An 867,494-nucleotide genomic window follows, 5' to 3' on the forward strand; every position below is an offset into this window, starting at 1 on the left:
TCGTCGGTGAAGTCGCGCACGGTCTGGCCCGAGGCGAGGCGGAACAGCCCCTCCTTCGGCTGGCTGACGCGCGCTTCGGCCGAGACGCGGACCTGGCCGACGACGGCGCCGAGCGCATTGGCGACGTCGGTGTCGTCCGGCACGACGCAGCCATTGCCGACCAGCCGCGGCAGGCCGGCATAGTGCAGCGGCGCCGAGGCGCCAAGGCCGATGACAGGCCGGTCGAGCGCGACGCTGAGGCGGGCAATGCCGGGATGGGCATCGACGGCGCGCTGCACCAGCGCATGCGCGACCGCGGCGGCGCCATCCAGCCCGTCCTCGGTGAAGGCGGTTTCGAGGATGTACTCGGCCGACCAGCGCGTCAGCGTCACCAGCACGCGCTCGGCGAGCGCTTCCGGCGTCGCGGCGATGGGCTGGCCGCGGCCGTCGCGCCTGCGGGCAAACAGCTCGGCGCCAAGGCGGGCGGTGTCGGCATGCCAATTGGCCTGCTTGCCGAGCACATGGGCGGCATCCGACGGCGTGAAGCCGGCAATATGCACCAGGCCGCGCGCCACCAGCCGGTTGAGCGTGGCGTTCTGGGCGTTCGAGGTGAGCAGCCTGTCGAGGGCGAGCGGCGTCGCGCCGATCGCCTCGTAGAGTTTTGCCTCCGGCGCCGTCAGGCCGGCGGCGAGTCTGTCGGGCACGCCGGTGCGCACGGCGAAGCGGCCATCCATGCGGCCGGGGTTCGGCGCGCGCAGTTGCCGCTCCAGCTCCGATGTCACGGCCTCGCCATGCGCCATGCCGGCCAGCGCCAGCGGCACCAGGCGGCGGGGGCCGAGCAGGATCTTCGGGTTGAGCGCGCCGTCCTCGAGCGCCACTTCGGAATCGCCGCCGAGGCCGAAGGTGCGCATCGCCACCGCCTCGACCATGGTGCGGAAGCCGCCGACGGTCGCGCCTTCCGGATCGAGCCGCGGACGGCCGCTGTCCAGCACGGCGACGTCGGTGGTGGTGCCACCGATATCCGAGACCACGGCGTCGTCGAGGCCGGTCATGTGGCGGGCGCCGACAAGGCTGGCGGCCGGGCCGGACAGGATGGTCTCGATCGGCCGCTGACGGGCAAAGGCGGCCGATACCAGCGCGCCGTCGCCGCGCACCACCATCAAAGGTGCTGCAATGCCGCGTGCTTCCAAAAACCCTTCGGTCGCTGCCACCAGCCGGTCGATCATCGAGATCAGCCTGGCGTTGAGCAGCGTGGTCAGCGCCCGGCGCGGGCCGCCGAGCTTGGCCGACAATTCGTGGCTGGCGGTGACCGGCAGGCCGGTGATGTCGCGAATGAGGTTCCGGGCGGCGAGCTCATGCGCCGGGTTGCGGGTGGCAAAATAGGCGCAGACGGCAAAGCCCGACACCGAGCCGCCGAGTTCCGGCAACGCCGCCTCGAGGCCGGAGAGATCGAGTTTGGCCGCGTTGCCGTGCACGTCATGGCCGCCGGGGCAGAACACCACCGGGTCGGTGCCTAAAGCCGTCTTCAACCCGTCGCGGGCAAGGTCGGCCTCGGAAAAGCCGATCATGATCAGCGCCACGCGCCCGCCCTGGCCCTCGACCAGCGCGTTGGTGGCCAATGTCGTCGACATCGACACCAGCTTGATCGCGGCTGGGTCGGTGCCGGATTTTTCAAGCACGGCGTCGACCGCGCCGGAAATGCCGACGGCGAGATCATGGCGCGTCGTCAGCGCCTTGGCCTTGGCCAGCACCTTGCCTTTCGGGCCACCTTCCTCCGCCCACAGCACGGCGTCGGTGTAGGTGCCGCCGGTGTCGATGCCGAGGAAGAGCGGGGCTGGCTTGGCGGTCATGGAAAGGTCCAGGCAGGTTTTCTCGCCCCGCCCTTAGCTGATACGGGCTGAAGGATAAAGGCGGGAGGGATGGGCCAGGGGTGGAGAGCTTGATCTCCCCCCTCGTGGGGGAGATGGCCGGCAGGCCAGAGGGGGGCGCTGTCCCGCCAGCCTACCGCAACTACAGCCCCTCCCAACGGTTCACTCAAGAGGCTCCGCGAGCCCAGCCGCAATCACAATATGCTGGCAGACATTGTCGATGTCGCGAATGATGTCGTCGTTCCAAAAGCGCAGAACGGTCCAGCCGTCCTGTTCCAGACGCGCTGTCCTTGCCTTATCGCTGATGACAGCATCGGGTTCCGTATGCTGGGAGCCGTCGACCTCGACGACGATACTTTTCTCCGAGCAAGCGAAGTCGACAATGTAGCCGGCGATCGGAAACTGCCGCCGAAAGCCAAGCCCCATCAACCGGTGCGCGCGAAGTTCGTTCCAGAGCTTCAATTCGGCTGATGTCATGACCTTGCGCATCGATCTGGCATTTGCGCGATGTTTTGGAGGCAATGGCGTATGGGGCATTGTCTATGCTCGTTGGCTATTGAGGTTGGTGCTCTACGGCGCCCCCCTCTGTCCTGCCGGACATCTCCCCCACGAGGGGGGAGATTGGCTACTCGCCTACCCCACAAATCCCACCCGCTTATGCGAATTGTCGCAGAACGGCTTGTTGGCCGAATGGCCGCAGCGGCAGAGGAAGGTGCGCGTGGTGCGGTCGATGGTGTGGCCGGTGCCGGTGACGATCTCGGCATTGCCTTCGAGCTTGAGCGAGCCGTTGACGGTCGGCGTTATCTTCAGCGGCCCGTCGCGGGCTTCCAGCGCCGGCGCGTCCTTCAGCGGCGGCTCGCCGGTGGCGGTGAAACCGGCCTTGATGTGGCTGTTGTCGCAGAACGGCTTATTCTGCGACAGACCGCAGCGGCAGAGCGTGGCACGATAGAAGGTTTCGTCGCCGAGCACGATCTCGGCATGCACCGCCAGCGGGCCGTTTTCGCGCACACGTACCGTGTTGACCACCGGCGGCTTTTCCTGCGGCCCGCCATCCTTGCGGTGATAGGTGATGGCGCCCGACGGGCAGTTCTCCGCCAGCGCCACCACCTTCTCGACGCTGGCCGCCTCGGGGTGGATCCACTCGCCCTTGGCGTTGGGCACGAAGACATGCGGGTTGCCCAGCACGCAGTTGCGCGAATGGATGCAGCGCTTGCCGGAAAAGGAGACGTCGATCTTCTCGCCTTCGACCGTGCCTGCCATGGGTGGGGTCTCCTGTGGTTGGAGACAGGCTAGGGCCGGGGTGCGACGGGCGTCAAGCTGCAAGCTCCCCCTTCCCCCCTTGTGGGGGAAGGGGGATCGGCGCGCAGCGCCGAGACGGATGAGGGGTGCTGGAAGAAACGCAGCGTCGAAAATTGAAGGATTTTAAGCGCTTAGCGTCCAGCGCCGCGATCCTTCCAGCACCCCTCATCCGACCTCGCTTCGCGAGGCCACCTTCTCCCACAAGGGGAGAAGGAAGGGCGCCGCCTACTCCACCAGATCGATTTCCTCGGTCTGGCCGCCGCTGCAGGTGTAGCAGCAGTCCTCGCATTTTTCCTTGTTGCCGGGGCCGACGCCCCAATAGGTCTCCTCGTCGCCGTCGACCCAGGCGCCGTAGCAGATCGATTCGCCCTCGTTGCAGGAGATCGGCAGTTCCTTGGTCTCGCCGTCGTCGAGGTAAAAATCCTTGCCATTGCCCGGCCAGACATAGTCGCGGTCCTGACTGTAGAGCTCGAGCCGCATGGCGTTGGGATGGCTGTTCTTGATCTCGAAGGTGACATCGCCGGCATGCGCCGCGGGCGCGGCCAGCGAGGCGATGAAGAAGGCCGCGGCGATGCGGCGGGCGGTGAAGAAAGTCATGCTGGTCCCCCGAAAGAATCGGCCCCCACGGCCGACAGGTCGAACATCGCATGCGAGGCTGGAGCGAGGAAGGATTGATTGGCGTGTTGTCCCCGCGACGTTGGCGATTGGCGAAGGCCGAGATGACAGCCAATCTCCCCCCTTGTGGGGGAGATGTCCGGCAGGACAGAGGGGGGCGCGAAGGAACGCCAGCATCTCGCTTAAGTCGCTCGGAATCCGCAAAGCAGGTGATCGCATCGACTGACTGAAATGCCGGCGGGACAGCGCCCCCCTCTGGCCTGCCGGCCATCTCCCCACAAGGGGGGAGATCGGCAGCTTCGGCGCCGCCCTACTCCGCCAGGTCGATCGTCTCGGTGGAGTGCTCCACGCAGATGAAGCAGCAATTGTCGCAAGGCTGGTCGTTGTCCGGGCCGACGCCGGCGGTGACGCTGTCGTCGCCATTGACCCAGGCGCCCCAGCAGATGTTCTCGCCCGGATTGCACGAGATCGGCACCGATTTGCGCGCGCCCGGGCGGATGAGGAAGACCTTGTCGTCGCCCGGCCAGACCGTCTCGCGGTCGCGGCTGAACAGTTCCACCGCGACGCCTTGCGATCGCTGGTTCTTGACGAAGACCGACATCTCGGCGGCCTGGGCGGGACCGGCGAGGAGAAGGGCGGCGAGGGCGAGGCGAATCATGGCGGTGGGTTCCCGGAGGTGGGGAAGTAGAGCATGGGCGCCGGAGCGGCGCGACCTCCCCTTCTCCCCTTGAGGGCAGGACAATCGTGTATGGCGCTCCCCCTCTCCGTCTCGGCTTCGCCGAGCCACCTCTCCCCCACTTTGTGGGGGCGAGGAACCCAAGCTTTTCAAGGCCGCGACCTCGGCGCTTGGCTTTCCTCGCCCCCGTGAAACGGGGGAGAGGTGGCCGCGTAGCGGCCGGAGAGGGGGCTGGCGCCACCATAGGCGACTGCCCTGCCGCAAGGGCGGAGATTGCGGAGCCTACCTGTCGACCACAACATGCGGCGCCAATCGCTCGATCTCGGCGATGATCTCCTGGCCGCTCATGTCGAGCGAGTTGATCTCCATGTGCACGGTATTCCCGCCGAAGGGCAGGATCTGGTTCAGCGCGTTGGCCGGCGCGCGTCTGATCTGGTCGGGCGGTTCCTCGTTGAGTTCGAAACTGACCATTCCCGAGCCCTTGCCGAGGGAAGAGAGGCGCACGCTTTGCACCCTGCTCCAGGGCACCAGCGCATCGCCGAGGCGAGCATCGCGGAAGCCGCGCTGATCGAGGGTGACCTTGACCGATGTATCGAAGGCGCCGCGCACGAAGAAGCCGCCGAGCCCGAGGAAGCCTAGCGCAAGCAGCGCCACCAAAAACACCCGCCCGCCATCGGCGCCGTTGACCAGCCCCTTCAGCATGTAGAAGCCGAAGATCGCCGCCATGAGGAACGATCCGGCGGCGGAACTGGACCTGTTGCTGGCACTGTTGCGGAGTTCTACGGGCGCGGACATGGGGCCTCCGAGGTGGGAGTGTAGAGCATCGGCGGGCGGAGCGGGAGCGGTTCTCCCCTTCTCCCCCTGTGGGAGAAGGTGGATCGGCGCGTAGCGCCGAGACGGATGAGGGGTGCTCCATCTTGGCGACAACGCTTCGTTCACAAAGGGCGGCTAGCGACACGATCTCCAGCGCCTCATTTCTTCCAACACCCCTCATCCGTCGCCTTCGGCGACACCTTCTCCCACAGGGGGAGAAGGGGGAGCCTACCTGTTCACCACCACATGCGGCGCGAACTTCCTGATCGCGTCGATCATGTCCTGGCCTGGTACGTCGAGCGAGGAGACCTCCATGTGCACGATGGTCTTGCCGAAGGGCAGGATCAGGTTCACCACATTGGCGGGCGCGTATTTGATGGCGTCGGGCGGCTCCTCGGTGAGCTCGAAATTGAGCATGGCCGAGCCCTTGCCGGAGGTGAGGCGCACGCTCCTCACCTTCGTCCACGGCACCAGCACGTCGCCGGCGCGAGCATCGCGGAAACCTCGGCTGTCCAGGACAACCTTGACCGAAGTGTCGAAGGCGCCGCGCGCGAGGAAGAAGCCGAGCGCCAGGCAGCCCGCCGCCAGCAGCGCGATGACCAGAACATGCCCGCCATCGGTGCCCGACGCGATGCCCTGCAGCGCGCCGAAGGCGAAGATCGCGCCGATCAGCAACGGCCCGAGCGCCGGGAAGATTTTTCCGGTGGCGCTGTTGTGGAGTTCGAGCGGCGCGGCCATCTTTTCGCGCTCATCGGGATGATTTCAAAAGCGTCCAGATCCAGCCGATGAAGGTCAGGACCAGGAACGGATAGCCGGCGGCGGGCAAGGGCGAGGAGGTCGGCAGCAGCGGCGCGCCCCAGAGGATCATGAAGGCCGAGACGGTGAACAGCAAAGCGGCGACGAGCCCGGTGAGCCGCATCCAGAGCGCGAAGGTGCTTGGCGCGCTGACCATGACGAGGCCCGCCGCCCAGAGCGCAATGCCGCCGGCATAGGACGGCACGCTGGCCTGCAGCCCAGCCGCATTGCCGGCCAGAAGCAGGCTCTCGCCGGCGAGGAAGGTGAGGAAGCCGGCAGCGACGAGGTCATTGCCGAGCCGCTGGTATTTCATCGTCAGCAGCGCCGCCGCCACGACGACGGCCACGCCGTCGATGGTCCACAGCGTTTCGCGCAGCGCATCGCTCGCCACGAAAGTGCCCGCCATCCCCAAGGCGCCGCCGATGGCGAGGCCGATTGCGGCGACGGTGTCCAGAGTGGAGCGCATGTGATGTCTCCCCAAGCCGCCTAAGGATACTGCAGGGCAGGGGGTTCTGAAAGGGTGGATGACCGGCGCCGGGACCCAGCGGCGCTGTCGCGGAGTTCGACGAGGATTCGGGAAGTTTCCGACTACTCGGCGGCAAGGGACGGCGGCGAGGCGATCGCATCCCCGTCATCCACATATGTGACACACAAGATGTTGGGGTCACAAAAGCTACGCAAACGAATCCTTGACGGCGCAAAACGAGTCGCCTTTTATAGGCCATGCGCCCCTGCTGAGCGCGCGACCGAAGAGTTTCGAGGCCGGTCTTTTTTCCCGGATTTTGTGCGTTTTCCCACATTTCTGCCTTGTTCACGAGGCCGGCGGAAACGTTGGGTTCGTTGGGGCCTGGGTGGCGAAAAGGGAGAGTTGTCGGACTGGGAAAAATACTCTGTTAACACTATAAGTAGTGTTTGCTGCCATCTCGAATTTGCGGTTAATGTGGCGGCACAAAAACGAATCACCCCGCCTTTTGGGCGGGGTGATATGACCGGGAGGCAGAATGGTTATGCGGCTCCCCTGCAAGGTTGCATAAGTCGGTTCGATTCCGACCCCGGTCTCACTGCACTCTGGACGGCCCATTGGGCCGTCCTTTTCTTTATTAGCGCCAAAGTTCCTGCAAAGCGAATCTCTTGTCGCAAGAGTCGCATAACACGATTCGACGCGCAACAATTTTAATGCAATTATAAACGTATTAAATTGCTAATGTGTCTTAAGCGTTATGTCTGAAAAACGGGGTCGAAAACGGAATGAGGCGGACACCGCTGCGTTTCGTGTTTCCGTACCAAAGAAGCTTCACGACTACCTACAACTCCTGGCACGCAATTCGTTCATTGGCGCTAACGTCGGTGAAGTCGCTGCATACATGATAACGCAGCAATCGCTTTTGATGATGCGGGAGAAGTTTCATGAACTCGATGTTCCTACGGATGGAAGCGCCCCCCATCCGTAGCCATGGAGAGACCGTGCGCGAGGATCGATAGCAGCCTCCAGCACCCATCCCACCGCGCAATTCGTGCGCCGAGATGACGGAAACCCGCTGCCCTCTGGCAACTGCACTGCTTTCGAAGACGACTATGAGCCGGGTAGATGCGTCCGGCCGGAGGCCGGACCGCTTAGTCCCCCATCTTCAGCGCCTGGATAAACGCCTCCTGGGGAATATCCACCTTGCCGAACTGACGCATCCGCTTCTTGCCCTCTTTCTGCTTGTCGAGCAGCTTGCGCTTGCGCGAGACGTCGCCGCCGTAGCATTTGGCGGTGACGTCCTTGCGCAGGGCCGAGACGGTCTCGCGGGCGATGATGCGGCCGCCGATGGCGGCCTGGATCGGGATCTTGAACAGATGCTGCGGGATCAGCTCCTTCAGCTTCTCGCACATCTGCCTTCCGCGCTTTTCCGCCGCCGTGCGGTGCACCAGCATGGAGAGCGCGTCGACCGGCTCGTCATTGACCAGGATCGACATCTTGACCAGGTCGCCCTCGCGATAGTCGGTCAGGTGATAGTCGAAGGAGGCGTAGCCCTTGGAGATCGACTTCAGCCGATCGTAGAAATCGAAGACGACTTCGTTGAGCGGCAAATCGTAGGTCAGCATGGCGCGTTTTCCTACGTAAGAAAGATCAGATTGGATGCCGCGCCTGTCCTGGCAGAGTTTCAGGATGCCGCCGAGATAGTCGTCGGGCGTCAAAATGGTGGCGCGGATCCACGGCTCCTCGATCGAGGCGATCTTGACCACGTCGGGCATGTCGGCCGGGTTGTGCAACTCCTTCACCGTGCCGTCGTTGAGGTTCATGCGGTAGACGACGGAAGGTGCTGTGGCGATGAGGTCGAGGTTGAACTCGCGCTCCAGCCGCTCCTGGATGATCTCCAGGTGCAGCAGGCCGAGGAAGCCGCAGCGGAAGCCGAAGCCGAGTGCTGCCGACGTCTCCATTTCATAGGAGAAGGAGGCGTCGTTGAGGCGCAGCTTGCCGACGGCGGCGCGCAGATCCTCGAAATCGGCGGCGTCTACCGGGAACAGGCCGCAGAACACCACCGGCTGCGCCGGCTTGAAGCCGGGGAGCGCCTTTGCCGTCGGGCGGCGGTCCTCGGTGATGGTATCGCCGACGCGGGTGTCGGCCACTTCCTTGATCGAGCCGGTGAAGAAGCCGAACTCGCCGGGGCCGAGCTCGTCGACATTGATGCGGGCGGGCGTGAAGACGCCGGTGCGCTCGACCAGGTATTTGGCGCCGGTGCCCATCATGCGGATGGTCTGGCCCTTCTTCAGCACGCCGTCGATGACGCGCACCAGAACGATGACGCCGAGATAGGCGTCGTACCAGCTGTCGACCAGCATCGCCTTCAGCGGCGCCGAGACGTCGCCCTCGCGCGGCGGCGGCAACTGGTGGACGATGGCTTCGAGCACATCCGGAATGCCGAGGCCGGTCTTGGCCGAGATCAGCACGGCGTTGGAGGCGTCGATGCCGATCACCTCCTCGACCTGCTCGCGGATGCGCTCGGGCTCGGCCGCCGGCAGGTCGACCTTGTTCAGCACCACGACGATCTCGTGGTTGTTGTCGATGGCCTGGTAGACATTGGCCAGCGTCTGCGCCTCGACGCCCTGGGAAGCGTCGACCACCAGCAGCGAGCCCTCGCAGGCGGCGAGCGAACGCGACACTTCGTAGGCGAAGTCGACATGGCCGGGCGTGTCGATGAGGTTGAGGATGTAGTCCTCGCCATTGTCGGCGCGGTATTTCAGCCGCACCGTCTGCGCCTTGATGGTGATGCCGCGCTCGCGCTCGATGTCCATCGAGTCCAGCACCTGCTCTTTCATGTCGCGCAGCTCCAGCCCGCCGGTGGACTGGATCAGCCGGTCGGCAAGCGTGGATTTGCCATGGTCGATATGGGCGACGATGGAGAAATTGCGGATGTGGTCGAGAGGCGTCGTCATGCGGCGCGCTTTAGCAGGGGCAGGGGTGAGGGGCAAGCTCAGCTCTTCTCCTTCTCCCCCTGTGGGAGAAGGTGTCGCCGAAGGCGACGGATGAGGGGTGCTCCAGAAAACACCAACCTCTCACTCCGCTGGAACACCCCTCATCCGTCTCGGCGCTGCGCGCCGATCCACCTTCTCCCACAAGGGGCCTGTTGCGTAGTTATCGGGGAGAGGCTTGCGGAGCGATTTCGCCGTTGGCTTTCGCTTTGCTTCTGGGATTGGGCTTCTGGTTGGGGGTTTAAGGGTGGTGGTCCGGCCCTTTGGCCGGTCGCTAGGCGCACCTATCCCGTGATGGCGGCCCATCGGCGCATGTTGAAGGCGATCGCTGCCATCGTCACCTGACCAGCAGCCTTGGCCAGTCCGACATAACGGATCGTGGTCAGCCTCATGCGGTTTTTGAGCGTGGCGAAGGTGGTCTCCACCGCCGCTCGCCGTCTGGCGATCAGACGATTGTAATGCTTGAGCCGCGCCGGCAGCGCATGATGCTTGTTGGGGCGGCGCGCAATGCGCACCTTCTTGCCCTCAGCCTTGAGCCGGGCACGGCGGGCATGGGTGTCATAGGCGGCATCCGCCCACACCGTCTTCTCGTCGCCGCAGATCAAGCGATCGGCCGGCACTGTGTCGTTGACGTTGGCCGGTGTAGTGATCACCGTGCGGATCAGGCCCGATCCCTCATCCACCCCGACATGAGCCTTGTAGCCGAAGGTGAGGCCGCCCTTGCCCTTGCGTGCGGTTATGCGAGCGTCTGCGTCCTTCGACACCCGCTCCGGCGTCGGCGGCGCCGAGACGGCATCGATCAGCGTGGCATCCAGCATCGTGCCACGCTTCAGGATCACACCGGCTTTCTCCAGCTGTCGGTCCAGTTCGCCAAACAGCTTCTCCATCAACCCTTCGCCGACAAGCAGATTGCGAAAGCGTGACAGCACCGTGTGATCGGGGATGCTCTCCTCAAGACCAAGCCCGACAAAGCGGCGGAACGACAACCGGTCGCCCAGCGCTTCCTCCAGTTCGCGATCCGACAGCCCATAGAGCGATTGCAGCAGCAGCGCCTTGAACAGCACCAGCGGCGGCCAGGCCGCGCGTCCCGGCCCGCCATCGCGCAGCGCGACAAGCAGCTTCTCGAAGCGGTACCACTTCACCAGACCAGACAGCCGATCGAGTGGCGAAGAGCCACCTGGAAGCTTGCTGCCAAGAAACGCCTCCGCCAAGCTCAACTGACCTGTCTGCTTCACCGCCATTGCGACTCTCCACGGCTTCCGCCCTCAGAGAATCACAACCAGCCAATTACGCAACAGGCCCACAAGGGGAGAAGGGGAGGCTCACAACCTGCCCTGCGCCTAAATAAGCCGCGCCTTAAGTATTAATCCACCAGTTTGGGGCATGATCCGCCGCTGCCTGGGCAGGCAAGGTTTTGGGGGACCTCGACAATGTTCGGATACGCAAGAGATTTCGTGCACTCGCGGCGCGGCTCGATGATGCCGGTGTTCGTCATCATCCTGACGCCGCTGCTGCTCGCCGTCGGCTTTTCGGTCGACTACACATCGGCGGTCGAGACGAAGAGTAACATGCAGAACGCGCTCGACGCGGCGATCCTGTCGATCACCACGCTGCCGACCACGACCAAGCTGGCCGACCGCGAGATTTCGCTGCAGCAGGCCTTCGCCGCCAATGGCGGGCAAGGCACCGCCAAGCTCGACAGCTTTGTCGTGGCCGCCGACGGCACCGCCACCGCCACGGCCTCGGCGCACTACCCGATGCCGACCAATTTCATGCAGATCGCCAGGATCGAGACGGTCCAGGTCGGCGTTGACGCGGCGGTGCGCAAGCGGCCGACGCTGGTGCAGACCACGTTCAGGGTCACGAAAGTGTCCGGCTACTGGAACAAGACGATGACGCTCTACGGCACCAAGTTCGGCGACAAGGTGGCCAAGCCGCTGATGACGATCACCTATGCCTACAACAATTTCGGCGACCCCAAGGGCTACGGCACCTCGATCGTCAGCACGATCAACGGCAGCACCACGACCAAGGTGCAGCAGCAGGTCTGCACGACCGCCACGGTGAAGAACTTCAACAGCCTGCCCAGCGGCGCGATCACGCAGACCAGCGGCAGCAAGAAGTATGTGACGATTTGCGCCGATACTTTCTATCCCAGCAACGGCGCCGGCGCGGTGATCGACGTCAGCCAGATGGACAACCTCTATCTGCAGATGGACGTGCCCTCGGGCAGCCCGAAGGTGCTGAAGTCCAACGATCCGACCACCTCGAACCGGCTCTATATCGGCACCAGCACCACCACCATGCCCGAAGTCGCGACCGGCCAGACGGTCGACATCTTCACCGCCGTGCCCTGCGGCCAGACCGGCTACCAGGCCTGGGAGGACGGCGGCAACCCGGTGCCGGCCGACGTCAGCAACGCCGACTTCTTCTACACCGTCCAGGGCAAGTGCGACTTCAACCAGCGGCCGTCCAACACGGTGCTGACGCAGTAGGGGGTGCTGCGCACTCCCCTTCTCCCCTTGTGGGAGAAGGTGGATCGGCGCGCAGCGCCGAGACGGATGAGGGGTGTTCCAGCGGAGTGAGACGTCGGCGTTCCCTGGAGCACCCCTCATCCGTCGCCTGCGGCGACACCTTCTCCCACAAGGGGAGAAGGAAGGACGCTCGCAGTCACAAACCGGTGAAGCCTGTAACGAAGCGCTCCGTGGCGGCGAAGTGGGGATGTAGCCCACCGCAACGGAGACTTTCTTCATGACCGGACCCAAGACATCGCTGGGCAGAGCGCTGCTCGCCGCCGCGGCGCTTGCCGCCATGCCGGCTGGCGCCTCCGCGCAGCCGCTGACGGTGGTCGAGCTGTTCACCAGCCAGGGCTGCTCGTCCTGCCCGCCGGCCAACGCCAACCTGATCAAGGTCAAGGACCAACCCGGCGTGCTGGCGCTGTCGTTTAACGTCACCTACTGGGACTATCTCGGCTGGAAGGACATTTTCGGCCGCGAGGAATTCACGCAGCGCCAGGTCAACTATGAGCCGTCGCTCGGCCGCTCCGGCCCGTTCACGCCGCAGGTGGTGGTGAATGGCGCGGCCGACGCGGTCGGCGCCCGGCCGGGCGAGATCGAGCAGCTGATCGCAGGCAGCGGCCAGACGCAAGGCCCTTCGCTGTCGCTCGACGGCGGCCGGATCAGCGTCGGCGCCGGCACGGCGCCGACGGGCGGCGCCGACATCTGGCTGGTGCGCTACCGGCAGGGCGTCGTCGACGTGCCTGTGGCGCGCGGCGAAAACAGCGGCCGCACGCTGCCGCACGCCAATGTCGTGCACGCGCTGCAAAAACTCGGCCGCTGGAACGGCGCGGCGACGACGCTGCCGCTGCCGGCCGATGGCGACGGCTTGAGCACCGCGGTGCTGCTGCAGTCGCCCGGCGGCGGGCCGATCCTCGCCGCGGCCACCAACTGATCATCCAGATTGCGCAACGCCGCATGAGCGGCGCCGCACCCACCGGCCGCATTTGGCGCGCCACCCAAACAGGAGACTTGCATGACCCGTTCCTCCCGCCTGACGGCACTCGCCCTGGCCTTCTCGGCCACGCTTCTTGCCGGCGGCATGGCGCGCGCCGAAGATGCGATGAAGCCGGCCAATGCCATGGCGACCGACGCCATGAAGCCGGCGACGGATGCGATGAAGCCCGCGACCGATGCCATGAAGCCGGCCGGCGCGATGGCCACGGATGCGATGAGCACGCAGGCGATGAAGCCGGCCGATGCGATGAAGCCGGCGACGGACGCCATGAAACCTGCGGATGCGATGGCGGCCGATCCGATGAAGCCCGTCGACCCGATGGCCTCGACCGACGCCATGAAACCGGCGGATGCGATGGCGCCGGCGCAGTGAAACAATCGCAAAGGGCGCTCCCCCTGTGGGGGAGCGCCGTCGCGAACAAGAGCCGCCCCACGGCAAATTGAGAACCCCCTGGTGGCTTCGGTCGTATATATTGGAACAACAATAAGGAGACCCGACATGACCGCAATTCGACAGCAGGGGCGATCGTCGACCTTCGCCAAGGGCGCGCTTGCCGCGCTGATCCTGACAGTCGCTGCCGCTGCCTTCTGGCAGACGCCGGCCGTCTCGGCCGAGGACGCGGTGGTGATCCCGCCGCCGGCTTTGGACGAGAAGGCAGCGAGCGGCAGCGAGACGGCCGTCTTCGCCGGCGGCTGCTTCTGGGGCGTGCAGGGCGTGTTCCAGCACGTCAAGGGCGTGACCAAAGCCGTTTCCGGCTATACCGGCGGCAGCGCCGAAAACGCCGTCTACGAAACTGTCGGCACCGGGCGCACCGGGCACGCGGAATCGGTCGAGATCACCTACGATCCGTCACAGGTGACCTATGGCCAGCTGCTGCAGGTCTATTTCTCGGTCGCGCACAATCCGACGCAGCTCAACTACCAGGGACCGGACCACGGCACGCAGTACCGCTCGACGATCTTCGCCGAGAACGACCAACAGAAGCAGATCGCCGAGAGCTACATCGCCCAGCTCGACAAGGCCAAGGTGTTTTCCGCGCCGATCGTCACCACGCTGGAGACCGGCAAGACCTTCTATCCGGCCGAGGACTACCACCAGGATTTCCTGACCCTGAACCCGACCTATCCCTACATCGTCTACAACGACCTGCCGAAGGTGGCGAATTTGAAGACGCTGTTCCCCAAGCTCTACAGCGAAACGCCGGTGCTGGTGCTGGCGAGCAGCAAGAGCTGAGGGGGTGGATCGGGCAGTAGCCCATTTTGCAGCATGGTGCCTTGGAGGTTAGCCGAGACGTTCCTCCGTTCGGGGAAGCGCGAAGGCAACATCTCCTGCGCCTCAATCGTACGTCAAATCCGTCGCCTTCCCGCCGAACACCCGGTAGGCATAAAACGAATAGAAGATGATGATCGGCAGCACGACGACGACGCCGACCAGGATCACCACGAGGCTTTCCGGCGCAGACGCCGCCTGCCAGATGGTCAACTTGTCGGGCACGACGAAGGGGTAGAACGACCAGGCGAGGCCGGCGAAGCCGAGCGCGAAGATGGCGGCCAAGGTCAGGAAGGGCGTCAGCGCGTGGCGGTCGTCCGGTTTCGGCAGATGGAAGGTCTGCCGCCACAGCCAGACGAACAGCAGCGCCGACAGGATCGGCAGCGGCGACAGATAGAGGATCTCCGGAAAGAGGAACCATTTGTCGAAGATGCGTGGGCTGGCGAAGGGCGTGGCCAGCGACACCGCGACCATGCCGAGCGCCGCCAGCACCAGCGCGGTACGCAGCCAGCGCACCGCCTTCCTCTGCAATTCGCCCTCGGTCTTGTAGATCAGCCAGGCGGCGCCCATCGCCGCGTAGGCGGCCGACAGGCAGAGCGCGACCAGCGCGCCGAAGGCGATGCCGCCGAGGCCGACATCGAGGCCGAGCACATAGACGCCGAGCATATAGCCCTGCGCCAGCGAGGCGACGGCCGAGCCGAGGAAGAAGATGCGGTTCCAGCGATGCTTGCTGCCGGCCGGCACCTTGGCGCGGAAATCGAAGGCGACGCCGCGCAGGATCAAGCCGACCAAAAGCACGAAGACCGGGATGTAGAGCGCGCTGAGGATCGTGCCGTGCGCCAGCGGGAAGGCGACCAGCAGCAGGCCGACGGCCAGCACCAGCCAGGTCTCGTTGGCGTCCCAGAACGGGCCGATGGCCGCGATCATCGTGTCCTGCTCGTGGTCGTCGGCGGCGGCGAACAGGATGCCGATGCCGAGGTCGAAGCCGTCGAGGATGACGTAGATCAGGATGGCGAGGCCCATCAGGCCGGCGAAGATGAGGGGGAGCGCGGTTGGCCAGTCGTAGCTCATGTCACTCTCCTGCAGCCGGCTGCGACATGGCCGCGTTCATGACGCCCGGCAGCGGCGAGGCGTCGCCATCCTTGGCCGCCTTCAGCGCCAGGTGCACCAGCACGCCGAGATAGGCGATCAGCAAAAGCACATAGAGGATGAGATAGATGGCAAGCGTCAGCGCGACATGGCTGCCGGCGACCGGGCCGACGGCATCGGCGGTCTTCAGGACGCCGGTGACCAGCCAGGGCTGGCGGCCGATCTCGGTGGTGTACCAGCCGGCCAATGTCGCCACCCAGCCGGAGATGGTCATCGGCACCATGATGAGCGCCAGCGGCTTCGGCAGGCTGTGGCGGCGCTTGAGGAAGAAGGCAGCCGACCAGGAGACGATCAGCATCAGGATGCCGGTGCCGACCATGATGCGGAAACCCCAGAACACCGGGAAGACCGGCGGGTGGTTGCCGGGATAGTCGTTGAGGCCGGGCACGACGCCGCTGGTGCTGTGCCTGAGCACAACGCTGGCGCCGTCGGGGATGGCGATCTCGAACCTGTTTTCCTTCGCCGCCTCGTCGGGCAGCGCGAACAGCACCAGCGGCACGTTGGGGCCGGTGTTCCAGTTGGCCTCCATGGCGGCGATCTTCTGCGGCTGGTGCTCCAACGTGTTCAGCCCATGCTGGTCGCCGGCGAAGATCTGGATCGGGATCAGGATGGCGGCGGTGAAGACGCCGGTGCGCAGCGCCTTCCACATCGATTCCGAACGGTCGCCGCTGAGGTAGCGCAGCGCCGACAGGCCGGCGATGAGGAAGGAGACCGTCAAGCCCGAGGCGAGCAGCATGTGGACGAGGCGGTAGGGCATCGACGGATTGAAGACGATCGCCCACCAGTCGACGGCATGCGCCTTGCCGTCGCGCATCTCGAAGCCGGCCGGCGTCTGCATCCAGGAATTGAGCGCGATGATCCAGAAGGCCGAGACGGTGGTGCCGCCAGCGACCAGCACGGTAGCCAGAGTGTGGATGCGGTTGGAGACGCGGCGGAAGCCGAACAGCATGATGCCGAGGAAGGCGGCCTCGAGAAAGAAGGCGGTGAGGATCTCATAGGCGAGCAGCGGGCCGGCGATGTTGCCGACGGTTTCCATGTAGCCCGGCCAGTTGGTGCCGAACTGGAAGCTCATGGTGACGCCCGACACCACGCCCATGGCGAAGGACAGAGCGAACACCTTCACCCAGGTGAAATAGGCGCGCATCCAGGCGGAATCGCCGGTCCTGTTGTAGCGCAGCTTGAAGAACAGCAGCACCCAGCCAAGTGCAATGGTGATCGCCGGAAACAGGATATGGAACGAGATGTTCGCGCCGAACTGGATGCGCGACAGGATGAGCGGGTCCATGGCGGGCTCCGGCTGCTGTTTCTTCCTGGAGAATAGGACGCGGACGCGGTCCGGTCAAAGCGGCGCGGCGTCACGCGGGGCGCGTTGTCGCAGCAGTTCGTGCGAAAGCGTCAGGGGAATGATTGTCCAGAAATGTCAGGAGCGGCATTGACTTCCGGCCGCGCGCACCGACATTCAGCGCAATAAAATCCTCCCGCCCCTTTCAAGCAGCCGTTTTCAGACCATGCCGTCCATCATTTCCATCTCCGGCGTGACCAAGACCTACGCCACCGGTTTCAAGGCCTTGAAGGAGATCAACCTCGACATCGAGCGCGGCGAGATCTTCGCGCTGCTCGGACCGAACGGCGCCGGCAAGACGACGCTGATCTCGATCGTCTGCGGCATCGTCAACCGCTCGTCGGGCACGGTCACGGTCGACGGCCACGACATCAGCAAGAATTATCGCGCCGCGCGCAGCCTGATCGGGCTGGTGCCGCAGGAGCTGACCATCGACGCCTTCGAGACCGTCTGGGCGACGGTCAACTACAGCCGCGGCCTGTTCGGCAAGCCGACCAACCATGCCTTCGTCGAGAAGGTGCTGCGCGACCTCTCACTGTGGGAGAAGAAGGACGCCAAGGCGATCACGCTTTCGGGCGGCATGAAGCGCCGGCTGATGATCGCCAAGGCGCTGTCGCACGAGCCGCGCGTGCTGTTCCTCGACGAGCCGACGGCCGGCGTCGACGTCGAACTGCGCCAGGACATGTGGGCGATGGTGCGCCGGCTGCGCGAGGACGGCGTGACCATCATCCTCACCACCCACTATATCGAGGAAGCCGAGGCGATGGCCGACCGCGTCGGCGTCATCAACCGCGGCGAGATCGTCCTGGTCGACGACAAGGCCGAGCTGATGCGCAAGCTCGGCCGCAAGCGGTTGACGCTGGAGCTGCGCAGTCCGCTTGCCGCCGTTCCCGAGGCCATCTCGCGTTACGCGCTGGAGCTGTCGCCCGATGGCGGGCGATTGACCTACACCTATGACAACCAGAGCGACCGGCCGGGCGTCGCCTCGCTGATCCGCGACCTCGAGGCGGCCGGCATCCAGTTCCGCGACATCGAGACGGAGAACAGCTCGCTGGAGGAGATCTTCGTCAGTCTGTTGAGGCAAGAGCCATGAATTTTCGCGCGGTATGGGCGATCTACCGAATGGAGATGGCGCGCGCGCTGCGCACCGTGCTGCAGAGCATCATCTCGCCGGTGCTGTCGACCTCGCTCTACTTCGTCGTCTTCGGCTCGGCGATCGGCTCGCGCATCACCGAGATCGACGGCATCAGCTACGGCGCCTTCATCGTGCCGGGGCTGATCATGCTGTCGCTTTTGACGCAGTCGATCTCCAACGCCTCCTTCGCCATCTATTTCCCGAAATTCGTCGGCTCGATCTACGAGCTGCTGTCGGCGCCGGTCTCCTATCTGGAGATCGTGCTGGCCTATGTCGGGGGTGCGGCGACCAAGTCGATCATCCTCGGCCTGATCATCCTCGCCACCGCCTCGCTGTTCGTGCCGCTGCACATCGAACACCCGTTCTGGATGATCGCCTTCCTGGTGCTGACGGCGGTGACGTTCAGCCTGTTCGGCTTCATCATCGGCATCTGGGCGAAGAGCTTCGAGCAGCTGCAGCTGGTGCCGCTGTTGATCATCACGCCGCTGACCTTCCTCGGCGGCAGCTTCTATTCGATCAACATGCTGCCCGGCATCTGGCGCACGGTGACGCTGTTCAATCCGGTCGTCTACCTGATCAGCGGGTTCCGCTGGAGCTTTTACGGCAAGTCGGATGTCTCGGTCGGCATCAGCCTCGGCATGACGGTCGTGTTCCTGGCTATCTGCATCGCGATCGTCGCCTGGATTTTCCGCACCGGGTATCGGTTGAGGAACTGACGAGCAACGTCACCTTTTTCGCGCGTCAGGTCCGCTGAGATTCAGGTCAGGCCGAGCCGAAAATGGTGGTCTCCGAGAACCGGAGCGGAGCGTACTGAGGTACGTGAGCACCGGAAGCGCAGGAGACCGCCATTTGCAGGCCGGCATCACCTGAATATCGACGGACCTAGATCGCCTTCACCAGCCGCAGCAGGCCAAGCATCTCGACAAAAGTCCCCTTGCGGAACGCGACATAGGTCGGCTGTTCCTGGCCGTGGAAACGGCGCTTGAACGCCGCCTGGCCCTGCAGGTTGAACTTCGAACGATTGATCCAGGCGGACGCGTAGGCGCGCTGGAATGTGCCGCGCCAGAAGCTCGATTCGGCGAAGCCGCTGGCTTCGATGTCGACCAGCGGCGACAGGCCCAGCGTGACGACGGAAATGCCTTCCTCGCGAAAACGGTCGACGGCGAATTTGGTCAGGCCGATCTCGGCGTGAGGCGTGGCGTCGATATGCTTGCGCTTGAAGGCGGTCGTGTAGCCGATAACCTTGCCGTCGCTGAACAGCGGATCGAAATCGAGCAGGGCGACCAGCTCGCCATCCGGCCCACGCAGCACGAAACGGCGCATGTCGGCGCCGAGATGATCGGCGAAGGGCCGGTTGAGGAAGCCCATCTCCCAGCGCTTGACGATGCGCTCGCCGCGCCAGTTCTCGGACAGCCTGGCGATCTCGTCGAGGAAGATGTTGCGCCTGTCCTCCTCGAAGGAATAGCCCTTCTTCGACAGCCAGCGCTCCGAATAGCGCACCGTCTCGTTGCGCTTGCCGGAGAAGTCATGCGCGGGCAGGACGAGCCTTGTGTCGATACCCAGGCGGTTGACCTGGTAGCCGAGCCCGGCCAGCACCCGCGCGGTTTCGGCGCCGATCTGCACGAACCAGGGACCGCCGGCGGCTTCGACGAAGCGCTTGATGTAGCCGGGGCGGTCAGACGGATGCACCACCGGATCGCCCAGCGCGAAATGGTGCTTCATCTTGGTACCGAAGGCGATGTAGCCGTCGCCGTCGCTGAAATAGGACAGTTTCTGCTGCACGGCGGTGGAGTAGGCGAGCGAGAAGTCGCCATGCCGGCGCACCAGCGCCAGGCGCTCGAGATGCGTCAGCTCGCGCCGCGGGACCTTGGGTGCTGCGTCTTCGAGAAACCTGTCAATGTAGATGCGCAAGGAGGGCATGAGGTTCCGCGTGCCGATAGATGGAGACCCGTCGACGCACAGGGCCCGAATCAGTCGCCTTGGTGCGGCCATTGATACCGCGCAGGCGCCATATAGGATGCAATCGGCGCCGACAGAAGGGCAAATCTCGGCCAAATGGTGGCAGGCGAACAGCGCGCCATGCGCCCTCATCGGCCAGATCGGCCTGCACCTTGTGGTGGCAGGCTTGGCGGTGGTTCAGCGTGCCGGATAGGGGCACGCGACTGTTGTCGCCGACCTCAGGCCGACTTTGAATCGAGGCGTCGGAAGCCGACGGCTTCCATCAGCATGTCCTCTTCGACCATGCCGGCATTGTGCAGGGCAAGCAGGGTCAGGGCTATTTCCCGCGCTTTGGCGGAATCGGGATGCGCTTGGCGCCGCTGGCAGGCCTCGTCAAAGACGCGCTGCAGCCTGGCGATGTCGGCAGGCTTGAGCAGGCCACGGTCATAAACAGACTTTGGCATGGCGGGTCTCCTGACAAGGACCTAGGGCGCCACGCATAAATTGCCAATCTTTCCCGAAGCTTGACTGTCCCTGACATGAAAAGGAGGGATCTCGGCCTGCCGAAATCCCTCCCATGCTCGCGCAGCCTCTACGGACTGGCAGTGCCTCAGACCGCGATTTTGCCGCCGCCCTGTTTGGTGATGGCGACCACCGACGGCCTGACCGGCATGTCGGGCTTGAAGTCGGGCCAGCGGGTCGACAGGTCCTCATAGTAGGAGGGACGGCCGAAAGCTTCCCAATCCTCGCCGCCGTCGCCCGGATGCTGGACGGCGACGAAGGCGGTTTGGTCGTCCGGCGCGAACAGCGGGCCGCACATCTCGGCGCCGATCGGCACGCGGAAGAACAGCTTCGAGGTCGCCCGCGCGGCGCCCTCGGTGTCGACCGCCCACAGGCCGTCGGTGCGGCCGGTGGCCTTCGGGCCCTGGCCGTCGGTGGCGACCCACAGGCGGCCCGCCGAATCGACGGCGCAATTGTCCGGCATGCCGAACCAGCCATTGGCGGTGGTCGCGGTCGAGAAGGTGGCGCCGACGTCGGCCACCGACGGGTCGCCGCATTTCAGCATCACTTCCCACTTGCCCTTGGTGGCGGCAAAGTCGCCGCCATCCTCCGATATCTCGATGATATGGCCGAAGGCGTTCGCCGCGCGCGGATTGGCGGCGTCGACCTGCTCTGCCTTGCGCTTGGAATTGTTGGTCAGCATGACATAGACCTTGCCGTTGGCGCCGTTGGGCTGGATGTCCTCGGGACGATCCATCTTGGTGGCGCCGAGCAGGTCGGCGGCGCGGCGCGTCTCGATCAGCACGTCGGCCTGGCTGGCAAAGCCGTTCTCCGCCGTCAGCGGGCCCTGGCCAAAGGCGATCGGCATCCATTCGACCGAACCATCCTCGGCGAATTTGGCGACGTGCAGCGTGCCGTCGTCGAGCAGGTCCTTGTTGGCCGCGCGGTCGTCGGGGTTGAACTTGCCCGTGGTGACGAATTTGTAGGCATAGTCGAAGCGCTCGTCGTCGCCGAGGTAGAAGACGACGCGGCCGTCCTTGGCGACGATCGATTCAGCACCCTCATGCTTGAAGCGACCCATGGCGGTGCGCTTGCGCGGCACCGAATTCGGATCATTGACGTCGACCTCGACGACCCAGCCGAAGCGGTTCGGCTCGTTCGGCTCCTTGGCAAGGTCGAAGCGGTCGTAATGCGAGCCCCACTCATAGGCGCCTTCCGGAATGCCGAGGCGCTTGTAATTGGCGGCTTCCTTATGGCCTTCCGGCAGCTCGCCGGTGAAATAGCCGTGGATGTTCTCCTCGGCCATCACATAGGTGCCCCATGGGGTGACGCCGCCGGCGCAATTGTTGAAGGTGCCGATGACCTTGGTGCCGGAGGGATCGGCATTGGTCTTGACGCGATCATGGCCGGCGACCGGGCCGGCGAGCTGCATCTCGGTGTTGGAAGTGATGCGGCGGTTGAGCTTGCCATCGCGCACCACCTGCCACTTGCCGCCGTCCTTGCGGATCTCGACGATTGTGCCGCCATGCGCCGCCATCTCGATATCGACCTGCTCCTTGCTGAGCGGTGCCACCTCGGCCGCCTTCTTGCCGTCCTTGTCGACGATCTTGACGATGCCGGGGAACATCAGATGCGGGTTGGTGTATTCGTGGTTGACGACCAAGAGGCCGTGCTCGGCCGAGCCGTCGATCGCGATATAGCCGACATAGTCGTTGTTGTAGCCGAACTGTTTCGCCTGGGCCTCGGCCGACTGTTTCACCGGGTCGAATTCCGGTGAGTCGGCAAACAGCGGGTCTCCCCAGCGCAACAGCACGTCGGCGTCGTAACCCGGCGCGACATGGTGCTTGTCGTCGATGCCGGCCTCGAGCTCGTCGAACTTGAAAGCAGAAGCCTCGGCGGCGCGGGCATCGTCGGCGGCGACGAGCGCCAGCGGGCTGACGGTGGCGGCGATGGCCGAAACGGCCAGCGAACCCTTCAGGAACCCACGGCGCGAGAAGCGCGCGGCAATGATCTCACCCATGGTGCGGTTGTCGGTGGGATTGACGGCCGGGCCGTCATTCTCCTCGAGCAGGCTGGTGCGGAAACCGGTGTCAGCGGAGCGGGGATCGGTCATGAGCTTTCCTCTGGCTTCTTGGCTGGAGCATGTGACCTGTCGACCCGTAAAGCCGCTTGATCACATTTTCGTGACACGGGATGCGATTTCGGCGAATTATTTGCCGGCTCATGAGCTGCCCTGCCGATCCTGCCGTCATGCGCCAGCGGCAACCATGGTTGCTTGGGACATATTTTGCGACATCCGGCTTCGGTCCTGTCTGAGCGGGACGCCGGTCGGACGCGCTCTGCTTGACGGCCTCGCGCGCTTCGGAAACAAGGACTGCGGCGCATGACGATGGCGGCAACAGGAGAAATGGACCGTGAGTTTCTGGGGACTGGTGCAGCTTGGCGTTTCGACCGTGATCTTCCTGCTCGCGGCGACCGCGGCCAAGCAATGGGGGCTGGCGCCGAGCCTCGGCAAGATCGTGCTGACGCTGGCGCTCTATTCGATCGGCAATCTGATCATGCTGAGGCTGATCCGCGAATTCGGCATGTCGGTGTCGTTCAGCCTTTCGGCGGTGATTCAATTGGTATCAGTGAACGTCGTGGCGCTCGCCTTCTTCGGCGAGAGGGTCAATGCGCTGCAGGCAACCGGGATCGTGCTGGCGATCGCCGCCGTGGCGCTGATCACGCTCGGGCCTTATATGCAGCGGCTTTAGTCGGACCCCCAAGCTGATGAAGTCCTTCGCAACCGCCCTGCTCAACAAGATCGAGTTCCCCGTACTATTGGCCGGACTGGTGATCGCCGGCGGTCTGTGGGGCTTGGAGGAGCTGATGGAGGTGGCGCGCGCGACCACGCCGCATGCTTTCGACACGGAGATCATGCTCGCCTTCCGCCAGGCGGGGCAACCCGACGTCCCGATCGGCCCGGCCTGGCTGGAAGGGGCGGTGCGCGACATCACCAGCCTTGGCAGCACCAGCGTTCTGGTGCTGCTGACGACAGCGGTCATCATCTACCTGCTGCTGATCCGCCGGCCGACGACCGCGCTGCTGATGTTCGTCGCCGTGGCGGGCGGGCAAGTGCTGTCGAGCCTGCTCAAGTTTGAAGTCGACCGGCCACGACCGGATCTTGTTTCGCACCTCGTCAACGAGACCTCGCTGTCCTTTCCGAGTGGCCACGCCATGCTATCGGCGGTGACGTACCTCACCCTGGGCAGCATGGCGGCCCGCTTCCTGCCGGGACGCACGACGAAGACCTTTGTGCTCGGCCTTGCCATTCTGACGACACTGCTGGTCGGCGCCAGCCGCGTCTATCTCGGCGTCCACTGGCCGTCCGACGTGCTTGCCGGCTGGTGTGCCGGCTTCGCCTGGGCCATGCTGTGCTGGCTGGTGGCGCGCTTCCTGCAGCGGCGCCATGCGGTGGCGGACAGTGAGTGATCCATGTTTCATCCATGCTAAATGATGCTTGAAACATCATGATCCTTATATTATCCATTGATACTGCAGACTCAGACAAGGGTTCTGGCCGATGATCACCGCCCAGCAGATGCGCGCCGCGAGGGCGCTGGCCGGCATCGATCAGAAGACGTTGGCCGAGCGCGCCGGGGTTTCGCTTCCGACCATCCAGCGCATGGAGGCGAGCGACGGCGTCGTCAGGGGCGTGGTCGACACGCTGATGAAGGTCATCCAGGCGCTCGACGAGGCCGGGGTGGAATTGATCGGCGATAACCAGGCCAGCGAGCGCGGCGGCCGGGGCGTGCGCCTCAAGCCGGTCGCGCCGTCCAATCCGAAAGCTGAGCCGGCATAAGTCGCGACGGCGACCGCCGACAATCCTGCCGACGATCCCACCGCCGCAGTCTTTGTTATGCATGTCGTTGCCAAGACCGCTTCGCGCTATTGGGCGACATGCATAGGCGCGGAAGGCAGTCCATGGACCAGGTCCGGCGGGCAATCCATCAGCAGGCGCGGCCGACATTCGCCGAATTGTTCACCCCCAAGCTGGTGACAGTGCTGCGCGAGGGCTATACGGCAGCGCATTTCAAGGCCGACGTCATTGCCGGGCTGACGGTTGCCATCGTGGCGCTGCCGCTGTCGATGGCGATCGCGATCGCCTCCGGCGTCTCGCCCGAGCGCGGCCTCTACACCTCGATCGTCGGCGGCTTCATCATCTCGGCGCTCGGCGGCAGCCGCTTCCAGATCGGCGGCCCGGCCGGCGCCTTCATCGTGCTGGTGGCGGCGACGGTGGCGCGCGTCGGCGTCGACGGGCTGCTGCTGGCGACGATGATGGCCGGCGTCTTCCTGCTCGCCATCGGCTATCTGAGACTTGGCACCTATATCAAGTTCATCCCCTATCCGGTGACCGTCGGCTTCACCGCCGGCATCGCCGTCATCATCTTTTCCGGCCAGATCGTCGAGCTGTTCGGGCTGAAGCTCGCCGGCAAGGAGCCGGGACCGCTGGTGCCGAAGCTGATGGCGCTCAGCGAAGCGGCCGGCACGATCAATCCGGCCGCGACCTTCGTGGCGGTGCTGACCATCGCAACCATTGTCCTGCTCAAGCGCTGGCGGCCGAAATGGCCGGCAATGCTGATCGCCATCGGGCTGGCCTCGCTGGTCGTGGCGCTGTTTGCGCTGCCGGCCGAGACGATCGGCACCCGCTTTGGCGGCATCCCGCGCAGCCTGCAAATGCCTTCCATGCCGCAGATCAGCCTCGACAGGATGATTACCGTGCTGCCGGATGCCATTGCCTTTGCCCTGCTCGGCGCGATCGAATCGCTGCTGTCGGCCGTAGTCGCCGACGGCATGACTGGCCGGCGGCATCGTTCCAACTGTGAACTGGTGGCGCAAGGCTTCGCCAACATCGCCTCGGCCCTGTTCGGCGGCATCTGTGCCACCGGTACCATCGCCCGCACGGCGACCAATGTGCGAGCCGGCGCGCATGGGCCCGTCGCGGGCATGATCCACTCCGCCATCCTGCTGGCACTCATGCTGGTAGCCGCGCCTTTGGCCAGCTACATCCCGCTGGCTGCCCTTGCCGGCGTGCTGGCGGTGGTGTGCTGGAACATGTTCGAAAAGCAGGCCTTCGCCACGCTGCTGCGCACGTCGCGCGGCGATGCCCTGGTGCTGATGGCGACCTTCCTGCTCGTCATCTTCCGCGACTTGACCGAAGGCATCGTTGTCGGCTTCGTGCTGGGGTCGATCCTGTTCATCGACCGCATGGCCAAGTCGATCGCCGTCGAGGCCGACCAATCGCTGGTGCAGGAGGACGTCGCCGACCAGCCGAGCAGCTACGATTCCAGCGAGGCGACCGACACCGACACCGTCGTCTACCGCATCTCGGGCGCCTTCTTCTTCGGCGCCGCCTCGACGGTCGGCGCCGTGCTCGATCGCATCGCCGACCAGCGGAAGAATTTCATCCTCGACTGCTCGGCGGTGCCGTTCTTCGATTCCACCGCCGCCAACGTCATCGAGGGCGCGGCGCACAAGGCCAAGCGCGCCGGCGTGCGCTTCATCATCGCGGGTGCCGCGCCGCAGACGCGGCGCATGCTGATCAACCACGGCGTCAAGCGGCCGCTGGTCACCTATGCCGCCTCGATCAAGGACGCGCAGGCGCAGCTGAGGGGAAAACTGGAGACACAGTAGCAACCACGATCTGCCAGGGCGAAATGCGCCGTCAAACAGCCGCCTCGATCGGCTCGGCAAGCTTCGGGTTGGCGCGCGCCGCGATGAGACAGCCGGCGACGATGAGACAGGCCCCAGTCAGCGTCGTCCATGCCACGTCCTCGCCGAAGAAGAACCAGCCAAGCGCGATCGCCCAGATGAAGGCCGAGTATTCGGTCGGGATCAGATATTGCGCTTCGGCGCGGGCGTAGGACCAGCTCATCAGGAATTGACCGGCAAGCGACAGCATCGTCACCCCGACCAGGGGAAGCCAGAGATTGCCCGGCAGCGCAACGGCGAGCCACGGCGCGGCGAGACCAAGGATGATCGCGACGCAAAGGTTCTGGAACAGCATGATCTCGACTGGCTTGGCGACCAGCGCCTGTCGCCGGGCGAGGATCAGATTGTAGCCGTAGAACACTGTCGATATGAGCACCGCTGCCGTGCCAAGCAGGGCATCCTGCGAATAGTCTGCCTGGCCGAACTGGCCGGCCAGTATGATCGCGACGCCCGTAATGCCGGCCACCGATGCCCAGATTGCCTGCCACCGGATTCGCTCGCCCAGCAACAGCGCCGCGAGGAAGAGAGCGAACAGGGGCGCGACGAAGCTGAGCCCGATCGCCTCCGCGAGCGGCAGCCTGGCGAGACCCCAAAAGAAGCAAATGAGAACGATGCCGACAACCGCGGCGCGCAGCGCATGCAGCCTCAGCACCGTGACGGTCGGTGTTGAGCGCGACCCCGCCGACCAGCCAGCGCCCGCGACTACGGTCGCGACCAGGCTGCGCCACAGCACCGTATTGTAGACGCCTACGGCGATGACCAGCGTCTTCATCGCCGCATCCATCGCGGACAGCAGGAAGATCGCCAGCGCGCATATGAGCACCGGGATCATCGGGGAAACGGCGCCGGTCAGGCTGGGTGTCTTCACGGCTTCGCTCATTGCCGCCGGTTATCTCAGAGCGCACGACAGGGCCAGATGGCAGCCCCGTCGAGATGGAGGTCCAAGCCCGATTGGAGTCGTTGCCGCCGCGACGGCGCGGCCCCAACAGCAAGGCCGAAAAGCTGCTTGTCACCGCAAGTGGCGAAGCTTCGTGGACCGGCGCCAACGCACCGGTCCCGGCTCTCAGTCGAGCGTCAGCGCGGCGATCTCGCCCTCGTTCATCAGCGGCACGTAGATGGTCGACTTGCCGTCGGTGCCGATGTCGGCACTGCCCGGCTTGAAGGTGGCGACCACCTCCGGCTTGCCGCCGTCCTTGTAGCGGTAGAGCGTGCCGGTCATGTAGGCGGTGGCGTAGATGCTGTCGCCTACGGCGATGACGCCGTCGAGGTCGGCGAACTTTTCCGCGCCGGGCAATTGCGAAACCGTCTTGGTGGCGAGATCGACCGCAAGCAGGCCGCCGGGCTCGGCGGTGCTGAAGTCGGGCTTGATGCCCTTGCCCCAGGACGCGACGATCAGCCTGCCGCCGTCGGCGAAGACGCCGTTTGGCGAGGCAAGCAGCGCGTCCTTGACGAACAGCTCGGGTGTGTCGCCATCGATGCGGTAGATGCTGTCGGCCAGCATGTCGCTGACGTAGACCTTGCCCGCGCTGTCGGCCGTCATGTCGTTGAGGAAGACGGCATTCGGCACGTCGATGCTCGAGATCAGCTTGCCGCTGGCGAGATCGACGACGCGGACCCTGGTGATGTCGGCGACATAGAGCCTGCCGCCCGAGATCGCCATGCCCTTGGGCGCATCCATGCCGTCGGTCCAGTGCCGCGTGACGACCTTGCCGTCCAGCGACAGCACCGACAGATAGCCATTGCCGTCGGCCTCGCCCGGATTGCCGACGATGTTGGAGACGATAATGCGCTTGTTGGCGGCGTCGAGCAGCGCCGATTCCGGTTGCTCGAAGCCGGAGGCGCGCCAGATTTCGCCGGCCTCAGCGGCTGGCGCCTCGGCGATGCCGATAATGGCGAGGATGGTTGAAGCGATGAGGGTCTTCATGGCTGGTCTCCTGTGATGACGGCGGAGAGCTAGGTTTTTCGATACTTTTCCGGAAGGCCTCTTACAGCTAGTATCGAGCTTCGATACGAAATCGCGCGTACGAGGTGCATTCCATGAATGGTCCGATCTTCGAGGCACTGAAACGGACGCTGAAGGCGAAGGGCCTGACCTATCGCATGCTGGCCGAGCGCATGGGCGTTTCCGAGCCGACGGTGAAGCGCATCTTCCATGAGAAGAACTGCAAGCTCGACCGCCTGGTCGAGATCTGCGCCGCCGCCGGGGTCGAGCTGGAGAACGTGCTCGGCTCGATGAGCAGGGGGCCAGGGCCCGCCAACCACGTGGCGCCGGAGATCGAGCAGAGACTGGCAGCGCGGCCGGCGCTGCTGTTCATCTTCATCATGCTGTCGGAGAGGTTCACGACGGAGGGCATCATGCGCTCTCAGGGGCTGAGCGAAGCCTCGATGTTCCTCTATTTGCGCGACCTCGAGGCGCTCGGCCTAGTCGAGATCGGGCGCGGGCTTTCGACGCGGCTGCTGGTCGAGACGCCGATCCAGTGGAATTTCGACGGGCCGCTGAAGCCGCTGTTCGAGACGACCAACAAGAATTTCATCGGCTGGGCGATCGGCCACATGGAACAGGCCGCGACCTTCATCAGCTTTTCCAGGCGGATGCGGCCGGAAACGGCGGAGATGCTGCGACGCGAGGCCGACGAGCTCGCCGAACGCGCCCGGCTGCTTGCCCATCACGACCAGCACACGACGCCGGAGGACCAACTCACCGGCTACAAATGGACATTTGCCTTCGGCGCGACGCCATTTCCCGCGATCATGCCGATCGGGCCGCACCCGCGCGATGCGGGGGCGCGCACCGAGGCTGCGAAGCGGCCGCTGCCGGCGTAGCGGTTGAAAATCCAGCGCTTGGCACCCGCAGTCCGGACACCCCGGGGGAGAGTATTGATGTCGTGGAAACTCGATGAAACCGTGCAAACATCCGCGGGCACAGTGGCAGCGGGTCGACTGGGTAACGGGCCTGCACTCGTGCTGGCCCACGGCTGGCCGTGGTCTTCGTTCTCATGGCATCGGATTATTCCGAAGCTTGCAAGGCGGTATCGTGTGCATTGGTACGATATGCCCGGATACGGGCGATCCGACAAAGCCCCGGAGCAGCGCACGTCGCTCGATGTGCAAGGTCAGGTATTCGCCGAGATACTCGCGCATTGGGAACTCGAGCAGCCTATGGTCGTTGCCCATGATTTCGGTGGAGCGACGACGCTACGGGCGCATTTGCTGCATGGCTGCGACTTCGAGCGGTATGTTCTGATGAATGTCGTCGCGATGCGCCCTTGGGGATCGGAGTTCTTCATGTCGGGCGCCATGTGGATGCCTTCCTGGGCCTGCCACCGCATATCCACAGAGCGGTCGTAGAGGCCTACATCAAGGGAGCCATCGTGAACGACATCGATTTCGGAGATTTCGAGATGCTTGTCGAGCCGTGGCTTTCCGAGGACGGGCGCGCAAGCTTCTATCGCCAATTCGCGCAAGCCGACGAAAGATATACCGCCGAAGTCGAACCGATGTTCGGGGACATACGCTGTCCGGTAAAGATAATCTGGGGCGAGGACGACCCATGGATTCCGCTGGCGCGAGGCAAGGCGCTTCATGCGCTGATCCCGCAGGCGTCGTTCGAAACGCTGCCTGGCGTCGGCCACCTGCCTCAGCTTGAAGCTCCGGATCTGATGCTGAGGCGGCTGAGCGCATTTCTGGGAGGAGATTGATGATATCTCAGCGCGACGCCAGTCGACCTCGTGGCGCTCGGGCGCGGCCTCGGCAAGAGTGCTGGTCGAGATGCCGATCCAGTGGGAGTTCGAGGGGCCGCTGAGGCCGCGTCTCGAGATAACCAATAAGAACTCATTGGCTGGGCGATCGGTCATCTGGACAGGCCAGCGACGCGATGCAGACCGCGCAGCCGGTGTTTCAAAAATGAAGCCACATTCATGATAGGATTCGCGGATTGATTTGCCAGACTCCGGGTTTTGCCCAACGCGCGACCCGTCCCCGCGAAATCGAAGTGATCCCATGTCGAGCGCACCAACACTTGAACTTCGCCGCTTTTCGCGCCTGAAAAATTTGCGGGCGCGCGCAGAACGCCAGGGTGCTGCATTGCAGTTCTGGGCGCGTACGGCATCGCTCGCTGCGATCTCCTGCTTCTTTTCACTGATCAGCCGTTGGGATGCCTCGCTGCTCTTCGTGCTGGCGGGCCTGGCGCTGTTCCAGATCGTCGGCCTGATCCAGTTTCGCTTTGCGCGCCGTCGCACGGCTCCATGGTGGATCGGTTACCTCGTCGGTACGCTGGACATCGTTCTGTTGACCGTTCTGCTGATAACGCCCAACCCGTTTGCCCAGGAGGTCGCGCCGGCCGCGATGCAACTGCGCGAGGGCAGCTTCAAATTCCTGCTGATTTCGTATGCCTTGGCGCGCTGACCCTTTCGACACGATTGGCACTCTATCTCGGCGCGCTCGCTGCCTTGACGTGGGCGACCGGCGTGGGATGGGTGATTTTTCATCCGGGAACCGTCATTCCGGCGACGAACCTCTATTCGCTACCGGTGACAGAGCGACTGAACCTTTATCTTAACCCCAATTTCGTCGACACATTCGCGCAGGCGACCAACGTGTTGGTCGTGCTGATTATCGGCGCGATCATGGCCCTGATCGTCTCTCGTTCCCGACATCTGTCGGAAGAATATGTCAAGGCAGAGCGCGCCCGCGCCAATCTCGCCCGGCATTTTTCGCCCAATGTCGTCGACCAGCTCGCCACCGATGACGAGCCCTTCGGCCCGGTCCGCCGGCAGGACATCGCGGTGCTGTTCGCCGACATTGTCGGCTTCACACATTATTCCGAGGATCACCCGGCCGAAGCAGTGTTCGAACTTCTGCGCCAGTTCCACCGTCGCATGGAACAGGTCGTTTTCGACCACAATGGCACCGTCGACAACTATATCGGCGATTGCATCATGGCGACATTCGGGGTTCCGCAAGCCAGCCATGACGACGCGACTCGGGCCATCCGGTGCGCTGAAGCGATGGTCGCCGCTCTAGAAACCTGGAATGTGCAGCGGGTTTCCAGGGGATACCCGTCGCTGGACGTTCGGATCGGTGCACAATATGGCGCAGTCGTCATCGGTGCGGTCGGCAGCGAGCGCAATCTGTCCTTCGCGGTGGTGGGCGACACCGTCAACGTCGCCAGCCGTTTGCAGTCGCTGTGCCGTGAGCTTCAGGCGAACATTTGCTTTGGGTCACGACTGATTGAGGCCGCGCAGGCGGAATCGCCCACGACACAGTTGAATGCACGCGATCATGGACCGGTCAGCATCCGCGGCCGGGACGAACCTGTCCATGTCTGGGTCGAACGCAGAGCCGAAAACCCAGGCGCTATTGCGGTTTCGGCGTGATGTAGGCCGCCATGTGAAACGCCTGCGCCACGGCCGGATAGGGGCATGTCCTGGCCAAGCCTGAAAGCCGTCACGTGTCTGAGGCGATTGCGCCAGCCGTCGCGGCTGCGGCGTCTGTGCTTGCCTTGTCGTCCCAGGTCACCGCCCGGTAGTCGAAGCCGTATTCCAGCGTCGGCTTGACGATGCGGAAGAAGGGCGACAGGTCGAAATCGCGCGGCGTGTAGAGCGAGTGGTGGCGGATGTGCAGGATCTCCCGACGCATGTAGCTCGACTGCGCCGATGCGCGGCCGGGGGCGCGGGTGATTTCGGGCAGGATCGGATAGCGGATCTGGCCATAGGCCTCGGCGATCAGCGTCGAGCAGATGGCGCGTGTCGGATCGCCGGACCCGAAGGCCAGCATGCGGCGGCGCCAGCGCACCGGCACCGGCGGCGTTGGAAAGAAGAAGCGCAGCATGTCGAAGATGTTCTTGAGGTCGTATCTCAGGCCGAGCTTGCTGATCATGAAGGCAACCACATGATCGCGGTCTTCGGGCGTCAGTCCGCTCGCCCGGCAGATGCGGGTGTTGTAGCTGCGATAGCGCGACAGCGGCACGGCGACACAGCCTTCGCCGAGCGTGACCTCGATCAGGCGCGGCCGCTCCGAGCCGTCCTCCGGCGTCGGCAAGGCATCGCCAACATAGAAGGCGGCATGCGACCAGGTCGACTGGGTCAGGTATTTGATGACCGCCGAGATCTTCTGGTTGCCCTCGATGAGCAGGATGTCGCCCGGTTCCAGCGCGCGGCGCAGCGTGTCGGCGTCGGACGGCGTGTAGGGCTCGTAGCCCGAGGATTCATCCTGCAGCCTGCCGGCAAGCCAGCGGCCAAGGCGGTCGAGAAGCGTTTCGGCCGGCGCGGTCATGGTAAAGCGTGATTAGCATGGGCTGGCGGGGGGACGCCAGCCGCGCCCGTCAGCCGGCGGCCAGATCTTCCTGGGCACCGGCAAGGTCGTCGCGCGCCTTGCGGGCGAGCTTCCTGGTCGACCGCTTGGGGCTGTCGCCGAACAGTTCGGCGGCCTCGGCGAGGCATGACTTCCGCAGGCTCTTTTCCGAACGCTTCAAGAGCTTGGCGAGCAGCTTTGTGTCCTCTGGCGGCCCGAGTGGTTCGCCGTTGGCATCGAGCAACGCACGCATGACGAAAACATCGTGGAGTTCGCCCAGCCGTTCGCCGAGCGAATCGACCGCCTTGCGGCGGGCCTTGATCGGCGTCGGCCACAGCCGGCCGAGCAGCGACAGGTGCATGCTGTGGGTCTTGGCGGCCTTGCGCAGGTCGTGGAAATCGTTGGCCGCGCCGCGCGAGCCCGCCTTGTCCAGCGCTTTGCGTGCCCGTCGCAAGGTGACGCGGGCGCCCTCGGCGAGAATGTCGGCCGCCTGCTCGGGCTGGTCGGGCAGGGAGAGCCTGTCGATATGGCCGAGGCCTTCCCGGCAAGCGGCAGCCGCAGCACTGATCGCGGCATCGAGGCCGGCGCCGGCATGCATTTCATGCTGGCGCATCACCAGCCGGTCGCGGACGGCATCAAGGCCGCCGCCGGCGCTCTGCTCCGGGAAGCTTGCCGCCAGGCGGTCGATGGTCTCGATCAGCGCGGTCGCCTCACGGGGACCGGCAAGCAGCGCCGACACCTGTTTGTAACATTCATTTTCTGTCGCGCAGAATGTTTCGTCACCGGTACGGACCAGGCGCAGCAGGGCGCGCACGCTCTTCAGTCGCTTGCGGCATTTGTGCAGCCCCTGCTCGGGCTTCTCGCGCGCCATCTCGAGATGGGCGAGCGCCTTGCCGACTTCGTCGGCCAGGATGCGCCTGACCTCGCCGGTCAGCGGCAGGCGCGGATCGATGCGAAAACTCATGCGGCGATCTCCGGAATCCCCCCAAGGGCGAGCGACGCGTTGTAGAATCTCGACTCGCCGGTGATTTCACGGCCGAGCCAATCAGGCAGCATTTCGTCCGGCACGTCTTCCGGCGTCTCGAGCTCGGCAACCACCAGCCCCGTCAGCAGTCCGCCGAAGACATCGACTTCGTAGAGATAGCCGCTATGCCTAACATGGTGGCGTGTCTTCTCGATGACACGTCCGATGGCGAAGGCCTGCATCTCCTGCGCTTCCGCAAGCGGGATTGGATACTCGAACTCGTCGCGCTCGCGCGCCTTGCTGCCGAACTTCAGCGTCAGCTGGGCCGAAACGCCGTCGCTGATGCGCACGCGAACCGTGCGGCCGGGCGCCGCGGCAAGGTAGAATTGCCGGATGCGGATATCCGCCTCGACCAGGTCGCGCCAGGCGGCGCTGGAGACCAGGAATTTGCGTTCGACTTCCTTGCCCATGGCCGCGCACTAAAGCGTGCGCGAAGGGACATGGCAAGCCGAAGCTGAGGCCGAAGCTGAGATTCAAATTGACTTTAATCAATCGATTGATTAAATGAGTGGTATGAGCAAGAAAACGAACGTCAAACCTTCCCTTCGCGAAGCCTCTCCCGCCGAGCAAACGCGCGCCGCGCTTGTGCATGCGGCGCTGAAGCTGTTCGGCCGGCAAGGCTTCGACGGCACCTCGACGCGGGAGATCGCGGCGGAGGCCAAGGCCAATATCGGCTCCATCGCCTATCATTTCGGCGGCAAGGAAGGGTTGCGCGCCGCCGCCGCCGACTACATCGTCGACACCATCCAGACGATCGCCGGACAAGCACTTGGAAGCCAGGCCATCGGCGCGGCACCGGCGGGCGCGGAGGCGGCACGGGCGCAGCTCTTCGCGGCGCTGGAGCGGATGGTGGCCTTCATCGTTGCAAGCCCGCAGGCCGGAGAGATCGTACAATTCGTACTTCGAGAGCTTTCCCACCCGACCGCCGCGCTCGACCGTATCTATGCCGGTGTGTTCGAGCCGACGCATCGCAGGCTGTGCATGATCTGGGAGCAGGCGACGGGCGAACCGGCCGAAAGCGAGCGCACCCGGCTCACCGTGTTCACGCTGATCGGCCAGGTGATCTATTTCCGCATCGGCCGCGAGGCTGTGATGCGCCGGATGGGCTGGCGCGAGATCGGCGAGGCCGAGGCGGCCAAGGTGGTGGCGATCGTCTCGGACAATCTCAGCGCAATTCTCGCCGCGAGAGATATGGCCGCCGGCACCAAGGCCGCCCGCAAGGAGGGCAAATCATGAGCTTTCTCTGTTCGCTGCCGCTTGCCGCCCAGCTGTTTGGCGCCTGCGCGCCGGCGGCACCGCTGGCCGTCGGCTATGTCGAGGGCGACTATGTGCTGCTGGCGCCGATCGAGGTGGCGCAGGTGGAGACGGTTGCGGTCAGGCGCGGCGACCGCGTTGCGCCGGGCGCGACGGTGGTGACGCTGGAGAGCGCCGACGCCAAGATCGCCGTCGCGCAGGCCGAGGCGGCACTTGCGCAGGCGCAGGCGCAGCTTGCCGACCTGCAAGTGGGCAAGCGCCCCGAAGAGATCGCCGTGCTCAAGGCGCAAGTCGACATGGCCAGGGCGCAAGCCGCCGACGCCAAGCGCCGGTATGACCGGGCCAGCGACCTCTACAAGCGCGGCACCGGCACGCAGGCCGACTACGACACGGCGTCGGCCGCGCTGGAGACCGCCAACGCGCAGGTCGGCCAGGCCGAGGCCAACCTCGCCGTCGGCGGACTGCCGGCGCGGCCGGAGACGATCAAGGCCGCCGACAACCAGGTCCAGCAGGCGCAATCGGCGCTGGAACAGGCTCAGTGGCGGCTGTCCAAGCGCGTGCTGACGGCGCCCTCGCCCGGCCGCGTCAACGACGTGATCCGCAATGCGGGCGACACCGCCGGCCCGACCGCGCCGGTCGTCTCGATGCTGCCGGACGGCGCCGTGAAGCTCAGCGTTTATGTGCCGGAAAGCGCCTTCTCCTCGGTCAAGGTCGGCGCACTGCTCAACGTCCATTGCGACGGCTGCGGGCCCAATCTGAAGGCGCGCATCAGCTACGTATCGCCGGATCCGGAATTCACGCCGCCGGTGATCTATTCGCTCGAGAACCGGCAGAAGCTGGTGTTTCTGGTCGAGGCGCGGCCGGAGGGCGATGCCAGCTCGCTGCAGCCCGGGCAGATCGTCGACGTCGACCTTGCGGATGTTGGAAAATGAACGTCATCGACGTCCACGGTCTGGTCAAGCGCTTCGGCAACAAGACCGTCGTCGACCATGTGACGATGACGGTGGCCGAGGGTGAGATCGTCGGCTTCCTCGGGCCTAACGGCTCGGGCAAGACGACGACGATCCGTATCATGTGCGGCCTGCTCACGCCTGACGAGGGCGAAGGCACGGTGCTCGGCTTCGACATCCGTACCGACAGTCTCAGGATCAAGCGCGAAGTCGGCTACATGACGCAGAAATTCTCGTTCTACGAGGACCTGACGATCGGCGAGAACCTCGAATTCGTAGCGCGACTTTATAAGCTAAGACCGGTCGAGGAGCATGTGGCGCGGACGCTGGAGGAGCTTGGCCTGACGACGCGGCGCAACCAGCTCGCCGGCACGCTGTCGGGCGGCTGGAAGCAACGGCTGGCGCTGGCCGCCTGCATCATGCACAAGCCGAAGCTGCTGCTGCTCGACGAGCCGACGGCGGGCGTCGACCCCAAGGCAAGGCGCGAATTCTGGGACGAGATCCACCGGCTGGCGAGCGGCGGCCTGACCGTGCTGGTCTCCACCCATTACATGGACGAGGCCGAGCGCTGCCACCGCATCAGCTACATCTCCTACGGCAAGATGCTGGCCACCGGCACGGTGGACGAGGTGGTGAAGAATGCCGGGCTCACCACCTTTGTCGTGCAGGGGCCGCGCCTCGACCAGGTCGCGGAGGCGCTGCAGGGACGCCCGGGCGTCGACCAGGTGGCGCCGTTCGGCGCGACGCTGCATGTGGTGGGTTCCGACAAGGCGGTGCTTGAGGCGGCGCTCGCCGATGTCGAGAAGGAGCACAAGGGCGTGACCGTGATGCCGGGCGAGACCAGCCTCGAGGACGTCTTCATCCAGTTCATGTCCGGCTCGAAGGACAATATGGCATGAACGCGGTCTTCTCCTTCGCCAGGCTCGGCGCGCTGCTGATCAAGGAGTTCATCCAGATGCGGCGCGACCGCATCACCTTCGCCATGATGCTGGGCGTGCCGCTGATGCAGCTGGTGCTGTTCGGCTATGCCATCAACAACGACCCGAAGAGCCTGCCGGCCGCCCTCGTGGCCACGAGCAGCGATCCCTACACGCGCGCCATGGTTTCGGCGCTGCAGACCACCGGCTACTACCGCTTCGACCATGTCGCGCAAAGTGCCGCGGAGGCCGAATTCCTGATGTCGCGCGGCGACGTCGCCTTCGTCGTCACCATCCCCGCCGACTTCGCCCGTCGGGTCGAGCGTGGCGACAATCCGCAGATCCTGATCGAGGCCGACGCCACCGACCCGGCGGTGGCCAGCGGCGCCATCTCGACGCTGGGCACGGTGGCCAACCAGGCACTGCTTCGGGCGCGCGGCATGCAGGAGGCGGCCGCGGAAACGGCCAAGGGCCAGCTCGAAGTGGTGGTGCACCGCCGCTACAATCCGGAAGGCATCTCGCAATACAACATCGTGCCCGGCCTGCTCGGCGTCATCCTGCAGATGACGATGGTGATGATGACCTCGATCGCGCTGACGCGCGAGACCGAGCGCGGCACGATGGAAAACCTGCTCGCCATGCCCTCCAGCCCGCTGGAGATCATGATGGGCAAGGTGCTGCCCTATCTGGTGGTCGGCGCCGTGCAGGTGGTGGTGGTGCTGGCGGCGGCGAAGCTCTTGTTCACCATCCCCTTCACCGGGTCGATCTCGCTGCTGTTGAGCGCGGTGCTGATCTTCGTGCTGGCGCTGGTGCTGCTCGGCTACACGATCTCGACGATCGCCCGCACGCAGATGCAGGCGCTGCAGCTCACTTTCTTCTTCTTCCTGCCCTCGATCATGCTGTCGGGCTTCATGTTCCCCTATCGCGGCATGCCAGGCTGGGCGCAGCTGTTCGGCGAGATCCTGCCGCTGACGCATTTCCTGCGCATCATCCGCGCGGTGATGCTGAAGGGCGCCGAGCTGCCGGCGGTGGCGACCGAGATCGGCTGGCTGGTGCTGTTCGTGGCGCTGTTCGCCGGCGTCGCGCTGGTGCGCTTCAGGCGGACGCTGGACTAGAGCAATTCCAGGAAAGTGTGTAACGGTTTTCCGTCCGGAATTGCGTAGAAACAAAGATTTAGAGCGTCCGGCAAGCATGGGCTGCGGATGCTTGTCGGAGCTGTTCCGGGCACTCGAATGCGATAGAGTGGTGGTCTCATCAGGCGGACTGGTCCCATGCGGGTCGTCGATACGGCAGAGGTCATCTTTCTCGTCGACAATACGACGGACAGCCTTTCTTCGAACCCTGGCTTCGTCGAAACCGAGTTCGCCCGCCTTCGCCGTCGCGGAATGCCATGGCTGTCCGGGAAATGCCTGTGCTGCGCCGCGCATGGGCTTTCCTGCCTGATCACCGCCCGCACCGCGGCCGCCAGCCGCACGCTCCTGTTCGACACCGGGCCCGAGGAGTGGGTGTTCGAGCGCAACGCGGTCAGGCTCGGCGTCGATCTCGGTGAGGTCGACGCGGTGATGCTGTCGCACGGTCACTGGGATCATGCCGGTGCGATGCCGCGCGCCCTGCAGATGATCGCCATGGGCAATGGCGGGCAGCCCGTCCCGACCTACATGCATCCCGATATGTTCGCCTTGCGGGCGACCAAATCCGGCGATGGGCAATTTCGGCCGATGGAACTTGTGCCGAGCGTGGAGGTCCTGTCCGGAAGCGGCGCCGACGTCATCGTTACCCGCGACGAGCAACTGCTTTTTGACGAGACGTTTTCCATCAGCGGTGAAATCCCTCGTGTGACCCGGTTCGAGCGCGGCTTCCCCGGCCAGTATCGCCAGACCACAGCAGGCAGTTGGGAGCTGGACGAAGTCATGCCGGACGAGCGTTTCGTGGCGATCAACGTGGCCGGCAAGGGGCAAGTCGTCTTCACCGCCTGCTCACACGCCGGCCTGATCAACGTTCTGACGCACGCCCGGGCACGGTTTCCGGATATCCCGCTCTACGGCGTTTTTGGCGGCTTCCACCTATCTGGAATCACCGAGTCGATCATCCCGGAGACGGTCGAAGCACTGGCCGAGTTTGACCTACAACTGATATCGCCCGGGCATTGCACGGGTTGGCGCGCGGTGAGCGCACTTGCGGCTGCCTATGGCGAGAGGGTCGTGCCATCAGTGGTCGGCAAAACGTTCGTACTTTGACGCCCTTGGACCGAGCTGGCAGCCCAACGCCTCGGGACCCGCCGCTACCTCACGCCGCCGCCAGGATTTCCGCATAGGTGCCGAAATCGACATTGCCGCCGGAGAGCACGACGGCGACGCATTTGCCGGCGAGATCGATCTCGCCCGACCCAAGTGCCGCGAGCGCAACGCAGCCGCCGGGCTCGACCACCAGCTTGAGAAACGCCATGGCGTCGCGCATCGCCTGGGCGGTCGCCTTGTCGGACACGGCGACGGCGCCGGCGAGGTTTTTGCGGTTGATCTCGAAGGTGATGACGCCGGGCTCGGCGGTGAGGATGGCGTCGCAGATCGAGTTGTGGCCGGGCTCGTTGGCGACCCTTTCGCCCTTGGCCAGCGAGCGGCGGGTGTCGTCGAAATATTCCGGCTCTGCCGCCCACACGGCGGTGTCCGGCGAGGCATCCTTGACGGCAACGGAAATGCCGCTCGACAGTCCGCCACCGCCGCAGGGGATGACGACCGCGTCGAGATGCAGGCCGAGAGCCTTGGCCTGGGTCATCAACTCGAGGCCGATCGTGCCCTGGCCGGCGATGATGGCCGGATCGTCGAAGGGCGGCACCAGCGCCATGCCCTTTTCCAGCCAGGGACGGACCACCGTCATGCGGTCATCGCGAAAGCGGTCGAACGGAACCACCTCGGCGCCCATCTTGCGGACGTTGCCGATCTTCATCGCCGGCGCGTCGGCCGGCATGGCGATGACCGCCTTGACGCCGAACATCGCGGCGGAAGCGGCGACGCCCTGCGCATGATTGCCCGAGGAGAAGGCAACGACGCCACGGCCGCGCTCCTCCTCGCTCAGCGACGACAGCTTGTTGTAGGCGCCGCGGAACTTGAACGAGCCGGTGCGCTGCAGCGTCTCCGGCTTGAACAGGATGCGGCCGCCATAGCGCTTGTTCAGCTCCGGCGATTCGATCAGCGGCGTCTCGACGATGAGGCCGGAGAGGCGCGCGGCGGCGCGGCGGATATCGGCGATGCCGGGAGGGACGGTCATGGGCGTGGCCTTGCGGAAAATGACCGCCCATGGTGCACGGAAATTGTCCCGGCGCGCCAACGAAAAAATGTGATGGTTACAAGGTTGGTGATGATGGCGCCGGCAGCCGTCACCTTCGTCATTCTAGGGCGGAGCAAGGAGCGAAGCGACGCGCGCAGGCCCTAGAATCCATGCCGTGATGTCCGTGACGTGCAAAAGCAGGTCAGAATTGGGCAGCATTTACAGCGGATTGAGACGCTTGTTCTGGGCCGCTGCGTCCTTTGATCGAGGTCACGGCATGGATCCTCGGGTCAAGCCCGAGGATGACGAAGCGAAGGAAAGCACCTCACCCCAACAACGTCCTTTGCCTTTTGCTGCCGCCGAGCTTGCGCCAGGCGTTGAAGCGGTGAGTGGCGGCGGCGAACGAGATCTTCATCTGCTGGGCGACCGAATAGCGCGACTTGCCGTCGTCGAACATGCGGTAGCAGCACTCGACGCCCTCTTCGGTCAGCTTGCCGTCCGGAGCCTTGTTGTGCGGATTGGCGGGATCGAATTTCTCGACCTGCTGGTCGACCAGGCCTTTCAGGCGCTGCAGGTCGGCCTCGATGCTGGCGATGAGATCGAGGACGGGCTTCGGGTCAAAGGCGTGTGCATGCTCTTTTGTCGGCATCCGGGAATTCCTTTCTCTTGGCCTAGGCTTGGCCATATAGGTGAACGTTTACCGATAATGAAGTCCTTGCAGGCAAATCCCGGATCAACAAATTTTGTATCCGCAGGCGATGCGCGATTGACCGGCCGCGGGTCAAACCATAGTTTAGAACAATTCTAATCTAGGGTGATTTCCTCATGCTTTCGCGTGTTTTCGGCTTCGGCCGCCGTTCCTTCGATTCGCTCAGCGAGCAGGAGATCCTGGCGCTGGCCATATCGTCGGAGGAAGATGACGGGCGCATCTACCGCGCCTATGCCGACGGACTGGCGCAAGACTTCCCGCAATCGGCCAAGGTGTTCGAGGCGATGGCGGAGGAAGAGGACGGCCACCGCGATTCGCTGATCGAGCTCTATCGCAAGCGTTTCGGCGAGCGCATTCCGCTGATCCGGCGCGAGCATGTCAGGGGCTATTACGAGCGCAAGCCCGACTGGCTGGTCAGGCCGCTCGGCGTCGAGGCCGTGCGCCGGCAGGCCGAAGCGATGGAGCAGCAGGCCTATCGCTTCTATGTCGAGGCCGCCAAGCGCACAACCGATGCCTCAACCCGCAAACTGCTCGACGAGCTGGCCGTGGCCGAGCAGGGCCACGAGAGCTCGGCGCACGAACTGGAGCAGAAACATGTTCCGGGCGAGGTCAAGGCCGAGGAGGCGACGGCCGAGCAACGCCAGTTCATCCTCACCTATGTGCAGCCGGGACTGGCCGGGCTGATGGACGGTTCGGTGTCGACGCTGGCGCCGATCTTCGCCGCGGCCTTCGCCACGCACGACACGTTCCAGACCTTCCTGGTCGGGCTGGCCGCTTCGATCGGCGCCGGCATCTCGATGGGCTTCACCGAAGTCGCTTCCGACGACGGCAAGCTGTCGGGCCGCGGCTCGCCGCTGAAACGCGGACTGACCGTCGGCATCATGACGACGCTCGGCGGTCTCGGCCATGCGCTGCCTTATCTCATCCCGTTCTTCTGGACGGCAACGGCGGTCGCCGCCGTGGTGGTGTTCTTCGAATTGTGGGCGATCGCCTTCGTGCAGAACCGCTACATGCAGACACCGTTCTGGCGCGCCGCCTTCCAGGTCGTGCTGGGCGGGGCGCTGGTGTTCGCGGCCGGCGTGCTGATCGGGAATGCGTAGCGCGACTCCCCTTCTCCCCTTGTGGAGAAGGTGGATCGGCGCGCAGCGCCGAGACGGATGAGGGGTGTTCGAGCGGAGTGAGGCGTTGGCGTTCCCTGGAACACCCCTCATCCGTCGCCTTCGGCGACACCTTCTCCCACAGGGGGAGAAGGGGGAGCTTTATCCATTCACCGCCCTGCTGTCCTCAGGCGCCTCGGCCCTTTCGGTGAGGCCGTAGTCGCGCACGACGTGGGCGATGCGCAGACGATAGCCGGCAAAGATGCCGCCGCGGCCGGCCTGCTGCGCCTGCCGGTGCTCCTCGGTGTTGCGCCAGGCCTTCACCGCCTCCTCGTCGCGCCAGAAGGACAGCGACAGGATGCGGTCCGGATCGGCGAGGCTCTGAAACCGCTCGATCGAGATGAAGCCGTCGATGCCGTCGAGCAGCGGCCGGAGCTGCGCCGCGATGCCGAGATAGGCGTCGCGTTTTCCCTCGGCCGGCTGGACCTCGAAGATGACGGCGATCATGCCTCTATCCCTTCCTTGACAATGACGTCGGTCCGAAACATCTGCCGCGGCCCATGCGGACCCGACACCTGCTTCAGGAAGATGCGGTCCTCCTTGAGGATGAATCTTTCGCGACGCGCGAACTCGTAATTTGCCTTGCCGGCCGGGTCGGCGGCAAGCCGGGCGCGGTAGGCTTCGTAGGCCGCGAGGTTCTCGATGTTGTAGGCGGCATAGGCCGTGGTGGCCGAACCCTCATGCGGCGCGAAATAGCCGATCAGGTCGGCGCCGCAGCGCGGGATGGCCTGGCCCCAGGCGCGGGCATACTGCTCGAACGCCGCCTTGCCGAACGGGTCGATCTCGTAGCGGATGAAGCAGGTGATGGTCATGGTCGTCTCCTCGTCGGCTCAGGTTTGCGGCGGCGACAGTTCGAGCGCGGTCGAAACATCGCTTCCGTCTGCGTGCTAGTCAGCTTCATGTCAGGAGTGGGCGCTTGCATCGTCGTCCGCTCCTTGAGCTGAACCGAGAATAGTGCATTCTTGGCCAGAATGCTTCGATGGAGATGAAACTATGCGTGAAGGACCGGACATTGCCCGCATCGCCAGCCTGGTCGGCGATCCGGCCCGCGCCAGCATGCTCACCGCGCTGATGGGCGGCACGGCATTGACCGCATCGGAGCTGGCGCTGGAGGCCGGCGTGTCGCTGCCCACCGCCTCCTCGCATCTGTCGAAGCTTATGGAGGGTGGATTGCTGACGCTGGCCAGCCAGGGCCGGCACCGCTACTACGGGCTTGCCGGGTCGCAAGTGGCCGGCATGATCGAGGCGATCATCGGCGTCGCGGAAGCGGTCGGGCCAAAGCGGGTGCGGCCGGGCCCGCGCGACGCGGCGATGCGGGTGGCGCGGGTCTGCTACGACCATCTCGCCGGCGAGCAGGCGGTGGCGATGCTCGACCGCCTCGTCGACAGGAAGGTGCTGCTGCGCGAGGACAACGAGATCCGCTTGGCGCCGTCAGGCGCCGCGCATTTTTCGGCGCTCGGCATCGATGTCGCGGCCAAGGCGCGAAGGCCTGTCTGCCGCGCCTGTCTCGACTGGAGCGTCAGACGCTCGCACCTCGCCGGCACGCTGGGCGCCGCCATCCTCGACAAGATCATCGCCGAGAAATGGGCCCGGCGCGAAAAGGACAGCCGCGCCGTGGTGTTTTCGCCACCGGGCAGGCAGGCGTTCGAGAAGGTGTTTCTCGCCTGATGCGCCTTCCCTGATCAGCCGCGTTTCAACGGCTTGCCGAGCTTGAAGAAATCCTTCCACGGATCGGCCTTCTTCAATTGCTCGAGCGTCGTTTCATCGCCGAGCGGAAAGGCATTCGGCGCCAGACCCTTCTCGAGCTCGGACCAGGTCACCGGCATCGACACCGTGGCGCCCTTCTTGGCGCGCGAGGAATAGGGCGCGACCGTCGTCGAGCCGCGGCCGTTGCGCAGATAGTCGACGAATGTCTTTCCGGTGCGCGCCTTCTTCGACAGCGTCGCCGTGTAGAGGTCGGGCGCGGCCTGCTCCAGCGCGCGGGCGAAATCATGGGCGAAGTCCTTGACCTCGTCCCAGTCGGCCGACGGCTTTAGCGGCACCAGCACATGATAGCCCTTGCCGCCGGAGGTCTTGACCAAATTGGGCAACGACAGCTCGTCCAGCTGCTTGTGGATGTCGAGCGCCGCCTCGCGCACCGCCCTGACGTCGACGCCTTCGTCGGGATCGAGGTCGAAGATGATCTGGTCGGGCTTCTCCAGCGCGTCGACGGTCGAGCCCCAGATATGGACTTCGACCACGCCGTACTGGACCAGCGCGGCAAGCCCGTCGAAATCCTTGATGAACAGGATCTCCTCGCCATCCGCCGGATCCTTCATTCTCGCGATCTTGTCGCTCATGCCGGGCGAGGCGTGCTTCTGGAAGAAACGCGGGCCACCGATGCCGTCCGGCGCCCGCACCAGGCTGAGCGGCCGGTTGACCACGAACGGCTCCATGCGCGGCCAGATCAGCGCATAGTGATCAAGCAGATCCTGCTTGGAGAGCTTTTCGTCGGGCCACAGCAACTTGTCGGGATGGGATAGTTTCACCGACGTCTGTGCCGCTCCAGTCGAGGCGGCCTTTGGCGCCGACTTGCCGCCGCTCGCATCGCTTTGGCCCTTGCCGGTGGCTCGCTTCGGTTTTTCCTGCACGACTTCCTCCGCCGGCTTGTCCTCGCGCAGCCCCTGGAACGAGGCGTGGCGTACTATACGGTCCGCGGTCCAGCTGCGAAACTCCACTTCGCCGACAAGTTGAGGCTTGACCCAGACCAGGCCCTTGCCCTTGGGCACAGCGGCGGAAAAGGGCGAGGTTTCCGCCTTCAGCCCGTCCAGCCGCTTCTTGAGATCCGTCGCCACCTTGCCGGAAAAACCGGTTCCGACGCGGCCGGCATAGTGCAGCTTGCCGCGCTCGTGATAGCCGACCAGCAGTGAACGCAGGCCGCGGCCGGTCTTGTCGGACGGCAGATAGCCGCCGATGACGAATTCCTGGCGCAGCGTGCATTTCGATTTCACCCAGGTGAGGCCGCGGCCGCTGCGGTAGGGCGCGTCGGCGCGTTTTGAAACCACGCCTTCCAGGCCCATGCGGCAGACATGCTGCAGCATGATCTTGCCGGGCTGGTGGAAATGATCGCTGAAGCGCAGCGCCGAATCTTCCGGCTGGCCGCCGAGCAGTTCAGCCAGCGCCTGCTTGCGCTCGACCAGCGGCTCGCCGCGCAGGTCTTTGCCGTCGAGGCGCATCAGGTCGAAGACATAGTAGACGAAGCGATCGGCGCGGCGGGCCGAAAGATCGGCCTGCAGCAAGGCGAAGGACGACACGCCGCTATCGGCCAGCACGATGATCTCGCCATCGATGATGGCATCCCGGCACTTCAGTCCGGCAAGCGCGGCGGTGACGGGACCGTCGAATTTCCCGGTCCAGTCGAGGCCGGCGCGGGTGAGCAATCTAACTTCGCTGCCGGCGATCTGCGCCTGCATGCGGTAGCCATCGAATTTTACTTCATGCAGCCAATCGTCGCCGGACGGCGCATCCTTCTCCAGCGTGGCGAGCTGCGGCTCGATGAAGTCCAGGCGTTTTGCAGGCGCCGTCTTTGTCTTGTTGGTGGCCGGCTTGTTGGAGTGCCAGACTTTTGGGTTCGCGCCCCTGGCCGTCTTGCCCTCGCCGACCTCCTCGATGGTCAGGCCGGACTTCACCGATTTGGGCTCTTGCTTGAGAATGTCCTCGCCGGGCCGGGCGGCGGCATCGTCGGCCTTGATCAGCAGCCAGTTGTCGCGCTTTTCCCCCGGGCGTGGCTTCAGCCGCACCAGATGCCAGCTTCCATGCAATTTGTGCCCGTCGAGTTCGAAGCCGATATGGCCCTTCTTCATCGCCTTGGCGGGATCCCCCTCGGGCTTCCAGGTGCCCTCGTCCCAGACGATGACCGTGCCACCGCCATACTCGCCCTCGGGGATAGTGCCCTCGAAGGGCGCGTAGTCGATCGGGTGATCCTCGACGTGCACCGCCAGCCGCTTCTCATGCGGATCGAGGCTCGGGCCGCGCGTTACCGCCCAGCTCCACAGCACGCCGTCATGCTCGAGGCGAAGGTCGTAGTGCAGCCTGGTCGCGGCATGCTTGTGGATGACGAAGATGCCGCCAGCCTCGCCTTTCCTGGCAGGCGCGACCTTGCCGGCCGGCTCGGCGGTTTTGCGGAAGTCACGCTTGGCTTGGTATTGTTCGAGACCGGGCATGAAGCGGTGCCTATGCCGATTTTCGCCTGGGGGTGGAGGCTTTGGCTTTGCTCCGCGCCGCCGTCGTTTTCGACGAGGTCTTCCTGGCTTTGCCAGCGCCTTCCGCGTTCAGGCTCTTCTTCAGCGCATCGAAGAGATTGACGACATTGGAGGGTTTCGGCGGCGCCTTGGCCTTCGGCGCCTTCCTGCCAGCCTTCCTGGCGCGAATCAGTTCGAGCAGCGCGTCCTCATAGCGGTCGTCGAATTTCGACGGATCGAATTTTGCTCCCTTCCTGTCGATGATGTGCTCGGCGAGGTCGATCATCTCGTCGTCGGTCTTGATCGGCTTGATGTCGCCAAAGACACTGTCGGGCTGGCGCACCGTGTTGTCGTAGCGCAGCGTGGTCAACACCATGCCCCTGCCGAGCGGCTCGATCACCACCGGGCGCTCCCGTTGGTAGAGCACGATGCGGGCGAGCCCGGCCATCTTCTTCGCCACCATGGCGTCGCGGATGACGGCGAAGGCCTCCTCCGACACCTTGTCGGCCGGCGAGACATAGTAGGGCGTGTCGAGATAGATCTGCTGGATCGAGGCTTTATCGACGAAGCCATCGAGGTTCATCGTGTGCGAGGACTCGATCTGGACGGCCTCGATCTCGTCCTCCTCGATATGGATGTATTCGCCGTCCTCGACCTCATAGCCCTTGATCTCGTCGCCTTCCTCCAGCGGCTTGCCGGTTTCGGCATCGACATAGATGCGCTTCACGGTGTTGCCGGTCTTGCGGTTGAGGATGCGGAAGGAGACCTTTTCGGCGTGGGTGACGACGTTGGTCAGCTCGATGGCGCAAGTGACCAGCGACAGCTTGAGGTAGCCCTTCCAGGCCGGGCGCGGCGCCATGACGAACTCCCTGACTAGGACGGTTCAACCGAGAACGGGCAGAAGCCGCTCCGGTTCCGGGCTTGGGAGGCAACCCGCTTCCAGACGAGTTTCCCGGCCGCGCACGGAAATTTCGCGGGGGCGCCCGCGTTTGAAACAGAACCGCGCCCAAGCGACATTCAGGCGAAACATATGTGATGCAAAAGTCACATTGGGCGAAATGCCGACAAATGGCTCCGAAAGACCCCGAATCAGCCGCAATCCGGCCACGAACCAGGGCATTTCGGACCAGAAATTAACATCACGTTCACCGACTATTCACGCCTCGACGCTATGATGCCCGCAATTCGGACGGGACATCCGAAATCGGGACAGGGACAGGGAAAATGAAGTTCTGGAGCCACATCGCCGGCTACGCCGCCGCCATCCGCGAGTTCGTCGCGCCGACCTACCGGCCGGAGCGCTATTACATGCGCGGCCCGGGCCCGGCCTGCGCCCGCCGCGGCAACTCGCTCGGTATCAGCGCGCATTGATCATGACCCTCGAAAGCCGTCATGACAGCCGGATCTGCAAACCGGCCGATAACCATCGCGCCACCACCTATCGCGCCGAGCGTCCCGCGCTGGCCGACCGGCGGTGTGCGGCAACACGGCGGCTTTGACGCCGCCGCCGGCTGGCTTAGTGTCTGAAGACACCAGCTGCCGGGGCCGCCATGACCGACCTGCCCGAACAGAAGCCTGCTCCTCTCCAGCCGCAAGTCCATGATCCATCCCGGCCGTTGATCGTTTTCGACGGCGTCTGCGTGTTCTGCTCGGGCTTCGTGCGAACGGTGGTCCGGCTCGACCGCGAGAAGCGCTTCCGTTTCGCCACGGCGCAGTCGCCGCTGGGCGAGGCGCTGTTCCGCAAGCACGGGCTGCGGACCGACAGCTACGACACCAGCCTGACCCTGGTCGACAATGAGGCCTTCACCCAACTGGACGGCTTCATCGCGGTGATGGCCGAGCTTGGCTGGCCATGGCGGGCGGCGAAGGCCCTGCTCGTTCTGCCGCGGCCGCTGCGCGACTGGATCTACGACCGCGTCGCCAAAAATCGCTATGCCCTGTTCGGCAGGAAGGACAGCTGCGAGATCCCGTCGGCTGAATTGCGGGAGCGGCTGATCGGCTAGGACATGATCCCGGGGCGAGGCCGGGGCGGGCGGGCATAGGGGGTGTGCGGATGAAGCTTCTCATCGTCGGCGGCTACGGCACATTCGGCGGCCGCATCGTGGAGCTTCTGGACGGTGAGCCGCGCCTGACGCTGATCGTCGCCGGGCGTTCGCTTGCCAGGGCGGAAACCTATTGCAACAGCCGCGTTGGCGCGAGCGCGCGACTGATCCCGGCAATGTTCGACCGCGACGGCGATCTTGCCGCGCAGCTTGGCGCGCTCATGCCTAATATCGTGGTCGACGCCAGTGGCCCGTTCCAGGCGTACGGTGCGGGACGCTACCGCCTGGTCGAGGCCTGCATTGCGGCGCGCATGAACTATCTCGACCTCGCCGACGGTTCCGACTTCGTCGCCGGCGTTTCGGCGTTCGACGCCACCGCGAAACGGCAGGGGCTTTTCGTGCTGTCGGGCGTATCCAGCTTCCCGGTGCTGACGGCCGCGGTGGTGCGGCGCCTGTCGATAGGCCTTGCGCACGTCGACAGCATCCGCGGCGGCATCGCGCCGTCGCCCTTTGCCGGGGTCGGCGAGAACGTCATCCGCGCCATTGCCAGCTATGCCGGCCAGCCGGTGCAGCTGGTGCGGGACGGCAGCCTGCAGCAGGGCCGACCCCTGACCGAGCAGATGCGCTGCACGATCGCCCCGCCCGGCCGGCTGCCGCTGCGCAACACCCTGTTTTCGCTGGTCGACGTGCCGGACCTGCGCGCCCTGGCAGCACTGTGGCCGGAGGCGAGAACAATCTGGATGGGGGCGGGACCGGTGCCGGAGGCGCTGCACCGCGCGCTGATCGGCCTTGCCTGGCTGGTGCGCATCGGCCTGGTCCGCTCGCTGTCGCCGCTGGCGCCGCTCATGCACTGGGCAACCAACCGGCTGAGCTGGGGCGAGCACCGCGGCGGCATGTTCGTGGCGGTCGAAGGGGTTGACCCGACCGGCAGGCCGGCCAAGCACTCCTGGCACCTGCTCGCGGAAGGCGATGACGGGCCGCTGATCCCGTCGATGGCGGTCGAGGCGCTGGTCCGCAAGGCGCTCGACGGCCAGGCGCCGTCGCCTGGGGCGCGGGCGGCGGTGCGCGACCTCGAGCTCGCAGACTATGAGGCGCTGTTTGCGACGAAGACGATCCACACCGGTTTCAGGGACGATACCGACGACGACCAGCCGCTCTATCCGGCCCTGCTCGGCGATGCCTGGCCCGCGCTGCCTGCTGAAATCCAGACCATGCACGACCGCACCATGGCGGCAGACGGACGCGCCAGCGTCGAGCGGGGTGGCGGCATGCTTAGCCGGCTTGCCGCGCGGCTGGTCGGCTTCCCCGGCGCCGCTGCCGATGTCCCGGTCAAGGTGCGTTTCGACACCGATGGCAAGGGCGAAACCTGGACGCGGACCTTCGGCGCGCACAGTTTTTCGAGCCGGCAGCTTGCAGGGCGCGGACGCTCGGAGCGGTTGCTTGTCGAACGCTTCGGGCCGCTGGCTTTTGCCATGGCGCTTGTCGCCGGGGAGGGCCGGCTGACGCTGGTGCTGCGCCGCTGGAGCCTGCTTGGCCTTCCGCTGCCGATGTGGCTCTGCCCGCGCTCGACCTCCTATGAAACGGTGGAAGACGGCCGATTCCGCTTCCATGTCGAGATCTCGCACCCGCTCACCGGGCTGATCGTGCGTTACCGTGGCTGGCTGGAGCCGGCCGCCCAGCGCCGCAGCGATGTCCCGTCGCCCGCCGTCCTGTCCGGCTGATCCTGTCCAGCGGTCTTGCGCAAGGCGCCGTGGCGGACGAAAGATTTTTTCGCAGCACCTGTCGAAATCCGTCCGGTCCACGCGACATTGATCAGGCCGGCGACGACGCGGCCTTCGAAAAACGGGAGAAGACCATGCGATACATGCTTTTGATCTACGCGAACGAAGCCGCGATGGCGACCGCGCCGAGCGACAAGACCTACGAGATCAGCGCCGCCTACGGCGCCTATACCGAGGCATTGAAGAAATCCGGCGCGTGGCTCGCCGGCGACCGGCTGCGGCCGACCCAGTCGGCCACCGCGGTGCGGACGGCCGACGGCAAGACCAATGTGCTCGACGGTCCCTACGCCGACACCAAGGAGCAGCTCGCCGGTTTCTACATGATCGAGGCCGCGGACGCCGACGCGGCAATCGCTTGGGCGGCGCGCTGTCCGGGCGCCAGTGCCGGCACGATCGAGGTGCGGCCGATCTGGGAAATGAGCGACTACCCCTCCGGGAACTAACCCGTGATGCACAATCGCCCGGAAATCGCTCGGGCGGCGGCGGAAGCGGCCGCCCGGCAGAGCTACGGCAAGCTGGTCGCCTTTCTTGCGGCGCGCACGCGCGATGTCGCCGGCGCCGAGGACGCGCTTGCGGATGCTTTCGCGGCCGCGCTGGAGCGCTGGCCGCAGACCGGCGTGCCCGAAAAGCCGGAGGCCTGGCTGCTTGCGGTGGCGCGCCGGCGGGGCGTCGACGCGATCCGGCGGCGACAGACAAGCGAGGCGGCACGCGATCATCTCAAGCTGATCGCCGAGGAGGTGGAGGCCCGCATGACCGACGAAGAGCTACCGGACGAGCGGCTGAGGCTGATGTTCGCCTGCGCGCATCCGGCCATCGAGGCCAGCGTGCGGGCGCCGCTGATCCTGCAGACCGTCCTCGGCTTCGACGCGGCGGCCATCGCTTCGGCCTTCCTGGTCTCGCCGGCAACGATGGGCCAGCGCCTGGTGCGCGCCAAGACCCGCATCCGCGAGATCGGCATCCCGTTCCGCGTGCCGGAGCGGGCCGAGCTCGGCGAGCGGCTGGACGCGGTGCTGGAGGCGATCTACGCCGCCTTCGCCGAGGGCTGGACCGATCCGGCCGGCACCGAGACGCGGCGCCGCAACCTCGCCACCGAGGGCATCTGGCTCGGCCGGCTGGTGGCTTCGCTGATGCCGGAGGAACCGGAGGCGGTGGGGCTTTTGGCGCTGATGCTGTTTGCCGAGGCGCGGCGGGCGGCGCGGCGCAGCCCGGAAGGGGACTTCGTGCCGCTTGCCGAGCAGGACACCGCGCTCTGGGACGACACGCTGATCGACGAGGCGGAAACCCTGCTCGAGGGTGCCGCCGCCGCCAGGGGATTGATCGGCCGCTACCAGCTGGAGGCGGCCGTGCAATCCGCCCACACGGCGCGGCGCCGAGGCGGCCGCACCGACTGGGTGGCGATCCGCCAGCTTTACGACGCGCTGCTGGCCGTCGCCGGCTCGCCGGTGGTGGCGATCAACCGCGCCGTGGCGATCGCCGAGGACGAGGGTGCCGCGGCGGGACTGGCGGCGCTCTACGTGCTGGGCGAAGACAAGCGGCTGGATGACTATCAGCCCTACTGGGCTGCCCGCGCGGGCCTGTTGGCCAGGCTCGGCAACACCAGCCACGCTGTCGAGGCCTATGATCGAGCGATTGGCCTCGAGCGAGACCCGGCCGTGCGCCGTTTCCTGCAGGAAAAGCGAGCAAACCTCACCCGGAACTGAGTTCAGTTTTCCGGCCACATCTCGTGCGATGCATTGAGTTTCCGCATCAGCGCATCGTCGCGCAGCTTGCCCCACAGGCGCTCAACATTCGGCCAGGCCGTGCGAGCCCGTTCGACGTCGGGATGCCAGGCTACCAGCATGACTAGATAGATGTCGGCGATTGAGAGCGTGTCGCCGACCAGCCAATCCCGTCCGGCAAGGGCCTTGTCGAGTACGGTAAAGCCGCGATCCATCTCCGTGATTGCCGCCTCTTTTACGGCCTTCACGCCTTCCGCGTCGGCAGTGTAGCGACGAGCATAAAAGAAGCGCAGCACCGCCGGGTAGAGGACCGACGACATGAAGGCCATCCAGCGCAGGAAGTCGGCGCGCGCGGCCGAGCCCGCCGCCGGCGCCAGCCCGGCCTCCGGATGGCGCTCGGCCAGCAGGATGCAGATCGCCGCCGATTCGGTCATCGATTGGCCGTCCGGCAAGGTCAGGACCGGCACCTGGTTCAACGGGCTGATGTCGAGAAAGGCCTGGTCGGGCGGGTCCTTCTTCGGCACGTCGATCTGGTCGAATGGCGCGCCGGTCAATGCCAGCGCCGCCTCGACGACGAAGCCGCCGCTGCCGGGGCGCGTGTAAAGTCTGTACATGAATCTCTCCCAACCACCCCCAGGGGGCCGGGCAGATTTGCACCGGAAGCCGCGCGGCGCTCAAGCGGCGCGCGGACGCCACAGGGGTTTTTTCAGCGGTCCAGCGTGCCGCGAGGCTTCGTCGAGGCTGCTTACGCCCCCAGCCCGTCGAAAAGGATGGTCGACAGATAGCGCTCGGCGAAGGACGGGATGACGACGACCAGCGTCTTGCCCCTGTTCTCCGGCCGCGAGCCGACGACGATCGCCGCCTGGAGTGCTGCGCCCGACGAGATGCCGACCGGCACGCCTTCGAGACGAGCGACGAGACGCGCATTGGCGACCGAATCCTCATTGGAGACCCTGACGATCTCGTCATAGATCGAGGTGTCGAGGATTTTCGGCGCGAAGCCGGCGCCGATGCCCTGGATCTTGTGCGGGCCGGGCTGGCCGCCGGACAGCACCGGCGAGGCTTCCGGCTCGACGGCCACGACATGGACCGAGGGCTTGCGCTTCTTCAGCACCTGGCCGACGCCGGTGATGGTGCCGCCGGTGCCGATGCCGGCGACGAAGATGTCGACCTCGCCCTGGGTGTCGTTCCAGATCTCCTCGGCCGTGGTGCGGCGGTGGATCTCCGGATTGGCCGGGTTCTCGAACTGCTGCGGGATGATGGCGTCTGGCAAGGTGGCGGCGAGTTCGTCGGCCTTGGCAATGGCGCCCTTCATGCCCTTGGGACCTTCGGTCAGCACCAGCTCGGCGCCGAGCAGCGCCAGCATCTTGCGCCGCTCGACCGACATGGTCTCCGGCATGGTCAGGATCAGCTTGTAGCCCTTGGCGGCGGCGGCGAAGGCAAGCGCGATGCCGGTGTTGCCGGAGGTCGGCTCGATCAGCGTGGTCCTGCCGGGGGCGATGCGGCCCGAGGCTTCCAGCGCCTCGATCATGGCGACGCCGATACGGTCCTTGACCGAAGCGATCGGGTTGAAGAATTCGAGCTTGGCCAGGAGGTTGGCGACGACGCCCTTCTCCTTGGCGAACTTGTCGAGCCGCACCAGGGGCGTGTCGCCGATCGTCTCGGTGATCGAATTGAAGACGCGGCCGCGGCCGGGCACGCGCGCGGAGGTGACGGGCTTGTTCATTGTTTCGCTCCCAGATCAGGCAATTGCATTCAGCGACAGAATAGGGCTTTCAAACGCGCAAGATAGGCTGCCGGCCGAAAATATCCGAGTGGGGCGCGTGCTGAAAACGCTCCCGCCCTGGAAAAGCATTTTCCGGATCGGCCCGTTTCCGGAATGGATTGGCGGAAACGTCGACGCGATGAGATGCGCGCTCTACTGGCGGGCGGCGATCGCCGCCGCCGCACCCGCCATGAAGCCCGCGGCGGTGCGGTTCAGCGCCTTGAGCGCCCGCGGCGACTTCAGGAACCAGCGCGCCTTGGCCGCCAGCGCCAGATAGGGCACCAGCACCACCAGCAGCACAATGACGGTGAGCGCGACGAGGATGCTGTAGTCGGCCAGCGTGATCGTCTTCAGGTCGACGATGGTCGGCGTGATGGCAAGGTAGAAGATCATCGTCTTCGGATTGCCGAGCGTGACGGTCAGGCCGGCCAGGAAGGATGCGAACAACCCGCCCTTGCCCTTCCTCGCCTCGACTGTCTCCGGCGTGATGCCGCTGGTCCAGAAGCGCCAGCCGAGGAAAGCGAGGTAGGCGACGCCCGCCCATTTGATCGCCAGGAAGACCATGCCGAAGGTCTGCGCGACGAAGGCAAGGCCGAGCACCACGGCGGTGAGATAGGTGAGGTCGCCGAGGATCAGGCCGAACGACATGGCCAGCGACGAGCGGAAGCCGGAACCGAGCGCCCGCGCCACAAGCGCGGTGACGCCAGGGCCCGGAATGGCGGCGGCGATGCCGAGGGCGGCGCTGTAGGCGATGAATCCGGTGAGGGTCATGGGCTGGTCCTGGCGCGGGCGGCGCGGAAAGCGGCCCTTTTGCCACAAAACAAGGGCCTGGAGAATTCCCTCGCGGCGGGATTCGGTTGCACCAGGAGCGGCGATCTCAGGACCGGCCGTCGCCATAGGTGACGCGCCAGATGGTGCCGTTGCCGTCCTCGGTGAGGATCAGCGCGCCATCCTTCGCGACAGTGACGCCGACCGGCCGGCCCCAGACATCGTCGTCGGAGATGACGAAGCCGGTGGCGAAATCCTCATACTCGCCGGTCGGCTTGCCATCCTCGAATTTCAGCCGCACCACCTTGTAGCCGGTGCGCACGCCGCGGTTCCACGAGCCGTGCAGGGCGACGAAGGCATCGCCCCGATATTCGGCCGGGAAGCTCTTTCCCTCATAGAAGGCGATGTTGAGCGGCGCCGAATGCGCCTGCATCAGCACGTCGGGAACGGTGACCTTGCCGGCGAGATCCGGGCGCGCGCCCGCGTGGCGCGGGTCCTCGTTGGCGCCGATGTAATACCAGGGCCAGCCATAGAAGGCGCCGTCCTTGACGGTGGTGGCATATTCGAAGGGAACGTTGTCGCCGAGCCCGTCGCGCTCGTTGACGACGCACCAGAGCCCGCCCGTCTGCGGCTGCACGGTCATGCCGGAGCAGTTGCGCAGGCCGGTGGCGAAGCTGCGTCGGTTCCTGCCGTCGGGATCGAAGGCCAGCACGTCGGCGCGGCCTTCCTCAGAGCCCCAAATGGCGCCAAGCGGCGCCGACGTCGCCCATCGCTCGAGCCCGCCCTCCGGCTCGGCGCCGACGTCCTCGGCGATATTCGAACCGGAGCCGACGGACAGATAGAGCGTCTTGCCATCCGGGGAAAAAGCTATGTCGCGCGTCCAGTGATGGCTGGAGGGGATGTCCTGGACGATGGTTTCCAGCTTGCCCTGCGCCTTCAGGTCGCCGTCGCGATAGGCGAAGCGCATGACGCTGTTGCTATTGGCGACATAGACCCATTGCGGCCTGTCGCCCGGCGGGTAGAAGGCGATGCCATAGGGCCGGGTCAGCCCTTCGGCGAAAATGGCTTGCTCCGCCGGCTTCGCGCCGCCCTCGGCGAGGCGATAGACCCGGATCTGGTTGGCCTTGCTGTCGGCGACGAACAGGTCGCCATTGGGTGCCGCGCGCACGACCCGCGGATTGTCGATACCGGAGGCGACAAGCTCGATGGAGAAGCCGGGCGGCACGAGCGGCTTGACCCCTTCCGGGCGATCGGCGATGCCGGCGCCGTTCGATGACGAGCGGGTCAGGTAAGGCGCCGGCAGGTCCTGCGGCTTGATCAGGCGGCGAACGCCCGGACGGTCGGCTTTCCAGTCGCCGAAGGCCCTCTTGCCGGTCAACACCGGCTGGTCCGCCTGTTGCGCCAGCGCTGTGGTGGCGACCAGCACGGCAGCTCCCGCAAGACAGGCAAACCGGATCATACCGTCCTCCAGGGTTGGTCTCGCCACGGACCGGCCAAGGGCAGGGCAAACAACGGCAAGATCCGACAGGCGTTCCGCAGGGAAGCTCGCCACACGTGAATTTGAGGCCGGTTTCCTGGGTGCTCAGCTGCCTTCGGCGTAGAAATCATCGTCGAGGCGCTTTTCCAGCGCGACTAGGTCGGCGGGCAGCGGCAGGCCCATGGCGCGCAATTCCTGCAGCTTCTCGCGCAGCTGCTCCTGTATCTCGTGCTGGTCCTCGGGCTGATTGACCATTTCCTCGAGCAACATGCTGATCTGGGCCTTCAGCGATTCCAGCGCCATTCTTTTTCTCCTCGTCAGCCTGTGTCTTCCAGGGTGTGTCGAGATTCAGGTCAGGCCGCGCCGAGCACGGTGCCTCAACTGAATATCAATGCACCTTACCGCAGCATGCGCGAAATAAGCTGCGCCGTATAGTCGACCATCGGCACGATGCGGGCATAGTTCAGCCGCGTCGGACCGATGACGCCGAGCGCGCCGACGACGCGGGCGTCCTTGTCGCGATAGGGCGCCACCACCAGCGACGAGCCGGACAGCGAAAACAGCTTGTTCTCCGAGCCGATGAAGATGCGCACGCCCGGACCTTCCTCGGCGAGGTCGAGAAGTTGCAGCAGCCCGTCCTGCGTCTCCAGATCCTCGAACAGATGGCGCAGCAATTCGATGTCGGCCTGGGCGGTGACGTTTTCCAAGAGGTTGGCGCGGCCGCGCACGATGAGGCGCGCCGGCAGGCCGCTTTCGGCGCCCGCCCAGACCGCCAAGCCCTTCTCGACCAGGTCCTGCGACAGCGTGTCGAGGGCGGCCCTGGTCTCGTCCTTGATGCGGGCGATCTCGACGCGCGCCTCGGCCAGCGTACGGCCGCGGATGTGGGCGTTGAGGAAGTTGGACGCCTCGTGCAGCTGCGAGACGGTGGTGCCGGCCGGCAGGTCGACGACGCGGTTCTCGACATCGCCGTTCTGCGACACCAACACGGCCAACGCCTTGGTCGGCTCGAGCTGGATGAATTCGATGTGCTTCAGCGCTACCTCGTTCTTGGCGGCAAGCACCAGGCCAGCCCCGCGCGACATGCCCGACAGCATCTGGCTGGCCTCGGTCAGCATATGCTCCAGCGTGGCGCCGGAGCCGGAAGCGCGCACCTGCGCCTCGATGATGCGCCGCTCCTCGTCGGAGAGGTCGCCAAGCTCCATGAAGGCGTCGACGAAGAAGCGCAGGCCGGTCTGCGTCGGCAAACGGCCGGCCGAGATGTGCGGGGCATAGATCAGGCCGAGATGCTCGAGATCGCTCATCACATTGCGGATGGTGGCCGGCGACAACGAGGAGGGCAGGATGCGCGACAGGCTGCGCGAGCCGACCGGCTCGCCGTCCCTGAGATAGGATTCGACGATGCGCCGGAAGATGTCGCGCGATCGCATATCGAGCGACTGGAGCACGGGCGACTGCGATGCCGGATCGACTGCCTTGGTCATTCGAGCCAAAAACCTCCTGCTCAAATATAGACTTAGGCCGTGCCCGCGCAACCCGGTCCATTTTCCTTTGCGCCATGGGCCGCATGCGTCTACAAGCCGCCGACGAATCCTTGAAAACCAAAAGAAAGAAGAAAGAGGCCTCGATGCGCCCCTCCAAACGCCAAGCCGACGAAATGCGCGCCATCTCCTTCGAGCGCGGCGTCTCCAAGCACGCCGAAGGCTCGTGCCTGGTGAAGTTCGGCGACACGCATGTCCTGTGCACGGCAAGCCTCGAGGAAAAGGTGCCGGCCTGGATGCGCAATTCCGGCAAGGGCTGGGTGACGGCCGAATACGGCATGCTGCCGCGCTCGACCGGCGAGCGTATGCGCCGCGAGGCTTCCACCGGCAAGCAGGGCGGCCGCACGCTGGAGATCCAGCGGCTGATCGGCCGCTCGCTCCGCGCCGTGGTCGACCTGCAGGCGCTGGGCGAACAGCAGATCACCGTCGACTGCGACGTGATCCAGGCCGATGGCGGCACCCGCACCGCCTCGATCACCGGCGGCTGGGTGGCACTCTATGACTGCCTGCGCTGGATGGAGGCGCGGCAGATGGCCAGCGTCGCCAAGGTGCTGAAAGACCATGTCGCGGCGATCTCCTGCGGCATCCATGACGGCCAGCCGGTCATCGACCTCGACTATCTCGAGGATTCCTCGGCCGGCACCGACGCCAATTTCGTCATGACCGGCAAGGGCGGCATCGTCGAGATCCAGGGCACGGCGGAAGGCGAACCGTTTTCCGAGGAGCAGTTCGCTGCGCTGATGAACCTCGCCAAGAAAGGCATTTCGCGCCTGGTCAGCCTGCAGCAGATGGCGGTGGCTTAGGCTCTTGTCATGACGCCTTCCGCCATCCTTGAATCGGCTCTCTACGTCACCGATCTGGCTGCGGCGGAAGCCTTTTACGCCGACGTGCTCGGGCTCGATCTGATCGGCAGGGTCGAAGGCCGCCACGTCTTCTTCCGCTGCGGAACTGGCGTGCTGCTGCTGTTCAACGCCGAGGCGACCAAAATCCCGCCGGCGCCCGACGCCAGGCTGAAAGTGCCCCCGCATGGCACGGTCGGCCAGGGCCATCTCTGCTTCGCCGCGAGCGCCGACGAGATCGCTGGCTGGCGCAAGCATCTCGCGGCGAGGAACATCGCCATCGAAAGCGACTTCCAATGGCCGCAAGGCGGGCGCTCGATCTATTTTCGCGACCCTTCGGGCAATTCAATCGAATTCGCCGAGCCAGGGATCTGGGGCCTCTGATGCATCAGCTCAACGGACACAAAATCGTCGTCGCCAGCCACAATGAAGGCAAGCTGCGCGAGTTCGCCGACCTGATGGCGCCGTTCGGCTTCGAGGCCAAATCGGCGAAGGAATATGGCCTGCCGGAGCCGGACGAGACCGGCACCACCTTCGAGGAGAACGCCTACATCAAGGCATACGCTGCGGCCAAGGCCACCGGCCTGCCGGCGCTGTCCGATGATTCCGGGCTCTGCGTCGACGCGCTCGACGGCGCGCCCGGCGTCTACACCGCCAACTGGGCCGAGACGCCGGACGGCAGCCGGGATTTCGGCATGGCCATGCAGCGCACCGAAGTGGCGCTGCAGGAAGTCGGCGCGGCCGAGCCCGCGCAGCGCACGGGCCGCTTTGTCGCCGTCATCTGCCTGGCCTTTCCCGATGGCGAGGCCGAGTATTATCGCGGCGAAGCCGAGGGAACGCTGGTCTGGCCGCCGCGCGGCGCGCTCGGCTTCGGCTACGACCCGGTGTTCCTGCCCAACGGTTTCGACAAGACCTTCGGCGAGATGAGCGCCGAGCAAAAGCACGGCTGGAGGCCCGGTCAGCCGACGGCGCTGTCGCACCGCGCCCGCGCCTTCCAGAAATTCGCCAAAGCGCGGCTGGGGTCGGCCTGAGATGCTGCTCGACCGCAGTCCCGGCTTCGGCGTGTACGTCCACTGGCCGTTCTGCGCGGCCAAGTGCCCCTATTGCGACTTCAACAGCCATGTCCGCCACCAGCCGGTCGACCAGGAACGCTTTGCGCGCGCCTTCGAGGCGGAACTGGCAACGATGCGCGCCCGCACCGGGCCGCGCGAGGTGACGAGCATCTTCCTCGGCGGCGGCACACCATCGCTGATGAAGCCGGAGACTGTGGCGACGGTGCTGGATGCCGTGGCGAAGAACTGGACGGTGCCAGCCGGCATCGAAGTGACGCTGGAGGCGAACCCGTCCTCGGTCGAGGCCGAGCGCTTCCGCGGCTATCGCGCCGCGGGCGTCAACCGCGTGTCGCTCGGCGTGCAGGCGTTGAACGACAAGGATCTGCGCTTCCTCGGCCGGCTGCACAATGTCGAGGAGGCGCTGCATGCGATCGGGCTCGCGCGGGAGATATTTCCCCGCCTCTCTTTCGACCTGATCTATGCCCGGCCGGGCCAGACGCCGGAGGCGTGGCAGGCGGAGTTGGAGCAGGCGATCGGCCATGCCGCCGACCATTTGTCGCTCTACCAGCTGACCATCGAGGAAGGCACGCCGTTCCATGCGCTGCACGCGGCGCGGAAATTCATCATTCCGGACAATGACCAGGCCGCCGACCTCTACGCGCTGACGCAGGAAGTGACCGCGGCGCATGGGCTGCCGGCCTACGAGATCTCCAACCATGCCAGGCCGGGCGCCGAAAGCCGGCACAATCTGACCTACTGGCGCTACGGCGAATATGTCGGCGTCGGCCCCGGCGCGCATGGTCGCTTCGTCGAGAACGGCCGCCGCACGGTCACCATCGCCGAGCGAATGCCGGAAACCTGGGCCAACCTGGTCGAGGCCAAGGGCCATGGCGTCACCGGCGGCGAGATTTTGACGCGTTCCGAGGAAGCCGATGAGTTCCTGCTGATGGGGCTGAGGCTGGCCGAAGGCATCGACCTGTCGCGCTACGAGGCGTTTTCCGGACGCGGGCTCTCCAGTGCCAGACTGTCGGTGCTGCAGGAGGAAGGGCTGGTGGCGCCGGTCGGCAATTCCCGGCTGCGCGCCACGACGGCCGGCATGATCGTGCTTGATGCCGTGGTGGCAGACCTGGCGCGGTAACCCCCTTGAAGAACGTCCTCTTCGTCTGCAGCCAGAACCGCTTGCGCAGCCCGACCGCGGAGCAGGTGTTTTCCAGGCGCAGGGATATCGAAGTGGCTTCGGCCGGCACCAATCATGACGCCGACAACCCGCTGACGCATGAGCTGGTCGCCTGGGCCGACATCATCTTCGTCATGGAAAAGGCGCATCGCGCCAAGCTGCAGAAGAAATTCAAGGTGAGCTTGAAGAAGGCGCGGGTAATCTGCCTCGACATTCCCGACGACTACGAATTCATGGACCCGGAGCTGGTGCGACTGCTGGAGGCGCGGGTCCAGAGATACCTGGGCTAACCAACCCGCCGGGTGCGCAACACCCACGCGGTCGTCATCCTCGGCTGGCGCCGATCGATAAACTAGGCGTCGTGCTTGTGGCGGTGTTTGGCGCGGTCTTTCTCGGCGAGTGCCTCTCCGGAGCGAACTGGCTTGGCGTTGTCCTTATCGCGGCGGGGGCGGTGCTGGTCGCCTATCGGGGCTAGCGGCACGCCTTCGCGGGCGGTTTTGGTTTCGAGGCGGGAAATGAAGATATCGAAGCGATTGGGCATCGTCCGGTCAGTGCTCCGTCGTGCTATCGGTTTCGGCCTTGAGTCTGGTCTTCGGCCGGCGGCGCAAACGCCGCTTCCTGGCTTCGGTTTTACCGGCGGCGTCATCGGCGCTGGCCGGCAGGCTCTTGTCCCTTCGCATGGCGAAACGCTTGCGGCCCGCATAGTAGGGCTCGAAAACGTCCTGAATCTTCAGGCTGTCCATCCTGTGCTCCCCGAGACTCACTGATCAACGAGACTCACGGATAAATTCGCCGGTGACGGTTTCGTTCCGCACTGTGGCAAAGGCATGGCGGCCACATTACTTCGTCGTCACGTTTTGCAACCGGGCGTGCGCCGTGCCAAACAGGGCCAAATGCAAAGGCCAGAGGGCACCGGTGACCGGCGACAAACGCAGCTATGTGATCGGGCAGATCGAGATACCGGCGCGGCCGCTCCCGCCGGCGCTCTATCTGGTGGCGACGCCGATCGGCAACCTCGCCGACATCACGCTGCGCGCGCTGGAGACGCTGGCCGCAGCCGACATCGTCGCCTGCGAGGACACGCGCGTCTCGCGCGTGCTGCTCGAGCGCTACGGCATCCGCCGCCGCACCACCGCCTATCACGAGCACAATGCCGGCGAGGCCGGACCGAAGCTGATCGCGGCGCTTGAAGCCGGGCAGAGCGTGGCGCTGATCTCGGACGCCGGCACGCCGCTGATATCGGATCCCGGCTACCGGCTGGTCGGCGAGGCGCTCGACCGTGCGATCCGCGTCGTGCCCATTCCCGGCCCTTCGGCGGCGCTGGCGGCGCTGACCGCTTCCGGCCTGCCTTCCGATGCCTTCCTGTTCGCCGGGTTCCTGCCGGTGAAGACCGGCCAGCGGCTGACCAAGCTGGAGACATTCAAGGCGGTGCCGGCGACGCTGATCTTCTTCGAATCGCCGCGACGGCTGGCCGAGACGCTTGCCGCCATGGTCGAGGCGCTGGGCGGCGAGCGCAACGCCGCCATCGGGAGGGAACTGACCAAGACCTTCGAGGAGACGCGGACCGGCACGCTGCAAGCGCTTGCCGATCACTACGCGGCGGCGGACACGCCAAAGGGCGAGATCGTCATCTGCGTCGGTCCCGCCGAAGCCAAGGCCGACGAGCCTGCGGACATCGACCGGCTGCTGCTGTCGCTCGCCGCCGAAATGCCGGCCTCGAAGGCGGCGGCGGAAGCAGCGAAGATGACCGGCGGCCAGAAGCAGGCGCTCTACCGGCGGCTGCTCGAACTCAGGGACAGACCATGATCCCGAAAAGTGGAAACCGGTTTTCGGAAAAGATCATGGTCAAACAAAGAGAGGATAGCGGTGGCTGAGCGCCCGGCCGCCAGCCGCCAGAAGGCCTATCGGCGCGGCCATCGCGGCGAATGGCTGGCGGCGCTGGCGCTGATGCTGAAGGGTTACCGGATCCTGGCGCGCCGTCACCGCACCAGGCTTGGCGAGATCGACCTCATCGCGCGGCGCGGCAACCTGGTGCTGTTCGTCGAGGTCAAGGCGCGGCGCACGCTGATGGAAGCGATGGAAGCGATCGCCCACAGTTCGGAGCGCCGCATCGAGGGCGCCGCCGACCTATGGCTGTCCCGCCAGCCCGACTATGGAAAACTGTCAGTGCGTTTCGACATGGTGGCGGTGCTGCCATGGCGCTGGCCGGTGCATGTCGAGAACGCGTTTTATGGGCGGAATTGAAGGGGCTTCATCCCCAGATCATCAACGCAATCAACCCGACGCCGCCGACCACCAGCCGCCACCAGCCGAACAGCGAGTAGCCGTTGCGCGACACGTAATCGAGCAGGAAGCGGACGACGAACAGCGCGGTGACGAAGGCGGCAACGAAGCCGATGGCAATGATCGGCAGGTCGGCCGAGGTCAGCACGTTGCGGTTCTTGAACAGGTCGAAGGCGAAGGCGCCGACCATGGTCGGAATGGCCAGGAAGAAGGAGAATTCCGCCGCCGCGCGCTTGTCGACACCCAAAAGCAGCGCACCGACGATGGTCGAGCCGGAGCGCGAGGTGCCAGGGATGAGCGACAGGCACTGGAACAGGCCGATCTGCAGATAGAGCCTCGTCGGGAAGCGTTCGACGTCGCGATAGACGGGCTTCAAATTCATGCGGTCGACCAGGAGCAGGACCACGCCGCCGATGATCAGCATGATGCAGATCAGCCGCGGCGATTCGAACAGGATCGTCTTGATGAAGTCATGCGCCAAGGCGCCGATAATGGCCGCCGGCAGGAAGGCGATGAGGATGCCGATGACGAAATGCCGCGTCAGCCGGTCATAGGGCAGTTCGATGAGCATCTGCCACAGGCGTTTGAAATAGACGCTGAGGATGGCGAGGATGGCGCCGAGCTGAATCAGGATCTCGAAGGCCTTGCCGGTCGAATGGAAGCCGAGGAAATGGCCGGCGAGCAGGATATGGCCGGTCGATGATACCGGAATGAACTCGGTCAGGCCCTCCAGCAGGCCGAGCAGCAACGCTTCGACGATGGTCTGGCTATCCATGGCAACCTCGGGATTGGGACTCAAAGAAGGGCTTGCTTGTCATGGCGCGGAAGTCCCCCTATAGGTCGCAGCACCCTGACGGTCCGCTTTGCGGGCGGCCAAGACTTACCGGCGCCGCCGGCGATTCGCCAGTGCGCCTTATTATCGCGGGACCATGCTGACGCTCTTCCACCACCCGATGTTCGCCTCTTGCCGGTTCGTTCGCCTCGCCTTCGGCGAATATGGCGAGGAGCTGGCGCTGATCGAGGAAAAGCCGTGGACGCGGCGCAAGGAGTTCCTGGCGCTGAACCCGGCCGGCACGCTGCCGATCCTGCTCGCCGAAGGCGACGTGCCGATCGTCGGCGCCATGGTGATCGCCGAATATCTCGACGAAACGCGCGGCGTGCTCAAGCGCGACAAGCGGCTGTTTGCCGAGGACCCGATGGAGCGCGCCGAAATCCGCCGGCTGACCGACTGGTACCTGAACAAGGCCGAAAGCGAGGTGACCCGCCATCTGGTGCGCGAACGGGTGCTGAAGCCGATAATGCCGGAGACGGCGGGCGGCGGCTCGCCCGATTCGGGCGCGATCCGCGCCGCGCGCGCCAACATCCGCCAGCACATGAAATACACCAACTGGCTGGCTGGCACCCGCCATTGGCTGGCCGGCAGCAGGGTGACCTATGCCGACCTCGCGGCGGCGGCAACACTTTCGGTGCTCGACTATCTCGGCGAGATCGATTGGCGCGAGCACAGCGCGGCGCGCGAATGGTATACAAGGGTGAAGTCACGACCCTCGTTCCGGCCGCTGCTGTCCGACCGGGTGCGCGGCCTGTCGCCGGTGTCGCATTATGCGGACCTCGATTTCTAAGACCGAAACCCTGCGCGCGCTGATCGAGCGCGAGGCGAGGCGCGCCGGTTTCGATGCCGTCGCCGTCACCAGGCCGGACGCCATTCCGCTGGCGCCGGCGAGGCTCGCCGAATTCGTCGCCGACGGTTTTCATGGCTCGATGGGCTGGATCGCCGAGACGATCGAGCGCCGCGCCGAACCGTCCGCGCTCTGGCCGGACGTGCGCTCGATCATCGTGCTCGCGATGAATTACGGCCCGGACCACGATCCGCGCGCGCTGCAGGCCAGACGCGACCGCGGCGCGATCTCGGTCTATGCGCAAAACCGCGACTATCACGAGATTATGAAGGGCAGGCTGAAGGAGATCGCCGGCAAGATCGTCGCGCGCGCGGGCGGCGACGTCAAAGTCTTCGTCGACACGGCGCCGGTGATGGAAAAGCCGCTCGCCGAAGCCGCCGGCCTCGGCTGGCAGGGCAAGCACACCAATCTGGTCAGCCGCGCGCATGGCTCATGGCTGTTCCTCGGCACCATCTTTACCACGGCGGAGCTCGAGCCCGACACGGCGGAAGAGGACCATTGCGGTTCCTGCCGCGCCTGCCTCGACGCCTGCCCGACCGATGCCTTCCCGGCACCCTACCGGCTCGATGCGCGACGCTGCATCTCCTACCTCACCATAGAGAACAAGGGGCCGATCCCCAGCGAGTTCCGCGACAAGATCGGCAACCGAATCTATGGCTGCGACGATTGTCTCGCCGCCTGTCCGTGGAACAAGTTCGCCCGCGCCGCCTCGGAGGCGAAGCTAGCCGCGCGCGACGATCTGCGCGAGCCGCCGCTGGCCGAGCTGCTCGCCCTCGACGACGCGGCCTTCCGCAGCTTCTTCTCCGGTTCGCCGATCAAGCGCATCGGGCGCGACCGTTTCATCCGCAACGTGCTGATCGCCGCCGGCAATTCGGACGATGCGTCGCTCGTCCGGGCCGTGCACGGGCTGCTCGGTGATGCCTCGCCGCTGGTGCGGGGCGCCGCTGTCTGGGCGCTGTCCAGGCTCGTACCCGATGCCGAGTTCGCCAGACGCGCCGCCATCGCCTTGGCAACGGAAGATGACGCGACGGTGCGCGACGAATGGCTGTCCGCCCTGCCAACCGAGGTCCATGCATGAGCGAAAAACGGTTCTTCGTCTTCGGCGCCGGCTACTCCGGCAAGGCCTTCGCCCGCGCCAACCGGGACGCCGCGACCATCTTTGGCACGACGCGCTCGCCTGAGAAATTCACGGCGCTCAGCCAGGCCGGCATCGCGCCGCTGCGCTTCGACGGCGCGATGACGCCAGAAATGGGCGACGCCTTGAAGGCGACCACCCACCTCATCGTCTCGGTGGCGCCGGAAGAGGCCGGCGACCTGGTGCTCGGTGCCGCGGGCGAGGCGATCGCCGCGATGCCGGCACTGGAATGGATCGGCTACCTCTCGACCGTCGGCGTCTATGGCGACCATGGCGGCGGCTGGGTGGACGAGAGGGCCGAATGCCGGCCAGTGTCGAAGCGCTCGGTGATGCGGGTGACGGCTGAACGGGACTGGCTAACGCTCGGCCGGGAAATCGGCAGGCCGGTGGCGGTGTTGCGCCTGTCGGGCATCTACGGTCCCGGCCGCAACGCGCTGGTCAACCTGGCCGACGGCACCGCTAGACGGCTGGTCAAGCCCGGCCAGGTTTTCAACCGCATCCATTGCGACGACATCGCCGGCGCGCTCTGGCATCTGGCCGGGAAAAATCTCGGCGGCATCCTCAACGTCACCGACGACGAGCCAGCGCCGCCGCAGGATGTCGTCGCCTATGCCGCGGGGCTGATGGGCGTCGAGCCGCCGCCCGAAATTGCCTTCGAGACCGCAGAGCTTTCGCCCATGGCGCGCTCCTTCTATGGCGAGAACAAGCGCGTTTCCAACGCCGCGATCAAGGCGGCCGGCTACGGCTTTGCCTATCCCGACTACCGCTCCGCGCTCGAGCGGATGTGGGCGGACGGCAGCTGGCGCGAGGGCGAGCCGCGCAGCCCGATGAAGCGTTCCTGATTAAAGCGGGACGCCGGGCGTGATATGATTCGCGCCATCGCCGCTCTCGAGGCTCGGGCGGCGCGACTAGGAGAGGGATGCGGCTTGATGATGACCTCGATGCGATCATTTTCCGTCCGAAGGCCGTTCCTGACGGCGGCGCTGGCGATCGTCGGGCTGGCCGGGCTGGCGGCGGCCGCGCTGACGGCCGAGCCGCGGGCAAAGGACCTGTTCGGCGCCAAGAAGCTGCCGGCGGTGGCGGCGGCGCAATCCTTCGGCTTCTACTCCAAGGGCTGCTTCGCCGGCGGCGTCGCCATTCCGATGGACGGATCGACCTGGGAAGTGATGCGCCCCTCGCGCAACCGCCGCTGGGGCCACCCGGCGATGATCGCGCTGATCGAGAAGCTGGCGCGCGACGCGCATGCCGACGGCTGGCCGGGCCTGCTGATCGGCGACATCTCGCAGCCGCGCGGCGGGCCGATGATGACCGGCCATGCCTCGCACCAGATCGGGCTCGATGCCGACATCTGGCTGACGCCGATGCCCAGTCGGCCGCTGTCGATGGCGCAGCGAGAATCGATGAGCGCCACCTTGATGGTCGACGAGAAGACCCATCTGGTGAAGGACGCACTGTGGACACCGGCGCACACTAGGCTGCTGAAGCGGGCCGCCAGCTATCCGGAGGTCGAGCGCATCCTGGTCAATCCAGGGATCAAGAAGAAGCTGTGCGATACGGTGAAGGGCGACCGTGACTGGCTGCGCAAGATCCGGCCGTTCTGGGGCCATGACTACCATTTCCACATGCGCATCGGCTGCCAGCCGGGCTCGTCCGGCTGCAAGGCGCAGGAAGCGACGCCGGCCGATGACGGCTGCGGCAAGCCGCTGGCCTGGTGGTTCACCGAGGAGCCGTGGCGCCCCAACAAGAACCCCGACGCGCCGAAGGCGCGCGACATCATGACGATGGCGAACCTGCCGAAGGAGTGCCGGGCGGTGCTCGACGCGCCAAATCCGCCTTCGGCGGAAGCCGTCACCTATCATGGCGACGGCTTGCCGATCGCTGCCGCCGAGCCGCCGGCGGAAGTGCCGGCGCCCGCAGCCACAGTGCCAGTCGGCGCCACGGCGCTGCCTGCCTCGGCGAGCGCCTTCGCGCCGACGCCGGAGATCGGCATTCCGCTACCGCGGCCACGGCCCGGCAACTGACGCCGAGACGGCTTTCTCTTTGCGAGGCCATGCGCTACACGCATCCCGCTCTATCTCTGTCTTAGCGGCATTGTGCGACGCCAGGTGATTCCACTTGGCTGCAAAATGCTCTAGTCAGACAAATGAGGGGCTGCCGGAACGGGGACGAACAGAGCATGGCAGGTGAAGACGAGACAGCGCTGCGGTTTCCGGTCCTGATCGGCGACATTGGCGGCACCAATGCGCGCTTCTCGATCGTGCTGGACGCCAATTCGGAGCCGACCGAGCCGCAGATCGTCCAGACGGCCAATTTCAACACCATCGACGAGGCGATCCAGGCGGCGGTGCTCGACCGCTCCTCGGTGCGGCCGAATTCGGCCGTGCTGGCGGTGGCCGGTCCGGTCGACGGCGACGAGATCCCGCTCACCAATTGCCCCTGGGTGGTCAAGCCCCGGCAGATGTTCTCCAATCTCGGCCTCACCGACATCGTCGTGCTCAACGACTTCGAGGCGCAGGCGCTGGCCGTCGTCGCGCTCGGCGAGGAGCATATGGAAAAGATCGGCGGTGGCACGCCGGAGCCCAATGCCAGCCGCGTCGTGCTCGGCCCCGGCACCGGGCTCGGCGTCGCCGGGCTGATCCATGCGCTCAATCACTGGATACCGGTGCCGGGCGAAGGTGGGCACATGGATATCGGCCCGCGCTCGCCGCGCGATTTCCAGGTCTTTCCGCATATAGAGCGGCTCGAGGGCCGCGTTTCCGGCGAGCAGATCCTGTGCGGGCGCGGCCTGGTCAATGTCTACCGCGCGGTGGCCAAGGCCGACGGCAAGCCGGCGCCCTTCAGCGCGCCGGCCGAGATCACCGCCGCGGCGTTGGCGAACGCCGACCCGGTGGCGGAGGAAGCGCTGTCGTTGTTCGTCACCTGCCTCGGCCGCACCGCCGGCGACCTCGCGCTGGTGTTCATGAGCCGCGGCGGCGTCTTCCTCACCGGCGGCATCGCGCAAAAAATCGTGCCGGCGCTCAAAGCCGGCAATTTCCGCTCGGCCTTCGAGGACAAGGCGCCGCACAGCGCGCTGATGCGCTCGATGCCGGTCTATGTCATCACCCACCCGCTGGCGGCGCTTCTCGGCCTCGCCGCCTATGCCAAAAACCCGTCGCTGTTCGGCGTCCGGACCGCAGGGCGGCGCTGGCGGGTCTAGGCTTTTTGAGCTTTCACAGCCGCTGCAGAAGGTTCTGATCCGAGCCGCGACGAAGTTTCGCCATAGGCAAGCCGTAGCCGGGGCGCTAAGAGGGGTGCCGAATTGCGGCCCTGCCGCAAGGCCAAACCGAAAATCACGGAACAAACCCCGATTTGAACCAGCCGCTTCAACATAAAGCGAAGGCCCTGCAAGGCGAAACCTGGGCGATCCTGCGCCGCATCGTCGCTGAAAACGGTCGCGACCATCGCTGGTCCTATGCAGTTGTCATCGTCTGCTCGCTGCTGGTTTCGGGTACGACCGCCTTCTCGGCCTGGGTCATGGCGCCGATGGTCAACCAGATCTTCTACGAGCGGCGCGGCGATATGATCTTTTGGATATGCGCCGGCTTCATGGGCGCCTTCATGCTGCGCGGCTTCGCTGGCTATGGCCAGGCAGTGGCGTTGGCCCAAATCGGCAACAATCTGGTGGCGCGCTACCAGAAGCGCATCTTCGATCATCTGATGAAGCTTGGCGTCGGCTTCTTCAACGATACACGTTCGGGCCGATTGGCGGCGCAGGTCAACGAGAATATCGGCGGCATTCGCGACCTGTTGTCGTTGACACTGATATCGATCACCCGCGATGCGGTAACGCTGGTCGGTCTTGTCGGCCTGATGATCTACCAGGATCCGGTGTTGTCGATCAGTTCGCTGCTGATTGGACCGCCGCTGATCTGGGCCGTCGTCTACATCACCCGTCGCGTGCGGCAGATCAACCGGGAATCCGTGCTGATCAATTCCCGGCTGACCGGGGCCATCCAGGAAGCCACGCAAGGCATCGCCATCGTCAAGGCCTTCACCCTGGAGGACGAGCTGGCGCGACGCATCGACAGCATGGCCGACACGGCCGAGCAGCGGGGTAACAAGATCGCCCGCGTGTCGGAACGATTGTCGCCGATTTCGGACATGCTGGCCGGTCTCGCCGTCACCGCCGTCATTGCTTATTCCGGTTATCGGGCGCTGGTGCTCGGGCAACCGCCGGGCGCGGTTTTTTCGTTCATCACCGCACTGATCCTGGCCTATGACCCGGCGCGGCGGCTGGCGCGCATGCAGGTCAACATGGAGCGCGCCCTGGTCAACGCGCGCATGATCTACGAATTGCTCGACCTCGAGCCGCAGCAGGGCGACGCCCCCGGCGCGGTCGAGGCGAGGATCGCCAGCGGCGAGGTGCGCTTCGACAATGTCTCGTTCAGCTACGCCGCCGACGCGCCGGTGCTCAGGGATCTGAGCTTCACCGCCGCAGCCGGCAAGGTGACCGCGATCGTCGGTGCCTCCGGCGCCGGCAAGTCGACGCTGGTGGCGCTGCTGCAGCGCTTCTACGATGTGGACCAAGGCAGCATCGAGGTCGACGGCCAGGACATTTCCAAGGTGACCAAGCAGTCGTTGCGCCAATCGATCGCCTATGTCTCGCAGGCGCCCTATCTGTTCGAGGGCACGATCCGCGACAACATCCGCTACGGCCGGCTCTCGGCCACGGACGCCGAGATCGAATGGGCTGCAAGCCAGGCCGCCGCCGACGAGTTTATCCGCCAGCAGCCGCAAGGCTACGACACGCCGGTCGGCGAGGGCGGCTCGACGCTGTCGGGCGGCCAGCGCCAGCGCGTCTCGATCGCCCGCGCCATCGTGCGGCAGGCGCCGATCCTGCTGCTCGACGAGGCGACGTCGGCGCTCGACAATGAGGCCGAAGCGCGCGTCCAGGAAGCGCTGACCCATGTCATGGAAGGACGCACGACGATCGTCATCGCGCACCGGCTGTCGACGGTGGTCAACGCCGACCACATCATCGTACTCGAGGAAGGCCGGCTGGTCGAGGAAGGCACGCATGCCTCGCTGATGGCCGACCCGCACAGCGTCTATGCCCGCTTCCACCGGGTGCAGGGCAAGAAGGGGCTGGGGCTTGTCGATGACGCCAAGCCCATCCAAACTCCGGTCCAGCGCAGCCGCGCGAAAAAGGCAGTGGGGAGGCAGGCATGAGCGAAACCGGCGATATGGGCCTTGTGGTGGTGGGTGCTGCCGGCCGCATGGGCCAGACGCTGATTCGCGCCATTCACACGATGCCTGGCGCGCGCGTCGCCGGCGCCGTCGAGCGGCCGGGCTCGCCCTATCTCGGCAAGGATGCCGGCGAGCTTGCCGGCATCGGCATCATCAACGTGCCGATATCAGACGACCCGCTGCCGGCCTTCGCCAAGGCCGATGGCGTGCTCGACTTCACCGCGCCCGCCGCGACCGTCGAATTCGCCGGCTATGCGGCGCAGGCGCGCATTGTTCATGTCATCGGCACCACCGGCTGCTCGGCGGACGACAATGCAGCGATCGCGGCGGCGGCGCGGCATGCCACGATCGTCAAATCGGGCAACATGAGCCTCGGCGTCAACCTGCTGGCGGTGCTGGTGGAACAGGCGGCGCGCGCGCTCGACGCCGACGATTTCGACATCGAGATCCTGGAAATGCACCACCGCCACAAGGTCGACGCGCCGTCGGGAACGGCGCTTCTGCTCGGCGAGGCAGCGGCAACGGGCCGCGACATCCCGCTTGCCGGCAACGATGTCCGCGTTCGCGATGGCCATACAGGGGTGCGCAAGCCAGGCACGATCGGCTTCGCCACGCTGCGCGGCGGCTCCGTCGTCGGCGACCACAGCGTCATCCTGGCCGGCACCGGCGAACGCATCACGCTTTCCCACCATGCCGAGGACCGGGCGATCTTCGCGCGCGGCGCTGTAAAAGCGGCGCTTTGGGCCCGTGCGAGGAAGCCAGGTCTCTACTCAATGCGGGACGTGCTCGGCCTGAGCTGAGGCGGCCTCTCCAAATATTTTGTCCTTACGCAATTCCGGACGGAAAACCGCTGCCCACTTTTCCTGGAATTGCTCAAACTCGAAGGAGCAGACATGTCGAGAACCCTCGTGCTCGTGCGCCACGGCCAGAGCGAATGGAACCTGAAGAACCTGTTCACCGGCTGGCGCGACGTAGATCTGACCGAGCAGGGCCATGCCGAGGCCAAGGCCGCCGGCCAGAAGCTGAAGGCGCGCGGGCTGAAATTCGACATCGCCTTCACCTCGGCGCTGATCCGGGCGCAGAAGACCTGCCAGCACATTCTCGACGCGGTCGGCCAGAGCGATCTCAAGACCATCCGCGACCAGGCGCTGAACGAGCGCGATTACGGCGACCTCTCCGGCCTCAACAAGGACGACGCGCGCAAGAAATGGGGCGAGGAGCAGGTGCATATCTGGCGCCGCTCCTACGACGTGTCGCCGCCCGGCGGCGAAAGCCTGAAGGACACCGGCGCGCGCGTCTGGCCCTATTACCTGCACGATCTGCAGCCGCATGTGCTGCGCGGCGAAACGGTACTGGTGGCGGCGCACGGCAATTCGCTGCGGGCGCTGATCATGGCGCTGGACGGCAAGTCGGGCGAGGAGATCGTCAAGCTCGAGCTCGGCACCGGCGTGCCGGTGATCTACACGCTCAACGCCGATTCGACCGTGGCGTCGAAGGAAGTGCTGGAAGGCTGATCGTCATTTGGTCCCCGCCGACCGGCCAATGAGGTCCGGCGGGGGCTCTCGCACAAGCTGTAAGCCGGCAAGCGTAGACGCGGTCCTTCGGTTCGGGTCATGCTCTCGAAAAAAGCGCGTTGACACACATCGCTTGCCCGCTTACATGAGCCCGCACCAGCCCAGATGGCGGAATTGGTAGACGCGCACGGTTCAGGTCCGTGTTCCGCAAGGAGTGGAGGTTCGAGTCCTCTTCTGGGCACCAAATTCCCGTTTCGGACCGTCTGACGCGGTTCAGAGACATAAGAAAAAAGCCCGGTTCGTCCGGGCTTTTTTCTTGGGCTGATATTTGCCTTGCACGATCCGACGGCCGGATCAGAGCCATAGCCGGCGGTCCTACACCTCGCCAAAGTGAGAACTGAACCAGTCCAGCACCAGCTGCGGGTTCTTGCCGAAGTAATTGTATCCTTCGAAGCGCTGGTCAGTCCCTTCGATCCAGAACAGTTTCTTGTCCTGAGAGGAAATGGTTTCGTAGATTTCCTGCACGTTGGAGGGTTTGGTCAGGAAGTCGTTGCGAACCTGGGCCACGAGTGTCGGAACGGTCACCGCCCTGGCATATTCCATCGGCCAGACGTCAGCGAGGTGGAAGCCAGTCCGCTTGTGAAAGGCCGTGTCGAACCGCTCCAACCCATTTGCGATCTTCTGGTTCTCCACCGCTGTCTGGACAAACACGCTCGGCGACACCGGCTGCAAGGCGATCATCGCCTTGATGTGCTTGAATTCCTCGGGGTGCTTTTTCATGCCCACGATCGTGGCATTGGCTCCCAGGCAACGGCTGTACAGGGCCGTCTTCATGTCCCTGGTATCGGGCCGTGACTTCGCGTAACGCAGCGAGCCGATGACGTCCCGATATTCCAGCACGCCGTGGCCATTTACGCCGCTACTGCCCATGCCGCTGCGGCCATGGTTGCGCATGTCGTAGGTGATGATGTTGTAGCCGGCATCGTGCAGGAGCTTGTATTCCGGCAGGAAGTTCACCTCGAAGCCGCCAAAGTTGGTCCAGGGCTCCAAATGCCCCGGATAACCGTAGCGGTTGCAGGGCATGGGGTGATTGAAGATGAGCAACCTGTCCGAAGCGGCGGGAATGAACCAGCCTTCGATCGTCACCCCGTCCATCGCCGGGAAGAAAATCTCTTCATAGTCCATGCCATATTCATGCGGCCACCGCAGAATGGGCGTGCGGGTCGAATGGGCCATCAGATCGGCCATGCCGTTTATGAAGTCTTCGGAATTTGCATCGGTCATGATTGCACCATTTGTCGTTTGGTTGTCGGCAGCCTGCACAGCTGCAGAGGTCGCGGCGATGATGGGGAGAGTGGCGAGTGCGGCGCCGGCTTTCAAAACTTGACGCCGGCTGCTCGATGGGGCGTCGTCCTGAACGGCAATGTCACGTTGGGTGCCCATGTCAGGCTCCTTGGTTCTTGAGAAGGGATGTGTCGGCTACATATGAGGAGCAGGGCGTGCTCGCGGCCGCGCCCGCTTCCCGCACCGGTTACTGCTTCGGAGGAACAAAGCCTTCGGTGATGACGACCGAGCCTTCGGTCGATGCAACGCGGAACTTCCTGGCAGCGGTGTATTCCGGCGAGTTGTAGAAGCGCTGCGCAGCCGCCACGCTCGGGAATTCGGCGATGGCCATGACCTTTTTCGGCTCGCCTTCCACAGCGGTGGCGTTGAGGTTGAAGACGATGATCTTGCCGCCGAATTTCGGAGCCAGCGGACCTGCCTCCTCCATGTACTTGTTGTAGCCGGCCTGATCCTTGATCGTGTAGTTCGCGATCATGTAGCCGTGCGGCTGCGTGTCCTGCGCGTGGCCGGTTGCGGCAAGGGCGATGGTGACGGCGGCGGCCGCCGCCGCGCCGATAACGAGCTTCTTCATTGTATGAGTTCCTTTGATTTCGAGTTGGGATGATCAGAACGAGCCGTCAGTCGATCGGGACAGGTCCTCGTAGGCGCTGAGCTCTTCCAGGCGTGCTTCGAGGACGGGCTTGAATGCCGCCAGGGCGTCGCTGCCGGCCAGGAACTGCCTCGGCGGATTCTCCATCGCGGCGAGCTTCACAAAGACGTCGCCGAGCCTGGCCGGATCACCCTGCTGCTTGCCGTCATAGCCCGACCACATGTCTTCGGGGCTGCCTTCGGCGGCGTAGTCCTCGATAGCGCTGGCGCCATACTTGGCGTTCTGCGCATCGAGGAGGTCAGTCCGGAAGAAGCCCGGTTCCACCACCACGACCCTGATGCCGAACTGTTCGACCTCCTCGGCCACCGAAATCGAAAGGCCTTCGACGGCGAACTTGGCGGCGCTGTAGGCCCCGCAATGCTTGAAGCCCATTATTCCGGCCAGCGAACTGATGTTGATGATCCGGCCCGACCGCTGCTTGCGCATGACCGGGAGGACGGCACGCTTGACGTGGATCACGCCGTAGAGATTGGTCGAGATCAGCCCCTCGATCTGCGCGGTGCTCAGCTCCTCGAAATTGCCGAGCAGGCTGTAGCCGGCGTTGTTGACCAGAACGTCGATGCGGCCGAAGGTTTTGATCGTCTCGTCGACCGCCGCCTTCGCCTGGGCCTCATTGGCGACGTCCAGTCGAACCAAGGCAAGCCTATCGCCTGCGATATCGCTCAGGGCGCTGCGGACCTTGTCGAGATTGCGGCCTGTCGCGATCACCCGATCGCCTGCCCTCAAGGCCGCCCTGGCAGTGGCGGCGCCGATGCCGCTACCGGCACCCGTAATGAACCAGACCTTGCTCATGTCCAACTCCTGTTTTCGATGAACAGTGAGGTAGACCTTCTCGCTCTATCTGATTAGCCGGTATAATCTGCATGTAGTTAGAAGGCGCATTTATGAATGCGCCTCCTCGGTTGCCATCAGCCTTTGTAGCGGAGCGCTTCGAGCAGGAGGGCGAAGGCCGGCGTGTGCTGTCGCCGGCTTGGATAATAAAGATGATAGCCAGGGAATGGCGGGCACCAATCTTCCAGCACGCGGATCAGACGTCCGTCGGCAACGTGCGGAGCAACCTGACTTTCGAAGGTGTAAACCAGCCCCAGTCCACCAAGCGCGGCGTTTACCAGCATCTCGTTGTCGTTGATGACGATCGGTCCGCTGACCCGGACGTCAAGCTCGACGCCGTCTCGCTCGAACTCCCACGCATAGAGCCCGCCTCCGGTACTTTGTCGGTAACTTATGCATTTGTGGTTGCTCAAATCGCGCGGTGTTTGCGGGACCGCCCTGTCGGCGAAGTAGGATGGCGAGCCGACCACGGCCATACGGATATCAGGGCTCACCCGAACCGCCACCATGTCCTTCTCGACTTGCTCGCCGACGCGGATGCCGGCGTCGAACCGGCCGGCGACGATGTCGGTCAGGCCTTCATCGACATTGATCTCGACAACGATGTCCGGATAGTCCGGCAGGAGCTTTGTCAGGACAGGCCAGAGCACAGTTCTTGCGGCATGGCGGAAGGTCGTGATTCGGACAGTGCCCGCGGGCTTGTCGTGAAGCGCGGTGAGCGCGGCCAGCTCACTGTCGATATGATCGAATGCCGGACGCAGGCTGTGCAGCAGCCTTTCTCCCGCGTCGGTCAGCGACAGGCTGCGCGTCGTTCGTGAGATCAATCTTATCTTGAGCCGTTCCTCGAGCATGCGGACCGCGTAGCTGAGCGCCGACTGGGAGAGGCCGAGCTTCGCGGCCGCCCGTGTAAAGCTGCCCTCTTCGGCAACCGCGATGAACACGGCCAGCTCGCTGAAGTCGCCTTTTCTCATCTATCAACCTCAATTCTAAATCTGCGCGGATTATAGAGGGTCTTCAGCATGATCGCCTCGGCTATTTTCCAACCCCAGTTGCACAGAGGCGAGGCGCGCAACACCACCGTCACCCAACCTCCCCATCCGGCCAGTCCCCCAACAAACCCCTTCAAACTCGTCGACCGGGGCGCTACGGTCGCGCCATGGCCCCGTCCGTTAGCCCGATCATCGTCGCCCGCCGTGACCAGATGTTTCCCATCCTGGCCGAGGCTGACATCGAGCGCATGCGGCGGTTCGGCGAGGCCAGCTTCTATGCCGCCGGCGAACAGATCGTCACGGCCGGCGACGTGTCGCCCGGCCTGATCGTCATCCTGTCCGGCAAGGTCGACATCACGCAGGCCGGCGGGCTCAGCCCGCGCGAGGCGATTATATCCTACGGCCCGGGCAACTTCATCGGCGAGCTGGCGCAGCTTTCGAGCCGCCCGTCGCTGATCAATGCGGCGGCGGCCGAGCCGGTCGAGGCCTTCGTCATCCCCTCGCAACGGCTGCGCGACCTGATGGTGCAGGAGGCAAATCTCGGCGAGCGGATCATGCGCGCGCTGATCCTGCGCCGTGTCGGCCTGCTGGAGAGCGGCATCAGCGGGCCGATCATCATCGGCCCGCCCGGCAATGGCGATGTGCTTCGGCTGCAGGGCTTTCTCACCCGCAGCGGCCTGCCGCACCGGGCGCTCGATTCCGACACCGACCCTTGCGCCAAGACGCTGATCGAGCGTTTTCACGTCGACCCGCATCATTTGCCGATCGTGCTTTGTCCGAACGGCAAGCTGCTGCACAATCCGGGCGAGAACGAGCTCGCCCGCTGCGTCGGCCTGCTGCGGCCGGTCGATGCCGGAAAGATCTACGACGTGGCGATCGTCGGCGCCGGACCGGCGGGACTGGCCGCCGCCGTCTATGCGGCCTCCGAAGGGCTGTCGACGATCGTGCTCGACTGCCGCGCCTTTGGCGGGCAGGCTGGCGCCTCCGCGCGCATCGAGAACTATCTCGGTTTCCCGACCGGCATCACCGGCATGGCGCTGATGGCGCGCGCCTACAACCAGGCGCAGAAATTCGGTGTCGAGATGGTCATCCCCGACGAGGCCAAGCTGCTCAGCGCCGCCGATGACGGTGCCCGCTACAGGCTCGATGTCGGCGACGGCGAGACGGTGCGCACGCGCACGGTGGTGATCGCGAGCGGCGCGCGCTACCGCCGCCTCGACATCGCCAATCTGGCGCAGTTCGAGGGCACGTCCGTGCATTATTGGGCGTCGCCGATCGAGGCCCGGCTTTGCCGGGATCAGGAGGTGGCGCTGGTCGGCGCCGGCAATTCGGCTGGCCAGGCGGCGGTCTTCCTGGCCAGCCAGGTGCGTAAGGTGACGCTGCTGGCGCGCCGGGGCAGTCTCAACGAGACCATGTCGCGCTATCTGGTCGAGCGCATCGAGGCGCAGCCGAACATCGAGGTGCTGACCGGGACCGAGATCGCGGCGCTGGAAGGCCACGAGGGCAACCTTGAGCAAGTGCGCTGGCGCAACCGCGCGACCGGCGCGGAGACCACGCGGCCGATCCGCCATCTCTTCCTGTTCATCGGCGCCGACCCGAATACGGACTGGCTGGCGAAATGCAACGTGGCGCTGGACGCCAAGGGTTTTGTCCGGACCGGAGCGGAGGTGGCACAGGGACATGGCCAGATGGAAACGAGCCGCAGCGGCGTGTTTGCCATCGGCGACGTTCGCTGCGGCTCGATCAAGCGCGTCGCGGCAGCCGTCGGCGAAGGCGCCCAGGTGGTGGCGGCGCTGCATGCCTATCTTGCGCGAGACAGCGGCAACGGCGCTGAAAGCAACTCCAGGAAAACCGGGTAGCGGTTAGGCTCGGCGCCTTCGCCGTAGCCTTCCGTCCGGAATTGCGCACGAACAAATAGCCCGAACCAGCCAGGAGACCGCGATGGATGAATGCAGGCATACGAGCGACATCAAGGACGTGACGCCGAGCGCGCTCGGCTGCGAGGAGTGCCTGAAGAGCGGATCCTGGTGGGTGCATCTCAGGCTCTGCCGCACCTGCGGCCATGTCGGCTGCTGCGACGACTCGCCCAACCGCCACGCCACCAAGCATTTCCATGCCACCAGCCATCCGGTCATCGAGGGCTACGATCCGCCGGAAGGCTGGGCCTGGTGCTATGTCGACGAGGTGTTCATCGACCTCGGCGAGCGCACGACACCGCAGAACGGCCCGATCCCAAAGTTTGTTTGAGGCTGAACCGCAGGCAGGCCGCCGAGCGGCCTACTTCACCGAACTGGTGACGGTGCGGTCGATGGCGTCGGGAACGGATTTGCGCTCGTTGCCGGCGAGTGCCGCGATGATCAGCAGGCTGGCGACGACCGGAACAAACAGCAAGGCGACGCGCGCCTGGACATAAAAGATCGCGCGCCATTCGCTGCGCTTTTCGGGGCTGTCGCTCATCGTGCTCTCTCTGTCCTGCCTCCCGAGGCGGACATAGAAGCGAACCGTTAAGCAACCCCTTCCGATTCGGTTAACGCGCGGATTTCAATCTGCCCGCAAGGCTGGGGATCAGCTCGCAGGCAAGGCAAACAGCCTGCCGCCGGCCGGCACGACATCGTCGATGCCGGCGAGCCGCAGGCAGTGCCAAGCCATGGCGTGGTTCGAGGAAGTGACGGGAATGCCGATGCGCTGCTCCAGTACGGCCACCGCTTCGGCGACGCGCAGGCTGGTGCAGGAGATGAAGATCGCGTCCACGCCCGGCACGGCGGCCATGCGCTCGGCGGCCGCCTCGATCGAGGCCAGCGAGATGCGGGCGGCTTCGCGGTCGTCGCGGCGGTCGAAGGTGGCGACGGCTGCGATGTCGAGGCCGCGGCCGGTGAAATAGGCGACCAGGCCGCGGTTGATCTCGGGCGCGTAGGGCGTCAGCAGGCCGATGCCCCTGGCGCCGAGCGCCTTGAAAGCGGCGAGCGCGCCGGTGACCGGGGTGGTGCAGGCGACACCCGGCCGCGCCTTGTGGATCTCGGCGAACACCGCCTCCTCGCCGAGCGTCATCGTCGCCGAGGTGCAGCCGAAGCCGACGACGTCGAGCGGGATGCTGGGCAGGATCAGGTCGACCGTCGGCGCGATGCGCGGGCCGATGGCGCGCAGCGTTTCCGGCGTGATGTCGTTGTCGTTGAAGAGGCGGGCCTCGTAGAAGGCGACGCCAGGAATGCGCACCAGCGCGCGGAACTCGTGCTCCAGCGTCTGGTCGGTGGCGAGGATCGCAAGCCCGATCGCCGCGCGCGAGGCGAGGCCGCCGTCGATCTCCGAGGGCAGCACGCCGAGATCGACCGGCCCCGAGACGGGGAGACTGGAGGCAAGGTTGGCGGACATGGCGTTCCCTTTCTTGTCCGGGCGGGGACCGGCCCCGCTTTCGGGATCATGCTCTCAGTTCAGCAGTCCATCCATCGAAATGGCCGGCTTGCGGCCGGCGATGAGGTCGGCGGTGATGCGGGCTGAACCGTGCGACATGGTCCAGCCGATATGGCCGTGCCCGGTGTTGAGGTAGAGGTTGCGCAGGCGCCGCTGGCCGAACTCGGGCAGGTTGTTCGGCGTCATCGGCCGCAAGCCCGCCCACATCTCGGCGCGGTCGTAGTCGGCGCCCTCGGGATAGAGCTCCTCGGTCACGCCCTTCATGAAGGCGAAATCGGCCGGTTTGTGGCTGGTGTCGTAGCCGGCGAACTCCGCCGTGGCGGTGACCCGCAGGCGGTCGCCGAAGCGAGAGATGGCGACCACATTGTGCTCGTCGACCGAAGCGATGGTCGGCGGCGCCGGCCGATTGCCGACGGGGATGGTCAGCGAATAGCCCTTGATCGGATAGATCGGCAGGCTGATGCCGATCGTTTTTGCCAGCAGCGGGCTGTAGGAGCCGAGCGCCAGCACATAGGCATCGCCCTTGAAGGCGCCCCTGTCGGTCATCACCTGCGCGACGCCATCGCCCGACGTCTCGATGCCGGTGATGGTGGTGCCGGTGTGGATTTCGCCGCCGCGCTCGACGATTTTCGCCACCAGCGCCCGCGTGAACTTCGCCGGGTCGCCGGTCTCGTCGGTCGGGCAGTAGATGCCGCCGGCGATTTTTTCCTTCGCCGAGGCCAGCGACGGATCGAGCGCGACGACACCGTCGCGATCCAGAACCCTGATCTCCTGCCCGTCGGATTCCAGCAGCTTCATGTGCTCGACGCCCTTGTCGAGCGCCTGCTGGCTGCGATGGAAATAGAGGATGCCGCGGTCGTTGCGGTCGTAGTCGATCGCCTCGTCGGCGATGACCTGGTGCAGGACGGATTGCGAATAGGCGGCGAGCCGATGCTTGAGCAGCGTGTTGCGCCTGGCCTTCTCGGCCGTGCACTCCAGGAGGAATAGCCACGACCAGCTGTAGAGCCTCGGGTCGGCTGACATCCTGAAGCGCAGCGCCTGGTCCTTCAGCACCAGCGATTTCAACAGGATCATGGGCGCCCTGGGCGACGACCAGACGAAGGAATGGCCGGGCGCGATCATGCCGGCATTGCCCCAGCTGGTCTCGGCGGCGACCTGGGCCCGGCGCTCGATGAGCGCCACCTCATGGCCGTCCTTCTGCAGCTGGTAGGCGGTGGTGACGCCAACCACGCCGCCACCCAGCACGATCACGCGCATGACGCCTCCGGAGATCGCGAGTCAGCTTACTTTAGAGTGTGAATCTCGGCCTGCAATGGCACACATACCGAGATGTCGGCGGAACAGCGCCCTCTCGTGGGCAGGACGATCGCAAATGGCGCTTCGTCATTCTAGGGCGGAGCAAGGAGCGAAGCGACGCGCGCAGACCCTAGGGCGTGGACTCAACGTGTCGCAGCCATATTCGGAGCGATGCGAGATTGAGGATGGCCAGGTAGTTGCGTGCGAGCTTGTCAAAGCGGGTTGCGGCCCGGCGGAATTGCTTGAGCCTGCAGAAGAAGCGTTCGATGCGGTTGCGCTCCCGGTAGAGCTCTGGCGGAACCACACGTTTATTCTTGACGTGACGGCGGGTTGGAATGTTGGCCGAGCCACCGGTTCTGGCAATGAGAGCAACCAACGGCCAGCTGTCGTAGCCTTTGTCAGCGACAAGCGCCTTTGCCGGCGGCAACCCTTCAATCAGCTGCGGGGCGATGGTCTTATCGGATGCCTTGCCCTCGGTGATAAGCAAACGGATGGGCAGACCATCCTGATCGACAAGGGCATGAACCTTGGTGCTTAGTCCGCCATGAGAACGGCCAATGGCGTTATCCGGACCCCCTTTTTACCGCCCGCGGCATGCTGGTGAGCGCGGATTATCGAACTGTCGATTAAGTGCAAAGACTGTGGTGACTTAGCCGCCAGGGCTTCAAACATCGCCAACCAGACACCTCTCTTGGCCCAGCGGTTGAAGCGATTGTAGACCGTGGTGTAGGGGCCATACCGTTCGGGCAGATCGCGCCAAGGCGATCCGGTCCTCAAAACGTAAAATATGCCATTTACCACCCGCCGATCATCGACCCGCTTCTTGCCCAAACCGTGCGGCGGCAGAAGCGGCTCCACGATTTGCCATTCCGTCTCGCTTAGATCGTAGCGTGCCATCATCGCCTCCAAATCAAGGCGTTGAATCACTGCTTCAAACGTCGTGCAAGGGTTGAGTACGCGCTCTAGAATCCATGCCGTGACCTTGGCCAAGAACGCAACGGTCCAGAATAGCCGCCGATGACTGCGCCAGCTAAGATCGCCAGATGACCGGCTACGTCTACATGGCCGCAAGCCAGAAAGGCGGCACAATCTATATCGGTGTCACCAATGACCTTGCTCGTCGGATGCCCGAGCACAAGACCGGCCAAGGCTCCAGCTTCACCAGCCGTTATGGTGTGCAGCGTCTGGTCTGGTACGAGGAATACTTCGACATCACCGATGCTATCCAGCGTGAGACATCACTGAAGCGCTGGCCACGCCGATGGAAGGTCGAGCTGATCGAGAAGACCAATCCGGAATGGTTCGAGCTATTTCGCGGAATTGGCTAGTGAACGTTCTGCACCGCTGCGATGCTCGTGCGTCGCGGCATGGATTCTAGGATCTGCGCGCGTCGCTTCGCTCCTTGCTCCGCCCTAGAATGACGAATGATACGCCCACATGATTGAGGGGAGCGCGAAGGATCACGACGATTGCGCCCAAGACCCTCACCCCTTCAACGCCTGCTCCAGATCCGCTATCAGATCGTCGCCGTCCTCGATGCCGGCTGACAAACGCACCAGCGAATCGGAGATGCCGATGGCGCCGCGCTTTTCCGCCGGAATCGAGCCGTGCGTCATCAGCGCCGGATGCTCGATCAGGCTTTCGACGCCGCCGAGGCTTTCGGCGAGCGTGAACAGCTGCGTGCGTTCGAGGAAGCGCTTTGTACCGGCAAGGTCACGGTCGAGATCGACCGAGATCATGCCGCCGAAGGCGTGCATCTGGCGTTTCGCGATCTCGTGCTGCGGGTGGCTGGCGAGGCCGGGATAGATGACGCGGCGGACATCCTTCCGCGCCTCCAGCCATTGCGCGATCTTCAGGCCGTTGGCGGAGTGGCGCTCCATCCTCAGCGCCAGGGTCTTGATGCCGCGCAGCGCCAAAAAGCTGTCGAAGGGGCCGGAGATGGCGCCGATGGCGTTCTGCAGGAATTTCAGCCGGTCGGCGAGGTCCTTGTCGTCGCCGACGACCGCGACGCCGCCGACCATGTCGGAATGGCCGTTCAGATATTTGGTCGTCGAATGGACGACGATGTCGATGCCGAGCTCCAGCGGCCGCTGGATGTAGGGGCTGCAGAAGGTGTTGTCGGCAACGCTGAGCAGGCCCTTGCGCTTCGCCAATGCGGCGACCGCTTCGAGGTCGACGATGCGCAGCAGCGGGTTGGTCGGCGTCTCGACCCAGAGCAGTTTTGTCTCCGGGCGGATCGCGGCTTCGACGGCGGCAAGGTCGGTGAAGTCGGCGAAGCTGACCTGCAATCCGGCCGAGCGCTTGCGCACCCGCTCCAGCAAGCGAAAAGTGCCGCCATAGATGTCGTCGGTGGCGACGATGTGGTCGCCGGCATCGAGCAGTTCCAGAACGGTCGAGATCGAAGCCAGGCCGGACGCGAAGGCGAAGGCTTTCGTGCCGCTTTCGAGATCGGCCACCGCGCGTTCGAAGGCGAAGCGCGTCGGGTTCTGGCTGCGGGCGTATTCGAACCCTTTGTGCACGCCGGGCGACTGTTGGCCATAGGTGGAGGTGGCGTAGATCGGCACCATCACCGCGCCCGTGGTCGGGTCGTGGCTCTGGCCGCCATGGATGGTGCGGGTCGAAAAGGCCAGGCGGTTCTTGCCCGTTGCATTGCTGGTCATCTTGCGCGGCGCCTCAGATGGTTGATCAGGTCGATGCGGGTTATCAGGCCGATGAACTCGTCGCCATCGAAGACGATGGCGACCTCGTTGCGGTCGAACACCGGCAGCAGCGCATCGAGCGTCTGGCTGGCCTGCAGCGTGTGCAGGTTGGAGGTCATGGCGGTGCGCACCGGGCCATTGAAGCGGTCCCAGCGGCCGTCATAGGGGCCGTCGACCTTGGCCAGGATGTCGCCCTCGTCGACGATGCCGACGAGCTTGCCATTGTCGAGCACCGGCAGTTGCGAGACGTCCGAGCGGCGCATGCGGCCATAGGCGTTGAGCAGGCTTTCGTCCGGGCCGACCCAGACGGTGTCGCCGGTGCGGTGCGAGCGCATGACGAGGTCGCGCAAATCGCCATGCTGCTCCTGCTCGGCCAGGCCCTGCTCGGCCAGCCAGAAATCGTCGAAGACTTTCGACAGGTATTTGTTGCCGCTGTCGCAGACGAAGGTGACGACGCGCTTCGGCACCGTCTGCTCGCGGCAATAGCGCAGTGCTGCCGACAAAAGCGTGCCGGAGGACGAACCGGCGAGGATGCCCTCGCGGGACAAAAGATCGCGCACCGCCAGCATGCTCTGCTTGTCGGGGATGGAGTAGGCCTTCCTGACCAGCGACAGGTCGGCATTGGGCGGCACAAAATCCTCGCCTATGCCTTCGACGGTCCAGCTGCCGGCCTCTTCCATCTTGCCGGTCTTGATCAGCGGCGCCAGCACCGAGCCGACCGGGTCGGCCAGCACCATCTCGGTCTTCGGCGAATGTTTCGCGAAATAACGGCCAAGCCCGGTCAGCGTGCCGCCGGAGCCCACGCCGACCACCGCCGCGTCGACATCGCCGTCGAGCTGGGCGAGGATTTCCGGGCCGGTCGTGGTCTCGTGCGCCAGCGGGTTGGCCGGATTGGCGAACTGGTTGGCGTAGAAGGCGCCAGGCGTTTCGGCGGCGATCTTCTCGGCCATGTCCTGGTAATATTCGGGATGGCCCTTGCCGACATCGGAGCGGGTCATGCGCACCTCGGCGCCGAGCGCGCGCAGATGCTGGATTTTTTCGCGCGACATCTTGTCGGGGACGACGAGGATGATGCGATAGCCCTTGGGGATGCCGACCTGGGCAAGACCGAGGCCGGTATTGCCCGCGGTCGCCTCGACGATGGTGCCGCCGGGGCGCAGCTTGCCCTGCCTTTCGGCGGCGGCGATCATCGACAGCGCGATACGGTCCTTGATCGAGCCGCCGGGGTTCTGGCTTTCGAGCTTGATGAACAGCCGGCACTTGCCGGTGTCGAATTTGGTCAGCTCGACGATAGGCGTCTGGCCGATCAGGTCGAGCACCGAGGCATAGGGCGGGCGCAGGCGGGAGAGGGTGCTCTCCGGCGGGGCACTGCCGGGTGCGGCTTTCCTGTGCTCGCTCATGTCAGGCGCTCCATGGGTGAAAACCTAGCGTCTTTTCCAGCCGATCGCAGTCGGAAAGAAGATAGATCGTGCCAATCGGAGGACCAGACGGGGAATGGAATTCCAGACCCTGCCGTCGTCATCCTCAGGCTTGACCCGAGGATCCATGCCGTGCCCGAGGCCGGGGAATGCAGCGTTCCAGTACCATCACCGTCCGACCGGCCAAAGTCTTTCTGCACCGCTGCGGCGTTCGCAGGTCACGGCATGGATCCTAGAGCGCGTACTCAACCCTTGCACGACGTTTGAAGCAGTGATTCAACGCCTTGATTTGGAGGCGATGATGGCACGCTACGATCTAAGCGAGACGGAATGGCAAATCGTGGAGCCGCTTCTGCCGCCGCACGGTTTGGGCAAGAAGCGGGTCGATGATCGGCGGGTGGTAAATGGCATATTTTACGTTTTGAGGACCGGATCGCCTTGGCGCGATCTGCCCGAACGGTATGGCCCCTACACCACGGTCTACAATCGCTTCAACCGCTGGGCCAAGAGAGGTGTCTGGTTGGCGATGTTTGAAGCCCTGGCGGCTAAGTCACCACAGTCTTTGCACTTAATCGACAGTTCGATAATCCGCGCTCACCAGCATGCCGCGGGCGGTAAAAAGGGGGTCCGGATAACGCCATTGGCCGTTCTCATGGCGGACTAAGCACCAAGGTTCATGCCCTTGTCGATCAGGATGGTCTGCCCATCCGTTTGCTTATCACCGAGGGCAAGGCATCCGATAAGACCATCGCCCCGCAGCTGATTGAAGGGTTGCCGCCGGCAAAGGCGCTTGTCGCTGACAAAGGCTACGACAGCTGGCCGTTAGTTGCTCTCATTGCCAGAACCGGTGGCTCGGCCAACATTCCAACCCGCCGTCACGTCAAGAATAAACGTGTGGTTCCGCCAGAGCTCTACCGGGAGCGCAACCGCATCGAACGCTTCTTCTGCAGGCTCAAGCAATTCCGCCGGGCCGCAACCCGCTTTGACAAGCTCGCACGCAACTACCTGGCCATCCTCAATCTCGCATCGCTCCGAATATGGCTGCGACACGTTGAGTCCACGCCCTAGGGTCTGCGCTGCGTCGCTTCGCTCCTGCTTTGCCCTAGGATGACGAAGGGAGGGGCCCAAAAGCCCTGCCTACCCCAGCAACAGCTTGCTCAACCTCGCACACTGGACGCGGATATCGGGGATGGCGTCGATCTCGAAGAAGGTGCCGCGCGTCAGCGGGCCGACGGCGAGGATCTTGGCCGAGACGGTGCCGTCGCCGGCGATGATCTCGCAATTGGCTGACACGTCGAGGCCGAGGCGCAGCGGATCGGGCCGCGCCAGCCCACGGTCGACCAGCGAGCGGACAACGCTGTTCGAGGTGGTCGAGATGTCCCTGGCGATACCAGTGCAGTCGTAGATGCGGGCGACCTCCAGCGTCTCGAGCGCCTGGGTGTGGCGGGACTGGATCTCCACCGAAAATGAGTCGCCCGCCTCGATGCCGACGACACGGCCGGCGACAGGGCGGATGCGGCCGGACTGCACCGCCTCGGTGACGCGGGCATGGACCTCCGGCGCCAGGCGATGCCGGTGGATGTCCCACCAGGCCTTGGTGTGCTCGACGAAGCGGCGCTTGGCCGAGGACGGCCAGTTCTGCCAGATCTTCTGGTTGAAGGGCCGCAGACCGTCGACGACGTCGCGCCAGTCGATGCCGGCCTTCTGATTCTCGCGGATCAGGTCGCGGAACCAGCCAACGAAATAGGAAAGCTGGGTGCCGAGCGGAATGTCGGCGACGTCGAGCTTGATCGGATTGCCCTTGCGATGCGGCGAAGGCAGGAGGCCGCGCCGGGACACGGCGACGATTTCGCCGCGATGGCCGCGCTGCTCCAGCGACAGGAAGGCGTCGACCATGCTCAAGCCCGTGCCCAGCACCAGCACCCGGTCGTCCGGGTCGATCGCGGTGTCGGCCTCCGTACCCATGCGGATCGCATGGCCCTGGCCGGCGCCCGGCCGCTCGTCATGGCCGGTGGCGAGCACGGCAAGATGAGCGACCACGCTGGTGCCGTTGGCTAAAGCCACCTCGACCCCGGACGCGGTCGGCGAGATCGACAGGCTTTCTTCGCGGATCAGGCGCAGCCGGCCGGTCTCGCGTTCGCGGGCCTCGAGCTCGTCCAGCAATTCCTTGAGATAGCGGGCATAGAGGCTGCGCGGCGCGTAAAACGGCCCCTGGTCCGGACTGGCGAGACCGCGCTGCAGCAGCCAGCGCGCGAAATCGCCGGGGTCGTCGGCATAGGCGCTCATGCCGGAGGCGTTGACATTCAGCACATGGGCGGAAAGCAGCGTCGAATAGGCCATGCCCTGTCCGAAATGCGGGCGCTTCTCGATCAGCGTGACGCGCAGGTCGGGATTGGCCGATTTGAGCAGGTGCGCGGCAAGCACGACGCCGCTGGCGCCGCCGCCGACAATGATGATCGAGTTGACGCGCGCGCTGCTCATGCGCGCACCTGCCTGTGCGGCGGCCGGCTCAGGCCTTGATCTTGAGCTCGAGCGAAAGGTCGTCGTCGCCAGCGATGTCGCGCATCTCGGCGAGGCTGCGCTGATCGAGCACCTCGGCGATCGCCTGCCGGACCTCCAGCATCAGATGACGGACTTGGCATGTCGCCTCGTTGCAGTCTTCACAGCGCTGATATTGGGTGCGGCTGGCGCAAGGAATGGGGGCAAGCGGCCCGTCGAGCACGCGCACGACATGGCCGACCTTGATCTCGTCGGCCGGCCGCGCCAGGCGGTAGCCGCCCTCCTTGCCCTTGCGGCTCTGGACGAAGCCGGCATTGCGCAGTTCGCCGAGAATGGCGTCGAGGAATTTCTTCGGGATGTTGTTGGCGGCGGCGACATCGCCGACGAAGGCAAGCTGCCCGGCCGGCAATTGCGCCAGATGGACCAGCGCCTTGAGGCCGTACTTGCCTTTTTTCGTAAGCATGGACCGAACGATTCTCTGTCATGCGATGGCCGGCGGCCATCGACCATCGAGCGCCGGGCACGCATTTCGACGGCGTCCGGGCATCCATGACACATAAATTCTAGTGACATGATATACAAGCCAGAGCTGTTGATATTGCTTCGTTTTCAGGCGACTGCGGCGATTTCACACCGCATCGCCGGGATGTCCGCGAGGTGGATGGCCACGCCACGAGCGATTGGCTGAGCATGATAGGTCGGATCGCTCATCGTTCTCAACTCCCTAATGTCGATAAGGATACTGTACTTATCGAGCAAGAGAGGGAACGCGGTTCCAATTCAGGCGCCATTTGAGGCATGGATTTGCGGGATTGTGGCATCACGAGGAATTCCGGTTCGCATCGCTGCCTCTGATCGCAATAGCGGCCTTCGTTGCCGGCGCCGGAGAACGGCGCGAACGCTTATCACTTCGTCATTCCAGGGCGAAGGCAGGAGCGAAGCGACGTCGCGGAGACCCTGGAATCCATGCCGTGACTTCCGCCGACGAATGCATTGGCGCAGAATGAAGGCCATCGCTTCCCAAAAGAGGGTTCTGCACCGTAGGCTACGCTCTGATGTCACGGCATGGATCCCAGGGTCTGCGCTCCGCTTCGCGTCGCTCCGCCCAGGGATGACGAAGCTCGGAGGCTTCGGCCAATCGCGGACCGTCCCGCTCCTGCAACCAGCCACCGACGCTTGGCCAATCCCAACCACCTTTCCGTTCCCTCCGCCCATCGCCAGCAGCTTTTTTCCGCTCACCCCGCTTCGGTTGAAAGAATTTAACTCCACAAACCCGATAGAATTAGCTGACTATGAAAAGGCAATCCTGTTTCTCGCCTTTTATGGAGCCTTTCATGTCAACCATTTCACGACGCATTGTCCTGCTGTCGTCGGCCGCACTCGCCGGCGCTGCCTTCCTCGGTCCGGCGCAGGCCGACGACCTCAAGATCACTATCGGCTACCAGACGGTGGTCGAACCCTCGAAAGTGGCGCAGGCCGACGGCACCTATGAGAAGGCGACCAAGGCCGCGATCGACTGGCGGAAATTCGATTCCGGCGCCGACGTGATCGCCGCCGTCGCTTCCGGCTCGGTCGATATCGGCTATGTCGGGTCGAGCCCGCTGGCGGCCGCCGCCAGCCGCGAGCTGCCGATCCAGACCATCTTCATCGTCGGCCTGATCGGCGAATCGGAAGCGCTGGTCGCCCGCAACGGCGCCGGCATCGAGAAGGTCGCCGACCTCGCTGGCAAGAAGGTGGCGGTGCCGTTCGTCTCGACCACGCATTACAGCCTGCTTGCGGCGCTGAAGCACGAAAACGTCGATCCGAAGTCGGTCGAGATTCTCAACCTCAGACCGCCGGAAATCGCCGCCGCCTTCGCACGCGGCGACATCGACGCGGCCTATGTCTGGGATCCGGCGCTCGGCCAGATCAAGACGACCGGCAAGGTGGTGCTCGATTCCTCGCAGGTCGCCGCCTGGGGCGCGCCGACCTTCGACGCCTGGATCGTGCGCACCGACTTCGCCGACAAGCATCCGGAGGCGGTGCGCGACTTCGTCAAGGTGACGGGCGACGCCTATGCCAAGTTCCTGGCCAAGCCCGACGCGTGGTCGGTGTCGTCGCCCGAGGCCGCCAAGATCGCCAAGCTCACCGGCGCCAAGGTGGAGGAGGTGCCGCAACTGCTCAAGGGCTACGTCTTCCCGACGCTCGAGGAGCAGGCTTCCGACAAGTTCCTCGGCGGCGGCACCGTCAAGGCGATCGAGGCGGCGTCGGCCTTCCTCAAGGAGCAGGGCAAGATCGACGCCGTGCTGCCCGACTACTCGAAATATGTGTCGTCGAAATATGTCAGCGAGGCGCTGGCCTCGAACTGAGGCATGGGCCTGGAACTGGCCTCCGGTTCCGGACGTGCACTATCCCAAACGCGCGTCCTCTTCCCTGACGCCGCGCGCTGCCTGCCCCGAGACCGTCGACGAGGATCGGTTCCGGGGCAGGCGGAACTTTTGCTCTCAACCTCCGGAGCAGCCGATGTCGCATCTCGTGCTCGACAAGGTCTCGGTCCACTATGACGGCCAGGCCGCACCCGCCATCGAGCGTGTCTCGCTCGACATGGCCAAGGGCGATTTCGTCGTGTTGGTCGGCCGCTCCGGCTGCGGCAAGACCTCGCTGCTCAATGTCGCCGCCGGCCTGGTCGAACCGGCGCGCGGCGCGGCCTCGATCGGCGGCAGGCCAATCACCGCGCCCGGACCGGACCGCGCCGTCGTGTTCCAGAACGACGCGCTGTTTCCCTGGCTGACGGCGCGGGAAAATGTGGCCTTCGCGCTTCGGCTGCGTGGCGTTCATCCTCAGGAACGGGCACGGCGCGCCGACGCGCTGCTGAAACTGGTCAAGCTCGACAATGCCGGCGACAAGCACATCTGGGAACTGTCCGGCGGCATGCGCCAGCGCATAGGCCTGGCCCGGGCGCTGGCCGCCGAACCGGAATTCCTGCTGCTCGACGAGCCGCTCGGCGCGCTCGACGCGCTGACGCGCGAGCGCATACAGACGACGCTGCTCGATCTCTGGGCGGCAGCCCAGGTCGGCGTGCTGATGGTCACGCATGGCATCGAGGAAGCGCTGGTGCTCGCCACCCGCATCGTCGTGCTGGCGCCTGGACCAGGGCGTGTCGTGCGCACATTCGAGACCGGATTCAGCCGGCGCTACGCCGCCGGCGAACCCATCCGCAGCATCAAGGCCGATTCGGCTTTTGCCGCGGCCCGCGCAGACCTGACCGACGCGATCGTCGAGGGAGAGGCAGCGTGAGCGTGACCTCCTACACCGAGCGGCCGACATCCAAGGCGGACGAGACCGACGCGCTCTCCGTGCCGTGGTCACCGTCGCGACCGAAGCGGCGCGGGGTCTCGGCGCGCGCGGTCAGCGCGGTGACGATATTGGCGGTGCTGGCGGCGTGGACGCTGGCGGCCCGGCTGCAGCTTGTGTCGCCGGTCTTCCTCCCTTCGCCGGCAGCCGTGTGGGCCAAGTTCGTCTCGGTCGCCCGCGACGGCTTCGTCGACGCGACGCTGGTCCAGCACATTGCCGCCAGCCTCGGCCGCGTGTTCGCCGCACTGGTCGCGGCGCTGCTGGTCGGCGTTCCGGTCGGCCTTGCCATCGGCATCAGCACCATCGGGCGCGGCATCTTCGATCCGCTGCTCGAGTTTCTGCGGCCAATCCCGCCGCTCGCCTATTTGCCGCTGGTCGTCATCTGGTTCGGCATCGGCGAGCCGTCGAAGATCCTGGTGATCACGATTGCCATGCTGGCGCCGGTGGCGCTGTCGACGGCGTCCGGCGTGCGCGGCGTCTCGCAGGAGCGCATCAACGCGGCGCGCTCGCTCGGCGCCACGCGCACGCAGCTTGTCCGCCACGTTATCCTGCCCAGCGCGCTGCCCTCCATCCTCACCGGCCTGCGCATCGCGCTCGGCGCCGGCTGGTCGACGCTGGTCGCCGCCGAGCTGGTAGCGGCGACGCGCGGGCTCGGCTTCATGATCCAGTCGGCGGCCCAGTTCCTCGTCACCGACGTCGTCGTGATGGGCATACTGGTGATCGCGGCCATCGCCTTCGTGCTGGAATTCATCATCCGCCGGATCGAGCGCGTGCTCGTTCCCTGGGCGGGACGGGAGTGACCAACCGGAAAAGCAGGAGAGAATGATGATGACCCATTCCACCGCCGTGCTGTTCGCCCATGTTGGCAACTGGCTGCTGGCCTGGAACAGGCAGGGCCGGCCGCTCGAGGACCAGCCCAAATCGCCGGTCCCGGTCCGGCTGGACACCGACCGCGACCGGCTGCCACCGCGTGACGAGAGTTTTTATTGGGCGTGGCAATACTGGTCGCAGTGAAGGGGTTGGGTTAGCCACGAAAACCGGAATCCGGCAGAAAACAATTCCACGCTTTCTAGGCAACTTGCAAAATCGTTCCTCTACTAAATTTATAGACTTACCTAGCCTGATCTCATCTTCCGGCACGCAGCGATGGAGTGGGATCATGTTCAACCTGACAAGACGCGTTTTCGGCCTCGGCCTGCTGGCGGCGACCGTCGCCCTCGGCACTACCTCCTTCGGCGCCGCCGCCGAGGACCTCAAGCAGTTCAACATCGGCTACCAGAAGACCGGCCTGCCGGTCATCGCCAGGCAGCAGCAGTTCATCGAGAAGGTGCTTGCCGACAAGGGCGTGACGGTCAAATGGGTCGAGTTCACCGCCGGCCCGCCGCTGGTGGAAGCGCTCAACGTCGGCGCCATCGATGTCGGCTGGACCGGCGACGCGCCGCCGATCTTCGGTCAGTCGGCCGGCGCCAACATCGTCTACGCCGCCGCGCTGCCGTCCAACGGCCAGGGCGAGGCGATCTTCGTCAAGCCGGCCTCGCCGATCCAGTCGCTCGCCGACCTCAAGGGTAAGCGCATCGGCGTCGGCAAGGGCACCAGCGCGCACAATCTTGTCGTAGCTGCGCTCGAGAAGGCCGGCATCCCCTTCGACCAGATCACGCCCGTCTATCTCAGCCCCGCCGACGCGGCGGCCGCCTTCGCCAGCGACCAGATCGACGCCTGGGCGGTGTGGGATCCGTTCTTCGCCATCGCCGAGACGCGCTACCAGCCGCGCGTGCTTGTCCGCTCCAGCGACGTGCTCAAGGTCAACACCTATTTCCTCGCCAACAAGGATTTCGCCAAGGCGCATCCGGACTTCGTCTCGACGACGATCGCAGCCCTCGGCGAGGCGGCGAAATGGGCCGACCAGAACCGCGACAAGGTGGCCGCGGCGCTGCATGAGGTGACCGGCGTGCCGCTCGACGCGCAGACGATCGCCGCCAACCGCATCAAGTTCGGCATCTACCCGATCACCGACGAGATCGTCGCCGGCCAGCAGGCGACCGCCGACCGCTTCTTCAAGCTCGGCCTGATCCCGAAGGCGGTCAGGGTCTCGGACGCCGTATGGACCGCCCCCGGTAACTGATCTTTTTTCGCCAGCGGCGCCGGGCAGCACTGTCCGGCGCCGCCTCCGCTTGGACCTCATCCCCGATGGAAGCCATGACAACCAACGCCGCGCCGCTCGATTTCTTCTGGTTCATCCCGACGCATGGCGACGGCTCCTACCTCGGCTCGGAGAAGCAGCAGCGGCCGCCGGAGTTCGGCTACTTCAAGGAGATCGCGCAGGCCGTCGACCGGCTTGGCTTTCCGGGCGTGCTGCTGCCGACCGGCCAGAACTGTGAGGATTCCTGGATCACCGCCACCGGCCTGGCGACGCTGACCGAGAAGCTGAAATTCCTGGTGGCGCTCAGGCCCGGCGTGACGCTGCCGACCTTCGCCGCGCGCCAGACCGCGGCGCTCGACCGGCTGAGCAATGGCCGCCTGCTGCTCAATGTCGTGGTCGGCGGCAATCCGACCGAGCTTGCCGGCGACGGCGTGTTCCTGCCGCATGACGAGCGCTATGCGCAGGCGCGCGAATTCCTCACCATCTGGCGCGGCCTGGTGTCCGGCGAGCGGGTGAATTTCGACGGCAAGCATTACCGCGTCGAGAACGGCCGGCTCGACCTTCTGCCGCTGCAGGAACGGCCGCCGCTCTATTTCGGCGGCTCTTCCGATGCCGGACAGGAGCTCGCCGCCGATCTGGTCGACATGTACCTGACCTGGGGCGAGCCGCCGGCGCAGGTCGCCGAGAAGATCGCCTCGGCGCGCGACAAGGCCGCAGCGCGCGGCCGCAAGCTGCGCTTCGGCATCAGGCTGCATTTCATCGTCCGCGAGACCGAGGCGGAGGCCTGGAGCGCCGCCGAACGCCTGATCAGCCATGTCACCGACGCGCAGATCGAGAACGCGCAGGCGCGCTTCCTCAAGGAAATGGATTCGGTCGGGCAGCGGCGCATGGCGGAACTGCATGGCGGCCGCCGCGACAGGCTGGTCGTCTCGCCCAACCTGTGGGCCGGCGTCGGCCTGGTGCGCGGCGGCGCGGGCACGGCGCTGGTCGGCACGCCGGACCAGATCGTCGAGCGCATCCGCGAATACCAGGCGATCGGCATCGACACCATCATCGGCTCCGGCTACCCGCATCTGGAGGAAGCCTACCGCGTCGCCGAACTCTTGTTCCCGCGCCTCGGACTCGGCACAAAGCGGCTCAACGCCCACCGAGACATTGCCAACGAATTCTCGGTCGGCTTCCACGGCGCCAACCGCCTGCAGGCCTCGTCATGAGCCTCGCCGCGCGCCTCACCGCGCCTCTCGGCAGGAACGGCATTGGCTGGCTGCTGCCAGCAGCGATCATCGCCGGCTGGGAGATCGCCAGCCGCGCCGGCCTCATGCCGGCCAACGTACTGCCGGCGCCGAGCGCGGTGGCGGAAGCCTTCTGGCGGCTGACGCTCTCCGGCGAACTGATCCGCAACATCGGCGTCTCCACGGCGCGCGCGCTGTCCGGCTTTGCCATTGGCGGCTCGATCGGCTTCGCGCTGGGGCTGGCCAACGGGCTGTCGCGGCTCAGCCGCGGCCTGACCGACACGACGCTGCAGATGATCCGCAACATCCCGCATCTGGCGCTGATCCCACTGGTTATCCTCTGGTTCGGCATCGACGAGGAGGCCAAACTCTTCCTGGTGGCGCTCGGCGTGTTCTTCCCGATCTACGTCAACACGCTGCTCGGCATCCAGGGCGTCGACCCGCATCTGGTCGAGATGGGCCGGGTCTACGGCATGGACCGGCGCGCGCTGTTCGGGCGTGTGATCCTGCCCGGCGCGCTGCCTTCGATCTTCGTCGGCCTGCGCTATGCGCTGGGCATCATGTGGCTGACGCTGATCGTGGCCGAGACGATCTCGGCCAGCTCCGGCCTCGGCTACATGGCCATGCAGGCGCGCGAGTTCCTGCTGATCGACGTGGTCGTGCTGTCGATCCTGATCTACGCGCTGCTCGGCAAGCTCGCCGACAGCCTCGCCCGCCTGCTCGAGCGGCTGTCGCTCGGCTGGCACCCCGCGTTCCAGAACGGATGAGCTTTCGATGCCTGCCGCCAGCCTGACCGCCGTCCGCGCCTTCGTCGCCACGCCAACGCCGGCGCGCCCGACGAGATCCGTCGAGGGACGGCGGGCCTTCGCCTTCAAGGGCGCGGGGAAACGCTTCGGCGACAAGCTGGTGCTCGACGGCATCGACCTCGACGTCCCGGCCGGGCAGTTCCTCGCCGTCATCGGCAAGAGCGGCTGCGGCAAGAGCACGCTGCTTCGGCTGCTCGCCGGGCTCGATCGGCCGACGGCGGGCTCGCTGACGCTGGGCGCCGAGGAGGAAGGCCGCACGCGCTTCATGTTCCAGGAGCCGCGGCTGTTGCCCTGGGCCAGCGTGGCGAAGAATGTCGAGGTCGGGCTGACCGGCCTCGCCGCCGGCAGGGAAGCGCGGCAGCGCGCGCTGGCCCTGCTCGGCAAGGTCGGTCTCGCCGACCGCGCCGACGAATGGCCCTCGGTGCTGTCCGGCGGCCAGAAGCAGCGCGTGGCGCTCGCCCGCGCGCTGGTCGGCCAGCCGCGCATCCTGGCGCTGGACGAGCCGCTCGGCGCGCTCGACGCATTGACCCGCATCGAAATGCAGCAGCTTCTGGAACGCATCTGGCTCGATCAGAAATTCACCGCCGTGCTGGTGACGCATGACGTCGCCGAGGCCGTCGCGCTGGCCGACCGGGTGGTGGTGATCGGCGAAGGACGGATCGCGCTCGACCTCGATGTGCCGGTGGCGCGGCCGCGCCGGCGCGGCTCGGTCGAGCTCGCGAGCATCGAGGGGCGGATCCTCGATCACCTCTTCGCTTAGGCTATGTCGGCATCCATGTGATGCCGGCGGTCAGATGCGGGAGCGGCTCGCCCAACCGAGTCCGAGCAGCCCCACCAGCATCGTCAGTATTCCGATATAGAGCCAATGCGTCTGGCCGGTCATGAAGCTCCCCCGGACAAGACCGAGACCCTGAAGGGACCAGAGCAGGCCGATCGCAAAGACAATCAGCGCCAGAACAAACCGCATCAGTCGCATCGGTGGAATTCCCTTCCCAAGTCGATCGTCAACTCAGTCACGGCGGCAATGAAAGAGCAGAAGGAAGCGATCCAATCGCACCCGTCTGTACTTGCGTATTGATGCCCGATCTAGCCTGACAAGACCAGAAGACTGGTGCGAATGACCATCGAAAATACGCCGCCCGGGCGGCAAGACTCATGACAAACTGTTTCCCGGCGACTCCAAACGTGTGCCATTGCCATGGAACCGCCAGATGACGGCCGCATTTCCTGCCTTAATTCATTCTTAACGGCTGGGGTCTGTCCAAACGGAGCCATTCCCCAAAGATGATGAAGACAAAACAGACCGCGCTTGTCGCGGTAACGGTAGCGGCTGGCCTGATGGTCGGCGCCTCCGCCTCGTCCGCCGCCGCGCAATGCGGCCGCGCCTCCTGGTACGCGCTGCACTCCCGCACCGCTTCCGGGGAGCGTATGAACCCGTCGGCGCTGACCGCCGCGCACCGCACCTTGCCCTTCGGCACCAAGCTCAAGGTCACCAACAAGAACAACGGCCGCAGTGTCGTCGTGCGCATCAACGACCGCGGCCCGTTCATCAAGGGGCGCGTGCTCGATCTCTCCAAGGGCGCAGCCAGCCAGCTCGGATTCATCGGCTCGGGCCACACCGCCGTGTGCATGGCGCGCGTGTGATATGTCTGACATGTCCGGCAAGGGGGCCGGACATATTTCCTACACACTTCGGCAACGCACAGTGAGCCGGCTCGGCCGTTCAAGGCGGATTTCCAACGCTTTAGACGAAAGAAGCATTGATCACTCGACATGACGTATTGCATCGCAACAATATCTTGTTAACCTCGCCGCGAGACATTCAAGGCTCGGCGCTGCTCGTCGTTCTTTGGTGGCAGGCAGCAGCGGGGTCTTCTCGATGTACTACCAGCTCTACGAAATGAACCACGCTGCGCTGCAGCCCGCCCGCGTCTATGCCGACGCGGTGCGGATGTTCTACACCAACCCGCTCAACCCGATCTCGCACACGCCCTGGGGCCGCTCGGTCGCGGCGACCGCCGAACTGTTCGAGCGCACGACGCGCCGCTACGGCAAGCCGCAATTCGGCCTGACCAAGACCACGGTCGACTGGAAGACCGTCGACGTCAGCGAAAAGACCGTGTGGTCGAAGCCTTTCTGCAACCTGATCCGTTTCGAGCGGGCCGTTCCCGCCGGGCGCAAGCCCGATCCGAAGCTTCTGATCGTGGCGCCGATGTCGGGCCACTACGCGACGCTGCTGCGCGGCACGGTGGAGGCGATGCTGCCCTATGCCGACGTGCACATCACCGACTGGGTCGATGCGCGTATGGTGCCGGTCGCCGAGGGCAGCTTCGATCTCGACGACTATATCGACTACATCATCGAGATGTTCCACGCGCTCGGGCCCGACACCCATGTGATGGCGGTGTGCCAGCCTTCGGTGCCGGTGCTGGCGGCGGTGGCGCTGATGGAAAGGAGGGGCGACCCCTTCGTGCCCTCGACCATGACGCTGATGGGCGGGCCGATTGACACGAGGCGCAACCCGACGGCGGTGAATTTGCTTGCCGAGCAGAAGGGCATCGGCTGGTTCCGCGACAACGTCATCATGCAGGCGCCGTGGCCGGTGCCCGGCTTCGGCCGCGAGGTCTACCCCGGCTTCCTGCAGCTTTCGGGCTTCATGAGCATGAATCTCGACCGCCACATCATCGCCCACAAGGACTTCTTCATGCACCTTGTGAAGCATGATGGCGACAACGCCGAGAAGCACCGCGATTTCTACGACGAATATCTGGCGGTGATGGACCTGACGGCGGAATTCTACCTGCAGACGGTCGACACTGTGTTCGTGCGCCATGCCTTGCCCAAGGGCGAGATGATGCATCGCGGCGATCCGGTCGACACCTCGGCGATCCGCAACGTCGCACTGTTCACGGTCGAGGGCGAGAACGACGACATTTCCGGCCTCGGCCAGACCCAGGCCGCGCACGATCTGTGCGTCAACATCCCGGCCGACCGGCAGGCCCACTACATGCAGCCGGCGGTCGGCCACTACGGCGTCTTCAACGGCTCGCGCTTCCGCTCTGAGATCGTGCCGCGCATCGTCGATTTCATCACCAGCTACGGCCGCCAGACCCGCGTCGCGGCGAAGCCGAGGCTGGTGCGCTCGGCCAAGGGCTGAGCGAGGCGGAAGATCGGGGCGCCGTCACGGCAGCCTTCGGCGCGTCCCGGTCGTCCTGTTGCACAAGTGCCGCTGTCAGGATCGCGGAAGTAACCATGCCGCCAATCAGGTCAGACTCATAATTGACACGGACTGTAAATCGCCCTTAACGTTTCGTTAACAACAAGGGCGAACGGGGACAATGATTTCCTCACCGATGGCACGGACGCTGCGCTTGTGTGCGGTCGCAGGGCTGGCGATTTCGGGATTGTGGGCGGCGCCCGCATCCGCCGCGGGAGCGATGGTCACCGGCGGCCTGACCTCGCAGCCGATCGGACATTACGATTTCTGCAAGGCAAATCCCGGCGAATGCTCGATCCGCCCGGCCAATCTGGCGCCGGCCAAGATGACGGATGCCTTCCTGCGCAAGCTCGCCAGCGTCACCGCCAGGGTCAACGCCGCCGTCAAGCCGATGAGCGATTTCGACATCTACGGCAAGGATGAGGTCTGGGCCTATCCCGACAACGGCGTCGGCGACTGCGAGGACTATGTGCTGGAAAAGCGGCGCCAGCTCTACCGCATGGGCGTATCGCTCGCCGACCTGCTGATCACCGTTGTGCGCAAACCCGATGGCGAAGGCCATGCGGTGCTGACTGTGCGCACCGACGAGGGCGACTATGTGCTCGACAATCTGAACGACAAGGTCAAGGCCTGGGACGAGACCGGCTACCGCTTCCTCAAGCGGCAGGCGATCGACAACACCGGGCGCTGGGTGTCGATCCGCGGCGGCCAGCAGGTGCTGGTCGGAGCCGTGCAGTAGTTTCAGCTGTGATTCATTTCGATTTGCGCCGTTGACGCGGGCGTCCCGCCGCGCGGTCTGATTTCTCCAACCAGGTCGTCCGATGCTGCCCTCAAGGGCGGCATTGCATTGGATGAGATTTCGGCGGGCAGCGCAGTGCACCGCCTTCCCAACAATTTCTTTGCGGTCTCCGTGAACCAAACCGTCTCTGCCGGCGACACACAGCCGCGTACAGAAACCAACCCTGGAGACTTCAAATGACTGCTTTTCTGCGAAATGCCCTGCTCGCCGCCGTCGCGGTGTCGTCCATGGCCGGATCCGCCCTGGCGGACCAGACCGTCAGTTGCAGCCAGACGTCGACCAACGACGTGTGGGCCGGCCGCTGTTGCGCTACCGGCGACTCGAGCTGCCTCGGCGGTGGACACGAGCATGGCGATCACGGCGGTCGCGGCGGCCACACCGGCGCAAAGTGATCTGGCGACATGCCCGCTGGCTACCCGCCAGCGGGCATGCTTGCGGTGAAACGAATGCCGGCGCCCGAGAAACAGCTATCCGCCCGGAATCGCGTCAAAACAACGAGATGGCGTGAGATCAGGCCCGCCGCCCCAGCGCCGCGCGGACCGACGTCGTGATCCGGCGAAGCTCGGCCTCATCCAGCTTCTCGATGTTTTCAGCCAGGAGATTGGCGAGTTCGGTGGCGGCGGGCGTCAGGCCCGACGTGTCGATCCGCACCCGCGGATGCGAGGCCTCGGCGAGGCGCGCCAATTCCTCGGCATCGTCCCAGATGACGTTGAAATAGCCGATGATCTTCTGGATCAGCGTCCAGGTCGGCGCGCCGCGGCGGCCGTGCTCCAGCGCCGACAGATAGGCGGCGCTGACGCCGATCGCCTCGGCCATCGCCTTCTGGCTGAGGCCGCGCTCGGCGCGCAGCGCGCGCAGCTTTTCGCCGAACGGGGTCATGGGGTAAATCTCATGCGCGCGTCCGCCGCAGCCGGACATAGAGTGCGCCGGAGCCGCCATGGTTGCGCGCGGCGTGGTCGTGGCTGGAGACCAGCGGCCGGAAGGCCGGCGTCGAAAGCCAGGCCGGCACGGCGCGCCGCAAGACGCCGTCGCCGCCCGAAGACGAGCCCTTGCCGGTGATGATCAGCACGTAGCGGATGCCGCCGGCGTGCGCGCGGTGCAGGAACGAAAACAACAGCGAATAGGCCTCGTCCTGGGTCATGCCGTGCAGGTCGACGCGGCCCTCGATCGGCAGGCGGCCCTTCGCAAGCTTGTTCAGCGTCTGGTCGTCCAATGCGTGCGAGACGTGCTGCGTCTTCGGCTTGGCGGCCGCGGCCGGACTGGCAGCGGCGGGAGCCGGCGGCGGCACCGGCTTGGCCTCGACCACCATGTCGGGCATGTCGACGGCCTTGCCCTTCAGCGGTTTCGCGGTGCGCGCCACCAGGTTCCACAGGATGCGGTCGTCCTCGCTCAGCCGGTCGATGCGGCGGGTCATGGCAACGCCCCCGAAACGAGTTGGCGCGGGATCAGCGCATAGAAATCGGCGGCGTTGCGGACGACGCCGGCGATCTCGCCAGCGGCGTCGCCGCTGCCCGCAAAGAGATCGCCCCGCGCCGGACCGGTGATGGCCGAGCCGGTGTCCTGCGCGATCATCAGGCGGCGGAACGGGCCGTCGCCGAAAGCGGCGAGCGTCGGCGCGTCGATGTAGAAGGGCGTGCCGAATGTGTGCAGCAGCCGGTCGACGGCGAGCGAGCGGCCGGGCGTCAATGGCACCTTGGCGGCGGCGATCGGGCCAAGCCCGGCATCGTCGACCGGCGCTTCGCGGAAGAAGATATAGGAGCGGTTCTGCCAGAGGATCTCGTCGACGCGGTCCGGGTGCGCCTTGAACCAGGCGCGGATCGACTGCATCGTCACCTTCGCCAGCGGTATTTCGCCGATCTCGCTCAAGATCTTGCCGGGCCCTGTGAAGCGCTGGCCGGACTTGGCGGCATAGGTGACGCGGCAAAGCCGGCCATCGGTCAGCTTCAGCCGCGCCGCGCCCTGGACATGGATGAAGAAGGCGTCGACCTTGTCGGCGAGCCAGGCGATCTCCAGCCCCTGGCCATCAAGCGCGCCGCGCTCGATGGCGGCGCGGTCGAAATACTCGGCCAATCCATCCGACGCCTGCCGGGCAAAAGCGAGATAGGGATCCATGCCGGACGGCCGGCTGGCGTCGTCGACGTCGACCAGATCGGCCGGGCGGGAGAGCAGCGGCACCGTGAAGCGGTCCGTCCGCACCGGCGAGGCCTCGGCCTCGGGCTCATAGAAGCCGGTGACGAGACCGGCGCCGCCGGTTTCCGCAGCGACATGGGCGGGAACGAAATGCCGTTCGAAGAAGGATCGCGCCTCGGACCGATTCGGCGCCGGAACGGCACGCGCCTCGCGATAGGCCTCGGCGAACGCGTCGAAGCCAACGCCGAGCGAGCCGGTGCGATAGGGTTTGGTCAGGACATGGAAGGCCGAGCGGCGGAACGCGGCATAGGCGACACAGTGGTCGTCCTCATCCCAGCCGGGCAGTTCGCCAAAGGTTTTTTCGCTGAAAAGGGAAGAGAGCGACACCGCCGCCGCCCGGGCTCAATCTTCTTCTTCGGTGGCGACGAGCTTCCAGTTCGGATCGCGCGAGCGCGTGTCGCGGGCAAAGGTCCAGACGTCCTTGACCTCGGCGACGGTTTCGGGGTCGCCGTCGATGACGGCGCCGGCCTTGTCGCGGGTCGCCGAAATCAGCTCGCTGACGATGCGCAGCGTGATGTGCGCCTCGCCGCCCTTCATCTCGGCCGCGACAATGTCGGCCTTGTCGATGCCGACGAAAGAGGACTGGATCTTCTCCGACTTCGCCTCGCGCTCGCCGATCGCGGCGACGAAACCGTCAAAGACCTCGCGCGACAGCAGGTTCTTCAGCGTCTTACGGTCGCCGTCGGCGTAGGCCATGACGATCATCTCGTAGGCCATCTTGGCGCCGTCGACAAAACCCTTCGGCTCGAAGGCCGGATCGGCGTCCTTGATCGTCCTCAGGCCCTTGTTGAGATCGGTGTCGGGCTTGGCGAAGGCATCGATGTCGGCATAGGCGTCGACGGCCGGTTCCCCCGGCGCCCGCTTGCGCGGCAGCGAAACGACATTCTCCGATTTCTGGGCTGCCTCCTGCTCGCGCGTGCGGCTCGCCGCATAGGGGTCAAAGGGCGGGCGCTCGCTGCCCGTGCGACGGCCCAGCACGTTGCGCAGCTGGAAAAAGATCACAACCGCCGCAATCAGAAAGAAAATCGTGCCGAAGTCGAAGAAACCCATATCGTCCGCCAATTCGATCCCTGTCCTGGCCGGACCGCCAGCCAGAGAGCGGGCCGTGGTCGCATAGCGTTCAACATCCAAAGCATATAGAACGCTAGGCGCAATCATTCAAATCAAAGGCAGGCATACCTATCTAACGGTTCCAGTACCAGCGGCGATTGCACGCTGGGCGGGAAAACACGGAAACGATCGGCCAAGACTTGCGTATTTCACTGCTTCCTTTGTTCCTTCTGGCGCTGCCGCTGCTGGAAATCGCCGGTTTCGTCGTTGTCGGCCGCCAGGTCGGCGCGCTGGCGACAGTCGGGCTTGTGCTGGCCTCGAGCATTGCCGGCAGCCTGCTTTTGCGACACCAGGGCTTCGGCGTGATGACGCGGGTGCGGGCCGAGATGGATGCTGGGCGCGACCCGAGCAGCCAGCTGGCGCATGGCGCCATGATCGTGCTGGCGGCGATCCTTCTGATCATTCCCGGCTTCATCACCGACATCCTCGCCATCCTGCTGCTCCTGCCGCCGGTGCGCGAGCTCGCCTGGCGGATGCTGAAGAGCCGCATCGTGCTGGCCACCAGCTTCAGCGGCGGGTTCCAGGCGCGGTCGCGCGGCAAGACCATCGATCTCGACGACAGCGACTATTCGCGCGCCGACGACTACAAGCGCGGTCCAGATCACAATTCGCCCTGGCGGCGTCTCAAGGACGACTAGAGCGGATTCCTGTCGGATAAGCGTGGGACACTTTTCGGACTCCGTCTTGGCTCACAGTGTGATCCCGCGCCGAGGCGGCAAACCTTGTCTTGTCATGCCGACCATGGTAGCGAACGCCCGATTTCAATCCGGTCAGCAAGGCTGCCCAGGCAAAAGGACAAAGGCTCATGGCCAGCAACGACGACGCGCCGACCGGCGCCGCAAACGGCAACAGCAACGCGCAGCCGACGCTCAACGTGCTCGCCCAGTATGTGAAGGACCTGTCGTTCGAGAGCCCCGGCGCGCCGAATTCGCTGCGCGGCCGCGACAAGGCCCCCGGCATCGCCATCAACGTCAATGTCAACGCCAATCCGCTCTCGGACAAGCAGTTCGACGTCAACCTGACGCTGAACGCCAAGGCTTCCTTCGACCAGGAAGTGCTGTTCAACGTCGAGCTGGTCTATGGCGGCGTCTTCGCCATCAGCGGCTTCCCGCAGGAGCACATGCTGCCGATCCTGTTCATCGAATGCCCGCGGCTTCTGTTCCCCTTCGCCCGCCAGATCATCGCCGAGGCAACCCGCAACGGCGGCTTCCCGCCGCTGATGCTCGACCCGATCGATTTTGCGCAGATGTTCCAGCAGAAGCTGGCCGAGGACCAGGCGGCGTCCAAGGTCAAGGTGAGCTGAGGCGGTTAGCTTCGTGGCTTTTGAAGAACCCGGCCTTTGTGCCGGGTTTTTTGTTTAGAACGTCGGAGATTCGCGACGACATCCGTTCCGTCGTCATCCTAGGGCGGAGCAAGGAGCGAAGCGACGCGGCGCAGACCCTGGGATCCATGCCGTTTCATCAAAGCGTTGCAGCGTTCCAGAATTCTGCACCGTTGCATCCACGGCAAAGGTCACGGCATGGATCCTCGGGTCAAGCCCGAGGATGACGAAGTGACAGGCGCATCTGCAAATCGCTCAGGGTGGAGCAAGGAGTGGGCGTTCAGCCCGCAGCAGCCACTTTCAGCCACAGCGCCTTTTCGCCGAGCGTGCCCACCAGGCCGGCATGCGCCGCGCGCTCGGCCTCGGTCAGGCGCGGCGGCAGGGCGATCGGCCGCGCGCCGATGGAGATGTCGATATCGGCCACCTCGCCGGCGCCGTTGACCTGCGCCGCCACCGCATCGAGGATCAGCGCCGCCTGCTTGCCGCCGATCAGCTCGATATAGACCTCGGCCAGCAATTCGGAGTCGAGCAGCGCGCCGTGCTTGGTGCGGTGGGTGTTGTCGATGCCGTAGCGGCGGCAGAGCGCGTCCAGCGAATTCGGGCCCATCGGATGCTTGCGGCGCGCCAGCGCCAGCGTGTCGACGACGCGACCAACATCGATGGCGGGATGACCCAGCCGGCCGAATTCGAGATTGAGGAAGCCGATGTCGAAATTGGCGTTGTGGGCGATCAGCTTGGCGCCGTCGGTAAAGGCCAGCCATTCCTCGGCGATTTCCGAAAAGATCGGCTTGCCGACCAGGTCGGCGGCGCTGATACCGTGCACGGCCTGCGCCTCGGCGTGGACCGCGCGCCCCTGCGGGTTGATGAATTTGTGGAAGGTGCGGCCGGTCGGGAAGCGGTTGACCAGCTCGACGCCGCCGAGCTCGATGATGCGGTCTTCGCGCATGTCGAGGCCGGTGGTTTCCGTATCGAAGATGATCTCGCGCATCGAATCAGTCCGCTCTAAGCGAGCAGAATCATCGACCGGAACAAAATGGCAATGGGCAATGCTGACAGGGGGGCGTCAGGAGCCAGCCTGGCCGGACTTATCCCCGGAGAGTTCGGCGATGATGGCGCCGACCGCGGCGCGCGCGGCGTCAAAGCCCTGGCCGGTGTCGACGATGAAATCGGCCTGGCGGCGTTTCTCGGCATCGGGAACCTGCTTGGCGAGGATCGCGGCCAGCTTTTCCTCGTTCATGCCGGGGCGCGCCAGCACGCGCGCGCGCTGGACTTCGGCCGGGGCGGTGACGACAACGACCTTGTCGACGCGGTCGCGGCCGCCGGTCTCGAACAGCAGGGGAATGTCGAGCACAGCGATCGGCGTGCCGGCGGCGCGCTGCCTGGCAAGGAATGCGTCGGCGTCGGCGCGGACCAGCGGGTGGACGATCGCTTCCAGCTGCTTCAAGGCCGCGGCGTCGCCGAGCACGCGCGCGCCGAGCTTGGCGCGATCCACCACGCCTGAACTGGCAGTGCCGGGAAAAGTCGCCTCGACAAGGGGGGCCGCCTTGCCGGCATAGAGGCGGTGCACGGTCTCGTCGGAATCATGCACCGGCACGCCGGCGTCGGCGAACATCTTCGCCGTCGTCGATTTGCCCATGCCGATCGATCCGGTGAGGCCGAGCACGATCATACCGCTACGCCTCCTCAATGGGCTTCGATATCGGCAACGATTATCCGCCTGAGCTCGGCGGTGACCTCGGGCCGCTTGCCGAACCAGCGTTCGAAGCCGGGCACCGCCTGGTGCAGCAGCATGCCGAGCCCGTCGACCGCCCACAGGCCGCGCGCCCTGGCGGCGGCGAGCAGCGGTGTTTCCAGCGGGACGTAGACGATGTCGGTGACGATGGCATGGGCAGGCAAAGCGGCCGGATCGGCGGACAGGCCTTCATTGCCATGCATGCCGAGTGCCGTGGTGTTGACGAGCAGGCCGGCATCGGCGAGCAGCTCGCCGGTGGCATCCGCGCCATGCGCGGAGACGCCGGCGCCAAAGCGGCGACTGAGTTCCTCGGCCCGCGCCAGCGTGCGGTTGACGATACGGATGTCGCTGACGCCGCGCTCTTTCAGCGCGTGGATGACCGCGCGCGACGCACCACCGGCGCCAAGCACCACGGCGGGGCCATTCGAAGCCCAGCCCGGCGCGTAATCGTCGAGATTGGCGGCGAAGCCGTGGGCATCGGTGTTGCCGCCCCACAATTTGTCGTCCTCGAACCAGAGCGTGTTGACGGCGCCGATCGCTTCGGCCGCCTCGTCGCGGCGCTCGACCAGAGCGAAGGCAGCCTCCTTGTGCGGGATGGTGACATTGCCGCCCTGGAAGCCATTGTCCCAAAGCCCTTTCAAGAAGGCGGCGAAATCGGCCGGCGCGACATCGATCGCCTGGTAGGTCCCGTCGATGCCGTATTTGGCCAGCCAGTGGCCATGGATTTTCGGCGAGCGCGAATGCGCGATCGGGTGGCCGGTGACGAAGGCCTTCTTCTCAGCCATCGATCGCTCCCAGCGCGCGCAGCTCTTTCAGCACCGGCAACAGCGGCAGGCCGACGATGGTGAAATAATCGCCTTCGATCTTTTCGAACAGCTGGATGCCTTCGCCCTCGATCTGATAGGCGCCGACGCTCGCCAGCGCCTTGGCGCCGACGCGCGCCAGATGCCGGCCGATGAAGGTGGGATCGAGCTTGCGCATGGTGAGGCTGGCGACGCCGACATGCCGCCACAGCACCTCGCCGTCGCGGGCAAGCACGGCGGCGCTGTTGAGCTGGTGGGTCTTGCCCGACAGCGCCAGAAGATGGCGGCGCGCGCCTTCCATGTCGGCCGGCTTGTGAAAGACCTCGTCGCCGAGCGACAGCGTCTGGTCGCAGCCGAGCACCAGCGCGCCCGGCCTGCGTTCGCTGACCTCGGTGGCCTTGGCCTCGGCAAGCACCAGCGCAACATCCTCCGGCGACACGCCGCTATCCTTGAGCGGCGCCTCGAGCGCGCGCTCGTCGACATCGGCCGGGACGGCTTCGATCTCGATGCCGGCATTGACGAGCATCGCCTTGCGGAATGGGCTGCCCGAAGCGAGGATGATTTTCTCGGTCATGATCTTTTCGCGCGGTAGCGTCCCGATTATCGGGGCATTGGGTTATCTGTTCTTCCCGCGCAGGGCAACGATCGCCGCCGCCGTTTCCTCGATCGAGCGGCGGCTGACGTCGATCATCGGCCAGCCGTGCCTTGTACAGATCTGGCGGGCGTAGGCGAGCTCCTCGTTGATCGCGGCGCGGTCGACATAGTCGGAGGGCACATAGGTGCTGGTGTTGCCGAGGATGCGGTTCTGGCGCACATGCGAGATGCGCTCGGCGGTGGCGATCAGGCCGACGATCAGCGGCGTCTTGGCGTTGACCAGGCTTTCCGGCACCGGCACGCCGAGCACGATCGGGATGTTGGCGGTCTTGATGCCGCGGTTGGCGAGATAGATGCTGGTCGGCGTCTTCGACGTGCGCGAGATGCCGATCAGCACGATGTCGGCGTCGTCCATATTGGCAGGCAGTTGCCCGTCATCATGCTCCATGGTGAAGTTCAACGCGTCGATGCGGCGGAAATATTCGGCGTCGAGCACGTGCTGGGCGCCGACGCGGCGACCGGCCGGCGTGCCGAGATAGGACTGGAAGACGGCGAGCACCGGCTCCAGCACGGAGACGCAAGGCAGGCCCATCGTCGCGCAGCGCTCATCGATGCCGCGCGCCAGCTTCTGGTCGACGACGGTGTAGAGGATGATGCCCGGTTCCTCCTCGATGTCCTCGAACACCTTGGCCACCTGCTTTTCGGTGCGGATGAGCGGATAGATGTGCTCGATGGCGCGCGCATCCTTGTATTGCGCTGAGGCGGCGCGGCCTGCTGCCAGCAGCGTCTCGCCGGTGGCATCCGAAATCAGGTGCAGGTGAAAGAAGCTTTGGGGTTTGTTCACAGGGGTCATTCCAGGCTGTGGGCGGCTGTGGATAAGGCGGGCTGGAAAACCAGGGCCGGCCGCAGCGACTGTATCAGAAGGCTGGTTGTCCACAATTCACCCTGCTGTCAGCTTCATCCGAGGGCTGGGGACAAAAATGGGGACGGTCTTTCTTGCCTTGATATCGTCCACAGGGCGAATGGCTTCGCGTAGGGTAGCAAGCCGCTGACTTCGCAACCGAATTTTGATCTGTCCCCAGAACTGTCCCTATCGTCCGGAGAAGCGCGCGACAATATGCTGACTGGCCTTTTCGAGCGCTTGGCGGGACAGGTCGCAACCACCACAACCAACAGACTCTTAGAATCAGAAGATTCTTTAAAAATAAGATATTTGATTAAAGGGAAGTCTGGAGAGGCAAGCGCCGAATGGCTGAGAAGCAGATCATGCTGGACGTCCTGAAGGGCAATACGGTCTCACCGCCGCCCATCTGGATGATGCGTCAGGCCGGCCGCTACCTGCCGGAGTATCGCGAGACCCGGAAGCGCGCCGGTTCCTTCCTCGATCTTTGCTACGACCCGGACCTTGCCGTGGAAGTGACGCTGCAGCCGATCGAGCGCTTCGGCTTCGATGCCTCGATCCTGTTCTCCGACATTCTTGTCGTGCCCAACGCGCTCGGTCGCGACGTCCGCTTCGAGGAGGGTAGAGGGCCGATGCTGACGCCGATCTCGGCTTCGGAGATTTGGGCTCTGGAAGGCAAAACGTTTCACGTGAATCTCGAACCGGTCTACGAGACGGTTCGCCGGCTGCGTGCCAAACTGCCGGACCAGACGACGCTGATCGGCTTCTGCGGCGCGCCGTGGACGGTGGCGACCTATATGATCGCCGGCCAGGGCACGCCGGACCAGGCGCCGGCTCGGCTTTTCGCCTATCGCGAGCCGGAGGCCTTTGCCCGGCTGCTGAAAGTGCTTGCCGACCATTCGGCCGCCTATCTCATCCGCCAGATCGAGGCCGGCGCCGACGTGGTGCAGATTTTCGACTCATGGTCGGGCGTGCTCGACGATTCGTCCTTCCAGGCTTTCTGCGTCGAGCCCGTCGCCGACATTGTCAGGCAGGTGAAGGCGGTGCATCCGGATGTGCCGGTCATCGGTTTCCCGAAAGGGGCAGGCGAGCGCTATCGCGACTACCGCGCGAAGACCGGGGTGACCGGGCTTGGCCTCGACTGGACCGTACCGCTCTCCATGGCGAAGGAGCTGCAGCGTGGCGGCGCCGTGCAGGGCAATCTCGATCCGCTCAGGCTGGTAGCCGGCGGCAAGGCGCTGGCCGAGGGCGTGGATGCCATCCTGAGGACGCTGGGCGGCGGGCCGCTGATCTTCAACCTTGGGCATGGCATCACGCCGGAGACGCCGATTGCGCATGTCGAGGCGATGGTGAAGCAGGTGCGGAGCGCGACACGCTGATGGCTGAGATGGAGAACACCAACAGCACCGGCCAGGCAATGAAGCGCATGGTGGTCGGCATCGCCGCTTTGGGCGTGCTGACCGCGCTGCTCTTTTTCGTGGCGCCGGACGGTTTCTACCTCTGGGCCAAGGCCATCCATGTCATCGCCGTCATCTCCTGGATGGCCGGCATGCTCTATCTGCCGCGGCTCTTCGTCTATCACGCCGATGCCGAGAAGGGGTCGGCGCAGTCGGAGACCTTCAAGGTGATGGAGCGCCGGCTGCTCAGGGCCATCATCAATCCGGCGATGACCGCGACCTGGGTCTTCGGCCTCTGGCTGGCGTGGAAGGGATTCGGTTTCCATGGCGGCTGGCTGCACGCCAAGATCGGCGCGGTGTTCCTGCTTTCGGCGTTGCATGGCTATCTCGCCGGCGCGGTGCGCAAATTCGCCGAGGACCGCAACGAAAAGCCGGCGCGCCACTGGCGGATCGTCAACGAGATCCCCACATTGCTGATGATCGTCATCGTCATCTTGGTCATCGTGAAGCCGTTCTGAGGCTTCCCACGACGGCGCAAAAGGCGGCTTGCTCTTTCAGACGACCGACGATAAAAGACGGGTCTTCCTTCCCGTCATGCGCCGCCCCATTTTTTCGCTTTCGGCCGCGCCCGGCATTTGTCGCATCCAGCCGATTTTTCTCCCCAAAGCCTACCCAGAGTCCATCTAATGCAAGAAATGAAACTCACCGAGTTCAAGAACAAGAAGCCGCCAGAGCTGATCGCTTATGCCGAATCGCTCGAGGTGGAGAACGCCAGCGTGATGCGCAAGCAGGAGCTGATGTTCGCGATCCTGAAGAAACTGGCCGCCCAGGACATCGAGATCATCGGCGACGGCGTGGTCGAGGTGCTGCAGGACGGTTTCGGCTTCCTGCGCTCGGCCAATGCAAACTACCTGCCAGGCCCGGACGACATCTATATTTCGCCGTCGCAGATCCGGCGCTTTTCGCTGAAGACCGGCGATACGGTCGAAGGACCGATCCGCAGTCCGAAGGAGGGCGAGCGCTATTTCGCGCTGCTCAAGGTCAACACGATCAATTTCGATGATCCGGAGAAGATCCGGCATAAGATCCACTTCGACAATTTGACGCCGCTCTATCCGACCAAGAGGCTGAAGATGGAGGTCGACAATCCGACTTCCAAGGACATCTCGCCGCGCGTCATCGACCTGGTGGCGCCGATCGGCAAGGGGCAGCGCGCGCTGATCAACGCGCAGCCGCGTACCGGCAAGACGGTTCTCATGCAGAACATCGCCCATTCGATCACCGCCAACCATCCGGAATGCTATCTGATCGTGCTGCTGATCGACGAGCGGCCGGAAGAAGTGACCGACATGCAGCGCTCGGTGAAGGGCGAAGTGATCTCCTCGACCTTCGACGAGCCGGCCGCCCGCCACGTGCAGGTCGCCGAAATGGTCATCGAGAAAGCGAAGCGACTGGTCGAGCACGGCCGCGACGTGGTGATCCTGCTTGATTCGATCACCCGCCTCGGCCGCGCCTACAACACCGTGGTGCCGTCATCCGGCAAGGTGCTGACCGGCGGTGTCGACGCCAACGCGCTGCAGCGCCCGAAGCGCTTCTTCGGTGCCGCCCGCAACATCGAGGAAGGCGGCTCGCTGACCATCATCGCCACTGCGCTGATCGATACCGGCAGCCGCATGGACGAAGTCATCTTCGAAGAGTTCAAGGGCACCGGCAACTGCGAAATCCAGCTCGACCGCAAGGTGGCCGACAAGCGCATCTATCCGGCCATGGACATCCTCAAGTCCGGTACCCGCAAGGAAGACCTGCTGGTGCCGCGCGCGGATCTGCAGAAGATCTTCGTGCTGCGCCGCATCCTGGCGCCGATGGGAACGACCGACGCGATCGAGTTCCTCATCGACAAGCTGAAGCAGACCAAGACCAACGCTGACTTCTTCGATTCGATGAATACGTGATTGGACAAGGCGGGGGAGCACCCCTCGCCTTCGTCTAATTTCGTCGCAACAGCCGCTCCAGTTCTTCCGGATCGGTCACCACCGGCAAGCAGACCTGCCCCGTGCAGAGCCAGGCGCCGGGCTTGTCGGTCGGCGGCAGGATCCCGCCCGGCAATGCCGGTCGATTCGCTTCCGTACCAACCTCAACGACAATGTCGACGCGGCGCGGGTCGGGATTCCGATTCGCAACCGGAACGAGGCTTGGACTCGCTGGATTGTCGATCATCACCAGCTTCAGCGGCTCGAGCGCCAGGGCGCAGGCATTGACGATGCCGGCCTGGCCATAGGCCTGTTGCGCGGCGCGGCCCATGGCGTGCTCCGCGGTCGTCCAGGCCTTTTGCTCGAGGTCGAGATTGCCGGAGACCGATGCCAGCCGGACCAAGGCCTCGATGACCTGGGCGGTGGCGGACGGGATCGCCTCATCGACATCGCCACGGATGCGGATCGGAACGTCGGCGCTGTCGGACGCGGTCAGGTAGTAGCCGGTGCCGTCCTTGTCGCGATGCCAACGGTCGAGCTGACCGGCGAACTGTCTGGCTCGTTCGATGTAGCTCGGTTCGCCGGTCGCCTCGAACAGGGCGATCGCGGCATTGGTCATGGCGGCGTAGTCGCTCGACAGCGCCGGGAACAATTTCCGGTCGCCGAGCATGGAATGCGGCAGGCGGCCGTCATGGCTCGCCTCGACGATGTGGGCGAAAGCCTGCGCGGCCGCCTCGATCCAGTCGGGCCGCTGCAAGGCACGGCCGGCTTCGGCAAGGGCCGTGATCATCAGGCCGTTCCAGTCGGTCAGCGCCTTGCCGTCGCGGCCGGGCCTGACGCGCTGTTCCCTGGCGGCCAGAAGCCTTTCCTTCAACGGGGCGAGCAAAGCACGCTCGACAATGCCTCGGCTTTGCTGGCCGACCGTTTGACAGATGATCGGCTTGCCCTCCCAGCCATGCGGGGCCGCGAGCTGGAAGTATTTGAAAAACATGCGTGAATCGTCACCGAGTGCCGTTTCGACGTCTTCCCGGCTCCAAGTGTAGAAGAGCCCCTCCTCGCCGTCGCTGTCGGCGTCGAGGCTGGCAGCGAAAGCGCCGCCTTCGGTGCGCATCTCGCGCAGCAGCCAGGTCACCGTGTCTTCGATTCGTATCCGGAACAAATCATTGCCGGTCGCCGCATGGGCCCAGTTGCACAGGCGAACGAGCTGGGCGTTGTCGTAGAGCATCTTCTCGAAATGCGGCACCAGCCATTCGGCATCGGTCGAATAGCGGCTCAATCCACCGCCGACGTGATCATAGATGCCGCCGGCCAGCATTGTCTCCAGGCTGAGCAGGACAGCGTCGCGATGCGAGGCACCCCCGTCGCGCAGCCACGACAGCCAGAGCGTCTGCATGAACGGCGCGTTGGGGAATTTCGGCGCGCCCCGCAGCCCGCCGAGATCGCGATCGATCATGCCGTCGATGCGGCCGGCAAGATCGCTGAGCGTGTCGCGGTCGAGCACGGCCTTGCCGTGGGCGCCGGCCAGTCGCGCCTCGACATGGCTGGTCAGGCCGTCGGCGCTCTGGCCGAGGCTCTCCTGCTTCTCCCGCCAGGCCTTGTCGACGGCTTCCATCACCTGGATGAAGCCCGGGCGACCGTAGCGCGCCTCGCGCGGAAAATAGGTGCCGCCCCAGAACGGTTTGCCTTCCGGGGTGAGGAACATGGTCAGCGGCCAACCGCCCTGCTCGCCCATCGCATGCAGCGCCGCCATATAGATCTGGTCGATGTCCGGCCGCTCCTCGCGATCGACCTTGATATTGACGAACAGCCGGTTCATGACGGCGGCAACGGCGTCGTTCTCGAAGCTTTCATGCGCCATGACATGGCACCAGTGGCAGGCGGCGTAGCCGATCGACAGCAGGATCGGGCGTCCGAGTTCCTTGGCTTCGGCGAGCGCCGCGGGCGACCAGCCCCGCCAATGCACCGGATTGTCACTGTGCTGCTGGAGGTAGGGGCTGGCTTCTTCGGCCAGCAGGTTTTGCGCGGGCAAGATCACGACGGCAAGCTCGGTTAACGAAGTTGCGCGGGAAGCTAGGGCGGTTCGGTAGAGCGGGCAAATGATTTCGGGCGATTCCATCGTAGCACTGTCCAGCGGGCGTCTGCCGGCCGGCATTGCCGTCATCCGTATCTCTGGTCCGAAGACTCGATTCGTAGTCGAAACGATTGCCGGATCCGCTGTTAAGGAGCGTCGTGCGGCCTATCGCAAGCTGACGGCCGCTGATGGATCGGTGATCGACCGCGGTTTGGTTCTGTTCTTGCCGGGACCCGGCAGTTTTACGGGCGAGGACATTGCCGAGTTCCAGGTTCATGGCGGCCGCGCCGTGGCGGCCAAGATGCTGGAGACGATCGCCGGCTTCGACGGCGTAAGACTTGCCGAACCCGGCGAGTTCACGCGCCGCGCCTTTCTCAACGGCAGGCTCGACCTGGTCGAAACCGAGGCGCTGGCCGATCTTGTCAACGCCGAGACCGAGGCGCAGCGGCGCTTTGCGGTGCGCAATGCCGAGGGAGCGCAAAGCCAGCTCTACGCCGGCTGGCGCCGGCGGCTGATCCATGCGCGGGCGATGATCGAGGCCGAGATCGACTTTGCCGATGAGGAAGACGTGCCCGGCTCCGTTTCGGAGACGGTTTGGTCGGATGTGCGGGCGATGATCGGCGAAATCGATCGCCATATCGATGGCTTCCGGTCGGCCGAGATCATCCGCGACGGGTTCGAGGTGGTTATCCTCGGCGCACCAAATGCTGGAAAGTCCAGCCTGTTCAACGCCCTCGCCCGGCGCGAGGCGGCGATCGTTACCGACGAGCCCGGGACGACGCGCGACTTGCTCGAAGTGGTTCTGGATCTCGACGGCATGCGGGTCCGGATCGTTGACACCGCCGGTCTGCGTGAGGCGGCGGGCAAGGTGGAAGCGATCGGCATCGAAAGGGCACGGACGAAGGCGGGTGGCGCCGACCTCCTGCTTCTGCTCGAAGATATGGCGGTGCCCGTCGATGCCGGCGCGGTGCCGTCCGATGCGCCATTGCTGAGGATCGGCACGAAGGCGGACCTGGTCGGAGACGGGCAGTTGGCTGCTCGCTCGGCGGTCTATGACGCGGTGATCTCGACCAGGGATGGCACCGGGCTGGCAGAATTGCTGGCCGAGATCGGCAACCGCGCGGCCGCGGCTGTCGGCGACATTGGCGATGTCCTGCCGTCGCGGCTGCGCCATGTCGAATTGCTCAGGGAGACGGAGGGCTTCCTGGCGGCGGCGCTGTCGGACCAGGGACAGGAACTGCGGGCTGAGGAGCTTCGTCTGGCTGCGGGTCGGCTCGGGCGAATCACCGGGGCGGTCGACGTGGAGGACCTGCTCGACGTCATCTTCTCGCAATTCTGCATCGGTAAATGACTCACGTGAAACATTGCCGGGCATCGTTCGATGTGGGTGACTCACGTGAAACACCGGGGCCGGACGCCGACAGGATTGTTTCACGTGAAACGACTCCGCCCTTACGTTCTTGACAGCGGTGCCGCGCAGGGACATGTCTCCGGCAACTTCAGGCTTTGGAATCGAAAAAATGAACGATCACTATGATGTGGTTGTGGTGGGCGGTGGCCATGCCGGCTGCGAGGCGGCAAGCGCTGCCGCGCGCGCCGGGGCCAAGACGGCGCTGGTGACACTGCGCTTCGACACGATCGGCGTCATGTCCTGCAATCCTGCGATCGGAGGTCTTGGCAAGGGACATCTGGTGCGCGAGATCGACGCGATGGACGGGCTGATGGGTCGCATCGCCGATGCGGCTGGCATCCAGTTCCGTTTGCTCAACCGCCGCAAGGGTCCGGCCGTGCGCGGTCCGCGCACGCAGGCCGACCGCAAGCTCTATCGGCTGGCCATGCAGGCCGCGATCCGTGAACAGGCCGATCTCGATGTGGTCGAGGGCGAGGTCCTGGATTTTGAGATCAATGACGGCCGTGTCTCGGCTGTGCTCCTCGCGGGCGATCGCAAGTTGGCCTGCGGCGCCGTGGTGCTGACCACCGGCACCTTCCTGCGCGGGTTGATCCATATCGGCGAAAGGAAGATCGTCGCCGGCCGCATGAACGAGCAGGCCAGCCTCGGCCTGTCGGCGACGATGAGCCGTGCTGGATTTGCGCTGGGTCGGCTCAAGACCGGCACGCCACCGCGGCTCGATGGCCGCACCATTGACTGGGCCTCGCTGGAAAGCCAAGCGGCGGATGAAGATCCAGTGCCGTTCTCGCTCATGACCGATGCCATCCAGAACCCGCAGATTCATTGCGGCATCACGCGCACGACGCCGGCGACGCATGAGCTGATCCGCGCCAATCTCGGCCGCTCGGCGATGTATTCCGGCTCGATTGAGGGCGTTGGACCGCGCTATTGCCCCTCCATCGAAGACAAGATCGTCAAATTCGGCGATCGTGAAGGCCATCAGATCTTTCTCGAGCCGGAAGGGCTCGACGACGACACCGTCTACCCGAACGGCATCTCGACTTCGCTGCCGGAAGACGTGCAACTCGACATCTTGAAGACGATCCCCGGCCTGGAACGGGCGACCATGCTGCAGCCGGGCTATGCCATCGAATACGATCACGTCGATCCGCGCGAATTGCTGCCTACGCTGGAGACGAAGCGGGTCGGCGGCCTGTTCCTCGCCGGGCAGATCAACGGCACGACCGGCTATGAAGAGGCCGGCGCGCAAGGTTTGCTTGCCGGGCTCAACGCCGCGCGCAAGGCAGCCGCGAGCGAGCAGATCGTGCTCAGCCGCACCGAAGCCTATATCGGCGTCATGGTTGACGACCTAACCAGCCGCGGCATTGCCGAGCCCTATCGCATGTTTACCTCGCGGGCCGAGTTCCGGCTTTCGCTGCGGGCCGACAATGCCGACGAGCGGCTGACGCCGATGGCGGACCGGCTAGGAATCGCTTCACCGGGGCGGATGCGGCGCTTCAACGACATGAACGAGGAGCTTGCAAAGGCGAGGGAGCTGACATCGAGCGTTCTCTTCACGCCTAACGAAGCGGCACGCCACGGGCTGGAGATCAACAGGGACGGCGTGCGCCGCTCCGCCTATGAACTGCTCGCCTATCCCGGTGTCGATCTGGCCTGGCTGGCCCGCATCGAGCCGCGCTTCGCGGCGATCGATGGCAAAACCGCCGAGCGTCTCGAAACGGAGGCGAAATATTCGGTCTATCTGGATCGCCAGCAAGCCGACGTGGCGCAGATCAGGCATGAGGAAGGCCGGCTGATCCCAGAGTCGCTTGATTTCGCCGATGTGCCCGGCCTGTCCAATGAGTTGAAGCAGAAGATGAAGACGCGGCAGCCGCGCTCCATCGCCGATGCGCAGCGCATGGAAGGGATGACGCCGGCGGCACTCGCAATCATCGTCGCGCATGTCCGCAACGCCGAGGCCGCCGCGCAGAGGCATGTCGCGTGAGCGCTGCCTCATGGGAGAGCCTGCAAGAAGCGGCAGGCCCGGTTTCACGTGAAACATTCGAACGCCTGGTAGCGTTCGAACAGGTCTTCTTGAAATGGAACCGCAGCATCAATCTTGCCGCGCCGTCGACGCTGGACGATGCCTGGCGCCGGCACATTCTGGACAGCGCCCAGCTCGCCCGAATCGAGCCCACGGCCAGGCGCTGGGTCGACCTCGGCTCGGGCGGCGGCTTTCCCGGCCTGGTGCTTGGTTTCCTGCTTGCCGAGCGCACGGGCGCCTCGATCGACCTGGTCGAAAGCAACCGCAAGAAGGCTTCGTTCCTGCAAGCCGTCATCGGCCAGTTCGGCCTGCCGGCGCGTGTGGTCGCGCGGCGCATCGACGACAGCTATCCGCTTGTTTTGGAACCGGAAATCGTAACCGCGCGGGCGCTTGCGGCGCTGCCGGCGCTGCTCGATCTGGCGGCGCCCTGGCTGACCAACGGGGCGCGCGCGCTCTTCCATAAAGGCCGGGATTACCGCGCCGAAGTGGAAGAAAGCACTCACCGCTGGGCCTTCGATCTGGTAGAACATCCAAGCATGACCGACCCCCACGGCGTCATCCTGGAAATAACCGATCTGCGACCGGCGAAACCGTAATGAATCACTGGCATCGACCCATGAAAACTGGACCGCGTATCATCACCGTCGCCAACCAGAAGGGCGGCGTCGGCAAGACGACGACGGCGATCAATCTGGCGACAGCGCTGGCCGCCATCGGCGAACAGGTGCTGATCGTCGACCTCGACCCGCAAGGCAATGCCAGCACCGGCCTTGGCATCGACCGCAAGGATCGCACCGTGTCGTCGTACGACGTGCTGACCGGCGAGTTGGAGCTGGAAGCGGCCGCCGTGCCGACGGCGGTGCCCGGCCTGTCCATCGTGCCGTCGACGCTCGACCTGCTCGGTATCGAGATGGAGATCGCCTCGGCGCCGGACCGGGTGCTCCGGTTGCGCAATGCGCTGCGCGCGGCGAGCGAACGTGCCGCGCCGTTCGGCTATGTGCTGATCGACTGCCCGCCATCGCTCAACCTTTTGACGTTGAATTCCATGGCGGCAGCCGATTCCGTTCTTGTGCCGCTGCAGTGCGAGTTCTTCGCGCTGGAAGGTCTCAGCCAATTGCTCGAGACGGTCGAGCAGGTGCGGCGCTCGATCAATCCGGATCTCACCATCCAGGGCATCGTGCTCACCATGTTCGACGGCCGCAACAACCTCGCCAACCAGGTGGTGCAGGACGTGCGGGCGCATATGGGTGACAAGGTCTACGAGACGATCATCCCGCGCAATGTCCGCGTTTCCGAAGCGCCGTCCTACGGCAAGCCGGCGATCCTCTACGACCTCAAATGCTCGGGCAGCCAGGCCTATCTGCAGCTCGCTTCCGAAGTGATCCGCCGCGAGCGCAAATTGCGCGCCGCTTGATGCCGCTCCCCTTTTGACGCCGATTCGATACCGAAACGATCTGGACAGATTATGAGTGAAGACCTTTCAAGAAAGAGACTTGGCCGTGGCCTTGCGGCGCTGATCGGCGAGATCGACCGTCCGGCAGTCCCGGAAAAGCAGAGCATGGCGGCCGACGGCAAGGTGCCGATCGAATTCGTCAGCCCCAATCCGAAGAACCCGCGCCGGCATTTCGGCGAAGCCGAGCTCACCGATCTGGCGCAGTCGATCCGCGAGCACGGCGTGGTGCAGCCGGTGGTGGCGCGGCCTTCGCCGACGCAGCCCGGCCGCTACGAGATCATCGCTGGTGAGCGGCGCTGGCGGGCGGCGCAGCGCGCCGGCCTGACCGAGCTGCCGATCATCGTGCGCGAGGTCAACGACCGCACGGCGCTGGAGCTGGCGATCATCGAGAACGTCCAGCGCGCCGACCTCAACCCGGTCGAGGAGGCGCAGGGCTATCAGCAATTGATCGACGAGCACGGCTATACCCAGGCCGATCTCGGCCAGGTGATCGGCAAGAGCCGCAGCCATGTCGCCAACACGCTGCGACTCCTGAAGCTGCCCAACGTCATCCACGACATGCTGGTCGACGGCGCGCTGTCGGCGGGGCATGCCCGCACGCTGGTGACGGCCGAGGATCCGGCCGGGCTGGCCAAGCGCATCGTCGAGGAAGGGCTTTCGGTGCGTCAGGCCGAAGCGCTGGCGCAGATGCCGGCAGGTCCGACGCCGGCCAAGGCAAAGAAGGCCGAGCCGGCTGAGAAGGACCCCGATACGCTGGCGCTGGAGAAGCTGCTCACCGATACGATCGGCATGATCGTCTCGATCGAGCACAAGGAGCGCGGCGGTACAATTCGCGTCAACTACCGGACGCTGGACCAGCTCGACGAGCTCTGCCGGCGGCTGAAAGACGAGCGGTAGGTCGTTGAGGCGGCAGGCTATTTAGCCGGCAAATAAACTTCAGGCTTAGGAACAAGCGAGCCTGATATATTGGTGATAGACTGTACAAAGGCCGGCGGCTCCGCCGGCCTTTTTCGTTGGCGGCGGCGATTGGCTATAGCGACAGACCAGACGGTTGCGAAGGAATTGGCAGTCATAGCCGTCTATGCCGCGACGCCAAGGCATAGCAACAGTTCGGAATTCTTTTCTGCCGCACTTTCTGGCAGTCGTCACGGCATGGCAACTGTGTTCATGCGAAGGCCGTTTTGTCTCGAATGATGGCATTGAGAGTGACTAGGAGCTTCCTTGCGACAGCGACGATGGCAAGTTTCTTCGATCCGGAGCGCGCGGCGAGCGCAGTGTAGAAAGTTCTGAAGCGATCGTTGGCGCGGATGGCGCCCAGCGCCGCCATGTAGAGGGCGCGGCGCACGCGCGGGCGGCCACCGCTGATCTTGCTCTTGCGCTTGGCCTTGCCGCTCTCGTTGTCGAGCGGGGCAAGGCCTGCAAGTGCCGCGATCGACTTGGGCGAGCGCCGGCCGAGCTCGGGCATGTGGGCCAGCAGCGAAAGCGCGGTGATGGTGGAGACGCCTGGTACAGAGACCATCAGCGTGTAGTCGAGAGCGGTGTCCTCGGCTTCGCGAATGGCTTTGGCAATCCGGCTTTCGAGTGCATCGATGCGTGTGTCGAAGTCGGCGATCAGACTTTCAGTCTCGGTTATGACGTCCTCATCGAAGGCCTCGCTGAGATATCTCTTCAACCTTGCCCGGATCTCAACAAGATGGTCGCGGTGGCGGGCAAGCGACTGAAGGCGTTCGCCTTTCTCGCAAGGTGCCGCCTCGGCCGCAGGCTGGTAGCGACGACCGTAGCTGCTCAGCATCCGGGCATCGAGACGATCGGTCTTGGCGCGCTGGGTCGCCGACTTCGCGTAGTGGTGGGTGTGCGCCGGATTGTGCCGCGAGAACGCAATGCCGGCCTTGCCCAGCGCATGGCGCAGCAGCCGGTCATGGACCCCGGTCGCCTCCATGACAACGAAGTCACGACCAGCGCAAAGGCCTGCCACATAGGCTTCTATCGCTTCAGCCTGGTTGGCGATCCGCTGGTAGCGGCCGCTTGCCTCATCAAAGAAGTCGAGCCTCGCTTTGGAGATGTCGCAGCCGACATAGTTCTGCACTATCATGGCCATGCCTCTTCCTGTGGTGCGGGGTCTGCTGAAGACAGCCCCGTGCAACTGTTCAGGTTGATGGTTCATTGGTGGGAAGGGACCGAGCCATGCCGCGGCCTGTCCTCGAAGGGACGACCAGGATCCTCTCGGCCTCCTTCCCACTTCAACCATAGCACTGAGCAAACACACAGGATCCTCGGGTCAAGCCCGAGGATGACGACGCTTTTGACGGACAGGCGCCCCACCTATGGTCTACCGACAATCCCCCTCTGCGAGCCGAGAAGGGGGAGATCGATCAATCGCAGCCGCGCAGCTTGCCGGCGCCTCGGACAGATCGGTCTTTGCGGGACTGTGGCACCTCGGCCCCGACGGGTTCCGCGTCGGAGCCCTCGGCTTGACAGTACAGGCTAACGGCGTACCCTCTTTTAGGTACAACTAAAATTATGCCCTAGCGTGCCGGTCAGTCGCGGTGAGGGCTATCTGCCGTTCCTGCAAGATTCGTGAATGGCACCGCCTCGCCTTACCGATATGCCGATGCGCCTGATTTGGGAGGTGTAAATGGCAGTCAGTTGGCAGTTGTCCGGTAGTTACTTCGAAAATTGCAGCTGCGATGTCGTGTGTCCTTGCCTGCTGTCCACCAACGCGCAGCTGACTTCGAAGCCGACGAGAGGCGTTTGCGACGTCGGTTTGGTCTTCCATATCGACAAGGGCACCTACGGCGACGTTCGCTTGGATGGGCTCAGTGTCGCATTGGTTGCGCACACACCGGGTCCGATGGCGGAAGGCAACTGGACGGCTGCCGCCTATATCGACGAACGGGCCGATGACAGCCAAACAGAGGCGCTGGGCGCGATCTTCACCGGCGCCGCCGGCGGCCCCATGGCGGTGTTGGCACCCATGATCGGCACGAACCTCGGCGCCAAGAAGGTGCCGATAAACTACCGGATAGACGGCAAGAAGCGGTCGGCGGAGATTGCGGGCGTCATGCAGATGGCGGTCGAGCCGCTGCCGACAATGCGCGAGGATGGTGAGATGTGGGCAGCCACCGGCCATCCCGTCAACCCCGACTGGCTCGGCATGGCGATGGGGGTCGAAGGCAGCACATTCAGCGACCATGGCATGAGCTGGGATAATTCCCGCCGAAACGGGCACTACGCTCCGATCAATTGGTCCGGCCAGCATTAGCCCTTGCCCCGCACAGTCGGAACGGGCTCGCCGATGATGCTGACGCTGCAGCGAAACATTATTCTCGTGCTGCTGATCGCGGCCGCCGCGGCGGCGTGGACCCTGCTTGTCTGGCAGCGGATGGGCATGGACGCGGGCATGCCGATGGACATGTACTCGCCCACCATGGGCATGAGGGCGTCGCTGTTTCTTGCCGTCTGGATGATCATGATGGTCGCCATGATGTTTCCGACGGCCGCGCCCATGATCCTGATGTTTCACCAGGTCCAGAGCGGCAAACGGGGCCGCGGCGAGACCTTTATCTCGACCTGGGCGTTCGTGGCCGGGTACATGCTGGTTTGGGCCGTGATGGGCGTTCTCGCCTTTGCCGGCGCGGCGGGGGCGGAGACGCTTGCCGGGCATGTGGGATTGTCCACGGCGACGGCGGCGCGCATCGGCGGTGCGCTGCTGATGTTTGCGGGCGCTTACCAACTCTCGCCACTGAAGGATTTGTGCCTGGCCAAATGCCGCACGCCGATCGGTTTCATCCTGACCTCATGGCGCGATGGTCAATGGGGCGCGGTCCGGATGGGCCTGCAGCATGGACTTCTTTGCCTGGGCTGCTGCTGGCTTTTGTTTCTCGCCCTTTTTCCGCTCGGGATCATGAACGTCGCCGCAATGGCTGTGGTCACCCTCCTGATCTTTGTTGAAAAGACCCTTCCGGCCGGAGAGCGGATAGCAAAGGTGTCGGGGGTCCCCTTGCTGCTTTACGGCGCGGTGGTGCTGGTCTTTCCGCAGGCGCTGCCGACCTTTCAGGCGCCGAACGGAATGATCATGAATTGAACCCATGGAAGGCAGCTAGCGCTGCCCAAGCCTTGCGCTCTCCACCACGATGCCAAGCAGGGCCTGGCGCGCCAACGCTTCGGACAGGTCCGGCCTCCGGCGGGTCTGCAGCACGGCGGTCTGCAATCGGTTCAGCGCCCGGCCGAGCGCCTCGACGTTCCAGCGCTCCAGCGCCTTCTCCACCAGCTTGCGCCGCGAGAAGAAGACCGGCGGGCGTGCCGCCGCGACGACCGAGGCTGCGTTGCGGCCGCCGCTCTCCATCTGGCCGCGCATCGCCTGGATCGCCTGCAATTGGCGCATCGCCGAGGACAGCACCAGGAACGGATGCCCGCCCGACTGGCAGTGGCGGGTGAACGCGATGTCGAAGTCGGCAATCTTGCCATCGAGCAGCGCGTCGACGGCATCGTCGAAGGAGGCGCCGGAAACATCGCCCGACGTTGCCCTGACATCGTCGAGGCCGATCTCCTTGAGGCCGTGCGCGTAGAGCACCAGCTTCTCGATCTCGCCGCGCGAGGCCAGCCGGTCGCCGCCGAGATTGCGGCGTAGCGCCTGGCGCGCCTCCAGCGTCATCGACATGCCGGCCTTGCGCAATTCGTCGTCGATGACGGTATCGATGTCCCTCGCCTCGTCCGCATAACAGGGCAGGGCAATGGCGTTGCCGGCGGCCTCGACAATGGCGCGCAGGCCGGTGCCCTTCTTCAGGTCGCCGGCCTCGATGAGGATGATCGCGTCCCGCGCGGGCTCCGTTGTCAGCGCCTTGACGTCTTCGGCCAGCGCCTTCTGCCCGCTGGCATTGCGCACCCAGAGCAGCCGCCGATCGGAAAACATCGGCACGGTGCGTGCCTCGTCGAGCAGGCGGCCTTCGTCGCGGTCCACCTCCGAGCTATCCAACCGGACCACCGAGAACGGATCGTCGAGCGGCAGGCCGGTCTTGCCGGCAAAGGCCTTGGCGCGCTCGGCGACCAGCCCGCGATCGGGACCGTAGAGCAGGACGATCGAAATGCGCGGATCAGGCTTCGCGAGCCACGAATCGACCTCGTATCCTTTCTTCTGTGCCATGCGGGGTGGTTAGCATGGGGCGGGGACGGAGTGAACGGATAAGCGGCCCGTGCCTGATTCCCCGGGAGCATTTGTCCCGCCAACGTGTCAGCACTTGGCTCCGTGGTCCGACCGACGCGTCGTCATCCTCGGGCTTGACCCGAGGATCCATGCCGTGACCACCGCCGTGGAATGCAACCGATCAGATTCTGCACCGTCGCGACGCCTAACCGTAATGGCATGGATTCTAGGGTCTGCGCGCGTCGCTCCGCTCCTTGCTCCGCCCTAGAATGACGACGGAAGGGTGACGTTCTTTGCGCTAGCTTTTGGCGAAAGCCGAGACGGAGAGGAGAGCGCCATCCGCATGTTCGCCCGAAACCGGACGAAGCGTCGATTGCGAGCTGTTGCGCCCAAAGTGCTACTGCCATTCGCCAAGTTGCGCGGCGGGCGAAAAGATCGACAAGAAATTTCGCCGCCATATCTGCATCTTGTCGCCAACGCGCCGCATCGGCCTTGATGGACCGAGAAACCCGGGGGACGGCCCGTCATCTGGCCGATGAATTGGCGGCGCGGATGTGCAAGTATCGCACCGGCAACATTGGAGGACGAAGGTCATGGCCGATGCTGGAATGTTGCGGTTCCACGTTCCCGAGCCGGAGGTGCGGCCGGGCGGGACGCCCGATTTCTCCAATGTGACCATCCCCAAGGCCGGATCGGCGCCGCGGCCGGAGATCGATGTCGATCCGCGCACCATCCGCGACATGGCGTTCTCGATTATCCGCGTGCTCAATCGCGACGGCGAGGCGGTCGGGCCGTGGGCCGGGCTGCTTTCCGACCAGGAATTGCTCGAAGGCCTGCGCCATATGATGACGCTGCGCACCTTCGACCAGCGCATGCAGATGGCGCAGCGGCAAGGCAAGACCTCGTTCTACATGCAGCATCTCGGCGAGGAAGCGGTAAGCTGCGCCTTCCGCAAGGCGCTGGCCAAGGGCGATATGAACTTCCCGACCTATCGGCAGGCCGGCCTGCTCATCGCCGACGGCTATCCGATGGTCACGATGATGAACCAGATCTATTCCAACGAGGCCGATCCGCTGAAGGGCCGGCAATTGCCGATCATGTACTCGTCGAAGGAGCACGGCTTCTTCTCGATCTCCGGCAATTTGGCGACGCAGTATATCCAGGCCGTGGGCTGGGCGATGGCCTCGGCGATCTCCAACGATTCGCGCATCGCCGCCGCCTGGATCGGCGACGGCTCGACGGCGGAGTCCGATTTTCATGCAGCCCTTGTGTTCGCCTCGACCTACAAGGCGCCGGTGGTGCTCAATGTTGTCAACAACCAGTGGGCGATCTCGACCTTCCAGGGCATTGCGCGCGGCGGCTCCGGCACTTTCGCGGCGCGCGGCCTCGGCTTCGGTATCCCCTCGCTGCGTGTCGACGGCAACGACTATCTCGCCGTCCACGCGGTGGCGAAGTGGGCGATCGAGCGGGCGCGCCGCAATCTCGGGCCGACGCTGGTCGAATATGTCACCTACCGCGTCGGCGCCCATTCGAGCTCGGACGATCCGTCCGCTTATCGGCCAAAGACCGAATCCGACGCCTGGCCGCTCGGCGATCCGATCGTGCGGCTGAAGAACCACCTCATCCAGCGCGGCTCATGGTCGGACGAACGCCATGCCCAGGCCGAAGCCGAAATCCTCGAGACGGTGATCGCGGCGCAGAAGGAGGCCGAGAGCCACGGCACGCTGCATGCCGGCGGCAAGCCCTCGACGCGCGACATGTTCGAGGGCGTCTATGCCGAGATGCCACCGCATCTCAGGCGCCAGCGCCAGCAGGCGGGGGTCTGACCATGCCAAGACGGACGATGATCGAGGCGATCCGCGACGCCATGGACGTGTCGATGGGGCGCGACGAACGCGTCGTCGTGTTCGGCGAGGATGTCGGCTTCTTCGGCGGCGTCTTCCGCTGCACGCAAGGCCTGCAGGCCAAATACGGCAAGAGCCGCTGCTTCGATGCGCCGATCAGCGAGGCCGGCATCGTCGGCGCAGCGATCGGCATGGCCGCCTATGGGCTGAAGCCCTGCGTCGAGGTGCAGTTCGCCGACTATGTCTATCCGGCCTATGACCAGATCGTCTCGGAAGCGGCGCGGCTGCGCTATCGCTCGAACGGCGATTTCACCTGTCCGATCGTGGTCCGCATGCCGACCGGCGGCGGCATTTTCGGCGGCCAGACGCACAGCCAGAGCCCGGAAGCGCTGTTCACCCACGTCTCCGGCCTGAAAGTGGTCGTGCCGTCCAATCCGGCCGACGCCAAGGGCCTGCTGATCGCGGCGATCGAGGATCCGGACCCGGTGATCTTCCTCGAGCCGAAGCGGCTCTACAACGGTCCGTTCGACGGCCATCACGACCGCCCAGTGACGCCCTGGTCGAAGCATGATCTGGGCGAGGTCGCCGACGGCCACTACACGATCCCGCTCGGCAAGGCGGCGATCCGCAGGCAGGGCTCGGCGGTCACCGTGCTCGCCTATGGCACGATGGTCTATGTCGCCGAGGCGGCGGCCGCGGAAACCGGCATCGATGCCGAGATCATCGATCTGAGGACGCTGCTGCCGCTCGATCTCGACACAATCGTCGCTTCGGTGACGAAGACCGGGCGCTGCGTGGTGGTGCACGAAGCGACGCTGACATCCGGCTTCGGCGCCGAGCTCTCGGCGCTGGTGCAGGAGCACTGCTTCTATCACCTGGAAGCGCCGGTGGCGCGGGTCGCCGGCTGGGACACGCCCTATCCGCATGCGCAGGAGTGGGACTATTTCCCCGGGCCCGCCCGTGTCGGACGCGCGCTCGTCGAAACACTCGAAGCTTGAAGAGGGGAGGCTGACCATGGGCGAGCACGTCATCAAGCTGCCGGATGTCGGTGAAGGCGTCGCCGAGGCCGAACTGGTCGAATGGCATGTGAAGGTCGGCGACCTCGTGCGCGAGGACATGGTGCTGGCCGCGGTGATGACCGACAAGGCGACCGTCGAGATTCCCTCGCCGGTCGACGGCGAGATCCTGTGGCTGGGCGCCGAGATCGGCGACACGGTGGCGATCGGCTCGCCGATCGTGCGGCTGAAGGTTGCCGGCGAAGGCAATGTGAAGCCGCAGAGCGGCCCGGCGGAAGAGGGCATCAAGGCCGAGCCTCCGACTAAGCTCGCAACGCCGAAGCCCGAGACCGCGCCGGCGAGTCCGAAAGTGGCGCCCAAGGCGAGCGAAGCAAAAGCGAAGCCGGCGTCGTCTCCGGTGAATGGCGCGGCGCGGGCTTTCGTCTCCGGCGCGCCGCGCCCGGAAGGCGAAAAGCCCCTGGCCTCGCCCGCCGTCCGGCTGCGCGCCAAGGAAGCGGGCATTGATCTGCGGCAGGTCGCGGGCTCCGGCCCGGCCGGCCGCATCAGCCATGAGGACATCAAGGCTTTCCTGGCGCGCGGACCGCAGGTCGCGAAAGTGTCCGGTCTTGCCCGCAAGGACAATGTCGAGGACATCAAGGTCATCGGGCTCAGGCGCAAGATCGCCGAGAAGATGGCGCTCGCCAAATCGCGCATCCCGCACATCACCTATGTCGAGGAGATCGATGTCACCGCGCTGGAGGAGCTGCGCGCGACGCTGAACAAAGAGAAACGGCAAGACCGGCCGAAGCTGACGCTGCTGCCGTTCCTGATGCGGGCGATGGTCAAGGCGATCGCCGACCAGCCTGGCATCAATGCGATCTTCGACGATGAGGCCGGGATCATCCACCAGCATGGCGGCGTCCACATCGGCATCGCCGCGCAGACGCCATCCGGGCTGGTGGTGCCGGTGGTCAAGCATGCCGAGGCGCGCGACCTGTGGGAATGCGGCGCCGAGGTCAACAGGCTGGCCGAGGCGGCGAAGTCGGGCACGGCGACACGCGACGAGCTGTCCGGCTCGACCATCACCATCACCTCGCTCGGCGCCATGGGCGGCGTGGCGACGACGCCGGTGATCAACTATCCGGAAGTGGCGATCGTCGGCGTCAACAAGATGATGGTGAGGCCGGTGTGGGACGGCACCCAGTTCATCCCGCGCAAGATGATGAACCTGTCGTCCAGCTTCGACCATCGCGTCATCGACGGCTGGGATGCCGCGGTCTTCGTGCAGCGGATCAAGACGCTGCTGGAGACGCCGGCGCTGATTTTCGTGGATTGATGCGATGGGGTCGATCTCGAGGCGCGAAAACGATCGCCGCAAGATGCCGGCGTCGGTATGTGGGCTCCCCCTTCTCCCCTTGTGGGAGAAGGTGTCGCCGAAGGCGACGGATGAGGGGTGCTCCAGGGAACGCCAGCGTCTCACTCCGCTGGAACACCCCTCATCCGTCTCGGCGCTATCGCGCCGATCCACCTTCTCCCACAAGGGGAGAAGGAAAAGGCGCGCCTTCGCCTCCGCCGAAAGGAAGCAGTCGACATGAAAGAGATCTCCTGCAAGCTGCTCGTTATCGGCGCCGGGCCCGGCGGCTATGTCTGCGCGATCCGCGCCGGCCAGCTTGGCGTCGACACGGTGATCGTCGAGGCCGGCAAGCCGGGCGGCACCTGCCTCAATGTCGGCTGCATTCCGTCCAAGGCGCTGATCCATGCGGCGGAGGAATTCGAGAAGGTGGCGCATATGGCCGGCGGCAAGAGCCCGCTCGGCATTGCGGTCGCGGCACCGACGCTCGATCTGGCGCGCACGGTGACCTGGAAGGACGGAATCGTTAGTCGGCTGAACAGTGGCGTCGCCGGATTGCTGAAGAAGGCCAGGGTCAAGACCGTGCAGGGCTGGGCGACGTTCCGAGACGGCAAGACCGTCGACGTTGAGACCGAGACCGGGACGCAGGTGATCCGCGCCGAGACGGTGGTGATCGCGACCGGCTCGGCGCCGGTTGAACTGCCCTTCCTGCGGTTCGGCGGCCCGGTGATCTCGTCCACCGAGGCGCTGGCGCTCGGCGACGTGCCGAAGAAGTTCGCGGTCGTCGGTGGCGGCTATATCGGGCTGGAGCTCGGCATGGCCTTCGCGAAAATGGGCGCCAAGGTTACAGTCGTTGAGGCGCTGCCGCGTGTGCTGGCGCAATACGATGCCGAGCTGACCCGGCCGGTGGTGAAGCGGCTCGGCGAGCTCGGCGTCGAGGTGATGACGGGCGCCAAGGCCAGGGGGCTGTCGACCAAAGGCGATGCGCTGCTGGTCGAGACATCGGACGGCAAGAGTGCCAAGGTCGCCGCCGACAGGATCCTGGTCACCGTCGGCCGCAAGCCGATGACCGAGGGCTGGGGGCTTGAGCAGATCGACCTCGACATGGCGGGAAAATTCATCCGCATCGACGAGCAGTGCCGCACCTCGATGCGTGGCATCTTCGCCATTGGCGACGTCACCGGCGAGCCGATGTTGGCGCATCGGGCGATGGCGCAGGGCGAGATGGTGGCCGAGATCGTCGCCGGCCACAAAAGAAGCTGGGACAAGCGCGCAATTCCCGCCATCTGCTTCACCGATCCGGAGCTTGTCACAGCCGGTCTGTCACCGGACGAGGCGAAGGGTCTCGCCGGCGAGATCAAGATCGGGTTGTTCCCGTTCGCCGCCAACGGCCGCGCCATGACCAAGCAAGGCGAGGATGGCTTCGTTCGGGTTGTGGCTCGCGCCGACAATCATCTGGTGCTGGGCATCCAGGCGGTCGGGCAGGGCGTGTCGGAACTGTCGGCCGCGTTCGGCCTGGCGCTGGAAATGGGGGCGCGGCTGGAGGATATCGCCGGCACCATCCACGCCCATCCGACGCAGGGCGAAGGTTTCCAGGAAGCGGCGCTCAAGGCGCTGGGGCACGCGCTGCATATTTAGAGCACCCTGCCCCTTGTGGGACGCAAGGGGAGAGGAACAGTGCGAACCACCAGGCTCCTCCTTTCCACTCCCTCCGGAGGGGGAGAGGTGGCGCTGCGAAGCAGCGACGGAGTGGGGGAAGCCGGTCCTCAAATGCGGCGGCGCTGACAACTCTCTGGGCCTCAATCAAGGCGAGATATCGCCCGGCTTGAATAGCAACGCCGGCGCAGGTCGACCCCCACTCCGTCGAGCTTCGCTCGACACCTCTCCCCCGATCGACGGGGGAGAGGAGAGGCGCGAACCTATTCCGGCCGGCTCCCATCCTTCTCCCACAAGGGGGAAGGATGAGGGTACAGCTCAACCCGCCAGCCGGCTTTCCATCTCGTGCTGCGCGTAGGCGCGGCCGAAGCGGTTGGCGAGGAAGGTGTCGAGCGCGATGTCCTCCTGCCTGACAAAGCCCCTGGCCGGCCGGCTGCCGTCGGCCAGCATGTCGAGCACGGCGCAGATGCCGGAGGCGGTGGTGATCTGGATGGCGCTGCGCACCAAAGTGCCGACACGCTTCGAATAGATCTTGTTGGCGTAGGTTTCCTGCAGCAGGCGGCCGTTCTTGCGGCCAGAGACGGTGACGAAGACGATGACCACGTCCTGCAGCGTCGCCGGCAGGGCGCTCTCGAAAATGTCCTTCAGCACATCGCGGCGGTGGCGCAGGCCGAGATCGTTGAGCAGCGCCTTCATGATCGCGGCGTGGCCGGGATAGCGAATGGTGCGGTAGTTAAGCGTGCGCACCTTGCCTTTCAGTGTCTCGGCCAAAGTGCCCAGCCCGCCCGAGGTGTTGAAGGCCTCGTAGGTGACGCCGTCGAGCGAGAACTCCTCGCGCTCCTCCAGCGGCGGCACCTCGATCAGTTCGCCCTCGACGATCGCCTCGCAGGGCTCGCAATATTCGTTGATGACGCCGTCGGTGCTCCAGGTCAGGTTGTAGTTCAGCGCGTTGGACGGGTACTGCGGCAGCGCGCCGACGCGCATGCGCACGCTTTCCAGCGTGTCGAAACGGCTGGCGAGGTCGTTGGCGACGATCGAGATGAAGCCCGGCGCCAGCCCGCATTGCGGGATGAAAGCGCTCCTGGCGTCCCGCGCCAGCTCCTTGACCCGGCGGGTGCTGACGACATCCTCGGTGAGGTCGAGATAGTGCACGCCGGTGGCGGCGGCCGCCTCGGCGATGCGCGTGGTGAGATGGAAGGGGGCGGCGCTCAGCACGGAGAACTTGCCGGCGAGTGCGGCTTCAAGCACGCCCGGCGCGGCGATGTCGAGCTCCATGGTCTCGACGCCGGCGGGGAGTTCAGCCGCGGCAAGCTGCGCCGCAGCGCGGTCGACGAGGGTAACGTGATAGTCGCCCGTGGATGCGAGCATCTCGGCGATGGTCGAGCCGATCTTGCCGGCGCCGACGACAACAATGTTCTTCATGATCAATACCCCTGCCAATTCGAGTTGCGCAATTCCGGACGGCCTCTTCACACTTTTCCTGGAATTGCTCGAGTGTTGATGGGAATCATCGCAGCTTGCCTGTCGAAAGGAAGCGTGGAATTGTACGAAACGAAACCGTCTTCTGAACGATACGCCGAAAGGTTTCGTCGAAATGATCAGTGACGCCGAACAAGCCCTGCTTTCGCTGCTGCGCGCCAACGCGCGCGCCTCGACCGCCGAGCTCGCGAGGCAACTTGGCGTGTCGCGCACCACGGTGCAGAGCCGGATCGAGCGACTGGAACAGCGCGGCATCATTGCCGGCTATGGCGTGAGGCTGTCGCCGGACTATGAGCAGGGGCTGGTGAGGGCGCATGTGCTGCTCACCGTCACGCCGAAGCTCGCCGACAAGGTGGTGCGCGCCTTACAGGCGCTGCCGCCGGTCAGGACGCTGCATTCGGTGAGCGGCAATTTCGACATGATCGTCATCGTCGACGCGCCGTCGATCCGCGATCTCGACACGCTGCTCGACCAGATCGGGGCGATGGAGGGGGTCGAGCGAACGTCGTCGTCGATTATCTTGTCGACACGGATCGATCGGTGAAGCTGCCGATCTCCCCCCTTGCGGGGGAGATGGCCGGCAGGCCGGAGGGGGGTGTGAAGGAATGCTACCCTTGGCTTTTTTCGTACACCGCCGCAGCTTGTGGTTAGTCAGGAGAGGTCGGCGGGCCAGCCCCCCCTCTGCCTTGCCAGGCATCTCCCCCGCAAGGGGGGAGATCGGACGTCGCGTCGGCTTTCGCCAATCGCCGGAGTCGCGTTCTGAGCGAACCAGTTACACCTAAGCCCGCCGCCGCTCCGGCCCATTGTCCAGCCAGGCGACATCCTCCGCCGTCAGCGCGATACCCAGCGCCTTGAGGCTGTCCTCCAGCTCGTCCAGCGTGCGTGGGCCGATCAGCGGGACCGACGGGAAGGGCTGCGCCAGCACATAGGCGAGCGCGACATGGATCGGGCTTTTGCCAAGACGGTTGGCGAGCTCGATGGCGCGGTCGCGGCGGCCGAAATTCTTTTCGGAATACCAGACCCGCACCAATTCCTCGTTGTCGGTCCGGTCGCGGCCGGCGCGATCGGTGAAGAAGCCGCGGCCCTGGCTCGACCAGGCGAAATTCGGCATCTGCCTCGCCGTCAGCCAGGCCTTCCAGTCGTCGGTGGACGAGGTGACGCAGCCGGCCCAGATCGGTTCCAGCATCTCGGCCAGCGAGAAGTTGTTGGAAAGCGCGCCGGGCTTCTGCTTGCCGGTGCGCTCGGCATAGGCGATCGCCTCGTCCATGCGCTCCATGGTCCAGTTCGAGCCGCCGAACGGGCCGCGGATGCGGCCGGCCTTGACCTCTGCGTCCATGGCGTCGACGAACTCGCCGACCGGCACGTCCGGATTGTCGCGGTGCATGAAGTAGATGTCGACATGGTCGGTCTGCAGCCGGTCGAGCGACTGGGCGAGCTGCTTGCCGATCACGTCGGGATAGCAGAGCGGCGAATGCGCCCCCTTGCCGATCACCACCGACTGCTCGCGCACGCCGCGGTTCCTCAGCCATTGCCCAAGCAGGGTCTCGGTATAGCCGGCGCCGTAGATATAGCCGGTGTCGAACAGATTGCCGCCGGCCTCGAAGAAGGCGTCGAGCAGGATCGAGCCCGAAGAGAAAGTCCGGAAATCCTCGAAGCCGAGCGCCAGTACGGACACCGGCTTCGGCAGGCCGGGGATGGCGCGCTTGCCGATGGCCCTGCCGTCTGTGCGCAGCGGCCGGCCGGCGATGGTGTTGAGGCGCTTAGCCGGCTTCTCGATCTCGTATTCGAGCCCGACCGCGGTGCGCCATCTGTCGAGAACGCGCAGCGTGCCGAGGCTGTCGGCCCAGGACATGCCCGGCCAGGCGAATTCCGGGCGGCCGGCGAGGATCGCCTCGCCGGCGCCGTCGACCTCGAAGGAATAGACGTGGCGCGTCTCGTTGACGCTGATGGTCTCGCGTGCGCCGCCGGACCGGATCAGGTCGATCCGGCCCGGCCCGACGTCGCGGTTGCCACCGGCGAACCAGAAGTCCGGCACCTCGATGTGACCCTTGGTGCCGAAAATGCGCAGCACATTGTCCTGGTTGAGCGAAATGCTGCAGGAGAGCTCGGCGACGATGCCGCCGGCAAAATGCAGCAGCGCCGAGGCCCACTCGTCGACGCCGGACTGGCCGAGGTGGGCGGCGCCCACCACCTTGTCGGGCTCGGCGAAGGGTAGCCCAGTCGCCGCGCCGGCGATCAGCCGCGCCATCGACACCGGATAGCCGCCGACATCGAGGATGCCGCCACCGGCGAGATCGTTGGCATAGAGCCGGTGCTCGGGCATGAAGCCCGGCATGGCGAAGCCGAAGCTCGACTTGATCATGCGGACGTCGCCGATGACGCCCGATTTGATCAATTCCACCAGCTTCAGCGTCTGCGGGTGCAGGCGGTACATGAAGGCTTCGCCGAGGAAGGTGCCGGCCTTGCGCGCGGCATGGATCATCGCGTCGGCCTCGAAGGCGGTCAGCGCCAGCGGCTTTTCGCACAGCGCGTGCTTGCCGGCCTCCGCCGCCCTGATCGCCCATTCGGCATGGCCGGGATGCGGGATCGAAATATAGACGGCGTCGACGCCATCGTCGGCGAGCAGCGCCTCATAGCCGTCGAGGATGCGCGCGCCGGGGAAGGTCTCGGCGAGGCCCGCCTTGCCGGGGTTGCGGGCGCCGAGCGCCACCACTTCGCCGGTGCGCGACTGCGCCACGCCGCCGGCAAAGGATTTGGCGATGCTGCCGGGCCCGAGAATGCCCCAGCGGATCTTTTTCGGTGTGGATGTCATATGAAATCTCCATGGATCGCCGCCACGCCTGGCATGCCGGCTAGAAAAGCTGGGCTGCTTTGTTCGAGCATGATCTTTTCCGAAAACCGGTTCCCACTTTTTGCGTTCGCTGACCTTCGGTTCGGGATCATGCCCCTAGCGAATCCGCGCACCCGTGGTGTCGAACAGGAGCGACTTGCCGGCCTTGATCGACACCGTCAGATGGTCGCCGCTCGCCCGCTGCCTGGATGCCTCGCGCTCGATGATCAGTTCCTCGTCCCCGGCATCGGCGTAGACATAGCTCACCGATCCGAGATGCTCGGCGACGTCGGCCTTGACGGCGATGTCGCAATCGCCCTGCCCGGCGTCGAAGAACTGCTCTGGCCTGACGCCGAGCACGACCTCGGCGCCGACAGCGGGCGGCGTGGTCTGCAGCGGCTTGCTCAGCCGCGCGCCGGCATGGTTGACGAGCTCGATCGTTGCCGCGCCATTCCCGACCGCGACCACCTTCGCCGGCAAAAAATTCATCTTCGGCGAGCCGATGAAGCCGGCGACGAAGCGGTTGGCGGGATCGTCATAAAGGTCGAGCGGCGCGCCGATCTGCTCGACCTTGCCGGCCTTGAGCACGACGATCCGGTCGGCCAGCGTCATCGCCTCGGTCTGGTCGTGCGTCACATAGATCATCGTGACGCCGAGCTCCTTGTGCAGCCTGGAGATTTCAACCCGCATCTGCACACGCAGTTCGGCGTCGAGATTGGACAGCGGCTCGTCGAACAGGAAAACCTGCGGCTCGCGCACGATGGCGCGGCCGATGGCGACGCGCTGGCGCTGGCCGCCGGAGAGTTGCTTCGGCCGCCGCTGCATCAGCTCGTCGATGCAGAGGATCTCGGCGGCGCGCTTCACCCGCCGCTCGGTGTCGGCCTTGGGGTTGCCGTTCATCCGCAGCCCGAAGCTCAGATTCTGCTCGACCGTCATGTGCGGATAGAGCGCGTAGGACTGGAAGACCATGGCGATGCCGCGCTCGGCCGCCTCGACGTCGTTCATCACCTTGCCGCCGATGGCGATCTCGCCGCCGCTGATGTCCTCCAGCCCGGCGATCATCCGCAGCAGCGTGGACTTGCCGCAGCCCGACGGGCCGACGAAGACGACGAATTCGCCATCGGCGATATCGATGTTGGCGCCATGGACGACTTCGAAGCCGCCGAAGCGCTTGACGACATTGTTGAGCGTGACCGCGGCCATCCCGTTCCCTACCTTACTTGACCGCGCCGGCGGCGATGCCGGCGATGAAATGACGCTGCAGGAGCACGAAGACGACGAGCATCGGAACGGTCAGCATGACAGCGCCGGCCATGATGCCGCCCCACGACACTTTGGTCAGGCCGATCAGCGTGCCGAGCGCCACCGGCGCGGTCATCGAACCGGGCTGGCTGTTGATCAGCAGCGGCCAGAGATAATTGTTCCACGAGGCGAGGAAGAGGATGATGGCGAGCGCCGCCAGCATCGGCCGTGCCAAGGGCAGGGCGACGAACAGGAAGATGCGCCATTCCTTGACGCCCTCGACCCGGGCGGCGTCGAACAGATCGGCCGGCATCATCGAGAAGGCCTGCCGCATGAAGAGCACGCCGAGCGAATTGAACAGCGGCGGCACGATCAGCGCGATCCAGGTGTTGGCGAGCTGGAAGTCGCGCGCGACCATGATGAATTGCGGGATCAGCACCACCGAATAGGGCAGCGTGATGGTGCCGAGGATGATCGCCACCACCCCGCCCTTGCCGACAAACTGGTAGCGCGCCAGCGCCCAGCCGGCCATCGAGGTGAGCAGCACCGACAGGAAGGTGTAGGTCACCGCCACCGAGACGGAGATGCCGATGGCGCCGACGAAATTGGTGTCGCGCTGCAGATTGTTGACGTTTTCGATGAAATTGTCGTGCGGCAGAAGTTCGATGCCGGGGCTGAAGATGCCGTTGTCGGGCATGGTCGAGAACACCACCATCATCCACAGCGGAAACAGCCAGATCACCGCCAGCGGCGTCAGGAAGAGATGCAGCGCTATGGCGCGGCCGAGCCGGCTTTGCGAACGCGAGGTCATTTCGGGTCCCTCGTCAGCCAGAGCTGCACCAGCGTGATGGCGATGGCGAGGCCCGCCATGGTGTAGGCGACGGCCGAGGCGTAGCCGAAATTGAGCGAACGGAAGCCCTGGCGGTAGAGCAGCAGGCCGAGCGTCTCGGTGCCGCCGCCCGGGCCGCCGCGCTCGGTGATCAGGAACGGCTCGGTGAACAGCTGCATGGTGCCGATGATCGACAGCACGGCGCAAAAGACGATGATCGGCTTCAACAGCGGCAGGGTGATGTAGAAGAACTGCTTGACCTTGCTGACGCGGTCGAGGGTCGCCGCCTCATAGACATCGTCGGGGATCGACTGCAGGCCGGCGAGCAGGATGATGGCGTTGTAGCCGGCCCAGCGCCAGGTCACCGCGATCATGATCAGCGCCATTGCCGGGGTGACGTTGGAGAACCAGTCGACGCTGGGCAGGCCGACGCTGTTCAAGAGCTTGTTGATGATGCCGAAGTTGAGGTTGAACATCAGCCGGAACACCGCCGAATAGGCGACTTCGCCGACCACCACCGGGGCGAAGAAGGCAAAGCGGTAGAGGCCGCGCGCCTTGAGCAGCGGCGAGTTCAACAGCACCGCCATGACGATCGCCAGCGAGATCATCACCGGCACCTGGATGACCAGGATGAGCAGCGTGTTCTTGAGCGCGTTGTAGAAGGCGGGGTCGCCGATCAGCCGGCCCCAGTTGAAGGTCGGCGCAAAGCGCCACGGCACGGTGCGCGTCGCCTGGAAGGAGATCAGGAACGAACTGATGATCGGCCAGACCCAGAAGATGGAAAAGATCAGCAGATAGGGCGTGAGGAAACGGTAGGCCGTGGCGTTCTGATGGCGCATCGTTTCCTCCTTCTTTCCCCAGAGTTTCTTGTTCTTATAGAGCTCGCCGCAGCGGCGGTCAGGCAGCCCTGATCAGCAGGCAATGCTCGGGACTGTCCTGACCCGAGACGATACCCCGGGCGGTCGCGCCGCCCGGGGTAGAGCGTTCTCGACTATGACTTGACCGGCAGGCCTGTCGCCGCGGCGATCTGGTTGGCGGCATCGTCGAGCGCCGCCTTGGCGTCCGGATAGCCGCCGGCCAGGTATTTGGTCTGCACGGCGCGCATGATGATCTCGGCGTCGCTCTGGAACTGCGTGCCGCGGCTCGGCACGACCTTGGGCAGCGTGGCGAGAATGTCCTTCCACACCGCCTGGCCGCCCCAATAGGGCAACCCTTGCGCGACGTAGGGGTCGTCGAGCGCCGAGATCAGCGACGGAACCAGGCCGAAATCCTTCAGCATGGTGATCTGGCCCTCATTGGTCTCCAGGGTGTATTTCAAATAGGCGTAGGCCGCCTCCTTGTTCTTGCTGGCCGCGGTGATGGCGAGCGAGGAGCCGCCGAGATTGGCGGCGCGCGGGCCGTCGGCGGTCAGGCTCGGCATCGGATAGACGCCCCATTTGCCGTTCTCGCCGGCCGATTCGGTGCGGATGGTGCCTTCATACCAGCCGCCATAGACCTGGGTTGCGACCGCGCCGGCGGTGTTGTTGGTGATCTTGGTGCCCCAGTCGGCCGAGGCCATGATGCCGGCGTCCTTCATCTCCTTGATCTTGGTCAGCGTATCGACGCATTTCGGCTGGTTGACCGTGATCGTCTGGCCGTCCTCGGCGAAATAGCCGCAACCCTGCTCGTTGGAGATCATGCGGAAGAATTCGGTGTCGCCGTTGAAATCGGCGTTGGTCATGGTGACGCCGGGATTGGCGGCCTGGATCTTCTTGCCCGCGGCGATGAAATCGTCCCAGGTCTTGATCGAGGCGGGATCGACACCGGCCTTCTCGTAGAAGTCGCGGCGGTAGAAGGCGGCGACCGGGCCGGAATCCCACGGCATGGCATAGGCCTTGTCGCCGACCTCGAGCTCGGTGCGCTTGAAATCGGGGAATTTCTTCTGGTCCTCGGCGGTGTAGCCCAAGGTATGCAGGTCGACGAAGCAGTCGGGGAACTGGCTCCAGTAGTTCTCGGCCTCGCCATTCTCGATCGAGACGATGTCAGGCAGGCCGACGCCGCCGGCGGCGCAGCCGGCGATCGACTTGTCATAGGTCGGCTGGTTGCCGAGATCCTCGACGGTCACCTTGATGTCGGGGTATTTCTTGTTGAAGCCGGCGACGGTGGCCTTCAGCGACGAAGCCGCGATGTTCCAGCTCCAGATCGTGATTTCGCCGGATTGCGCGAGGGCCGGGCCGGAGCCCAAGGCAAGCGCGAGCGCGGCGCAGGTCAGTGTGGTGCGCATTGAACTCCTCCCATTTCATTTGCTCTCTAACTGTGAGCGTGCCTAAATTAGGCGAGGCGGAAGGCTTGTCCCCGACAAAGGGAAAAGAAAATTGGCGGAAAGTAAGATGCCGGAAAGGCCGTTCTACCAGCCTGGCGCCAGCAGCGTGGAAGGCATGCCGCTGATGCTGCAGATGTTCCACACACAGCCGCTGGTTATGCTCAAACCGCATTGGCACGCCCAGGTGGAGGTGAATTTCATCGTCCGCGGCAGCGTGCATTATTTGATGAACGACCACGAGATCTCGCTCTCCGCCGGTGAGATGTGCCTGTTCTGGGGCGGCCTGCCGCACCAGATGGACGATCTTTCCGACGATGCCGTTTATGCCGGGGCGCATCTGCCGCTGGTGCATTTCTTCCGGCTGCATCTGCCTACCGATGTCCGGCACCGGCTGATGACGGGCGCGACTTTGGTGACGTCGGCCACCGACCAGGCCGACAACCACAATTTCGAGCGCTGGAACAGCTATGCCCGCTCGGGCGACGCGGCCAAGGCCGAGCATGCGGTGAACGAGCTGCTGCTTCGGCTGGAGCGGGTGCGGTTCGAACCCTACCGGCTTGTTTCGGGGGCTAGCGCCGGTCAGGCGGCGGGCAGCCCCTTCGACCAGCAGTCCTCGCGCAATGTCGGGCGCATGTGCGACTTCATCGCCGAGAATTTCCTCTATGAGATCGACTGCGTCGACATTGCGGCGGTCGTCGACATCCACCCGAAATACGCCATGAGCATCTTCAAGAAATCGACCGGCATGACGCTCAACGAGTATGTCAACCTGTTGCGGCTGAGCTACGCGCAGGCGCTGCTGATGCACGAGGACGCCAATGTGCTGCGCGTCGCCATGGATTCGGGCTTCGGTTCGCTCAGCGCCTTCAACAAGTCGTTCCGCAAGCTCGCCGGCATGTCGCCTTCCGATTTCCGCCGGGCCGGCGTCAGATAAAAGACGTCCGCTTCAAGCGGGCTTCATCGCCGGGAAACCGACAACCACGCCGAGACCCGGCTTTCGGTCCTCCAGCACGATCGTCGCTCCATGCAGGTCGGCGATGGCCCGCACCAGGCTCAGGCCGAGGCCGCTGCCGGGCGTGGTGCGGCTCGAGTCCAGCCGGTAGAGGCGCTGGAACACTTTTTCGCGTTCCTCGGCCGGGATGCCGGGACCGTTGTCGGCGATCTGCGCAAGGATGCGATCGTCCTGCCTCGCCACCGACAGTTCGATCGCCGTGCCCCTGGGGCAGTGCCGCAGGGCGTTTTCCACCAGATTGGCGAACATCTGCATCAGCAGGTCGCGATCGCCATGGACCGTGCTTGCCGTGCCGGGCGGGACTTTCGCCGACAGCGACTTGCCGTCGTCCTCGGCGACATCGGCATAGATCTCGGCCAGGGTCTCGATGACGCTGCCGACGTCCAGGTCGACGAAGCGCGCCTTGCGGGCGCCCGCCTCGATCTGGGCGATGCGCAGCAGCGCGTCGAAGGTCTCGTTGATCTTCAGGCTCTCGGCGCGTGCCTCGGCGAGATCGCCGGAAACCTCCTGGCCTGACGTCGTCCTGTCGGCGGCGGCCTCCAAGATCATCTGCAGGCGGTTGAGCGGCGTCTTCAGGTCGTGGGCAATGTTGGCGCTGACCTCCCGCATGCCGGCGACCAATGCCGACAGGCGGTCGAGGGCAGCGTTGACCTGGGCGGAAACGGCATCGATGTCGTCGCCATTGCCGATCAGGGGAATGCGGGCGTCGAGCCGGCCGTGCGAGACGTCGACCATGGTGCTGGCGATGCCGTCGAGGCGGCGCTGGACGCGCGAGGCAAGCACGGCGCCGCCGGCAACCGCGAGTCCGGTGATGATGAGCGTCGCCCAGCCGAAGCTCATCAGCACGATCTCTTCCAGCTCCTGGGTCGCGGAAAGGCTGAAGGCGACGCTCAGGTTGTTCGCTCCAACCTCTCCCGAGTAGGCGCGGTACATGGTGTCGGGGGGCACGCCCGGCAATCTCGCGGCAAACATCGAAAAGCCATCCGGAAGATCCGACGCGGTGAAGTTGCCCGCCAGATGTGTGCCGTCGGGGCCGGTCAGCGAAAACAGCTGCTCCTTGTCGGCGCTGAGCTGGGCATGGTCGTTGACCGTGGCGACGAGGTCTTCCTGATCGTTTTCCGCATAGGTCACCGCCACGACCGAATAGGTTTCCTCGATGGATTCATCGAGACGCCTTGCGAGGTCGGCGCTCATCAGCTGGTAGACGATTGCGCCGGACAGGATGAAGGCCAGCACGAACAGGAAGGCGAAGGTCAGCGCCAGCCGGAACGGGGTGCTGCGCAGCAGGCTGGGCGGCGCCGTGCTCATGCTCTTTGTTCCGGCGCAATTGCGGACGCAAAGCCGTTCCACATTTTTCCTGGAATGGCTCTAAAGCGGCACATGCAGGCTGTAGCCGGTGTTGCGCACCGTATGAATGAGCGGGACATCGAACGGCTTGTCGACCTTGGTGCGCAGCCGGCTGATATGGGTCTCGACGACGCTGGTCTTGGGATCGAAATGGAAATCCCAGACGCGCTCCAGAAGCATGGTGCGGGTGATGACGCGGCCCTCGCCGCGCATCAGCACTTCGAGCAGGCTGAATTCGCGCGGCTGCAGGTCGATCGTCTGTCCCTGCCTGGTCACGCGCCGCTGGATCAGGTCCATCTCGAGGTCGGCGACGCGCAAGCTTGTCTTCTGCTCCTGTGCCGCCGGCCTGCGGCCGAGCGCGTTGATGCGGGCGAGCAGCTCGGAAAAGGCGAACGGTTTCACCAGATAGTCGTCGCCGCCAGCCTCGAGCCCTTCCACCCGGTCGTCGACGCCGCCGATCGAGGTCAGGAAGATGGCCGGCGTGCGCACGCCGGCGGCGCGCACCGCCTTGATCATCGACAGCCCATCGAGGCCCGGGATCATGCGGTCGGCGACGATCACGTCATAGCCGTTGCGGGTCGCGGCAAAGAGGCCGTCGTGACCATTGCGCAAGAGATCGCAGACATGTCCGGCCTCGGTCAGCCCCCTGACGACATAGTCGGCGGTCCTCGGATCGTCCTCAACCAGCAGAAGTCGCATCGTTCCGCGCTTTTCCAATCTGTCGCGCCGGCATGCTAGCCCTGCCTGCGGCTTTTTCTTGGCCGTATCTCTTGGCCTGACGCAATTGCCGACGCAAAACGCTACACGATTTTCCTGGAATGCTTCAGTCGGCGTCGAGCAGGATGTTTTCGGCCTCATCGACGGTCTGTTTCAATGTCATGTAGAGAACCAGCGCGATTATGCAGCCGAGGAAGATAACGCTGGTGACCGTGGTGCCGAAGCCCATGCCGCCATACTCGACCGGCTGGGCAAGCAGGTCGCCGAAGGACGCGCCGAGCGGTCGGGTCAGGATATAGGCGAGCCAGAAGGCAAGGATGGCGTCGAGGCCGAAGGCGTAGTAGCCGACGGCGATGAGCACAATGACGCCGCCGAAGATGAGACCGGTGGTGAGATAGCCCAGGTCGAAAGTCTCGGCCATCAGATCGCCGGCGGCCGTGCCCAGCGAGAAGGTGAACAGGATCGCAAGCCAGTAGAAGATCTCGCGCCGGGTGGTGAAGATGGTGTGGATCGACAGGGTCCTTTCGCTCGCGTACCAGGCCAGGAAAGTCAAAGCGAGCACGATGGTGAAGCAAAATGTCGTCGTCTCCAGCCCTACGCCGAAATTGTCGACGAGATTGTCCGTAACGAGGGTGCCGACGACGCTGATCAGCACGACCGCCAGCCAGTAAGCCCAGGGCACGTAACGCTTCTGCGCGAATTGCAGGGCGAGGGCGACGATAAGGACGCCGGTCATGATGAGCGAAGTGAAGGTGAGACCAAGGCCGAGATTAACGGCCAGATAGTCGGCAGCCGTCTCGCCCATGGTTACCGCCAAGACCTTGATCATCCAGAAATCGACGGTGACGTCCGGAACCCGGTTGACCGGGGGCGCGGCGAATTCGTTGGCCGGTGACGGCATGGTTGGCTCCCTTGCGTGCGCGCATCACTTGCCCAGGATCTTCATCGCCTGGGCGAAGAAGTCGTCGGCGCGCTTGTCGTCGTCGGCATTGCAGCGCTCGATGCCTTTGGTCTCCAGTTCGGAAACCTTGTTCTTGTCGGCGTCGCTGAGCTTTGCCGTCGCTTCAGCGGAGCGCAGATCCTTGAGCGCGGTCTCGCAAGGGGTCGGCGCGGCCGATGCGGTCGAAAGCGGGTGGGCGACGGCAATCGCGGCAAGCGAAAAGGCGACAACAAATTTGGTCATGGATTTCGGGTCCTGATCTGAGCCGATCTTCGGCAGCGTCTGAAAAGATCCGCCTCAAATCCCGTGCGGCGGCAGTCACGAGGTTAGGCGCGCCAATTCACCTCAGCCTGTCCGCGGCCTTACAAATTCGTAAGAATGACCTGAAAATATCGCCGGGACCTCGCCATCGGGCGGGAGAAAGGCTAGTTGAACGGCACGTTTCCTATCGCGATGGCCGCTGGAGCAGCGAAAACAGAATGGCTTACGCTTCCCTGAAGTCGGCGCCGAAGGCGTTCGACCAGCACAAGCGCCTGATCGTCGTGCAGGTCGCCGCCGTGGTTGCCATCGGCCTGCTCCTGTTCTCAAAGCCGTTTCTCAGCGAGAGCTCGGGCGCGCACGAATCGCTGGAGCTTGCGGGCTTCATCCTAGTGCTCGGCTGCGTCCTCGGCCGTCTGTGGAGCATCCTCTATGTCGGCGGCAGGAAGAACGACGAGCTGATCGTCTCAGGTCCGTTCTCGATGATGCAGAACCCGCTCTATTTCTTCTCGACGGTCGGTGCGGTCGGCATCGGATTGATGTTCGGGTCGGTGCTGGCGGCCGTGATCCTTGGCCTGGCGAGCTTCCTCGTCTTCCGCTTCACAGCGCGCAAGGAGGCCGAGTTCCTGTTTGGCAAGTTCGGCGCGGCCTATGCGGCCTATGCCGAGCGGACGCCCCGGTTCTGGCCGAACCCGATGCTTTATCGAGACCAGGACCAGTGGCTGTTCTCCACGAGTGCGCTGAAGAGCACCTTCCGCGACGGGCTCTATTTCCTGGCGCTGTTCCCGCTGATCGAAACGGTCGAGTATTTGCGGATGAGCGGCGTCCTGCCCACCCTGTTCACCGTCTACTGATCATCGCCGCTTGCCGCGCGCCGCGCGGCGGGTGCTTTCCAGAAGGATCGCCAGGCAGCCGGCCAGGAGCAGGAAGCCGCCGATGAGCGGCGGCAGCCCGAGCAGTTTCACCGCGGCGGCGATCAGAGCGATCAGGATCAGCGCCAGCAGGGCCAGGCTGCCATCGTCGACGAACATGCCGAAGAGCTCCTTCAGCACCAGACGGACGATGTTCATCGCGCGGTCTCTCCCGCTGGCGCGGATCTGCGCAGCCAGCCGACCATGGCAAAGGAGGCAAGCGCAACGATGGCGAAGATGGCAAGCAGGGCGAAATCCTCGCCCGGCCACGCGGCGCCAAGGCCCTCGCCGGTCCAAAAGACGCCAAAGCTGGTCAGCATCAGCCCGACGATGAATTTGAGCGCGTTTTCCGGCACGCGCGCTAGTGGCCGGTGCACGGCGAGACCGATCAGCATCACCAGGATGAAGGCCGCCAGCGCGCCAAGGCTGGCGAAAAGCGTCTGGCCGTGCGCCGCGCCGACGGCAATGACGATGAACACCACCTCGACACCCTCAAGCAGCACCGCCTTGAAGGCCGCGAGCCCGGCCAGATAGTCGGCCCGGCGGTCGCTGGCCTGCTGTTGCAAGGCGGCGGTCTCCTTCGAAAAGGCCAGCTCTTCGTCGCGCAGCGCTATGATGCCGGCGCCGCGCAGGATCGCCTTGCGCAGCCAGCGCATGCCGAACAGGACCAGAAGCACGCCGACCACAAACTGCAGGACGGTGATGGGGACGAGCGCGAGCAGCGGGCCGAAGGCGACCACCAGCGCAGCCAGCACGGCCAGCGCGAGTGCCGCACCGGTCAGCGCCGGCCGCCAGCTCCGTGTCACGCCGACAGCCAGCACGATGGTGAAGGCCTCGACCACCTCGACGAAGGAAGCGAGGAAGGAGGCGGTGACGGTCGAAAGGATGGGTGTCAGATCATGCATCGGAATCGGCGGCTTGACGGCTGTCCGTCCATAGACGCGCCATGATGTTGGCGTCCAGTCGCTACAGGGTCGACTTGCCACAATGTGATGATCCGAGGCCGGGTCATTGACCTTCGCGCGGATATTGACACTTGGCAGACCGGCACACTAACCTGCGGCGTAATCGGTTACGTAACCGATTACGAACTCAATCAGTGGAGGAAAGCATGAGCAAGATTTCGAACACGCGCGGCCTCGATCTAGGCCGGTTCTCGCGCCGTCAGTTCCTCAAGACCAGCGCATTGGCTGCCGGCGCCCTGGCGCTGCCGCTCGGACCGGCCTTCGCCGCCGACAAGCCGAAGGTCGGCCTGGTCATGAAGTCGCTCGCCAACGAGTTCTTCAAGCAGATGCAGGCCGGCGCCGAGGACTACGCTGCCAAGAACAAGGACAAGTTCGATTTCGCCGCCGTCGGCATGAAGGACGAGCGCGACTTTGCCGCGCAGGTCGACGCCATCGAGAACTTCATCACCCAGAACTTCAACGTCATCGTCGTCGCTCCGGCCGATTCGAAGGCCATGGTGACGCCGATCGCCAAGGCCCTGAAGGCCGGCATCAAGGTCATCAACATCGACGTTGCGCTGGATACGGAAGCCAAGAAGAAGGCCGGCATCGACCTCGCCTTCTTCGGTCCCGACAACCGCGCCGGCGCCAAGCTCGCCGGCGATGCGCTTGGCAAGGCGCTGGGCAAAGGCGGCAAGGTGGTCATCCTCGAGGGCAATCCGGAGGCCGACAACGCCAAGGAGCGCAAGCTCGGCTTCGACGATGCGGTGAAGGAGCACGGCCTCGACCTGCTCGACTCCAAGACGGCGCATTGGGAGACCGAAGAAGCCAACACGCTGATGACCAACTTCATGACCCAGCATCCCGACATCCAGGGCGTGATGGCGGCCAACGACTCGATGGCGCTCGGCGTCGTCAAGGCGATCGACGCGGCCGGCAAGTCCGGCCAGATCAAGGTGGTCGGCTTCGACAACATCCCGGCGGTCGGGCCGCTGCTGAAGGAAGGCAAGATGCTCGCCACCGTCGAGCAGTATGGCGCGCAGATGGCGGCCCTCGGCATCGACTACGGCCTGCGCGAGCTCGCCGGCGAGAAGTTCACCGGCTGGGTCAAGACCGACATCAAGCTGATCACCGCCTGATGCATGCGCAACGGCGCCGGCATTTCAAATGCTGGCGCCGTCGCTCCGCCCCGCACGCCTCGTCATCGCCGCCCGGCAATTCCGGCGGCGATGACCGCGCGCTCTTGCCGGCTTTTGCGGTAGAAGAGCGCAACAGGATCATGCCGCATGGACGACATCATTCTTTCCCTTGAAGGGGTCGGGAAGATTTTCCCCGGCGCTGTCGCGCTGAGCGATGTGTCGCTGTCGATCGCGCGTGGCGAAACCCACATCATCCTGGGCGAGAACGGCGCCGGCAAGTCGACGCTGATCAAGCTTCTGGCCGGCATCTACCGGCCGGACAGCGGCGCGATCACCTTCAATGGCGCGGCCTACCAGCCGAAGACGCCGCATGATGCGCAGCAGAGCGGCATCCGCATCGTGCATCAGGAGCTCAACCTGCTGCCCTATCTCAGCATCGCCGAGAATCTGATGCTGGAAAGCCTGCCGCGCCGCCGCTTCGGCATCGTCGACGGCAAGGCGCTCAACCGGCGCGCCCTGGCCCTGCTCAAGGAGGTCGGGCTCGACATCGATCCAAGGACGCGCGTCGAGGCGCTTGGCGTCGCGCAGATGCAGCTGGTCGAGATTGCCAAGGCGCTGAGCTACGACAGCAAGCTTCTCGTCCTCGACGAGCCGACGGCGACGCTGACGCCGCCGGAAATCGAGCGCCTGTTCGCCATCATCAAGCGGCTGAAGACCAGGGGCGTCACCATCATCTACATCTCGCACCGCCTGCACGAGGTGTTCGAGATCGGCGACCGGGTGACGGTGCTGCGCAACGGCAGGCTGGTCGCGACCCGCGATCTGCACGGCCTCAGCGTGCCCGATCTGGTGCGCATGATGATCGGCCGCGACATCGCCGACGAATACAGCTTCGATGCCTCGATCGTGCCGGGCAAGGTCGCGCTCAGCGTCACCAATCTGAAGCGCGACGCCACGACGCCGGCCATCTCCTTCGATGTGCGGCATGGCGAGATCCTGGGCGTCGCCGGCCTGGTCGGCAGCGGCCGGACGGAAGCCATGCGGGCCCTGTTCGGCGCCGACGCCAAGCTTGACGGCGTCGTCGAGATCGACGGCAGGCCGGTGGCGATCGCATCACCCAGGGACGCGGTGCGGCATGGCTTGAGCCTGCTTACCGAGGACCGCAAGGGGCAAGGCCTGCTGCTCGACCTGCCGGTTGACAAGAACATCACCATCACCGATCTCGGCAAGGTTTCGCACCATGGGCTGGTCAACCGCAGGGCCGAGGCCGCGGCGGCCACCGACCTGGTCGGCCAACTGCGCGTCAAGGCAAGCTCGATCGAGCAGGCGGTGCGCAACCTTTCGGGCGGCAACCAGCAGAAGGTGGTGCTGGCCAAATGGCTGTTCCGCGGCACCTCGACGCTGATCCTCGACGAGCCGACGCGCGGCGTCGACATCGGCGCGCGGCGCGAAATCTACCAGCTCTTGTGGATGCTGGCGGCGGCGCAGAAAGGCATCATCATGGTGTCGTCCGACCTGCCCGAGCTGATGGGCATGTGCCACCGCATCATCGTCTTTTCCAAGGACAAGATCGTCGGTGAGGTGCCGCGCGCCGAATTCGACCAGGAGCGCATCCTGTCGCTCGCCTATCAGGAGTATGTGAGACCATGAGCGAGACGTCCGAAGCTGTCGTGTCGGCGCCTGTTCCCCCCGGCAGGGCGAAATTCCTGCGCTTCCTGATCCGCGACGCCGGCGTGCTGCTGGCGCTGGTGCTGATCACGATCTTCTTCTCCGTCAGCGCGCCCTATTTCGCCACCTCGGGCAACGCGCTGAAGATCTTCGTGCAGATCGCCATCAACACGGTTCTGGCCGCGGGCATGACCTTCGTCATCCTCACCGGCGGCATCGACCTTTCCGTCGGCTCGGTGCTGGCGCTCTGCACGGTGGTCGGCGCCACCATCATGATCGACGAGAGCCTGTCGCCGGCGGTGGCGATCACGCTGGCGCTCATCGCCTGCATGGCGACGGGCGCTGCCTGCGGCTTCCTCAACGGCTGGATTTCGACGCGCTGGAAGATCCCGTCCTTCATCGTCACGCTAGGCATGCTCAACATGGCCGCGGGCGCCGCCCGCGTGGTCAGCGACAATTCGACCATCACCGGCCTGCCGCAAAGCTTCGTCGATTTCGGCAATCTGATCATCGGCGGCTTCCTGCCCTCGATCTTCCTTGTCGCGGTGCTGGTGATCGCGGTCGGCTGGTTCGTGCTGCGCTTCACCGTCTTCGGCCGCATGATCTTCGCCGTCGGCACCAATGACGAGGCGGTGCGGCTCTCCGGCCACAATCCGGATTTCTACAAGGTCGCGGCCTTCACCATCAGCGGGCTGACCGCCGGCATCGCGGCGATGGTCTATCTGTTGCGCCTCAACATCGGCAGTCCGATCGCCGGCGTCGGCTACGAGCTCAATGCGATTGCCGCCGTCATCATCGGCGGCACCAGCCTCAGCGGCGGCAAGGGCTCGATCGTCGGCACGCTGGTCGGGGCCTGCATTCTGCAGGTTCTGAGCACCGGTTTGCAGCTGCTCGGCGTCGGTGACAATTTCAAGCCGATCGTGATTGGGCTTGTCATTGTGCTCGCCGTCATCCTAGACGCATATCGGGAGAGGCTGTTGCGCAAGATCCGTTAGAGCAATTCCAGGAAAAGTGCGTAGCGGTTTTCCGTCCGGAATTGCCTGGGAAAATGTGGGAGCGCTGGGACCAGGGGCCATGACAACGATTGCCGATGTCGCGCGCTATGCGGGAGTGTCCGTCGCAACGGTCTCGCATGTGATGAACCGCACGCGCCATGTCGAGCCGGAGACGGCCGAGCGCGTGCGCGCGGCGATCGCGGCGCTGCGCTACAGCCCGAACTCGCTGGCGCGAAGCCTCAGGCGCGGCGAGACCAAGACCATCGGCCTGCTTCTGCCGGACAATTCCAACCCGTTCTTCGCCAGCGTGGCGCGCCAGATCGAGGATGCCGGGTTCGTCGCCGGCTACACGGTGATCCTGTGCAACTCCGACGGCAGCGCCGAAAAGGAAGAGCGCTATCTTTCGGTGCTGATGGCCAAGCAGATCGACGGGCTGATCTTTGCCGGCTCGTCCGACCATGCGCGGGTGTTCTCGCAGCTGTCCGCCGCAGTGCCGGCGGTGCTGCTCGACCGCGAGATCCATTCCGTCAATGTCGACACCGTGCTGGTCGACCACGATCACGGCGGCTATCTCGCCGGCCGGCACCTGGTCGGGCTCGGGCACAAGCGGATCGGCGTCATCGGCGGCCCGCGCGATTCGAGCTCCAGTCCTGCCCGCCTGCGCGGCTTTGTGCGGGCGCTGGGGGAAGCGTGCGTCGAACTGCCCGCGGATGCGGTGGTCGATTCCGACTATCATTTTTCCGGAGGCCGCCTGGCGATGGAGCGGCTGCTGGCGCAGGCACCCGACATCACGGCGGTGTTCGCCTGCAACGACCTGATGGCCATGGGCGCCATCACCGCGCTGCGCTCGCGCGGATTGCGCGTTCCCGACGACATATCGATGATCGGCTTCGACGATATCCCCTACGCCGTCACCACCTGGCCGCCGCTGACGACGATCGCGCAGCCGGTGGAGAAGATCGGCACGCGGGCGGTGAGCCTGCTTTTGGAGCGCGTCGCCGAGCCGGCCGCGCACTCGCGCCGGGAAGTGCTGATGCCTGTCCTCATCGAGAGGGAAAGCTGCGCGCCGTTGCGCGGGTAGGTGTTGGCGACATCAAGGAGGTCGCTGCCCTTCATCTCCTGCCGGCACCTCTCCCGAATATGGCAGCGCCAGCCCCCTCTCCGTCCGCTACGCGGCCACCTCTCCCCCATTTCATGGGGGCGAGGAACCGCTAACCGCTGCCGTCGCGGCATTGAAAAGCTTGGGTTCCTCGCCCCCACAAGGTGGGGGAGAGGTGGCTCGGCGAAGCCGAGACGGAGAGGGGGAGCGCCCTATGCGACTAAAGCAGCCGTCGGCGACAGGCCTCAAGCCGCCGGCTGCATGGCTGCCCTCAGCAGCATGCCGAACAGGTCGCGCGGCTCGTCGGGATCGGCGAGCAGGTCGAGCTCCTCATAGAGGCCGGTGGCCTGAAGCTGGTCGCGGACGTAGCGCAGCGCGGAAAAATCCTCAGTGGCGAAGCCGACCGAATCGAACAGCGTGATCTGCTCCGGAGCCTTGCGCCCTTGCGCGTTGCCGGTCATCACCTGCCACAGCTCGGTCACCGGATGGTCGGCGTCGAGCTGCTGGATCTCGCCCTCGATGCGCGTCTGCGGCGGGAACTCGACGAAAATGTCGGAACGCAGCAGGATGTCGCGATGCAGCTCGGTCTTGCCGGGGCAGTCGCCGCCGACGGCGTTGATGTGGACGCCGGAGCCGACCATGTTGTCGGTGAGGATGGTGGCGTACTGCTTGTCGGCCGTCACCGTGGTGATGATGTCGACGCCTTCCACCGCGTCCTGCCCCGTCGAACAGATGGTGATGTCAAAACCCTTGCCGGCGAGGTTGCGGGCGCATTTTTCGGAGGCCGAGCGGTCGATGTCGTAGAGCCGCAGCCGGTCGATGCCGAGCAGCGCCTTGAAGGCGATGGCCTGGAATTCGGACTGGGCGCCGTTGCCGATGATGGCCATGGCTTGGCTGCCCTTGGGCGCCAGGTACTTGGCCGCGACGGCGGAGGTGGCGGCGGTGCGCAGCGCCGTCAGGATGGTCATCTCGGTCAACAGCATCGGATAGCCGGAGCCGACATCGGCGAGCACGCCGAAGGCGGTGACCGTCTGGCGGCCCTCGCGCATGTTCTTCGGATGGCCGTTGACGTATTTGAAGCCGTACATCTTGCCGTCGCTGGTCGGCATCAGCTCGATGACGCCGTCATGGCTGTGCGAGGCGATGCGCGGAGTCTTGTCGAACAGCTCCCAGCGGCGGAAATCCTCCTCGATATAGGCGGCGAGCTCGGTGAGGAAGCGCTCGACGCCGATGGTGAGCACCAGCTTCATCATGCGGTCGACGCTGACGAAGGGGACGATGGCAAGGCGGGACGGCTGGGTCATGGTCAGATGCTTCCGGAATGGCTGCGGGTCGGGCGGTCCATGATGCGGCGGCCCATCAGGCTGGCGGTGAGGTCGACCATCAAAGTGGCGGTGCGGCCGCGCTCGTCGAGGAACGGGTTGAGTTCGACAAGGTCGAGGCTGGAAACCAGGCCGCTGTCGGACAGCATCTCCATCACCAGATGCGCCTCGCGGAAGGTGGCGCCGCCGGGCACGGTGGTGCCGACGGCCGGCGCGATCGACGGGTCGAGGAAGTCGACGTCCAGGCTGACATGCAGCAGGCCGTTGTCCTCCTCGACGCGGGCCAGGAAGGCGCGCAGCAGCGGCGCGATGCCATGCTCGTCCACGGCGCGCATGTCGTGCACGGTGACGCCGGCTTCGTTCAGCGCGCGACGCTCGGCCGGGTCGACGCTGCGCAGGCCGATGGTGCAGATGCGGGCTGGGTCGACGGCCGTGGGCAGGTCGGGGAAATAGCCCTTGAAGCCCGCCTGCCCGCTGGCATAGGCGAGCGGCACGCCGTGCAGATTGCCGCTGGTGGTGGTGTCGAGCGTGTGGAAATCCGGATGCGCGTCGAGCCAGAGCACGAACAGCGGCCGGCCGAGCTCGGCGGCCCGGCGCGCGACGCCGGACACCGTGCCGGCGGAGATCGAGTGGTCGCCGCCGAGGAAGATCGGCATGGCCTCCCTCGAGGCAGCATAGGCGGTCTCGGCGATCGCCGCCGTCCAGGCGGAAATCTCCGGCAGGGCTTTCAGCGCGAGGTTGCCGTGGACGACGGCGCGCGCCTCAGCCTTCTCGACCGTGCCCCAGTCCTCGACCTGATGGCCGAGTTCCGCCAGCACCGAGACGAGCCCCGCCGTGCGCAGCGCGCTCGGCCCCATCTCGCATCCCATCCTGCCCGCGCCGTCCTGCACCGGCGCGCCAACGATCCTGCAGCGCATGATTCTTTCCGTCCTTGCGATTGATTGCGCGATTGGATCATGGTGGCCCGGCGGTTTGAACAGGCGAAATTGGCATTTCGAGAAGAACATTCTATCATATTGCGCAGATAGATTGATCAAAGTGAGCAATCATGGATACCCTAGACGAAAGGCTGGTGACGCTGCTGAGGCACGATGCGCGGCGCAGTGTCTCCGATCTCGCGGTCGATCTCGGCGTTTCGCGCGCGACGGTGCGATCGCGCATGGAGAGGCTGGAAAAGGCGGGCGAGATCATCGGCTATACGGTGGTGCTGCGCGCCGACGCGGTCGACCAGCGCATACGCGGCGTGATGATGATCGAGATCGAGGGCCACGCCGCAGACCGCGTGATCAGGGCGCTTGACGGCTTTCCCGAGGTTTCCACCATCCACACCACCAATGGCCGCTGGGACCTGGTGGTCGAGCTCGGAACGGCGTCGCTGACCGATTTCGACGCGGTGCTGCGTCGCATCCGGTTGATCCCAGGGATAACGGGGAGCGAAACCAGCCTGCTGCTGGCGACGCCGAGGACGACAAGGGCGCGGCTGGCGTAGGGCCCGTGGCAGCTTACGCGTCGATCCCGAAGTGGCGCTTGCAATTAGCGGTCAGATCAGGAGCGACCAAAAGCGAAACTGCCGCCCATGTCCATACTGGCTCAGCTCATCTTCAGGCGCACCATAACAACCTTCGGCTGGTCGCCCGAGCGCTCTACTTCGAGAATACCGGAAGCGTCCGCCAGATCGCTCAATCGCGCATAGCCGTAATTTCTGGCGTCGAAGTCTGGAGATTGCTTTGCCAGATGAGCGCCCACGCGCCCGAGGTTCGCGCGGCCGTCCTCCTCCGCCGATGCCTCCACTGCCATCTGGAGCATGCTCAGAGCGGCCTCGTCCAGCCTACCACTCGCGGCTCCACCCTGCGCTGGACGGGCCTTTTCTGCTTCGTTTCTGACGGGTACCGGAGCAGCCTTGGCGGGCTTCCCAACGGCCTTCTCTCGGGTGATCTGGGTTGTCTGCGGCGGCTCTGCTGTCGCGCCGCCGAGCACATCGACATATATGAACTTGTCGCAGGCCGTGATGAACGGTCGAGGCGTCTTGCGTTCACCGAACCCGTAAACGGTTATGCCCTGTTCACGGATACGTGAAGCGAGCCTCGCGAAATCGCTGTCGCTCGAAACGATGCAGAAGCCGGAGAAACGCCCCGTATAGAGCAGGTCCATCGCGTCGATGATCATCGCGCCGTCGGTCGCGTTCTTGCCTGTCGAATAGGCGAACTGTTGTACGGGTTGAATGGAATGCTCAAGCAGGCATTCTTTCCAGCCATTGAGGTTTGGCTTCGTCCAGTCACCGTAGATTCGCCTGACACTTGCTGTGCCGTAATTTGCGATCTCCGCGAGAAGCCCCGAGACGATCTTCGGTGATGCGTTGTCGCCGTCGATCAAAAGCGCCAGTGTATCGCTTGCCATTCCGCCAACTTTCCCTCTGCCGGTCATTCACGATAACCCGGATTTCAAGTTTCCGGCAGTGAGCGTCGCGTCCACGTGGTTGAGTAGTTGAGGTCAGCAGGGCAATAGGCCTGATAACGGCGCAGTAACCCGGACCTCCCGAGCCGTTCTCGTCAATGCTGCTTTCGGTCGGCCCCAAACGCGAAAAAGCCGCGGAAAACCGCGGCTTTTCGTTTGCTTGATCCCCGGAGGGAAACTGGAGCGGGTGAAGCGATTCGAACGCTCGACCCCAACCTTGGCAAGGTTGTGCTCTACCCCTGAGCTACACCCGCTCACGCGGCCTCGGGCCGCAAGCCGCGCCTATATGGCTGAAGAGCGCGGCGATTGCAACAGGGAAATGACGAGCTTTTTACTATAGCTCGACAGGGCTACAGGCTCCCTTTGCGGCAGATGCAGGATTTGTCGCCGCGCCCCGCCGATGGTCTTGTCTCCGTGCCGTGATTGGCCGTAAACGGCGTAGCCGGAGCCGAGATCAAGCGGGACAGAAGAGAGATTCCATGCCGAAGACCGAAGCCGAGCTCAATGCCTTTCTTGCCGACCTCGGCATTGCCGTGTCGACGGTGCGCCATCCGCCGCTCTACACGGTCGCCGATTCGCAGGCGTTGCGTGGCGAGATCGCCGGCGGCCACACCAAGAACTTGTTTCTCAAGGACAAGAAGGACAATTTCTTCCTCGTCAGCGTCGGCGAGGAGGCGGAGGTCGATCTCAAGCAGATCCATCATCTGATCGGCGCCGCCGGCCGGGTGTCGTTCGGCAAGCCGGAAATGCTGATGGAGCTGCTCGGCGTCATCCCGGGCGCGGTCACCGTCTTCGGCCTGATCAACGATAGCGAGCGGCGGGTCAAGGTCGTGCTCGACCAGGAGTTGATGAGCCACGCGGTCGTCAACGCGCATCCGCTCACCAACGAGGCGACGACCTCGATCGCCGCGGCCGATCTCGTCAGATTCGTCGAGGCAACCGGACACGATGCTGTTATCTTGAAAGTCTCGGCTTGATCGCCACATGGATGGCGAAAACTGACCTAGGCAAGGATTGTCGCGCCTCCCCGCTGGCCGGCGGCGCGACTGGAAGGGCAACGACATGAGCGACAACAATCCGTTCGGCAACAGTGCCGGCCAGTATGCCACGACCGTGCAATATGGCGGCGGCGACCCCAAGCCCTCGCTCGGCGAGGGGCCGGCCGACCTCATCAAGGATACCACGACGGCCGGCTTCGCCGCCGACGTCATCCAGGAATCGCGCCGCCAGCCGGTGCTGGTCGATTTCTGGGCGCCGTGGTGCGGCCCCTGCAAGCAGCTGACGCCGCTGCTCGAAAAGGCGGTCAAGGCCGCCGGCGGCACGGTCAAGCTGGTCAAGATGAACATCGACGATCACCCCTCGATCGCCGGCCAGCTCGGCATCCAGTCGATCCCGGCGGTCATCGCCTTCAAGAACGGCCAGCCGGTGGACGGCTTCATGGGTGCCATCCCCGAGAGCCAGATCGCCGAATTCATCAAGAAGGTCGGCGGCAAGAATAGCGCCGGCAACCAAGTGGCCGAGGCGCTGGCGGCGGCAACCGAAGCGCGCGGCGCGGGCGATGTCCAGACCGCCGCCGACATCTATGATGCCATTCTCGAACAGGCGCCGGAGACGATCGAGGCGATCGCCGGGCTGGGCGAGTTGCTGTTCGAGGCCGGCGACACGGAAGGCGCCGAGGCCGTTCTGGCGCGGGCGCCGGAAGACAAGAAGGACGCGCCGCCGCTCGCCGCGCTGCGCGCCAGGATCGCGCTTGCCGCGCAGGCAGCCTCGCTCGGCAATCCGGCCGAGTTCGAGCGGCGCCTTGCCGCCAATCCGGCCGACCACCAGGCGCGCTTCGACCTGGCGATGATCCAGAACGCCCAGGGCGAGCGGACGCAGGCGGCCGACAATCTACTGGCGATCATCAAGGCCGACCGGGGCTGGAACGATGATGGCGCCAAGGCGCAGCTCTTAAAATTCTTCGAGGCCTGGGGCATGACCGACGAGGCGACGCTGGCGGCGCGGCGCAAACTGTCGTCGCTGCTGTTTGCCTGAGGCCGTTCGCCAGCTGTTTTTTCCGGATGGGCTTGCGGCCGGACGCAGGTGCGCCATGTTAGAGCGACGCGCGACCCCGGCTTAGGGCCGGGGATGGAGGAGATCGCGGGTTTGAGACGCTTCAGGCGATCGGAGGACTGATTGCAGGCGGGAAACGCGCATTACCGGCGTGGGGCGGATCTGCCGGCGACGATCCCGGTGTTTCCGCTTGCCGGCGCCCTGCTTCTGCCCGGCGGGCGCATGCCGCTCAACATCTTCGAGCCGCGCTACTTGCAGATGGTTGACGAAGCGGTCGGCGGGGCGCGGCTGATCGGCATCATCCAGCCCAGCCTCGATGGCGCGCTGCGTGACGACGGCGAGCCGGACCTGTGCAATGTCGGCTGCGCCGGCCGCATCATCTCGCTGACGGAGACCGGCGACGGCCGCTACCTGATCTCGCTGCAGGGCGTTTGCCGGTTCCGCATCACGCATGAGATCGTCGCCAAGACGCCGTTCAGGCAGTGCCGCATCGCGCCCTTCCTCGCCGATCTCGACGAAGACCGCGCCGGCGGCGAGGTCGACCGGCCATCGCTGCTCAAGGCGTTCCGCGCCTATCTGCAGGCCAACGACCTCGAAGCCGACTGGGAAAGCGTCAGCCGCGCCGAAAACGCCATGCTGGTCAACGCGCTGTCGATGATGGCGCCCTATGGCCCGGCCGAGAAACAGGCGCTGCTCGAGGCGGCGGACCTGAAGACGCGCGCCGAAACGTTGATTGCAATCACCGAAATGGCGCTGGCGCGCGAGAATGAGGATTTTGGCTCGAGCCTGCAGTAAGCTGTGTCGATATCTAGGCGAGGCCGGACTGCAAATGGCGGTTTCCTGCGCTTCCGGTGCTCGCGTACTTTTAGTGCGCTCCGCTCCGGTTCTCGGAAGCCACCATTCTCGACCCGGCCTGACCTGACTCTCAACACACCTTGAGCCGCAGTTGGACAAAGGAAAAAGCGCGATGGCTGCGGATGGGCGTGACGGACAGAAGGCCAGTGTCGATCCGAAACTGTTGGAATTACTGGCCTGCCCGCTGACCAAGGGTCCGCTGACCTGGGATCCGGAGCGGGGCGAGCTGATCTCGCGTGTGGCCAAGCTCGCCTATCCGGTGCGCGACGGCATTCCGATCATGCTGCCTTCCGAGGCGCGGACGATTTCCGCCGAGGATCTGCTGTCGCCGCCACGGCTGAGCGGGCCGGCGTGAACGGGGGAACACCCTTCGAGGTTGGCTAGGCCCTCCCTCTCGTCGTCATCCTCGGGCTTGACCCGAGGATCCTGTGTGTTTGCTCAGTGCTATGGTTGAAGTGGGAAGGAGGCCGAGAGGATCCTGGTCGTCCCTTCGAGGACAGGCCGCGGCATGGCTCGGTCCCTTCCCACCAATGAACCATCAACCTGAACAGTTGCACGGGGCTGTCTTCAGCAGACCCCGCACCACAGGAAGAGGCATGGCCATGATAGTGCAGAACTATGTCGGCTGCGACATCTCCAAAGCGAGGCTCGACTTCTTTGATGAGGCAAGCGGCCGCTACCAGCGGATCGCCAACCAGGCTGAAGCGATAGAAGCCTATGTGGCAGGCCTTTGCGCTGGTCGTGACTTCGTTGTCATGGAGGCGACCGGGGTCCATGACCGGCTGCTGCGCCATGCGCTGGGCAAGGCCGGCATTGCGTTCTCGCGGCACAATCCGGCGCACACCCACCACTACGCGAAGTCGGCGACCCAGCGCGCCAAGACCGATCGTCTCGATGCCCGGATGCTGAGCAGCTACGGTCGTCGCTACCAGCCTGCGGCCGAGGCGGCACCTTGCGAGAAAGGCGAACGCCTTCAGTCGCTTGCCCGCCACCGCGACCATCTTGTTGAGATCCGGGCAAGGTTGAAGAGATATCTCAGCGAGGCCTTCGATGAGGACGTCATAACCGAGACTGAAAGTCTGATCGCCGACTTCGACACACGCATCGATGCACTCGAAAGCCGGATTGCCAAAGCCATTCGCGAAGCCGAGGACACCGCTCTCGACTACACGCTGATGGTCTCTGTACCAGGCGTCTCCACCATCACCGCGCTTTCGCTGCTGGCCCACATGCCCGAGCTCGGCCGGCGCTCGCCCAAGTCGATCGCGGCACTTGCAGGCCTTGCCCCGCTCGACAACGAGAGCGGCAAGGCCAAGCGCAAGAGCAAGATCAGCGGTGGCCGCCCGCGCGTGCGCCGCGCCCTCTACATGGCGGCGCTGGGCGCCATCCGCGCCAACGATCGCTTCAGAACTTTCTACACTGCGCTCGCCGCGCGCTCCGGATCGAAGAAACTTGCCATCGTCGCTGTCGCAAGGAAGCTCCTAGTCACTCTCAATGCCATCATTCGAGACAAAACGGCCTTCGCATGAACACAGTTGCCATGCCGTAACAGTTGCCGAGGAACGCGGCGGAACAGAATTCCTGCACCGCTGCGGCGCTTTGACGTCACGGCATGGATCCTGGGGTCTGCGCCGCGTCGCTTCGCTCCTTGCTTCGCCCCAGGATGACGACGGCATGGATGTCTCAGCCAATCTCGATAGCATTGGCATGATGACGTCGTTGGGGCCGCGCCTACTGAAAATTGCGACCCTTGGGCATGACGCTCTCCGCCTTGCCGGACAGCGTTGCGATGTCCGGAGGGGCAGGCAAAGCCGGCGTCATCTCCTCCAAAAGCACGGTCAGCCAGGGCGTCAGATCCTCTATCTTCTCGGCGACGATGTGGATGACGCCTGATTCCTGCTGCAGCTTGCCGGTGACGCGCACGAAGCGCGCGCCCATGACGATCGGCCGGAAGCGGGTGAAGGTCCTCTCCCAGAAAATGATGTTGGCGACGGAATTCTCGTCCTCCAGCGTCAGGAAGATCGCGTTGCCCTTGCCGGGCCGCTGGCGCACCAGCACCAGGCCGGCGACGGAGACGCGCCTGCCGTCCGGCACGGCGGGCAGGCGCGCATTGGGGGTGACGCCGGCGCGGTCGAGCCGCTCGCGCAGGAAAGCCACCGGATGCGCCTTCAGGGACAGGCCGAGCGAGCGGTAGTCGTGGATGACGTGCTCGCCGAGCGGCATTTGCGGCAACCTGGTCTCCGGCTCCAGCTCGCGCAGGCGGACCGTCGGCTGGTCGAACAGCGGCAGCTTCTCGGCGGCGCTCTTGCCGTCGAGCGCGCGCACCGCCCAGAGCGCGGCGCGGCGGTCGAGGCCGATCGAGCGGAAGGCGTCGGCCTGCGCCAGCTTTTCGATCTCGCCGACATCGAGGCCTGAGCGCAGCCAGACGTCGCGCACGGTCTCGTAGCCGGAGCCGCGCCGGTCGACGAGCTGCTTCATGCGCTCCTCGGACAGGCCCTTGATCTGGCGGAAGCCGAGGCGGACGGCATGGCGAGTTACGATGACGCCGCGCATCCCGGCATGGCGGGCAAGCACGCGGGCCGGATCGAAGGCCGTTTGCTCCAGCGTGCAGTCCCAGACGGAGAAATTGATGTCGACCTCGCGCACCTCCACACCATGGTCGCGGGCATCGCGCACGAGCTGCGCCGGCTGATAGAAACCCATCGGCTGCGCGTTCAGGATCGCGGCGCAGAAGACGTCGGGATAGAAGGTTTTGAACCAGCAGGAGGCGTAGACCAGCAGCGCGAACGAAGCGGCATGGCTTTCGGGAAAGCCATATTCGCCAAAACCTTCGATCTGCTTGAAACAGCGCTCGGCGAAGTCCTTGGTGTATCCCCTATCAACCATGCCGTCGATCATCCGCCGGCGGTAATTGCCGATCGTGCCGGTGCGCTTGAAGGTGGCCATGGCGCGGCGCAGTTCGTCGGCCTCGCCCGGTTTGAAACCGCCGGCGACAATGGCGATCTTCATCGCCTGCTCCTGGAACAGGGGCACGCCCAGCGTCTTGCTGAGGATCGCCTCCAGCTCTGGCTTTTGATACTCGGGCGCCTCCTTGCCTTGCCGACGGCGCAGATAAGGATGGACCATGTCGCCCTGGATTGGACCTGGCCGAACGATCGCCACCTCGATGACAAGGTCGTAGAAATCCTTCGGTTTGAGCCTTGGCAGCATCGACATCTGGGCACGCGATTCGATCTGGAAGACGCCAAGCGTATCGGCGCGGCCGATCATGTCGTAGACACGGCGATCCTCCTCCGGGAGGGTGGCCAGCACATAGGGTTGGCTATAGGCGTCCCGCGCGTCCGGATAATGCTGCGTGAGCAGCGTGAAGGCCCGCTTCAGGCAGGTCAGCATGCCGAGCGCCAGCACGTCGACCTTGAGGATCTTGACCGCGTCGAGGTCGTCCTTGTCCCATTCGACCATCTTGCGCTCGTCCATCGCCGTCTTGACGATGGGCACGACCTCGTCGAGCCGGTCCCTGGTGATGACGAAGCCGCCGACATGCTGCGAGAGGTGGCGGGGAAAGCCCATGATCTCGTTGGCATGCTCGATCACCTGCCTGGCCAGCGGATCGGTGCGGTCGATGCCGCCGGCGGCTGCCTCCTTCTCGCCGAGCTCGGAGGTCGACCAGCCCCAGATCGAGCTGGACAGCGCGGTGCGGACATCCTCGGAGAGGCCCATGGCCTTGGCTACTTCGCGCAAAGCCGAGCGGCCGCGATAGCTGATGACGGCGGCGGCGAGCGCGGTGCGCTTGGCGCTGTATTTTTGGTAGATATAGGCGATGACTTCGTCACGCCTTTCATGCTCGAAGTCGACATCGATGTCGGGCGGCTCGTTGCGCTCCTCGGAGATGAAGCGCTCGAACAGCGTGTCGATCCGGTCGGGGCCGACTTCGGTGATGCCGATGCAGAAGCAGACGATGGAATTGGCAGCGGAGCCGCGGCCCTGGCAAAGGATATGCTGGCTGCGGGCGAACTGGACGATGTCGTAAACGGTGAGGAAGTAGCGCGCATAGTTCAGGCGCTCGATCAGAGCGAGCTCTTCCTCGATGCGCTGCAAGACGGAAGCGGGGACGCCGGCCGGATAGCGCGTGGCGGCCCCCTCCCTGGCCAACCGCTCAAGCTCGGCCTGTGGCCCGAGGCCGGATATGGTCGGCTCGTCCGGATAGTTGTACTGCAGGTCGCTCAGCGAAAAACTCAGCTCGCCGGCGAAGCGCAGCGTCTCCGCCAGCGCCTGCGGGTGACGGCGGAAAAGCCTGGCCATTTCCTGCGGCGGCTTCAGATGACGCTCGGCATTGGCCGCCAGCTCCAGCCCCACCGCGGCGACGGGCGTGTTGAGGCGGATCGCGGTGAGCACATCCTGCAGCGAGCGGCGCCCGGCGCTGTGGTAGAGGACATCGTTGGTCGCCATCAGCGGCATGCCCAGCCGATCTGCCATCGCCGCCGCCTGCTCGATGCGGAAACGGTCGTTGCCGCGATAGTCCGGCGAGACGGCAAGCCGAAGGGCGCCGCCGAAGCGATCCTTCAGCCGGCTAAGCATCGCAAGGCCGGCCTCGACGTTTGCGGACAGCTCGGGCAGGACCGCCAGCGACATCAAATCCCCCCATTCGAGCAGGTCGCCCAGCCTCAACAGCGTCGCGCCCTTCTCGTTCTCGTCGCGCAGATTGGCCTGCGTCAGCATGCGGCACAGATGCCCCCAGCCGGCGCGGTCGCGCGGATAGGCAAGGATGTCGGGCGTGCCGTCGCCGAACACCAGGCGGCAGCCGGGATGATAGGCAAGCGTCTCCACCCTGGCCTGCTGCCAGGCGCGCACGACGCCGGCCACCGTGTTGCGGTCGGCAAGTCCGATCGAGGAGAAGCCGAGGAATTTCGCCGTCACCACCAGCTCCTCCGGCTTGGAGGCGCCGCGCAGGAAGGAGAAATTCGACTGGATGCCGAATTCGGCATAGGCGGTGGCGGCGAGCGCGTTCATGCGAAGACCCCGTGCATGAACCAGCGCGGCGGCGTCTCGGACGCGCCGTAAAGACCCTGGCGGTAGAGCCAGTAACGGCGGCCGTCGCTGTCCTCGATGCGGAAATAGTCGCGGGTCGGCGCTTCCCCATCGCCGGGCAGTTGACGCCACCATTCCGGGGCGATGCGTTCCGGCCCCTCGGCGCGGGTGACGCGGTAGAGCGCGCGCCGCCAGCGGAAATTCATCGGCGGTCCCTCGGGCATCTCGGTGGCGGGCACCTCGATCGGCTCGGGCGAGGAAAACAGGCGGATCGGCCGCTCCGGCGGATAGATGGTCGCCGGCGGAACGGTGCGCTCAAGCCGTTGCCGCGGCGCGCGCCTTTGCGGCGCCTCGGAGAAAGGGACGATGGCGACGGCGCGCTCCGGCAAATGGCTCTCGACGGTGACTGGCCGCAGCACCGCGGCCTCGCCGAGGCGGGCGCGGACGCGGTCGGCGAACAGCGCGATATCGGCGTCGTCGTCGTTGGCCTCGCCGGTGAGGTCGGTCTGCTGCATATCGAAGGCCGCGGCCGACAGCACCGAGAGGCGCACGAGGTCGAAACCGTAGCCGGCGTCGATGTCCTGTTCGAGTGCGGCAAGCCGCTCATGGAAGAGTCTGCGGATCAGCGACGGCTCGCGCAGCGGGCGCGAGGTGCCGACGGCGATGCGGCTGACGGCGCCGTCGACGCGAAAGAGCAGCAGCGCCAGCGCCCTCGCGCCCTCGCCGCGCCGTTCGAGATCGCTCTTCAGCGCCGTGGCCAGCCGGCTCACCAGCCGCTCGATGTCGTCGGTCAGCACGACCGGCTCGGCAAGGTGGCGCTCGACCGAGAGCGGCGCCACCGGCAGGCGCGGCGACACCGCCTCGTCGAGGCGGCCGAGCGCCTGGTCGAGGCGCAGCAGCAGAGAGGCGCCGAAGCGGCGGGCAAGCGGCGCGCGGGGCGCCGCCATCACCGCGCCCGTCGTGCGCAGGCCGACGCTTTCCAGGCTGGCGCGGGTCTCAGGCTCGATGCGCAGTGCTGAGAGCGGCAAGGGCACCAGAAGCGCCTCCTCCTCGCCGACCGCGACGATGCGGTCGCCATGAAAATGCGCCGCCGCCCAGGCGGCGCCGGGCGTCGAGGCGAGCCCGGCGCGGACATCGAAACCCTGCTGGAAGAAACGGGTGAGGATCTCGTCCTGCATGGCGCGTTCGCCGCCGAACAGATGCGTGCAGCCGGTGACGTCGAGGAACAGGCCGTCGGCGCCGTCGATCGCCACCAGCGGCGTGTAGCGGTCGCACCAGTCGGCGAGGCCTTCGAGCAGGCGGCGGTCGGCCTCGGGATCGGCCTCGACGATGTCGATCATCGGGTGCATGGCGCGCGCGTCGGCGATGCCCATGCCGCGCTTCAGATGCAGCGCCTCAGCCCGCTCGTCGAGGGCGGCGATGCGCTGGGCGTTCATGTCGCGATGGCTGATCACCAGCGGTGGGTGAGGTGAGCGCCGGCGATCCGACGGCCGGGAACGCCAGGACCGTCCCAGGCGCTGGCGCAGGATGCGGTCGGCGGCGAGATGCGGAAACCACAGCGACAGGATCCTTTGCCCGTTCTTCCTGGGCGCTTCTTTCCTCGAATGCGTGTTCATCGGGGTTCCACTCCAGTGTGAATTGTCCGGGCAGCGCCGTGCGGCTCTTGCCGATGCCGACGGTGAAGGCGGGGCGGCCGATCGAGCCGGCCAGCGGCCCGGCGATGGTTGCGCGGCCTGCCGAGGGTGCGGCCGACACGATCAGGCGCACGGGCGCCGCGGTCGGTTCGGCCTCGCCGGCCTGACGCAGCAGGAGGACCGGGCGGCCGGCGTCCTGGGCGCGGGCGTGCAGCCGCCGCGTCGCGGTGAGGTCGAGGATCCGCGGGCTGCCGCGGATCTCGAGGATGACGGCGGCGAGCGCCGTCATGCGGGCGGCTTCCTCGGCGATCCACAGCGCGTCGAGCAGCCTTGGCGCCTCGGAAAACAGCAATTGTTCCGGCGCGATGCCGAACAGGCCCTGCAGCCCGCCGGCATAGGGAAAGCCGGCCTCGCGGAAAATCTCCGACGTGCCGATCCACAGCACGGGCGATCCCGGCTGCCGCGCGAGGATCAGGCTGGCAAGCGACAGGGCAAAGCCGGCGACGGCTCCGGCGTCGCGGGTCTCGGCGCCGTGGATCTCGCTCAGCGCCGCCTTCGGCAGGCCGCCGCCGAGCGCTGCGTCGAGCGGCTCGATGCCGGTGCGCAGGAAGGCATCCGGCGTCGCAACGGCAAGGCCGCGCCGAACCACCGTGATATCGGCGATGTCGGGAGCGCCAGGCGACGCGCCTGCCGGCGCGGGCGACGCGCCGGCCGGCGCCGCCAGGCGCTCGGGCAGCGTTCCCTCGATCTTCGCGATCTGGCGGCGCAGGGCAAAAACAGTCTCCCGCGCCACGGCGGTCATCGCCATGACGGTCAACTTTCAGCAGCATTGTTCCTGTTATGTTCTTATAGATTCCAGAGGGTGCCCCAAGAGTCAAGCAGAGTCAGAAGGAATTTATTCCTTCGTTAAGTGGCAGCGGGGCCTACATTCGGCTTGGTCGCAGCCATCCGTGATTTCGTCATCCCTGGGCGAAGCAGCCGCGCAGCGGCGTCGCGGAGAACCCTGGGATCCATTCCGTTACCTCGGACGTGGAGCGTGACGGTGCAGAAATTCTGCACCGTGGCAACGCCTCAATGTCGCGGCATGGATCCTCGGGTCTGCGCCGCGTCGCTTCGCTCCTTGCTCCGCCCGTGGATGACGAAGGCGTCTCGGCCAATCGCCAAGGCATACAGCTCGTCACGACCCATCAAACATCTGCCCCGCGGAACTAGCGCTGGCCACCGAAGGCCAGCCGGGCCGCAAGCCCTGCAAATACGGTTCCCAGCAACAGTTGGGGCGCCCGCTGAAACCGCGTGCGCCTCGACAGTGCCGCACCGATCCGGCTGGCGGTCAGGATGACCAGGCCATTGACGACCAGCCCGATCAGGTTGAGCACGGTCGCCAGCACCAGTATCTGCCCCGCCACCGAACCGGCTTGCGGCTGCACGAACTGTGGGAAAAGCGCCAGCACGAACAGCGCCATTTTCGGGTTGAGGAGATTGGTCAACAGCCCCTGCCGGACGATGCGCCCTTGCGAGTAGCGCGCGAGGCCGGCGACCGGCGCAAGCGCTGCTCCGTCGGAACGGAACGCTTTCCAGGCGAGATATGCCAGGTAGGCGGCGCCGGCATAACGCACGATGTCGTAGGCGATGGGAGCGGCAAGGAACAGTTGCGACAGGCCGAAGGCAGCGGCGAGCGCGTGGCAATAGGTGCCGGCGGCGATGCCGACATAGGTCGCCAGGCCCGCGGCGCTCCCCTGGCTGGCGCTGCGGGATGCGATCAAAAGCATGTCCGGCCCCGGCGTCGCGGTCAAAGCGAGGCAGGCAATCGCGAAAAGTCCAAGGGTGGAAAGGTCCGGCATGGGGAGCTCCTGATACATGGCCGGAACTGACCCGCACTCGATTCCCCGGCAGCAGCAAAGGATATGAAACAGCAATTGCCGCATCATTTGCCTCGACCGGCGCGAAAGCCTATATGCCGAGGTCAAAGGACAAAGAATGGCCCGCATCTACCAGACCCGCACCTGGCACGACCAGCTTTCGCCGTCGATGGAGGAGATGGAGTTCCTGGCGCTGGAGACTTACGCCCATCTGCCGGAGGATTTCCGCAAGCTGACCGGCGAGATCGTCATCCTGATCGCCGACTTCCCGACCGACGAGATCATGGACGACCTGTCGCTGGAGACGCCGTTCGACCTGCTCGGCCTCTTCGAGGGGCGCGGCATCGCCGAACGCTGGAACCCGCAGACCGGCGAGGGGCCGAACCGCATCACGCTCTACCGCCGCGCCATCCTCGACTATTGGGCCGAGAACGAGGACACGCTGGGCGACATCGTCACCCATGTGCTGATCCACGAGATCGGTCACCATTTCGGCCTGTCGGACGACGACATGGAGCGGATCGAGGAGGCGGCGGAGCAGACGGCGTGAGCGCGTAGCGCCATTCCGGCCGAGTTCCTTCGCCCCCCCCTCTGCCCTGCCGGGCATCTCCCCCTCAAGGGGGGGAGATCGGACGGCACACCGGCTTTCGCAAATCTCCAACGTTGCAAGGAATGAGCGAGGCGCTGAAACAGCCAATCTCCCCCCTTGAGGGGGAGATGGCCGGTAGGCCAGAGGGGGGTGCTGTCCCACCAGCATTGAAGGATTAGCGCAGCAGCGACCAGCGCCTACCAGTCGCTGAGCTTGGTGTCGGGCGTGTATTCCTGGCCTTCGACATCCTTGACCACCGCCTGGCCGCAGCGCATCGATTTGGTCTTCTTGTCATAGGCATAGGTCGGCGAGCCGAACAGGTGCCAGCCCTTGTTCAGCGCCGCCGTCACCTTGTGGCAGAAGGTGGAATCGTCGGGAGCGGACAGAAAGCGGTAGAGTTTCATTTCCTAAAGTCCCCATGAATTGCTGCGGCCGCGCCAAGGCCCATCATGCGCCGATGGCGGCGGCCTTCGCCAGAAGTTTCTCGGCCTGGGCCAGGTGTAGCCGCTCGACCATTTTGCCGTCGAGCGCGATCACGCCCTTGCCGGCATTTTCGGGAAGCGCAAAGGCCGCCTTCACCGCGCGCGCCTGGGCGAGAGCCTCCGGCGCCGGCGCGAAGGCCTGGTTCGCCGCCTCGATCTGCGCCGGATGGATCAGCGACTTGCCGTCGAAGCCCATGGCGGCTGCTTCCGCGCATTCCCGGGCAAAGCCGTCAGCATCGCGAAAATCATTGGCGACGCCGTCCAGCACATCGAGGCCGCCGGCGCGCGCGGCCAGCACCAATTGCATCAGCCAGGGCATCAGATAGCGCCGGTCGGGCGTCGCCAGTATGCCGGTCTCCTTGACCAGGTCATTCGTTCCGGCAACGAAACAAGCCAGTCGCGAGGCTGGATCTCGACCCAGCTCGGCAAGGGCGCCGATGTTGAGCAGGGCTTTCGGCGTTTCCACCATCGTCCATAGCCTCACCGTGTCGGGCGCGAAATTGTCGTCGAGCAGGTCGCCGGCCTCCAGCACCTCGCGCGGCGTGACCACCTTGGACAGAAGGATACCGTCGGCTTCGCCTTTCGCTGCCGCCAGCAAGTCGTCGACGCCCCATTGGCTGGCCAGCGCATTGACGCGCACGATCATTTCGCAGCGCCGGTTCGGGCGTTCGGCCAGAATGCCTGCCAGTTTTTCGCGCGCCGCGACCTTGTCGGCGGGCGGCACGCCATCTTCCAGGTCGATGATCACGGCATCGCAGGCAAGCGTGGCGATCTTGGCCAGCGCCCTGTCGTTGGAGGCCGGGATGTAGAGCACCGAGCGGCGCGGGCGGTAGGTTTGCATTCCCGATCTATGCCGTTTGCGGGCGATGGAGGCAAGCACACAGAGCAATAGCGCGCCGAAGACGAGCCAATCTTCGGAAGCCGGCGCCGCCGTCTGGAAAAGCCTGCACGAAAAGTGCACGCAGTTGCAGAAAAGCTCCTCCGATCTGCCCCGTTCGGTCCTCGCGAACCGCCGAAACAGGACGGCATGCAAGCACACGAGAAGCCCCGTTGGTCCCTGCCCTACCGGCTGCGCAGCGATGGCTGGTGGCTGGCCGATCCGCCGAGGGTGCGGCCGACGGCGACGCTTTTGCCATTCGTGCCGAGATCGCCACCGCGCTATGCGCCGGTAAAAGCCAGGAAAACCCGCTCATGATAGGTATTCTCGGGCCGGCGCCGGGCTATTGCCAGCGCTTCGGCGTCGCCGTGCTGCTGGTCGGGCTGGCAGATTTTTTCTTCTATGACCAGCCGGTGGGCATCACGCTTTTCCTGTTCGGCATGGTGCTCGCCGCCGCGATCGCGACCCTCAACCCCCTATCCCTCAATTCCCTGGCCTTCAACGACCGCAGGCTCTGGATCAAGCTTGCCGCCCTGCTCGCCGCGCTGCTGCCGCTGGTCGAAAACGTCAGTCCGCTGTCGGTCTCGATCACGCTGGCTGCAATGGCGGCGCTCGCGCTTTCGCTCGCCGGGCGGCTGCGGTCCGGTCTCGCCCGCATCGCCGGCCAGCTCTCGGCCTTCTTCATCGCCGCGCCATTCCGGTTCGCGTGCGACTTCGTGCGCTGGCGCAAGGCGGCGCGGCGCCATGGCCGGCGGCGCATCCGGCTGGCGGCGGTCGCCGTCTGGGTAATGCCGCTCGGTCTCGGCCTGGTCTTCCTGGCCCTGTTTGGTGCCGCCAATCCGGTCATCGAATACTGGTTCTCGCTGATCGACCTTTTTGCACTCCTCGACCTCATCCAGCTGCCGCGCCTGGTCTTCTGGCTGTTTGCGCTCGCCGGTGTTTGGGCCTTCCTGCGCCCGCGCCTGCCGCGGTTCTTCCGCCGCCTGCCGCGTAGACCGCGGATCGTCCGCAAGGAACCGCCGGCGCCGGCAAGCACGGCCGTCGAGGACGTCCTCTTCGGCAAGGCGGCGATCCTGCGCGCGCTGGTGGTGTTCAACCTTCTGTTCGCGCTGCAGACCGGGCTCGACGCCACCTATCTGTGGGGCGGCGTGGCGCTGCCCGACGGGCTGACCTACGCCGCCTATGCGCATCGCGGCGCCTATCCGCTGATCGTTACCGCGCTGCTCGCCGCCGGTTTCGTGCTGGCGGCGCTGAGGCCCGGCAGCGAGACATCGCGGGATCCGCTGATCCGCCGGCTGGTCTATCTCTGGGTGGCGCAGAACATCGTGCTGGTCATCTCGTCGATGCTGAGGCTCGACCTCTATATCGGCGTCTATGCGCTGACCTATCTGCGCATCGCCGCCTTCGTCTGGATGGGTTTGGTGGCGGCCGGCCTTGCGCTGATCATCGCCCGCATCGCGCTCGGAAAATCCAGCGAATGGCTGCTTTCCGCCAATCTTCTGACGTTATCGGCGACGCTTTATGCCTGCTGCTACGTCAACTTTGCAGCAACGATCGCCAACTACAATGTCGACCATTCCTACGAGATGACCGGGCAAGGCGTTCCGCTCGATGCCTGGTATGTGCGTTCGCTTGGTGCGAGCGCATTTCCTGCCCTCGACCGCTTCATCGCGCACCAGGCGAGCGCGCCCGCCGCCGACGAGCCTTGCCGGCGCGACCTCGCCATCGGGCATGCCGGGGACGAGGCCGCCTACCGCGCCGAGCAGAAAAACTGGCGCGCCTGGAGCTTTCGCGACTGGCGGCTCATCCGCACTCTCGACAAAAGAGGCCCGCTCGTGGTTCCTCAGCCTTCCCAACCTTACGTGCCGGGCCGCTGATCGATGCCGCACAACATTCTCGTCGCCGACGACGATCCGCATATCCGCGAGATCATCTGCTTCGCGCTGGAAAAGGCCGGCATGAAGACGCAAGGCGTCGCTGACGGCGCCGCCGCCCTGCGGGCGATCGAGCGCCGCGCGCCCGATCTCGTTGTGCTCGACATCGGCATGCCGGAGATGGACGGGCTGGAGGTGTGCCGGCGGCTCAGGCAGGTATCCGACGTGCCGGTGCTGTTCCTGTCCGCGCGCGACGAGGAGATCGACCGCATCCTCGGGCTGGAAATGGGCGGCGACGACTATGTGACCAAGCCGTTCAGCCCGCGCGAGCTGGTCGCCCGCGTCAACGTCATCCTGCGCCGCGCCCGCCCCGCTCCGGCCGAGGCCGAAGAGCGGCAATTCGCGCGTGGCGGGCTGGTGCTGGTGCCGGCCAGCCATGGCGCGAGCTTCGACGGCAGGCCGCTGGCGCTGACGGGCATAGAATTCTCGATCCTGAAAGGGTTCCTCGCCCGCCCCACCCATGTGCTCGCCCGCGAGGCGGTGATGGCCAATGCCTATGCCGCCAACATCCATGTCTCGGAGCGCACCGTCGACAGCCATATCCGCAACATCCGCGCCAAACTGGCGGCGGCCGGCTGCACGGATGCGATCGAGACCGTGCATGGCGTCGGCTTCCGGCTCGGCCGATGCGGCGGCTGAACTCCCGGAGTGGCGACAAATGGCGGCCGCGCCTGGCCACGGTGGTGGTCGCCATCCTGATCGTGGTGATGGCGCTGCCGCTGGTCGGCCTGTTCTTCTTCCGCCTCTATGAGAACCAACTGATCCGCCAGACCGAGGCCGAGCTCATCGCGCAGGGCGCGGTGCTGGCCGCCATCTATGCAGAGGATGTGCGTCAGGCCGGGATCGCGCCGGAAAAGTTCGGGGTGCCCATCGCCACCGACGCCGGCCGAGCCGCCAGCACGAACGAGCCGTACCAGCCCATCGAGCCGCGCCTGGACCTTGCTTCCGACTATGTGCTGCCGACGCGGCCCGCCCCGGTCTCGGCAATTGCCGATCCCGCCTTCGCGGCGATCGGCGCGCAGCTCTCCGCCATTCTCGTGCAAACGCAGAGGACGACGCTGGCCGGCTTCCGGCTGCTCGATCCCCGGGGTGTGGTCATCGCCGGGCGCGAGGAGGTCGGCCTGTCGCTGGGCAATGTCGAGGAGGTGCGCGAAGCGCTTGCCGGCCGCTATGCCAGCGCGCTCCGGCTCCGGATTCCCGACCAGCCGGCGCCACCGCTCTATTCGGTCAGCCGTGGCACCAGGGTGCGCGTCTTCGTCGCCATGCCGGTCGAGGTCGAAGGCCGGGTCGCCGGCGTGGTCTATTTGTCGCGGACGCCGAACAACATCGTCAAGCATCTCTATGGCGAGCGCGGCAAGGTGACCCTGGCGGCGATCGCCATTGTCGGCGGCACGCTGCTGATCGGCCTCGTTTTCCTGCGCACCGTCAGCCGGCCGATCTACGGTCTGATCGAGCGGACGAAGCGCATCGCCGCCGGCGACCGCACCGCGATCAAGCCGCTCGACCATCACGGCACGCGCGAGATGGCCGAGCTGTCCGCCGCCTTCCTCGATATGGCCGAGAAGCTGCAGGCGCGCTCCGACAGCATCCAGACATTTGCCACCCATGTCTCGCATGAGCTCAAGTCACCGCTGACGGCGATCCAGGGCGCGGCGGAGCTGCTGCGCGATTCCGGCGGGGCCATGGACGAGGCCGAGCGGAAGCGATTCTCGGACAATATCGTCACCGATGCCGGGCGGCTGAATCTGCTGGTGCGCCGGCTGCTCGAGCTGGCGCGCGCCGAAAACCTCGCGCCCAGCGGCGAAAGCACCTCGCTCGATGCGGCGCTGGCACTGCTGCCAGCGGACAACCGGCTCGAGGTCCGCGTCGAGGCCGGTGGCGGGATCGGCCTGCGCATCTCGGCCGAGAACGCGGCGATCATGCTTGCCAACCTGATCGACAATTCGGCGCGGCATGGCGCCAGCCTGGTTTCGCTCACGGCAAGCGGCACTGGCGGCAATGCGGCGGTGCTGGTGAGCGATGACGGCGCCGGCATTTCGCCGAGCAATCGTAACAAGGTCTTCGAGCCGTTCTTCACCACGCGGCGCGAGTCCGGCGGCACCGGCATGGGGCTCGGCATCGTGCTGGCCCTCCTGAAAGCGCATGATGGCACGATCAGGCTGGTTGACAGCGAGTGCGGCACGCGCTTCGAGATCAACCTGCCGGCGGCGTGAAGGATGCCGGCGGCCGGATCGGAGAAAAAAGTGCGCTACGACATCGTCATCATCGGCGGAGCCATCGTCGGCTCCTCGATCGCCTATTATTTGCGCGAGGAGGGGTTTTCGGGCTCGATCGCGCTCATCGAGCGCGATCCGCAATTTTCCCATGCCGCCACGACGCTGTCCTGCGCTTCGATCCGCCAGCAATTCTCGATCCCGGAAAACATCCGCCTGTCGCAGTTCACGCTGAAACTGTTCCGGCGGCTGAAGGAGACTTTTGGCGCCGACGCCGATATCGGCTTTCGCGAAGGCGGCTATCTGATCCTCGCCGGCGAGAACGGGCTGCCGATCCTCAAGGCCAACCACGCGGCGCAGATCGCCGAGGGCGCCGACATCGTGCTCGAGGATGCTGAGCAGCTGACGCGTCGCTTCCCCTGGCTGTCGGCCGAGGGCATTTCAGCCGGCGCCTATGGCCGCAGCGGCGAGGGCTGGTTCGACGCGCATGCGATGCTGATGCTGTTCCGCAAGGCGCTGCGCGACAAGAAGATCGATTTCATCACGGCTGACGTCACCGGCATCGCGCGCGAGGGCGATCGCGTCACCGGCGTCAGCCTCGACAATGGCGAGACGCTTACAGCCGGCATCGTCGTCAACGCCGCCGGGCCGAATGCCGGCAAGGTCGCCGCTCTTGCCGGGCTCGAGCTGCCGGTCGAGCCGCGCAAGCGCAACGTCTTCGTCTTCGAGGCGCGCGAGAAATATGCCGACATGCCGCTGCTGGTCGATCCCTCCGGCATCTATGTGCGGCCGGAAGGCTCGGTCTACATCACCGGCGGTGCCGAGCCGGAGGAAGGCGATCACGCTCCCGATCCCAAGGATTTCGAGGTGGAATGGCCGCTGTTCGAGGAGGTGATCTGGCCGGTGCTCGCCACCCGCATTCCCGCCTTCGAGGCGATCAAGCCGACGCGCGCCTGGGTCGGCCACTACGACTACAACACGCTCGACCAGAACGCGGTGATCGGGCCGCATCCGGAGGTCGAAAACTTCCTCTTCGCCAACGGCTTTTCCGGCCACGGCCTGCAGCAGGCGCCGGCGGTCGGCAAGGCGTTGGCCGAGCTGATCGTGCATGGCGGCTACCGCACGATCGACTGCTCGGCGTTCGGCTATGGCCGGGTGGCCGAGGGGCGGGCGTTTCGCGAACTCAACGTGATCTGAATCGATCAGTAGGTCAGCGTGATCTGCATTTGCGGCAGCGGCCGTGGCGCGGTGTTGCTGAAGTCGGGCCCGTCGTCCTTCCATTGATGGCCCTTGGCTATAAGCCCTTCCAGCAGCTTCCGCGCCTCCTCGCGCTGCACGGCGCCCTCGAAGGCGAAGGGCGGCACCGGGTTCGAGGTGCGGGCCGTCTCATAGGCCTGCACATAGTCGGCAATCTTCGGCTTGTAGTCCGCGCTCTCGGCGACCTTGATCGTGTAACGCTGCATGGCTGACGCCAGATTGCGCCAGCGCGTCCAGTAGTGGGCGTCGAAGGAGAACTCCGCGAATTTCTCGCCGGCCCGCGTGCCCTTCTGGGAGACCTGCCTCAGGATGTCCGCGCCCATGTTCAGGTTCATGCCGCCCTCATCCTCGTTGAGGGGGACGTGGACGATCCGCTCCCGATTGCCGGGAGCCCGCGACTGGAGCAGATCGCGCCAGTTCTGCATTGTCGCGATGATGCCGAAAATGAAGGCGGCGATCTCCTTGATGGGCATCATGCTGGCGATCGATTGATACTGGGCCTGCCAGCCGTCATCGGGTTTCGGCAGAAAGACGTCGCGGTCCTTCCTGGTGTCACTTGCATCGGGATAGACGAGGTCGATGGCGAAGGTCGGCCAGCGCGGCAGCGGCGCGTCGAACAGGTGGATGGGGAAGTTGCTGCAGATGCCGCCGTCGGAAAACCAGCAGCGACGGAAATGAACCGTATCGGATGCCTGTTCGGCACCGCCGGCGGCCAGCGAGTCGGTCGCCTCCAGCGTTGTTTTCGGCCTGTCCCTTTTGGGTGCCGGTGCATTCGCGCCGTCAGCCGCGCCGGGGGTGAACATTTCGTGCAGGGGAACAGCGCTGATCAGCAGCGGGAAGCTGAGGCTCATGCGCGTGGCAACCAGAACCGGGAGCTTCCCATATGTCGGCAGGCGATAATAGGTTTCGCCCTTGACGGTATGCCGCTCACCGGATTCCCCGATCATCCAGTCGACGAGGTCCTCGGGAAACAGGGCATCGAACTCGCGCTGGAGGAACCAGAAATGCGTGTCCTTGTCGAAGGGCAGGCTGCGGGGTTCGCTGTGCGAGACATCGGTTGTGATCATCGTCAGCGAAACGGCATGACGCGATTGAGGCTCGTGCGGATAGCGGGGCGCCTTCCACAGATCCTCGAACAGGAGCGGCCTGTCGGTGGCCTGGCCGGATAGGTTCTGAAGCGTCTCATGCAGCCAATCGGTGAGCGCCGGTTTCGCCTCCCCGCGGGCGCGGCCGACGCGCCGCTTGCCGGAGCAAAGGCCGAGAAGGTTGCGCCGCGCGACGCGCGCGACACGCAGGGCGGCAAGGATCGCGCCGACGGCATAGGCGCCGAGGAACGAGGGAATTGCGTGCAATGCGATCGCCAAGGGGGTTGAGAAAAATCCCGCGGCCCACCATCCCCAGCAGAGCAGGGCAAACAGTCCAAATGTTTCGAGCGGCGCGATCGCGACCACCGCGAAGACCGTCCGCAGGAACTTGCGAAGCAGGCCGGCATTGCAGGCAAGCACGACAACCAGCCTGTAGGCGTTCTTCGCCCCCGAGGCGGGTTGGAAGAGGCTGAAGATGAAACCTTCACGGGCAAGCGCCTCGGATACTCCGGTCAGACCATCGAAACCGGCCAGCGTCGGGGTCTGAATGATGTAAGGTCCGACAGTCTTGCGCCGTTCGCCGACCGCGGCGGCGGCGCATGCGGCCGCGGCAATCGCGCCGACGGACGTCCCGCCGATGCTCTTGAACCGATATTGCTTCGACAGCTTCAGGGCCGCGTTGGGGTAGACGATGCCGCTGGTGATGCCGCCCTTCATGACGAGATCGCAGTATTTGAACGCACTCTTCGCCAAGGACCCCTCCTCCGGTCGATGAAGCAAAGCCGCTCGACCAGGAAGCATCCGATCTGGCATCTACTTCCGTTCGGCGGCTGTTGCTTGCAGAGGATGGGCCTCTTCTTCGCAAAAGTCGATTGTCCGGGCGGGTCGTCGGCGCTCAAAGCGCATCGCGCCGAGCGGGTTCAGTCGATTTCCCAAAACCGCTGCGCAATTTTGGGCGACATGTCTCAGGCGGCGACGCGGCCTGCCGGGCCAAAATATCCCTGCAGCCAGCCGAGCACGCGCGCCCAACCCTCGGCATGCTCGGCCGCGGCTTCGCTGAATCCTTCGAAACTGCCATGGCAGATGGTGAGCCGGGTGCCGCCGGCGGTCGGTTCCAGAAGATAGGCGAGCGTCGTTTCGTGACGGCCGAGCGTCGGATGGTCCCAGTCGTACCGCCGGGTCTGCACGATCCGGCGTGGCGCTTCGATTTCGAGGAAGGTGCCGCCGGCGAGGAGGTGCCTGCCGTCTGCCGTTCGCACGCTGACGGCCCAGCTGCCGCCGACGCGAAGGTCGGCGGTCCAGCCGGTCATCCGGTAGCTGTCGGCCGAGCCCCACCAGCGCTCGACCTCTTCGGTGACAAGTGCTGCGAAGACCTGCTCGGGCGGTGCTGGAAGGTCGGCCGATGCCATGACCGTCCGGCCATTCGCCATGGCTCGCGCCGTGAGTTGCCCGAGCATCATATCAACCTCCGCCAATGGTTGTTTCGCTACCGCAACGAATCCTCACGCGGCCTTCGAGGGCGGGCGCTCAAAGCCCTTGCCGGTCTCGAGCAGGCTCTTCAGGCTTGCCAGCACCAGCGGCCAGCCCTTGCCGACATTTTCGATCAGCCTGTGCGGCCCGTCGGCTTCGTGGGTGACGGCGAGCTTCATCAGTTCGCCGTCCTGCTCTATTGCGAAGGTGCAGCGCGTGTAGCCGTCTTCCTTCATCTCGGGCAGCCATTCGTTGCGCCATTTGATGACCAGGCGTCTTGGCGGGTCGATCTCCAGGATCTCGCCCGAGTCGGCAACGCGGCCATCCGGGAAAATCAGCTTCCAGCTGGAGCCGACCTTCCAGTCGCTCTCCTGATAGGAGCAGAGGAAGAACTGCCGGTTGAATTCCGGGTCTGTCAGCGCCGTCCAAAGCTTTTCGGGCGTGGTGCGGATGTAGGTGACGTAGACGAAGGTGTTGTCGCTCACGGCTCTTCCCTTTCCAGTCGTTTCTTCAGGTCGCTCAATGCATCCAGCCGATGGCGCTCGAACTTGCCGATCCAGCGCTCGGCGATATCGTTGATCGGAACCGGGTTGAGGTAGTGCTCCTTCTCGCGGCCCTTGCGGACGGTGGTGACGAGCTTGGCCTCCTCCAGGATCGCCAAATGCTTGGTCACCGCCTGGCGCGTCATCTCCATCCGCTCGCACAGTGCGTTCAGCGTCTGCCCGTTCCTGGCATGGAGGCTGTCCAGCAATTGCCGGCGGGTCGGGTCGGCCAAGGCGCGAAAGACGGCGTCCATGCTCATGGCTTTAATATGCAACCATTTGGTTGCATGTCAAGCGGTCACATTCATCTGGGAGGATCACGGCTTTGTGAGGTCGTGGCTGGGGTCAGCGGTTCCGGCCGAACCAGAAGGCGTCTTGCATCCGCGTCATGCCGATGCGCTCGTAGAAGCCGACGGCGTCCGGCATCGAGATCAGGCTGATGGCGACGGACGGGCCGAGCTGCCGGCGCGCCTCGTCCATCAGGCCCTTGCCGATGCCGAGCCCTTGCGCCGATCGGGAAACGGCAAGCTCGGAAATGTAGCAGACCCAGGAAAAATCGGTGACGCCACGCGCCACGCCGATCAGCGGCTTGCCCTCGATGTCGAGCCGCGCCGTCAGCACCAGATTGGCGCCCGAAAGCATTCTTTTCAGCCGGGCCTTATTATCGACGGGGCGCGTCTCGCCGAGGCCGGAGTCCACCAGCACGCGGCGGAACTCGCCGACGTCGAGCGCCGGCTCGCTGGCATAGAGGACGCGGGATGGTTCGGTCATGACGGCCAGACTGCACCAGCGGGCCGGGATTTCGAAGTCTTTTTTGACCGTCGATCCACGCACGAACAGTTGCCTTTCATTTGCCGCCGGCTTTGTGTAAACCGTGCGCCAGCAAATCCCCGAACGACAAGAGACGGCAAGGACCATGGATAAATTCACCAAGCTGACGGGCGTCGCCGCGCCCATGCCGATCGTAAACATCGACACCGACATGATCATCCCCAAGGATTACCTGAAGACGATCAAGCGCACCGGGCTAGGCACCGGCCTGTTCGCCGAGATGCGTTACAAGGACGACGGTTCGGAAAATCCCGATTTCGTGCTCAACAAGCCGGCCTACCGCAAGGCGCAGATCCTGGTCGCCGGCGACAATTTCGGCTGCGGCTCGAGCCGCGAGCATGCGCCGTGGGCGCTGCTCGATTTCGGCATACGCTGCGTCATCTCGACCTCGTTCGCCGACATTTTCTACAACAACTGCTTCAAGAACGGCATCCTGCCGATCACCGTCAGCCCGGAAGACCTGGACAAGCTGATGGACGACGCCTCGCGCGGCTCCAACGCAACGCTGTCGGTCGATCTCGAAGCGAAGGAGATCCGCGGGCCGGACGGCGGCGTGGTCAAGTTCGACCTCGACGACTTCAAGCGCCACTGCCTGCTTAATGGCCTGGACGACATCGGCCTGACCATGGAGAAGGCCGGCGCCATCGCCTCGTTCGAGCAGAAGAACGCCGCGCAGCGCCCCTGGGCCTGAACGTCTGGACTTGAGATAGGGGTCGCGGGCGGCGAAGCGGCGCCGCCGGCAGGCCTCGTGTGGCGACTGAACGGAGGGACAGTCATGACACGCTCGCTTCTGGCCGGCGCCTGCGCGCTGGCGGTGATCCTTCTGCCGATGGCGGCCGCGCATGCCCAGACCGACCCGGTGCTGGTGCCGGCTGACGATGCGTCCGGCAGCGCCGACCAGGGGGCGTCGAGCAGTTCCGATGCGGCGCCCGCCGACGAAGACAAGCAGGCGCCGATCCCGTTCGAGGGCGGCCAGTTCACCATCACCCAGCAGGAGCAGTATGGCGAGAAGGTGCTGGCCTATGACGGCAAGCAGCTTGCCGACAATTACGACGTCTCCTTCGACAAGATAGTCGAGGTCGGCGGCGTCAAGGTCGCGCTGTTCGATGTCGGCGACGGCGGCAATCAGTGCGGTCCGGCGAGCGTGATTGCCTGGAAGCCTGAAGGCGGCGAAATCCAGACCACCACCGTCGAGCAGGACGAATGCGGCGCGCCGCCGGCCGCCGTCTCCGACAGCGCCATCTACTACGTGCCCTATCTGCTGCCGGGAGAGACGAGAGCGGCGCTGCAATGGTCGCCGACTGAGGGGCTGACGACCTCCGGCAACCTCTCCTACACGCCGGAATTCGGCACCGACTGGAAGGATGTCGACCCGTCGAAATACGACAATATCATCGACGCCTTCCACAACGAGGCCGTCTACAAGGCGGGGCAGGCGCTGCTCGGCGACACCATGCCCGACATGGCGACCAGCCTGCTGGTCGGCGGCGGCACTGAAAAGACCGCGTCCGGCGCCTTCTACGCCACCGGCTGCGTGCCGCATGATTGCGGCGGCAATGACGGCTTCATGGCGGTCGATCCGGTCAAGCACAAGGTCTACTTCGCCCGCCGCGGCGACAATGGCGAGCCGGATGCCCGGCCGCCGCTGAAGGATTGGCCGGACGATTTGAAGAAGGCGTATGACGACGCGCAGGGGTCGGGGAACTAGGGCTTCTCGACGGCCACCACTGCGCCTTCGTCCTCCTCGGGCTTGACCCGAGGATCCATGCCGTAACCCCTGCCGTCCGGCGCAACGGTGCAGTATTCTGCGCCGTTGGCGGTGCCTCGGCGTAACGGCATGGATCGATCCTATGGTCTGCGCCGCGTCGCTCCGCTCCTTGCTCCGCCATAGGATGACGATGGGATGGATCTCCCGGCTAATCTCCGAGGTTTGCGGTTGCCTTCGTGACAAGAGTTGGCGCGGCTTGGCCCACGACCGGTCAGGCATCCTATGCTAGAGGGCGCCTACGACGGCAACGAGGAGTCCTCATGCGCACACTCATCTCCACCGGTTCGCCCTTCGAGAAAACCGCCGGCTATTCGCGTGCTGTCGTGCAGGGCGATTGGTGCTTCGTGTCGGGAACGACCGGCTACGACTACGCCACCATGACCATGCCGGAGACGGTCGAGGCGCAGACGCGCAACTGCCTCGCCACCATCGCCAAGGCCTTGGCCGACGGCGGCTTCGAGATGGCCGATGTGGTGCGGGCGCATTACTACATCACCGACCAGGCCTATGTTGACGTGGTCTTTCCGATCCTCGGCCAGGCGTTCGGCGACATCCGCCCGGCGGCGACGATGATCGTCTGCCAGCTCAGCAAGCCGGAGATGAAGATCGAGATCGAGGTCACGGCCTTGCGGCGCATGGCTTGAGGCCAAGGCCATGAAGGTCCGGCGCATCGTTGCCAATATCGAGACACAGGACGCGGCGGCGGCGAGGCGCTTCTACCGTGACGTGCTCGGCCTCGACGTGCTGATGGATCAGGGCTGGATCGCCACCTACGGGTCCGAGGAAAGCATGCAGGTGCAGGTGAGCTTCATGGCTCAAGGCGGCTCCGGCACGCCGGTGCCAGATCTTTCGATCGAGGTCGACGAAGTCGATGCGGCGCTCGACGCCATGAAGAGCGCCGGCTTCGCCATCGAATACGGCCCTGCCGACGAGCCCTGGGGCGTGCGCCGCTTCTTTGTGCGCGATCCGTTCGGCCGGCTGGTCAACATCCTCTCGCACCGGTGAGGGTTGAAAGGCTTGCGCCGCAGGCGCTTGGCGTTTAGCAAGGCCGCGGTTCAATTCTCTCGGGACGGTTCTCCATGGCTTCGAAAAATCTCCTCCTGCTCGCCGGCGACGGCATCGGCCCCGAGGCCATGGCCGAGGTGAAGAAGCTGATCGCCGCCATGAACGAAAAGCTCGGCAGCGGTTTTGCCACCGACGAGGGCCTGGTCGGCGGCTGCGCCTACGACGCGCATGGCGCGGCGATTTCCGATGCCGACATGGCAAAAGCGATGGCGGCGGATGCCGTGCTGTTCGGCGCTGTCGGCGGGCCGAAGTGGGACAAGGTGCCTTACGAGGTCCGGCCCGAGGCCGGGCTGCTGCGCCTGCGCAAGGACATGGAGCTGTTCGCCAATCTTCGCCCGGCAATCTGCTACCCGGCGCTCGCCGCGTCCTCCTCGCTGAAGCAGGAAGTGGTCGAGGGCCTCGACATACTGATCGTGCGCGAGCTCACCGGCGGCGTCTATTTCGGCGAGCCGAAGCAGATCATCGACCTCGGCAACGGCCAGAAGCGCGGCATCGACACGCAGGTCTACGACACGTTCGAGATCGAGCGCATCTCGGGCGTCGCCTTCGAATTGGCGCGCACGCGCAAGAACCACGTCACCTCGATGGAAAAGCGCAACGTCATGAAATCCGGCGTGCTGTGGAACGAGGTGGTCAGCCAGACCCACACGGCGAAATATTCAGACGTCAAGCTCGACCATATGCTGGCCGATGCCGGCGGCATGCAGCTGGTGCGCTGGCCGAAGCAGTTCGACGTCATCGTCACCGACAATCTGTTCGGCGACATGCTCTCCGACATCGCCGCGATGCTTACCGGCTCGATCGGCATGCTGCCCTCGGCCTCGCTCGGCGCGCCGGACGTCAAGACCAAGAAGCGCAAGGCGCTCTACGAGCCGGTGCATGGCTCGGCGCCCGACATCGCCGGCAAGGGCATCGCCAACCCGATCGCCATGATCGCCTCCTTCGCCATGTGCCTGCGCTATTCCTTCGGCATGGTGGCCGAGGCCGACAAGCTCGAAGCAGCGATCGCTGCCGTGCTCGACGATGGGCTGCGCACCAAGGACATCCTCTCCGAGGGCATGACCGAGGTCGGCACGGTTGAGATGGGCGACGCGATCATCGCCAAGTTCCTGGGCTGATCCCCATGGCGGTCGACGTCCGCTGGGCGACGACCGAAGACGCGGCGGCGCTCGCCATCGTGCTCTGCGATATGGCGGTGCACTACCAGCAGCCGCCACTCGCCGCCGATCGGGCCGAGGCGGCAGCACGAAGATGGCTCGGCGACGAAAGCCCGGCCTATCCGCATTTCGCGCTTGCCTTTGCCGGCGGGGCGGTTGCCGGTCTAGCCTCGGTGGCGATCGCGCATCCCGGCATCGATCTCGAACGGCTGATGTTCCTGAAGGACCTGTTCGTGCGCGACGAAGCCCGCAACGCAGGCGTCGGCCGCGCGCTGATCGCGTTCCTTGCCGGCCATTGCCTGAGCCACGGCATCGGCCGCATCGACCTCACCGCGGAGGACTGGAACGAGGGCGCGATGCGGTTCTACGCGCGGCTTGGTGCCGAGCGCCACGGCCAGAAGATCTTTCTTCGGTTGTCGGCCAAGGCGTTGGAGACGGCAGCTAGATCCTGACGCCGGCTGGCACAGGCCCCCACTGGTTCTCGCGCCCTTGCGTCGGGATCAGCGCGAAGACCAGCGTCGCCAGGCCGCCGACGGTTGGGATGAAACAGAGGATGGCAAGCCAGCCGGTCAGGCCGATGTCGTGCAGGCGGCGCACGATCAGGCCGATCCACGGCGGGATCGTCGCCAGGATGAACAGGCCGGAAAGGCCGACCGTCATGGCTGGCATTTCCTGGCCGGGCTCGAGATCGCCGATTGCTGCGTCGGCGGCGAGCCCGATCGCGACGACCGCGATGATGCTGATGGTCCAGAACAGGCAGAAGCCCCAGAACTCCTTGCGGCGGGCGCGGTCGACGAAGTTGAAGTAGTTTTGCGTCACCGCCCGCCAGAAATAGTCCCACAGACCGGTGGACCGGGCGGGAGCCGTGTCGGCCGCGCGACCGAACTGCTGCGTGGCCGCCTGCCTGACGACGGCTTGCGGCGCTGCGGCAGCTGGAGCGGTGGCGCCGGCCGAGGCAGCCGAAGCCTGCGGGCGGACCGAATAGACGTTGCGCGCCTGGCCGCCGCTTGGCTGGAACTCGACGGACGCGCCCTTGGCCAGCGAGGTCTCGCGGCGCATGTCCTCGCGGGCGAAACTGTAGCGGTTGCCGTCGGCCCCGGTGAGGAAACCGAAGCCCTGCTCCTCGTCATAGTGCAGAATTTCGCCGCGCATGGCCTTGCCCCCAAAGTTGCGCCTCGCCCAGACTGTTCAAAGTCGGCGCGGATCGCAAGAGGCTTGCGGTGAAACGGGCGGCCGCTTTGGCCAACCGGGCGATCAGCCCGGCTGTTTCTTCGGCTTCTTGTGCTTTGCCGGCTTGTCGAATTTCGGCTTGCCGGGCTTCTTTGCCCACGGCTTTGCCTCCGTCGCGCCGGTGCGTTCGGGCTGCGCGCGCTTTTCGAATTTCGGCTTGTGAGCACCTTGGGGCGCATTCTGCTCGAAGGGCCGCTTGCCGCGATGCGGCTTCTTGTCCGGCTTCGGTGGCTGGTAGCCGGCACGCGACAAGTCGGGCGTGCCCTCCAGCCGCTTCACTGCGATGTTGTTTTGCAATTTGCGGTCGGGGCCGATGGCGGCGAGGAAGCGGTCGGCCCAGCCGGCGGCGATCTGCACGAAAGTCTCTTCCGGCTGCATCTTGATGGCGCCGATCTCGCGCTTCGAGATATTGCCGGTGCGGCACAGCATCGGGATCAGCCAGCGCGGCTCGGCATTCTGCCGGCGGCCGACTGACAGCGAGAACCAGACGCTGTCGCCGAAATCGTCGCGGCGGCTTGGCGCCTCGTCGCGTCGGGCCGGCCTCTCGCCCGACGGCGTGAACGGCGCGACATCGAGCAGATCCTCGGGTGCCGAGCGGCTGGAGCGGCAAAGCCGCACGAAGGCCGCGGCCACCAGTTCGGCGCCGTGCCGCTCAAGCAGAGTGTCGACGAAGCCGCGTTCCTCGTCCTTCACCAGCTCGCTGAAGGCGGCGTCGGCAAGGATGCGCTCATCGTCGCGCTTGAGCACGTCGTCCGCCGAGGGCGGGCTCGCCCAGGTCGCGGTCAGGCCGGCATTGTGCAGCAGCCGCTCTGTGCGCCGGCGGGCGTTGTTGGGCACGATCAGCGCGCTGACGCCTTTGCGCCCGGCCCGTCCGGTCCGGCCGCTGCGGTGCAGCAGCGTCTCCGGGTTGGTCGGCAGGTCGGCATGGATGACCAGCTCGAGATTGGGCAGGTCGATGCCGCGCGCCGCCACGTCGGTGGCGATGCAGACTTTCGCGCGGCCGTCGCGCATGGCCTGCAGCGCATGGCTGCGCTCGTTCTGGCTGAGCTCGCCCGAGAGCGCGACCACGGAAAAATTGCGGTTGTTGAAGCGCGCCGTCAGATGATTGACGGCGGCGCGGGTGTTGCAGAACACCATCGCGTTCTGCGCCTCGTAATAGCGCAGCATGTTGATGATGGCGTTCTCGCGGTCGGCGGGTGCTACGCTCAGCGCGCGGTACTCGATGTCGAGATGCTGCTTTGCCTCGCCGCCGGCCGAGATGCGCACAGCGTCGCGCTGGTAGCCTTGCGCCAGCGTGGCGATGGAGCGCGGCACGGTGGCGGAAAACATCAGCGTGCGGCGCTCGGCGGGTGCCGCATCGAGGATGAATTCGAGATCCTCTCGAAAACCGAGGTCGAGCATCTCGTCGGCCTCGTCCAGCACCACGGCCTTCAGCTCCGACATGTCGAGCGCGTGCCGGGTGATATGGTCGCGCAGCCGGCCGGGCGTGCCGACTACGATGTGGGCGCCACGCTCCAGCGCGCGCCGCTCGCTGCGCATGTCCATGCCGCCGACGCAGGAGGCGATTGCAGCGCCGGTCAGCTCGTAAAGCCATTCCAGCTCGCGCCGCACCTGCAGCGCCAGCTCCCGCGTCGGCGCCACGACCAGGCCGAGCGGCGCGCCGGCAGCGGCGAAGCGCTCCGCGCCGCCAAGCAGCGTCGGCGCCAATGCAAGGCCGAAGGCGACGGTCTTGCCGGAGCCGGTCTGGGCCGAAACCAGCGCGTCGGCCTCACCGAGCTCGGAGGCGAGAACCGCCTTCTGTACCGGCGTCAGCGCGGTGTAGCCGCGTTTTTCCAGCGCCTCTGCAAGCGCAGGAACAATACCTTGGAAACTGGACATCTATCTCTTTCGGAATTCGGGGGTTCTGGCTCGTAAAGGAGCACAGGGCCGGCACTGTGCCGGCCAAAGCGAAATTTGGGCGTTCGTACTTCTTGCGGCCACCATTGTACAGAGCAGGCGGCGGCGAGCCTTTCCCTTCTCCGCTGGGAGAAGGGCGAGCGCGCCAATTGACTCTTTTACCAAACCGCGTAAAAGCCCGCTTCGAACGGGATTGTTCTTCGATGCGCGGCCTTCTGATGGCTCTTCTTGCCTTCGATGCCCCCAGCCACGATGCGCGGCATCGGGCCGGGCGCTTCGGCGCGCCTGCCCGTTCCAGCAAAACTACGGCCAAAACCACCACCAAAACGGTGTGATTCCCTTGGCCTAACCACCCTCTCCCGGGTTCGGCCCGGGGGACGGAACCCGCATGAGGCCGGCGGGTTTTCTCCAACAACCAAGCGGAGAGGGACAGGAGATTTCTATGAGTTTCAAGGTTGCGGTAGTCGGCGCCACGGGCAATGTGGGCCGCGAGATGCTCAACATTCTGGACGAGCGCGGCTTTCCGGTAAGCGAAGTGGTGGCATTGGCCTCGCGGCGCAGCCAGGGCACGGAAGTGTCCTTCGGCGACCGCACGCTGAAGGTCAAGGCACTCGACACCTACGACTTTTCCGACACCGACCTCTGCATCATGTCGGCCGGCGGCAACGTCTCCAAGGAATGGTCGCCGAAGATCGGCAAGCAGGGCTGCGTCGTCATCGATAATTCGTCCGCCTTCCGCTACGACCCGGACGTGCCGCTGATCGTGCCGGAAGTGAACCCGGACGCGATCGAGCAGTTCTCGCGCAAGAACATCATCGCCAACCCGAACTGCTCGACGGCGCAGCTGGTGGTGGCGATGAAGCCGCTGCATGACGCGGCGACCATCAAGCGTATCGTGGTCGCCACCTACCAGTCGGTGTCCGGCGCCGGCAAGGAAGGCATGGACGAGCTGTTCACGCAGACGCGCGCCGTCTTCGTCGCCGACCAGGTCGACGTCAAGAAGTTCACCAAGCGCATCGCCTTCAACGTCATCCCGCATATCGACGTCTTCCTCGACGACGGCTTCACCAAGGAAGAGTGGAAGATGGTGGCCGAGACCAAGAAGATGCTCGACCCCAAGATCAAGCTGACGGCGACCTGTGTGCGCGTGCCGGTGTTCATCGGCCACTCCGAAGCGGTCAACATCGAGTTCGAGAAGCCGATCACGGCGGATGAGGCGCGCGAGATCCTGCGCGAGGCGCCGGGCTGCCAGGTCTTGGACAAGCGCGAGAACGGCGGCTACATCACGCCGCTGGAATCGGCCGGCGAGGACGCGACCTTCATCTCGCGCATCCGCGAGGATTCGACCATCGACAACGGCCTGTCGATGTGGATCGTCTCCGACAATCTGCGCAAGGGCGCGGCGCTCAACGCGGTGCAGATCGCCGAGCTGCTGGTCGAGCGCGGCCTGATCCAGCCGAAGAAGAAGGCGGCCTAATCTCGCTCACGGGGTCGGCCTTCGGCCGATTCCGTTTTCGCTCACGGGCCGTATCGCCGCTGACGCGGCTGGCCCTCCGCGGGGGCGCCGGACGACCGGCGGCCCGCGGTCGCGGGCTCGGCCTTCGGCCGATTAGCTTCCTTCTCCCCGTTCACGGAGAGAAGGTCCCGGCAGGGGGATGAGGGGCAGCACCGCCATTTCAAGCAGGCAGTGGGGGCGCCGGTGTCACAGCCGGTTCTCTTCCGCAAGCTGCGCTAGCATCCCCATCGCCTCCTCGGCCCGGTCGGCCGGGATGAACAGATGATCGTGATAGAAGGCCGAGACCGGATTGACTCCCATGCCGGCCGAGGCCAGCCGGGTGGTGATGGCGGCGAGGAAGCCGACGGCCTCCAGTGAAGAGTGGATGTTCAGCGTGATCATCCGGCAGCGGAAGTTGCCATCCAGGCCGGCAGCTTTCGCCTGGCCCTCGGCGACGATAAGCGTCGTTCCCTCGCGCTCGCGAAAACTCATGACCGGATCGAGGCCATCCGGCATCGCCGCGCCCGGCGCCAGCGTCGCGAAGACATGGACATCGGGGAGTAGATGCGGCGTCATCGACGCCAACAATTTTTGCAGATCGGTTTCGCCGGTCATCTCTCCTCCTCGGGCGGTGCGCATTGCCAGTCTCGTGGCCTGCCCTCGTCAATAGACCGGCCAGGCGAGCGCCGGTAGTCCCGGCCCCGGGCGACATCGCAATGTCGCTGGCGGCCTCGCTTGCTTTGCTGGCGCATTGCACAATAGACGGATCAGGGCCGCGTCAGGGTCCATGAGGGTTTTCGATGATCGTCCGCCCGCGTCCGGGATTCCTGCATCTGTTCTTCATCATGCGCGGCTCCGTGGTGCCGCGCATCCTGCCGCAGATCTTCGGCTTTGCCGCCTATGGCGCGCTGGTGGTGCTGGTCGTGAAGGCCCTCAAGCTCGACTTCGGCAATGCCGGCACCGCACCCTTCGCCCTGCTCGGCGTGGCGTTGTCGATCTATCTCGGCTTCCGTAACAACGCCGCCTATGACCGCTGGTGGGAGGCGCGCAAGCTGTGGGGCCAGCTCGTCTTCGACATCCGTAACCTGGCGCGCGCCTCGACCGGCCTGATTGAGGACCGGGCCGAGCTGCGCGGCCTCTTGATGGAGGCGATCGGCTTTTGCCATTTCCTGCGAGGGCTGCTGAGGTGGGTGGATGCCGCGCCGGAGGCGCGAACGTTCATCGGCGATGAGGTCGAAGCCATCGCAAAGGCCGCCAACGCTCCCGATGCGCTGGTGCGCAAGATGGGCGCGCGCGTCGCGGCGCTTCGCAAGGCCGGCGCGCTCGACACGATCGGCTATCGCATCCTCGACGAGCGCCTGTCGGAGATCGCCGCCGCGCAGGCCGGCTGCGAGCGCATCGCCGGAACGCCGCTGCCCTTCGCCTACACGCTGCTCCTGCAGCGCACAGCCTACGTCTTCTGCCTGTTGCTGCCGTTCGGGCTGGCCGCGCCGGCCGGCTGGGCGACGCCGCTGTTCACGGCGCTGATCGCCTACACCTTCTTCGGCCTCGACGCGCTCTCGGAGGAGCTCGAGGATCCCTTCGGCACCCAGCCCAACGACCTTGCGCTGGATGGGCTTTGCCGCGTCTGCGAAATCTCGGTGTTCGAGGCGCTCGGCGAGACGCCGCCGAAGATGATCCCGGCGGAAAGGTTCTATTTCTCCTGAGCCCACCCGGAGTGTTCCAGCCCAAGCCGTCCAGGCTACCAGCCGGATAAGCGCTGCCCTGGATTCAATCTTTGGACCGCGCCGCTTGACTTGGTCGCCGGCGCCTCGTATAGAACCAAAAGGTTACATAACCATTTGGTTCAATAATGACGACGGATAGTCTCAGCCTGACCCTCGCGGCGCTTGCCGACCCGACCCGTCGCGCCATCCTGGCGCGTCTGGCGCTCGGCGAGGCCTCGGTCACGGAGTTGGCGGAGCCGTTTGCCATGAGCTTTCCGGCGGTGTCGAAGCACCTCAAGGTGCTTGAGCGCGCCGGCCTGGTGGCGCGCGGCCGCGACGCGCAGTTTCGGCCGCGCCGCCTGCAGCCGGAACCATTGCGCGAGATCGACGAGTGGCTGGAGTCCTACCGCGCGCTATGGGACGCGCGCTTCGACCGGCTGGAAACCTATCTGCAGGCCTTGCAGGCGGGCGATCCCGGAGCGGATCAAAATTAAGCCGGCTAATCAGCTTGCCATCCTTGCGCAACAGGACAGTCCAGAGAGGGAACATGACAGATCAGACTATCGACACACCATCCGACGACCCGGTCATCATCATCACCCGGACATTCGATGCGCCACGCGCGCTGATGTTCAAGCTGTTCACCGATCCATACCATCTGGTGCGGTTCTGGGGACCGGAAGGATCGACCTATCCGGTCTGCGAGATGGATGTGCGGCCGGGCGGGCAATGGCGTCTGACCATGCGCTTTGCCGACGGCAGCGAATATCCGACCAACAGCGTCTATCTGGAAATCGCTCCGCCGGATCGGATCGTCTATCGTGACGCGCCGCTCGATCGCAGCCAGTGGCAGGATACCCTGCCGCCGCCCAACATGGTGACGACAATCCTGTTCGAGGATGCCGGCGGCAAGACGCGGATCGTCGCCAACATCCGCGCCAACTCGGTCGCCGCCCGCGACATGGCAGTGAAGATGGGCTTCGGCCAGATGGTCATGGCGAGCTACGCGCGGCTGGAAGCCTATCTCAAGACGCTCTGAACGAGGGTGCCTTTCGGCGCGCCGGAATGAGCCGCGCGCCTCTGCGAAAAAGATTTCGGCATGTGTCGGACGGTCGACTCGTGCCGCGTCCTTGGCTTGAACCTGGCAAGACGGCCAGCGTTCGACCAAAATATCAGGAGGAACCTCAATGAGCATTGCTCAAACCGCGCCCGTGTCGTCGGGTGCCCTTTGGACCGGCCGCGTGCTCAGCGCGCTCATCGTGCTGTTCATGATCTTCGACGGCGCCATCAAACTGCCGCCGCTCGACATCGTCACCCAGACGATGGTGCAGCTCGGCTGGCCGGCCGATCCCAATGTCGCGCGCATGCTCGGCATCATCGGGCTGGTCTCGACCGCGCTCTACGCACTGCCGCGCACCTCGGTTCTCGGCGCCATCCTGCTCACTGCCTATATGGGCGGCGCCATCGCCACCAAAGTGCGGCTCGACAGCCCGCTGTTCTCGCACACGCTGTTCGGCGTCTATCTCGGCGTCATCCTGTGGGCCGGCCTGTTCCTGCGCGACCCCAGGCTGCGCGCGCTGATCCCGTTTGCCCGCTAAGTATCGGGAGGACCATAGAAAATGTTCACCACCATCCTCATCATCCTCGTTGTCATCATCGCCGCCGTGCTCATCTATGCCGCGACACGGCCGAACGATTTCGTCGTCAGCCGCTCCGCCAGCATCAAGGCGCCGCCCGAGGCGATCTTTCCGCTGATCGACGATTTCAGGCGCTGGCCCGAATGGTCGCCCTACGAGAAGCTCGACCCGGACATGAAGCGCACGCTGTCCGGCGCCGAAAGCGGCAAGGGTGCGGCCTATGCCTGGCAAGGCAACGGCAAGGCCGGGGTCGGGCGGATGGAGATCAGCAGCTCGGTTCCATCGTCGCTGGTGGCGCTGAAGCTCGATTTCGAAAAGCCGTTCCGGGCCAACAACACCGTCGACTTCACCTTGACGCCGTCTGGCGAGAGCACGACTGTCACCTGGGCGATGCGCGGCGCCCGGCCGTTCATCGCCAAGCTGATGGGCCTGTTCATGAATTTCGACACGCTGATCGGCAAGGATTTCGAGGCCGGTCTCGCCAACCTGAAGCGGGCCACCGAATAACTGCCTGAAAATGCAGCATCTTTGGATGCCTGGAAGGACGCGCGGCATGGCAGGGCGGATCAAATCACGTCTTCGTGCGTTGTCGATCCAAGGCGGGTGAAAAATTTGCCCCTTGGGAGACGAACGATGATGAAAAAGATCATGCTTTTGATGGCGTTGCTGGTGCCCCTCGCGGCCTGCTCGCAGACGGAAAAGGGTGCTGCGGTCGGCGGCCTGGGCGGCGCGGCCATAGGCGCTGCCGTGGCGAATGACCCGGTGGAAGGCGCAGTCGTGGGTGGCGCCGTCGGCGCCGTTGCCGGTGCGTTGATCGGCCGGGCCAACGAGCCGGATCGCTGCCGCTACCGGGATCGCTACGGTCGCGTCTACATCGCCCGTTGCCCGCAGGGCTATTGAACCGGCGACCTCACGGGATATGTCCTGAAATGAAAACGGCGGGCCTTGGCCCGCCGTCTTCTTAAGCGATACGTGTCGGATTACTCGGCTGTGGCGGCTTCCGCCTCGGCCGGAGCGGCGGCTGCCGCGGCAACGGCGGCGGCGGCATCTTCCTGCGCCTTCTTCAGAAGAGCGGCGCGCTCCTGCGCCTTCTTGCCGGGTTCGGCCTTGTTCGGGTTCGAGCGGGCCGGACGCTTGGCAAGGCCGGCCTCGTCGAGGAAGCGCAGAACGCGGTCGGTCGGCTGGGCGCCGTGCGAGAGCCAATGCTTGACGCGGTCGGCGTCAACCTTGACGCGCTCGCCGTCCTTCGGCAGCAGCGGGTTCCACGAGCCGAGCGACTCGATGAAACGGCCGTCGCGGGGCGAACGGGCGTCGGCGACGACGACGTGGTAGTAAGGACGCTTCTTCGAGCCCGCGCGGGCCAGTCTGATCTTCAGTGCCATTTCTTTTCTCCTAAAAGCTCTGATTTCGTTTGATTGCGTTAAGGCTGGTTGCTCAGCCGGTTTTCGTCACGCCGTTGGCAGCGGCGATCTGTTCGTGATGACGGATCACTTCGCGGACGACGAAGTTGAGGAATTTCTCCGCGAAATCGGGATCGAGATGCGCATCCTTCGCCAGTTGGCGAAGGCGGGCGATCTGCTGCTGCTCGCGCGCCGGATCGGCCGGCGGCAGGCCATGCTCGGCCTTCAGCACGCCCACCGCCTTGGTGCAGCGGAAGCGCTCGGCCAGCATGTGGATGAGGGCCGCGTCGATGTTGTCGATCGAAGCGCGGTAGCCGGCCAGGATGGCGCGTGCGTCGGCCATGTCCTTGTCCTCGTTCATCGCGCCCTCACTTCTTCTTGCCGAGGCCGGGCAGGCCGCCGCCGCCGAGGCCCGGAAGGCCGGGCAGCTTCATGCCGCCGGGCAGGCCAGGCAGACCGCCGCCGGGAAGGCCGCCGGGCAACCCGCCTGGCAAGCCCTTGCCGAGACCGGCGGCCTGCGCCTGCTTCTGCAAGGCCTCGAGCTGCTTGGGATCCATCTTGGACAGGTCCGGCATGCCGCCTCCCATGCCGCTCGGCATCATGCCGCCGAGGCCCATCTTGGAAGCGAGGCCGCCCATCATGCCGCGCATGAGGCCGCCGCCTTTGCCCTTGCCGCCCATCGCCTTCATCATGTCGGCCATGCCGCGATGCATCTTGAGCAGCTTGTTGATCTCGGCCGCGTCGGTGCCGGAACCGGCGGCGATGCGCTTCTTGCGCGAATGCTTCAGGATATCCGGGTTGGCGCGTTCAGCCTTGGTCATCGAGGAGATGATGGCGAGCTGACGGCCGAACATCCTGTCGTCGAGGCCGGCCGCGGCCATCTGGTCCTTCATCTTGCCCATGCCGGGCATCATGCCCATGATGCCGCCCATGCCGCCCATTTTCGACATCTGCTGAAGCTGCGCGGCGAGGTCGTTCAGGTCGAACTTGCCCGACTGCATCTTCCTGGCCATCGCCGCCGCCTGCTCGGCGTCGATGTTCTCGGCGGCCTTCTCGACCAGCGAGACGATGTCGCCCATGCCCAGGATGCGGTCGGCAATGCGCTTGGGGTGGAATTCCTCAAGCCCGTCCATCTTCTCGCCCGTGCCGATCAGCTTGATCGGCTTGCCAGTCACGGCGCGCATCGAGAGTGCGGCGCCGCCACGGCCGTCGCCGTCCATGCGGGTCAGCACCAGGCCGGTGATGCCAACGCGCTCGTCGAAGCTCTTCGCCAGGTTGACGGCGTCCTGGCCGGTCAGCGAGTCGGCGACCAGCAGGATCTCGTGCGGCGACGACACCTTCTTGATGTCGGCCATCTCGACCATCAGCGGCTCGTCGATATGGGTGCGGCCGGCGGTGTCGAGGATGACGACGTCATGGCCGCCGAGCTTGGCCGCCTGCACGGCGCGCCTGGCGATGTCGACCGGGCTCTGGCCGGCGATGATCGGCAGCGTCGCGACCTTGGTCTGCTCGCCGAGCTGGCGCAACTGCTCCTGCGCGGCGGGACGCCGCGTGTCGAGCGAGGCCATCAGGACCTTCTTGTTCTGGCGCTCGGTCAGGCGCTTGGCGATCTTGGCCGAGGTCGTCGTCTTGCCGGAGCCCTGCAGGCCGACCATCATGACGACGACGGGGGCCGGCGCGTTGAGGTCGACGGCGACGCCCTCGGCGCCGAGCATCTCGACCAGCTCGTCATGGACGATCTTGACGACCATCTGGCCGGGCTTGATCGACTTCAGCACGGCGGCGCCGACGGCCTTCTCGCGCACCCTGTCGGTGAAGGAGCGAACCACTTCCAGCGCCACGTCGGCCTCGAGCAGCGCGCGGCGCACCTCGCGCAGCGCCGCCGAGACATCCGCCTCCGACAGCGCGCCGCGGCCGGTGAGGCCGTTCAGGATGGAGCCAAGGCGCTCCTGCAGCGATTCAAACATTCTGTTTCCTTTTACCGAGCACCGGATGGTGCCGGAGAAATAATGCGTTCGCGCCAAGTGTCCAAACAAAAGCTCGTCAAGCAAAGCCCAAAGCCAAAAAGCACCCGGGGGCGCCTTGCGCTGCCGGGTGTTGGCCTCCAGGATCGGTTTACAGCACTTGGCCTCTAGCGGCTTCGGCGTCCTGGTCGGCTTGCTCGGAGGGATACTCGTCGCGGAATTCGGGGCGTGTAGACAGGAAATCGGCCCAGGAGTCAAGCTGCGGGCCGAAATCGGCCGGCTCAGGGCAGCGTTTCGCCGTCGAGGATGCGGGCGTAGAGGCCGAGATAGCCCTTTGCCGTCTTCGCGATCGGAAAGCGGTCGGCCGCGGAGTCCCGGCAACGCCCGGGCGAAAGATCGGAGATAGCGGAAAGTGTCGCGCCAAATTCGGCGTCGGTGTCGAAAAACCGCCCGGTGTCCGCGTCGACGATCTCCGGCAGGGCGCCGCGCGGCGTCGTCAGCACCGGCGTTCCGCACAGCATCGCCTCGACCGGCGCCATGCCGAACGGCTCTTCCCAGGCGATCGGGTTGAGGAAGGCTCTCGCCTCGCCGAGCAGGCGGAGCTTCTGCTGCCCGCCGACGACGCCGTGAAAACGATAGCGGCGGCCAAGGCTCTTGAAGAATACGCCTTCGCGTCGCACCTGGCTCCGCGTCAGCAGGCGCCAGCGCGAGCCGCCGGCGATGTCGAGCGCAAAATCGAATGCCTTGGCCAGGTCGACGGCGCGGTTGAGATTCTTGCCGGCGCGGGCGATGCTGGCGAGGAACAGCAGGCGTTCGCTCTTTGTCGCGGAGAGCCGGTAGTCGTCGACCGGAAAGCCGTTATAGACGAAGGTCTGGCGGCCATGGTTGCGGGCGTGGCTGGCGCTGACGAAGCTCCAATTCGGCCGCGTGCGGGTCACGTGCGGAGCAAAACCATGCTCGGTGTTGAGGCTGGGAAAGGGCACCTCGACGTACCAGCCATTGAAATGGACGATGTCGGTGTCCCCGGGGATGGCTGCCCGGCACTGAGCCTTCGACTCGGCCGGCCGCACCTCGCAAAGCGGATGGCTTGAGCCAGGGGCGGCGATTAGAACCACCTTGTGCCCTAAGCGCACCAGTTCCGTCGCCAGCCAGTCGACCTGCCGCTCGGTGCCGCCATAACCTTTGCAGGGGATCGCCCCCTCAGCCACCAGCGTGATGCGCATCAGGCAGGTCCGGCGCCGCGCGATGCCTCCGGCCCGACCCTCAGCGGCGAGCGCGGATGCAGCAGAAGCAGCGCCGTCAGCAGGCTGCTGACGATGCCGATCGCGGCGATGAGGACCGCGTCGAAACCCGTCCAGCCGGGCCCCTCCAGCGGCCTGGCGTTGAGCAGGGCAAAGGAATTGTAGCTCTGCTGATGCGAGATCAGCAGGAAGCCGGTCAGGTTGTTGCCGAGATGGGCGCCGAAGGCCGCCCCCAGACTGCCGGTCGCATAGACCAGCAGTGTCAGCACCAGCGCGAAGGTGGCGATCGAGACCAGCACGCAGGCGTTGATGGCGAGCGTCGAGCTGGCGCTCCAGTGCAGCGCGCTGAACAGCAGCACCGGCAGCCCCGCCCAGATCAGCGGGTTGCCGAACCGGTTGGCCAGGCCGCGCAGCAGATAGCCGCGGAACAGCGCCTCCTCGGACGAGGTCTGCAGCAGGGCGAGCGCCGCGATGGGAATCAGGAACAGCAGCCACGTCGACAGGCCGATCGCGCCGCGCGCGATCTCGGGCTGCAGCCAGTAGAGCAGGATCTCCGAGAGCAGCGAGGTGATCAGCACCGCGATCAGCCCCTTGAGGAAACCCGGCCATGAAACGCGGCGGCTGTCGCCGACCAGCGCCGCAAGCGGCTCGCGGTGCACGAAGCGCATGGCAACCCAGAGGCCGATCCAGATACCGGCGAAGGAGAGCAGCGCCGTAAGGATCCCTTCCGGCGAGGCCAGGAAATCCTGGACCGGGCCGCCCGTCGGCCGGCCGGCGCCCGTCGAGGCCCGCCAGACGATGAAGGCATAGGTGCCGCCGAGCAGCACCGCCAGCGTCGCCGCCATCCAGAACAGCACGACGATCGCGGTTCCAAGCAAGAGGCGGAGCGGGGTTGTCCTGGCGTTCGGCGAGCGCCGGTAGCGCTCGAAGGCGGTTCTGTCGATGATCACGCGGTTCCCTCTGCCGGACGCGACTGCCGAACGCATCCGGGTCGGCCTGATCTATGGGATCGGCGCTTTGCGCGCAATCATCCTCGCCACGGCTTGCGCTCGTGGTTGCGCTTTTGTGCAGAGGCGGCCGCCGTTCGACGGGCGGCCGCCTGTTGGCCGGCGCTTGTCTTGGTCGGTGCTTGTCTTAGCCGGCCTTGTCAGCGCACCACGTAGACGATGCGCCGCGTGCCGGGATCGACCAGCGCCGGCTGGTTGTTCACATAGACATAGCGGTAGTTGTAGTCGGGGATTTCGCGCAACTCGACGCTGTCGGGCAAGGTCGCGCCCGTCACCACCTCGCCGTCGAGGTAGACCGGATCGAGCCGGTGGGTGCTGATATAGGTGCCCACTTCGGCCGGCGGCCTGGCGATCGGTTCGACTGGTTCGACCGGTTCAGCCGAGATGATGGCGCCGGTGTAGTTGTCGGGATAGTCGCTGTTATCCGGCTGCTCGACGATGGCGATGCCCGCATCGGCCGGGCGGCGCGTCAGCACGACCGCGTTGCCGCCGAAATCGGCCGTCACATAGTCCGAATAGATCCAGCCCCGGCCGTTGGTCTCGGCGATGGTGCACCATTTGCTGTTGGCGATGCAGCCTTCGAGCGTCGCCGACTGGCCCGCGGCCAGCACGCCGATGACCGGATATTGCGGGCCCGGTCCGGCGCGCACGTTGAGATCGGCGACAGCCGAAACGGCGGTCTCGGCCAGCGCAACGCCCGACATGGCGGCGAGCGCAGCGGCGACCGCGGGAAACAGTATGAGTTTCATGGATTCACTCCGTTTTCATGCTCCCTCGCGGACGAAAACGAAGCCAGGCCTCATGCGTTCCGGCTAAAATGCCCGTGCCAGTGTCCCGATTATGAAATTTGCTAGCGTTCGATATTAAGGGCAGTGCGAATTTCATAATCGAACGACACTAGCAACTTGTTGATTCTAGTGTCGTTTTTATTTCGAAGTTCGCTCGGAGCCCGATATCAAAATCAGGCGAACTTCGAAATCACGACACTAGCTCACGAATTATTCCGGTTTCTTTCGGCAAACCGGCCAGCAGGTCGTGGACGAAGGCCAGTTTATGCGCCGTCACCGCGGAGATGACGAAGGGGTAGAGGTCGGGCAAGCCCATGCAGCGGTTGATCGAGTTGGACGCCTCCGACAGCACCAGCCAGCGGTCAAGGATCTTCTCGAAGGGCTCAGGCGCGTTCCTTGGCTCGGCGGGTGCGGCCTGCAGCTCGCCACCGGTATCGCCGCGCGGCAGGGCGTTGGCGTCCACCGTCTCCAGCCGGCCGAGCGGAAAATTCAGCGCGTGCACCATTTCCAGCGTGTCGGTAATGTGCAGATAGTGCGCGAAGGTCTCGGCCCAGTCCTCCCAGGGATGCGAGGTCGCATAGGCCGAAATGTGGCCCTGCTGCCAGTCCGGCGCCGCGCCATTGGCATAATAGGCCTTGAGCGCCTGCTCGTAGCCGGCGCGCTCATCGCCGAACAGGGCGCGGAAGGCGGCAAGCCCTTGCGGATCGTCGCGGATCAGCCGGTCCCAGTAATAATGGCCGAATTCGTGGCGAAAATGGCCGAGCAGCGTGCGGTAGTTCTCGCCCATCGCGACACGCCGCCTCTCGCGTTCGGCCGAATCCGCCTCTGCGACGTTGAGCGTGATCAGGCCGTTGTCGTGGCCGGTGAGGATCCGCTCGCCACCGGGACCGCCGCCGATCGGATCGGCAAGGAAGTCGAAGGCAAGGCCGGCCTCGTCCGCCGGGTCGTGCTTGGGCGCCACCGGCAGGCCGAAGGCGAGCAGCGAATAGATGACGCGCTTCTTGGCGGCCTCGACGCGGATCCAGCGTTCGCGGTTTCCGTCGACGGAGAGGTCCGGAATAAGCTGATTCAGCGCGCAGGCGCGGCAGAAGGCCTGGCCTGGTTCGGTCCGCCAGTTGCAGGCGCATTCGTCGGCATTGGTGCAGTGGAAGACCCCGTCCACGCCCGACAGCGCGAAACGCGCGTGCTCGGGATCATAGAGCACGAGGCTGGCGCAGTTCAGGCACTGGGCGTTCTCGAAATAGAGGCGGTGGCCGCATTGCGGGCAGTCGAACAGCTTCATCTGGCACTCAAACCCATCAGCGCCCGCATATAGGGCGCGGTCGCGCACCACCCAAATGCGTGGCCGGCGCCAGGCGCTCCGGCGCTATTTTGCCGCAAGCGCGGCGACGACCTGCCTGGCCACGCTCTCGCCCGAAAGCCGGGCGCCGCCGCAGGTCTGGATCAGCGGTCCGGCCACGTGCTCGCCGGCGAAGAAGATCCTGTCCGCCACCGGCCGCATCAGCGTGGCGCGCGCCTCCGAGCGTCCCGGCCGCGCCGCGGCATAGGCGCCGCGCACGTAACGTTCGCCGCCCCAATTGGTCATCATGGCGCGTCCGACATGCTTGCGGGTTTCGGCGCCGAAAATGTCGCACAGCCGGTCGACGACGAAATCGATGCCGGCGGCCTCGCCGGCCGCCGACATCTCCCAGGCGAAGTCGCCGCCGACGAAACCGACCATCAGGTCGAGGTCGAAGGGAAAGCAGAGGAAATAGATGTCGTGCCTGGCCAGCCGCTCGATCAGCAAATCGTCGAAGGGCTGCAGGCCGAGCCGCGTTCCGCTGATCTCGACCGGCAATTTGGTCAGCATGCCCATCGGCAGATCGAAAAAAGCGGAAAAATGCGCGTCGGGAAGCGCCGGCGAGAATGCGATCTCCTCGAAGGCGAGCACGGCGGGCGAGGCGGTGACGATGACCGCTTTGGCGCGGATCGTGCCGCGATCGGTGACGCAGGCGACGTCCGGCCCGTTCCAGAAGATCCTGCGCACCGGGGTCGACAATTCGACCGGCACGTCGGCGCCGAAACGCGCCACCAGCGCGCCGAAGCCTTCCTTGCTGAAATAGTTGGGGTCGAGATCGGCGGCGGCCTGGAAATCCAGGATCGAAATCTCGTCCTCGTCGGCGCCGAAGTCCATCGGCCCGGCGAAGGTGGCGGCGGCGCGCGGCGCCCGGCCCCTGGCGAGCAGCGCCGAAAGCCGGTCGTCGTCGCCGTCCTCGACCTTATGCGCGGCGAGCAATTCGAACAGCCGCGCGTCGGCTGCCTTCATCTCGGACTCTTCCGCCTCGCTCGCCTTGCGCTGGCGGTAATAGAGATGATCGACATTCATGTCGTGGTGATAGAGCGTCCAGCCGGCGGCCTGCGCCTCGGGAAAATAGGGGTTGCGGTCCGCCGCATGCAGCCAGGCGCAGCCGATGTCGAAGGGCACGCCGAAATGCCGGTCGCTGGTCCAAGCGCGGCCGCCGATGCGGTCCATCGCTTCGAGGAGTTTGAAGGAAAGGCCGGCGGCGCGCAGGTTTTTCGCGGCTGAGAGCCCGGCAGAGCCGGCCCCGATGATCACGACATCAACATCGCTCATGTGTATCGAGCCCCCCGCCACAATAAATACTTGATCGTAGGCAAATTCCGCTTCATTGGCCAGCATCGAGCAGCCAGTTCAGCCGCGAGGGGGGCGGTGACAACCGGGCGTTTCACTGGCAAATTCGCAACCGGGACGTGATTCAGGCGATCAGGAGAGAACGATATGGCATTTCTTGCCAAGGGAAAGATTTTTGCCGCCGTGGTAACGGCGGTGCTTGCGCTGGCGACGGGCGCGCAGGCAGCGGCCAGTTGCGGCAAGAACGGCGCCGGCTTCGAGGCCTGGAAGCAGGGGTTTGCCGCGCAGGCCCAGGCCGAAGGTGTCGGCGCTAGGGGGCTGGCCGCTCTGGCTGGCGCGACCTACGCAACGAGGACGATCTCAGCCGACCGCGCCATCCACAAGGCGTTCAGCGGCTCGGTGGAAGATTTCATGAAGCGCCGCGGCGCTTCCGCGATCATCTCCAAGGGCCGTTCACTGAAGAAGTCGAACGCGGCGCTGTTCGACAAGATCGAAGCGACCTACGGCGTGCCGCCGGGTGTGTTGCTCGCCATCTGGGGCATGGAGACCGGCTTCGGCGCTGCCATGGGCAACCAGAACACGGTCTCCGCCATTGTGACGCTCACCTATGATTGCCGGCGGCCGGACTATTTTTACCCGCATGCCATTGCGGCCCTGAAGCTGGTCGATCGCGGGTCATTGACCGCCGCGTCGGTCGGCGCCATGCATGGTGAGATCGGCCACACGCAGTTCCTGCCCGGGAATGTCTTGAAGTATGGCGTCGGCAACGGAAATCTGCGCGACAGGAACACCGCGCTCGCTTCCACCGCCAACTACCTCAAGGGTCATGGCTGGCAGGCCGGCGCGAGCTACCAGGCGAATATGGGCGCCATTGCCGGCTGGAACTCCGCAAGCGTCTATCAGCAGGCCATTGCCCGCATCGCGGAGGCGATCGACGGCAACTGATGCCATCTCCTTTCCACGGAAAGCCCGGCCATGCGCCGGGCTTTTTGTTTGGGGAGCAGGGCTAACTCAATCACTCGGAACGACCAATTCGATCTCAATAATGCGCGTAGCCGCTCAACGGGCATTTCTGGGAAATGGGAACCTGGAAGCTGCCGTCAATGCCGCTGCAGTTGCGGAATTTGGACGACCGCGGCGCCGTAGCCGGCTTTGAGCTGGCCTTAGTGTCCTTTTTGGTGGGTTCGTCGAAATGCGCGTAGCCGCTCAACGGGCATTTCTGGGAAGCGGGAACCTGGAATGGCCCATCGAATCCGTTGCAGGTACGGAACTTGGACGTCGGCTCCGCCAGGGCCTGCGAGAACTGGCATCCGCCGAAGACGACTGCCGCCGAAAGCAATAGAAAAATACGGTTCTTCACTGTCGAAGTCCCTCCATTCCACCACAACACCAGAAGACCTGCCATGCGCCGGGCCTTCCGTTCATGGGTCAAAGCCCAATCGCTCACTCTCAATAATGCGCGTAGCCGCTCAACGGGCATTTCTGGGAAATGGGAACCTGGAAAGCGCCGTCAATACCGCTGCAGTTGCGGTAGCTGGACGACCGTGGCGCCGGGGTTTGCCTGGGCGCAGCCGCCTTTGACTTGCCCTTGATGACCAACCAGATCTCGGTCGGCTGGTCGAGCTGCAACCTGTTTATGTCGGAGTAGCTGATGCGGCCGCTGCGCACTCCTTCGGCGAGGCGCTGGCAGAACAGGGCAGGCATGCGCTCCAGCGAGACACCTATAAAAGAGGCGATATCGTGCTTGAGCGTGATGTTCCATGCGCGGGCTTCGGCGATGCAGCCGTCCAAATTCGGCTTGGGCTCACGCTTCGCGGCCGCCTGTGAGGGCTGGCACACAGCGAAGGCGACAGCAGTCGCCAGCAGAACAAAAATACCTTTTTTCACTATCAAACCCCCGTCGATCCCAGGCGGAACTTAGATGAAGCGATCGAAAGGTCAAATAGGAACTTCATTGGGCCGTCGTTATTTTCCTTATATTAGAAGCTAGAAATAGAGAACCCGGCGTCTCCGCCGGGTTTCTTGAGATGTTTCGGCTTTCGTGAAATCGCTACAAGCGTGCCAGGCCGCCATGTCAGCCCTTGCGCGTGCGCGCCGCGAGCGTCCTCAGCCGGAGCGCATTGAGGCGGATAAAGCCGGCGGCGTCCTTCTGGTCGTAGGCGCCGCGATCGTCCTCGAAGGTGACCAGCGCATCGGAATAGAGCGTCTTCTTCGACTTGCGGCCGGTGACGATGACATTGCCCTTGTAGAGCTTCAGCCGCACCGTGCCTTCAACGTCCTCCTGGCTCTTGTCGATCATCGCCTGCAGCATCAGCCGCTCGGGCGAGAACCAGAAGCCGTTGTAGATCAGCTCGGCATAGCGCGGCATGAACTCGTCCTTGAGGTGGGCGGCACCGCGGTCGAGCGTGATCGATTCGATCGCCCGGTGGGCGGCGATCAGGATGGTGCCGCCGGGCGTCTCGTAGACGCCGCGCGACTTCATGCCGACGAAGCGGTTCTCGACGAGGTCAAGCCGGCCGATGCCGTTGTCGCGGCCGAGGTCGTTGAGCGCGGCGAGCATGGTTGCCGGCGACAGCTTCTTGCCGTTGAGCGCGATCGGATCGCCCTTGAGGAACTCGATCTCGATCTCGGTGACGACGTCGGGCGCATCCATCGGCGAGACGGTGCGCTGGTGGACGAATTCCGGCGGCTCGGTCCACGGATCCTCCAGCACCTTGCCCTCGGAGGAGGAGTGCAAAAGGTTGGCGTCGACCGAGAACGGCGCGTCGCCGCGCTTGTCCTTCGGCACCGGGATCTGGTGCTGCTCGGCGAAATTGAGCAGGTCGGTGCGCGACTTGAACGACCAATCGCGCCACGGCGCGATGACCTTGATGTCGGGGTTCAGCGCGTAAGCCGACAGCTCGAAACGGACCTGGTCGTTGCCCTTGCCGGTGGCGCCGTGGGCGATGGCGTCGGCGCCGGTCTCCCTGGCGATCTCGACGAGGTGCTTGGAGATCAGCGGCCGCGCGATCGAAGTGCCGAGCAGGTAGGTGCCTTCATAGACGGCATTGGCGCGGAACATCGGGAAGACGAAGTCGGCGACGAATTCCTCGCGGACATCGACGATGCGGATGTCCTTGATGCCCATCATCTCGGCCTTCTTGCGCGCCGGCTCCAGCTCGCCGCCCTGGCCGAGGTCGGCGGTGAAGGTGACGACCTCTGCGCCGAGCTCGGTCTGCAGCCACTTCAGGATGATGGAGGTGTCGAGGCCGCCGGAATAGGCGAGCACGACTTTCTTCACGTTCTTGGTCTTGGACATTTTTGGCGGTTCCGCAGGGAAAGGTTTCGCGGGCGAGGTATCACGGCGTTTCCGGGCTGCGCAAGAGACGAACGGCCTTTGATAGCCGCAAACGCTGGACCAGACGCCACGCCGCCCAGCTTCTGGCGAGGGTGAAAGGGCTGCGTTATAGGCTTTCGCGATCCTTCTCTCGGGGCGCGCGCGACCGATGTCCTTCATTCCCGATACAGCGACGCTGATCCAGTTCGCCGTCGCCACGGTGATCCTGGCGATCACGCCAGGACCGGACATGACGCTGTTCGTGTCGCGGACGCTGAGCCAGGGCCGCGCCACCGGCTTTGCCTCGTTGGCGGGCGCGCTGTGCGGCACGCTGGTCCATACCACGCTGGTGGCGGTCGGCGTCTCGGCGCTGATCGTCGCCTCGCCGACGGCCTTCTTCATCCTGAAGATCTTCGGCGCCGGCTACCTCGTCTTCCTGGCCTGGCAGGCGGTCGCCAAGGGCTCGGCCTTCTCGCCCGAGAAGCAGGCCGGGCCGCAGATATCGCTGTTCCGCAGCTGGGCGTCAGGGCTCGGCGTCAATTTGCTCAACCCGAAGATCATCCTGTTCTTCATGACGTTTTTGCCGCAATTCGTCTCCGCGCATGACCCGAGCGCGCCCGGGAAGCTATTCTTCCTCGGCGTCATGTTCATGGTGCTATCGACCCCGGTGGTGGTGCCGATGGTGCTGGCGGCGGAGAAGTTTTCGGCGGCGATGAAGGCGAGCCCGCGGGTGACTCGGATGGTCGACTATCTGTTCGGCGGTGTGTTTTCGGCCTTCGCGCTCAAGATCCTGACGGCCCAGGCGAAATAGGCTCGCTCTCGCGCCAGCTGCCCGCCCAGCGGCCGGCGGCGAGCCAGTAGAAGATGCCGCCGACCATGCCGGAGCCGATCACCGCCAGAATGGCGCTGGTGTCGGTGATGGCGAAATCGGCATCGGCGCTCTGACGGACGAAACCGAGGAAGGCCGCGGCGACGACGCCGCCGGCAATTGCATAGAACAGCCAGTCGCGCCGTCCAAGGATTTCGGCTGCAAGGATGGCGACGGCAGCCGGCATGAAGGCGAAATAGGCGACGAACAGCGCCACGAAAGGGATCGAGAAATAGAGCGAGGCGGTCGCCGTCGGATGGGCCTGGTCGGGCGTATAGCCGAGCGAGGCCAGGAACAGCACGTTGAGGAAGGCGCTGGCGGCCAGCGAGGCGACGAGATAGCCGATCAGGATGACGGCGAAGCGGACGAGATAGGCGACGAGGCGGCTCACGCCTCGCCGTGCCCCGCGATCATCATCGCTTCCAGCGCCAGCCGGTCTACCTTGCGCATGCGCTCCGATTCCGATTTCAGCTGGCCGCAGGCGGCGAGGATGTCGCGGCCGCGCGGCGTGCGGATCGGCGAGGCGTAGCCGGCATTGTTGATGTAGTCGGCGAATTTCTCGATCGTCTCCCAGTCCGAGCACTGGTAGTTGGTGCCCGGCCACGGGTTGAACGGGATCAGGTTGATCTTGGCCGGAATGCCCTTGAGCAGCTTGATCAGGCCCTTGGCGTCCTCGATGGAATCGTTGACGTCCTTCAGCATCACATATTCGAAGGTGATGCGCTTGGCGTTGGAGAGGCCGGGATAGGCGCGGCACGCCGCGATCAACTCCTTCAGCGGATACTTCTTGTTGATCGGCACCAGCAGGTCGCGCAGATCGTCATTGGTGGCATGCAGCGAGATCGCCAGCATGACGCCGATCTCCTCGCCGGTGCGGAAGATCTCCGGCACCACGCCGGAAGTCGAGAGCGTGATGCGGCGCTTGGACAGTGACAGGCCGTCGCCGTCGGAGGCGATCAGCAGCGCCTTCTTCACCGCCTCGAAATTGTAGAGCGGCTCGCCCATGCCCATCATGACGATGTTGGACACCTTGCGGCCCTCGGCCGGCACGATGGCGCCGTCGGGCGTGTCGCGGTCGGGGAAGTCGCCCAGCCGGTCACGCGCGGTGAGCAACTGCGCCAGGATCTCCTCAGCAGTGAGATTGCGCACCAGCTTCTGCGTGCCGGTGTGGCAGAAAGAGCAGGTCAGTGTGCAGCCGACCTGCGATGAGATGCAGAGCGTGCCGCGGCCTTCCTCGGGGATGTAGACGGTCTCGATCTCGACCGGGCGGCCGGCGCCGCGCGGCGGAAAGCGGAACAGCCATTTGCGGGTGCCGTCTTCGGAAATCTGCTCCTCGACGATCTCGGGCCGGGCGACGGTGAAATGCTTGTCGAGCTCGGCGCGCAGGTCCTTGGAGATGTTGAACATGCCGGCAAAGTCGGAGACGCCGCGCACATACATCCAGTGCCAGAGCTGCTGGGCGCGCATCTTCGCCTGGCGTTCCGGCACGATGCCGGCCTCGACGAGGGCGGCGCCGAGCTCGGCGCGGGTGAGGCCGATCAGCGATGGCTTTTCGGCGGACGTGGCGCTGGCGCGCAAGGCGTCACGCGCGCCTTCGGCGGTAAGGTCAAGCGAAAGGGTCATGGTTGCGCCAATATAAGCGGTTTGCGGCCGATTTCAGCATCGTGCCCGAAATGAAGCGCGGCGCATAGCACAGGTTAAGGGCGGAGTCATGCGGGGCGGGGCGCGGCTGGCCGGTCGTGCCGTCGTTCGCTCAACCGCTGTGAGGCGGCGTCGCATCCCTCCCACTGCGGAGATCGATCACATATTCGTGTTGGCGTAACGACCCAAGGCGCCTTCGCGAACCCTGAAAGGGGCAACTATGCCCCTGCAAAATGGGAGTATGCGGAATGCATTCGATCAAGCTTGTTGTCATCGCCGGCCTCCTCGGCCTTTCCGCGGTACAGGCATTTGCCGAAGACACGATGGGCACGATGACTATGATGAAGGCTGGCCAGGTGACGGCGATCACGCCCGACGGCCATATGGGCACCATGATGCCGGACGCCAAGATGAGCGCCGAGATGATGAAGATGGCGAAGCCGATCAAGCATTGCATGATGATGATGACCGACGCCAAGGGCAAAGCCTACATGATCGATACGTCGACCAAGAAGGCTCAGGCCGAATGTGAAAAAATGGCCATGTGAGGCTCGAATCTCGCCTGACATTCCCGCCGGCAGGGTCGGCGGGCCGATATTGAACGCATGCACGGTCGCGACCAGACCTCGTTGTCTTGATCGACGCTCAGCCTGTGCTAGCGCTGGGTGCGGCCGATCTCGCACGAACCGCTGTATCTCGCGCACCGTCCAGCGTGTTTGTCGCCGAGGCGATCAGGCGGCGCCGGGCGGAGGAACGCCACCTCAAAACAAAAGGCCGGACCCTGCGGCCGGCCTTTCGTCAAACCTGGTACGTTGCCTACTTGCACTTGGCGATCGAGGCCAGCGCGGCCGAGATGCCCTTCAGCGAGAAGACGTAGGAGGTGGGGTTGCCCCGACCGGACTTGGCCGACACCTTCATGTCGGTGCCGGTCTTCATGGCAGCGATCAGCACCGGCTCTTCCGCCGCGTTCTCGACCCAGGCCGACTTGCCGCGCGTGAACATCGAGAAGGTCTTCTTGTCGATGGTGACGGTGGCCTTGGAGCCTTCCTGGAAATTGTAGCCGGCGATGAACTGCGGCTCGTAGGACACCTGCTGTCCCGGCCGCTGGCTGACGAAGAAGAACATGTCGCCATGGTCGAGCGTCGGTGGCTGCTTGTCGGTCGGCACGGTGAGCACGTAGCAGACCTTGCCGCCGGATGCCTGGTAGCTGTAGGTGCCCCAGGCATTGTGCTGGCCGATCTTGGTCGCCGACTGCGCCAGCGCCGGCGCCGCCAGGGCCACCAGGACCAGGCTGGAAACTGTAGCAATCAATCCGCGCATCGTTTTTCCCGTATTCCAAATGGTGCGGCGGCAGGCCGTTGCGGCGTCCTGCCCGTCGCTTCATTTTGATTTAATCAGGGTTACCAAACGGTGAATTTTCCTCAAGAAAAGGACCCTCACCCCAGGAAACCGCCGCCATCCCCGCGCCGTCACCTCAAAGGCGGCAGGCGGGGCGTCCCTGCGCCGACTTGGAGGCCACGAAAACGGCAAGAGTTTGTCTTTTCAAACGGCGCTCGCGCGGCGTCTGCGTCAGCTCTTGTCGGCGATCGCCTGCTTGGCAGCAAGCCTGTGTGCTGGAGTGATGTGGGCGCTGACGGCGGTGATCGCGGCGGTCAGCACGGCGATGTCATCGGTGAAACCGAGGCCGAGGACGAAATCCGGGATGAAGTCCACCGGCAGCACGAAATAGCCGAGCGCGGCCACCAGGATGCCCTTGGCGCGCAGCGGCGTGTCCTTGTCCATGGCGCAGTAATAGGCGGCGACCACCTCTTCCATGAACGGGATCTGCCGGGCGGCCTTCTTGGCCGTGCGCCAGAATTTCTCGCGCACCTCGCTCTCGCCGGCGAGCTTGTCGCCAAAGCCGAAGAAATCAAAACCAGGTTGTCGCGCCATCTGTTTCTCCTTGGGCCGCGCGCTTGCTTCGGTGCGCGGCCGCCGGGAAAAATGTGGTGAAAGCGCCGGTCCGCTACAAGAGTTCAGCCGCCGAAATAGCGGTTCATCTTCTTCGCCAGCTCGATGTCGAGCGCGGTGACGCCGCCGGAATCATGTGTGTTCAGGGTGACATCCACCGTCTTGTAAACGTTCGACCAATCGGGATGATGGTCCATCTTTTCCGCCGCCAGCGCCACACGAGTCATGAAGGCGAAGGCCTCGGAGAAGTTCTTGAAGACGAAGCTGCGCTTGATCGAAGCGCCGTCTGCGGCAAGCGACCAGCCACCCAGTTCGGCCAGAGCCGCCGCGATCGCGTCCTTGCCCAGTTTCTCTCTCGTCATGTTTGTTTCCTGTGCTATTTCGAGCTTTGACCCTCACCATAATGCATGTCGCCCAAAAGTGCGTCGCGGTTTCGGGACAACGACATGCACAAAAACGGCGCCGGATCGATGAGCGCGAAACCCATAAGATCCATCCTGTTCGTCTGCCTCGGCAATATCTGCCGCTCGCCGTTAGCCGAAGGCGTGCTGCGCGCCGTGCTGGCCGAGCACGGACCGGGCCGGTCCATCGTGCTCGATTCGGCCGCGACCAGCGGCTGGGAGGTCGGCTCGGCTCCAGATCCGCGATCGATCGCGATCGCGGCGCGCCATGGCATCGATATTTCCGGGCAGAGGGCGCGCAAGGTGGCGCCGGAGGATTTTGCCCGCTTTGATCTGATCCTCGGCATGGACCGCTCGAACGTCCGTGACCTCAGGGCTATCGCGCCGGCCGCCATGCGCGAGTGCATCCAGCTATTCCTGGAATTTGCCGACGGCGCCGCGCGCGATGTTCCGGACCCCTATTATGACGGGCCGGAAGCGTTCGCCGAGGTCTACCGCATGATCCGCGAGGCGTCGGAGGCGCTGGCGAGGCGGCTGGAAGCGCGCGCGTCGGCGCCGGACAGCGGCCAGGCCTCCTCGACGATGTAGGGGCCGCCGCCGACCGAATCGCGCGACGACATCAGCACGAAGCGACCGACACGGAAGGGCAACGTCGAGAAATTGCCGCGCGCCGAAAGATATTGCGCCACGTCGAGCGGGCTCGAATTGCGCAACCGCGCCAGCGTCACATGCGGCATGAACTTGCGCGGATCGGCCGGCAGGCCGAGCCGCTGGCAGATGCGGTCGATCTCGCCCTGCAGGGCGGTCAGATCCGGCGAGGCGGCGACGCCGGCCCACACCGCATGCGGCTTCTTCTGGCCGAAGGCGCCGACACCGGACAGCGTCAGCGGGAAGGACGGGCGGTGGACCCGGTCGAGCGCGTTGGCGATCTCGTCGGCGACATGGCCCTCGACATCGCCGATGAAACGCAGCGTCAGATGGTAGTTTTCGACGTCGATCCAGCGGGCTCCGGGCAGGCCGCCCCGGAGCAGGGACAGCGAAAGAGCGGCATCACGCGGAATTTCGAGGGCGGTGAAAAGACGTGGCATGGCAAGCCTCCTGTCCTCGAATCGAAACTCACGCTCCTAGCGAATCATCGATATCCAAGCGGAGCAAGCGGTTTGTTGGCGTTGCAGTTTCCCCAGCGGCAACCGTGACTTTCCTGCCTCACGACGCGCCGCCGGTCGCGGCAATCGACTTTTCCACCGTCGGCAATATGCCTTCGACCATCCTGTCGACGCCCCTGGCGTTGGGGTGCAGGCCGTCCTCGAGCTGCAGAGCGGGCATGCCGGCAACGCCATCGAGGAAGAACGGATAGAGCGGAACGTCGTATTTTTCGGCGAGCTTCGGATAGATGGCGTCGAAGGCGTTCTGGTAGTCGGCGCCGAGATTGGGAGCGGCGCGCATGCCGGCCAAAAGCACGGCGATCCTGCGCGCCTTGAGCTTGGCCAGCATCTCGTCGAGGTTGTTCTCCGGGATTGCGGGCGCGACGCCGCGCAGCATGTCGTTGGCGCCGAGCTCGAGGATCACGAGCCGCGTGCCGTCAGGCACCGACCAGTCGAGCCGCGCCAGCCCGCCGCTCGACGTGTCGCCGGAAACGCCGGCATTGGCGACGCTGACGTCGAGGCCCTTGGCGCGAAGCGCTGCCTGCAGCCTGTCGGTGAAACCTTCGCCGGGTCCGAGGTTGAAACCCGCCATCAGGCTGTCGCCGAAACCGACGATCTTGAAGGTCTCGGCGCCCGCCGACGACATGGCTCCGCCGAGCGCGGCGAAAACAATAAGGGCTGCTGCAAGAGTGTGTTTGAAAGCCATGCGGCAGGCCCCATATGAGCAAACAGTCTCGACGTGAGGGCGGATTGCTTTATCGAGCATCAGCCCTCACCCCACCATATAGGACGCTTTGATTTTGACAGAAGCCGTCATCGTGCTGAAAGACGTATCGCTGACGCTCGGTGAAGGCGCGTCCTCCGTACATGTGCTGAAAGGCGTCAGCCTCGATGTCGCGGCCGGCGAGGCGACCGGCATCGTCGGCCCATCGGGCTCCGGCAAGTCGACGCTGCTGATGGTCCTGGCCGGGCTGGAAAGGGTCGATTCGGGAACGGTTCGAATCGCTGGCGAGCTGCTCAATGGCAAAAGCGAGGATCGGATTGCTTCGTTTCGGGGACGAAACATCGGCATCGTCTTCCAGTCCTTCCACCTCATCCCCAATATGACGGCGCTTGAAAACGTCGCCGTGCCGCTCGAGCTCGCCGGCCATGCCGACCCGTTCGGCGTCGCGGCGCGCGAGCTGGCGGCGGTGGGCTTGAGCGATCGCGTCACCCATTATCCCGGCGAATTGTCCGGCGGCGAGCAGCAGCGCGTGGCGATCGCCCGGGCGCTGGCGCCCTCGCCGCGCATCCTGATCGCCGACGAGCCGACCGGCAATCTCGACCAGGCGACCGGGCGGCAGATCGCCGACCTCCTATTCGCCAAGGCGGCCGAGCGCGGCATGACGCTGGTGCTGGTCACCCATGATCCGGCACTCGCCGCGCGCTGCTCGCGCCAAGTGTCGATGCGCTCGGGACGGATCGAGGACGCGCCGAAGCCGGTGAAGGTCTCGGCCTGATGCCCCTGTCCCGGACGTTGAAGCTCGCGGTTCGCTTCTCGCTGCGCGAGATGCGCGGCGGCCTGTCCGGCTTCCTCATCTTCCTTGCCTGCATCGCGCTCGGCGTCGCCGCTATCGGCGGCGTCAATTCGGTGGCGCAGGCGATCACCGCCGGTGTCGCCAACCAGGGCCAGACGCTGCTTGGCGGCGACCTGCGCTTCCAACTCAACCAGCGCGACACGACGCCGGCCGAGCGCGGCTTCCTCAACGGACTGGGAGCGATTTCGCATAACGCCAGCATGCGCTCGATGGCGCGGCTGGAGGACGGTTCGGACCAGGCGCTGGTCGAGGCCAAGGCGGTCGACGATGCCTATCCGCTCTACGGCGCGCTGGCGACCGAGCCGGCGATGCCGCGCGAGGCGCTGTTTGCCGAAAGGTCCGGCGTCTTTGGCGCCGCCGCACCCGATTTGCTGTTCGACCGGCTGAAGCTCAAGCTGGGCGACCGGGTGAAGCTCGGCGGCGCGACGTTCGAGCTGCGCGCCCGGCTGGTCAGCGAGCCGGATGCGGTGTCCGACGGGTTCGGCTTCGCGCCGCGGCTGCTGGTCTCGACCGAAGGCCTTTCCGCCTCAGGCCTGGTCCAGCCGGGCAGCCTGGTCGAGAATGCCTACAAGATCCGCCTGCCCGCCGGCGCCAGCGAGGCCGACCTCAAGGCGATCCAGGACCAGGCGGCAAAGGCGTTTCCAGAGGCCGGCTGGTCGGTCCGCACGCGCAGCAACGCGGCACCGGCGCTCTCCTCCAACATCGAGCGCTTCTCGCAATTCCTGACGCTGGTCGGGCTGACGGCGCTGGTGGTCGGCGGCGTCGGCGTGGCGAACGCGGTGCGCGCCTATCTCGACGGCAAGCGCGGCGTCATCGCCACCTTCAAGAGCCTCGGCGCCTCGGGCGGCTTCGTCTTCACCGTCTATCTGGTGCAGATCCTGCTGATCGCCGGTCTCGGCATCGTCGCAGGCCTGATCCTTGGCGCGCTGATGCCGTTCGCGGCGAGCGCAGCCCTGCAGTCGGTCATTCCGGTGCCGGCGGAAGGCGGCTTCTACCCCGGCGCGCTTGCCATGGCGGCGCTGTTCGGCCTGCTGGTGACGCTGGCCTTCGCGCTGCTGCCGCTGGGGCGCGCCCGCGACGTGCCGGCAACGGCGCTGTTTCGCGAGATGGGTTTTGAGAGTCGCGGCTTTCCGCGCCTGCCCTATGTCGCGGCGGCGGTCGGCATCGCGCTCTTCCTGGCGGCGCTGGCCATCCTGTTTTCCGGCGACCGCCGCATCGCCTCGATCTTCGTCGGCGCCACGCTCTTTGCCTTCCTGGTGCTGCGCCTGGTCGGCGCACTGGTGCAATGGGCGGCCAGCAAGAGCCCGCGCGTCCGCTCCGTCGCGCTCAGGCTGGCGCTGGGCAACATCCACCGGCCGGGCGCCCTGACGCCCTCGGTGGTGCTGTCGCTCGGCCTCGGGCTGACGCTTCTGGTGACGCTGGCGCTGATCGACGGCAATCTCAGGCGCCAGATTTCCGGCAGCTTGCCGGAACGGGCGCCGAATTTCTTCTTCGTTGATATCCAGAGCAGCGATGTCGATGCGTTTTCCGCGCTGATCGGCAGGCAAGCGCCGAAGGGAACGCTGGCCAAGGTGCCGATGCTGCGCGGACGGGTGATGGCGCTGAACGGCGTCGATGTCGGCAAAGTGAGCGTGCCGGCGGAGGGCGCCTGGGTGCTGCGCGGCGACCGCGGCCTGACCTATGATGCGAAGATGCCCGCCAACGCGACGCTGACGCAAGGCACGTGGTGGCCGGACAATTATTCCGGCGAGCCCTTGGTGTCGTTCTCGGCCGAGGAGGGCCGGCAGATCGGGCTGAAGCTCGGCGACACCGTCACCGTCAATGTGCTTGGACGTAATGTGACGGCCAGGATCGCCAATTTCCGCCAGGTCGAATGGGAGACGATGGGCATCAATTTCGTCATGGTGTTCTCGCCCAACACTTTCGCCGGCGCCCCGCATGGCTGGCTGGCGACGCTGACCGACAAGGACGCCACCACCGCCGACGATGCACGGCTGCTCAACGCAGTGACGCGTGCTTTCCCCTCGGTGACGACGGTCCGGGTCAAGGACGCGCTCGATATCGTCAACCGGCTGGTGGGCCAGCTCGGCACGGCGATCCGCGCTGCCGCCGGCGTGGCGCTGGTCGCTTCGGTGCTGGTGCTTGCCGGCGCGCTTGCCGCCGGCAACCGGGCGCGCATCCACGACGCGGTGGTGCTGAAGACGCTTGGCGCGACGCGGAGCACGCTGATCACGGCCTTCTCGCTGGAATATGTGCTGATCGGCCTTGCCACCGCGGTCTTCGCGCTGGCGGCTGGCGGCGTGGCGGCCTGGTTCGTGGTCGCGCATATCATGACGCTGCCATCGCATTTCATGCCGGAAGTGGCGGTGGCGACGATCCTGTTTGCGCTGGTCATCACGGTCGGCATCGGCCTTGCCGGAACCTGGCGGGTGCTCGGCCACAAGGCGGCGCCGGTGCTGCGCAATCTCTGATTTGCCGCGCTGGCGCCGCCCGCCTCGGATTAAATCTTGGTAAGAATGACTGCACAAAAGGCCGGCAAAACGGCTTTTTGCCCTCTCACGAACCGTTACAGCCGGTTACGGTCTTGTCCTTGACGCGAAGAACCATCATATTCCGCGCAGGCATGCTGGAGCCCCTGCCAGCGGCGCCTGGGCCCGAAATGGCCTGACACCGGACGGGGCAGAAGCAACAGAGGAATTCCAATGGCTGATCCCATTCGCAACTACCAGACGCGCGCCGTGCCCGGCGCCCGTGTCGATGCCGACATCGACCAGGGCCTGCGCGCCTACATGATCAAGGTCTACAATCTGATGGGGCTTGGCCTGCTCATCACCGGCCTTGCCGCGGTCGGCACGATCATGCTGGCCACCACCACGGACCCGGCCTCGGCGGTCGCAACGCTGCCGAACGGCGAGATGCTGACCTCCTTCGGCTATGCCATCTTCGGCTCGCCGCTGCGCTGGCTGGTCATCTTCGCCCCGCTCGCCGCCGTGCTGTTCCTGTCGTACCGCGTCCAGTCGATGAGCGTTTCGGCGGCGCAGACCACGTTCTGGGTCTATGCCGGTCTCGTCGGCCTGTCGCTGTCGTCGATCTTCCTGGTCTACACGGCCGCCAGCGTCTCGCAGACCTTCTTTGCCACGGCCGCCGCCTTCGGCGCGCTGTCGCTCTATGGCTATACCACCAAGCGCGACCTGACCGCGGTCGGCTCGTTCCTGATCATGGGCGTGTTCGGCCTGATCATCGCCATGGTGATCAACATCTTCCTGCAGTCCTCGGCGCTGTCCTTCGCGGTCTCCGCGATCGGCGTGCTGATCTTCGCTGGCCTGACCGCCTATGACACGCAGAAGATCAAGGAGATGTATTTCGATGGCGATGCCACGGATGTCGCCGGGCGCAAGGCCATCATGGGCGCGCTGAGGCTCTATCTCGACTTCATCAACCTGTTCATGTTCCTGCTGCAGTTCATGGGCGACCGCCGCTAAGGCGACCGCATCCGGTCTGGCTGGACCATAGATTTCGGAAAGGGCGGCCCAATGGCCGCCCTTTTTTTGTCCGAGCCTTTGCTGTTATGGGAGGCAGGTGAACGATTTGCATAAAATATGAGCAGCATCACGATCAGGGCCGCAATCACGGCCGACCTCGACCGGATTACGGAAATCTATGCCGACGCGGTGACCCACGGAACGGCAAGCTATGAGCTGGAGCCGCCGAGCCGGGCCGAGATGGGCAGCCGATTCGACAGCCTGACGAGCGGCGGCTTTCCCTATCTGGTGGCGGAAAAGGATGGCGCGGTGCTCGGCTATGCCTATGCCGGCCCGTTCCGGCCGCGTCCCGCCTATCGCTTCGTCGTCGAGGATTCGGTCTATGTCGCGCCCGAAGCCAAGGGCCAGGGCATTGGACGTCTCCTGATGCAAGGGCTGATCGGCGCAACCGAGGCGGCGGGCTTTCGCCAGATCATCGCCGTCATCGGCGACGGTCACGCCGACAGCGCCTCGGTGCGGCTGCACGAGAAGCTCGGCTTTCGCCATTCCGGTCGCCTCGAAGGCTCGGGCTACAAGCATGGACGCTGGCTGGACACCGTCTTCATGCAGTTGTCGCTGAATGGCGGGGCAGCGCTGCCGCCGGATGCGGATTCGTGGCCGGAGAAAAAATTTCGCGAGCGACTGAGTGGGAACTGATGAATTGAGGAACTGAAGAATAAAAGAAATAATTATATCAGGCACTTAGTGCCGTTCTTCCGTTCCCCTGCTCAGGCCTCGATAACCTTCAGCTTGGAATCAAAGACGCCGAGCACGCGGCCGAGCTCCTGGCCGCGCTTGAGGATGCGGCCGCCGGCGGCGATGACGGAGAAGGCGCCCTGGCGGCGCGCCAGCTTCGGATCCTTGACGATCTGAAACAGCGGCACCTCGCTGGCGCGACGGAAGACCGAAAAGACAGCGCGGTCGGAGAGATGGTCGATGGCGTAGTCGCGCCATTCATTGGCGGCGACCATGCGCCCATAGAGCCTGAGGATCTGATCGAGCTCGCGCCGATCAAAGCGCACCGGCTGGTCGAGGCGCTCTCGTCGGGCCTCGTGCAGCGGGATCAATATTGCGGATGCGTCCCCATCCTCCGTCCCACTGCCACCGCGATCGGTCATGCCTCGATCCTTCGAATGAATCTTTGCCCTCAGAAGTTGGCCTGTTCGCCTTCGATTTGCAAGACCCGGCTAAGCATGCCGGAGCCGCGCTATTTCTGTAACGTCCAGTCACGTTTGCGAACCGCGTGTTGGAATTGGTGATGCTCCGACACATTGTCGCCACAATTTATCCGCGCTCATGCCCCAATGTCCGACGAATTTACCGGCGTTGCCTGAGACGGTTCGGTCCGGCACCGGCTCGTAAACCCCAAGCCCCCCGCCCACGGGTCTGCGTCGGATCGAACCAACCTCGGTTTTCCCTTGGAGAATCGAGTGCGACGATCCCAAAACCTAAATGACCGGCGTCAGAAGCAAGCTGACGCCGGTTTTTTATTGCTCGAATTTCGTCATCCTAGGGCGGAGCGACGCAAAGCGGCGCGGAGACCCTAGAGCGCGTACTCAACCCTTGCACGACGTTTGAAGCAGTGATTCAACGCCTTGATTTGGAGGCGATGATGGCACGCTACGATCTAAGCGAGACGGAATGGCAAATCGTGGAGCCGCTTCTGCCGCCGCACGGTTTGGGCAAGAAGCGGGTCGATGATCGGCGGGTGGTAAATGGCATATTTTACGTTTTGAGGACCGGATCGCCTTGGCGCGATCTGCCCGAACGGTATGGCCCCTACACCACGGTCTACAATCGCTTCAACCGCTGGGCCAAGAGAGGTGTCTGGTTGGCGATGTTTGAAGCCCTGGCGGCTAAGTCACCACAGTCTTTGCACTTAATCGACAGTTCGATAATCCGCGCTCACCAGCATGCCGCGGGCGGTAAAAAGGGGGTCCGGATAACGCCATTGGCCGTTCTCATGGCGGACTAAGCACCAAGGTTCATGCCCTTGTCGATCAGGATGGTCTGCCCATCCGTTTGCTTATCACCGAGGGCAAGGCATCCGATAAGACCATCGCCCCGCAGCTGATTGAAGGGTTGCCGCCGGCAAAGGCGCTTGTCGCTGACAAAGGCTACGACAGCTGGCCGTTAGTTGCTCTCATTGCCAGAACCGGTGGCTCGGCCAACATTCCAACCCGCCGTCACGTCAAGAATAAACGTGTGGTTCCGCCAGAGCTCTACCGGGAGCGCAACCGCATCGAACGCTTCTTCTGCAGGCTCAAGCAATTCCGCCGGGCCGCAACCCGCTTTGACAAGCTCGCACGCAACTACCTGGCCATCCTCAATCTCGCATCGCTCCGAATATGGCTGCGACACGTTGAGTCCACGCCCTAGGATCCATGCCGTTACGCCTGTCGAAAAATGACACGCTGCAGAAAAGAGGGACATCTACGCTGGCGTTCCGGTGCCAGTGTCTGCATCGCGGCATCGCTCATAGGTCACGGCATGGATCCTAGAGCGCGTACTCAACCCTTGCACGACGTTTGAAGCAGTGATTCAACGCCTTGATTTGGAGGCGATGATGGCACGCTACGATCTAAGCGAGACGGAATGGCAAATCGTGGAGCCGCTTCTGCCGCCGCACGGTTTGGGCAAGAAGCGGGTCGATGATCGGCGGGTGGTAAATGGCATATTTTACGTTTTGAGGACCGGATCGCCTTGGCGCGATCTGCCCGAACGGTATGGCCCCTACACCACGGTCTACAATCGCTTCAACCGCTGGGCCAAGAGAGGTGTCTGGTTGGCGATGTTTGAAGCCCTGGCGGCTAAGTCACCACAGTCTTTGCACTTAATCGACAGTTCGATAATCCGCGCTCACCAGCATGCCGCGGGCGGTAAAAAGGGGGTCCGGATAACGCCATTGGCCGTTCTCATGGCGGACTAAGCACCAAGGTTCATGCCCTTGTCGATCAGGATGGTCTGCCCATCCGTTTGCTTATCACCGAGGGCAAGGCATCCGATAAGACCATCGCCCCGCAGCTGATTGAAGGGTTGCCGCCGGCAAAGGCGCTTGTCGCTGACAAAGGCTACGACAGCTGGCCGTTAGTTGCTCTCATTGCCAGAACCGGTGGCTCGGCCAACATTCCAACCCGCCGTCACGTCAAGAATAAACGCGGCCTTATGTAGCAAAAGCACCAACTTCCTGCACGACCTAAAGGGTGGGTTCCCATAAAATCCGGGGATGCCAAGAGTTGCCCCTATCGTCCGCTCCACCAGATACGAACACGCCATCAATACGCTTGTGGCGAAGCGCGCGGAGATATCCGGCCTAATCCGGTTCAAGGGTGCGAACCTGGCTGACCAACTGCAGCACATAGACGCGGTGCTATTGATCCTTGGCTACAAGGGCGACCCTTCGCAAATCGTGCCGCTACGGCGGCAGACGAACCGCTTCCGCAAGGGTGAGCTTTACCGGCTGATCCTGAAGTGCGAGGCGGAAGGCAGCAAGGCCAATAAGGAAACGGCCCAGCGCATTGTCGCAATGAAGGGCTGGGGGCCGTCGCTTGTCGAGCGGATAAGGCAGTGCGTCAACACCGCGAAGGTGCGGCGAAGGCGGAAAGCAAAAGCGGTCGGCCATGACAGCCGACCGCAGGAGTAGAAACTATGTCAAAGTTTCAGATCGCTGATGAAGCGATAGGTGCGATGTGGGACGTGGTTGCCAGAGAACTTGACGTTCTTGCTCCCTCGGAGCGCGCCGCTCAGGCTTTTCTGAAGGCCGCGCGCCATCACCTCCTCGGCATGCTTCGTGACTTCCCGCATGACGTTTTTGAGTGTGTCACTGCGCCCGCACCGGGGACATGCAACCACGTCATTGTCCTTCGTATTCGCGGGTCCTTCAAGGTCGACCTTGCAAGAGCCGCAAAGAAGTTTCACGGAACTACTAGCCATTAGGCGGCCCTCCTTTTCGAAGCGGCAACCTGTTCCGCGCCCACGTGTTTCCGTCCCTTGAGAACGTCATTCACGCGGCCCGGATTGACGCCGTAGACGGCGGCAATGTGATGCTGGTATTGCCCAGCCCAATGACGTAGCCAAACGTCGACTGCATCATCATATGTTAGTTGGTATGGTGGTTTATTCTCAGTCGTCATTATCCTAAAACTCCTTTTAGGATGCTTGAACGACTTGACAGCGAGTCGATTGCGAGTAGGGTCCCGCCTGTACATACCGACTAGCCGCAAGCCGTCCAAAGCACTGCGGTTACCGATACGGAGCCGGGGTTACGAGCCCCGGCTTTGTCGTATCAGGCGAGAGGATATGTCCCCTCACAGAATGGATAAGAGTCTCGGGTCGGGCTGGAGTCAAGGCAGCGCCAAGCGCGCCCTGCCACATTATAATGTGGGCGCAAAAAAGGTCACTGGATTCAAAGGCTTGGTTGGTTCCTCCCACCGCGCCAATTTTGCGAATTCCGCATATTTTGGTGTCGTATAACCTGATTCTGGCCGACTCGTCTAGATTGTGCACCGCACAAACTGCAACCTGATTCGGCGCCAGCCTAGCGTTGCCAGTACCCAGCCCAAACGCGACTCACGGCATGATTGAGCGCGCCACCAAGCAGAGCGAAGGCGTTGCCGCCATTCGACCGGCGACGGTGATCCTCAAGCCATGCGGCATGATTGGCGTACTGGTAGAGGTAGCGGTGCGAAACGTGGTGGTGCTGGCCAGCAACCATCCGGCGAAGGCGGCTGAAATAGCTTTCCACCATGTTCGTATGCTTGCCGTGGCCGTCGCTGTAGCTTTCCGAGTGGTTGATGCGGGTCGACGCAAACTCGCCTTCCGGTACGTCCCAATGGGTCGCCTCGTCGGCAAACAGCTTAGAACCGGCCAGCATACGAGCGCGGGCGATATCGACGCCTTCGGCTTCGCGGTTGCGGACAAAGGTCAGGGTGCGGCCAGCGCGCTCGCGCAGGGCGATCACAACGCGGCGGCGGTCTGACTGGTTCGCCTTCACGCGACGGTCCTTGCGGTCCTCTACGCGGTTCTCAGGGCGCACCACGCCACCAAAGTAAGCGCCGTCGATCTCGACTTCGCCTTCAAGGGTTTCGCTCTTGGTTTCAGCCGACAGGGCTTCGCGCAGCTTGTGAGCCAGCACGAAGGCGGTCTTGTACTGCACGTCCAGATCGCGGGAGAATTGGACCGCCGACATGCCCTTCGCGCCATTGACGAACAGGCAGATCGCGGCAAGCAGATCGACAAACGACAGCTTGCGCGAGGCGAAGATCGTGCCGGACGTAACGGAGAACTGCGCACCGCAAGCGGCGCACTTGAACTTGCGACGGGTCGGAATGTCGTAGTGATCCAGGCACCCGCATTTCGGGCAAACCGGCTCGCCTTGCGTCGAAGCCCAGCGAAGGCGCTTGAATGTGTCGTAAGCCTTTTCCTCGCCACCCTTGTAAATCTCTTTGAGAGAGAGGGTGCGGCTTTCGGCGGAGAGGAGGAAGTGCTGTGCCATTGTCATCATATCCGGTGATATTACTCACCGTATATGCGGACTTGTATCGCCAAATGCAAGGGGTTATATCATCAAATACGATGATATTTTTGAGGCGACCCTATGGCACGCAAGGACGACCCGGCTACCGTCGAATACGAAACGAAGGCCAAGAACCTTTTGAAAGCCGAATTGAAGCGCAAGGGCGTCACCTATGCCCAGCTCGCCGAGAAACTTGCTGCCATCGGCGTTCATGAAAACGAAAGAAATCTCAATAATAAGATAAGTCGCGGTGGCTTCACCGCCGCCTTTTTGCTACAGTGTTTGGACGTAATTCAGGCAACCGACATCCGGCTTTAAATAATGGTCGATCTTGAATCAAAGCGCGAAGGCGACAGAATTATAATTCTGCTTGATCCGGGTCAGCCGATTGAGCTTGGCGATCTTTCGGAAAGTTTTTCCGCTCTGGCCCGCATGTATGGGCGGCACTACAGGTCGCACGGCGAAACCGCGCCAAAGCTGTATGTGACCAAACTGGAAACCGGGTCGATCTTGATGGAGATCGCACCCTATCTGCAAATGCTTGGCCAAGCCGTGCAGCCAATTGATACGGCTGTCATCGTCGCCGATTTCACCAACAGGCTCTGGCGAGGTCTCAAAGCGTTTTCTGGCGGCCCACTAGAGCCAGTTCGGTTAGACCCGCCTTCGGATGACGATGCGCGCGACATCCGCGAATTTGTGAAGCCGTTGCTCGGCAAGAAAGGGGCGGAACTTGGCATCAAGCACGCCCGCTACCGAAAGACCGATGGCGAGAAAGAAACGGTGGTCGAGTATGACTTTGACGAAAGCGAGCTTAACCGCGCTGCCATAAACATCGACGCGGCCCTAAGCGCGGAGCCGGCGCTTTTGGAGGCGCCGAACGCTCTACCGGATCACCAGATCAAGCGCGAGGTCATGCTGTTTATGGACCAAGCCAATCGCGGGCCGGGCAAAGAGAAAGGCCGCACTGGCGACAAGGGCATCATACCGTCGATTTCGGATAAGGCTTTGCCCGTCTACTTCCGCAAATCCATCAACGACCTCAAAGGCCAGATCACCAAAGAGGTAAACCCCCTGACCAGTACCTTTGTCGTGGACGTGCATGTCCAGTCAGTCGCGGGCGAGCCGAAAGGCTACATCGTCACTGAAGTCCACGATGCCATTCCAAGTGATCCAGCCGAATAGGCTGACAGTCAAAGGTGCACGGACCAGTCGGGCGTATCCAAAAGCCAGACGGTAAATATGAGCGCGATCAGCACGGCCAGCGCGATCAGGAAGATGATTACTTCGGCCCTATTCATGGCCGCAACCTAACAGCCAAAGCTGGGATCACAATTCACATGGCTGTGTCAGCCGAGTTCCAGCCTTTGGTGCGTTTGCTACATAAGACCGAATAAACGTGTGGTTCCGCCAGAGCTCTACCGGGAGCGCAACCGCATCGAACGCTTCTTCTGCAGGCTCAAGCAATTCCGCCGGGCCGCAACCCGCTTTGACAAGCTCGCACGCAACTACCTGGCCATCCTCAATCTCGCATCGCTCCGAATATGGCTGCGACACGTTGAGTCCACGCCCTAGGGTCTGCGCTGCGTCGCTTCGCTCCTTGCTCTGCCCTAGGATGACGAAGGCTGTGGTCAAAGACGATCGGGCTTGCGGATGAACGCGGCGCCGAGGATCGGGCCGGGCATGCCGTCCTTGCCGACCGACTGCAGCAGCACCGCACAGCCGGCCTTCTTGGCGATTTCGGTCATCGGCAGTTCGTAGCGCTGCGCCTTGCCATGCCACATGCCGGCGATCTGGATGTCGGAGACGGCGTTCCAATATGTCAGGCTGCGGCCGCTGTTCTCGCCCTGGCCGATCTTCACCATCTGCGGCGGATCGAAATAGACGATCACCACATGCGCGTCGTTCGGGCCGTTGCCGGCATCGCCGGCATCGATCATGACGCGGTCGGTGGTGCGGCTGACCTTGACGCCGACGCGCATGCCTTCGCCGGTTCGGTCGAGGCGCGCCAGCGTGCCGTCGACTTCCTTGCGGCTGGCGCCGTTGACGTGGCTGCGGCCGTTGATCACGGCTTGCGGCGTGTAGACCGAGCGGCTGCCGAAGGCGCGCATATAGTCATACTGCCGGTCGGTGTTTTCCTTGCTGCTTAGCGTGTCCTGCCAGCCGAGATAATCCCAGTAGTTGACGTGATAGGCGAGCGCGACGATGTTCTCCTTGCCGGCAAGCTCGGCAAAGAACTCATCGGCCGGCGGGCAGGAGCTGCAGCCCTGGCTGGTGAAAAGCTCGACCACGCCAAGCGGTTTGTCGGTTTGCGGTCTGTCCGCCTGGGGCTTCTCGGGCTCGCCCGCCAGCGCCGTGCCGGCAAATGCCGACAGGGCCAGCGCCAGTGCCGCGAGCCGCAAGGGTTTTGCAAATGCCATGGCCGTTCCGATTCCCGCCGGTGACGCCGGCCTTGTTCTGATTGCTAAAATATGTGGCAGAAGCGCCAGTCAACGGGAAGTCACGTTGCGGTGAAATTTTCACCGCAATAGGAAGGATGCCTGCACTTCACGCCGTGGTTCGATTAGGAGGGCGCATCATCGTCATGTGGCAAACTCTCCTGGCGCCTGTCGATCTTTACTGCGAGCGGACCGGACCGGCACTTTGGGCCGAGCCGGCCAATGCTTTGACCAATCTTGCCTTTATTGCCGCTGGATTGTGGGGCGTGCGGGAGGTGCGGCGGCATGGAACCGGAACGTTCGCCGAGGTGCTGGCCTGGTGGGTGGTGGCGATCGGCATCGGCTCGACGCTGTTCCACACCTTCGCCGTCAAGGCCACGATCTGGGCCGACGTGCTGCCCATCGCCGGCTTCGGCAACAGGGGAGTATGGTAGGCAGTAGGCAGTAGGCTTAGGCAGTAGGTGTCCTATTCCCTACTGCCTAAGCCCTATTCCCTGGCCGCTACGCGGCCAGGTCGCGCAGCACGTATTGCAGGATGCCGCCGTTCTTGAAGTAATCGAGCTCATCCAGCGTATCGATGCGGCAGATGATCGGGACGTTCTTCACCGTGCCGTCACCGTAGGTGACCTTGGCGGTCATCTTCTGGCGCGGCTTGATGGCGTCCAGCCCGTCGATCTCGACCAGTTCGTCGCCCTTGAGGTTGAGGGAGGCCCATGAGGTGCCGTCCTCGAAGACGAAGGGGATGACGCCCATGCCGACCAGGTTCGAGCGGTGGATGCGCTCGAAGGACTGGGCGATGACCGCGCGGACACCAAGCAGGTTCGTGCCCTTGGCCGCCCAGTCGCGCGACGAGCCGTTGCCGTATTCGACGCCGGCGAAGATGACCAGCGGCACGCCTTCCTTCTTGTACTCCATCGCGGCGTCGTAGATCGACATCTCCTCCTTCGAGGGATAGTGGATGGTGTAGCCGCCCTCGCGGCCGTTCTCGCCCAGCATGTGGTTGCGGATGCGGATGTTGGCGAAGGTGCCGCGCATCATCACCTCATGGTTGCCGCGCCGCGTGCCGTACTGGTTGAAGTCGGCGACGCCGACGCCATGCTCGGTGAGGTACTTGCCGGCCGGCGAGGCCGCCTTGATCGAGCCTGCAGGTGAGATGTGGTCGGTGGTGATCTTGTCGCCGAATAGACCGAGCACTCGCGCGCCCTTGATGTCGCCGATCTTGCCGAAGCCCGAGGTCATGCCGGCGAAGTAGGGCGGGTTCTGGACGTAGGTCGAGCTGTCGTCCCAGGCATAGGTCTGGCCTTCCGGCGCCTTGACCTTCTGCCAGTACGCATCGCCCTTGAAGACGTCGGCATATTTGCGGGCGAACAGCTCGCGCGTGACGTTCTTCTCGATGAACTCCTGGATCTCGGCCGAGCTCGGCCAGATGTCCTTGAGGTAGACCGGCTTGCCGTCGCGGCCTTCGCCGAGCGGCTCGGTGGTCAGGTCCTTGGTCACCGTGCCGGCCAGCGCATGCGCGACGACCAGCGGCGGCGAGGCGAGATAGTTCGCCTGCACGTCCGGCGAGACGCGGCCTTCGAAATTGCGGTTGCCGGAGAGCACCGCGGCGGCGATCAGACCCTTGTCGTTGATGGTCTTGGAGATCGGCGCCGGCAGCGGGCCGGAATTGCCGATGCAGGTGGTGCAGCCGAAGCCGACCAGGTTGAAGCCGATCTGGTCGAGCTCCTTCTGCAGGCCGGATTTCTCCAGATATTCGGCGACCACCTGGCTGCCCGGCGCCAGCGAGGTCTTCACCCACGGCTTCTGCTTCAGCCCGACGCGGTTGGCGTTGCGGGCGAGCAGGCCGGCGCCGATCAGCACGCTCGGGTTCGATGTGTTGGTGCACGAGGTGATGGCGGCGATGACGACATCGCCATGGCCGAGATCGTGGTCGGTGCCTTCGACGGCGTAGCGCTTGGATATCTCGGCGGCCTTCTTGTACTCGGTCTCCATCGCCTTGGCGAAGCCGGCCGGAATGCCTTCGAGTGCGACGCGACCCTCGGGCCGCTTCGGACCGGCCATCGACGGCACGACGTCGCCGAGGTCGAGTTCGAGCAGGTCGGTGAAGACCGGGTCGGCCGAGCCTGTGTCGCGCCACATGCCTTGCGCCTTAGAATAGGCCTCGACCAGCGCGATGCGGTTTTCGTCGCGGCCGGACATCGTCAGGTAGCGGATGGTCTCGCCGTCGACCGGGAAGAAGCCGCAGGTGGCGCCATATTCCGGCGCCATGTTGCCGATGGTGGCGCGGTCGGCCAGCGTCATGTTGGACAGGCCAGGGCCGAAGAACTCGACGAACTTGCCGACGACGCCCTTCTTGCGCAGCATCTGGGTGACGGTGAGGACGAGGTCGGTGGCGGTGACGCCCTCCTTCAGCCTGCCGGTGAGGCGGAAGCCGATGACCTCGGGCAGCAGCATGGAGACCGGCTGGCCGAGCATCGCCGCCTCGGCCTCGATGCCGCCGACGCCCCAGCCGAGCACGCCGAGACCGTTGATCATGGTGGTGTGCGAATCGGTGCCGACGCAGGTGTCGGGATAGGCAGTGGTTTCGCCGTCCTCGCTGTTCGTCCACACCACCTGGCCGAGATATTCGAGGTTGACCTGGTGGCAGATGCCGGTGCCGGGCGGCACGACGCGGAAGTTGCGGAAGGCCTGCTGGCCCCATTTCAGGAATTTGTAGCGCTCCTCGTTGCGCTCATATTCGAGCTCGACATTGCGGGCGAATGCCATCGGCGTGCCGAACTCGTCGACGATCACCGAATGGTCGATGACGAGGTCGACCGGCACCAGCGGATTGATCTTTTCCGGGTCGCCGCCGAGCGCCTTGATGCCGTCGCGCATGGCGGCCAGGTCGACCACCGCCGGAACGCCGGTGAAATCCTGCATCAGGACGCGAGCCGGGCGATAGGCGATCTCGACGCCGGCGGTGCCCTTGTCGGTCAGCCAGCCGGCCACCGCCTGGATGCTTTCCTTGGTGACGGAGCGGCCGTCCTCGTTGCGCAGCAGGTTCTCCAGCAGAACCTTCATCGAATAGGGCAGCCGGGCGATGCCGGCGAGGCCATTCTTCTCGGCCTCGGTGAGGTCGAAATAGACATAGTCCGCGCCACCCGCGGTCAGGGTGCGGCGGCATTTGAAACTATCGAGGGATTTTGACACGTGCGATCCGTCCTTGTCTGTTCAGCCTGAAAGGGAACGGACGCCGATGGCATGCAATCACGCGCAAAGGTGCGGGTACGGCCATTTCCGCTGTCCGCTCCCAAGCAACCCGAGCCGTTCAAGGCGGCGCGTGCGCTGGTTCGGCGCTAATTCTGATCCCGCGCCGACCGCTGGCACGGATGAACCGCATATAGAGAATTTCCTGGAATAGTTCTAGACAGTCCGAAAGGCAAATTTGTGCGATGCGGCGATGGCCGCGAAACGGTGCTTTCGGAACAGGCAATGATGCGGCTGATCGCCGAAAATCTGGGCGGCGAGCGCGGCGGCGAGACGGTCTTCTCCGGCATCGGCTTCACGATCGAGAAGGGCGAGGCCCTGGTCGTCACCGGTCCGAACGGCGCCGGCAAGTCGACACTGCTCAGAGTGCTCGCCGGATTGCTGCGGGCCGCCGAAGGGCAGGCGCGGGTCGAAGGCGGCGGCGAGGCCTTTCCCACGGTCGCCTCGGCCTGCCACTATCTCGGTCATCTCAACGCGATGAAGACGGCATTGAGCGTTGCGGAGAATCTGCGCTTCTGGCGCGACTTTTCCGGCGAGCCTGCACTTGGCGTGGAGGCGGCGCTGGAGACTGTCGGACTCGGCGGCATCGGTCATCTGCCGTTCGGCTATTTGTCGACCGGGCAAAGGCGGCGCGCCTCGATCGCAAAACTCCTGGTCGGCCAGCGGCCGATCTGGCTGCTCGACGAGCCGACCGCAGGGCTGGACAAGGCTTCGGAGGAGCGGTTTGCGGGGTTGATGCGGGGACATCTGGCGGATGGAGGGATTGTGGTGGCGGCAACGCATCTGCCGCTGGGGTTGGATGGGGCGAAGGGGTTGAGAATGGGGATGACTGGATGACGTTGGCATTCTGTCACACCCCACTCTGGCCTGCCGGCCATCTCCCCCGCAGGGGGGGAGATCGGATGTCGCAGCGGCTTTCGCCAGTCATCGACGTTGCAGGAAAAGCGCCTGCAGGGAAACTGCCAATCTCCCCCCTTGCGGGGGAGATGTCCGGCAGGACAGAGGGGGGTGTGCAGGAACGCCATCTTCGGAAGGAACGTGACCGAGCCTTAGAGGCGCCTCACCAATGCTAGCCCTCTTCCTGCGCGATATCCGCCTGTCGATCCGCGCCGGCGGCGGGGCGCTGACGGGCGTCATCTTCTTCCTCGCCGTCATCGCCACCATCCCGTTCGGCGTCGGGCCGGATCTCAACCTGCTTGCCCGCATCGGTCCGGCGATCCTGTGGATCGCCGCCCTGCTCGCCTGCCTGCTCGGCCTCGACCGGCTGTTCCAGGCCGACCGCGAGGACGGCTCGCTCGATCTCCTGGTGCTGGGCAACGATCGCCACATGCTGGCGCTGACGGTGCTGGTGAAATGCCTGGCGCACTGGATGGGCAGCGTGCTGCCGCTGGTGGTCGCCGCGCCCTTGCTTGGGCTGTTCATGAACATGGAGCCGGCCGGCATCGGCGCCACCGCGCTCACGCTGCTCGTCGGCACGCCGGCCATCACCTTGATCGGGGCGGCTGGCGCCGCGGTGGCGGTGGCGCTGCCGCGAGGCGGGCTGCTGATCTCGGTGCTGGTGCTGCCGCTCACCATTCCGGTGCTGATCTTCGGCGTCTCGGCAAGCTATGGCGCGGTGGCCGACCCGGCGCCGTTCCTGCAGCCCTTCCTCATTCTTGCCGCGCTGACGCTGTTTCTTGCCGTGCTCGGGCCGGTGGCGGCGGCGCTGGCGCTGCGCCACGGGACGGACTAGCGATTCGGGCTGCGGCGCGGCGGCCGATTGCGAAGCCGGAACGGCAAGGCTAAGGGAAGGCATGATCAAACAAGGCGAAATGGCCGGGCCGGAATGCCGCATCCAGGTGGAGCGGCTGCCATGAGTGCGCATGCGCTCTATGTCACCGCCGCCTATGCCATCACGGCGCTGGTCCTGGCCGGGCTGGTCGCCTGGATCCTGGTCGACCAGCGCGGGCGCAAGCGCGACCTCGCCGAGCTCGAAGCCGCCGGCGTGCGCCGGCGCTCCGACAAGAGCGCCGAGGCCCTCAAGGACAAGGGCGTGAAATCATGAGCAGCGAGAGCACCGAGACCGGAAGGCCGGCGCGTGGAAGGCGCCTTTTCGTCCTGCTGCCGCTGCTGATCTTCCTCGGATTGGCGGGGCTGTTCCTGTCGCAACTCCTGTCCGGCCGCGACGTGTCGGAAGTGCCGTCGGCGCTGATCGGCCTGCCGGCGCCGCAGACCAATCTGCCGCCGCTGGAAGGCAGCACGTTGCCTGGGCTGGATTCCAAGGCCTTCGCCGGCAAGGTCACGCTGGTCAACGTCTTCGCCTCATGGTGCGCGCCGTGCCGCGACGAGCATCCGGTGCTGCTCGCTTTGTCGAAAGACAAGCGTTTCGTGCTGGCGGCGCTGAACTACAAGGACGAGCCGGAGAACGCCCGACGCTTCCTCGGCGAGGTCGGCAATCCCTACCAGGCGATCGGCGTCGACGGGGCGGGCCGAGCGGCGATCGATTGGGGCGTCTACGGCGTGCCGGAAACCTTCGTCGTCGGCAAGGACGGCAAGATCGCCTACAAGCATGTCGGGCCGATCACGCCGGAGTCGGCCGAGACGCTGCTGTTGCCGCAGATCGAGAAGGCCCTGGCGGCGCCGGGCTAACGCCCGTGGCTTCGTCATCCTCGGGCTTGACCCGAGGATCCTGTGTGTTTGCTCAGTGCTATGGTTGAAGTGGGAAGGAGGCCGAGAGGATCCTGGTCGTCTCTTCGAGGACAGGCCGCGGCATGGCTCGGTCCCTTCCCACCAATGAACCATCAACCTGAACAGTTGCACGGGGCTGTCTTCAGCAGACCCCGCACCACAGGAAGAGGCATGGCCATGATAGTGCAGAACTATGTCGGCTGCGACATTTCCAAAGCGAGGCTCGACTTCTTTGATGAGGCAAGCGGCCGCTACCAGCGGATCGCCAACCAGGCTGAAGCGATAGAAGCCTATGTGGCAGGCCTTTGCGCTGGTCGCGACTTCGTTGTCATGGAGGCGACCGGGGTCCATGACCGGCTGCTGCGCCATGCGCTGGGCAAGGCCGGCATTGCGTTCTCGCGGCCCCGCTCGACAACGAGAGCGGCAAGGCCAAGCGCAAGAGCAAGATCAGCGGTGGCCGCCCGCGCGTGCGCCGCGCCCTCTACATGGCGGCGCTGGGCGCCATCCGCGCCAACGATCGCTTCAGAACTTTCTACACTGCGCTCGCCGCGCGCTCCGGATCGAAGAAACTTGCCATCGTCGCTGTCGCAAGGAAGCTCCTAGTCACTCTCAATGCCATCATTCGAGACAAAACGGCCTTCGCATGAACACAGTTGCCATGCCATGACGCTAGCCGAAGAATGCGACGGTCCAGAATAGGTGCCCGTTAACGCGCAAGATCACGGGCCACGGCAAACAAGTGTTCTGCATAGCCGCGGCGCTCGAAAGTCACGGCATGGATCCTTGGGTCTTCGCTCCGCTTCGCGTCGCTGCGCCCAAGGATGACGAACGTGACAGCTCGACCGAAAAACTCAGCCGTAGATCTGCTTGTGGATCTGATAGAGCATCTCGGAGCGGTCGGCGCGCATGTCGGCCAGATCGCGGGTGGAGAAGCTGTCGATTTCGGCGACGAGGCGGTTGTACTGCTTGCGCTTGGCGATGCTTGCGCGAGCGCGGGTCATGAGGCTGTCGATGATCATAGCAAGGGTCCTTTCGTGCCGCGTTGTTGCGGTGAATTGTTCCTCCCTTGATCGATACGGAGCATGACATAGTAACGGTGCGTTGCAAAAAGAAGATGTTGCAATGCACCATTGCGCTGAGCGCATAGCCGGTTAACCCGTCGTTACCGCCGAGCCGCCACTTGGGATGCTTCAAAAAACTCAAGATGCGGTGAAGCCTGCATCTGCGATCTTGCCATATCCCTCGCCGGCTGGCTTGATCGCGACCGACCCAAAGCGCGTCGCGCAGAAAGGTACTGCGCGCCGCGCTTTGGGTTGTTGTTTTATGCATGTCGCTGTCCCAAAACCGCTGCACACTTTTGGGCGACATGCATTGATGCCGGGAGGAGATGCATGACGGCCGCCGACTACGAAGTTCTCGATCCGCGTTTTTCGCGGCTGGTCAACAGCAATGAGCGGGTGGAAAAGCTGTTCACCGGCTGCCGCTGGGCGGAAGGTCCGGCCTGGTTCGCCGCCGGTCGCTACCTCGTCTGGTCCGATATCCCAAACAACCGCATGCTGCGCTTTGACGAGACCGACGGCAGCGTCAGCGTGTTCCGCCAGCCGTCCGGCAATTCCAACGGCAACACGGTCGACCGGCAGGGGCGGCTGGTCACCTGCGAGCATTCGGGCCGCCGCGTCAGCCGCACCGAGCATGACGGCTCGATCATCACCATCGCCGACAACTGGCGCGGCAAGCGGCTGAACTCGCCGAACGACGCTGTGGTGAAGTCCGACGGCTCGATCTGGTTCACCGATCCCGCCTACGGCATCGACACCGACTATGAGGGCAATCACGCGGAAAGCGAGATCGGCGCCTGCAACGTCTACCGGGTCGATCCAGGCACGGGCGAGATCGACGCCGTCATCACCGACATGGTGAGACCCAACGGGCTTGCCTTCTCGCTCGACGAAAGCCTGCTCTACGTCGCCGATACCGGCCGCACGCATGGCGCCAAGAACCCGGCACATATCCGCGCCTTCAACGTCGGCAAGGGCGGCAAGAAGGTTTCGGGCGGCAAGGTCTTCGCCGACTGCACGGCCGGCCTGTTCGACGGGTTCCGGCTCGACGAGGCCGGGCGTATCTGGACAAGCGCCGCCGACGGCATCCATTGCTACGATCCCGACGGCACGCTGATCGGCAAGGTCAAGGTGCCGGAAGTCGTCGCCAACTGCGTGTTCGGCGGCCCCAAGCGCAACCGCCTCTACATCGCCGGCACCACCTCGCTCTACGTGGTCTGGCTGATGGTCAACGGCGCCAAGACCTATTGAGGCTGCGATGCCGAGACACTGACACGGTTTCGGCAACCTTTGAGATTTGCCGAGGCCCTCACGATTCGTCATCCCAGGGCGAAGCAGGAGCGAAGCTCCGTCGCGGAGACCCTGGGATCCATGCCGTGACCTACGAGCGTCGTGACGGTGCAATTCTGTTTACGGTGCACCCGGTGTGAAGTGTCTGGAGTCCTTTTCTGAACCGCTGCATTCTTCGGCAAATGTCACGGCATGGATTCTAGGGTCTGCGCCGCGTCGCTACGCTCCTTGCTCCGCCCTAGAATGACGAAGATGTGGGTCGCTGCTGCTCATCGCGAGCCGATGAAGTCAGCGAATGCCTGGACCGCGTCACGCATCGCCAGCCGGCGCGCCGCCTCGGCCAAGATCGCCTCCATCTCCGGCGGCTTCTTGCCGATCAGGACGATCTCCAGTGTCGTCTCCTCGTGGAGCGCGAACGACATCGTTCGCATGATCTCGCTGAGTGCGGCGCGGGCATAGAGCGAGCGCGGCGAGGCATGCACGAGCATCGCCGGCTTGCCGACGGCGGCGTCGCGCGACACCAGCCAGTCGAGCGAGTTCTTCAACCCGCCCGGCACGCCATGGGCATATTCCGGGCACGAGACGATGACGCCATCGGCCGCAGTGACGGCTTCGATCAGCCGGGCGGCTTCCGGCGGCGTGCGCTCGCCCTCGTCGTCCGGATTGAAGATCGGCAGCCGGCCAAGCCCGTCATAGACGGTCACGCGGCAGCCGGCCGGCGCGTTTTCAGCCAGCGCCGCGAGCAGCGCCGAATTGGTCGAGGCGGCGCGCAGGCTGCCGGAAATGGCAAGGATGTTCAGCACGATGGGAGAGGCCGGTCCGGACGAATCTTGTGCGGAAAAGCCTACCACATGGTCTGCCGGTAATCCTCGTCCAGCTCGCGGTCGATGTCGCCGGCCGTGTCGGCGAGCGCCAGCTGGTCGCGGATGATCTGGCCGAGCGTCGGCAGGCTCGTACGGTCGTACCAGGTCTCGGGCTTCCACAGATCCGAGCGCATGAACGCCTTGGCGCAATGCATGTAGGCGGCCTTGACCGTCACCACGATGACGCTTTGCGGCTCCTTGCCATCGACCGCCAGCCGCTCGCGCAGGCCGGCATCGACGGTGATGCGGGCATCGCCGTTGACGCGCAGCGTCTCGTTCATGCCGGGGATGAGGAACAGCAGCCCGACCGAGGGATTGCGGACGATGTTCTCCAGCGTGTCCAGCCGGTTGTTGCCGGGCCGGTCGGGAATGGCGATGGTGCTGTTGTCGAGGATGGCGGCGAAGCCGGGCTTGTCGCCCTTCGGCGTCACATCGGCATTGCCGGCGCCGTCGGAGGAGCCGATCAGCACGAAGGGGCTCTTGCCGATGAAGGAGCGGCAATGGCCGTCGAGCGCCTTCAGTTCCTTGCGGATGGGGCCGTCGGTCGGGCGGGGGGTCTTGTAGATCGTCCTCAGCTCGTCGCGCGTGGTGAGGAATTCCATGCCGTCCCCCTCCCGGAGTTGCCCAGTTTGTCTCGTCGCAATTCCGGACGGAAAACCGCTACGCACTTTTCCTGGAATTGCTCTACTTGCCGGCGTTCTCTTCCTTGGCCTTTTCCTCCAGCGAATGGCGCATGATCAGCGGCATCTGGCTGAAGGTGAAGAGAAGCGTGATGGGCATGATGCCCCAGACCTTGAAGGTAACCCAGGCGTCGGTGGAAAAATTCCGCCAGACCACTTCGTTGACGAGGGCCAGGAACAGGAAGAACAGCCCCCAGCGGAAGGTGAGCTTCCTCCAGCCTTCCGTGTCGAGGCTGAAGGCGGAATCGAAGACATAGCCGAGCAGCGACTTGCCGAAGTACAGGCCGCCGAGCAGCACGCCGCCGAACAGCGTGTTGACGATGGTCGGCTTCATCTTGATGAAGATGTCGTCCTGCAGATAGAGGGTCAGCGCGCCGAAGACGAAGACCACGACACCCGATACCAGCGGCATGATCGGCAAGGTGCGGGTGAGCAACCAGGACGCGATCAGCGCGATGGCGGTGGCGGCCATGAACAGGCCGGTGGCGACGAAGATCGGCCCGCCAAGCTCGCCAAGCGCCGGAAATTTCTGCACCAGCCATTCGCCGCGCGCATTGGCGAAGAAGAATACCAGCAGCGGACCGAGCTCGAGCACCAGCTTGAGCGCCGGGTTGACGCCTTCCTTCTTCTGTTTCTGCGGGTCGGACGGGTCGCGTTCGAGGATGTTCATGAAAGTCCTTGTTGTCCCGAAAGCCGGCGCTTTTGGGATCGTTCAAGCCACACCGGCGATCGCCCTGGCGAATTCGCTGGCCGAGAAAGGTTCGAGGTCGTCGACCTGCTCGCCGACGCCGATGAAATAGACCGGCAATTTGTGCTTTGCCGCGATCGCCACCAGAATACCGCCGCGCGCCGTGCCGTCCAGCTTGGTCATCACCAGGCCGTTGACGCCGGCGACGTTGCGGAAGATCTCGACCTGGCTCAGCGCATTCTGGCCCGTGGTGGCGTCGACCGTCTGCAGCACGGTGTGCGGGGCGTCCGGATCGAGTTTGCCCAGCACGCGCACGATCTTCTCCAGCTCCGCCATCAGCTCGGTCTTGTTCTGCAGCCGGCCGGCGGTGTCGATGATCAAAACGTCGGAGCCGGCCTCCTTGGCCTTCTCGAAGGCATCGTAGGCGAGGCCGGCCGCGTCGGCGCCGAGTTTCGAGGCGATGACCGGCGATTTCGTCCGCTCGCCCCAGATCTTCAGCTGCTCGATCGCGGCGGCGCGGAAGGTGTCGCCGGCGGCGAGCATCACCGACAGGCCGCCTTCGGTCAGCTTGGCGGCCAGCTTGCCGATGGTCGTGGTCTTGCCGGTGCCGTTGACGCCGACGACCAGGATGACATGCGGCTTGTGGCTGAGGTCGAGCTCCAGCGGCAGGGCGACCGGGGTAAGCACCTTCTCCACCTCGGCCGCCATGACCGAGCGGACCTCTGTATCGGAGACATCCTTGCCGTAGCGGCTGGAGGCCAGCGCATCGGTGACGCGGAGCGCGGTCTCCAGGCCGAGATCGGCGCGGATCAGCACGTCCTCCAGGTCCTGCAGAGTGTCCTCGTCCAACTTGCGCTTGGTGAAGACGCCAGCAATGTTGCCCGACAGCTCGCGCGAGGAGCGAGCAAGCCCGTCCCGCATGCGCTGGAACCAGGAGCGCCTTGCCACCGGCTCCGGCGCCCTTTGCACCTCGGCCTTCTGCTCGACCTTCTTCGCGACGGTCACCTTGCCGGGGGATGGTTTTGGCTCTGGCGAAGGTTGCCGGTCGGGTGCCGACTCTACCTCCCCCTCGATGGGGGAGGTCCCGAGCGCAGCTCGGGGGTGGGGGTGACTGGTACCAGCGCTGGCGCCGTCACCCCGCCCCGCCGTTTCGCGGCGACCCTCCCCATCGAGGGGAGGGTGGGGTGCAGCCTCGATCTCCGGGGCGATCTCGGCGCGGACCGGCTGCAGTTCCATGGGCGCCGGCTGGCGGACAGGCGGCAGAACTTCCGCTGGTGGAATTTCGGGCGTCGGCGCCTCGACGGGAATTTCGGCGGGAGGCGCCGGCACTTCGACGGGGGCAGGTACTGGCGGCGTCTCAGGACGCGACGGAACAATCTCCGGCTCTGTCGGCGCAGGCGGCGGCACCTCTTGGGGCTGCGGCTCGGGCGCAGTCTCCGGAACGGCGGGCGTCGGAATTTCCTCGGGCACCGGCGGTTCGGAAGGCACCTCCGGAGCCGGCTGGGGCTCTTCCACGGGCTCAGGCACCGGCAGCGGCTCCGGCTCAGCCGGAACGGTCGGCTCCGGCGTTGGCGGAATGATCGGAGCCGGCTCGGGCTTCGGCTCCTCGGCCGCCGGTTGCGGCGTGGCCTCTACCTCCCCCTCGATGGGGGAGGTCCCGAGCGCAGCTCGGGGGTGGGGGTGACTGGCGCCGGCGTCGGCGCTGTCACCCCGCCCCGCCACTTCGTGGCGACCCTCCCCATCGAGGGGAGGGTGGGGAGCCTGCTCGGCCGCCGGTTTCAGGGCATCCAGCGCATCCCATTTGATCGGCGGCAGGGGTGCGGTCTCATCGACGCGCTCCTCGACGACTTCCTTCTTGCCGAACGAAAATATCTTCTTGAAAAAACCAGCCATGCTTTGCGTATCTCAGGCGGCGCGCGCGGCAAGCGGCGCGGCCAGAAGGCGGGCGCCGTCATGGCCCATAACAACAGCCTCGACGATCTCGCCCGGCGACCCTGCGTCGATGGCGGCCAGCGTGAAACCTTCGGTGCGGCCAAGGCCGTCGCGCTCGACCAGGATCGACTGGCGCGTGCCGGCAAGGGACGCAAGGTGACGGCGATAGGCGGCCTCGCCGGCGGCGCGAAGCCGGGCGGCGCGCTGCTTGACCAGCTCGCGCCGCACCTGCGGCATGCGCGCGGCGGGTGTGCCCTCGCGCGGCGAGAACGGGAAGACGTGCAGATGCGTCAGGCCGCACTCCTCGACGATTTTTTCCGAGTTCGCGAACATCGCCTCGGTCTCGGTCGGGAAGCCGGCGATGATGTCGGCGCCGAAGACGATGCCGGGGCGCAGCTTGCGCACATCCTCGCAGAAGCGGATCGACTGGTCGCGCAGATGGCGGCGCTTCATGCGCTTCAGGATCATGTCGTCGCCAGACTGCAGCGACAGATGCAGATGCGGCATCAGACGGGGCTCGGTGGCGATGGCGTCGAGCAGATCGTCGTCGGCCTCGATGGAATCGATCGAGGAGAGCCTGAGCCGCTTCACCTCGGGCACCTGGCGCAGGATCGTCTTCACCAGCTTCCCAAGCTTCGGGCTGCCCGGCAGGTCGGCGCCAAAACTGGTCATGTCGACGCCGGTCAGCACGATCTCGGCATAGCCATTGCCGGCCAACCGCTTGACCTGCTCGACCACCGCGCCCATCGGCACCGAGCGCGAATTGCCGCGGCCATAGGGGATGATGCAGAAGGTGCAGCGATGGTCGCAGCCATTCTGCACCTGGACGAAGGCGCGCGCCCGGCCCTCGATCGCGTCGACCATGTGGCCGGCCGTCTCGCGCACCGAGAAGATGTCGTTGACGCGCGCCTTCTCGGTGTCGTTGACGCCGAAATCGGGCAGCGCGCGATAGGAATTCGCCTTGAGCTTCTCCTCATTGCCGAGCACGAGGTCGACCTCGTCCATGGCGGTGAAGTTGCCGGGCTCGGTCTGCGCGGCGCAGCCGGTGACGATGATGCGGGCGTTCGGGTTCTCGCGGCGGGCTTTTCTGATCGACTGCTTGGCCTGGCGCACGGCTTCCGCGGTGACGGCGCAAGTGTTGAAGATGATGGCGCCGCCCTTGAGCGCGCCGAGGCCGGCGCTTTCGGCCTCGCGGCGCATCACTTCCGATTCATAGGTGTTCAGCCGGCAGCCGAAGGTGACGACGTCGATGCCCTTCGAGGTGGGGGCCTCGGAGACCGGGCCTTCTGCCAAAGCGGACATCAGGCGGCGCTTTCGGTGTCACGGGCCCACTGGCCGGTCGTCGGGTCGAAGCTGCCGGAGAATTCCCATTCCGCGGCGCCGGTCAGGATGACGTGGTCGTCGTCGCGCCATTCGACATGCAGTGAGCCGCCGCCCGGCGTCATCAGCGTCACGCTGCGGCCGGTGCGCCTGGTGCGGGCGGCCGCCACCACGGCGGCGCAGGCGGCCGAGCCGCAGGCCTTGGTGAGACCCGCGCCGCGCTCCCAGGTGCGGATCACCATGGTTTCGGGCGAAGTGACCTGAGCAATGGTGATGTTGGCGCGCTCGGGAAAGATCGGATGGTTTTCCAGGAGAGGGCCGAAACGGTCTAGCTCATAGGACCAGACGTCGCGATCGACCCAGAAGATGGCGTGCGGATTGCCCATCGACACGGCCGAGGGTGAATGCAGCACCGGCGCGTCGATCGGGCCGATCTGCAGCTCGATCATGCGGGTATCGCGAAACTCCTCGGCGAGCGGGATGTCCTGCCAGCCGAAGCGCGGCGTGCCCATGTCGACCGAGATCGTGCCGTCGGCATGCTCCTTGGCGTTGAGGATGCCGGCGCGGGTCTCGAAGGTGAAAGTCTTCTGGCCGGTTTCGGCGGCCAGCGCCTGGACGACGCAGCGCATGCCGTTGCCGCAGGCCTGCGCGCCGGAGCCGTCGGAGTTCAATATGTCGACGTAGTAGGCGGTGCCCGGCGTCCTCGCATCATGGATCGCCATGATCTGGTCGAACTTCGTCGCCGCATCGGCATTGAGCGCGATCGCCGCCGCCGGCGTCACCTGGTCGGCACGGCCGCGCATATCGGCAACGATGATCTCGTTGCCAATGCCGTTCATCTTGGCGAAGGGGGCGGTGCCAGCCATCTACCGGTAATTCCGTATCCGTTTTGCCGCTATATGGCGGAAACGGGCGGGAATTACCAGTGCGGCGCGCTTGAAGCCACGGCGAAGATGCGGGCTGGCGACGGCGAAGACGCCGCGCCTAGTTACGGCGAAGACGCCGAACCGGCCACGACGAAGACGTCGGGCCTAGGTCACCGCAAAGACGCCGAGCACGATCAGCAGGAAGATGATGAGGACGACGCCGATCAGGATGCGCGCGCCGGTGGCGGCTGCTCCTGCCAATGCCGGCATGCCGAGCAGGCTCGCCGCGGCGGCGACAATAAGAAGGATGATGATCCACTTGATCATGGAAAGGCTCCCAGCCGAATTGCGTTGTGGGGTCAACGCGTCCTGTCGGCTTGGGTTCCTTGGCTAGACTTCCGGCACATCCCAGACCTCTCCTGGACGCAAGGGGCGAAAGCGTTCCTGTGGCAGGCCCTCGGCATCCAGCGCTTCGGCGAGTTTTCGCACCGGCTCGTCGATCGGCTCGTTGGTAAGCTGAAAAGTGCCCCAGTGGCAGCCGGCGGCATAGGCGGCGTTGCAGAGCGTCATGCCTTGCACCGCCTCCTCCGGGTTCTGGTGCTGGGGCTCCATGAACCAGCGGGGCTCATAGGCGCCGATCGGCAGGATGGCGAGGCGGAAGCCGCCATGCTTTTCGGCCATCAGCCGGTAGTTGGCACCGCCATGAAAGCCGGTGTCGCCGGCGAAATAGATTTTCGCGCCTGGCGTCTCGACCACGAAACCAGCCCACAGCGCCATGCGCCGGTCGCGCGCGCCGCGGGCCGACCAGTGGTGCACCGGCTCGACATGGACGGTGACGTCGTCGCCGACGTCGATCCTGTCGCCCCAGTCATGCGCCGCAAGACGCATGCCGGGCACGGCGCCGTCGATGATGGCGTCGTTGCCGAGCGGCGTGATCACCAGCGGGTCGTGCTTCGCCTTCAGCCGCTTCAGCGTGGCGAGGTCGAGATGGTCGTAATGGTTGTGGCTGACCAGCACCAGGTCGATCGGCGGCAGCTGGGAAAAGCCGATGCCCGGCGCGTTGACGCGCTTCGGCCCGGCGAAGGACAGCGGCGAGACGCGCTGCGACCAGACCGGATCGGTGAGGATGTTGAGGCCGGCCGTCTGGATGAGCAGCGAGGAGTGCCCGACCATGGTCAGGCGCAGCACGCCGCCGCCGATGCGCTCATCCGGCTTCGCCTGGTGAAACGGGCTCGGATTCGCCGCCGGCCATTTCGCACGCTCGCCGCCCAGCTGCCATTTCACGAGATCGGCGAAGCGGCCGGGCGGCTTGCCATTAGGATTGAAGAACAAGGTCCCGTCGAAATGATCGCTCAGCGGGCCGCGATAATAGCGGTTGGCGACTCTCTTTCTCGCGACCAATGTTTCGGCTCCGGCGGGGTTTTTCTTCTTGCAACATAGGATCGATGCCTTCTGGCGCAAGCATTTGCCGGGCGGATGCTTGCCTGGCCAGATGCCGTGCGCTGGTGCCGGCGATGATTTCCGGTATACGATCATGCGGCGGAATGGAGGGGTCCACCATGTGTCGGCGGGCGGTTCTTGCAGTCATGGCGGCGATCATGGGGATCGCGCCGATGTCGCCGGCTGCCGCCGCGCAGACGCGGCCCGGCGCTTGCGCCTATGCGCCAGCCATCCTGGACGCGAGCGATTTCCTGCTTGCCGAACCGGCAACGTTCCCGAATTTCTGGCGCGATCGTTTTGGCGATGATGCGGCCTATCTGAAGATAAGCTATGGCGGCCTCGCCTACACCGAAGGCTCGGCGCTCCTGGCAAATCTGGAGAAACGCAGCCATCCACCGCTGCGCATTGTCGAACTCAGGCTTGCCTATGCAAGAACGCCTGACCGGGCGGCGATGATTGCCGGTATGCAACCGCTGCCCAAGGCAAAGTCGATTGTGCCTCAGCTTGGCCAATCTGCCTTGCGGGCGCTGGTCACCGAGGATGGCGGCGACTGGCTGCTGGGCGAACTGGCGCGCTGGCAGGCATCCGATGCCAACAATGCATCGGTCGCCGCGAAAGGGATTGCCCAGGCTCTGGCCGACCTCGATGACGAGGCAAAGTCGCGTCTTGCCAAAAGAGCGGAAGATGCGGGCATTTGGCGGCTGGCTCTCGATGTGCGGGCGTTGGAGGACAATCTCGCTGACTTCGTTTCAACCCTTGATCGCGTTCCAGCCACTGTGCTTCCCAACAAGGACGACCGTGCGCAGTTCATACGCAATGCGCTCTACGCGGCCGACCTTCGTCCTTCCTTCGATATTTCCAAACAGCCGGCAGAGGTCCAGGCGATCGACCGCAAGAATGATATGGGCGCCGTTCTGCGGCCGGTCGGGCGGCTTGTTGCCTATGCTCCGCAAACCGCGATGCTGCTGCAGGTGATAAACTACAGCGGCAACCTGCGTGTCGGCACAACAGTGGCCGAAGGCCTCAACGCGCGGATTGCAGCAAAACAGCTCGACCCGATCAACAATCCCGATGCCGTCACGGCAGCCATGCTCGATGGGCTCGACTATGTTCTCGGTCGCAAGGACCGGGAGAATAACCTGGCTGGCATTGGAATCTCCGAAATGCTGGGCGAAACGGCTGAATCGTTCGTCGAAAGGGCGTTGGCGCGGTTCACTTTGGCGCCTTTCATGCAAGGTAATGAGACCGAACCGCCACCTCGCCCGAAACAGCTGGCAGCGGCCTTCCCTTGGGAGCAGTGGGCCGGATTGGCCGGCAAGCTGAAGGCCGGCGAAACCATCTCGGCGGACGATCGCATCGTCGCCGCAGACGTCATGATTGCCGCCGACCGCCCCTCAGACGCTTTGGGCTTTCTGAAAACAGCCGGCGACTGGAAGACGGCAGTGCTGAAGGCTCATCAGCTGGCGCTCGCGCTGGACCGCCGGTGCGCCGACTTGCTACGACCCCCGGTGGCGCTTTCGCAGCCGCTCTACCGGTTCGATCAGCGCTGAGACCGTCCCAGCGACATTCTTTGATTTCGAAGGAAGCACCATGGCGATGAAGCGGACCAAGACACCGTGGATGAAGGCTGAGGATTTCGGCCGTTCGCTGCCGCGCGGGCTGGGCGTCAACCTGCTGGTGACCGACATGGCGGCGATGGAGGCCTTCTACCGCGACGTGCTTGGCGCCCGCATCATCTATGCCGACGAGGATTTCGCGGCGATCGAGCTCTTGGGCTCCATATTCATGCTGCATGCCGACCACTCCTATCTCGACAATCCGATGAGCGGCGTCATCGCCGGCGCCGAGACGCGCGGGGCGGGCATCGAGTTGCGCCTCTACGGCGCCGATCCGGATGCGATCGAGGCGCGGGCGCGCGATCTCGGCCACATCGTTCTCGCCGGCACGATCGACAAGCCGCACGGCCTGCGCGAATGCTACGTCGTCGGTCCGGACGGCTATGTCTTCGTGCCGAGCGTGGCGCTTTCCGCATAGGTCACGTCGGGTTTTGCGCAGGGCGACGGGTTCTTCGGGGCACACGCAAGCGGACCTTCGAGGGTCACACGCCTGTTGCGATAAATTTGCAACAATTGCACCGCAAAACCCTATTTTAACCATATCGGGTTGAAATTCTGCCACCTTCTCCATCTTGGTGAGGGGAGAGATTGCGCGGACGGCACCCCCCGGCCGGATCCGACGGAGGTTGGAATGACTTTTTCGAAAACCGGTCTGGTGGCCGTATCGCTGGCCGCGCTTGTCGCAAGCGGCTGCTCGACGTCGCGGTTCTCGTCGATGGATGACCAACAGCCGGCGCCGCTGACGCCGGCGCCCGCCGGCACGGTGACCGGAAACCAGCTGCCGCCTCCGGCAGCCCCCGGCACCACCGACGCGTCGCAGTTCCCGACCGCGCCGGCGAACAGCCAGGTCGCCTCGCTGCCGCCGGATGGAAGCGCACCCGCAGGGGCGCCGGACCTGACCGCGGCCAGCGTCGCGGGTGTCTGGAACGCCAGCGTTTCCGGCCAGAGCTGCAAGGTGGCGACGCCGCAGACCAAATTCGGCGCCGGCTACCGCGCCGGGCCGCTGCATTGCCCGGCGCCGATCGACGGCATCAAGTCCTGGAACGTCGCCGGCAAGCAGCTGACGCTCTACGACGAGAATGGCGGCACGCTGGCCCGACTCTACTCCTCCGGCGGCGAGAAATTCGACGGCCAGACTTCCACCGGCCTGCCGATCTCGCTTACAAGGTAGGCGAACCCGCTTGGAGCGGTTCAACGTTTGATTGGATCGCCGAGACCGCTCCAGGCATTTTGTCTTACGCAATTCCGGGCGCAAACCGGTTTCCTGGGATTGCTCCAGAACGACGTGACCGATGCACCTGCGTGACGGCCTCCAGACCCATGCGACCGTCAGGCAGCGCTACGACCATCTGGTCGAGACCGGCGCCATCGGGCGCGACCTGGCGCAGGAGCGCATCGCCGCCGCGCTCGACCGGCTGACCGACGAGATCTCCGCGAAAAGACTGGCGCAGAAATCGAGCGCGCTGGGCTGGTTGTTCGCGCGCAAGCAGCCGCCCGCGGCGGTCAGGGGCCTCTACATCCACGGTGGCGTCGGCCGCGGCAAGACCATGCTGATGGACATGTTCTTCGAGCTGCTGCCGGTCAGGCGCAAGCGCCGCGTGCATTTCAACGACTTCATGGCCGATGTGCAGGACCGCATCCAGAAGCACCGGTTGGCGCGCAAGAACGGTGACGCCAAGGAGGACGATCCGATCCCGCCGGTGGCGCGCGCGCTAGCCGAACAGGCCTGGGTGCTGTGCTTCGACGAGTTCTCCGTCACCGACATCGCCGACGCCATGATCCTGTCCCGGCTGTTCTCGGCGCTGTTCGCCAATGGCGTCGTGCTGGTCGCCACCTCCAACGTCGCGCCCGAAAATCTCTACCGCGACGGGCTGAACCGCCAGCTCTTCCTGCCCTTCATCAGCCTGCTCGAGCGCAATGCCGAGGTGATGACGCTGGACAGCGACAAGGACTATCGACTCGAGAAGCTCAGCCGTATGCCGGTCTATATCACGCCGGCGGATGCGGCCGCCGATGCCGCCCTCGATGACGTCTGGCGGGCGATGACGCATAGCCGGCCGGTGGCGGAGACGGCGCTGACGGTGAAGGGCCGGCAGGTCGTGGTGCCGCGCGCCACCGGCGATGCGGCGCGCTTTTCCTTCGCCGATCTCTGCGAAAAGCCGCTCGGCGCGCGCGACTTCCTGGCCATTGCCGGCCGTTTCTCCACCATCTTCATCGATCACGTGCCGGTGCTCGGCGAAGGCAGGCGCAACGAGGCCAAGCGCTTCATCCTGTTGATCGACACGCTCTACGATCATCATATCCGGCTGGTGGTGAGCGCCGAGGCCTCGCCGACCGGGCTCTACACGGCCAAGCGCGGCAACGAGGTCTTCGAGTTCGAGCGCACGACCTCGCGCCTGATCGAGATGCAGGGCCACGAGTGGCTGGAGGACTGGGCGGAGCGGCGGAAGGCCCGGACGATGATGACACCCGAGGCGCAGCAGGCGCAGGCCTAGCCTAAAAGTCATACACGTACATCACGAACGCCTCCGCCGGCCCGTGGCGCTCGGCGCTCGATTCATAAAGCGCACGTGCCGCGATATTGCCCGGCTCCGTCCCCACCCAGGCTTCCTCGCAGCCATGCGTCCGCCCAAGTGCGAACATGGCATCCAGCATTTTTCGCGCGATGCCCTGGCGCTGGAAAGCGGGCGTCACGCCGACCTCGTCGATGTAGAGCTCGCTCGCCTTGTCCGGATGCCGGTGGATGACGGCGGCGCATTGGCCGACGACCAGGCCATCGGCCATTGCCACGACCATCAGATGGCCCGGCGAGGCGAGATAGGCCGCCAGCCTGTCGGGCCGCACCGGCTCATCGAACACGTCCTCCGCAACATACTTCACAAGGGCGTCATCGCCCGCCTGCAGCCTTCTGATTTCCACCTTCATTGTATAAATTCTCCCAAGTCGGTTTATAAACTTTGACGTTTACGTAAAACCCAAATTATCTAACCGATTGAAAATGCTCGCTCCAAAATAATCGTTTGAATTTTCTATCCACCGGAGCTATTGGGTGCGGCGAAATTCACGGGTTCCCCGCAGCATTCGGCCTCCTTCCTCGACGCCGTCAGCAAGTCGCTAAAGATTTGGCGCCGTCACAGACAAAGGGAAAAAATCCTCACATGGCACGCAACAAGATAGCGCTTATCGGCTCGGGCATGATCGGCGGCACGCTCGCCCATATGATCGGCCTCAAGGACCTCGGCGACGTGGTTCTGTTCGATATCGCCGAGGGCATTCCGCAGGGCAAGGGGCTGGATATCGCGCAGTCGTCGCCGGTCGACGGCTTCGATGCCAGGCTGACCGGCGTCAACGACTATGCCGGCATCGAGGGCGCCGACGTCTGCATCGTCACCGCCGGCGTGCCGCGCAAGCCGGGCATGAGCCGCGACGACCTGCTCGGCATCAACCTCAAGGTCATGGAACAGGTCGGCGCCGGGCTGAAGAAGTACGCGCCGAAGGCCTTCGTCATCTGCATCACCAACCCGCTCGACGCGATGGTGTGGGCGCTGCAGAAGTTTTCCGGCCTGCCCAAGACCCATGTCGTCGGCATGGCCGGCGTGCTCGACAGCGCGCGCTTCCGCTATTTCCTGGCCGAGGAGTTCAAGGTCTCGGTCGAGGACGTCACCGCCTTCGTGCTCGGCGGCCATGGCGATAGCATGGTGCCGATGATCCGCTATTCGACGGTCTCCGGCATTCCGCTGCCCGACCTCGTCAAGATGGGCTGGACCTCGAAGGAGAAGCTCGACCAGATCGTGCAGCGCACCCGCGACGGCGGCGCCGAGATCGTCGGCCTGCTCAAGACCGGCTCGGCCTATTACGCCCCGGCGGCATCGGCGATTGCGATGGCCGAATCCTTCCTCAAGGACAAGAAGCGCGTGCTGCCCTGCGCGGCCCACCTGTCGGGCCAGTACGGGGTGAAGAACACCTATGTCGGCGTTCCCGTGGTGATCGGCGCCGGCGGTGTCGAGCGCGTCATCGAGATCGACCTCAACAAGAGCGAGCAGAAGATGTTCGACAGTTCGGTGGCGACGGTGCAGGGCCTGACCGAGGCCTGCGTCAAGATCGCGCCGCACCTCGCCTCGAAGTGATCCGCCAGGAATCGATCCGGAGACACATGCCATGAACATCCATGAATATCAGGGCAAGGCGCTGCTGAAGTCTTTCGGCGCGCCGGTCGCCGAGGGCGTGCCGGTGCTCAAGGCCGGCGACGCCGAGGCCGCCGCCAAGGCGCTGCCCGGCCCGCTCTATGTGGTGAAGAGCCAGATCCATGCCGGCGGTCGCGGCAAGGGCAAGTTCAAGGAGCTTTCCCCCGACGCCAAGGGCGGTGTCCGCCTGGCCAAGTCCGTGGCCGAGGTGGTCGCCAACGCCAACGAGATGCTCGGCCACACGCTGGTCACCAAGCAGACTGGACCGGCCGGCAAGCAGGTCAACCGCCTCTATATCGAGGATGGCGCCGACATCGACCGCGAGCTCTATCTGTCGATCCTGGTCGACCGTTCGGTCGGCCGCATCGCCTTCGTCGTCTCGACCGAGGGCGGCATGGACATCGAGGCGGTGGCGCACGACACGCCGGAGAAGATCATCACCGTCGCCATCGACCCGGAAAAGGGCGTGACGGAGGATGACGTCAGGAAGCTCAACGCCGCGCTGAAGCTCGACGGCGACGCGGCCAGGGACGGCGGCACGCTGTTCCCGATCCTCTACAAGGCCTTCGTCGAGAAGGACATGAGCCTGCTTGAGGTCAACCCGCTGATCGTGATGAAGAACGGCTGGCTGCGCGTGCTCGACGCGAAGGTGTCGTTCGACAACAACGCGCTGTTCCGCCACCCGGACGTGATGGAGCTGCGCGATACCACCGAAGAGGACGAGAAGGAGATCGAGGCGTCGAAATACGACCTCGCCTATGTCGCGCTCGACGGCAATATCGGCTGCATGGTCAACGGCGCCGGCCTCGCCATGGCGACGATGGACATCATCAAGCTCTACGGCGCCGAGCCCGCCAACTTCCTCGACGTCGGCGGCGGCGCTTCCAAGGAGAAGGTGACGGCGGCGTTCAAGATCATCACCAAGGACCCTGCGGTCGAAGGCATTTTGATCAACATCTTCGGCGGCATCATGAAGTGCGACGTCATCGCCGAGGGCGTGATTGCCGCGGTCAAGGAAGTCGGGCTGAAGGTGCCGCTGGTCGTGCGGCTGGAAGGCACCAATGCCGAGCTCGGCAAGAAGATCATCAACGACAGCGGGCTGAACGTGGTGTCGGCCGACGACCTCGACGATGCGGCAAAGAAGATCGTCAAGGCGGTGAAGGGCTGAGCGGATGCAGCCGAGGCGTCTTCTGTGTGCAATCGTGTTCGGCTTTCTGGCCGTTCCGTCGCATGCGGAAGAGATTTCGGATGCCGTCGTGCTTTATCAGCAAATTTGCATCGCTCCCGATGGTGATCTGGCGAAAAGCGGACAGTTAGCGTTGGAAAAAGGGTTCTCGGTCAGTTCAGATAATTTCGGTGTGAAAGTCCTTAGTCGAGATACGTCAAAAGGTCTCTCGGTCCCCTTCGTCAAGTTGAGTTCCGAGAGACCTGACGCAAATAGACTTGTTGGTGTTTGCGAGGTTTTTGGCAGCACCGCGCACATGTCGACGTTTCTCGACTACGTGGAATCGCAGGGATTGGTGGAGATGCCGAGGGAAGAGATTTTCCCTGATGCAGGAGACAAGATCTACCTTCGGTATTTTGCCGCCAAGGACTGCCTGGCATCAACTGGATACGACGGAAAGTGCCGGCTTGTATGGACGGTGGGTGATCCACCTGTTGGCGAGAACTACAGCGGTGCCTTTCGATTCAGCCGGAATTCTCACCACGATGCGGTCGGCCAACAATGAGCCGCGGCGAAGCCCCTGCAGTTGTGAATAAGTGTGAGGAAGTAAGCTCATGCCTCCGCGCAAGATAAACCTGGTCGAAGCTGCCGACGCGAAGATCGCCAAGGTCTTCGATCCGCACATCGCCGGCGACGTCAATGACAGCCAGGCGAAGGTTGCCAAGTTCGGCGCGACCTTCGACTGGCACGCGCATGACAATGAGGATGAAGCCTTCCTCGTCTTGCGCGGCAGGATCGCGATCGATTTCCGCGACGGGCCGGTCGAGCTCGGCGAGGGCGACTTCATCGTCGTGCCGCGCGGCGTCGAGCACCGCCCGCGCTCGCTGACCGAAGAGCCGGTGGTGCTGATGTTCGAGCCGGCGACGACGCTCAACACCGGCAACGCCAAGAGCGACCTCACCGTCACCGACCTGAAGCGGCTCTGACCTATGAACGCGGCGCCTTTCTCCTCGCTCTCGGCCGATCACCAGCGTCTGCAGGCGCTGGTCGGCGCGTGGCGCGGCGAGGAGGATGTGGCGGCAACGCAATGGACCGACGCCGGCACGGCGACTGCGGAAGTGCTTGCTGATGCACAGTTCGGCGGCCTGTTCGTGGTGCAGCGCTATCGCCAGCGCCGCGACGGCACGGTTTCGTTCGGCTCCCACAATGTGTTCGGCTTCGACCAGCAAAACGGCGTCGTCACCATGCACCAGTTCGATTCGATGGGCTTTGTGCCTGCCTCGCCGGCCACAGGCACGTGGAACGGCAGCGAGCTGGTTCTGGAGCGGTCGTCGCCTCGCGGCGCCGCCCGTGTGGCTTATTTTCTTGAAGGCGCCGATACCTACCGCATGAAGCTTCAATTCAAGCCCGCCGGCAGCGATGCCTGGCAAGACATGGTGAGCGGGCTCTACCGGCGCGTTTCGCCTTCCTCGATCAACGGTTTTTAGGAAAAGGGCCGCGATGTCCATTCTCGTCGACAAGAACACCAAGGTGCTCGTGCAGGGCCTGACCGGCAAGACCGGCACGTTCCACACCGAGCAGGCGCTGGCCTATCACGGCACCAAGATGGTGGGCGGCATCCATCCGAAGAAGGGTGGCGAGACCTGGACCGGCGCCAAGGGCGAGAGCCTGCCGATCTTCGCCAGCGTCGCCGAGGGCAAGGCCAAGACCGGCGCCAACGCGTCGGTCGTCTATGTGCCGCCGGCGGGCGCGGCCGAAGCGATCATCGAGGCGATCGAGGCCGAGATCCCGCTGATCGTCTGCATCACCGAAGGCATTCCGGTGATGGACATGGTCAAGGTCAAGGCGCGGCTCGACCGCTCCACCTCGCGGCTGATCGGTCCGAACTGCCCGGGTGTGCTGACGCCCGATGAATGCAAGATCGGCATCATGCCCGGCAACATCTTCCGCAAGGGTTCGGTCGGCGTTGTTTCCCGCTCGGGAACGCTTACCTATGAGGCAGTTTTCCAGACCACTAATGTCGGCCTCGGCCAGACCACCGCCGTCGGCATTGGCGGCGATCCGGTCAAAGGCACCGAGTTCATCGACGTGCTGGAGATGTTCCTCGCCGACGACGAGACCAAGTCGATCATCATGATCGGCGAGATCGGCGGCTCGGCGGAGGAAGACGCAGCGCAGTTCCTCAAGGACGAAGCCAAGCGTGGCCGCAGGAAGCCGATGGCCGGCTTCATTGCCGGGCGCACGGCGCCGGCCGGCCGCACCATGGGCCATGCCGGCGCGGTCATCTCCGGCGGCAAGGGCGGCGCCGAGGACAAGATCGCTGCGATGGAATCGGCCGGCATCAAGGTTTCGCCGTCGCCGGCCCGGCTCGGGACGACGCTGGTTGAAGCCATCAAGGGCTGAGGCCACGGTGCCTGAAGGGCGGATTTGGAATGGGAGCCAACGGCGGTTCGTTGGCTTTGAGGGGAAGAAGGACGGGTGAACCGTCCGCTATCGCGGCTCGGCCGCAAACGTAAGGAGACGGAGCCAGGCTCCGCTGAACGACATGGCAAGACAAGATCAGGCCAACGACCAGTTTTCGCTCACCTCTTTCCTCTATGGCGGCAATGCCGACTATATCGACGCGCTTTATGCCGCCTATGAGGACGATCCCGAATCGGTCAATCCCGAATGGCAGGACTTCTTCGCGGCGCTGAAGGACGACGCCGCGGACGTTCGCAAGAATGCCAAGGGCGCTTCCTGGGCCAAGCCCTCCTGGCCGATGCAGGCCAATGGAGAGCTGGTGTCGGCGCTCGACGGCAATTGGGGCCTGGTCGAAAAGGCGATCGAGAAGAAGGTCAAGGAAAGGGCCGTCACCAACGGCGTCGTCCTGTCCGATGCCGACGTGCACCAGGCGACGCGCGATTCCGTGCGCGCCATCATGATGATCCGCGCCTACCGCATGCGCGGCCATTTGCATGCCAATCTCGACCCGCTCGGCATCGCCAAGCCGCTCGAGGACTATAACGAGCTGTCGCCCGAGAATTACGGCTTCACATCAGCCGATTACGACCGGCCGATCTTCCTCGACAATGTGCTGGGGCTCGAATTCGGCACCATCCGGCAGATGCTGGAGATTCTCACCCGCACCTACTGCTCGACGCTCGGCGTCGAGTTCATGCACATCTCCGACCCCGAGGAGAAGGCCTGGATCCAGGCGCGCATCGAGGGCGCCGACAAGGAGATCACCTTCACCGCGACCGGCAAGAAGGCGATCCTGCAGAAGCTGATCGAATCGGAAGGCTTCGAGCAGTTCGCCGACGTCAAGTACAAGGGCACCAAGCGCTTTGGCCTCGACGGCGGCGAGGCGCTGATCCCGGCGCTGGAGCAGATCCTCAAGCGCGGCGGCCAGCTCGGCCTGAAGGAGGTCGTGCTCGGCATGGCGCATCGCGGCCGCCTCAACGTGCTCTCCCAGGTGTTGGCCAAGCCGCACCGCGCCATCTTCCACGAGTTCAAGGGCGGCTCGGCAGCGCCCGACGAGGTCGAGGGCTCCGGCGACGTGAAGTACCATCTCGGCGCCTCTTCCGATCGCGAGTTCGACGGCAACAAGGTGCATCTGTCGCTGACCGCCAACCCGTCGCATCTGGAAATCGTCGACCCGGTGGTGATGGGCAAGGCGCGCGCCAAGCAGGACCAGCTCGCCGGCCGCGAGCGCGGCGAGATCGTGCCGCTGTCTGAGCGCGCCAAGGTGATGCCGCTCTTGCTGCACGGCGACGCCGCCTTTGCCGGCCAGGGCGTGATCGCCGAGATCCTCGGCCTCTCCGGCCTGCGCGGCCATCGCGTCGCCGGCACGCTGCATTTCATCATCAACAACCAGATCGGCTTCACCACCAATCCGCGCTTCTCGCGCTCCTCCCCCTATCCGTCGGATGTGGCCAAGATGATCGAGGCGCCGATCTTCCACGTCAATGGCGACGACCCGGAAGCCGTGGTGCACGGCGCCAAGGTGGCGACCGAATTCCGCATGAAGTTCCACAAGCCGGTGGTGGTGGACATGTTCTGCTACCGCCGCTTCGGCCACAATGAGGGCGACGAACCGGCCTTCACGCAGCCGATCATGTACCGCGCCATCCGCACGCATAAGACGACGGTGCAGATTTATGCCGACCGGCTGATCGCGGAAGGCCACATCACCCAGGCCGAGTTCGACAAGATGAAGGCCGACTGGCGGGCGCATCTGGAAGCCGAATGGGAAGTCGGCCAGAGCTACAAGCCGAACAAGGCCGACTGGCTGGACGGCGCCTGGTCGGGCCTGCGCACGGCCGACAACCAGGACGAACAGCGGCGCGGCAAGACCGCCGTGCCGGTCAAGGTGCTGAAGGAGATCGGCAAGAAGCTGACCGAGGTGCCGAAGGGCTTCGAGGCGCACAAGACGATCGTCCGCTTCCTCGAGAACCGCCGCCAGGCGATCGAGTCGGGCGAAGGCATCGACTGGTCGACGGCCGAGGCGCTGGCCTTCGGCGCCATTCTGCTCGACGGCAACCCGATCCGGCTGTCCGGCCAGGATTCCGAGCGCGGCACCTTCTCGCAGCGCCATTCGGTGCTCTACGACCAGCGCGACGAGACGCGTTACATCCCGCTCAACAATCTGTCGGCGGCGCAGGCCGGCTACGAGGTCATCAACTCTATGCTGTCGGAAGAAGCCGTGCTCGGCTTCGAGTATGGCTACAGCCTGGCCGAGCCCAAGGCGTTGACGCTTTGGGAAGCCCAGTTCGGCGACTTCGCCAACGGCGCCCAGGTGGTGTTCGACCAGTTCATCTCGTCTGGCGAGCGCAAGTGGCTCAGAATGTCGGGCCTCGTCTGCCTGTTGCCGCACGGCTATGAGGGCCAGGGACCGGAGCACTCGTCGGCCAGGCTCGAGCGCTTCCTGCAGCTCTGCGCCGAAGACAACATGCAGGTGGCCAACGTCACCACGCCGGCCAACTACTTCCACATCCTGCGCCGGCAATTGAAGCGCGATTTCCGCAAGCCGCTGATCCTGATGACGCCGAAGTCGCTGCTGCGCCACAAGCGGGCGGTGTCGACGCTGTCGGAGGTTTCGGGCGAAAGCTCGTTCCACCGGCTGCTGTGGGACGACGCGCAGCTGTTGCCGAACCAAGCGATCAAGCTCACCAAGGATTCGAAGATCCGCCGCGTCGTGCTCTGCTCGGGCAAGGTCTATTACGACCTCTACGAGGAGCGCGAGAAGCGCGGCATCAACGATATCTACTTGCTGCGCGTCGAGCAGCTTTATCCGTTCCCGGCCAAGGCGCTGATCACCGAACTGTCACGCTTCCGCAATGCCGAGATGGTGTGGTGCCAGGAGGAGCCCAAGAACATGGGCGCCTGGTCGTTCATCGACCCGTATCTGGAATGGGTGCTGGCGCATATCGACGCCAAGCATCAGCGGGTGCGCTACACCGGCCGGCCGGCCTCCGCCTCGCCGGCGACCGGGCTGATGTCGAAGCATCTCAGCCAGCTCGCCGCCTTGCTCGACGACGCGCTTGGCGAATAGAACCCTTAAAGAGACAGAACGGACAGGCACAATGGCTACCGAAATCCGCGTCCCCACCCTCGGCGAATCCGTAACGGAAGCGACCATCGGCAAATGGTTCAAGAAGGTCGGCGATGCGATCGCCGCCGACGAGCCGCTGGTGGAGCTCGAGACCGACAAGGTGACGGTGGAAGTGCCGTCCCCTGGCGCCGGAACGCTGGGCGAGATCGCCGCCAAGGAGGGCGAGACGGTCGGCGTCGGCGCACTGCTCGGCTCGATCTCGGCCGGTGGCGAGGCAGCCGCTCCGGCGACCAAGCCGCAGGCCGTGTCGCAGGCCTCGAGCCCCGAGGCGGCATCAACCGTCAGGCAGGCTGCCGCCGAGACCGCCAAGATCGCCGGCGATGCCGGCGCGATCGAGCAGCGCTCGATGCCGCCGGCGCCGGCGGCGGCGAAGCTGATTGCCGAGGCCAACCTCGCGGTCGACCAGATCGCCGGCACAGGCAAGCGCGGCCAGGTGCTGAAGGGCGACGTGCTCGACGCCATCGCCAGGGGCGCTCCCTCGCAACCGGCCGAGACGCCGAAATCGGCGCCGGCGCCGGTCGCGGTCCGCGCGCCGTCCTCGGCCGACGACGCCCCGCGCGAGGAGCGCGTGCGCATGACGAAGCTGCGCCAGACGATCGCGCGGCGGCTGAAGGAAGCGCAGTCGACCGCCGCCATGCTGACCACCTTCAACGAGGTCGACATGAGCGCGGTGATGGCGCTCAGGGCCAAGTACAAGGACGTGTTCGAGAAGAAGCACGGCGTGAAGCTCGGCTTCATGGGCTTCTTCACCAAGGCGGTGACGCATGCGCTGAAGGAGATCCCGGCGGTCAATGCCGAGATCGACGGCACCGACATCATCTACAAGAACTTCGCCCATGTCGGCGTCGCCGTCGGCACCGACAAGGGCCTGGTGGTGCCGGTGGTGCGCGACGCCGACCAGATGGGAATCGCCGAGATCGAGAAGGAGATCGGCCGTCTCGGCCTCGCCGCGCGCGACGGCAAGCTCTCCGTCGCCGACATGCAGGGCGGCACGTTCACTATCTCTAACGGCGGCGTTTACGGCTCGCTGATGTCGACGCCGATCCTGAACGCGCCACAGTCGGGCATCCTCGGCATGCACAAGATCCAGGACCGGCCGGTGGTGGTCGGCGGCCAGATCGTCATCAGGCCGATGATGTACCTGGCGCTCAGCTACGATCACCGCATCGTCGACGGCAAGGAAGCGGTGACCTTCCTGGTCCGCGTCAAGGAAAGCCTGGAGGATCCGGAACGGCTGGTGCTCGATCTGTGATCGGGCTGGTCGCGCCGTGAGCGGCTGGCTGGAACGGTTCGGTTACAAGCTGGGCCGGCGAGCCGGTGGCATGCTGCGGTCTATTGGCCTGGCCACCGCCGCTGTTCCATCGCTGGCGGCGGCCGCCCAATGGGATCCTACGCAGGCGAGCAGCAATCTTGGTGTTTTCGCCCTTAGTGATGCCGAACTGGCTGAGCGGCAGATCACCGTCACGCCGATTGGTGACCTCGAATTGCCGACGGGCGAAATCATTGCCTGCGATCCGCTGACCACCGGAACGGACTGGCCAGCCTTGAGCCGCAAGGTCAAAACGGGGCGGTACCCGGTTTCGCTGCTTGAGGCACAAGGCCGTGTGGCCGCCGCGGTCCTGCGTTTCCGGCCCGGCACGCCTGTTCGCTGGGAGCTGGCGACCTTGCCCGACCAGGATACATCGACCTTGAAGGGCGACGAGGCATTTGGATATCCCGTCGATGCTGGCCTTGGGTCATTCATGGACAAGACGGCAATGGTGCTGATGTCGGAGCATCGGGACAAGCTCGAAGCCGACCAGAACTACTATGACGATGTGCTGGCGGCTGAGTTTGCGCCCAACCAGGACAGGTTCGTGATGCATCATCCGGTTGCCGGCAACCTACTCAACATTGCGATATTCTGGAGCGGATGGGGTGACGAATCTATCCGTCATTCTGGGGTCTTAACGCGGCCGGGGAGCCCCTACTTCTGATGACCGACTTTGACGTGCTTGAAAACGCTGACGGTCACGAGAGCGAGTAGACCGGCCGATGCAAAGCGCCCTGTCGCCCACGATCGCATGCGCAGCCGGAGTGCTGGCCGTGTTGTTCACCGGCCCCGCCGCCCACGCCGCTTGCCCGCTCGAACTCGCCGTCTATGGCGATGCCGAAAGCGAGGCCGGCATCGATTTCAGGCCGACCATGGACTCGGCTACCGTTACCAACAGCTTCAAGATGGTGCTCGACAAGGGCGTGGTGCTGGACGGCATCGTCATGTGGACGGACGGCGTGGCGCGGCCGCATGGCTCGCTGATGTACAAATGTCCGACCGGCGACATCACCGGCGACGAGCTCGCCGCCTGCACGGTCTGGGAGGGCGTCATTTATGGTGCCGACGACAAGGGCAACATCGCGCTGCTGCCGGCCGAAGGCACTGACGCGCCGAAGAGCCTGATCTTTCCCGATCTCGGCGCCTCGCTGCAGATGTCGGCCGCCTATGGCCCCGGCGGTTTTTCCAAGGTGCCGTGGGACGTGTTTCTGCTGGAGGGCTGCCAGGAATGAGCGCTACGAATAAGGTGCTTTTGGTCACCGGCGGTAGCCGCGGCATCGGCGCCGCCATCTGCCGGCAGGCGAGTGAGGCCGGCTATCGTGTGGCGGTGAACTATGTCTCCAACCGCGCGGCGGCCGATGCACTGGTCGCCGAGCTCGAAACCGGTGGCGGCGAGGCCATTGCCGTCAAGGGCGATGTTGGCAACGAAGCCGACGTGTTGGCGATGTTCGAGGTGGTGGACAAAACCTTCGGCCGGCTCGATGCCTTCGTCAACAATGCCGGCATCGTCGACGCCAAGGCGCGCGTCGACGAGATGAGCGGCGCGCGGGTCGAGCGCATGATGCGCGTCAACGTCGTCGGTTCCTTCCTGTGCGCCCGCGAGGCGGTGAAACGCATGTCGACCCGCCATGGCGGCAAGGGCGGCGCCATCGTCAACCTCTCCTCGGTCGCGGCGATCCATGGCGCGGCGGGCGAATATGTCGACTATGCCGCCTCCAAGGGCGCGATCGACACCATGACCATCGGCCTTGCGCGCGAAGTGGCGACCGAAGGCGTGCGCGTCAACGCGGTCAGCCCCGGCATCACCGACACCGAGATCCATGCCTCCGGCGGCCAGCCGGATCGCGTGGCACGGATGCGGGACGTGCTGCCGATGAAAAGGCCCGGCAGCGCGGATGAAGTCGCGAGCGCGGTTCTCTATCTTCTGTCGGACGCGGCCTCCTATATAACGGGCGCGATCCTGAATGTGAGCGGCGGCCGCTGAAGCAATTCCAGGAAAAGTGCGTAGCGGTTTTCCGGTTCGGAATTGCGTACAAGGAAAATAACCGGAGTGGTTCCTATCCGAACCGCTCCGGCGCCAAGCAAAGGACAAGACCATGGCTTATGACGTCGTAATCATCGGATCGGGACCGGGCGGCTATGTCTGCGCCATCAAGGCGGCGCAGCTCGGGCTGAAGACGGCGGTGGTCGAGAAGAACGCCACCTTCGGCGGCACCTGCCTCAACATCGGCTGCATCCCGTCGAAGGCGCTGCTCCACGCCTCCGAGATGTTCGCCGAGGCCGGTCATTCCTTCGATACGCTTGGCGTCGAGGTCGGCGCGCCGAAGCTCAATTTGAAGAAGATGCTGGCGCACAAGGACGCGACCGTGGCGGCCAACGTCAACGGCGTCGCCTTCCTGTTCAAGAAGAACAAGATCGACAGCTTCCGCGGCACCGGCAAGGTGGTTGGCGCCGGCAAGGTCTCGGTCACCGGCGAGGACGGCAAGGTCGAGGAGCTCGAGACCAGGAACATCGTGATCGCCACCGGTTCCGACGTCGCCGGCATTCCCGGCGTCAAGGTCGACTTCGACGAGAAGGTGATCGTGTCCTCGACCGGCGCGCTGTCGCTGGACAAGGTGCCGGGCCATCTGGTGGTGGTCGGCGGCGGCGTCATCGGGCTGGAGCTCGGCTCGGTATGGGCCAGGCTCGGCGCCAAGGTCACCGTGGTCGAGTTCCTCGACAGCATCCTCGGCGGCATGGACGGCGAGGTCTCGAAACAGTTCCAGCGGCTGCTGTCCAAGCAAGGCTTCGAGTTCAAGCTCGGCGCCAAGGTCACCGGCGTCGCCAAGGCCAAGAAGGGCGCCAGCGTCACCTTCGAGCCGGTTAAGGGCGGCGCGGCCGAAACCATCGATGCGGATGTGGTGCTGGTCGCCACCGGCCGCCGCCCCTATGCCGACAGCCTCGGGCTGAAGGAGGCGGGCGTCGAGGTCGACGAGCGCGGCCGCGTCAAGACCGACGGGCATCTGCGGACCAACGTTCCCGGCATCTACGCCATCGGCGACGTCGTCACCGGACCGATGCTGGCGCACAAGGCCGAGGACGAGGGCGTGGCCGTGGCCGAGATCATTGCCGGCCAGGCCGGCCATGTGAACTACGATGTGATCCCGAGCGTCGTCTACACCAGCCCGGAAATCGCCTCGGTCGGCAAGACCGAGGAGGAATTGAAGAAGGCCGGCATCGACTACAAGGTCGGAAAATTCCCGTTCACCGCCAATGGCCGGGCGCGCGCCATGCTGCACACCGACGGCTTCGTCAAGATCCTCGCCGACAAGCAAAGCGACCGCGTGCTCGGCGTCCATATCGTCGGCTTCGGCGCGGGCGAGATGATCCACGAGGCGGCGGTGCTGATGGAGTTCGGCGGCTCGTCGGAAGATCTGGCCCGCACCTGCCACGCGCACCCGACGATGTCGGAAGCGGTGAAGGAAGCGGCGCTGGCCACCTTTTTCAAGCCGATCCATATCTAACCTTCGTGTTGGTGGCGGGCCTATCCGCACCAAAACAAAACGGCCCGCCGAAAGGCGGGCCGTTCTTCGTTGAACTCAGGGGCCAGATTACGGGCTCGGAGCCGGTGCAGGCGCCGGAGCCGGGGCGGGCGCAGGTGCGGGAGCCGGCGCAGGTGCCGGAGCGGGCGCAGGCGCAGGCGCAGGCGCAGGCGCTGGCTCGGCAGGCTTCATCGGTTCGGCCGGAGCCGGAGCGGGTGCCGGCGTGCTGGCGGCCGGCGGCTCAGCTGGCGCCGGGGCTTCGCTGCGTCTGCCGAAAACATAGTAGGCGACAATGGCCAGGATAATGACAACCAGGGCTATCAGCCAGCCGCTGCCGCCGCCACCCGACCTGGGAGTGTCGTTAGGGTTCGCCATAAAAGTGTCCTCCGTGGATGAAAAGTATCAATCAACACCCATCAACGCGCAACCGTTGAACGGGTTTCATACTAGGCCCGGAAAATGCCGAAAGCAGGGCAATTTTGATGGGGATTCGCTTATCGGCATGCATTTCCACCGCAATTTGCGCCGGGGTCGAGCCGAAGCCGGTTTTTCCAAGCCTTCCGGTACGAAATGCAGTCGTCGATTGCGGCGCCACAGACCAGCATGGATGTGGACAGGGGTCCGGCGCCTTGCTGATTCGGGATGCAACCCGCCCGTGCAGTTCAGTCGACCGCGGTGACACTGTAGCCGGCCTTGCGGAAATCCTCGACCAGGCCTTGCGGGCCGGGAAGGTGCATGGCGCCCACCGCCATGAAGGCATTGCCCCTGGCCAGGAACGGTGCGGCATGATCGGCCATCACCTTGTTGCGGCTGGTGATCATCGTTTCCTCGAAGGCCGCATAGCCGGCGGCATCGTCCGCACTTTCGGGGAGCACGGTGCGGAACAGTGGCCAGAACATGCCGATCTCGCCGCGCTGGTAAAGGACGATCATGGTCTCGTTGAGATCGTTGGCCTTGTCGCCGAGCTTGAGCGTGTCGACGAGCCCCTTCATGTGGAAGGCGAGCGGCAGCGAAGCCATGGCGCGCAACTGGTCCGCGACGGTTTCCAGTCCTTCGACAGCCTTGCCGGAAGCCTTGGCATCCTCGGCCAGCTTGACGTCCAGCACCGGCGCTCCCGCTGCCTGGCGCGCCACCTCGCAGGCCGGCAGCGCCACCATGGCCGAAAGAATCCACGGCTTCATCCTGGCAACCGTCGCGGGCGGGATGCCGCGGGCATCAAGCCCTTTGTTGAGCACCGCAGCATCTTCCGGCGACAGCAGCGAAGACAGCGTGGTGTTGTCGGTGAACATCATCAGGCCGGGCTCGGCGGCAATGGCGGCCATCATCTTACCCTTATCGAGCACTTCGGTGGTCTCGATGATGATGGTGTCGGCGCCGTCATAGGCCTTTTGCGCCGCGGGCGGCAGCGTGGTGACGCGCGCATCGGTCATGTGCATCGTCCCGAACAGAAAGGACGGCTTCTCGCCGGGCCTTTCCAGTCTCCACAACAGGCCCTTGCCGTTTGGCACGGCAGCCGCCTCCGCCTCGATTTTCTTGACGGCGGCGGGATCCTCCTTGCCCAGCGACGCCAGCAGATCGGCGCCGCCGCATGCGACCTCGGCATGCACCCTGCCGGCAAGCAGCAGGACGACGAGGAAAGACAGGAAAAACAGGGCGTTGAGCGCGACAAGCAGCTTCAACGACACGAGGGCCGCGCGGTCGGCGATGGCGATGACGCGTTTCATGGGATGCGTCATACGCTCAAAAAGCGGCAAAACGGTTAATCGTCCGGCCCAAATTGTCATCGAGACCCCTCAAGACGCACCGATCAGGCCCTTGGATGGGCAGACTCGTAGATTTCGAGCAGCCTCGCGGTGTCGACGCCGGTATAGATCTGGGTGGTCGACAGGCTGGCGTGGCCGAGCAGCTCCTGGATGGTGCGCAGGTCGCCGCCACGGCCGAGCAGATGCGTGGCGAAGGAATGGCGCAACGCGTGCGGCGTCGCGCTGTCGGGCAGGTTGAGCGCCGAGCGCAGCTTCGCCATGTCGCGCTGGACGATCGCCGGATTGAGCGGGCCGCCGCGCGCGCCGCGAAACAGCAAGCCCTTCGGATCGATATGAAAGGGGCAGAGGCGGCGGTATTCGGCGACCGCGCGCAAGGCCACCGGCAGCACCGGCACCAGCCTGGTCTTGCCGCCCTTGCCGGTGATGCGCAGCACGGTGTCGTCTTCCGACAACAGTTCGACGCCGGTGAGGCCAAGCGCCTCGGAAATGCGCAGGCCCGAGCCGTATAGCAGTGTCAGCACGGCGGCGTTGCGGGCGGCGATCCAGGGTTCTTCTGCCAGCTGGCCCTCCACCGAGACGACCTCCCTGGCGTCGCTCGCCGTCAGCGGCTTGGGCAGCGATTTCGGCTGGCGCGGCGCGCGTAATGCGGCCGCGCCCGCGGCGCTGGCGAGGCCGCGGCGTTCGAGGAAGCGCAGCAGCGAGCGGATGCCGGCCAGCCCGCGGCCGAGCGTGCGGGCGCCGGCGCCGGCGCTCCGGCGGGCGGCGAGAAAGCCGCGCAGATCGGCCGGGCGCAGGTCGGCGATGTCGGATAGGCCGGGCGGGCCACCGCAATGGCCGGTCAGGAAATGCAGGAACTGGCGCGTGTCGCGCTCATAGGCCTCGACCGTCTCCGGCGACAGTCGGCGCTCGCGAGCCAGCATCTTCAACCAGTTCTCGCGCGCCGCCTGGAGGTCGGGCTTTGCCGGGATGAGGAATTCCTGCATGCGGCCATTTTCGGACAGCCGGGTTAGGAAGCGGTGAAGAAGGCGATCCATTGAAATGACGCCGAGCGATCATTGGAATGACGCCTAGCGATCATTGGGATGACGCCTAGCGATCATTGAAATGACGACGGGGGAGAGCTAGAGCAGGTCAAAGGATTTTGCAGCGATGACCAAGCCCCAGAACCCCGTCCAATTGGCCGTGATCGGCGCCGCGCATGGCATCAAGGGCGAGCTGCGGGTGAAGACCTTCACCGGCGACCCGCTGGCGCTGGCCGACTACGGGCCGCTCTACGCCAAGGACGGCCGCGCCTTCCAGATAATCGACATCCGGCCGGCCAACACGGTGGTCGTGGTGCGCTTCAAGGGCGTCAGTGACCGCAACGCCGCCGAGGCGCTTTCCGGCACCGAGCTGTTCGTCGACCGCTCGATGCTGCCGGACGACGGCGAGGAGGACGAGTTCTATCACGCCGACCTCATCGGACTGGAGGTCAGGGACGACAAAGGCGCGGCAATCGGCAAGGTCGTCGCCGTGCACAATTTCGGCGGCGGCGACATCCTCGACGTGACGCTTGGCGGGCGCAAGGGCGTGCTGATCCCGTTCACGCAGGCTGCCGTTCCGCAGGTGTCGGTCGCCGAAGGTTTCGTCCGCGTCGATCCGCTGGCGGCCGGGCTGGTCGAAGACGAGGATGGCGAGGGCGCGCCCGGCCGCGATGGTTTCGACCCGAAGGGGCGGCCGCGCGGGCCGAAGGACGCCGGGGGCAACCGGTGAGCTTTGTCGCCTCGGTGCTGACGCTTTATCCCGAGATGTTCCCGGGCCCGCTCGGCCTGTCGCTGGCCGGCCGGGCGCTGGAAGCCGGCACGTGGTCGCTGGAGGCGATCCAGATCCGCGATTTCGCCACCGACAGGCATCGCACCGTCGACGATACGCCGGCCGGCGGCGGCGCCGGCATGGTGATGCGTGCAGACGTGCTGGCGAAGGCCATCGACCATGCCTCGCCGCCGGGCGATGCGCGCCCAAGGCTCTTGATGAGCCCGCGCGGAAAACCGCTGACGCAGGCCCGTGTGCGCGAACTTGCCGCCGGACCGGGCGTGGTCATCCTTTGCGGCCGCTTCGAAGGTGTCGACCAGCGGCTGATCGAGGCGCGCGCGCTGGAGGAGGTTTCCGTCGGCGACTTCATCCTGTCGGGCGGCGAGCCGGCGGCGCTCGTGCTGCTCGACGCCGTGGTGCGGCTGTTGCCCGGCGTCATGGGCAATGCCGTCTCGGGCGAGGAAGAAAGCTTCGAGAACGGCCTGCTCGAGCATCCGCATTACACGCGGCCGCAGGAGTTCGAGGGCCGGCCGATCCCGGATGTGCTGATCTCCGGCAACCACAAGAAGATCGCCGAATGGCGGCGGGCGGAGGCGGAAAAGCTGACGCGCGAGCGGCGGCCGGATTTGCCTGGCGCCGTGCCTCAGCCCTTGGTGAAGTAGTAAAAGGCCAGGAACAGGCCGACGGCGACGACGAAGCCGCGCACGACGTTCTGCGGCACGCGCTTGGCGATCCAGACGCCGGCATAGCCGCCAAGCGCGCCGCCGGGGATCATGACGATCGCCTGCGGCCAGGCGACGACGCCGCCGGAGACGAAGACCAGGATGGCGACCGCCGCTATGACCACGGCCAGCATGTTCTTCAGCGCGTTCAGCCGGTGATAGTCGCCGCTCTGGGTGAGGCCGAGCGTGGCCAGCATCATGACGCCCATGCCGGCGCCGAAGAAGCCGCCATAAATCGAGGTCAGGAACTGGACGAGCGAACCGGCGAGCGAGCCTACGGCCGGCTGGTGTCCGGGCTTCGGCGCCGGCTTCAGCCACGGCCCGGCGGCGAACAAAGCGGTGGCGGCAAGCAGCAGCCAGGGGACGAGCGCGCGGAACGAGGGATTGTCGAGCGCCAGCAGAATGAGCGCGCCGGCCAGCGCGCCGAGGGCCGAGATCAGGCAGAGCAGCAATGCCTGGCGCCAGAAATGCCGGATGTCGGATGCGTAGGCCAGCGTCGAGGTGATGTAGCCCGGAAACTGCGTCACCGAGGAGGTGGCGTTGGCGACGATCGGCGGCACGCCGACCAGCGTCATGGCGCCAAAGGTGATGAAGGTCCCGCCGCCCGCGACAGCGTTGGCGGCGCCTGAGACAAAGCCCGACAGGAAGAGCAGGATCGCGTCGAAAACGGACATCGGGACGCCGCCACAGAAAGGTTGTCCAGCCCGGATTAGGAAGCTTGAAAGGGGTGCGCAACCCCGCGGTTGGCAATTGCGTGATGGCATGCGGCCAAAAAAGACAGGGCCAAGGCGTGACAAAGCGTCAAAATAGCTGTATGTGCCCGCCCGAACCGGAAGAACGATCTTGCAAGACGATCTTTCGGGGCCCGTCAACAATGGCGGTGTAGCCGTCCCTGCCCTATGTCTTGGACAAAGGGCATAGCCGAGCGGTCGTTGGAACTGCAAGGCGAGCGTAGGACGCTCTGACTGTCGGAAGAACAAGAAGTGGATATTTGAGATGGATCTCATCCGTCAGCTCGAGGCCGAACAGGCCGCCAAGATCGAAGCCAAGCGCAAGCTTCCCGAATTTCAGCCCGGCGATACCGTGCGCGTCCAGGTGCGCGTCACCGAAGGCACCCGCACCCGCGTCCAGGCCTATGAGGGCGTCGTCATCGCCCGCTCCGGCGCCGGCTTCCAGGAAAATTTCACCGTCCGCAAGATTTCCTACGGCGAAGGCGTCGAGCGCGTGTTCCCGGTCTACTCGCCGATGGTCGAAGGCGTCGAGATCGTGCGCCGCGGCAAGGTTCGCCGCGCCAAGCTCTATTACCTGCGCGATCGTCGCGGCAAGTCGGCCCGCATCTCCGAGAACACCGGCGTGCGCGCCCGCAAGCTGAACGACGAGGAGCGTGATGCGCTGAACGCCGAGAAGGCGCGCATCGAGGCCGAGAAGGTCGCCGCCGCCGAGGCGCTGGCCGTCGAGAAGGCCGCGCAGGACGCCGCCGAGAAGAAGGCCGCCGCCGAGGCCGCCAAGGCCGCGGAAGCCGCCGCCGAATAAGCTTCTCAACCAATCGTTTTCGGAAAAGGCGGCTTCGGCCGCCTTTTTCGTTTCCTCGATGCGCTCACGGAGCCGTGAAGGCCTTTCGCCCGAAAATCTGGCTACGGGGTGTTGACGGCGAATTATCTTGTACACTAAATAATCGTGTACAAAATAACAGGAGACCACACATGTCCGCACTCTACACCACCCAGGCTCGCGTCACCGGCGGCCGCGCCGGCCACGCCGAAACCATCGATGGATTGCTCAAGGTCGATCTGGCGATGCCGAAAGAGCTGGGCGGGCAGGGTGGCGCCACCAATCCGGAGCAGCTTTTCGCCGCCGGCTACGCCGCCTGCTTCGAAAGCGCGATCCGCTTCGTCGCACGCAAGCAGAAGCTGCCGCTCGAGGACGCCGCGGTGACCGCCACCGTCAGCCTCCATCCCAACGACCAGGGCGGGTTCCGGCTCGGTGTGTCGCTGGCGGCGGAAACGAAAGGCCTTGATCAGGCAACCTCGGAGGCGCTTGTATCGGAAGCGCACAAGATCTGCCCCTATTCCAACGCCATCAGGGGCAATATCGAGGTGGCGCTTTCGACCGAGGCGCTTGCGGCAAAGGCAGCATGACGACCAAGACGACGATCAGATCCGGAGAAACCCCGGCGGCTTCCGCCGGGGTGGCAAGGCTCGACCAGCAGCTTTGCTTCGCGCTCTATTCGGCGAGCGGGCTGATGACCAAGCTCTACCGGCCGCTGCTCGATCCGCTCGGCCTCACCTATCCGCAATATCTGGCGATGCTGGTGCTGTGGGAGCGCGCGCCGAGCACGGTGGGCGCGCTCGGCGAGGCGCTGGGCCTGGATTCGGCGACGCTGACGCCGCTGCTCAAGCGGCTGGAGGCGGGCGGCCTGGTCAGCCGTCGGCGCGATGCCGCCGACGAGCGCCGGGTGTTGGTCGAGCCGACCGCCAAAGGCCAGGCCCTGCGCGAGAAGGCGGCCGGGGTGCCTTCCGCGCTCGCCTGCCAGGTGCCGCTCGAGGCCGGCGAGCTGCGATCCCTGCACGGCGTGCTCACCCGCTTTGTCGCCGAGATGCGCAAGGCGAGCTCGGAGGCGGCGGAATAGTCGCCCCACCCCGATACATTCCAAAACCGCGTCGTCAAGAGCACGGGATTCCGCTTTGGCGCCCATCCGCGCAGCGGATCGGCTTGCAAGGCGCTTGCGGAAAGCTAAAGTCGGCGCCGGATTTTCCTGCAAGCCCCGCACATTCGTGGGGCGTTTCAAGTTTCTGGGAGCGTGTCATGACCAAATCGAAACTGCTGCTGGCAGCCCTGCTGGCCTGCCTTCTCGCGCCTGTCGCCGCATTGGCCGACACGCTGCCCGACCTCGCCGGCAAGAAGGTGGTGGTGGTGACGGAGAATGCCTATCCGCCGCTGCAGTTCATCGATTCCAAGACCGGCAAGCAGATCGGCTGGGAATATGACGCGATGGACGAGATCGCCAAGCGGCTGAACTTCAAGGTCGAGTACCAGAACACCTCCTGGGACGCGATGATCCAGGCGGTTTCCGACAACCAGTACAACATCGGCATGACCGGCATCACCATCAAGGACGACCGCAAGGAGAAGGTCGATTTCTCCGACCCCTATATGCGCTCGGAGCAGTTCATGCTGGTGCGCGGCGACGAAAGCCGCTTCACGGATGCCAAGAGCTTCGGCGCCTTCAAGGACGGGCTGATCGGCGCGCAGCCGGGCACGACGCCCTTCTACACCGCCGTCTACAGCGTGCTCGACGGCAATGAGCAGAACCCGCGCATCAAACTGTTCGAGACGTTCGGCGCCACCGTGCAGGCGCTGAAGTCCGGCGACGTCGATGTCGTCCTGACCGACGGCACCGCCGGCAAGGGCTATGTCGACGCTTCCGAAGGCAAGCTGAAGCTGATCGGCGGGCCGCTCGGCACCGAGGATTTCGGCTTCATCTTCCCGAAGGGATCCGACCTGGTGAAGCCGGTTAACGCCGCGATCGCCTCGCTCAAGGCCGACGGCACGCTCGATGCGCTGAACAAGAAGTGGTTCCTTGACTACAAGATGGGGCAATAGGCTTATCTTGCCGACGACAGTGCCCGTGCAGAAAGTCGCGCTGACTTGGCACTTGAGCACCCCCCTCTGTCCTTCCGGACCCGGCCCTTCGCTGTCGCTCCGGGCGTTCGTCGTTCGAAAAGCCAAGCAATTGGCTTTTCGTCCGCTACGCGGACCTCTCCTCACCCCCCTCAAGGGGGGAGATTGGCAGTTTCAGCCGCAGCGCCTTTCCTCCGGCATTGGAGATTGGCGAAAGCAGAGACGACATCTGATCTCCCCCCTTGCTGGGGAGATGCCCGGTAGGGCAGAGGGGGGTGTGCCGGAACGCTGCCTCCGCAACTATCTTACCGGCACTGCCTGATGGCAACGCCCGCATCGTCCTCCCCCAAATCCGAATTCCCCTGGTGGCTGGCCGCGGCGCTTGTGCTGGCGCTGGCGGCGGCTCTCTCCATCGCGTCCAGCGACCTCTATGCGCAGGTCTTCGCCACCGTTGCCAAGGGCATCGGCATTACCGTCTTCGTCACCGTGGTCGCCTTCGCGCTTGCCTCGGCGATCGGGCTGGGCATCGCGCTGATGGGGTTGTCGAGCTCGCGGCTGCTTCGCCAGGTCGCGCGCTTCTATGTCGAGATCATCCGCGGCGTGCCGATCCTGGTGCTGTTGTTCTGGATCGCCTTTGCCGGCGCGCCGGCCTTCGTCGCTGCATGGAACGCGCTGACCGCGCCGCTACAGAGCGCCGGCTATCTCGGCGAGCTGCTGGTGCGCGACGTCTCGCTGCTATGGCGCGCCATCATGGCGCTCACCATCGGCTATTCGGCCTTCATCTCGGAAGTGTTCCGGGCCGGCATCCAGTCGGTGGAGAAGGGCCAGATCGAGGCGGCCAAGGCGCTGGGGCTGACGCGCGCGCAGCGCTTCCGGCTGATCGTCTTTCCGCAGGCGATCCGCACCATCCTGCCGCCGCTCGGCAACGACTTCGTCGCCATGGTCAAGGATTCCTCGCTGGTCTCGGTGCTCGGCGTCGCCGACATCACCCAGATGGGCAAGGTCTATGCCGCCGGCTCGTTCCGCTTCTTCGAGACCTATTCCATCGTCGCCTATATCTATCTGATCCTCACAGTCGGGCTGTCACTGGCGCTGAGGGCGATGGAACAGCGGCTGCGCCGCCAGCATCAGGAATAGCCGCCCACCAAAGACCGCGCTACGATCCTTCGCGCCCGGCAGCGGAGGAGGACATTTGATGAATCTCGACAAGGCCAATGAAGCGCTGGACTCCGTCTATTCGGCCGACACGCCGGAAGCGCTCGCCAAGGCCTACGCCGAATGGAACGCGACCTATGACAGCGAGACCGCCTCGCTCGGTTATTTGCTCCCCTTCATGATCACTGCCTGGGTGGCGCGCCATGTGCCAGCAGGCGAAGGCCCGCTGCTCGACGCCGGCTGCGGCACTGGCCTCTCCGGCCCGTCGCTGAAGGCGCTGGGCTACGGCGACATCGCCGGCCTTGATCTCTCCGACGACATGCTGAAGCTCGCCGGTAGCCGCAACGCCTACAATGAGCTGAAGAAGGCGATGCTCGGCGGACCTCTGCCCTGGCCGGACGGCCATTTCCGCGCCTTCTTCTCGACCGGTGTGTTCACCATCGGCCATGCGCCGGCTTCCGGCCTCAACGAGCTGGTGCGCATCACCAGGAGCGGCGGCCACGCCATCTTCACCGTCCGCGACCAGGTTTTCGAAAGCGGCGGATTTCAAGCGGTGTTCGACGAGCTCACGCAGGCGAGGAAGTGGCGCCTGGTCGAGCAGAGCCCGTGGTTCCGCTGCTACGCGATCGGCGATCCGGAAGCGCTGGTAAAGACGTTCGTGTTTGAAGTGATGTGAGCGGCGAGTTCGCCGGCCTTGGCTCCCTTCCTCTCCCTCCGAAGGGGGGAGAGGTGGCGCTGCGAAGCAGCGACGGAGTGGGGGAAGCCGGTCCTCAAATGCGCTGCCGCTGACAACTCGCCACAGCGCCCCGATCAAGCCGAGGCATTGCCGGGCTTGAAACAGCAATGACCGGGCCAGGTCGACCCCCACTCCGTCGAGCTTCGCTCGACACCTCTCCCCCGATCGACGGGGGAGAGGAAAGGCGCGAGTTCGCCGGCTTTGGTGCCTTTCCTCCCGCTAGGTACCCAAGTCGTGCACGGCCACGCCGCTAATTGCCGAAAAGCCAAAACATTGATATGAGCAGCGCCATGGAAGAGCTTTTCGGCGATCCGGCCTACAAGGGTTTCGTGCTGCAGGACAGAAAGCGCCTGCCGTCGCGATTTGCCGCGCGCGTCTGCGGCGCGCTCACCAGCCGACTTAGCTAGGCCGACTTCGCCTCGTCGCCCTTGCCGGGCTTGCATGGTCCGGCACCGGCCTCTTCTCCTTTTCATATCGACGGATTTACGCACATGAGCGCACCGCGCACCCTCTACGACAAGATCTTCGACGACCATCTGGTCGACCGCCAGGACGACGGCACCTGCCTGCTCTACATCGACCGCCACCTCGTCCACGAAGTGACCAGCCCGCAGGCCTTCGAAGGCCTGCGAATGAGCGGCAGAAAAGTCCGGCATCCGGAAAAGACGCTGGCCGTGGTCGACCACAACGTGCCGACCTCGCCCGAGCGCAAGTTCGGCATCAAGAACGAGGAAAGCCGCATCCAGGTCGAGGCGCTGGCCAGGAACGCCAAGGATTTCGGCATCGAGTATTATTCCGAGAACGATATCCGCCAGGGCATCGTCCACATCATCGGGCCGGAGCAGGGTTTCACCCTGCCGGGCATGACCATCGTCTGCGGCGACAGCCACACTTCCACGCATGGCGCCTTCGGCGCGCTGGCGCATGGCATCGGCACGTCGGAAGTCGAGCATGTGCTGGCCACCCAGACGCTGATCCAGCGCAAGGCCAAGAACATGCTGGTGCGCGTCGACGGTACGCTGCCCGCAGGCGTCACCGCCAAGGACATCATCCTTGCCATCATCGGCGAGATCGGCACCGCCGGCGGCACCGGCTATGTCATCGAATATGCCGGCGAGGCGATCCGCGCGCTGTCGATGGAAGGCCGCATGACGATCTGCAACATGTCGATCGAGGGCGGCGCTCGCGCCGGCCTGATCGCGCCGGACGAGACGACCTTCGCCTATGTCAAGGACAAGCCGCGCGCGCCGAAGGGCGCGGCGTGGGACGCTGCCCTTGCCTACTGGAAGACGCTGCATTCGGATGAAGGCGCGCATTTCGACAAGGTGGTGGTGCTCGACGCGCAGAAGCTGCCGCCGATCGTCTCCTGGGGGTCCTCGCCGGAGGATGTCGTCTCGGTGCAAGGCTTTGTGCCCAATCCGGAAGAGATCACCGATGAGAACAAGCGCTCCTCGAAGCTGCGCGCGCTCGACTATATGGGGCTGACGCCCGGCACCAGGATCACCGACATCCAGCTCGACCGCGTGTTCATCGGTTCCTGCACCAATGGCCGCATCGAGGATCTGCGCGCGGCCGCCAAGGTGGTCGAGGGCAGAAAAGTCAATCCGCGCGTCAACGCCATGATCGTGCCGGGCTCCGGCCTGGTCAAGGAACAGGCGGAGGCCGAGGGTCTCGACAAGATCTTCCTCGCCGCCGGTTTCGACTGGCGCGAGCCGGGCTGCTCGATGTGTCTCGCCATGAACGACGACCGGCTGAAGCCGCACGAGCGCTGCGCCTCGACCTCGAACCGCAATTTCGAGGGCCGGCAGGGCTTCAAGGGCCGCACCCATCTGGTGTCGCCGGCCATGGCGGCAGCGGCGGCGATCGCCGGCCATTTCGTCGACATCCGCGACTGGAAATAGGCCGGCCGCGGCATTCCGCATACGGCCTCGATCAAACCCGGACCATTGATGGTTCGGGGTTTTTCGTTGCCCGCGGGCGGCGGCTTTTTTCTTTGCAGCAGCCTTTGCTTAACCGCTTGTTTGGGCTTGCGCATTAGCATCTTTCCCTGACGTAAGCGGGGAAAGTCACAAGTCGTTTGGACACGGGTCTGCTCATAGCGCTGCTCAACCCGACGATCGCGCTGGCGCTTGGCGCGGCGTTCCTCGTGCTGTGGTTCTATCAGCGCCATCGCCCCTATCTGGCGGTGCTGGCCGCGAGCTACTGCCTCTCGGCCCCTGGCTTCCTTCTCCAATATTTCAAGCTGCCGGTCGGGATGGTGCTCACCAAGCTCATCTCCAACCTATGCTTCACGGCGGCGGGCTGCTGCCTGGCCAGCGCAATCGTCGCGCGTTACGGGCGGCGCGTCCCCTATGTCGGAATCGCGATCACCACCGGCGGCGGGCTCGCCGCCTTTTCATGGTTCATGTTCGTGCAGCCGGATCTCACCTGGCGCATCCTGTCGATGAATTTCGGCTTCGGCGCCCTCAGCCTGCTGGTCGCCGCCGAGTTGCGTACCGTGCGCGGCAACGGTCCGACGGAAAAGATCCTGTTCGTGCTGTCGCTGCTTTCAGGATTGAACTTCGTCGTCCGCACCCTGATCGTCGTCATCGCGCACGGGCCATTCCCGAGCTATGACGGGTTCTACGGCTCGTCCTACTGGACGACGGCGCTCTTATCGCATGCGCTGCTGTCGCTGCTGATCGCGCTTTCCCTGTTTTCGGCCGCCGCGCTCGACGTGATGAAGGCGCTGAAGGCCGAGACCCACACCGACCCGCTGTCCGGCCTGCTCAACCGCCGCGGCTTCGAGGAACGGGCGGCGCTGCTGCTCGACCAGTGCGCCAAGGCGAAATTCCCCGTCGCCATGGTGCTTGCCGACCTCGACCACTTCAAGGCGCTGAACGACCAGCACGGGCACGCGGTGGGCGACAGGGTCATCGCCGATTTCGCCGCCAAGCTGAGCTTCGCCACCGGCACCAGGGGTGCCGCCGGCCGCATCGGCGGCGAGGAGTTCGCCGTGCTCCTGCCGCTGTGCGATCTCGCTTCGGCGCGGCTGTTCGCCGAGGCGATCCGCTCGCTCTATTCGTCAGGCGGTGTCGCCAGCCTGCCGCGAGGCGTCAGGGTGACGGCAAGTTTCGGCGTCGCCGCCCGTTCCGGCGACGAAGGTCTGGCGCCGCTGATGCGCCGCGCCGACGATGCGCTCTACAAGGCCAAGAAGAACGGCCGCGACAGCGTGCGCCTGTCCTATGAGCGGCCGGAAACGGTGTTCGTGCCGGAGTCGGCCGGCGTCGGCTGAGGGTGAACGGTCCGCCATCCGCCCGCCCATGACCCCACGTTAACGTCTTTTTCGCCCGTCGATGCTTTGCTGTCGGCGGGGGTCTTTTTGAACGATGGGCAGTGCGGACGTCATCCTTGTGATCAACCTGTTCGTCGCCGGACTGCTGGCGGCGGCCTTCATGACGATCGCCATCTACGATCAAAGCCGGGTGTCGGCGCGCTGGCTGGCCTTCGGCTACATGATTGGCATGGTCTATTTCGCCCTCGAGTTCATCATCCCAGCTTTCGACAATGCTCGGCTCCCGGTCGTCGTCGCCTTTGCCGTCTTCCTCGGCGCCACCATCGTCTTCAATGGCGGCCTTGCCCACAAATACGGCGTGGCACCGCCATGGTGGCCGATGCTGCTCTTCCTGGCCATCGCTTCCGTAGGGGTCTATCTGGTGCAGGAACTGCCGCGTCAGTCCTTCACCGCAATGATGGCCTACCAGCTTCCCTACGCTGTCATGCAGTTCACCGCGCTCGGCATCGTCTGGTCGTCGAGGCAAAGGCGCGGTCGGCTCGACACCATACTGATGGCCGTGCTGACGGCCAGCGCGCTGCAGTTCGCCTCGAAGCCCTTCATCGCCCATGCGCTGGGCGGCCGCGGCGCCGATCCGCAGTCCTACGTGCAGACCAGCTACGCGCTGGTGTCGCAGTCGCTCGGCACCGTGTTCGGCCTGGCGCTGGCGCTGCTTGCGCTGGCGATCCTGGTGCGCGACGTGCTGGCCGAGGCGACGTCGAAATCGGAAACCGACGCGCTGTCCAGGCTGCTCAATCGCGGCGGCTTCGAGCGCCATGCCGAAATCACCCTGAGGGAAGCCGCGCGCCGGGGCGTTCCGGTGGCGCTGGTGATCGCCGACCTCGACCATTTCAAGGGCATCAACGACAATTTCGGTCACGCTTGCGGTGACCGGGTGATCGAGACCTTCGCCGGCTTCCTGCGCGAGGCCGCGGCCGATCATCATGTCGCGGGGCGCATCGGTGGTGAGGAGTTCGCTATCATCCTGCCGGGCACCAATCTGGCGGCCGCGCGGCTGTTCGCCGAAGGCGCTCGCAGCGCGTTCGGCACACTGCCCATCGACAGCCTGCCGGCCGAGCATCGCTGCAGCGCCAGCTTCGGCGTTGCCGAGCTTGGCGCGGGCGAGGACTTTTCCGATCTTCTGCGGCGCGCCGACGAAGCGCTCTATCAGGCCAAGGGCGGCGGCCGCGACTGCGTGCGCGTCTCGGCCGGCCCGGGCGGACGGCAGGCGTCCGCTGCGTTCAACGGCAGGGGCTGAGGTTCGGCATCTCGCCGTCGGAGAGGCCGTACATATAGGAGCGGCCCTTGATGAAGACCGGCGGCTGGTAGCAGCCGCGGCCGACATCCGACTCGTTCTCGTAGATCACGTCGGGCTGGCCGGCACCGGTAAAGTTCGAGAGTTCCTTGGCGTGCCTGCCTTCGCCGACGATGATGCGCTTGTAGCCGGCGGCGCTGTCGATCACGAGATTGCCGAAGGAATCGGCATAGACGCGGTCGTGGTGGCGCAGCCCGGCGAAGGCCGGCGCCGTGAAGCCGGCGGAAAGCACCGCCAGCGCGAGCGCCGCAAGGCGCAGTCTGCCCGAATTCGAACCCATGGCATCCCTCCGTTTGTTCGACCTTCACCGAAAACCGGTCGGTCTGGAGCCTGTTCGAATCGGAAATTAACCTTTTCTTAACCTTTGTTAAGGGCGTGATCGCCTTGGCGGCCGGACTTTAACAAACATGGTTAATTTCCGTCGGTGGAGCGGCCATCTTTCGGCCATGCTCGCCCGCACCATCGCGCCACCTCAATCGGCCGTTCGAGCCGGTTGAGCTTGATCAGGAACGACATCGTGGCTAGCGTGCCGCGCACAGGAGGGGCAGCACATGGCCTTGCGCCGTTTGGTTCGGGTATTGCTCGTTGCTCCGCTACTCGCTGCAGCCACGGCCTGCGTGCCGCAGGATGGCGCGCCTAAGGCGGCATCGGCTGCGATCTCTCCTGCTCCGGCTCTGCAATCCACCGCACCCGCGGCGCCTCCGGCGCCTGCAACGGCACCAGCAACCAAGATCACCACCGACCTCACTATGCCGCGATCGAGTATCGGCATGGCCACCTACAGATGCAGTGGCGGCATGATTTCCATCCAAAATCTCGGCACGTCGCTGCGTGTGGCAGGGCCGGATGGCTGGACCGAGGAGTTTGCGGCGTCGCCCGCCAACCAGAGCAGCCGCTATCAAGCGGCGACGACGCATGACGCAGTTGTGATCGACGGACGCGAGGCGCTGCTGATGAAGAAGGGGTCGACGCCGCTGACTTGCAGAAGGTAGCAATCTTCATCGGCATGCCGCACTGCAGCGAAGCATTGCGCCGGCTTTCGGCCGCACCCTAATCGATTGAAGCAAAAGCCGGCCTTTTTGTCAGACTAAATGACGTTTCCAAAACGATTTTCCGGCTTTGACGCGGTGCAAAAAGAGCATTAGAAACCGGCTGTCCGAAGTCGCAACCGGAAGCGGCAATGCCGCTTTGCCGCTGGGGCTCCAGGGACCGTCGAACTGGGGGAGCCATGAGCAAATCACCAGCCACCCGCGAACTTGCCAGACGTGAGCGGCCGCTTTCGCCGCACCTGACCGTGTACCGGCCGCCGATCACCATGACGATGTCGATCATCCATCGCATCACCGGTGGCGCGCTCTATTTCGGCACGCTGCTGGTGGCGCTCTGGCTGATGGCGGCGGCGAGCTCCGAGGCCACCTTCGATTGGGTCAACTGGGCCTTCGGCTCGTGGCTGGGGCGGCTGGTGCTGTTCGGCTACACCTGGGCGCTGATGCACCACATGCTGGGCGGCATAAGGCACCTGGTCTGGGACACCGGCGCCGGGCTCGAGAAGCACACCGCCTCGAAGATCGCCTGGGCGACGCTGGCCGGCTCGATCGCGCTCACGCTGCTGATCTGGATCGCCGGCTACATGGCGCGGGGAGCCTGACCATGAGCGGCAAGAACACCGACATGCGCACGCCGCTGGCCAAGGTGCGCGGCCTCGGCTCCGCCCGCGAGGGCACCGAGCATTTCTGGCGTCAGCGGCTGACGGCGATCGCCAACATCCCGCTGATCCTGTTCTTCGTCGGCTTCCTGATCGCGCTCAACGGTCACGGCTACGCCGAGGTGCGGGCGGCGCTTGCCAATCCGTTCGTGGCGCTGGTGCTGGCGCTGGTGCTGATTTCCGGCCTCTACCATATGCGGCTCGGCATGCAGGTGATCATCGAGGATTACGTGCATGGCGAAGGCATGAAGCTGGCGCTGATCGCGCTCAACACATTCTTTTCGGTAGCGGTCGGCGTCGCCTCGCTCTTCGCCCTGCTCAAACTGGCATTCGGAGGCTGACATTTTGGCCAAGGACGCGAAATCAGCCAATTCCGCCTACACGTTCGTCGACCACAAGTTCGACGTGGTGATCGTCGGCGCCGGCGGCGCCGGCCTGCGCGCCACGCTCGGCATGGCCGAGCAGGGCCTGCGCACCGCCTGCATCACCAAGGTGTTCCCGACGCGCTCGCATACGGTGGCGGCGCAAGGCGGCATCGCCGCCTCGCTCTCCAACATGGGCCCGGATTCCTGGCAGTGGCACATGTACGACACCGTCAAGGGCTCCGACTGGCTGGGCGACGTCGACGCCATGGAATACATGGTGCGCGAGGCGCCGGCCGCGGTCTACGAGCTCGAGCATTACGGCGTGCCGTTCTCGCGCACCGAGGAAGGCAAGATCTACCAGCGGCCGTTCGGCGGCCACATGATGAATTACGGCGACGGCCCGCCGGTGCAGCGCACCTGTGCTGCCGCCGACCGTACCGGCCACGCCATCCTGCACACGCTCTACGGCCAGTCGCTGAAGAACAACGCGCAGTTCTTCATCGAGTATTTCGCGCTCGACCTGATCATGGAGCCGGACGGCACCTGCACCGGCGTCGTCGCCTGGAACCTCGACGACGGCACCATCCACCGCTTCTCGGCCAAGATGGTGGTACTGGCGACCGGCGGCTACGGCCGTGCCTATTTCTCGGCCACCTCGGCGCACACCTGCACCGGCGACGGCGGCGGCATGGCCGCACGCGCCGGGCTGCCACTGCAGGACATGGAGTTCGTGCAGTTCCATCCGACCGGCATCTACGGCGCCGGCTGCCTGATCACCGAGGGCGCGCGCGGCGAGGGCGGCTATCTGGTCAATTCGGAGGGCGAGCGCTTCATGGAGCGCTACGCGCCGTCGGCCAAGGACCTTGCCTCGCGCGACGTCGTCTCGCGCTGCATGACGCTGGAGATCCGCGAGGGCCGCGGCGTCGGCAAGAACAAGGACCACATCTTCCTGCATCTCGACCATCTCGATCCGGCGGTGCTGCACGAGCGGCTGCCCGGCATTTCGGAGTCGGCGAAGATCTTTGCCGGCGTCGACCTCACCAAGGATCCGATCCCGGTGTTGCCGACGGTGCACTACAATATGGGCGGCGTGCCGACCAACTACTGGGGCGAGGCGCTCAACCCGACGGCCAAGAGCCCGGACAAGGTGTCGCCCGGGCTGATGGCGGTGGGCGAGGCCGGCTGCGCCTCGGTGCACGGCGCCAACCGGCTTGGCTCCAACTCGCTGATCGACCTCGTCGTGTTCGGCCGCGCCGCGGCAATCCGGGCCGGCCAGGTGATCGACCGCAAGTCGGCGATCCCTTCACCCAACGAAGCCTCGGTTGAGAAGATCATGGACCGCTTCGACCGGCTGCGCCACGCCAACGGCTCGACGCCGACGGCGGTGCTTCGCGAGAAGATGCAGAAGGCGATGCAGGAAGACGCGGCGGTGTTCCGCACGCAGGAATCGCTCGAGAACGGCTGCAAGCGCATCTCGCAGATATGGGGCGAGCTGAAGGACATCAAGGTGTACGACCGCTCGATGATCTGGAACTCCGACCTGGTCGAGACGCTGGAGCTGGAAAACCTGATGGCCAATGCCATCACCACGGTCCATGGCGCCGAGGCGCGCAAGGAGAGCCGCGGCGCGCATGCGCGGGAGGACTTCTCGGCCCGCGACGACGCCAACTGGCGCAAGCACACGCTGGCCCGCCTCGGCGAGGACGGCAAGGTGACGCTCACCTATCGTCCGGTGCATACCGAGCCGCTGTTGTCCGAGAAGGACGGCGGCATCAGCCTCGCCAAGATCGCGCCGAAGGCGAGGGTCTACTGACGATGGCGCTGGCGGCCGCTGGATATTCCGGCACACCCCTTCCGGCCAAGCTTGGCCTGAAGGACGGGATGGTCGCCGCCTTCATCGCGCTGCCGCCGGAGCTCGACGACCTGACCGGAGCAGTGGCGTTTGCCGGGGTCGACCGGCTGCCTGACTGGTCGGCGATTTCGGGCAATCGGAAATACGATGCCGTGCATGCCTTCACCCGGCAGCGCGCCGAGATCGAGGACGGCCTGGCCGGCATCGAGACGGCGATCAAGCGCGACGGCATGGTCTGGGTGTCGTGGCCGAAAAAGGCATCGAAGGTGGCGACCGACGTCACCGAAGACGTGATCCGCGCCGAGGCGCTCAAGCGCGACCTCGTCGACGTCAAGGTCGCCGCCGTCAACGAGATCTGGTCCGGGCTGAAGCTCGTCATCCGAAAGGACCGCAGGTAATGGTCGAACTCACGCTTCCCAAGAATTCGCAGATCAAGCAGGGCAAGACCTGGCCGAAGCTGGAGGGGGCCACCAATCTTCGCGAATATCGCATCTACCGCTGGTCGCCGGACGACGGTGAGAACCCGCACATGGACACCTATTTCGTCGACATGGACGATTGCGGGCCGATGGTGCTCGACGCGCTGCTCTATATCAAGAACAAGATCGACCCAACGCTGACGCTGCGCCGTTCCTGCCGCGAGGGCATTTGCGGCTCCTGCGCCATGAACATCGACGGCTCCAACACGCTCGCCTGCACCAAGGGCTGCGACGACATTTCCGGCGCGGTGAAAATCTATCCGCTGCCGCATCTGCCAGTGATCAAGGACCTAGTGCCCGACCTCACCAATTTCTATGCCCAGCACGCCTCGATCGAGCCGTGGCTGAAGACGGTGTCGCCGGAGCCGGCCAAGGAATGGCTGCAGAGCCATGAGGATCGTGAGAAGCTCGACGGGCTCTATGAATGCATCCTGTGCGCCTGCTGCTCGACGTCGTGCCCGAGCTACTGGTGGAACGGCGACCGCTATCTTGGCCCGGCCGTGCTCTTGCAGGCCTATCGCTGGCTGATCGACAGCCGCGACGAAGCCAAGGGCGAGCGGCTCGACAATCTCGAGGATCCGTTCCGGCTCTATCGCTGCCACACCATCATGAACTGCGCGCAGACCTGCCCCAAGGGCCTCAACCCGGCCAAGGCGATCGCGGAGATCAAGAAGATGATGGTGGAGCGGCGGGTTTAGCCTGCGAATGAAGCCGCTGCCTGCCGATTTCGCGCCGGAAGCGGTTACGGCGATCCGTGCGCGGCTGGAAATGGCCCGCGCGCAAGGGGTCAGCATCCTTTTCGCCATTGAGAGCGGTAGCCGCGCCTGGGGCTTTCCGTCGCCGGACAGCGACTATGATTGCCGTTTCGTCTATGTCCGCCCGGTCGCCGACCATCTCGTGCTGGAGCAGGCGCGCGACGTGATCGAGTTCCCCATCGAGGGCGAGATCGACGCCGGCGGCTGGGATTTACGCAAGGCGCTGCTCCTGGCCCTCGGCGGCAACGCTGTCATCGTCGAATGGGCAAAATCGCCGATCCTCTATGAGGAAGTTTCGGGCTTCCGACAGCGCCTTCTCGACCTGCTTGCCGAGATCGTCGATCCGGTGAAAGTGTCGCGGCATTATCTCGGCCTCGCGCGCTCGCATGTCGCCAAGATCGGCAGCTTCGCCGGCGAGGTGAAGCTCAAGAAGCTGTTCTACTTCATCCGTCCTATCGTCGCTCTCGACTGGATGGAGCAGCGCGGCTTTGCCAGCCTGCCGCCGATGAACATGGTCGACTGCCTGGCCGAGACGGAGATCCCGACAAAAGCGGGCGGGGAGATCCGCCAGCTAATCGACAGGAAGCGTGAGACGCGCGAGCTGGGGACCGGCCCCATCCCGGTCGAGATCGCGCGCTATCTCGAAGCGCGCTATGGTCATCACGAAATGAACTTGGCCGGTTCGCTCCGGGATGAGGCTCGGCAGGCCTACAACCGCGCCTTGGCAACCGCCTTTTATCGTCGGGAGGCAGAACGGCAATGAGCGAAGACCTTCCCATCCTCAATCCCACCGAAGCCCGCGTCCTCGGCTGCCTGATCGAAAAGAAGGAGCTGACGCCGGATGTCTATCCGCTGACGCTCAATGCAGCACTTGCCGCCGCCAACCAGAAGACGGCGCGCGAGCCGGTGATGGCACTGGAACAGACCGAGGTGCATCGGGCCCTGAAACTGCTTGAGCAGAAGGGGCTGGTGCGGCAGATGTTCGGTTCGCGCGTGGAGCGCTATGAGCATCAGATGGCGCAGCGATTCTCGCTGACCACGCCGCAGGCGGCCTTGGTCGGGCTGCTCCTGTTGCGCGGGCCACAGACCGCATATGAGCTGTTGGCGCGAAGCGAGCGCATGGCGCGGTTTTCGTCGATCGAGGATCTGCGCGGTGAACTCGACATGCTGATCGGCCGCCGACCGCCGCTCGTTCAGGAAATACCGCGCGGGCCAGGCCAGCGCGAGGATCGCTATGTGCATCTGCTCGGCGGGCCGGTGGACGTTGCAGCCCTAACGGTGCAACGCAGTGCGCCGGCCATGCCTGCGTCCGATCTGGAAGCGAGATTGGAGGCATTGGAGCAGGAAGTCGCGGCACTTCGTGCCCGGCTCGACGCGTTGGGCGCCTAGCAAGCGCCGGAAACGCTGGCGGGACGGCACCCCCCCTCTGTCCGGCAGAGGAGGGTGCGAAGGATCGCTACCTCACCCCAGTTTCGCGTCAAGCGATACGTTTATAGCCCCCAGCGCCTTCGACACCGGGCAGCCGGCCTTGGCCTTCTCTGCCAGTTCCTGGAACTTGGCGGCATCGATGCCCGGCACCTTGCCGACCACCGTCAGGGCGCTGCCGGTGATGCCGGTGCCGGGCACCAGCGTCACCACCGCCTTGGCGTCGAGCTCGGCGGCGGGCGTGCCGTTCTCGGCCAGGAAGTGCGAGAACTGCATGGCGAAGCAGCCGGCGTGCGCCGCTGCAATCAGCTCTTCCGGATTGGTGCCGGATTTGCCGCTCTCATCCTCGAAACGCGCCTTGAACGAATAGGGCGTGCCCTTCAAGGTCCCGCTCTGCGTGTCGAGCGTGCCCTTGCCTTCCTTCAGATTGCCTTTCCAGACGGCGTTTGCGGTGCGGTCCATGAAGTCCTCCTTGATTGTCGTGGCTGCGCAGGCAGAACGCCAGCGTTCCCAACGACTATAGCGCGGCCGCGCCGGAAGGCCACCGCACTCCTGACCGGCTTTGACGATGCCGCTCGAAAATTTCTCGAAAAAAGCGCGTGCAAAAATGTCGACTTCCATCGGCCCCGACCGTCCTGCGAGCGACCACGGCTTCGTGGCCGGATTGGAGGTTCCCATGGACGGTTTGTTTTTCGCGCTGTGGCAATGCCCGGGCTGCAAGGCCGGACGGCCTGAAGATTTCTGGCTCGATCCGCCGGCCTCCGGGCTGGGCCGGCTGCTGGCGGCGGTCGCAATCATCGGGATCGCGGCATGCCTTCTCGATCATGCGGCGGCGGTCGAAGGCACGGCTGACAGCGTCACCACCGCATCCTATGGTTCATCACAACACGGGAGATAGAGATGAAATATGTCTGCCTGGTCTATGGCGAGGAGAAGGATCTTTTCGCGCTGAGCCCGGAAGGAGCGACTAAGCTCGATGCCGATTCACTGGCCTATGACAGATCGCTCGACCAGCAGGGCAAGCTGATCATCGCGCAGGCGCTGCAACCGGTGAAGACGTCGAAGAGCGTGCGGCGGCGCAAGGGCAAGCAGCTGGTCACCGACGGCCCCTTCGCCGAAACCAAGGAACAGTTGCTCGGCTTCGTCATGATCGAGGCCGCGAGCCTCGACGAGGCGCTGGCGATCGCCGGGAACATTCCGCTGGCCGAACTCGGCACCATCGAGGTCAGGGCTATCTACACCATTCCGGGGTCATAGTTGGTTTGCGGCAGGGCTGAATTTGCCTCCGGTTGAAACATCCCGGTCTTCTTCGCCTGTCGTAACTGTTGCGTGTTGAAGCGATGCTGCTCTTCTTTTATCGTCGCGGGGATTTCGGGGGATTTCAATATGCCTTTCCTGCTTGCTATCCTTGGCGTGTTGGGAGCGGCCGCGTTCTGGTGGTACCGGATGAAGGCCATGAACGAGGCCACGCGCGAGGTCGCCGACGTCGTCGGCCGCGTTCAGGGCAACATCCGCCGCAAGAAGCTGCGCAAGCAGGCGGCGCTGTCGCCGCTGACGGCGATCGACGATCCGGTGGTGGCGGCGGCGACGCTGATCACCGCCATCGTTTCCGAAGACGGCCCGGTGCTGCCGGCGCGGGAAGCCGTCATCCGTTCGGTGATTTCTGAGATCGCCGACAGCAAGAAGAAGACGGACGAGGCGGTGGTCTACGCCAAATGGGCGGCGTCACAGATCGACGACACCACGATCGTCATCGACAAGCTGGCGCCGTTCCTGCGTGAACGTCTCGATGTGAACGAAAGAAACGATCTGCTGCAGATGCTGAACCGCGTCGCGCAAGGCGGCGAGAAAAGCCTGCAGATAGCCGACCAGCGGATTTTGCGGTTGCGACAGAAGCTTGGCTTTGAAGTGAACTAAGCCGGAGCGGCGACGACCGGATCGGCCTGCCTTGGCGATTGGTCGAAGCGCATCTCACATCGTCATTCTATGGCGGAGCAAAGAGCGAAGCGACGCGGCGCAGACCATAGAATCCATGCCGTGACCTCAAGGCGCTGCAATGGTGCAGAATTCTGCTCCGCTGCACCTTGCGATTAAAGTAGCGGCATGGATCCTCGGGTCTGCGCGTCCGCTTCGCTCCCGCTCCGCCCGTGGATGACGACATTGAAGGCTTACGCCAATCGGCAAGCGTTCAGATAGCTTCCCCCTTCAATAGCCGCGGCGTGTCGCCGGACAGTCCCGAGGCCTGGCGGATGAAGAACTCCTTCAGCCGGGGCATGCGCTCGACGAGGCCGAGGCCGATGTCGCGCGCGGCGCGCAGCGGGCCGATGTCGTTGGAGAACAGCCGGTTCAGTACGTCGGTGGTGACGCCCATCTGCACGGTGTCGAAGCGCCGCCATTGCTGGTAGAGCTCGAGCACGTCGAGCGCGCCGATGTCCTGGCCGAGCCGGTCGGCCTCGACCACCACTTCGGCCAGCGCCGCGACGTCCTTGAAGCCGAGATTGAGGCCCTGGCCGGCAATCGGATGGATGCCGTGCGCGGCATCGCCGGCAAGCGCGATGCGGGGCGCGACGAAGGCGCGGGCAAGGGTCAGCCCGAGTGGCCAGGCGCGCGGCTTGTCGGCGGCGTGGATCTCGCCCAGCTTGAGGCCGAAATGCAGCTCCAGCTCGTGTTCGAAGACGAGGTCGTCGCCCTCGACCAGTTTCTGCGCATCCTCGGTCCGTTCGACCCAGACGATGGAGGAGCGGTTGCGGCCATCCTTGTCGGGCTTCAGCGGCAATGTGGCGAAGGGGCCGGCGGGCAGGAAATGCTCCTCGGCGCGGCCATTGTGCGGCCGCTCATGCACCACCGTGCAGACGATGCCGGATTGGCCGTATTCCCACTTCACCGTCTTGATGCCGGCCATGTCGCGCAGCTTCGAGTTGACGCCGTCGGCGGCGACCAGCAGCCGCGCCTTCAATGTCGCGCCGTCGGCCAGATGCACGGTGATGCCGGCGCCGTCCGTCTCGAAGGCGCTGACGGCGAGGCCTTCGATGATGTCGATGCCAAGTTTTTCGGCGCGCCGGCGCAGCGCGCCGTTCAGCTCCCTGTTGGCGACCATGTGGGCGAAGGGCTCGCCGGGCGCCACTTCGCCGTCGAAGGTCAGGAACACCGGGCGCACCGGGTCGGCGGCGCGCGAATCGGTGATGATCATCTCGGTGATCGCCTGCGCCTCCGGCGCGATCTCGCTCCAGACGCCGAGCTGCTCCAGCATGCGGCAGGCGGCGGCGGCGATCGCCGAGGCGCGGCCGTCCTTTTGCCAGACGCCGGCGGGCGCCGCGTCGACGACGGCGACGGCGAGGCTGGGGCGCGCCTGCTTCAGCGAAACCGCGCTGGCCAGGCCGACATAGCCGGCACCGGCGACCAGCACATCGAGCGAGGCCCGCGATCCCGCATCCGCCTTACGGTCAACCATGGCAATTCCCTTTCACGGCTTTGTCTTACGCATGTCGTTGTCCCAAAGCCGCTGCCCACTTTTGGGCGACATGCGCTGGTCCGCCGGCCCGCCGCACCACGGCGGCCTTGACTGCCCGCCCTTCCTGTCCGAAACCGCCATAACATCTTTTGCGGCTGGAGCGCGAAACATGACGGCAGCCATGGACGAGCTTCTCGACATTCTCGACCTCGAGCAGCTCGAACACAATCTGTATCGTGGTCGCAGCCCCAAGCTCGACTGGCAGCGGGTCTTCGGCGGCCAGACGATCGCCCAGGCGCTGGTCGCCGCCCAGCGCACAGTCGAGCCGGAGCGCCACGTGCATTCGCTGCATGGCTATTTCATGCGGCCGGGCGACACCAAGGTGCCGATCATCTACGAGGTCGACCGCATCCGCGACGGCGGCTCCTTCACCACGCGCCGCGTGGTGGCGATCCAGCACGGCCAGGCGATCTTCTCGCTGGAGGCTTCGTTCCAGCAGGACGAGATCGGCCTCGAGCACCAGGTGCCGATGCCGCAGGACGTGCCGGCGCCCGACAATCTGCTCAGCCAGCGCGAACTGCTCGGCAAGTTCGGCGAAGCGGTCCCCGAAGGCATCAAGCGCTACTGGGAGCGCGACCGGCCGATCGAGATGAAGCCGGTGATGCTGAAGCACTACACCAGCCGCGAAAAGCTGGAGCCGAAGCAGAACATCTGGATCCGTACCACCGGCCCGGTGCCCGAGGACCGCGCCACGCAGGCGGCGGTGCTCGCCTATCTCTCCGACATGACGCTGCTCGACACCTCGACTTTCGCGCATGGCCGCGCCATCTTCGATCGCGACATTCAGGCGGCGAGCCTCGACCACGCGATGTGGTTCCATCGCAGCCATCCGCTCGACGACTGGATCCTCTACACGCAGGACAGCCCCTCGACGCAAGGCTCGCGCGGCTTCACGCGCGGCTCGCTGTTTGCCCGCGACGGCACGTTGATCGCTTCGGTTGCCCAGGAAGGCCTCATCCGGCTGAAGCGCTGAGCAAATAGCCGGCTTCCCGCCAAAGCCCGCCAAATAGGCAAATTTGAAAATTTGCCTATTTTTTAATCACGTGCACTGCTGAGATAGTGAACAGGCGGTTGTGCGGCCTCGCCAAAACTCTTTGTTTACAACAGGTTAACGGGATGCTTCGGCAATTGGCACGGAGCTTGAATCCTGTCGGGCACTTTCCGGCTCTCTTTGGGATCGGTGAAGGTGTGCAAACGCGGGGGACCGCAACAGCAAAGGGTGAAACCTTATGAAAATCGTGATGGCAATCATCAAGCCGTTCAAGCTCGATGAGGTGCGCGAAGCGCTCACCGCAGTCGGCATCCAGGGCCTGACCGTCACCGAAGTCAAAGGCTACGGGCGTCAGAAGGGACATACGGAAATCTATCGCGGCGCGGAATACGCGGTCAGCTTCCTGCCCAAGATCAAGATCGAGGTCGCGGTGGGTGCCGACATGGTCGACAAGGCCGTCGAAGCCATCACGTCGGCGGCCAAGACCGGTCAGATCGGCGACGGCAAGATCTTCGTCTTCGGCATCGACCAGGCGGTGCGCATCCGTACCGGCGAAACAGACACCGACGCGCTCTGAGCGGCGATCCCCCATTCCAACGGAGAGTTCAATGAATATTCCTTCCACCTTGAAGACGACGGGGCGCGCGGCCGCTCTCGGCGCGCTTGCCCTGGCAGCCTTGGGCAGCGTGGCCGCTTTCGCGCAGGAAGCGGCTCCCGCAGCCGCCGCTGCGGCACCGGCCGCTGCGCCGACACCGGTGCTCGATACCGGCAACACCGCCTGGATGCTGACCTCGACAGCGCTGGTCCTGATGATGACCATCCCGGGCCTGGCCCTGTTCTACGGCGGCATGGTGCGCAAGAAGAACGTGCTCGCCACCATCATGCAGAGCTTCGCCATCACCTGCCTGGTGACGGTGCTGTGGTTCATGTTCGGCTATTCGCTGGCCTTCTCCGACGGCGGCAGCACCAATGCCTATGTCGGCGGCTTCTCCAAGTTCTTCCACCATGGCATCACCACCTCGACGCTGTGGCTGCCGGGCGTGGCGAACATTCCTGAATTCGTCTTCTCGATGTTCCAGCTCACCTTCGCCATCATCACCCCGGCGCTGATCGCCGGCGCCTTCGCCGAGCGCATGAAATTCTCGGCCCTGCTCATCTTCATGGGCCTGTGGCTGGTGTTCGTCTATGCGCCGATCGCGCACTGGGTGTGGGGCGGCGGCTTCCTCGGCACGGCCGGCGTTCTCGACTTCGCCGGCGGCACGGTCGTCCACATCAACGCCGGTGTCGCGGGCCTCGTCTGCGCGCTCGTTCTCGGCAAGCGTGAGGGCTACGGCACCGCCAACATGGCGCCGCACAACCTCGTCTATTCGGTCATCGGCGCTTCGCTGCTGTGGGTCGGCTGGTTCGGCTTCAACGCCGGTTCGGAACTGGCCGCCGACGGCCTCGCCGGCGCGGCGATGCTGAACACCCAGGTCGCCACCGCCGCGGCGGCGCTCGCCTGGATGTTCGCCGAATGGATCATCGCCAAGAAGCCCTCGGTACTCGGCATCATCTCGGGCGCCGTCGCAGGCCTCGTCGCGGTGACGCCGGCTTCCGGCTTCGTCAACCCGACCGGCGCCTTCATCATCGGCATCGTCGCCGGCGTCGTCTGCTACATCTCGGCGGTCAAGGTTAAGCACATGCTCGGCTACGACGACTCGCTCGATGCGTTCGGCGTGCACGGCGTCGGCGGCATCATCGGCGCGCTGCTCACCGGTGCGCTCGCCGATCCCGAGATCAACGCGCTCGGCAAGGGCGCCTCGGTCGGCACCCAGATCTACGGCATCGTCTTCACCATCCTGTGGACGGCGATCGCTACCTTCGTGATCCTCTACATCGTCAAGGCGCTGGTCGGCCTGCGTCCGAGCACCCAGGAAGAGATCGAAGGCCTCGACATCAGCCAGCACGGCGAAGTGGTGCCGTAAGACCATCGACCATCCGGCGCCGGCATCCTCCCGCCGGCGTTGAGAAGATCCCGTCGTGACGCTCCCGAAAGGAGCTCACGCATTGAGGCCCGGAAGTATCTTCCGGGCCTCTTTTTTTGGAAAATCGTGCGCCTCGAAAAGGTGAAAGGGAATCGTTTTTCGACTCGATCACGTTCGCGTGATGCGCCGGCGCGAAGAAACACCAGGCTTTCCGGCTCCGTACTGGGGTAGCGGCCGCCGTTTTGGCGATCGCTAAGACAACAGGGAAGGAACCAACCGATGAACATGAAGAACATCGTCCTGGGAGCATTGGCTCTGTCGATGGTCGGCGGTGTTGCACTTGCTGGCGCGCTCGACGAGCCGGACAATATGGCCCCGTTCTTCACCGATGCCGGCATGAAGACCATGAAGTCGGAAGCTGACTTCAAGGCGGCCTGGGCTGCAACGGCCAAGGACAAGCAGGACATGATGATGAAGGAGTGCCAGGACGCCGCGATGAGCAAGCCTCACACCGAATTCTGCGCCAACCTGATGATGTATGCCGGTCACAAGTGATTGCGACAGATCGGGTTCAATCCCGGTCGTTTCGCGAAAGGTGGCGGACCGCTGGCCCGCCACGTCGCCGAACCGGGAAAGCCGGCTTCAATCCCGCGCGCACGGACCCGGGCATGCCATGTCATCGCGAGCGACCGCTAGACCCGGCGGGAGCATCAAGCGATCGTGATTCAGTGTGATTCACCGCCGACCGGGTTCGTCGGCTAGTCTTCCCGCGATCCCACCCCCGGATCATCGGAGGGCCAAATCCCACTTTAGCCCTCCTCAAGGAAAGGCCTCGCTGGCTCCGGCTCGCGAGGCTTTTTCGCATCCGCGTGCGATCGGGCAAGGGCAGTCCATGGGACACGAAAGGGAACGGCGCGGCGCAACCGTCGGTCCATGCATCCTTGCCGCCTCAACCTCTTATAGTTAATGCGCCCTTAACCTTCCCGCCGATAGTCTGTCATCCGAATCTGCCGGCGTGCGTCATGCGTCCGGCGAGGCACTCACAGACGGGGAAGAGGCATGCGTTCAGGCGCTTCAGCACCGCTCGCGCTGACCGATACGGGGCACGGCATCCAGGCATTCGCGCGGCGTCAGCTTGGGCGGCTGGTCGGCGCCGGCCTGTTCGTGTTCGTCGCCTTCGGCGTTGCCGGCCTCGCCACCTGGAACGTCGCCGATCCGAGCTTCTCGCACGCCACCGACAACATCGTCACCAATGCGATGGGTTATGCGGGGGCGGTGTTCTCCGACCTTGCCATGCAGTTCTTCGGCCTTGCCGCGGTCGCGGCGCTGGTGCCGGCGGTGATCTGGGGCTTCCTGCTGTTTTCGGCGCGCGGCGTCGACCGGCTGCCGAAGCGCGGGCTCGCCTGGTTCGGCTTCGCGCTGCTCGCGGCGGCGATGGCCGGCTGCGTGACGCCGCCGAAGACATGGCCGCTGCCGACCGGCCTTGGCGGCGTGTTCGGTGATATGGTGCTGAAGATTCCCGGCATCGCCGTCGGCGGCTATCCGAAGGGCCTGTTCGCCAGCATCGTCGCGGTCGTTCTCGCCGCGCCGGCGCTGTGGCTGTTCGCCTATGGCTCGGCGCTGATTGCCCGCAAGAACGGCTTTGCCGTCATGGAGCGCGCCGAGCCCGATCCGCGCGAACAGGACGAGGTGCTCTTCGACGAGGATGATGACGAGGGCGACGAAGGCATACTGGCGCTTGGCGCCATCACCCATTGGTGGCTGTCGTTCAGGGCCTGGATGCACCGCCGCGCCTTGCGCCGCCAGCAGGAGCGCGACGAGTATGAGCCGGAGATGGAGCCGCGCGCCAGTGCGTGGCGCCGTGCCGCCGAGCGTGTCGAATCGGCCGAATACGCCGAGGCGCGGATGAGCCCCGGCGGCCGCGCCCGCGTCGAGCCGGAATTCTTCGCCGCCATGGTCAACGACCGCAGCGTCTCGGTCGATCCTGATGATGATGATGTTTTCGACACCGAAGAGGACGAAGACATCGATCTCGACGATGACGAACCTGTCCGGCGCCGCGGTGCCCCGACCGCCAATGTGCGGAATTTCCGCTCCGATGCGGCGACCCGCGTCGAGGCGCCGGCGCCGCGTCCGGCGCCGGGCGCGCGCGTCCAGCGCGAGGCGCAGACCTCGCTGATCGGCTCGGACACGTTCGAGATGCCGTCGCTGCATTTCCTGTCGGAGCCGAAGAACGTCGCCAAGGACCCAAGCCTGTCGAAGGACGCGCTGGAGCAGAATGCGCGGCTGCTCGAGGGCGTGCTGGAGGATTTCGGCGTCAAGGGCGAGATCATCCACGTCCGTCCCGGCCCGGTCGTCACGCTCTACGAGCTCGAGCCGGCGCCCGGCATCAAGTCCTCCCGCGTCATCGGCCTGTCCGACGATATCGCCCGCTCGATGAGCGCGATCGCCTGCCGCGTCGCTGTCGTCCCCGGCCGCAACGCCATCGGCATCGAATTGCCCAACGCCAAGCGCGAGACAGTCTATCTGCGCGAGATCATGGCCAGCCGCGATTTCGAGACCACCAAGGCAAAGCTGGCGCTGGCGCTCGGCAAGACCATCAATGGCGAGGCGGTCATCGTCGACATCGCCAAGATGCCGCACGTTCTGGTCGCCGGCACCACCGGCTCGGGCAAGTCGGTCGCCATCAACACCATGATCCTGTCGCTGCTCTACCGGCTGACGCCGCAGGAATGCCGGCTGATCATGATCGACCCGAAGATGCTCGAACTCTCCGTCTATGACGGCATCCCGCATCTTTTGACGCCGGTCGTCACCGATCCGAAGAAGGCTGTGGTGGCGCTGAAATGGACCGTGCGCGAGATGGAGGACCGCTACCGCAAGATGTCCAAGGTCGGCGTGCGCAACATCGACGGTTTCAACGCGCGCGTCCAGCAGGCGGAGAAGAAGGGCGAGAAGATCTCGCGCACCGTGCAGACCGGCTTCGACCGCCAGACGGGCGAGGCGATCTACGAGACCGAGGATCTCGACCTCGAGCCGATGCCGTATATCGTCGTCATCATCGACGAGATGGCCGACCTGATGATGGTCGCCGGCAAGGACATCGAAGGTGCCGTGCAGCGCCTGGCGCAGATGGCGCGCGCCGCCGGCATCCATGTCATCATGGCCACGCAACGCCCCTCGGTCGACGTCATCACCGGCACGATCAAGGCCAACTTCCCGACCCGCATCTCCTTCCAGGTGACGTCAAAGATCGACAGCCGCACCATCCTGGGCGAACAGGGCGCTGAACAGCTGCTCGGCATGGGCGACATGCTCTACATGGCCGGCGGCGGCCGCATCCAGCGCGTGCACGGCCCCTTCGTCTCCGACGACGAGGTCGAGAGGATCGTCGGGCACCTCAAGCTGCAGGGCGTGCCGGAATATCTCGACGCCATCACCGAGGACGACGACGAGGACGAGGAGGAGTCCTCCGGCAAGGGCGGTTCCGGCGGCGGTGGTGGCGGCGGCAATTTCGAGGATTCCGACGACCCCTACGACCAGGCGGTGGCGGTGGTGCTGCGCGACGGCAAGGCCTCGACCAGCTACATCCAGCGCCGGCTCGGCATCGGCTACAACCGCGCCGCCTCGATCATCGAGAAGATGGAGAAGGAAGGCATTGTCGGTCCGGCCAATCACGCTGGAAAACGCGAAATCCTGGTGCCGACGGAGGAGGACAAGTTCTAGGGTCTATTGATATTCAGGTGATGCCGGCCTGCAAACGGCGGCTTCCTGCGCTTCCGGTGCTCGCGTACGTTAAGTACGCTCCGCTCCGGTTCTCGGAACCCACCATTTTCGGCTCTGCCTGACCTGAGTCTCAACAGACCCTTAGTCTCGCGACCGATCCGGTCGGGCTGGCAACCTTGAACCTTTCGGCGCGTTGAAGCGACGGAGCGTCACTGGAACCGCCAAACTTCAGCCCAACTGGGGGCCCAGAGACTGCGACACCATTCGAATCAGAAAGTGACCGGCATGAAAAACGCACCTTTCGCCCCGAACCGCCGCCAGGCGCTTGGCCTCGGCCTCGTGCTTGCCGGCGCGGCAAGCGTCAATGTCGTCCCCGGCTTCCAGCTCCTGGCGTCGGCGCAAGCGGCGATTCCGCCGGCGGCGCAGAAGATCGCCGACCACTTCTCCTCGGTCAAATCGATGAGCGGCGAGTTCGTCCAGTTCGGGCCCAAGGGCGAGCAGACCGGCGGCAAGTTCTTCCTGGAACGGCCGGGCAAGATCCGCTTCAACTATGACGGATCGTCGAATTTCCGGGTCATCTCCGACGGCAAGTCGGTGGTCATCCTCAACAAGAAGCTCAACACCTCCGACCTCTATCCGCTGTCGAAGACGCCGCTGAAGCTTCTGCTCGACGACCGGATCGATCTGTCAGGCGGGCGAGTGAAAAGCGTCAAGGAAGAGGACGACCTCACCACCATCCAGCTCTCCGACAAGTCGGTGTTCGGCAATGCCAGGATCACCATGATGTTCGATCCGAAGTCCTATGAACTGCGGCAGTGGACCATCACCGACGCGCAGGGCAAGGACACGACGGTGATGATCTTCAACGTCAAGGAAGGCGTCAGCTTCGCCCCCGACACCTTTGCCATCGACTATACGGCGAACCGCGAGCTGAATACGAAGACCAGGTAGTTCTTCGGAGGGCCTTGCCGGGCAGAGCCGCCATCAACGATTGGCATCCGGCTTGTTTTTGCGGCGTGCGGCTGGCAGTAGTTTGCGGAACTGTCCCGGACCAGCCGCATGCCCTTTTCCATCGCCACCTGGAACATCAACTCGGTGCGGCTGCGCATGCCGATCGTCGAGCGCCTGCTTCTGGAATACGCGCCCGATGTGCTGTGCCTGCAGGAAACCAAGGTTCCGGACGAGCTGTTTCCGGAAAAGGCCTTCCGCAAGCTCGGTTACGAGCACATCGCCTTCCACGGCCAGAAGGGCTATCACGGCGTGGCCACGGTGGCGCGGCGGCCGATCGAGCTGGTCGAAAAGCGCCGCTTCTGCGAGATCGACGACAGCCGGCACCTGTCGGTCAGGGTAAGCGCCGGCGGCAAGTCGATCCTGCTGCACAATTTCTATGTGCCGGCCGGCGGCGACGAGCCCGACCCGGAGATCAACCGCAAGTTCAGGCACAAGCTGGATTTCGTCGCCGAGATGAATGCCATCCGAGCCGAGCACAATGAGGTGTCCGGCTCGGTCCTGGTCGGCGACCTCAACATTGCGCCGCTGGAACATGATGTCTGGTCGCACAAGCAGCTGCTCAACGTCGTCAGCCACACGCCGGTGGAGACCGAAAGCTTCGAGGCGATGCGGCGCGCCGGCGACTGGGTCGACCTGATGCGGCTCAACGTACCTGCCGAGCAGAAGCTCTACACCTGGTGGAGCTACCGCGCGCAGGACTGGGAAGCGTCGGATCGCGGCCGGCGGCTCGACCATGTCTGGTCGTCGCCGAACCTGGCCGAGCGCTTCACCGGCTACGAGATCCTGCGTCCGGCGCGCGGCTGGGAGCGGCCGTCGGACCACGTGCCGGTGATTGCGCGGTTCGATCTGGATTGAGGTCCGGCTCAGCCGGACGGTTTCAAACGCGGCGCTTGAAGCCCTTGGGGCGCGCCGTCCTGGAACGCTATGCGGACAGAGCCTCTTTCTTGTCCGCATGGCCCATCAGGCAGGGATGATCCCGGCGGCGCGTCGCCAACATCCGCCTGGCGGCTTCGATGATTTTCGGTGCCGGGACATTGGCGACCAGGCCGGTCGGGCTTTCATGGCGCGCCTCCACCACGTCCACGCTGTTCGAAAGCGGCCGCCAGCGAACCATGTTGGCACCGCTATTGACGATGACCATCGGCGTCATCACCGTGGCCATGAGATGCGCAGTGCCGCCTTCGGCGCCAATGTAAAGATCGGCGAGTTCGCCGAGTGCCAGCAGGATGTCGCCGACAGGGATATCCTGCGCCGCGCCTGGCTCGATAAGCTGCAATTTCGGCACGCGTTGAGCCAGCTCGGTCATGTCCGGGCCGACGCCCGGTGTTTTGACATAGATTAGGTTTGCGCCATCGCTGATCATGCTGTCGGATATCGCGACAACCTGATCCGCCGTCATCCGTTTGTTGCCGTCACCATGGGCCGCGATGACGACCAACGGCGCATGCTTGCCGCCTGCCAGGCGCCCGGCCGCCGCACGCGCGGCCGGAGTCGGCTCCAGCCGGTGGTCGAAGGGCAACCGCCTCCCCGCAAGGCGTTCGACAAGGCGGTGGTAGCGCCATGCATTGTGCCCGGGTCGTGCCTCCGGTCCATGGCCAGGGGGCCAGGACAGAGCGAAAGCCGGAAAGTTTGCTTCGTAGACGATGCCGCGGCCGAGCAGCGACACCCAGGTTTGAACCAGCCAGGGCGCCACGATGCGGAAATCGACGATGGCCAGCCGCTCCTTGCCCTTGCGGTGGTTGGCGACCAGATGCGCCAAGGGCGTCTGCGCCCTTATCGTATCGACCAGGTGGTGGACATGGTCATTGACCGCGTGTTCGAGGCTGCACGTCTGGGTGGTCCCGTAAACGATCAGACTGTCGGGAAATGCGGTTCTCGCCGCTCGCAAGGCCGGGATCCGCAGCAAGCCGTCGCCGAACGCGTCTTTGCGTGAGTACAAGATAATCGTCTCGTAACGCGCTGGCAGCATGCCGCTCCCCCCAGGAGCTCGGTGGTGTCGGTGCCTGCTACGCGGCCCGCCCTACAGGTCCTGTAGGATCTCACCTTTTGCCTGTCAACGGAACCTCGCCCCTCGGGTCCGGATGATCAACACCGGTGCTGTTGGTCTACCCGTTGAACCGCGGCCCCAGTTTTTCGATGCGGCTGACCATCTGCTGGAATTCTTCCAGGATGCGCTCGTGCAACAGCACCGCAATCTCCGGATATTCTTCCAGGATGCGACGGAACATCTTGCGGCTGAGCCGGATCACCTCCGAGTCGACCGCGGCCGATGCGCTGGTCAGCCGGTTGGTGTCGGCAATCAGCGCCAGCTCGCTGAGCATGGTGCCGGGGCCGGCGCTGCCAATCGGGACGCGCTCGCCATTCTGCTCGCGATAGAGCGCGATGCGGCCGCTGACCACGATATAGGCCGAGTCAGCCACGTCATCCTCGCGGTAGAGCTTGTGGTCCGCCTGAAGCAACGTGGTTTCGGCGCCGAAGGCGAGCAGGCGCAGCTGCTCCTGCGTGAAGCCCTCGAAGAGCTTCACAGCGGACAGGATGCGGATGTCGTCATCCAGCGCCATCTAGCTATGTCCCCGAGCGGTCAGTCCAGTCCCTCCCTTGGAGCGCCGCGTCCCCTGGACACGCAAAGGACGCTCCAACATCCTTGAGTCTATGCATCGTGCCCGCCAAAAATCGATTCCGATTTTTGGCCGATGCGCTTCGGAGCCGATCCAACCACCCTCCAGCACCAGGATCGCTTCCGAAGCGGCCCCGCCCTGACCGCTCAATAGATCATGAAAAGTTTAAGGAACCAGCTTGTAGCCGCCGCTTTCTGTCACAAGAATTTCGGCATTGGAAGGATCACGCTCGATCTTCTGGCGCAGCCGGTAGACATGGGTTTCCAGCGTATGCGTCGTGACTCCGGAATTGTAACCCCAGACTTCTTCCAGAAGCACGTCGCGCGTCACCACCTTCTGCTCGGCGCGATAAAGGTATTTGATGATCGAGGCCTCCTTTTCGGTCAGCCGCACCTTGGCGCCGCGCTGGTCGATCAGCAGCTTCTGGCTGGGCTTGAAGGTGTAGGGACCGACCGAGAAGGTGGCGTCCTCGCTCTGCTCGTGCTGGCGCAATTGCGCGCGGATGCGGGCAAGCAGCACGGCGAAGCGGAACGGCTTGGTCACATAGTCGTTGGCACCGGCCTCGAGGCCGAGGATCGTGTCGGAATCGGTGTCGTGGCCGGTCAGCATGATGATCGGCGCCTTGTAGCCGCCCTTGCGCAGGATTTTCACCGCCTCGCGGCCGTCCATGTCGGGCAGGCCGACATCCATGATCAGGAGGTCGACGAGGCCGCCGCGCGCCGCGGCGACGCCTTTCGCGGCCGTCGCTTCCTGCTGGACGTCGAACTCTTCGTAGAGGGCCAGTTGCTCGACGAGCGTGCCGCGCAGGTCATCGTCGTCGTCAACGATCAGTATGGTGCGTGAGGTCATGGATCAATCCGTTGTTTTAAAAAGAATATTCAGTTGACCGTCCCCCATTTATGCGGAAGCTGACCGACACAACAGCCGATCACAGTGATTTGTTCCGTGGCGCGATCATACAAGAAAAAACGTCCATGCAATGCAGCCGGCGCAATTTTGCCAAAAGGCCTCACCGTGCTCAGCGTGCGCGCCAGGCCCGGCCATCCCAGCCAGGGCCTGCTGCAGGCGGGCAGCCTGGTGTTCGCCTGCGCGCTCGGACGCGGCGGCATTTCGGCGAACAAGCGCGAGGGCGACGGCGCGACGCCGCTCGGCGCCATGCGCATATTGTCAGGCTATTTCCGTGATGATCATTTTTCCGGCGGCCGCAGGACGCGGCTTTCGATGGCGCCGATCGGGCCGGATCTCGGCTGGTGCGAGGTGCCCGACGATCGCAACTACAATCGTCCGGTGAAGATCCCCTATGGCGCCAGCCATGAGCGGATGCGGCGTGACGACCGGCTCTATGATGCCTGCCTGGTGCTCGACTGGAACATCGCGCCGCGCCGGCGCGGCCGCGGCAGCGCCATCTTCTTTCATTTGGCGCGGCCGGGCTTCACGCCGACACAAGGTTGCGTGGCGGTGACGGCCCGCACCATGGCGCGGCTGTTGCCGCTGCTGTCGGACCGGACGGTGGTGAGGGTGGTGAGGTAGGCAGTAGGCAGTAGGCAGTAGGCAGTAGGCAGTAGGGCAGAATGCTCCCTTCCTACTGCCTATTCCCTACTGCCCAATCCCTTACCTTCTCGGCTGCTGCCAGCCTGTGCCGAGCAGCCCGATTTCGCGGAGTTGCCGATCCACCGCCTTGGCCACGTCGCGGCGCTCGGCGCCGATGTCACGCAGCAGCGCGTCGGAGAGATCCTCGACGGATTCGTGGGGAACCTGGGCAGCGACCCGCGCCTGGCGCAGCCAATCGATCGCAGCGCGCAGCCAGTCGGCGATGCCGGAGCGGGATTTCAGAGCGGTGTGGGACTTCAGAACGATCTCGGTCATGGCTCTATCCGGTTTCTCCGGATATCAAATCCGGTTTGATAGTGTTTCGATGCTGTCATCATGCTGGATTGAAAAATAAACGGGAAACGAGTAGTTCTTGTCCAATTATCAAGTTTTATTTGGAGATCGAATGGCTCGCCTGCTGCCCGGAACGCGCGCGCTGAGGACGTTCGAAGCGGCGGCCAGGCATCTCAACTTCACCCGCGCCGCCGACGAGCTCGGCCTGACGCCGGCCGCGGTCAGCCATCAGATCAAGGAAATCGAGGATCAGCTCGACCTGGTGCTGTTCACCCGCACCAGCCGCACGATCCGGCTGACGGAAGCAGGAAACGTGCTGTTCGAGGCCTCGATCGATGCGCTGGACCTGCTCAACCGGGCGGTGTCCCGCGCGCGCAAGATGACGCGCGGCACGGCGCTGCTGAAGGTGACGCTCGACGCGCAGTTCGCGACAAAGTGGCTGATGCGGCGCGTCGACGATTTCCGTCGGCAGAAGCCGGGCATCGAGCTGCGTTTCGACATCACCTACGATGTCAGGGACTTCGAGCGCGACGACGTCGACATCGGCGTTCGGTTCGGCGCCGGGAAATATCCGGGGCTTTGCGCGCACCGGCTGTTCGAAAACATCATCATTCCGGTGTGCAGCCCGGCCTTGTTGCGGTCCGGTCCGCCGCTGAAGGAGCCACGCGACCTGTTCCAGCATACGCTTGCACATATCGAATGGTCGCGGCAGGGCGTCACCTGGCCGAACTGGAGCATGTGGATGCAGGCGGCCGGCGTCGACGATTTCGACGACAGCCGCACGCTCGTGTTCGGATCCTCGACCGATGCCACGCAGGCGGCGATCGACGGCAATGCGGTGGCGCTGGCCGATTTCGCGATGGTGGCCGGCGACCTTTCGGAAGGCAGGCTGGTCCGTCCCTTCGCGCTGGGCATCAAGGTGGCGCCCGAATTCGCCTACTTCCTGGTCTATCCGCAAAAATCGGCCGACGACGCCAGGATCGTTGCCTTCAAGGAGTGGATACTCAACGAGGTCCACACGCCGCAGCCAGATCCGACACACCGAAGCTGGGACGAGCTCTAGACGACAGCAATTCCAGGAAAACTGTGAAGCGGTTTTCCGTCCGGATTTGCGTCAAGACAAGAAGATAGAGCGGTTCTGCTTTCCCATGAAACGATGAACCGCTCTGGAACCGGCTCAGCCGGCGACCGCCGGCGCGCCGAACCAGCCGATGACCGCGCCGATGAGGAGCAGCACGCCCAGCCAGTGGCCGGCATCGATCAGCGTCAGGTCCCAGCCGAAGCCTTCATAGCGGTGGTTGACGGACAGCGTGGTGGCGACGAACCCCAGCCAGAGCACGAAGCCGAAGATCAACCCGGCGACCAGGCTCGGCTCGCCGCCGGTCATCGCGCCCACGACCAGGCTCAGCACGAACGCCATGATCAGTTCGGCGACGAAGGAGATGATGAAGGGCAACGCCGAGCGTTTCATCGTCGCCGGGTCAAGCTTGGCCGCCTTGAGCCACGGCTTGCTGAGCGTCGTGTACCAGGCGGCGCCGAACAGCCACGCCACCGCGGCGGCAACGATCACCGCCAGCCAGTTCACCGCTGAAAAATCCATGCTTCCCCCTCCCAATGCATGTCGTCCAAACACGCATCCTTTTGAAATCGCGGCGATGGAACGCCTGTTCGGCGCCGCCGTCAAGCAAGGCGCCAGACGGTGGTGCGCTTGACCTCGGCATCCTCCAGCGCGCGCGTCACCGGCACCTGGTAGACGGCAAGCCGCTCCAGGCCCGTCTTCGGCAGATAGGCGCGACCGGGATCGCCGACGAGGATCTCGGCGCCGCGCGCCTTTAGCGCCGCGAACCAAGGCAGCAGCCTGTCGGCGAAGGGCTTGTCATAGAAGACGTCGCCGGCCAGCACGACATCCCAGCCCCCGTCGGTGCCGACGCAATCCTCGCCGAGGAATTCCGCCTCGACCTGGTTGGCCTCCAGATTAAGCGCGATCGCCGTCTCGCAAAACGGGTCGATGTCGGCGGCGGTCACCGCTGCGGCGCCGGCCTTCGCCGCCGCGATGGCAACCAGGCCGGAACCGGAGGCGAAGTCGAGCACGCTCTTTCCGCGCACGTTCGCCGGATGGTCGAGCACATGGCGGGCAAGGCCCTGGCCGCCGGCCCAGGCGAAGGCCCAGAAGGGCGGCGGCAGGCCGATCGCGGCGAGTTCGTCCTCGGTGCGCAGCCACAAATCATGCGCCTCGTCGGCGAGATGCAAGAGCACTTCCGGCACATGCGGCGGCGCCATCAGCGCCGTGTTGTCGAGAATGAATTTCTTCGCGTTTTTCGGCGTGAGCCTGGTCACGGAACCGGCGAGAGATCGGCCATGCGGCAGACCTCTTTCCACTCGGCCGGGGTCACCGGCTGCACGGAAAGCCGTCCGAGCCGCACCAGCGCCATTTCGGCGAGCTCGGGATTGGCCTTGACCTGTTCCAGCGTCACCGGGGTCGGCACATCCTTGAAGGCGCGGATGTCGACACATTCCCAGCGCGGGTCGTCGCTGGTGGTGTCGGGATGGGCGAGCGCGCAGACCTCGGCGATGCCGACGATGTTGAGCCCTTCATTGGAATGGTAGAAGAAGCCGAGATCGCCGATCTGCATCGCCTTCATGTTGTTGCGGGCGGCGTAGTTGCGCACGCCGTCCCACTGCGTCCCGGCCTTGCCCTTGGCCTTCAGCGCCTCGAAGGAGAAGACCGAGGGTTCGGATTTGAACAGCCAGTAGTTCATTTTTGGTCCCTCCTGCGTGCGCGCCTGCGGGTTAACTAGCCGCCGGTTTGTTGAAGGTCCAGTTCCACTGGCGGATTTCGACGCTCTCGAACAGGCCGGCCTTGGCGTAGGGGTCGGCCGCCGACAGTGCCTCGGCGCCGGCCAGGTCCGGCGCCTCGACGACGACCAGGCTGCCGTTCGGCGTGCCATCGGCGTCGAGGAAGGGGCCGGCGAAGGCGAGCTTCTTCTCGGCATTCAGCCCCTCGAGGAAGGCGATATGCGCGGGCCGCGTATCGAGGCGCACCTGCAGGCTGCCCGGCTTGTCCTTGCAAATCAACGCAAACAGCATGTTTCTCCAGCTCCGGTTTGTTCGGGAATCAGATGTCGGTTTCGGTCTTCAGCGGTCGGGTCATCAACGCCGTCACCGCCTCGCGGATGGTGATCGCGCCGTCCAGAATGGCAGCGACCGCCGTGATGATCGGCGCATCGATGCCGCGCTCCCTGGCAATGCGGGCGGCGATCGCCGCCGTCGGCACGCCTTCGGCGAGCGGCAGGCCAGACAGTGGCTTGCCCTGGCCAAGAGCCAGCCCATAGGCGAAATTGCGCGACTGCGCCGACGAACAGGTGAGCAGCAAATCGCCGAGGCCGGACAGTCCCATCAGCGTCTCCGGCCGGGCGCCGAAGGCGGCGCCGATGCGGCGCAGTTCGACGAAGCCGCGCGTCACCATGGCGGCCTGGGCGCTGGCGCCGAGCTTGGCGCCGGTGACGGCGCCGGCGGCGATGGCAAAGACATTCTTCAGCGCGCCGCCGATCTCGACCCCGACGAGGTCGTCGCTGGAGTAGCAGCGCAGATTCTCGGCCGAGAAGCGGGCGGCAAGGTCTGCCGCCAGCTCCGCCTCGCGGGCGGCGACCACCACCGCCGTCGGCAGGCCGCGGGCGACGTCGGTGGCGAAGCTCGGGCCGGACAGGGCGGCAACCGGGTTCTCCGGCAAAACCTCCTCGACGATCGCCGACAGCAGCGCGCCGGTGTCGCGCTCGATGCCCTTGGCGCAGAGAACCAGCGGGATGCCTGGCGGGACGTGCCGCTTCGCGGTCGCCAGCATGGCGCGCAGCGCCTGCGCCGGCGCCACCGCCAGCACGCAGTCGGCGCCGTCGAGCGCCGCGGCGATGTCGGTCGTCGCCACGATGCCGGCCTGCAGCGCGATGCCCGGCAGGTAGCGCGGGTTCTCGCCACGGTCGATCGCGGCGACGGTTTCTGGGTCGCGTGCATAGAGACGGACGAAGTGGCCGGCGCGCAGCATGGCGAGCGCCAGCGCCGTGCCCCAGGCGCCACCGCCAAGCACGGCGACACGCCAGCCGCTCGGCGCCTCGCCACCGCTCGTGACCACCTCAGTCATGCCTTGGCACCGCGCCGGCCGGAACCGACCATCGGGGTGGAGACGCTGTCGAGCGGCCAGCGCGAGCGTGGCACGAAATCGGCGGCGTTCTCGTCCGCCATTCCGGCGCGCAGCCGCTCGATGCCGGCCCAGGCGATCATCGCCGCATTGTCGGTGCAGAGTTCTTGCGGCGGCGCGACGAAGTCGAAGCCGGCCTCGGCGCAGAGCGCTTCCAGCGTCGCCTTGACCGTGCGGTTGGCGGCGACACCGCCGGCGACGACCAGCGCCGGCTTCGCCTTGTCGGGGAATTCGTGGCGGAAGCGGGCGAGCGCGCGCGCGACGCGATCGCCCAGAGCATCCGCCACCGCCGCCTGGAAGGAGGCGCAGATATCGGCGACATCCCGGTCGCTCAACGGCGCAATGGCGGTCGCGGCCTGGCGCACGGCCGTCTTCAGGCCGGAGAAGGAGAAATCGGGCTGCGCCGAACCTTTCATCGGGCGCGGGAAGGCAAAGCGGCTCGCATCGCCCGACATTGCCGCCTTCTCGACATTGGGGCCGCCCGGATAGGGCAGGCCGAGCATCTTGGCCGTCTTGTCGAAGGCTTCGCCGAGCGCATCGTCGATGGTGGTCGCCCAGCGCTGGTAGTCGCCGACGCCGCGCACGGCGACGATCTGGGTGTGGCCACCGGAAACCAGCAGCAGCAGGTAGGGGAAGTCGAGCCCGTCGGTCAGCCGCGCCGTCAGCGCATGGCCTTCGAGATGGTTGATGGCGATGAGCGGCTTGTCGGCGGCGGCGGCGATCGCCTTCGCCGTCATCAGTCCGACGATCAGCCCGCCGACAAGGCCGGGACCTGCGGTCGCGGCGATCGCGTCGACCTCGTCGAGCGCCACGCCCGAATCGGCAAGGGCCGCCTCGACGATGCCGTCCAGCGCCTCGACATGGGCGCGCGCGGCGATCTCCGGCACGACGCCGCCGAAAGCGGCATGCTCCTCGATCTGGCTGAGCACGATGTTGGACAGGATTTTTGGCGCGGAGGTGCCATCCAGCGCCACCACGCTGGCCGCCGTCTCGTCGCAACTCGTCTCAATGCCCAGAACGCGGATCAATTGGTCGCTGTCCTCGAAGATTGTGTCGCCGAAGGTCTGTCGATATTCAGGTGATGCCGGCCTGCAAATGGCGGGTTCCTGCGCTTCCGGTGCTCACGTACTTCAAGTACGCTCCGCTCCGGTTCTCGGAACCCACAATTTTCGACCCGGCCTGACCTGAATCTCGGCAGACCTCAGTTTTCCGGGGGTTATCACGGACCGCGCGCCATGCAAACAACCTTGAAAATCGGAACACGCGGCAGCCCGTTGGCGCTAGCCCAGGCGCATGAGACGCGCGCGCGGCTGATGGCGGCGCATGGCCTGCCGGAGCAGGCGTTCGAGATTGCCGTCATCTCGACCAGCGGCGACCGCATCCAGGACCGTCCGTTGTCCGAGGCCGGCGGCAAGGGCCTGTTCACCAAGGAGATCGAGGAGGCGATGCTGGCGCGCCGCATCGACATTGCCGTGCATTCCTCGAAGGACATGCCGACGGTTTTGCCCGATGGGCTCGAACTCTCCGCCTTCCTGCTGCGTGAGGATGCGCGCGACGCCTTCATCGGCAAGGCGGCGAGAAGCATCGCCGAATTGCCCCGGGGCGCCAGGGTCGGCTCGTCGTCGCTACGGCGCCAGGCGCTGATCAGGCGGATGCGGCCGGATCTCGACGTGGTGATGTTCCGCGGCAATGTGCAGACCAGGCTGCGCAAGCTGGACGAGGGCGTCGCCGACGGCACCATCCTTGCCTATGCCGGGCTGAAGCGGCTCGGACTGGAGCAAGTCGTCACCGACCTGATGCCGCTTGAAAAATTTCCGCCGGCGCCGGGGCAGGGCGCGATCTGCATCGAAAGCCGCATCGGCGATGCCGATGTCGAAAGGATGCTGGCGGCGATCCATGACGCGCCGACCGGCCAGGCGCTGGCCTGCGAGCGCGCCTTCCTTGCGGCGCTCGACGGTTCCTGCCGCACGCCGATCGCCGGCCATGCGACGATTTCGGGCGACAAGCTCTCCTTCGCCGGGCTGATCATCTCGCCCGATGGCACGCAGTCGCATGAAGTCAGGCTGGATGGGCCGGCCAGCGATGCCGCCCGGATCGGCGCGGAAGCCGCCAGGGCGGTGCGGGCCAAGGCCGGCGAAACCTTCTTCGACGGCTGGGCCTGAGATGCTCCGCGTTCTGGTGACGCGGCCGGAACCGGGCGCCTCGCGCACCATGCGGCGGCTCGAGGAGATGGGTTTTAGGCCCATCCTGTTGCCGCTGACCGAGACCGTGGCGCTGCCGGCCGATGCGGAAGCGGTTCCCTCGGATGCGACAGCGGTCGCCGTCACCAGCGCCAATGCGGTGCGCCATGCCTCGCGGGACCTTATCGCCGCGCTCGCCGCTCTGCCTTGCCATGCGGTCGGCAAAAGGACGGCGGAAGCGGCGCGCAAGGCAGGGTTTTCATCGGTCAGAGAAGGCCCGGGCGATGCGGTGGCGCTGGCCGATGTTGTCATTGAAGGGGCTTCGGCAGAGACGCTGGTCTATCTTTGCGGCCGTGTGCGCTTTCCTTCCTTCGAGCAGCGCCTTTCGGCCGGCGGCATCCCGATCCGTGCCATCGAGACCTACGACACGATTGCGCAGGGCTATTCCGACTCGGATCTGGTCGCACGTCTATCAGGCGGGGCAATCGAGGCCGTCCTGCTTTACTCGGCCAAGGCGGCCGCGGCGATGCAGGCCCTGATCCGGCGGCCGGCGCTCGGCGATGTTTTTGAAAAGACCAGATTTTTCGTGCTGTCTGGACGTATCGCCGCGGCCCTCGACGGCGTCGCCCCCGAGAGGGTTCGCGTCGCCGGAGAGCCACAGGAAGACGCGCTGCTCGCGCTATTGCAGACCGTGCCCTAGGTCTGTGTCATCACGCCGCCCCTTTTCACCGCTTGGTGATGTGCTAGAGCATCCTGAGCTCTAGACCCTTTGAACCATCCCAAGCCAAATTTGCGGAGCCCAAGCATGGTCAAGACGCCGAAGATGCGACATTCGAAAAGCCGCCGCGAGCCGGTGACGATCGAACTCGAACCCGGCGCCGTCTCGCGCATCGTCGAGGAGGATGCGGCGAAGACCGCCGAGGCCAAGGCAGAGGAAGCCGCGAGCGCTGCGCAGCCCGAGTCTCCCGAGGAGCCGGTGCATGCCGACCAGGTCGATCATGAGCCGTGGGAGCATAGCGACGCCGTGGCACAGGCCGGAACGGAAGATGCCAGCGCCAAAGGCGCGGACGAGGCGGAGCGCCCCTATCCGGCAGGTTCCGGCGCGCCGCCGAATCAGACGCACGCTTCCGACTACAATTTCGAGGATGCTTCCTCCAAGGCGGCGGCTGCCGACGCGGCGCCGAAAACAACACGCGTGAGGGAAGACTATATGGCGCCGCAGCCGAAACGCGGCGGCCTTAACGGCATTGCCGCCGGGGTCATCGGCGGCGTCATGGCGCTGGCCGCCGCCGGCGGGCTGCAGTTCGCCGGCCTGCTCGGCGCGCCCGGATCGGGCGGCGGCTCGCTCGACGGTGTCAACAGTGAGATCGCTGCGCTGAAGAGCGAGATCGCGGGCCTGAAGCAAGCAGGCGGCAATGGCGATGCCTCGGCCAAGGTCGACGGGCTGTCGTCGACGCTGGACCAGGTCAAGTCGGACGTCGCGGCGTTGAAATCGGCGGTCGAACAAGGCGGCGCCGGCGATGCCGCAGGAGTTGCGGCGCTGGGCGACAAGCTCAAGCAGGTCGAGGCGGCGATTGCCGACCTGCAGAAGGCCGGCAGTGCCGCGCCGGTCGATCTCGGGCCGCTCAATGAGAAGCTGGCCGGGCTCGATGCGCTGGTGAAGTCGGCCGGCGAGGCGGCGAAGGCGCAGGATGGCCGGCTGGCCACGCTGGAGCAGTCGGTGTCGCAGCTCTCCGGCAAGGTCGAGGCGCAGGCCTCGCAGCCGAAGATCGCGCTCGCCATCGCGGCGTCGGCACTGAAGTCGGCGCTCGACCGCGGCGCACCGTTCGCCGCCGAGCTCGAGACCTTCGCGGCGATTTCGCCCGATGCGCCGGAGATCGCGACGCTGCGCGCCTATGCCGAGAAGGGTGTCTCGACCCGGACGGACATCGCCGCCGAGGTTGATGCCGCCGCCAACGCCATGGTCGCCGCCGCGACGCCCGTCGACGAGAATGCAGGCTTCCTGCAGAACCTGATGTCGAGCGCCGAATCGCTGGTCAAGGTCCGGCCGATCGGCGCCGTCGAGGGCAAGGGCGCACCGGAAACCGTGGCGCGCATGGAGGTGGCGGTCAACCGGGGCGACTATGCCAAGGCGCTCAGCGAATACGACACGCTGCCGGAAGCGGCGAAGGCCGCCGGCGCGGATTTTGCCGGCAAACTGAAGGCGCGGCTGGAGGTCGAAAAGCTGATCGATTCGCTGATTGCCGGCGCAATGAAGGCGTGAGGAAACCCAGATGATCCGCATCCTCATCTTCCTAGCCGTCGTCTTCGCGCTTGGGCTCGGTTTCGCCTGGCTGGCCGATCGTCCCGGCGACATGGTCATCACCTTCAACGGCTATCAGTATCAGGTCAGCCTGATGGTGGCGGCGGTGGCGGTGGTCGCGGTCGTCGCCGCGGTGATGATCCTGTGGTGGCTGGTGAAGTCGTTGTGGAACAGCCCCTACACCATTTCGCGCTATTTCCGCGTGCGCCGTCGCGACCGCGGTTACCAGGCGCTGTCGACTGGCATGATCGCGGCCGGCGCCGGCGATGGCGTGCTGGCGCGCAAGAAGACCAAGGAAGCGGCGAAGCTGATCCGCTCCGACCAGGAACCGCTGATCCATCTTTTGGAGGCGCAGGCCTCGCTGCTCGAAGGCGACCATGAAGGCGCGCGCGAGAAGTTCGAGGCGATGCTCGACGATCCCGAGATGCGGCTGCTCGGCCTGCGCGGGCTCTATCTGGAGGCCGAGCGCCTCGGCGACCGCAACGCCGCCAGGCACTATGCCGGGCGCGCCGCGGCCGTGGCGCCGCAGCTTGCCTGGGCCGCCGAATCGACGCTCGAGGAACTGACCGGGCGCGGCGACTGGGATGGCGCGCTGAAGCTGGTCGAGGCGCAGAAGTCGACACGGCAGATCGAACGCGACGCCGCCAACCGGCGCCGGGCCGTGCTGCTCACCGCCAAGGCTGAGGCGCTGCTCGACACCGACGCCAACGCGGCAAGGACCGCTGCGCTCGAAGCCAACAAGCTGGTGCCCGAATTCGTGCCGGCGGCAGTCGCGGCCGCGAAGCTGCTGTTCCGTCAGAACGATGTGCGCAAGGGTTCCAAGATCCTCGAAACAGCGTGGCGGGCCGAGCCGCATCCGGAAATCGCCGAGCTCTACACCCATGCCCGTCCGGGCGACGCCGTGGGCGACCGGCTGAACCGGGCGAAGAAGCTGCAGGACCTGAAGAAGAACCATGCGGAGTCCTCGATGGCGGTGGCGCGCGCTGCGCTCGACGCGCAGGATTTCGCCACCGCCCGGCGCGAGGCGGATGCGGCCATCCGCATGGACCGGCGCGAAGGCGCCTATCTGCTTTTGGCCGATATCGAGGAGGCCGAGACCGGCGACCAGGGCAAGGTCAGGCAGTTGCTGTCCAAGGCGGTCAGGGCGCCGCGCGATCCGGCCTGGGTCGCCGACGGCGTCATCTCCGAACACTGGGTGCCGGTGTCGCCGGTCACCGGCAAGCTCGACGCGTTCGAATGGCGGGCGCCGATGGAGCGTCTCGGCCATCTCATCGACAGCCATGAGGAGGCTGCGGAGACCGTCGTGCCGGCGATCACCGTGTCTTCCGCGCCGGCGAAGGAAAAGACCATTGACGCCGTTTCGGCGGATGGGTCGGCCACGCCCGCGGCGTCCGATGCGGATCAAGTGAAGCCGGTCACCGCTGCCGCCTTTGCCGCCGTTCCCGCCGACGCCGAAGCGGTCGAGCCGGCGGAGGAGCTGGCACGGCTGCCCGACGACCCCGGCGTCGACCCGGACGACGAGGCGGAAAAAGCGCCGCGTCGGTTTCGTTTGTTTTGAGGCCGGGATCGGTCCCGCTCCTATGGGAATGAAGTGATGTTCGAACGCGTCTTGTCCTTCTTAAGGGATCTACCGGGCGGAGCCGCCGCGCGCGCCAACGCGGACGATCCGCGCGTCGCCGCGTCGGCGCTGCTCTATCACGTGATGAACGCCGACGGCGTGCGCCAGGATGTCGAGTGGGAACGGTTCAAGGCGGTGCTGGCGCAGACTTATTCGATTGGCGGCGAGGAGCTCGACGCGCTGGCCGCGGCCGGCGAGCGCGCCGACAATGAGGCGATCGACCTCTATGCCTTCACCAGCGTGTTGAAGCGCCATCTCGACGCCGAGGCGCGCAAGGCCTTCGTCGGCCTGATGTGGGAGATCGTCTATGCCGACGGCGAATTGCACGAACTGGAGGACAACACCGTGTGGCGCGTCGCCGAGCTGATCGGCGTCGAACGCCGCGACCGCGTCGAGGCGCGCCAGAAGGCGGCAGCCCGGGCGCCAGGCGCCCGCGGAACCTCAAGTGATGAATAGTCTGGGCGATGAATAGTCTGGGCGACGAATAGACAGGGTCCCGCCTTCCGATGCCTCCCAGACCGCGTTCGAAACCAAAGATCCTGATCGTGTTGCATCAGGAGAGTTCGAGCCCCGGCCGCGTCGGCCACATGCTTCTGGAAGAAGGCTTCGATCTCGACATCCGCCGGCCACCGCTCGGCGACGAACTGCCGGGCACGCTGGGCGGCCATGCCGGGGCCGTGGTGTTCGGCGGGCCGATGAGCGCCAATGACGAGGACGAGTTCGTCCGCCGCGAGACCAACTGGCTCAACATTCCGCTGAGGGAGAACCGGCCGTTGCTCGGCATCTGCCTCGGCGCGCAGATGCTGGTCAACCATCTCGGTGGCAGGGTCGAGGGTCACGGCGAGGGGTTGGTCGAGATCGGCTGGTATCCGCTGAAGGCGACCGAAGCCGGCAAGAAGCTGATGCACTGGCCGGAGATGGTCTACCAGTTCCATCGCGAGGGCTTTTCGCTGCCCAAGGATGCGACGCTTTTGGCAACGGCTGAGACCTATCCCAACCAGGCCTTCCGCTATGGCGACAACGCCTGGGGCATCCAGTTCCACGGCGAACTGACACGGGCGATGATGCAGCGCTGGGTGGTGCGCGGCGCGCATCGTTTCGAACTGCCCGGCGCGCAGCCTGGCCGCGACCATCTCGGCGGCCGGCTGATCTGGGACATGCACCTGAAGCGCTGGCTCGGCGAATTCTTGGGGCGGATCTTCGGTAAGCCGACTGAGGGATAGAGCAAAAGCCAATTGCCCTGAACGGCCGAGCTTGCGGACATTTGCACGGCCATTCCGTCATGGCTCGCCGGTCAGTCTTACGAACCGGCGACGTCAAGAACGGCCTGGACGAAGGCCTTCGGCGCCTCCTGAGGGAGGTTGTGCCCGACACCTCCCTCGATCTGCCGATGCTCATACTTGCCAGTGAACATCTTGGCGTATGAACTCGGCGCTGGGTGCGGCGCGCCGTTGGCGTCGCCCTCCAGCGTGATGGTCGGGACACCGATCGTCGGGGCGGTGGCCAGTCGTTTCTCCATTTCGGCGTACTCGGCCTCGCCTTCGGCCAGACCGAGCCGCCAGCGGTAGTTGTGGACCACGACGTCGACGTGATCAGGGTTGTCGAAGGCCGCCGCACTGCGCGCGTAGGTGGCGTCATCGAATGCCCATTTCGGCGAAGCGAGATGCCAGATCAGCTTGTTGAAATCGCGCCGGTTTTTCTCGTAGCCAAGACGGCCGCGTTCTGTCGCGAGGTAGAACTGGTACCACCACTCGAACTCGGCCTGCGGCGGCAGGGGCATCTTGCCGGCCTCCTGGCTACCGATCAGATAGCCACTGACAGCAACCAGCGCCTTGACGCGCTCGGGCCAGAGCGCGGCGACGATGTCGGCTGTCCGGGCGCCCCAGTCGAAGCCCGCCAGGACCGCGGTTTTGATCTTGAGACTATCCATGAAGGCTGTGAGATCGACGGCGAGCGCCGCTGGCTCGCCGTTGCGAAATGTCCCGGCGGAACGAAAGAGCGTTCCCCCATAGCCGCGCAGGTAGGGTACCAGCACGCGATGCCCCGCCGATGCAAGCATCGGTGCGACGTCGACGAAGCTGTGAATGTCGTACGGCCAACCATGCAAGAGCACGACCGGCGGGCCATCGGACGGGCCCGCCTCGGCATACTCGATTTTGAGCACGCCGGCATCGACCTGCTTCAGCGGGCCGAAGCACGCGTCCGGTTGTCCGGTCGCCTGCGCTCCGGCCACGACCGGCATGCCGAACTGGCCGGCGGCGGCAAGTGCGGCCAGGCCGAGCAAGCGGCGGCGCTGACGGTCGACCTCTTCGCGATCTGTGCTCATGCCCGGCCTCCTGTCCTTGCGGCGCAAGCTGATCGCTGCGCAGGCTTGGCGGGGATTATGCGCTGGGCCGAAACGCCACGCCAGTCAGAACGCACCGATCTGGTCACGCTGACGGTGCGAAGGGTGGCGCGGTGCCATGCGAGGTCGCACCGGCTCGTGCTGATCGAGCCCGTTGACGAGGAACGAGCCGCAGCGCTGGCTCGGCGGGTTCCTGGGCCTGATCTTCGGCAAGCCGGCGAGGAATAGAGCAAAAGCCAATTGCCTTGAGTGCAGCCTCATCGGTCTCGGCGGCGCCGCGAATCTGTGGTAAGCCGCCGCTCCACCAACCAAAGGACGACACCTGTGAGCGAACCTACCGTGGCCGAGGCGACCGAGAGTATCTATGCGTCGCTGCAGGCCAACAATGCCGACATCGATGCGCATATCGCGACGCTCAAGGCGGCGCTGGCACGAGAAGGGCTAAAACAGGCGGTGTTCAATCCGACCAGGTTGGTGCAGAACAACCGCTCGGGCCGCAAGTTGATGCAGGCCTATTTCCGGCAGCGCGGCGTGAGCGTGAGCTTTTCGGAGTAGCGCCGCACGCATTGCGGACGTGGCGTGCAGGCAATCTTGGGGACTATGCTGTAAGATCAGCTTCCGATTGCCAGCTAGCCGATCGCGAAACCCAATGCACCCATCTGAACGGCTCAGATTTTGGAGCGAGCGGCTTCCTGACGATGGTTCGCCTCGTAGCATGCTCGCCAATATCTCCGACGATGCGAACAAGCGCCTTGTCGCATTGCGAGCGGCCATGCGCGCCTTCCCTGGAATCGCACGCATTGGCGATGGGCCGTGGGGATTAGGGCGCGAAATAGACCTTCCCATTCGCCTGCATTCAATCCGGGCAATCTTCGTAACGTGGAGCGAATTCGTTTTCGATGGTGTTCGCAATGATGCCCGGCGTGAGGCGTTCGACGCCCTTGCGACGCCGCTGGCCAAACTCGATGAGGCCCTTCCCGACTTCTACGAGCGCAATATCATAAGCAGCGACTATGCTGTTGCCGCCTGGCAGGACGCAACCGAAGCTGCTCGAAGGGGAGTTTCGCTTGTCGAGGCGATTGCGGCACTGGAATTTCGTGACCTCGCATTCGATCGGAACCGCTCCTATCGGGACTTCCTCGACACGCTCAGCATATACGGTCCGACCGGACGCGATGACATGGCCAGATGGCGGGCAGCGCAACGCGTCGCCATAGGGGCGGATTGCGCTGTCTTGGGAGAAGGCGAGATGACAAGGGCGGGCCTTGCGCTTGCCCCGCTTTGGCCTGATGCGACCAGCGCCGCACTGGAAACCAATCTCACGATGCGCCTGAGCTTCAAGAACAGCCAAGATCTAGGATATGACATTGAGAAGTGGCTACGCGAGCGCAAGGACGGATCCCTGATCCTCGGCATGGGCGTTGAGCAAGCACGAGAGCGTGTCGTCCGGACCGCGAATCTCGCGGCTTCATTCTGGGAAACCCGACCCGCTGCCGACACGTGCCATGCTTTCGACTATTGCCTGCACGGAGATTTGCAGAACCCGGCCTGGGGCAGCGAGACAAGCCGCCGACCCTGACGTGCCGAAAGTGCGCAATCAGTTGCGGCCGGCACGGCGCGCGGTGCGGCGCTATGCAGTTGATAAGTATAGTTGCTAACCCAGCGATAGAACGAGCGGAAGGTGTCCCGTTCGAGCGCGACGCTTCTGCGCCGTGCGGTGCCACGGGGAAATCGACAACGCATTCCCGCACACGTCTCGCAGTAAATTTGGTATGCATATGCGAGGGAGAGGGGGGAAACAGATGAAACACGATCCTGGCTTGCCGTCCGACGCGACGCCGACGTTTCTGTTTCCGAAGACCTGATGCAAAAACAAAGTCAGATCTCATGTCTTCTTCAGATGTGACCGGCTCATCCAACCCCGCGGGCTGGGGATTGGCCGCAAAGCTGTTTGCAACCCTTGTCCTTCTTGGCGCGATCGCGGTCATGGTCACCGGGGCGCTCGGTTACTTCCGCGCCCGCGATGCTCTCGAAAAGGCAGTCTTCGACCAACTCACGGCCGCCCGTCAGACCAAGACGCGCCAGGTTGAAAACTACTTCCGCACGATCCAGGCGGAACTGCGCCTGCTTGCCACTTCCAAGATGGTGGTCGATGCGACACGCGAGTTCCGGACCGCGGTCGACCAACTCGACCGGGCAGGCGCGCCGCCTGAGCTGCGGCAGAGGGTCGGCGATTGGTACGCTGGGAACTTCATCCCCGGAATGACCCGCACCCTGGGCAGGGAACCAGCCCTGTCGGACTACCTGCCGGTCAGTGGTGCCCCCTACTATCTGCAGTATCACTACATTGTGGAAAATCCCAACCCCGCGGAACGGCGCAAGCTTCTCGACGACGCCGGCGACGGAAGCGAATACTCCAGACTGCATGCCATATATCATCCATTGATGCGCGCTGCGGCTACCACGGTCGGCTTTTTCGATCTCATGATTGCCGACCCCAAATCAGGTCGCCTGATCTATACGGTCGAGAAGCAGGTGGATTTCACCACGTCTCTTCAGTTGGGTCCGTACCGCAGCGCCAACGTCGCGGCCGCCGTCGCCCGCTGCTCGCAGGTCGCAGACCCGTCAGCCATCTGCCTCGTAGATTTCGCCTCCTATGCGCCATCAGGCGGCGCGCCGATCGCCTTCATGGCAGCACCGGTGATTGCCCAGGGCGTCGTCATCGGCGTGCTGGTCGCGAAACTTTCGAATGATGAGATCGACAACGTTGTCACCGGTAACCGCCGCTGGCGACAGGAAGGGTTCGGCGACACGGGTGGGGCCTATCTCGTCGGACCCGATTATCTGGCGCGCTCTGGCCCGCGGGCATTCTACGAGAACCGGGATAACTTCTTCGCCGACCTCAAGTCCGTCGGCGCCTCGGAAGAGGAGATCGCCGCCATTCAGCGTTACGGGACACCAGTGCTGCATCAGCGCATCGACACCGAGGCCTCCCGTGCCGCGCTCGCCGGCGTCGAGGGCACGGGCGAGATCATCGGATACCGTGGCGTCCCGACGCTCGCTTCATGGGGCCCGCTCGCGATTTCCGATCTCAAGTGGGCTCTCGTCGCCAAGGTCGACAGCGCCGAGGCCTTTGCACCGATCGCCGAACTCCGCCGGGATCTGTTGCTCGTCGGAGGACTGGCGATGCTCGTGGTCGCGGCCACCGCCGCCTGGCTTTCGCGCGCGCTGCTCGGACCGCTCCGCGATCTCACTGCCGGGGTCAAACGCTTCTCTGCCGGCGACTATGCGACCAGCGTGCCGGTCCGCACGCGCGACGAGATTGGCGAACTCTGCTCGGCCTTCAATGGCATGGTTGAGGATCTGCACCAGAAGAATGTCGTGATCGAGAACAAGAATCGCGAGAACGAGCAACTGCTGCTCAACGTCCTGCCGGCACCGATCGCCAATCGGCTGCGCGCCGGCGAGGAGAGGATCGCCGACGGCTTTGCCGAGGTCACGGTCGCCTTCGCAGATCTGGTCGGGTTCACGGCGCTGACATCGGAAATGCCGCCGCACGATGTGGTGATGTTTCTCAACGGACTCTTCACGCGCTTCGACGTTGCCGCCAACGATCTCGGCATCGAGAAGATCAAGACGGTGGGCGACTCCTATATGGCGGTGTGCGGCCTACCCGTTCCGGTGGCCAACCACGCCGAGCGCATGGTCCGCATGGCCATCCGCATGGTCCACATTACCCGTGAGCACGCAATGGAACACAACGTCTCGATGAAGCTCAGGGTTGGCGTCAACAGCGGGCCAGTGGTCGCCGGCGTCATTGGGAAGAGTAAGTACATCTATGATCTATGGGGTGACACAGTGAACCTGGCGAGCCGCATGGAGTCTGGCGGAGTTCCCGACTCTGTTCAGGTGACGCGCCCCGTCTACGAACAGCTCAAGGACCAATTCGTCTTCGAGCCGCGCGGCGCTATCGAAGTCAAAGGCAAGGGAAAAGTGGAAGCCTGGGTGTTGAGATTCTAGTCGCGGGGGGCAGCGCCGATGGCGTTCATGCGTGCAATGAGCCGATCCAAGATCAAGCAATAAATGGCAAAGTGGCTGCTTTGGGGACGCGGCGGAAATGTTTCCGACGACCGGGATGAGGTCCGAAGTCGAATGGCTTGTCGCGCTCACCCCCCAAAGCGGACTGACGGCTTCCGGCTAACCGCGGCATTTTCCACTTTGAGGCGAAATAATTCTCAACTATGGTTCGCCAGACTAAAGGCATGGGGGATTGCCGATGGTTTTTTCACGCAGGGGTGTTGTGACCGGCGGCCTGGCACTGGTCGCGGTCGGTGCAGCCGGCAATATTGTTCAAGCCGCGGCGTCAAAATCCTATTTCGCCGGTACCGCCATCGACAACAATTTTGTCTATCGCAAGACCAACTTCGCCAAGATCGACAAGAGATGGCATCGCCAGATCGTCAAGTATTTCAGCAGCGAGTCGGTCGGCACCGTCGTGGTCGATACCCGCCACCACTTTCTCTACCTCATCATGGAAAACAAGACCGCCATCCGCTACGGCGTCGGCGTCGGCAAGGAGGGCTTCAAATGGTACGGCCGCGCGACGATCGACCGCCGCGCGCTGTGGCCGCAATGGGTCCCGCCCCCCGAAATGCTTAAGCGCAGGCCGGAGCTTCCGCCCATGATCGCTGGCGGCGCGCCCAACAATCCGCTCGGGCCGCGCGCGCTCTATCTGTACCGCGACGGCGCCGACATCGGCTACCGCCTGCATGGCACGCTGGAGCCATGGAGCATCGGCACCGACGCTTCCAGCGGCTGCATCCGCATGTTCCCGGAAGACATCATCGACCTCTACCAACGGTGCCCGATCGGCACCGCGGTGGAGGTCCTGCCGCACATCGCCGACCAGGCGCCCGCTTCCACCACTGTCGAATGATTGGCGCATCATGAACCGCATGATTGAAAACACGCGCCGGCTGCTCGCAGCGGGCCTGCTGGTGCTGGCCGCATCCTGCTCGACCAGCAACACGCTGGCCCCTTCCACGCCCGACGTCACCAACGCCGAGATTGCCGGCTTCCAGACCGTGCAGCCGGGCAGCGAGGAGGATTTTATCCTCAATGTCGGCCGCCGCACCTATTTCACGAAAGGTTCGGCCGCGCTCGATTCTGTCGCCAAGACCACCCTCGACACCCAGATCGCCTGGTTGTCAAAGTATCCGCGCTGGCTGCTCAAGCTGCAGGGTTTCGCCGACGATCCCGGCGCAAGCGAAACAGCGCTGTCGCAGCAGCGCGCCGATGCAGTGATGGACTACCTCGCCGCGGGTGGCATAGACCGCAACCGCATGTGGGCCAAGGGCTACGGCAAGGACAGGCTCGTCCGCGACTGCCCCGACAACGCCTGCAGGTCGCAGAACCGCCGCGTTGTGTCCAATCTGCGCGATGAGAGGGACGACTCGTAGGGGGCTGCTGTTTTGCTGTCACCAAATCAGAGCCTCACAACGCGGCGGAATTTACCCGTCTCTTCCTGCCTGTATCATCCGCCGCCGCCCGCCTTGGCTTCCGGCATAACTTGCAGCAACGGTTGCGGTGATACTGCGATCTCTCCCGTGAAGGGCCGATCGTGGGCGAGAATTAACAGAACGGATGCCGCCACGCCGGTCGCAAAACTTCCAAGAGCGATCGCCGATGCCATTCGGTTATCACTATGAACGATCGCGATCGCGAGAAGAGCACAGAAGGCTTGCAGGATCAGGCAGGCCCACTTCGTGGGATTGACTTGTGCCGAGCTGACGAGAATCCGTTGGCGACGCGCCTCGAAGGCGTCTTCAAGCCACCTCGTCATCTCGCGCTGCGCGATCTCCTGGCCGGGATTGCCTGGCGCCAAAGCCAGCGTCGTCCGCAGCGCCTCGTTAAGCGCAGGTGGGATTATGGTGAGGGTCGCCGCGCTCTCGGCCATCAGCGGCCACTCCTGGCTCGTCGTTTCCTCGATATAGCTGCGAACCAGCGTCCGTAGGCGCGCCTCGGGCTCCCCGGGAAAGCTGCTCGCCAGAACCACGACCGACCGCAACGCACTGGCCTCGCGATTGACTGCCGCACTGGCGCGATCGCTGTCGCTCCAGACCTGAGCCGCGGTGAACGCCACAAACAAGCCAAAGATGATGCCGAGCGGCGGCAACATGCCAGGCGAAAGCGCCTTGAATGACCGCGCCGTGGAGCCCGCAGAAAGAGCGGCGATGCCTTGGTGCAAGATGAACGCGACGATATAGGTGGCCCCGAACACTACGAGAGCCATCCAAGCCAGTGGAAGAGTATGCAACCAGCCACTCATAGTACCACCCGCCCTATCCTGAGAATTCGTCGGCAGGCGTTTGTAGGGCCGTAGTTCCACTCGTGGCAATGCCACCGTGTTCCATCGTGTCAACAATCTCTACGTACGGCTACCAGCGCCGGTCGAAAGACCTGCTTTATCAATCCGTAACCACCCGGTGACAGGTCGAGGCCTAAACGTTGATGTGGCACGGCGAAACGCCGGCCTAAAGCAGAGATCGGTTGACCTTAAGCGAGTGTCAGCTTTGCGCCTCATGTCGGCCGTTGAGGGCACCTTTGCCAACTCGTGAAAGCAGACATTGCCGGCGACGAGGCTTGGCGGTCGCGGTCGCGACTGGCGCAAAGATCAGTCGAGGCTGATCCGCGTTCCCTTGGCGCCGTTGAGCAGCCGCTTGAGATGGAAGCTGGCGAGCTGGTCGTCCGGACATTTGCCGATCTGCGCGGCGAAAGCCGTAAGCGCGTTTGCATCGCCGGCCTCCAATCTGCCGAAGGCTTCAAGATAGCTGGCCGTCGAAGGATCATCATACTGCTTTGACGACAAAGGCTCGAACGCGCGCAGCGCCTCGGCCCTGCCGCGCAGCATCAGATCGCCGACCGGCCGTCCGCGGAAGCCGTCGACCCTTGCAGCGGCGCTCGCGCTGACGCAGATACGCGTGCCCAGCTGCTTGTTGGCGCTTTCCAGCCGCGCCGCTATATTGATGGTGTCGCCATAGGCCGTGTAGTCGAAGAAGCGGCCTCCGCCGAAATTTCCGACCAGCGCCGGACCTGCATGGACACCGATGCGGGTCGTACCGACCGCGACGCCCTTGTCGCGCCAGCTATCGCGGAACGATTGCGACAGCGCGTCGAGCTCGAGCGCGCAGGCAACCGCACGCGCCGCATGGTCCTGCTGCTCGCCAGGCGCGCCGAACAGCACATGCAGCGCATCGCCGACGATCTTGGCGACGGTGCCTTCATGCGCGAACACGACGTTGGTCATGCTGGCCAAATAGTCGTTGAGGAGCGCGCCTAGCGTGGCAGGGTCGATCGTTTCCACCAGCGTGGTGAAGCTGGTAATGTCGGTGAACAGCGAGGCGACCTCACGCCACTGCCCGGCTAGCGCCGACCCGTCGGCGTCGCCGGCCAGCCGCTCGGCCAGATTGGGCGAGAAGTAGCGCGACAGCGATGCATGAGCGCGCTCCGCGACCGCTTGCCGCCTATGCGCCTCGTGCAGCACCTCGCGATGCTTCAAGGTCTTGGCGATCGTGGTCTCCAGGTCGGCAAAGTCGATCGGCTTAGTAATGAAGTCGAAGGCGCCGCGGTTCATCGCAGTGCGGATGTTGGCCATGTCACCGTAAGCGGAGACGATGACCGTCGAAAGCTGCTGCCCCTCGGCCTGCTGCAGCTTCTCCAGCAGCGAAAGGCCGTCCATACGGGGCATGTTGATGTCGCACAGCACCATGTCGATGTCGCTGTTGCCGTCGATGACGGACAGGGCGTCCACACCATCGCTGGCAAACAGGAAAATGACCGCGCCGTCACGGATCTGACGCCGGAACTTCTGGACGATCAAGACCTCAAGGTCGGGCTCGTCGTCGACCACGAGGATGCGCGCCGTCACGCTACCATTCCCAGCCGCGTTTCGATCTGTTGCCTGAGCGCCGCAAAGTCGATCGGCTTGGTCAGCAGTGCTTCGGCGCCGTCCTCCAACACCTTGCGCTTGGTTTCGGCGTCGCCATAAGCGGTGATCATGATGACCGGGACGTCCGGCCGCTGCACCTTGATCTTCGGCAGGAGCTCGAGCCCGCTCATGCCGGGCATGTTGATGTCGGACAGCACCAGGATCAGTGTCACCCCTTCGGCGTGGTCTATCTGCTCCAACGCATCTACCGCCGATTGCGCGAACTCCATGGTGAAGCGGCTGGCTCGGATGTCGCGGCGGAACTGCTGGCGAAACAGCGGCTCGACGTCGGGCTCGTCGTCGACGACCAGGATGAGGAGGCTCATTCTTCACCTCCCGATTTTGCGAGCGAAGCCGCAGCGCGCGGCAGCACAATCCGAAACTCGGTGAACTCGCCTGGCTGGCTGATGACGTCGATCGTGCCAGCATGCTGTTTGACGACGATGTCGTGGCTGAGCGACAGGCCGAGCCCAGTACCCTCGCCGGCTGGCTTGGTCGTGAAGAATGGATTGAACATCTTCTCCTTCACCTCCGGCGGAATGCCGGTGCCGTTGTCGCGGATCCTGATTTCGACACGGTCGCCGAGACTCATGGTGGTGGCGCAGAGCGTCGGCTCATAGCCCGCGCCATTCGCCGCGGCGCCGCGCTTGGCTGTTGCATAAAAGCCGTTGGAGATGAGGTTGAGAAGCACCCGCGTGATCTCCTGCGGGTAGAGATCGACATCCCCCGCCTGCGGGTCGAAATTCCGCGTCAGCGTGACGTTGAATCCCGGCTTTTCGGCGCGCGCCCCGTGATAGGCAAGGTTCAGGCTCTCCTCCACGACGGCATTGATCTCGATCGGACGATGCTCTCCTGAACCCGCGCGCGAATGCAGGAGCATGTTCCTGACGATGGAATCGGCCCGCTTGCCGTGCTGGCCCACCTTGTCGAGATTGCTCTTGAGCATGGCTGTCAGCTCGGCGACCTCTTCGCGCACGGATGCCTCCAAAGGCGCTCCGTCCAGCACACTGCTCAAATCATCGATGAGTTCGCTGGAGAGCGCTGAGAAGTTGTTGACGAAGTTGAGCGGGTTCTTGATCTCGTGGGCGATACCGGCGGTCAACTGGCCGAGTGAGGCGAGCTTCTCCGTTTGCACGAGGCGGTCCTGCGCGGTCCTCAGATCGTCGAGCGAGCGTGACAATTCGCGGGTACGCGCCTGCACCTCGTCGAACAGCCGTACGTTCTCGATCGCTATGCCGGACTGGTCGGCAAACGTCTCGACAAGCTCGATCTGCCTCGGCGTGAAGTCCCGCACCTGTGACCGCGTCAGCGCGAACACTCCGACCGGCGCGCCTTCGCGTAAGATCGGAACGCATAGAATGGTTCGGTAGCCGCCGAGCTTCTGGAGCTGCGTTGCCCCGTAGTCCGGGTCGGCGAGCACGTCCGAAACGTGGACGGCGCGGGCTTCGAGGGCCACCCTTCCGGTGACGCTGTCGCGACCGGCGGCGAAGGGATTGGCTTTGGCGAAAGCCGCGGCTTCAGGCAAATTGCCGTAGTTGGCCGACCATCGGTAGAGATCGCCGTCGCGCTTGAAGATGACGCTCGTGTCCGCGTCGCACAGCTTGGCCGCTGATTCTGCCAGCGTGTCGAGAACCGGCTGCAGGTCGAATGTGGAACGGCTGATCGCCTTCAGAACATCCGCCGTTGCCGTCTGCTGCTGCAGCGACTCGCTCAATTCCGCCGTGCGGGCCTGTACCTCGTCGAACAAGCGGACATTTTCGATGGCGATCACTGCCTGGTCGGCAAAGGTTTCGACGAGTTCGATCTGCCTTTCGGTGAAGGGCCGCACCGTCGAGCGGGTGAGTGAGAAAACGCCGATTGGAACCCCCTCGCGCAGCAACGGCACGGCCAGCACCGTGCGGTATCCGCCGAGCCGCTGTCCTTCCCACAGCGTGTAGTCGGCGTCAGCCAGCACGTCCGGAATCTGGACGGCCTTGCCTTCGAGCAGGACTCGGCCGACCCCGGTGCCGCGCCCCGGGACGTGCACAAAGCCGCTGAAATATTCCTCGAGCTCGGCCGGATAGCCGTAACTCGCAGCCTCGACGAATTTGCCGTCCGTCTCACGCACGATCGAGGCGTTGTCCGCTTCGCACAGCCGGGTCACCGATTCGGCCAGAGCGTCGAGCACTGCCCGTAGGTCGAACGTCGAGCGGCTGATCGCTTTCAGGACGTCGGCCGTCGCCGTCTGCTGCTGCAATGCTTCGCCAAGCTCGGCGGTGCGCGCCTGCACCTCCTCGAAGAGCCGCACATTGCCGATTGCGATGACGGCCTGGTTGGCGAAAGTCTTAAGGAGGCCGATTTGGTTGTCGCTAAAGGGCCGCGCCTCGATGCGCCGGATCATAAGCGCTCCGATTGCTTTTCCTTCCTGCAACAGCGGAGTGGCGAGAATCGCACGAAAACCAAGAAGTTGAGCCATCATTCGGGCAGTTGCAAACTCCTCTCCAGCGATGGTCAAGTCCGTAACGTGGACCGGCACCCGATCCAATACGGCGCGGCCGGTAACGACGTCGCGCGCGACCGGCAAGCCAGTGCCGTCAATCGGAATCGGTCCGTGATGCGCTCCCACAGCCAGCCTGTCGGAGCGCAGCAGATAGATCGTTGCGTCATAGGCGTCGCAGAGCCGAGCGGCTCTTTCAGCGACGGCGTCCAGCACAGGCTGAATGTCCGTAGGAGACCCGGCGATCACTTGCAAAATCGCGCCGGTGGCCATCTGCTGTTCCAGCGACTCGGCTAGGTCGCGGTTGCGGGTCTCCACCTCTTCGAACAGCCGCACGTTCTCGATCGCGATGACCGCCTGATCCGAAAATGTCTGCACCAGTTCGATTTCGCGCGTACTGAACGGCGAGACCGACGAGCGGGCGAGGACGAAGACGCCGGTCACGGCGCCGTCACGCATCAGCGGAACGCCCAGCAGGGTGCGGAAGCCGCCGAGCCGTTGGCCTTCGATGTTGGTATACTCCGGATCGTCGAGAACGTCGGCAATCTGCTCTACGGACCCGCTCTGGGCAACACGGGCGGCGATGCTGCCCCGGCCCGGCGTGACCGGGAGGTTGTTCATGTGGTCCTGGAATTCTTGGCTCCATCCGATCTGTACCGTCGGCTGCAACACGTCGCCCTGGCGCAGATAGATGTAGCCCATCCCGGAATGACAGAGGTCGGACGCGGACTTCACAAGCGTATGCAGCACGGAATCGAGATCGAACACCGAACTGCTGATCGTCTTCAACACTTCGGCCGTCGCCGTCTGCTGATCCAGCGCCTCGGCCAGTTCACGATTGTGCCCCTCGACTTTCTCGATCAGCCGGGCATTCTCGATGGCGATCACCGCCTGGTCGGCGAAGCTCTCGACCAGTTCGACTTGACGCGGTGAAAATAGCCCGATCGTCCGACGCCCCATGCCGAATACGCCGATGGTCTCCTGACCCCGCTTCAGCGGAACAGCAAGTACTCCGCGGAAACTGCCCATGATTGCCGCTTCCGGCCTTTCGTATTCTGGGTCTTCGAGCGCGTCCGCCACGTGGATCGTCAATCCCTCCAGCGCGGCGCGGCCCTGGAACGTCCCTCGTCCCACGACATGTGGGTTGGCTCGTTCGTAGGCATGCAGCTCGGCAGCCTGCCCGCCGCCTGCCATGAACCGCAGCGTATCGCCAACGCGCAATGTGATTGCGCCCATGTCCGCCCCAGCCAGGCGTATTGCCGAGTCGACCAGCGTCTGCAGTACCGGTTGAAGATCGAAGGCCGACCGGCTGATTGCCTTGAGCACATCGGCGGTCGCGGTCTGCTGCTCCAGCGCCTCGCCGAGATCGCGCGTGCGCGCCTGCACCTCCTCGAAGAGGCGGACATTTTCGATGGCGATGACGGCCTGGTCGGCGAAGGTTTTGAGTAGCTCGACTTGTTTTTCGCTGAACGGTCTGACCTCCGTTCGGCGAATGACGAGCGCTCCAATGGCCTCGTCCTCACGCAGCAAAGGGGTGGCGAGAATTGTCCGGTGACCAAGCCGCAGCGCCATCGATCGGCCTGCAGGGAACTCGCCCTCCAGCGCGAGCAGATCATGCACGTGGATCGGCCTGCGATCGATCACGGCGCGGCCGGTGACCCACTCCCGCGTGATCGGAAAAGTGGCGAAGTCGATGGGGATCGGCCCGTGGTGTGCGCCAATGGCCAGCGATTCCCCTTGCCGCAGAAAGATCGCCGCGTCATAGGCGTCGCAGAGTTGTGCGGCGTTTTCGGCGACCGCATTCAGGACCGGTTGGATGTCGGTCGGCGATGCAGCGATCACCCTGAGGATCGCACTCGTCGCAGACTGCTGTTCAAGGAGATTGGCGACCTCCGCGGTGCGCATCTGATTTTCTTCGCGCGCGGCTGTCAACTCGGTTCGGAGCGAGCTGATAGTCATCTCAGAGTCGGAGTCGGGCCCTCCCACTGAGGTGCTCCTGTCTTTCTCTGCTCAGTGTCGGCTTTGGCCAGCCTAGCGTCAAGTTTGGTGACCTGCAACGTCCGTTTGTGACGCAGCGCGGCCGCTTTGGTGATGCACCTGAGCGTCGGATTTCGGAGCTGTTGCAGACAGGGAATACGTCCGAGATGGGATCGTAGGCCGAGTGCCCGCTTCTTCGCACCTTGACCTAAAACCAGTCGGTCAGCCTCCGGCCCCATCTCAGCCATTATCGGCGCAAGCTGATTGGCGCGAGCGTCGGATCCAGCGGCTAAGATCCGGTGCTAATCAATTCCGGCCGTTGAGGTGCCGTACCCGCCGCAGCGCCGGGAACAGCCACGCCCACAAGCCCGCAACCGCGACGGCGCCGATGCCGCCGATCACCACCGCCGGCACGGTGCCGATCAGCGCCGCCATGGTGCCGGCGCGGAATTCGCCGACCTCGTTGGAGGCACCGACGAAGACCTGGTTCACCGCATTGACGCGGCCGCGCACCTCGTCCGGCGTCCACAGCTGGATCAGCGTCTCGCGGATATAGACGCTGAACATGTCGGTGGCGCCGAGCAAGGCGAGGGCCAGGATCGACAGCCAGGTGATGGTTGAAACGCCGAACAGAACGGTGACAGCGCCGAACAGAGCGACGAAGCCCAGCATGATCTTGCCGGCATGGTCGCGGATCGGGTGGCCGGCGAGCCAGACCGCGACGCAGATGGCGCCGATGCCTGGTGCCGAGCGGAGCAGGCCGAGGCCCCACGGGCCGAGCTCGAGGATGTCGCGCGCATAGACCGGCAGCAGCGCGGAGGCGCCCGACAGCAGCACGGCGAAAAGATCGAGCGAGATGGCGCCGAGCACGATCTTCTCGCTCCAGATGTAGCGGAAGCCGGCGAACAGCGTCTCCATCGTCGGCTTGTCGGTGGCAGTCTGCTGGGCGGGCTTCGGAATGGTGAAGACCAGCACGGCGGCCACCAGCATCAGGAGGGCGGCGGTGATGTAGGCCGCCTCCGCCGAAAGCCCGTAGAGCAGGCCGCCGGCAACCGGGCCGACAATCGTCGCCGTTTGCCAGGCCGAAGAATTCCAGGCGATCGCGTTGGCGAAATCCTCCTGCGGCACCAGATTGGCGAACAGCGAGGACGAGGATGGTCCGTAGAAGGCGCGCGCGATGCCGAACATGGCGAGCACGACGAAGATCGGCAGCGGGCCGGCGAGGCCGCGCAACGTAAGCAGCAAGAGAGCAACCGCACAGCCCGCTTCGATCAGCGACGACAAGGTCATGATCAGGCGGCGGCCGAAGCGGTCGGCGACGACGCCGGTGACCAGCACCAGAAGCAGCGACGGCAGGAACTGGACGATGCCGACGATGCCGAGGTCGAAGGGATCGCGGGTGAGGTCGTAGACCTGCCAGCCGACGGCGACCGAGACGATCATGGTGGCGAAAGTGGTGAGGAAGCGCGCCGCCCAATAGCTGAGGAAGGGTCTGTGCCGGAACGCGGCATAGCGCTGGTCCGGCGATGTCTGCTCAACAGTCATGGAAGGAAAGGCCCCATTGCGAAAGATGGCCGGCGGGGCAACTTCCACGATGGGCGCTGGTCCGGCCAGATGACCTTCTAGCAAAGTTCGCGGCGGGATGCTTGGCAGAATCGGCGCTGGATCAAGAATTTTTCCGACCCAACGGACAGGAGGAACGGAAAATCAGTCCCTCAGCGCGGCGGAAATGGCCTCGAGCCCACCGCGCAATTCGGCTTCCTTCGGCCAGCCGAAGCCGACGCGGAAGAAGCGCTTCGGAATCTCGAACCAGTGGCCGGGGCCGACATAGGTGCCGTGGTCGTCCAGAAGCCTGGTGTAGAAGCGGTCGAGGTCGAATTCGGCGCCGACATTGAGGCGAGGGAAGCCGACAACTCCGCCTTCCGGTCGCACCCAGTCGACCAGCGGCTCGCCGTCGACCCAGGCCTGGACGATGTCGCGGCGTCTCGCCATCTCCGGCAACAGTGTCTCGAGGAATGCGTCGCGCCGCTCGAGCACGCCGCGCGCAATGCCTTCGTCGATGACGCTGCCGCAAATGCCGATCTGCTCCTTGGCGGCGAGGAATCTTTCCTGGAGCGCGGCATCGCGGGTGACCAGCCAGCCGACGCGGATACCCGGAATGCCGAAGGCCTTGGAGAGCGAGGAGACGCTGATGGCGCGCCGGCTGAGCGATGCGGCCGCCGGCAGGCGCTGTCCGTAGGACAGGTCGCGATAGGTCTCGTCGACCAGCAGATGGCATTGCCGGCTTTCGGCTAGCGCCACCAGCGCGTCGAGATCGGCGCGGCTCATCATCGTTCCGGTCGGATTGTGCGGGCAGGTGACGCTGATCAGCTTGGTATTGGGCCGCAGGCTGGCCTCGACCCGCGCGATGTCGACGGCAAAGCCTGCGTCGAAATCGAGGTCGACATAGGAGATGGCGCAGCCGATCGCCCTGGGCGTCTCGATGTTGGTGGCGTAGTTGGGCCGCACGACCACCAGATGGTCGCTGGCCGAAAGAAGCGAAGTGGCGATGATGAACAGGGCACCGGCCGCGCCGGCGGTGACCAGCACGTCATCCGGCGTAAGGCCGTCATCCTGCGCGGCAACCAGCGCGCGCAATTCCCTGTCGCCGCGATGCTCGCCGTAGAACAGCGTCAGGTCGGGCAGCGACAGGCCGATGTCGGAGAGTTTCTGGTCGGCGATCGAGCTTTCGGAGAGATTGTAGCGGATGCGGTCGTAGCCGTATTCCTCCGGCGCTTCCTTCTCGATCACCATCCTGGCGTAGTTCATGGCTTCCCCCCAAACAGCCTGTCAGGGTTATCCAAGCCACAAAAGCATGAAGCCTGCCAAGGCGGATTCGCCGGCAGGCTTCTGTTCCAGTCGTTGAAACTATTGGCTCAGGCGCCAGACCGCCTCAGGCGATCTTGGCCTTCCTGCCCCTGGTCTTGACCGGCGCCACTTCGGCGGCCTTGCGGCCGAGGCCGATCGACTTGGCCAGCTCGGAGCGCGAGGCGGCATAGTTGGGGGCGACCATCGGGTAGTCGGCCGGCAGGCCCCATTTGGTGCGGTAGGCTTCTGGCGTCAGCCCGAAATGGACGCCGAGATGGCGCTTCAGCGATTTGAACTTCTTGCCGTCCTCGAGGCAGATGATGTAGTCCGGCGTCACCGACCGCCTGGGATTGACCGCAGGCACGAGCGGCGCGGCCACCGGGGCCGGCGGCTGGCCGAGGCTGCTGATCGAGGCGCTGACGCTGGCGATGAGGTCGCTGAGGCCGGCGGCGGGCAAGCGGTTCTTCTCGACGTAGGCGGACACGATGTGGGCGGTAAGCTCGAGCAGGTCGATTTCCTTGCGAGCGTCATTGCTGTCGTCGGCCAATTTATGTCTCCGTCGGTAGGGGGGTGGCGCGACTCCTAGTCGGCAAATCTGGGCAAAGCAATGACTTCGCGCCACGATACACGTTATTTTGAACAACTATACTGAGATATAATACTATCAGACGATCAGCGCCTTGTCGCGCCATAGTCGAAAACCCCCCTCAAAAGCCCGCGTATTGTCGCCGCGCCTGGAATCCGCGGGCATTTCATCAAGCTTGTCGACATTGCCGCCGCCGATGACGACGTAGTCCGGCTGCAGGGCGGCGCGAAGCCTGTCAACGACGTCGAAGACGGTTTTGCGCCACTTCTTCTTGCCGCGCTTCTCCAGCCCGCGCTCGCCGACATAGTCCTCGAAGCTGCCGCCCTTCTTGTAGGGAAGGTGGGCAAGCTCCATCGGCTGGGCGACATTGTCGACGATCATCGCGGCGCCGAGGCCGGTGCCGAGGCCGAGGAACAGCATGCGGCCGCCCTCGTAGCTGCCGATGGCCTGCATAAGCGCGTCATTGATGACCTTCACCGGCCTGTCGAACGCGGCGGCGAAGTCGAAGCCCGCCCAACCCTTGCCGAGATTGGCGGGGTCGGCGAAAGGCCTGTTGTGGGCGACCGGACCGGGATAGCCCATCGAGATCACGTCATAGGGCAGGCCATCGGCCAGCGTCTTCACCGAGGCGATCATCTGCTGCGGCGTCAGCCCCGGTCCGGACTCGGCGCGGCGCTCCTCGCCGCCGGCGCTGGTCAGGATCTTCACATGCGAGCCGCCTATGTCGATCGTCAGCACGATCTGTTCGCCGTTCGCCACGGTCGGCTTTGCCGTCTTGACCATGTCGTTGCCTTTATTTCGATGGGTTGATCCAGCCGTTCGGCGGTCCGAAGCCGTTCATGGCATCGGCCGGTCCCCAGGTCTTAGGCGCGTAGATATGCGGCGGCGTCGTGTCGCCAAGCACCGGGCCGACGATGCGCCAGGCAAGCTCGGCCGCGTCCTGACGGGTGAACAGCTGGCCATTGCCGTTCATGGCATCGCCGATCAGCCGTTCATAGGGCGGCATGTCGCCCTTTGAGTCATCAAGCGCCGTCAGCTCCACCTGCTCGCCGACCATGTCGTCGCCGGCCATCTTGCGCTGGGCGCCGATCGAGATCGCCACCTGCGGGTCGATGCGGAAGCGGACATAGTTGGCATCATCGGGCTTGATCGGGTCGAAGACGTCGAGCGGCGGCCGCTTCAGCCGCACGATCACCTCGGTGGCGTGCACCGGCATGTTCTTGCCGGCACGGATGAAGAACGGCACGTCCTGCCAGCGCCATGTGTCGACGAAGAAGCGCACGGCGGCGAAGGTCTCGACCGGCGAATCGGGCTTCACGCCCGGCTCCGCCAGATAGCCGTCGAACTGGCCGCGCACGACGTCGTCCTTCGTCAAGGTGCGGATGGCGCGAAGCACCTGCACCTTCTCGTCGATCAGATCGTGAGCGGAACGGCCGACCGGCGGTTCCATGGCGAGCAGCAGCAGGATGTTGAGCAGGTGGTTCTCGATGACGTCGCGGATGCAGCCGACATCGTCGTAGAATTTGCCGCGACCTTCGATGCCGAAATCCTCGGCCATGGTGATCTGCACGCTTTCGACGAAGTTGCGGTTCCAGATCGGCTCGAGGAAGGAATTGGCGAAGCGGAAATAGAGCAGGTTCTGGATCGCTTCCTTGCCGAGATAGTGGTCGATGCGGAAGATCGACTGCTCGTCGAACACCAGGTGCAGCACCCGGTTCAGCCAGCGCGCCGACTGCAGGTCGTGGCCGAAGGGCTTCTCCACCATCAGCCGCGCGCCACGTGCGGTGCCGGACTGCTCCAGCCCCTGGACGACGGTCTCGAACATGGTCGGCGGCACCGCCATGTAGTGCAAGGGGCGCTGCGCGGAGCCGAGCGCCGTCTTCAGCTTTTCGAAGGTGGCGCCGTCACGATAGTCGCCGCTGACATAGCGCAGCAGCGAGGCGAGCTTGGCGAACACGTTCTCGTCGATGCTGCCCAGCGCGTTGACGATGCCGTCGTGGGCGCGCGCCTGCAGTTTGCCGATGTCCCAGGGGTCGAAGGCGACACCGATCACCGGCTCGGTGAGCGTCCCCTTGGCGACCATCTGGTAAAGCGCCGGAAATATCTTCTTGTGCGCGAGGTCGCCGGTCGCCCCGAAGAGCACCAGCGTGTCGGACCGTTCCTGGCTCATTATGTCTTCCCCGCTCTCAGGTCTTCGGCTTCTCGACATGGCCGCCGAAGGCATAGCGCATGGCGGAGAGCAGCTTGTCGGCGAATTCGGATTCGCCCTGCGAGGAGAAGCGGTCGAACAGCGCCGAGGACAGTACCGGCGCTGGCACGCCGGTGTCGATCGCCGCCTTCAGCGTCCAGCGGCCCTCGCCGGAGTCCGAAACGCGGCCGCCGAACTGCGTAAGCGCCGGGTCGTTCTTCAGCGCCCCGGCGGTGAGATCGAGCAGCCAGGAACCGATGACGCTGCCATGCCGCCAGACCTCGGCGACCTGCGGCAGGTCGATGTCGAATTGGTAGTATTGCGGGTTTTCCAGCGGGCTGGTCTCGGCATCGGCGGTGCGCGCCCGCTTGCCGGCATTGGCCGATTTCAGGATGTTGATGCCTTCGGCATAGGCGGCCATGACGCCGTATTCGATGCCGTTGTGGACCATCTTGACGAAATGGCCGGCGCCGCTCGGCCCGCAATGCAGGTAGCCGTACGGCGCGGTGCCGGCGTCCTTGGGCGGGCTGCTGCCGGCATCGGCGCCGGGCGCCAGCGTGGCGAAGATCGGATCGAGATGGCGTACCGCCTCGTCCGGGCCGCCGATCATCAGGCAGTAGCCACGCTCGAGGCCCCAGACGCCGCCGCTGGTGCCGACATCGACATAGTTGATGCCCTTGGCCGCGAGCTCGGCGGCCTGGTCGACGGCGTCGTGATAGTAGGAATTGCCGCCGTCGATGATGATGTCGCCGGGCTCCATCAGCGCCGCCACCTGGTCGGCGATCCTGCCGGTGATCGCCGCCGGCAGCATCAGCCAGGCGCTGCGCGGCTTCGAAAGCTTGCCGACGAATTCTTCCATCGAGGCGGCACCGATGGCGCCGTCCTTGACCAAAGCGGCGACGCTTGCCGGGTTGATGTCATAGACGACGCATTCATGGCCGTCGCGCATCAGGCGGCGCACCATGTTGGCGCCCATCCTGCCCAGTCCCATCATTCCGATTTGCATGGTTCTATCCCAGTCGCTTGAGGAAGAAGAAAACTATTGGCTATCTGGCCCTTCGACGCCGACGGTGAAGTCGACATTCTCCCAACGGCTGGTGTCGGGCCAGAAAAAAGTGAAGACGAGCGTGCTTCCCGGCTGCAGGTCGGCGACCTGCAAATCCACCAGATGGACGCCGAACGCGTTCTCGGTTGTCTTGCTGTCCACCACGGTCAGCCATTTGTCGCTGCTCCAGTGCACCACGCCGCGCGCCGCAAGCTCGACGCGCAGCATCTTGCCGGCGGGGATGGAACGGATCTTGTTGTTGAAGCGCCATATCCTGCGCGGGCAGGTGGTCCTTGCCTTGACGTAGCGCTCGACGCCTTGCGGCGGCAAGTCGAAAACGGCGCCGTCGCGCAGCGAACGCAACAGCTTGATGTGCTCGGCGTGCGCCCAGACCAGCGGCATGGCGCTGCCCGAGGGTGCGCCGCGGCGCAATTCGCGCTCCGGAATGTCGGGACCGTCCCAGACCTGCTCCGGCAGCAGGCCGCCAGGTCCGGCGGATGCCTCGAGCGTCGCGAGCAGGCTCTCCGCCCTGTCGCCGCGGCCGGCGGCGAGCTCGTAATGGGCGCGCTCGCCCGCCAGCAGCGGCCACGGACGCCCCTGGCCGGTTCCGTCGAAGGGGGCGCCGTCCTCATGCTCGCCGTAGCCGTCGCCGGTGTAGCGGTACCAGAAAGGTCCTTGCGGCAGGTCGCAGCGCAGCCTGGCGTCGATGACCTTCAAAGTGTCGACGATGCGCGGATCATCCGGGGCTCTCAGACCAAAACGCACCAGCGCCAGCGCATCCGGGCTGACGATCGCTTCGGCCTGACGGTCGCTGTCGCCGGGCGGCCGGTTCTTGATGGCGACATAGCCATCCTTGGGCGAGCCGGCGCCAGACGCATCCGGCGGCGCGATGCGGACGTAGTAGCCATTGACGCCCAGTTCGGCGCACAGCTCCGTCCCCGCGACATAGGTCCAGCGCTCGACCTGGTCGTTCCAGCAATCCGCGGTCTCGCGCATATAATTAGCCGGCTCGGCATTTCCCATGGCGTCGAATATGTCGGCGGCGGCCAGCAGGGCGGCGATCTCGACGGCCAGCGTGAACGGGCTGTAGCCGGCATCCTCTTCCCAGCGGTCCTCGCCGGTGACCGGGCCGTTGCGAACGACATAGGAGGCCGCGCTCTCGATCATCGGCACGAAGTCGGCGAGCTTGGCATGAGGCAGGTGGCCGCCGCGGCGCAACGCGTCGGCCAACAGCAGCGGAAAGGCGCATTCGTCCATCTGGATGCCCGGCCAATAGGCGGTGCCGTCGGACCAGACATTCTGCGGCCAGTGGCCGTCCGGCTGCTGGATCGAGCGCAGATAGGTCAGGATTTGCAGCGCCTGCTTGCCGTCACCGGCGGCGAGGAAACCGCCGGCCGTCTCGACCAGGTCGCGCGGCCAGACGAGATGATAGCCGCCAAGATCGTCGTCGCCCTTGTTGAAGCCCCACGGGATCGACAGGCTGGCGACGGCAGCCCCCGGCCTGGCGATCGACAGGTGCGAAGCCAGCACCGCCGTGCTGGCGCGGTAGGTGTTCAATCCCGACGCTGCATGCCGGTCGAGCTTGTGCAGCTCGGCCTGCCATTCGCGCCAGTTTTCGACATAGACCTTGGCGGCGGCCTCGAAGCCTTGCTTCAGGCTGGCAAAAGCCACGTCGGCGGCCTCTTCCGGCGAGGCTCCGAAGCCAAGCGCCAGCAGCGCCGTGTGGTCGGCGGCGGAAAAGCCGATCTCGCCGGTCAGCGCCACATTGCCGTCCTCCGCCCGGCGGCAGGCCGGATCGAGCGCGCCGCCATGCTGGAGCTGCTGCCAGCCGTCGGAGAAGCCGACATAGCCGGCCGAACAGGCGCCCCAGGCCAGCGATGAGGCAAGCGCCAGGCAAGTGCCGCGCCCGGAGGCGAACAGCACAGGCTTGCCCTTGTGCTCGCCCACCCAGGCGGTGTTGCCCATGCCGGCATTGACGAGATGCGGCGCGAGCAGCGCATAGACACGGTAATCGCTGGCCGAGCCCTTCAGCGGCGTGAATGTGATCTCCTGCAGCAGGACAGGGCGTTTCGGATCCGTAATGATCCTTTTGCCGATCCTGTACGTCCCGTCGGTCGCGGTGTTGGCCAGCCTGTAGGCGGGCACGCCGTCCTCGACGGGCGACACGTCATGCGCGGCATCGCGCTTCTCTTCGGAGAAATAGCCGCCGGGACCGGTGACAATCAGTCCCATGTCGCGCGTGCACGCCTTGTCAAGGCGCGGATAGTAGATCTCGTTGAGGATGCCGTGGCTGAGCGTGAACCAGACCGGGCTTGCCCGGGAAAGCGCGGTGCCGACGCCGCTCTTGGCGCTTGATGTCCAGCGCGCCGGTATCCCCGGGGCGCCCTGAGCAACGGTCGGCTTCACTGCCATGCATTGGCCTCCTGCCGCCGTTCCTAAACCAGGAGCCGAAGGCATTTCAACCGTCGCACCTGAAGTTGATCGCCGGCGGCGAGGGCAGGCGTCGTTGACGCGGCATCGGCAAGCGTCCACTATTTCGCCGGCAGGGAGGACTGCAGCAAATCGCGTATCGGCCGCGCTCGCCAACGAGGCGTCGTGGCGTGCCGCCTGGTTTGCGGAGATGGCGAGGGAAGAGACATGTCGGACGTATCTCCCCAGTTGATAGACCGGCTGGTCGCCATTTCCCGCGCGCTTGCCGGCCATATCGATCCGGGCTCGGCGTTCCGGGCGACGGCGATCGAAATCGGTACGCTCATTCCGCACGACCACATCGACCTGGCGGTGCTGTCGCAGGACGGCCGCATGCATGCCTGCTACGAAGCCGGCTTCCACACCAGCTGGAGCGAGCTGGCGCAGCATCCTGTCGAGGGCAGCCCGATCCGGCGCGTGCTGTGGGGCCAGACGCCCTATCTGCTGTCGGACAACGCGCTTGTCGACGAGCGCTTCCACTTTGACGGCGCCTTCGACCAGCCGATCTTCGAAGCCAGGCTGCGCAGCCGCATCATCGTGCCGCTGAGAGCGCGTGGCAGCGTCATCGGCGCGCTCAACATCAGCCGCCACGAGATCGGCTGCTACACGCAGACGGATGTGGCCGTCGCCCAGCAATGCGCCGATCTCATCGCCCCCTACATCTTTGCGCTGATCCAGACCGAGGAGGCGCGCCGCGCGATGCTCGCCGAGAGCGAGGCGCGTAACCGGGCGGAGCTGCTCAGGGTCGGCGCCTCGCAATTGACCGAAGGCATGGAGCGCGAGCGTCGCCGCATGGCCATGGACCTGCACGACCAGACGCTTGCCGACCTTGCCCGCATCGCGCGCCAGGTCTCGGCCTTCCGCAGCCGAGGGATCGCGCGGACGGCCCAGCTCGCCGACCTCGAGCAGGAGATCGCCGGCTGCCTGGCGGAGCTGCGCCACATCGTCGACGACATGCGGCCGAGCGTGCTCGAGCTGTTCGGGCTGCGCGACGCCGTCGAGGCGCATCTCAACCGCAGCGTCGCGCGGGCGAAACCGCCGATCGCGGTGCGCATCGCCGACACCAGCGACGGCAGCGCCGACAGCCTGTCGGAGACGATGCGCACGTCGCTCTACCGGATCGTGCAGGAAGCGATCAACAATGCGGTGCGGCACGCCGCACCCGGCCGGATCGAGGTGCTGCTGACCTCGACCGATAGCGTGTTCAAGGTCGTCGTCACCGATGACGGCCATGGCTGCGGCACGATCGATCCAGCGGCGCAAGGCGGCATCGGCCACATGCATACGCGGGCGGCGCTCGTCGGCGCGCGGCTGCGCTTCGAGCCGGCCGGCCGCAAGGGCGGCACCAGGGTGGTGATCGAGATCGATCGCGCGCCGGCCGACGGCAAGCCGGCCATGGCGGCGGGCGAGCCAATATCGGAGGTGGCGTGATGTTGGTCATGATCGCCGAGAATGACGGGCTGCATCGCACTTTCGCGCGCCGGACGGTGGAACAGTTGTGGCCCGGCGACGTCGAGGTGATCGAGGCCGGCGACGGCGAGGATGCCATCAACATGGCGGCCGAGCGCGAGCCGCCGCATGTCGTGCTCGACCTGCAGCTGCCCAAGGCAACGGGCATCGAGGTGGCCCGCGCCATCTGGAGCCGGCGCGCCGGCACGCACATCCTGTTCTGGTCGAACTTCGCCGACGAGGCCTATGTACGCGGCGTGGCGCGCATCGTGCCGCCCGGCTCGGTCTATGGCTATGTGCTGAAATCGGCGACCGAGGAAGGCATGCGCTCGGCGCTGCGCGGGGTCTTCCGCGAAGGCCACTGCATCATCGACCGCGAGATACGCGGCATCCAGCACCGGGTCCAGGATCGTTTCGAAGGCATCACCGACGGCGAATATGAAAGCCTGATCGACATCGCGCTCGGCCTGACCGACAGGGCGATCGCAACGCGCCGGGGCCTGTCGATCCGCGGCGCGCAAAGCCGCATCAAGCATGTCTACGACAAGCTGGGCATCGTGCCGCCGGAGGACGGTGCCGGCGAGGCCTCCGTCTTCAACTCACGCACGCGCGCAATCTACCTCGCCTTGGCGCGCGGCCTGATCAACATCGACGCGCTGCGGCGCGAGCAGGACAGGCTCGACGCTTGGCTGGCCCAGGCGGCGCCGCAGGAACAATAATCCTTGCCATCCGCGGGCTGAAGGAGGCGACTGTGCAAAACCACAGTCGGCTCTGCGCGTTGACCGGTATCGCCCGGCCCGGGCCCTGACTAGGCTCGCCCTCCACAACAAGAAAATTGCGGGAAGCGCCGATGCCGTTCGTCAACATACGGATACTCGAAGGCCATTCGCAAAAGCGCAAGGACGAGATTTCACGGCGCGTCACCGAGGCCATCAGCGAGGTCGCCGAACTGCCCAAGGATGCGATCTGGGTGGTGTTCGAGGATGTGACGAAAGGTGACTGGTTCGTCGGCGGCAAAGTCGCCAGCAAGCCGAAGCTTCCATAATGTCCACCCCGGCCAGGGTTCGCCATTCCGGCTTCGGCGATGTCGTCGGCAATGCGGCGATGGAAAGGCTCGCCACTGGCTATGGGTTCATCGAAGGGCCGGTATGGCACCCCTACGAGAAATGGCTGGTGTTCTCCGACATCCCGGAAAGCCGCATGTACAGGCGCAGCGCCTCAGGCGAGATCGAACTGTTCCGCGAGCCCAGCCACAAGGCCAATGGCAACACGCTCGACCGCCAGGGGCGGCTGGTCACCTGCGAGCACGCGACGAGCCGGGTGACCCGCGCCGAGCCGAGCGGCGCTGTTACGGTGCTGGCCACGCACTACGCGGACAAGGAACTCAACAGCCCCAACGACATCGTGGTTGCCACCGGCGGGTCGATCTACTTCACCGATCCGGGCTTTGGGCGGGTGGAATTCTACGGCGTGCCGAGGCCGCAGGAGCTGCCCTTCCAGGGCGTCTACCGTATCGACGGCAACGGCGCCCTCACCTTGCTTGCCGACGATTTCGCGCAGCCGAACGGGCTCTGCTTCTCGCTGGACGAGTCGCGCCTGTTCATCAACGACACCGAGCGGGGCCACATCAGGGTGTTCGGCGTCGAGGCCAATGGCGACCTCAATGGCGGCGCCGTCTGGGCGGCGACCGAGGGCACGGAGCCCGGATCGCCCGACGGCATGAAGATCGACAGCCGCGGCAATCTCTACTGCACTGGCCCGGGCGGCATCCACGTCTTCGACGCGTCCGGCGAGCTTCTGGGCGTCATCGCGACGCCGGAAGAGTGTGCCAATTTCACCTTCGGCGACGAGGATTTGAGGAGCCTCTACATCGCCGCGTCGACATCGCTTTACCGGCTGAGAGTCCGCGTGCCGGGGCTTAGGCTGTTCTGAGCGCGGGCGCGCTCGCATTCGAACTGGAGGCATGCCGGGGCAAAGCCGGCGATATCTGTAGCAGTCAACAACATCTGGGAGGATTATGACATGAAGAAACTACTCGTCCTGAGCGCTCTGGCGGCGATGCTCGCCTCGGGCACCGCGCTGGCCGACACCAGCGGCAAGAAGATCGCCTTCTCCAACAATTATGCCGGCAATTCTTGGCGCCAGGCGATGCTGGACAGCTACGGCATCGTCACCAAGAAGGCGGTCGAGGACAAGGTGGTCGCGGCCGCCGACGTCTTCACCACCGCCGACAAGGAAGTGCCGACCCAGGCCGCCCAGGTGCAGAACCTGATCCTGCAGGGCTACGACGCCATCGTCATCAACGCCGCCTCGCCGGACGCGCTCAACGGCGCCATCAAGCAGGCCTGCGATGCCGGCATCGTCGTCGTTTCGTTTGACGGCATCGTCACCGAGCCCTGCGCCTACCGCGTCGTCGTCGACTTCAAGGACATGGGCAAGCAGGAAGTCGAGCAGATGGCCAAGTTCCAGCCCAAGGGCGGCAACCTGCTCGAGATCCGCGGTCTCGCCGGCACCTCGATCGACGATGCCATCCATGCCGGCATCCTCGAAGGCGTTGCCGCGCATCCCGAGTTCAAGATTGTCGGCTCGGTGACCGGCGACTGGGACCAGACGACGGCGCAGAAGGCGGTGGCAACCATCCTGCCGTCGCTGCCGGACGTCGTCGGCATCGTCGACCAGGGCGGTGACGGCTACGGCGCCGCGCAAGCCTTCGCCGCCGCCGGCAAGCCGCGCCCGACCATCATCATGGGCAACCGCCAGGACGAGCTGAAATGGTGGAAGGAGCAGAAGGACAAGGACGGCTACCAGACCTGGTCGGCTTCGATCGCCCCCGGCGTCTCGTCGCTCGGCTTCTGGGTGGCGCAGCAGGTGCTCGACGGCCGCACGGACATTCCGCATGACCTTCTGGTGCCCTATCTCGCCTTCACCCAGGACGATTTCGAAGCCGCGCTGCCGAAGATCAAGGAGGGTGGTGTCGCCACGCACGAATACACGCAGGAAGACGCCATCGCGGCCATCAAAGCCAACATCAAGTGATGGTTGAACTGTTGCCGCCGGCATCGCCAACCGGATATCGTTGAGCATGCCCGCGGCAAACACCGACATCACCAGGCCAGACGGCGCCGAAAGGAATTTCGGCGCCGCCAATTTTGACATCATCAGGCTGGACGGCGCCGAAAAGCATTTCGGCGCCGTCCGGGCGCTCAGCGGCGTCGACTTCCATGTCGGAGCCGGCGAATGCGTCGGCCTCGTCGGCCATAACGGCGCTGGCAAGTCGACGCTCATGCATATGGTGGCGGGCACGCTTGTCCCCGACAGCGGCGCGATCACGGTGCGCGGCAGCGCCGAGCAGGCCTATTCGGTGCCGCGTGCGCAGCAACTCGGCATACGCTGCGTGTTCCAGGAACTGTCGCTCTGCCCGAATCTCAGCATCGCCGAGAACACGCGCGTCAACCATCCCTCGCTCACCGGTTTCGGCTGGCGGCGCAAGGCTGCCGACCTCATCACCGCCAAGCTGGACGAGATCTTTCCGGACCATGGCATCTCGGCTTCCGACATCGCCGGCGACCTGTCGATCGGCCGGCGGCAGATGGTGGAGGTGGCGCGTGCCTTCACGCTGACGCAGGATCCGCTGGCGCTGGTCATCCTCGACGAGCCGACCTCCTCGCTCGATGCGCATACGGCCGGCCAGCTGCTTGCCTACGTTCGCCGCTTCGTCGCCTCGGGCGGCAGCTGCATCCTGATCTCGCATGTGCTGGGCGAGGTGCTGCAGAACGCCGACCGCATCGTGGTGATGCGCGACGGCAAGGTCGTCGCCGCCGACGCAGCGGGCGCCTTCGACCGCGACCGGCTGGTCGCCACCATGGGCGGCGCCGAAGCGCACCAGAGGACCGCCGCCCAGACGGCGAAAGCCGAGGCCGGCCCGCTGCGGGTCAAGGCGCGGCCGGCGCGGCAGCTGGACGGCAAGGAGCTTGTCGCCCGCGCGGGTGAGATCATCGGGCTCGCCGGGCTCGCAGGCCATGGCCAGACCGATCTCCTGCTGGCGATCTTCGCCGCCGCAGCGCGTGCCCGGACCGGCATCGAGGTGACCGCGCCGGTGGCGCTGGTCGCCGGCGACCGCCAGTCGGACGGCATCTTTGCGCAATGGTCGATCGCGCAGAACATCGGCATCCGTTCGCTGGCGCGGCTGCGCAGCGGGCTCCTGATCTCGCCGCAGCGCGAGGCCGAGCTTGCCGAGTTCTGGAAGAACAAGATCGGCATCCGCACGCCCGACATGAACAACAACATCTACTCGCTGTCCGGCGGCAACCAGCAGAAGGCGCTGTTTGCCCGGGCGCTGGGCTCGGATGCCGGGATCGTGCTGATGGACGATCCGATGCGCGGCGTCGACATCGGCACCAAGCTCGAAGTCTACGACCTGGTGCGCGAGGAGGCCCGCAAGGGCCGCACCTTCCTCTGGTACACAACCGAAACCGAAGAGCTCGACAATTGCGATCACGTCTATGTCTTCAAGAACGGCCGGATCGTCGCCAATCTCGGGCGCGACGAGCTGACCGAGGAGAAGATCATCCAGTCCTCGTTCGGCGATGCGGCCTGAGATGACGGCGGCCTCGCTCGAAACCAGGCTGAAGGCATCATCGGCGGGCGGTGGCGCCGCACGCGCGCGCATGCTGCGCAGCCTGCTGCCGGCGCTGTCCCTGGCGTTGGTGCTTTTGGCGATCGCCTGGCTCAACCCGCGCGCCATCTCCTATTTCGGCTTCACCCTGATGCTCAACCTGGCGATCCCGATCGCGCTGGCAACGATCGCGCAGATGTTCGTCATAGCCGGCAATGAGCTCGATCTCTCGATCGGCACCTTCGTCGGCTTTGTCGGCTGCGTCACGGCGACCTGGCTGAAGGATGCGCCGCTCATCGGCGTGGCGGTGCTGCTGGGCTCGATCGGGGTCTACGCGCTGCTCGGCGCGCTGATCCACCTGCGCAACCTGCCCTCGATCGTGGTGACGCTCGGCATGAGCTTCGTCTGGCAGGGCCTCGCCATCCTCGTCCTGCCGAAGCCCGGCGGCAAGGCGCCCGACTGGCTGTTGTCGCTGATGGCCTTCAAGCCGCCTCTCATTCCGTTCCCGATCGTCGCCGCGCTGGTGATCGCGGCGGTGGTGCATGTCGGCCTGATGCGCACCTCCTATGGCGTCATCCTGCGCGGTTCCGGCGGCAATGCGGCGGCGTTGCGGCGCGCCGGCTGGTCGCTGCTCAGGACCAGGATCGTGCTGTTCGCGCTGACCGGCGTGTTCGGCGTGCTCTCCGGCATGGCGCTGATCGGCATCACCACCTCGGCCGACGCCAATATCGGCAATGGCTACACGCTGCTGTCGATCGCCGGCGTCATCCTCGGCGGCGGAGAATTCGTCGGCGGCCGGGTGTCGCCGATCGGTGCCGTCATCGGCGCGCTGACACTGGCACTCGCCGCCTCGCCGCTGTTGACCTTCATGCACATCCCACCCGACTGGCAGGTGGCGGCCAACGGCGCCATCCTGATCATCGTGCTGGCGGCGCGGGTGCTGATCAGCCGCAGGGAGAGGTAAGCGATGGCCTCACTGCGAATGCTGCTCGCCAAGCCGTGGATCTGGTCCTTTATCGGCGCTGCCGTGGTGTGGCTGGCAACCATCGTCTTCACCGGCGGCTATGGCGCCGGTGGCATGATCACGGCAGCCCTTTCGCTGGCCGTCTTCACCGTCATCGTCGGCGTCGGCCAGATGTTCGTCATCACGCTCGGACCCGGCAATGTCGACTTGTCGCTGCCGGCCAATATCGGGCTTGCCAGCGCCGTCGCCATGAAGGTGATGGACGGCAATGATTCCATGATCGCCGTCGGGCTGATCGCGGCGCTTGCCACAGGGGCCGCGATCGGCGCGGCCAACTATCTGCTGATCTGGGCGCTCCGCATCCCGCCGATCATCGCAACCCTGTCGGCGAGCTTCATCATCCAGTCGATCGACATCAGCTACGGGCGCGGGCTGCAGATCAAGCCGCCGCCAGGCTTCGCCGACTTCACCAACTGGCAATTCCTCGGCATTCCGGTGCTGGCGATGCTGACGGTGCTCTTCACCATAGGCGCGGCAACGGCGCTGCAGCGCATGATCTATGGCCGCTCGGTGCTGGCGATCGGCCAGAACATCCGCGCCGCCTGGCTCGCCGGCGTCAATGTCGGCCGCATCCGCTTCCTCACCTATACGTTGTCCGGCGCGCTCGGCGGCATCGACGGTGCGTTGCTCGCCGGCTATTTCCGCGGCGCCAATGTCGACATCGGCAACGAATATCTGCTGGCTTCGATCGCCGTTGTGGTCATCGGCGGCACCTCGGTCGCCGGCGGCAAGGCCAATGTGCCGGGCGTCTGGGGCGCCGGCCTGTTCCTGGTGCTGCTGCTCACCATGCTCAACACGTTCGGCGTCAGCGCCGGCGTGCGGCTGGTGCTGACCGGGCTGATCATCGTCGGGGTGATTACGGCGGCGGGTGGGGAGAAGGCGCTGCGGTAGTGCCAGGGGGCCATTGCGCCATCGCGCTGCCTGTCCGGACAAGCATTGTGCCAGCGCAACATGCGGTTCCCATTCGGGGCGCGGCCTAGTAAACCCGTTCGCGATCGCAGCCGGTCTCGGGAGGTTCCGCTTGTCCAGTTCTGTCAACGTCGCAAACGAGAACGGCGTGGCGGTGGTCATGATCGACAACCCGCCTGTCAATGCGCTCAGCTTCCATGTCCGCGAGCCGCTCTACGAGGCGCTGGCCGCGCTGCGCGACGATGCCACGGCCAAGGCCATCGTGATCGCCTGCGCCGGGCGGACTTTCGTAGCCGGCGCCGACATCACCGAATTCGGCAAGCCGGTGCAGCAGCCGGAACTGCGCGCCATCGTCGCCTTGCTGGAGACCATCGCCAAGCCGACGGTCGCCGCCATCCATGGCACGGCGCTGGGCGGCGGGCTCGAACTGGCGCTCGGCTGCCATTTCCGCGTCGCCGACCAAGGCGCCAAGCTTGGACTGCCCGAAGTAAAGCTCGGCCTGCTGCCAGGCGGCGGTGGCACGGTGCGCCTGCCGCGACTGGTCGGCGCCACGAAGGCGCTTGGCATGATCGTTTCGGGAACGCCGATTTCGGCCAGTGAGGCCAAGACGGCGGGTCTTGTCGATGCCGTCTTCGACGGCGATCTGTTGGCGGAGGGCATTCGTTTCGCTCGCGAAATGGCAGCTGCAGGCGGCCCGTTCACTCCGGTGCGCGAGCGCAACGGCCGTCTCGCCGAAACGGAGCCGGCGGCCTTCGACCGTCAGGCGGCCGAGCTTGCCAAAAAGGCGCGTGGCCTGGAGGCGCCGCTTGCCTGCATCGAGGCCGTCCGCAACGCGATCACGCTGCCGTTCGACGAGGCGTTGGCCGCCGAACGCCAGCTCTTTCTCAAGCTGGTGTCCGGTGATCAGTCGCGTGCGCAACGGCATCTGTTCTTCGCCGAGCGCGAGGCCGCGAAGGTTCCCGGCAAGGATCCGCAGAGGCGCAAGATCGCTCGCGTCGGCATCATTGGCGCTGGCACGATGGGCGGCGGCATCGCCATGGCCTTCGCCAATGGCGGCTTTCCCGTGATCTTGCTCGAGACCAGCGAAGAGGCGCTGCAGCGCGGGCTATCGATGATCGAGAAGAACTATGCCGTCTCGGTCAGCCGCGGCTCGCTCTCGGAAGAGGCCAGGCAGCAGCGGCTCGGCCTGTTCAAGGGCAGCACCGACTATGCCGACCTTGCCGATTGCGACCTGGTCATCGAGGCCGTGTTCGAGGACATGGCGGTGAAGAAGCAGGTGTTCGGCAAGTTGGACGCGGTGGCGAGGCCGGGCGCGATCCTCGCCACCAACACCTCCTATCTCGACGTCAACGAGATCGCCGCCTCGACCGCGCGCCCGCAGGATGTGCTCGGCATGCATTTCTTCTCGCCGGCCAACGTCATGAAGCTTCTGGAAATCGTGAGAGCCGAACAAACGGCGCCGGATGCGCTGGCGACGGTGGCCGAGCTGGCGCGGCGGATCGGCAAGGTGGCGGTGGTCGTCGGCGTCTGCCACGGTTTCGTCGGCAACCGCATGCTGTCCGCGCGTGGCGCGGAGAACGAATTCCTGCTCTTGGAAGGCGCGACACCCAGCCAGGTCGACAAGGCGTTCACCGATTTCGGCTGGCCGATGGGTCCGTTCCAGATGGGCGATCTCGCCGGGCTCGACATTGGCTGGCGCAACCGCAAGGCGCGCGGCCTGACGGCGGTGGTTGCCGACACGCTGTGCGAGCAAGGGCGCTTCGGCCAGAAGACCGGAAGTGGGTGGTACCGCTATGAGAGCGGCTCGCGCGAACCGGCTGCGGATTCCGACGTCGAGGAACTGATCCGCGCCAAGGCGGCCGCGCTTGGCATCGCGCGGCGCGAAATCGCCGCGGACGAGATCATCGAGCGCACGCTCTATCCGCTGGTCAACGAAGGCGCGAGGATCCTGGAGGAGGGTGTTGCAGCCCGCGCGTCCGACATCGATGTCGTCTGGGTCAATGGCTATGGCTTTCCCATCGGCAAGGGCGGACCGATGTTTTGGGCCGGACTCGAAGGCGGGGCCAGGATCGTCGAACGGCTGGAGCATTGGCATGAACGGACCGGACGACCGATCTTCGAGCCGGCGTCGCTGCTGAGGCGCTTTGCGGAGACGGGTTCGTGGGAGGGTGTGGACTGTTAAGGAAACGCCGATCGACCCTCACTTCGTCATTCTAGGGCGAAGCGAAGCGTAGACCCTAGAATCCATGCCGTGACGTCCAATTCGAGGATGCAACGGTCTAGAACAAGGGTTGACGCAGCCGTCGATCGTTCTGCGCCGTCGCTGCTCTACAGACGTCACGGCATGGATCCTATGGTCTGCGCCGCGTCGCTTCGCTCCTTGCTCCGCCATAGGATGGCGAAGCAGAGGATCGCTCTCTACCCCATCAAATTTGACCATGTGGACAAAAGTCAGACACCGTTCCATAGTCCGGTGTCTGACATTTCCTGAGAACGGCCGGCTCGACACGGCTGTCGAACAGAGGGGCACTTCCATGAAAAACGATCTTAGCAAAACGCAACGCGCCGGCCTGTCGCGGCGCACCGTGCTGGAACTCGGCGCGCTGGGTCTGGCGGCAGCCGTGCTGCCGAATGCTGCCTTCGCCAAGGACAAGAAGCTGAAGGTGGCGGCGATCTTCGCCACGCCCATCGAGGAGCCGTGGGACAACCAGATCCACGTTGCCTTGCAGAAGGCCGAGAAGGAGCTTGGCATCGAGTACAAATGGTCGGAGAAGGTGCAGACCGCCGACTTCAGCCGCGTCATGCGCGAATATGCGCAGGGCGGCTACCAGCTGGTGCTGGGCGATGCCTTCGCGGCCGAGCGCGAATCCCGAAAGACCGCCAAGCAGTTCCCGAAGACGGCCTGGCTTTTCGGCTCCGGCGCTGGTCCGGCGGAGCCCAATTTCGGCGTCTTCGACAACTGGATCCATGAGCCCGCGTATCTCTCCGGCTTGATCGCCGGCAAGATGTCGAAGTCGGGCACCGTCGGCGCGGTGGCGGCGATGGGCATTCCGGAAGTGAACCGGCTGGTCAACGCCTTCTTTGCCGGCGCCAAGGAGGTCAATCCGAACATCAAGAAGAAGGTCGCCTTCATCGGCTCCTTCTTCGATCCGCCGAAGGCCAAGGAAGCGGCCGTGGCGCAGATCGATGCCGGCGTCGACGTGATCTATGCCGAGCGCTTCGGCGTCATCGAGGCGGCGGTCGAGAAGAAAATCCTCGCCATCTCCAACATGTCCGACCAGTCGAGCCTCGGCCCGGATACGGTGATCACCGGACCGGTGTGGGACATGTACCCAACGGTCGAGCAGGCCATCAAGCTGGTCAAGGCGGGCGTGTTCACCGCGCAGGACTATGGCGACTTTTCGCGCATGGCCAAGGGCGGCTCCTTCCTGGCGCCGTACCACAAGTTCGACAAGACGCTGCCGGCCGAGGTCAAGGACCTGGTCGAGAAGAAGAAGGCCGAAATCCTGGAAGGCAATTTCCGCGTCGACGTCGACGAGAACACGCCGGTCTCGGATTGATTTTTCACCCTCCCCCTTGTGGGGAGGGTCGGTCCGCGAAGCGGAGCGGGGTGGGGGGCTTTGGCGCCGCACCCCCGCCCCGTCTCGCCAATGACGCTTCGCGTCGTTTGCTCGCCGACCCTCCCCACAAGGGGGAGGGTGCACAGCTCCACCGCCATCGCCTACCAGGAGCACCCTTGTCCGCCCCTCTGATCGAAATGCGCGGCATCACCAAGAGCTTCGGCGCCGTCAGGGCGAACGAGGCGGTCGATCTCAGCGTCGCGCCGGGTGAAATCCTCGGCCTGCTCGGCGAGAACGGCGCCGGCAAGACGACGCTGATGAACGTGCTGTTCGGCGCCTATGCGCCGGATGCCGGCGAGATCCTGGTCGACGGCAGGCCGGTGACCATCCGCAGCTCGGCCGATGCGCTGGCCGCCGGCATCGGCATGGTGCACCAGCATTTTCATCTGGCGCCGCGGCTGACGGTGTTGGAAAACCTTTTGATCGGCATTCCCGGCAAGTCCGGCCGCATCGACCGCGCCGGCGGGCTGGCGCGGCTGAAGGAGATCGGCAGCCAGCATGGGCTGAGCCTCGATCCCGCCCTGCCGGTCTCGGCGCTGTCGGTCGGCGAACAGCAGCGGCTGGAGATCATCAAGGCGCTGTTTCGCGGCGCCAAGCTGCTGATCCTCGACGAGCCGACGGCGGTGCTGGCGCCGAGCGAGGTCGATGGCCTGTTCGCTGCCTTGCGGTCGATGGCGGGCCAGGGGCTCGGCATCATCTTCATCTCGCACAAGCTCAACGAAGTCAGGGCGCTGACGCATCGCTGCGTGGTGCTGCGTCATGGTCGTGTCGCCGGCCGCGTCGACGATCCCGCCAACACGACGTCGTCCGCCATGGCGCAATTGATGTGCGGCCATGAGATCGTGCCGCCGGCCAGAGGACCCTCGACGCCGGGCGCGACGGTGCTTGCCCTCGACGGCATTTCCTCGTCGGGTCACTCCGGCACTACGCTGCAAGATGTGTCGCTGTCGGTGCGGGCGGGCGAGATCCTCGGCATCGCCGGCGTTTCAGGCAACGGCCAGCGGGCGCTGGCCGACGTCATCTCCGGCATGCTGGCGCCCGGTGCCGGCGCGATGACGATAGCCGGCAAAGCAGTCACGCAGTTCTCGCCTCGCGCGGTGCAGGCGCTCGGTCTCGGCCGCATCCCGGAAGACCGGATGACGACCGGGCTGGTGACCAACCTGCCGCTTGCCGATTCCATGGTGCTGCCGCGCATCGGCACCGAGGCGTTCAGCCGTAAAGGGCTGCTCAATCCCGGCGCCATCCGCGCCTTCGCCGAGGAGCAGATCAAGGCCTATGACATACGCTGCCCTGGGCCGATGACGCGCGCCGGCGCGCTGTCCGGCGGCAATCTGCAGAAGGCGCTTTTGGCTCGCGAGCTCGCCTTCGATCCGAAGGTGCTGATCGTCTCGCAGCCGACACGCGGGCTCGACATCGGCGCCGCCCGCTTCATCCACGAGAAGTTCCTTGCCATGCGCGCCAAGGGCTGCGGCATCGTCGTCATCGGCGAAGACCTTGAGGAATTGCTGATGCTCTCCGACCGCATCGCGGTGATGTATGAGGGCCGTATCGCCGGAACGCTCGCCAGCGCGGACGCCAGCGTCGCAAGGCTCGGCCTGATGATGACCGGCGCGGAGGGGCACGCCTGATGTTTCGCCTGGAAGCCCGCACCTCGACGCCTGCCTGGTTCAACCTCGCGCTGCCGCTGCTCGCGATCGGGGCGACGCTCATTCTGTGCAGCGGCCTGATCGCCATCGCCGGCGCCGGTGTGGTCGAGGCCTATGGTGTGATGCTCTCGGCCTCGCTCGGCGACAGCTATGCCATCACCGAAACGCTGGTGCGCGCCGCACCGATGATCTTCACCGGTCTCGCCGTGGCGGTCGCCTTCCGGGCAAAATTCTGGAACATCGGCGCCGAAGGCCAGTTGCTGGCGGGTGCGGTTGCAAGCTGCGCCGTCGGCGCCATCCCCATGCCGGGTTACCTCGCCATGCTTTTGATGGCGGTTGCCGGCGCGGCCGCCGGCGCCGTTGTGGCGCAGGTGCCGGCGACGCTGCGCGTCAAATTCAAGGTCGACGACGTGGTCAGCTCGCTGCTGCTCAACTCGGTCATCTACTATGCGCTGATGGCGCTGATCGAAGGGCCGTGGAAGGACAGCTTCAGCGGCTATCCGATCTCGCCGCCGATCGAGGATGCCGCCAATTTCCCGGTGCTGATCGAGGGCACGCGGCTGCATCTCGGCGTCATCGTGGCGCTGGTCGCGGCGCCCTTGATCTGGTTCCTGATCGCGCGCACCACGCTGGGCTTCCGGATCCGCGTCACCGGCGAGAATCCGGAGGCGGCGCGCTATGGCGGCATCAACGTGCAGCGCGTGCTGTTGTCGACGGCGCTGCTCACCGGCGCGCTGGCCGGGCTCGCCGGTGTCGGCGAGGTCGGTGGCGTCCACTTCCAGGTGATGAGCGATATTTCGCCCGGCTATGGCTATTCCGGCATCGTCGTCGCGATGCTGGCCAGGCTCAACCCGCTCGGCGTGGTGCCGGCGGCGATCTTCCTTGCCGCCGTCATGACCGGCGCCGAGGCGATGTCGCGGGCGACCGGCGTGCCGGCATTCCTCAGCGACGTCATCCAGGGCACGGCGCTGCTCGCCATGCTGGTGGCGCTGCTGTTCACCGCCTACCGCGTCCGCCGTGTCGGAGCCTCCCGATGAGCGCGGTGTTCGAGCAGATCTTCCAGGTCGGCTTCCTCGCCGCCATCATCCGCATCGCCACGCCGTTGGCCTTCGCCACGCTCGGCGAAATGTTCTCCGAACGGGCCGGCGTGCTCAATCTCGGCATCGAGGGCATCATGCTGTTGTCGGCGATGGCCGGCTTCACCGCCACCAGTCTCAGCGGCAGCCTGTGGCTGGGCGTCTTGGTCGCGGTGCTCACCGGCGCGCTGATGGGTGCAGTGCATGCGCTGTTCACGGTGGCGCTGGGCCTCAGCCAGCATGTCTGTGGCATCGGCGTGACGCTGTTCTGCTCCGGGCTTGCCTATTTCCTCTACCGGCTGATCTTCGGCCAGCAATCGGTGCCGCCGAGCATCAAGGGTTTTCAGCCGGTGCCGATCCCGCTGCTTTCGGACATCCCGATCCTGGGCCCGGCGGTGTTCAACCAGTTTGCGCTGGTCTATCTGGCGATCATCGCCGTTCCGCTCGCCGCCTTCGTGCTCTACCGCACGCCGTGGGGACTGTCGGTGCGCATGGTCGGCGAAAATCCGCGCGCCGCCGACTCGGCTGGCGTCAGCGTGATTGGCACGCGTTTCCAGGCGGTGATCCTCGGCGGTGCGCTGATGGGTCTAGCCGGCGCGTTCCTGACCATGGCGCAGTTCAACGCCTTCACCTTCGGCGTCGTCTCGGGGCGCGGCTGGGTGGCGATCGCGCTGGTGGTGTTCGGCCGCTGGGATCCGTGGCGCTCGGCGGGCGCTGCGCTGTTGTTCGCCTTCGTCGATGCGCTGCAACTGCGCATGCAGGCGAGCGGGCTCGGCCACATCCCCTACGAAGCGTTCCTGATGCTGCCCTTCATCTTCACCATCGTCGCCATGGCCGTCATGTCGCGCAACGCGGTGGCGCCCTCGGCGCTGCTCAAGCCATTTCGACGGGAAGAACGGTAGAGGAGCAGGACTTGGTGCCTTTCCTCTCCCTCCGGAGGGGGGAGAGGTGGCGCTGCGAAGCAGCGACGGAGTGGGGGAACCACCTTGCAACCGTCGCCAACGGACACGCAATAATCTTCCTGCACTGCGCCAAGGGTCGACCCCCACTCCGTCGAGTTGCGCTCGACACCTCTCCCCCGATCGACGGGGGAGAGGAAGGGCGCCAAGCCTTGGATACTCACATCGCCGTAAAGGCGTTGTCTACGAACAGATGGGCGCCGTTGACGAAGCTGGATTCATCGCTGGCCAAAAACAGCGCCGCCTTCGCCACCTCCTCCGGCTCGCCGATGCGGCCCTGCTGGGCGGCAAGTGCCGCGTCCGAAACATCAACGCCGAGCTTGCCGAGGTCGGCCACCTCGCGCAGCCCGTGCGGCGTGCGGATGAAGCCGGGGCAGACGGCGTTGCAGCGGATGTTGCGATCGCGAAACTCGACCGCGATGGCGCGCGCGAACATGTGGCAGGCGCCCTTGGTGGTGTCGTAGAGCACCTCGTTCGGGGTCGCGGCCACCGCCGAGATCGACGAGGTGCAGACGATCGAACCGCCGCCGGCGGCGATCATGCCGGGCAGCACGGCGCGCGTCATCAGGAACATCGAGCGCACATTGACCGCATGCAGCCAGTCCCATTCCGTGAGCGTCGTCTCCAGGAACGGCTTTATCACGATGGTGCCGGCGTGGTTGAACAGCACTGTGACAGGACCGAGCTTTGCCGTCGCCGCCTTCACCGCTGCCTCGACCTGCGTCTCGTCGGAAACATCCGCCACGAAATGTTCCACGACGTGGCCGCGGGCGCGGATCGCCGCCGCGGTGGCTGCCGCCGCGTCGCCGTTGCGGTCGACGATCGCCACCTTGGCGCCTTCCGCCGCGAACAGCTCGGAAGCCGCCCCGCCCATGCCCGTCGCGCCGCCCGAAATGATCGCGACCTTGCCCGCCAGCCTTCCGCCCATGCTTTCTCTCCCTCTGATCTGATGCTTCACGCGTGAACCGGCGACGATGCTATCCTCCATGCGCCGGATGGCCAAGCGTGCCGCCAGGTACCAGGGGTTCCTTTTTCGGCGGTCTCTTGCCCGAACGCTGGCCGCTTGGTCCGCTCCAAGCCACGATCCCGTCTGATCTCCTTCGAGCCGATTTCCCCAGTCGAGGGCGATACAGAAAAGCCAAACCTATTTTCGGAGCACCAGGAGAAATTCGTTCTGCATGCTCCGAAAAAATAGCAATCGACAAAGTCTACTGATTTTATAGATTAATGGCCGAGATGGAGGCCGACATGTCCTATTACCAGAACGCCCAGACAGACCGCAGAGGCCAGGCCGTCGGCCAGAGCTGGCGGCCGGCCTATGGCGGCGCTTTCGCCTATCTCGTTTTCGCCCTTGCGTTCGTGTTCACCGGGGCAGTCGTGCTGGGCCTCATTCCCTGAGGCACGGCAACCAAGGGGTGGCGGCCTAACGCTTTCAGGCAACCGGAGTTGAGTGAGCTGCATCCGCGGCGCGTTTTCGCGCGCTTTGTGGCTGCGATATGCGATTCCAAACGTGATGGAGGAGATGGCAATGCCGATCAAGTTCACGCATGTTCCGGGCAAGTCTGCCAATGGCGGCTTCTTCTACGATTTCGCCGAAACGGCGACGAAACTGTCGCTGATCGAGGACGTCGGCTTCCAGAAGATCGTCGTCGACGATCCGGCCGGCCTGCTCACCAACATGGATATCGCCGCTCAGGGGCTCGAGCGCACCGCGTCGCTGGAGGTGGTGCTGACCCACTGGGCCGGCGTGGTCGAGCCAACTGTGGCGGCCAGGCAGCTTGCGGCGCTGAGCGCCAAGAGCGGCGGCCGGCTGTCACTCAGGATGCTGAGCGAGCCGCTCAGCGACGAGGATGCCGAGGCGCGCCCGGTCGGGCACACCGCGGTGTGGCAGCGCATCGACGAATATCTGGTGTTGTTGAAGCGGCTGTGGTCGAACGACAGGCCGTTCGACCATGAAGGCGCTTTCTACAGCGTCAAAGGCGGCTATGTGCCCCGCAAGGGCCCACACGGCGCCGACGTGACGATCCGGCTTGGCGGCCAGTCCGGAACGGCGCTCAGGGTCGCCGGCCGGCACGCGGATGTCTTCGAACTGTCCGCCGGTTCGCCTGACGAGGTCGGCCAGTTGATCGAGCGCGTGCGCGCCGCCGCCGCCGAACATGGAAGGGCCGGCAAGCTGCGCTTCGCGCTGCCCGTGCGCATCCGTTCGCAAAAGGATGCCGTCGTCGCCGATCACAAGGCGGTCGAGGTTTCCCGGTCGCCGGCCGAGATCGCGCTGGCGCTGCTGCCTTATGCGGCGCTCGGCATCCGCGAATTCATGATCGCCGGCATCGACAGGCCGCGCGAGATCGCGACGGTGGGGCGCGAGGCTGTCACGCTCATCAGCAATTCGCTGGCGCGCCGCGAGGCCGAAGCGCCGCAGCCCGGCGCTTTCGCCAGGCGTTTGCCGCCGGAATCCCGCGCGCCGGTCTGACCGGACCGCCAGACCTTCAGCGCGGTTTGCCGGCAAGCCGCGCAAGCGCCTCGATGACGGCGTCTGAATCAGCGAGAGCGCCGAAGACGCCGTCCTCCACCGTCACCATGTGCAGTGCAGCCTGATGCGCCCGTCTGTCGCCGCTGGCGCAGGCATCGGAGATTGTCAGGCACTGGAAGTTGCGGTCGCAGGCCTCACGCAGCGTGGTGTGCACGCAGACGTCGGTGGTGCAGCCGGTGAACAGAAGATGCGAGATGCCGCGTGCGCGCAGGACCAGTTCGAGGTCGGTATAGGTGAAGGCGCCGTTGCAGGTCTTGTCGACGACGATGTCCCGCGGCTCGACCTCGATGTCGGCGACGATCTGGAAGCCCGGGCTGGAGCGCAGCAGTATGTCGGTGCCGTCGAGGCCCGCCCGCTTGCGGCGCCATTTCTCGTAGGGCGTCATGTCGGCCATGTCGGCGCGGTAGCCTTGCCTGGTGTGCACGATGGTCAGGCCGGCGGCGCGGGCTGCCGCGATCAGGCGGTTGACCGCCGGCAGGATCGCCCTGAGCGGCGAAGGGTCATATCCCTTTCTGGCGAAATAGCCCGTCGGCGACAGGAAATCCTCCTGCAGGTCGATAACCAGCAACGCGGTGTGTTCCGGCACCAGCCGGCCGTCATAGGGAAAATCGAACGGGATCGCCTTGATCATCGGCCGCCTGCCTCGCGCTGCCGCCATCGTGATCCGAGATGGTGGCGCAGTCCAGAGGTCGGCAGGCAACCGTTTGTAGGATCATCGCACCCGGGACGAGGGCAAGGCGCCACGTTGCCGACGAAGCCTGGTCCTGTCGCTTCGCTGACGTCACATATTTAGTTGAGTCAAAAAGTCATCTTTATAGTTGACTAGCAAACTCATGTTTCATAGTCAACCACCGATGGCAGTAGCAAACCGGTTGCCGGCGATCGCGCAAGTCCGAGTTGCAGAAAGGCCAGAGCGTGGCTGGAGTTCAGACTGCCTTCGGTTACGTGCAATGATGAAGCGAGGACGAAGCGTGTCCAGACATGGTCTTTTGGCGGCGCTGGCCGCATCGTTCATCCTGTCGGCCGGCGCGGGCACGGCGCAGCAACAGCCGGCAACGCCAGCTCCTGCCTTGCAGTCGGTCCAAGCCCCCGCCACGCAGGCGCCGGCGGCACCCGCCACGCAGGCGCCGGCGGCACCCGCCACGGCGGCGCCTGTCACAACCACTCCTGCCATTGCCGTTCCCGCTGCACCGCAGCCGGCCAATCAGCCCGCTCCGCCCGCCGGCGGTGAGCCGTCGGCAGCGATTGCGCTGACGCTGCCGCACGATTTGTCGCCCTGGGGCATGTTCATGGCCGCCGACATCATCGTCAAGGCGGTGATGGTCGGCCTCGCCTTCGCATCGCTGGTCACCTGGACAATTTGGCTGGCCAAATCGCTGGAGATCCTCGCCGGCAAGTTGAGAGCCCGCCGCGCCGCGCAGGCGATCGGCAATGCCGCGACGCTGATGCAGGCCGGGCGCGCGCTCGGCCACAACAATGGCCCCGGCGCGCTGCTGGTGCGGGCGGCCGAGGAAGAGGCGGCGCTTTCGGCCGGCGCGCTCGGCCACGTCTCAGGCGATGGCCTGAAGGAGCGCGTCACCTCGCGGCTGTCGCGCATCGAGGCGGCGGCGGCGCGGCGCATGTCGCGCGGCACCGGCCTGCTCGCGACGATTGGCTCGACCGCGCCCTTCGTCGGCCTGTTCGGCACGGTGTGGGGCATCATGAACGCCTTCATCGGCATCTCGCAGGCGCAGACCACCAATCTGGCGGTGGTGGCGCCCGGCATCGCCGAGGCACTGCTCGCCACCGCCATGGGCCTGGTCGCGGCGATCCCGGCGGTGGTCATCTACAATGTCTTTGCCCGCTCCATAGCCGGCTACCGGCAGATCCTCGCCGATGCCGCCGCCTGCGTGGAGCGGCTGGTCAGCCGCGATCTCGATTTCCGCACCGTGCCGCCGGCAGGCACGATCGCGGCGGAGTGAGCGGTCATGGCGGCGCGGATTCGCGAAACGGCCGGCGACGATCTCGAGGAAAGCCACGAGATCAACGTCACCCCGTTCATCGATGTCATCCTGGTGCTCCTGATCATCTTCATGGTCGCCGCACCGCTAGCGACCGTCGATGTCAATGTCGACCTGCCGGGCTCGACGGCAACGCCGGCGCCACGCCCCGAGACGCCGCTGTTCCTGACGCTGAAGAGCGATCTTACGCTCGCCATCGGCAATGACAGCGTGCCGCGCGCCATGTTCGCCGCCACGCTCGACGGCCGCGCCAAGGGCGACAAGCAGACGCGCATCTTCCTGCGCGCCGACAAGACGGTCGGCTATGGCGAGCTGATGGAGGTGATGAACCTGCTGCGTGCCGCCGGCTATCTCAAGATCGCGCTGGTCGGCCTGGAGACACTGCCTTCGGCCGGCGCGCCAGAGCCGCTAGGAAGTCAGCCGGGCGGAAGCCAGCTGACAGGCACGGCACCATGACCGGCGCAGCGGCCGCCTTGTCCGGGATCGGTCAGCCGCGGTTCGGCGCGCGCGAGACCGGCCTGTGGGCCGGTGCTGCCGCCCTGATCCTGGTCGCGCATGTGGCGGTCGCCTACGCCGTGCAGAATTTCAGCCTGGCCGAGGCTCCGGACGGTGGGCCACCACCGGCGCTGGCGATCGAGATGTCGCCGCTGGTGATCGCTCCCGCCGTGCAGGAAGCGGCGTTGGTTCCGGACGCGGTGACACCCGACCAGGCCGAGCCAGTCGAAGAGACGGTCGCCGAAGTGAAACCGGTGATCGAGCCGGCGCCCGAGCCAGTCACCGACGAGCCGGTCCAGGCCGACGAGACCGCACCGTCGGCGCCCGCCGTGGCCGCGTTGAGCGAGCCGCCGCCGCTGGAGGTTCCGGACGTCGTCGAGACGGTGGCGCCCGACGTCGTCATCCCACAACCGAAGCCGGTGGAAGCGCCTGTCGAGCCCAAGGCAGAGAAGCCCGTCGAAGCCAAAGCGAAGAAACCTGTCGACAAGCCGAAGCCGCGGCCGAAGAAGGAAAAGCCGGCGCCGGCCAGGACCGCTATGGCGGCCAGCGTCGACGCCCGGCCGGCCGCGCGCGCGGTGGCGCCGAAGTCCGCCGAGGGCGCGCCGCGATCCAGCGCCAGCCCGGCGCGCTGGAATTCCAGCCTGGCGGCGTGGATCAAGCGGCACACGCGCTATCCGAGCGCGGCACGGTCGAGGCGGGCCGAAGGCAGCCCGAACGTGACCTTCACGGTCGATTCCTCGGGCCGGGTGGTTTCCGCCCGGCTGGCGCGCTCCTCCGGCCACGCCGACCTCGACCACGCCGCGCTCGGCGCCCTGCAGGGCGCCTCGGTGCCGGTGCCGCCACCCGAGCTCGGCGCCCGCGTGACCCGCACCGCGCCTTTTGTCTTCAGCCTGCGGGACTAGGCGTCAAACAATGTCATCGTGGCGGCGTGTCGTGTCGCCCATGGCTCTCATGCTTGCCTGGACCTTCCTTGCCGGCCTCGGGGTGGGCGCGGGGCGGAAGGGTGTCCATCAGGTTTCTGACCTTGGCGTTGTTGTGCGCATCGATGATCGCGCGGCCAAAATGGACCAGGATTGCGAGCACTGACATTTGCGCTTTCCTCCGTTGGGACGGCTGCTGCGCGCCGTCGGAATGGCGATAGATGCGCCGGGTCTGTTTCGCGGGGATGGCACGGAAAACGGCGGGCTGTTACCGAAATCATCGACCTGGAAACATTTGCCTACGAATGATTTAGTTCGTTTCGCCTAGAGCGATTCAGCTGTTCGACAGAATCGCCGACCAGCTCCAGTTTTTTGCTTTTACGCAATTCCGGACGGAAAAACCGCTACGCCCATTTCCTGGAATTGCTCCAGCCGAAACGGCAACGCGCGACCAGCTCTACGAACGGTGAACAAGCACAGGGATATTGCTGTGCGTCAGCACCTTGAGCGTTACGCTTCCGAGGAGCACTGCCGATATCCCGCTTCGCCGATGCGATGCCATGACGATGAGATCGCAGCCCCTTGCCTCAGCCGTTTCGATGATAGCTGCGAAGCGATGCTCATGCTCGATGTGGACGGTCTCGAAGGACACCTGACTGGCTGCCGCGACGGCTGCGGCGGAAGCGAGATACTCCTCCGGCTTTCCATGCAAAAGCTCATGAACGAATTCGGCCGCCCCAGGGATCTCGACGACCGGCGTGGGGTCGGATGCGATCGAATGCAACGGGGCTTCCACCGTAAGAATAGTTACTTTTGCATTCAGGGCGGCGGCGAGGCTAACGCCGTGCGCAACGGTATTCTTGGATTTTTCCGAGCCATCGATGGGTATCAGGATATGATGATACATGTTGCGCCACGCGGATCGAATTCAGTGTCCCCAAATTTGGGCGACAGCCAATTATGCCACATTATTCGCGAGGATCGCAGCTTGCGGTCGCGCAGGCTGCCAGCCCGCCCGCCCAAAGTGGCATAGTAGCTTAGCTCTGTAGCCAAGCCGCTGTGACAGCTCCATTGCTTCGCGGAACCCTCTGGTCCCAAGGGAGACCTTGATTGTCATGCATGTGCCAAGTGGGTGCACGCGCAGAATTGCCGACTCGCATCTAGCTATTTTCACTCAATTCCGGACGGAAAGCCGCAACGATGCGGAATGGGAATGTCCCGGTATCCGCGTTGCCTATGCCCTTGCATCAGGGAGGGCAGGCTGATGCGTGGCCTCGACCAAAACCGCCGCAGCTTGCTCAACCTGACCGGCCGCATGGTCGACCTGTTCAAGCTTCTTCGCCAGCCGGTCGTGCAACATCGAGAGCCGGGCCGCATGGTAGACCGCACTTCGCTTTCGGCCGTTCGAGTCCAGCGGTCCAAACAACATGGCGACGGGCTCCTCAGTGTGTGCTTGTCGGCGGCACCACAAGTTCAACCATATTGCCGAGTCCTCACGGTTTGCGATCCCGTCAAAAGTTGAACATGGGGTCATCCCTTTGGTTCCGCCGTGCGGAGCAACCCGCCGCGAGCGGACTGGTCACGTCGCACTTAGCGCCATGGCCTTCGGCGTCGTGCTGGCGGTGCCTCACTATCCGGGCGCGCAGCATTGCGAGCAGCGCGACCCGATGACGATCGGCGCGCGTTCCGCTGCGCCAATCGAGCGGTTCGAATATCATCATGGGTCCGGCTCCTCAGTAGTGGGCAGCCGGATTGAGCGTCGTCAGCCGTCGCTCAGCTTCCGCGACTCGCCGCTTCTCAGACCTGATGCGAGCGCAAAGCGCCAGGTTGATGCAAACGCCGCGATCCTCGTCCAGCAAGTCGTTTGCTCGGCTAAGCGAACGTTCAGCCCGCTTTATGCGGAGCCGCGCCTTGGCGAGTTCAAAGTCCAATATCTCGACCATTTTCCCAAAACCTTCAGGTCAATAGTCCCTTCGAAATCTAAACCGCCCCTGGCCGCAATGGTTCCAACGTATGCGGAGGAGAAAAGGGCGCCGATCGAGGAAATCAGGCACCCGTATGGCCGAGCTTCGAGTCGAAAACAAACCCGAGGGTCCGAACTGACCAATTGCCCTTCGGACACTTGATTGGCCCGCTGCTTCGGTGGCGGGCCTTGTAGTTGGCGCCATCCGAACAAAGAGCGCGGCTATCCGGTTTGAGGTCAGGGAGAACGCTGATGCAAAATCAAACCAAAGAGCGGCCCGCGCCCAAGCCGGACCCGAAGAAGACGCCTGTCCGTCCCGACAGGGAATCATCGCCAAAACCTAAGCATGTCGATCCGCCGCCGCGAGACGTGCGAGAGGCGCCGGTTCCAAATCCAAACGGCGACAAGAAGTCTTAACGGCCGGCACGCGGCGAAAGCGGCTGCTGCCTCACGGTGCTCGCGTCTCCCCCTACTAACTCGGTCGCTCGTTCCGCACGTAGCGATATTGAGATTTCATATGCTTAGATAATCCCGCTGGTGGAGCTGAGGGGGATCGAACCCCTGACCTCATCATTGCGAACGATGCGCTCTCCCAGCTGAGCTACAGCCCCGTCCAGCGGATGGCGCATTTATCGGGCGAGGCCGTTTCGTGTCAAGGCGAAACGACTGCGGATCGGCCGCCTTTGCGGCTTGCGCGCACGGCGGCACTTGCCGCCTTGGCCGGCAATGGCTACATGTCGGCAACAATTGGAGACCGGCATGATCGCCCTTATTCAAACCATCGTCATGGCGCTTGACCTCTATTGGTGGATCATCATCGCCTCGGCAATCTTTTCCTGGCTCTACGCCTTCAACGTCGTCAACTCGCGCAACCAGTTCGTCGGCACCATCGGCAACATGCTCTACCGGCTGACTGAACCGGCGCTCCGGCCGATCCGCCGCTTCATGCCCGACCTCGGCGGTATCGACATTTCGCCGATCATCCTGTTGCTGATCATTTTCTTCCTCCGCCAGTTCCTGCTCACCACGGTGCTGTCGCTGGTCGTCTGAGCGCGGATATGGGCACGCCGTTCCGCTCGCGCGACGACGGCATCGACCTGTTCGTCCGGCTGACGCCGAAAGCGGCGCTCGACAGGATCGAGGACGTCGAGACGATGGCGGACGGGAGAAGCCACCTCAAGGCCCGCGTTCGCGCCGTGCCGGAAAACGGCGCCGCCAATCTCGCGCTGGAACGGCTGGTCGCCAAGGCGCTGGGCGTGCCGGCGTCGGCCGTTTCGGTGATTGCCGGCGGCACCGCCCGGCTGAAGACACTGCGTGTTGCGGGTGAGCCAACTGCCCTGGCGAAAGCGGTCGAGGCGCTTTCAAAATAGAGGCTCAATCCCCCAGCGGCAGGCGGGGATCGTCGACCTTCAGCGTGTTCACGCTCTGCTTGATGCGGCGCAGGTTCTCCAGCACCTTCGGGCCACGCGTCTCGGCGACCGATGTCACGATCATGTCGACGATGGCGAGCAGCGCATAGCGCGACGATGTCGGCTTGTAGATGTTGCCATCCTCGAACGACTGCAGATGGATGACCGTATCGGCGGCCTTGGCCAGAGCCGAGTCCGGCGCGGTGATGGCGACCGTGGTGGCGCCATATTGCTGGGCGACCTGCACCGCCTCGATGACCGATCGCGCATAGCCGGAAACCGAAAAGGCGACCAGCGTCGTCTCGGGCGTCGCGACCGCGGCGTACATGCGCTGCAATTGTCCGTCGATCTGCGCCAGAACCGGCAGGCCCAGCCGGAACAGCCGGTTCTGCATTTCGGTGGCCATCATCGAGGAGATGCCGCCGGAGCCGATGCACAGCACATTGCCCGAGGTTGCAATGCGCGCGGCGACACCGACCAGCGTCGTCATGTCGAGGTTCTCGCTGGCGCGCTGGATGGCCGATATCGCCGCCTCGGTGATGGCGGATGCGATGCGCTGCTCGCGCGCGTCGCGGCTCAGCGGCTCCGGCGACAGATACTGGCCGCCGATGGCGATCGCCTGCGCCAGGTAGAATTTGAAATCGCGCAGGCCCTCGCAGCCGAGATTGCGGCAGAAGCGGGTCACCGTCGGTTCGCTGACGCCGACGCGCGCGGCAATCTCCGAGATCGCCGCCTTGGAGGCGAAATCGAGATCGGTTAGTACGAGGCCGGCCAGCCGGCGGTCCGACTTGGTGCCGTCCTGCGCCATCAATTGCAGCCGTGTGATGATATCGGCCGGCGTCTTCATATTTGTGGTTTCGTCTTCATGCAGGTGTCGTCATAGGGGCAGGCCCGTCGCCTTGTCGAACAGATGGATGTTGCGCGGTTCGACCGTGACCGGCAAGCGGTCGCCCGGCCGCACCTGCACGCGGTCGCGGAACACGGCGCGCACCGTGTCGCCGCCTATCGCGCCGTAGACATGCGTCTCCGAGCCGGTCGGCTCGACGACGTCGACATCGATGGCCATCGCATCACCGGTGCCGCCGATGACGAAATGCTCTGGGCGGATGCCGGCCTCGACCGTATCGCCTGTGGGCTCGGCCTTGCCTGCCAGCGCCAGCCGTCCGCCACTGCTGGTCTCGAACCAGGAATTGCCGGCGGCTGCCTTGAGCGCTCCGGAGACGAAGCTCATCGAGGGCGAACCGATGAAGCTGGCGACGAACTTGTTGGCCGGCCGGTCGTAGAGTTCCAGCGGTGGTCCGACCTGCTGGATGCGGCCGCGGTCCATCACCACGATGCGGTCGGCCATGGTCATGGCCTCGATCTGGTCGTGGGTGACATAGACAATCGTCGATTTCAGCCGCTGGTGCAGCGCCTTGATCTCGGTGCGCATCTGCACGCGCAGTTGCGCGTCGAGGTTGGACAGCGGCTCATCGAACAGGAATACCGACGGCTCGCGCACGATGGCGCGGCCCATGGCGACGCGCTGGCGTTGACCGCCCGACAATTGCCTCGGATAGCGGTCGAGATAGGAGAAGAGGCTGAGCACGCCCGACGCCTTCTTGACCTTGTCCTCGACGGCGGCGCGCGTCTCGCCGCGGATCTTCGGGCCGAAGCCGATATTGTCGGCGGCCTTCAGGTGCGGGAACAATGCATAGGACTGGAAGACCATGGCGATGTTGCGCTGCTGCGGCGGCAGGTCGTTGGCGCGCATGCCGCCAATCAGGAGATCGCCGGAGCTGATCGTCTCCAGCCCGGCCAGCATGCGCAGCAGGGTCGACTTGCCGCAGCCCGAAGGGCCGACCAGAACGACGAACTCGCCGCTTTTGATCTCGAGGTCGATGTCCTCGAGGATGCTGTGGTGGCCGAACGATTTCGACAGGTTGCGGAACTGGACATCGGTCATGGTCACGCTCCCAATATGTCGTCGATGAAGGGCAGGCAGCCGGCGGTGAGCCCCGCATCCACCGGCATCACCACGCCTGTTACGCCCGATGCCCGGTCGGAAGCAAGGAAGGCCACCGCTTCCGCCACTTCCGGTGCGTTGACGATGCGACCGAGCGGATAGAGCCGCTTGAGCTTGCCGAGGATTTCGGGGTCCTTGGCCAGGCGATGATCCCACGCGGCGGTGCGGATCGATCCCGGGCAGACGACATTGGCGCGCACGCCGCTGCGGCCGAGCTCGACGGCGATCGACTTGGCATAGGCATTGATGCCGGCCTTGGCGGCGGCATAGGCCGGATTGCCGAAATGGGAAATGGCGTTGACCGATGAGATGAAGACGACGCTGCCGGAGCCGCGTTTGGCCATCGCCTTGATGAGCGGGTCGGCGAAAGTCATGACGCCGGTCAGGTTGAGGTCGAGCTCGTGCTCGATCTTGTCCGCCGTCAGCGCGCCAATCGTCTCCGCGCGCGTCCAGCCGGCATTGTTGATCAGGATGTCCGGGATGCCGTCCCGGTCGAGGATCGCGGCGACCGCCGTCTCCATCGAGGCGCGGTCGAGCAGGTTGAAGACATGGCGGGAGGCGAAATGCGGGCCGGCCAGGGACTCGTTCGACTGATCGCAGCCGACCACGCGCGCGCCGCGCTCCGCCAGCAGCGCCACGATCGCCGACCCCAAGCCGCCGCCGGCGCCCGTGACCACGGCCGTCTTGCCCTCGAATTCGGCTCTCGAAACCACCGCGCGCGCTCCTCCATGATGCAGACGTTCGGCTGCGAGGCTAGGCAATCAAATGTAATTTAGCAACAGAATAATTTGCTTGCGAAGCGCCTAATGATCGATAATGTAGGAAAGTCACATCAATTCTGTTCCGCCCGTCGGAGCGGAAGCGCATCAGCGCAGATCAATGGGAGAGATCAGATGAGCCTTGCGAAATGGACTGTCGGCCTGACGGCCGGAATGAGCATGCTGGCGTTTGCGGCGCCGGCCGATGCGGGAGAGGTGCGCGTCACCGTCGCCGAATACAGCGCCAAGACAGGCCCCTATTTCCAGGACGTCAAAAAGGAATTCGAAGCGGCCAACCCGGGTATCACCGTCAAGTTCGAAGTGGTGCCGTGGGAGGTGTTGCTGCAGAAGCTGACCACCGACATCACCGCCGGCACCAATGCCGACCTGTCGATCATCGGCACGCGCTGGCTGATCGACTTCGTGCAGCAGGATGTCGCCGAGCCGCTCGACGGCTACATCACGCCCGAGTTCAAGGACCGCTTCATCGACACCTTCCTGTCGCCCTCGATCATGGAGGGCAAGACCTACGGCCTGCCGATCGCCGCCTCGGCGCGCGCCATGTATTACAACAAGGAGCTGTTCGAGAAGGCCGGCATCGCCAAGCCACCGGCCACCTGGACCGAGCTGCAGGAGGATGCCCGCAAGATCAAGGCGCTCGGCTCCGGCACGTTCGGCTTCGGCCTGCAGGGCAAGGAGATCGAGACCGACGTCTACTACTACTATGCGATGTGGTCGCAGGGCACCGAGATCCTCAACAAGGACGGCACCTCGGGCCTTGGCACGCCGGGCGCGCTCGACGCCGCCAAACTCTACAAGTCGATGATCGACGAGGGCCTGACCGAGCCGGGCGTCACCTCCAACAACCGCGAGGACGTGCAGAACCTGTTCAAGCAGGGCAAGGTCGGCATGATGATCACCGCGCCCTTCCTGTCCAACCAGATCAAGGACGAGGCACCGAACCTGAAATACGGCGTCGCCGCCATTCCCGCCGGGCCGACCGGGGCGCGCGGCACCTATGGCGTCACCGACTCCATCATCATGTTCAAGAATTCCAAGAACAAGGACGAGGCCTGGAAGCTGCTCGACTTCCTGTTCACCAAGGAGCAGCGCGCCAAGTTCACGCAAGGCGAAGGCTTCCTGCCGGTGAACAAGGAAGAGGCGAAGATGGACTACTACGTCAACAACGCCGACCTCGCCGCCTTCACCGCGCTGTTGCCCGACGCCCGCTTCGCACCGGTCATCCCGGGCTGGGAAGAGATCGCCCAGATCACGTCCGATGCGATGCAGAAGATCTATCTCGGCAGCGCCGAGCCGGAGGCTGCGCTGAAGGACGCGGCGGCCAAGGCCAACGCGGTGCTGAAGAAATAGGGCGTTCACTCCCGACGCCCGTGGCGCGCCCCACCCCGTCGGGGCGCGCCACACCTTTTAGAATTGAGCAGAAAGATAGTTCGTCAATATCAGCGCCGCCCCAGCCAGGTTCCTTTCCTCTCCCTCCGGAGGGGGGAGAGGTGGCTCGGCGAAGCCGAGACGGAGTGGGGGAACCACCTGGCAACCACCGCGAACGGACATAGGAAGGGCACTAGGCGCAAGCATCGCCTCGCCTTGCGCCCAGCCGTCGACCCCCACTCCGTCGAGCTTCGCTCGACACCTCTCCCCCGATCGACGGGGGAGAGGAAGGGCCCTCTTCCGCAACTGCCGCGGGGGACGGGCAGGCAGGTGAGTGGTAGCACAGGCGCCTGGAAAGAGTTCGACTGAGCGGTTGAAAAGAACAGATCAGAGCTGAAAACAGCCGATGCAAAATCGTTTCTTGCCCTATCTCCTGACCTTGCCCAGCCTGTTCCTGGCGGCTGTGGTCATCTTCTGGCCGGTCTGGGACCTGCTGCAGATCTCGACGCATGACGTCAGCCGCTTCGGCCAGTTGCGCGACTTCAGTGGTCTCACCAATTTCTCGGCATTGTTCGCCGATCCCGATTTCATAGCAGCCCTCTGGCGAACCGGCCTGTGGACGGTGCTGGTGGTCGGCGGCGCACTCTTGCTGTCGATCCCGGTGGCGATGATCCTCAACACCGATTTCTACGGTCGCGGCCTCGCCCGCGTCATCATCATGCTGCCTTGGGCGGTGTCGCTGACCATGACGGCGGTGGTTTGGCGCTGGGCGCTCAACGGCGAAAGCGGCATGCTGAATTCGGCGCTGATGGGGCTCGGCCTGATCAGCCAGAACATCCAGTGGCTGGCCAGCGCCGAGACGGCGTTCCCGATGCAGGTGCTGATCGGCATACTGGTGACGGTGCCGTTCACCACGACCATCTTCCTCGGCGGGCTGTCGTCGATCCCCGACGACCTCTACGAGGCGGCCGCACTGGAGGGCGCCACGCCGTATCAGCAGTTCCGTGAGGTCACCTTTCCGCTCTTAAAACCGTTCATCAACATCGCGATCGTGCTCAACACGATCTACGTCTTCAACTCCTTCCCGATCATCTGGGTGATGACGCAGGGCGGACCGGCGAACTCGACCGACATTCTGGTCACCCATCTCTACAAGCTCGCCTTCCGCATCGGCAAACTGGGCGAGGCGTCGGCGGTGTCGCTGGTGATGTTCGCCATCCTGCTCGTCTTCACCATGATCTATGTGCGCCTCGCCATGCGGGAGCAGCGGGCATGAGCAACGGCAAGCTGAAGCGCTCGATCGTCGCCTGGCTGCTGCTGTCGCCGCTTATCGTGGTGACGATCTTCCCCTTCGCGGTGATGTTGCTCACCGCGGTCAAGCCGCGGGCCGAAGTGCTGTCGCCAACCTGGTGGCCAAGCGCGTTCCACTGGTCGAATTTTGTCGACATGTGGGTGGCGACCGGCTTCGGCCAGGCGCTCGTCAACTCGCTCTACGTCTCGGTGATCGCAACGGTCGGCGCCATCCTGATCTCGGTGCCGGCGGCCTATGCCATGTCGCGCTTCCGCTTTGCCGGTTACGGCGCCTTCCGCCAGTTCCTTTTGATCTCGCAGATGATCTCGCCGATCGTGCTGGTGCTCGGCCTGTTCAGATTGATGGCGGCCTGGGGCCTGATCGAATCGACGACGGCGCTTGGCTTCATCTACATGGCCTTCAACGTCGCCTTCACGGTGTGGATGCTGCAGAGCTATTTCGACACCATCCCGCGCGACCTCGAGGAAGCCGCCTGGATGGAAGGCGCCGGCCGCTGGCTGACCTTGCGAAAAGTGTTCCTGCCGCTTTGCCTGCCGGCGATCGCGGTGACGGCGATCTTCACCTTCATCAACGCCTGGAACGAATTCGTCGTGGCGCTCACCATGCTGCGCAGCCAGGAAAGCTACACGCTGCCGATCCAGGTCTTCTCGCTGGTCGCAGGCCGTTACACGATCGAATGGCACCATGTCATGGCCGCCACGCTGCTCGCCACCTTGCCGGTGGCGATCCTGTTCATCTGGCTGCAGCGCTACCTGGTCAGGGGCCTGGCGCTCGGGGCCGTCAAATAGCCGATATTCCGCTACGGAGCTTTCATGCGCATCTTCACCGCCTCGCTGGCGACGGAAACCAACACCTTCTCGCCGGTGCCGACCGACCGGGCCTCGTTCGAGATGGCCTTCTATGCCGGGCCGGGCAAGCATCCGGAAACACCGACGCTGTGCTCGTCGCCGATCGTGGCGCTGCGCCGGCGCGCGGCAAAGGAAGGACTGACCGTCATCGAAGGCACCGCCACCTGGGCCGAGCCTGGCGGCCTTGTGCAGCGGCAGACCTATGAGGCGTTGCGCGACGAGATCCTGGATCAGCTCAAGGCGGCCTTGCCAGTCGATGCCGTCATCCTCGGTCTGCACGGCGCGATGGTGGCGCAAGGCTATGACGATTGCGAGGGCGACCTGCTTGAACGCGTGCGGGCGATCGTCGGGCCGGAGGTGGTGATCGCCTCGGAATTCGACCCGCACAGCCATCTGACGCCGAAGCGTGTCGCGGCGTGCGACATCATGGCCTACTTCCTCGAATTCCCGCACACCGACTTCTACGAGCGCGGCGACCATGTCGTCGAGCTCGGCCTGGCGGCCGCACGCGGCGAGATCAAGCCGGTGATCTCGACCTTCGACTGCCGCATGATCCAGGTGCTGCCGACCAGCCGCGAGCCGATGCGCTCCTTCGTCGACCGCATCAAGGCGCTGCATGGCAGGGACGGCGTGCTGTCGGTCTCGGTCGTCCACGGCTTCATGGCCGCCGACGTGCCGGAAATGGGCACGCGCATCCTGGTCGTCACCGACAACGACAAGGACAAGGGCGATGCGCTGGCGGAAAGGCTGGGGCGCGAGCTTTACGCCATGCGCGAAAAGACAGCGATGACGATGCTGAGCACGGCCGACGGCATCGAGCGCGCGCTCGCCGTGCGCAAGGAAAACCCGAACAAGCCGGTGGTCATTGCCGACATCTGGGACAATCCCGGTGGCGGCGTTGCCGGCGACGGCACCGTCGTGCTGCGCGCTATGCTGGAAAGTGGCCTGGGCAATGTCGGCGTGGCGACGATCTGGGATCCGATCGCGGTGACGTTCTGTCAGGCAGCGGGCGAGGGCGCCGTCATCGATCTGCGCTTCGGCGGCAAGGCCGGGCCGCTGGCAGGCGAGCCGATCGATGCGCGCGTCAAGGTTCTGAAGACGGTCGGCGAAGGCTGGCAGAGTTTCGGACCGAGCCGGGTGACGTTGGGGTCGGCTGCGGTGGTGCGTATCGAAGGCACCGAGGTCGATGTCATCCTCAACACCAACCGCACGCAGACCTTCGAGCCGGATATTTTTTCCAACATCGGAATTGATCCGCTGTCGAAGGACATACTGCTGATCAAGTCGACCAACCATTTCTACGCCGGCTTCGCGCCGATCGCCGCCGAGATCATCTATGTCTCGGCGCCGAGTTCGTATCCGAGCAACCCGGCCGTGACCAATTATACCAAGCTGACGCGACCGGTGTGGCCGCGAGTAGCGGATCCGTGGGGAGACAAAGCTCCCCCTTCTCCCCTTGCGGGAGAAGGTGTCGCCGAAGGCGACGGATGAGGGGTGTTCCAGGGAACGCCAACGCCTCACTCCGTCGCGCACCCCTCATCCGGCTCGGCGCTGCGCGCCGATCCACCTTCTCCCACAGGGGGAGAAGGAAGAGGGCGCTAAACCAGCCCCCGCTTCACCATCATCGCTTCGGGCGACGGCATCTTGCCGCGAAACGCGGTGTAGAGCTCTTCCGGATCCTTCGAGCCGCCGGCGGCGTAGATATTTTCTCGCAGCCGCTCGGCCAGCGCCGGGTTGAAGGGATCGCCGGTCTCCTCGAAGGCGGCGAAGGCGTCGGCGTCGAGCACTTCGGACCACATGTAGGAATAGTAGCCGGCCGAATAGCCGTCGCCGGAAAAGACATGGCCGAAATGCGGAGTGCGGTGGCGCATGGCGATCGTGTCGGGCATGTCGAGCCTGTCCAGCGTTTCGGTTTCGAAACGAAGCGGCTCAGCCGGTGCATCCGGCCGTGCATGGTAGGCCATGTCGATCAGCGCCGAGGCGGTGAACTCAACGGTGGCGAAGCCGGCGCCGAAGGTGCGCGTCGCCAGCATCTTGTCGAGCAGCGCCTTGGGCATCGGCTTGCCGGTCTTGACGTGCAGCGCATGCTTTTCCAGCACCGCCGGCACCGTTAGCCAGTGCTCGTAGAGCTGCGAGGGCAGCTCGACGAAATCGCGGCTCACGGACGTGCCGGAGACCGACGGCCATGTGACGTCGGTCAGCATGCCGTGCAGCGCATGGCCGAATTCGTGGAACAGCGTCTTGGCCTCGTCGACCGACAGAAGCGCTGCCTCGCCGGCCGGTGGCTTGGCGAAGTTCATGATGTTGTAGATGACGGGCTTCGAGCCGTGGCCGAGCTTGTAGCCGGACTTCAGCGCGCTCATCCAGGCACCCGAGCGTTTGGAGGGCCGCGCGAAGTAATCGGCGAGGAACAGACCGCGCTCGCTGCCGTCAGCGTTTTTCACGACAAAGACGCGCGCGTCGGGATGCCAGGCGGCGATGCCCTTCTTTTCCTCGAAGGTGATGCCGAACAGCTTTGTCGCGACATCGAAGCAGGCGTCGATGACGCGCTCGAGCTGCAGGTAGGGCTTCAGCTCGGCCTCATCGAAGGCGAACTTCTCGGCGCGCAGCTTCTCCTGGTAGAAGCGCCAGTCCCAGGCGGCAAATGTCTCGTTGCTGCCGGCCTCGGCCGCCAGTCGCTCCAATTGCTTCTGGTCGCTCGCCGCCTTCTCCAGCGCCTTTTCCCAGACCGGATCGAGCAGCGCGTGCACGGCCTTCGGCGTCTTCGCCATAGTGTCGTCGAGCTTGAGCGCCGCGAAGGAGCCGTAGCCGAGCAGTTCTGCCTTCTCGGCGCGCAGCTTCAGCATGTCGCGGACGACGTCGGTGTTGTCGGAAGCGCCGCCATTCTGGCCGCGCATGGTGAAGGCGCGGAAGGCGATCTCGCGCAGGTCGCGGCGCTCGGAGAAGGTCGAGAAGGGCTCATAGATCGAGCGTGAGAGCGTGACGGCGTAACGGCCCTTCTGGCCGCGCATCTCGGCCGCTTCGGCCATGGCGCTCTTGAGGAAGTCGGGCAGGCCGGCGAGGTCGGCCGCGTCGAGGAACAGTGCCCAGTCGCGCTCGTCGGCCAGCACGTTCTGGCCGAAATTGGTGCCGAGCGAGGACAGGTCCTCGTTGATCTTGGCCAGCCGCTTCTTGCCGTCGGCGTCGAGCTTGGCGCCGGACCGGACAAAACCCTTCCAGGTCTTTTCCAGCACGCGCAGCGTCTCGGCATCCAGCTTCAGGCTTTCGCGGCGCTGGTAGAGGTCGTCGATGCGGGCAAACAGTTTCTCGTTCATGGAGATGGCCGAGAAATGCCTCGACATCTTCGGCGAGATGTCGCGCTCCAGCGCCTGGATGTCCTCATTGGTGTGGGCGCCGGCGCGGCACCAGAAGATCGACGAGACCTGGTCGAGCGGCTCGCCGGCGAGCTCGAGCGCGGCCAGCGTGTTGTCGATCGTCGGCGCCTCGCTGTTGCCGGCGATGGCGTCGATCTCAGTTGCGTGTGCCTTCAGCGCTGCGTCGAAGACCGGGCCAAAATCGCCATCGCCGATGCGGGTGAAATCCGGCAGGCCGAGCGGCCCTTGCCATTTGGTCAGCGGATGGGCGGCGAGATCGACGGCTGATGACATGGAAGAACTTTCGATTGGTGGCAATGGGAGGCGAAACCGATGTAGGGCGCGGGCCTGCCGCGCGCAACCTTGCAACCGGATCGTGATTGGTCAGTAAGTCTCGCAGCTTTCCGCGATCGCCGCCTGGGTGCTGGAGGTGATGCGGTTGCCGGCGACCGAGAAGGTCTCGCGCATCAGCATGTCGTTGCTGGGGAAGTCGTAGCAGGCGATCACCGTGGTGACGCCGGCTTCCGACTTCTCGATACGGTGGCGGATCGCGGCGCCGGCGACGGCGCCCTGCCAATCGTCGATCGAGGCGATGAACTCCTGCTTGGTCTGGACGACGCCGAGATCGTCGAGCGTGATGCGCACGTCGTCAGCCAGCAGGTCGGACAATTCGGTGCGGTCGGCGACCAGCAGCGCCGAATACCAGCGGTCGATCAGCGCGCCGTCATCGGCGCGGGCGGCGAGGCCCGAAAAGAGCAGTACGGCGGCTATCGCGGTTCCCTGGAAAACGATCCGCATCGCCGGCCTCACCCCAGATCCGGCCGCTCGAAATCGCCGGTCTCCTTGTTCATCACCCAAAGCTCGCCGGTCGAGATGTCGAACCAAGCGCCGTGCAGCGACAGCCGGCCCTTGCCTTCGAGGATGGAGACGCAGGGGAAGCTGCGGAGGTTGGCGATCGAGTAGCGGATCGAGATGCGCTCCAACGCGGTCTGGCGCTCGGTCGCCGTCATGAAGGTGCTGGACGAGACGGTCTCGGCAGCGGGCGCGATCAGGCTCATCCACTTGCCGATGAAGTCGCCGGGCGAGAGCGGCGCGGAATTGGGGTCGAGCGCGGCGCGGATGCCGCCGCAGCGGCCATGCCCCATTACCACGATGTTCTTCACCTTCAGGCTCTGCACGGCGAATTCGAGCGCGGCCGAGGTCGAATGGAACTCGCCGTCCGGCGCATAGGGCGGCACGAGATTGCCGACATTGCGCAGCACGAACAGCTCGCCTGGGCCGGCATCGAAGATCGCCTCAGGGGCGGAGCGGGAGTCGCAGCAGGCGACGATCATCGTCTCGGGCGCCTGGCCTTCGCGCGCCAGCGAGCGGTAGCGCCCGCTTTCGGCCGGATAACGGCCGTTCATGAAATTGCGATAGCCGTTGAGCAGATGTTCGGGAAGATGGGGCATGGGCGGCTAAAGCCTTTCCGGGGCTGGAGGCAGCTGCACAGTTCAATCTGGAAAGCCCTCTAACGGCAAAAGCCGGTCGCGGGCAATGCCGAATTGCGGATGGCTCCGTCGCAATCGCGATGCGGCGCGCATGCTCGCCGTTACGCCCAGATGGCGACCGGTATGCCATAACGATCGGTCAGCGGTGGGTCCGGATGCGGCCTTGCCTCGCCATTGGCGATGCGCCCGGCAACCAGCATCATCGCCGCCGCATCGAGGAAATCGTCGGCGGCGGCACCCTTGGGGGCCGGATGGTCGAGGAAGCTTTTGTCGTAGCCATGCCGGCACAGCAGCGCCTTGCGTTCCTCCATGCCGGCCGGATTGATCGCGCCCTTGATTTTCTTCGGCAGCGCCATGGCTTTCCCGCCATTCAGCCGGCAGAACGCCACTTCCGGATGCGATTCGAAGACGCGGCCGCGCAGTTCGGGATGCGTGATCAGCAGCGCGTCGATCTCGCGAATCTTGGCAAAGATGCCGAAAGCCTGGATCGAGACGCCGCGCGGCGGATCGGATGTGGCCTTCGCCACCTCGCTGGCCCGGCGATGCGCCGCATACCAGGCTTCGACCGTGGTGAAGTCACTTGCGTCGGCATAGAGCGCCGCGCGCGAGGGGATCGAGAACACGCTCGATTGCCGCTCCCCGAGCAGCGGCCGCACCAGTGCCTCCGGTCCGCGCCCACCTCTTTGCGAAAAGTCCGGCAGGCCGATCGGCATGTCGACGGCGATTGTGGCGCTGGCGGGCAGAGTGGCGAGCAAAGCGGCAAAGCCTGGAAAGACAGAAACTGACGGAGCGAAGCCCGGATCGTGGCGGACAGCGATCCAGCCGGCCTTGCAGCCGTCGACGCCGACCAGCACGCCGGCCGTCACGCCCGCTTGTCCCGCTCCGGATGCAGGAGATGGCGCAGCTGCACCATCGCCATAGGATGCGACAGGCTCTGCGCGTCGGTCTCGAGCTGCAGCTCGTCGCCGCCACGTTTTGCGGTGCGCGCCAGGATCTCGTAGACTGCGGCCGTGGTCGACTGCAGCGCCTTGATCGGCGGCTGGCCGGAGAGGATGCGCGCCAGATAGACGGCGGCCGTCAGGTCGCCCAGCCCGTTCGGCGGCTTGTCGATAAGGCGATGCTCGGCAAGCAGCGCCTGCCTGGAATCGAGCAGGAGGTTGCCGGTGCCGCCGGCCATCATCGACGGCGCGGAGGTGACCAGCATGGTCGAGGGGCCGGCGTGAAGGGCGGCCGACATCACCGATTTCAGATCGGCAAGCGGCGCCCCGGCCATCCATTCCAGCTCGTAGCGGTTGGGCGTGGCGATGTCGGCGATCGGCATCAGCCGGTCGCGCAAGGCGGCAGCCGTCGGCTCCGGCACGTAGAGCCCGCCGGAATCGCCCATCACCGGATCGCAGATATAGACGGCGTTCGGTGTCCGCTCCTTGACGGCGGTGACCAGCGAGGCGACGGCCTCCGCCTGGCCGGCCTCGCCGAGATAGCCCGACAGCACCGCGCCGACCTCGCCCAGCCAGGGCGCGCGCTCGAGATCGGCCATCAGCGCCTTGAACTGGTCAAGCGGCGGCACGATGCGGGTCGCCCGGCCGTGGCCCGGATGCCAGGGCAGGACGACGGTCGGCACCGCCCAGACAGGAAAGCCCAGCGTCTCCAGCGCAAAGACTGCGGCGCGGTTGCCGACGGAGCCGCGGGCGACATGGCTGGAGATGACGATGACCGCGCGCGGCGCGCCGGCTTTTTCAGCGTTCATGGATGTCCGGTCCTAACCGCCACGCGTGGCGAAATACACCAGCCAGGCCAGCAGGCCGAAGGCGATGACGAGCCCCAGCACCCTGCCGATGCGGGTGCCCCAATAGTCGATCGGGTCCGAACGGTCGGCGTCCGCGGCGCTGACATGGTCGCGCGCGTTCTTCGCTGTGCGGGCGATGAAAGACGTGCCGCCCGGGTTGGTCTCCCGCTCCACGCGCTCGAGAATGCGGCGCGATTCCTTGTCGCTGTCCTGGCGCTCGGCCATGGCAATGTCCTGTTCAGCCGGGACCTTAGCCTGTTCGCTTGGCCATTCACAGGGCCTGCCTGCAGGGTAGCGGGATGGCAGCGGAGGCTTTGCGGCTGGGGTCATTTTCTTGCGCGTGGATTGTGGTAATGCTTCGCGTGCAACTTCCGACGAGGGATCCAAATCATGCTTGCCCAGCGCCTCACCTCCCCCTCCATCTTCCGTCATCTGCCGGCGTTGCTGATGATGGCCATCGTGCTGCCACTGCTTGCCGGCTGCGGCTACAACACCATCCCGACGGCCGAGGAAAACGCCAAGGCGGCCTGGAGCGAGGTGCTGAACCAGTACCAGCGCCGCGCCGATTTGATCCCCAACCTGGTCGAGACTGTGAAGGGTTACGCCGCGCATGAGAAGGACACGCTGGACGCCGTGGTTGAGGCACGCGCCAAGGCGACGCAGATCACGGTGACGCCGGAAACGCTGAAGGATCCCGAGGCCCTCAAGAAGTTCCAGGATGCCCAGGCCGGGCTGACCAGCGCGCTGTCGCGGCTGATCGCGGTGTCGGAAGCCTATCCCGATCTCAAGGCCAACCAGAATTTCCTGGCGCTGCAGGCGCAGCTCGAAGGCACCGAGAACCGCATCGCTGTGGCGCGCCGCGACTACATCCAGGCGGTCAAGGACTACAATCTGACGCTGAAGACCTTCCCGTCGGTGCTGTGGGCGACCTTCTGGTTCCGCAGCAACGAGCCCTTCGCCAACTTCACCGTCGACGAAGACAAGATGCAGCCGCCGAAGGTCGATTTCGGCACGAAGCAGGGCGGTTGAACGGCGAATTGGTTGCCGAGCTTGCCGGCCTTGCGTTCCTTCGCGCCCCCCTCTGTCCTACCGGACATCTCCTCCACGAGGGGGGAGATCGGACGTCGCCTCGGCCTTCGCCAATCTCCAACGGCTGAAAGCGAGAGCCGGCGGTCGAGCTCTCAATCTCCCCCCAAGTGGGGGAGATGTCCGGCAGGACAGAGGGGGGCGCGACAGAACGCCTTCGTTGGCGTTTTGCTGAGCGCCTTCTGCCTCTGCCTTCTCCTCCCCCTTACTGCCTTCGCCGCCGATCTCATCGCTCTCACCGGCCGCGTCGTCGACAATGCCGGCATCATCGACGCCGGAACAAAAGCGGCGCTGACCCAGAAACTCGCCGATTTCGAGAAGAAGGGCTCCGACCAGATCGTCGTTGCGACCATCTCCAGCCTCGGGGGCGAGGAGATCGAGCCTTACGCCAACCGGTTGTTCCGCTTCTGGAAGCTTGGCCAGGCCAAGGAGAACAACGGCGTGCTTCTCCTGGTGGCGCCGAACGACCGCAGGATGCGCATCGAGGTCGGCTATGGGCTGGAAGGCACGCTGACCGACCTGCATACCAAGCTGATCATCGAGAACGACATGGTGCCGGCCTTCCGCGTCGGCGATTTCTCCGGCGGCATAACCAAGGCCGTCGACGACATGATCATGGTGTTGGAGGGTAATCCGGAAGAGCTGGAGGCGCGCGGCAAGCGCAACGAGCAGGCGCCGTTCAATTCCGACGATCTGTTCTTCTCGATCTTCATCACCGTCTGGATCACCATCCTCGTTCTCAGCCTTGCCGCCTCCATCCTGCCGCCGATCTTCGGCCAAAGGATCGGCCCCGGCCGCTATCGCTGGCTGGGCATGACCTTCGAGCCCGGCAAGCGCTCGTCCAGCGGCGGCTGGTCCTCGGGCAGCTCCGGCGGCGGCTGGTCTTCAGGCGGCGGCGGCTTTTCCGGCGGCGGTGGTTCGTCCGGCGGCGGCGGCTCCTCGGGAAGTTGGTGAGCCGATGAACGGACGCGTCCTGCCAGGATCCGGATGGCGCGCCGCGACCATCGGCGCCTTGCTGCTCGCCGTGGCTGTGCTCTTCACCAGCTTTGCCGCGCGCGCCGCGGAACTGCCGGCGCTGACCGGGCGCGTGGTCGACAATGCCGGCCTGCTCGATGCCGGGACGAAGGCGGCGCTGACGCAGAAGCTCGCCGATTTCGAGAAGAAGGGCTCCGACCAGATCGTCGTCGCGACCATCCCCAGTCTCGATGGTGAGGAGATCGAGCCCTACGCCAACCGGTTGTTCCGCTTCTGGAAGCTTGGCCAGGCCAAGGAGAACAACGGCGTGCTGCTTCTGGTGGCGAAGAACGACCGCAGGATGCGCATCGAGGTCGGCTATGGGCTGGAAGGCACGCTGACCGACCTGCATACCAAGCTGATCATCGAGAACGACATGGTGCCGGCCTTCCGCGCCGGCGATTTCTCCGGCGGCATAACCAAGGCCGTCGACGACATGATCATGGTGCTGGAGGGCAATCCGGAGGAGCTGGAGGCGCGCGGCAAGCGCAATCCGGCCAATGACAGCGCGGTCGATCCCATCCTGGTGCTGTTCATCATCCTGTGGGCGACGCTGTTCCTGGGCGGTCTGGCGATGGCGTTCCTGCCACCGATCTTCGGCACGAAACTGTCGCCGGGCGTGTATAGATGGCTGGGCATGACCTTCCGCTATGGCCACGGCGCGCGGACTTCGGGCGCTTGGAAGACCGGGACCGGCAGTGGCTGGTCGACGGGCAGTTCCGGCAGCGGCTGGTCGTCCGGGAGTTCCGGCGGCAGCTGGTCGTCCGGCTCGAGCGGCGGGTTCTCGGGTGGCGGCGGCTCGTCCGGCGGTGGCGGGTCCTCAGGGAGCTGGTGAAAGAGATGGCGACACGACCGATCAGCCCGCAGGATCATGAGCGCATCGCCGAGGCGATCCGCGCCGCCGAGACGAAGACGGACGGCGAGATCTACTGCGTGGTCGCGCATGCCAGCGACGGCTACTTTTTCCCCGCAGCCTTCATGACGACGCTTGCCATGCTCATCGTCAGCCTTGGCGTCGCCTATGGGCTGGAGGCCTGGTGGCTGTCGATGCGCCTGCCGCATTTCGTCATCGCCGAGCTCCTGGCGCTGGCCTCGGCGCTGGCGCTTTTGTGGGCGGTGCCCGGATTGCGCATTCATTTCGTGCCGCGCCACATGCGCTACCAGGCCGCGCATGGCAATGCGATCAAGCAGTTCCTCGCCCGCAACGTCCATCGCACGGCGGCGCGCACCGGCGTGCTGATCTTCGTCTCGATCGCCGAGCGTTATGCCGAGGTGGTCGCCGATGCCGGCATCAACAGCAAGGTCGGCCAGCATGTCTGGGACGGCGTGGTCCGCGACCTTACCGCGCATGCCGGCGACGACCGGCTCGCCGACGGGTTCATCAAGGCTGTCGAATCGGTTGGCGCGGTGCTGGCCGAGCATTTTCCCGTCACGGCCGGCGATGCCAACGAGTTGGACGATCATCTCGTCGAGATTTGAGAGCGGTCCGTAACCTTACGCTGAGCCCTCCCGCGCCCTGCCGTTCACCTGTGCGAAAGCGAGGATGCCGTGGGCGGGACTCTTTGCAATCGGGCGATGCGGGTTTATGGTTAAGCAATTATGAACACGCTGACCATCGACATCAGGAAGGCCGAGCCGCGCGACGCGGCGGCCATCGCCGACGTGCATCAGGAGGCCTGGCGCGGTGCTTATTCCGGCATCATTCCGCACCGGACGCTGACCTCGATGATCAACCGCCGCGGCGCCGACTGGTGGGCGAACGCGATTCGCCGCGCCGCCACCGTGCTGGTGGTGGAGATCGGCGGAACGATCGCCGGCTACGCCACGATCGGCAAGAATCGCGCCCGCGAGCTCCGCCAGCAGGGCGAGATCTACGAGCTTTACCTGCGCCCGGAATACCAGGGTATCGGGCTCGGCAGCCGGCTGTTCAAGGCTGCCCGCGCGCGGCTCGCCGACCACGGCTTGCGCGGCATGGTGGTCTGGGCGCTTGAGGACAACCAGAACGCGCTCGCCTTCTATGCCGGCGCCGGCGGCCGCGACATTGCCGAAGGCGTCGAGATCTTCGAGCAGAAGGCGCTGAAGAAGGTCGCTTTCGTCTGGGAATGATCGTCGCGTCGCGGTCGCGCAATCCTCCCCGCACGATTCGCCGCATTGCACCATGACGCGTCCCCCGCTATCGGTCTGACAAAATCGAGAGAGGGATTTGAGCCATGCGCATCGAAGCGATTGCTACCGGAAAGAACCCGCCGGAAGACGTCAACGTCATCATCGAGGTGCCGATCGGCGGCGAGCCGATCAAGTACGAGATGGACAAGGAGGCCGGCACGCTGTTCGTCGACCGCTTCCTGCACACCTCGATGCGCTATCCCGGCAATTACGGCTTCGTGCCGCACACGCTGTCGGGCGACGGCGATCCGATCGACGTGCTGGTCTGCAACACGCGGGCACTGGTGCCGGGCTGCGTCATCAACGTGCGGCCGATCGGCGTGCTGATCATGGAAGACAATGCCGGCCAGGACGAGAAAGTGATCGCGGTGCCGTCGCCGAAGCTGACGCTGCGCTACGAGAACGTCACCGAATACACGCATCTGCCGGAGATCACCCGCCACCAGGTGCAGCACTTCTTCGAGCACTACAAGGATCTGGAGCCCGGCAAATGGGTCAAGATCGAGGGCTGGCACGATTCCAAATACGCCAAGAAGATGATCGTCGACGCGATCGAGCGGGCGAAGGCGAGCAAGTAAGCGACGACGCTGGGCTTCTGCTGACTCTTGTGGCGAAGGCCCCTCAGCTTCGTCATACTAGGGCGGAGCAGCCGCGAAGCGGCGTCGCGAAGACCCTAGTATCCATGCCGTAACGTTGGCCGAAGGGCACGGCGGAACAGAATTCTGCACCGTTTACGGTGGCGTTGATGTCGCGGCATGGATCCTGGGGTCTGCGCCGCGTCGCTGCGCTCCTTGCTTCGCCCCAGGATGACGAAGTCATAGCGCCCCGGCTCATCTCCAACGTGCCTAGTTGTCCACCCTGCCAAAATCCGGCGCGTTGCCGATCACCACGCGCTTGTCCTTGCCGCAGGCGAAGCCTTTCGCCTTCTCGTCGGCCAGCTTGCGCGCCTGGTCGTTGGCCTGCGGGTTGCCGGTGGCCAGCACCAGCCCGACCGTGCAGCCTTCCTGAACGTCCGGCTGGGCGACCTTGGCGACGACCAGCACCTCGGTCGACTTGTTCTCGTCCTCGGGATTGCTGATCGATCGGCGGTGGATGGCGGCGAAGGGGATGGCTATGTCGCCATCGGTCTCGACGCGCCATTCCACCTTGGGTCCGGCCGTGTTGAGGGCGGAGAAGCTTTCCCAGACCGAGGTCATGTCGTGCGACGGGAACCCGTAGAACAGCGATTCGCGGGCGTCGTCGTAGCCGATCAGCACGGGATAGCCGCGATAGCCCGAGCAGGCGAGGCTGGCCCAGTCGCCTTCGCCCTCGGCCGCCTGCGCATAGGTCACGCAGTCCTTCTCCCAGTCGAGATCGGTATAGGCGCTGGATATGTCGCCGGCGCGAGCCGTTTGGCAAAAAGCGGCGAGGACAAGCGGGATCAGAAGCGCACGCATGGCGGACAACTCCGTTTCGAGTTGTCGGGAGCGTATCGCCAATCGCTATTTCTTCAAGCTCGCTTCAATCAGTAAATCGGCGTTGCGGGCGACCGACGCCGCCGGTCCGCCGACGCCAAACAGCTGGCCGCTGATATAGGCGCCCTCGATCAGAAGCAGCAGCCCGTCGCCGAGCGTGTCGGAATCGTCGGCGCCCATTGCCGCCGCCATGGCACGCAGCCGGCGGCGCAGCTCCTGCTTGTTGGCCTCGCTGACGATGCGCGCCGGATGGTTGTGCTCGGGATACTCCACCGCCGCATTGGTCATGCCGCAGCCGCGATAGTCGGGCTTCTGCGTGCGCTTGCCGACGCGGGTCAGGAATGCGACGATCTGCGCGCGCGGGTCGCCCGGATGCGCAGCCACCGCTTCGTCGAAGCGTTCCCAGAATTCGAGATCGTACTTGCGCAGATAGGAGGCGGCGAGTTCGTCCTTCGAGGGAAAGCTGCGGTAGAGGCTGGGCTTGGTGACGCCGGCGCGCTTGACGATCTCGTCGACGCCGATCGCCCTTATGCCTTCGCGGTAGAAAAGGTCGCGCGCAACGTCGAGGATCTTGTCGGCTGCCTTTGGAGGCGCCGGTGCGCGAGCCCCGCTGATGGATGCTTCAATATTTTTGTCCGATGGCATGCGACGACTCGCTTGACAATGTTACTGACCGGTACGTATGGATAGCACCATCCAATTGCAACGTACCGGTCAGTAACATGATAGCTCAGTCCCGTCCGTTTGGCCAGCGCTACGCTTTCGTCGTGGTCGGCGTCATCTTTCTCTGCCTGCTGATCGCGGCCGGGCTCCGTTCGGCGCCGTCGGTGATGATGCTACCGCTGGAGGAGAGCTTCGGCTGGCGGCGCGATGTCGTCTCGCTGGCTGCCGCGATCGGCATCTTCCTCTATGGCCTGACCGGGCCGTTTGCGGCCGCATTGATGGAACGGATCGGGCTGCGCCGCACGCTGCTGGCCTCGCTGCTTATCATGTCGGGCTCGACGGCGCTCAGCCTGCTGATGACCAAGCCGTGGCATCTGCTGATCACCTGGGGCGTGTTTTCAGGCATCGGCTCGGGTGCAGTCGCCACCGTGCTCGGCGCCACAATCGTCAACCGCTGGTTCAAGACCAATCGCGGCCTGGTGATGGGGCTGATGTCGGCCTCAAGCGCCACGGGCCTGCTGGTGTTCCTGCCGCTGCTTGCCTCGCTGGCCCAGGCGGGCGGCTGGAAGCCGGTCGCCATCGCGATCGCGATCGCCACCGCCGCCTTGCTGCCGGTAGTGTGGCTGCTGGTGCCGGAGCGTCCGGCCTCGATCGGCCAGGTGCGCTATGGCGCCGAGCCGGACGACGTGCCGCCGGTGTCGCCGGCATCGCAGGGCAATTTCCTGGCGCATACGCTCAGCACATTGCGCCGCGCCGCCGGCACCCGCGTCTTCTGGTATCTGTTTGCCACCTTCTTCATCTGCGGCTTCACCACCAACGGGCTGGTCGGCACGCATCTGATCTCCTTCTGTAGCGACATGGGCATCGGCGAGGTCCAGGCCGCCGGCCTGCTGTCGCTGATGGGCATATTCGACCTGATCGGCACGACGCTGTCTGGCTGGCTTACCGACCGTTTCGATCCGCGCAAGCTGCTCGGCGTCTACTACGGCATTCGCGGCCTGGCGCTGATCTACCTGCCCTATTCCGGCTTCTCGGCGGTCAGCCTGATCATCTTCGCCGTGCTCTACGGGCTTGACTGGATCGCCACCGTGCCGCCGACGCTGAGGCTCGCCAACGAAGCCTTCGGCGACCGTAGCGGGCCGATCGTGTTCGGCTGGATTGTCGCCGGTCACCAGGTGGGTGCGGCTGCCGCCGCGGCCTTCGGCGGCACCATGCGCGAGCTGCAAGGCAACTACGAGCTTGCCTTCATGATCGCCGGCATGACGGCGATTGCGGCGGCCTGTATCTCGCTCTTGATCAATACGAGCAGGCCGGCGTTCGAGCCGGAGCCGCAGGCGGCTTGAACTGCCAATCTCCCCCCTTGTGGGGGAGATGCCCAGCAGGGCAGAGGGGGGCGCTGTCCCGCCTGCCTATCCAGTTGAAATTCAGTCGAATAAAAACGGCCAGGTATTGGCTTGGCTGGCAAATTCCGGAAAGCCGGCGATCCTTCACGCCCCCCTCTGGCCTGCCGGCCATCTCCCCCACGAGGGGGGAGATCAGCAGTTCCCCTGTTCATTGTTATCAAAACTTCATGGTTCCGAGATGCGCCTGAAACATTGAGGCGAGAGCTTGGTGGTCCCGTTCAACGCCATCCGGAGACAGCCATGAACAAGATCTCGATGACCCGCCGCGCCTTCGTCACCTCAGCGAGCGCACTCGGCCTGGTCGGCGCCTCGGGCCTCGCATTGCCCTACTATTCGCGCGCCAGCCAGCGCCCGGCCTTCACCCATGGCGTCCAGTCGGGCGATGTCGATTCCGCAAGCGGCATGGTGTGGACGCGCACGGACCGTCCGGCGCGCGTGATGTTCGAAGTCTCCTCGACGGAAAGCTTCACCAACGCGACCCGGCTCGCGCCGCTCGATACATCGCCGGCCAGCGACTACACGGTGAAGCGGCTGCTCACCGATCTCGCCGCCGACCAGGACATCTTCTACCGCATGACGGCTGCCGATCTCGCCGACATCAACGCCGTCTCCGAGCCGATCGTCGGCCGCTTCCGCACCGCGCCGGCCTCCAAGCGCGACATCCGCTTCGCCTGGTCGGGCGACACCGCCGGCCAGGGCTGGGGCATCGACGAGACCGGGATGAAGACCTACGCCACCATCGGCAAGCATACGCCCGACTTCTTCCTGCACTCCGGCGACACGATCTATGCCGACGGCGTGATGAAGGACGAGGTCGACCTGCCGGGCGGCGGCAAGTGGAAGAACGCCGTGCTGATCGACGAGAAGCGCAAGGTGGCGCAGACGCTCGACGAATACCGGGCGCAGTGGAAATACAACATGATGGACAAGAACGTTCTGGGCCTCTCCGCCATCTGCCCGACCTTCTACCAGTGGGACGACCACGAGGTCGTCAACAACTGGTCGGATTCGAAGGATCTCAGCACGGACGACCGCTACTCGGAAAAGTCCATTCATGTGCTGGCGGCCCGCGCGGCGCGCGCCTTCCACGAGATGACGACGATCCGCTACGAACCGGCCGAGCCCGGCCGTGTCTATCGCAAGATCGCCTACGGACCGCTGCTCGACGTGTTCTTCCTCGACATGCGCTCCTATCGCGGCCCGAACGGTCCGGACATGCAGGACACGATGACGCCGGAATCACGCATGCTGGGCGAGCAGCAGACCAGATGGCTGAAGCGGGAACTCGCGAATTCCAGGGCGACCTGGAAGATCATCGCGGCCGACATGCCGCTCGGCCTCGTCGTCTGGAACGACGGCACCAAGAAAGTGGGCGCGGAGGCGGTCAGCAATGGCGACAACGGCCTGCCAAAGGGGCGCGAGCTCGAGATCGCCGACGTGCTGCGCTACATCAAGAACGCCGGCATCAGCAACACGGTGTGGCTGACCGCCGACGTCCACTACACGGCCGCGCACTACTACAATCCCGACAAGGCGCAGTTCCAGGATTTCAATCCGTTCTGGGAATTCGTCTCCGGCCCGATCCATGCCGGCACGTTCGGTCCAAACGATTTCGACATGACCTTCGGACCGGAGCTGAAATTCATCAAGGCGCCAACCGCCGAGCAGGGCCAGAACCTGCCGCCGTCGGCGGGCCTGCAGTTCTTCGGCCTGGTCGATATCTCAGGTGCAACCGAGCAGCTGACGGTGCGGCTGATGGATCGCGACGACAATGAGCTCTACAAGGTGACGCTCGATCCGGTGCGCTCGGCGTAGGAGCGCTCAGTCGGGATAGCAGACGGCGGGAATCTTTGGCCACACGGCGCTGTCGCAGCCGGCATCCTTCTGCCGCTGCTTGAAGGCGGCGCTGACGGGGCCGGTCACCACGGGGTCGACGCCATCGGGGGCGTCGGCGAACATCTGCTCAGCCGTCTGCGTATCGGGGGGCAAAGCGGGGCTTCCCTTGAGCGTCGCTGCGGACTGCGCGGCGCCCACCGCCAGCAGCACGGCAAGCGCTGCCCATGCCACGGTCGGACGCAATCTGGTGAGTGGATCGGTCATGGGAATCGAACTGCCTGGACCCCGAAAGGTTCCGCCCTCGTTAATTGATACATTTGACGCAAAGACGCTTAAGAATTGGTAACCACATATTTGGGTACGGGCCTCCCCTTTCGCAAATGCGAAAAACCCTGTATGAGCCGCCCAACCGAAAAAGGCGGCGCTTCCGGGCCTGCTGCCTGCAACGCTCCCGAGACCAGATCATGAAACTTCGTAACATCGCGATCATCGCGCACGTCGACCATGGAAAAACCACCCTCGTCGACCAGCTCCTGAAGCAGTCCGGCTCCTTCCGCGACAACCAGCGCGTCGCCGAACGCGCCATGGATTCCAACGACCTCGAAAAGGAGCGCGGCATCACCATCCTGGCCAAGGCGACCTCGGTCGACTGGCATGGCACCCGCATCAACATAGTCGACACGCCCGGCCACGCCGACTTCGGTGGCGAGGTCGAGCGCATCCTGTCGATGGTGGATTCGGCGATCGTGCTGGTCGACGCCGCCGAAGGGCCGATGCCGCAGACCAAGTTCGTCGTCGGCAAGGCACTCAAGGTCGGGTTGAAGCCGATCGTCGTCATCAACAAGATCGACCGGCCGGACGCCCGCCATGTCGAGGTGGTCAACGAGGTGTTCGATCTCTTCGCCGCGCTCGACGCCACCGACGAGCAGCTCGACTTTCCGATCCTCTACGGCTCAGGCCGCGACGGCTGGGTGTCGGAAAATCCTGAAGGCCCGAAGGACCAGGGCCTGGCGCCGCTTTTCGACCTCGTGATCAAGCATGTGCCGGAACCGACGGTGCATCCCGGCCCGTTCCGTATGATCGGCACCATCCTGGAAGCCAATCCGTTCCTCGGCCGCATCATCACCGGCCGCATCGAGTCCGGCTCGTTGAAGGCCAACCAGGCGGTCAAGGTATTGCACCATGACGGCACCCAGATCGAGACCGGCCGCGTCTCCAAGATCCTCGCTTTCCGCGGCCTCGAGCGCCAGCCGATCGAGGAAGCCCAGGCAGGCGACATCGTCGCCATCGCCGGCCTGTCGAAGGGCACCGTCGCCGACACGTTCTGCGACCCGTCCGTGACCGAGCCGCTGCATGCGCAGCCGATCGATCCGCCGACGGTAACGATGTCCTTCCTCGTCAATGACAGCCCGCTCGCCGGCACCGAGGGCGACAAGGTGACCAGCCGCGTCATCCGCGACCGGCTGCTGCGCGAAGCCGAGGGCAATGTCGCGCTGAAGATCGAGGAGTCGCCGGAAAAGGATTCCTTCTTCGTCTCGGGCCGTGGCGAGTTGCAGCTTGCGGTGCTGATCGAGACGATGCGCCGCGAAGGTTTCGAGATCGCCGTGTCGCGGCCGCGCGTCGTCCTACAGAAGGGCGAGAACGGCGAGCTGCTGGAGCCGGTCGAGGAAGTCGTCATCGACGTCGATGAGGAGCATGCCGGCGTCGTCGTGCAGAAGATGTCGGAGCGCAAGGCCGAGATGGTCGAGCTGCGTCCGTCCGGCGGCAACCGCCAGCGCCTGGTCTTCCACGCGCCGACCCGCGGCCTGATCGGCTACCAGTCGGAGCTTCTGACCGACACGCGCGGCACCGCCGTGATGAACCGGCTGTTCCATGCCTACGAGCCCTACAAGGGCGAACTGCCCGGCCGCACCAACGGCGTGCTGATCTCCAACGAGCAGGGCGAATCGGTCGCCTATGCTATGTGGAACCTGGAAGACCGCGGCCCGATGGTCATCGATCCCGGCGTCAAGGTCTATCAGGGCATGATCATCGGCATCCATAGCCGCGACAACGACCTCGAGGTCAATGTCCTGAAGGGCAAGAAGCTCACCAATATCCGCGCCGCGGGCAAGGACGAGGCGGTGAAGCTCACCCCGCCGATCCGCATGACGCTGGAGCGCGCGCTGGCCTGGATCCAGGACGACGAGCTGGTCGAGGTGACGCCGAAGACCATCCGGCTGCGCAAGCTCTATCTCGACCCGAACGAGCGCAAGCGGTTCGAGAAGTCGGCCAAGGCGGTCGGCGCGGCGTAAGCCCTTTCGCCGCACAAACATTGCGGGAGGGAGCTCTGCTCCCTCCCTTTTCATTTTCACCCACAGCCGGCAGCGGCGACAATGGTATTGCGATCGGTCTCGCCGGAAAGGTCGATGCGGACTCCCATGCCGTCGCGCGGCGGCTTGCGCAGCGCCCTGGCGCCGTCGGGATCGATGCCGAGCAGGCGCCGCTCTTGCCAGCCCTGCAGCCTGGATCGCGAGATGCCGAGCTCGCCGGCCAGCAGACGGTCGAGCCGCAACGATACGGGCATCTCCAGGCTGAGCCGCAGGTCCAGCAAGGTCGTGTTTTCCGGCATGCCTTCCAGCACATGCCTTTGCACGGCGACATCGGGAAACTCCTCGACACGCCCGATGCGGCCGCGCAAGGCGGTTGTGTCAAAGGCATGGCGGCGGGCCAGCGCCGGGTCGTTGTTTTCCAGCGCCGCGAGCAGCGCCGGCTCGACATCGCGGCGGTTGCAGCGCTCGAAGATAGCGAAATTCCAGGAATTGTCGCAGTTGGCGCAGCGGTAGATCAGCCAGGCGTCGATGCGCTTGCCATTGGCGTTGACGCGGAATTTGCCGCTCGATCGAAACGGCCTGACCCCGCCACAGCGATTGCAGTTGATGAGAGGTCGAGGCGTGATTTGGGGCGCGATCGCCCAGCGGATACGCAAAAGTCCAGACATGCCGAAAGCCCTTCCCGTCGGGAAGTTCGCCAGGTCGGCACTGTCGAGATGCCCAGGCGGGCTCGGCGTGGCAGGAAGGCTGCGGCTTTGTGGAAATCAGGCGTCGCGCGGCGCGCGACAGGTTCAGCGATGCCAAACCGGTCTCGAACCGCCGCCTGAGGAACACATGAAATGGTCGAGACGCCGCGACTGCAGCGCCCTGTGTTTCAGGAGAGTTGACGAGACCGGCGGTTACTGAGGCAAAGTGAAGCTCGAAATGGATGTCGGGCGGGTCTTCTAAACCGTGGCCACCGGGAACTGCAAGGGGCGGTGCCGCCTTTTTGCCAGCGCTACATAACTTGGGTTAGTGTTGATAGATCGAACCTGAAGTAGAGACCCGCCATGCATCTCACCTCGCTGCTGATCTTCGCCGCCGCGCTTTTCGTCGCCGCAGGTTCGCCCGGTCCGTCGATTGCCGCCCTTGTCGCAAGGGTGATCTCGAAAGGTTTTCGCGACGTGTTCCCGTTCCTACTCGCCATGTGGATCGGCGAGGGCATCTGGCTGTCGCTGGCGGTGTTCGGGCTCGCCGTGGTTGCGCAGACCTTCCATCTCGCCTTCGTCGTGGTGAAATGGGTGGGCGTTGCCTATCTTGCCTATTTGGCCTGGAAGATGTGGACCGCGCCCGTCGAGGCGAAGGAAGGCGAGATGCCGCGCGAGGATTCGCCGGCAAAACTGTTCTTCGCCGGCATGGCAGTCACGCTCGGCAATCCCAAGATCATGATGTTCTATCTGGCGCTGCTGCCGACCATTATCGACCTCGCGTCAGTGAGCGTCATCGGCTGGATCGAACTGACGGCGACCATGGCGATAGTCCTGGTCGCCATCGACCTTGCCTGGGTGCTCGCCGCAGCGCAGGCCCGCAAGCTCTTGAAGAGCAAGCGGGCGATGAGGATCGCCAACCGCGTCAGCGCCACCACCATGGCCGGAGCCGCGGCGGCCATCGCTGCCCGTTCTTGAGCGCCTACATCATCTCGATGATCGGCGCGATCTCGACGGTGAAGGCGGGGTCCATCAGGATCGGGCAATCCTTGGCCTTGGCAACGGCATCGTCGATGTCCCTGGCTTCGACGACTGTGTAGCCGGCGGTCGGATTGCTGCCGCCATTGTTCTCGACCTTGCCGCCGGACAGCACCGTCTTCGACATGCCCACCGGATTGCCACCGTCGACCACGGCCGAGCCGAGCTTGCCGTACCAGCCGGTCCAGGCATCCATGGCCGCTTTGCGCTCGGCCTCGTCGGTCGGCATCTTGCCGGAGCCGTGATAAACATAGAGAAACTTCGCCATGTTCTCCTCCCTTGATAGGCGGCATCGAACCGGCATGCGGCCGTGCCGCTGGCGATATGCGGCCATGCCGCAATCGGTAATATGCGGCTGCGCCGCAATCCTTGATCATCGGACCAAAACGGCGGAGAAGCAACGGGAATGCGCAATCACTAGTATGCAGGGCCGTCGTAGCTGCGGTCCACCATCGCACAGTGTCGGCGCTGCTTGATGGCTAGACTTTGTCCAGCAGGTCCATGCTATCCGACGTGCCTACCTTCCAGCCGGCGAAGCACCCCAAGACGCCGCAAGTCGAGCATCGAACCCCGACATAAAGCCAGCGAACGCCACCACGTCCCGGGTAAATGGAAAACCCGACGCCAACATTTGTGGCTTCAGAATCGCATTCGATACACACCCAGCGCTCTGGCTCGGATTCGTCCCAAAATTCCTCACTGTCACAGATAAGATGTTCGGACCCGCAGATCGTGCATGTACGTCGCGCCACGCCTTCATCATCGTCGGCATCGAGAAGAAACGAGGTGGAACCGCATTTGCATCGCGCGAGCCTGAAGTCATGGACCTCGTAGCCTTCGCTTGCGTAGCCCCTCAGGTATTCTGCGATATCGCTTGGTTCGCTGCCAACCCACCACTCGCCAGAAGTGTCTATTGTCATGGGTTACCTCGCCATGGCGTGGTATTCGTCGTTCGGCCGCATGTCGATTGCCGCGGCCACCCGGTTCGACATGTTGAAGAAGGCGGCGGTCGAAGCGATGTCCCAGATGTCGCGGTCGGAAAAGCCTGCCTTGCGCAAAGCCGCCCGGTCGGCCTCGACGATCCTGGCCGGCTCCTCGGTCAATTTGACCGCGAATTCCAGCATCGCGGTCTGCTTCGGCGGAAGATCGGCGGCGCGGAAATTCATCACCATCATCTCGCCAAGCGCCGGATCGCCGGAGAGCTGGCGCACCGCCGCGCCGTGCGCGGTCAGGCAGTAGTAGCAGTGGTTGATCGAGGAGACGACCACCGCGATCATCTCGCGTTCCAGCTTCGACAGGCCGGACTCGCCCAGCATCAAATCGTTGTACATGTCGGTGAAGGCGCGCAGTTTCTTTTCGTCGAAGGCATAGGCCTTCAGCACATTGGGAACGAGGCCGAGTTTTTCCTCGCATTTGGCGAAATAGGCTTTCGTCGCCTCGCTGAGCTCGGCCTGGGCGAGGTCGAGCGCGGTGATCCTGCCGGTCGTCGTTCTGCTCGTCGTCCTAGCGCTCATGGGATCGTTCTCCTCATTCGGTGCCGATCTGCGATCAAAATTCCGAAGAATCTTCGCAAGCCGTCAAACCTTTGTCGCCAAACGGCGGTCATCTGCTACCATAATCGCAAAAGCATGTGACGGGAGGAACTTCACATCATGGCCAGCCTCAAAACCGCAAGCCAGCCGAAAAAGGCGGTTCCAGCAAAGGGAGGCGCGGCGAAGGGGGGCGAAAGAACAGGCCGGCTTGCCGACTATCTTCTGGCCCGCGCGCCAGCGGAAGACGTCGCCGCCTACGAGGCCGCCGACCTTGAGCGCGCCGCCGATCTCGCCGGCCGTGCCATCGCCAGGCACAAGAAGGGCGACTCGATCGTGGCCATCGACACCGAGTCCGGCGTGGCCCGCCAGGACCGGCCGGTGACAGTGATCACCGTCGTCAACGACAACATGCCGTTCCTGTTCGATTCCATCCTCGGCGAGATCACCGAGACCGCCGGCGAGCCGTTGCTGGTCACCCATCCCGTCGTCGCCGTCAGGCACGGCAAGAGCGGCGTGGACGAGATCCTCGGCGATGGCGGTTTCGCCAAGGGCGACGGCAGCCACGACCGGCTGAGCGTCGTGCATGTCCACATCGGACGCCTTTCCGCCGACCAGGCCGAAGCGCTGGCCGGGCGTTTGAAGAAGCTGCTCTTCCAGGTGCGCGCCGCCGTCACCGACTGGAAGCCGATGCTTGCCCGCCTCGACCAGGCGATCTCGGAGTTCCGCTACGCGCCGGTGCCGCTCGACAAGGCGCATGTCACCGAGGCAATCGCCTTCCTCGAATGGCTGCGCGACGACAATTTCACCTTCCTCGGCATGCGCGAGTTCAAATACACCGGTGGCGAAAAGAGCGGCACGCTGGAGCGCGCCGACAAGCCCGGCCTCGGCATCCTCTCCGACCCGGATGTGCTGGTGCTGAGGCGCGGCACCGAGGCAGTAACGACGACGCCCGAAATCCGCGCCTTCCTGCATGGGCCGGAACCGCTGATCGTCACCAAGGCCAACGCCAAGTCGTCGGTGCACCGGCGCATCTATCTCGATTACATCGGCGTCAAGACCTACACCGCCAAGGGCACGCTTTCCGGCGAGTTGCGCATCGTCGGCCTGTTCACCTCGACCGCCTACACGCGCTCGGTGATGAAGATCCCGTACCTGCGCTCCAAGGCCGAAACCATCATCGCCAAGTCCGGCTTCAATCCGAACGACCATTCCGGCAAGGCGTTGATCAATGTGCTGGAAAGCTATCCGCGCGACGAGCTGTTCCAGGTGCCGGTGCCGATCCTGAGGAAACATGCCGAGGCGATCCTCGGCCTGATCGAGCGGCCGCGCGTCAGGGCGCTGGTGCGCGTCGACCAGTTCGACCGTTTCGTCTCGGTCCTCGTCTTCGTGCCGCGTGACCGCTACGACAGCGTCGCGCGCGAGAAGATCGCTACCTACCTCAAGACCGTGTTCGAGGGCCGGCTGTCGGCCTATTATCCGGCCTTCCCTGAGGGCGGTCTGGCGCGCGTCCACTTCATCATCGGCCGCTCCGGCGGCAAGACGCCGAAGGTCGAGCAGGCGACGATCGAGGCGGCGATCCGCGACATCGTACGCACCTGGGACGATGCGCTGCGGGAAACCGCGGCCGAGACCGGCACGGAGAGAGCGCTGACGGCAATTGCTTCGCGCTTTTCCGAAAGCTATCGCGACTCCTTCTCGCCGGCGGTGGCGCTGGCGGATGCCGGACGCATCGCCAAAATCAGCGCCGCTAATCCGATCGCCATCGACTACTACCGGCATGGCGACCAGAAGCCGGAGCAGGCGGCGCTGAAGATCTATCACCACGGCAGCCCGGTGGCGCTGTCGCGGCGCGTCCCGGTGCTGGAGAACATCGGCTTCCGCGTCATCAGCGAGCGCACTTTCGAGGTCGGCGAAGACCCGTCCAGCATGGTCTTCATCCACGACATGGAACTGGAGAACAGCTACGGCAAGCCGATCGACCTTTCCGGCGGCGGCGGGCTGTTCGAGGATGCGTTCCTCTCCGTTTGGCGCGGCGACGTCGACAATGACGGCTACAACGGCCTTGCCCAGACGGCCGGCCTGTGGTCGGGCGAGATCACCATCCTGCGCGCCTATGGGCGCTACCTGCAGCAGGCCGGCATTCCGCAGAGCCAGGATTTCATCGCCGCGGCGCTCAACCGCTATCCCGAGATCGCGCGCGGCCTGCATGCGCTGTTCGTCGCCCGCCTCGGGCCGGCGGCCGAAACGGAAGGCGTGGTGGCGGCCAAGCACCTCAAGGCCAAGATCAAGGACGCGCTGGAGGAGGTGCCCAACATCGATGACGACACTATCATCCGCCGCTACCTCAATCTGATCGAAGCCTCGCTGCGCACCAATCATTTCGTTGCCGGAACGAAGGAAAGAGGGCAGTCGCTAGCGATCAAGCTCGATTCGCAGGCGGTCGACGGCTTGCCGGCGCCGCGGCCATGGCGCGAGATCTTCGTGTACGGTTCCGAGGTCGAGGGCGTGCATCTGCGCTTCGGCCCGGTGGCGCGCGGCGGCCTGCGCTGGTCGGACCGCGCCCAGGACTACCGCACCGAAGTGCTGGGCCTGGTCAAGGCGCAGCAGGTCAAGAACGCCGTCATCGTGCCGGTCGGCGCCAAGGGCGGCTTTTATCCGAAGCGCCTGCCCGTCGGCGGCAGCCGCGACGCCATCTTCGAGGCCGGCACCTCCGCCTACAAGAACTATGTCTCCAGCCTGCTCTCGATCACCGACAATATCGGCATAGACGGCGTGATCCCGCCGGCCGACGTGGTGCGGCGCGATCCCGACGATCCCTATTTCGTCGTCGCCGCTGACAAGGGCACGGCGACCTTCTCCGACACCGCCAACGCGATTTCCGAGAAGCACGGCTTCTGGCTGGACGATGCCTTCGCCAGCGGCGGTTCGGCCGGCTACGACCACAAGAAGATGGGCATCACCGCCAAGGGCGCCTGGGAAGCGGTCAAGCGGCACTTCCGCGAGATGAACCGCGACATCCAGACCTCGCCCTTCACCGTCGTCGGCGTCGGCGACATGTCGGGCGACGTCTTCGGCAACGGGATGCTGTTGTCGCCGCAGACCCGTCTGATCGCCGCCTTCGACCACCGCGACATCTTCATCGATCCCGATCCGGACACAGCGGAGTCGATGGCCGAGCGCGAGCGCATGTTCGCGCTGCCACGTTCCTCCTGGCAGGACTACGACAAGTCGAAACTGTCGGATGGCGGGGTCATCGTCTCGCGCAATCAGAAGTCGATCACGCTGCCACAGGCGGCCGCAGCCGCGATCGGGCTCGGCAAGACCACCGCGACGCCGGTCGAGATCATGAACGCCATCCTCAAGGCGCCTGTCGACCTGCTATGGTTCGGCGGCATCGGCACCTATCTCAGGGCCTCGACCGAGACCAATGCCGATGTCGGCGACCGCGCCAATGACGCCGTCCGCGTTACCGCGCTCGAGGTGCGCGCCAAGGTCATCGGCGAGGGCGCCAATCTCGGCGTCACGCAGCGGGCACGCATTGAGTTCGGGCTTGCCGGCGGCCGCTGCAATTCCGACGCCATCGACAATTCGGCCGGCGTCAACTGCTCGGACGTCGAGGTCAACATCAAGATTGCGCTGGCGTCGGCTATGCGCAAGGGCGCGTTGGCCCGGCCGGCGCGCAACAAGCTGCTTGCCGAGATGACCGGCGAGGTGGGCGGACTGGTGCTGTCCAACAACTACCAGCAGACGCTGGCGCTCTCGATCGCCCGCAAGCGCGGGCTGGCCGACATCGCGCATCAGAGCCGCTTCATGACGGCGCTGGAGGCGCGCGGCCTGCTCAACCGCGCGGTCGAGACGCTGCCGTCCCCGGTGGCCCTTGCCGAGCGCGAGGCGCGCGGCGAGCCGCTGACCCGGGCCGAACTCGGCGTGCTGCTCGCCTATGCCAAGATCGTGCTGTTCTCCGACATCGTCGCCAGCGACGTGCCCGACGATCCGCATTTCGAGCGCGACCTGCTTGGCTATTTCCCGGACCGGATGGCGAAGAAATACGCCGCCGAGATCGACAGCCATCGGCTGCGCCGCGAGATCATCGCCCGCGTGGTTGCCAACGACCTCGTCAATCGCGGCGGGCCGTCCTTCGTCAACCGGCTGCAGGAGGCCACCGGGCGCACCGCCGCCGATGTGGTGCGCACCTTCGCCGTGGTGCGCGACGGTTTCGCACTGCCCGCGCTCTATCGCGAGATCGACGCGCTCGACAACCAGATCGACGGCCAGGTCCAGCTCGATCTCTACCAGGCGGTTAGCCGGCTTATCTTCATGACCAGCGGCTGGTACCTAAAGAACGATGCCGGCACCGCACCGCTCGGCCAACGCATCGCCGAGCTGCAGGACGCGCGCAAGGCGCTGGAGCCGAAGCTCGCCGCGCTGCTGCCGGCCTTCTCGCGCGAGCGGATCGAGGAACGGCGGCATGGGCTGTTCAAGGCCGGCGCGCCGGAGAAGCTCGCCGGACAGCTGGGGCTTGCAGATGTGGCGGAGCTGATCCCGGACATCGCATTGACGGCGCGCGCCGCCAATGCCGATATCGTTGCCGGGGCGAAGGCCTTCTTCGCTGTCAGCGATGCCTTCCGCATTCCGCGCATCGAGGAAGCGACACGCGCCATCTCGCCGCCGGACTATTACGACCAGCTGGCGCTGTCGCGCGCGGCCGACACGATCGGCGCCGCCCGGCGCGGCATTGCCGTGGCCGCACTGACCGCCCATGCCAAGGCGGCCGACCCGGTGGCGGCCTGGCTGGAGGCCGGCGGTGAACGCGTCGCGCGCATCCGCGAGCGGCTGCAGGCACTGACCGAGGGCGGGGACATCACCGTGTCCAGGCTGTCGGTGGCGTCCGGGCTGATGAGCGATCTGACGGGGATGTAGGCTGAGCAAGCTGGAGGATCCGGTTCGGCCCGAGGGTCGTCCCACCCGACAGGGTGGCGATCCGGTTGCAAGCGAAGACATCTATGACGCGCAGTTCGTCAAAGGTGTCTTCGACCGCTGTTCCGGCCATTACATTGCCTTCAGCTGGATATGCTCGTTCGGCTTCACCGAGCGCTGGCGCCGGCAATGCGTCGAGCTGATGCCTGCGCCCCAGACACCCCAGCCGAAGGGCTACGACCTGATGGCCGGCACCGGCGAAGTCTGGCCGCATCTGCTCAGGCGCTTCCCCGATATCGGCGCGATAACGGCTGTCGATATTTCGTCCGGCATGCACCGGCGCGCCGTGGAACGCCTGCATGCGCACCGCGCCCACAAGATCGCCTTCATCGAGGATGACGTGCTCGCCAGCGACTTGCCTGACGACAGTGCCGATTTCCTGGTCTCCACTTTCGGGTTGAAGACCTTCAACCGCGAGCAGCATGCGAAGCTCGCCAGGCTGGTCGCGCGCTGCCTCAAGCCCGGAGGCGTCTTTTGCATGATCGAAGCATCCGATCCAAAAGGCTGGTGGCTGAGGCCGCTTTATCTGTTCCACCTGAAGGTCGTGTTGCCGCTTGTCGAAAGGACGCTGCTCAAGGGGGCGCAGGATTTTTCGATGATCGGCACCTACTCGACCAATTTCGGCGACGCTTCCGCCGTGGCGGACATGCTGAGGGCCGAGAGGCTCGACGTCGAGTTCAAGCGCTTCTTCTTCGGCTGCGCAACAGCCGTCGCGGGCAGGAAGCCGGCCGCATTTGCACCGTCATGAAAAACATGCAGACATGGCGCCCGACGCGGGCGGAGCGGGTGCCGGGGGAATCATCATGGCGGTAGAGACTGTGCAGCGGGCGTCGGGGCGCGGCATCTGGGGCTGGATGTTCTTCGACTGGGCGGCGCAGCCTTTCTTCACCGTCGTCACCACCTTCATCTTCGGGCCCTATTTCGCCTCGCGCATGGTCAGCGATCCGGTGATGGGCCAGGCCGCCTGGGCTTGGGGCATCGCCGCCGCCGGCCTGGTCATCGCCGTGCTCTCGCCGATACTCGGCTCGATCGCCGACCAGACCGGGCCGCGCAAGCCGTGGATCGCGTTCTTCGCGGCGATCAAGATCACCAGTCTGTGCCTCCTGTGGCTTGCCGCCCCCGGCTCGAACGTCTTCCTGATCGTGCTCCTGTTCTCGCTGGCCTCGGTCGCGGCGGAGTTCTCAACCGTGTTCAACGATTCGATGATGCCGCGCCTGGTGCCGAAGAGCGAGATCGGCCGCGTCTCGAACATCGCCTGGGGCCTTGGTTATCTCGGCGGCATGATCGCGCTAATCTTTGTCATCCTGTTCATGGCCGGCAATCCGGAAACCGGCAAAACGATCATCGGCCTCGATCCGATCCTCGGGCTCGACCCGAAGCTCGGCGAGGATGCGCGCGCCACAGGACCGCTGTCGGCCGGCTGGTATTTCCTGTTCATCCTGCCGATGTTCTTCTTCACCCCCGATGCCGTCAAAGGCATCCCGATCGGACCGGCGGTGCGCCAGGGATTGTCCGAACTGAAGTCGACCCTGGCCGAGGCGCGCAAGCGCGTCGGCATCTTCCGCTTTCTCGTTGCCCGCATGATCTATCAGGACGGCGTCAACGCGCTGCTCACCCAAGGCGGCGTCTTCGCGGCGGCGATGTTCGGCTGGTCGATCACCGAGATCGGCATCTTCGGCATCATCCTCAACGTGGTCGCCATCTTCGGCTGCTGGATCGCCGCCCGCCTCGACACCGCGCTCGGATCCAAGGCGGTGGTGATGATCGCGCTGGTGATGCTGACGGTGGCCACCGCCGGCATCGTCTCGACGGGCCCGGGTTTCACGCTGCTCGGCCTGATCCAGCTTTCCACCGCCGATTCCGGCGGCTTGTTCGGCACCGCGGCCGAGAAGGCCTACATCCTCTACGGGCTGCTGATCGGGCTTGCCTTCGGGCCGGTGCAGGCCTCGTCGCGCTCCTACATGGCGCGCAGCGTCACCGCCGCCGAATCCGGCCGCTATTTCGGCATCTACGCCTTGTCGGGACGGGCGACGAGTTTCCTGGCGCCGTTCCTGCTGGCAACGATCAGCTGGGCCACCGATTCGGCCCGGCTCGGCATGGCGGTGATCATCCTGTTCCTCGGCATCGGCATAGCGATCCTGATCAGGACGCCCTATCCGGCGGACCAGCCGGTGGAGTGAACCTACCCTCCCCCTTGTGGGGAGGGTCGATCCGCGAAGCGGAGCGGGGTGGGGGTCAGCGCCGTCACCCCGCCCCGGTGCTCGCAAGCGAGCGCACCGACCCTCCCCATCGAGGGGAGGGTAAGGGCGCTCAATGCCTGAAATGCCTGACACCCGTGAACACCATGGCGATGCCGTGCGCGTCGGCGGCGGCAATCACCTCGTCGTCGCGCATCGAGCCGCCCGGCTGGATCACCGCCGTGGCGCCGGCTTCGATCGCCGACAGCAGGCCGTCGGCGAAGGGGAAGAAGGCGTCCGAGGCGACGACCGACCCCTTGGTCAAAGGCTCCGACAGGCCGGCGGCTTCCGCCGCGTCGAGCGCCTTGCGGGCGGCGATGCGCGAGGAATCGACACGGCTCATCTGGCCGGCGCCGATGCCGACGGTGGCGCCATCCCTGGCGTAGACGATGGCATTCGACTTGACGTGCTTGGCAACACGGAAGGCGAATTTGAGGTCGGCCATCTCGGCCGGCGTCGGCGCGCGCCTGGTCACCACCTTCAGCTCGAGATCGTCGACCACGGCATTGTCGCGGCCCTGGACGAGCAGGCCGCCGGCGACGGATTTCACCGTGGTGTCGGTGGCGCGCGGATCGGGCAGGCCGCCGGTGACCAAAAGGCGCAGGTTCTTCCTAGCGGCGACGATCGCCGCCGCCTCCGCCGACGCGTCGGGCGCGATGATGACCTCGGTGAAGGTCTTGACGATCTCCTCCGCCGCTTCGGCATCGAGTATCCGATTCATGGCGACGATGCCGCCGAAGGCCGAGACCGGATCGCAGGCCAGCGCCTTGGCATAGGCCGCCTTCAGCGAAGCGCCCTCGGCGACGCCGCACGGATTGGCGTGCTTGATGATGGCGATGGCCGCCGAGCGAGCCGGATCGAACTCGCCGACCAGCTCGAAGGCGGCGTCGGTGTCGTTGATGTTGTTGTAGGAGAGTTGCTTGCCCTGCAGCTGGCGCGCGGTAGCGACGCCCGGCCGCTTGTCGCCATTGAGGTAGAAGCCGGCGCCCTGATGCGGGTTCTCGCCATAGCGCATCACCTGATCCAGCCTGCCGCCAAAGGCGCGCCAGGTCGGATGCTCGATCTCCAGCGCCTCGGCGAACCAACCGGAGATCGCCGCGTCATAGCTGGCGGTGCGGGCAAAGGCCTTGGCCGCCAGCTTCTTGCGGAAATCCAGCGACAGCGAGCCGATGTTCATCTCCAGCGCGTTGAGCACCGAGGCATAGTCGCCGGGATCGGTGACGATGGCGACATAGGCGTGGTTCTTGGCCGAGGCGCGGATCATCGCCGGTCCGCCAATGTCGATGTTCTCGACGATCGAGGCGTAGCCGGCGCCGGAGCGGCGCACTTCCTCGAACGGATAGAGGTTGGAGACGACGAGGTCGATCGGCTCGATATGATGGTCGCGCATCGCCTTCGAATGCTCGGGATCGTCTCGCACGCCGAGCAGCGCGCCGTGGATCGAGGGATGCAGCGTCTTGACGCGGCCGTCCATGATCTCGGGAAAGCCGGTCAACTCGGAGACGTCGCGCACGGCGAGGCCGGCCTCGGCGATCGCTTTGGCGGTGCCACCGGTCGAGACGAGCTCGACGCCGGCGGCAGCGAGCGCTTTGGCGAAGTCGATCAGCCCGGTCTTGTCGAAGACGGACAGCAGCGCGCGGCGCACGGGAACGAGGTCGGGCGCGGGAATGTTCTTGGCGGCGACGGCCATGGGCTGGCGGCCTTTCAAGGCTCGATTGGAAGAAGCCCGCGCCGTAGCACATGAGATCAGGAAATCAAGCGTCGCGCGGTTGGCATCACACGCTGTTGCACGCCGTCAGTTGTTTTCCGGATAGCCGGCGATGGTCGTGCGCGTCACTTGCCAGTGGACTTCCGATATCTCCGAGGCCTTGAAGGCAAGCACGATCTGCCGGCTGCGGCGAGGCCCGCCGAGCCCGGCGAAATAGATCGATTCCTCCACCTCGGGCACGATTTCGGTGCAGGTGAACACCCAGGTGTCGCCCTGGTCGGCGGTGAGCACCAGGCGGTCATGCTCGTCCTGCAGCAGGCTGATATCGGGGTGGACATGGAAGCGCACGGCGACGAAGTCGCGGCCATTGTTGCGGATCGCGGCCCCGCCGGGGCGCAGGAAGCGGTCCCGGCCCGTCAGAACATTGCCGTTGCTCGACAGTTTCATTTCGCGCTCGTGCAGGAAGCCGAAGCGTTGGGCATAGCCGTCATGGCGGGCGAGGAAACCCTGGCTGCCCTTCTGGTCGGTGCGTTTGCAGGGCACATGCTGCGGGCCGCCGATCAGCGGCGAGCCGAGCAGGTCGTTGACGCGCAGCGAATGGCTGAAGCGCGCCGAGGAGGTGTCGTTGACAGTGGCGGTCGAATGGGCGGCGGTGGCGCGGGCCAGCGGCCGGAACTCGGCGGCGCCATAGGTGTCGATGCCGGCATTGACGATATAGTGCTGACGACCGGAGGACATCTCGAAGGCGAGGCAGCCGGCGTGGGCGGCGTTGGAGACGTCGACGGGCGGCGGCAGGCCGGTGTCGGCGATGACGGTGACGCCGCCCATCGACAGGCGCTCATAGCCGGAATGCGGCGCGTGCAGCAGCGGCGCGCCGACGGTGTCGTCATGGCGCAGGATGGTGGCGATGCGGTCGTGGATGGTCGCGCCCATGCCGTTGAAGCGGGCGAGGCTGCCGTCCTGGTGGCGGAAGAAGCGCAGCGCCGGCAGCATGCGGTCGATGGCGCCCATCAAGGCCGGCGGCGGCGTCTCGGCCTGGTTGGCATAGGTCTGGCGCAGCGGCAGGAGGTCGGCGAGCAACTCCAGAACCGTCATCGGGTTGCGCGAGATGTGGCCGCCGTCGGGAAGAATCTGGCGGTCGAGCTCCGCGGCGAGATTGCGGGTGGCGCCGCGCAACGCCGATGCCGGCGCCGGCAGCGACAGAGCGGCGAAGGCGAGCGCGATACGGGCGCGCAGCCTGTCCTTGCCGTCGGGCATCGCTCGCGCCATCGAGCGCAGATAACGGATCTGCACGGCAAGCGATTTGAGAAAGGCGCGATAGAAGGGAAATTCGGCCCCCTGCAGCACGACGGAGGAATGCTGCAGCCATGCGATCACGCGCTTGGCCGTGGTGCCGGGCTCCCAGGCGATGCCGGAAATCTGGTTGCCATGCATGGCGATCCAGTCGGAGACCAGCGCGCGGGCATTGGCGGCGGCGAGCTCGGTGCCGGCGGCGCGCATATGGCGCAGCCAGCGAAAGCCATGCAGCGTCTTTTGCCAGCCGCGATTGGGCACGTCGATCTGGAAGGGCGATTTGCCGCCGGTCTCGACCAGATGTCCCGACAGCGGATAGCGGCCGTAGTAGATTTCGAGCGCGATCTGCGGGTCGGCGAGCCTGAGGTCCGGCGGCGCGATCAGGACGCGTTCGGGCGTGCGGCCAGAATAGCGCCAGCGATAGACCGGCCCGGCGCGCAAACGCCGGCGGGTCTTACGCCAGAACTCCTTCGCAACAAGCGTCCATAGCCGCGTCGTGCTGCCGGCAGCGATTGCCAAAACCCCTCCTGATCGTCCCTACCCAAGCACAAGCTTATATGATTCAAGAACTTATGCGAAGGCGGATTTCGCGGGAGTGAGCGCGATCACTCAATCGGAACGCGATCCTCCCTAAAAAAATCGGCAAGTTTTACGAAAACCAACGCCAAAGCGCGTCGTGTCGAAACGGAATCAGCGATACGCTTTGCGCCCTTTGCCCCCATTCATGTCGGTTTCCCAAAACCCCCGCGCAGGCTTTGGCGACATGCGCTAGCCGGCGCGTCGCAAGCGGGCGGCGAAGAAGCCGTCGAGGCCGGACAATCCTGGCGATTCGTGCGGCAGATCGGCCGGCGTGGTGCGCAGCGTGCCCTCGGCCGTCAGGAACGGATCGATGCCGGCGATCTCGCCGGGGCGGACCGGATCGTCGGCAACATCGGCCGTCTCGGCAAGGAAGGCGCGATAGAGTTCCTCGCCTTCGAGCGGGTCGAGCGAGCAGTTGGAAAAGACAATGCGGCCGCCGGGCCTGACCAGGTCGACGGCGCGGGCGAGCAGCCTGCGCTGCAGCGCGGCGAGCTTTTCGACATCGGCCATCGTCTTGGTCCACGGCACGTCGGGATGCCGCCGCACCGTGCCGGTCGAGGAGCAGGGCGCGTCGAGCAGAACGGCATCGAACAGCTCAGCCGGCCGGTAGTCGAGCAGGTCCGTCTGCACGAGCTCAGCTGTAAGGCCGAGGCGAGCGAGATTTTGCGCCAGCCGCGCCAGCCGGTTCTTCGAGGTATCGACGGCGGTGACGCGCGCGCCGGCAAGGATGAGCTGCGCCGTCTTGCCGCCGGGGGCGGCGCAGAGGTCGGCGACGCGCAGGCCCTTGATGTCGCCGAACAGGCGGGCGGGCAGGCTGGCGGCCGCATCCTGCACCCACCAGGCGCCCTCGGCGAAACCGGGCAGCTCGATGACGGGCGCGGCCAGTCTTTCCACCCGCACCGTGCCGGTCGGCAAGACGATGCCGCCCAGCCGCTCGGCCCAGAGCGCCGAATCGGACTTGACCGTAAAATCGACGGGCGCCTCGTGGCGATGGGCGGCGAGAATCGCTGCCGCCTTGTCGGCGCCGTAGGCGGCCTTCAGCCGGCCGGAAAACCATGCCGGCGCTTCCTCGGTGGCGGCCAGCGCCGGGGCAAGCTCGGCGTCCTTGGCGCGCGCCAGCGTGCGCAGCACTCCGTTGACGAGGCCGGAAAAGCGCAGCGTGCGCGGATCGGACTTGGCGTGGGTCACGGCAAGGTCGACGGCGGCGCTGTCGGGAATGTCGAGGAACAGGATCTGCGCCGCCGCCATATGCAAAATATGCGACAGCGCGGTCGCGTTCTGCGGCAGCGGCTTTTCCAGCCGCCGCGCCAGCAGCCCGGTGATCGTCATGCGGTGGCGCAGCGCGGTGACCAGTATGGCGCGCACCAGCGCGCGGTCGCGCATGTCGAGCGCCCTGTATTGCGGGTGGCCGTTCTCGTGATCGGTCAGGCCGTCGAGCGGCGTGCGGGCGTCGATGACGGCGGCAAGCAGCCGCGCCGCCGCCTTGCGCGCCGCGAGGCCGGCGACCGCGTCGCCGTCCGCGCTCTTCTCATGATCGCCTGGGGTGCGCTGCCGGCGTTTGGCGCCGCTCACGACCACGGACCCTTGGGGCCGGTCGGATTGCGGCCCCACGGATTGGGTCTCGGCCGCGCCGGTTCGGCCGGCGGCGCGGGCGATGCCGCCCGATCCCAAGGACCCGCCGGGCGCTGCTCGTCCGCCTGTTGCGCTTCCGGAGCCTGGCGCGGAGCCGTTTGCGATCGGCCGCCCATCTCGCGCGCCATTTCCTGCAGGGCGGCGATGCGGTTGTCGGTGTTCGGATGGGTGGAGAACAGACTGTCCATACGCTCGCCATGCAGCGGATTGATGATGAAGAGATGCGCGGTCGCCGGGTTGCGCTCGGCATCCGGGTTGCGGATGCGTTCGGCTCCGCGGGCGATCTTGTCAAGGGCCGATGCCAGCCACAGCGGGTTTCCGCAGATTTCGGCGCCGCGCCGGTCGGCCTCGTATTCACGGGTGCGGCTCACCGCCATCTGCACGATCATGGCGGCGAAGGGCGCGACCAGCATCGCCACCAGCACGCCGACGAAGCCGAACGGGTTGTTGTTGTCGCGGTTGCCGCCGAAGAAGAAGGCGAAGTTGCCCAGCATCGAGATGGCGCCGGCCAGCGTCGCGACGATGGTCATGGTCAGCGTGTCGCGATGCTGGATGTGGGCAAGCTCGTGCGCCATCACCGCCGCCACTTCCTCATGCGACAGGCGTTCCAGCAGTCCGGTCGACGCGGCCACCGCGGCATTCTCGGGATTGCGGCCGGTGGCGAAGGCGTTGGGTTGCGGATTGTCGATCAGATAGGTCTTCGGCATCGGCAGGCCGGCCTGCTTGGCCAGCGCCTGGACGATGGCGTAGAACTCGGGCGCGTTCTTCTCGTCGACCTCGACGGCGCGGTTCATCGACAGCACCATCTTGTCGGCATTCCAGTAGCTGAATAGATTCATGCCGGCGGCAAACAGCAGCGCGATCATCATGCCGCCGGTGCCGCCGATCAGGAAGCCGACGCCCATGAACAGCGCCGTCATCGCGGCAAGAAGCATGGCGGTACGAAGGGTGTTCATCGTCTAGATCCGTCCGTAATGGCGAAAGGGGTCGATCCTTGCGAGTTCATGGCTATATGATGGGAGACACCCGCCCCCGTTTCAATGCGCCCGGACCAATCGCATGACCGACCAGACCAGCAAAGCCGATGCCGCCCCGGCCAGCGACGCACCGCAAAGGGCACTGACGCCGGCGGCCAGCCGGGCGCTGGCGGAAGCCGAGGCAAGGCGCAAGGCGTATCGCGAAAAGGAAGCCGCGCTGCCGAAGGAAATCGGCGGCCGTGGCGGCAAGGAACCCGGCCGCTATGGCGACTGGGAGGTGAAGGGCCTGACCACCGATTTCTAAAGGGCGCGCGAGGCGGGCCTGACCTGAATCTCAACCCACCTAGGCCGCGTCGCGCTGCGGCTCGAGGAAGATCCAGCCGGTATCGTCGACAGCAATGCCGAGCGCGTCGTAGGAGGCGATGCTGACGTGCGGCGTCGCGATCGGATGCGTGTGCGTGGCGCTGATCACCATCAACGAAGCGCCCGCCGCTTCCGCCGCAGCGATGCCGGCCGGCGCATCCTCGAAGATGAGGCAATCATGCGCCTCGAAGCCGAGACGCCTGGCCGCGAGCTGGAAGCAATCGGGCGCCGGCTTGCCGCGGGTCACGTCCTCGGCCGCGACGATCACGGCGGGGACGGGGATGCCGGCCGCCTTCATGCGCAGCAGCGCCAGTTCACGTGGCGCAGAGGTGGCGATCGCCCAGCGCTCAGGCGGCAGCGACTTGAGAAACGCCACCGCGCCGGCGATCGGCACGATGCCTTCGAGATCATCCGCCTCCGCCTTCAGCAGCGCGTCGGCTTCGAGCACGGGATCGACGCCGGGAAGCATCAGCTCGCCGATGGTCTCGATGGCACGCTTGCCATGAATCGTCGGCAGGAAGGTCGCGACGTCGAGGCCCTGGCGCTGCGCCCAATCGGTCCACACCCTTTCGGCCGCGGCGATGGAATTGATCACCGTGCCGTCCATATCGAACAGGAAGGCCGCGAATTTTCTGCCTGCAAACATCTGAAATCCTGGGGAACGTTTCGGGGAGGGCGAAGCGTGATTGCACCGTAGCGTCGCCGGCGCCGCATGGGAAGGCGCGAGACGGTCTTTTCGGGTGCCGGGAGGAACAACGGACCCTTTGCCGCGTTGAACAGGCTGCCATCCAAGAATGTCGAAGGGGGAACCGCGATGCTGATCAGGCTCGGCTATGAAATCGCTATCGAATGTGTCGCGGCCACGCCGATCATCTCGCTGCTCGAAATCCATAGGGAGCGCCAAGCCGACATCAAGCGGCAGACCCGCGTGCTGACCTCGCCTTCGGTGCCGACCAGGGTCTACCAAGACCGCCACGGCAACGGCTGCCGGCGGTTTACTGCCCCGGCAGGCGGTTTTCGCATCCTCTACGACGCGGTCATCGAGGATAGCGGCGAGCCGGACGAGGTCAACACCCTGGCCAGGGAAACCCCGGTGGCGGAACTGCCCGACGACGTGCTGGTCTATCTTCTCGGCAGCCGCTACTGCGAGACCGACCATCTCAGCGAACTTGCCTGGCGACGGTTCGGCCATTTGCCGCCGGGCTGGGCGCGGGCGCAGGCGATCGTCGACTACGTCCACAGCCGGCTGTCCTTCGGCTACGGCTATGCGCGCGCCACCCGCACGGCGGCCCAGGCGCATGAGGAGCGCGTCGGCGTCTGCCGCGACTTCGCGCATCTGGCGATCGCGCTCTGCCGTTGCATGAACATCCCCGCTCGCTACGTGAACGGTTATCTCGGCGACATCGGCGTGCCCGTCGATCCGGCGCCGATGGATTTCTCGGCCTGGCTTGAAGTGTTCCTCGACGGCAAATGGTACACGTTCGATCCCCGCCACAATATCCCCAGGATCGGCCGCGTCGTCATCGCGCGCGGCCGCGACGCCACCGACGTGCCGCTGCTGCACAGTTTCGGCCAGCATCAGCTCAAGCTGTTCAAGGTCTGGACCTATGAGCAGGAGCGCAATCTGTTCAGCCCGCCCCATCACAGCGTCGACAGGACGGTCAACGCGCAGATGCTGGCATAGGCCCTGCGGCCGCCGGATTACAGCCAAGACATAGAGCCGGATCATGATCCGCTTCGGCACAGCGCCCCTGTGCCGGACTGGGATCGCGGTTGGCGGCTCGGCCGGTCGAAGACGGATCATGGTAAGCACTTCCTAAACGCCGAGGCCGCCACAGCTTTTCGTTTACCGGCCGTTCACCCTGTCTCGCTCCTAAGTTAAGCAAAAACAATGACTTGACCAGAAAACACCGGTTTCATTCGGCAGGGTGCCCCAACCCGGCCGGAATCCTGCACCGCATCCGTCAGTCGGCTTCGAGGCCGATGGCGAATGGAGGCGGAAGATGCGGCGTTTTGCAGGTCTTGTTCAGGGAGCGGGCGGCTTTGCCAGGGATCACGGCGGAAATTTCGCCATCCTGTTCGGCGCCGCCGCATCGGTGCTGGCGCTCGGTGTCGGCTTCGGCGTCAACATCGCCCAGATCTACAATGCCAAATCGGGCCTGCAGGGCGTGGTCGACGCGGCCGTCACCTCGACGGCGCGGGATATCACTACCGGCGTCATCAAGGAAGCCGATGCCAACAAGTCGGTGCAGGCCTTCCTCGACGCCAACAGTGAGGCCGGCATCCTGCAGGCAGACCAGATCGTCCTCGACAAATTGACGGTCGACAAGACGGCAAAGACCGTCCGAGTGGACGCGCATGTCGATGTCGCCTTCTACTTCCCGCTGTTCAGCATGGGCGACAGCAAGCGCGTTGCCGTCTCCACCACCGCGCTTTATTCCGACAAGACCATCGAGGTGGCGATGATGCTCGACGTCACCGGATCGATGGCCCCCGACAAGCGCGCCAAGACCAACAAGATCGGCGACCTGCAGGTCGCCGCTTCGGATGCGGTCAAGGATCTGCTCGGTCAAAACCGCGACCCCAGCAATCCGCGTGTGCGGGTGTCGATCGTCCCTTATGCCGAGGCCGTCAACACGGGCGGCCTGGCCGGCACCGTGTTCGTCGAGACAAAGACCGGGCCGAAGGTTCCGCCGCCGATCGACGCGCCTGTATCGGCGTCGGCGACGTCGGCGCCGGACAAATGCGCGACCGAGCGCAAGGACAAGGACGGCTATGCCGACTATTCGTCCGACGGACCCTACACGCTGCGCCTCGACAACAAGGGCAAGACCTACCAGGCCAAGGTCAACCGCGACTATCGCATGAAAGTGTGTCCCTCGGCGGCCCTCGTTCCGCTGACGGCCGATGAAGCCAAGCTGCTCACCGCCATTGATGATTTCAGCGCCGCGGGCGTCACGGCCGGCGGGATCGCCGCGCAGTGGGGCTACTACATGCTGTCCCCGGCGTGGCGCTCGGCGATTGCCGACGCTGGCCTCGGCGCCGGTCCCGCCAATTTCGACACCAGGAAGGTCGCCAAGATCGCCATCCTGATGACAGACGGCCAGTTCAACACCGCTTTCGCCGGCGGGCGTGGCGCACCCAAATCACAGGACGCGGGTCAGATGTCGCGCGGCAACGCCGAAAGCATCTGCGCCAACATGAAGCGCGACGGCATCGAGATCTTCACTATCGGCTTCGATCTCAACGACCCGTCGATGACGGCGACGGAGCGGGACCAGGCAAAGACCCTGCTCAAGGATTGCTCCACGGCGGATACATCGTCGCTCAAGCACTATTATGAGGCGGCGAACGGTCCGGAGCTGTCAGACGCCTTCGGCAAGATCACCGAGAATATCGAGAAGCTCACGATCAATCGCTGAGCCGTTCCGGCGAGCGCGTACGCAGCTCGACAAAAGGAAAAGGCCGCCGCTTCTTGACGAAGCCGGCGGCCTTCCGTGTTTCCGTCCATGGCGCGGTCCCTGGCGGTGATGCCATCGCATCGCCTGCCGCGCTTCTCGCGCCTTAACGGGAAGACTGCTTCCCGAAAGTGCAATCCGCTGAGGCCACGTTCTGGAAAACGAAATCACTCGACATCGGATCACCTCCTTTCGATCTGTTGAACACACCTTCATGATGGGGTGCGTTGCAGCAAAAGACAAGGGGCAGGCTAAAACGGCGCGTTGACCTGTTGCTAAACGAAGCGCATCGGCGCGCCGATTTCGATCCGCGCCGGCTGGTCGACGGTGCAGTAGACGCCGAGATTGTGGGCGTTGTGGCGCACCAGGTTGCGCAGGATGCCGGGGTCGTTGTCAAAGCCGTCCTGGGCGATGATGGTGAAGCCGCAGCGCCGGCACGGCTCCGAAACGGTCAGCAACAGGTCGCCGATCGCAAGCTTGCGGCCGATCCATTCGGTTTCGGGAAACGAACCTTCGACCGGCTCGATGTCGACGACGATGTTGGGACGGAAGCGGCGGGGGTCGGCCGCCCCTTCCGGATGCAGCGTCTTGAGCCGGGCGAGCGAGGCGGTGGTCAGGAGATGGATCGGCGTCTTGACGTAGCGTTCCGCGGTCAACGGGCCGGCATAATCCGGCGCCGCATCTTCCTGGTGGAATGGCCGGATCGAAGCCCCGAAACCGAGAAAGGCGGAGATGGCGCGGTCGCTTTCGGCGCCGGGCGCCGCCAGCCAGCCGCCGCCGGGAACGGCGACTTCCAGTTCGCGGGCGTTCGAAAGCCGGGTGCGGATCAGCGGCACCTTGTGCCATTTCGCCTCCCGGTCGGGCCGGGCGATCTCGTCGTTTTCGGCATCGACCAGGCCGAACAGGCGATCGCCGTCGACGGTCCGGCTCCCAACCTCGATCGCGTCCTGGCGCTCGCCGGCGAGCGAGCTCGCCGGATAGCGCCAGAGCTGGCTGACCTTGCCCAGTGCCGCCGCGTCGGCCATCAGCTCCTCTTGTTTTGCCGGTTGGCGACCAGGTCGTCGACGACGGCCGGGTCGGCCAGCGTCGAGGTGTCGCCGAGCGCGCCGAAATCGTCCTCGGCGATCTTGCGCAGGATGCGGCGCATGATCTTGCCCGAACGGGTCTTGGGCAGGCCCGGCGCGAACTGGATCTTGTCGGGCGTGGCGATGGCGCCGATCTCCTTGCGGACATGGTCGACAAGCTCCTTGCGCAGCCCGTCGCTCGCAGCCGCGCCGGCCATCAGCGTGACATAGCAGTAGATGCCCTGGCCCTTGATGTCGTGCGGGTAACCGACGACTGCGGCCTCGGAAACCTTGTCGTGGCTGACGAGCGCGGATTCGACTTCGGCCGTGCCCATGCGGTGGCCGGAGACGTTGATGACGTCGTCGACGCGGCCGGTGATCCAGTAGTACCCGTCTTCGTCACGGCGGCAGCCGTCGCCGGTGAAGTACTTGCCCTTGTAGGTGGAAAAATAGGTCTGCACGAAACGATCGTGATCGCCATAGACGGTGCGCATCTGGCCGGGCCAGGAATCGGTGATGCAGAGATTGCCGTCGGCGGCACCGTCGATGATCTTGCCGTCCCCGTCGACCAGCTGCGGCTTGACGCCGAAGAACGGCCGCGTCGCCGATCCTGCCTTGAGGTTGGTGGCGCCGGGCAGCGGCGTGATCAGGATGCCGCCGGTCTCGGTCTGCCACCAGGTGTCGACGATCGGCACCTTGCCGTTGCCGACGACGTTGAAATACCACTCCCAGGCTTCCGGATTGATCGGCTCGCCGACCGAGCCCAGCACGCGCAGCGACTTGCGCGAGGTCTTCGTCACATGGGCATCGCCGGCGCCCATCAGGGCGCGCAGCGCCGTCGGCGCGGTGTAGAAGATGTTGACCTTGTGCTTGTCGATGACGTCCCAGAAGCGCGATTGCGAGGGGTAGTTCGGCACGCCCTCGAACATCAGCGTGGTGGCGCCGTTGGCGAGCGGCCCGTAGACGATGTAGCTGTGGCCGGTCACCCAGCCGACATCTGCGGTGCACCAGTAGATGTCGCCGTCATGGTAGTCGAAGACATATTGGTGGGTCATCGAGGCGTAGACGAGATAGCCGGCGGTGGTGTGCAGCACGCCCTTCGGCTTGCCGGTCGAGCCGGAGGTGTAGAGGATGAACAGCGGATCCTCCGCCTTCATCTTCTCCGGCTTGCAATCAGGTTTCACCGAAGCGACTTCGTCATGGTACCAGACGTCGCGCCCCGGCGCCCAGCCGACCTTGCCGCCGGTGCGGCGCACGACGACGACCTTGTTGACCATCACGAAATTCTTGGCGGCGATATCGATCGCCTTGTCGGTGTTCTCCTTCAGCGGAATGGTCTTGCCGCCGCGCAGGCCTTCATCGGCGGTGATGACGAAGGTCGATTCGCAGTCCACGATGCGCCCGGCCAGCGCGTCGGGCGAAAAGCCGCCGAAGACGATCGAATGGATGGCGCCGATGCGCGTGCAGGCGAGCATCGCGTAGGCCGCTTCGGGGATCATCGGCATGTAGATGGTGACGCGGTCGCCCTTCTTGACGCCGTGCTTCTTCATCACATTGGCGAGCCGGCAGACATGCTCGTAAAGCTCGTTGTAGGTGATCTTCTTGTCATCGTAAGGATTGTCGCCTTCCCAGATGATGGCGGTCTGGTTGCCGCGTTTCTTCAGATGCCGGTCGATGCAGTTGTACGAGACGTTGGTCAGTCCGTCCTCGAACCATTTGATCGAGACCTTGCCGTTGAAGGAGGTGTTCTTGACCTTGGTGAAGGGCTTGAACCAGTCGATGCGCTTGCCGTGCTTGCCCCAGAACTTGTCCGGTGACGTCACACTGTCGGCGTACCATTTGAGATAGGTGTCGTTGTCGATCAGCGCGTTCTTCTTCCACGCCGGCTGGACGCGGTGGACATGAACCTCGGACATTTCTTCACTTCCTCCCCAAACCATCGCCGGCTTGACCATCGGCGAGATCGCGGCGACGCGGCCGCGAATTCGGGCGCATTATTAACAGTTCCGGGGTGACGGCAATATTAGACGTTGGATTCGCGCGGCGGGATGACGCAGGGGCATTGCAGCGTGCTGTCAGCACTCGCGGCTCATCGCTGCTAACCGCATGTTTTGGCGAAGGAAAAGGCCGATACGATCAGAAAATATCAATAGACAGTTAAGCAACTGAGCGCAGAATCACACATGGGAGGAAAGGAGATCGACGCAGGGGGCTGCAATGCATGACCATACCGAAATGGACCTGATGCTCAGGGGATATGGCCTGACCACGGCCAAGATTCTCTATCACTTCCCTGACCACCCGCATTTGCTGCAGAGCTACATCTGGCAGGACTACGACATCGCGCCGAAGTTCCCGGTGCTGATCCGTTTCATCGAGTTCTGGAAGACCAAGCTCGACGGGCCGCTGCATTCGGTCGTCTATACGCACCAGAAGCTGATCGCGCCGAACGAGTGGCGCAAGGTGGATGGGGAGTTCGTGCTGCACTAGGGCTGGGGCGCGGAGGTTCTGTGGGATCGCATGCTTTGGCGATTGGTGGAGACGCGTCCATCGCTTCGTCATCCTCGGGCTTGACCCGAGGATCCATGCCGTGACTTCGCGGCGTGGCAGCGGTGCAGAATTCTGCTCCGCTGTACTCGACGGCCAAGGTCACGGAATGGATCCCAGGGTCTCCGCGACGGAGCTTCGCTCCTGCTTCGCCCAGGGATGACGAAGTACGAGAGGCTTCGGCTAACCTCGAACGACAGCGCTATCACACCGCCGGCGGGTTGAGCCGGGCGAAACCTTCCTGTCGCCGATAGGGGAAATAGGGGTAAGGCGCGGTCACCTCGCTTGCCCTGTCGAGCTTTCTCACCTGCTCCGGCGTCAGCGTCCAACCGACGGCGCCGAGGTTCTGGCGCAGTTGTTCTTCGTTGCGGGCGCCGATGATGACGGAGGAAACTGTCGGCCGCCGCAAGAGCCAGTTGATGGCGATCTGCGGCACGGTCTTGCCGGTTTCCTGCGCAATCGCGTCGAGCGCCTCGACGACACGGTAGAGGTGCTCGTCCTCGACCGGCGGACCGAAGCTCGCCGTGTCGTGCAGCCGGCTCTTCTCGGGCAAAGGCTGGCCGCGGCGGATCTTGCCGGTCAGCCGGCCCCAACCGAGCGGGCTCCACACCAGCGCGCCGACGCCCTGGTCGAGGCCGAGCGGCATCAGCTCCCATTCATAGTCGCGGCCGAGCAACGAATAGTAAACCTGATGCGCGACGTAGCGCGGATAGCCGTGCCTGTCGGCGAGGCCGAGCGACTTCATCACCTGCCAGCCGGAAAAATTGGAGACGCCGACATAACGAAGCTTGCCGGCGCGCACGAGGTCGTCCAGCGTCGACAACACCTCCTCGATCGGCGTGCCAGCATCGAAAGCATGCAGTTGCAGAAGGTCGATGTAGTCGGTGCCGAGACGCCTGAGCGCGTCCTCAACCGCCCCGATCAGCCGCGAGCGCGAGGACCCGTAATCGGCCGGCCCATCGCCCATCGGCAGCGAGGTCTTGGTCGAGATCAGCACGGCATCTCGGCGGCCCTTGATCGCCGCGCCCAACACCTCTTCCGAAGCGCCGTTCGAATAGACATCGGCGGTGTCGAAGAGATTGACGCCGGCTTCGAGGCAGATGTCGACCAGCCGGCGCGCCTCTTGCGCATCGCTGTTGCCCCAGGCGCCGAACAGCGGGCCGGAGCCGCCAAAGGTTCCGGCGCCGAAGGAAAGCGCCGGGACCTTCAGGCCCGATGCGCCAAGATGTCGATAGTCCATCTTTTTTCTCCTGTGATGTCGAAGGGGAGTCATCAGTCTTTTACGTGCGAGCGGGCGCCGGCTCGCCGAGCGGCGGATGGCGATCGAGGCGCAGCGCCAGTGTGGCCACGGCGAGCGCCGAAAGCGGCAGTAGGGCGGCGACCCAGGTGACGGCGCCAAGGCCGGGGCCGTGCGCGATCACCACGCCGCCCAGCCAGGCGCCGGCGGCGTTGCCGAGGTTGAAGGCGGCGATGTTGAAGGAGGAAGCGAGGCTCTGCCCGGCGCCTTCGGCCTTTTCCAGCACCCACATCTGCAGCGGCGCCACGGTGGCGAAGGCCGCGGCGCCGAGCAGGCCGACGAAGACGACGGCGGCTATCTTGTCGTGCAGCGCGAAGGTCATCAGGCCAAGCACCAGCGCCAAGACGACGAGGCTGCCGAGCACCGACGGCACCAGCCAGCGGTCGGCGGCCCTGCCGCCGATGAGGTTGCCGGCGATGAGGCCGCCGCCGAACACGAGCAGGATCGGCGACACCGCCGCTTCCGGAAAACCGCTGATCCCGGTCAGCATGGGAGCGATATAGGTGAAGACGGCAAAGACACCGGCATAGCCAAGCACCGTGGTGGCAAAGCCGAGCAGGACAGGTGCGCGGCCGAGCACGGCGAGATCGGCGCGCAGATCGCTCTTCTGCGGCTCCGCCTGGCCGCGCGGCACCAACAGCAGGATGACCGCGAAGGCAGCGATGCCAACCAGCGTCACCGCCCAGAAGGTGGCGCGCCAGCCGAAGGCCTGGCCGAGCCAGGTGCCGAAGGGCACGCCGAGGATGTTGGCTATGGTGAGCCCGGTGAACATCAGCGCGATCGCCGAGGCCCTCCTGTTGGGCGCGACCAGACCGGTCGCCACCACCGAGCCGACGCCGAAGAAGGTGCCGTGGGCAAAGGCGGTGAGCACGCGGGCGCCCATCAGCGTCCAGTAGTCGGGAGCGAGCGCACAGGCGAGGTTGCCGAGGGTGAAGATCGCCATCAGCGCCAGAAGCACGGTCTTGCGCCGCCAGCGGCCGGTGGCGATGGTGAGCAGCGGCGCGCCGATGACGACGCCCAGCGCATAGCCGGAAATCAGCTGGCCGGCCGCCGAGATCGAGACGCCGAGGTCGCCGCTGACCTCGAGCAACAGGCCCATGATGACGAATTCGGTGACGCCGATGCCAAAGGCGCCGGCAGCGAGAGCATAAAGAGCAAGAGGCATGGCGATCGTCCCGTGGTGGAGCAGGGATTTCCCGCGTCCCGGTCCGGAAGATTGTGTCGCGGTGGCCTGTGAACCAGCCTTGCCTGTGGCATATTAATTGTGAAATAGATTCACGAATGGCGAGACCAGAGGCAAATCGCTCCGGCGAGATCGAAGTGTTCGTCCGCGTCGTGGAAGCGGGCAGTTTTTCTGCGGCGGCGCGGGCGCTGCGCATGACGCCGTCGGCGGTGAGCAAGCTGATCGCGCGGCTGGAGGCGCGGCTCGGCGCCCGCCTCGTCAGCCGCTCGACACGCAAGTTGCAGCTCACCCCGGAAGGCGTCGCCTTCCACGACAGCGGCGTGCGCATCCTGGCCGACATGGCGGCAGCCGAGCGAGAGGCGGCGACGGGTGCGGCGCCACGCGGCCTGCTCAGGATCAACTCCTATGTGCCGTTCGGCCAGCACCGGCTGATCCCGCTCCTGCCGCGCTTCCTCGAGCGCTATCCGGAGATCTCGGTCGACGTCGTCTTGACCGACCATATCATCGACCTGATGGAGGAACGCGCCGATGTCGCCATCCGCGCCGGACCGCTCGGCGAATCCAGACTGGTGGCGCGCAAGCTCGGGCGAAGCGGCGTGGTGGTGGTCGCCGCCCCTTCCTACCTCGACGCGCACGGCACGCCACGTACGCCCGCCGATCTCGACCACCACAACCGCATGGGCTTCCGCTTCGCGCGCCATATCGACGGCTGGCCGTTTGCCGACAAAACCGGCCGCGCCACCGTCGTCCCGGTGACGGGCAATGCGCTGGTCAGCGATGGCGAGGCGATGCGGCTGATGGCGCTCTCCGGCGTGGGCATCGCCAGGCTGGCGCGCTGGCATGTCGAGCCGGATATCGCCGCCCGACGGCTGGTTCCGTTGCTGGAGGATTTCAATCCCGGCGACGAGGAGTTGACGCATGCCGTCTATGTCGGCCAGGGCAAGCATCTGCCGGCGCGGGTGCGGGCCTTCCTCGACTTCCTGGTCGAGACGGTAAGGCTCTGAGCGAGCAAGCCACGCGCCCGAAGGACGCGCGGCTGCTCGTGCGGATTGCTGAGGACTACGTCTTCGCCACGAACGGTGCCGGGCGTCGGTTTGCCGCTTGCCGATCCAGCATCCAGCCGGGGTATTCGGCGGGCAGTGCGCTCACCTCATCGAGCTTGGCCAGATCGTCGGCGTCGAGCTTCAGCTCGGTCGCCGCGAGGTTCTGTTCGAGCTGATCCATGCGGCTGGCGCCGATGAGGACGCTCATCACGAAGGGTTTTGCCAGCACATAGCCGAGCGCGACGGTGGCGACGCTGATATCGTGCTTCCTGGCGATCTCACGCATCAAGGCCACCGCGGCCCAGGCGCGGTCCTCGTTGACCGGCGGGAAGTTGAGGGAGGCGCGACGGCCTTCGCCATTGCCGGGCGCGCCCGGTCCGTATTTGCCGGACAGCAGCCCGCCCGCCATCGGCGACCAGACCATCAGGCCGAGCTTTTCCTCGTTGAGGAGCGGCACGATCTCGCGCTCGAGATCGCGGCTGGCGATCGAATAGTAGGACTGCACGGTCTCGAAGCGGGCGAAGCCCTTGCGCTCGGCAATGCCCAGCGCCTTGGCGATGCGCCAAGCCTGCCAGTTGGAAACGCCGACATAGCGCACCTTGCCGCTGGATACGAGATCGTCGAGCGCCCGCAGGGTCTCGTCGATCGGGCTCGCCGCATCGGTGCCGTGCAGCAGGTAGAGATCGATATGGTCGAGCTGCAGCCGCTCGAGGCTGGCGTCGACCGAATCCATGATGTGGCCGCGCGAGGAGCCGCGCTCGTTCGGACCGCTGCCCATGGCGCCATGCACCTTGGTGGCGATGACCACGTCCGACCGTTTGACGCCGAGATCCCTGAGCGATTGGCCGAGCAGTTTTTCGGACTCGCCGAAGGAGTAGACATCGGCCGTGTCGAAGAAATTGACGCCGCCCGCGATCGAGCGGCCGACGATCTCGTTGACCCCCTTCTGGTCGAGGCTGGCGATCAGGCCCCATAGGGCGTTCTCGCCGGCGGCGCCGAAAGTCATGGTGCCGAGGCAAAGTTCGGAGACGAACATCCCGGTGTTGCCAAGTTGATTGTAGCGCATGGTGGATTTCCCGAAGTGTGTTGAATGACACAACGGATATAGAAACGGACCGTTTCGTTTCAAGCACTGGCGCAACTGCACCAGAGAATTTGGCCCAAGGGTGTTGGCTTACCGGCTGCCGAAGATCGCAGAGCCGACCCTGACGCTGGTCGCGCCGAAGGCGATGGCCGTCTCGTAGTCGCCGGACATGCCCATCGACAGCTTTGCGACGCCGGCCTCCTCCCCGAGCTTTTCCAGCAGCGCAAAATGCGGGCCGGGGTTCTCGTCGGCCGGCGGAATGCACATCAGCCCTTCTATGGCGAGGCCGTGGATCTCGCGGCATCGCTCGACGAAGGCGACCGCCTCGCGCGGCTCGATGCCGGCCTTTTGCGGCTCCGAGCCGGTGTTGACCTGAACATAGAGCCTTGGCGTCCGACCCTGTCTCGCCATCTCCTTGGCGAGCTCGGCGGCGATTTTCTCGCGGTCGACGGTCTCGACGACGTCGAACAGCGCGACCGCTTCCTTGGCCTTGTTGGACTGCAGCGGGCCGATCAGATGCAATTCGATGCCGGGAAATTGATCCTTCAGCGCCGGCCATTTGCCCTGCGCTTCCTGCACGCGGTTTTCGCCGAAGACGCGTTGGCCGGCCTCTATGACCGGGCTGATCGCCGGGGCATCGAAGGTCTTCGACACCGCCACCAGCGTGACCGCGCCCTGATCGCGGCCGGCCTCGCGCTCGGCGGCTGCAATCCGCGCCCTGACGGCAAAAAGCTGTTCGACAGCGTTCGTCATGCCTATATCCAGCCTATAGTTTCAGCCTTCGCCGGGTCGCCGCAGTTGACGGGTCCGGCAATCCATGGTGAACACCGCGACGACATTTTCCTGAGCCGCCGGGCATTGTCCCGCGGCTCGTGCCTGCTTTTAAGTGAAAAACACCCGATGGCAACCGAACGATACAATCCGCGCGCGTCCGAGCCCAAATGGCAGAAGGCCTGGTCCGAAAAGAAGCTGTTCGAGGCGAGGAACGACGATCCGAAGCCGAAATACTACGTGCTGGAGATGTTCCCCTATCCGTCGGGGCGCATCCATATTGGCCACACCCGCAACTACACGATGGGCGACGTCGTGGCGCGCTACAAGCGGGCCAAGGGTTTTAACGTGCTGCATCCGATGGGCTGGGACGCCTTCGGCATGCCGGCCGAGAACGCGGCGATGCAGAACAAGGTCCATCCCAAGGACTGGACCTATGAGAACATCGCCACCATGCGCGAGCAGCTCAAGGTCATGGGCCTGTCACTCGACTGGGCGCGCGAGTTCGCCACCTGCGACGTCGACTACTACCACCGCCAGCAGATGCTGTTCCTCGACTTCGTCGAGAAGGGCCTGGTGACGCGCAAATCCTCCAAGGTCAACTGGGACCCGGAGGACATGACGGTGCTCGCCAACGAGCAGGTCATCGACGGCCGCGGCTGGCGTTCGGGCGCGCTGGTCGAGCAGCGCGAGCTGACGCAGTGGTTCTTCAAGATCACCGACTACGCGCAGGACCTGCTGGATTCGCTCGAGGGCCTCGACGAATGGCCGGAGAAGGTCAAGCTGATGCAGCACAACTGGATCGGCCGCTCGGAAGGGCTGCTGATCCGCTGGCCGCTGGCAAAACCGGTCGCCGGCGAGCATGAGCTGGAAGTCTACACGACCAGGCCGGACACGATCTTCGGCGCCTCGTTCATGGCGGTCGCCGCCGATCACCCGCTGGCCAGGAAGGCCGCCGAGAGCAATGTCGAGCTGGCGAAGTTCATCGACGAGGTCCGCCACATGGGCACCTCGGTGGCGGCGCTGGAAACGGCCGAGAAGAAGGGCTTCGACACCGGCATCCGTGTCGTCCATCCGTTCGACGAGAACTGGACGCTGCCAGTCTATGTCGCCAATTTCGTGCTGATGGAATACGGCACCGGCGCCATCTTCGGCTGTCCGTCCGGCGACCAGCGCGACCTCGACTTCGCCAACAAATACGGCCTGCCGGTGATCCCGGTGGTGATGCCGGAAGACGGCGACGCCAAGACCTTCCAGATCATCGAGGAGGCCTATGGCGACGACGGCGTGATGATCAATTCGCGCTTCCTCGACGGCATGAAGCCGCAGAAGGCCTTCGACGAGGTGGCGAAGCTGCTGGAACAGAAGACCATCGGCGACCGGCCGATGGCCGAGCGCAAGGTCAATTTCCGCCTGCGCGACTGGGGCATTTCGCGGCAGCGCTACTGGGGCTGCCCGATCCCGATGATCCATTGCGAGGATTGCGGCGTGGTGCCGGTGCCGAAGGCCGACCTGCCGGTCAAGCTGCCCGACGACATCGAGTTCGACCGGCCGGGCAACCCGCTCGACCGCCATCCGACCTGGCGGCACGTCAACTGTCCGCTATGCGGCAAGCCGGCGCGGCGCGAGACCGACACGATGGACACGTTCGTCGATTCGTCCTGGTATTTCGCGCGCTTCACCGCGCCCTGGGCCAACGATCCGACCGAGCCGAAGGCGGCCGACGAATGGCTGGCCGTCGACCAGTATATCGGCGGCATCGAGCATGCGATCCTGCACCTGCTCTATTCGCGCTTCTTCACCCGCGCCATGCGCGAGACCGGCCATCTCGATCTCGCCGAGCCGTTCAAGGGCCTGTTCACGCAGGGCATGGTGGTGCACGAGACCTACCGTGTCGGCGGGCCGTCCAACAACGGCCGCTGGCTGTCGCCGAGCGAGGTCCGGCTCGAGGACGACGGCGGCAAGCGCCGCGCCATCGACATCGCCACCGGCGAGGAGGCCGTCATCGGCCCGCTGGAGAAGATGTCGAAGTCGAAGAAGAACACGGTGAGCCCGGAAGAGATCACCGACGGCTACGGCGCCGACACCGCGCGCTGGTTCATGCTGTCGGATTCGCCGCCCGAGCGCGACGTCGAATGGACCGACGACGGCGCGGCCGGCGCGCATCGCTTCGTCCAGCGCATCTGGCGCCTGGTGTCGATCGCGGCCGAATCGCTGGCCGGCGTCAAGCCTGAGGCGGCGCTCGAGGGCGAGGCGGGAGCGGTGTCCAAGGCTGCGCACAAGATACTCAAGGCGGTCGGCGAGGATATCGAGAAGCTCGGCTTCAACCGGGCGATCGCCCGCATCTACGAACTGGCCAATGCCTTGACCCCGCCGCTCAACGATGCGGCCGAAGGAAAGGCCGATGCGGCGCTGAAAGGCGCCTGCCGCGAGGCGGTGGAGATCCTGGTGCACCTGATCGCGCCGGTCATGCCGCATCTGGCCGAGGAGTGCTGGGAGACGCTGGGCGGCACCGAAATGATCGCCGAACGGCCTTGGCCGGTCTACGATCCGGCGCTGGTCGTCGACAACGAGATCGTGCTGCCGGTCCAGGTCAACGGCAAGAAGCGCGGGGATTTGACAATTGCCCGCGACGCGGACCAAGGTGCGGTCGAAAAAGCGGTGCTGGCCCTCGACTTCGTGCAGAAGGCGCTGGACGGTAAGGCGCCCCGCAAGGTGATCATCGTGCCGCAGAGGATCGTCAATGTCGTTGCCTGATCGGGAAAAGACTGGTGTGACGCGCTTGCTCGGCCGCACCGCGCTGTACGGCCTGGTCGCCTCGCTGGCGTTGGTGTCGGCCTGCACCGTCAGGCCGCTCTATTCGAACGCGCCGCTCACTGCCGGCTCGACTGTCGGCGCCGCCGCCGAACTGGCGTCGATCTCGGTCAAGCCGGTCAAGACCCGCTATGCCCAGCAGGTGCGCAACAATCTGATCTTCGGCTTCGGCCAGGGCTCCGGCGAGCCGGCAACGCCTGCCTACGTCCTCGATCTCGGCGTCACCGAGCTGGTCGAATCGGCGGCACTGGTGCAGATCCAGACCGACGAGGACGAGCCGACCGCGGGTACGGTGACGCTGACCTCGTCCTACGTGCTGACCGACGCAAGCACCGGCGCGGTCATCGCAACCGGCAAGCGCTCGGTGCCGTCGTCCTTCGACCGGCCGCGCCAGGAATATGCGTCCTACCGGGCGCAGCTCGATGCCGAGAACCGCGCCGCGCGCGAGCTGGCGGACCTGCTCAGGCTCTCCGTCGCGCAGGACTTGATCAAGCATGGCAAGAAGGCCTGAGGCGTATTGATATTCAGGTGAGGCCGGCCTGCGAACGCCGATTTCCTGCGCTTCCGGTGCTCACGTACTTCAAGTACGCTCCGCTCCGGTTCTCGGAAACCACCGTTCTCGGCGCGGCCTGACCTGAATCTCAACACACCTTCGCGCCGCGCGCGCATCGACAAAAAAGGCCGGTCGCCCGGCCTTTTCATTTTCAGCGAGACCGCGATCAGCCGATCTTCTGCCCGGTCTTGGCCCAGTCGGCGAGGAAGGCGGCGAGGCCCTTGTCGGTCAGCGGATGGCTGACCAGCGCCTTCAGCGTCGCCGGCGGCGCGGTGATCACGTCGGCGCCGATCAGCGCCGCCTGCTTGACGTGGTTCACGGTGCGCACCGAGGCGGTCAGGATCTCGGTCTGGAAATCGTAATTGTCGTAGATCTGCCGGATCTCCTGGATCAGCTCCATGCCGTCCGAGCCGGTGTCGTCGATGCGGCCGACGAAGGGCGAGATGAAGGAGGCGCCGGCCTTGGCGGCGAGCAGCGCCTGGTTGGCCGAGAAGCAGAGCGTGACGTTGACCATGCGCTTCATCTCGGTGCGGATGGTCTTGCAGGCCTTCAGCCCGTCCAGCGTCAGCGGCACCTTGATGCAGACATTCGGGGCGATCTTGGCCAGCACCTCGGCCTCGGCCATCATCTGCTTGTACTCGGTCGCCACGACCTCGGCCGAAACCGGGCCCTCGACGATGTCGCAAATCTGCTTGGTCACTTCGGCGATCTTGCCGCCCGACTTCAGGATCAGCGAGGGATTGGTGGTGACGCCGTCGAGCAGCCCCAGGTCGTTCAGCTCGCGGATTTCCTTGATATCGGCGGTGTCGACAAAAAATTTCATCGCGGTCTCCTGAAGATTTTCATGTGCATGTCATGCAGCTTGGGGGTCGGCCTTTGCTCTAGACCAAAGTCGGGGCAAGGTCACGCCTCATGATCGAAGATTCGCCCTTTGTCGCGGCCGCGCCCGTGCTGGTGCCGATGCCGGCCGAGCGGCCCTACACCTATGCGGTGCCCGCCGGCATGCGCGTGGTGCCGGGCTCGATCGTGCGCGTGCCGCTCGGACCCCGCCAGGTCGCCGGCATTGTCTGGGACGGGGCCGTCGAGACGGTCGATGCGAAGAAATTGCGGCCGATCGAGCAGGTGTTCGATTGCCCGCCGATCGACCGCGCGATGCGCCGCTTCGTCGACTGGATCGCGCAATACACGCTGTCGGCGCCGGGCATGGTGGCGCGCATGCTGCTGCGGGCGCCGGAAGCCTTCGACCCGGAGCCGTGGATCGAAGGGCTGCAGCGCACTCTGGCAAAACCCGACCGGATGACGGAGGCGAGGGCGCGCGTGCTGGAGACGGCCGAGGGCGGGCTCGCCTGGACGCGCTCGGGGCTGGCGCATGCGGCGGGAGTGTCGTCGACCGTGATCGACGGCTTGCGGGCGCAAGGTGTGTTCGAGACGGTAATGATCCCGCCGCGGCCGGTGGTGGCGGCGCCCGACCCGGCGTATGCGCAGCCGACGCTGATGCCCGACCAGGAGGATGCGGCGGCGCTGCTGCGCGCCGGTGTCGCGGCGAAGGCCTTCGGCGTCACCTTGCTCGATGGCGTCACCGGATCCGGCAAGACGGAAGTCTATTTTGAGGCGGTGGCGGCGGCGCTCGACCAGGGCAAGCAGGTGCTGATCCTGCTGCCGGAAATCGCGCTGACTCACGCCTTCCTCGAACGCTTCCAGGACCGTTTCGGCGCCAAGCCGGCGGAATGGCATTCGGACCTGCCGCCGAGGATGCGAGAAAAGGTCTGGCGGCAAGTGGCGGAAGGCGGCGTGCGCGTCGTCGCCGGCGCGCGCTCGGCCCTGTTTCTGCCATTCCCGGAGCTCGGGCTGATCATCGTCGATGAGGAGCACGACCCCGCCTACAAGCAGGAGGACCGCGTCTTCTACAATGCGCGCGACATGGCGGTGGTGCGCGGCCACATAGGCGGCTTCCCGATCGTGCTCGCCTCGGCGACGCCGTCGGTCGAAAGCCGGGTCAATGCCAGCCAGGGCCGCTATCATCGGGCGGTGCTTTCGTCGCGCTTTGCCGAGGCAGCGCTCCCCGACCTGAAGTCGATCGACATGCGTCGGGCGCCGCCGGCGCGCGGCGGCTTCCTGTCGCCGCTGCTGCTCGACCAGATGCGGCGCACGCTGGAAAAGCAGGAACAGTCGCTGCTGTTTCTCAACCGGCGCGGCTATGCGCCGCTGACGCTCTGCCGTGTCTGCGGCCACCGATTCGGCTGCCCGGTCTGCTCGGCCTGGCTGGTCGAGCATCGCTTTCGCGGCCAGCTCGTCTGCCATCACTGCGGCCACAACGAGAAACGCCCGGAAGCCTGCCCGGAATGCGGCACGCTCGACCATCTGGTGGCTTGCGGGCCGGGCGTCGAACGCATCGCCGAGGAGGTGGTGACGCATTTTCCCGACGCCCGCACCATCGTGCTGTCGTCCGACCTGATGGGCGGCGTGCGGCGGCTCAGGTTCGAGCTGGAAGCCATCGCCAATGGCGAGGCCGACATCGTCATCGGCACGCAACTCGTCGCCAAGGGCCACAACTTCCCAAACATGACGCTGGTCGGCGTGGTCGACGCCGATCTCGGCCTGGCCAATGGCGATCCGCGCGCCGCCGAGCGCACCTTCCAGTTGCTCAGCCAGGTGACGGGCCGCGCCGGCCGCACCGGCAAGAAGAGCCTCGGTCTGCTGCAGACCTACCAGCCGGACCATCCGGTGATGCGGGCGATCGTCTCCGGCGACGCCGAGGCCTTTTACGAGCGCGAGATCGCCGAACGCGAGCGGGCGGCGCTGCCGCCCTTCGGCCGCCTGGCCGGCGTCATCGTCAGCGCCGCGACGCGCGCCGAAGCCGAGGCGCATGCGCGAGGGCTGCGCCGCGCCGCGCCGCAAGCTTCCGACCTGTTCGTGCTCGGCCCGGCCGAGGCGCCGTTGTCATTGCTCGGCGGCCGTCACCGCTTCCGCCTGCTGATCCAGGGCGAGCGGCGCGCCGACATGCAGGGCTTCATCCGCGCCATGCTGGCGGAGGGGCCGAAATTGCGCGGCTCGGTCAGGGTGCAGGTCGACATCGATCCGCAGAGCTTCTTGTGACACTGATCGTATAATCCGCAGCGGAGACATGACAAATGAAAACCCTTGGCCTGCTCGGCGGCATGAGCTGGGAATCGACCGCCATCTACTATCGCCTGCTGAACGAGATCGTGCGGGAGCGGCTCGGCGGGCTGCATTCGGCCAAACTGCTTTTGTGGTCGTTCGACTTTGCCGAGATCGCCGAGCGCCAGCATGCCGGCGACTGGCAGGGCGCGGGCGTGCTTCTCGTCGATGCCGCGCGCAAGCTGGAGGCCGGCGGTGCCGAGGGCCTGGTGGTCTGCACCAACACCATGCACAGACTGGCGGATGAGGTGCAGGCGGCGGTGTCAATCCCGCTGATCCACATCGCCGACGCCACCGCGGTCGCGGTCAAGGGTGCCGGCGTCAGGCGCCCGGCGCTGCTCGCTACCCGCTTCACCATGGAGCAGGATTTCTACAAGGGCCGGCTGGCGCAGAAATACGGCCTGCAGCCGGTGGTGCCCGACCAGGCCGGGCGCGACATGGTGCACCGCGTGATCTATGACGAGCTCTGCCAGGGCATCGTCAAAGCCGATTCGCATGCGGCCTATGTCGAAGAAGTCGGCCGCCTGCGGCGCGATGAAAATATCGACGGCGTCATCATGGGCTGCACCGAGATTACCATGCTGATCGGCCAGGCGGACTTTGACATCCCGGTGTTCGACACGACGCGCCTGCATGCCGAGGCGGCGGTCACCTTCGCGCTCTCTTGATGTGCGCTCTAAAGTGCCGGCCGCCATCTGGCGCACGGCTTTTCCTTCGCTAGAATGCCCGGAATTTTCAAACAGGCATTTACGAGGGGACAAGATGGAATTTGCGTTTCCGTGGCCGATGAGCCAGGGCGAGTGGCTGGCATGGTCGAGCGCCGTCGCGACCTTGCTCATAGGCTTGCTGCTGTTCCTGGCGCCGAACCTCGCCTTCAGGATCCTCAGGCTGCAGGCAAGACCGGAAAAGGCGGCGGCGATCGCCGAGGGGCGCGGCCGCATGTCGGGCTTCTATCTCGGCGTCAGCCTGTGCTGCATCCTGCTCGCGCAGCCGCTGCTTTACATGGCGCTCGGCTTCTCCTGGCTGTTCACCGCTTTCGGCCGTTTGCTGTCGATGATGTCGGACGGCGCCAACACCCCTTTCAATTGGGCCTCCATCGTGGTTGAACTGGTGCTGGCGGCATTGCCGCTGGCCTTTGCTTTCGGCTTTTTGCCCTGAATCATTGACTAATCCGCCGCTTGCGGTCGGACTCTATCGCCGGATGCGACAAAAGTGCCTGAAAACCATGCCGGACGACGCATTGCGGTCTTAAAAGGCCTGTGCTAGACGGCAATCGACTTTCGGCCGGGGATAGCGGAAGCCGCGCCTCCGAGCTTGGAAAAATGCAGTAAGGTCAAAGATTTAGCCAGAGTTCTCGCTCGCGCCAACAATCTGCGGCCTGTCAGACAAGAGAAAAGACGGTCCGTGGCTCAATCGTCATCGCCAATCTCAGCTGTCGCAGAACGCTATGCGGGTTCGCTGTTCGAACTCGCGCTGCAGGCAAATTCGGTCGCCAAGGTCGAGGCCGACCTCACCAGCTTCGAGGCGCTGCTTGCAGGCAGTGCTGATCTTTCCCGCCTGATCAACAGCCCGGTGTTCTCCAGCGAGGACCAGGCCAAGGCGATCGCCGCGATCGCCGACAAGGCACAGATCACCGGCCTGACCGGCAATTTCCTGCGCGTCGTCGCCAAGAACCGCCGCCTGTTCGCAGTGCCCGGCATGATCAAGGCGTTCCGCCGCATCGCCGCCGAGCATCGTGGCGAGGCTTCGGCCGAGGTCACCTCGGCGCATGCGCTGACGGCGGAGCAGCAGACCGAACTCAAGGCGGCGCTGAAGGGCGTTGCCGGCAAGGACGTGGCCATCACGGTCACCGTCGATCCGTCGCTGCTCGGCGGGCTGGTGGTCAAGATGGGCTCGCGCCAGATCGATACGTCGCTCAAAACCAAACTCAATTCGCTCAAGCTTGCACTGAAAGAGGTCGGCTGATGGACATCCGCGCCGCGGAAATTTCCGCAATTCTGAAAGACCAGATCAAGAATTTCGGCAAGGAGGCCGAGGTCTCCGAAGTCGGCCAGGTGCTGTCCGTCGGTGACGGCATCGCCCGCGTCTACGGCCTCGACAATGTCCAGGCCGGCGAGATGGTCGAGTTCCCCGGCGGCATCCGCGGCATGGCGCTCAACCTCGAAGCCGACAATGTCGGCGTCGTCATCTTCGGTAACGACCGCGACATCAAGGAAGGCGACACCGTCAAGCGGACTGGCGCCATCGTCGACGTCCCGGTCGGCCCCGGCCTGCTCGGCCGCGTCGTCGACGCGCTCGGCAATCCGATCGACGGCAAGGGCCCGATCAAGGCAGTCGAGCGCAAGCGCGTCGACGTCAAGGCGCCCGGCATCATCCCGCGCAAGTCGGTGCATGAGCCGATGTCGACGGGCCTCAAGGCCATCGACGCGCTGATCCCGGTCGGCCGCGGCCAGCGCGAGCTGGTCATCGGCGACCGCCAGACCGGCAAGACCGCCATCATCCTCGACACGATGCTGAACCAGAAGTCGGTGCACGACAACGGCCCGGAAAAGGAGAAGCTCTACTGCGTCTACGTCGCCGTCGGCCAGAAGCGCTCGACCGTCGCGCAGTTCGTCAAGGTGCTGGAAGAGCGCGGCGCGCTCGATTATTCGATTATCATCGCCGCCACCGCGTCCGACCCGGCGCCGATGCAGTTCTTGGCGCCGTTCGCCGGCTGCACCATGGGTGAATATTTCCGCGACAACGGCATGCATGCGCTGATCAGCTACGACGATCTGTCGAAGCAGGCCGTCGCCTATCGCCAGATGTCGCTCTTGCTGCGCCGCCCGCCGGGCCGTGAAGCCTATCCGGGCGACGTCTTCTACCTGCACTCGCGTCTGCTCGAGCGCGCCGCCAAGCTCAATGACGACAATGGCAACGGTTCGCTGACCGCGCTGCCGATCATCGAGACGCAGGCCAACGACGTGTCGGCCTACATCCCGACCAACGTGATCTCGATCACCGACGGCCAGATCTTCCTGGAAACCAACCTGTTCTTCCAGGGCATCCGTCCGGCGGTCAACGTCGGCCTGTCGGTGTCGCGCGTCGGCTCCTCGGCGCAGATCAAGGCGATGAAGCAGGTCGCCGGCTCGATCAAGGGCGAGCTCGCGCAGTATCGCGAAATGGCGGCCTTCGCGCAGTTCGGCTCCGACCTCGACGCCGCCACGCAGCGTCTGCTCAATCGCGGTTCGCGCCTGACCGAGCTCCTCAAGCAGCCGCAGTTCTCGCCGCTCAAGGTCGAAGAGCAGGTTGCGGTGATCTTCGCCGGCGTCAACGGCTACCTCGACAAGCTGGCGCTCAACCAGGTCGGCAAGTTCGAGCACGGTCTGCTCAGCCATATGCGCACGGCCGGCAAGGACGTGCTCGACGGCATCCGCAAGGAGAAGGCGCTGTCGGACGACCTGCGCGCCAAGCTAAAGGCGGAAATCGACGCCTTCGCCAAGACCTTCGCTTGAGAAGAAGCCGGACGCACGGGATCAGGTTTGAAGCATGCCTTCATTAAAAGACCTTCGTAACCGTATCGCCTCGGTCAAGGCGACGCAGAAGATCACCAAGGCGATGCAGATGGTCGCCGCGGCGAAGCTGCGCCGCGCGCAGGAAGCGGCGGAAGCGGCGCGTCCCTATTCCGAGCGGATGGGCGCGGTGCTGGCCAACATCACCCAGGCGATCGGCGGCGGCGGCGATGCGCCGGCGCTGATGACCGGCACCGGCAGGGACGACGTGCATCTGCTCGTCGTCTGCACGGCCGAGCGCGGCCTGTGCGGCGGCTTCAATTCGCAGATCGCCCGCCTTGCGCGTGACCACATCCGCAAGCTTCTGGCCGACGGCAAGCAGGTCAAGATCATCTGCGTCGGCAAGAAGGGCTACGACATCCTGCGCCGCGACTATGCTTCGCTGATCCTCGAGCGTGTCGACCTGCGTGAAGTGCGCACGCTTGGCTTCGCCAATGCCGATGCGATCGCGAAGAAAGTCATCCACCTCTTCAACGACGGCGGCTTCGACATCTGCACGCTGTTCTATTCGCAGTTCAAGTCGGTGATCAGCCAGATCCCGACGGCGCAGCAGATCATCCCGGCGGGCGTGGCTTCGGCAGCCGCCGAGGCGACCATTGGCGGCAACGCCGTCTACGAATACGAGCCGGAGCCGGGCGAGATCCTCTCCGACCTCATCCCGCGCAACATCTCGGTCCAGATCTTCCGCGCGCTGCTCGAAAACGCAGCCGGCGAAATGGGCGCCAAGATGAGCGCCATGGACAATGCGACGCGCAACGCCGGCGACATGATCAACAAGCTGTCGATCACCTACAACCGCCAGCGGCAGGCGCAGATCACCAAGGAATTGATCGAAATCATTTCGGGCGCCGAGGCGCTCTAGTCGCGTGCCCATGTGGAGGTCGCTGACCTCCACGCGGACCGCGAGAAACAGAAAGACGAAAAAGGGCAAAGACGATGGCGAAAGCAGCGACTCCGAAGACCGCCGCCAAGGCGGCACCGGCCAAGGCTCCGGCAGCAGCCGCGAAGGCCGCTCCGGCCAAGAAGGCGGCGGCACCGGCCAAGGCAGCACCGGCCAAGGCGGCGAGCGTCGCCGTCAAGAAGACCGGCGCCGTGGGCAAGGTCCGCCAGGTCATCGGCGCCGTCGTCGACGTGCAGTTCGGCGACCATCTGCCGGCGATCCTGAACGCGCTGGAAACGGTCAATGTCGGCAACCGCCTCGTGCTCGAAGTGGCCCAGCATCTCGGCGAGAACACCGTGCGCTGCATCGCCATGGACTCGACCGAAGGTCTGGTCCGCGGCCAGGAAGTCTATGACACCGGCGCGCCGATCTCGGTGCCGGTCGGCCCCGGCCTGCTCGGCCGCATCATCAACGTCATCGGCGAGCCGGTCGACGAGGAAGGCCCGGTCGATGGTATCGAGCAGCGCGCCATCCACCAGCCGGCTCCGGCCTATGTCGACCAGTCGACGGAAGCGCAGATCCTGGTCACCGGCATCAAGGTCCTCGACCTGCTGGCACCTTATGCCCGCGGCGGCAAGATCGGCCTGTTCGGCGGCGCCGGCGTCGGCAAGACCGTGCTGATCCAGGAGCTGATCAACAACGTCGCCAAGGCGCACGGTGGCTTCTCGGTGTTCGCCGGCGTCGGCGAGCGCACCCGCGAAGGCAACGACCTCTATCACGAGTTCATCGAATCGGGCGTCAACAAGAAGGGCGGCGGCGCCGGCTCCAAGGCCGCGCTCGTCTACGGCCAGATGAACGAGCCGCCGGGCGCCCGCGCCCGCGTCGGCCTGACCGGCCTGACGGTCGCCGAGTATTTCCGCGACCAGGGCCAGGACGTGCTGTTCTTCGTCGACAACATCTTCCGCTTCACGCAGGCGGGCTCGGAAGTGTCGGCTCTGCTCGGCCGTATTCCTTCGGCCGTGGGCTATCAGCCGACCTTGGCCACCGACATGGGCGCGCTGCAGGAACGCATCACGACGACGACCAAGGGTTCGATCACCTCGGTGCAGGCGATCTACGTGCCGGCCGACGACTTGACCGACCCGGCGCCGGCGACCTCGTTCGCCCACCTCGACGCCACGACCGTGCTCAATCGCGCGATCTCGGAAAAGGGCATCTACCCGGCCGTCGATCCGCTCGACTCCACCTCGCGCATGCTCGACCCGATGGTCGTCGGCGAGGAGCACTACCAGGTCGCGCGCCAGGTGCAGTCGATCCTGCAGCGCTACAAGTCGCTGCAGGACATCATCGCCATCCTGGGCATGGACGAGCTGTCGGAAGAGGACAAGCAGACCGTTGCCCGCGCCCGCAAGATCGAGCGCTTCCTATCGCAGCCGTTCTTCGTCGCCGAAGTGTTCACGGGCTCGCCGGGCAAGCTGGTCGACCTCGCCGACACCATCAAGGGCTTCAAGGGCCTTTGCGCCGGCGACTACGACCACCTGCCGGAAGCCGCCTTCTACATGGTCGGCGGCATCGAGGAAGCGGTCGAGAAGGCGCAGCGCCTGGCGGCTGAAGCGGCATAATCAAGGCAATAGGGAGTAGTTAGTAGTCAGTAGTGAATAGCAGCTGGGTGATCGGATCGTTGTCCTCTCCCTACTCCCTACTCACTATTCCCTACTCACTAAATTGACATGGCTGAAGCTTTCAAGTTCGAACTGGTCTCGCCGGAGCGCCTGCTGGTTTCCGAGCAGGTCGAGTCCGTCGTCATTCCGGGCGCCGAAGGCGAGATGACCGTGATGGCGCTGCACGCGCCGGTCATGACCACGATCAAGCCTGGGGTCGTCACGGTGAAGACCGCAGGCGGCAAGGAAGAGCGCTACGTGGTGTTCGGCGGCTTCGCCGACATCGTGCCTTCCGGCTGCACGCTGCTTGCCGAATCGGCGGTCGCCGTCGGCGACATTGATCGCGCCGATGTGGCACGCCGCATCCAGGAAGCGAAGGAAGACGTCGCCGACGCCAAGGACGACCAGGCGCGCAGCAAGGCGGAGCAGTTCCTTAGCCAGCTCACCACGCTGGAAGGCGCCATCCTGCCGGCCTGAGACCAGGCTTCCACCTGAGATTGAAAAAGGCGGGCTTGCCCGCCTTTTTTTGTTTGCCCCTGTTTCTCGCTTGATAGAAAGTCCGGCTGCCTTGGCATGGGGGGTGGCCGATGACGCAGCAACCAGATCAGCGGGAAACCGCGCCGCGATCCGTGTGGTCGACGGCGCTGGTGTCGGCCTTCGGCGGACCCTTCGGCGGGTTCCTCTGGATCGGCGCCGGCAGGCTGGCGGTCATAAGCCTGGTGGCCATCAGCGCCGTAGTTTTCGCACTCACCTACATCGGATTTCCGGTGGTTCCGGGTGTCGACCTTACCTGGTTGACCAACCTTTCAAGTATCGCTCCGAAGATCCTGTGGGCAGCGTTCGTCTTGCCCTTCGCGCGCCGGTTCAAGCCGGACAAATGGTATGCGCACCGGCTTTGGGTGTTGGTGCTGGTCTTCTTGTCGTATCCGGCCGCACTCGCAATACGCACGTTCCTGTTCCAGCCGTTTTCGATTCCCTCCACCAGCATGGTGCCGACGTTGCAGCAAGGCGACTATCTCCTCGTCTCCAAGATGGCATACGGCTACAGTCGCTACAGCGGTCCCTTCGGGTTGCTGCCGATTGAAGGGCGGATATCCGGCGCGGAACCCAAGAGGGGGGACGTGGTGGTCTTCAAATTTCCACCCGACCCGAGCGTGGACTACATAAAGCGGATCGTCGGTCTGCCCAGAGAAAAGATCCAGATCGTCAACGGCGTGCTGCACATCAACGATGTGGCGGTCGGGCTAGAGGATGCCGGCACCTTCTCCTATGAGGGCAATCCGGCCAAGCTTCAGCGCGAGACCCTGCCGGGGGGTGTCACCCACTACGTTCTCGACCTGACCGAAAATTCGATCGGCGACAACACGCGCGTGTTCGAGGTGCCCGAAGGCCACTATTTCGTGCTGGGCGACAATCGCGACAATGCCTCCGACAGCCGATTCACGGTCGGCTTCGTTCCCTACGAAAATCTCGTCGGCAAGGCCGAGCGGCTGTTCTGGAATTCCAAAGGCAACGACTATTCATCGCGCCAAATGGTGAACGGGTCCGCAGGCGGATAGGCGCAAGCGCGTCTGGAGCAATTCCGGCTTAGTCAGCCGCGATGCTCGGTCGTTCGCCGTCTATGCCAAGCGCGGCGAAGGCCAGGGTCGGGCCGTCCCGTCGCAGGTGGACGAGATGGATAGCCACGAGTTCAATCAGTGTCTGGCGCTCGGCGTGGTCCTTGGCGAAGCCAGCGAGATCGAACACCGCCGTCACGGTTTCGTTCGCCGGCAGCTGCTGGCTCAAAAGTGCCGTGAGCGGCGCGTCGAGCGGATCCGTGAAATGGCCTTCCGGCAAGGCCTTGCCGCGCGCCGCGCAGGCGGCGATCCAGGCGGCCACCACCAGTGTGAGATGAACCAGCTCGGTGCCGGCTTCCAGGCACTCCAAGGCTGACGCAACGATGCGCTGCGGCAGTTTCTGGCTGCCGTCATTGGCGATCTGCGCGGTACGATGGGCAAGTGCCGTGTTGGAAAAGCGCTGGGTGAGTTCCGCCGTGTAGGCGCTCGTGTCGAGCCCGGCATCCTCGGGCAGTGTCGAAATAGCCTCGGCCCACAATGCGTCAACGAACTGCCGGATCGCCGGATCGGCGAAAGCACGGTCGACCGTCGCGTGGCCGCTGAGCAGGCCGAGATAGGCGATGCCCGAATGCGCGCCGTTGAGAAGCCTCAGCTTCATGTCCTCGAAGGGCCCGACATCGGCGACCATGGTGACGCCGAACTTTTCCCAGTCCGGCCGGCCCGCTGGGAAATCATCCTCCACAACCCATTGGCAGAACGGCTCGGTCATCACCGGCCAGGCGTCCTCGACGCCGAGTTCCTCCCCGATCCGCGCCCGGTCGGCATCGGTGGTCGCCGGCACGATGCGGTCGACCATGCTCGACGGGAAGGCCACTTCGTTCGCGACATGGTTGGCAAGGCCGGCTTCGCGCAGCATCGCGAACTCGATCAGCAGCCGGTGCAGCGTAGCGCCGTTGGCCGGCAGGTTGTCGCAGCAAAGCACGGTGAAGGGTTGCGTGCCGGCGGCGCGGCGGCGTGCCAGCGCCTCGGTCAAGAAGCCGTGCGCCGTGCGCGGCGATCCCGGATTGGCCAGGTCGTGGACGATGTCAGGATGGGCCTGGTCCAGGCTGCCGCCCGCCGCCCTCAGATAGGCCTTCTCGGTGATGGTCAGCGTGACGATGCGGGTGCGCGGGTCGGTCAGCGCGGCCAGCACCGCGCCTGGGTCCTCGGGCGCCACCAGCATCGACTGGATCGAGCCGATGACGCGCAGTCTCTCGCCGCCGCTGTCCCTGATCGCCAGCGTGTAGAGCCCGTCCTGCGGCGCCAACGCATCGCGCGTGTCGGCGCTTCGCAGCGAGACGCCGACAATTCCCCAGCCCGCCTCGCCCGCCGCCAGGCAGTCGTCGACATAGGCGGCCTGATGGGCGCGGTGGAAGGCGCCGACGCCGAGATGGACAATGCCCGGCGCGACGTCGTCCCGATCATAGGCGGGAACCGCAACCTGCTTTGGTAAGGACCGCAGCGTCCCGCCGGAGAGACGGGCGCGGGTCATGGCACCAAGAACGCTGAGAGGTTTCGGCGGAGCGGCATTTTGATGTCCCGTGCGATGGATCCGATGCGGGGTATCATCTGTTCCCGGCTGCCGCAAGCATGCTCAGGAACGCCGATCGCGTTGACATCACTCCTGTCCGACCGTACCGATACTGCCTCCTGGAGGAGCGCTATGTCCATGATCGCGCTGACCGATCCGGATCTGCTGTTCCCATCGGAAGCGAATGTGCACTCGCTCGCCCGCGCGCTCTACGCGGGTGTGAAAAGCTGCCGATCGTCAGCTCGCACGGCCATACCGATCCGCGCTGGCATGTGTCGATTGCGCCTTCGTGGCGCGGCTCGTCGCCGAGCACAGGTTGCGCGAGAACGAAGCGCATGAACTGGCAGGCGACCTTGCCTATACGCTGGCCAAGAAGGCCTATCGGCTCTGGCACGGAGCCACGGCGCCATCGATGACAGACAGGTGTTGGACATCATGAGCAGGGCAGAGCCCGATCTCTCCGCCTTCAGCCTTGCCGGCAAACGTATCCTGGTCACCGGCGCAAACACCGGCATCGGCCAGGGCATCGCCATTTCGGTCGCGCGTGCCGGCGGCTCCGTGATCGGCGTCGGCCGCTCGGCGATGGACGAAACCGGCGAACGCATAGCGGCGGCCGGCGGGCGCTTCGCGGCGGTGCGTTTCGATCTCTCGGATACGGCGTCGGCCGGCGCCATGCTCGACCGGGTCTGGGACGAAAGCGGACCGCTCGACGGCCTGGTCAACAATGCCGGCATTATAAGGCGCGCCGACGCGGTCGAGCTGACCGAGGCCGACTGGGACGACGTCATGGACGTCAATCTGAAGGCAGTCTTCCTGCTCAGCCAAAGCTTCGCCCGTCGCGTGCTCGCCGAGCCCGGTCGGCGCGGCAAGATCGTCAACATCGCTTCCGTTCTGAGCTTCCAGGGCGGGATCCGCGTCGCCTCGTACACGGCCTCGAAGCACGGCGTGCTCGGCGTTACCCGGCTGCTCGCCTGCGAATGGGCGCAAAAGGGCATCAACGTCAACGCCATCGCTCCAGGCTATATCGAGACCAGCAACACCGAGGCGCTACGCGCCGATCCCGATCGCAGCGCCTCGATCCTGGCGCGCATTCCGGCCGGGCGCTGGGGCCGGCCGGAAGACATTGGCGACGCGGCCGTGTTCCTGCTGGCGCCGGCGTCCGACTACATGCATGGCGCCGCGGTCGCGGTGGATGGCGGCTGGCTGGCGCGCTGAGGGACTTTTCCTGGAATTGCGCTAACGAGCCGGCAAGGCGTGGTCGCGACGGCTTGCGTCGAGCAGGCGATGCGTGGCCTCAAGAATAGCCTCGACCGGCGTGTCGGAGATTTTCGCCGAGCTGCCGCGCCCCGGCGCCGTCACCACCTCGACAGTGTTCGACAGCGGCCGCCACCGCTCCATGTTGGCGCCGTTGTTGATGACCACTGCCGGGGTCATGACGGTGGCGAACAGGTGTCCAAGACCGCCTTCCATGCCGACATAGGCGGCGGCCAGCTCGCCGAGCGCAAGCAGCAGATCGCCAAACGCCTCAGCATCCAGTCCAAGGTCCGGGCCGATCACCTGGAGACGGGCTTCCCGGGCGCCAAGTGCCTGCTGGGTCGGCCCGCTGCCCGGGGTCACCAGGTACAGCACCCGGTAGCCGGCATCGATGAGGTTGCCCGCGATGGCGGCGACCTGGGCATCGCTCATGAATTTGTTGCGCTTGCCGTTGCCGCCAAGAAGGATGAGCCGACGCTCGTCCGTGCCCAGCAACTGACGCGCCAGGGCGCGGGCGGGCTGTGTCACATCCAGCCTGTGGTCGAATGGCAGATGCCGGCCGGCCAGGCGCTCGATCAGCCGATGGTAGCGCCAGGCATTGTGTTCGGGACGCAGCGTCCATCTGGCGCCCCGGCGCCAGGACAGCAGATGGCCGGCGAAATTGGGCTCGTAGCGAACGCCGCTGCCGATGAGCTGCAATCCGGTCACAAGCAGGCCGGGCACGCCGGTGCGGAAATCGACGACCGTCGTTTGCGCGCCTCGCGGCTTGAGTTCGGCGAGAATGGCGGAAAGCGGCGTCGCCGTCCTGAAATCGTCGATGAGAGAAGTGACATGCTTCCTCAAGACCCCCGTGAGCGAGGAGTTGCCCAGGGTGCCATAGATGATGCGGCTTTGCGGGAAGGCCGTTCTTGCCGCGCGTAGCGCCGGTATCCTCAGCAGCCCGTCGCCGAGGGCGTCGTTGCGGGCGTAGAAAATCAGCAGCGGTGCGGTCGAATCCATGCCAGTGCGGAATCCCTGACTCGATCCCAGGGCGGAAATGGATGGCCTCGATCGAGGCGCTCTGGTCCAGCCGCTGATACTGAAGCCGTCCTGGGGAGTCAAAGGCGATCTGCCGCGCATCCAGGAAACAGAAAACCCGCGCCTCCAGGGAGGCGCGGGTGTGTTGCCTGGGCGCTTGTCGCGCCACGGTACTCAAAACATGACCGCAGGCCAGGGACGGTGCCGCAACAAGGTGAAGATAGGTTTAACGCGGGCCCGATTGAGGTTCAGGGCGGGCTCCTTGCCTGTGGATATGCCGGGCCATTTGCGGGCGCCCGAAAATGCACGTATCTGACGATGTCCGCAGGCGGGGAGACACAGTTTGAACGAAGGCCGTCAGGAGGCGCGTCTGCCGGGAAGCCGTGTTGTTCTGGCTGCGCGGCGGCATGGCCCCATCATCACGGCGGGCATGCTGCCGGGCGACGATGGCGCCAACATCAACGGGCCGTCGCTGATCAGGATTCCCGACTGGTTGCCGGGCCGGCTCGGCGCCTACTATCTCTACTTCGCCCACCACACCGGCACGTACATCCGGCTCGCCTATGCGGACTCGCCGCAGGGTCCATGGCGGGTCCATCCCGGCGGGGCGCTGTCGCTCGACCAATGTCCGTTCCTGAAGGAGCACATCGCCTCTCCCGACGTCCATGTCGACGATCAGGGCCGCCGCCTGATCATGTATTTTCACGGGCCGACCGAGGCCGGCGGCTGCGGCCAGACGAGTTTTGCAGCGACGTCGCCCGACGGCTTCCACTTCGAGCCCCGTCCGGAACCGCTCGGACCGTCCTATACGCGGATCTTCCGCCATGACGGCTGGTGGTATGGGCTTTTCGGCACCGGCGCCGTCAGGCTGTCGCGTTCCAGCGACGGGCTTTCGGGCTTCGAGCCTGGCCCGGTGCTGTTGCCAGCCCTGCGCCGCCGGCTCGCCCCCAGGCATGTCGCCGTGCAGAAATGCGGCGAACAGCTCAGGGTCTACTATACGCGCCGGGGCGACGCGCCGGAGCGCATCCTCTACGGGACCATCGATCTTGCGCGGGACTGGCGACGCTGGGCGGTGCGGGGCAAGGCCGAGCTGCTGCGGCCGTCATGCGGGTTCGAAGGCAACGAACAGCCTGTCCGGCGCAGCCGGATGGGGGTGGCAAGAGGGCGGGAAAACGCCTTGCGCGATCCGGCCATTTTCGAAGAGGACGGCCGGACATGGCTGCTCTATGCCGTCGCCGGCGAGAGCGGCATCGCGCTGGCCGAAATCCATCCGGTACCGGAAAAGATCACGGAACGGCTTGTTGGAACCTTTCGTCGGATCATCGCGCCGCTGTCGGAACGGCTTCGGCGTCGCGGGATGCGGATCAAGGCGCCCAGGCGGATATTCATTGCCGGCTGCGCACGCAGCGGGACCACGCTCGCGCGCCGGCTGATGGGCTGCTTCGAGGATACCTACGTCCATGAATTCGAAGCGCCCTTCCCGAAGCTGCTCGAACTGAAGCGGCCGCATGCCAATGTCGTCGTCAAGCGCACCGCCGAGAGCCATGAGCAGCTATGGCAACTGCCCGCCGGCATCGGCCTGATCTATTGCGTGCGCCATCCTTTCGACGTGCTGACCAGCGCGCATCCGGAAACGGTGCATCTGCGTCCCTTCCATGTCACGACCGAACGCTGGGAGGCGGAGTATGCCGGGTTGATCCGGTTGCGCGAAACTCAGCCGGCGCGAAAGATCCTCTATCTGCGCTATGAGGACCTGATTGCCGAGCCGGATACCGCGCAGGCGAGGATCGCCGGTTCGTTCGGCCTCGCGCCGGCGATTCGTTTCAGCGCCGATGCGGGCAATCCGATCCGCGCAACCTCGTTGAGGAAATGGGAACGCAATGAGACGCTCAGGACCTATCTCCAGGGTCTGCCGCCGGCCTTTCTCGCCCGCGTCGGGATGTTCTGCCGCGAGTTCGGTTACGAGCTGCCGGCAGATGTGAACGCCGGAAATGACGATAGCGGTGAGTGAGTTGACCGTGCCGCCGGTCACCGCAGTTCGCGCCCCGATCGGGGCTCGTTGCTGCGCGGATCTCTGTCCATCGATGCGATGAAGTCGAGCGACCGCTTCACGGCGCTGCGTATCGCCGACAAAGGGACGGGTCGGCGCGACGGATGGGATCGGCGCGGCGCTGTGGGTGGCGCTCGGGCGATCTTGCCTTTAAGACCATGGCCTCGACCAAATCGGGGACCATTGGGTGATGCACAGTTCGGCGGCGAGCGTCCCGGCGGAAGGACGGGATGCCAAGCATCGCGTCCTGAAGGACGTGTTCGGCTACGATGATTTTCGCCCCGGCCAGGCCGCCGTGATGGAAGCGCTGCTCAATGGGCGCCATGTGCTGGCGGTGATGCCGACCGGCGCCGGCAAGTCGCTTTGCTACCAGGTCCCGGCGCTGGTGATGGGCGGGCTCACCATCGTCGTGTCGCCGCTGGTGGCGCTGATGCAGGACCAGGTCGCGGCATTGCGCCTTGCGGGTGTGGCCGCCGACACGATCAATTCCTCGCTCGACCGCGAGGCCAACGTCGCAGCATGGCGCCGCGTCGCGTCGGGCCAGACGCGCCTCCTTTACCTGGCGCCGGAGCGGCTGATGACCGAGCGCATGCTCGATGCGCTCGCCAGGCTCGACGTCCGCCTGATCGCCGTCGACGAGGCGCATTGCATCTCGCAATGGGGGCCGGCGTTCCGGCGCGAATACGAAGACCTGTCGCGGCTCGGCGGCCTGTTCCCGGATGTACCGCTCATCGCGCTGACGGCGACGGCGGACGAGGGGACACGCGCCGACATAGAAGCCCGGCTGTTCGCCGGGCGCGTCGAAACGCTGGTGCTGGGGTTCGACCGGCCGAACATCAAGCTTGCCATCGAGGCCAAGCAGGACAGCAAGCGCCAGTTGCTGCGCTTCGTCGAGCGCCATCCAGGGCGCAGCGGCATCGTCTACTGCCTGTCGCGCAGGAAGACGGAGGAGGTGGCGGCCTTTCTCGAGAAGAACGGCGTCACCGCGCTCGCCTATCACGCCGGCATGAGCAAGGAGGCGCGCGAGGCCAACCAGAACGCCTTCATGACGCTGTCCGGCGTCGTCATGGTGGCCACCATCGCCTTCGGCATGGGCATCGACAAGCCCGACGTCGCCTATGTCGTCCACACCGACCTGCCGGGCAGCCTGGAAGCCTATTACCAGGAGATCGGCCGCGCCGGCCGTGACGGCCGGCCGGCGGAGGCGCATATGCTGTTCGGCCTCGGCGATATTCGCACACGCCGCATGTTCATCGACGATGAGGACGCTACACCGGAGCACAAGCGGCGCTCGCATGGCCGGCTCGACACGCTGATCGGCTATTGCGAGACGGCGCAGTGCCGCCGCCAAGTGCTGCTCGGCTATTTCGGCGAACAGGCCGAGCCGTGCGGCAATTGCGACAACTGCCTCGACCAGGTGCCGCGCGCGGACGGCAGCGCCGAGGCGCGCCTCATCCTCGCGGCCGTCGCCCAGAGCGGCGAGCGTTTCGGCGCCGCCCATGTCATTGACATCCTGCTCGGCCACGAAACCGAGAAAGTGCTGGCCAGGAGCCATCAAAGGCTGGCCAGCTTCGGCACGGGCGGGGCGCACAAGCGGCCGGCCTGGCTGTCGCTGATCCGCCAGCTCGTCGCCGGCGGGTTCCTGATGCCCGATCCGGCCGGCCATGGCGGCCTGGCCATTTCCGAAAGTGGCCATGCGCTCGGCCGTGGCGAGGTTTCGTTCGAATATCGCGTCGAGACGCGGCACCGCTCCATGCGTGGCAAGACGCGTTCCGCCGAGAATGGCGCCGTGAACACGGAAGGGGTGGATGCCGCGCTGCTGGCCACGCTGAAGACGCTGAGGCTGCGCCTGGCCCGGGAACGCCAGGTGCCGGCCTATGTCGTCTTCTCCGACCGCACGCTGATCGACATGGCCGAGCGCCGGCCACGCGACCTCGACGCCTTCGCCGAAGTGAACGGTGTCGGCGAAGCCAAGCTCAGGGAGTTCGGCGAGATTTTTCTCGGCGCCATCGCTGCGCATGGATCCGGGGCCTGACGGCGCCGATAATTTTCAATAGTGCGCGTAGCCGCTCAAAGGGCATCTCTGCGACGCCGGTATCTCAAAGGGGCCGTCAATGCCGCGGCAGGTATGGAACCCGGACTTTCGCGCCGCCGGCTTGGCAGGCTTCGACTTCGCCGCCGGTCGTGGATTTGCCGCTTCGCGTTGCTGTTCACGTTTCGGCTTGGCGCGGACCACCGGCTGCGGTTTCCGCGTCTTCTGCGGGGCGGCGGTGTCCTGCTTCTTCGCCTCGGCTTCCGATGCCCGCTGGGCGCGATAGGTCTTCAGGACGTCCTCGGAATCGAGTTTCAGGCGGGCATATTGCGTTGGGGTGAGGAAGGCGGTCGGGGACAGGCCGTTCGCTTCCTGCCACAAGCCGATGGCCCGGCGCGTCTTAGCGCCGAGAGCGCCGTCTGCGCCGTCCAGATCATAGCCGAGCGCCAGCAGCCTTTCCTGCAGGTCGACCTTTTGTTGACGATCAAGCCCGATCGCGCTCTCCGTCAATTCCGTGCCGGCGGTCGCCGCCGGAGCTTCCGTCGTCGATCTCGCCGTGTCGCTTTCCGTCGTGACGACAATTGTCGGCTTCTTGAGCTGATCCAGGTTGAGACGCGCCAGATCCGCGAATGCCCCGTTCGGAAATTGCTGCAGATAGGCTTCGTAGTGGGCAACCGTATTGCGCTTGGAAGCCTCGTCCCAGACGCGCTGCTCGACTTCCCATCCGCGAGTTTCCGTCCCGGCGACCTGGGTTTGAGGCTCGCTGCGAGAAGGCTGAGCAGGTGGAGCCGCTGGCACCGGCGCCTGCGGCCCGAGGAAGACCTCGCGGCCGAGCGAAGCATTGTGCCACGGCCGCTGGCGCCCGTTGGTCTCGGCCGCCACCTCGCCGCGCACGCGGGTCAGCGCGCTCTGGATCTCGACGCCGGGTTCGGCGAGATGCCTGGCAAGAGAGGTCGTATAGGGGCTGTTGGCTCCATCGCCGTCGTAGGACACGGCGCCGGGGTCGGTCGCAAAGGCGATCAGCACGCCCCCGGTGCCGACATCCGTCGGGCTGATATTGATCGGCGCCAGCCCCGGCGCCGTGGCCGAGCGGCTCTTCGGCAGCGAAGCCGCCAATGTCCTCGCCAGGGGATTGTCGCGGCAGGCGTCGAGGATAACGATGCCGACGGCCGGATCGGGCGGCAGTGCGGCAAGCAATTCGTCGATCTGGATGGTGCGCGTCTTGAGATGCGCCGGCGCCGTCAGCTCGGCGTCGACCGGAATGAGGTAGTTCTTGCCGTTCACCTGCATGCCGTGGCCGGCATAATAGATGAGCGCCGTGTCCGTATCGTAGGAGGCCTCGGTGAACCTGTTCAGCCGGTCGCGCATGCCGGCATAGTCAAGGTCGATGCCTTCGATGACATTGAACCCGGCCCGCCGCAGCGTTTCGGCCATCAGGCGCGCATCGCTTGCCGGGTTGGGCAGCGCCGGCGCGTAGACATATTTGCTGTTGCCGATGACCAGGGCGACCCGCTTGCCATCAGCGGCAAAGGCGCCTGGCTGCAGCAAACCGGCCGCGGCCAGAAAGAACAAACCAACAATGGTCGCCCAGAACCTCATCGCTCGCACTCGCCATCAAGTCGCGGCTCTGCCAGCTAGTTTCACTCATGGATTGGTCCTTCCATGAAATATAGCACATTGACGGCGGAATGTGCGCCTTTCGTCGGGCGGTTGCCTAGGCGGTCGAGGCAAAGTGCCTGGGCGACATGGTGTCATGCCTACGGTGGAAAGCGCGGGAGAAGAACCCGCCATAGCGGTGGCGTGATCTTGAAGTTCAGACAACTTGAGCGGCAGGCTCCAGACATGCAGTCGTCGCCGGACGCCCTGTCTGCCCAGACCACGTTTCCCGATCGTAAAGGCGCATTCCTGGCCGGCAGTTGCCGAACGCCGATCGGCACGAGCCAAGTTCTGCTGAATTTTTCACCTTTGTCCCCCCGCCGCGGCGAAATTCCTACAAAAGGTATGCTCGGGAAGCTCTAGGTACGACGCTGCTGGGGACATGGGTACCCAGCGCAGGTTTTGAGGGCTGTCAGCCCCGGGTGGAATCCACGAATGACAATAATCATCGACAATGCCGCAAACTGGCGCGACATCGCGCGTGTGGGAGACGGCGAAAAGCTGGAGTTGGCGCCGGCGGCATGGGATCGCATCGCGTATGCGAACCTCATCGTGGGAAGCCTCGTCGAAAAGGGCATTCGCGCCTACGGCGTGAATACCGGGGTCGGAGCGCTTGCAAGCCAGGTGGTGGCGCCAGCCCTGCAGCAGAAGCTGTCGCGCAACATCATTCTCAGCCACGCCTGCGGCGTTGGCGAGCTGGTGCCCGAGCGCAGCATCCGGGCCGTCATTGCCGCGCAGGTGGCAAATTTCGCGCATGGCCATTCGGGCATCCGGCCAGAGATCGTCCGCAATCTGCTCGCTTTCCTCGAGCGGAACTGCGTACCGGATGTTCCTTCGCGGGGATCGGCAGGATATCTCACCCACAATGCCCATATAGCACTGGTGCTGATCGGCGAGGGCAGGGCAAGCGTCGCCGGGCGCAGGATGAGTGGTCGCCAGGCGCTGGCCGAGATCGGCCTGGAGCCGCTGGTTCTGGGCGCCAAGGAAGGCTTGAGCCTCGTCAACGGCACGGCATGCGCAACCGGCCTGACAAGCATCGCACTGGTTCGCGCCGAGCGTCTGCTGTGCTGGGCCGATGCCGCGGCGGCGCTTACGCTGGAAGCCGCCGGCGGGCAGATGGCGGCCTTCGACGAACATGTGCTTGCCATGAGACCTTCGCCCGGGATCCAGGCAGTTGGTGCTTCATTGCGGCGCCTGCTCGACGGCAGCGGGCTGATCGCGGTGGCGCACGGCAGTCGTACGCAAGATGCGCTCAGCCTTCGCGCGGTGCCGCATGTGCATGGCGCGGCGAGAGAGGTGCTGGAGCGCTCCGCGCAACTGGTCGATCGCGAACTGGCTTCGGTAACCGACAATCCCGCCGTGGCTGGCACGCCCGATAACCCGCAGGTATTCTCGCAGGCGCATCCGGTTGCGCCGGCGCTCGGGCAGACCGCCGACGGCTTGACGATCGCGTTGGCTCAGGTTGCGGCGATGAGCGAACGTCGCATCGACCGCCTGGTCAATCCGTTGGTCAACAATCTGCCGCCATTCCTCGCCGCTGAAGGCGGCTGCAACTCGGGCTTCATGATCGCCCAGTACACCGCCACTTCGTTAAGCAACGTCAATCGGCGCCTTGCCGCGCCGGCAGCAACCGACGGTGGCGTCACATCCGGCTTGCAGGAAGATTTCCTGGCGCACCCAACCGTGGCGGCCAACAAGCTTTTGGCCGTCATCGACAACGCCGAATATATTCTGGCGATCGAACTCATGGCAGCCGCGCAGGCGCATGATTTCCTGTCCGACCGCGCGGCACGGGCGCCAGGCACCGATGCCATCTATCGTGCCATCCGCCAACGCGTTGCGCACTACAGCGACGATCGCCCGCTGTCCTGGGACATGGAAATGCTGCGCGACTTCATCCGCCAAGCCGATGTGACGCAGTGCAAGACAGATGTCGGGAGAGGCTCCGAGCCGCGCGCCTACGCGCCTTGATGCCTGTGGACTTTGCCCACGCCCCTCTCTCCCCAATGGGGAGGATGCGTCTGTTGCGGGAGAGAGTCCAGAGAGGCTTAGCTACGGCTAAAGGGGCGGTTAAGCAGCCAGTAGTGCCAGTCCGAGACCAACGCCCATGAGGGAGCTTGAAGGGGCGGCTTTTGCCGGCCCTCTAACGTTCTCAATCGTCCCAGCCACCATCGTCTTCGTCATCGTAAAGCGGCGCGTAGTCGGGAACGACCCGGACAATCGGCCGCTGACGTTCGTAGCGCCAGTAGTATTCATCTGGCGGCTGCGGCACATAGGTCCGATAGGCACGCTGGTAATAGCGCTGATCCTTCCAGTGTTTTTTGTGCATTTTGTGCGGGCGCACGCAGTAGCCGTCACGGGTTAGGTACGCGCATGTCACTCGCGCCTCTTGGACGAGACCGCCATGGGCCGGAGCGCCAACGGTCAACGGCGCCGCTTGGGTGCCGGTCAGAGACAAAAGCGTGCCGGCCAAGGCAAAAACAGGCAGTTTCATTCACGTCTCCGTTGTTTCAGGTTATGGCCGAACAACACTTCGATTTCGGGCGATTTTGGGCGCCCAAAATCACTTTGTTTTTCCGCCGTACATCTGTCCGCTGATTCACCGGCCGTGCCGCGCGATCATCGCTAGATGATCCGCAAGGCGGCCCGCCACCCGCGCGGCGGGGTAGGCCAGCGAGTGTCGGGCCTAACCGGTGGGCCTTTGGTCGGGGGGCGCCGCCGGCTGAGCCATTCTAGGCCCATTCATGCATTATTGCTAATTTAGTAAAATTCTCATGTTCCGTTTCCACCACGGCCAGATCGGCCGGGGCCGAGAGTTGTGTCTGTGCGCAAACGAGCGAGTACTGGCATTGGCCGGCTGGAATTTGTCGAGCCGTTGATGCCGACCCTGGTGGAGAAACCGCCTGAAGGGGATGGCTGGATTCACGAGGACAAGTTTGATGGCTACCGCTCCCAGATCGTCAGGGGCGCAACTAAAGGCCTATATGGCATCTGCTGGGGCGAAGAAGCAGTTTTCGTCTTCCTCGGTCGGATGCAGACAGATGTGAAAATTGTCGTCGCCGGACGGGATGACACTGTCGTAGGGAACGAAGTATCGGTCTTGATGAGTGACCTTTTGATGGTCGCCCGGCCGCAAGATGATCACGTACCCATCGGGCCGTGGTGTCACGGTTATGCTGGGGATCTTTCCGCACTCACCCGTGACCTGGTCACCATGGCAGCAAGCCGGTGGGTAGGTCCAATGGCTGTCGGCGTCGTGGGCAAGTGCAGAACCATCGTCCAGCGCTGCAGCCGCGGCTATCACGCCTGCCAGCTCCGCCACGTGCCGCGATCCGACCCCATGCACCGGAATGGTCCACAAACGGCGACCGTTGTCGTCAAGGCCAGATTATACACCCATTTAGCAATCACTAATGCGAAAAAGGCGCTGCCGACCAGCGGCCCCAGGTGCGCAAATGTACAGAATTTACCAATGACGGATGCTGCGGAACAAAATCTAACATCCGCCGTTTTTGGCCCTAAGCCGGATGTCCGTTGACCCGCTCCAATCCGGCGATTCCTGTGTCAAAGGCCCGCTGCCTACGCCCTGGCGGCGGGCCATCTCAGTGAAGCAGGGACAGAGGCGCCCGTGCCGGGCCATATGCCGCGCCGGATCTCGGGCTTTACGATTCTTAAATACGAACTCTATTCGCGACGGCAGGCCTGCCTCTTAGGTCTGACCCCGGCAAGCGATTGTCGCCTACAACGCGATCGGCGGCCGATAGCTTTGGCGGAGTGAAATGACCGGTAGCGCCGATCTCGCCTAGCCAATCCTCGTAGCCAGTGTTCATTTTCGATTTCAGGACGTCAGGCTGGACGATCCCGGACTGAAACAGGCTCAAGAGCCGCCGGGAGAAATGGTCCTTGGCGGGATGACCTTCCGGGATTCCCGCCTCAGTGCAGTAGTCGTTGAGAACCGTTCTAAGCATCATGACTTGCTGGGAATTGATAGGGCTATCGCCGGACATTGCGCTTTCTCCTCATGGGGCGAAAGCTTGATCGACTCTTCCAAGCGCCAACGCCCGTTCAGTTGGTCAGCGACATGCCCTCTGTAAGCTTTAGTCAGGGATTAGCGAGTCAAATCGGGCGTAGGCGATATATCTTTCCAACCGACGGAACGTTTGTACTCGCCTGGGTGTTATCACCATGATCCCCGCATAGGGATCATAACGGGCCTTGCCCCCTCTTGGCCCGAGTTTGAGTCCGCTGTCTCTCGGAAGTGCCCAGTCTGCGCAACCTTTGCGCTTTTGGAGCCGTCGACAGCGGACCCGACGCATTTCAGAGATCGCTCACGCCACGGCCGAAGAAAGCGCCAGCGATACAGAAGGTAGACACCCAGGCTCCCATCGGCAGGCAAGTGGCCATGCCGATCATATCGCGCTCGCGGTAGCGCCAGACGGCGCTGGCGAGCATCAGACATGCGAGCGCGGCAATGTAGAGTGGGACCAACATCCTAGTTCATTCTGCAGGTCCAATTTCTCGCGAGATAGGCGATGATTTCGTCGGTCTCATCCGGCGAGCTCATCTCAGGCAGCGCAGCCCTTTCGAGCGTTGTGGCCGACGGCATCGATTGCACTAGGCTGAGCAGTTGTGGACTGCACGCGAAGATTATCATCTTTGCCATCACATCGTTGCGCGCGCATGAGGTAGGCAACAACCTGGCCATGGTCGCTGCAAGACAGGCCTCATAGGCTTCCCTTGGCGTTTCTGCCTTGGCGGCGCCGACTGAAACAGCACCGACAATCAAGAGACATAGCGCCGCCCTGGTCATGGTGCGGTCAGGGGCTCGTGTAGTTGCCGTCAACGACGCCACCGAGTTTCTCGTTAAGGCTTCCCTTTATGATGGCTACGCCCTTGCCGTGGGTGTCGGCCGCATCGCAATACGCGGCGATCGCGATGCTCAGTCGCCCCTCGTGGCCGGCATCCCTCCATCTTTCGGTCGAGACGTGTACGAATATTTGAGGTCCGCTGAAATCGGTGGCGTCGCTGCGCCTGATGCTGTCTATCGTGTTATCCCACGAAGCAAGCACAGCTTTCGCGTTGATCTTGGCGCAGTCTCCGTAGACTCCGGCATTGACGCCCGAAGCAACAACACCATCGGTAGAGTTCGCGCTGCCCGTCGCACTCCTGTTATGGCCCTTGAACATCCAAACAAGGCCGATCGCGACGACAGCGACGGCCGCAATCCTTGTCCTTTCGCCCATACTTCGACGCCCCCTCACGTTGCGCCAAGGATGCAGCGCAAGCTTCGCCCCGCAAGGGCGCCCTTGACGATTCCAGCGAACGGAAGCGTCGCTTACTTCTTGGCCATTAACCGCTGCACCAGCACGGTTGAGACGCGGCCGATCAGGATCGCAATGCCGATTACGATCGGCACATATACCCGTGCATTCCATTCTTCGGCCTTGCAGAGCTTTACAAGCAGGAGAGCCAAGGGAAGCCCCACCAGAAGAACGCCAAGGGCCTGCGGACGTCTCTTTTTAAGGCGCTCGATATTTGCCTCTTGTTCTGGCGTATACATGGCAAAAGCCCCTCTGTTCCCCGCCGAAACGTCGCGCAACAACGGCGTGTGCGCAAGTCGGCTCCCCCGCAAGGGCGCGCTTGACGATTTCAGCCCCGGCAGCGACACGACGCCGAGCCTATGGCTCGCTGCAGGGCCAATCTTCAGGCCTCGTCAAGCCAGAAGGCAACTCGGTCCGGGCGTCTCCGCAAGCCATGTTGAGCTGCCACTGGGATAGACCCGCCGAATTGGAAAGATCGAGGCCCTCGATACGGGTCAGAAAGAAAAAAGCGCGGTCAAAGTCTATCGGCGCGGTGAACGTCGCTCCTCGGAAGTCCGCCCGCGCGAGATTGGCAAACGAAAAGCGGCTGCCGCTGATATCGGCGTCATGGAACTGCGCTCGCCCCAATTCCGCCTTTGTGAAATCAACATTGGTCAGATTGGCGTCCTGGAAATTCGAGCGCTGCACTTCCGCGCTCGTAAACACAGCGCCCTGCGCGTCCATATGGCTGAAGTCGGTCCTGTAGGCCTCGATTTTGTCGAACCGGGCGCCTTTGGCGATCGAGTCGGCCAGGGAAGCACGCACGAGCGTTGCCTTCTCAAAATTTGCCGCAAGGAGATTGCTGTTCCTGAGGTCGGTCGAAGTGAAATCAACACCGATCAGGTTCGCCCCGCTCAGGTCCCGTCCTTTTAGGATGAGAAGCTTTTTGTCACAGTCCTGCCAATTGACGCCAGGCGTCGCGGCTGCGTCGCAATTTTGAGCGGCAGTGGCGTTCTGCCAAGCAAATACAATGCAAACCGCCAGAACCAAGCCGGATGTGCCGTAAGCTCTGGTTCGTGTCAAAGTCATTGTTGCTGGACCTCTGCTACTCGCCGACAATCAACCTTACCACATCTGCTGACACTCGAAAGCGACGGCATTTTGCCCGCTAATCCCGCTAGTCCCCACCGCCAAACTGCGCCAAGCAAGACGCGGCCGGTAAATCTTCCGATGATTTGGCTTTGTGTCGGTGATGAGCCGTGCATTTCCAAGTCTCCTTCGGTTGCAGTTTCCTTGGGAAACGCATTGGGAAGGAGGCAAATGGCGATGACACTGTTAGTCGAGAAATCTGGCGGAGAGGGAGGGATTCGAACCCCCGATGCCCTTGCGAGCATGCCGCATTTCGAGTGCGGTGCATTCGACCACTCTGCCACCTCTCCGCGGTCATGGTCGGCCGTTGCCGGCGCGGCGCACTAGATAACGACTGGACGTCAAGGTTACAAGGCCAAATCTGCCTGAAGTCAGGCTTCTTTGACGCGGTGTCGATCTGGCCACGGCCAGGCGCGCCCGGCAGGCCGGCCATGCGGCTCGTCCGCGGCGCCAGCGCCAGGCTCCCATACGCATGGCAGCCGGGCCCGGGCACCGCGAACCGGCGGATGTTCCTGGCGCCAGCCACTCGCCTTGACTTTGACCGGACCTTCGGTTAGGGACAGCGCGCAATCGGCGTGGAGGGTTCTTCCGCGCCGCTTGTTTTTTGAACCCGCAGACTGACAAAAAGACGGCCGAACCGCGAGACGCGGCTCATCAAGGCCGACCGAACAGCGAAAGGCAAAAAAGATGTTCGCAGTCATCAAAACGGGCGGCAAGCAGTATCGCGTCGCCGCCAACGATCTCCTGAAGATCGAGAAACTCGAAGCCAAGGTCGGCGAAATCGTCGAGCTCAGCCAGGTGCTGGCGCATGGCGAGGGCGAGAACGTCACCTTCGGCGCGCCGTTCGTCGATGGCGCCACCGTCACCGCCGAAGTCGTCGAACAGGGCAAGAACCGCACCGTCATCGCTTTCAAGAAGCGCCGCCGGCAGAATTCGCGCCGCAAGATCGGCCACCGTCAGCTTTTGACCACCGTCCGGATCGCCGAGATCCTGCTGGGTGGCGCCAAGCCGGCGAAGAAGGCCGCCGCCAAGCCGGAAGCCAAGGCTGAAGTCGCCGCCGAGGCGAAGGCCGAGGCCGCTCCGAAGGAGGCCAAGGCCAAGAAGGAAGCCGCTCCGAAGGCGGAAGCCACCGCCGAGGCCGCCGCCGCGCCGCTGTTCAAGGCGCCGAAGGGCGAGCCGGACGACCTGACGGTGATCAAGGGCATCGGCCCGGTCGCCGCCAAGGATCTCAACGAGCAGGGCATTATCACCTTCGCCCAGCTCGCCAAGCTTTCGGACAAGGATGTCGCCAAGATCGACGAGCATATGCCGTTCAGCGCCGACCAGATCAAGGACTGGCGCGAGCAGGCCAAGGAGCTGGCGAAGAACTAAATCGAACCGGCGAAAACGTCGCCGGATCGGACTTGAAACGGAACGCGAACGCGTTCATAAGACCATTCAAGCGCCCCCAGGGCGTATCGGAGTTAGTTAGATGGCACACAAGAAAGCTGGCGGTTCGTCGCGCAATGGTCGCGACTCGCACTCCAAGCGTCTCGGCGTGAAGAAGTTCGGCGGCGAAGCCGTGCTCGCCGGCAACATCATCATTCGTCAACGCGGCACCACCTGGCATCCGGGCACCAACGTAGGCATGGGCACGGACCACACCCTGTTTGCGCTCGAAGCCGGCGCAGTCGCCTTCAACAAAAAAGCCAACGGCCGAACCTACGTCTCGGTGAACCCGATTACCAAAGCAGCGGAGTAGCCGGTTCCGCACCACAACACCGGCACCCATCTCGGGAACCGGTGTCTGGCCAGGCCAGGAAAAGGATCAGGGGAGATGGGTTTCCATCTCCCCTTTTTCTTGTGCCTGGAGGACTGAACATGGTTGCCGAAGCGGAAGACACGGACGACGAAAGTTACGCGATAGACTGCCCGGTGCTGGCCACCGAGCGGCTGGTGATGCGCGCGCCGCGCGACAGCGACGTCGGGGCGCTGGTGGCGCTGGCCGACAACCGTCACGTGGCCGAGATGCTGGCCCGCATGCCGCATCCTTATGGCGAGGCCGAGGCGCGCGCCTTCCTCGCCATGGCGGCGTCGCGTCGCGCCGGCATCGTCTATGCGCTGACGCTCGCCGGCACCGGCACCTTCGTCGGCTGCGCGGGGCTCAACACCACCGATCGCGGGCTGGAGCTCGGCTACTGGATCGGCGAACCCTACTGGAAACGTGGCTACGCCACGGAAGCGGCGCACGCGCTGGTCGACCTCGCCTTCCAGAGGACCCCGATCCAGGTGCTGCAGGCGTCGACCCGGGTGATCAACCCGGCCTCGCGCCGGGTCATCCACAAGTGCGGGTTCCAGTATGCCGGCCAGGGCATGCTGAACTCGATCGTCGCCGGCCAGGTGCCGGTCGAGCGCTACCGGCTCGATCGCAAGACCTGGACCAGCCTGCGGAACTGGGTGCATTTCTGAGATGGGCCGATATTCAGGTGAGGCCGGCCTGCGAATGGCGGCTTCCCGCGCTTACTACAGCGCCGCGCGTCCTCCTGGACGCGCAAAGGACGCTGTAGCAGTTTTGTTGGCGCATGATCCTTTCCGAAAATCGATTTCGATTTTCGGGGTCATGCGCTTGCTCACGTGCTTCAAGCACGCTCCGCTCCGGGTCTCGGAAGCCACCATTCTCGGCGCGGCCTGACCTGAATCTCGACCCATCTCGGAGTGTAGCGCGGACAGGAAAAGTCGTTTTGCGGACCGGACTTCAGCCGAGCTCGACCCAGACCGGCAAGTGATCCGAACCCACCGCCTGCCGGTCGACCCACAGGCGCTGCAGCGATCTGGCGAGCGAGGCGCTGGTGAAGACATAGTCGATGCGTTTCTGGCGGCTCGCATCGTCGGGCTGTTTCGGATCGACCCAGGTGACGAGATCCGGGACGCCCAGGCGCTCGGCGACATCGACGGCGAGATCGGCGGTGAGCGGCATGCCGAATTCGTGGTCCGGGCGCCCGGCAAGGTCGACATACTCGGGCGAGCCGGACAGCATGTTGAAGTCGCCCATGACGATGAAGGCTTCCGGGTAGGGCAGGTCCGGCAGGCCGATCTCGGGAACGCCGGAAAGGCCGCCGCCCTCCAGCGCGTAGTTCAACAGGCGCTGGCGCAGGAAGCGGATCTGGCTTTGACGTTCGACAGGGCTGCGATGGTCGAGATGCGTGGAATAGAAACGGATGAAGCCGAGCGGTGTCTCGATCAGCGCTTCAAGCGCACCGCGCTGGAAATTCATCGCCTCCAGGCTGCGGCTGCGCGGCAGGAGAAGGTTGCGCGACAGATGAATGGGTGTCTTGGACAGGACCATGTTGCCGAGCTGGAACGTCGTCGTGATGGCGCGGCCGGCCTCCAGGCGCGAGCTGATGTTGACCTCGAAATTGCTGCCATAGGCGGCAAAATAGTCAGGCAGCGCCTCGCCGATCTCGGCCACCATGTCGCGGTTGCCGTTCCTCGGGTTGTTGCGGGTGACCTCCTGCAGCGCGATCACGTCGGCGCCGCGAATGGCGTCAGCGATGCGGGTGACATCGTAGCGGCCGTCGAGGCCGATGCCGTACTGGATGTTGTAGGTGACAAGCTTCATTGCCGCGCCCCTTCAGCCCGCGCGAACAGTGCTACCGCGTCCTTTGCAAAAGGGCATCCGGCGCTTTAGTCGCAAATCGGCCTCGCCCTTCGCCCCGCCTTGGTTTAGAGCAATCCCGCAAACGCAATAGCAGAAACCCGAAGATCCGATGAAATTTCTCGACCAGGCAAAGGTTTATATCCGCTCCGGCGACGGCGGCGCCGGCTCGGTGTCGTTCCGCCGCGAGAAGTTCATCGAGTTCGGCGGGCCGGATGGCGGCGACGGCGGCCGCGGCGGCGATGTCTGGGCGGAGGCGGTCGACGGGCTGAACACGCTGATCGACTATCGCTACCAGCAGCACTTCAAGGCCAAGACCGGCACGCACGGCATGGGCCGCAACATGACGGGCGCCAAGGGCGCCGACGTCACGCTGAAGGTGCCGGTCGGAACCCAGATCTTTGCCGAGGACAATGAGACGCTGATCTGCGACATCACCGTGGTCGGCCAGCGCTTCCTGCTCGCCAAGGGCGGCAATGGCGGCTTCGGCAACCAGCACTTCAAGACCTCGACCAACCAGGCGCCGCGCCGCGCCAATCCCGGCCTGCCGGGCGAGGAACTCAACATCTGGCTGCGGCTGAAACTGATCGCCGACGCCGGCCTGGTCGGCCTGCCCAATGCCGGCAAGTCGACCTTCCTCGCCGCCGTCACCGCGGCCAAGCCGAAGATCGCCGACTATCCCTTCACCACGCTCTATCCCGGTCTTGGGGTCGCGCGCATCGACGGCCGCGAATTCGTCATCGCCGACATCCCCGGCCTGATCGAGGGCGCGCATGAGGGCGTCGGCATCGGCGACCGTTTCCTCGGCCATGTCGAGCGCACGCGTGTGTTGCTGCACCTCGTCTCCGCCCAGGAGGAGAATCCCGGCAAGGCCTACAAGACCGTGCGTGGCGAGCTGGAGGCCTATGGCCATGGGCTGGCCGAGAAGGTCGAGATCGTTGCGCTCAGCCAGATCGACATCCTCGACGCCGAGGCGCGCAAGAAGAAGACGGCCTCGCTGAAGCGCGCCGCCGGCCGCGCGCCGATGCTGATGTCGGCCGTCACCGGCGAAGGCGTGGAAGCGGTGCTGCGTGCGCTGATGGCTGTCGTCGCCGAGGCCCGCGACGCCGTTGCCGCACCCGTCGACACACGCTGGCAGTGACCATGCAGTCGCTGAAGAAATACCGGCGCATCACCGTCAAGATCGGCTCGGCGCTGCTTGTCGACCGCGCCACAGGGCTGAAGCGCGACTGGCTCGACTCACTTGCCGATGACATCGCCGTGCTCGCCCATGGCGGCGCCGAGGTGCTCGTCGTCTCCTCGGGCGCGATCGCGCTCGGCCGGACCATCCTTGGCCTGGGCAAGCGGGCGCTGAAGCTGGAAGAGAGCCAGGCCGCCGCCGCCGTCGGCCAGATCGCGCTCGCCGGCGCCTGGTCGGATGCGCTCGGCAAGGGCGGGCTGAAATCGGGCCAGATCCTGCTGACGCTCGGCGACACCGAGGAGCGCCGGCGCTACCTCAATGCGCGGGCCACGATCTCGACGCTGCTCAAGATGAAGGCAGTGCCGGTCATCAACGAGAACGACACGGTGGCGACGTCGGAAATCCGCTATGGCGACAATGACCGGCTGGCCGCTCGCGTCGCCACTATGATGGGCGCTGATCTCCTGGTGCTGCTCTCCGACATCGACGGGCTCTACACGGCGCCGCCGGCCAGGGACCCGCAGGCGAAATTCATCCCGGTGGTCGACCGCATCACCCCCGATATCGAGGCGATGGCAGGCGCTGCCGCGTCCGAGCTGTCGCGCGGCGGCATGCGGACGAAACTCGACGCCGGCAAGATCGCCAATGCAGCCGGCACCGCCATGGTCATCACATCCGGCACCAGACTGTCGCCGCTGATGGCGATCGAGCGCGGCGAACGCGCCACCTTCTTCCGGCCGAGCGCCAATCCGGTCAAGGGTTACAAGACCTGGATCGCCGGCCAACTCGAACCGGCGGGACGGCTCACCGTCGATGCCGGCGCCGTCGGCGCGCTCAAGTCCGGCAAATCGCTGCTGCCGGCCGGCGTCAAACTGGTGAGCGGCAATTTCTCGCGCGGCGACACGGTGGCGATCCTGTCGCCCGAGGGCCGCGAGATCGCTCGCGGCCTGGTTGCCTACGATGCCGCCGATGCCGTAAGGATCGCAGGCCTGAAGACGGCCGAGATCGAAACCGTGCTCGGCTACGAGGCGCGCTCGGCGATGATCCATCGCGACGACCTTGTGGTGAGCCATTCCGGGGATCAAATATCGGCCGGTGGCCAAGTATTGGCCGGCGACCAGAGCGGAGGATGAGCCATGCTGAAGCTGCATGAAAAATCCGGGAATGACACCGCCGTGCTGATGGCCGATATCGGCCGCCGCGCCCGCGCCGCCGCCCGGCCGCTGGCCATTGCCACCACCGCAGCCAAGAATGCGGCGCTTGTCGCCATGGCTGAGGCCATTCTTCGCAATGAGCAGGCGATCCTCGAGGCCAACGCCATCGACGTCTCGAACGGTGAGGAGTCCGGCCTGTCTCCATCGTTCATGGACCGGCTGAAGCTGACGCCGTCGCGCGTCAAGGCGATGGCTGACGGCATCCGCGAGATCGCCGGGCTTAAGGATCCGGTCGGCGACGTGATCGCCGAATGGGACCGGCCGAACGGCCTGCATATCGAACGCGTGCGCACGCCGCTCGGCGTCATCGGCGTCATCTATGAGAGCCGGCCGAACGTGACGGCGGATGCCGGCGCGCTCTGCCTCAAGGCCGGCAATCCGGTGATCCTGCGCGGCGGCTCGGATTCGCTCAATTCGTCATCGGCGATCCATGCCTGCCTGGTCGAAGGGCTGAAGGCGGCCGGTTTGCCCGAGGACGCCATCCAGCTGGTGCCGACCACCGACCGCACCGCCGTCGGCGAGATGCTGAAGGGCCTTGGCGGCAATCTCGACGTGATCATCCCGCGCGGTGGCAAAAGCCTGGTCGGGCGCGTGCAGAGCGAGGCGCGGGTGCCGGTCTTCGCGCATCTCGAAGGCATCTGCCATGTCTATGTCGACCGCTCGGCAAAACTCGACATGGCGGTGAAGATTGCCGTCAACGCCAAGATGCGCCGAACCGGCGTCTGCGGCGCGGCCGAGACGCTGCTGGTCGATCGCGCGGCGGCGCCCACCCATCTCGTGCCGATCCTCGAGGCGCTGCGCGCCGCCGGCTGCGAGATCCATGCCGACACCGAGGTGATGAAGGCGTTTTCCGATGCCAGCCCGGCGAGTGACGCCGACTGGGTGACGGAATATCTCGACGCCATCATCGCGGTAAGGCTGGTCGATGGCGTCACCGGCGCGATCGACCATATCGAGACCTTCTCCTCGCACCACACCGAGGCGATCATCGCCGAGGATGCTGAAGCGGTGGAGCGCTTCTTCAACGAGATCGACTCGGCGATTCTGCTGCACAACGCTTCGACGCAGTTCGCCGATGGCGGCGAGTTCGGCATGGGCGCCGAGATCGGCATCGCCACCGGCAAGATGCACGCGCGCGGACCGGTCGGCGTCGAGCAGCTGACCTCGTTCAAATACCGCGTGCGCGGGTCGGGACAGGTGAGGCCGTGACGTTTTTTGCCCTAAGGGCCTGACGCTTGCGCCCAGCCACCCCCCTCTGTCCTGCCGGACATCTCCCCCTCAGGGGGGGAGATTGGCAGCTTCGCCGACGGCGCTCGGCCTGCAACGTCAGCGATTGGCGAAAGTGGAAGCGACATCTGATCTCCCCCCTTGAGGGGGAGATGCCCGGCAGGGCAGAGGGGGGCGCCTAGCACCATGCTATCGTCCCTTCAGCCCGCGGTCCCATCGCACTATCTGCGCATGCCGCATGCCGGCAAGGGCGTTGCCGTGGGTCTGTTCGGCGGCTCGTTCAATCCGCCGCATGCCGGTCATGCGCTGGTGGCCGAGATCGCGCTGCGCCGGCTGGCGCTCGACCAGCTGTGGTGGATGGTGACGCCGGGCAATCCGCTGAAGAGCACGCGCGAGCTGGCGCCACTCGCCGAGCGGTTGCATCTGTCCGAGCAGATCGCAAAGAATCCGAAGATCAAGGTCACCGCTTTCGAGGCCACGCACCACATCCGTTTCACGGCCGACACGCTGGCGCTGGTCAAGGCGCGCAATCCCGGTGTCGACTTCGTCTGGATCATGGGCGCCGACAGCTTGCGCGACTTCCATCGCTGGCAGCGCTGGCGCCAGATCGCCATGACCTTCCCGATCGCCGTCATCGACCGCCCGGGCGCGACGCTCTCCTTCCTGTCTTCGGTGGTCGCCAAGACCTTCGACTATGCCCGCGTCGACGAGGGCGACGCGCCGCGGCTTGCCCGCATGAAGGCGCCGGCCTGGACCTTCATCCACGGTCCGCGCTCGTCGCTGTCGTCGAGCGCTATCCGCAAGGCGGCGCAGCGATGAACGGCCCCGGCCTGCCGGCGGTTCATGCTTTCTGGATCGGCGGGCCGCTCGGGGCAATGCATACCGCCTGCCTGAAGTCCTTCATCAGGGCAGGCCACCGCACTCTGCTGCATGTCTATGACGATCCCGGCGACGCGCCGGCTGGTGTCGAGCTCGTCGACGCAACAAGAATCCTGCCGCGTGAGCGCATCATCAGGCATCGCAATGGCGGCCTGGCTCTGTTCGCCGACATCTTCCGCTACAAGCTCCTGGCCACCGGCGCCGAGATCTACATCGACTGCGACATGTATTGCGTGCGGCCGCTGCGGCGGCGGCCCTATCTGTTCGGTTGGGAAAGCCAGACACGCATCAACAATGCGGTGATGAGCCTGCCCGTAGGCTCGCCGATCCTCGCCGATCTGGTCGAGACGGTCGACCACCCGAAGCGGTTTCCCGAATGGTATTCGTGGAGCAAGCGGCTGCGCTTCGGGGCGCTGCGCGCGCTCGGCCGGGTGAAGGGATTCGAGGACCTGCCGCATGCCTCGATCGGCCCACCCTTGCTGACCTATCTGGCGCGCAAGCACGGGCTGCTGGGCGAGGCTTCGCAGGTGGACGTGTTCTATCCCAATGTCGAGGGCGCGGGCACGCTGCTCGATCCCCGCAAATCCATCGCCGATCTGGTGAAGCCGGAAACGCTGGCGATCCACCTTTGGCACGGCTCGCTCTGGAAGCTGCGGCTGGCCGACGTGCCGTCGAGCTCGCCGCTGGGCGAAATCCTGGCCATGTGAGGTCGGCGCCACTGCCCGTCCGGTGATGTCGCTTTTGCGGCGGCCTTTCGCCGTGCGGTGGGCGATGTTGCGTGAATGCTGGAGAAGAACCGCACCACCATCGAGCGAGAAGACGGCAAGCAGCCGGCGCCGCTGATCGCCATTGCCAGCGTCGTCGTGTCGATGGCGCTGATCGCCATCGGCAACGGGCTAATGTTCGCCTTCATCCCGGTGCGGCTCGGCGCCGACGGCTTCGATCCGACCTGGGCCGGGCTGATCGTCACCGGCCTTTCGGCCGGCGGGCTCGCCGGCTGCATCCTGACCGGCCCGCTGGTGCGCCGGGTCGGTCATGCGCGGGCATTCATGGTGCTTTCGGCGCTGATCGCGCTCTCCAACGCTGCGATCGGCGCAGGCCCGATCCCCCTCATCTGGATCGCGGCGCGGGCGCTCTACGGGTTCGCCATATGCGGCCTGTTCATCGTCGCCCAGAGCTGGCTCAACGATGCCGTGCCCAATGCCATACGCGGCCGCGTCATGGCGGTGTTCTACGTCGCCTATGTCGCGGGCCTCGGTGTCGGCTATGCGACGCTTGCCGCCATCGACATCCGGACGGCGGCCGCGCCGCTGATCGGCATCACCTTCACGGCGCTGTCGATCCTGCCGGTCGGCATGACCCGGCTTGCGCAGCCGCCACCGCCGCGGGCGGCATCCGTCGCGCTTGGCCGCGCCTGGCGGATCTCGCCGGTCGGCGTCGCCGGCATGCTCGCCGTCGGCGGCCTGTCGATGATCATCTCCGGTTTCGCGCCGATCCATGCCACCGCCAAGGGCTACGGCCAGGCGGATGTGGCGCTGCTGTTGTCGGCCATGCCGGTCGGCACGTTGATCCTGCAGATACCGCTCGGCTGGATTTCGGACCGGACCGACCGGCGCTATGTGCTGATCGGCGCGGCACTGCTTGCCCTCGTTGCCAGCTTGTTCGCCATCAGCTTCGATGGCGGGGCGCTGGCCGTTCTGCTCGTGGTCTACCTGATCTGGGACGGGGCGTCGGAATCGATCTATTCGCTGTCCAGCGCGCATGCCGCCGACCGCGCGGGCAAGGATGACCTGCTGGCCTTGTCGAGCTCGATGCTGTTTGCCTGGTCGCTGGCTGGGTTTGTCGTGCCGGGCATCGTGACGGCGCTTTCCGCGGTCTACGGCACCGGAGCCTTCATCTATGTCGGAATCTTCATTGCCTCGGCGTTCTGCCTGTTCGTCTTGTGGCGGGTGCTGGCGGCGCGGCCGGTGCCGCCGACCGCGACTGGCAGCTTCGCGCCGATGAGCGCGCAGGCGCCGCTGCCGGTGGAACTCTGCTTCGCACCGGACGAGCAGCGCCGCCCCGGCAATTAGCGTTGAGCCTGCGCCCGCTATTGCCTGGTCACGGACGGTTCCTGGCTCGGCGCTTCCGGCGGTGGCGCCGGGACCGAAATGCCTTCGGCGTCGAAGGCCTGCTTGGCGCGTTTGGTGAGATCGATCTGGGTGGCGAAGAAATCGGCGGCCGAGGTCCAGTAGCGCAGGCTGATGGCGACGCCGCTGTCGCCGACGGTGGAGACGAAGGCAATCGGCGCCGGCTCGCGTCTGGCGCGCCGTTCGGTGGCGGCGACGCCGAGCATCACCTTCTGCGCCAGGTCGATGTCGTTCCACGAGCCGATGGTCAGCGTGATGTCGCCGCGGCGCACACCGTTGCGCGTATAGTTGCGCACCGGCTGGTTCCACAATGTCGAATTGGGCGCCAGCACATAGACGCCGTCGACCGTCCGCAACCTGGTCGCGAACAGGCCGATCTCCTCGACCGTTCCGGAGATGGGGCCGACCTCGACATATTCGCCGATGCGGAAGGGTCTTAGCGCAAGCAGCATGATGCCGGCGGCGATGTTCTGCAGCGTGCCCTGCAGCGCCAGCCCGATGGCGAGGCCGATGGCGCCGATGGCGGCGATGATCGAGGCCGTCTGCACGCCGAACTGGCCGAGCACCATGATGACGACGAGGATCAGGATGGCGTAGCGGACGATCTTCGAGAAGAAGTGGCGCAGCGTCGCGTCGAAGCCGTGGATATGGCCGAGCCCGGCGAAGATGGAGCGCTCGGCAAGGCCGGCGACGACATAGCCGACGACCAGCAATATGACGGCGCCTATGGCGGAAAAGGAATAGGAGACGATCAGGCTGCTGAGCTGCGCAAGGCCAGCCTGCACGGTGAGGAGGGTGTCCTGGGGATCGATCGGCATGGTGGGAAATCCGGTTGGTGGGCGAGCCGATAACCCATGCGGACGCCATGGGTTCCCGACTTTTTTCCCGGCCAGCGGAACCAATCGGAGGAGGTCGCGTTTGCGGCGGCGCGGGTCGCCGTCTTGAAACTGCAACGGAACTCTGCCTATCTAAGTGGTGTCACCCTGATTTGGTGGGTGATTTGGTTGTTCTTGCTGCGAAAGGAAAGACACTGAGAACAGCACTGCGGAAGAAGGCCGACATCGTGCCTTCGCCGGCCGGGATCAGCGGAAACGACGCCGTGTCTCGCGCCATCAAGACAGTCCTTGCCAGTCTGGAAGACTCCAAGGCCGAAAACATCGTCTCAATCGACATTCAGGGGAAATCGAGCCTCGGCGACTACATGGTCGTCGCCTCGGGCCGATCGCACCGTCATGTCTCGGCTGTCGCCGATCACCTCCTCAAGGCGCTGAAAGATGCCGGCCTCGGCATGGCGCGCGTCGAGGGGCTGGCCGGCGCCGACTGGGTCCTGATCGATTCGGGCGACATCATCGTCCATGTCTTCCGTCCCGAAGTCCGCGAATTCTACAATCTCGAAAAGATGTGGCAGGCGCCGGACCTCGAGGAAGAGACCCTTCACTGAGCCGTATCTGCTTGGTGCGTGTCCCCAAATCCCTCGGTGACATGCATTAGCGGCTCTTCGAGGCAAGGATGAAGATCACCGTTCATGCCGTGGGCCGGATGAAAGCCGGCCCCGAGAGAGAACTCGCCGACCGCTATTTCGAGCGCTTCGCCAAGAGCGGCCCGGCGGTGGGGCTGGAATATGCCGGCCTTGTCGAGATTGCCGAAGGCCGCGCCCAGACCGCCAATGAGCGCCGGCGCGAGGAAGGCCAGAAGCTGCAGACGATGCTGCAGCAAGGCACGGCGCTGGTCCTGCTCGACGAGCGCGGCAAGAACTTCTCCTCCGAGGATTTCGCCGGCCGCCTCGGCCTGCTGCGTGACGGCGGCCGCAAGGCGCTGGTGATCGCCATCGGCGGCGCCGACGGCCACGACCAATCGCTGCGCGACCAGGCCGATCTGGTGCTGTCGTTCGGCGCGCTGACATGGCCGCATCAGCTGGTGCGGGTGATGCTGGGCGAACAGCTTTATCGCGCGGCCACCATCCTTTCCGGGCACCCCTACCATCGTTCATAAGGCGAAAGCTGTGGATCGGCGCGGGCCGCCCGGATTTTCGCCCCAATGAAGGGCAAGGCTGCTTGCGTCGCCGAACATGGTTGATGGTTCGTTAACGAAGCCGCAGATAGAGTCGACGCCTGATGTCTGAAGGCTGGAAATCGAAAACGAGCTCCTGGCGCGCGCGCTGTGGTTTGACCGCGGCCGCGATCGTGCTGTCACTGGGCCCGGTGATGGCCGAGAACACGCTCGACCTAGCGCCCGATCCCGACCAGAGCCGGGCCGAATATGAGCAGGTCTCGAAGGAGATCACCCTGTCTTCCGAGCGGCTGGCCAAGCTTGCCGCCGACATAGCGGCGGTCAAGAAGGATCATGCCTCGATCACCGCGGCGCTGATCCAGTCGGCGATGACGGAGCAGAAGCTCGGCCAGGACATCGAGGACATCGGCGCCAAGCTGGAAGGGCTGAAGGGGGAACAGCAGAAGATCCGCGCCTCGCTGGCGGCGCGGCGCGACGTGCTGGCCGAGGTGCTGGGAGCGTTGCAGCGCATGGGGCTCAATCCGCCTCCAGCGATCCTGGTCAAGCCGGAGGACGCGCTGTCGTCGGTGCGCAGCGCCATCCTGCTCGGCGCGGTGGTGCCGGAATTGCGCCAGCAGACCGAGGTGCTGCTTGCCGATCTCAAGGAGCAGACGCGGGTGACGGCCTCGATCGAGGCTGAGCGGGCACGGCTGACCACGGCTGTCGGCGAACAGACGGCCGAAAAGAAGCGGCTGACCATGCTGCTCGAGGCGAAGCAGAAGCTGCAGGCCGAGACCGAGACCGAGATCGCCGCCGAGAAACAGCGCTCGCAGGCACTGGCCGCCAAGGCGGGCAGCCTGAAGGAACTTATCGCCTCGCTGGAAGCCGACAAGACGCGCAAGGCGGCGGACCAGGCCAAGGCGGCCGAGCAAAAATCGGCCGATGCCGACCAGGCGGCGCCGAACGCGGCGCCGGCCTCGACGGAACTCGCTTCGCTGCCGGTGCCGGAAGGCAACCAGCTCACGGCCGCGGCGCCGTTCTCGGCGCTGCAGGGGCAGATCGCGCTGCCGGTCACCGGCAAGATCAAACGGCGCTTCGGCGCCGACGACGGTAACGGCGCGGTGATGCAGGGCGACATGGTTGCGACACAATCGGGAGCCATCGTCACCGCACCGGCGGATGGAAATGTGCTTTATGCGGGGCCGTTTCGCTCTTATGGTCAACTCTTGATCCTCAACGCCGGCGACGGGTATCATGTCGTCCTGGCTGGGATGAGCAGAATCAGTGTCGCGACTGGCCAGTCGGTGCTCGCAGGAGAACCGGTCGGCGCGATGGGAGAGGCCCGGGTGGCGAGCACCTCGGCCTCGCAGAATGGAAGTGCCACGCCGGAGCTCTACGTCGAGTTCCGCAAGGATGGGAAACCCGTCGATCCGACCCCATGGTGGGCGGACCGTTTTTCTGGAAGGACGTGAAATGATGCGGAAACTTTCGCTTCTGTTCGCCGGCGCGCTGATGGGCGCGTCAGCGATGAGCCTGGTCTACGGCGCGCCAGGCTCGACGGCGAACGCTGCGGGCTCCGAGACCTACAAGCAACTGGCGATCTTCGGCGACATTTTCGAGCGCGTGCGGGCACAGTATGTGACGCCGCCGGACGACAAGTCGCTGGTCGAGAACGCCATCAACGGCATGCTGGCCTCGCTTGATCCGCACTCGTCCTACATGAACGCCGAACAGGCGCAGGACATGCGCGTGCAGACCAAGGGCGAGTTCGGCGGCCTCGGCATCGAGGTCACCATGGAGAACGACCTGGTCAAGGTGATCACGCCGATCGACGACACGCCGGCCGCCAAGGCGGGTGTGCTGGCCGGCGACTACATCGCCAAGATCGATGGCGAGGAAGTGCGCGGCCTGACCCTGAACGACGCCGTCGAGAAGATGCGCGGTCCGGTCAACACGCCGATCAAGCTCACCATCCTGCGCCAGGGCGCCGACAAGCCGATCGAACTGACGGTGGTGCGCGACATCATCAAGGTCAAGGCGGTCAAGTTCCGGGTCGAGAACGACATCGGCTACATGAAGATCACCTCGTTCACCGAGAAGACCTATGACGATCTCGAGAACGCCATCGACAGCATCAAGAAGCAGGTGCCGGCCGACAAGCTCAAGGGCTACGTGCTCGACCTGCGCCTCAATCCGGGCGGTCTGCTCGACCAGGCGGTGAGCGTGTCGGACGCCTTCCTCGACCGTGGCGAGATCGTCTCGACGCGCGGCCGCGATCCGAAGGACGTCACCCGTTTCGACGCGAGGGCGGGCGACGACATCAACGGCAAGCCAATGATCGTGCTGGTCAATGGCGGCTCGGCGAGCGCATCCGAAATCGTCGCCGGCGCGCTGCAGGACCTGCGCCGCGCCACGGTGGTCGGCACGCAGTCCTTCGGCAAGGGCTCGGTGCAGACCATCATCCCGCTCGGCGAGAACGGCGCGCTCAGGCTGACGACGGCGCTCTATTACACGCCGTCCGGCAAGTCGATCCAGGGCAAGGGCATAACGCCCGACATCAAGGTCGAGCAGCCGCTGCCGCCGGACCTGCAGGGCAGGGATCTGACCCGCGGCGAATCGGATCTCAAGGGCCACATCAAGGGTGCAGACGAGGGCGCAACGGGCTCCGGCTCGGCCGCCTATGTGCCGCCGGATCCGAAGGACGATTTGCAGCTGATCTACGCCGAGCAGCTGCTGCGCGGCCAGAAGACCGATCCGTCCTTCCCGCCGAATCCGCAGAAGGCCGTGCTGAACCAGTAAGGATTCGGCGGACCAGACCAAGAGGTCTGGCCGGTGGATCGAAGCAATGCGATGCTGCCGGGACCGCGAGGTTCCGGCAGTTTGATTCGGGAGAACGCGGCTGGCGCGTCGCGCCCGAGGCGCGGTAGGCGCCGAAGCGGTTGGATTGCGCCGGTTTCCGGCAGGTGTTCCACCTGCCGGCGGCGTTTCGGGGTTGCGGCTTGGTGGACATCGGCAAGGACATCGAACGCCCGCTCGGGCAGACGCCGCGGCCGCAACGCGTTGCGTCGCGCGGCATCAGCAGCGGCACGGTCGCGGCGACGCTCGCCGTGCTTGCGGTGATCGGGGTCTCCGGCGCGATCGCCCTGCGCGAAAAACCGTTCCGCAAGCCGCAAGAGGTCGCGGTGTCGACGCCGAAGGTGACGCCGGCCCCGGCCGCGACGCCTGCGCCGGCCGTGGAGACGGCGACGGCGGCGCCCAAGGTCGAAACGCCCAAGGCCGGCGGGCCGCAGATCATCCATGTCCAGACCGAGGAAGGCGACGGTCCGCCCAAGGCGGCAATCGTCATCCGCGATCCGTCGTCGATCGGCCAGAACCTGAAAGTCGCGCATATCCCCGACAGGGCGCTGATCGAGGCCGGCGAGACCGGCCCGCTGCCGATCCGCGCCGCCGACGGCAGGCGGCCGTTCGACGTCTATGCGCGGCCCTGGTCGGGATCGCGCGGCGCGCGCGTGGCGATTGTCATCGGCGGGCTTGCCGTTTCGCAGACCGGCACGCAGGCGGCCATCGCCAAATTGCCGCCCGAGGTGACGCTGGGCTTCGCGCCGCAAGGCAACAGCATCGGCCGCTGGATGCAGGCGGCGCGGCAGAGCGGGCACGAGATCGTGATGCAGATCCCGCTCGAGCCGTTCGACTTTCCCAACGTCAATCCCGGCCGCAACACGCTGACGGTGGCGGCGAGCCCGGACGAAAACCTGAAGAGCCTGCATTGGGCGTTGTCGCGGACGACCAACTATACCGGCGTCATGAACTATATGGGCGCGCGGTTCTCGTCCGATCCGGCGGCGATGGCGCCGTTCATGGCCGAACTCGGCAAAAGGGGCCTCGCTTATGTCGATGACGGCTCGTCGGCGCGCAGCCTGGCGCCGGACCTGGCGCTGAAGGACGGCGTGCCCTTCGTTGCCGGCGACTCATCGATCGACGCGGTGCAGGAGCGCGGCGCGATCCTCAAGAAACTGGACGAGCTGGAAGCAACCGCACGGGCCAAGGGCACCGCCGTCGGCATCGGCTCGGCCTTCGACCTGACAGTCGACACCGTCTCGGCCTGGGTGGCCGAGGCGAAGAAGCGCGGTATCGAGATCGTGCCGATCTCGGCGGTAGCGATCGATCCGCAAAAAGGCTAGCAGCCGTCTTGATAATTATACTCCGGCGGGCATCTGGCGGCGTTTTCTGCGCTTCCGGTGCTCACGTACTTTAAGTACGCTCCGCTCCGGTTCTCGAAACCGCTCGCCACCTGCCTCGCCGGAGCGAATTCTCAAAACGGCTGGAAACCTTCATTTATGGCCAAAAAGATCGATCCTGAAACACTGCCCTATCGTCCCTGCGTCGGCCTGATGATCCTGAATGGCGACGGGCTGGTCTGGGTCGGCCATCGCATCGCCGAGCCGGACAGCGAGTTCTCCGGCACGACGCAACTCTGGCAGATGCCGCAGGGCGGCATCGACAAGGGCGAGGAGCCGCTCGAGGCGGCGGAGCGGGAGCTCTACGAGGAAACCGGCATGCGCTCGGTCTCGTTGCTCGCCGAGGCGCCGGACTGGATCAACTACGATCTGCCGGCGCATCTGGTCGGCGTCGCCTTCAAGGGACGCTATCGCGGCCAGACGCAGAAATGGTTCGCCTACCGCTTCCACGGAGACATCGGCGAAATCCAGATCAACCCGCCGCCGGGCGGCCACACAGCCGAGTTCGACAAATGGGCATGGCGGCCGATGCATGACCTGTCCGGGCTGATCGTGCCGTTCAAGCGCCGGGTCTATGAAGAGGTGGTGGCGGCGTTCCAGCATCTGGTGGCTTAGCGCGCGTTGCCGCCTCGACAGCCGCAGTCTCAGGTATCATCTTGCCAAAAACCGGTTCCCACTTTTCGGCGTCATGCTCTATTGATGATCGATGCAAATGGGGGCCGGCATGGACGACGCCGCCGAAAGGCCTATCCCGAACATGGAAGCTGCCGGACCGGCCAGCGCGGTTGAGGCCGGGGCGATCCTGACCATCGATCTCGGCGCCATCAGGGAGAACTACCGGCGGCTGAAGGCGCGGGCGGGCAGCGCCCGTTGCGCCGGCGTGGTCAAGGCCGACGGCTATGGGCTGGGCGCCGCGGCGGTGGCGGCGGCGCTGGCGGCGGAAGGCTGCACCAGCTTCTTCGTCGCCCTGCTCTCCGAAGGCATCGCGCTGCGCAAGGCGCTCGGGCGCGGGCCGGTGATCCATGTGCTGAACGGGCTGCCGCCGGGCTCGGAAAACGAGGCGGTCGAAGCCGGCCTTTGCGCCGTCATCAACAGCGCCGCGCAGCTCGAAGCCTGGAGCGAGGCCGGCCAACAGGCCGGCCGCAAGCTGCCGGCCGCAATCCAGGTCGACAGCGGCATGTCCAGGCTCGGCATGCCGCCGGCGGAGGTCGAAGAGCTGAGCCACACGCCGGATGCCTTCGACGGCATCGCACCCACTTTGGTCATGAGCCATCTCGCCTGCGCCGACGAGCCGGCGCATCCGGCCAACGAGCGGCAGTGGCTGGCGTTCGAGCGCTTGCGCAAGATGCTGCCCGAAGCGCCGGCCTCGCTGGCCAATTCCTCCGGCATCTTTCTCGGGCCGGCCTTCCATTTCGATCTCGTCCGCCCTGGCGCGGCGCTGTACGGCATCAATCCGACGCCGGCGGATCCGAACCCGATGCTGCCGGTGGTGCGGCTGCAGGCCAAGGTGGTACAGACGCGAAGCGTCGAGAAAGGGGCAGGCGTCGGCTACGGCCACACTTATCGCGCGCAGGATGCGCTCAGGCTGGCGACGATCTCGCTCGGCTATGCCGATGGCTGGCACCGGCGCGCCGTCTCCGCCGCCTGGTTCGAAAACGCGCGGCTGCCCTTCGTCGGACGGGTGTCGATGGATTCGATCATCCTCGACATTTCCGCCTTGCCGCCCGGCAGGCTCAGCGAAGGCGACCTGGTCGAACTGCTTGGTCCGTCACAGAGCGTCGACGACGCGGCCGGCCATGCCGGCACGATCGGCTACGAGATCCTGACCAGCCTCGGACCGCGCTTTCACCGGCGCTATGTGAACGACTGAAGCGCGTCGAGTTGAACGGCCGCATGCGACGCGCTTCAGGTTCTTGTCTTGATGCATGTCGTTCTCCCAAAACCGCTGCGCACTTTTGGGCGACATGCATAGCGTTTTCGGGATCGTCGCCTGGCGCAACCCCTTGGCGGACGCCGCAAAATCCGGCAGACAGGGGGCGACGACCCCGGCCTGCGCATGACCCCGAAATTGGATCGATCCTGGCAAAGGATCATGCGCCACATGACAGTGAGAGCCCTGACGAGACGTCGTCGTGGAGAGCGATGCGATGAAGATCTTCGTGCTGGGCGGCGGCGTGATCGGGGTCACCACCGCCTACTTCCTTGCCGAGGCCGGCCACGAAGTGACGGTGTTCGATCGCCAGAAAGGTCCGGCGCTGGAAACCAGCTTCGCCAATGCCGGCGAGGTCTCGCCAGGCTATGCCTCGCCCTGGGCCGGCCCGGGCATCCCGCTGAAGGCGATCAAATGGCTGTTGATGAAGCACGGTCCGCTGGTGGTGCGGCCGGCCTTCGATCCGCATATGTGGACGTGGCTTTTGAAGATGCTGCGCAACTGCACGGCCGAGCGCTATGCGCTCAACAAGTCGCGCATGGTGCCGCTTGCCGAATACAGCCGCGATACGCTGAAGGCGCTGCGCCAGACGACCGGCATCGCCTATGACGAGCGGTCCAAGGGCACGCTGCAGCTTTTCCGTACGCAAAAGCAGCTCGACGGCACAGGCGGCGACGTCGAGGTGCTGAAGAAATACGGCGTTCCCTATGAAGTCCTCGATCCCGAGGGCTGCATCGCGGCGGAGCCGGCGCTGGCCGGCGTGCGCGGAAAATTCGTCGGCGGCCTCAGGCTGCCGGGCGACGAAACCGGCGACTGCAAGATGTTCACCGACCGGCTGGCGGAGCTCTGCGTGGCGCGCGGCGTCACCTTCGAATACGACACCGTGATCAGGCGCATCATCCGCAGCCGCAACCGCGTGCACAATATCCACACCACCAAGGGCTGGAAGGCGGCGGATGCCTATGTGATGGCGATGGGCAGCTATTCGGCGCAGGCGATGCGCTGGGTGAAACGGCCGATCCCGGTCTATCCGGTCAAGGGCTATTCGATCACCGTGCCGATCAAGGATGCCGATGCCGCGCCCGTCTCGACGGTGATGGACGAGACCTACAAGGTGGCGATCACCAGGCTCGGCGACCGCATCCGCGTCGGCGGCACGGCGGAGATTTCCGGCTTCGATATGAGGCTGCACGAATCGCGCCGGCGCACGCTGGAGCATTCGGTCGGCGATCTCTTCCCCGATGGCAGCGACCTCAAGGCGGCGACCTTCTGGTGCGGCTTGCGGCCGATGACGCCGGACGGCCCGCCGCTGGTCGGCCGCAGCGAACTGTCCAACCTCTATCTCAACACCGGCCACGGCACGCTCGGCTGGACCATGGCCTGCGGCTCGGCCAAGGTGCTGGCCGACATCATCTCCAGCCGTGTGCCGGAGATCAACGCGCGCGACCTCGGGCCGGAGCGGTATTTGAAGTAGCGCACCCGTCAAAACGCCTGCTTCACCGAGCCCTGGCTGAACAGCAGCCTGTAGGCCCAGGGGATCGTCACAATGGTGGCGACCGGGTTCGAATGCGCGAGATAGTCCTCATAGACCGGCCTCATCCTGGCGTAGAAAGCGGGGTCGAGAACGGTCATGCCGTTCTCCGAGTCGTGGAAGAAGCTGCGGTTGTTGAGGTTGACCGACGAGATCGTCACCAGCCTCTCATCGATCATCATGATCTTGGAGTGCAGCACCACGTCAGGCGCCTTGAATTCGCGGATGTCGATGCGGTCGCCATACTTTTCGACGAACAGCTTGTTGAGCGCGGTGAGGAACTTGCCGCCGATGTCGCCCTTGAGATCGATCCGGCCGACAATGTCGATCTTGACGCCTCTTGCCAGCGCCCGGTCGAAGGCCAGGGCAAGTTTCGGCGTCAGATTGAGATAGGGATTGACGATCTCGATATGGTGCTCGGCGGTGTCGATCAAGTCGACGAAGTAGCTCTCCAGCGCGTGGCCGTCCTCGTAGGGCACGGAAATGAAGTGCCGGGCCACGCCTTGCGGGCGCCGGCCGCTGGCGCGGACCGGAATGGAGAACGGCCGCGAAATGTTGGTGTCGGCATCGCGCAGCCATACGGTCGACAGATGCGCGGCGAGCGTCTCGACCGTCGCCGGATCGGCGAACTCGATGTCGAAGTCGCTCCAGTTCGAATAGTAGTTCAGCGAGAAGCCGTCGGTCTTGCCGTATTGCTGCAGGTCCGGATAACGCGACAGGTCGACCGGGCTGTGGAACAGGAAGCCGTCATGGATGTTGCGGCCGCCGATGATGACCCTCGAACGGCCGGGATCCTCGGCCAGCGTCGCCAGCATCTTGACGTGATGGGTCTTGTGCAACTGTGAGATCTGCTCGTCGATCGGCGCGCCATGGTCGGCTCGCCAACGGTATTCCTGAAGCTGGACATTGGGGAATTCGGCCGCCAGCCGGTGCAGCAGGGCGTCGTCCTTCTCGCGCTCCAGCACATCGGTGACCAGGATGCGCACCTTGGTGCCCAAGGCGGCATGGTGGCGGACCAGCCGCTCCATTACGCGGCCGGAAAAGTCGGCCTTGAACTCCAGCGAGGACAGATAGATCAGCCTGAGTTTCGGCGCATGGGAGAAATCGAGCGGCAGTTCGGGATCGGCCTTGTCGAAGGCGCTGTCGGAAAGCCTCGCGCCCAGCAAGGCCTCGACCTTGGCATTGAAGCCGTCGCGCGACTTGCGCAGCAGGAGCGGCTTGTCGAGCGGCAGCGCGCAAGTCTGCGACAGCCAGCGGCCGGCGTAGAAGACGCGGTCAAGCTCCTCCAGTCCCGAGGGATCGGGCACCGGACAGCGGTCGTAGCGGCTGTCGAGCGCGGCGATCCACGGGTCGGCAACCTCCTCGCGCAGGATGGTCAGCGGCGCGCCGGCCGGCGCGGGGTCGGAGCGGACGCGCAGGTCGCAGCGGGTCAGCGCCTCGCCGGGAAACAGGCTCACGGATGTTTCGGCCGCCGGCAGGCTGAGATGGAACGCCGACCCCGCCGCAATGGTGCTCGATCGTCCCGCGGCGCGGATTGCCAGCGGCCCGTCGCAGGTGCCACCTATGTCGAGCGGCTTCAGACCGGTCTGGCGAAGCACGATCTCGACCGAGCGCGCCTCCAGCCCGGAAAAGCTGTATGTCCTGGGCCCGGAGGGCGGGGCGGCGGCATCAAGATAGAGCGTCTGGCGCGACATGCGCCAGCGCCCGGTGAAATGACCCTCGCCGGGTTTGCCGCCTGCCGGCGCCGGTTCGGCCGTGTCGAGCGGTTTCGCCAGCCGCTGCAGCGCCCGGTAGGTCGCCTGGAAACGGCTGTTGTGGATATCGCGCCAGTCACGGCCGAAACGGCCGGTGCCGTTCGTTCGGTCGAGCGCGTCGAGCCGACTCTGGGCGAGCAGCGCCTGGAACCGTTTCTCGTAGGCGCCGTTGCCGTCATTCCCGAAATAGTGCGCGGTCGCGATCTCGGCGCCGGTGGCGTCGGCGGAGACCGGCGGCCGGTCGCAGGCGTGGTCGCCCGGAAAGAAAGCACAGGCGGAGCGGCCGGGCATGCCGGCGCAGCCGGCCATTGCCGCGAGCGCCAACCAGAGCAGGGCCAGGCATGCGAGATTGCGACGCGTCACCCTGTCGCCCCGTTCATGGCCTTGAGCTGGGTGGGATCGCGCGGCGGCATGAAACCCTGCGGGAAGACCTTGCAGACGGGAACGGCGAATGTGGCGATCAGCAGCTCGGCCTCGTTGCGCATCGCCCTCGGTGCGGTCTTGTCATCGCGGATCGCCCGCGCCGAGGCGACAAGAGCGCCGTCGCAGTCGCAATGGTTGCGGCGGGCGATGTAGCAGGCGTCGTGGACCTGGCACGCGGCGTCGAGCCGGTCGACCGGCCGCAGCGACAGGTCGCCGGAGCGGGTGCCCGGCCCGCAATAATTGCCGATGACCAAAGGCGAGGGGCGGGCCATCGCAGAGCGGATCGGCTTCGGCAGCTCGGCCTCCGGCACTTTCGTCCACGGGTTGGCGCAAGCAGAGAGGCAGGCCAGCGGCAGGATGGCAAGAACGGCTCGCATTTTCTCCGCGCCAGCTTTCCGAAAGAAGTCCCCGCCCCGGCGTTACAGCCGCTCGATCAGCTGATGCCACACTCGCCGATTTTGTGGCAAGCGCAAGGCAAGCGATTCAGACGAAAAGACCGCGTTCCCGCTCCACCGCCCTGGTGATGAAGTTGGCGACGATCTGCACCCGACGCAGCGGCCTTACCGATTCGTGGTAGACCAGCCAGTAGGCGCGGCGGATCGGCGCGACGATGTCGACGGGAACCAGTTCCGGCATCGAGCGGGCGACGAATGTGTGCAGGATGCCGATGCCGGCGCCCGAGCGCACCGCCTCGGCCTGGCCGAGCGCCGAAGAGATGGCGAAGCTGGTGCGCCAGTCGGCACTGAACTCGGCGGCATAGTCGAGCGACGGGCTGACGATGAGGTCCGGCACGTAGCCGATCAGCGTGTGTCGGTCGAGTTCGGCCGGCGTCGCCGGCAGGCCGTTGGCTTCGGCATAAGCGCGCGAGGCGAACAGGCCGAGCGTGTAGTCGACCAGCTTGCCGGCCACCAGCCGGCCCTCGGTCGGGCGCTCGACGGTGATGGCGATGTCGGCCTCGCGCCTGGACAGCGAGAAGGAGCGCGGCACCGGCACCAGCTGGATGGTGAGCTCGCGGTGAAGGGCGGTCAGTTCTCCCAGCCGTTTCGCCAGGAAGGCGACGCCAAAGCCGTCGGGGGCGCCGATGCGCACCGTGCCCGAGATATCGTCGCCTTCGCCGGCGATGGTCGAGCGTGCGGCGATCATGTCGCTCTCCATGCGCTCGGCGATGTCGAGGAAGCGCTCGCCGGCTGGCGTCAGCTCGCTGCCGGTGGTCAGGCGGCGGAAGAGTTTTGTGCGCAGCGCCTCCTCGAGCGCGGCGATGCGGCGCGAGACGGTGGCGTGGTTGAGCTCCAGGCGCTTCGCCGCGCCGAGGATCTGGCCGGCGCGCGCCACGGCGAGGAAGATGCGGACGTCATCCCAGTTCATGGGGGTGTGAAGGAACGCAACCGTCAGTCCTTTCTCCAATCAGCAGCAACTCGCCATTTGCGACAATTAATGCACAGCTCTCCATCGTTGTCTATTTTTCGCACAACGGTTGCGTTCTCGCTCGCGTTGCCTTCGCCCCGGCAAAGGCGGACAATGCGCCATCATCAAAACACAGGGAGAGAAACCATGATCGACTACGGTCATTTCATCGGCGGCAAGCATGTCGCCGGGACCAGCGGCCGCAAGCAGGACGTGATGCAGCCGATGGACGGCTCCGTCCGCGGCACGGTGGCGCTGGCTTCGCAGGCAGAATTGCGCGCCGCCGTCGAGAACGCCAAGGCGGCGCAGCCCAAGTGGGCTGCCACCAACCCGCAGCGCCGCGTGCGCGTGCTGATGAAGTTCCTCGAACTGGTCGCCCGCGACTATGACGAACTGGCCGACATCCTGGCGCGCGAGCATGGCAAGACCATCGCCGACGCCAAGGGCGACATCCAGCGCGGCCTCGAAGTGGTCGAAGTCTGCATCGGCGCGCCGCACATGATGAAGGGCGAGTTCACCGACGGCGCCGGCCCCGGCATCGACGTCTACTCGATGCGCCAGCCGCTCGGCGTCGTCGCCGGCATCACGCCGTTCAATTTCCCGGCGATGATCCCGCTGTGGAAGATCGCGCCGGCCATCGCCTGCGGCAATGCCTTCATCCTGAAGCCTTCCGAGCGCGATCCGGGCGTGCCGATCCGCATTGCCGAACTGTTCATCGAGGCCGGCCTGCCTGCCGGCATCCTCAATGTCGTCAACGGCGACAAGGAAGTGGTCGACGCGATCCTCGACGATCCGGACATCAAGGCCGTCGGTTTCGTCGGCTCGACGCCGATCGCCCACTACATCTATTCGCGCGGCACCGCGGCCGGCAAGCGCGTGCAGTGCTTCGGCGGCGCCAAGAACCACATGATCATCATGCCCGACGCCGACATGGACCAGACCGTCGACGCGCTGATCGGCGCCGGCTACGGTTCGGCCGGCGAGCGCTGCATGGCGATCTCGGTTGCGGTTCCGGTCGGCAACGACACTGCCAACCGGCTGATGGAAAAGCTCATACCGCGCGTCGAAAGCCTCAAGGTCGGCCCGTCGACGGACTCGTCGGCCGATTTCGGCCCGCTGGTGACGGCGCAGGCGCTCGAGCGCGTCAAGGGCTATGTCGATATCGGCGTCAAGGAAGGCGCCAAGCTCGTCGTCGACGGCCGCGGCTTCACCATGCAGGGCTACGAGAACGGCTACTATATGGGCGGCTGCCTGTTCGACAACGTCACCGCCGACATGCGCATCTACAAGGAAGAGATCTTCGGGCCGGTGCTCTCGGTGGTGCGTGCGCCGACCTATGAGAACGCCATCAAGCTCGCCAACGATCACGAGATGGGCAATGGCGTCGCCATCTTTACCCGCGACGGCGACGCCGCGCGTGACTTCGCCTCGCGTGTTCAGGTCGGCATGGTCGGCGTCAACGTGCCGATCCCGGTGCCGATCGCCTACTACACCTTCGGTGGCTGGAAGGCGTCGTCCTTCGGCGACCTCAACCAGCATGGCCCGGATGCGTTCCGCTTCTACACCAAGACCAAGACGGTCACTTCGCGCTGGCCGTCCGGCATCAAGGACGGCGCCGAGTTCGTCATCCCGACGATGAACTGACCGGACGGTTCCCAGTTTGCGCGTCCTCGCCGCGATGCGGCTGCGGGCGCGCGGCGGGCATCAAGGACGGTGCGGAATTCGTCATCCCGACGATGAACTAAGCCGAGAAAAACCAACGGAGAAAGCGCGGCGCAAACCGCGCTTTTTTCCATGGAGCTTCACCTCTTCCATGCTCGGACAAACTTGTCGCCTTGGTCTCCCACGAAGGGGAGCGTAACTCGAGGCGCATGATTTCCGTCGCGGCACGCCACCAGGGCATCTGCGCGTCCTGAGAAATCCACTGCTGTGTGATGGAACCAACAGACCATCATTCGCCTTAGGCTGTATTCCTGCCAAGCGCAGGCCAATCAACAGCGCCGGTAGCTGCCGGGGTTCTTGTCCGGCGCGAGGAGGTGTCGGATGACACGACGTCTTGTGGCAACGATGGGCATTGCTGCAGCCATGATATCGGCTGCAGCCGGCCAGGCGAATGCAGCCGGGCAATGCGCGGCGCGGACCGATATCGTCAAGGCGCTGGGCGAGAAGTTTCACGAAAGCGAGACCGCGCGCGGCCTGGTCAACCCCAGCGTTATCCTCGAGGTCTTCGTTTCCGAACAGGGCACCTGGACCATCCTGGCCACCGACACCCACGGGCTGAGCTGCGTTATTTCGGCCGGGGAGGGCTGGGACCGTACAACGCAAGTGGCGGCACTGCCGGGTACCTGAACGCGCTTCTCCTTGATCAGCGTATCCCGCGTTGGATCGGCGAGCGCCTGATGAGGCGCCCGCTTGCGCTTTGCCGTTACCGTCACCATATATGGAACATAATGGGAACATCCAGAAGTTCCCATTGATGGCAGACCGGAACGCAGAAAGGAACGACGCGATGATGACGTCGGAACCGGCCTGGGTGGCTCCGGCAAAATGAGGCTGTCTCCTTTTGCCGGGACGCGTTGGCAAAAGGAGGTGCCCCATGGCACGCAAGTCCTTTTTGGGTTGGGCGAGAAACCTGGTTCTCGCCGGTGCGCTGGCGATGGGCACGAACAGCGCGGGCGCTCAATACCAATACTGTGTCAAGCATAGCGCTCTGGTTGCCCATCTCAGCGAGAATTTCCAGGAACGGCAGTTTGCTTTCGGGTTGATCGGCCAGGTCGCTATTATGGAAGTGTTCGTCGGCCAGAGCGGAACCTGGACCATCTTCGTCACCGACGTCGACGGCACGAGCTGCATCATCGCGGCCGGCAACAATTGGGAAAGCGTGGCTGCGCCGGCCGGTCATGACGCGCGATACTGAGATCGCTCAACGCGTGGCGGCCGTCTCGGCATGGCCGCGCAGCAGTGCCATCAGGCGCTTGGCATCCTTGGCGGCGGCTTCCTCATCGCCGGCGAGGATCGAGCGGATCAGCGCGACGTGGTGCTCAGCCGATTCGGCGAGTCCTGTATCCGACTTGTAGCGAAACCAGAAACGTCGGCTGTGCGTCTGCAGGGGCGCCGCCACCCGCGCCGCGAAGGGGTTGTCGGCAGCCAGCGCCAGTGCCTCGTCGAGCGCCTTGTCGGCCTGGATGAAGGCCAGAACATTGCCCGAGATGACCGCTTTCTGCATAGCGAGGGCGGCTTCATGGAACAGGTCCGCCGCCTCGCGGGTGACGAAGCGGGCGGCCGAACGGGCCAGCACCACCTCGACGCCACGCCTCGCATCGATCACGCGCAACCAGGCACCGGGATGAAGCGGCGCAATCGCGATGCCGGCGCGAGGGCGGACGTCGAGCAGACCCTCCCAGGCCAGGCGCTGGATCGCCTCGCGCACCGGCGTGCGGCCGAGCCCGAGGCGCTCGATCAGCGCGCCCTCGGTGACGAAGCTTGCCGGCGCCAGTTCGAGCGTGACGATCATATGCTCGAGCGCGCGATAGGCCTTCGCCGCCGCCGGCTCGAAACGAGATATATCTTCCAACAGCGCCATCCCGCCTCCTGATATATTTTCCATATATCATAGCAGATTCCGCATTGACAGTCGGTTTCCTGATAGATATATCACTGATATATCAGATTGGAGGTGTTGCCATGTGGACCGGAATTTTCCCCGCCGTCACGACCAAATTCACCGAGGACGACCGTCTCGATCATGCCGAGATGGAGCGCTGCTACGCGCTGCAGATGGAGGCCGGCTGCGACGGCATCATCGTCTGCGGCTCGCTCGGCGAGGGACCGATGCTGTCGCATGACGAGAAGATCGAGGTGCTGAAGACGGCGCAGAAGGTCGCCGGAGGCAAGCCGGTGCTGCTCACCGTCAACGAAGCCGGCACCCGCGAGGCGGCAAGCATCGCGCGCCGCGCCGCGCAGGCCGGGGCCAGCGGATTGATGGTGGTTCCGAGCCCGATCTACCATACCGACCCGCGAGAGACGGTCGCCGCGTTGCGCGCCGTGGCGGAGGCCGGCGACCTGCCGGTCATGATCTACTCCAACCGGCTGGCCTACCGCGTCGACGTCACGGTCGACCTGATGGAGGAACTGGCGTCCGACGCGCGGTTCGTCGCCATCAAGGAATCCTCCGACGACATCCGCCGCTCGACCGAGATCATCAACCGGTTCGGCGACCGCTACGATCTGTTCACCGGCGTCGACAATCTTGCCTTCGAGGCGCTGTCGGTCGGCGCCATCGGCTGGGTGGCGGGGCTGGTCACCGCCTTCCCGCGCGAGACGGTGGCGATCTACCAGCTGATGAAGCAGGGCCGGCGCGGGGAGGCGCTGGAGATCTATCGCTGGTTCCGGCCGCTGCTCGACCTCGACGTCTCGACCTATCTGGTCCAAAACATCAAGCTTGCTGAAGTGCTGGCGATCGATACCAATGACCGCGTTCGCATGCCGCGCCAGCCGCTGTCGGGCGAGCGCCGCAAGGCGGTGGAAAAGATCGTCCGGGATGCGCTGGCGGTGCGGCCGAAACTGCCGTCATTGCAGAATTCTCCTCGATCGGCGGAGAAGTTGGCCGCGGCCGAATAAGGGAACAGCATTCGCGTGCAAGGAAATTCAGGATTGGCAGATGCAGGGCGCCGCCCTTCCCGCGAACGGCGGGAAGGGGAAGAAGACATTGCCATCATCGGCGGCGGCATCATCGGCATCTGCGCCGCCACCTATCTCGCCGAAGCCGGGCGAAACGTCACGATCTTCGATCGCACGGGCATCTGCGAGGAGACGAGCTCCGGCAATGCCGCCGCCTTCGCCTTCTCCGACGTGCTGCCGCTGGCGCACAAGGGCATGATCCGGCAATTGCCGAAATGGCTCGCCGACCCGCTTGGGCCGCTCAGCATTCCTCCGGCCTATCTGCCCAGGCTGCTGCCCTGGCTGATCCGCTTCTGGCGCGCCGGGGCGGCAAGGAACTTCGAGGCGGGCCTCGCCGCCCAGGCCGGCATGATGAAGCTCGCCGAGGCCGAATGGATGGGGCTACTCGACCGCTCCGGCACCAGGCGGATGCTGCGCGAGGACGGCTCGCTGGAGTTCTACGAGAGCGAGACGGAGTTCCGCGCCTCGCTGCCGGGCTGGGCGGAGCGCGAACGTTTCGGCATCGGTTTCCGCCATGTCGAGGGCGAGGAGATGGCTACTCTGCAGCCAGGCCTCTCGCCACGCTTCGTCAAGGGTACCTTCGTGCCAAGCTGGAAGACCGTCGCCGATCCCAAGCTGCTCGGCAAGGCGGTCTGGGCCCATGCGGAACGGCTCGGCGCCCGCTTCGAGCACGCACGCGTCGACCGGGTCGAGGCCGGCGCGGATGGGGCGACGATCGTGCTTGCCGATGGCACGACCAGGAAGGCCAACCACCTCGTCATCGCCGCCGGCGCATGGTCGCATCTGTTGGCCAGGGAGGTCGGCGAGCGAATCCCGCTTGAGACCGAGCGCGGCTACAACACGACACTGCCGAAGACCGCCTTCGACGTGAAGCGGCAGCTGATCTTCTCCGGGCACGGTTTCGTCATCACGCCGCTTGAAACAGGCTTGCGCGTCGGCGGCGCCGTCGAGCTCGGCGGGCTCGACCGGCCGCCGAACTTCGCGCGCTCAAAGGCCATGCTGGAGAAGGCGAAGGCCTTCCTGCCGGGGCTGGACCCGACGGGCGGCCGCGAATGGATGGGCTATCGCCCGTCGCTGCCGGATTCGCTGCCCGTCATTGGCCGGGCGCGCGCGCCGAACACATACTACGCATTCGGCCACGGCCATCTCGGCCTGACCCAGGCAGCCGCCACCGGACGCTTGATCCGCGATCTCGTTCTCGGGCAGACTCCGCCGCTTGATCCAACCCCATTCCGCCCGCAGCGGTTCTGACATCCAGGTAGCAGCATCATGGCCAAAAAATCCTTCTTCTGCATCGACGGCCACACTTGCGGCAATCCGGTGAGGCTGGTCGCCGGCGGCGGACCGCTGCTCCAGGGTTCATCCATGATGGAGCGGCGCGCCCATTTCCTCGCCGAATACGACTGGATCCGCACCGGGCTGATGTTCGAGCCGCGCGGCCATGACGTGATGTCGGGCTCGATCCTCTATCCGCCGACGCGCGAGGACTGCGACATCGCCATCCTGTTCATCGAGACCTCCGGCTGCCTGCCGATGTGCGGCCACGGCACGATCGGCACCGTGACGATGGCGATCGAGCATGGGCTGATCAAGCCGAAGACGCCGGGCGTGCTGAGGTTGGACACGCCGGCTGGCCTGGTCGTCGCGGAGTACAAGCAGGTCGGCGAGTATGTCGAAGAGGTGCGCATCACCAACGTGCCGTCCTTCCTCTACGCGGAAGGCCTGACGGTCGAATGTCCGGTGCTCGGCGAGATCAGCGTCGACGTCGCCTATGGCGGCAATTTCTATGCCATCGTCGAGCCGCAGGCGAACTACCGCGATATGGCCGACCATTCGGCCGGCGACCTCATCGCCTGGAGCCCGGTGGTGCGCCAGCGGCTCAATGAGAAATACTCCTTCGTGCATCCCGAGAACCCTGGCATCAACCGGCTGTCGCACATGCTTTGGACCGGCAAGCCGACAAATCCGGAAGCCGATGCGCGCAACGCCGTCTTCTACGGCGACAAGGCCATCGACCGCTCGCCTTGCGGCACCGGCACCTCGGCGCGCATGGTGCAGCTGCACGCCAAGGGCAAGCTCAAGGCCGGCGACAGCTTTGTCCACGAATCGATCATCGGCTCGCTGTTCAAGGGTAAGGTCGAAAAGGAGGTCGTCGTGGCCGGCAAGCCGGCGATCATCCCCTCAATCGGCGGCTGGGCGCGGATGACCGGATTGAACACCATCTTCATCGACGACCGCGATCCGTTCGCGCATGGCTTCGTGGTCACGTGAGGCTGTCGCCGGTCGAGAGCGTCAACCGGCCTCGTCGCCAGTCGAGACCTGATCGCGGAACCAGTCGGCAAAGGTGATTTCGGCGGCCGAGGGCTGCGCCGACATCGTCAGATAGTAGCCTTTGTCCTTGTCGGTTGCGATGTCGGAGACGACCACGAGATCGCCGCGCCGCAGCTCCTCGCGAAAGACCTCGATCGGGCAAAGGGCGACGCCGTGGCCGGCGATGACGGCCGTCGCCAAAATGTTGAAATCGGCGAAGACGGGCCCGTTGCCGACATCGGCCCCGGCCATGCCGGCTTGCGAGAACCATTCGCGCCAGCCTTGACGGGTTTCGTCATGCAAAAGCTCCGCCGCCGCAATGTCCACCGGCGAGGCGAGCCGGCCCTTGCGCGCCAGATAGTGAGGGCTGCAGGCGGGCCGGCTCATGCGGGAAAAGAGCTTGAGGCTGGTGGCCTTGGGGGATGGGTCCGCGCCGAGCGTGATCAGGATGTCGTTGTCATCGTCCTCGAGCCGGTCTTCGGCCTTTGCATAGGCGACGCGGATCGCAATCCCGGGGTGACGCGCGGTAAAATCCGGCAGGCGCGGCACCAGCCACCGGCTGGCAATGGAGGGGATGCAGCCCACCGACAGCGATGCGACGGCAGCGTTCCGTCGAATGCGCCGGCATGCGGCCGCAAGATCGGAGAGCGCCGCGTTCGCCGACGCCTGCAGGGCGAGGCCGGCATCGGTCAGCCGCACCTTGCGGGCATCCCTGTGGAACAAGGGCACGCCGAGCCATTCCTCCAGCCGCCTGATCTGATGGCTGATCGCCGGATGGGTCACATGCAGCTCCTCGCCGGCGGCCGAGAAGCTGAGATGGCGCGCGGCGGCCTCAAAAGCGCGGATCGCGTTCAGCGGCAGATAGTCCATCTATAAATTTTTCTAATGTGTCCGACGAAAATCCGTCATTTGAAACCCGGCTCGGGTCGCGACATGCTGAAGCCCGTTTCGAAACCTGATGCGAAAATAGCAGCCAAAACAAAGCGAAGCCAGAGCAATCCGCTGTCGTCGCCGTTCCTCGCCTTTCATAGAGAGAGATGCCATGTTCACCAGGCAATTATCCGATGTAGAAAAAACTGACTTCTTTGTCGATTGGGGCAACGGCACCAGCCACCGGCTGCTGACCCAGCGGGACGGCATGGGATTCACCGTCTGTCATACCATCGTGCGGGCAGGCAGCGAATCGCGCCTGCAATACCGACGGCATCTCGAAGCCTGCTATTGCATCTCCGGCAGCGGCGAAGTCGAGGACATGTCCGGCGCCATCCATCGCATCGAGCCCGGGAACCATCTACGTGCTCGACGCCCATGACGACCACTATCTGCGCGCCGACGGCGCCGGCGACATGGTGCTGGTCAGCGTCTTCAATCCGCCGCTCAACGGCACCGAACGGCACAGTCTGAGTGGCGACGGCGGCTCCGCCTACTGAAGATTCGCGCTGCCGCCATCCTGCTGGGCTTTCACGTACCGCCTCGCCGTCATACAGGCGTCACACAAGAAGAATCCCGACCCGGCGGAAAGCGTGGGAGCGCAAAACGGGTCACCTTCGCCGGCGCAAGAAATCTTCTCATCACCTAATTTTGACGGTGATTTCTTCGAAACGACGCGCATCATGCGGCTGAATCGTCAAAGACATTGCGTTATGCCAATGTTAGGGTCCGCGATAGTCCAGAGGCCGGGTGCAAAAAACGGGCAATCGAACGGCGTGCTTCCAAAACACGCGAGGCGGTTGAAAAAATCACGTTGCAATCCGGGCTCGAAACTTTACGACTAGGGGAAATACGAAAAGGAATGCGACCGGGAACCGGGCGACATTCCAGGGGAGCCACGGCAGTATGCAATACTTTGTCCAGCAGCTTATAAACGGGCTGACGCTGGGATCGATCTATGGGCTGATCGCAATCGGCTACACGATGGTCTACGGCATCATCGGCATGATCAATTTCGCCCATGGCGACATTTTCATGGTCGGGGCCTTCACCGCCCTCATCGTCTTCCTCATCCTCGGCGCGCTGTTCTATTCCGTGCCGATCGTCATCGCCCTGCTAATCATGATGATCGTGGCGATGCTGCTCACCAGCCTCTACAACTGGACGATCGAAAAGGTGGCCTACCGGCCGCTGCGCGGTTCGTTCCGGCTGGCGCCGCTGATCACCGCCATCGGCATGTCGATCGCGCTGTCCAATTTCGTCCAGGTGACGCAGGGCCCGCGCAACAAGCCGGTGCCGCCGATGGTATCCCAGGTCTACACGATCAGTGGCGTCAGCGTGTCGCTGAAGCAGATCATCATCGTGCTGGTCACCGCGATCCTGCTGGCGATCTTCTGGTATCTGGTCAACAGGACAGCGCTTGGTCGAGCGCAGCGCGCCTGCGAGCAGGACCGCAAGATGGCGGCGCTGCTCGGCATTGACGTCGACCGTACCATTTCGATCACCTTCATCATGGGCGCAGCCCTTGCCGCCGTCGCCGGCACGCTGTTCCTGATGTACTACGGCGTGGTGGTGTTCTCGGACGGCTTCACGCCCGGCGTGAAGGCCTTCACCGCCGCCGTGCTCGGCGGCATCGGCTCACTGCCCGGTGCCGTGCTCGGCGGGTTGTTGATCGGCTTCATCGAGAGCATGTGGTCGGCCTATTTCTCCATCGACTACAAGGACGTCGCCGCCTTCTCCATCCTGGCGATCGTGCTGATCTTCCTGCCTTCCGGCATCCTGGGCCGGCCAGAAGTCGAAAAGGTCTGAGTTCATGGCGGTTACCGTGTCTCCGGAGCGCGACGTCGTCGCCAACCCTGTCCAGCGCGCTTTTCGCGAGGCGCTCTATGCCGGCGCCATCGCGCTCGGTCTGTTCGTGCTGTTCATCGGTCTCAAGACCGATCAGAACATCTCCAACGAGCTGATCCTGGTGCAGCGCTGGGGCCTGCTTGCCGTGGTGGTGATCCTCACGGCCGGCGGGCGTTTCCTCTACGTCGGCTTCGCCCAGCCGGCGATGGAGCGGGCCAAGGCTGAAAAGGCAAAGGCTCCCGCGGCCGTCGCCGAGCCCGGCTTCTTGCGCCGCAACTTCAACTCGATCGGCGCCGCAGTGCTGCTGCTGTATCCGGTGGCAATCGTGCTGTTGTTCGGCTTCCAGGGCTCGCTGAAATGGGTCGACAATTTCGGCATCCAGATCCTGATCTATGTGATGCTGGCCTGGGGGCTGAACATCGTCATCGGGCTGGCCGGCCTGCTCGACCTCGGCTATGTCGCCTTCTATGCGGTCGGTGCCTACGCCTACGCACTGCTCGGCACGCATTTCGGCCTGTCGTTCTGGATCCTGTTGCCGGCCGCCGGCATGATGGCTGCGTTCTGGGGCGTCATGCTCGGCTTTCCGGTGCTGCGCCTGCGCGGCGACTATCTGGCGATCGTGACGCTGGCCTTCGGCGAGATCATTCGGTTGGTGATCATCAACTGGCGCGAAGTGACCAACGGCTCGGCCGGCATTTCCGGTATCCCGAAGGTCAGCTTCTTCGGGTTGATGTCGTTCAATGTCTCGGACCCCAACTACATCGCCAAGGTTCTCGGCATCGCCCAGTCGGGCGCCTATTACAAGATTTTCCTCTATTACCTGATCCTGGGGCTCTGCTTCCTCACCGCCTTCGTCACCATCAGGCTGCGTCGGCTGCCGGTCGGCCGGGCCTGGGAAGCACTGCGTGAGGATGAGATCGCCTGCCGCTCGCTCGGCATCAACACCACCACCACCAAGCTGACCGCCTTTGCCACCGGCGCCATGTTCGGCGGCTTCGCCGGCTCGTTCTTCGCCGCACGGCAAGGCTTCGTCAGCCCGGAATCCTTCGTCTTCCTGGAGTCGGCGATCATCCTCGCCATTGTCGTGCTCGGCGGCATGGGCTCGCTTGGCGGCATCGCGGTTGCGGCGCTGGTGATGATCGGCGGCACGGAAATCCTGCGCGAGCTGAGCTTCCTCAAGGCGGTGTTCGGCCCCGACTTCACCCCGGAGCTCTACCGCATGCTTCTGTTCGGCATAGCCATGGTCGTCGTCATGCTGTGGAAGCCGCGCGGCTTCGTCGGCAGCCGCGAGCCGACGGCCTTCCTCAAGGAGCGAAGAGCGGTCTCAGGCTCCTTCACGAAGGAGGGCCACGGCTGATGAACGCGACCCCTTCCTCGAACGAGTTCATCCTGCAGGTCGAGCATCTGTCGATGAAGTTCGGCGGCCTGGTCGCTATTGGCGACCTGTCCTTCCAGGCCAGGCGCGGCGAGATCACCGCGCTGATCGGCCCCAACGGCGCCGGCAAGACCACGGTGTTCAATTGCATCACCGGCTTCTACAAGCCGTCGGAAGGTATGATCACGCTGAACCGCAGCGACGGCTCGAGCTACCTGCTCGAACGCCTGCCGAACCACGAGATCCCGGCGCGCGCCAAGGTGGCGCGCACCTTCCAGAACATCCGCCTGTTCTCGGGCATGACATTGCTGGAGAACCTGCTGGTCGCCCAGCACAACAAGCTGATGAAGGCGTCGGGCTATACGATGCTCGGCTTGTTCGGCTTCTCGAGCTATCGCAAGGCGTCGGCCGAATCGATCGACCTGGCCAAGCACTGGCTGGAGAAGGCCAACCTGGTCGACCGCGCCGACGATCCGGCCGGCGACCTGCCCTATGGCGCGCAGCGGCGCCTGGAGATCGCCCGCGCCATGTGCACGGGGCCTGAGCTTCTGTGCCTCGACGAGCCGGCCGCCGGCCTCAATCCGAAGGAATCGGCGGCGCTCAACGAGCTCTTGATGGACATCAAGAAGAGCACTTCGATCCTGCTGATCGAGCACGACATGTCGGTGGTCATGCAGATCTCCGATCACGTCGTGGTGCTCGAATATGGCCGCAAGATCTCGGACGGCAATCCGCACTCGGTCAGGACCGACCCGCGCGTCATCGCCGCCTATCTCGGCGTCGACGACGAGGAGGTCGAGACGGTGCTGACCGAGGTCGGCGACGAGGACGTCATCGAGCAGTTGGACACCGGCCCCGACAAGGCGCACGGGTCCGACATGTCGTCGTCGATGATGGCCGGCCCGGTGACCGACACGATCGGCCACAGCGAGGGCGAGCGCGTGACGGTGTCGAAGGGCGCCTCCAAGGCAGCCCAGGTCGATGCAAAGGCCAACGCGCCGAGAAAGCCGTCCGAGCGGGCCACCGCCAAGCCGGCCGGAAAATCCCCGACAGCCAAGCCGCGCGGAGGACGTAAGTAATGGCCGGCACAACGCTGCTCGACATCAAGGGCGTCGAGACCTACTACGGCAACATCCGGGCGCTGAACGGCGTCAATGTGCAGGTCAACGAAGGCGAGGTGGTCGCTCTGATCGGCGCCAACGGCGCCGGCAAGTCGACGCTGATGATGACCATCTTCGGCGCTCCACGGGCACGGGCGGGCACCATCACCTTCGCCGGCACCGACATCACCCAGATGCCGACCCACGAGATCGCCCGCATGCGCATCGCGCAGTCGCCGGAGGGACGCCGCATCTTCCCGCGCATGACGGTGATGGAAAACCTGCAGATGGGCGCCAGCCTCGACAACCTCAAATACTATGACGAGGACGTCGAGAAGGTGTTCACGCTGTTCCCGCGGCTGAAGGAGCGCATCGCCCAGCGCGGCGGCACGCTGTCGGGCGGCGAACAGCAGATGCTGTCGATCGGGCGCGCGCTGATGGCGCGGCCGAAGCTGCTTCTGCTCGACGAGCCGTCGCTGGGCTTGGCGCCGCTGATCGTCAAGCAGATCTTCGACGCCATCCGCGAGCTGAACCGCACCCAGGGGTTGACCGTGTTCCTGGTCGAGCAGAACGCTTTCGGCGCGCTGAAGCTCGCCAATCGTGGCTACGTCATGGTTAACGGCAATGTGACGATGAGCGGCTCCGGCAAGGAACTGCTCGCCAATCCGGAAGTGCGCGCCGCCTATCTCGAAGGCGGCCACCACTGAGTTTGGAACGGGATGCGTGCATCCGCTATTCCGCTCCAAGTTGTTTGTTTGTCGCATGATCTTGGTCCGAAAGGTCGGCAGCTTTTCGGGATCATGCTAGGGAGACTTCATCATGCAGGGCATTCTCTATGAGGAACCCTCGATCTGGCAGTTCTTCTTCGTCACCTGCCTGCTCGGTGGCTGGGCCGCGTGGATGACCGGCAAGGCGAGCGCTCAGACATGGCGCAGCTTCGTCCAGCTCTTCCTCTACATGCTCGGACTCGGTATCGGCATCAGGTTCATCCATCACGCGCTATTCGGCGGCACGATGTTCTCGCTGCATTACTACATCGTCGACACCATCGTGCTGATGATACTGGGCTTCCTCGGCTATCAATACACGCGCACCAACCAGATGGTTACGCAGTATAATTGGCTCTACGAAAGAGCCTCGCTTTTGAGCTGGAAGCCGAAAGGCTGAGGTTCATGATTAACGCCGCCTCGGGGATGAAACGGCGTGACAAGTGCCTGAAAATCGGCAAACTATGCTTTCTGCGATAAGGGTGGGCATCGCATGAAAGTATCATCCACGCCCACTCCGTAAATGGGAGCGTTTATATGAAAAAGTCACTCTTGTCCGCCGTGGCTCTGACCGCGCTCGTCGCGTTCAGCGGTAGCGCGTGGGCTGACATCCTGATCGGCGTCGCCGGTCCGATCACCGGCCCGAACGCCGCCTTTGGCGCGCAGTTGCAGAAGGGCGCCGAGCAGGCCGCCGCCGACATCAACGCGGCGGGCGGCATCAACGGCCAGCAGATCAAGCTCGAGATCGGCGACGACGTGTCGGATCCGAAGCAGGGCATCTCGGTCGCCAACAAGTTCGTCGCCGACGGCGTCAAGTACGTTGTCGGTCACTTCAACTCGGGCGTCACCATCCCGGCCTCGGAAGTCTATGCCGAGAACGGCATCCTGGTCATCACGCCTTCGGCAACCAACCCGCAGCTGACCGAGCGCGGCCTGTGGAACACGTTCCGCACCTGCGGACGCGACGACCAGCAGGGTAAGGTCGCCGGCGACTATCTGGCCAAGAATTTCAAGGACGCCAAGATCGCCGTTATCCACGACAAGACGCCTTACGGCCAGGGCCTCGCCGACGAAACCAAGAAGGCGCTCAACGGCAACGGCGTCACCGAAGCCCTGTATGAAGGCATCAATGTCGGCGACAAGGACTTCTCGGCCCTCATCGCCAAGATGAAGGAAGCCGGCGTCTCCGTCGTCTATTACGGCGGCCTGCACACCGAAGCCGGCCTGATCATGCGCCAGCTCGCCGACCAGGGCCTCAAGGCCCAGTTCATGTCGGGCGACGGCATCGTGTCGAACGAACTGGCCTCGATCGCCGGCGACGCCGTCAACGGCACGCTGATGACGTTCGCTCCGGATCCGCGCAAGAACCCGAACGCCAAGGAACTCGTCGAGAAGTTCCGCGCCGCCGGTTTCGAGCCTGAAGCCTACACGCTCTACTCCTATGCCGCTCTGCAGATCGTCGCCGCCGCCGCCGCCAAGGTTGGCTCCGCCGACGACGCGCAGAAGGTTGCGGATGAGATCAAGAAGAGCGGCCCGTGGAAGACCGCGATCGGCGACATCGGCTATGACGCCAAGGGCGACATCACGCGTCCCGACTACGTGCTGTACACCTGGAAGAAGGGTGACGACGGCAAGTACACCTACTTCGAGCAATAAGCCGACGAACGTCTGAAATCCGGAAATGCCCGGCGCGAAAGCGCCGGGCATTTTTGTTTTATGGGCCTTTCATGCCCCGATCGGAGGCTCTGGCGCGAACAAACCATTTAAATCGGTTTAGATGTCGCGCGAATCCGTTTGCACTGCAGCATTTTCACGCTAATCATTGCGCCAGCCCCCATCCTCTCCGTCCCTGGAGCCCTGTCCTTGGCAATCACGAAGATCCTCGTCGCCAACCGGTCCGAAATCGCCATCCGCGTCTTTCGCGCGGCCAATGAGCTGGGCCTCAAAACCGTGGCGATCTGGGCCGAGGAGGACAAGTATTCGCTGCATCGCTTCAAGGCCGACGAAAGCTACCAGGTCGGGCGCGGACCACACCTGGCCAAGGACATGGGGCCGATCGAGAGCTATCTGTCGATCGACGAGGTGATCCGCGTCGCCAGGCTGTCGGGCGCCGACGCCATCCATCCCGGCTATGGCCTTTTGTCGGAAAGCCCGGAGTTCGCCGAAGCTTGCGCCACCGCCGGCATCACCTTCATCGGCCCGAAGCCGGAGACGATGCGGCGGCTCGGCAACAAGGTCGCGGCGCGCAACCTGGCGATCGAGGTCGGCGTGCCCGTCGTGCCCGCCACCGATCCGCTGCCGGACGACATGGAGGCGGTCAAGGAACTCGCCAAAGGCATCGGCTATCCGGTGATGCTGAAGGCATCATGGGGAGGCGGCGGCCGCGGCATGCGCGCCATCCGCGCCGAAGTCGACCTTGCCCGCGAGGTGATGGAAGGCAAGCGCGAGGCCAAGGCCGCCTTTGGCAAGGACGAGGTCTATCTCGAAAAGCTGATCGAGCGCGCCCGCCATGTCGAGGTGCAGGTGCTGGGCGACACGCATGGCAATGCCGTGCATCTGTTCGAACGCGACTGCTCGATCCAGCGGCGCAACCAGAAGGTCGTCGAGCGCGCGCCGGCGCCCTATCTCAGCGAGGCGCTGCGCCAGGAGCTGTGCGGCTATGCGCTGAAGATCGCGAACGAGACCAGCTACATCGGCGCCGGCACGGTCGAGTTCCTGCAGGACGCCGACACCGGCAAGTTCTACTTCATCGAGGTCAATCCGCGCATCCAGGTCGAGCACACCGTCACCGAAATGGTGACCGGCATCGACATTGTCAAAGCGCAGATCCACATCCTCGACGGCTTCGCCATCGGCACGCCGGAATCGGGCGTGCCGGCGCAAAAGGACATCAGGCTGAACGGCCACGCGCTGCAGTGCCGCATCACCACCGAGGATCCGGAGCACAATTTCATCCCGGACTACGGCCGCATCACCGCCTATCGCGGCGCGACCGGCTTCGGCATCCGGCTCGACGGCGGCACCGCCTATTCGGGCGCCGTCATCACCCGCTTCTACGATCCGCTGCTGGAGAAGGTGACGGCCTGGGCGCCGACGCCGGCCGAGACGATCGCGCGCATGAACCGGGCGCTGCGCGAGTTCCGCATCCGCGGCGTGGCGACCAACCTGACCTTCCTCGAAGCGATCATCAATCACCCGAGCTTCGCCGACAATTCCTACACGACCAAGTTCATCGACACGACGCCGGAGCTGTTCCAGCAGGTGAAGCGGCAGGACCGTGCCACCAAGCTGCTCAACTACCTCGCCGACGTCAGCGTCAACGGCCATCCCGAGACGCGCGGCCGGCCGATGCCCAAGGCAGACGCGGCGGCACCCGTGGTGCCCTATCTCAACGGCAAGGTGCCGGACGGCAGCAAGCAGAAGCTCGACGCGCTCGGTCCGGAAAAATTCGCCGCCTGGATGCGTGCGCAGAAAGAGGTGCTGGTCACCGACACGACGATGCGCGACGGGCACCAGTCGCTGCTTGCCACCCGCATGCGCACGCATGACATCGCCGGCATCGCCGGCACCTATGCGCGGGCGCTGCCGCAGCTGCTGTCGCTCGAATGCTGGGGCGGCGCGACCTTCGACGTCGCCATGCGCTTCCTCACCGAGGATCCGTGGGAGCGGCTGGGCAAAGTGCGCGAGGCCGCGCCCAACCTTTTGCTGCAGATGCTTTTGCGCGGCGCCAATGGCGTCGGCTACACCAACTATCCCGACAATGTCGTGCAGCATTTCGTCAAGCAGGCAGCGGACGGCGGCGTCGATCTGTTCCGCGTCTTCGACTGTCTGAACTGGGTCGAGAACATGCGCGTCGCCATGGATGCGGTCGGCGCCGAGGGCAAGCTGATCGAAGCGGCGATGTGCTATACCGGCGATATACTCGATCCGGCGCGGGCCAAATACGACCTCAAATACTATGTCGGGCTGGCGAAGGAACTCGAGGCCGCAGGCGCCCATATCATCGCCGTCAAGGACATGGCCGGGCTGCTCAAGCCATCAGCGGCGCGCGCGCTATTCAAGGCGCTGCGCGAGGCAACCGACCTGCCGATCCATTTCCATACGCACGATACGTCCGGCCTGTCGGCGGCGACGGTGCTGGCGGCGGTGGAGACCGGCGTCGACGCGGTCGACGCGGCGATGGATTCCTTCTCCGGCAACACCTCGCAGCCCTGCCTCGGCTCGATCGTCGAGGCGCTGAAGGGCACCGAGCGCGATCCCGGGCTAGACCCGCAATGGATCCGCAAGATCTCGTTCTACTGGGAAGCGGTGCGCAACCAGTACGCGGCCTTCGAGAGCGATCTCAAGGGGCCGGCGTCGGAGGTCTATCTGCACGAAATGCCCGGCGGGCAGTTCACCAACCTCAAGGAACAGGCGCGCTCGCTGGGTCTTGAAACACGCTGGCACGAGGTGGCGCAGGCCTATCACGACGTCAACCTGATGTTCGGCGATATCGTCAAGGTGACGCCGTCCTCCAAGGTCGTCGGCGACATGGCGCTGATGATGATAAGCCAGGATCTCACCGTCGCCGATGTCGAGAACCCGGCGCGCGACATCGCCTTCCCCGATTCGGTGGTCTCGATGCTGCGCGGCGATCTCGGCCAGTCGCCCGGCGGCTGGCCGCCGGCGCTGCAGAAGAAGGCGCTGAAGGGCGACAAGCCGATCACCGTGCGGCCAGGCTCGCTGCTGAAAGCCGCCGACCTCAAGGCCAGCCGCAAGGACATCGAGCAGAAGCTGGAGCGCAAGCTCAGCGAGTTCGAGTTCGCCTCGTGGCTGATGTATCCGAAGGTCTTCACCGACTTCGCTGCGGCGCAGGAAACCTATGGGCCGGTCAGCGTGCTGCCGACGCCGACCTATTTCTACGGCATGAAGTCGGAAGACGAGATCTTCGTCGACATCGAGAAGGGCAAGACGCTGGTGGTGCGCTGCCTTGCCATCGGCGACGTCGACGAGAAGGGCATGGTCACCGTGTTCTTCGAGCTCAACGGCCAGCCGCGGCGCGTCAAGGTGCCGGACCGCGCGCATGGGGCGTCGGCCGCCAAGGCGCGGCGCAAAGCGGAGCCGGGCAACGAGGCGCATGTCGGGGCGCCGATGCCGGGCGTGGTCTCCGCGCTTGCCGTCGCCGCCGGCCAGGCGGTCAAGGCTGGGGACGTGCTGCTGTCGATCGAGGCGATGAAGATGGAGACGGCGCTGCATGCCGAGCGCGACGGCGTGGTCGCCGAAGTGCTGGTCAAGGCCGGCGACCAGATCGATGCCAAGGATCTGCTGATCGCTTTCAACTGACGGCAAGATCGGTGCGTGAAGGCCGGCTGACGGCAGCCGTTCATGCCGCACCGATAATGTCTTGACCCAACGCGCCTGCTCGGGCATCGAACCCGCTCCAATTTGCCGGCCGACTTTTGCGAGTCGCCGGTAGCCAACGACGCGGAGAGAAAAATGGCCGACGACATCACCGAGACCAGCCAGACTGTTGCCGCCGGCCAGCTGCGTGCCTTCATCGAGCGCATCGAGCGGCTCGAGGAAGAGAAGAAGACGATTTCCGACGACATCAAGGACGTGTTCGCCGAAGCCAAGGGCACCGGCTTCGACACCAAGGCGATCCGCACCATCATCCGGCTGCGCAAGAAGGACCAGGCGGAGCGCCAGGAGGAAGAGTCCATTCTCGACCTCTACAAGGCCGCCCTCGGCATGGTCTGAGAACCGCGCCCGGTTTGCTCCCGTAATTCTTCCCCCGAGATGGGCGAGGCGTTTTGAAACCTCGCTCCGTACCTTCCTGGCTTCAGTCCGGGAGGCGTTCTCGCGCGCGATAGCGTGCGGAGCAGCCCGAACTCCCTCACCGCGAGGATCGTTGACCTGGTTCGCCTGGCGGCCGGGCCTTGCACCCGTTCGCCCAGCGGCTTCACGGAAACGCTGAAGCGATCTATCTCTTTGTTTTGGGGGCTGCAGCGAGCATCGAACCATGAGCGAATTCGACTTTGGCGGCCGCCGCGCCTCGGAATTCCGCCAACGCGGCTTTTGGTCGCTGTTCGCCGAGCGGCATCCTGAGGAAAGGACCTCGCTGGCGCGCCGCGGGCCCTGGTTCTGGCAGCGCGGGCTGCCGGATTTCGGACTGGTCCTTTCCATGTATGTCGCGCCGGCGCAGAACCATGTCGGCGTCTTCTTCGGCCGCAACGAGAAGTTCGGCGCCACCGAGTCCTGGTCCCGGCTGAAGCCGTTCCAGCCGGCGATCGAGGAGCGGCTGCAGCTCCGGCCGGATCAGAGTTCGCAAGGCCTCGGCATCAATTCGCTGTGGCGGGTGAATTGCTATGCCGAGGACAATTGGCCGGCGATGGCCGACTGGCTGGTGACGGAATGTACGCGCTTCGAGCGGGCTGTCGTCGCGGTGCTGGGGGAAACCCGGCCTTAGGCCCGACGGGTCGTTCGCCCGCCCAACCTGCCTGCTCTTCAATTCGGCCTGGACCCGTCGCGGCCGATTTCGTCCAGATGCTGCTGCAGCGCCAGCTTGTCGAGCGAACCCATCGGCAGGTTGGTGAACACCGCGATGCGGTTGTTCAGCATGCGATAGGCTTCGGCGAAGGCGAGATGCTGCTCGGCCTCGGTGCCGGATGCCTTGGCGGGGTCCGGCACCGCCCAAAGCGCGGTCATCGGATGGCCGGGCCAGATCGGACAGCTTTCATTCGCGGTGTTGTCGCAGACGGTGAAGACGAAGTTCATCTCCGGCGCGCCAGGTCCGGAAAACTCCTCCCAGCCTTTCGAGCGGGCGAAGGATGTGTCGTATTTCAGGCTTTCCAGCAGTTGCAGTGCATAGGGGTTGACCGTTCCCTTCGGCTGCGAGCCGGCAGAATAACCTTTGAAACGCCCAGCGCCGACGCGGTTCAGGATGGCCTCTCCCATGATCGACCGGGCCGAGTTCGCATTGCAGAGAAAAAGTACATTGTAGACATGATCGCTCATTTTGAACTCCTCCATGCTGGCGCTGCAAAATGACTTGGTTGCGATGCGGAACACAGGTTTCCGGCCCATTTGAGCATTGATGCCAGATTTCCATGTCATATTCGCGTCACATGTTGCGGGGGCTTGCTTTGACGGCAGGCTCCGGCATTTTCGAAGCGGCATGATCGCTAGCGGAGCCCAACCGATGGACGAATCGCATCAGGCCGGCAAGGCGTCCGGCGAGGGCGGCTGCTCAGCCGGCTTCCTCCGCTCGCGCTGGCAGGGCAAGGTGCCGCTCGACCTGCTGTTCTGGCGCGACATGGTCGTTGTCGGCACGGCCATCAACATCGCATCGTCGGCGCTGGCGCTCATCCTGCTCGGGCTGAAGCTGCCGCTCTGGCTGGTTCTGGCCGTGCATTTCGCGCCGGTGCCCTACAGTCTCTTCCTGACCTTCGCCGTCTGGCGAACCGCCGAGAAATCCGGTGGCGGCAAGGCGTCGCTGATGATGCTCGGCTCCGCGCTGTGGCTGATTGCGACGGTCGTGGCTTGAAACGAAAAAGGGCGGCCGGAGCCGCCCTTCGCAGTCGATGAAGTCGGCACGGTCGCTCAGGCGGCCGGCTCGAATTTCAGCGCCACGCCATTGATGCAGTAGCGCAGGCCGGTCGGCGGCGGGCCGTCATCGAAGACATGGCCGAGATGGCTGCCGCAGCGGGCGCAATGGCATTCGGTCCGCACCATGCCGTAGCTGCGGTCGACCGTCGTCTCGACCGAGCCCGGCACCGGATCATTGAAGCTCGGCCAGCCGGTGCCGCTCTCGAACTTCAGCTTGGATTCGAACAGCGGCTGGTCGCAGCCGACGCAGGAAAACGTGCCGGCGCGCTTCTCATAAAGCAGGGCGCAGCTGCCGGGACGCTCGGTGCCATGGTTGCGCATGACGGCATATTGCTCGGGCGTCAGCCGGGCGCGCCATTCGGCATCGGTGCGGGTGACGGGGTAGGCGTGGGTGTCCATGAAGATCTCCTCGGCCTTGGCGGCTCGTTGTTGGATGCAAGCTATATTCGCACCAACATAGGCATTTGTTACAGCGATATTCAGGTGAGGCCGGCCTGCAAATGGCGGCGTCCTGCGCTTCCGGTGCTCACGTGCCGCAAGTACGCTGCGCTCCGGTTCTCGGACGCCACCCAGTTTGGTCGCTTTGCGTCCGTATTCGACTCCGGCTCGGCCTGACCTGAATCTCAGCCGCCCAGCCAGAAAATCAATGTTTCCTTGAAAGCTGTTTCGTCGCGGCCTCGAGCCCCGCAAGCGTCAGCGGAAACATGCGGCCGCCGAAGATGTCGCGGATCAACTGGATCGAATGGGTGTAACCCCAGTTCTTCTGGTTCTCCGGGTTCAACCATATGGCATTTGGCCATTGCTGCAGCAGGCGGCCGAGCCAGACGCTGCCGGCCTCCGGGTTCCAGTGCTCGACCGAGCCGCCGGGATGGGCGACCTCATACGGGCTCATCGAGGCGTCGCCGACGACGATCACCTTGTAGTCGGGCCCGTATTTGTGAAGCAGGTCGAAGGTCGGGATCGTCTCGGCAAGGCGGCGGCGATTGTCCTTCCACACGCCCTCGTAAAGGCAATTGTGGAAGTAGAAATATTCGAGCTGGCGGAATTCGGCGCGGGCGGCCGAAAACAGCTCCTCGACACTCCTGATGTGGTCGTCCATCGAGCCGCCGACATCGAAAAACATCAAAAGCTTCACGGCGTTGCGCCGCTCAGGCCGCGTCTTGACGTCGAGATAACCGTGTTCGGCGGTGGCATGGATGGTGCCGGGCAGGTCGAACTCCTCCTCGGCGCCCTCGCGCACCCAGCGGCGCAGCCGCTTCAACGCCACCTTGATGTTGCGGGTGCCGAGTTCGACCGCGTCCTCGAAGTTCCTGAACTCGCGCTGGTCCCAGACTTTTACCGCGCGGCGGTGCCGGCTCTCGTGCTGGCCGATGCGCACGCCTTCCGGATTGTAGCCGTACGCGCCGAAGGGCGAGGTGCCGCCGGTGCCGATCCATTTCGAACCGCCCTGATGCCGGCCGTTCTGCTCCTCCAGCCGCTGCTTCAGCGTCTCCATCAGCTTGTCGAAGCCGCCAAGCGCCTCGACCAGCTTCTTCTCCTCATCGGTCAGATGCTTTTCGGCAAGCCGCCGCAGCCACTCCTCGGGGATGTTGGCGACGTCGACGGCATCTGGCCCGGCGGAAGCCTCGACACCTTTGAAGACGTGCGCAAAGACCTGATCGAAGCGGTCGATGTGCCTCTCGTCCTTCACCAGGGCCGAGCGGGCGAGGTAATAAAAGCCCTCGACGTCATAATCGACCAGCCCGGCTTCCAGTCCTTCCAGAAGCGACAGATATTCCCGCAGCGAAACGGGAACCTGCGCGGCCTTCAGTTCGAGGAAGAAGGGGATGAACATGGGCTCCTTTATAGCAGATCGTACTCGATGAAGCCGGTCCGCCGCGCGACGTAGTCGTAGAGCTTGCGCGCCGTAGCATTGGTCTCGTGCGTCATCCAGTAGACGTTCTTCACGCCGATCTTGCCGGCCTCGTCCTGCACCGCTTTGATCAGCGCTGCTCCGACGCCCTTGCCGCGCACGTCCGGATCGGCGAACAGGTCCTGCAGATAGCAGTTGTTGACCAGCGACCAGCAGGAGCGGTGGTAGAGATAGTGGGTAAGGCCCACCGCCTTGCCATCGAGCGTGGCGATGAAACCCTTCGGCTCGAATTCGCCTTCCGTGAACAGGCGCTTCCAGGTGACGTCGTAGACCTCGTCGGGCAGCCTGGTTTCGTAGAAGGTGAGGTATGCGGTCCACAGCCGCCGCCAGTCGGCGTGGTCGGACTGGGCGAGCGGGCGGATGCTGATTTCGGACATTGGATGCTCTCCTCGTTTCGCGCCAACATCAACAAGGCCCATCGGTCACGCAACAGTCCACGTGCACACGACCGTCTGATCCTGGTCTAGTCAGATTGATCGCCCGAAAGAAGCTGGCTCGCCAAGACTTCAAACCGACAGGTACCCTCAAGGGATTCTACCAACCAGCCGTCATCTGTGTCGACCTCCGCAATCAATCGCCCTTCCTCATCACAGGACCGGGACAACACCAGACAGCGCAGGCCACCTTTACGCGGATATGTGCTTTTGGCATCCAGCCATTCGCCCGAGACAAGGGCTTGTTTTTCATGGAATTTCCATTTGCGGCCAAATCGATCATCGAATTCAAATTCGATGATTCCGGGCTGCGGCTCGTCATCGACCCAGCGTGTAATGGAAATATCTATCTCTGCGTGTTCTTTTGACACCTAGCCCTGCCGTCTCGCCATAAAGGCCAGGCGCTCGAACAGGTGCACGTCCTGTTCGTTCTTCAACAGCGCGCCATGCAGCCTCGGCAGCATGTTCTTGGGGTCGGCGCGCAGGTCCTCGGGCGCGATGTCGTCGGCAACCAGCAGGCGGATCCAGTCGAGCGCCTCGGAGGTCGACGGCTTCTTCTTCAATCCCGGAACGTCGCGGATCTCGTAGAACTGGGTGAGGGCTGCCCGCACCAGGTTCTGCTTGATGCCGGGGTAGTGGACGTCGACGATGCGATGCAGCGTCTCGATGTCGGGGAAGCGGATGTAGTGGAAGAAGCAGCGGCGCAGGAAGGCGTCCGGCAGTTCCTTCTCGTTGTTGGAGGTGATGATGACGATCGGCCTGAGCGCCGCGCGGATCGTCTCCCCGGTCTCGTAGACGAAGAACTCCATCCGGTCGAGTTCCTGCAGCAGGTCGTTGGGGAACTCGATGTCGGCCTTGTCGATCTCGTCGATCAGAAGCACGACCTTCCTCGGTGCGGCGAACGCATCCCAAAGCTTGCCGCGCTTGATGTAATTCCTGATGTCGTTGAAGCGGTCGTCGCCGAGCTGGCTGTCGCGCAGGCGCGAGACGGCGTCATATTCGTAGAGGCCCTGCTGCGCCTTGGTGGTCGACTTGACGTTCCATTCGATGAAGTCCAGCCCGAGCGCCGCCGCCACCTGGCGGGCCAGCTCGGTCTTGCCGGTGCCGGGCTCGCCTTTGACCAGCAAGGGCCGCTCCAAAGCGATCGCCGCGTTGACCGCAACCATCAGATCCTTGTCGGCGACATAGGCCGCGGTGCCTTCGAAACGCATCTTTGCTCCCTGGTTCGTTCGGGCCGACCGTAAGGAGGCAACCTCGACAGCGCAAGGCAGGGCAGCGCCGCAAGGCCCGCACTGGGCTCGATGGCCAAGCGTTGCGCGAAAAGGGCAATTGGATTCCCGTTTCTCTGGCGCTCGGGCAGCCATCGGCCTATATTGGTCTTGGCGGTCTGCGCTTCCCGGCAGGAGACACTTTTCCCCGGGGCCTTAACGATCCTTAGGGAGCTGTCCCTGGGAAGACCCGTGGGTTTTCTCACACGGCGCCCACCTACTTTGTAGGCACCCGGGATCGACTTCTCCACCGGTTGTGTGGATCGTCACCTGACTGCAAGGAATCCACGCCCCGTGGATGATGTGTTAGAAAACGTCGCTTCCAAAACTCCATCCAAATCTGACCTTTTCTAGCGTTTGCGCATGACATCTCCCAAAGACCTGAAAAAACATCTGCGCAAGGAAGCGCTGGCGCGACGCGACGCGCTGGACGAATTCTGGCGCGTGGAGATTGCGCTCGAAATGGCCGAGACGGCGCGCGACCAGATCGCGGTCGAGCCGGGACAGATCATCTCCGGCTTCTGGCCGATGCGCTCCGAGGTCGACGTGCGGCCGCTGATGCTGGTGTTGCGCGAAAAGGGCGCGCGACTCTGCCTGCCTGCCATCCTCGACAAGACGACAATCGTCTTTCGCGAGCTGGTGCGCGGCACGCCGCTGGTCGAGATGGGCTTCGGCACGGTCGGTCCGCATGAGGAAGCGCCTGTGCTAGACCCCTCGGTGATGCTGATACCGCTCGCCGCTTTCGACGCGCGCGGCCACCGCATCGGCTACGGCGCCGGCTATTACGACCGGGCCATCGCCAAGCTCGTCGAAAAGGGGCTGACACCCAGGCTTATCGGCATTGCCTTCGACTGCCAGGAGGTGGCGCAGGTGCCGGATGAGAACCATGATGTGATCATCGCGGAAATACTCACCGAGAGCGGGTTGCGCCGGTTCACGCCGGAATTGTAGAAAAGCGTCTGAGAACGCATGATCTTTTGCGGAAAGTCATGCAGCTTTTGCTTGGCGGACTTTCAGCGCGGGATCGTATGAGACTTCTTTTCCTCGGCGACATGGTCGGAAAAACTGGACGCACGGCGGTGTGGGAGCAACTGCCGGGCCTGATTTCCGACTTCAAGCTCGACTTCGTGATCGTCAACGGCGAGAACGCTGCCGGCGGCTTCGGCATCACTGAGGAGATCTTCCGCGAGACGCTCGCTGCCGGCGCCGATGTCGTGACCACCGGCAACCATGTCTGGGACCAGCGCGACGCGCTGGTATTCGCCCCGCGTGAGGAGCGTTTCCTGCGCCCCTCCAATTTCCCCAAGGGCACGCCGGGGCGCGGTTCCGGCGTCTACATCGCCAGGAACGGCGCGCGGGTGCTGGTCGCCAACATCATGGGGCGCGTCTTCATGCACCCCGAGCTCGACGACCCGTTCCAGGCCGGCGAGCGCGAGCTTGCGGCCTGCCCGCTTGGCGAGCAGGCCGATGCGGTCGTCATCGACTTCCACGCCGAGGCAACGTCGGAAAAGATGTGCTTCGCGCACTTCGTCGATGGCCGAGCCAGCCTTGTCGTCGGCACCCATACGCATCAGCCGACCGCGGATCACCAGATCCTCAATGGTGGCACCGGCTACATGTCGGACGCCGGCATGTGCGGCGACTATGATTCCTCGCTCGGCATGGACAAGGAGGAGCCGCTCAACCGCTTCCTGTCGAAAGTGCCGAAAGGCCGCTTCGAGGCGGCGAACGGCCCGGCGACGCTCTGCGGCGTCGGCGTCGAGATTTCCGATCGCACCGGGCTGGCCGAAAAAATCGCGCCGTTTCGTCGCGGGCCCAGGCTGGAGGAAACCGCTCCGTCCTTCTGGTCGTGACATTGATATGAGCGGCGTCAGTACCTAACTGGCGGCGACACCTGCTTCAGATCGTAGAGGGGACGACCTCCATGCAGCTCATCGAATTCCTGGCGCCGCACTTTGCCTTTGTCTCCGACCCGACCGCCTGGGTGGCGCTGCTGACACTCGTGGTATTGGAGGTCGTGCTCGGCATCGACAATCTGATCTTCATCTCGATCCTCACCAACAAGCTGCCGCAGGCGCAGCGCGCCCGCGCCCGCCGGCTCGGCATCTCGGCGGCGCTGATCATGCGGCTGGTGCTGCTTGCCACCATCTCGATCATCGTCCAGCTGACGACGCCGGTGTTCACCGCGCTCGGCCACGGCTTTTCCTGGCGCGACCTGATCCTGATCGCCGGCGGCCTGTTCCTGGTCTGGAAGGCGACCAAGGAAATCCACCACACCGTCGATCCCGAGGACCACAAGGACACGATGCTCGGCGAGACGCTGCAGATATCGCTCGCCGGCGCCATCTTCCAGATCCTGTTGCTCGACCTCGTCTTCTCGATCGATTCGATCATCACCGCCGTCGGCATGACCGACGAGATCGCCATCATGTACATCGCTGTCATCGTCGCGGTGAGCGTGATGATGCTGGCGGCCGGGCCGCTTGCCGATTTCATCGCCAAGAACCCCAGCATCGTCATGCTGGCGCTGGGCTTCCTGCTGATGATCGGCATGACGCTGATTGCCGACGGCATGGGCTATCACGTGCCCAAGGGCTACATCTACGCGGCGATGGGCTTTTCGGCGCTGGTCGAGGGCCTCAACATGCTGGCGCGGCGGCGCAGGAAGGCAAGGTCCGGCGAAGGGCATTGACGCGAAGCGCCCTTCGTCATCGCCTCCGAGGCCCACGGCAGATCCCTCGCGCGTCCGATACCACGCGCGGCTGGACGAATTGAGCCGATTTATCTATAAGCCGGCCATTCCGAAAGAGCGCCGTATGCCTTGCAGGGATACTGGGGACGCTCTGATATTTTGAATTCGAGCATTTTGCCAAGAGCAAGGTGACTGCACCTGGCCTCAGAATGCTCTAGCCGAACACGACAGGGGTGCCATGGCTGGCCATTCACAGTTCAAGAACATCATGCACCGCAAGGGCCGCCAGGATGCGGTGCGGTCGAAAATGTTTTCCAAGCTGGCGCGCGAAATCACCGTCGCGGCCAAGACCGGCACGCCGGATCCGGCGATGAACCCGCGGCTGCGCCTTGCCGTGCAGAACGCCAAGGCCGTGTCGATGCCGAAGGACAACATCCAGCGCGCTATCAACAAGGCTTCGGCCGGCGATGGCGAAAACTACGAGGCGGTTCGCTACGAGGGCTACGGCCCGGGCGGCGTGGCGCTGATCGTCGAGGCGCTGACCGACAATCGCAACCGTTCGGCCTCCAACGTGCGCGCGGCCTTCACCAAGGCCGGCGGCGCGCTCGGCGAAACCGGCTCGGTGTCGTTCATGTGGAACCGGGTCGGCGAGATCTATTACCGGGCTGCGGCCGGCGACGCCGACAAGGTCATGGAAGCGGCGATCGAGGCCGGCGCGGACGACGTGGAATCTGACGAGGAAGGCCACACCATCTACTGCACCTTCGAGAATCTCGGCGATGTGTCGAAGGCGCTCGAAGCCTCGCTCGGCGAAGCGGAATCGGTGAAGCCGATCTGGCAGCCGCAGAACAACGTTCCGGTCGACGAGGAACGCGCGCAGTCGCTGATGAAGCTGGTCGCCACGCTCGAGGATGACGACGACGTGCAGAGCGTCTACGCCAACTTCGAGGTCGACGACGAGACCATGGCCAAGCTCAGCGCGGCCTAAACCTACGCGACATGAGCGAAGCACCGCTGCCCACCATCCGCATCACCTATTGCACGCAGTGCCAGTGGCTGCTGCGTGCCGGCTGGATGGCGCAGGAGCTCTTGTCCACCTTCGGCACCGATCTCGGTGAAGTGACGCTGGTGCCGGGCACCGGCGGCGTCTTCAGCATTTCCTGCAACGACACGCTGGTCTGGGAGCGCAAGCGCGACGGCGGCTTTCCGGATGCGGCGAAGCTCAAGCAACTGGTGCGCGACGTCATCGATCCGGACCGCGATCTCGGCCATGCCGACCGCAAAGGCTAAGCTGCATTGATATTCAGGTGAGGCCGGCCTGCAAACGCTGCTTTCCTGCGCTTCCGGTGCTCACGTACTTTAAGTACGCTCCGCTCCGGTTCTCGGAAATCACCGTCTTCGGCTCGGCCTGACCTGAATCTCAACACAGCTTCACTGCCATATCCCTTTCAGAGCAGTGCGAAGATAAAGCAGGCCATCGCCACGATGGCGGTGACGGTGCGGACGTGGTTCCACATCACCCATTGGCTCAGATGGTTCGCCCACACAGCGGCGCCATTGCTGCTGGCCGGGTCGACGGCGGCGAGCGCATCGTTGAGCGGCACGTTGAAGACCATGGTCACGATCGGGTTGCCGATCAGGTAGAGCACCGCCCCGGCAAGCAGCCAGTACGAGCCGGACTGGCTCCAGCCCATGATGGCGGCGGCGATAAGCACCAGACAGAGCAGGCCGGTGCCGAAAAGCGCCGTCATGAAGGTTGGGGTGATCACCGTGATGTTGATCGAGTTCATTGCGGCGATGCCGCTTGGGACGGGCAGCCGGGCAAGCGCCGCCATGACGAAGTTGGAGAAGGCGAAGAACACGCCGCCGACGACGCCCGAGCCGATGGCCGCAATGAAGGTTAGGGTGGGAAGAAGCTTGGTCATCTCACTTGCTCCAGATGCCGGTTGCGGCGGTTTCGGTTGCGTAGGCGGAAAAGTCCTTCGGCTGGCGGCCGAGCGCGCGCTGCACGCCGTCTGTCAACGTCTCGTTGCGCCCGTCGAGCACCTTCGTGAAGAGCTCGTCGAGCAGCCAGGCGAATTCCGGCGGCAGGTTGTGCGCCGCCACCGCGTCGGTGAATTCGGCATGCGAGATCTGCCGGTAGCGGATGTCGCGGCCGGTGGCCCTGCCGATCTCGGTGACGGCGTCGGCAAAGCTCAGCAGGCGTGGGCCGGTGAGCTCGTAAAGCTGGCCGATATGACCCGGCTCCGTCAGGACGGTTTCGGCGACGTCGGCGATGTCGTCGACATCGACGAAAGGTTCCCCGACATTGCCGACCGGCAAGGCGACCTCGCCTTCGAGAATGGACTCGACCAGGAAGCCCTCGCTGAAATTCTGCGAGAACCAGGAGCAGCGCAGGATGGTCCAGTCGGCGCCCGAGGCCTTCAACATCTCCTCGGCGCGCTGCGCTTCGGTTTCGCCACGGCCGGAGAGCAGCACCAACCGCTTGACGCCGCATTCGACAGCGAGCTGGGCAAACGCCTCGACGGTTTCGGCGGCGCCCGGCACGGCGATGTCCGGATAGTAGCTGATGTAGACGGCGTCGACACCTTCGAGCGCCCGGCCCCATGTTGCCTTGTCCAGCCAGTCGAAGGGCGGCGTGCCTGCGCGGGAGCCGATCCGCACAGGAATGTTCTTGGCGGTCAGCCGTTCGGCCAGGCGCCGGCCGGTCTTGCCGGTGCCGCCCAGGATCAAAACAGGTTTCGTATTCATCTCGATCTCCTCGTTCTGAAAAAGGTGAGTAATCCTCACATTTGCAAAACGTGATAAACCCTCGTATTTTGCGAGTCAAGCCAATTTTGTCGAAAGCAGGCTCCGGAGAGGTCCATGGAAGGCAGGGGGGATGCGCCGCATCAGCAGGATGGGCAGATTGCGTCGCCGCGCCGGTCCCCGACCCAGCAGCGCAGCCGCGAGCGGGTCGAGCGCATGCTTGCCGCCGCCTCGGCGCTGATCGCGGAGCAGGGCAGCGACGCGATGCGCATGGGCGAGGTTGCGGAGCGGGCAGGCGTGTCGATCGGCTCGCTCTACCAGTTCTTCCCCGACAAGCGGGCGATCGTCTGGGCGCTGGCCGAACGCTACACCGCCGAGAGCCAGGCCTGCATCGCCGCGGCGCTCAAGGATGTCGGCGACGCCGAGGGCCTCAGCCGGGCGTTCTCGGAACTGGTCGATATCTATTACCGGCTGTTCCTGGCCGAGCCGGTGATGCGCGACATCTGGTCGGGCACGCAGGCCGACAAGGCACTGCGCGCGCTGGAACTGGCCGACAGCCGCGCCAATGCCGAATTCCTCGTCGCGGTGCTAAAGCGATTGCGGCCGGATGCCGACCCGGTGGCGCTGGAGACGACGGCGTTCCTGGTCTGGCAGATGGGCGAGGCCGCCATGCGGCTGGCGATCTCGGTCGACCGGCAGGAAGGCGACAGGCTGGTCGCGGCGTACAAGCGCATGGCGCTGAGGGAACTGCTTGCCGAGTAGGGGCGCGCTCTAGCGGCCGAGATAATCCCGGAGCATTTCGGCGCGTTCGTCTTCCGTGCACATCGCCATGCGGGCGAGGCTGAACTGACCTCGATGAAGCGCGACGACTGCCAAGGCGCAGGTCACGGTCTCGTCATCGCCCGGCACTGCCAGATCACGCAACGCCAACTGGAAAAGTGTCTGCCAAGCCGCTTTGTAGTGCGGTTCGATCCAATCCGGGATCGGTGGGTTCCGGTCATCGAGCAGTCGGGCTTCCTCGATCGTCGCGGCTAGGCCGTAGGCACCCCAATAGGCCGGAGTTTGGTCTTCCGAGACGCGAACGATTTCCACGACTGCGGCGTAGGACGCGTCTCCGACATCCCCCTGATGATGCAATTCGTTCCAGAGTTCGTCCCATGCCGACTTGCTGCTGTAGTGAACGGCCAGCGTGCGCAAGGCCGGTCGCGGATCATAGACGACTTTGTATCCGCCCTTGAGGACGGACCATCGCCCGTCGTTGAGAATAGACATGGCACCCTCCCTGACGGATTGCGTTCCACCATGCGACTTGCGGGTCAACAAAAAACCCGCCTCGAGGGCGGGTTTTTGATCTGCGACAATGCCGGAATGGGCTTAAAGGCCGAAACCTTCGAAGCGCTTCTTGAACTTCGACAGGCGGCCGCCGCGGTCGAGCAGGGTCTGCTGGCCGCCGGTCCAGGCCGGGTGCGTGGTCGGGTCGATATCGAGGTTCATCGTATCGCCTTCCTTGCCCCAGGTCGAACGGGTCACGTATTCGGTGCCGTCGGTCATGACGACCTTGATGGTGTGGTAATCGGGATGGATGTTGGTCTTCATGGTTCTGTTCCTGGCTTGCCGGCGCTACTGACGGGCCCAAGGCCTGCGTCGATGCGCCCCTTTTTAAAACTCGAAGCCGCAGCTATTGAGGAGCCACGGCTTCTAAAACGGTCGGCGAGCCTATACATCAGCCGGAATTGAATCACAAGGCCGCGGCGCGCGCATATTCGAAGCGCATGACCGAAGGTGGCCAGAGGAAACGGTCATGGCGAACATCAGCGGCGAGGAAGACGGGCGCAGGCGCTCGCTCGGGCCGCTCAGGCGCCTTTATCCTTACATCTTCCGCTACCGCAAGATGGTCATCGGCGCGATCATATCGCTGGTCGTGGCCGCAGCGACGACGCTGGCCTTGCCGATGGCCGTGCGCCGCATGATCGACCATGGGTTTTCCGCCTCCGATTCCAAATTCATCGCTGAATATTTCGCCATGCTGGTGGTGATGGCTGCATTGCTGGCTGCGGCCTCGGCCAGCCGCTATTATTTCGTCATCACGCTCGGCGAGCGTGTCGTCGCCGACATCCGCCGCGACGTTTTCGCCCATGTCACGACGCTGTCGCCGGCCTTTTTCGACACGGCCCAGTCGGGCGAGATCGTGTCGCGGCTCGCCGCCGACACCACGCAGGTGAAGTCGGCGGTCGGCGCCACCGCCTCGGTGGCGCTGCGCAACGTCATCCTCGGTCTCGGCGCCGTGGCGATGATGGTGTTCACCAGCCCGAAACTGTCCGGCCTGGTCATCGCCGCCATCCCGCTCATCGTGCTGCCGCTGGTCGCGTTCGGCCGTTCGGTGAGGCGCAAGTCGCGGCAGGCGCAGGACACGCTGGCCGACGCCACCGCCTATGCCAGCGAGCAGATCGGCGCGGTGCGCACGCTGCAGGCCTTCACCAACGAGAGGCTGGTCACGGGGCGCTTCTCCGGCGCCGTGGAGGCCGCGTTCGAGGCGGCGCGCAGCTCGGTCTTTGCCCGCTCCTTCCTCACCTTCTTCGCCATCTTCATGATCTTTTCCTCGGTGGTGGCGGTGCTCTGGTTCGGCTCGCGCGACGTGCTTTCCGGCGCGATCTCGCCGGGCACGCTCGGCCAATTCCTGCTCTATTCGGTGTTCGCCGCCGGCGCGCTCGGCGCGCTGTCGGAAGTGTGGGGCGAACTCGCCCAGGCGGCTGGCGCGGCCGAACGGCTGACCGAGATCCTGGCCGAGCGGCCGGCGATCCAGCCGCCCGCCGATCCGCGGCCGCTGCCGGCAAAGGCGAAAGGCGCAATCAGCTTCGATGACGTCTCCTTCTCCTATCCGGCGCGGCCGGATCGCGCCGCGGTGCATGGCCTCAGCTTCCAGGTGAAGCCCGGCGAGACAGTGGCCATCGTCGGCCCTTCCGGCGCTGGCAAGAGCACGGTGTTTTCGCTGATCCTGCGCTTCTACGATCCCGAGACCGGCCGCATCGTCATCGACGGCGTCGATCTGCGCGAGGCCGATCCGGTGGCGATCAGGCAGCGCATCGCCATCGTGCCGCAGGACGTCACCATCTTCGCGGCCAGCGCGCGCGACAATATCGGCTTCGGCCGGCCCGGCGCCAGTGATGCCGAGATCGGGGCGGCGGCGAAGGCGGCACTCGCCGACGAATTCATCCTCAAGCTGGAAAAGGGCTATGACAGCCAGGTCGGCGAGCGCGGCGTGACGCTGTCGGGCGGTCAGCGCCAGCGCGTGGCGATCGCCCGCGCCATCCTGCGCGACGCACCGATCCTGTTGCTGGACGAAGCGACCTCGGCGCTCGACGCCGAAAGCGAGACGCTGGTGCAGACGGCGCTGGAGCGGCTGATGCAGGGCCGCACCACCATCGTCATCGCGCACCGGCTGGCGACGGTGCTGAAGGCCGACCGGATCCTGGTCATGGAAGGCGGCCGCATCGTCGAGGAAGGCACCCACCAGAGCCTGGTCGCCAAGGGCGGCATCTATGCGCGGCTGGCCAAGCTGCAGTTCGAGACCGGCGCGAGCGCCTTCAAGGGCGCGGCGGAGTAGCAGACTCCAACCGGCATGGCGCAGGCCTCATACGGCCCTCGCCGTCACGCCGTGCCATAGCGCTTGCGCAGATGCTCGGTGAAATACGCTGCATTGAGCTTCTCACCGGTGGCGCGTTCGAGCAGGTCCGGGGTCGACCAGCGCGAGCCTTGCGCCCAGATCCTTTCCCGCCGCCAGGCGTTGATGGCGCTGAAGTCGCCCCTGGCGAGGTCGTCGTCGGCGGACGGATGCTCGCGCGTCAGCGCCGCCCATTGCTGCGCCGCCATCATGGCGCCCAGCGTATAGGACGGGAAATAGCCGAAGGCGGCGCCTGGCCAGTGCACATCCTGCATCGGTCCGTCGGCCGGATTGTCCAGGGTCGACAGGCCAAGGTATTCGCGCATCTTGGCGTCCCAGGCTTCGGGCAGGTCGGCAACCTCCAGCCGCCCTGAGACGAGCTCCTGCTCCAATTCGTAGCGCAGGATGACATGCAGCGGGTAGGTGACCTCGTCGGCGTCGACGCGGATCAGGCCGCGCTCGACCCAGTGCACATGCGGCAGGATGTCGTCGATCGACCAGGTCTCGCCAAGATGCTTCTCGACCACCGGCAGGGCCCAGCGCCAGAAGGCCGGATTGCGGCCGACCTGCTTTTCGACGAACAGGCTCTGGCTTTCGTGCACCGCCATGCCGCGCGCCTTGCCGAGCGGCCAGTGTGCCCAGGCCTTGGGCAGGTTCTGCTCGTAAAGCGCATGGCCGGTCTCGTGCAGCACGCCCATCAGCGCCGACAGGAAATCGGTGGTCTTGTAGCGGGTGGTGATGCGCACGTCGCTCGGCACGCCGCCGCAGAAGGGATGGTGCGACACCGACAGCGATCCGTGGGTGAGGTCGAAGCCGACCGCCGCCATCATGGCAAGGCCAAGCTCGCGCTGACGCTCGATCGCGTAGCTGCCGGAAAGTGGCTTCAGCGGATGCTTCGCCAGCCGCGCCTCCTGCACCGCCAGCGCTTCCGGCACGAAACCTTTGAGAAAGCCTTTCAGCTCGGCGAAGACCGGCGTGATGTCGGCGGTGCGGTTGCCGGGGTCATATTGCTCCATCAGCGCGTCATAGGGATCGAGGCCAAGCGCATCGGCGCGCAAGGCCGCTTCCTCGCGCACCAGGGCGACCACGCCTTCCAGCGCCGGCTGGAATCCCGCCCAGTCGTTTTTCGCGCGCAGGTCGCGCCAGAGCTGCTCGGAGCGCATGCGCGCGGTCGTCTGCCGCTCAACGAACTCGACCGGCAGGCAGGTCATGTTGGTGTATTGCCGGCGCAGCTCCCTGACCGCAGCCTGCTGCTCCTCGTTCAGCGCTTCCTCTTCCGCGGTCGCGATCCAGCTGCCGATCTCCGGCGCCGTCGCCCGGGCGTGCAGCATGCCGGCGAGCGCCGACATCGCCTCGGCGCGCTTCTCGCCGCCGCCGACCGCCATATGCGTGGCCTCGTCGGCGCCGAGGATGGCGAGCGCATGCTCCAGCGCTTCGAGCTTGTGGCCGAGGTCGTCGAGTTTGTGAAAGGACATGGCGGTTCCGGTCTGGTCTGCTATCGAATTGGGTGGCGCGAAAAGATACCAACGCGCCGGCCTTGGCAACCCCGACCCATACGGGGTGCCAAGCCGTCTTGCGCGGGCAAGCTGCGGCGTGATCAATGTTCGCAACGAAGCGGAGGGGAATATGACAGGCAACATCCTGGTCGCGCTGGTGGCGCTGATCCACTGCTACATCGTCTATCTGGAGATGGTGCTGTGGGACACGCCGCAAGGCCACAAGGCGTTCAGGCTGACGCCGGATTTCGCCAAGGCGTCCAAGGTGCTGGCCGCCAATCAGGGACTTTATAACGGCTTTCTCGCCGCCGGGCTGATCTGGGGCCTCTATCTCGGCGCGGCCGGGTTCCAGATCAAGATGTTCTTCCTGATCTGCGTTGCCATCGCCGGTCTCTACGGAGCGGCGACCGTCAGCAGGAAGATCCTGTTCATCCAGACCGTGCCGGCCGCGATCGCCATCATCGTGCTCTGGCTGGGCTGGTAAAAAGGACGCCCTTGGGATGGAGTTCCCTCGGGCGCCAGGTGGTCCCTTCCTCGGCCCAGGCGATCAGCCGTTGGGATAGCGCCCGCCGTCGGCGCCGTCGCCCATCAGGAAGCCGGCCCCGGTGTCGATGCGGAGCGCCTGGTCGACATCGTCGATCTGGCGCAGCAGATCATGATACTGCGCTGCCGGTATCCTGCCATGATCTGCGGCGGCCGTCTTTGCGGCGGCCTGGCTGATATGGGCGGCGCGCATGCGCAGCGTCTGCGCCTCGGCCGACGTAATCGCATTCTCCTGCCGCGCATCGGTGATGCCCTGGTCGACGCCCTGCACCTGCTCGATAAGGCCGGTCACGCGCGGACCGGTGAAATCGGTCGGATCTGCCGCGTCGAGGGCGCCCTTGTGGTGTCCGGCAGCGTAAGCGCCGGCGAGCGGGGCCGTGACGAGAATTGCGGCAAGCGTAGCAGTCCTGAGGGAGATTGAAACGCGCATGGTGGCGCATCCTTTTGCTGGGGAAGGGAGCGGCCGCGCCGCTCCGCTTTCCGACCTTGTGGGCCGTCGGGTTCCGTCGCGTCGCGATGGGAGGCATCGCCGGCGGTTCTCGGCCCTGCGCGGCAAACTAGGAGCGCCCGGTCGCGAAGTGTAATTAAAAAAAGATAATCTTTTCAGGCCTTGCCGGCCACGCGCCTGCGCCCTAGCGTTGAGCTGGCGAACAAATTCGCGTGATACGCGATCACCGTTCGGTGAGCTTCAGCTCGATGCGGCGGTTCTTGCTGCGCGCCTCGTCGGTGTCGGCTGGGTCGAGCGGCTGGAACTCGCCGAAGCCGGCCGCGACCAGCCGGTTGGCCGGCACGCCGTTCTCGATCAGGAACTTCACCACCGAGGTCGAGCGCGCCGTCGACAGCTCCCAATTGTCGCGATAGCGGCCGGCACCCGAGAGCGGCTTGTTGTCGGTATGGCCGTCGACGCGCAGCACCCAGTTGATCTCCGGCGGGATCTCTTTCTGCAGCTCGATGATTGCGTCGGCGAGCTTCTTCATTTCGACCTTGCCGGCATCGTTGATCTCTTCGGAGCCGGTCGGGAACAGCACCTCCGACTGGAAGACGAAGCGATCGCCGACGATGCGGATGTTCTCGCGGTCGGCGAGGATCTCACGCAGGCGGCCGAAGAAGTCGGAGCGGTAGCGGTTCAGCTCCTGCACGCGTTGCGCCAGCGCGACGTTGAGGCGGCGGCCGAGATCGGCGATCTTGGTGTTGGAGTCGCGGTCGCGTGCCTCCGAAACGTTGAGCGCGTCCTCGAGCGCGCCGATCTGCTTGCGCAACGCCGCGATCTGCTGGTTGAGGATCTCGACCTGGCTCAGCGCCTGCTGGCTGATCTGGCGCTGGCTGTCGAGCTCGCCGGAGAGGGCCGCGGCGCGCTGGTTGGCCGCGTCGCCGGCGCCGGCGCCTTGCGCCAGCAATTGCTCGAGCCGGCTCTTTTCCGCCTCCGACGCCGATAGCGAGGCCTGCAGATTGGCGAGCGAATCCTCCCTGTCCTGCGTCGTCGAGCGCTCCAGCGCCAGAAGCTGGGTCAGTTCGTTGATCTGCGAATTGAGGCGGTTGAGCACCGTGTCCTTGCCGGAGATCTCGCGGCCGAGCAGGAACTGCGCCAAGACGAAGACGGTGAGCAGGAACATGATCGCCAGCAGCAGCGTCGACAGCGCGTCGACGAAGCCCGGCCAATAGTCGATGCGGCGATCGGCGCGCCGCCTTGCCAGCGCCACGTCAGTGCACTCCCGGCTTCTTCAGCGCGTCGGCGATCTTCTCCAGCGTGTTGCGCATCGCCTTCTGCTCGTCGGACTGCGCCTCGACCCAGTCGCGCATGATCTGCTGCTCCGAACGCATGTTCTTGACCAGGCCGGAGATGCCGTCGGCGAGGTTGGCCATCGCGGTGGCGACGCGCGGATTGGAGCCGCCGCCATTCTCCTGCAGGCTGCGCAGCCTTTCCGACAGCAGGCGGATCTCGTCGGAGGGCTCGGTCCTGGCCGAGTCGGAGACGACGATATCGTGCGACAGATCGGTGACCGAAGACAGCCAGTTTTCCAACTCGGTGTAGAAGCGGGTCTGGGCGCGGCCGGCCTGCAGGTCGAGGAAGCCGAGCACCAGCGAGCCGGAGAGGCCGAACAGCGAGGATGAAAACGCCGTGCCCATACCGGCGAGCGGCGCCGCAAGCCCTTGCTTCAGCGAATCGAGCACGGCGGCCGCGTCGCCGGTGCCAGGATCGAGCGATTCGATGGTCTCGCGGATCGAGCCGATGGTGTTGAGCAGGCCCCAGAAGGTGCCGAGCAGGCCAAGGAACACCAGCAGCCCGACGAGGTAGCGCGAGGTGTCGCGGCTTTCGTCGAGGCGGGTGGCGATGGAATCCAGCATGGTGCGCATCGAGCTGGTCGAGAAAGCGACCGTCGACGAACGGCCGATCATCGCCTTCATCGGCGCCAGCAGCACCGGTTCGGTCGTCTCCGAGCCGGCACGGAACGAGTTGACCCAGCGCACCTCGCGGAACAGGCGCCCGACCTGGACGAAGGCGAGCAGGATACCGACGACCAGCACGCCGATGATGAGGCCGTTGAGGCCGGGGTTGGTGACGAAGGCGGTCGAGATCTGGCGGGTGAGGATGGCGGCGATGAAGGCTACGATGACCAGGAAGATCACCATGGTGAGCAGGAAAACCTGGGGGCTCGACAATTTGTGCGGATCGTAAATCAGAACGTCGGAACGCCTGCCCACGCCGAAGGATCTGAGAAAAGCCATCCGAACCCCGTTTCCGATGCCGCGCCGCCGATCACGTTGACGGCGACTCTAAACGGAATTGTGACCAAATTGAATGGTGGTTGGCAATAATGCCAAGCCGGGGCTCAGAGCGCTGTTCCATCCAGATGGAATCGGGATGGGGCTCTACCTTGTTGTTGGAGCATGATCTTTCCGAAAACCGGCTCCCACTTTTGGCGTCATGCTCTAGAACCGGTTTATCACCAGACAGTCGACCATGGCGGCCAGATGCAGGCCGGCGCCGGTCACGACAAAGCCGTGCCAGACGGCATTGTGGAAGCGCAGTCCCTTCCAGGCGAAGAAGATGACACCAAGCGAATAGACGACGCCGCCGGCGACGATCAGCGCGATCGACGTCACCGGCAAGGTCCGCACCAGCGGGCCGACGAGGACGATGCCGCTCCAGCCGATGGCGAGGTAGAAGACGATCGCCAGCCGGTCGAAACGGCCGGGGAAAAGCACCTTGATGGCGATGCCGATGGCCGCTGCTGTCCAGACCAGCACGATCATCGAGACGGCGAGCGGGGAGCCGTCGATCTGGGCGAGAAAGGGCGTGTAGGTCGCGGCGATCAGCAGATAGATCGCGGCATGGTCGAAGCGGCGCAGGATCCACTTCGCCGGCGATGACACCGGCCAAAGATTATAAGCCAGCGACACCGACAGGACGGTGAGCAGCGAGACGACATAGAAGGCGGCGGCGATGTATTCGCCCGGGCCGGCATGAAAGGCGGCCAGCGCCAGGAAGGCAGAGCCCGCGGCGATCGCCAGCACGATGCCCACGGCATGGACGATGCCGTCGGCGATCATTTCGGCACGCGAATAATGCCAGCGCCCCACGAACGGGATCTCGATCTGGGATTGTGACCTGGTATCGCTCATGAACGGTCCTGCATCGCCCTCATCTGGGCATCCGCCGGACAGTATTTCAAGCTTTGGTTGCCGTTTTGCGACTGCGGCGCTTGAGCGCGGCGTGCCCGTCAGCGTGACTTGCCTGTCAACGAGAGGGCAGCGGCTTCTTCACCGTTTTCAGGAGCGCGCGCTGGATGATCTCGTTGCCGGCGACGACCGAGCCGCGCTCCAGCATGTCCTGCCCACCGTCGAAGTCGGAAGCAAAGCCGCCCGCCTCGCGGATCAGAAGCAGGCCGGCGGCCATGTCCCACGCCGACAGGCCGACCTCCCAGAAGCCGTCCATGCGGCCGGCGGCGACATAGGCGAGATCGAGCGAGGCGGAACCGAGGCGGCGCACGCCCGAGACCTCGGCCATCACATTGCGCAATTCGATCAGGAAGTTGCCGTGCTGGCCGCGGCCGAGATGCGGCACGCCGCAGCCGATCACGGCGTCGGTGAGCTTGGTGCGGCCGGCCACGCGCAGCCGGCGGTCGTTCATGAAGGCGCCGCCACCGCGCTCGGTGGTGTAGAGCTCGTCCATCGCCGGATTGTAGATGACGCCGGCGACGATCTGGCCCTGGCGCTCCAGCGCGATCGAGATGGCGAAGAGCGGGATACCGTGCAGGAAGTTGGTGGTGCCGTCGAGCGGGTCGACGATCCAGCGGTGCTGGCCATCCTCGCCCTCAATGGCGCCGCGCTCTTCCATCAGGAAGGCATAGCCGGGCCTCGCCTTCGACAGTTCTGTGAACAGGATGTCCTCTGCCTTGCGGTCGGCCTGGCTGACATAGTCGCCCGGCCCTTTCATCGACACCTGCAGGTTCTGCACTTCGCCGAAGTCGCGCGACAGCGAGCGGCCGGCCTTCATAGCGGCCTGGACCATGACATTGAGGATCGCTGAACGCGCCATTTTCTCTTCCCGCTGTCCCGCGTCCTAGTCTGCGCGGCGGATGTAGGTGATTTCGTTGGTGTCGACGATGATACGCTCGCCGGCGGCAATGAAGGGCGGCACCAGCACGCGGATGCCGTTCTCCAGCACAGCGGGCTTGTAGGACGAGGCAGCCGTCTGGCCCTTCACCACGGGGTCGGCCTCGGTGATGGCGAGTGTCACCTGGTCGGGCAGCGAAATGCCGATCGGCCGTTCCTCGTAGAGCTGGACCGTCACCATCATGCCGTCCTGCAGGAAGGCGGCGCGATCGCCAACGAAATCCTTCGCCAGTTCGAGCTGCTCGTAGCTTTCGGTATCCATGAACACCAGCGCCTCGCCCTGCTCGTAGAGGAAGGAAAAATCCTTCAAGTCGAGCCGGATCTGCTCGACGGTCTCGGCCGAGCGGAAGCGCTCGTTGAGCTTGGTTCCGGTGATGAGGTTCTTCAATTCGACCTGGTTGTAGGCGCCGCCCTTGCCGGGCTTGACGGTGTTGGTCTTGACCGCGGCCCAGAGGCCGCCATCGTGCTCGATGACGGTGCCGGGACGGATTTCGTTGCCATTGATCTTGGCCATGATGGGTTTGATCCGGGATGAGAGAGCCGCCCTGAGGGCGATTTGGCGCCTCCAAGACCACAAATCGCCCCGAGTGGCAAGGGAGAGTGGCAAGGGAACGGACGGCGGGCCGCCGTGCGGCGGCGCGCGTCAGGGCAAACGGTTCGCCTTCTGCAGCGCCTGCTTGGTCTGGTCGTCGTCCAGGCCCTGGAGGAAATCATCCATCTCGGGATCGATCAGCCCGGCGCGACGGGCAACGATATACCAAGCGCCGGCGAGGATCAGGTCCGGGTCGGTGCCGATGCCTTCCATGTAGAGCTTGGCGAGGCGATTCTGGGCGGCGACGTTGCCGCCTTCTGCCGCCTGCTTCATCCAGCCGAAGCCGGACTTCAGGTCGCGTCCGCCGCCGCGTCCTTCGATCATCCATGTGGCGAGGTCGATCTGCGCCGTATCGTAATTCTGCCTGGCGGCCTGCGCCAGAAGGATGCGCGCCTGGGCGTCGTCACGTCGCTTGCCGCCGACGCCGTTGGCGTAGATCTGGGCCATCGCATATTGCGCGTCGGCCAATCCGGTGGCGGCGGCACGCTCATAGTAGGTGGCGGCCTTGGCCATGCCGGCGTCGCCGGGATCCTGCTGAACAAGCAATTGCGCGAAATTGAACTGCGCCAGGCGGTTGCCGGCCTCGGCGGCGGCCTGCATCAGCGCATAAGCCGCCTTCTCGTCCTTCTTGACGTAGCGACCGTCGAGCAGCATCAGCGCGTACTGGAATTGCGATTCCGGCACGCCCTGCTCGGCGGCGAGTGCGTACCATTTCGCGGCCTCCGCGGCGTTAAGGGGCACGCCGAGCCCGCGCGACAGGATCTCCGCCACCAGGGTCTGCGCGGCCGGATCGCCATTCTGGGCACGCACCAGAGCGAGATTGTAGGCGGTCTTGTAGAGGCCGCGCTGAAAGGCGCCATAGGCCGAATCCGACGGTTTGGCGCCGAAGCGATCAGGGTTGATGGCGTCCGCCGACGGCAGCGGGGCCGTGGTGGCGGGCTGCGGCAGCGGTGTGGCGATCGGTTTGTCGACGTGAACGCCGGTGGCAGGGGCACTTGCGGCTGGCGCATTTGCGGCCGGCGCGCTTGCGTCCGGCACGCCCGCATCCGGCCGGGGCTGCGGCAGCGGAACGGTCTGCGCAGCTGGCGCCGCGCCGGTCATGAAGGCTGCGGCCAAGACCGCGAGGGGAAGCAAGGACCGGCGCACGTCAATCCTCGAAACGCGGCGCGGTTTCGTCGAGCAGCGCGTTGGCGGCGGCGACGGCAGCCTGGGGGTCGATCCCCTCGGCGAAGACGGCGCTGGACAGCGCCACGAATTCGGCGCCGGTGGCAGCCACCGCCGCGACCGACGCGAGATCGGATCCGGCCATGACGATGCACGGGATCTGGATCATCTCGGCCCACCATTGGCCAAGCGACAGGTTGCGCGGATGCGGCTCCGGCTTGTTGTCGTAGCCGAAGCGGCCGAAGAACATATAGTCGGGCCGCGCCTCGCCGAGCGTCAGCGCATCGTCGCGGGTCTTGGCGCCGCCGACGCCGACCATCATCCTTCCCTGCAAGTGTTCGATGGTCTCGGCGAGCTCCTGGCTGGAGACCTCGACATGGATGCCGTCGGCCTGGACGCGGCCGGCGATGCGGGTGTCGCCGGCGATGACGACCGCTATGCCCGCCGCCTGCGCCGCGGGCACGATCTTTTCGGCGAAGGCCTGGAAGGAGGCCTCGTCCATGCCGTTTTCGGGCAGGATGAGCGAGGCGACATCGCCGCCCTCGAAGGCCGCGGCAATGCGCTCGGCAGCCGCGTCTTTCGGCGCGATCAGCACGATACGGCAGCGATTCGGCGGCGTGGCGTCGTTCATTGGTCTTCGATCCCGGTTTTCGCCTATGCCGGGCGAAGATGGTTGCATTGCGGCATAGAGCAAAGCGCCCGGTTTGAACAGGCGGGCCAGCGGGGATCGTCACATCAGAGCCAACCGGGTCGGGCGGACCGTCGCCCGATATGATGGCCGTCGCGGTCTTTCACTCGGCCGCTTGCGGGCTCGGCGCCTTCGGCTTCCAAAGCGTCCAGCCGAGGGTCATGCCAGCAGCGGCGATCAGGATGGCGGCGGCGCCGAGGATCTGGGCGAAGTGCAGCCGGTGGCCGAAGGCGCCGACATCGACGAGGATCGCTACCACGGGATAGACGAACGAAAGCGCGCCCTGCAGATGCGTCGGCAGCTTCTGGATGGCGCCGTACATCAATATGTACATCAGGCCGGTGTGGACGACACCGAGCGTCGCCAGCATGGCCCAGCTCCAGCCATCGGTGGGGAGGTGGGAAAGATTGGCGAAGGGCGCCAGCATGACGACGCCGACGCAGACCTGGATAAGCGCGATCAAATGCGGCGGCGTGCCCTTGAGCGCCTTGGTGACGATGGCTGCGACGGCCCAGAAGAAGGCGGCCCCCAGCGCCATCACGATGCCGGTGGCATAGTCGGTGCCGACATCGCCGGCATCCGGGCCGGTCTGCACGATCATGAGCATGCCGGCGAAGGCGATGGCGAGCCAGGCCAGCTTGGTCAGGGTCAGGCGTTCGCCGAGGAAGAGCGCGCCGAAGCCGACCAGGATGAAGGGCTGCGTGTTGTAGACGGCGGTGGCGATCGAGATCGAGGCGCGGGGAAATGCGCTGAACAGAAGCAGCCAATTGATGACGATGGCAGCGCCGCCGAGAGCGGCAAGCCCAGCGATGCGCGGCGTCAGTGTTCTGCGCAGCAGGCCAAGCGCTGCGCAGATGACGAGCAACGTCGCCGCGCCGAAGGCGCATCGCCAGAACACCACGTCGATGGCCGGCTGGCCGGAAAGCACGACGAACCAACCGATCGTGCCGAGGATCGCCATTGCCGCGGTCATTTCGACCGTGCCGCGCAGCGTATTGTTCATGAGACAGCCTCTGGATTTTCAGGGCCTCATGATCTCAAGCGCAGACGGCCATTTCCATGCCGTGGGAAAGAGAGTATGACCCCGTAGCCTAATTAAATAAGGCAAAACCCATTTTGTCTTGGAATATGCAAAATGCTCGATGATCTCGACCGGCGCCTTCTCGACATACTCGTTCAGGATTCCAGAACGTCGCTGAAGGATCTGGCGCAACAAGTCGGCATGTCGTCGCCGAGCGTTTCGGAGCGGCTGCGGCGGCTGGAGGAGCGCGGCGTCATCCGCGCCTTCACCATCGAGGTCGATCCGGAAGCGCTCGGCTACCCGCTGCAGGCGATCGTGCGCATCCGGCCGCTGCCGGGCAAGCTGCACATCGTGCAGAAACTGATCGAGGAGACGCCCGAATTCGGCGAATGCGACAAGGTGACGGGCGACGACTGCTTCGTCGCGCGGCTGTTCGTGCGCTCGATCGGCGAGCTCGACCGGCTTCTCGACCGGATCGCCGACAAGGCGGAGACGAGCACGGCCATCATCAAGGCGCAGCCGATCCGCCGCCGCCCGCCGCCGCTGGGCGTCTAGAGTTATTCTGGGAAAAGCGTGGAGCGGTTTTCCATCCGGAATTGCGCAAAAACAAAGCGATAGAGCAGTTCGGTGTCCGTGAAACGGTGAACCGCCCTAGGGATCATGCGTCCGGCAAGCCGAAGACGGCGCACGATCTGGCGGTTCCGCGCAATTGATGTTCGCCCAGCGGGACCAAGGGCGTTGATATTTCCGCCGCGACGGCGCCCGAGATCAGCACACTCCTTCCAAGCGGCCGGCACAGGCCTTCGAGCCTGCTGACGAGATTTACGGCCGGGCCGATCGCGGTGAAATCCAGCCGGTCGGCTGTGCCGATATTGCCCCACACCATGTCGCCCAGATGCAGCGCCATGCCGAACTGCAGTTCGGGCATGCCCTGACTGGTACGGACCTGATTGAGCTGCGCCATGCCCGCCCGCGCCGCTCCGATCGCGCGCAACCCTGCCTCGCAAGCTTGTGAAGCCGAGCGCTCGCCGACAGGAAAGATCGCCAGCACCCCGTCGCCGATGAATTTCAGCACCTCGCCGGCAAAAGCGTGAACGGCGCCGGCGATGCGGTCGAAGCTGGCATTGAGCGCCGCCACGACCTGTTCGGCGTCCGTCTCCTCCGACAGGGCGGTAAAGTCGCGCAAATCGCTATAGAACAGGACGGCGCGGATCGTCTCACCAACCTCGCGGCGAGAACGGCCGGCCAACACCTGCGCCGCGCTTCGCTGCCCGAGATAGGCCTGAAGCAGGGCTGACAGCGTCGACCTGGCGGCGAGAGCGGCAAGTGGCGCGGCGGCGAAGCGCGCCACCTGGTCCAGCGTGTTCGATTCGTGTTTTGCGAGAGGACGGGTCGCGACCCAATTCAGTTTTGGATTCTCGAATTGCGCATCCCCACGTTCAGGCCCAACCGTGTAATCGTGCACAACACCGGTTCCCAGTCCCGCCAGCCATTCGCGTCCGAGATCGCTCTCCCCGGCTCCAAGCATCGCGCCGGTGCCAAAACCCAGCGCCTCCATGACGACGCCCGTCTCGGCCCGCCACAGCCAGGCGCGACGCGTTATGATCGGATGCGGCGCGGCGAGCGTCAGGGCTCCGCCGGCGAGAGGCAGCCCATCGTCAACCAGCCGCGCGCCGAGCGTAGCCAGAAAATCTTCCGGTTGGACGGCGCCGCCGGCGCTGTCGACCAGCCAGGCGAGAGTTGAAGAAAGCCGCATCGACACGATCATGCTTCGGCGTTCCGTCGCTGTCACCAGCGCGAATTTAACCCAAAGAGATTTTTGTTGAACGGAAGGGCGATTTAGCTTCGAATCGAAAGAGCTGGTCCGGCGGGCGAGCCATGTTGCCGCGCGCACACCCGGGAGATTTCGATGGCTGAACCCTTGATCGTTCGTCGTGAGGTACAGATCGCGGCGCCGCCGGCGACGGTCTTCGCCTTCCTGACAGATCCCGACAAGATCGTGCGCTGGATGGGAACGGAGGCAACGGCGGAGCCTACCCCCGGCGGTCTTTACTTGCTGAATTTGGCAGGAAGAGCTACGGCACGCGGCCAATTCACCGAGGTCGTACCCGTCCACCGCCTTGCCTACAGCTTCGGCTGGGAGGGCAACGACCAGACACCGCCCGGTTCGAGCCTTGTTGAAATCGATCTGGTCGAAGAGTCCGGCGGAACGCGGGTCAAGCTCACCCATAGCGGCCTTGTCGACCGGGAGATTTGCGACAGCCATGAGAAGGGCTGGACGCACTATCTGAGCCGGCTCGCAATCACCGCCGCCGGTGGCGACCCGGGACCGGACAAGATGTAGGGCTGGCTGCGGCCGCGATTGCAGACAGCCAACGACACCAACCGCTAGAGGTCCAGCTTGTAGCCGATGTGGCTCGCCTTGAAGCCGAGCCGTTCATAGAAGCGGTGCGCGTCCGCCCGGCTCTTGTTGGTCGTCAGCTGGACGACCTTGCAGCCGCGCTTGCGGCATTGCCCGATCGCCCATTCCAGCAGGCGTTGCCCGAGCCGCTCGCCGCGCCGGTCGGCGGCGACGCGGACGGCCTCGATCTGGCCGCGCCAGGCGCCTTGCAGCGACAGGCCGGCGAGATAGGAGATCTGCAGCGTGCCGATGACACGGCCGCCATCCGTCATGACAGCCAGGAACTGGTTGGGATCGGCGTCGACGGCCGCGAAGGCGTCCCGATAGGCCTGGCCCAGCGGCTGGCTGGCGTCCTCCCGGCCGCGGCCGAGCGGATCGTCCGCCAGCATGGCGACAATGGCCGGGAGATCGGCTTGCTTAGCGCGGCGGATGTGGACTTCGCTCATGTCAAAACCTCGTGCAGGGGCCGGGACCTTATGCATGGCCCCGCGCTGCCGCAAATCCTGAAAAGCCGTGTTACGGACAGTTGATCGTGCAGGCGGCTGCCGGGGCACATTGGCTATCGCGATGCGCCGCATTCTGGTCTATTGCAGGGCTTCCCGCCATCCTCCAGCCGCTCTCATCCCCATGACAGGCCTGCTCAGCGATCCGTGGTTCTATGCCGCCGCCATTCCGGCGGTCATTCTCGTCGGACTGTCGAAGGGCGGCTTCGGCGGTGCCGTCGGCTTCGTCGGCGTGCCGCTGATGGCGCTGGCCATGCCGCCGGTGCAGGCGGCCGCCATCCTGCTACCGATCCTGTGCCTGATGGACATCGTCTCGGTCTGGACATGGTGGGGCGTCTACGACCGCAAGATGCTGGTCGACATGATGCCGGGCGCGGTGATCGGCATCGGGCTCGGCTGGCTGACGGCGGCGCTGGTCACCGAGGAGATGGTGCGGCTGATCGTCGGCGCCGTCGCGCTGATCTTCGTGCTGCGCTGGCTCTACCTGCAATTCCGCCACGGCGCCGACCACGCCGCGGCGCCCAACCGGGTGGCTGCCGCCTTCTGGGGCACTGTCGCCGGCTTCACCAGCTTCGTTGCCCATGTCGGCGGCCCGCCCTTCCAGGTCTATGTGCTGCCGATCCGGCTCGACCCGAAAGTGCTGTCGGGCACATCGGCGATATTCTTCGCCGCCACCAATGCGCTGAAGCTGATCCCCTATTTCGCGCTCGGCCAGTTCGACACCACCAACCTGACGGCATCGGCGGTGCTGATGCCGCTGGCGCCGCTGGCGACCATCGCCGGCGCCTGGCTGGTGCGGCGCATGCGGCCGGAGGTTTTTTATCCGTTCACCTATGCGACCGTGGCCATCGTTGCAGTCAAGCTGCTCTGGGACGGGATCGCCGGCCTGATCTAGGCGGCGAGGGCAACCATCCGGCCGCCCTCGCCAACTGCGCTGTCAGGCGGCGCTCTCCACCAGCCGGCGGTTGCCGCCGAAGGCCAGCGTGGCGCCCGCCGCCACCACCAGAGCCATGCCGGCCAGGATGGCGATGCCATGCGCGGTCGGCTTGAGCACCATGTCGGCGATGATCACCAGCATCACCGAATAGTCGAACCGGGCGGCGCTCATGATGCGCTGGCCCACGGAAAGGGCTGCCGGCGTCACGCCGTCCTTTGCAATCATGGCGGCCATGCGGTCGGCGCTCGGCTTGAACACGAGCATGCCGATCGCGAAGGTCGTGGCGTATCCGGCAAGGCCAATCAGGATCCACAGGTCGGAGAAGCCTACCCAGAAGCCGCACATGATGAGCCCGAAGAGCAGCGTCAGCATCGACATCGGCGCGAAGTAGCGGTTGCCCAATTGACCGGTGGCATGCATCGCCTGCAGCTTGCCCTCGATGTTTCCGGCGCGTTCGGCAAGCAGGCCAAGCAGGAACAACGCGAAACCGCCGCCGACCCATAAAGTGGCCGAGACGACGTGAAGAAATTTGACGATCGAATACCAATCCATGGGTGCTCCTGGCGATTTGCGGTCGAGCGGATTTGCCCGCCGGCTCAGAGGAGCGGGCGTTTAGCCTGGGGCGTGTTTCGGAACGATGTCGCGCCAGCGGCCGGTGTGTTTCGTGGCGCCGAGAGCACCGGGTTTTCGCACCCGCGCGGGCAGCGTCGGCTGTTCTGTTACGGCACAGAAGCGGGGCGCTTGGTAAAAAAATCTCGGCGCCGTTAAGACTTCATTAAGCTTTACAGGCGTTTACTATCCACATCCAGTGATCTGGATTCTTACCGAGTGGTTGGAGCCACTTTGTTTGACGCCTCCCTGTTAAACTCCTGAGAGCCGCCTTATCCGCGGCTCTTTTTTTGTCTGCGGGAACCGTCGGCCGGGGCGTTAACCCTTCGTTAAACATGTGCTTGCCTTCACCTGCGGCGAAGCGCATTTTCAAGCCTAGTCGTTTTAGGGTGCAGGGCGTTACGGCAAGAGTGCTGATTCGGCTTGCGGCAGTGCAGGGGCGTATCGATGAACGAGCCTTCCAAGGGAAGCGCGAAAACCATCAAATTGGCGGAGCGCCGGGTTTTCTCCCAATCCTTCAAGCCGCTCTATCAGGAGGGCATGGGCCTCGTCGAACAGGCCGCCGAATATCTCGACGGCAAGGGTCGGGCCGAGGCCAAGAAACTGTCGCGGACGGCAGCGACGCTCTACGCCGCCGAATCGATGCGACTGACCACCAGGCTGATGCAGGTTGCGTCCTGGCTGCTTCTGCAGCGCGCCGCGAATTCCGGCGAGATGACCCGCGACCAGGTCGCCTCGGAAAAGTCCAAGGTGCGGCTCGACACCGCGTCCGCGCATGACGAGGCGCTCGGCTGGAACGAACTGCCGAAGGATTTTCTCGACCTCGTCACCCGCTCGCTGCGCCTGCAGGCGCTGGTGCGCCGCATGGACGAGGAGATCTACGGCAACGCGTTGGCCGACACGCCGCCGGTCGCCCGCCGCGTCAATCCGGTCTCCGACCAGATCAGCCTGCTCAACACGGCCTTCGCCCGCGGCTGAAAGATCATATCCTCTCTCGTCGGGGCGAATTCTCAAGCAGCCGCTGAGCTGCTGCGAGACATCGTTTCTGGTTTGTTCACATTTTGCTGGCATCGCCCTGCGTCGGAGGTAGACTTGGCGCATGGGGGACGCGATTCGCATCATCGGCATCGATCCGGGGCTGAGGCGCACCGGCTGGGGCATCGTCGAGAGCCTCGGCAATTCGTTGCGTTTCGTCGCCTCCGGCACGGTGCGTTCCGACGACAAGGCGGCGCTCGCGATCAGGCTCTGCCAACTGCATGACGGGCTGGTCGAAGTCCTGCATCAGGCCATGCCACACGAGGCCGCGGTCGAGCAGACCTTCGTCAACAAGGATGCGACGGCGACGCTGAAACTCGGCCAGGCGCGCGGCATCGCCATGCTGGTGCCGGCGCGCGCCGGGCTGGTGGTCGCCGAATATGCCCCCAACGCCGTCAAGAAGGCGGTGATCGGTGTCGGTCACGGCGACAAGAAGCAGATCCACATGATGGTCAAGGTGCTGATGCCGAAAGCGGTGTTCGACACCGACGACGCCGCCGATGCGCTGGCCATCGCCATCTGCCACGCGCATCACCGGCAGAGCGTCGCTTATCGGATGGCGGCGCTGGCGTGAGGGGACAGCCATGATCGGCAAGCTCAAGGGCACGCTGGACGAGATCGACGAGGACTATTGCCTCGTTGACGTGCATGGCGTCGGCTACGTCGCCTATTGTTCGGCACGCACGCTGGCATCGCTGCCGTCGCCGGGCGAGGCGGTGGTGCTGTTCATCGAGACCTATGTGCGCGAGGATATGATCCGCCTCTACGGTTTCCAGTCGGCGCTGGAGCGCGAATGGTTCCGGTTGCTGATGAACAATGTGCAGGGCGTCGGCGCCAAGGTGGCGCTGGCCATCCTCTCGACGCTGGCGCCGGCCGACCTCGCCAACGCGATCGCTTTGCGTGACATTGCCATGGTCTCCCGCGCGCCGGGCGTCGGCAAGAAGGTGGCAGAGCGCATCGTCACCGAACTGAAGGCCAAGGCGCCGGCCTATGCGGGCGCCGCCTCCGGCACGATCGGGCTGAAGCAGGAGCTCGGCGAGGGCGTGGCGCCGGCGCCGATCGCCGATGCCGTCTCGGCGCTGGTCAATCTCGGCTATTCGCGCGACATCGCGGCCAATGCGGTTTCGGCGGCGCTGAAGACGGCCGGCGAGGACGCCGACGCCTCGAAGTTGATCCGCTTCGGCCTGAAGGAACTGGCGCGGTGAGCCTACGCTTGTCCTGGTCCCTGCCGTATGCAAGGAAAGCGGCATGAACCTTTCGCCCCGCCTCATTGCCCCCGACAAGCGCGGCGAGGATGCCGACCAGACCTTGCGGCCGCAGTCGCTCGACGAGTTCGTCGGCCAGGCGGCGGTCAGGGCCAATCTCAAGGTCTTCGTCGATGCCGCCAAGGGCCGTGGCGAGGCGCTCGACCATGTGCTGTTTGTCGGCCCACCGGGCCTCGGCAAGACGACGCTGGCGCAGATCATGGCGCGCGAGCTCGGCGTCAATTTCCGCTCGACCTCCGGGCCGGTCATCGCCAAGGCCGGCGATCTCGCTGCGCTGCTCACCAATCTCGAAGACCGCGACGTGCTGTTCATCGACGAGATCCACCGCCTCAATCCGGCGGTGGAGGAGATCCTTTATCCGGCGATGGAGGATTTCCAGCTCGACCTGATCATCGGCGAGGGGCCAGCGGCGCGTTCGGTCAAGATCGACCTCGCCCGCTTCACGCTGGTCGCCGCCACCACGCGGCTCGGGCTGCTCACCAATCCGCTGCGCGACCGTTTCGGCATTCCGGTGCGGCTGAACTTCTACACGGTCGAGGAGTTGGAGCAGATCGTGCGGCGCGGCGCCCGCATCCTCTCGATGCCGCTCGGCGACGATGGCGCACTGGAGATCGCCCGGCGGGCGCGCGGCACGCCGCGCATCGCCGGCCGGCTGCTGCGCCGGGTGCGCGATTTTGCATCGGTCGCCGGCGATGGCCATGTCGACCGCCGGATCGCCGACGAGGCGCTGACCAGGCTGGAGGTCGACGGGCTCGGCCTCGACGCGCTCGACCGCCGCTATCTGTCGATGATCGCCCGCAATTTCGGCGGCGGGCCGGTCGGCATCGAGACCATCGCGGCGGGGCTCTCCGAACCGCGCGACGCCATCGAGGACATCATCGAGCCCTATCTGATCCAGCAGGGTTTCATCCAGCGCACGCCGCGCGGCCGCGTGCTGACAGCCAATGCCTGGCGCCATCTCGGCCTCGACGCGCCGAAGGATCTTGCCCAGCAGCAGATCAGCCTGTTCCAGGAAGAGTAACGGAAATTTGTTCCCCGCTCGCGCGGAGAACGGCTGGTCTGCGCAAAATCTGCTCGCCTCGGCCAAGCTGAAGACGCAATTGCCGCCTCTAGCTTGACGCAATTGCCACTCAAGGGCCGGGGCGGACCTATGATCACCAGACGTGGCTTCCTGCGCCTCATCGGCGGCTCGTTCCTGTCGATGGTGTCGCTCAGCGCCTATGCGGTCGGCATCGAGCCGATGCTGTTGACGCATGTGAAGCGCTATTCGCTGGCGCCACCGCACTGGCCGGCGGGCCTCAAGCTGCGCGTTGTCGCGCTGGCCGACATCCATGCCTGCCGGCCATGGATGACGCCGGAGCGGATCGCCTCGCTTGCCGACGAGGCAAACGCGCTGCAGCCGGATCTCATCGTGCTGCTCGGCGACTATGTCGCCGGCATGGACCTGGTGACGGATTGGGTGTCTGCATCGGAATGGGCCTCAGCTCTGTCCGGCTTGAAAGCGCCGCTCGGCGCAATGGCGATCCTTGGCAACCACGATTGGTGGCACGATCCTGTCGCGCAAAGGGCCGGGACCGGACCAACCGAGGCGCGCAAGGCACTCGAGGGCGCCGGCATCACGGTGCTCGAAAACGATGCCTTGCGCCTGGAAAAGGACGGGCTCGGCTTCTGGCTCGCAGGCCTCGCGGACCAGCTTGCCTTGCTGCCGGGAGAGGGCCGTGCGGAGCCCAGGGGTCTCGACGATCTCGATGGCACGCTGGCCAAGGTGAGCGATACCGCTCCCGTCATCCTGCTCGCGCATGAGCCTGATATCTTCCCGAAAGTGCCGTGGCGGGTTTCGCTAACGCTGTCCGGCCACACCCATGGCGGGCAGGTGCGGCTGTTCGGCTATTCGCCGGTCGTGCCGTCGCGGTTCGGCAACCGCTACGCCTACGGCCATGTCGTCGAAAACGACCGCAACCTGATCGTTTCGGGAGGGCTCGGCTTCAGCATCATGCCGGTGCGCTTCGGCATGCGGCCGGAAATCCTGCAGATCGATCTGGGTTAGTCCTGATTCCGCTCTGGCGCCTAGGGAAGTGACTTGATCGCATCCATCACGGCAGGCTCCGCCTTGTCGCCATCGAACGCGTCAACGATGCCGAAGGCGCCGCCATAGCCCCACACCGACCAGGAAAAGCCGTGCGCCTCGGCGCGCGCGATCATCTGCCTGACATAGGCGGCCCGGTATTCGGCCGGCATGACATAGCCGTTGCCGTATTCCTGGCGGATCATGCCGAATTCTCCGAGGGTGATGTCGGCAGGCTTTATGCCGTTGGCCTTGGCCCAGGCTTCAACCGCCTTGAACGGCGCGTCCATGATGCCGAGCAGTTTGTCGTCCGTATCCATGCTGGCCACCTGCTCGTCGAGATAGGCAAGCATGCCGCTCCGGCGCGTCCAGGGCGCCTCGGCCTTGATGCGGGCGCGGATCGTGTCCAGCGCCACGTCGAGTTGCGCTCGCGGCACAGCGGTCAGCGGAAAGGGCAGGCCGGTGACATAGCGGATGAAGTCGCCGGCCCAGGTCGCGCCCTGATGGGTGAGCAGGAACGGATCGTAGGAATGGAAGGTCCAGATGATGTTGTCGTCGGCGATCAGCTTCGGATCGATCCTGGCCAGCGATGCGGCGTTGGAGTAGCAGGCGCCGGTCAGGATCAGCGTCAGCCTGGTGGCCGAGGAGCGCGCCGCCGCGAACAGCTTCTTCTGGCGGTCCGGCCAGAGACTGGTGTCGTCGCCGTCGCAGTCGACGATCGGCTCGTTCATCGGCTCGAAGGCGACCTGCGCCGGGTCTTCCGCCGACAGCGTGCGCGCCATCCTGCGCACCACGTCGACATAGGCGTCGAAGGTCTCGGGATCGTCCATCACCTGCCCCATGCCGATCTTGCGGTTGCCGCCGGCCGGGATCAGATGCATGTCGACGATCACCTTCAGCCCGGCTCGATTGATCATGCGCGCCGAGTCCAGCACGCTGGCATAGAGGTCGTCGCGCAGCGCAAACGCCTCGTCGGACAGGAAGGGCGAGGGATCGACCGGCATGCGCAGAAAATCGAAGCCGGCATCCTTCAGCGCCTTGAGGTCATCCTCCTTGAGGAACTTTCGCCATTCCGGATAGGGCAGGATGGCTTGCGGGTCGTTCCATTTCTCCTCGCCGGTCCAGGTCGTCCACTGGTCGAGATTGAGGCCGCGCTTCATCGAGAACGTCGCCGCTTGCCCTGGCAGCACCCAAGCGCCGAGCACCAGCAGTGCCGCCATCAAGGTCTTGATCATCGCGCCCAACAGTGCCATCCGGTTCCAGCGCCGCAACACCTGCCTGCTCGGGCCAGAAAAGGAAAGCGCGATGGACGATCATGGTGAATCGGCGGCGCTCAGCGCCGGGCTCTCCGGCGCGCTGACGGAATTCGGCCACCGGCTGATGGCGCGGGTCTACTATGCCGACACCGATTTCTCCGGCGTCGTCTACCACGCCCGCTATCTCGAATTCTTCGAGCGCGGCCGCTCCGACTATCTCAGGCTGGCGGGCGTCCACCATACCGAGCTTGCCGACGGCAAGCATGGCGAGCGCATCGTCTGGGTGGTCAGGCGCATGGAGATCGACTTCAAAAGTCCGGCCCGCATGGACGACATCCTGACCATCGATACGCGCACCGAGGATATTTCCGGCGCCCGCATCTTCATGGCGCAGCAACTGAAGCGCGGCGGCGAGGTGCTGGTCGAGGCCAAGGTCGAGGCGGCGATCATCGGCGAGAATGGCCGTCCGAGGCGCTTTCCCAAGGAATGGATCGCCGCCTTCATGCCCATGCCGTCCTGACATTCAGGTGCTGCCGGCCTGCAAATGGCGGATTCCTGCGCTTCCGGTGCTCACGTACTTCAAGTACGCTCCGCTCCGGTTCTCGGAACCCACCCAGTTTGGTCGCTTCGCGCCCGTCTTCGACTCCGGCTCGGCCTGACCTGAATCTCAGCACACCCCCGGCAGCCTGCGGATGTGAAGCGGCATTCAATCCACTGACGCGACTACCCACGCCATGGATATGGGGGCGCGGCAATGCGCCGCGCTTCATATCCTAACCCATCCTTAACCATAACGGTTCATGAAGAGATTGGTGAAGATTGGCGGAATCCGAACGCCTTCCTTTCACCAATATTTGCCCCGAAAAGGCCGCGATACGGTGCATTCGGGGTGATCTCGCAAGCTTCAAGCTTCGCGCGAACGGACCACAAGGGATGCCCATGGGCCCAGCCGCCAGCGACGCCCGGAAAATCTTAAGGACGTAACCATGGAAAACATCGCACTCGCCGAACCGGGCGCGCATCTGTCGATTTGGGCGCTGTTCATGCAGGCCAGCTGGGTCGTCAAGCTGGTCATGATCGGGCTGCTCGGCGCCTCGATCTGGACCTGGGCGATCATCGTCGACAAGCTGGTCGCCTATGCGCGCATGCGGCTTGCCCTCAACCGCTTTGAGCAGGTGTTCTGGTCGGGCCAGTCGCTGGAAGAGCTCTACCGGACGCTCGCCGACCGCAAGACCACCGGCATGGGCGCGATCTTCGTCGCCGCCATGCGCGAATGGAAGAAGAGTTTCGAGAAGGGCGCCAAATCGCCGCTCGGCCTGCAGACCCGTATCGACAAGGCGATGGACCTGGCGCTGACGCGCGAGATGGAGCGGCTGGAAGGAAGGCTGGGCTTCCTCGCCACCACCGGTTCGGCCGCGCCCTTCATCGGCCTGTTCGGCACCGTCATCGGCATCATGACCTCGTTCCAGGCCATCGCCGCCTCAAAGAACACCAGCCTGTCGGTGGTGGCGCCCGGCATCGCAGAGGCGCTGCTCGCCACGGCCATCGGCCTGCTCGCGGCCATTCCCGCGGTCATCGCCTACAACAAGCTGTCATCGGACGCGAACAAGATCGCCGTGCGCATGGAAGGGTTCTCCGACGAGTTCTCCGCCATACTCTCGCGGCAAATCGATGAAAAAGTCGCGCAGAAGGCCTGAGGTACGAATATGGGTATGTCCGTAGGCATGGCGGGACGCGGCGGGCGCGGCCACAGGCGGCGTGGTCGTCATCACGGCCTGATGTCGGAAATCAACGTCACGCCGATGGTCGACGTGATGCTGGTGCTTTTGATCATCTTCATGGTCGCGGCACCGCTCTTGACGGTCGGCGTGCCGATCGACCTGCCGGATACGCAGGCCAAGGCGATGAATGTCGACACGCAGCCGATCACCGTCTCGATCAACGCCGCAGGCCAGATCTATCTGCAGGAGACCGAGATCCCGATCGAGGAACTGGTGGCCAAGCTGCAGGCGATCTCCAAGACCGGCTATGACGAGCGCATCTTCATCCGCGGCGACAAACTGACGGACTACGGTACCGCCATGAAGGTCATGGCCCGCATTTCGGCCGCCGGATACAAGAACATCGGCCTGGTTTCGCTGCAGGAACAGGATCAGTAGAAGCAAGATGAGGACCGGCCTCACCACATCGGTGATCTTGCATACGGTGGCGATCGCCTTCGGGCTGTTCACGCTGTCCTCGCCGCCTGCCATGCCCGCGTCCGATGTCGAGTCGGTGGCGGTCGACATCGTGCCGATGGAGGCCATCGCGCAGACGCTGCAAGGTGACAAGAAAGCGGTGATGCACGACAAGCCGGCGCCGATGCCGACCAAGCGCCCGGACATCGTCCCCGCTGCGCAGAAGGTCGGCGAGAACAGCGTCGACACCGACAAGCCGATCACCGACGAGGCCAAGCCGAAGCCGGTCGACCTGACGTCGGCGCCGCCGCCGGCGCCAACGCCGACCGAAAAGCCGAAGCCCGAGGACGCACCGAAGCCGAAGGAAGCGCCGAAGCCGACGCCGGCGACGGAAGTGGCGCCGGTGCCGCAGCCGAAGGAAGAGGTCAAGCCCGAGCCGGTCAAGCAGACCGAACCGAAGCCGACGCCGGCCAAGGAGCCGGCGCCCACGCCGCCGCAGGACAAGACCGCCGCGATCGAGCCGAAGCCGGAGGTCAAGCCGGACGCCGTCGCCGAGGCCATTGCCCAGGAGCCGCCGACCGAGACGACGCAGCTTCCGGATTCGGCCCCAGCGCCTGAAGCCCGTCCGAAGCCGCAGCCGGCGCAGGCCGAAAGCGCCAAGGCGCCGGACCGCAAGGATGCTGAGAAGCCGGTCAAGGAAGCTTCGTCGAAGCCGAAGTCGGAAGACAAGCAGTTCAACGCCGACGAGATCTCCGCCATGCTGGACAAGCAGAAACCGTCAGGCGGCGGCGCCAAGCGCTCGACCCAGCAGGCTTCGCTCGGTGGCGAAAAGGATCAGGGCCAGAAGCTGTCGAAGTCGGAGCAAGGGGCTTTGGAAAGCCAGCTTGCTGGTTGCTGGTCAATTCCGGCCGGTCTGGAAGGATCGGAGAGCTTTGTGGTGGTTGTCCAGTTCAATCTGGATACATCCGGCAAGCTCGACGGCCGCCCGACGATCGAGCAGTCGAGCGGCAATCGCCAATTCGACGAAAGCGCCGTTCGCGCCATTCAAAAATGCAACGCAGCGGGCCTGCAGGTACCTGCCGGCAAGCAGGACATCTGGAACGACATCCAGGTCACGTTCGATCCACGAGAGATGCTTGGCCTCTAGGCCGTGCGTCCGAACAATCAAAGAAGAGAAGCGAGAAGACATGAGATCTTTCCTCAAGCCGCTCCTGATGATTGCAGCGATGACGCTGGGCATGTCAGCCGGCTCTGCCTTGCCGGCCTGGGCCCGGGTTGAGCTCAATGTCAACAAGGGCAATGTCGAGCCGCTGCCGATCGCCATCACGGACTTCCAGTCCGGCGATGCTTTGGGCACCGAGATTTCCAACATTGTCACCGCTGATCTCAAGCGTTCGGGCCTGTTCGCGCCGATCGACAAGAGCGCCTTCATCGAAAAGATCTCCAACCCGGACGCGCAGCCCCGCTTCGACGATTGGAAGGTGATCAATGCGCAGGCGCTGGTCACCGGCAGCGTCGGCAAGGAAGCCGATGGCCGCATTCGCGCCCAGTACCGGCTGTGGGACACTTTCGAGGGCACGCAGATGTCGGGCGAGCAATTCTTCGCCAATGACGCCAACACCAGGCGCGTCGCCCATATCATTGCCGACGCCATCTATGAGCGGATCACCGGCGAGAAGGGCTATTTCGACACGCGCGTCGTCTTCATCGACGAGTCCGGCGCCAAGAACGCGCGCAAGAAGCGCCTTGCCATCATGGACCAGGATGGCGCCAATGTGCGCTACCTCTCGGACGGCCGCTCGATCGTGCTGACGCCGCGCTTCTCGCCGAACCGGCAGGAAATCACCTACATGTCCTATGAGAGCGGCCAGCCGAAGGTCTATCTCCTGCAGATCGAGACCGGGCAGCGCGAACTGGTCGGCAATTTTCCCGGCATGACCTTCGCGCCGCGCTTCTCGCCCGACGGCCAGAAGGTGATCATGAGCCTGCTGCGCGACGACGGCAATTCCAACATCTTCGCCATGGATCTGAGGAGCCGCTCGACCACCAGGCTCACCAACTCCACCGCCATCGACACCTCGCCGTCCTATTCGCCGGACGGCAGCCAGGTGGTGTTCACCTCCGACCGCGGCGGCCGTGCGCAGATCTATGTGATGGGCGCCGACGGCTCGGGCCAGACCCGCATATCCTTCGGCGACGGCGTCTATTCGACGCCGGTGTGGTCGCCGCGCGGCGACCTCATCGCCTTCACCAAGCAGACCGGCGGCGAATTCCAGATCGGCGTCATGAAGACCGACGGCTCGGGGGAGCGCATCCTGTCGTCCGGCTTCCAACAGGAAGGGCCGACCTGGGCGCCCAACGGCCGCGTGCTGATGTTCTTCCGCGACTCAGCCGGCGGTCCGAAGCTGGTTTCGGTCGACCTCACCGGCCGCAACGAGCAGTCGATCCCGACCTCGAACTTCGCTTCCGACCCGGCCTGGTCGCCGCTGCTGGAATGAGGGGAATTGGGGAAGTGAAGAACTGACGAATTGGCGATGGGGTCATGCAGCGAAGTGGAAACGTGGATTTCGTACGCGTTCGACCTTGAGTACGTCACGCAGGCCCAACACGACGAGTGGCAGCAGTCTTATGCTCATATCTATGGAATGCTGGTGAATCTCAGAGAGAGGCTGGGGTGACCTCTTCTTCAATTCCTCAGTTCCCCTCTTTCTTCATGTTTTGGCCGCATTTCCGCCTACGGTCCCCGGGCATTGTCGCCTTTGGTAAATGCGTGGCGCGGGACGGTTGCGGACGGCAGCCGAAACCAATTTTTAACCGTGTTTCTTGAATGCCGGTTAACCCAAACGTGGTTACTGGGTGATCAACGAAATCACTCGAAATGCGAAGGAGAGGCGGCATGAGCCGTATCGCAAGACTTACCACAAACCCGGTGATGATCGCGCTGGTCGCGATGCTCGCCATTACCGGTTGCGCCTCGAAGAAGACGCCGAACAGCGCGGCCGATCTTGGCCTTAATGGCGCCGGCGCCGCCACGCCAGGCTCCGCGCAGGACTTCACCGTCAACATCGGCGACCGCATCTTCTTCGACACCGACTCCTCGTCGATCCGCGCCGACGCGCAGACCACGCTGTCGCGGCAGGCGCAGTGGTTGAACCAGTACAAGCAGTATGCCATCGTCATCGAGGGCCATGCCGACGAACGCGGCACGCGCGAATACAATCTGGCGCTCGGCGCCCGCCGCGCCGCCGCCACCCGCGACTTCCTGGTCTCCAAGGGCGTTTCGGCACAGCGCCTGAAGACGATCTCCTACGGCAAAGAGCGCCCGGTCGCGGTCTGCGACGACATCTCCTGCTGGTCGCAGAACCGCCGCGCCGTCACCACGCTCTCCGGCGCCGGTTCCTGATCGGCAAAAATACAACAGCACCATGCGAAAGGCGGCCATTTGGCCGCCTTTTTCATATCCAGCGCCCTGAAACAAAATTTGGCCGAAGTCTCGCGCCCTGCTATGAGCCGAGGGCGCTTGGTCCCACTCTGAATCGGAAGGGCGCAACGGGCTATCAATTCACGGCGAGAGACATAAATGCATTTCAGAACGGTCCTCAGCGGCACGCTTGCGCTGCTGCTCGTATCAAGCATCGCCGCCCCGGCAGCCGGCACTGGGCAGCCTGCCGATAGCGGGTTCTCCTTCCACCTGCCGACGCTCGGCATTTTCGGTGACAAGAAGAAGCCGCAACAGCAGCAGATCGCGCAGCAGGACGGCGCCACCGCGACCGGCCTGGAAGACCAGCTCAGGCAGATGAACGGCAAGATCGAGGAACTCAATTTCCAGATCCTGCAGATGCAGGAGCAGATCCGCAAGCAGCAGGAAGACAACGAGTTCCGCTTCCAGCAGCTCGAGGGCGGCACGCAAGGCGGGCAGCAGCCGGCCAGCCAGAAGAAATCGGAGGCCGCACCGCCTCCGAACGGCGATGGCAATACCGACAACGGCACCGACAACAGCGTCGCCGAGGCTCCGGCGACGCAGGCACCGGCCGATGCGGGCGCTCAGTCGTCCGGCGGCGGCCAGAGCGTCGGCGAGGTCATCGTCGAATCGCAGACCGGCGCCCCCGGCAAGGTGATCACCGGCGCGCCGCCGAAGCCGTTCGGCACCATCACCGTCGACAAGAACGGCAATGTGGTGAACGCCGACGAGAACACCCAGGCCACCGCCCCGGCGGCGCCGGCCGCAGCCGCGCCCGCCGAAGGCACCAAGGCCGGCAAGTCCGGAGGCACTGTGGTTGCCGCATTGCCTTCGACCAACGATCCGGACGAGCTCTACCGCAACTCCTACCAGTTCATCCTGTCGGGCGATTACGGCACCGCCGAACAGGGTTTCCGCGACCACATCAGCCGCTTCCCCAAGGACACCAGGGCGGCGGACGCCCATTACTGGCTGGGTGAATCGCTGCTCGGCCAGCAGAAATACCGCGACGCGGCCGAGGTCTTCCTCGCCGCCAGCAAGGACTATCCGAAGGCCAAGAAGGCCCCCGACATGCTCCTGAAGCTCGGCGTGTCGCTGGTCGGGCTGAAGCAGAACGACGTGGCCTGCGCCACTTTCGGCGAGATCGGCAAGCGCTATCCCGACATCTCCAGCGCGCTCAAGGAGCGCGTCAAGCAGGAACGGGCGCTCGCAGCGTGCTAGCTTTCCGCTTGCCTGCCGGTACCCCAAGGCCGGGACCATTTTTGGGCAACATGCGGTGATGCTCGACACCGGGCCTGACCTTTCGGAACGGCTTTTTTCTGATATCGATTTTTCTGACGGCGCGATTGCGGCCGTGTCCGGCGGCAGCGACTCGACCGCCCTGCTCATTCTCCTCAAAGCCCATCTCGACCGAACCGCGCCCGCAACCAGGCTGCTGGCGGTGACGATCGATCACGACCTGCGGCCAGGCTCGGCGACCGAAGCGCGCGACGTGGCGAGACTCTGCACCAAGCGCGGCATCGCGCACCGCACCATCGTCTGGTCGGGGGAGAAGCCATCGTCCGGCCTGCCCGCCGCCGCGCGCGAGGCGCGCTACCGGCTGCTGGCCGAGGCGGCCGCCGCTGAAGGCATCGGCCTCATCCTCACCGGCCACACCGCCGACGACCAGGCCGAGACGGTGCTGATGCGGCAAGTCCGCCATGAGGGGGCGAGCGACGACGGGCGCGGCCTTGCCGGCATGGCGCCGGCCACGCTCTATAACTGGCGACACTGGATCGTCAGGCCATTCCTCGGCACGCGACGCGCGACGTTGCGCGATGTGCTGCGCCGCCAGAACATCGGCTGGGCCGAGGATCCGACCAATGTCGACCAGCATTTCGAGCGGCCGCGCGTCAGGGCGACACTTGCCGGTGACGACGGCGCGCGGCGTTTCGCGGAAGCGACGGCGTCGGCCGGGCAAGCCGCCGCCAGCCGTGAAGAGCTTGGGCAGCGCGCGGCCATGCTGATGCGCGACCTTGCCGGCATGCCGGTCCCCGGCCTCATCCGTCTCGATCCTGCTTTCGCCGCACCCGGCGATGCGGAGGCCGCCACCTATGCCCTGCCCATCCTGCTTGCGACCGTCGGTGGCGTTGCCTTTCTGCCGGACGCGGCACGTTCCCGGGCACTGTTCGAGCGGCTTCGCGCCGGACCGCTTTGCGCCACATTGTCGCGGACGGTGATCGATGCCAGGCGCTCCGGCATCTTCCTGCGCCGCGAGTCGCGCGGCCTGCCCGAGGCGGCGCCGGCCGTCAACACCGACCTTTGGGACGGTCGCCGGCGCATCACGCTGGGCGACACTCAAGGCGCATTGTTGATCGCGCCGCTCGGTACGGCCGCGGCGGCAAAGCGGGCTGTCGGCGAGGATGGCGCGCCACCAAGCCTTGTGCGCGCGGCGCTTGCCGCCGAGCCGGCATTGTGGCGCGGCGCGGAATGCCTTGGTTTTCCGCGTGAGGGCGCGGCGCTCGCGGAGATTGGCGTCGTCCCTGCCGTTGCGCCCTTTGCCCGCTTCCTGCCGTCCTTCGATCTCGCGCCCGCCGAAGCCGTAGCCCGATTGATCGGCGCGCCGCCGCTCCCGGCCTTGCCTTTCCACGGCCACAGTGCCGGCCGATGATGGGCGAAAGCTTAACCCACACGTGCTGTTATGCTTGGCAAGGGGAGGCGCTCTCCCTATGTTAGGCCCAAGCTTCCTCTGATCATGCGTGTCCATCCGCGGACGCCAACGGGACAATAGATGAATCCGAATTATCGCAACCTCGCGCTCTGGGCGATCATAGCGGTCCTGCTCATCGCCTTGTTCAACCTGTTCCAGACGCCGCAGACGCGCGGCGCTTCGAGCGAGGTCGCCTATTCGCAGTTCCTGCAGGACGTCGCGGCCGGACGGGTCAAGACGGTGACCATCGCCGGCGCCCGCATCTCCGGCACCTACACCGACAGCTCGACCGGCTTCCAGACCTATTCGCCCGGCGACCCGTCGCTGGTCTCGCGACTGCAGGACAAGAACGTCACCATCAACGCCCGGCCCGAATCCGACGGCTCCAACTCGCTGTTCGGCTACCTGATCTCGTGGCTGCCGATGATCCTGATCCTCGGCGTCTGGATATTCTTCATGCGCCAGATGCAGTCCGGCTCAGGCCGCGCCATGGGCTTCGGCAAGTCGAAGGCCAAGCTGCTCACCGAGGCGCATGGCCGCGTCACTTTCCAGGACGTCGCCGGCGTCGACGAGGCCAAGGAAGACCTCGAAGAGATCGTCGAGTTCCTGCGCGACCCGCAGAAGTTCCAGCGCCTCGGCGGCAAGATTCCGCGCGGCGTGCTTCTGGTCGGCCCTCCCGGCACCGGCAAGACGCTGCTTGCCCGCTCAGTCGCAGGCGAGGCCAACGTGCCGTTCTTCACCATCTCCGGCTCGGACTTCGTCGAGATGTTCGTCGGCGTCGGCGCATCCCGCGTGCGCGACATGTTCGACCAGGCCAAGAAGAACGCGCCCTGCATCATCTTCATCGATGAAATCGACGCGGTCGGCCGCCATCGCGGCGCCGGCCTCGGCGGCGGCAATGACGAACGTGAGCAGACGCTGAACCAGTTGTTGGTCGAGATGGACGGCTTCGAGTCCAACGAGAGCATCATCCTGATCGCCGCCACCAACAGGCCCGACGTGCTCGACCCGGCGCTGCTCAGGCCCGGCCGTTTCGACCGCCAGGTGGTGGTGCCGAACCCCGACATCGTCGGCCGCGAGAAGATCCTCAAGGTGCATGTGCGCAACGTTCCGCTGGCGCCTAATGTCGACCTCAAGGTCATCGCGCGCGGCACGCCGGGCTTCTCCGGCGCCGACCTGATGAACCTCGTCAACGAATCCGCGCTGATGGCGGCGCGGCGCAACAAGCGCCTCGTCACCATGGCCGAGTTCGAGGACGCCAAGGACAAGATCATGATGGGCGCGGAACGTCGTTCGTCGGCGATGACGCAGGCCGAGAAGGAGCTCACCGCCTATCACGAGGCCGGCCACGCCATCCTCGCGCTCAACGTGCCGACCGCCGACCCGCTGCACAAGGCGACCATTATCCCGCGCGGTCGCGCGCTCGGCATGGTCATGCAGCTGCCGGAAGGCGACCGCTATTCGATGAGCTACAAGTACATGGTCTCGCGCCTCGCCATCATGATGGGCGGCCGCGTCGCCGAGGAGTTCAAGTTCGGCAAGGAGAACATCACCTCCGGCGCCTCCTCAGACATCGAGCAGGCGACCAAGCTGGCGCGCGCCATGGTCACGCGCTGGGGCTTCTCCGACAAGCTCGGCCACGTCGCCTACGGCGACAACCAGGAAGAGGTCTTCCTCGGCCATTCGGTGGCGCGCACGCAGAACATCTCGGAAGAGACGGCGCAGATCATCGACGCCGAGGTGCGCCGGCTGATCGACGACGCCTATTCGACGGCGAAGGCCATCCTGACCAAGAAGAAGAAGGAATGGATCGCGCTGGCGCAGGGGCTGCTCGAATACGAGACGCTGACCGGCGAGGAGATCAAGCAGCTGATCGCCGGCCACAAGCCCGCCCGCGACCTTGGCGACGACACCCCGCCCAGCCGTGGCTCGGCGGTGCCGAAGGCCGGCACCGGCGGCCGCCGCAAGAAGGGGCCGGAGCCGGAAGGCGGCATGGAACCCCAGCCGCAGGGGTAAAGGCCCCACAGGCCTAACCGATTGCGCAGAGATTGAAACGCCGCGGCTCCGACCGCGGCGTTTTTGTTTGGGGTCGGATAAGGGCGTTTTTGTTTGGGGTCGGATAAGATTGTCGGGTGTCCGCGACTGCGACATTGCCGATTTGCGAAAGCCGACGTGACGGCCAATCTCCCCCCAAGTGGGGGAGATTGGCAGCGTCCCCGCCGGCGCATCCCCATAGCGCGAAAGTCATCTCTCAGAAGCCGTCCAACAAAAAGGCCCGCGAACCTTGCGGTTCGCGGGCCGTGTTCGGGTGAAGTGCCTACGAGATCAGCTCTTCAGCTTGGCGTTGCACAGGCTGTAGAAGCCGCCGCCCTTCTGGATCCACTTGAGGCCGTTCAGCGTATTGGCGTCCTTGTTGGCGTAGTAGAGTTCGAGGCAGGTGTGCATGCGGCCCTTGGCCGGCGTCTCGCTGGCAAACTTCTTGGAGATCGCCGTCGGGAACTTCACACCCTTGGGAGCGGCAACGGACGGCTTATCGGGCTCGCTGGTGTAGGTCGCCTCGGTCGGAGCCGGCACCGTGTCGTCGTCGTCCGCGGCGGCGCCGCACTCGGCCTTGCGGAAGTCGTTCCACTTCATGCCGTTCAGCTTGTTGCCGGTCTTGGCCGCCTGGTACTTGGCGCTGCAATCGGCCATGCTGAGGCCCTTGCCGCCTTCAGCGGCGGCGGCCTTGGTCGTTGCCTTCGCGGGCTCCGCGGCGGCGCTGGCGCCTGGGCCGCATTCGGCCTTGCGAAAGTCGTTCCACTTCATGCCGTTCAGCGTGCCGGCGTCCTTTGCCGCCTGGTACTTGACGCTGCACTCCTTGGTGGTCAGGCCCTTGGCCGTCTCCTCGGTCGTGGCCGCCGCCTTGGTGGTCTTGGCGGGTTTGGCGTCAGCAGCGGCGGCGGTGGCGCCGGCGCCGCACTCGCTCTTGCGGAAGTCGTTCCACTTCATGCCGTTCAAGGTGCCGGCAGCCTTGGCGGCCTGGTACTTGGTGCTGCATTCCTTCGCGGTCAGGCCCTTGGCCGCGTTGTCGTCGGCGGCAGCGGCCGCCTTGGTGTCGGTCTTGGCCGCATCGCTCGCCTTCGCCGTCTTCTTGGCGGGCTTGGTTTCGGTGGTGGCGGCAGCATCGGTGTCGCATTCAGCCTTGCGGAACTGGTTCCAAGTCTGGCCGTTAAGTGTTCCGGCGTCCTTTGCCGCGTTATACTTGGTGCTACACTCGGCCATGGTCAGCGCGTTGGCCGGCGCCGCCAGGAACAAGGTTGCGACGGCTAGACCCGTCAAGGTTGCAATTCGGTAGATGAGCATGGCGTTTTCTCCGTTGCTGCCGCCCATAGGTTGTCCCTTTGCGCAACCAATAGCCTTCAACGTTCGCCCGCGCCAGATGCTACCGGCGCCGACGGCCTCACAAACTGTGTTGCTCCCGATAAGGTGATGGGATCCTTGCGATCCGATGCGCCTGAGCAAGGTTTGCCGGGCGAATCCACAGCCAACGGACCTGCAACGCCTGGTCCATTGCCGCAAGACCGGACCGCCATGATAGACTGTCGAATCACTTGAACAGCCCGGCACAATGATTTTCTAAGGAATGGTAATATATAATCACCAAATGTGATAATCGGTTGCGGCTCAATTGTGGCAATACGGGCGGCTGAAAAACCGACGGGGATCAAGAGACGCATGGCAGGGCAGTATTTCGGCACCGACGGCATTCGCGGGCGCGCCAACAAGTTTCCGATGACGGCCGAGGTCGCCATGAAGGTCGGCATGGCCGCCGGCCTGTCGTTCCAGCGCGGCAGCCACCGCCACCGCGTCGTGCTCGGCAAGGACACGCGGCTTTCCGGCTACATGATCGAGAACGCAATGGTTTCGGGCCTGTGCGCCGCCGGCATGGATGTCTTCCTGCTCGGCCCCATTCCGACGCCGGCGGTCGCCATGCTGGTGCGCTCGCTGCGCGCCGACATCGGCGTGATGATCTCGGCCTCGCACAACCCTTATTACGACAACGGCATCAAGCTGTTCGGCCCCGACGGCTACAAGCTCTCCGACGAGATCGAGGAGCGCATCGAGGGCATGCTGGACAAGGATATCGAGCTGGCGCTTGCCGATTCCGACGGGCTCGGCCGCGCCAAGCGCGTCGATGGCGTGCATGACCGCTACATCGAATTCGCCAAGCGCACGCTGCCGCGCTCGATGTCGCTGTCGGGCCTCAGGATCGTCGTCGATTGCGCCAACGGCGCCGCCTACAAGGTGGCGCCCGAGGCGTTGTGGGAACTCGGCGCCGAGGTGGTGGCCATCAATGTCGAGCCCAACGGCTTCAACATCAACAAGGAGTGCGGCTCGACCCATCCGGCCGGCCTGCAGAAGAAGGTGCATGAAGTGCGCGCCGATATCGGCATCGCGCTCGACGGCGACGCCGACCGGGTGGTGATCGTCGACGAGAATGGCTCCATCGTCGATGGCGACCAGATCATGGCGCTGATCGCCGAGTCCTGGCACCAGAGCGGGCGTCTGGCCGGCGGCGGCGTCGTCTCGACGGTGATGTCCAACCTCGGCCTCGAACGTTTCCTCGGCGATATGAAGCTGCAGCTGCACCGCACCAAGGTCGGCGACCGCTATGTCGTCGAGCACATGCGCGCGCATGGATTGAATGTCGGCGGCGAGCAGTCGGGCCATATCGTGCTCTCCGATTTCTCGACCACGGGCGACGGGCTTGTGTCGGCGCTGCAGGTGCTGGCCTGCATCAAGCGGCAGAACCGGCCGGTCAGCGAGCTGTCGAAGAAGTTCGAGCCGGTGCCGCAGCTGTTGAAGAATGTCCGCATCGAGGGCGGCAAGCCGCTCGAGGAGGCGCCGGTCAAGGCCGCCATCGAGGATGCGCGCAACCGGCTCGGCAAGGCCGGGCGGCTGGTCATCCGGCCCTCCGGCACCGAGCCGCTGATCCGCGTCATGGCCGAGGGCGACGACCCGCAGTTGGTCGAGGCGGTCGTCAACGATCTCGTCGGCGTCATTTCGGAAACCCGCAGCGCCGCCTGAGATCAGGGCGCGACGCAATCCAGCTCTGCAAGCCCGCCGTCAGGCGGGCTTTTTTGTCCGTGCGCGAGCGACGCAGTCGGCCTGCTCGCAATGCGGCTCTATCTAAAATTGTATAGATTCGTGGTTAATCGGTACGGTTAAACGGCTTTTAACCTTTGCAATTCATTATCCAAACCCGAAGTCAATCATCTTCGGGCGGGTGTCGTCGCGAGGCTTCTTAGGGGTGACAGCATGTTGAATACAGCAAGAATGGCTTTGCTTGCCGCGCTGTTTGCGGGGGTGGCCGGACCGGCGCTTGCCGCCGATCTCGTGGAACCGCCAGTGGTCGAAGCGGCACCGCCGGTTGCCTACGAGCAGCCGGTCGACGTCGGCGGCTGGTACATCCGCGGCGACATCGACTATCATAAGTCGAGTTTGCGCGGTATCGACTACATTACATACGGACCGCCGCCCGGCACAAACGATTTCGATTTCGGTCATCTGAAGGGCGGTTTCTCGCTCGGCGGCGGCGTCGGCTACAAGATCAATAGCTACTTCCGTACGGATCTGACTGCCGACTACTGGTTCAAGTCAAACTTCAACGGCCAGACCTCGGACCTCGTCTCGGTATCGACCGAAGTGTCGAAAATGAGCGCCTTTCTGCTGCTCGCCAATGCCTATGTCGATATCGGCACCTACCACGGCATTACGCCGTACGTCGGCGCCGGCATTGGCGGCGCGCGTATCAAGTGGGACACGGTCCGCGATCCGAACACCACCGAGACCAACCCCGGGTCGTCCAACTGGCGTTTCGCCTACGCACTCATGGCCGGCGCTTCCTATTGCTTGACCGACAAGATCATCTTCGACGCAGGCTACCGCTTCAGCCACATCCAGGGCGGCCGCATGTTCGAGTTTGATACCACCAGCTCCGGCCCAGGCTTCGACCACGGCATGAATACGCACGAGGTGCGCGGCGGCCTGCGGTATCAGTTCGGCGGCAACAATGGCTGCGCCGCGCCGGTGGTGGCCTATCAGCCCGAACCGGAGCCGATCTACACCAAGTAAGCTCCTCGATATCCAAGACGTTCCTCAACCGCCCGGCCTTGGCCGGGCGGTTTTTCGTTTGCAAACTCGTCCGATCGAAAGCCCTTCGGAATCAATTCGCTAACGCTCTGTTATCCTTAACCGCCACTTAACCACTATGGTTAACAATGCTCCCTGAAAACGGTGCTTGCGCTCATGGCGCGCGCCAAGTTCGGGAGCCGGGGACCATGGTATTCAAATCGCGTATTGCGCTGGCGCTGGCCGCCATCGTGCTGATGCCGGTGACGCAGGCGCTGCCGGCCGACTACGATCCGCCGATCTATGTCGACCAGGCGCCGGATTACGTGCCGGTCGAGGTTGGCTCGGGATGGTATCTGCGCGGCGATATCGGCTACGCGTTCAGCCATCCGTTCGAGCATCAGATATCGGCGAGCGGGTCGACCAGCTTCACCAACGACAGCAGCCTGTTCACGGGCAGCATCGGCATGGGCTACCACCTCAACGACTTCCTCAGGGTGGAACTCAATGGCGGCATCCTGCCGACCAACAAGTTCGGCGACCACGCCGTGGTGCCGGACGGCTGCGCCGGCCACACCAATACGCTGACGATCGGGCCCGGCGGCGTCATCATCATCGGCACGGCCCCGGCAACGGAAGACTGCGTGGCCACGAACCGCGCCACCAACAAGGGCTACAGCGTCATGGCCAATGGCTATGTCGACCTCGGCACCTATGTGGGCATCACGCCCTATGTCGGCGGCGGCATCGGCGTCGCCTACAACAAGTATTTCAAGACCCAGGGCGAGCGCGATTGCGTCGAGATCGCGCCGGATTCGCAGGGTGCCGGCGGCTTCACCTGCGATGATCCGGCGGGTTACCAGGGATCAGAGGATTCCGAAGCAAAATTCAATCTTGCCTATTCGATCGGCGCCGGGCTTTCCTACCAGGTGAGCAAGAACGTCTCGCTCGATTTCGGGTACGAGTATTTCTCGGTGCCGAGCGCCAAATACGTGGCCTTTGACAGCGGCGCCTTCAACATCCACAAAGGCATCGACTACCAGACGGTCAAGCTCGGGCTGCGCTACGATCTCTGGTAGGGGTCGGCAGGCGGAAAATCGCGGCGGCGGGTCGCAGGATCCGCCGTTTGCTTTTGTGGCCTCAGGCCTGCCATTCGTCGCGAGTATCCCGCCAGCGACAAAAACTTTCCTCTTGACGCCGGAAGCCTGAACGCATATCGCCGTCCGTGGGCCACCCCTCCCCAACGAGGGGCCACTATCTGGAAGGATAGACCACGATGACGACGCTTACGAAGCCCGGACTCCGTCCGGCAAACCCCAATTTCTCCTCAGGTCCCTGCGCAAAACGCCCCGGCTGGTCGGTCGAGGCGCTAACCAAGGCCGCGCTCGGACGCTCGCATCGCGCCAAGATCGGCAAGAGCAAGCTCGAGCAGGCGATCGAGCTGACACGCGAAATCCTCAAGGTTCCCGCCGACTATCGCATCGGCATCGTGCCGGCGTCCGACACCGGCGCGGTCGAGATGGCGCTGTGGTCGCTGCTCGGCGAGCGCGGCGTCGACATGGTCGCCTGGGAGAGCTTCGGCTCCGGCTGGGTGACCGACGTGGTCAAGCAGCTCAAGCTCGCCGACGTGCGTAAATTCGAAGCCGGCTATGGCGCGCTGCCGGACCTGGCCAAGATCGATTTCGACCGCGACGTGGTCTTCACCTGGAACGGCACCACCTCCGGCGTGCGGGTGCCGAACGGCGATTTCATTCCGGCCGATCGCAAGGGGCTGACCATCTGCGACGCGACCTCGGCCGCCTTCGCGCAAAGGCTCGACTTCGAAAAACTCGATGTCGTCACGTTCTCCTGGCAGAAGGTGCTGGGCGGCGAGGGTGCGCATGGCATGCTGATCCTGTCGCCGCGCGCCGTCGAGCGGCTTGAAACCTACAAGCCTTCATGGCCGCTGCCGAAGATCTTCCGCCTCACCTCGGGCGGCAAGCTGATCGAAGGCATCTTCAAGGGCGAGACCATCAACACGCCGTCGATGCTGTGCGTCGAGGACTATCTCGATGCGCTTCACTGGGCGAAGTCGATCGGCGGTCTCGACGCCCTGATCGCCCGCGCCGACGCCAATGCCGCGGTGCTCGACCGTTTCGTTGCTCAATCGTCATGGCTCGGCCATCTCGCTGCCGATCCAGCAACGCGCTCGAACACATCAGCCTGTTTCTCCTTCACGGACCCGCAAGTCGCGGCGCTCGACGCCGACGGGCAGGCGGCTTTCGCCAAGGGGCTGGTCGCGGCACTCGACAAGGAAGGTGTGGCCTATGACATCGGCGCCTATCGCGACGCACCGCCCGGCCTGCGCATCTGGTGCGGCGCGACGGTCGAGACTTCCGATCTCGAGGCGCTGCTACCCTGGCTCGACTGGGCGTTTGCCGCGCAAAAGGCGTCGCTGAAGGCGGCTGCCTGAGTTTCCCGTGGCGGCCTTTGGGGCCGCCCATTTCCAAACGGATCAATCAATTTCGAAGGAGGCCGCCATGGCGCCCCGCGTTCTCGTCTCAGACAAACTCTCCACCACCGCCGTGCAGATCTTCAAGGATCGCGGCATCGAGGTCGACTATCTGCCCGACCTCGGCAAGGACAAGGAAAAGCTGCTCGAAGTCATCGGCCAGTATGACGGCCTCGCCATCCGCTCGGCCACCAAGGTCACCGAAAAGCTGATCAGCGCCGCCACGAGGCTCAGGGTCGTCGGCCGCGCCGGCATCGGCGTCGACAATGTCGACATCCCGGCGGCAAGCCGCAAGGGCATCATCGTGATGAACACGCCCTTCGGCAATTCGATCACCACCGCCGAGCATGCGGTTGCCATGATCTTCGCGCTTGCCCGCCAGATCCCGGAAGCCAATGCGTCGACGCATGCCGGCAAGTGGGAAAAGAACCGCTTCATGGGCATCGAGATCACCGGCAAGACGCTGGGTGTCGTCGGCTGCGGCAATATCGGTTCGATCGTGGCCACGCGCGGCGTCGGGCTCAAGATGCATGTCATCGCCTTCGACCCGTTCCTGTCGGACAGCCGCGCCGAGGAGCTCGGCGTCGAAAAGGTCGAGCTCGACGAGCTGTTCGCCCGCGCCGATTTCATCACCTTGCACACGCCGCTGACCGACAAGACGCGCAACATCATCAACGCCGCCGCGATCGCAAAGATGAAAAACGGCGTGCGCATCATCAATTGCGCGCGTGGCGGTCTGATCGTCGAGGCGGACCTAGTCGCGGCGCTGAAGAGCGGCAAGGTGGCGGGCGCCGGTATCGACGTGTTCGAGGTCGAGCCGGCCGAGAACAACGAACTGTTCGGCATGGAGAATGTCGTGGCGACCCCGCATCTCGGCGCCTCCACAGCCGAGGCGCAGGAGAATGTCGCGCTGCAGGTGGCAGAGCAGATGTCCGACTACCTGCTCAAGGGCGCCGTCTCCAACGCCATCAACATGCCCTCGATCACCGCCGAGGAGGCGCCGCGGCTGAAGCCCTTCGTCAAGCTCGCCGAAGTGCTCGGCGCATTCGTCGGCCAGGTCACCGAGGATCCGATCAAGGAGGTCGAGATCCTGTTCGACGGCTCGACCGCGACCATGAACACGCGCGCCCTGATCAGCGCGACCCTTGCCGGCCTGATCCGGCCGCAGGTCTCCGACGTCAACATGGTGTCGGCCCCGATCATGGTGAAGGAACGCGGCATTATCGTCGCCGAGGTCAAGCGCGACAAGTCGGGCGTGTTCGACGGCTATATCAAGCTGACGGTGAAGACCGAGCACAGGACGCGCTCGATCGCCGGGACCTGCTTTTCGGACGGCAAGCCGCGCTTCATCCAGATCAAGGGCATCAATCTCGACGCCGAGGTCGGGCAGCACATGCTCTATACGACCAATGCCGATGCGCCGGGCATCATCGGCCTGCTCGGCACCGTCTGCGGCGAGAACGGCGTTAACATTGCCAACTTCCAGCTCGGCCGCAACCGGCCTGGCGGCGATGCCATCGCCCTGCTCTATCTCGACGCGCCGTTCCCCGAAAGGGTGCTCGATCAGCTGCGGGCGCACAAGTCGATCGACTCGGCCAAGCCGCTGCACTTCGACGTCGGCGTCGCCTGAAGCCCGTCCTGCCGATTTGCATGACAGCGCCGCGCGTGCGATAGCCGCGCGGCGCTTGCTTTGTGCCAGGCGTCGGCACCGGAAGGTGCCTGGCGGCAATGCCGGCATATCAGGCCCTGCTCGCCTCGGCAAAATCGCGCGCAACGCTGAAAATTGTTGTGCCCCGGGCCGTGTTCGGCGGCAAAGAATGGTCGCGTTCGCTGGGTCTTGACGCTATAGAGGCCTGTCGTTTTCAAGCCGCCTGGCGGCATCTCAAGGGAAAAGCAACATGGCCAATGTGGTGGTCGTCGGCTCGCAGTGGGGCGACGAAGGCAAGGGCAAGATCGTCGATTGGCTGTCGGAGCGGGCCGATGTCGTCGTGCGCTTCCAGGGCGGCCACAATGCCGGCCATACGCTGGTCGTCGACGGCAAGGTCTACAAGCTGTCGCTTCTGCCCTCCGGCGTCGTGCGGCAAGGCAAGCTGTCGATCATCGGCAACGGCGTAGTCTTCGACCCGCATGCCTTCGTCGCCGAAGTGGCCAAACTCAAGGCGCAAGGCGTCGAGGTGACGCCGGATCGCCTGAAAATAGCCGAAAACACCGCGCTTATCCTGTCGGTGCACCGGGAGCTGGACGGATTCCGCGAGGACGCCGCCTCCAACTCCGGGACGAAGATTGGCACGACCCGCCGCGGCATCGGCCCCGCTTACGAGGACAAGGTGGGGCGGCGCGCGGTCAGGGTGATGGATCTGGCGGATTTGGAAACGCTGCCCCTGAAGGTCGACAGGCTGCTGACGCACCACAATGCGCTGCGTCGCGGGCTCGGTCATGGCGAAGTCACGCATGACGCGATCATGCGCGAGCTGACGTCGGTCGCCGACGAGATCCTGCCCTACATGGACCGGGTCTGGAAGGTTCTCGACGACCGGCGCCGCGCCGGCGAGCGCATCCTGTTCGAGGGCGCGCAAGGCACGCTGCTCGACATCGACCACGGCACTTATCCGTTCGTCACTTCATCCAACACCGTTGCCGGCCAGGCGGCGGCCGGCTCGGGTGTGGGGCCGGGCGCCATCGGCTATGTGCTCGGCATCACCAAGGCCTACACGACGCGGGTCGGCGAGGGCCCGTTCCCGACCGAGCAGAAGAACGAGATCGGCGAGTTCCTCGGCACGCGCGGCCATGAATTCGGCGTCGTGACCGGCCGCAAGCGCCGCTGCGGCTGGTTCGACGCCGTGCTGGTGCGCCAGGCGGTGGCCGTCAACGGCATCAAGGGCATCGCGCTGACCAAGCTCGACGTGCTCGACGGGCTCGACGAGATCAAGGTGTGCACTGCCTACCGCCTCGACGGCGAGACGATCGACTATCTGCCGGCCAGCCAGGGCGCGCAGGCGCGCGTCGAACCGGTCTACGAGACGCTCGAAGGCTGGAAAGGCACCACTGCCGGCGCGCGCAGCTGGAACGACCTGCCGGCCCAGGCGGTGAAGTATGTGCGGTACATCGAGGAGCTGATCGGCGCGCCGGTGGCGCTGCTCTCGACCAGCCCTGAGCGGGACGACACGATACTTGTGACCGATCCGTTTCAAGACTAGTTTCTCAGCCTTTCCGGGCTCAGCGGCTGATTTGCGGGGGCCGGCCCAGGAACAAAATGCGGGTCCACTGAAGCATGGCAGATTTCATCACCGTTCTGAAAAAGACGATCGACGGTCTCAGCGAAAACACGCCGGAGATGCGGTCGAAGGTCTATGACAAGGCGCGGGCGACAATCGCGAAGAAACTTGCCGATCACGTTCCGCCCCTGGCGCCGTCGGTCGCCGATCAGCAGAAACGCACGCTCGAGGATGCGATTTCCAATGTCGAGCGTGGCTATGCCAAAAGCACGCCGGCAGTCGACCCGCTGGCCGAGCTGGAGCACATCTTCTCCTCGATCGACCGCAACAAGAACCAGCCGAGCCATGTCCGGCAGCCTGTTGTCGCCAAAGCCGAGCCCGCCAGGCCTGAGCCGGCCAAGCCGGAGCCGTTCCGGCCGGCGCCGCCGATCGCCAAGACCGAGCCAAGCTGGCAGAAGGCGCCGCAAACGCCGCCGCCATTCGAGGCCGATGCCCGCCTGCCGGGCATGGACGCCACAGCGCCGAACGACCAGGACGATGTCTTTGCCAATGACGAGGAACCGGCCGCGGCCGACACGTTCCAGCGGCTGCGCCCCGCGGTGCGCAAGCGCAGCTATGGCGGACTGACCGCCGCTGCCGCCGCCGTCCTGGTGATCGGTGGTGGTGGCTACGGCATCTGGCTGAACAAGGATGCGTTCGGCTCCATGCTCGGCCTTGGCGGAAGCAAGACCGTCACCACGGAGCCGCTGGTGAAGCCGGCTCCGGCCAAGCCGGCGGCCGACGCCGCGGCGACTCCGCCGGCGGCGGGCACCGGCGAGACGGCCGAAGCGACCAAATTCACCCAGCGCCTGACGCCGGAGGGCAAGGAGACCGATCCCGGCCCCGCCGCCGGGCAAAGCGGCATTGGCGAAGGCGAATCCGTCGCCGCGCTGACGACGCCGCCACCGCCCGCGCCAGTGCCGGCGCCGACCGGCCAGCCGGCCGCGGCCACCGGCGCTCCCGCGGCTGCCGCGCCCGGCGCTGCAACGCCGCCAGCCGATGGCGCCGCGCCGCGCCGGCGGCGCCTGCAGATGCGGCCGCGACGCCGCCGGCACCGGCGGCCGGCGCACAGCCGGCCGCGCCCGCCACCGGCGCCCAGCCGGCCGCACCGGTCACCGGCGCCCAGCCGGCCGCGCCGGTCACCGGCGCCCAGCCGGCCGCGCCGGTCACCGGCGCCGCGCCGTCGACACCGGCGGCAACGCCCACTGAAACCGCGCTGCCGGTCGGCCAGAAGGCGATCTTCTACGAGGAACGCACCAGCACCCAGCAGGGCTCGGCCGAGCCTGGCAATATCGTCTGGTCGCTGGTCCAGGAATCGCCGGGCGGCGACCTGCCGCCGGAACCGGCGATCCGCGCCGAGGCGACGATTCCGGGCAAGGACATCCAGCTCAGGATGACGATCAGGCGCAACACCGACCAGACACTGCCGGCCAGCCACATCATCGAGATGATCTTCCTCACGCCGGAAGGGTTTGACGGCGGCGGCGTCGACAACATCCTGCGTATCGCCATGAAGAGTTCCGAACAGGATGCTGGCAGCCCGCTGATCGGCATTCCGGCCAAGATCGCCGACGGCTTCTTCCTCGTCGCGCTCAACGACACCAAGGCCGACGAGGACGCCAATCTGACGCTGCTCAGGGGCCAGGACTGGATCGACGTGCCGGTCGTCTACAAGACCGGGCGGCGCGCCCTGCTCACCATGGAAAAGGGCATCCCCGGCGAGAAGGTGTTCGACGAGGCGCTGAAGGCGTGGCAGGCGAAGACGTCTGGCTGAGGGTGACGCCTCGGCCGGTCCGAGGTTCGGCCGATCAGAAGCCCTGGAACAGCATGTCAAGCGCGGCGACGATCTCGTCGTGATGCCGCGTTAGGTTCAACCGGCTTTCGCCCAGTTCCGTCGTCGAGATCGTGGCGATGAGGTGGGTGCCCATCACCAGCTTGCGTCCATTGATCTCGAAGATGGGATGGAGCTTCCGCATTGGTGGCGGCGCCGACGTGAGCGGAAGAAGCGGGACGACCACTCGTGTCTTGAAGTGGTCGAGCAGGTCTGATTGGACATCGAGAAGGTAGCCGCCTTCGATGCCGCTGGCGGCGAAGACGTCATAGCGCGCCATCAGAACTGCCGATGTTCCTTGAGCGGAACGCCATGTGTTTCGACATAGTCGTTCCAGGCGTCCATCGTGGCGCGGTTTTCAAGCTTCCATAGGCGGGTCTTCTCGGCCGCCACCGCTTCGGCTATCCCGGCTTCGGCGGCGCGCGAGACGTTCACGTTGAGCCCCTTCGCTTCTTTCATGAGCTTTGAATCGATCGACAGATTTGCCGGCTGACGAACCGCGTTCGCGGCTATCTTGCGCATGATGGCCTCCGCAACATGCGTATAGCATATGCGCATGGATGTATCGCTGCAACGGGCCGCGTGCACCTGCAGCACGGGCGGCATGACGAATTTGCCACCGCATGCTAGTGTTCGCCGGATCGGTGGCGAGATCGGGTACGGCGATGACCAATGCGAAGATCAATCTTCGTGAGCTCGGCGAAACCGTACTTCTGACGGATGGCGGCCTCGAAACGTCGCTCGTCTTTCTTGAAGGGCTCGATCTGCCGTTCTTTGCCGCTTTCCCCCTGCTTGCGACCGATGAGGGCCGAGACAGGCTCGGGCGTTATTTCCGTCAGTACCTGGATATCGCCGAACAGCGCGGCGTCGGCTTCGTTCTCGACACACCGACATGGCGTGCCAATCCCGACTGGGGCGGGAAGCTCGGCTACTCGAACAGCGCGCTGTCGGCCGTAAACCGGCGCGCCGTCACGTGGGCGCGGGCGCTGGCCGCGCCCTATACGGCGCGCGGGATGCTGGTTCTCGTGAATGGGGTGGTCGGGCCGCGCGGCGACGGCTACCGGGTCGATGCAGCCATGACGACGGCCGAGGCTGAAAGCTATCACAGCGACCAGATCAGGGCGTTCCGCGATGCCGGCGCCGACATGGTCAGCGCCATCACCATGACCTATTCGCACGAGGCAGCCGGCATAGCCTGCGCGGCCATGGCATCGGGGCTCCAATCGGTGATTTCCTTCACCGTCGAGACGGATGGGCGCCTGCCTTCCGGCGAGAGCCTGAAAGACGCCATCGAAACCGTCGACGACGAGACCGACGGCGCCCCGGCCTATTTCATGATCAACTGCGCGCATCCCAGCCATTTCGACGCCGTCCTTGTCGCCGGCGAAAGCTGGATGGGTCGCATTCGCGGTGTGCGGGCCAACGCGTCCGCCAAGAGTCACGCCGAGCTCGACGAGGCAACCGAGCTCGATCCAGGCGATCCCGCCGATCTCGGCCGGCGCTATCGCGCGATGCGCGACCGCTTCGGTCACATCGCCGTGCTGGGCGGCTGCTGCGGCACGGACAGCCGCCATATCGCCGCGATCTGCGACGCCTGCCTGTGAGGGGCAGCTGGCGGGATGGGCCGAGGACTACCCCTCCATTTCCTCGCGCAGCATCTCCAGTTCCAGCCATTCTTCTTCCAGCGCGGCCAGCGTGGCGCGTTCCTTGTCGAGCGCGGCGATGGTCTTCTGGAACGAGGCCGGGTCGCGCTCGTAATAGGAGGGGTCGGCGATGTTGTTCTCGAGCCTTGAGATCGACGCGGAAACCGCCTCGATCTTCTTGGGCAGGGATTCCAGCGCGAATTTCTGCTTGAACGACAGTTTCTTCGCCGGGCCTTTCGGCGCCGCCGGCTCAGCCTTGCCCGCGCCCGCCGTTTCCGCGGCCTCCGCCTTCGGCCTCGCCTTGCGATCCTCCAGCTTCGAGCCGCCGCGCTGCGCCAGCATGTCGGAATAGCCGCCGGCATATTCGATCCAACGGCCGCCGCCATCCGGCGCGATCACGCTGGTGACGGTGCGGTCGAGGAAATCGCGGTCGTGGCTGACCAGGATGACCGTGCCGGCAAAGCCGGCGACCAGTTCCTGCAGCAGTTCCAGCGTCTCCATGTCGAGGTCGTTGGTCGGCTCGTCGAGCACCAGAAGGTTCGCTGGCCTGGCCAGCACGCGGGCGAGCAGCAGCCGCGCGCGTTCGCCGCCGGAAAGCTCGCGCACCGGCGTGCGCGCCTGCTCCGGCTTGAACAGGAAATCCTTCATGTAGGAGACGACGTGGCGCTGCTCGCCATTGACGAGCAGGTTCTCGCCGCGCCCGTCGGTGAGGTAATGCGCCAGCGTCTCGGCCGGATCGACGGCCTCGCGCTTCTGGTCGAGCGTGGCGATCTCGAGATTGACGCCGAGCCGCACGGTGCCGGTGTCAGGCGCGAGTTCACCCGTCAGCATCTTCAGAAGGGTCGTCTTGCCGGCGCCGTTCGGACCGACCAGGCCGACGCGGTCGCCGCGCTGGATGCGGGTGGAAAAACCCTTGACCACGGTGAGGTCGCCGAAGCTCTTTTCGATGCTCTTGGCCTCGATCACCAGCTTGCCGGACTCGGCCGCGTCGCTGGCCACCAGTGTGGCCGTGCCTTCGGCGCCGCGATGGTTGCGGAAGCGCTGGCGCATGGTCTGCAATTCGCCCAGCCGGCGCATGTTGCGCTTGCGCCTGGCCGTCACGCCGTAACGCAGCCAGTGCTCCTCGCGCACGATCTGGCGGCCGAGCTTGTGCTGCTCGCGCTCTTCCTCTTCCAGCACCTGGTCGCGCCATTCCTCGAAATGGCCGAAGCCCTTGTCCAGCCGCTTGGTCTGGCCGCGGTCGAGCCAGACGGTGGCGCGCGACACGCGCTCGAGAAAACGACGGTCGTGCGAAATCAGGATCACCGCCGAGGAGGTGCGGGCAAGCTCCTCTTCCAGCCATTCGATCACCGACAGATCGAGATGGTTGGTCGGCTCGTCGAGCAGCAGAATGTCGGGCTCCGGCGCCATGGCGCGAGCAAGGGCGGCGCGGCGCGCCTCGCCGCCGGACAGGTCGTTCGGCTGTTCCTCACCGGTGAGGCCGAGATGCTCCATCAGATAGGTGGCCCGGTAGGGATCGTCGGCCGGCCCGAGCCCCGCTTCGACATAGGCGCGAACGTTGGCGAAGCCATCCATGTCGGGCATCTGCGGCAGGTAACGCACTGTCGCCGAAGGCTGGCGGAACACCTCGCCGTCCTGCGGCTCGATCATGCCGGCGGCGATCTTGAGCAGCGTCGACTTGCCGGAGCCGTTGCGGCCGACAAGCGCGATCTTGTCGCCGGCGGAGGCGCTGAGTGCCGCGCCGTCGAGCAACGGCGTGCCGCCGAAGGTCAGCTTTATCCCGTCGAGAATGAGAAGGGGCGGGGCCATGTCAGCTTTCAGGAAGGGGATAAGGATGGGCCAGGAGCAGCGCGCGGCCGTGGCCGAGCGCGATCTCGAGCCGCCCCTTGACCTCGTTGGATATGGTCAGCGACGAGCCGAACGCCATCTCGACGTGATCGAGAGGCCATTTGGCGCCGGAGACGCTCAGGCCGGAAAGGTCGGAGAAGCCGAGCACCGAAAACAGCGTGCCGTCGGCGTAGTCGAAGCCGGCCTTGCCCGGCAGAAGTGGAATGCCCTCCTGCGCGCCGCTGGTCAGAAGCACGCTGATGCCGGCCTCGGCCAGGCGGACGGCGAGCGCCAGATGCAGGAAGGCGTGGTCAGCACGCCTGCCGCCGAAGGCGCCGGCCAGCACCAGGCCCGTGGCGCCGCGCTCGAGCGCGGCAGCGATCGCCAGCTCGCCGTCGGTCTTGTCCTTCTCGGCCGGGAACACCTGGCGCGGCACGGCGGCCAGATCATCGGGCAAATCCGCCGGCACGGAATCGAAATCGCCGACCCAGAGCTCTGGCGTCAGGCCGAGCACGCGGGCATGGCCGATGCCCCCATCGGCGGCGATGACGCGCGCGCCGGCAAGCTGGCTGTCGAGCCGCGGCGTGCGGATGAGGTCGCCGCCAAGCAGGATGGTGAATGTGCCCATGGGCGTCGCCCTTACCAGCCCCGCCGGAGAAACGGAAGCCGGGGGTGCCGGCACCCGGCAAACTTCCGCTTGCGCGGTGCCGTGGCCGGGCCTATGTGTCGAAACGCTCTAACGGGGTGCCGGACGCGATGTTTCGCGGGCCGGCTGAGAGGCAAACGCCAACCCGCTGAACCTGATCCGGTTTGTACCGGCGGAGGGATTAGACGTTTCGGACCATCCGACGCCTCAATTCCTTTCAACACCAACGAAGGAGGCGCCGATGCGCACGCTGTTATCCCACCTTGTTCTGGCAACCGGCCTTGTCGCGCTTCTGGCGGGCCCCGCGGCAGCCAAGGACAAGCTCACCGTCTACACCTATGAGAGCTTCACCGCCGACTGGGGTCCCGGCCCAGCGGTGAAGAAGGAATTCGAGGCCGAATGCGGCTGCGATCTTGAATTCGTCTCGGTCGCCGACGGAGTCGCGCTGCTTAACCGCGTCAAACTGGAGGGCGCGGCAACCAAGGCCGACATCGTGCTCGGCCTCGACACCAACCTCACGGCGGAAGCCAAGGCGACGGGCCTGTTCGCGCCGCATGGCGAGGTGTCCGGCCTCAATGTCCCCGGCAACTGGAGCGACGACACATTCGTGCCGTTCGACTACGGCTATTTCGCGGTGGTCTACGACACCCAGAAGCTGAAGACGCCGCCGAAGAGCCTGAAGGAACTGGTCGAGGGCAACGCCACCGACAAGATCGTCATCCAGGATCCGCGCACCTCGACGCCGGGCCTCGGTCTGCTGCTCTGGGTGAAATCGGTCTATGGCGACAAGGCGCCCGAAGCCTGGGCCAAGCTCAAGGCCAAGGTGCTGACGGTGACGCCGGGCTGGAGCGAGGCCTATGGCCTGTTCACCAAGGGCGAGGCGCCGATGGTGCTGTCCTACACCACCTCGCCGGCCTATCACATGGTCGCCGAGAACACCGAGCGCTACCAGGCCGCGTCCTTCGAGGAGGGCGAATATTTGCAGATCGAGGTCGCCGGCATTACCACGACAGGCGCGAAGAATCCGCTGGCGGAAAAGTTCATCGCGTTCATGACCGGGCCGAAATTCCAGGATGTCATTCCGGAGACCAATTGGATGTTCCCGGCCGGCAAGACCGACAAGCCGCTCAACCCGGCCTTCGACAAATTGGTGAAGCCGACCAAGACCATGCTGTTCAGCGCCGACGAAGTCGCGGCCAACCGCAAGGCCTGGGTGGATGAATGGCTGGCGGCGATGAGCAAGTAGGTCCGGCTGGTTCTGCCGATGTTCGCGCCAAGCCACCCCCCTCTGGCCTGCCGGCCATCTCCCCCTCAAGGGGGGAGATCGGCAGCTTCGGCGCCTCACCCAATCCTGCAGCATTGGAGATTGGCGAAAGCATCAATGGTAGCTGATCTCCCCCCTAGAGGGGGAGATGGCCGGCAGGCCAGAGGGGGGCGCGAAGGAACGTGGCGTTCGCTAAGTTCCGCCAAGGTGCAGCGTGCATCTCGCGCCTCGCTCTGACTCCCGCGTCACCGCCGGCATCGTCGCGCTCGCGGCCATCACCTTGCTGATCGGCGGGGCGTTTGCCGGCCTCGTCCTTGAAGGACTGCATGATTTCTCCGGCGCGGCCTCGGCCTCCGATCCCTATCTGCTGCGCGTCGTCCGCTTCACGCTCTGGCAGGCGCTGTTGTCGACATTGCTTTCCGTCGTGCCGGCGCTGTTCGTCGCCCGCGCGCTCTCCCGGCATCCGCGCTTTCCTGGCCGCGGACTGATCCTGCAGCTCTTCGCCCTGCCGCTGGCGCTGCCGGCGATCGTCGCGGCGCTCGGCATTCTGGCGCTCTATGGCAGTGCCGGATATTTCTCCGGCCTGTTCGGCGGCCGGAACTGGCCGGGCATCTACGGACTGTCCGGCATTCTCGTCGCCCACGTCTTCTTCAACCTGCCTCTGGCCACGCGGCTGTTCCTCGAGGCGCTTGGCACGGTGCCGGCCAATCAGTGGCGGTTGGCAAGCCAGCTCGGAATGGGGGTCCGACCTGCCTTCCGGCTGATCGAATGGCCGGCGCTGCGCGCCGCGCTTCCCGGCGTCGCCGGGCTGGTCTTCATGCTCTGCATCACCTCCTTCACCATCGTGCTGACGCTGGGCGGCGGGCCGGCCGCCACAACGCTGGAGGTCGCCATCTACCAGGCGCTGCGCTTCGATTTCGATCCGGCCCGCGCAGTGACGCTGACGCTGCTGCAGATCGCGCTGACCTTCGCCGTGGTGCTGGTGCTGACGCGGCTCGGCGCCAACACGGTCGGCGACGCCAACCTGCCGGTGGCGCCGCGCCGCTACCTCTCGGCGAGCCCTGCGGAAACCTGGCTGAACGCGGCCCTGATCGTGCTCGCCCTGCTGTTCGTCGCCGGGCCTATGGCGGCCACGGTCGCGGCGGGCCTTGGCGCCGATCTCGGCCGGCTCGCCGGCGAGAGCGCGGTGCGGCAGGCGACGCTGACCAGCGTGGTGCTTGCCTTCCTGTCGGCGCTGCTCGCGGTGGCGATGTCGCTGGCGCTGATCGCGGCGCGCCGGGCGCTGGCCCTGAAGCGCCAGGATGGCCGCAAGACATTGCTTGAACATGCCACGGATACCGGCGCCGGCTTCGTCCTCGTCGTGCCGCCCATCGTCGTTGGCGCCGGCTGGTTCCTGCTCCTGCGCACCGTCAGCGACGTCTTTGCCGTGGCCCCTGTGATGGTCGTCGCCGTCAACGCGGTGATGGCGATGCCCTTCGCCATCCGCGCGGTCCGCCCTGCCTATGACACTGTAAGCGAGCGCCACGAAAAGCTCTGCGCGCAACTCGGCATATCGGGCTGGAACCGGCTGCGCCTCGTCGACTGGCCGTCGCTCAGGCGGCCGCTTGCCACCGGCTTCGCCTTCGCCATGGCGCTGTCGCTCGGCGATCTCGGCGTCATCGCGCTGTTCGGCAGCGATTCCGTGCAGACCTTGCCCTATCTTCTCCTGGCGCGCATGGGCAGCTACAGGACCGCCGATGCCGCCGGCCTTGCCTTGCTGCTCGGCCTCGTCTGCCTGGCGCTGGTGCTTGCCGCCGATCGTCTCGGGCAAGGGGAAAAGTCATGACGTCGGCGATGCAAATCGGGGCGAAAGGCGCGACCGTCCGGCTCGAGGACGTCTCGTTCAGCTATGGCGAAGCGGCTTTCCATTTCGATGTCGGCTTCGCCGCCTCGAGGATCACCGCCATCATGGGGCCGAGCGGTTCGGGAAAGTCGACGCTGCTCAACCTCGTGGCCGGCTTCGAGGCGCCGCGTTCGGGCCGCGTGCTGATCGGCGGCAGTGATGTCAGCGCCGCGCCGCCTTCGGCGAGGCCGGTGTCGATGGTGTTCCAGGAAAACAACCTGTTCGCCCATCTTTCGGTGGAGCGGAATGTCGGGCTTGGCCGCTCGCCGTCGCTCAGCCTGACCGATGCCGACCATGCGGCGATCGCCGAGGCGCTGGCGCGTGTCGGCCTTGCCGGCAAGGAAAGGCGCCTGCCGCGCGAACTCTCCGGCGGCGAGCGGCAGCGCGTCGCGCTGGCGCGTGTCCTGGTGCGCGACCGGCCAGTGCTTTTGCTGGACGAGCCCTTCGCCTCGCTCGGACCGGCGCTGCGCGACGATATGCTCGGTCTCCTGGCCAGCGTCCATGCCGAGCGGCAGATGACGGTGCTGTTCGTGACCCACCAACCGGAGGATGCGCGCCGCATCGGCCAGGACATGGTGTTCCTGGACAACGGTATGGTCGCGGCGACGGGGACGGCCGCCGATTTCTTCGACGGCTCTGGACCGGACGCCTTCCGGCGCTATATCGGCGCAGATCCGGCCAAAGCGCGTCGCGCCTGAATGGTCGCGCGCGACGTGCTTGCGGTCCTGTTCGGATGCGCGTCGTTGCCCGAAAACCACAGCGCATTTTCAGGCGACAAGCGTTGCCGCCGGATCACGCGTTGTTGCCCGGAAGCGGACATAATTTGCGCTCAAACCGGGCTTGGGTGATGCAGCGTTTGCTTGCCTTGACCGGAGGAGTATGGCTAGGTCCGCCCATACTGGTCCGGCACAGGCCGTGATTTGCCCGCAAAGATTCGAAAGGAAGCCGATCTGCCGACCGGCAAGCATAGATTGCTGACAAAGCCGCTGACGCGTCTCCTCGCGCTGGCCGGCCTTGCCGTGGCGCTTGCCAGCTGCCAGATGTTCACGCCGCCGGATGTGCAGGAATCCGGCTTCCAGCCGTCCGACAAGCCGATCACGGTCGACAATGTCGTCGCCAATGCCAAGCTGGCCGATATGGCGAAGGCGCAGCATCCGCGCATCCTTGCCACCTATGGTGGCGAATATTCCGATGCCAAGCTCGAGCGCATGGTGGCCAAGGTCGTCGGCAATCTGACGGTGGTGTCGGCCAATCCGACCCAGACCTACCGCATCACCATTCTCAATTCGCCCAACGTCAACGCCTTCGCGCTGCCGGGCGGCTATCTCTATGTCACGCGCGGCCTGCTGGCGCTGGCCAATGACTCGTCCGAGCTCGCCGCCGTCATCGCGCACGAGATGGGCCACGTCACCGCCAATCATGGCCTGCAGCGGCAGCAGCTGGAGGCCGAGGAAGGGTTGGCGACCAAGGTCGTCTCGGACGTGCTCGGCGACAGCCCGACGGCCAAGGCGGCGCTCATCCGCGGCAAGCTGAGGCTCGCTCAGTTCTCGCGCAACCAGGAACTGCAGGCCGACGCCATCGGCATCAAGTCGATCGGCGAGGCCGGCTTTGATCCTTACGCCGCCGGCCGCTTCCTGCAGTCGATGTCGGCCTATACCGATTTCCGCTCGATCAGCGGCGCCACCGATGCCAGCCTGGACTTCCTGGCGACACATCCCAACACGCCGCAGCGGATCGATCTTGCCCAGCGCCTTGCCCGCAACTTCGGCCCGCCGGGCATCGGCACGCGCGACCGCGACGCCTTCCTGGCCGGCATTGACGGGTTGCTCTACGGCGACACGCCGGAAGAGGGCTATGTGCGCGGCCAGACTTTCCTGCATCCGGGTCTCGGCGTGTCGTTCACGGTGCCCGACGGCTTCGTCATCGACAATTCGGCCGCGGCGGTGACTGCGACCGGCCCCGGCGACATGGCGATCCGCTTTGACGGCGTTGCGATCGACAAGTCGCGGCCGCTGACCGACTATGTCCGCAGCGGCTGGGTTGCCGGCCTCGACGACGCCAGCGTCCACCAGGAAACCATCAACGGCAATGAAGCGGCGGTGGCGCGTGCCGGCGCCGACGGCTGGCAGTTCGACATCGCGGTCATCCGCGCCGGCGGCCAGGTCTACCGGCTGCTGACGGCGGCACCGGCGGCCAGCGCCTCGCTGGAGCCGGTGGCGCGCTCGGTCAGCGGCTCGTTCCGCATCCTGAGTGCTGCCGAGAAGGCGGCGCTGAAGCCGCTGCATATCCGCGTCGTTACCGTGCAGGCCGGGCAGACCATGGGTTCGCTCGCCGCGCAGATGGTCGGCGTCGACCGCAAGCTCGACCTGTTCAGGGTGCTGAACGCGCTGTCGCCGGGTGCCGCCGTTTCGACCGGCGACAAGGTCAAGATCGTCACTGACAGATAAGCCTGGGGCAGGCAGGAGTCAGGCGGCTGTCGCCAGGAATTCCGGGTTCTGCTCGACCAGCGCCACTTTCAGCTTTTCCATGGCGCGGGCCTCGATCTGGCGCACGCGCTCCTTGGAGATGCCGAGCGCCTCGCCGAGCGCTTCCAGGGTCGCGCCCTCATCGGTCAGCCGGCGCTCTTCGATGATCTTCAATTCACGGGCATTCAGCGCGCCGAGCGCTGCCTTCAGCCATAGCGAGCGGCGCTCGATGTCGATCGTGTCGCCGACGACCTCGTCCGGCAAGGGATCGTCCGAGATCAGGAAATCCATGCGCTCGGCCGGGCCGGAATCGTCGCCAAGCGGCGCATTGAGCGAGCTGTCGGGGGCCGAGAGGCGCGAATCCATCATCGCCACGTCGGCCTCAGGCACGCCGAGCGCCGCCGACACCTCGCGATAGAGCGAGGCGTTGGAGATCGGCTCGGCGCCGTTCGCAAGCCGGGCACGCAGACGCCTGAGGTTGAAGAACAGCGCCTTTTGCGCCGAACTGGTGCCGCCGCGCACGATCGACCAGTTGCGCAGGATGTAGTCCTGCATCGAGGCGCGGATCCACCAGGTGGCATAGGTCGAGAAGCGCACCTCACGCTCCGGCTCGAAGCGGGCGGCCGCCTCGAGCAGGCCGACATGGCCCTCCTGGATCAGGTCGCCGAGCGGCAGGCCGTAGTGGCGGAACCTCGAGGCCATGGAGATGACCAGCCGCATGTGGGCGACGGTGATGCGGTGCAGCGCCTGCTGGTCGTTGTCCTCTTTCCAGCGTAAGGCCAGGAGATGCTCCTCCTCGCGCTCCAGATAGGGCGCCTTCATCGCCGCGCGGACCATGGTCCGTCCTGCCGTGTCCTCGATCATGCCGCGCTCCGTTGTCCTGACATCACGGACATTTCGGTGTCCCGATCCTTCAGCGGCGTCAGCGGCGGTTGAAATGGCGGCGCCGCGCCCTACAAAGCTAAGAACGTGCCATGCCGGGGAATGTTCCGCCGCAACGGCCGGACGGCGTTGTGTTGTCTTGGGGACGGCGCAACCGGCCGTAGCGGAGTTGCGGGCGGTTCTGGTACGAGTTTGAGAATCTCGTTTCTGGAATGCCATATTTTTGAAATCTGGTTCCTTATTTTGCGCAGCTCTATCTGTCAGGTTCCGGCTCTCACACCGCGCCGGGGCACCGGTCAAAACGGGATCACAGAAAAATGAAATGGCTTAAATCGCTCATCATCGCCGGAACGCTGCAGGCTCTGGCGGTCACCGCCGGGCATGCCGGCGCCAATCTCGACCAGATCAAGCAGGCCGGCGTCATTAAGGTCGGCACGGAAGGCACCTATGCGCCCTTCACCTATCATGACGCCTCGGGCGCGCTGGTCGGCTTCGACGTCGAGATCGCCAAGGCGGTTGCCGACAAGCTCGGCGTGAAGGTGGAATTCCTCGAAGGCAAGTGGGACGGCCTGATCGCCGGCCTCGACGCCAACCGCTACGACGCCGTCATCAACGAGGTCGGCATCACCGACGCGCGCAAGGCCAAGTACGACTTCTCCGATCCCTACATCGCCTCCAAGGCGGTGCTGATCGTGCGTGGCGACGACACCGACATCAAGACCTTCGCCGACCTCAAGGGCAAGAAGTCGGCGCAGTCGCTGACCTCGAATTTCGGCAAGCTCGCCGAGAAGAACGGCGCCGAGCTCGTCGGCACCGACGGCTTCGACCAGTCGATCCAGCTTTTGCTCACCGGCCGCGCCGACGCCACCATCAATGACAGCCTGTCCTTCCTCGACTTCAAGAAGCACAAGCCCGACGCCAATGTGAAGATCGCCGCGCAGGAAGAGAACGCCGACTATTCCGGTGTCATCGTGCGCAAGGGCGATCCGGAACTGGTCGCCGCCATCAACAAGGCGCTGGCCGACATCAAGGCCGACGGCACCTACAAGAAGATCGCCGACACCTATTTCGGCCAGGACGTTTCGCAGTAAGTACGCCCGATCGGGGCCGTGTACCGGCCTCAAAACATCGGCGGGCCGTCTTTGACGGCTCGCCGATTTTCGCGTGATATGCACCCGCAGCCTTCGCCGGAGCGGCCCGTCGCGACGCGGGTTCACCGACGCCTGTTCAAGCTGCATCTGGCAAGGAGAGGGTCCCGTGCCGCACTGGCTGCAATTGATGCTGGAATCGCTGCCGACCCTATTGTGGGCGGCGTTGATCTTCACCGTGCCGCTGACGCTCTTGTCGTTCGCCCTCGGCCTCGCCGCCGGGCTGGCCACGGCACTTATCAGGCTGTTCGGTCCAAAGCCCCTGGCGGCGGTGGCCCACTTCTATGTCTGGATCTTCCGCGGCACGCCGCTTCTGGTGCAGCTCTTCCTCATCTTCTACGGCCTGCCCTCGGTCGGCATCCTGCTCGATGCCTTTCCGGCGGCGCTGATCGGCTTCACGCTGAATATCGGCGCCTATTCATCGGAGATCATCCGCGCCGTCATCGGCTCGGTGCCAAAGGGGCAATGGGAGGCATCCTATTCGATCGGCATGACCTGGAGCCAGGCGATGCGGCGCACGATTCTCCCGCAAGCAGGCCGCGTCGCGGTGCCGCCGCTGTCCAACACATTCATCTCGCTGGTCAAGGATACGTCGCTGGCCGCCGCCATCACGGTGCCGGAGATGTTCCAGGCGGCGCAGCGCATCGTCGCCACCACCTATGAGCCGCTGATCCTCTACATCGAGGCGGCGGCGCTCTATCTGGTGCTGAGCTCGGTGCTGTCGGCGCTGCAGGCGCGGCTGGAGGTGCGCCTCAACCGCTACGGCGGTTTCCTGGAGGCGAATACATGATCGGCCTCGACAACATCGAGAAGCGGTTCGGCGACAACCTCGTGCTGAAGGGCGTCACCGTCAGCATCGAGGAAGGCAGCGTGTCCGCGCTTGTCGGCCCCTCCGGTGGCGGAAAAAGCACGCTTCTGCGCTGTATCAATCTGTTGGAGATCCCAAGCTCGGGCACGCTGCGCATCGGCGAGGAGACGCTTGCGTTCCGTCCGGGCGTCAAGGTTCCCGCCAGGGACATCCAGCGCATTCGCCTGCAGACCGGCATGGTGTTCCAGAACTTCCAGCTGTTCCCACATCGCACCGCGATCGAGAATGTCATGGAGGGGCTGGTGACGGTGCTGAGATGGCCGGCCGACCGAGCCCGCGAACGGGCGATGGCCCTGCTCGAGAAGGTCGGCATGGCGCACAAGGCCGATGCCTGGCCGGCGACGCTGTCAGGCGGCCAGCAGCAGCGCGTGGCGATCGCCCGGGCGCTGGCGCCGTCGCCGCGTGTGCTGCTGTGCGACGAACCGACCTCGGCGCTCGACCCGGAGCTGGCTCAGGAAGTGGTCGATGTGCTCGGCCAGCTTGCCCGCGAAGGCACGACCATGGTGATGGCCACGCACGATCTCAGGCTCGCCTCCAAGATCGCGCAGGAGGTGGTGTTCCTGGATGCCGGCGTCGTGGTCGAGAAAGGTCCGGCCTCGGTCGTGTTCGACAGGCCGGAGCGCGAGCGGACCAAGCGCTTCATTGCCTCGCTGAGGCAGGAATCGCACAGGGAAGCCGGCGGCGAGTAGCTTTTCTAAAACAAAAAAACCCGGCACGAGGCCGGGTTTTCTGAATTGGCGAAGGGAAAGGCTCAGGCAGCTTCTTCCTGTTCGGCTTCCTCATTGTCGGCCTTGGCGCCGCGCTTCGGGCCCTTGTTGAGGTTGACCTCGATGAGGCGCACCGCTTCCGTCTCCGACATGCGGTTGACGGCGGCGATCTCGCGGGCCATGCGGTCGAGAGCGGCCTCGTAAAGCTGGCGCTCGGAATAGGACTGCTCCGGCTGGTTGTCGGCGCGATAGAGGTCGCGCACGACTTCCGAGATCGAGATCAGGTCGCCCGAGTTGATCTTGGCATCATATTCCTGGGCACGGCGCGACCACATGGTGCGCTTGATGCGGGCACGGCCCTGCACGACCTTCAGCGCGCGGTCGACATAATCCTCTTCCGACAGCTTGCGCATGCCAATGGAGGTCGCCTTGGCGACCGGCACCTTGAGGCGCATCTTGTCCTTCTGGAAGTCGATGACGAACAGTTCCAGCTTGTGGCCGGCGACTTCCTGCTCGTCGATCGAGACGATCTGGCCGACGCCGTGCGCCGGATAGACGATGAACTCGCCGGTCTTGAAACCGTGACGCGCTGCGTTGGACTTCTTCTGCGGGGTGATCGTTGCCATTACGCCCTGAACTCCTTGTTGTAGCGCCGGCATGGCGGCGCCGGCTGAAACTCGCGCGATCGGGATCACCGATCGTTAGCCGCACAACAGATGAACCCATCCGGAAAAAGCCAGGGCCAGCACACCGCATATTGCGACCGCCTGCCCCAGATCGCTCTGGTCCGGATTGAGAAGCTCACCTTTCAGTGATTTGGGGCGTTTGCGCCATAAATCGACGTTGTGTCACCGGCATGTTTGGTTGATGTAGCACAAAAAGTCGGAAGAATCAAGGTTTTGCTGCATTCGCGAAGGCCAAGCGCCATCGCTGCCTGTCAAGACAGTTCCTGTTTCACGCCCGTTACGTCGCGTCATGCCGGCTAGACCGGCACCGCAATCTTTGATTCTGCGCCTGATCCTTTCCGAAAATCGGAACCGATTTTCGGGGTCATGCGCTAGTCGCCTTCGCCGGGCTCGGCCGAAAAATATTTCTCGAACTTGCCGGTCTCGCCGTCGAAGTTTTTCGCGTCGGCCGGCGGTTCCTTCTTGGCGGTGATGTTCGGCCACTTCTCGGCATATTCGGTGTTGACCTGCAGCCACTTCTCGAGCCCCGGCTCGGTATCAGGCTTGATCGCGTCGGCCGGGCATTCCGGCTCGCAGACGCCGCAGTCAATGCACTCGTCCGGGTGGATGACGAGCATGTTCTCGCCTTCGTAGAAACAGTCGACCGGACAGACCTCGATACAGTCCATGTATTTGCATTTTATGCAATTGTCGGTCACGACATAGGTCATCGCAGGCTCCGGGACGTCCCATTTCTGCTGGGTTTTTGGTGAGGTAACGCCTTTGCCGGTCGCTGGCAAGGGCGGCCATTCCCGACGGTGCCGTCGCGCCCGGAATGGAGTTCCAGAACCCCGATGCGGTTGAGGCTGTTCCCGTCTCAATCCTCGCCGAGTAGCCGGTCGGTTTGTCGGCGCTCTTTCTTGGTCGGGCGGCCGCTGCCGGCCTCGCGTAAAGCCGGAATGGCGTCCGGAACGGCCTCGCCCTTCGGCGTGGGTTGCGGCGACATGTCCTCATAGAGCAGGCGCGCTTCCTCGGCTGGGCCGCGCCGGGCGCCGGCGCCAAGCACCTTCCACACCAGGATGCGCTGATCCAGCGTGATGGTCAGCACGTCGCCGGGCCGGACCATGTCGGAGGCCTGCGCTGCTTTGTCGCGATTGATGCGCACGCGCCCGGCGACCACGAGTTTGGCCGCCAACGAACGGGATTTCACCGCGCGCGAGAAGAACAGCCATTTGTCGATGCGCTGGCGGCCTTCGGCGACCATCGGACCGGGAGCCTACTTCTTCAACTGGTCGCGCAAGGCGGCAAGCTTGGCAAAAGGCGAATCCGGATCGAACCGGGCCGGACGTTCGTCGCGCGGCTTGGTCTGGAAGGCAGGCTTGCCACCTTGCGCGCCACCCTTGCCGTCCTGCCGGCCGCCTTTCCAGTCGGGCCTGCCGTCGCGGCGATCCGGCCGCTCGCCTTGCGGCTTGCCTTCGCGCCGCTCGCCGGCCTCGCCTTGCGGCCTCGGCTTGAACTTCGAGCGGTCGAAGCGCGGCTTGCCGGCGCCGTCGCGCTGGTCGCGGCGCCCTTCATTCGGGCGTCCGCCCGGCTGGCCAGCGGCTTCGCCAGGGGCGTCGGTCCGGCCGCCCTGCGCGGCCTGTCCGTTGCGCGGGCGATTGTCGCGGCGGTTGTCGTGCCGATGGCGCGGGCGCTGCTCGAAACGACCCTGACGCCACAACAGGACAGGCTTCGGCTCCTCGGCCTCGGATGCCGTCTCGCCGGCTTCCGTCGTCGCGGCAGGCTCGGCTGACACGGCTTCCGCCGCCGGCGGATCCTGGGCCACCGGCTCTCCGGCCACGACGTGAACCTCGGCAGTTTGGGCTTCTGCCTCCGGCTCGGCTGCCGGAGCAGCGTCAGCTGGCTCTTCGGCGACGGATTCCGCCACGAACGGGGCCTCGTGCGTGGCCGGAGCCTCGAGCGCCTCTTCGGCGACCGGTTCCGCAACCATTTCAGTGACGGATTCGGCCGAAACGTCGACCGTGGCATCCGACGAGACAGCGACATCCGACACGACAGCGGCATCCGTATCGGGTTCAGAGCCCTCGGCCGGGGCCCCGGCGCCGGCTTCAACAGCGGCTTCAGCGGCGGCCGCTACGGCCAATGCGGCCTTTGCCGCCTCTTCCGCCGCAAGCTTGGCGGCGGCGGCTTCGCGCGCGGCATTGTCCTGCGCCTCGAGCCGCGCCTTGACCTCGGCCGCAGGCTTCGGCTCTGCGCGGTAGCCGAGACCCTTCAGGATCTCTTCCATATCGTCGGCGGTAGCGCCGAGGATCGACATCATCGGCGGCGTCACCATGAAGGCATGGCCGTCATAGGCGCCGTCGGGACGCTGTCCCAGCCCCGGCTTCCAGTTGGTGGCGGGGCGGATCAGATCGGCCAGCCGCTCAAGGATGTCGACGCGCACCGCGCGGCGGCCGAGATTGCGGTAGCCGGCGAGCTTGTAGAAGGTCTTGTCGAAAGCGGGATCGATGACCACCGAGGTGCGGCCCGACGCCAGTGCGTGGACGACATCGCCGAAACCCGGCTTGTCCTTGCCATCGTTCTTCAGCGCCCACAGCAGCGTTACCAGACCGGCAGGCGCCGGCTTGATCAGCGCCGGCACGAAGACGTGGTAGGCGCCGAAGCGCACGCCCAGCCGGCGCAGGGCGGCCCGGCCTTCCTGGTCGAGCGACTTCATCTCCTCGGCGATGTCGCGGCGGTTGATGAGGCCGAAATGCTCGACAAGCTGGAAGGCGATGCCGCGGCCGATGCCGGTGAGTTGCTCGGCGTTCTTCAAATCCACCAGCGGCTTCAGCAGCGACTCGATCTGGAAATTGACGAAGCGCTCGGCGCGCGCGGCGACCTTGTCGCGGCCCGGGCCGGTGAGCTGCTCGTCGGCCAGGAGCACCAGGCGCGGCTTCAGCGGCTCGTCGCCGGCAACCAGCGTCCCGATCGGCGCGCCGATCCAGCGCAGCGTTCCGTCGGAGCCGAGCGCGAGATCGCCATTGGCGCAGGCGCCGAAGCGTTCGGCGCGCGTTTCGAATTCGGCGGCAAGCGCCTTCTGGGCGGCCGTGCGCACGGCCTTGGCATCCTCGCCGCCGGCGCTCTGGTCGGCAGTGAAGCGGAATCCCTGCAACTCGCCGACATGATGACCTTCGACGAGGACGGTTCCGGTTGGGCTGATTTCGGCTTCAGGCATGGTATTTTCTCTAAGGCGCCGCATGAGGACGGAAGTCCTGCGGTCTACGAAGCGTTTCGTCAACCGCTCATGCAGCGCATCCGACAATCTGTCTTCGATTTCGCGCGTCTTTTCCCGCCAGTGTGCCTGATCGGCCAGCCAGCCGGGCCGGTTGGAGACAAAGGTCCAGGTGCGGATCTGGGCGATACGGTGCGACAGCGTGTCGATATCGCCATCGGTCGTGTCGGCGCGGCGGACCTGCTCGGCCATGTAGTTCTCATCGACATGGCCGTGCCTGGCGAGGTCCATGTAGATCGAGGCGATCAGGTCGGCATGCTGGGCCGGCGCGATCTTGCGGTAATCGGGCAGGGCACACGCTTCCCAGAGCAGCGCGACGCGCTTGGCATCGGTGGCGAGTGAGCGGATCTCCTCGTCGCGCGACAGATGCTCCAGCGCCTGCGCATCCACCGCCGGCAGGGCGCGTGTCAGGCCCTCCACCGGAGCGTTGGTCTCGATCGAGCGCTTCAGCGCGTCGAGGCTGGAGAAATCGAAATCGGCAGTGCGCCATTGCATGACCTTCACCGGGTCGAACTCATGGCTCTCGATCTTCTGGACCAGATCCTCGTCCAGCGGATCGACCTGGCCGGTGACGCCGAACGTGCCGTCGCGCAGGTGCCGGCCGGCGCGGCCGGCGATCTGGCCGAGCTCGGCCGCTGTCAGGTTGCGGTACTGGTAGCCGTCGAACTTGCGGTTCTGGGCGAATGCGACGTGGTCGAGGTCGAGGTTGAGCCCCATGCCGATGGCGTCGGTGGCGACGAGGTAGTCGACGTCGCCCGACTGGAACAGCGCCACCTGCGCGTTTCGGGTGCGCGGCGAGAGCGCGCCGAGCACGACGGCGGCACCGCCCTGCTGGCGGCGGATCAGCTCGGCGATGGCATAGACCTCGTCGGCGGAGAAGGCGACGATCGCGGTGCGCCGGGGCAGGCGGGTCAATTTCTTCGAACCGGCATAGGCAAGGTGCGACAGCCTGGGGCGCGTCACCACCGAGACGCCCTTCAGCAGGCGCTGCAGGATGCCCTGCATGGTGGCTGCGCCGAGCAGCAGCGTTTCCTGGCGGCCGCGCAGATGCAGGATACGGTCGGTGAAGATGTGGCCGCGCTCGAGGTCGCCGGCAAGCTGCACCTCGTCGATGGCGACGAAGGCCGCATCGGTCTCGCGCGGCATCGCCTCAACCGTGCAGACCGAGTATCTGGCGCCCGCCGGCTGGATCTTCTCCTCGCCGGTGATCAGCGCCACCTTGTGGGCGCCGACCTTCTCGCAGACGCGCGTATAGACCTCGCGCGCCAGGAGCCTGAGCGGCAGGCCGATGACGCCGCTCTCATGCGCAACCATGCGCTCGATGGCGAGGTGGGTCTTGCCGGTGTTGGTGGGCCCAAGCACGGCCGTCACGTCGCGGCCGGAAAGGATCAACGGCTGGGGGTGTTTCGGCTGGACGTTCATCGGCCCGGAAATGGACTTTCTGCCGCTGGTTGTCGGGGGCGCGCCAGCGATGGCGCGTGTGACAGCCGACACATAGGGATTTCGAGCGCGAAGCGAAAGCGGAATGTTCCGCCGTCAGTCTCCATGGGTCGTGTGAGGGTGCGAAATCCGCCGCCGTTTAACGGTTGGAACGAGTCTGGAACGAATCGGCGACGAATCACTGACTCGCCGAGATTCAGGGTTTGTTCACGGCTACATGTGGATTTTTTGACGATGAGTCTCACCACATGCTGAATCTCTTGATTGGCCCGATTCATGCAGGGCGAATGCGAGTCGCGCGTCGCCGTTAACCTTTGCCGATGAACGACTGGCCTGTCCGTCTGGCCTCGCCCAAGATTATGAAATTCTTGACATTTCCTAACGGATCTTAATCATTCGGACACGTTTCCCGGCCCTCGGCGTTAACGTTCCGGTCAAAGCCGGAACGAATCGGCGACGAATCAGCGATGTCGGTATTTTCTTGGTTTGTTCACCCCAACATGTTGTGTCGCAGGCAGGTTTTCCACCGAGAATCCACAGGTTAGGCACCGGCTTTTGCACAGGCCGCGCGCCAGCCGTTAACCCTTGCGTGCCAGATCGGGGCAAGGCGTCACGCGAGGGCCTGTGCAGCGGAGAGGCGACAAACAAAAACGGGCCGGTTTCCCGGCCCGTTTTTGTCGATGCGTATTTCCCGGCGCGAGGCGTCAAACGAAGTACTGGCCGCCATTCGCTGTGATGGTCGAGCCGGTGATGAAGCCGGCATCGTCGGAAGCGAGGAAGACGACGCAGCGCGCGACTTCTTCCGGCTCGCCCAGCCGGCCGACCGGGATCTGCGGGATGATGCGCTCGTTGAGCACCTTCTCGTCGATCGCCTTGACCATCTCCGTGGCGATGTAGCCGGGGCAGATGACGTTGACGGTGATGCCCGCGCGGGCGCCCTCTTGAGCCAGCGCCTTGGAGAAGCCGATGTCGCCGGCCTTGGCGGCGGAATAGTTGACCTGGCCGGCCTGGCCCTTCTGGCCGTTGATCGAGGAGATGGTGATGACGCGGCCGAACTTGCGGTCGCGCATGCCGCCCCACAGCGGATGCGTCATGTTGAAGACGCCCGACAGGTTGGTGTCGATAACCTCTTTCCACTGCTCGCGCGTCAACTTGTGGAACATGGCGTCGCGGGTGATGCCGGCATTGTTGACCAGCACCGAGACCGGGCCGAGGTCGGCCTCGACCTGCTTGATGCCGGCGGCGCAGGCGTCGTAGTCGGCGACCGACCATTTGTAGACCGGGATGCCGGTCGCGGCCTTGAACTTCGCGGCGGCCTCGTCATTGCCGGCATAGTTCGCGGCAACCGAATAGCCGGCCTTCTTTAAAGCGATCGATATCGCCGCGCCGATGCCGCGCGACCCGCCGGTGACGATTGCTACTTTGCTCATGTGGTCCTCCCATTAAATCGTCTGAGCGAATAGAGGGTAGCGAATAGGGATCTGTCGTCCCATCGCGCGACGCCTTTCTTCTCTATTCGCTACTCCCTATTCGCTATTCGCTGAGCTCAGAGTGCTTCCACGCACATGGCGACGCCCATGCCACCGCCGATGCAAAGCGTGGCAAGACCCTTCTTGGCGCCGCGGCGGCGCATTTCGAAGACCAGCGTGTTGAAGACACGGGCGCCGGAAGCGCCGATCGGATGGCCGATGGCAATCGCGCCGCCATTGACGTTGACGATCGACGGATCCCAGCCCATGCCCTTGTTGACGGCGCAGGCCTGCGCGGCGAAGGCCTCGTTGGCCTCGACGAGGTCGAGGTCCTTGACCGACCATCCGGCCTTCTCTAGCGCCCGCTTCGAGGCTGGGATCGGGCCGGTGCCCATGATCGCCGGATCGACGCCGGCGGTCGCCCAGGAGGCGATGCGGACCAGCGGGGTGATGCCGCGCCGGGCGGCTTCGGCCTCGCTCATCAACAGCGCGCCGGCGGCGCCGTCATTGATGCCGGAGGCATTGGCTGCCGTGACCGTGCCGTCCTTGTCGAAGGCGGGCTTCAGCTTGGTCATGGCATCCAGCGTCGCGCCGTGGCGGATGTACTCGTCCTGGTCGACGATGGTGTCGCCCTTCCTGCCCTTGATGGTGAAGGCGACGATCTCATCCTTGAACTTGCCGGCCTTCTGCGCGGCCTCGGCCTTGTTCTGCGAGGCCAGCGCGAACTGGTCCTGGTCGTCGCGGGTGATCTGGAACTGGCGGGCGACGTTCTCGGCGGTGTTGCCCATGTGATAGCCGTTGAAGGCATCCCACAATCCGTCCTTGATCATGGTGTCGATCATCTTGTAGTCGCCCATCTTGACGCCGGCACGCAGATGCTGGGCGTGGGCCGAGAGCGACATCGATTCCTGGCCGCCGGCGACGATCACCTTGGCATCGCCGGTGGCAATCTGCTGCATGCCGAGCGCGATCGCGCGCAGGCCAGAGCCGCAAACCTGGTTGAGGCCCCAGGCGGTGGTCTCCTTGGGCAGGCCGGCGTTGATCGACGCCTGACGGGCCGGGTTCTGCCCCTGAGCGGCGGTCAGCACCTGGCCGAGGATCACCTCGTCGACTTCCGAGGGTTCGACGTTGGCTCGCGCGAGCAACTCCTTGATGACGGCGGCGCCGAGCTCGTGCGCCGGAGTGGCGGCGAAGCTGCCGTTGAAGGAGCCGACTGCTGTGCGCGCGGCACTGGCGACAACTATGCCATTGGATGCGGACATTTTCTTCTCCAGACTTCGAGGTGTCGTTTTTTAGGGTATCGTTGAGGAACTTTCTTGCCCTTTCCCGGGGCCAAGTCAAACCGGAAATGGGCATGCCGGCCATGCGCCGCAAGCAGGCCTGCGGCGACCGTGGCGTCAGTCCCGGCTTCGCTGCGCAGCATATTCCGGCCGCCATGCAGCATTAATCGATCTTGCACTGCACAAACCACTTGGAATTGTGACGCTTTTGCGCATATCCTTGACAGGGCGCAATCGTTACCGGCTGCTTACTCAAATGCGCCGGTGTCCGGGGAGGATACTGATGGCCGCGAAAGACGACCCGATCGTCATCAAGAAATATGCCAACCGCCGACTCTACAATACCGGCACCAGCACCTATGTGACGCTGGAGGACCTCGCCGACATGGTCAAGAAGGGCGAGGAATTTACCGTCCAGGATGCCAAGACCGGCGACGACATCACTCATCCTGTGCTGACCCAGATCATCTTCGAACTGGAGAACAAGGATGGGCAGAACATGCTGCCGATCCCGTTCCTGCGCCAGCTGATCGCCTTCTACGGCGACCAGATGCAGATGATCGTGCCGAGCTTCCTCGAGCAGTCGATGATCGCCTTCGCCAAGGAGCAGGAGCGTTTTCGCGAGCAGATGAAGGGCGCCTTCGGCAAGTCGCCGATCGACATGATGAAGATCGCCACGCCGATCAAGGCGCTGGAGGAGCAGACGCGGCGCAACATGGAGATGTTCCAGAACGCCATGCGGATGTTCACGCCCTTCCCGTCGACGACGGCGAACGGGGCTTCGCCGGCACCGACCGAGCCCGCGAAAAAGGACGTGCCGGAAAAGTCCGATGACCTTCAGGAACTGAAGGAACAGATCGCTGCGATGCAGCGCAAACTCGACACCATGTCGTAAGCCATCCTTCGTCATCCTCGGGCTTGACCCGAGGATCCATGCCGTGACCGTCGTCAATGAGCGCGGCAAGACAGCATTCTGCACCGCCGCAACGCCTTGGCGTCACGGCATTGATCCTGGGGTCTGCGCTGCGTCGCTTTGCTCCTTGCTTCGCCCCAGGATGACGACGTTAGAGACGTTTTCGCTAACTTCGAAAGCCTCATTCCGCTCAAACCGGCCCGTCGTAGCGGGCACGGGGCCTGATCAAGCGGTTGCTCATGACCTGCTCGACAGCATGCGCGGCCGAGCCGACACTGCGCCCGAGCGCAAACAGGCGAAACGGCGCGTCGGGAGGCAGGCGCAGCTGGCGCGTCAGCGCGGCCAGGGCGAAGTCGATGTTCGGCCGCGCGCCCGTCGCGCCGAGAACGGCCTCTGCGAGGCGTGACATCCGGCCATCGATCTCGACATCGGGCAACAAGGCTTGCGCCCGTGGATCGCCCTCCGGATAGAGCGGATGGCCAAAGCCGGGCAGCGGCCGGTCGTGGCCAAGCCAGCGTTCGACCGCCGCATCGGCTCCCAGCCTTTCGGCATCCTCGACAAGGTCGAGCACAGCCTCGCCGGCGCCGCCATGGCGCGGTCCGGACAGGGTGGCAAGACCGGCAAGCAGGCAAGCCGCGACCGAGGCGCCGGTGGACGCGGCGACCCGCGTGGCGAAGGTCGAGGCGTTCAACTCGTGATCGGCGAGCAGCACCAATGCCCGGCGTATCAGGTTGGCGCCGGCAGTGCCGACCGACCAGCTGCGTGCCAGCCTTTCGTGCACGGCGCCGCTACCCGCAACCGCGCCGAGCGCTTCGGCAAGGGTCCCGATGGCGCCGGCCGCGTCCCGGTAGAGCATGTCCGGCCCGCGGCCCAGCGAAGGCCGGCCTTCGGCAGCCAGCTCAGCCAGCGTCACGAAGGCCGCGCCGCGACCGCTCTCGCGCGCGTCGCGGCGGCCGGGCACGGCAAACGACACCGGGACATCCGCTGCCCACAGCAGGCTTGCCGTCTCCTCCAGCGTGGCCGCGCTTGAGAGCGCTACAGCATCCTGGCCGCGATAGAAAAGGCCGCCATGCAGGATGGTCGAGATCGAGGTGGCAAAGGCCGGCTCGCCCCAGGCGATGGCACTTTCGGCGATCGCTTGCGGGCTTCGGCCGCGCGCGCGGCGCGTGGCGAGGGCCGCGATGTCGTCGGCGCGATACTGGCTGCGGCGTGGGTCGGCTGCGTCCGGCCGCATGCCGATACGGCCACGGCTGACATAGGCATAGAGCGTCTGCGGCCGCACCTTGAGCCGTTCCAGCGCCTGCTCCCGTGTCAGCCATTCGGACATGTTGTTTGTCACGCAGCCGATTGCTCGGGCATATTGATTCACTTGATCAAGATTGATGCATTGATCTTGCATCATTAATTTCTGTCCGTAAACGGCGAAGGAGATGGACATGGCAAACGGGCTCGATGATGTGATGGCGGCGGAAACCGTGCTTTCCGACGTCGACGGCTTCGGTGGCCGGCTGACGATCCGCGGCCATTCCCTGCCGGAGCTGGCCGGTCGCTGGCACTATCCGCAAGTGGTGCGCCTGCTGCTCGACGGCTTCTTTGACGATCTGTCCGGCGATGCTGAACTGGCTCAGGCGATCGGCCGGGCGCGTGTCGACGTGTTCGAGCGGCTGCAGCCGGTTTTTCTGACGCTGGCCGCGCTCGATATCTATGGCGGCATGCGCGCCGGCATGGCGCTGCTGCCGGACGGCGCGACTTTGACGGATGCGCTGCGGCTGATCGCGGCGCCGGCGGTGCTGACGCCGGCACTGCTGCGGGCAAAACGCGGCGATGGACCGGTCGCGCCGGACGGACATGCCGATCATGCCGCCGACATGCTGCGGATGCTGGGCGGCAAGGCGGTTTCACCCGATCTGGCCAGGGCGCTCGATACCTATCTCGTCACCGTCTGCGACCATGGTCTCAACGCCTCGACTTTCGCCACCCGCGTGGTCGCATCGACGCAGGCCGGGCTGACATCGGCGATCCTGGCCGGGCTCGGCGCGCTCAAGGGGCCGCTGCATGGCGGCGCGCCCGGACCGGTCATCGAGATGCTGGACGCGATCGCGGCGAGCGGCGACGCGGCCGGCTGGCTGCGCGGCGAGATCGCGCGTGGCGAGCGTATCATGGGTTTCGGCCACCGCATCTACCGCGTGCGCGATCCGCGCGCCGACGTACTGAAGGCGGTGGTGCGGCAGCTGGCCGCCCGCAAGGGGCCGAGTAGTGGGAAGATGGGTAGCCGGCTGGCTTTCGCTGAGGCGGTGGAGCAGGCAGCGCTGGAGGTGCTTCGGGTCGCCAAGCCGCAGCGCTCGATCCAGACCAATGTCGAGTTCTACACCGCGCTCCTGCTGGAAGCGGCGGGCTTCCCGAAAGAGGCGTTCTCCAACGTCTTCGCCGCCGGCCGCGTCGCCGGCTGGATCGCCCATGCGCGCGAGCAGCAGACGACAGGGCGGCTGATCCGGCCGCAGTCGCGCTATGTCGGGCCGGTGCCGGATCTCGTCGCCTGAGGCGGCCAGCTCATCGTCATGAATGTCGCCTCTCCGCCAAAAGGCGGGGAGGCTCGCCTTTCATGACCGAAATTTCATGTGATCACGCGACCGTGTTCGTGTTCTTGCCTTGGTCAGGACTTATATGCTGCACTGCAACATAGGTCCCCTGCCGTCGCGCCGCCCGATTCCGGGCGGGACGAGGCCGGCCATTCAACGACAGGAACGCCATGACGACCAACGGCAAGGCGGAGGAAAAGACGAAGATCAACATCGCGCTTCAGGGGGGCGGCTCGCACGGCGCCTTTTCCTGGGGCGTGCTCGACCGGCTACTGGAGGACGGAAGGCTGGAGATTTCGGCCGTTTCCGGCACCAGCGCTGGAGCGATGAACGCGGTTGCGCTGGCCGACGGCTTTGTCCGTGGCGGCGTCGAGGGAGCGCGCAAGAAGCTCGACGATTTCTGGCGCGCGGTGGCGCGGAAAGGCCGTTTCAGCCCGGTGCAGCGCATGCCGTGGGACGTCGCCTGGGGCAACTGGTCGATCGAGAACACGCCGGGCTATGTCTTCTTCGACACCATGTCGCGAGTGTTTTCGCCCTATGTCGCCAATCCGCTCGGCCTCAATCCACTGCGCGACGTGGTCAAGCAGGAGATCAACTTCTCCAATGTGCGCGCCTGCAAGTCGATCGAGCTGTTCATCTCGGCGACCAATGTCGAGACCGGACAGCTGCGCGTCTTTTCCGATGGCGAGATCGACCTCGACACGGTGATGGCCTCGGCCTGCCTGCCGCAACTGTTCCGCGCCGTCGAAATCAAGGGCGTGCCCTACTGGGATGGCGGCTACGGCGGCAATCCCGCGCTCTATCCGTTCTTCAAGGCGACTGCCACCGAGGACGTGCTTCTGGTGCAGATCAACCCGGTGGTGCGCGAGGGGACGCCGAAGAGCGCCAACGAGATCCAGAACCGCATCGACGAGATCACCTTCAACGCCGGGCTGTTGCGCGAATTCCGCTCGATCGCCTTCGTCAAGGAACTGATCGCCGCCGGCCGGCTGCCGCATGGCGAGTACCGCGACATCCGCATGCACCGCATCGATGCCGACGAGGCGTTCAAGGATTTGTCGGCGTCGTCCAAGGTCAATGCCGAATGGGCCTTCCTTGCCTATCTGCGCGATCTTGGCCGCAGCGCCGCCAGCGACTGGCTGGAGGAGAATTACGACGCTGTCGGCAAGCGGCCGACGCTCGACCTCTCCGGCGAACTCGACGACGGCTTCAAGCCGGTGCGCGGCCCGGCGCCGGGCCGGCGGGTGAAGGAGTTCCTCGCGGCGCGCAGGAAACCCGAGCAAGCGCGGCGCCAGGCCTAGCTCGGCCAAGTCTAGCCCGACTGGGGGCGCCGGCCGCCGACTTCATCCCTTCTGTAGCGCCAGATCGATCACCCTGATCAGCGCGGCGGCGGCCCGCCGCTGCTCGTCCGGATCGCTGATGCGCATCTTCATGCCTTCCAGCCCGTCGAGCAGCATGTCGGCGAGCAGCCGCGCCGAAAGCCCTTTAGCGGCGAGGTCGACGCCGTTCCGTTTCGCTTCGCTCTCGATCGCGCTGGCGATGTGCTCGACAAGGCCACCTCGCCAGCAGCCGACGAGGTCGGCGACGCTCGACTTCATGTCGAGCAGCTCGGCGCCGTGCGGGGAGGCATGGACGGCGCCTATCATCGAGATCAGCGCGGCATCCACCGCGCGCATCATGCGTTCGGCGAAGGCACCGCCGCTTTCCAGCTCGCTCTTTGCCTGCTCGACCGAGCGGCCAAGCAGCATCAGGGCGATGGCGCGGAAAATGTCGGTCTTGTTCTTGAACAGCAGATAGAGCGCCGGCCGCGACATGTCGGCGGCGCGCGCGATGTCGTCCATGGTGGTGCGCGAAAAGCCATAGGCGAGAAACACCTTCATCGCGCCATCCAGAATGCGGGCGCGCTTGGGGTCTGCGGCAATGTCCTCGGCTTCGATCATGGCGAAAGTCTACCCTGTGCAAACTCTATTGACAAAATGACGGATTTTGTCAAGGTGTATGAAGGCGAAATGGCCGCCTGCCATTTCGCTTCTGGCTATGGACGACAACGAAGGGTATCCCCATGCGCCTCACCGTCGACGGGCAATCATTTGATATCGATGCCGATCCGCAAATGCCACTTCTGTGGGCGCTGCGCGATCTGATCGGCAAGACCGGGCCGAAATTCGGCTGCGGCATCGCCGCCTGCGGCGCCTGCACGGTGCATGTCGACGGCCAGCCGGTGCGCTCCTGCTCGCTGCCGGTCGGCGAGGTCAGCGGCGCAATCACCACGATCGAAGGTATCGCCAGCGCGGGCAAGCTGCATCCGGTGCAGCAGGCCTGGCTGGAAGAGCAGGTTGCGCAATGCGGCTACTGCCAGGCCGGCCAGATCATGAGCGCGGTGGCGCTGCTCGACGAGGTTGCCGACCCGTCCGACGACGACATCGACAATGCCATGGGCGGCAATCTCTGCCGCTGCGGCACTTATCCGAAGATCCGCGCGGCGATCAAGAAAGCCGCGGCGTTGAAGACGGCGGGGCTCTGACCATGGCCAGCATCGGAAAGATCGCCCGTCGCACCTTCCTCATCGGCGCCGCCGCTGTCGCCGGCGGTGTCGCCGTCGGCTACTATTACTATCGCAAGCCCTTCGCCAATCCGCTCGAAGCCGATCTCGGCAAGGGTGAGGCAACCTTCAATCCCTATGTGAAGATCGGCGCCGACAACACCATCACTATCGTCACGCCGCGCGCCGAAATGGGGCAAGGTGTCTCGACGACGCTTGCCGCCATGGTCGCTGAGGAGCTCGATGTCGGCCTCGACCTGGTCAAGGTCGAGCACGGCCCGGCTTCCTACGCCTACTACAATGCGGCGATCCTCCAGGAGGGCGGCCCGTTCGCCTTCTTCGACGAGAGCATGACCGCGGAAGCGGTGCGCTCCGGTCTTGGCGTGGTCGGAAAGCTGCTCGCCCTGCAGGGCACTGGCGGCTCGTCCTCGATGCGCGACGGGTTCGACAAGATGCGGCAGGCGGGCGCGGCCGCCAGGCAGATGCTGATCGCGGCGGCGGCGCACAAGCTCGGCGTTTCCGCCGGCGAGCTGGAAACCGCCAACGGCACGGTCCTGCACAAGGCGTCGGGCAAATCGGTCACCTATGGCGAAGTTGCCGCCTCAGCCAGCGCCATGCCGCCGCCGGCCGAGGTCAAGCTCAAGGACAAGGCCGACTGGAAGCTGCTCGGCAAGCCGCAGAAGCGCGTCGACATGCTGGCCAAGGTCACCGGCGCGCCGATCTTCGGCATCGATGTCCGGCTGCCGGAAATGCTCTACGGCACGGTGAAGATGAGCCCGCGCTTCTGGTCGAAGCCGGTGAGCGTCGACCTGGCCAAGGCCGAGAAGATGCCGGGCGTGGTCAAGATCGTGCCCATCGAGACCAGCTACGGCCACGGCTTCGGCGTCATCGCTGAAAACACCTGGGCGGCATTCAAGGCCGCCGAGGCGATCGAGGCCAAATGGGCCGATCCCGAATATCCGCTGGACAGCGTCGCCATCGGCGAAGTGCTGAAACAGGCACTCGGCGAAAAGGGTTCGGCATTGCGCAACGACGGCAATGTCGACACCGCTTTCGCCGACGCGCCGCGCGAAAAGATCGTCGAGGCCGACTATGCCGTGCCCTATCTGGCGCATGCGACGATGGAGCCGATGAACGCCACGGCGCGGCTGAAGGACGGCGCCCTCGACATCTGGTGCGGCAACCAGGCGCCGACGTTGGTGCGCCAGCTCTGCGCCAATGCGGTCGGCATCGAGCAGGACAAGGTCACGGTGCACACCACCTTCCTCGGTGGCGGCTTCGGCCGCCGCGTCGAGATGGATTATGCGCTGTGCGCGGCGCTGATGGCCAAGGAAGCCGGCGGGCGTCCGGTCAAGGTGACCTGGACGCGCGAGGAAGACATGCGCCACGACGCCTACCGCCCCGCTGCCATCGGCAAGTTCCAGGCGCGACTTGGCGACGATGGCCTGCCGGTCGCCGTCGACATGAAGATCGCGTCGCCCTCGGTGATCGCCAGCACGCTGCGGCGGCTGTTTCCCTCGCTGTCGGCGATGGGACCGGACAAGACCATCGTCGATGGCGCCTATGACCAGCCCTACACGATCCCGAACTACAGGGTGAGCGGTGTCGCCGCGCCCGTTTCCATCCCGGTCGGTTCGTGGCGGTCGGTCGGCAGCTCGATCAATGGCTTCTTCCACGAAGGCTTCATCGACGAGATCGCGACCGCCGGGAAAACCGATCCGGTCGAATTGCGCAAGAAACTGATGGCCGCCTATCCGTCGGCGGTAAAGGTGGTCGAGACCGTCGCCGGGATGGCGAAATGGGGCGAGGCGCTGCCGGCCGGCAAGGCCAAGGGCATGGCCTTCACGCTGTCTTTCGGCAGTTGGGTCGGCGAGATCGTCCAGGTCGCGGACACGCCGGCCGGCATCCGCATCGAAAAGGTGTGGATCGCTGCCGATGTCGGCACCGCGCTCGATCCCGACATCATCAAGGCGCAGCTCATCTCCGCCGCCATCTATGGCCTGTCGGCGGCGATGGGCCAGGAAATCACCTTCGCCGACGGCATGGTCGAGCAGTCGAATTTCCACGATTTCGACGCCATGCGCATCTTCCAGTGTCCGGTCTTCGAGGTCGCGGTGCTGGAGAATTTCCACAAGATGGGCGGCGTCGGTGAGGTCGGCACGCCGCCGGCGGCGCCGGCGCTCGCCAATGCCATCTTCGCGCTGACCGGCAAGCGCATCCGTAGGTTGCCGTTGTCGAAAGATGTGGCCTTCGCATGAGGAAGCATCTCATCATGCTGACGCCTGCTGCCATCATGTTCATGGCGGCACCTTTCGCAACCGCGCAGGAGAGCCAACCGCCACCGTCGGCGACGGTCGATGCAGCCAAAGGGCTGCCCGAATGGAACAAGGTCTACAAGGTGTTCTCGCATCCGCGCTGCGCCGATTGCCATGTCGCCGACGACCGCCCGCGCTGGTCCGGCGCGCATTACGGCGGCACGCGCGTGCATGGCTTCAATGTCCGGCGCGGCGCCGACGGTTCCGGCTTCGGCAATCCGGGCCTGCGTTGCACCACTTGCCATTTCACAAGCAATTCCAAGGCGTTGCATGGGCCGCCCGGAGCCGAGAACTGGCATCTGGCGCCGGCCGAGATGGCCTGGTTCGAAAAATCCTCGGCTGAAATCTGCGCCCAGATCAAGGATCCGGCCCGCAATGGCGGGCGCAGTCTGCAGGACGTCGCGCTGCATGTGCGCGACGACAAGCTGGTTGCCTGGGGCTGGGCGCCGGGGGCGGATCGAGAGCCGGCGCCAGGCTCGGCAGAGGAGACATACAAGGCGATCGAGAACTGGATGGCGGCGGGCGTCCCCTGTCCGGCAGCGCAATGATCCATCAAACTTTCTGACTATTTTGCAGTGCAACTTTGAGGTAGAAGCGCGCTTCGCCGGTCACGGCAAATTGAACACGGCTCAGCGCGCACCCATATCGGCGACGCGCCCGCATCCAGGAATGCGGCCTGGCCGAACCCGCAGTGGAAAAGATGACGATGCCGAAAATCAGGTTTCACAAGCTTGCAGCCATTGTTGTGCTCATCGGATTCGCAGCCTGGATGGGAACGGGCGCGTTCTCGTCGGTGGGCAGCGCCGCCGTCGACAATCCGAGGGCCGGAGACGCCTCGAAGGCGAAGCAGCCCGAGGCCGGAGCGCCGAAGACGGCTGAAGCAGAGCCGAAGGCGCCGCTGCGCTCCGTCGCCGTGGTGACGCCGCCGCGCAGGACCTATGCGCGCGCCATCCGCATTTCCGGGCTGACCGAAGCCGACAAGCGGGCGGTGCTGGCAACGCGTGTCGCCGGCGTCATCGACAAGCTGCCGGTGAGACAGGGCCAGCACGTCAAGACCGGCGATCTGGTGCTGATGCTTGCCGCGGAGGAGAAGATCTCCAATGTCGACAACGCCAGGCAGCTTCTGGTGCAGCGCCAGGCCGAGCTGGAAGCGGCCCTGCGGCTGATGAAATCCGGCAACCTGCCCGCTCTGCAGCTCGACACTGCCCGCTCGAACCTGACGGCGGCCCAGTCGATGGTGGAAACGGCGCAGGCCGAGCTCGACCGCAACGAGGTCAAGGCGCCGTTCGATGGCGTCATCGACCGCGTTCCGGTGGAACTCGGCAGCTCGGTGATGCAGGGCGGCGAGGTGGCGACCATCCTCAAGCTCGACCCGGTGATCGCGCGCGGCGAGGTCAGCGAGCGCGACCTGCGCTACATCAAGATCGGCGACCAGGCCAATGTGCGGCTGGTCAACGACCAGAAGGTCACCGGCACGGTGCGCTACATCAGCCGCGATGCCTCCTCGCAGACCCGCACCTTCCGCGTCGAGGTGGCGATCCCCAATGCCGATGGCGCCATCCCTGCCGGCATGACGGCCGAAATGACGCTGAGCGCGCAGCCGACCGACGCGGTGATGCTACCGCGCTCGGTGGTGACGCTGGGCGACAAGGGCGATCTCGGCATCCGCGCCGTCGGCAAGGACGACAAGGTGGCGTTCTATCCGATCGATCTCGTCGACGACACGCCGAACGGCCTGGTGCTGGGCGGCATTCCGCAGGACGCCCGCATCATCGTCGCCGGCCAGGAGCTGGTGAAGGAGGGCGATTCGGTCAAGCCGGTCGAGGCCGACCAGGCGACGATCAACAAGCTGATCGGCGAAGCCACCGCCGGCACGCAGTAGCGCGGCCCGGCGCCGGGCGCCGCCCGGCGACGGCAAGTTCGCTGCTCCCCGAAGACAACAGCAGGCATAAGTCATGGATATCGTCAGACTCGCCATCCACAACGCTCGCCTCACAATATCGGCGCTGCTGTTCCTGCTGGTCGCGGGCTGGGTCGCCTATCAGTCGACGCCGAAGGAAGCGGAGCCCGACGTTCCGATTCCGATGATGTATATCAGCCTGATCTACCAGGGCATCTCGCCAGAGGATTCGGAGCGCCTGCTGCTCCGGCCCATGGAAAGCAAACTAAAGAGCCTCAAGGGCCTGAAGGAGATGCGTTCGGCAGCCTTCCAGGGCGGCGGCTACGTGCTGGTCGAGTTCCAGCCGCAGACCAATCTGGCGACAGCGCTGCAGGATACGCGCAGCAAGGTGCAGGACGCCAAGGCCGACCTGCCGCAAGCCGCTGAGGAGCCGACGGTCAACGAGGTCAACGTCTCGGAATTCCCGGTCCTTGTCGTGACGCTCTCGGGCGACGTGCCCGAGCGCGTGCTGACGGCGGCGGCGCGCGAATTGCGCGACCGCATCGAAGAGGTGCCGGGCGTGCTGGAAGGCTCGCTGCAGGGCGCGCGCGACGATCTGGTCGAAGTCGTCATCGATCCGGTCAAGCTGTCGTCCTACGGGCTGCAGCTCGACCAGGTGATGCAAGGCGTCGGTGCCTCCAACAGCCTTGTCGCCGCCGGCAACCTCGAAGGCTCGGAGGGCAAATACGCGGTCAAGGTGCCGTCGCTGATCGAGACGCCCGAGGATGTCGCCAACCTGCCGGTCGTCGCTACGCCGAATGCCGTGGTGCAGGCCAAGGACATCGCCACCATCCGCTCGACCTTCAAGGATGCCGAGACGGTGACGCGCCTGGACGGCAAGCCGGCGATCGCCATCGAGGTGAAGAAGCGCATCGGCGCCAATCTGATCGACACGCTGAACCACGTCAGGAAGGTGTCCGACACCTTCATCAAGACGATGCCGGAAGGCATGCACGTCACCTACACGCAGGACAAGTCGGTCTTCGTCAACCAGTTGCTCGGCGACCTGCAGAACCATGTCATGATCGCCGTCATCCTGGTGTTCATCGTCATCCTCTACGCGCTGTCGGGCCGCGCTTCCTTGCTGATCGGCCTCGCCATTCCGTCGTCCTTCCTGATCGGCATCCTGTTGCTTGCCATGATGGGCTACACGATCAACATGATCGTGCTGTTCAGCCTCATCCTGGCGGTCGGCATGCTGGTCGACGATGCCATCATCGTCACCGAGTTCGCCGAACGGCGCATGAGCGAGGGCATGCCGAAGGCGGACGCTTTCGCGCTGGCCGCCAGGCGCATGGCCGGTCCGGTCATCGCCGCCACCATGACGCGCATCGCGGCGTTCTCGCCGCTCTTGTTCTGGCCGGGCATCATCGGCGACTTCATGAAATACATGCCGATCACGCTGATCGTGACGCTGTCGGCCTCGATGCTCTACGCGCTGGTCTTCGCGCCGACGCTGGGCGCAATCTTCGCCAAGGCGCCCAAGCATCACGAGGAAGACAACCGCGACGGCTGGTACATGGCGCTGGTCAAGCAGGCGGTGCGCTTCCCGATCACCGTCATCCTGCTCACTGTCGGGCTTTTGGTCGGCGTCGGCTTCGCCTATTCGAAATACGGCGCCGGCGTCGAGTTCTTCCCCAGTGTCGAGCCGGACTACGGCCTGCTCTACGTGCATGCCCGCGGCAATCTTTCGCTGGCCGAAATGGACGCCGCCACCAAGGAAGCCGAAAACAGGCTGCTCGGCTGGCCGGGCGTCAAGTCGGTCTACACGCGCGCCGGCAAGACGCAGGGCGGCGGCCAGGACATTCCCGAAGATGTCGTCGGTGTGATCCAGTACGAGTTCGTCGACTGGCGCGAGCGCAAGTCGGCCAACCAGATCCTCAGCGATCTGCGCGGCGTCATGGCCGGCATTCCCGGCGTCGATGTCGAGGTGCGCGTGCCGGAAGCCGGCCCGCCGACCGGCAAGCCGATCCAGATCAGGCTTTCGGCCGCCGACCCCAAGGGGCTCGACGACAAGGCACGCGCGGTGGCGGCGCGGATCGCCAAGATACCGAACGTCATCGACATTTCGGACGGCCTGCCGCCGCCCGGCGTCGACTGGGCGCTCGAGGTCGACCGCGCCAAGGCAGCGCAATATGGCATCAGCCCGACCTCGGTCGGCACGGTGGTGCAGCTGGTGACCAACGGGCTTAAGCTCTCGGAATACCGGCCGGCCGGTGCGGACGACGCCGTCGACATCCGGCTGCGCCTGCCCGAGGACCGGCGCACGCTGTCGACGCTCGACGAGCTGAGGGTGCAGACCTCGCAAGGCTCGGTGCCGATCTCGAACTTCGTCGTCAGGAAGCCTGAGCCGACGGTTGGCATCCTCAACCGCATCGACGGCGCGCGTACGGTGGTGGTGCAAGCCAATGTCAGCGCCGGCGCCCAGGTCGCGGCCGTGCAGCAGGAGGTCACCAAGGCTGTCTCCGAAATGGATCTCGGCAGCGGCATCCGCTGGAAGCTCGCCGGCTCCAACGAGGACAGCGCCGAGGCCGGCGCCTTCCTCAGCAAGGCCTTCGGCGCGGCGATCTTCCTGATCTTCCTGGTGCTGCTCATGCAGTTCAACAAGTTCACCAGCGTCTTGCTGGTGCTGTCCTGCGTGGTCATGGCGACGGTCGGCGTGTTCCTGGGACTGCTTTTGACGGGCGAGGCCTTCGGCATCGTCATGTCCGGCATCGGCGTCATCGCGCTTGCAGGCGTGGTGGTGAACAACAACATCGTGCTGATCGACACCTACGATCGTCTGCGCGAGGAAGGCTGGGACAAGATGGACGCGGTGCTGCAGACCTGCCGCGAGCGCGCCCGTCCGGTGGTGCTGACTGCGGTGTCGGCCATTCTCGGCGTGTTGCCGATCGCCTTCGGCCTCGGCCTCGAAATCTTCCATCACGAGACGACGATCAATGCGCCGTCGACGCAGTGGTGGATCTCGCTGTCGTCGGCGATCGTCTTCGGCCTCTCCTTCGCCACCCTGCTGACGCTGGTGGTGACCCCGTCGATGCTGATGGTGTTCACGCGCAGCAAGGACAGCCGCTTCAACGCGTTCTTCCGGCGGCTGTTCCGGCGTGGCAAGGGCAAGGTTTCAACAACCGTTGCCGACCACGATGCGGGTGCCGAGCCGGCAATCGCCTTCCAGAAAGCCGCCGAATAAGTCAGCTCAACCAACAAGATAAAGGCCGCTCGGGGAACAACCGGGCGGCCTTTTGCATTGTCCCAGCATAACTTCACCTCACGGCGAGGGCTTTCTCATGACGATCAGCACACTTCTTGTCATTATTCTCATCCTCATCCTGATCGGCGCCGTGCCGGCATGGCCGCATTCGCGCTCCTGGGGCTACGGCCCTTCGGGCATCGTCGGCGTCCTGCTGGTGGTGCTTTTGATCCTGCTGTTGATGGGCAGGATCTGACCCTTTGTGCGGCCGAGCCCTGCTGGGCTCGGCTGTCGTCAATTGCAATCAGGCAGCCTGGCGTGAGGCGGGCGCGACGGCGATGCCGATATCCTGCATGGCTTCCTTCACCGCCTGATCGAGCGGGGTGTGCGGGATTTCGCCGATGATCGCCTCCAGCCGCGTCGAGACCAGCCGGTGCGCCTCGAAGCGTAGGTAGGACATCGAGACGATCTCGCGCCACATCGCCACAAACGGGCTGCCGGCGCGCAGCACCCACCAGGGCATGAAGCTCAGCTTCAGTGTACGTCCGAGCGCCTTTTCGGCTGCGGCCTTGATCTCCAGATCGGTGACGGCATGGCCGGGGAAGTTGAGCGCCTCGTAGAAGCCGAGCTTGTCGAGATTGCGCGCCAGGCCGACGAAGGCCACGGCGAAGTCCGGCAGATAGGCCCATTCATGGATGAGGTCGGCCGGGCCGGGCGCGGTGTAGATGCCTTTCTCCATCTTTGCAGCAACGACGAGGTCGAACCAGGAGCCGCTGCCGGTGCCGCCGAAGAAGTCGCCGGCCCGAAGCAGGATGGTGCGCACCCGGCCGGCATCGGCCTCGCGACGGAACAGTTCTTCCATGGCGACGCGGATGCGGCCCTTCTCGGTCGTCGGCCGGAACGGCGTGTCCTCGGTGATCACCGGAGGCATCGGTGAGCCGTAGTTGTAGACGGTGCCGGGGAAGAGATGCAGCGCCCCGTTCGCGCGGCAGGCCGCCATGACATTCTCGGCCATCGGCAGGCATTTGCCCCAGTCGGTGTAGATCGGGTTCAGGCCATTGAAGATGATGTCGACGCCTTCGGTGGCGCGGATCAGCGACTCGCGGTCGAGCGCATCGCCGGCGACCGCGCCGGCGCCCTTGAGTTCAGCCGGAACCTTGCCGTTGCGGGTGACGGCCCGGACGTCGAAGCCGGCGTCGATGAAGGCCTTGCCGACGACGCGGCCGAGCCGGCCGTTGGCGCCGAGGATTGCGATCTTGGTCATGTCTCGTCTCCGTTGCGTTAGGCCCCCAATTTGAGACGTTCACCGACGAATGGAAATTGACTGATTTCGGCGATTTGATATTCACAAATGAATGACAGAGATCGACTGGAACCTGATCAAGAGTTTCGTCACCGTGGCGGAGACCGGCAGCCTCTCCAGCGCCGCGCGAAAGCTTGCGGCGAGCCAGCCGACGCTCGGCCGCCACATCGCCGAGCTGGAGCAGGCGCTCGGTGTGACATTGTTCCGCCGCGGGCGCAGCGGCTATGCGCTGACCGAAGCTGGCAGCGTTCTCTATGAGCGCGGCAAGGCCGTCAGCGAGCAGGCGAGCGCGTTCTCGCTGCTGGCCCTTGGGTCGGTCGAGGCGATCGAGGGCACCGTGCGCATCGCCGCTAGTGAGGTGGTGGCGGCCTATGTGCTGCCGGATATCACCGCGCGGCTCGGCGTGGAGGAGCCGGGCATCGAGGTCGAGATCGTCGCCTCGAACCAGGTCGAGAACCTGTTGCGCAGGGATGCCGATATCGCCGTCCGCATGGTCAAGCCGGCGCAGAACGAGCTGGTGGCGCGCAAGGTCGCCGACATTCCGCTGCGTTTCTGTGCGGCGAAGGCCTATCTCGACAGGCGCGGCCGGCCGAAACAGCCCGGTGACCTCGCCGATCATCTGCTGGTCGGCTTCGACCGCAGCGATGAGATCGTGCGCGGCCTCAATACGTTCGGCATCCCCGTCAACCGCGGCAGCTTTCGTTTCAGGACCGACAATCAGATCGTTCTTTGGGAAGCGGTGCGGGCCGGAAACGGCATCGGCATCGGCCAGCAGCCGCTGGCCGAGCGCGATCCATCACTGGAGCTCCTGCTGCCCGGCCTGCCATTGCCGTCGCTGCCGGTGTGGCTCGCCATGCATCGCGATGTGCGCAGCAGCGTGCGCATCCGCCGCGTCGCGGATTTCCTCCACGAGGAGCTGAAGCGCTATTCGGCCGGCGCCGGTTCCGGCGCGAACTCGGCGCGGTGAGCAAGCCCGGCCATCAGCAGGACGACGACCAGCAGCCCCGACAGAGCGACGAAGATCGGGCCGAAGCTCGAATGCTCGGCGACGAACCCGATCGCCGAGGGCGCCACCAGAATGCCCGAATAGCCCATGGTGGTGACGACGCTCATGCCGGTGCCGGACGACATGCCTTCCTGGTTGCCGCCGGCCGAGAAGATGATCGGCACCATGTTGGCGATGCCGAAGCCGCAAAAGGCGAATGCGGCGATGGCAAGCCAGGGCGAGGGCGACAGGCCTGCGACCAGCATGCCGGCGGCGGCGACAAGGGCCGAGCCGCGCAGCGTCGCCACCGCGCCGAAGCGGTTGCGCACGCCGTCGCCCAAAAAGCGCATCAGCGCCATGACGCCGGAAAAGGCGGCGTAGGCGAGACCGGCGATGGCAAGGTCGGCGCCGAGCTCCTGCTGCATGTAGAGCGCCGCCCAGTCGAGCACCGCGCCCTCGGAGACCATGGTGAGCAGCGCCATCAATCCGACCAGATAGACAACGGGGTGGCCCGGCAGCGAGAATTTCTGGTGTTCGGCCTGTTGCGGCTTGTCCTCCGCGATCAGGAAGCCGATCGCAAAAGCGACAACCGCGAAGGCGAGCGCCGTCACCACGCTCGCATGGACAAGGTGGCCGTAATTCTGGATGGCGAAACCGCCGAGCGCGCCGCCGGCGAAACCGCCAAGGCTCCAGAAGCCATGCGAGGACGACATGATGGCGCGGGCGAGCCGCCGCTCGACGGCGACCGCATTGGCGTTCATGGCGACGTCCATGCCGCCGACGGAGCCGCCAAAGATGAACATGGCGATGGCCGCCAACGGCACGTTGGGGGCGAGCGCCACCGCCAGCAGGCCGAAACTGCCGCAGATGCCGAACCAGCGCAGCACCGTGCGCGAGCCGTGCCTGGAGATCAGATGGCCGCACCAGGTCATCGCCGTCACCGCGCCGGCGCCGAACAGGAGGATCAGCAGGCCGAGCGTGAATTTCGAGATGTCCAGACGGGTCAGGAACACAGGGATCTGTGGCGCCCAGCTGCCGGTCAAAAAACCGTTGGCGAGGAAGATGCCGGCCACGGCCCAGCGCCCGCGTATCGCGGCTTGCATTGTGGTTTGCGTTTTCATTGTCTGAAGTCCGCTACGCGAATGGCTTCGCGTGGCAAATTAGATCGATTCAATCGGCAGTCAAGAACCGCTATCTGGAAGTGTTTGGACCAAGATGCGAGCGCCTCTATGAGGAGCGAGCCCACTGCGGAGATTAGCCGAGGCGCTTCTCCGAAGGCGCGAAGGCGATCGGCATCACTAATGATCCTTCGGCCGCCTTGCCTCGAACTCGGCCTTCTTGGCGTCGGAGGCCTCGGTCTGGTTGAGCGCCTGCCATTCGGCATAGGGCATGCCGTAGATGATCTCGCGCGACTCGTCCTTCGAGAGTTGGACACCCTCGGCTTCCGCCGCCTCGCGATACCAGTTCGACAGGCAGTTGCGGCAGAAGCCGGCGAGGTTCATCAGGTCGATGTTCTGTACATCGCCGCGCCCGCGCAGGTGATCGACCAGCCGGCGGAAGGCGGCGGCCTCGAAATCGCGCTTCTGCTGGTCGCTGAGCTCGGTCATGTCATGCGCTCCCTCGGCCTTTCTCGGGCCTGTCACACCGGCCCGGTGCGCGAGCCGAACATCTTCACCTGGTGTATATCGGGACGGCGGTCGATCGCGTCAACGATCGGCGCCAGCCGCTCGGCCCAGGCGAGAGCGCCGGTCCGTTCGGCGATCAGGTCCTGACGGATTTCGATCAGCGCATGGGCGAAGCCGTTGACGATGGCGTGCCGGAACATGGTGTCGCCGCGCAGCGCCCCGTCATAAGGCTCGTTGTCGCCAACGACGAGGTCCTTGTCGGCGGCCAGCATGTCCACCAGCGGCCGCGCCACGCGATCGTCAAGGTCCCACAAGATGCCGACATGCCAGGGCCGCCGGATGCCTTGCATGACCGGCGTGAAGGAGTGGACGGAGAATATGAAGGGCGCCTTGCCGGACGCGTCGGCCACCGAGGCGATCATGGCGCCGACGGCGTCGTGATAGGGCCGGTAGAAGCGGTCGAGCCGCCGCTCGCGCTCTTCCTCGGCAATGGGGTAGTTTCCCGGCACGATGGTGCCGTCATAGAGCTGGCGGATCAGCGTCGGGTCGTCCTCGCCGCGATTGGGATCGATCAGCAGCCGCGAGAAGTTGGCCAGCACCGCCGGCACGCCGAGCGTCGCCGCCAGCTCGCGCGTCACCGTCTCGACGCCGATGTCATAGGCGATGTGGCGGTCGAACTCGCTCGCCGGCAGGCCGAGGCTGCCGTACTCTTCCGGCAGAGCCCGGCGGGCATGATCGCCAAGCAGAACGATGCCTCGCTTGCGGTCGCCTTCGACGATATCGAACGGCGCGAAAACTGTGGATCGGGTCATCGGCTGAAAATGGTCTGGTCGCTGGCTTTTGGGGAGGATGCTATCGTCATTCCACGAAGAGGACGCTGGCGCAATGCCGTTGTTTGGCCACGGTTTCTGCGAAAAATCCGACGCATGGCGACTAGTTGCGCCAGGGGCCTTTCTAAATCGATTGGAATTGAACAAAACGGCGCGTTGACATGCGCCCGGAGTTTGCCGAAAAGGGGCGTCGAGAGATGCAGATGTCGTTCTTTAGGGGTTTCAGGATGGGTTCCGCCGGCAGGCCGCGCAAGCGCCATGCCTTCGCCATGCCGCTCCTGATAGCCACCGTCGGCCTCGTCGCGATGGTCGCGGCGTCGCCCGCCCGGGCTGACTTCCGCGTCTGCAACGCCACGCAGAACCTGGTCGGCGTCGGCATCGGCTATCGTGCCAAGGCCGGCTGGATCACCGAGGGCTGGTGGCACATCGAAGGGTCGAGCTGCAAGACGCTGATCGAGGGTCCGCTGTCATCAAGGTTTTACTATCTTTATGCAGAAGACGCCGAGCGCGGCGGACGCTGGGATGGCCCGATCAACATGTGCGTGGCCGAAAAAGAGTTCAAGATCGCCGGCGTAACCGATTGCGTCGCCCGGGGCTTCCAACGCGCCGGATTCCAAGAATATGACACGGGCGAGCAGGCAAGCTGGATGGTCCAGCTGACCGACGAGCCCGCAACGGGAGGCGCTCCAGCCGCCCCCGCCCCGGGAACAAACAGTCAATGAGACGCAACCGCAAGGTCAAGATACTCGCCACCATCGGTCCGGCTTCCTCCTCCGAGGAGATGCTGAGAAAGCTTTTCGAAGGCGGCGCCGATGTCTTCCGCATCAATATGAGCCACACCGACCACGATCTGATGCGCACGCTGGTCGGGCGCATCCGCGCAGTCGAGGAAGCGGTCGGCCGGCCGATCGGCATTCTCGCCGACCTGCAGGGTCCGAAGCTGCGCGTCGGCAAGTTCGCCAACGGCAAGGAGACGCTCAGCGTCGGCCAGACCTTCACGCTCGACAACAATCCGGAGCCCGGCACGTCGAGCCGGGTCTATCTGCCGCATCCAGAAATCCTGAGCTCGGTCGAGGCCGGACACCGTCTTTTGATCGACGACGGCAAGCTGGAGCTGAAGGCGGTGAAGAGCGATGGCAAGTCGATCACCTGCACGGTCGTCGCCGGCACCACGATTTCAGACAAGAAGGGCGTCAGCCTGCCCGACACCGACCTGCCGGTCGGTGCGCTGACCGAGAAGGACCGCGCCGATCTCGACGCGGTTCTGGCTGCCAGCGTCGACTGGGTGGCGCTGTCCTTCGTGCAGCGGCCGGAAGATCTCGCCGAAGCACGCAAGATCGCGCGCGGCCGGGCGCTGATCATGGCCAAGATCGAGAAGCCGCAAGCGGTCGCCCGCTTGCCCGAAATCATCGAACTGTCGGATGCGCTGATGGTCGCGCGCGGCGATCTCGGCGTCGAGATGCCGCTGGAGGCGGTGCCCGGCATCCAGAAGCAGATCACGCGCGCCGCGCGCCGCGCCGGCAAACCGGTGGTGGTCGCCACCCAGATGCTGGAATCGATGATCACCGCACCCGTGCCGACCCGCGCCGAGGTCTCGGACGTGTCGATCGCCGTGTTCGAGGGTGCCGACGCGATCATGCTCTCGGCCGAATCCGCGGCCGGCGCCTATCCAGTCGAGGCCGTGGCGATGATGGACCGCATCGCCACCAAGGTCGAAGCCGATCCGACCTATGCCGGCATCATCAACGCGCAGCGCTCGGAACCTGAAGCGACGGGCGCGGATGCCATTTCGCTCGCCGCGCGCGAAATCGCCGAGACGCTGAAACTGTCGGCGATCGTAACCTACACGGCCTCCGGCACGACCGGACTGCGCGCGGCGCGCGAACGGCCGCAAGTGCCGATCGTGGCGCTGTCGCCGATCCTCAACACGGCGCGGCGGCTGTCGCTGCTGTGGGGCACGCATTGCGTGGTGTCGCCCGATGCCATCGACCTCGACGACATGGTCGACCGCGCCTGCCGCATCGCGATCGACGAGGGGTTTGCCAAGCCGGGCGACCGCGTCATTATCACGGCGGGTGTGCCGCTCAGGACGCCGGGCTCGACCAACATGCTGCGTATCGCCTATGTCGGGTCGGAAACGCAGGCCAGCCGATAGACCTGATACGGCCTGCCTCAGGTGGGCGCCAGTTCGGCTTCCGGCACCTTGAGATCGGGACATGCGTCGGCGCCTTGCGCGTCGCCAACGATACGCGCTTCCACGGCCTTTGCCATCGCCTGCAGGTCGATGGCCTTGCCGGCGGTCTTCTCGATGGCGCCGACGACCAGGTCCGCAGCAATCCAGTCGGGCTTGTGGCCGAGATTGTGCACCCAGACCAGCTCAGCGCCGGGGATATCGCGCGCAAGGCCGATCGAATGGATGGTCGCGTAGACGACCTTGTCGCGATCGCCGGAAATGATCACGGTCGGCACCTTGATGTCGCGGTAATGCGGCGAGGCATCGAGCGCGTAGCTGTAGAGCCCCGCGACATCGGCGGCGTTGGCGCGAAAGGCGCCGGGCCGCAGAACCAGGGGGATCGAGGCGGCGGCGACATAGCCGTCCGGCACCTTGTTGGGGGCGAAGACGCAGGCCGTGGCGGCATCGATGCGCAGCGCTCCCGCCGGATAGGCCAGCGTCTCGGAAAACAGCGGACCGATCAGGGGCATGGCTGTCAGATTGTAGTACCAGGCGGTCGCGCCACCTGGCCAGGGATGGCTGGCCGGTGACAGGAAGACGAGGCCCTGCGTCTTGTCCGGATGCTTGCGGGCAAAGGCGGTGGCGACCGCGCCGCCGAAGGAATGGCCAACGATGATCGCCTTCTTCATGCCAAGGCGATCCATCAGCGCGGCGATGGTGTCGGCCTGCGCGGGCAAGGTCTCGTTGTCGCCGCGTCCGGACCAGCCGAATCCGGGCCGGTCCAGGAACAGCATCTCGGCACGGCCTTCGAGCAGCGGCCTCAGCGGCAGCATCTGATCCTTGAGATTGGCGCTGGCGCCGTGGAGGAACACGATTGGCGGCAGCTCCGGATTGGCCGGTGCCGGGACGTGGACATAGTGGATGCGGGCATCGCCGATGTCGGCGAAGTCGCCAACCGGCAGATTGCGGCGCTCGACCAGCCAGACACCGGCGCGGGTGACGCCGGCAAAGGCGACGAGGAGCGCCATCAGGAGGGCGAACGCGGCGTAGATCAGGTTCATGATGGGGAATACGGAATGGAGCGGAAATAGTTCTGGAGCAGGGCAGTAGGGCAGTAGGGCAGTAGGGCAGTAGGGCAGTAGGGCAGTAGGGCAGTAGGGCAGTAGGGAGAGCCATTCCAGGCACTTCACATACTGCCTCACTGCCCTACTGCCTTATTCCCCTAGTTCAAATGCCTTCGCCGGCAAGCTCTTCCGACAGCGTCGAGACCTGGTCCTGGGCGCTGCGCATCATCGGATAGATGGCGAGCACCTTCTGCCATGCTTCGAGGGCCGACTGCTTGTGGCCGGTCTCGGCCATGATCTGCGCCAGGCCGGACAGCGCGCCGAAATGGCGCGGCTCGATGTGCAGCGTGTGGTCGATGTCCGACATCGACTTGCCGTAGTTCTTCATCATGAAATGCACCGTGGCGCGGCGGTTCCAGCCTTCGGCATAGGCCGGCTGCAATGTCACCACCTGGTCGAGGAAATCGAGCGCGACGTCGTATTTCTGGTTTTCCATCGCCTTTTGCGACCATTGCATCATCAGGTCGACCGAGGCGCTGCCGGACTGGGCCCATTCGCCCCAGATACGGCCGGCGATGCGTTCGGCGGCCTTTTCGTTGCGCTCGCGCTTGAGGTCGGCGAACAGCTGGTCGAGGCGGGCCTGCTTGGTCGTGGCGGCGGGGGGCGCGACCGGATCATCCGCCCAGGCCGGCAAGATAGCGGCCGGCAGGACAGCGCCGGACAGGCAAAGGGTCGCGAGAAAAGCAAAACGAATCCGCATCGCCGGAATTTAGTCCCGGTCAGCGGATCGTCAAAGTGATTTTAGCGTGAAGGGGCCGGCAAGCCGGCGGCAATCATCGACCGCGCGGCGTGGTCTCTTTGTGCATGTCGTTGTCCCAAAACCGCCTTAGCACTTTTGGGCGACATGCACTATGCCGCGCGCGTGACTCAGCCCTGGCGCGCCTTGTAGCGCGGAGCGGTCTTGTTGATGATGTAGACGCGGCCTTTGCGACGAACCAGCCGGTTGTCGCGGTGACGCGCCTTCAGTGCCTTGAGCGAATTCTTGATCTTCATGGTCTTGCCTGTTCGGTCAGGGCCCGCTCCCGGGCCGAATTTTAAAGGCGCGCCCGAAAAAGCGCGCCTTTGAACTTGCGTGGCTCATAAACGAGGAGCCTTGCCCGTGTCAACCGCAAGCATGCTTTATGACCGGCGCAAATGCCTGGCAATCAAATATTCGCCATCTCCGCCCCGTGGCATTGCGCGACCGGGATCGGGCTGGAATGGTGCCGTCGCCCCGCAAGATGATTTGGAGACGCCTATGCGCCTGATGTTTCTGTCCGCCTGTCTTGCCGTGCTGGCGGCTGCTCCGGCCGCAAGGGCGCAGGAATGCGACCGCAACGACGACAGCCAGCAGATGATGAACATCTGCGCCGATGCCGACTATCAGGCGGCCGATGCCAGGCTCAACAAGACCTACAAGGATCTTGTCGGGGAGGATGACGAGAAGACCAACAAATTGCTGCAGGCGGCGCAGCGCGCCTGGATCTCGTTCCGCGACGCCGAATGCGCCTATTCGACCGCCGACAGCGAGGGCGGTTCGATCCATCCGTTGGAGGTCTCGCAGTGCCTGACGGAGCTGACGAATGAGCGCGTCAAGCAGCTCACGTCCGGCCGCAATTGCCAGGAAGGCGATGCAAGCTGCTCCAGCCCGGACGAGGATGAAGATCAGGATATGCAGTAAACCGGCCGTTGTGGGCAACCGGCTTCCAGATCATGGTCAGCTTCGGCGGCTGATCCGGGTGAAATGGCCCATCTTACGGCCGTGACGCGACTCGGCCTTGCCGTAGAGATGCAGCATCAGGTCGGGCTCGGCGAGCAGGGCGGGAACCCGTTTGATGTCGTCGCCGATCAGGTTTTCCATGACGCAGTCCGAGTGGCGGCCGGGCGTGCCCAGCGGCAGGCCGGCGACGGCACGGATATGCTGCTCGAATTGCGAGACCGTCGCGGCGGCTTCCGTCCAGTGGCCGGAATTGTGGACACGCGGCGCCATCTCGTTGGCGAGCAGCGAGCCGTCGGCAAGCACGAAGAACTCGACGCCGATGACGCCGACATAATCGAGTGCCGCCAGTATCTTTGCCGCCGCAGCCTGCGCCGCCGCCGCTGTTTGATGGCTGATCCCAGCCGGAAGGGTCGAGCTGTGCAGGATGCCGCCGCGATGGACATTCTCGGCCGGATCGTAGGCGGCGACGCTCCCGTCAAGACCACGCGCGGCGATCACCGAGATCTCGCGCTCGAAGGCGACGAAGGATTCGAGGATCAGCGGCACGTTGCCCATCGCCTCGCAGGTGCCGGAAAAGCCACCGGTGTCCATGTTGCGGAAGACGCGCTGGCCCTTGCCGTCATAGCCCAGGCGCCGCGTCTTCAGGATACCGCTGCCGCCGAATTCCTTGAGCGCCGCCGTCAGTTCGGCGTCATTATCGATCGGGCGGAACTCGGCCGTGGGAATGCCGATGCCGTTGAGGAACTGCTTCTCGGCCAGCCGGTCCTGCGCCACTTCGAGCGCACGCGCCGGCGGATAGACCGGCACCTTGGCGGCCAGCGTGCTGGCGGCGGCCACCGGAACATTCTCGAATTCGTAGGTGACGACGGCGCTGGCCGCGGCGAGCTCGGCGAGGGCCGCGGCATCGTCATAGGCGGCCGTTATCTGGCGGTTGGCGACCTGGGCGGCCGGGCAATCGGCCTGCGGCTCCAGCACCACAGTGCGGTAACCGAGGCGGGCCGCGGCCATCGCCAGCATGCGGCCGAGCTGGCCGCCGCCGATGATGCCGATGGTCGATCCCGCTGGCAGGCTCATGGCGCGTCCGTCGGCTCGGCGGCGACCTTGGCGGTCTGCGCGGCGCGCCAGGCATCCAGCCGAGCCGCCAGCCGGTCGTCGTTCAGCGCCAGCACGGCAGCGGCAAGAAGGGCGGCGTTGGCGGCCCCCGCCTTGCCGATGGCCAGCGTGCCGACCGGGATGCCGGCCGGCATCTGGACGATGGACAACAGCGAATCCTGGCCGGACAGCGCCTTCGATTCCACCGGCACGCCGAAGACCGGAAGCGGCGTCATCGCCGCCGTCATGCCGGGCAGGTGCGCGGCACCGCCGGCGCCGGCGATGATGACCTTGTAGCCGGCCGCCTTGGCGCCCTTGGCGAAATCATAGAGCCGGTCGGGGGTGCGGTGGGCCGAGACGATCAGCCTCTTGTGCGGGATGCCCAGCGCCTCAAGCGTTTCGGCGGCATGGCGCATCGTTGCCCAGTCGGACTGGCTGCCCATTATGATGGCGACGTCGGCGCGGTGATCGTTCAAGCGCTTGCTCCCCGGCGGCAAAGGCGCGCCTTAGCGGAATTCGCCAATTGCCGCAAGGATTGTCGCGGCCTTAGCGGGTCGCAGCTATGGGAGCCTAGTCAGGCCAGCGCAGGGCGCCGGCCGAGTCCTTGCGGGCGAATTTCATCGCATCCGCGGGGCGCTCCTTCGCGGTCAGCACGGCGCGCAGGCGCTCGGCGACGATCTCGGCCTCGCCGGGATGGAGATTGCACGGATCGAGGAAGAAGTGGCCGCGCTCGACCTCGTGGTTGCGCACGATGATCGGCGGCGAGCCAGCGGCCAGCGCCGAGGCGAGGCCGGCGGCGCTGAAGCGGCTTTCCGGCGCGACGAATATCTGCAAGCGGTCGAGCGGATTGGCTGTCGGGTCGGGAATGATGCGCGCCGCGATGCCGGGCAGGCCCTGCAGCGCGTCCTTCCACAGGTGGAGCGCCGCTTCCTCGCGCCTGCGGATGCCGACATGGTCGCGCTTCTCCCAGGCTTCCAGCGCGGCCATCGTGCCGGCGATGCTCTCCTTGCCGACCTTCATGGCGCGGGCGACGCCGCGGTTCTGCAGATAGGCCCTGCGCACCAGATCCTTGCGGCCGGTGACGATGCCGCTGGTCGGGCCGCTCAGGAATTTGTGGCCGCTGTAGACGACGATGTCGGCACCGCGCGCCAGGAAGCTGCGCAGATCGTATTCGGAGGCGGCGTCGACGATCACCGGCACGCCCTTGGCGTGGCAGATCTCGCAGAACTCCTCCAGCGATAGCATGCCGTATTGCACGGTGTGGTGCGCAACGACGTAGAGTGCCGCCGCCGTGCGCTCGTTGATCGCCTCGCGCACGTGATAGTCCTGCGTGACGCTGACGGTGCCGGCGGGCACGACCCTGGCGCCGGCGACGCGGATCGACTGGTCGATCGGCGCGCCGTAATTGACGATATGGCCCAGCTGGATGACGACCTCCGACTTGAGGCCTTCGGTATCATCGGGCAGGCGCTCGATCGCCAGCAGATTGGTGCCTGTCATCGCGCCGGCGATCGCCATGGTGATGCCGCTGGCGCAGCAGGCGGTGATGAAGCCGGCCTCGCCGCCCGTGAGCCGCGCGATGACCGTGCTGGCAGCGCGCTGCAGGTCGTCCATCTCCACCCATTGCGAGGCGATCTCCGCCATCGCCGCGATCGCCTCGGGCACGATGATCGAGGCGCCGAGCGTCGTCATCGTGCCTGAAACGTTGATGATCGGGCGCAGGCCGAGACGTTCGCGGATTGTCATGTTGGAGATCGTCATCTCTGGAAACTCCATTTCGGAAAGACGTCAGGCGATTTCGACAACCGCCTCGATTTCGACCGTGATGTTGCCCGGCAGCGAGCCGACGCCGATGGCCGAGCGGGCGTGCCCGCCGATCCTATCAAAGACGTTGGCGAAAAGATCGGAGCAGCCGTTGACCACTTTCGGGTGGTCGCTGAAGGTCGGCGTGGCGTTGACGAAGCCGAGCAGCTTGACGACGCGCACGATGCGGCCGAGGTCGCCCGCGGCCGCATGCATGACGGCGAGCAAGTTGAGGCCGGTGAGGCGGGCATGCTCGTAGGCCTCCTCGACCGTCACATCCTCGCCCACCTTGCCGGTGCACAGCGTGCCGTCGGCGCGCAATGGCCCCTGGCCGGAGAGGAAGATCAGCCGGCCGCTCTCGGCATGGGTGACGAAGTTGGCGATGGGCGTCGGCGGCTCGGGCAGTTTCAGGCCGAGTTCGGCGAGCCGGATATAAGGCGTCATCAAATGCTCCTTGCGACAGCTTGCGCTGCCCGATGTCAGAACTGCGAGGCGCGGAAGCGCGCCAGGAAGCTGCGGAGGCGCTCGTTGGAGGTTTCCGCCGCCAGGATCTCCTTCGGCGGGCCGACGGCGCTGACCCCGCCATCGGCCATGAAGACGATGCGGCTGGAGGCGTCGCGGGCGAAGGCCATCTCATGCGTCACCATCAGCATGGTCATGCCGTCCTCGGCGAGGCTGCGCACCACGGCCAGCACTTCGCCGACCAGCTCCGGATCGAGCGCCGAGGTGATTTCGTCGAGAAGCAGGATCTTCGGCTCCATCGCCACGGCGCGCGCAATGCCGACGCGCTGCTGCTGGCCGCCGGAAAGCTCGGCCGGCAAGCTGTCGGCCTTGTGGGCGAGGCCGACGCGGCCGAGCCAGTGCTCGGCGATCGAGCGCGCCTCGGCCTCGCTCTTCTTCCGCACCTTGGTGAGGCCGAGCATGATGTTGCCGGCCGCCGTCAGATGCGGGAACAGGTTGAAGCCCTGGAACACCATGCCGGTCTCGGCGCGCATGGCGGCGAGATCGCGCTCGCCGCGGCGCTGGCGCGTTCCGGCCTCGCGGTAGCCAACCTCCTTGCCGTCGATACGGATCGAGCCGCTGTCGTAGCTTTCGAGGAAGTTGACGCAGCGCAGCAGCGTGGTCTTGCCGCTGCCGGACGGGCCGATGACCGTCACCACCTCGCCGCGTGTCACCTCAAGGCTGACGGAGCGCAGCACGGCGACGGAACCGAAGGCCTTGGAGACATCGCGGACTTCGAGCAGCGCGGGACTGGCGTTCGAGGCGTCGGACATCATGCTATTCCCTAATGAAGGAGAAGCGCCGTTCCAGCCGCCGGCTGGCGAGCGAAAGGGCGTAGTTGACCGCGAAATAGACCAGCGCGCCGAGGATATAGAGCGGCATCGCTTCATAGGTGCGGCCGATGACCTGGTTGATAGCCTGCATCAGGTCGGTGATGCCGAGCAGCGAGACCAGCGCGCTGCCCTTGACCGCGTCGGTGACGCCATTGATCCAGGGTGGCAGGAAGCGCCTGAAAGCCTGCGGAAAGATGACGTAGGTCAGCCGCTGACGGAAGGTCAGCCCGATCGCCATTGCCGCTTCGGACTGGCCCTTGGGGATGGAGGCGACGGCGCCGCGCAGATATTCGACGACCTGCGCCGTCTTGAACAGGGTCAGCGCCAGCACCGCGGCCCAGAAGGACTGCAAATGAAGCCCGATCGCGGGCAGGCCGTAGTAGACGAAGAACATCAGCACCAGGATCGGGATGCCGCGAATGGTGTCGCTGAAGATGCGCACCGCCCAGCGCAGCGGGACGGGGCCATAGACCAGGCCGACACCGAGCGCGACGCCGGCGATGAGCGAAAACACGACGACCAGCAGCGACACCCACAGGGTCACGGCGAAGCCTTCTGCGAGGAACGGCACGGCGTAGAGGATCTGGCTCAGCATGTCAGCGCGCCGCCCTGAACCGGCGTTCGACCAGCCGCAGCGCGAACAGCAGCGCATAGCCGGTCACCAGATACATTGCGGTCGTCACCAGATAGACCTCGACGATGCGGAAGGTGTTGAAGTTGATCCACTGGGCGCCGTAGGTGAGCTCGGGCACCGAGATAACGGAAGCGATCGAGGTGTCCTTGAACAGCGAGATGAAGGTGTTGGACAGCGCCGGCAGGGTGATGCGCAGCATCGTCGGCAGGCGCACGTGGAGCAGCCGCTGCCATGGGGTCAGGCCGATGGCCTTGCCGGCATCGAGCTGGCCACGCGGGACGGCTTCGAGGCCGGAACGGAAGACCTCGACCAGGTAGGCGCCGCTATAGACCGATAGTGTCAGGACAAACGAGGTCGGCGCGCTGTAGGCGAGGTCGATCACCGTCGGCAGGCCGTAGAAGACCAGATAGACGAGCAGGATCAGCGGCACGTTGCGGATGAACTCGACATAGCCGGCGATGATCGCCCGCACGACGCGGCCGGCCGAGACATACCAGACCGCCAGCACCAGGCCGATGACGACGCCGATGGCGATCGAGATCACGGCAAGCTCGAGACTGAGCAGTAGCCCGCCCCACAGCTTGTCGAAATGGCGCCAGATCAGGTTGAAATTGAGCGCGTAGCCCATGCGCTATGTCTCTCACGCCGGTGCCCAAAATTGCGCTTTGGGCAACATGCATTGTCGAGGAAAGAGGCGGAAGGGCATTTGCCGCCCCTCCGCCGGCTGATGTCAGATGACCGGAAAACCGGGATGGCGCGCGGGCGGCTCCAACCCGAAATAGTCCTTGAACGCGGCGTCGTAGAGCGCCGTTTCATGACCGAACATTGCGGTCGCGAAGGTCGTGTTGACGAACGCCAGCCAGTCGGGATCGCCTTGCCGCAGTGCGGCGCCGTAAAGCATCGAGAACCAGCTCTTGCCGGCATCGAAGTATTTGTCGGGATTGCGCGAGGCGAGCCAGCGGACCGTCGAGAGATCGACGGCGGCCGCGTCGACGCGCTTCGATTCCAGCGCCTGCAGCACGTTGGCCTGGGTATCGATCTGCATCACCTGTGACTGCGGCAGGACGAGGTGCACATTCTGCTCGGCATCGACGTTCTGCAGGATGGATATGCGTGTTGCCGAACCGCCGGCGAGCAGCTTGTCGAATGTCTTGTTTTCGGCCGAAGGCAGCGTCAGCAGGGCGACGCCTTCGACATAGTAGGGCCGCGAGAAGTTGATCAGCTGCGAGCGCTGGGCCGTCATGGTCATGAATTGGATGGTGATGTCCACCTTGTTGGTGGTCACGTTCGGAATGCGCTGCGCCGGGTCCTGCATGACGAACTCGACCTTGGTCGGGTCGTCGAACAGGCCCTTGGCCAGGATCCGGCCCATGGTGATGTCCATGCCGACCAGTTCGCCGGCATCGTTCTCGAAATGCCAGGGCGCATTGGTGCTGCCGGTGCCGACGATCAGCTTGCCGCGATCGAGCACGGTGCGCAGCAAGCTCTCCGGCGCTGCCTGCGCGGCCGCCTTCTTCGCGTCGACCGTCGCCGCCACGCTCATCACGCCAGCCGTTGCCAGTCCAGCCATTCCCAGTTTCAGAAATTCACGCCTTTTGGATGTGTCGTTCACGGCGACCTCCTTTCGTGTTGTGTTCCCCTTGAGATCCAATGTCTTTTCAGATTGTCTCTTACAAAAGACAGTTGTATCTTGTACAAGACAGATACTAACACCGGGAATCAGCAATGCAAGACGGCAATGGCGTCATGGATCGGCAGGGTGCGAGCGAGGACAAGGTTTCCCGCGAGAAGGGCCTCAACCGGGTGCTGGAGATTCTGGAGTACCTGCACAGAACGCAGCGCGCGATCGGCATCGGCGATCTAGCCAAAGGGCTGAACGCGCCGCGTTCGACCACCTATACGCTGGTGCGTTCGCTGGTGGACGCAGGACTTCTGGAAATGGCCGGCGACGGCAACCGGGTCTATTTCGGCAAAAAGCTCTACCTCTATGGAATGGACTATGTGCGCGGCAACGACCTCTTGAGAAGGGGCCGCCAGGAAGTCGACAACCTGTCGCGCGAGACGGGCGAGACCTCCGAATTGTGCATGCTGCAAAGCGGCCGCTACACCATCGTCCATTCCAGTCCCGGCACGAGGCCGTTCCGCATCAGCTCGGCCACCGGCCTGCAGATACCGCTGCCGTGGACGGCATCGGGGCGTCTGCTTCTGGCCCGGTTCGAAAGAGCCGATATCGAGGGCATGATATCCGAGGACGATCTGGTGCTGCCGGACGGACGCAGGTTGCGGCTCGACGATTTCATTGCCGATATCGCGACCGCCGGGCTGGCTGGCTATTGCATCACCTCAGGACTTGTCGATGCCTATACCAAGTGCCTGGCCGCGCCCGTGTTCTCGGCGGCAGGCAAGGTCGAGGCGACGATGTGCCTGGTGGTTCCAATCGACACGTCCGATGAAAAGACCGGCGGGCTGCTTGCCCTGCTGCGCCAGCGCGCGGCGCGGCTATCGATGCCGGGATGAACCGTCCGAACCGCGTCAGGCCTTCCTTCAGGCGATGATGTCGGGGATTATACGATCTTCCAGCGCCATCAGCCTGTCCTTGAGGAACAGCTTCTTCTTCTTCATGCGCTGGATCTGCAGGGGATCGCAGCCGGTGGCGATCATCGCGTTGATGGCGGCGTCGAAATCGGCGTGTTCCTGCTTCAGGCGGGAATATTCGAGGCGGATGTCAGCCTGTTCCTGTTCGGACATTCGTTACCGTCTGCACGTCTGCGGCGCCCAAGAGATGGGCCTGATGGGCGGGACCGGTGGAGTTTGACAACCGGCGCGCCGCTCTTATCACATTTCACATTGTCGTGGAATGCTACCACTGGGTATTCGACATCGGGATTGGTTGGTGGCAAAGTGTCATGGTGCTGTCACAGATGCGGACTGGCGGTGGGCGCACTTTGGCGGCTGCAATCGAGGAAACCATGAAAGGGAGAACCAATCATGTCTCTTGCATCCCATCTTGATGAGTTGCAGCGGAAACACGGTGATATCGAGCGCGAGCTCACCGATGCGATGAACCATCCGTCGGTCGACGACCTCGAAATCGTGAATCTCAAGCGGCGCAAGCTGGCAATCAAGGACGAGATTGAAAAACTGAAGGCGAAGCCGACGACGCACTGACGCTCCTCTAGCGAAGCCGCGCCACCTTCGGCGCGCAATCATCTTTCCGGTGGCAGTCCTGTCACCGGAGATGTTTCCTTTTTTTGAATCCGATGGCTGTTTGCGGCCGTTTGTGGCGCCGGGAGGCGCCGACTGGCCGGATTCGCTTGCGGCAACCCCCATTCATCCCGGCGGAGTCGGATCGGCCCGGCGGTGCGATCGCTGCGCTGCAGCGGTCCATCGCCGTCCGCCTGCTTGCGGCCTTTCGTCCGCCCGTTGCCATTGACAAGCCATCTTTGCTCCTCCACCTCATGCTCGGACCCTTGAGCATGCAATGCTCTGAACAAAAGGCGGCCGGCATGACCGGATATTTTTCTTCTCCCTTCCCGCGCCGGACATCGGTCGGCGTTTCCGTCGGTGGCGTGGTCGTCGGCGGCGGCGCGCCGGTCGTCGTGCAGTCGATGACCAACACCGACACCGCCGATGTCGACCAGACGGTCGCCCAGGTCGCGGCGCTGCACCGCGCCGGTTCCGAGATCGTGCGCATCACCGTCGACCGTGACGAGAGCGCGGCGGCCGTGCCCGCCATCCGCGACCGGCTGGCGCGACTCGGCGTCCACGTGCCGCTGGTCGGCGATTTCCATTATATCGGCCACAAGCTGCTTGCCGATCATCCGGCCTGCGCCGAGGCGCTGGCGAAATACCGTATCAATCCCGGCAATGTCGGCTTCAAGGACAAGAAGGACCGCCAGTTCGCCGCGATCGTCGAGATGGCGATCAAGTATGACAAGCCGGTGCGCATCGGCGTCAACTGGGGCTCGCTCGACCAGGAGCTGCTGACGCGGCTGATGGACGAGAACCAGGCGCAAGGCTTTCCGCTCACCGCGCAGGAGGTCACCCGCGAGGCGATCGTGCAGTCGGCGATCCTGTCGGCCGAAATGGCCGAGGAGATCGGCCTTGGCCGCGACAAGATCATCCTGTCGGCCAAGGTCAGCGGCGTGCAGGACCTGATCGCCGTCTACGCCGAGCTTGCCACCCGCTCCAACCATGCGCTGCATCTCGGCCTCACCGAGGCCGGCATGGGCACGAAGGGCATCGTCGCCTCGTCTGCCGCCATGGGCATCCTGCTGCAGCAAGGCATCGGCGACACGATCCGCATCTCGCTGACGCCGGAGCCGAACGGCGACCGCACGCGCGAGGTGCAGGTGTCGCAGGAACTGCTGCAGACCATGGGCTTCCGCCAGTTCGTGCCGATCGTGGCGGCCTGCCCCGGCTGCGGCCGCACCACCTCGACGGTGTTCCAGGAACTCGCCCAGAACATCCAGGCGGATCTGCGCAAGAACATGCCGGTTTGGCGCGAGAAATATCCGGGCGTGGAAAACCTCAAGGTCGCGGTGATGGGCTGTATCGTCAACGGTCCCGGCGAATCCAAGCATGCCGATATCGGCATTTCGCTGCCCGGCACCGGCGAGACGCCGACGGCGCCGGTGTTCGTCGACGGGAAAAAGGCGGCGACCTTGCGCGGTCCTTCGATCGCCCAGGATTTCGAGAAGATGGTCGCCGACTATATCGAGCAGCGATACGGCCGCGGCAAAGCCGCCGCGGAGTAGATCCGATGCGGCGTTTCCTCAGGGCGACGCTGATCCTGTTGTGCGGATTGGGCTGGGCCGCAACGGCACAGGCCGTTCCGCCGCCGTCCGCCAAGCAGCGGCTGATCGACAAGGTCTGCAATCTGATCGAGGCGCATGCCGTCGGGAACGGCCTGCCCAAAGATTTCTTCGCCCGGCTGATCTGGAAGGAGAGCCGGTTCGATCCCAATGCGGTGAGTCCCGTCGGCGCCGAAGGCATTGCCCAGTTCATGCCGGGCACGGCAAAGATGCGGGGATTGGCCAATCCTTTCGACATCGAGCAGGCGATTCCCGCCTCGGCGAAATACCTCGCCGAAATGAAGGTCAGCTACGGCAATCTCGGCCTGGCCGCCGCCGCCTACAATGCCGGCGAGAACCGCGTGTCGCGCTGGCTCGGCTCCGGCGGCTTCCTGCCGATGGAGACCGAGAGCTATGTGTTCGACGTGATGGGCGAGCCGGTCGACAAGTTTGCGGACGCATCCTATGCCGGCAAGATCGAACCGCTCGATACCAAGGCAAGCTTCGCCGCCGCCTGCCGCAAGCTGCCGGTGATCATGTCGCAAACGGTTGCCATGGCCTCGATCAACGTCAAGCCCTGGGGCGTGCAGGTGGCCGGCAATTTCCGCCGCAGCGCCGCCGTCGGGCAGTGGCTGAGGGTGAGGAGCCGCTTCCCGACGCTGCTTTCCAACCACGATCCGGTGGTCAGCCGGGTGCGCACGCCGATCGGCCGGCGCGGTATCTACGCAGTCCGCATCGGCGCCGACAGCCGGGTCGAGGCCGACGGCATCTGCGGCAAGCTGCACAGCGTCGGCGGCGCCTGTATCGTTGTGCGCAACCGGTAAGTCGCTAGCAAAGGGCTCTCTGGAGACGCTGGCGGGACAGCGCCCCCCTCTGTCCTGCCGGACATCTCCCCCACTTGGGGGGAGATTGGCCGTCACCTCCGCTTTCGCCAATCGCCACCGCTGCAGGAATGAGCCAGGCGCCGGAACTGCCGATCTCCCCCCTCGTGGGGGAGATGCCCGGTAGGGCAGAGGGGGGCGCGAAGGAACTCAACAGCGGTCGTTGCGACGAGTTCCTCAACGCCCCCTCAAGCCGTCTTCACCGCCACCGTCTCGCTAAGCCAGGTGCCGATCTTGCTGCCGAGGCGGTCGGGCGAGATCGGCTTCGGCAGATAATCGTCCATGCCGGCCTCGATGCATTTTTCGCGGTCGCCCTTCAGCGCGTGGGCGGTGACGCCGATGATCGGCGTGTGGCTGCCGCTCTGGCGTTCGATCTGGCGAATGGCGCCGGTGGCTTCGTAGCCGTTCATCTCCGGCATGGAGACATCCATCAGGATCAGCCTGGGCCGCAGCGCCTTGTACATCTCGACCGCCGTGCGGCCGTTGCCGGCGATGCGGTAGCTGAGGCCGAGCCCATTGAGGATCTGGCCGAAGACGAGCTGGTTCACGTCATTGTCCTCGGCGATCAGGATGTCGATCGGGCCGTTCGACGCGGCCGCCGGTTCCGGCGCGGCGGGCGCCGGCATGGCCGGACCGCGAATGACGGTGAAAGCCGGCGCGGGCGCTGCTTTTGGCGCGACCGCCTCGCGAACGAAGTGTGCCTTGCCAACCTGGGAGCGGGCCTTCTGGATGACCGAGATGACGGTGCCGAGCAGGACGGCCGAGCGTGCCGGCTTGGTCAGATGGGCGGCGATGCCGAAATCGATGACCATCTTGCCGAAATCGACCTGGTCGACCGAGGTCAGGATGACTACCGGAATGGCCGACATGCGGCTGTCGGCGGCAATGGCCTTGGCAACGTCAGCGCCGCTCATGCCCGGCATCTGGTAGTCGAGGATGATACAGTCGACAGCGGCGCCGAGCTGGCTGGCGCGGTCGAGGAAGGCAAGGCCGACGGCGCCGCTTTCGGCGGCGGCGCAGTCGAAGCTCCAGCTCCGCAACTGTTCCAGAAGGATCTCGCGGTTGACGGGGTTGTCGTCGATGACAAGCACGCGCGCACCGGTGACGTCGACAGGCACGATCTCGTCACGCGCGTCCTGGCTGTGTGCCGGCAGCGGCACGGCGAACCAGAAGACCGAGCCGCGGCCGATCTCGCTCTCGACGCCGATCTTGCCGCCCATCAGATCGACGAGGCGGGCAGCGATCGCCAGGCCAAGGCCGGTGCCCTCATGGCGGCGCGTCGAGGAGCCGTCGACCTGCGCGAATTTCTCGAACACGCTCTGCAGCTTCTCGGCCGGAATGCCGATTCCGGTATCCTCGACACGAACCTTGAGCTGGACGACGCCGTCCATCACCTCGCCGCCGACATCGACCAGCACGTGGCCCTTCTCGGTGAATTTCACAGCGTTGCCGACCAGGTTGGTGACGATCTGCCTGAAGCGCCCGGCATCGCCGACGACGAAGGACGGCAGCCGCGGATCGACACGGACGATGAGCTCGATGTTCTTTTCGGCGACGCGTGCCGACACCAGCGTTGCCACGTCCTCGACCGCCTCGGTCAGACGGAAGGGCGCGGGGTCGAGCATCATCTGGCCGGCGTTGATCTTGGAGAAGTCGAGGATGTCATTGATGATGGTGAGCAAGGCATTGCCGGACTTCACGATGACGTCGGTGAAGGTCTTCTGGCGCGTCGTCAATTCGGTCTTGGCCAGAAGCTCGGCCATGCCGAGCACGCCGTTCATCGGCGTGCGGATCTCATGGCTCATATTGGCCAGGAATTCGGACTTGGCGCGGTCGGCGGCCTCGGCCTTGAACAGCGATGCCGCGGTCTCGGCAAAGGCGCGGCGGATCGCGGTCTCCATCGGCCGGAAGACCCAGAGAGCGACGATGGCAAGCACCGCGAACAACAAGCCGCTTGCCCACAGAAGCAGCCTGTCGCCGGCCGCGTCGGCCAGATGACGCTCATTGTCCATGGCGGTGCGGACGCGGACCAGCATTGGCTGCGCAAATAGGTCGTTCTGGTTGCGGATCTCGCGGTAGCTCCATTCGTCGACCTTCCGCGCCACCGACATCAGGTTGAAGTTGCGCACCATGTCGCGCGCCGACCAGAACAGGTCGCCGTTCACGGACGCCGAATCGAGCTCGTTGAGGCTGTTCTTCGACAGGCGCGGCCTCAGCTCGGCGAGCCTGGCGGTGAGGGTCTCGATCTCGCCGGAAAGCCGTTCCGAATGGCCGCGCGCCGACGCCACCAGGCCATCGCGCGTCTCGGCGCGCCAGGTCGTGCCGGTCGTCTCGGCGAAATTGGTGGCGTTGCGCAGGTCGCGGCCGAAGATGACCAGATTGCCGCTCAGCGCGTCGATGTCATGACGAAAGGAGTTGACGCGGTTCAGCGCGAACATGACCGCTGTGGAAGCCAGCGCGAAGATCAGCAAACCAGACAGATAACGAACCCGGATCGACCGGATGAAGGAAGAATATTCCGGCATGCGCAACCCCAACACATACGCACAATTTTAATGTTCGGGATTACGCTTGATTTACATTAAAATTTCGTTCGCGCGGGCGGTCGCTTATCCGATGGGCGACAGCTTTGCGGTACGACAATCGAACCTCTAGCTTGCCTTTTCATCCTCGAGCGGCTGGATCAGCGTGCGCGCCGCATCGGCCCCTGCCGCCAGGATGCGATCCGACAATTCCGTCCCCTCCACCGCGCGCGCCATCTGAAGCGTGCCAATGAGGGTGGCGAAGATGCCGAACGCAACGCCCTCCGGATCCCGGGTCCGCGGCAATTTCGCCGACACCTGGCGCAGCAGGGTCAGCAAGCGCTCGGTATAGAGCTGACGCGTTTCGGATGGCTCACGTGCGATTTCCGGCAACAGGGCGGCAGATGCGCAGCCCTTGCCGGGATTGTCCCGGTGCGCCGCCGACAGATAGGCGTCTATGGCCATTGTCAGGCCGCCTGCGGCCAATGCTTCCTGGATCTGCTCCGACTGATCCTCCAGAGCTGCCGCCACGGTCTCACGGACAAGCGCCGCCTTGGACTGGAAGTGGGGATAGAAGGCCCCGTTCGTCAGACCTGCGTCGCTCATGATTTTTGCCAGACCGGACGCGGCGATGCCGTCGCATCGAAAGCGTTCGGCGGCGACCTCCATGATCCGGCCACGCGATGCGTCCTTTCGGCCCTTTTCATAGCGCATGGTCACTCCTTCCAGAATCTCTATTGCATTATGATCATAATCTGATATTACAATCATAATCCAATCGTTGAAAACAAGCTAGAGCCTGTGAACCTGGAGCATCGAAAATGAAAGCGAATTCCGGAAAAACCGCGATCGTGACCGGAGCCTCGTCGGGCATTGGCCGCGCCAGCGCGGAGGCCTTGGCGCGGGCGGGTTTCACTGTCTTTGGGACAAGTCGCCGCCACGGAAGCGACGGCCCGGATGGGGTGACCATGCTGGCCTGCGACGTGACGGACGTTGGCTCGGTCGACGTGCTTGTTTCCACGGTGCTTTCGCAGACCGGCCGGATCGATCTCCTCGTCAACAATGCCGGTGTCGGCCTGCTTGGAGGTGCCGAGGAGTCCTCGGTCGCCCAGGTTCAGACCCTGTTCGACGTCAATCTGTTCGGCGTCATGCGGATGACCAATGCGGTGTTGCCGTCGATGCGGAGGCGTGGCGGAGGGCGCATCGTCAACATCGGCTCGATACTGGGCCTCGTCCCTGCGCCGTATTCAGCCCACTACTCGGCGGCCAAACACGCGCTCGAGGGCTATTCGGAGTCGCTCGATCACGAGGTTCGTGCCTTCAATGTACGCGTTTCGGTGATCGAGCCGGCATTCGTGCGTACCGTCTTCGACCAGAATGGGATCGAGCCGGATTCCGTCTTGAAGGAATACGATCTGGCTCGCGCCGGGGTCGGCGCGCTGCTTCGCGATGTGATGCCCAAAGCCGATCGGCCGGAAGTGGTGGCGGATGTGGTCGTCAAGGCCGCGACCGATGCCCGTCCGCGACGACGCTATACCGCTGGCAAGGCAGCGCGCCAGGTCAGCATGCTGCGCCGCTTCGCCCCCGCGGAGATGTTCGACAAGACCTTGCGCAAGCAGTTTCGCCTACCAGTCTGAACGACTGGCGGGCGCAGAGGCACGCACTTGCGACACCAATTCACTTTGAGAAAGTAGCTGCCATGAAGGCATTCGTTGTCGATAAGTATAACAAGAACGGCATCCTGCGGCTGGCCGACATGCCCGAGCCGCAGCTCGGGGACGGCGATGTCCTGGTCGAGATCCATGCCGCTGCGGTCAACCTTTTGGATTCCAAGGTCAGGACCGGAGAGTTCAAGCTCATCCTGCCCTATCGCCGGCCCTTCATCCTCGGCCACGACGTGGCCGGGAAAGTGATCCGCGTGGGGTCGAAAGTCCGCAAGTTCAAACTCGGCGACGATGTCTATGCGCGGCCGCGCGATGGCCGGATCGGGGCATTTGCCGAACTCATCGCCATGGACGAAGCTGACGTCGCCTTGAAGCCCAAGAACCTCAGCATGGAGGAAGCGGCCTCGATCCCCCTGGTTGGTCTCACCGCCTGGCAGACGCTCATTGAACGGGCAGGCCTGAAGAAGGGGCAGAAGATCTTCATTCAGGCCGGTTCGGGCGGCGTCGGGACATTCGCCATCCAGCTGGCAAAGCATCTCGGCGCGTCTGTTGCGACAACCGCGAGCGCAGCGAGCGCCGATCTGCTCAAGCGTCTCGGCGCCGATCTCGTCATCGACTACAGGAAAGATGACTTCGAGAAAGTTCTGTCTGGCTACGACGTCGTCTTGAACAGCCAGGACGCCAAGACGCTTGAAAAGTCCCTGGCTGTGCTAAAACCGGGTGGGAAGCTCATCTCCATCTCCGGTCCGCCGGATCCGGAATTTGCAAGGGAAAAGCGACTGAACCTGGCGCTGAGGATGCTACTGCGCTTGCTCAGTCGCAATATTCGGACCAAGGCCAGGCGCCGGGGCGTGGGGTTTTCGTTCCTTTTCATGTGGGCGCAGGGTGATCAGCTGAGCAAGATCACCTCCCTTATCGAGTCCGGAGCGATCCGCCCGGTTGTGGATCGGGTCTTTCCATTTGAGGCGACCAACGAGGCTCTGGCCTACGTCGAAACAGGACGCGCCAAGGGCAAGGTCGTCGTCAAGGTCAGATAGCGAGCCCATCTGTTTCGCGACGATCAGGCGGCTTCAAGCAAGGCAGTGCAACGTGGACAAATTCCGGAAACGGTTTCTGCATCTGGATTGGTTGGCGTCAGTTGTTGCGGGTCGCCACCAATCCCGCCGCACGGCGAGGCAGGATGGCGATCTGACGAATGGTAGCGTTCGACCCTCCAGGTCACTTCCCCTGGGCTCCCCAGCGGACTTCGCCAGGGGCTAGGCCATACTCGCGCCGGAACGCCCGGTTCAGCGCCGAGGCTTCGGGGAAGCCGCATTCGAGTGCGATCGACAGGATCGACCGGCCGGAATTGCGCGGATCCTCGAGCATGGCGCGAGCCTGCGCGACACGGGCCTGCCGCAGGACATCCGAGAAGCTCGTGCCTTCGCATGCGAACAGCCGCTGCAGATGCCGGGGCGTGACCTTCTGCCGTGCGGCGATCCATTCGAGGTTGAGGTTGGTGTTGCCCAGGTGGCCGGCGATCTCGGCCCTGACCATCTGCAGCCGGGCGGCTGCCACCGTGCCGAGTTCGGCCTGTTCCCGAAAATCGGCCGATGCGCCGATGACCAGGGCCATCATCTCCTGGAGATGCCGCGCGGCCAGCTGTTGCGCGGCCTCGCCTGCCAGCGGATCGGTTTCGAGCAACCCGCCATAGCTCCTGAGCAGCGACAGCATCGGCGTGCCCTGCCGGATAGCCATGACCGGCGCCGAGCCGAGTCGTGGCACCATCTGCGCGATTGCACGATGCGGCACGCGCAGCGCCCAGGTGCGGCTGGTCTCTTGAAGGACGATGCGCATCTCCCTTGCCTGCGAAAGCAGGATTGCGTCACCCGGCTGGACGTGCATGCCCTCGCGGCCTGGAACCTCGATGGTCATCGGGGCGTCAGGCATAGCCAGGATCAGATCGTCACTGCCATCCTTGACCAGTCGCGTGGTGCGCGTTGACGCGACGGCGGAGGAGAATGCGGTCCCCCAACCGGCGCCCGGAGCCAGGCGCAGCGCCGCCGCATACTGGATCGGTCTGTCCGCATCGAGCGGGCTTACCTCCATCTGCATCGTCTCGTTGAGATAATCGCGCATTGCCGAGACGCGATGATCGTCCGGCAGGTCCTCAGTCGAAATCTTGATTACGGGAGCAGGCTGAGCCGCTTGGGCTGTCATGGATCGATCCGAACTGTCGTTGGGCGACTATTGTGGCCCGACCGCCTTGCGTCAAGCCGTTGCCGCCCGTCTAGCGCATTGAAAGTGCAGCAATTTGAGCACATCCTAACGCGATGTCGGCAAGAGGTCGCCTGGTGCCAAGGTCGGAGTCGCCTGGCGTCAAGACGAACCGGCGCCGGCTGTGGTGTCCCTCGGTCCAGGCCGTTGTTGGCCTATGATTTCCGGGGGTACCTGAATGAAAGTTTCAAAGATCGAAAGCCTGCTCGCGCCGTCTATTGCGGTTCGCGACAGGCGGCCCGAAGCGACGGCGCTGGGTTTTCGCCTTCTGTCCTGCGTGTCCCTGGCGAGCCTGCTGCTCATCGGCCTCGGCGGCGCTTTGCCGATCTCCGAAGCCAGGGCGGATAACTGCGGATCGGGTACGGACAGCGGGCCTTCTTCGGTCGCTTGCGGCACTGGCAGCGTTGCGTCGGGCGTCTCCAGCACCGCGATCGGCAACGGCAGCCAGGCAACGGGCTATGCCAGCACCGCCACGGGCGCGGCCAGCCAGGCAACGGGCAATTACAGCACCGCTGCGGGTGCGGGCAGTCAGGCAACGGGCGAGGACAGTACCGCTATGGGCGTAAACAGCCAGGCGACGGGCTTCGCCAGCACCGCCACGGGCACGGCCAGCGACGCGACGGGCACCCACAGCACCGCCGCCGGTGCGGCCAGCCAAGCGACGGGCGAGAACAGTACCGCTACAGGCGCGTTCAGCAAAGCGATGGGCGAGAACAGCACCGCTACGGGCGCCGCCAGCCAGGCGACGGACGTCAATAGCACCGCCACAGGCACGGCCAGCCAGGCAACGGGCGAGAGCAGCACCGCTACGGGCGTAAACAGCCAGGCGACGGGCGTCAATAGCACTGCCACGGGCGTAAACAGCCAGGCAACGGGGGAGAACAGCACCGCTACGGGCGTAAACAGCCAAGCTACCGGCATAAGCAGCAGCGCCACCGGCACGAATAGCCTGGCAACGGGCTTTGACAGCACCGCCACGGGTATGAATAGCCAGGCGACGGGCTTTAATAGCACCGCCACGGGCGTGCTCAGCCAGGCAACGGGCGATGCCAGCACTGCCACGGGTATGAATAGCCAAGCAACGGGTGCCAATAGCACGGCCACTGGTGTGGAGAGCCGGGCGACGGGCTTTGCCAGCGCCGCCACGGGCGTGAGCAGCCATGCAACGGGCGATCACAGCACCGCAACGGGTGGAGGCAGTTCGGCAACGGCCGACAATGCCTCCGCCTTCGGCGCGGAAGCGAACGCCGGCCATGAAAACTCCACGGCGATCGGTGCGGGCGTGGCAACGACGCGGGCCGACCAGGTTGCCATCGGGACGGGCTCCAACACCTACACGCTGGCCGGCCTGCCGTCGGCGGCGAGCAACGCGGCGCAGATCGGCACCACCAACTTCGTCACCACAGACAGCTTCGGCAATCTCGGCACCTCCATGTACGGTCCGGACTCGATCGGCGCGCTCGACGGGCGGGTCAGCGCCCTCGAGGGCGCCGTCGGGAAATCGCAGCAGGAGGCGCGCCAGGGCATCGCGGCGGCCATGGCAATGACGACCGCCCCCATGCCGTCGGCGCCGGGGCGCACAAGCTGGGCGACCAATGTCGCGACGTTCAGGGGTGAATTTGCCGGCGGTGCTTCCTTCGCACATCGTTTCAATACAGATTTTCCGCTGGCCATCACGGGGGGCTACGCCTATGGCGGCGGCAGCAATCATGGCGCGCGGCTGGGCCTCCAGGGCGAGTTCTGATCCCTGATATTCCCCCCACGCGGGCCGCGCTCAAAGAAGCGGCCGACGAGCGTCGATGGTGCGCTCGTCCACGCTTGCGCACGAAGACGAACGATTTCGGCGACAGGAGGATATGACGATTGCAGCGGTCTTGCTTGAAAAGCTGGAAGAGCCGGAGCCATCCGATCGTTGCGGCTGCGTTCTGCGCCCTGGCCGTGATGTCGGCAACTGCCGCTTTCGGGCAGGCGCAGCGTGAACCGGCGGCCGCGCCGAAATCCTCCCGCGTGGCCGCCACGGGCGAAGCCGCCAGACCGCGACCCGCCGATATCGATCGGAATGGCGTTCTGATCCTCGTGAAATCGGTGATGCTGGCGCTCGACCAGGCCAACAAGACGGGAAATTACTCGGTCCTGCGCGATCTCGGCTCTCCCAGCTTTCAGGTGAACACGGCGGCGAGGCTGGCGGAAATCTTCGCGTGGCAGCGACAGCAAAGGCTGGATCTTGCCGGTCTCGTCGTGCTTGACCCTCAGCTCACCTTGCTGCCGCAGATCGAGCCCGGCGGCAAACTGCACCTGGCCGGCTTCTTCCCGTCGACGCCGATGCAGGTCAACTTCGAACTGCTCTACGAGCCCGTCAATCGCGAGTGGCGCGTTTTCGCGATTTCGGTCAGTCTTTCAGCCGGCGGACCAAAGGCTCCCGATTCGCCGACCGCCGAACCTCCGCAAGTCTCCCAAGAGCCACCCCGAGCACCGACCGTCGCTGTTCTTCCGGTAAATCCGAAAGCGGGCAAATAGGCGAGGGTCTCCGCCGGTCGGTTGTTGCGGGTCGCCACGAATGTCGCCGCCTCCTTCAGCAAGGCCGCCCGCCCGCCATGGAGCCGTAGGCGTCATGTCGATGCCGTCAATTGTCCGCCAGGGGAAACTCGTTGGCGATCGTGACGTGGTGGTGGATGCGGCCCTCGAAGTATCTGGCCAGGACCGCTTCGGTCGCGGCGCGCGATTCGGCGCGGGCGGGGCTGGCAAGGGCGGCGTCGACGGCCGCCATGTCGCGGTAGTTGATCGCCAGGATCATCGGGAATTCCGGCGCGCCGTCGTCGCGCTTCTCGGCAAAGGAGACGCGCACGTCGAGCGCGCCGGGAAAGGCCTTCCATTTGGGCAGGACCGTGTCGATCACTTCCTTGCGGAACGCCTCCGTCTGGCCGTCTTTCACCTTACCTTCGAACAGTGCGTAGCGCGTGATCATTTGCCGTCCTCTTTGCGTTGGAAGAATTCCATCAGCGCGGCCTGGTCCTCGCCGCCCAGTCCGGCGGCGGTCAGCAGCCGGTGCACCTCGGCGCAGAGCGCCGTCAGCGGCATCGCCGTGTGCGTGCGCCGCGCCAGGTCCTGCGCGGCGTTGAGGTCCTTCACCATGTTGTCGATGCGGCCGGTGCGGCGATAGTCGCGGGTGGCGAAGCGCGGCAGGTATTCCTGCAGGATGGCGCTGTCGGCGCGGCCGCCCTGCAGTGCCTGCGGGATCTTGAGCGCGTCGACGCCGGCGTCGAGCGCCAGCCGGGTCGCCTCCGCCACGGCCATGAAATTCAGCGCGCACAGCACCTGGTTGATCAGCTTGGTCGTCTGGCCGGCGCCGGCCGGACCCATGTGCGTGTAATTGGCCGCGACGTCGCGCAGCACGGTGTGGGCATCCTCGACGTCCTCCTCCTCGCCGCCGGCCATCAGCGTCAACGCGCCGATCAGCGCCTTCGGCGCGCCGCCGGAGAGCGGACTGTCGACCCAGCGCAAACCCTTCTCGCTGGCGTCGGCGGCCAACTGGCGGGTCGCGTCGGGATCGATGGACGACATGTCGATGATCAGCGTGCCCGGCTTGGCGCCTGCAGCCACGCCGCTGTCGCCGAACACCGCGCGGCGCACGATCGGCGCGGAATTGAGGCTTAGGATCACGTAGTCGGCCGCCGCGGCCGCTTCGGCCGCGCTCGTCACGGCGGTCGCGCCCTTGGCGACCAGCGCTGCCACCTTGGCCTTGTCGAGGTCGAACACGGCGAGGCGATTGCCGGTGGCGAGCAGGCGCTCGCCGATCGCTCCGCCCATGGCGCCGGCGCCGATCAATGCGACTTTGTTGGTCATGTTGGTCGTTCCCCGAATTTGGCTGCTATGTCGGCGACGATCTGGTCGAGCGGCGCGTCGATCGCCACGGCCATCGCGTTCTCGTCCTCGCCCGGCACCTCCAGCGTCGCGAACTGGCTGTCGAGCAGGCTGGTGGGCATGAAGTGGCCGGTGCGCTCATGCATGCGTTTCGAGATCAGCTCGCGCGAACCGTTGAGATAGATGAACAGCACCGGTGCGCCAGCCCGCTCGGTGATGAAATCGCGATAGGCCCGCTTGAGCGCCGAGCAGCCGACGATGACCGGCGCGGGCCGCTGCCGCAGCGTCTCGCCGACCTTGGCCAGCCATGGCCAACGGTCGGCATCGTCCAGCGGAATGCCGGCGCTCATCTTGGCGATGTTGGCCTGCGGATGCAGTCGGTCGCCATCGACATATGTCGCCGAGATCGCATGCGCGAGCGCCTCGCCGACCGTCGTCTTGCCCGAACCGGTGACGCCCATGACCACCATGCGAGGCGGAGGATCAGATCGAAGCCGTGATGCCGCCATCGACATAGAGAATGTGTCCGTTGACAAAGGATGATGCGTCGGAGGCCAGGAAGACGCAGGCGCCGACCAGTTCCTCGACCTTGCCCCAGCGGCCGGCAGGCGTCCGCTTTTCCAGCCACGCGCTGAATGCCGGGTCGGCGACGAGGGCCGCGTTGAGCGGCGTGTCGAAATAGCCGGGCGCTATCGCGTTGCATTGCAGCCCGTGTTTCGCCCAATCCGTCGCCATGCCCTTGGTGAGGTTGCCGACGGCGCCCTTGGTCGCCGTGTAGGGCGCGATGCCCGGGCGGGCGAGCGCCGTCTGGACGCTGGCGATGTTGATGATCTTGCCGCGGCCGCGCCCGATCATGTGCCGGGCCACGGCCTGGCCGACATGGAAGACGCTGGCGACATTTGTCTGCAGCAGGCGCTCGAAGGCGTCGGCGGGAAAATCCTCGAGCGGCGTGCGGAACTGCATGCCGGCATTGTTGACGAGGATGTCGATCGCCCCGCCGGCGCGCTCGAAAGCATCGATGGCCGCCCGCACCTTGTCATGGCCGGTCGCGTCGAAGGCGAGGCTCGTGGCGCCGGGAATCTGGCTGGCCGCGGCACTCAGCTTCGCCTCGTCTCGGCCGTTGAGGACCACTTTGGCGCCTGCTTCGGCCAGGCCTTTGGCCAAGGCAAAGCCGATGCCTTGCGAGGAGCCGGTGACGAGCGCTGTGCGCCCGGTGAGATTGAACAAGGTGGACGACATTTTCCCGATTGCCTCTCGTCGCTGTGCGCTTTATGTTATCGATAACATATGTTGTCAAGTCAAGTGGAGCGAAACCGATGCAGCGGCCTCACATCCTTCAGGTTGGACCCTATCCCGCATGGGATGAGGAGCCGCTCAACGAGGCGTTCATGGTGCATCGCTACTTCGCTGCCGATGACAAGCCGTCTTTCCTCGCCGAGGTCGGGCCGCTTGTGCGCGGCATAGCCACACGCGGTGAGCTTGGCGCGAACCGTGCCATGATCGAGGCCTGCCCTTCGCTCGAGGTCGTTTCCGTCTATGGCGTCGGTTTCGACGCGGTCGATCTCGCGGCATGCCGGGAGCGGGGCGTGCGCGTCACCAACACGCCGGACGTGCTGACCAACGACGTCGCCGATCTCGGCATCGCCATGATGCTGTGTATGTCGCGCGGCATGATCGGCGCGGAGCGCTGGGTGCGCGACGGCAGCTGGGCGGCCAAGGGGCTCTATCCGCTGAAACGCCGCGTCTGGGGCAGGCGGGCTGGCGTGCTTGGCCTCGGCCGTATCGGCTATGAGGTGGCCAAGCGTCTTGCCGGCTTCGGCATGGACATCGCCTACAGCGACGTCGCGCCTAAGGATTTCGCCTCGGGCTGGGAATTCGTGGCCGATCCGGTCGCGCTGGCCCGACGTTCGGACTTCCTCTTCGTGACGCTTGCCGCCTCCGCCGCGACGCGTCACATCGTCAACCGGGACGTGATCGCGGCGCTTGGCGAGGAAGGCATGCTGATCAACATCTCGCGCGCGTCCAACATCGATGAGGACGCGCTGCTCGACGCGCTCGAGAACAAGGTGCTCGGCTCGGCCGCGCTCGATGTGTTCGAGGGCGAGCCGAAGCTCAATCCACGCTTCCTCGCGCTCGACAATGTGCTGCTGCAGCCGCACCATGCATCGGGCACGGTGGAAACGCGCATGGCGATGGGCAAGCTGGTGCGCGACAACCTTGCCGCTCATTTTGCCGGCCAGCCGCTGCTCACACCCGTGCTCTAGATTTGGCTTATGCAATCCCGGACGGAAGGCTACGGCGAAGTCGCCGAGCCCAACCGTCACACACTTTTCCTGGAATTGCTCGAGGAGTCCGCCCGTCATGAAGTCGATCGTCATCCACGCCGCCAAGGATCTGCGCATTGAGGACCGCCCGGTCGAGGAGCCGGGGCCGGGCCAGGTGCTGTTGCGTCTCGCCGCCGGCGGCATCTGCGGCAGCGACCTGCACTACTACAATCACGGCGGCTTCGGAACGGTGCGTCTGAAGGAGCCGATGATCCTCGGCCATGAGGTCTCCGGTGTGATCGAAAAGATCGGACCTGGCGTCAGCGGGCTGGAGCGCGGCCAACTGGTCGCCGTCTCGCCGTCGCGGCCCTGCTACAGCTGCCGCTATTGCCGCGAGGGCATGCACAACCAGTGCCTCAACATGCGCTTCTACGGCAGCGCCATGCCGTTCCCGCACATTCAGGGCGCGTTCCGGGAAATGCTGGTGGCGGACGCGCCGCAATGCGTGCCGGCTGACGGATTGAGCGCGGCCGAGGCGGCAATGGCGGAACCGCTTGCGGTCTGTCTTCACGCCACGCGCCGGGCCGGCGAGATGCTCGGCAAGCGCGTGCTGGTGACCGGTTGCGGGCCGATCGGCCTGTTGGCAATCCTCAGCGCGCGGCGCGCCGGCGCCGCCGAGATCGTCGCCGTCGACATCACCGATTTCACCCTGGCGATGGCCAGCCGCGCCGGCGCCGACAAGGCAATCAACACCCACACCGATCCCGAGGGGTTGGCGCCCTATCTCGCCGACAAGGGGACGTTCGATGTCCTCTATGAATGTTCGGGTGCCGCGGCGGCGCTGGCGCACGGCATCGCGGCGACGCGCCCGCGCGGCATTATCGTGCAACTCGGCCTCGGCGGCGCCGAGATGGCGCTGCCGATGTCGGCAGTTACCGCCAAGGAATTGTCGATCAATGGCTCGTTCCGATTCCACCCGGAATTCGCGGTGGGCGTAGAGCTGATGTGCAAGGGACTGATCGACGTCAAGCCGCTGATCACCCACACGGTGTCCTTCGACGAGGCCCTGTCGGGCTTCGAGCTCGCCAATGATCGGAGCCGGGCGATGAAGGTGCAGATCGCCTTTGCATAAGCGTCGGCGGCGCGTTGCATTCCGCTGTGATATCGATAACGTACGGCCATGCAGTCTTCGCCCAAACGCCCGACGATGGCCGATGTCGCGCATCGCGCCAACGTCTCGACGATGACCGTTTCGCGCGCCTTCAAGCGCGACGCCTCGGTCAGCGCGGACACGCGCGACCGCATCATGCAAGCGGCGGAAGAGCTCGGCTATGTCTTCGACAGCATCGCCGCCAATCTCTCGTCGCGGCGCTCCGGCTTCGTCGCGGTGACGATACCATCGATCAACAACGCCAACTTCGCCGACACGGTGCGCGGCATGACCGAGGGACTGCGCGACAGCGGGCTGGAGATCCTGCTCGGCTTCACCGACTACAATGTCGAGGAGGAAGAGCGCCTGGTCGGACAGCTGCTGCAGCGACGGCCGGAAGCGATCATCGTCACGGGTGGCCGGCACACGCCGCGCTGCCGCAAGATGCTGGCCAATGCCGGCGTGCCGGTGGTGGAGACCTGGGACCTGCCCAGCGACCCGATCGGCCATGTCGTCGGCTTCTCCAACGCGGACGCCGGACGGCTGATGGTCGATCATTTCGTCGCGCGCGGCTATTCGAGGCTGGGCTTCATCGGCGGCGACACCTCGCGCGACACGCGCGGCCTCGACCGGCGCCGCGGCTTCATCGCTGCGCTGCAGGACCGCGGCCTCGACGCCTCGCGCGTGATTGCCTCCGGCGTGCCGCCGATCTCGATGCGCGAGGGCGCCACCGCCATGGTCGAGATGATCTCGCGCTGGCCGGACACCCAGGCGGTGATGTGCGTGTCGGATCTCTCAGCCTTCGGAGCGCTGATGGAATGCGTGCGGCGCGGCATCCGCGTTCCCGACGACGTCGCGATCGCCGGCTTCGGCGCCTACGATCTTGCCGAGCAGTCGGTGCCGTCGATCACCACGATCGATGTCGGAGCGCATGAGATCGGCATCCGCGTCGCCGAGCTGGTGCTCGACCTGCTCAACGGCCGCCGCGCGGGCGACGACCGGGTCGTCGTCGGCATGACGCCGAAAGTGATCGTGCGCCACACGGCTTGAATGCTCTTGAAAAAACCAAGGGCCGGCGGGATGACCGCCGGCCCTTGGCCGTTCTGAAAGATGCTGCCGAAGCTTATTTGCCCCAGATCTTCTTGTATTCGTCGCGGTAGCCGTTGCCGGGGTCGAAGCGGTTGTCCGGACCGCCATCGAACTCGACATTGTCCGACGTCACCACATGCAGCGGCGAGATGTAGCCCGACCATTTTTCGCCGGCCATGGCGCGGTTGAGCTCGTCGACGAGCTGCCAGCCCTGCAGGTTCAGCGGCTCGGCAACCGTCACCTTCTGGAACTGGCTGGAGCGGATGCGCTGGTAGGCCGATTCCGAGCCGTCGCCTGCCGCCACGTTGATCGGCGCGTCGGTGCCCGACTTGCCGGCGGCCGCCAGCGACGGGCCCATGAAGTCGAAATAGAGATCGTTGATCGCCAGCGAATGGGTCCAGGCGTCGCCGTATTTCTGCAGCAGCGAGGTGGTGAGCTGCGGCATGCGCTGCGAAGTCTCGGCGATCGGCGTGTCGACATATTCGAGCACCTTGCCGCCGAGATCCTCGACCTCCTTCTTCATCCGGTCCGCCTTGGCGATGGCGATCTGATAGGTGGAATCGGTGAAGATGATGACGCCGGGCTTGCCCTTGGCATCGACGAAGGCCCAGTCGGCCGCCGCCTTCGACACTTCCATCGGATCGGTCGAGACGTTGGCGATGATGCCAAGGTCGTCGATCGGGCCGACCGTGGGTGCCGCATGCCATGCCGCCATCGGGATCTTGGCCGCCTTCGCCTGCTCCATCGCCGGCTTCTGCTCGACGGCGTCGAAGCCGTTGATGATGATGCCGTCGGGATTGAGCGCCAGCGCCTGGCCGAAGGCGGCCGTGCGGCCGCCGATCGAGCCGGCGCCGTCAAGCGTCTTGACCGTCCAGCCGAGTGCCGCCGCGGCTTCCTCGACGCCCTTGGTGACGCCGAGAATGCCTCCGTTCTTCATGTCGGCGCCAAGCACGACGATGGTCTTGCCCGCAGCCCCCTTCGGCCCCGTCGTCGGCCCGTCCCACTTCTCGACCTTGCTGGCATATTTGTCGACGACCGCCTTGGCGTCGGCCATCGGGTCGGCAAGGGTCGGCGAGGCGATGCCAAGCGCCAGGCAGGCGACGCCAAGCTGAAGAATTGTCCTGCGATGCATATTGTTTCTCCCATTAAGCATTGTTGGTTGTCTTTGTTGGTTGGCTGGTGGCTGGTTGATTGGCAGGCGCCTGGGGCGGCACGACAGCGCCGCGGCGCCGCTGCGCGTAGCCGGCAATGCCGATCGCGACGAGCAGGGTGACGCCGTTGAACAGCGGCTCGACCCAGAACGAGCCGCCGAACTGCTGGATGCCGGAAATGCCGACGGCAAGGATGACCACGCCGACGATCGTGCCCCAGACGTTGACGCGGCCGGGCTTGATGGTGGTCGATCCGAGGAAGGCGCCGACCAGCGCCGGCAGCAGATATTCGAGGCCGACGCTGGCCTGGCCGATCCTGAGCTTCGAGGCGAGCAGCACGCCGCCCAGCGCGGTCAGCGCGCCCGAGGCGACGAAGGCGCCCATGACGAATTTCTGCACCGGAATGCCGTTGAGCGCGGCGGCCTTCGGGTTGGCGCCGATAGCGTAGAGGTAGCGGCCGAGCGGCATGTATTCGAGCACCAGCCACATGGCGAGCGCCAGGACGACCACGTAGTAGCCGGTGATCGGCAAGCCGAACAGCATCGTGCCGTTGAGGGAGAGGAAGCCGTCAGGCAGCACGCCGACCACCTGGCGGCCGCCGGTGTACCACATGGCCAAAGCGTAGAGCACGGTGCCGGTGCCGAGCGTGGCGATGAAGGAATCGATGCGCGCCACCTCGACAAGCCAGCCGTTGATGAAGCCGGTCAGCACGCCGAGCAGGATGACGATCAGCACCGCGATCGGCCACGGCACGCCGAAGGCGGTCTGCAGGCTGATGGCCAAGATGTGCCAGAGCACGATGCCGTAGCCCACCGTCAGGTCGATGCGGCCCGAGGCCATGGGGATCATCGCCGCCAGCGACAGCAGCGCGATGATCGCCTTGTCGGAGACGATCGAGCGCAAATTGAGCAGCGTCGGGAACGTCCTGGGCAAGAGCAGCGAGAACAGCAGGATCAAGAGCAGCGTCAGGATCGGCAGGCCGTAGACTGGCAGATAGCGCGCCGCCTTCTGGCCGAAGCTCAGTCCTGACAGTTCCGAGCGGGTCGGCTCCAGCGCCGTCGATTTGATCGAGTTCATGGATCCTCCTCAGGCGGCTTCGGACACGGAAGCAGCGTGGATGAGCGCCGCCGTGGTCAAGGCATCGCCGGCCAGCTCGCGCACGATGCGGTTATGCGAGAAGACGAGGGCGCGATGGCAGATATGGGCGACCTCCTCGAAATCGGTGGAGACGACGATGACCGCGAGCCCGGCCTCGACGGCCGCCGCGATCAGCCGGTAGATCTCGGCCTTGGCGCCGACATCGACGCCCGCCGTCGGGTCCTCGGCGATCAGGAGCTTGCGCCCCGTCGCCAGCCAGCGGCCGACGACCACCTTCTGCTGGTTGCCGCCGGACAGCGCCTCGATCGGCAAATGCGGATCGTTGGGCCTCAACCCCAGCCGTGCGCCGAGCTCCTGGGTGAGCTCGCTCTCCCGTGCCGGTTTCATGAAGGAGAACAGCCCGCGGCCGACGGCCGACGGATTGAGGTACATGTTCTCGCGCACGGAAAGCGACAGCGCGACCGACTCGTCGGTGCGGTCGCGCGCGATCAGACCGACGCCGGCGGCAAGGGCGGCGCCGACCGAGGACAGGTCGAGGCGCTTGCCATCGAGCGAGACATTGCCATCGAAAGGTTCGGCGCCGAACAACGCGCGCCCGACGGCCTCCTGCCCGGCGCCGCGCAGGCCGACCAGTCCCAGCAGTTCACCCGATCGCGCCTCGAAGCGGACCGGACCGACGCTGCCGCAGCGCAGGTCCTCGACCTTCAGGCGCTCCGGCCCGTCCTGCCAATGCGACTTGGCGAACATCTGATGCGCGGGGCGCCCGACGATGAGATCGACCAGTTCCTGCGGTGTGGTCTCGGCGACCGGCTTCACCGCGACCATGCGGCCATCGCGCATGACGGCGACCCGGTCGGCGATGCGGAACACCTCGTCCAGCCGGTGCGAGACATAGATCATGCCGACGCCGCGCTCGCGCAGCGGCCGCAGCGCCTCGAACAGGCGTTCGACCTCGTCGGCCGGCAGGCTCGCCGTCGGCTCGTCGAGCACCAGGACATCGGCTTCGGTGGCGAGCGCGCGGGCGATGGCCACTAGCGACTTTTCCGTGCGTGAAAGATCCTGGACGCGCGTCGCCGGATCGAAGGCGCAGCCGACCAGTGCCAGCGCGCGCTCGGCGCGACGCTCGGTGTCGCGCCAGTCGATCAGGCCGGAGCGGCGCGAAAAGCCCTGCGCCATGCCGACATTCTCGGCCACGGTCATCCATTCGATCAGGCCGAGGTCCTGATGGATGAAGGCGACCTTCTGGGGCTGGTTGGGGCGCGGCGGGCGGTGGTGGTAGTCCTCGCCGCGAAAGAGGATCGTGCCCTGATCACGCTTGTGGATGCCGGCAAGCGTCTTGATGAGCGTCGACTTGCCGGCGCCGTTCTCGCCGAGCAGGGCGACGATCTCGCCTTCGTGGATGTCGAGCGAGACCGACTTCAGCGCCATTGTGCCGCCGAACCGCTTGGAGATGTCGATGAATTCGATGAGCTTGGGCCGCATCTATGGCCCTCCCAAGCCAAGCAGACGGACTGAATTGGCATCGATGTTATCGCTAACATTTTTGCAGGTCAAGTCTTGAAAGTGGCACGCCGCGAAGGCTATCGATGAGCCGTTTTCGCGGAGGACCAAGCATGTTCGGAGACATAGAGGGCGCCGGCTTCGAGGTTCTCGACGAGCGCTTCGAAAGCTGCTTCGTCGGCCATGTGGCGGTCGAGCGGCTGTGGACCGGAGGGCGCTGGCTGGAAGGTCCGGCGTGGTTCGCGGCCGGCCGGTATCTGGTGTTCTCGGACATCCCGAATGACCGGCTCATGCGCTACGACGAAACCAATGGCGTGGTCTCGGTCTTCCGCGCGCCGTCCAGCAATGCCAACGGCAACACCGTCGACACGCAGGGGCGGCTGGTCACCTGCGAGCACCGGTCGCGCCGCGTCACCCGCACCGAGCATGACGGGTCGATCACGGTGATCGCCGACCGTTTCGGGGGCAAGCGGCTGAATTCGCCCAACGACGTTGTGGTGCGCTCCGACGGCACGGTGTGGTTCTCCGATCCGCCCTACGGCATCGCGACGGACTATGAGGGCGACCGCGCCGAGCAGGAGATCGAGGGTTGTCACGTCTATCGCGCCGATCCCGCCACGGGTGAGGTAACGCGGGTCGTGTCGACGATGGCCAAGCCCAATGGTCTCGCCTTCTCGCCGGACGAGACCATCCTCTATGTCGGCGACACCGGCGTCACGCACCAGAAGGACGGGCCGCGGCACATCCGCAAGTTCGCCGTCGAAGGCAACTCACTCAAGGAGCTTGGCGTCTTCGCGGACTGCACAGCCGGCCTGTTCGACGGCTTCAGGGTGGATATGACGGGCCGGGTCTGGGCCGGCGCCGGTGACGGTGTGCATTGCTTCGACCCGGACGGCACGCTGATCGGCAAGATCCGCATCCCGGAAACGGTGGCGAACCTCACGTTCGGCGGACCCAAGCGCAACCGCCTGTTCATCACGGCGCGGCAGTCGCTCTATTCGGTGTATGTGGTCGCCAATGCGGCCGCAAGAGGCTGAGGTCCGACCTGGGCGGGGGTGGATCGAACGGTCCCCTACGCGATCGTGTGTTCGCTTGTCAAAAATAGACCATTGCATTCGCTCGGAAAGGCGAGCCGCTCGACAAGCGGCTCGCGTTGTTCATATCAGGCAACATCCTTAGCCCGATAGGCATCGGGAAGGACGAAGACTTCATCGGCGCGGCCGTAGCCTCCATCAGGAACCTCTTCGATCAGCACCATGGTGTAGGGGCGCACACCCTCGCCGAAATAGTCGACGAACATCTGCGTGGTCTTGTGGACGAGATCTTCCTTCTGCGCTTTTGTGAGGGCGGCCTCGGGCATCTTGAAGTTGGCAAAGGGCATTTTCTGGTTCCTTTCGCGTTGGATTTTACGAAGGCGGATGGAGAAGGTCGGCGAGGCCGATGCGTTCGCAGCGCACATTGCTGGAATTGCTTTAGATCGCGCCGCCGTTGGCGCGGATGACCTGGCCGTTGACCCACTGGCTGTCCGGACCGGCAAGGAAGGCGACGAGCCCGGCAATGTCATCCGGCTGGCCAAGGCGGCCGAGCGGGATGAGCTTCGTTATCGCCTCGATTTGCGCGGCACTCTTGCCGTCCATGAAGAGATCCGTGCCGACCGGGCCGGGCGCGACGGCGTTGACCGTTATGCGGCGCGGGCCAAGTTCCTTGGCCAGCACATGCGTCATGGCTTCGACGCCGGCCTTGGTTGCCGCGTAGACGCCATAGCTCGGCTGGAAGAAGCCCACCACGCTTGAAGAAAAGTTGATGATGCGCCCGCCGTCGTTCAGGCGTCGGGCGCCTTCGCGCATGCCGCGGAACGTGCCGCCGAGATTGACGGCGACCTGGCGTTCGAACAGCACGTCGTCGGCCTGTGCAATCGGCGAGAGCTTCATCATGCCGGCGTTGTTGACGAGAATATCGATGCTGCCGAAAGCCTTTTCGGCCGCATCGAACAGAACGGCCATGGCGGCCGGTTCGCCGATATCGGCCTGAACCGCGAGTGCGGTACCGCCGGCGGCCTCGATGTCCGAGACGACCCCCTCGGCATCGTCCTTGCCGCGCGCATAGTTGACGACGATGGCAATGCCGTCCCGGGCGAGGCGTTTGGCGATCGCCGCACCGATGCCCCTGGAAGCACCTGTCACGATCGCCGTTCTTGTCCGCAAGTTTTGCATGATCGCTCTCCGTTCGTTGTCCTGAAGCGATATAGACTGCGACATCGGCCGGATAATCAGCCCACTATTGACAGCAGCATTCGGACAGAGCGAACAATCCAGGTATGGATCGACTCGACAGGATGCGGCTGTTCGTGCGGGTGGTGGAGCGGCGCAACTTCACCGCGGCGGCGGCCGATCTCGGCCTGCCACGTTCGACCGCCACCGAAGCGATCCAGCAGCTGGAAGATCATCTGGGCACCAGGCTGCTGGACAGAACCACGCGCCATGTCGCCGCGACGCTCGACGGGCAGGCCTATTACGAGCGTTGCCTGTCGATATTAGGGGAAGTGGAGGATGCCGAGGCCGGGTTCCGGAGCACCGAACCGCGCGGCCTGTTGCGCATCGACGCGCATCCGCTGCTGACGCAGAGGTTCCTGCTGCCGGGGTTGCCGGCGTTCCTAGAACGTTATCCTCAGATCGATCTCCATATCGGCCAGGGCGACCGGCTGGTCGACCTGGTACGCGAAGGCGTCGACTGCGTCATTCGCGCCGGCGAGCCGCAGGACAGCGGTATGATCATGCGACGGTTGGCGATGATCAGCGAAATCACCTGTGCGAGCCCGGGCTATCTGGAGCGGCACGGGGTGCCGGCGTCGCCCGACGCGCTGGAGGGCCATCAGGCCATCGGTTTCGTCTCCTCGCGCACAGGCGAAATCCTGCCGCTGGAGTTCATGATCGGGGCAAGGGTGCATAGGCGTATGCTTCCGGGTCGGGTGAAGGTCAACAATTCAGACACCGCGGCCGAGCTGGCGCGCCTGGGCTTCGGGCTTATCCAAGCGCCACGCTATCGGCTCGAAAAGGATCTGGCGGACGGGACGCTGGTCGAGGTGCTGCAGGATTTCCCGCCGACGCCGACGCCGCTGTCGGCGCTCTATCCGCAGAACCGGCAGCTCGCTCCGCGGCTTCGCGCTTTCCTGGAATGGGCATCCCGTATTTTCGCGGAGGCAAGGCTGTGAAGATCGGATCGGTGCCTGGCTGGCAGCGTCGCTTGCTAACGCTGCGCTGTCAGCTGTTCCGCGTCGCCACGAACGTCGCCGCTTCCTTTAGCAGGGCGGCGCGGTCGCCATAAGGTTCGAGCAGCGCGTGCGCCTGATCGATGAGGCCGTGGAGTTGCTCGCGGGCCCAGTCGGCGCCGTGCAACGCGGCAAGCGTCGCCTTGCCGGCGGCGGCGTCCTTGCCGGTCGCCTTGCCCATCTGGTGCGAATCCGCTGTCAGGTCGAGCAGGTCGTCGGCAAGCTGGAAGGCAAGTCCGATCGCCGAGCCGAACTCGGCCAGCCGCTCGCGGTCTTCCGGCGGCGCGCCGGCGAGGACGGCGCCGGCCTCGCAGGCGAAGCGGATCAGAGCGCCGGTCTTCATCGCCTGCAGCCGGATGATGCCGACCTCGTCCGGCGGGCTGCGCCCGGCGTTGAGGTCGAGCATCTGGCCGCCGACCATGCCGCCGATGCCCGCGGCGCGGGCAAGCGCCAGCACCAGCGCCGCCCGGCGCTCCGCCGGCAGTGCCGTCGCCTCGTCGGCGAGGATGTCGAAGGCAAGGGTCAGCAGCGCATCGCCGGCAAGGATGGCGGTGGCGTCGTCGAAGGCCCGGTGCACGGTCGGCTGGCCGCGGCGCAGATCGTCGTTATCCATGGCCGGCAGATCATCATGGATCAGCGAATAGCAATGCACGCATTCGAGCGCCGCCGCCACGCGCATCGCCGCCTCGCCATCGGCGGAAAAGAGCGCCGCACTTTCCATCACCAGCAAGGGGCGCAGACGCTTGCCGCCGTTCAGCACGCCATGGCGCATGGCCGCCATCAGCCGGTTCGGGCGGGCGATCTCACCGGACAGCGTGCGCGCGTCGAGGAGCCGCCTCAACAATGCCTCGATCGCTGCCGCGCGCGCCAGAAGTGCGGTTTCGAACGCAATTTCGTCGTCTTTCGCCATGGCCAGGAGCGGTAGCCGACACTCAGACATTGCGCAAGAAGCCTCTCGCCATTATGCCGGTTGAGCTTGTGGCACGGGTGGGGCGGCTTGACGGAACCGATCGTCGATCATGAAATCGAAGGACTGGACATGGCGCGGCCGAGGCGCCTGAACCGCGCCGGTCTCAAGCGCCTTGGCCGGCGCTGCCTGGTCGTCGCCGCCGTGCTGGCGGTGATACCGGTGGTGCTCACCTTCCTCTATCTGCCGTCCTTCGTTCACCCCGTCTCGACGCTGATGCTGAAGGACCTCGTGACGTTCTCCGGCTATGACCGGCGCTGGGTCTCGATCGACGACGTGTCGCCGGTGCTGGCGCATTCGGTGATCATGTCGGAGGACGGGCAGTTCTGCTTCCATCGCGGCGTCGATCTCGGCGAATTGCGCGGCGTCGTCGACGACGCGCTGGCCGGCGAGGCGACGCGCGGCGCCTCGACCATAACCATGCAGACGGTGAAGAACCTCTATCTGTGGTCGCGGCCGCTGGGCACGGTGCGCAAGGTGGTCGAACTGCCGCTGGCGGTCTATTTCGATGCCGTGATGTCGAAGCGGCGCATCATGGAGATCTATCTCAACATCGCCGAATGGGGACCGGGCATCTACGGCATCGAGGCCGCCGCGCAGCATCATTTCGGCGTTTCGGCAAGCAAACTGTCGCGCCGGCAGGCGGCGCTGCTCGCCGTCACGCTGCCCAACCCGATCGCCCGCAACCCGGCCAAGCCGGGGCCGGGACTGAGGCGGCTGGCGGCGCTGATCGAGCGGCGCGCGGGCAGGTCGGGAGCCTATGTGGGTTGCCTTGACTAGGACGAGCTGGCGTCGGCTCAAAAAAATTCGCCGCGGTGCTGGCCAAAACGGCGCAGGGCGTGTATAGGCACCCGACTTTCTCAGATTATGGCCTCGATGCGGCCCTTTCGCGAGGGTTGTCGGGGCATTTTGACCATGTAGTGGAGCATATCCATGGCCGTTCCAAAAAGAAAAACCTCTCCGTCGAAGCGCGGCATGCGCCGCTCGGCCGACGCTCTCAAGGCCCCGACCTATGTCGAGGACAAGAATTCCGGCGAAATGCGCCGTCCGCACCACATCGACCTGAAGACCGGCATGTATCGCGGCCGCCAGGTCCTGGAGCCGAAGGAAAGCTGAGAAGCTTCCGACGCTTCGCGACTTCCAAAAGACCGGCCATTGGCCGGTCTTTTTGCATTTGGTTTCACCCATCGCCATGCATCGCTGTTCCCAGGCCGACCGCGGACGGACCGCCGCGCGTGGCGGTCTTTGTGGCCTTACCGGCCCGCGGGACCCTTCGCTGACGTCCTTGTTTCGCACGGTCTTCGAGCGTGTTAGCGGCCACGCATGAAACTTCTTGACGGGGAAGGCCGGCGGGCTGCTACTGAAAGCAGCTCAACCGGAGACGCCAGATGTTCGGTGCCATCCCCCTGCTGATCGTGCCCTTCGTCCTCTACAATCTCGGGCTTCTCGGGATATTCGGCAGCGGCGACGATCCCTGGGCGAACGAGATCTTTTCGTTCCGGATGATGTCGGGCGGCGTGTTCTCGATGACGCTCGGCGACCTGATGGTGCTGATCGGCTTGATCTTCCTGTTCGTCGAGATCTCAAAATCGGTGCGCACAACCAACGCATCGATCCTCGATCATCTGTTGTCGACGCTGGTCTTCATCGCCTTCCTGGTCGAGTTCCTGCTGGTCAAGGGGGCGGCGCATTCGGTCTTCTTCACACTGATGATCATCGCCCTGTTCGACGTGCTCGCCGGCTTCTCGGTGTCGATGCGGTCGGCGAGCCGGGATATCAACCTTAACTAGTCCAGTTTCGACGAGCCGCTTTCAGATCGCATGCCTTGGCGATTGGCGGAGCACGTTCAATGCGTCGTCATCCTATGGCGGAGCAAGGAGCGAAGCGACGCGGCGCAGACCATAGGATCCATGCCGTGCCTTAGGAACGCTGCTGCGGTGCAGAGTTCTGCTCCGCTGCATCCTTCGGCCGAGGTCACGGAATGGATCCCAGGGCCTTCGCGACGGAGCTTCGCTCCTGCTTCGCCCTGGGATGACGAAGTTCCTCCGGCTCAGCCTGGATCGGCGGTGAAGCCGGCCGCCTCGATGCCGGCGATGGCCGCGGCCTCGTCATTGTCCGATGTGTCGCCGGAAATGCCGACCGCGCCGATGACGACACCCGCATTGTCACGAATAAGCACGCCGCCGACGACGGGCAGGACGCGGCCGCCGGAGACGTCGGAGATGCCGGCGACCAGATGCGGGCGCTCCTTGGCGAAAGCCTCGACGCGGCGCGAGCCCATCCCGATGGCAAGCGCGCCATAGGCCTTGCCGGCCGACATCTGCGGACGCAGGAACGAGGCGCCATCCTGGCGCTGGAAGGCAACCAGATGGGCACCGGCATCCAGCACCGATACGCCGAGCGGCCTGAGCTTCAGCTCGGCACCCTTGGCGAAGGCGGCATCGATGATTTGCTTGGCCTTTTCGAGTGTCAGCGCGGTCATGGCAGTCTCCTGTTGAAATGCGTCAATCATCGACCGTGTACGCGGGATGCAAAATCCCGGTTTCGGTAGAAATTGCTTCGCGTGAGGATGCGAAATCGGAAATCGAAGGCAGCGGCATTCTGGTCGCGCCGTCAAGCGGCGCAAGCCGCTATGGCGTCACCGCCCGGCTACTTCCAGGCCGCGATCGGAGACGACGCATGGCCAGGTTTACTTCTTCTTGGCGCGCGCCGGCTTCTTCGCGGGAGTCGCAGGTGCGTTGGCGAGGTCTTCCGCTTCCTTGGCCAGCCGCAGCGCCCTCAGCCTGTTGGTCTTGGCCTGGCGGGCGTCGCTCTCGGCGGCATATTCGGCCATCGCCAGCTGGCGGACCGTTGCGGCCTCCTCCTGCTTCTTGAAACGCAAATCCGCCCGCGCACGGGCAGTATCCTTAGAGTTCGCAACCAAGAGCGTTATCCAATCCCAAACATTTTCTCTGGCCCATTGGTAGCAGAGCCTGACCGCAATTGGGAAATAAGTTGCTCAAAGTGCCGTATTGCCGGCGGCGGCCTTGCGGGCGACCACGGCTTCGTAGCCGGCCTGCAAGGTTGCCCGCACGGTTGGCCCTGCATGGTGGATCGGCGCGCCCAGATGCTCGTGGCGCAAGTCGTCCATGAAGCGCTCCCATAGCGGCGGGCCGCCCTTTTCCAGAAGTTCGGCGCGGACTGAAAGCTCCTCGCTGACCGGCAGCCAGACGCGGCCCCAGGCGCCGAGATGCGCCAGGATCGGCACCAGGGTGATCGCCATCTCGGTCAGGCTGTAGATCGCCTTCTGCTTGTGGCTCGGATCGTCGGCCTTGGTCAGCATGCCCAGTTCCATCAGCCGCTTCAGCCGGTCGGCAAGGATGTTGGAAGCGATGCCCTCGATCGATCCGTTGAGCAGTTCGCGAAAGTGGCGCCTGCCGCCGAAGATCATGTCGCGCAGGATGATCAGGCTCCAGCGATCGCCGAACACTTCGAGCGACAGATTGATCGGGCAGCCCGAGCGGTGATCGGTGTTCATGCAAGTCTCCAGAAAAAACCGGTTGCATTATCGTATCAGTTTTATTATCGTGCAACTGATTGCAAAATGCAATCAGATTACGAGCAGGAGGAACCGGCCATGAAGACGAACGAGCAGCCGCTGATCGTCTCAGAAACATTTGGCAACTCCGCCGATCCGGCGGTTCTGCTGATCATGGGCGCCATGGCGTCGATGCTGTGGTGGCCGGAGGCGTTCTGCCGGAAGCTGGCCGGTGAAGGCCTGTTCGTGATCCGCTACGACAACAGGGATACCGGCAGCTCAAGCAAATATCCGCCGGGCGCACCGCCTTACACATTCGACGACATGGCCGACGATGCCATCCGCGTGCTCGATGATCATAGTGTCCAAAGAGCGCATGTGGTCGGCATGTCGATGGGTGGCATGATCGCGCAGCTCGTGACACTGAAGCATCCATCGCGCGTCGCCGCGCTGACTGTCATCAGCAGTTCGCCTGTCGGCATCGATACCTCGCATCTGCCGGGAATGACCGAAACCTACAAAGAGCATTCGACGGCGGGCGAAACGGTCGACTGGTCGGATCGCAGCCAGGTGGTCGACTTCATCGTCAGCGATGCGCGCGCGCTGGCCAGCATCGCGCATCCGTTCGACGAGGCACGGACGAAAGCGTTCGTCGAACAGGATTATGACCGGTCCGAAGGCCTGCTCAGCGCGACCAACCACTTCCTGCTCAAGGGCGGCGGAGACTGGAGTGGCCGCCTGCATGGCATCGAGGCTCCGCTCCTCGCCATCCATGGCACGGCGGACCCAATCTTTCCGGTCGAGCATGGCGCTGCACTCGCCGCGGCCGTTGCCGGCGCAAGACTTGCGCGCATCGAAGGCGGCGGCCACGAATTGCATCCCGACGACTGGGCCGTCATGATCGCTGCCATCGCAGCGCATGACCGGGCGGCGCGGGGCGCGGCCTGATCCGTCACCCACGTGACAGTGCCTTCGCCATTGTCGAGACCAGAGACCCTATCCACCCAATCCAGCCGAATGGAAGCGAGCAAGCCAATGTCCCTGACCATGCACCTCCACCCGCTGGCATCCTTCTGCTGGAAGCCACTGATCGCGCTCTATGAAAACGGCACGCCGTTCGATGCCGTCATTGTCGATCTTGGCAACGAGCAATCGCGCGCCGCGTTCCTGAAACTGTCGCCGGCGGGGAAGATGCCGGTGCTGCGCGACGAGGCGCGTGGGCAGACGGTGCCTGAATCGACCATCGTCATCGAGTATCTGGCCGCCTACTACCCTGGCCCGGTCGCGCTGATCCCCGGCGATATCGACCTTGCCCGCGAGGTTCGGACCGCCGACCGCTTCTACGATTTCTATGTGCAGGAGCCGATGCAGAAGATCGTCGGCGACCGGCTGCGGCCGCAAGGCCAGACCGATCCGTTCGGTGTCGAGCAGGCGCGGGCGCAGTTGCGCGGCTCCTATGCCATCATCGAAAAGGAGATGCGGTCGAGGACGTGGGCGGTTGGCGAAGCCTTCACCATGGCCGACTGCGCGGCGGCGCCGGCGCTGTTCTACGCCAACAAGGTCGAGCCGTTCGGAGACCGCTATCCCGCCGTGACGGGCTATCACGACCGCCTGCTGGCACGCCCGTCGGTCGCCCGCGTAATCGAGGAAGCGCAGCCCTATTTCAAGCTGTTTCCCTATAATAAAGGCTAGATGCCGGATCCGGCTTTCAGCTTCCGGGCGAGCCCAGTTCCCCGGCTTCCCAGAACTGATCGAGCCAGATGTTCAACCGGAGGAAGCCGGCATTGCTGACCGCATAAACACGTCTTGTGCCTTCGGCCTTGGCGTTGACCAGGCCGGCCTCGAGCAGCACCTTCAAGTGTTGCGAAACGGCCGGACGGGAGACGGGCAGGCCGGCGGCCAGTTCGTTGACGGTCTTCGGGCCGCGCCGGAGCTCTTCGAGAAGATAGCGCCGGTTGGGATCGGCAATTGCCACAAAGGCATCAGAAAACATCATCCCTCATTTGTGAGGCAAAGTTTCCCAAATCTCAACCATTGGTTTCAGCCTTTCTGCGCGGATCGAGCCGCAAGGCCTCCGGCGTAACCGAGCGATCGGCCGGCTGGGTCTTGAAGGCGTCGCGGTTTTCGATCGGCACCGGGGCGCGGCGGCTGATGCGCAGCAGTGTGTAGGCCGCCAGACAAAGATGGGCGAGCGCGGTGGCCAGGAACAGGCCTTCCGGACGCACCCAGCCCATCAGGCCGGCGGCGAGCAGCGGCCCGATCATCGTGCCGAAGCCATAGAGCAGCAGCAGGCCGCCCGACACTTTGACGAAATCCTCGGCCCGGGCGTGGTCGTTGGCATGCGCCACGGCGATCGAATAGAGCGTGTAGGCGAAGGCGCCATAGGCGGCGGTCAGCACGATGACGAAGACGCTGGAGCGCGGCTCGAAAAGGAAGACGATGATGGCGAACAAGGCCGCGCCAAAGGCGGCGCCCGCCAGCACGAAACGGCGGTCGGTCTTGTCCGAGAGGCGTCCCGCCGGAAGCTGCATGGCCGCTCCAGCCACCACCACCAGGCTCATCATCAGCGCGATTTGGGCCGTCGAGATGCCGATGCGGGCACCATAGACGGCGCCGAGCGTGCCCCAGGCGCCGTTGGCAATGCCGATCAACAGGCAGGCGATCGCCGACACCGGCGAATTGGCGTAAAGCCCCTTCACGTCGAGCTTCACGTCCTGCAGCGGCTTCGGATGTGACTGCGTCGAGACGGCGGTCGGGATCAGCGACAGGCAGAACAGGATGCCGGTGATCATGAACAGCGAGGCCGATTTCACGTCGCCGCCGGCGACGATCATCTGGCCCCCCATGATCGAGGCATAGGTGACCATCATGTAGAGGCCGAAGACCGTGCCGCGGTTCTCGTTGGTGGCCTTCTCGTTCAGCCAGCTTTCGATGACCATGAAGGCGCCGGCCATGGTGAAGCCGGTGAAGGCACGCAGCAGGATCCAGACATATTCATCGATGATGAGGCCGGTGAGCAAGGCGACAATGGCGCCCGACGCCGCAAAGGCGCCAAAGGCCCTGACATGGCCCGCACGACGCACCAGGCGCGGCGCAAAGAAGCAGCCGGTGACGAAGCCGCCTGCCCAGGCCGTGCCCATCAGGCCCAGCGATGCCGTGGAAAAGCCCTCCAACTGGCCGCGCAGCGGCAACAGAAGCCCGTGCAGGCCGGACGCCGCGAGCAGGAAAGCGGTGCCGCGAAGCAGCGAGAGGATCGGTCTGTAGGTTGCAAACATTGGCTGATCCGGCTCAGGTTTCGTGGCGCCGGTCTGACAGGCGCATTCGGGCTTTTCGGCGGCAAGCGTCGCTGCCTTCAACGCTATCCGCGGCGGAACAGCGCCTCGGCGGCCGATTTGGTCGAGCTCTTGGCCTTCAGCTCGGTTTCCAGTCGAGCGATCTCGTCGCGCAGCATGCCGATCCGCTCGGATAATTCATCGACCGAAAGCAGGGCCAGATCCTGCCCGATCTCATGCGGGCGCGCTTTCTTTACGGGTTCGTCGTCGAAGATCGCCATCGTCGCTCCTCCCTGATATGCCATTTGCCGGATTCGACAATGAGCATACATAGGGCAGGGGCGCTGATGCAAACGGCCGGCCAAGCCGGCCAGATGAGGACGGGACAGTTCATGGCGAGCGGACAGAAGATTCCGGCGAAGATGACGGCGATCGCGATCTCCGAGCCCGGCGGGCCGCGGGTGCTGAAGCCGGAAACCCGTGACGTGCCCGTGCCGGGGCCGGGCGAGGTCCTGATCCGGGTGCGTGCCGCGGGGGTCAACCGGCCGGATGTGCTGCAGCGCAAGGGCGCCTATCCGCCGCCGCCCGGCGCCTCCGACCTGCCCGGCCTCGAAGTCTCGGGCGAGGTCGCCGCACTTGGCGACGAGATATCGCGCTGGCGCATCGGCGACCGGGTTTGCGCGCTCACCCCAGGCGGCGGCTATGCCGAATATGTCAAGGTGCATGCCGGCAGCGTGCTGCCGCTGCCGGCGGGCTTCACCCATACCGAAGCGGCGGCGGTGCCGGAGACCTATTTCACCGTTTGGCACAATGTGTTCGAGCGTGGCGGCCTGAAGCGCGGCGAAACGCTGCTCGTGCATGGCGGTTCGTCGGGCATCGGCACCACGGCGATCCAGCTGGCGTCAGCTTTCGGCGCCTATGTCATCACCACCGCCGGCAGCAGGGAGAAATGCGACGCCTGCCTGAAGCTCGGCGCCGACCGCGCGATCAATTACCGCGAGGAGGACTTCGTCGCCGCGGTCAAGGACGCGACTGGCGGCAAGGGGGCCAATGTCATCCTCGATATGATCGCCGGAGACTATGTGACGCGCAACTACGAGGCCGCGGCGGTGGAAGGCCGCATCGTCCAGATCGCCGTGCAGGGCGGGGCGGCGGCGAACGTCGATTTCTCCAAGCTCATGGTCAAGCGTCTCACCCACACCGGCTCGACGCTGAGGCCGCGCACGGTCGAATTCAAGGCGGCGATCGCGGCGGCGCTGGAGGCGCAGGTCTGGCCGCTGCTTGGCAGCCGCAAGATTGCGCCGGTGATGGACACGATCCTGCCGCTCAGCGAAGCCTGGCGGGCGCATGAGCGGATGGAGGATGGCGAGCATATCGGCAAGATCGTGCTCGACGTCGACTAGGATGCATCGACATTCAGGTGAGGCTGGCCTGCAAATGACGGCTTCCTGCGCTTCCGGTGCTCACGTACTTTAAGTACGCTCCGCTCCGGTTCTCGGAAACCACCATTCTCGGCTCAGCCTGACCTGAATCTCGACACATCCTCCTGGGTGCGCGTGCCACCGCAGGCACCATGAACAAAGCCTTAATGCTGCATTGCAACAAACGCATTGCCGCCATGCAAAAGCGTCCGTTCAATTCTTAGGCGGCGATGCCTATTTACGCGGCATCGAACAAATCACCAACGACTGGAGAACTGCCATGAACCCGATCCGCGCTTTCCGTAACTGGCGCATGTACAACGAGACCGTGCGCGAGCTGAACAAGCTCAATGCCCGTCAGCTGAGCGACCTCGGCATCAACCGCGCCGACATCGAGCGTATCGCCCGCCAGGCTCTTTGATTTCAAACGCGCCCCGGCCGCAAGGCCGGGATCGCGTCGCGAAGCCAGAGCCGTTGCAGACGCTTGCTCGTCTCCGGTTCCAAACCCGCTGGACCCAGTCCGGCGGGTTTTGTCTTTCTTGAGCCGCGGCTATGCCCGGCCTCTCTTCTCGCGGCTCTCCAAAAACATTGCGAAATGGTGACGGAGCGGTTATACAGGCCGCGAATTTCCCATTTTGGTGGCTCTAAACCACCGCCCGCGCGGGAACGCGGGCGAACGAGAAGGATTTTTGGAAATGGCCAACACGCTGCTGATGCCCAAGGCGACCGCCGTCTGGCTGGTTGACAACACCGCGCTCTCCTTCGAGCAGATCGCGCAGTTCTGCGGGTTGCATCCGCTCGAGGTCAAGGCGATCGCCGATGGCGAATCGGCGCAAGGCATCAAGGGCATGGACCCGATCATGACCGGTCAGCTGACCCGCGACGAGATCGCGCGCGCCGAGAAGGACCCGAACCATCGGTTGAAGCTGTCCGACCCCAAGGTCAGGGTGCCGGAATCCAAGCGCAAGGGCCCGCGCTACACGCCGCTGTCGAAGCGCCAGGACCGCCCCAACGCCATTCTGTGGCTGGTGCGCAACCATCCCGAATTGAAGGACGCGCAGATATCGCGCCTGGTCGGCACGACCAAATCGACGATCGAGCAGATCCGTGAGCGCAAGCACTGGAATTCGGCCAATCTGCAGCCGATGGACCCGGTGACGCTTGGGCTGGCCTCGCAGATCGACCTCGACATGGAAGTCAACCGCGCCTCGCGCGGCCGCGAGCAGGCGCAGCCGGTCGGCGATACGCTGCTGCCGGCGGCGCTGACGGAACGGCTGGTCCCGGCCCCCGAAAAGCCGAAGGACGAGGACGCCGAGCTCGACGCCAACGCCGTCTTCGCCAAGCTCTCGGCACTGAAGTCGAAGGACAAGGATACGGACGACGAGGAGTAGGATACTCGCCAGACCGACAAAAAGGCCCGCTCGAGCGGGCCTTTTTTGTTAACTGCCTTTCGCGGCTTGAAGGGCGTCGCCGCGAAGCGGTTTCAGTCGACGCGCTTAAGTCTTCGTCTTCATGTCGTTTCCCAGAACCGCAGCACGGGCGACATGCACTAGCTGCGCGCCGCACGGTCCGGCGTCATGCCGTAATCCTCGCTGCGCTCCACCGCGCGGTAGAAGTCGGCGAGCTGCTTGCCTCGCTCCGGCTTGTAGACGCGGCCGGCAATCACCACTGAGGCGATGCGATCGATGCGGAAGGCGCGGAAATCGTCGCGCATCTCGCACCATGCGACCAGCGTCCACACCTTGCCCCAAAACCACAGGCCAAGCGGCCGGATGTCGCGCGCCGTGCCGCGCCCGGCCTCATCCGAATAGTCGATGGTCAGGACCTGGCGCTTCTCGATGGCGCGCTCGATCAGGTCGATCGCCTCGCGCGCGGCATCGCTCACCACCCACATCGGCGTGTGGATCTCGGTGCGGGCGATGCGGTCCTTCTCGGTATCGGGCAGCACGGCGCCGATCTTGACCAGCGCCTCATCAGCGGCCCGTGCCATGGCGGCGCCGCCGAAGGCGCGCACCATGCGGGCGCCGGCGACCAGCGCCACGATCTCGTCACGCGTGAACATCAGCGGCGGAAGGTCGAAACCCTCCCTCATCATGTAGCCGACGCCCGCCTCGCCGTCGATCGGCACGCCGGTCGACTGCAGGTCGGCGATGTCGCGATAGATCGTGCGCTCGGAAACCTCGAGCCACGTGCCCAGCTTCTGGGCAGTGACCAGACGGCCGCCGCGCAAATGCTGCACGATCTGGAAGAGCCTGTCGGCACGACGCATCGTATGGTTCCTCAATGTTGTTTCCATGCATGCCGTGGTCCCAAAACCGGCTCCCACTCTTGGGCGACATGCATTATGGCTTCAGCCCTTCGCGCCTGCGCTGGACGGCGACGAATTCCGCGCCAAGGGACAATTTACTCGTGGTCGGCGTCCTGGCGTCCAGCACCCGCCAGAAGGGCGCCACGTCAGTCAGCGCCATGCCGCGTTCGAGATCCTCGCCGGCGGCCTCGGCAACCGTGCGCAGATGATAGCCGATGGTGACCGGACATGTCACTTCGGCACCGTGCTCGACGGCGAGCGCGGTGCGCAGCGCGCGGACGTCCATCTCCACGCCCTCCGGGATCGAGCGGATGAAATCGTCGACCTGACGCGCCGTCGGCACCAGCATCGGCTGGCCCTCGACAACGTCAGCGAAGGTCCGCGGCGATGGCTTGATGCCATTGACTCCCGGGGTGTTCAGCCTGTCGTTCCAGCTCTTCACCATGCGAAGGCCACTCTCTACTCCTGCCACACCATGACACGGCCCTCCTGACAGCATACTGTCAGGAGGGTTCAGCATATCCGCCGACGATCGCGTGCCCACATCTTGCAGCACCCACCCACTCTGCAGGCCAGATGGCCCGAATTATTTCCGTCACGTCGCTTCTACATCTGGGCGCCGCAGTGTCCGCATCCAAGCGCGGCGCCCAAAAAAATCGCCTAATGGTCGAGGTGCCGGCCGTTGGCATACATGTCCGGCCAGCCGATGTCCTTGCGGATGTCCGCGGGCAGGCCATCCATGAAACGCTGGGTGCGGATCTCGTTGCGCATCGTACGGATCTTGCCGACATAGTGCTGCACGCTACGCAGTATCGTGTTACCGGTCATGGCTAGTCTCCTCTTTTTCGATGAGGACACTATCGCACACCCCTCCTGACAGCAGTCTGTCAGGAGGATGGCAGGTCTCTGAAGAAGATTGCGGTCAGCCCGGCGGGCACACGGGGAAGCGGCTGTCTTGCGCGGTTCCGCCTGGGCTTGGAAGCGCTACGTCGGCTTTGACAGCGGGCTTCGATGCTGCTCAAAGGCGCCATGTCGAAACTCCTCGCGCTCGTCATCATTGGCATCATGCTCATCCAGCTGATCAAGCCGCTCGGCTGGCCGGGGCTGAAGCGGCGCGGCGATTTCTGGAAGCTGGCGCTGCTGGCCATGGCGGCGATCTCGATCACCGCGGTGCTGGGGCATTGGGGCTAAAGCGGGGACGTCAGCCCCCATCGGCCGCCGCTACGCCGAGGGATGCTCACCCAGAACAGGGCCGACAAGATGCTCCGCCCAGGCGCGGTAGCCGGCTTCGGAGGCATGAAATCCGTCGACGGCAAAGCCGGCCTGCGGGTCGAGGATCGGCAGGCGCGACGCCGGCACCGCGCCGCGCTCCAGGCAGAGGCGCTTGCCCATCCGGTTCATCTCGGTCGCCCTGACCTCGAGGATACTGCCAAGCAGGGACGGCATGGCCGGTGCCCGCGTGAACTCCAGCACCGGCGACCACACCACGCGCGCCTCCGGCCATTTGGCGCGCAGCGCGTAGAGCAGGCCGCCGAACTCCTTCTTGAAGCGCGGCACCGAATGGAAATTCTTCGTGTCGTTGGTGCCGATGGCAAGCACGATGTGCGTCCATGGATCGGCCGACAGATTGGGCAGGACATGGTCGCGGATCTGGCCTGAGGTCGCCGAGTTGAAGCCGGCCGCCCGCCAGCGCACCGCGCTGCCCGTCCGCTCGGCAATCAGGATGGCCAGCTGCGCCGCGAGCCCGTTCTCGGAATGGCCGATGCCGACCGAAGCGGCAGAGGAATCGCCCAACACCAGAAGCGTGATCGCCGGCGCCGTGCCTGGCATCTCGTGCATGACCGGACCGCGCGCCGGCAGCATGCGGGTGGTGCGGCGGCGAACGCCGAGCCCTTGCCAGACATAGACCGGAAAGGCGAGCCAGGTGAGGAGGGTGCGCAGGCGCTGCATGGCTCAGCCCTTAGCGCATCTTGTTCGGGAGGTGAACGACTTTGCCGCGCCGGGTCAGTCGCAACAGCTTGCCCGCGGCTCGCGGCCGTCCTCGTACTCGTCATGCAGCCGCACCCAGTCCATCAAGCCGCCATAGGGACCGGTCTCGTCACGGCCCTTCGGCGTCATGTCGAGATAGTGATAGGCGCCGATCAGCGGATCGCCACCGCGGGCCCGTGACATGAAGGTGAGGAAGATATCGCCGGCCTCTTCCTTGTAGAACACGCTGGTGCCGGGCAGGTCCTTCGACGTGCGCGCGCGCTTTTCGAAGTTGTAGGTGGTGTCGCCTGCGGCGATCTGCCTGTCGGTGAAGGAGACCTGCATGTCGAAGTTGAAGTCGGACGCATAGGACGACACCCAGTCGAACTTCCAGCCCATGCGCTGCTTGTAGGGCAGGAGCTCGGCCAGCGGCGCACGCGACACCACGACCAGCGACACATCATGATGCTGGAGATGCTGATTGGCGCCGTCAATGTGATCGGCGAGGAAGGAGCAGCCCTCGCAGCGATGGTTCGAACCGGGCGCCAGCATGAAGTGGTAGACGATCAGCTGGCTGTTTTCGCCAAAGAGCTCCGCCAGCCGCTTGGGCCCCTGTTCGCTCTCGAAGACGTAGTCCTTGCGGAGTTTGAGCCAGGGCAATTCGCGCCGCTCGGCGGCGACGCAATCACGAAACCGCGTCAGCTCCTTCTCGCGCTCGAGGTGCTCTCGGTGCGCCTCGAACCAGTCTTCCCGTGAAACGACGGCATTGCGATGCATGACTATCTCCTGTCCTCTCCTGCCAAGGACGTTCGGCATCTGCGTCATCCGACATGGGCCGGCGCGCTTTTCGACGCCGTCTCAGAAGTGGGGATGCCGGCCGCGAAAAACAAAACCCCGGGCAGTGCGCCCGGGGTTTTCGTCGCTTCCGAAGAAACGTGTCAGGCGGCCTTTTCCAGCGCCGGCTGCCATTTGCCGAGCGCCGCCAGATGGTTCATGTGGGCGCGATGGACAAAGGCCGCCTGGCCGGCGGCGATGTTCGACGCCTTGCCGCTCCACGCCTTCTGCGCGGCCGCCTGCAGGGCGCGACCATAGGAGAAGGTCAGCTTCCACGGATGCGGGCCGATGGCATTGATGGCGTTGAGGTTGGCGGTCGCCTCCTCGTCCGATTGGCCGCCGGAGAGGAAGGCAATGCCCGCAACCGCCGCCGGCACCGTCTCGCGGAACAGCTTGATCGTCTTTTCGGCGACTATCTCGGGGCTGTCCAGCTTGCCCGATTTCTTGCCCGATATGACCATGTTCGGCTTCAGGATGGTGCCTTCGAGCACGACGCGCGCGGCATAGAGTTCGCTGTAGAGCTTGAGCAGCGTCGCCTTCGAGATCTCGTAGCAGGTGTCGATGCCATGGGCGCCGTCCATCAGCACTTCCGGCTCGACGATCGGCACGATGCCGGCCTCCTGGCAGAGCGCGGCATAGCGGGCGAGCGCATGCGCGTTCGAGCCGATCGAGGTGGCAGAGGGCACACCCTTGGCGACGTCGATATCGATCACCGCGCGCCATTTGGCGAAGCGGGCGCCGAGCTTGTAGTAGTCCGTCAGGCGCTCGCGCAGGCCGTCGAGGCCCTCGGTGATGGTGTCGCCAGGGAAGCCGGCCAGAGGCTTGGCGCCGGCATCGACCTTGATGCCGGGAATGGCGCCCGAAGCCTTGATGATGTCGACCAGCGGCGTGCCGTCGGCGGCATTCTGACGGATGGTCTCGTCATAGAGGATGACGCCGGAAATATACTTCGTCATCGCGTCCCTGGCGCGGAACATCATTTCGCGATAGTCGCGGCGGCTGTCGGCGGTCGATTCGACGCCGATGACGTCGAAGCGCTTCTTGATGGTGCCGGAGCTTTCGTCGGCGGCCAGCAGGCCCTTGCCATCGGCCACGATCGCGGCGGCAATGTCTTCGAGACGTTCGCTCATTCTTGCTTCCTCCTGACGGTGGTTTCCGCGTTTCACGGAAGTCTACCGCCAAAGGAATGATGCCGGAAAGCGCGAAATCGAGTGAAAGTCGCGCCGCCGGGCTGGCTCGCCGAGTGTTGATCGGCCGTTGGCGGTGGTCGCATTTCGGCAAAGCCAGGCGTTGCCGCCTTGCCTTCACCCAATTCCAAAAACCGCTGCGCGCTTCTCCTGGAATGGCTTCAGCGCTTCAGCACCTCGACGCCGGGGAGCGGCTTGCCTTCCATCCATTCCAGGAAGGCGCCGCCGGCGGTCGAGACATAGGTGAAGTCGTCGGCGACGCCGGCATGGTTGAGCGCCGCCACCGTGTCGCCGCCGCCGGCCACCGAGACGAGCTTGCCGGCCTTGGTGCGCTGGGCGGCGTGCTTTGCCGCCGTCACCGTCGCGTGGTCGAAGGGCGCGATCTCGAAGGCGCCGAGCGGGCCGTTCCAGACCAGCGTGGCGGCGCGGTCGATCCAGTCGGTGACCGTCTTCACGGTCCTGGCGCCAACATCAAGGATCATGCCGTCTGCCGGCACCGCATCGATGGCGACGGTCTCGCTTGCGGCGCCCGCCTTGAACTCTTTCGCCACGACGCCGTCGACGGGCAGGATGATGGCGCAGCCGGCCTCGGCCGCCTCGATCATGATCTGCTTGGCGGTGGTGGCCAGGTCATGCTCGCAGAGCGACTTGCCGACAGCGGTGCCGCGCGCGGCCAGGAAGGTGTTGGCCATGCCGCCGCCTATGACCAGCGAGTCGACCTTCTTCACCAGGTTCATCAGCAGGTCGATCTTGGTCGAGACCTTGGCGCCGCCGACGATGGCGACGACGGGGCGGACGGGATTGCCGAGGCCCTTTTCCAGCGCGTCGAGCTCGGCCTGCATGGTGCGTCCGGCGAAGGCCGGCAGCAGGTGCGCCAGGCCCTCGGTCGAGGAATGGGCGCGGTGCGCGGCGGAAAAGGCGTCATTGATGAAGATGTCGCCATTGGCGGCGAGCTTCTCGGTGAAGGCCGCGTCGTTCTTCTCCTCGGCCTTGTAGAAGCGGGTGTTTTCAAGCAGCAGCACGTCGCCCTTGTTCATGGCGGCGACCGCGCTGCCTGCCGTGTCGCCGATGCAGTCGGCGGCGAAGCCGACAGGCCGACCGAGAACCTCCGCCGTCGCCTTGGCGATAGGCTCCAGCGAGAATTCGGGCGTGGGGCCATCCTTGGGGCGGCCGAAATGGGCAAGCAGGATGACCTTTGCGCCCTTGCCGGAGAGCTCGGCGATGGTCGGCGCGATGCGCTCGATGCGGGTGACGTCGGTGACCTTGCCGTCGGCGACGGGAACGTTGAGGTCGACGCGCACCAGCACGCGCTTGCCGGAGATGTTGCCGATGTCGTCCAGTGTCTTGAAGCCGGCCATGCTGGGTCCCTTTCCGCGAAAAATCGCCGGGACCTTACCCGCCGCCGGCGACGATGCAAGGGCCGCGTGGAAGCGCGCGCGCAAAAATGATGTAGGCGCGTAAGATCAGCTTTCGCTCGTTGCCTTTTGCGCGGCCGGTTCGGGCGTCGGGGACTGTTCCGCCGACGTTTCGGCGACAGGCGTCGGCTTGCGCCGGCCGCGGACGAACGCGGCGATGCGGTCGCCGATCTCGCCGGCGCTCATGAACACCGGCACGCGCGCCACCGGCGCGGTCGGCTCGAACGACAGGCCGAGGCCGGTGATCCGGCCCTTGTCGTCGACGTCGCGCACGATGAGCTCGATCGGCCCGATCAGCACCCGGTCGGCATATTCGGGATGGCCGCCGAGCCGCTCGGTGACCAGGGCGCCGACCGTCACCTTGCGCTCCGCCTCGGTCAGGCCTGGTGCATAGGCTGCCTCCAGCTCCTCGGCCGAGCGCGTCGGATCAAGCGCGAAGGCGCCGAAGAAGTCCGCGTCCTCCGGATCGACCACGGCGCGGCTGGCGAACAGCTTGTCGAGCAGGCGCGGATAACGGTCCGGCACGAAGATGTAGACCTGGTCGCCGGCAGCCAGCCGTCCCATGTCCTGGAAGCGCATCGAGCGGCCGTCGCGCAGCACCAGCGAGGGCCGGGCCCAGCGGGGGATGCGCTCGCCGCGCGCCACTGGGCTGCCCGGCGCCACGCGATAGGCGAGAAGCTCGTGGTGTGCGGAGCCCGGCAGTTCGAGCTCGACCTTGTCCAACGGCCCGAGCCTTGCCGGCACGATGAGGCCGAGGCGGCGCGCCAATGGCCCGACGGTCCAGCCCTGCACGACCAGCGACACCAGCACGATGATGAAGGCGGTGTTGAAGATGACGCGGCCGTTTTCCAGGCCGCCGAGCAGCGGCGTGATGGCGAGCAGGATGGAGACCGCGCCGCGCAGGCCGACCCAGGAGACGAAGGCGACCTCGGGGCGCGGCAGGCGGAACGGGATCAGGCAGAGCCAGACGGCGATCGGCCGCGCGACGAAGATCAGGAACAGGCCGAGCAGGACCGCCGGCACCAGGATCGCTGGAAATTGCGAGGGCGTGGCGAACAGGCCAAGGATCAGGAACATGATGATCTGTGCCAGCCACGACATGCCGTCCTGGAAGCGCTTGAGGATGGTGACGGCGCGGATGTCCGAATTGCCCGATATCAGCCCGGCAAGATAGACCGCCAGGAAGCCCGAGCCGCCGATGGCGCCGGCGGCGGCGAACACCATCAGCGACAGCGTCAGCACGAAGATCGGCAACAGGCCGTGGTCGAGGTTCAGCCGCTCGACCAGGCGCACGATGGCAAGGCCGCCGAGAACGCCGATGACGGCGCCAAGCCCCATGCTGATGAGGAAGCCGAGCACCAGGTTGGTGACCAGCACATTGGCTTCGGGATTGGCGTGGGCGGCGATGATCTCGACCAGAGTGATGGTGAGGAAGATGGCGATCGGGTCATTGGTGCCGGATTCCACCTCGAGCGTCGCACGCACGCGCTCGCGCAGATTGATCTCGCCTGCGCGCAGCAGGAAGAAGACGGCCGCGGCATCGGTCGAGGCGACGGCGGCGCCGAGCAGGAAGGATTCCAGCCAGGTGAGGTCGAGCATGTAGTAGGCGGCGGCGCCGAACACGCCGGTGGTCAGCACCACGCCGACGGTCGCCAGCGACAGCGCCGGTCCGGCCGCCTGGCGCAAGGCATTGAGCGGCGTGCCGAAACCGGAATCGAAGAGGATGACGGCCAGCGCCAGTGAGCCGGCAAAATAGGCGAGCCTTGCATTGTCGAATTCGATGCCGAGGCCGTCGGTCCCGGTGGCCAGGCCGATGCAAAGGAAGAGAAGCAGCAGGGGGGCGCCGAAGCGGAAGGCGATCAGGCTCGAAAACGCGGCGGCAACGACAAGGGCGGTGCCGACCAGCGTTACAAGATAGATCGCATGCTCCATCCGGAATTGCCCCTCAGATCCGCCTCCCTCCCCGCTTTACGGCAGAGTGGGGCGAAGACATGACCAGTGCAAGGCGGCAGCGTGGTTTTTTGCTCCTATGACGCTGATTTCCGGAGGTTTTGCCGCTCGGGGCACCAGCGCGACCTGCAAACGAAAACGCCCGGCCGAAGCCGGGCGCCCAGATCTGGAAAGATCGAAGCCTGGGTCTATCAGGCGATGGTCTTGCCGAAGGCGACGGCGGTGTCGCCCATGCGGTTGGAGAAGCCCCATTCATTGTCGTACCAGGACAGCACCGAAACGAAATTGCCGTCCATCACCTTGGTCTGGTCGAGGGCGACGATCGAGGAATGCGGATCGTGGTTGAAGTCGATCGAGACATTCGGGTGATGGGTGACGGAAAGCACGCCCTTCAGCTTGCCCTTGGAGGCGGCGATCACCGCTTCGTTGATCTCCTGCGCGGTGGTCGAGCGCTTGGCGATGAACTTGAAGTCGACGACCGAGACGTTCGGGGTCGGCACGCGGATCGAGATGCCGTCGAGCTTGCCCTTGAGGTCGGGCAGCACCAGGCCGATCGCCTTGGCAGCACCCGTCGAGGTCGGGATCTGCGACAGCGCCGCCGCGCGGGCGCGGTAGAGGTCCTTGTGCATGGTGTCCAGCGTCGGCTGGTCGCCGGTGTAGGAGTGGATCGTCGTCATCATGCCCTTCTCGATGCCGACCGTCTCGTGCAGCACGGCGGCCAGCGGCGCCAGGCAGTTGGTGGTGCAGGACGCGTTCGAGATGACGATGTGGTCCTTGGTCAGTTTGTCGTGGTTGATGCCGTAGACGACGGTGAGGTCGGCGCCTTCGGCCGGCGCCGAGACGATGACGCGCTTGGCGCCGGCGGTCAGATGCGCTGCGGCCTTGTCGCGGGCGGTGAAGATGCCGGTGCATTCGAGCGCGATATCGATGCCGAGCTCCTTCCACGGCAGCTGCGTCGGATCCTTGATGGCGGTGACCTTGAACTTCTCAGAGCCGACCGAGATCTGGTCGCCGTCGACCGTCACTTCGTGTGGGAAGCGGCCATGCACGCTGTCGTAGCGCAGGAGATGCGCATTGGTCTCGACCGGGCCGAGATCGTTCACGGCGACGACGTCGATGTCCTTGCGGCCGGATTCATGGATGGCGCGCAGGATGTTGCGGCCGATACGGCCGAATCCGTTGATGGCAACTCTGACGGTCATGTTTCTCTCCCTGGGAGGCGGATGGGGTCCGCAGCTTCATAGCGGCGGACGGGCAAAGAATCCAGCCTTGGAAGGCCTGGATTTAAATCGATTAGGTTGGGCCAGCCCGCCGAAACGGCCATTCGCGGTTTTGGCGGGCTCGCTTGCTTCAACCCTTACTTGCCATGCAGGCGGGCTTCCACCGCTTTCGCCGCCGCTTCGGCGGTGATGCCGAAATGCGGATAGAGCTGCTCGATGGTGCCGGAGGCGCCGAAGCCGGTCATGCCGATGAAGATGCCGTCGCTGCCGATGATGTGGTCCCAGCCCTGGCGGATGCCCGCCTCGATGGCGACCTTCACCTTGGCGCTGCCGATCGTCTTTCTCCGGTAGTCGTCGCTCTGCTGGTCGAACAGTTCGAAGCAAGGCACCGACACGACACGGGTCGGGTGGCCGTGCTTCTCCAGCAGATCACGCGCGCCGAGCGCGATCTCGACCTCGGAACCGGTGGCGAAGATCGTCACCGCCGCCTCGCCGTTGGCCGCGGCGAGTTCATAGGCGCCGGAAGCACTGAGGTTCTTCTCGGTGAATTCGGTGCGCACCGTCGGCAGGTTCTGCCTGGTCAGCGCCAGCGTCGACGGCGTCTTTGCGGATTCGAGCGCCAGCTGCCAGCATTCCGCCGTCTCTACCGCGTCGGCCGGGCGGAAGACGTTGTGGTTCGGGATGGCGCGCAGCGCCGCCACGTGTTCGACCGGCTGGTGCGTCGGGCCGTCCTCGCCAAGGCCGATCGAGTCGTGGGTCATGACGAAGATCGAGCGGATGCCCATCAGCGAGGCCAGGCGCATCGAAGGACGAGCATAGTCGGAGAAGCACAGGAAAGTGCCGCCATAGGCGATGATGCCGCCATGCAGCGTCAGGCCGTTGATCGCCGCCGCCATGCCATGCTCGCGGATGCCGTAATGGACATAGCGCTGGCCGTAGTCGTCCGGCGTGATGTTCTTGGTCTGGCTGGTCTTGGTGTTGTTGGAGCCGGTGAGATCGGCCGAACCGCCAATGGTTTCCGGCACCGCGCCGTTGATGACCTCCAGCGCCATTTCCGACGATTTGCGGGTGGCGACCTTCGGCTTGTCGGCCGCGAGCTTCTTCTTGTAGTCGGCAATGACGCTGTCGAAGTTCGACGGCAGCTTGCCACTGATGCGGCGCTCGAACTCGCCCTTCAGCTTGGCGTCGGCCTTGGCAAGGCGACCTTCCCAGTCGGCGCGGGCTTTGGCGCCGGCCTGGCCGGCGGCGCGCCATGCGCCGAGGATGTCGCCCGGAATCTCGAAGGGCGGCGAATCCCAGCCGAAGAACTTGCGCGCACCGGCGATCTCCTCGGCGCCGAGCGGCGAGCCGTGGGCCTTGTTGGTGCCGGCCTTGGTCGGGGCGCCGAAACCGATGGTGGTCTTGCAGGCGATCATCGTCGGCTTGTCGGAATGGCGCGCCGCCTCGATGGCGTAGGCGATCGCTTCCGGATCAAAGCCGTCGATATGGGTGGCGTTCCAGCCGGAGGCCTGGAAGCGGGCGACCTGATCGGTGTTGTCGGCCAGCGACACCGGACCGTCGATCGAGATGTTGTTGTTGTCCCACAGCACGATCAGCTTGTTGAGCTTCAGATGCCCGGCAAGCGCGATGGCCTCCTGGGAGACGCCCTCCATCAGGCAGCCGTCACCGGCCAGCACATAGGTGTAGTGGTCGACGAGGTCCTTGCCGAAGGCGGCGTTCATGATGCGCTCGCCGAGCGCGAAGCCGACCGAGTTGGCAAGGCCCTGGCCGAGCGGCCCGGTGGTGGTCTCGATGCCGGCGGCATGGCCATATTCGGGGTGGCCGGCGGTCTTCGAGCCGAGCTGGCGGAAGCTCTTGATCTGGTCGAGGGTCATGTCCTCGTAGCCGGTCAGATAGAGCAGCGAATAGAGCAGCATCGAGCCGTGGCCGGCCGACAGGATGAAGCGGTCGCGGTCGGCCCAGTGCGGGGCCTTGGCGTCGAATTTCAGGAAGCGGGTGAACAGCACCGTAGCGATGTCGGCGCAGCCCATGGGCAGGCCGGGGTGGCCGGAATTCGCCTTCTCGACGGCGTCCATGGAGAGAAAACGGATCGCATTGGCCATCCGGTCATGTTGTTCACGCGAGGTCATGCTTCCTCCGGGGTGGGGGTTTGAGGCCTTGGGAGAGGCCTGGAAAGGGTGCGCGACACATAGCAGGCGCGGCCCTTGAGTCAACAAATCGGTGCGTTTTTGCCGGTCTTGTGATGGTCCGGCGGCCCTACATTAGCGTTAGCGGGGGACAGTCGCGAGAGCTTTATTGACGTCGCCTTCACACGGCGCCTAATGTTTCCTGGATAACGCGTTCTGAACGCGAACGATTCGGTGATGGGCAGGGTGCAGGACGAGCCATGACCGGGGAAACGACGCTCAAGGAAGTCATCGCCAGGCTGGGCAAAGCCATCGAGGGGCTGGAAAACGCCGTCGCGGCCAAGCTCGAACACGAGCGCGACTATTCGGAGGCCGAGGCGGAGGTGCAGCGCATGAACGCCGACCGCTCCAGGCTGGCGCAGGAGCTCGACAATTCCGAAGCGCGCGCCGAACGGCTTGAAGACGCCAACAAGGAAGTATCGCGCCGGCTGGTGACCGCCATGGAGACCATCCGCGCGGTGTTGGACAGGTAGGCCAATGGCACAGGTCACGGTTTCCATCGACGGCAAGCAGTATCGCATGGCTTGCGACGAGGGCCAGGAAGAGCATCTGATCGACCTTGCCGAGCGCTTCGACCGCTATGTCGCGCATCTCAAGGACTCGTTTGGCGAGATCGGCGACCAGCGGCTGACGGTGATGGCCGGCATCATGGTCATGGACGAGCTTTCGGAGCTGCAGAAGCGCGTCAAGGGCATGGAAAGCGAAGTGCTGACGCTGCGCAAGACGCGCGACGACGCGCTGGCCAAGGCCGGCAAGAGCGACAGCGTGCTGACCGATGCGCTGGGCGCGCTGGCCCAGCGCATGGAAGACCTGGCGACGACGCTGGCGGTGAGGAAGGCCTGAGCCCCCGACGCGGCAGAAATTCCTGCCGCATTTGCCTGGAAAAGATGAAAATTTTTCATCGCCGAAGCCATTCTCGGCGGCCGCTGCCGTATGAAGCATGCCGCCGGAGTGCTAGGGAATGCAAGTGGTGCCGGCGCGGCATGCCGGCGACAGTCAAAGGGTAGGGACATGTCATGAGTCTTCGTATCAACGATATTGCGCCGGACTTCACGGCGGAGACCACGCAAGGGACGATCAGCTTCCATCAATGGATCGGCGACGGCTGGGCGGTGCTGTTCAGCCATCCGAAGAATTTCACGCCGGTGTGCACGACCGAGCTCGGCACCATGGCCGGGCTGGAGGGCGAGTTCAAAAAACGCAACGTCAAGATCATCGGCATTTCCGTCGACCCGGTCGCCAGCCACGACAAGTGGCAGGCCGACATCAAGACCGCGACCGGCCAGGAGGTGAAGTATCCGCTGATCGGCGACAAGGATCTCGCGGTCGCCAAGCTCTATGAGATGCTGCCGGCTGGCGCCGGCGAAAGCTCGGAAGGCCGCACGCCGGCCGACAACGCCACGGTGCGTTCGGTCTATGTCATCGGGCCAGACAAGAAGATCAAGCTGGTGCTGACCTACCCGATGACCACAGGCCGCAACTTCGACGAGATCCTGCGCGTTATCGATTCCATCCAGCTGACGGCCAAGCATCAGGTGGCGACGCCGGCCAACTGGAAGCAGGGCGAGGATGTCATCATCACTGCCGCGGTTTCGAACGAGGACGCGATCAAGCGCTTCGGCGCCTTCGACACGATCCTGCCGTATCTCAGGAAGACCAAGCAGCCTTCGGCGTGAGCCCCTTCCTTTCTCCCCGTGAACGGGGAGAAAGGGGCTCGCCTCCGCTTTCGCCAAACAACAACGGCGGCGCCAGATTCTGGCGCCGCCGTTTTTGTTGTTGCTTTAATGTGCTGTGGCTTTACGCCGCCGGCTGCGCCTCGATGGTGCGCAGTGCCTGCGTCTGGCGCTTGGCCGCGGCCTTGACCGCGTCCTGCACCTTCTCGAAAGCGCGCACCTCGATCTGGCGCACGCGCTCGCGGCTGATGTCGAACTCGGCCGACAATTCTTCCAGCGTCAGCGGCTCGTCGGCGAGGCGGCGCGCCTCGAAGATGCGCCGTTCGCGCTCGTTAAGCACGGAAAGAGCTCCCGACAGCATGGCGCGCCGGTTTTCCAGCTCGTCCTGCTCGATCAGCATCTCTTCCTGGCTTTCGTGGTCGTCGACCAGCCAGTCCTGCCACTCGCCGGACTCGCCCTCGCTCGCCCGGATCGGGGCATTGAGCGAAGCGTCGCCCGACAGGCGGCGGTTCATCGACACCACTTCGGCCTCGGAAACGTTGAGGCGGGTGGCGATCTCGGCGATCTGGTCGGGCTTCAGGTCGCCATCGTCGAGCGCCTGGATCTTGCCCTTGACCTTGCGCAGGTTGAAGAACAGGCGCTTCTGATTGGCGGTGGTGCCCATCTTGACCAGGCTCCACGAGCGCAGGATGTACTCCTGGATCGAGGCCTTGATCCACCACATGGCATAGGTGGCGAGCCGGAAGCCGCGCTCCGGTTCGAATTTCTTGACGGCCTGCATCAGGCCGACATTGCCTTCCGAGATCACCTCGCCGATCGGCAGGCCGTAGCCGCGATAGCCCATGGCGATCTTGGCGACGAGCCTGAGGTGGCTGGTGACGAGCTTGTGCGCAGCCGTGGTGTCTTCATGCTCGGCGTAACGCTTGGCGAGCATGTACTCTTCCTGCGGCTGAAGCATCGGAAAGCGGCGGATTTCTTCCAGGTAGCGGCTGAGGCCGCCTTCGCCGGAAACGATACTGGGTAATGACTGGGCCATGATAGCGCCCCCTCTCTCTTGGAGTGATGCCCCCGAAACGCGGCGGGCATGTGACGCGAATGCCAAACGGCTCATTCGCGGCAACTGCTGTATATAGGAACAAAACCAGAAAAGACAGGCATTTGTTCAACACGAAACAGTGTGTCACGCTGAAGTGAACAACGCCAGTCAGGTTTTTTGATGGTTGGTTTGAAGCGGATCGATGGCGGGCTCAGAGCTTGCGAAAGCCGCCGATGAGTGCCTCCATGTCCCTCGGTATCGGTGCTTCGAACCTCATCGTTAGGTGGGTAGCCGGATGCCGGAATTCAAGCAGCCAGGCGTGCAAAGCTTGCCTGGGAAATGCATTGACCTCGCCTTTCAGCGGTTCGGGCAGCCGGTTCGCCTTGGTGCGGAAGGCCATCCCGTAATCGGGGTCGCCGACCACCGGATGGCCGATATGGGCCATGTGGACGCGGATCTGGTGGGTGCGGCCGGTCTCCAGCCGGCATTCGACCAGGCTTGCCGTTGCGAAGTCCTTCTGCCGCTCGCCGAAGCGCTCGATCACGGCAAAATGCGTGACAGCATGGCGGGCGTCGTCGCGGCCTTCCGGCACTACGGCGCGGCGCACGCGGTCGGCGGCGCGGCCGAGCGGCGCGTCGACCGTTCCGGCCGGCCTCGACGGAATGCCCCAGACCAGCGCAAGATAGGCACGTTCGAGGTCGCCGGTGCGGCCATGATCGGCAAAGGCCTCCGAGAGCGCCTTGTGGGCGCGGTCGGTCTTGGCGACGACCATGACGCCGCTGGTCTCCTTATCCAGCCGATGAACGATGCCCGGCCGCCTGACGCCGCCAATGCCTGACAGGCTGTCGCCGCAATGGTGGATGAGCGCGTTGACCAGCGTGCCGGTCCAGTTGCCGGCGCCGGGATGGACGACCAGCGCCGCCGGCTTGTTGATGACGATGAGTTCATCGTCCTCATACAGGATGTCGAGGGCGATCGCCTCGCCCTGCGGCTCGGCCGGTTCGGGCTCCGGCATCTCGACCGAGACGCGCTCGCCGGCGGCCATCTTGCGCTTGGCCTCCTCGACGATCTTGCCGCCGATGCTGACCGCGCCCTGCTTGATCAGCATCTGCACCCGGCTGCGCGACATGTCCGGGCCGAGCTGGCTGGCCAGCCATTGGTCGAGGCGCTGGCCGGCGGCATCCGGGCCGGCCTCCAGCGTGACCGATCCGCCGGCCGTCAAATCATTACCTGTCAAACGATCCTCTATTAATCTGGAGGCCTCTTCGCTATGAGCGCTCATCGAAAACCGTTCTGGAACCCAATTCCATGGCCAGGCCAATTGCCGAGGAAGACGAAGAAAAGCCGCTCGACGCCGAAGTCGAGAAGGTGCGCGGCAAACTCATCCGCTTCATGGCCGTCAATCTCGGGCTGCTGTTCCTCGCCCTTATGGTGGTGATCGGAGCACTTGTCTACAAAGCGCGCAAGGCGCCGTCCGTCGCCCCGCCGCTCGCCGGCGACATCCAGGTGCCGGCCGGCGAACCGTTGAACGCCGACATCGTGCTGCCCGTCGGCGCCAAGGTGATCAGCCAGTCGCTGTCCGGCAACCGCATTTCCATAGACGCCGAACTTGCCGACGGCAGCCGTGCCATCTTCGTCTTCGACATCGCCGAGCGCCGAGTGATAGGCCAATTCGCGATCCGCACCAAATGAGCGTCTCGCCGCAATGACCGGCTTCGCCAAGAACCGCCGCGTCGCCACGGTGACGGTCGTCGTCAGCGACTATGACGAGGCGGTCGCCTGGTACGTCGACAAGCTCGGCTTCACGCTTGCCGAGGATGTCGATCTCGGCGGCGGCAAGCGCTGGGTGGTGGTGGCGCCGGCTGGCGGGCAGGGCGCCAGGTTGCTCCTGGCCGAAGCGTCCGACGCCGAGCAGGCAAGCCGCATCGGCAACCAGTCCGGTGGCAGGGTCTTCCTGTTCCTCGAGACCGACGATTTCGCCCGCGACCACCGGGCGATGCTGGCCAAGGGCGTCGAGTTCCGTGAGGCGCCGCGCTTCGAGGCCTACGGCACGGTGGCCGTGTTCGCCGATCTCCACGGCAATCTCTGGGACCTGATCGAGCCAAAACGGCAGGGCTGAGCGCGCTGTTTGCCAAAGTTGCGCAGTGTTCGAAACCCCAGTTGCTTTTTCACAACCGTCAGCCTATATGGCCGGTTCTTGAGCGCGCCCATCGTCTAGCGGTCAGGACACCGCCCTCTCACGGCGGGAACAGGGGTTCGATTCCCCTTGGGCGTACCAAGCAATATCACGAGTTCGCGTCATCAATCCCAAGGCCATCAAATGAACCCTTGGTGATGGCTATTTCCGCGCTCCGCTGGCGCCTTGTGCTCACGGTACAGGCCTCATCGCCATCTCGCGACGTCGGTCGGTTCTATTCTCACTGTGGCGCTTGTTTGGCGTCGCACTGATGTCCAAAATCTCAGTATGCCTCGCAGAGGCAAAGGCTCAAAGGTGCAGCGGCTACGGACGCCCCTGTCAAGAAGCCGGGACAATCTTCGCGATGCTGGGGAGGCAGCGGTACAATGTCGAAAGTGAGCAGATGGTTGCGAGACAAAAAGATTTTTCGGGGTAGGCACCGGTTGCCGGAACATGTCCGGGTCGGACGATACTCTCACAATCTAAGTAGCAATTCCTTCCTCTATTGCACCGAGAAATCGCCAGTGGATATTGGCTCATTCTGCGCGATCGCGCCGGGCGTGTTGTTTATCTGCCAGGCGGATCACCCGACCGGGACTGCTTCCAATTTCGGATTGCAGAATCAGATCCTGATGACGAAGACGATAGAGCAATATCTACAGACGAAGGGGCCGATAGTCGTTGGCAATGACGTCTGGATCGGAGCCCGCGCCATAATCCTGTCAGGGGTCACCATCGGCAACGGCGCCGTCGTTGCGGCGGGGAGCGTGGTAACCAAAGATGTTCCGCCCTATGCGATTGCAGCTGGCAACCCGGCGAGGCCGATTAGCTACCGGTTCTCAGTCGAGACCATCGAGGCGATGCAACGAATTCGTTGGTGGGACTGGCCGCTGGAAAAACTGAAGCTAGAGAAGGCAGCCTTCGATCTGCCGGCTGAGCGCTTTGTCGAGCGCTTTGGTTAGCTGGCAGTGTGGCCAAAGAACTGCCTGCGATATTTTTTCCATCTCCATTCAATGCGCTTCCACCAGAGAGGTCTCTGCTTACCGCCCTCGATTGACGTCGTGAATCGGCCGTTGTGAGTGCCCTGCTCTACGATAGGTCGCTCGAACCACAGTATGTCCGTGCCGGTAGCCTTGTCGCAGTGATTTACCGCAATATCGACTGGAAGACCAAATTCGTTTCCGTCAAACCAATTGCACCGCACTTCCGCAGCCGATCGAGTCAAAATGTAGGAATCCGTGCAGCGACTATGGTTCGCAGGATAGAGCGATCTACCTTTGGTCAGCTTGGACCGTGGCGTATAATAGTTCCCGCCATTGCCCAGATAAACGACCGCCTGCCTGTCGGCTGCAAGCTCGCCAAGTGCATCCTTGAGGCGCGCCACGAAGTTGCGAGCGAGAAACACGTCATCCTCAAACACCAGGCAATACGGCAATTCGGTGTTGAGGAATTCTCTCCAGATGCCAATGTGCTTGCGCGCCAAGGACACCTGCGCAGGATTGATAATTGCCTGTCGATCCTTTGCCGAGAGATCAGCGATGTCGTGGTCTAGATACCAGTGGACCGGGACACCTCGACGAGCAAATTCGGTGCGAATGTGCTGCTCCCGTTCCTCATATCCGATTTTTACGTGACAGATGCGGCAAAAGACTTGGTCTGGAAACATCGATACCCCCCCGGTATACGACAACGGCGACTAACATTAGTGATTGCCCATTGACAAGTGATCTGCGCTCGCACCCCTTGAAACAAGCCCACGACCTCGAAAGGGGGCCTTGCCGTCAAACGCGACGAACAGCACGCACTTTTCCAAAGTATAGGGGCGCTGCTGACCTAGCGGACGGAACTGCCTTCGCTTCTGGCGCGCAGGGGCTGATTGAATTAGCATCCTGTGTTGGAACTTTGGGCATCGCTCGTCGCGGCGGTGCAAAATGCCGGGCGCAGATCCGGATGGCGCGGATGCCAGAGTTCGAGGGAGGAGACCGATGCAGAAACTGCAATCGCAGGGCGTCCATCACATCACGCTGGTCGGCGCCGGGCGCCAGACCTCGATCGATTTCTGGGAAGGCGTGCTCGGCATGCCGTTCGTCTTCGAGCAGCCCAATCTCGACAAGGCGAGCGAGAGCCATCTCTATTTCGATCCGGGCGACGGGCGGCTGATCACCGTCTTCACCGATGAGAGCCGCGCGGCGGTGGCCAGGCGCACGCCCACCGATACGGGCTGCGTCCACCACATCGCGTTTGCGGTGTCGCGCGTCACCTTCCTGCAGGCGGTCGCCCGGCTCGACGAGCGCGGCATAAAGCACAGCGGCGTCAAGGATCGCGGCTTTATGGATTCGATCTATTTCGAGGATCCGCTCGGCCTCTTGATCGAGCTCGCCTCCTATCGCTTTGAGCCGCCCGTGGGCTTCACCCATGCCGACGTGCTGATGCAGGCGCACAAGATCCGCGTCGCGCGCGGCGACTACAACATCGCGGAAGTGCATCTCGCCGACGCGATCCAGACGCTGGTCGAATGGTCGCGCGCGACCCTGTCGGACGAGCGGGCGCCGAAAAATCCATACTAAGAAGCATAGAAAGCCTGAGGGAGGAACAGATGGCAAAGGCAGCAGCAAAGAGTGCAAGGAAACCGGCGGCCAAGGCGGCCGCGAAAGCAACTGTGAAGCCCGCGGCAAAGGCGACGGCCAAGCCGGCCGCGAAGGCGACGGCAAAAGCCGCGCCGGCGACGGCAAAAGCCGCGCCTAAGGCGAAGACGGCGAAGAAGCCGGGGCTGAGGCTCAGCATGCTGAAGCCCAGCGTCAACAACATGACCGTCCGGGTGTTCGCGCGCGCGGCTGGTTTCGATCCGGCCGAGACCGACGCCTGGGGCCATACGCGCTCGCCCGAATTCCTGGCGCGCAACCCGGCGCATCTGACGCCGATGATCGAGGACAAGGGCCTGCCGCGCGGCGTGTTGTGGGAAAGCTGCGCCATCATGCAGTATCTTGCCAACAAGCACGGGCTGGAGAAGTTCTATCCCAAGGCGCCGGCCAAGCGGGCGATGATCGACAGCGCCATGTTCTACCTGGTCGGCACGCTCTACCCTTACATCGCGCGCGCCACCTATCCGGCGCTCGGCTTCCCGCAATATGCCGGCGAGGTTGGCCACAGCGACGCCCATCCAGACAGGAAGTCGGAGGCCCAGAAGGCAGCCGCGGCGGCAATCGCCGAGCCGCTCGAGGTCTTTCACAGCTTCTTCAGGAACGGCAAGCCGTTCATCGGCGGCAGCAATCCGTCGATCGCCGACATAAGGCTGGCGGCGACGCTCGAGTTCCTGGCTGTCATCGACTACGCGCTGCCCAAATGGGCGAAGGACTATATGGCGGCGATGGAGAAGAAGCTTGGCAAGGCCTATGCCGAGCCGGCCGGCGACGTGCGTGGCTATATCGCCTATGTGAAATCGCAGGCGAAGGCGTGAGGGCTGACGCCCGGTGTTCCTGATGGCCGGTTCGAGGCTAAGGATTCGTTAACCAAAGACCTGTCTACTGGTCTCTGGTTCACCTCAGGCGCGCGACCACGGATGTACTGGCGCGGATGCCGAGGCGAAAGGAAAGGTCGGCCACGCGCCGGCCTTTTGCTTTTCGCGGTCGCCGGTCTTGAGGGTCGCACGACCGGCCCCGTGGCCGCGCCCGCCGATCGCCGAGAAACCTGTTGTCAGCGGCGGCTTTGACCGTAGCATGAGATTGGCGGCGGAGCCGGAGAGACGAGAATCCTCGCAATGAAAAGCGTTGCATTGCCGACAATCGCCGCGGCGCTCCTGGCGGCCATGTCCTGTCAATCGAATGCCGCCGTGCTCAACACGATGAACGATGTCGGCGCGGCGCTGCAGGCGTGCTGGACCCCGCCGGCGAATTCCGAAAACGCGTCGGTCACCTTGAGCTTCAGCTTCCGGCGGGACGGCACGCTGATCGGTCGCCCCAGGCCGACGGCGATCAAGGTGGGCGGTGACGCCAAGGCCAGGCAGGGCTATGTCGAGGCCGCGACCTCGGCGCTGCAGCACTGCCTGCCGCTGAGCTTCTCGCCGGCCCTGGCGAAGGGGATTGCCGGCAAGGTCTACACGCTGCAGTTCAACTCGCCCAGGAAATAGCGCCGGATCCCCGGTTCAGCCGGTAATCTCAGTGCAGACGGCACGAAGCGGGCTCAGGAAACCGGTGCGGACGACCCGTTGACGGCTGTTACGTCCGACAGCCTCCCTCGCTTCTCGGGCGTCGGCTTTTCGTAGATATTCTTCATGGCTTTGCCTGCAGGCTGGCGAGGACGATGATCAAGAACTCGAACTCTCTAACAATTGAATTGCCGGGCAACAAATCAAAATAGCTTGCGCCAGCCGGCATAGTGCCGGCCGGCGCTTCGAAAGCAGATCGATAGCGCGGGTATTAGTGCCGCGCGCGCCTCGCGTTGACGTGGCGCTGCAGGTCCGGCGTCTCGTAGACGTAGTCGCTCCACGCCGATTCCGGGATTTGGCCGGCCAGATAGCATTCCAGCAACAGGTTCTGCTCCGGTGTCAGAGCCCTCGGCGCCCGCTCGTGGTCCAGTCCGAGTGAGTGGATGAGGTTCCTGGTCAGGCCGGAGACGGTGAAGTGAATGGACATCTTCAGTCTCCTTTGCGCTACAACGCGAAGTGTGGGGCAAAGGTTTCACCGGGACCATACGACATTTTGAGCTAGGCCGCGGGTTTGGCGGCCGAGGGCGCCGTCGGGCCGCGCCGCCGTATCGGCATCGACCCTGTCTCAATCTTGAAATGAAAGCGTGGTCGAGGAACTGGCCGGCACGCGCCCGGCGAGGGTGGTCGGCCCGGCATTCCCGGCAAACCGAGTTTATCGCCCTGCCGCTATTCGCAGACCACACGGAAGCGTTTGCCGGGTGCGCTGACATTCCTGCAGGCAAGCGGCTCCGGCTCGGACGACAGCGAGGGAGGGCTCAGAATCTGCCCTGCTGGCGCCGGCGGCGGGGGAAGCCTGCGGCCCGCCAGGCGTCTCGGCGCCTGCGGCGGTGCCGGAAAGGCACCTGGCTGCAGCTGCGGCGAACCGGCTTGCGGCGGCGGCGGCCTGTCCCAGATGCGCCGGACGTCGAGGGGCTTCGGGATCATCACCGTGCCGTCGTCGCTGCGCGCGCAACCGCCTGCCGCAAGCAGCGCCGAGCACAGGAAAAGCAGCACGATTCGTCCGAACATTAGCAAACCCCCATACGCCTTATAACGCGGCCGCGCCGCGGCCGACAACCGGCGCGACGCGGCCAGGCTGCGAAAAGCCCGATCTGCGGTGGTGCTTTGTTAAGGTTAGCGGATCGTTAATGCTTCTGAGGCACAGTCCGCCGACGAACCGCGAAGGGGGGTTCGGCTGGGGGTGGCAGCAGCATGGCGGACGTGGACGGGACGGGCGGGAACGGCGGCAAACGCGACCCCCTCGAAGCAGCGGTTGCGCGGGGCGGCGATGCGTTCGCCGGCGAAGACAGCGAGCAGCATCTTGCCGATCTCGAGCGCACGATGGACGCCATGCACATGGGCGTCGTGCTCCTGGATGCCAAGCTCGATACGCTGATCATCAACAAGGCCTACCGCGACCTCTCCAGGATTCCCGACGGGGCCGTGGCCGTCGGCGCTCCGTTCAGCCGCCTGATGGACCTCAACCGCCACAACGGCATCTATGGCGACCTCGACGAACAGGAGTGGCAACGCTACCTCGCCACCCGCGTCGCGGAGATTCGCTCCGGCTCCGTCGCGCCACGCGAATTCGTCCACGCCGACGGCAGGACGATGATGTTCTCGGTGACGGCGTTGTCCGGGGGCAAGCGCTTGCTGACCTACTACGACGTCACCGAACTCAAGCGTCGCGACGCCGAGATCGAGAACGCCAACGCAAGGACCGCGGAGACCTTCGCCAATCTTCGCTCCATGGTCGACCAGATGCCGATCGGCGTCCTTGTCCTCGATGCGGACATGCGCGCGGAGGTGATCAACCGCGCCTTCCATGAGTTCTGGAAAATCGACCCCGACCGTGCCGGCAGCGGCTGCGGGTTTCGCGAATTGATGGAAGCAAGCCGCGGGATCGACCCCTACGGCACGGACGACGCCGCATGGCAGCGCCACATCGCCGAGCGCGAAGCCGAGATCCGGGCCGGCGTGGCCGGATCTCGGCAATTTCCGCGCAATGACGGCCGCACGCTGATCGCCTCGCTGGCGCCGCTTGCGGGCGGCAAACGGCTGATCTCCTATGTCGACGTCACCGCCATGAAGGATCGCGAAGCCGAGCTAGCCGAGGCGCTGGAGAAGTCGTGGCTGGCCGAGGCAGTGATCAACGGCGTCAAGGACCCGATCTTCGTCAAGGACGACAATTTGCGTTTCGTGTTCGTCAACGAAGCCTTCTCGGCGCTGTTCGGCCGGACGCAGCAAGACATGCTCGGCAAACGCGGCGGCGATTTCGTCGCGCCGCAGGAGGCCGTGTTGTTCGAGGACAGCGAAAGGCAGGTGCTGGCGGACGGCCGTGCCTACGAAGTCGAGGAAAGCTTTACCGCCTCCGGCATCGCGCGTTCGCGCATCGTGCGGAAAAACCGCGTCACGATGGCAAGCGGTCGCAGCTATGTCGCCGGCTTCATCTTCGACATCTCCGAGATGAAGCGGCGCGAGACCGAAGCCGAGGATGCGCACAAGAACCTCGCCACCGTGCTGGAATCGCTGCCGGCCGGCGTCATCATCTACGATCGCGACGACCGGTTCGTCTTCGCCAATCGGAAGCTGCAGGAGACGCTTCCGGCGCTCAAGCCGGTCTGGCAGCCCGGCCGAAGCTTCCGCGAGGCCCTGACGCTCGGCCATTCGGTCGGATATTTCCGCCAGAGTGGCGATCCCGAGATCGACAGGCTGTATGAGAGCGATCTCGACGCGTGGCTCGACGCCATGCGCGCGCACTACCGCCTGCCCAGCTCGTCCTATGAGCGCCTCAACCCCGACGGCCGCTGGTACCAGGTCTATGACATGCGGACCGAGGACGGCACCTTCATCGGCGTGCGCGTCGATATTTCCGAGATCAAGAGCCGCGAGAAGGCGCTGCATGATTCGATGCGCCAGATCGACCTGTTCCGCCACGTCATGGACGAACTGCCGGTGGCGGCCTTCATCAAGGCCGAGGATCTCAGCATCGAATTCGTCAACAAGGCTTGGTGCGCGCTCACCGGCATTGCCAAGGAAGATGTCATCGGCCGCACCGACCGCCAGCTGTTCGGCACCGACGATGCCGAAAGCTACAGCCATGACGACATCGAGGTCGTCACCACCGGCAACGGGCGCGAGGTCGAGGAGCCCGTCACCCATCGCGACGGCACGGTGCGGCAGCTGATGACGCGCAAGAGCCGCCTGGTGGCGACGGACGGTTCGGTGCACCTGGTCGGCTCCAGCACAGACATCACCGACGTCAAGGCGCGCGAGCGGGCGCTGGAAGAGAGCATGCGCGAGAACGAGGTGTTCCGCAGCCTCATCGACAACGTGCCGGTGTCGATCTACGCCAAGCGCTCGGACCTCAGGCAGTTCTACGTCAACCAGGGCTGGTGCGATCTCACCGGCTTCGCCAAGGAAGAGGCGATCGGCAAGACCGACGTCGAGATATTCGGGCCGGACGGCGAGGCCTTCATCGCCGGCGATCTCGCCGTGCTGCGGACCGGCGAGACGCAGGAGATCGAGGAGACAGTGACGCTCGCCGACGGCAGCGTCAGGCACCAGTTCGCGCGCAAAGGGGCGATGATCGCCTCCGACGGCTCGCTCTATCTGATCGGTTCGACGACCGACATCACCGAGCTCAAGCAGCGCGAGGCCGAGCTCAGCGAGGCGCGGCAGCGCGCCGTGCTCGCCGACCGTGCCAAGTCGGAATTCCTGGCCAATATGAGCCACGAGATCCGCACGCCGATGAACGGCGTGCTCGGCATGGCCGAACTGCTGGCCAAGTCCGATCTCGACCCCAAGCAGAAGACGTTCACCGACATCATCGTCAAGTCGGGCAACGCGCTGCTCACCATCATCAACGACATCCTCGACTTCTCCAAGATCGACGCTGGCCAGCTGGTGCTCGACCCGGCGCCCTTCAACCTGGCCGAGGCGATCGAGGATGTGGCGACGCTGGTGTCGACACGCGCCAAGGAGAAGGACCTCGAGCTCATCGTGCGCGTCCAGCCGGGCCTCGACGGCCACTTCATCGGCGATGTCGGGCGCATCAGGCAGATCGTCACCAACCTGCTCGGCAATGCGGTGAAGTTCACCGACGAAGGCCATGTGCTGGTCGATGTCACCGGCGAGCGCGTGCCGATGGGGACCAAGCTCACCATCTCGGTCACCGATACCGGCATCGGGATTCCGGAAGACAAGCTGAAGGCCGTTTTCGAGAAGTTCAACCAGGTCGACACGTCGTCGACGAGGCGGCACGAAGGCACCGGGCTCGGCCTTGCCATCACCTCACGGCTGGTCGAACTGATGAGCGGCGAGATCGGCGTCGAGAGCGCCGAGGGCAAGGGCTCGACCTTCTGGTTCACGGTGACGCTGCCGCGTGCCGTGCAGGAGGGCGCGCAGCGGATCATGCCCGTGGACGTGACAGGGGCCCGGGTGCTGATCGTCGACGACAATGCCGTCAACCGCTCGATCCTCAGCGAGCAGATGGCGTCCTGGACGTTCGATTCCTGCGCGGCCGAGAGCGGCGCCGAGGGGCTGAAGGTGCTGATCGCGGCGGCCGCCTATGGCGTGGCGGTCGACTGCGTCGTGCTCGACTACCAGATGCCAGGCATGACCGGCGCCGAGATGGCGCGCATCGTGCGCAACACCGACGGCCTCGCCCACACACCGATCATCATGCTGACGTCCGTCGACCAGTCGCTCGCCAACACCAGCTACCGCGACCTCGGCATCGACGCGCAGCTCATCAAGCCGGCCCGCTCCTCGGTGCTGCTGGAGACGCTGGTCGCCACCATCCAGCGCCATCGCCACAGCACGGACGGCAGCCGTCCGCCGCAATCGGCGGCTGGCGCTCCGGTCAGCGGAGCGCCGCGGGCAACGCCGGCGCAGGCGCCAACGGCAGCGTCGGAACGGGCCCTGCTGCAGCCACCGCCGGTTCGTGCGCGCGCCCGGCCGGCAGGCGCCGAACGCGGCCTCGACATCCTCGTCGCCGAGGACAATGAAGTGAACCAGATGGTGTTCACGCAAATCCTCGGCGAGACTGGCTACGGCTTCGAGATCGTCGGCAATGGCCGCAAGGCGCTCGACGCCTACGGCCGGCTCAATCCGCGCATGATCCTGATGGACGTTTCGATGCCGGAGATGAACGGACTGGAGGCGACGGCCGCCATCCGCCGGCTGGAAGAGGAGAGCGGCTTGCATGTGCCGATCGTCGGCGTCACCGCGCATGCGCTGAAGGGCGACCGCGAGCGCTGCCTGGAGGCCGGCATGGACGACTATTTGCCGAAGCCGATCAGCCCCAGGGCGCTGCTCGAGAAGCTCGAGCGCTGGCTGGGCCAGGGCAGCCAGGTCCAGAGAAACGCCGGTTAGACCTGCCGAGGCAGAGGGCCGAATATCTCCTCCGGGCCGGCGCGTCGCGTCGAATCTGCGCGAAGCAGCGCTGGAAGCCGAAGGGATGCCGCAGGCTATGGTGCGATCGCACCATACCAAGATGGGCGCCGAGCCGGAACAATGCCCGCATCGGATTCGCTTCCTCGGTTACGGGCGGGAGCGGCGACCGCCGGCATGGAACAGCGTCGAATCTACCCCAACGGACCTGTTTTCGGCGATGGCCCGGCCATGATGCGCTCTGGCCACGGGCAACGCGCTCTCGTCCGGCTTTTCTTTTCTCGGCGGCCGAGGCTCGTGCCGCCGAGAACTGAAGCGGCTCCCGAAAACCCCGCAAGTCCCTGATTCCGGCGGCAAACCGCCGTTGCCTCACCAAGGCCCGCGACCAGCCGTTTGCGACAGGCCCGTCAGACGTTACCGGGCTGACACGAAACTGTCATGCGACTGTAATAATCGGAAGCTATTGCCCTCACCGGGCGCCGATGGACAGCGGTGCCAAGAGTCCATCTTTCGAAGAGACCATCTTCCGAACAGGAGCAGGCCATATGAACAAATTCCTCCTTACGGCGTCGGCCGCGGCGCTTGCGCTGGCCGCGTCGTCCGGCTTCGCCGCCGCGCGCGACCAGATCCAGGTTGCCGGGTCGTCGACCGTGCTTCCCTATGCCAAGATCGTCGCCGAGCAGTTCGGCGAGACCTTCACCAAGTTCAAGACCCCGGTGGTCGAGTCCGGCGGCAGCGGCGCCGGCATCAAGGAATTCTGCAAGGGCGTCGGCGAAGACACCATCGACATCGCCAATTCCTCGCGCCCGATCAAGAAGGACGAGCTCAAGTCCTGCGCCGACGCCGGCGTGAAGGACATCCAGGAAGTCCGCATCGGCTATGACGGCATCGTCTTCGCCACCGACATCAACGGCCCGGACTGGGCGCTGGTTCCCGCCGACATCTACAAGGCGCTCGCCGCCAAGCTGGTCGTCGACGGCAAGCTGGTTGACAATCCGAACACCAAGTGGAGCCAGGTCAACCCGAAGCTGCCCGACTGGGATATCGCCGCCTACATCCCCGGTGAAAAGCACGGCACGCGCGAAGTGTTCGAGACCAAGCTTCTCGACGCCGGCTGCGACAAGGCCGCCATCAAGGCCACCGGCATCAGCGACGACAAGGAAGTCGGCAAGACCTGCATCGCCATCCGCAAGGACGGCAAGGCTGTCGACATCGACGGCGACTACACCGAGACGCTCGCCCGCATCGACTCCAACAAGACCGGCGTCGGCGTGTTCGGCCTCGCCTTCTACGAGAACAATGCCGACAAGCTGAAGGTCGCAACCGTGTCGGACGTCGCTCCCTCGACCGAGACCATCGCCAGCGGCAAGTATCCGGTTTCGCGCCCGCTGTTCTTCTACGTCAAGAAGGCTCATCTCGGCGTCGTTCCGGGCCTGAAGGAATATGTCGAGTTCTTCCTCGACGACCAGATGATCGGCCCGGAGAGCCCGCTCGCCGAGTACGGCCTGGTTTCGGCTCCCGACGCAGAGCGTCAGGCGCAGCGCGACGCCTTCGCCGCCGGAAAGACCATGTAATCAAGCTTGCGGACCGGGGCGCGGGTTTGCCCGCGCCCCGGTCTCTTCGCCTGCCGCAGCGGCGGTGGCGACTTCCCTTGGGGTGGGTTCATGTCGTCCATGCTCGTACTTGCCGTAGTCGTTGCCATCGGCCTGGTCGCATTCTTCATTGGCCGCCAACGGGCCGTGGCGCAGGACAATGGCTCGGTGAAGCCGCATTCGCGCGCCCACTATCATGGCTGGTGGGCCTTCCTGCTCGCCGTGCTGCCGGCACTGCTGCTGCTTGCCGTCTGGAACATCGGTTCCTCCGTCTATCTCGAGCGCCACATCCACGCCGCCTTGCCCGAGCGCACCGCCGACAGCGCCGTCGCCAGCGAAGCGCTCGATGTCAGCCTGGTGAAGAGCCTCGCCAAGGGCTTGCGCCAGCTCGACGCCAACACCCAGCTTCCCGCCAGCTTCGCCGAATTGCAGCCGCTGCTCGCGGCCAAGGGCGTGGCGCTGGCGACGGACACCCAGGACTACATGATCCCGATCGCCGTCGAGACGAATGCGGTGCAGGACAGGCTTGGCCTGATTGGCGCCGTCCTCACGTTCGTGCTGTCGGCCGCCGGCGCCTTCTATGCGCTCAGCCAGGTCGCGCCGCGGGCGCGCGCCAGGAACAATGTCGAGCGGCTGATGCTGTGGGGGCTGCTGGCGGCCTCGACCATCGCCATCCTGACCACGGTCGGCATCGTGCTGTCGATGCTGTTCCAGACCATCCAGTTCTTCGAGAGCGTCTCGCCGGCAAGCTTCTTCTTCGGCACTGTATGGGATCCGCGCTTCGCCGCGGCGGGCTCGGGCGGCAGCCAGGGCCAGTTCGGCCTGATCCCGCTGCTGGCCGGCACGCTCTACATCGCCTTCGTCGCCCTGCTGGTGGCGGTGCCGGTCGGCCTGATGTCGGCCGTCTACATGGCCGAATACGCCTCGCCCAAGGTGCGCTCGGTGGTGAAGCCGGCGCTCGAGCTGCTGGCCGGCATTCCGACCATCGTCTACGGCATCTTCGCCGTCGTCACCCTGGGCCCGTTCCTGCGCGATCTCTCGGCGGCGCTGACCGGCGGTTCGCCCTTCATCCAGGGCCAGAGCATCTTTACCGCCGGCCTGGTCATGGGCGTCATGCTGATCCCGGTCGTATCCTCCCTGTCGGACGACATCATCACCGCGGTGCCGCGCGCCATGCGCGACGGCTCGCTCGGCCTCGGCGCGACGCGCTCCGAGACGATCAAGCGAGTGATCCTGCCGGCGGCACTGCCTGGCATCGTCGGCGCCATCCTGCTCACCGCCTCGCGCGCCATCGGCGAGACGATGATCGTCGTGCTCGCGGCCGGCGTCGCGGCCAATCTCACCGCCAATCCGTTCGAGGCGATGACGACCATCACCGTCAAGATCGTCAACCAGCTGACCGGCGACCTCGAATTCAATTCGCCGCAGACGCTGGTCGCCTTCGCCCTCGGCATCACGCTGTTCGCGCTGACGCTGGTGATGAACATCGTCGCCCTCTACATCGTGCGCAAATACCGGGAGCAGTACGAATGACCGATATCCCGCTGGATACGATGGTCCGCACCGCGGCTCCCGCGCGCCGCGACATCGGCCTCAAGGCCCGCTATGCCGCCGAGCGCCGGTTCCGCATCTACGGCGTGCTGGCGATCTCGGTCGGCCTCGCCTTCCTCGCCATCATGCTGATCACCATCGTCTCGAAGGGTTACACCGCCTTCTGGCAGACGACAGTGTCGCTGCCGATCACTTTCGACGAGAAGATCATCGATCCCTCCAACAAGCGCGCCAGCGATCCGGACGTGCTGATCAAGGCGAACTATCCCAAGCTTGCCGACAAGGCGCTGATGGCCAAGCTCGGCATCGACCCCTCCAACAAGCCGATGGCACTGAAGCTGAAGGGCTTCCTGTCGGAGGGCGCGCGCGTGCAGTTGCGCGACATCGTCGCCGCCGACCCGTCGGTCATCGGCACAACGCGCAACGTCGACATCCTCGCCGCCGCCAATCTCGATTCCGCCTTCAAGGGCCAGATCGACCTCAACGTCGAGGAAGCGCGCCGCAAGGTCTCGGACCAGCAGATTGCCTGGATGAACCAGCTCAAGGCCGACGGCACCATGGCCGAGCATTTCAACAAGGGCCTGTTCAGCTATGGCGCCTCCAGCCGTCCGGAAACGTCGGGCATGGGCGTGGCGATCATCGGCTCCTTCTACATGATGGTGATCGTGCTGCTTCTGGCGCTGCCGATCGGCGTCGCCGCCTCCATCTACCTGGAGGAGTTCGCCAAAAAGAGCCGCTTCACCGACCTGATCGAAGTCAACATCAACAATCTGGCAGCGGTCCCGTCGATCGTCTTCGGCCTGCTCGGCCTTGCGGTGTTCATCAACTTCCTCGGCATGCCGCGCTCGGCCGCCTTCGTCGGCGGCCTGGTGCTGACGCTGATGACGCTACCGACGATCATCATCGCTACCCGCGCAGCGCTTGCCGCCGTGCCACCGTCGATCCGCTCGGCGGCGCTTGGCCTCGGCGCTTCCAAGATGCAGATGGTGTTCCAGCACATCCTGCCGCTTGCCGCCCCGGGCATCCTGACCGGCACCATCATCGGGCTGGCGCGCGCGCTCGGCGAGACCGCGCCGCTGCTCCTGATCGGCATGGTCGCCTTCGTCGCCGACTATCCGAAGACGCCGTTCGATCCGGCGACCGCGCTGCCGGTGCAGATCTACATGTGGGCCAACGAGGCCGAACGCGCCTTCGTCGAGCGCATGTCGGGAGCCATCATCATCCTGCTCGTCTTCCTCATGGCCATGAACATCACAGCGATCGTGCTCAGGCGCCGGTTCGAACGGCGCTGGTAAAAGAAGGCATCTGGTATGAACATCATGACCGAACAGTCTCTTGAAAACGCAGTGGGCGACAAGATGAACGCCAAGTCGAACGAAGTGATCAAGATGCGCGGCGACAAGGTCGGCGTGTTCTATGGCGAGAAGCAGGCGCTGTTCGACGTCAATCTCGACGTCCGCCTCAACCAGGTGACGGCGCTGATCGGCCCTTCGGGCTGCGGCAAGTCGACTTTCCTGCGCTGCCTCAACCGCATGAACGACACCATCGATTCGGCGCGCGTGACCGGCAAGATCACGCTCGACGAAGAGGATATCTACGACAAGAGCATCGACGTCGTCGAACTGAGAGCCCGCGTCGGCATGGTGTTCCAGAAGCCCAACCCGTTCCCGAAGTCGATCTACGAGAACGTCGCCTACGGCCCGCGCATCCATGGGCTGGCCAAGCGCAAGGCCGACATGGACCAGATCGTCGAATCCAGCCTGAAGAAGGCGGCGATCTGGAACGAGGTGAAGGACCGCCTGCAGGAGCCCGGCACCGGCCTGTCCGGCGGCCAGCAGCAGCGCCTGTGCATCGCCCGCGCCATCGCCGTGTCGCCGGAGGTGATCCTGATGGACGAGCCCTGCTCGGCGCTCGACCCGATCGCCACCGCCCGCGTCGAGGAACTGATCGACGAGCTGCGCCAGAACTACACGATCGTCATCGTCACCCACTCGATGCAGCAGGCGGCGCGCGTGTCGCAGCGCACGGCGATGTTCCATCTCGGCTACCTGGTCGAGGAGGGCGCCACCGACAAGATGTTCACCAACCCTGACGACAAGCGCACCCAGGACTACATCACCGGCCGGTTCGGCTGATTTCCAAGCACGAGGACAGGATCATGGGTGAACATCATACGGTTGCGTCTTTCGACGAGGATCTCGGGGCGATCAGCAAGCTGATCGCCGACATGGGCGATCTCGCCCGCTCGATGGTCGCCGGCTCGACGCGCGCGCTGCTCAATTCCGACAACGCGCTGGCGCAGCGCGTGGTGTCCGACGACGCCATCATGGATGCGCGCCAGCGCGAGCTCGACGACCGCGCCATCACGCTGATCGCCAAGCGCCAGCCGATGGCCAACGATCTGCGCGCCGTGGTCGGTTCGATCCGCATGGCGGGCGACCTCGAGCGCATCGGCGATCTCGCCAAGAACATCGCCAAGCGCGTCGGCACCGTCGGCCTCAGCGTCACGCCGCGCGATCTCTCGCATTCCATCGACGGCATGGCGCAGCTGGTGCTGGTCCAGGTGCAAGGGGTCATCGAGGAATACGCCGCCGCGGATGCGGCTGCGCTCGCCAAGCTCCGCAACGACGACGAACGCATCGACGTCAAATACACCTCGGTGTTCCGCGAGCTGCTGACCTACATGATGGAAGATCCGCGCAACATCACCGCTTGCACGCATCTGTTGTTCTGCGCCAAGAATCTGGAGCGCATCGGCGACCATGTCACCAACATCGCCGAGAACGCCTACTACGTGCTGACCGGCCAGCAACTGCCCGCCAATCGTCCGAAGCTGGACGAGACGGCGATGTCGGCGCCGGCGGCCTGAGAAGAAGGGTGACCTGCAGATGATCGCGCCACGCATCATGGTGGTGGAGGACGAGGAGCCGCTGGGGGTGCTGCTCCGCTACAATCTGGAATCGGAAGGCTACCAGGTCGAGGTGGTGACGCGCGGCGACGAGGCCGAGATCCGGCTGCAGGAGAACGTGCCCGACCTTCTGGTGCTCGACTGGATGGTGCCGGCGGTTTCCGGCATCGAGCTCTGCCGCCGCCTCAGGATGCGGCCGGAGACCGAGCGACTGCCGATCATCATGCTGACGGCGCGCGGCGAGGAAAGCGACCGGGTGCGCGGCCTCTCGACCGGGGCCGACGACTATCTGGTCAAGCCGTTTTCGACGCCGGAGTTCATGGCGCGGGTGAAGGCGCTGCTGCGTCGCGCCAAGCCGGAAGTCCTGTCCAGCATGCTCAAGGTCGGCGACATCGTGCTCGATCGCGAGTCGCACCGCGTCTACCGCAAGAAGAGCGAGATCAGGCTCGGGCCGACCGAATTCCGACTGCTCGAATTCATGATGCGCCATCCCGGCCGGGTGTTCTCGCGCAGCCAGCTACTCGACAATGTCTGGGGCGAGACGATCTACATCGACGAGCGCACCGTGGACGTGCATGTCGGGCGGCTGCGCAAGGCGGTCAACAATGGCCGCATGCCCGACGTTATCCGCACCATACGCGGTGCGGGCTACGCGATCAGGGAAGATTGACGCTCAGGCCACGTTCTTCCCGGTGGCGCTGCCCTTCGCTTGGACGCCCGGCGCGAAAATCTCCTGGTCGACGAAGCCGAGCGCCCGCATGGCGCAGCCTTCGCGGATCAGCGGCAGTTCGTTCGGCTCGGTGTCGAAGGAGATCGATTTCGAATGCTGGCCGCCGGCGGTCTGAGCGATCGCCTCGCGCAGCGCCGGCTCGATCAGGTCGAAAGCGGCGGCGCTGACACCGACCATGGCGACGGGCGCGGGATCGATCAGCGCGAACAGGCTGCCGAGGCCGAAGCCGAGCGCCTCGCCGGCCTTGCGATAGGCCTCGCGCTCCGGGCCGTCGCTGGCGCGAGCCCTGGCGGCGAGCGAGCGCATGTCGGCGTCGCTGACATCGACCGGCGCGGCATCCTCGCCCATCTCCTTGGCATTGCGCCAGATGGCGTAGTTGCCGGCATAGGCCTCGACGCAGCCGCGCCGCCCGCAGCGACACAGCGCGCCGCCCGGCCGGTGGATCATGTGGCCGAATTCACCGCCCGAGGAATGGGTGCCAGTGAACAGTTCTCCCTTCAGCACCAGCCCCATGCCGATGCCATGCGAGAGCAGGATGGCGATGAAGTCGTCGCGGTAGCGCTCGGGATCGCGCCACTGCAGCGCCACCGCCATCATGTTGCAGTCGTTCTCCATGGTGGCCGGAACGCCGAACTCGGCTTCCAGTATGTCGGCGAAGGCAATGTCGGTCTGCGGCGTGATCGGCGACCACAGCATGGCGCGGGCATGGGTGTCGGTGATGCCCTGTATGCCCATGGCAATGCGGGCGACGCCGCGGACATCGAGGTCGGGATCCTCGAAACGGCGCCGGACGATGGCGACGCATTCTCCGATCAGCTCGTCGCGCGGCATGGTCAGCGTGTCGAGGCGGCGCTGCTCCTCGGCAATGACCTGGCCGGCATAATCGATGACGGCGACGGAGAGGAAGTTCAGCGACAGGACCACCGTCATCACCGCCGTGGCTTCCGGATTGAGGGCAAGCCCGACCTGCGGCCGGCCTCGCTTCAGCGCACCCGCCTCGCTGGCCTTGCTCTCGGTCAGGATGCCTTCCTGGATCAGGTCGGACGAGATCGCCGAGATGGTCGAATGGCTGAGGCCGGTGGTGGCGGCGATCTCGGTCCGCGACGGCTGGCCGGCACGGCGCACGGCCGAAATCACCATCGCCCGGTTGCGTCGGCGCAGATCGTCGTGGCGGATTCCAACCGACATGCCCTATTTTCCTCCCGGTCGTCGCGGCCGTTTTTGATCTGAAGGGCCGTCGGCGACACCGTATAAATACTGGCAGAAGCCGGCCAGCCTGTCATTTATTTATTCCGGGGCTCGAAAAAAATTCGCCAGCACCTCCGAATCCATCAGAATCGATGTTGACAGCGCTCCGGCGTTGGATCACTATTTTTTCGGGGCTCGAAAAAAAGCCTCTATGCCGGCCTCAGGGCCAGTCTGGGTCGCGCCACAGTTGGCGCAGGGAGGATATTATGAAGAAATTTGCAGCCGCCATCCTGGCGGGTGTCGCCATGTCGCTGACGCTCGCGTCGGTCGCTCAGGCGAAGGACAAGGTCATCGGCGTGTCGTGGTCGAACTTCCAGGAAGAGCGCTGGAAGACCGATGAAGCGGCGATGAAGAAGGCCATCGAAGCGGCCGGCGACAAGTATATTTCCGCCGACGCGCAGTCCAATCCCGGCAAGCAGCTGACCGACGTCGAAAGCCTGATCTCGCAGGGCGCCAATGCGCTGATCGTGCTGGCGCAGGACGCTTCGGCCATCGGGCCGGCGGTGCAGAAGGCGCTGGACGAGGGTATTCCGGTCGTCGGTTATGACCGGCTGATCGAGAACAAGGACGTCTTCTACCTGACCTTCGACAACAAGGAAGTCGGCCGCATGCAGGCCCGCGAAGTGTTCAAGGTCAAGCCGGAAGGCAACTATGTCTTCATCAAGGGCTCGGGCGCCGATCCGAACGCCGATTTCCTGTTCGCCGGCTCCATGGAAGTCCTGAAGGAAGCCATCGACAGCGGCAAGGTCAAGAATGTCGGCGAGGCCTATACGGATGGCTGGCTGCCCGCCAACGCCCAGAAGAACATGGAGCAGTTCCTGACCGCCAACGACAACAAGGTCGATGCGGTGGTGGCGGCCAATGACGGCACCGCCGGCGGCGTCGTCGCCGCGCTGACGGCTCAAGGGTTGGCCGGAACTGTCCCAGTATCGGGCCAGGACGGCGACCATGCCGCGCTCAACCGTATAGCGCTCGGCACGCAGACGGTGTCGGTGTGGAAGGACGCTCGCGAGCTTGGCAAGAACGCCGCCGAGATCGCCTCGGCACTGGCCGACGGCAAGAAGATGACCGACATCGCCGGCGTCAAGGACTTCACCACGCCGGGCGGCAACACCGTCAAGTCGCTGTTCCTGACGCCAGTGGCGATCACCAAGGACAACCTCAACGTCGTCATCGACGCGGGCTGGATCAAGAAGGACGAAGTCTGCGCCGGCGTCGCCGCGGGTGCCGTCGCCGCCTGCAACTAAGCCGGGCCTTGCCGGTTTGATAACTCGGCGCCGCGGCCCAAAAGCCGCGGCGTCTGTCAAAGGGCTTCCCGCTTCAAATGAGCCGGGAAAGCCAATAGCATCATGTTCCGGCAACCGCGCCAGACGGCAGACCGGTGGGAGGAGATCATGACCGATACGACCTCAAGCACGGTCGCCGCCGCGGACCGGGCACGGGCAGCCGAACTCAGCGCCGTCGGCCGCTTCCTCAAGGCAACCGAACTCGACACGCGCATGCTCGGCATGGTCGGCGCGCTGCTGGTCATCTGGATCGGCATCCACCTGTTGTCGGGCGGACTTTTCCTGACCCCGCGCAACCTTTGGAACCTGTCGGTGCAGACCTCTTCGGTGGCGATCATGGCGACCGGCATGGTGCTGGTCATCGTCATGCGCAACATCGACCTTTCCGTCGGCTCCGTCGAAGGCGTGGTCGGCATGATCATGGGCGTGGCGCAGGCCGAATTCCTCATTCGCGTCATCGGCTTCCAGCTCGGCAATCCCTGGCTCTGGATCATCGCGCTCGCCGCCGGCGTGGTGCTTGGCCTGGCGATCGGCGCGTTCCAGGGCTTCATCATCGCCTATATGGAGGTGCCTGCCTTCATCGTCACGCTGGGTGGCCTACTGGTCTGGCGCGGCATGGCATGGATGATCACCAGCGGCCGCACGGTCGCGCCGCTCGACGCCACCTTCCAGCTGATGGGCGGCGGGCCACGCGGCTCGATCGGCGCCACCGCCAGTTGGGCCGTCGGGATCGTAGCCTGCGCGGGGGTCGCCTTCGCGCTGCTCAACGGCCGTTCGCAGCGCAAGCGGTTCAATTTTCCGCTGCGCCCGGTCTGGGCCGAAATCTTCCTTGGCGTCGTCGCCTGCGCCGCCATCATCGGCGCGGTCTGGGTCGCCAATTCCTATCCGTGGCCGGTCGGCATCGTGCGCCAGTACGCCGAGCAGAACGGCATCACCATCCCCGAGGGCGGTCTGTTCATCGCCCATGGCATCGCCATCCCGGTTCTGATGGCGGTCGCTGTCGGCATCGTCATGACCTTCATCACCAGACGCACCCGCTTCGGCCGCTATGTCTTCGCCATCGGCGGCAACCCGGAGGCGGCCTCGCTCGCCGGCATCAACACGCGCTGGGTGACCATGAAAGTGTTCATGATCATGGGCGTGCTGGCCTCGATCAGCGCGGCGATCTCGTCGGCGCGCCTCAACGCCGCGACCAACGCGCTGGGTACGCTGGACGAACTGCTGGTCATCGCCGCAGCCGTCATCGGCGGCACCTCGCTCGCCGGCGGCTCGGGAACCGTGCTGGGGGCCATGCTCGGCGCGCTTTTGATGCAGTCGCTGCAGTCCGGCATGGTGCTGCTCGGCATCGACTCGCCGCTGCAGAGCATCGTCGTCGGCGCCGTGCTGGTCGTCGCCGTCTGGCTCGACACCGTCTACCGCAAGCGCGTGTAAGGCAGGAGAAGGATCATGACCGAGAAAACCGCTCCCTCCGCAGTCCCGCTGATCGACATGCGCAACATTTCGATCGCCTTTGGCGGCATTCGCGCCGTCGATGACGCCTCGATCGATCTTTTCCCGGGCGAAGTGGTGGCATTGCTCGGCCACAACGGCGCCGGCAAGTCGACGCTGATCAAGATCCTGTCCGGCGCCTACAAGCGAGACGCCGGCCTGATCTTCGTCAACGGCGAAGAGGCGTCGATCGCCAATCCGCGCGACGCCAAGAAATACGGCATCGAGACGATCTATCAGACGCTGGCGCTCGCCGACAATGTCGACGCCGCGGCCAACCTCTTCCTCGGCCGCGAGTTGATGACCGGCTGGGGCACGCTTGACGATGTCGCGATGGAGGCCGAGGCGCGCAAGGTGATGGGCCGGCTCAATCCGCGCTTCCAACGTTTCAAGGAGCCGGTGATCAAGCTTTCCGGCGGCCAGAGGCAGTCGGTGGCAATCGCGCGCGCCATCCTGTTCAACGCCCGGATCCTGATCATGGACGAGCCGACGGCCGCACTCGGGCCGCAGGAGACGGCGCAGGTCGGCGAGCTCGTCAAGCAGCTCAAGGCCGACGGTATCGGCATCTTCCTGATCAGCCATGACATCCACGACGTGTTCGAGCTCGCCGACCGGGTCTGTGTGATGAAGAACGGCCAGGTGGTCGGCACCGCGCGCACCAGCGACGTCACCCAGGACGAGGTGCTTGGCATGATCATCCTCGGCAAGTGCCCGCCCGGTGCCATTCCCGGGCCGGGCGCACTGAAGATCGCCGCCTGATGTTTGTAAGCCGGCTAAGTGACGCTTGCGGATGGGCCAGGCGTCATGATGGTTTGACCGCGCCATTGTGTTGACGCGGCGACTTGCCCATAAAGGTGCGTATGCTCAGGGGCAACGCCATCCTTTGAAGAAGTTCTTCCCGATCGTCGCCTTCATCGCCGTCGCGCTGATCAGCCTGACAATGGCGGGGTTCGCCTATTTCGCCACGCAGGAAGCGGCGCGAATCAAGTTCGATGCGACCGCGGACGATGCGCTCAACCGCATCGAAAGCCGCATCGATCTCCATCTTTCGCTGCTGCGCTCGACCCAGGCGCTGTTCGACGCCCGCAATGGCGACATTTCACGCGGCGAGTTCAAGGCGTTCTTCAGCGCGCTCGATGTCGACAGCAATTTCGCCGGCCTGCGCGGCATCGGCTTCCTGCGGCTGGCCAAGGCCGGCGACGAGGCGGCGGTCGAGCGCGACATCCTGCGCGACCACGGCGTCGCCCACCAGGTCTACCCCGCCACGACGCAACCCTGGCGCACGCCAATCGTGATGTTCGAGCCGATAGACCCGTCCAACCAGGCCAGCATCGGCTTCGACATGTTCACCGAGCCGGTGCGGCGGGCGGCGATCGAAAAGGCAATGGCCGACGATCAGCAGCATGCAAGCGGCCTGGTCCAACTCGGCCAGGGAACCGGCGCCACCCAGACCTTCCCGGGGTTCCTGGTCTTCGTGCGGCTCAATGTCGAGACCGCGCCAGACGTCATCAACGCCAGCCGCTCCTCGACCGCCGGTTTCCTTTATGCGGCGTTCCGCGCACGCGATCTGTTCCAGACCGCGCTCAGCCGTACGCCACTCCTGCCGGTCAACACCGAGATCTATGACGGCAAGCCGGACGCCGACAATCTCTTGTTCCGGTCGGAGACGCCGCCGGTCGAGGCCTTCGGTGACAGGCTGCTGGTGACCCGCAAGATCGTCGTCGCCGGCCGTCCCTGGACCGTGCTGTTCCGGCCGACAAGCGCTTTCTCACTGCCCTCCTCACGCGCCATTCCGGTGATGCTCGGCCTGTTCGGGCTGCTGCTCGCCGGCGCGATCGCGCTGGTGGCGCGTTATCAGGAGCGGGCCTATGACGCGGTGTCGCTGCTGCACGAGACGACGGAAAAGAGCCTGCTCGAAAAGGAGCTGATGCTTCAGGAGATGAAGCATCGCATCAAGAATTCGATCACCAGGGTGCTGGCGATCGCGCGCCAGACAGCCTCGCACGCCACCGACGTGAAGGAGTTCTCGTCATCCTTCGCGGCGCGGCTGCAGGCGATGGCGGCGTCCCAGGACATGCTGACCCGCTCGCGCTGGCAAAAGGCCGATCTCGGCGATCTCCTGCGCATCGAGCTTGGCCAGGTGTTCGGCAAGGAGATTCCCGAAGGCATATTGTCGGGTCCGGAAGTGCTGCTCGACGAGACGATGACCCAGGCGCTTGGCCTGACCTTCCACGAACTGGCGACGAACGCACTGAAATATGGCGAGGCCGGCAATTCCGTGGGGGCGCTCAAGGTCGACTGGTTGCTGGAAGGGCGCGGCCGGGATCGGACGCTGGTGCTCAACTGGCGTGAAGCCGGGCAGAAGCAGCTCGAAGCACCGGCCAAGACCGGCTTCGGCACCAAGCTGATAGACCTCAACGTCACGCGCGAATTGCGCGGCACGATCAAGCGCGATTTTCGCGCCGAGGGGCTGGAGGTGAAAATCAGGATCCCGCTGGCGGGGTGAAATGATCGTGCCCCGCTCGCTCTGAACGATCACTTTCAGGCGGCACAGACAAACGGAGACCGGACGAGCCGGCCTCCGTTCCTATTGCGCCTGATCCGAAGCGATCAGCAGCGGGCCGTGTAGAGACGGCCGCGATTGTCGCGATACTGGCAATAGCCATTGCGCAGGTTGCGGACCAGCAGACCCGAGCCGGCGCCAACGGCCGCGCCGATCAGCGCGCCCTTGGTGCCGCCGATCAGGCCACCGGCGACAGCGCCGACACCGGCGCCAACGCCAACGTCCCGCTCGGTCGTGCTGCAGCCGCTGACAGCGACAACCGCAACCATGGCAATAATCATCTTCCGCATAGAGTCACCTCTCCTTTGTCCTCACTTTAGGAGGCTACAACCGCCATTTAACATGAAACAACGGCCTTTGCCCGCTCGATTTTATTGTTGATCAAGATAGGATTTTTCGGGGCGCGCACTGTTGTTGGAGGCGAGGACGAGGCTGGAGACCTGCAAGGACGCGTCGAGCCTGCCGTCCGGACGCACGTTCCAGACGACCTGGTCGTAATCGTCCTCCAGGGCCGGATCGACGGCGAGGCACTCGGCAACGACATGAGGAGCCTGGTCCTGAACGTCGGCCATGGCGAAAGGCCGCTCGGCGGTGCATTGCTCAGCTGTCTCGAAGACGCTGACGGGCACCGACAATTCGCGGCATTCGGTCATGGAGCTGGAGCAGCCGATGACCAGCAGCAAGGCTGCAATATGTTCCATGGCGAGAATCCTCTCACCATAAAAACGGACCAAAACGGGCAAAGTTCCTGCGCAGGCGATGCAGTGCTCTAATATTTTGGCGGTCAGGCGCGCAACAGCGGATCGCGGACGTCAGTTGAACTGCATCGCCAATGTCAGCGCGATGGCCGCGACCAGGACAACGGCGATAAGCCGAAGCACCGGATGGCTGGCGCGGGCTGGGGTCGAAGGCGGAGCTTCGGCATCCTGGAAACCGCTCATCGAGACGCGGGCGGCCTGCTCCAGCCTGTTCATGTCGGCAACCATCAAGACCATTCCTCCCCCGTCACGCCGGACCAGACGGTGGCCTCGGGCCATCGCCAGGTTTCAGCGTCATCTGGGAAGAACAGCATCGGACTTTATGGTGAACAGCCGGTTAAGGATGCTGTCCGCGCGCCACCGCGCCGTCTTCGGCGCGCCTGTGTCAGTCCGTTTCGAAATTGCCCCTGGGAATGACGAGGTCATACTCGAGACGATCTTCCGTGATCTCGAGCGTCGCCGTGCCGTTCAGCGACGTCGGCACGACACGCTCCAGGGCGACGCTGCCAAAGCGCTTCTCGTTGCGCCTGATCTCGCGGCCGCCGATGGCTTCGGCCCAGGTCAGCGACAGAGCAGGTTCGCCGTTGGCGGCAGATGTCAGTCTGGCCTTCACCTCGACATGGCCGTTCGGCCGCGACAAAGCGCCGTAGCTCACCGAATTGACGGCGAGCTCATGCATGGCGAGACCGACATGCAAGGCGGCGTTCGGATTGAGATAGGGGTTTGCCCCGTGGAAGCGCACGCTGCGCCTGGGGTCGGCGGCGTAGCGGCCGACCTGGCCGGAAACGAGCTCGTGAAGCTCCGCCCCCCGCCAATTGGAAGATGTCACCAGATCCTGCGAGGCGGCCAATGACTGCAGCCGGCCGCGGAAGCGGGTCAGGAAATCACCAGACGTCCCGGAATAGCGGCTGGTCTGGGTGGCGATGCTCTGGATGATGGCGAGCAGGTTCTTCGAACGGTGGCTGACCTCGCGCAGCAGCGTCTTCAGCGTCTGCTCGCGGCGTTTCTGCTCGGTGGTCTCGACCATGGTGGTGACGACGCCCTGCACCTCACCGCCCTCACCGTGATCGGCGTCGATCCAGACCTGGAACCAGCGTACGCCGTCCTCGGCGGGCACGCCGAGCTCGAGCCGTTCAGGATTGCCGGAGGCTATGACGCTGCGCTTGGCGGCGCCGATACGCTCGGCCTGCGCCGGCGGCAGGATGCCGTTGCTGTCGGCCGTGTCCGCGACCCATGGAGCGCGCATGTTGCGCGCCCAGACCGTCTTCATGTCGCGGTCCTCGTAGAGCACCGAAATGCCGGCATTGTGCAGCGCGTGGAGAAGAGCCCGGCCAAGCTGCTTTCCGCTTTCGACCGACTGCAGGGCGATGATTTCTTCGCCCTGCCTGCTTTCATTCATGTCTGCGGCCTTGGAACGCATCGATCGCTTGCCACCGAACCCAGGCTGCAAGGCTCATTGCAAAATGAGTTCCTTAATGAGGGCTCCAAATGCGGTCCGCCGAGCGGCATCTCGTTGGAGGATACCGCCCGGCGGTGGCTGGAAACCGTTTGAGGGGTGCGGCTTCCAGTGTTCGGTCGAGCCTCGCCCTCACGCCCGCTTGAACAGGCCGGCAACGAGCGAGATGATCAGGAAGGCGAGGAAGATGAAGAACAGTATCTGCGCGATGCCGGCCGAGGTGCCAGCGATGCCGCCGAAACCAAGCGCACCGGCGATGATCGCCACGACAAGAAATACGAGCGCCCAGTAAAGCATGATCCGTCTCCTTCCAATGCTGCGGTAAAACGTGGTCGGTTGGTGTTTGTTCCACCATTTGCCGAAAAAGACGACCCCTGGAAGTGGCCGGAACGCGATTTCCCGAGCCTTGCCGCCGCGCTCTCGGCGAGCGCGCCGGCAGGCGTCTTTGATAGGGATGGGTGCCGGATCGGCGCCGGTGCTAAGCCGCCGCCTTCGCCTGCCGATCGAAGAACAGCGCCTGGCTGATCAGCGCCTTGACCATGTCCGGGTTGAACGGCTTGGTCACCAGGAAGGCCGGTTCCGGCCGCTCACCGGTCAGCAGGCGTTCGGGAAAGGCGGTGATGAAGATCACCGGCACCGGCGTGGAGGACAGGATCTCGTTCACGGCCTCAATGCCCGAGCTGCCGTCGGCAAGCTGGATGTCGGCGAGCACCATCTTCGGCCTGGTCTTGCCGAAAATCGCCACCGCCTCGGCATGGGTGCGCGCGGTGCCGACGACGCGATGACCAAGGCTCTCGACCATTTCCTCGATGTCCATGGCGATCAGCGGCTCATCCTCGATGATCAGCACGTCGGTCGCCACCTGGCGGGAGATCTCGTTGCTCGCCTGGGCAAGCAGGTCGGAGAATTCCTGCTCGTCGGCATCCAGGATCTCGGCCGCCTCGTCTTCGCTGAAGCCTTCGACGGCGACGAGCAGGAAGGCCTGCCGTGGACGCGGGGCGATCGCGTTGAGATTGGCGGCGGCCCGTTGTTCCCATGCCGACTGGGCGTGCTCCTGCGGAACCCGGATGGCTATCGACGTGAAGAGCCTGGCGAAGACCTTGTAGAGCGCGATGCGGTCGTTCGACGCCTGGGGAAAGATGTCGACATCGGAGATGATGGCCTCAAGCATCGCGGCGACCAGTGCGTCGCCGCTCTCCTGCGATCCGGAGACGGCGCGTGAGAAGCGGCGCAGGAACGGCAGATGCGGCGCGATGGTGGCGGAAAGGCTCATGATGGACGTCTCCCTCAGATGACGCAGTTGCATAGGTTGCCGGTCAAGCCCATGGCAAGCCCCGAAAAAATGAAACGCCGGCTTTCCGAAAAAGTTCCTATTGTGTGGAACTAATATAAGGGGACGACGTTTGAGGTCGGGACGGGCAACCAGACGAGGGTGCCGCTTTGCGTTGCGTGTTAGGGGCGGCCAGGGTGCTGGAAATAAAGGGCGAAATGAAGGACATGACGAAAGACACTTCGGCTGGCGCCGCAGGCAGGCGCCGGGCTGCTTCCGGTGACCCGCTCGGGCCAAACTCGGAAATCGGCCGCAAACTCAAGCAATATTACGACGAGCTGGTCTCCGATCAGGTGCCGGACCGCTTCGCCCAGTTGCTCAGCCAACTGGAACAGGCAGACCCGGCGCGGAAAAAGGATTGAGGCATGGCGGCCGTCTCGCAGAGCTTCAAGACCGACCTGCTCGGCTCGATCCCGAGCCTGCGCGCCTTTGCCGTGTCGCTGACGCAAAACGCCGACAAGGCCGACGATTTGGTGCAGGAAACGCTCGTCAAGGCCTGGGACAAGCATGAAAGCTTCCAGCCGGGCACCAATCTCAAGGCCTGGCTGTTCACCATCCTGCGCAACGAGTTCTATTCGCAGATGCGCAAGCGCGGCCGCGAGGTGCAGGACAGCGACGGCATCATGACGGCGAGGCTCGCCGTCCATCCGGCCCAGCACGGCCAGCTCGATCTGAAGGATTTTCGCGGCGCGCTCGAACAGTTGCCGGAGGATCAGCGCGAAGCCATCATCCTGATCGGCGCGTCGGGCTTTTCCTACGAGGAAGCGGCGGAAATCTGCGGCTGCGCCGTAGGAACGATCAAAAGCCGCGTCAGCCGCGCGCGCGCGAGGCTGCAGGAGATCCTGAAGATATCCGGCGAAGACGAGTACGGCCCGGATGCGATCTCGGCGCAAGTGACAGGGTCGAACGCCGCCTGAATATCCGGACCTCGAAGCCGGGTTTCAGCGATCACGCAAGCGGCCCGCGACCGCAGGCGGCCGCCACCGCCTCGACGAGATCCTCCCCGGAAAAGGGTTTGCTGACCAGCCGGATCTCCGGAAAGGATGTCTTCAATTCGTCCAGGTCGGAATAGCCGGAGGCGAAGATGAAGGGCAGGCCGGATGCACGCAGCCGCGACGCAAAGTCGAGGGTGGAGGCGCCGCTCAGCATCAGGTCGACGATGGCCGCGTCGAATTGGGCGGCCAGATGCTCCGGCTCGATCTCCGTAAGGTCGCCGGCAACGACCACGTCGCCGGCGCCGTAGTCGCGACACAGCTGTTCGACATCCGCGGCGATGAGGAATTCGTCCTCAAGGACGAGAATCCGCAATCCGTCAAGCAATGGCACCGAGCAAAATCTCCTTGGGCATGTCTCCCAGAAGAGGCAGTCATGAGCGCTATCGGGCGGCCTGTCATTTAAAAAGTTATGTCGGAGCGCCGACGAATTTTTGATAGTACAGGAGCGAACGGTTCGGATCGGGGCGCTGCCGCGCCGAACTGTTCCGCCAATTCGATTTCCTAGCCCGGAACCTTGCCGTGTGCCGGGCGTTGAAAGTAAGCAAACGCAAGGAGTTAAGCCATGGCGACCGCCGCAGGAAAAACCGCGAACGACGGCCGGACGAGTTCAGACCTCGAAGCCGACATCAGACAACTGAAAGCCGACATCGACAAGCTGACCAGGCAGTTGGCCAAGACCGGCGAGCACGGTTATGGAACCGCGCGGCGCGCTGCCACCGAGGGAGTCGAACAATTGCGCGCCCAGGGCGAAGCTGCCTTCGACAACTTGCGCGGCAATGCCAGGGACATCGAGGCGCAGATCACGGCCAGTGTGCGCGAAAAGCCGGTGACCTCGCTGGCGATCGCGGCGGGCGTCGGCTTTCTGATCGCGCTTCTGGCGCGGCGCTAGTTCCGCACAGATGGGAGTGCTGGCATCGCTGATTTCGGCTCTCGCCTCCGGTGAGGCGATTGCCGCGCTGGGCCGCGCGCGAACGGCGGCGATCGTCTATGTCATAGCCGCGCTTGCCGCGCTCACCGGCCTCGGCTTCCTCATCGGAGCGGCCTATATCTGGGCCGTCGGGCGCTATGGCCCGATGGCAACGTCACTTGGCTTCGGCGTCGGCTTCCTCGTGATCGCCGGACTTATCCTCGTTGTCTACCAGTTGTCGGCGGGCCTGCGCGCGCGGCGTCGGGCGCGCCGGCGCAGCGCCGATATGAAGGCGCTCGGCATCACCGCCGCGCTCGCCGCGCTGCCGGTGCTGCTCAAGGGAAAGGGTGGGCTCGGCGCCGTTCTCGGTCCGGTGCTGGCGCTCGCCGCCTATGCGATCTATCGAGAGAATGTGAAGCCGGATAACGACACAGATCCGGACGACGGACAGGCTGGTCGCTGAAGCTACTTGGGCAGGTCCTCCAGCGGCATCGATATTTCGGCGAAGACGCCGTCCGGGCGGAATTCGTGCTTCACCGCGCTGGAGATGACCTTGGCCAGACTGCGACGGATCAGGATCGAGCCGAAGCCGTGACGATCCGGCGGCTCCACCTGCGGGCCGCCGGTTTCGCGCCAGGTCAATACAAGGCGGCGAGCGCCCTTCCTGCCTTGCGTCTTCCAGCCGAGCTCGACCCTGCCGGACGCCACCGAGAGCGATCCGTACTGCAGGGCATTGCTAGCCAGCTCATGCAGGATAAGACCAAGCCCCACCGCCTGGTCGGGGGTAAGCAGCAGGTCGTCGCCGGTGATCGTCATACGCGGCTGCTCGGCGCTGTCGAACGGCTTGGCTTCGATCTGCACCAGTTCGTGGATGCCGATGCCGCGCCATTCTCGATCGGACAGGAGATTGTGGGCGGCGCCCAGCGCCTGCAGCCTGGCGCCGAAGGCTTCCAGGAACTCGCTCGGCTGGCGGGCGTGGCGAACGGTCTGCGTCGCCAGTGCCTGCACCGTCGCCAGCGTGTTCTTGACGCGGTGGTTCAGTTCGCGCAGCAACAGGCGCTGGCGCTCGTCGCCGAGCTTGCGCTCTGTGATGTCGTAGTTGACGCCGAAGATCAGTGTCGGCTTGCCATCGCCGTCGCGTTCGATGACCCGGCCGCGCGTGGCGATCCAGCGCGGCGGGTGGATGCCCTTCACCCGGTATTCACCGAAATAGTCATCGCTGCCGGTCAGCGCATCGCGAAAACGCGTCTCGGTCTGATAGACGTCGCGCGGATCGATGGCCGCCAGGATGTCGCGCGCCTTGAGCCGGTTCGAGCGCGGCAGGTTGAAAAGCTCGGACAGCAGGACGTCGCATTCGATGATGTCGGTGCGGATGTCCCATGCCCAACTGGCCAGCGAGGCAGCGTCGAGCGCGATGGCGCGGCGCTTTTCCTCCTGCGCCAGCGCCTCTTTTGCGATAGCGCCGCTACGGGTGGCGTCCTTTAGCGCAAACATGCTGGCGGCGAGCTCGGCCAGTGCTTTCAGTTGGCCGAGCTGATCGGCGGACGGAAAGGCGTGCGGCTTGCGGTCGAGCACGCAGAGCGTGCCGATACGGGCACCCGCCACGACCATCGGCACGCCGGCATAGAAGTGGACTTGATGCTTGCCGGTGACTGCGGGACTCGTGGCGAAGCGCGGGTCGAGGGTCGCGTCGGTCACCACCATCGGCTCGTCGCCAGCGGCGATGGCATGTGCACTGAAGGGCATTCCCATGTTGGTTTCGGTTTCGTCCAGGCCCAGGCTGGATTTGAACCATTGGCGCTCGGCATCGACCAGGGCGATCAGCGCGATCGGCGCCTGAAGCACAGCGGCGGCAAGAGCGGTGATGCGGTCGAAATCAGGATCGGGCGCCGTGTCAAGCAGACCATGAAGCACGGCAAGGCGGTGCTCAGCCTTCACCGCGCCAAGGACATCGGCCGGCAGTGCCGGCGCTTTGCGAACCCTGCTATCCACCAAGCCCCCAAGTGCCCCGCTCCGCAGCCCGCCCCCACGCGGCCGCTTGCCATTGCCCCTGGCTTCGGAACCTTCGCGGCAAGGAACCGTTACCCGAGCATACTGTGCCAGACGCGCCGGCCGGTGCCAAATGATACGGAGGCGGATCATGTCCAAGATCATTCCCGCGGAGAACGCCCGCCAGGGGCGCGGGGGGAGCAATGTGCTCAAGATCCTTGTCGCGGCGCTGCTTCTGGCATTCATCGCTTCGGGGGTTGCGGAGATTTATGGCGAAGTGATCAAGGCTCCGATCACCGAGCAGAGGCCGAAAAGCTAGAGGGCGCGTCCTTGTCGTTGTCCGGTGCATCACGCCGCCTCTGCCCGTGCGACGCGAGACGGTACCAGCACCCTTAGAGACCCGGGGTGGATTTCAATCACTGTCTCGCGCTCGAGCTTGACCAGTTCGCCATCCATGACGGCGCGGTACTTGCTGCTTGCCGCGTGGATCTTCAGCCTGGCGCTCTCCGCCTGATGGATTTCGACATGCGCGCTGTCGCGCCATTTGCCGCGCGCCATGTCGAGGAAAACCCTGACCAGCTCGCCACGCCTGCGCGCCACCGAAATATAGATGCCGAGGACGCCGCCTGCCGGGTTGTCGGCATAGGGCAGGTGGCCTTCGCCGAACAGATTGTTGGTGATGCCGATGCCCGTGGCGCGCGTCACGATCTCGGCCTCGCCGATGGTGAGCGTCACCTTCATGGCCGGAGGGTTCTTGATCGTCGCCCAGGCGGCGCGCGCCGAGGCGCGCATCTTGCCCAGGCGCGAGCCGAATTCCATGCTGTCGCGCAGCTGCACCATCCTGGCATGCAGACCGATCGAGAATTGATGCACGAAAGGCCGGCCATTGGCGCTCGCCATGTCGACAGCCATCACCTCGCCATCGGCAAGGGACTTCAGCGCCGTGTCAAGCGTCTGCGGAACGCCAAGCCCGCGGGCGAAGAGGTTCATGGTGCCCGCCGGCAGGATGGCCAGCGCCGTCCTGCGGTTCATCAGCAGTCCGGCCGCGGCCGAAATGGTGCCGTCGCCGCCACCGGCCAGCACGACGTCGACGCCGCGCCGCCGGACCGCCTTTTGCAGGGCAGCCGCGATGTCTTCGCCGGCAACCACATCGACGTCGATAGCGTGGCCGGCGGCCTCGAGCGTTTGGCGCAGCCGGTCGGAAAAACTGGAAAGATCGGTGGTCCGCAACGTGCCGCCGTCCCGGTTCAGCACCGCTGCAAATCGCATGCCCCACTCCGTTCATCGCACTGAGCCACGACAGGGCTCAGCCGCAGGCTGAAACGGGATGACCGGAGAAAGGTTCCCCGGAACTATTAAATCGGTTAGCCGGCCAGCGATTTCATGGGCTTGCCGAGAGCGTGCACCCGCATTTTTCGGAACAACGCTGTGGTCACGACGTTGTGAAGCTGTAGAGACGCCGCGGCCGATCTCCAGCGACGGCGCGGCGTGCGCAAAATCATGCACGAGGAGAGAGCACCATGATCCGCACCCTTTTTGCGACCACCGCACTCGCCACGCTGATTGCAACCGGCGTCCATGCGCAGACGGCGACGACGCCGGCGCCAGCCACGCAGAACGAAGCGCCCGCCGCCCCGGTGATGCATGCCGAGGGCAGCCTCGCCACCAACATCATCGGCGAATCCGTCTACAACGGCACGGCCGACGATGCGCAGAGTATCGGCACGGTCAGCGATGTCGTCTTTGACGAGACCGGCAAGGCGAAATCCGCCGTCATCGGCGTCGGCGGCTTCCTTGGCATAGGCGCGAAGGATGTCGCCTTCGACTATGACAAGCTGCAATGGGTCGAAAAGAACGGCGACCGCTGGCTGGTCGCGGAGACAAGCAAGGAAGCGCTGACGGCGCTGCCGGATTTCGACAGAAAACCCTATGACCCAGCCCCGGCTGCTGAGACCAATACAACAGCGCAGGCGCCGTCAACCACGACGGACAGCACTGGCGCGCAGAAGCCTGTCGACATGAACGCCGCGCCGGCTGAACCCGTGAAGAAGGCAGAGGGGAACCTTGCCACGAACCTTATCGGCGAATTCGTCTACAACGGCACTGCTGACGACGCTCAGAGCATCGGCGATGTGAACGACATCGTGCTCACTAAGGACGGCCAGGCCAAGTCGCTCGTGATCGGCGTCGGCGGGTTCCTCGGCATGGGCGAAAAGAATGTCGCCTATGATTTCGCCAAGGCGCAAAAGGCAGAAAAGAACGGCGACCGCTGGCTGGTCGTCCAGACCACCAAGGAAGAGCTGCAGGCGCAGCCTGATTTCAACCGCAAGGCCTACGATCCGGCGCCGGCAAACATGGCGTCGACCGAGGTCCCGAAGGCCGCCGCTCCGACCTCGACCGCTCCGGCGCCGATGGACAAGACAGCTGTGGCCCCCGCCGCGCCTGCCCCTGCGCCTGACGCCAAGGCAACCGATCCAACGCAGACCGCGGCAATCGACAAATCGGCGCTGACAGAGATGCCGGTCGGCGAGATCCGAGGCGATGACCTGAAAGGGACGACCGTCTACGGAGCCAATGATGTCAAGGTCGGCGAGATCGGCGATGTCGTGCTGACGCCCGACAACAAGCCGGACGCCGTGATCGTCGATGTCGGCGGCTTCCTCGGCATGGGCGAAAAGGAAGTCGCGGTCGGCATGGACAACCTCAAATTCATGACCGACAAGGACGGCAAGAAATATCTCTACACCACCTTCACCAAGGAACAGCTCGAAGCGCAGGCGGCCTATGACAAGGGCAGCTATGCCGAGAAGCGGGACCAGCAGAGGATGATTGTACGGTGAGGGAATAGGCGTTAGGCAGTAGGCGTTAGGGAATAGGCAGTAGAAATTGATCTGGCCAAGCACGGGCCGTTTGGAAATTTCTACTGCCTACTGCCTACTGCCTACTGCCTACTGCCTACTGCCTACTGCCTACTGCCTCACTCACGTATCCAACCACGCCACCTTCCGTCAGCTCCGCCAGCGCCAACGACTGGTCGAGATGTTCGGCGCGCCAGGCAAGCAGCCTCTCGGCAAATTCAAGCCGCACCGGGCCATAGGCGGGGTCGGCGGCGACATTGGTCAACTCGCCTGGATCCTTCGCCAGATCGAACAGCAGCGGCGGCAGGCCACCGCCAAAATGCACATATTTGAAGTCTTCGGTGCGGATGACGGCAAGGTTGCACTGGCGCGAGGCGATGCCGAAATGGCGCTCGGCCTCGCCGCCGGCGACCGAGCGGAAGTCGAACTCCCAGTGCGCGGCGTCGCGCCAATCGCGAGGCGTGCCGCCCTCGAGGAACGGCCTCAGCGAACGGCCGTCGAGATGCGGCGGAGGATCCTCGCCGACGAGATCGAGCACGGTCGGCAATATGTCCACGGCTTCGGTGAAGCGCTCGACCTTGCCGCCGGCCGTCTGGCGCTGGCGCGGGTCGCGGATGATCAGCGGGATGTGGTAGCCGCCATCGAAGAAGCCGCCTTTGCCGAGCATGAAATGATCGCCCATCATCTCGGCATGGTCGGAAGTCAGCACGATGATGGTGTCATCCCAGGCGCCCGCCGCCTTGAGCGCCTGCCAAAGGCGGCCGAGCTGCGCGTCGACCTCGGAGATCATGCCGTGGTAGATCGCCCGGATGGCGCGGATGTTGTCCTCGCCCCAGTCGCGTACGCTGCCTTCGGTACCGGGGCGAAAGCTTTTCCGGTTCTGCCGGCCGAGATCGTAAGCCAGGTAGGGATGCCTCTCCGCTTCTGCCTGCCAACTGCCGGCGCGGTTGAAGGCAGGGCCATCGGCCGGAGCGTACATGGTGTTGTAAGGCTCAGGCACGATGAAGGGCGGGTGCGGGCTGATGAAGGACAGATGCGCGAACCAGGGCGCGGCGCGCTCCTGCTCGCCGAGCCAGCGGATGAACTCGCCGGCAAGGAAGGCCGTCGGGGTCTGGTCCTTCGAGTAAACGGGCGGCGCCCTGGTTACGAGGTCGTTCGGTTCGCCAACCGGACGGTGAATGTCTGGATAGCCAGCACTGGCATCGATGCCCTGGGCCTGCAGCCAGGACAGCCAAGGCTTCTGATGTTCGGGCAGGAACTGACGCACGCTGAACCCGGGCAGGACGCCCTCATAGCTTGTCAGCCTGGGGTCGCCGGGCGAAAGCAGGCGCGGATCGAGCGACATGTCGGTATAGCCGAATAGCGTCGGGTCATAGCCGAGCGCCCGGGCCGAAAGTGCGATGTTGCCGTGGCGGGCATCGAGCGGCGTGCCGTTGCGGCAGACGCGGTTGTTCATCTGGTAGAGGCCGGTATAGAGGCAGGCGCGCGCCGGCGAGCACGGCGCCGCGCCGCCATAGTGGCGGCGAAACAGCACGCCGTCGGCGGCGAGCGCGTCGGCGTTCGGCGTTTTCACCACGGGATGACCGGTGGCGGACAGGCAATCGCCGCGCCACTGGTCGCATGTGATCAGAAGAATATTGGGGCGTCCGCTCAAGCTGGCCAAGCGCTTGTCTCCTCATCCGGCACGCCGCTCATGGAGCCGAATTCAGGCTGCCGCGCAAGGCCCTGCCCATCTGTTGATTGGTGAACAAATGATGCAGTATTGTTCACTTTTACAGCACAGTCCATTCTGTGTTTGCGTCCTTTGCCGCGACCGTGCCTATCCTCATATTGGCGTGGACAGCGGCGAGGGCCGCACCAGCCAAAACGGAAGGAGCAAGACAATGCTCGACCAGATCAAGGGCCTGCATCACGTGACCTCGATGGCCAGCGATGCGCGCCAGAACAATGAATTCTTCACCAGGAAGCTCGGCCTGCGCCGGGTCAAGAAGACCGTCAATTTCGACGCGCCCGACGTCTACCATCTCTACTATGCCGACGAAGTCGGCACGCCGGGTTCGGTGATGACCTATTTCCCGTTCCCCAACATCGGCAAGGGCCGGCATGGAGTCGGCGAGGTCGGCACCACGGTCTATTCGGTGCCCGAAGGCACGCTGGCCTATTGGGAGAAGCGCTTTGCCGATGAAGGCGTGAGCGGTGTTTCCCGCACCGAGAGCTTCGGCGAGAAGCGGCTCAACTTCGCCGGTCCCGATGGCGACGGTTTTGCTCTGGTCGAGGACAAGGCGGACAGCCGCGCGCCCTGGGTGAAGGGCGGGGTCCCGGCCGACGAGGCGATCCGTGGCTTCCACTCGGTCGCGCTGAGGTTGAAGGACGGCGGCGCCACCGAGGAGCTGTTGAAGTTCATGGGCTACGAGGAGGTCGACAAGTCCGGCAATATCCGCCGGCTGGCGATCAAGAATGGCAATGGCGCAGATGTCGTCGACATCGAATCGCTGCCGGGCGCGGGCTTCGCCAATCTCGGCGCTGGCTCCGTCCACCATGTCGCCTTCGCCGTCGAGAACCGTGCCAAACAGCTCGAAGTGCGCAAGGCGCTGATGGACACCGGCTACCAGGTGACGCCGGTGATCGACCGCGACTATTTCTGGGCGATCTATTTCCGTACGCCGGGCGGCGTGCTGTTCGAGGTGGCCACTAATGAACCGGGCTTCAACCGCGACGAGGACACCGCGCATCTCGGCGAGGCGCTGAAGCTGCCGACGCAGCACCAGCACCTGCGGCCCTATCTCGAACAGCACCTGCAGAAGTTGGAAGGTTGAGAGGCACGGTGATGAGCAAGGACGCTTACATCCACAAGCTGCTGCCCGGTTCGCCGGGCAGCCCGCTGCTGTTCGTCTTCCACGGCACAGGAGGCGATGAGAACCAGCTGGTATCGCTGGGCCGAGAGCTTTTGCCTTCGGCGACCATCGTGTCGCCGCGCGGCGATGTGTCGGAGCAGGGCGCCGGGCGCTTCTTCCGCCGCACCGGCGAGGGCGTCTACGATATGGACGATCTTGCGCGGGCGACCGGCAAGATGGCCGGCTTCATCAAGGCGCATGTCGAGGCGGCGAAACCGTCGACCGTTCTCGGGCTCGGCTATTCCAACGGCGCCAACATCCTGGCCTCGGTGGCGTTCGCGGAACCCAGCCTGCTCGACGCGGCAGTGTTGATGCATCCGCTCATTCCGTTCGAGCCGGATGTGAAAGGTAGCCTTGCTGGCCGCCATATGCTGATCACGGCCGGCAGACGCGATCCGATCTGTCCGCCCAGCCTGACATCGCGGCTGGAGGCCTATTTGCGCGCCGATGGCGCCGATGTCACAGTGGAATGGCACGATGGCGGGCACGAGGTGCGGCCGAATGAAATCGAGGCGGCGCGGCGGTTCTTCGCCGCCGTGCCGGTTGAAGGGAGCGTAAGCAATGGCTGATCAATTGCCCGAGGTCGAACTGGAGGATCGCGGCTCCAAGGGCCGCTATGTCCTGCGCGGGCCGGGCGGCGCCGAGGCCGAGACGACCTTCACCAAAGTCGGCGAGCATATCCTCATCATCGACCACACCGAGGTGCCGGATGCGTTTCGCGGCCAGGGCGCCGGGCTTCGCCTCGTCACCCGCGCCGTCGAGGATGCGCGCGCGGCCGGCAAGAAGATCATCCCGCTCTGCCCGTTCGCCAACGCCCAGTTCCGCCGCCATCCGGAATGGGCCGACGTGCTGAAGCAGTGAGCTCGCCCGCCCCTTGGGGCGGGCCGCCACAAATGCAAGCGCGCCTCTGGCATTTGCGCGATTTGGCCATCTTGCCTAAGTAGAGGTATCGCCCGCGGACTCGCCGTCCGCGGCCTGCCACCTCAAGCCAATGGCCTCCTGATGACCGCAACCGACCTCATCCCCGTCTTTGACGGCCATAACGACACGCTGCTCAGGCTCTACCAGTCGAAGGAAGCGGATGTCGAAAAGCTGTTCATCGAAGGCACGCCGGGCGGCCATATCGATCTGCCGCGCTCCAGGAAGGGCGGCTTCGCCGGCGGCATGTTCGCGATCTTCCCGCCACCGGTCGAAAAGACCAAGCGCAGCGCCGTGCCGCCGGCGCCGAGCGACAACGAGCCGCTGCCGCCGGAACTGCCACGCGCCGAGGCGATCACCTCGACCATCGGCATGGCGTCGATCCTGTTCCGGCTGGAGCGGGCAGGCGCGCTGACCGTCTGCCGCAGCGCCGGTGAAGTGCGCGAGGCGATGGCGAAGGGCTCGATCGCGGCGGTGTTCCACATCGAGGGCGTCGAGGCGATCGACCCGGAGCTTGCCATGCTCGACGTGCTGCACGCCGCCGGGCTGCGCTCGCTGGGCATCGTCTGGAGCCGCCCCAACGCCTTCGGCAACGGCGTGCCGTTCCGCTTTCCGTCGTCGCCGGACACGGGGCCTGGCCTCACCGATGCGGGCAAGGCGCTGGTCAAGGCCTGCAATCAGCTCAAGATCATGATCGACCTCTCGCATCTCAACGAGAAGGGCTTTCGCGATGTCGCCGATATCAGCGATGCGCCGCTGGTCGCGACCCATTCCAACGTGCATGCGATCTGCGGCCATTCGCGCAACCTCACCGATTGGCAGCTCGGCGCGATCCGCGAAACGGGCGGCATGGTCGGCTTGAACTTCGCCACCGGCTTCCTGCGCGAGGACGGCAGGATGAATGCCGATACCGGTCTCGACATCATGGTGCGCCATATCGACTCGCTGCTGCAGGCGCTCGGCGAGGACGGCGTCGGGCTGGGATCGGATTTCGATGGCGCCATGATCCCCGCCGTCATCGGCGACGTCGCCGGCCTGCCCAAGCTCATCGATGCGCTCATGGCACGCGGCTTCGGGCGCGCGCTGATCGAGAAGATCGCCTATCGCAACTGGCTGAGCGTTCTTGAGAGAACGATAGGGTAAGGCTACAGCGCGTAGCCCATCCGCTTCAGCCAGTCCTTGCCGAGGCCGCGGTCACGGATGATCGGCAGCGGGTCTTCTGAATCAAGACGCGCGCAGATGCGGTAGACTTCGAGCGTCTCGGCATTCATCTCGCCACGCTTGTAGAAGAACATGGCGGCGGCATAGCGGGTGCGGCCCGACCACTTTTCGCCGAGCGGCGTGTTGACCAGTCCCCACTGCTCGGTGGCTTCCGCCTCGGCTTCCTGGCTGTCCGCTTGGCCGGCCATGTCAGAAATCCGCCGGCGGGCTGGCGGTGCGGCGGTCGAGCTTGATGAACGGGCGCGGCACAACCTTGGCCCGCTTCATCAGCTTCTGGTACTGCAACTCGCGCATGGCGTAGATCTCGACCCAGAGGTCATCGACGATCGTATCGCCGTAAGGCCGCTGCAAGGAGGCAATGGCGATGTTGCGCTTGGCCATGGGCGACCACATCGCAGCGGTCACCAGTCCGACCTCCTGGCTCTTCCTGTAATAGACGATCGCATGCTCGGCCGGGATGTTGCCTTCGATCTCCAGCCCGACCAGAACGTGGCGCAGCTTGCGCTTCGCACGCGCCTCCAGGATGGCGCGGCGGCCGTTGAAATGGCCTTTCTCGGGATCGATCATGAAGCCGAGGCCGATCTCGTCCGGCATGCGCAAGCGGTCGGCGCGGATGGCGTGCTCGGCGGTGGTGAAGTCGGCATTGGCGACGATCAGCCCGGCTTCGAGCCGGGCGCGGTTGAGCGCCGTGTAGCCGATGGCGCGGATGCCGCGCAGTTCGCCCGCCACCATCAGCCGGTCCCAGAGGCTCAGCGCCTTGTCCGCGGGCACGAACAGCTCGTAGCCGAGGTCGCCGGTGAAGCCGGTGCGCGAAATGGTGACGGTGGCGCCGTCATGCGCGAACTCGGCGAGGTCGAAGACCTTCAGCCGCTCGACGCCGGCAAAGCCGGCGTCGCGGAGGACGGCGAAGGAGGTCGGTCCCTGCAGTGCGAGCCCGGCGACCGCTTGGGTCTCTTCCTCGACGCTCACCTCGAAGCCAATCGCGCTGTCGAGCAGCCAGGGCAAATGCCGCTCCTGCGAGCAGAGGCGGAAGCGCGTCGGCGAGAGCCGGAACAGCGTGCCGTCGTCGAGGACGAACCCCTCGTCGTCGCACCAGGCTGTGTAGTGGACGCGGCCCGGCTTCAGCTTGGTCACGTCGCGCAGCGTGACACGGTCGAGATAGGCTTCGGCGTCCGGCCCCTCGATGCGGTACTTCGTCATCGGCGAAATGTCGAAGAGCGCCGCCTGGCTGCGGATGGCGAAATATTCGAGCTCCTCGTCCCACAGCGAATGCGGGGCGCGGTAGCCGGCCCAGCTGTACCAGTCCTGCTTCAGTCCCAGCGCGTCGATGCGCGGCTGGAAGGGCGTGCCCGGCCGAAGCGTGCGGAAATGCGATTGCGCGGCAAGACGGGCTTCGAAGGCTGTGTCGGCCTCAGCCACGGGCGCCTTTTTCCTGGTTGCTTGCGCCATGCTCATGCCTTCATCGCGATGATGCGGCGCGCGGCATTGAGGCCGGGCGCGCCGGAGATGCCGCCGCCGGGGTGCGAGCCGGCGCCGGCAAGGAACAGCCCTTCGAGCGGCGTGTCGTAGCCCGACCAGCCGGAGACAGGCCGCGACACCAGCATCTGATCGGCCTGCAGCTCGCCATGGTGCCAGTGGCCGCCAGGCATGCGGTAGCGCGTTTCGATGTCGGCCGGCGTCAACAGTTCGGCATGGCGCACCGTCGCGCCGATACCCGGAGCATAGGCTTCGAGCTGGCCCATGATCGCCTTGAGGAGTTGCGGCTTGCCGGCGGTCCAGCCCTGTCTCAGCGCATAGGGCGCATATTGCACCACCGCCGAGAGCACGCAGGCGCCGGCAGGCGCGAGCGCGGCGTCGGCAAGGCTGGGCAGCGTGATTTCCATCACCGGCTCGGGCGAGAATTCGCCGTATTTCGACGGGTTGAAGGCGCGCTCGACATGGTCGGGCGAAGGCGCAATGACCAGACGGCCCTTGTGGCCGGCGGCATCGACGCCGGCGAATTGCGGTGGCTGGTCGAGCGCCAGATGGAGCTTGGCCGCATCGCCCTTCATGCGGATGTTCTTCATCTTGCGCAGGAAGCCGGTGTCGACTTCGCGCGGGCCGACGAGATCGAGGATGGTCGTCGCCGGATTGATGGCGGAGACGACGGTCTTGGCGCGCAGCGTTTCGCCGCTCTGCGTCACGACGCCGACAGCACGGCCTTTCTCGACGATGACCTTCGCCACCGGCGATGCCGCACGGATCGAGACACCAGCCTTCTCGGTCGCGGAGCGGATGGCGGCGACGACGGTGCCCATGCCGCCCTTGGGCAGCATCTGCGCGCCGGCAAGACCGCCGATCTCGCCGGCCAGCCGGTAGTAGAGACCGAGCAGCGAAGTCGGCGAGCGCGGCCCGAGATGGGAGCCGAGCGTCGCGTCGAAAGCAAGCAGCCCCTTCAGCCTGTCGTCCGAAAGCTGCTCGTCGAGCAGGTCATAGGCGTTCATCAGCAGCACTCGCAGGAAGTCGCGCATGTCTTCCTTGCCGAGCTTCTTCAGCGCAAGCGCGGTCTGGCCGAGCCCGGTCATTTCTGCGAGCGACAGCCCGGCGAGATCCGGCGGCCGGCGCGACAGGAACGGCTTCAGCACGCCGGCATAGCGCAGCAACTGCGCGCGCAGTTCTTTCCAGGCCGTTTGCTCGGACGGGTTTGCGCCCGTCAGCACCTCGCCATAGGCGCCGTGCAACACCAGCGGGCCGTCCTTGGACAATGCGACCGAGGGCACGAAATCCGCACGTTCGACTTTCAGCCCATGGCGCTCCAGCTCCAGCGTCTTCACCACATCGGGATGCAGGCGATTGAGCAGGTGGGCTACGGCGGAGACGCGGAAGCCGGGCGCGAACTCCTCGGTGCGCGCGCCGCCGCCGACATCATTGCCGGCCTCGAGCAGCAGCACCTTGCGGCCCGATTTCGCCAGCACCGCTGCCGCGACGAGGCCGTTATGGCCGCCGCCGATGATGATGGCATCAAATGACGTCATGGGCCGGGCTCATATGCGAGGCGGACTTGGCGAGATCGCGCAGGATCTCGGCGGCGGCGTTGCGTCCGGGCGCGCCCATAACACCGCCGCCCGGATGGGTGGAGGAGCCGCACATATAGAGGCCGCCGACCGGCGAGCGGTATTGTGCATAGCCGGGCACCGGGCGGTTGAAGAGCAACTGATCGAAGGTCAGCTCGCCCTGGAAGATGTTGCCTTCGGTAAGGCCGACCTCGGCCTCGATCTCGCGGGGCGTGCGCACTTCCATGTGAACGATACGGTCGCGGAAGCCCGGCGAATACTCCGATATCTGCGCAATCACGCTTTCGGCGAAGCCGTCGCGGTCGGCGTCGGTCCAGTCCGCCCCTCCTATCTTGGGCGGCGCGTACTGCACGAAGCAGCTCATGAAATGTTTTCCCGGCGGCGCCATGGTCGGGTCGAGTGTCGTCGGGATCATCATGTCGAGGAAGGGGTCGGCCGACCAGCGTCCGGCCTTCCAGTCGTCATAGGCGCGCTCCATGCGCTCGATCGAATCGGTGAAATGCATGTCGGCTCGGTAGACCGGCGAATCCTTGGGAAGCGCCGGGAATTCCGGCAACGAATCCAGGGCGATGTTGACCTTGCCGGACGAGCCTCGGATCTTGAAGTTCCTGACCCGGCGCAGGAAGATGTCGGGCAGTTCCTTCTCCTCGACCAGCTTCAGGAAGGTGCGCTTGACGTCGGCGTTTGAGACAACGAGCTTGCCGTAGATCTCCTCGCCGCCGGCGAGCACGATGCCCTTGGCTTTGCCCCCCTTCACGAGAACATGGTCGACCTCGGCGCCGGTGCGAATGGTGCCTCCGCTGGCCTTGAAGGAGGCTGCCAGCGCCCTGGTGACGGCGCCCATGCCGCCGCGCGCATAGCCCCAGGCGCCGACCGAGCCGTCGACCTCGCCCATATAGTGGTGCAGCAGCACGTAAGCCGTGCCGGGCGACATCGGACCAAGCGCGGTGCCGATGATGCCGGAGATCGCGAAGTTCGCCTTGATGACGTCGGTCTCGAAATACTCGTCGAGGAAATCCGAGATCGACATCGTCCAGAAGCGCAAGGTCAGCGCCATCTCCTCGGCCGAGAGGCCGGCGAATTTCTTCCCCAGATAGAGCAATTCGCCGAGGTCGCGCGGCCTGAAGCTGGTCGGATCGGGCGCGGTGCGCATCAAGAGCGGCTGGATGAAACGGCACTGCCGTGTCACGTCGCGCGAATAGCGGTCATAGGCCTCGGCGTCGCGCCGGGAAAAGCGGGCGAATTCGCGGCGATGCGCGTCGTGGTCGCGATAGTTGGCGAGATAGTCGCCGTCGCGCGTGAACACCGCGCCACCTTCATAGGAGATCACCTGCAGGCCGAAGCGCGGAAGTTCCAGGTCGCGCATGATCTCGGGCCGGAACAGCGAGCAGACATAGGAGCAGTTGGAGTAGAGGAAGCCCGGCGTCAGTTCGCGGCTGGTGGCCGCTCCGCCAACCCAGTCGTTCTTCTCGAGGACCAGCACGTCGAGCCCGGCGCGCTGCAGATAACAGGCGTTGACCAGACCATTGTGGCCGCCGCCGATGACGATCGCGTCCCACGCCTTCATGTGCGCTCAACCTCCATCCGGCCGCCCTTTTCCGGGCCTTTTATCCCCTGTTGCACGGAATTTGGCACGGATCACGGATTCTTGTCCAGCCATTTTGAATGAATGTTCAACAAATGATGTTGCGTTTTCCCGTTTATACGCTAGGCTTTGACAGCATTAGGGACTGGACCTTTTTCGGCATTTTGGGCTGAGATCCGATGATCGAAACGGCGGGCGCCGAGCGGGAATATGACGATACCGCCATCCGCTTCCTCGAAGCGCTCTGGGGCGATGGCTATCTGTCGCCGGGCGGACCCGAGGAGGTCGACCGGGTGGTCGAGGGTCTGTCGCTCAAAGGCAAGACAGTCCTCGATATCGGCTGCGGCGCCGGAGGCATCACATTGCATCTGGTCGAGCGCCATGGCGCGGCGCACGCGACGGGCTTCGATGTCGAAAGGCCTGTCATCGAAACCGCAAGGCGAAAGGCGGCGGCGCGCGGTCTCGGCGAACGCGTCAGCTTCGTCCAGGCGCCACCCGGTCCGCTTCCTTTCACCGATGCTTCGTTCGACGTCGTCTTCTCCAAGGATGCGCTGCTGCATGTGCCCGACAAAGACGCGCTGTTCGTCGAGATCTTTCGCGTGCTGAAGCCGGGTGGCGTCTTCGCGGCGTCGAACTGGATGATCGCGCATGACGGCGAACCGTCGCCGGAGATGAAGGCCTATGTCGCGGCCGAAGGCCTGTCCTTCGCCATGGCTTCACCGGCGCGCTACGCGCAGGCGATGCGCCGTGCGGGCTTTGCCGACGTCGCCGTGCGCGACCGTAATCCCTGGTATCGCGAGGTGGCGCGCGACGAGCTGGCGCGCCTCAAGGGAGCGCTCTATGGCCCCGTCGCCGCCGCGGTGGGGGCTGCCTATGTCGACAAGAATATCCGGACCTGGGAGGCGATGCAGAAGGTGCTTGACAGTGGCGAGCACCGTCCCACTCATCTGCGCGGTTGGAAGCCGGTTGGGTAGCCGGCAATGCTGGAGACCGTCACGCCCATGAAGACTGTAGAGGCCAGGGACGTCGTCCCTGAACCGGCCCGAAAGGGCGATGCCGACAAGCGCGGCCGCAAGGCCTCTAAGGAGGTCAGGCAGCAACAGCTGATCGAGGCGACGATCGATTCGCTGGCCAAGCGCGGCTATGCGGAGACGACGATGGCCGACGTCGCCGATGGCGCCGGCCTGTCGCGCGGCATCGTCAACTTCCATTTCGAAAGCAAGGAGAAACTGCTCGTCGCCACCTTGCAGTATATGTACGACGAGTATTCGGCGCATTGGCGCGCCGCCCTGCAGAAGGCTGGCGACGATCCGGCCCGGCAGCTGCAGCTGCTGGTGTGGGCCGACTTCGACCGCTCGATCTGCAACAAGCGCAAGCTCGCGGCATGGCTGGCCTTCTGGGGCGAGGCCAAGTCGCGGCCGACCTACCAGGCGCTGAGCAGCTCGCGCGACAATTACTACCAGCAGGTCTTCATCGATCTGTGCGCGACGCTCAAAGAGAGCGGCGGCTATGCCTATGAGCCGCAGGTCATGGCGCTGGCGCTATCGGCCATGCTGGAGGGGCTATGGCTGCGGCTGATGATGGGCACCGAGGACACCACCCGCGAGACCGCGCTGCAGGCCGCGAATGCGTTCCTGGCGGCAGCTTTTCCCAGGCACTACGGATGAGACGAAAGCCGGCCGATCGAGCCGGCAAGAAACAACAGAGAGGATGGAACAGCAATGAGAACCTTGAGCCGACGCCTGACACTGACATTGGCGCTGACTGGAGCGCTCGCCGCTTCGGCGGCGGCGCTGGCCGTTGCCGCCGACAAGGACCTGATCGTGTTCGATTGGTCCGGTTACGAGGACCCGGGCTTCCACCAGAAATATGTCGAGAAGGACGGCGATTCGCCGACCTTCGCCTTCTTCGGCGACGAGGACGAGGCGTTCGAGAAGGTGCGCTCCGGCTTCAAGGCGGATCTCGGCCACCCCTGCTCGCAAAGCGTGGTGAAGTGGCGCGAGGCAGGCCTGCTGCAACCGCTCGACACCTCGAAGATCGCTGGCTGGAAGGACCTCAATCCCGGCATCATGGCGATGAAGGATCTCGCCACCACAGCCGACGGCAAGGCCTGGTTCATGCCGTGGGATTGGGGTGACACCCAGCTCACCTACAATTCCGAAAAGATCGACGAGAAGGACGTGCAGTCGCTGAAGGCCTTCGCCGATCCGAAGTTCAAGGGCCGGGTTTCGATCGGCGACAATGTCGACGACGCCTATGCGCTGGCCAGCCTCGCCATCGGGCTCAAGGACTGGACCAAGATGACGGACGACCAGTTCAAGCAGGCATCGGACTTCCTGCGCCAGGTGCACAAGAACGTGCGCTCCTACTGGACCGACACCACCGACATCGTGCAGCTGTTGAGCGGCGGCGAGGTGGATCTCGCCTGGGCATGGAACGATGCGGCGGTGCAGTCACAGGCCGCGGGCGTGCCGATCAAATCCAAGAAGGACACCGCCGAGGGCATGTCGACCTGGGTGTGCGGCTATGTGCTGTTCAAGGATGCGCCGGGCAATGTCGACAAGGCCTATGACTATCTCAACGCCGTCAACGATCCCTCGGTCGCCAACATTCTGGTGAAGGACTGGGGCTACGGCCAGGCCAACGCCAAGGGCATGGCCGGCGTCGATCCGGCGGTGCTCAAGGACAAGGGCTACGACAATGTGGAAAAGTGGGTCGACAAGACGCTGTTCCAGTCGCCGATGCCTTCCGGGCTGAAGCTCAAGATGATCGCCGAGTTCGAGAAGATCAAAGCCGGCTATTGAGCCTAACTCTCGGTGTCCGTCCGCCTTTCGCGCGACAGGCGGACGGGCTCGCCAAAGCCCGGGAATTCTCCTAACCTCGCCCCGTCGTTTTCGCGATGGGGGAGTTTTGCGCCATGAATTCCACGCTTCGCCGCCTTGCTCTTGCCGCCGCCTGCACGGTTGGCGCCGGCGTGGCCTACGCGCTCGCAGAGAGCGGCGGCGACCTCGTCGTGTTCGACTGGTCGGGCTACGAGGACCCGTTGCTGCATCCCGACTACGCGGCCAAGTACGGCGCCGAGCCGACCTTCTCCTTCTTTGGCGACGAGGATGAGGCATTCGAGAAGATGCGGGCCGGCTTCAAGGCCGACATCGCGCATCCTTGCTCGCAAAGCGTGGTGAAGTGGCGCGAGGCGGGCCTGCTGCAGCCGCTCGACACCAGCCGCATCGCCGGCTGGAAGGACCTCAACCCCGGCATCATGGCGATGAAGGACCTCGCCACCACGGCCGACGGCAAGGCCTGGTTCATGCCCTTCGACTGGGGCAACACCTCGCTGCTCTACCGCACCGACAAGGTGACGGCGGAAGAAGCGCAATCGCTCAGGATCTTCGCCGATCCGAAGTTCAAGGGCCGCGTCACCATCGGCGACAACGTCGACGACGCCTATGCGCTGGCGAGCCTGGTGATCGGACTGAGGGACTGGACCAAGATGACGGATGCCCAGTTCAAGGAGGCATCCGACTTCCTGCGCGCGGTGAACAAGAATGTGCGCTTCTACTGGACCGACGACACCGACCTCAACCAGGCCTTCACCGGCAACGAGGTCGACCTGGTCTGGGGCTGGAACGAGACCTATGTGACGCTCAAGGGCCAGGGCATGCCGATCGAGATGAACCGCGACACCAAGGAAGGCCTTTCGACCTGGGTGTGCGGCTATGTGCTGATGAAGGACGCGCCGGGCAAGCTCGACCAGGCCTATGATTTCCTCAGCGCCGTCAACGCGCCGGGGGTTTCGGATTACATGGTCAAGACCTTCGGCTATGGCCACGGCAATGCCGCCGGCATGGCGGCGCTCGATCACAAGATCCTGGTCGAGCGCGGCTTCGACAATCTCGACAAGTTCCTCGACAAGACGCTGTTCCAGCAGCCGGTGGCGCCGGAGCTGAAGCAGCGCATGGTCGCCGAGTTCGAGAAGATCAAGGCGGGCTATTGACGACGGCAGCCGAAAGAACCGGGGTCGTTATCGTCGGGGCCGGCTTCACCGGGCTGACGGCCGCGCTGGAATTCAAGCGGGCCGGCATCGATTTTCTGGTGCTGGAAGCGCGCGATCGGGTCGGCGGGCGGGTGGAGGCCACGCGGAACGGGCTCGGCGAGCTGATCGACCGCGGCGGCCAGTTCCTGTGCGAGGACATGCCTGAGCTGATGGCGCTGGCCAAGGCGCGCGGCAAGACATTCGTCGAGACCTATGTCGATGGCGATTTCATCACCCATCCGTCGATGTCGGTCGACCAGGCGGAGCGGACCTATGTGACCGCGATGGCGATCCGCGACCGCATGAACCGAATCGAGCCGGACGATCCCGCGATCGCCGGGCTGACCGTCGCCGACTGGCTGCAACGCCAGCAGGATGCGGCCGATGCCAAGGCGGCCTTCCGTTCGATGATCGAGGGCCTGTGGTGCCTGGCGCTGGACAAGCTGCCGCTCTGGTATCTGATCGACAATGATCGCCGCATCACCAACGAAGTGCCCGAGCTGCAATATTTTCTGCGCGAAACAATGCAGTCGTTGGCCGAGGACCTTGCCGGCGATCTCGGCGGCCGGCTGCTGCTGAACGAGCCGGTCATTCGCATCGAGCGCCGGCCGCCAGGCGTTCGCGTCGTCTCGAGCAGTGGCGCCATCACGGCGCGCGAGGTCCTGGTCGCCCTGCCGCCGGCGATGGCCAGCAAGCTCGATTTTCAGCCCGCCTTGCCGGCGAGCTTGAAGAAGGCGCTCGGCGTTTGGGAAAGCGGCGCGGTGGTCAAGATACTGGTCCGCTATCCGAAGCCGTTCTGGCGCGAGCGGGATCTGAGCGGCATGGTGATGTGGCGCGACATGCCCGGCTTGTTTGCCTGCGACGCCAGCAAGGACGCCGGGCACGCGGCGCTCGTCGTCTTCATCGGCGGACCGCTGGCGCTGCACTGCCGCAAGGCGGGCGCCGAGGCGCTGCGCGCCGAAGTCACAGCGAAGCTCGTGGATGCGCTCGGTCCGGATGCGGCCGATGTGCTCGATTTCAGCCAGCGCGACTGGACGGACGACCGCTGGAGCGGCGGCGCCTATAGCGACCTCATCGTCGATGTGACGGCGCGGAATGCCGAGCGCACGATCCTTGCCGGCGCGCCGCCGGTGCATTTCGCATCGTCGGAAGTGTCGCCGTCATTTCCCGCCTATGTCGAGGGCGCGATCGTGGCCGGGCGCATCGCCGCCGCAAAGATCCTGACTGGTCTTCAGTCCGCCATCGCCACCAACGCTTCGGGATCGTAGGCGAGGCGGATCGGCGTGCCGACCGGGATGTCGTCGGCGCCGAAATCGTTGGTCTCGGTCACCGACAGCGGCTTTTCCAGGCCGGGGATCTCGACGATCAAATGGGTGATCTCGCCGAAATAGTGGCGCTCGACCACCTTGCCGGCGACCTCGAATTTCGCCGTCGCCTTGTCCCACAGGACGCGCAGCCGTTCCGGCCGGATGCCGAGCGTCGCCGCGCCGCCATTGCGGACAAAAGCCTTCGGCTTGTCGGTCCTGACGCGGCCGAACCCCAGCGTGTCGAGCACCAGCGAGGCGCCGTTCTCCTCGACGATCTCGGCCTTGACGAAATTCATGCCGCCGAGGAAGTCGGCCACCTGCCGGTTGACCGGACGCTGGTAGATCTCCTTCGGCGATGCGACCTGCGCGATGCGGCCGCCGAACATCACGGCGATACGATCCGACATCGCGAGCGCCTCGTACTGGTCGTGCGTGACCAGCACGAAGGTGATGCCGACCGCCTGCTGCAGGCGGCGCAGTTCGACCTGCATCTGCTCGCGCAGTTTCTTGTCCAGCGCCGAGAGCGGCTCGTCGAGGAGCAGCACCTTGGGGCGCATCACCAGCGCGCGGGCGAGCGCGACGCGCTGGCGCTGGCCGCCGGAGAGTTCGGTGGCGCCGCGCTTGCCGAGACCGGTCAGCGACACCTGCGCCAGCGCCTCCTCGACGCGGCGCCTTTCCTCGCCCACTTGCAGCTTCAAGCGCTTCAGCCCATAGGCGACGTTCTGCTCGACATTGAGATGCGGGAAGATCGCATAGCTCTGGAACACCATGTTGGTCGGACGGCGGTTGGCGGGAATGCCCTCCATCGGCTGGCCGTCGACGGTGATCGAGCCGCTGGTCGGATTGTCGAAGCCGGCGATCATGCGCAGCAGCGTGGTCTTGCCGCAGCCGGACGGGCCGAGCAGCGAGAAGAACTCGCCTTCCTTGATGGTCAGCGACGCATCGTCCAGCGCCTTGAAGGCGCCGTAGCTGCGGGTGACGCCGCGGATCTCGATCATCGGCCTGTCCGATTGGAGACGGTCGGCCTGCGACAGTTCAGGCATAAAGGCCTCCCTCGTTCCGGGTGCGGTTCGCCGCGCGGCGGCGCAGGATCTCGGCAATGGTCATCAGCAGGAAAGAAGCGAAGAGCAGTAGCGTGCCCAGCGCCAGCACACCTGGCAGCTTGGCCGCGAAACGCAGCTGGCCCCAGATGTAGATCGGCAGCGTCGCCTCCGTGCCGGTGAGGAAGAAGGCGATGATGAACTCGTCGAGCGAGATGGTGAAGCAGACCAGCAGGCTGGAGATGATCGCCGGCATCACCATTGGCAGCGTCACCCGCCGGAAGGTGCCGAAGGCGCTCTCGCCGAGATCGGCGGAGGCTTCCTCGAGGCTGCGGTCGAAGCCTTCGAAGCCGGAGGTCAGCACCGTCATCGAATAGGGGATGCAGACCAGCACATGACCGAGCACGACGGTGAACAGCGACAGGCTCAGCCCCAGTTGCAGCATCACCAGCAGCATCGAGATGGCGACGATAACCTCCGGCAGCACCAGCGGTGCCATGATCAGCCCGTTGATGGTGCGCCGGCCGGGGTAGCGGTAGCGGGTGATCGAGCGGGCGGCGAGGATGCCAAGGACGGTCGAGAGCAGCGAGGCGGAGACGCCGACGATCAGGCTGTTCCAGGTGGCGTCGATCAGCGCCGGCGTGCGCGGCAGGTCCTCGTACCATTTGAGCGTCACGCCCGAGAGCGGGAATTTCGGCGTTGCGGCGGTGTTGATCGAGAAGATCGGCAGGAAGATGACCGGCAGATAGAGGAAAGCGACATAGAGGAAGGCATAGGCCGACAGCCAGCCGCCGGGGAGCAAACGTCTTATCGCCGTCATCGCGCCAGCCTCTGCACGGCGCGGATGATCAGCACGGTGGCACCCGCCATGAGTGTCACGATCACCATGGTGGTGACGGAAAGTGCGGCGCCCAGCGGCCAGTTCGATGCCTTGCCGAACTGCGCCTGGATGGCATTGGCGATCATGACGCCGTCCTTGCCGCCGACCAGCTTCGGGGTGACGTAATCGCCGACCGTCGGGATCATGACGATCAGCGCCGCCGAAATGACGCCCGGCGCCGACAGCGGCAGCGTCACGCGCAGGAAGGAGCGCAGCGGGCCGTCGCCGAGATCGGTGGCCGCCTCGACCAGCGTGCGGTCGACCTTTTCCAGCGAGACGAAGATCGGCAGGATGGCGAAAGTCGCCCAGGCATGGGTCAGCGTGATGATGACGGCGCTGGAATTGTAGAGCAGCGCGGTCGAGGGTTCGTCGATGATGCCGAGGCCCATCAGGCCGGAATTCAGGACGCCGTTGTAGCCAAGGATGACCTTCCACGACATCACGCGCAGCAGGTAGCTGGTCCAGAACGGGATGGTGATGAGGAACAGCCACAGGCTCTTGTGGCGGCCGCCGTGGAAGGAAATGAAATAGGCGATCGGGTAGGCGAGGATGACGGTGAGCAGGCTGACCGTCAGCGAGATGCATAGCGAGCGCCAGAGCAGGTCGCGGTAGATCGGCTCGGTCAGCGCGATGCGGTAGTTCTCAAGCGTGAAGGTGCGGTCGATGGTCAGGTAGTTCTGCGTCCAGAAGGAGTGCGCGATCACCACCAGGATCGGCAGCACCAGCAGGATGAGCGCGTAAAGGAAAGTGGGGCTGATCAGGGCAAAACCCTGGACGGGCTCGGATTGCAGAAGGGCATTTCGTCTGGCCCTCGACATGCGCAGCGGGGGCGACCCTTCGGCAGCCGCCGTCATTGCAGCGCTCCGGGGGTGATTTCGGCAGCTGGCACGAACAGTCCCGCCATGTGGCTCCCATTGGTCAGCGCCGGCGGCTTGTTCCCTTTTTTGCTTGCAGCGCGACCGAACGGTGATCCGTCTTGCTGATCGCGCCGCTTGCTTGCCGGCTTTCTTTCATCATGAGCGCATCCGCCAATTGAAATCAAGCGCTATTTCTGCAATATTGATTGAACGGACATTCAAAATGAAGTGAAGAAGCGCCCATTTTCCAGGACTTGTCGCGTCATTTTGCGTCCACCGAAGAATCCACAACTCATACGATGTGAGGCTAAGATGGCGGCTGCAAGGGAGATCACGGCGAGGGAAGTCGAGCCCGGCGACGACGACGCCGTGGAGCTGGCCAAGCGCCATCTCGTCCAACCCTGGCCCTATGCCGGTTCGGTCGGCGCCGAGGCGCGCGCGCTGATCGGCGAGGGCGACGGAATCTACATCACGGATGCTTCAGGCAAGCGGCTGATCGACGGACCGGCCGGCATGTGGTGCCTCAATGTCGGCCACCGCCGCGAGGAGCTGGCCAGGGTGATGTACGACCAGGCGATGGCGCTCTCCTACAACACGCCGTGGTACACGATGAACGCGCCGTCGGCGGAGCTCGCCAAGCGCATTGCCGGCCACGCGCCGGGCGATCTCAGCCACACTTTCTTCACCACCGGCGGCTCGTCGGCGGTGGAGACGGCGCTGCGCTTCATGCAGTTCTACAACAATGTGCGTGGGCGGCCGGAGAAGAAGCTGATCCTCAGCCGCGGCGGCGCCTATCACGGCTCGACCTATCTGTCGGCCTCGCTCAACGGGCGCCCGCGCGACCGCGACTGGATGGACGGCGCCGACGAGCTGGTGGTCAAGCTCTCCTCGCCCGATCCGTTCCGGCGGCCCAAGGAGATGAGCATCACGGCCTTCACCGATTTCCTCGTCGACCAGTTCCGCGACACCGTCGCCCGCGTCGGCGCCGACAAGATCGGCGCCTTCGTCGGCGAGCCGGTGCAGGCCTCGGGCGGCGTGGTCGTGCCGCCGGAGGGCTATCTGAGGCGCATCCGCCAGATCTGCCGCGACAACGACATCCTCTATGTCTCGGACGAAGTGGTGACCGGCTTCGGACGCCTGGGCCACGTCTTTGCCTCCGGCGAGGTGTTCGGCATCGATCCGGATATGATCACCTTCGCCAAGGGCGTCACCTCGGGCTATTTCCCGCTCGGCGGCGTCATCATCTCCGAGCGACTGCTGGAACAGCTGCGCCATTCCAACCACCCCGATGCGCTGTTCGGCCACGGCCTGACCTACACCAGCCATCCGATCGGCTGCGCCGTGGCGCTGAAGAACCTCGACATCCTCGAGGAGAGCGTGCTGGCCCATGCGCGTGAGGTCGCGCCCTATTTCCAGGCGCGGCTGAAGACGCTGGAGGAGCTGCCGCTGGTCGGCGAAGTGCGCGGCATGGGGCTGATGGCCTGCATCGAATGCGTCGCCGACCGCGAGAGCAGGAACCCGCTGCAGCTCGACAAGGATGTCGGCAAGCGCATTGACGCGCATTGCCACGAGCTTGGCCTTTTGGTCCGGCCGCTGATCAACATGTGTGTTATGTCGCCGCCGCTGATCATTTCGCGAGAGCAGATCGACGACATGGTGACGATCCTGCGCGAAGGCATTTCGCGCACGATGGACGACCTGAGGAAGGAAGGGGTCTGGCGGGGGTGAGGTTTCTTCCTTCTCCCCGTTCACGGGGAGAAGGTGCCCAAAGGGCGGATGAGGGGCGGCGCCGACCTCGGCGGTTGGCCATGGTCGCCGGACGACGCCAAAAATTGCCGTCTGACGAAAGCGAAAATCACAAGAGCCGGCGCTGCCCCCTTACCTGCCTACCGGCATCCTCTCCCCGCAAGCGGGGAGAGGGACGCTCACCCCCTTGACCTCAGCGCATCATTCAGCGCCCACATGTCCTTTTCCTCGGGCGCCGTTTCCAGGCCAAGCACCGGGATCTGCTTGCGCAGATGGTCGTGGTGGGTGCGCACGCCATATTCGAGGTCCGAGAGATAAAAGCCCCCGAAGGCTTCCGACAGCATGGATTCGTTCGACCATACCGAAAGCTGCACGTCCTCGTTCATCGTGTCGCGGTCGATGCGGTAGGCGAGGTAGCGCGCCGCCGCCTGATCCCTGGTTTCGTCCTTGTAGCGATAGATCGCGCCGCGCAGCAGCGTCTCGCCGGTCGACAGCGGGAACTCCTGATAGAACTGCACCGATTCCGGCATGATCGAGAGCGCGTTGTTGGGGAAGATGCCGTAATAGATCCAGGCCTTGCGCAGATGCTCGGGCAGATGCGAGGCGTCGGGCGCTAGCTTGATGTATTCCCTGACGCTCCAGCGCCGTCCGGCATGCGGATTGTAGGTGGCGAAGGAGCGCGACACGCCGTTGACAAAGGGTTCGTCGAAATATGTCGCGCCATAGAGGTCCTGCAGCGCCGGATGCGCCATGGCGACGTGGTAGCCCTCATTGTCGACGTCGCGCACCGACTTCCAGTTGACCGGCGACTTCTGCGTCCAGATGCCCAAGGACGGCACCATGTCGGCGACGTTGTAGTGCGCGATCTCGGCTTCGATCGGCTTCAGCAGTTCGGCCACCGAGGGCTGCGGCCCTCCCTTGCGGAAGCGGATGAATATGAAGCCCATCCAAATCTCGAGATCGAGCGGCATCAGGCCGAACTCGGTCTTGTCGAGTTCGGGGAAGGAGCGCGGGCGGGCAGCGCCCCGCAGCGTGCCGTCGAGATTGTAGACCCAGCCGTGGAAGGGGCAGACAAGCGCGTTCTTGCAAGTGCCCTGGCTGTCGGCGACGACGCGGCTGCCGCGATGGCGGCACATGTTGTTGAAGGCGCGCACCACGCCGTCCTTGCCGCGCACGATCAGCGCGCGCTCGCCGACGACGTCCATGGTCAGATAGTCGCCGGGGTTGGGCACGTCCGAGACATGTCCGGCGATCTGCCAGTGGTTGCGAAAGACATGTTCCTTCTCGAGTTCGAGAAGCGCGTTGGAGTGATAGCTCCAGCCCGGCAGGCCCCGCCGGTCCCAATCGTTGGGGATCGCCACGTCACGGAGGTGTGGGTTCATGGGAGGCTCTTCTTTTGTTGAATGCTCATTCAATAAAAGCATATTTTGCTTTGAAATGCAATGGTTTGTGGAAATATGAAAATTTGATGGCATCGGATTTGCGCCCGCTTCGCGCCGTTCCGGCCCGGGAAAATCACGAAAAATCCGGACGTTAACCAGGGTTCTGGAACAGGCTCGGAGCGGCCGGATTGGCGCCACCCGGACGGCAAGAAGCGGCGGCCTCCGGGAGAAGAAAAACCGGCCCGATTTCGTTCGCGAGTGTGAGATTGATCATAGTCCGCAAGGCCGCGTAGGGCGCATTGCTTCGCCTTGTGATGCCGCCTTTAGGTCGCGCGTATGGAACAGCATCGCAAACAAACGCGAAAATCGGGGCATGACCGAATATGCCCGATCATGCCCGATTTTTCTGTTTCAAGCCGGTTACACGGGCAGGCCTCACGTATCATCCATCCGTTACCGGGTGCGGTTACATTCGTTTCATAAGCAAAAAGAAAGACAACGAAGGGGATTGTCATGTTCACGAAAGTCCAGACCGCCAACCAACGCCTCCAGGCTCCGGAGCGCAACGACCGGCGTCCGAAGCTGGCGCTGCGCCAGCGCGCCAGCGACCATCCGATGGCAATGTTCATGGCGATTGGCACCCTTGCCTTCGCCGGCATGTTCTTCACGCCGGCGGCAGGCCCCGCCTTCGCGTCGCTCAATCCGCCGGCAGGTGTCGTCGAGGGAGCGCCGACCACGATCAAGACCGGGCGTCTGCCGATGCCGCAGATCGATTTCGCCTGCAAGGGCCAGGCCTGGGGCGCCGAGAGCGCGGACTGCCTGCGCGCCATCGCCGAGCAGTCCGGCAAGCACAGGGAACGCGCGGTGCGCATGATCGCCAATGCCGCGCCGCTGACCAACACGCCGAACGTCTTCTGATTTGTCAGGTGTGATCCGCGAAACAGTTCCCCGCTTCGCGATCATGCCTTGACCTCCCCAGAGCGCTCCTCCTGCGCTCAAGTCAGGCTCCCACCGCATCGTCGGTTGGGAGCCTCTTTTTTGGGTCGGCTGACCTGAATCTCGACAGGCCCTTGCGACGGCCCGAATTTTAAGTCTCGACAGCGGCCTGCTCGGCTATAGCCGAAAGAACGCCGCGCACGTCCAGCGTGCTGAACGGTTTTTCCAGGATCTGCGGCCGCTGATGCGGCGGCAGCGCCTCGATCTCGGCCTTGGCGCCGATCAGATCGCCGGTGACCAGCACGAAGCGCTGGGCCAGCGCCGGCCGTTCGGCGAGCAGCTCGCGATAGATTGCCATGCCGCTGGTGCCGGGCATGCGCAGGTCGGAAAAGACGATGTCGGGCGGCATCTGGCCGCTGAGGGTCGCCGCTGCCGATGTCCAGGCCGGCACCACGCGCGACTTGACGCCCATCAGCTCCAGTATGTCGGAGAGCGAGCCGGCGACATCGGGCTCGTCGTCGATGATCAGCGCGTGGCGCAGGCCGCTCGGACGCACTGGACTCTCGCTGCCGGCTGCCGGGCCGGCGGTGATCGTAGGCAACTGGACGACGAAACGCGCGCCGTGCGGCTGCACCTCCTCGAACCAGATGTTGCCGTTGTGACGCTCGATGATCGACTTCGAGATCGACAGGCCGATGCCGGTGCCGACGCCGACCGGCTTGGTGGTGAAGTAGGATTCGAAGATGCGCGGACGGATCGCTTCCGGCACGCCCGGCCCGTTGTCCTCGACGGAGAAGCCCGGATTGCCGCGATCGCTGCGAAACGTGCGCACCTTGATCAGCCGGTCGCCGGCGACGCCAACGAGCGCATGCTGGCTGTTGACGAGGAAGTTGGCGGCCACCTGCGTCACATGGTCGGCGTCGGCCATGGCCAGCAGCGGGCCGGCGGCGAAATCAGTGTCGATGATGATGCCGCTGGAACGCGCGCCATAGGCGGTCACTTCGAGCGCGGCGCGGATCACCTGGTTGAGGTCGGTCTCGGCCTGCTCGGTCGGATGCAAGCGCACCATCGACAGGAAGCTCTTGACGATGCGGCCGCAGCGCTCGGCGGCGGCGCGTACCTTCTCGGCGCGCACCTTGGTCTGCGGGTCGGTGGCGAATTCATGCAACAGCGTCGATTGCGCGACGACCACGGCAAGCGGGTTGTTCAGCTCGTGCGAGACGCCAGCCAGCAGCGAACCCATGGCCGCCATCTTCTCGTTCTGGTGCAGCTTCTCGCGTTGGCGGCCGATTTCCTCCTCGGCGCGCAGCTTGTCGCGCAGGTCGCGGATCGAACCGAAGATCAGCCGGCGGTCGGCAACCCGCATCTCGGTCGCCGTCAGCTCGATCGGAAACACCTCGCCGGCGGCATTCTGGGTCACGGTCTCGAGCCGCTGGCCGACCATCGGCGCGCCGCGGCCCGTCATGTATTCGGCGCCCGAGGCATAGCCCTTGCGGTAGTAGATCGGCACGATGGTGTCGAGCAGGTCCTTGCCGAGGATGTCGCTGCGCGGGAAGCCGAACATCTTCTCGGCCGCCGGATTGAACTCGATGATCGAGCCGGTCTCGTCGATGACGACGATGGCGTCAAGCGAGGCCTGCAGCATGGTGCGGCGGATGACCTCGCTGGCATGGGCGTCGGACGGCGAGTGCTCGATGGCGTCGCCGATGGCGAGCGCGATGATGTGCAGCGTCGCCTCTTCCTCGTCGGTCCATTCGCGCTCGGCGACACAATCGTTGACCGCCAGCGTGCCCCAGAGATGGCCATGCGCGAAGACCGAAACCGACAGGAACGACTTGATGTTCTGCTTCTCGAAGTCGGCCCTCAGGAAGCCGTCGAGATCGCGGGTGTGGCCGGCAAAGACCTTGCCTTGCCGCTCGTCCTCCTGCAGCCGCTCCAGCAGCGGGTCCGAATTGATGATCGACTGCATGATGACGGTGGGCGAGGCGAGTTCCCCGCCGAACTCGGGATTGATCCAGTAGGCCGAGACCGACTGCGCGAAGCCCTGGCCCGGAAGCTCGCGAAGCCGAAACAGGATGCCGCGCTGGCAGTCCATGGCGCGGCAGAGCGTCTCCAGGATGGTGTCCATCTCGCGCTGCCAGTCGCCGGCTTCGCGCAGCCGGCGCACGACGCGGACAGCCGCCATCGCCGCGCCCTGGCGGGTGGCTTGCGTGTCCATGCGCGCGGCTTCAGCAGTCATGTCAAAACGTCACCCAATGCCAGACCGGCAATATATGAAATGCAGCACACAGGTTCCGAAAATCGATCGCGGTTTCCCGGGAGGAACCATATGCAGGATGAAAATGCTACAGTGTTCTTTGCGCATCCGGAAGGACATGCGCCGGATATCGAAGATCACCGGCCGTCATGGCCGAATGACGGCGGCCCCACAGTTCGGGCCGCCGTGCTTCAGGCTCAGTTGCCCTCGCCGGTCGGCAGCGAGAAGATATAGCCTTCGCCGCGCACGGTACGCAGGAACTTCGGGTTGGCGGGGTCGGTCTCGATCTTCTTCCTCAGCCGCATGATGCGGATATCGACCGCCCGCGAAGATTCGGGATCCTCGACGAAGCCGATCGCTTCGGAGATCGCGGCCCGTGTCAGCAGCCGGTTGGCGCGGGTCAGAAAGACCTCCAGCACGTCGAACTCGCTTTTGGCCATGTCGACGACTGCGCCATTGGCGCCGGTGACCAGCCTGCCGTCGAGATCGGCGTGGAAGGAGCCGAAGCTCATGCGGCGGCCGGCAGAAGCCGCTTCGGGCTTGGCGGCCTGCGGCTCGGCCGGTTGCGGCACGCGCCGCAGCACGCTGCGCACCCTGGCCAGCACCTCGCGCAGTTCATAGGGCTTGACGATGTAGTCGTCGGCGCCGAGCTCGAGGCCGACGATGCGGTCGAGCGCGGTGCCGGCGGCGGTGGCGTAGATAATGCCGATCGGCGTTTTCGAGCGCAGCCAGCGGCCGAAGGACAGGCCGTCCTCGCCGGGCATGGCGATGTCGAGGATGGCAAGATGGAAGGATTGCGTCTCAAGCAGCGTCCGCGCGGCGGCAGCACTTTCGGCCGTCGCCACGTCATAGCCGCTGGCGCCGAGATATTCGGCCACGGCATCCCTCAGGTCAGGTTCGTCCTCGACGACGACAATTCGTGCCCGCACTATGCTCTCGCTCCCGCTTTCAGCGGAAAGTAGATTGGGTATAAACATGATGTCCAGCACTCATCTTGAGATGTCTGTCGCGGGGTGGAAAAAATGGCCGCACGATCCGTCATCGCGCTCGTTTCCGTTGCCGAAGTGGTGGCGGGCGACCTTGCCGACCATCTCGAACGGCGCGGCCATGACGTGCGCGCGGCGCGCCAGCCCTGGGAAGCGGAATCGCTGCTTTCGGCCAAGGGCATCGACGTGGTGGTTGTCGGCGACAGCGTGAGCCAGGCCGAAGGCCGCGATCTGCTGCGGCGCTATGGTGGCGAGGGCGGGCCCGACTTCATCCTGATTTGCCGGCCGCGCGACCTGGTCGACAAGGTGCTGGCGCTCGAACTGGGCGCGGCCGACGTGGTCGAGAGCCCGTTGAATGTGAGGGAGCTGGCCGCGCGAATCGGCCGCCTGCTGGCGCGGCGCGGCAGGAGCGCCGGGGAGCTGATCGTGCTGGAGAACGCGACGGTCGATCTGAGGTCGGCCATCGTCATGCATCGCTCGGGCGCGGAAGATCAGCTTTCGCCCGGTCAGGTGGCGCTGCTCAAGCTGTTTCTGGCGAGCCCGCGCAAGGTGCTGACGCGCGACGACATCATTGCCGCGGCGCCGGCCGAGAACGCCGACGCCTTCGACCGTTCCATTGATTCGCGCATCGTGCGGCTGCGCCGCAAGCTCGATACCGAAAGCATCACCACCATACGCGGCGCCGGCTACCGTTTCGACCCGCCGACGCAGCGCAGCGATTGAGGCCAGGGCGGCTCCGCTACTTTTCGGCTTCAGCATCGGATTTCCCAAAATCGGTTTTCATGGGGTCCGATGCTCCTTGCTCAGCGCATCACGAGCAATGATGGTTTCACCGGCATGATGCTGGCGATGGCGACCTCGTCGGCCTGGGCACGGTCCCGCAGGAGGACGGTGGCAAGGCCGGCAAAGCCCAGCAGGCCTTGCGCGTAAAGCAATGCGGAAAGCACCACGGCTGCAGATTTCGGTTTCATTTTTCTACCCCTAAAGAAAATGCCGTTGTCGCTTCAGGAAACCCCCGAAGTGCCCGCGCCGCCCACGGAGCCCCCCGCTGCGGCGCGGGCCTTCGGTCCTCTCGGCAGCAAGTAGCCGGAGGCGCCGCGCATCCACCTCAGCCCGAGGCCGACCCGCCAGAGGGCCCTGAGCCGGTTAACGCGCAGGCTGGACACGATCCAGACCGTGGCTATGAACAGCGCGGCATGCAGGGTCGAAACCTCGCCCGAGGTCATCGCGGCCAGCGTCGTCGACGGACTGCCGGCTACGGTGCCGACGCCGCCAGCGATGACCGCTGCGATGCTTATCCTGAGAAACCAGGACGGGACGTTCGATTTCCTGCGCATTTTCGTTTGATGCCGACTGCTCTCGTTGCGTCAACTGTGCGATCGGCCTGTATCGGGATCATGCCGCCTGCGCCGCGCTTTGTTGCAGATTGGTTTCGAGCGGCGCCGAAGTGCTTTCAAATCATGGGAATACGCGCTTTCGCTTTTAGGAATCTGGCCGAAATCGCTGACACGAGGCACCAAGGTATGCACCCTCTGACGTCATCCTTGGATCGTTACCGCCGTTAACCAGAGGAAACAGATTCGAAACAAAAGCGAGCATCAAGCGAAATTGGCTTGAAACATCACCCAGCGATAAATCCGCCATCGAATTGGGAGCCGGCCGAACCGGCAGAGGGGACATCGCCATGCACACCACCATTTCCGCCAAGCTTATCAACATCACCGCCGCCGCGTTCACCGGTGCGGCCCTGCTTTTCGGCGCCGGCAGCGGCGCCGCCCACGCCAACCAGATCGTGGCTCGGGTGTCGCTGTCGCAGCAGATCATGGAAGTCTCGGTCGACGGCCGGCCGACTTTCGCCTGGAAGGTTTCGACCGGCGACCGGGCGCATGTCACGCCGACCGGCTCGTTCAAGCCGACCCGCATGCATGAGATGTGGTATTCGAAGAAGTACGACAACGCGCCGATGCCGCATTCGGTGTTCTTCAGCGGCGGCTACGCCGTGCACGCGACCTATGCCATCAAGCGCCTCGGACAGCCGGCCTCGCATGGCTGCGTACGGCTGCACCCGGATGCGGCGGCCGATTTCTACCAGCTGGTCGAGGCCTTCGGCGCGTCCAACACCAGCATCGTCATCGTCAAGTAGCTGGCTGTGGTCGAAGGCGGCGAGGAGGGCTGGGGAAACCAACCCTCATCCGTTCCGCCTCCCGCCTGAACAGGCTCTGCCTCTTCCGCGGTAAACGCCCAACCAAAAAAGAGGCCGGAATTTTCGGCCTCTTTTTTCGTCTCAATTGGGCAGCGCCGGCATCAGGTTCGGATCCGGCTTTTCGGCATGATGCGGCAGGTCCTTGCTGGCGATGAAGGTGTAGAACATCGGCACCACGAACAGCGTGAACATGGTTCCGACCAGGATGCCGGTGAAGATCACCAGGCCCATCGAATAGCGGGCAGCGGCACCGGCGCCGCTGGAGGTGATCAGCGGCACCACGCCCAGCGCCATCGCCGCCGTGGTCATCAGGATCGGCCGCAGCCGCACCTTGGCCGAAGCGACGATTGCGTCACGCCGGCGCATGCCGTGCAGCTCTCGCTGCTGGTTGGCGAACTCGACCAGAAGGATGCCGTGCTTGGTGATCAGGCCGATCAGCGTGATCAGGCCGACCTGCGTGTAGATGTTGAGCGTGCCCAGCCCGATATTGAGCGGCACGATCGCGCCGAAGATCGACAGCGGCACCGCCATCATGATGATCAGCGGGTCGCGGAAGCTTTCGAACTGCGCCGCCAGTACCAGGTAGATAACGAACACGGCCGCCACGAAAGCGATCAGGATCGTGTTGCCCTGCTCCTTCTCCTGCCTGGATTGCCCGGAATAGTCGGTGAAGAAGGTCTCCGGTAGTGTCTCCTTGGCGATGTCCTCGATGGCCTTCAGCCCATCGCCGGTGGTGACGCCCGGCAACGGAAGGGCGGTGATCGTCGCCGAATTCAGCTGGTTGAACTGCTCGATCGCTGCGGGTGCCGCATTGGTCGAGATCTTCACCACCGCCGACAGCGGCACCATGTCGCCCGAGGCGCTGCGCACGAAATACTCGGCCAACTTCTCGGGATTGTCGCGGAATTCCTGCGGCACCTGCGGGATGATGTCATAGCTGTTGGAGTCGCGGTCGAACTGCGCGACCTCGGCTCCGCCGACCAAGAGCGTCAGGGTGCGTCCGATATCGGCAATCGGCAGGTTCAGCGCCGCCGCGCGCTCGCGGTCGATCGTCACCGTCACCTGCGGCGCGTCATAGGACATCGAGTTCTGCACGACGATGAAGCGGCCGGAGGCCTGCGCCTTGTTCTTGATTTGCTCCGCCGCCTCGTAGACCTCGGCGGAGTTGCCCGTGGAACGCACCACGAAGGAGATCGGCAGGCCGCCGCCCGAGCCGGGCAGCGTCGGCGGCGCGAAGACAAAAGCCTCGACACCGGCCACCTTGGCGAGCCGGCCGGTGATATCGGCCTGGATCTCTTTCGAGCTGCGGCTGCGCTCGGCCCAGTCCTTGAAGGCGAAGCCGACGAAGGCACCGTTGGTGGCGCCGCCGAAGGCGACGGCCGAGAACTGGGCTCGCGTCTCGGGTATGTCCTTGACCAGGCCGAGGATCTGATTGACGTAGGTCTCGGTATAGTCCGACGTGGCGTAGCGCGGCCCGGTCACGATCGAGAGCAGGAAGCCCTGATCCTCCTCCGGCGCCAGCTCGCTCGAGGTCTTGGTGAACATGAAGCCGGTGAGCGCGACCAGTGCGACCACGATCAGCAACGTCACCGGACGATTTCTCAGCGAGCTGGTGACCATCCGCTCGTAGACGCGCTCGACGCGGCCAAAGGTGCCGTCGACGATACGCTGGAAGCGGCTGTGCGAGCCTGCCTTGAGGAGGCGTGCCGACATCATCGGCGTGATGGTGATGGCGATGATGCCCGACAGCACAACCGAGCCGGCAAGCGTCACCGCGAATTCCCGAAACAGCGCGCCGGTCAGGCCGCCGGTGAAGGCAAGCGGGGCGAACACCGCCGCCAGTGTGATGGTCATGGCGACGATGGCGGAGAGGATCTCGCGCATGCCGTTGAAGGCGGCCTGCATCGGCGACATGTGGTCTTCTTCCATATGCCGGTGGATGTTCTCCACCACCACGATGGCGTCGTCGACGACGAGGCCGATGGCCAGCACCATGGCGAGCAGCGACAGCAGGTTGATCGAGTAGCCGACCGAATACAGCAGGAAGCAGACGCCGATCAGCGACAGCGGGATGGTCACGATCGGCATCATCACCGAGCGGAACGAGCCGAGGAAGAGCAAGATGACGACGATTACGATGGCGACCGCCTCGCCGATGGTCTTGAACACCTCGTAGATCGAGGCGCTGATCTGTTCGGTGGAATCGTAGACGATCTCGATCGTCATGCCTTGCGGCAACGTCTCTTGAATCGTCGGCACCAGCTTGTGGATCGCCGCCGCCGTCGTCAGCGGATTGGCGGCCGGCGTCGGGAAGATGGCGAGGAAGGTGCCGGGCTTGCCGTTGAAGGAGACTCTGGTGTCGGTGCTGGCCGCGCCGAGCTCGACGCGCGCCACGTCGCGCAGCCGGACCACATTGCCGTCCTTGGAACGCAGCGGAAGTGCCGCGAAGGCCTCGGGCGTTTGCAGGGTCGAGCGCACGGTGATCGAGGAGACGACGTATTCGTTCTCGGTGTTGCCGGGGGCCGACAGGAAATTGCTGTCGTTGATGGCGGTCAGCACCTCCGCCGCCGTCACGCCGCGCGCGGCGAGCTTGACCGGATCGATCCAAACCCGCATCGAATATTCTTCGGCGCCGAAGATCTGCACGTCGGCGACACCCTCGACCGTCGACATGCGCGGGCGGATGACGCGCTCGATATATTCGGTCAGCTGCTCCTTCGTCATGTTTGGATTCTGCATCGAGATGTACATCATCGCGAACTCTTGGCCGGTCCCCTTGACGATCACCGGATCCTTGGCGGCGTCGGGCAAGGTGCCGCGCACGCCCTGCACCTTGGACAGGACCTCGGTCAGCGCGACGTCGGGATTCGAGCCGAGCTTCATCTGCACAACCACGGTGCTGGAGGAGGGCCGGCTCGACGAGGTGACGTAGTCGATGTTCTCGGTCGAGGCGACGGCGCGCGCGATAGGCGCGGAGATGAAGCCCTGGATCAGGTCGGCGCTGGCGCCGGGATAGGCCGTGGTGATCGTGATCGCCGTCTCGTCGATCTTCGGATACTGCCGGATCGACAGGTTGAAGATGCCCTGGAAACCGAGCAACAGGATCATGCAGGCAAGGACGGTCGATAGGACAGGCCGGCGGATGAAGATGTCGGAGAAATTCATTGCTGGGCGGCCTGCTTGTTTGCCGGCTTGGTCGGATCGATCGTGTTGTCGACCGCAACGGACATGCCGTTGAAGAGCCGGTTCTGGCCAGCGGTGACGACCTCATCGCCGGCGGCGATGCCTTCCAGGATCTCGACAATGCCGGCGTTGCGGCGGCCGGGCTTGACGAACACCTGGGCAAGCACAAGCTCCGGCTTTTCGCCTTCCGCCGGCTTGGCCGCCGCGTCGGCCGGCTTCTCGTCCGGTTTTGCCGCAGGGGTGGAGCCGGTCTTTGTGGCATCGGCCGGCTTGTCTTCAGGCTTGGCCGCCGGGGCGGCGCCGTTGGCCGCGGGCTTTGCCGGACGCACGACGAAGACGAAGTCGCCATAGAGGCTGGAGGTCAGCGCCGTCTGCGGCAGTGTCAGGACATTCGGCTCCTCCGGCAGCTCGACGCGCACCTGCACGAACTGGCCAGGCGTCAGCTTGCCGTCGGGATTGGCGACCTCGGCACGGATCGATACGAGCCGGCTCGCCGAATCGATCTTGGGGTCGATGCCGCGAATGGCGCCGGCGAACGGCATGTCGTTGTTGCCGCCCCCGCCGATACCAAGCCGCACCGTCTGGCCGATCTTGAGCAGCGGCAGCTGCTGTTCCGGAACCGAAAAGTCGACCCGCATGGTGTCCAGGTCCTGCAATGTCACCACCGGGGAGCCAATGGCGAGATACTGGCCGAGGTCGATCTTGGGGATACCGACCGTGCCGGCGAAGGGCGCCGTCAGCTGCTTCTGGTCGAGCACCGCCTGCAGCTTGTTGACCTGCGAGGCGGATGCCGACGCGGTCGCCCGCGCGGTGTCGAGCGTGGCATCGGTGCCGACGCCGCGCCGCTGCAGTTCGACGGCGCGTTCGAGGGCCGTCTGGTCGGAGACGTTCTGTGCCTTGGCCGCCGCGAGATCGGCGCGCTCGACGGCATCGTCGAGCTGCAGCAGCACGGCGTTGTCGGCAACCTTCTGGTTGGCGTGGAACATGATGCTCTTGACGATGCCGGCGGTTTCGACGGTGAGGTCGACGCCGCGCACAGCATTGACGGTGCCGATCGCCTCGACGCCCGGCGTCCAGTCGGACGGCTTGACGATGACAGTCGAAACGGTCGCCGCAGGCGGCTTCATGGTGGCGAAAAACTGCTTGATCGCGCTGTCACGAAACAGGTTGAAGCCGACGATGCCGCCGCACACCACGATGAGCAGAAGCAGAATTCCGGCGATGATGAAGAAGCGCTTCACAAAAGGTCCCCTCGGCCGGCGTCCGGCATAGTCGTCGAACAGCGGGACAAATATCGATGAAAGGTCCCGTTTTCAAATGATGGCGATCTTACTGTACCGTCTGGACGGTGTTGTCAATTCCGCCTAGGCTAATGTATGGGACAGGCGCCGATGAAAACCCGCAGAGCAAATTCGCGTGACAGGATACTGGCCGCCGCCGCCGACGTAGCGCGCGAGACGGGTCCGGGCAGCCTGTCGCTGGACGCCGTCGCCAGCCGCGCCGGCGTCTCGAAGGGCGGCCTGCTCTACAATTTCCCGACCAAGGCCAAGCTGATGCAGGGCCTGGTGGAGGACTATCTGAAAGCGTTCGAACAAGCGCTGGAATCGCGAACGGCAGAGGCGAGCGGCGAAACGCCGCTCGAGGCCTATATCAGGCTTTCGGCTAATGACTGCGAGGAGCCGCAGCCCTCGGCTTCCTGGATATTCTCGGCGATCGCCGAGGATCCGGATTTCCTGACGCCGATAAAATCCTTCAAGCGGCAGCTCTTCGAGCGGCTGAAGGGCGAGACGAACGACCTCAAGGCGCTGCTGGTGTGCTTTCTCGCCATCGAGGGGCTGCGCAGCATGAACCTCTTCGATTCCGATGTGCTTTCGCCGGACGAGCGCCGGCTGCTCCTGTCGTCGCTGCTGGAACTCGCCAGGGTGAACTGACGCCGGCCGCCGCGGCAGCCGCCCTGCTCGCCAGGGTTGGTTTCGTGAGCCGTCACACCAGCTTCATCGTCCGGACATAGCGTCTTCCCGTTCTTTGCCGCAGTGCAAACGGAGTGGGACGATGGTGGACGTTGTTTCTAGCGAGGCGGGGATTCCGAGACCGGATCATCCGCTCAATCAAACGGGCGGCGCCAAGTGGTTCCTGCCGGCCTTCGGAGTGATCGTGCTCGCCGGCATCATCTATGTCGGCTACGCCCTGAGCCAGGATCTTGCGGTGGCCAAGACCGTGCCATGGATCCTGCTCGGCATTGCCTTGCTGATTGCGCTGGGTTTCGAGTTCGTCAACGGCTTCCATGACACCGCCAATGCCGTGGCGACGGTCATCTACACCCGCTCCCTGCCGGCCGAGTTCGCCGTCATGTGGTCGGGCGTCTTCAATTTCCTCGGGGTTCTCACCTCCAGCGGTGCGGTTGCCTTCGGCATCCTGTCGCTGCTGCCGGTCGAGCTCATCCTGCAGGTCGGCTCGTCCTCCGGCTTTGCCATGGTGTTCGCGCTGCTGGTCGCCGCGATCCTGTGGAACCTCGGCACATGGTTCCTCGGCCTGCCTGCCTCGAGCTCGCACACCATGGTCGGTTCGATCATCGGCGTCGGCCTCGCCAACCAGTTCATGGCGCCGGCCGGCAGCGCCACCAGCGGCGTCGACTGGTCGCAAGCGACCAATGTCGGCATCACGCTGCTGGTCTCGCCGATCATCGGTTTCTTCGCTGCCGCCATCCTGCTCTATGCGATGAAGCTGCTGGTGCGCAATCCGGCACTCTATGAGGCGCCGAAGGGCAACACGCCGCCGCCATGGTGGATCCGCGCGCTGCTGATCTTCACCTGCACCGGCGTCAGCTTCGCCCACGGCTCCAATGACGGCCAGAAGGGCATGGGCCTGATCATGCTGATCCTGATCGGCGTGGTGCCGACGGCCTATGCGCTCAACCGCACGCCCGACATCAACTATCTCGATGCCTACAAGTCGGCTTCGGTCAGCGTCGAGCAGGCCTTGGGCAAGTACGTCAAACCGGGCGTCACCGTCACCGACGCCAAAGCGGCCGTCCAGGATGCCGTGCGCACCAGGACCTGGAACGACCAGACCACGGTGGCGCTGCAGACCTATATCCACGACACCACCGCTTCGCTGCAACCCTACGCCTCGATCGAGAAGGTGCCGACCGACCTGGTCAGCAACGCCCGCAACGACATCTATCTGATCGGCGAGGCGCTCAAGCTGATCGACAAGAAGAAGCTGCTGCCGATGGAGGCCGCCGATCTCAAGGCGGTCACCGACTATCACAAGGCGGTCGACAACGCGACGAAGTTCATCCCGCTCTGGGTGAAGATCGCCGTGGCGCTGGCGCTCGGGCTCGGCACCATGGTCGGCTGGAAGCGCATCGTCGTCACCGTCGGCGAGAAGATCGGCAAGAGCCACCTGACCTACGGCCAGGGCGCCGCCGCCGAGCTGGTGGCGATGGTCACCATCGGCATGGCCGACCGTCTCGGCCTGCCGGTGTCGACGACCCACGTGCTGTCGTCGGGTGTCGCCGGCACGATGGCGGCGAACGGCTCCGGGCTGCAATGGTCGACGGTGCGCAATCTGCTCTTGGCATGGGTGCTGACGCTGCCGTGCTCGATCGCGCTCGCCTTCGTGCTGTTCGTGATCTTCCGCCAGGTGTTCTGAGGCGACCCGTCTCGCACAAAGCAAGAAACGGCGCCGTTCACGGCGCCGTTTCTTTTTGGTCTCTGATCTCAGTCGAAGACGCTTGGATAGCTGCGCAATCGCAAACGATGCGCCATGGTCAGCCGGCATGTTCGCCGATCGTCTCATATGGTCATGGCATTGTTATGTTGCGGCGCACAAACTATGTGCAGCGGTATCCTCTCCCACCTCTCGCGAGATCACCCATGGGTTCCCTGTCCTCGAAGAACGCCCTCGTCACCGGCTCGACCAGCGGTATCGGCCTTGCAATCGCCCGCGCCTTTGCGGCCGAGGGTGCCAATGTCACCATCAACGGCCTCGGCGATGCCACTGATGTCGAGCGGGAGCGCGCCGGCATCGAGAAGGATTTCGGCGTCAAGTGCCGCTATTCCGATGCCAACATGATGGACGGCGCGGCCGTCAGCGCCATGGTGCGCGAGGCCGAACAGGCCTTCGGCTGCCTCGACATTCTGGTCAACAATGCCGGCATCCAACATGTCGCGCCGATCGACGAGTTTCCGGACGATAAATGGGAAGCGATCATCCGCATCAACCTGCTGGCGGCCTTCTACGCCATCAAGGCGGCGCTTCCCGGCATGAAGGCGCGCAAATGGGGCCGGATCATCAACACCGCTTCCGCGCACGCCCTGGTCGCCTCGCCGTTCAAATCGGCCTATGTCTCGGCCAAGCACGGCATTGCGGGCCTGACCAAGACGGTGGCGCTGGAGGTTGCTCAGGCAGGCATCACCGTCAACGCCATCGCGCCCGGCTATGTCTGGACGCCGCTGGTCGAAAAACAGATCCCCGACACGATGAAAGCGCGCGGCATGACCGAGGAGCAGGTCAAGCATGACGTGCTGCTCGCCGCGCAGCCGACCAAGGAGTTTGTCGCCGTCGAGGAGCTTGCGGCACTGGCGCTGTTCCTGTGCTCGGACGCGGCCAGGCAGATCACCGGCACGACCTTGCCGATGGATGGCGGCTGGACGGCGCAGTAAGGCGCCGTCACCCGCCGAGCCGGCGGTGTTCGCGGACGCCTTTTCCTTGACAAGGCAAGAGGATCATTCCAGCATCATGGCAAGGGGTTCATCGCGATGACCCCGTGAGGCGTCAGCCCAACGATCGCGTCCAAGCTCTCTTTGTCATGGAGGTGGACGCCATGCCGTCAACAACCGAAATCACCGTACAGCAACTCTCCCGTCTCGTCGGCCTGCCGGATGCGCCGATCCTCATCGACGTGCGCGTCGAGGAAGACTATCAGGCCGATCCGCGCCTGCTGCCGGCCTCCCGCCGGCGCGATTTCAGGACCGTTCCGACCTGGGCGGCGGAGTTCTCCGGCTCCAGGGTCGCCGTCATCTGCCAGAAGGGCCAAAAGCTCTCGCAAGGCGTCGCCGCGTGGTTGCGCCACGAGGGCGTAGAAGCGGAATCGCTGGAGGGCGGCTTCGAGGCCTGGGTTGCGGCCAAGGCGCCGCTGGTCCAGGCCGACAAGATACCGCGCCGCGACGACAAGGGCGGCACGGTCTGGGTGACGCGGGCAAGGCCCAAGGTCGACCGCATCGCCTGCCCCTGGCTGATCCGCCGCTTCGTCGATCCTGATGCGGTGTTCCTGTTCGTCGACGCGGCCGAAGTGCCGGCGGTTGCCGACCGCTTTTCGGCGGTTCCCTTCGACATCGACAATGTGTTCTGGAGCCATCGCGGCGAGCGCTGCACCTTCGATACGATGATCGAGGAGTTCGGGCTGCGCTCGGAAGCCCTCGGCCGCCTGGCCTTGATCGTGCGCGCCGCCGATACGGCGAGGCTCGATCTGGTGCCGCAAGCGGCGGGGTTTCTTGCTGCATCGCTTGGCCTGTCACGCATGTTCCGCGACGATCTCGAACAGCTCGAGGCGGGAATGCTCATCTACGATGCCTTCTTCAGGTGGTGCCGTGACGCCACCGATGAGACGCACAACTGGCCGAGCGGGAGCAAACCGTCATGAACGACCTCGTGGCGGACAACGACGCCGGCGCCGCGCGCGCGCCGGCGGCGCCGAGCTTCAGCGAGGCGGTCAGGCTGTGGGCGAAGATCGGGCTGCTCTCCTTCGGTGGGCCGGCCGGCCAGATCGCCCTGATGCACAAGGAGCTGGTCGAGGAGCGCCGCTGGATCGGCGAGCAGCGTTTCCTGCATGCGCTCAACTACTGCATGCTCCTGCCCGGCCCGGAGGCGCAGCAACTTGCCGTCTATGTCGGCTGGCTGCTGCACCGGACCGCCGGCGGCCTCGTCGCCGGCACCCTGTTCGTGCTGCCGGGGGCGCTGGTGATGCTCGGCCTCAGCAGCTTCTACATGCTCTACAATGATGCGCCGGTCATCGAGGCGCTGTTCTTCGGCGTCAAGGCGGCGGTGCTGGCGGTGGTCGTCGAGGCCGTCATCCGCATCGGCAAGCGGGCACTGAAGAACCGGGTGATGGTGGCGATCGCGGTCGCCGCCTTCCTCGCCATCTATGTCGTCAAGCTGCCGTTCCCGCTGATCGTCCTGTTGGCCGGGCTGGCTGGCTGGATCGGCAACCGCTTCGCGCCGGCCCTGTTTTCCGGATCGGCGCATGGCAAGGGCGGCGCCGCCGACGACAGCAAGGGCGCCGTCGACCTGATGTTCGAGCGCGGCGAACTCGACCACACCAGGCCGACGAAGTGGCACGCGCCGCGCACCATCGCCATCTGGCTGCCGATCTGGCTCGGGCCGGTGGCGCTGATCGCGGCGCTGACCGGCTCGGCCAGCGTCTGGACGCAGCTCGGCGGTTTTTTCAGCGTCATGGCGGTCGTCACCTTCGGCGGAGCCTATGCGGTTCTCGCTTATGTCGCGCAAGCAGCCGTGACGTCGTTCGGCTGGCTGGCGCCCGGCGAGATGGTCGATGGCCTCGGGCTCGCCGAGACGACGCCCGGGCCGCTCATCCTGGTGCTGCAGTTCGTCGGCTTCGTCGCCGCCTATCGGCACGCCGGCGCGATGAACCCGCTGCTTGGCGGGGCGCTCGGATCGCTGCTGACCTTGTGGGTGACCTTCGTGCCCTGCTTCTTCTGGATCTTCCTCGGCGCGCCTTACATCGAGCAGCTGCGGCAGAACAAGGCGCTGTCGGCGGCCCTCGGCGCGATCACCGCAGCCGTCGTCGGCGTGGTGATGAACCTGGCGCTATGGTTCGCGCTGCATGTCATCTTCGGCTCGGTGCGCAGCGTCGGTCTGGGCATGGAAATCCCGGTGCTATCGTCGCTCGACTGGCGTGCCGCGCTGCTGTCGATAGCGGCGATGGTCGCCATGCTCAGGCTGAAGGTCGGCATGCTGCCGACGCTGGCCGCATCGGCGCTGGCTGGGCTGGCGCTGCAGGCGCTGTGAAGGCCGCATCACGTCACCGTGATCGGCGAAGGCGGGCGCGGCGGGAATAAACCGCCGTGTCCGTGGGTCTCCCAAGCATGCGCCACTTCGGGCGCCGCAGGAGATCGACATGACCCACCATCACAACGACGACAGGGAAGGCGAGGGCATCAGCCGCCGCCATGCGCTCGAATGCATGATCTGGGCCGGCACCGGCGTGCTCTGGACACTGTCCGGCGGCGTGCCGACATCGCTCGGCCTGCTCGGCGAGGCGAAAGCGGCCGAGGCGTTGGCCAGCGGCTTCACCTTCCTGCAAATATCGGACAGCCATATCGGCTTCGACAAGGCCGCCAACCCGCATGCCATCGACACGCTGAAGGAAGCGATGGGCAAAATCCAGGCGCTGCCGCACAAGCCCTCGTTCCTGATCCATACCGGTGATATCACCCATCTTTCCAAGGCAGCTCAGTTCGACAATGCGGCGCAGATCATCGGTGGCGCCGGATTCGACGTGCACTACGTGCCCGGCGAGCACGACCTCATCGACGACGCCAACGGGCAGGCCTATCTCGACCGCTACGGCAAGGGCACCAAGGGCGCCGGCTGGTATTCGTTCGACCAGAACGGCGTGCATTTCATCGGCCTGGTCAATGTCGTCAACCTCAAGGCTGGCGGGCTCGGCAATCTCGGCGCAGAGCAGCTGGCGTGGCTGGCCGACGACCTGAAGGCGGTCAGCGCGTCGACGCCCATCGTCGTCTTTGCCCATATCCCGCTGTGGGCGGTCTATCCTCAATGGGGCTGGGGCACCGACGACGCCGCGCAGGCGCTGGCCCTGCTCAAGGGCTTCGGTTCGGTCACCGTGCTCAACGGCCACATCCACCAGATCATGCAGAAGGTGGAAGGCAACGTCACCTTCCACACGGCACGCTCGACGGCCTTCCCGCAGCCGGCGCCGGGCACGGCCGCCTCGCCCGGGCCGATGACCGTGCCCGCCGGCCAGCTGCGCGGCCTGCTCGGTATCACAAACGTCGCCGTCACGCAGGGCAAGGAGGAGCTGGCGATCATCGACAGCACGCTCGCCGATGCCTGATCCTCACGCTGAAGAAAGAACGCTCCATGAATTGCTTTCGCTCCTCTCGCCGGCTTGTTCTGGCCCTCGCGGGCCTCAGCCTGGCTGTCCTGGCCGCCGCTCCCCTGCATGCGGCGGATGCCCGAGAATGACGATGACATCCCGCATCTGGTCGTCGCCAGCGATGCCTCGTTTCGTTCCAAGGCGCTTGACACCGGTGACACCTATGCCCTCACCTTCACCAAGGCAGGAGAGTATGCCTATTACTGCGGACTTCACCCGCACATGCAGGGCAAGATCACCGTCGCCCCCTGAGGGCAGCCGGAAAACCCTGCCGGGAGTGCCCGATGGTGAGACGGTGCTGAGCGAAAGGGTCCTGGCCGAGCGGTTCGGCGAGGTGGTGCTGCCTCATCTCGGCGATGCGCTTTCGCTTGCCCGCTGGCTGACCGGCAATGCCGCCGACGCCGAGGACGTGGTGCAGGAAGCCTGCCTCAAGGCGCATGCGGGCATCGCTGGCTACGCCGGCGGCAATGCGCGCGCCTGGCTGCTCGCCATCGTGCGCAACGCCTCCTATTCCTGGATGGCGCGCAACCGGCCGCGCGGCGTGGTCGCTGTTGGCGATCTCGCCGACCTTGACGATGTGGCGTTGCCGCCCGACAGCGCCGCCGACAGTCCGGAGGCGGCGCTGATCGCCAAGGCGGATACTGCGGCGGTGGAAGCGGCCATTGCCAGGCTGCCGCAGCCATTTCGCGAAACGCTGGTGCTGCGCGACATCAACGGCCTCAGCTATCGCGAGATCGCCACCATGCTCGGCGTGCCGCAAGGTACGGTGATGTCACGGCTGGCCCGTGCCCGCGGGCTGCTGATGTCTGATCTTGGGAGAGCGGCATGAACCCAACTGACGACGGATTGCCCGAGGACCGGCAGGACATGAAGCTGATGATCCACGCTCTGGTCGACGGCGAGCTAGATGCGGCCGCGGCACTGGCCGTCGAGCGGCGTATCGCCGCCGATCCGGAACTTGCCGCCGAACATGCCCGCATCGTCGCCGCCCAGGCGGCCGTGGCCCGCTTGCCGCGTCCGCAGGTCAGCGATGCCTTCATGGCGCGTATCGCCGCCATCGGCGCGACAGGTCAGCAGGAGAACCTCGAGGCAGCTGCACCTCAATCGCGGGATGCATCGGGGCGACAGGCCCGAACGCGGCCTACCCGGACATGGCCGGCGGCGCGCCGATTCGGTTCTTTCGACTGGCGCGCCATGGCGGCATCGATCGCACTCACGGCAGTACTGGCCAGCGGGGCGACGCAATGGCTGATGGTGGGCAATTCAACCGACAGCTTTGCGGTCGCCATCGCCAGCGGCCATCGCCGCAGCTTGCTGGCGGCGAGCCCGGTGGACGTCGTCTCGTCGGACCGGCACACGGTCAAACCCTGGCTCGACGCCCGGATCGGCGTGTCGCCGCCGGCGCCCGACCTTACCAAGGACGGCTTTGCGTTGCTTGGCGGGCGGATCGAAGTGATCGGCGACAAACCGATGCCGGCGCTCGTCTACCGCCACCACGAACATCTGATCACGCTGATCGCGGCGCCACAGCAAAATGGTGGCGCCTCGGCGCCGGTCGCCACCGATCTGTCCGCCGGCGGGTTCTCGATGGTCCACTGGACCGACGACGCCTTCTCCTACTGGGCGATATCCGATACGGAACGGCCCGCGCTCGACGAGTTTGTCGACCGGTTCCGGGCCGCGATCACGGCAGGGTGATTTTTGCTCTGGTCGAACGACGTGGTGTTGTCGGCAGCCGAGCGTGCCGGTATCGAAACTTGCACTCTGTCGCGTGCGACCGTGCCGTCACGATGCTCGGCCCTCGGCGCCACGATTGTCTTTCGAGTTGGAACGCAACATGACGCTGCTGACGCGCCGCAAATTTCTGAAAACCACGGCGGTGGCCGGCGCGGCCGGTATCGGGCTGTTCTCCATGGGCAGGTTCGCCAGCCGGGCATTGGCCAGGCCCGATCCGGTGATGCTGAAGACGGCGAGGATCGAGGCGAAGCTGATGGATGTCGGCCCGACCAAGGATGTCCTGACCTATGGCGAGGCCGGCATGCCGCCGGTGCTCAGGATGAAGAAGGGCGAGCCCTTCGCCGCGCGGCTGATCAACGGCATCGACGATCCGACCACGATCCATTGGCACGGCATCCGCGTCCCCAACAAGATGGACGGCGTGCCGTTCCTGGTGCAGCCCTATGTCTACACCGGCGATCATTTCGACTACGCGTTCACGCCGCCGGACGCCGGCACCTTCTGGTATCACCCGCACTGCAACACGTTGACCCAGATGGGCCACGGGCTGACTGGCGTGATCGTGGTGGAGAACCCGAACGATCCGCAATTCGATGCCGAGGTGGTGATCAATCTGCGCGACTGGCGCCTCGGCGACGACGGCCAGTTCATCGACCAGTTCCGGCCCCGCGACGCGGCGAGGGCGGGCACGTATGGAACGGTGCGCACCGCGAACTGGCTCGACCAGCCGCAGTTTGACGCACCCGCCGGTGGCCTGGTGCGGCTGAGGGCCGCCATCACCGACGTCACCCGCATCTACGCTTTTCGTGTCGAGGGGGCCGAGGCTGCGGTCATCGCTCTCGATGGCAATCCGGTGCCGCAACGTTTCGCGCCCGACGCCCTGCAGCTTGGACCCGGCCAGCGGCTGGATCTGGCCATCCGCATGCCCGACGATGAGGGGGCGATCGTCAGCCTCGGAGACGTCAGGGGCACCAAGCCCAAGATCGTTGCGACGCTGCGCGCGGTCGGAAAGTCCCTCAAGCGCGACGTTCGTGACCTTGCGCCGCTGGAGGCCAATCCGGTGGCCGAGGTAGATGTCGCCAATGCGAAGCACATTTCGCTGGCGCTCAGCGCCACCGCGGAAAACGTTCCGGCCGACGGCATCTGCGGCTCGCTCGGCTACAGCTTCTGGGCGATCAACAAGGTGCCGTGGCCCGGCGACACATCGGACCCGACCGCGCCGCTGGCGGAGCTGAAGCTCGGCAAAAGCTATGTGATCGATATGGAGAACCTGACGCCGCAGTCACACCCAATGCATCTGCACGGCATGAGCTTCAAGGTGCTGTCGTCCTCGACGCGCCCGGTTCAGCCGATGGTCTCCGACACCTATCTGATCCAGCCCGACGAGAAGGTCCAACTGGGTTTCGTCGCCGACAATCCTGGCGACTGGCTGCTGCACTGCCACATCATCGAGCACCAGAAGTCGGGCATGACGAGCTATGTCCGGGTGGTCTGAGGATTCCCGCATATAGGCATGACCGCGGCTCGCGGCGCGGCATAGGCTGATCTGGAAGCCGCTCCGGATGCGGCGCCTCCGGGCGTTTCCAAACCCCTGAAAGGAACCCCATTTCTGAAATCTGCGGCTACGCGTTTACAACTAACATGTTAGTATGATATGACTGTTCGCATAGTGATATCAGGAGAATGCTCGCAGTGGTTTCGCGCTTTGGTCTTTCGGTCGCCCTGGCGACGCCTTTTCACGCGTCGGGGCAGATCGCGGTTCCCGCCATGGTGGCGCAGGCGAAGGCCTGCCTTGGCGCCGGCTGCGGCAGCGCGACGCTTTTCGGCACAACGGGCGAAGGCGCTTCGATCGGCACCGAAGAGCGGCGCCGGATCGTCGAGGCGATGCTTGCCGCCGGCATCCCGGCGCATCAGATCGTTGCCGGCGTGCTGGTCGATGCGGCCGAGGATGCGGCCGAACAGGCGCGGCACGCATTGCAACTGGGCGCCCGCAACATCCTTCTGGCGCCGCCGAGCTATTTCAAGAATGTCGGCGAGGACGGGCTGTTCGGCTGGTTTGCCGCCGTCTTCGCGGCGCTCGGTCCGCTGGCCCGCGACATCCTGCTCTACAACATCCCGTCCGTCACCATGGTGCCGTTGCCGCTCAGCCTGATCGGCCGGCTGCGCACCGCCTTTCCGGACGTGGTCGCAGGCGTCAAGGATTCGGGTGGCGACTGGAGCTACAGCGAGGCGCTGCTTGCCGCGCATGGCGATCTGGTGATCCTGATCGGCGACGAGCGGCATTTGGCCAGAAGCGTGCGCCAGGGCGGGCAGGGCGCTATTTCCGGCATGGCGAATTTCGTCACCGGCGAGATCCGCGCCATGGCGGTGGACGGGCGCGACGATCCCCGTGTCGAGAATTTCGTACTCGAGCTGCTCAAATTCCCGGTGATACCGGCGGTCAAGGCGATGGTGGCGCGCAGCACCGGCGATGAAGCCTGGCATGCCGTGCGTCCGCCGCTCGAGCCGACCTCCCAGCAGGGACGCAGGCAGCTTGCCGCGGCCTATGATCAATTGTTTGCGACAGAGCCGGCCTGACCGGCAAAGGAAGCGCTGAATGGAAGACAGCAGCGAACCGGCGACCCTCAGGGAAAAGGCCTATGCCAGCTTCACGCGGCATTTGTTGGCGCGCGATCTGAGGCCGGGTCAGTTCGTGTCGCAGCGCGAGCTAGTCGCCTTCACCGGGCTGCCGCTCGGCGCCATTCGCGAGATCGTGCCACGGCTCGAAGCCGAGGGCCTGCTGACCACTATTCCGCAGCGTGGCATGCAGATCGCGCATATCGACATCAACCTGATCCGCGAGGCCTTCCAGTTCCGCCTGTTCATGGAGCGCGAGGCGGTGGCGCTGTTCACCGTCAACGCCGCCGATGCCGAGCTCGCCCGCCTCAGGCGCGAGCATGAGGAGATGCTCGCCGAAGCGCTGGCGCAGCCGGCGACGCCGGAAATGGAGGCAAAAGCGCAGGCCATCGACTGGGCGATGCACGACACCTTCATCGACGCGCTGGACAACGAGATCATCGCCAAGGCGTACCTGGTCAATTCGGTGAAGATCCGGCTGATCCACCAGGAACGGTTCCGCATCGACGGCCGCGTCGTGCCGGTCATGCGCGAGCACCTGGCGGTGATCGAGGCCATGGAAAACCGCAACCCGCAAAAGGCGGTCGAGGCGATCAGCCAGCACATCGACAATGCACGCCGACTGGCGCTGCAAATCTAAGGAAATGAGCCGCGCCGCGACTGCGGCGCAACCCACAACGACAGTAACCAGGGAGGAAGAAATGTCGTCCAATCCATTCACCCCAACTAGAAGGCAACTGCTTGCCGGAACCGCCGCTCTTGCCGCCGCCGGTCTCGCCGGCCTGCGCCCGGGCTTCGCCGCCGGCGTCAACTGGAAGCGCTTTGCCGGCACCACGCTCGACGTCAATCTTGTGAAGAGCCCGCGCAGCGACACGCTGATAAAATATCTCGCCGAGTTCGAGGAACTGACCGGCATCAAGGTCAATGCCGAGGCGACGCCCGAACAGCAGCAGCGCCAGAAGACGGTGATCGAGCTCAGCTCCGGCAAGCCGAGCTTCGATGTCGTGCATCTCAGCTACCACGTGCAGAAACGGCAGTTCGAGAAGGGCGCCTGGCTGGCCGACATCTCCGGCTATCTGGCCGATCCGACGCTTACCGATCCGGCGCTGATCGAGAGCGACTTCGCCGATGCCGGCATGGTGTTCGCCAAGGACGCGCAGGGCGCGCTGCGCTCGCTGCCGTTCTCCGTCGACTACTGGATCCTCTACTGGAACAAGGAGCTGTTCGAAGCCAAGGGGCTGAAGTACCCCGAAACCTTCGAGCAACTGGTCGCCGCCGCCGAGGCGCTGACCGATCCCGCGGCCAACACCTATGGCTTCGTCGCCCGCGGGCTGAAGAACGCCAACACGCCGGTGTGGACGTCGCTGATGCTGGGCTACGACATGACGCCGCTCGACGCCGATGGCAAGCTGCGCACGCTGTCTCCCGAGGCGGTCGAGGCCGCCGGCCTCTACCAGCGGCTGATGACCAAATCTGCGCCTCCCGGCGTCACCGGCTTCAACTGGGCCGAGGCGCAGTCCGCCTTCCTGCAGGGCAAGATCGGCATGTGGTTCGATGGCGTCGGATTCGCGCCGCCGATGGAGAACCCGGAGAAGTCGCGGGTGGTCGGCAAGGTCGGCTACGGCGTCATGCCCAAAGGGCCCAAGGCGCATGCCTCGGGCACGTTCGGCGACGGCATCGGCGTCACGGCAGCCAGCGAGAAGAAGGAGGCCGCCTATCTCTTCTGCCAGTGGGCGGTGTCGCCCGCCATGGGCGCGCGGCTGCTGCAGGCCGGCGCCGGCGTGCCGTTCCGCAAGTCGGTGCTGGAGGATCCCAAGGTGCGCGAAGGCGTCACCATGCCGGCAAGCTGGTTGGACGCCGTGGTCGGCTCCGGCAATGTCAGCCGGCTGGCGCTGCCTGTCATCATCCCGGTTACCGAGTTCCGCGACATCTACGGCGTGGCGCTGAGCAACATGATCGCCGGCGCCGATCCGGCGGACGAATTGAAGAAGGCCACCGAGCAGTTCCAGCCGGTCCTCGACCGGAGCGAGCAAGGCTGATGTCCGCCACCACCCCAGACCAGGCCGGGGTGACGATGAAAGCCATGGAAGGGGGCCAGACGGTGCGTCTGGCTCCCAACTACTGGCCCTTCGTCGTGCCGGCGCTCGTCGTCGTCGGCGCGGTGATCGTCTTCCCCTGGGCCTTCACACTGTGGATGAGCGTCAATCGCTGGACGCTCGGCCAGTCGCGCAGCTTTGCCGGCATGGAAAACTATCTCCGCCTGGCGAGCGACCCGCGGTTCTGGGAATCGCTCTGGCATACACTGACTTACACCTTCCTTTCGGTCGTCGCGCCGATGTTCCTCGGCACTGTCGCCGCGTTGATCTTCGATGCGAAGGTCCCGCTGCGCGGCCTGCTGCGCGGCATCTTCGTGATGCCGATGATGGCAACGCCGGTCGCCGTGGCGCTGGTGTGGACGATGATGTTCCACCCGCAGCTCGGTGTGCTCAACTACCTGCTGTCGCTGGTCGGCATTCCGGCACAGGAATGGATCTTCAACGCCAAGACCGTCATTCCCTCGCTGGTCGCGGTCGAGACCTGGCAGTGGACGCCGTTGGTGATGCTGATCGTGCTGGGCGGACTGGCCTCGGTGCCGCGCGAGCCGTTCGAGAGCGCCGAGATCGACGGCGCCAATGCCTGGCAGCAGTTCCGCTACCTGACCTTGCCGATGATCGCGCCGTTCCTGATGATCGCCGTCATCATCCGCACCATCGACGCGCTGAAGAGCTTCGACATCATCTACGCCATGACCCAGGGCGGTCCTGGCACGGCGTCGGAGACCATCAACATCTACCTCTACAACACCGCCTTCTCCTACTACGACATCGGCTACGGCTCGGCCATGGCTGTGGTGTTCTTCATCGTGATCGTGGCGCTGTCCTTCATCCTTTTGATGCTTCGCCAGCGCTCGCAATGGATCAACGCGGAGGGCAAGTAGATGACGTCGCGGCTCATCAACCGGATCGGGCTGTTCTTCGCGGCCTTGGTGTTCGTCTCGCCGGCGATCCTGTTCTTCCTCTGGATGATCTCGCTGTCGCTGAAATTCGAGATCGACAACGGCGCCTATCCGCCGATCCTGATCCCCGAGCGCTTCGCCTGGTCGAACTACGTGAAAGTGTTCGATGAGAACAACTTCCTGCTCTACCTCTGGAATTCGGTGCTGGTCACCGGCACGGCAACGCTGCTGGCGCTGCTGATCGGCGTACCGGCCGGCTATGGCATTGCCCGGCTCAAGGCCGAGCGTTCCGCCGTCGTCATCATGATCGCCCGCATGACGCCGGGGCTCTCCTATCTGATCCCGCTGTTCCTGCTGTTCCAGTGGATCGGCATCCTCGGCACGCTGTGGCCGCAGATCATCATCCATCTGGTGGTGACCGTGCCGATCGTCGTCTGGGTGATGATCGGCTACTTCGAGACGACGCCAATGGAACTGGAGGAAGCGGCCAGCATCGACGGCGCCAGCTCCTGGCAGGTGTTCCGTCTGGTGGCGCTGCCGATCGCCAAGCCCGGCATCGTCGTCGCCTTCATCCTGTCGGTCATCTTCTCCTGGAACAATTTCGTCTTCGGCGTGGTGCTCGCCAGCCGCGAGACGCGCACCTTGCCGGTCGCCGTCTACAACATGCTGTCCTACGAGCAGGTGAGCTGGGGGCCGCTCGCCGCGGCCGCCCTCGTGGTGACGCTGCCGGTGCTGGTGCTGACCCTGTTCGCGCAGAGGCAGATCGTCGCCGGGCTGACCGCCGGCGCGGTCAAGGGCGGCTGAGCATCCAGCCAGACACTACAGTTTCGTGGAAACATAAAATGGCATCGGTGACGATCAACAACGTGCAGAAGGCCTTCGGAGCCACCAGGATCATCCACGATGTCAGCGTCGATATCGCCGATGGCGAGTTCGTCATCCTGGTCGGGCCGTCGGGCTGCGGGAAGTCGACGCTGCTGCGCATGATCGCGGGGCTGGAGACGATCTCGGCCGGGAAGATCGCCATCGGCGAGCGGGTCGTCAACGATCTCAGGGCACGCGACCGCAACATCGCCATGGTGTTCCAGAACTACGCGCTCTATCCGCACATGACGGTGGCAGACAATATGGGCTTTGCGCTCAAGATCAAGAACGCCGATCCGGCCGACACGGCAAGCCGGGTCAAGCGGGCGGCAGGCATACTCGGCCTGGAAAAGCTGCTCGACCGCTATCCGCGCCAGCTTTCCGGCGGCCAGCGCCAGCGAGTCGCCATGGGCCGCGCCATCGTGCGCGACCCGCAGGTGTTCCTGTTCGACGAGCCGCTCAGCAATCTCGACGCCAAGCTGCGCGTGCAGATGCGGGGCGAGATCAAGGCACTGCACCAGCGACTGGGCACCACCACCATCTATGTCACGCACGACCAGATCGAAGCGATGACCATGGCCGACAAGATCGTCGTGCTGCATGACGGGCTGGTCGAGCAGATCGGCGCGCCGCTCGATCTTTACGACCGTCCGGCCAATCTGTTCGTCGCCGGCTTCATCGGGTCGCCGTCGATGAACTTCATCCGCGGCCGCGTCGAGGAAGGCGTCTTCCGCAGCGCCGGCGGACTGACGCTGCCGCTGCCGGACGACACCCATCCGGCTCGGGTCCCGGACGGCGAGCTTGTCTACGGCATCCGTCCCGAACATATCCGGGCAAGCAGCTCGGGCATCGCCGGCACCGTGACGCTTCTAGAGGCTACCGGCTCGGAGATCTTCGCCACGGTGGACTGCGCCGGCGAGGAGATCTCCTGCCTGTTCCGCGAGCGGCTCGCTTTGAAACAGGGCCAGGCGGTGCACATCGAGGCCGACCGCGCCTGCGCCCATCTGTTCGAGGCGAGCACCGGCCGACGCATCTGAAACGTCGCGATGGCGACCTCGCCCTCGGCAAGGTCGCCTTGAGCAGCCGCTCGGCACGCGCGCGGCGCGTGGCCTCGACCGCATCCGGTTGACGCTTCCGATCATCCTGCCAGGCGTCACCTCGGGCGCGCTGTTTGCCTTCGCCACCTCGCTCGACGAGGTTGTCGTGACGATGTTCCTCGGCGGCCCCGGACAGCGCACCTTGCCGCGCGAGATGTTCACCATCGCGCGCGACACGCTGACGCCGACCATTGCCGCTGCCGCGACAGTGCTGATCGCCGCCTCGATCGTGCTTCTGGTGGCTTCGACCGCGCTCGGCCGCTCGAACCGATAACGCCAGCTTGCCGGCGTACCCCGGTGGTGCTTAGGTGCGCCGTCAAAGGGCGGGGTGTGCCGTGGTTCAGCGATGTGAGTCGCCGGGGAAGAATTCCATTCGGACAATCGTAACCGTTCGATGAGGCCGGCCGCCGATATCCCGGCGCGGCACCGCCTTGTCCTGGCGGCGGCGCGGCTACTGATCACGCTTCGTCACCCGATGCTTGTGGTGCGGTTTGCAAGGAAGATGGGCTATTGGCCCAATCCCGCCGCGCCCGAGCGCTATAACGAATGCATGCTCTGGCGAAGGCTGATCGATCACAATCCGCTGTTCATCACTTTGTCGGACAAGCTCGCCGCGAAGGATTATGTCCGCGCCGTCTGCCCGGAGCTGGAGGTGCCGAAGACCTTGTGGCGCGGACACGATCCCGACGATATCCCATCGGTGCTGCTTGAGGGCGATGTGGTGGTCAAGGCCAACCATGGCTGCGACATGAACGTCTTCGTCTCGGGCGGCCAGCCGGATCGCGCCTCCATCGTGCGTCAGCTGAGGCTGTGGCTGGGCAAGCGCCAGGGTCGCCGCAACAGCGAGTGGGCCTACTGGCCGATCGTGCCGGAAGTGTTCGTGGAGGAGATGCTGCCGCTCAGCGGCGGCGAGATCGCCACCGAGATCAAGGTCCAGGTCTGCAGCGGCGTCGTCTGCCATGTCAGGGCCGAGGACAAGAAGGCACTCAAGTCGCGGCTGTTCGAACCTGACGGCAACCCCTTGGCCGGGCGCGACATCGACTATCCGCGCGAGGATCAGGCGCTGCCCGTCACCGCCCGCCTCGTCGAATTGATCAGGCAAGCCGCCCTGATCGCCCCGCGCATCGCCGGCGATCTCGATTATGTCCGCGTCGATTTCCTGGTCACGCGCGAGCGGCTCTACGCCGGCGAGATTACCGTCTATTCGGCCGGCGGTTATGCGACCTGGAGCAATCCGGCCATCATGGCGGACATCGAGCGACGCTGGCGGCTCGATCAGTCGGACTATCTGCGCCGGCGGCATAAGGGGCTTGCCCGGCTCTACGCCGATGCGCTCCGCTCAAAATGCCTCCGGGCCTACGGCAGTCCGGAGCCTGTTCCGGTCGCCGAAATCCACCCGCCGCTGGGCGTGCCGGATACGCACGACGCCTGAACGCCTTGGCGACGCGTGCAGGTCATTTTGGTCCGGGGCGCCCCTGGCGCCGCATCAAAGGCCGAAACGATCCTTCAGCCGCCCCGAAAGGATCGCCGCCCTTACACCCAGCGGCCAGAAACGGTGGAACCGGATCCGCTTCATCTGCGATATAGGCATCGGGAACGGGGTGGTCTCATCGCCGCGAAGGCGCCTTGCCAGGACGCTGCCCATCGCCGAGGCCATGGCAACGCCGCGGCCGTTGTAACCGACGCAGATCAGGATGCCGTCCTGCGGCTCGTGCACATGCAGGAGGTGATCCTCGGTGATCGCGACACGCCCGTTCCAGCCATGTGTCCAGCGTGTCCCGGCAAGCGCCGGCCATAGCTGGGGCGCATAGTCGGTGAGGTAGGCCATGGCGGAGGCATCGCCGATCGGCCGCATCGGCCCCCGGCCGCCCATGAGAAGGCGGTTCTGCGCGTCGATGCGGTAGTACACCGTGATGTTGCCGGCCTCGTAGACAACAGGCCTTTCGGGAAGGATAGCCGCGGCAACCGGGGAGGGGAGCGGCTCGGTCGCGGCGATGGCGCTGAACACCGGAACCAGGGACTGCTCCAGGCCCGGCCAGAGAGTGTCGGTATAGCCGTTGGTCGCGATGAGAACCTTCTCGGCGCTGACGGAACCGTTGCCGGTCTCGAGAAGCCACCGTCCGTCCTCCCTGCGCAACGAGACGACTTCGCTGTCGCCAAAGATCCGCGCACCGGCATTTTGCGCCGCGCCTGCCAGACCAAGGGTATATTTCAAGGGGTGGAGATCGCCACCGCGGGCGTCGAACATGCCCGATATGTATCTGTCGGTGCCGGTTCGCGCCGCCATCGCCTTTGCGTCGAGAATGCTGACCGGCATGCCGCGCCGCGCGCACTGCATGGCCGTGGTGCGCACCGCACCTGCCGGTTTCTGGCGGATGGCGGCGCGTATAGTGCCGTTCTGCCTGGCGTCGCAATCAATCGACAGGCGCTTGATGAGATCGAAGGTGAAGTCGGGCGCGGCGTAGGAGAAGTCGACCATGCGCGTCCCGAGATCCGGACCGAACAGCGCCTCTATGGCGTCGGGATCGTATTTGAGGCCGGGGTTGACCTGGCCGCCGTTGCGGCCCGAAGCACCCCAGCCCGGCTGACGGGCCTCGAGCAGGGCGACATCCTCGCCGGCCTCCGCCAGATGCAGGGCGGTCGAGAGGCCAGTGAAGCCGCCGCCGACAATGGCGATCCTTGCCCGCCGGGCGCCGGCGAGCGCCGGGTAGTCGCCGCCGTCGCCGGCGGTCTCGCGGTAAAGGCTTCTGGGCGGTTCGCTTTCGAGCATGGGGCGAGGTTCTTATGAAGCAGGCGAAGAAGCGGCCTGCAAAGAAGCGGGTTTGATGAGGAGGGTGCCTGCCGAATGCAGCTTCCGCAGAAAATCCAAGAGCCCGGCCCTGAGGCCCTCCGACAACGCTCCCAAGGGCGGCAGCGAGCCGCCGGGATCAAGCCCGATCATAGCGTTCCCCACAGTCAGCTTCGCTCCGATCGACGCAAATACCGCCGCTGTCTCGCCAAGTTGTTGAAAACTATGGTGATCCCGACAGGAGCGCAGCTTTTGAGGGATTTCAACGGCTTGCGCTGTCTAACCTGTTCAAAACGGGCAGTTGTCTGAAAAAGGCTTTTTCCAGCTTTGTCTAACGCCACATAGCCCCCTTTGTCCCCCCACCTGTCCCAAGCACGGATGGACTGGTTGCCGGACAGCCACGCTGTGTGCTCCGTTGATCGGCTTAAACCCGGTCAAAACAAGGTGTTCTTCGCCGAGTACTCGGTGCGCATTTCAGTGTCCTGTCACGTTAGCCTTGCCATATCGAATTTGTCGAAGGAATGAAGCAAATCGAATGACGCAGTGCAGCAGCGAGATACCATCCTCTCAGGTTAAAAATGAGAGGATTTCCATGGACTTGCTCGATCCTAAGCCACCCATCAAGCGACCTGACACATCGCGCCACCTATCCGACCCATGGCTGGCGACATCCACTCTCCAGAAGGCCATCCGGCGGGGTATCAGACGATCGCCCTCGAAGCTACGAGCTTCCTGTTTTCCGGTCACACTGATCGGTTCTGGCGTCGCCTCGTCGTAATCGCGCTGGAGGACATCGGCATCGGCGACCTCGATCTCGTAAGGGAGGTGCTGTTCGCATCGACCCGGAAAGGCTGGCGTGCCGAGAATGGCGGCGATTGGGCGGTAGCATCCCATCTCGTGGAATGCCTATGTTTCGCCCCGAAATCGAGGGACGCATGCGAACTGCTGGTTGCCGCTGACCTGCATCCTCGATGGAAGGAGCACCGGACGGCAATACTCGATCTGACGCACCACCAGCTTTGCGACATCGTGGCGAACTCTGACCGGCATATCGTCGAACGGACGTTGGCGGCATGGCTGATTGCAGGCACCCGGCGCTTTCCAGCGTTCGCCTTGCCGGAGGTCGCAGGATCGTTCCCGGCATTACTCGACGTGTACCGGCATATTGGCGTTGCGGAGAATGTGCTGGAGGTCGCCCGGCTCGGCAGCACACGCACCGACGAGGGGCACCCGCTGACATTACCGTTGATCTGGTTAGCCGCAGGTAGCGGGCCGGTAATAGTCCAACCGGGTCAACTGTCAGAGCCCGTCCTGATCCGCGGCTGGCCCGACTATGCCTTCGACATGCACGCGCGCCTTGGTCGGCGGGCGCTCGCCCTGTTTGGCGATCGATGTACAGCCCTGCGCCAGATGATGCAGCGACACTTGCCAGTGAGTGCCCAGGCCGATCTTATTGGACATCTCGTATTTCGGGTTGAAGGGCATGTCGTTGATCGACGGCTGAGCTACCCCGGCGCGGGGTCGATCCTAGAGGGTGCTAAAACCGCCCATCTCACTTTCAACGGTTATCCCGAAAACCTCGTCACAGACCTGCTGGCGGTTCTTTACGACCATATGGACCTACTCCTTCAATGTCGGATCGAAGCAGCACGAGGCCGGGCATGATGGAGATTGTCGGCCAGCGAGGATCAACACGTTTTCGCGCCAGTGCAATTAATTGCACTGGCGACATCCCCGTTGGTGAGCGTGTCACTGCGTTCATCAGTCAGTCAATGTCCGAGAATACTCGGCGCGGGTATGCACTCGATCTTGCTCATTTCCAGAATTGGGGGGCGTCGATACCGGTGTCGCCCGAAGTCGTCGCTGAGTATCTCGCGGACGGCGCCGAGACCTACGCGGTGGCAACGCTGGAACGTAGGCTTGCGGCGATCTCAAAAATCCATCGTGCGCTTGGCAAGGTCGATCCCACGAAGGCTGCAATCGTCACGGCGACCTTGCAGGGCATTCGCCGCAGCCTCGGCGCTGGTCAACGGCAGGCTCGGGCGCTTCTTCGCGACGACCTGTTCGCCGTCCTCGACCGGCTTGGGGATCGACCCAAAGATATACGCGACCGGGCGATGCTTTTGCTGGGTTTCGCACTTGCCGCCAGGCGGTCGGAATTGGTGGCACTGGACGTCGAGCATGTCGAGTTCACCCCCAAGGGTGCTTTAGTCACAATCCACCGCAGCAAAACAGATCAGGAGGCGCGGGGCCGGAAGGTCGCCATGCCATTCGGACGCACCCGCCACTGTCCGATAGCGGCGCTGAAGGACTGGCTGGTGTTCGCCGGGATCGACGCTGGGCCTGTCTTCCGTGCCACGAACAAGCACGGGAACATTCTCGATAGGCGCATCTCCGGTGAGGCAGTCCGTCAGACTTTAAAGGCTCGGCTTGTCTCTGCGGGATACGACCCAGGTCCGTTTTCGGCCCACTCACTGCGAAGCGGACTTGTGACCTCGGCGGCGATGGCGGGGGCGACATCTTACAAGATACGGCAGGTAACTGGGCACAGGACCGAGGCTGGACTTTCCCCGTATCTTCGCACCGTCGATCTGTTCGACGACGCTGCTGTTGCGCGCGTGCTATAGTAATTGGGGCAGGCTGCAGTAATTGGGGCAGGCTGCGCATTGGGGGGCGAGATCATTGGAACTGCTGCTGAATGGCATCAACGGAACATATCTTCGCAGTGTACTTCTGAACGCGGAAAAGAAGACGCATCGTGTCGATGCCGCTGTGGCATATGCTACGGAAAATGAACTTCTCTTCGATTGGTGCTGGGATCAGAAGCTACCGCTGCGTTTTTGGGGTCGCTTTGATGAGAGTGTGCCGGTGGCTATCCCGGTCCTCAAAAAGTTCTTAGAGAAGCGTTCTGGTCGTTACGTCTGCAAGCTGGTTAGAGCCTTCCATCCCAAGGTGATTTGGTGGCGAGGTCATGGAGCCTATATCGGTTCGGCCAATCTGACGCAGAGCGCTTGGTGGAATAACGTTGAGGCTGGTGTCTTTCTCAGCGAGGCCGAACTGGTAAATGGCGGTCACGATCTTGAATTGGATCATATGTTCCGGGAGCTGGAGGCTCACGCTGCACCGTTAACACAGGAGCTATTTGATCTGCTTGCTGCACGGAACGCCGAGCTCACACGCCGAAAGGCCGCGTCGAAGGATGCCGATAGGGAATTTCTCCAGACGGAGCTCGTTCCACACTGGGAGGGGTTAGCTCGCATCAGCGCCAAGTCTGCCGGGGACAAACGGCGGCAGGCGTTCCTCGACGAGTGGAACAGCACTTTGCAAATTATTCGGGACATCGCAGCGAAGATATCAACAGACGGAAACCGTCCAAGTTGGATCGGCACGACTGCGCCACTTGGCGCGCAGGCGGACCAATTCCTGCACGCACATTATTATCAGAACACCTTCGATGGCAGACGTGCCGATTTCGAAACACACTTTGATCGCAATCGTCACGACCCCGATGCAGCCTTGGATCGTGTTGTCGAATGGTGGCGAAAATGGCCATCAACTTCCGATGAGAATACGATGCTGAATAAGGTCGCCCCCTATTTGCGACGAGCATTCTCCGCAGAACAGCTGCCGAAACTCTCTGAGGACCAGTTCGCCAAAGTGCTGCCTCGCGTCCATGCCGTGCGCGAATACGCGAGGCGCGCCCCCAATCGGTTCTTGGGGCTACCTGGTGGTAGGAAGTACAACATTGGCGAAAAGGTCGATGCACTGGCCCGACATGTCTATCGAGCGCCGGACCGGGGCGGTGTACCCGTGTTGGAAACGCTCCAACATGTGCTCTACGGAGGAAGCCCCGACGAAGTGCCACAGCGTCTGTGGGAAGCCATTTCCGACAAGAAGCGAAAAGTTGATCTCCTAGGCGTTAGCGCGATGGGGGAGATAGTCGGTTGGGCAATGCCAAACCGATTTCCGCCACGAAACGGTCGCACGAGCAAGGCGCTACGGTCTCTCGGCTACGATGTTATGGTGCACGTAGAATAGCTGCGTCAGGCGGATGAAGTAGCGCCCCAGAGCGGCAGATGCACTTGTCTCGACAGTTGCCGGTTCGTCCTCAACTTGTACAATTATCCTTATCCGCTATCATTTTTGGGTGTGCAGTGCCTTCCACTCGCCATCTTTGCCCAAGAGCGCTTTGCCCCCCGGTCATAGAAATCTGACGACCGAACTCCCACCGCGCATACATTGCGTGCGCTCGCACAGGGCAGCGTCGATGATGTTGGTGATCCAGCGGTCGCTCGCTGACAACCCGGCCAATCGGGTGGTCACCAGCACCTGCGCAATATCAGGCTCGTTAGCGATGAGTTGCACAAGAGGATGCGAAAGCAACAAGTTTTGCCGGGATGCCCGACCAAGGCGATAATTGATCCGCACTACGCCGCTGGCTTATCCACGAGTTTCTCGACCAATCTTCTGAGTTCCGACGGCGTAGTATGGCCGCCGACAATCTCGTGGTAGCTGATACCCGCCCGCCGCAGGGCCTCCTTTTTTACTGCGTCACGTGCTGCTGCTGTGCCTTGATGATGCGCATGGCCTTGGTATTCGAGTGCATGTCGAGGTAGACAGTGCTCGTCCACAAGAAGAAGGTCCACCCGTTTCGAGTTGATGCAGCTGTAGGCGTCGGCGTTGGCGCTACGCAGAATTTCGCCCAGTGACACTTGGGCCATCACCTGCCATCCCGGATTGCAGCCGATCACCATGCGATCGAGTTCCTTGAAGACGCGCACTTCGCTCTTGTTGAGGAGCGGTTGAACTGTGAAGTTCGCACCCATGACAATCCGCAACTGGTCAGCAGGATCAGTTGGTTTCGGTGGCGCGGTAACAGGCTTCGGGGCGACCCACAGGCCGCTAAGGATGTCGCCCCCACTGCGCTCTCTCGCCCAGCGCGCGCGGTTCCTCTCCCTCCATGCCAGCCTCCGCCTTCTCGATAGGAAACGCTCCAAGCCCATACCAGCGAGGACGCCAGCTAGAAGAACGGCTGCGAGTTGTAGCGGCTCAACAAATTCCGGTGGCATGCAAAGTAGCTACCTCCGCGATGCAGGTGGTCCTTGGTAATTCGACATTTGCTCATATCAGCAAAGCGTCAAACGATCTGCAATATCCCTGATTGCCCTGCATCCGGTTCACTGAGCGTTAGGCCCGTGGCTACGAGCAGTAGGCAAGTCTCGAATGCGGGTAGGCTAAAATGCGGGTAGGCTCGGGGATCCGGGCGGGTTGCCATCGATTTAGGAATTGCTAAATTTGCTGAGGTCGAAAAGAAATTGCATTGACCCTGAATAAAAGGAGGGAACGTTGAGCAGACGGTCGGAGATTGTCCTCGTGTGGGCAGCGGTAACGACCGTAATCCTGCTTGGAACGATGGTTTACCTGTTTGCGACAATGAATGAACGTGAAGAGGCATGGAAGCGAAAACAAGTCACCGAGTATATTGAACAGCAACGTGCCGAAGCAGAGGCGAAGGAGGCGGCTGCGTTGGCCCAGGAGAACGCTCGGATAAGATACGACGCAGCTTATGCTGTACAGCGATGCACCTTGTTCAGAGCAGGAAAGATCATTGTCGGGGCCACCGAACCATCGGCTTGCGAGGAATTTCGCAACACCCCCGACGGTCGGAAAGCCTTACTCGACAAACTCGACCGAGAAACCCAGGACCTAGAGCGGTCTATGGCCGAGCAGGCCAAGAGAAAAGCTCTGGAAGATCGGATCCTCAGTGGAGAATGCACGAGAGAGGAATGGAAGGAATTTTGGGGAGTTGAGCCGCCTCCCAATTGGAAATGCGGTTGATCCGGGAGCTTAAATGACCGTTGGGCTGCTGACAGAGGTGATCAGGAAGGCTGCGCAGGAGGTCGAGATAGATCATCTGCTTGCTGAGGAATTCTATTGCGATCCCGCTTTCGGGCAGCGGTTTTTGGCGGCGTGCGGGCTGACCTGCAACGGGTTCGAGGTACTTGCTGTCAAGCCGGAGTTTAGTTTGGCCGGAGAAGGTTTCGGCGACCTTCTCGTCGAAGGTTCCGTTTCCAGCGCGCGTGTCGGTCTTTTAATTGAGGACAAGATCACGGCAGGCCCAGCTGTGAGGCAGGCCCTTCGTTATAGGGCTTTTGCAGAGCAGATGCGCTCCAATCGGTGGGACATAGTCTGGACGATCCTCGCCGCCCCTGACGCCTACCGTGGCGAACGCGAGCTATACGATGCAACTGTCAGCTTAGAGAAGGTCGCGGAACTGATGACCGGCTCCGACCTGGCGCGACTGACCTACCGGCGGGGCATTATCCACCGCGCTCTACAAAAATCAAAAGCTACCGGCGTTCAGGTGCCAGATGCTCGGCTGCACCAACTCAAAAAGGAGTATCTCGAACACATTGTTGAACAATGCCTAGCTCGCAATCTGCCATTCGTATTTCCAAAGCTGCGTGACAGCTACTTCGATGGCGACAGTTGGATAGCGCCCATTGCGGATGCGCGATTGCCAGCGCACGTAAAGCTGCGGCACAGGCTCTGGATCTCGGTCGCTAAATCCGTTGGCCAAATTGATCTCATTTCATCGCCAGCGACAGAACTGGATAGGAAATGGTTCGCGGATGCTCGCCCCGACGGTGCGCTTTTCTCGCGCTACTCGGAACACAAAGGGGTTCAGATATCTGTTTCGCTACCTGAAATGCGGCAGGCTTCCGGCTTTAGCAAGGAAATAGCGGCGGAAGCCATTTTGTTGATGGACGCGCTGACCAAATGGTATCTTCAACTCAGATAAGAAGGTAGCGCTGAAGCACCTGCGTAGGCCCCATCCTGGCCCCGGCTTCCGGTGTGGACAATCGGTCAGATATCGGGCCATTCCTGTGAAATCGTGATATCCCGGTCCAAAGGGTGATTTGCTTCGCGGCAATCAGCCACATGCGTTTTAGATCGGCGGCCCCGTGCTCAATCTGCTCAGACCAGTCCCCACTTTTTCTGCGCGACCCTTCCCCCAAATCATCAAGTACATGGGTTCGAAGGCGGGGATTATCGACTTTGTCGTTGACGGGATCTCACGAGCGCATCGGGGTGGTCCAGTATGTGACCTGTTTGCAGGTGCGTGTAGTTTGTCTGGCGCAATCGGTAATCAGGTTGATGTCATCTCCAATGACATCCAGAGCTACTCCCAGACGATCGCTCATATTTACCTGCACGCCGCCTCGGGCGCGCTGAGCGGAATTGATCTCGCACTCTTTCTCAAGGAGGCGAAAAAGCTTGTAGGTGAAGCGATCCGTGATCTTCCAAGTGGGCTTGACTATCCATCCCACACCAGTTTGGAGGAATTCAACAAGATCGAAGACCGAAATAGGCAGCTCATCGATCACCATTTTGACAGCGAGTACCACCTGTTTTTGAGATGCTACTCGGGTACGTGGTGGTCCGCCCAGCAATGCGCGTGGATTGACGCGCTGCGGGCAGTGGCGGACGATTGGTTAGCCCGCGATCGCATCGGAAACGGTGATCATGCCATACTACTCTCGTGCGTCATGCACGCGATGGCCTATACCGGACAAGGTACAGGCCACTATGCGCAGTACCGCGACGCCAAAACCGTCAGCTCCATGAAAGACATCAATATCTATCGTCAGAAATCCGTCGCCACCTATTTTGAGAGAAAACTGAGGTCTATCATCGAATGGAACACGCAGAATGTTTTGCCTCGAACCCATGAAATTACAGTTCTCGACTACTCTGATTGTTTGAAGAAATTGGATGGGGGAACCGTTTACGCCGATCCCCCATATGCTTTTGTTCATTACAGCAGGTTCTATCACGCCATCGAGACGTTCGTTCTCTATGACTACCCCGACCTTCAAATACAACGCGGAGAAGTTGTCAAAGGTCGCTACAGAGACGAGCGGCACCAATCTCCCTTCAGCATCCGTAGCTTGGTGGGCGGCGCTTTTACAACCATGTTTGAAGGCGTTAGAGGATCCGGGGCTAATTTGGTTCTAAGCTACAGCAACGCTGCGCTTCTGGACCTGGACACGATGATTGAGTTGGCTCATCTGGCACTCGGCGCTGCCTATGATATCGAGATATTCAGACGCGATCACCGGCACATGACCATGGGTAGGAAGGCTGACCGCAACCGTGACGTAGAAGAAACCCTTCTACTAGCGATGCAACGCTAATCTAATATTCCTTTGATACAGTTTTTTTGGACCGATCCACCTGCCTGTAGTAGACTGGGATGCCAATCGACCTGAGGTGTTTTAGGTAGAGTTCGCCATCCCTGGTGATGCTAGCTTCCGACGCTACGACCATCTTAGTTGCGCGAGCGGCTGACGGCCAGTAAGTGTATTCGATAAGTTGGGATAAAGCTTGGCGCAAGCACTTTTTTATAGATGGAGATGTTTTAATCTCATAAAATTCATAAGTAACGCCAACCTTCACGACCAAATCGATAGTAGTCGAGCTACCCGTGCTCAGCTCGGTTCCGACATTGGCCTTTCCATGCGCAGCCACAAGGACAGCGTATAAAACCGACTGGATCTCATTGTGAAGCAGTCGGGCAGAGGCGGCACGAGTGCTGCGTCTTGCAATGGTGCCGGTCTTTCTGTCGGTATGCCCGGCATGGAAGCGGAAAGGCGAAATAGCCTCTTCATTTGCATCTTTAGTGTCGGGAAGTTCGTCGTCCTGCGGGACAACTTTCCCGGAGATTGTAAGCCAGCGGCGAAAATCCGCCTCCGAGCAAGAAAGCACTTTGTGGAAGTTAAAGCGGACACACTCGTCAATCAGTGACGGCGAACCGTTCCAGCCCGCCTCACTCAATTTTATCGAGAATAGTTGCGCAGCGAGATCGCCAAGTTGCGGATTGGCAAGCAGACCGCGAAGATCGTAAGCAACGGAATTCACTTGAGCTGCAGTTGCAAGCCCTAGTTCTTCGAGATCGTTCTTGAAATTAGTGAACGCTTTGCCGCCCCCCAGGGCTGCCCTGAGGATGGTCCCCTTTCCGTCTGCGGTGCCCCCATTTACTAACGCGTCTATTAGTGTGTGATGGCTAAACGCGATCCCGAGGAACACAAGATGCCGAAGGGTATCCGACCCCCGGCGCTTTGCTTCGGCCCAGATCCCAGGGAGTTTGTCTCCAGCGAATGCAGACAGAATTTTCCTAGCTTGAGCCCTGTCAATTCTGATCCCGCTATGTTTGTCCCAAGTGTTTTTCAGAACATCGTCAACCGGAAACTTCTCTAGAAGTGAACGGACCTTATGCGCGCCGTGTTTCGTTAACGAGACACTTAGCCTGGTTAGATCAGTCATCGCGGCCCACCCTGTTGACCATCACACTGCCGACTACGCAGACAGCGCCCATAGCCCCGCTCGCTCTGCCTCTGTAAGGCGGGGGAGATCGCTTGATGGGCGTTCGATCCAGCTCACACGATCAAAGCCCCCTCCCAATGCAGCCTCTAGATCAGTTACGGCTAACTCTATCGGCAACCAGAGGTCACTTAGCGAGGCTGGCGGTGCATTTGGGGGCCAAAAACCGCGCTCATGCCCAACGCGTTCCCAAACGAAACTCATGTGGTTGAAGAAATCGATACCGACCTCCCGAAATGAGCTTGCGACCAATTGAGTTGAAATTCGGAGCAGAATTGCCGAACGACAAACTACCGATAGGTGCGGCGCTGGTTCCGAGATATCCAACGCTCGTTGAATGATCATATGGTCATCCGGCTCGACGCGGCGAGCAAGAAAGTCAAAGGATATCCGCCTCCTGACATCGTCGGGCAAAGATTGATACTGCTGCTCTCTGAGGTGAATTGGATCGCCGCCAACTGCAGCGATTTCCAATTCAATAGCTATCCTGAGGAGATGACGATCTAGATCGCCCTCGTTTGGCGCGAAGGCTCGCCAGAAAGAGGTAATAACTTCCGCCTCTCGGCCTGGATCCACCGAGATGTTGGTTAGAAACGTCGGGCCGTAACTTGAGCTGTTCCTGGTATTTCGATCCCTACTTCCCTGCGCTAAGTCGAAGCCTAACTTACCGAAGAGGTCTTGCCCCACAAAATTGAACCCCGGACTTGCAAAAAACGCAGCTAGGCAGTCCGAGATGGAGTGACCAAAACAGGTCATGGCTTCGGCAACATTGTTGCGCACCGCCAGATTTTGAGCCCATGCCTGTAAAATCAGCCAAGTGTCAGTGTGGGTGCCAAACTGAGCGTCCAAATGAGTAACGGCACCTCCAGCGCTGATCACGCAGGAATAGCGATCAAATACGCCAATGCCATGAACCGCCAGCATCGCCAGTGCGGCTCGTAGCTCAGCGTAGTAAGCCAAATGTCTCACACGGTGCGGATCACCAGCGGCGCAGGCTGCGAGTGACCGAGCCAAATAGCTCCATCCATCTAGGCAATGAAGTATTCCACGCGAGAACGTAAGCTCCTGGATCTGGTCTGCAGCCAAATTGCGAAAGGTTGTTCTGTCAGATACAATTCCTGGTTGGCCGAGAACAATCCCAGTTTGAAAAGGGTGTCCCTGGCTAAGGAAGTCTCCAGACCCGCCAGCTGCAAACCTATTGATGTACGCCTCGAACCCCGCTTTGCCGCATTGCTGAAGCCGGTTCAAATCATCCGGGGAAAGCGTCATCTACCACCTGCGAGCCTTGCAGCTACCTGCTTCAGTTCGCCATCACGTTGGGCGATGAAACGAAGCACCTCGTCTCGCAATAGTGCGTATCCACCGGACCCTCTAAAGGCTGCAGCTCTCAAACGCTGCTCCGTAGAGAGTTCGGGCATTTGAGACGACCGCCAATCGAACTCCGCTATCGACCTGCTCAGCGCCTCAATATGAGCCTCTAGCGGGGTCCCCTCCAAGTCTTCTATCAACTGAGTTATTGTGGATTGATCCGCGAATTCCCCAGGTGCGCTGTAGCTGTCAGCTATGTCGAAGTCATCACGGTTTGACGTCGCGAGTGCAAAGAGGATATCGTTTGCAACTGCTAGGACAGCTCGTACACCTTGCTCCTGGTTGAGCATTGTGAACGGGCCAAGGAAGGCTTCTACACCTGCGGGACGAAGCCCAAGTTCAAGTTCGAGATCAGATGCGAACGACCGGATCCATTCTGCATCGCCGTTCTCCACAGCAGCTGCTACTCCCTTCCACAACGCAATGAGAATTGCTGATTGTAAGGCTCGGGACCAGCGGAGCGGGCCAGCGCGGTTTAGGTCTCTGTTCGGGATATCCACACTGAACAGGCCGTTTGTCCCTCTTCCGCCGGGAGAGAGAAAGGTCGCGCTGAGAGCTCTCACCCAACCGGCCTGTGTTACCCTCGCGTCCTGCGGAGCATCCGAGCGCTTTTCGCCCAGCATGTTGATGCGATTTTGCCAGGGGCTAGCTGGATGTGTGAAAAGCACTTCCGCGAGTTCTTGGGCACGCGCCTCGCGATACACTCTTAGCTCCGATTGAGCCTCAAGCCAGTCCTGAGTACGGAGCAGGGGATAAAGGTCAAATGCGTGGCTTGGATTGATCTTTTTGGGCGAAACATTGATCGCCCAGAAAAGGTATGCTTGCCAGCCAATGTCGAGATTGTGAAAAGCAACGACCGGCAATTCGAAGTCTCCCTCCAATTCCTCCTCACCGAAGGCCCATAGTCTGTGCTGACCATCGATGATTTCAATTGGGGGCAGGGCGCTGGGCCGCCAAGTCGGATCGTCCGCTTGATACGGTAAGGTTATCCTGGTTACCGGATCGTCGGCGGAGATTGTCACCGCATCAGCGACGGCCACAGTACGATCCCTTCGCTGCACACCGGGGGCGAGGATGTTGACTACTATGGCTGTCGGAAGCCATCCGGGCTTTTTCAAGTTCTCGTTGCTTGGCGTACGCTGACGATCCGGCAATCCGCCATAGGGATAGCCGAATTTTACATACTCGCGGATTGTGTGTGACCGGCTCACCTCGAGCCCGCGCTGCAACCCTGTTGCGTCCGTAGCAGTTCGTTGACGGCGAAAGACACCGCTGAGCGCTCTCAATCGGCTAGCGGGCAACGCAAACAGGTAGGCATCTGGCTCGGGCTTAGCTCGCTGCTTCTCCGCATCGTATGTTGGATAGTCATCCCACATGGGAAGCCACTGCCGAAATCTAATTGCTGGTATCTCAACCATCTTCGCCCCTACCAGATCCCACCACGCATTCCGACTGACCGGACTATGGACAGAAGTCCTAAAGCAATACTGAACAGGGTATATTTCGGGTCCCCATCCATCACGAATAATCTCTTTTACGCACGTTACTCATCGAGGTTCAAAATTTGCCTACCTCGGTGAGGTGAAGTCTTAATAGGCGACACTAGCCAGAATAGGAGCCGACATCTTTCAACGGCATATTCTTGGCCAGTGACACGATCTTTCCGGTGTCCTGCCCCGTCGCCAGCGCAAACGTTGCGATCCGCTCGAAGAGTTCCTTCTGGTGCTTACCAACATCGTCTGCTTGAGAGAAAGTACTTAACCACGACATAATATGATGAGCAAACCGGACGGCTGCCGACATAGCATTTAGCGACACCCAATCCTTACCCTGATCTGCCTTGAATTTATCTGTGACACTCTCGTACTCCTTAGCAGTCCAAGCCATGATCTTGTGCACGTTTGCTGGCGAAACCGCTACCTTGAACGTGCCATCTGGCTGTCCGATAAAGACGTGCCCAAGAAACTCGACCTCAGAATGTAACGAGCCGCTGGATTTCTCCAGCAGCTCGAATTTACCGACCGACATCTCCTCGATCGAGGATGTCAGGGCGTTCTTGGCCTTTTGAGCCCTCTCGGGCGACTGCGCCAAAATCAGGAAATCGTCCACATAATTCAGGAACCTTGCGCCCTTGGGCAGCTTCGGCTCGATCTTCGATACGAAGAAATTGGCGATTGCTGGCGAGCAGGCCGAACCCTGCGGCAAGCCGTGTTCGGCGATGAGAGATATATATTGATTGAGAGTTTCCTGTAGGGGTGTTTCCTCCTTACTCAGCTTCTGGCCATGCAGTTGGTAGTGCTTTCCTAAAGCCACATGTTCGGTCACGTCTTTGGCTATCGGCAACGCCTGCATGGTAGCCTTGTGATCGAAGCTGTCAAAGAAGCTCTTGATGTCCAGCCGCACAAAATGGCCATTTCCCGTGGCATATAATTGCCTGATTTTCTTCACCGCTTCGGCTACGCCCTGTCCCCGCGTATTGTACTGGAATGGCTTGGCCTGGAACTGGGCGTTGATCATGTCAGCAACGAGCGCCTGCGCGGCCTGATGGCGCACGCCGAAATGACAAAAGTATCGATACCCGTTGCCCGACTTCTTCTTGAGGTAGACCCGGACCGGCTCGCTGATCGGCTGATAGAGCTTCAACTGGCTGGCAATTTGCTCGTATTGCGGCACCTCCAGTTTCTCGTCGTAGTCGAGCCGTTTGGCGGCACGGATCAGAGCGTCGAGCCGCACAAGTGTGGAGCCAAGGTAGGCAGCCTGTGCATTCGATGCCTTCGAAGACTTTCCCGCTGTCTTCAATTTGGCGAGAAGGTGTTCTCGGTGTTTAGCCGCTTTGGTGATGAGCGCCAGAACTTCCTTGACGGTCTGGTCCGTCACCCAGCCGTGCGGAAAATGGATATTGCCGATCCATAGAGGCTTCTGGGCCACGCCGTCCTCGTCATTGCTTTTTTGGCCGAGCGTAACGACGTTCACGGTCAAAACATTAATGATGCCGCAACGAGGAGCAGGCGGAAAAACGCAACTCAATTGCGGATTTTCATTCCTTGATCCCGTCCAACTTGGTGAGCCGTTTGGTGAGCGCGTAGATCGCCCCGTTCAGGAACTCAATCTGTTGCTCAGCCTCATGCAGCCGCTGTTCGATTGAAGATGCAACGGTTTCATCATCCAAGGTCTGTCCCTGCTCTTCGGCCCTGAAGCTCCACTCCAGGCGACGAATTATCTCACTGCTTAGCGGGCGCATGGCTGCTTCCGCACATGCTTCGATCCTCACCTTCAGTTCCACAGGCAGTCGCAACTTCAGCTGTGGGTCTGTTCGTGGGTCCGCTCGCTTCATCGGCATGCCAACCGTCCTCGCAATCATGGTGGGTTGTCTATCACACCGTTTCGGACCCACCAAGACCCAAAAGGACCCTTGTTGAACGGGTCCAATGGGGTTATTGTGGGTCCATTCTGAAACGAGAGACCTCGCCAATGCCTGTCGCAGACCTGAAAATCCGTCTGCCCGCCGACCTCAAGAAGCGACTGGCCGTTCGTGCTTCAAGTAACGACCGGTCAATGGCCGCTGAAGTTCTCAACATCCTAAAGACAGTGCTCAAGGCCGACGAGGATCAGCCTGAGGTCGCCTAGTCCAACCCAGTTCGGAACTTCGCATGAAAACCAAAACTGTAGCCAAAGTGCCTAAGCCGAAGACCGCCCATCTCAACAGCGCCAAGGCCAAGAAGGTCGCTAAGGCGGCGGTCACCGGGCATTCCGGCTTTGACTATCGCCAGATCGAAGACGCTGCCGTTCGTGAAAGAGCAGAACTTATCGCAGCCGAGATCAAAGCCAATCTTGAGACTGTCGGAAAGGCGTTCCTCGACAATGGTCGCAAGCTCTTGGCGATCAAAAACGACCTTGGCCACGGTCAGTTCCTCAGTTGGTTAGCCAGCGAGTTTGAGTGGTCGGAGCGAACCGCCAACAATTACATGAGCGTTGCGCAGCATTTTGGCGATGAGTTCCACGTTGTCAGTTATCTGCCATCACAGACGATATACCGGCTCGCTTCCAAGAGTGTTTGCCAAAAGGTGAGGACAAAGGTTATCGCTGCTGCAAAATCCGACAAGCGATTGACTGCCGATCAGGTCGAAGCCGCCCTGGGGAAGACCAAGACCGTCAAACTGCACTCTCCCCCGAAACAGATTGAGGGAGAAGTGGTCCCGAAAGCACCAGACACATCCGTCGAACCATCATCCTGTCAAAAGGCAGCAGAGAGGCTTGTGCAATTAATTGCACCGGAGAACCTGCAAGAGTTCATGCGGTTGGCGAATATCGCCGGTATTAGCCTCTCTGCAGCGTTTCTTCAGGCAGCCATAGCCGCACAAAAGTCAGCAGCGTGAGGCCGCGTTGAAGTTCGCAAAGATGCTCCAAAAGCAGATGCAAGCTAAGCAAAAGGGAAAGCTCAGCCCTGTAGCCATCAAGAAGGTTCTCAAGACGGTGCAGGGCCTTGGCCTTACCGTCAGGGGCGTGAAGGCGCGCCCGGATGGCTCGTTCTTTGTCGAAACCGGCAAGGGCGATGTGCAAAAGGCCCATGAGAACGAATGGGATGAGGTGTTGGAGCAATGAAGCGCCGCCTTCCTAAATATGTATCCGAGTTCCGCGACCGGCACGGCAAGATGCGCGTTCGGTTTCGGCGCAAAGGACAGCCGGAGTACTATCTGAAGGCGGTGCCGTGGACCCCCGCCTTCATGCAAGAATACCAGGCATGCCTTCAACAGACCGCTGCCCCGGCAGTTGTTGGTTCTAGCCTCGTGGCCGCAGGAACGATGTCGGCGCTGATCGTCGCGTTCTATGGATCGGCGGATTTCAAAAAGCTCGCCCCCAGCACGAGGAAGCAGTACCGGCACGTGATCGAGCGGTTCCGCAATAAGCATGGCGACAAACGTGTTGCTGCTATTGAGCGCAAGCACCTCAAGGCGATCATCGGAACGATGCACGGGACACCAGCCGCGGCGGATAATCTGCTAGATCGCATCAAGCAGTTGATGGGGTTTGCAGTGGACATCGGCATGCGGAAGGACAATCCGGCACTGGGGATGAAGGGCTTCAACAAGCATACCGACGGCTGGCACACATGGACCGAAGCTGAGATTGAGCAATTCGAGGAACGCCATCCTATCGGCACCAAGGCCAGACTAGCGTTGACGCTTTTGCTCTACACGACGCAACGCCGGTCGGACGTGGTGGGAATGGGCTGGCAGCACGTGACCCAAGACGGTATCGCCGTAGGTCAGCAGAAAACGCATGCACGCCTGACTATTCCAATCCATCCTACGCTTGCAAACGTACTCGACAAGACGCCACGTGAGCATCTGACGTTCCTGGTCACCGCCAAGGGAAACTCGTTTACGTCCAATGGTTTCGGCAACTGGTTTCGCGACCGATGCGACGAAGCGAGCCTTCCCCAGTGTTCGGCGCACGGACTGCGCAAGGCTGCATCACGCCGGCTTGCAGAAGATGGCAAAACCAATCAGCAGATCAAAGCGATTACAGGTCACAAGACCGACAATGAGGTTGCCAGATACACCGCAGCCGTTGATCAGAAGCGCCTTGCTCGGCAGGCATTTGGAATGGATGAGGAACAAAAACTGTCTAACCTAACCCAATAGTTAGACAGTTCCGTTCTTAAACCATTGAAAAAACACGAACCTTAGGTGGGAATGGTGATCCCGACAGGAATCGAACCTGTGACCTACAGATTAGGAATCTGCCGCTCTATCCTACTGAGCTACGGGACCACGCGGCCCGACACATAGCCGCTTCGGACCGGTTCGCCAAGAGGCGGACTGAATGCAAAATCAGCCCCCCGTCTCCCAACGCTCCCAACTCGCCTCAGGCGGCCAGTGCGGTTTCCGCGAGCTTCACCCAATAGCTCATGCCGTGCGGAATGACCTCGTCGTTGAAGTCGTAGGCCGGGTGGTGCAGGCCGGCCGTGTCGCCGTTGCCGATGAAGATGAAGGCGCCCGGCCGCGCTTCCAGCATGTAGGAGAAATCCTCGCCGCCCATCACCGGCTGGATGGCGCGGTACACCTGCGAATTGCCGGCGATATCGGCCGCGACGTCAGCGGCAAAGACCGTCTCTTCGGCATGGTTGAAGGTGACGGGATAGTTTGCATTGTAGTCGACTTCGATCGTGGCGCCGAAGGCGGTGGCCAGCCCGTCGCAGATGGCGCGGATGCGCTCCTCCGCCTTCTTGGCGACCTCCTTCTTCAGCGAGCGCACGGTGCCGGCGATCTCGGCGCTCTCGGGAATGACGTTATAGGCGTCGCCGGCGTGGAACTTCGTCACCGACACCACCACCGACTCGACCGGGTCGGTGCTGCGCGAGGCGATCGTCTGCATCGCGCTGACGAGTTGGCTGGTGATGACGATCGGATCGACGGTGCCGTGCGGCATCGCCGCGTGGCCGCCGCGCCCCTTGACGGTGATGGTGAATTCGGCCGTCGCCGCCATGATCGGGCCTGGCCTGATGGCGAACTGGCCGACGGGCAGGCCTGGCATGTTGTGCATGCCGAATACTTTGGAGATGCCGAAGCGCTCCATCATGCCGTCCTTGACCATCTCGTTGCCGCCGCCGCCGCCTTCCTCGGCAGGCTGGAAGATGACCGCGACAGAGCCTGTGAAATTGCGGGTTTCGGAGAGATATTTGGCGGCACCCAGCAGCATCGCCGTGTGGCCATCATGACCGCAGGCGTGCATCTTGCCGGGAACGGTCGAGGCATAGGGCTTGCCGGTGATCTCGCTGATGGGCAGCGCGTCCATGTCGGCGCGCAGCCCGATCGTCGTGCCGTCACCGCTGCGGCCGCGGATGATGCCGACGACGCCGGTCTTGCCAAGGCCCGTCACCACCTCGTCGCAACCGAATTCCTTCAGCTTCCCGGTCACGAATGCGGCGGTCTGGAAAACATCGAAGTTCAGCTCCGGCGTTTGGTGCAGGTGGCGGCGCCAGCCGGCGACCTCGTCTTGCATCTCGGCGGCGCGGTTCAAAATCGGCATGATGGTCCCATTTCATCGTTGGAGCAGCCAGTTGCAGCCTGCTGCATTGTAATTGTGATTGCCAGGCGCTTTGCCATGTTGACGTCACATAGGGTAAATAGCACCGCAACAATGCAGCCTGGGGAATCGAGGGCCGGGCCGCACCATGCTGGCGATCGCGTAACGAAATCTTACGGAGCCAGGGGCGACTACGGCAAGAGGCGATTTCGGATTCCATGATGCGGCACGGGCATTTCCTCAAACTATTGCTGGCCGGCGCGCTGGCCTTGCCGATGCTCGTGGGCGCCGCGCGCGCCAATCCTGTGATCCTTTTCGATCTGACGAGCGGCAAGATCATCGAGCACCAGGACGCCTTCAAGCGCTGGTATCCGGCCTCGCTGACCAAGCTGATGACCGCCTATGTGACGTTCCGGGCGATCGCCGCCGGCGAGGTCACGCTCGATTCGCCGATCAAGGTGACCAAGCATTCGGCCGGCGAGCCGCCCAGTAAGATGGGCTTCAAACCGGGCTCGGTGATGCGGCTCGACAATGCGCTGAAGATGATGCTGGTCAAATCGGCCAACGACATTGCCATGGCCGTCGGCGAGAATATCGGCGGCTCGCAGGCCGCCTTTGCCGACCGCATGAACGCCGAGGCCGCGCGTCTCGGCATGACGGGAACCCATTTCGTCAACCCGAACGGGCTCTTTTCGCCGGATCAGTACACGACCGCGCGCGATCTCGCGCTGCTGGTGACGGCGATCCGCAGCGAATTCCCGCAATACGCGCCTTGGTTCTCCATCCAGGGGCTCGCCGTCGGCAAGAAGGCCCTCCCCAACTACAATCTGCTGATCGGCCGCTATCCGGGCGCCGATGGCATGAAGACCGGATTCGTCTGTTCGTCGGGCTTCAACATGATCGGCTCGGCAACGCGCAACGGACGCACGCTGGTCGCCGTGGTGCTCGGCGAGAAATCGGCCGTCAGCCGCGCCGAGACGGCGGCCAAGCTGCTCGACCGCGGCTTTGACACGCCGGCGGCCGGCTCGACCACGCTTGCCGCGTTGCCGTCCTATGGCGATACGCTGTCGCCCAACGATTTGCATGACGAGATCTGCAAGAAGAAGACGAAGGCGGAGCAGTCGGAAGCAGCTCCCGCCGTTGCCACCAAGGATGCGCCGAAGTCGCCTTATCAGGTCAAGCTCGACCACCCGACCCTGGTCGCCGTAGGGCTCGGCGGCGCCGACGGGCCGACGCCGAAGGCAATGCTCGATCAGGCCGGTCAGGAATATGCCGATGTGCCGCTGCCGAGCTGGCGGCCCGACATTCCGGCGCCGACGGGCGCCGAACCGGCGGCAACGGGAACGGCGGCGGCCGCCGCGCAGGGCGACCAGCCGGTCAAGGTCGCGAACTAGGCTGATGGGCGGCAGCTTCCCCATTCCGGTCTCGGTGCTCACCGGCTTCCTCGGCGCCGGCAAGACGACGCTGCTCAACCGGCTGCTCAAGGACCCGGCGCTCACCGACACGGCGGTCATCATCAACGAGTTCGGCGAGGTGGCAATCGACCATCTGCTGGTCGAGCAGGCTTCCGACGGCATCATCCAGCTTTCCGACGGCTGCCTGTGCTGCACGGTGCGGGGCGAGCTGGTCGACACGCTGGCCGACCTCGTCGACCGGCTGCAGACCGGCCGCATCGCCAGGCTGGCGCGCGTCGTCGTTGAAACCACCGGGCTCGCCGATCCGGCGCCGGTGCTGCAGTCGATCATGGCGCATCCGGCGCTGGTGCAGGCCTTCCGGCTCGACGGCGTCATCACGCTGGTCGATGCGGTCAACGGCAATGCGACGCTCGACGCCCATGTCGAGGCGGTGAAGCAGGCGGCGGTCGCCGACCGCATCGTGCTGACCAAGACCGATCTCGCTAGCGATGCCGACGATGTTGCGGCGTTGCGGGTCCGGCTGCGTCAGCTCAATCCGGGCGCCGCGCTGCTTGATGCCGGCAACAGTGCGACCGGTGCCGCGGCGTTGTTCGATTGCGGGCTCTACAACCCCGAAACAAAATCCGCCGATGTGCGGCGCTGGCTCGGCGAAGCGGCCGGCCATGATCATGATCACGACGATCATCATGGCCATCACGATCACGGCGACCATCATCACGACCACGGGCACCGCCACGATTCGCGCGTGCGGTCGCATTCGCTCGTCCATGACGGCCCGGTGCCGTTCTCGGCGATCGAGATGTTCCTCGATCTGCTGCGCTCGACGCATGGCGAGAAGCTGTTGCGCATGAAGGGCGTCATCGAGCTTATGGAAGATCCATCGCGGCCGCTGGTCATCCACGGCGTGCAGAAGATCCTGCATCCGCCGGCGCGGCTGCCGGCTTGGCCGGACGGCCAGCGTGGCACCAGGCTGGTGCTGATCACGCTCGATATGCCGCAGGATTATGTCCGCCGGCTGTTCGCCGCCTTCACCAACAGACCGTCGATCGACACGCCCGACCGCGCAGCGCTGGAAGACAATCCGCTGGCCATCGCCGGACGGCGATAGTCGGTCGCGAATTTCCTAACGCCGCTTGCGGAAGGAGCGGAGATCGCGAACTCAGGCGGCGCCGCGCTCGACCAGAAAGCGATGGCCGCCGGACACTGCGGCCGTTTCGATGAGCTGATGGCCGGCGTCCGAGCAGAAGGCCGGAATGTCGATGACCGCCAGCGGATCGGTGGTTTCCAGCCAGACCAGGCTGCCCGGCCGCATCGCGGCCAGGCGCTTTTTCGCCTTGAGCACGGGGAGTGGGCAGTTCAGCCCCTTGAGGTCGTAAACGGAAACGCGCTTGGCCAAGCTCAGCCGCCGAACATGCCGAGCAGCTTTTTCTTCAGTTTCGTCACCGTGCCGTCGCCAGCATCAGCCGCTTGCGTTTCGGCCGTCGGCGCGGCCGCCTCGACGCCCGCGGTGGTGACCGGCTGCTGGGCAGCCTGCTTGGCGGCTTCCGCTTCGGCCAGTGCCTGGGCCTTGGCGGCCTCCTTGGCGGCTTTCGCAGCCTCGATGGCTGCGAGCCTCTGTTCTTCGGCCTTGCGCTTGGCTTCCTTCTCGGCGTCGAGCGCGGCCATCTTGCGGCCTGCCGGCGAATCGATACGCCCCATGCGCGCCGTCTCGGTCACCGTGCCGTCGGAATTGAGCGACGGCGGCTCGATCGGCACGCGCTCGCCACGGGCGCGGCGCTTAGACCAGTCGGAAACGATGCTGGCTTCCTTGATGCCGGCGATCGTCGGCTTGGGCGCCGGCGTGCTTGACCTGACGGCGCCGCTGAAGGCCGCGTCATAGCTGCTTTGATAGGCGTTGTAGGCGCTCTTCAGCGAATCCGGCTGCGTGGTGGCGGGGCAGGGCCCGGTCGGATCGAAGGTCGTGCCTTCAGGAGCCACCTGGTTGAAAACGTAGCGCTTTTCGCAGACGTCGACCTTCGGCGGCACCTTGGTGATCTCGAAATTGTCGTAGCCGACCTTCAGCATCTTCCAGAACTCGTAGTTCGGGTCGTTGCGGTAGCGCGCCATGTTGGCGGCGGTCATGCGGAACGGAAAGGCCTGGATCTGGAACTCGGTCTGCCCACCCTGGAAGGCATCGCGGCCGAAGGCGTAGATCTGCTCGATCTGCGGATCGGTCATCGAATAGCAGCCCGACGACGAGCAGGCGCCGTGCACCATCAAATTGGCGCCGGTGCGGCCGTTGGCGCGGTCATAGGCGTTGGGATAGCCGATATTGAAGGACAGATGGTAGTTCGAGCGCGGGTTCATCTGCGAAGGGCGAACCGTATAAAAACCTTCCGGCGCCTGGCGGTCGCCCTCGGTGTATTTGGGACCGAGCTTGCCCGACCATTTGCAGATGTCGTAGCTGGCCACCATCTCGTAGCGGCCATTGGTCTTGGCCTTCCAGATCTCCAGCTTGCCCTCTTCCTTGAAGATGCGGGCCATCACCGAAGAGGTGCGGACCATGCCCTTGGCCTTCATGTCGGCCAGGATCTTGTCCGGCAACGGCTTGTTGGCCTCCGGCGCGAAGTCCTTCATCGACGAATCGTTGCAGCCGGCGACGCCGATGGCGGCGATCAGGACTCCGGTGCGGGCAAGCTTGGCAAACATCGGTGCGGCTATGTCTTTTCTCTCGGGCAAACACCCCGGTATGGCCGGGCCGCCATGCTGAACACCCACGGACCGTAAACCCGTTAACCTTGAAAATTCCTTACCGCAAGCCCCGACCGCAAGTCTGAGCCAACCCATAGCGGCAATCCCATTGAGCCGAATGCAGCGGCATTTTTGTGGCGGAATCGTGCCCTGCCGCCACTTTGCCGTGTGGTGGCCGGCGCATTTCCAGGGCGATCAAACGTTTTGACAGATCCGGAGTTGATGGGGACTAGGTAATGCTGCCACCCTCGTTGTTGCCATCGCCATTGCCGTTGTCCACCGGCGGCTGGGAACTCGCTTGTTGAGCCGTTAGCGCTTGCAGGCGGGCCGCTTTGACCAGCGCAGGTTTCTCGTATTTCTTCATCTCAAATCCCCCCAAAACGAAAAGCTTAGTTGGCAGCCGTTAAAGCAGGGTGTCTATGGCGACCCAGCCCCAACCACGGTCCAGGCCGTTACCCAGGAACACCCAACCGACGGACTGGTCTCAGCGGCGTTTCCGTGAAACGGTGAACCGCCCTAGAGCCGGATGATTTCAGGTCGAATCGATCCGAAATCTGAATCCGCTTCTAAATCAAAGAGACAGAGCATGATGTCGTCCGAAAACCACTTCACACTTTTCGGCATCATGCCCTAGAGGCTTCGGCCCATCGCCAGGTATTTCTCGCGGCGCTGTTCGCGGAAATCGGTGTTGGCGCCGGCAAAATCCTTCATCGTCCTGGCGATCAAGTCGCCGGTGGCGGCGATCACCGTCTCCGGCGCGCGATGGGCGCCGCCGAGCGGCTCGGGAACGATAGCGTCGATGATCTTCATTTCGTAAAGATCCTGGGCGGTGATCTTCATGTTGGTCGCCGCATCCTTGGAGCGGGTGGTGTCACGCCAAAGGATCGAGGCGGCGCCCTCCGGCGAGATCACCGAGTAGATGGCGTGCTCCAGCATGTAGACCCGGTTGGCGGTGGCGATGGCGATGGCGCCGCCCGAACCGCCTTCGCCGATCACGACTGAGATCGACGGCACCTTGAGGGCAAGACAGGCCGAGGTCGAGCGGGCAATCGCTTCGGCCTGGCCGCGTTCCTCGGCGCCGACGCCGGGATAGGCGCCGGCAGTGTCGACCAGCGTCAGAAGCGGGATCTTGAAGCGGTCGGCAAGCTCCATCAGCCGCACCGCCTTGCGGTAGCCTTCCGGCCGCACCGAGCCGAAATTGTGCTTCAGGCGGCTCGCCGTGTCGGAGCCCTTCTCCTGGCCGATCACCGCCACCGGCTCGCCGCGGAAGCGGGCGAAGCCGCCGACGATCGCCTGGTCCTCGCCGAAATTGCGGTCGCCGGCCAGCGGCGTGAAATCGCTGAGCAGGCCCTTGATGTAATCGACGCAATGCGGCCTGTCGGGATGGCGCGCCACCTGCACCTTCTGCCAGGGCGTCAGCGCCTTGTAGGCTTCGCGCAGCGCATCGCGCGAGCGCTTCTCCAGCCGGCTGATCTCGTCGCCGACATCGACGGCCTCGCCGTTCTCGGCAAGCTTCTTCAGTTCCAGGATCTTGCCTTCGAGATCCTGCACCGGCTTTTCGAAATCGAGGTAGTTGTACATTCTTGAGCGGACCGACAGTTCGGAAGGCAATGGCTGGCGAAACCCTCGAAAACAGGGGCTCCGGGCGGAGGAACGTCGCCCTCACATAGCGACATGAGGCCTAGTCGGCAAGCGGATGATGATCGTTGACCAGCCGCACCAGCCGCTCCTCCAGCACATGGGTGTAGATCTGGGTGGTCGAGATATCGGCATGGCCGAGCAGTTGCTGCACGGCGCGCAGATCGGCACCGTTCTGCAGAAGATGACTGGCAAAGGCATGGCGAAGCACATGCGGCGAGATCTTGGCCGAGGCGATGCCGGCCCTCGCGGCAAGCCCTTTGAGGTCGCGCGCGAAGACCTGGCGCGAGAGGTGGCCGGTGTCGGACGCGGCCGGAAACAGGAAGGGGCTGCCGGCGAAGGCCGGCACCTCGGCCCTCGCGGCAAGCCAGGCGCGCATGGCGGCGCGCGCCTTGGCCGAGAGCGGCACCATGCGCTCCTTGTCGCCCTTGCCGCGCACCATGAAGAAGCGGTCGTCGCGCAATGCCACCGTCACCGGCAGGCCGACCAGCTCGGAAACGCGCAGGCCGGTGGCGTAGAGCACCTCGACCAGCGCATGCAGGCGCAGCCGCGCCAGACGGTCGCCGTCGCCCGCCTCGCCGGCTTCCGCGGCCGCGCGATCGATCAGCCGGCTGGTCTCGGCCTCGCTCATCGTCTTGGGCAGCGGCCGGCCCTTCCTCGGGCTGTCCAGCGTGCCGGTCGGGTCGTCGCCGCGCAGGCCCTCGGCGTAGAGGAACTTGAAGAACTGGCGGATCGCCGACAGCTTGCGCGCCTGCGAGGTGGCGGCAAAGCCTCGCGCGGCGATATCGTCGAGATAGGCCCGGATATCGGCGGCGGCGGCGCCCGCGAGCCCGCCGCTGATTGCCGTCGAAGCGTCTTCCAGATCGCGGCGATAGGAGGACAGCGTATTTTCGGCCGCGCCACGTTCGGCGCTCATCATCTCCAGGAAGGCCTCGATGCGCGCCGCGCTGTTCATGTCCTTGGCGTCAGTTCTTCTTGGGGTTCAGCTTTTCCGGCGGAATGCGCACGCTCATTTCGGCCTTTTTCGGCTCGACGAACATAGCCAGCGCGAACATCGTTCCATAGGCAATGCCGGCCAGAATCGTCAGTGTCACGACAAAGCGAAACAGTGTCGGCATCAATGCGCCCGTCTCTTGTTCTGCATTTCCAAACCCTGTGCCCTTATGGGACGCCAATCCGGCCAATTCAAGGACGAAGGCTTTTGTTCCAATGCAGGTTTCTGATCGGAAAACCGCGCAACACTTTTCCGGGACCTGTTTGTTTTGACGCAGGTCCTATTCGAAAAACCGTATGACACTTTTCCGGGACCTGCTTGCCGTGCTTGACGCAACCAGGCTTTTGATGTCGATAACGCCGGCAAAGAGGGCCCGTATGAACGCGCTACAAGCAAATCCTCCCGGCGAGGGCCATGCCGAGCTGCTCGGGCGGCTGGGCAGCCGCTCGATCGTCTTCGTTGGCCTGATGGGCGCCGGCAAGACGGCGATCGGCCGCAAGGTGGCGGCGATGCTTGCGCTGCCCTTCATCGACAGCGACCAGGAGATCGAAAGCGTGTCGCGCATGACCGTGCCCGAGCTTTTCGAGCGCTATGGCGAGACCGAGTTCCGCGCGCTGGAGCAGCGGGTCATCCTGCGCCTGCTGGAACACGGCCCGCAGGTGCTGTCGACCGGTGGCGGCGCCTTCATGAACGCGCAGACGCGCGAGGCGATCGCCGGCCATGGCGTCTCGGTCTGGCTGAAGGCAGAGCTCGACCTGCTGATGGAACGCGTGTCCAAGAAGCAGAACCGGCCGTTGCTCAAGAGCCCCGATCCGCGCGCCGTGCTCGAACGGCTGATGGGCGAGCGCTATCCGGTCTACGCCACATCCGATGTCACCGTGCTGACCCGCGACGACCGCAAGGAGGTCATCGCCTCCGAAGTGGTCGCGGCGCTGTGCGGGCATCTTGGCGTTGCGCTCATACAAGCCGGCGACGAGGCGCGATCATGAGCGACCTCGCACCCGTCACCGTCGAAGTCGGGCTCGGCGAGCGCGCCTACAACATCTTGATCGGTCCCGGGCTGCTGTCCGGCGCCGGTCTGGAGATTTCGCGCCGCTTGCCGGGCAGGCGCGCGGCCGTGATCACGGACGAAAACGTCGCTGCCGCGCAACTGGAAACCCTGAGGGGCGGTCTCGGGGCCGCCGGCATCCAGCCGGCCGTCATCACGCTGCCGGCCGGCGAAAAGACCAAGAACTTCGCGCATCTCGAAGAGGTGGTCGACGGGGTGCTCGCCGCCAGACTGGAACGCGGCGACGTCGTCATCGCGCTCGGTGGCGGCGTCATCGGCGACCTTGCCGGCTTTGCCGCCGGCATCGTGCGGCGCGGCATGAACTTCGTGCAGATCCCGACATCGCTGCTGGCGCAGGTCGATTCCTCGGTCGGCGGCAAGACCGGCATCAACAGCGCGCGCGGCAAGAACCTTGTCGGCGTCTTCCACCAGCCGAAGCTGGTGCTGGCCGACACCGGCGTGCTCGACACGCTGCCGATCCGCGAATTCCGCGCCGGCTATGCCGAGCTTGCCAAATACGGGTTGATCGACCGCCCCGACTTCTTCGCCTGGCTGGAGGCGAACTGGCAGGACGTGTTCACCGGCGGTCCGGCGCGCACGCAAGCGATCGCGGAAGCCTGCCGCGCCAAGGCCGATGTCGTCGCCCGCGACGAGTTCGAGACCGGCGACCGCGCGCTGCTCAATCTCGGCCACACATTCGGTCACGCGCTCGAGGCCGCCACGAAGTATGACGGCGCCCGTCTCGTCCACGGCGAGGGCGTTGCCATCGGCATGGCGCTGGCGCACCGCTTCTCGTCGCGTCTCAACCTGGCGAGCCCGGACGATGCCGCGCGCGTCGAGGCGCATCTCCGCGCCGTCGGCCTGCCGTGGCGGATGGCCGACATTCCCGGCCAACTGCCCGACGCCGAAGCGCTGCTCGGCTTTATCGCCCAGGACAAGAAGGTGTCGCGTGGCGCGCTGACCTTCATCCTGACGCGCGGCATCGGCCAGGCCTTCATCGCCAGAGACGTGCCGGTCTCGGAAGTGCTTGGCTTCCTTGCGGAAAACCACCCGGGATGAACGAGCCTGGCTGGATCGCCGCGGCCGTCCTTGCCGGCTTCATGCTGCTGGCCCTGCTCTTCCGCGCCCGCCTGCTCGCCGCCTTCGGCCACGAATTGCGGCGCATCGATCCGCAACGTCCGGCAGACGAGCCGCGCGAGGCGGCCGACGAGTCCCGCCGCGACGGCCAGGGGGTGCGCGAGGAGCGCAATCGCCTGGAAGGCCTGTTCGACCTCGAGGAGCTCGAGGTGTCAGACGTCATGGTCCACCGCACCAACATGCGCTCGGTCAATGCCGACAATGCGTCGGAAGCGGTGGTGCGCGAGATCCTCAATAGCCCGCATACCCGCATGCCTTTGTGGAAGGGCTCGCTCGACAACATCGTCGGCGTACTGCACGCCAAGGATCTGCTGAGGGCGCTGAACGAGGTCGGCAACGACTTTTCCAGGATCGACGTGATGAAGATCGCGTCGAAGCCCTGGTTCGTGCCGGACACCACGACCTTGCAGGACCAGCTCAACGCCTTCCTGCGCCGCAAGGCGCATTTCGCCATCGTCGTCGATGAGTATGGCGAGGTGGAGGGGTTGGTGACCTTGGAGGACATCATCGAGGAGATCGTCGGCGAGATCGCCGACGAGCACGACGTCGACATCCAGGGCGTCAAGCAGGAGGCCGACGGCTCGGTCGTGGTCGACGGCACCGTGCCGATCCGCGACCTCAACCGGGCGCTCGACTGGAACCTGCCGGACGAAGAGGCCACCACCATAGCCGGTCTCGTCATCCACGAGACGCAGTCGATCCCCGAGGAAAAGCAGGCCTTCACCTTCCACGGCAAGCGCTTCGTGGTCATGAAGCGCGACAAGAACCGCATCGCCAGGCTGCGCATCAAGCCGGCCGGCGACCCTTAAAATCAGGCAGATGCCGGGCGGCACTTGGCCTCAGTCGCCTATTCCACGATCTCTCTGCTCGAGCGTTCGTGCAGCGTCGCGCCGGTTTCGGCGTCGACCGCCGCAAGACTGATCTCGTAGCCCCAGAGCCTGCGGATATGGCGCAAAGTGGCGTCGCGGCTGCCTTCCTCCAGACGTATGCCGTCCTTCACCTTGTGCTGCAGCCGCAGTTGCCTGTCGCCGCGCAGATCGACATCGACAATCTGGATGTCGGGCCTCTTCGCCCCCACGTCGTAGCTGTTGGCCAGAGCGCTGCGTATCTTCTCATAGCCACGCTCGTTGTGGATCGACGCGACCTCGAGATGCGGTTCGTCGGCTCTGTCGGCAAGCAGGAAGAGCCGCCATTTCCGGATCACATTTGGGCTGAGGTACTGGCGGATGAAGGATTCGTCGCGGTGATCGGCCCACGCCTCGAGCAGCGTCTCGCGCCAGTCGTCGCGGCCGGCTATGTCCGGAAACCAGTCGCGATCCTCCGCCGTCGGCTCGGTCGAGATGCGCCGTATGTCCTGCATCATGTCGAGGCCGAGCGCGTAGGGATTGATCCCGGAAAATCGGGGATCGTCGAAGGCAGGCTGGAAGACCACATTGGAATGGTTGCGCAGGATTTCGAGCATGGCGCCCTCGCTGATGAGCCCGCGATCGAACAAAAGGTTCATTAGCGTGTGGTGCACGAAAGTGGCGCAACCCTCGTTCATCACCTGGGTTTGCCGTTGCGGGTAGAAATACTGCGCGATGATCCGGACGATGCGGATGATCTCGCGCTGCCACGGCTCCAGGACAAGACTGTTCTTCTCGAGGAAGTAAAGCAGGTTTTCCTCGGGCAGGTTGAGCGACTTCTTGCGCTCCGCCAGGCCTTCGTCCTTCCCTTCGACCTTCCCGCTCCCCTGCGACGACGGCAAGGTGCGCCACAGATCGTTGTAGGAGCGCTCTTCGTATTCGAGACGCTCGCGAACTCCTTCGCGCTGCCGCTCCGACGACAGCTTGGGCGGCCGGCGATAGCGGAACACGCCCTGCTCCATCAGCGCATGCGCCGAATCGAGGATCGCCTCGACCGCGGCGAGGCCGTGCCGCTCCTCGCAACGGGCGATGTAGCCCTTGGCAAAGTCCATGTAGCTCAGGATGGCCCCGGCATCGGTCCATTGCCGGAACAGGTGATTGTTCTTGAAGAAATGATTGTGCCCAAGGGCCGCGTGCGCCGTCACCAGCGCCTGCAACGCCATGGTGTTCTCTTCCATCAGGTAGACGATGCAGGGATTGGAGTTGATGACCAGCTCATAGGCCAGGCCGCGACCGCCCTTGCGGTAGAGAAGCTCCTGGTGAAGGAAATGCTTGCCGAACGACCAATGCCGGTACATCAGCGGCATGCCGATCGATGAATAGGCGTCGAGCATCTGCTGCGACGAGATGATCTCCATCTGGACCGGATAGGTATCGAGGTGGAGCTCCTCGACCGCGATCGCCTCGATCGCGTCGTAGGTCCGCGACAGCGTCTTGAAATCCCAATCGGACCCAGAAAAAAGCAGGCCCCCCTTGCTTGCCTGTCTGGCCATTTGCACCCCTCAAGCGCTCTTGCGGACAGCCGGCTGCCTTGCGAAGAGCTGGCGGAAAACCGGGTAGATGTCGGCCGGAGTGGCAATGCGGCTCATCTGGAAGTTCGGCCATTTCTGCGCGACGACGCTATAGGCGCGCCAGAGCGAGGTTCCGTTTTCGGTTGCCCCGAAAATATGGCTCTCGCGTTCGTCGATGATCTCGACATAGGCGAAATACTGGCAAAGGCGCATGAGCGCGCCGTCGAGCAGAGCTATGCAGCGCTCCGAATCGGTGGCGAAATTGTCTCCGTCCGAGGCCTGGGCGGCGTAGATGTTCCACTCGCTTGCCGGGTATCGCTCCTCGATGACGCGGCGCATTTCGTCGAGCGCCGTGGAAACGACGGTGCCGCCGCTTTGCGTGCAATGGAAGAAGGTTTCCTCGTCCACCTCCTGGGCTTCGTGGGTGTGGCGGATGAAGACGATCTCCGTGCGTTCGTAGCGCCGTTTCAGGAACAGATGCAGAAGCACGAAAAAGCGTTTGGCCAGGTCCTTCTCGCGTTCGCCCATCGATCCGGACACGTCCATCAGGCAGAACATGACGGCGCTGGCATTCGGCAATGGCCGGGGATCGAAGCGGTTGAAGCGGATGTCGATCGGGTCGACATAGGCGATGCGTTTGCGGCGGCGCTCCAGCCGTTCAATCTCGTTACGCAGATCGACGACACGCCGGCGTGTCTCGGCAGTGGACGGCAGCGCTTCCAGTGCCGCGAGTTGCCGGATGGCCGTATCCACGTCCCCTTGTTTCGGGCGCCTCAGCGCTATGCGGCGGCCGTGGCTGTTGCGCATCGTGCGCGCGACGTTGATATTGGTCGGCGATCCGCTTGTCGCAAATCCGGCGCGCTGCGCCTTGAAGGCAAGGATCTCCTTGAGGCTGAGCTTGACCATGTCGGGCAGTTCGAGGTCCTCGAAAAACAGATCGAGAACCTCCTCCCGCGACAATACGAAACGAAAGTCGTCTTCCGATACCGTGTCGCCCGGCGACGATGACCCGGCGCCGCCCCCCTGACCGGGCTTGGGGATCAGGTCTCCCGGAGCGAAAGTCTTGTTGCCCGGCAGGACGTGCTGGCGCCGGCCACTGTTCCTAGCATCGTTGAAGCTCGGCTCGCCGGTGCCTCTTTGCGGCATCGGCACGGCATGCTCCGTGTCCGCTTCGGCAATCCGGCCGGTGCGGATGCGGTCGCGTATGCTGCGCTTCAGTTCTTCCCGCGCACGCCTGAGGAAGCGCTGGCGATTGCCCAGGCTCTTGTCCTTCGGGTTCAGGCGGCGGTCGATGAAGATCGGCATGGAACCCCCGGCGTTTAGCCCGCCTTGTTCACCCGCATGTACCAGTCCACCAGCCGACGCACCTGACGCTGGGTGTAGCCGCGCTCGACCATGCGCTGCACGAATTCATTGTGCCGCTTCTCGGTGACGCTGTCCTGCTTGGAGCCGAAGCTGATCACCGGCAGAAGATCCTCGACCTGGCCGAACATTCGCTTTTCGATGACCTCGCGCAGCTTTTCATAGCTTGTCCACGACGGATTGCGGCCGTGATTGCGCGCCCGGGCCCGCAAGGTGAATTTCACCACTTCGTTGCGGAAGTCCTTGGGATTGGCGATGCCTGCCGGCTTTTCGATCTGTGACAGTTCGTTGTCCAGCACTTCGCGGTTGAGAATCTGGCCGGTGTCGGGATCCTTGTAGTCCTGGTCCTCGATCCAGGCATCGGCATAGGCGATGTAGCGGTCGAACAGGTTCTGGCCGTATTCGCTGTAGGATTCCAGGTAGGCCTTCTGGATCTCGTGGCCGATGAATTCGGCATAGCGCGTGGCGAGTTCGGACTTGGTGAACTCGAGATAGGCGGCTTCCGTCTGCTTCGGAAATTGCTCGCGCTTGATCGCCTCCTCCAGGATGTACATCAGGTGCACGGGATCGGCGGCGACCTCCTTGGTGTCGTAGTTGAAGGTCTGCGACAGGATCTTGAAGGCAAAGCGCGTGCTGACGCCGGTCATGCCCTCGTCGACGCCGGCGGCATCGCGGTATTCCTGCACCGACTTCGCCTTGGGGTCGACCTCCTTCAGGCTCTCGCCGTCATAGGCGCGCATCTTGGTGTAGCGCGGCGAATTGTCGTGCTCGGCGAGGCGCGTCGCGACGGTGAAGCGGCTGAGAATATCGAGGACTTCCGGGGCGCAGGGGCTGGCCGCCAATTCGCTTTCGCGCAGCAGCTTCTCGTAGATCTGCCGCTCTTCGGTGACCCGCAGGCAATACGGAACCTTGACGACGAGGATGCGATCGAGAAAGGCCTCGTTGTTCTTGTTGTTCTTGAACTGCTGCCATTCCGATTCGTTGGAATGCGCCACGACGATGCCCTGGTAGGGGAAGGCGCCGAAATTCTCGGTACCGTTGTAGCTGCCCTCCTGCGTGGCGGTCAGCAGAGGATGCAGGACCTTGATCGGCGCCTTGAACATCTCGACGAATTCGAGCAGGCCCTGCGTCGTGCGATTGAGCCCGCCGCTGTAGGAATAGGCATCCGGGTCGGACTGGCTGAAGTTCTCCAGCTGCCGGATGTCGACCTTGCCGACCAGGGCCGAGACGTCCTGGTTGTTCTCGTCGCCCGGCTCGGTCTTGGCGATGCAGATCTGGCGCAGGCGCGACGGCATCAGCTTGACGACGCTGAATTTGGAGATGTCCCCCGACAATTCGTCGAGGCGCTTGGCCGCCCATGGCGAGATCAGCCCGTTCAGCCGGCGGCGGGCTATCCCGTATTTGTCCTCCAGCAGGTCGCCCATGTGGTCGGGGTTGAAAAGGCCGAGCGGCGATTCGAAAACCGGGCTGATCTGGTTGCCGACCTTCAGCGTGTAGATCGGCCGCTGCTCCATGAGCTTCTTCAGTCGTTCGGCGAGTGATGACTTGCCGCCGCCGACGGGGCCGAGCAGATAGAGGATCTGCTTGCGCTCCTCGAGCCCTTGTGAGGCATAGCGGAAATAGCCGGCGATACGCTCGATCGTATCCTCCATGCCATAGAAATCGGCGAAGGACGGATACACCTTGACGGTCCGGTTGGAGAAAATGCGGCCGAGCCGCTCGTCCTTGCTGGTGTCGATCAGGTTTGGCTGGCCGATCGCCGAGACCATCCTTTCGGGCGCCGAGGCGTACATCGATTTGTCTTCACGGCAGGCAAGCAGAAATTGCTGGAGGCTGATCTCTTCCTGTGCCGCGTTGGTATACATCTCCGAGAACAGATCGAAGACGTCGGATTGATTTTCGCGCATGATAATGTGCCCTCGGAGCCGCTCTGGCCGCCAGTCGGCTCATCACATCTTCAACTGCCGGAAAGCGTCGTTGGTTCCCTTCAAATGAAGAAGAACGTGCAATCTGGCGTTGACCTCCGGCTAGGCACCCGATGTGGCCGAAATGCCTGCCTATAGAATAACGTGGTGATTGCCAGTCGACCTTCAAGGGTAAACTTCGATTGGTTTTTGCTTTCGCATCTCGCAGCCGGGATTTCAGAGGCAAGCACGAGTGCCCGGACGTCGCCTTGCCGGCCGGATTCCAAGCCCAGGTCATTACCAATCCTTAACTGGACGCCTGTGGCGCGCTTGTGCACTCTGCCATCACAAAACGCCGGAGGTGGTGATGATCGATCGGCGCAGTCTCATCATGGCATCGCTTGCCGCGTTGCAGCCCCCGGAGGCGTTCGCCGCGTGGCGTCCGCGCCAGCCCTCGCTGCAAACCGTCGACTACGGGCCGGCCAGGCTGGATATCTATACGCGCGACGGCTTCAAGGGCTGGCCTGTCGTCTTGTTCATCCACGGCGGTGCCTGGCGGATCGGCAACCGCAGCAACGTCAACGCCAAGCCCGGCTTCCTGCTCGACAACGGCTTCCTGTTCGTCTCGATCGACTATCGCATGCTGCCCGAGGCCGACGTCGCCACCCAGGCCGGCGATGTCGAGAAGGCCTATGCCTATGTGCGGGCCAACATCGCCAGATATGGCGGCGACCCCGACCGCATCGCCGTGATGGGCCATTCGGCCGGCTGCCATCTGGCGGCGTTGACCGGCCTGCGCGCCGGACTGCCGGGCGTCGCCGCACTGGTGCTCGACGATACCGAAGCCTATGACATCGAGGCACTCGCCAAGGCGCACGGCGGCAGGCTGCGGCCGATCTACGCGCAGGCCTTTCCCGACCCCGGCCAATGGCGCGCGCTGTCGCCGGCGACCTATATCGGGAGCGGCAAGCATCCGCCTGTCTTCGTCGCCTATTCGAACGCGCCGATCCGCGCGGTCGCCGCCCGCGCCTTCACGGATCGGCTGCGGGCAACCGGCACAAAGGTCACGCTGTTCGATGGCAGCGCCTATACGCACATGGCGATCAACCGCCGCTTCGGCGAGGAGGGCGATGCGTTGACCGCGGCGGTGATGACGTTCCTGAAGGCGGCGGTCGCCTGAGCCCTACCAGCGTGTCTGTTCGCCGGGTGCCGCAGGCTCGATGGCCAGCGCATGGACACCGGCCTTCAGCTCGTCGGCCAGCAGGTCGTTGACGGCGCGGTGGCGCTCGATGCGGCTCATGCCGGCAAAGGAACGGGAGACGATGCGGACGCGGAAATGGGTCTCGCCGCTGCCGTCGAAGGCGCCGTGATGGTCGGAGCCGGAATGGTGATGGCCGGCGTGCAGGTGGCTTTCATTGATGATGATCAGCCGCTCCGGCGAGAACGCCGCTTTCAGCTTATCTTCCATCGCGGATTGTATGGACATTGAAGCCTTCCTTCACCACATCAGGGCTGCCGCCGCAAAACCCGCTCGTTTACGCGCTTTTAAGTCGCGATTCAGCGGTTAGGGCGATCATCGCTGAAATGTCAATTCTTGTTTCGCACGTGCGAACAGCCCATAAATGGGTGAGATGAAGCCGTATCCCAAATATTTCGAGAAAATCCGCATCCGGCCGGAGAAGGACGCGGAGCTGAAGTCGCGCGCGCCGATCTGCCAGTGGGACGGTTGCAAGGAGGCCGGCACCCATCGCGCGCCGGTCGGGCGGCTGAAGGAGGGCGAGTATTTCCGCTTCTGCTTCGAGCACGTGCGCGAGTACAACAAAGGCTTCAACTACTTCTCCGGCGTGCCGGACACCGAGATCGCCCGCTTCCAGAAGGAGGCGCTGACCGGGCACCGGCCGACCTGGCGCATGGGCGCCAATGGCGGCGGGATGCGCTCGGCGCCTGATTTCGCCCAGCAGCGCTCCGGACGTGCCGGCTACTACAACCGCATGCGTGACCCCTTCAACCTGTTCAACGGGCCCAAGGATCCGCGAGAGGCGCGCGAGCGCAAGGCCAAGCCGCTTGAGGCCAAGGCACTGGAAACGCTTGGCCTTGATACAAAGGCGACTGGCAAGGATATCAAGGCGCGCTATAAGGAATTGGTGAAGCGTCACCATCCGGATGCGAATGGCGGCGACAGGGGTTCGGAAGACCGGTTCCGCGATGTGCTGCAGGCCTATCGCGTGCTCAAACAGGCAGGATTGTGCTGAGCGGCCCTACGGTTCGTGTCGTTTTCCAACTTTCATAAGGTTGGAAAAGGCTCTAAGACCGCCCCCGAACAAAATCGATTGCCGGCGAAATCAGCCATTTCGCCCGTGGAGACGTGGATAGAGATGAACAAGGTCGACCGCGACATCGCCAACCTGCCCGACACGACAGTGTCGGTGAAGGACAAATTCGGCTTCGACTCCAAGATGGTGGTCCCGGCCTATTCGGTATCTTCGGAGCACGTTCCGGATGTCGACCCCGACTATCTGTTCGACAAGAACACGACGATGGCGATCCTTGCCGGCTTTGCCTACAACCGCCGCGTCATGGTGTCGGGCTATCACGGCACCGGCAAGTCGACCCATATCGAGCAGGTCGCCGCGCGCCTCAACTGGCCGTGCGTGCGCGTCAATCTCGACAGCCATGTCAGCCGCATTGATCTCGTCGGCAAGGACGCCATCGTCGTCAAGGACGGGCTGCAAATCACCGAATTCCGCGACGGCATCCTACCCTGGGCCTACCAGCACAATGTCGCGCTCTGCTTCGACGAATATGACGCCGGCCGTCCGGACGTGATGTTCGTCATCCAGCGCGTGCTGGAATCGTCGGGCCGCCTCACGCTGCTCGACCAGAGCCGGGTCATCCGCCCGCATCCGGCCTTCCGGCTGTTCGCCACCGCCAACACGGTGGGGCTCGGCGACACGACCGGCCTGTACCACGGCACGCAGCAGATCAACCAGGCGCAGATGGACCGCTGGTCGATCGTCACCACGCTGAACTACCTGCCGCACGACAACGAGGTGAACATCGTTCTGGCCAAGGCCAAGCACTATCGCGACAGCAAGGGCAAGGACATCGTCAACAAGATGGTGCGCGTCGCCGACATGACGCGCTCGGCCTTCATCAATGGCGACCTGTCGACGGTGATGAGCCCGCGCACCGTGATCACCTGGGCCGAGAATGCCGAGATCTTCGGCGATATCGGCATGGCCTTCCGGCTGACCTTCCTCAACAAATGCGACGAGCTGGAGCGTTCGGTGGTCGCCGAATTCTACCAGCGCGCCTTCGGCGAAGATTTGCCGGAATCGGCCGCCAACGTCGTGCTGGGCTAAGAGCGCGATGTCAGAAGGCCACGCGGCTTTCCGGACAAGATCGTGCTCCAGGGATGATTGATGGCGGGTCCGGGCGACAATACGCGCAACAAGCCGAAGAACGGGTCTGAAGCCGACAGCTTCAAGCGCTCGGTCACCGTCTGCATGCGCGCCATCGCCGGCGACAAGGATCTCGAAGTCGGTTTCGCCAAGGACCGGCCTGCGCTCGCCGGCAGCCGCGCCCGATTGCCCGAGCTGCCGAAGAAGGCCTCGAAGGCCGATATCGCCATCACCCGTGGTCTCGGCGATTCCATGGCGCTGAAGCGCGCCTGCCACGATCAGCGCATCCACAGCAAGCTGGCGCCCGAGGGCAAGCTGGCGCGCTCGATCTACGACGCGGTCGAGCAGGCCCGCGTCGAGGCGATCGGCAGCCGCGCCATGCAGGGCGTGGCCGACAATATCGGCTCGATGCTGGAGGACAAATACGCCAAGGCGAACCTCGTCGACGTCAAGGACAAGGCCGACGCGCCGCTCGAGGAGGCGGTGGCGCTGATGGTGCGCGAGAAGCTCACCGGCCGCGCCGTGCCGAAGAGCGGCGAGCGTCTGGTCGATCTGTGGCGCCCCTGGGTCGAGGAGAAGGCCAGCGCCGATCTCGACGGGCTGTCGGCCAAGCTCGACGACCAGCAGGCCTTCGCCCGCATCGTGCGCGACATGCTGGTCTCCATGGAAATGGCCGAGGAGCTCGGCGACGACCAGGAGAGCGAAGACACCGAGGACAATGACGACAACGAGCCGCAGGGCGAGGAGCAGAGCGAGGAGGGCGGCGAGGACGATTCCGGGTCCGAACAGTCGCAGTCCGACGATGCCGAGGCGTCCGACGACGACGAGCAGTCGGCCGAGACGGAGGCGTCCGACGCCACTGCCGACGACCTCTCCGACGAGGACGATTCCGACGCCGAGACGCCCGGCGAAGCGCGGCGCAACGACAATCCCTTCACCAACCTGCCGAAGGAGATCGACTACAAGGTCTTCACCACGGGCTTCGACGAGACGGTCGGCGCCGAGGAATTGTGCGAGGAAGAAGAGCTCGACCGCCTGCGCGCCTTCCTCGACAAGCAGCTCGCCAACCTCTCCGGCGTCGTCGGACGGCTGGCCAACCGGCTGCAGCGCCGGCTGATGGCGCAGCAGAACCGATCCTGGGATTTCGACCTCGAGGAAGGCTATCTCGATCCGTCGCGACTGGTGCGCGTCGTAATCGATCCGATGCAGCCGCTGTCCTTCAAACAGGAGCGCGATACGAAATTCCGCGACACGGTGGTGTCGCTGGTGCTCGACAATTCCGGCTCGATGCGCGGACGGCCGATCACGGTTGCCGCCACCTGCGCCGACATCCTGGCGCGGACGCTGGAACGCTGCGGCGTTTCGGTCGAGATCCTCGGCTTCACCACCCGCGCCTGGAAGGGCGGGCAGGCGCGCGAGAAATGGCTGAAGGACGGCAAGCCGCCGAATCCGGGCCGGCTCAACGACCTGCGCCACATCATCTACAAATCCGCCGACCATCCGTGGCGGCGGGCGCGACGCAATCTCGGCCTGATGATGCGCGAGGGCCTGCTCAAGGAAAACATCGACGGCGAGGCGCTGCTTTGGGCGCACAACCGGCTGATCGGCCGGCCGGAGCAGCGCAAGATCCTGATGATGATCTCCGACGGCGCGCCGGTCGACGATTCCACGCTCTCGGTCAATCCCGGCAACTATCTGGAGCGGCACCTGCGCGCCGTGATCGAGCTGATCGAGACGCGCTCGCCGGTCGAGCTGCTCGCCATCGGCATCGGCCACGACGTCACCCGCTACTATCGCCGCGCCGTCACCATCGTCGATGCCGAGGAGCTGGCCGGCGCGATGACCGAGCAGCTCGCCTCGCTGTTTGGCGAGGAAAGCGCGCGCGAGGTGCGGCGCGGCGGCGGCCTGCGGCGCGCCGGATGAGATCTCTGGGGCGGGGCCTGCGGCAAACGGTGCTGGCAGCGTGCGCGCTGGCCGGCATGCTGGTGCCCGCCATCGCCGCCGGTCCGCCTTCCGCTGAGCCAGTCGAGATTTCGGCGCGGCCGATAAGCCAGTTCCGCATCAGCCATGACGAAAAAAAGTTCGGGCCGCTCGAATTCGTCGGCGGTCTGGAGATGACTTCGCCGTCCCGCGATTTCGGCGCGCTCTCGGCCTTCCGCTTCCTCAAGCCCGGCGGCGACTTCATCGGCGTCGCCGACACCGGCTTCTGGTTCTTCGGCACGGTCGCACACGATGCCGACAAGCGGCCGTCGGGCATCCAGAATTTCCGCATGCAACAGATGGTCGACCACTCGGGGCTGCCGATCGAAAAGAAATGGGAAGTCGACGCCGAAGGCCTCGCGGTCAAGGACGGCATCGCCACGGTCGGCTTCGAGCGCAACCAGCGCGTCGCCCAGTTCAGGATCGATCCTGACAACATGAAGGCGCCGTTCAAGCAGCTCGACTACCTGGTGCCGGCCCGGGAGCTGCGCCAGAATCGCGGCTTCGAGACCGTCACCCATGCCAATGCCTACGGCCAGCACGAAGGTGGGCTGGTCGTGGTGTCGGAAAAGAGCCTGGACAAGGCCGGCAACATCTACGCGGCGATCATCGAGGGACCGAACAAGGGCGTGTTCACCGTCAAGCGCAACGGCGATTTCGACATCACCGACGGTGCCTTCCTGCCCGATGGCGATCTATTGCTTCTAGAACGCAGCTTCTCGATGGCGGGCGGGGTCAAGATGCGGCTGAGGCGCATCTATGGCGAGAGCGTCGAGAAGGGCGCCGTTGCCGACGGGCCGGTGCTGCTGGAGGCCGACATGGGCTACCAGATCGACAATATGGAAGGTCTCGACGTCTGGACCCGCGACGACGGCGCGCAGATGGTGTCGCTGTTGTCGGACGACAATCACTCGATCCTGCAGCGCAACCTCTACCTGGAATTCATCCTGCACGAGGATTGAGCCGAAACCGGATTTCTTTCCGGCCCCAGGCGGCCATGCACGGTTTGGATGCCGACGCGCTTCGCGGCCGCCTTGCCGTTTGCCTCTCTGATCCTCTCCTGCGTGCTTCGATCTGGCTGATCGCTTCGCTCTACAAAATACTTTAGTTGCTACTTGACTATATTGTCGCGCTGAGATACTCAAGTCCATGCTTAACTATTCCGAGATCGACAGCATCCTACGGGCTCTTGTCGAGCCCACCCGCCGCCAGATCCTGGAACGGCTGAGCCGCGGACCGGCGACCGTCAGCCAATTGGCGGAACCCTTCGGCATGACGTTCGCTGCCGTGCTGCAGCATCTGCAGGCGCTGGAAGCTTGCGGGCTGATCCGCAGTGAAAAGATCGGGCGGGTGCGCACTTGCCGGATCGAACCGGGCGGACTCGCTCCGCTCGCCGACTGGATCGCGGAACGCCGAATACCGGCGGAACGCCACCTCGATCGTCTCGGCAAAATCCTGGCCGAGACGGACCCCAAAGACCAATCCCCCAAGAAAAGTCAGGACAAGGACCAAGCATCATGAACCAGATCGCCCCGGTAGAGGAACACTCCGTCATCCACTCCACCTTCACCATCGAGCGCACCTATCCGCAATCGCCGGCCCAGGTCTTCCATGCCTTTGCGGACAAGGCGACGGTGCGGCGCTGGCGCGTCGAAGGCCATGGTTTCACCATTGCCGAATTCAGCTTCGACTTCCGTGTCGGCGGCGCCGAGGTGTCGCGCTTCAGCTACCAAGGCGGCCCGGAAATCAGGCTCGACGCGCAGTTCCAGGATATTGTTCCCGACCAGCGGATCGTCTTCTGCTACCGGATGGCAGTCGGGCCGCAGCCCATGTCGGCATCGCTGACAACCATTGAGCTGACCCGATCGGGTGAGGGCACCCGCCTCACCTTCACCGAACAGGGCGTGTTTTTCGACGGAGTCGATTCGGCGCAGGGTCGCGAAGAGGGCACGCGCGGACTTTTGGAAGCTCTTGCCGCCGAACTGTCGAGATAGGTTTCGCGATCCGGGGGCGGGCAGGATCGAAGCGATCCGCCCGCCTTGGCAAGCGGCGGCTAGAGGCGGTTGGTCGCGATCCAGATCACATGGCGGGCGCCACGTTTGCCATGGGCGCGCGCCTTGACCTCATCGACGGCGAAGCCCGCCTGCTTCAGGCGACGGGTGAAGCCGCCATCGGGGCCCTGTGACCAGACCGCCAGCACGCCGCCGGGCCGGAGCGCAGCGCGTGCCTGGCCGAGGCCGGCTGCGCCGTAGAGGGCATCATTGCCCCTGTGGACGATGCCTTCCGGGCCGTTGTCGACATCGAGCAGGATGGCGTCCCAGGCGGCCTTCCCGGCGCCGATGACGCGCCCGACGTCGCTTTCCTGGATGGTCACGCGGGGGTCGTCGAGGCAGCCGTTGAAAATCCCGGCCATCGGGCCGCGTGCCCAGGCGACGACGGCGGGCACCAGTTCGGCGACGGTGACGCTTGCGTCCGGGCCAAGTTCGGCAAGGGCGGCGCGCAGCGTGAAGCCCATCCCCAGGCCGCCGATCAGGATTTTCGGTCGGCTGTGACCGGCGATCCTTTCGCAGGAGAGTTTTGCAAGCGCCTGCTCGGAGCCGCTGAGGCGGCTGTTCATCAACTCGTTGGTGCCGAGCATGATCGAGAATTCAGCCCCGCGCTGCTTCAGGCGCAATTCCTGTCCGCCGTCCGGCGTTCTCGCCGAGTCGAGCTGGACCCAGGGGATCAAGGCCTGATTCCGCTTGTTGGCATCATGGCTGGGTTGCCAGCGCCGGCTGGCTCCAGCGGGCGGCGAGCAGCCGGTAGGGGATCAGCGCCACCACGGCGATGATCAGCTTCACCGAGAGGTCGCCCAGCGCCCAGGACACCCAGCGCATGGTCTCGACCGGCAGCACGCCCATCAGCGGCGCGGTCTCAAGCGCGAAGCTGTCGTTCGGGCCGACAAAGGCGAAAGCGGCGGAGAAGGCGATACCGAAGAAGACGACGGTGTCGAACACCGAGCCGACCAGCGTGCCGACGATCGGCGCGCGCCACCAGCTCTGCCGGCGCAGCCGGTTGAACACGGTGACGTCGAGCAGCTGCGCGGTCAGGAAGGCCGCTCCGGAAGCGGCGGCGATGCGCACCAGCCGGTCGGCGGCGGTCTCGAACTCGATCAAGCCGTGCCGAAACAGGAAGGGTGGGACGAGGATCGAGCAGATCACGGCCGTCATGAAGCCGACAAAGACGATCCTGCGCGCCACCGTCGGGCCATAGCGGCGGTTGGCGAGGTCGGTGACCAGGAAGGAGAAGGGGTAGGTGAAGGCGCCCCAGGTGAGCAGGTCGGCCAGCGACAGGCCGCCGATCCGGCCCTGCATCGGGAACTGGACGAGGATGTTGGATGCCACGACGACAAGCGCCATGGCGGCCACGAAGGGCAGGTACCGCGAGAAGGAATTCATTTTTTTATCCTGGGTAATGGAACCAGCGGGAGCGCCGTGCCTGGTGTGGACGACGCTATCGTCTTGCTTCGAACATGAAATCGGACCGGAAATCGCTTCGCGCTCCCGGTCCGGCAAAGCGGCGGTGACCCGCCGAAAGGCGTCAGGCTGCCGGCTGCTCGGCGAGCTTCTTGGCGATCTGCTTCTTCAACAGACGGGCGCGCTGCGACAGCTCCTTGGCGTCGGCCTTGGCCAGGAAGGCGTCGAGGCCGCCGCGGTGCTCGACCGAACGCAGGGCGTTGGCCGAAATGCGCAGGCGCACATTCTGGTTCAGCACTTCGGAGATCAGCGTCACATTGACCAGGTTCGGCAGGAAGCGGCGCTTGGTCTTGTTGTTGGCGTGGCTCACATTGTTGCCGGTCTGGACTGCCTTGGCAGTGAGCTCGCAGGTGCGGGACATGGTTCTAACCTTCAGTTCTCGGTCGGCCAAACCATTCGACCCGCGCCAGGGTGGCGCGCGGTCTCGGTCAGGCGGCCTTATGGAAAAAGTTGGCGTTCCATAGTTGCATTTCGCCGGCGCGTCAAGCTCCGGTCAGCCGGCAGCTTCAGGCCGTATTCCATATTAAGGCCGGATTTCCCTCTATAAGCCAGCCGCATAGGGACATGCCAGCCCGGAATCGCCCGTTTCCGGCTGAAGATCGAGGACCGCCATGCTTCGCCCTCCTGTGCTTCGTTCGTCATATGCTTTCGCTGGTTTGCTTGCGGTGGCCCTGCCGACGGCGAGTTTCGCAGCCGCCGCGCCACAATCCTTCAAGGGCGAATACACGGTGTCGTTTCTTGGCCTTTCGGTGGCCAGGGCGACGTTCTCGAGCCGCTATGACGGCGACAATTACGCGATCAACGGCACCGTCTCCGCCGCGGGCCTCGCCAAGCTGTTCGACGACACCAAGGGCACGATTTCGTCGAAGGGAACGATTTCAGGCAAGCAGATGCGGCCTGCAGCCTTCCGGGCCGACTATACCTCGGGCAAGAAGGCCTCGGTGGTCGACATTCGCTTCGCCAATGGCGCGGTGACCTCGACCGAGGTTGTCCCGGCGCCGAAGAAGCGCGATCCCAAGAGCTGGGTGCCGCTCGGCGCGGGCGACCTCAAGTCGGTGCTCGATCCGATGGCCGCCACCGTCATCCATGCCGACAGCCTCGACCAGGTCTGCGGGCGAACGGTCAAGTTCTACGACGGCGAGATGCGCGCCAACCTGACGCTGACCTATGCCTCGAAAGGGTCGATCTCGGTGCCGGGCTACAAGGGCGATACGGTGACCTGCAGGATGGGTTTCGAACCCGTTGCCGGCTATCGCAAGGGCCGCAAGGCGCTGAATTTCCTCAAGGACAAGAGCCGCATGCTGGTGACGTTTGCACCGCTCGGCCAAACCGGCGTATATGCGCCGATCCGCGCCTCCGTCGGGACCCAGATCGGTCCGCTGACCATCAGCGCTGGACGGTTCGAGGCAGTCAACTAGGCGCGTCTGCGCGCCGCCGGAGACGGGAATGGGGCGCGCAACACTGATCGGCTTTTCGGCGGTCGCCATGTGGGCGCTGCTGGCGCTTTTGACCGACGCGTCCGGTCAGGTGCCGCCGTTCCTCCTGTCGGCCATCACCTTCGCCATCGGCACGTGCGTCGGGCTCGCCGCGCGACTGGTGATGCCAGCCGCCGACCGGCGCGAAAAGATCCCGCCGCAAGTCTGGGTGATCGGCATTGCCGGCCTGTTCGGCTACCATTTCTTCTACTTCACCGCGCTACGCAACGCGCCGGCGGTGGAGGCGAGCCTGATCGCCTATCTGTGGCCACTGCTGATCGTGCTCGGCTCGGCGCTGATGCCGGGCGAGCGGCTGGTCTGGAACCATGTCGTCGGCGCCCTGCTCGGTCTCGCCGGCACTTTCCTCATCGTCACCAAGGGCGGTGGGCTGACCTTCGACGCGCGCTATGCCTTCGGCTATGCGATGGCCGGTGTCTGCGCGCTTTTGTGGTCGTCCTATTCGCTGTTGTCGCGGCGCTTCCCGTCCGTGCCGACCTCGATCGTCACCTGGTTCTGCGCCGCGACGTCCGCGCTTTCGCTGGCCTGCCATTTCCTGCTTGAACAGACGGTGCTGCCCGTCGGCGCCGGCCAGTGGCTGGCCGTGTTCGGCCTCGGCCTGATGCCGGTGGGAGCGGCGTTCTATGCCTGGGACATCGGCGTCAAGCGCGGCAATATCCAGGTGCTGGGCGCGGCGAGCTATGCCGCGCCGCTGCTGTCGACGCTGGTGCTGATAGCAGCCGGCGTTGCCGAGCCGTCGCTGCGCATCCTCGCCGCCTGCGTGCTCATCACCGGAGGCGCAGCACTGGCGGCGAAATCGTTGTTCCTGCGCAAGCCGGCCACCGGCGGGGCCAGCGCATGATGCCGTTTCCCGGCGGCATCGACGCCAACGCCAATGCGACGCTGGTGTTTTCGCTGGTGGCTGCGGTGATCTACGCCTTCACGCTCAACATGCCGCCGAGCCTCGCCCGCTCGGCGGCAAAGACACTTGCCGTCGCCATGCTGGCAGTGCTGGCCCTCATGCAGGGCGGTCCGCTTCTGCTGGTCGCCGCGCTTGCGCTCAGCGCCGTCGGCGATGCCTTCCTGTCGCGCGACGGCGAGAAGGCCTTTCTCGGCGGGCTGGCCAGTTTTCTGCTGGCGCATATCCTCTACGTTCCGCTGTTCCTGCAAAGCGGCGGCGGGTCAGGGCTGCTCGGCACCGAATCCTGGCGCGGCGCGATCGCGCTCGCCCTGGTGGCATTCGCCATCGTCATGCTGGCGGCACTCTGGCGCCGCGTTGGCCCCGCCTTGCGCCTGCCGGTCGCCATCTATGTCGCGGCGATCCTCGCCATGGGGATTTCGGCGCTCACCACCAGCAGCACGCTGGTGATCGCCGGGGCCATCCTGTTCATGGCGTCGGACGGGTTGCTTGCCGCGGAAAAATTCCTGCTCGCCGCCATTTCCCCGCATCGCGTCTGGATGCGTTACGCGGTCTGGGCGCTCTACTACGCTGCCCAGCTCTGCATCACGCTGGGCTTTCTGCTGAGCTAAGCGGTTTTCGGCCGCCAGCCGGGCTCGGCCAGCTCGAAGGTGGCGAAGTCGAAGCCCGGCGCCACGGTGCAACCGACCAGCGTCCATTCGCCAAGGCTGCGCGCCGACTGCCACCAGCCGGCTGGCACCACGATCTGCGGCCGCTCGCCGGCGGCAAGCGCGACGCCCAGCACCTGCTCGATCACGCCACCGCCTTCCTCATGCATCGACAGCGCCAGCGGCGCGCCGGCATAGAAGTGCCAGACCTCGGCCGCGTCCCTGACCCGGTGCCAGGCCGACAGCTGATCCTCTTCCAGGAGGAAGTAGATGGCGGTCGAATGGCCGCGCGCGCCTCCCGCGGCATCGCGAAAGGTCTCGGCATACCAGCCGCCCTCCGGGTGCGGCTTCAGGCCGAGCGTTGCGATGATTTCTGCCGAACTGGTCATCGGCCGCAGGGCTCAGAAATTGTCCTTGCGCTTGCGGATCTCGGCGAACACTTCGGCGTCGGTCGCCTTTTCCATGCCGAGATGCTTGCGGATCGCCGGGTCGTGCCAGCGCAGGAACGGGTTGGTCGACAGCTCCTCGCCGATCGTGGTCGGCAGCGTCGGCTTGTTGTCGGCGCGCAGCGCCTCGATCCTGGCGGCGCGCTCCTTCAGGGCCGAATTGGTCGGGTCGACGGTGAGCGCGAAGCGGGCGTTGGAAAGCGTGTATTCATGACCGCAATAGACAACCGTCTCGGCCGGCAGCGCCGCCAGCTTCTTCAGCGAATCGTACATCACCGGCGGCTTGCACTCGAACAGCCGGCCGCAGCCCAGCGCAAACAGCGTGTCGGCGGTGAAGGCGACTTTCGAGGCCGGCAGATGGTAGGAGACGTGACCGGCCGTGTGGCCGGGCGTGGCGATGACATCGATCCTTTCCTCGCCGAGGTGGACGACCGAGCCTTCACCGACCGTCTCGTCGATGCCGGGGATCTTCTCCTTTTCCGCCTCCGGACCGATGATGCGCAGCTTGAAGCGCTCCTTCAGCGCCAGGTTGGCTTCGACATGGTCGACATGGTGGTGGGTGGTCAGGATCAGCGTCGGCTTCCAGCCGGTGCGCTCAATCGCGGCCAGGATCGGCGCCTCCTCGGGCGCGTCGATGATCGCGGTTTGGCCGCTTTTGGGATCACGCACCAGCACGCCGAAATTATCGCTGCGGCACATGAACTGTTCGATTTCGACCGGCATCGCATCTCTCCTTTTGTCGCGGCAGACATAGGGCGCTTGGGTGCCGATGTCATCCGCCTTTGTTGAACTTGCAATGCTTCGAAGCTACCGTCCCGGCCATGCATTCCGATATCGTCGATCTCCGTTCCTTCTATTCGACCACGCTCGGCCGCCTGGCCGAACGCTCGATCACCATGGCGCTGTCGTCGATCTGGGCGGCCGTGCCCAACGAGCGGCTGGTCGGGCTCGGCTACACCTTGCCGTGGCTGGAGCGGTTCGGAGCCGACGCCGAGCGCGTCTTTGCCTTCATGCCGGCGACGCAAGGCGCCGTGGTCTGGCCGACGACGGGGCCGACGGCAACCGCGCTGGTCTTCGACGAGGAATTGCCGCTGGTCGATTCCTGCATCGACCGCGTGCTGCTCGTGCACTCGCTCGAACATGTCGAGAACCCGCGCGAGACGCTGAACGAGATCTGGCGGGTGCTGTCGCCCGCCGGCCGTGTCGTCATCGTCGTGCCCAACCGGCGCGGCGTCTGGGCGCGTTTCGAGCACACGCCGTTCGGCAATGGCCGGCCGTTCTCGCGCGGCCAGCTCACCGAATTGCTGCGCGAGGCGAACTTCACGCCGGCGGCGTGGTCCGACGCGCTGTTCTTCCCGCCGTCGCCGCGGCGTTTCATGATGCGGTTCCACAATGTGCTGGAGCGCGCCGGCCGACGCTTCTGGCCGATCTTTTCCGGCGTCATCGTGGTCGAGGCACAGAAGCGGCTCTACCAGGGCGTGCCGGTCGTGCAGCGCGCCTCGCGACGAGTCTTCGTGCCGGTGCTGACGCCGCAAGGCGCCACCCGGCTCGGACGGCTGGCCGCGGACAGGGCGCAAGCCCGGGTGACGCGTTCGTGATCGCGGCAACGCCTTGCCCTATCCTATCTGTCGGGGGCGGGGCCGCGGCCTGAAGGACATGCCCGGCCGCGCCCGGGTTCAGCACCTTTTCCGAAAACAGGGATATCGACATGGCGGATCAAGCGGATGACAAGGCCGGCCCGGCGCCTGCCGCCGTGTCGGTCGAGACCAGCAGCCTCGGCGACCAACTGGCGACGATCCGACAGGCGCTGAAATCCTCGCCGGTGCGCAGACAGTTCGCCTGGGCCTGTGTCGGCATCGTCGCCGTCATCGTCGCGACCGCGATCGGCCAGGTGCTGCTCAACCGCTGGAACCAGCCTTTCTACGATGCGCTGGCGCGGCGCGACCTGGCGGGCTTCCTGCATCAGCTTATGGTCTTCGCGGCCATCGCCGGCGCTCTCTTGGTGCTCAATGTCGGCCAGACCTGGCTCAACCAGACCATCCGGCTGAGGCTGCGCCAGGCGCTGACGCTCGACCTGATCGATGAATGGATGCGGCCGGCGCGCGCCTTCCGGCTGGCGCATGCCGGTGCCATCGGCGTCAATCCGGATCAGCGCATGCAGCAGGACGCCGGCCATCTCTCCGATCTGTCCACCGATCTCGGCGTCGGCCTGCTGCAGGCCTTCATCCTGTTGGCGTCGTTCATCGGTGTGCTGTGGCAGCTCTCTTCCGGCTTCGTCTTCCACATCGGCGGTTATTCGCTGGCGATCCCCGGCTACATGGTGTGGGCGGCGATCCTCTATGCCGGCATCGCCTCATGGCTGAGCTGGCTGGTCGGACGGCCGCTGATCCGCTTCAACAGCGACCGCTACACGCGCGAGGCCGAACTCAGGTCGACGATGGTCCGCGTCAACGAGAACATCGATGCCATCGCGCTCGCGCATGGCGAGGCCGACGCCAGACGGCAGCTCGAGCTCGACCTCGGCACGGTGCTCGGCGCCATGCGGCGCATCTACAGCGCCCAGATCAATCTCTCCTGGGTCACCGACACCTATGGCTGGATCACCGTGGTGGCGCCGATCCTGGTTGCCGCGCCGGTCTATTTCGCCGGCGACATCAGCTTTGGCGGGCTGATGATGGCGGTCGGCGCCTTCAACCAGGTCCATTCCTCGCTGCGCTGGTTCATCAACAATATCGGCGGCATCGCCGACTGGCGGGCGACGCTGATGCGCGTCGCCGATTTCCGCATCGCGCTCGGCGAAACCGATGTTTTCCACGACACGGAAAAGCGCATCGAACTTACTGAAAACCCCGACGGGACGCTAACCTTCGAGAAGCTGGAAGTCGCCTCGCCGGACGGCTGCACGAAGCTTGCCGAACCGCATGTCGAGATACGCCCCGGCGAGCGCGTGATGATCACCGGCGACCCGCGCGCCGGCAAGACGCTGTTCTTCCGCGCCATAGCCGGGCTGTGGCCATGGGGCAGCGGCCGCATCGGCATGCCGGCCGGAGCGGCGCCGATCTTCGTTCCGCGCACCCCCTATTTCCCGCTCGGCACGCTGCGCGAGGTGCTCAACCACGCTGACGGCATCACGGTCGACGATGCCGAGATCGCGGCGGTGCTGACGGAAGTCGGTCTCGAACGGCTTGCGTCCTCGCTCGACCGTTCGGTGCGCTGGGAGCACGAGCTGGCCGACGACGAGCAACGCCTGCTTGCCGTCGCCAGGCTCGCGCTGAGGCGGCCGAAATGGGTGATCATCGACGAGGCGATGGACACGTTCGACGGCGCGACGCTGCGGCGTGTGCTGTCGACGCTGGAAAAGCGCCTGCCGGATGCTGCCATCCTCAACATTGGCCGTGGCCAGCACAACAACCAGTTCTTTCCGCGCTCGCTGACGATCGTGAAGGATACCGGCGGATTGGCGCTGAAGCCGGCACGGGTCAGGGCCGGTGCGATCGAGCCGCCGCCGCACGCCCCACGCAGGAAGAAGTGAGCGATAGAGCGGTCCAGCTTTATTTCGCCGTGATCGGCGCGGAAGATGATGCGCGTCAAACCGGACGCACGCGGCCATGTTCGACATGCTCAGCCTGCTTGCCTGTCTCGGCTGCGCTCAGGCGACGCCCCTGCCGATGCCAGCCGCGCCAGCCACTGTGGATGTCGAACTGGTGCTTGCGGTCGACATCTCGACGTCGATGGACGAGCGCGAATTCGCGCTGCAGCGCGCCGGTTATGTCGAGGCGATCAGGCATCCGGATTTCATCAAGGCGGTGCGCGCGGGCAGCAACGGCCGCATCGCGATCGCTTATTTCGAGTGGGCGGGCACCATTCGCGACGACGCGGTGCTTGCCTGGCAGATCATCGACGGCAGCGACAGCGCCAATGCCTTCGCCGACAGGATCGCGGCGCGGCCCTTCCGCAGCTTTCGCGGCACCTCGATCTCCGGCGCGCTCGCCTTCGGCACCGGGCTCTTCGGGCAGACCGCCTTCAAGGGAGAGCGGCGCGTCATCGACATTTCCGGCGACGGCCCCAACAACACCGGTCCGCCGGTGACCACGGAGCGCGACGCGGCGCTGGCCAAGGGCATCGTCGTCAACGGCCTGCCGATCCTGATCAGCCCATCGCCAACCTTCAGCCATCTCGACCGCTACTATGCCGAATGCGTCACCGGGGGGCCCGGTTCCTTCGTGCTGCCGATCTATGCGGCTTCCGAATTCTCGACCGCCATCCGGCGCAAGCTGATCCTCGAGGTGAGCGGCATCGCCGGCACGCCGGCTGTCCGGATCGACGCGGAAGCGCCCATCGACTGCCTGCAGGGCGAGCGCGACCGGCGGTTCTATTCCGATCCCTATTTCCCGGAACTCGATCGCTGACCTCGACGAGCGCGGCTCACGTTTCACGGAAACGCCGAACCGCTGCCTCCCGCTGTTTTCGCGCAATTCCGGGACGGAAAACCGTTCCACGCTTTTGGATCAGGCAGGGCGCGCGCCGTATTTTTCGCGGAATTCGTCATAGAGGTCGCGTCGCCGGCGGCGGCCGCTGACATAGCCGCGCAGCAACTGCGGCAGCGAGTAACCGAGCGCCTTGGACGAGCGGTTGGCCAGATAGCCGGCGAATGCCTGCGAAACCCTGCCCTTCATTGCATCGGCGATGATCTGGCGGGCGATCATATAGGGCGGAATTTCGGGATAGCGGTCGGCGATATAAGGGTGCTTGTCGATCAGGTTTGCATAGGCTTCGACATAGCCGTCGCGCCGACCGGAAATCGAATTCTCCGAATTGTACTTTTTCCAGTCGATCTCCTCGGACAGCAGCGCGCCGCTGCGGCGGGCAAAGCGCAGCAGCAATTCGCGATCCTGCATGCGCGCTATGTCGCTGTCGTAGCCGCCGATCGCCAACAGCGATTCGTGGCGGGCGGTTATGGCGGAACCGGCGATGAAGATGGTCTGCGAGACCAGGGCCCGTTCCAACGTGCTGCGGGTCAGGAAGGCCTCGCGGTTGACGCATTTGGTGGCCCGGTTGCCCTTCACGGACACGAAGGAGCTGATGAGGACTTCCAGCGACGGATTCTCATCGAAACGCGCCAGCGTCCGCTCCAGCCGGTCCGGCAGATAGACGTCATCCGAATCGAGAAATGTGACAATGGGCGCCCGCGCGCGCTCGATGCCGGCATTGCGGGCGGCGTTGGCGCCGCGCCATTTCGCGCCGACATAGATCAGCCGGGCATCGCGGATTTCGGCAAGTGCCGCTGCCGTGCCGTCGGTGGAGCCGTCATCGACGACAATGTGCTCGAAACGGGTCAGGCTCTGGGCCAGCACGCTTTCCACGGCGCGCACGAGCTGGCTGCGCCGGTTGTGGGTCGGCGTGATCACTGTGATGAGGGGCGCCGGCTCTGGAGCTTTCGGCATGCAACTAGGCCCCGGGTTCTGGGATATTCGGATGGATTTGAGGCCGCCTTCCATGCCCGCCCAGGATTGCGTTCGGCCAGACGCTACAAAAAAGAAGCCTCGGTGTCATCTCGACGACGGGCGCTCAGGCCGTGCAACCGGCAAATTCCGCGACACCGCGCCCCAACTGCAACACATTAGCTGTGGCCGACATAATCCGGCACGAGCTCGACCTTGTCGTCAACGATGCCCGCGGCAAAAGTGAACTGGCCCCAGAAAGCCAAGGTATAGAACGTCTGTGCGACGATCAGGGCGAACGGGATTTGCCAAAGCGGCATACCTGCCGGGCGCGCATGGCTAATGATGCGTCGTGTTGTGCGCCACGATGTGGTGAACCAGCGGCTGAACGACTTGGCGATGCGCTCACCGCGGCTGGGCGACCGGAGCGCGACGAATTTCCGATCGGCATCCCTGCCGGTCACCAATGCGCGCCAGAAAAAGAACCGCCAGCCGCGCGGGGAATAGTGGTAGACGCGGGCGTTGACGTTGCGCAGCTCGTGGCCTTCGCGGCGCAGCTCGTGCGTCAGCAAGGTGCAGGAGACCTTGAAGCCATTGTTTTCCGGGAAGGGATGGCTGGAAATCCAGTCGCGACGGAAGGCGGTGTTGTTGGCATTGAGCGCCCGTTTGGAGGCGAATCTCTTGTCGCCCTGGGCCATCGGGAAGAACCACATCAGGGCGAAGGTTCTCGAAAAGAAGTCATCGCACAGAAGATACGTATAGCCGTTGACGCAGACGATCCCGGGGTCCTGAAACGGGCCGAGCAGGGTTGCAAGCCAGTCCGGTTCCGGAACGGTGTCGGAGTCGAGGAATACGACCAACTCGCCGTCGGTTGCCTGGATACCGTTGTTCTTGAGGTCATAGTAACGACCGCCAGGACAAGCCACGAAGCCTATCTCCGCCACTTCTTCCAATTGCGGCGCTTCGGCATGGAAGTTGCGCCGAAGCGTGTCCGCGTCCTCGTCTTGCCCGCCATGCGAGATGATCAGTTTCGGCCTTGCAAAGCCGGTCGCGGAAACCGCGGCGATTTCGCGCGCCAGGGCGTTCAACCCAACGCCGATCTCCGCCCAGTCGATCGACTTGGCATTGTCCATTTCCACGACGATTGAATAGGTGGGGCATACATCAGCCATCGGGGCACTACCGGTTCATCGGAATGTATGTCGCTATAACCCTGGTGGCCTGCTGTCAAACGACCGAGACGCCACCCAGATTTGCGAGTTCAGCGCCTCGTTCAAGTGCGTTTTCTTATTTCTAGTTCTTCAGGAAACCACGGATGTGGTGCGTGCGGTGCCAGAAGTTCGAAGCATCGGCGTACTCGGACAGAAAACGCTCCCTCCACTCCTCATTGATTGTGTCGCGCTGGATTTCGAGACCTGACTCGAGGTTGGTTCCCCAGATGGGCTCGACATCCGCCAAGCGTGCAATTTGTTCGAGGCTTGCTCGCGGATCTTGCTGAATTTGCTCGTAAGTCAGCGAAAGGTAGGGCAGTCCGTTTTTTGCAAACCAGCCATCCCAAGCCAGATTTTCCATCAGAATTCTTTCAAGCGAATCGACGATCGCGCCACCGTCATAGCGCGGCGGTGTGTGATTGACTTCCGTGGAGCGGAATCTGCGAGTTTGACGGGCGCGTGTCCAAGAAATCGCCTGGCCCAGCCGATCACTGCGCGTCAAGCGGACGTACCGCGGATTCGGAAGGCTCGCGGGCAGGTTCAATTTCTTGGCAACTTGAGCAAATTGGCTTGCGAAAAGCTTGATCGCGTAGACTCCTGAGGAGGATCGCCCGTCCGTCAACGCACGCAGGAGCTGCGCGCGGGGGGCGCGAGGATAGTCTGGCAGCTCCAGCAAACGGCGACCGCCAAACCACTCAAGAGGACGCCCCAGTTCGGCGGAGGCCATCAACCCCGCGAGATGATTGCTGCCGCTGCGCGGTGAGGTGCAGACAAGAATTCCGGCCTTTATCCCCGACAGAATGTCGGGCGGGATTTCAACCGTCGCCGCACGCCGACGAAAGAGACGCATCGCAATCATCGCTTCAGCAAAAACACCGCCTGCTGGCCGAAGAAATTCCAGAACCACCACGGCATCGAGAGGCCGATCTTCTGTCCGTTGCCGTCGAGGGCGGTTGCCTTTTCCACCGTGGCGCCAAGCTCCTCGCACAGATTGACGAAGTCGCGGATGGTGCAGAAATGGATGTTGGGCGTGTCGTACCAGGAGTAGGGCAGATCCTTGGTCACCGGCATCCGCCCCTTGACGAACAGCGACAGGCGCACCCGCCAGTGGCCGAAATTGGGGAAAGAGACGATGGCGCGGTTGCCGATTCGGAGCAACTCGTCGAGCACCAGCTTGGGATTGCGGGTCGCCTGAAGGGTCTGCGACAGGACAACGAAATCGAAGCCCTTGTCGGGATAGAATTCGAGATCCTTGTCGGCGTCGCCCTGGATCACCGAGAGGCCGCGCGCCACGCATTCGTTGACGCCGCGCTGCGACAGTTCCAGCCCGCGGCCGTCGACCTGCTTGGTCTCCTGCAAAAGTTCCAGCAACAGTCCGTCGCCGGAACCGACATCGAGCACCCGCGACTGTGGCGGGATCAGATCGGCGACGACTTCGAGGTCGACGCGCTGGGCGCGGTTGACGCTCATGCGCTCGCCTCCCTTTTGGCGCATGATCCTGATCCGGAAAGTCTGCAACTTTCCGGGGTCATGCGCTGAGCCCCCTTGCCCGAGCGGCCGAGCCGATGAAGCCGTTGATGGCGGCGAACAGTTCCGGCTCGTCGAGCAGGAAGGCGTCATGGCCGCGATCGGTCTCGATCTCGACGAAGGAGACGGAGGCGCCGGCGGCGTTCAGCGCATGCACGATCGAACGGCTTTCCTCGGTCGGGAACAGCCAGTCGGACGTGAAGGACACCAGGCAGAAGCGTGTTTTCGTGCCGGCAAAGGCATCGGCCAGGCGCCCGCCATGGTCGGCGACGAGGTCGAAATAGTCCATCGCCCGGGTCAAATAGAGATAGGTGTTGGCGTCGAAGCGGTCGACGAAGGTCATGCCTTGATGGCGCAGATAGCTTTCGATCTGGAAGTCGGCGTCGAAACCGAAGGTCAGCGCCTCGCGATCCTGCAGGTTGCGGCCGAACTTGCGATGCAGTGCCGCCTCCGAAAGGTAGGTGATATGGGCGGCCATGCGCGCCACGGCCAGCCCTTTCTCCGGACGCTTGCCGTAGTCGAAATACTTGCCGCCGTGCCATTCCGGATCGGCCATGACGGCTTGCCGGCCGACTTCGTGGAAGGCAATGTTCTGCGAGGTATGACGCGCCCCGGTGGCGATCGGCAGCGCCGAGAAGACGCGCTCGGGATAGCTCGCCGCCCATTCCAGCACTTGCATGCCGCCCATCGAGCCGCCAAGCACGCAAAATAGCTTCTCGATGCCGAAATGATCGACCAGCATCAGCTGCGCCCGCACCATGTCGCGGATGGTGATCACCGGCAGGTCGAGGCCGTAGGGCTTGCCGGTCGCCGGGTTGGTCGAGGCCGGGCCGGTCGAGCCGAGGCAGCCGCCGAGGACGTTGGAGCAGATGACGAAGAAGCGGTTGGTGTCGATGATCTTGCCGGGACCGATCAGCACCTGCCACCAGCCCGGCTTGCCGGTCACCGGATTGGTGCTGGCGACATGCTGGTCGCCGGTCAGCGCGTGGCAGACCAGGATGGCGTTGGAGCGGGCGTCGTTCAGCGTGCCATAGGTCTGGTAGGCGATCTGGAACGGCGACAGCAGCGCGCCGGCATCGAGCTTGAGCGGCGTGTCGGCGCCCAAGCGCAACACCGGGCTCGACGGATTGTCGGCCTCGTTGCTGGTTTTTGCGGCGCGCAGAACGGCCATCACATCCTCATACATTACGCGCCGTGGTTTCCGGAAACCGATTCCGGTCTTCGGACCAGGCGAATGTCCGGCCGGCCACGGACAACAAAAAACCGGCAATGCCTTCGCAAAGCCGGTTACAGGATGCAAACGGCCCTTTAGCGAATTGTTTAACGTGGCTGCAAGCCGACCGGCCAAATCACCACGGAACTGTCGCTGCTCTTCTAGGGCCAGCGCGGCCTGGCGTCAACGGTGAGGCTTTTCGCGCTCCTTGCCGCCTCTCGACATTCGCGGCCACGGCTTGTATTTCCGCTGCGGCCTCCGGACGGAGGCATTCTCGACGGATTTTTTGGATATGAACCAGACACCTGACAAGGCACGTCCGACGCCCCGCGCGGGCATCATGGACATCGAAGCCTATGTGCCCGGCAAGAGCACGGCGCCTGCCGGAGTCGCCAAGGTCCATAAACTGTCGTCGAACGAGAACCCGCTCGGCCCCTCGCCGAAGGCGATCGAGGCCGCGCGAGAGGTTGCCGCAAGGCTCGATGTCTATCCCGACGGCACCGCCAGGCGGCTGCGCGAGGCGATCGCCGAGGTGCACGGCCTCAACGCGGCAAACATCATCTGCTCCAACGGCTCCGACGAGATTCTCGGCCTGTTGGCACAGACCTATCTTGCGCCCGGCAATGAAGCCATCATCACCGAGCACGCCTTCATGGTCTACAAGATCTACATCCAGTCGGCGGGCGCCACGCCGGTCACGGTCAAGGAGACCGATGAGCGCGCCGACATCGACGCGATGCTGGCCGCGGTGACGCCACGGACCCGGATCGTCTTCCTCGCCAATCCCAACAATCCGACCGGCACCTATGTGCCGTTCCAGGAGGTCCGCCGCCTGCATGCCGGCCTGCCGAAGGACGTGCTCCTGGTGCTGGATGGGGCCTACGCCGAATATGTGCGCCGCAACGACTACGAGGCCGGCATCGAGCTGGCGGGCAGCGCCGAGAACGTCGTCATGACCCGCACCTTCTCCAAGCTCGGCCTCGGCGGCGCGCGCATCGGCTGGATGTACGGCCCGATGCATATCGTCGACGCGATCAACCGCGTGCGCGGCCCCTTCAACGTCAATGCGACGGCGATCGAGGCCGGCATTGCCGCGATCCGCGACCGCGCCCATGTCGAGCGTAGCGTGACGCACAACGAGACCTGGCTCGCCTGGCTGAACGAGGAGCTGACAAAGCTCGGGCTCAGGGTGACGCCGAGCGTCGGCAATTTCGTGCTGATCCACTTCCCCGAAGACGGCAAGCATTCGGCGGCGGCGGCGGACGACTATCTCACCGCACGCGGCTACATATTGCGGCGCGTTTCCGGCTACGGCTTCCCCAACGCGCTGCGCATGAGCGTCGGCACCGAAGAAGCCAATCGCGGCGCGATCGCCGCCCTCACGATCTTCCTGAAAAGTTGAGCGCCATGACGTCTGTGATGTTCGAAAAGATCGCGCTGGTCGGCATCGGCCTGATCGGCTCGTCGCTGGCCCGCGTCATCCGCCGCGAGGGCCTGGCCCGCCATGTCGCTATCGCCACGCGCAGCCCCGCCACGCTGGCGCGGGCCGAGGAGCTCGGCCTCGGCGATTCCTACACAACCGACGCCAGGGAAGCGGTACGCGATGCCGATCTGGTTATCGTCTCGGTGCCGGTCGGCTCCTCCGGCGAAGTGGCGGAAGAAATCGCGCCGGCGCTGAAGAAGGGCGCCATCCTTACCGATGTCGGCTCGACCAAGGCTTCGGTCATCGCGCAGATGCAGCCTTATGTTCCTGATGGCGTTCACTTCATTCCCGGCCATCCGCTGGCCGGCACTGAGAAGTCCGGGCCGGACGCCGGCTTCGCCGATCTCTTCGACAACCGCTGGTGCATCTTCACGCCGGTGCCCGGCACCGATCCCGCGGCTTTGGAAAGGCTTTCGGAGTTCTGGCGGCGCTGCGGCTCCAACATCGACACGATGGATCCGCAGCATCACGACATGACGCTGGCCATCGTCTCGCACCTGCCGCACATCATCGCCTACAACATCGTCGGCACCGCGGACGATTTGGAATCGGTGACCAAGACCGAAGTCATCAAATACTCCGCCTCCGGTTTCCGCGACTTCACCCGTCTTGCCGCGTCCGACCCGACCATGTGGCGCGACGTCTGCCTGCACAACAAGGACGCTATCCTGGAAATGCTGGCGCGGTTTTCGGAGGATCTCGCTTCGCTGCAGCGGGCGATCCGCTGGGGCGACGGCGACAAACTGTTCGACCTGTTCACGCGCACGCGCGCCGTCCGCCGCTCGATCATCGAAGCCGGCCAGGACATCGATGTGCCGGATTTCGGCCGTCAGGTCGTCGAACACCCTAAAGGGAGTTGATATTCAGGTGAGGCCGGCCTGCAAATGGCGGCTTCCTGCGCTTCCGGTGCTCACGTACTTTGAGTACGCTCCGCTCCGGTTCTCGGAACCCACCATTTTCGACTCGGCCTGACCTGAATCTCAGCTCCCTTGGCCTCGCTGGAATGGCGGCCAGTGGGCGGCCATCATGGCCAGCGTCTCTGCCCGGTCCGGGGCGCCGAGCCGGCCGCCGAAGCGCTGGCATTTGAGCGCGGCGGCAGCACTTGCAAAGCGCAAGGCTTGCTCGGGCGGCATCGCTTCGGCGAGGCCGACGGCAAAGGCGCCGTGAAACACATCGCCGGCCGCCAACGTATCCACCGCCTTGATCCTCGGCGCCGCGACATGGCGCACCGAGCCGCTGGAACGGTCGTGCCACCAGCTTCCCGCCGCGCCGCCGGTGACCGCGACAAAGGCATCGGTGCGGCTGGCAAGATCGGCGCAGGCGCTTTCCGGATCCAGCGCCTGGCCGCAGACGATGCGCGCCGCCGGCTCCGAGGCGACGATGTGGGTGGCCAGCGGCAACAACTGCTCCAGCACCTCCAAGGGTGCGGTGTCGGCATCGAGGATCGCAGGCCGGCCATTGGCGCGCGCCGCGTTCAGGGCGAGCGCAGCGGCACCCGGCCAGCGCACGTCGGCCAGTACGGCGTCGAAGGCCGAGAGGTCGGCGGCGGGCAGCGCCTCGGGGTCGGCCTGCGCCTTTGGGTCATAGAAGGGGACGATGATACGCTCGCCATGGGCGTCGACGAGGATCGCGGCCAGCGCCGAGCGCGCGCCGGCCACGCGGCGAACCAGGCTACAATCGACGCCCTCGGCCTCGATCTCGGCAACCATCCGGCCGCCGACGGCATCATCGCCCGCACTTGCCCAGAGCGAGACTTCCGCGCCGAGGCGGCGAGCGGCACAGGCGGCGCTGGTCGCCATGCCCGAGGCGATCTGGACGCCATCGGAAGCAATGAACTTGCCCTGATGCATGGGCAGCGTGTCGAGGCGAAGGATCGTGTCGAGGGTGAACGCGCCAACACTCAGGAGCTTGACCGGCCTATCCATCTGCTGACGGGCATTTTTTGGGGTGAGCATGGCCTTATCCAAAAACCGGTTCCACTTTTTGGGACCATGCTCTAATCGACCGGCTTGATCTTGCCGAGCGGAATGAAGCCGAGCGAGGCCTTGCCCTTGACGATCTTGAGCGGCATCGACGGCTCGTTGCCGAGCAGCGCCAGGCCGGCAAAGCCCTGCTCGATCTCGCTCTTGCGTTCGGGAATGGCGCTGCCGAGGATCGCCGCCACCGCCTTGGGGTCCTTGAGCTTGATCGTCAGGTCGGCATCGATGAGGCCGTCGGCATCGACCGACAGCGGCCCGGACACCGTTATGCGTGCTTCGCCCGACGAGAGATCGAGCTTGGCGATGTCGACCGACTGGCCGCGCAGGCTCTTCGGCTGCGTCCTGATCAGTACGACACCGTTCTTCAGCGTCGCCTCGCCGCTGCCGTCGAGCGGCGGCAGCACGCGCCCGCCGATAGCGTCGGCGTCGATCTCGAGGTCGTTGAAACTGCCGACATAGCCGATGTCCTGGCCATTCGGCTGCAATTGCCCGGCGGCCTTTCCGGCATAGAACAGCTCGACAGGATCGGAGTTGTCGGCTGGATCGGTCTGGCCGGACAGGCCCTCGGCCTTCAGCGCGACACGCCGGGGCAGCGGCCAGGAAAGCTTCGCATCCGCCCGCAGCTTGTCCCAGTCGATCCACAACGGCGTCATTCCGGGCATGGAGGTCCTGAGCGGTCCGCGCAGGTCGGCGAAGGGCGACAGGGGCCGCGTGATCTCGGCCACCGCGTTGAAGTTGCCGGTCGAGGCGGCGACGTTCCTGGTGTCGTCCTCATAGGCGAGCGTGTCGCAGGAGATGGCGAAGCTAAGCGGATAGCCGCTGACGATCAGGTTGGCGCAGCCTGCCTGGATGCCCTTGACATTGAGCGCGGCCACCGCCCTGTCGGCCTCGGTCCTGACGCGATCGGCCAGATAGAACCAGCCGGCGCTGTAGATGGCGAACAGCACGGCAATGAAAGCGGCGAGCCAGAACAGCCGGCGGCGAAAGTTCGGCGGGCGCTGGTCAGTTGACGTCATGCTGCAGCTCTCATTGGCCCCTGATATTGCGGGCGGACGGTTGTTACGCAACAAGCAGGAAGACGGAAAACACTGATTCCGGCGTGCGGTCGGGACTCGCGCGATCAGGCTTGGCGATATGGGCGATTTTTGGGTTTTTGGCTATGGGTCGCTGATCTGGCGTCCTGGATTCGCGCATGTCGAGACGCGCCGCGCGCGCCTTTTCGGCTTTCGACGGTCGCTTTGTGTCTATTCCTTCGTGCATCGCGGAACGCGCCAGCGGCCGGGCCTTGTGCTCGGCCTCGACCGTGGCGGCTCCTGCATCGGGCTGGCGTTCCGCGTGCCCGGCGACTTGCGGGACGAGGTTCTCGCCTATCTGCGCGAGCGCGAGCTGGTGACCAGCGTTTATCTCGAACGCACACTGGATATACGGCTCGACGGGAACGGGACGGAAGCGCGCAAGACGGTCAAGGCGGTCGCCTACATCGTCGACCGCGCGCATGAGCAATATGCCGGCGCGCTCGACGCGGCGCATGCGGCCGGCATCGTTCGCGGCGGAACCGGCCAGTCCGGCAGGAACGAGGACTATCTGCTGAGCACGCTGGAGCACCTCAAGGCGCTCGGCATCCGCGATCACTGGCTGGAACAGGTGGCGCGGCGGGTCGCGCCTTTGTGAAGCGCTGGTCTGCCCGAAAAAGCTGGCCAGGCCTTTGACCTCGGCAAGGCAAGACCTAGCTTAGCTGCTGCCCCCAAGCCCGACCTCATCCCAAGCATAACGGAGATCAATCTTGCAGAAACGCCGTCTCGGTCTCACCGACCTCTACATCGCGCCGCTGGTCCTGGGCGGCAATGTCTTTGGCTGGACCGCTGACGAGAAGACCTCCTTCGACCTGCTCGACCGCTTTGCCGATGCCGGTCTCAACGCCGTCGACACAGCCGACGTCTATTCGCGCTGGGCTCCCGGCAACAAGGGCGGTGAATCCGAAACCATCATCGGCAACTGGATGAAGAGCCGCGGCAACCGCGACAGGATCGTCGTCATCACCAAGGTCGGCTCGGATATGGGCCAGGGCAGGCGGGACCTCTCGGCCGCCTATATCGAAAAGGCGGTCGACGCGTCGCTGAAGCGGCTGCAGACGGATGTGATCGACCTCTATCTGTCGCATTGGCCCGACCCGGCGACACCTTACGAGGAGACGCTCGGCGCCTATCAGGGCCTGCTCGCCAAGGGCAAGGTCCGCCATGTCGGCTGCTCCAACCTCGATGCCGGCCAATTGCGCGCGGCGCTCGATGTCGCGAGCCTGCGCAGCCTGCCGCGCTATGAGGTGCTGCAGCCCGCCTACAATCTCTACGACCGTTCATCGTTCGATGGTCCGCTGCGCGACCTCTGCCTGGCCGAGGACATCGGTGTCATCAGCTATTACGGTCTCGCCAAGGGATTTCTCAGTGGCAAATACCGCAGCGAGGCCGACCTCGGCAAAAGCGAGCGCGGCGGCGGGGTCAAGGAATATCTCAATCCACGCGGCATGCGCATCCTCTCCGCGCTTGACGCCGTGGCCGAGCGCCATTCGGCCAAACAGGCTGAGGTCGCGCTTGCCTGGGTGATGGCTCGCTCGGGCATCACCGCGCCGATCGCCAGTGCGACAAAGGTCGAGCAGGTCGACAGTCTCGTTCGTGCGGCATCGATCGAGCTCGCCACGGACGACATCGCCGCGCTGGACAAGGCCAGCGCCTAGCGCGGCTGGCCTGCGCACGATCGTCCAAGACCCCTCCGGCGCCTTGTTGTAAGTCCCGCCGAAATCGGCAGGAGGCGGGGTCTGCATGGCTGGAGAGGCTCTTTCGCAGGCGCAGCCATGGCAGCAATTGCTGGCGCTGATCATCGCGGCGACCGTCGTCATGGGCAGTCCGGGACCGGCGACTATCAGTGTCACCGCCGTCGGAGCCGCCTTCGGCCTGCGTCCTTCGCTTGGCTACACCTCAGGCATCGTGCTTGGAACGATCGCCGTGCTTCTGGTGGTGGCCGCCGGCATTGTCGGCATGCTTGCCTCGCTGCCCGGGCTGGCGCCGGTGCTGACGATCGCCTCGGCGGCCTACATCCTCTACCTCGCCGTCAGGATAGCGATGGCGCCGCCGCTAGCCGAACGAGGAAGCGAGGCAGCGCGTCCCACCTTGCTTGGCGGCTTCGTGCTCGCCGTCGCCAACCCGAAAGCCTATGTGGCGATCGCCGCCGTGTTTGCCGGCGGGTCGTCGGGGGCCGCCGATCTCGGCATTCCGACCAGGCTCATGGTGCTGGGCCTGATGATCGTCGCCATCCATGCGCTGTGGCTGCTTGCCGGGGCAGCCTTCGCCCGCTTCCTGCGGCGGCCGCTGGCCTCGCGGATCATCAACCTGGTTTTCGCGGCGACGCTGGTGCTGACGACGGCACTGGCGGCGTGGCCGTAGGGCGGCCGGCAGGAGCGGCGGCTCAGGCCTTCGCCTTTTCGGCTGCGGCAAGCTCGGCCAGCCGCCTCGCTGCCGTCGGCGGCATCGGCGGCGGGTTCGGCGCGCGCGAGGCCTCGACCAGGAGCTGGTCGCAGGCAGCCTCGGTCTCGCCGATCAGCCGCCGCATGAACTCGTCCTTGGCCAGTCCCGGCGGGATCGGCGGCAGGAAGCGGGCCTTGATGGTGCCGGGATAGCGCAGGAACTTGCGGCGCGGCCAGTAGAGGCCGGCGACATGCGCGACCGGTACCACCGGGACGCCAAGCTGCGAATAGATCTCAACGATGCCATATTTGTAGGCCGGCTCGTCGCCCGGAGCGCGGCGCGTGCCTTCGGGGTAGATGATGAGCTGGCGCGGATTGCGGTCCATCTCCGCTCTGGTGGCGGCGACGACCGCCTTCAGCGCCTTGGAGCGACTGCCACGGTCAACCGGGATCATCCGCATCTTCATGATGTACCAGCCGAAGAAGGGGATCCAGGTCAGCTCCCGTTTCAGGATGTAGAGCGCGTCATCGAGATAGGGAAAAAAGGCGATCGCATCCCAGAAGGACTGATGCTTCGGCGCCAGGATGAAGGACCCTTCGGGCAAGTTCTCGACGCCTGTGATTTCGCTCTTCGTGCCGGCGATCTTGTCGTAGAGCCACATGCAGGTGTGCGACCAGAATTTCGGCACGAACCAGGCCCGGTGGCGCGGCGACAGGAAATAGTACGGGGTCCAGAAGATCATCTGGACGACCAGGCTGAGATAGAAGACGAAGTTGAACGCCAGCGAGCGGAAATAGAGCATGCGGGAAGGGCCCGGTGAGGAAGAGTGCGTTGGTTACACCAAGCGCGGGCAAAAAGGAAACGGCTCGAGGTCGAAGGCCAGGCCCGATTTCCTACCACATCGCTTGCGTCAGGCGCTCCTTCAGCCGCGGGGCGGCGAAATCGAGGAAGGCGCGCAGCTTGACCGGCAGCAGGCCCTGTCCGGCATGGACGAGGCTCACCGGCCATGGCGGCGGCTCGAACTCCCGTAGCACGGCCTGAAGCGCGCCAGAGTGCACCGCGGCGGCGACCTGGTAGGACAGAACCTTGGTCAATCCGACGCCGGCGGTCACGGCGTCGATGGCGGCTTCCGCGGTGTTGACGCGAAGCCTGGAATGGATCGGCACGGTGATCTCGCTCTTGCCGCCGGCGAAGACCCAGGTGGCAGGGGCCGAAAGGTTGTCGAACGTAACGCAGCTGTGCACAGCCAGGTCCTTGGGGATTTGCGGCGTGCCATGGGCCGCAAGGTAGGCCGGGCTTGCGCACACGACACGGCGGATCGCGCCGACACGGATGGCGACAAGGCTGGAATCGGGCAGATCGCCGATGCGCACGGCAAGGTCGATATGCTCGTCGACCAGCTGCGTTATCTGGTCCGACAGCGTCAGCCGGATATAGACCTCGGGATAGGCGGCGAGGAAATCGGTGACCACCGGCAGCACGTGCAGGCGGCCGAAGACGATCGGCGCGGTGACGACCAGTTCGCCTTTGGGCGCGCTGTATTCGCCGGCTGCGGCGCGCTCGGCATCGCCGACCTCGTCCAGGATGCGGCGGCAGGCGGCGAGATAGGCCTCCCCGGCAGCGGTCGGCGTCAGTCGCCGCGCCGAGCGGTAGAGCAGGCGCGTGTTGAGGTGCCGTTCCAATTCCGAGACCTTGCGGCTGAGCGTGGCGAGCGGCATGCCGAAACGGCGCGCCGCGGCGGAAAGGCTGCCGGCCTCCACCGCGGCGACGAAAAGCGTCATGGCTTCGAGGCGATCCATGGTCTTCCGGAAAATGGAAGGAACTATTCCAGATATGCCATCTGCATCCAAAATATGGAAGGCTTATCTTTGGGCGCATCACCAGCATTGGAGGACAGCGCCATATGAACGCCCATGCTTTCACCAGCGACGTGGCCTTCACGCCGAGCGTCAAGGCGATCCAGGCGCGCAAGGGCTCGCGCGAGGCCTATTCCCGTGTCGAAGAGCGCGGCGGCTGGCGGGATGTCATCACGCCCGACCTTGCGGCTTTCATCGCGGCGCAGACCAGCGTTTTTCTTGCAACAGCCAATGGCGAAGGCCAGCCCTACATCCAGCATCGCGGCGGACCTGCGGGATTCCTCAAGGTGCTCGACGAAAAGACGATCGGCTTTGCCGACTTCTCGGGAAACAGGCAGTTCATCACCCAGGGCAATCTGGCCGACAATGCGCAAGCTTTCCTGTTCCTGATCGACTATGCCCACCGCCAGCGCATCAAGATCTGGGGCAGGGCGCGTGTCATCGAGGGCGACGCCGAACTGACGGCGAGCCTGATGCCACAAGGCTACAAGGCGCGTCCCGAGCAGGTCATCCTGTTCACGGTCTCGACATGGGATGCCAATTGCCCGCAGCACATTCCGCAGCGCTTCGAGGCGGCAGACGTTGCGGCGGCGCTGGCTGAACGCGACAGGCGAATTGCTGCCCTCGAGCAGGAGATCGCCCGCCTGAGTGGGGCCGCCGCTACGGGATGATGCGGGCCGGCGGCTTCTCGCTCTTGACCACCGAGGCTTCGGCCAGGGCGATGCCGTCGGCGGTTTGGCGCAGCGGGACGATGCCGCGCGCCAGCGCCAGCACATATTTGCTGTATTCGGTCAAAAGCACGCGCAGCGCTTCCGGCTTGGTCAGCCAGCCGCCATTGCCGAGATTGGTGTTGACCACCGGATAGGGCTCCAGCTTGGCGCCGTGCAGCAGCCGCCCCATCTCCAGCAGGCTGCGCGGCATATGGTAATTGTTGGTGACGAGGATGACGCTGCCATAGGCGTGGCTCTCCACCCACTTGGCGCTCTCCTCGGCATTGCCGATCGTGTCGAGCGCGGCGCGGTCGATGTCTACGCAGCAGGAAAACAGCGCCTTGTCACCGCCGGTCGCGGCCTGCAATTGGCGGCGGCTGGCGGAAGGATGAACGCCGCTGATCAGCAAGCGCTCGCCCTTGCCGGAGGCGAGCAGGTCCATCGCCGCGTCGAGCCGCGACTGGCCGCCGGTGAGCACGATGATGGCATCGGCCCTGGCGGGGTTGGCGGGCGTCGTCATGTGGCTGACGGTGCTGGCGAACCAGCCGAAGCCACCGGCAAACAGGGCTGCCAGCGCCAGGACCGAGAAAGCACAGATCCGAAGGAATATGACAAGGCGGGCCAGATTGCCGCGCCCATGCGCCGGGGTACCAACAACTGGCATCCGTCCAGCCGTTCCGGTCGTGTCCCGCGCGTCCATCATCCTATGGTTAATCCTGAAATGCGGCCTTTGATAGATGAAAAGGCGCACATTGCGTTACGGCAGTTTCCCTTGCGTGATCAGACCCTTGCTGAACATGACCACGTCAGCGTTCGCTGACGCCCGGTTCCGGGTCATGCTCAGCCTCCATCCGGCTGGCGCATGTCGATGTCGCTCAAATAGGTGACAACCGTCACGTGCGAAGTCGCCGCCGTCAGCACACCGATCACCAGCACCATCAGGCCGACACCGAGATAGCCGGCCGAGCCGATGGCGAAATTGCCGAACAGCGCGGTCGCCTGGTCGGCCTGCGGCGTGGCCATGTTACGCGACGACCACCAGGAAAAGACGATGAAGACCAAGATCGCGGCAGCGCCCCCGGCGGCGGCGCCCTTCATGCCGGTGACCAGGAAATGCCAGCGGAATTCGCGCGCGATGAAGCGCGCCTCGGCGCCGACGAAATGCAGCACCTCGATGATATGGCCGTTGCCGGCCATGGCGCCGCGCGTCGCGAACACCACCGTCAGCACCGTCGCCGACAGCATCAGCACCAGCACGGCGATGCCGATGGTCACGGTGGTGCGGGCCATGGCGACGAGCCGGTCGACCCAGGTGCGGTGATCGTCGAGTGCGGCGCTCGGCAATTTGGGCGTGATTGCCGCGCGCATGGCTGCGAAGTCGGGCGGGCTGTTCTCGTCGATGGTGACGATGACGAGGCGCGGCACCGGCAATTCGTCGATGTTGAGGCCTGTGCCAAGCCACGGCTCCAGCAGGCGGGCGGTGGCGTCTCGGTCGATGATCTTGGTGCCCTTGACGCCAGGGAATTCGCCGGCGATCTGCGAGGCTTGGGCCAGGGCGGCCTCCATGTCGAGGCCGTCGACCGGCTTGATCTGGATCGTCGCCTCGCGCGAGATCTGGTTTTCCCACACCGAGGCGGTGTCGCGCACCAGCGTCACGGCGCCGAAGGTCAAGCAGGACAGGAAGGTCATGATGGCGATGACCAGCACCAGCGCCCGTCCGGCGATGTTCTGTGCCGGCACGATCGGCGCCATCCTGCGCTGGGCGCGCTGCATCACGCCGGTCATCTCGGCCGGCTGGTCGTGGAGATGTTCGGCGGAAAGCTCAGTCATAGATATCCAGCCTTCCGCCGGCGAGGATCATGCGTCGTGCGTCGACCTGCTCCATCAGGCCGAGGTCGTGGGTGGCGATCACAACCGCGGTGCCGAGACGGTTGAGCTCGATGAACAGCCGAAGCAGCCGGCGCGCCAGCGGCGGATCGACATTGCCGGTCGGTTCGTCGGCGAGCAGGATCTCGGGCTGCTCGATCAGCGCGCGGGCGATCGCCGCGCGCTGCTTCTCGCCGCCGGAGAGCACCGGCGGCAGCACATGCATGCGCTCGCCAAGACCGACCCATTTCAGCAATTCGGTCACGTCCGTGCGGTAGCTCGCCTCCTCGCGCCCTCGCACGCGCAAGGGCAGGGCGACATTCTCATATGTGGTCATATGGTCGAGCAGGCGGAAATCCTGGAACACGACGCCGATGCGGCGCCGCAGATGCGGCAGTTCGCTGCGCGAGATGCGCGAGCGGTCCTTGCCGAAGATGGTGATCAGGCCGCGCGTCGGCTTCAGCGACATGAACAGGAGGCGTAGCAGCGTCGTCTTGCCGGCACCCGAAGGCCCGCTCAGGAACTGGAACGAGCGCTCCGGTATGTGCAGGGAAATGTCGCGGAGGATTTCCGGACCCATGCCATAGCGGAGGCCGACATTTTCGAAGCGGATCACGTTCGACGACCTGGAACTTGCGGCGGCGAAACGCCAGCCCTTTCTCTCAAAAGACCATCGGCCCGCATGGTTAACGCTTGGTTAATTTTCGATGCTTTTCGATGCATCACCGGGGTCCCGGTGGGGAAGCGTTAACCATTTGCGTTTACCCAAAAGAAACGAACAGCGAACAGGTGCTTTCAGTACTGGAGCCATATGGCTGAGGATCGAACCGCGCGCCCGGTTTCCGGCGAAATCATGGCCGGGCTGGGGACAAGTGCCGCGCTGGAGCCGCGCGAGCCGGTGATCGACATTGTCGATGCCGATTACGAGGTGCTGCCGCGTCTTTCCGCCGCGCCGGAAGCGCCGCCGGCGTCGCCTTCCCGTACGACCGCCACGCCCTCCATCGAAGGCATGGACATGCTGCGCAAGCCGGAAGCCGCGGTCGAGCGGCAGCCCGCTTCGCGCGGCGGACCGCTTTTCTGGGTTGCTGGCGTCGGCGCGGCGCTCGCCGCCTTCTGGGTCTCCGGCGGCCATGCATTGGTGCGTCAATCGCCGTTCTGGAATGCCGCGCAGCCGGCAGCGGCGTTCAGCATCTCGGACATCACGTCGCGCATCGACGCGTCGGGGCCGAAGCCGGTGCTGTTCGTCGACGGCGAAGCGGCCAATGACGGGGCCCGGGCCGAGCAAATGCCGCCGCTGGAGATCCGCGTCACCGGTAACGACAGCCAGGTCACCCGCTATACGCTGGGGACATCCGGCCGCTCGCTGGCGCCCGGCGAAAGATTTGGCTTTTCCAGCCGCCTCGATGTGCCTAGAAACGGCGTAAGGGCCGTGTCGGTCACCTTCGCCGGTTGAGGCGTATTGATATTCAGGTGATGCCGGCCTGCAAATGCCGGTTTCCTGCGCTTCCGGTGCTCACGTACCTTAAGTACGCTCCGCTCCGGTTCTCGGAACCCGCCATTTTCGGTGCGGCCTGACCTGAATCTCAAAACGCCTGGGCGATTTTCTTTGGAAGGTAGTTGATGCCAGTTGTACGCGGTAAGGATATCGAGGTCCTGTTTTCGGCATCGGCGATCGCCCGCCGCAACCTGGAACTCGCCAAGGAGATCGCCGGGCGCGACTACAACGATCTTTTGGTGATCTCGGTGCTGAAGGGGTCCTTCATCTTCGCCGCCGACCTGATCCGGGCCATGCACGATGTCGGCCTGTCGCCCGAGGTCGAGTTCATCTTCATCTCCAGCTACGGCGCCGGCACCACGAGCGGCGAAGTGAGGGTGCTACGCGATATCGACAATGAGGTGGCCGGCCGCGATGTGCTGCTGATCGACGACATACTGGAGTCCGGCAAGACGCTCTCCTTCACCCGCGACCTCATGCTGTCGCGCGGCGCCAGAAGCTGCGCCATCGCCGTGCTGCTCGACAAGCGCATGCGCCGCCAGACCAAACTCAATGCCGATTATGTCGGCTTCGACTGCCCGGACTATTTCGTCGTCGGCTATGGCATGGACGTCGCCCATGCCTTCCGCGAATTGCCGTTTGTCGGTGTCGTCAAGGGCGACGCCTGAGGCGCTGTGGGCACTCCGGAACGAATTCTGAAAAGGCCCATCGACGCTTCGAATTTTCAGAAAAAGTCAACTTTTCCCCGCCATGTATTTCGCCATGGCAAAGCTTCTGATCGTCGAGGACGATGAGTCCGTCCGCACCCTCGCCGCCCGCGCGCTCGAACGCGACGGACACAGCGTGGCCATCGCTTGCGATGGCGCCCAGGGCCTTGCCCTGATCGAGGCGGCCCGGGGTGGCTATGACCTCGTGGTCTCCGATATCCGCATGCCGGAGATGGACGGCATCGAGATGGCCACGGCGGCGGCGGCGCTGTTCCCGTCGATGAAGATCATGCTGATGACCGGCTATGCCGACCAGCGCGAGCGCGCCGAGGAATTGAACGGCATCATCCTCGACGTCATGCAGAAGCCGTTCACGCTGGCCGAAATCCGTGCCCGCGTCGGACGCGCTCTGAACTGCTTCGCCTGAGGCTGCGAGCCGCAGGTCCGCCCTCCACGGTCATCGGGACTCACGAGCGTTGCCGGCGGTCACGCCATGTCGCCGGTCGGTACAAGCAGCGGCGGAGCAGACCTGCGCCGCTCCGTGCGGAAGGCAAGCAGGCCGGCGCCGATGATGAGCGCGGCCCCGAACACCGTCGTCGAGCGCGGCACCTCGGCGAAGAACAGGAAGCCCCACAGCGGCGACCAGATGATTCCGGTATATTCGAAGGTCGCGACGCGGTTGGCCGGCGCCAGCCGGTAGGCCTGCGACAGCAGGATCATGCCGGCCGAGGCGACGAAGCCGCAGGCCACCATCTTGAGAAGATCGGGCAATGCCGGCCAGGTCCAGGGCCGCACCAGGAATTCGAGGCTGGGGTGGACAGCGTGCTCTATCCCGGCAAGCCGGAACAGTGCGGCGACCAGCACCGCGCCGGTCAGATAGGCGCCGTTCTGGTAGAACGCCATGACGGTCGAGGATTCGGTATCGCTTATCTTGCGGGCCATCAGCTGCGAGAAGCCGTAGAGGAAGGCTGAGCCGAGCGACAGCAGCGCCGCCCAGTCGAACAGCCCGGCGCCCGGCCGCACCATCACGATGACGCCGAGCAAGCCGACCAGGACGGTCGCCAGCGTCTGCCAGGAGACCCGTTCGCCAAGATAGGGCCCGGCAACCGCCATGATGAAAAGCGGCGCCATGAAATAGAGCGCCACCGCGTCGGCCAGCGGCAGGGCGGCGATGGCCAGATAATAGGCGGTGTAGGAGCTGAACTGGATGAAGGCGCGCAGCGTCAGCATTGCGAAGCGCTTCGACAGCAGCGCTGGCAAACCGACATCGACGTGCACCAGGACGATCAGGATGGGCAGGGCGACGATGGCGCGGATCGCCATCACCTCGGTGACCGGATAGAGGCTCGACACCGCCTTGACGAGCGGGTCCTGTAGCGAAAACACCAGCACGCCCAGACAGAGGCTCAGGATGCCAAGCACCATCCTGTTCTGCATATTCCTGGCCCCCTGTGTTGGCGCGATCCCAACCCGACGCTTGCGGCAAAAAGAACCCGCCACCGTTTCGGGCAGCGGGTATGAGTGAGGACTCTTATTGGTCCACGGCCGGTTTCAAGGGCCGCTTATCCAATGGGTAACGTGACTATCCTCCGGCGTTTGACATGTTGCAAACGAATTGGAATGATGCCAGCAATCAAAATTGCTTATGGTGTGACGCGATGAAACCGACGCTCGACAGCGATCTCCTGCGCACCTTCGTCGCGGTGGCCGAAACCGGCAATTTCACCAAGGCGGCGGAGCAGGCGGGCCGTACCCAGTCGGCGGTGTCGATGCAGATGAAGAAGCTCGAGGGCATGGTCGGCGACAGCCTGTTCGAGCGCGGTTCGCGTGGCGTGGCGCTGACGCGGCGCGGCGGCGAACTGATCGGCAACGCCAGGCGCATCGTTTCGCTGCTCGACGAGACCGCGGCGTCGCTGGCGGCGGCGCCGCTTGGCGGCCCGGTGCGCATCGGCATTCCCGAAGAATATGGCCATGCCATCCTGTCGCGCGCCCTTGGCGCGTTTTCGAAGCGTCACCCGAAGGTCGAGGTGACGGTACGCTACGCGCATTCGGGCGCACAGACAGCGGCGGTCGCGGCCGGCGAACTCGATCTTGCCGTCGTCTTCGAATGGCAGGACCTCGCGGGCGGCGAGGTGCTGATGCACGATCCGACGGTGTGGGTGACGTCCGAGACGCACCACAGGCACGAGGAACGGCCGGTGCCGATCGCGCTCTACAGCCGTGACGGCTGGTGCCGCGACTTCGCCATCAAGTCGCTGGAGCAGCGCGGCCTTGCCTATCGCGTCGCCTACACGAGCGACACCAATGGCGGCCTCAAGCTCGCCGTCACCTCCGGCCTGGCGATCGCGCCGATCTCGCGCAGCAACATCCCGATCGGCTGCCGCGAGCTGACCGCAGCCGACGGTTTCGGCGACATCGATTCCTCGAATGTCGTGCTGCATCGCAACCCGGCAGCGGCCGGCGAAGCGATCGATAGCATGGAGAATGCCATCCGCGAGGCGTTCACGCTGACGCCCGGCGCGCCACTGGACTCCTGACCCGGCGCTCCCGGCAGCCGGTCCGGCCGGCAAGCGGCGGAAGGCAGGCCGCCGCTCAGCCCTTCTTTTCGCAGAAGGTTAGGCCTTTTCGTAGAAGGTCAGGCTATTGCCGAAGGGATCGATGACGGTGACCTCTTTAGTCTCCCACGGCGTCGTCTCCAGACCAGGCCTGGCGAACCGATACTTCCTGTCGATCAACTCGTGGTGCAGTGCCGCTATGTCGGCCACTTCGACGCGGATGTGCGAACCCGGCGACCCGTCGCCGTGATGCTCGCTCAGATGCAGCTCGCAGCCGTCGCGGACGATACCGGTGTAGAGCGGCGCATTGTCGTCGAAGCGGTGCTCGAACCGCACCGCGAAACCGAGAAAGCCAAGATAGAACTCGTGCGCCTTGGCGACGTCGAATATGCGCAGGATCGGGGTGACGGCACCGAGCTTCGGCATGGCGTTGCGACCGTTGATGAGGGGAGGACTATTTCAGTTCTAGCAGCCGCTCGAGATAGCTGCGCTCGATGTCGGGGCTGAGCGCGTTGCCGAGCCGCTTGCGGATCGCCTCCAGGATCTGGCGCGCGCGCTGGACATCGATCTCGTCCGGCACCTTCACGGAATTGCCGTCGTCAGGCCCGCGGGTGGCGCGTGGCCGGCCAAGCGGGTCGCGGTCGGCGTCCTGCTGGCGGCCGCCCTGCTCGCTGCCGCCCTGGTCGCCCTGCATGGCCTGCAGCTGCTTCATCATGTCCTTGGCGCCGCGGCGCAGCGCCTCCAGCGCGCGGCCCTGGTGGCCGACGGCCTGGTCGCCGTCGCCTTCGCCGAGCGCCTGCTCGGCATTACCCATCGACTTGCCGGCCTCGCCAAATCCCTCGTTGGGCTGCATGCCGAGGCCTTCCAGGCCCTTCTTCAACTGCTCGAGATCGCTTTGCAGCTTGCCCTGGCCTTCCTGCAGCTGCTTCAGCGCGTCGGCGAATTCCTGCGGCGTCATCGGCCTCGGGCGGGCGAGCGGATCGCGGTCCTGTCCCTGTCCCGGCCCGTCCTCGTCCTGGCCGCCGCCGTTCTCGCCCAGCTGCTCGTCGCGGTTCTCGCCGCGCTGGCGCAGGCCGCGCTGCATCTGGTCCATGCGGAAGGTGTCGTTCATCATCTCCTGCTGGCGCCGCATGATCTCGCCCAGCTTGTCCATCTGCTGGCGCATCTCGCTGTCCTGCTCGCCGCCCTGCTGCTGACGGCCGGCCTGCAGGTTGTTCATCATGTCCTGCAATTGCGACAGCAGCTGCTGGGCGCGGTCGCGATCGCCGGATTTGGCTAGGTTCTCGATCTCGTCCATCATCCGCTCGATGTCGCTCTGGCGCAGCTCCTGGCCATTCTGCTGCATCTGCGGTGCGTTCGGGTTCTGCTTGGCGCGCTCGGCGAATTCCTGCAGGAACTCGTTCATCGCCTCGCGCAGTTCCTTCATCGCCTTGTCGATCTCTTCGTCGCTGGCGCCCCTGTTGATGGCGTCCTGCAACGCCTGCTGCGCCTGGCGCAGCCGACGCTCGGCCGCCGACAGATTGCCCTCCTCGATGCCGAGCGCGATTTCCCAGAGATAGGACACGACATTGCGCAGCTGGTCGTCATTGTCGGCCATTTTCAGCCGGCTGCGGGCGCTCATGATGGCGAGGTAGTGCGACATGTCGTCGAACGTGTCCTCGGGGCGCAGCGTGATGGCATCCATCAGCTCGAGCACGCGCGGCTTGGAATTGGCGTCGAGCCCAAGCATGCGGCGCTGCTCGATGACCGCGCGCGCCAGGGGGTTGGCGAAGGGCCGTTCGGGCATCACCAGCGTCTTGGTCTCGCTGGTCGCGGTGTGGCCGGCGTCGTCGGTGGCGCTGAGCGTCAGCTTGATGCTGCCGCCGGACCAGACGTGCTCGGTCAGGTCCTTGCTGGTCTTGGCGGCGTTGCCCTTGCCGCCGCGGCGCGGCAGCGCCAGCGGCATGTCGGGCGGACCGTAGAGCGGATGCGCGCTCGGCGCCTGCGGGTCGGCCAGCGCGAACTCCGCCTTGGCCGAGGCCGCGCCGTAATCGTCGTCGATCTGGTAGTTGAGCTCGAAGGCGCCGTTGACGGCGCGCTTGGGCTCGCCGGCAAAGCGGATCGTCGGCGGCTTGTCCGGGATGACGGCGAAGGCCCAGTGGCCGAGGTCGTCCTCGCCCGATTTCAGCGTCAGCACGCCGTCGCCGGTCAGCTTGCCGCTGAACTGGCGCACTTTGGGTGCTGCTGTCGACACCGGCTTGGCGGCCTGCGGTCCGGCCGGGTCGATGGCGCGGGCATTGCCGTCCCTGTCGGCAAAGCTCAGCGTCTCCTCGCCCGAGCCACCGGTGACGCGCAGCGAGACATCGCTGCCTTGCGGCACGGTGAAGGTGGCGGCCGCCTGGTTGGCGTCGGCGGTAAGGAAGAGCGGCGGCTTGCCGGTATAGGCAGGTGGCGTCACCCAGGCGTCGATGCGCGGCGGAACCGCGTCGCGCGCGGCGCGGGCGACAAAGCCGTCGCTTATCCTGCCGCCCGAGGGGCCAAAGGAGAAGGCGAAAGCGGTGACCAGGAGCAGCGCCGCGACGGCGCGCAGGCCCCAGCGGTCGCGCTCCGGAACGCGCGCGCGGGGCCGGTCGGCGCCAAGGCTGCCCAGCCGTTCGGCCATGCGCTTTTGATGTTCGCGCCACAGCGCCTGCGAGAAGATGCTTTCGTGGCCGCTCGGGCGATCGGTCTGCACCTGCACCGGGCTATGCAGCAGTTCGTTGGCTGCTTCGATGCGCCGGTCGATCTCGGCGGCCGTCGGCAAGCGGAAGACGCGCAGCGGGTAGAGCGCGGCGAGGGCGGCGATGGCGAAGACAAACAGCACGCCGATGCGCGCGACGTCGGGCAGAAGCGGGAACAGGCCGAGCCAAGAGATGCTGAGGAACAGGCTGGCAAGGATGAGCAGCGGCAAAAGCAGCGGCCAGCCACGCTCGACCACCATGGAGGCCCGCGTCGCCAGCCGGCTCAAGGCAAGACGCCCGGCCAGGCCGCGATCGCCGCTGGAAGTGGGTCGTTGCGTCATCGGCCCTTCCTGTCCGGGCGGGATGGCCCGAACCTCAGGACTCGAAGTGTACCAGCAAACACGGCAAAGGCGAGGCGGGTTCCAAAAACGTGAACCGTTCTTTCCGCTTTTATGGTCAGAATTTTGCGGGATCGGTGTTGGAGCCGCAGACCAGAACCGCCACACGCTCGCCCGGCGACGGCTGGTAGCGGCCGGAGAGCACCGCCGCGAAGGCCGCGGCACCGCCCGGCTCGGACATGATTCGCACCCGGTCCCAGAGCGCCCTCTGCGCGGCGACGATGTCGTCGTCGCTAACCAGCAGCGAGCGCTCGACATAGGCCTCGGCGATCGGGAACATCATTTCGCCCACACGCTTGGGCGCCAGCGAATCGGCGGCGATGCCCTCTGCAGGCGCATCGACGGGCCGGCCGGCCTCGAAGGCGCGATAGAGCGTCGGCGCGCCCTCCGGCTCGACTGCGATGATCCGGATGCGGCCGGCGAACCAGGCGGCGATGCCGCCGATCAGACCGCCGCCGCCGACGGCAACGAGCAGCGTGTCGATTTCGGGCAGATCGGCCTCGATCTCCAGGCCGAGCGTGCCTTGCCCGACCAGCGTTTCCTCCTGATTGAAGGCATGGATCTGCAGCGCGCCGGTGCTTGCGGCAAAGTCCTCGCTGGCGGTCAGCGCCTCGGCATAGCGCGCGCCGCCGACGACCAGTTCGGCGCCGTAGCCGCGAATGCGCGCCAGCTTGGCCGGCGGGCTCACTTCGGGAACGAAGATGGTGGCCTTGTGGCCGAGCCGCATGGCGGCATAGGCGACCGCTGCGCCGTGGTTGCCGCCGGACGCGGCGACGACGCCGGCCGCGGGCACGGGACGCTCCAGCAGATTGGTGAAGGCACCGCGCGCCTTGAACGAGCCCGAATGCTGCAGGCATTCAAGCTTGAGGTCGACGGCGAGCGGCGCCTTGCCGAAATCGGCCATGTCGACGCGCAGCACCGGCGTGTGGCGCACGTATGGCCGGATGCGCGGCTCCATCGCGGCGATGCGTTCGCGGGTGATGGTGCTGGGGTTGGTCATGATTCGCTTCCTAACCATGCCGGCGTTGTCCACACGACAGCCTGAATGAGTTCGTGGCGCCGCCTGCCTATTTCAACCAGTCCGGGATCGAATCCAAGCCGATCAGCTCGTCATAGGTCTGGCGTGGGCGCACGACATGGAAACGGTCGCCGTCGACCAGCACTTCCGGCACGAGCAGGCGGGTGTTGTAGGTGCCGGCCTGCACCGCGCCATAGGCGCCGGCGGTGGCGACGGTGATGAGATCGCCGGCCTTCAGCCGCGGCAGATCGCGGTCGAGGCCCAGGAAGTCGCCCGTCTCGCAGACCGGCCCGACGACATCGACCTTCATGCGCGGCGTCGCCGCCGGCGGCTGCACGACCGGGCGGATGTCGTGGAAGGCGTCGTAAAGCGTCGGCCGGATCAGGTCGTTCATGGCGGCGTCGACGACCAGGAAGTTCCTGGCGTCGCCTTCCTTCACGAAGATGACCTCGGAGACCAGGATGCCGGCATTTCCGACGATCAGCCGGCCCGGCTCGAACATCACCTTGAGGCCGAGCTTGGTGACGTGCTTCCTGACGATCTCGGCATAGGCATCGGGCAGCGGCGGCGGGCTGTTGTCGACGCGATAGGGGATGCCCAGGCCACCACCGAGATCGACATGCTCGATGGAATGGCCGTCGGCGCGCAACGTGCCGACCAGTTCGACGAGCAGCGCGAAAGCGTCGTCGAAAGGCTGCAGTTCGGTGATCTGGCTGCCGATATGGGTGTCGATGCCGGTGACCCTGATGCCCGGCAGTTGCGCGGCGCGGGCATAGACCTGGCGCGCCCGCTGCCAGGCGATGCCGAACTTGTTCTCGGCCTTGCCGGTGGAGATCTTCTTGTGCGTCCTGGCGTCGACGTCCGGATTGATGCGCAGCGAGACCGGCGCGACCTTGCCGAGCGCGGTCGCGCGCGCCGAGAGCAGTTCCAGCTCCGGCTCGGATTCGACGTTGAAGCAGAGGATGCCGGCGGAAAGGGCGAAGTCCATTTCCCGCGCGGTCTTGCCGACACCCGAGAAGAGGATCTTGCCGGCTGGAATGCCGGCGGCCAGCGCCCGGCGCAATTCGCCTTCCGACACCACGTCGGCGCCGGCACCAAGCCTTGCCAGCGTCTTCAGCACCGCCTGGTTGGAGTTGGCCTTCATGGCGTAGCAGACCAACGCGTCGAGCCCGGGGAAGGCGTCCCTGAAGACGCGAAAATGCCTGGTCAGCGTCGCCGTCGAATAGCAGTAGAACGGCGTGCCGACCTGCGCCGCGATGTCAGGAATGGCGACGTCTTCGGCATGCAGCACGCCGTCGCGGTAGTCGAAATGGTTCACGAGACTGGTTCCGGATGTTGAAGCGCGATGAGATCGGTGATCTCATCGGCTCTAGAGCAGTGGGTCGAGGATGAACTTCTTGTCCTCGATCGGTTTTTCCGGCTCCGGCGGCACGGGCTGATTGGCCTTCTCGGCATCCTTGCGCGCCTGCACGGCCGCCTCGTAGGGCGTGTCGAGGCCCGTCCTGCGGCCGCAGGCCGTGACGGCAGCCATCGCCGCGAGCAGCGCGAGCGTCACCAAAATCCTGCTTGCGGTCATCGATCCCATCCGTGCGAGAAAATTCGTTGCCTGCTTCTAGCGAAAATTTCGCGCCTTTGCACCCCGGCAAATCGGGCCGTCGCTCGGCTCACGCCTTGGCGAGCCGCTTTTTCCAGTAGCGGATTTGCTTGCGCACCTCCGAGGGCGCCGTGCCGCCGAAGCTCACGCGGCTCTTCACTGAATTCTGCACGGCAAGCACGGAGAAGATGCCCTCCGTGATGCCGGGATGGATCGACTGCAGATCCTCGAGCGAAAGCTTCTCCAGCCCGACCTTCTTGTCCTCGGCCAGCGCCACGGCGCGGCCGGTGACGTGATGCGCCTCGCGAAAGGGCAGGCCCAGCGTGCGCACCAGCCAGTCGGCGAGATCGGTCGCCGTCGCATGGCCGGAGCCGGCGGCCTTCTTCATCGCGGCTGCATTGACGGTCATGTCGCGCACCATGCCGGTCATCGCGGCCAGCATCAGGTCGAGCGTCTCGGCGGCGTCGAAGACCGATTCCTTGTCTTCCTGCATGTCCTTGCCATAGGTCAGCGGCATGCCCTTCATCACCGTCAAAAGGCCGACGAGATGGCCGTTGACGCGCCCGGTCTTGCCACGCACCAGCTCGGCGGCGTCGGGGTTCTTCTTCTGCGGCATGATCGAGGAGCCGGTGGAGAATGAGTCCGAGAGCCGGACGAAGCCGAATTGCGGCGTCGACCAGATGATGATCTCCTCGGCGAGCCGCGACAGATGCGTGGCGCAGATCGCCGCCATGGCGAGAAACTCAAGTGCGAAGTCGCGATCGGAAACACTGTCGAGCGAATTGCGCATCGGCTCGCGGAAGCCGAGCGCCTTCGCCGTCTGGTGACGGTCGATGGCGAAGCTGGTGCCGGCGAGGGCCGCCGCGCCGAGCGGGCTCTCGTCCATGCGCTCGATGGCGTCGCGGACGCGCGACAGGTCGCGCGAAAACATTTCGACATAGGCCATGCAATGGTGGCCGAAGGTGACCGGCTGCGCCGCCTGCATATGGGTGAAGCCCGGCATCACCGTCGCCGCATGCTCCTCGGCGCGCTCGAGGAAGGCGGCGATCAGCCCCTTCAGCGCCTCGGCGACGCGGAAGCACTCGTCCTTGACCCAGAGCCTGAGATCCACCGCCACCTGGTCGTTGCGCGAGCGGGCGGTGTGCAGGCGGCCGGCGGCAGGGCCGATGAGGTCGGCAAGACGCGCCTCGACATTCATGTGGATGTCTTCCAGCCTAGTCGAGAATTCGAATGTGCCGGCCTCGATCTCTTTCAGGATCGTGTTCAGGCCGTGAGCGATTTTTTGTTGATCGGCCGCCGAAATAATGCCCGTTTCAGCCAACATCTCGCTATGGGCGATCGAACCTCTTATGTCCTGCGCATAGAGTTTGCGGTCGAACGAGATCGACGCGTTGATCGCTTCCATGATCGCGGCCGGACCCGAGGCAAAACGTCCGCCCCACATCTGGTTGCTGGCCTTCTTGTCGCTCATCGCTATAACCCGTGCTCCGGAGCAGTTTTGAAGAAAATGGCAGACGGCAATCAATTATTCCCGGCCCCGCGCCTGATCCTTGCCGCCCTGGTGGCGGGCGTGCTGGCGGGCGCGGTGGCGGTATATGTCAGCGAGAGCGGTTCTGGCAACAACGCGCCGGCCGAAGTTGCCGCAGCCACCAGCGGCAAGGACGATGCCGCCTGCGCGGCCAAGGCCGAGCGGGCCAAGAAGGTCGCCGCCAAGGCCACCGGCCAGGTCGCGGCGCTGTTGCCGGCCGATCCGCCGCAGTCGCTGAAAAGCCTCGCCTTCAACGGTCCCGACGGCAAGCCGATGACGCTCGCCGACCAGGCGGGCAAGACGGTGCTGCTCAATCTGTGGGCGACGTGGTGCGCGCCGTGCCGCGCCGAGATGCCGGCGCTCGACGCGCTGCAGAAGGAAATGGGCAGCGATCGCTTCCAGGTGGTGGCGGTCAATGTCGATACCGGCGACGACGCCAAGCCGAAGAAGTTCCTCAGCGAAATCGGTGTCGCGACGCTCGGCTATTACCGGGACCCGACGCTGGGCCTGTTCAACGAGGTCAAGACGCGCGGCCTGGCGCTTGGCCTGCCGGTCACCATGCTGATCGACGCCGAAGGCTGTCTGATCGCCCATATGAACGGGCCGGCCGAATGGTCGGGAGCGGATGCCAGGCGGCTGGTCGAAGCCGCGCTTGCTCCTTCAAGCTGAGCGCAGGGCCGCCGCCGGTTCCAGCATCAGGATGCTGCCGCCACGCTGCTTGACGGCGGCGCCGTCTGGGGCAGCCGTCGCCCTGACGCCGGTCAACTCGCCGAACGCCTCGATCGGACCAGGCCTGCCGAGGTAGAAACCCTGGCCGATCTCGCAGTCCTCGGCGTCGAGGAACCTGAGCTCGCCAAGCGTCTCGACGCCTTCGGCGAGCACCGGCAGGCCAAGGCCGCGCCCGAGACCCAGCACGGCGCGCACGATGGCCGCGACCTGGCCGTTCCTGTCGACCGACTTGATGAAGGAGCCATCGATCTTGATCTTGTCGAAGGGGAAGGCGCGCAGGTTGGAGAGCGAGGAATAGCCGGTGCCGAAGTCGTCCATGGCGACGCGGACGCCGAGCGCCTTGACCTGCCGCAAGGTCGCCAGCGCGCGCGGCATGTCCTTGACCAGCGCCGTCTCGGTGATCTCCAGCTCGAGCCTGCCCGGCGCCAGGCCGGAGCGCAGCAGAACCTCGTGCACCCTGCGGCTGAAGTTCGGATTGTGCAGCTGCACGGCCGAGACATTGACCGCGACCATCAGCGGGTTCTTCCAGCGGACGGCTTCCTCGCAGGCGGCCGCCAGCACCCATTCGCCGATCTGGATGATGGCGCCGCTGTCCTCGGCCGCCGGAATGAAGACGGCGGGGGAGATGTCGCCGTGCTCGGGATGGTGCCAGCGGAGCAGTGCCTCGAAGCCGATCATCCTGCCGGTGCTGATCTCCTTCTGCGGCTGGTAGACGAGGCGGAATTCGTCGCGCGCCACCGCCTGGCGCAGATCGTGCTCCATCACCCGCCTGTCGCGCGCCTCGGCGCCCATCGAGGCTTCGAAATAGCGATAGGTGTCCTTGCCCTCCGCCTTGGCGCGGTAGAGCGCGGTGTCGGCGTGGCTGATGAGGGAGGCCTGCTCGTCGGCGTCCAGCGGGTAGAGCGCGATGCCGATGCTGGCCGACACCAGGCCGCCGCCCGGCGACAGCCGGTTTTCCTCGCGCATGGCGGCCAACACCGCCTCGGCGATGCGGCCTGCCGCCTGCGGGTCGGGGAGGTTGGGCGCGATGATGGCGAATTCATCGCCGCCGAGGCGGGCCAGCATCTGCCCGCGGCGAAGTTTGCTCGAGGCGCATTGCGCCACCTTCTGCAACATGGCGTCGCCGGCGGCATGGCCGAACAGGTCGTTCACTTCCTTGAACCGGTCGAGATCGAGCAGCATGAGCGCGAGCTGGCCGCCCTTGCCGCTCCGGCCCGCGGCGGCGATCTCCGCCTCCAGCCGGCTGTTGAAGCTGCGGCGGTTGGCAAGCCCGGTCAGCGGGTCGTAATGGGCGAGGCGGATGATCTCCTGCTCCGCCTTCTTGCGTTCGCGGATGTCGCGCACGGCGACCACGCTGTGCGGCTTGCCGCAATAGTCGATGGTCCTGGCGATCAGCTCGACGGGGATCGCGGTGCCGTCATGGCTTCTGAGCTCGGTTTCCCGCGCCTGCCCGTCGGCTTCGGCCATGGCGGTGGCGGAACGCTCGCCGAAGAGGTCGCCAAGCACCATGGTGTTCAGTGTCGTTGATGCGATGCCGGACAAGGCCGCAATGCTGTCATTGGCGCTGACGATGCGGGTGCCGTCGCAGACGATCAAGCCCTCCACTGCTGCGTTGGCCAGGCCATGCATGCGCTCGGCCTCGGCCTGGTGGCGGCGGAAGCGCAGGTCGATCCATAGGGCAGCGGCCGAAAGCACGAGGATGACCAGGCTGGCGGCCGCCGCCGCGAAGGCCTGCGACATCGGCTCGATCGTGTATTGCGAGATCTCGATCGAGCTATCCGGATAGATCGACACGGCGCCCATGGCGATGAAGTGCAAGGTGCAGATCGCCAGCGTCAAAAGCACGGCGGCGCTGATCGTTCTCAGTGTCGAGGGGCGGTGCAGCGCGACAAAGAGCGACAACGCGGCAAGCGTGATGCCGGCGACCAGCGAGATCCCGACAAGCAGGTGATCCCAGACGACCCGGCCCTGCACCTCGAACGCCGCCATGCCGGTATAGTGCATCGTGCCGATGCCGACGCCGAGCACGGCGCCGCCGACAAGGTAGTGCTCGATGCCGCCGCGCAAGGTGGCGATCCACATGCCGGCGGCGGTAAGCAGGACGGCCGCGGCAAGCGATAGCACCGACAACTCGGTGTTGTAGGCGTTCGGTATTCCCGGCGAGAAGGCGATCATGGCGATGAAGTGCGTCGCCCAGATGCCGAAACCGGTCGAGGTGGCGGCAATCATCAGCCAGGCATAGTGGTTTCTATTGGTCGAGCGGTCGACGTGGCGAAGCAGATTGACCGCCGAGAAGGAAGAAATGCCACAGATGAGTGCCGCCAATGCGACCAGTCTCAAATCGTGTTCGTGCACGATACAATTATAGACCGTCAACATCTCGCTTCACCTGATCTTCCCGCAACAATCAAGCAATGAAATTGATTAGGGCTGGACGGTTGAAGAATCGGTTATTGCTCCTGCAACTACGGCGTGCGCGTTCGGTTGCAGAGGTGCCCGAGACGATCTGCACCAGTCATGCGGTGGCGGCAATATCGCCTGCCGCACCTGACCGACGCCAATGCCGAAGGTACTCACGAGGCCCTGAAGGTGGACCGGTTCGCGGTGCCGATCGGCTCTTCCACAGGCCCCGGGGCAACAGCAGAACTGTCACATACCTTCTCTATGAGAGCGGGCAAGGACTTGCGCAAAGCCTGATGCCACCTGCCACTCAAAAGGGAATGAAATCCATGTCGATCATCAAGCAGGGCCTTGCCGCCCTCGCAGCCGGCGCTCTCGGCCTGACGCTGGCGCAGCCTGCCGCCGCCGCGCCCGTCAAATTCGATTTCTGGTTCGGCCTTTCAGGAGACCTCGCGCGTGTCGTCGACACGCTGTGCAAGAATTTCAATGCCTCGCAAACCGACTATGAGGCCGTCTGCACCAGCCAGGGCAATTACGACGCGACGCTGCAGAACACCATCGCCGCCTTCCGCGCCGGCAAGCAGCCGACCGTCGTGCAGGTCTACGATGTCGGCACCGCCACGATGATGCTGTCGGGCGCCTACTATCCGGCCGACAAGCTGATGGAAGAGAACGGCTACAAGATCGACTACAGCGACTATTTCCCCGGCATCGCGCGCTACTACGCGACCTCGAAGGGCGAGATGCTGTCCTTCCCGTTCAATTCCTCGACCGCGCTGATGTACTGGAACAAGGACGCCTTCGCCAAGATCGGCAAGACCGAGGCGCCGAAGACCTGGGAAGATGTCGGCGCCGACCTCAAGGCGCTGAAGGATGCCGGCTACGATTGCCCGATGGCGATCAACATCTCCGGCAACGAAAGCTGGCAGCTGATGGAGCAGTTTTCGGCCATCCACAACCAGCCGATCGCCACCGAGAACAACGGCTATGACGGTCTCGGCGCCCGCCTCGAGATGAACAAGACCAAGTTCGTCCAGTACGTCGGCGATCTCAAGAAGTGGTACGACGCCGGCCTGATCAAGATCAAGTCGAAGGACCTCGGCCAGGACATGGTGCAGGCCTTCGCTTCCGGCACCTGCCAGCTCATCATGACTTCGGTGGGCGACCACGGCACGGTCGGCAAGACGCAGAAGGAAGGCATGAACTGGGACGTCGCCGAACTGCCCGTCTATGCCGGCACCGAGCGCAAGAATTCGCTGGTCGGCGGCGCGTCGCTCTGGGTGCTGTCCGGCAAGTCGCCTGAGGAATACAAGGGCGCCGCGGCCTTCCTCAACTTCATCCACGACCCCAAGACCGCTCTGTTCTGGTCGAGCAACACCGGCTACATCCCGGTAGCGAAGTCCGGCTTCGAGTACATGAAGGCCAACGGCTTCTACGACAAGGCGCCCTACAAGGGCCGCGAGGTCGCCATCGCCAGCCTGACCGCTTCGGAACCGACGGAAATCACCCGCGGCATCCGTCTCGGCAATTTCACCCAGATCCGCGCCGAGTTCGGCACCCAGATGCAGGCGATCTTCGCCAACAAGGTCAGCGTCCAGGACGGCATCGACACGCTGGTCAAGAATGGCGACGCCATCCTCGACCGCTTCCAGCAGACCTATCCGAACAAGACGCTGCCCTGAGCATCGGCCTTTCGTGGCCGCCCGCCGACAACAGGCGGGCGGCCGTTTCATACCAGGGCATGGCTGCCCCGCGGCTTCGGCGGATCGATGGAAAAACGCGTAACCTTCTCACGATGGACGATCGGCATCCTGTTCGCGGTGCCGCAGCTGCTCCTGATCTTCACGTTCTTCTACTGGCCAGCAGGCCAGGCGGTGTACTGGTCGCTGACGCTGCAGCAGCCCTGGGGCGGCGGCAACATCTGGGTCGGGCTCGACAATTTCCGCTCGATCCTGGCCAATGCCGACTACTGGAACTCGATCATCGCCAGCCTGACCTTCGCAGCCATCAGCACCGGCCTTGCCATGGTCATCGCGCTGGTGCTCGCCACCCTGACCGACCGTCAGCTCGCCGGCTCACGGCTCTACCGCGTGGTGCTGATCTGGCCTTACGGCATCGCGGCACCGGCGCTGGCGATGGCCTTCCGCTTCATCCTGGCGCCGGAGGCGGGCTTCATGGCCGTCGTCAACCAGGTCTGGCCGGGCTTCTGGGACCCAGGCCTCGATGGTGCCGATGCCATGGCCTCCATCATCGCCGCCTTCTCGTGGAAATATGTCGGCTATAATTTCATCTTCTTCCTGGCCGCGCTGCAGGCCATCCCGCGCTCGCTGGTCGAGGCGGCGGCGATGGACGGATCCGGTGTCATCCGGCGTTTTTGGGACATCCAGTTCCCGCTGATCACGCCAACGATCTTCTTCCTGCTGGTCATCAACATCACCGAGAGCTTCCAAGATTCCTTCGGCATCGTCGACATCATGACGGCGGGCGGTCCGGCGAACGCGACCAACCTCATGGTCTACAAGATCTATTCCGACGGCTTCAAAGGCCTCGATTATTCCGGCGCTGCCGCTCAGAGCATCATCCTGATGCTGCTGATCATCGTGCTCACCATCTTCCAGTTCCGCTTCATCGAGCGGCGCGTGCACTACAGGTGAAGCGGGCATGGTCGAGCGCACACCGATCCTCAATTTCCTCACCCATCTCATCCTGTTCATCGGCTTTGTCTTTTGCGTCGCGCCGTTCGCTGTCGTGGCGATCGCTGCCTCGCACAATCTGAAGGACGTCAACGACGTGCCGATGTCGCTGCTGCCAGGCAGCGACTTCTGGGTCAACATCAACACGGCATGGACGACGGCCGATCTCGGACCGAAGCTGTTCAACAGCTTCATCATGGCCGCCGGCGTGGCGGCCGGCAAAGTCATCATCTCGGCGCTCACCGCCTTCTCGATCGTCTATTTCCGCTATCCCGGCCGCATGCTGATCTTCTGGCTGATCTTCGTCACGCTGATGCTGCCGCTGGAAGTGCGCATCGTGCCGACCTATGCGGTCGTCGCCAACGTCATGTCGCCCTACCAGGCGATCCTCGACGTGACCGGCTTGAGCTGGCTGATCGAGAAGGTCTCGGGCGCCCAGGTGTCGCTCAGCCTCGGCCTGCTCAATTCCTACACCGGCCTGATCATGCCTCTGATCGCCACCGCCACGGGCACGTTCCTCTACCGGCAGTTCTTCCTGACTGTGCCGGACGAGCTGACCGAGGCCGCGCGCATGGACGGCGCCGGCGCGCTGCGCTTCTTCATCGACATCCTGCTGCCCCTGTCGCGCAACAACATGGCGGCGCTCGGCACCATCATGTTCCTGTGGGCGTGGAACCAGTATCTGTGGCCGCTGCTCATCACCACGGATGCCAGCCACGCCACGGCGGTGACCGAGCTCAAGCAGCTGATCCCCAATGTCGGCGGCATTCCCGAGTGGAACATCGCCATGGCCGGCACGCTGATCGTCATGCTGCCGCCGCTCGTCGTCGTCGTTGCCATGCAGCGCTGGTTCGTGCGCGGCCTGATCGCCACCGAAAAATAGGGAGACAAAAATGGCCTCCATCACCATTCGCGACGTCAGGAAGAGCTATGCCAAGATGCAGGTCGTGCATGGCGTCGACCTCGACATCGCGTCGGGCGAATTCGTCGTCATCCTCGGCCCGTCCGGCTGTGGCAAGTCCACCCTGCTGCGGATGATCGCCGGGCTGGAGGAAATCTCCGAAGGCACGATCGCCATCGATGGCACGATCGTTAACAAGCTCGAGCCGCGCGAGCGCGGCTGCGCCATGGTGTTCCAGAACTACGCGCTCTATCCGCATATGAGCGTCGCCCAGAACATCGGCTATTCGCTGAAGGTGGCGGGTGTTCCGGCCACCGAGCGCACCCAGCGCATCAAGGCGGTCGCCCGCACCCTGGAGCTCGAGCATCTGCTCGACCGCAAGCCGATGGCGCTGTCGGGCGGCGAGCGCCAGCGCGTCGCCATGGGCCGCGCCATGATCCGCGAACCGAAGGTCTTTCTCTTCGACGAACCGCTCTCCAACCTCGACGCCAAGCTGCGCGTGCAGATGCGCTCGGAAATCCGCAAGCTGCACCGGCGTCTCAACGCTACCTCCGTCTTCGTCACCCATGACCAGGTCGAGGCGATGACGCTGGCTGACCGGCTGGTGGTGATGAATGGCGGCTGCGTCGAACAGGTCGGCACGCCGGCCGAGGTCTACGGCCGGCCGGCGAGCCGCTTCGTCGCGACCTTTGTCGGCGCGCCGGCGATGAACATGCTCGACGGCGAGGTAACACTTGACGGCCTGTCGCTGCTCGGCGACAGCCGCAAGCTCAACGTCTCACGCGCCGGCCTCGCGGTCGGATCCAAGGTCGCGGTCGGCATCCGGCCCGAGGCCGTGCGCATGGTGGCGCCGGGTACGCCGGGCGCGCTCGAGGCGACGGTCGACCTCGTCGAGGAACTCGGGGCCGGGCGGGTCGTCTATGTCGACCTCGACGGCGCGGCGTTTTCCGTGGTGACGTCGGAAACCGTGCATCCGACGCCGGGCAGCGCCGTCGGCCTGCAGTTCGCCGAGGCCGACCTGCATTTCTTCTCGTCCGAGACTGGAAGCCGCCTCGACGTGTTCAAGGCATCCGTGCTGGTGCCCGCGCTCTGATCGCCAGCAAGCGCCTTTCCGTACGGTCGAGGCGAGCGGCGCGGCGAACTCCCTGCCTGATCGAAAGAAGGTCGCAAAATGAAAATCATCCAGGTCACCGACGCCCATCTCGGCCGCCGCGGCGAAATCCGCTTTGGCGCGGATCTGCATGAGCGGCTCGACCGCTGCATCGACCATATCAATGCCCGCCACGGCGATGCCGCGCTTTGCATCTTCACCGGCGACCTCACCGAGGCCGGTGAGGCGCAGAGCTACGCCGACCTCAGATCGGCCCTGGCGCGGCTGTCGGTGCCCTACCGGCTGCTGCCGGGAAATCACGACCGGCGCGCCAACCTGATCACCGCCTTTCCCGAGCATCCGGTCGACGAGAATGGCTTCGTTCAATCGGCCTTCGACACGCCGGAGGCGTCGCTGCTGTTCCTCGACAGTCTGGCCGAGGGCCGTGTCACCGGCGAATTGTGCGACAGGCGGCTGGTCTGGCTGGACGCTAGGCTCGGCGCGGCGGCGGGCCGGCAGGCCTACATCTTCCTGCATCATCCGCCGGTCGAGCTCGGCCTGGCGCTGCTCGATCCGCTCGGGCTCGAGCAACCCGCACGCTTTGTGGAACTGCTCAGGCGCCATGGCAATGTCGGCCATATCTTCTTTGGCCATGTCCATCGCGACATCGCCGGCACCGTCGGCGGCATTCCGTTTTCCGCGCAGCGCGGCCTGCATGCCCGCTTCGTGCTCGATCTGGTCGGCGAAGAGGTGGTCGAGCAGGCGCCGCCGACCTATGCGATCGCCCTCATTGATGCCGCCGCGCGGCGGGTTGTCGTGCACAATTGTGACTTCCTCGAGCGCTGGCCGGCCTATTCGCCGGCGACCGGCCAGCGCGTCGAATAGTGCGCCTCAAGAGCGGCCTGCGGCTGCAGGCCGATTGAAGTCAGGCAAACACATGCGCCTTGCCGGAGACGGTCAGGCGCACGATCTCGCCGAGCGCCGGCGCGTCGATGCCGGGCTTGCGCAGGATGAGCGGCGTGTTGCCGATCGCCGCGGCGTCCGGCGGATCGGGGCTGTTGAGGAGCCGCACCGCAACCGTGCACATCGCGCCAGCGAATTCGGAGTCAGTGACCTCGGCGAACAGCATCTCCGGCGTTCCCGACATGCCTTCGCGCGAGGTGCGTTTCAAAATCACCTGTTCCGGCCTCAGCATGATGCGGGCGACATCGCGGCGCTCGGCGGTGTCGACGGCGATGCGGCCGAGCGGCGAGATGGCGAAACCGTCGGCGATCTTCGCCGGCAGGATTATGGCGTCGCCGAGGAATTCGGCGACCATCCTGTCCTTCGGATGGAAGTAGAGCTCGCGCGGCGTGCCGACCTGCGAGAACAGACCGTCGCGCATCACCGCGACCTGGCTGGCGAAGGACAGCGCCTCGGCCTGGTCGTGGGTGACCAGGATGGTGGTGATCCCGGCAGCTTCCAGCAACTCGGCCACCGCCTTGCGCATCGAGGCGCGCAAGCCGGTGTCGAGCGCCGAGAACGGCTCGTCGAGCAGCATCAGGCGCGGCTTCATGGCCATGGCGCGGGCAAGCGCCACGCGCTGCTGCTGGCCGCCGGAGAGCTCGTGCGGGCGGCGCTTCAGGATCGCCTTGTCGAGCCCGACGATGTAGGCGAGCTCGACGATGTGCTCCAGGCGCTTCTCGGCGTTCCGCGCCAGGCCGAAGCCGATATTGTCGGCGATGGTGAGGTGCGGAAACAGCGCCCCGTCCTGGGCGACCACGCCGATGCCGCGCCGGTGCGCCGGCACCGCGGCGCCGCCATTGGCCAGCACCTCGCCGTCGAGCACGATGCGGCCCTGGTCCGGTGCCTCGAACCCTGCGATCAGCCTGAGCAAGGTGGTCTTGCCGCATCCGGATGGCCCGACGATCGCCGTGCGGCTGCCGCTCTCGACGCTGAGGTCGACGCCGGCCAGCGCCGCCACCGGGCCGTAGTGCTTGGCCACGCCAGACAGTTCCAGGAAGCTCATCGTCCGGCCATCCTCTTCGACTGGACATAGAGCAGCCAGGTCAGCGGCAGCGACATCGCCACCATGATGAAGGCATAGGGGGCGGCCGAGGCATAGTCGATCTCGCCGCTGTAGGACCAGAAGGCCATGGCCAGCGTGCGGGTGCCGTTTGGCGCCAGCATCTGGGTGGCGGTCAGTTCGTTCATGATGCCGAGCGCCACCAGCGCCATGCCGGCTGCGGCACCCGGCGCCGACAGCCGGATGGTCGTCGACCACAGTGCCTTGAGCGGCGCCCTGCCGAGGCTCGAGGCGGCGCGTTCGAGCTCGACCGGCGCCTGCGCGATCGAAGCCCTGAGGCTGACCAAAGCGCGCGGCAGGAACATCAGCGCGTAGGCGAAGAGGATGGTGAACAGCGTCTGGTAGAGCGGCATGGCGATGCGCACGGTGATGGTGACCAGCGCCAGCGCGATAACGACGCCGGGCAGCGAGCCGACGATATAGTTGCAGCCCTCGAGCAGGCGCTGCAGCGGCCCAGGCGCGCGGATCGAGATCCAGGCCATCGGCATGGCGGCGATGGTGGCGAGCAGGGCGCCGGCCAGCGCCAGGACCAGCGTCTGGCCGAGCGCCAGACCGATCTCGTCGAGGCGCCAGACCTCGGCGCCGCCGGCCAGCAGCCAGCGGCCAATGGTGACGAAGGGAACGCCGAGCGAAAGCAGCGCGGTGATGGCCGGCAGCGCCAGGCAAGGCAGCGTGGCGCGGCTGAGGCTGGCGCGCTGCTGCTGGCGGGCCGCACCGGAGCCGACGCGGGCATAACGCTCCTCGCCGCGCACCAGCACCTCCAGGGCGAGCAGCACGAAGCAGCACGTCACCAGCACGGCAGCGAGCATGTTGGCGGCCGGCCCGTTGAAGGTCGACTGGAACTGGTCGACGATCGCCGTGGTGAAGGTGTCGAAGCGGATGAAGACATAGAGGCCGTATTCGGCCAGCAGATGCAGGCCGACCAGCAGCGAGCCGCCGCAGATGGCCAGCCTCAGCTGCGGCAGCACGACTCGCGCGAAGACCCGCCACGGACCGAGGCCGAGCGCCGCGGCGGCGTCCTCCAGCGCCGGATCGAGCCGGCGCAGCGCCGCCGAGATGGGCAGATAGAGGAACGGAAAATAGGCGATGACCGAGACGAGCACGCCGGCCCACAGGCCGTGCAGTCCCGGCACCAGGCTGATCCAGGCATAGCTGTGGACGAAGGCCGGAATGGCGAGCGGCGCCACCGACAGCCAGGCCCACAGGCGGGCGCCGGGCAGGTCGCTGCGCTCGGTCAGCCAGGCCAGCGCCACCGCAAGGGCAATGGCGATCGGAACCGCCAGCACCACCAGCAGCACAGTGTTGATCAGGAGTTCGCCGACACGCGGGCGGAAGATCAGCGCCGAGACGGTCTCCCAGCCGGTCTGAATCGCGATCCAGACGATAAAGGCCAGCGGCAGCAGCGCAAGCAGCGAGACCAAAGCGGCGGCAAGCAGGATCCAGGACGTCGATCGCCGGCGCCGCGGGCGCCCCGCCGCCGGCAGGCCCGAATGGGTGAGGTCGACCGCCGCTTGCATCAGACCGGACGCCGCGCCGCCTCGGCCCGCGGACGAAAGTGGCCGAAGGCGCGCTGATCGCAGCCAGGAACGCAGCTTGTCGTCATCGACGATGCCATCTCTAAAACAGAGCGCTCCCGCGGAAAGCGAATTCCCGCAGGAGCGCAGTCGGTTGCCCTTTTAGGACGAACGCGAACTAAAGCAAGCCGGCGGCCGTCATCAGATCGGTCACCTTCTTGGAGTTCAGTGTCGTCGGATCGACTTTCGGCGCCTGCAGGTCGGCCAGCGGCACCAGCTTCGGGTTGGATTCGGCGCCCTTGCCGACGGCGTATTCGAAGGAGGTGCCGTTCTTCAGCACGGCCTGGCCGCCCTTGCCGGTCACCCACTTCAGGAACGCCTGGGCTTCCTTCGGGTGCTTGCTCGAGGCCAGCACGCCGCCGCCGGAGATCGAGACGAACGCGCCGGGGTCCTGGTTCTTGAAATAATGGAGCGCGACGTTCTTGCTGTTTTCGCCGGTCTTGGCCTGATCGCCGATATAGTAATAGTGGTAGATCACGCCACCTTCGATCTCGCCGGCATTGACCGCCTTCATCACCGTGCTGTTGCCCTTGTAGGCGGTGAAGTTCTCCTTCATCGCCTTCAGCCAGTCGGCCGTGGCGGCCTCGCCCTTCAGCTGCAGCAGCGCGCTGACGATGGCCTGGAAATCGGCCCCCGAGGGCGAGGCGGCCCAGCGGCCTTTCCAGCTCGGATCGGCGAGGTCGAGCAGCGACTTGGGCAATTGGTCTGCCTTGAGCTTGGTCTTGTCATAGGCAAAGACGGTGCTGCGCGCGGCGACGCCGACCCATTTGCCGCTGGCGGGCTGATAGTCCTGCGGCACCTGCGCCAGCGTGTCGGCGTCGACCGGCGCGAACAGGCCTGCCGCCTCGACGAGCGCCATGGCCGGCGAATTCTCCGTCAGGAACACGTCGGCCGGCGAGGCTGCGCCCTCGGCGACGATCTGGTTGGAGAAATCGCTGTCGCCGCCATTGCGCAGCGTCACCTTGATGCCGGTTTCCTTGGTGAAGCCCTCAGCCCATTCCTTGGCGAGGCTCTCATGCTGGGCGTTGTAGACGACGATGCCGGCGTCCTCGGCCATGGCCGGGGCGGCAAACAGGCCGAGCGCCAGCACCGTGGCGCCGGCAAGGGTGGAAAGGGCTAGTCTCATGGGCGTCGTCCTTGATCTGATGGTCTTGGTTGGCACGGCTGCACCTACCAATACCTGATTAGGATAGTCAACATTGAAGGCTGCTTCATTCGGTCGCCGGGCGCAAACTTTCGTGATTCTCCGGCACTTTGGCTTGGACATTATTTCGCCGGCCACGTAACAAATCTGCGCCGAGACGCGAACTTCGGGGGAGAAAACTCTTGTGACCGGCAAGGATGAGGCCGAGCTTTCCCGGTTGCTCAGGGCCGCGATCGCGGGAGACGAAAGGGCTTACGCCGACTTTCTGACGCGGACGGCCGCTCTCGTTCGCGGCTTTGCCCGGCGCAAGATCGTACAGGGCGGGGTCGACCCCGAGGATGTCGTGCAGGAAACCTTGCTGGCCATTCACGTCAAACGGCACACCTGGCGCCAGGACGCGCCGGTATTGCCATGGATCTATGCCATAGCGCGCTTCAAGCTGATCGACGCCTTCCGGCGACGCGGGCGTCGCGTCGAGGTCGAGATCGACGAGATCGCCGAGACCTTCGCCGAGCCGGAAACCGAGACGGTGAGCGAACGCGACATCAACCGGGTGCTGGAGAGCCTGCCGCCGGCGCAGCGCTCGGTGGTCTCGGCGGTGTCGGTCGAGGGCCGCTCGATCGGCGAAACGGCGGCGAAATTCGGCATCACGGAGACGGCGGTCAGGGTGTCGCTGCATCGCGGCCTTGCCGCCATTGCCAAACGGTTCGGACGACAGTGACATGAGGACCGAGGATCTCATCAAGGCGCTCGACGCCGATGCCCGCAGCCAGGCGATGCCGCTCGGCTCCGCCTGGTGGCTGGCCGTCGCCGCGGCGGCGGCAATCGCGGCGGCGGTGTTCTGGCTGACCATCGGCCCGCGCCCCGACCTCATGGTTGCCATGCACACCATGCGCTTCCTGTCCAAATTCGTCTTCACCATCGCGCTTGCCGTCAGCGCCTTCGTGCTGATCCGGGCCCTGTCGAGCCCCGGCGCGCCGACGGCCAGGGCTATGGCCTGGATGGCTGTCGCGCCCGCGCTGGTGGTCGTGGCGGTGATCCTCGAGCTTTTCGCGGTGCCCGCAGGCGAATGGGGCAAGCGGCTCATCGGCTCCAACATGATGATCTGCATGACCTTCATACCGCTGATCGGCCTCGGGCCGCTCGCCGTCTTTCTTTGGATGCTGCGCCATGGCGCCCCGACGCGGCCGGTGCTTTCGGGCGCGGTCGCCGGCCTGCTCGCCGGCGGGGTGTCGGCGACCTTCTATGCCGCGCATTGCTTCGATGACTCTCCGCTTTTCGTCGCCACCTGGTACACGATCGCGGTCATCATCCTGACGGGGCTCGGCGCGCTCGGCGGACGGTTGTTCGTGCGCTGGTAGCGCCACGGACACCGATCCTTAATCATGCCGGCAATTGTTTGCCGGTTAGCATTGCCGCCTCCGTCCCCAATGCAACCTTTCCTTAAAATCGATCCGCCAGGGTTGCATCAACGTGCAATTGCGCATTGGGGCGGAACGCATTGTGACTCGGTGGAATTGGAAAGGCCCACGGGTCGGCAGATACTCGGCGCTGATCCTGATGGCGGTCGGCCTTGTCGCCGCCGCGGCCTCGATCCTGTCGTCGCGCCTCGATCTCGGCGCCGAGACCCTGAAGCTCAGCCTGCAGGTGTCGGACGCCATGATCGCGGCATCGCTGTTCCTTGCCGCCTTCTTCATTCGCCAGATCGTCGACGACCGCCGCCAGATCGCCGAGAGCGAGCAGCGCTTCCGCCGCGCCATGGAGGATTCGGCGATCGGCGTCGCCATCGTCGGGCTCGATGGCCGCATCGTGCAGACCAACCCGGCCTTCGCCGCCATGCTCGATTACAGCCGCGAGGAGATCGAGGCGAAGACCTTTTTCCAGATCACGCATCCCGACGACCTGCAGATCGGCCGGGACACCATGGTGAACCTGAAGGAAGGCAAGATCGATTCCTTCCATTTCGAGAAACGATATCTCAAGAAGGATGGGACGCCGGTCTGGGCGCAGCTTGCCGGGTCGGTGATCCGCGACGAAGATAGCGGCCGGCCGCTCTACCTGGTCTCGCAGATCGAGGACATCGACGCCCGCAAGAAGTCCGAGGCACGCATCGCGGAAGCCGAAACGCGCTGGAACTTCGCTCTGGCTAGCGCCGGCCAGGGCGTCTGGGATTTCGATCTGCGCAAGGGCGGCACCACCTATTCCGCGACCTGGGTGAAGATGCTGGGCTATGTCGATGGCGAGCTGAACGGCGACCCCGATCGCTGGCTGATGATGATCCATCCGGACGACCGCGCGATCGTCGCCGAGGCCGATCGCGCCCATCTTGCCGGCGAGACGCCGTTCTTCGAGGCCGAATACCGCATGCGCCACAAGGATGGCCACTGGGTCTGGATCCTCGACCGCGGCAAGGCCCTCGAACGCGACGGCGATGGGCGGCTGATCCGGGCGATCGGCAGCCTCACCGACATCACCCAGCGCAAGGAGGCCGAAGCGCGGCTGATCGTCTCGGCGGCGATGCTGGCCGACGAAAAGGAACGGCTGAAGGTGACGCTGCAGTCGATCGGCGACGCCGTCATCTGCACGGATGCCGCCAACCGCATCACCTTCATGAATCCGGTCGCTGAAAAGCTGACCGGTGTTTCGGTCGGCGAGGGACTCGGCAAGACGCTCGGTCATGTCTATTGGGCGGTCGACGAGGAAACGGGTCAGCGGATCGGTGTGGCGCGGCCCCCGGCCGGCAGCCCTGGCCCGGCAGACCACAACAGCCGCGCGGTGCTGATCCGGCGCGACGACACGCGCTGCAGCATCCGGCAGGTCGTGTCGCCGATCATGAACGAACGGGCTGAGTTCTGCGGGCTGGTCATCGTGTTCCAGGATTTCACCGATGCGCGCGCCCTGCAGCGCCAGCTCGCCCATGCCGCCGCGCATGATGCGCTCACCGGGCTTGCTAACCGGTCGAGCTTCATCCGCGCCATGGAGGACCTTGCCGATCAAAGCGGCAAGACCGGAGCGACGGGTTTCGCCGGAGACGGCGAGCATCAGTTCATGTTCATCGACCTCGACCATTTCAAGCAGGTCAACGACACGGGCGGCCACGCCGCCGGCGATGCCCTGCTGAAGCGGGTCGCCAATGCCATCCGCGGCGTGCTCGGCCCGGAAGACCTTGTCGCCCGCCTCGGCGGCGACGAATTCGCGGTCATCCTGAAATCGGGCTCCGCGGCCGGCGCCAAAATCGCGGCGCGTTCCATCATCGACGCGATCCGCGGCCTGAATTTCACCTGGGACGGCCGGGCGCATTCGATCGGCGCCAGCATCGGGCTGGCCCCGATCCGCGCCGGCTGCGGCGAGGTGGACGAGATCATCGCGCGGGCCGACGCCGCCTGCTATGCGGCCAAGGCAGCCGGGCGAGGCTGCGTTTCCACCGCGCCCGACGAGGACGCCGAAGGCGAACAGGCCGAAGCGGCCAAGCCGCTGGCGGCGGCGTCCTGAACCGGGATCAGCGCGTCGGCACCGGATGCTCGCCGCGATAGTCGTAGAAGCCACGGCCGGTCTTGCGGCCGAGCCAGCCGGCCTCGACATATTTCACCAGCAGCGGGCAGGGGCGGTATTTCGAATCCGACAGGCCCTCATGCAGCACCTGCATGATCGACAGGCACGTATCCAGACCGATGAAGTCGGCCAGCTGCAGCGGTCCCATCGGGTGGTTGGCGCCGAGCTTCATGGCGGTGTCGATCGCATCGACCGTGCCGACGCCTTCATAGAGCGTGTAGATCGCCTCGTTGATCATCGGCAGCAGGATGCGGTTGACGATGAAGGCGGGGAAATCCTCGGAGACGGTGATCGTCTTGTCGAGGTGCCTCACATAGGCCTTGGCGGCCTCGAAGGTCTGGTCCTCGGTGGCGATGCCGCGCACCAGCTCGACCAGCTTCATGACCGGGACCGGGTTCATGAAATGTATGCCGATGAAGCGCTCGGGCCGATCGGTCTGCGCGGCAAGCCGGGTGATCGAGATCGACGAGGTGTTCGTCGCCAGGATCGCCTCCGGGTTCAACTGCGGGCAGAGCTGGGCATAGATCTTGCGCTTGACCGTCTCGTCCTCGGTGGCGGCCTCGATCACCAGATCGGCGCCGGCGAGATCGGCCATCGCGGAAGCGGCTGAAATGCGCGCCATCGCCTCGTTGCGGGCCTTCTCCTCCAGCTTGCCGGAGCCTACCTGACGGGCCATGTTGCCGCTGATTGTGGCGATGCCCTTCTCGATGCGCTCGGGAGAAATGTCGTAGATCAGCACCTTGTAGCCGGAAAGCGCGGAGACATGGGCGATGCCGCCGCCCATCTGGCCAGCGCCGACGATGCCGATCGTCTCGATCTTGCTCATTGCAGCGATCCCGTCGAAAAGGGCCTTGGTGGCCCGCTTTTTGTGCGGTGCAAACTAAAAGGGCGGGGCGACTTCGTCTACCCCGCCCTTCACAATTTAATACGCTTCCGCAGAGAGCGTCAAAGCGCCTTTTGCAGTTCCGGCAGAATGACGAAGAGATCGCCGACGAGGCCGTAGTCGGCAACCTGGAAGATCGGCGCCTCCTCGTCCTTGTTGATGGCGACGATGACCTTGGAATCCTTCATGCCGGCGAGGTGCTGGATGGCGCCGGAAATGCCGACCGCGATGTAGAGGTCGGGGGCGACCACCTTGCCGGTCTGGCCGACCTGCCAGTCGTTCGGGGCGTAGCCGGCGTCGACAGCGGCACGGCTTGCGCCGACGGCGGCGCCGAGCTTGTCGGCGACCGGAAGGATGACTTCCTGGAACTTCTCCGAGGAGCCGAGCGCGCGGCCGCCGGAGATGATGATCTTGGCCGAGGTCAGTTCCGGACGGTCGGTCTCGGAAAGCTTGTTCTCGACGAAGGAGGAGAGGCCTGGATTGGCCGCCGCATTGACGGTCGTGACGGCAGCGGAGCCGCCTTCGGGTGCCGCCTGGAAGGAAGCTGTGCGCACCGTGATCACCTTCTTGGCGTCGGTGGCCTGCACGGTCTGGATGGCGTTGCCGGCATAGATCGGACGCTTGAAGGTGTCGGGCGAGACCACTTCGATGATCTCGGACACCTGCGCGACGTCGAGCAGGGCAGCCACGCGCGGCGCGACGTTCTTGCCCGTCGAGGTCGCCGGAGCGATGATGGTGTCGTAGGCGCCAGCCAGCGACACGACCAGTGCCGCCGTCGGCTCGGCAAGGCGCTCGGCAAGCTCGTCGGCCTCGGCGAGCAGCACCTTGCTCACGCCTTTCAGCTTCGAAGCGGCGTCCGCCGCGCCCTTGGCGCCCTTGCCGGCCACCAGCACATGCACGTCCGAACCGATCTGAAGCGCCGCCGACAGCGCCTTGGCGGTCTGGTCGGAAAGGGTTGCGTTGTCGTGTTCGGCGATGAGGAGAATAGCCATTTTCTTGTTCCTTTCCCGATCGCTTACAGCACGCCGGCTTCGTTCTTGAGCTTGTCGATCAGCTCGGCGACGCTCTTGACCTTGACGCCCGCCTTGCGGCCGCCCGGCTCCTCGGTCTTGATCACCTTGAGCCGCGGCTTGACGTCGGCGCCGTAGTCGGCCGGGCTCTTCTCGTCGAGTGGCTTCTTCTTTGCCTTCATGATGTTGGGCAGCGAGGCGTAGCGCGGCTGGTTGAGGCGAAGGTCGGCGGTCACGATCGCCGGCATCTTCAGCTCCACCGTCTGCAGGCCGCCATCGACCTCGCGCGTCACCTTGGCCTTGTCGCCGGCGAGCTCGACCTTGGAGGCGAAGGTGCCTTGAGCCCAGCCAAGCAGGGCAGCCAGCATCTGGCCGGTCTGGTTCGAGTCGTCGTCGATCGCCTGCTTGCCGAGGATGACGAGGCCGGGCTTTTCGGCCTCGACCACGCCCTTCAACACCTTGGCGACGCCGAGCGGCTCGGTCTGCTCGTCGGTCTTGACCAGGATGGCGCGGTCGGCGCCCATGGCGAGCGCGGTGCGCAGCGTCTCCTGCGCCTGCTGCGGGCCGATCGAGACGACGATGATCTCCTCCGCCTTGCCGGCTTCCTTCAGCCGGATCGCTTCCTCGACCGCGATCTCGTCGAACGGGTTCATAGCCATCTTGACGTTGGCGAGCTCGACCGCTGAACCGTCCGACTTGACCCGGACCTTAACATTGGCATCCACAACCCGCTTCACGGGCACAAGGATCTTCATTTTCCTGTCACCTCTTTCAAGATTTTGGGCGCGCTATAGCAGCGCGCGCCTGCTCAGAGTTGTCGAAAGCCGACATTCCAGACGGAATTCTGGTCTTCATCCGCCGTTGCGGTGGCGTTTCCGTAGTGGCGGGAATCGGGCGCGTCAATATCCGACACGCACTCAAATCGGTTCAGTCCGGGCTTGAAGCGGCGCCGCGACCCCACTGCGGCGCGGGCTGCGCCGGAGCTGGAGCGGTTGCGGTCGGCTCGGCCGGGACAGGCGCCTGTTCGACGTTCGGCGAGACGTCCGGTTCCCCGTCCGCGCCGGCGAGAAGCGGCACGCCGCGGCTGCGCAGGACAAGCACCAGCACCGCGCCGGCGATGATGCCGCCGATATGACAAGCCCAGGAAACCTGGTCCTCGCCGCCTGCCGCGAACATGACGATCTGGAAAACGATCCAAAGGATAAGCGGGATGAAGGCCGGGATACGCAAGGGAATGCGGGCGAAGGCGAGAACCCAGACCTTCACCCTTGGGTAAAGGATCAGATAGGCGGCGACGACGCCGGCAATGGCGCCAGAGGCGCCGATCAGCGGCACCTGCGAATCCCAGGCCACCAACCCCTGGAAAAAGGCCCCGGCGATGGCGCAAAGCAGGTAGAAGATCAGGTAGCGGATGTGGCCGAGCGCGTCCTCGACATTGTCGCCGAAAACCCACAGGAACAGCATGTTGCCGCCGAGGTGGAAGATGTCGGCGTGCAGGAAGGAATAGGTCAGGTAGCTCAGGCTCTCCGGAATGACGATGAATTCGGGCGACAACTCGACCTTGTCGTGGACGACGGAGGGGATGAAGCCAAGGCCGAGCACCGCCGCGTTGGTGAAATCCTCGCCGCCAAGCGTGGTGGCGAAATAGACGAGCACGTTGATGGCGATCAGGCCGATCGTCACATATTGCAGGCGGATGTGGCGCAGCCTGTTGGTGTCGTATAGCGGGATGAACATGCGGCCCTGGACCTTCCGCTTCCACCGGGAGTCAGCGGTTCTTGCCGGGAACCCATAACACGTCGGCCTTTCCATTGTCATTGACCGCGCGGGCGGCGACGAACAGAAAGTCGGAGACGCGGTTGATGTATTTGATCGCCTCGCGGCTGACCTGTTCGCCGGGGTCCTGCGCCAGCTTCACCATGATCCGCTCGGCCCGCCGCGCCACGGTGCGGGCGAGGTGGAGCGCCGCCGCCGCCGGCGTGCCGCCGTTCAGAACGAAGGATTTGAGCGGCTGCAGTTCCTTGTTGAGGAGGTCGATGTCCTTTTCGACGCGATCGGTCTGCGAGGCGACGATGCGCAGCGGCTCGTAGGGGAGCGGCTTGCCGTCATCCGGCACGGCGAGGTCGGCGCCGAGATCGAAAAGATCGTTCTGGATGCGGGACAGCATGGCATCGATCGACGGATGGCTGGCAGCGGTGTGGGTGCGAGCCATGCCGATGCAGGCATTGGCCTCGTCGACGGTGCCGTAGGCGTCGATGCGCAGGTCGGATTTCAACCGCCGCTCGCCGGTGCCGAGGCCGGTGGAGCCGTCGTCGCCGGTGCGGGTATAGATCTTGTTGAGCTTGACCATGCGCCGCCTCCCCGGTCATTTGCGGGTGAAATACACCGCCAGCATGATCAGCACCAAGGCGATGAACTGCAACAGCACGCGCGCCTGCATCAGCTTGTTCGAGGTCATGGGGGAACCGCCGCGCAGCATGTTGATGAGGCCGCGGATCAGGACGAACACCACGGCGATCATGACCAGGACGGCGAGGATATTGAAGACGGTTGCCATAGTCTGTTCCAATCAGTTCCGTTCAGGCGCGTTTGGCAAGCAGGCGGTAGAGCATCGATGCCGGCAGTATGCGTTTGAGGACCACGCCGATCCTGGCCGGCATCGTTACCACATAGTGTGGACGCGGGCGCCGCGACAGAAGCGCATGGCGCAAGGCGGTGTGGACCACCTCTGGTCCGGGCTTCAGCCGCGAGACGCTGCCGCCGGCCCTCAGCCGCGCCAGTTGAGCCTCGTAGTCGGCGCGATGGACGGAATGCTCATGGTCGATGTTCTTGAGGAACCAGAACAGCCCGTTCGAGGCGATCTTCGACGTCACCGGACCCGGCTCGATCAGCGAGACATGGATGCCGCTGCCCTGAAGCTCTTGATGCAGGCACAGCATCAGCCCCTCCAGCGCATGCTTGGAGGCCGAATAGGCGCCGCGAAAGCGGACCGGCGTCAGCCCTAGGATGGAGGAACAGTGGACGAGCCGGCCATGGCCCTGGCGGCGCATCACCGGCACGATGCGGCGGGTGAGGTCGTGCCAGCCGAAGAGATTGGCCTCGAACTGCTCTTTAAGCGCCGAAACCGGCAGGTCCTCGACGGCGCCGGGCTGCGCATGGGCGCCGTTGTTGAACAGCGCGTCGAGCCGCCCGCCGGTGCGCTCCAGCACCGAGGCGACCAGCGCCTCGATCGAGGCGGGCTCGCGATAGTCGAGATAGAAGGTCTCGATGCCGTCGGCCTCGAGCGCCGCGATGTCGGCCGGCTTGCGCGCCGTCGCGAACACCCGCCAGCCCTCCGCCTTCAGCGCCCGGGCGCAATGGGCGCCAATCCCGGAAGAGGCGCCGGTGACGATGATGGTGCGCGGCGCGTTCACGGCGGGGTTTGACCTAGGGTTGCCATTTGCCGCATTCCCTTCCCATATTCGCGGCGTCGAGACAATCGAAGGGAACGCGGTACGTGTTGCGGAAGATCGTCGCCCTGCGCCGTGTGCTCTATGACGCGATCGGTCATTTCAACACCGATGACGGCTGGGCGATGGCCAGCCATCTGGCGATCACCTCGCTGATGGCGCTGTTTCCGTTCCTGATCTTCGCCACCACGCTGGCGAGCTTCCTCGGCGCGCAGGCCTTCGCCGACACCGCCGTGCATCTGGTCTTCGACACCTGGCCGGAGCAGATCGCCAAGCCGATCGCGCGCGAGGTGCTGAACGTGCTCACGGTCAGGCGCACCGACCTCTTGACCTATGGCGTGCTGCTCGCCGCCTATTTCGCCTCGAACGGGATCGAGGCGCTGCGCACGTCGCTCAACCGCGCCTACAGGGTCTCCGAGACGCGCGGCATCATCTATCGCCGCGTCCAGAGCATCATTTTCGTGCTGATCGCAACGTTCTGCTTCCTGGCGATCAGCGTGCTGCTGGTGTTCGCGCCGCTGCTGGCGCGGTTGGCGGAGGCCCATCTCGAATGGATCAGGCCCTATATGGGCACGATCACCCTATGGCGTTACATCATCGCCTCGACGGTCATCGTCATCGGCCTGTTCGCGGTGCATTTCTGGCTGCCGGCGGGCAAGCGCCGCTTGCTGTCGATCGTGCCGGGCATCATCTTCACCCTGGCGGCCTGGCTGGCCGGCTCGACCATCTTTGCCACCTATCTCGACCATTTCTCGTCCTATGTGACGACCTATGCTGGCCTCGCCTCGATCATGATCGCGGTGGTCTTCCTCTATATCGTGTCGGCGATCTTCATCCTCGGCGGCGAGCTCAACGCCGCGATCAGCCGCTATCTCGAGGCGCGCGCCCGCATCGGTTGAGACCTTCCGGGGTTAGCCGGCCGAGCGGTCGCCAGCCCGACGCCGAGCGTGGCGATCGCCATGCCGACGATCTGCAGCAGATTGAGATGCTCGCCGAACAGCGCCCAGGCGATGACCGCGGTGACCGCAGGCACCAGGTAGAACAGCGACGCGACCTTCGACATCTCGCCGTCGCGGATCATCACCATCAACAGGAAGATGGCGCCGATCGACAGCACCAGCACCAGCCATGCCATGGCGAAGATCAGCTCGCCATTGATGGTGACGGTGCGCGTCTCGAAGGCGAGCGAGGCGAGCGCCATCAGCGCGGCGCCGCCGACATACTGCCACATCGTCGCCGTCACCAGGTCGCCGCCGGAGGCGAAACGCTTCTGCCAGACGGTGCCGGCGCTCATGGCCAGCACCGAGACCAGCGAAGCGGTCAGCGTCGCGGCGGTGACGCCGCCGCCAACGGCTCCGAGCTTCGGCCACAGCACGATGACGACGCCGACCAGCCCGACGGCGAGGCCCGTCCAATGGCGCGGCAGGATCGCCTCGCCGAGGAATTTGCCGGCAAGCACCGCCGTGATCAGCGGCTGAAGGCCGACGATCAGCGCCGAGAAGCCGGCGGGCATCCCGCTGTGGATCGCCCAGAACACGGCGCCGAGATAGACGCCATGCATCAGCACGCCGGCAACCGCGGCGTGGCAGGCCTCCGCGCGGGAGGCTTTCCTGGAGCCGAGCACGGTCGTCAGAACGGCGAGCAGGATGGCGGCCAGGACGAAGCGCACCGCCAAAAACGTGAAAGGCTCCGCCCAGGGCATGGCATAGCGCGCGCCGATGAAGCCGGTCGCCCACAGGACGACGAAAGAGGCGGGGATGAACCGCTTGATGCTGTGCATGTCCGGGGGGCCTGTCGCTTGGGTGAAGAGGTAACTAGCGTGATTGCTCTAATGCCGTTCAATCCGGCAATCAAAACGAAACGATTGATCCATAAGCTCATTCGAATTCAACACAGGGCGCCACGACAGCCGATAGCTGCCGTTGGCTCAGGGGCATGGCGTTCAGCGCGCCATGGGCAGGCATGCTTTTGCATCTCGACACAAGCTGGCTGCTGATGACGGTTGCGACCGTCGCCGTCTTCGGCTTTTTCTTCGGTACCGCGCTCGACGCCATCATGCAGGAGGACGGCTTCGGCTCGACCGGCAACACGCTGCTGTTCACGCTCGGCTTCTTCGTCGCGATCATGGTCGCCAACGAGCACGGCATCAGCCTCAGGGACCTCAAGTTCGCGGTTGCCTGGGGCCTGGGCGGAGCCTTCACCTTCATCAGCGGCATGGCGCTGATCAAGGCAGGCCTGGCTCGCTTGTGATATTCAGGTGAGGCCGGCCTGCGAACGGCAGGCTCCTGCGCTTCCGGTGCTCACGTACTTTAAGTACGCTCCGGTTCTCGGAATCCGCCGTTCTCGACTCGGCCTGACCTGATCTGAGCGTACCCAGATCGAAGAATCTATAGGCCGACCAGCCGCCGGACGTCGTCCGGCGAGGCGCCGGCCTGCCTGAGCGCGGCAAGGCCGGTATCCCCAAAACTCTTCGACAGCTTGCGGCCGTCCGGGCCGAGGATCAACGGGTGGTGGAAATAGGCCGGCTGCGGCAGGCCAAGCACTTCCTGCAGCAGGCGCTGAACGCCGGTCGCCAGGAACAGGTCCTGGCCGCGCACGACATGGCTGATGCCTTGCAGCGCGTCGTCGACGACGACGGCGAGGTGATAGCTTGTCGGGATGTCGCGCCTTGCCACGATCACGTCTCCCCAGTCCTGCGGCCGCGCCTCGATGCGCCGCGTGCCGCCAAGCGTGTCGTCACTGAATTCGGTCCATGACAGGTCGGCGGAAACGCGCGCCATCGCCTCTTCGACATCCAGCCGCCAGGCGAAGGGCAGGTTCTCGGCGATCCGCCGCTTGCGCTCGCTGACCGGCAGGGCCTTGTCGGCGGCGGGATAGAGCGGCACGCCGTCGGGATCGCGCGGCCAGTCGCGGCCGCGTTTCTCGCTGCCGGCGATATGGGCCCGGATCTCGCCACGGCTCATGAAGGCGGGATAGACGAGATCTTCCCCGATCAGCCGGTCGAGCACCGCCTGGTATTCGGCGAAGTGCCCGGACTGGCGGCGCACCGGTTCTTCCCACTCCAGCCCCAGCCATTCCAGGTCGCGGTAGATGCCGGCCTCGAATTCCGGCGTGCAGCGCATGGTGTCGATATCCTCGATGCGCAGCAGCAGGCGTCCGCCCGCCGCGCGTGCCAGCCGCTGGTTGAGCAGCGCCGAATAGGCGTGGCCGAGATGCAGGTCGCCATTCGGGCTCGGCGCGAAGCGGAATGTCAGCAGCGTCATCTCTTGGGCGACAATCGGGTTGTGCGGCGCTTTCGCCGGTTGCTACTTTGCATCGGCCATCAATTGCCACTTCGTGCGCGTCCTGGGAACAAGCAAACATGCAGCGCATCTCCAGCCTCGACGACATCGCGCGCGGGCTCGACGCGCTCTGCCGCATCGACCCGCGGCTGGAAAAGGTGCGCGGCATGGCCGGCGAGGTGCCGCTGAGGCTCTCCGAGCCGGGCTTCAGGAGCCTGGCCTCGATCGTCGTCTCCCAGCAGGTGTCGCGCGCCAGCGCCGATGCGATCTTCGGCCGGCTGACCAGGCTGCTCGACCCGCTGACGCCGGAAGCGGTGCTTGCCGCCGGCGAGGACATTTTTCGCGAGGCCGGGCTGTCGCGGCCGAAGCAGCGCGGCCTGCTCGCCGTCGCCGTCGCCGTGGTCGGGGGGCTTGACCTGCACCATCTCTGCCGGCTCGATGCCGATGAGGCGATCGCGGCGATGACGGCGGTGCCGGGCATCGGCCCGTGGACGGCGGAATGCTACCTGCTGTTCGCCGCCGGCCATCCCGACGTCTTCCCGGCGCGCGACGTCGCGCTGCAGAGCGCGGTCGGCCATGCGCTGGGCATCGACCCGCGTCCGCCCGAGAAAACACTGATTCGTCTCGCCGAATCATGGAGCCCGTGGCGAGGTGTCGCATCGCGGCTTTTCTGGGCCTATTACCGTGAAACGCGGGGGCGGGACGCCGCACCACCTGCCTAAATACGCAAGAAAGCACGAAAATCGTGCGTTTTTGACGTCTCGGGCAAGCGACAATCCGCTTCACATCCCTGTCATGTCGGGCTTACAGTATCCGCGCCGATCGGTTCGTGACGGAAGGAGGTCAACGACGTGACGGTTGCCGTATCTCCGGATGGGCTTCCAGCATTGGTGCTGAACGCGGATTACCGTCCGCTCAGCTATTACCCGCTGTCGCTCTGGTCATGGCAGGATGCCATCAAGGCAGTGTTCCTCGAGAGGGTCAACATCGTCGCCGAGTACGAGCATGCCGTGTCGTCGCCGACCTTCTCGATGAAGCTGCCCAGCGTCGTCAGCTTGAAGGCCTATGTGAAGCCGTCAAGGCACCCGGCCTTCACCCGCTTCAACGTCTTCCTGCGCGACCGCTTCCAGTGCCAGTATTGCGGCACGCCCGACGACCTTACCTTCGACCACGTCATCCCGCGCCATCGCGGCGGCGCGACGACCTGGGAGAACGTGGTTGCCGCCTGTTCGCCCTGCAACCTCAGGAAGGGCGGCATGATGCCGGCGCACGCCAAGATGTGGCCGCTGCAAAAACCCTATCAGCCGACGGTGCACGACCTGCACAACAACGGCCGCCTGTTCCCGCCCAACCATCTGCATGAAAGCTGGATGGATTATCTCTACTGGGATGTCGAACTGGAACCATAGAGTTCGGCAGAAATCCGCGAGCCCGGTCGTCTGACGCAGCTTTCTGCGCTTCCGGTGTTATCTCTACTGGGATGTCGAACTGGAACCATAGAGTTCGGCAGAAATCCGCGAGCCCGGTCGTCTGACGCAGCTTTCTGCGCTTCCGGTGCTCACGTACTTCAGTACGCTCCGCTCCGGTTCTCGAAAGCCACGCCAGCCGCTCCGGGCTGGCGAATTTCTGGACGAACTCTGCGTCGCGCCTGATCAGTCCCGGGCGAAGGCGCTGCGGAAGGCGACGGCGGCGAGGATGAAGCTGGCGATGGCGTTCCAGCCGGCCAGCGACAGGCCGAGGATGCGCAGCGCCGCCTTGTCGCAGGAGGGCGGCACGAATTTGTCGAGCGCGTCGAGCACGCCCTTGCCGCCGGTGTCGACCGGGCCGGCGCCGGCGGTGCAGTCGGCCGGACCCTGCCACCACGCCCATTCGACGCCGGAGTGATAGACGCCGAGATAGAGGCCGTAGAGCATCAACAGGCCGCCGACGGCGAGCAGGCCGCGCGTCACCCAGGCCGGCGCCTTGAGCAGCGAGGCGATCGCCGCCAGCAGCATCAGCGGCGCGCCGACGTAATAGGGCGTGCGCTGCTCCAGGCAGAGATGGCAGGGGATGTAGCCGCCAATGTGCTGGAAGGCGAGCGCCGAGCCGACGGTGGCGGCCATGGCGACGGCGAGGAACAGGGCGGCGCGCGTCCGCTGGCGTCCGGTGTCGGCATTCATGGTCGCTGTCATCGAAGATGGTCCGTTGGCTTGGTCGCTATGCGTGGGCGTATCTGACGAGGATATAGAGCAAAATAAGGGCAGCGGCGCCGGCGCCGACGATCATGCCGAGGCGCTTCTCGATGAACTCCTTGATCGGTTCGCCGTAGCGGCGCAGCAGCCAGGCCAGCAGCAGGAAGCGGGCGCCGCGCGCCACGATCGCAAGCCCGATGAACAGCAGCAGATTGACGCCGATGACGCCCGACAGGATCGTCACCACCTTGATCGGCGGCAGATGGGCGGCGCCCGAGGTGATCAGCATCAGGATGATGAAGCCGACGCCCGAGGAGGTGCGCAGCGCCTCGAACTCGTCATACTTGCCGTAGAATTCGAGGATGGGCTTGGCCACCGCCTCATAGGCATAGTGCCCGATGAACCAGCCGAAGATGCCGCCGAGCACCGACGCGGCGGTGGCAATCAGCGCATAACGGTAGGCGCGCTCAGGCTTCGACAGCGCCATCGGCAGATAGAGCACATCCGCCGGCACCAGGAACACGGAACTCTCGACGAAGGCGATGAAAGCCAGCCACCATTCGGCGGATTTGCGCGCCGCCAGCGAGAGCGTCCAGTCGTAAAGTCCGCGAAGCATCGGCTCTCCTGTATTGCGCCGCCCTTCAGGCTCTGTCCGCGCATGTCGTTCTGGGCGACATGCATCGGCGCGCCGCTTGTCTAGAAAGATTTTCCGCGCCGCACAATGGCAGCACCTTCACGAAACCGAAAGGTGAAGATTGGTCGCGGGCAGCCTGCCGATCCAGAAACTCGCCAGTTGACGAACAGGCCCGCAACCGTATAGTCCGCGCCCATCCAGGCCGCCCGGCCTGAGCCCCTATGGCGGAATTGGTAGACGCGCTCGACTCAAAATCGAGTTCCGCAAGGAGTGCTGGTTCGATCCCGGCTAGGGGCACCACTTTCAAAAATTAGGCTGCGGGCCTCCTGGACCCGTTCGGCTGTACCGATCCGGCGATGACGGCACGATGATGAATCGTGCGCTCGGCGACCCTACCGCTCGGTGAAAGCGCGCGCGAAGGAATCGAGCATCGGCCGTGCGAGATATTCGAAGAAGGTGCGATTGCCGGTGCTGATGAACGCCTCGACCGGCGTTCCCGGGTAAAGCTGGTCCGCGTTGACACCGGGCGGCAGGGCGTCGGCAATCTTCAGCCTGGCGCGGAAATAGGGTTCGTGCGTGGCCTGGTCGATCAGGCGGTCGGCGGAAATCTCGCTCACTGTGGCCGAGACTTCGGGCGTCAGGCGCATGTTGAGCGCCGACAGCCTGAGCTTCGCCGGCTGGCCGACGCGGACCTGGTCGATGTCCTTCGGCCGAAGCTTGGCATCGACGTTGAGGCCCGATGCCGTCGGCAGGATCTCCATGATCTTTTCGCCGGGCGCGATCACGCTGCCCTTCGAATTGTAGGTCGACGACACCACGATGCCGGCAGCGGGCGCCTTGATCGTGGTGCGCTGAAGCACCGCTTCGGCGGCCCGTATCCGCTCGTCGATGTCGGCGAGGTTGGTGCGAACCTCGTCGAGCTTGCCCAGCGCCTCCTCGACGCGCTGTGTGGTCAGCCGCTCGACCTGCACCTGGGCTTCGACGATCTGGCCGTTGGCGGCGGCGAGGTTTGCCTCCAGCGCGCCGGCCTGGCCGACGAGATCGGCTTCCGAGCGCAGCAGCTGCGAATATTCGGTGCGGTTGGTAAGGCCCCTGTCCAGCAGGCTGGTCTTGATGCCGAGTTCCTTCTTCACCACCTCGGCTTGTTGCTGGATGGCCTGTTTCTGGGCGTTCAGGCCCACGACCGACTCGCGATGCATGGCGACCCGCTGCGCCATGATCGATTGTTCGGAGTGGAAGCGGGCGAGCCTGGCGTCGAATTCCTTCTGCTGTTCCCGGACGAGATTTTCAAAGTCCTGCTGGAACGGCGCCGGCGCTGCCTCGGTGATCGGCGCCAGCCTGTCCAGTCCGTCGCGCTCGGCTTCCAGGCGCGCAGCGGTCGCCTTGAGCGTGATCGACTGCCTGGTCAGCCGGTTGAGGTCGGCTTGCGCGGCCGTACGGTCGAGCAGGATGAGGTCCTCGCCCTGCCGCACGCGGTCGCCCTCATGGACGAGCAGTTGCTGGACGATGCCGCCCTCGGGCTGCTGGATGAGGATGTTGCCGCCGGTCGCCGAGATCGTGCCTTGCGTGATCACCGCGCCGGACAGCGGCGCGCTCATCGCCCAGTAGCCGAAGCAGCCCGCGAAGATTGCGATTGCCCCATACCCGGCCAGCGCCACGCGCCGGAAGTCGGTGCGCGGCCGGCCGTCGAAGGTGAGGCTGTCGGCTGTCATCGTCCTACGATCCGAAGCGGATGCCGTGGGCGCGCATCGTCGGCGCGAACGAGCCCGTCACCACCGTGCCCTGCTGTGCAGGCAGGCCCTTGGCCGCCGACGACTGCCGCAGCACCTCGTCGCCCGGACCAAAAGCTTCGACCATGCCGCCGCGCAAAAGCATCACGCGGTCGCAGGCCGCCGCGATCGATGGGCGATGCGTGATCACGATCGTCGTGACGCCGGCGGCTTTCGCGGCCGAAAGCACCGCTTCCAGCGCCATTTCACCGCTGCCGTCGAGATGGGTGCTGGGCTCGTCCAGCACGAGGATCCTCGGATTGCCGTAGAAGGCGCGCGCCAGCCCGATCCGCTGGCGCTCGCCGCCGGACAGCGTCCGGTGCGACGGACCGACCCTGGTCTGGTAGCCGTCGCGCAGCGCCAGGATCAGATCATGCGCCTCGGCGCGCCTTGCCGCCTCGATGATCGCGGCGTCGTCCGCCTGTGCGTCGAAGCGGGCGACATTGTCCGCGATCGATCCGGGAAACAGCTCCACCTCCTGCGCGAGATAGCCGATCTTGCTTCCGAGCTGGTTGTCGTCCCAGTTCCTGAGATCGGCGCCGTCGACCCTGACCGCGCCGCCGGTCGGCTGGGTAGCGCCGACGAGCAACCGCGCCAGCGTCGATTTGCCGGCGCCGCTCGGGCCGACGATCGCCACCGCTTCGCCGGCGCCGATCTGGAAATTCAGCCGCTTGAGAATGGGTTCGGTGCCGGGCTGAGCATTCGGCGCCATGAAGAAAACGTCCTGCACCGAAATCGCGCCTGACGGGTCCGGCAGGGACAGTTTCCGCGCTTCGGCCGGCCGCGCCGCAAGCGCGGTCTCCAGCCGCTTCCAGGCTCGCCGGGCATCGACGATCTGCCGCCAGGAACCGATCAACTGGTCGAGCGGCTGCAGCGCGCGCGACGACACCAGCGAGGAAGCGAAGATCATGCCGGCCGTCATCTGCCCTTCGAGCACCAGCCATGCGCCAGCGCCGAGGATCGCCAGCTGCAGCGTCATGCGCAGCGCCCTGGAGGCGCCGCTGAAGATCGCATTGGCGCTCGCCGAGCGGTCATGCAGGACAAGCGCGTCGGCCACGTGGCGTCCCCAGACCCGCGCGGCGTTCTCGACCATGCCCATGGCGCGCAGCGTGTCGGCATTGCGGGCGAAGGCCTGCTCCGCTTGGGCAGCGATGGCCGAACGCTCCGCCGACAAGGCATCGTTCCTGCCGATGGCAAGCTGGTTGGCCACCACCAGGAGAAGCAACAGGACGGCGCCGGCGAGCGTCAGCCAGAACAGGACAGGATGGATGAGATAGAGCAAAGCGAGGAAGACGGGAGCGAAGGGCAGGTCGAACAGCACCGCCACGCCGCGTGACCTGATGAAGGCGCAGACAGAGGCGAGGTCGCGCAGCGGCGACAGGCCGCCGGCATATCTGGCGCCAAGCGCGGCGGCGCCAAGCGATGTAGCGAACGTCGTCGCCCCCAGTACGCCGTCGATCGTCGCCGCGACGCGCTGCGCGTAGATGGCCCGCACCGCGTCGAGGAAGCCGAGAAAGGCGAGCGCCATCACCGCGATCGCCGAAAGGTAGAGCAGCGTCTCGATGCTGGAAGACGGCAGGACGCGGTCATAGACCTGCAGCAGGTAGAGCGGGATCACCAGCAACAGGATGTTGATCAGCAACGAGAAGATGCCGACATCGGCGATGGCGCGCCTGAACACCGGCCGCAGGCTTGTGTGCCTGGTCGTTTCCGCTTTGCCGCGAGGAGCATGGTCCTGAGACATACGCACGGACGCCTAGACCGTGTGCTCGCCCGTGACGTTCAGGTGGCTCTGCTGCAAATCGTCCAGCGTGTAGGCGTGGATATAGTCGATCTTCATCTGAGCCGGCGTGGCGAGATGGTCCGGCGGCGCGCCGGCCTGACCGCCGACCGCGAGATCGACCAGCATGTACATCGGCTTGTTCATGTCGGACGGCGTTGCCGCCTCCGCGACCTGCACGCCGTCATAGGTCCACACCAGCTTGTCCGGCGTCCACAACAGGCCATAGGTGTGGAAGCCGTCGGTGTCCGAGACGTTCACCGTCGATCCGATCTTGGTGTGGGTTCCCGTCTGATTCGTATGCGCGGTCATCAGAAGCGCGTTCGGTGCCTGACCGTACATTTCCACGACGTCCAGTTCCGGCGGCCACGAGCCGTCTTCCGGCAGCAGCCAGAAGGCCGGCCAGGCGCCGGTGTTTTCCGGCAGGTCGGCCCTCATTTCGAAATAGCCATAGGTTTGCGAGAAGGTGTCGTGCGTGGTCAGGATGCCGGAGGTGTATTCATAGTTGTTGATCAGCGGCTTGATGTCGGCCGACGCCTGAGCCGCGGTGATGGTCAGCACGCCGTTGTCGACGCTGAACGGGTGGACCGAACTCGTCGGGGCGTAGTTAGCGTCGATATACCATTGCAGCTCGTTGTTCTGGGTCAGCGTGCTGCCGTTCGGCGCCCCCCACCAGAAGTTGGTGTCCCAAGTGCCGCCTTGGCCATTGTGAAGGCTGAGCGTGTTGAAATCGTCATTGAAGGACAGCGTCATTGCGGACTTGTCGATTGGCAGCTCGAACTGGCCAGCCGAGAACTTGTCGGCGGTGGTGTTGTTGAACACCAGCACCTCGTTGGATCCGAGATTAAGCAGAAGGTTCGCTCCCGCCTGGATCATGTGCGCCTTGACGTCGTCGAACGACATGAAGTCATAGCCGTTGAGGCGGATGGTGTCGTCCGCGCCGAAATCGGTGATCAGGTCGCTTCCGTGGCCCTTGGTGATGATGAACGTGTCGGCGCCGCCACCGCCGATCAGCACGTCGTTGCCGAGGCCGCCGTCAAACGTCTGGCTACCGGTGCCGCCCTTGATGATGTTGTCGACTGAATTGCCGAACGCGTAGTGATTGGCGCCGGTGACGACGAGGTTCTCGAAATTGTTGGGGAGCTTGTAGCTCATCCAGGTGTCGATCGTGTCGACGCCTTCGCCGGGCAACTCGATGGCCCGGTTGATCGTCGAATAGAGATGGTAATAGTCGTCGCCCGCGCCGCCATACATGGTGACGTTGACGCTGGTGTCGCCCCAGAAGGAATCATTGCCGGATGTGCCGTGCAGTTCCGGCCCGGCCCCGGTTGCGGAGTACCAGTGGGTGGAGGCGCCGGTGTAGGGAAGGGGAATGCCTTTGGCGTTGATGACAGTGGCCATAGGACGGTCCTCCTCGTGGTGCACGGCCTGCTAGAATCGGTCGATACGAGTTCAGCCGATCGGTGCTGGATCAACTTGTAATTCAGGTTATCGTTCCAAGGAATTGTCCTATAGTACAGAGAAAAATTGTATTTCAGCGTTCAATTCTTCAAAGCAGAGAGAATGAGTGGATTCTAATACAATTTACGCGCGAGGCTCTGTTAATTTTACTCAATATTGCCGGAATTCTGCCGAATGTTTGTGCAGATCGCTGATGAAGCATGCATTTTGTTTCGACGCGCTCGCCTCGCTCTGGCGAGACAAGGCAAGGCCTACCGCATGTTCCCGGTATGCCCTTGCGAGTATCGCCCGGGCTGCGGCCACACCGTCAGCCCATGCGGCTCCGCGCCGACGGGGATCCTGGTGACCGCGCCAGACGTGGTGTCGAACATGTAGACTTCGCTGTCGAAGCGGCCGGAAAGCCAGAGCTGCCTGCCGTCGGCGCTGATGTTGCCCATGTCGGGGCTGCCGCCGCCCGGAACGGGCCACTGGGCGACCACGGAGCGGGCGGCGAAGTCGATCACCGTGACGCTGCCCGGCCCCCTGGCGCGGCCCTGCTCCATCTTGTGCGAACCGCGGTTCGAGACATAGAGCCGCTTGCCATCGCGGCTGACGACGAAGCCATGCGTGCCGATACCGGTGGGGATGAAGCCGATTTCGGCAAAACTATCGCCGTCGATCAGGAAGACGCCGTCATTCATCATGTCGGCGACGTAAAAGACCTTGCCGTCGGGCGAGAGCCTTATGTCCTGTGGCATGCCCATCCTAGAGAGGTCGAGATGGCCAAGCACCTTCTGGTTCTTCAAGTCGACCTTGAGCAGCCCGCCCTCGCCGTACTCGCAGGTGAAGATCGCGTAGGACCCGTCGGCTGAGAAATCGGCGTGGTTGATGCCGGCGCAGTCGGGCGTGAGGATGACCGATTTCAGCGCCATGGTCGCGGGGTCGCGCAGGTCGAGCTGCCGCAAGGCCTCGTCGACGATGATGGCCGAGCTGCCGTCGGGCATGAAATACATGTTGTAGGGGTCGTCGACCGGTACCTGCCTGCCGGGCTTGCCGGTCTTCGGGTCGACCTCGGTCAGGCTGCCATTTTTCCCGGTGCCGTTGTTGGCGACCCAAAGCGTCTTCAGATCCCAGGAGGGGACGACGTGCTGCGGCTTGCTGCCGACGCTGAACCTGTCGACCTCCTTGAGTGTCGCGGTGTCGATCACCGTCACGCTGTTCGATGACCGGTTCGGCACATAGACACGCGGCAGGGCGCCGGCGGTGGCCGGGCTGAGATGGCCGGCGGTCGTATGGCTGTAGACGTTGACGGGCGGCTCGCTGCAGTCCTCGGGACAAGAACCGGCCAGGGTCCTGGCCGGTAGCAGGGCAAGCAGGAGAACCGGCGCAAGGCCGGCATGACGCAGGACGGTCCTGATCATCTGGATTGCCTTGCGATGAAGGCCGGCCGGATTCGGCTGCTGAAAGCCATGCGCTCGCCGTTCCTCTAGCGTCGTTTCAGCAGGCTGCGCATGCGGTTGCGCAGGATGCGGGCCATGTTGCGGGTCTCGCGGTAGAGATGCAGTTGCGAGGCCGCCTGGCGGGCGAGGCGGTCGGCGTCGGGCGACAGGCCAAGCACCAGCGTGCCCATCGGCTTGCGCTCCGTCCACAGCCGGCTCATCACCGGATGGTCCGGCACGGCGCAGGAATCGGTCACCACAATGTTGGGGTCGTCGAGATTCTGCCTGGTGACCTCGATCATCAGCAGCGTGCCCGGCGAGTAGGCCGACAGCGCCTCGTCATAGGCGGTCTTCCAGGTGTAGGCGACGCCGGCTTCGACGAAGACGATCAGGCTGGCGATGGTGCGGCCGTCCAGCGTCAACGAATGGATGCGGCAGAGATCATGCTCGGCCAGCCGGTGAACCGCCTCGCGGGCGAAGGCGGCGCGGTAGCGGTCGATCGCCATGGCGGTGCGCTCGCGGCCTTTCCAGCCGGCCACCTCCAGTGTCAGGAAGGCCTCGATGGCGTGGCGGATCTCTTCCGTCCCGCGCGCCACGACATGCTCAAGCTGGCCAAGGTCGGCCAGGCGGCGCTTCAGGCGACGGAATTCGCGGTAGTGGTGCGAGCGCAGCGACGCCTTGAGGTAGTCCTCGCCCTCGGCCTCGCTTTCGAGCATCGGGCGATCCATCTTGCCGGTGGTGACCATGGTCAGGCCGCGCGTTTCGGCAAAGGTGGTCAAGAGGCTCGCCACCGGTCCGTCCAGCCTGATGTCTGGCAGAACGAAGACCCTCGGCATCTTGAGGTGTGGCCTGGACAGCATCGAGAAGAAATCCTCGATGACGCCGACCGGATCGTCGCGGTCGACCAGCGGCGTGCCGAGCGGGCCAAACGGGCTCGACCAGGTGCGCATGACGGGAACGCCGAGCGGAATGGCCGGTCGCTCGACCGAGAACGGCACCAGGAGGCGCAGCCGGTTGCGGTATTCGTCGCCGTCGCGGATCACGGCGAGCTTGACTTCGCGGTCCTCCAGCCTCGGCATGGCCGGCGCGAGGAAGCGCGGGTTGAAGAAGACGTTGGGCTCGATGGTGCGGGTGCACAGATAGTCGAGCTCCTCGACCAGGTCGAAGCCGGCGGAAGCCGGATAGATGGCGAGCTTGCGCTCCGGCCTGTTGTTGGCGAGGATCTCGATATGGGCGGGGTCGGCGTCGCGCGCCAGGCCGGCCAGACCCTGCACCATGGCGCCGGCCGGGCCGCCGCTGGTCTCCTCGAGCAACGGGATGGCGGCCATCAGGCGTTCCCCTTCCTGGCGGTCGCAAAAATCAACATGACGATGCCGAGCTTGCGCCAGACGGTGAAGGAAAGCGCGCTGGCCTCGAAGACCATGGCGAGGCTGGTGGCGATCGCCGCGCCCCACAGGTGGAAGAAGGGGATCAGCGCTACGTTGAGGCCGATGTTGAAGGCAAGCGTCATGGCATAGACCGCGGCGCAGATGTTCTGGTTGCCGCTCATGGTGAGCAGGCTCTCGCACGGGCCGACGGCGGCGCGCGCCACGACGCCGAAGACGAGCAGGAACAGCAGCGGATAGCCGGCGGTGAATTCGGGGCCGAACAGCACCAGCATCGGCTGGCCCAGCGCCAGCACCAGCAGCGCCATCAGCAGCGAGGGCCAGAAGGTCCACGACACGGTCTCGCGGGCGAAGGCGGCGAGCCGCTCCGGCTCGCCGTGGGTGAACTGGGCATAGCGTTGGGCGACGCCGGCCTTGACGGCGAAATAGACGAAATGCACCAGCGCCAGCGTCTTCACGGTGGCGAAATAGACGGCGACGTCATCGGGATCGAGATAGGCGCCGACCATCAGCACGTCGGCATTGGTGAGCAGGAAGAAGAAGCTCTCGACCAGGAAGATCGGCAGCGAGACCATGAACCATTGCGCGAAATGCACCTTCATCGGGCCCGGCGCGAGCTTGCGGTCGATACGCGCGGTGACGCCCATGAACTGGCCGAGCGTGGTGGCATAGGTGGCGGCGATCGAGGCGAAGATCGCGGTCCTGGCATCGGGTGCGTAGCCCATCGCCAGCATCAGCGCCATGCACACCAGGATCAGCACCGGCCGCACCAGATAGGTCGGCGACAGCGCGAACAGCGCCCATGAATTCGCCCGCGCCAGGCCTTGCAGGAGGTCGCCCAGCGCGATCATCGGCAGGCAGATCACGCCGAGGATGAAGGGCACGACATAGTAGTTCTCGATCCAGGGCGAGAACAGCCAGACGCCCAGTGCGCCGAGGCCGGCGATCGCGGTCGAGGCGGCCAGCACGAACACCCGGCTCGCGACGACGATGCCGCGCAGCTCGGCGAGCAGGCCGCGCTCGCGATATTCGGGGATGAAGCGGATGACGGAGGTGTGGAAGCCGAGGCAGGCGAGGTTGCCGACGATCACCATCGTCACCCAGACCAGCACGAAGATGCCGTATTCGAACGAGCCCATCCAGCGCGCCATCAGCACCTGGCTGACGAAGGCGATGACGGCGCTGATGATGCGGATCGTAAAGGCGATCAGCGACATGCGGCCGGCCTCGCCGCGCTCGTCGGCGGTGAACAGCACGGCATCGATGCGGCCAAGCAACGGGCTCACGCGCAGCGCCCAGCGCTGCGGCAAAAACCGCCCGGCAGTCGTCGCCGCGGAAAAGCGCACCCCGATTATTCTCCGTTTTCCGCCTCTTTTCTGCGTTTTGGTCTAGCGAAAACACATTAAGAAACGGTTGGGTAGGGTGCCTTTCTCCCCGGCTCCATTCGGAGCGAAGGTGCTGGCAGGCGGATGAGAGGCAGCGCGAGCGTGCGAAGCGTCGCGCTGCGGCAAAACGGGGTGGGATTGCAGGGGCTGGGAAGATGGCAGGCCTCAAACGCGCCGCCGCCCCTCATCCTGCCTTTCGGGCCACCTTCTCCCCATGAACGGGGAGAAGGACGAGAGCGCCTTACGCGAACGCGCCGTGGCAGTGCTTGTATTTCTTGCCCGAGCCGCAGGGGCAGGCCTCGTTGCGGCCGATCTTGCCCCAGGTCGCCGGGTTCTTCGGATCGCGGTTCTCCGGCGCGACGACGGCACTGGCTTCCTGACGCACCAGCAGCGCCGTCTCGCCGAAGTCGTCCTCGCCGGTGGTGCCGTCGATATGGCTGCCGAACATGTCGGGGGCCGCGGGCGGCGGGGCTTCCGCCGCCTGGCGGACCAGCTCGACGCGCATCAGCTGCGCGGTGACGGCCTGGCGCAGATTGCCGAGCATGCCCTGGAACAGTTCGAAGGCCTCGCCCTTGTATTCCTGCAGCGGGTCGCGCTGAGCATAGCCGCGGAAGCCGACGACCGAGCGCAGATGGTCGAGATTGACGATGTGCTCGCGCCAGAGGTGGTCCAGCGTCTGCAGCACCACCGAGCGCTCGACATAGCTCATCACGTCAGGACCGAAACGCTCGGCACGCTCCTTGGCGGCGGCCTCGGCCGCGGCGGTGATGCGCTCGCGGATATCGTCCTCGGCGATGCCTTCTTCCTTGGCCCACTCCTCGACCGGCAGGTCGAGGTTGAGGAATTCGGCCACCTCGGCCTTGAGGCCGGCGACGTTCCACTGCTCGGCATAGGCGTTTTCGGGAATGTTCTTGGCGACGATCTCCTCGATGACGCCGTCGCGCATCTCGGCGATCGTCTCGGACAGGCCTTCGCCGTCCATCAGCTCGATGCGCTGCTCGAACACCACCTTGCGCTGGTCGTTGGAGACGTCGTCATACTTCAACAGGTTCTTGCGGATGTCGAAGTTGCGCGCCTCGACCTTCTTCTGCGCCTTTTCCAGCGCCTTGTTGATCCAGGGATGGATGATCGCCTCATCCTCCTTGAGGCCGAGCTTCTGCAGCATGCCGTCCATGCGCTCGGAGCCGAAGATGCGCATCAGATCGTCCTGCAGCGACAGGAAGAATTTCGAGCGGCCGGGGTCGCCCTGGCGGCCGGAGCGGCCGCGCAGCTGATTGTCGATGCGGCGCGATTCATGGCGCTCGGTGGCGAGCACGTAGAGGCCGCCGGCGGCGAGCGCCTTTTCCTTCAGCCGGGCGACGTCCTCGCGGATATCCTTTTCCTTCGCCTCGCGCTCGGGGCCTTCCGGCATGTCGCCAAGCTCTTCGGCGATGCGCATCTCGGCGTTGCCGCCGAGCTGGATGTCGGTGCCGCGGCCGGCCATGTTGGTGGCGATGGTGATGGCACCGGGCTTGCCGGCCTGGGCGACGATGGCCGCCTCGCGCTCGTGGTGGCGAGCGTTCAGCACTTCGAAATTCTTGAAGCCGTCCTTGCGCAGGCGCTCGGCCAGCTGCTCGGATTTCTCGATCGAGGTGGTGCCGACCAGGATCGGCTGGTCCTTTTCGCGCGCGTCCCTGATCTCCTTGACGATCGCCTTGTACTTCTCGTCGACGGTCCGGTAGACCTCGTCGTCCTCATCCTTGCGCACGACCGGCAGGTTGGTCGGGATCTCGGTGACCTCGAGATTGTAGATGTTTGCGAACTCCTCGGCCTCGGTCAGCGCCGTGCCGGTCATGCCGGCGAGCTTGTCGTACAGGCGGAAATAGTTCTGGAAGGTGACCGAGGCCAGCGTCTGGTTCTCCGGCTGGATCGCCACGTGCTCCTTGGCCTCGAGCGCCTGGTGCAGGCCTTCCGAATAGCGGCGGCCGGGCATCATGCGGCCGGTGAACTCGTCGATGATGACGATCTCGCCGTTGCGCACGATATAGTCCTTGTCCTTCTGGAACAGGCGGTGCGCCTTGAGCGCGTTGTTGACATGGTGGACGATGGCGACGTTCTCGACGTCGTAAAGCGACTCGCCCTTCAGCAGGCCGGCGTCGCGCAGCAGGTTCTCCAGCTTCTCAGTGCCTTCCTCGGTGAAGATGGAGGTCTTCTGCTTCTCGTCGATCTCGTAATCGGCCGGGCCGAGCTTGAGCATGAAGGCGTCGATGGTGTTGTACATCTCCGAACGGTCCTCGAGCGGACCAGAGATGATCAGCGGCGTGCGCGCCTCGTCGACCAGGATGGAATCGACTTCGTCGACGATGGCGTAGCTGTGGCCGCGCTGCACCATCTGGGCGCGCTCATACTTCATGTTGTCGCGCAGATAGTCGAAGCCGAGCTCGTTGTTGGTGGCGTAGGTGACGTCGGCGGCGTAGGCGTCGCGTCGCTCCTCGTCGGAGAGCCCGTGGACGATGACGCCGACGGTGAGGCCGAGGAACTTGTAGATGCGGCCCATCCATTCGGAGTCGCGGGTGGCGAGATAGTCGTTGACGGTCACGACGTGGACGCCCTTGCCGGCCAGCGCGTTGAGATAGACCGGCAGCGTGCCGACCAGGGTCTTGCCCTCGCCGGTGCGCATCTCGGCGATGCCGCCATTGTGCAGCACCATGCCGCCGATCAGCTGGACATCGAAGGGGCGCAGGCCAAGCACGCGGCGAGCGGCTTCGCGCACGGTGGCGAAGGCCGGTATCAAGAGATCATCGAGCGAGGCGCCGTTGGCGATATCCTGGCGGAATTTTTCCGTCCGGCCGCGAAGCTCGGCGTCGGAAAGCGCCCGCATCTCGTTTTCCATCGCATTGATGGCCTCGACGCGCGGCCGGGTCGCCTTCACCCGGCGATCGTTGGAGGAGCCGAAAACCTTACGGGCGAGACCGCCAAGACTGACCATCCAATGGTCCTTTCGATAGCATTCTTATTCGTTGCGACAGGCACCGGGCGGCCCCATCAAATCCGCGTGAAACGCGGACAAACGCAAAAAGCGCCCGGAAAACGGTTCTGGACGCAAAGTCGTTGGACAGATAAGAGGGGGCTCAAACGATGTCAACGCCGCGCTGGTCCTGCGGACCGCGCCAAATTCCGCCACAATCTGGCCGATCTGAAGCCATTCAGCCCAAGCAATCCCCACCGGAGTTAATCTTGATGACCTTATTGTTCCGCCGCGCGTCGCTCGCCAGCCTTGGCCTGGCATTCGGGCTGTCGGCTCTGTCGCTGTCGCCGGTCATGGCGCAGGAAGCCGCGCCGGCCCAGCCGGCCGCCCCGGCCGCCGCCGCCAAGCCGGTGGATCCGAACGCCGTGGTCGCGACGATCAACGGCCAGCCGCTGACCGAGGCGGACCTTGGGCTTGCCGAGGGCGAGCTGTCGCAGCAGTTCCAGCAACTGCCGCCCGAGCAGCGTCGCGCGGCCGCCCTTTCGGCGGCCATCGAGATCCGTGTCATGGCCGCCCAGGCGGTCGCCACCGGCCTCGACAAGGATGCCGATTTCCAGCGCCGCATGGCCTTTTTGCAGCAGCGCGCGCTGCATGGCGAGATGGTCGAGAAGAGCGTCGTAAACAAGGTGACCGACGCCGAGGTTCGCGCCCGCTACGACCAGGAGATCGCCAACACGCCGCCGGTCAACGAGGTGCATGCCCGTCACATCCTCGTGAAGACGAAGGAAGAGGCCGAGGCAATCATCAAGCAGCTCGACGGCGGCGCCGACTTCCAGAAGCTCGCCAACGAGCACACCAGCGATCCGAGCGGCAAGTCCAATGGCGGCGATCTCGGCTGGTTCGGACCGGGGCAGATGGTGCCGGAGTTCGACAAGGCGGCGTTCGCGCTCGAAGTCGGCAAATACACCAAGGAGCCGGTGCAGTCGCAGTTCGGCTGGCACGTCATCAAGCTCGAGGACAAGCGGGCCAAGCAGCCGCCGGCCTTCGAGGAGGTCAAGGACCAGGCCAAGCAGGCGGTCATCCGCGACAAGTATTTCGCGCTGGTGAAGCAGCTGCGCGCCGACGCCAAGGTCGAGATCCCCGACGCCAACCTGAAGAAGGCGGTCGAGACGATCGAAAGCGGCAAGTAAGCCGGCACGTGACACATCACAAAAAGGGCGCCGATCGGCGCCCTTTTTCGTTGGTGCCGTAGAATCGATCGTGTCGCGCCGGCTCCCTGAGCCTGGCGGCTATGAACGCTTGCCGGAAATGCCGGAGATCACATAGTGGACGGCGGCGCGCAGCGTGGCCTCGTCTTCGTCGAGACGGTTGGTCAACAGATGCCCCCAGGCATAGGAGGCGATCAGGTCGGCGACGATCTCGGCATCGACATCGGGCGCGACCTCGCCGCGCGCCTTGGCGCGCGCGATCAATTGGCCGGTGTGGGCTCGGCGTCCGGCCGCGTAGCCGGCCAGGGCCGCGGCCGCGTGGCTGTCCGACTGCGCTTCGGCGATGAGCGATCTGAACACATTGCCGGACGATGTCCGGCGCCAGTGCGAGAACAGGTTCTTCAGAAAGCCGACGAGGTCGTCCTCGAGATTGCCGGTATCGGGGACGTCGACGCGCTTCTGCCGCTGATAGACATCTAGCAGCAGGGCGGCCTTGCTCGGCCACCAGCGATAGATGGTCGGCTTTCCCGCCCGCGCCCGGCGCGCCACCGCCTCGATCGAAAAGCCGGAATAGCCGGCCTCCGTCAGCACCGCCTCGGCGGCGTCGAGAATGGCGCCGGCGCTGTCGGGGTTGCGCTTCGCGCCGATCGATTTGCGGCCGGGGCCGGCAGTCGTGCCCATGCTGATCTTCCTTGGCCGGTGAGTCCGTCACCAATCATATTGGGTTGCCCGCGCAAACGAAACGCCCCGTTCCGGGTTGCGCGCCTGCGCTCCAGCTTGCGAGGCACGCCCAGGACGCCTCTTGCGCCGGCGCGCCGTATCGGGCAAACCGGCCTTCCCTTTGCGATTTCCGCCGCTCGAGGTCCCCATGTCCGCAACGATTTCGCCGCTCGCGCCGAAGAAATATCCAAAAATGCCCGCCATCGAGGGCGTGCGCATCGCGACCGCCGAGGCCGGCATCAAGTACAAGAACCGCACCGACCTTCTTGCCATGGTCTTCGATCCGGGCACAACCGTCGCCGGCGTGTTCACCAGGTCGAAATGCCCGTCGGCGCCGGTCGATTTCTGCCGGCAGAACCTCGGCGCCGGCAAGGCGCGCGTGCTGGTCGTCAATTCCGGCAACGCCAATGCCTTCACCGGCAAGAAGGGCCGCGCTTCCACCGCGCTGACCGGCGAGGCGGCGGCCAAGGCGGCCGGCTGCGCCACCAGCGAGGTGTTCCTGGCCTCCACCGGCGTCATCGGCGAGCCGCTCGACACGGCCAAGTTCAGCCATCTGCTCGCCGGGCTGGTCAAGGACGGCAAGCCCGATCTGTGGACCGAGGCCGCCAAGGCCATCATGACCACGGACACCTATCCGAAGGTGGCGACGGCGACGGTGAAGCTCGGCGACGCCGACGTCACCATCAACGGCATCGCCAAGGGCGCCGGCATGATCGCGCCCGACATGGCCACGATGCTCTCCTTCGTCGCCACCGATGCGCCGATCGCGGCACCTGTGCTGCAGGACCTGCTGTCGCGCGGCACGGCCAAGACCTTCAACGCGGTCACCGTCGACAGCGATACCTCGACCAGCGACACGCTGCTGCTGTTCGCCACCGGGGCCGCGGCCAAGCGCGGCGCGCCGGCCATCACGGACGCGAAGGACGCGCGGCTCGGCGCATTCCGCCGCGCGCTGGGCAAAATACTGAAAACGCTGGCGCTGCAAGTGGTGCGCGACGGCGAGGGCGCGCGCAAGCAGGTCGAAGTCACCGTCACTGGTGCCAAGTCGGCCCGCTCGGCCAAGCGCATCGCGCTGTCGATCGCCAATTCACCGCTGGTCAAGACGGCCGTCGCCGGCGAGGACGCCAATTGGGGTCGCGTGGTCATGGCTGTCGGCAAGGCCGGCGAGCCCGCCGACCGCGACCTGCTGTCGATCTGGTTCGGCGACAACAGGCTGGCGCATGAGGGCGAGCGCGATCCCGCCTATTCCGAGGAAGCAACCTCGGCCTATATGAAGCGCGACGACATCCGCATCCGCGCCGACATCGGCATCGGCCGCGGCAAGGCAACGGTGTGGACCTGTGACCTCACCAAGGAATATGTCGCCATCAACGGCGACTATCGGAGCTGATGGTTTTGGTTTCCAGACATCCGGCAGGTGTGCTCGCCGTCGTGCGTCGCTACGAGGCGGCCGGGTTCCGTGCCTGGCCGGCGGCCGCCGTCCATTATGACGGCACGTGGGTGGTACGGCTGACGGCTGGGCATCCGGCCAAGCGGCTGAATTCGGTCAATCCGCTCGATCCCGGCGACACCCAGCACATTGCCGAGCGCATCGGCCGCGCCAGCCGGCGTTTCGACGCCTATGGACGGCCGCTGACGTTCCGCATTTCGCCGCTGTCGGGCCCCGAGCTGTCCAGGCATCTCGACAGCGAAGGCTGGAGCAGCTTCGACGAATCGCTGGTGATGCGCCTGCCGCTCGCCGATGCCCAGCTCGACCCCGCCATGGATCAGATTCCACTGAAGGACATCGGCCGCTTCATCGGCGCGCTGCTCAAGGTGCGGGGTTTGGACGCTTCGCTCCGGCCCGGCCTGTCGGAGATCATAGGCGCCATCCAGCCGGAAGCCGGCCTGTTCGCGCTCGAGGATGGCAGCGAATCGCTGGCGACGCTGATCTGCGTCCATGACGGCGACCTCGCCGGCCTGTTTGAGGTCGCCACGGACAAGTCGGTGCGCAAACAGGGCCACGGCCGCAACCTTATCCTGTCGGCGCTGAAATGGGCGCGGCTGCGCGGCGCGCGCGAGGCCTGGCTGCAGGTGGAGGCCGACAACGCGCCGGCGCTGGGCCTCTACCGTTCGCTGGGCTTCGAGGAAGTCTACCGCTACCACTATCGGCGGCCGCCCGGCGCATGAGCGAGGTCATGCCAGCCGGCAAGCGCCTGCTCCTCGTCGCCGCCTGCGCGCTGGTCGACGCCGACGGACGCGTGCTGCTCGCCCAGCGTCCCGAGGGCAAGCAGCTCGCTGGCCTGTGGGAATTCCCGGGCGGCAAGGTCGAGCCAGGCGAAACGCCGGAGCAGTGCCTGATCCGGGAACTCAATGAGGAGCTGGGCATCGAGACGGAGATCCCTTGCCTCGCGCCGCTGACCTTCGCCAGCCACAGCTATGATGATTTTCACCTGCTGATGCCGCTTTTCGTCTGCCGCCGCTTCCGCGGCATTGCGCAGCCAAGGGAGGGGCAGGGCCTGAAATGGGTGCGGCCACGCCAGATGCGCGACTATCCGATGCCGCCAGCCGATGCGCCGTTGATCCAGTTCCTCATTGATCTCCTGTAGTCGGGGAATTCGGCGCTGGTTTAGCCAGCGTTAATGGATGATTTATCTCGATGTGAAAAATTGAGGCGAGGCTGGTCTCGGCCTACACGCTTGGGGAGCGATTGCATGAGCCTCGACAATGACTGGGAGTCGATCCGGCCGGACCGCGGCTTTCGCGCCGCCGATGCGGGCATGGGCATATTGCGCATCACGCTGCTGTTCGGGTCCGCAGCGGTGGCGCTCGCCTTGATCGCCGCGCCTTTCCTCGACAGCCAGACGCGCGCGGCCCGCGATGGCTTTGCCGGTGTCGACGCGATGAGCACCGGCTCGATCGGCCACCGCGACACCTATACGCTGCGCCGCAGCGTGCTGCAGCCCCTGCCCAGCTCGATCTGCGTGATCCGCAGCGACGGCAGGCGCAGCGGCGACTGCTGACATGGTTAACGATTTTCCCAGAACCGACCTATTTCACCGCCTGTTAAGCTTTTGCCGTTAACCTTTCTTAACGGGTCAACGCTAAGGTTCCTGGCAAGAGGGATCGATGATCATGAAAAATCTGCTGCAACGGTTTATTCAAGACGAGACGGGCGCGACGGCCATTGAATATGGCCTTATCGTCACCGTCCTGTCGCTTGCCATCGTCGCCGGCGTCGGTCAGGTCGGCAATGCGATCATGTGGCTGTTCAGCGACAACAACAGCAAGCTGGCCAACGCCTTCGCGCAGCACTGATTTCAAGGGGTCGCTGCTCAGCGCTCTGGCGGCCCTTCCAAAATGGTCTTCAGCGAGACCTTGGCCGTGCCGGGCTTTAGCGGTTTTTGCTGCGAGGCATCGGGGGCCCAGCCAGACATCCATACGATCGAGAAGCTTGCCCTGACGCGGCCGTCGGGGTCGGAAAACCGTTCCGCGTAGATTTCGGCGGCGCGGGCGAAGAATTTTCGCGTGCCTGGCCGCCGGTTGCGGTCGGCGAGGGCGCTGGTTTCGCCCATGGCTCTCAGATCGGCGAGCAAGTCGAACATGGTGTCGTAACGCACCGTCACCATCTCGACATCGGCGACCGGCAGCGCCAAGCCGGCGCGTTGAAGCAGCGCGCCGGCGTCGCGGACATCGGTGAAGGGGATGACGCGCGGGCTGGCACCCCCGTAAAGCTCGGTTTCTGCGGCGAGCAGGCTTTCGCGCAATTCCGAAAGCGTGCCGGCACCGGCCAGGGCGCCAAGGAAAAGCCCGTCGGGCCGAAGTGCCCTGCGGATCTGCGCCAGCATGCCGGGAATGTCGTTCATAGCCTGCAGCGACAGGAGCGAGACCGCGAGATCGAGGCTCCCGGCCTCGAACGGTACGGTTTCCAGCGGCGCGACAAGGCCTGTCCCGTCACCAAGGAACGCCGGGTCCGCTTCGACGCGTGCGATCTCCACGACCTTGCCGCTCCCGGCAAGCACGTCGGCCGCCGCCGACGTCTGGCAAAACAGCGCTGCCGCCCTGCCGAAGCTGCGCCCGACGGCGCCCAACCGGTCGGCAAGGTCATCGGCTGCCCGCCGCATCATGAAATCGGCGCCGCCCACGGGATTGGCCAGGGCGCGGCGCTTGCGCGCCAGCCAGAGCGAGGTGTCGATGATAGGCTGCACGGGCAGGTTCCTGTTTTCCGCTCTCTGATATAGTGGCGGAGAAGCAAGCACGTGGCCGATCCGATGCCGAAGATCAAGACCGATGCGATCAGGAACGTTGCGCGCAAGGCAATGGCCTTGCCGGCGCGCATCCTGTTTCCGCCGGTCTGTGCCGGTTGCCGGCGCCATGTCTCGCAGCCCGGCGTGCTGTGCGGCGCCTGCTGGCCGAAGCTCAGGCTGCTCGAGCGGCCATGGTGCGCGGTGATGGGCACGCCATTCACGCATGAGATGGGCGATGGGTTCCTTTCGGCCGAGGCGATCGCCGATCCGCCGCCCTTCGAGCGCGCGCGGGCCGCGGTCGTCTACTCCGGCGTGGCGCGCCAGATGGTGCAAGGCCTGAAGTACCAGGATCGCACGGATCTGGCGCCGTGGATGGCGCGCTGGATGCTGCGCGCCGGGGCCGAGCTGATCGCCGAGGCGGATCTCGTCGTGCCGGTACCGTTGCACTGGCGGCGCTTCTTCCGGCGGCAATTCAACCAGTCGGCCGAGCTGGCGAGGGCAGTGTCGCATCTCAGCGGCCTGCCTTTCTCGCCTTCGGCGGTCAGGCGCGTGAAGCTGACGCGTCAACAGGTCGGGCTGGAGCGGCAGGAGCGCGAGGACAATGTGCGCGCCGCTTTCCGTGTGCCGGCCGAGGCGGAAATCGAGATCGCCGGGCGCCGGGTGCTGTTGATCGACGACGTCTACACCACCGGCGCGACGGCAAGGGCGGTCGCCAAGGCGCTGAAGAGGGGCGGCGCCGGAGCCGTCGACGTGCTGACCTTCGCGCGCGTTTTGCCGGGGGACTTCCGAGCCGACGAGTCCGCGACTATATAGGTTGGAATTGTTGTTTTTGTGCATGCCGTTATCCCAGAAGCCAGGCGCTTCCCGGCGGCATGCATAGGCAGGATTGCTGACTGATGATCGACGTGACGATCTATACACGCATGATGTGCGGCTACTGCACCGCGGCCAAGCGGCTGCTCGAGCGCAAGGGTGTCGCCTACACCGAGCACGATGCTTCCTTCTCGCCGGAACTGCGCCAGGAAATGATTTCCCGGGCGCATGGGCGTTCCACATTTCCGCAGATTTTCATCGGCGACACGCATGTCGGCGGCTCCGACGACCTCCATGAACTGGAGGCCGAGGGCCGGCTTGATGCGCTGCTCGCCAACGGTTCGAGGGTTTGATCATGGGTGTTTTCAAGGCAGCGGCGGTGCAGATGCGTTCGGGCACCAGCCCCGCGTGCAACTCGGTCGACCTGGAACGCCTGGTGCGCGAGGCGGCGGGCCTGGGCGCGACCTATGTGCAGACCCCCGAGATGACAGGCGCGCTGGTGCGCGACAAGGAGGCGCGGGCCGCCTCCTTCACCTCGGAGGACAAGGACATCATCGTCTGGACCGCCCGGAAGCTGGCGAAGGAACTCGGCATCTTCCTGCATATAGGCTCGACCGCCATCCTGCGCGCCGACGGCAAGCTTGCCAACCGCGCCTTGCTGTTCGCGCCCGATGGCTCCACCATCGCCAGCTACGACAAGATCCATATGTTCGACGTCGACCTCGACAATGGCGAGAGCTGGCGCGAATCCGCCGCCTATGAGCCGGGCACCGAGGCCGTCATCGCCGAGCTCGACGGCGCCAGGCTCGGCTTTGCCGTCTGCTACGACCTGCGCTTCCCACAGCTGTTCCGCGCCGAGGCGCTGGCCGGCGCCAATGTGCTTTCGGTGCCCGCCGCCTTCACCCGGCAGACCGGCGAAGCGCACTGGCACGTGCTGCTGAGGGCCCGCGCCATCGAGAACGGCGCGTATGTGGTCGCGGCCGCGCAAGGGGGCCTGCATGAGGACGGCCGCGAGACCTATGGCCACTCGCTGATCGTCGACCCGTGGGGCCGCATCGTCGCGGAAGCCGCCCATGACGAGCCCGGCGTGATCGTCGCCGAGATCGATCCGGCGCAGTCGCTCGCCGCGCGCAGGAAGATCCCCAACCTCAAGAATGCGCGCGAGTTCGCCGTCAATGCCGGCGAGGCGCCGCGCCTCAGGGGTGCCGCTTCTTGATCCGTTTTTCCCTGATCTGCGAGCACGAACACGAATTCGAGGCGTGGTTCCGCAGCAATGACGATTTCGACACCCAGAAGAAGCGCGGCTTCGTCGATTGCCCGACCTGCGGCTCGCATAAGGTCGACAAGGCGCTGATGGCGCCGGCCGTCTCCACCGGGCGCAAGCAGGAAAAGATCGCGCTCGCCATGGGCGAGGCGCAGAAGCAGGCGATGGCGCAGTTGAAGGCGCTCGCCGAAAAGGTACGCGAGAATGCCGACTACGTCGGCGACAAGTTCGCCGAGGAAGCGCGCAAGATCCATTTCGGCGAGACCGATCCGCGCGGCATCTATGGCGAGGCGACGGTCGACGAGGCAAAAAGCCTGGCCGAGGACGGCGTCGAGTTCATGCCGATTCCGACTTTTCCGGACGACCGGAACTGAGCGGTTCAGCGCTCATCGCTGACCCACCCTAAGTATTTGTTTTGACGCAATTCCGGACGGAAAACCGTTTCACACTTTTCCTGGACTTGCTCCAAGCGGTCAGCTCAGGCTTTCGATCAGTTTTCCGAGCAGGCTGGCGAGCGTCTCGCGCTCCTCGCGCGTCAGGCCGGCGAGGATGTCATGTTCGTTGGCGACATGGGCGGCGAGCGCCTCGTCGGTCAAGGCCAGCCCCTTTTCGGTGAGCGCAACGACGACCCCCCGCCGGTCGCTCGGATGCGGCGCGCGTTCGGTCAAACCGGCCTTTTCCAGCCGGTCGAGCCGGGCGGTCATGGCGCCCGAGGTCACCATCGTCGCCTCGTATAGATCGGTCGGCGTCAGCGCGTAGGGCTTGCCGGAGCGGCGCAGGGTCGCCAGCACGTCGAACTCGCCTTGCTGCAAGCCGAAGCGGGCAAACAGCGGCGCCAGCCGCTCGCGCGAGATCAGCGAGGCGGCCTCGCTCAACCGTCCGATCACCGCCATCGGCGAGACGTCCAGGTCCGGCCGTTCGCGCTTCCATTGCTCTATCGCCTTCGCCGCACGGTCCATCTATCTCACCGATAAGTATCTTGACATAAAGAATCTTTTCGGTATGTTATCTCAAAACGCAATAGCGGCCAAGCGCCGCGATTGAACGACGGGACCATCCGATGAAGTTTCTCTGGGACTCGGCTGCCGGCCTGCTGGTCGTCACCGGCGGCCTGCTCGGCCTGACGCTGCCCTTCGGCAAGCTGGCGACGGCGGCCGGCGTGCCGGCCATGGCGTGGGCCTTCGTCATCTCGCTCGGCGCCGGCGGCGTGCTGTTGCTGGCGCTTCTGCTGAAGGGCCAGCGCGTCCGGCTTACGGTGCGCAATCTGCGCTATTTCTTCATCACCGCAGCCGTGTCCTATGCCTTCCCCAATTTGTTGATGTTCTCGGCCATCCCGCATCTCGGCGCCGGCTACACCGGCATCATGTTCACGCTGTCGCCGGTCGTCACGCTCGTGTTCTCGATCCTGCTCGGCGTCCGGCGGCCAAACCTGCTTGGCGTCGCCGGCATCGCGGTCGGCTTCATCGGCGCAGTGATGGTGGCGGTCACACGCGGCGAGGCCGGCCAGCCGGCCGATTTCTTCTGGGTCGCGGTCGGGCTGCTGATCCCGGTCAGCCTCGCCGCCGGCAACATCTACCGCACCGTCGACTGGCCGGAAGGCACCGGTCCGATCGAACTTGCCGTCGGCAGCCATCTGGCCTCCGCCACGCTGCTCCTTGCCGGCATTGTGGCCTTGCTGGGCAAGAGCGCATTTGTCCCGCTTAGCGGCGTGCCGCTGGTGGTCGCCGGGCAGGTGGCGTCGGCCTCGGCGATGTTTGCCTTCTTCTTCCGCCTGCAGGCGGTAGGCGGCCCGGTCTATCTCAGCCAGATCGGCTATGTCGCGGCCGCTGTCGGGCTGTTTGCCGGCACGATCTTGCTTGGCGAGCAGTATCAACTGCTGACCTGGGCGGGCGCGGTGATCATCACGATCGGCGTCTTCATCACCACCAGGGCGCAGAACCAAACCAGCGCGAAGATGCGGAGCCAGGCAGCCTGAGGCGGCTTCAGCCCTTGCCGTCGCTGTCCTCGCCACCGGGCTCCGGCCGCGGATGCCGGCGGCGGTGGGTGGCGGCGGCGCGCGCCGCCTGTTCGTAGATGCCCGTCATCAATTCGAGCGTGCGCGCTACATCTTCCAGCTTGTCCGCCATTTCAGGAATGCGCGTCACCGCCTCGATGAGCAGGATCGAACGGATGTCGGCATAGCGCTCGGTCACCCGGCGGCCGAGCGGCGTCACCTCGTAGGTGACGCCGGCGCGGCCGCTGCCGGTGCGCGTGATCAGCCCGCCCTTGAGCAGCTTGCGCAGGCTGTACTGGATGTTGGGGATGTCGTCGCGGTTGGTCATCTGCGCGAGGTCGCGGACGCTCTTTGGCCTATCGTTCATCCTGATGATGTGCAGCAGCGCGTTCTCCGGCCCGCTGGCCGAGAACTCTATCACCGTGGCGAGGCACTCGGCCTGCCAGTGGCCGAACGCCTCGTAGGAGCGCATCAGCGCGTATTCGACCTCTGTGACGTCGATCTCGAGCGGCGTGCGGGCGAGATGCCAGCCACGGTCGAGCAATTCGGCCTGTGTTTCCAAAGGTTTGCGCCGCTCATTCATCCGCCTGTTCCCTCGCTGCCAGCATGCGCCGATCCGGGCGATTGCGTCTACACGAATTTATGATAGACTTTCTATTATAAATTATAATCAAAATATGAGGAGAACACCGTCATGAGCATGCTCGACAAGACCGCTTCCGATGCGCAGCCCTTCTTCCTCGGCACGTTCGCATCCAACTGTTCCGGCGGCATGACCGTCACCAAGATCCCCGAGCGCTGGGTCAGTTCCTGGGACAACAATCTGCGGCTGGCGCGTCTCCTCGATGAGGCCGGCATCGACTTCATGCTGCCGATCGCGCGCTGGATCGGTTATGGCGGGGAAACCAATTTCCACGGCAACGTGCTGGAGACCATCACCTGGGCGGCCGGGCTGCTCGCGCTCACCCGCAACATCACGGTCTTTGCCACCACGCATACGGCGGCGAACCATCCGGTGGTCGTGGCCAAGCAGCTTGCGACCATCGACCAGATCAGCAGGGGCCGCATCGGGCTCAACATCGTCGCCGGCTGGAACAAGCCCGAATATGAGGCGCTCGGGCTGACGCTGCCCGACGATCACGTCACGCGCTACGGCTACGCGCAGGAATGGTTCGATATCGTGAGAGCGCTGTGGAGCCGCAGCGAAGCCTTCGACTGGGATGGAACCTGGTTCAAGCTGAAGAATGTGCTCGGCGATCCGCGGCCGTCATCGCGGCTGCCGATCCTGAACGCGGCTGGTTCGGAGGAGGGGCGCAAGTTTGCCGTCCGCAACGCCGATTTCCTATTCACGCCGGCGATCGACCTGACGCGTTCGAAAGACGAGATCGCGGCGTTGAAGCAGCAGGCAAAGGTCGCCGGCAAGGATGTCGACGTGCTGACCTTTGCCCATGTCGTTTGCCGGCCGACCGAGAAGGAAGCCAACGATTATCTCGAGCATTTCGGCCGCGCCAATGCCGACTGGGCGGCGGTCGACAATCTGGTGCGGCTGCAATTCGCCCATGCGCAGTCGTTCCCGCATGACCTCCTGGCGATGATCCGCGACCGCATGGCGGCCGGCCATGGCGGCTTCCCGCTCACCGGCACGCCCGAGCAGGTTGCCGACGGCATCTGCCAACTGCATCAGGCCGGATTCCGCGGCTCGACGCTCTCGTTCGTCGACTACGCCGAGGAATTCCCCTATTTCCGCGACACGGTGCTGCCTATTCTCGAACAGAGAGGCGTCCGGTTGGCGCCTCGCGCGATGCAGTCGGCGGCCTGAGCGAAGGAGGCGGCAATGTCCACGGCAGAAGGTCCGGTGAGCGTCGCCGATTTCCGCGCCGCCATGCGGCTCATCGTCGGCAATGTCAGCGTGATTACCGCCGGAGTGGGCGACGACCGCTCCGGCTTGGTGGTCATCTCGGTGGTCTCACTCTCGGCCGAGCCGCCTAAGGTGATCGCCTGCGTCAACCGCTCATCCTCGACCTGGCCGCTGATCGAGCGCTACCGCCATTTCGGCGTCAATTCGCTCGGTCCCCAGCACCAGCGCGTGGCGGAGCGGTTCTCGGGCTTCGGCGGCATCAAAGGCAAGGACCGCTACGAGGGCGCCGAATGGACGACGCTCAAGACCGGAGCGGCGCTGCTGTCCGACGCTGTGGCCGCTTTCGACTGCAGCCTCGACGAGATGATTGATCGCGGCACGCATTCGATCGTCATCGGCTCGGTCGAGGCGGTGAAGACCCAGGATGCAGGCCAGGCGCTGATCTACTGGCGTGGCGGCTACCGGCCGCTCGACGCTTGATTCAGGTGAGGCCGGTCTGACCTGAATCTCAACACTCCCGAGGAGGAGTGGTCAGACCGATCCCTTTTCGGCCAGCACCATGTAGTTGACGTCCATGTCCTTCGACCGCTGCCAGCGGTCGGCCAGCGGATGGTAGACGACGCCGGTGCGGTCGATGATCGAGAGCCCGGCAGCGCCAAGCGCCTTTTCCAGCTCTTCCGGCCGCACCAGCTTGCCGAACTGGTGGGTGCCGCGCGGCAGCCAGCGCAGCACATATTCGGCGCCGATAATGGCAAGGCCAAGCGCCTTCAGCGTGCGGTTGATGGTGGCGACGAACATGATGCCGCCGGGCTTGACCATCTGGCCGCATTTGGCCACGAACAGGTCGATGTCGGCGACATGCTCGATCACTTCCATGTTGAGAATAACGTCGAATGTCTCGCCGGCGTCGGCGAGATCTTCGGCGGTCGTGGCGCGGTAGTCGACGCTGACGCCGACCTCGGCAGCGTGCAGCTTGGCGACTTCGATGTTGGTGGCGGAAGCGTCGGCGCCGACCACTTCGGCGCCAAGCCTGGCCATCGGCTCGCACAACAGCCCGCCGCCGCAGCCGATGTCGAGAAAACGCAGGCCCTCGAACGGCCGCGCCGCGCGCGGATCGCGACCAAAGCGTGCCGCCACCTGGTCGCGGATATAGGCAAGCCGCACCGGATTGAACTTGTGCAGCGGGCGGAACTTGCCGTTCGGGTTCCACCATTCGGCGGCAAGCGCGGAGAAGCGTTCCACTTCTCCGGCATCGATCGTCGACCGTCGGGGTTCTGGCATGGGCGGGTCTCCTCGAACGCTAGGAAGTCGGTTGCCGGGCCGCGAATGTCAAGGCGGCTTTTCTCGACTGCTGCCAAGAGCGTGCGGCGGGCCTGCGCGCCCGGGCTGTCGCGAGAGGTGTTTTGTCAGCGTGTGGCAGCTTGGTCTGACCGCAACAGCAACAGCGTTACCCCAGTGGACGAAAGAAGAGGCATGTTGTTTCAGCAGGAGTATGTCATGCGACCCCACTCTTCGATCTTGTGGCGGCTCGACCTGGAAGGCCACGATGCCTGCCTGCTTTCCAAGACGAACGGCGGTTGGAAACTCAAGGGCCATGCGCTCTTCGCCCACGACAGCAAGCCATGCAGCCTTGCCTATGACATCGATTGCGATGCCGGCTGGCGGACGCGCTCGGCGCGCGTCGACGGCTTTCTCGGCTCGCAGACCCTGCGCTATGAAGTAGAGCGGCTTGCCGGTGGCGGCTGGACACTGAACGGCGCCGCCCAGGATGAGGTCGCCGGCCTGGTCGATGTCGATCTTGGCTTCACGCCCGCCACGAACCTCCTGGCTGTCCGCCGCTTCGACCTCGGTGTCGGCATGGCGACGCCCGCGCCGGCTGCCTATCTGGCCTTTCCCGAAATCAGGCTCGTGCGCCTCGAACAGACCTATCGGCGGCTCGACGAAACCCGTTACGCCTACGCTGCGCCGATGTTCGGCTATGATGCAGTCCTGGAGGTTTCACCGACCGGGTTCGTGCTCGACTATCCCGGCCTGTGGCGAAACGCGGCGCGGCTGGATTGAGGATCGGCGGCCAGCCCCAAGGCTTCAGCGGCAGCGGGATCAGGTCAACTGGCGAGCGCGATCGCCAGGTGTTTCATGTCGACGCTGGCGGGATCGATGGCCCGCATGGCGTCGCAATCGCCGATCTCGGCCATGATCCGGCCGGCGGCGGCAAGTGCCTGCTCGCGGCTCTGCCAGCGCACCAGATCGACCCAGACGCCGTCATCCTGCCTGGCCAGGCAGCGGCTGAGGAAACCGGGCTGGCGCGCCAGCCAGTCGCCGAGCAGGCCATTGCCGGCGATAAAACCCGGTTCGGATCCGGGCTTCAGCCGGAAGGTGACGATTTCCAGGGCCTCGGTCATCAGTTCGTCTCGCTGTCAGAAGTCGCAGGGCATCCATCGCACGGCGTGGCGCCCAAATCCGTCAGGAGCCGCGAAATCTCACCCAAATCGTTGTTGCGCGCCATCGCTTGCGAAATCCTGATCATTTGGCTAAGGAGGCCGCGCATTCAGCACCCGGCATAGGCCGGCGTGTTCTTTCGGCCCCAGGCCCAGCATCCAGTCAAAGGCATTTCGCTTCCATGGCGCGCATCGTGATGAAATTCGGCGGAACATCCGTCGCCGACATCGCCCGCATCCGCAACGTGGCGCGCCATGTCAAACGCGAGGTCGACGCCGGCCATGAGGTCGCCGTGGTGGTCTCGGCGATGGCCGGCAAGACCAATGAGCTGGTCGGCTGGACGCGCGAGGCCTCGCCGATGCACGACGCGCGCGAATATGACGCCGTCGTCGCCTCCGGCGAGCAGGTCACGGCCGGCCTGCTGGCGATCACGCTGCAGAACATGGGCGTGCACGCCCGTTCATGGCAGGGCTGGCAGATCCCGATCAAGACCGACAACGCGCATGGCGCGGCGCGCATCCTCGACATCGACGGCGCCTTCCTGATCAAGCGCTTCGGCGAGGGCCAGGTGGCCGTCATCGCCGGTTTCCAGGGCATCGGCCCGGACAACCGCATCGCGACGCTGGGCCGCGGCGGCTCCGACACCAGCGCCGTGGCGATCGCAGCGGCGGTCAAGGCCGACCGCTGCGACATCTACACCGATGTCGACGGCGTCTACACCACCGATCCGCGCATCGAGCCGAAGGCGCGGCGGCTGGCCAAGATTTCCTTCGAGGAAATGCTCGAAATGGCTTCGCTTGGCGCGAAGGTGCTGCAGGTGCGCTCGGTCGAGCTTGCCATGGTGCACAGGGTGCGTACTTTCGTGCGGTCGTCCTTCGACGATCCCGACGCGCCCGGAATGGGGGATTTGCTCAATCCGCCCGGAACGCTTATTTGCGACGAGGAAGAGATCGTGGAACAGCAGGTCGTCACCGGAATTGCCTACGCCAAGGACGAGGCGCAGATCTCGCTGCGCCGCGTTGGCGATCGCCCCGGCGTTGCCGCCGGCATCTTCGGGCCGCTGGCCGAGGCCAACATCAATGTCGACATGATCGTCCAGAACATCTCCGAGGACGGCAAGTTCACCGACATGACCTTCACCGTGCCTTCCGGAGACGTCGACAAGGCGCTTGCGGTGCTGGAGCGCCTGAAGGCAGATGTCGGCTATGACGTGGTGCAGTCGGAAGCCGGCATGTCCAAGGTCTCGGTCATCGGCATCGGCATGCGCAGCCACGCGGGTGTGGCCGCCACCGCCTTCAAGGCGCTGGCCGACAAGTCGATCAATATCCGCGCCATCACCACCTCCGAGATCAAGATTTCGATACTGATCGACGGTCCGTATACCGAACTGGCGGTTCGCACTTTGCATTCCGTCTACGGTCTGGATAAGCAATAGCAAGACTGAATCAGTTGTTGCGTGCGTGCCGGGCGCGGTCGAAACTGCGCCGGCAAGAACTCTATTGGAGAAGAAGCCGCGATGCGTGATACGGCCAGTGGCCCGCGCGTTCTGCTGAAACGGCTCCGCGAGCTCATGCAAGAGCCGCTGGAGCCGCAGGAGCGGCTCGACCGGATCGTGCGCGACATCGCCTCCAACATGGTCGCCGAGGTCTGCTCGCTCTATGTGCTGCGCGCCGATTCGGTGCTCGAGCTCTACGCCACCGAGGGTCTCAACCCGAACGCCGTCCACCTGGCGCAATTGCGGCTCGGGCAAGGCCTCGTCGGCACTATCGCCGCCAGCGCGCGGCCGTTGAACCTCTCCAACGCGCAGGAGCATCCGGCCTTCGCCTACCTGCCGGAGACCGGGGAAGAGATCTACAACTCCTTCCTCGGCGTGCCGGTGCTGAGGGCAGGGCGCACGCTGGGCGTGCTGGTGGTGCAGAACAAGACCATGCGCCACTACCGCGACGACGAGGTCGAGGCGCTGGAAACGACGGCGATGGTCATCGCCGAGATGATCGCCACCGGCGATCTCGCGCGCCTCACCAGGCCAGGGCTCGAGCTCGACCTGCGCCGCCCCGTCAGCTTCACCGGCCTCTCCTTCAACGAAGGCGTCGGGCTCGGCCATGTCGTGCTGCACGAGCCGCGTATCGTCGTCACCAATCTGTTCAACGAGGACAGCGAGGAGGAAGTCCGCCGGCTGCAGGCCTCGCTCGGCTCGCTGAGGCTCTCGATCGACGACATGCTGGAGCGCCGCGAGGTCGCCTTCGAGGGCGAGCACCGCGAGGTGCTCGAAGCCTACCGCATGTTCGCCAATGACAGCGGCTGGGTGCGCCGGCTGGAAGAGGCGATCCGCAACGGCCTGACGGCGGAAGCGGCGGTGGAGAAGGTGCAGAGCGACATGCGCGCCCGCATGCTGCACATGACCGATCCCTATCTGCGCGAGCGGATGAGCGATTTCGACGACCTTGCCAACCGCCTGCTGCGCCAGTTGATGGGGCGCGGGCCGGAGGATGTCGCGGCGTCGCTGCCGAAGGATGCCATCCTCGTCGCCCGCTCGATGGGCGCCGCCGAGCTGCTCGACTACCCCCGCGACAAGCTGCGCGGCGTCGTGCTGGAGGACGGGGCCGCGACCAGCCACGTCGTCATCGTGGCGCGCGCCATGGGCATTCCCGTCGCCGGACAGATGAAGGGCGCCGTCTCCATGGCGGAAAACGGCGATGCCATCATCGTCGACGGCGAAGAGGGCGTGATCCATCTCAGGCCGCAGCCCGACCTCGAAGCCGCCTATGCCGAGAAAGTGCGCTTCCGGGCGCGTCGGCAGGAGGTCTATCGCGAGCTGCGCAAGAAGCCGTCAGTGACCAAGGACGGTGTTGCAGTCGACCTGCTGATGAATGCCGGGCTTGCCGTCGATCTGCCGCAGCTTGCCGAGTCGGGCGCGGCCGGCATCGGCCTGTTCCGCACCGAGCTGCAGTTCATGGTCGCCTCGACCTTTCCGCGCGCCGAGGCGCAGGAGCGGCTCTACCGCGACGTGCTCGAAGCGGCGCGTGGCAAGCCGGTGACCTTCCGCACCATCGACATCGGCGGCGACAAGGTTCTGCCCTACTTCAAGGGGGCGTTGCAGGAGGAGAACCCGGCGCTCGGCTGGCGGGCGATCCGGCTCACCCTCGACCGTCCAGGCCTGCTCAGGACGCAGATCCGCGCCTTGCTCAAGGCCTGCGGCGGCCGTGAATTGAAGCTGATGCTGCCGATGGTGACGGAACTCGGCGAAATCGCGCAGGCGCGCGAGATCATCGACCGCGAGGTCAGGCATCTGTCGCGCTTTGCCCATCATCTGCCGACCAGCCTGAAGCTCGGGGCGATGCTCGAAGTGCCATCGCTTCTCTTCCAGCTCGACGAGCTGATGAAGGCAGTCGACTTCGTCTCGGTCGGCTCGAACGACCTGTTCCAGTTCGTCATGGCAGTCGATCGCGGCAACACGCAGTTGTCCGACCGCTTCGACACGCTGTCGACGCCGTTCCTGCGGGTTCTGAAGACGATCGCCGACGCTGGCGTGCGCAACCACACGCCGGTGACGCTGTGCGGTGAACTGGCCGGAAAACCCATATCCGCGATGGCGCTGATCGGCCTCGGCTTCCGCTCGATTTCGATGTCGCCGGCCTCTATCGGTCCGGTCAAGGCGATGCTGACCGAATTGCCGCTGGACGAATTGGAGGCCTTCTTCGCCGACAATCTGATGGCGCCGGCGCAGGGGCTGCCGATGCGGGCGCTGCTGCAGGCCTTTGCCGACGACCGCTCGATTCCGCTATAGCCACCAGCCATGATCAACCTGCCACGCGATCGCATGGATCAAGTCGTGAAGCGTTTCGAGATGCTCGAAGCGCAGATGTCGGCCGGGCCGGCGGCGGACGCCTATGTCCGGATGGCCTCGGAATACGCCGACATCCAGGAGATGGTGGCCAAGATCCGGGCGCTGCGTGCCGCCGAGCAGGAACAGGCCGACCTCGAGGCGATGCTCGCCGACAAGGGCACCGATTCCGAGATGCGGGCGCTCGCCGAGGCCGACCTTCCGCAAGTCGAGGACCGCATCGAGACGCTGCGGAAAGACATCCAGATCCTGCTCCTGCCCAAGGATGCCGCCGATGACAAGAACGCCATCCTGGAAATCCGCGCCGGCACCGGCGGCGACGAGGCGGCGCTGTTTGCCGGCGACCTGTTTCGCATGTACGAGCGCTACGCCGCCTCGCGCGGTTGGCGCTTCGAGGTTGTCTCGGCCAGCGACGGCGAGGTCGGCGGCTACAAGGAAATCATAGCCTCGGTGTCGGGCAAGGGCGTGTTCGCGCACCTGAAGTTCGAGTCCGGCGTGCATAGGGTGCAGCGCGTGCCGGCGACCGAGGCAGGCGGGCGCATCCATACCTCGGCGGCGACCGTCGCCGTGCTGCCGGAAGCGGAAGAAGTCGACATCGAGATCCGGGCCGAAGACATCCGCATCGACACGATGCGCGCGTCGGGTTCCGGCGGCCAGCACGTCAACACCACCGATTCGGCGGTGCGCATCACCCATTTGCCGACCGGCATCATGGTGGTGCAGGCGGAAAAGTCACAGCATCAGAACCGGGCCCGCGCCATGCAGATCCTGCGGGCGCGGCTCTACGATCTCGAGCGCGGCAGGGCGGATGAGGAGCGCTCGGAATCGCGAAAGTCGCAGGTCGGCTCCGGCGATCGCTCGGAGCGCATCCGTACCTATAACTTCCCGCAAGGGCGCCTCACCGACCATCGCATCAACCTCACGCTCTACAAGCTCGACCGGGTGATGATGGGCGAGCTCGACGAGGTCGTCGACGCGCTGATCGCCGATCACCAGTCGAAGCTGCTCGCCGACATGGGCGTCGATGGCTGACATTTTGCCCGGCACGCTCGGGCCGCTGCTGCGCGAGGCGCGGCAACGTCTGGCCGCCGCCGGCGTGGCCGATCCGGCACTGGATGCCAGGCTGCTCGTCGAGCATTTTTCCGGAACGACCCGCACCCAGGCCATCGCCGAGCCGGCACAAACCGTGCCGGCGGAGGCGATCGCAGCCATCGATGCGGCCCTGCGACGGCGCGTCGCAGGCGAGCCGGTGCACCGCATCCTCGGGTTTCGCGAGTTCTACGGGCTCAGGCTATGGCTCTCGCCGGAGACGCTGGAGCCGCGCCCCGACACCGAGACGCTGGTCGAGGCGATCCTGCCCTTCGCCATGGCAACGGCAGAGCGGCAAGGCGAATGCCGTATCCTGGATCTCGGCACCGGTACGGGCGCCATCGCGCTGGCGCTGCTCAGCGCCGTTCCCGGGGCTGTCGCGACCGGTGTCGACATCGCCGCGGGAGCGCTCGCCACAGCCAAGCGCAATGCCCGTGACCTTGGGCTCGCCGACCGGTTCGAAACGCTTGAATCCGACTGGTTTGCAAAAGTTTCCGGCCGGTACCATGTAATTGCCGCAAACCCTCCCTATATATCTCGGCAAGACATAGGAAATCTGCAGGACGAGGTCCGCGATTTCGATCCGCATCTGGCGCTTGACGGCGGCGCGGACGGTCTAGGCCCCTACAGGATCATAGCCGCTGAAGCGGCGGGCTTTCTGGAAGCCCAAGGCAGGATCGTGGTCGAGATCGGTCACACGCAGCAGACCGAGGTGACGGACATCTTCAACGCAGCCGGCTATCGGCTGGCCGATGCGTTTCGCGACCTCGGTGGTAACGACAGGGTTCTGGTGTTCGAACGCGCAAAGCCCTGATGCAGTGCGAAAAAGAGCTTGGCAATGCCCGGGAATGCAGCTAGGGTCAAAGTAACCGGATGAGACGAAGCAGGCAGTGCTCTTAGCGATTCGGTTTTCCTTGGAAATAGCTGCCTTCTTGCGCAATCGACGCCAATGCTTCGTGCGGGAATCGTCTGGCAAGTGATGTAACCGGAACAGGATGGCACGTGGCGCCAACGCAATCGATGCGGGCGAACGCCGGTGAAGAAACGAAGCGGCTGGCTGCATGAGCGCCTCCGTTCGTGAAGAGTTTTCAAAAATTTCACACTGAAGAGAGTCGAATGAGGCCACAACAGCAGAACAGGCGCATGCGCGGTCGCAATAACAATGGCGGCGGCGGTGGCAACAACAACAACAACCGCAAGGGCCCCAATCCCCTGACGCGCAACTATGAGAGCAACGGCCCGGATGTGAAGATTCGCGGATCGGCTCAGCAGATCGCCGAAAAATACGCCACACTCGCTCGTGACGCGCAAAGCTCCGGCGATCGGGTTATGGCGGAAAACTATCTCCAGCACGCCGAACACTACAATCGCATCATTGCCGCCGCGCAGGCGCAGATGCCGATCCAGAACGTCCAGCAGAATCGCGACGATTTCGATGATGATGCGGACGAAGATCGCGACGAGTTCGACAATGTCGGCAACAGCAATGCCGGCGAGGCGCCGGCAGCGGCGGCCAACCAAGGTGCAGGCCCGCAGCCGGTGATCGAGGGCGAGCTGGCCTTCAATCAGGACAATGGAAACGGCCGTGACAATGGCCATGGCCGCGACAATGGCGGGCGCCACCGCGACCGCCGCCAGAATGGCGGCTACGGCCAGAACGGCCCGCGCGGCGATTACGGCCAGCGCGGCGAGCATGGAGGCCAGCGTTTCGAGCAGAACCGCCGCAACGAGGCGCCGGCGCAGCCGGAAGCCGCCACCCAGGCGGAGCCGGCCTTGGTGGCCGAGCAGCCGCCGCTGTTCGACAGTTTTTCGCCGGCGGCCCTCGCGGCCCAGGCAGAGCGCAACGAAGCAGCCGGCGATAGTGGCGGCTCGCGCCGTCCGCGCCGTCCGCGCCGCTCGCGCGGCAATGCCGACGATGCCAATGCCGAGCAGACGGATAGCCAGGCCGAAGCCGGCAGCGGCAATGCGGGCGCCGGAGAGGTGAACGCGGCGCCTGCCGAAGCCAATGCCGCGCCGTCGGAAGACAATCTTGCGCCGGCCGAAGGCGCCGCCAACGACCCGGTCATCGCCGACGTCAACAACTGATCAAGTCCTGTCTTCAGGTCCATCAACGGCGGAGAGAAATCTCCGCCGTTTTCGTTTGCGCATGCCTGGAATATTATCCTTTGACCGATATCAAGGCGTCTTGAGAGGCTGGGAGCTACGCACCATATCTCGCGTGAACAGGATCCGGCTCGAATGGGCGGGTCCGTCACCGCAATCTGATCCGGTGCCGCAAAGCGGGCCGGTGATGGAAGGAGACAGATATGAATCTTGAAAAATATTCCGAGCGCGTGCGCGGTTTCATCCAGTCCGCCCAGACCATGGCGCTCTCGCGCAATCACCAGCAATTCACCCCCGAACATATGCTGAAGGTGCTCGTCGATGACGACGAGGGCCTGGCGGCATCGCTGATCGAGCGCGCCGGCGGCAATGTCCGCGACGTCAAGCTGGGCGTCGAGGCCGCGCTCGAGGCCATGCCCAAGGTGGAAGGCGGCAATGGCCAGCTCTACCTGGCGCAGCCCTTGGCCAAGGTGTTCTCGACCGCCGAGGAACTGGCCAAGAAGGCCGGCGACAGCTTCGTCACCGTCGAACGCCTGCTGCAGGCGCTGGCCATGGAGAAGTCGGCCAAGACCGCCGATATCCTGTCCAAGGCCGGCGTGACCGCGCAGGCGCTGAACCAGGTCATCAACGATGTCCGCAAGGGCCGCACCGCCGATTCGGCGAGCGCCGAGCAGGGCTATGACGCGCTGAAGAAATACGCGCGCGATCTCACGGCCGACGCCCGCGCCGGCAAGCTCGATCCGGTCATCGGCCGCGACGACGAGATCCGCCGCACCATCCAGGTGCTGTCGCGCCGCACCAAGAACAACCCCGTGCTGATCGGTGAGCCGGGCGTCGGCAAGACTGCGATCGCCGAGGGCCTGGCGCTGCGCATCGTCAATGGCGACGTACCGGAATCGCTGAAGGACAAGCAACTGATGGCGCTCGACATGGGTGCGTTGATCGCCGGCGCCAAATATCGCGGCGAGTTCGAGGAGCGGCTGAAGGCCGTGCTCAACGAAGTGACCGCCGCGGCCGGCGGCATCATCCTGTTCATCGACGAGATGCACACGCTGGTCGGCGCCGGCAAGGCCGATGGCGCCATGGATGCCTCGAACCTTCTGAAGCCGGCGCTGGCGCGCGGCGAACTGCACTGCGTCGGCGCGACCACGCTCGACGAGTACCGCAAGCATGTCGAGAAGGACGCGGCCCTTGCCCGTCGCTTCCAGCCGGTGTTCGTCAACGAGCCGACGGTGGAGGACACCGTCTCGATCCTGCGTGGGCTGAAGGAGAAGTACGAACAGCATCACAAGGTGCGCATCTCCGATTCGGCGCTTGTCGCGGCGGCGACGCTGTCCAACCGCTACATCGCCGACCGCTTCCTGCCAGACAAGGCGATCGACCTTGTCGACGAGGCCGCGTCGCGGCTGAGGATGCAGGTGGATTCCAAACCCGAGGCGTTGGACGAGATCGACCGTCGCATCATGCAGCTGAAGATCGAGTGCGAGGCACTCAAGGTCGAGAAGGACGAGGCGTCGAGGGACCGGCTTGCGCGGCTGGAGAAGGAGCTTGCTGGCCTGGAAGAGGAATCGACCGAGATCACCGCGAAGTGGCAGTCGGAGAAGCAGAAGCTCGGGCTCGCCGCCGACCTGAAGAAGCAGCTCGACGAGGCGCGCAACGAACTGGCCATTGCCCAACGCAAGGGTGAATTCCAGCGCGCCGGCGAGCTTGCCTATGGCAAGATCCCGGAGCTGGAAAAGAAACTCAAGGAAGCCGAAGCCCAGGATGGCAAGGCTGGCATGGTGGAAGAGGTGGTTACGCCCGACCACGTCGCCCATATCGTCTCGCGTTGGACCGGCATTCCGGTCGACAAGATGCTGGAAGGCGAGCGCGACAAGCTCTTGCGTATGGAAGACGAGATCGGCAAGCGCGTCGTCGGTCAGGGCGAGGCGGTGCAGGCGGTCTCCAAGGCCGTTCGGCGTGCCCGCGCCGGGTTGCAGGATCCGAACCGGCCGATCGGCTCGTTCATGTTCCTCGGCCCGACTGGCGTCGGCAAGACCGAATTGACCAAGGCGCTGGCCAATTTCCTGTTCGACGACGAGGGCGCCATGGTGCGCATCGACATGTCGGAGTTCATGGAGAAGCACTCGGTGGCCCGCCTGATCGGCGCGCCTCCCGGCTATGTCGGCTACGAGGAAGGTGGCGCGCTGACCGAAGCGGTGCGGCGCCGACCTTATCAGGTCGTGCTGTTCGACGAGATCGAGAAGGCGCATCCGGATGTCTTCAACGTGCTCCTGCAGGTGCTCGACGACGGCCGCCTGACGGACGGCCAGGGCCGCACGGTCGACTTCCGCAACACGCTGATCATCATGACGTCCAACCTCGGCGCCGAATATCTGGTCAATCTCGGCGAGGACCAGGACGTCGACGCCGTGCGCGATGAGGTGATGGGCGTGGTGAGAGCCTCGTTCCGGCCGGAATTCCTCAACCGCATCGACGAGGTGATCCTGTTCCACCGGCTGCGCCGTCAGGATATGGGCCGCATCGTCGAGATCCAGCTGAAGCGGCTGGAGAACCTGCTTGTCGACCGCAAGATCACCCTATCGCTGGATCAGGAGGCGACCGACTGGCTGGCGGCCAAGGGCTACGATCCGGCGTATGGCGCGCGGCCGCTGAAGCGGGTGATGCAGAAGGAGTTGCAGGATCCGCTGGCGGAAAAGATCCTGCTCGGCGAGATCCTCGACGGCTCGACCGTCAAGGTCACCGCCGGATCCGACCGGCTGAACTTCCGCTCGAAGCCGACGGTCGTGGCAACCGAGGCGGCGGCCTGAACCGTCTTCCCTACCCGGAGCGGCGAAGCCTGAATGGGCTTCGCCGCTTTTCCTTGAGACGGGGACACCCATGACGCTCGACGACTACAACAGCTTCTGCGCCTCGCTGCCCCGGACGACGCATGTCGTCCAGTGGGGCGGCGCCCATGTCTGGAAGGTCGGCGGCAAGGTGTTCGCCATCGGCGGCTGGAATGGGGCCAAGCAGCTTTTCGTCACCTTCAAATGTTCCGACATCGCTTACGACGTGCTGAAGGAGCAGCCGGGCTGCAGGCCCGCGCCGTATCTTGCCTCGCGCGGCATGAAATGGATCCAGCGCCAGACAAGCCAGAGCATGGATGATGCGGCGTTGAAGGACTATCTCGGCGAAAGCCATCGCCTCGTCGTCCGCAAGCTGACGAAACAGACACGCAACGAACTGGGCCTGTAGCCGTCTGAAATCCGCCATCTTCATGCCCGGTTCATGTTGGAACCTTAAGCTCTGTAAATGGTTTGCTGGCGAAGGGCTCGCCACAAAGGCACATGCCGCGCGGCGGCAATTACGGACCGGAGAATTGGCCACAATGTTGCGCACGATCGTCTGCCTTTCGGCTCTTGTCGCCGGATTGGTGTCTTCCGGCGCGTTCGCGGCGCCGAGTGGCGATGGTTCGCAAAGAGATGTCCACAGCAACGCTCCTGGCGGCATCCTTGTTGCCCAGGACGGCAACCTCGACATCTACTACGACGCCAGGGGAAACCGCGTCATCGTTGATGCCGACACCGGCAAGGTCATCGCCATCCAGCCGCCGAACACCAGGCTCGATCGCCGCGCGCTCCGCCGGCAATTGCGCATGCAGGAGCTTGGGCGCGCGCCGGTCGAGGATGACGACCGCTATTATCTCGACGATCCCGAGGACATGGCCCGCTTCCGCCGCAAGCAACTGCAGGAGGAAGGCCGGGTCATCCCGCCGCCGGTCGACGAATACGATCCCTACAACGACAATTCCGCCGACGCCTATCCGCCGGCGCCGGACGATGAAGGGAACACCGCCACCTACCCGGATGCGCCGAAGTCGAACACCGTCAAGCGCCAGCCGCTGGACGAGGCATCGATCGACCCGGCGCAGCCGGACCAGCCGGAAGTGCTGCAGGCCAATCCGGGGACGCAGGCCTCCCTGCCGCCGGACACTGGCGGCAAGGCCACTGTCGATCCGTCCCTCTCGCTCGGCGCGCGCAAGGATGTGGCGGCACTGCAGGTGCTGCTCGACCGCGCCGGCGCTTCGCCGGGCGTGATCGACGGGCGCTTCGGTTCCAATGTCGACAAGGCGCTGGCCGCCTACAATGAAATCACCGGCAGCAATCTGCGCTCGACCGATACCGTCGGCATCCAGGCGGCGCTGGAGCAGTCTGGTGGCGATGCGTTTGCGTCCTACACGATCACACCCGAGGACGTCGCCGGCCCCTATGTCGCCTCGATCCCGGAAGACTACAGGCAGAAGGCCCAGCTCGACCGCATGGGCTACACCTCGGTGACCGAAGCGCTGGCCGAGCGTTTCCATATGGACGAGAACTATCTGAAGTCGGTCAACCAGGGCCTCGATTTCAATCGGCCGGGCACGATCATCAAGGTCGCCAATTTCGGCAAGCTGGTATCAACGCCGGTTGCCCGCATCGTCGCCGACAAGGGCAAGAAGGAAGTCTTCGCCTATGACGCGGGAGGGAAGCTGGTTGCCGCCTATCCGGCCACCATCGGCTCGGCCGACACGCCCTCGCCGTCCGGCATCCACACCGTATCGCGCATCGCGCTCGATCCGAACTACACCTACAACCCGAGCATTAATTTCAAGCAAGGCCAGAATGACAAGATCCTGACCATCCCGCCAGGGCCGAACGGCCCGGTCGGCTCGGTCTGGATCGCGCTGGACAAGCCGACCTATGGCATCCACGGAACGCCCGATCCCTCCAAGATCGGCAAGACCGAGAGCCATGGCTGCGTGCGCCTGACCAATTGGGACGCGCGCGAGCTCGCCAAGATCGTATCGCCCGGGGTCACCGTGGAGTTCGTTGGCGGACCAACAATCGTGGATGTCGGCGGGACCTCAACCGATGAGTTTACGCAGCAATGAGCCGCGCGGCGCGGCAGCATAGATGAGCTGCACCAACAGGATGAAGGCGATGCTGAGCAACGGGCTGATCAGGCACAGCGCCGTGCCGACCGCCCACAGGACCTGCGCCTTGACGATTCGCAGGTAGACCGTGCGCTTTGTTTCCGCATCGACGCCCTCGGCCAGGAAGCCGTTCTTTTCCGCGTACCACCAGCTGGCGAGCAGCGTGACGCCGAGCATCAGAAGGTTCAGCCAATAGACCACCACCGCGATCCTGAATTTGAGGAAGTCGGCCAGAAGGTCGGTCGAGAACGGCAAGAGTGCGATGAAGGCGAGAAAGCACAGGTTCAGCGTCGCCAGCCGCCGGTCTGATTTGGCGATCAGCCCATGCTGCGCCTGCTGGCCGAACCAGAAGATGGTCAGCGTGAGGAAGCTCAGCGCATAGGTGAGGAAGCGCGGCGCGAGAGCTGCGATCGCAGCGAGCAGTTCGCCTTCGGAATGGACCGCTTCGTGCGACGGCACTCTGATCTCGAGCACGATCAGAGTAAGCGCGATGGCGAAGACGCCATCAGTGACGCCGACGACGCGTCCGCGCGCCTCCGCCGACGGTTCGAGTGGCCGCTTCATGCTCTTCCCCTCTCTCGCTCACACACTCTCTTGAATATTTCTGAAACCTAGCACGGCGACGGCCGTTTGCACTTAATGCGGGTTGCGCTGAGGCGGATTCAGCCGACGCGCTTTGAAGCTTTGCTTTCATGCATGTCGTTTCCCAAAACCGCTGCACACCTTTGGCGGCGCGCATAAGTCGGATTGGTCCTGCCCATCCGGTCAGGCCGGTCTGGTTTTAACAACCGCAAGCCTCTGGCTGGTTGTTGCGGTATAACCGGAGGTCTAAGCAGGCAGCATGAAATCTCCTGGCGAAGCCGCCGCTGTTCCCCTGACGGGCGCGATTACGAACGGCACATTCTGTCCGCAAGCGCAGCGCCGGTTCGTGCTGATCGCGGCGATCCTGGCATCGGCGCTCGGCTTCATCGACGGTTCGATCCTGGCCATAGCCATGCCGGCGCTTCGAGCCGATCTCGGCGCCAGCCTGGCCGAGGTGCAATGGATCTCCAACGCCTATGCGCTGACGCTTTCGGCGCTGATCCTGGCGGGCGGCGCCGCCGGCGACCGATTCGGCCTGAGGCGCGCTTTCGTGGTGGGCATCGCCCTGTTCATAGCCGCCTCGCTCGCCTGCGCGCTTTCGCCCAACGCCGGCGTGCTGATCGCGTTCCGCGCCATCCAGGGCATTGGCGCCGCCATCATGGTGCCGGGCAGTCTCGCCATCATTGCCAAGGCCTATCCGAAGAAGGAGCGCGGCCGGGCGATCGGCATATGGGCCGCTGCCTCGGCGCTGACAACTGCGCTCGGCCCGGTGCTCGGCGGCTTCGTGCTGTCCATCTTCGGCAACGGCATCTGGCGGGCGATCTTCGCCGTAAACCTGCCGCTCGGCCTGCTGTCGATCTATCTGCTGCTGACCAAGGTGCCGGCCGATGCGGCGACCGAAAAGCGAAGCCTCGATCTCGGCGGCGCGGCGCTTGCGACATTGGCATTCGGGCTGCTCGCGTACGGCCTGACGGCGATGAACGCCGAGGGTGGCGGACACATGTCCGGGCCGAGCATCGCCGCCGGGCTGGTATTGCTTGTCGTGTTCATCGTCTTCGAGCGCCGGCAGCGCGAGCCGATGATCGACCTGTCGCTGTTCCGGATATGCGCCTTCGCCGGCGCCAACCTTTCGACCTTCTTCCTCTATTTCGGGCTGTCGGCCAATCTGTTCTACCTGCCGATGCTGCTGATCGCCGGCTGGGGGCTGAGCACTGCCGAGGTCGGCTTCATCTTCCTGCCGCTGTCGGCCTCGATCGCGCTGCTGTCGGGGCCGGTCGGCCAGTGGTCAGACAGGATCGGGCCGAGATTCCCGATCGCCGCCGGCAGCCTGGTCGTCGCGTTCGCCTTTGCCGGGCTGGCGCTGCTCACCCATGCCGGCATCCACAATTTCTGGACCGGGACATTTCCGCTGATGGCGCTGATGGGGCTCGGCATGGCGTTGGTCGTGTCGCCGTTGTCGACAGCCATCATGACGGCGGTCGAGGACAAGGATACGGGCGCCGCCTCGGGGATAAACAACGCGGTCTCGCGCATTGGCGGCCTGATCGCGGTGGCCTCGATGGGCTCGTTGGCGGCCTGGGTCTATTCGACGGTGCTGGACACCAGCGTCAGGCCCGGCATTCCCGGTTTTGGCGAAACGGCATCGGCCGGCCTGGCGCCTGAACTCGATGCCACAAGGGTCGCCGCCGGCGATGCGGCTTTCGCAACGATCGCAGCGGTCACCGCGCTGTTTTGCCTGCTTTCGTCGGTTGTCGCCTGGATGACTGTTTCCGGCCAGGCGCTGCCGTGGCCGCGCGCCACGGATGGTTCACGGGCTGATTCTTCGCGAAACTGATTTGTCGCGGGCCTAAAGCGCGTCGCGTCATGCGCGACATGGGTCGACCCTGCCGAAGAATTATCCCTCGACCTTGGCGCTGGCGACCTTGAGCGAATTGTTGTCTTCCTGCTTGAGCAGGTCGTCGATGCGCTCGCGCTCGCGCTTGAAGGCCACGAGGTCGTCGCCCTTCAGTACCTTGCCGACCGGCAGGCGCACGCGCATCGAATCGACCTTGGTGCCGTTGACGATCAACTCGTAATGGAGATGCGGGCCGGTCGAGAGACCGGTCTGGCCGAGATAGCCGATGACCTGGCCCTGGCGGACATGAACGCCGGGCTCCATGCCTTTGGCGAAGGCGCTCTGGTGATTGTAGGACGTTTCGTAGCCGTTGGCGTGGCGGATGATGATCTGCTTGCCGTAGCCGCCGGCCCAGCCGGCCTTCTCGATGACGCCGTTGCCGGCGGCGATGATCGGCGTGCCGATCGGAGCGGCCCAGTCGGTGCCGGTGTGCATGCGCACATAGCCAAGGATCGGGTGGCGGCGCGCGCCGAAGCCCGACGTGAAACGGCCGTTGGGCAGCGGGTTGCGCAACAGGAACTGCTTGGCGCTGCTGCCATTCTCGTCGAAATAGTCGGTGCTGCCGTCCTGCATCTGGAAGCGGTAGAAATTGCGCAGCTGTCCGCCGAAGGTCGCCGAGACATAGAGCAGCTCCGATTCGTCGGAGGCCTGGTCGTCGCCGTCCGGCTGCGAAAACAGGACGTCGAGGCGGTCCGAAGGGCTGAGCCGTGACTGGAAATCGACATCGGAAGCCAAGAGCTTGACCAGCTGTTGGGTCATCTTCTTCGACATGCCGTAGGAATAGGCGGCGCGGTAGATGCCGTCATAGATATTGGGCAGATTGCCGCGTACCACCACCGGTGGCGAATCATCGAATGCGGTCAGCAGTTCGGGATTGGGCTCGGGCTCCTGCGCCGGCACATACTGGCCGTGGTCGTCGAGCGCGATGGTGACGATGTGCTGGGTGCGGTCATAGACGCTGGTGCGCACCACCTTGGCGGCATCGCCACGCACTTCGAGTCCGACGCGCAGCACGGTTCCCGCCTTTAGCGCCGGCGCGTTGAGCAGTTTGCCGATCGCTTCCGCCATGCCGGTGGCGTCCTGGCCGGTATAGCCCGAATCGGCGAAGGCCTCGGCGATGTCCGTATCCTTGGTGAAGGGGATGATTTCCTCTGCGAAAGCCGGCGCCTGATCGTCGATCACGGCGCGCGGCGAGACCGAGACATTCTCAGGCACGATCTTCACGTCATAGGAGCCGGCCATGCTTTCGGCGAAGGCATCGCCGAATCGCTGCGGGTCGACATAGTGCAGCGAGGCGACCTGGATGGCGCCGTCGCTGAGTTCGGTGCCGGCCTCGCGCACCACCTTTTCCACCTCGTCGGCGGAGAGGTCGCTCTTCTCATCGAAGGACGCCGTATCGATCGGAAAGTCGACCGTCTTCAGCGACATCTCGCTTTCGACCTTGGCGCCGTAGATCTGGCCGGCGGCTGCTGGCGCGGCGGCCGGCTGGCCGGCATTGTCGTCGCCGTCGTCGCCGAAAACCTGCATGGGGTCGAATGGCGGGTAGGGGCGATTGGTGGTGTGGCCGGCGGCCAGCGCCATCTTGATCTGCACGAAAGGCATGGTGTGGATGACGTCGCGGTCACCGACCTTGGTGACCATCGACACTTCCATGCGCCGGCGGTCCTTGGCCTTGGCGATCTGGCGCAGCGCCACCAGCCTTGTCGTCTTGGCCATCTCGCCGGAATCGCCGCCATTCTCGACATGGGCGAGCTCGGCGATCTCGGGCGGCGTCGCCAATTGCTGGCGCCCGTCGAGCGCGGCAAACAGCGCCACGCCCATCAAAACGCTCGAGGTCACGCCGGTGAGGAAAGTGCCCGACAGCCAGCGCGCCGACACTTCACGCCGATCGGGCGGGCCGCTCCGGCCGTCCGCGATCAGCGGCGGCTCGTTGCCGAGTTCGGCTATGACATCTTCCGTATCTGGCATCCAGAAAGGCTGCTTCTTCCCCGGGCGGAACGGCTTGTCGCTTTTGTTGTGCGCATGACATTTGCCTGTCACGGCGGTTTAAGTCAACGAAACGCCAAGCCTAGGCCGAAATCCCCAACCGCGCGTCTCTTATAAGTGGTCTTCCCACAGTCTCTTACGGAGGCCTCGCGCGGCGGCGCGTGGGCGCGTCCTTCCTTGGTGCCGGTGTCGAACCGCAATGCGGCGGCAATAGGGCTCCTTGGTGGCCGCCTCCCGTGTTGTCCCCGTTCCGTTGGGGCAGCCGGCTATCGACAAGCAGGGTCCGAAACTTCTGTCGCAAAAAGTTCAAAAACTTCGAATGGGCTGTTGACAGTATGAAGTGGTGGCGACTATATACGCCTCACCAACGAGGGCGGCTCGCCGCTGGCGACGAAGAAGTTCGCTTCTAAATCTGCCCTCCGAGATATTCAAGAGAGCCGCGTGAGCGACACTCGACAGGCCCCGAGCCAAAAGCGAAAGGGGCCACGACAGCGCGTCTGCGATGTCTGTTCTTTGA

At 64.8% G+C, this 867,494-nt stretch carries 865 protein-coding genes, 8 tRNA genes, 1 other RNA gene, 9 pseudogenes and 2 riboswitches (1 of these 885 running past the window's edge); of the genes and pseudogenes, 492 read left to right on the forward strand and 391 right to left on the reverse strand.

What is annotated here, in order from left to right; genetic code table 11:
- The 8 genes from JG743_RS03470 to JG743_RS03505 all read right to left on the reverse strand — a co-directional run.
- Window positions 1–1,829 carry the 5' portion of a hydantoinase/oxoprolinase family protein gene (locus JG743_RS03470; protein ID WP_202298379.1) on the reverse strand. Its footprint begins 193 nt before the window's first position, so the window shows 1,829 of its 2,022 coding nt (coding positions 1–1,829); its start codon is at window positions 1,827–1,829; its stop codon lies beyond the left edge, outside the window.
- Window positions 1,830–2,009: 180 nt separating this feature from the next.
- On the reverse strand, window positions 2,010–2,384 hold the full coding sequence (locus JG743_RS03475) for an endonuclease domain-containing protein (protein ID WP_202298381.1): 375 nt from the start codon (window positions 2,382–2,384) through the stop codon (window positions 2,010–2,012).
- A gap of 96 nt (window positions 2,385–2,480) precedes the next feature.
- Window positions 2,481–3,107: a CDGSH iron-sulfur domain-containing protein gene (locus JG743_RS03480; protein WP_202298390.1), complete on the reverse strand. Its 627-nt coding sequence runs from the start codon at window positions 3,105–3,107 to the stop codon at window positions 2,481–2,483.
- Between the two features lie 264 nt (window positions 3,108–3,371).
- The gene (locus JG743_RS03485) at window positions 3,372–3,743 is read right to left on the reverse strand and encodes a hypothetical protein (RefSeq protein WP_202298392.1); all 372 of its coding nucleotides are present in this window, start codon (window positions 3,741–3,743) and stop codon (window positions 3,372–3,374) included.
- Between the two features lie 328 nt (window positions 3,744–4,071).
- Window positions 4,072–4,419: a hypothetical protein gene (locus JG743_RS03490; RefSeq protein WP_202298394.1), complete on the reverse strand. Its 348-nt coding sequence runs from the start codon at window positions 4,417–4,419 to the stop codon at window positions 4,072–4,074.
- A gap of 300 nt (window positions 4,420–4,719) precedes the next feature.
- A complete protein-coding gene (locus JG743_RS03495) occupies window positions 4,720–5,232 on the reverse strand; it encodes a hypothetical protein (protein WP_202298396.1) in 513 nt (170 codons plus the stop codon).
- A 246-nt stretch (window positions 5,233–5,478) separates the two neighbouring features.
- Complete coding sequence (locus JG743_RS03500) at window positions 5,479–5,988, reverse strand: hypothetical protein (RefSeq protein WP_202298398.1); 510 nt, start codon at window positions 5,986–5,988, stop codon at window positions 5,479–5,481.
- A 10-nt stretch (window positions 5,989–5,998) separates the two neighbouring features.
- Window positions 5,999–6,511, reverse strand: coding sequence for a hypothetical protein (locus JG743_RS03505; RefSeq protein ID WP_202298400.1), 513 nt, complete (start codon window positions 6,509–6,511; stop codon window positions 5,999–6,001).
- Window positions 6,512–7,032: 521 nt separating this feature from the next.
- Here JG743_RS03505 and JG743_RS03510 point away from each other — a divergent pair.
- Window positions 7,033–7,104, forward strand: a tRNA-Cys gene (locus JG743_RS03510).
- Window positions 7,105–7,659: 555 nt separating this feature from the next.
- Here the strand turns inward: JG743_RS03510 and lepA are convergent.
- Window positions 7,660–9,465 carry a translation elongation factor 4 gene (gene lepA / locus JG743_RS03515; RefSeq protein WP_202298402.1) on the reverse strand — a complete coding sequence of 602 codons (1,806 nt, stop codon included), beginning with the start codon at window positions 9,463–9,465 and terminating at the stop codon, window positions 7,660–7,662.
- A 320-nt stretch (window positions 9,466–9,785) separates the two neighbouring features.
- Complete coding sequence (locus JG743_RS03520; protein ID WP_202298404.1) at window positions 9,786–10,742, reverse strand: IS5 family transposase; 957 nt, start codon at window positions 10,740–10,742, stop codon at window positions 9,786–9,788.
- 189 nt (window positions 10,743–10,931) lie between these two features.
- Here JG743_RS03520 and JG743_RS03525 point away from each other — a divergent pair, with 189 nt between their 5' ends.
- The 4 genes from JG743_RS03525 to msrA all read left to right on the forward strand — a co-directional run bounded on the left by JG743_RS03525 (window position 10,932) and on the right by msrA (window position 14,247).
- Entirely contained in the window at window positions 10,932–11,996 is a 1,065-nt protein-coding gene (locus JG743_RS03525) for a TadE/TadG family type IV pilus assembly protein (RefSeq protein ID WP_202298406.1), read from the forward strand.
- Between the two features lie 256 nt (window positions 11,997–12,252).
- Window positions 12,253–12,951, forward strand: a complete 699-nt coding sequence (locus tag JG743_RS03530; RefSeq protein WP_202298408.1) for a DUF1223 domain-containing protein — start codon at window positions 12,253–12,255, stop codon at window positions 12,949–12,951.
- A gap of 81 nt (window positions 12,952–13,032) precedes the next feature.
- Window positions 13,033–13,386 (forward strand): hypothetical protein, encoded by a 354-nt coding sequence (locus JG743_RS03535; protein ID WP_202298410.1) that lies wholly within the window; start codon window positions 13,033–13,035, stop codon window positions 13,384–13,386.
- Between the two features lie 126 nt (window positions 13,387–13,512).
- Window positions 13,513–14,247: a peptide-methionine (S)-S-oxide reductase MsrA gene (msrA, locus tag JG743_RS03540; RefSeq protein ID WP_202298412.1), complete on the forward strand. Its 735-nt coding sequence runs from the start codon at window positions 13,513–13,515 to the stop codon at window positions 14,245–14,247.
- A 102-nt stretch (window positions 14,248–14,349) separates the two neighbouring features.
- On the opposite strand, the gene JG743_RS03545 is transcribed toward msrA, so the two are convergent.
- Window positions 14,350–15,354, reverse strand: a complete 1,005-nt coding sequence (locus tag JG743_RS03545) for a cytochrome d ubiquinol oxidase subunit II (RefSeq protein WP_202298414.1) — start codon at window positions 15,352–15,354, stop codon at window positions 14,350–14,352.
- Window position 15,355: 1 nt separating this feature from the next.
- Entirely contained in the window at window positions 15,356–16,717 is a 1,362-nt protein-coding gene (locus JG743_RS03550) for a cytochrome ubiquinol oxidase subunit I (protein ID WP_202298416.1), read from the reverse strand.
- Window positions 16,718–16,940: 223 nt separating this feature from the next.
- Here JG743_RS03550 and JG743_RS03555 point away from each other — a divergent pair, with 223 nt between their 5' ends.
- The gene (locus JG743_RS03555) at window positions 16,941–17,867 is read left to right on the forward strand and encodes an ABC transporter ATP-binding protein (RefSeq protein WP_202298418.1); all 927 of its coding nucleotides are present in this window, start codon (window positions 16,941–16,943) and stop codon (window positions 17,865–17,867) included.
- Entirely contained in the window at window positions 17,864–18,625 is a 762-nt protein-coding gene (locus JG743_RS03560) for an ABC transporter permease (protein WP_202298420.1), read from the forward strand. The genes JG743_RS03555 and JG743_RS03560 overlap by 4 nt, the downstream gene beginning before the upstream one ends.
- 166 nt (window positions 18,626–18,791) lie before the next feature.
- On the opposite strand, the gene JG743_RS03565 is transcribed toward JG743_RS03560, so the two are convergent.
- The 3 genes from JG743_RS03565 to JG743_RS03575 form a co-directional block, all read right to left on the reverse strand.
- Entirely contained in the window at window positions 18,792–19,829 is a 1,038-nt protein-coding gene (locus JG743_RS03565; RefSeq protein ID WP_202298422.1) for a phosphatidylglycerol lysyltransferase domain-containing protein, read from the reverse strand.
- 257 nt (window positions 19,830–20,086) lie between these two features.
- Window positions 20,087–20,311 (reverse strand): hypothetical protein, encoded by a 225-nt coding sequence (locus tag JG743_RS03570; RefSeq protein ID WP_202298424.1) that lies wholly within the window; start codon window positions 20,309–20,311, stop codon window positions 20,087–20,089.
- A 146-nt stretch (window positions 20,312–20,457) separates the two neighbouring features.
- Entirely contained in the window at window positions 20,458–22,461 is a 2,004-nt protein-coding gene (locus JG743_RS03575; RefSeq protein ID WP_202298426.1) for a PhoX family protein, read from the reverse strand.
- Window positions 22,462–22,762: 301 nt separating this feature from the next.
- On the opposite strand from JG743_RS03575, the gene JG743_RS03580 reads away from it, so the two are divergent.
- The 4 genes from JG743_RS03580 (at window position 22,763) to JG743_RS03595 (ending at window position 26,021) form a co-directional block, all read left to right on the forward strand.
- Entirely contained in the window at window positions 22,763–23,101 is a 339-nt protein-coding gene (locus tag JG743_RS03580; protein ID WP_126057256.1) for a hypothetical protein, read from the forward strand.
- Window positions 23,102–23,117: 16 nt separating this feature from the next.
- Complete coding sequence (locus JG743_RS03585) at window positions 23,118–23,819, forward strand: phosphatase PAP2 family protein (protein ID WP_202298428.1); 702 nt, start codon at window positions 23,118–23,120, stop codon at window positions 23,817–23,819.
- Window positions 23,820–23,910: 91 nt separating this feature from the next.
- Window positions 23,911–24,189, forward strand: coding sequence for a helix-turn-helix domain-containing protein (locus JG743_RS03590; RefSeq protein WP_202298430.1), 279 nt, complete (start codon window positions 23,911–23,913; stop codon window positions 24,187–24,189).
- 122 nt (window positions 24,190–24,311) lie between these two features.
- A complete protein-coding gene (locus JG743_RS03595; RefSeq protein WP_202298432.1) occupies window positions 24,312–26,021 on the forward strand; it encodes a SulP family inorganic anion transporter in 1,710 nt (569 codons plus the stop codon).
- A gap of 31 nt (window positions 26,022–26,052) precedes the next feature.
- Here the strand turns inward: JG743_RS03595 and JG743_RS03600 are convergent, their stop codons facing one another.
- Window positions 26,053–26,979, reverse strand: a complete 927-nt coding sequence (locus JG743_RS03600; protein WP_202298434.1) for a DMT family transporter — start codon at window positions 26,977–26,979, stop codon at window positions 26,053–26,055.
- Window positions 26,980–27,162: 183 nt separating this feature from the next.
- Window positions 27,163–28,023, reverse strand: a complete 861-nt coding sequence (locus JG743_RS03605) for an ATP/GTP-binding protein (protein WP_202298436.1) — start codon at window positions 28,021–28,023, stop codon at window positions 27,163–27,165.
- A 113-nt stretch (window positions 28,024–28,136) separates the two neighbouring features.
- Between JG743_RS03605 and JG743_RS03610 the strand changes: the two genes are divergently transcribed.
- From JG743_RS03610 to JG743_RS03620, 5 genes are all read left to right on the forward strand, one after another.
- Window positions 28,137–28,922 (forward strand): helix-turn-helix domain-containing protein, encoded by a 786-nt coding sequence (locus JG743_RS03610; protein ID WP_202298438.1) that lies wholly within the window; start codon window positions 28,137–28,139, stop codon window positions 28,920–28,922.
- A gap of 57 nt (window positions 28,923–28,979) precedes the next feature.
- Window positions 28,980–29,447, forward strand: a complete 468-nt coding sequence (locus tag JG743_RS34545) for an alpha/beta fold hydrolase (RefSeq protein WP_274608517.1) — start codon at window positions 28,980–28,982, stop codon at window positions 29,445–29,447.
- The gene (locus JG743_RS34550; RefSeq protein ID WP_342215694.1) at window positions 29,399–29,797 is read left to right on the forward strand and encodes an alpha/beta fold hydrolase; all 399 of its coding nucleotides are present in this window, start codon (window positions 29,399–29,401) and stop codon (window positions 29,795–29,797) included. Before JG743_RS34545 ends, JG743_RS34550 begins: the two co-directional genes overlap by 49 nt.
- A gap of 301 nt (window positions 29,798–30,098) precedes the next feature.
- Window positions 30,099–30,503 (forward strand): hypothetical protein, encoded by a 405-nt coding sequence (locus JG743_RS34085; RefSeq protein ID WP_244673055.1) that lies wholly within the window; start codon window positions 30,099–30,101, stop codon window positions 30,501–30,503.
- Between the two features lie 14 nt (window positions 30,504–30,517).
- Window positions 30,518–31,474, forward strand: a complete 957-nt coding sequence (locus JG743_RS03620; RefSeq protein ID WP_244673056.1) for an adenylate/guanylate cyclase domain-containing protein — start codon at window positions 30,518–30,520, stop codon at window positions 31,472–31,474.
- Window positions 31,475–31,544: 70 nt separating this feature from the next.
- On the opposite strand, the gene JG743_RS03625 is transcribed toward JG743_RS03620, so the two are convergent.
- Genes JG743_RS03625 through JG743_RS03635 form a run of 3 tightly spaced genes read right to left on the reverse strand, consistent with a single transcriptional unit; the run spans window position 31,545 to window position 33,824 of the window.
- Window positions 31,545–32,372 carry a lipo-like protein gene (locus tag JG743_RS03625; RefSeq protein ID WP_202298440.1) on the reverse strand — a complete coding sequence of 276 codons (828 nt, stop codon included), beginning with the start codon at window positions 32,370–32,372 and terminating at the stop codon, window positions 31,545–31,547.
- A gap of 49 nt (window positions 32,373–32,421) precedes the next feature.
- On the reverse strand, window positions 32,422–33,354 hold the full coding sequence (locus tag JG743_RS03630) for a CHAD domain-containing protein (protein WP_202298442.1): 933 nt from the start codon (window positions 33,352–33,354) through the stop codon (window positions 32,422–32,424).
- Window positions 33,351–33,824, reverse strand: a complete 474-nt coding sequence (locus JG743_RS03635) for a CYTH domain-containing protein (protein WP_202298451.1) — start codon at window positions 33,822–33,824, stop codon at window positions 33,351–33,353. Before JG743_RS03635 ends, JG743_RS03630 begins: the two co-directional genes overlap by 4 nt.
- A gap of 103 nt (window positions 33,825–33,927) precedes the next feature.
- Between JG743_RS03635 and JG743_RS03640 the strand changes: the two genes are divergently transcribed.
- From JG743_RS03640 to JG743_RS03660, 5 genes are all read left to right on the forward strand, one after another.
- Entirely contained in the window at window positions 33,928–34,650 is a 723-nt protein-coding gene (locus JG743_RS03640) for a DUF1956 domain-containing protein (RefSeq protein ID WP_202298453.1), read from the forward strand.
- A complete protein-coding gene (locus tag JG743_RS03645) occupies window positions 34,647–35,600 on the forward strand; it encodes an HlyD family secretion protein (RefSeq protein WP_202298455.1) in 954 nt (317 codons plus the stop codon). The genes JG743_RS03640 and JG743_RS03645 overlap by 4 nt, the downstream gene beginning before the upstream one ends.
- Window positions 35,597–36,517: an ABC transporter ATP-binding protein gene (locus tag JG743_RS03650; protein ID WP_202298457.1), complete on the forward strand. Its 921-nt coding sequence runs from the start codon at window positions 35,597–35,599 to the stop codon at window positions 36,515–36,517. The genes JG743_RS03645 and JG743_RS03650 overlap by 4 nt, the downstream gene beginning before the upstream one ends.
- Window positions 36,514–37,650, forward strand: a complete 1,137-nt coding sequence (locus JG743_RS03655; RefSeq protein ID WP_202298459.1) for an ABC transporter permease — start codon at window positions 36,514–36,516, stop codon at window positions 37,648–37,650. The genes JG743_RS03650 and JG743_RS03655 overlap by 4 nt, the downstream gene beginning before the upstream one ends.
- A 156-nt stretch (window positions 37,651–37,806) precedes the next feature.
- Window positions 37,807–38,772 carry an MBL fold metallo-hydrolase gene (locus tag JG743_RS03660; protein WP_202298461.1) on the forward strand — a complete coding sequence of 322 codons (966 nt, stop codon included), beginning with the start codon at window positions 37,807–37,809 and terminating at the stop codon, window positions 38,770–38,772.
- 49 nt (window positions 38,773–38,821) lie between these two features.
- On the opposite strand, the gene JG743_RS03665 is transcribed toward JG743_RS03660, so the two are convergent.
- Together JG743_RS03665 and JG743_RS03670 are read right to left on the reverse strand one after the other, a co-directional pair.
- Window positions 38,822–39,799 carry a threonine/serine dehydratase gene (locus JG743_RS03665; RefSeq protein ID WP_202298463.1) on the reverse strand — a complete coding sequence of 326 codons (978 nt, stop codon included), beginning with the start codon at window positions 39,797–39,799 and terminating at the stop codon, window positions 38,822–38,824.
- A 325-nt stretch (window positions 39,800–40,124) separates the two neighbouring features.
- Entirely contained in the window at window positions 40,125–40,448 is a 324-nt protein-coding gene (locus JG743_RS03670; RefSeq protein WP_202298465.1) for a hypothetical protein, read from the reverse strand.
- Between the two features lie 176 nt (window positions 40,449–40,624).
- On the opposite strand from JG743_RS03670, the gene mbfA reads away from it, so the two are divergent.
- Window positions 40,625–41,608, forward strand: a complete 984-nt coding sequence (gene mbfA, locus JG743_RS03675; RefSeq protein ID WP_202298467.1) for an iron exporter MbfA — start codon at window positions 40,625–40,627, stop codon at window positions 41,606–41,608.
- A 159-nt stretch (window positions 41,609–41,767) separates the two neighbouring features.
- Here mbfA and JG743_RS03680 read toward each other — a convergent pair whose 3' ends face one another.
- Together JG743_RS03680 and JG743_RS03685 are read right to left on the reverse strand one after the other, a co-directional pair.
- Window positions 41,768–42,112, reverse strand: coding sequence for an antibiotic biosynthesis monooxygenase family protein (locus JG743_RS03680; protein ID WP_202298469.1), 345 nt, complete (start codon window positions 42,110–42,112; stop codon window positions 41,768–41,770).
- Entirely contained in the window at window positions 42,109–42,477 is a 369-nt protein-coding gene (locus JG743_RS03685) for an NIPSNAP family protein (RefSeq protein WP_202298471.1), read from the reverse strand. The genes JG743_RS03680 and JG743_RS03685 overlap by 4 nt, the downstream gene beginning before the upstream one ends.
- A 181-nt stretch (window positions 42,478–42,658) precedes the next feature.
- Here JG743_RS03685 and JG743_RS03690 point away from each other — a divergent pair, with 181 nt between their 5' ends.
- Complete coding sequence (locus JG743_RS03690) at window positions 42,659–43,333, forward strand: ArsR/SmtB family transcription factor (protein ID WP_202298473.1); 675 nt, start codon at window positions 42,659–42,661, stop codon at window positions 43,331–43,333.
- A gap of 14 nt (window positions 43,334–43,347) precedes the next feature.
- Here JG743_RS03690 and ligD read toward each other — a convergent pair whose 3' ends face one another.
- Both ligD and ku read right to left on the reverse strand, forming a co-directional pair.
- A complete protein-coding gene (gene ligD / locus JG743_RS03695; RefSeq protein WP_202298475.1) occupies window positions 43,348–45,867 on the reverse strand; it encodes a DNA ligase D in 2,520 nt (839 codons plus the stop codon).
- A 10-nt stretch (window positions 45,868–45,877) separates the two neighbouring features.
- Window positions 45,878–46,744, reverse strand: coding sequence for a non-homologous end joining protein Ku (ku, locus tag JG743_RS03700; RefSeq protein WP_202298485.1), 867 nt, complete (start codon window positions 46,742–46,744; stop codon window positions 45,878–45,880).
- A 365-nt stretch (window positions 46,745–47,109) separates the two neighbouring features.
- Here ku and JG743_RS03705 point away from each other — a divergent pair, with 365 nt between their 5' ends.
- The 5 genes from JG743_RS03705 to JG743_RS03725 all read left to right on the forward strand — a co-directional run bounded on the left by JG743_RS03705 (window position 47,110) and on the right by JG743_RS03725 (window position 51,408).
- Window positions 47,110–47,256 carry a hypothetical protein gene (locus tag JG743_RS03705; RefSeq protein WP_202298487.1) on the forward strand — a complete coding sequence of 49 codons (147 nt, stop codon included), beginning with the start codon at window positions 47,110–47,112 and terminating at the stop codon, window positions 47,254–47,256.
- A 179-nt stretch (window positions 47,257–47,435) separates the two neighbouring features.
- Window positions 47,436–47,888 carry a thiol-disulfide oxidoreductase DCC family protein gene (locus JG743_RS03710; protein ID WP_202298489.1) on the forward strand — a complete coding sequence of 151 codons (453 nt, stop codon included), beginning with the start codon at window positions 47,436–47,438 and terminating at the stop codon, window positions 47,886–47,888.
- 50 nt (window positions 47,889–47,938) lie between these two features.
- Complete coding sequence (locus JG743_RS03715; protein ID WP_202298491.1) at window positions 47,939–49,648, forward strand: SDR family oxidoreductase; 1,710 nt, start codon at window positions 47,939–47,941, stop codon at window positions 49,646–49,648.
- A 134-nt stretch (window positions 49,649–49,782) separates the two neighbouring features.
- Window positions 49,783–50,151: a YciI family protein gene (locus JG743_RS03720; protein WP_202298494.1), complete on the forward strand. Its 369-nt coding sequence runs from the start codon at window positions 49,783–49,785 to the stop codon at window positions 50,149–50,151.
- 6 nt (window positions 50,152–50,157) lie between these two features.
- Window positions 50,158–51,408 (forward strand): RNA polymerase sigma factor, encoded by a 1,251-nt coding sequence (locus tag JG743_RS03725; RefSeq protein WP_202302418.1) that lies wholly within the window; start codon window positions 50,158–50,160, stop codon window positions 51,406–51,408.
- Window positions 51,409–51,410: 2 nt separating this feature from the next.
- Here JG743_RS03725 and JG743_RS03730 read toward each other — a convergent pair whose 3' ends face one another.
- The 6 genes from JG743_RS03730 to hrcA all read right to left on the reverse strand — a co-directional run bounded on the left by JG743_RS03730 (window position 51,411) and on the right by hrcA (window position 56,917).
- A complete protein-coding gene (locus JG743_RS03730; RefSeq protein ID WP_202298495.1) occupies window positions 51,411–52,040 on the reverse strand; it encodes a glutathione S-transferase family protein in 630 nt (209 codons plus the stop codon).
- A gap of 131 nt (window positions 52,041–52,171) precedes the next feature.
- Window positions 52,172–53,152 carry a cysteine synthase A gene (cysK, locus tag JG743_RS03735; protein ID WP_202298497.1) on the reverse strand — a complete coding sequence of 327 codons (981 nt, stop codon included), beginning with the start codon at window positions 53,150–53,152 and terminating at the stop codon, window positions 52,172–52,174.
- 192 nt (window positions 53,153–53,344) lie between these two features.
- Window positions 53,345–53,962, reverse strand: coding sequence for a LysE family translocator (locus JG743_RS03740; RefSeq protein ID WP_202298499.1), 618 nt, complete (start codon window positions 53,960–53,962; stop codon window positions 53,345–53,347).
- A gap of 106 nt (window positions 53,963–54,068) precedes the next feature.
- On the reverse strand, window positions 54,069–55,418 hold the full coding sequence (locus JG743_RS03745) for a PQQ-dependent sugar dehydrogenase (RefSeq protein ID WP_202298501.1): 1,350 nt from the start codon (window positions 55,416–55,418) through the stop codon (window positions 54,069–54,071).
- A gap of 123 nt (window positions 55,419–55,541) precedes the next feature.
- Complete coding sequence (locus JG743_RS03750; protein WP_202298503.1) at window positions 55,542–55,739, reverse strand: hypothetical protein; 198 nt, start codon at window positions 55,737–55,739, stop codon at window positions 55,542–55,544.
- 95 nt (window positions 55,740–55,834) lie between these two features.
- A complete protein-coding gene (hrcA, locus tag JG743_RS03755; protein WP_202298505.1) occupies window positions 55,835–56,917 on the reverse strand; it encodes a heat-inducible transcriptional repressor HrcA in 1,083 nt (360 codons plus the stop codon).
- Window positions 56,918–57,060: 143 nt separating this feature from the next.
- Here hrcA and rph point away from each other — a divergent pair, with 143 nt between their 5' ends.
- From rph to JG743_RS34090, 6 genes and pseudogenes are all read left to right on the forward strand, one after another.
- Window positions 57,061–57,777 (forward strand): ribonuclease PH, encoded by a 717-nt coding sequence (gene rph / locus JG743_RS03760; RefSeq protein WP_202302420.1) that lies wholly within the window; start codon window positions 57,061–57,063, stop codon window positions 57,775–57,777.
- 9 nt (window positions 57,778–57,786) lie between these two features.
- Window positions 57,787–58,197: a VOC family protein gene (locus JG743_RS03765; RefSeq protein WP_202298508.1), complete on the forward strand. Its 411-nt coding sequence runs from the start codon at window positions 57,787–57,789 to the stop codon at window positions 58,195–58,197.
- Entirely contained in the window at window positions 58,197–58,844 is a 648-nt protein-coding gene (rdgB, locus tag JG743_RS03770) for an RdgB/HAM1 family non-canonical purine NTP pyrophosphatase (RefSeq protein ID WP_202298509.1), read from the forward strand. The genes JG743_RS03765 and rdgB overlap by 1 nt, the downstream gene beginning before the upstream one ends.
- 1 nt (window position 58,845) lies before the next feature.
- A complete protein-coding gene (gene hemW, locus JG743_RS03775) occupies window positions 58,846–60,003 on the forward strand; it encodes a radical SAM family heme chaperone HemW (protein ID WP_202298510.1) in 1,158 nt (385 codons plus the stop codon).
- A gap of 5 nt (window positions 60,004–60,008) precedes the next feature.
- Window positions 60,009–60,332 carry a low molecular weight protein tyrosine phosphatase family protein gene (locus JG743_RS03780; RefSeq protein WP_202298511.1) on the forward strand — a complete coding sequence of 108 codons (324 nt, stop codon included), beginning with the start codon at window positions 60,009–60,011 and terminating at the stop codon, window positions 60,330–60,332.
- A gap of 44 nt (window positions 60,333–60,376) precedes the next feature.
- Window positions 60,377–60,517 (forward strand): annotated as a pseudogene (locus JG743_RS34090) (EamA family transporter); the annotation flags it as partial.
- Between the two features lie 73 nt (window positions 60,518–60,590).
- Here JG743_RS34090 and JG743_RS03790 read toward each other — a convergent pair.
- Complete coding sequence (locus tag JG743_RS03790) at window positions 60,591–60,785, reverse strand: hypothetical protein (RefSeq protein ID WP_202298513.1); 195 nt, start codon at window positions 60,783–60,785, stop codon at window positions 60,591–60,593.
- Window positions 60,786–60,957: 172 nt separating this feature from the next.
- On the opposite strand from JG743_RS03790, the gene rsmI reads away from it, so the two are divergent.
- Both rsmI and JG743_RS03800 read left to right on the forward strand, forming a co-directional pair.
- Window positions 60,958–61,848, forward strand: coding sequence for a 16S rRNA (cytidine(1402)-2'-O)-methyltransferase (rsmI, locus tag JG743_RS03795; RefSeq protein ID WP_202298514.1), 891 nt, complete (start codon window positions 60,958–60,960; stop codon window positions 61,846–61,848).
- 60 nt (window positions 61,849–61,908) lie between these two features.
- Window positions 61,909–62,286 carry a YraN family protein gene (locus JG743_RS03800; protein ID WP_202298515.1) on the forward strand — a complete coding sequence of 126 codons (378 nt, stop codon included), beginning with the start codon at window positions 61,909–61,911 and terminating at the stop codon, window positions 62,284–62,286.
- A 7-nt stretch (window positions 62,287–62,293) separates the two neighbouring features.
- Here the strand turns inward: JG743_RS03800 and JG743_RS03805 are convergent, their stop codons facing one another.
- Window positions 62,294–63,100 (reverse strand): undecaprenyl-diphosphate phosphatase, encoded by an 807-nt coding sequence (locus tag JG743_RS03805; protein WP_202298516.1) that lies wholly within the window; start codon window positions 63,098–63,100, stop codon window positions 62,294–62,296.
- 154 nt (window positions 63,101–63,254) lie between these two features.
- Between JG743_RS03805 and JG743_RS03810 the strand changes: the two genes are divergently transcribed.
- From JG743_RS03810 to JG743_RS03850, 9 genes are all read left to right on the forward strand, one after another.
- On the forward strand, window positions 63,255–63,947 hold the full coding sequence (locus tag JG743_RS03810) for a glutathione S-transferase family protein (RefSeq protein WP_202298517.1): 693 nt from the start codon (window positions 63,255–63,257) through the stop codon (window positions 63,945–63,947).
- Complete coding sequence (gene queG / locus JG743_RS03815) at window positions 63,928–65,082, forward strand: tRNA epoxyqueuosine(34) reductase QueG (protein ID WP_202298518.1); 1,155 nt, start codon at window positions 63,928–63,930, stop codon at window positions 65,080–65,082. The genes JG743_RS03810 and queG overlap by 20 nt, the downstream gene beginning before the upstream one ends.
- Window positions 65,079–65,981 (forward strand): SDR family oxidoreductase, encoded by a 903-nt coding sequence (locus JG743_RS03820; RefSeq protein ID WP_202298519.1) that lies wholly within the window; start codon window positions 65,079–65,081, stop codon window positions 65,979–65,981. The genes queG and JG743_RS03820 overlap by 4 nt, the downstream gene beginning before the upstream one ends.
- An 87-nt stretch (window positions 65,982–66,068) precedes the next feature.
- Window positions 66,069–67,160: a penicillin-insensitive murein endopeptidase gene (gene mepA / locus JG743_RS03825; RefSeq protein WP_202298520.1), complete on the forward strand. Its 1,092-nt coding sequence runs from the start codon at window positions 66,069–66,071 to the stop codon at window positions 67,158–67,160.
- A 155-nt stretch (window positions 67,161–67,315) separates the two neighbouring features.
- Complete coding sequence (locus JG743_RS03830; RefSeq protein ID WP_202298521.1) at window positions 67,316–68,335, forward strand: glucokinase; 1,020 nt, start codon at window positions 67,316–67,318, stop codon at window positions 68,333–68,335.
- 152 nt (window positions 68,336–68,487) lie between these two features.
- The gene (locus JG743_RS03835) at window positions 68,488–70,347 is read left to right on the forward strand and encodes an ABC transporter ATP-binding protein (RefSeq protein WP_202298522.1); all 1,860 of its coding nucleotides are present in this window, start codon (window positions 68,488–68,490) and stop codon (window positions 70,345–70,347) included.
- The gene (gene dapB, locus JG743_RS03840; protein WP_202298523.1) at window positions 70,344–71,165 is read left to right on the forward strand and encodes a 4-hydroxy-tetrahydrodipicolinate reductase; all 822 of its coding nucleotides are present in this window, start codon (window positions 70,344–70,346) and stop codon (window positions 71,163–71,165) included. The genes JG743_RS03835 and dapB overlap by 4 nt, the downstream gene beginning before the upstream one ends.
- 93 nt (window positions 71,166–71,258) lie before the next feature.
- Complete coding sequence (locus JG743_RS03845; protein WP_202298524.1) at window positions 71,259–71,879, forward strand: 2,3-bisphosphoglycerate-dependent phosphoglycerate mutase; 621 nt, start codon at window positions 71,259–71,261, stop codon at window positions 71,877–71,879.
- Window positions 71,880–72,038: 159 nt separating this feature from the next.
- A tRNA-Leu gene (locus JG743_RS03850) sits at window positions 72,039–72,123 on the forward strand.
- A gap of 131 nt (window positions 72,124–72,254) precedes the next feature.
- Here JG743_RS03850 and JG743_RS03855 read toward each other — a convergent pair.
- The 4 genes from JG743_RS03855 to JG743_RS03870 all read right to left on the reverse strand — a co-directional run bounded on the left by JG743_RS03855 (window position 72,255) and on the right by JG743_RS03870 (window position 75,674).
- Complete coding sequence (locus JG743_RS03855) at window positions 72,255–73,322, reverse strand: alpha/beta hydrolase family protein (protein ID WP_202298525.1); 1,068 nt, start codon at window positions 73,320–73,322, stop codon at window positions 72,255–72,257.
- Between the two features lie 88 nt (window positions 73,323–73,410).
- Window positions 73,411–73,794, reverse strand: coding sequence for a DUF1330 domain-containing protein (locus JG743_RS03860; RefSeq protein ID WP_202298526.1), 384 nt, complete (start codon window positions 73,792–73,794; stop codon window positions 73,411–73,413).
- A 33-nt stretch (window positions 73,795–73,827) separates the two neighbouring features.
- Entirely contained in the window at window positions 73,828–74,664 is an 837-nt protein-coding gene (locus JG743_RS03865) for an SDR family oxidoreductase (RefSeq protein ID WP_202298527.1), read from the reverse strand.
- Window positions 74,665–74,780: 116 nt separating this feature from the next.
- Window positions 74,781–75,674, reverse strand: a complete 894-nt coding sequence (locus tag JG743_RS03870) for a LysR family transcriptional regulator (protein WP_202298528.1) — start codon at window positions 75,672–75,674, stop codon at window positions 74,781–74,783.
- Between the two features lie 185 nt (window positions 75,675–75,859).
- On the opposite strand from JG743_RS03870, the gene JG743_RS03875 reads away from it, so the two are divergent.
- Both JG743_RS03875 and JG743_RS03880 read left to right on the forward strand, forming a co-directional pair.
- The gene (locus JG743_RS03875; protein WP_202298529.1) at window positions 75,860–77,551 is read left to right on the forward strand and encodes an FAD-dependent oxidoreductase; all 1,692 of its coding nucleotides are present in this window, start codon (window positions 75,860–75,862) and stop codon (window positions 77,549–77,551) included.
- An 82-nt stretch (window positions 77,552–77,633) separates the two neighbouring features.
- Complete coding sequence (locus JG743_RS03880; RefSeq protein ID WP_202298530.1) at window positions 77,634–77,939, forward strand: UBP-type zinc finger domain-containing protein; 306 nt, start codon at window positions 77,634–77,636, stop codon at window positions 77,937–77,939.
- Window positions 77,940–77,969: 30 nt separating this feature from the next.
- Here JG743_RS03880 and JG743_RS03885 read toward each other — a convergent pair whose 3' ends face one another.
- From JG743_RS03885 to JG743_RS03900, 4 genes are all read right to left on the reverse strand, one after another.
- The gene (locus JG743_RS03885; protein ID WP_202298531.1) at window positions 77,970–78,149 is read right to left on the reverse strand and encodes a hypothetical protein; all 180 of its coding nucleotides are present in this window, start codon (window positions 78,147–78,149) and stop codon (window positions 77,970–77,972) included.
- A gap of 108 nt (window positions 78,150–78,257) precedes the next feature.
- Entirely contained in the window at window positions 78,258–79,061 is an 804-nt protein-coding gene (locus tag JG743_RS03890) for a maleate cis-trans isomerase family protein (RefSeq protein ID WP_202298532.1), read from the reverse strand.
- Window positions 79,062–79,115: 54 nt separating this feature from the next.
- Window positions 79,116–80,357, reverse strand: coding sequence for a D-amino acid dehydrogenase (locus tag JG743_RS03895; RefSeq protein ID WP_202298533.1), 1,242 nt, complete (start codon window positions 80,355–80,357; stop codon window positions 79,116–79,118).
- A 169-nt stretch (window positions 80,358–80,526) separates the two neighbouring features.
- A protein-coding gene (locus JG743_RS03900) for an IS5 family transposase (RefSeq protein ID WP_202292541.1) occupies window positions 80,527–81,293 on the reverse strand; the annotation gives its coding sequence in 2 pieces (ribosomal slippage) (window positions 80,527–80,955 and window positions 80,958–81,293; 765 coding nt in all).
- 146 nt (window positions 81,294–81,439) lie between these two features.
- On the opposite strand from JG743_RS03900, the gene JG743_RS03905 reads away from it, so the two are divergent.
- Window positions 81,440–81,724 (forward strand): GIY-YIG nuclease family protein, encoded by a 285-nt coding sequence (locus JG743_RS03905; protein WP_202298534.1) that lies wholly within the window; start codon window positions 81,440–81,442, stop codon window positions 81,722–81,724.
- 156 nt (window positions 81,725–81,880) lie between these two features.
- On the opposite strand, the gene JG743_RS03910 is transcribed toward JG743_RS03905, so the two are convergent.
- A complete protein-coding gene (locus JG743_RS03910; RefSeq protein WP_202298535.1) occupies window positions 81,881–83,056 on the reverse strand; it encodes a cystathionine gamma-synthase in 1,176 nt (391 codons plus the stop codon).
- On the reverse strand, window positions 83,053–84,495 hold the full coding sequence (locus tag JG743_RS03915) for a pyridoxal-phosphate dependent enzyme (protein WP_202298536.1): 1,443 nt from the start codon (window positions 84,493–84,495) through the stop codon (window positions 83,053–83,055). Before JG743_RS03915 ends, JG743_RS03910 begins: the two co-directional genes overlap by 4 nt.
- Window positions 84,496–84,814: 319 nt before the next feature.
- Here JG743_RS03915 and JG743_RS03920 point away from each other — a divergent pair.
- Window positions 84,815–85,581, forward strand: a protein-coding gene (locus JG743_RS03920; protein ID WP_202292541.1) for an IS5 family transposase whose coding sequence is annotated in 2 segments (ribosomal slippage) — window positions 84,815–85,150 and window positions 85,153–85,581 — 765 coding nt in all. Because the reading frame shifts where the segments join, the coding sequence is not laid out codon by codon here.
- A 69-nt stretch (window positions 85,582–85,650) separates the two neighbouring features.
- Here JG743_RS03920 and JG743_RS03925 read toward each other — a convergent pair.
- Both JG743_RS03925 and JG743_RS03930 read right to left on the reverse strand, forming a co-directional pair.
- Window positions 85,651–86,994, reverse strand: a complete 1,344-nt coding sequence (locus JG743_RS03925) for an FAD/NAD(P)-binding protein (protein WP_202298537.1) — start codon at window positions 86,992–86,994, stop codon at window positions 85,651–85,653.
- Between the two features lie 28 nt (window positions 86,995–87,022).
- On the reverse strand, window positions 87,023–87,475 hold the full coding sequence (locus tag JG743_RS03930; RefSeq protein WP_202298538.1) for an RrF2 family transcriptional regulator: 453 nt from the start codon (window positions 87,473–87,475) through the stop codon (window positions 87,023–87,025).
- An 871-nt stretch (window positions 87,476–88,346) separates the two neighbouring features.
- Between JG743_RS03930 and tauA the strand changes: the two genes are divergently transcribed.
- From tauA to JG743_RS03970, 8 genes are all read left to right on the forward strand, one after another.
- Window positions 88,347–89,360: a taurine ABC transporter substrate-binding protein gene (tauA, locus tag JG743_RS03935; protein WP_202298539.1), complete on the forward strand. Its 1,014-nt coding sequence runs from the start codon at window positions 88,347–88,349 to the stop codon at window positions 89,358–89,360.
- Window positions 89,361–89,514: 154 nt separating this feature from the next.
- Window positions 89,515–90,288, forward strand: coding sequence for a taurine ABC transporter ATP-binding protein (locus tag JG743_RS03940; RefSeq protein WP_202298540.1), 774 nt, complete (start codon window positions 89,515–89,517; stop codon window positions 90,286–90,288).
- Complete coding sequence (locus tag JG743_RS03945; protein WP_202298541.1) at window positions 90,285–91,145, forward strand: ABC transporter permease subunit; 861 nt, start codon at window positions 90,285–90,287, stop codon at window positions 91,143–91,145. Before JG743_RS03940 ends, JG743_RS03945 begins: the two co-directional genes overlap by 4 nt.
- A 25-nt stretch (window positions 91,146–91,170) precedes the next feature.
- Complete coding sequence (locus JG743_RS03950; protein WP_342215695.1) at window positions 91,171–91,359, forward strand: hypothetical protein; 189 nt, start codon at window positions 91,171–91,173, stop codon at window positions 91,357–91,359.
- Window positions 91,360–91,504: 145 nt separating this feature from the next.
- On the forward strand, window positions 91,505–92,467 hold the full coding sequence (locus JG743_RS03955; RefSeq protein ID WP_202298542.1) for a sulfonate ABC transporter substrate-binding protein: 963 nt from the start codon (window positions 91,505–91,507) through the stop codon (window positions 92,465–92,467).
- Between the two features lie 74 nt (window positions 92,468–92,541).
- Entirely contained in the window at window positions 92,542–93,699 is a 1,158-nt protein-coding gene (gene ssuD, locus JG743_RS03960; RefSeq protein ID WP_202298543.1) for an FMNH2-dependent alkanesulfonate monooxygenase, read from the forward strand.
- Window positions 93,696–94,484: an ABC transporter permease subunit gene (locus tag JG743_RS03965; RefSeq protein WP_202298544.1), complete on the forward strand. Its 789-nt coding sequence runs from the start codon at window positions 93,696–93,698 to the stop codon at window positions 94,482–94,484. Before ssuD ends, JG743_RS03965 begins: the two co-directional genes overlap by 4 nt.
- Window positions 94,485–94,491: 7 nt before the next feature.
- On the forward strand, window positions 94,492–95,283 hold the full coding sequence (locus JG743_RS03970) for an ATP-binding cassette domain-containing protein (protein WP_202298545.1): 792 nt from the start codon (window positions 94,492–94,494) through the stop codon (window positions 95,281–95,283).
- A gap of 30 nt (window positions 95,284–95,313) precedes the next feature.
- Here the strand turns inward: JG743_RS03970 and JG743_RS03975 are convergent, their stop codons facing one another.
- Entirely contained in the window at window positions 95,314–95,499 is a 186-nt protein-coding gene (locus tag JG743_RS03975) for a hypothetical protein (RefSeq protein WP_202298546.1), read from the reverse strand.
- A gap of 308 nt (window positions 95,500–95,807) precedes the next feature.
- Between JG743_RS03975 and JG743_RS03980 the strand changes: the two genes are divergently transcribed.
- The 4 genes from JG743_RS03980 (at window position 95,808) to JG743_RS03995 (ending at window position 98,931) form a co-directional block, all read left to right on the forward strand.
- The gene (locus tag JG743_RS03980) at window positions 95,808–96,167 is read left to right on the forward strand and encodes a septal ring lytic transglycosylase RlpA family protein (protein WP_127284871.1); all 360 of its coding nucleotides are present in this window, start codon (window positions 95,808–95,810) and stop codon (window positions 96,165–96,167) included.
- A gap of 235 nt (window positions 96,168–96,402) precedes the next feature.
- Window positions 96,403–97,680: a polyhydroxyalkanoate depolymerase gene (locus JG743_RS03985; RefSeq protein ID WP_202298547.1), complete on the forward strand. Its 1,278-nt coding sequence runs from the start codon at window positions 96,403–96,405 to the stop codon at window positions 97,678–97,680.
- 181 nt (window positions 97,681–97,861) lie between these two features.
- Window positions 97,862–98,479 carry a transglutaminase-like cysteine peptidase gene (locus tag JG743_RS03990; RefSeq protein ID WP_202298548.1) on the forward strand — a complete coding sequence of 206 codons (618 nt, stop codon included), beginning with the start codon at window positions 97,862–97,864 and terminating at the stop codon, window positions 98,477–98,479.
- A 236-nt stretch (window positions 98,480–98,715) separates the two neighbouring features.
- The gene (locus tag JG743_RS03995; RefSeq protein WP_202298549.1) at window positions 98,716–98,931 is read left to right on the forward strand and encodes a hypothetical protein; all 216 of its coding nucleotides are present in this window, start codon (window positions 98,716–98,718) and stop codon (window positions 98,929–98,931) included.
- Window positions 98,932–99,049: 118 nt separating this feature from the next.
- Here JG743_RS03995 and JG743_RS04000 read toward each other — a convergent pair whose 3' ends face one another.
- From JG743_RS04000 to JG743_RS04015, 4 genes are read right to left on the reverse strand one after another with little or no spacing between them, the layout of a single operon-like run.
- Complete coding sequence (locus JG743_RS04000) at window positions 99,050–99,418, reverse strand: helix-turn-helix domain-containing protein (protein ID WP_202298550.1); 369 nt, start codon at window positions 99,416–99,418, stop codon at window positions 99,050–99,052.
- Between the two features lie 10 nt (window positions 99,419–99,428).
- Window positions 99,429–99,953 (reverse strand): Smr/MutS family protein, encoded by a 525-nt coding sequence (locus tag JG743_RS04005; RefSeq protein WP_202298551.1) that lies wholly within the window; start codon window positions 99,951–99,953, stop codon window positions 99,429–99,431.
- A complete protein-coding gene (mltA, locus tag JG743_RS04010) occupies window positions 99,950–101,056 on the reverse strand; it encodes a murein transglycosylase A (protein ID WP_202298552.1) in 1,107 nt (368 codons plus the stop codon). Before mltA ends, JG743_RS04005 begins: the two co-directional genes overlap by 4 nt.
- Window positions 101,057–101,071: 15 nt before the next feature.
- Window positions 101,072–101,779 carry a Tim44/TimA family putative adaptor protein gene (locus JG743_RS04015; protein ID WP_202298553.1) on the reverse strand — a complete coding sequence of 236 codons (708 nt, stop codon included), beginning with the start codon at window positions 101,777–101,779 and terminating at the stop codon, window positions 101,072–101,074.
- Between the two features lie 200 nt (window positions 101,780–101,979).
- On the opposite strand from JG743_RS04015, the gene JG743_RS04020 reads away from it, so the two are divergent.
- Together JG743_RS04020 and secB are read left to right on the forward strand one after the other, a co-directional pair.
- Window positions 101,980–102,477, forward strand: a complete 498-nt coding sequence (locus tag JG743_RS04020) for an FxsA family protein (RefSeq protein WP_202298554.1) — start codon at window positions 101,980–101,982, stop codon at window positions 102,475–102,477.
- Window positions 102,478–102,644: 167 nt separating this feature from the next.
- Complete coding sequence (gene secB / locus JG743_RS04025; RefSeq protein ID WP_202298555.1) at window positions 102,645–103,142, forward strand: protein-export chaperone SecB; 498 nt, start codon at window positions 102,645–102,647, stop codon at window positions 103,140–103,142.
- Between the two features lie 298 nt (window positions 103,143–103,440).
- On the opposite strand, the gene dnaQ is transcribed toward secB, so the two are convergent.
- From dnaQ to JG743_RS04050, 5 genes are all read right to left on the reverse strand, one after another.
- Entirely contained in the window at window positions 103,441–104,148 is a 708-nt protein-coding gene (gene dnaQ / locus JG743_RS04030; protein WP_202298556.1) for a DNA polymerase III subunit epsilon, read from the reverse strand.
- Between the two features lie 75 nt (window positions 104,149–104,223).
- On the reverse strand, window positions 104,224–104,829 hold the full coding sequence (gene coaE, locus JG743_RS04035; protein ID WP_202298557.1) for a dephospho-CoA kinase: 606 nt from the start codon (window positions 104,827–104,829) through the stop codon (window positions 104,224–104,226).
- Between the two features lie 14 nt (window positions 104,830–104,843).
- Window positions 104,844–105,677, reverse strand: a complete 834-nt coding sequence (locus JG743_RS04040; RefSeq protein ID WP_202298558.1) for a shikimate dehydrogenase — start codon at window positions 105,675–105,677, stop codon at window positions 104,844–104,846.
- Complete coding sequence (locus JG743_RS04045) at window positions 105,670–106,269, reverse strand: Maf-like protein (RefSeq protein WP_202298559.1); 600 nt, start codon at window positions 106,267–106,269, stop codon at window positions 105,670–105,672. Before JG743_RS04045 ends, JG743_RS04040 begins: the two co-directional genes overlap by 8 nt.
- A 42-nt stretch (window positions 106,270–106,311) precedes the next feature.
- Entirely contained in the window at window positions 106,312–107,142 is an 831-nt protein-coding gene (locus JG743_RS04050; protein ID WP_244673057.1) for a pyruvate, water dikinase regulatory protein, read from the reverse strand.
- A 395-nt stretch (window positions 107,143–107,537) separates the two neighbouring features.
- On the opposite strand from JG743_RS04050, the gene hemE reads away from it, so the two are divergent.
- The 3 genes from hemE to rho all read left to right on the forward strand — a co-directional run bounded on the left by hemE (window position 107,538) and on the right by rho (window position 110,539).
- The gene (gene hemE, locus JG743_RS04055; RefSeq protein WP_202298561.1) at window positions 107,538–108,569 is read left to right on the forward strand and encodes a uroporphyrinogen decarboxylase; all 1,032 of its coding nucleotides are present in this window, start codon (window positions 107,538–107,540) and stop codon (window positions 108,567–108,569) included.
- A complete protein-coding gene (gene hemJ, locus JG743_RS04060; protein ID WP_202298562.1) occupies window positions 108,569–109,105 on the forward strand; it encodes a protoporphyrinogen oxidase HemJ in 537 nt (178 codons plus the stop codon). The genes hemE and hemJ overlap by 1 nt, the downstream gene beginning before the upstream one ends.
- Before the next feature lie 168 nt (window positions 109,106–109,273).
- The gene (rho, locus tag JG743_RS04065) at window positions 109,274–110,539 is read left to right on the forward strand and encodes a transcription termination factor Rho (RefSeq protein WP_112098117.1); all 1,266 of its coding nucleotides are present in this window, start codon (window positions 109,274–109,276) and stop codon (window positions 110,537–110,539) included.
- Window positions 110,540–110,573: 34 nt separating this feature from the next.
- Here the strand turns inward: rho and JG743_RS04070 are convergent, their stop codons facing one another.
- Window positions 110,574–112,592: a thioredoxin domain-containing protein gene (locus JG743_RS04070; RefSeq protein ID WP_202298563.1), complete on the reverse strand. Its 2,019-nt coding sequence runs from the start codon at window positions 112,590–112,592 to the stop codon at window positions 110,574–110,576.
- Between the two features lie 61 nt (window positions 112,593–112,653).
- Here JG743_RS04070 and mnmE point away from each other — a divergent pair, with 61 nt between their 5' ends.
- The 5 genes from mnmE (at window position 112,654) to JG743_RS04095 (ending at window position 118,412) form a co-directional block, all read left to right on the forward strand.
- Entirely contained in the window at window positions 112,654–113,979 is a 1,326-nt protein-coding gene (mnmE, locus tag JG743_RS04075) for a tRNA uridine-5-carboxymethylaminomethyl(34) synthesis GTPase MnmE (RefSeq protein ID WP_202298564.1), read from the forward strand.
- Between the two features lie 169 nt (window positions 113,980–114,148).
- Window positions 114,149–116,023: a tRNA uridine-5-carboxymethylaminomethyl(34) synthesis enzyme MnmG gene (gene mnmG / locus JG743_RS04080; RefSeq protein WP_202298565.1), complete on the forward strand. Its 1,875-nt coding sequence runs from the start codon at window positions 114,149–114,151 to the stop codon at window positions 116,021–116,023.
- Complete coding sequence (gene rsmG / locus JG743_RS04085; protein ID WP_202298566.1) at window positions 116,020–116,658, forward strand: 16S rRNA (guanine(527)-N(7))-methyltransferase RsmG; 639 nt, start codon at window positions 116,020–116,022, stop codon at window positions 116,656–116,658. Before mnmG ends, rsmG begins: the two co-directional genes overlap by 4 nt.
- Window positions 116,659–116,678: 20 nt before the next feature.
- A complete protein-coding gene (locus JG743_RS04090; RefSeq protein WP_202298567.1) occupies window positions 116,679–117,476 on the forward strand; it encodes a ParA family protein in 798 nt (265 codons plus the stop codon).
- A 51-nt stretch (window positions 117,477–117,527) separates the two neighbouring features.
- Entirely contained in the window at window positions 117,528–118,412 is an 885-nt protein-coding gene (locus JG743_RS04095) for a ParB/RepB/Spo0J family partition protein (protein WP_202298568.1), read from the forward strand.
- 268 nt (window positions 118,413–118,680) lie between these two features.
- Here the strand turns inward: JG743_RS04095 and JG743_RS04100 are convergent, their stop codons facing one another.
- Window positions 118,681–119,613, reverse strand: a complete 933-nt coding sequence (locus JG743_RS04100; RefSeq protein ID WP_202292791.1) for an IS110 family transposase — start codon at window positions 119,611–119,613, stop codon at window positions 118,681–118,683.
- A gap of 537 nt (window positions 119,614–120,150) precedes the next feature.
- Here JG743_RS04100 and JG743_RS04105 point away from each other — a divergent pair.
- Both JG743_RS04105 and JG743_RS04110 read left to right on the forward strand, forming a co-directional pair.
- On the forward strand, window positions 120,151–120,777 hold the full coding sequence (locus tag JG743_RS04105; protein ID WP_202298569.1) for a DUF1326 domain-containing protein: 627 nt from the start codon (window positions 120,151–120,153) through the stop codon (window positions 120,775–120,777).
- A 33-nt stretch (window positions 120,778–120,810) separates the two neighbouring features.
- A complete protein-coding gene (locus JG743_RS04110) occupies window positions 120,811–121,599 on the forward strand; it encodes a DUF2182 domain-containing protein (protein ID WP_202298570.1) in 789 nt (262 codons plus the stop codon).
- Between the two features lie 15 nt (window positions 121,600–121,614).
- Here JG743_RS04110 and holA read toward each other — a convergent pair whose 3' ends face one another.
- A complete protein-coding gene (gene holA, locus JG743_RS04115) occupies window positions 121,615–122,658 on the reverse strand; it encodes a DNA polymerase III subunit delta (protein ID WP_202298571.1) in 1,044 nt (347 codons plus the stop codon).
- Window positions 122,659–123,251: 593 nt separating this feature from the next.
- On the opposite strand from holA, the gene JG743_RS04120 reads away from it, so the two are divergent.
- From JG743_RS04120 to lpdA (JG743_RS04135), 4 genes are all read left to right on the forward strand, one after another.
- Entirely contained in the window at window positions 123,252–124,484 is a 1,233-nt protein-coding gene (locus JG743_RS04120) for a 3-methyl-2-oxobutanoate dehydrogenase (2-methylpropanoyl-transferring) subunit alpha (RefSeq protein WP_202298572.1), read from the forward strand.
- 2 nt (window positions 124,485–124,486) lie between these two features.
- Window positions 124,487–125,500 (forward strand): alpha-ketoacid dehydrogenase subunit beta, encoded by a 1,014-nt coding sequence (locus JG743_RS04125; RefSeq protein ID WP_202298573.1) that lies wholly within the window; start codon window positions 124,487–124,489, stop codon window positions 125,498–125,500.
- A 16-nt stretch (window positions 125,501–125,516) separates the two neighbouring features.
- Window positions 125,517–126,833 (forward strand): dihydrolipoamide acetyltransferase family protein, encoded by a 1,317-nt coding sequence (locus JG743_RS04130; protein WP_202298574.1) that lies wholly within the window; start codon window positions 125,517–125,519, stop codon window positions 126,831–126,833.
- A 255-nt stretch (window positions 126,834–127,088) separates the two neighbouring features.
- Window positions 127,089–128,486, forward strand: coding sequence for a dihydrolipoyl dehydrogenase (lpdA, locus tag JG743_RS04135; RefSeq protein ID WP_202298575.1), 1,398 nt, complete (start codon window positions 127,089–127,091; stop codon window positions 128,484–128,486).
- 336 nt (window positions 128,487–128,822) lie between these two features.
- Here lpdA (JG743_RS04135) and JG743_RS04140 read toward each other — a convergent pair whose 3' ends face one another.
- Window positions 128,823–129,926 carry a saccharopine dehydrogenase family protein gene (locus JG743_RS04140; protein ID WP_202298576.1) on the reverse strand — a complete coding sequence of 368 codons (1,104 nt, stop codon included), beginning with the start codon at window positions 129,924–129,926 and terminating at the stop codon, window positions 128,823–128,825.
- 172 nt (window positions 129,927–130,098) lie between these two features.
- Here JG743_RS04140 and JG743_RS04145 point away from each other — a divergent pair, with 172 nt between their 5' ends.
- Window positions 130,099–130,527: an Lrp/AsnC family transcriptional regulator gene (locus tag JG743_RS04145; RefSeq protein ID WP_202298577.1), complete on the forward strand. Its 429-nt coding sequence runs from the start codon at window positions 130,099–130,101 to the stop codon at window positions 130,525–130,527.
- 234 nt (window positions 130,528–130,761) lie between these two features.
- Here the strand turns inward: JG743_RS04145 and JG743_RS04150 are convergent, their stop codons facing one another.
- The 5 genes from JG743_RS04150 to JG743_RS04170 form a co-directional block, all read right to left on the reverse strand.
- Window positions 130,762–132,795: an aldo/keto reductase gene (locus tag JG743_RS04150; protein WP_202298578.1), complete on the reverse strand. Its 2,034-nt coding sequence runs from the start codon at window positions 132,793–132,795 to the stop codon at window positions 130,762–130,764.
- 135 nt (window positions 132,796–132,930) lie between these two features.
- Window positions 132,931–134,016 (reverse strand): ABC transporter ATP-binding protein, encoded by a 1,086-nt coding sequence (locus JG743_RS04155; RefSeq protein ID WP_202298579.1) that lies wholly within the window; start codon window positions 134,014–134,016, stop codon window positions 132,931–132,933.
- Between the two features lie 13 nt (window positions 134,017–134,029).
- Window positions 134,030–134,866: a carbohydrate ABC transporter permease gene (locus tag JG743_RS04160; protein ID WP_202298580.1), complete on the reverse strand. Its 837-nt coding sequence runs from the start codon at window positions 134,864–134,866 to the stop codon at window positions 134,030–134,032.
- Entirely contained in the window at window positions 134,863–135,723 is an 861-nt protein-coding gene (locus tag JG743_RS04165; protein WP_202298581.1) for a carbohydrate ABC transporter permease, read from the reverse strand. Before JG743_RS04165 ends, JG743_RS04160 begins: the two co-directional genes overlap by 4 nt.
- A gap of 152 nt (window positions 135,724–135,875) precedes the next feature.
- Entirely contained in the window at window positions 135,876–137,147 is a 1,272-nt protein-coding gene (locus JG743_RS04170; RefSeq protein ID WP_202298582.1) for an ABC transporter substrate-binding protein, read from the reverse strand.
- Window positions 137,148–137,253: 106 nt separating this feature from the next.
- On the opposite strand from JG743_RS04170, the gene JG743_RS04175 reads away from it, so the two are divergent.
- Window positions 137,254–138,120, forward strand: coding sequence for a helix-turn-helix domain-containing protein (locus tag JG743_RS04175; protein WP_202298583.1), 867 nt, complete (start codon window positions 137,254–137,256; stop codon window positions 138,118–138,120).
- A gap of 12 nt (window positions 138,121–138,132) precedes the next feature.
- Here JG743_RS04175 and JG743_RS04180 read toward each other — a convergent pair whose 3' ends face one another.
- The 4 genes from JG743_RS04180 to JG743_RS04195 form a co-directional block, all read right to left on the reverse strand.
- The gene (locus tag JG743_RS04180) at window positions 138,133–139,506 is read right to left on the reverse strand and encodes a HAMP domain-containing sensor histidine kinase (protein ID WP_202298584.1); all 1,374 of its coding nucleotides are present in this window, start codon (window positions 139,504–139,506) and stop codon (window positions 138,133–138,135) included.
- A 60-nt stretch (window positions 139,507–139,566) separates the two neighbouring features.
- Complete coding sequence (locus JG743_RS04185; protein ID WP_202298585.1) at window positions 139,567–140,244, reverse strand: winged helix-turn-helix domain-containing protein; 678 nt, start codon at window positions 140,242–140,244, stop codon at window positions 139,567–139,569.
- Window positions 140,245–140,368: 124 nt separating this feature from the next.
- Window positions 140,369–141,163 (reverse strand): COG4705 family protein, encoded by a 795-nt coding sequence (locus JG743_RS04190; RefSeq protein ID WP_202298586.1) that lies wholly within the window; start codon window positions 141,161–141,163, stop codon window positions 140,369–140,371.
- 24 nt (window positions 141,164–141,187) lie between these two features.
- Entirely contained in the window at window positions 141,188–141,445 is a 258-nt protein-coding gene (locus tag JG743_RS04195) for a hypothetical protein (RefSeq protein WP_202298587.1), read from the reverse strand.
- A gap of 236 nt (window positions 141,446–141,681) precedes the next feature.
- Between JG743_RS04195 and JG743_RS04200 the strand changes: the two genes are divergently transcribed.
- Window positions 141,682–142,314 (forward strand): methyltransferase family protein, encoded by a 633-nt coding sequence (locus JG743_RS04200; protein WP_202298588.1) that lies wholly within the window; start codon window positions 141,682–141,684, stop codon window positions 142,312–142,314.
- On the opposite strand, the gene JG743_RS04205 is transcribed toward JG743_RS04200, so the two are convergent.
- Both JG743_RS04205 and JG743_RS04210 read right to left on the reverse strand, forming a co-directional pair.
- Window positions 142,315–142,530, reverse strand: coding sequence for a hypothetical protein (locus JG743_RS04205; RefSeq protein WP_202298589.1), 216 nt, complete (start codon window positions 142,528–142,530; stop codon window positions 142,315–142,317).
- A complete protein-coding gene (locus JG743_RS04210) occupies window positions 142,527–143,276 on the reverse strand; it encodes a COG4280 domain-containing protein (RefSeq protein ID WP_202298590.1) in 750 nt (249 codons plus the stop codon). The genes JG743_RS04205 and JG743_RS04210 overlap by 4 nt, the downstream gene beginning before the upstream one ends.
- A 206-nt stretch (window positions 143,277–143,482) precedes the next feature.
- Here JG743_RS04210 and JG743_RS04215 point away from each other — a divergent pair, with 206 nt between their 5' ends.
- From JG743_RS04215 to JG743_RS04230, 4 genes are all read left to right on the forward strand, one after another.
- Window positions 143,483–144,454: a sugar ABC transporter substrate-binding protein gene (locus JG743_RS04215; protein WP_202298591.1), complete on the forward strand. Its 972-nt coding sequence runs from the start codon at window positions 143,483–143,485 to the stop codon at window positions 144,452–144,454.
- 147 nt (window positions 144,455–144,601) lie between these two features.
- Complete coding sequence (locus JG743_RS04220) at window positions 144,602–146,104, forward strand: sugar ABC transporter ATP-binding protein (RefSeq protein ID WP_202298592.1); 1,503 nt, start codon at window positions 144,602–144,604, stop codon at window positions 146,102–146,104.
- Window positions 146,101–147,117 (forward strand): ABC transporter permease, encoded by a 1,017-nt coding sequence (locus JG743_RS04225; protein WP_202298593.1) that lies wholly within the window; start codon window positions 146,101–146,103, stop codon window positions 147,115–147,117. The genes JG743_RS04220 and JG743_RS04225 overlap by 4 nt, the downstream gene beginning before the upstream one ends.
- Window positions 147,118–147,196: 79 nt before the next feature.
- Window positions 147,197–148,198, forward strand: a complete 1,002-nt coding sequence (locus tag JG743_RS04230) for a LacI family DNA-binding transcriptional regulator (protein WP_202298594.1) — start codon at window positions 147,197–147,199, stop codon at window positions 148,196–148,198.
- A gap of 263 nt (window positions 148,199–148,461) precedes the next feature.
- On the opposite strand, the gene JG743_RS04235 is transcribed toward JG743_RS04230, so the two are convergent.
- Both JG743_RS04235 and rocF read right to left on the reverse strand, forming a co-directional pair.
- On the reverse strand, window positions 148,462–149,520 hold the full coding sequence (locus tag JG743_RS04235) for an ornithine cyclodeaminase (RefSeq protein ID WP_202298595.1): 1,059 nt from the start codon (window positions 149,518–149,520) through the stop codon (window positions 148,462–148,464).
- A 2-nt stretch (window positions 149,521–149,522) separates the two neighbouring features.
- A complete protein-coding gene (gene rocF / locus JG743_RS04240; RefSeq protein WP_202298596.1) occupies window positions 149,523–150,455 on the reverse strand; it encodes an arginase in 933 nt (310 codons plus the stop codon).
- 131 nt (window positions 150,456–150,586) lie between these two features.
- Here rocF and JG743_RS04245 point away from each other — a divergent pair, with 131 nt between their 5' ends.
- Window positions 150,587–151,027, forward strand: a complete 441-nt coding sequence (locus JG743_RS04245; RefSeq protein WP_202298597.1) for an Lrp/AsnC family transcriptional regulator — start codon at window positions 150,587–150,589, stop codon at window positions 151,025–151,027.
- A 101-nt stretch (window positions 151,028–151,128) separates the two neighbouring features.
- On the opposite strand, the gene JG743_RS04250 is transcribed toward JG743_RS04245, so the two are convergent.
- On the reverse strand, window positions 151,129–151,935 hold the full coding sequence (locus JG743_RS04250; RefSeq protein WP_202298598.1) for an NYN domain-containing protein: 807 nt from the start codon (window positions 151,933–151,935) through the stop codon (window positions 151,129–151,131).
- A gap of 236 nt (window positions 151,936–152,171) precedes the next feature.
- Window positions 152,172–152,246, reverse strand: a tRNA-Gly gene (locus tag JG743_RS04255).
- Window positions 152,247–152,471: 225 nt separating this feature from the next.
- Between JG743_RS04255 and JG743_RS04260 the strand changes: the two genes are divergently transcribed.
- From JG743_RS04260 to JG743_RS04280, 5 genes are all read left to right on the forward strand, one after another.
- A complete protein-coding gene (locus tag JG743_RS04260) occupies window positions 152,472–152,969 on the forward strand; it encodes a prolyl-tRNA synthetase associated domain-containing protein (RefSeq protein WP_202298599.1) in 498 nt (165 codons plus the stop codon).
- An 85-nt stretch (window positions 152,970–153,054) separates the two neighbouring features.
- A complete protein-coding gene (trxA, locus tag JG743_RS04265; RefSeq protein WP_202298600.1) occupies window positions 153,055–154,026 on the forward strand; it encodes a thioredoxin in 972 nt (323 codons plus the stop codon).
- 141 nt (window positions 154,027–154,167) lie between these two features.
- Complete coding sequence (locus JG743_RS04270; protein WP_202298601.1) at window positions 154,168–154,839, forward strand: LON peptidase substrate-binding domain-containing protein; 672 nt, start codon at window positions 154,168–154,170, stop codon at window positions 154,837–154,839.
- Window positions 154,840–155,011: 172 nt separating this feature from the next.
- The gene (locus JG743_RS04275; RefSeq protein WP_202298602.1) at window positions 155,012–155,254 is read left to right on the forward strand and encodes a Trm112 family protein; all 243 of its coding nucleotides are present in this window, start codon (window positions 155,012–155,014) and stop codon (window positions 155,252–155,254) included.
- A 241-nt stretch (window positions 155,255–155,495) separates the two neighbouring features.
- Entirely contained in the window at window positions 155,496–156,428 is a 933-nt protein-coding gene (locus tag JG743_RS04280) for an IS110 family transposase (RefSeq protein WP_202292791.1), read from the forward strand.
- A gap of 202 nt (window positions 156,429–156,630) precedes the next feature.
- Here JG743_RS04280 and JG743_RS04285 read toward each other — a convergent pair whose 3' ends face one another.
- From JG743_RS04285 to JG743_RS04295, 4 genes are all read right to left on the reverse strand, one after another.
- On the reverse strand, window positions 156,631–159,909 hold the full coding sequence (locus tag JG743_RS04285; protein ID WP_202298603.1) for an error-prone DNA polymerase: 3,279 nt from the start codon (window positions 159,907–159,909) through the stop codon (window positions 156,631–156,633).
- Window positions 159,906–161,363 (reverse strand): DUF6504 family protein, encoded by a 1,458-nt coding sequence (locus JG743_RS04290; RefSeq protein WP_244673058.1) that lies wholly within the window; start codon window positions 161,361–161,363, stop codon window positions 159,906–159,908. The genes JG743_RS04285 and JG743_RS04290 overlap by 4 nt, the downstream gene beginning before the upstream one ends.
- Window positions 161,323–162,369 (reverse strand): ImuA family protein, encoded by a 1,047-nt coding sequence (locus JG743_RS34095; RefSeq protein WP_244673059.1) that lies wholly within the window; start codon window positions 162,367–162,369, stop codon window positions 161,323–161,325. Before JG743_RS34095 ends, JG743_RS04290 begins: the two co-directional genes overlap by 41 nt.
- 400 nt (window positions 162,370–162,769) lie before the next feature.
- Window positions 162,770–163,402 carry a LysE family translocator gene (locus tag JG743_RS04295; RefSeq protein ID WP_202298605.1) on the reverse strand — a complete coding sequence of 211 codons (633 nt, stop codon included), beginning with the start codon at window positions 163,400–163,402 and terminating at the stop codon, window positions 162,770–162,772.
- 136 nt (window positions 163,403–163,538) lie between these two features.
- On the opposite strand from JG743_RS04295, the gene JG743_RS04300 reads away from it, so the two are divergent.
- The gene (locus JG743_RS04300) at window positions 163,539–163,970 is read left to right on the forward strand and encodes a metallopeptidase family protein (RefSeq protein ID WP_202298606.1); all 432 of its coding nucleotides are present in this window, start codon (window positions 163,539–163,541) and stop codon (window positions 163,968–163,970) included.
- A 236-nt stretch (window positions 163,971–164,206) separates the two neighbouring features.
- Here the strand turns inward: JG743_RS04300 and JG743_RS04305 are convergent, their stop codons facing one another.
- Both JG743_RS04305 and JG743_RS04310 read right to left on the reverse strand, forming a co-directional pair.
- Window positions 164,207–164,413 (reverse strand): DUF1737 domain-containing protein, encoded by a 207-nt coding sequence (locus JG743_RS04305; protein WP_202298607.1) that lies wholly within the window; start codon window positions 164,411–164,413, stop codon window positions 164,207–164,209.
- A 43-nt stretch (window positions 164,414–164,456) separates the two neighbouring features.
- On the reverse strand, window positions 164,457–165,332 hold the full coding sequence (locus tag JG743_RS04310; RefSeq protein WP_202298608.1) for an HpcH/HpaI aldolase/citrate lyase family protein: 876 nt from the start codon (window positions 165,330–165,332) through the stop codon (window positions 164,457–164,459).
- Window positions 165,333–165,682: 350 nt separating this feature from the next.
- Here JG743_RS04310 and JG743_RS04315 point away from each other — a divergent pair, with 350 nt between their 5' ends.
- From JG743_RS04315 to JG743_RS04330, 4 genes are read left to right on the forward strand one after another with little or no spacing between them, the layout of a single operon-like run.
- Window positions 165,683–167,245, forward strand: coding sequence for a DUF4153 domain-containing protein (locus tag JG743_RS04315; RefSeq protein WP_202302424.1), 1,563 nt, complete (start codon window positions 165,683–165,685; stop codon window positions 167,243–167,245).
- Window positions 167,246–167,248: 3 nt separating this feature from the next.
- The gene (locus JG743_RS04320; protein WP_202298609.1) at window positions 167,249–167,941 is read left to right on the forward strand and encodes a response regulator transcription factor; all 693 of its coding nucleotides are present in this window, start codon (window positions 167,249–167,251) and stop codon (window positions 167,939–167,941) included.
- Complete coding sequence (locus JG743_RS04325) at window positions 167,929–169,515, forward strand: ATP-binding protein (RefSeq protein ID WP_202298610.1); 1,587 nt, start codon at window positions 167,929–167,931, stop codon at window positions 169,513–169,515. The genes JG743_RS04320 and JG743_RS04325 overlap by 13 nt, the downstream gene beginning before the upstream one ends.
- A gap of 30 nt (window positions 169,516–169,545) precedes the next feature.
- Window positions 169,546–170,712, forward strand: a complete 1,167-nt coding sequence (locus JG743_RS04330) for an NAD(P)/FAD-dependent oxidoreductase (RefSeq protein WP_202298611.1) — start codon at window positions 169,546–169,548, stop codon at window positions 170,710–170,712.
- 5 nt (window positions 170,713–170,717) lie between these two features.
- Here JG743_RS04330 and JG743_RS04335 read toward each other — a convergent pair whose 3' ends face one another.
- The 5 genes from JG743_RS04335 to JG743_RS04355 all read right to left on the reverse strand — a co-directional run bounded on the left by JG743_RS04335 (window position 170,718) and on the right by JG743_RS04355 (window position 174,640).
- Window positions 170,718–172,610, reverse strand: coding sequence for a patatin-like phospholipase family protein (locus tag JG743_RS04335; protein WP_202298612.1), 1,893 nt, complete (start codon window positions 172,608–172,610; stop codon window positions 170,718–170,720).
- Window positions 172,611–172,822: 212 nt separating this feature from the next.
- Window positions 172,823–173,317 (reverse strand): SRPBCC family protein, encoded by a 495-nt coding sequence (locus JG743_RS04340; RefSeq protein WP_244673060.1) that lies wholly within the window; start codon window positions 173,315–173,317, stop codon window positions 172,823–172,825.
- Between the two features lie 42 nt (window positions 173,318–173,359).
- Entirely contained in the window at window positions 173,360–173,812 is a 453-nt protein-coding gene (locus JG743_RS04345) for an SRPBCC family protein (RefSeq protein ID WP_202298613.1), read from the reverse strand.
- Window positions 173,809–174,129 (reverse strand): ArsR/SmtB family transcription factor, encoded by a 321-nt coding sequence (locus tag JG743_RS04350; RefSeq protein ID WP_202298614.1) that lies wholly within the window; start codon window positions 174,127–174,129, stop codon window positions 173,809–173,811. The genes JG743_RS04345 and JG743_RS04350 overlap by 4 nt, the downstream gene beginning before the upstream one ends.
- A gap of 85 nt (window positions 174,130–174,214) precedes the next feature.
- Window positions 174,215–174,640, reverse strand: a complete 426-nt coding sequence (locus tag JG743_RS04355) for a GNAT family N-acetyltransferase (protein WP_202298615.1) — start codon at window positions 174,638–174,640, stop codon at window positions 174,215–174,217.
- Between the two features lie 145 nt (window positions 174,641–174,785).
- Here JG743_RS04355 and leuD point away from each other — a divergent pair, with 145 nt between their 5' ends.
- Window positions 174,786–175,391, forward strand: coding sequence for a 3-isopropylmalate dehydratase small subunit (gene leuD, locus JG743_RS04360; RefSeq protein WP_202298616.1), 606 nt, complete (start codon window positions 174,786–174,788; stop codon window positions 175,389–175,391).
- Window positions 175,392–175,475: 84 nt separating this feature from the next.
- Window positions 175,476–176,408 (forward strand): hypothetical protein, encoded by a 933-nt coding sequence (locus JG743_RS04365; RefSeq protein ID WP_202298617.1) that lies wholly within the window; start codon window positions 175,476–175,478, stop codon window positions 176,406–176,408.
- On the opposite strand, the gene JG743_RS34555 is transcribed toward JG743_RS04365, so the two are convergent.
- Window positions 176,405–176,539: a hypothetical protein gene (locus JG743_RS34555; RefSeq protein ID WP_274608519.1), complete on the reverse strand. Its 135-nt coding sequence runs from the start codon at window positions 176,537–176,539 to the stop codon at window positions 176,405–176,407. The two genes, JG743_RS04365 and JG743_RS34555, sit on opposite strands and share 4 nt — an antisense overlap.
- Window positions 176,540–176,728: 189 nt before the next feature.
- On the opposite strand from JG743_RS34555, the gene JG743_RS04370 reads away from it, so the two are divergent.
- The 4 genes from JG743_RS04370 to JG743_RS04385 all read left to right on the forward strand — a co-directional run bounded on the left by JG743_RS04370 (window position 176,729) and on the right by JG743_RS04385 (window position 179,142).
- Window positions 176,729–177,112 carry a RidA family protein gene (locus JG743_RS04370; protein ID WP_202298618.1) on the forward strand — a complete coding sequence of 128 codons (384 nt, stop codon included), beginning with the start codon at window positions 176,729–176,731 and terminating at the stop codon, window positions 177,110–177,112.
- A 10-nt stretch (window positions 177,113–177,122) separates the two neighbouring features.
- A complete protein-coding gene (locus JG743_RS04375) occupies window positions 177,123–177,473 on the forward strand; it encodes a VOC family protein (protein ID WP_202298619.1) in 351 nt (116 codons plus the stop codon).
- Between the two features lie 74 nt (window positions 177,474–177,547).
- Entirely contained in the window at window positions 177,548–178,651 is a 1,104-nt protein-coding gene (gene leuB / locus JG743_RS04380; protein WP_202298620.1) for a 3-isopropylmalate dehydrogenase, read from the forward strand.
- Window positions 178,652–178,656: 5 nt separating this feature from the next.
- Window positions 178,657–179,142, forward strand: a complete 486-nt coding sequence (locus JG743_RS04385; RefSeq protein ID WP_202298621.1) for a GNAT family N-acetyltransferase — start codon at window positions 178,657–178,659, stop codon at window positions 179,140–179,142.
- Here the strand turns inward: JG743_RS04385 and JG743_RS04390 are convergent.
- Window positions 179,132–179,842, reverse strand: coding sequence for a DUF805 domain-containing protein (locus JG743_RS04390; protein ID WP_202298622.1), 711 nt, complete (start codon window positions 179,840–179,842; stop codon window positions 179,132–179,134). The two genes, JG743_RS04385 and JG743_RS04390, sit on opposite strands and share 11 nt — an antisense overlap.
- Before the next feature lie 102 nt (window positions 179,843–179,944).
- Window positions 179,945–181,798: a DEAD/DEAH box helicase gene (locus JG743_RS04395; protein WP_202298623.1), complete on the reverse strand. Its 1,854-nt coding sequence runs from the start codon at window positions 181,796–181,798 to the stop codon at window positions 179,945–179,947.
- A gap of 221 nt (window positions 181,799–182,019) precedes the next feature.
- Between JG743_RS04395 and JG743_RS34560 the strand changes: the two genes are divergently transcribed.
- Both JG743_RS34560 and JG743_RS04400 read left to right on the forward strand, forming a co-directional pair.
- A complete protein-coding gene (locus JG743_RS34560; RefSeq protein ID WP_274608520.1) occupies window positions 182,020–182,151 on the forward strand; it encodes a hypothetical protein in 132 nt (43 codons plus the stop codon).
- A gap of 107 nt (window positions 182,152–182,258) precedes the next feature.
- Window positions 182,259–183,293, forward strand: coding sequence for an aspartate-semialdehyde dehydrogenase (locus tag JG743_RS04400; RefSeq protein WP_202298624.1), 1,035 nt, complete (start codon window positions 182,259–182,261; stop codon window positions 183,291–183,293).
- Window positions 183,294–183,518: 225 nt separating this feature from the next.
- Here the strand turns inward: JG743_RS04400 and JG743_RS04405 are convergent, their stop codons facing one another.
- Window positions 183,519–183,926, reverse strand: a complete 408-nt coding sequence (locus JG743_RS04405; protein WP_202298625.1) for an ACT domain-containing protein — start codon at window positions 183,924–183,926, stop codon at window positions 183,519–183,521.
- Between the two features lie 185 nt (window positions 183,927–184,111).
- On the opposite strand from JG743_RS04405, the gene JG743_RS04410 reads away from it, so the two are divergent.
- The 6 genes from JG743_RS04410 (at window position 184,112) to JG743_RS04435 (ending at window position 187,554) form a co-directional block, all read left to right on the forward strand.
- On the forward strand, window positions 184,112–185,017 hold the full coding sequence (locus tag JG743_RS04410; RefSeq protein WP_202298626.1) for a bestrophin family protein: 906 nt from the start codon (window positions 184,112–184,114) through the stop codon (window positions 185,015–185,017).
- A 146-nt stretch (window positions 185,018–185,163) separates the two neighbouring features.
- Window positions 185,164–185,511: an ArsR/SmtB family transcription factor gene (locus JG743_RS04415; protein WP_202298627.1), complete on the forward strand. Its 348-nt coding sequence runs from the start codon at window positions 185,164–185,166 to the stop codon at window positions 185,509–185,511.
- A 53-nt stretch (window positions 185,512–185,564) separates the two neighbouring features.
- On the forward strand, window positions 185,565–186,056 hold the full coding sequence (locus tag JG743_RS04420) for an SRPBCC domain-containing protein (protein WP_202298628.1): 492 nt from the start codon (window positions 185,565–185,567) through the stop codon (window positions 186,054–186,056).
- 148 nt (window positions 186,057–186,204) lie between these two features.
- Complete coding sequence (locus JG743_RS04425) at window positions 186,205–186,615, forward strand: DoxX family protein (protein ID WP_202298629.1); 411 nt, start codon at window positions 186,205–186,207, stop codon at window positions 186,613–186,615.
- A 21-nt stretch (window positions 186,616–186,636) separates the two neighbouring features.
- The gene (locus JG743_RS04430) at window positions 186,637–187,161 is read left to right on the forward strand and encodes an SRPBCC family protein (protein WP_202298630.1); all 525 of its coding nucleotides are present in this window, start codon (window positions 186,637–186,639) and stop codon (window positions 187,159–187,161) included.
- A 129-nt stretch (window positions 187,162–187,290) separates the two neighbouring features.
- Complete coding sequence (locus tag JG743_RS04435) at window positions 187,291–187,554, forward strand: glycine zipper domain-containing protein (RefSeq protein ID WP_202302428.1); 264 nt, start codon at window positions 187,291–187,293, stop codon at window positions 187,552–187,554.
- 80 nt (window positions 187,555–187,634) lie between these two features.
- On the opposite strand, the gene rpsP is transcribed toward JG743_RS04435, so the two are convergent.
- From rpsP to JG743_RS04475, 8 genes are all read right to left on the reverse strand, one after another.
- A complete protein-coding gene (rpsP, locus tag JG743_RS04440) occupies window positions 187,635–188,036 on the reverse strand; it encodes a 30S ribosomal protein S16 (RefSeq protein WP_202298631.1) in 402 nt (133 codons plus the stop codon).
- Between the two features lie 52 nt (window positions 188,037–188,088).
- Window positions 188,089–188,415, reverse strand: coding sequence for a chorismate mutase (locus tag JG743_RS04445; RefSeq protein ID WP_202298632.1), 327 nt, complete (start codon window positions 188,413–188,415; stop codon window positions 188,089–188,091).
- 7 nt (window positions 188,416–188,422) lie between these two features.
- On the reverse strand, window positions 188,423–190,021 hold the full coding sequence (gene ffh, locus JG743_RS04450; RefSeq protein ID WP_202298633.1) for a signal recognition particle protein: 1,599 nt from the start codon (window positions 190,019–190,021) through the stop codon (window positions 188,423–188,425).
- Between the two features lie 278 nt (window positions 190,022–190,299).
- Window positions 190,300–191,241, reverse strand: a complete 942-nt coding sequence (locus tag JG743_RS04455) for a glycosyltransferase (protein ID WP_202298634.1) — start codon at window positions 191,239–191,241, stop codon at window positions 190,300–190,302.
- On the reverse strand, window positions 191,241–192,209 hold the full coding sequence (locus tag JG743_RS04460) for a CPBP family intramembrane glutamic endopeptidase (RefSeq protein ID WP_202298635.1): 969 nt from the start codon (window positions 192,207–192,209) through the stop codon (window positions 191,241–191,243). Before JG743_RS04460 ends, JG743_RS04455 begins: the two co-directional genes overlap by 1 nt.
- A 197-nt stretch (window positions 192,210–192,406) precedes the next feature.
- The gene (locus JG743_RS04465) at window positions 192,407–193,015 is read right to left on the reverse strand and encodes a DUF1236 domain-containing protein (RefSeq protein WP_202298636.1); all 609 of its coding nucleotides are present in this window, start codon (window positions 193,013–193,015) and stop codon (window positions 192,407–192,409) included.
- Between the two features lie 229 nt (window positions 193,016–193,244).
- Window positions 193,245–194,336: a zinc-binding metallopeptidase family protein gene (locus tag JG743_RS04470; protein ID WP_202298637.1), complete on the reverse strand. Its 1,092-nt coding sequence runs from the start codon at window positions 194,334–194,336 to the stop codon at window positions 193,245–193,247.
- Between the two features lie 84 nt (window positions 194,337–194,420).
- On the reverse strand, window positions 194,421–195,668 hold the full coding sequence (locus JG743_RS04475) for a flavin monoamine oxidase family protein (RefSeq protein WP_202298638.1): 1,248 nt from the start codon (window positions 195,666–195,668) through the stop codon (window positions 194,421–194,423).
- A 165-nt stretch (window positions 195,669–195,833) separates the two neighbouring features.
- Between JG743_RS04475 and JG743_RS04480 the strand changes: the two genes are divergently transcribed.
- Window positions 195,834–196,631, forward strand: a complete 798-nt coding sequence (locus JG743_RS04480) for a lytic murein transglycosylase (protein WP_202298639.1) — start codon at window positions 195,834–195,836, stop codon at window positions 196,629–196,631.
- Window positions 196,632–196,725: 94 nt separating this feature from the next.
- Here the strand turns inward: JG743_RS04480 and JG743_RS04485 are convergent, their stop codons facing one another.
- The 3 genes from JG743_RS04485 to JG743_RS04495 all read right to left on the reverse strand — a co-directional run bounded on the left by JG743_RS04485 (window position 196,726) and on the right by JG743_RS04495 (window position 198,984).
- Complete coding sequence (locus JG743_RS04485) at window positions 196,726–197,091, reverse strand: hypothetical protein (RefSeq protein WP_202298640.1); 366 nt, start codon at window positions 197,089–197,091, stop codon at window positions 196,726–196,728.
- A 44-nt stretch (window positions 197,092–197,135) separates the two neighbouring features.
- Window positions 197,136–197,573, reverse strand: a complete 438-nt coding sequence (locus JG743_RS04490) for a hypothetical protein (protein ID WP_244673061.1) — start codon at window positions 197,571–197,573, stop codon at window positions 197,136–197,138.
- A gap of 187 nt (window positions 197,574–197,760) precedes the next feature.
- Complete coding sequence (locus JG743_RS04495) at window positions 197,761–198,984, reverse strand: argininosuccinate synthase (protein ID WP_202298642.1); 1,224 nt, start codon at window positions 198,982–198,984, stop codon at window positions 197,761–197,763.
- A 187-nt stretch (window positions 198,985–199,171) separates the two neighbouring features.
- On the opposite strand from JG743_RS04495, the gene JG743_RS04500 reads away from it, so the two are divergent.
- Window positions 199,172–199,813, forward strand: a complete 642-nt coding sequence (locus JG743_RS04500) for a LysE family translocator (RefSeq protein ID WP_202298643.1) — start codon at window positions 199,172–199,174, stop codon at window positions 199,811–199,813.
- Here JG743_RS04500 and JG743_RS04505 read toward each other — a convergent pair.
- Together JG743_RS04505 and rlmN are read right to left on the reverse strand one after the other, a co-directional pair.
- Window positions 199,785–200,261 (reverse strand): hypothetical protein, encoded by a 477-nt coding sequence (locus tag JG743_RS04505; protein WP_202298644.1) that lies wholly within the window; start codon window positions 200,259–200,261, stop codon window positions 199,785–199,787. The genes JG743_RS04500 and JG743_RS04505 overlap by 29 nt on opposite strands.
- Entirely contained in the window at window positions 200,258–201,493 is a 1,236-nt protein-coding gene (gene rlmN, locus JG743_RS04510; RefSeq protein WP_202298645.1) for a 23S rRNA (adenine(2503)-C(2))-methyltransferase RlmN, read from the reverse strand. The genes JG743_RS04505 and rlmN overlap by 4 nt, the downstream gene beginning before the upstream one ends.
- A gap of 266 nt (window positions 201,494–201,759) precedes the next feature.
- Between rlmN and JG743_RS04515 the strand changes: the two genes are divergently transcribed.
- A complete protein-coding gene (locus JG743_RS04515; RefSeq protein WP_202298646.1) occupies window positions 201,760–202,059 on the forward strand; it encodes a hypothetical protein in 300 nt (99 codons plus the stop codon).
- 268 nt (window positions 202,060–202,327) lie between these two features.
- On the opposite strand, the gene JG743_RS04520 is transcribed toward JG743_RS04515, so the two are convergent.
- The 3 genes from JG743_RS04520 to JG743_RS04530 form a co-directional block, all read right to left on the reverse strand.
- Window positions 202,328–202,831, reverse strand: a complete 504-nt coding sequence (locus JG743_RS04520) for an invasion associated locus B family protein (RefSeq protein ID WP_202298647.1) — start codon at window positions 202,829–202,831, stop codon at window positions 202,328–202,330.
- A gap of 249 nt (window positions 202,832–203,080) precedes the next feature.
- The gene (locus tag JG743_RS04525; RefSeq protein WP_202298648.1) at window positions 203,081–203,443 is read right to left on the reverse strand and encodes a YkvA family protein; all 363 of its coding nucleotides are present in this window, start codon (window positions 203,441–203,443) and stop codon (window positions 203,081–203,083) included.
- Between the two features lie 83 nt (window positions 203,444–203,526).
- Window positions 203,527–203,823: a 4a-hydroxytetrahydrobiopterin dehydratase gene (locus JG743_RS04530; RefSeq protein WP_202298649.1), complete on the reverse strand. Its 297-nt coding sequence runs from the start codon at window positions 203,821–203,823 to the stop codon at window positions 203,527–203,529.
- A 108-nt stretch (window positions 203,824–203,931) separates the two neighbouring features.
- Here JG743_RS04530 and JG743_RS04535 point away from each other — a divergent pair, with 108 nt between their 5' ends.
- Complete coding sequence (locus JG743_RS04535) at window positions 203,932–204,450, forward strand: low molecular weight protein-tyrosine-phosphatase (RefSeq protein WP_202298650.1); 519 nt, start codon at window positions 203,932–203,934, stop codon at window positions 204,448–204,450.
- On the opposite strand, the gene thpR is transcribed toward JG743_RS04535, so the two are convergent.
- Complete coding sequence (gene thpR / locus JG743_RS04540) at window positions 204,354–204,950, reverse strand: RNA 2',3'-cyclic phosphodiesterase (RefSeq protein ID WP_202298651.1); 597 nt, start codon at window positions 204,948–204,950, stop codon at window positions 204,354–204,356. The two genes, JG743_RS04535 and thpR, sit on opposite strands and share 97 nt — an antisense overlap.
- 118 nt (window positions 204,951–205,068) lie before the next feature.
- A complete protein-coding gene (locus JG743_RS04545) occupies window positions 205,069–205,713 on the reverse strand; it encodes an arylesterase (RefSeq protein WP_202298652.1) in 645 nt (214 codons plus the stop codon).
- A 94-nt stretch (window positions 205,714–205,807) separates the two neighbouring features.
- Here JG743_RS04545 and JG743_RS04550 point away from each other — a divergent pair, with 94 nt between their 5' ends.
- From JG743_RS04550 to JG743_RS04565, 4 genes are all read left to right on the forward strand, one after another.
- Window positions 205,808–206,506, forward strand: a complete 699-nt coding sequence (locus JG743_RS04550) for an ABC transporter ATP-binding protein (protein WP_202298653.1) — start codon at window positions 205,808–205,810, stop codon at window positions 206,504–206,506.
- A complete protein-coding gene (locus JG743_RS04555) occupies window positions 206,506–209,055 on the forward strand; it encodes an ABC transporter permease (RefSeq protein WP_202298654.1) in 2,550 nt (849 codons plus the stop codon). The genes JG743_RS04550 and JG743_RS04555 overlap by 1 nt, the downstream gene beginning before the upstream one ends.
- A gap of 231 nt (window positions 209,056–209,286) precedes the next feature.
- A complete protein-coding gene (locus JG743_RS04560) occupies window positions 209,287–210,066 on the forward strand; it encodes a Bax inhibitor-1/YccA family protein (RefSeq protein WP_202298655.1) in 780 nt (259 codons plus the stop codon).
- Between the two features lie 117 nt (window positions 210,067–210,183).
- Window positions 210,184–210,762 carry a GNAT family N-acetyltransferase gene (locus tag JG743_RS04565; RefSeq protein WP_202298656.1) on the forward strand — a complete coding sequence of 193 codons (579 nt, stop codon included), beginning with the start codon at window positions 210,184–210,186 and terminating at the stop codon, window positions 210,760–210,762.
- 71 nt (window positions 210,763–210,833) lie between these two features.
- Here JG743_RS04565 and JG743_RS04570 read toward each other — a convergent pair whose 3' ends face one another.
- Window positions 210,834–211,223, reverse strand: coding sequence for a DUF2794 domain-containing protein (locus JG743_RS04570; protein WP_202298657.1), 390 nt, complete (start codon window positions 211,221–211,223; stop codon window positions 210,834–210,836).
- Between the two features lie 494 nt (window positions 211,224–211,717).
- On the opposite strand from JG743_RS04570, the gene JG743_RS04575 reads away from it, so the two are divergent.
- The 4 genes from JG743_RS04575 (at window position 211,718) to JG743_RS04590 (ending at window position 213,748) form a co-directional block, all read left to right on the forward strand.
- Window positions 211,718–212,484 (forward strand): IS5 family transposase gene (locus JG743_RS04575; RefSeq protein ID WP_202292541.1). Its coding sequence is split into 2 segments (ribosomal slippage): window positions 211,718–212,053 and window positions 212,056–212,484, totalling 765 coding nucleotides; the frame shifts between segments, so codons are not numbered across the junction.
- 187 nt (window positions 212,485–212,671) lie between these two features.
- Window positions 212,672–213,034, forward strand: coding sequence for an IS5 family transposase (locus JG743_RS04580; RefSeq protein ID WP_202298658.1), 363 nt, complete (start codon window positions 212,672–212,674; stop codon window positions 213,032–213,034).
- Between the two features lie 35 nt (window positions 213,035–213,069).
- Window positions 213,070–213,276, forward strand: coding sequence for a transposase (locus tag JG743_RS04585; protein ID WP_244673170.1), 207 nt, complete (start codon window positions 213,070–213,072; stop codon window positions 213,274–213,276).
- Between the two features lie 115 nt (window positions 213,277–213,391).
- Window positions 213,392–213,748, forward strand: coding sequence for a hypothetical protein (locus tag JG743_RS04590; RefSeq protein WP_202298659.1), 357 nt, complete (start codon window positions 213,392–213,394; stop codon window positions 213,746–213,748).
- 8 nt (window positions 213,749–213,756) lie between these two features.
- Here JG743_RS04590 and JG743_RS04595 read toward each other — a convergent pair whose 3' ends face one another.
- The gene (locus JG743_RS04595; RefSeq protein ID WP_202298660.1) at window positions 213,757–214,038 is read right to left on the reverse strand and encodes a hypothetical protein; all 282 of its coding nucleotides are present in this window, start codon (window positions 214,036–214,038) and stop codon (window positions 213,757–213,759) included.
- 604 nt (window positions 214,039–214,642) lie between these two features.
- Window positions 214,643–215,599, reverse strand: coding sequence for an IS1595 family transposase (locus JG743_RS04600; RefSeq protein ID WP_202298661.1), 957 nt, complete (start codon window positions 215,597–215,599; stop codon window positions 214,643–214,645).
- Between the two features lie 102 nt (window positions 215,600–215,701).
- On the opposite strand from JG743_RS04600, the gene JG743_RS04605 reads away from it, so the two are divergent.
- The 3 genes and pseudogenes from JG743_RS04605 to JG743_RS04615 all read left to right on the forward strand — a co-directional run.
- The gene (locus JG743_RS04605; RefSeq protein ID WP_202298662.1) at window positions 215,702–215,938 is read left to right on the forward strand and encodes a DUF6471 domain-containing protein; all 237 of its coding nucleotides are present in this window, start codon (window positions 215,702–215,704) and stop codon (window positions 215,936–215,938) included.
- A 3-nt stretch (window positions 215,939–215,941) separates the two neighbouring features.
- Window positions 215,942–216,802: a hypothetical protein gene (locus JG743_RS04610; protein WP_202298663.1), complete on the forward strand. Its 861-nt coding sequence runs from the start codon at window positions 215,942–215,944 to the stop codon at window positions 216,800–216,802.
- A 201-nt stretch (window positions 216,803–217,003) separates the two neighbouring features.
- Window positions 217,004–217,192: pseudogene (locus JG743_RS04615) on the forward strand (transposase); the annotation flags it as partial.
- A gap of 56 nt (window positions 217,193–217,248) precedes the next feature.
- Here the strand turns inward: JG743_RS04615 and JG743_RS04620 are convergent.
- Window positions 217,249–218,037, reverse strand: coding sequence for a DUF1223 domain-containing protein (locus JG743_RS04620; protein ID WP_202298664.1), 789 nt, complete (start codon window positions 218,035–218,037; stop codon window positions 217,249–217,251).
- Window positions 218,038–218,201: 164 nt separating this feature from the next.
- On the opposite strand from JG743_RS04620, the pseudogene JG743_RS04625 reads away from it, so the two are divergent.
- Window positions 218,202–218,468: pseudogene (locus JG743_RS04625) on the forward strand (ceramidase domain-containing protein); the annotation flags it as partial.
- An 88-nt stretch (window positions 218,469–218,556) separates the two neighbouring features.
- Here JG743_RS04625 and acnA read toward each other — a convergent pair.
- Window positions 218,557–221,247 carry an aconitate hydratase AcnA gene (gene acnA, locus JG743_RS04630; protein ID WP_202298665.1) on the reverse strand — a complete coding sequence of 897 codons (2,691 nt, stop codon included), beginning with the start codon at window positions 221,245–221,247 and terminating at the stop codon, window positions 218,557–218,559.
- Between the two features lie 285 nt (window positions 221,248–221,532).
- Between acnA and ccmA the strand changes: the two genes are divergently transcribed.
- The 5 genes and pseudogenes from ccmA to JG743_RS34105 all read left to right on the forward strand — a co-directional run.
- Window positions 221,533–222,141, forward strand: a complete 609-nt coding sequence (gene ccmA / locus JG743_RS04635; RefSeq protein WP_202302431.1) for a heme ABC exporter ATP-binding protein CcmA — start codon at window positions 221,533–221,535, stop codon at window positions 222,139–222,141.
- A 229-nt stretch (window positions 222,142–222,370) separates the two neighbouring features.
- Window positions 222,371–223,036, forward strand: a complete 666-nt coding sequence (gene ccmB / locus JG743_RS04640) for a heme exporter protein CcmB (protein WP_202298666.1) — start codon at window positions 222,371–222,373, stop codon at window positions 223,034–223,036.
- Between the two features lie 120 nt (window positions 223,037–223,156).
- A complete protein-coding gene (ccmD, locus tag JG743_RS04645) occupies window positions 223,157–223,348 on the forward strand; it encodes a heme exporter protein CcmD (protein WP_202298667.1) in 192 nt (63 codons plus the stop codon).
- A complete protein-coding gene (locus JG743_RS04650; protein ID WP_202298668.1) occupies window positions 223,345–223,932 on the forward strand; it encodes a DsbE family thiol:disulfide interchange protein in 588 nt (195 codons plus the stop codon). The genes ccmD and JG743_RS04650 overlap by 4 nt, the downstream gene beginning before the upstream one ends.
- A gap of 452 nt (window positions 223,933–224,384) precedes the next feature.
- Window positions 224,385–224,618: pseudogene (locus JG743_RS34105) on the forward strand (transposase); the annotation flags it as partial.
- Window positions 224,619–224,822: 204 nt separating this feature from the next.
- On the opposite strand, the gene JG743_RS04660 reads toward JG743_RS34105, so the two are convergent.
- Entirely contained in the window at window positions 224,823–224,990 is a 168-nt protein-coding gene (locus JG743_RS04660; protein WP_202298669.1) for a hypothetical protein, read from the reverse strand.
- 372 nt (window positions 224,991–225,362) lie between these two features.
- On the opposite strand from JG743_RS04660, the gene JG743_RS04665 reads away from it, so the two are divergent.
- Window positions 225,363–226,280, forward strand: a complete 918-nt coding sequence (locus tag JG743_RS04665) for an SMP-30/gluconolactonase/LRE family protein (protein WP_202298670.1) — start codon at window positions 225,363–225,365, stop codon at window positions 226,278–226,280.
- A gap of 308 nt (window positions 226,281–226,588) precedes the next feature.
- Here JG743_RS04665 and JG743_RS04670 read toward each other — a convergent pair whose 3' ends face one another.
- From JG743_RS04670 to JG743_RS04710, 9 genes are all read right to left on the reverse strand, one after another.
- Window positions 226,589–227,122, reverse strand: coding sequence for an NADPH-dependent FMN reductase (locus JG743_RS04670; RefSeq protein WP_202298671.1), 534 nt, complete (start codon window positions 227,120–227,122; stop codon window positions 226,589–226,591).
- A 41-nt stretch (window positions 227,123–227,163) separates the two neighbouring features.
- Entirely contained in the window at window positions 227,164–227,784 is a 621-nt protein-coding gene (locus JG743_RS04675; RefSeq protein WP_202298672.1) for a pyridoxamine 5'-phosphate oxidase family protein, read from the reverse strand.
- Window positions 227,785–227,866: 82 nt separating this feature from the next.
- Window positions 227,867–228,532 carry a septation protein A gene (locus JG743_RS04680; RefSeq protein ID WP_202298673.1) on the reverse strand — a complete coding sequence of 222 codons (666 nt, stop codon included), beginning with the start codon at window positions 228,530–228,532 and terminating at the stop codon, window positions 227,867–227,869.
- Window positions 228,533–228,574: 42 nt separating this feature from the next.
- The gene (ftsY, locus tag JG743_RS04685; protein WP_202298674.1) at window positions 228,575–230,443 is read right to left on the reverse strand and encodes a signal recognition particle-docking protein FtsY; all 1,869 of its coding nucleotides are present in this window, start codon (window positions 230,441–230,443) and stop codon (window positions 228,575–228,577) included.
- A gap of 12 nt (window positions 230,444–230,455) precedes the next feature.
- Window positions 230,456–231,784 (reverse strand): tRNA (N(6)-L-threonylcarbamoyladenosine(37)-C(2))-methylthiotransferase MtaB, encoded by a 1,329-nt coding sequence (mtaB, locus tag JG743_RS04690; protein ID WP_202298675.1) that lies wholly within the window; start codon window positions 231,782–231,784, stop codon window positions 230,456–230,458.
- Entirely contained in the window at window positions 231,784–232,668 is an 885-nt protein-coding gene (gene dapF, locus JG743_RS04695; protein WP_202298676.1) for a diaminopimelate epimerase, read from the reverse strand. The genes mtaB and dapF overlap by 1 nt, the downstream gene beginning before the upstream one ends.
- 165 nt (window positions 232,669–232,833) lie before the next feature.
- Window positions 232,834–232,995, reverse strand: a complete 162-nt coding sequence (locus JG743_RS04700) for a DUF1328 family protein (RefSeq protein WP_202298677.1) — start codon at window positions 232,993–232,995, stop codon at window positions 232,834–232,836.
- Window positions 232,996–233,058: 63 nt separating this feature from the next.
- A complete protein-coding gene (locus tag JG743_RS04705; protein ID WP_244673063.1) occupies window positions 233,059–234,069 on the reverse strand; it encodes an MBL fold metallo-hydrolase in 1,011 nt (336 codons plus the stop codon).
- Window positions 234,070–234,200: 131 nt separating this feature from the next.
- Window positions 234,201–234,500: a hypothetical protein gene (locus JG743_RS04710; protein ID WP_202298679.1), complete on the reverse strand. Its 300-nt coding sequence runs from the start codon at window positions 234,498–234,500 to the stop codon at window positions 234,201–234,203.
- A gap of 126 nt (window positions 234,501–234,626) precedes the next feature.
- Between JG743_RS04710 and JG743_RS04715 the strand changes: the two genes are divergently transcribed.
- The 4 genes from JG743_RS04715 (at window position 234,627) to zapE (ending at window position 238,219) form a co-directional block, all read left to right on the forward strand.
- Window positions 234,627–235,658, forward strand: coding sequence for a hypothetical protein (locus JG743_RS04715; protein WP_210388519.1), 1,032 nt, complete (start codon window positions 234,627–234,629; stop codon window positions 235,656–235,658).
- Between the two features lie 40 nt (window positions 235,659–235,698).
- Entirely contained in the window at window positions 235,699–236,142 is a 444-nt protein-coding gene (locus JG743_RS04720; RefSeq protein ID WP_202298681.1) for a VOC family protein, read from the forward strand.
- Window positions 236,143–236,355: 213 nt separating this feature from the next.
- Window positions 236,356–236,895, forward strand: coding sequence for an AprI/Inh family metalloprotease inhibitor (locus JG743_RS04725; RefSeq protein WP_202298682.1), 540 nt, complete (start codon window positions 236,356–236,358; stop codon window positions 236,893–236,895).
- 121 nt (window positions 236,896–237,016) lie between these two features.
- Window positions 237,017–238,219: a cell division protein ZapE gene (gene zapE / locus JG743_RS04730; protein ID WP_202298683.1), complete on the forward strand. Its 1,203-nt coding sequence runs from the start codon at window positions 237,017–237,019 to the stop codon at window positions 238,217–238,219.
- 1 nt (window position 238,220) lies between these two features.
- Here the strand turns inward: zapE and JG743_RS04735 are convergent, their stop codons facing one another.
- Window positions 238,221–238,649, reverse strand: a complete 429-nt coding sequence (locus JG743_RS04735; protein ID WP_202298684.1) for a GNAT family N-acetyltransferase — start codon at window positions 238,647–238,649, stop codon at window positions 238,221–238,223.
- Between the two features lie 233 nt (window positions 238,650–238,882).
- Here JG743_RS04735 and mdh point away from each other — a divergent pair, with 233 nt between their 5' ends.
- The 12 genes and pseudogenes from mdh (at window position 238,883) to lpdA (JG743_RS04795) (ending at window position 251,481) form a co-directional block, all read left to right on the forward strand.
- Window positions 238,883–239,851, forward strand: coding sequence for a malate dehydrogenase (gene mdh / locus JG743_RS04740; protein WP_126057450.1), 969 nt, complete (start codon window positions 238,883–238,885; stop codon window positions 239,849–239,851).
- 31 nt (window positions 239,852–239,882) lie between these two features.
- The gene (sucC, locus tag JG743_RS04745) at window positions 239,883–241,076 is read left to right on the forward strand and encodes an ADP-forming succinate--CoA ligase subunit beta (RefSeq protein WP_202298685.1); all 1,194 of its coding nucleotides are present in this window, start codon (window positions 239,883–239,885) and stop codon (window positions 241,074–241,076) included.
- 34 nt (window positions 241,077–241,110) lie between these two features.
- A complete protein-coding gene (locus JG743_RS04750; RefSeq protein WP_202298686.1) occupies window positions 241,111–241,638 on the forward strand; it encodes a hypothetical protein in 528 nt (175 codons plus the stop codon).
- A 49-nt stretch (window positions 241,639–241,687) separates the two neighbouring features.
- Window positions 241,688–242,059 carry a cupin domain-containing protein gene (locus tag JG743_RS04755; protein WP_202298687.1) on the forward strand — a complete coding sequence of 124 codons (372 nt, stop codon included), beginning with the start codon at window positions 241,688–241,690 and terminating at the stop codon, window positions 242,057–242,059.
- A 3-nt stretch (window positions 242,060–242,062) separates the two neighbouring features.
- Entirely contained in the window at window positions 242,063–242,560 is a 498-nt protein-coding gene (locus tag JG743_RS04760; RefSeq protein ID WP_202298688.1) for a DUF1579 family protein, read from the forward strand.
- A gap of 13 nt (window positions 242,561–242,573) precedes the next feature.
- On the forward strand, window positions 242,574–243,476 hold the full coding sequence (sucD, locus tag JG743_RS04765; RefSeq protein WP_202298689.1) for a succinate--CoA ligase subunit alpha: 903 nt from the start codon (window positions 242,574–242,576) through the stop codon (window positions 243,474–243,476).
- A gap of 142 nt (window positions 243,477–243,618) precedes the next feature.
- Window positions 243,619–246,606: a 2-oxoglutarate dehydrogenase E1 component gene (locus tag JG743_RS04770; protein WP_202298690.1), complete on the forward strand. Its 2,988-nt coding sequence runs from the start codon at window positions 243,619–243,621 to the stop codon at window positions 246,604–246,606.
- A gap of 31 nt (window positions 246,607–246,637) precedes the next feature.
- A complete protein-coding gene (odhB, locus tag JG743_RS04775) occupies window positions 246,638–247,918 on the forward strand; it encodes a 2-oxoglutarate dehydrogenase complex dihydrolipoyllysine-residue succinyltransferase (RefSeq protein ID WP_202298691.1) in 1,281 nt (426 codons plus the stop codon).
- Window positions 247,919–247,988: 70 nt separating this feature from the next.
- A pseudogene (locus tag JG743_RS04780) lies at window positions 247,989–248,692 on the forward strand (DUF4241 domain-containing protein).
- A gap of 8 nt (window positions 248,693–248,700) precedes the next feature.
- The gene (locus JG743_RS04785) at window positions 248,701–249,210 is read left to right on the forward strand and encodes a hypothetical protein (protein ID WP_202298692.1); all 510 of its coding nucleotides are present in this window, start codon (window positions 248,701–248,703) and stop codon (window positions 249,208–249,210) included.
- A complete protein-coding gene (locus JG743_RS04790) occupies window positions 249,207–249,962 on the forward strand; it encodes a glucose 1-dehydrogenase (protein WP_202298693.1) in 756 nt (251 codons plus the stop codon). Before JG743_RS04785 ends, JG743_RS04790 begins: the two co-directional genes overlap by 4 nt.
- A gap of 112 nt (window positions 249,963–250,074) precedes the next feature.
- Entirely contained in the window at window positions 250,075–251,481 is a 1,407-nt protein-coding gene (gene lpdA, locus JG743_RS04795; RefSeq protein ID WP_202298694.1) for a dihydrolipoyl dehydrogenase, read from the forward strand.
- Window positions 251,482–252,161: 680 nt separating this feature from the next.
- On the opposite strand, the gene JG743_RS04800 is transcribed toward lpdA (JG743_RS04795), so the two are convergent.
- Window positions 252,162–253,223 (reverse strand): TraB/GumN family protein, encoded by a 1,062-nt coding sequence (locus JG743_RS04800; protein ID WP_202298695.1) that lies wholly within the window; start codon window positions 253,221–253,223, stop codon window positions 252,162–252,164.
- Window positions 253,224–253,306: 83 nt separating this feature from the next.
- Window positions 253,307–254,245, reverse strand: coding sequence for a tyrosine recombinase XerC (locus JG743_RS04805; protein ID WP_202302432.1), 939 nt, complete (start codon window positions 254,243–254,245; stop codon window positions 253,307–253,309).
- A 166-nt stretch (window positions 254,246–254,411) separates the two neighbouring features.
- Here JG743_RS04805 and rimM point away from each other — a divergent pair, with 166 nt between their 5' ends.
- Both rimM and trmD read left to right on the forward strand, forming a co-directional pair.
- Complete coding sequence (rimM, locus tag JG743_RS04810) at window positions 254,412–255,014, forward strand: ribosome maturation factor RimM (RefSeq protein WP_202298696.1); 603 nt, start codon at window positions 254,412–254,414, stop codon at window positions 255,012–255,014.
- Window positions 255,011–255,715, forward strand: coding sequence for a tRNA (guanosine(37)-N1)-methyltransferase TrmD (trmD, locus tag JG743_RS04815; protein WP_202298697.1), 705 nt, complete (start codon window positions 255,011–255,013; stop codon window positions 255,713–255,715). The genes rimM and trmD overlap by 4 nt, the downstream gene beginning before the upstream one ends.
- Here trmD and JG743_RS04820 read toward each other — a convergent pair.
- On the reverse strand, window positions 255,697–256,449 hold the full coding sequence (locus JG743_RS04820) for a sulfite exporter TauE/SafE family protein (protein ID WP_202298698.1): 753 nt from the start codon (window positions 256,447–256,449) through the stop codon (window positions 255,697–255,699). The genes trmD and JG743_RS04820 overlap by 19 nt on opposite strands.
- 322 nt (window positions 256,450–256,771) lie before the next feature.
- Between JG743_RS04820 and rplS the strand changes: the two genes are divergently transcribed.
- The 9 genes from rplS to JG743_RS04865 all read left to right on the forward strand — a co-directional run bounded on the left by rplS (window position 256,772) and on the right by JG743_RS04865 (window position 265,858).
- A complete protein-coding gene (gene rplS, locus JG743_RS04825; RefSeq protein WP_202298699.1) occupies window positions 256,772–257,308 on the forward strand; it encodes a 50S ribosomal protein L19 in 537 nt (178 codons plus the stop codon).
- A 170-nt stretch (window positions 257,309–257,478) separates the two neighbouring features.
- Window positions 257,479–257,913, forward strand: coding sequence for an organic hydroperoxide resistance protein (locus tag JG743_RS04830; protein ID WP_202298700.1), 435 nt, complete (start codon window positions 257,479–257,481; stop codon window positions 257,911–257,913).
- Window positions 257,910–258,404, forward strand: coding sequence for a MarR family winged helix-turn-helix transcriptional regulator (locus JG743_RS04835; protein ID WP_202298701.1), 495 nt, complete (start codon window positions 257,910–257,912; stop codon window positions 258,402–258,404). The genes JG743_RS04830 and JG743_RS04835 overlap by 4 nt, the downstream gene beginning before the upstream one ends.
- A gap of 176 nt (window positions 258,405–258,580) precedes the next feature.
- Window positions 258,581–259,378 (forward strand): transporter substrate-binding domain-containing protein, encoded by a 798-nt coding sequence (locus JG743_RS04840; protein ID WP_202298702.1) that lies wholly within the window; start codon window positions 258,581–258,583, stop codon window positions 259,376–259,378.
- A 339-nt stretch (window positions 259,379–259,717) separates the two neighbouring features.
- Window positions 259,718–260,533, forward strand: a complete 816-nt coding sequence (locus tag JG743_RS04845) for an amino acid ABC transporter permease (RefSeq protein WP_202298703.1) — start codon at window positions 259,718–259,720, stop codon at window positions 260,531–260,533.
- A gap of 58 nt (window positions 260,534–260,591) precedes the next feature.
- Window positions 260,592–261,227: a class I SAM-dependent DNA methyltransferase gene (locus JG743_RS04850; protein WP_202298704.1), complete on the forward strand. Its 636-nt coding sequence runs from the start codon at window positions 260,592–260,594 to the stop codon at window positions 261,225–261,227.
- A gap of 551 nt (window positions 261,228–261,778) precedes the next feature.
- The gene (leuC, locus tag JG743_RS04855) at window positions 261,779–263,188 is read left to right on the forward strand and encodes a 3-isopropylmalate dehydratase large subunit (protein ID WP_202298705.1); all 1,410 of its coding nucleotides are present in this window, start codon (window positions 261,779–261,781) and stop codon (window positions 263,186–263,188) included.
- Between the two features lie 176 nt (window positions 263,189–263,364).
- Complete coding sequence (locus JG743_RS04860; protein ID WP_202298706.1) at window positions 263,365–264,561, forward strand: GGDEF domain-containing protein; 1,197 nt, start codon at window positions 263,365–263,367, stop codon at window positions 264,559–264,561.
- Window positions 264,562–264,655: 94 nt separating this feature from the next.
- Window positions 264,656–265,858, forward strand: a complete 1,203-nt coding sequence (locus JG743_RS04865) for a GGDEF domain-containing protein (protein WP_202298707.1) — start codon at window positions 264,656–264,658, stop codon at window positions 265,856–265,858.
- Here the strand turns inward: JG743_RS04865 and JG743_RS04870 are convergent.
- Window positions 265,842–266,195 carry a hypothetical protein gene (locus JG743_RS04870; protein ID WP_202298708.1) on the reverse strand — a complete coding sequence of 118 codons (354 nt, stop codon included), beginning with the start codon at window positions 266,193–266,195 and terminating at the stop codon, window positions 265,842–265,844. The genes JG743_RS04865 and JG743_RS04870 overlap by 17 nt on opposite strands.
- Window positions 266,196–266,466: 271 nt before the next feature.
- On the opposite strand from JG743_RS04870, the gene JG743_RS04875 reads away from it, so the two are divergent.
- The 8 genes from JG743_RS04875 (at window position 266,467) to JG743_RS04910 (ending at window position 272,460) form a co-directional block, all read left to right on the forward strand.
- Window positions 266,467–266,907 (forward strand): hypothetical protein, encoded by a 441-nt coding sequence (locus JG743_RS04875; RefSeq protein ID WP_202298709.1) that lies wholly within the window; start codon window positions 266,467–266,469, stop codon window positions 266,905–266,907.
- Window positions 266,908–267,143: 236 nt separating this feature from the next.
- A complete protein-coding gene (sdhC, locus tag JG743_RS04880; protein WP_202298710.1) occupies window positions 267,144–267,563 on the forward strand; it encodes a succinate dehydrogenase, cytochrome b556 subunit in 420 nt (139 codons plus the stop codon).
- A 2-nt stretch (window positions 267,564–267,565) separates the two neighbouring features.
- Complete coding sequence (gene sdhD / locus JG743_RS04885) at window positions 267,566–267,961, forward strand: succinate dehydrogenase, hydrophobic membrane anchor protein (RefSeq protein WP_202298711.1); 396 nt, start codon at window positions 267,566–267,568, stop codon at window positions 267,959–267,961.
- A 4-nt stretch (window positions 267,962–267,965) separates the two neighbouring features.
- Window positions 267,966–269,798 carry a succinate dehydrogenase flavoprotein subunit gene (gene sdhA / locus JG743_RS04890; RefSeq protein ID WP_202298712.1) on the forward strand — a complete coding sequence of 611 codons (1,833 nt, stop codon included), beginning with the start codon at window positions 267,966–267,968 and terminating at the stop codon, window positions 269,796–269,798.
- Window positions 269,799–269,800: 2 nt separating this feature from the next.
- On the forward strand, window positions 269,801–270,235 hold the full coding sequence (locus tag JG743_RS04895) for a DUF3052 family protein (RefSeq protein WP_202298713.1): 435 nt from the start codon (window positions 269,801–269,803) through the stop codon (window positions 270,233–270,235).
- The gene (locus tag JG743_RS04900; protein WP_202298714.1) at window positions 270,235–271,014 is read left to right on the forward strand and encodes a succinate dehydrogenase iron-sulfur subunit; all 780 of its coding nucleotides are present in this window, start codon (window positions 270,235–270,237) and stop codon (window positions 271,012–271,014) included. The genes JG743_RS04895 and JG743_RS04900 overlap by 1 nt, the downstream gene beginning before the upstream one ends.
- Window positions 271,015–271,021: 7 nt before the next feature.
- The gene (locus JG743_RS04905; protein WP_202298715.1) at window positions 271,022–271,834 is read left to right on the forward strand and encodes a nucleotidyltransferase domain-containing protein; all 813 of its coding nucleotides are present in this window, start codon (window positions 271,022–271,024) and stop codon (window positions 271,832–271,834) included.
- A complete protein-coding gene (locus JG743_RS04910; protein WP_202298716.1) occupies window positions 271,831–272,460 on the forward strand; it encodes a YceH family protein in 630 nt (209 codons plus the stop codon). The genes JG743_RS04905 and JG743_RS04910 overlap by 4 nt, the downstream gene beginning before the upstream one ends.
- Window positions 272,461–272,532: 72 nt before the next feature.
- On the opposite strand, the gene JG743_RS04915 is transcribed toward JG743_RS04910, so the two are convergent.
- Entirely contained in the window at window positions 272,533–272,958 is a 426-nt protein-coding gene (locus tag JG743_RS04915; protein WP_202298717.1) for an OsmC family protein, read from the reverse strand.
- A 106-nt stretch (window positions 272,959–273,064) separates the two neighbouring features.
- On the opposite strand from JG743_RS04915, the gene JG743_RS04920 reads away from it, so the two are divergent.
- Window positions 273,065–273,394, forward strand: coding sequence for a hypothetical protein (locus tag JG743_RS04920; RefSeq protein ID WP_244673064.1), 330 nt, complete (start codon window positions 273,065–273,067; stop codon window positions 273,392–273,394).
- A 2-nt stretch (window positions 273,395–273,396) separates the two neighbouring features.
- The gene (locus JG743_RS04925) at window positions 273,397–273,753 is read left to right on the forward strand and encodes a YciI family protein (protein ID WP_202298718.1); all 357 of its coding nucleotides are present in this window, start codon (window positions 273,397–273,399) and stop codon (window positions 273,751–273,753) included.
- Here the strand turns inward: JG743_RS04925 and JG743_RS04930 are convergent.
- On the reverse strand, window positions 273,732–273,881 hold the full coding sequence (locus JG743_RS04930) for a hypothetical protein (protein WP_202298719.1): 150 nt from the start codon (window positions 273,879–273,881) through the stop codon (window positions 273,732–273,734). The genes JG743_RS04925 and JG743_RS04930 overlap by 22 nt on opposite strands.
- Window position 273,882: 1 nt before the next feature.
- Between JG743_RS04930 and JG743_RS04935 the strand changes: the two genes are divergently transcribed.
- On the forward strand, window positions 273,883–274,413 hold the full coding sequence (locus tag JG743_RS04935) for a hypothetical protein (protein ID WP_202298720.1): 531 nt from the start codon (window positions 273,883–273,885) through the stop codon (window positions 274,411–274,413).
- 271 nt (window positions 274,414–274,684) lie between these two features.
- Here the strand turns inward: JG743_RS04935 and JG743_RS04940 are convergent, their stop codons facing one another.
- Window positions 274,685–275,947 carry a ubiquinone biosynthesis hydroxylase gene (locus JG743_RS04940; RefSeq protein WP_202298721.1) on the reverse strand — a complete coding sequence of 421 codons (1,263 nt, stop codon included), beginning with the start codon at window positions 275,945–275,947 and terminating at the stop codon, window positions 274,685–274,687.
- A gap of 169 nt (window positions 275,948–276,116) precedes the next feature.
- Here JG743_RS04940 and tesB point away from each other — a divergent pair, with 169 nt between their 5' ends.
- The 7 genes from tesB (at window position 276,117) to JG743_RS04975 (ending at window position 284,554) form a co-directional block, all read left to right on the forward strand.
- Window positions 276,117–276,980, forward strand: a complete 864-nt coding sequence (gene tesB, locus JG743_RS04945) for an acyl-CoA thioesterase II (protein WP_202298722.1) — start codon at window positions 276,117–276,119, stop codon at window positions 276,978–276,980.
- Window positions 276,981–277,236: 256 nt separating this feature from the next.
- Window positions 277,237–277,575: a P-II family nitrogen regulator gene (locus JG743_RS04950; RefSeq protein WP_027169082.1), complete on the forward strand. Its 339-nt coding sequence runs from the start codon at window positions 277,237–277,239 to the stop codon at window positions 277,573–277,575.
- Between the two features lie 31 nt (window positions 277,576–277,606).
- Window positions 277,607–278,962 carry an ammonium transporter gene (locus JG743_RS04955; protein WP_202298723.1) on the forward strand — a complete coding sequence of 452 codons (1,356 nt, stop codon included), beginning with the start codon at window positions 277,607–277,609 and terminating at the stop codon, window positions 278,960–278,962.
- 279 nt (window positions 278,963–279,241) lie between these two features.
- Complete coding sequence (locus tag JG743_RS04960; protein ID WP_202298724.1) at window positions 279,242–279,517, forward strand: hypothetical protein; 276 nt, start codon at window positions 279,242–279,244, stop codon at window positions 279,515–279,517.
- A 504-nt stretch (window positions 279,518–280,021) separates the two neighbouring features.
- Window positions 280,022–282,688 carry an FtsK/SpoIIIE family DNA translocase gene (locus JG743_RS04965; protein ID WP_202298725.1) on the forward strand — a complete coding sequence of 889 codons (2,667 nt, stop codon included), beginning with the start codon at window positions 280,022–280,024 and terminating at the stop codon, window positions 282,686–282,688.
- A 285-nt stretch (window positions 282,689–282,973) separates the two neighbouring features.
- On the forward strand, window positions 282,974–283,639 hold the full coding sequence (locus tag JG743_RS04970; RefSeq protein ID WP_202298726.1) for an outer membrane lipoprotein carrier protein LolA: 666 nt from the start codon (window positions 282,974–282,976) through the stop codon (window positions 283,637–283,639).
- Between the two features lie 108 nt (window positions 283,640–283,747).
- Complete coding sequence (locus tag JG743_RS04975) at window positions 283,748–284,554, forward strand: exodeoxyribonuclease III (protein WP_202298727.1); 807 nt, start codon at window positions 283,748–283,750, stop codon at window positions 284,552–284,554.
- Window positions 284,555–284,621: 67 nt separating this feature from the next.
- Here JG743_RS04975 and JG743_RS04980 read toward each other — a convergent pair whose 3' ends face one another.
- The 3 genes from JG743_RS04980 to JG743_RS04990 all read right to left on the reverse strand — a co-directional run bounded on the left by JG743_RS04980 (window position 284,622) and on the right by JG743_RS04990 (window position 287,166).
- Entirely contained in the window at window positions 284,622–285,668 is a 1,047-nt protein-coding gene (locus JG743_RS04980; protein ID WP_202298728.1) for a glycosyltransferase family 9 protein, read from the reverse strand.
- Window positions 285,669–285,804: 136 nt separating this feature from the next.
- A complete protein-coding gene (locus JG743_RS04985; protein ID WP_202298729.1) occupies window positions 285,805–286,260 on the reverse strand; it encodes a cyclic nucleotide-binding domain-containing protein in 456 nt (151 codons plus the stop codon).
- A 222-nt stretch (window positions 286,261–286,482) separates the two neighbouring features.
- On the reverse strand, window positions 286,483–287,166 hold the full coding sequence (locus tag JG743_RS04990; protein WP_126057506.1) for a response regulator transcription factor: 684 nt from the start codon (window positions 287,164–287,166) through the stop codon (window positions 286,483–286,485).
- Window positions 287,167–287,310: 144 nt separating this feature from the next.
- Between JG743_RS04990 and JG743_RS04995 the strand changes: the two genes are divergently transcribed.
- A complete protein-coding gene (locus tag JG743_RS04995) occupies window positions 287,311–287,847 on the forward strand; it encodes a L,D-transpeptidase family protein (RefSeq protein WP_202302436.1) in 537 nt (178 codons plus the stop codon).
- A gap of 81 nt (window positions 287,848–287,928) precedes the next feature.
- On the opposite strand, the gene JG743_RS05000 is transcribed toward JG743_RS04995, so the two are convergent.
- Complete coding sequence (locus JG743_RS05000) at window positions 287,929–288,183, reverse strand: hypothetical protein (protein WP_202298730.1); 255 nt, start codon at window positions 288,181–288,183, stop codon at window positions 287,929–287,931.
- 130 nt (window positions 288,184–288,313) lie between these two features.
- On the opposite strand from JG743_RS05000, the gene gcvA reads away from it, so the two are divergent.
- On the forward strand, window positions 288,314–289,264 hold the full coding sequence (gene gcvA / locus JG743_RS05005; RefSeq protein ID WP_202298731.1) for a transcriptional regulator GcvA: 951 nt from the start codon (window positions 288,314–288,316) through the stop codon (window positions 289,262–289,264).
- A 114-nt stretch (window positions 289,265–289,378) separates the two neighbouring features.
- Here the strand turns inward: gcvA and JG743_RS05010 are convergent, their stop codons facing one another.
- The 6 genes from JG743_RS05010 to tsaD form a co-directional block, all read right to left on the reverse strand.
- Window positions 289,379–289,801: a DUF1761 domain-containing protein gene (locus JG743_RS05010; RefSeq protein WP_202298732.1), complete on the reverse strand. Its 423-nt coding sequence runs from the start codon at window positions 289,799–289,801 to the stop codon at window positions 289,379–289,381.
- Between the two features lie 80 nt (window positions 289,802–289,881).
- Window positions 289,882–290,580, reverse strand: a complete 699-nt coding sequence (locus JG743_RS05015) for a class I SAM-dependent methyltransferase (RefSeq protein ID WP_202298733.1) — start codon at window positions 290,578–290,580, stop codon at window positions 289,882–289,884.
- Complete coding sequence (locus JG743_RS05020; RefSeq protein WP_202298734.1) at window positions 290,535–290,960, reverse strand: EVE domain-containing protein; 426 nt, start codon at window positions 290,958–290,960, stop codon at window positions 290,535–290,537. Before JG743_RS05020 ends, JG743_RS05015 begins: the two co-directional genes overlap by 46 nt.
- A gap of 31 nt (window positions 290,961–290,991) precedes the next feature.
- On the reverse strand, window positions 290,992–291,288 hold the full coding sequence (locus tag JG743_RS05025; RefSeq protein ID WP_202298735.1) for a YciI-like protein: 297 nt from the start codon (window positions 291,286–291,288) through the stop codon (window positions 290,992–290,994).
- Window positions 291,289–291,316: 28 nt separating this feature from the next.
- Window positions 291,317–292,336 (reverse strand): NAD(P)H-dependent glycerol-3-phosphate dehydrogenase, encoded by a 1,020-nt coding sequence (locus JG743_RS05030; protein ID WP_202298736.1) that lies wholly within the window; start codon window positions 292,334–292,336, stop codon window positions 291,317–291,319.
- Window positions 292,333–293,418 carry a tRNA (adenosine(37)-N6)-threonylcarbamoyltransferase complex transferase subunit TsaD gene (gene tsaD / locus JG743_RS05035; RefSeq protein WP_202302438.1) on the reverse strand — a complete coding sequence of 362 codons (1,086 nt, stop codon included), beginning with the start codon at window positions 293,416–293,418 and terminating at the stop codon, window positions 292,333–292,335. Before tsaD ends, JG743_RS05030 begins: the two co-directional genes overlap by 4 nt.
- Window positions 293,419–293,628: 210 nt before the next feature.
- Between tsaD and hemC the strand changes: the two genes are divergently transcribed.
- The 6 genes from hemC to JG743_RS05065 all read left to right on the forward strand — a co-directional run bounded on the left by hemC (window position 293,629) and on the right by JG743_RS05065 (window position 299,716).
- The gene (hemC, locus tag JG743_RS05040; protein ID WP_202298737.1) at window positions 293,629–294,555 is read left to right on the forward strand and encodes a hydroxymethylbilane synthase; all 927 of its coding nucleotides are present in this window, start codon (window positions 293,629–293,631) and stop codon (window positions 294,553–294,555) included.
- A 1-nt stretch (window position 294,556) separates the two neighbouring features.
- Window positions 294,557–295,273, forward strand: coding sequence for a uroporphyrinogen-III synthase (locus tag JG743_RS05045; RefSeq protein WP_202298738.1), 717 nt, complete (start codon window positions 294,557–294,559; stop codon window positions 295,271–295,273).
- A gap of 105 nt (window positions 295,274–295,378) precedes the next feature.
- A complete protein-coding gene (locus tag JG743_RS05050) occupies window positions 295,379–296,836 on the forward strand; it encodes a COG4223 family protein (protein WP_202298739.1) in 1,458 nt (485 codons plus the stop codon).
- Between the two features lie 10 nt (window positions 296,837–296,846).
- Entirely contained in the window at window positions 296,847–298,433 is a 1,587-nt protein-coding gene (locus JG743_RS05055) for a heme biosynthesis protein HemY (protein WP_202298740.1), read from the forward strand.
- A gap of 36 nt (window positions 298,434–298,469) precedes the next feature.
- Window positions 298,470–298,949 carry a tellurite resistance TerB family protein gene (locus JG743_RS05060; protein WP_202298741.1) on the forward strand — a complete coding sequence of 160 codons (480 nt, stop codon included), beginning with the start codon at window positions 298,470–298,472 and terminating at the stop codon, window positions 298,947–298,949.
- Window positions 298,950–298,999: 50 nt separating this feature from the next.
- Window positions 299,000–299,716, forward strand: a complete 717-nt coding sequence (locus tag JG743_RS05065; RefSeq protein ID WP_202298742.1) for a glutamine amidotransferase — start codon at window positions 299,000–299,002, stop codon at window positions 299,714–299,716.
- A 77-nt stretch (window positions 299,717–299,793) separates the two neighbouring features.
- On the opposite strand, the gene JG743_RS05070 is transcribed toward JG743_RS05065, so the two are convergent.
- A complete protein-coding gene (locus tag JG743_RS05070; RefSeq protein ID WP_202298743.1) occupies window positions 299,794–300,819 on the reverse strand; it encodes an alpha/beta fold hydrolase in 1,026 nt (341 codons plus the stop codon).
- Between the two features lie 342 nt (window positions 300,820–301,161).
- Here JG743_RS05070 and JG743_RS05075 point away from each other — a divergent pair, with 342 nt between their 5' ends.
- The 5 genes from JG743_RS05075 (at window position 301,162) to JG743_RS05095 (ending at window position 306,296) form a co-directional block, all read left to right on the forward strand.
- The gene (locus JG743_RS05075) at window positions 301,162–301,392 is read left to right on the forward strand and encodes a hypothetical protein (protein WP_202298744.1); all 231 of its coding nucleotides are present in this window, start codon (window positions 301,162–301,164) and stop codon (window positions 301,390–301,392) included.
- Window positions 301,393–301,552: 160 nt separating this feature from the next.
- A complete protein-coding gene (locus tag JG743_RS05080) occupies window positions 301,553–302,416 on the forward strand; it encodes a hypothetical protein (protein ID WP_202298745.1) in 864 nt (287 codons plus the stop codon).
- A gap of 308 nt (window positions 302,417–302,724) precedes the next feature.
- Window positions 302,725–304,857 carry an adenylate/guanylate cyclase domain-containing protein gene (locus JG743_RS05085; RefSeq protein ID WP_202298746.1) on the forward strand — a complete coding sequence of 711 codons (2,133 nt, stop codon included), beginning with the start codon at window positions 302,725–302,727 and terminating at the stop codon, window positions 304,855–304,857.
- A 256-nt stretch (window positions 304,858–305,113) separates the two neighbouring features.
- Window positions 305,114–305,773 (forward strand): L,D-transpeptidase, encoded by a 660-nt coding sequence (locus tag JG743_RS05090; RefSeq protein WP_202298747.1) that lies wholly within the window; start codon window positions 305,114–305,116, stop codon window positions 305,771–305,773.
- Window positions 305,774–305,783: 10 nt separating this feature from the next.
- Window positions 305,784–306,296: an OmpA family protein gene (locus JG743_RS05095; protein ID WP_202298748.1), complete on the forward strand. Its 513-nt coding sequence runs from the start codon at window positions 305,784–305,786 to the stop codon at window positions 306,294–306,296.
- A gap of 74 nt (window positions 306,297–306,370) precedes the next feature.
- On the opposite strand, the gene JG743_RS05100 is transcribed toward JG743_RS05095, so the two are convergent.
- The 11 genes from JG743_RS05100 to JG743_RS05155 all read right to left on the reverse strand — a co-directional run bounded on the left by JG743_RS05100 (window position 306,371) and on the right by JG743_RS05155 (window position 322,355).
- Entirely contained in the window at window positions 306,371–307,165 is a 795-nt protein-coding gene (locus tag JG743_RS05100; RefSeq protein WP_202298749.1) for a bestrophin-like domain, read from the reverse strand.
- A 345-nt stretch (window positions 307,166–307,510) separates the two neighbouring features.
- The gene (locus JG743_RS05105) at window positions 307,511–308,764 is read right to left on the reverse strand and encodes an adenylate/guanylate cyclase domain-containing protein (protein ID WP_202295055.1); all 1,254 of its coding nucleotides are present in this window, start codon (window positions 308,762–308,764) and stop codon (window positions 307,511–307,513) included.
- Window positions 308,761–309,150 (reverse strand): response regulator, encoded by a 390-nt coding sequence (locus tag JG743_RS05110; RefSeq protein ID WP_202295053.1) that lies wholly within the window; start codon window positions 309,148–309,150, stop codon window positions 308,761–308,763. The genes JG743_RS05105 and JG743_RS05110 overlap by 4 nt, the downstream gene beginning before the upstream one ends.
- On the reverse strand, window positions 309,147–313,205 hold the full coding sequence (locus JG743_RS05115; protein ID WP_244673065.1) for a GAF domain-containing protein: 4,059 nt from the start codon (window positions 313,203–313,205) through the stop codon (window positions 309,147–309,149). Before JG743_RS05115 ends, JG743_RS05110 begins: the two co-directional genes overlap by 4 nt.
- Window positions 313,206–313,583: 378 nt before the next feature.
- Window positions 313,584–314,822 carry an MFS transporter gene (locus tag JG743_RS05125; protein ID WP_202298750.1) on the reverse strand — a complete coding sequence of 413 codons (1,239 nt, stop codon included), beginning with the start codon at window positions 314,820–314,822 and terminating at the stop codon, window positions 313,584–313,586.
- A 162-nt stretch (window positions 314,823–314,984) separates the two neighbouring features.
- Entirely contained in the window at window positions 314,985–316,085 is a 1,101-nt protein-coding gene (locus tag JG743_RS05130; protein WP_202298751.1) for an aminotransferase class I/II-fold pyridoxal phosphate-dependent enzyme, read from the reverse strand.
- A gap of 124 nt (window positions 316,086–316,209) precedes the next feature.
- The gene (locus JG743_RS05135) at window positions 316,210–316,671 is read right to left on the reverse strand and encodes a MucR family transcriptional regulator (RefSeq protein ID WP_202298752.1); all 462 of its coding nucleotides are present in this window, start codon (window positions 316,669–316,671) and stop codon (window positions 316,210–316,212) included.
- A 117-nt stretch (window positions 316,672–316,788) separates the two neighbouring features.
- Window positions 316,789–317,493, reverse strand: coding sequence for an ROK family protein (locus JG743_RS05140; RefSeq protein ID WP_202298753.1), 705 nt, complete (start codon window positions 317,491–317,493; stop codon window positions 316,789–316,791).
- Window positions 317,494–317,503: 10 nt separating this feature from the next.
- Window positions 317,504–318,880 (reverse strand): glucose-6-phosphate dehydrogenase, encoded by a 1,377-nt coding sequence (gene zwf / locus JG743_RS05145; RefSeq protein WP_202298754.1) that lies wholly within the window; start codon window positions 318,878–318,880, stop codon window positions 317,504–317,506.
- A gap of 16 nt (window positions 318,881–318,896) precedes the next feature.
- Window positions 318,897–319,904: a phosphogluconate dehydrogenase (NAD(+)-dependent, decarboxylating) gene (gnd, locus tag JG743_RS05150; RefSeq protein ID WP_202298755.1), complete on the reverse strand. Its 1,008-nt coding sequence runs from the start codon at window positions 319,902–319,904 to the stop codon at window positions 318,897–318,899.
- 33 nt (window positions 319,905–319,937) lie between these two features.
- Complete coding sequence (locus JG743_RS05155; protein ID WP_202298756.1) at window positions 319,938–322,355, reverse strand: glucan 1,4-alpha-glucosidase; 2,418 nt, start codon at window positions 322,353–322,355, stop codon at window positions 319,938–319,940.
- A gap of 225 nt (window positions 322,356–322,580) precedes the next feature.
- Here JG743_RS05155 and JG743_RS05160 point away from each other — a divergent pair, with 225 nt between their 5' ends.
- The 13 genes from JG743_RS05160 (at window position 322,581) to JG743_RS05220 (ending at window position 337,653) form a co-directional block, all read left to right on the forward strand.
- Window positions 322,581–323,843, forward strand: coding sequence for a GAF domain-containing sensor histidine kinase (locus JG743_RS05160; protein ID WP_202298757.1), 1,263 nt, complete (start codon window positions 322,581–322,583; stop codon window positions 323,841–323,843).
- Window positions 323,843–324,580: a response regulator transcription factor gene (locus JG743_RS05165; RefSeq protein WP_202298758.1), complete on the forward strand. Its 738-nt coding sequence runs from the start codon at window positions 323,843–323,845 to the stop codon at window positions 324,578–324,580. The genes JG743_RS05160 and JG743_RS05165 overlap by 1 nt, the downstream gene beginning before the upstream one ends.
- Before the next feature lie 131 nt (window positions 324,581–324,711).
- Window positions 324,712–324,906 carry a tautomerase family protein gene (locus JG743_RS05170; RefSeq protein WP_202298759.1) on the forward strand — a complete coding sequence of 65 codons (195 nt, stop codon included), beginning with the start codon at window positions 324,712–324,714 and terminating at the stop codon, window positions 324,904–324,906.
- Window positions 324,906–325,793 carry an SMP-30/gluconolactonase/LRE family protein gene (locus JG743_RS05175; RefSeq protein WP_202298760.1) on the forward strand — a complete coding sequence of 296 codons (888 nt, stop codon included), beginning with the start codon at window positions 324,906–324,908 and terminating at the stop codon, window positions 325,791–325,793. The genes JG743_RS05170 and JG743_RS05175 overlap by 1 nt, the downstream gene beginning before the upstream one ends.
- Before the next feature lie 90 nt (window positions 325,794–325,883).
- On the forward strand, window positions 325,884–326,897 hold the full coding sequence (locus JG743_RS05180) for an ABC transporter substrate-binding protein (protein ID WP_202298761.1): 1,014 nt from the start codon (window positions 325,884–325,886) through the stop codon (window positions 326,895–326,897).
- A gap of 46 nt (window positions 326,898–326,943) precedes the next feature.
- Window positions 326,944–328,458, forward strand: coding sequence for a sugar ABC transporter ATP-binding protein (locus JG743_RS05185; RefSeq protein ID WP_202298762.1), 1,515 nt, complete (start codon window positions 326,944–326,946; stop codon window positions 328,456–328,458).
- Window position 328,459: 1 nt separating this feature from the next.
- Window positions 328,460–329,440 carry an ABC transporter permease gene (locus JG743_RS05190; RefSeq protein ID WP_202298763.1) on the forward strand — a complete coding sequence of 327 codons (981 nt, stop codon included), beginning with the start codon at window positions 328,460–328,462 and terminating at the stop codon, window positions 329,438–329,440.
- Window positions 329,441–329,443: 3 nt separating this feature from the next.
- The gene (locus tag JG743_RS05195) at window positions 329,444–330,391 is read left to right on the forward strand and encodes an ABC transporter permease (protein ID WP_202298764.1); all 948 of its coding nucleotides are present in this window, start codon (window positions 329,444–329,446) and stop codon (window positions 330,389–330,391) included.
- A 130-nt stretch (window positions 330,392–330,521) separates the two neighbouring features.
- On the forward strand, window positions 330,522–332,591 hold the full coding sequence (locus JG743_RS05200; RefSeq protein ID WP_202298765.1) for a 3-hydroxyacyl-CoA dehydrogenase NAD-binding domain-containing protein: 2,070 nt from the start codon (window positions 330,522–330,524) through the stop codon (window positions 332,589–332,591).
- A gap of 352 nt (window positions 332,592–332,943) precedes the next feature.
- On the forward strand, window positions 332,944–333,969 hold the full coding sequence (locus JG743_RS05205) for a BMP family protein (protein ID WP_202298766.1): 1,026 nt from the start codon (window positions 332,944–332,946) through the stop codon (window positions 333,967–333,969).
- Between the two features lie 176 nt (window positions 333,970–334,145).
- The gene (locus JG743_RS05210; protein WP_202298767.1) at window positions 334,146–335,657 is read left to right on the forward strand and encodes an ABC transporter ATP-binding protein; all 1,512 of its coding nucleotides are present in this window, start codon (window positions 334,146–334,148) and stop codon (window positions 335,655–335,657) included.
- The gene (locus JG743_RS05215) at window positions 335,657–336,712 is read left to right on the forward strand and encodes an ABC transporter permease (protein WP_202298768.1); all 1,056 of its coding nucleotides are present in this window, start codon (window positions 335,657–335,659) and stop codon (window positions 336,710–336,712) included. Before JG743_RS05210 ends, JG743_RS05215 begins: the two co-directional genes overlap by 1 nt.
- Window positions 336,709–337,653, forward strand: coding sequence for an ABC transporter permease (locus JG743_RS05220; protein WP_202298769.1), 945 nt, complete (start codon window positions 336,709–336,711; stop codon window positions 337,651–337,653). The genes JG743_RS05215 and JG743_RS05220 overlap by 4 nt, the downstream gene beginning before the upstream one ends.
- Window positions 337,654–337,870: 217 nt before the next feature.
- Here the strand turns inward: JG743_RS05220 and JG743_RS05225 are convergent, their stop codons facing one another.
- Entirely contained in the window at window positions 337,871–338,638 is a 768-nt protein-coding gene (locus JG743_RS05225; RefSeq protein WP_202298770.1) for an SDR family NAD(P)-dependent oxidoreductase, read from the reverse strand.
- 320 nt (window positions 338,639–338,958) lie between these two features.
- On the opposite strand from JG743_RS05225, the gene JG743_RS05230 reads away from it, so the two are divergent.
- Both JG743_RS05230 and JG743_RS05235 read left to right on the forward strand, forming a co-directional pair.
- A complete protein-coding gene (locus JG743_RS05230; protein ID WP_202298771.1) occupies window positions 338,959–339,108 on the forward strand; it encodes a hypothetical protein in 150 nt (49 codons plus the stop codon).
- Between the two features lie 130 nt (window positions 339,109–339,238).
- A complete protein-coding gene (locus JG743_RS05235; RefSeq protein ID WP_202298772.1) occupies window positions 339,239–340,180 on the forward strand; it encodes an LLM class flavin-dependent oxidoreductase in 942 nt (313 codons plus the stop codon).
- A 16-nt stretch (window positions 340,181–340,196) separates the two neighbouring features.
- Here the strand turns inward: JG743_RS05235 and JG743_RS05240 are convergent, their stop codons facing one another.
- Complete coding sequence (locus tag JG743_RS05240) at window positions 340,197–340,871, reverse strand: cysteine hydrolase family protein (RefSeq protein WP_202298773.1); 675 nt, start codon at window positions 340,869–340,871, stop codon at window positions 340,197–340,199.
- A gap of 340 nt (window positions 340,872–341,211) precedes the next feature.
- On the opposite strand from JG743_RS05240, the gene exbB reads away from it, so the two are divergent.
- From exbB to JG743_RS05255, 3 genes are read left to right on the forward strand one after another with little or no spacing between them, the layout of a single operon-like run.
- Window positions 341,212–342,201 (forward strand): tonB-system energizer ExbB, encoded by a 990-nt coding sequence (gene exbB / locus JG743_RS05245; protein ID WP_244673066.1) that lies wholly within the window; start codon window positions 341,212–341,214, stop codon window positions 342,199–342,201.
- 6 nt (window positions 342,202–342,207) lie between these two features.
- Window positions 342,208–342,696: a TonB system transport protein ExbD gene (gene exbD, locus JG743_RS05250; RefSeq protein ID WP_202298774.1), complete on the forward strand. Its 489-nt coding sequence runs from the start codon at window positions 342,208–342,210 to the stop codon at window positions 342,694–342,696.
- On the forward strand, window positions 342,693–343,637 hold the full coding sequence (locus tag JG743_RS05255) for an energy transducer TonB family protein (protein WP_202298775.1): 945 nt from the start codon (window positions 342,693–342,695) through the stop codon (window positions 343,635–343,637). Before exbD ends, JG743_RS05255 begins: the two co-directional genes overlap by 4 nt.
- 13 nt (window positions 343,638–343,650) lie before the next feature.
- Here the strand turns inward: JG743_RS05255 and JG743_RS05260 are convergent, their stop codons facing one another.
- The 3 genes from JG743_RS05260 to JG743_RS05270 all read right to left on the reverse strand — a co-directional run bounded on the left by JG743_RS05260 (window position 343,651) and on the right by JG743_RS05270 (window position 345,084).
- Window positions 343,651–343,824 (reverse strand): hypothetical protein, encoded by a 174-nt coding sequence (locus JG743_RS05260; protein ID WP_202298776.1) that lies wholly within the window; start codon window positions 343,822–343,824, stop codon window positions 343,651–343,653.
- Window positions 343,825–344,112: 288 nt separating this feature from the next.
- Window positions 344,113–344,562, reverse strand: a complete 450-nt coding sequence (locus JG743_RS05265; RefSeq protein ID WP_202298777.1) for a universal stress protein — start codon at window positions 344,560–344,562, stop codon at window positions 344,113–344,115.
- Between the two features lie 327 nt (window positions 344,563–344,889).
- Window positions 344,890–345,084 carry a hypothetical protein gene (locus tag JG743_RS05270; RefSeq protein ID WP_202298778.1) on the reverse strand — a complete coding sequence of 65 codons (195 nt, stop codon included), beginning with the start codon at window positions 345,082–345,084 and terminating at the stop codon, window positions 344,890–344,892.
- A gap of 169 nt (window positions 345,085–345,253) precedes the next feature.
- Here JG743_RS05270 and JG743_RS05275 point away from each other — a divergent pair, with 169 nt between their 5' ends.
- Window positions 345,254–345,781, forward strand: coding sequence for a hypothetical protein (locus JG743_RS05275; RefSeq protein ID WP_202298779.1), 528 nt, complete (start codon window positions 345,254–345,256; stop codon window positions 345,779–345,781).
- 372 nt (window positions 345,782–346,153) lie between these two features.
- On the opposite strand, the gene JG743_RS05280 is transcribed toward JG743_RS05275, so the two are convergent.
- Window positions 346,154–346,229 (reverse strand) — tRNA-Ala (locus tag JG743_RS05280).
- Window positions 346,230–346,377: 148 nt separating this feature from the next.
- On the opposite strand from JG743_RS05280, the gene JG743_RS05285 reads away from it, so the two are divergent.
- The gene (locus JG743_RS05285) at window positions 346,378–346,668 is read left to right on the forward strand and encodes a YggT family protein (protein ID WP_202298780.1); all 291 of its coding nucleotides are present in this window, start codon (window positions 346,378–346,380) and stop codon (window positions 346,666–346,668) included.
- Between the two features lie 8 nt (window positions 346,669–346,676).
- On the forward strand, window positions 346,677–346,988 hold the full coding sequence (locus JG743_RS05290) for a DUF167 family protein (protein WP_202298781.1): 312 nt from the start codon (window positions 346,677–346,679) through the stop codon (window positions 346,986–346,988).
- Between the two features lie 4 nt (window positions 346,989–346,992).
- On the opposite strand, the gene JG743_RS05295 is transcribed toward JG743_RS05290, so the two are convergent.
- The 3 genes from JG743_RS05295 to JG743_RS05305 are packed head-to-tail and all read right to left on the reverse strand — an operon-like array spanning window position 346,993 to window position 349,745.
- Complete coding sequence (locus JG743_RS05295; RefSeq protein ID WP_202298782.1) at window positions 346,993–347,874, reverse strand: MurR/RpiR family transcriptional regulator; 882 nt, start codon at window positions 347,872–347,874, stop codon at window positions 346,993–346,995.
- A 30-nt stretch (window positions 347,875–347,904) separates the two neighbouring features.
- Window positions 347,905–348,972, reverse strand: coding sequence for an ABC transporter ATP-binding protein (locus JG743_RS05300; RefSeq protein WP_202298783.1), 1,068 nt, complete (start codon window positions 348,970–348,972; stop codon window positions 347,905–347,907).
- Between the two features lie 2 nt (window positions 348,973–348,974).
- The gene (locus JG743_RS05305) at window positions 348,975–349,745 is read right to left on the reverse strand and encodes an SDR family NAD(P)-dependent oxidoreductase (RefSeq protein WP_202298784.1); all 771 of its coding nucleotides are present in this window, start codon (window positions 349,743–349,745) and stop codon (window positions 348,975–348,977) included.
- A 180-nt stretch (window positions 349,746–349,925) separates the two neighbouring features.
- On the opposite strand from JG743_RS05305, the gene JG743_RS05310 reads away from it, so the two are divergent.
- From JG743_RS05310 to JG743_RS05325, 4 genes are all read left to right on the forward strand, one after another.
- On the forward strand, window positions 349,926–351,161 hold the full coding sequence (locus JG743_RS05310) for an ABC transporter substrate-binding protein (protein ID WP_202298785.1): 1,236 nt from the start codon (window positions 349,926–349,928) through the stop codon (window positions 351,159–351,161).
- 424 nt (window positions 351,162–351,585) lie between these two features.
- Window positions 351,586–352,455: a carbohydrate ABC transporter permease gene (locus tag JG743_RS05315; protein ID WP_202298786.1), complete on the forward strand. Its 870-nt coding sequence runs from the start codon at window positions 351,586–351,588 to the stop codon at window positions 352,453–352,455.
- Window positions 352,452–353,279 (forward strand): carbohydrate ABC transporter permease, encoded by an 828-nt coding sequence (locus tag JG743_RS05320; protein ID WP_202298787.1) that lies wholly within the window; start codon window positions 352,452–352,454, stop codon window positions 353,277–353,279. The genes JG743_RS05315 and JG743_RS05320 overlap by 4 nt, the downstream gene beginning before the upstream one ends.
- Before the next feature lie 24 nt (window positions 353,280–353,303).
- Window positions 353,304–354,830, forward strand: coding sequence for a M81 family metallopeptidase (locus tag JG743_RS05325; RefSeq protein WP_202298788.1), 1,527 nt, complete (start codon window positions 353,304–353,306; stop codon window positions 354,828–354,830).
- A 107-nt stretch (window positions 354,831–354,937) separates the two neighbouring features.
- On the opposite strand, the gene JG743_RS05330 is transcribed toward JG743_RS05325, so the two are convergent.
- The 6 genes from JG743_RS05330 to JG743_RS05355 form a co-directional block, all read right to left on the reverse strand.
- Window positions 354,938–356,986, reverse strand: a complete 2,049-nt coding sequence (locus JG743_RS05330; RefSeq protein ID WP_202298789.1) for a M3 family metallopeptidase — start codon at window positions 356,984–356,986, stop codon at window positions 354,938–354,940.
- Between the two features lie 90 nt (window positions 356,987–357,076).
- Entirely contained in the window at window positions 357,077–357,490 is a 414-nt protein-coding gene (locus tag JG743_RS05335) for a nuclear transport factor 2 family protein (protein WP_202298790.1), read from the reverse strand.
- An 8-nt stretch (window positions 357,491–357,498) separates the two neighbouring features.
- Entirely contained in the window at window positions 357,499–358,143 is a 645-nt protein-coding gene (locus JG743_RS05340) for a carbonic anhydrase (RefSeq protein WP_202298791.1), read from the reverse strand.
- Between the two features lie 140 nt (window positions 358,144–358,283).
- Complete coding sequence (locus JG743_RS05345) at window positions 358,284–359,048, reverse strand: DUF429 domain-containing protein (RefSeq protein WP_202298792.1); 765 nt, start codon at window positions 359,046–359,048, stop codon at window positions 358,284–358,286.
- Window positions 359,045–359,929 (reverse strand): pyridoxal kinase PdxY, encoded by an 885-nt coding sequence (pdxY, locus tag JG743_RS05350; RefSeq protein ID WP_202298793.1) that lies wholly within the window; start codon window positions 359,927–359,929, stop codon window positions 359,045–359,047. The genes JG743_RS05345 and pdxY overlap by 4 nt, the downstream gene beginning before the upstream one ends.
- A 12-nt stretch (window positions 359,930–359,941) precedes the next feature.
- Entirely contained in the window at window positions 359,942–360,193 is a 252-nt protein-coding gene (locus tag JG743_RS05355) for a hypothetical protein (protein ID WP_202298794.1), read from the reverse strand.
- Between the two features lie 165 nt (window positions 360,194–360,358).
- Here JG743_RS05355 and JG743_RS05360 point away from each other — a divergent pair, with 165 nt between their 5' ends.
- The 6 genes from JG743_RS05360 to ppa all read left to right on the forward strand — a co-directional run bounded on the left by JG743_RS05360 (window position 360,359) and on the right by ppa (window position 364,812).
- Complete coding sequence (locus JG743_RS05360) at window positions 360,359–360,997, forward strand: LemA family protein (protein ID WP_202298795.1); 639 nt, start codon at window positions 360,359–360,361, stop codon at window positions 360,995–360,997.
- 225 nt (window positions 360,998–361,222) lie between these two features.
- On the forward strand, window positions 361,223–362,008 hold the full coding sequence (locus tag JG743_RS05365) for a TPM domain-containing protein (protein WP_202298796.1): 786 nt from the start codon (window positions 361,223–361,225) through the stop codon (window positions 362,006–362,008).
- 4 nt (window positions 362,009–362,012) lie between these two features.
- Complete coding sequence (locus JG743_RS05370) at window positions 362,013–362,903, forward strand: TPM domain-containing protein (RefSeq protein WP_202298797.1); 891 nt, start codon at window positions 362,013–362,015, stop codon at window positions 362,901–362,903.
- A gap of 5 nt (window positions 362,904–362,908) precedes the next feature.
- Entirely contained in the window at window positions 362,909–363,547 is a 639-nt protein-coding gene (locus tag JG743_RS05375; RefSeq protein ID WP_202298798.1) for a TPM domain-containing protein, read from the forward strand.
- 120 nt (window positions 363,548–363,667) lie between these two features.
- Window positions 363,668–364,174: a GNAT family N-acetyltransferase gene (locus JG743_RS05380; RefSeq protein WP_202298799.1), complete on the forward strand. Its 507-nt coding sequence runs from the start codon at window positions 363,668–363,670 to the stop codon at window positions 364,172–364,174.
- A 104-nt stretch (window positions 364,175–364,278) separates the two neighbouring features.
- Window positions 364,279–364,812: an inorganic diphosphatase gene (ppa, locus tag JG743_RS05385; protein ID WP_202298800.1), complete on the forward strand. Its 534-nt coding sequence runs from the start codon at window positions 364,279–364,281 to the stop codon at window positions 364,810–364,812.
- Between the two features lie 267 nt (window positions 364,813–365,079).
- Here the strand turns inward: ppa and JG743_RS05390 are convergent, their stop codons facing one another.
- Both JG743_RS05390 and JG743_RS05395 read right to left on the reverse strand, forming a co-directional pair.
- Window positions 365,080–365,670: a hypothetical protein gene (locus tag JG743_RS05390; RefSeq protein WP_202298801.1), complete on the reverse strand. Its 591-nt coding sequence runs from the start codon at window positions 365,668–365,670 to the stop codon at window positions 365,080–365,082.
- Window positions 365,671–365,715: 45 nt separating this feature from the next.
- The gene (locus tag JG743_RS05395) at window positions 365,716–366,333 is read right to left on the reverse strand and encodes a TetR/AcrR family transcriptional regulator (protein WP_202298802.1); all 618 of its coding nucleotides are present in this window, start codon (window positions 366,331–366,333) and stop codon (window positions 365,716–365,718) included.
- 77 nt (window positions 366,334–366,410) lie between these two features.
- On the opposite strand from JG743_RS05395, the gene JG743_RS05400 reads away from it, so the two are divergent.
- Together JG743_RS05400 and JG743_RS05405 are read left to right on the forward strand one after the other, a co-directional pair.
- Window positions 366,411–367,694: an MFS transporter gene (locus JG743_RS05400; protein WP_202298803.1), complete on the forward strand. Its 1,284-nt coding sequence runs from the start codon at window positions 366,411–366,413 to the stop codon at window positions 367,692–367,694.
- 300 nt (window positions 367,695–367,994) lie between these two features.
- Complete coding sequence (locus JG743_RS05405) at window positions 367,995–369,569, forward strand: alkaline phosphatase D family protein (RefSeq protein ID WP_202298804.1); 1,575 nt, start codon at window positions 367,995–367,997, stop codon at window positions 369,567–369,569.
- A 6-nt stretch (window positions 369,570–369,575) separates the two neighbouring features.
- Here the strand turns inward: JG743_RS05405 and JG743_RS05410 are convergent, their stop codons facing one another.
- A complete protein-coding gene (locus JG743_RS05410) occupies window positions 369,576–369,854 on the reverse strand; it encodes a hypothetical protein (protein WP_202298805.1) in 279 nt (92 codons plus the stop codon).
- Between the two features lie 200 nt (window positions 369,855–370,054).
- On the opposite strand from JG743_RS05410, the gene typA reads away from it, so the two are divergent.
- Entirely contained in the window at window positions 370,055–371,884 is a 1,830-nt protein-coding gene (gene typA, locus JG743_RS05415) for a translational GTPase TypA (RefSeq protein WP_202298806.1), read from the forward strand.
- Window positions 371,885–371,940: 56 nt separating this feature from the next.
- Here the strand turns inward: typA and JG743_RS05420 are convergent, their stop codons facing one another.
- Complete coding sequence (locus JG743_RS05420; RefSeq protein WP_202298807.1) at window positions 371,941–372,570, reverse strand: DUF1062 domain-containing protein; 630 nt, start codon at window positions 372,568–372,570, stop codon at window positions 371,941–371,943.
- Window positions 372,571–372,951: 381 nt separating this feature from the next.
- Here JG743_RS05420 and JG743_RS05425 point away from each other — a divergent pair, with 381 nt between their 5' ends.
- Window positions 372,952–373,566 carry a LysE family translocator gene (locus JG743_RS05425; protein WP_202298808.1) on the forward strand — a complete coding sequence of 205 codons (615 nt, stop codon included), beginning with the start codon at window positions 372,952–372,954 and terminating at the stop codon, window positions 373,564–373,566.
- Between the two features lie 4 nt (window positions 373,567–373,570).
- Here JG743_RS05425 and JG743_RS05430 read toward each other — a convergent pair whose 3' ends face one another.
- The 3 genes from JG743_RS05430 to JG743_RS05440 form a co-directional block, all read right to left on the reverse strand.
- Window positions 373,571–373,894, reverse strand: coding sequence for a hypothetical protein (locus JG743_RS05430; RefSeq protein ID WP_202298809.1), 324 nt, complete (start codon window positions 373,892–373,894; stop codon window positions 373,571–373,573).
- A 211-nt stretch (window positions 373,895–374,105) separates the two neighbouring features.
- Window positions 374,106–374,546: a hypothetical protein gene (locus JG743_RS05435; RefSeq protein WP_202298810.1), complete on the reverse strand. Its 441-nt coding sequence runs from the start codon at window positions 374,544–374,546 to the stop codon at window positions 374,106–374,108.
- Window positions 374,547–374,549: 3 nt separating this feature from the next.
- Window positions 374,550–375,140, reverse strand: a complete 591-nt coding sequence (locus tag JG743_RS05440) for a peroxidase-related enzyme (protein ID WP_202298811.1) — start codon at window positions 375,138–375,140, stop codon at window positions 374,550–374,552.
- Between the two features lie 138 nt (window positions 375,141–375,278).
- On the opposite strand from JG743_RS05440, the gene JG743_RS05445 reads away from it, so the two are divergent.
- From JG743_RS05445 to JG743_RS05455, 3 genes are all read left to right on the forward strand, one after another.
- The gene (locus JG743_RS05445; RefSeq protein WP_202298812.1) at window positions 375,279–380,078 is read left to right on the forward strand and encodes an NAD-glutamate dehydrogenase; all 4,800 of its coding nucleotides are present in this window, start codon (window positions 375,279–375,281) and stop codon (window positions 380,076–380,078) included.
- A 79-nt stretch (window positions 380,079–380,157) separates the two neighbouring features.
- Window positions 380,158–380,883: a class I SAM-dependent methyltransferase gene (locus JG743_RS05450; protein ID WP_244673171.1), complete on the forward strand. Its 726-nt coding sequence runs from the start codon at window positions 380,158–380,160 to the stop codon at window positions 380,881–380,883.
- A gap of 55 nt (window positions 380,884–380,938) precedes the next feature.
- Window positions 380,939–382,315 (forward strand): MFS transporter, encoded by a 1,377-nt coding sequence (locus JG743_RS05455; protein ID WP_202298813.1) that lies wholly within the window; start codon window positions 380,939–380,941, stop codon window positions 382,313–382,315.
- 130 nt (window positions 382,316–382,445) lie between these two features.
- Here JG743_RS05455 and purH read toward each other — a convergent pair whose 3' ends face one another.
- The 4 genes from purH to htpX form a co-directional block, all read right to left on the reverse strand.
- Window positions 382,446–384,062, reverse strand: a complete 1,617-nt coding sequence (gene purH, locus JG743_RS05460) for a bifunctional phosphoribosylaminoimidazolecarboxamide formyltransferase/IMP cyclohydrolase (protein WP_202298814.1) — start codon at window positions 384,060–384,062, stop codon at window positions 382,446–382,448.
- Between the two features lie 105 nt (window positions 384,063–384,167).
- Window positions 384,168–385,892 (reverse strand): heparinase II/III family protein, encoded by a 1,725-nt coding sequence (locus tag JG743_RS05465; protein ID WP_202298815.1) that lies wholly within the window; start codon window positions 385,890–385,892, stop codon window positions 384,168–384,170.
- A 249-nt stretch (window positions 385,893–386,141) separates the two neighbouring features.
- A complete protein-coding gene (locus JG743_RS05470; protein ID WP_202298816.1) occupies window positions 386,142–387,530 on the reverse strand; it encodes an RsmB/NOP family class I SAM-dependent RNA methyltransferase in 1,389 nt (462 codons plus the stop codon).
- Complete coding sequence (htpX, locus tag JG743_RS05475; protein ID WP_202298817.1) at window positions 387,521–388,540, reverse strand: zinc metalloprotease HtpX; 1,020 nt, start codon at window positions 388,538–388,540, stop codon at window positions 387,521–387,523. Before htpX ends, JG743_RS05470 begins: the two co-directional genes overlap by 10 nt.
- Window positions 388,541–388,643: 103 nt before the next feature.
- On the opposite strand from htpX, the gene JG743_RS05480 reads away from it, so the two are divergent.
- A complete protein-coding gene (locus JG743_RS05480; RefSeq protein WP_202298818.1) occupies window positions 388,644–388,865 on the forward strand; it encodes a DUF1674 domain-containing protein in 222 nt (73 codons plus the stop codon).
- A 39-nt stretch (window positions 388,866–388,904) separates the two neighbouring features.
- Here the strand turns inward: JG743_RS05480 and JG743_RS05485 are convergent, their stop codons facing one another.
- Window positions 388,905–389,570, reverse strand: a complete 666-nt coding sequence (locus tag JG743_RS05485) for an HAD-IA family hydrolase (RefSeq protein ID WP_202298819.1) — start codon at window positions 389,568–389,570, stop codon at window positions 388,905–388,907.
- 168 nt (window positions 389,571–389,738) lie between these two features.
- Between JG743_RS05485 and JG743_RS05490 the strand changes: the two genes are divergently transcribed.
- Both JG743_RS05490 and JG743_RS05495 read left to right on the forward strand, forming a co-directional pair.
- A complete protein-coding gene (locus tag JG743_RS05490) occupies window positions 389,739–390,608 on the forward strand; it encodes a transglutaminase-like domain-containing protein (RefSeq protein ID WP_202298820.1) in 870 nt (289 codons plus the stop codon).
- A 319-nt stretch (window positions 390,609–390,927) separates the two neighbouring features.
- The gene (locus tag JG743_RS05495) at window positions 390,928–392,346 is read left to right on the forward strand and encodes a pilus assembly protein TadG-related protein (protein ID WP_202298821.1); all 1,419 of its coding nucleotides are present in this window, start codon (window positions 390,928–390,930) and stop codon (window positions 392,344–392,346) included.
- Between the two features lie 311 nt (window positions 392,347–392,657).
- Here the strand turns inward: JG743_RS05495 and JG743_RS05500 are convergent, their stop codons facing one another.
- Window positions 392,658–393,407 (reverse strand): MOSC domain-containing protein, encoded by a 750-nt coding sequence (locus tag JG743_RS05500; protein ID WP_202298822.1) that lies wholly within the window; start codon window positions 393,405–393,407, stop codon window positions 392,658–392,660.
- A complete protein-coding gene (acs, locus tag JG743_RS05505; protein WP_202298823.1) occupies window positions 393,407–395,362 on the reverse strand; it encodes an acetate--CoA ligase in 1,956 nt (651 codons plus the stop codon). The genes JG743_RS05500 and acs overlap by 1 nt, the downstream gene beginning before the upstream one ends.
- A gap of 301 nt (window positions 395,363–395,663) precedes the next feature.
- Here acs and JG743_RS05510 point away from each other — a divergent pair, with 301 nt between their 5' ends.
- Complete coding sequence (locus tag JG743_RS05510) at window positions 395,664–395,936, forward strand: usg protein (protein WP_202298824.1); 273 nt, start codon at window positions 395,664–395,666, stop codon at window positions 395,934–395,936.
- Window positions 395,937–396,198: 262 nt separating this feature from the next.
- Here the strand turns inward: JG743_RS05510 and JG743_RS05515 are convergent, their stop codons facing one another.
- Window positions 396,199–397,233: an aldo/keto reductase gene (locus tag JG743_RS05515; protein ID WP_202298825.1), complete on the reverse strand. Its 1,035-nt coding sequence runs from the start codon at window positions 397,231–397,233 to the stop codon at window positions 396,199–396,201.
- 40 nt (window positions 397,234–397,273) lie between these two features.
- Window positions 397,274–398,455, reverse strand: a complete 1,182-nt coding sequence (locus tag JG743_RS05520; RefSeq protein ID WP_202298826.1) for an MFS transporter — start codon at window positions 398,453–398,455, stop codon at window positions 397,274–397,276.
- 116 nt (window positions 398,456–398,571) lie between these two features.
- On the opposite strand from JG743_RS05520, the gene JG743_RS05525 reads away from it, so the two are divergent.
- Window positions 398,572–399,477 carry a LysR family transcriptional regulator gene (locus JG743_RS05525; protein WP_202298827.1) on the forward strand — a complete coding sequence of 302 codons (906 nt, stop codon included), beginning with the start codon at window positions 398,572–398,574 and terminating at the stop codon, window positions 399,475–399,477.
- A gap of 55 nt (window positions 399,478–399,532) precedes the next feature.
- Here the strand turns inward: JG743_RS05525 and JG743_RS05530 are convergent, their stop codons facing one another.
- Together JG743_RS05530 and JG743_RS05535 are read right to left on the reverse strand one after the other, a co-directional pair.
- Window positions 399,533–400,582: an aldo/keto reductase gene (locus JG743_RS05530; RefSeq protein WP_202298828.1), complete on the reverse strand. Its 1,050-nt coding sequence runs from the start codon at window positions 400,580–400,582 to the stop codon at window positions 399,533–399,535.
- 108 nt (window positions 400,583–400,690) lie between these two features.
- Window positions 400,691–401,353 (reverse strand): YggS family pyridoxal phosphate-dependent enzyme, encoded by a 663-nt coding sequence (locus tag JG743_RS05535; protein ID WP_202298829.1) that lies wholly within the window; start codon window positions 401,351–401,353, stop codon window positions 400,691–400,693.
- A 147-nt stretch (window positions 401,354–401,500) separates the two neighbouring features.
- Here JG743_RS05535 and leuS point away from each other — a divergent pair, with 147 nt between their 5' ends.
- Together leuS and lptE are read left to right on the forward strand one after the other, a co-directional pair.
- Window positions 401,501–404,128 (forward strand): leucine--tRNA ligase, encoded by a 2,628-nt coding sequence (gene leuS / locus JG743_RS05540; protein ID WP_202298830.1) that lies wholly within the window; start codon window positions 401,501–401,503, stop codon window positions 404,126–404,128.
- The gene (gene lptE, locus JG743_RS05545; protein WP_202298831.1) at window positions 404,115–404,696 is read left to right on the forward strand and encodes an LPS assembly lipoprotein LptE; all 582 of its coding nucleotides are present in this window, start codon (window positions 404,115–404,117) and stop codon (window positions 404,694–404,696) included. The genes leuS and lptE overlap by 14 nt, the downstream gene beginning before the upstream one ends.
- A 208-nt stretch (window positions 404,697–404,904) precedes the next feature.
- Here lptE and fsa read toward each other — a convergent pair whose 3' ends face one another.
- Complete coding sequence (fsa, locus tag JG743_RS05550; RefSeq protein ID WP_202298832.1) at window positions 404,905–405,561, reverse strand: fructose-6-phosphate aldolase; 657 nt, start codon at window positions 405,559–405,561, stop codon at window positions 404,905–404,907.
- Between the two features lie 89 nt (window positions 405,562–405,650).
- Between fsa and JG743_RS05555 the strand changes: the two genes are divergently transcribed.
- From JG743_RS05555 to lepB, 9 genes and pseudogenes are all read left to right on the forward strand, one after another.
- Window positions 405,651–407,834, forward strand: coding sequence for a primosomal protein N' (locus tag JG743_RS05555; RefSeq protein ID WP_202298833.1), 2,184 nt, complete (start codon window positions 405,651–405,653; stop codon window positions 407,832–407,834).
- Between the two features lie 35 nt (window positions 407,835–407,869).
- Complete coding sequence (locus tag JG743_RS05560) at window positions 407,870–408,565, forward strand: aspartate/glutamate racemase family protein (protein ID WP_202298834.1); 696 nt, start codon at window positions 407,870–407,872, stop codon at window positions 408,563–408,565.
- Window positions 408,566–408,659: 94 nt separating this feature from the next.
- Window positions 408,660–409,055, forward strand: a complete 396-nt coding sequence (locus JG743_RS05565) for an AGROH133_08824 family phage infection protein (RefSeq protein ID WP_126057603.1) — start codon at window positions 408,660–408,662, stop codon at window positions 409,053–409,055.
- Between the two features lie 246 nt (window positions 409,056–409,301).
- Window positions 409,302–409,862 (forward strand): F0F1 ATP synthase subunit delta, encoded by a 561-nt coding sequence (locus tag JG743_RS05570; RefSeq protein ID WP_202298835.1) that lies wholly within the window; start codon window positions 409,302–409,304, stop codon window positions 409,860–409,862.
- Window positions 409,862–411,391 (forward strand): F0F1 ATP synthase subunit alpha, encoded by a 1,530-nt coding sequence (gene atpA, locus JG743_RS05575; RefSeq protein ID WP_202298836.1) that lies wholly within the window; start codon window positions 409,862–409,864, stop codon window positions 411,389–411,391. The genes JG743_RS05570 and atpA overlap by 1 nt, the downstream gene beginning before the upstream one ends.
- Window positions 411,392–411,425: 34 nt before the next feature.
- The gene (locus tag JG743_RS05580) at window positions 411,426–412,310 is read left to right on the forward strand and encodes a F0F1 ATP synthase subunit gamma (RefSeq protein ID WP_202298837.1); all 885 of its coding nucleotides are present in this window, start codon (window positions 411,426–411,428) and stop codon (window positions 412,308–412,310) included.
- 74 nt (window positions 412,311–412,384) lie between these two features.
- Complete coding sequence (gene atpD / locus JG743_RS05585; protein ID WP_202298838.1) at window positions 412,385–413,950, forward strand: F0F1 ATP synthase subunit beta; 1,566 nt, start codon at window positions 412,385–412,387, stop codon at window positions 413,948–413,950.
- 108 nt (window positions 413,951–414,058) lie between these two features.
- Window positions 414,059–414,466: a F0F1 ATP synthase subunit epsilon gene (locus JG743_RS05590; RefSeq protein ID WP_202298839.1), complete on the forward strand. Its 408-nt coding sequence runs from the start codon at window positions 414,059–414,061 to the stop codon at window positions 414,464–414,466.
- Window positions 414,467–414,921: 455 nt separating this feature from the next.
- Window positions 414,922–415,491 (forward strand): annotated as a pseudogene (gene lepB / locus JG743_RS34110) (signal peptidase I); the annotation flags it as partial.
- A gap of 85 nt (window positions 415,492–415,576) precedes the next feature.
- Here lepB and JG743_RS05600 read toward each other — a convergent pair.
- Complete coding sequence (locus JG743_RS05600) at window positions 415,577–417,076, reverse strand: mannitol dehydrogenase family protein (RefSeq protein WP_202298841.1); 1,500 nt, start codon at window positions 417,074–417,076, stop codon at window positions 415,577–415,579.
- A 474-nt stretch (window positions 417,077–417,550) separates the two neighbouring features.
- Between JG743_RS05600 and kduD the strand changes: the two genes are divergently transcribed.
- Window positions 417,551–418,330: a 2-dehydro-3-deoxy-D-gluconate 5-dehydrogenase KduD gene (gene kduD / locus JG743_RS05605; RefSeq protein ID WP_202298842.1), complete on the forward strand. Its 780-nt coding sequence runs from the start codon at window positions 417,551–417,553 to the stop codon at window positions 418,328–418,330.
- 21 nt (window positions 418,331–418,351) lie between these two features.
- Here the strand turns inward: kduD and JG743_RS05610 are convergent, their stop codons facing one another.
- Window positions 418,352–419,368 (reverse strand): glycosyltransferase family 9 protein, encoded by a 1,017-nt coding sequence (locus JG743_RS05610; protein WP_202298843.1) that lies wholly within the window; start codon window positions 419,366–419,368, stop codon window positions 418,352–418,354.
- Window positions 419,369–419,729: 361 nt separating this feature from the next.
- Here JG743_RS05610 and JG743_RS34115 point away from each other — a divergent pair, with 361 nt between their 5' ends.
- Both JG743_RS34115 and recQ read left to right on the forward strand, forming a co-directional pair.
- Complete coding sequence (locus JG743_RS34115; protein ID WP_244673068.1) at window positions 419,730–421,397, forward strand: hypothetical protein; 1,668 nt, start codon at window positions 419,730–419,732, stop codon at window positions 421,395–421,397.
- A 229-nt stretch (window positions 421,398–421,626) separates the two neighbouring features.
- Complete coding sequence (recQ, locus tag JG743_RS05620; protein ID WP_202302448.1) at window positions 421,627–423,471, forward strand: DNA helicase RecQ; 1,845 nt, start codon at window positions 421,627–421,629, stop codon at window positions 423,469–423,471.
- A gap of 15 nt (window positions 423,472–423,486) precedes the next feature.
- Here the strand turns inward: recQ and JG743_RS05625 are convergent, their stop codons facing one another.
- A complete protein-coding gene (locus tag JG743_RS05625) occupies window positions 423,487–425,067 on the reverse strand; it encodes a caspase family protein (protein WP_202298844.1) in 1,581 nt (526 codons plus the stop codon).
- Between the two features lie 492 nt (window positions 425,068–425,559).
- Here JG743_RS05625 and JG743_RS05630 point away from each other — a divergent pair, with 492 nt between their 5' ends.
- Window positions 425,560–427,095 carry an HAL/PAL/TAL family ammonia-lyase gene (locus tag JG743_RS05630; RefSeq protein ID WP_202298845.1) on the forward strand — a complete coding sequence of 512 codons (1,536 nt, stop codon included), beginning with the start codon at window positions 425,560–425,562 and terminating at the stop codon, window positions 427,093–427,095.
- Between the two features lie 181 nt (window positions 427,096–427,276).
- Here JG743_RS05630 and JG743_RS05635 read toward each other — a convergent pair whose 3' ends face one another.
- On the reverse strand, window positions 427,277–427,618 hold the full coding sequence (locus JG743_RS05635; protein ID WP_202298846.1) for a hypothetical protein: 342 nt from the start codon (window positions 427,616–427,618) through the stop codon (window positions 427,277–427,279).
- A gap of 384 nt (window positions 427,619–428,002) precedes the next feature.
- On the opposite strand from JG743_RS05635, the gene JG743_RS34120 reads away from it, so the two are divergent.
- Window positions 428,003–428,662 (forward strand): hypothetical protein, encoded by a 660-nt coding sequence (locus JG743_RS34120; protein WP_244673172.1) that lies wholly within the window; start codon window positions 428,003–428,005, stop codon window positions 428,660–428,662.
- Between the two features lie 133 nt (window positions 428,663–428,795).
- Here JG743_RS34120 and JG743_RS05645 read toward each other — a convergent pair whose 3' ends face one another.
- The 7 genes from JG743_RS05645 to JG743_RS05675 form a co-directional block, all read right to left on the reverse strand.
- The gene (locus JG743_RS05645) at window positions 428,796–429,131 is read right to left on the reverse strand and encodes a hypothetical protein (RefSeq protein WP_202298847.1); all 336 of its coding nucleotides are present in this window, start codon (window positions 429,129–429,131) and stop codon (window positions 428,796–428,798) included.
- A 310-nt stretch (window positions 429,132–429,441) separates the two neighbouring features.
- Window positions 429,442–429,615, reverse strand: coding sequence for a hypothetical protein (locus tag JG743_RS05650; RefSeq protein ID WP_202298848.1), 174 nt, complete (start codon window positions 429,613–429,615; stop codon window positions 429,442–429,444).
- A gap of 1 nt (window position 429,616) precedes the next feature.
- Window positions 429,617–429,934, reverse strand: coding sequence for a hypothetical protein (locus JG743_RS05655; RefSeq protein WP_202298849.1), 318 nt, complete (start codon window positions 429,932–429,934; stop codon window positions 429,617–429,619).
- Between the two features lie 7 nt (window positions 429,935–429,941).
- Complete coding sequence (locus JG743_RS05660) at window positions 429,942–430,367, reverse strand: hypothetical protein (protein ID WP_202298850.1); 426 nt, start codon at window positions 430,365–430,367, stop codon at window positions 429,942–429,944.
- 92 nt (window positions 430,368–430,459) lie between these two features.
- The gene (locus JG743_RS05665) at window positions 430,460–430,684 is read right to left on the reverse strand and encodes a hypothetical protein (protein ID WP_202298851.1); all 225 of its coding nucleotides are present in this window, start codon (window positions 430,682–430,684) and stop codon (window positions 430,460–430,462) included.
- Window positions 430,685–430,802: 118 nt separating this feature from the next.
- Window positions 430,803–431,513: a pentapeptide repeat-containing protein gene (locus tag JG743_RS05670; protein ID WP_202298852.1), complete on the reverse strand. Its 711-nt coding sequence runs from the start codon at window positions 431,511–431,513 to the stop codon at window positions 430,803–430,805.
- Window positions 431,514–431,773: 260 nt separating this feature from the next.
- A tRNA-Ser gene (locus JG743_RS05675) sits at window positions 431,774–431,863 on the reverse strand.
- Window positions 431,864–432,260: 397 nt separating this feature from the next.
- Here JG743_RS05675 and JG743_RS05680 point away from each other — a divergent pair.
- From JG743_RS05680 to JG743_RS05690, 3 genes are all read left to right on the forward strand, one after another.
- Window positions 432,261–432,944: a 50S ribosomal protein L21 gene (locus tag JG743_RS05680; protein ID WP_202298853.1), complete on the forward strand. Its 684-nt coding sequence runs from the start codon at window positions 432,261–432,263 to the stop codon at window positions 432,942–432,944.
- A gap of 100 nt (window positions 432,945–433,044) precedes the next feature.
- Window positions 433,045–433,314: a 50S ribosomal protein L27 gene (gene rpmA / locus JG743_RS05685; protein WP_202298854.1), complete on the forward strand. Its 270-nt coding sequence runs from the start codon at window positions 433,045–433,047 to the stop codon at window positions 433,312–433,314.
- Between the two features lie 119 nt (window positions 433,315–433,433).
- Window positions 433,434–434,021, forward strand: coding sequence for a GNAT family N-acetyltransferase (locus tag JG743_RS05690; RefSeq protein ID WP_202298855.1), 588 nt, complete (start codon window positions 433,434–433,436; stop codon window positions 434,019–434,021).
- A gap of 286 nt (window positions 434,022–434,307) precedes the next feature.
- Here the strand turns inward: JG743_RS05690 and JG743_RS05695 are convergent, their stop codons facing one another.
- Window positions 434,308–435,171, reverse strand: a complete 864-nt coding sequence (locus JG743_RS05695) for an endonuclease/exonuclease/phosphatase family protein (protein ID WP_202298856.1) — start codon at window positions 435,169–435,171, stop codon at window positions 434,308–434,310.
- Window positions 435,172–435,319: 148 nt separating this feature from the next.
- Between JG743_RS05695 and obgE the strand changes: the two genes are divergently transcribed.
- The 6 genes from obgE (at window position 435,320) to JG743_RS05725 (ending at window position 441,779) form a co-directional block, all read left to right on the forward strand.
- Window positions 435,320–436,348: a GTPase ObgE gene (gene obgE / locus JG743_RS05700; protein WP_202298857.1), complete on the forward strand. Its 1,029-nt coding sequence runs from the start codon at window positions 435,320–435,322 to the stop codon at window positions 436,346–436,348.
- A gap of 2 nt (window positions 436,349–436,350) precedes the next feature.
- Entirely contained in the window at window positions 436,351–437,520 is a 1,170-nt protein-coding gene (gene proB, locus JG743_RS05705) for a glutamate 5-kinase (protein ID WP_202298858.1), read from the forward strand.
- Between the two features lie 3 nt (window positions 437,521–437,523).
- Complete coding sequence (locus JG743_RS05710) at window positions 437,524–438,810, forward strand: glutamate-5-semialdehyde dehydrogenase (RefSeq protein WP_202298859.1); 1,287 nt, start codon at window positions 437,524–437,526, stop codon at window positions 438,808–438,810.
- Window positions 438,811–439,059: 249 nt separating this feature from the next.
- Window positions 439,060–439,647 (forward strand): nicotinate-nucleotide adenylyltransferase, encoded by a 588-nt coding sequence (locus JG743_RS05715; RefSeq protein ID WP_202302450.1) that lies wholly within the window; start codon window positions 439,060–439,062, stop codon window positions 439,645–439,647.
- The gene (locus tag JG743_RS05720; protein WP_202298860.1) at window positions 439,644–440,414 is read left to right on the forward strand and encodes a hypothetical protein; all 771 of its coding nucleotides are present in this window, start codon (window positions 439,644–439,646) and stop codon (window positions 440,412–440,414) included. Before JG743_RS05715 ends, JG743_RS05720 begins: the two co-directional genes overlap by 4 nt.
- 75 nt (window positions 440,415–440,489) lie before the next feature.
- Window positions 440,490–441,779, forward strand: a complete 1,290-nt coding sequence (locus JG743_RS05725; protein WP_202298861.1) for an MFS transporter — start codon at window positions 440,490–440,492, stop codon at window positions 441,777–441,779.
- A 17-nt stretch (window positions 441,780–441,796) separates the two neighbouring features.
- Here the strand turns inward: JG743_RS05725 and JG743_RS05730 are convergent, their stop codons facing one another.
- Window positions 441,797–442,654: a mechanosensitive ion channel family protein gene (locus tag JG743_RS05730; protein WP_202298862.1), complete on the reverse strand. Its 858-nt coding sequence runs from the start codon at window positions 442,652–442,654 to the stop codon at window positions 441,797–441,799.
- A 245-nt stretch (window positions 442,655–442,899) separates the two neighbouring features.
- Here JG743_RS05730 and rsfS point away from each other — a divergent pair, with 245 nt between their 5' ends.
- From rsfS to JG743_RS05770, 8 genes are all read left to right on the forward strand, one after another.
- Window positions 442,900–443,277 carry a ribosome silencing factor gene (rsfS, locus tag JG743_RS05735; protein WP_126059326.1) on the forward strand — a complete coding sequence of 126 codons (378 nt, stop codon included), beginning with the start codon at window positions 442,900–442,902 and terminating at the stop codon, window positions 443,275–443,277.
- Window positions 443,278–443,345: 68 nt separating this feature from the next.
- On the forward strand, window positions 443,346–443,828 hold the full coding sequence (gene rlmH, locus JG743_RS05740) for a 23S rRNA (pseudouridine(1915)-N(3))-methyltransferase RlmH (RefSeq protein ID WP_202298863.1): 483 nt from the start codon (window positions 443,346–443,348) through the stop codon (window positions 443,826–443,828).
- A 122-nt stretch (window positions 443,829–443,950) separates the two neighbouring features.
- A complete protein-coding gene (locus JG743_RS05745; protein WP_202298864.1) occupies window positions 443,951–445,297 on the forward strand; it encodes a murein hydrolase activator EnvC family protein in 1,347 nt (448 codons plus the stop codon).
- A 1-nt stretch (window position 445,298) separates the two neighbouring features.
- Window positions 445,299–446,624 (forward strand): S41 family peptidase, encoded by a 1,326-nt coding sequence (locus JG743_RS05750; RefSeq protein ID WP_202298865.1) that lies wholly within the window; start codon window positions 445,299–445,301, stop codon window positions 446,622–446,624.
- 200 nt (window positions 446,625–446,824) lie between these two features.
- A complete protein-coding gene (locus JG743_RS05755) occupies window positions 446,825–448,006 on the forward strand; it encodes a divergent polysaccharide deacetylase family protein (RefSeq protein ID WP_202298866.1) in 1,182 nt (393 codons plus the stop codon).
- A gap of 156 nt (window positions 448,007–448,162) precedes the next feature.
- A complete protein-coding gene (locus JG743_RS05760; RefSeq protein ID WP_202298867.1) occupies window positions 448,163–448,678 on the forward strand; it encodes an RNA pyrophosphohydrolase in 516 nt (171 codons plus the stop codon).
- A gap of 109 nt (window positions 448,679–448,787) precedes the next feature.
- Window positions 448,788–449,933 (forward strand): alanine racemase, encoded by a 1,146-nt coding sequence (alr, locus tag JG743_RS05765; RefSeq protein ID WP_202298868.1) that lies wholly within the window; start codon window positions 448,788–448,790, stop codon window positions 449,931–449,933.
- Between the two features lie 277 nt (window positions 449,934–450,210).
- Entirely contained in the window at window positions 450,211–451,467 is a 1,257-nt protein-coding gene (locus tag JG743_RS05770) for a D-amino acid dehydrogenase (RefSeq protein WP_202298869.1), read from the forward strand.
- Window positions 451,468–451,475: 8 nt separating this feature from the next.
- On the opposite strand, the gene JG743_RS05775 is transcribed toward JG743_RS05770, so the two are convergent.
- The 3 genes from JG743_RS05775 to JG743_RS05785 all read right to left on the reverse strand — a co-directional run bounded on the left by JG743_RS05775 (window position 451,476) and on the right by JG743_RS05785 (window position 455,066).
- The gene (locus tag JG743_RS05775; RefSeq protein ID WP_202302452.1) at window positions 451,476–453,587 is read right to left on the reverse strand and encodes a phospholipase D-like domain-containing protein; all 2,112 of its coding nucleotides are present in this window, start codon (window positions 453,585–453,587) and stop codon (window positions 451,476–451,478) included.
- 50 nt (window positions 453,588–453,637) lie between these two features.
- Complete coding sequence (locus tag JG743_RS05780; RefSeq protein WP_202298870.1) at window positions 453,638–454,078, reverse strand: hypothetical protein; 441 nt, start codon at window positions 454,076–454,078, stop codon at window positions 453,638–453,640.
- Between the two features lie 106 nt (window positions 454,079–454,184).
- Window positions 454,185–455,066 (reverse strand): LysR family transcriptional regulator, encoded by an 882-nt coding sequence (locus JG743_RS05785; RefSeq protein WP_202298871.1) that lies wholly within the window; start codon window positions 455,064–455,066, stop codon window positions 454,185–454,187.
- Window positions 455,067–455,252: 186 nt separating this feature from the next.
- Here JG743_RS05785 and JG743_RS05790 point away from each other — a divergent pair, with 186 nt between their 5' ends.
- The 3 genes from JG743_RS05790 to JG743_RS05800 all read left to right on the forward strand — a co-directional run bounded on the left by JG743_RS05790 (window position 455,253) and on the right by JG743_RS05800 (window position 458,022).
- A complete protein-coding gene (locus tag JG743_RS05790) occupies window positions 455,253–456,749 on the forward strand; it encodes a CoA-acylating methylmalonate-semialdehyde dehydrogenase (protein ID WP_202298872.1) in 1,497 nt (498 codons plus the stop codon).
- 399 nt (window positions 456,750–457,148) lie between these two features.
- The gene (locus JG743_RS05795; protein WP_202298873.1) at window positions 457,149–457,454 is read left to right on the forward strand and encodes a hypothetical protein; all 306 of its coding nucleotides are present in this window, start codon (window positions 457,149–457,151) and stop codon (window positions 457,452–457,454) included.
- A gap of 247 nt (window positions 457,455–457,701) precedes the next feature.
- Entirely contained in the window at window positions 457,702–458,022 is a 321-nt protein-coding gene (locus JG743_RS05800; RefSeq protein ID WP_202298874.1) for a hypothetical protein, read from the forward strand.
- Between the two features lie 6 nt (window positions 458,023–458,028).
- On the opposite strand, the gene JG743_RS05805 is transcribed toward JG743_RS05800, so the two are convergent.
- Window positions 458,029–458,688, reverse strand: a complete 660-nt coding sequence (locus tag JG743_RS05805; RefSeq protein WP_202298875.1) for a GntR family transcriptional regulator — start codon at window positions 458,686–458,688, stop codon at window positions 458,029–458,031.
- A gap of 101 nt (window positions 458,689–458,789) precedes the next feature.
- Here JG743_RS05805 and JG743_RS05810 point away from each other — a divergent pair, with 101 nt between their 5' ends.
- The 3 genes from JG743_RS05810 to JG743_RS05820 are packed head-to-tail and all read left to right on the forward strand — an operon-like array spanning window position 458,790 to window position 462,056.
- Entirely contained in the window at window positions 458,790–459,725 is a 936-nt protein-coding gene (locus tag JG743_RS05810; RefSeq protein ID WP_202298876.1) for a dihydrodipicolinate synthase family protein, read from the forward strand.
- 33 nt (window positions 459,726–459,758) lie between these two features.
- Window positions 459,759–461,036 (forward strand): NAD(P)/FAD-dependent oxidoreductase, encoded by a 1,278-nt coding sequence (locus tag JG743_RS05815; protein ID WP_244673069.1) that lies wholly within the window; start codon window positions 459,759–459,761, stop codon window positions 461,034–461,036.
- Window positions 461,037–461,054: 18 nt separating this feature from the next.
- Window positions 461,055–462,056 carry a 4-hydroxyproline epimerase gene (locus JG743_RS05820; RefSeq protein WP_202298878.1) on the forward strand — a complete coding sequence of 334 codons (1,002 nt, stop codon included), beginning with the start codon at window positions 461,055–461,057 and terminating at the stop codon, window positions 462,054–462,056.
- Between the two features lie 21 nt (window positions 462,057–462,077).
- Here JG743_RS05820 and JG743_RS05825 read toward each other — a convergent pair whose 3' ends face one another.
- On the reverse strand, window positions 462,078–462,965 hold the full coding sequence (locus tag JG743_RS05825; protein ID WP_202298879.1) for a LysR substrate-binding domain-containing protein: 888 nt from the start codon (window positions 462,963–462,965) through the stop codon (window positions 462,078–462,080).
- 172 nt (window positions 462,966–463,137) lie between these two features.
- Here JG743_RS05825 and JG743_RS05830 point away from each other — a divergent pair.
- The 10 genes and pseudogenes from JG743_RS05830 (at window position 463,138) to JG743_RS05875 (ending at window position 474,560) form a co-directional block, all read left to right on the forward strand.
- A pseudogene (locus JG743_RS05830) lies at window positions 463,138–463,525 on the forward strand (ectoine synthase).
- A gap of 406 nt (window positions 463,526–463,931) precedes the next feature.
- Window positions 463,932–464,834 (forward strand): branched-chain amino acid ABC transporter permease, encoded by a 903-nt coding sequence (locus JG743_RS05835; protein WP_202298880.1) that lies wholly within the window; start codon window positions 463,932–463,934, stop codon window positions 464,832–464,834.
- A 4-nt stretch (window positions 464,835–464,838) separates the two neighbouring features.
- Window positions 464,839–466,230, forward strand: coding sequence for a high-affinity branched-chain amino acid ABC transporter permease LivM (gene livM / locus JG743_RS05840; protein ID WP_202298881.1), 1,392 nt, complete (start codon window positions 464,839–464,841; stop codon window positions 466,228–466,230).
- A pseudogene (locus tag JG743_RS05845) lies at window positions 466,230–467,309 on the forward strand (ABC transporter ATP-binding protein); the annotation flags it as partial. The gene livM and the pseudogene JG743_RS05845, both read left to right, overlap by 1 nt.
- Window positions 467,310–467,326: 17 nt before the next feature.
- The gene (locus JG743_RS05850; RefSeq protein WP_202298883.1) at window positions 467,327–468,055 is read left to right on the forward strand and encodes an ABC transporter ATP-binding protein; all 729 of its coding nucleotides are present in this window, start codon (window positions 467,327–467,329) and stop codon (window positions 468,053–468,055) included.
- A gap of 112 nt (window positions 468,056–468,167) precedes the next feature.
- Entirely contained in the window at window positions 468,168–468,515 is a 348-nt protein-coding gene (locus JG743_RS05855; RefSeq protein ID WP_202298884.1) for a DUF6867 family protein, read from the forward strand.
- A gap of 137 nt (window positions 468,516–468,652) precedes the next feature.
- Window positions 468,653–469,771 (forward strand): branched-chain amino acid ABC transporter substrate-binding protein, encoded by a 1,119-nt coding sequence (locus JG743_RS05860; protein ID WP_127282964.1) that lies wholly within the window; start codon window positions 468,653–468,655, stop codon window positions 469,769–469,771.
- A gap of 207 nt (window positions 469,772–469,978) precedes the next feature.
- On the forward strand, window positions 469,979–473,437 hold the full coding sequence (pyc, locus tag JG743_RS05865) for a pyruvate carboxylase (RefSeq protein ID WP_202298885.1): 3,459 nt from the start codon (window positions 469,979–469,981) through the stop codon (window positions 473,435–473,437).
- 153 nt (window positions 473,438–473,590) lie between these two features.
- Entirely contained in the window at window positions 473,591–473,851 is a 261-nt protein-coding gene (locus tag JG743_RS05870; RefSeq protein ID WP_140538106.1) for a DUF2312 domain-containing protein, read from the forward strand.
- A 262-nt stretch (window positions 473,852–474,113) separates the two neighbouring features.
- The gene (locus tag JG743_RS05875; protein WP_202298886.1) at window positions 474,114–474,560 is read left to right on the forward strand and encodes a hypothetical protein; all 447 of its coding nucleotides are present in this window, start codon (window positions 474,114–474,116) and stop codon (window positions 474,558–474,560) included.
- A gap of 38 nt (window positions 474,561–474,598) precedes the next feature.
- Here the strand turns inward: JG743_RS05875 and JG743_RS05880 are convergent, their stop codons facing one another.
- Window positions 474,599–475,108 carry an arsenate reductase ArsC gene (locus JG743_RS05880; protein ID WP_202298887.1) on the reverse strand — a complete coding sequence of 170 codons (510 nt, stop codon included), beginning with the start codon at window positions 475,106–475,108 and terminating at the stop codon, window positions 474,599–474,601.
- A gap of 184 nt (window positions 475,109–475,292) precedes the next feature.
- On the opposite strand from JG743_RS05880, the gene JG743_RS05885 reads away from it, so the two are divergent.
- Window positions 475,293–475,637: a hypothetical protein gene (locus JG743_RS05885; RefSeq protein ID WP_202298888.1), complete on the forward strand. Its 345-nt coding sequence runs from the start codon at window positions 475,293–475,295 to the stop codon at window positions 475,635–475,637.
- A 56-nt stretch (window positions 475,638–475,693) separates the two neighbouring features.
- Here JG743_RS05885 and msrB read toward each other — a convergent pair whose 3' ends face one another.
- The 5 genes from msrB to JG743_RS05910 all read right to left on the reverse strand — a co-directional run bounded on the left by msrB (window position 475,694) and on the right by JG743_RS05910 (window position 479,256).
- Entirely contained in the window at window positions 475,694–476,098 is a 405-nt protein-coding gene (gene msrB, locus JG743_RS05890; protein ID WP_202298889.1) for a peptide-methionine (R)-S-oxide reductase MsrB, read from the reverse strand.
- 244 nt (window positions 476,099–476,342) lie between these two features.
- Window positions 476,343–477,533, reverse strand: a complete 1,191-nt coding sequence (locus tag JG743_RS05895) for a vWA domain-containing protein (RefSeq protein ID WP_202298890.1) — start codon at window positions 477,531–477,533, stop codon at window positions 476,343–476,345.
- 8 nt (window positions 477,534–477,541) lie between these two features.
- A complete protein-coding gene (locus JG743_RS05900) occupies window positions 477,542–477,988 on the reverse strand; it encodes a GNAT family N-acetyltransferase (protein ID WP_202298891.1) in 447 nt (148 codons plus the stop codon).
- Between the two features lie 86 nt (window positions 477,989–478,074).
- Complete coding sequence (locus JG743_RS05905; RefSeq protein WP_202298892.1) at window positions 478,075–478,416, reverse strand: hypothetical protein; 342 nt, start codon at window positions 478,414–478,416, stop codon at window positions 478,075–478,077.
- Window positions 478,417–479,256 carry an AAA family ATPase gene (locus JG743_RS05910; protein ID WP_202298893.1) on the reverse strand — a complete coding sequence of 280 codons (840 nt, stop codon included), beginning with the start codon at window positions 479,254–479,256 and terminating at the stop codon, window positions 478,417–478,419.
- A 170-nt stretch (window positions 479,257–479,426) separates the two neighbouring features.
- Here JG743_RS05910 and ssrS point away from each other — a divergent pair.
- The 6 genes from ssrS (at window position 479,427) to JG743_RS05940 (ending at window position 483,295) form a co-directional block, all read left to right on the forward strand.
- A non-coding RNA gene (ssrS, locus tag JG743_RS05915) (6S RNA) lies at window positions 479,427–479,582 on the forward strand.
- A 94-nt stretch (window positions 479,583–479,676) separates the two neighbouring features.
- Window positions 479,677–480,264 carry a 5-formyltetrahydrofolate cyclo-ligase gene (locus tag JG743_RS05920; protein ID WP_202298894.1) on the forward strand — a complete coding sequence of 196 codons (588 nt, stop codon included), beginning with the start codon at window positions 479,677–479,679 and terminating at the stop codon, window positions 480,262–480,264.
- A 77-nt stretch (window positions 480,265–480,341) separates the two neighbouring features.
- Window positions 480,342–481,166, forward strand: coding sequence for a TIGR00282 family metallophosphoesterase (locus tag JG743_RS05925; RefSeq protein ID WP_202298895.1), 825 nt, complete (start codon window positions 480,342–480,344; stop codon window positions 481,164–481,166).
- Between the two features lie 71 nt (window positions 481,167–481,237).
- On the forward strand, window positions 481,238–482,005 hold the full coding sequence (locus tag JG743_RS05930) for a TerC family protein (RefSeq protein ID WP_202298896.1): 768 nt from the start codon (window positions 481,238–481,240) through the stop codon (window positions 482,003–482,005).
- Between the two features lie 238 nt (window positions 482,006–482,243).
- A complete protein-coding gene (locus JG743_RS05935; protein ID WP_202298897.1) occupies window positions 482,244–482,993 on the forward strand; it encodes a YebC/PmpR family DNA-binding transcriptional regulator in 750 nt (249 codons plus the stop codon).
- A gap of 11 nt (window positions 482,994–483,004) precedes the next feature.
- Window positions 483,005–483,295, forward strand: coding sequence for a SelT/SelW/SelH family protein (locus JG743_RS05940; RefSeq protein WP_202298898.1), 291 nt, complete (start codon window positions 483,005–483,007; stop codon window positions 483,293–483,295).
- A 158-nt stretch (window positions 483,296–483,453) separates the two neighbouring features.
- On the opposite strand, the gene JG743_RS05945 is transcribed toward JG743_RS05940, so the two are convergent.
- On the reverse strand, window positions 483,454–483,930 hold the full coding sequence (locus JG743_RS05945) for an anthrone oxygenase family protein (RefSeq protein WP_202298899.1): 477 nt from the start codon (window positions 483,928–483,930) through the stop codon (window positions 483,454–483,456).
- 1 nt (window position 483,931) lies between these two features.
- On the reverse strand, window positions 483,932–484,756 hold the full coding sequence (locus JG743_RS05950; protein WP_202298900.1) for an NAD(P)H-binding protein: 825 nt from the start codon (window positions 484,754–484,756) through the stop codon (window positions 483,932–483,934).
- A 114-nt stretch (window positions 484,757–484,870) separates the two neighbouring features.
- On the opposite strand from JG743_RS05950, the gene JG743_RS05955 reads away from it, so the two are divergent.
- Window positions 484,871–485,515, forward strand: coding sequence for a TetR/AcrR family transcriptional regulator (locus JG743_RS05955; protein ID WP_202298901.1), 645 nt, complete (start codon window positions 484,871–484,873; stop codon window positions 485,513–485,515).
- 9 nt (window positions 485,516–485,524) lie between these two features.
- Here JG743_RS05955 and JG743_RS05960 read toward each other — a convergent pair whose 3' ends face one another.
- Complete coding sequence (locus JG743_RS05960; protein ID WP_202298902.1) at window positions 485,525–486,025, reverse strand: hypothetical protein; 501 nt, start codon at window positions 486,023–486,025, stop codon at window positions 485,525–485,527.
- Window positions 486,026–486,127: 102 nt separating this feature from the next.
- Window positions 486,128–486,349 (reverse strand): 50S ribosomal protein L31, encoded by a 222-nt coding sequence (gene rpmE, locus JG743_RS05965; RefSeq protein ID WP_202298903.1) that lies wholly within the window; start codon window positions 486,347–486,349, stop codon window positions 486,128–486,130.
- Between the two features lie 205 nt (window positions 486,350–486,554).
- On the opposite strand from rpmE, the gene JG743_RS05970 reads away from it, so the two are divergent.
- Window positions 486,555–488,357, forward strand: coding sequence for an ABC transporter transmembrane domain-containing protein (locus JG743_RS05970; protein ID WP_202298904.1), 1,803 nt, complete (start codon window positions 486,555–486,557; stop codon window positions 488,355–488,357).
- 44 nt (window positions 488,358–488,401) lie between these two features.
- Here JG743_RS05970 and JG743_RS05975 read toward each other — a convergent pair whose 3' ends face one another.
- Window positions 488,402–489,889 carry a carboxypeptidase M32 gene (locus tag JG743_RS05975; protein WP_202298905.1) on the reverse strand — a complete coding sequence of 496 codons (1,488 nt, stop codon included), beginning with the start codon at window positions 489,887–489,889 and terminating at the stop codon, window positions 488,402–488,404.
- A gap of 151 nt (window positions 489,890–490,040) precedes the next feature.
- Here JG743_RS05975 and JG743_RS05980 point away from each other — a divergent pair, with 151 nt between their 5' ends.
- On the forward strand, window positions 490,041–490,394 hold the full coding sequence (locus JG743_RS05980; RefSeq protein ID WP_202298906.1) for a DUF1304 domain-containing protein: 354 nt from the start codon (window positions 490,041–490,043) through the stop codon (window positions 490,392–490,394).
- Window positions 490,395–490,457: 63 nt separating this feature from the next.
- Here the strand turns inward: JG743_RS05980 and JG743_RS05985 are convergent, their stop codons facing one another.
- The 9 genes from JG743_RS05985 to JG743_RS06025 all read right to left on the reverse strand — a co-directional run bounded on the left by JG743_RS05985 (window position 490,458) and on the right by JG743_RS06025 (window position 498,517).
- Window positions 490,458–490,883: a hypothetical protein gene (locus JG743_RS05985; protein ID WP_202298907.1), complete on the reverse strand. Its 426-nt coding sequence runs from the start codon at window positions 490,881–490,883 to the stop codon at window positions 490,458–490,460.
- 241 nt (window positions 490,884–491,124) lie between these two features.
- Window positions 491,125–492,153, reverse strand: a complete 1,029-nt coding sequence (locus tag JG743_RS05990; RefSeq protein ID WP_126057852.1) for a peptidoglycan -binding protein — start codon at window positions 492,151–492,153, stop codon at window positions 491,125–491,127.
- Window position 492,154: 1 nt separating this feature from the next.
- Window positions 492,155–493,180 (reverse strand): MotA/TolQ/ExbB proton channel family protein, encoded by a 1,026-nt coding sequence (locus tag JG743_RS05995; protein ID WP_202298908.1) that lies wholly within the window; start codon window positions 493,178–493,180, stop codon window positions 492,155–492,157.
- Between the two features lie 204 nt (window positions 493,181–493,384).
- Complete coding sequence (gene trhA, locus JG743_RS06000; protein WP_202298909.1) at window positions 493,385–494,077, reverse strand: PAQR family membrane homeostasis protein TrhA; 693 nt, start codon at window positions 494,075–494,077, stop codon at window positions 493,385–493,387.
- Between the two features lie 115 nt (window positions 494,078–494,192).
- Window positions 494,193–494,993: an inositol monophosphatase family protein gene (locus JG743_RS06005; RefSeq protein ID WP_202298910.1), complete on the reverse strand. Its 801-nt coding sequence runs from the start codon at window positions 494,991–494,993 to the stop codon at window positions 494,193–494,195.
- 24 nt (window positions 494,994–495,017) lie between these two features.
- Entirely contained in the window at window positions 495,018–495,584 is a 567-nt protein-coding gene (gene efp, locus JG743_RS06010) for an elongation factor P (protein ID WP_202298911.1), read from the reverse strand.
- Between the two features lie 129 nt (window positions 495,585–495,713).
- A complete protein-coding gene (locus tag JG743_RS06015; protein WP_202298912.1) occupies window positions 495,714–496,763 on the reverse strand; it encodes a tetratricopeptide repeat protein in 1,050 nt (349 codons plus the stop codon).
- 46 nt (window positions 496,764–496,809) lie between these two features.
- Entirely contained in the window at window positions 496,810–497,457 is a 648-nt protein-coding gene (locus JG743_RS06020; RefSeq protein WP_202298913.1) for a thiamine phosphate synthase, read from the reverse strand.
- Between the two features lie 160 nt (window positions 497,458–497,617).
- Window positions 497,618–498,517: a DMT family transporter gene (locus JG743_RS06025; RefSeq protein ID WP_202298914.1), complete on the reverse strand. Its 900-nt coding sequence runs from the start codon at window positions 498,515–498,517 to the stop codon at window positions 497,618–497,620.
- Between the two features lie 132 nt (window positions 498,518–498,649).
- Here JG743_RS06025 and JG743_RS06030 point away from each other — a divergent pair, with 132 nt between their 5' ends.
- Window positions 498,650–499,090 (forward strand): Lrp/AsnC family transcriptional regulator, encoded by a 441-nt coding sequence (locus JG743_RS06030; protein ID WP_202298915.1) that lies wholly within the window; start codon window positions 498,650–498,652, stop codon window positions 499,088–499,090.
- 103 nt (window positions 499,091–499,193) lie between these two features.
- Here JG743_RS06030 and JG743_RS06035 read toward each other — a convergent pair whose 3' ends face one another.
- Window positions 499,194–500,291: an adenylate/guanylate cyclase domain-containing protein gene (locus tag JG743_RS06035; RefSeq protein ID WP_202302454.1), complete on the reverse strand. Its 1,098-nt coding sequence runs from the start codon at window positions 500,289–500,291 to the stop codon at window positions 499,194–499,196.
- Between the two features lie 153 nt (window positions 500,292–500,444).
- Between JG743_RS06035 and JG743_RS06040 the strand changes: the two genes are divergently transcribed.
- Entirely contained in the window at window positions 500,445–500,879 is a 435-nt protein-coding gene (locus tag JG743_RS06040; protein ID WP_202298916.1) for an SRPBCC family protein, read from the forward strand.
- 44 nt (window positions 500,880–500,923) lie between these two features.
- Here JG743_RS06040 and JG743_RS06045 read toward each other — a convergent pair whose 3' ends face one another.
- Window positions 500,924–501,382: a GNAT family N-acetyltransferase gene (locus JG743_RS06045; RefSeq protein WP_202298917.1), complete on the reverse strand. Its 459-nt coding sequence runs from the start codon at window positions 501,380–501,382 to the stop codon at window positions 500,924–500,926.
- Between the two features lie 181 nt (window positions 501,383–501,563).
- Here JG743_RS06045 and JG743_RS06050 point away from each other — a divergent pair, with 181 nt between their 5' ends.
- Window positions 501,564–502,334 carry a sulfite exporter TauE/SafE family protein gene (locus JG743_RS06050; protein WP_202302456.1) on the forward strand — a complete coding sequence of 257 codons (771 nt, stop codon included), beginning with the start codon at window positions 501,564–501,566 and terminating at the stop codon, window positions 502,332–502,334.
- A gap of 42 nt (window positions 502,335–502,376) precedes the next feature.
- Here JG743_RS06050 and JG743_RS06055 read toward each other — a convergent pair whose 3' ends face one another.
- Window positions 502,377–502,928, reverse strand: a complete 552-nt coding sequence (locus JG743_RS06055; RefSeq protein ID WP_202298918.1) for a DUF2269 family protein — start codon at window positions 502,926–502,928, stop codon at window positions 502,377–502,379.
- A 504-nt stretch (window positions 502,929–503,432) separates the two neighbouring features.
- Between JG743_RS06055 and rcdA the strand changes: the two genes are divergently transcribed.
- From rcdA to JG743_RS06080, 5 genes are all read left to right on the forward strand, one after another.
- On the forward strand, window positions 503,433–503,963 hold the full coding sequence (gene rcdA / locus JG743_RS06060) for a protease adaptor protein RcdA (protein ID WP_202298919.1): 531 nt from the start codon (window positions 503,433–503,435) through the stop codon (window positions 503,961–503,963).
- Between the two features lie 121 nt (window positions 503,964–504,084).
- Window positions 504,085–504,594, forward strand: coding sequence for a crossover junction endodeoxyribonuclease RuvC (gene ruvC, locus JG743_RS06065; protein WP_202298920.1), 510 nt, complete (start codon window positions 504,085–504,087; stop codon window positions 504,592–504,594).
- A 10-nt stretch (window positions 504,595–504,604) separates the two neighbouring features.
- On the forward strand, window positions 504,605–505,225 hold the full coding sequence (gene ruvA, locus JG743_RS06070) for a Holliday junction branch migration protein RuvA (RefSeq protein ID WP_202298921.1): 621 nt from the start codon (window positions 504,605–504,607) through the stop codon (window positions 505,223–505,225).
- A gap of 43 nt (window positions 505,226–505,268) precedes the next feature.
- Entirely contained in the window at window positions 505,269–506,306 is a 1,038-nt protein-coding gene (gene ruvB / locus JG743_RS06075; RefSeq protein WP_202298922.1) for a Holliday junction branch migration DNA helicase RuvB, read from the forward strand.
- Between the two features lie 129 nt (window positions 506,307–506,435).
- Window positions 506,436–507,332: a metallophosphoesterase gene (locus tag JG743_RS06080; RefSeq protein ID WP_202298923.1), complete on the forward strand. Its 897-nt coding sequence runs from the start codon at window positions 506,436–506,438 to the stop codon at window positions 507,330–507,332.
- Window positions 507,333–507,352: 20 nt separating this feature from the next.
- Here JG743_RS06080 and JG743_RS06085 read toward each other — a convergent pair whose 3' ends face one another.
- Window positions 507,353–508,603, reverse strand: a complete 1,251-nt coding sequence (locus tag JG743_RS06085; protein ID WP_202298924.1) for a glycoside hydrolase family 5 protein — start codon at window positions 508,601–508,603, stop codon at window positions 507,353–507,355.
- A gap of 52 nt (window positions 508,604–508,655) precedes the next feature.
- On the opposite strand from JG743_RS06085, the gene ybgC reads away from it, so the two are divergent.
- The 10 genes from ybgC (at window position 508,656) to ftsH (ending at window position 518,948) form a co-directional block, all read left to right on the forward strand.
- Complete coding sequence (ybgC, locus tag JG743_RS06090) at window positions 508,656–509,126, forward strand: tol-pal system-associated acyl-CoA thioesterase (protein ID WP_202298925.1); 471 nt, start codon at window positions 508,656–508,658, stop codon at window positions 509,124–509,126.
- Window positions 509,127–509,592: 466 nt separating this feature from the next.
- The gene (gene tolQ, locus JG743_RS06095; RefSeq protein WP_202298926.1) at window positions 509,593–510,303 is read left to right on the forward strand and encodes a protein TolQ; all 711 of its coding nucleotides are present in this window, start codon (window positions 509,593–509,595) and stop codon (window positions 510,301–510,303) included.
- 9 nt (window positions 510,304–510,312) lie between these two features.
- Window positions 510,313–510,765 (forward strand): protein TolR, encoded by a 453-nt coding sequence (gene tolR, locus JG743_RS06100; RefSeq protein WP_202298927.1) that lies wholly within the window; start codon window positions 510,313–510,315, stop codon window positions 510,763–510,765.
- Window positions 510,766–510,772: 7 nt separating this feature from the next.
- Window positions 510,773–511,930: a TonB family protein gene (locus tag JG743_RS06105; RefSeq protein WP_202298928.1), complete on the forward strand. Its 1,158-nt coding sequence runs from the start codon at window positions 510,773–510,775 to the stop codon at window positions 511,928–511,930.
- A 40-nt stretch (window positions 511,931–511,970) separates the two neighbouring features.
- A complete protein-coding gene (tolB, locus tag JG743_RS06110; RefSeq protein WP_202298929.1) occupies window positions 511,971–513,281 on the forward strand; it encodes a Tol-Pal system beta propeller repeat protein TolB in 1,311 nt (436 codons plus the stop codon).
- Window positions 513,282–513,317: 36 nt separating this feature from the next.
- Entirely contained in the window at window positions 513,318–513,461 is a 144-nt protein-coding gene (locus JG743_RS06115; protein ID WP_244673173.1) for a four helix bundle protein, read from the forward strand.
- A gap of 218 nt (window positions 513,462–513,679) precedes the next feature.
- Window positions 513,680–514,186: a peptidoglycan-associated lipoprotein Pal gene (gene pal, locus JG743_RS06120; RefSeq protein WP_202298930.1), complete on the forward strand. Its 507-nt coding sequence runs from the start codon at window positions 513,680–513,682 to the stop codon at window positions 514,184–514,186.
- Window positions 514,187–514,363: 177 nt separating this feature from the next.
- On the forward strand, window positions 514,364–515,464 hold the full coding sequence (gene ybgF, locus JG743_RS06125) for a tol-pal system protein YbgF (protein ID WP_202298931.1): 1,101 nt from the start codon (window positions 514,364–514,366) through the stop codon (window positions 515,462–515,464).
- Window positions 515,465–515,522: 58 nt separating this feature from the next.
- Window positions 515,523–516,893, forward strand: coding sequence for a tRNA lysidine(34) synthetase TilS (gene tilS, locus JG743_RS06130; RefSeq protein WP_202302458.1), 1,371 nt, complete (start codon window positions 515,523–515,525; stop codon window positions 516,891–516,893).
- Window positions 516,894–517,013: 120 nt separating this feature from the next.
- Window positions 517,014–518,948, forward strand: a complete 1,935-nt coding sequence (gene ftsH / locus JG743_RS06135) for an ATP-dependent zinc metalloprotease FtsH (protein ID WP_127311644.1) — start codon at window positions 517,014–517,016, stop codon at window positions 518,946–518,948.
- A gap of 309 nt (window positions 518,949–519,257) precedes the next feature.
- Here the strand turns inward: ftsH and JG743_RS06140 are convergent, their stop codons facing one another.
- Window positions 519,258–519,920 (reverse strand): hypothetical protein, encoded by a 663-nt coding sequence (locus JG743_RS06140; RefSeq protein ID WP_446720900.1) that lies wholly within the window; start codon window positions 519,918–519,920, stop codon window positions 519,258–519,260.
- A 726-nt stretch (window positions 519,921–520,646) separates the two neighbouring features.
- Here JG743_RS06140 and glmM point away from each other — a divergent pair.
- The 7 genes and pseudogenes from glmM to JG743_RS34125 all read left to right on the forward strand — a co-directional run bounded on the left by glmM (window position 520,647) and on the right by JG743_RS34125 (window position 530,562).
- Window positions 520,647–521,999, forward strand: a complete 1,353-nt coding sequence (gene glmM / locus JG743_RS06145) for a phosphoglucosamine mutase (protein ID WP_202298933.1) — start codon at window positions 520,647–520,649, stop codon at window positions 521,997–521,999.
- 231 nt (window positions 522,000–522,230) lie between these two features.
- On the forward strand, window positions 522,231–523,046 hold the full coding sequence (locus tag JG743_RS06150) for an outer membrane protein (RefSeq protein WP_202298934.1): 816 nt from the start codon (window positions 522,231–522,233) through the stop codon (window positions 523,044–523,046).
- A 206-nt stretch (window positions 523,047–523,252) separates the two neighbouring features.
- Window positions 523,253–524,122 carry an outer membrane protein gene (locus tag JG743_RS06155; RefSeq protein WP_202298935.1) on the forward strand — a complete coding sequence of 290 codons (870 nt, stop codon included), beginning with the start codon at window positions 523,253–523,255 and terminating at the stop codon, window positions 524,120–524,122.
- 197 nt (window positions 524,123–524,319) lie between these two features.
- Entirely contained in the window at window positions 524,320–525,495 is a 1,176-nt protein-coding gene (locus tag JG743_RS06160) for a phosphoserine transaminase (protein WP_202298936.1), read from the forward strand.
- A gap of 67 nt (window positions 525,496–525,562) precedes the next feature.
- Window positions 525,563–527,164, forward strand: a complete 1,602-nt coding sequence (serA, locus tag JG743_RS06165) for a phosphoglycerate dehydrogenase (protein ID WP_202298937.1) — start codon at window positions 525,563–525,565, stop codon at window positions 527,162–527,164.
- Window positions 527,165–527,432: 268 nt separating this feature from the next.
- Window positions 527,433–528,731 (forward strand): adenylosuccinate synthase, encoded by a 1,299-nt coding sequence (locus JG743_RS06170; RefSeq protein WP_202298938.1) that lies wholly within the window; start codon window positions 527,433–527,435, stop codon window positions 528,729–528,731.
- Between the two features lie 74 nt (window positions 528,732–528,805).
- A pseudogene (locus JG743_RS34125) lies at window positions 528,806–530,562 on the forward strand (hypothetical protein).
- A gap of 34 nt (window positions 530,563–530,596) precedes the next feature.
- Here JG743_RS34125 and JG743_RS06180 read toward each other — a convergent pair.
- Together JG743_RS06180 and JG743_RS06185 are read right to left on the reverse strand one after the other, a co-directional pair.
- A complete protein-coding gene (locus JG743_RS06180; protein ID WP_202298939.1) occupies window positions 530,597–530,899 on the reverse strand; it encodes a CcdB family protein in 303 nt (100 codons plus the stop codon).
- Window positions 530,899–531,141, reverse strand: a complete 243-nt coding sequence (locus tag JG743_RS06185; RefSeq protein ID WP_202302460.1) for a type II toxin-antitoxin system CcdA family antitoxin — start codon at window positions 531,139–531,141, stop codon at window positions 530,899–530,901. The genes JG743_RS06180 and JG743_RS06185 overlap by 1 nt, the downstream gene beginning before the upstream one ends.
- A gap of 143 nt (window positions 531,142–531,284) precedes the next feature.
- Between JG743_RS06185 and JG743_RS06190 the strand changes: the two genes are divergently transcribed.
- Window positions 531,285–532,223: a homocysteine S-methyltransferase family protein gene (locus JG743_RS06190; RefSeq protein ID WP_202298940.1), complete on the forward strand. Its 939-nt coding sequence runs from the start codon at window positions 531,285–531,287 to the stop codon at window positions 532,221–532,223.
- A gap of 27 nt (window positions 532,224–532,250) precedes the next feature.
- Here the strand turns inward: JG743_RS06190 and JG743_RS06195 are convergent, their stop codons facing one another.
- Both JG743_RS06195 and JG743_RS06200 read right to left on the reverse strand, forming a co-directional pair.
- Entirely contained in the window at window positions 532,251–534,071 is a 1,821-nt protein-coding gene (locus JG743_RS06195) for an ABC-F family ATP-binding cassette domain-containing protein (protein WP_202298941.1), read from the reverse strand.
- Between the two features lies 1 nt (window position 534,072).
- Complete coding sequence (locus JG743_RS06200) at window positions 534,073–534,717, reverse strand: thiamine diphosphokinase (protein ID WP_202298942.1); 645 nt, start codon at window positions 534,715–534,717, stop codon at window positions 534,073–534,075.
- Window positions 534,718–534,819: 102 nt separating this feature from the next.
- Window positions 534,820–534,933: riboswitch (TPP riboswitch) on the forward strand.
- A 43-nt stretch (window positions 534,934–534,976) separates the two neighbouring features.
- On the opposite strand from JG743_RS06200, the gene thiB reads away from it, so the two are divergent.
- The 4 genes from thiB (at window position 534,977) to JG743_RS06220 (ending at window position 540,328) form a co-directional block, all read left to right on the forward strand.
- Window positions 534,977–535,981 (forward strand): thiamine ABC transporter substrate binding subunit, encoded by a 1,005-nt coding sequence (gene thiB, locus JG743_RS06205; protein WP_202298943.1) that lies wholly within the window; start codon window positions 534,977–534,979, stop codon window positions 535,979–535,981.
- Between the two features lie 232 nt (window positions 535,982–536,213).
- On the forward strand, window positions 536,214–537,824 hold the full coding sequence (gene thiP, locus JG743_RS06210; protein WP_202298944.1) for a thiamine/thiamine pyrophosphate ABC transporter permease: 1,611 nt from the start codon (window positions 536,214–536,216) through the stop codon (window positions 537,822–537,824).
- Window positions 537,821–538,579, forward strand: a complete 759-nt coding sequence (thiQ, locus tag JG743_RS06215) for a thiamine ABC transporter ATP-binding protein (RefSeq protein ID WP_202298945.1) — start codon at window positions 537,821–537,823, stop codon at window positions 538,577–538,579. Before thiP ends, thiQ begins: the two co-directional genes overlap by 4 nt.
- Window positions 538,580–538,921: 342 nt before the next feature.
- Window positions 538,922–540,328, forward strand: a complete 1,407-nt coding sequence (locus JG743_RS06220; protein ID WP_342215718.1) for a M48 family metalloprotease — start codon at window positions 538,922–538,924, stop codon at window positions 540,326–540,328.
- 18 nt (window positions 540,329–540,346) lie between these two features.
- Here the strand turns inward: JG743_RS06220 and JG743_RS06225 are convergent, their stop codons facing one another.
- Complete coding sequence (locus JG743_RS06225; protein WP_202298946.1) at window positions 540,347–541,210, reverse strand: RNA polymerase factor sigma-32; 864 nt, start codon at window positions 541,208–541,210, stop codon at window positions 540,347–540,349.
- Between the two features lie 335 nt (window positions 541,211–541,545).
- Here JG743_RS06225 and JG743_RS06230 point away from each other — a divergent pair, with 335 nt between their 5' ends.
- From JG743_RS06230 to JG743_RS06240, 3 genes are all read left to right on the forward strand, one after another.
- Window positions 541,546–542,319 carry an amino acid ABC transporter substrate-binding protein gene (locus tag JG743_RS06230; protein ID WP_202298947.1) on the forward strand — a complete coding sequence of 258 codons (774 nt, stop codon included), beginning with the start codon at window positions 541,546–541,548 and terminating at the stop codon, window positions 542,317–542,319.
- Between the two features lie 166 nt (window positions 542,320–542,485).
- Window positions 542,486–543,166, forward strand: a complete 681-nt coding sequence (locus tag JG743_RS06235; protein ID WP_202298948.1) for an amino acid ABC transporter permease — start codon at window positions 542,486–542,488, stop codon at window positions 543,164–543,166.
- On the forward strand, window positions 543,163–543,933 hold the full coding sequence (locus JG743_RS06240) for an amino acid ABC transporter ATP-binding protein (RefSeq protein WP_202298949.1): 771 nt from the start codon (window positions 543,163–543,165) through the stop codon (window positions 543,931–543,933). Before JG743_RS06235 ends, JG743_RS06240 begins: the two co-directional genes overlap by 4 nt.
- A 62-nt stretch (window positions 543,934–543,995) precedes the next feature.
- Here JG743_RS06240 and JG743_RS06245 read toward each other — a convergent pair whose 3' ends face one another.
- The 6 genes from JG743_RS06245 to JG743_RS06270 form a co-directional block, all read right to left on the reverse strand.
- Entirely contained in the window at window positions 543,996–544,577 is a 582-nt protein-coding gene (locus JG743_RS06245; protein ID WP_126057901.1) for a CarD family transcriptional regulator, read from the reverse strand.
- A 431-nt stretch (window positions 544,578–545,008) separates the two neighbouring features.
- Window positions 545,009–545,347, reverse strand: a complete 339-nt coding sequence (gene fdxA, locus JG743_RS06250; protein WP_202298950.1) for a ferredoxin FdxA — start codon at window positions 545,345–545,347, stop codon at window positions 545,009–545,011.
- Between the two features lie 146 nt (window positions 545,348–545,493).
- On the reverse strand, window positions 545,494–545,880 hold the full coding sequence (locus JG743_RS06255; RefSeq protein WP_202298951.1) for an RNA-binding S4 domain-containing protein: 387 nt from the start codon (window positions 545,878–545,880) through the stop codon (window positions 545,494–545,496).
- A 12-nt stretch (window positions 545,881–545,892) separates the two neighbouring features.
- Window positions 545,893–549,312, reverse strand: a complete 3,420-nt coding sequence (locus tag JG743_RS06260) for a helicase-related protein (protein ID WP_202302464.1) — start codon at window positions 549,310–549,312, stop codon at window positions 545,893–545,895.
- A 722-nt stretch (window positions 549,313–550,034) separates the two neighbouring features.
- On the reverse strand, window positions 550,035–550,760 hold the full coding sequence (gene phbB, locus JG743_RS06265; RefSeq protein ID WP_202298952.1) for an acetoacetyl-CoA reductase: 726 nt from the start codon (window positions 550,758–550,760) through the stop codon (window positions 550,035–550,037).
- 116 nt (window positions 550,761–550,876) lie between these two features.
- Window positions 550,877–552,061, reverse strand: a complete 1,185-nt coding sequence (locus JG743_RS06270) for an acetyl-CoA C-acetyltransferase (RefSeq protein ID WP_202298953.1) — start codon at window positions 552,059–552,061, stop codon at window positions 550,877–550,879.
- 301 nt (window positions 552,062–552,362) lie between these two features.
- Here JG743_RS06270 and phaR point away from each other — a divergent pair, with 301 nt between their 5' ends.
- A complete protein-coding gene (gene phaR / locus JG743_RS06275) occupies window positions 552,363–552,974 on the forward strand; it encodes a polyhydroxyalkanoate synthesis repressor PhaR (RefSeq protein ID WP_202298954.1) in 612 nt (203 codons plus the stop codon).
- A gap of 208 nt (window positions 552,975–553,182) precedes the next feature.
- Here the strand turns inward: phaR and JG743_RS06280 are convergent, their stop codons facing one another.
- Complete coding sequence (locus JG743_RS06280; protein ID WP_202302466.1) at window positions 553,183–554,319, reverse strand: citrate synthase; 1,137 nt, start codon at window positions 554,317–554,319, stop codon at window positions 553,183–553,185.
- 109 nt (window positions 554,320–554,428) lie between these two features.
- Here JG743_RS06280 and JG743_RS06285 point away from each other — a divergent pair, with 109 nt between their 5' ends.
- Window positions 554,429–555,532: a citrate synthase/methylcitrate synthase gene (locus tag JG743_RS06285; RefSeq protein ID WP_202298955.1), complete on the forward strand. Its 1,104-nt coding sequence runs from the start codon at window positions 554,429–554,431 to the stop codon at window positions 555,530–555,532.
- 209 nt (window positions 555,533–555,741) lie between these two features.
- Complete coding sequence (locus tag JG743_RS06290) at window positions 555,742–556,872, forward strand: patatin-like phospholipase family protein (RefSeq protein ID WP_202298956.1); 1,131 nt, start codon at window positions 555,742–555,744, stop codon at window positions 556,870–556,872.
- Window positions 556,873–556,914: 42 nt separating this feature from the next.
- On the opposite strand, the gene JG743_RS06295 is transcribed toward JG743_RS06290, so the two are convergent.
- Entirely contained in the window at window positions 556,915–557,511 is a 597-nt protein-coding gene (locus tag JG743_RS06295) for a TetR/AcrR family transcriptional regulator (RefSeq protein WP_202298957.1), read from the reverse strand.
- A 122-nt stretch (window positions 557,512–557,633) separates the two neighbouring features.
- Here JG743_RS06295 and JG743_RS06300 point away from each other — a divergent pair, with 122 nt between their 5' ends.
- From JG743_RS06300 to JG743_RS06325, 6 genes are all read left to right on the forward strand, one after another.
- Window positions 557,634–558,095, forward strand: coding sequence for a (2Fe-2S)-binding protein (locus tag JG743_RS06300; protein ID WP_202298958.1), 462 nt, complete (start codon window positions 557,634–557,636; stop codon window positions 558,093–558,095).
- Between the two features lie 2 nt (window positions 558,096–558,097).
- Window positions 558,098–560,371, forward strand: a complete 2,274-nt coding sequence (locus JG743_RS06305) for a xanthine dehydrogenase family protein molybdopterin-binding subunit (RefSeq protein ID WP_202298959.1) — start codon at window positions 558,098–558,100, stop codon at window positions 560,369–560,371.
- On the forward strand, window positions 560,368–560,976 hold the full coding sequence (locus JG743_RS06310; protein ID WP_202298960.1) for a hypothetical protein: 609 nt from the start codon (window positions 560,368–560,370) through the stop codon (window positions 560,974–560,976). The genes JG743_RS06305 and JG743_RS06310 overlap by 4 nt, the downstream gene beginning before the upstream one ends.
- A gap of 158 nt (window positions 560,977–561,134) precedes the next feature.
- Window positions 561,135–562,310 carry an efflux RND transporter periplasmic adaptor subunit gene (locus tag JG743_RS06315; RefSeq protein WP_202298961.1) on the forward strand — a complete coding sequence of 392 codons (1,176 nt, stop codon included), beginning with the start codon at window positions 561,135–561,137 and terminating at the stop codon, window positions 562,308–562,310.
- Between the two features lie 73 nt (window positions 562,311–562,383).
- Entirely contained in the window at window positions 562,384–565,554 is a 3,171-nt protein-coding gene (locus JG743_RS06320) for an efflux RND transporter permease subunit (protein ID WP_202298962.1), read from the forward strand.
- Between the two features lie 97 nt (window positions 565,555–565,651).
- The gene (locus tag JG743_RS06325; protein WP_202298963.1) at window positions 565,652–565,810 is read left to right on the forward strand and encodes a DUF3309 family protein; all 159 of its coding nucleotides are present in this window, start codon (window positions 565,652–565,654) and stop codon (window positions 565,808–565,810) included.
- 48 nt (window positions 565,811–565,858) lie between these two features.
- On the opposite strand, the gene JG743_RS06330 is transcribed toward JG743_RS06325, so the two are convergent.
- A complete protein-coding gene (locus JG743_RS06330; protein WP_202298964.1) occupies window positions 565,859–566,818 on the reverse strand; it encodes an SDR family oxidoreductase in 960 nt (319 codons plus the stop codon).
- Between the two features lie 91 nt (window positions 566,819–566,909).
- Between JG743_RS06330 and JG743_RS06335 the strand changes: the two genes are divergently transcribed.
- The gene (locus JG743_RS06335) at window positions 566,910–567,824 is read left to right on the forward strand and encodes a LysR family transcriptional regulator (RefSeq protein ID WP_202298965.1); all 915 of its coding nucleotides are present in this window, start codon (window positions 566,910–566,912) and stop codon (window positions 567,822–567,824) included.
- On the opposite strand, the gene JG743_RS06340 is transcribed toward JG743_RS06335, so the two are convergent.
- From JG743_RS06340 to JG743_RS06350, 3 genes are all read right to left on the reverse strand, one after another.
- Window positions 567,782–568,963 (reverse strand): MFS transporter, encoded by a 1,182-nt coding sequence (locus JG743_RS06340; RefSeq protein WP_446720885.1) that lies wholly within the window; start codon window positions 568,961–568,963, stop codon window positions 567,782–567,784. The two genes, JG743_RS06335 and JG743_RS06340, sit on opposite strands and share 43 nt — an antisense overlap.
- A 177-nt stretch (window positions 568,964–569,140) precedes the next feature.
- Window positions 569,141–569,449, reverse strand: a complete 309-nt coding sequence (locus JG743_RS06345; protein WP_202298966.1) for a DUF1244 domain-containing protein — start codon at window positions 569,447–569,449, stop codon at window positions 569,141–569,143.
- A 32-nt stretch (window positions 569,450–569,481) separates the two neighbouring features.
- A complete protein-coding gene (locus JG743_RS06350; RefSeq protein WP_202298967.1) occupies window positions 569,482–570,279 on the reverse strand; it encodes an N-formylglutamate amidohydrolase in 798 nt (265 codons plus the stop codon).
- 215 nt (window positions 570,280–570,494) lie between these two features.
- Between JG743_RS06350 and JG743_RS06355 the strand changes: the two genes are divergently transcribed.
- A complete protein-coding gene (locus JG743_RS06355; protein ID WP_446720886.1) occupies window positions 570,495–571,019 on the forward strand; it encodes a DUF1036 domain-containing protein in 525 nt (174 codons plus the stop codon).
- Window positions 571,016–572,452: a pyruvate kinase gene (pyk, locus tag JG743_RS06360; RefSeq protein ID WP_202298969.1), complete on the forward strand. Its 1,437-nt coding sequence runs from the start codon at window positions 571,016–571,018 to the stop codon at window positions 572,450–572,452. Before JG743_RS06355 ends, pyk begins: the two co-directional genes overlap by 4 nt.
- 17 nt (window positions 572,453–572,469) lie before the next feature.
- On the opposite strand, the gene JG743_RS06365 is transcribed toward pyk, so the two are convergent.
- The 3 genes from JG743_RS06365 to ykgO all read right to left on the reverse strand — a co-directional run bounded on the left by JG743_RS06365 (window position 572,470) and on the right by ykgO (window position 574,587).
- Window positions 572,470–573,531 (reverse strand): alpha/beta fold hydrolase, encoded by a 1,062-nt coding sequence (locus JG743_RS06365; RefSeq protein WP_202298970.1) that lies wholly within the window; start codon window positions 573,529–573,531, stop codon window positions 572,470–572,472.
- Window positions 573,532–573,697: 166 nt separating this feature from the next.
- Window positions 573,698–574,294 (reverse strand): tetratricopeptide repeat protein, encoded by a 597-nt coding sequence (locus JG743_RS06370; protein ID WP_202298971.1) that lies wholly within the window; start codon window positions 574,292–574,294, stop codon window positions 573,698–573,700.
- Window positions 574,295–574,461: 167 nt separating this feature from the next.
- Window positions 574,462–574,587, reverse strand: coding sequence for a type B 50S ribosomal protein L36 (gene ykgO, locus JG743_RS06375; protein ID WP_125004464.1), 126 nt, complete (start codon window positions 574,585–574,587; stop codon window positions 574,462–574,464).
- A gap of 244 nt (window positions 574,588–574,831) precedes the next feature.
- Here ykgO and JG743_RS06380 point away from each other — a divergent pair, with 244 nt between their 5' ends.
- Window positions 574,832–575,254 carry a lysozyme inhibitor LprI family protein gene (locus tag JG743_RS06380; protein WP_202298972.1) on the forward strand — a complete coding sequence of 141 codons (423 nt, stop codon included), beginning with the start codon at window positions 574,832–574,834 and terminating at the stop codon, window positions 575,252–575,254.
- Between the two features lie 36 nt (window positions 575,255–575,290).
- Here the strand turns inward: JG743_RS06380 and JG743_RS06385 are convergent, their stop codons facing one another.
- The 8 genes from JG743_RS06385 to JG743_RS06420 all read right to left on the reverse strand — a co-directional run bounded on the left by JG743_RS06385 (window position 575,291) and on the right by JG743_RS06420 (window position 581,768).
- Window positions 575,291–576,367 carry a 5-(carboxyamino)imidazole ribonucleotide synthase gene (locus JG743_RS06385; protein ID WP_202298973.1) on the reverse strand — a complete coding sequence of 359 codons (1,077 nt, stop codon included), beginning with the start codon at window positions 576,365–576,367 and terminating at the stop codon, window positions 575,291–575,293.
- Window positions 576,364–576,861, reverse strand: coding sequence for a 5-(carboxyamino)imidazole ribonucleotide mutase (gene purE / locus JG743_RS06390; protein WP_202298974.1), 498 nt, complete (start codon window positions 576,859–576,861; stop codon window positions 576,364–576,366). Before purE ends, JG743_RS06385 begins: the two co-directional genes overlap by 4 nt.
- A 94-nt stretch (window positions 576,862–576,955) precedes the next feature.
- A complete protein-coding gene (locus tag JG743_RS06395; RefSeq protein ID WP_244673175.1) occupies window positions 576,956–578,131 on the reverse strand; it encodes an aminotransferase class V-fold PLP-dependent enzyme in 1,176 nt (391 codons plus the stop codon).
- Window positions 578,132–578,173: 42 nt separating this feature from the next.
- Window positions 578,174–578,632 (reverse strand): RidA family protein, encoded by a 459-nt coding sequence (locus tag JG743_RS06400; RefSeq protein WP_202298976.1) that lies wholly within the window; start codon window positions 578,630–578,632, stop codon window positions 578,174–578,176.
- Between the two features lie 35 nt (window positions 578,633–578,667).
- Window positions 578,668–579,462, reverse strand: coding sequence for an amino acid ABC transporter ATP-binding protein (locus JG743_RS06405; protein WP_202298977.1), 795 nt, complete (start codon window positions 579,460–579,462; stop codon window positions 578,668–578,670).
- A 4-nt stretch (window positions 579,463–579,466) separates the two neighbouring features.
- The gene (locus JG743_RS06410; protein WP_202298978.1) at window positions 579,467–580,117 is read right to left on the reverse strand and encodes an amino acid ABC transporter permease; all 651 of its coding nucleotides are present in this window, start codon (window positions 580,115–580,117) and stop codon (window positions 579,467–579,469) included.
- Window position 580,118: 1 nt separating this feature from the next.
- Window positions 580,119–580,784: an amino acid ABC transporter permease gene (locus tag JG743_RS06415; RefSeq protein ID WP_202298979.1), complete on the reverse strand. Its 666-nt coding sequence runs from the start codon at window positions 580,782–580,784 to the stop codon at window positions 580,119–580,121.
- 102 nt (window positions 580,785–580,886) lie between these two features.
- Window positions 580,887–581,768: a transporter substrate-binding domain-containing protein gene (locus JG743_RS06420; protein WP_202298980.1), complete on the reverse strand. Its 882-nt coding sequence runs from the start codon at window positions 581,766–581,768 to the stop codon at window positions 580,887–580,889.
- Window positions 581,769–581,881: 113 nt separating this feature from the next.
- On the opposite strand from JG743_RS06420, the gene JG743_RS06425 reads away from it, so the two are divergent.
- Window positions 581,882–582,673 (forward strand): IclR family transcriptional regulator, encoded by a 792-nt coding sequence (locus tag JG743_RS06425; protein ID WP_202298981.1) that lies wholly within the window; start codon window positions 581,882–581,884, stop codon window positions 582,671–582,673.
- A gap of 27 nt (window positions 582,674–582,700) precedes the next feature.
- On the opposite strand, the gene JG743_RS06430 is transcribed toward JG743_RS06425, so the two are convergent.
- Window positions 582,701–582,904: a YdcH family protein gene (locus tag JG743_RS06430; protein WP_202298982.1), complete on the reverse strand. Its 204-nt coding sequence runs from the start codon at window positions 582,902–582,904 to the stop codon at window positions 582,701–582,703.
- Between the two features lie 240 nt (window positions 582,905–583,144).
- Between JG743_RS06430 and JG743_RS06435 the strand changes: the two genes are divergently transcribed.
- From JG743_RS06435 to JG743_RS06445, 3 genes are all read left to right on the forward strand, one after another.
- Window positions 583,145–583,324: a YdcH family protein gene (locus JG743_RS06435; RefSeq protein ID WP_126057934.1), complete on the forward strand. Its 180-nt coding sequence runs from the start codon at window positions 583,145–583,147 to the stop codon at window positions 583,322–583,324.
- Between the two features lie 338 nt (window positions 583,325–583,662).
- A complete protein-coding gene (gene ispG, locus JG743_RS06440; protein WP_202298983.1) occupies window positions 583,663–584,913 on the forward strand; it encodes a flavodoxin-dependent (E)-4-hydroxy-3-methylbut-2-enyl-diphosphate synthase in 1,251 nt (416 codons plus the stop codon).
- A 5-nt stretch (window positions 584,914–584,918) separates the two neighbouring features.
- Window positions 584,919–585,773: a lytic transglycosylase domain-containing protein gene (locus JG743_RS06445; RefSeq protein WP_202298984.1), complete on the forward strand. Its 855-nt coding sequence runs from the start codon at window positions 584,919–584,921 to the stop codon at window positions 585,771–585,773.
- 245 nt (window positions 585,774–586,018) lie between these two features.
- Here JG743_RS06445 and JG743_RS06450 read toward each other — a convergent pair whose 3' ends face one another.
- Window positions 586,019–588,355 (reverse strand): response regulator, encoded by a 2,337-nt coding sequence (locus tag JG743_RS06450; RefSeq protein ID WP_202298985.1) that lies wholly within the window; start codon window positions 588,353–588,355, stop codon window positions 586,019–586,021.
- 126 nt (window positions 588,356–588,481) lie between these two features.
- The gene (locus JG743_RS06455) at window positions 588,482–589,066 is read right to left on the reverse strand and encodes a TetR/AcrR family transcriptional regulator (RefSeq protein ID WP_202298986.1); all 585 of its coding nucleotides are present in this window, start codon (window positions 589,064–589,066) and stop codon (window positions 588,482–588,484) included.
- Window positions 589,067–589,173: 107 nt separating this feature from the next.
- Between JG743_RS06455 and JG743_RS06460 the strand changes: the two genes are divergently transcribed.
- Window positions 589,174–589,989, forward strand: a complete 816-nt coding sequence (locus tag JG743_RS06460; protein WP_202298987.1) for an oxidoreductase — start codon at window positions 589,174–589,176, stop codon at window positions 589,987–589,989.
- 62 nt (window positions 589,990–590,051) lie between these two features.
- On the forward strand, window positions 590,052–591,053 hold the full coding sequence (locus JG743_RS06465) for an NADP-dependent oxidoreductase (protein WP_202298988.1): 1,002 nt from the start codon (window positions 590,052–590,054) through the stop codon (window positions 591,051–591,053).
- Between the two features lie 181 nt (window positions 591,054–591,234).
- Here JG743_RS06465 and JG743_RS06470 read toward each other — a convergent pair whose 3' ends face one another.
- Window positions 591,235–592,215 (reverse strand): helix-turn-helix transcriptional regulator, encoded by a 981-nt coding sequence (locus JG743_RS06470; protein ID WP_202298989.1) that lies wholly within the window; start codon window positions 592,213–592,215, stop codon window positions 591,235–591,237.
- 235 nt (window positions 592,216–592,450) lie between these two features.
- On the opposite strand from JG743_RS06470, the gene JG743_RS06475 reads away from it, so the two are divergent.
- Window positions 592,451–594,016, forward strand: a complete 1,566-nt coding sequence (locus JG743_RS06475; RefSeq protein ID WP_202298990.1) for a DUF1720 domain-containing protein — start codon at window positions 592,451–592,453, stop codon at window positions 594,014–594,016.
- Window positions 594,017–594,150: 134 nt separating this feature from the next.
- Window positions 594,151–594,789 (forward strand): hypothetical protein, encoded by a 639-nt coding sequence (locus tag JG743_RS06480; protein ID WP_244673071.1) that lies wholly within the window; start codon window positions 594,151–594,153, stop codon window positions 594,787–594,789.
- Between the two features lie 106 nt (window positions 594,790–594,895).
- On the opposite strand, the gene JG743_RS06485 is transcribed toward JG743_RS06480, so the two are convergent.
- The 4 genes from JG743_RS06485 to JG743_RS06500 are packed head-to-tail and all read right to left on the reverse strand — an operon-like array spanning window position 594,896 to window position 597,372.
- Entirely contained in the window at window positions 594,896–595,237 is a 342-nt protein-coding gene (locus tag JG743_RS06485) for a hypothetical protein (protein ID WP_202298991.1), read from the reverse strand.
- Complete coding sequence (locus JG743_RS06490) at window positions 595,234–596,115, reverse strand: NAD(P)-dependent oxidoreductase (protein ID WP_202298992.1); 882 nt, start codon at window positions 596,113–596,115, stop codon at window positions 595,234–595,236. The genes JG743_RS06485 and JG743_RS06490 overlap by 4 nt, the downstream gene beginning before the upstream one ends.
- Window positions 596,112–596,603, reverse strand: coding sequence for a gluconokinase (locus JG743_RS06495; RefSeq protein ID WP_244673072.1), 492 nt, complete (start codon window positions 596,601–596,603; stop codon window positions 596,112–596,114). The genes JG743_RS06490 and JG743_RS06495 overlap by 4 nt, the downstream gene beginning before the upstream one ends.
- A 13-nt stretch (window positions 596,604–596,616) precedes the next feature.
- Window positions 596,617–597,372, reverse strand: a complete 756-nt coding sequence (locus tag JG743_RS06500) for an SDR family oxidoreductase (RefSeq protein ID WP_202298994.1) — start codon at window positions 597,370–597,372, stop codon at window positions 596,617–596,619.
- 77 nt (window positions 597,373–597,449) lie between these two features.
- Between JG743_RS06500 and JG743_RS06505 the strand changes: the two genes are divergently transcribed.
- The 3 genes from JG743_RS06505 (at window position 597,450) to JG743_RS06515 (ending at window position 600,597) form a co-directional block, all read left to right on the forward strand.
- A complete protein-coding gene (locus JG743_RS06505) occupies window positions 597,450–598,397 on the forward strand; it encodes a 2-hydroxyacid dehydrogenase (RefSeq protein ID WP_202298995.1) in 948 nt (315 codons plus the stop codon).
- A gap of 97 nt (window positions 598,398–598,494) precedes the next feature.
- Complete coding sequence (locus JG743_RS06510) at window positions 598,495–599,529, forward strand: L-idonate 5-dehydrogenase (protein ID WP_202298996.1); 1,035 nt, start codon at window positions 598,495–598,497, stop codon at window positions 599,527–599,529.
- A gap of 48 nt (window positions 599,530–599,577) precedes the next feature.
- Entirely contained in the window at window positions 599,578–600,597 is a 1,020-nt protein-coding gene (locus JG743_RS06515; RefSeq protein WP_244673073.1) for a LacI family DNA-binding transcriptional regulator, read from the forward strand.
- Between the two features lie 73 nt (window positions 600,598–600,670).
- On the opposite strand, the gene JG743_RS06520 is transcribed toward JG743_RS06515, so the two are convergent.
- Genes JG743_RS06520 through JG743_RS06530 form a run of 3 tightly spaced genes read right to left on the reverse strand, consistent with a single transcriptional unit; the run spans window position 600,671 to window position 604,367 of the window.
- Window positions 600,671–601,768, reverse strand: coding sequence for an ABC transporter substrate-binding protein (locus JG743_RS06520; RefSeq protein WP_202298997.1), 1,098 nt, complete (start codon window positions 601,766–601,768; stop codon window positions 600,671–600,673).
- A 13-nt stretch (window positions 601,769–601,781) separates the two neighbouring features.
- A complete protein-coding gene (locus tag JG743_RS06525) occupies window positions 601,782–602,864 on the reverse strand; it encodes an ABC transporter permease (protein ID WP_202298998.1) in 1,083 nt (360 codons plus the stop codon).
- A gap of 9 nt (window positions 602,865–602,873) precedes the next feature.
- Window positions 602,874–604,367 (reverse strand): sugar ABC transporter ATP-binding protein, encoded by a 1,494-nt coding sequence (locus tag JG743_RS06530; protein ID WP_202298999.1) that lies wholly within the window; start codon window positions 604,365–604,367, stop codon window positions 602,874–602,876.
- Between the two features lie 131 nt (window positions 604,368–604,498).
- Between JG743_RS06530 and JG743_RS06535 the strand changes: the two genes are divergently transcribed.
- Window positions 604,499–605,422 (forward strand): SMP-30/gluconolactonase/LRE family protein, encoded by a 924-nt coding sequence (locus JG743_RS06535; protein WP_202299000.1) that lies wholly within the window; start codon window positions 604,499–604,501, stop codon window positions 605,420–605,422.
- 125 nt (window positions 605,423–605,547) lie between these two features.
- Here JG743_RS06535 and JG743_RS06540 read toward each other — a convergent pair whose 3' ends face one another.
- Together JG743_RS06540 and JG743_RS06545 are read right to left on the reverse strand one after the other, a co-directional pair.
- A complete protein-coding gene (locus JG743_RS06540) occupies window positions 605,548–605,766 on the reverse strand; it encodes a tautomerase family protein (RefSeq protein ID WP_126057951.1) in 219 nt (72 codons plus the stop codon).
- Between the two features lie 91 nt (window positions 605,767–605,857).
- Entirely contained in the window at window positions 605,858–606,598 is a 741-nt protein-coding gene (locus tag JG743_RS06545) for an SDR family oxidoreductase (RefSeq protein ID WP_202299001.1), read from the reverse strand.
- A 104-nt stretch (window positions 606,599–606,702) separates the two neighbouring features.
- Between JG743_RS06545 and JG743_RS06550 the strand changes: the two genes are divergently transcribed.
- Window positions 606,703–607,596, forward strand: a complete 894-nt coding sequence (locus JG743_RS06550) for a LysR family transcriptional regulator (RefSeq protein WP_202299002.1) — start codon at window positions 606,703–606,705, stop codon at window positions 607,594–607,596.
- A 49-nt stretch (window positions 607,597–607,645) separates the two neighbouring features.
- Here the strand turns inward: JG743_RS06550 and JG743_RS06555 are convergent, their stop codons facing one another.
- Window positions 607,646–608,563 (reverse strand): polyprenyl synthetase family protein, encoded by a 918-nt coding sequence (locus JG743_RS06555; RefSeq protein ID WP_202299003.1) that lies wholly within the window; start codon window positions 608,561–608,563, stop codon window positions 607,646–607,648.
- Window positions 608,564–608,692: 129 nt separating this feature from the next.
- Between JG743_RS06555 and JG743_RS06560 the strand changes: the two genes are divergently transcribed.
- From JG743_RS06560 to JG743_RS06570, 3 genes are all read left to right on the forward strand, one after another.
- Entirely contained in the window at window positions 608,693–609,400 is a 708-nt protein-coding gene (locus JG743_RS06560) for a transglycosylase domain-containing protein (RefSeq protein WP_202302474.1), read from the forward strand.
- Between the two features lie 153 nt (window positions 609,401–609,553).
- A complete protein-coding gene (rpmF, locus tag JG743_RS06565) occupies window positions 609,554–609,736 on the forward strand; it encodes a 50S ribosomal protein L32 (protein WP_006203806.1) in 183 nt (60 codons plus the stop codon).
- A 272-nt stretch (window positions 609,737–610,008) separates the two neighbouring features.
- The gene (locus JG743_RS06570) at window positions 610,009–610,410 is read left to right on the forward strand and encodes a hypothetical protein (RefSeq protein ID WP_202299004.1); all 402 of its coding nucleotides are present in this window, start codon (window positions 610,009–610,011) and stop codon (window positions 610,408–610,410) included.
- A 260-nt stretch (window positions 610,411–610,670) separates the two neighbouring features.
- On the opposite strand, the gene JG743_RS06575 is transcribed toward JG743_RS06570, so the two are convergent.
- From JG743_RS06575 to JG743_RS06585, 3 genes are all read right to left on the reverse strand, one after another.
- Window positions 610,671–611,102, reverse strand: a complete 432-nt coding sequence (locus JG743_RS06575) for a GlcG/HbpS family heme-binding protein (protein ID WP_202299005.1) — start codon at window positions 611,100–611,102, stop codon at window positions 610,671–610,673.
- A 207-nt stretch (window positions 611,103–611,309) separates the two neighbouring features.
- Window positions 611,310–611,543: a hypothetical protein gene (locus JG743_RS06580; RefSeq protein ID WP_202299006.1), complete on the reverse strand. Its 234-nt coding sequence runs from the start codon at window positions 611,541–611,543 to the stop codon at window positions 611,310–611,312.
- Window positions 611,544–611,618: 75 nt separating this feature from the next.
- Entirely contained in the window at window positions 611,619–612,137 is a 519-nt protein-coding gene (locus JG743_RS06585; RefSeq protein ID WP_202299007.1) for a winged helix-turn-helix transcriptional regulator, read from the reverse strand.
- A gap of 99 nt (window positions 612,138–612,236) precedes the next feature.
- Here JG743_RS06585 and JG743_RS06590 point away from each other — a divergent pair, with 99 nt between their 5' ends.
- Window positions 612,237–613,085 (forward strand): alpha/beta fold hydrolase, encoded by an 849-nt coding sequence (locus JG743_RS06590; protein ID WP_202302476.1) that lies wholly within the window; start codon window positions 612,237–612,239, stop codon window positions 613,083–613,085.
- Between the two features lie 87 nt (window positions 613,086–613,172).
- Window positions 613,173–613,829 (forward strand): glutathione S-transferase family protein, encoded by a 657-nt coding sequence (locus JG743_RS06595; protein WP_202299008.1) that lies wholly within the window; start codon window positions 613,173–613,175, stop codon window positions 613,827–613,829.
- Window positions 613,830–613,845: 16 nt separating this feature from the next.
- Here the strand turns inward: JG743_RS06595 and JG743_RS06600 are convergent, their stop codons facing one another.
- From JG743_RS06600 to JG743_RS06610, 3 genes are all read right to left on the reverse strand, one after another.
- A complete protein-coding gene (locus tag JG743_RS06600) occupies window positions 613,846–614,133 on the reverse strand; it encodes an ArsR/SmtB family transcription factor (RefSeq protein WP_202299009.1) in 288 nt (95 codons plus the stop codon).
- 31 nt (window positions 614,134–614,164) lie between these two features.
- On the reverse strand, window positions 614,165–615,412 hold the full coding sequence (locus JG743_RS06605; RefSeq protein ID WP_202299010.1) for an MFS transporter: 1,248 nt from the start codon (window positions 615,410–615,412) through the stop codon (window positions 614,165–614,167).
- A gap of 83 nt (window positions 615,413–615,495) precedes the next feature.
- Window positions 615,496–615,690, reverse strand: a complete 195-nt coding sequence (locus JG743_RS06610; protein ID WP_202299011.1) for a DUF1192 domain-containing protein — start codon at window positions 615,688–615,690, stop codon at window positions 615,496–615,498.
- Window positions 615,691–615,801: 111 nt separating this feature from the next.
- On the opposite strand from JG743_RS06610, the gene JG743_RS06615 reads away from it, so the two are divergent.
- The 3 genes from JG743_RS06615 (at window position 615,802) to JG743_RS06625 (ending at window position 618,221) form a co-directional block, all read left to right on the forward strand.
- Window positions 615,802–616,812, forward strand: coding sequence for an NAD(P)H-quinone oxidoreductase (locus JG743_RS06615; RefSeq protein WP_202302478.1), 1,011 nt, complete (start codon window positions 615,802–615,804; stop codon window positions 616,810–616,812).
- A gap of 298 nt (window positions 616,813–617,110) precedes the next feature.
- Window positions 617,111–617,251, forward strand: a complete 141-nt coding sequence (locus JG743_RS06620; protein WP_127285985.1) for a DUF1127 domain-containing protein — start codon at window positions 617,111–617,113, stop codon at window positions 617,249–617,251.
- A gap of 274 nt (window positions 617,252–617,525) precedes the next feature.
- On the forward strand, window positions 617,526–618,221 hold the full coding sequence (locus tag JG743_RS06625) for a DUF1013 domain-containing protein (protein ID WP_202299012.1): 696 nt from the start codon (window positions 617,526–617,528) through the stop codon (window positions 618,219–618,221).
- Window positions 618,222–618,379: 158 nt separating this feature from the next.
- Here the strand turns inward: JG743_RS06625 and JG743_RS06630 are convergent, their stop codons facing one another.
- From JG743_RS06630 to JG743_RS06640, 3 genes are all read right to left on the reverse strand, one after another.
- Window positions 618,380–619,099: a helix-turn-helix transcriptional regulator gene (locus JG743_RS06630; protein ID WP_202299013.1), complete on the reverse strand. Its 720-nt coding sequence runs from the start codon at window positions 619,097–619,099 to the stop codon at window positions 618,380–618,382.
- 73 nt (window positions 619,100–619,172) lie between these two features.
- Window positions 619,173–619,583: a hypothetical protein gene (locus JG743_RS06635; protein ID WP_202299014.1), complete on the reverse strand. Its 411-nt coding sequence runs from the start codon at window positions 619,581–619,583 to the stop codon at window positions 619,173–619,175.
- Between the two features lie 215 nt (window positions 619,584–619,798).
- On the reverse strand, window positions 619,799–619,966 hold the full coding sequence (locus JG743_RS06640) for a hypothetical protein (RefSeq protein ID WP_202299015.1): 168 nt from the start codon (window positions 619,964–619,966) through the stop codon (window positions 619,799–619,801).
- A 183-nt stretch (window positions 619,967–620,149) separates the two neighbouring features.
- Between JG743_RS06640 and JG743_RS06645 the strand changes: the two genes are divergently transcribed.
- Complete coding sequence (locus JG743_RS06645; RefSeq protein WP_202303192.1) at window positions 620,150–620,329, forward strand: hypothetical protein; 180 nt, start codon at window positions 620,150–620,152, stop codon at window positions 620,327–620,329.
- A 30-nt stretch (window positions 620,330–620,359) separates the two neighbouring features.
- Here JG743_RS06645 and JG743_RS06650 read toward each other — a convergent pair whose 3' ends face one another.
- The 7 genes from JG743_RS06650 to tkt all read right to left on the reverse strand — a co-directional run bounded on the left by JG743_RS06650 (window position 620,360) and on the right by tkt (window position 629,841).
- The gene (locus JG743_RS06650) at window positions 620,360–621,088 is read right to left on the reverse strand and encodes an SGNH/GDSL hydrolase family protein (RefSeq protein WP_202299016.1); all 729 of its coding nucleotides are present in this window, start codon (window positions 621,086–621,088) and stop codon (window positions 620,360–620,362) included.
- Between the two features lie 54 nt (window positions 621,089–621,142).
- Complete coding sequence (locus JG743_RS06655) at window positions 621,143–621,883, reverse strand: DUF899 domain-containing protein (protein ID WP_202299017.1); 741 nt, start codon at window positions 621,881–621,883, stop codon at window positions 621,143–621,145.
- A gap of 161 nt (window positions 621,884–622,044) precedes the next feature.
- A complete protein-coding gene (locus JG743_RS06660) occupies window positions 622,045–623,070 on the reverse strand; it encodes a class I fructose-bisphosphate aldolase (protein WP_202299018.1) in 1,026 nt (341 codons plus the stop codon).
- 218 nt (window positions 623,071–623,288) lie between these two features.
- Window positions 623,289–624,485, reverse strand: coding sequence for a phosphoglycerate kinase (locus tag JG743_RS06665; protein WP_202299019.1), 1,197 nt, complete (start codon window positions 624,483–624,485; stop codon window positions 623,289–623,291).
- Window positions 624,486–624,590: 105 nt separating this feature from the next.
- Window positions 624,591–626,474, reverse strand: coding sequence for a potassium/proton antiporter (locus tag JG743_RS06670; protein ID WP_202299020.1), 1,884 nt, complete (start codon window positions 626,472–626,474; stop codon window positions 624,591–624,593).
- Window positions 626,475–626,683: 209 nt separating this feature from the next.
- Window positions 626,684–627,694: a type I glyceraldehyde-3-phosphate dehydrogenase gene (gap, locus tag JG743_RS06675; protein ID WP_126057972.1), complete on the reverse strand. Its 1,011-nt coding sequence runs from the start codon at window positions 627,692–627,694 to the stop codon at window positions 626,684–626,686.
- A 155-nt stretch (window positions 627,695–627,849) separates the two neighbouring features.
- Window positions 627,850–629,841 carry a transketolase gene (tkt, locus tag JG743_RS06680; protein ID WP_202299021.1) on the reverse strand — a complete coding sequence of 664 codons (1,992 nt, stop codon included), beginning with the start codon at window positions 629,839–629,841 and terminating at the stop codon, window positions 627,850–627,852.
- A gap of 257 nt (window positions 629,842–630,098) precedes the next feature.
- On the opposite strand from tkt, the gene JG743_RS06685 reads away from it, so the two are divergent.
- The 3 genes from JG743_RS06685 (at window position 630,099) to JG743_RS06695 (ending at window position 631,574) form a co-directional block, all read left to right on the forward strand.
- On the forward strand, window positions 630,099–630,371 hold the full coding sequence (locus JG743_RS06685) for a DUF4164 domain-containing protein (RefSeq protein ID WP_006200774.1): 273 nt from the start codon (window positions 630,099–630,101) through the stop codon (window positions 630,369–630,371).
- A 4-nt stretch (window positions 630,372–630,375) separates the two neighbouring features.
- Window positions 630,376–630,741: a cell division protein ZapA gene (locus JG743_RS06690; protein ID WP_202299022.1), complete on the forward strand. Its 366-nt coding sequence runs from the start codon at window positions 630,376–630,378 to the stop codon at window positions 630,739–630,741.
- A 173-nt stretch (window positions 630,742–630,914) separates the two neighbouring features.
- On the forward strand, window positions 630,915–631,574 hold the full coding sequence (locus JG743_RS06695) for a peroxiredoxin (protein WP_127282782.1): 660 nt from the start codon (window positions 630,915–630,917) through the stop codon (window positions 631,572–631,574).
- Window positions 631,575–631,695: 121 nt separating this feature from the next.
- On the opposite strand, the gene rpoH is transcribed toward JG743_RS06695, so the two are convergent.
- On the reverse strand, window positions 631,696–632,607 hold the full coding sequence (gene rpoH / locus JG743_RS06700; protein WP_202299023.1) for an RNA polymerase sigma factor RpoH: 912 nt from the start codon (window positions 632,605–632,607) through the stop codon (window positions 631,696–631,698).
- A gap of 211 nt (window positions 632,608–632,818) precedes the next feature.
- Entirely contained in the window at window positions 632,819–633,889 is a 1,071-nt protein-coding gene (locus JG743_RS06705; protein ID WP_202299024.1) for an RluA family pseudouridine synthase, read from the reverse strand.
- Window positions 633,890–633,915: 26 nt separating this feature from the next.
- Here JG743_RS06705 and JG743_RS06710 point away from each other — a divergent pair, with 26 nt between their 5' ends.
- From JG743_RS06710 to JG743_RS34565, 4 genes are all read left to right on the forward strand, one after another.
- Window positions 633,916–634,299 carry a fimbrial protein gene (locus JG743_RS06710; protein ID WP_202299025.1) on the forward strand — a complete coding sequence of 128 codons (384 nt, stop codon included), beginning with the start codon at window positions 633,916–633,918 and terminating at the stop codon, window positions 634,297–634,299.
- Between the two features lie 13 nt (window positions 634,300–634,312).
- Window positions 634,313–634,726 (forward strand): VOC family protein, encoded by a 414-nt coding sequence (locus JG743_RS06715; protein ID WP_202299026.1) that lies wholly within the window; start codon window positions 634,313–634,315, stop codon window positions 634,724–634,726.
- 84 nt (window positions 634,727–634,810) lie between these two features.
- Window positions 634,811–634,885 (forward strand) — tRNA-Glu (locus JG743_RS06720).
- 422 nt (window positions 634,886–635,307) lie between these two features.
- Complete coding sequence (locus tag JG743_RS34565) at window positions 635,308–635,745, forward strand: CatB-related O-acetyltransferase (RefSeq protein WP_274608521.1); 438 nt, start codon at window positions 635,308–635,310, stop codon at window positions 635,743–635,745.
- Here JG743_RS34565 and JG743_RS06730 read toward each other — a convergent pair.
- Window positions 635,742–636,449 (reverse strand): glycosyltransferase family 25 protein, encoded by a 708-nt coding sequence (locus JG743_RS06730; RefSeq protein ID WP_202299028.1) that lies wholly within the window; start codon window positions 636,447–636,449, stop codon window positions 635,742–635,744. The genes JG743_RS34565 and JG743_RS06730 overlap by 4 nt on opposite strands.
- Before the next feature lie 319 nt (window positions 636,450–636,768).
- Here JG743_RS06730 and JG743_RS06735 point away from each other — a divergent pair, with 319 nt between their 5' ends.
- From JG743_RS06735 to JG743_RS06745, 3 genes are all read left to right on the forward strand, one after another.
- Window positions 636,769–637,350 carry a VOC family protein gene (locus JG743_RS06735; RefSeq protein WP_202299029.1) on the forward strand — a complete coding sequence of 194 codons (582 nt, stop codon included), beginning with the start codon at window positions 636,769–636,771 and terminating at the stop codon, window positions 637,348–637,350.
- A gap of 29 nt (window positions 637,351–637,379) precedes the next feature.
- Window positions 637,380–638,240: a glutathione S-transferase family protein gene (locus JG743_RS06740; protein ID WP_202299030.1), complete on the forward strand. Its 861-nt coding sequence runs from the start codon at window positions 637,380–637,382 to the stop codon at window positions 638,238–638,240.
- Window positions 638,241–638,588: 348 nt separating this feature from the next.
- Complete coding sequence (locus tag JG743_RS06745) at window positions 638,589–638,909, forward strand: hypothetical protein (protein WP_446720901.1); 321 nt, start codon at window positions 638,589–638,591, stop codon at window positions 638,907–638,909.
- A gap of 289 nt (window positions 638,910–639,198) precedes the next feature.
- Here JG743_RS06745 and JG743_RS06750 read toward each other — a convergent pair whose 3' ends face one another.
- Both JG743_RS06750 and JG743_RS06755 read right to left on the reverse strand, forming a co-directional pair.
- Window positions 639,199–639,414 (reverse strand): hypothetical protein, encoded by a 216-nt coding sequence (locus tag JG743_RS06750; protein ID WP_202299032.1) that lies wholly within the window; start codon window positions 639,412–639,414, stop codon window positions 639,199–639,201.
- A gap of 239 nt (window positions 639,415–639,653) precedes the next feature.
- Window positions 639,654–639,995 (reverse strand): hypothetical protein, encoded by a 342-nt coding sequence (locus tag JG743_RS06755; RefSeq protein WP_202299033.1) that lies wholly within the window; start codon window positions 639,993–639,995, stop codon window positions 639,654–639,656.
- Window positions 639,996–640,178: 183 nt separating this feature from the next.
- Here JG743_RS06755 and JG743_RS06760 point away from each other — a divergent pair, with 183 nt between their 5' ends.
- The 7 genes from JG743_RS06760 to phoB all read left to right on the forward strand — a co-directional run bounded on the left by JG743_RS06760 (window position 640,179) and on the right by phoB (window position 651,081).
- Window positions 640,179–644,342, forward strand: coding sequence for a PAS domain-containing protein (locus JG743_RS06760; RefSeq protein ID WP_244673075.1), 4,164 nt, complete (start codon window positions 640,179–640,181; stop codon window positions 644,340–644,342).
- 563 nt (window positions 644,343–644,905) lie between these two features.
- Window positions 644,906–645,934, forward strand: coding sequence for a PstS family phosphate ABC transporter substrate-binding protein (locus tag JG743_RS06765; protein ID WP_202299034.1), 1,029 nt, complete (start codon window positions 644,906–644,908; stop codon window positions 645,932–645,934).
- A gap of 90 nt (window positions 645,935–646,024) precedes the next feature.
- On the forward strand, window positions 646,025–647,485 hold the full coding sequence (gene pstC, locus JG743_RS06770; RefSeq protein ID WP_202299035.1) for a phosphate ABC transporter permease subunit PstC: 1,461 nt from the start codon (window positions 646,025–646,027) through the stop codon (window positions 647,483–647,485).
- Window positions 647,482–648,798 (forward strand): phosphate ABC transporter permease PstA, encoded by a 1,317-nt coding sequence (gene pstA / locus JG743_RS06775; RefSeq protein ID WP_202299036.1) that lies wholly within the window; start codon window positions 647,482–647,484, stop codon window positions 648,796–648,798. Before pstC ends, pstA begins: the two co-directional genes overlap by 4 nt.
- Before the next feature lie 15 nt (window positions 648,799–648,813).
- Window positions 648,814–649,638 carry a phosphate ABC transporter ATP-binding protein PstB gene (gene pstB / locus JG743_RS06780; RefSeq protein WP_202299037.1) on the forward strand — a complete coding sequence of 275 codons (825 nt, stop codon included), beginning with the start codon at window positions 648,814–648,816 and terminating at the stop codon, window positions 649,636–649,638.
- A 23-nt stretch (window positions 649,639–649,661) separates the two neighbouring features.
- Complete coding sequence (phoU, locus tag JG743_RS06785; RefSeq protein ID WP_202299038.1) at window positions 649,662–650,372, forward strand: phosphate signaling complex protein PhoU; 711 nt, start codon at window positions 649,662–649,664, stop codon at window positions 650,370–650,372.
- A gap of 19 nt (window positions 650,373–650,391) precedes the next feature.
- Window positions 650,392–651,081: a phosphate regulon transcriptional regulator PhoB gene (gene phoB / locus JG743_RS06790; protein WP_006203872.1), complete on the forward strand. Its 690-nt coding sequence runs from the start codon at window positions 650,392–650,394 to the stop codon at window positions 651,079–651,081.
- A 3-nt stretch (window positions 651,082–651,084) separates the two neighbouring features.
- On the opposite strand, the gene JG743_RS06795 is transcribed toward phoB, so the two are convergent.
- On the reverse strand, window positions 651,085–652,329 hold the full coding sequence (locus JG743_RS06795) for an ROK family protein (RefSeq protein WP_202299039.1): 1,245 nt from the start codon (window positions 652,327–652,329) through the stop codon (window positions 651,085–651,087).
- Between the two features lie 266 nt (window positions 652,330–652,595).
- Here JG743_RS06795 and xylF point away from each other — a divergent pair, with 266 nt between their 5' ends.
- The 4 genes from xylF (at window position 652,596) to JG743_RS06815 (ending at window position 657,669) form a co-directional block, all read left to right on the forward strand.
- The gene (xylF, locus tag JG743_RS06800) at window positions 652,596–653,636 is read left to right on the forward strand and encodes a D-xylose ABC transporter substrate-binding protein (protein WP_202299040.1); all 1,041 of its coding nucleotides are present in this window, start codon (window positions 652,596–652,598) and stop codon (window positions 653,634–653,636) included.
- A gap of 147 nt (window positions 653,637–653,783) precedes the next feature.
- On the forward strand, window positions 653,784–655,106 hold the full coding sequence (locus JG743_RS06805) for a sugar ABC transporter permease (RefSeq protein WP_202299041.1): 1,323 nt from the start codon (window positions 653,784–653,786) through the stop codon (window positions 655,104–655,106).
- 15 nt (window positions 655,107–655,121) lie between these two features.
- Window positions 655,122–655,922 (forward strand): ATP-binding cassette domain-containing protein, encoded by an 801-nt coding sequence (locus JG743_RS06810; protein WP_202299042.1) that lies wholly within the window; start codon window positions 655,122–655,124, stop codon window positions 655,920–655,922.
- A 124-nt stretch (window positions 655,923–656,046) separates the two neighbouring features.
- Window positions 656,047–657,669, forward strand: a complete 1,623-nt coding sequence (locus JG743_RS06815) for a CHASE domain-containing protein (protein WP_202299043.1) — start codon at window positions 656,047–656,049, stop codon at window positions 657,667–657,669.
- A 104-nt stretch (window positions 657,670–657,773) separates the two neighbouring features.
- On the opposite strand, the gene JG743_RS06820 is transcribed toward JG743_RS06815, so the two are convergent.
- The 6 genes from JG743_RS06820 to JG743_RS06845 all read right to left on the reverse strand — a co-directional run bounded on the left by JG743_RS06820 (window position 657,774) and on the right by JG743_RS06845 (window position 661,213).
- Window positions 657,774–658,016, reverse strand: a complete 243-nt coding sequence (locus JG743_RS06820; RefSeq protein ID WP_127392029.1) for a YMGG-like glycine zipper-containing protein — start codon at window positions 658,014–658,016, stop codon at window positions 657,774–657,776.
- 81 nt (window positions 658,017–658,097) lie between these two features.
- Window positions 658,098–658,427, reverse strand: coding sequence for a hypothetical protein (locus tag JG743_RS06825; protein WP_202299044.1), 330 nt, complete (start codon window positions 658,425–658,427; stop codon window positions 658,098–658,100).
- Between the two features lie 111 nt (window positions 658,428–658,538).
- Entirely contained in the window at window positions 658,539–658,712 is a 174-nt protein-coding gene (locus JG743_RS06830) for a hypothetical protein (protein WP_202303194.1), read from the reverse strand.
- Window positions 658,713–658,869: 157 nt separating this feature from the next.
- Window positions 658,870–659,904 carry a sensor histidine kinase gene (locus JG743_RS06835; protein ID WP_202299045.1) on the reverse strand — a complete coding sequence of 345 codons (1,035 nt, stop codon included), beginning with the start codon at window positions 659,902–659,904 and terminating at the stop codon, window positions 658,870–658,872.
- Between the two features lie 168 nt (window positions 659,905–660,072).
- Window positions 660,073–660,237 carry a DUF1328 domain-containing protein gene (locus tag JG743_RS06840; protein WP_040592574.1) on the reverse strand — a complete coding sequence of 55 codons (165 nt, stop codon included), beginning with the start codon at window positions 660,235–660,237 and terminating at the stop codon, window positions 660,073–660,075.
- Between the two features lie 181 nt (window positions 660,238–660,418).
- Window positions 660,419–661,213, reverse strand: a complete 795-nt coding sequence (locus JG743_RS06845) for a response regulator (protein WP_202299046.1) — start codon at window positions 661,211–661,213, stop codon at window positions 660,419–660,421.
- A gap of 215 nt (window positions 661,214–661,428) precedes the next feature.
- On the opposite strand from JG743_RS06845, the gene JG743_RS06850 reads away from it, so the two are divergent.
- Entirely contained in the window at window positions 661,429–661,632 is a 204-nt protein-coding gene (locus JG743_RS06850) for a NepR family anti-sigma factor (protein WP_202299047.1), read from the forward strand.
- A gap of 3 nt (window positions 661,633–661,635) precedes the next feature.
- Window positions 661,636–662,187 carry an RNA polymerase sigma factor gene (locus tag JG743_RS06855; RefSeq protein WP_126057999.1) on the forward strand — a complete coding sequence of 184 codons (552 nt, stop codon included), beginning with the start codon at window positions 661,636–661,638 and terminating at the stop codon, window positions 662,185–662,187.
- A gap of 31 nt (window positions 662,188–662,218) precedes the next feature.
- Here the strand turns inward: JG743_RS06855 and JG743_RS06860 are convergent, their stop codons facing one another.
- Entirely contained in the window at window positions 662,219–662,590 is a 372-nt protein-coding gene (locus JG743_RS06860; RefSeq protein WP_244673176.1) for a response regulator, read from the reverse strand.
- Between the two features lie 237 nt (window positions 662,591–662,827).
- On the opposite strand from JG743_RS06860, the gene JG743_RS06865 reads away from it, so the two are divergent.
- Together JG743_RS06865 and JG743_RS06870 are read left to right on the forward strand one after the other, a co-directional pair.
- Window positions 662,828–663,154: a DUF883 family protein gene (locus JG743_RS06865; protein WP_202299048.1), complete on the forward strand. Its 327-nt coding sequence runs from the start codon at window positions 662,828–662,830 to the stop codon at window positions 663,152–663,154.
- A gap of 10 nt (window positions 663,155–663,164) precedes the next feature.
- Complete coding sequence (locus JG743_RS06870) at window positions 663,165–663,635, forward strand: hypothetical protein (protein WP_202299049.1); 471 nt, start codon at window positions 663,165–663,167, stop codon at window positions 663,633–663,635.
- A 2-nt stretch (window positions 663,636–663,637) separates the two neighbouring features.
- Here JG743_RS06870 and JG743_RS06875 read toward each other — a convergent pair whose 3' ends face one another.
- A complete protein-coding gene (locus JG743_RS06875; protein WP_202299050.1) occupies window positions 663,638–665,164 on the reverse strand; it encodes a sensor histidine kinase in 1,527 nt (508 codons plus the stop codon).
- Between the two features lie 148 nt (window positions 665,165–665,312).
- On the opposite strand from JG743_RS06875, the gene JG743_RS06880 reads away from it, so the two are divergent.
- Complete coding sequence (locus JG743_RS06880; protein WP_202299051.1) at window positions 665,313–665,480, forward strand: hypothetical protein; 168 nt, start codon at window positions 665,313–665,315, stop codon at window positions 665,478–665,480.
- A gap of 29 nt (window positions 665,481–665,509) precedes the next feature.
- Here the strand turns inward: JG743_RS06880 and JG743_RS06885 are convergent, their stop codons facing one another.
- On the reverse strand, window positions 665,510–666,430 hold the full coding sequence (locus tag JG743_RS06885; protein WP_202299052.1) for a diacylglycerol/lipid kinase family protein: 921 nt from the start codon (window positions 666,428–666,430) through the stop codon (window positions 665,510–665,512).
- 251 nt (window positions 666,431–666,681) lie between these two features.
- Here JG743_RS06885 and JG743_RS06890 point away from each other — a divergent pair, with 251 nt between their 5' ends.
- On the forward strand, window positions 666,682–668,001 hold the full coding sequence (locus tag JG743_RS06890; protein ID WP_202299053.1) for a PRC-barrel domain-containing protein: 1,320 nt from the start codon (window positions 666,682–666,684) through the stop codon (window positions 667,999–668,001).
- A 115-nt stretch (window positions 668,002–668,116) separates the two neighbouring features.
- On the opposite strand, the gene JG743_RS06895 is transcribed toward JG743_RS06890, so the two are convergent.
- Complete coding sequence (locus tag JG743_RS06895; RefSeq protein WP_202299054.1) at window positions 668,117–669,682, reverse strand: alkaline phosphatase family protein; 1,566 nt, start codon at window positions 669,680–669,682, stop codon at window positions 668,117–668,119.
- A 220-nt stretch (window positions 669,683–669,902) separates the two neighbouring features.
- Here JG743_RS06895 and JG743_RS06900 point away from each other — a divergent pair, with 220 nt between their 5' ends.
- The 4 genes from JG743_RS06900 to JG743_RS06915 all read left to right on the forward strand — a co-directional run bounded on the left by JG743_RS06900 (window position 669,903) and on the right by JG743_RS06915 (window position 672,974).
- Window positions 669,903–670,835, forward strand: a complete 933-nt coding sequence (locus JG743_RS06900) for a VOC family protein (RefSeq protein ID WP_202299055.1) — start codon at window positions 669,903–669,905, stop codon at window positions 670,833–670,835.
- An 11-nt stretch (window positions 670,836–670,846) separates the two neighbouring features.
- Window positions 670,847–671,482 carry an alpha/beta hydrolase gene (locus JG743_RS06905; protein WP_202299056.1) on the forward strand — a complete coding sequence of 212 codons (636 nt, stop codon included), beginning with the start codon at window positions 670,847–670,849 and terminating at the stop codon, window positions 671,480–671,482.
- Window positions 671,475–671,774, forward strand: coding sequence for a GNAT family N-acetyltransferase (locus tag JG743_RS06910; RefSeq protein WP_202299057.1), 300 nt, complete (start codon window positions 671,475–671,477; stop codon window positions 671,772–671,774). Before JG743_RS06905 ends, JG743_RS06910 begins: the two co-directional genes overlap by 8 nt.
- Window positions 671,775–671,915: 141 nt before the next feature.
- Window positions 671,916–672,974, forward strand: coding sequence for a dipeptidase (locus tag JG743_RS06915; RefSeq protein WP_202299058.1), 1,059 nt, complete (start codon window positions 671,916–671,918; stop codon window positions 672,972–672,974).
- A gap of 2 nt (window positions 672,975–672,976) precedes the next feature.
- Here the strand turns inward: JG743_RS06915 and JG743_RS06920 are convergent, their stop codons facing one another.
- The 4 genes from JG743_RS06920 to JG743_RS06935 are packed head-to-tail and all read right to left on the reverse strand — an operon-like array spanning window position 672,977 to window position 677,672.
- Window positions 672,977–673,240, reverse strand: coding sequence for a hypothetical protein (locus tag JG743_RS06920; RefSeq protein WP_202299059.1), 264 nt, complete (start codon window positions 673,238–673,240; stop codon window positions 672,977–672,979).
- Between the two features lies 1 nt (window position 673,241).
- Window positions 673,242–674,501: an aminomethyltransferase family protein gene (locus JG743_RS06925; protein WP_202299060.1), complete on the reverse strand. Its 1,260-nt coding sequence runs from the start codon at window positions 674,499–674,501 to the stop codon at window positions 673,242–673,244.
- 2 nt (window positions 674,502–674,503) lie between these two features.
- On the reverse strand, window positions 674,504–676,066 hold the full coding sequence (locus tag JG743_RS06930; protein ID WP_202299061.1) for a phytoene desaturase family protein: 1,563 nt from the start codon (window positions 676,064–676,066) through the stop codon (window positions 674,504–674,506).
- Window positions 676,053–677,672 (reverse strand): phytoene desaturase family protein, encoded by a 1,620-nt coding sequence (locus JG743_RS06935; RefSeq protein WP_202299062.1) that lies wholly within the window; start codon window positions 677,670–677,672, stop codon window positions 676,053–676,055. Before JG743_RS06935 ends, JG743_RS06930 begins: the two co-directional genes overlap by 14 nt.
- Window positions 677,673–677,869: 197 nt before the next feature.
- Between JG743_RS06935 and JG743_RS06940 the strand changes: the two genes are divergently transcribed.
- The 5 genes from JG743_RS06940 (at window position 677,870) to JG743_RS06960 (ending at window position 682,991) form a co-directional block, all read left to right on the forward strand.
- Window positions 677,870–678,664, forward strand: coding sequence for a methyltransferase domain-containing protein (locus JG743_RS06940; RefSeq protein WP_202299063.1), 795 nt, complete (start codon window positions 677,870–677,872; stop codon window positions 678,662–678,664).
- A gap of 6 nt (window positions 678,665–678,670) precedes the next feature.
- Window positions 678,671–679,357 (forward strand): transcriptional regulator BetI, encoded by a 687-nt coding sequence (betI, locus tag JG743_RS06945; RefSeq protein ID WP_202299064.1) that lies wholly within the window; start codon window positions 678,671–678,673, stop codon window positions 679,355–679,357.
- Between the two features lie 54 nt (window positions 679,358–679,411).
- Window positions 679,412–680,494: an ABC transporter substrate-binding protein gene (locus JG743_RS06950; RefSeq protein ID WP_202299065.1), complete on the forward strand. Its 1,083-nt coding sequence runs from the start codon at window positions 679,412–679,414 to the stop codon at window positions 680,492–680,494.
- A 113-nt stretch (window positions 680,495–680,607) separates the two neighbouring features.
- Window positions 680,608–681,684, forward strand: a complete 1,077-nt coding sequence (locus JG743_RS06955) for an extracellular solute-binding protein (protein ID WP_202299066.1) — start codon at window positions 680,608–680,610, stop codon at window positions 681,682–681,684.
- Complete coding sequence (locus tag JG743_RS06960) at window positions 681,681–682,991, forward strand: flavin monoamine oxidase family protein (RefSeq protein ID WP_202299067.1); 1,311 nt, start codon at window positions 681,681–681,683, stop codon at window positions 682,989–682,991. Before JG743_RS06955 ends, JG743_RS06960 begins: the two co-directional genes overlap by 4 nt.
- Here the strand turns inward: JG743_RS06960 and JG743_RS06965 are convergent.
- From JG743_RS06965 to JG743_RS06975, 3 genes are read right to left on the reverse strand one after another with little or no spacing between them, the layout of a single operon-like run.
- Complete coding sequence (locus JG743_RS06965) at window positions 682,955–684,028, reverse strand: ABC transporter ATP-binding protein (RefSeq protein WP_202302482.1); 1,074 nt, start codon at window positions 684,026–684,028, stop codon at window positions 682,955–682,957. The genes JG743_RS06960 and JG743_RS06965 overlap by 37 nt on opposite strands.
- A gap of 37 nt (window positions 684,029–684,065) precedes the next feature.
- On the reverse strand, window positions 684,066–684,890 hold the full coding sequence (locus JG743_RS06970) for an ABC transporter permease (RefSeq protein WP_202299068.1): 825 nt from the start codon (window positions 684,888–684,890) through the stop codon (window positions 684,066–684,068).
- Window positions 684,887–685,804 carry an ABC transporter permease gene (locus JG743_RS06975; RefSeq protein WP_202299069.1) on the reverse strand — a complete coding sequence of 306 codons (918 nt, stop codon included), beginning with the start codon at window positions 685,802–685,804 and terminating at the stop codon, window positions 684,887–684,889. The genes JG743_RS06970 and JG743_RS06975 overlap by 4 nt, the downstream gene beginning before the upstream one ends.
- Window positions 685,805–686,119: 315 nt before the next feature.
- Here JG743_RS06975 and JG743_RS06980 point away from each other — a divergent pair, with 315 nt between their 5' ends.
- On the forward strand, window positions 686,120–687,535 hold the full coding sequence (locus JG743_RS06980; RefSeq protein ID WP_202299070.1) for an aminotransferase: 1,416 nt from the start codon (window positions 686,120–686,122) through the stop codon (window positions 687,533–687,535).
- A 197-nt stretch (window positions 687,536–687,732) separates the two neighbouring features.
- Here the strand turns inward: JG743_RS06980 and JG743_RS06985 are convergent, their stop codons facing one another.
- Window positions 687,733–688,935, reverse strand: coding sequence for an aromatic ring-hydroxylating oxygenase subunit alpha (locus tag JG743_RS06985; protein ID WP_202299071.1), 1,203 nt, complete (start codon window positions 688,933–688,935; stop codon window positions 687,733–687,735).
- Window positions 688,936–689,448: 513 nt separating this feature from the next.
- Here JG743_RS06985 and JG743_RS06990 point away from each other — a divergent pair.
- Window positions 689,449–689,853, forward strand: a complete 405-nt coding sequence (locus JG743_RS06990) for a hypothetical protein (RefSeq protein ID WP_202299072.1) — start codon at window positions 689,449–689,451, stop codon at window positions 689,851–689,853.
- Window positions 689,854–690,022: 169 nt separating this feature from the next.
- Here the strand turns inward: JG743_RS06990 and JG743_RS06995 are convergent, their stop codons facing one another.
- Both JG743_RS06995 and JG743_RS07000 read right to left on the reverse strand, forming a co-directional pair.
- On the reverse strand, window positions 690,023–692,110 hold the full coding sequence (locus JG743_RS06995; protein WP_244673077.1) for an ATP-binding protein: 2,088 nt from the start codon (window positions 692,108–692,110) through the stop codon (window positions 690,023–690,025).
- 215 nt (window positions 692,111–692,325) lie between these two features.
- Complete coding sequence (locus JG743_RS07000; RefSeq protein WP_202299073.1) at window positions 692,326–693,105, reverse strand: response regulator; 780 nt, start codon at window positions 693,103–693,105, stop codon at window positions 692,326–692,328.
- Between the two features lie 45 nt (window positions 693,106–693,150).
- Here JG743_RS07000 and JG743_RS07005 point away from each other — a divergent pair, with 45 nt between their 5' ends.
- On the forward strand, window positions 693,151–693,837 hold the full coding sequence (locus JG743_RS07005) for a response regulator transcription factor (protein ID WP_202299074.1): 687 nt from the start codon (window positions 693,151–693,153) through the stop codon (window positions 693,835–693,837).
- An 80-nt stretch (window positions 693,838–693,917) separates the two neighbouring features.
- Here JG743_RS07005 and JG743_RS07010 read toward each other — a convergent pair whose 3' ends face one another.
- Both JG743_RS07010 and JG743_RS07015 read right to left on the reverse strand, forming a co-directional pair.
- Window positions 693,918–694,085, reverse strand: coding sequence for a hypothetical protein (locus tag JG743_RS07010; protein WP_202299075.1), 168 nt, complete (start codon window positions 694,083–694,085; stop codon window positions 693,918–693,920).
- A gap of 33 nt (window positions 694,086–694,118) precedes the next feature.
- On the reverse strand, window positions 694,119–694,451 hold the full coding sequence (locus tag JG743_RS07015) for a hypothetical protein (RefSeq protein ID WP_202299076.1): 333 nt from the start codon (window positions 694,449–694,451) through the stop codon (window positions 694,119–694,121).
- Window positions 694,452–694,798: 347 nt separating this feature from the next.
- Between JG743_RS07015 and JG743_RS07020 the strand changes: the two genes are divergently transcribed.
- Entirely contained in the window at window positions 694,799–695,257 is a 459-nt protein-coding gene (locus tag JG743_RS07020; RefSeq protein ID WP_202299077.1) for a L,D-transpeptidase, read from the forward strand.
- 141 nt (window positions 695,258–695,398) lie between these two features.
- On the opposite strand, the gene JG743_RS07025 is transcribed toward JG743_RS07020, so the two are convergent.
- Window positions 695,399–698,482 carry an efflux RND transporter permease subunit gene (locus tag JG743_RS07025; RefSeq protein ID WP_202299078.1) on the reverse strand — a complete coding sequence of 1,028 codons (3,084 nt, stop codon included), beginning with the start codon at window positions 698,480–698,482 and terminating at the stop codon, window positions 695,399–695,401.
- On the reverse strand, window positions 698,479–699,741 hold the full coding sequence (locus JG743_RS07030; RefSeq protein ID WP_202299079.1) for an efflux RND transporter periplasmic adaptor subunit: 1,263 nt from the start codon (window positions 699,739–699,741) through the stop codon (window positions 698,479–698,481). Before JG743_RS07030 ends, JG743_RS07025 begins: the two co-directional genes overlap by 4 nt.
- A 150-nt stretch (window positions 699,742–699,891) precedes the next feature.
- On the opposite strand from JG743_RS07030, the gene JG743_RS07035 reads away from it, so the two are divergent.
- The 18 genes from JG743_RS07035 (at window position 699,892) to JG743_RS07120 (ending at window position 717,384) form a co-directional block, all read left to right on the forward strand.
- On the forward strand, window positions 699,892–700,431 hold the full coding sequence (locus JG743_RS07035; RefSeq protein WP_202299080.1) for a TetR/AcrR family transcriptional regulator: 540 nt from the start codon (window positions 699,892–699,894) through the stop codon (window positions 700,429–700,431).
- Window positions 700,432–700,552: 121 nt separating this feature from the next.
- A complete protein-coding gene (locus JG743_RS07040; protein ID WP_202299081.1) occupies window positions 700,553–702,154 on the forward strand; it encodes an inorganic phosphate transporter in 1,602 nt (533 codons plus the stop codon).
- Window positions 702,155–702,378: 224 nt separating this feature from the next.
- Entirely contained in the window at window positions 702,379–703,167 is a 789-nt protein-coding gene (locus JG743_RS07045; RefSeq protein WP_202299082.1) for a 3-hydroxybutyrate dehydrogenase, read from the forward strand.
- Window positions 703,168–703,328: 161 nt separating this feature from the next.
- Complete coding sequence (locus JG743_RS07050) at window positions 703,329–704,147, forward strand: chromate resistance protein ChrB domain-containing protein (protein ID WP_202299083.1); 819 nt, start codon at window positions 703,329–703,331, stop codon at window positions 704,145–704,147.
- Complete coding sequence (gene chrA, locus JG743_RS07055; protein ID WP_202299084.1) at window positions 704,144–705,532, forward strand: chromate efflux transporter; 1,389 nt, start codon at window positions 704,144–704,146, stop codon at window positions 705,530–705,532. Before JG743_RS07050 ends, chrA begins: the two co-directional genes overlap by 4 nt.
- Before the next feature lie 109 nt (window positions 705,533–705,641).
- On the forward strand, window positions 705,642–706,601 hold the full coding sequence (locus JG743_RS07060) for a metallophosphoesterase family protein (protein WP_202299085.1): 960 nt from the start codon (window positions 705,642–705,644) through the stop codon (window positions 706,599–706,601).
- Between the two features lie 117 nt (window positions 706,602–706,718).
- Window positions 706,719–706,895 (forward strand): cupredoxin domain-containing protein, encoded by a 177-nt coding sequence (locus tag JG743_RS07065; RefSeq protein ID WP_446720887.1) that lies wholly within the window; start codon window positions 706,719–706,721, stop codon window positions 706,893–706,895.
- Window positions 706,896–706,941: 46 nt separating this feature from the next.
- Complete coding sequence (locus tag JG743_RS07070) at window positions 706,942–707,472, forward strand: sigma-70 family RNA polymerase sigma factor (RefSeq protein ID WP_446720902.1); 531 nt, start codon at window positions 706,942–706,944, stop codon at window positions 707,470–707,472.
- Window positions 707,473–707,510: 38 nt separating this feature from the next.
- A complete protein-coding gene (locus tag JG743_RS07075) occupies window positions 707,511–708,341 on the forward strand; it encodes an anti-sigma factor family protein (RefSeq protein WP_244673079.1) in 831 nt (276 codons plus the stop codon).
- 139 nt (window positions 708,342–708,480) lie between these two features.
- Window positions 708,481–709,875 carry a multicopper oxidase family protein gene (locus JG743_RS07080; RefSeq protein ID WP_202299089.1) on the forward strand — a complete coding sequence of 465 codons (1,395 nt, stop codon included), beginning with the start codon at window positions 708,481–708,483 and terminating at the stop codon, window positions 709,873–709,875.
- Window positions 709,876–710,072: 197 nt separating this feature from the next.
- Window positions 710,073–710,957 carry a dihydrodipicolinate synthase family protein gene (locus JG743_RS07085; RefSeq protein ID WP_202302487.1) on the forward strand — a complete coding sequence of 295 codons (885 nt, stop codon included), beginning with the start codon at window positions 710,073–710,075 and terminating at the stop codon, window positions 710,955–710,957.
- Between the two features lie 19 nt (window positions 710,958–710,976).
- Entirely contained in the window at window positions 710,977–711,636 is a 660-nt protein-coding gene (locus JG743_RS07090) for a GntR family transcriptional regulator (RefSeq protein WP_202299090.1), read from the forward strand.
- Window positions 711,637–711,697: 61 nt separating this feature from the next.
- The gene (locus JG743_RS07095; protein WP_202299091.1) at window positions 711,698–713,035 is read left to right on the forward strand and encodes an ABC transporter substrate-binding protein; all 1,338 of its coding nucleotides are present in this window, start codon (window positions 711,698–711,700) and stop codon (window positions 713,033–713,035) included.
- A 35-nt stretch (window positions 713,036–713,070) separates the two neighbouring features.
- On the forward strand, window positions 713,071–713,973 hold the full coding sequence (locus JG743_RS07100; RefSeq protein ID WP_446720903.1) for a carbohydrate ABC transporter permease: 903 nt from the start codon (window positions 713,071–713,073) through the stop codon (window positions 713,971–713,973).
- Window positions 713,974–714,795, forward strand: a complete 822-nt coding sequence (locus tag JG743_RS07105; protein ID WP_202299093.1) for a carbohydrate ABC transporter permease — start codon at window positions 713,974–713,976, stop codon at window positions 714,793–714,795.
- A 38-nt stretch (window positions 714,796–714,833) separates the two neighbouring features.
- A complete protein-coding gene (locus JG743_RS07110) occupies window positions 714,834–715,892 on the forward strand; it encodes an ABC transporter ATP-binding protein (protein WP_202299094.1) in 1,059 nt (352 codons plus the stop codon).
- A gap of 88 nt (window positions 715,893–715,980) precedes the next feature.
- Window positions 715,981–716,226, forward strand: a complete 246-nt coding sequence (locus JG743_RS07115; RefSeq protein WP_202299095.1) for an ABC transporter permease — start codon at window positions 715,981–715,983, stop codon at window positions 716,224–716,226.
- A gap of 120 nt (window positions 716,227–716,346) precedes the next feature.
- A complete protein-coding gene (locus JG743_RS07120; protein WP_202299096.1) occupies window positions 716,347–717,384 on the forward strand; it encodes an ATP-grasp fold amidoligase family protein in 1,038 nt (345 codons plus the stop codon).
- A gap of 54 nt (window positions 717,385–717,438) precedes the next feature.
- Here JG743_RS07120 and JG743_RS07125 read toward each other — a convergent pair whose 3' ends face one another.
- Window positions 717,439–718,722: an NAD(P)/FAD-dependent oxidoreductase gene (locus tag JG743_RS07125; protein WP_202299097.1), complete on the reverse strand. Its 1,284-nt coding sequence runs from the start codon at window positions 718,720–718,722 to the stop codon at window positions 717,439–717,441.
- Between the two features lie 675 nt (window positions 718,723–719,397).
- On the opposite strand from JG743_RS07125, the gene JG743_RS07130 reads away from it, so the two are divergent.
- The 3 genes from JG743_RS07130 to JG743_RS07140 are packed head-to-tail and all read left to right on the forward strand — an operon-like array spanning window position 719,398 to window position 722,778.
- Window positions 719,398–720,405, forward strand: a complete 1,008-nt coding sequence (locus JG743_RS07130; RefSeq protein WP_202299098.1) for a hypothetical protein — start codon at window positions 719,398–719,400, stop codon at window positions 720,403–720,405.
- Window positions 720,402–721,367, forward strand: coding sequence for a site-specific integrase (locus JG743_RS07135; protein ID WP_202299099.1), 966 nt, complete (start codon window positions 720,402–720,404; stop codon window positions 721,365–721,367). The genes JG743_RS07130 and JG743_RS07135 overlap by 4 nt, the downstream gene beginning before the upstream one ends.
- Window positions 721,368–721,422: 55 nt before the next feature.
- Entirely contained in the window at window positions 721,423–722,778 is a 1,356-nt protein-coding gene (locus tag JG743_RS07140) for a phospholipase D family protein (RefSeq protein ID WP_202299100.1), read from the forward strand.
- A 389-nt stretch (window positions 722,779–723,167) separates the two neighbouring features.
- Here the strand turns inward: JG743_RS07140 and JG743_RS07145 are convergent, their stop codons facing one another.
- Entirely contained in the window at window positions 723,168–723,809 is a 642-nt protein-coding gene (locus JG743_RS07145; RefSeq protein WP_202299101.1) for a DUF2726 domain-containing protein, read from the reverse strand.
- Between the two features lie 277 nt (window positions 723,810–724,086).
- Between JG743_RS07145 and JG743_RS07150 the strand changes: the two genes are divergently transcribed.
- The 3 genes from JG743_RS07150 (at window position 724,087) to JG743_RS07160 (ending at window position 726,938) form a co-directional block, all read left to right on the forward strand.
- Window positions 724,087–724,578 (forward strand): hypothetical protein, encoded by a 492-nt coding sequence (locus JG743_RS07150; protein ID WP_202299102.1) that lies wholly within the window; start codon window positions 724,087–724,089, stop codon window positions 724,576–724,578.
- Between the two features lie 13 nt (window positions 724,579–724,591).
- The gene (locus JG743_RS07155; RefSeq protein ID WP_202299103.1) at window positions 724,592–725,542 is read left to right on the forward strand and encodes a hypothetical protein; all 951 of its coding nucleotides are present in this window, start codon (window positions 724,592–724,594) and stop codon (window positions 725,540–725,542) included.
- Between the two features lie 163 nt (window positions 725,543–725,705).
- Window positions 725,706–726,938: a DNA adenine methylase gene (locus tag JG743_RS07160; protein ID WP_202299104.1), complete on the forward strand. Its 1,233-nt coding sequence runs from the start codon at window positions 725,706–725,708 to the stop codon at window positions 726,936–726,938.
- Window position 726,939: 1 nt separating this feature from the next.
- Here JG743_RS07160 and JG743_RS07165 read toward each other — a convergent pair whose 3' ends face one another.
- The 5 genes from JG743_RS07165 to JG743_RS07185 form a co-directional block, all read right to left on the reverse strand.
- The gene (locus tag JG743_RS07165; protein ID WP_202299105.1) at window positions 726,940–728,067 is read right to left on the reverse strand and encodes a hypothetical protein; all 1,128 of its coding nucleotides are present in this window, start codon (window positions 728,065–728,067) and stop codon (window positions 726,940–726,942) included.
- 33 nt (window positions 728,068–728,100) lie between these two features.
- The gene (locus tag JG743_RS07170) at window positions 728,101–729,393 is read right to left on the reverse strand and encodes a hypothetical protein (RefSeq protein WP_202299106.1); all 1,293 of its coding nucleotides are present in this window, start codon (window positions 729,391–729,393) and stop codon (window positions 728,101–728,103) included.
- The gene (locus JG743_RS07175) at window positions 729,390–730,868 is read right to left on the reverse strand and encodes a DGQHR domain-containing protein (RefSeq protein WP_202299107.1); all 1,479 of its coding nucleotides are present in this window, start codon (window positions 730,866–730,868) and stop codon (window positions 729,390–729,392) included. The genes JG743_RS07170 and JG743_RS07175 overlap by 4 nt, the downstream gene beginning before the upstream one ends.
- Window positions 730,869–731,094: 226 nt before the next feature.
- Window positions 731,095–732,465 carry a reverse transcriptase domain-containing protein gene (locus tag JG743_RS07180; protein ID WP_244673177.1) on the reverse strand — a complete coding sequence of 457 codons (1,371 nt, stop codon included), beginning with the start codon at window positions 732,463–732,465 and terminating at the stop codon, window positions 731,095–731,097.
- 64 nt (window positions 732,466–732,529) lie between these two features.
- Window positions 732,530–732,832: an Arc family DNA-binding protein gene (locus JG743_RS07185; protein ID WP_202299109.1), complete on the reverse strand. Its 303-nt coding sequence runs from the start codon at window positions 732,830–732,832 to the stop codon at window positions 732,530–732,532.
- A gap of 131 nt (window positions 732,833–732,963) precedes the next feature.
- Here JG743_RS07185 and JG743_RS07190 point away from each other — a divergent pair, with 131 nt between their 5' ends.
- Genes JG743_RS07190 through JG743_RS07205 form a run of 4 tightly spaced genes read left to right on the forward strand, consistent with a single transcriptional unit; the run spans window position 732,964 to window position 735,137 of the window.
- Window positions 732,964–733,119: a FitA-like ribbon-helix-helix domain-containing protein gene (locus tag JG743_RS07190; RefSeq protein ID WP_202299110.1), complete on the forward strand. Its 156-nt coding sequence runs from the start codon at window positions 732,964–732,966 to the stop codon at window positions 733,117–733,119.
- A gap of 23 nt (window positions 733,120–733,142) precedes the next feature.
- Window positions 733,143–733,868, forward strand: a complete 726-nt coding sequence (locus JG743_RS07195) for a DUF3102 domain-containing protein (protein ID WP_202299111.1) — start codon at window positions 733,143–733,145, stop codon at window positions 733,866–733,868.
- A 7-nt stretch (window positions 733,869–733,875) separates the two neighbouring features.
- Window positions 733,876–734,094: a hypothetical protein gene (locus tag JG743_RS07200; protein WP_202299112.1), complete on the forward strand. Its 219-nt coding sequence runs from the start codon at window positions 733,876–733,878 to the stop codon at window positions 734,092–734,094.
- Complete coding sequence (locus JG743_RS07205) at window positions 734,091–735,137, forward strand: site-specific integrase (protein ID WP_202299113.1); 1,047 nt, start codon at window positions 734,091–734,093, stop codon at window positions 735,135–735,137. The genes JG743_RS07200 and JG743_RS07205 overlap by 4 nt, the downstream gene beginning before the upstream one ends.
- Window positions 735,138–735,189: 52 nt before the next feature.
- Here JG743_RS07205 and JG743_RS07210 read toward each other — a convergent pair.
- Window positions 735,190–735,266 (reverse strand) — tRNA-Arg (locus JG743_RS07210).
- Window positions 735,267–735,360: 94 nt separating this feature from the next.
- Window positions 735,361–736,524 carry a M20 aminoacylase family protein gene (locus JG743_RS07215; protein WP_202299114.1) on the reverse strand — a complete coding sequence of 388 codons (1,164 nt, stop codon included), beginning with the start codon at window positions 736,522–736,524 and terminating at the stop codon, window positions 735,361–735,363.
- Between the two features lie 218 nt (window positions 736,525–736,742).
- Between JG743_RS07215 and JG743_RS07220 the strand changes: the two genes are divergently transcribed.
- Complete coding sequence (locus JG743_RS07220; RefSeq protein WP_202302489.1) at window positions 736,743–737,915, forward strand: D-alanyl-D-alanine carboxypeptidase family protein; 1,173 nt, start codon at window positions 736,743–736,745, stop codon at window positions 737,913–737,915.
- Window positions 737,916–737,919: 4 nt separating this feature from the next.
- Window positions 737,920–739,044: a CobW family GTP-binding protein gene (locus JG743_RS07225; RefSeq protein WP_202299115.1), complete on the forward strand. Its 1,125-nt coding sequence runs from the start codon at window positions 737,920–737,922 to the stop codon at window positions 739,042–739,044.
- 51 nt (window positions 739,045–739,095) lie between these two features.
- On the opposite strand, the gene JG743_RS07230 is transcribed toward JG743_RS07225, so the two are convergent.
- From JG743_RS07230 to JG743_RS07250, 6 genes are all read right to left on the reverse strand, one after another.
- The gene (locus JG743_RS07230) at window positions 739,096–739,332 is read right to left on the reverse strand and encodes a sulfurtransferase TusA family protein (RefSeq protein ID WP_202299116.1); all 237 of its coding nucleotides are present in this window, start codon (window positions 739,330–739,332) and stop codon (window positions 739,096–739,098) included.
- Window positions 739,333–739,334: 2 nt separating this feature from the next.
- Entirely contained in the window at window positions 739,335–740,624 is a 1,290-nt protein-coding gene (locus JG743_RS07235; RefSeq protein ID WP_202299117.1) for a L,D-transpeptidase family protein, read from the reverse strand.
- A gap of 271 nt (window positions 740,625–740,895) precedes the next feature.
- The gene (locus tag JG743_RS34570) at window positions 740,896–741,030 is read right to left on the reverse strand and encodes a hypothetical protein (protein WP_274608522.1); all 135 of its coding nucleotides are present in this window, start codon (window positions 741,028–741,030) and stop codon (window positions 740,896–740,898) included.
- 266 nt (window positions 741,031–741,296) lie between these two features.
- Window positions 741,297–742,247: an acetyl-CoA carboxylase carboxyltransferase subunit alpha gene (locus tag JG743_RS07240; RefSeq protein ID WP_202299118.1), complete on the reverse strand. Its 951-nt coding sequence runs from the start codon at window positions 742,245–742,247 to the stop codon at window positions 741,297–741,299.
- Between the two features lie 100 nt (window positions 742,248–742,347).
- A complete protein-coding gene (locus JG743_RS07245) occupies window positions 742,348–743,259 on the reverse strand; it encodes a site-specific tyrosine recombinase XerD (protein WP_202299119.1) in 912 nt (303 codons plus the stop codon).
- A 10-nt stretch (window positions 743,260–743,269) separates the two neighbouring features.
- The gene (locus JG743_RS07250; RefSeq protein WP_126058048.1) at window positions 743,270–743,422 is read right to left on the reverse strand and encodes a histidine kinase; all 153 of its coding nucleotides are present in this window, start codon (window positions 743,420–743,422) and stop codon (window positions 743,270–743,272) included.
- 253 nt (window positions 743,423–743,675) lie between these two features.
- Here JG743_RS07250 and JG743_RS07255 point away from each other — a divergent pair, with 253 nt between their 5' ends.
- The 3 genes from JG743_RS07255 to JG743_RS07265 are packed head-to-tail and all read left to right on the forward strand — an operon-like array spanning window position 743,676 to window position 746,292.
- Window positions 743,676–744,287 carry a shikimate kinase gene (locus tag JG743_RS07255; protein WP_202299120.1) on the forward strand — a complete coding sequence of 204 codons (612 nt, stop codon included), beginning with the start codon at window positions 743,676–743,678 and terminating at the stop codon, window positions 744,285–744,287.
- Window positions 744,284–745,405 carry a 3-dehydroquinate synthase gene (aroB, locus tag JG743_RS07260; protein ID WP_202299121.1) on the forward strand — a complete coding sequence of 374 codons (1,122 nt, stop codon included), beginning with the start codon at window positions 744,284–744,286 and terminating at the stop codon, window positions 745,403–745,405. Before JG743_RS07255 ends, aroB begins: the two co-directional genes overlap by 4 nt.
- Complete coding sequence (locus JG743_RS07265) at window positions 745,402–746,292, forward strand: HlyC/CorC family transporter (protein ID WP_202299122.1); 891 nt, start codon at window positions 745,402–745,404, stop codon at window positions 746,290–746,292. The genes aroB and JG743_RS07265 overlap by 4 nt, the downstream gene beginning before the upstream one ends.
- A gap of 38 nt (window positions 746,293–746,330) precedes the next feature.
- On the opposite strand, the gene JG743_RS07270 is transcribed toward JG743_RS07265, so the two are convergent.
- Genes JG743_RS07270 through JG743_RS07280 form a run of 3 tightly spaced genes read right to left on the reverse strand, consistent with a single transcriptional unit; the run spans window position 746,331 to window position 751,168 of the window.
- On the reverse strand, window positions 746,331–747,881 hold the full coding sequence (locus JG743_RS07270; protein ID WP_202299123.1) for a SpoVR family protein: 1,551 nt from the start codon (window positions 747,879–747,881) through the stop codon (window positions 746,331–746,333).
- A 9-nt stretch (window positions 747,882–747,890) separates the two neighbouring features.
- Window positions 747,891–749,204 carry a YeaH/YhbH family protein gene (locus JG743_RS07275; RefSeq protein WP_202299124.1) on the reverse strand — a complete coding sequence of 438 codons (1,314 nt, stop codon included), beginning with the start codon at window positions 749,202–749,204 and terminating at the stop codon, window positions 747,891–747,893.
- A gap of 14 nt (window positions 749,205–749,218) precedes the next feature.
- A complete protein-coding gene (locus tag JG743_RS07280; RefSeq protein ID WP_202299125.1) occupies window positions 749,219–751,168 on the reverse strand; it encodes a PrkA family serine protein kinase in 1,950 nt (649 codons plus the stop codon).
- 364 nt (window positions 751,169–751,532) lie between these two features.
- Between JG743_RS07280 and JG743_RS07285 the strand changes: the two genes are divergently transcribed.
- Entirely contained in the window at window positions 751,533–752,345 is an 813-nt protein-coding gene (locus JG743_RS07285; RefSeq protein WP_202299126.1) for an alpha/beta hydrolase, read from the forward strand.
- 3 nt (window positions 752,346–752,348) lie between these two features.
- Here the strand turns inward: JG743_RS07285 and JG743_RS07290 are convergent, their stop codons facing one another.
- Complete coding sequence (locus JG743_RS07290) at window positions 752,349–752,651, reverse strand: BolA family protein (RefSeq protein WP_202299127.1); 303 nt, start codon at window positions 752,649–752,651, stop codon at window positions 752,349–752,351.
- A gap of 136 nt (window positions 752,652–752,787) precedes the next feature.
- Here JG743_RS07290 and JG743_RS07295 point away from each other — a divergent pair, with 136 nt between their 5' ends.
- From JG743_RS07295 to JG743_RS07320, 6 genes are all read left to right on the forward strand, one after another.
- The gene (locus tag JG743_RS07295; RefSeq protein WP_202299128.1) at window positions 752,788–753,417 is read left to right on the forward strand and encodes a J domain-containing protein; all 630 of its coding nucleotides are present in this window, start codon (window positions 752,788–752,790) and stop codon (window positions 753,415–753,417) included.
- Between the two features lie 123 nt (window positions 753,418–753,540).
- On the forward strand, window positions 753,541–754,527 hold the full coding sequence (gene cobS / locus JG743_RS07300; RefSeq protein ID WP_202299129.1) for a cobaltochelatase subunit CobS: 987 nt from the start codon (window positions 753,541–753,543) through the stop codon (window positions 754,525–754,527).
- A gap of 60 nt (window positions 754,528–754,587) precedes the next feature.
- Window positions 754,588–756,489 (forward strand): cobaltochelatase subunit CobT, encoded by a 1,902-nt coding sequence (cobT, locus tag JG743_RS07305; RefSeq protein ID WP_202299130.1) that lies wholly within the window; start codon window positions 754,588–754,590, stop codon window positions 756,487–756,489.
- Window positions 756,486–757,508, forward strand: coding sequence for an esterase-like activity of phytase family protein (locus tag JG743_RS07310; RefSeq protein ID WP_202299131.1), 1,023 nt, complete (start codon window positions 756,486–756,488; stop codon window positions 757,506–757,508). Before cobT ends, JG743_RS07310 begins: the two co-directional genes overlap by 4 nt.
- 187 nt (window positions 757,509–757,695) lie before the next feature.
- Complete coding sequence (locus tag JG743_RS07315; RefSeq protein ID WP_202299132.1) at window positions 757,696–758,067, forward strand: ArsR/SmtB family transcription factor; 372 nt, start codon at window positions 757,696–757,698, stop codon at window positions 758,065–758,067.
- Window positions 758,064–758,540, forward strand: coding sequence for an SRPBCC family protein (locus JG743_RS07320; protein ID WP_202299133.1), 477 nt, complete (start codon window positions 758,064–758,066; stop codon window positions 758,538–758,540). Before JG743_RS07315 ends, JG743_RS07320 begins: the two co-directional genes overlap by 4 nt.
- A gap of 59 nt (window positions 758,541–758,599) precedes the next feature.
- On the opposite strand, the gene JG743_RS07325 is transcribed toward JG743_RS07320, so the two are convergent.
- From JG743_RS07325 to rpmB, 3 genes are all read right to left on the reverse strand, one after another.
- Window positions 758,600–759,274: a spermidine synthase gene (locus tag JG743_RS07325; protein ID WP_202299134.1), complete on the reverse strand. Its 675-nt coding sequence runs from the start codon at window positions 759,272–759,274 to the stop codon at window positions 758,600–758,602.
- 22 nt (window positions 759,275–759,296) lie between these two features.
- Window positions 759,297–759,983, reverse strand: coding sequence for a queuosine precursor transporter (locus JG743_RS07330; RefSeq protein WP_202299135.1), 687 nt, complete (start codon window positions 759,981–759,983; stop codon window positions 759,297–759,299).
- A gap of 142 nt (window positions 759,984–760,125) precedes the next feature.
- Complete coding sequence (gene rpmB, locus JG743_RS07335; protein ID WP_095804527.1) at window positions 760,126–760,422, reverse strand: 50S ribosomal protein L28; 297 nt, start codon at window positions 760,420–760,422, stop codon at window positions 760,126–760,128.
- A gap of 250 nt (window positions 760,423–760,672) precedes the next feature.
- Between rpmB and JG743_RS07340 the strand changes: the two genes are divergently transcribed.
- The 3 genes from JG743_RS07340 to JG743_RS07350 are packed head-to-tail and all read left to right on the forward strand — an operon-like array spanning window position 760,673 to window position 763,063.
- Window positions 760,673–761,479 (forward strand): DUF3108 domain-containing protein, encoded by an 807-nt coding sequence (locus JG743_RS07340; protein WP_244673080.1) that lies wholly within the window; start codon window positions 760,673–760,675, stop codon window positions 761,477–761,479.
- Window positions 761,480–761,507: 28 nt separating this feature from the next.
- Window positions 761,508–762,395, forward strand: a complete 888-nt coding sequence (gene yddG, locus JG743_RS07345; RefSeq protein ID WP_202299136.1) for an aromatic amino acid exporter YddG — start codon at window positions 761,508–761,510, stop codon at window positions 762,393–762,395.
- Window positions 762,392–763,063 carry a lysoplasmalogenase gene (locus JG743_RS07350; RefSeq protein WP_202299137.1) on the forward strand — a complete coding sequence of 224 codons (672 nt, stop codon included), beginning with the start codon at window positions 762,392–762,394 and terminating at the stop codon, window positions 763,061–763,063. Before yddG ends, JG743_RS07350 begins: the two co-directional genes overlap by 4 nt.
- On the opposite strand, the gene JG743_RS07355 is transcribed toward JG743_RS07350, so the two are convergent.
- Complete coding sequence (locus JG743_RS07355) at window positions 763,060–763,488, reverse strand: cupin domain-containing protein (protein ID WP_202299138.1); 429 nt, start codon at window positions 763,486–763,488, stop codon at window positions 763,060–763,062. The genes JG743_RS07350 and JG743_RS07355 overlap by 4 nt on opposite strands.
- A 12-nt stretch (window positions 763,489–763,500) precedes the next feature.
- Entirely contained in the window at window positions 763,501–764,268 is a 768-nt protein-coding gene (gene gloB / locus JG743_RS07360; protein ID WP_202299139.1) for a hydroxyacylglutathione hydrolase, read from the reverse strand.
- Window positions 764,269–764,366: 98 nt separating this feature from the next.
- Between gloB and JG743_RS07365 the strand changes: the two genes are divergently transcribed.
- From JG743_RS07365 to JG743_RS07375, 3 genes are all read left to right on the forward strand, one after another.
- Complete coding sequence (locus JG743_RS07365; protein WP_202299140.1) at window positions 764,367–765,143, forward strand: class I SAM-dependent methyltransferase; 777 nt, start codon at window positions 764,367–764,369, stop codon at window positions 765,141–765,143.
- Between the two features lie 110 nt (window positions 765,144–765,253).
- Window positions 765,254–767,077: an ABC transporter ATP-binding protein/permease gene (locus JG743_RS07370; RefSeq protein WP_202299141.1), complete on the forward strand. Its 1,824-nt coding sequence runs from the start codon at window positions 765,254–765,256 to the stop codon at window positions 767,075–767,077.
- 76 nt (window positions 767,078–767,153) lie between these two features.
- Complete coding sequence (locus JG743_RS07375; protein ID WP_202299142.1) at window positions 767,154–767,954, forward strand: DUF1194 domain-containing protein; 801 nt, start codon at window positions 767,154–767,156, stop codon at window positions 767,952–767,954.
- A gap of 99 nt (window positions 767,955–768,053) precedes the next feature.
- Here the strand turns inward: JG743_RS07375 and JG743_RS07380 are convergent, their stop codons facing one another.
- The 5 genes from JG743_RS07380 to metX form a co-directional block, all read right to left on the reverse strand.
- Window positions 768,054–768,989, reverse strand: coding sequence for a glycosyltransferase family 2 protein (locus JG743_RS07380; RefSeq protein WP_202302493.1), 936 nt, complete (start codon window positions 768,987–768,989; stop codon window positions 768,054–768,056).
- Window positions 768,990–769,165: 176 nt separating this feature from the next.
- Entirely contained in the window at window positions 769,166–770,119 is a 954-nt protein-coding gene (locus tag JG743_RS07385) for a glycosyltransferase (RefSeq protein ID WP_244673081.1), read from the reverse strand.
- 160 nt (window positions 770,120–770,279) lie between these two features.
- On the reverse strand, window positions 770,280–771,104 hold the full coding sequence (locus tag JG743_RS07390) for a Stf0 family sulfotransferase (RefSeq protein ID WP_202299144.1): 825 nt from the start codon (window positions 771,102–771,104) through the stop codon (window positions 770,280–770,282).
- Complete coding sequence (gene metW, locus JG743_RS07395; RefSeq protein ID WP_202302495.1) at window positions 771,053–771,667, reverse strand: methionine biosynthesis protein MetW; 615 nt, start codon at window positions 771,665–771,667, stop codon at window positions 771,053–771,055. Before metW ends, JG743_RS07390 begins: the two co-directional genes overlap by 52 nt.
- Before the next feature lie 58 nt (window positions 771,668–771,725).
- On the reverse strand, window positions 771,726–772,895 hold the full coding sequence (gene metX / locus JG743_RS07400; RefSeq protein ID WP_202299145.1) for a homoserine O-acetyltransferase MetX: 1,170 nt from the start codon (window positions 772,893–772,895) through the stop codon (window positions 771,726–771,728).
- A 117-nt stretch (window positions 772,896–773,012) separates the two neighbouring features.
- Window positions 773,013–773,090: riboswitch (SAM riboswitch) on the reverse strand.
- Window positions 773,091–773,229: 139 nt separating this feature from the next.
- On the opposite strand from metX, the gene hisC reads away from it, so the two are divergent.
- Both hisC and JG743_RS07410 read left to right on the forward strand, forming a co-directional pair.
- Window positions 773,230–774,339 (forward strand): histidinol-phosphate transaminase, encoded by a 1,110-nt coding sequence (gene hisC, locus JG743_RS07405; protein WP_202299146.1) that lies wholly within the window; start codon window positions 773,230–773,232, stop codon window positions 774,337–774,339.
- A gap of 5 nt (window positions 774,340–774,344) precedes the next feature.
- Entirely contained in the window at window positions 774,345–775,280 is a 936-nt protein-coding gene (locus tag JG743_RS07410; RefSeq protein WP_202299147.1) for a prephenate/arogenate dehydrogenase family protein, read from the forward strand.
- A 120-nt stretch (window positions 775,281–775,400) separates the two neighbouring features.
- On the opposite strand, the gene JG743_RS07415 is transcribed toward JG743_RS07410, so the two are convergent.
- A complete protein-coding gene (locus JG743_RS07415) occupies window positions 775,401–776,345 on the reverse strand; it encodes a sugar kinase (RefSeq protein ID WP_202302497.1) in 945 nt (314 codons plus the stop codon).
- 71 nt (window positions 776,346–776,416) lie between these two features.
- Window positions 776,417–777,415 (reverse strand): DUF2125 domain-containing protein, encoded by a 999-nt coding sequence (locus JG743_RS07420; RefSeq protein WP_202299148.1) that lies wholly within the window; start codon window positions 777,413–777,415, stop codon window positions 776,417–776,419.
- Between the two features lie 118 nt (window positions 777,416–777,533).
- On the opposite strand from JG743_RS07420, the gene JG743_RS07425 reads away from it, so the two are divergent.
- From JG743_RS07425 to JG743_RS07435, 3 genes are all read left to right on the forward strand, one after another.
- Window positions 777,534–778,070 (forward strand): gamma-glutamylcyclotransferase, encoded by a 537-nt coding sequence (locus JG743_RS07425; protein WP_202299149.1) that lies wholly within the window; start codon window positions 777,534–777,536, stop codon window positions 778,068–778,070.
- A gap of 112 nt (window positions 778,071–778,182) precedes the next feature.
- A complete protein-coding gene (locus JG743_RS07430) occupies window positions 778,183–779,130 on the forward strand; it encodes an aldo/keto reductase (RefSeq protein WP_202299150.1) in 948 nt (315 codons plus the stop codon).
- A gap of 85 nt (window positions 779,131–779,215) precedes the next feature.
- Window positions 779,216–779,836 (forward strand): LysE family translocator, encoded by a 621-nt coding sequence (locus JG743_RS07435; RefSeq protein WP_202299151.1) that lies wholly within the window; start codon window positions 779,216–779,218, stop codon window positions 779,834–779,836.
- 22 nt (window positions 779,837–779,858) lie between these two features.
- On the opposite strand, the gene JG743_RS07440 is transcribed toward JG743_RS07435, so the two are convergent.
- Together JG743_RS07440 and JG743_RS07445 are read right to left on the reverse strand one after the other, a co-directional pair.
- Window positions 779,859–780,659: a lysophospholipid acyltransferase family protein gene (locus JG743_RS07440; protein ID WP_202299152.1), complete on the reverse strand. Its 801-nt coding sequence runs from the start codon at window positions 780,657–780,659 to the stop codon at window positions 779,859–779,861.
- 91 nt (window positions 780,660–780,750) lie between these two features.
- Window positions 780,751–781,656: a LysR family transcriptional regulator gene (locus JG743_RS07445; protein ID WP_202299153.1), complete on the reverse strand. Its 906-nt coding sequence runs from the start codon at window positions 781,654–781,656 to the stop codon at window positions 780,751–780,753.
- A 104-nt stretch (window positions 781,657–781,760) separates the two neighbouring features.
- Here JG743_RS07445 and JG743_RS07450 point away from each other — a divergent pair, with 104 nt between their 5' ends.
- Complete coding sequence (locus tag JG743_RS07450) at window positions 781,761–782,384, forward strand: pyridoxamine 5'-phosphate oxidase family protein (protein WP_202299154.1); 624 nt, start codon at window positions 781,761–781,763, stop codon at window positions 782,382–782,384.
- Here the strand turns inward: JG743_RS07450 and JG743_RS07455 are convergent.
- From JG743_RS07455 to ftsE, 3 genes are all read right to left on the reverse strand, one after another.
- The gene (locus tag JG743_RS07455; protein ID WP_446720888.1) at window positions 782,374–783,087 is read right to left on the reverse strand and encodes a YdcF family protein; all 714 of its coding nucleotides are present in this window, start codon (window positions 783,085–783,087) and stop codon (window positions 782,374–782,376) included. The two genes, JG743_RS07450 and JG743_RS07455, sit on opposite strands and share 11 nt — an antisense overlap.
- Window positions 783,088–783,263: 176 nt before the next feature.
- The gene (locus JG743_RS07460; protein ID WP_202299156.1) at window positions 783,264–784,253 is read right to left on the reverse strand and encodes a cell division protein FtsX; all 990 of its coding nucleotides are present in this window, start codon (window positions 784,251–784,253) and stop codon (window positions 783,264–783,266) included.
- Window positions 784,246–784,905 (reverse strand): cell division ATP-binding protein FtsE, encoded by a 660-nt coding sequence (ftsE, locus tag JG743_RS07465; protein ID WP_023757234.1) that lies wholly within the window; start codon window positions 784,903–784,905, stop codon window positions 784,246–784,248. Before ftsE ends, JG743_RS07460 begins: the two co-directional genes overlap by 8 nt.
- Window positions 784,906–785,100: 195 nt before the next feature.
- Between ftsE and JG743_RS07470 the strand changes: the two genes are divergently transcribed.
- From JG743_RS07470 to JG743_RS07480, 3 genes are all read left to right on the forward strand, one after another.
- Window positions 785,101–785,742 (forward strand): hypothetical protein, encoded by a 642-nt coding sequence (locus JG743_RS07470; RefSeq protein WP_202299157.1) that lies wholly within the window; start codon window positions 785,101–785,103, stop codon window positions 785,740–785,742.
- 167 nt (window positions 785,743–785,909) lie between these two features.
- A complete protein-coding gene (hpt, locus tag JG743_RS07475; RefSeq protein WP_202299158.1) occupies window positions 785,910–786,452 on the forward strand; it encodes a hypoxanthine phosphoribosyltransferase in 543 nt (180 codons plus the stop codon).
- 94 nt (window positions 786,453–786,546) lie between these two features.
- The gene (locus JG743_RS07480) at window positions 786,547–786,918 is read left to right on the forward strand and encodes a response regulator (RefSeq protein WP_202299159.1); all 372 of its coding nucleotides are present in this window, start codon (window positions 786,547–786,549) and stop codon (window positions 786,916–786,918) included.
- A 59-nt stretch (window positions 786,919–786,977) separates the two neighbouring features.
- On the opposite strand, the gene JG743_RS07485 is transcribed toward JG743_RS07480, so the two are convergent.
- On the reverse strand, window positions 786,978–787,928 hold the full coding sequence (locus JG743_RS07485) for a DMT family transporter (RefSeq protein WP_202299160.1): 951 nt from the start codon (window positions 787,926–787,928) through the stop codon (window positions 786,978–786,980).
- 221 nt (window positions 787,929–788,149) lie between these two features.
- On the opposite strand from JG743_RS07485, the gene JG743_RS07490 reads away from it, so the two are divergent.
- Window positions 788,150–789,028: a LysR family transcriptional regulator gene (locus tag JG743_RS07490; protein ID WP_202299161.1), complete on the forward strand. Its 879-nt coding sequence runs from the start codon at window positions 788,150–788,152 to the stop codon at window positions 789,026–789,028.
- A gap of 78 nt (window positions 789,029–789,106) precedes the next feature.
- Here JG743_RS07490 and JG743_RS07495 read toward each other — a convergent pair whose 3' ends face one another.
- From JG743_RS07495 to argH, 6 genes are all read right to left on the reverse strand, one after another.
- Window positions 789,107–789,472 (reverse strand): glyoxalase superfamily protein, encoded by a 366-nt coding sequence (locus tag JG743_RS07495; RefSeq protein ID WP_202299162.1) that lies wholly within the window; start codon window positions 789,470–789,472, stop codon window positions 789,107–789,109.
- A 28-nt stretch (window positions 789,473–789,500) separates the two neighbouring features.
- A complete protein-coding gene (locus JG743_RS07500; protein ID WP_202299163.1) occupies window positions 789,501–792,086 on the reverse strand; it encodes a TIGR02302 family protein in 2,586 nt (861 codons plus the stop codon).
- A 115-nt stretch (window positions 792,087–792,201) separates the two neighbouring features.
- Entirely contained in the window at window positions 792,202–793,143 is a 942-nt protein-coding gene (locus JG743_RS07505; protein ID WP_202299164.1) for a threonine/serine dehydratase, read from the reverse strand.
- A gap of 67 nt (window positions 793,144–793,210) precedes the next feature.
- Window positions 793,211–794,479: a diaminopimelate decarboxylase gene (lysA, locus tag JG743_RS07510; RefSeq protein ID WP_202299165.1), complete on the reverse strand. Its 1,269-nt coding sequence runs from the start codon at window positions 794,477–794,479 to the stop codon at window positions 793,211–793,213.
- Window positions 794,480–794,530: 51 nt separating this feature from the next.
- Window positions 794,531–794,737: a hypothetical protein gene (locus JG743_RS07515; RefSeq protein WP_202299166.1), complete on the reverse strand. Its 207-nt coding sequence runs from the start codon at window positions 794,735–794,737 to the stop codon at window positions 794,531–794,533.
- Window positions 794,738–794,825: 88 nt separating this feature from the next.
- Window positions 794,826–796,226 carry an argininosuccinate lyase gene (argH, locus tag JG743_RS07520; protein ID WP_202299167.1) on the reverse strand — a complete coding sequence of 467 codons (1,401 nt, stop codon included), beginning with the start codon at window positions 796,224–796,226 and terminating at the stop codon, window positions 794,826–794,828.
- Between the two features lie 36 nt (window positions 796,227–796,262).
- Between argH and tlpA the strand changes: the two genes are divergently transcribed.
- Complete coding sequence (gene tlpA, locus JG743_RS07525; protein WP_202299168.1) at window positions 796,263–796,952, forward strand: thiol:disulfide interchange protein TlpA; 690 nt, start codon at window positions 796,263–796,265, stop codon at window positions 796,950–796,952.
- Here tlpA and JG743_RS07530 read toward each other — a convergent pair.
- Window positions 796,944–799,391, reverse strand: a complete 2,448-nt coding sequence (locus JG743_RS07530; protein ID WP_202299169.1) for a sensor domain-containing diguanylate cyclase — start codon at window positions 799,389–799,391, stop codon at window positions 796,944–796,946. The two genes, tlpA and JG743_RS07530, sit on opposite strands and share 9 nt — an antisense overlap.
- A gap of 350 nt (window positions 799,392–799,741) precedes the next feature.
- On the opposite strand from JG743_RS07530, the gene JG743_RS07535 reads away from it, so the two are divergent.
- The 5 genes from JG743_RS07535 (at window position 799,742) to JG743_RS07555 (ending at window position 804,981) form a co-directional block, all read left to right on the forward strand.
- Window positions 799,742–801,094 (forward strand): extracellular solute-binding protein, encoded by a 1,353-nt coding sequence (locus JG743_RS07535; RefSeq protein WP_202299170.1) that lies wholly within the window; start codon window positions 799,742–799,744, stop codon window positions 801,092–801,094.
- A gap of 87 nt (window positions 801,095–801,181) precedes the next feature.
- A complete protein-coding gene (locus tag JG743_RS07540; protein WP_202299171.1) occupies window positions 801,182–802,066 on the forward strand; it encodes a carbohydrate ABC transporter permease in 885 nt (294 codons plus the stop codon).
- Window positions 802,067–802,073: 7 nt separating this feature from the next.
- Entirely contained in the window at window positions 802,074–802,988 is a 915-nt protein-coding gene (locus JG743_RS07545; RefSeq protein WP_202299172.1) for an ABC transporter permease subunit, read from the forward strand.
- Window positions 802,989–802,998: 10 nt separating this feature from the next.
- Complete coding sequence (gene ugpC, locus JG743_RS07550; RefSeq protein ID WP_202299173.1) at window positions 802,999–804,099, forward strand: sn-glycerol-3-phosphate ABC transporter ATP-binding protein UgpC; 1,101 nt, start codon at window positions 802,999–803,001, stop codon at window positions 804,097–804,099.
- 78 nt (window positions 804,100–804,177) lie between these two features.
- On the forward strand, window positions 804,178–804,981 hold the full coding sequence (locus JG743_RS07555) for a phosphodiesterase (protein ID WP_202299174.1): 804 nt from the start codon (window positions 804,178–804,180) through the stop codon (window positions 804,979–804,981).
- 40 nt (window positions 804,982–805,021) lie between these two features.
- Here the strand turns inward: JG743_RS07555 and JG743_RS07560 are convergent, their stop codons facing one another.
- The 3 genes from JG743_RS07560 to JG743_RS07570 all read right to left on the reverse strand — a co-directional run bounded on the left by JG743_RS07560 (window position 805,022) and on the right by JG743_RS07570 (window position 808,861).
- A complete protein-coding gene (locus tag JG743_RS07560) occupies window positions 805,022–806,104 on the reverse strand; it encodes an ABC transporter ATP-binding protein (RefSeq protein ID WP_202299175.1) in 1,083 nt (360 codons plus the stop codon).
- Window positions 806,101–807,678 carry an ABC transporter permease gene (locus JG743_RS07565; RefSeq protein WP_202299176.1) on the reverse strand — a complete coding sequence of 526 codons (1,578 nt, stop codon included), beginning with the start codon at window positions 807,676–807,678 and terminating at the stop codon, window positions 806,101–806,103. The genes JG743_RS07560 and JG743_RS07565 overlap by 4 nt, the downstream gene beginning before the upstream one ends.
- A 175-nt stretch (window positions 807,679–807,853) precedes the next feature.
- The gene (locus JG743_RS07570; protein ID WP_202299177.1) at window positions 807,854–808,861 is read right to left on the reverse strand and encodes an iron ABC transporter substrate-binding protein; all 1,008 of its coding nucleotides are present in this window, start codon (window positions 808,859–808,861) and stop codon (window positions 807,854–807,856) included.
- 202 nt (window positions 808,862–809,063) lie between these two features.
- On the opposite strand from JG743_RS07570, the gene JG743_RS07575 reads away from it, so the two are divergent.
- From JG743_RS07575 to JG743_RS07585, 3 genes are all read left to right on the forward strand, one after another.
- Entirely contained in the window at window positions 809,064–809,600 is a 537-nt protein-coding gene (locus JG743_RS07575) for a sigma-70 family RNA polymerase sigma factor (RefSeq protein ID WP_202299178.1), read from the forward strand.
- Window position 809,601: 1 nt separating this feature from the next.
- On the forward strand, window positions 809,602–810,240 hold the full coding sequence (locus JG743_RS07580; RefSeq protein ID WP_202299179.1) for an NrsF family protein: 639 nt from the start codon (window positions 809,602–809,604) through the stop codon (window positions 810,238–810,240).
- Between the two features lie 142 nt (window positions 810,241–810,382).
- On the forward strand, window positions 810,383–812,371 hold the full coding sequence (locus tag JG743_RS07585) for a PAS domain S-box protein (RefSeq protein WP_244673082.1): 1,989 nt from the start codon (window positions 810,383–810,385) through the stop codon (window positions 812,369–812,371).
- Between the two features lie 7 nt (window positions 812,372–812,378).
- Here the strand turns inward: JG743_RS07585 and JG743_RS07590 are convergent, their stop codons facing one another.
- The 7 genes from JG743_RS07590 to JG743_RS07620 all read right to left on the reverse strand — a co-directional run bounded on the left by JG743_RS07590 (window position 812,379) and on the right by JG743_RS07620 (window position 817,737).
- The gene (locus tag JG743_RS07590; protein ID WP_202299180.1) at window positions 812,379–813,257 is read right to left on the reverse strand and encodes a 3-hydroxybutyryl-CoA dehydrogenase; all 879 of its coding nucleotides are present in this window, start codon (window positions 813,255–813,257) and stop codon (window positions 812,379–812,381) included.
- A 119-nt stretch (window positions 813,258–813,376) separates the two neighbouring features.
- On the reverse strand, window positions 813,377–814,306 hold the full coding sequence (locus JG743_RS07595; protein ID WP_202299181.1) for an electron transfer flavoprotein subunit alpha/FixB family protein: 930 nt from the start codon (window positions 814,304–814,306) through the stop codon (window positions 813,377–813,379).
- Between the two features lie 23 nt (window positions 814,307–814,329).
- The gene (locus JG743_RS07600) at window positions 814,330–815,079 is read right to left on the reverse strand and encodes an electron transfer flavoprotein subunit beta/FixA family protein (protein WP_202299182.1); all 750 of its coding nucleotides are present in this window, start codon (window positions 815,077–815,079) and stop codon (window positions 814,330–814,332) included.
- A gap of 172 nt (window positions 815,080–815,251) precedes the next feature.
- Window positions 815,252–816,061, reverse strand: a complete 810-nt coding sequence (locus JG743_RS07605; RefSeq protein ID WP_202299183.1) for a rhomboid family intramembrane serine protease — start codon at window positions 816,059–816,061, stop codon at window positions 815,252–815,254.
- A gap of 31 nt (window positions 816,062–816,092) precedes the next feature.
- On the reverse strand, window positions 816,093–816,674 hold the full coding sequence (locus tag JG743_RS07610; RefSeq protein WP_202299184.1) for a cob(I)yrinic acid a,c-diamide adenosyltransferase: 582 nt from the start codon (window positions 816,672–816,674) through the stop codon (window positions 816,093–816,095).
- Window positions 816,675–816,689: 15 nt separating this feature from the next.
- Window positions 816,690–816,881 (reverse strand): twin transmembrane helix small protein, encoded by a 192-nt coding sequence (locus JG743_RS07615; RefSeq protein WP_202299185.1) that lies wholly within the window; start codon window positions 816,879–816,881, stop codon window positions 816,690–816,692.
- Between the two features lie 22 nt (window positions 816,882–816,903).
- Window positions 816,904–817,737: an SDR family oxidoreductase gene (locus JG743_RS07620; RefSeq protein ID WP_202299186.1), complete on the reverse strand. Its 834-nt coding sequence runs from the start codon at window positions 817,735–817,737 to the stop codon at window positions 816,904–816,906.
- An 83-nt stretch (window positions 817,738–817,820) separates the two neighbouring features.
- On the opposite strand from JG743_RS07620, the gene JG743_RS07625 reads away from it, so the two are divergent.
- On the forward strand, window positions 817,821–818,672 hold the full coding sequence (locus JG743_RS07625) for a YihY/virulence factor BrkB family protein (protein ID WP_202299187.1): 852 nt from the start codon (window positions 817,821–817,823) through the stop codon (window positions 818,670–818,672).
- Here the strand turns inward: JG743_RS07625 and JG743_RS07630 are convergent.
- Window positions 818,642–819,553 carry a DMT family transporter gene (locus tag JG743_RS07630; RefSeq protein ID WP_202299188.1) on the reverse strand — a complete coding sequence of 304 codons (912 nt, stop codon included), beginning with the start codon at window positions 819,551–819,553 and terminating at the stop codon, window positions 818,642–818,644. The two genes, JG743_RS07625 and JG743_RS07630, sit on opposite strands and share 31 nt — an antisense overlap.
- A gap of 155 nt (window positions 819,554–819,708) precedes the next feature.
- Here JG743_RS07630 and JG743_RS07635 point away from each other — a divergent pair, with 155 nt between their 5' ends.
- Entirely contained in the window at window positions 819,709–820,023 is a 315-nt protein-coding gene (locus JG743_RS07635) for a hypothetical protein (protein WP_244673083.1), read from the forward strand.
- Window positions 820,024–820,160: 137 nt separating this feature from the next.
- Here JG743_RS07635 and gluQRS read toward each other — a convergent pair whose 3' ends face one another.
- On the reverse strand, window positions 820,161–821,036 hold the full coding sequence (gene gluQRS, locus JG743_RS07640; protein WP_202299189.1) for a tRNA glutamyl-Q(34) synthetase GluQRS: 876 nt from the start codon (window positions 821,034–821,036) through the stop codon (window positions 820,161–820,163).
- Between the two features lie 98 nt (window positions 821,037–821,134).
- Between gluQRS and JG743_RS07645 the strand changes: the two genes are divergently transcribed.
- Together JG743_RS07645 and JG743_RS07650 are read left to right on the forward strand one after the other, a co-directional pair.
- Window positions 821,135–821,776, forward strand: coding sequence for a DNA-3-methyladenine glycosylase family protein (locus JG743_RS07645; RefSeq protein ID WP_202299190.1), 642 nt, complete (start codon window positions 821,135–821,137; stop codon window positions 821,774–821,776).
- A 129-nt stretch (window positions 821,777–821,905) separates the two neighbouring features.
- Window positions 821,906–822,463, forward strand: a complete 558-nt coding sequence (locus JG743_RS07650) for an HNH endonuclease (RefSeq protein ID WP_023677956.1) — start codon at window positions 821,906–821,908, stop codon at window positions 822,461–822,463.
- Between the two features lie 243 nt (window positions 822,464–822,706).
- Here the strand turns inward: JG743_RS07650 and JG743_RS07655 are convergent, their stop codons facing one another.
- Both JG743_RS07655 and JG743_RS07660 read right to left on the reverse strand, forming a co-directional pair.
- The gene (locus tag JG743_RS07655; protein WP_202299191.1) at window positions 822,707–823,225 is read right to left on the reverse strand and encodes a disulfide bond formation protein B; all 519 of its coding nucleotides are present in this window, start codon (window positions 823,223–823,225) and stop codon (window positions 822,707–822,709) included.
- A 25-nt stretch (window positions 823,226–823,250) separates the two neighbouring features.
- Window positions 823,251–823,841 carry a YqaA family protein gene (locus JG743_RS07660; RefSeq protein WP_202299192.1) on the reverse strand — a complete coding sequence of 197 codons (591 nt, stop codon included), beginning with the start codon at window positions 823,839–823,841 and terminating at the stop codon, window positions 823,251–823,253.
- 233 nt (window positions 823,842–824,074) lie between these two features.
- Here JG743_RS07660 and JG743_RS07665 point away from each other — a divergent pair.
- Window positions 824,075–824,159: transfer RNA gene (locus JG743_RS07665), tRNA-Leu, on the forward strand.
- 92 nt (window positions 824,160–824,251) lie between these two features.
- Here the strand turns inward: JG743_RS07665 and JG743_RS07670 are convergent.
- The 7 genes from JG743_RS07670 to secA form a co-directional block, all read right to left on the reverse strand.
- Window positions 824,252–825,571, reverse strand: a complete 1,320-nt coding sequence (locus tag JG743_RS07670; protein ID WP_202299193.1) for an HlyD family type I secretion periplasmic adaptor subunit — start codon at window positions 825,569–825,571, stop codon at window positions 824,252–824,254.
- A gap of 4 nt (window positions 825,572–825,575) precedes the next feature.
- Window positions 825,576–827,372 (reverse strand): type I secretion system permease/ATPase, encoded by a 1,797-nt coding sequence (locus JG743_RS07675; protein WP_202299194.1) that lies wholly within the window; start codon window positions 827,370–827,372, stop codon window positions 825,576–825,578.
- A 12-nt stretch (window positions 827,373–827,384) separates the two neighbouring features.
- A complete protein-coding gene (locus tag JG743_RS07680; protein WP_202299195.1) occupies window positions 827,385–828,809 on the reverse strand; it encodes a family 16 glycosylhydrolase in 1,425 nt (474 codons plus the stop codon).
- Window positions 828,810–829,120: 311 nt separating this feature from the next.
- Window positions 829,121–830,269 carry a YncE family protein gene (locus tag JG743_RS07685; protein ID WP_202299196.1) on the reverse strand — a complete coding sequence of 383 codons (1,149 nt, stop codon included), beginning with the start codon at window positions 830,267–830,269 and terminating at the stop codon, window positions 829,121–829,123.
- A 65-nt stretch (window positions 830,270–830,334) separates the two neighbouring features.
- Window positions 830,335–831,615 (reverse strand): GNAT family N-acetyltransferase, encoded by a 1,281-nt coding sequence (locus tag JG743_RS07690; RefSeq protein ID WP_202299197.1) that lies wholly within the window; start codon window positions 831,613–831,615, stop codon window positions 830,335–830,337.
- Window positions 831,615–833,018: a lipopolysaccharide biosynthesis protein gene (locus tag JG743_RS07695; RefSeq protein WP_202299198.1), complete on the reverse strand. Its 1,404-nt coding sequence runs from the start codon at window positions 833,016–833,018 to the stop codon at window positions 831,615–831,617. Before JG743_RS07695 ends, JG743_RS07690 begins: the two co-directional genes overlap by 1 nt.
- Window positions 833,019–833,298: 280 nt before the next feature.
- Window positions 833,299–836,025: a preprotein translocase subunit SecA gene (gene secA / locus JG743_RS07700; protein WP_202299199.1), complete on the reverse strand. Its 2,727-nt coding sequence runs from the start codon at window positions 836,023–836,025 to the stop codon at window positions 833,299–833,301.
- Between the two features lie 251 nt (window positions 836,026–836,276).
- Here secA and JG743_RS07705 point away from each other — a divergent pair, with 251 nt between their 5' ends.
- Window positions 836,277–837,194: a peptidylprolyl isomerase gene (locus JG743_RS07705; protein ID WP_202302502.1), complete on the forward strand. Its 918-nt coding sequence runs from the start codon at window positions 836,277–836,279 to the stop codon at window positions 837,192–837,194.
- A gap of 99 nt (window positions 837,195–837,293) precedes the next feature.
- Here JG743_RS07705 and JG743_RS07710 read toward each other — a convergent pair whose 3' ends face one another.
- Window positions 837,294–837,893, reverse strand: a complete 600-nt coding sequence (locus tag JG743_RS07710) for a TetR/AcrR family transcriptional regulator (RefSeq protein WP_202299200.1) — start codon at window positions 837,891–837,893, stop codon at window positions 837,294–837,296.
- A gap of 187 nt (window positions 837,894–838,080) precedes the next feature.
- On the opposite strand from JG743_RS07710, the gene argJ reads away from it, so the two are divergent.
- From argJ to JG743_RS07735, 5 genes are all read left to right on the forward strand, one after another.
- Window positions 838,081–839,322 carry a bifunctional glutamate N-acetyltransferase/amino-acid acetyltransferase ArgJ gene (gene argJ / locus JG743_RS07715; protein WP_202299201.1) on the forward strand — a complete coding sequence of 414 codons (1,242 nt, stop codon included), beginning with the start codon at window positions 838,081–838,083 and terminating at the stop codon, window positions 839,320–839,322.
- Window positions 839,322–840,101: a GNAT family N-acetyltransferase gene (locus tag JG743_RS07720; protein WP_202299202.1), complete on the forward strand. Its 780-nt coding sequence runs from the start codon at window positions 839,322–839,324 to the stop codon at window positions 840,099–840,101. The genes argJ and JG743_RS07720 overlap by 1 nt, the downstream gene beginning before the upstream one ends.
- Entirely contained in the window at window positions 840,098–840,520 is a 423-nt protein-coding gene (locus tag JG743_RS07725) for a (deoxy)nucleoside triphosphate pyrophosphohydrolase (RefSeq protein WP_202299203.1), read from the forward strand. Before JG743_RS07720 ends, JG743_RS07725 begins: the two co-directional genes overlap by 4 nt.
- A 105-nt stretch (window positions 840,521–840,625) precedes the next feature.
- On the forward strand, window positions 840,626–840,934 hold the full coding sequence (locus JG743_RS07730) for a hypothetical protein (protein WP_202299204.1): 309 nt from the start codon (window positions 840,626–840,628) through the stop codon (window positions 840,932–840,934).
- Between the two features lie 112 nt (window positions 840,935–841,046).
- The gene (locus JG743_RS07735) at window positions 841,047–841,229 is read left to right on the forward strand and encodes a Flp family type IVb pilin (protein ID WP_202299205.1); all 183 of its coding nucleotides are present in this window, start codon (window positions 841,047–841,049) and stop codon (window positions 841,227–841,229) included.
- A gap of 17 nt (window positions 841,230–841,246) precedes the next feature.
- Here the strand turns inward: JG743_RS07735 and JG743_RS07740 are convergent, their stop codons facing one another.
- Window positions 841,247–842,119 (reverse strand): methyltransferase domain-containing protein, encoded by an 873-nt coding sequence (locus JG743_RS07740; RefSeq protein ID WP_202299206.1) that lies wholly within the window; start codon window positions 842,117–842,119, stop codon window positions 841,247–841,249.
- Window positions 842,120–842,170: 51 nt separating this feature from the next.
- Between JG743_RS07740 and JG743_RS07745 the strand changes: the two genes are divergently transcribed.
- The 4 genes from JG743_RS07745 to JG743_RS07760 all read left to right on the forward strand — a co-directional run bounded on the left by JG743_RS07745 (window position 842,171) and on the right by JG743_RS07760 (window position 844,609).
- Window positions 842,171–842,971 carry a ComF family protein gene (locus JG743_RS07745; RefSeq protein WP_202299207.1) on the forward strand — a complete coding sequence of 267 codons (801 nt, stop codon included), beginning with the start codon at window positions 842,171–842,173 and terminating at the stop codon, window positions 842,969–842,971.
- 83 nt (window positions 842,972–843,054) lie between these two features.
- Complete coding sequence (grxC, locus tag JG743_RS07750) at window positions 843,055–843,324, forward strand: glutaredoxin 3 (RefSeq protein WP_202299208.1); 270 nt, start codon at window positions 843,055–843,057, stop codon at window positions 843,322–843,324.
- Window positions 843,325–843,326: 2 nt separating this feature from the next.
- Complete coding sequence (locus JG743_RS07755) at window positions 843,327–844,187, forward strand: carbon-nitrogen hydrolase family protein (protein WP_202299209.1); 861 nt, start codon at window positions 843,327–843,329, stop codon at window positions 844,185–844,187.
- Window positions 844,184–844,609 (forward strand): DUF1178 family protein, encoded by a 426-nt coding sequence (locus JG743_RS07760; RefSeq protein ID WP_202299210.1) that lies wholly within the window; start codon window positions 844,184–844,186, stop codon window positions 844,607–844,609. Before JG743_RS07755 ends, JG743_RS07760 begins: the two co-directional genes overlap by 4 nt.
- A 99-nt stretch (window positions 844,610–844,708) precedes the next feature.
- Here JG743_RS07760 and JG743_RS07765 read toward each other — a convergent pair whose 3' ends face one another.
- A complete protein-coding gene (locus JG743_RS07765) occupies window positions 844,709–845,194 on the reverse strand; it encodes a MarR family winged helix-turn-helix transcriptional regulator (protein ID WP_202299211.1) in 486 nt (161 codons plus the stop codon).
- A 101-nt stretch (window positions 845,195–845,295) separates the two neighbouring features.
- Here JG743_RS07765 and JG743_RS07770 point away from each other — a divergent pair, with 101 nt between their 5' ends.
- A complete protein-coding gene (locus JG743_RS07770) occupies window positions 845,296–846,210 on the forward strand; it encodes a DMT family transporter (RefSeq protein WP_202299212.1) in 915 nt (304 codons plus the stop codon).
- Window positions 846,211–846,217: 7 nt separating this feature from the next.
- Here the strand turns inward: JG743_RS07770 and JG743_RS07775 are convergent, their stop codons facing one another.
- The gene (locus tag JG743_RS07775) at window positions 846,218–846,811 is read right to left on the reverse strand and encodes a winged helix DNA-binding protein (protein WP_202299213.1); all 594 of its coding nucleotides are present in this window, start codon (window positions 846,809–846,811) and stop codon (window positions 846,218–846,220) included.
- A gap of 111 nt (window positions 846,812–846,922) precedes the next feature.
- Here JG743_RS07775 and JG743_RS07780 point away from each other — a divergent pair, with 111 nt between their 5' ends.
- Both JG743_RS07780 and JG743_RS07785 read left to right on the forward strand, forming a co-directional pair.
- Window positions 846,923–848,047 (forward strand): LLM class flavin-dependent oxidoreductase, encoded by a 1,125-nt coding sequence (locus tag JG743_RS07780; protein WP_202299214.1) that lies wholly within the window; start codon window positions 846,923–846,925, stop codon window positions 848,045–848,047.
- Window positions 848,048–848,062: 15 nt separating this feature from the next.
- A complete protein-coding gene (locus tag JG743_RS07785; protein ID WP_202299215.1) occupies window positions 848,063–848,566 on the forward strand; it encodes a flavin reductase family protein in 504 nt (167 codons plus the stop codon).
- A 51-nt stretch (window positions 848,567–848,617) separates the two neighbouring features.
- On the opposite strand, the gene ubiG is transcribed toward JG743_RS07785, so the two are convergent.
- Window positions 848,618–849,367: a bifunctional 2-polyprenyl-6-hydroxyphenol methylase/3-demethylubiquinol 3-O-methyltransferase UbiG gene (gene ubiG, locus JG743_RS07790; RefSeq protein ID WP_202299216.1), complete on the reverse strand. Its 750-nt coding sequence runs from the start codon at window positions 849,365–849,367 to the stop codon at window positions 848,618–848,620.
- Between the two features lie 216 nt (window positions 849,368–849,583).
- Between ubiG and JG743_RS07795 the strand changes: the two genes are divergently transcribed.
- The gene (locus JG743_RS07795) at window positions 849,584–850,147 is read left to right on the forward strand and encodes a putative glycolipid-binding domain-containing protein (RefSeq protein ID WP_202299217.1); all 564 of its coding nucleotides are present in this window, start codon (window positions 849,584–849,586) and stop codon (window positions 850,145–850,147) included.
- Window positions 850,148–850,191: 44 nt separating this feature from the next.
- Here the strand turns inward: JG743_RS07795 and JG743_RS07800 are convergent, their stop codons facing one another.
- Complete coding sequence (locus JG743_RS07800; RefSeq protein ID WP_202299218.1) at window positions 850,192–850,488, reverse strand: antibiotic biosynthesis monooxygenase family protein; 297 nt, start codon at window positions 850,486–850,488, stop codon at window positions 850,192–850,194.
- A 218-nt stretch (window positions 850,489–850,706) separates the two neighbouring features.
- On the opposite strand from JG743_RS07800, the gene JG743_RS07805 reads away from it, so the two are divergent.
- The 8 genes from JG743_RS07805 (at window position 850,707) to JG743_RS07840 (ending at window position 862,473) form a co-directional block, all read left to right on the forward strand.
- Window positions 850,707–851,960, forward strand: coding sequence for an aspartate kinase (locus JG743_RS07805; RefSeq protein ID WP_202299219.1), 1,254 nt, complete (start codon window positions 850,707–850,709; stop codon window positions 851,958–851,960).
- An 81-nt stretch (window positions 851,961–852,041) separates the two neighbouring features.
- Window positions 852,042–854,312 carry a phosphoenolpyruvate--protein phosphotransferase gene (ptsP, locus tag JG743_RS07810; protein WP_202299220.1) on the forward strand — a complete coding sequence of 757 codons (2,271 nt, stop codon included), beginning with the start codon at window positions 852,042–852,044 and terminating at the stop codon, window positions 854,310–854,312.
- Window positions 854,313–854,321: 9 nt separating this feature from the next.
- Window positions 854,322–855,401, forward strand: coding sequence for a peptide chain release factor 1 (prfA, locus tag JG743_RS07815; protein WP_202299221.1), 1,080 nt, complete (start codon window positions 854,322–854,324; stop codon window positions 855,399–855,401).
- Window positions 855,394–856,272 (forward strand): peptide chain release factor N(5)-glutamine methyltransferase, encoded by an 879-nt coding sequence (gene prmC, locus JG743_RS07820; RefSeq protein ID WP_202299222.1) that lies wholly within the window; start codon window positions 855,394–855,396, stop codon window positions 856,270–856,272. The genes prfA and prmC overlap by 8 nt, the downstream gene beginning before the upstream one ends.
- Before the next feature lie 329 nt (window positions 856,273–856,601).
- The gene (locus tag JG743_RS07825; protein WP_244673084.1) at window positions 856,602–857,543 is read left to right on the forward strand and encodes a DUF4167 domain-containing protein; all 942 of its coding nucleotides are present in this window, start codon (window positions 856,602–856,604) and stop codon (window positions 857,541–857,543) included.
- 221 nt (window positions 857,544–857,764) lie between these two features.
- On the forward strand, window positions 857,765–860,371 hold the full coding sequence (gene clpB / locus JG743_RS07830; RefSeq protein ID WP_202299224.1) for an ATP-dependent chaperone ClpB: 2,607 nt from the start codon (window positions 857,765–857,767) through the stop codon (window positions 860,369–860,371).
- 70 nt (window positions 860,372–860,441) lie between these two features.
- Window positions 860,442–860,798, forward strand: coding sequence for an MmcQ/YjbR family DNA-binding protein (locus JG743_RS07835; RefSeq protein WP_202299225.1), 357 nt, complete (start codon window positions 860,442–860,444; stop codon window positions 860,796–860,798).
- A gap of 133 nt (window positions 860,799–860,931) precedes the next feature.
- Window positions 860,932–862,473, forward strand: a complete 1,542-nt coding sequence (locus JG743_RS07840) for a L,D-transpeptidase family protein (protein WP_202299226.1) — start codon at window positions 860,932–860,934, stop codon at window positions 862,471–862,473.
- Here the strand turns inward: JG743_RS07840 and JG743_RS07845 are convergent.
- Complete coding sequence (locus JG743_RS07845; RefSeq protein WP_202299227.1) at window positions 862,447–863,079, reverse strand: TMEM175 family protein; 633 nt, start codon at window positions 863,077–863,079, stop codon at window positions 862,447–862,449. The two genes, JG743_RS07840 and JG743_RS07845, sit on opposite strands and share 27 nt — an antisense overlap.
- Window positions 863,080–863,356: 277 nt before the next feature.
- Here JG743_RS07845 and JG743_RS07850 point away from each other — a divergent pair, with 277 nt between their 5' ends.
- On the forward strand, window positions 863,357–864,931 hold the full coding sequence (locus JG743_RS07850) for an MFS transporter (protein ID WP_202299228.1): 1,575 nt from the start codon (window positions 863,357–863,359) through the stop codon (window positions 864,929–864,931).
- A 60-nt stretch (window positions 864,932–864,991) separates the two neighbouring features.
- Here JG743_RS07850 and JG743_RS07855 read toward each other — a convergent pair whose 3' ends face one another.
- Entirely contained in the window at window positions 864,992–866,959 is a 1,968-nt protein-coding gene (locus JG743_RS07855) for a M23 family metallopeptidase (protein WP_202299229.1), read from the reverse strand.
- Between the last annotated feature and the right edge of the window lie 535 nt (window positions 866,960–867,494).

The sequence above is a fragment of the Mesorhizobium sp. 131-2-1 genome (assembly GCF_016756535.1).
Lineage (GTDB): Bacteria > Pseudomonadota > Alphaproteobacteria > Rhizobiales > Rhizobiaceae > Mesorhizobium.

Excerpts from the sequence above, each read along its gene's own strand:
- JG743_RS07630 (WP_202299188.1), bottom strand. The coding sequence starts at position 819,553 with ATGCACAGCATCAAGCGGTTCATCCCCGCCTCTTTCGTCGTCCTGTGG.
- JG743_RS05720 (WP_202298860.1), top strand. The coding sequence starts at position 439,644 with ATGAACGGCCCCGGCCTGCCGGCGGTTCATGCTTTCTGGATCGGCGGG.
- JG743_RS04200 (WP_202298588.1), top strand. The coding sequence starts at position 141,682 with ATGGCTTACGCTTCCCTGAAGTCGGCGCCGAAGGCGTTCGACCAGCAC.
- JG743_RS05160 (WP_202298757.1), top strand. The coding sequence starts at position 322,581 with ATGTCGGACGTATCTCCCCAGTTGATAGACCGGCTGGTCGCCATTTCC.
- JG743_RS07315 (WP_202299132.1), top strand. The coding sequence starts at position 757,696 with ATGCTTAACTATTCCGAGATCGACAGCATCCTACGGGCTCTTGTCGAG.
- rpsP (WP_202298631.1), bottom strand. The coding sequence starts at position 188,036 with ATGGCACTGAAGATCAGACTGGCCCGCGCGGGCTCGAAGAAGCGTCCT.
- JG743_RS03995 (WP_202298549.1), top strand. The coding sequence starts at position 98,716 with ATGACTGCTTTTCTGCGAAATGCCCTGCTCGCCGCCGTCGCGGTGTCG.
- JG743_RS03895 (WP_202298533.1), bottom strand. The coding sequence starts at position 80,357 with ATGCGCGTGATCGTGCTGGGTGGCGGCGTGGTTGGCGTCACCACCGCC.
- JG743_RS03505 (WP_202298400.1), bottom strand. The coding sequence starts at position 6,511 with ATGCGCTCCACTCTGGACACCGTCGCCGCAATCGGCCTCGCCATCGGC.
- JG743_RS03990 (WP_202298548.1), top strand. The coding sequence starts at position 97,862 with ATGATTTCCTCACCGATGGCACGGACGCTGCGCTTGTGTGCGGTCGCA.
- JG743_RS07565 (WP_202299176.1), bottom strand. The coding sequence starts at position 807,678 with ATGCAAGCGGCGGTCGACCTCACCCATTCGGGCCTGCCGGCGGCGGGG.
- JG743_RS06510 (WP_202298996.1), top strand. The coding sequence starts at position 598,495 with ATGAAGTCGATCGTCATCCACGCCGCCAAGGATCTGCGCATTGAGGAC.
- JG743_RS04935 (WP_202298720.1), top strand. The coding sequence starts at position 273,883 with ATGCCTTTCCTGCTTGCTATCCTTGGCGTGTTGGGAGCGGCCGCGTTC.
- JG743_RS04500 (WP_202298643.1), top strand. The coding sequence starts at position 199,172 with ATGTCCTTCATTCCCGATACAGCGACGCTGATCCAGTTCGCCGTCGCC.
- JG743_RS07540 (WP_202299171.1), top strand. The coding sequence starts at position 801,182 with ATGGAAAAACGCGTAACCTTCTCACGATGGACGATCGGCATCCTGTTC.
- JG743_RS04185 (WP_202298585.1), bottom strand. The coding sequence starts at position 140,244 with ATGCGACTTCTGCTGGTTGAGGACGATCCGAGGACCGCCGACTATGTC.
- rpmB (WP_095804527.1), bottom strand. The coding sequence starts at position 760,422 with ATGTCCCGCACCTGCGAGCTCACTGCCAAGGCAGTCCAGACCGGCAAC.
- JG743_RS05665 (WP_202298851.1), bottom strand. The coding sequence starts at position 430,684 with ATGTATACGCCAGAACAAGAGGCAAATATCGAGCGCCTTAAAAAGAGA.
- JG743_RS06015 (WP_202298912.1), bottom strand. The coding sequence starts at position 496,763 with ATGACCGGCGCGGCGCCAGCTGCGCAGACCGTTCCGCTGCCGCAGCCC.
- JG743_RS05920 (WP_202298894.1), top strand. The coding sequence starts at position 479,677 with ATGACATCTCCCAAAGACCTGAAAAAACATCTGCGCAAGGAAGCGCTG.
- JG743_RS07500 (WP_202299163.1), bottom strand. The coding sequence starts at position 792,086 with ATGACGCAACGACCCACTTCCAGCGGCGATCGCGGCCTGGCCGGGCGT.
- cysK (WP_202298497.1), bottom strand. The coding sequence starts at position 53,152 with ATGAACAAGCCCGTCACCTCCGCGCGCGTGCCCGGCCGCGGCCGCGTC.
- argH (WP_202299167.1), bottom strand. The coding sequence starts at position 796,226 with ATGAGCGACAAGAAGGCCAGCAACCAGATGTGGGGCGGACGTTTTGCC.
- JG743_RS06865 (WP_202299048.1), top strand. The coding sequence starts at position 662,828 with ATGGCGACCGCCGCAGGAAAAACCGCGAACGACGGCCGGACGAGTTCA.
- JG743_RS05860 (WP_127282964.1), top strand. The coding sequence starts at position 468,653 with ATGAAAAAGTCACTCTTGTCCGCCGTGGCTCTGACCGCGCTCGTCGCG.
- mepA (WP_202298520.1), top strand. The coding sequence starts at position 66,069 with ATGATGACCTCGATGCGATCATTTTCCGTCCGAAGGCCGTTCCTGACG.
- JG743_RS04970 (WP_202298726.1), top strand. The coding sequence starts at position 282,974 with ATGAAAAACGCACCTTTCGCCCCGAACCGCCGCCAGGCGCTTGGCCTC.
- thiQ (WP_202298945.1), top strand. The coding sequence starts at position 537,821 with ATGACGTCGGCGATGCAAATCGGGGCGAAAGGCGCGACCGTCCGGCTC.
- JG743_RS06965 (WP_202302482.1), bottom strand. The coding sequence starts at position 684,028 with ATGATCGAGATCCGCGGCGTCACCCGCAGCTACGGCGCCTTCAAGGCG.
- JG743_RS04150 (WP_202298578.1), bottom strand. The coding sequence starts at position 132,795 with ATGACATCCACACCGAAAAAGATCCGCTGGGGCATTCTCGGGCCCGGC.
- rpoH (WP_202299023.1), bottom strand. The coding sequence starts at position 632,607 with ATGGCCCAGTCATTACCCAGTATCGTTTCCGGCGAAGGCGGCCTCAGC.
- JG743_RS04225 (WP_202298593.1), top strand. The coding sequence starts at position 146,101 with ATGAGCGAGACGTCCGAAGCTGTCGTGTCGGCGCCTGTTCCCCCCGGC.
- JG743_RS06590 (WP_202302476.1), top strand. The coding sequence starts at position 612,237 with ATGAAGACGAACGAGCAGCCGCTGATCGTCTCAGAAACATTTGGCAAC.
- JG743_RS05380 (WP_202298799.1), top strand. The coding sequence starts at position 363,668 with ATGAACACGCTGACCATCGACATCAGGAAGGCCGAGCCGCGCGACGCG.
- JG743_RS05895 (WP_202298890.1), bottom strand. The coding sequence starts at position 477,533 with ATGTTCATCCCCTTCTTCCTCGAACTGAAGGCCGCGCAGGTTCCCGTT.
- tkt (WP_202299021.1), bottom strand. The coding sequence starts at position 629,841 with ATGACCTCGCGTGAACAACATGACCGGATGGCCAATGCGATCCGTTTT.
- metX (WP_202299145.1), bottom strand. The coding sequence starts at position 772,895 with ATGGCCGTTCTGCGCGCCGCAAAAACCAGCAACGAGGCCGACAATCCG.
- lpdA (WP_202298694.1), top strand. The coding sequence starts at position 250,075 with ATGGCTTATGACGTCGTAATCATCGGATCGGGACCGGGCGGCTATGTC.
- JG743_RS05310 (WP_202298785.1), top strand. The coding sequence starts at position 349,926 with ATGAGCCTTGCGAAATGGACTGTCGGCCTGACGGCCGGAATGAGCATG.
- ffh (WP_202298633.1), bottom strand. The coding sequence starts at position 190,021 with ATGTTTGAATCGCTGCAGGAGCGCCTTGGCTCCATCCTGAACGGCCTC.
- JG743_RS07040 (WP_202299081.1), top strand. The coding sequence starts at position 700,553 with ATGGTGGACGTTGTTTCTAGCGAGGCGGGGATTCCGAGACCGGATCAT.
- JG743_RS05780 (WP_202298870.1), bottom strand. The coding sequence starts at position 454,078 with ATGCGAGCCGTTCTTGCCATCCTGCCGCTGGCCTGCCTCTCTGCTTGC.
- rdgB (WP_202298509.1), top strand. The coding sequence starts at position 58,197 with ATGCATCAGCTCAACGGACACAAAATCGTCGTCGCCAGCCACAATGAA.
- JG743_RS07595 (WP_202299181.1), bottom strand. The coding sequence starts at position 814,306 with ATGGCTATTCTCCTCATCGCCGAACACGACAACGCAACCCTTTCCGAC.
- ykgO (WP_125004464.1), bottom strand. The coding sequence starts at position 574,587 with ATGAAGATCAAGAATTCGCTCAAGGCACTGAAGGCGCGTCACCGCGAC.
- JG743_RS03870 (WP_202298528.1), bottom strand. The coding sequence starts at position 75,674 with ATGAGAAAAGGCGACTTCAGCGAGCTGGCCGTGTTCATCGCGGTTGCC.
- JG743_RS03810 (WP_202298517.1), top strand. The coding sequence starts at position 63,255 with ATGCTGACGCTCTTCCACCACCCGATGTTCGCCTCTTGCCGGTTCGTT.
- JG743_RS06530 (WP_202298999.1), bottom strand. The coding sequence starts at position 604,367 with ATGCGGCCCAAGCTCATCGAATTCATCGACATCTCCAAGCGGTTCGGC.
- JG743_RS07555 (WP_202299174.1), top strand. The coding sequence starts at position 804,178 with ATGAAAATCATCCAGGTCACCGACGCCCATCTCGGCCGCCGCGGCGAA.
- JG743_RS06475 (WP_202298990.1), top strand. The coding sequence starts at position 592,451 with ATGAAAGTTTCAAAGATCGAAAGCCTGCTCGCGCCGTCTATTGCGGTT.
- JG743_RS05770 (WP_202298869.1), top strand. The coding sequence starts at position 450,211 with ATGAAGATCTTCGTGCTGGGCGGCGGCGTGATCGGGGTCACCACCGCC.
- JG743_RS05165 (WP_202298758.1), top strand. The coding sequence starts at position 323,843 with ATGTTGGTCATGATCGCCGAGAATGACGGGCTGCATCGCACTTTCGCG.
- JG743_RS07020 (WP_202299077.1), top strand. The coding sequence starts at position 694,799 with ATGCACACCACCATTTCCGCCAAGCTTATCAACATCACCGCCGCCGCG.
- JG743_RS03955 (WP_202298542.1), top strand. The coding sequence starts at position 91,505 with ATGTTCAACCTGACAAGACGCGTTTTCGGCCTCGGCCTGCTGGCGGCG.
- JG743_RS05715 (WP_202302450.1), top strand. The coding sequence starts at position 439,060 with ATGCCGCATGCCGGCAAGGGCGTTGCCGTGGGTCTGTTCGGCGGCTCG.
- JG743_RS07545 (WP_202299172.1), top strand. The coding sequence starts at position 802,074 with ATGGTCGAGCGCACACCGATCCTCAATTTCCTCACCCATCTCATCCTG.
- JG743_RS04325 (WP_202298610.1), top strand. The coding sequence starts at position 167,929 with ATGCGGCGGCTGAACTCCCGGAGTGGCGACAAATGGCGGCCGCGCCTG.
- JG743_RS06495 (WP_244673072.1), bottom strand. The coding sequence starts at position 596,603 with ATGGTGGTCATGGGCGTCACCGGTTCGGGCAAGACGACGGTCGGCGAG.
- JG743_RS05110 (WP_202295053.1), bottom strand. The coding sequence starts at position 309,150 with ATGAGCCTCCTCATCCTGGTCGTCGACGACGAGCCCGACGTCGAGCCG.
- JG743_RS06305 (WP_202298959.1), top strand. The coding sequence starts at position 558,098 with ATGGCCAGCATCGGAAAGATCGCCCGTCGCACCTTCCTCATCGGCGCC.
- JG743_RS04400 (WP_202298624.1), top strand. The coding sequence starts at position 182,259 with ATGAGTTTCAAGGTTGCGGTAGTCGGCGCCACGGGCAATGTGGGCCGC.
- JG743_RS04900 (WP_202298714.1), top strand. The coding sequence starts at position 270,235 with ATGGTCGAACTCACGCTTCCCAAGAATTCGCAGATCAAGCAGGGCAAG.
- JG743_RS06170 (WP_202298938.1), top strand. The coding sequence starts at position 527,433 with ATGGCCAATGTGGTGGTCGTCGGCTCGCAGTGGGGCGACGAAGGCAAG.
- ybgC (WP_202298925.1), top strand. The coding sequence starts at position 508,656 with ATGGACGATCATGGTGAATCGGCGGCGCTCAGCGCCGGGCTCTCCGGC.
- JG743_RS06465 (WP_202298988.1), top strand. The coding sequence starts at position 590,052 with ATGAAGGCATTCGTTGTCGATAAGTATAACAAGAACGGCATCCTGCGG.
- JG743_RS05255 (WP_202298775.1), top strand. The coding sequence starts at position 342,693 with ATGACCGGCGCAGCGGCCGCCTTGTCCGGGATCGGTCAGCCGCGGTTC.
- JG743_RS05775 (WP_202302452.1), bottom strand. The coding sequence starts at position 453,587 with ATGGCCGGCTGCGCCGGCATGCCCGGCCGCTCCGCCTGTGCTTTCTTT.
- JG743_RS06550 (WP_202299002.1), top strand. The coding sequence starts at position 606,703 with ATGGATCGACTCGACAGGATGCGGCTGTTCGTGCGGGTGGTGGAGCGG.
- JG743_RS07420 (WP_202299148.1), bottom strand. The coding sequence starts at position 777,415 with ATGACGTCAACTGACCAGCGCCCGCCGAACTTTCGCCGCCGGCTGTTC.
- alr (WP_202298868.1), top strand. The coding sequence starts at position 448,788 with ATGGACGACGCCGCCGAAAGGCCTATCCCGAACATGGAAGCTGCCGGA.
- JG743_RS06195 (WP_202298941.1), bottom strand. The coding sequence starts at position 534,071 with ATGGCCCCGCCCCTTCTCATTCTCGACGGGATAAAGCTGACCTTCGGC.
- JG743_RS04395 (WP_202298623.1), bottom strand. The coding sequence starts at position 181,798 with ATGTCCAGTTTCCAAGGTATTGTTCCTGCGCTTGCAGAGGCGCTGGAA.
- JG743_RS07855 (WP_202299229.1), bottom strand. The coding sequence starts at position 866,959 with ATGCCAGATACGGAAGATGTCATAGCCGAACTCGGCAACGAGCCGCCG.
- JG743_RS06535 (WP_202299000.1), top strand. The coding sequence starts at position 604,499 with ATGTTCGGAGACATAGAGGGCGCCGGCTTCGAGGTTCTCGACGAGCGC.
- JG743_RS05760 (WP_202298867.1), top strand. The coding sequence starts at position 448,163 with ATGGCCAAAAAGATCGATCCTGAAACACTGCCCTATCGTCCCTGCGTC.
- JG743_RS05810 (WP_202298876.1), top strand. The coding sequence starts at position 458,790 with ATGTGGACCGGAATTTTCCCCGCCGTCACGACCAAATTCACCGAGGAC.
- JG743_RS05750 (WP_202298865.1), top strand. The coding sequence starts at position 445,299 with ATGATGCGGAAACTTTCGCTTCTGTTCGCCGGCGCGCTGATGGGCGCG.
- JG743_RS05405 (WP_202298804.1), top strand. The coding sequence starts at position 367,995 with ATGAACAAGATCTCGATGACCCGCCGCGCCTTCGTCACCTCAGCGAGC.
- thpR (WP_202298651.1), bottom strand. The coding sequence starts at position 204,950 with ATGCCACGTCTTTTCACCGCCCTCGAAATTCCGCGTGATGCCGCTCTT.
- JG743_RS07125 (WP_202299097.1), bottom strand. The coding sequence starts at position 718,722 with ATGCTCGAAAGCGAACCGCCCAGAAGCCTTTACCGCGAGACCGCCGGC.
- JG743_RS06850 (WP_202299047.1), top strand. The coding sequence starts at position 661,429 with ATGAAGGACATGACGAAAGACACTTCGGCTGGCGCCGCAGGCAGGCGC.
- JG743_RS07495 (WP_202299162.1), bottom strand. The coding sequence starts at position 789,472 with ATGCCGAAGCTCGGTGCCGTCACCCCGATCCTGCGCATATTCGACGTC.
- JG743_RS05835 (WP_202298880.1), top strand. The coding sequence starts at position 463,932 with ATGCAATACTTTGTCCAGCAGCTTATAAACGGGCTGACGCTGGGATCG.
- tolR (WP_202298927.1), top strand. The coding sequence starts at position 510,313 with ATGGGTATGTCCGTAGGCATGGCGGGACGCGGCGGGCGCGGCCACAGG.
- JG743_RS04530 (WP_202298649.1), bottom strand. The coding sequence starts at position 203,823 with ATGACGAGAGAGAAACTGGGCAAGGACGCGATCGCGGCGGCTCTGGCC.
- ppa (WP_202298800.1), top strand. The coding sequence starts at position 364,279 with ATGCGCATCGAAGCGATTGCTACCGGAAAGAACCCGCCGGAAGACGTC.
- gcvA (WP_202298731.1), top strand. The coding sequence starts at position 288,314 with ATGGCTCGCCTGCTGCCCGGAACGCGCGCGCTGAGGACGTTCGAAGCG.
- JG743_RS06970 (WP_202299068.1), bottom strand. The coding sequence starts at position 684,890 with ATGACGGCGATAAGACGTTTGCTCCCCGGCGGCTGGCTGTCGGCCTAT.
- JG743_RS03635 (WP_202298451.1), bottom strand. The coding sequence starts at position 33,824 with ATGGGCAAGGAAGTCGAACGCAAATTCCTGGTCTCCAGCGCCGCCTGG.
- rimM (WP_202298696.1), top strand. The coding sequence starts at position 254,412 with ATGACCAAGCCCCAGAACCCCGTCCAATTGGCCGTGATCGGCGCCGCG.
- JG743_RS05970 (WP_202298904.1), top strand. The coding sequence starts at position 486,555 with ATGGCGAACATCAGCGGCGAGGAAGACGGGCGCAGGCGCTCGCTCGGG.
- JG743_RS05175 (WP_202298760.1), top strand. The coding sequence starts at position 324,906 with ATGTCCACCCCGGCCAGGGTTCGCCATTCCGGCTTCGGCGATGTCGTC.
- JG743_RS06285 (WP_202298955.1), top strand. The coding sequence starts at position 554,429 with ATGGCAAACGGGCTCGATGATGTGATGGCGGCGGAAACCGTGCTTTCC.
- leuC (WP_202298705.1), top strand. The coding sequence starts at position 261,779 with ATGAGCGCACCGCGCACCCTCTACGACAAGATCTTCGACGACCATCTG.
- JG743_RS06035 (WP_202302454.1), bottom strand. The coding sequence starts at position 500,291 with ATGCGGCTTTCTTCAACTCTCGCCTGGCTGGTCGACAGCGCCGGCGGC.
- JG743_RS06595 (WP_202299008.1), top strand. The coding sequence starts at position 613,173 with ATGTCCCTGACCATGCACCTCCACCCGCTGGCATCCTTCTGCTGGAAG.
- JG743_RS03500 (WP_202298398.1), bottom strand. The coding sequence starts at position 5,988 with ATGGCCGCGCCGCTCGAACTCCACAACAGCGCCACCGGAAAAATCTTC.
- JG743_RS04165 (WP_202298581.1), bottom strand. The coding sequence starts at position 135,723 with ATGCGCCATCAGAACGCCACGGCCTACCGTTTCCTCACGCCCTATCTG.
- JG743_RS03980 (WP_127284871.1), top strand. The coding sequence starts at position 95,808 with ATGATGAAGACAAAACAGACCGCGCTTGTCGCGGTAACGGTAGCGGCT.
- JG743_RS07535 (WP_202299170.1), top strand. The coding sequence starts at position 799,742 with ATGTCGATCATCAAGCAGGGCCTTGCCGCCCTCGCAGCCGGCGCTCTC.
- JG743_RS07035 (WP_202299080.1), top strand. The coding sequence starts at position 699,892 with ATGAAAACCCGCAGAGCAAATTCGCGTGACAGGATACTGGCCGCCGCC.
- JG743_RS07530 (WP_202299169.1), bottom strand. The coding sequence starts at position 799,391 with ATGTTGACGGTCTATAATTGTATCGTGCACGAACACGATTTGAGACTG.
- JG743_RS07215 (WP_202299114.1), bottom strand. The coding sequence starts at position 736,524 with ATGCCGATTTTGAACCGCGCCGCCGAGATGCAAGACGAGGTCGCCGGC.
- JG743_RS05500 (WP_202298822.1), bottom strand. The coding sequence starts at position 393,407 with ATGGCCGACGCGGCGGCACTGGGCAAGGTCAGCCAGCTCTGGCGCTAT.
- JG743_RS05410 (WP_202298805.1), bottom strand. The coding sequence starts at position 369,854 with ATGACCGATCCACTCACCAGATTGCGTCCGACCGTGGCATGGGCAGCG.
- JG743_RS06905 (WP_202299056.1), top strand. The coding sequence starts at position 670,847 with ATGAGCAAGGACGCTTACATCCACAAGCTGCTGCCCGGTTCGCCGGGC.
- ybgF (WP_202298931.1), top strand. The coding sequence starts at position 514,364 with ATGCATTTCAGAACGGTCCTCAGCGGCACGCTTGCGCTGCTGCTCGTA.
- ccmA (WP_202302431.1), top strand. The coding sequence starts at position 221,533 with ATGCGGCTGATCGCCGAAAATCTGGGCGGCGAGCGCGGCGGCGAGACG.
- JG743_RS05315 (WP_202298786.1), top strand. The coding sequence starts at position 351,586 with ATGCAAAATCGTTTCTTGCCCTATCTCCTGACCTTGCCCAGCCTGTTC.
- JG743_RS04155 (WP_202298579.1), bottom strand. The coding sequence starts at position 134,016 with ATGGCCGCGGTCACGCTCAACAATGTCGTCAAGCGCTTCGGCGGCTTC.
- JG743_RS03475 (WP_202298381.1), bottom strand. The coding sequence starts at position 2,384 with ATGCCCCATACGCCATTGCCTCCAAAACATCGCGCAAATGCCAGATCG.
- JG743_RS07580 (WP_202299179.1), top strand. The coding sequence starts at position 809,602 with ATGAGGACCGAGGATCTCATCAAGGCGCTCGACGCCGATGCCCGCAGC.
- JG743_RS07190 (WP_202299110.1), top strand. The coding sequence starts at position 732,964 with ATGCCTGTCGCAGACCTGAAAATCCGTCTGCCCGCCGACCTCAAGAAG.
- JG743_RS07330 (WP_202299135.1), bottom strand. The coding sequence starts at position 759,983 with ATGAATTCCTTCTCGCGGTACCTGCCCTTCGTGGCCGCCATGGCGCTT.
- JG743_RS05785 (WP_202298871.1), bottom strand. The coding sequence starts at position 455,066 with ATGAACTGGGATGACGTCCGCATCTTCCTCGCCGTGGCGCGCGCCGGC.
- JG743_RS05455 (WP_202298813.1), top strand. The coding sequence starts at position 380,939 with ATGGCGGTAGAGACTGTGCAGCGGGCGTCGGGGCGCGGCATCTGGGGC.
- JG743_RS05955 (WP_202298901.1), top strand. The coding sequence starts at position 484,871 with ATGGAAGGCAGGGGGGATGCGCCGCATCAGCAGGATGGGCAGATTGCG.
- JG743_RS03490 (WP_202298394.1), bottom strand. The coding sequence starts at position 4,419 with ATGATTCGCCTCGCCCTCGCCGCCCTTCTCCTCGCCGGTCCCGCCCAG.
- JG743_RS03605 (WP_202298436.1), bottom strand. The coding sequence starts at position 28,023 with ATGAAGACCCTCATCGCTTCAACCATCCTCGCCATTATCGGCATCGCC.
- JG743_RS06490 (WP_202298992.1), bottom strand. The coding sequence starts at position 596,115 with ATGACCAACAAAGTCGCATTGATCGGCGCCGGCGCCATGGGCGGAGCG.
- hisC (WP_202299146.1), top strand. The coding sequence starts at position 773,230 with ATGAACCAGACACCTGACAAGGCACGTCCGACGCCCCGCGCGGGCATC.
- JG743_RS06415 (WP_202298979.1), bottom strand. The coding sequence starts at position 580,784 with ATGGGCTACGCGCTCAATTTCAACCTGATCTGGCGCCATTTCGACAAG.
- JG743_RS06955 (WP_202299066.1), top strand. The coding sequence starts at position 680,608 with ATGAATTCCACGCTTCGCCGCCTTGCTCTTGCCGCCGCCTGCACGGTT.
- JG743_RS07005 (WP_202299074.1), top strand. The coding sequence starts at position 693,151 with ATGGCCGCACGATCCGTCATCGCGCTCGTTTCCGTTGCCGAAGTGGTG.
- JG743_RS05240 (WP_202298773.1), bottom strand. The coding sequence starts at position 340,871 with ATGATCAAGGCGATCCCGTTCGATTTTCCCTATGACGGCCGGCTGGTG.
- JG743_RS06925 (WP_202299060.1), bottom strand. The coding sequence starts at position 674,501 with ATGGCGCAAGCAACCAGGAAAAAGGCGCCCGTGGCTGAGGCCGACACA.
- JG743_RS05645 (WP_202298847.1), bottom strand. The coding sequence starts at position 429,131 with ATGTCCGGCGATAGCCCTATCAATTCCCAGCAAGTCATGATGCTTAGA.
- JG743_RS04770 (WP_202298690.1), top strand. The coding sequence starts at position 243,619 with ATGGCAAGACAAGATCAGGCCAACGACCAGTTTTCGCTCACCTCTTTC.
- JG743_RS06900 (WP_202299055.1), top strand. The coding sequence starts at position 669,903 with ATGCTCGACCAGATCAAGGGCCTGCATCACGTGACCTCGATGGCCAGC.
- JG743_RS05925 (WP_202298895.1), top strand. The coding sequence starts at position 480,342 with ATGAGACTTCTTTTCCTCGGCGACATGGTCGGAAAAACTGGACGCACG.
- JG743_RS06295 (WP_202298957.1), bottom strand. The coding sequence starts at position 557,511 with ATGATCGAAGCCGAGGACATTGCCGCAGACCCCAAGCGCGCCCGCATT.
- JG743_RS05885 (WP_202298888.1), top strand. The coding sequence starts at position 475,293 with ATGGACGAATCGCATCAGGCCGGCAAGGCGTCCGGCGAGGGCGGCTGC.
- phoB (WP_006203872.1), top strand. The coding sequence starts at position 650,392 with ATGATCGCGCCACGCATCATGGTGGTGGAGGACGAGGAGCCGCTGGGG.
- fdxA (WP_202298950.1), bottom strand. The coding sequence starts at position 545,347 with ATGACCTATGTCGTGACCGACAATTGCATAAAATGCAAATACATGGAC.
- sucC (WP_202298685.1), top strand. The coding sequence starts at position 239,883 with ATGAACATCCATGAATATCAGGGCAAGGCGCTGCTGAAGTCTTTCGGC.
- JG743_RS03595 (WP_202298432.1), top strand. The coding sequence starts at position 24,312 with ATGGACCAGGTCCGGCGGGCAATCCATCAGCAGGCGCGGCCGACATTC.
- JG743_RS06240 (WP_202298949.1), top strand. The coding sequence starts at position 543,163 with ATGATCGGCCTCGACAACATCGAGAAGCGGTTCGGCGACAACCTCGTG.
- JG743_RS05525 (WP_202298827.1), top strand. The coding sequence starts at position 398,572 with ATGGCGAGACCAGAGGCAAATCGCTCCGGCGAGATCGAAGTGTTCGTC.
- JG743_RS05480 (WP_202298818.1), top strand. The coding sequence starts at position 388,644 with ATGACCGACCAGACCAGCAAAGCCGATGCCGCCCCGGCCAGCGACGCA.
- JG743_RS05900 (WP_202298891.1), bottom strand. The coding sequence starts at position 477,988 with ATGTCCGAAATCAGCATCCGCCCGCTCGCCCAGTCCGACCACGCCGAC.
- JG743_RS06890 (WP_202299053.1), top strand. The coding sequence starts at position 666,682 with ATGATCCGCACCCTTTTTGCGACCACCGCACTCGCCACGCTGATTGCA.
- JG743_RS06450 (WP_202298985.1), bottom strand. The coding sequence starts at position 588,355 with ATGCCGGAATATTCTTCCTTCATCCGGTCGATCCGGGTTCGTTATCTG.
- ubiG (WP_202299216.1), bottom strand. The coding sequence starts at position 849,367 with ATGCCAGAACCCCGACGGTCGACGATCGATGCCGGAGAAGTGGAACGC.
- JG743_RS05820 (WP_202298878.1), top strand. The coding sequence starts at position 461,055 with ATGGCCAAAAAATCCTTCTTCTGCATCGACGGCCACACTTGCGGCAAT.
- JG743_RS03715 (WP_202298491.1), top strand. The coding sequence starts at position 47,939 with ATGAAGCTTCTCATCGTCGGCGGCTACGGCACATTCGGCGGCCGCATC.
- JG743_RS04955 (WP_202298723.1), top strand. The coding sequence starts at position 277,607 with ATGAATATTCCTTCCACCTTGAAGACGACGGGGCGCGCGGCCGCTCTC.
- queG (WP_202298518.1), top strand. The coding sequence starts at position 63,928 with ATGCGGACCTCGATTTCTAAGACCGAAACCCTGCGCGCGCTGATCGAG.
- JG743_RS05050 (WP_202298739.1), top strand. The coding sequence starts at position 295,379 with ATGGTCAAGACGCCGAAGATGCGACATTCGAAAAGCCGCCGCGAGCCG.
- JG743_RS06225 (WP_202298946.1), bottom strand. The coding sequence starts at position 541,210 with ATGATCGAGGACACGGCAGGACGGACCATGGTCCGCGCGGCGATGAAG.
- JG743_RS07440 (WP_202299152.1), bottom strand. The coding sequence starts at position 780,659 with ATGCTCTATTTCCGCTCGCTGGCGTTCAACTTCGTCTTCTATCTCAGC.
- JG743_RS07045 (WP_202299082.1), top strand. The coding sequence starts at position 702,379 with ATGGGTTCCCTGTCCTCGAAGAACGCCCTCGTCACCGGCTCGACCAGC.
- JG743_RS04895 (WP_202298713.1), top strand. The coding sequence starts at position 269,801 with ATGGCGCTGGCGGCCGCTGGATATTCCGGCACACCCCTTCCGGCCAAG.
- JG743_RS04015 (WP_202298553.1), bottom strand. The coding sequence starts at position 101,779 with ATGGGTTTCTTCGACTTCGGCACGATTTTCTTTCTGATTGCGGCGGTT.
- JG743_RS07170 (WP_202299106.1), bottom strand. The coding sequence starts at position 729,393 with ATGACGCTTTCCCCGGATGATTTGAACCGGCTTCAGCAATGCGGCAAA.
- JG743_RS04205 (WP_202298589.1), bottom strand. The coding sequence starts at position 142,530 with ATGAACATCGTCCGTCTGGTGCTGAAGGAGCTCTTCGGCATGTTCGTC.
- JG743_RS06820 (WP_127392029.1), bottom strand. The coding sequence starts at position 658,016 with ATGCGGAAGATGATTATTGCCATGGTTGCGGTTGTCGCTGTCAGCGGC.
- JG743_RS07655 (WP_202299191.1), bottom strand. The coding sequence starts at position 823,225 with ATGACAGCGACCATGAATGCCGACACCGGACGCCAGCGGACGCGCGCC.
- JG743_RS07380 (WP_202302493.1), bottom strand. The coding sequence starts at position 768,989 with ATGCCGAAAGCTCCAGAGCCGGCGCCCCTCATCACAGTGATCACGCCG.
- JG743_RS05520 (WP_202298826.1), bottom strand. The coding sequence starts at position 398,455 with ATGCCTCTTGCTCTTTATGCTCTCGCTGCCGGCGCCTTTGGCATCGGC.
- JG743_RS03880 (WP_202298530.1), top strand. The coding sequence starts at position 77,634 with ATGGATGAATGCAGGCATACGAGCGACATCAAGGACGTGACGCCGAGC.
- JG743_RS07765 (WP_202299211.1), bottom strand. The coding sequence starts at position 845,194 with ATGGACCGTGCGGCGAAGGCGATAGAGCAATGGAAGCGCGAACGGCCG.
- JG743_RS03890 (WP_202298532.1), bottom strand. The coding sequence starts at position 79,061 with ATGTCCGCCAACCTTGCCTCCAGTCTCCCCGTCTCGGGGCCGGTCGAT.
- JG743_RS07735 (WP_202299205.1), top strand. The coding sequence starts at position 841,047 with ATGAAAAATCTGCTGCAACGGTTTATTCAAGACGAGACGGGCGCGACG.
- cobS (WP_202299129.1), top strand. The coding sequence starts at position 753,541 with ATGAACAAGGTCGACCGCGACATCGCCAACCTGCCCGACACGACAGTG.
- JG743_RS04650 (WP_202298668.1), top strand. The coding sequence starts at position 223,345 with ATGAGCAGCGAGAGCACCGAGACCGGAAGGCCGGCGCGTGGAAGGCGC.
- mnmE (WP_202298564.1), top strand. The coding sequence starts at position 112,654 with ATGATTTCGGGCGATTCCATCGTAGCACTGTCCAGCGGGCGTCTGCCG.
- JG743_RS04375 (WP_202298619.1), top strand. The coding sequence starts at position 177,123 with ATGAAGGTCCGGCGCATCGTTGCCAATATCGAGACACAGGACGCGGCG.
- rph (WP_202302420.1), top strand. The coding sequence starts at position 57,061 with ATGCGCCCCTCCAAACGCCAAGCCGACGAAATGCGCGCCATCTCCTTC.
- JG743_RS06180 (WP_202298939.1), bottom strand. The coding sequence starts at position 530,899 with ATGGCGCGCTATGACGTCTTCGCCGCCAGCGGCATCGAAGGCGGCTAC.
- fsa (WP_202298832.1), bottom strand. The coding sequence starts at position 405,561 with ATGAAATTTTTTGTCGACACCGCCGATATCAAGGAAATCCGCGAGCTG.
- JG743_RS04000 (WP_202298550.1), bottom strand. The coding sequence starts at position 99,418 with ATGACCCCGTTCGGCGAAAAGCTGCGCGCGCTGCGCGCCGAGCGCGGC.
- JG743_RS07775 (WP_202299213.1), bottom strand. The coding sequence starts at position 846,811 with ATGAATGAGCGGCGCAAACCTTTGGAAACACAGGCCGAATTGCTCGAC.
- JG743_RS06735 (WP_202299029.1), top strand. The coding sequence starts at position 636,769 with ATGCAGAAACTGCAATCGCAGGGCGTCCATCACATCACGCTGGTCGGC.
- JG743_RS03790 (WP_202298513.1), bottom strand. The coding sequence starts at position 60,785 with ATGGACAGCCTGAAGATTCAGGACGTTTTCGAGCCCTACTATGCGGGC.
- JG743_RS04570 (WP_202298657.1), bottom strand. The coding sequence starts at position 211,223 with ATGACCGATCGCGGTGGCAGTGGGACGGAGGATGGGGACGCATCCGCA.
- JG743_RS03720 (WP_202298494.1), top strand. The coding sequence starts at position 49,783 with ATGCGATACATGCTTTTGATCTACGCGAACGAAGCCGCGATGGCGACC.
- JG743_RS07710 (WP_202299200.1), bottom strand. The coding sequence starts at position 837,893 with ATGGGCACGACTGCCGGCCCCGGCCGCAAATCGATCGGCGCGAAGCGC.
- JG743_RS03950 (WP_342215695.1), top strand. The coding sequence starts at position 91,171 with ATGATGACCCATTCCACCGCCGTGCTGTTCGCCCATGTTGGCAACTGG.
- JG743_RS06445 (WP_202298984.1), top strand. The coding sequence starts at position 584,919 with ATGCGGCGTTTCCTCAGGGCGACGCTGATCCTGTTGTGCGGATTGGGC.
- trxA (WP_202298600.1), top strand. The coding sequence starts at position 153,055 with ATGAGCGACAACAATCCGTTCGGCAACAGTGCCGGCCAGTATGCCACG.
- JG743_RS06880 (WP_202299051.1), top strand. The coding sequence starts at position 665,313 with ATGTCCAAGATCATTCCCGCGGAGAACGCCCGCCAGGGGCGCGGGGGG.
- JG743_RS07685 (WP_202299196.1), bottom strand. The coding sequence starts at position 830,269 with ATGATCAGGACCGTCCTGCGTCATGCCGGCCTTGCGCCGGTTCTCCTG.
- JG743_RS04850 (WP_202298704.1), top strand. The coding sequence starts at position 260,592 with ATGAATCTCGACAAGGCCAATGAAGCGCTGGACTCCGTCTATTCGGCC.
- JG743_RS07800 (WP_202299218.1), bottom strand. The coding sequence starts at position 850,488 with ATGACCGAGGCCCTGGAAATCGTCACCTTCCGGCTGAAGCCCGGATCC.
- JG743_RS04370 (WP_202298618.1), top strand. The coding sequence starts at position 176,729 with ATGCGCACACTCATCTCCACCGGTTCGCCCTTCGAGAAAACCGCCGGC.
- JG743_RS06615 (WP_202302478.1), top strand. The coding sequence starts at position 615,802 with ATGGCGAGCGGACAGAAGATTCCGGCGAAGATGACGGCGATCGCGATC.
- hemW (WP_202298510.1), top strand. The coding sequence starts at position 58,846 with ATGCTGCTCGACCGCAGTCCCGGCTTCGGCGTGTACGTCCACTGGCCG.
- mtaB (WP_202298675.1), bottom strand. The coding sequence starts at position 231,784 with ATGTCCGCTTTGGCAGAAGGCCCGGTCTCCGAGGCCCCCACCTCGAAG.
- JG743_RS03765 (WP_202298508.1), top strand. The coding sequence starts at position 57,787 with ATGACGCCTTCCGCCATCCTTGAATCGGCTCTCTACGTCACCGATCTG.
- JG743_RS04800 (WP_202298695.1), bottom strand. The coding sequence starts at position 253,223 with ATGAAACGCGTCATCGCCATCGCCGACCGCGCGGCCCTCGTGTCGTTG.
- JG743_RS03855 (WP_202298525.1), bottom strand. The coding sequence starts at position 73,322 with ATGGGCACCCAACGTGACATTGCCGTTCAGGACGACGCCCCATCGAGC.
- JG743_RS05185 (WP_202298762.1), top strand. The coding sequence starts at position 326,944 with ATGCCCGCGGCAAACACCGACATCACCAGGCCAGACGGCGCCGAAAGG.
- JG743_RS04980 (WP_202298728.1), bottom strand. The coding sequence starts at position 285,668 with ATGCTGCCAGCGCGTTACGAGACGATTATCTTGTACTCACGCAAAGAC.
- JG743_RS03925 (WP_202298537.1), bottom strand. The coding sequence starts at position 86,994 with ATGAGCAGCGCGCGCGTCAACTCGATCATCATTGTCGGCGGCGGCGCC.
- JG743_RS06605 (WP_202299010.1), bottom strand. The coding sequence starts at position 615,412 with ATGTTTGCAACCTACAGACCGATCCTCTCGCTGCTTCGCGGCACCGCT.
- JG743_RS07490 (WP_202299161.1), top strand. The coding sequence starts at position 788,150 with ATGAAACCGACGCTCGACAGCGATCTCCTGCGCACCTTCGTCGCGGTG.
- ruvA (WP_202298921.1), top strand. The coding sequence starts at position 504,605 with ATGATCGGCAAGCTCAAGGGCACGCTGGACGAGATCGACGAGGACTAT.
- JG743_RS05710 (WP_202298859.1), top strand. The coding sequence starts at position 437,524 with ATGCTGAAGCTGCATGAAAAATCCGGGAATGACACCGCCGTGCTGATG.
- odhB (WP_202298691.1), top strand. The coding sequence starts at position 246,638 with ATGGCTACCGAAATCCGCGTCCCCACCCTCGGCGAATCCGTAACGGAA.
- JG743_RS05100 (WP_202298749.1), bottom strand. The coding sequence starts at position 307,165 with ATGAGTGGCTGGTTGCATACTCTTCCACTGGCTTGGATGGCTCTCGTA.
- mbfA (WP_202298467.1), top strand. The coding sequence starts at position 40,625 with ATGCTTTCGCGTGTTTTCGGCTTCGGCCGCCGTTCCTTCGATTCGCTC.
- JG743_RS05725 (WP_202298861.1), top strand. The coding sequence starts at position 440,490 with ATGCTGGAGAAGAACCGCACCACCATCGAGCGAGAAGACGGCAAGCAG.
- JG743_RS04845 (WP_202298703.1), top strand. The coding sequence starts at position 259,718 with ATGGCAACGCCCGCATCGTCCTCCCCCAAATCCGAATTCCCCTGGTGG.
- JG743_RS07805 (WP_202299219.1), top strand. The coding sequence starts at position 850,707 with ATGGCGCGCATCGTGATGAAATTCGGCGGAACATCCGTCGCCGACATC.
- JG743_RS07670 (WP_202299193.1), bottom strand. The coding sequence starts at position 825,571 with ATGACAGCCGACAGCCTCACCTTCGACGGCCGGCCGCGCACCGACTTC.
- JG743_RS04965 (WP_202298725.1), top strand. The coding sequence starts at position 280,022 with ATGCGTTCAGGCGCTTCAGCACCGCTCGCGCTGACCGATACGGGGCAC.
- JG743_RS05695 (WP_202298856.1), bottom strand. The coding sequence starts at position 435,171 with ATGAAGCTTGTCACCTACAACATCCAGTACGGCATCGGCCTCGACGGC.
- JG743_RS04145 (WP_202298577.1), top strand. The coding sequence starts at position 130,099 with ATGATCAGTGACGCCGAACAAGCCCTGCTTTCGCTGCTGCGCGCCAAC.
- JG743_RS06150 (WP_202298934.1), top strand. The coding sequence starts at position 522,231 with ATGTTGAATACAGCAAGAATGGCTTTGCTTGCCGCGCTGTTTGCGGGG.
- JG743_RS05870 (WP_140538106.1), top strand. The coding sequence starts at position 473,591 with ATGGCCGACGACATCACCGAGACCAGCCAGACTGTTGCCGCCGGCCAG.
- JG743_RS07015 (WP_202299076.1), bottom strand. The coding sequence starts at position 694,451 with ATGCGCAGGAAATCGAACGTCCCGTCCTGGTTTCTCAGGATAAGCATC.
- JG743_RS07120 (WP_202299096.1), top strand. The coding sequence starts at position 716,347 with ATGAGGCCGGCCGCCGATATCCCGGCGCGGCACCGCCTTGTCCTGGCG.
- JG743_RS34085 (WP_244673055.1), top strand. The coding sequence starts at position 30,099 with ATGTCGAGCGCACCAACACTTGAACTTCGCCGCTTTTCGCGCCTGAAA.
- acs (WP_202298823.1), bottom strand. The coding sequence starts at position 395,362 with ATGTCCGAGGTTCATGTCCACCGCGTCCAGCCGGCGTGGAAGAAGAAC.
- JG743_RS05045 (WP_202298738.1), top strand. The coding sequence starts at position 294,557 with ATGCTCCGCGTTCTGGTGACGCGGCCGGAACCGGGCGCCTCGCGCACC.
- JG743_RS04100 (WP_202292791.1), bottom strand. The coding sequence starts at position 119,613 with ATGGCCATGATAGTGCAGAACTATGTCGGCTGCGACATCTCCAAAGCG.
- JG743_RS06935 (WP_202299062.1), bottom strand. The coding sequence starts at position 677,672 with ATGAAGGCGTGGGACGCGATCGTCATCGGCGGCGGCCACAATGGTCTG.
- JG743_RS06050 (WP_202302456.1), top strand. The coding sequence starts at position 501,564 with ATGACAGGCCTGCTCAGCGATCCGTGGTTCTATGCCGCCGCCATTCCG.
- JG743_RS05235 (WP_202298772.1), top strand. The coding sequence starts at position 339,239 with ATGCCGATCAAGTTCACGCATGTTCCGGGCAAGTCTGCCAATGGCGGC.
- JG743_RS07600 (WP_202299182.1), bottom strand. The coding sequence starts at position 815,079 with ATGAAGATCCTTGTGCCCGTGAAGCGGGTTGTGGATGCCAATGTTAAG.
- JG743_RS04475 (WP_202298638.1), bottom strand. The coding sequence starts at position 195,668 with ATGAGCGATGTTGATGTCGTGATCATCGGGGCCGGCTCTGCCGGGCTC.
- JG743_RS04535 (WP_202298650.1), top strand. The coding sequence starts at position 203,932 with ATGAGCGCGAAACCCATAAGATCCATCCTGTTCGTCTGCCTCGGCAAT.
- JG743_RS06400 (WP_202298976.1), bottom strand. The coding sequence starts at position 578,632 with ATGACGCCTTATATCCGGCTCGCCGAACTCGGCCTGAAACTGCCCGAG.
- JG743_RS04925 (WP_202298718.1), top strand. The coding sequence starts at position 273,397 with ATGAAATATGTCTGCCTGGTCTATGGCGAGGAGAAGGATCTTTTCGCG.
- JG743_RS06665 (WP_202299019.1), bottom strand. The coding sequence starts at position 624,485 with ATGGCCGGCTTCAAGACACTGGACGACATCGGCAACATCTCCGGCAAG.
- JG743_RS06855 (WP_126057999.1), top strand. The coding sequence starts at position 661,636 with ATGGCGGCCGTCTCGCAGAGCTTCAAGACCGACCTGCTCGGCTCGATC.
- JG743_RS05000 (WP_202298730.1), bottom strand. The coding sequence starts at position 288,183 with ATGACCGAGATCGTTCTGAAGTCCCACACCGCTCTGAAATCCCGCTCC.
- JG743_RS05490 (WP_202298820.1), top strand. The coding sequence starts at position 389,739 with ATGCTGATCAGGCTCGGCTATGAAATCGCTATCGAATGTGTCGCGGCC.
- proB (WP_202298858.1), top strand. The coding sequence starts at position 436,351 with ATGCAGTCGCTGAAGAAATACCGGCGCATCACCGTCAAGATCGGCTCG.
- dnaQ (WP_202298556.1), bottom strand. The coding sequence starts at position 104,148 with ATGCGCGAGATCATCTTCGATACGGAAACCACCGGCCTCGACATGCGC.
- JG743_RS05880 (WP_202298887.1), bottom strand. The coding sequence starts at position 475,108 with ATGAGCGATCATGTCTACAATGTACTTTTTCTCTGCAATGCGAACTCG.
- JG743_RS07515 (WP_202299166.1), bottom strand. The coding sequence starts at position 794,737 with ATGACCGCAAGCAGGATTTTGGTGACGCTCGCGCTGCTCGCGGCGATG.
- JG743_RS06975 (WP_202299069.1), bottom strand. The coding sequence starts at position 685,804 with ATGACGGCGGCTGCCGAAGGGTCGCCCCCGCTGCGCATGTCGAGGGCC.
- JG743_RS07010 (WP_202299075.1), bottom strand. The coding sequence starts at position 694,085 with ATGAAACCGAAATCTGCAGCCGTGGTGCTTTCCGCATTGCTTTACGCG.
- JG743_RS05655 (WP_202298849.1), bottom strand. The coding sequence starts at position 429,934 with ATGACCAGGGCGGCGCTATGTCTCTTGATTGTCGGTGCTGTTTCAGTC.
- JG743_RS06555 (WP_202299003.1), bottom strand. The coding sequence starts at position 608,563 with ATGGCGAAAGACGACGAAATTGCGTTCGAAACCGCACTTCTGGCGCGC.
- leuD (WP_202298616.1), top strand. The coding sequence starts at position 174,786 with ATGGATAAATTCACCAAGCTGACGGGCGTCGCCGCGCCCATGCCGATC.
- JG743_RS04555 (WP_202298654.1), top strand. The coding sequence starts at position 206,506 with ATGCCCCTGTCCCGGACGTTGAAGCTCGCGGTTCGCTTCTCGCTGCGC.
- JG743_RS07410 (WP_202299147.1), top strand. The coding sequence starts at position 774,345 with ATGACGTCTGTGATGTTCGAAAAGATCGCGCTGGTCGGCATCGGCCTG.
- JG743_RS06745 (WP_446720901.1), top strand. The coding sequence starts at position 638,589 with ATGTCCTGTCAATCGAATGCCGCCGTGCTCAACACGATGAACGATGTC.
- JG743_RS03915 (WP_202298536.1), bottom strand. The coding sequence starts at position 84,495 with ATGAGCGAGCACAGGAAAGCCGCACCCGGCAGTGCCCCGCCGGAGAGC.
- JG743_RS04760 (WP_202298688.1), top strand. The coding sequence starts at position 242,063 with ATGAACGCGGCGCCTTTCTCCTCGCTCTCGGCCGATCACCAGCGTCTG.
- JG743_RS07850 (WP_202299228.1), top strand. The coding sequence starts at position 863,357 with ATGAAATCTCCTGGCGAAGCCGCCGCTGTTCCCCTGACGGGCGCGATT.
- JG743_RS06300 (WP_202298958.1), top strand. The coding sequence starts at position 557,634 with ATGCGCCTCACCGTCGACGGGCAATCATTTGATATCGATGCCGATCCG.
- JG743_RS06740 (WP_202299030.1), top strand. The coding sequence starts at position 637,380 with ATGGCAAAGGCAGCAGCAAAGAGTGCAAGGAAACCGGCGGCCAAGGCG.
- JG743_RS07755 (WP_202299209.1), top strand. The coding sequence starts at position 843,327 with ATGGGTGTTTTCAAGGCAGCGGCGGTGCAGATGCGTTCGGGCACCAGC.
- JG743_RS04180 (WP_202298584.1), bottom strand. The coding sequence starts at position 139,506 with ATGAGCACGGCGCCGCCCAGCCTGCTGCGCAGCACCCCGTTCCGGCTG.
- JG743_RS06200 (WP_202298942.1), bottom strand. The coding sequence starts at position 534,717 with ATGGGCACATTCACCATCCTGCTTGGCGGCGACCTCATCCGCACGCCG.
- JG743_RS07590 (WP_202299180.1), bottom strand. The coding sequence starts at position 813,257 with ATGAGCAAGATCGAGACGATCGGCATCGTCGGCGCTGGCCAGATGGGC.
- JG743_RS07250 (WP_126058048.1), bottom strand. The coding sequence starts at position 743,422 with ATGCCGACACTGTTTCGCTTTGTCGTGACACTGACGATTCTGGCCGGC.
- JG743_RS07615 (WP_202299185.1), bottom strand. The coding sequence starts at position 816,881 with ATGGCAACCGTCTTCAATATCCTCGCCGTCCTGGTCATGATCGCCGTG.
- JG743_RS04280 (WP_202292791.1), top strand. The coding sequence starts at position 155,496 with ATGGCCATGATAGTGCAGAACTATGTCGGCTGCGACATCTCCAAAGCG.
- hpt (WP_202299158.1), top strand. The coding sequence starts at position 785,910 with ATGCCAGTTGTACGCGGTAAGGATATCGAGGTCCTGTTTTCGGCATCG.
- JG743_RS04445 (WP_202298632.1), bottom strand. The coding sequence starts at position 188,415 with ATGAACGAGGACAAGGACATGGCCGACGCACGCGCCATCCTGGCCGGC.
- JG743_RS07610 (WP_202299184.1), bottom strand. The coding sequence starts at position 816,674 with ATGGTCAAGCTCAACAAGATCTATACCCGCACCGGCGACGACGGCTCC.
- JG743_RS05565 (WP_126057603.1), top strand. The coding sequence starts at position 408,660 with ATGGAATTTGCGTTTCCGTGGCCGATGAGCCAGGGCGAGTGGCTGGCA.
- JG743_RS03940 (WP_202298540.1), top strand. The coding sequence starts at position 89,515 with ATGTCGCATCTCGTGCTCGACAAGGTCTCGGTCCACTATGACGGCCAG.
- JG743_RS05070 (WP_202298743.1), bottom strand. The coding sequence starts at position 300,819 with ATGAGCACAGATCGCGAAGAGGTCGACCGTCAGCGCCGCCGCTTGCTC.
- JG743_RS06990 (WP_202299072.1), top strand. The coding sequence starts at position 689,449 with ATGTTCACGAAAGTCCAGACCGCCAACCAACGCCTCCAGGCTCCGGAG.
- JG743_RS04235 (WP_202298595.1), bottom strand. The coding sequence starts at position 149,520 with ATGACCCAGCCGTCCCGCCTTGCCATCGTCCCCTTCGTCAGCGTCGAC.
- dapF (WP_202298676.1), bottom strand. The coding sequence starts at position 232,668 with ATGGCTGGCACCGCCCCCTTCGCCAAGATGAACGGCATTGGCAACGAG.
- leuB (WP_202298620.1), top strand. The coding sequence starts at position 177,548 with ATGGCTTCGAAAAATCTCCTCCTGCTCGCCGGCGACGGCATCGGCCCC.
- JG743_RS06570 (WP_202299004.1), top strand. The coding sequence starts at position 610,009 with ATGTTCGGTGCCATCCCCCTGCTGATCGTGCCCTTCGTCCTCTACAAT.
- JG743_RS03875 (WP_202298529.1), top strand. The coding sequence starts at position 75,860 with ATGGCCCCGTCCGTTAGCCCGATCATCGTCGCCCGCCGTGACCAGATG.
- JG743_RS06045 (WP_202298917.1), bottom strand. The coding sequence starts at position 501,382 with ATGAGCGAAGTCCACATCCGCCGCGCTAAGCAAGCCGATCTCCCGGCC.
- JG743_RS04605 (WP_202298662.1), top strand. The coding sequence starts at position 215,702 with ATGGCACGCAAGGACGACCCGGCTACCGTCGAATACGAAACGAAGGCC.
- JG743_RS04735 (WP_202298684.1), bottom strand. The coding sequence starts at position 238,649 with ATGAAGGTGGAAATCAGAAGGCTGCAGGCGGGCGATGACGCCCTTGTG.
- JG743_RS05370 (WP_202298797.1), top strand. The coding sequence starts at position 362,013 with ATGAACGGACGCGTCCTGCCAGGATCCGGATGGCGCGCCGCGACCATC.
- JG743_RS04250 (WP_202298598.1), bottom strand. The coding sequence starts at position 151,935 with ATGGCAAGCGATACACTGGCGCTTTTGATCGACGGCGACAACGCATCA.
- JG743_RS05670 (WP_202298852.1), bottom strand. The coding sequence starts at position 431,513 with ATGACTTTGACACGAACCAGAGCTTACGGCACATCCGGCTTGGTTCTG.
- JG743_RS07835 (WP_202299225.1), top strand. The coding sequence starts at position 860,442 with ATGACGCTCGACGACTACAACAGCTTCTGCGCCTCGCTGCCCCGGACG.
- JG743_RS06355 (WP_446720886.1), top strand. The coding sequence starts at position 570,495 with ATGCAGATGTCGTTCTTTAGGGGTTTCAGGATGGGTTCCGCCGGCAGG.
- tauA (WP_202298539.1), top strand. The coding sequence starts at position 88,347 with ATGTCAACCATTTCACGACGCATTGTCCTGCTGTCGTCGGCCGCACTC.
- JG743_RS07605 (WP_202299183.1), bottom strand. The coding sequence starts at position 816,061 with ATGTTCATCCCGCTATACGACACCAACAGGCTGCGCCACATCCGCCTG.
- rpmF (WP_006203806.1), top strand. The coding sequence starts at position 609,554 with ATGGCCGTTCCAAAAAGAAAAACCTCTCCGTCGAAGCGCGGCATGCGC.
- JG743_RS04620 (WP_202298664.1), bottom strand. The coding sequence starts at position 218,037 with ATGGCATTTGCAAAACCCTTGCGGCTCGCGGCACTGGCGCTGGCCCTG.
- JG743_RS05320 (WP_202298787.1), top strand. The coding sequence starts at position 352,452 with ATGAGCAACGGCAAGCTGAAGCGCTCGATCGTCGCCTGGCTGCTGCTG.
- rocF (WP_202298596.1), bottom strand. The coding sequence starts at position 150,455 with ATGCGCTGCAGGATCGTTGGCGCGCCGGTGCAGGACGGCGCGGGCAGG.
- JG743_RS03630 (WP_202298442.1), bottom strand. The coding sequence starts at position 33,354 with ATGAGTTTTCGCATCGATCCGCGCCTGCCGCTGACCGGCGAGGTCAGG.
- ccmD (WP_202298667.1), top strand. The coding sequence starts at position 223,157 with ATGAGTGCGCATGCGCTCTATGTCACCGCCGCCTATGCCATCACGGCG.
- ssuD (WP_202298543.1), top strand. The coding sequence starts at position 92,542 with ATGACAACCAACGCCGCGCCGCTCGATTTCTTCTGGTTCATCCCGACG.
- JG743_RS04820 (WP_202298698.1), bottom strand. The coding sequence starts at position 256,449 with ATGTCCGTTTTCGACGCGATCCTGCTCTTCCTGTCGGGCTTTGTCTCA.
- pdxY (WP_202298793.1), bottom strand. The coding sequence starts at position 359,929 with ATGAACGCTGAAAAAGCCGGCGCGCCGCGCGCGGTCATCGTCATCTCC.
- JG743_RS03565 (WP_202298422.1), bottom strand. The coding sequence starts at position 19,829 with ATGCCCTCCTTGCGCATCTACATTGACAGGTTTCTCGAAGACGCAGCA.
- JG743_RS03585 (WP_202298428.1), top strand. The coding sequence starts at position 23,118 with ATGAAGTCCTTCGCAACCGCCCTGCTCAACAAGATCGAGTTCCCCGTA.
- JG743_RS05510 (WP_202298824.1), top strand. The coding sequence starts at position 395,664 with ATGCATGACCATACCGAAATGGACCTGATGCTCAGGGGATATGGCCTG.
- JG743_RS06515 (WP_244673073.1), top strand. The coding sequence starts at position 599,578 with ATGCAGTCTTCGCCCAAACGCCCGACGATGGCCGATGTCGCGCATCGC.
- JG743_RS04560 (WP_202298655.1), top strand. The coding sequence starts at position 209,287 with ATGGCTGATCCCATTCGCAACTACCAGACGCGCGCCGTGCCCGGCGCC.
- JG743_RS05635 (WP_202298846.1), bottom strand. The coding sequence starts at position 427,618 with ATGAAACTGCCTGTTTTTGCCTTGGCCGGCACGCTTTTGTCTCTGACC.
- JG743_RS04990 (WP_126057506.1), bottom strand. The coding sequence starts at position 287,166 with ATGACCTCACGCACCATACTGATCGTTGACGACGACGATGACCTGCGC.
- JG743_RS04140 (WP_202298576.1), bottom strand. The coding sequence starts at position 129,926 with ATGAAGAACATTGTTGTCGTCGGCGCCGGCAAGATCGGCTCGACCATC.
- JG743_RS03705 (WP_202298487.1), top strand. The coding sequence starts at position 47,110 with ATGAAGTTCTGGAGCCACATCGCCGGCTACGCCGCCGCCATCCGCGAG.
- JG743_RS07295 (WP_202299128.1), top strand. The coding sequence starts at position 752,788 with ATGGGTGAGATGAAGCCGTATCCCAAATATTTCGAGAAAATCCGCATC.
- JG743_RS06685 (WP_006200774.1), top strand. The coding sequence starts at position 630,099 with ATGACCGGGGAAACGACGCTCAAGGAAGTCATCGCCAGGCTGGGCAAA.
- JG743_RS07720 (WP_202299202.1), top strand. The coding sequence starts at position 839,322 with ATGGTTTTGGTTTCCAGACATCCGGCAGGTGTGCTCGCCGTCGTGCGT.
- JG743_RS07065 (WP_446720887.1), top strand. The coding sequence starts at position 706,719 with ATGCCCGAGAATGACGATGACATCCCGCATCTGGTCGTCGCCAGCGAT.
- JG743_RS06410 (WP_202298978.1), bottom strand. The coding sequence starts at position 580,117 with ATGCTGAGCCAGATCCTCTACGCCGTGCCGTTCCTCGCAGAAGGCTTC.
- JG743_RS07560 (WP_202299175.1), bottom strand. The coding sequence starts at position 806,104 with ATGAGCTTCCTGGAACTGTCTGGCGTGGCCAAGCACTACGGCCCGGTG.
- purH (WP_202298814.1), bottom strand. The coding sequence starts at position 384,062 with ATGGCCGTCGCCGCCAAGAACATTCCCGCGCCCGACCTCGTTCCCGTG.
- JG743_RS06140 (WP_446720900.1), bottom strand. The coding sequence starts at position 519,920 with ATGAAGTGGAACGACTTCCGCAAGAGCGAGTGCGGCGCCGGCGCCACC.
- JG743_RS06995 (WP_244673077.1), bottom strand. The coding sequence starts at position 692,110 with ATGACTGCTGAAGCCGCGCGCATGGACACGCAAGCCACCCGCCAGGGC.
- JG743_RS07425 (WP_202299149.1), top strand. The coding sequence starts at position 777,534 with ATGGGCGATTTTTGGGTTTTTGGCTATGGGTCGCTGATCTGGCGTCCT.
- JG743_RS03730 (WP_202298495.1), bottom strand. The coding sequence starts at position 52,040 with ATGTACAGACTTTACACGCGCCCCGGCAGCGGCGGCTTCGTCGTCGAG.
- JG743_RS06930 (WP_202299061.1), bottom strand. The coding sequence starts at position 676,066 with ATGACGTCATTTGATGCCATCATCATCGGCGGCGGCCATAACGGCCTC.
- JG743_RS03750 (WP_202298503.1), bottom strand. The coding sequence starts at position 55,739 with ATGGCGCTGGAATCGCTGAAGGCCCAGATCAGCATGTTGCTCGAGGAA.
- prmC (WP_202299222.1), top strand. The coding sequence starts at position 855,394 with ATGGCTGACATTTTGCCCGGCACGCTCGGGCCGCTGCTGCGCGAGGCG.
- JG743_RS06575 (WP_202299005.1), bottom strand. The coding sequence starts at position 611,102 with ATGACCGCGCTGACACTCGAAAAGGCCAAGCAAATCATCGATGCCGCC.
- holA (WP_202298571.1), bottom strand. The coding sequence starts at position 122,658 with ATGGCACAGAAGAAAGGATACGAGGTCGATTCGTGGCTCGCGAAGCCT.
- JG743_RS03985 (WP_202298547.1), top strand. The coding sequence starts at position 96,403 with ATGTACTACCAGCTCTACGAAATGAACCACGCTGCGCTGCAGCCCGCC.
- JG743_RS03480 (WP_202298390.1), bottom strand. The coding sequence starts at position 3,107 with ATGGCAGGCACGGTCGAAGGCGAGAAGATCGACGTCTCCTTTTCCGGC.
- JG743_RS06430 (WP_202298982.1), bottom strand. The coding sequence starts at position 582,904 with ATGTCCGAACAGGAACAGGCTGACATCCGCCTCGAATATTCCCGCCTG.
- JG743_RS07245 (WP_202299119.1), bottom strand. The coding sequence starts at position 743,259 with ATGAACAGCGCGGCGCGCATCGAGGCCTTCCTGGAGATGATGAGCGCC.
- livM (WP_202298881.1), top strand. The coding sequence starts at position 464,839 with ATGGCGGTTACCGTGTCTCCGGAGCGCGACGTCGTCGCCAACCCTGTC.
- JG743_RS04700 (WP_202298677.1), bottom strand. The coding sequence starts at position 232,995 with ATGATCAAGTGGATCATCATCCTTCTTATTGTCGCCGCCGCGGCGAGC.
- JG743_RS06650 (WP_202299016.1), bottom strand. The coding sequence starts at position 621,088 with ATGCAGCGCCTGCGCACCCTCCTCACCTGGCTCGCCTTTCCGGTCTAT.
- JG743_RS06395 (WP_244673175.1), bottom strand. The coding sequence starts at position 578,131 with ATGACAATCCGCGAACGTCTCGGCCTGCGCCCGATCATCAACGTTTCA.
- JG743_RS07680 (WP_202299195.1), bottom strand. The coding sequence starts at position 828,809 with ATGGCCACTGTCATCAACGCCAAAGGCATTCCCCTTCCCTACACCGGC.
- JG743_RS05190 (WP_202298763.1), top strand. The coding sequence starts at position 328,460 with ATGACGGCGGCCTCGCTCGAAACCAGGCTGAAGGCATCATCGGCGGGC.
- JG743_RS04870 (WP_202298708.1), bottom strand. The coding sequence starts at position 266,195 with ATGGGTTCGAATTCGGGCAGACTGCGCCTTGCGGCGCTCGCGCTGGCG.
- JG743_RS06435 (WP_126057934.1), top strand. The coding sequence starts at position 583,145 with ATGTCTCTTGCATCCCATCTTGATGAGTTGCAGCGGAAACACGGTGAT.
- JG743_RS06020 (WP_202298913.1), bottom strand. The coding sequence starts at position 497,457 with ATGAACGACGCCACGCCGCCGAATCGCTGCCGTATCGTGCTGATCGCG.
- JG743_RS06795 (WP_202299039.1), bottom strand. The coding sequence starts at position 652,329 with ATGTCGGTTGGAATCCGCCACGACGATCTGCGCCGACGCAACCGGGCG.
- JG743_RS05730 (WP_202298862.1), bottom strand. The coding sequence starts at position 442,654 with ATGCCGATCGATCCCCAGGACACCCTCCTCACCGTGCAGGCTGGCCTT.
- JG743_RS04195 (WP_202298587.1), bottom strand. The coding sequence starts at position 141,445 with ATGACCAAATTTGTTGTCGCCTTTTCGCTTGCCGCGATTGCCGTCGCC.
- JG743_RS06085 (WP_202298924.1), bottom strand. The coding sequence starts at position 508,603 with ATGGCACTGTTGGGCGCGATGATCAAGACCTTGATGGCGGCACTGCTG.
- pyk (WP_202298969.1), top strand. The coding sequence starts at position 571,016 with ATGAGACGCAACCGCAAGGTCAAGATACTCGCCACCATCGGTCCGGCT.
- JG743_RS04340 (WP_244673060.1), bottom strand. The coding sequence starts at position 173,317 with ATGATGCTCGGGCAACTCACGGCGCGAGCCATGGCGAATGGCCGGACG.
- JG743_RS06160 (WP_202298936.1), top strand. The coding sequence starts at position 524,320 with ATGACGACGCTTACGAAGCCCGGACTCCGTCCGGCAAACCCCAATTTC.
- typA (WP_202298806.1), top strand. The coding sequence starts at position 370,055 with ATGAAACTTCGTAACATCGCGATCATCGCGCACGTCGACCATGGAAAA.
- JG743_RS06185 (WP_202302460.1), bottom strand. The coding sequence starts at position 531,141 with ATGCGCAAGATAGCCGCGAACGCGGTTCGTCAGCCGGCAAATCTGTCG.
- JG743_RS05855 (WP_202298884.1), top strand. The coding sequence starts at position 468,168 with ATGCAGGGCATTCTCTATGAGGAACCCTCGATCTGGCAGTTCTTCTTC.
- mdh (WP_126057450.1), top strand. The coding sequence starts at position 238,883 with ATGGCACGCAACAAGATAGCGCTTATCGGCTCGGGCATGATCGGCGGC.
- JG743_RS05055 (WP_202298740.1), top strand. The coding sequence starts at position 296,847 with ATGATCCGCATCCTCATCTTCCTAGCCGTCGTCTTCGCGCTTGGGCTC.
- JG743_RS06320 (WP_202298962.1), top strand. The coding sequence starts at position 562,384 with ATGGATATCGTCAGACTCGCCATCCACAACGCTCGCCTCACAATATCG.
- JG743_RS05425 (WP_202298808.1), top strand. The coding sequence starts at position 372,952 with ATGCATCTCACCTCGCTGCTGATCTTCGCCGCCGCGCTTTTCGTCGCC.
- gap (WP_126057972.1), bottom strand. The coding sequence starts at position 627,694 with ATGACCGTCAGAGTTGCCATCAACGGATTCGGCCGTATCGGCCGCAAC.
- JG743_RS06025 (WP_202298914.1), bottom strand. The coding sequence starts at position 498,517 with ATGAACAATACGCTGCGCGGCACGGTCGAAATGACCGCGGCAATGGCG.
- JG743_RS06260 (WP_202302464.1), bottom strand. The coding sequence starts at position 549,312 with ATGAACGTCCAGCCGAAACACCCCCAGCCGTTGATCCTTTCCGGCCGC.
- JG743_RS05945 (WP_202298899.1), bottom strand. The coding sequence starts at position 483,930 with ATGACCAAGCTTCTTCCCACCCTAACCTTCATTGCGGCCATCGGCTCG.
- JG743_RS06335 (WP_202298965.1), top strand. The coding sequence starts at position 566,910 with ATGACAGAGATCGACTGGAACCTGATCAAGAGTTTCGTCACCGTGGCG.
- JG743_RS07185 (WP_202299109.1), bottom strand. The coding sequence starts at position 732,832 with ATGCCGATGAAGCGAGCGGACCCACGAACAGACCCACAGCTGAAGTTG.
- JG743_RS06270 (WP_202298953.1), bottom strand. The coding sequence starts at position 552,061 with ATGTCCGCATCCAATGGCATAGTTGTCGCCAGTGCCGCGCGCACAGCA.
- JG743_RS03560 (WP_202298420.1), top strand. The coding sequence starts at position 17,864 with ATGAATTTTCGCGCGGTATGGGCGATCTACCGAATGGAGATGGCGCGC.
- JG743_RS07285 (WP_202299126.1), top strand. The coding sequence starts at position 751,533 with ATGATCGATCGGCGCAGTCTCATCATGGCATCGCTTGCCGCGTTGCAG.
- JG743_RS05795 (WP_202298873.1), top strand. The coding sequence starts at position 457,149 with ATGACACGACGTCTTGTGGCAACGATGGGCATTGCTGCAGCCATGATA.
- JG743_RS06525 (WP_202298998.1), bottom strand. The coding sequence starts at position 602,864 with ATGAACTCGATCAAATCGACGGCGCTGGAGCCGACCCGCTCGGAACTG.
- JG743_RS04805 (WP_202302432.1), bottom strand. The coding sequence starts at position 254,245 with ATGCAGGAATTCCTCATCCCGGCAAAGCCCGACCTCCAGGCGGCGCGC.
- JG743_RS05610 (WP_202298843.1), bottom strand. The coding sequence starts at position 419,368 with ATGGATTCGACCGCACCGCTGCTGATTTTCTACGCCCGCAACGACGCC.
- JG743_RS05930 (WP_202298896.1), top strand. The coding sequence starts at position 481,238 with ATGCAGCTCATCGAATTCCTGGCGCCGCACTTTGCCTTTGTCTCCGAC.
- JG743_RS04040 (WP_202298558.1), bottom strand. The coding sequence starts at position 105,677 with ATGGCTGAGAAGAAGGCCTTCGTCACCGGCCACCCGATCGCGCATTCG.
- htpX (WP_202298817.1), bottom strand. The coding sequence starts at position 388,540 with ATGAACACCCTTCGTACCGCCATGCTTCTTGCCGCGATGACGGCGCTG.
- JG743_RS03975 (WP_202298546.1), bottom strand. The coding sequence starts at position 95,499 with ATGCGACTGATGCGGTTTGTTCTGGCGCTGATTGTCTTTGCGATCGGC.
- JG743_RS07375 (WP_202299142.1), top strand. The coding sequence starts at position 767,154 with ATGTTCGACATGCTCAGCCTGCTTGCCTGTCTCGGCTGCGCTCAGGCG.
- JG743_RS07780 (WP_202299214.1), top strand. The coding sequence starts at position 846,923 with ATGAGCATGCTCGACAAGACCGCTTCCGATGCGCAGCCCTTCTTCCTC.
- JG743_RS04275 (WP_202298602.1), top strand. The coding sequence starts at position 155,012 with ATGGCTGCGGATGGGCGTGACGGACAGAAGGCCAGTGTCGATCCGAAA.
- JG743_RS05080 (WP_202298745.1), top strand. The coding sequence starts at position 301,553 with ATGCTCGCCAATATCTCCGACGATGCGAACAAGCGCCTTGTCGCATTG.
- JG743_RS06910 (WP_202299057.1), top strand. The coding sequence starts at position 671,475 with ATGGCTGATCAATTGCCCGAGGTCGAACTGGAGGATCGCGGCTCCAAG.
- JG743_RS06635 (WP_202299014.1), bottom strand. The coding sequence starts at position 619,583 with ATGGTGAAGAGCTGGAACGACAGGCTGAACACCCCGGGAGTCAATGGC.
- JG743_RS03535 (WP_202298410.1), top strand. The coding sequence starts at position 13,033 with ATGACCCGTTCCTCCCGCCTGACGGCACTCGCCCTGGCCTTCTCGGCC.
- JG743_RS04725 (WP_202298682.1), top strand. The coding sequence starts at position 236,356 with ATGACTTTTTCGAAAACCGGTCTGGTGGCCGTATCGCTGGCCGCGCTT.
- JG743_RS04125 (WP_202298573.1), top strand. The coding sequence starts at position 124,487 with ATGCCAAGACGGACGATGATCGAGGCGATCCGCGACGCCATGGACGTG.
- JG743_RS07050 (WP_202299083.1), top strand. The coding sequence starts at position 703,329 with ATGCCGTCAACAACCGAAATCACCGTACAGCAACTCTCCCGTCTCGTC.
- JG743_RS06485 (WP_202298991.1), bottom strand. The coding sequence starts at position 595,237 with ATGATCACGCGCTACGCACTGTTCGAAGGTAAGGTGAAAGACGGCCAG.
- JG743_RS05960 (WP_202298902.1), bottom strand. The coding sequence starts at position 486,025 with ATGTCTATTCTCAACGACGGGCGATGGTCCGTCCTCAAGGGCGGATAC.
- JG743_RS05020 (WP_202298734.1), bottom strand. The coding sequence starts at position 290,960 with ATGAACTACTGGCTGTTCAAATCCGAACCCTCGGTCTTCTCCTTCGAG.
- JG743_RS05390 (WP_202298801.1), bottom strand. The coding sequence starts at position 365,670 with ATGCGTGCGCTTCTGATCCCGCTTGTCCTCGCCGCTTTTTGCCAAACG.
- JG743_RS04660 (WP_202298669.1), bottom strand. The coding sequence starts at position 224,990 with ATGATCATCGACAGCCTCATGACCCGCGCTCGCGCAAGCATCGCCAAG.
- argJ (WP_202299201.1), top strand. The coding sequence starts at position 838,081 with ATGTCCGCAACGATTTCGCCGCTCGCGCCGAAGAAATATCCAAAAATG.
- JG743_RS06080 (WP_202298923.1), top strand. The coding sequence starts at position 506,436 with ATGATCACCAGACGTGGCTTCCTGCGCCTCATCGGCGGCTCGTTCCTG.
- JG743_RS03600 (WP_202298434.1), bottom strand. The coding sequence starts at position 26,979 with ATGAGCGAAGCCGTGAAGACACCCAGCCTGACCGGCGCCGTTTCCCCG.
- prfA (WP_202299221.1), top strand. The coding sequence starts at position 854,322 with ATGATCAACCTGCCACGCGATCGCATGGATCAAGTCGTGAAGCGTTTC.
- JG743_RS03545 (WP_202298414.1), bottom strand. The coding sequence starts at position 15,354 with ATGAGCTACGACTGGCCAACCGCGCTCCCCCTCATCTTCGCCGGCCTG.
- gnd (WP_202298755.1), bottom strand. The coding sequence starts at position 319,904 with ATGCAAATCGGAATGATGGGACTGGGCAGGATGGGCGCCAACATGGTG.
- JG743_RS07280 (WP_202299125.1), bottom strand. The coding sequence starts at position 751,168 with ATGCGCGAAAATCAATCCGACGTCTTCGATCTGTTCTCGGAGATGTAT.
- JG743_RS07350 (WP_202299137.1), top strand. The coding sequence starts at position 762,392 with ATGATGCCGTTTCCCGGCGGCATCGACGCCAACGCCAATGCGACGCTG.
- lptE (WP_202298831.1), top strand. The coding sequence starts at position 404,115 with ATGTCGTTGCCTGATCGGGAAAAGACTGGTGTGACGCGCTTGCTCGGC.
- gloB (WP_202299139.1), bottom strand. The coding sequence starts at position 764,268 with ATGCCGGTCGAAATCGAACAGTTCATGTGCCGCAGCGATAATTTCGGC.
- secB (WP_202298555.1), top strand. The coding sequence starts at position 102,645 with ATGGCCAGCAACGACGACGCGCCGACCGGCGCCGCAAACGGCAACAGC.
- ku (WP_202298485.1), bottom strand. The coding sequence starts at position 46,744 with ATGGCGCCGCGCCCGGCCTGGAAGGGCTACCTCAAGCTGTCGCTGGTC.
- JG743_RS03520 (WP_202298404.1), bottom strand. The coding sequence starts at position 10,742 with ATGGCGGTGAAGCAGACAGGTCAGTTGAGCTTGGCGGAGGCGTTTCTT.
- JG743_RS06310 (WP_202298960.1), top strand. The coding sequence starts at position 560,368 with ATGAGGAAGCATCTCATCATGCTGACGCCTGCTGCCATCATGTTCATG.
- JG743_RS04415 (WP_202298627.1), top strand. The coding sequence starts at position 185,164 with ATGACGACGGATAGTCTCAGCCTGACCCTCGCGGCGCTTGCCGACCCG.
- obgE (WP_202298857.1), top strand. The coding sequence starts at position 435,320 with ATGAAATTTCTCGACCAGGCAAAGGTTTATATCCGCTCCGGCGACGGC.
- JG743_RS04835 (WP_202298701.1), top strand. The coding sequence starts at position 257,910 with ATGACGACCAAGACGACGATCAGATCCGGAGAAACCCCGGCGGCTTCC.
- JG743_RS07080 (WP_202299089.1), top strand. The coding sequence starts at position 708,481 with ATGACGCTGCTGACGCGCCGCAAATTTCTGAAAACCACGGCGGTGGCC.
- JG743_RS06365 (WP_202298970.1), bottom strand. The coding sequence starts at position 573,531 with ATGAACCTGATCTACGCCGCGTTCGCCCTCCTGATGGCGCTCCTCGTC.
- yddG (WP_202299136.1), top strand. The coding sequence starts at position 761,508 with ATGGGGCGCGCAACACTGATCGGCTTTTCGGCGGTCGCCATGTGGGCG.
- JG743_RS07075 (WP_244673079.1), top strand. The coding sequence starts at position 707,511 with ATGAAGCTGATGATCCACGCTCTGGTCGACGGCGAGCTAGATGCGGCC.
- JG743_RS07000 (WP_202299073.1), bottom strand. The coding sequence starts at position 693,105 with ATGTTTATACCCAATCTACTTTCCGCTGAAAGCGGGAGCGAGAGCATA.
- JG743_RS05090 (WP_202298747.1), top strand. The coding sequence starts at position 305,114 with ATGGTTTTTTCACGCAGGGGTGTTGTGACCGGCGGCCTGGCACTGGTC.
- ispG (WP_202298983.1), top strand. The coding sequence starts at position 583,663 with ATGACCGGATATTTTTCTTCTCCCTTCCCGCGCCGGACATCGGTCGGC.
- JG743_RS07840 (WP_202299226.1), top strand. The coding sequence starts at position 860,932 with ATGTTGCGCACGATCGTCTGCCTTTCGGCTCTTGTCGCCGGATTGGTG.
- JG743_RS06760 (WP_244673075.1), top strand. The coding sequence starts at position 640,179 with ATGGCGGACGTGGACGGGACGGGCGGGAACGGCGGCAAACGCGACCCC.
- tolB (WP_202298929.1), top strand. The coding sequence starts at position 511,971 with ATGAGATCTTTCCTCAAGCCGCTCCTGATGATTGCAGCGATGACGCTG.
- rho (WP_112098117.1), top strand. The coding sequence starts at position 109,274 with ATGCAAGAAATGAAACTCACCGAGTTCAAGAACAAGAAGCCGCCAGAG.
- JG743_RS07135 (WP_202299099.1), top strand. The coding sequence starts at position 720,402 with ATGATGGAGATTGTCGGCCAGCGAGGATCAACACGTTTTCGCGCCAGT.
- JG743_RS07090 (WP_202299090.1), top strand. The coding sequence starts at position 710,977 with ATGGAAGACAGCAGCGAACCGGCGACCCTCAGGGAAAAGGCCTATGCC.
- JG743_RS07110 (WP_202299094.1), top strand. The coding sequence starts at position 714,834 with ATGGCATCGGTGACGATCAACAACGTGCAGAAGGCCTTCGGAGCCACC.
- JG743_RS06645 (WP_202303192.1), top strand. The coding sequence starts at position 620,150 with ATGCTGCTCAAAGGCGCCATGTCGAAACTCCTCGCGCTCGTCATCATT.
- sucD (WP_202298689.1), top strand. The coding sequence starts at position 242,574 with ATGTCCATTCTCGTCGACAAGAACACCAAGGTGCTCGTGCAGGGCCTG.
- JG743_RS05170 (WP_202298759.1), top strand. The coding sequence starts at position 324,712 with ATGCCGTTCGTCAACATACGGATACTCGAAGGCCATTCGCAAAAGCGC.
- JG743_RS06670 (WP_202299020.1), bottom strand. The coding sequence starts at position 626,474 with ATGGAGCATGCGATCTATCTTGTAACGCTGGTCGGCACCGCCCTTGTC.
- sdhD (WP_202298711.1), top strand. The coding sequence starts at position 267,566 with ATGAGCGGCAAGAACACCGACATGCGCACGCCGCTGGCCAAGGTGCGC.
- JG743_RS04755 (WP_202298687.1), top strand. The coding sequence starts at position 241,688 with ATGCCTCCGCGCAAGATAAACCTGGTCGAAGCTGCCGACGCGAAGATC.
- JG743_RS06840 (WP_040592574.1), bottom strand. The coding sequence starts at position 660,237 with ATGCTTTACTGGGCGCTCGTATTTCTTGTCGTGGCGATCATCGCCGGT.
- JG743_RS06255 (WP_202298951.1), bottom strand. The coding sequence starts at position 545,880 with ATGGTCGCCGAAGGCCGCCAGCGCATCGACAAATGGCTGTTCTTCTCG.
- JG743_RS06630 (WP_202299013.1), bottom strand. The coding sequence starts at position 619,099 with ATGCGTCGTGCCGACAGGCTCTTCCAGATCGTGCAGCATTTGCGCGGC.
- tilS (WP_202302458.1), top strand. The coding sequence starts at position 515,523 with ATGCTCGACACCGGGCCTGACCTTTCGGAACGGCTTTTTTCTGATATC.
- JG743_RS06345 (WP_202298966.1), bottom strand. The coding sequence starts at position 569,449 with ATGACCGAGCTCAGCGACCAGCAGAAGCGCGATTTCGAGGCCGCCGCC.
- clpB (WP_202299224.1), top strand. The coding sequence starts at position 857,765 with ATGAATCTTGAAAAATATTCCGAGCGCGTGCGCGGTTTCATCCAGTCC.
- JG743_RS05800 (WP_202298874.1), top strand. The coding sequence starts at position 457,702 with ATGGCACGCAAGTCCTTTTTGGGTTGGGCGAGAAACCTGGTTCTCGCC.
- JG743_RS07265 (WP_202299122.1), top strand. The coding sequence starts at position 745,402 with ATGAACGAGCCTGGCTGGATCGCCGCGGCCGTCCTTGCCGGCTTCATG.
- JG743_RS03965 (WP_202298544.1), top strand. The coding sequence starts at position 93,696 with ATGAGCCTCGCCGCGCGCCTCACCGCGCCTCTCGGCAGGAACGGCATT.
- JG743_RS04110 (WP_202298570.1), top strand. The coding sequence starts at position 120,811 with ATGATGCTGACGCTGCAGCGAAACATTATTCTCGTGCTGCTGATCGCG.
- JG743_RS05360 (WP_202298795.1), top strand. The coding sequence starts at position 360,359 with ATGCTTGCCCAGCGCCTCACCTCCCCCTCCATCTTCCGTCATCTGCCG.
- JG743_RS04470 (WP_202298637.1), bottom strand. The coding sequence starts at position 194,336 with ATGAAGCTGTTCGACTGCCCGCAATGCGGCCACCGCCTCTATTTCGAG.
- JG743_RS05290 (WP_202298781.1), top strand. The coding sequence starts at position 346,677 with ATGGGCACGCCGTTCCGCTCGCGCGACGACGGCATCGACCTGTTCGTC.
- JG743_RS05420 (WP_202298807.1), bottom strand. The coding sequence starts at position 372,570 with ATGTCTGGACTTTTGCGTATCCGCTGGGCGATCGCGCCCCAAATCACG.
- JG743_RS05995 (WP_202298908.1), bottom strand. The coding sequence starts at position 493,180 with ATGGCTTTTCTCAGATCCTTCGGCGTGGGCAGGCGTTCCGACGTTCTG.
- JG743_RS04495 (WP_202298642.1), bottom strand. The coding sequence starts at position 198,984 with ATGTCCAAGACCAAGAACGTGAAGAAAGTCGTGCTCGCCTATTCCGGC.
- rlmN (WP_202298645.1), bottom strand. The coding sequence starts at position 201,493 with ATGACCCTTTCGCTTGACCTTACCGCCGAAGGCGCGCGTGACGCCTTG.
- JG743_RS06280 (WP_202302466.1), bottom strand. The coding sequence starts at position 554,319 with ATGTCCGAATGGCTGACACGGGAGCAGGCGCTGGAACGGCTCAAGGTG.
- JG743_RS06520 (WP_202298997.1), bottom strand. The coding sequence starts at position 601,768 with ATGCATCGCAGGACAATTCTTCAGCTTGGCGTCGCCTGCCTGGCGCTT.
- JG743_RS04405 (WP_202298625.1), bottom strand. The coding sequence starts at position 183,926 with ATGACCGGCGAAACCGATCTGCAAAAATTGTTGGCGTCGATGACGCCG.
- JG743_RS06695 (WP_127282782.1), top strand. The coding sequence starts at position 630,915 with ATGAGTCTTCGTATCAACGATATTGCGCCGGACTTCACGGCGGAGACC.
- JG743_RS05660 (WP_202298850.1), bottom strand. The coding sequence starts at position 430,367 with ATGGGCGAAAGGACAAGGATTGCGGCCGTCGCTGTCGTCGCGATCGGC.
- JG743_RS04260 (WP_202298599.1), top strand. The coding sequence starts at position 152,472 with ATGCCGAAGACCGAAGCCGAGCTCAATGCCTTTCTTGCCGACCTCGGC.
- JG743_RS05910 (WP_202298893.1), bottom strand. The coding sequence starts at position 479,256 with ATGCGTTTCGAAGGCACCGCGGCCTATGTCGCCGACAAGGATCTGATG.
- JG743_RS07290 (WP_202299127.1), bottom strand. The coding sequence starts at position 752,651 with ATGTCCATACAATCCGCGATGGAAGATAAGCTGAAAGCGGCGTTCTCG.
- gluQRS (WP_202299189.1), bottom strand. The coding sequence starts at position 821,036 with ATGACGCTGCTGACATTCCGCTTCGCGCCGAGCCCGAATGGCGACCTG.
- JG743_RS07570 (WP_202299177.1), bottom strand. The coding sequence starts at position 808,861 with ATGAGACTAGCCCTTTCCACCCTTGCCGGCGCCACGGTGCTGGCGCTC.
- JG743_RS34120 (WP_244673172.1), top strand. The coding sequence starts at position 428,003 with ATGCCGACCCTGGTGGAGAAACCGCCTGAAGGGGATGGCTGGATTCAC.
- atpD (WP_202298838.1), top strand. The coding sequence starts at position 412,385 with ATGGCGAAAGCAGCGACTCCGAAGACCGCCGCCAAGGCGGCACCGGCC.
- ccmB (WP_202298666.1), top strand. The coding sequence starts at position 222,371 with ATGCTAGCCCTCTTCCTGCGCGATATCCGCCTGTCGATCCGCGCCGGC.
- betI (WP_202299064.1), top strand. The coding sequence starts at position 678,671 with ATGCTGGAGACCGTCACGCCCATGAAGACTGTAGAGGCCAGGGACGTC.
- metW (WP_202302495.1), bottom strand. The coding sequence starts at position 771,667 with ATGAGCGTCAACCGCGCCCAGCGCGTCGACCTCGAAGTCGTCGCCGAT.
- JG743_RS04910 (WP_202298716.1), top strand. The coding sequence starts at position 271,831 with ATGAGCGAAGACCTTCCCATCCTCAATCCCACCGAAGCCCGCGTCCTC.
- JG743_RS06920 (WP_202299059.1), bottom strand. The coding sequence starts at position 673,240 with ATGGCCGGCCAAGCGGACAGCCAGGAAGCCGAGGCGGAAGCCACCGAG.
- JG743_RS03865 (WP_202298527.1), bottom strand. The coding sequence starts at position 74,664 with ATGAGCAAGGTCTGGTTCATTACGGGTGCCGGTAGCGGCATCGGCGCC.
- JG743_RS07370 (WP_202299141.1), top strand. The coding sequence starts at position 765,254 with ATGGCGGATCAAGCGGATGACAAGGCCGGCCCGGCGCCTGCCGCCGTG.
- JG743_RS05215 (WP_202298768.1), top strand. The coding sequence starts at position 335,657 with ATGTTTCGCCTGGAAGCCCGCACCTCGACGCCTGCCTGGTTCAACCTC.
- JG743_RS05555 (WP_202298833.1), top strand. The coding sequence starts at position 405,651 with ATGATCGAAGATTCGCCCTTTGTCGCGGCCGCGCCCGTGCTGGTGCCG.
- ugpC (WP_202299173.1), top strand. The coding sequence starts at position 802,999 with ATGGCCTCCATCACCATTCGCGACGTCAGGAAGAGCTATGCCAAGATG.
- JG743_RS03805 (WP_202298516.1), bottom strand. The coding sequence starts at position 63,100 with ATGGATAGCCAGACCATCGTCGAAGCGTTGCTGCTCGGCCTGCTGGAG.
- zapE (WP_202298683.1), top strand. The coding sequence starts at position 237,017 with ATGCACCTGCGTGACGGCCTCCAGACCCATGCGACCGTCAGGCAGCGC.
- JG743_RS04120 (WP_202298572.1), top strand. The coding sequence starts at position 123,252 with ATGGCCGATGCTGGAATGTTGCGGTTCCACGTTCCCGAGCCGGAGGTG.
- coaE (WP_202298557.1), bottom strand. The coding sequence starts at position 104,829 with ATGATCGTGCTCGGCCTCACCGGATCGATCGGCATGGGCAAATCGACG.
- phaR (WP_202298954.1), top strand. The coding sequence starts at position 552,363 with ATGGCCGCGAAAGACGACCCGATCGTCATCAAGAAATATGCCAACCGC.
- JG743_RS05580 (WP_202298837.1), top strand. The coding sequence starts at position 411,426 with ATGCCTTCATTAAAAGACCTTCGTAACCGTATCGCCTCGGTCAAGGCG.
- JG743_RS06715 (WP_202299026.1), top strand. The coding sequence starts at position 634,313 with ATGACCGGCTTCGCCAAGAACCGCCGCGTCGCCACGGTGACGGTCGTC.
- JG743_RS04665 (WP_202298670.1), top strand. The coding sequence starts at position 225,363 with ATGACGGCCGCCGACTACGAAGTTCTCGATCCGCGTTTTTCGCGGCTG.
- JG743_RS07240 (WP_202299118.1), bottom strand. The coding sequence starts at position 742,247 with ATGTACAACTACCTCGATTTCGAAAAGCCGGTGCAGGATCTCGAAGGC.
- JG743_RS05940 (WP_202298898.1), top strand. The coding sequence starts at position 483,005 with ATGAGCGAAGCACCGCTGCCCACCATCCGCATCACCTATTGCACGCAG.
- JG743_RS07235 (WP_202299117.1), bottom strand. The coding sequence starts at position 740,624 with ATGTTTGCCAAGCTTGCCCGCACCGGAGTCCTGATCGCCGCCATCGGC.
- JG743_RS05340 (WP_202298791.1), bottom strand. The coding sequence starts at position 358,143 with ATGCCCCATCTTCCCGAACATCTGCTCAACGGCTATCGCAATTTCATG.
- JG743_RS06230 (WP_202298947.1), top strand. The coding sequence starts at position 541,546 with ATGAAATGGCTTAAATCGCTCATCATCGCCGGAACGCTGCAGGCTCTG.
- JG743_RS06055 (WP_202298918.1), bottom strand. The coding sequence starts at position 502,928 with ATGGATTGGTATTCGATCGTCAAATTTCTTCACGTCGTCTCGGCCACT.
- JG743_RS06380 (WP_202298972.1), top strand. The coding sequence starts at position 574,832 with ATGCGCCTGATGTTTCTGTCCGCCTGTCTTGCCGTGCTGGCGGCTGCT.
- JG743_RS05950 (WP_202298900.1), bottom strand. The coding sequence starts at position 484,756 with ATGAATACGAAACCTGTTTTGATCCTGGGCGGCACCGGCAAGACCGGC.
- JG743_RS07175 (WP_202299107.1), bottom strand. The coding sequence starts at position 730,868 with ATGTGGGATGACTATCCAACATACGATGCGGAGAAGCAGCGAGCTAAG.
- JG743_RS05295 (WP_202298782.1), bottom strand. The coding sequence starts at position 347,874 with ATGAAGACGCCGGCCGATATCATCACACGGCTGCAATTGATGGCGCAG.
- JG743_RS04385 (WP_202298621.1), top strand. The coding sequence starts at position 178,657 with ATGGCGGTCGACGTCCGCTGGGCGACGACCGAAGACGCGGCGGCGCTC.
- JG743_RS06885 (WP_202299052.1), bottom strand. The coding sequence starts at position 666,430 with ATGCGATTTGCAGCGGTGCTGAACCGGGACGGCGGCACGTTGCGGACC.
- JG743_RS07690 (WP_202299197.1), bottom strand. The coding sequence starts at position 831,615 with ATGGCCGCCATCCCGTTGCTCGAGGAGACCAGCGGCGGCCCGGCCGGC.
- JG743_RS06325 (WP_202298963.1), top strand. The coding sequence starts at position 565,652 with ATGACGATCAGCACACTTCTTGTCATTATTCTCATCCTCATCCTGATC.
- JG743_RS05225 (WP_202298770.1), bottom strand. The coding sequence starts at position 338,638 with ATGGGCGGAAGGCTGGCGGGCAAGGTCGCGATCATTTCGGGCGGCGCG.
- JG743_RS07485 (WP_202299160.1), bottom strand. The coding sequence starts at position 787,928 with ATGCAGAACAGGATGGTGCTTGGCATCCTGAGCCTCTGTCTGGGCGTG.
- JG743_RS05285 (WP_202298780.1), top strand. The coding sequence starts at position 346,378 with ATGATCGCCCTTATTCAAACCATCGTCATGGCGCTTGACCTCTATTGG.
- JG743_RS04410 (WP_202298626.1), top strand. The coding sequence starts at position 184,112 with ATGATCGTCCGCCCGCGTCCGGGATTCCTGCATCTGTTCTTCATCATG.
- JG743_RS04875 (WP_202298709.1), top strand. The coding sequence starts at position 266,467 with ATGGCCTTGCGCCGTTTGGTTCGGGTATTGCTCGTTGCTCCGCTACTC.
- JG743_RS06155 (WP_202298935.1), top strand. The coding sequence starts at position 523,253 with ATGGTATTCAAATCGCGTATTGCGCTGGCGCTGGCCGCCATCGTGCTG.
- JG743_RS07635 (WP_244673083.1), top strand. The coding sequence starts at position 819,709 with ATGGCGTTCAGCGCGCCATGGGCAGGCATGCTTTTGCATCTCGACACA.
- JG743_RS03525 (WP_202298406.1), top strand. The coding sequence starts at position 10,932 with ATGTTCGGATACGCAAGAGATTTCGTGCACTCGCGGCGCGGCTCGATG.
- JG743_RS06385 (WP_202298973.1), bottom strand. The coding sequence starts at position 576,367 with ATGAGCCTGCCAGCGGGATCGACCATCGGCATCATCGGCGGCGGCCAG.
- JG743_RS07505 (WP_202299164.1), bottom strand. The coding sequence starts at position 793,143 with ATGACCAACCCCAGCACCATCACCCGCGAACGCATCGCCGCGATGGAG.
- JG743_RS03690 (WP_202298473.1), top strand. The coding sequence starts at position 42,659 with ATGCGTGAAGGACCGGACATTGCCCGCATCGCCAGCCTGGTCGGCGAT.
- JG743_RS04230 (WP_202298594.1), top strand. The coding sequence starts at position 147,197 with ATGACAACGATTGCCGATGTCGCGCGCTATGCGGGAGTGTCCGTCGCA.
- secA (WP_202299199.1), bottom strand. The coding sequence starts at position 836,025 with ATGGTCAGTCTTGGCGGTCTCGCCCGTAAGGTTTTCGGCTCCTCCAAC.
- JG743_RS03725 (WP_202302418.1), top strand. The coding sequence starts at position 50,158 with ATGCACAATCGCCCGGAAATCGCTCGGGCGGCGGCGGAAGCGGCCGCC.
- JG743_RS04220 (WP_202298592.1), top strand. The coding sequence starts at position 144,602 with ATGGACGACATCATTCTTTCCCTTGAAGGGGTCGGGAAGATTTTCCCC.
- JG743_RS06460 (WP_202298987.1), top strand. The coding sequence starts at position 589,174 with ATGAAAGCGAATTCCGGAAAAACCGCGATCGTGACCGGAGCCTCGTCG.
- JG743_RS05980 (WP_202298906.1), top strand. The coding sequence starts at position 490,041 with ATGACAGGCAACATCCTGGTCGCGCTGGTGGCGCTGATCCACTGCTAC.
- JG743_RS07385 (WP_244673081.1), bottom strand. The coding sequence starts at position 770,119 with ATGGACAATGCCAAGTCGATCGACTGGGCGGAGATCGGCGTTGGGTTG.
- JG743_RS05680 (WP_202298853.1), top strand. The coding sequence starts at position 432,261 with ATGTTCGCAGTCATCAAAACGGGCGGCAAGCAGTATCGCGTCGCCGCC.
- JG743_RS06940 (WP_202299063.1), top strand. The coding sequence starts at position 677,870 with ATGATCGAAACGGCGGGCGCCGAGCGGGAATATGACGATACCGCCATC.
- JG743_RS05650 (WP_202298848.1), bottom strand. The coding sequence starts at position 429,615 with ATGTTGGTCCCACTCTACATTGCCGCGCTCGCATGTCTGATGCTCGCC.
- JG743_RS06640 (WP_202299015.1), bottom strand. The coding sequence starts at position 619,966 with ATGACCGGTAACACGATACTGCGTAGCGTGCAGCACTATGTCGGCAAG.
- JG743_RS03485 (WP_202298392.1), bottom strand. The coding sequence starts at position 3,743 with ATGACTTTCTTCACCGCCCGCCGCATCGCCGCGGCCTTCTTCATCGCC.
- JG743_RS34555 (WP_274608519.1), bottom strand. The coding sequence starts at position 176,539 with ATGCCGTTACGCCGAGGCACCGCCAACGGCGCAGAATACTGCACCGTT.
- JG743_RS07340 (WP_244673080.1), top strand. The coding sequence starts at position 760,673 with ATGCTTCGCCCTCCTGTGCTTCGTTCGTCATATGCTTTCGCTGGTTTG.
- ligD (WP_202298475.1), bottom strand. The coding sequence starts at position 45,867 with ATGCCCGGTCTCGAACAATACCAAGCCAAGCGTGACTTCCGCAAAACC.
- JG743_RS07450 (WP_202299154.1), top strand. The coding sequence starts at position 781,761 with ATGAACGCCCATGCTTTCACCAGCGACGTGGCCTTCACGCCGAGCGTC.
- JG743_RS03550 (WP_202298416.1), bottom strand. The coding sequence starts at position 16,717 with ATGGACCCGCTCATCCTGTCGCGCATCCAGTTCGGCGCGAACATCTCG.
- kduD (WP_202298842.1), top strand. The coding sequence starts at position 417,551 with ATGAGCAGGGCAGAGCCCGATCTCTCCGCCTTCAGCCTTGCCGGCAAA.
- sdhC (WP_202298710.1), top strand. The coding sequence starts at position 267,144 with ATGAGCAAATCACCAGCCACCCGCGAACTTGCCAGACGTGAGCGGCCG.
- pstB (WP_202299037.1), top strand. The coding sequence starts at position 648,814 with ATGAACATCATGACCGAACAGTCTCTTGAAAACGCAGTGGGCGACAAG.
- JG743_RS05805 (WP_202298875.1), bottom strand. The coding sequence starts at position 458,688 with ATGGCGCTGTTGGAAGATATATCTCGTTTCGAGCCGGCGGCGGCGAAG.
- hemE (WP_202298561.1), top strand. The coding sequence starts at position 107,538 with ATGGCTGAGAAGCAGATCATGCTGGACGTCCTGAAGGGCAATACGGTC.
- JG743_RS07100 (WP_446720903.1), top strand. The coding sequence starts at position 713,071 with ATGAAAGCCATGGAAGGGGGCCAGACGGTGCGTCTGGCTCCCAACTAC.
- JG743_RS05115 (WP_244673065.1), bottom strand. The coding sequence starts at position 313,205 with ATGCGCACCGCGGAGGTCGCCAATCTCCTTGAACAGCAGTCTGCGACG.
- JG743_RS06805 (WP_202299041.1), top strand. The coding sequence starts at position 653,784 with ATGACCGATACGACCTCAAGCACGGTCGCCGCCGCGGACCGGGCACGG.
- JG743_RS06655 (WP_202299017.1), bottom strand. The coding sequence starts at position 621,883 with ATGCATCGCAATGCCGTCGTTTCACGGGAAGACTGGTTCGAGGCGCAC.
- JG743_RS03610 (WP_202298438.1), top strand. The coding sequence starts at position 28,137 with ATGAATGGTCCGATCTTCGAGGCACTGAAACGGACGCTGAAGGCGAAG.
- JG743_RS04485 (WP_202298640.1), bottom strand. The coding sequence starts at position 197,091 with ATGGCAGGTCTTCTGGTGTTGTGGTGGAATGGAGGGACTTCGACAGTG.
- JG743_RS06540 (WP_126057951.1), bottom strand. The coding sequence starts at position 605,766 with ATGCCCTTTGCCAACTTCAAGATGCCCGAGGCCGCCCTCACAAAAGCG.
- JG743_RS07060 (WP_202299085.1), top strand. The coding sequence starts at position 705,642 with ATGACCCACCATCACAACGACGACAGGGAAGGCGAGGGCATCAGCCGC.
- JG743_RS03645 (WP_202298455.1), top strand. The coding sequence starts at position 34,647 with ATGAGCTTTCTCTGTTCGCTGCCGCTTGCCGCCCAGCTGTTTGGCGCC.
- JG743_RS05140 (WP_202298753.1), bottom strand. The coding sequence starts at position 317,493 with ATGGTCAAGACGGCAAAGCCGACCGTGGCGAACGGCGAACAGATCGTG.
- tlpA (WP_202299168.1), top strand. The coding sequence starts at position 796,263 with ATGGCAGACGGCAATCAATTATTCCCGGCCCCGCGCCTGATCCTTGCC.
- JG743_RS05300 (WP_202298783.1), bottom strand. The coding sequence starts at position 348,972 with ATGACCGATGTCCAGTTCCGCAACCTGTCGAAATCGTTCGGCCACCAC.
- JG743_RS05085 (WP_202298746.1), top strand. The coding sequence starts at position 302,725 with ATGTCTTCTTCAGATGTGACCGGCTCATCCAACCCCGCGGGCTGGGGA.
- JG743_RS04160 (WP_202298580.1), bottom strand. The coding sequence starts at position 134,866 with ATGACCTCGCGTTCGCAAAGCCGGCTCGGCCGCGCCATAGCGCTGCAT.
- JG743_RS06220 (WP_342215718.1), top strand. The coding sequence starts at position 538,922 with ATGTTCACGCCGCCGGATGTGCAGGAATCCGGCTTCCAGCCGTCCGAC.
- JG743_RS04365 (WP_202298617.1), top strand. The coding sequence starts at position 175,476 with ATGACACGCTCGCTTCTGGCCGGCGCCTGCGCGCTGGCGGTGATCCTT.
- JG743_RS04545 (WP_202298652.1), bottom strand. The coding sequence starts at position 205,713 with ATGGCTTTCAAACACACTCTTGCAGCAGCCCTTATTGTTTTCGCCGCG.
- grxC (WP_202299208.1), top strand. The coding sequence starts at position 843,055 with ATGATCGACGTGACGATCTATACACGCATGATGTGCGGCTACTGCACC.
- JG743_RS07270 (WP_202299123.1), bottom strand. The coding sequence starts at position 747,881 with ATGGCCAGACAGGCAAGCAAGGGGGGCCTGCTTTTTTCTGGGTCCGAT.
- JG743_RS04300 (WP_202298606.1), top strand. The coding sequence starts at position 163,539 with ATGGCCCGCATCTACCAGACCCGCACCTGGCACGACCAGCTTTCGCCG.
- JG743_RS06455 (WP_202298986.1), bottom strand. The coding sequence starts at position 589,066 with ATGCGCTATGAAAAGGGCCGAAAGGACGCATCGCGTGGCCGGATCATG.
- JG743_RS05560 (WP_202298834.1), top strand. The coding sequence starts at position 407,870 with ATGAAAACCCTTGGCCTGCTCGGCGGCATGAGCTGGGAATCGACCGCC.
- JG743_RS03745 (WP_202298501.1), bottom strand. The coding sequence starts at position 55,418 with ATGATCCGGTTTGCCTGTCTTGCGGGAGCTGCCGTGCTGGTCGCCACC.
- JG743_RS06470 (WP_202298989.1), bottom strand. The coding sequence starts at position 592,215 with ATGACAGCCCAAGCGGCTCAGCCTGCTCCCGTAATCAAGATTTCGACT.
- recQ (WP_202302448.1), top strand. The coding sequence starts at position 421,627 with ATGCACAGTTCGGCGGCGAGCGTCCCGGCGGAAGGACGGGATGCCAAG.
- JG743_RS05430 (WP_202298809.1), bottom strand. The coding sequence starts at position 373,894 with ATGGCGAAGTTTCTCTATGTTTATCACGGCTCCGGCAAGATGCCGACC.
- JG743_RS03665 (WP_202298463.1), bottom strand. The coding sequence starts at position 39,799 with ATGACCGTCCCTCCCGGCATCGCCGATATCCGCCGCGCCGCCGCGCGC.
- JG743_RS06330 (WP_202298964.1), bottom strand. The coding sequence starts at position 566,818 with ATGACCAAGATCGCAATCCTCGGCGCCAACGGCCGGCTCGGCCGCGTC.
- JG743_RS05095 (WP_202298748.1), top strand. The coding sequence starts at position 305,784 with ATGAACCGCATGATTGAAAACACGCGCCGGCTGCTCGCAGCGGGCCTG.
- pal (WP_202298930.1), top strand. The coding sequence starts at position 513,680 with ATGAGCCGTATCGCAAGACTTACCACAAACCCGGTGATGATCGCGCTG.
- JG743_RS07130 (WP_202299098.1), top strand. The coding sequence starts at position 719,398 with ATGGCTGGCGACATCCACTCTCCAGAAGGCCATCCGGCGGGGTATCAG.
- JG743_RS03860 (WP_202298526.1), bottom strand. The coding sequence starts at position 73,794 with ATGAAGAAGCTCGTTATCGGCGCGGCGGCGGCCGCCGCCGTCACCATC.
- JG743_RS05395 (WP_202298802.1), bottom strand. The coding sequence starts at position 366,333 with ATGCCATCGGACAAAAATATTGAAGCATCCATCAGCGGGGCTCGCGCA.
- JG743_RS05355 (WP_202298794.1), bottom strand. The coding sequence starts at position 360,193 with ATGGCCGAGCGCCAGGACAGCGACAAGGAATCGCGCCGCATTCTCGAG.
- JG743_RS05690 (WP_202298855.1), top strand. The coding sequence starts at position 433,434 with ATGGTTGCCGAAGCGGAAGACACGGACGACGAAAGTTACGCGATAGAC.
- JG743_RS03625 (WP_202298440.1), bottom strand. The coding sequence starts at position 32,372 with ATGACCGCGCCGGCCGAAACGCTTCTCGACCGCCTTGGCCGCTGGCTT.
- JG743_RS07205 (WP_202299113.1), top strand. The coding sequence starts at position 734,091 with ATGAAGCGCCGCCTTCCTAAATATGTATCCGAGTTCCGCGACCGGCAC.
- JG743_RS06245 (WP_126057901.1), bottom strand. The coding sequence starts at position 544,577 with ATGGCAACGATCACCCCGCAGAAGAAGTCCAACGCAGCGCGTCACGGT.
- JG743_RS07165 (WP_202299105.1), bottom strand. The coding sequence starts at position 728,067 with ATGACTGATCTAACCAGGCTAAGTGTCTCGTTAACGAAACACGGCGCG.
- JG743_RS05935 (WP_202298897.1), top strand. The coding sequence starts at position 482,244 with ATGGCTGGCCATTCACAGTTCAAGAACATCATGCACCGCAAGGGCCGC.
- JG743_RS05010 (WP_202298732.1), bottom strand. The coding sequence starts at position 289,801 with ATGGATTTTTCAGCGGTGAACTGGCTGGCGGTGATCGTTGCCGCCGCG.
- JG743_RS04920 (WP_244673064.1), top strand. The coding sequence starts at position 273,065 with ATGCCGCTCGAAAATTTCTCGAAAAAAGCGCGTGCAAAAATGTCGACT.
- glmM (WP_202298933.1), top strand. The coding sequence starts at position 520,647 with ATGGCAGGGCAGTATTTCGGCACCGACGGCATTCGCGGGCGCGCCAAC.
- JG743_RS05375 (WP_202298798.1), top strand. The coding sequence starts at position 362,909 with ATGGCGACACGACCGATCAGCCCGCAGGATCATGAGCGCATCGCCGAG.
- JG743_RS04830 (WP_202298700.1), top strand. The coding sequence starts at position 257,479 with ATGTCCGCACTCTACACCACCCAGGCTCGCGTCACCGGCGGCCGCGCC.
- JG743_RS04680 (WP_202298673.1), bottom strand. The coding sequence starts at position 228,532 with ATGAACATCCTCGAACGCGACCCGTCCGACCCGCAGAAACAGAAGAAG.
- JG743_RS06600 (WP_202299009.1), bottom strand. The coding sequence starts at position 614,133 with ATGATGTTTTCTGATGCCTTTGTGGCAATTGCCGATCCCAACCGGCGC.
- JG743_RS05590 (WP_202298839.1), top strand. The coding sequence starts at position 414,059 with ATGGCTGAAGCTTTCAAGTTCGAACTGGTCTCGCCGGAGCGCCTGCTG.
- JG743_RS04975 (WP_202298727.1), top strand. The coding sequence starts at position 283,748 with ATGCCCTTTTCCATCGCCACCTGGAACATCAACTCGGTGCGGCTGCGC.
- JG743_RS34560 (WP_274608520.1), top strand. The coding sequence starts at position 182,020 with ATGCGCGGCCTTCTGATGGCTCTTCTTGCCTTCGATGCCCCCAGCCAC.
- rplS (WP_202298699.1), top strand. The coding sequence starts at position 256,772 with ATGGATCTCATCCGTCAGCTCGAGGCCGAACAGGCCGCCAAGATCGAA.
- ftsY (WP_202298674.1), bottom strand. The coding sequence starts at position 230,443 with ATGGCTGGTTTTTTCAAGAAGATATTTTCGTTCGGCAAGAAGGAAGTC.
- JG743_RS06755 (WP_202299033.1), bottom strand. The coding sequence starts at position 639,995 with ATGTTCGGACGAATCGTGCTGCTTTTCCTGTGCTCGGCGCTGCTTGCG.
- JG743_RS06830 (WP_202303194.1), bottom strand. The coding sequence starts at position 658,712 with ATGGTTGCCGACATGAACAGGCTGGAGCAGGCCGCCCGCGTCTCGATG.
- JG743_RS06980 (WP_202299070.1), top strand. The coding sequence starts at position 686,120 with ATGGCGGCTGCAAGGGAGATCACGGCGAGGGAAGTCGAGCCCGGCGAC.
- JG743_RS07445 (WP_202299153.1), bottom strand. The coding sequence starts at position 781,656 with ATGGATCGCCTCGAAGCCATGACGCTTTTCGTCGCCGCGGTGGAGGCC.
- JG743_RS03970 (WP_202298545.1), top strand. The coding sequence starts at position 94,492 with ATGCCTGCCGCCAGCCTGACCGCCGTCCGCGCCTTCGTCGCCACGCCA.
- JG743_RS03530 (WP_202298408.1), top strand. The coding sequence starts at position 12,253 with ATGACCGGACCCAAGACATCGCTGGGCAGAGCGCTGCTCGCCGCCGCG.
- JG743_RS07725 (WP_202299203.1), top strand. The coding sequence starts at position 840,098 with ATGAGCGAGGTCATGCCAGCCGGCAAGCGCCTGCTCCTCGTCGCCGCC.
- JG743_RS06985 (WP_202299071.1), bottom strand. The coding sequence starts at position 688,935 with ATGAACCCACACCTCCGTGACGTGGCGATCCCCAACGATTGGGACCGG.
- JG743_RS05230 (WP_202298771.1), top strand. The coding sequence starts at position 338,959 with ATGTCCTATTACCAGAACGCCCAGACAGACCGCAGAGGCCAGGCCGTC.
- JG743_RS04310 (WP_202298608.1), bottom strand. The coding sequence starts at position 165,332 with ATGCAAACCTACCGCCCGCGCCGCTCGGTGCTCTACATCCCGGCCTCC.
- JG743_RS34570 (WP_274608522.1), bottom strand. The coding sequence starts at position 741,030 with ATGAAGAAATACGAGAAACCTGCGCTGGTCAAAGCGGCCCGCCTGCAA.
- JG743_RS04170 (WP_202298582.1), bottom strand. The coding sequence starts at position 137,147 with ATGCGCACCACACTGACCTGCGCCGCGCTCGCGCTTGCCTTGGGCTCC.
- JG743_RS07025 (WP_202299078.1), bottom strand. The coding sequence starts at position 698,482 with ATGAATTTCTCCGACATCTTCATCCGCCGGCCTGTCCTATCGACCGTC.
- JG743_RS05335 (WP_202298790.1), bottom strand. The coding sequence starts at position 357,490 with ATGCGGATCGTTTTCCAGGGAACCGCGATAGCCGCCGTACTGCTCTTT.
- JG743_RS03590 (WP_202298430.1), top strand. The coding sequence starts at position 23,911 with ATGATCACCGCCCAGCAGATGCGCGCCGCGAGGGCGCTGGCCGGCATC.
- JG743_RS07355 (WP_202299138.1), bottom strand. The coding sequence starts at position 763,488 with ATGACCAGTTCGGCAGAAATCATCGCAACGCTCGGCCTGAAGCCGCAC.
- rpmE (WP_202298903.1), bottom strand. The coding sequence starts at position 486,349 with ATGAAGACCAACATCCATCCCGATTACCACACCATCAAGGTCGTCATG.
- JG743_RS05275 (WP_202298779.1), top strand. The coding sequence starts at position 345,254 with ATGGCCTTCGGCGTCGTGCTGGCGGTGCCTCACTATCCGGGCGCGCAG.
- JG743_RS04785 (WP_202298692.1), top strand. The coding sequence starts at position 248,701 with ATGCAAAGCGCCCTGTCGCCCACGATCGCATGCGCAGCCGGAGTGCTG.
- JG743_RS04600 (WP_202298661.1), bottom strand. The coding sequence starts at position 215,599 with ATGGCACAGCACTTCCTCCTCTCCGCCGAAAGCCGCACCCTCTCTCTC.
- JG743_RS04210 (WP_202298590.1), bottom strand. The coding sequence starts at position 143,276 with ATGCATGATCTGACACCCATCCTTTCGACCGTCACCGCCTCCTTCCTC.
- JG743_RS07320 (WP_202299133.1), top strand. The coding sequence starts at position 758,064 with ATGAACCAGATCGCCCCGGTAGAGGAACACTCCGTCATCCACTCCACC.
- JG743_RS04175 (WP_202298583.1), top strand. The coding sequence starts at position 137,254 with ATGCCGGAAAGGCCGTTCTACCAGCCTGGCGCCAGCAGCGTGGAAGGC.
- JG743_RS03910 (WP_202298535.1), bottom strand. The coding sequence starts at position 83,056 with ATGACCAGCAATGCAACGGGCAAGAACCGCCTGGCCTTTTCGACCCGC.
- JG743_RS05515 (WP_202298825.1), bottom strand. The coding sequence starts at position 397,233 with ATGGACTATCGACATCTTGGCGCATCGGGCCTGAAGGTCCCGGCGCTT.
- JG743_RS04480 (WP_202298639.1), top strand. The coding sequence starts at position 195,834 with ATGGCATTTCTTGCCAAGGGAAAGATTTTTGCCGCCGTGGTAACGGCG.
- JG743_RS34545 (WP_274608517.1), top strand. The coding sequence starts at position 28,980 with ATGTCGTGGAAACTCGATGAAACCGTGCAAACATCCGCGGGCACAGTG.
- JG743_RS07145 (WP_202299101.1), bottom strand. The coding sequence starts at position 723,809 with ATGCCACCGGAATTTGTTGAGCCGCTACAACTCGCAGCCGTTCTTCTA.
- JG743_RS04390 (WP_202298622.1), bottom strand. The coding sequence starts at position 179,842 with ATGCGCGGCGAAATTCTGCACTATGACGAGGAGCAGGGCTTCGGTTTC.
- ruvC (WP_202298920.1), top strand. The coding sequence starts at position 504,085 with ATGGGGGACGCGATTCGCATCATCGGCATCGATCCGGGGCTGAGGCGC.
- JG743_RS06825 (WP_202299044.1), bottom strand. The coding sequence starts at position 658,427 with ATGGAACATATTGCAGCCTTGCTGCTGGTCATCGGCTGCTCCAGCTCC.
- JG743_RS04320 (WP_202298609.1), top strand. The coding sequence starts at position 167,249 with ATGCCGCACAACATTCTCGTCGCCGACGACGATCCGCATATCCGCGAG.
- JG743_RS03655 (WP_202298459.1), top strand. The coding sequence starts at position 36,514 with ATGAACGCGGTCTTCTCCTTCGCCAGGCTCGGCGCGCTGCTGATCAAG.
- tolQ (WP_202298926.1), top strand. The coding sequence starts at position 509,593 with ATGGAAAACATCGCACTCGCCGAACCGGGCGCGCATCTGTCGATTTGG.
- JG743_RS07310 (WP_202299131.1), top strand. The coding sequence starts at position 756,486 with ATGAGATCTCTGGGGCGGGGCCTGCGGCAAACGGTGCTGGCAGCGTGC.
- JG743_RS05875 (WP_202298886.1), top strand. The coding sequence starts at position 474,114 with ATGAGCGAATTCGACTTTGGCGGCCGCCGCGCCTCGGAATTCCGCCAA.
- JG743_RS04090 (WP_202298567.1), top strand. The coding sequence starts at position 116,679 with ATGAAAACTGGACCGCGTATCATCACCGTCGCCAACCAGAAGGGCGGC.
- JG743_RS05530 (WP_202298828.1), bottom strand. The coding sequence starts at position 400,582 with ATGCGCTACAATCAACTTGGCAACACCGGGATGTTCGTCTCCGAACTT.
- JG743_RS04985 (WP_202298729.1), bottom strand. The coding sequence starts at position 286,260 with ATGGCGCTGGATGACGACATCCGCATCCTGTCCGCTGTGAAGCTCTTC.
- JG743_RS03570 (WP_202298424.1), bottom strand. The coding sequence starts at position 20,311 with ATGCCAAAGTCTGTTTATGACCGTGGCCTGCTCAAGCCTGCCGACATC.
- JG743_RS06705 (WP_202299024.1), bottom strand. The coding sequence starts at position 633,889 with ATGAGCGCTCATAGCGAAGAGGCCTCCAGATTAATAGAGGATCGTTTG.
- hemJ (WP_202298562.1), top strand. The coding sequence starts at position 108,569 with ATGGCTGAGATGGAGAACACCAACAGCACCGGCCAGGCAATGAAGCGC.
- JG743_RS07675 (WP_202299194.1), bottom strand. The coding sequence starts at position 827,372 with ATGTCTCAGGACCATGCTCCTCGCGGCAAAGCGGAAACGACCAGGCAC.
- JG743_RS05130 (WP_202298751.1), bottom strand. The coding sequence starts at position 316,085 with ATGAACTACGCCAGGATGGTGATCGAGAAGGAAGCGCCGGAGGAATAC.
- ftsH (WP_127311644.1), top strand. The coding sequence starts at position 517,014 with ATGAATCCGAATTATCGCAACCTCGCGCTCTGGGCGATCATAGCGGTC.
- ptsP (WP_202299220.1), top strand. The coding sequence starts at position 852,042 with ATGCGTGATACGGCCAGTGGCCCGCGCGTTCTGCTGAAACGGCTCCGC.
- JG743_RS06005 (WP_202298910.1), bottom strand. The coding sequence starts at position 494,993 with ATGGCGCGTTCAGCGATCCTCAATGTCATGGTCCAGGCCGCTATGAAG.
- JG743_RS03710 (WP_202298489.1), top strand. The coding sequence starts at position 47,436 with ATGACCGACCTGCCCGAACAGAAGCCTGCTCCTCTCCAGCCGCAAGTC.
- msrA (WP_202298412.1), top strand. The coding sequence starts at position 13,513 with ATGACCGCAATTCGACAGCAGGGGCGATCGTCGACCTTCGCCAAGGGC.
- JG743_RS03670 (WP_202298465.1), bottom strand. The coding sequence starts at position 40,448 with ATGCCGACAAAAGAGCATGCACACGCCTTTGACCCGAAGCCCGTCCTC.
- phoU (WP_202299038.1), top strand. The coding sequence starts at position 649,662 with ATGGGTGAACATCATACGGTTGCGTCTTTCGACGAGGATCTCGGGGCG.
- JG743_RS05975 (WP_202298905.1), bottom strand. The coding sequence starts at position 489,889 with ATGTCCTTTCACAAACTCGACGACCTCGGCCACAAGCTCGAAGCGCTG.
- JG743_RS06610 (WP_202299011.1), bottom strand. The coding sequence starts at position 615,690 with ATGGCGATCTTCGACGACGAACCCGTAAAGAAAGCGCGCCCGCATGAG.
- JG743_RS03830 (WP_202298521.1), top strand. The coding sequence starts at position 67,316 with ATGGCAGGTGAAGACGAGACAGCGCTGCGGTTTCCGGTCCTGATCGGC.
- JG743_RS06660 (WP_202299018.1), bottom strand. The coding sequence starts at position 623,070 with ATGAGCGAACGTCTCGAAGACATTGCCGCCGCGATCGTGGCCGATGGC.
- JG743_RS07225 (WP_202299115.1), top strand. The coding sequence starts at position 737,920 with ATGGGCGGCAGCTTCCCCATTCCGGTCTCGGTGCTCACCGGCTTCCTC.
- JG743_RS07845 (WP_202299227.1), bottom strand. The coding sequence starts at position 863,079 with ATGAAGCGGCCACTCGAACCGTCGGCGGAGGCGCGCGGACGCGTCGTC.
- JG743_RS07095 (WP_202299091.1), top strand. The coding sequence starts at position 711,698 with ATGTCGTCCAATCCATTCACCCCAACTAGAAGGCAACTGCTTGCCGGA.
- JG743_RS05125 (WP_202298750.1), bottom strand. The coding sequence starts at position 314,822 with ATGACTGTTGAGCAGACATCGCCGGACCAGCGCTATGCCGCGTTCCGG.
- JG743_RS05195 (WP_202298764.1), top strand. The coding sequence starts at position 329,444 with ATGGCCTCACTGCGAATGCTGCTCGCCAAGCCGTGGATCTGGTCCTTT.
- JG743_RS06405 (WP_202298977.1), bottom strand. The coding sequence starts at position 579,462 with ATGTCCGACGCCTCGAACGCCAGTCCCGCGCTGCTCGAAGTCCGCGAT.
- JG743_RS05180 (WP_202298761.1), top strand. The coding sequence starts at position 325,884 with ATGAAGAAACTACTCGTCCTGAGCGCTCTGGCGGCGATGCTCGCCTCG.
- JG743_RS06340 (WP_446720885.1), bottom strand. The coding sequence starts at position 568,963 with ATGAAAACGCAAACCACAATGCAAGCCGCGATACGCGGGCGCTGGGCC.
- lpdA (WP_202298575.1), top strand. The coding sequence starts at position 127,089 with ATGAAAGAGATCTCCTGCAAGCTGCTCGTTATCGGCGCCGGGCCCGGC.
- JG743_RS05445 (WP_202298812.1), top strand. The coding sequence starts at position 375,279 with ATGGCCAGCCTCAAAACCGCAAGCCAGCCGAAAAAGGCGGTTCCAGCA.
- JG743_RS04675 (WP_202298672.1), bottom strand. The coding sequence starts at position 227,784 with ATGGAATTCCTCACCACGCGCGACGAGCTGAGGACGATCTACAAGACC.
- JG743_RS07105 (WP_202299093.1), top strand. The coding sequence starts at position 713,974 with ATGACGTCGCGGCTCATCAACCGGATCGGGCTGTTCTTCGCGGCCTTG.
- JG743_RS06870 (WP_202299049.1), top strand. The coding sequence starts at position 663,165 with ATGGGAGTGCTGGCATCGCTGATTTCGGCTCTCGCCTCCGGTGAGGCG.
- exbD (WP_202298774.1), top strand. The coding sequence starts at position 342,208 with ATGGCGGCGCGGATTCGCGAAACGGCCGGCGACGATCTCGAGGAAAGC.
- JG743_RS05495 (WP_202298821.1), top strand. The coding sequence starts at position 390,928 with ATGCGGCGTTTTGCAGGTCTTGTTCAGGGAGCGGGCGGCTTTGCCAGG.
- JG743_RS04960 (WP_202298724.1), top strand. The coding sequence starts at position 279,242 with ATGAACATGAAGAACATCGTCCTGGGAGCATTGGCTCTGTCGATGGTC.
- JG743_RS05825 (WP_202298879.1), bottom strand. The coding sequence starts at position 462,965 with ATGGACTATCTGCCGCTGAACGCGATCCGCGCTTTTGAGGCCGCCGCG.
- JG743_RS05630 (WP_202298845.1), top strand. The coding sequence starts at position 425,560 with ATGACAATAATCATCGACAATGCCGCAAACTGGCGCGACATCGCGCGT.
- mnmG (WP_202298565.1), top strand. The coding sequence starts at position 114,149 with ATGAACGATCACTATGATGTGGTTGTGGTGGGCGGTGGCCATGCCGGC.
- JG743_RS06810 (WP_202299042.1), top strand. The coding sequence starts at position 655,122 with ATGACCGAGAAAACCGCTCCCTCCGCAGTCCCGCTGATCGACATGCGC.
- JG743_RS04050 (WP_244673057.1), bottom strand. The coding sequence starts at position 107,142 with ATGACCCCTGTGAACAAACCCCAAAGCTTCTTTCACCTGCACCTGATT.
- JG743_RS03685 (WP_202298471.1), bottom strand. The coding sequence starts at position 42,477 with ATGACCATCACCTGCTTCATCCGCTACGAGATCGACCCGTTCGGCAAG.
- JG743_RS04420 (WP_202298628.1), top strand. The coding sequence starts at position 185,565 with ATGACAGATCAGACTATCGACACACCATCCGACGACCCGGTCATCATC.
- JG743_RS06690 (WP_202299022.1), top strand. The coding sequence starts at position 630,376 with ATGGCACAGGTCACGGTTTCCATCGACGGCAAGCAGTATCGCATGGCT.
- JG743_RS06750 (WP_202299032.1), bottom strand. The coding sequence starts at position 639,414 with ATGTCCATTCACTTCACCGTCTCCGGCCTGACCAGGAACCTCATCCAC.
- JG743_RS04295 (WP_202298605.1), bottom strand. The coding sequence starts at position 163,402 with ATGCCGGACCTTTCCACCCTTGGACTTTTCGCGATTGCCTGCCTCGCT.
- JG743_RS04595 (WP_202298660.1), bottom strand. The coding sequence starts at position 214,038 with ATGGCTAGTAGTTCCGTGAAACTTCTTTGCGGCTCTTGCAAGGTCGAC.
- JG743_RS07785 (WP_202299215.1), top strand. The coding sequence starts at position 848,063 with ATGTCCACGGCAGAAGGTCCGGTGAGCGTCGCCGATTTCCGCGCCGCC.
- JG743_RS06710 (WP_202299025.1), top strand. The coding sequence starts at position 633,916 with ATGGCCAGGCCAATTGCCGAGGAAGACGAAGAAAAGCCGCTCGACGCC.
- JG743_RS04565 (WP_202298656.1), top strand. The coding sequence starts at position 210,184 with ATGAGCAGCATCACGATCAGGGCCGCAATCACGGCCGACCTCGACCGG.
- JG743_RS05030 (WP_202298736.1), bottom strand. The coding sequence starts at position 292,336 with ATGACTGAGGTGGTCACGAGCGGTGGCGAGGCGCCGAGCGGCTGGCGT.
- JG743_RS05440 (WP_202298811.1), bottom strand. The coding sequence starts at position 375,140 with ATGAGCGCTAGGACGACGAGCAGAACGACGACCGGCAGGATCACCGCG.
- JG743_RS03555 (WP_202298418.1), top strand. The coding sequence starts at position 16,941 with ATGCCGTCCATCATTTCCATCTCCGGCGTGACCAAGACCTACGCCACC.
- JG743_RS07435 (WP_202299151.1), top strand. The coding sequence starts at position 779,216 with ATGGCTGGAGAGGCTCTTTCGCAGGCGCAGCCATGGCAGCAATTGCTG.
- rpmA (WP_202298854.1), top strand. The coding sequence starts at position 433,045 with ATGGCACACAAGAAAGCTGGCGGTTCGTCGCGCAATGGTCGCGACTCG.
- JG743_RS06350 (WP_202298967.1), bottom strand. The coding sequence starts at position 570,279 with ATGACCCGATCCACAGTTTTCGCGCCGTTCGATATCGTCGAAGGCGAC.
- JG743_RS07795 (WP_202299217.1), top strand. The coding sequence starts at position 849,584 with ATGCGACCCCACTCTTCGATCTTGTGGCGGCTCGACCTGGAAGGCCAC.
- JG743_RS06950 (WP_202299065.1), top strand. The coding sequence starts at position 679,412 with ATGAGAACCTTGAGCCGACGCCTGACACTGACATTGGCGCTGACTGGA.
- JG743_RS04245 (WP_202298597.1), top strand. The coding sequence starts at position 150,587 with ATGGATACCCTAGACGAAAGGCTGGTGACGCTGCTGAGGCACGATGCG.
- JG743_RS06290 (WP_202298956.1), top strand. The coding sequence starts at position 555,742 with ATGACGACCAACGGCAAGGCGGAGGAAAAGACGAAGATCAACATCGCG.
- JG743_RS05600 (WP_202298841.1), bottom strand. The coding sequence starts at position 417,076 with ATGACCCGCGCCCGTCTCTCCGGCGGGACGCTGCGGTCCTTACCAAAG.
- JG743_RS07365 (WP_202299140.1), top strand. The coding sequence starts at position 764,367 with ATGCATTCCGATATCGTCGATCTCCGTTCCTTCTATTCGACCACGCTC.
- JG743_RS04455 (WP_202298634.1), bottom strand. The coding sequence starts at position 191,241 with ATGCGCATCACGCTGGTGGCTGAGGGGGCGATCCCCTGCAAAGGTTAT.
- xylF (WP_202299040.1), top strand. The coding sequence starts at position 652,596 with ATGAAGAAATTTGCAGCCGCCATCCTGGCGGGTGTCGCCATGTCGCTG.
- JG743_RS04525 (WP_202298648.1), bottom strand. The coding sequence starts at position 203,443 with ATGGCGCGACAACCTGGTTTTGATTTCTTCGGCTTTGGCGACAAGCTC.
- JG743_RS03650 (WP_202298457.1), top strand. The coding sequence starts at position 35,597 with ATGAACGTCATCGACGTCCACGGTCTGGTCAAGCGCTTCGGCAACAAG.
- JG743_RS06030 (WP_202298915.1), top strand. The coding sequence starts at position 498,650 with ATGCTCGATGATCTCGACCGGCGCCTTCTCGACATACTCGTTCAGGAT.
- JG743_RS06370 (WP_202298971.1), bottom strand. The coding sequence starts at position 574,294 with ATGCGGATTCGTTTTGCTTTTCTCGCGACCCTTTGCCTGTCCGGCGCT.
- efp (WP_202298911.1), bottom strand. The coding sequence starts at position 495,584 with ATGGCCAAGATCAATGGCAACGAAATCCGTCCCGGCACCGTCATCGAG.
- JG743_RS06625 (WP_202299012.1), top strand. The coding sequence starts at position 617,526 with ATGGCCAACACGCTGCTGATGCCCAAGGCGACCGCCGTCTGGCTGGTT.
- JG743_RS06115 (WP_244673173.1), top strand. The coding sequence starts at position 513,318 with ATGGGGTCATGCAGCGAAGTGGAAACGTGGATTTCGTACGCGTTCGAC.
- JG743_RS05535 (WP_202298829.1), bottom strand. The coding sequence starts at position 401,353 with ATGACGAACGCTGTCGAACAGCTTTTTGCCGTCAGGGCGCGGATTGCA.
- JG743_RS05265 (WP_202298777.1), bottom strand. The coding sequence starts at position 344,562 with ATGTATCATCATATCCTGATACCCATCGATGGCTCGGAAAAATCCAAG.
- JG743_RS04430 (WP_202298630.1), top strand. The coding sequence starts at position 186,637 with ATGTTCACCACCATCCTCATCATCCTCGTTGTCATCATCGCCGCCGTG.
- JG743_RS04190 (WP_202298586.1), bottom strand. The coding sequence starts at position 141,163 with ATGCCGTCACCGGCCAACGAATTCGCCGCGCCCCCGGTCAACCGGGTT.
- JG743_RS07645 (WP_202299190.1), top strand. The coding sequence starts at position 821,135 with ATGCAGCGCATCTCCAGCCTCGACGACATCGCGCGCGGGCTCGACGCG.
- JG743_RS04305 (WP_202298607.1), bottom strand. The coding sequence starts at position 164,413 with ATGAAACTCTACCGCTTTCTGTCCGCTCCCGACGATTCCACCTTCTGC.
- JG743_RS07480 (WP_202299159.1), top strand. The coding sequence starts at position 786,547 with ATGGCAAAGCTTCTGATCGTCGAGGACGATGAGTCCGTCCGCACCCTC.
- tesB (WP_202298722.1), top strand. The coding sequence starts at position 276,117 with ATGACGGCAGCCATGGACGAGCTTCTCGACATTCTCGACCTCGAGCAG.
- JG743_RS04425 (WP_202298629.1), top strand. The coding sequence starts at position 186,205 with ATGAGCATTGCTCAAACCGCGCCCGTGTCGTCGGGTGCCCTTTGGACC.
- JG743_RS04790 (WP_202298693.1), top strand. The coding sequence starts at position 249,207 with ATGAGCGCTACGAATAAGGTGCTTTTGGTCACCGGCGGTAGCCGCGGC.
- JG743_RS04095 (WP_202298568.1), top strand. The coding sequence starts at position 117,528 with ATGAGTGAAGACCTTTCAAGAAAGAGACTTGGCCGTGGCCTTGCGGCG.
- JG743_RS34095 (WP_244673059.1), bottom strand. The coding sequence starts at position 162,369 with ATGGCGATGACCGCCGTGGCGCGGGAGACTGTTTTTGCCCTGCGCCGC.
- JG743_RS05060 (WP_202298741.1), top strand. The coding sequence starts at position 298,470 with ATGTTCGAACGCGTCTTGTCCTTCTTAAGGGATCTACCGGGCGGAGCC.
- trhA (WP_202298909.1), bottom strand. The coding sequence starts at position 494,077 with ATGAGCGATACCAGGTCACAATCCCAGATCGAGATCCCGTTCGTGGGG.
- JG743_RS03495 (WP_202298396.1), bottom strand. The coding sequence starts at position 5,232 with ATGTCCGCGCCCGTAGAACTCCGCAACAGTGCCAGCAACAGGTCCAGT.
- JG743_RS03660 (WP_202298461.1), top strand. The coding sequence starts at position 37,807 with ATGCGGGTCGTCGATACGGCAGAGGTCATCTTTCTCGTCGACAATACG.
- JG743_RS04435 (WP_202302428.1), top strand. The coding sequence starts at position 187,291 with ATGAAAAAGATCATGCTTTTGATGGCGTTGCTGGTGCCCCTCGCGGCC.
- JG743_RS06845 (WP_202299046.1), bottom strand. The coding sequence starts at position 661,213 with ATGAGCCTTTCCGCCACCATCGCGCCGCATCTGCCGTTCCTGCGCCGC.
- JG743_RS06505 (WP_202298995.1), top strand. The coding sequence starts at position 597,450 with ATGCAGCGGCCTCACATCCTTCAGGTTGGACCCTATCCCGCATGGGAT.
- JG743_RS06560 (WP_202302474.1), top strand. The coding sequence starts at position 608,693 with ATGGCGCGGCCGAGGCGCCTGAACCGCGCCGGTCTCAAGCGCCTTGGC.
- JG743_RS07705 (WP_202302502.1), top strand. The coding sequence starts at position 836,277 with ATGACCTTATTGTTCCGCCGCGCGTCGCTCGCCAGCCTTGGCCTGGCA.
- JG743_RS05435 (WP_202298810.1), bottom strand. The coding sequence starts at position 374,546 with ATGACAATAGACACTTCTGGCGAGTGGTGGGTTGGCAGCGAACCAAGC.
- JG743_RS07155 (WP_202299103.1), top strand. The coding sequence starts at position 724,592 with ATGACCGTTGGGCTGCTGACAGAGGTGATCAGGAAGGCTGCGCAGGAG.
- JG743_RS07455 (WP_446720888.1), bottom strand. The coding sequence starts at position 783,087 with ATGCCAGTTGTTGGTACCCCGGCGCATGGGCGCGGCAATCTGGCCCGC.
- JG743_RS04940 (WP_202298721.1), bottom strand. The coding sequence starts at position 275,947 with ATGGTTGACCGTAAGGCGGATGCGGGATCGCGGGCCTCGCTCGATGTG.
- cobT (WP_202299130.1), top strand. The coding sequence starts at position 754,588 with ATGGCGGGTCCGGGCGACAATACGCGCAACAAGCCGAAGAACGGGTCT.
- JG743_RS04915 (WP_202298717.1), bottom strand. The coding sequence starts at position 272,958 with ATGGACCGCACCGCAAACGCCGTCTGGAAAGGCAATCTGAAGGAAGGC.
- JG743_RS05325 (WP_202298788.1), top strand. The coding sequence starts at position 353,304 with ATGCGCATCTTCACCGCCTCGCTGGCGACGGAAACCAACACCTTCTCG.
- JG743_RS04355 (WP_202298615.1), bottom strand. The coding sequence starts at position 174,640 with ATGACCGAACCATCCCGCGTCCTCTATGCCAGCGAGCCGGCGCTCGAC.
- JG743_RS04045 (WP_202298559.1), bottom strand. The coding sequence starts at position 106,269 with ATGACCGAGAAAATCATCCTCGCTTCGGGCAGCCCATTCCGCAAGGCG.
- JG743_RS07825 (WP_244673084.1), top strand. The coding sequence starts at position 856,602 with ATGCGCGGTCGCAATAACAATGGCGGCGGCGGTGGCAACAACAACAAC.
- JG743_RS04130 (WP_202298574.1), top strand. The coding sequence starts at position 125,517 with ATGGGCGAGCACGTCATCAAGCTGCCGGATGTCGGTGAAGGCGTCGCC.
- JG743_RS03820 (WP_202298519.1), top strand. The coding sequence starts at position 65,079 with ATGAGCGAAAAACGGTTCTTCGTCTTCGGCGCCGGCTACTCCGGCAAG.
- JG743_RS05790 (WP_202298872.1), top strand. The coding sequence starts at position 455,253 with ATGATCGACTACGGTCATTTCATCGGCGGCAAGCATGTCGCCGGGACC.
- pstA (WP_202299036.1), top strand. The coding sequence starts at position 647,482 with ATGACCGATATCCCGCTGGATACGATGGTCCGCACCGCGGCTCCCGCG.
- JG743_RS05220 (WP_202298769.1), top strand. The coding sequence starts at position 336,709 with ATGAGCGCGGTGTTCGAGCAGATCTTCCAGGTCGGCTTCCTCGCCGCC.
- aroB (WP_202299121.1), top strand. The coding sequence starts at position 744,284 with ATGAGCGACCTCGCACCCGTCACCGTCGAAGTCGGGCTCGGCGAGCGC.
- rlmH (WP_202298863.1), top strand. The coding sequence starts at position 443,346 with ATGAAGATCACCGTTCATGCCGTGGGCCGGATGAAAGCCGGCCCCGAG.
- JG743_RS06315 (WP_202298961.1), top strand. The coding sequence starts at position 561,135 with ATGCCGAAAATCAGGTTTCACAAGCTTGCAGCCATTGTTGTGCTCATC.
- JG743_RS04905 (WP_202298715.1), top strand. The coding sequence starts at position 271,022 with ATGAAGCCGCTGCCTGCCGATTTCGCGCCGGAAGCGGTTACGGCGATC.
- JG743_RS07415 (WP_202302497.1), bottom strand. The coding sequence starts at position 776,345 with ATGGATAGGCCGGTCAAGCTCCTGAGTGTTGGCGCGTTCACCCTCGAC.
- JG743_RS05330 (WP_202298789.1), bottom strand. The coding sequence starts at position 356,986 with ATGTCATCAGCCGTCGATCTCGCCGCCCATCCGCTGACCAAATGGCAA.
- JG743_RS05850 (WP_202298883.1), top strand. The coding sequence starts at position 467,327 with ATGGCCGGCACAACGCTGCTCGACATCAAGGGCGTCGAGACCTACTAC.
- JG743_RS03740 (WP_202298499.1), bottom strand. The coding sequence starts at position 53,962 with ATGACCCTCACCGGATTCATCGCCTACAGCGCCGCCCTCGGCATCGCC.
- JG743_RS05270 (WP_202298778.1), bottom strand. The coding sequence starts at position 345,084 with ATGTTGTTTGGACCGCTGGACTCGAACGGCCGAAAGCGAAGTGCGGTC.
- hrcA (WP_202298505.1), bottom strand. The coding sequence starts at position 56,917 with ATGACCAAGGCAGTCGATCCGGCATCGCAGTCGCCCGTGCTCCAGTCG.
- JG743_RS07470 (WP_202299157.1), top strand. The coding sequence starts at position 785,101 with ATGGCTGAGGATCGAACCGCGCGCCCGGTTTCCGGCGAAATCATGGCC.
- JG743_RS04105 (WP_202298569.1), top strand. The coding sequence starts at position 120,151 with ATGGCAGTCAGTTGGCAGTTGTCCGGTAGTTACTTCGAAAATTGCAGC.
- JG743_RS05155 (WP_202298756.1), bottom strand. The coding sequence starts at position 322,355 with ATGGCAGTGAAGCCGACCGTTGCTCAGGGCGCCCCGGGGATACCGGCG.
- JG743_RS05205 (WP_202298766.1), top strand. The coding sequence starts at position 332,944 with ATGAAAAACGATCTTAGCAAAACGCAACGCGCCGGCCTGTCGCGGCGC.
- JG743_RS05485 (WP_202298819.1), bottom strand. The coding sequence starts at position 389,570 with ATGTTTGCAGGCAGAAAATTCGCGGCCTTCCTGTTCGATATGGACGGC.
- JG743_RS04580 (WP_202298658.1), top strand. The coding sequence starts at position 212,672 with ATGGCACGCTACGATCTAAGCGAGACGGAATGGCAAATCGTGGAGCCG.
- phbB (WP_202298952.1), bottom strand. The coding sequence starts at position 550,760 with ATGAGCAAAGTAGCAATCGTCACCGGCGGGTCGCGCGGCATCGGCGCG.
- JG743_RS06835 (WP_202299045.1), bottom strand. The coding sequence starts at position 659,904 with ATGCGTTCCAAGGCCGCAGACATGAATGAAAGCAGGCAGGGCGAAGAA.
- JG743_RS07255 (WP_202299120.1), top strand. The coding sequence starts at position 743,676 with ATGAACGCGCTACAAGCAAATCCTCCCGGCGAGGGCCATGCCGAGCTG.
- JG743_RS03905 (WP_202298534.1), top strand. The coding sequence starts at position 81,440 with ATGACCGGCTACGTCTACATGGCCGCAAGCCAGAAAGGCGGCACAATC.
- JG743_RS04515 (WP_202298646.1), top strand. The coding sequence starts at position 201,760 with ATGCATTCGATCAAGCTTGTTGTCATCGCCGGCCTCCTCGGCCTTTCC.
- rcdA (WP_202298919.1), top strand. The coding sequence starts at position 503,433 with ATGAACGAGCCTTCCAAGGGAAGCGCGAAAACCATCAAATTGGCGGAG.
- JG743_RS05400 (WP_202298803.1), top strand. The coding sequence starts at position 366,411 with ATGATAGCTCAGTCCCGTCCGTTTGGCCAGCGCTACGCTTTCGTCGTG.
- JG743_RS06730 (WP_202299028.1), bottom strand. The coding sequence starts at position 636,449 with ATGTTTCCAGACCAAGTCTTTTGCCGCATCTGTCACGTAAAAATCGGA.
- JG743_RS04610 (WP_202298663.1), top strand. The coding sequence starts at position 215,942 with ATGGTCGATCTTGAATCAAAGCGCGAAGGCGACAGAATTATAATTCTG.
- JG743_RS06425 (WP_202298981.1), top strand. The coding sequence starts at position 581,882 with ATGCAAGACGGCAATGGCGTCATGGATCGGCAGGGTGCGAGCGAGGAC.
- JG743_RS05745 (WP_202298864.1), top strand. The coding sequence starts at position 443,951 with ATGTCTGAAGGCTGGAAATCGAAAACGAGCTCCTGGCGCGCGCGCTGT.
- JG743_RS03930 (WP_202298538.1), bottom strand. The coding sequence starts at position 87,475 with ATGCTTACGAAAAAAGGCAAGTACGGCCTCAAGGCGCTGGTCCATCTG.
- zwf (WP_202298754.1), bottom strand. The coding sequence starts at position 318,880 with ATGAGCCAGGAACGGTCCGACACGCTGGTGCTCTTCGGGGCGACCGGC.
- JG743_RS05025 (WP_202298735.1), bottom strand. The coding sequence starts at position 291,288 with ATGCTGTTTGCGTTGATTTGCAAGGACAAGCCGGGCAGCCTGCAGGTG.
- JG743_RS06620 (WP_127285985.1), top strand. The coding sequence starts at position 617,111 with ATGAACCCGATCCGCGCTTTCCGTAACTGGCGCATGTACAACGAGACC.
- leuS (WP_202298830.1), top strand. The coding sequence starts at position 401,501 with ATGGCAACCGAACGATACAATCCGCGCGCGTCCGAGCCCAAATGGCAG.
- JG743_RS06915 (WP_202299058.1), top strand. The coding sequence starts at position 671,916 with ATGACCGCAACCGACCTCATCCCCGTCTTTGACGGCCATAACGACACG.
- JG743_RS04950 (WP_027169082.1), top strand. The coding sequence starts at position 277,237 with ATGAAAATCGTGATGGCAATCATCAAGCCGTTCAAGCTCGATGAGGTG.
- JG743_RS06585 (WP_202299007.1), bottom strand. The coding sequence starts at position 612,137 with ATGAACACCGATCACCGCTCGGGCTGCCCGATCAATCTGTCGCTCGAA.
- JG743_RS04285 (WP_202298603.1), bottom strand. The coding sequence starts at position 159,909 with ATGAACGCGCTCGCCGCCACCGCCTATGCCGAATTCGGCATCCAGTCG.
- JG743_RS04865 (WP_202298707.1), top strand. The coding sequence starts at position 264,656 with ATGGGCAGTGCGGACGTCATCCTTGTGATCAACCTGTTCGTCGCCGGA.
- JG743_RS04710 (WP_202298679.1), bottom strand. The coding sequence starts at position 234,500 with ATGGCTGCGTTTCTCCAGATTTGCCAGGAGCGCCGAGCCTTCGGTGTA.
- ruvB (WP_202298922.1), top strand. The coding sequence starts at position 505,269 with ATGAACCTTTCGCCCCGCCTCATTGCCCCCGACAAGCGCGGCGAGGAT.
- JG743_RS06545 (WP_202299001.1), bottom strand. The coding sequence starts at position 606,598 with ATGCAAAACTTGCGGACAAGAACGGCGATCGTGACAGGTGCTTCCAGG.
- JG743_RS03845 (WP_202298524.1), top strand. The coding sequence starts at position 71,259 with ATGTCGAGAACCCTCGTGCTCGTGCGCCACGGCCAGAGCGAATGGAAC.
- lepA (WP_202298402.1), bottom strand. The coding sequence starts at position 9,465 with ATGACGACGCCTCTCGACCACATCCGCAATTTCTCCATCGTCGCCCAT.
- JG743_RS05260 (WP_202298776.1), bottom strand. The coding sequence starts at position 343,824 with ATGTCAGTGCTCGCAATCCTGGTCCATTTTGGCCGCGCGATCATCGAT.
- JG743_RS04465 (WP_202298636.1), bottom strand. The coding sequence starts at position 193,015 with ATGAAACTCATACTGTTTCCCGCGGTCGCCGCTGCGCTCGCCGCCATG.
- msrB (WP_202298889.1), bottom strand. The coding sequence starts at position 476,098 with ATGGACACCCACGCCTACCCCGTCACCCGCACCGATGCCGAATGGCGC.
- dapB (WP_202298523.1), top strand. The coding sequence starts at position 70,344 with ATGAGCGAAACCGGCGATATGGGCCTTGTGGTGGTGGGTGCTGCCGGC.
- pstC (WP_202299035.1), top strand. The coding sequence starts at position 646,025 with ATGTCGTCCATGCTCGTACTTGCCGTAGTCGTTGCCATCGGCCTGGTC.
- JG743_RS07770 (WP_202299212.1), top strand. The coding sequence starts at position 845,296 with ATGAAGTTTCTCTGGGACTCGGCTGCCGGCCTGCTGGTCGTCACCGGC.
- JG743_RS07660 (WP_202299192.1), bottom strand. The coding sequence starts at position 823,841 with ATGCTTCGCGGACTTTACGACTGGACGCTCTCGCTGGCGGCGCGCAAA.
- JG743_RS04720 (WP_202298681.1), top strand. The coding sequence starts at position 235,699 with ATGGCGATGAAGCGGACCAAGACACCGTGGATGAAGGCTGAGGATTTC.
- JG743_RS06190 (WP_202298940.1), top strand. The coding sequence starts at position 531,285 with ATGACCAATGCGAAGATCAATCTTCGTGAGCTCGGCGAAACCGTACTT.
- JG743_RS06500 (WP_202298994.1), bottom strand. The coding sequence starts at position 597,372 with ATGTCGTCCACCTTGTTCAATCTCACCGGGCGCACAGCGCTCGTCACC.
- JG743_RS03575 (WP_202298426.1), bottom strand. The coding sequence starts at position 22,461 with ATGACCGATCCCCGCTCCGCTGACACCGGTTTCCGCACCAGCCTGCTC.
- JG743_RS07220 (WP_202302489.1), top strand. The coding sequence starts at position 736,743 with ATGCGGCACGGGCATTTCCTCAAACTATTGCTGGCCGGCGCGCTGGCC.
- serA (WP_202298937.1), top strand. The coding sequence starts at position 525,563 with ATGGCGCCCCGCGTTCTCGTCTCAGACAAACTCTCCACCACCGCCGTG.
- JG743_RS04315 (WP_202302424.1), top strand. The coding sequence starts at position 165,683 with ATGATAGGTATTCTCGGGCCGGCGCCGGGCTATTGCCAGCGCTTCGGC.
- JG743_RS03640 (WP_202298453.1), top strand. The coding sequence starts at position 33,928 with ATGAGCAAGAAAACGAACGTCAAACCTTCCCTTCGCGAAGCCTCTCCC.
- JG743_RS05985 (WP_202298907.1), bottom strand. The coding sequence starts at position 490,883 with ATGCGCGTTTCAATCTCCCTCAGGACTGCTACGCTTGCCGCAATTCTC.
- JG743_RS06105 (WP_202298928.1), top strand. The coding sequence starts at position 510,773 with ATGAGGACCGGCCTCACCACATCGGTGATCTTGCATACGGTGGCGATC.
- JG743_RS04290 (WP_244673058.1), bottom strand. The coding sequence starts at position 161,363 with ATGAACGCCCAGCGCATCGCCGCCCTCGACGAGCGGGCTGAGGCGCTG.
- JG743_RS03680 (WP_202298469.1), bottom strand. The coding sequence starts at position 42,112 with ATGATCGCCGTCATCTTCGAGGTCCAGCCGGCCGAGGGAAAACGCGAC.
- thiB (WP_202298943.1), top strand. The coding sequence starts at position 534,977 with ATGCGCACGCTGTTATCCCACCTTGTTCTGGCAACCGGCCTTGTCGCG.
- JG743_RS04840 (WP_202298702.1), top strand. The coding sequence starts at position 258,581 with ATGACCAAATCGAAACTGCTGCTGGCAGCCCTGCTGGCCTGCCTTCTC.
- atpA (WP_202298836.1), top strand. The coding sequence starts at position 409,862 with ATGGACATCCGCGCCGCGGAAATTTCCGCAATTCTGAAAGACCAGATC.
- JG743_RS06765 (WP_202299034.1), top strand. The coding sequence starts at position 644,906 with ATGAACAAATTCCTCCTTACGGCGTCGGCCGCGGCGCTTGCGCTGGCC.
- JG743_RS07195 (WP_202299111.1), top strand. The coding sequence starts at position 733,143 with ATGAAAACCAAAACTGTAGCCAAAGTGCCTAAGCCGAAGACCGCCCAT.
- chrA (WP_202299084.1), top strand. The coding sequence starts at position 704,144 with ATGAACGACCTCGTGGCGGACAACGACGCCGGCGCCGCGCGCGCGCCG.
- JG743_RS07275 (WP_202299124.1), bottom strand. The coding sequence starts at position 749,204 with ATGCCGATCTTCATCGACCGCCGCCTGAACCCGAAGGACAAGAGCCTG.
- JG743_RS03885 (WP_202298531.1), bottom strand. The coding sequence starts at position 78,149 with ATGAGCGACAGCCCCGAAAAGCGCAGCGAATGGCGCGCGATCTTTTAT.
- JG743_RS04350 (WP_202298614.1), bottom strand. The coding sequence starts at position 174,129 with ATGAGCATGGACGCCGTCTTTCGCGCCTTGGCCGACCCGACCCGCCGG.
- JG743_RS06040 (WP_202298916.1), top strand. The coding sequence starts at position 500,445 with ATGGCTGAACCCTTGATCGTTCGTCGTGAGGTACAGATCGCGGCGCCG.
- hemC (WP_202298737.1), top strand. The coding sequence starts at position 293,629 with ATGCAAACAACCTTGAAAATCGGAACACGCGGCAGCCCGTTGGCGCTA.
- JG743_RS07730 (WP_202299204.1), top strand. The coding sequence starts at position 840,626 with ATGAGCCTCGACAATGACTGGGAGTCGATCCGGCCGGACCGCGGCTTT.
- JG743_RS05065 (WP_202298742.1), top strand. The coding sequence starts at position 299,000 with ATGCCTCCCAGACCGCGTTCGAAACCAAAGATCCTGATCGTGTTGCAT.
- JG743_RS07460 (WP_202299156.1), bottom strand. The coding sequence starts at position 784,253 with ATGACTGAGCTTTCCGCCGAACATCTCCACGACCAGCCGGCCGAGATG.
- JG743_RS04215 (WP_202298591.1), top strand. The coding sequence starts at position 143,483 with ATGAGCAAGATTTCGAACACGCGCGGCCTCGATCTAGGCCGGTTCTCG.
- JG743_RS05625 (WP_202298844.1), bottom strand. The coding sequence starts at position 425,067 with ATGAGGTTCTGGGCGACCATTGTTGGTTTGTTCTTTCTGGCCGCGGCC.
- JG743_RS04520 (WP_202298647.1), bottom strand. The coding sequence starts at position 202,831 with ATGCGCGGATTGATTGCTACAGTTTCCAGCCTGGTCCTGGTGGCCCTG.
- JG743_RS04005 (WP_202298551.1), bottom strand. The coding sequence starts at position 99,953 with ATGACCCGCCGCATCGACCGGCTGAGCGAGGACGACCGCATCCTGTGG.